Source organism: Dendrosporobacter quercicolus, assembly GCF_900104455.1.
GTDB classification, from domain to species: domain Bacteria; phylum Bacillota; class Negativicutes; order DSM-1736; family Dendrosporobacteraceae; genus Dendrosporobacter; species Dendrosporobacter quercicolus.
Genome location: NZ_FNHB01000001.1, coordinates 286472 through 1107958, shown reverse-complemented (window position 1 = coordinate 1107958; position 821487 = coordinate 286472). Strand labels below are relative to the sequence as shown.

Annotated in this window: 738 protein-coding genes, 10 tRNA genes, 2 other RNA genes, 4 pseudogenes, 8 riboswitches and 3 other annotated features (1 of these 765 running past the window's edge); of the genes and pseudogenes, 484 read left to right on the top strand and 270 right to left on the bottom strand. The window is 48.6% G+C overall.

Going from position 1 to position 821487, the window contains the following annotated elements; all coding sequences use genetic code 11:
- Positions 1 to 218 (bottom strand): annotated as a pseudogene (locus BLR06_RS05060) (AraC family transcriptional regulator); the annotation flags it as partial.
- 535 nt (positions 219 to 753) lie between these two features.
- Between BLR06_RS05060 and BLR06_RS05055 the strand changes: the two are divergent.
- The 19 genes from BLR06_RS05055 to BLR06_RS04965 all read left to right on the top strand — a co-directional run bounded on the left by BLR06_RS05055 (position 754) and on the right by BLR06_RS04965 (position 24309).
- The gene (locus tag BLR06_RS05055; RefSeq protein ID WP_092069127.1) at positions 754 to 1755 is read left to right on the top strand and encodes an ABC transporter substrate-binding protein; all 1002 of its coding nucleotides are present in this window, start codon (positions 754 to 756) and stop codon (positions 1753 to 1755) included.
- 145 nt (positions 1756 to 1900) lie between these two features.
- Positions 1901 to 2953 carry a FecCD family ABC transporter permease gene (locus tag BLR06_RS05050; protein WP_092069124.1) on the top strand — a complete coding sequence of 351 codons (1053 nt, stop codon included), beginning with the start codon at positions 1901 to 1903 and terminating at the stop codon, positions 2951 to 2953.
- Positions 2953 to 3993, top strand: coding sequence for a FecCD family ABC transporter permease (locus tag BLR06_RS05045; protein WP_092069121.1), 1041 nt, complete (start codon positions 2953 to 2955; stop codon positions 3991 to 3993). The genes BLR06_RS05050 and BLR06_RS05045 overlap by 1 nt, the downstream gene beginning before the upstream one ends.
- 19 nt (positions 3994 to 4012) lie before the next feature.
- The gene (locus BLR06_RS05040; RefSeq protein ID WP_092069118.1) at positions 4013 to 4813 is read left to right on the top strand and encodes an ABC transporter ATP-binding protein; all 801 of its coding nucleotides are present in this window, start codon (positions 4013 to 4015) and stop codon (positions 4811 to 4813) included.
- A 14-nt stretch (positions 4814 to 4827) separates the two neighbouring features.
- On the top strand, positions 4828 to 5601 hold the full coding sequence (locus BLR06_RS05035) for a nucleotide-binding protein (protein WP_092069909.1): 774 nt from the start codon (positions 4828 to 4830) through the stop codon (positions 5599 to 5601).
- Positions 5589 to 6884, top strand: coding sequence for a nitrogenase component 1 (locus tag BLR06_RS05030; protein WP_092069115.1), 1296 nt, complete (start codon positions 5589 to 5591; stop codon positions 6882 to 6884). Before BLR06_RS05035 ends, BLR06_RS05030 begins: the two co-directional genes overlap by 13 nt.
- The gene (locus BLR06_RS05025) at positions 6871 to 8100 is read left to right on the top strand and encodes a nitrogenase component 1 (RefSeq protein ID WP_092069112.1); all 1230 of its coding nucleotides are present in this window, start codon (positions 6871 to 6873) and stop codon (positions 8098 to 8100) included. Before BLR06_RS05030 ends, BLR06_RS05025 begins: the two co-directional genes overlap by 14 nt.
- A 60-nt stretch (positions 8101 to 8160) precedes the next feature.
- Positions 8161 to 8895, top strand: a complete 735-nt coding sequence (locus tag BLR06_RS05020) for an alpha/beta hydrolase (protein WP_092069109.1) — start codon at positions 8161 to 8163, stop codon at positions 8893 to 8895.
- Positions 8896 to 9167: 272 nt separating this feature from the next.
- Entirely contained in the window at positions 9168 to 9950 is a 783-nt protein-coding gene (locus BLR06_RS05015; protein WP_245698023.1) for an ABC transporter permease, read from the top strand.
- 24 nt (positions 9951 to 9974) lie between these two features.
- On the top strand, positions 9975 to 10961 hold the full coding sequence (locus BLR06_RS05010) for an ABC transporter substrate-binding protein (protein WP_092069103.1): 987 nt from the start codon (positions 9975 to 9977) through the stop codon (positions 10959 to 10961).
- A gap of 156 nt (positions 10962 to 11117) precedes the next feature.
- Positions 11118 to 12746, top strand: coding sequence for an alkaline phosphatase (locus BLR06_RS05005; protein WP_092069099.1), 1629 nt, complete (start codon positions 11118 to 11120; stop codon positions 12744 to 12746).
- Between the two features lie 386 nt (positions 12747 to 13132).
- A riboswitch (cobalamin riboswitch) is annotated at positions 13133 to 13314 on the top strand.
- A gap of 230 nt (positions 13315 to 13544) precedes the next feature.
- Complete coding sequence (locus tag BLR06_RS05000) at positions 13545 to 14393, top strand: Rossmann-like domain-containing protein (RefSeq protein ID WP_217636835.1); 849 nt, start codon at positions 13545 to 13547, stop codon at positions 14391 to 14393.
- Between the two features lie 44 nt (positions 14394 to 14437).
- Positions 14438 to 15571, top strand: coding sequence for a PLP-dependent cysteine synthase family protein (locus BLR06_RS04995; RefSeq protein ID WP_092069096.1), 1134 nt, complete (start codon positions 14438 to 14440; stop codon positions 15569 to 15571).
- Between the two features lie 186 nt (positions 15572 to 15757).
- The gene (locus BLR06_RS04990; RefSeq protein ID WP_173812607.1) at positions 15758 to 17500 is read left to right on the top strand and encodes an ABC transporter ATP-binding protein; all 1743 of its coding nucleotides are present in this window, start codon (positions 15758 to 15760) and stop codon (positions 17498 to 17500) included.
- 1 nt (position 17501) lies between these two features.
- On the top strand, positions 17502 to 19253 hold the full coding sequence (locus tag BLR06_RS04985; protein WP_173812604.1) for an ABC transporter ATP-binding protein: 1752 nt from the start codon (positions 17502 to 17504) through the stop codon (positions 19251 to 19253).
- Between the two features lie 15 nt (positions 19254 to 19268).
- Positions 19269 to 20798, top strand: coding sequence for an ABC transporter substrate-binding protein (locus BLR06_RS04980; protein ID WP_092069087.1), 1530 nt, complete (start codon positions 19269 to 19271; stop codon positions 20796 to 20798).
- Between the two features lie 101 nt (positions 20799 to 20899).
- Complete coding sequence (locus BLR06_RS04975) at positions 20900 to 21877, top strand: ABC transporter permease (protein WP_092069904.1); 978 nt, start codon at positions 20900 to 20902, stop codon at positions 21875 to 21877.
- A complete protein-coding gene (locus BLR06_RS04970) occupies positions 21858 to 22694 on the top strand; it encodes an ABC transporter permease (RefSeq protein WP_217636834.1) in 837 nt (278 codons plus the stop codon). The genes BLR06_RS04975 and BLR06_RS04970 overlap by 20 nt, the downstream gene beginning before the upstream one ends.
- 7 nt (positions 22695 to 22701) lie before the next feature.
- Positions 22702 to 24309: an ABC transporter ATP-binding protein gene (locus tag BLR06_RS04965; protein WP_092069084.1), complete on the top strand. Its 1608-nt coding sequence runs from the start codon at positions 22702 to 22704 to the stop codon at positions 24307 to 24309.
- A 525-nt stretch (positions 24310 to 24834) separates the two neighbouring features.
- On the opposite strand, the gene BLR06_RS04960 is transcribed toward BLR06_RS04965, so the two are convergent.
- Both BLR06_RS04960 and BLR06_RS04955 read right to left on the bottom strand, forming a co-directional pair.
- The gene (locus BLR06_RS04960; RefSeq protein ID WP_092069081.1) at positions 24835 to 25395 is read right to left on the bottom strand and encodes a nitroreductase family protein; all 561 of its coding nucleotides are present in this window, start codon (positions 25393 to 25395) and stop codon (positions 24835 to 24837) included.
- A 341-nt stretch (positions 25396 to 25736) separates the two neighbouring features.
- Positions 25737 to 25961: a cupin domain-containing protein gene (locus BLR06_RS04955; RefSeq protein ID WP_245698022.1), complete on the bottom strand. Its 225-nt coding sequence runs from the start codon at positions 25959 to 25961 to the stop codon at positions 25737 to 25739.
- A 477-nt stretch (positions 25962 to 26438) separates the two neighbouring features.
- On the opposite strand from BLR06_RS04955, the gene BLR06_RS04950 reads away from it, so the two are divergent.
- From BLR06_RS04950 to BLR06_RS04920, 7 genes are all read left to right on the top strand, one after another.
- A complete protein-coding gene (locus BLR06_RS04950; RefSeq protein WP_217636832.1) occupies positions 26439 to 27017 on the top strand; it encodes a cob(I)yrinic acid a,c-diamide adenosyltransferase in 579 nt (192 codons plus the stop codon).
- 293 nt (positions 27018 to 27310) lie between these two features.
- Positions 27311 to 27499: a twin-arginine translocase TatA/TatE family subunit gene (gene tatA, locus BLR06_RS04945; protein ID WP_092069072.1), complete on the top strand. Its 189-nt coding sequence runs from the start codon at positions 27311 to 27313 to the stop codon at positions 27497 to 27499.
- 41 nt (positions 27500 to 27540) lie between these two features.
- Positions 27541 to 29916: a DMSO/selenate family reductase complex A subunit gene (locus BLR06_RS04940; RefSeq protein WP_092069069.1), complete on the top strand. Its 2376-nt coding sequence runs from the start codon at positions 27541 to 27543 to the stop codon at positions 29914 to 29916.
- A 17-nt stretch (positions 29917 to 29933) separates the two neighbouring features.
- Entirely contained in the window at positions 29934 to 30518 is a 585-nt protein-coding gene (locus BLR06_RS04935) for a DMSO/selenate family reductase complex B subunit (RefSeq protein WP_092069066.1), read from the top strand.
- Between the two features lie 89 nt (positions 30519 to 30607).
- The gene (locus BLR06_RS04930) at positions 30608 to 31057 is read left to right on the top strand and encodes a PepSY-associated TM helix domain-containing protein (protein WP_092069063.1); all 450 of its coding nucleotides are present in this window, start codon (positions 30608 to 30610) and stop codon (positions 31055 to 31057) included.
- Positions 31058 to 31084: 27 nt separating this feature from the next.
- A complete protein-coding gene (locus BLR06_RS04925) occupies positions 31085 to 31735 on the top strand; it encodes a TorD/DmsD family molecular chaperone (RefSeq protein WP_092069060.1) in 651 nt (216 codons plus the stop codon).
- A gap of 184 nt (positions 31736 to 31919) precedes the next feature.
- On the top strand, positions 31920 to 33125 hold the full coding sequence (locus BLR06_RS04920; RefSeq protein WP_092069057.1) for a molybdopterin molybdotransferase MoeA: 1206 nt from the start codon (positions 31920 to 31922) through the stop codon (positions 33123 to 33125).
- Between the two features lie 95 nt (positions 33126 to 33220).
- Here BLR06_RS04920 and BLR06_RS04915 read toward each other — a convergent pair whose 3' ends face one another.
- Positions 33221 to 35143 carry a methyl-accepting chemotaxis protein gene (locus BLR06_RS04915; RefSeq protein WP_173812601.1) on the bottom strand — a complete coding sequence of 641 codons (1923 nt, stop codon included), beginning with the start codon at positions 35141 to 35143 and terminating at the stop codon, positions 33221 to 33223.
- 731 nt (positions 35144 to 35874) lie between these two features.
- Positions 35875 to 38157 carry a cation:proton antiporter gene (locus BLR06_RS04905; RefSeq protein WP_173812599.1) on the bottom strand — a complete coding sequence of 761 codons (2283 nt, stop codon included), beginning with the start codon at positions 38155 to 38157 and terminating at the stop codon, positions 35875 to 35877.
- A gap of 507 nt (positions 38158 to 38664) precedes the next feature.
- On the opposite strand from BLR06_RS04905, the gene BLR06_RS04900 reads away from it, so the two are divergent.
- The 3 genes from BLR06_RS04900 (at position 38665) to BLR06_RS04885 (ending at position 40866) form a co-directional block, all read left to right on the top strand.
- Positions 38665 to 39468 (top strand): penicillin-binding transpeptidase domain-containing protein, encoded by an 804-nt coding sequence (locus BLR06_RS04900; protein WP_245698021.1) that lies wholly within the window; start codon positions 38665 to 38667, stop codon positions 39466 to 39468.
- 93 nt (positions 39469 to 39561) lie between these two features.
- Positions 39562 to 39711 (top strand): hypothetical protein, encoded by a 150-nt coding sequence (locus BLR06_RS19440; RefSeq protein ID WP_173812508.1) that lies wholly within the window; start codon positions 39562 to 39564, stop codon positions 39709 to 39711.
- Between the two features lie 588 nt (positions 39712 to 40299).
- Positions 40300 to 40866, top strand: a complete 567-nt coding sequence (locus BLR06_RS04885; RefSeq protein WP_092069036.1) for a CBO0543 family protein — start codon at positions 40300 to 40302, stop codon at positions 40864 to 40866.
- Between the two features lie 179 nt (positions 40867 to 41045).
- On the opposite strand, the gene BLR06_RS04880 is transcribed toward BLR06_RS04885, so the two are convergent.
- Both BLR06_RS04880 and BLR06_RS04875 read right to left on the bottom strand, forming a co-directional pair.
- Complete coding sequence (locus BLR06_RS04880) at positions 41046 to 42035, bottom strand: siderophore ABC transporter substrate-binding protein (RefSeq protein ID WP_092069033.1); 990 nt, start codon at positions 42033 to 42035, stop codon at positions 41046 to 41048.
- A gap of 297 nt (positions 42036 to 42332) precedes the next feature.
- Positions 42333 to 44429 (bottom strand): TonB-dependent receptor domain-containing protein, encoded by a 2097-nt coding sequence (locus BLR06_RS04875; RefSeq protein ID WP_217636831.1) that lies wholly within the window; start codon positions 44427 to 44429, stop codon positions 42333 to 42335.
- 423 nt (positions 44430 to 44852) lie between these two features.
- Here BLR06_RS04875 and BLR06_RS04870 point away from each other — a divergent pair, with 423 nt between their 5' ends.
- Positions 44853 to 45746 (top strand): LysR family transcriptional regulator, encoded by an 894-nt coding sequence (locus BLR06_RS04870; RefSeq protein ID WP_092069030.1) that lies wholly within the window; start codon positions 44853 to 44855, stop codon positions 45744 to 45746.
- A 128-nt stretch (positions 45747 to 45874) separates the two neighbouring features.
- On the opposite strand, the gene BLR06_RS04865 is transcribed toward BLR06_RS04870, so the two are convergent.
- Positions 45875 to 46699, bottom strand: coding sequence for a MerR family transcriptional regulator (locus BLR06_RS04865; protein ID WP_092069028.1), 825 nt, complete (start codon positions 46697 to 46699; stop codon positions 45875 to 45877).
- Positions 46700 to 46912: 213 nt separating this feature from the next.
- Between BLR06_RS04865 and BLR06_RS04860 the strand changes: the two genes are divergently transcribed.
- From BLR06_RS04860 to BLR06_RS04840, 5 genes are all read left to right on the top strand, one after another.
- Positions 46913 to 48844, top strand: coding sequence for an oxidoreductase (locus BLR06_RS04860; protein WP_217636830.1), 1932 nt, complete (start codon positions 46913 to 46915; stop codon positions 48842 to 48844).
- A gap of 537 nt (positions 48845 to 49381) precedes the next feature.
- Positions 49382 to 50740, top strand: coding sequence for an alpha/beta hydrolase-fold protein (locus tag BLR06_RS04855; protein ID WP_217636829.1), 1359 nt, complete (start codon positions 49382 to 49384; stop codon positions 50738 to 50740).
- Between the two features lie 326 nt (positions 50741 to 51066).
- Positions 51067 to 52023, top strand: a complete 957-nt coding sequence (locus BLR06_RS04850; protein ID WP_092069024.1) for a helix-turn-helix domain-containing protein — start codon at positions 51067 to 51069, stop codon at positions 52021 to 52023.
- A 176-nt stretch (positions 52024 to 52199) separates the two neighbouring features.
- Positions 52200 to 53990, top strand: coding sequence for an ABC transporter ATP-binding protein (locus BLR06_RS04845; RefSeq protein WP_092069020.1), 1791 nt, complete (start codon positions 52200 to 52202; stop codon positions 53988 to 53990).
- Entirely contained in the window at positions 53983 to 55719 is a 1737-nt protein-coding gene (locus BLR06_RS04840) for an ABC transporter ATP-binding protein (RefSeq protein WP_092069017.1), read from the top strand. Before BLR06_RS04845 ends, BLR06_RS04840 begins: the two co-directional genes overlap by 8 nt.
- Before the next feature lie 509 nt (positions 55720 to 56228).
- Here BLR06_RS04840 and BLR06_RS04835 read toward each other — a convergent pair.
- Positions 56229 to 56906, bottom strand: a complete 678-nt coding sequence (locus BLR06_RS04835; protein WP_092069014.1) for an MBL fold metallo-hydrolase — start codon at positions 56904 to 56906, stop codon at positions 56229 to 56231.
- Positions 56907 to 57082: 176 nt separating this feature from the next.
- Here BLR06_RS04835 and BLR06_RS04830 point away from each other — a divergent pair, with 176 nt between their 5' ends.
- From BLR06_RS04830 to BLR06_RS04810, 5 genes are all read left to right on the top strand, one after another.
- Positions 57083 to 58000, top strand: a complete 918-nt coding sequence (locus BLR06_RS04830; RefSeq protein ID WP_255319492.1) for an acyltransferase domain-containing protein — start codon at positions 57083 to 57085, stop codon at positions 57998 to 58000.
- A gap of 60 nt (positions 58001 to 58060) precedes the next feature.
- Positions 58061 to 58930: an ACP S-malonyltransferase gene (gene fabD / locus BLR06_RS04825; RefSeq protein ID WP_092069008.1), complete on the top strand. Its 870-nt coding sequence runs from the start codon at positions 58061 to 58063 to the stop codon at positions 58928 to 58930.
- A 121-nt stretch (positions 58931 to 59051) separates the two neighbouring features.
- Positions 59052 to 60320 (top strand): hydroxymethylglutaryl-CoA synthase family protein, encoded by a 1269-nt coding sequence (locus BLR06_RS04820; RefSeq protein ID WP_281242262.1) that lies wholly within the window; start codon positions 59052 to 59054, stop codon positions 60318 to 60320.
- Complete coding sequence (locus tag BLR06_RS04815; RefSeq protein WP_092069002.1) at positions 60317 to 61081, top strand: enoyl-CoA hydratase/isomerase; 765 nt, start codon at positions 60317 to 60319, stop codon at positions 61079 to 61081. Before BLR06_RS04820 ends, BLR06_RS04815 begins: the two co-directional genes overlap by 4 nt.
- Before the next feature lie 31 nt (positions 61082 to 61112).
- Complete coding sequence (locus tag BLR06_RS04810; protein WP_092068999.1) at positions 61113 to 61862, top strand: polyketide synthase; 750 nt, start codon at positions 61113 to 61115, stop codon at positions 61860 to 61862.
- A gap of 12 nt (positions 61863 to 61874) precedes the next feature.
- Here the strand turns inward: BLR06_RS04810 and BLR06_RS04805 are convergent, their stop codons facing one another.
- Complete coding sequence (locus BLR06_RS04805; RefSeq protein ID WP_092068997.1) at positions 61875 to 62396, bottom strand: transcription termination/antitermination NusG family protein; 522 nt, start codon at positions 62394 to 62396, stop codon at positions 61875 to 61877.
- Between the two features lie 691 nt (positions 62397 to 63087).
- On the opposite strand from BLR06_RS04805, the gene BLR06_RS19740 reads away from it, so the two are divergent.
- From BLR06_RS19740 to crcB, 11 genes are all read left to right on the top strand, one after another.
- Complete coding sequence (locus BLR06_RS19740) at positions 63088 to 76830, top strand: SDR family NAD(P)-dependent oxidoreductase (RefSeq protein ID WP_217636828.1); 13743 nt, start codon at positions 63088 to 63090, stop codon at positions 76828 to 76830.
- 37 nt (positions 76831 to 76867) lie between these two features.
- Positions 76868 to 94987, top strand: a complete 18120-nt coding sequence (locus tag BLR06_RS04795) for an SDR family NAD(P)-dependent oxidoreductase (RefSeq protein ID WP_173812596.1) — start codon at positions 76868 to 76870, stop codon at positions 94985 to 94987.
- 5 nt (positions 94988 to 94992) lie between these two features.
- A complete protein-coding gene (locus tag BLR06_RS04790; RefSeq protein ID WP_092068988.1) occupies positions 94993 to 119250 on the top strand; it encodes a PfaD family polyunsaturated fatty acid/polyketide biosynthesis protein in 24258 nt (8085 codons plus the stop codon).
- A complete protein-coding gene (locus tag BLR06_RS04785; protein ID WP_092068985.1) occupies positions 119243 to 120628 on the top strand; it encodes an aminotransferase class I/II-fold pyridoxal phosphate-dependent enzyme in 1386 nt (461 codons plus the stop codon). Before BLR06_RS04790 ends, BLR06_RS04785 begins: the two co-directional genes overlap by 8 nt.
- A gap of 36 nt (positions 120629 to 120664) precedes the next feature.
- Positions 120665 to 121699, top strand: coding sequence for an NAD-dependent epimerase/dehydratase family protein (locus BLR06_RS04780; RefSeq protein ID WP_092068982.1), 1035 nt, complete (start codon positions 120665 to 120667; stop codon positions 121697 to 121699).
- Positions 121700 to 121726: 27 nt separating this feature from the next.
- Positions 121727 to 123046, top strand: coding sequence for a 4Fe-4S dicluster domain-containing protein (locus BLR06_RS04775; protein ID WP_092068979.1), 1320 nt, complete (start codon positions 121727 to 121729; stop codon positions 123044 to 123046).
- A gap of 198 nt (positions 123047 to 123244) precedes the next feature.
- Positions 123245 to 123493 (top strand): acyl carrier protein, encoded by a 249-nt coding sequence (locus BLR06_RS04770; RefSeq protein WP_092068976.1) that lies wholly within the window; start codon positions 123245 to 123247, stop codon positions 123491 to 123493.
- Complete coding sequence (locus BLR06_RS04765) at positions 123471 to 124697, top strand: beta-ketoacyl synthase N-terminal-like domain-containing protein (protein WP_217636827.1); 1227 nt, start codon at positions 123471 to 123473, stop codon at positions 124695 to 124697. Before BLR06_RS04770 ends, BLR06_RS04765 begins: the two co-directional genes overlap by 23 nt.
- A gap of 249 nt (positions 124698 to 124946) precedes the next feature.
- Positions 124947 to 125729, top strand: a complete 783-nt coding sequence (locus BLR06_RS04760; protein ID WP_173812594.1) for a 4'-phosphopantetheinyl transferase family protein — start codon at positions 124947 to 124949, stop codon at positions 125727 to 125729.
- A gap of 324 nt (positions 125730 to 126053) precedes the next feature.
- A complete protein-coding gene (locus BLR06_RS04755) occupies positions 126054 to 126632 on the top strand; it encodes a nitroreductase family protein (protein WP_092068968.1) in 579 nt (192 codons plus the stop codon).
- Positions 126633 to 126835: 203 nt separating this feature from the next.
- A riboswitch (Fluoride riboswitch) is annotated at positions 126836 to 126898 on the top strand.
- Positions 126899 to 127071: 173 nt separating this feature from the next.
- The gene (gene crcB, locus BLR06_RS04750) at positions 127072 to 127434 is read left to right on the top strand and encodes a fluoride efflux transporter CrcB (protein WP_422699817.1); all 363 of its coding nucleotides are present in this window, start codon (positions 127072 to 127074) and stop codon (positions 127432 to 127434) included.
- A gap of 56 nt (positions 127435 to 127490) precedes the next feature.
- On the opposite strand, the gene BLR06_RS04745 is transcribed toward crcB, so the two are convergent.
- The 3 genes from BLR06_RS04745 to BLR06_RS04735 all read right to left on the bottom strand — a co-directional run bounded on the left by BLR06_RS04745 (position 127491) and on the right by BLR06_RS04735 (position 130118).
- A complete protein-coding gene (locus BLR06_RS04745; RefSeq protein WP_092068965.1) occupies positions 127491 to 128504 on the bottom strand; it encodes a zinc-dependent alcohol dehydrogenase in 1014 nt (337 codons plus the stop codon).
- A gap of 132 nt (positions 128505 to 128636) precedes the next feature.
- Positions 128637 to 129296, bottom strand: coding sequence for a splicing factor U2AF large subunit (locus BLR06_RS04740; protein WP_092068962.1), 660 nt, complete (start codon positions 129294 to 129296; stop codon positions 128637 to 128639).
- A 336-nt stretch (positions 129297 to 129632) separates the two neighbouring features.
- Positions 129633 to 130118 carry an LptA/OstA family protein gene (locus BLR06_RS04735; protein ID WP_092068959.1) on the bottom strand — a complete coding sequence of 162 codons (486 nt, stop codon included), beginning with the start codon at positions 130116 to 130118 and terminating at the stop codon, positions 129633 to 129635.
- Positions 130119 to 130776: 658 nt separating this feature from the next.
- Here BLR06_RS04735 and BLR06_RS04730 point away from each other — a divergent pair.
- A complete protein-coding gene (locus tag BLR06_RS04730) occupies positions 130777 to 131196 on the top strand; it encodes a MarR family winged helix-turn-helix transcriptional regulator (protein WP_092068956.1) in 420 nt (139 codons plus the stop codon).
- Between the two features lie 304 nt (positions 131197 to 131500).
- On the top strand, positions 131501 to 133408 hold the full coding sequence (locus BLR06_RS04725) for a heavy metal translocating P-type ATPase (protein ID WP_092068953.1): 1908 nt from the start codon (positions 131501 to 131503) through the stop codon (positions 133406 to 133408).
- A gap of 115 nt (positions 133409 to 133523) precedes the next feature.
- Here the strand turns inward: BLR06_RS04725 and BLR06_RS04720 are convergent, their stop codons facing one another.
- The 10 genes from BLR06_RS04720 to BLR06_RS04675 form a co-directional block, all read right to left on the bottom strand.
- Positions 133524 to 133784 carry a hypothetical protein gene (locus BLR06_RS04720; RefSeq protein ID WP_092068950.1) on the bottom strand — a complete coding sequence of 87 codons (261 nt, stop codon included), beginning with the start codon at positions 133782 to 133784 and terminating at the stop codon, positions 133524 to 133526.
- Complete coding sequence (locus tag BLR06_RS04715) at positions 133781 to 134659, bottom strand: 4Fe-4S binding protein (RefSeq protein ID WP_092068947.1); 879 nt, start codon at positions 134657 to 134659, stop codon at positions 133781 to 133783. The genes BLR06_RS04720 and BLR06_RS04715 overlap by 4 nt, the downstream gene beginning before the upstream one ends.
- On the bottom strand, positions 134656 to 135222 hold the full coding sequence (locus tag BLR06_RS04710) for a FecR family protein (RefSeq protein WP_092068944.1): 567 nt from the start codon (positions 135220 to 135222) through the stop codon (positions 134656 to 134658). The genes BLR06_RS04715 and BLR06_RS04710 overlap by 4 nt, the downstream gene beginning before the upstream one ends.
- A 244-nt stretch (positions 135223 to 135466) precedes the next feature.
- Positions 135467 to 137059: an oleate hydratase gene (locus BLR06_RS04705; RefSeq protein ID WP_092068941.1), complete on the bottom strand. Its 1593-nt coding sequence runs from the start codon at positions 137057 to 137059 to the stop codon at positions 135467 to 135469.
- 78 nt (positions 137060 to 137137) lie between these two features.
- Positions 137138 to 138487, bottom strand: a complete 1350-nt coding sequence (locus BLR06_RS04700; protein WP_255319490.1) for an MFS transporter — start codon at positions 138485 to 138487, stop codon at positions 137138 to 137140.
- Positions 138480 to 141107: a phosphoenolpyruvate synthase gene (locus BLR06_RS04695; protein WP_218039437.1), complete on the bottom strand. Its 2628-nt coding sequence runs from the start codon at positions 141105 to 141107 to the stop codon at positions 138480 to 138482. The genes BLR06_RS04700 and BLR06_RS04695 overlap by 8 nt, the downstream gene beginning before the upstream one ends.
- Before the next feature lie 362 nt (positions 141108 to 141469).
- The gene (locus BLR06_RS04690; protein WP_217636826.1) at positions 141470 to 142342 is read right to left on the bottom strand and encodes a hypothetical protein; all 873 of its coding nucleotides are present in this window, start codon (positions 142340 to 142342) and stop codon (positions 141470 to 141472) included.
- Between the two features lie 50 nt (positions 142343 to 142392).
- Positions 142393 to 142767, bottom strand: a complete 375-nt coding sequence (locus tag BLR06_RS04685; protein WP_092068933.1) for a hypothetical protein — start codon at positions 142765 to 142767, stop codon at positions 142393 to 142395.
- A gap of 177 nt (positions 142768 to 142944) precedes the next feature.
- Positions 142945 to 143145 (bottom strand): 2-hydroxymuconate tautomerase family protein, encoded by a 201-nt coding sequence (locus BLR06_RS04680; RefSeq protein ID WP_092068930.1) that lies wholly within the window; start codon positions 143143 to 143145, stop codon positions 142945 to 142947.
- Positions 143145 to 144299, bottom strand: coding sequence for a YbfB/YjiJ family MFS transporter (locus tag BLR06_RS04675; RefSeq protein WP_092068927.1), 1155 nt, complete (start codon positions 144297 to 144299; stop codon positions 143145 to 143147). Before BLR06_RS04675 ends, BLR06_RS04680 begins: the two co-directional genes overlap by 1 nt.
- A 108-nt stretch (positions 144300 to 144407) precedes the next feature.
- On the opposite strand from BLR06_RS04675, the gene BLR06_RS04670 reads away from it, so the two are divergent.
- The 4 genes and pseudogenes from BLR06_RS04670 to BLR06_RS04655 form a co-directional block, all read left to right on the top strand.
- Positions 144408 to 145274 carry a LysR family transcriptional regulator gene (locus tag BLR06_RS04670; protein ID WP_092068925.1) on the top strand — a complete coding sequence of 289 codons (867 nt, stop codon included), beginning with the start codon at positions 144408 to 144410 and terminating at the stop codon, positions 145272 to 145274.
- Between the two features lie 166 nt (positions 145275 to 145440).
- Entirely contained in the window at positions 145441 to 147558 is a 2118-nt protein-coding gene (locus tag BLR06_RS04665; protein WP_092068922.1) for a catalase, read from the top strand.
- A 222-nt stretch (positions 147559 to 147780) separates the two neighbouring features.
- Positions 147781 to 148212, top strand: a complete 432-nt coding sequence (locus tag BLR06_RS04660) for an acetyltransferase (protein WP_092068919.1) — start codon at positions 147781 to 147783, stop codon at positions 148210 to 148212.
- Between the two features lie 78 nt (positions 148213 to 148290).
- Positions 148291 to 148563 (top strand): annotated as a pseudogene (locus tag BLR06_RS04655) (acetyltransferase); the annotation flags it as partial.
- 184 nt (positions 148564 to 148747) lie between these two features.
- Here BLR06_RS04655 and BLR06_RS04650 read toward each other — a convergent pair.
- Entirely contained in the window at positions 148748 to 151162 is a 2415-nt protein-coding gene (locus tag BLR06_RS04650) for a glycogen/starch/alpha-glucan phosphorylase (protein ID WP_092068916.1), read from the bottom strand.
- A gap of 386 nt (positions 151163 to 151548) precedes the next feature.
- Here BLR06_RS04650 and BLR06_RS04645 point away from each other — a divergent pair, with 386 nt between their 5' ends.
- Entirely contained in the window at positions 151549 to 152778 is a 1230-nt protein-coding gene (locus tag BLR06_RS04645; protein ID WP_092068913.1) for an FprA family A-type flavoprotein, read from the top strand.
- Between the two features lie 179 nt (positions 152779 to 152957).
- Here BLR06_RS04645 and BLR06_RS04640 read toward each other — a convergent pair whose 3' ends face one another.
- From BLR06_RS04640 to BLR06_RS04630, 3 genes are read right to left on the bottom strand one after another with little or no spacing between them, the layout of a single operon-like run.
- Positions 152958 to 154514, bottom strand: a complete 1557-nt coding sequence (locus BLR06_RS04640; protein ID WP_092068910.1) for a PepSY-associated TM helix domain-containing protein — start codon at positions 154512 to 154514, stop codon at positions 152958 to 152960.
- A gap of 11 nt (positions 154515 to 154525) precedes the next feature.
- On the bottom strand, positions 154526 to 154852 hold the full coding sequence (locus tag BLR06_RS04635) for a hypothetical protein (protein WP_092068908.1): 327 nt from the start codon (positions 154850 to 154852) through the stop codon (positions 154526 to 154528).
- A 15-nt stretch (positions 154853 to 154867) separates the two neighbouring features.
- Positions 154868 to 157108 (bottom strand): TonB-dependent receptor, encoded by a 2241-nt coding sequence (locus BLR06_RS04630; protein WP_092068905.1) that lies wholly within the window; start codon positions 157106 to 157108, stop codon positions 154868 to 154870.
- Between the two features lie 867 nt (positions 157109 to 157975).
- On the opposite strand from BLR06_RS04630, the gene BLR06_RS04625 reads away from it, so the two are divergent.
- The 14 genes from BLR06_RS04625 (at position 157976) to BLR06_RS04560 (ending at position 169637) form a co-directional block, all read left to right on the top strand.
- Positions 157976 to 158803: an AraC family transcriptional regulator gene (locus tag BLR06_RS04625; RefSeq protein WP_092068902.1), complete on the top strand. Its 828-nt coding sequence runs from the start codon at positions 157976 to 157978 to the stop codon at positions 158801 to 158803.
- A 197-nt stretch (positions 158804 to 159000) separates the two neighbouring features.
- Positions 159001 to 159348 (top strand): winged helix-turn-helix transcriptional regulator, encoded by a 348-nt coding sequence (locus BLR06_RS04620; RefSeq protein ID WP_092068898.1) that lies wholly within the window; start codon positions 159001 to 159003, stop codon positions 159346 to 159348.
- A gap of 76 nt (positions 159349 to 159424) precedes the next feature.
- Complete coding sequence (locus BLR06_RS04615; protein ID WP_092068895.1) at positions 159425 to 160594, top strand: sensor domain-containing diguanylate cyclase; 1170 nt, start codon at positions 159425 to 159427, stop codon at positions 160592 to 160594.
- Positions 160595 to 160944: 350 nt separating this feature from the next.
- Positions 160945 to 161901, top strand: a complete 957-nt coding sequence (locus BLR06_RS04610; protein ID WP_245698042.1) for a helical backbone metal receptor — start codon at positions 160945 to 160947, stop codon at positions 161899 to 161901.
- A gap of 320 nt (positions 161902 to 162221) precedes the next feature.
- Positions 162222 to 164189 (top strand): methyl-accepting chemotaxis protein, encoded by a 1968-nt coding sequence (locus BLR06_RS04605; RefSeq protein WP_092068892.1) that lies wholly within the window; start codon positions 162222 to 162224, stop codon positions 164187 to 164189.
- A gap of 95 nt (positions 164190 to 164284) precedes the next feature.
- A tRNA-His gene (locus BLR06_RS04600) sits at positions 164285 to 164360 on the top strand.
- Between the two features lie 8 nt (positions 164361 to 164368).
- Positions 164369 to 164444, top strand: a tRNA-Gln gene (locus tag BLR06_RS04595).
- 9 nt (positions 164445 to 164453) lie between these two features.
- Positions 164454 to 164529 (top strand) — tRNA-Lys (locus tag BLR06_RS04590).
- 359 nt (positions 164530 to 164888) lie between these two features.
- On the top strand, positions 164889 to 166565 hold the full coding sequence (locus BLR06_RS04585) for an ABC1 kinase family protein (protein ID WP_092068889.1): 1677 nt from the start codon (positions 164889 to 164891) through the stop codon (positions 166563 to 166565).
- 179 nt (positions 166566 to 166744) lie between these two features.
- A tRNA-Leu gene (locus tag BLR06_RS04580) sits at positions 166745 to 166829 on the top strand.
- A gap of 243 nt (positions 166830 to 167072) precedes the next feature.
- A complete protein-coding gene (locus BLR06_RS04575; protein WP_092068886.1) occupies positions 167073 to 167348 on the top strand; it encodes a type 2 periplasmic-binding domain-containing protein in 276 nt (91 codons plus the stop codon).
- A 378-nt stretch (positions 167349 to 167726) separates the two neighbouring features.
- Positions 167727 to 167936 carry a hypothetical protein gene (locus BLR06_RS04570; RefSeq protein WP_092068884.1) on the top strand — a complete coding sequence of 70 codons (210 nt, stop codon included), beginning with the start codon at positions 167727 to 167729 and terminating at the stop codon, positions 167934 to 167936.
- A gap of 512 nt (positions 167937 to 168448) precedes the next feature.
- Positions 168449 to 169027 carry a hypothetical protein gene (locus BLR06_RS04565; RefSeq protein ID WP_092068881.1) on the top strand — a complete coding sequence of 193 codons (579 nt, stop codon included), beginning with the start codon at positions 168449 to 168451 and terminating at the stop codon, positions 169025 to 169027.
- 283 nt (positions 169028 to 169310) lie between these two features.
- Positions 169311 to 169637, top strand: coding sequence for a DMT family transporter (locus tag BLR06_RS04560; RefSeq protein ID WP_092068878.1), 327 nt, complete (start codon positions 169311 to 169313; stop codon positions 169635 to 169637).
- Between the two features lie 104 nt (positions 169638 to 169741).
- Here BLR06_RS04560 and BLR06_RS04555 read toward each other — a convergent pair whose 3' ends face one another.
- Complete coding sequence (locus BLR06_RS04555) at positions 169742 to 170263, bottom strand: hypothetical protein (RefSeq protein ID WP_092068875.1); 522 nt, start codon at positions 170261 to 170263, stop codon at positions 169742 to 169744.
- A 211-nt stretch (positions 170264 to 170474) separates the two neighbouring features.
- Here BLR06_RS04555 and BLR06_RS04550 point away from each other — a divergent pair, with 211 nt between their 5' ends.
- Genes BLR06_RS04550 through BLR06_RS04545 form a run of 4 tightly spaced genes read left to right on the top strand, consistent with a single transcriptional unit; the run spans position 170475 to position 171724 of the window.
- The gene (locus BLR06_RS04550; RefSeq protein ID WP_245698018.1) at positions 170475 to 171047 is read left to right on the top strand and encodes a DNA polymerase Y family protein; all 573 of its coding nucleotides are present in this window, start codon (positions 170475 to 170477) and stop codon (positions 171045 to 171047) included.
- Positions 171048 to 171053: 6 nt separating this feature from the next.
- Entirely contained in the window at positions 171054 to 171323 is a 270-nt protein-coding gene (locus BLR06_RS19915) for a DNA polymerase Y subunit UmuC family protein (protein ID WP_245698017.1), read from the top strand.
- Positions 171265 to 171501, top strand: coding sequence for a DinB/UmuC family translesion DNA polymerase (locus BLR06_RS20300; RefSeq protein ID WP_340148013.1), 237 nt, complete (start codon positions 171265 to 171267; stop codon positions 171499 to 171501). Before BLR06_RS19915 ends, BLR06_RS20300 begins: the two co-directional genes overlap by 59 nt.
- Positions 171494 to 171724 carry a hypothetical protein gene (locus BLR06_RS04545; RefSeq protein WP_092068873.1) on the top strand — a complete coding sequence of 77 codons (231 nt, stop codon included), beginning with the start codon at positions 171494 to 171496 and terminating at the stop codon, positions 171722 to 171724. Before BLR06_RS20300 ends, BLR06_RS04545 begins: the two co-directional genes overlap by 8 nt.
- Positions 171725 to 171792: 68 nt before the next feature.
- Here the strand turns inward: BLR06_RS04545 and BLR06_RS04540 are convergent, their stop codons facing one another.
- Entirely contained in the window at positions 171793 to 172668 is an 876-nt protein-coding gene (locus BLR06_RS04540) for a LysR family transcriptional regulator (protein WP_217636825.1), read from the bottom strand.
- A 198-nt stretch (positions 172669 to 172866) separates the two neighbouring features.
- Here BLR06_RS04540 and BLR06_RS04535 point away from each other — a divergent pair, with 198 nt between their 5' ends.
- The 3 genes from BLR06_RS04535 to BLR06_RS04525 all read left to right on the top strand — a co-directional run bounded on the left by BLR06_RS04535 (position 172867) and on the right by BLR06_RS04525 (position 176019).
- Entirely contained in the window at positions 172867 to 173751 is an 885-nt protein-coding gene (locus BLR06_RS04535) for a DMT family transporter (RefSeq protein ID WP_092068870.1), read from the top strand.
- Between the two features lie 166 nt (positions 173752 to 173917).
- Positions 173918 to 174991: a recombinase RecA gene (recA, locus tag BLR06_RS04530; RefSeq protein WP_092068867.1), complete on the top strand. Its 1074-nt coding sequence runs from the start codon at positions 173918 to 173920 to the stop codon at positions 174989 to 174991.
- Positions 174992 to 175194: 203 nt separating this feature from the next.
- Positions 175195 to 176019 carry an alpha/beta hydrolase gene (locus tag BLR06_RS04525; RefSeq protein ID WP_245698041.1) on the top strand — a complete coding sequence of 275 codons (825 nt, stop codon included), beginning with the start codon at positions 175195 to 175197 and terminating at the stop codon, positions 176017 to 176019.
- A 142-nt stretch (positions 176020 to 176161) separates the two neighbouring features.
- On the opposite strand, the gene BLR06_RS04520 is transcribed toward BLR06_RS04525, so the two are convergent.
- On the bottom strand, positions 176162 to 176530 hold the full coding sequence (locus BLR06_RS04520; RefSeq protein ID WP_092068861.1) for an ArsR/SmtB family transcription factor: 369 nt from the start codon (positions 176528 to 176530) through the stop codon (positions 176162 to 176164).
- A gap of 221 nt (positions 176531 to 176751) precedes the next feature.
- Positions 176752 to 178092 carry a hemolysin family protein gene (locus BLR06_RS04515; protein WP_245698016.1) on the bottom strand — a complete coding sequence of 447 codons (1341 nt, stop codon included), beginning with the start codon at positions 178090 to 178092 and terminating at the stop codon, positions 176752 to 176754.
- A 242-nt stretch (positions 178093 to 178334) separates the two neighbouring features.
- Between BLR06_RS04515 and BLR06_RS04510 the strand changes: the two genes are divergently transcribed.
- Entirely contained in the window at positions 178335 to 178757 is a 423-nt protein-coding gene (locus tag BLR06_RS04510; RefSeq protein WP_092068858.1) for a Fur family transcriptional regulator, read from the top strand.
- 30 nt (positions 178758 to 178787) lie between these two features.
- Complete coding sequence (locus BLR06_RS04505; protein WP_245698015.1) at positions 178788 to 179795, top strand: metal ABC transporter solute-binding protein, Zn/Mn family; 1008 nt, start codon at positions 178788 to 178790, stop codon at positions 179793 to 179795.
- Between the two features lie 77 nt (positions 179796 to 179872).
- Here BLR06_RS04505 and BLR06_RS04500 read toward each other — a convergent pair whose 3' ends face one another.
- Positions 179873 to 181714, bottom strand: coding sequence for an APC family permease (locus BLR06_RS04500; RefSeq protein ID WP_092068855.1), 1842 nt, complete (start codon positions 181712 to 181714; stop codon positions 179873 to 179875).
- Positions 181715 to 182146: 432 nt separating this feature from the next.
- Here BLR06_RS04500 and BLR06_RS20190 point away from each other — a divergent pair, with 432 nt between their 5' ends.
- Complete coding sequence (locus tag BLR06_RS20190) at positions 182147 to 182605, top strand: hypothetical protein (RefSeq protein WP_092068852.1); 459 nt, start codon at positions 182147 to 182149, stop codon at positions 182603 to 182605.
- Between the two features lie 5 nt (positions 182606 to 182610).
- Here the strand turns inward: BLR06_RS20190 and BLR06_RS04490 are convergent, their stop codons facing one another.
- The gene (locus BLR06_RS04490; protein ID WP_092068850.1) at positions 182611 to 183891 is read right to left on the bottom strand and encodes a radical SAM/SPASM domain-containing protein; all 1281 of its coding nucleotides are present in this window, start codon (positions 183889 to 183891) and stop codon (positions 182611 to 182613) included.
- A gap of 167 nt (positions 183892 to 184058) precedes the next feature.
- On the opposite strand from BLR06_RS04490, the gene BLR06_RS04485 reads away from it, so the two are divergent.
- From BLR06_RS04485 to lonB, 5 genes are all read left to right on the top strand, one after another.
- Positions 184059 to 184133 (top strand) — tRNA-Gly (locus BLR06_RS04485).
- A 194-nt stretch (positions 184134 to 184327) separates the two neighbouring features.
- Complete coding sequence (tig, locus tag BLR06_RS04480; RefSeq protein ID WP_092068847.1) at positions 184328 to 185617, top strand: trigger factor; 1290 nt, start codon at positions 184328 to 184330, stop codon at positions 185615 to 185617.
- Positions 185618 to 185671: 54 nt separating this feature from the next.
- Positions 185672 to 186277, top strand: coding sequence for an ATP-dependent Clp endopeptidase proteolytic subunit ClpP (gene clpP, locus BLR06_RS04475; protein ID WP_092068844.1), 606 nt, complete (start codon positions 185672 to 185674; stop codon positions 186275 to 186277).
- Between the two features lie 12 nt (positions 186278 to 186289).
- Entirely contained in the window at positions 186290 to 187555 is a 1266-nt protein-coding gene (clpX, locus tag BLR06_RS04470; RefSeq protein WP_092068841.1) for an ATP-dependent Clp protease ATP-binding subunit ClpX, read from the top strand.
- A 141-nt stretch (positions 187556 to 187696) separates the two neighbouring features.
- The gene (lonB, locus tag BLR06_RS04465; RefSeq protein ID WP_092068838.1) at positions 187697 to 189403 is read left to right on the top strand and encodes an ATP-dependent protease LonB; all 1707 of its coding nucleotides are present in this window, start codon (positions 187697 to 187699) and stop codon (positions 189401 to 189403) included.
- A gap of 129 nt (positions 189404 to 189532) precedes the next feature.
- On the opposite strand, the gene BLR06_RS04460 is transcribed toward lonB, so the two are convergent.
- Both BLR06_RS04460 and BLR06_RS04455 read right to left on the bottom strand, forming a co-directional pair.
- Complete coding sequence (locus tag BLR06_RS04460; RefSeq protein WP_092068835.1) at positions 189533 to 191026, bottom strand: AAA family ATPase; 1494 nt, start codon at positions 191024 to 191026, stop codon at positions 189533 to 189535.
- Entirely contained in the window at positions 191027 to 191560 is a 534-nt protein-coding gene (locus BLR06_RS04455) for a hypothetical protein (protein ID WP_092068832.1), read from the bottom strand. It abuts the gene before it with no gap.
- 214 nt (positions 191561 to 191774) lie between these two features.
- Between BLR06_RS04455 and lon the strand changes: the two genes are divergently transcribed.
- The 70 genes from lon to BLR06_RS04110 all read left to right on the top strand — a co-directional run bounded on the left by lon (position 191775) and on the right by BLR06_RS04110 (position 260345).
- Entirely contained in the window at positions 191775 to 194084 is a 2310-nt protein-coding gene (gene lon / locus BLR06_RS04450; RefSeq protein WP_092068829.1) for an endopeptidase La, read from the top strand.
- Position 194085: 1 nt separating this feature from the next.
- Complete coding sequence (yihA, locus tag BLR06_RS04445) at positions 194086 to 194712, top strand: ribosome biogenesis GTP-binding protein YihA/YsxC (RefSeq protein WP_092068826.1); 627 nt, start codon at positions 194086 to 194088, stop codon at positions 194710 to 194712.
- 74 nt (positions 194713 to 194786) lie between these two features.
- Complete coding sequence (gene ahbA, locus BLR06_RS04440; protein ID WP_092068823.1) at positions 194787 to 195239, top strand: siroheme decarboxylase subunit alpha; 453 nt, start codon at positions 194787 to 194789, stop codon at positions 195237 to 195239.
- Between the two features lie 11 nt (positions 195240 to 195250).
- Complete coding sequence (gene ahbB / locus BLR06_RS04435) at positions 195251 to 195724, top strand: siroheme decarboxylase subunit beta (RefSeq protein ID WP_092068820.1); 474 nt, start codon at positions 195251 to 195253, stop codon at positions 195722 to 195724.
- Positions 195725 to 196087: 363 nt separating this feature from the next.
- On the top strand, positions 196088 to 197725 hold the full coding sequence (locus tag BLR06_RS04430) for an L-lactate permease (protein WP_092068817.1): 1638 nt from the start codon (positions 196088 to 196090) through the stop codon (positions 197723 to 197725).
- Positions 197726 to 198076: 351 nt separating this feature from the next.
- Complete coding sequence (locus tag BLR06_RS04425; RefSeq protein ID WP_092068814.1) at positions 198077 to 199708, top strand: L-lactate permease; 1632 nt, start codon at positions 198077 to 198079, stop codon at positions 199706 to 199708.
- A 172-nt stretch (positions 199709 to 199880) separates the two neighbouring features.
- Positions 199881 to 200957 carry a ferredoxin oxidoreductase gene (locus BLR06_RS04420; protein ID WP_092068811.1) on the top strand — a complete coding sequence of 359 codons (1077 nt, stop codon included), beginning with the start codon at positions 199881 to 199883 and terminating at the stop codon, positions 200955 to 200957.
- An 18-nt stretch (positions 200958 to 200975) separates the two neighbouring features.
- Positions 200976 to 201746 (top strand): thiamine pyrophosphate-dependent enzyme, encoded by a 771-nt coding sequence (locus tag BLR06_RS04415; protein WP_092068809.1) that lies wholly within the window; start codon positions 200976 to 200978, stop codon positions 201744 to 201746.
- A 4-nt stretch (positions 201747 to 201750) separates the two neighbouring features.
- The gene (locus BLR06_RS04410) at positions 201751 to 202467 is read left to right on the top strand and encodes a 2-oxoacid:acceptor oxidoreductase family protein (protein ID WP_092068806.1); all 717 of its coding nucleotides are present in this window, start codon (positions 201751 to 201753) and stop codon (positions 202465 to 202467) included.
- Between the two features lie 15 nt (positions 202468 to 202482).
- Positions 202483 to 202731, top strand: coding sequence for a 4Fe-4S binding protein (locus tag BLR06_RS04405; RefSeq protein WP_092068803.1), 249 nt, complete (start codon positions 202483 to 202485; stop codon positions 202729 to 202731).
- A 61-nt stretch (positions 202732 to 202792) separates the two neighbouring features.
- Positions 202793 to 203767: a polyprenyl synthetase family protein gene (locus BLR06_RS04400; protein WP_092068800.1), complete on the top strand. Its 975-nt coding sequence runs from the start codon at positions 202793 to 202795 to the stop codon at positions 203765 to 203767.
- 14 nt (positions 203768 to 203781) lie between these two features.
- Positions 203782 to 204549 carry a FadR/GntR family transcriptional regulator gene (locus BLR06_RS04395; protein WP_092068797.1) on the top strand — a complete coding sequence of 256 codons (768 nt, stop codon included), beginning with the start codon at positions 203782 to 203784 and terminating at the stop codon, positions 204547 to 204549.
- Positions 204550 to 205047: 498 nt separating this feature from the next.
- The gene (locus BLR06_RS04390) at positions 205048 to 206691 is read left to right on the top strand and encodes an L-lactate permease (RefSeq protein WP_092068794.1); all 1644 of its coding nucleotides are present in this window, start codon (positions 205048 to 205050) and stop codon (positions 206689 to 206691) included.
- Positions 206692 to 206829: 138 nt separating this feature from the next.
- Positions 206830 to 207027, top strand: a complete 198-nt coding sequence (tatA, locus tag BLR06_RS04385; RefSeq protein ID WP_422699807.1) for a twin-arginine translocase TatA/TatE family subunit — start codon at positions 206830 to 206832, stop codon at positions 207025 to 207027.
- Between the two features lie 10 nt (positions 207028 to 207037).
- Entirely contained in the window at positions 207038 to 207778 is a 741-nt protein-coding gene (gene tatC / locus BLR06_RS04380; RefSeq protein WP_092068791.1) for a twin-arginine translocase subunit TatC, read from the top strand.
- Positions 207779 to 207796: 18 nt separating this feature from the next.
- Positions 207797 to 209257 (top strand): menaquinone biosynthesis decarboxylase, encoded by a 1461-nt coding sequence (locus BLR06_RS04375; RefSeq protein ID WP_092068788.1) that lies wholly within the window; start codon positions 207797 to 207799, stop codon positions 209255 to 209257.
- Complete coding sequence (locus BLR06_RS04370; RefSeq protein ID WP_092068785.1) at positions 209250 to 210098, top strand: UbiA-like polyprenyltransferase; 849 nt, start codon at positions 209250 to 209252, stop codon at positions 210096 to 210098. Before BLR06_RS04375 ends, BLR06_RS04370 begins: the two co-directional genes overlap by 8 nt.
- A 140-nt stretch (positions 210099 to 210238) precedes the next feature.
- The gene (gene folD, locus BLR06_RS04365) at positions 210239 to 211102 is read left to right on the top strand and encodes a bifunctional methylenetetrahydrofolate dehydrogenase/methenyltetrahydrofolate cyclohydrolase FolD (protein WP_092068782.1); all 864 of its coding nucleotides are present in this window, start codon (positions 210239 to 210241) and stop codon (positions 211100 to 211102) included.
- A gap of 105 nt (positions 211103 to 211207) precedes the next feature.
- Entirely contained in the window at positions 211208 to 212875 is a 1668-nt protein-coding gene (locus BLR06_RS04360) for a formate--tetrahydrofolate ligase (RefSeq protein WP_092068779.1), read from the top strand.
- Positions 212876 to 213067: 192 nt separating this feature from the next.
- Positions 213068 to 213826, top strand: coding sequence for a methylenetetrahydrofolate reductase (locus BLR06_RS04355; protein ID WP_218039435.1), 759 nt, complete (start codon positions 213068 to 213070; stop codon positions 213824 to 213826).
- Between the two features lie 92 nt (positions 213827 to 213918).
- Positions 213919 to 214773, top strand: a complete 855-nt coding sequence (locus tag BLR06_RS04350) for a sulfide/dihydroorotate dehydrogenase-like FAD/NAD-binding protein (protein WP_092068773.1) — start codon at positions 213919 to 213921, stop codon at positions 214771 to 214773.
- Positions 214758 to 216173, top strand: a complete 1416-nt coding sequence (gene gltA, locus BLR06_RS04345) for an NADPH-dependent glutamate synthase (RefSeq protein WP_092068770.1) — start codon at positions 214758 to 214760, stop codon at positions 216171 to 216173. The genes BLR06_RS04350 and gltA overlap by 16 nt, the downstream gene beginning before the upstream one ends.
- 123 nt (positions 216174 to 216296) lie before the next feature.
- Complete coding sequence (gene sdaAB, locus BLR06_RS04340) at positions 216297 to 216959, top strand: L-serine ammonia-lyase, iron-sulfur-dependent subunit beta (protein ID WP_092068767.1); 663 nt, start codon at positions 216297 to 216299, stop codon at positions 216957 to 216959.
- A gap of 61 nt (positions 216960 to 217020) precedes the next feature.
- Positions 217021 to 217902, top strand: coding sequence for an L-serine ammonia-lyase, iron-sulfur-dependent, subunit alpha (sdaAA, locus tag BLR06_RS04335; protein ID WP_092068765.1), 882 nt, complete (start codon positions 217021 to 217023; stop codon positions 217900 to 217902).
- 114 nt (positions 217903 to 218016) lie between these two features.
- Complete coding sequence (locus BLR06_RS04330; RefSeq protein WP_092069873.1) at positions 218017 to 218577, top strand: 3'-5' exonuclease; 561 nt, start codon at positions 218017 to 218019, stop codon at positions 218575 to 218577.
- A gap of 92 nt (positions 218578 to 218669) precedes the next feature.
- Positions 218670 to 218898, top strand: a binding site (T-box leader).
- Positions 218899 to 219100: 202 nt separating this feature from the next.
- Complete coding sequence (locus tag BLR06_RS04325) at positions 219101 to 221749, top strand: valine--tRNA ligase (RefSeq protein ID WP_092068763.1); 2649 nt, start codon at positions 219101 to 219103, stop codon at positions 221747 to 221749.
- Positions 221750 to 221758: 9 nt separating this feature from the next.
- The gene (locus tag BLR06_RS04320; RefSeq protein WP_092068760.1) at positions 221759 to 223066 is read left to right on the top strand and encodes a bifunctional folylpolyglutamate synthase/dihydrofolate synthase; all 1308 of its coding nucleotides are present in this window, start codon (positions 221759 to 221761) and stop codon (positions 223064 to 223066) included.
- Between the two features lie 56 nt (positions 223067 to 223122).
- Entirely contained in the window at positions 223123 to 224379 is a 1257-nt protein-coding gene (locus BLR06_RS04315) for an O-antigen ligase family protein (RefSeq protein ID WP_092068757.1), read from the top strand.
- 208 nt (positions 224380 to 224587) lie between these two features.
- Positions 224588 to 225232, top strand: coding sequence for a redox-sensing transcriptional repressor Rex (locus BLR06_RS04310; protein WP_092068754.1), 645 nt, complete (start codon positions 224588 to 224590; stop codon positions 225230 to 225232).
- Positions 225233 to 225554: 322 nt separating this feature from the next.
- Positions 225555 to 227060 (top strand): acetyl-CoA hydrolase/transferase family protein, encoded by a 1506-nt coding sequence (locus tag BLR06_RS04305; RefSeq protein WP_092068751.1) that lies wholly within the window; start codon positions 225555 to 225557, stop codon positions 227058 to 227060.
- 26 nt (positions 227061 to 227086) lie between these two features.
- Complete coding sequence (locus BLR06_RS04300) at positions 227087 to 228733, top strand: acyl-CoA mutase large subunit family protein (protein ID WP_092068748.1); 1647 nt, start codon at positions 227087 to 227089, stop codon at positions 228731 to 228733.
- A gap of 23 nt (positions 228734 to 228756) precedes the next feature.
- Complete coding sequence (locus tag BLR06_RS04295) at positions 228757 to 229149, top strand: cobalamin B12-binding domain-containing protein (protein WP_092068745.1); 393 nt, start codon at positions 228757 to 228759, stop codon at positions 229147 to 229149.
- A 66-nt stretch (positions 229150 to 229215) separates the two neighbouring features.
- Positions 229216 to 230154 carry a methylmalonyl Co-A mutase-associated GTPase MeaB gene (gene meaB / locus BLR06_RS04290; RefSeq protein WP_092068742.1) on the top strand — a complete coding sequence of 313 codons (939 nt, stop codon included), beginning with the start codon at positions 229216 to 229218 and terminating at the stop codon, positions 230152 to 230154.
- 59 nt (positions 230155 to 230213) lie between these two features.
- On the top strand, positions 230214 to 230621 hold the full coding sequence (gene mce / locus BLR06_RS04285) for a methylmalonyl-CoA epimerase (protein ID WP_092068739.1): 408 nt from the start codon (positions 230214 to 230216) through the stop codon (positions 230619 to 230621).
- A gap of 35 nt (positions 230622 to 230656) precedes the next feature.
- Entirely contained in the window at positions 230657 to 232186 is a 1530-nt protein-coding gene (gene mmdA, locus BLR06_RS04280; protein WP_092068735.1) for a methylmalonyl-CoA decarboxylase subunit alpha, read from the top strand.
- Positions 232187 to 232198: 12 nt separating this feature from the next.
- Entirely contained in the window at positions 232199 to 232357 is a 159-nt protein-coding gene (locus BLR06_RS19155) for a methylmalonyl-CoA carboxyltransferase (RefSeq protein WP_245698014.1), read from the top strand.
- Between the two features lie 125 nt (positions 232358 to 232482).
- Positions 232483 to 232881 carry a biotin/lipoyl-containing protein gene (locus BLR06_RS04275; protein WP_092068732.1) on the top strand — a complete coding sequence of 133 codons (399 nt, stop codon included), beginning with the start codon at positions 232483 to 232485 and terminating at the stop codon, positions 232879 to 232881.
- Between the two features lie 408 nt (positions 232882 to 233289).
- Positions 233290 to 233562: a DUF4321 domain-containing protein gene (locus BLR06_RS04270; protein ID WP_092068729.1), complete on the top strand. Its 273-nt coding sequence runs from the start codon at positions 233290 to 233292 to the stop codon at positions 233560 to 233562.
- 127 nt (positions 233563 to 233689) lie between these two features.
- Positions 233690 to 234259 carry a Maf family protein gene (locus tag BLR06_RS04265; protein WP_092068727.1) on the top strand — a complete coding sequence of 190 codons (570 nt, stop codon included), beginning with the start codon at positions 233690 to 233692 and terminating at the stop codon, positions 234257 to 234259.
- Positions 234256 to 234957 (top strand): RadC family protein, encoded by a 702-nt coding sequence (gene radC, locus BLR06_RS04260; RefSeq protein WP_092068724.1) that lies wholly within the window; start codon positions 234256 to 234258, stop codon positions 234955 to 234957. The genes BLR06_RS04265 and radC (BLR06_RS04260) overlap by 4 nt, the downstream gene beginning before the upstream one ends.
- Positions 234958 to 235088: 131 nt before the next feature.
- Positions 235089 to 236123: a rod shape-determining protein gene (locus BLR06_RS04255; protein ID WP_092068722.1), complete on the top strand. Its 1035-nt coding sequence runs from the start codon at positions 235089 to 235091 to the stop codon at positions 236121 to 236123.
- 15 nt (positions 236124 to 236138) lie between these two features.
- Positions 236139 to 237050, top strand: coding sequence for a rod shape-determining protein MreC (gene mreC / locus BLR06_RS04250; RefSeq protein WP_092068718.1), 912 nt, complete (start codon positions 236139 to 236141; stop codon positions 237048 to 237050).
- On the top strand, positions 237047 to 237526 hold the full coding sequence (gene mreD, locus BLR06_RS04245) for a rod shape-determining protein MreD (protein ID WP_092068715.1): 480 nt from the start codon (positions 237047 to 237049) through the stop codon (positions 237524 to 237526). The genes mreC and mreD overlap by 4 nt, the downstream gene beginning before the upstream one ends.
- A gap of 50 nt (positions 237527 to 237576) precedes the next feature.
- A complete protein-coding gene (gene mrdA / locus BLR06_RS04240) occupies positions 237577 to 239415 on the top strand; it encodes a penicillin-binding protein 2 (RefSeq protein WP_092068712.1) in 1839 nt (612 codons plus the stop codon).
- A 152-nt stretch (positions 239416 to 239567) separates the two neighbouring features.
- Positions 239568 to 240191 carry a septum site-determining protein MinC gene (gene minC, locus BLR06_RS04235; RefSeq protein WP_092068709.1) on the top strand — a complete coding sequence of 208 codons (624 nt, stop codon included), beginning with the start codon at positions 239568 to 239570 and terminating at the stop codon, positions 240189 to 240191.
- A gap of 13 nt (positions 240192 to 240204) precedes the next feature.
- Entirely contained in the window at positions 240205 to 240996 is a 792-nt protein-coding gene (minD, locus tag BLR06_RS04230) for a septum site-determining protein MinD (protein ID WP_092068704.1), read from the top strand.
- A gap of 28 nt (positions 240997 to 241024) precedes the next feature.
- Positions 241025 to 241285, top strand: a complete 261-nt coding sequence (minE, locus tag BLR06_RS04225) for a cell division topological specificity factor MinE (protein WP_422699816.1) — start codon at positions 241025 to 241027, stop codon at positions 241283 to 241285.
- Positions 241286 to 241524: 239 nt separating this feature from the next.
- Complete coding sequence (rodA, locus tag BLR06_RS04220) at positions 241525 to 242631, top strand: rod shape-determining protein RodA (protein ID WP_092069870.1); 1107 nt, start codon at positions 241525 to 241527, stop codon at positions 242629 to 242631.
- A gap of 347 nt (positions 242632 to 242978) precedes the next feature.
- The gene (locus BLR06_RS04215; RefSeq protein WP_092068698.1) at positions 242979 to 243704 is read left to right on the top strand and encodes a M23 family metallopeptidase; all 726 of its coding nucleotides are present in this window, start codon (positions 242979 to 242981) and stop codon (positions 243702 to 243704) included.
- A gap of 3 nt (positions 243705 to 243707) precedes the next feature.
- Entirely contained in the window at positions 243708 to 244577 is an 870-nt protein-coding gene (locus tag BLR06_RS04210) for a M50 family metallopeptidase (protein ID WP_092068696.1), read from the top strand.
- Between the two features lie 218 nt (positions 244578 to 244795).
- On the top strand, positions 244796 to 246649 hold the full coding sequence (locus BLR06_RS04205) for a TIGR03960 family B12-binding radical SAM protein (protein WP_092068693.1): 1854 nt from the start codon (positions 244796 to 244798) through the stop codon (positions 246647 to 246649).
- Positions 246649 to 247347, top strand: a complete 699-nt coding sequence (locus tag BLR06_RS04200) for a TIGR03936 family radical SAM-associated protein (protein ID WP_092068690.1) — start codon at positions 246649 to 246651, stop codon at positions 247345 to 247347. The genes BLR06_RS04205 and BLR06_RS04200 overlap by 1 nt, the downstream gene beginning before the upstream one ends.
- 19 nt (positions 247348 to 247366) lie before the next feature.
- A complete protein-coding gene (locus BLR06_RS04195; protein ID WP_092068687.1) occupies positions 247367 to 248809 on the top strand; it encodes an Rne/Rng family ribonuclease in 1443 nt (480 codons plus the stop codon).
- A gap of 169 nt (positions 248810 to 248978) precedes the next feature.
- The gene (gene rplU, locus BLR06_RS04190; protein WP_092068684.1) at positions 248979 to 249290 is read left to right on the top strand and encodes a 50S ribosomal protein L21; all 312 of its coding nucleotides are present in this window, start codon (positions 248979 to 248981) and stop codon (positions 249288 to 249290) included.
- Positions 249291 to 249292: 2 nt separating this feature from the next.
- Positions 249293 to 249613 (top strand): ribosomal-processing cysteine protease Prp, encoded by a 321-nt coding sequence (locus BLR06_RS04185; RefSeq protein ID WP_092068681.1) that lies wholly within the window; start codon positions 249293 to 249295, stop codon positions 249611 to 249613.
- 7 nt (positions 249614 to 249620) lie between these two features.
- Positions 249621 to 249911: a 50S ribosomal protein L27 gene (gene rpmA / locus BLR06_RS04180; protein ID WP_092069867.1), complete on the top strand. Its 291-nt coding sequence runs from the start codon at positions 249621 to 249623 to the stop codon at positions 249909 to 249911.
- 187 nt (positions 249912 to 250098) lie between these two features.
- Positions 250099 to 250338: a Spo0B domain-containing protein gene (locus tag BLR06_RS04175; protein WP_092068678.1), complete on the top strand. Its 240-nt coding sequence runs from the start codon at positions 250099 to 250101 to the stop codon at positions 250336 to 250338.
- A 68-nt stretch (positions 250339 to 250406) separates the two neighbouring features.
- On the top strand, positions 250407 to 251678 hold the full coding sequence (gene obgE / locus BLR06_RS04170; RefSeq protein ID WP_092068675.1) for a GTPase ObgE: 1272 nt from the start codon (positions 250407 to 250409) through the stop codon (positions 251676 to 251678).
- 9 nt (positions 251679 to 251687) lie between these two features.
- Positions 251688 to 251990, top strand: a complete 303-nt coding sequence (yhbY, locus tag BLR06_RS04165) for a ribosome assembly RNA-binding protein YhbY (protein ID WP_217636824.1) — start codon at positions 251688 to 251690, stop codon at positions 251988 to 251990.
- Between the two features lie 34 nt (positions 251991 to 252024).
- Positions 252025 to 253152 (top strand): glutamate 5-kinase, encoded by a 1128-nt coding sequence (gene proB / locus BLR06_RS04160; RefSeq protein ID WP_092068669.1) that lies wholly within the window; start codon positions 252025 to 252027, stop codon positions 253150 to 253152.
- Positions 253153 to 253173: 21 nt separating this feature from the next.
- On the top strand, positions 253174 to 254427 hold the full coding sequence (locus BLR06_RS04155; RefSeq protein WP_092068666.1) for a glutamate-5-semialdehyde dehydrogenase: 1254 nt from the start codon (positions 253174 to 253176) through the stop codon (positions 254425 to 254427).
- A complete protein-coding gene (locus BLR06_RS04150) occupies positions 254387 to 254626 on the top strand; it encodes a hypothetical protein (protein WP_173812506.1) in 240 nt (79 codons plus the stop codon). Before BLR06_RS04155 ends, BLR06_RS04150 begins: the two co-directional genes overlap by 41 nt.
- A gap of 65 nt (positions 254627 to 254691) precedes the next feature.
- Positions 254692 to 255306 (top strand): nicotinate-nucleotide adenylyltransferase, encoded by a 615-nt coding sequence (gene nadD / locus BLR06_RS04145; RefSeq protein ID WP_092068661.1) that lies wholly within the window; start codon positions 254692 to 254694, stop codon positions 255304 to 255306.
- Between the two features lie 92 nt (positions 255307 to 255398).
- The gene (locus BLR06_RS04140; RefSeq protein WP_092068658.1) at positions 255399 to 255650 is read left to right on the top strand and encodes an RNA recognition motif domain-containing protein; all 252 of its coding nucleotides are present in this window, start codon (positions 255399 to 255401) and stop codon (positions 255648 to 255650) included.
- 148 nt (positions 255651 to 255798) lie between these two features.
- Positions 255799 to 256362 (top strand): bis(5'-nucleosyl)-tetraphosphatase (symmetrical) YqeK, encoded by a 564-nt coding sequence (gene yqeK / locus BLR06_RS04135; protein WP_092068655.1) that lies wholly within the window; start codon positions 255799 to 255801, stop codon positions 256360 to 256362.
- Between the two features lie 35 nt (positions 256363 to 256397).
- A complete protein-coding gene (locus BLR06_RS04130; RefSeq protein WP_092068652.1) occupies positions 256398 to 257375 on the top strand; it encodes an LCP family protein in 978 nt (325 codons plus the stop codon).
- Between the two features lie 468 nt (positions 257376 to 257843).
- Positions 257844 to 258191 carry a ribosome silencing factor gene (gene rsfS / locus BLR06_RS04125; protein ID WP_092068649.1) on the top strand — a complete coding sequence of 116 codons (348 nt, stop codon included), beginning with the start codon at positions 257844 to 257846 and terminating at the stop codon, positions 258189 to 258191.
- A gap of 10 nt (positions 258192 to 258201) precedes the next feature.
- Positions 258202 to 259080 (top strand): CvfB family protein, encoded by an 879-nt coding sequence (locus BLR06_RS04120; RefSeq protein WP_092068646.1) that lies wholly within the window; start codon positions 258202 to 258204, stop codon positions 259078 to 259080.
- 147 nt (positions 259081 to 259227) lie between these two features.
- Complete coding sequence (locus BLR06_RS04115) at positions 259228 to 260145, top strand: chemotaxis protein (protein ID WP_092068643.1); 918 nt, start codon at positions 259228 to 259230, stop codon at positions 260143 to 260145.
- A gap of 124 nt (positions 260146 to 260269) precedes the next feature.
- Positions 260270 to 260345: transfer RNA gene (locus tag BLR06_RS04110), tRNA-Ala, on the top strand.
- A 298-nt stretch (positions 260346 to 260643) separates the two neighbouring features.
- On the opposite strand, the gene BLR06_RS04105 is transcribed toward BLR06_RS04110, so the two are convergent.
- Complete coding sequence (locus BLR06_RS04105; protein ID WP_092068640.1) at positions 260644 to 261003, bottom strand: cupin domain-containing protein; 360 nt, start codon at positions 261001 to 261003, stop codon at positions 260644 to 260646.
- A gap of 405 nt (positions 261004 to 261408) precedes the next feature.
- Here BLR06_RS04105 and BLR06_RS04100 point away from each other — a divergent pair, with 405 nt between their 5' ends.
- The 3 genes from BLR06_RS04100 (at position 261409) to BLR06_RS04090 (ending at position 266885) form a co-directional block, all read left to right on the top strand.
- Complete coding sequence (locus BLR06_RS04100; RefSeq protein ID WP_245698013.1) at positions 261409 to 262425, top strand: Bug family tripartite tricarboxylate transporter substrate binding protein; 1017 nt, start codon at positions 261409 to 261411, stop codon at positions 262423 to 262425.
- Positions 262426 to 262882: 457 nt separating this feature from the next.
- Positions 262883 to 264841, top strand: coding sequence for a sigma-54-dependent Fis family transcriptional regulator (locus BLR06_RS04095; RefSeq protein ID WP_173812587.1), 1959 nt, complete (start codon positions 262883 to 262885; stop codon positions 264839 to 264841).
- Positions 264842 to 265373: 532 nt separating this feature from the next.
- Positions 265374 to 266885 carry a CoA-acylating methylmalonate-semialdehyde dehydrogenase gene (locus BLR06_RS04090; RefSeq protein ID WP_092068634.1) on the top strand — a complete coding sequence of 504 codons (1512 nt, stop codon included), beginning with the start codon at positions 265374 to 265376 and terminating at the stop codon, positions 266883 to 266885.
- A 768-nt stretch (positions 266886 to 267653) separates the two neighbouring features.
- Here the strand turns inward: BLR06_RS04090 and BLR06_RS19400 are convergent.
- Positions 267654 to 267821: a hypothetical protein gene (locus BLR06_RS19400; RefSeq protein WP_173812586.1), complete on the bottom strand. Its 168-nt coding sequence runs from the start codon at positions 267819 to 267821 to the stop codon at positions 267654 to 267656.
- Positions 267822 to 267901: 80 nt separating this feature from the next.
- The gene (locus tag BLR06_RS04080; protein ID WP_092068628.1) at positions 267902 to 268666 is read right to left on the bottom strand and encodes a TSUP family transporter; all 765 of its coding nucleotides are present in this window, start codon (positions 268664 to 268666) and stop codon (positions 267902 to 267904) included.
- 950 nt (positions 268667 to 269616) lie between these two features.
- On the opposite strand from BLR06_RS04080, the gene BLR06_RS04075 reads away from it, so the two are divergent.
- On the top strand, positions 269617 to 270228 hold the full coding sequence (locus tag BLR06_RS04075) for an acetate uptake transporter (RefSeq protein ID WP_092068625.1): 612 nt from the start codon (positions 269617 to 269619) through the stop codon (positions 270226 to 270228).
- A gap of 159 nt (positions 270229 to 270387) precedes the next feature.
- Positions 270388 to 270945 (top strand): peptidoglycan recognition protein family protein, encoded by a 558-nt coding sequence (locus BLR06_RS04070; protein WP_245698012.1) that lies wholly within the window; start codon positions 270388 to 270390, stop codon positions 270943 to 270945.
- Positions 270946 to 271104: 159 nt separating this feature from the next.
- Here BLR06_RS04070 and BLR06_RS19150 read toward each other — a convergent pair whose 3' ends face one another.
- Positions 271105 to 271347, bottom strand: coding sequence for a hypothetical protein (locus BLR06_RS19150; protein WP_139164433.1), 243 nt, complete (start codon positions 271345 to 271347; stop codon positions 271105 to 271107).
- 132 nt (positions 271348 to 271479) lie between these two features.
- Between BLR06_RS19150 and BLR06_RS04065 the strand changes: the two genes are divergently transcribed.
- The 7 genes from BLR06_RS04065 to BLR06_RS04035 all read left to right on the top strand — a co-directional run bounded on the left by BLR06_RS04065 (position 271480) and on the right by BLR06_RS04035 (position 284372).
- Complete coding sequence (locus tag BLR06_RS04065; RefSeq protein ID WP_092068619.1) at positions 271480 to 272052, top strand: glycerol-3-phosphate responsive antiterminator; 573 nt, start codon at positions 271480 to 271482, stop codon at positions 272050 to 272052.
- A gap of 335 nt (positions 272053 to 272387) precedes the next feature.
- Positions 272388 to 273113, top strand: a complete 726-nt coding sequence (locus tag BLR06_RS04060) for an MIP/aquaporin family protein (RefSeq protein WP_092068616.1) — start codon at positions 272388 to 272390, stop codon at positions 273111 to 273113.
- A gap of 45 nt (positions 273114 to 273158) precedes the next feature.
- The gene (glpK, locus tag BLR06_RS04055) at positions 273159 to 274655 is read left to right on the top strand and encodes a glycerol kinase GlpK (protein ID WP_092068613.1); all 1497 of its coding nucleotides are present in this window, start codon (positions 273159 to 273161) and stop codon (positions 274653 to 274655) included.
- 353 nt (positions 274656 to 275008) lie between these two features.
- A complete protein-coding gene (locus tag BLR06_RS04050) occupies positions 275009 to 275665 on the top strand; it encodes a TerC family protein (protein ID WP_245698011.1) in 657 nt (218 codons plus the stop codon).
- Positions 275666 to 275927: 262 nt separating this feature from the next.
- Positions 275928 to 277019, top strand: coding sequence for a sugar diacid recognition domain-containing protein (locus tag BLR06_RS04045; protein WP_173812584.1), 1092 nt, complete (start codon positions 275928 to 275930; stop codon positions 277017 to 277019).
- A gap of 360 nt (positions 277020 to 277379) precedes the next feature.
- Complete coding sequence (locus BLR06_RS04040; RefSeq protein ID WP_092068610.1) at positions 277380 to 279623, top strand: B12-binding domain-containing radical SAM protein; 2244 nt, start codon at positions 277380 to 277382, stop codon at positions 279621 to 279623.
- Positions 279624 to 279647: 24 nt separating this feature from the next.
- Positions 279648 to 284372 (top strand): trifunctional glycoside hydrolase family 18/polysaccharide deacetylase/glycosyltransferase family 2 protein, encoded by a 4725-nt coding sequence (locus BLR06_RS04035; RefSeq protein ID WP_092068607.1) that lies wholly within the window; start codon positions 279648 to 279650, stop codon positions 284370 to 284372.
- Between the two features lie 650 nt (positions 284373 to 285022).
- Here BLR06_RS04035 and BLR06_RS04030 read toward each other — a convergent pair.
- From BLR06_RS04030 to lgt, 4 genes are all read right to left on the bottom strand, one after another.
- Positions 285023 to 286342, bottom strand: coding sequence for a (Fe-S)-binding protein (locus tag BLR06_RS04030; RefSeq protein WP_092068604.1), 1320 nt, complete (start codon positions 286340 to 286342; stop codon positions 285023 to 285025).
- Between the two features lie 2 nt (positions 286343 to 286344).
- Positions 286345 to 287727, bottom strand: coding sequence for an FAD-binding oxidoreductase (locus BLR06_RS04025; protein WP_092068600.1), 1383 nt, complete (start codon positions 287725 to 287727; stop codon positions 286345 to 286347).
- A gap of 194 nt (positions 287728 to 287921) precedes the next feature.
- Positions 287922 to 288578: a response regulator gene (locus tag BLR06_RS04020; RefSeq protein ID WP_092068597.1), complete on the bottom strand. Its 657-nt coding sequence runs from the start codon at positions 288576 to 288578 to the stop codon at positions 287922 to 287924.
- 110 nt (positions 288579 to 288688) lie between these two features.
- A complete protein-coding gene (gene lgt / locus BLR06_RS04015; protein ID WP_092068594.1) occupies positions 288689 to 289474 on the bottom strand; it encodes a prolipoprotein diacylglyceryl transferase in 786 nt (261 codons plus the stop codon).
- Between the two features lie 104 nt (positions 289475 to 289578).
- On the opposite strand from lgt, the gene BLR06_RS04010 reads away from it, so the two are divergent.
- Together BLR06_RS04010 and BLR06_RS04005 are read left to right on the top strand one after the other, a co-directional pair.
- Positions 289579 to 290109 (top strand): TlpA family protein disulfide reductase, encoded by a 531-nt coding sequence (locus BLR06_RS04010; RefSeq protein WP_092068591.1) that lies wholly within the window; start codon positions 289579 to 289581, stop codon positions 290107 to 290109.
- 4 nt (positions 290110 to 290113) lie between these two features.
- Entirely contained in the window at positions 290114 to 290794 is a 681-nt protein-coding gene (locus BLR06_RS04005; protein ID WP_092068589.1) for a cytochrome c biogenesis CcdA family protein, read from the top strand.
- 190 nt (positions 290795 to 290984) lie between these two features.
- Here the strand turns inward: BLR06_RS04005 and BLR06_RS04000 are convergent, their stop codons facing one another.
- Positions 290985 to 291374, bottom strand: a complete 390-nt coding sequence (locus BLR06_RS04000; protein WP_092068586.1) for a hypothetical protein — start codon at positions 291372 to 291374, stop codon at positions 290985 to 290987.
- Positions 291375 to 291524: 150 nt separating this feature from the next.
- Positions 291525 to 291733: a binding site (T-box leader), on the top strand.
- Positions 291734 to 291872: 139 nt separating this feature from the next.
- Here BLR06_RS04000 and leuS point away from each other — a divergent pair.
- The gene (leuS, locus tag BLR06_RS03990; protein ID WP_092068579.1) at positions 291873 to 294356 is read left to right on the top strand and encodes a leucine--tRNA ligase; all 2484 of its coding nucleotides are present in this window, start codon (positions 291873 to 291875) and stop codon (positions 294354 to 294356) included.
- A gap of 210 nt (positions 294357 to 294566) precedes the next feature.
- Positions 294567 to 295142: a ComEA family DNA-binding protein gene (locus BLR06_RS03985; protein WP_092068576.1), complete on the top strand. Its 576-nt coding sequence runs from the start codon at positions 294567 to 294569 to the stop codon at positions 295140 to 295142.
- 13 nt (positions 295143 to 295155) lie between these two features.
- Here the strand turns inward: BLR06_RS03985 and BLR06_RS03980 are convergent, their stop codons facing one another.
- On the bottom strand, positions 295156 to 296382 hold the full coding sequence (locus tag BLR06_RS03980; RefSeq protein ID WP_092068572.1) for an MFS transporter: 1227 nt from the start codon (positions 296380 to 296382) through the stop codon (positions 295156 to 295158).
- 430 nt (positions 296383 to 296812) lie between these two features.
- Here BLR06_RS03980 and BLR06_RS03975 point away from each other — a divergent pair, with 430 nt between their 5' ends.
- The 7 genes from BLR06_RS03975 (at position 296813) to holA (ending at position 306326) form a co-directional block, all read left to right on the top strand.
- A complete protein-coding gene (locus BLR06_RS03975) occupies positions 296813 to 298741 on the top strand; it encodes a TonB-dependent receptor plug domain-containing protein (RefSeq protein WP_245698010.1) in 1929 nt (642 codons plus the stop codon).
- Between the two features lie 196 nt (positions 298742 to 298937).
- Positions 298938 to 300038, top strand: a complete 1101-nt coding sequence (locus BLR06_RS03970) for a FecCD family ABC transporter permease (RefSeq protein WP_092069852.1) — start codon at positions 298938 to 298940, stop codon at positions 300036 to 300038.
- A gap of 15 nt (positions 300039 to 300053) precedes the next feature.
- On the top strand, positions 300054 to 300830 hold the full coding sequence (locus tag BLR06_RS03965) for an ATP-binding cassette domain-containing protein (protein WP_092069849.1): 777 nt from the start codon (positions 300054 to 300056) through the stop codon (positions 300828 to 300830).
- Positions 300831 to 300847: 17 nt separating this feature from the next.
- Positions 300848 to 301870, top strand: coding sequence for an ABC transporter substrate-binding protein (locus tag BLR06_RS03960; protein ID WP_092068569.1), 1023 nt, complete (start codon positions 300848 to 300850; stop codon positions 301868 to 301870).
- 101 nt (positions 301871 to 301971) lie between these two features.
- Entirely contained in the window at positions 301972 to 302667 is a 696-nt protein-coding gene (locus tag BLR06_RS03955; RefSeq protein WP_245698008.1) for a TetR/AcrR family transcriptional regulator, read from the top strand.
- 248 nt (positions 302668 to 302915) lie between these two features.
- Positions 302916 to 305285: a DNA internalization-related competence protein ComEC/Rec2 gene (locus BLR06_RS03950; protein WP_092068566.1), complete on the top strand. Its 2370-nt coding sequence runs from the start codon at positions 302916 to 302918 to the stop codon at positions 305283 to 305285.
- 12 nt (positions 305286 to 305297) lie between these two features.
- The gene (holA, locus tag BLR06_RS03945) at positions 305298 to 306326 is read left to right on the top strand and encodes a DNA polymerase III subunit delta (protein ID WP_092068561.1); all 1029 of its coding nucleotides are present in this window, start codon (positions 305298 to 305300) and stop codon (positions 306324 to 306326) included.
- A gap of 52 nt (positions 306327 to 306378) precedes the next feature.
- On the opposite strand, the gene rpsT is transcribed toward holA, so the two are convergent.
- A complete protein-coding gene (gene rpsT / locus BLR06_RS03940; protein ID WP_092068558.1) occupies positions 306379 to 306642 on the bottom strand; it encodes a 30S ribosomal protein S20 in 264 nt (87 codons plus the stop codon).
- 140 nt (positions 306643 to 306782) lie between these two features.
- On the opposite strand from rpsT, the gene gpr reads away from it, so the two are divergent.
- The 16 genes from gpr (at position 306783) to BLR06_RS03860 (ending at position 323517) form a co-directional block, all read left to right on the top strand.
- A complete protein-coding gene (gene gpr / locus BLR06_RS03935; protein WP_092068555.1) occupies positions 306783 to 307751 on the top strand; it encodes a GPR endopeptidase in 969 nt (322 codons plus the stop codon).
- Positions 307752 to 307874: 123 nt separating this feature from the next.
- Positions 307875 to 308939, top strand: coding sequence for a stage II sporulation protein P (spoIIP, locus tag BLR06_RS03930; protein ID WP_092068552.1), 1065 nt, complete (start codon positions 307875 to 307877; stop codon positions 308937 to 308939).
- A 178-nt stretch (positions 308940 to 309117) separates the two neighbouring features.
- Positions 309118 to 309549, top strand: a complete 432-nt coding sequence (locus tag BLR06_RS03925) for a hypothetical protein (RefSeq protein WP_092068550.1) — start codon at positions 309118 to 309120, stop codon at positions 309547 to 309549.
- 237 nt (positions 309550 to 309786) lie between these two features.
- Positions 309787 to 311583, top strand: coding sequence for a translation elongation factor 4 (gene lepA / locus BLR06_RS03920; protein ID WP_092068547.1), 1797 nt, complete (start codon positions 309787 to 309789; stop codon positions 311581 to 311583).
- A 7-nt stretch (positions 311584 to 311590) separates the two neighbouring features.
- The gene (gene hemW, locus BLR06_RS03915) at positions 311591 to 312724 is read left to right on the top strand and encodes a radical SAM family heme chaperone HemW (RefSeq protein WP_092069842.1); all 1134 of its coding nucleotides are present in this window, start codon (positions 311591 to 311593) and stop codon (positions 312722 to 312724) included.
- 119 nt (positions 312725 to 312843) lie between these two features.
- Positions 312844 to 313878, top strand: coding sequence for a heat-inducible transcriptional repressor HrcA (gene hrcA / locus BLR06_RS03910; protein ID WP_092068544.1), 1035 nt, complete (start codon positions 312844 to 312846; stop codon positions 313876 to 313878).
- Positions 313879 to 313914: 36 nt separating this feature from the next.
- The gene (locus BLR06_RS03905) at positions 313915 to 315501 is read left to right on the top strand and encodes a TCP-1/cpn60 chaperonin family protein (RefSeq protein WP_092068541.1); all 1587 of its coding nucleotides are present in this window, start codon (positions 313915 to 313917) and stop codon (positions 315499 to 315501) included.
- Positions 315502 to 315517: 16 nt separating this feature from the next.
- The gene (gene grpE / locus BLR06_RS03900; RefSeq protein ID WP_092068538.1) at positions 315518 to 316087 is read left to right on the top strand and encodes a nucleotide exchange factor GrpE; all 570 of its coding nucleotides are present in this window, start codon (positions 315518 to 315520) and stop codon (positions 316085 to 316087) included.
- 40 nt (positions 316088 to 316127) lie between these two features.
- On the top strand, positions 316128 to 317960 hold the full coding sequence (gene dnaK / locus BLR06_RS03895) for a molecular chaperone DnaK (RefSeq protein ID WP_092068535.1): 1833 nt from the start codon (positions 316128 to 316130) through the stop codon (positions 317958 to 317960).
- A gap of 107 nt (positions 317961 to 318067) precedes the next feature.
- On the top strand, positions 318068 to 319201 hold the full coding sequence (gene dnaJ, locus BLR06_RS03890; RefSeq protein ID WP_092068532.1) for a molecular chaperone DnaJ: 1134 nt from the start codon (positions 318068 to 318070) through the stop codon (positions 319199 to 319201).
- Positions 319202 to 319277: 76 nt separating this feature from the next.
- On the top strand, positions 319278 to 320216 hold the full coding sequence (gene prmA, locus BLR06_RS03885) for a 50S ribosomal protein L11 methyltransferase (protein WP_092068529.1): 939 nt from the start codon (positions 319278 to 319280) through the stop codon (positions 320214 to 320216).
- Between the two features lies 1 nt (position 320217).
- Positions 320218 to 320973 (top strand): 16S rRNA (uracil(1498)-N(3))-methyltransferase, encoded by a 756-nt coding sequence (locus BLR06_RS03880; protein WP_092068526.1) that lies wholly within the window; start codon positions 320218 to 320220, stop codon positions 320971 to 320973.
- A 36-nt stretch (positions 320974 to 321009) separates the two neighbouring features.
- Positions 321010 to 322308, top strand: a complete 1299-nt coding sequence (gene mtaB / locus BLR06_RS03875) for a tRNA (N(6)-L-threonylcarbamoyladenosine(37)-C(2))-methylthiotransferase MtaB (RefSeq protein WP_092068523.1) — start codon at positions 321010 to 321012, stop codon at positions 322306 to 322308.
- A gap of 112 nt (positions 322309 to 322420) precedes the next feature.
- Entirely contained in the window at positions 322421 to 322768 is a 348-nt protein-coding gene (locus BLR06_RS03870) for a histidine triad nucleotide-binding protein (protein WP_092068519.1), read from the top strand.
- Positions 322769 to 322861: 93 nt separating this feature from the next.
- Positions 322862 to 323041, top strand: a complete 180-nt coding sequence (gene rpsU / locus BLR06_RS03865; protein WP_019553266.1) for a 30S ribosomal protein S21 — start codon at positions 322862 to 322864, stop codon at positions 323039 to 323041.
- A 23-nt stretch (positions 323042 to 323064) separates the two neighbouring features.
- On the top strand, positions 323065 to 323517 hold the full coding sequence (locus BLR06_RS03860; protein ID WP_092068516.1) for a GatB/YqeY domain-containing protein: 453 nt from the start codon (positions 323065 to 323067) through the stop codon (positions 323515 to 323517).
- 91 nt (positions 323518 to 323608) lie between these two features.
- Here BLR06_RS03860 and BLR06_RS03855 read toward each other — a convergent pair whose 3' ends face one another.
- From BLR06_RS03855 to BLR06_RS03830, 6 genes are all read right to left on the bottom strand, one after another.
- The gene (locus tag BLR06_RS03855; protein ID WP_092068513.1) at positions 323609 to 324442 is read right to left on the bottom strand and encodes an ABC transporter ATP-binding protein; all 834 of its coding nucleotides are present in this window, start codon (positions 324440 to 324442) and stop codon (positions 323609 to 323611) included.
- A 16-nt stretch (positions 324443 to 324458) separates the two neighbouring features.
- The gene (locus BLR06_RS03850; protein WP_092068510.1) at positions 324459 to 325496 is read right to left on the bottom strand and encodes a FecCD family ABC transporter permease; all 1038 of its coding nucleotides are present in this window, start codon (positions 325494 to 325496) and stop codon (positions 324459 to 324461) included.
- Positions 325496 to 326557 carry a FecCD family ABC transporter permease gene (locus tag BLR06_RS03845; RefSeq protein WP_092068507.1) on the bottom strand — a complete coding sequence of 354 codons (1062 nt, stop codon included), beginning with the start codon at positions 326555 to 326557 and terminating at the stop codon, positions 325496 to 325498. Before BLR06_RS03845 ends, BLR06_RS03850 begins: the two co-directional genes overlap by 1 nt.
- 23 nt (positions 326558 to 326580) lie before the next feature.
- Positions 326581 to 328305: an ABC transporter ATP-binding protein gene (locus BLR06_RS03840; protein ID WP_092068504.1), complete on the bottom strand. Its 1725-nt coding sequence runs from the start codon at positions 328303 to 328305 to the stop codon at positions 326581 to 326583.
- A 111-nt stretch (positions 328306 to 328416) separates the two neighbouring features.
- On the bottom strand, positions 328417 to 329385 hold the full coding sequence (locus BLR06_RS03835; RefSeq protein WP_092068501.1) for an ABC transporter substrate-binding protein: 969 nt from the start codon (positions 329383 to 329385) through the stop codon (positions 328417 to 328419).
- Positions 329386 to 329488: 103 nt separating this feature from the next.
- Positions 329489 to 330373: an AraC family transcriptional regulator gene (locus BLR06_RS03830; protein ID WP_217636823.1), complete on the bottom strand. Its 885-nt coding sequence runs from the start codon at positions 330371 to 330373 to the stop codon at positions 329489 to 329491.
- Positions 330374 to 330839: 466 nt separating this feature from the next.
- On the opposite strand from BLR06_RS03830, the gene BLR06_RS03820 reads away from it, so the two are divergent.
- From BLR06_RS03820 to glyS, 16 genes are all read left to right on the top strand, one after another.
- Positions 330840 to 333074 carry a TonB-dependent receptor gene (locus tag BLR06_RS03820; RefSeq protein ID WP_092068492.1) on the top strand — a complete coding sequence of 745 codons (2235 nt, stop codon included), beginning with the start codon at positions 330840 to 330842 and terminating at the stop codon, positions 333072 to 333074.
- A gap of 561 nt (positions 333075 to 333635) precedes the next feature.
- Positions 333636 to 335180: an ATP-binding protein gene (locus BLR06_RS03815; RefSeq protein ID WP_218039432.1), complete on the top strand. Its 1545-nt coding sequence runs from the start codon at positions 333636 to 333638 to the stop codon at positions 335178 to 335180.
- Positions 335181 to 335374: 194 nt separating this feature from the next.
- The gene (gene yqfC, locus BLR06_RS03810) at positions 335375 to 335653 is read left to right on the top strand and encodes a sporulation protein YqfC (RefSeq protein ID WP_092068487.1); all 279 of its coding nucleotides are present in this window, start codon (positions 335375 to 335377) and stop codon (positions 335651 to 335653) included.
- Positions 335643 to 336854, top strand: a complete 1212-nt coding sequence (gene yqfD / locus BLR06_RS03805) for a sporulation protein YqfD (RefSeq protein WP_092068485.1) — start codon at positions 335643 to 335645, stop codon at positions 336852 to 336854. Before yqfC ends, yqfD begins: the two co-directional genes overlap by 11 nt.
- 20 nt (positions 336855 to 336874) lie before the next feature.
- On the top strand, positions 336875 to 337843 hold the full coding sequence (locus BLR06_RS03800) for a PhoH family protein (RefSeq protein ID WP_245698007.1): 969 nt from the start codon (positions 336875 to 336877) through the stop codon (positions 337841 to 337843).
- A gap of 76 nt (positions 337844 to 337919) precedes the next feature.
- Positions 337920 to 340076, top strand: coding sequence for an HD family phosphohydrolase (locus tag BLR06_RS03795; protein WP_245698006.1), 2157 nt, complete (start codon positions 337920 to 337922; stop codon positions 340074 to 340076).
- Positions 339985 to 340455, top strand: coding sequence for an rRNA maturation RNase YbeY (gene ybeY, locus BLR06_RS03790; RefSeq protein WP_092068477.1), 471 nt, complete (start codon positions 339985 to 339987; stop codon positions 340453 to 340455). Before BLR06_RS03795 ends, ybeY begins: the two co-directional genes overlap by 92 nt.
- Entirely contained in the window at positions 340455 to 340802 is a 348-nt protein-coding gene (locus BLR06_RS03785) for a diacylglycerol kinase (RefSeq protein WP_092068474.1), read from the top strand. Before ybeY ends, BLR06_RS03785 begins: the two co-directional genes overlap by 1 nt.
- Before the next feature lie 16 nt (positions 340803 to 340818).
- Positions 340819 to 341217 (top strand): cytidine deaminase, encoded by a 399-nt coding sequence (locus BLR06_RS03780; protein ID WP_173812581.1) that lies wholly within the window; start codon positions 340819 to 340821, stop codon positions 341215 to 341217.
- Entirely contained in the window at positions 341211 to 342104 is an 894-nt protein-coding gene (gene era, locus BLR06_RS03775) for a GTPase Era (RefSeq protein ID WP_092068468.1), read from the top strand. Before BLR06_RS03780 ends, era begins: the two co-directional genes overlap by 7 nt.
- 173 nt (positions 342105 to 342277) lie before the next feature.
- Positions 342278 to 342877: a DUF502 domain-containing protein gene (locus tag BLR06_RS03770; protein ID WP_092068465.1), complete on the top strand. Its 600-nt coding sequence runs from the start codon at positions 342278 to 342280 to the stop codon at positions 342875 to 342877.
- 48 nt (positions 342878 to 342925) lie between these two features.
- Positions 342926 to 344239 (top strand): hemolysin family protein, encoded by a 1314-nt coding sequence (locus tag BLR06_RS03765; protein WP_245698005.1) that lies wholly within the window; start codon positions 342926 to 342928, stop codon positions 344237 to 344239.
- 207 nt (positions 344240 to 344446) lie between these two features.
- Positions 344447 to 345196, top strand: a complete 750-nt coding sequence (recO, locus tag BLR06_RS03760; RefSeq protein WP_092068462.1) for a DNA repair protein RecO — start codon at positions 344447 to 344449, stop codon at positions 345194 to 345196.
- A gap of 69 nt (positions 345197 to 345265) precedes the next feature.
- Positions 345266 to 345709, top strand: a complete 444-nt coding sequence (locus BLR06_RS03755) for a DUF4342 domain-containing protein (protein WP_092068459.1) — start codon at positions 345266 to 345268, stop codon at positions 345707 to 345709.
- 379 nt (positions 345710 to 346088) lie between these two features.
- The gene (gene glyQ, locus BLR06_RS03750) at positions 346089 to 346964 is read left to right on the top strand and encodes a glycine--tRNA ligase subunit alpha (protein ID WP_092068456.1); all 876 of its coding nucleotides are present in this window, start codon (positions 346089 to 346091) and stop codon (positions 346962 to 346964) included.
- 1 nt (position 346965) lies between these two features.
- Complete coding sequence (gene glyS, locus BLR06_RS03745) at positions 346966 to 349029, top strand: glycine--tRNA ligase subunit beta (protein ID WP_092068453.1); 2064 nt, start codon at positions 346966 to 346968, stop codon at positions 349027 to 349029.
- 61 nt (positions 349030 to 349090) lie between these two features.
- Here the strand turns inward: glyS and BLR06_RS03740 are convergent, their stop codons facing one another.
- Positions 349091 to 349564, bottom strand: a complete 474-nt coding sequence (locus BLR06_RS03740; RefSeq protein WP_092068450.1) for an LptA/OstA family protein — start codon at positions 349562 to 349564, stop codon at positions 349091 to 349093.
- Between the two features lie 127 nt (positions 349565 to 349691).
- Between BLR06_RS03740 and BLR06_RS03735 the strand changes: the two genes are divergently transcribed.
- The 14 genes from BLR06_RS03735 (at position 349692) to rnpB (ending at position 360319) form a co-directional block, all read left to right on the top strand.
- Positions 349692 to 350690: a deoxyguanosinetriphosphate triphosphohydrolase gene (locus BLR06_RS03735; RefSeq protein ID WP_092068447.1), complete on the top strand. Its 999-nt coding sequence runs from the start codon at positions 349692 to 349694 to the stop codon at positions 350688 to 350690.
- Positions 350691 to 351294: 604 nt separating this feature from the next.
- On the top strand, positions 351295 to 353100 hold the full coding sequence (gene dnaG / locus BLR06_RS03730; protein WP_092068444.1) for a DNA primase: 1806 nt from the start codon (positions 351295 to 351297) through the stop codon (positions 353098 to 353100).
- Positions 353101 to 353154: 54 nt separating this feature from the next.
- Entirely contained in the window at positions 353155 to 354267 is a 1113-nt protein-coding gene (gene rpoD, locus BLR06_RS03725) for an RNA polymerase sigma factor RpoD (RefSeq protein ID WP_092068441.1), read from the top strand.
- A 151-nt stretch (positions 354268 to 354418) separates the two neighbouring features.
- Positions 354419 to 354494, top strand: a tRNA-Asn gene (locus tag BLR06_RS03720).
- A 46-nt stretch (positions 354495 to 354540) separates the two neighbouring features.
- Positions 354541 to 354615: transfer RNA gene (locus BLR06_RS03715), tRNA-Ile, on the top strand.
- A gap of 9 nt (positions 354616 to 354624) precedes the next feature.
- Positions 354625 to 354699: transfer RNA gene (locus tag BLR06_RS03710), tRNA-Glu, on the top strand.
- 121 nt (positions 354700 to 354820) lie between these two features.
- Positions 354821 to 354896, top strand: a tRNA-Val gene (locus BLR06_RS03705).
- A gap of 161 nt (positions 354897 to 355057) precedes the next feature.
- Entirely contained in the window at positions 355058 to 355747 is a 690-nt protein-coding gene (locus tag BLR06_RS03700; protein WP_092068438.1) for a tRNA (adenine(22)-N(1))-methyltransferase, read from the top strand.
- Positions 355738 to 356859 (top strand): Nif3-like dinuclear metal center hexameric protein, encoded by a 1122-nt coding sequence (locus BLR06_RS03695; RefSeq protein ID WP_092068435.1) that lies wholly within the window; start codon positions 355738 to 355740, stop codon positions 356857 to 356859. Before BLR06_RS03700 ends, BLR06_RS03695 begins: the two co-directional genes overlap by 10 nt.
- A gap of 71 nt (positions 356860 to 356930) precedes the next feature.
- Positions 356931 to 357039: riboswitch (TPP riboswitch) on the top strand.
- Between the two features lie 43 nt (positions 357040 to 357082).
- Entirely contained in the window at positions 357083 to 357283 is a 201-nt protein-coding gene (gene thiS, locus BLR06_RS03690; RefSeq protein ID WP_173812579.1) for a sulfur carrier protein ThiS, read from the top strand.
- Between the two features lie 5 nt (positions 357284 to 357288).
- Positions 357289 to 358056, top strand: coding sequence for a thiazole synthase (locus BLR06_RS03685; RefSeq protein WP_092069836.1), 768 nt, complete (start codon positions 357289 to 357291; stop codon positions 358054 to 358056).
- Positions 358057 to 358079: 23 nt separating this feature from the next.
- Positions 358080 to 359186, top strand: a complete 1107-nt coding sequence (gene thiH, locus BLR06_RS03680; protein WP_092068429.1) for a 2-iminoacetate synthase ThiH — start codon at positions 358080 to 358082, stop codon at positions 359184 to 359186.
- Between the two features lie 42 nt (positions 359187 to 359228).
- Positions 359229 to 359906, top strand: coding sequence for a thiamine phosphate synthase (gene thiE / locus BLR06_RS03675; RefSeq protein ID WP_245698004.1), 678 nt, complete (start codon positions 359229 to 359231; stop codon positions 359904 to 359906).
- Positions 359907 to 359964: 58 nt separating this feature from the next.
- Positions 359965 to 360319, top strand: an RNA gene (gene rnpB / locus BLR06_RS03670) — RNase P RNA component class A.
- A 63-nt stretch (positions 360320 to 360382) separates the two neighbouring features.
- Here rnpB and BLR06_RS03665 read toward each other — a convergent pair.
- Complete coding sequence (locus BLR06_RS03665; protein WP_092068426.1) at positions 360383 to 360943, bottom strand: nitroreductase family protein; 561 nt, start codon at positions 360941 to 360943, stop codon at positions 360383 to 360385.
- 210 nt (positions 360944 to 361153) lie between these two features.
- On the opposite strand from BLR06_RS03665, the gene BLR06_RS03660 reads away from it, so the two are divergent.
- From BLR06_RS03660 to BLR06_RS03635, 6 genes are all read left to right on the top strand, one after another.
- Entirely contained in the window at positions 361154 to 361792 is a 639-nt protein-coding gene (locus BLR06_RS03660) for a TMEM165/GDT1 family protein (protein ID WP_092068424.1), read from the top strand.
- A gap of 164 nt (positions 361793 to 361956) precedes the next feature.
- The gene (trxA, locus tag BLR06_RS03655) at positions 361957 to 362280 is read left to right on the top strand and encodes a thioredoxin (RefSeq protein ID WP_092068421.1); all 324 of its coding nucleotides are present in this window, start codon (positions 361957 to 361959) and stop codon (positions 362278 to 362280) included.
- A gap of 241 nt (positions 362281 to 362521) precedes the next feature.
- Positions 362522 to 363046 carry a HyaD/HybD family hydrogenase maturation endopeptidase gene (locus tag BLR06_RS03650; RefSeq protein ID WP_092068418.1) on the top strand — a complete coding sequence of 175 codons (525 nt, stop codon included), beginning with the start codon at positions 362522 to 362524 and terminating at the stop codon, positions 363044 to 363046.
- A 185-nt stretch (positions 363047 to 363231) separates the two neighbouring features.
- A complete protein-coding gene (gene aroH, locus BLR06_RS03645) occupies positions 363232 to 363588 on the top strand; it encodes a chorismate mutase (RefSeq protein WP_217636822.1) in 357 nt (118 codons plus the stop codon).
- Between the two features lie 50 nt (positions 363589 to 363638).
- A complete protein-coding gene (locus BLR06_RS03640; protein WP_092068412.1) occupies positions 363639 to 364637 on the top strand; it encodes a glycosyltransferase family 2 protein in 999 nt (332 codons plus the stop codon).
- 10 nt (positions 364638 to 364647) lie between these two features.
- A riboswitch (cyclic di-AMP (ydaO/yuaA leader) is annotated at positions 364648 to 364792 on the top strand.
- 6 nt (positions 364793 to 364798) lie between these two features.
- Positions 364799 to 365464 carry a C40 family peptidase gene (locus BLR06_RS03635; RefSeq protein WP_092068409.1) on the top strand — a complete coding sequence of 222 codons (666 nt, stop codon included), beginning with the start codon at positions 364799 to 364801 and terminating at the stop codon, positions 365462 to 365464.
- A 77-nt stretch (positions 365465 to 365541) separates the two neighbouring features.
- Here the strand turns inward: BLR06_RS03635 and BLR06_RS03630 are convergent, their stop codons facing one another.
- Positions 365542 to 366477: a Na/Pi cotransporter family protein gene (locus BLR06_RS03630; protein ID WP_092068406.1), complete on the bottom strand. Its 936-nt coding sequence runs from the start codon at positions 366475 to 366477 to the stop codon at positions 365542 to 365544.
- Positions 366478 to 366723: 246 nt separating this feature from the next.
- On the opposite strand from BLR06_RS03630, the gene BLR06_RS03625 reads away from it, so the two are divergent.
- The 66 genes from BLR06_RS03625 to trxA (BLR06_RS03300) all read left to right on the top strand — a co-directional run bounded on the left by BLR06_RS03625 (position 366724) and on the right by trxA (BLR06_RS03300) (position 425522).
- On the top strand, positions 366724 to 367287 hold the full coding sequence (locus tag BLR06_RS03625) for an HD domain-containing protein (protein ID WP_245698003.1): 564 nt from the start codon (positions 366724 to 366726) through the stop codon (positions 367285 to 367287).
- 278 nt (positions 367288 to 367565) lie between these two features.
- Positions 367566 to 367997, top strand: a complete 432-nt coding sequence (locus BLR06_RS03620) for a MarR family winged helix-turn-helix transcriptional regulator (protein WP_092068400.1) — start codon at positions 367566 to 367568, stop codon at positions 367995 to 367997.
- A gap of 64 nt (positions 367998 to 368061) precedes the next feature.
- Positions 368062 to 368643, top strand: coding sequence for an NAD(P)H-dependent oxidoreductase (locus BLR06_RS03615; protein WP_092068397.1), 582 nt, complete (start codon positions 368062 to 368064; stop codon positions 368641 to 368643).
- A 710-nt stretch (positions 368644 to 369353) separates the two neighbouring features.
- The gene (gene yyaC / locus BLR06_RS03610; protein WP_092068394.1) at positions 369354 to 369938 is read left to right on the top strand and encodes a spore protease YyaC; all 585 of its coding nucleotides are present in this window, start codon (positions 369354 to 369356) and stop codon (positions 369936 to 369938) included.
- A gap of 387 nt (positions 369939 to 370325) precedes the next feature.
- The gene (sigK, locus tag BLR06_RS03605) at positions 370326 to 371027 is read left to right on the top strand and encodes an RNA polymerase sporulation sigma factor SigK (RefSeq protein ID WP_245698002.1); all 702 of its coding nucleotides are present in this window, start codon (positions 370326 to 370328) and stop codon (positions 371025 to 371027) included.
- A gap of 566 nt (positions 371028 to 371593) precedes the next feature.
- Entirely contained in the window at positions 371594 to 372802 is a 1209-nt protein-coding gene (folP, locus tag BLR06_RS03600) for a dihydropteroate synthase (RefSeq protein ID WP_092068389.1), read from the top strand.
- Positions 372795 to 373157: a dihydroneopterin aldolase gene (folB, locus tag BLR06_RS03595; RefSeq protein WP_092068386.1), complete on the top strand. Its 363-nt coding sequence runs from the start codon at positions 372795 to 372797 to the stop codon at positions 373155 to 373157. The genes folP and folB overlap by 8 nt, the downstream gene beginning before the upstream one ends.
- Before the next feature lie 4 nt (positions 373158 to 373161).
- Positions 373162 to 373650, top strand: a complete 489-nt coding sequence (folK, locus tag BLR06_RS03590) for a 2-amino-4-hydroxy-6-hydroxymethyldihydropteridine diphosphokinase (RefSeq protein ID WP_092068383.1) — start codon at positions 373162 to 373164, stop codon at positions 373648 to 373650.
- Between the two features lie 16 nt (positions 373651 to 373666).
- A complete protein-coding gene (locus BLR06_RS03585; RefSeq protein ID WP_092068380.1) occupies positions 373667 to 374803 on the top strand; it encodes an MGDG synthase family glycosyltransferase in 1137 nt (378 codons plus the stop codon).
- Between the two features lie 192 nt (positions 374804 to 374995).
- A complete protein-coding gene (dprA, locus tag BLR06_RS03580; protein ID WP_092068378.1) occupies positions 374996 to 376075 on the top strand; it encodes a DNA-processing protein DprA in 1080 nt (359 codons plus the stop codon).
- Positions 376075 to 378243 carry a type I DNA topoisomerase gene (topA, locus tag BLR06_RS03575; RefSeq protein WP_092068375.1) on the top strand — a complete coding sequence of 723 codons (2169 nt, stop codon included), beginning with the start codon at positions 376075 to 376077 and terminating at the stop codon, positions 378241 to 378243. The genes dprA and topA overlap by 1 nt, the downstream gene beginning before the upstream one ends.
- Before the next feature lie 25 nt (positions 378244 to 378268).
- Complete coding sequence (trmFO, locus tag BLR06_RS03570; RefSeq protein WP_092068373.1) at positions 378269 to 379618, top strand: methylenetetrahydrofolate--tRNA-(uracil(54)-C(5))-methyltransferase (FADH(2)-oxidizing) TrmFO; 1350 nt, start codon at positions 378269 to 378271, stop codon at positions 379616 to 379618.
- 320 nt (positions 379619 to 379938) lie between these two features.
- Positions 379939 to 380469, top strand: coding sequence for an ATP-dependent protease subunit HslV (gene hslV / locus BLR06_RS03565; protein ID WP_092068370.1), 531 nt, complete (start codon positions 379939 to 379941; stop codon positions 380467 to 380469).
- A gap of 8 nt (positions 380470 to 380477) precedes the next feature.
- Complete coding sequence (hslU, locus tag BLR06_RS03560) at positions 380478 to 381878, top strand: ATP-dependent protease ATPase subunit HslU (RefSeq protein ID WP_173812577.1); 1401 nt, start codon at positions 380478 to 380480, stop codon at positions 381876 to 381878.
- Positions 381879 to 381986: 108 nt separating this feature from the next.
- Entirely contained in the window at positions 381987 to 382766 is a 780-nt protein-coding gene (gene codY, locus BLR06_RS03555) for a GTP-sensing pleiotropic transcriptional regulator CodY (RefSeq protein ID WP_092068364.1), read from the top strand.
- A gap of 344 nt (positions 382767 to 383110) precedes the next feature.
- Entirely contained in the window at positions 383111 to 383524 is a 414-nt protein-coding gene (flgB, locus tag BLR06_RS03550; RefSeq protein ID WP_092068361.1) for a flagellar basal body rod protein FlgB, read from the top strand.
- Positions 383525 to 383526: 2 nt separating this feature from the next.
- Positions 383527 to 383961, top strand: coding sequence for a flagellar basal body rod protein FlgC (gene flgC / locus BLR06_RS03545; RefSeq protein ID WP_092068358.1), 435 nt, complete (start codon positions 383527 to 383529; stop codon positions 383959 to 383961).
- Positions 383962 to 383975: 14 nt separating this feature from the next.
- On the top strand, positions 383976 to 384269 hold the full coding sequence (gene fliE, locus BLR06_RS03540) for a flagellar hook-basal body complex protein FliE (protein WP_092068355.1): 294 nt from the start codon (positions 383976 to 383978) through the stop codon (positions 384267 to 384269).
- Between the two features lie 35 nt (positions 384270 to 384304).
- The gene (gene fliF / locus BLR06_RS03535) at positions 384305 to 385846 is read left to right on the top strand and encodes a flagellar basal-body MS-ring/collar protein FliF (RefSeq protein ID WP_092068352.1); all 1542 of its coding nucleotides are present in this window, start codon (positions 384305 to 384307) and stop codon (positions 385844 to 385846) included.
- Between the two features lie 17 nt (positions 385847 to 385863).
- Positions 385864 to 386874 carry a flagellar motor switch protein FliG gene (fliG, locus tag BLR06_RS03530; RefSeq protein ID WP_092068349.1) on the top strand — a complete coding sequence of 337 codons (1011 nt, stop codon included), beginning with the start codon at positions 385864 to 385866 and terminating at the stop codon, positions 386872 to 386874.
- Positions 386867 to 387622 carry a FliH/SctL family protein gene (locus BLR06_RS03525; protein ID WP_092068346.1) on the top strand — a complete coding sequence of 252 codons (756 nt, stop codon included), beginning with the start codon at positions 386867 to 386869 and terminating at the stop codon, positions 387620 to 387622. The genes fliG and BLR06_RS03525 overlap by 8 nt, the downstream gene beginning before the upstream one ends.
- Positions 387619 to 388935 (top strand): flagellar protein export ATPase FliI, encoded by a 1317-nt coding sequence (gene fliI, locus BLR06_RS03520; protein WP_092068343.1) that lies wholly within the window; start codon positions 387619 to 387621, stop codon positions 388933 to 388935. The genes BLR06_RS03525 and fliI overlap by 4 nt, the downstream gene beginning before the upstream one ends.
- Positions 388936 to 388959: 24 nt before the next feature.
- Positions 388960 to 389406, top strand: coding sequence for a flagellar export protein FliJ (gene fliJ / locus BLR06_RS03515; RefSeq protein WP_092068341.1), 447 nt, complete (start codon positions 388960 to 388962; stop codon positions 389404 to 389406).
- 4 nt (positions 389407 to 389410) lie between these two features.
- Positions 389411 to 389962: a lytic transglycosylase domain-containing protein gene (locus tag BLR06_RS03510; protein ID WP_092068338.1), complete on the top strand. Its 552-nt coding sequence runs from the start codon at positions 389411 to 389413 to the stop codon at positions 389960 to 389962.
- A 24-nt stretch (positions 389963 to 389986) separates the two neighbouring features.
- A complete protein-coding gene (locus tag BLR06_RS03505; protein ID WP_092068335.1) occupies positions 389987 to 390631 on the top strand; it encodes a MotE family protein in 645 nt (214 codons plus the stop codon).
- Positions 390632 to 390679: 48 nt separating this feature from the next.
- Positions 390680 to 392014, top strand: a complete 1335-nt coding sequence (locus tag BLR06_RS03500) for a flagellar hook-length control protein FliK (protein WP_245698001.1) — start codon at positions 390680 to 390682, stop codon at positions 392012 to 392014.
- 14 nt (positions 392015 to 392028) lie between these two features.
- On the top strand, positions 392029 to 392472 hold the full coding sequence (gene flgD, locus BLR06_RS03495) for a flagellar hook assembly protein FlgD (protein WP_092068329.1): 444 nt from the start codon (positions 392029 to 392031) through the stop codon (positions 392470 to 392472).
- Between the two features lie 17 nt (positions 392473 to 392489).
- Positions 392490 to 392882 (top strand): TIGR02530 family flagellar biosynthesis protein, encoded by a 393-nt coding sequence (locus BLR06_RS03490; protein ID WP_092068326.1) that lies wholly within the window; start codon positions 392490 to 392492, stop codon positions 392880 to 392882.
- 81 nt (positions 392883 to 392963) lie between these two features.
- The gene (locus tag BLR06_RS03485; RefSeq protein ID WP_092068323.1) at positions 392964 to 394535 is read left to right on the top strand and encodes a flagellar hook protein FlgE; all 1572 of its coding nucleotides are present in this window, start codon (positions 392964 to 392966) and stop codon (positions 394533 to 394535) included.
- A 53-nt stretch (positions 394536 to 394588) separates the two neighbouring features.
- A complete protein-coding gene (locus BLR06_RS03480; RefSeq protein ID WP_092068319.1) occupies positions 394589 to 394783 on the top strand; it encodes a flagellar FlbD family protein in 195 nt (64 codons plus the stop codon).
- 80 nt (positions 394784 to 394863) lie between these two features.
- Complete coding sequence (locus BLR06_RS03475; protein WP_092068315.1) at positions 394864 to 395331, top strand: flagellar basal body-associated FliL family protein; 468 nt, start codon at positions 394864 to 394866, stop codon at positions 395329 to 395331.
- 57 nt (positions 395332 to 395388) lie between these two features.
- Positions 395389 to 396393: a flagellar motor switch protein FliM gene (fliM, locus tag BLR06_RS03470; protein ID WP_092068312.1), complete on the top strand. Its 1005-nt coding sequence runs from the start codon at positions 395389 to 395391 to the stop codon at positions 396391 to 396393.
- Positions 396386 to 397489: a flagellar motor switch phosphatase FliY gene (gene fliY, locus BLR06_RS03465; RefSeq protein WP_092068310.1), complete on the top strand. Its 1104-nt coding sequence runs from the start codon at positions 396386 to 396388 to the stop codon at positions 397487 to 397489. Before fliM ends, fliY begins: the two co-directional genes overlap by 8 nt.
- 40 nt (positions 397490 to 397529) lie before the next feature.
- Positions 397530 to 397892, top strand: coding sequence for a response regulator (locus BLR06_RS03460; protein ID WP_092068307.1), 363 nt, complete (start codon positions 397530 to 397532; stop codon positions 397890 to 397892).
- A gap of 4 nt (positions 397893 to 397896) precedes the next feature.
- A complete protein-coding gene (gene fliO, locus BLR06_RS03455; RefSeq protein WP_092068305.1) occupies positions 397897 to 398463 on the top strand; it encodes a flagellar biosynthetic protein FliO in 567 nt (188 codons plus the stop codon).
- A gap of 32 nt (positions 398464 to 398495) precedes the next feature.
- Positions 398496 to 399233: a flagellar type III secretion system pore protein FliP gene (fliP, locus tag BLR06_RS03450; protein WP_092069830.1), complete on the top strand. Its 738-nt coding sequence runs from the start codon at positions 398496 to 398498 to the stop codon at positions 399231 to 399233.
- Positions 399234 to 399244: 11 nt separating this feature from the next.
- The gene (gene fliQ, locus BLR06_RS03445) at positions 399245 to 399514 is read left to right on the top strand and encodes a flagellar biosynthesis protein FliQ (protein ID WP_092068303.1); all 270 of its coding nucleotides are present in this window, start codon (positions 399245 to 399247) and stop codon (positions 399512 to 399514) included.
- Positions 399515 to 399528: 14 nt separating this feature from the next.
- The gene (gene fliR, locus BLR06_RS03440) at positions 399529 to 400308 is read left to right on the top strand and encodes a flagellar biosynthetic protein FliR (protein ID WP_092068301.1); all 780 of its coding nucleotides are present in this window, start codon (positions 399529 to 399531) and stop codon (positions 400306 to 400308) included.
- On the top strand, positions 400262 to 401413 hold the full coding sequence (gene flhB / locus BLR06_RS03435; protein ID WP_092068299.1) for a flagellar biosynthesis protein FlhB: 1152 nt from the start codon (positions 400262 to 400264) through the stop codon (positions 401411 to 401413). Before fliR ends, flhB begins: the two co-directional genes overlap by 47 nt.
- Positions 401414 to 401459: 46 nt before the next feature.
- Positions 401460 to 403526, top strand: a complete 2067-nt coding sequence (flhA, locus tag BLR06_RS03430; protein ID WP_092069827.1) for a flagellar biosynthesis protein FlhA — start codon at positions 401460 to 401462, stop codon at positions 403524 to 403526.
- A complete protein-coding gene (gene flhF, locus BLR06_RS03425; RefSeq protein ID WP_092068297.1) occupies positions 403523 to 404620 on the top strand; it encodes a flagellar biosynthesis GTPase FlhF in 1098 nt (365 codons plus the stop codon). Before flhA ends, flhF begins: the two co-directional genes overlap by 4 nt.
- A 4-nt stretch (positions 404621 to 404624) precedes the next feature.
- A complete protein-coding gene (locus tag BLR06_RS03420; protein WP_092068295.1) occupies positions 404625 to 405512 on the top strand; it encodes a MinD/ParA family protein in 888 nt (295 codons plus the stop codon).
- Between the two features lie 34 nt (positions 405513 to 405546).
- Positions 405547 to 406209, top strand: coding sequence for a flagellar brake protein (locus tag BLR06_RS03415; RefSeq protein WP_092068293.1), 663 nt, complete (start codon positions 405547 to 405549; stop codon positions 406207 to 406209).
- 19 nt (positions 406210 to 406228) lie between these two features.
- Positions 406229 to 407266, top strand: a complete 1038-nt coding sequence (locus BLR06_RS03410) for a protein-glutamate methylesterase/protein-glutamine glutaminase (protein ID WP_092068290.1) — start codon at positions 406229 to 406231, stop codon at positions 407264 to 407266.
- Positions 407267 to 407278: 12 nt separating this feature from the next.
- Positions 407279 to 409312 carry a chemotaxis protein CheW gene (locus BLR06_RS03405; protein WP_092068288.1) on the top strand — a complete coding sequence of 678 codons (2034 nt, stop codon included), beginning with the start codon at positions 407279 to 407281 and terminating at the stop codon, positions 409310 to 409312.
- Between the two features lie 11 nt (positions 409313 to 409323).
- Positions 409324 to 409788, top strand: a complete 465-nt coding sequence (locus BLR06_RS03400) for a chemotaxis protein CheW (RefSeq protein WP_092068286.1) — start codon at positions 409324 to 409326, stop codon at positions 409786 to 409788.
- Between the two features lie 33 nt (positions 409789 to 409821).
- Entirely contained in the window at positions 409822 to 410442 is a 621-nt protein-coding gene (locus BLR06_RS03395) for a chemotaxis protein CheC (protein WP_092068284.1), read from the top strand.
- Complete coding sequence (locus tag BLR06_RS03390; RefSeq protein ID WP_092068282.1) at positions 410442 to 410927, top strand: chemotaxis protein CheD; 486 nt, start codon at positions 410442 to 410444, stop codon at positions 410925 to 410927. The genes BLR06_RS03395 and BLR06_RS03390 overlap by 1 nt, the downstream gene beginning before the upstream one ends.
- A gap of 14 nt (positions 410928 to 410941) precedes the next feature.
- Complete coding sequence (locus BLR06_RS03385; protein WP_092068280.1) at positions 410942 to 411253, top strand: hypothetical protein; 312 nt, start codon at positions 410942 to 410944, stop codon at positions 411251 to 411253.
- Between the two features lie 31 nt (positions 411254 to 411284).
- Positions 411285 to 412043, top strand: a complete 759-nt coding sequence (locus BLR06_RS03380) for a FliA/WhiG family RNA polymerase sigma factor (RefSeq protein WP_173812571.1) — start codon at positions 411285 to 411287, stop codon at positions 412041 to 412043.
- A 27-nt stretch (positions 412044 to 412070) separates the two neighbouring features.
- A complete protein-coding gene (locus BLR06_RS03375; protein WP_245698000.1) occupies positions 412071 to 413690 on the top strand; it encodes a DUF342 domain-containing protein in 1620 nt (539 codons plus the stop codon).
- 38 nt (positions 413691 to 413728) lie between these two features.
- On the top strand, positions 413729 to 414076 hold the full coding sequence (locus BLR06_RS03370; protein WP_139164431.1) for a hypothetical protein: 348 nt from the start codon (positions 413729 to 413731) through the stop codon (positions 414074 to 414076).
- Between the two features lie 57 nt (positions 414077 to 414133).
- On the top strand, positions 414134 to 414667 hold the full coding sequence (locus tag BLR06_RS03365; protein WP_422699815.1) for a DUF6115 domain-containing protein: 534 nt from the start codon (positions 414134 to 414136) through the stop codon (positions 414665 to 414667).
- A gap of 153 nt (positions 414668 to 414820) precedes the next feature.
- Complete coding sequence (gene rpsB, locus BLR06_RS03360; protein WP_092068270.1) at positions 414821 to 415525, top strand: 30S ribosomal protein S2; 705 nt, start codon at positions 414821 to 414823, stop codon at positions 415523 to 415525.
- A gap of 70 nt (positions 415526 to 415595) precedes the next feature.
- Complete coding sequence (gene tsf / locus BLR06_RS03355; RefSeq protein ID WP_173812569.1) at positions 415596 to 416243, top strand: translation elongation factor Ts; 648 nt, start codon at positions 415596 to 415598, stop codon at positions 416241 to 416243.
- Positions 416244 to 416326: 83 nt separating this feature from the next.
- A complete protein-coding gene (pyrH, locus tag BLR06_RS03350) occupies positions 416327 to 417079 on the top strand; it encodes a UMP kinase (protein ID WP_422699802.1) in 753 nt (250 codons plus the stop codon).
- Positions 417069 to 417629 (top strand): ribosome recycling factor, encoded by a 561-nt coding sequence (gene frr / locus BLR06_RS03345; RefSeq protein ID WP_092068265.1) that lies wholly within the window; start codon positions 417069 to 417071, stop codon positions 417627 to 417629. Before pyrH ends, frr begins: the two co-directional genes overlap by 11 nt.
- Before the next feature lie 3 nt (positions 417630 to 417632).
- Positions 417633 to 417836: a hypothetical protein gene (locus tag BLR06_RS03340; protein WP_092068263.1), complete on the top strand. Its 204-nt coding sequence runs from the start codon at positions 417633 to 417635 to the stop codon at positions 417834 to 417836.
- A 3-nt stretch (positions 417837 to 417839) separates the two neighbouring features.
- Positions 417840 to 418007: a DUF362 domain-containing protein gene (locus tag BLR06_RS03335; protein ID WP_092068261.1), complete on the top strand. Its 168-nt coding sequence runs from the start codon at positions 417840 to 417842 to the stop codon at positions 418005 to 418007.
- Between the two features lie 56 nt (positions 418008 to 418063).
- Positions 418064 to 418858, top strand: a complete 795-nt coding sequence (locus BLR06_RS03330) for an isoprenyl transferase (protein WP_092068259.1) — start codon at positions 418064 to 418066, stop codon at positions 418856 to 418858.
- A gap of 9 nt (positions 418859 to 418867) precedes the next feature.
- Positions 418868 to 419689, top strand: a complete 822-nt coding sequence (locus BLR06_RS03325) for a phosphatidate cytidylyltransferase (protein ID WP_092068257.1) — start codon at positions 418868 to 418870, stop codon at positions 419687 to 419689.
- 112 nt (positions 419690 to 419801) lie between these two features.
- A complete protein-coding gene (locus tag BLR06_RS03320) occupies positions 419802 to 420965 on the top strand; it encodes a 1-deoxy-D-xylulose-5-phosphate reductoisomerase (RefSeq protein WP_092068255.1) in 1164 nt (387 codons plus the stop codon).
- Between the two features lie 9 nt (positions 420966 to 420974).
- Entirely contained in the window at positions 420975 to 422009 is a 1035-nt protein-coding gene (rseP, locus tag BLR06_RS03315) for an RIP metalloprotease RseP (protein ID WP_092068253.1), read from the top strand.
- A 132-nt stretch (positions 422010 to 422141) separates the two neighbouring features.
- The gene (gene ispG, locus BLR06_RS03310) at positions 422142 to 423215 is read left to right on the top strand and encodes a flavodoxin-dependent (E)-4-hydroxy-3-methylbut-2-enyl-diphosphate synthase (protein ID WP_092068251.1); all 1074 of its coding nucleotides are present in this window, start codon (positions 422142 to 422144) and stop codon (positions 423213 to 423215) included.
- Positions 423206 to 424915 carry a proline--tRNA ligase gene (locus BLR06_RS03305; protein ID WP_092068249.1) on the top strand — a complete coding sequence of 570 codons (1710 nt, stop codon included), beginning with the start codon at positions 423206 to 423208 and terminating at the stop codon, positions 424913 to 424915. Before ispG ends, BLR06_RS03305 begins: the two co-directional genes overlap by 10 nt.
- A 283-nt stretch (positions 424916 to 425198) precedes the next feature.
- Positions 425199 to 425522, top strand: coding sequence for a thioredoxin (gene trxA, locus BLR06_RS03300; RefSeq protein WP_092068247.1), 324 nt, complete (start codon positions 425199 to 425201; stop codon positions 425520 to 425522).
- 700 nt (positions 425523 to 426222) lie between these two features.
- Here the strand turns inward: trxA (BLR06_RS03300) and BLR06_RS03290 are convergent.
- The gene (locus BLR06_RS03290) at positions 426223 to 426648 is read right to left on the bottom strand and encodes a VOC family protein (RefSeq protein ID WP_092068243.1); all 426 of its coding nucleotides are present in this window, start codon (positions 426646 to 426648) and stop codon (positions 426223 to 426225) included.
- Between the two features lie 308 nt (positions 426649 to 426956).
- On the opposite strand from BLR06_RS03290, the gene feoB reads away from it, so the two are divergent.
- Together feoB and BLR06_RS03280 are read left to right on the top strand one after the other, a co-directional pair.
- Positions 426957 to 428882: a ferrous iron transport protein B gene (feoB, locus tag BLR06_RS03285; RefSeq protein WP_092068241.1), complete on the top strand. Its 1926-nt coding sequence runs from the start codon at positions 426957 to 426959 to the stop codon at positions 428880 to 428882.
- Between the two features lie 17 nt (positions 428883 to 428899).
- Positions 428900 to 429121 (top strand): FeoA family protein, encoded by a 222-nt coding sequence (locus tag BLR06_RS03280; RefSeq protein ID WP_092068239.1) that lies wholly within the window; start codon positions 428900 to 428902, stop codon positions 429119 to 429121.
- 88 nt (positions 429122 to 429209) lie between these two features.
- Here BLR06_RS03280 and BLR06_RS03275 read toward each other — a convergent pair whose 3' ends face one another.
- Positions 429210 to 429416, bottom strand: a complete 207-nt coding sequence (locus BLR06_RS03275) for a DUF1858 domain-containing protein (protein ID WP_092068237.1) — start codon at positions 429414 to 429416, stop codon at positions 429210 to 429212.
- 497 nt (positions 429417 to 429913) lie between these two features.
- Between BLR06_RS03275 and BLR06_RS03270 the strand changes: the two genes are divergently transcribed.
- The 34 genes from BLR06_RS03270 (at position 429914) to BLR06_RS20315 (ending at position 462866) form a co-directional block, all read left to right on the top strand.
- The gene (locus BLR06_RS03270; RefSeq protein ID WP_245697999.1) at positions 429914 to 430726 is read left to right on the top strand and encodes an AraC family transcriptional regulator; all 813 of its coding nucleotides are present in this window, start codon (positions 429914 to 429916) and stop codon (positions 430724 to 430726) included.
- Between the two features lie 73 nt (positions 430727 to 430799).
- On the top strand, positions 430800 to 431711 hold the full coding sequence (locus BLR06_RS03265) for a DMT family transporter (protein WP_092068233.1): 912 nt from the start codon (positions 430800 to 430802) through the stop codon (positions 431709 to 431711).
- A gap of 545 nt (positions 431712 to 432256) precedes the next feature.
- Positions 432257 to 433270 carry an NADPH dehydrogenase NamA gene (gene namA / locus BLR06_RS03260; protein ID WP_092068231.1) on the top strand — a complete coding sequence of 338 codons (1014 nt, stop codon included), beginning with the start codon at positions 432257 to 432259 and terminating at the stop codon, positions 433268 to 433270.
- A gap of 147 nt (positions 433271 to 433417) precedes the next feature.
- Complete coding sequence (mraZ, locus tag BLR06_RS03255) at positions 433418 to 433849, top strand: division/cell wall cluster transcriptional repressor MraZ (protein WP_092068229.1); 432 nt, start codon at positions 433418 to 433420, stop codon at positions 433847 to 433849.
- Positions 433850 to 433880: 31 nt separating this feature from the next.
- The gene (gene rsmH, locus BLR06_RS03250; RefSeq protein WP_092068227.1) at positions 433881 to 434813 is read left to right on the top strand and encodes a 16S rRNA (cytosine(1402)-N(4))-methyltransferase RsmH; all 933 of its coding nucleotides are present in this window, start codon (positions 433881 to 433883) and stop codon (positions 434811 to 434813) included.
- Positions 434814 to 434853: 40 nt separating this feature from the next.
- Positions 434854 to 435309 carry a septum formation initiator family protein gene (locus BLR06_RS03245; protein WP_092068225.1) on the top strand — a complete coding sequence of 152 codons (456 nt, stop codon included), beginning with the start codon at positions 434854 to 434856 and terminating at the stop codon, positions 435307 to 435309.
- Positions 435310 to 435326: 17 nt separating this feature from the next.
- Positions 435327 to 437417, top strand: coding sequence for a stage V sporulation protein D (locus tag BLR06_RS03240; RefSeq protein ID WP_092068223.1), 2091 nt, complete (start codon positions 435327 to 435329; stop codon positions 437415 to 437417).
- An 82-nt stretch (positions 437418 to 437499) separates the two neighbouring features.
- Positions 437500 to 438990, top strand: a complete 1491-nt coding sequence (locus tag BLR06_RS03235) for a UDP-N-acetylmuramoyl-L-alanyl-D-glutamate--2,6-diaminopimelate ligase (protein ID WP_092068221.1) — start codon at positions 437500 to 437502, stop codon at positions 438988 to 438990.
- The gene (locus BLR06_RS03230; RefSeq protein WP_092068219.1) at positions 438990 to 440348 is read left to right on the top strand and encodes a UDP-N-acetylmuramoyl-tripeptide--D-alanyl-D-alanine ligase; all 1359 of its coding nucleotides are present in this window, start codon (positions 438990 to 438992) and stop codon (positions 440346 to 440348) included. The genes BLR06_RS03235 and BLR06_RS03230 overlap by 1 nt, the downstream gene beginning before the upstream one ends.
- Before the next feature lie 19 nt (positions 440349 to 440367).
- Positions 440368 to 441342: a phospho-N-acetylmuramoyl-pentapeptide-transferase gene (mraY, locus tag BLR06_RS03225; protein ID WP_092068217.1), complete on the top strand. Its 975-nt coding sequence runs from the start codon at positions 440368 to 440370 to the stop codon at positions 441340 to 441342.
- 1 nt (position 441343) lies between these two features.
- A complete protein-coding gene (gene murD / locus BLR06_RS03220; protein ID WP_092068215.1) occupies positions 441344 to 442699 on the top strand; it encodes a UDP-N-acetylmuramoyl-L-alanine--D-glutamate ligase in 1356 nt (451 codons plus the stop codon).
- Positions 442700 to 442711: 12 nt separating this feature from the next.
- Positions 442712 to 443815, top strand: coding sequence for a stage V sporulation protein E (gene spoVE, locus BLR06_RS03215; protein WP_092068213.1), 1104 nt, complete (start codon positions 442712 to 442714; stop codon positions 443813 to 443815).
- 64 nt (positions 443816 to 443879) lie between these two features.
- Positions 443880 to 444995 (top strand): undecaprenyldiphospho-muramoylpentapeptide beta-N-acetylglucosaminyltransferase, encoded by a 1116-nt coding sequence (gene murG / locus BLR06_RS03210; protein ID WP_092068211.1) that lies wholly within the window; start codon positions 443880 to 443882, stop codon positions 444993 to 444995.
- 89 nt (positions 444996 to 445084) lie between these two features.
- Positions 445085 to 446479 (top strand): UDP-N-acetylmuramate--L-alanine ligase, encoded by a 1395-nt coding sequence (murC, locus tag BLR06_RS03205; RefSeq protein ID WP_092068209.1) that lies wholly within the window; start codon positions 445085 to 445087, stop codon positions 446477 to 446479.
- A gap of 56 nt (positions 446480 to 446535) precedes the next feature.
- Complete coding sequence (gene murA / locus BLR06_RS03200; RefSeq protein ID WP_092068207.1) at positions 446536 to 447783, top strand: UDP-N-acetylglucosamine 1-carboxyvinyltransferase; 1248 nt, start codon at positions 446536 to 446538, stop codon at positions 447781 to 447783.
- 19 nt (positions 447784 to 447802) lie between these two features.
- Positions 447803 to 448732: a D-alanine--D-alanine ligase family protein gene (locus tag BLR06_RS03195; RefSeq protein ID WP_092068205.1), complete on the top strand. Its 930-nt coding sequence runs from the start codon at positions 447803 to 447805 to the stop codon at positions 448730 to 448732.
- A 321-nt stretch (positions 448733 to 449053) separates the two neighbouring features.
- Positions 449054 to 449824: a cell division protein FtsQ/DivIB gene (locus tag BLR06_RS03185; RefSeq protein ID WP_092068201.1), complete on the top strand. Its 771-nt coding sequence runs from the start codon at positions 449054 to 449056 to the stop codon at positions 449822 to 449824.
- A gap of 1 nt (position 449825) precedes the next feature.
- Complete coding sequence (locus BLR06_RS03180; RefSeq protein WP_092068199.1) at positions 449826 to 450518, top strand: DUF881 domain-containing protein; 693 nt, start codon at positions 449826 to 449828, stop codon at positions 450516 to 450518.
- Positions 450518 to 450847: a small basic family protein gene (locus BLR06_RS03175; protein ID WP_092068197.1), complete on the top strand. Its 330-nt coding sequence runs from the start codon at positions 450518 to 450520 to the stop codon at positions 450845 to 450847. Before BLR06_RS03180 ends, BLR06_RS03175 begins: the two co-directional genes overlap by 1 nt.
- Positions 450848 to 451032: 185 nt before the next feature.
- Positions 451033 to 452235 (top strand): cell division protein FtsA, encoded by a 1203-nt coding sequence (ftsA, locus tag BLR06_RS03170; protein WP_092068195.1) that lies wholly within the window; start codon positions 451033 to 451035, stop codon positions 452233 to 452235.
- Positions 452236 to 452352: 117 nt separating this feature from the next.
- Positions 452353 to 453399: a cell division protein FtsZ gene (gene ftsZ / locus BLR06_RS03165; protein ID WP_092068193.1), complete on the top strand. Its 1047-nt coding sequence runs from the start codon at positions 452353 to 452355 to the stop codon at positions 453397 to 453399.
- Between the two features lie 237 nt (positions 453400 to 453636).
- On the top strand, positions 453637 to 454575 hold the full coding sequence (spoIIGA, locus tag BLR06_RS03160; protein ID WP_092068191.1) for a sigma-E processing peptidase SpoIIGA: 939 nt from the start codon (positions 453637 to 453639) through the stop codon (positions 454573 to 454575).
- Positions 454554 to 455291, top strand: coding sequence for an RNA polymerase sporulation sigma factor SigE (gene sigE, locus BLR06_RS03155; protein ID WP_092068189.1), 738 nt, complete (start codon positions 454554 to 454556; stop codon positions 455289 to 455291). The genes spoIIGA and sigE overlap by 22 nt, the downstream gene beginning before the upstream one ends.
- 206 nt (positions 455292 to 455497) lie before the next feature.
- Positions 455498 to 456271 (top strand): RNA polymerase sporulation sigma factor SigG, encoded by a 774-nt coding sequence (gene sigG / locus BLR06_RS03150; RefSeq protein WP_092068187.1) that lies wholly within the window; start codon positions 455498 to 455500, stop codon positions 456269 to 456271.
- A gap of 15 nt (positions 456272 to 456286) precedes the next feature.
- Positions 456287 to 456919 (top strand): stage II sporulation protein R, encoded by a 633-nt coding sequence (gene spoIIR / locus BLR06_RS03145; protein WP_092068185.1) that lies wholly within the window; start codon positions 456287 to 456289, stop codon positions 456917 to 456919.
- A 59-nt stretch (positions 456920 to 456978) separates the two neighbouring features.
- Positions 456979 to 457236: a YlmC/YmxH family sporulation protein gene (locus BLR06_RS03140; RefSeq protein ID WP_245697998.1), complete on the top strand. Its 258-nt coding sequence runs from the start codon at positions 456979 to 456981 to the stop codon at positions 457234 to 457236.
- A gap of 311 nt (positions 457237 to 457547) precedes the next feature.
- Positions 457548 to 457934, top strand: a complete 387-nt coding sequence (locus BLR06_RS03135) for a carboxymuconolactone decarboxylase family protein (protein ID WP_092068181.1) — start codon at positions 457548 to 457550, stop codon at positions 457932 to 457934.
- 112 nt (positions 457935 to 458046) lie between these two features.
- A complete protein-coding gene (locus BLR06_RS03130) occupies positions 458047 to 459018 on the top strand; it encodes a methionine ABC transporter ATP-binding protein (RefSeq protein WP_092069819.1) in 972 nt (323 codons plus the stop codon).
- Positions 459011 to 459667, top strand: coding sequence for a methionine ABC transporter permease (locus BLR06_RS03125; protein ID WP_092068179.1), 657 nt, complete (start codon positions 459011 to 459013; stop codon positions 459665 to 459667). Before BLR06_RS03130 ends, BLR06_RS03125 begins: the two co-directional genes overlap by 8 nt.
- An 18-nt stretch (positions 459668 to 459685) precedes the next feature.
- Positions 459686 to 460498, top strand: coding sequence for a MetQ/NlpA family ABC transporter substrate-binding protein (locus BLR06_RS03120; RefSeq protein ID WP_092068177.1), 813 nt, complete (start codon positions 459686 to 459688; stop codon positions 460496 to 460498).
- Between the two features lie 74 nt (positions 460499 to 460572).
- Entirely contained in the window at positions 460573 to 461613 is a 1041-nt protein-coding gene (locus BLR06_RS03115) for a zinc-binding dehydrogenase (protein ID WP_092068175.1), read from the top strand.
- A 206-nt stretch (positions 461614 to 461819) separates the two neighbouring features.
- On the top strand, positions 461820 to 462302 hold the full coding sequence (locus tag BLR06_RS03110; RefSeq protein ID WP_092068172.1) for an IS3 family transposase: 483 nt from the start codon (positions 461820 to 461822) through the stop codon (positions 462300 to 462302).
- Positions 462262 to 462609, top strand: a complete 348-nt coding sequence (locus BLR06_RS03105; protein ID WP_092068170.1) for a DDE-type integrase/transposase/recombinase — start codon at positions 462262 to 462264, stop codon at positions 462607 to 462609. The genes BLR06_RS03110 and BLR06_RS03105 overlap by 41 nt, the downstream gene beginning before the upstream one ends.
- A gap of 5 nt (positions 462610 to 462614) precedes the next feature.
- A complete protein-coding gene (locus BLR06_RS20315; RefSeq protein WP_092068168.1) occupies positions 462615 to 462866 on the top strand; it encodes an IS3 family transposase in 252 nt (83 codons plus the stop codon).
- A 490-nt stretch (positions 462867 to 463356) separates the two neighbouring features.
- On the opposite strand, the gene lat is transcribed toward BLR06_RS20315, so the two are convergent.
- The 6 genes from lat to BLR06_RS03075 all read right to left on the bottom strand — a co-directional run bounded on the left by lat (position 463357) and on the right by BLR06_RS03075 (position 468440).
- Complete coding sequence (lat, locus tag BLR06_RS03095; protein ID WP_092068166.1) at positions 463357 to 464706, bottom strand: L-lysine 6-transaminase; 1350 nt, start codon at positions 464704 to 464706, stop codon at positions 463357 to 463359.
- A 50-nt stretch (positions 464707 to 464756) separates the two neighbouring features.
- Positions 464757 to 465620 carry a radical SAM protein gene (locus BLR06_RS03090; RefSeq protein WP_173812566.1) on the bottom strand — a complete coding sequence of 288 codons (864 nt, stop codon included), beginning with the start codon at positions 465618 to 465620 and terminating at the stop codon, positions 464757 to 464759.
- Between the two features lie 8 nt (positions 465621 to 465628).
- A complete protein-coding gene (locus tag BLR06_RS19395) occupies positions 465629 to 465787 on the bottom strand; it encodes a hypothetical protein (protein ID WP_173812564.1) in 159 nt (52 codons plus the stop codon).
- A gap of 100 nt (positions 465788 to 465887) precedes the next feature.
- Positions 465888 to 467081, bottom strand: a complete 1194-nt coding sequence (locus BLR06_RS03085) for an MFS transporter (RefSeq protein ID WP_092068162.1) — start codon at positions 467079 to 467081, stop codon at positions 465888 to 465890.
- Between the two features lie 48 nt (positions 467082 to 467129).
- Positions 467130 to 467900 (bottom strand): helix-turn-helix transcriptional regulator, encoded by a 771-nt coding sequence (locus BLR06_RS03080; protein WP_092068160.1) that lies wholly within the window; start codon positions 467898 to 467900, stop codon positions 467130 to 467132.
- Between the two features lie 339 nt (positions 467901 to 468239).
- Positions 468240 to 468440 carry a DUF378 domain-containing protein gene (locus tag BLR06_RS03075; RefSeq protein ID WP_092068158.1) on the bottom strand — a complete coding sequence of 67 codons (201 nt, stop codon included), beginning with the start codon at positions 468438 to 468440 and terminating at the stop codon, positions 468240 to 468242.
- A gap of 371 nt (positions 468441 to 468811) precedes the next feature.
- Between BLR06_RS03075 and BLR06_RS19145 the strand changes: the two genes are divergently transcribed.
- Together BLR06_RS19145 and BLR06_RS03070 are read left to right on the top strand one after the other, a co-directional pair.
- On the top strand, positions 468812 to 468967 hold the full coding sequence (locus BLR06_RS19145) for an aspartyl-phosphate phosphatase Spo0E family protein (protein WP_173812562.1): 156 nt from the start codon (positions 468812 to 468814) through the stop codon (positions 468965 to 468967).
- 438 nt (positions 468968 to 469405) lie between these two features.
- On the top strand, positions 469406 to 470050 hold the full coding sequence (locus tag BLR06_RS03070; RefSeq protein ID WP_092068156.1) for a hypothetical protein: 645 nt from the start codon (positions 469406 to 469408) through the stop codon (positions 470048 to 470050).
- 480 nt (positions 470051 to 470530) lie between these two features.
- Here the strand turns inward: BLR06_RS03070 and BLR06_RS20185 are convergent, their stop codons facing one another.
- Entirely contained in the window at positions 470531 to 470656 is a 126-nt protein-coding gene (locus BLR06_RS20185; RefSeq protein WP_255319465.1) for a hypothetical protein, read from the bottom strand.
- Positions 470657 to 471505: 849 nt separating this feature from the next.
- Between BLR06_RS20185 and BLR06_RS03065 the strand changes: the two genes are divergently transcribed.
- From BLR06_RS03065 to BLR06_RS03030, 8 genes are all read left to right on the top strand, one after another.
- Complete coding sequence (locus BLR06_RS03065) at positions 471506 to 471820, top strand: hypothetical protein (protein ID WP_092068154.1); 315 nt, start codon at positions 471506 to 471508, stop codon at positions 471818 to 471820.
- A gap of 325 nt (positions 471821 to 472145) precedes the next feature.
- Positions 472146 to 472442, top strand: coding sequence for a YlmC/YmxH family sporulation protein (locus tag BLR06_RS03060; RefSeq protein WP_092068152.1), 297 nt, complete (start codon positions 472146 to 472148; stop codon positions 472440 to 472442).
- Between the two features lie 212 nt (positions 472443 to 472654).
- A complete protein-coding gene (gene nrdR / locus BLR06_RS03055) occupies positions 472655 to 473146 on the top strand; it encodes a transcriptional regulator NrdR (protein ID WP_092068150.1) in 492 nt (163 codons plus the stop codon).
- Complete coding sequence (gene nrdD, locus BLR06_RS03050) at positions 473146 to 475158, top strand: anaerobic ribonucleoside-triphosphate reductase (protein WP_092068148.1); 2013 nt, start codon at positions 473146 to 473148, stop codon at positions 475156 to 475158. The genes nrdR and nrdD overlap by 1 nt, the downstream gene beginning before the upstream one ends.
- Before the next feature lie 25 nt (positions 475159 to 475183).
- A complete protein-coding gene (nrdG, locus tag BLR06_RS03045) occupies positions 475184 to 475711 on the top strand; it encodes an anaerobic ribonucleoside-triphosphate reductase activating protein (protein WP_092068146.1) in 528 nt (175 codons plus the stop codon).
- A 187-nt stretch (positions 475712 to 475898) separates the two neighbouring features.
- Positions 475899 to 477668: a TIGR03960 family B12-binding radical SAM protein gene (locus BLR06_RS03040; RefSeq protein ID WP_092068144.1), complete on the top strand. Its 1770-nt coding sequence runs from the start codon at positions 475899 to 475901 to the stop codon at positions 477666 to 477668.
- On the top strand, positions 477653 to 478468 hold the full coding sequence (gene pgeF, locus BLR06_RS03035; protein ID WP_092068142.1) for a peptidoglycan editing factor PgeF: 816 nt from the start codon (positions 477653 to 477655) through the stop codon (positions 478466 to 478468). The genes BLR06_RS03040 and pgeF overlap by 16 nt, the downstream gene beginning before the upstream one ends.
- 271 nt (positions 478469 to 478739) lie before the next feature.
- Positions 478740 to 479918 (top strand): ABC transporter substrate-binding protein, encoded by a 1179-nt coding sequence (locus BLR06_RS03030; RefSeq protein WP_092068140.1) that lies wholly within the window; start codon positions 478740 to 478742, stop codon positions 479916 to 479918.
- Between the two features lie 261 nt (positions 479919 to 480179).
- Here BLR06_RS03030 and BLR06_RS03025 read toward each other — a convergent pair whose 3' ends face one another.
- From BLR06_RS03025 to BLR06_RS03005, 5 genes are all read right to left on the bottom strand, one after another.
- Positions 480180 to 481421: an EAL domain-containing protein gene (locus BLR06_RS03025; protein ID WP_092068138.1), complete on the bottom strand. Its 1242-nt coding sequence runs from the start codon at positions 481419 to 481421 to the stop codon at positions 480180 to 480182.
- A 104-nt stretch (positions 481422 to 481525) separates the two neighbouring features.
- Positions 481526 to 482902, bottom strand: coding sequence for a hypothetical protein (locus BLR06_RS03020; RefSeq protein WP_173812560.1), 1377 nt, complete (start codon positions 482900 to 482902; stop codon positions 481526 to 481528).
- 6 nt (positions 482903 to 482908) lie between these two features.
- A complete protein-coding gene (locus BLR06_RS03015) occupies positions 482909 to 483406 on the bottom strand; it encodes a PulJ/GspJ family protein (RefSeq protein ID WP_092068134.1) in 498 nt (165 codons plus the stop codon).
- 63 nt (positions 483407 to 483469) lie between these two features.
- Positions 483470 to 483961: a hypothetical protein gene (locus BLR06_RS03010; RefSeq protein WP_092068132.1), complete on the bottom strand. Its 492-nt coding sequence runs from the start codon at positions 483959 to 483961 to the stop codon at positions 483470 to 483472.
- 31 nt (positions 483962 to 483992) lie between these two features.
- Positions 483993 to 484499 (bottom strand): type II secretion system protein, encoded by a 507-nt coding sequence (locus tag BLR06_RS03005; RefSeq protein ID WP_173812558.1) that lies wholly within the window; start codon positions 484497 to 484499, stop codon positions 483993 to 483995.
- A gap of 568 nt (positions 484500 to 485067) precedes the next feature.
- Between BLR06_RS03005 and BLR06_RS03000 the strand changes: the two genes are divergently transcribed.
- The 37 genes from BLR06_RS03000 to pyrR all read left to right on the top strand — a co-directional run bounded on the left by BLR06_RS03000 (position 485068) and on the right by pyrR (position 521821).
- Complete coding sequence (locus BLR06_RS03000; RefSeq protein WP_092068128.1) at positions 485068 to 485688, top strand: hypothetical protein; 621 nt, start codon at positions 485068 to 485070, stop codon at positions 485686 to 485688.
- Entirely contained in the window at positions 485660 to 486937 is a 1278-nt protein-coding gene (locus tag BLR06_RS02995) for a secretin N-terminal domain-containing protein (protein WP_092068126.1), read from the top strand. Before BLR06_RS03000 ends, BLR06_RS02995 begins: the two co-directional genes overlap by 29 nt.
- 32 nt (positions 486938 to 486969) lie before the next feature.
- Entirely contained in the window at positions 486970 to 488646 is a 1677-nt protein-coding gene (locus BLR06_RS02990) for a GspE/PulE family protein (protein ID WP_092068124.1), read from the top strand.
- Between the two features lie 20 nt (positions 488647 to 488666).
- Positions 488667 to 489719, top strand: coding sequence for a type IV pilus twitching motility protein PilT (locus tag BLR06_RS02985; RefSeq protein WP_173812556.1), 1053 nt, complete (start codon positions 488667 to 488669; stop codon positions 489717 to 489719).
- A 16-nt stretch (positions 489720 to 489735) separates the two neighbouring features.
- The gene (locus tag BLR06_RS02980) at positions 489736 to 490956 is read left to right on the top strand and encodes a type II secretion system F family protein (protein ID WP_092068122.1); all 1221 of its coding nucleotides are present in this window, start codon (positions 489736 to 489738) and stop codon (positions 490954 to 490956) included.
- 29 nt (positions 490957 to 490985) lie between these two features.
- A complete protein-coding gene (locus BLR06_RS20180; RefSeq protein WP_281242260.1) occupies positions 490986 to 491408 on the top strand; it encodes a type II secretion system protein in 423 nt (140 codons plus the stop codon).
- Positions 491409 to 491485: 77 nt separating this feature from the next.
- The gene (locus tag BLR06_RS02970; RefSeq protein ID WP_092068120.1) at positions 491486 to 492232 is read left to right on the top strand and encodes a prepilin peptidase; all 747 of its coding nucleotides are present in this window, start codon (positions 491486 to 491488) and stop codon (positions 492230 to 492232) included.
- A 38-nt stretch (positions 492233 to 492270) separates the two neighbouring features.
- Positions 492271 to 493350 carry a type IV pilus assembly protein PilM gene (gene pilM / locus BLR06_RS02965; RefSeq protein WP_092068118.1) on the top strand — a complete coding sequence of 360 codons (1080 nt, stop codon included), beginning with the start codon at positions 492271 to 492273 and terminating at the stop codon, positions 493348 to 493350.
- Positions 493340 to 493900 carry a PilN domain-containing protein gene (locus BLR06_RS02960; protein ID WP_092068116.1) on the top strand — a complete coding sequence of 187 codons (561 nt, stop codon included), beginning with the start codon at positions 493340 to 493342 and terminating at the stop codon, positions 493898 to 493900. The genes pilM (BLR06_RS02965) and BLR06_RS02960 overlap by 11 nt, the downstream gene beginning before the upstream one ends.
- Positions 493897 to 494517 (top strand): type IV pilus inner membrane component PilO, encoded by a 621-nt coding sequence (locus tag BLR06_RS02955; protein WP_092068113.1) that lies wholly within the window; start codon positions 493897 to 493899, stop codon positions 494515 to 494517. Before BLR06_RS02960 ends, BLR06_RS02955 begins: the two co-directional genes overlap by 4 nt.
- A gap of 150 nt (positions 494518 to 494667) precedes the next feature.
- Positions 494668 to 496140, top strand: coding sequence for a sigma-54 interaction domain-containing protein (locus BLR06_RS02950; RefSeq protein WP_245697997.1), 1473 nt, complete (start codon positions 494668 to 494670; stop codon positions 496138 to 496140).
- 232 nt (positions 496141 to 496372) lie between these two features.
- Positions 496373 to 496678, top strand: a complete 306-nt coding sequence (locus BLR06_RS02945; protein ID WP_092068111.1) for a (2Fe-2S)-binding protein — start codon at positions 496373 to 496375, stop codon at positions 496676 to 496678.
- Positions 496678 to 497763 carry an NAD(P)/FAD-dependent oxidoreductase gene (locus tag BLR06_RS02940; protein ID WP_218039430.1) on the top strand — a complete coding sequence of 362 codons (1086 nt, stop codon included), beginning with the start codon at positions 496678 to 496680 and terminating at the stop codon, positions 497761 to 497763. The genes BLR06_RS02945 and BLR06_RS02940 overlap by 1 nt, the downstream gene beginning before the upstream one ends.
- A complete protein-coding gene (locus tag BLR06_RS02935) occupies positions 497763 to 498218 on the top strand; it encodes a 4Fe-4S binding protein (protein WP_092068107.1) in 456 nt (151 codons plus the stop codon). Before BLR06_RS02940 ends, BLR06_RS02935 begins: the two co-directional genes overlap by 1 nt.
- Positions 498208 to 498486 (top strand): (2Fe-2S)-binding protein, encoded by a 279-nt coding sequence (locus tag BLR06_RS02930; protein ID WP_092068105.1) that lies wholly within the window; start codon positions 498208 to 498210, stop codon positions 498484 to 498486. Before BLR06_RS02935 ends, BLR06_RS02930 begins: the two co-directional genes overlap by 11 nt.
- Positions 498479 to 499627 (top strand): NAD(P)/FAD-dependent oxidoreductase, encoded by a 1149-nt coding sequence (locus tag BLR06_RS02925; RefSeq protein ID WP_092068103.1) that lies wholly within the window; start codon positions 498479 to 498481, stop codon positions 499625 to 499627. The genes BLR06_RS02930 and BLR06_RS02925 overlap by 8 nt, the downstream gene beginning before the upstream one ends.
- 41 nt (positions 499628 to 499668) lie before the next feature.
- A complete protein-coding gene (pruA, locus tag BLR06_RS02920; RefSeq protein ID WP_092068101.1) occupies positions 499669 to 501300 on the top strand; it encodes an L-glutamate gamma-semialdehyde dehydrogenase in 1632 nt (543 codons plus the stop codon).
- A 163-nt stretch (positions 501301 to 501463) separates the two neighbouring features.
- Positions 501464 to 502159, top strand: a complete 696-nt coding sequence (locus BLR06_RS02915) for a YggS family pyridoxal phosphate-dependent enzyme (RefSeq protein WP_092068099.1) — start codon at positions 501464 to 501466, stop codon at positions 502157 to 502159.
- A 16-nt stretch (positions 502160 to 502175) separates the two neighbouring features.
- On the top strand, positions 502176 to 502613 hold the full coding sequence (locus BLR06_RS02910) for a cell division protein SepF (RefSeq protein WP_092068097.1): 438 nt from the start codon (positions 502176 to 502178) through the stop codon (positions 502611 to 502613).
- Between the two features lie 15 nt (positions 502614 to 502628).
- Positions 502629 to 503441 (top strand): pyrroline-5-carboxylate reductase, encoded by an 813-nt coding sequence (gene proC, locus BLR06_RS02905; RefSeq protein WP_092068095.1) that lies wholly within the window; start codon positions 502629 to 502631, stop codon positions 503439 to 503441.
- A gap of 1 nt (position 503442) precedes the next feature.
- Entirely contained in the window at positions 503443 to 504228 is a 786-nt protein-coding gene (locus BLR06_RS02900; protein ID WP_092068093.1) for a YlmH family RNA-binding protein, read from the top strand.
- Between the two features lie 18 nt (positions 504229 to 504246).
- Positions 504247 to 504705 (top strand): DivIVA domain-containing protein, encoded by a 459-nt coding sequence (locus BLR06_RS02895; protein WP_092068091.1) that lies wholly within the window; start codon positions 504247 to 504249, stop codon positions 504703 to 504705.
- Entirely contained in the window at positions 504702 to 505016 is a 315-nt protein-coding gene (locus BLR06_RS02890; RefSeq protein ID WP_245697996.1) for a DUF167 domain-containing protein, read from the top strand. The genes BLR06_RS02895 and BLR06_RS02890 overlap by 4 nt, the downstream gene beginning before the upstream one ends.
- Positions 505017 to 505080: 64 nt before the next feature.
- Positions 505081 to 505318, top strand: a binding site (T-box leader).
- 37 nt (positions 505319 to 505355) lie between these two features.
- On the top strand, positions 505356 to 508145 hold the full coding sequence (gene ileS / locus BLR06_RS02885) for an isoleucine--tRNA ligase (protein WP_092068089.1): 2790 nt from the start codon (positions 505356 to 505358) through the stop codon (positions 508143 to 508145).
- 263 nt (positions 508146 to 508408) lie between these two features.
- Positions 508409 to 509002 carry a TetR/AcrR family transcriptional regulator gene (locus BLR06_RS02880; protein ID WP_092068087.1) on the top strand — a complete coding sequence of 198 codons (594 nt, stop codon included), beginning with the start codon at positions 508409 to 508411 and terminating at the stop codon, positions 509000 to 509002.
- A gap of 33 nt (positions 509003 to 509035) precedes the next feature.
- The gene (locus BLR06_RS02875) at positions 509036 to 509797 is read left to right on the top strand and encodes an ABC transporter ATP-binding protein (protein ID WP_092068085.1); all 762 of its coding nucleotides are present in this window, start codon (positions 509036 to 509038) and stop codon (positions 509795 to 509797) included.
- A complete protein-coding gene (locus BLR06_RS02870; protein ID WP_092068083.1) occupies positions 509790 to 512222 on the top strand; it encodes an ABC transporter permease in 2433 nt (810 codons plus the stop codon). The genes BLR06_RS02875 and BLR06_RS02870 overlap by 8 nt, the downstream gene beginning before the upstream one ends.
- Positions 512215 to 513177 (top strand): efflux RND transporter periplasmic adaptor subunit, encoded by a 963-nt coding sequence (locus BLR06_RS02865; RefSeq protein WP_245697995.1) that lies wholly within the window; start codon positions 512215 to 512217, stop codon positions 513175 to 513177. The genes BLR06_RS02870 and BLR06_RS02865 overlap by 8 nt, the downstream gene beginning before the upstream one ends.
- 791 nt (positions 513178 to 513968) lie before the next feature.
- The gene (locus tag BLR06_RS02860) at positions 513969 to 514865 is read left to right on the top strand and encodes a glycyl-radical enzyme activating protein (protein WP_092068081.1); all 897 of its coding nucleotides are present in this window, start codon (positions 513969 to 513971) and stop codon (positions 514863 to 514865) included.
- Positions 514866 to 514891: 26 nt separating this feature from the next.
- The gene (gene hypD, locus BLR06_RS02855) at positions 514892 to 517252 is read left to right on the top strand and encodes a trans-4-hydroxy-L-proline dehydratase (protein ID WP_092068079.1); all 2361 of its coding nucleotides are present in this window, start codon (positions 514892 to 514894) and stop codon (positions 517250 to 517252) included.
- Positions 517253 to 517464: 212 nt separating this feature from the next.
- Positions 517465 to 517761, top strand: coding sequence for a DUF5665 domain-containing protein (locus tag BLR06_RS02850; RefSeq protein WP_092068077.1), 297 nt, complete (start codon positions 517465 to 517467; stop codon positions 517759 to 517761).
- Positions 517762 to 517788: 27 nt separating this feature from the next.
- On the top strand, positions 517789 to 518316 hold the full coding sequence (locus BLR06_RS02845) for a nitroreductase family protein (RefSeq protein ID WP_092068075.1): 528 nt from the start codon (positions 517789 to 517791) through the stop codon (positions 518314 to 518316).
- 11 nt (positions 518317 to 518327) lie between these two features.
- Positions 518328 to 518981: a TraR/DksA C4-type zinc finger protein gene (locus BLR06_RS02840; protein WP_092068073.1), complete on the top strand. Its 654-nt coding sequence runs from the start codon at positions 518328 to 518330 to the stop codon at positions 518979 to 518981.
- 78 nt (positions 518982 to 519059) lie between these two features.
- Positions 519060 to 519764 carry a TVP38/TMEM64 family protein gene (locus BLR06_RS02835; protein WP_092068071.1) on the top strand — a complete coding sequence of 235 codons (705 nt, stop codon included), beginning with the start codon at positions 519060 to 519062 and terminating at the stop codon, positions 519762 to 519764.
- Positions 519765 to 519869: 105 nt separating this feature from the next.
- Complete coding sequence (gene lspA / locus BLR06_RS02830) at positions 519870 to 520325, top strand: signal peptidase II (protein ID WP_092068069.1); 456 nt, start codon at positions 519870 to 519872, stop codon at positions 520323 to 520325.
- Positions 520318 to 521241 carry an RluA family pseudouridine synthase gene (locus BLR06_RS02825; protein WP_422699800.1) on the top strand — a complete coding sequence of 308 codons (924 nt, stop codon included), beginning with the start codon at positions 520318 to 520320 and terminating at the stop codon, positions 521239 to 521241. The genes lspA and BLR06_RS02825 overlap by 8 nt, the downstream gene beginning before the upstream one ends.
- A gap of 16 nt (positions 521242 to 521257) precedes the next feature.
- Positions 521258 to 521821: a bifunctional pyr operon transcriptional regulator/uracil phosphoribosyltransferase PyrR gene (gene pyrR, locus BLR06_RS02820; RefSeq protein WP_092068065.1), complete on the top strand. Its 564-nt coding sequence runs from the start codon at positions 521258 to 521260 to the stop codon at positions 521819 to 521821.
- 165 nt (positions 521822 to 521986) lie between these two features.
- Here the strand turns inward: pyrR and BLR06_RS19390 are convergent, their stop codons facing one another.
- Positions 521987 to 522133 carry a hypothetical protein gene (locus BLR06_RS19390; protein WP_173812554.1) on the bottom strand — a complete coding sequence of 49 codons (147 nt, stop codon included), beginning with the start codon at positions 522131 to 522133 and terminating at the stop codon, positions 521987 to 521989.
- Positions 522096 to 523865 carry an Rqc2 family fibronectin-binding protein gene (locus BLR06_RS02815; RefSeq protein ID WP_092068063.1) on the bottom strand — a complete coding sequence of 590 codons (1770 nt, stop codon included), beginning with the start codon at positions 523863 to 523865 and terminating at the stop codon, positions 522096 to 522098. Before BLR06_RS02815 ends, BLR06_RS19390 begins: the two co-directional genes overlap by 38 nt.
- 129 nt (positions 523866 to 523994) lie before the next feature.
- Here BLR06_RS02815 and BLR06_RS02810 point away from each other — a divergent pair, with 129 nt between their 5' ends.
- The 30 genes from BLR06_RS02810 (at position 523995) to hslO (ending at position 554635) form a co-directional block, all read left to right on the top strand.
- A complete protein-coding gene (locus tag BLR06_RS02810) occupies positions 523995 to 526742 on the top strand; it encodes a calcium-translocating P-type ATPase, SERCA-type (protein ID WP_245697994.1) in 2748 nt (915 codons plus the stop codon).
- A gap of 34 nt (positions 526743 to 526776) precedes the next feature.
- The gene (gene dapF, locus BLR06_RS02805; RefSeq protein WP_092068061.1) at positions 526777 to 527634 is read left to right on the top strand and encodes a diaminopimelate epimerase; all 858 of its coding nucleotides are present in this window, start codon (positions 526777 to 526779) and stop codon (positions 527632 to 527634) included.
- A gap of 78 nt (positions 527635 to 527712) precedes the next feature.
- Positions 527713 to 528309 (top strand): hypothetical protein, encoded by a 597-nt coding sequence (locus BLR06_RS02800; RefSeq protein WP_092068059.1) that lies wholly within the window; start codon positions 527713 to 527715, stop codon positions 528307 to 528309.
- A gap of 204 nt (positions 528310 to 528513) precedes the next feature.
- Positions 528514 to 529398 (top strand): YicC/YloC family endoribonuclease, encoded by an 885-nt coding sequence (locus BLR06_RS02795; RefSeq protein WP_092068057.1) that lies wholly within the window; start codon positions 528514 to 528516, stop codon positions 529396 to 529398.
- A 60-nt stretch (positions 529399 to 529458) separates the two neighbouring features.
- Positions 529459 to 529725: an extracellular matrix/biofilm regulator RemA gene (remA, locus tag BLR06_RS02790; protein WP_092068055.1), complete on the top strand. Its 267-nt coding sequence runs from the start codon at positions 529459 to 529461 to the stop codon at positions 529723 to 529725.
- Positions 529726 to 529756: 31 nt separating this feature from the next.
- The gene (gene gmk / locus BLR06_RS02785) at positions 529757 to 530377 is read left to right on the top strand and encodes a guanylate kinase (protein WP_092068053.1); all 621 of its coding nucleotides are present in this window, start codon (positions 529757 to 529759) and stop codon (positions 530375 to 530377) included.
- An 11-nt stretch (positions 530378 to 530388) separates the two neighbouring features.
- Complete coding sequence (rpoZ, locus tag BLR06_RS02780; protein ID WP_092068051.1) at positions 530389 to 530595, top strand: DNA-directed RNA polymerase subunit omega; 207 nt, start codon at positions 530389 to 530391, stop codon at positions 530593 to 530595.
- Positions 530596 to 530605: 10 nt separating this feature from the next.
- Positions 530606 to 531811 (top strand): bifunctional phosphopantothenoylcysteine decarboxylase/phosphopantothenate--cysteine ligase CoaBC, encoded by a 1206-nt coding sequence (gene coaBC, locus BLR06_RS02775; protein ID WP_092068049.1) that lies wholly within the window; start codon positions 530606 to 530608, stop codon positions 531809 to 531811.
- A gap of 55 nt (positions 531812 to 531866) precedes the next feature.
- Positions 531867 to 531972: riboswitch (SAM riboswitch) on the top strand.
- A gap of 143 nt (positions 531973 to 532115) precedes the next feature.
- Positions 532116 to 533306: a methionine adenosyltransferase gene (metK, locus tag BLR06_RS02770; RefSeq protein WP_092068047.1), complete on the top strand. Its 1191-nt coding sequence runs from the start codon at positions 532116 to 532118 to the stop codon at positions 533304 to 533306.
- Between the two features lie 57 nt (positions 533307 to 533363).
- Positions 533364 to 533579: a heavy-metal-associated domain-containing protein gene (locus tag BLR06_RS02765; protein WP_092068045.1), complete on the top strand. Its 216-nt coding sequence runs from the start codon at positions 533364 to 533366 to the stop codon at positions 533577 to 533579.
- Between the two features lie 274 nt (positions 533580 to 533853).
- Complete coding sequence (priA, locus tag BLR06_RS02760; RefSeq protein WP_092068043.1) at positions 533854 to 536274, top strand: primosomal protein N'; 2421 nt, start codon at positions 533854 to 533856, stop codon at positions 536272 to 536274.
- Between the two features lie 92 nt (positions 536275 to 536366).
- Positions 536367 to 536819 (top strand): peptide deformylase, encoded by a 453-nt coding sequence (gene def, locus BLR06_RS02755; protein WP_092068041.1) that lies wholly within the window; start codon positions 536367 to 536369, stop codon positions 536817 to 536819.
- A gap of 6 nt (positions 536820 to 536825) precedes the next feature.
- Positions 536826 to 537767, top strand: coding sequence for a methionyl-tRNA formyltransferase (fmt, locus tag BLR06_RS02750; RefSeq protein ID WP_092068039.1), 942 nt, complete (start codon positions 536826 to 536828; stop codon positions 537765 to 537767).
- 12 nt (positions 537768 to 537779) lie between these two features.
- Complete coding sequence (locus BLR06_RS02745; RefSeq protein ID WP_092068037.1) at positions 537780 to 538559, top strand: DUF116 domain-containing protein; 780 nt, start codon at positions 537780 to 537782, stop codon at positions 538557 to 538559.
- A complete protein-coding gene (gene rsmB / locus BLR06_RS02740) occupies positions 538560 to 539900 on the top strand; it encodes a 16S rRNA (cytosine(967)-C(5))-methyltransferase RsmB (protein ID WP_092068035.1) in 1341 nt (446 codons plus the stop codon). It abuts the gene before it with no gap.
- A complete protein-coding gene (gene rlmN / locus BLR06_RS02735; RefSeq protein WP_092068033.1) occupies positions 539897 to 540946 on the top strand; it encodes a dual-specificity RNA methyltransferase RlmN in 1050 nt (349 codons plus the stop codon). Before rsmB ends, rlmN begins: the two co-directional genes overlap by 4 nt.
- 128 nt (positions 540947 to 541074) lie before the next feature.
- Positions 541075 to 541839 (top strand): FhaA domain-containing protein, encoded by a 765-nt coding sequence (locus BLR06_RS02730; RefSeq protein ID WP_092068031.1) that lies wholly within the window; start codon positions 541075 to 541077, stop codon positions 541837 to 541839.
- 83 nt (positions 541840 to 541922) lie between these two features.
- Positions 541923 to 542384, top strand: coding sequence for an FHA domain-containing protein (locus tag BLR06_RS02725; protein WP_092068029.1), 462 nt, complete (start codon positions 541923 to 541925; stop codon positions 542382 to 542384).
- Positions 542385 to 542390: 6 nt separating this feature from the next.
- On the top strand, positions 542391 to 543113 hold the full coding sequence (locus BLR06_RS02720) for a Stp1/IreP family PP2C-type Ser/Thr phosphatase (RefSeq protein WP_092068027.1): 723 nt from the start codon (positions 542391 to 542393) through the stop codon (positions 543111 to 543113).
- The gene (locus BLR06_RS02715; RefSeq protein ID WP_092068025.1) at positions 543113 to 544384 is read left to right on the top strand and encodes an FtsW/RodA/SpoVE family cell cycle protein; all 1272 of its coding nucleotides are present in this window, start codon (positions 543113 to 543115) and stop codon (positions 544382 to 544384) included. Before BLR06_RS02720 ends, BLR06_RS02715 begins: the two co-directional genes overlap by 1 nt.
- Positions 544371 to 545780, top strand: a complete 1410-nt coding sequence (locus BLR06_RS02710; protein WP_092068023.1) for a peptidoglycan D,D-transpeptidase FtsI family protein — start codon at positions 544371 to 544373, stop codon at positions 545778 to 545780. The genes BLR06_RS02715 and BLR06_RS02710 overlap by 14 nt, the downstream gene beginning before the upstream one ends.
- A 12-nt stretch (positions 545781 to 545792) precedes the next feature.
- A complete protein-coding gene (pknB, locus tag BLR06_RS02705) occupies positions 545793 to 547652 on the top strand; it encodes a Stk1 family PASTA domain-containing Ser/Thr kinase (RefSeq protein ID WP_092068021.1) in 1860 nt (619 codons plus the stop codon).
- Between the two features lie 17 nt (positions 547653 to 547669).
- Positions 547670 to 548545, top strand: a complete 876-nt coding sequence (rsgA, locus tag BLR06_RS02700; protein WP_092068019.1) for a ribosome small subunit-dependent GTPase A — start codon at positions 547670 to 547672, stop codon at positions 548543 to 548545.
- A 2-nt stretch (positions 548546 to 548547) separates the two neighbouring features.
- Positions 548548 to 549198 carry a ribulose-phosphate 3-epimerase gene (gene rpe, locus BLR06_RS02695; RefSeq protein WP_092068017.1) on the top strand — a complete coding sequence of 217 codons (651 nt, stop codon included), beginning with the start codon at positions 548548 to 548550 and terminating at the stop codon, positions 549196 to 549198.
- 62 nt (positions 549199 to 549260) lie between these two features.
- A riboswitch (FMN riboswitch) is annotated at positions 549261 to 549395 on the top strand.
- 219 nt (positions 549396 to 549614) lie between these two features.
- Positions 549615 to 550814 (top strand): bifunctional diaminohydroxyphosphoribosylaminopyrimidine deaminase/5-amino-6-(5-phosphoribosylamino)uracil reductase RibD, encoded by a 1200-nt coding sequence (gene ribD, locus BLR06_RS02690; RefSeq protein ID WP_092069797.1) that lies wholly within the window; start codon positions 549615 to 549617, stop codon positions 550812 to 550814.
- On the top strand, positions 550714 to 551373 hold the full coding sequence (locus BLR06_RS02685) for a riboflavin synthase (protein ID WP_092068015.1): 660 nt from the start codon (positions 550714 to 550716) through the stop codon (positions 551371 to 551373). Before ribD ends, BLR06_RS02685 begins: the two co-directional genes overlap by 101 nt.
- Before the next feature lie 30 nt (positions 551374 to 551403).
- A complete protein-coding gene (locus tag BLR06_RS02680; protein ID WP_092068013.1) occupies positions 551404 to 552612 on the top strand; it encodes a bifunctional 3,4-dihydroxy-2-butanone-4-phosphate synthase/GTP cyclohydrolase II in 1209 nt (402 codons plus the stop codon).
- Between the two features lie 2 nt (positions 552613 to 552614).
- Positions 552615 to 553079 carry a 6,7-dimethyl-8-ribityllumazine synthase gene (gene ribH / locus BLR06_RS02675; RefSeq protein WP_092068011.1) on the top strand — a complete coding sequence of 155 codons (465 nt, stop codon included), beginning with the start codon at positions 552615 to 552617 and terminating at the stop codon, positions 553077 to 553079.
- 31 nt (positions 553080 to 553110) lie between these two features.
- Entirely contained in the window at positions 553111 to 553671 is a 561-nt protein-coding gene (yfcE, locus tag BLR06_RS02670; RefSeq protein WP_092068009.1) for a phosphodiesterase, read from the top strand.
- Positions 553672 to 553756: 85 nt separating this feature from the next.
- On the top strand, positions 553757 to 554635 hold the full coding sequence (gene hslO, locus BLR06_RS02665) for an Hsp33 family molecular chaperone HslO (RefSeq protein ID WP_092068007.1): 879 nt from the start codon (positions 553757 to 553759) through the stop codon (positions 554633 to 554635).
- 76 nt (positions 554636 to 554711) lie between these two features.
- Here hslO and rpmB read toward each other — a convergent pair whose 3' ends face one another.
- Positions 554712 to 554903: a 50S ribosomal protein L28 gene (rpmB, locus tag BLR06_RS02660; RefSeq protein WP_092068005.1), complete on the bottom strand. Its 192-nt coding sequence runs from the start codon at positions 554901 to 554903 to the stop codon at positions 554712 to 554714.
- A gap of 193 nt (positions 554904 to 555096) precedes the next feature.
- On the opposite strand from rpmB, the gene recG reads away from it, so the two are divergent.
- From recG to BLR06_RS02645, 3 genes are all read left to right on the top strand, one after another.
- On the top strand, positions 555097 to 557142 hold the full coding sequence (recG, locus tag BLR06_RS02655; RefSeq protein WP_092069794.1) for an ATP-dependent DNA helicase RecG: 2046 nt from the start codon (positions 555097 to 555099) through the stop codon (positions 557140 to 557142).
- A 161-nt stretch (positions 557143 to 557303) separates the two neighbouring features.
- Entirely contained in the window at positions 557304 to 557507 is a 204-nt protein-coding gene (locus tag BLR06_RS02650) for a hypothetical protein (RefSeq protein ID WP_092068003.1), read from the top strand.
- Positions 557508 to 557619: 112 nt separating this feature from the next.
- Positions 557620 to 558297, top strand: a complete 678-nt coding sequence (locus tag BLR06_RS02645) for a TVP38/TMEM64 family protein (RefSeq protein ID WP_092068001.1) — start codon at positions 557620 to 557622, stop codon at positions 558295 to 558297.
- A 56-nt stretch (positions 558298 to 558353) separates the two neighbouring features.
- Here BLR06_RS02645 and BLR06_RS02640 read toward each other — a convergent pair whose 3' ends face one another.
- On the bottom strand, positions 558354 to 559004 hold the full coding sequence (locus BLR06_RS02640; RefSeq protein ID WP_092067999.1) for a hypothetical protein: 651 nt from the start codon (positions 559002 to 559004) through the stop codon (positions 558354 to 558356).
- Positions 559005 to 559250: 246 nt separating this feature from the next.
- Here BLR06_RS02640 and BLR06_RS02635 point away from each other — a divergent pair, with 246 nt between their 5' ends.
- The 57 genes and pseudogenes from BLR06_RS02635 (at position 559251) to BLR06_RS02350 (ending at position 618145) form a co-directional block, all read left to right on the top strand.
- Positions 559251 to 559436 (top strand): 2-hydroxymuconate tautomerase, encoded by a 186-nt coding sequence (locus BLR06_RS02635; RefSeq protein ID WP_092067997.1) that lies wholly within the window; start codon positions 559251 to 559253, stop codon positions 559434 to 559436.
- A 189-nt stretch (positions 559437 to 559625) separates the two neighbouring features.
- Positions 559626 to 559758: riboswitch (cyclic di-AMP (ydaO/yuaA leader) on the top strand.
- A gap of 276 nt (positions 559759 to 560034) precedes the next feature.
- Positions 560035 to 561489 (top strand): IMP dehydrogenase, encoded by a 1455-nt coding sequence (guaB, locus tag BLR06_RS02630; protein ID WP_092067995.1) that lies wholly within the window; start codon positions 560035 to 560037, stop codon positions 561487 to 561489.
- A 143-nt stretch (positions 561490 to 561632) separates the two neighbouring features.
- On the top strand, positions 561633 to 563609 hold the full coding sequence (locus BLR06_RS02625) for a transglycosylase domain-containing protein (protein WP_092067993.1): 1977 nt from the start codon (positions 561633 to 561635) through the stop codon (positions 563607 to 563609).
- Between the two features lie 64 nt (positions 563610 to 563673).
- The gene (locus tag BLR06_RS02620; RefSeq protein WP_092069791.1) at positions 563674 to 564402 is read left to right on the top strand and encodes a WecB/TagA/CpsF family glycosyltransferase; all 729 of its coding nucleotides are present in this window, start codon (positions 563674 to 563676) and stop codon (positions 564400 to 564402) included.
- A 108-nt stretch (positions 564403 to 564510) separates the two neighbouring features.
- Complete coding sequence (locus BLR06_RS02615) at positions 564511 to 565149, top strand: phosphatidylserine decarboxylase family protein (RefSeq protein ID WP_092067991.1); 639 nt, start codon at positions 564511 to 564513, stop codon at positions 565147 to 565149.
- Positions 565146 to 565823 (top strand): CDP-diacylglycerol--serine O-phosphatidyltransferase, encoded by a 678-nt coding sequence (gene pssA / locus BLR06_RS02610; protein WP_092067989.1) that lies wholly within the window; start codon positions 565146 to 565148, stop codon positions 565821 to 565823. Before BLR06_RS02615 ends, pssA begins: the two co-directional genes overlap by 4 nt.
- Before the next feature lie 154 nt (positions 565824 to 565977).
- Positions 565978 to 567261 (top strand): glycosyltransferase family 2 protein, encoded by a 1284-nt coding sequence (locus BLR06_RS02605; RefSeq protein WP_092067987.1) that lies wholly within the window; start codon positions 565978 to 565980, stop codon positions 567259 to 567261.
- Positions 567262 to 567401: 140 nt separating this feature from the next.
- A complete protein-coding gene (queD, locus tag BLR06_RS02600) occupies positions 567402 to 567782 on the top strand; it encodes a 6-carboxytetrahydropterin synthase QueD (RefSeq protein WP_092067985.1) in 381 nt (126 codons plus the stop codon).
- On the top strand, positions 567782 to 568516 hold the full coding sequence (locus BLR06_RS02595) for a 7-carboxy-7-deazaguanine synthase QueE (protein ID WP_092067983.1): 735 nt from the start codon (positions 567782 to 567784) through the stop codon (positions 568514 to 568516). The genes queD and BLR06_RS02595 overlap by 1 nt, the downstream gene beginning before the upstream one ends.
- Positions 568517 to 568537: 21 nt before the next feature.
- Positions 568538 to 569296 carry a 5'/3'-nucleotidase SurE gene (gene surE, locus BLR06_RS02590; protein WP_092067981.1) on the top strand — a complete coding sequence of 253 codons (759 nt, stop codon included), beginning with the start codon at positions 568538 to 568540 and terminating at the stop codon, positions 569294 to 569296.
- A 71-nt stretch (positions 569297 to 569367) separates the two neighbouring features.
- The gene (locus tag BLR06_RS02585) at positions 569368 to 569784 is read left to right on the top strand and encodes a TIGR04086 family membrane protein (RefSeq protein WP_092067979.1); all 417 of its coding nucleotides are present in this window, start codon (positions 569368 to 569370) and stop codon (positions 569782 to 569784) included.
- Between the two features lie 115 nt (positions 569785 to 569899).
- Positions 569900 to 570697, top strand: coding sequence for an S-methyl-5'-thioadenosine phosphorylase (gene mtnP, locus BLR06_RS02580; protein ID WP_092067978.1), 798 nt, complete (start codon positions 569900 to 569902; stop codon positions 570695 to 570697).
- A 14-nt stretch (positions 570698 to 570711) separates the two neighbouring features.
- Positions 570712 to 571758 (top strand): S-methyl-5-thioribose-1-phosphate isomerase, encoded by a 1047-nt coding sequence (gene mtnA / locus BLR06_RS02575; protein ID WP_092067976.1) that lies wholly within the window; start codon positions 570712 to 570714, stop codon positions 571756 to 571758.
- Positions 571758 to 572999 carry an adenosylhomocysteinase gene (locus BLR06_RS02570; protein WP_092067974.1) on the top strand — a complete coding sequence of 414 codons (1242 nt, stop codon included), beginning with the start codon at positions 571758 to 571760 and terminating at the stop codon, positions 572997 to 572999. The genes mtnA and BLR06_RS02570 overlap by 1 nt, the downstream gene beginning before the upstream one ends.
- Before the next feature lie 17 nt (positions 573000 to 573016).
- The gene (locus BLR06_RS02565) at positions 573017 to 573688 is read left to right on the top strand and encodes a class II aldolase/adducin family protein (protein ID WP_092067972.1); all 672 of its coding nucleotides are present in this window, start codon (positions 573017 to 573019) and stop codon (positions 573686 to 573688) included.
- The gene (locus BLR06_RS02560) at positions 573681 to 574961 is read left to right on the top strand and encodes an amidohydrolase (protein ID WP_092067970.1); all 1281 of its coding nucleotides are present in this window, start codon (positions 573681 to 573683) and stop codon (positions 574959 to 574961) included. The genes BLR06_RS02565 and BLR06_RS02560 overlap by 8 nt, the downstream gene beginning before the upstream one ends.
- A 131-nt stretch (positions 574962 to 575092) precedes the next feature.
- Positions 575093 to 576256, top strand: a complete 1164-nt coding sequence (locus tag BLR06_RS02555) for an aminotransferase class I/II-fold pyridoxal phosphate-dependent enzyme (RefSeq protein ID WP_092067968.1) — start codon at positions 575093 to 575095, stop codon at positions 576254 to 576256.
- Positions 576257 to 576270: 14 nt separating this feature from the next.
- Positions 576271 to 576627 (top strand): ASCH domain-containing protein, encoded by a 357-nt coding sequence (locus tag BLR06_RS02550; protein WP_422699799.1) that lies wholly within the window; start codon positions 576271 to 576273, stop codon positions 576625 to 576627.
- 377 nt (positions 576628 to 577004) lie between these two features.
- The gene (locus tag BLR06_RS02545; protein ID WP_092067966.1) at positions 577005 to 578111 is read left to right on the top strand and encodes an RtcB family protein; all 1107 of its coding nucleotides are present in this window, start codon (positions 577005 to 577007) and stop codon (positions 578109 to 578111) included.
- A gap of 2 nt (positions 578112 to 578113) precedes the next feature.
- A complete protein-coding gene (gene prfH, locus BLR06_RS02540; RefSeq protein WP_092067964.1) occupies positions 578114 to 578707 on the top strand; it encodes a peptide chain release factor H in 594 nt (197 codons plus the stop codon).
- A gap of 181 nt (positions 578708 to 578888) precedes the next feature.
- Positions 578889 to 579986 (top strand): AAA family ATPase, encoded by a 1098-nt coding sequence (locus BLR06_RS02535; protein WP_217636821.1) that lies wholly within the window; start codon positions 578889 to 578891, stop codon positions 579984 to 579986.
- The gene (locus tag BLR06_RS02530) at positions 579983 to 581761 is read left to right on the top strand and encodes a vWA domain-containing protein (RefSeq protein WP_092067962.1); all 1779 of its coding nucleotides are present in this window, start codon (positions 579983 to 579985) and stop codon (positions 581759 to 581761) included. The genes BLR06_RS02535 and BLR06_RS02530 overlap by 4 nt, the downstream gene beginning before the upstream one ends.
- A 33-nt stretch (positions 581762 to 581794) precedes the next feature.
- Positions 581795 to 583171 carry a 3' terminal RNA ribose 2'-O-methyltransferase Hen1 gene (locus BLR06_RS02525; protein WP_092067960.1) on the top strand — a complete coding sequence of 459 codons (1377 nt, stop codon included), beginning with the start codon at positions 581795 to 581797 and terminating at the stop codon, positions 583169 to 583171.
- Positions 583162 to 585720, top strand: coding sequence for a polynucleotide kinase-phosphatase (locus BLR06_RS02520; protein ID WP_092067958.1), 2559 nt, complete (start codon positions 583162 to 583164; stop codon positions 585718 to 585720). Before BLR06_RS02525 ends, BLR06_RS02520 begins: the two co-directional genes overlap by 10 nt.
- 484 nt (positions 585721 to 586204) lie before the next feature.
- Positions 586205 to 586981, top strand: coding sequence for a DUF932 domain-containing protein (locus BLR06_RS02515; protein ID WP_217636843.1), 777 nt, complete (start codon positions 586205 to 586207; stop codon positions 586979 to 586981).
- Between the two features lie 278 nt (positions 586982 to 587259).
- Positions 587260 to 588201 (top strand): YqaJ viral recombinase family nuclease, encoded by a 942-nt coding sequence (locus BLR06_RS02505; RefSeq protein WP_092067953.1) that lies wholly within the window; start codon positions 587260 to 587262, stop codon positions 588199 to 588201.
- A gap of 13 nt (positions 588202 to 588214) precedes the next feature.
- On the top strand, positions 588215 to 588421 hold the full coding sequence (locus tag BLR06_RS02500) for a hypothetical protein (protein WP_092067951.1): 207 nt from the start codon (positions 588215 to 588217) through the stop codon (positions 588419 to 588421).
- Positions 588393 to 588995, top strand: a complete 603-nt coding sequence (locus tag BLR06_RS02495) for a hypothetical protein (RefSeq protein WP_092067949.1) — start codon at positions 588393 to 588395, stop codon at positions 588993 to 588995. Before BLR06_RS02500 ends, BLR06_RS02495 begins: the two co-directional genes overlap by 29 nt.
- Before the next feature lie 74 nt (positions 588996 to 589069).
- Positions 589070 to 589375: a hypothetical protein gene (locus BLR06_RS02490; RefSeq protein ID WP_092067947.1), complete on the top strand. Its 306-nt coding sequence runs from the start codon at positions 589070 to 589072 to the stop codon at positions 589373 to 589375.
- Positions 589376 to 589440: 65 nt separating this feature from the next.
- Complete coding sequence (locus BLR06_RS02485; protein ID WP_092067945.1) at positions 589441 to 589743, top strand: DUF960 domain-containing protein; 303 nt, start codon at positions 589441 to 589443, stop codon at positions 589741 to 589743.
- A 51-nt stretch (positions 589744 to 589794) separates the two neighbouring features.
- Positions 589795 to 590001, top strand: coding sequence for a hypothetical protein (locus tag BLR06_RS02480; protein ID WP_092067943.1), 207 nt, complete (start codon positions 589795 to 589797; stop codon positions 589999 to 590001).
- Positions 590001 to 590189, top strand: a complete 189-nt coding sequence (locus BLR06_RS19900) for a hypothetical protein (RefSeq protein ID WP_245697993.1) — start codon at positions 590001 to 590003, stop codon at positions 590187 to 590189. Before BLR06_RS02480 ends, BLR06_RS19900 begins: the two co-directional genes overlap by 1 nt.
- Positions 590159 to 590598, top strand: a pseudogene (gene radC / locus BLR06_RS19895) (RadC family protein). Before BLR06_RS19900 ends, radC (BLR06_RS19895) begins: the two are co-directional and overlap by 31 nt.
- Positions 590599 to 590961: 363 nt before the next feature.
- Positions 590962 to 591651, top strand: a complete 690-nt coding sequence (locus tag BLR06_RS02470; RefSeq protein ID WP_092067941.1) for a hypothetical protein — start codon at positions 590962 to 590964, stop codon at positions 591649 to 591651.
- Positions 591618 to 591881 (top strand): hypothetical protein, encoded by a 264-nt coding sequence (locus tag BLR06_RS02465; RefSeq protein WP_092067939.1) that lies wholly within the window; start codon positions 591618 to 591620, stop codon positions 591879 to 591881. The genes BLR06_RS02470 and BLR06_RS02465 overlap by 34 nt, the downstream gene beginning before the upstream one ends.
- A gap of 104 nt (positions 591882 to 591985) precedes the next feature.
- Positions 591986 to 592351 carry a hypothetical protein gene (locus BLR06_RS02460; RefSeq protein WP_092067937.1) on the top strand — a complete coding sequence of 122 codons (366 nt, stop codon included), beginning with the start codon at positions 591986 to 591988 and terminating at the stop codon, positions 592349 to 592351.
- Positions 592352 to 592424: 73 nt separating this feature from the next.
- Entirely contained in the window at positions 592425 to 593096 is a 672-nt protein-coding gene (locus tag BLR06_RS02455; RefSeq protein ID WP_092067935.1) for a hypothetical protein, read from the top strand.
- A gap of 255 nt (positions 593097 to 593351) precedes the next feature.
- On the top strand, positions 593352 to 593573 hold the full coding sequence (locus tag BLR06_RS02450; RefSeq protein WP_092067933.1) for a hypothetical protein: 222 nt from the start codon (positions 593352 to 593354) through the stop codon (positions 593571 to 593573).
- A gap of 239 nt (positions 593574 to 593812) precedes the next feature.
- Positions 593813 to 594298, top strand: a complete 486-nt coding sequence (locus tag BLR06_RS02445) for a hypothetical protein (protein WP_092067931.1) — start codon at positions 593813 to 593815, stop codon at positions 594296 to 594298.
- Positions 594265 to 594792 (top strand): hypothetical protein, encoded by a 528-nt coding sequence (locus BLR06_RS02440; RefSeq protein ID WP_139164427.1) that lies wholly within the window; start codon positions 594265 to 594267, stop codon positions 594790 to 594792. Before BLR06_RS02445 ends, BLR06_RS02440 begins: the two co-directional genes overlap by 34 nt.
- A gap of 171 nt (positions 594793 to 594963) precedes the next feature.
- Positions 594964 to 595323: a hypothetical protein gene (locus BLR06_RS02435; RefSeq protein ID WP_092067927.1), complete on the top strand. Its 360-nt coding sequence runs from the start codon at positions 594964 to 594966 to the stop codon at positions 595321 to 595323.
- A gap of 437 nt (positions 595324 to 595760) precedes the next feature.
- Positions 595761 to 596156, top strand: a complete 396-nt coding sequence (locus tag BLR06_RS02430; RefSeq protein ID WP_092067925.1) for a DEAD/DEAH box helicase family protein — start codon at positions 595761 to 595763, stop codon at positions 596154 to 596156.
- 601 nt (positions 596157 to 596757) lie between these two features.
- A pseudogene (locus BLR06_RS02425) lies at positions 596758 to 597126 on the top strand (hypothetical protein); the annotation flags it as partial.
- Entirely contained in the window at positions 597123 to 597881 is a 759-nt protein-coding gene (locus BLR06_RS02420) for a hypothetical protein (RefSeq protein ID WP_092067921.1), read from the top strand. The pseudogene BLR06_RS02425 and the gene BLR06_RS02420, both read left to right, overlap by 4 nt.
- A 389-nt stretch (positions 597882 to 598270) precedes the next feature.
- On the top strand, positions 598271 to 599335 hold the full coding sequence (locus BLR06_RS02415; RefSeq protein ID WP_092067919.1) for a hypothetical protein: 1065 nt from the start codon (positions 598271 to 598273) through the stop codon (positions 599333 to 599335).
- 141 nt (positions 599336 to 599476) lie between these two features.
- Positions 599477 to 599971 carry a three component ABC system middle component gene (locus BLR06_RS02410; protein ID WP_092067917.1) on the top strand — a complete coding sequence of 165 codons (495 nt, stop codon included), beginning with the start codon at positions 599477 to 599479 and terminating at the stop codon, positions 599969 to 599971.
- 227 nt (positions 599972 to 600198) lie between these two features.
- Complete coding sequence (locus tag BLR06_RS02405; protein WP_173812552.1) at positions 600199 to 601956, top strand: DUF3732 domain-containing protein; 1758 nt, start codon at positions 600199 to 600201, stop codon at positions 601954 to 601956.
- A gap of 437 nt (positions 601957 to 602393) precedes the next feature.
- Positions 602394 to 603188: a phospholipase D-like domain-containing protein gene (locus tag BLR06_RS02395; protein ID WP_139164424.1), complete on the top strand. Its 795-nt coding sequence runs from the start codon at positions 602394 to 602396 to the stop codon at positions 603186 to 603188.
- A 502-nt stretch (positions 603189 to 603690) separates the two neighbouring features.
- Positions 603691 to 608736 carry a sacsin N-terminal ATP-binding-like domain-containing protein gene (locus BLR06_RS02385; RefSeq protein WP_092067907.1) on the top strand — a complete coding sequence of 1682 codons (5046 nt, stop codon included), beginning with the start codon at positions 603691 to 603693 and terminating at the stop codon, positions 608734 to 608736.
- A gap of 725 nt (positions 608737 to 609461) precedes the next feature.
- Entirely contained in the window at positions 609462 to 610589 is a 1128-nt protein-coding gene (istA, locus tag BLR06_RS02380) for an IS21 family transposase (RefSeq protein WP_245697992.1), read from the top strand.
- A 6-nt stretch (positions 610590 to 610595) separates the two neighbouring features.
- Positions 610596 to 611147 carry an ATP-binding protein gene (locus BLR06_RS02375; RefSeq protein WP_245697991.1) on the top strand — a complete coding sequence of 184 codons (552 nt, stop codon included), beginning with the start codon at positions 610596 to 610598 and terminating at the stop codon, positions 611145 to 611147.
- Between the two features lie 253 nt (positions 611148 to 611400).
- The gene (locus BLR06_RS19735) at positions 611401 to 612621 is read left to right on the top strand and encodes a recombinase family protein (protein WP_340148015.1); all 1221 of its coding nucleotides are present in this window, start codon (positions 611401 to 611403) and stop codon (positions 612619 to 612621) included.
- On the top strand, positions 612596 to 613192 hold the full coding sequence (locus tag BLR06_RS19730) for a hypothetical protein (protein WP_217636819.1): 597 nt from the start codon (positions 612596 to 612598) through the stop codon (positions 613190 to 613192). The genes BLR06_RS19735 and BLR06_RS19730 overlap by 26 nt, the downstream gene beginning before the upstream one ends.
- 357 nt (positions 613193 to 613549) lie before the next feature.
- Positions 613550 to 615022 carry a sensor domain-containing diguanylate cyclase gene (locus BLR06_RS02365; protein ID WP_092067905.1) on the top strand — a complete coding sequence of 491 codons (1473 nt, stop codon included), beginning with the start codon at positions 613550 to 613552 and terminating at the stop codon, positions 615020 to 615022.
- Between the two features lie 80 nt (positions 615023 to 615102).
- Positions 615103 to 615816, top strand: a complete 714-nt coding sequence (locus BLR06_RS02360) for a class I SAM-dependent methyltransferase (RefSeq protein ID WP_092067903.1) — start codon at positions 615103 to 615105, stop codon at positions 615814 to 615816.
- 226 nt (positions 615817 to 616042) lie between these two features.
- Positions 616043 to 616972, top strand: a complete 930-nt coding sequence (locus BLR06_RS02355; RefSeq protein WP_092067901.1) for a patatin-like phospholipase family protein — start codon at positions 616043 to 616045, stop codon at positions 616970 to 616972.
- 159 nt (positions 616973 to 617131) lie between these two features.
- Complete coding sequence (locus tag BLR06_RS02350; RefSeq protein ID WP_092067899.1) at positions 617132 to 618145, top strand: chymotrypsin family serine protease; 1014 nt, start codon at positions 617132 to 617134, stop codon at positions 618143 to 618145.
- A gap of 72 nt (positions 618146 to 618217) precedes the next feature.
- On the opposite strand, the gene BLR06_RS02345 is transcribed toward BLR06_RS02350, so the two are convergent.
- On the bottom strand, positions 618218 to 618622 hold the full coding sequence (locus BLR06_RS02345; protein WP_092067897.1) for a spore coat protein: 405 nt from the start codon (positions 618620 to 618622) through the stop codon (positions 618218 to 618220).
- A 14-nt stretch (positions 618623 to 618636) separates the two neighbouring features.
- Positions 618637 to 618849, bottom strand: coding sequence for a ferritin family protein (locus BLR06_RS02340; protein ID WP_092067895.1), 213 nt, complete (start codon positions 618847 to 618849; stop codon positions 618637 to 618639).
- Between the two features lie 167 nt (positions 618850 to 619016).
- Between BLR06_RS02340 and BLR06_RS02335 the strand changes: the two genes are divergently transcribed.
- The 3 genes from BLR06_RS02335 to lexA all read left to right on the top strand — a co-directional run bounded on the left by BLR06_RS02335 (position 619017) and on the right by lexA (position 621440).
- Positions 619017 to 619640, top strand: coding sequence for a ribonuclease H1 domain-containing protein (locus BLR06_RS02335; protein ID WP_092067893.1), 624 nt, complete (start codon positions 619017 to 619019; stop codon positions 619638 to 619640).
- A 93-nt stretch (positions 619641 to 619733) separates the two neighbouring features.
- Positions 619734 to 620708, top strand: coding sequence for a site-specific integrase (locus BLR06_RS02330; RefSeq protein WP_092067891.1), 975 nt, complete (start codon positions 619734 to 619736; stop codon positions 620706 to 620708).
- Between the two features lie 111 nt (positions 620709 to 620819).
- The gene (lexA, locus tag BLR06_RS02325) at positions 620820 to 621440 is read left to right on the top strand and encodes a transcriptional repressor LexA (RefSeq protein ID WP_092067889.1); all 621 of its coding nucleotides are present in this window, start codon (positions 620820 to 620822) and stop codon (positions 621438 to 621440) included.
- Positions 621441 to 621727: 287 nt separating this feature from the next.
- Here lexA and BLR06_RS02320 read toward each other — a convergent pair whose 3' ends face one another.
- The 17 genes from BLR06_RS02320 to BLR06_RS02240 all read right to left on the bottom strand — a co-directional run bounded on the left by BLR06_RS02320 (position 621728) and on the right by BLR06_RS02240 (position 638540).
- A complete protein-coding gene (locus BLR06_RS02320; RefSeq protein ID WP_092067887.1) occupies positions 621728 to 622507 on the bottom strand; it encodes an enoyl-CoA hydratase/isomerase family protein in 780 nt (259 codons plus the stop codon).
- A 58-nt stretch (positions 622508 to 622565) separates the two neighbouring features.
- Positions 622566 to 623042, bottom strand: coding sequence for a 3-hydroxyacyl-ACP dehydratase FabZ family protein (locus BLR06_RS02315; RefSeq protein WP_173812550.1), 477 nt, complete (start codon positions 623040 to 623042; stop codon positions 622566 to 622568).
- 47 nt (positions 623043 to 623089) lie between these two features.
- Positions 623090 to 623794, bottom strand: coding sequence for a nitroreductase (locus BLR06_RS02310; protein ID WP_092067883.1), 705 nt, complete (start codon positions 623792 to 623794; stop codon positions 623090 to 623092).
- The gene (locus tag BLR06_RS02305; protein WP_173812548.1) at positions 623791 to 624717 is read right to left on the bottom strand and encodes an MBL fold metallo-hydrolase; all 927 of its coding nucleotides are present in this window, start codon (positions 624715 to 624717) and stop codon (positions 623791 to 623793) included. The genes BLR06_RS02310 and BLR06_RS02305 overlap by 4 nt, the downstream gene beginning before the upstream one ends.
- Positions 624718 to 624719: 2 nt before the next feature.
- Positions 624720 to 626324, bottom strand: coding sequence for a B12-binding domain-containing radical SAM protein (locus BLR06_RS02300; protein ID WP_092067879.1), 1605 nt, complete (start codon positions 626322 to 626324; stop codon positions 624720 to 624722).
- 123 nt (positions 626325 to 626447) lie between these two features.
- Positions 626448 to 627566, bottom strand: a complete 1119-nt coding sequence (gene had, locus BLR06_RS02295) for a 6-hydroxycyclohex-1-ene-1-carbonyl-CoA dehydrogenase (protein WP_092067878.1) — start codon at positions 627564 to 627566, stop codon at positions 626448 to 626450.
- Positions 627557 to 628300 (bottom strand): enoyl-CoA hydratase/isomerase family protein, encoded by a 744-nt coding sequence (locus tag BLR06_RS02290; RefSeq protein ID WP_173812545.1) that lies wholly within the window; start codon positions 628298 to 628300, stop codon positions 627557 to 627559. Before BLR06_RS02290 ends, had begins: the two co-directional genes overlap by 10 nt.
- Positions 628297 to 629106, bottom strand: a complete 810-nt coding sequence (locus tag BLR06_RS19135; RefSeq protein WP_173812543.1) for a beta-ketoacyl synthase N-terminal-like domain-containing protein — start codon at positions 629104 to 629106, stop codon at positions 628297 to 628299. The genes BLR06_RS02290 and BLR06_RS19135 overlap by 4 nt, the downstream gene beginning before the upstream one ends.
- A 2-nt stretch (positions 629107 to 629108) precedes the next feature.
- Complete coding sequence (locus tag BLR06_RS02285; protein WP_092067873.1) at positions 629109 to 629390, bottom strand: acyl carrier protein; 282 nt, start codon at positions 629388 to 629390, stop codon at positions 629109 to 629111.
- A gap of 94 nt (positions 629391 to 629484) precedes the next feature.
- Positions 629485 to 630696, bottom strand: coding sequence for a beta-ketoacyl-[acyl-carrier-protein] synthase family protein (locus tag BLR06_RS02280; protein WP_092067871.1), 1212 nt, complete (start codon positions 630694 to 630696; stop codon positions 629485 to 629487).
- A gap of 46 nt (positions 630697 to 630742) precedes the next feature.
- Complete coding sequence (locus tag BLR06_RS02275; protein WP_092067869.1) at positions 630743 to 632374, bottom strand: class I adenylate-forming enzyme family protein; 1632 nt, start codon at positions 632372 to 632374, stop codon at positions 630743 to 630745.
- Positions 632375 to 633054: 680 nt separating this feature from the next.
- Positions 633055 to 633795 (bottom strand): AIR synthase related protein, encoded by a 741-nt coding sequence (locus BLR06_RS02265; protein WP_092067865.1) that lies wholly within the window; start codon positions 633793 to 633795, stop codon positions 633055 to 633057.
- Entirely contained in the window at positions 633788 to 634309 is a 522-nt protein-coding gene (locus BLR06_RS02260; RefSeq protein WP_422699798.1) for an ECF transporter S component, read from the bottom strand. Before BLR06_RS02260 ends, BLR06_RS02265 begins: the two co-directional genes overlap by 8 nt.
- A 49-nt stretch (positions 634310 to 634358) precedes the next feature.
- The gene (locus tag BLR06_RS02255; protein ID WP_092067861.1) at positions 634359 to 635609 is read right to left on the bottom strand and encodes a methionine gamma-lyase family protein; all 1251 of its coding nucleotides are present in this window, start codon (positions 635607 to 635609) and stop codon (positions 634359 to 634361) included.
- Positions 635609 to 637405: a GTPase HflX gene (gene hflX / locus BLR06_RS02250; protein ID WP_092067859.1), complete on the bottom strand. Its 1797-nt coding sequence runs from the start codon at positions 637403 to 637405 to the stop codon at positions 635609 to 635611. The genes BLR06_RS02255 and hflX overlap by 1 nt, the downstream gene beginning before the upstream one ends.
- 106 nt (positions 637406 to 637511) lie before the next feature.
- Positions 637512 to 637817 carry a hypothetical protein gene (locus tag BLR06_RS02245; protein WP_092067857.1) on the bottom strand — a complete coding sequence of 102 codons (306 nt, stop codon included), beginning with the start codon at positions 637815 to 637817 and terminating at the stop codon, positions 637512 to 637514.
- Positions 637818 to 637952: 135 nt separating this feature from the next.
- A complete protein-coding gene (locus BLR06_RS02240) occupies positions 637953 to 638540 on the bottom strand; it encodes a tyrosine-type recombinase/integrase (RefSeq protein WP_092067855.1) in 588 nt (195 codons plus the stop codon).
- A 323-nt stretch (positions 638541 to 638863) separates the two neighbouring features.
- Between BLR06_RS02240 and BLR06_RS02235 the strand changes: the two genes are divergently transcribed.
- On the top strand, positions 638864 to 639733 hold the full coding sequence (locus BLR06_RS02235; protein ID WP_092067853.1) for a hypothetical protein: 870 nt from the start codon (positions 638864 to 638866) through the stop codon (positions 639731 to 639733).
- 100 nt (positions 639734 to 639833) lie between these two features.
- Here the strand turns inward: BLR06_RS02235 and pdxR are convergent, their stop codons facing one another.
- Positions 639834 to 641243, bottom strand: a complete 1410-nt coding sequence (pdxR, locus tag BLR06_RS02230; RefSeq protein WP_092067851.1) for a MocR-like pyridoxine biosynthesis transcription factor PdxR — start codon at positions 641241 to 641243, stop codon at positions 639834 to 639836.
- Positions 641244 to 641371: 128 nt separating this feature from the next.
- On the opposite strand from pdxR, the gene BLR06_RS02225 reads away from it, so the two are divergent.
- Positions 641372 to 642337: a DMT family transporter gene (locus BLR06_RS02225; RefSeq protein ID WP_092067849.1), complete on the top strand. Its 966-nt coding sequence runs from the start codon at positions 641372 to 641374 to the stop codon at positions 642335 to 642337.
- A 6-nt stretch (positions 642338 to 642343) separates the two neighbouring features.
- On the opposite strand, the gene BLR06_RS02220 is transcribed toward BLR06_RS02225, so the two are convergent.
- From BLR06_RS02220 to recA (BLR06_RS02075), 30 genes are all read right to left on the bottom strand, one after another.
- Entirely contained in the window at positions 642344 to 642562 is a 219-nt protein-coding gene (locus tag BLR06_RS02220; protein WP_092067847.1) for a hypothetical protein, read from the bottom strand.
- Positions 642556 to 643143, bottom strand: a complete 588-nt coding sequence (locus BLR06_RS02215) for a hypothetical protein (protein ID WP_092067845.1) — start codon at positions 643141 to 643143, stop codon at positions 642556 to 642558. The genes BLR06_RS02220 and BLR06_RS02215 overlap by 7 nt, the downstream gene beginning before the upstream one ends.
- Positions 643124 to 643729, bottom strand: coding sequence for a GTPase domain-containing protein (locus BLR06_RS02210; RefSeq protein ID WP_092067843.1), 606 nt, complete (start codon positions 643727 to 643729; stop codon positions 643124 to 643126). Before BLR06_RS02210 ends, BLR06_RS02215 begins: the two co-directional genes overlap by 20 nt.
- Entirely contained in the window at positions 643726 to 644679 is a 954-nt protein-coding gene (locus tag BLR06_RS02205; RefSeq protein WP_092067841.1) for an AAA family ATPase, read from the bottom strand. Before BLR06_RS02205 ends, BLR06_RS02210 begins: the two co-directional genes overlap by 4 nt.
- A gap of 189 nt (positions 644680 to 644868) precedes the next feature.
- Complete coding sequence (locus tag BLR06_RS02200; RefSeq protein ID WP_092067839.1) at positions 644869 to 645858, bottom strand: ABC transporter substrate-binding protein; 990 nt, start codon at positions 645856 to 645858, stop codon at positions 644869 to 644871.
- A gap of 97 nt (positions 645859 to 645955) precedes the next feature.
- The gene (locus BLR06_RS02195) at positions 645956 to 647209 is read right to left on the bottom strand and encodes a radical SAM protein (protein WP_092067837.1); all 1254 of its coding nucleotides are present in this window, start codon (positions 647207 to 647209) and stop codon (positions 645956 to 645958) included.
- Between the two features lie 20 nt (positions 647210 to 647229).
- Positions 647230 to 647697 carry a pyridoxamine 5'-phosphate oxidase family protein gene (locus tag BLR06_RS02190; RefSeq protein ID WP_092067835.1) on the bottom strand — a complete coding sequence of 156 codons (468 nt, stop codon included), beginning with the start codon at positions 647695 to 647697 and terminating at the stop codon, positions 647230 to 647232.
- Positions 647698 to 647890: 193 nt separating this feature from the next.
- On the bottom strand, positions 647891 to 648973 hold the full coding sequence (gene mutY / locus BLR06_RS02185) for an A/G-specific adenine glycosylase (RefSeq protein ID WP_217636818.1): 1083 nt from the start codon (positions 648971 to 648973) through the stop codon (positions 647891 to 647893).
- The gene (locus BLR06_RS02180; protein ID WP_092067833.1) at positions 648967 to 649530 is read right to left on the bottom strand and encodes an NUDIX hydrolase; all 564 of its coding nucleotides are present in this window, start codon (positions 649528 to 649530) and stop codon (positions 648967 to 648969) included. Before BLR06_RS02180 ends, mutY begins: the two co-directional genes overlap by 7 nt.
- Positions 649531 to 649580: 50 nt before the next feature.
- Positions 649581 to 650351, bottom strand: a complete 771-nt coding sequence (locus BLR06_RS02175; RefSeq protein WP_092069779.1) for a histidinol phosphate phosphatase — start codon at positions 650349 to 650351, stop codon at positions 649581 to 649583.
- A gap of 149 nt (positions 650352 to 650500) precedes the next feature.
- Positions 650501 to 650677, bottom strand: a non-coding RNA gene (gene ssrS, locus BLR06_RS02170) — 6S RNA.
- A 112-nt stretch (positions 650678 to 650789) separates the two neighbouring features.
- The gene (hfq, locus tag BLR06_RS02165; RefSeq protein ID WP_092067831.1) at positions 650790 to 651050 is read right to left on the bottom strand and encodes an RNA chaperone Hfq; all 261 of its coding nucleotides are present in this window, start codon (positions 651048 to 651050) and stop codon (positions 650790 to 650792) included.
- 43 nt (positions 651051 to 651093) lie between these two features.
- Positions 651094 to 652032 carry a tRNA (adenosine(37)-N6)-dimethylallyltransferase MiaA gene (miaA, locus tag BLR06_RS02160; RefSeq protein WP_092067829.1) on the bottom strand — a complete coding sequence of 313 codons (939 nt, stop codon included), beginning with the start codon at positions 652030 to 652032 and terminating at the stop codon, positions 651094 to 651096.
- Positions 652020 to 652814, bottom strand: a complete 795-nt coding sequence (locus BLR06_RS02155) for a class I SAM-dependent methyltransferase (RefSeq protein ID WP_092067827.1) — start codon at positions 652812 to 652814, stop codon at positions 652020 to 652022. The genes miaA and BLR06_RS02155 overlap by 13 nt, the downstream gene beginning before the upstream one ends.
- Before the next feature lie 15 nt (positions 652815 to 652829).
- Entirely contained in the window at positions 652830 to 654641 is a 1812-nt protein-coding gene (mutL, locus tag BLR06_RS02150; RefSeq protein WP_092067825.1) for a DNA mismatch repair endonuclease MutL, read from the bottom strand.
- Positions 654638 to 657232 carry a DNA mismatch repair protein MutS gene (gene mutS, locus BLR06_RS02145; RefSeq protein WP_092067823.1) on the bottom strand — a complete coding sequence of 865 codons (2595 nt, stop codon included), beginning with the start codon at positions 657230 to 657232 and terminating at the stop codon, positions 654638 to 654640. The genes mutL and mutS overlap by 4 nt, the downstream gene beginning before the upstream one ends.
- Positions 657233 to 657262: 30 nt before the next feature.
- Positions 657263 to 658621 (bottom strand): tRNA (N6-isopentenyl adenosine(37)-C2)-methylthiotransferase MiaB, encoded by a 1359-nt coding sequence (gene miaB, locus BLR06_RS02140; protein ID WP_173812655.1) that lies wholly within the window; start codon positions 658619 to 658621, stop codon positions 657263 to 657265.
- A 196-nt stretch (positions 658622 to 658817) separates the two neighbouring features.
- Positions 658818 to 659207 carry a sulfite exporter TauE/SafE family protein gene (locus BLR06_RS02135; RefSeq protein ID WP_092067819.1) on the bottom strand — a complete coding sequence of 130 codons (390 nt, stop codon included), beginning with the start codon at positions 659205 to 659207 and terminating at the stop codon, positions 658818 to 658820.
- Positions 659204 to 659560, bottom strand: a complete 357-nt coding sequence (locus BLR06_RS02130; RefSeq protein WP_245697990.1) for a sulfite exporter TauE/SafE family protein — start codon at positions 659558 to 659560, stop codon at positions 659204 to 659206. The genes BLR06_RS02135 and BLR06_RS02130 overlap by 4 nt, the downstream gene beginning before the upstream one ends.
- The gene (locus BLR06_RS02125) at positions 659544 to 659906 is read right to left on the bottom strand and encodes a DUF3870 domain-containing protein (protein ID WP_092067815.1); all 363 of its coding nucleotides are present in this window, start codon (positions 659904 to 659906) and stop codon (positions 659544 to 659546) included. The genes BLR06_RS02130 and BLR06_RS02125 overlap by 17 nt, the downstream gene beginning before the upstream one ends.
- A gap of 16 nt (positions 659907 to 659922) precedes the next feature.
- Complete coding sequence (locus BLR06_RS02120; RefSeq protein ID WP_092067813.1) at positions 659923 to 660753, bottom strand: Asp23/Gls24 family envelope stress response protein; 831 nt, start codon at positions 660751 to 660753, stop codon at positions 659923 to 659925.
- Positions 660754 to 660891: 138 nt separating this feature from the next.
- Positions 660892 to 661161 carry a translation initiation factor 2 gene (locus BLR06_RS02115; protein WP_092067811.1) on the bottom strand — a complete coding sequence of 90 codons (270 nt, stop codon included), beginning with the start codon at positions 661159 to 661161 and terminating at the stop codon, positions 660892 to 660894.
- Positions 661162 to 661213: 52 nt separating this feature from the next.
- Positions 661214 to 662038, bottom strand: a complete 825-nt coding sequence (locus BLR06_RS02110; protein WP_092067809.1) for a PHP domain-containing protein — start codon at positions 662036 to 662038, stop codon at positions 661214 to 661216.
- Positions 662038 to 663525, bottom strand: a complete 1488-nt coding sequence (locus BLR06_RS02105; protein ID WP_092067807.1) for a leucyl aminopeptidase — start codon at positions 663523 to 663525, stop codon at positions 662038 to 662040. The genes BLR06_RS02110 and BLR06_RS02105 overlap by 1 nt, the downstream gene beginning before the upstream one ends.
- A gap of 95 nt (positions 663526 to 663620) precedes the next feature.
- The gene (locus BLR06_RS02100) at positions 663621 to 663881 is read right to left on the bottom strand and encodes a stage V sporulation protein S (RefSeq protein ID WP_054260323.1); all 261 of its coding nucleotides are present in this window, start codon (positions 663879 to 663881) and stop codon (positions 663621 to 663623) included.
- A 125-nt stretch (positions 663882 to 664006) separates the two neighbouring features.
- A complete protein-coding gene (locus BLR06_RS02095; protein ID WP_092067805.1) occupies positions 664007 to 664786 on the bottom strand; it encodes a TIGR00282 family metallophosphoesterase in 780 nt (259 codons plus the stop codon).
- Positions 664787 to 664945: 159 nt separating this feature from the next.
- On the bottom strand, positions 664946 to 665464 hold the full coding sequence (locus BLR06_RS02090) for a hypothetical protein (protein ID WP_092067803.1): 519 nt from the start codon (positions 665462 to 665464) through the stop codon (positions 664946 to 664948).
- Between the two features lie 209 nt (positions 665465 to 665673).
- Positions 665674 to 667209, bottom strand: a complete 1536-nt coding sequence (gene rny, locus BLR06_RS02085; RefSeq protein ID WP_422699814.1) for a ribonuclease Y — start codon at positions 667207 to 667209, stop codon at positions 665674 to 665676.
- Between the two features lie 223 nt (positions 667210 to 667432).
- On the bottom strand, positions 667433 to 667882 hold the full coding sequence (locus BLR06_RS02080; RefSeq protein ID WP_092067799.1) for a regulatory protein RecX: 450 nt from the start codon (positions 667880 to 667882) through the stop codon (positions 667433 to 667435).
- On the bottom strand, positions 667875 to 668909 hold the full coding sequence (gene recA, locus BLR06_RS02075; protein WP_092067797.1) for a recombinase RecA: 1035 nt from the start codon (positions 668907 to 668909) through the stop codon (positions 667875 to 667877). Before recA (BLR06_RS02075) ends, BLR06_RS02080 begins: the two co-directional genes overlap by 8 nt.
- 136 nt (positions 668910 to 669045) lie before the next feature.
- Between recA (BLR06_RS02075) and rpmE the strand changes: the two genes are divergently transcribed.
- Positions 669046 to 669258: a 50S ribosomal protein L31 gene (rpmE, locus tag BLR06_RS02070; protein ID WP_092067795.1), complete on the top strand. Its 213-nt coding sequence runs from the start codon at positions 669046 to 669048 to the stop codon at positions 669256 to 669258.
- Between the two features lie 89 nt (positions 669259 to 669347).
- Here rpmE and BLR06_RS02065 read toward each other — a convergent pair whose 3' ends face one another.
- From BLR06_RS02065 to BLR06_RS01980, 18 genes are all read right to left on the bottom strand, one after another.
- Entirely contained in the window at positions 669348 to 670877 is a 1530-nt protein-coding gene (locus BLR06_RS02065; RefSeq protein ID WP_092069776.1) for a DEAD/DEAH box helicase, read from the bottom strand.
- Positions 670878 to 670930: 53 nt separating this feature from the next.
- On the bottom strand, positions 670931 to 672187 hold the full coding sequence (locus tag BLR06_RS02060) for a competence/damage-inducible protein A (protein ID WP_092067793.1): 1257 nt from the start codon (positions 672185 to 672187) through the stop codon (positions 670931 to 670933).
- 215 nt (positions 672188 to 672402) lie between these two features.
- A complete protein-coding gene (gene rimO / locus BLR06_RS02055; RefSeq protein WP_092067791.1) occupies positions 672403 to 673737 on the bottom strand; it encodes a 30S ribosomal protein S12 methylthiotransferase RimO in 1335 nt (444 codons plus the stop codon).
- Positions 673738 to 673768: 31 nt separating this feature from the next.
- On the bottom strand, positions 673769 to 674803 hold the full coding sequence (locus BLR06_RS02050; RefSeq protein ID WP_092067789.1) for an extracellular solute-binding protein: 1035 nt from the start codon (positions 674801 to 674803) through the stop codon (positions 673769 to 673771).
- A gap of 88 nt (positions 674804 to 674891) precedes the next feature.
- Complete coding sequence (locus tag BLR06_RS02045; protein WP_092067787.1) at positions 674892 to 676763, bottom strand: YgiQ family radical SAM protein; 1872 nt, start codon at positions 676761 to 676763, stop codon at positions 674892 to 674894.
- A 60-nt stretch (positions 676764 to 676823) separates the two neighbouring features.
- Positions 676824 to 677537, bottom strand: coding sequence for a helix-turn-helix domain-containing protein (locus BLR06_RS02040; protein WP_092067785.1), 714 nt, complete (start codon positions 677535 to 677537; stop codon positions 676824 to 676826).
- 108 nt (positions 677538 to 677645) lie between these two features.
- Positions 677646 to 679829, bottom strand: a complete 2184-nt coding sequence (locus BLR06_RS02035; protein WP_092067783.1) for an FtsK/SpoIIIE family DNA translocase — start codon at positions 679827 to 679829, stop codon at positions 677646 to 677648.
- Positions 679830 to 680003: 174 nt separating this feature from the next.
- Entirely contained in the window at positions 680004 to 680237 is a 234-nt protein-coding gene (locus BLR06_RS02030) for a YlzJ-like family protein (RefSeq protein ID WP_092067781.1), read from the bottom strand.
- Positions 680237 to 681013 carry a ClpP family protease gene (locus BLR06_RS02025; RefSeq protein WP_092067779.1) on the bottom strand — a complete coding sequence of 259 codons (777 nt, stop codon included), beginning with the start codon at positions 681011 to 681013 and terminating at the stop codon, positions 680237 to 680239. Before BLR06_RS02025 ends, BLR06_RS02030 begins: the two co-directional genes overlap by 1 nt.
- 158 nt (positions 681014 to 681171) lie before the next feature.
- On the bottom strand, positions 681172 to 682839 hold the full coding sequence (locus BLR06_RS02020) for a ribonuclease J (RefSeq protein WP_092067777.1): 1668 nt from the start codon (positions 682837 to 682839) through the stop codon (positions 681172 to 681174).
- A gap of 236 nt (positions 682840 to 683075) precedes the next feature.
- Complete coding sequence (gene dapA, locus BLR06_RS02015; RefSeq protein ID WP_092067775.1) at positions 683076 to 683954, bottom strand: 4-hydroxy-tetrahydrodipicolinate synthase; 879 nt, start codon at positions 683952 to 683954, stop codon at positions 683076 to 683078.
- A 166-nt stretch (positions 683955 to 684120) separates the two neighbouring features.
- Positions 684121 to 685335 carry an aspartate kinase gene (gene dapG, locus BLR06_RS02010; protein WP_092067773.1) on the bottom strand — a complete coding sequence of 405 codons (1215 nt, stop codon included), beginning with the start codon at positions 685333 to 685335 and terminating at the stop codon, positions 684121 to 684123.
- 10 nt (positions 685336 to 685345) lie between these two features.
- Positions 685346 to 686377: an aspartate-semialdehyde dehydrogenase gene (locus tag BLR06_RS02005; RefSeq protein ID WP_092067771.1), complete on the bottom strand. Its 1032-nt coding sequence runs from the start codon at positions 686375 to 686377 to the stop codon at positions 685346 to 685348.
- Between the two features lie 24 nt (positions 686378 to 686401).
- Positions 686402 to 687196 carry a 4-hydroxy-tetrahydrodipicolinate reductase gene (dapB, locus tag BLR06_RS02000; RefSeq protein ID WP_092067769.1) on the bottom strand — a complete coding sequence of 265 codons (795 nt, stop codon included), beginning with the start codon at positions 687194 to 687196 and terminating at the stop codon, positions 686402 to 686404.
- A gap of 214 nt (positions 687197 to 687410) precedes the next feature.
- A riboswitch (Lysine riboswitch) is annotated at positions 687411 to 687584 on the bottom strand.
- A 177-nt stretch (positions 687585 to 687761) separates the two neighbouring features.
- Positions 687762 to 688397 carry a general stress protein gene (locus tag BLR06_RS01995; protein WP_245697988.1) on the bottom strand — a complete coding sequence of 212 codons (636 nt, stop codon included), beginning with the start codon at positions 688395 to 688397 and terminating at the stop codon, positions 687762 to 687764.
- A gap of 66 nt (positions 688398 to 688463) precedes the next feature.
- The gene (locus BLR06_RS01990; protein WP_092067767.1) at positions 688464 to 688757 is read right to left on the bottom strand and encodes a YlmC/YmxH family sporulation protein; all 294 of its coding nucleotides are present in this window, start codon (positions 688755 to 688757) and stop codon (positions 688464 to 688466) included.
- Positions 688758 to 688768: 11 nt separating this feature from the next.
- Complete coding sequence (locus tag BLR06_RS01985; RefSeq protein ID WP_092067765.1) at positions 688769 to 689071, bottom strand: hypothetical protein; 303 nt, start codon at positions 689069 to 689071, stop codon at positions 688769 to 688771.
- A 92-nt stretch (positions 689072 to 689163) separates the two neighbouring features.
- Complete coding sequence (locus tag BLR06_RS01980) at positions 689164 to 689967, bottom strand: nitroreductase family protein (RefSeq protein WP_092067763.1); 804 nt, start codon at positions 689965 to 689967, stop codon at positions 689164 to 689166.
- 242 nt (positions 689968 to 690209) lie between these two features.
- Here BLR06_RS01980 and BLR06_RS20175 point away from each other — a divergent pair, with 242 nt between their 5' ends.
- A complete protein-coding gene (locus BLR06_RS20175) occupies positions 690210 to 690335 on the top strand; it encodes a hypothetical protein (protein WP_255319464.1) in 126 nt (41 codons plus the stop codon).
- Positions 690336 to 690625: 290 nt separating this feature from the next.
- Here BLR06_RS20175 and dut read toward each other — a convergent pair whose 3' ends face one another.
- From dut to BLR06_RS01905, 15 genes are all read right to left on the bottom strand, one after another.
- Positions 690626 to 691081: a dUTP diphosphatase gene (gene dut / locus BLR06_RS01975; RefSeq protein ID WP_092067761.1), complete on the bottom strand. Its 456-nt coding sequence runs from the start codon at positions 691079 to 691081 to the stop codon at positions 690626 to 690628.
- Between the two features lie 24 nt (positions 691082 to 691105).
- Positions 691106 to 692350 (bottom strand): M16 family metallopeptidase, encoded by a 1245-nt coding sequence (locus BLR06_RS01970; protein WP_092067759.1) that lies wholly within the window; start codon positions 692348 to 692350, stop codon positions 691106 to 691108.
- A gap of 147 nt (positions 692351 to 692497) precedes the next feature.
- Entirely contained in the window at positions 692498 to 693388 is an 891-nt protein-coding gene (locus BLR06_RS01965; protein ID WP_092067757.1) for an N-acetylmuramoyl-L-alanine amidase family protein, read from the bottom strand.
- Between the two features lie 151 nt (positions 693389 to 693539).
- Complete coding sequence (locus BLR06_RS01960; RefSeq protein ID WP_245698036.1) at positions 693540 to 694250, bottom strand: polysaccharide deacetylase family protein; 711 nt, start codon at positions 694248 to 694250, stop codon at positions 693540 to 693542.
- A gap of 361 nt (positions 694251 to 694611) precedes the next feature.
- Positions 694612 to 695301, bottom strand: coding sequence for a PhzF family phenazine biosynthesis protein (locus BLR06_RS01950; RefSeq protein ID WP_092067754.1), 690 nt, complete (start codon positions 695299 to 695301; stop codon positions 694612 to 694614).
- Positions 695253 to 696437: a DNA glycosylase AlkZ-like family protein gene (locus tag BLR06_RS01945; RefSeq protein ID WP_092067752.1), complete on the bottom strand. Its 1185-nt coding sequence runs from the start codon at positions 696435 to 696437 to the stop codon at positions 695253 to 695255. Before BLR06_RS01945 ends, BLR06_RS01950 begins: the two co-directional genes overlap by 49 nt.
- Positions 696438 to 697195: 758 nt before the next feature.
- Positions 697196 to 699388: a catalase/peroxidase HPI gene (gene katG / locus BLR06_RS01940; RefSeq protein ID WP_092067750.1), complete on the bottom strand. Its 2193-nt coding sequence runs from the start codon at positions 699386 to 699388 to the stop codon at positions 697196 to 697198.
- 230 nt (positions 699389 to 699618) lie between these two features.
- Complete coding sequence (locus BLR06_RS01935) at positions 699619 to 700047, bottom strand: Fur family transcriptional regulator (protein ID WP_092067749.1); 429 nt, start codon at positions 700045 to 700047, stop codon at positions 699619 to 699621.
- 301 nt (positions 700048 to 700348) lie between these two features.
- Positions 700349 to 702043 (bottom strand): circadian clock protein KaiC, encoded by a 1695-nt coding sequence (gene kaiC, locus BLR06_RS01930; protein WP_092067747.1) that lies wholly within the window; start codon positions 702041 to 702043, stop codon positions 700349 to 700351.
- A gap of 92 nt (positions 702044 to 702135) precedes the next feature.
- Positions 702136 to 704133: an EAL domain-containing protein gene (locus BLR06_RS01925; protein ID WP_173812541.1), complete on the bottom strand. Its 1998-nt coding sequence runs from the start codon at positions 704131 to 704133 to the stop codon at positions 702136 to 702138.
- Between the two features lie 659 nt (positions 704134 to 704792).
- Positions 704793 to 704957: a hypothetical protein gene (locus BLR06_RS19385; RefSeq protein WP_173812539.1), complete on the bottom strand. Its 165-nt coding sequence runs from the start codon at positions 704955 to 704957 to the stop codon at positions 704793 to 704795.
- Between the two features lie 531 nt (positions 704958 to 705488).
- Positions 705489 to 706109 (bottom strand): superoxide dismutase, encoded by a 621-nt coding sequence (locus BLR06_RS01920; RefSeq protein ID WP_092067743.1) that lies wholly within the window; start codon positions 706107 to 706109, stop codon positions 705489 to 705491.
- Between the two features lie 331 nt (positions 706110 to 706440).
- A complete protein-coding gene (locus BLR06_RS01915) occupies positions 706441 to 708546 on the bottom strand; it encodes a polyribonucleotide nucleotidyltransferase (protein WP_092067741.1) in 2106 nt (701 codons plus the stop codon).
- 133 nt (positions 708547 to 708679) lie between these two features.
- Positions 708680 to 708946, bottom strand: coding sequence for a 30S ribosomal protein S15 (rpsO, locus tag BLR06_RS01910; RefSeq protein WP_092067739.1), 267 nt, complete (start codon positions 708944 to 708946; stop codon positions 708680 to 708682).
- 191 nt (positions 708947 to 709137) lie between these two features.
- Positions 709138 to 710004, bottom strand: a complete 867-nt coding sequence (locus tag BLR06_RS01905; RefSeq protein ID WP_173812528.1) for an NUDIX hydrolase — start codon at positions 710002 to 710004, stop codon at positions 709138 to 709140.
- 191 nt (positions 710005 to 710195) lie between these two features.
- Here BLR06_RS01905 and nadA point away from each other — a divergent pair, with 191 nt between their 5' ends.
- The 3 genes from nadA to nadC are packed head-to-tail and all read left to right on the top strand — an operon-like array spanning position 710196 to position 713267.
- Entirely contained in the window at positions 710196 to 711104 is a 909-nt protein-coding gene (gene nadA, locus BLR06_RS01900) for a quinolinate synthase NadA (RefSeq protein WP_092067735.1), read from the top strand.
- A 20-nt stretch (positions 711105 to 711124) separates the two neighbouring features.
- On the top strand, positions 711125 to 712447 hold the full coding sequence (locus tag BLR06_RS01895) for an L-aspartate oxidase (protein ID WP_173812526.1): 1323 nt from the start codon (positions 711125 to 711127) through the stop codon (positions 712445 to 712447).
- Positions 712428 to 713267, top strand: coding sequence for a carboxylating nicotinate-nucleotide diphosphorylase (gene nadC, locus BLR06_RS01890; protein WP_092067731.1), 840 nt, complete (start codon positions 712428 to 712430; stop codon positions 713265 to 713267). The genes BLR06_RS01895 and nadC overlap by 20 nt, the downstream gene beginning before the upstream one ends.
- 42 nt (positions 713268 to 713309) lie before the next feature.
- On the opposite strand, the gene BLR06_RS01885 is transcribed toward nadC, so the two are convergent.
- The 11 genes from BLR06_RS01885 to BLR06_RS01835 all read right to left on the bottom strand — a co-directional run bounded on the left by BLR06_RS01885 (position 713310) and on the right by BLR06_RS01835 (position 726015).
- On the bottom strand, positions 713310 to 713828 hold the full coding sequence (locus BLR06_RS01885; RefSeq protein ID WP_092067729.1) for a hypothetical protein: 519 nt from the start codon (positions 713826 to 713828) through the stop codon (positions 713310 to 713312).
- 203 nt (positions 713829 to 714031) lie between these two features.
- Positions 714032 to 714949 carry a bifunctional riboflavin kinase/FAD synthetase gene (locus BLR06_RS01880; protein WP_092067727.1) on the bottom strand — a complete coding sequence of 306 codons (918 nt, stop codon included), beginning with the start codon at positions 714947 to 714949 and terminating at the stop codon, positions 714032 to 714034.
- A gap of 43 nt (positions 714950 to 714992) precedes the next feature.
- Positions 714993 to 715856 carry a tRNA pseudouridine(55) synthase TruB gene (truB, locus tag BLR06_RS01875; RefSeq protein ID WP_092067725.1) on the bottom strand — a complete coding sequence of 288 codons (864 nt, stop codon included), beginning with the start codon at positions 715854 to 715856 and terminating at the stop codon, positions 714993 to 714995.
- A complete protein-coding gene (locus BLR06_RS01870) occupies positions 715849 to 716805 on the bottom strand; it encodes a DHH family phosphoesterase (protein ID WP_092067723.1) in 957 nt (318 codons plus the stop codon). Before BLR06_RS01870 ends, truB begins: the two co-directional genes overlap by 8 nt.
- Before the next feature lies 1 nt (position 716806).
- Positions 716807 to 717163 carry a 30S ribosome-binding factor RbfA gene (gene rbfA, locus BLR06_RS01865; RefSeq protein ID WP_092067721.1) on the bottom strand — a complete coding sequence of 119 codons (357 nt, stop codon included), beginning with the start codon at positions 717161 to 717163 and terminating at the stop codon, positions 716807 to 716809.
- Between the two features lie 29 nt (positions 717164 to 717192).
- Positions 717193 to 719832: a translation initiation factor IF-2 gene (gene infB, locus BLR06_RS01860; protein WP_092067719.1), complete on the bottom strand. Its 2640-nt coding sequence runs from the start codon at positions 719830 to 719832 to the stop codon at positions 717193 to 717195.
- A 37-nt stretch (positions 719833 to 719869) separates the two neighbouring features.
- The gene (locus BLR06_RS01855) at positions 719870 to 720172 is read right to left on the bottom strand and encodes a L7Ae/L30e/S12e/Gadd45 family ribosomal protein (RefSeq protein WP_092067717.1); all 303 of its coding nucleotides are present in this window, start codon (positions 720170 to 720172) and stop codon (positions 719870 to 719872) included.
- Entirely contained in the window at positions 720169 to 720435 is a 267-nt protein-coding gene (gene rnpM / locus BLR06_RS01850) for an RNase P modulator RnpM (RefSeq protein WP_092067715.1), read from the bottom strand. The genes BLR06_RS01855 and rnpM overlap by 4 nt, the downstream gene beginning before the upstream one ends.
- A gap of 11 nt (positions 720436 to 720446) precedes the next feature.
- Positions 720447 to 721490 (bottom strand): transcription termination factor NusA, encoded by a 1044-nt coding sequence (gene nusA, locus BLR06_RS01845; RefSeq protein WP_092067713.1) that lies wholly within the window; start codon positions 721488 to 721490, stop codon positions 720447 to 720449.
- Positions 721491 to 721516: 26 nt separating this feature from the next.
- Positions 721517 to 721975, bottom strand: coding sequence for a ribosome maturation factor RimP (locus BLR06_RS01840; RefSeq protein WP_092067711.1), 459 nt, complete (start codon positions 721973 to 721975; stop codon positions 721517 to 721519).
- A gap of 374 nt (positions 721976 to 722349) precedes the next feature.
- Entirely contained in the window at positions 722350 to 726015 is a 3666-nt protein-coding gene (locus tag BLR06_RS01835; protein ID WP_092069770.1) for a PolC-type DNA polymerase III, read from the bottom strand.
- Between the two features lie 224 nt (positions 726016 to 726239).
- Here BLR06_RS01835 and BLR06_RS01830 point away from each other — a divergent pair, with 224 nt between their 5' ends.
- Positions 726240 to 726578: an arsenate reductase family protein gene (locus tag BLR06_RS01830; protein WP_092067709.1), complete on the top strand. Its 339-nt coding sequence runs from the start codon at positions 726240 to 726242 to the stop codon at positions 726576 to 726578.
- A gap of 81 nt (positions 726579 to 726659) precedes the next feature.
- On the opposite strand, the gene cobC is transcribed toward BLR06_RS01830, so the two are convergent.
- From cobC to cbiD, 17 genes are read right to left on the bottom strand one after another with little or no spacing between them, the layout of a single operon-like run.
- Entirely contained in the window at positions 726660 to 727265 is a 606-nt protein-coding gene (gene cobC / locus BLR06_RS01825; protein ID WP_092067707.1) for an alpha-ribazole phosphatase, read from the bottom strand.
- Complete coding sequence (cobD, locus tag BLR06_RS01820; protein ID WP_092067705.1) at positions 727265 to 728368, bottom strand: threonine-phosphate decarboxylase CobD; 1104 nt, start codon at positions 728366 to 728368, stop codon at positions 727265 to 727267. Before cobD ends, cobC begins: the two co-directional genes overlap by 1 nt.
- Positions 728361 to 729239: a GHMP family kinase ATP-binding protein gene (locus BLR06_RS01815; RefSeq protein ID WP_092067703.1), complete on the bottom strand. Its 879-nt coding sequence runs from the start codon at positions 729237 to 729239 to the stop codon at positions 728361 to 728363. The genes cobD and BLR06_RS01815 overlap by 8 nt, the downstream gene beginning before the upstream one ends.
- A 24-nt stretch (positions 729240 to 729263) precedes the next feature.
- On the bottom strand, positions 729264 to 730010 hold the full coding sequence (gene cobS, locus BLR06_RS01810) for an adenosylcobinamide-GDP ribazoletransferase (RefSeq protein WP_092067701.1): 747 nt from the start codon (positions 730008 to 730010) through the stop codon (positions 729264 to 729266).
- Between the two features lie 30 nt (positions 730011 to 730040).
- On the bottom strand, positions 730041 to 730982 hold the full coding sequence (gene cbiB / locus BLR06_RS01805; protein ID WP_092067699.1) for an adenosylcobinamide-phosphate synthase CbiB: 942 nt from the start codon (positions 730980 to 730982) through the stop codon (positions 730041 to 730043).
- A gap of 1 nt (position 730983) precedes the next feature.
- Positions 730984 to 732504, bottom strand: a complete 1521-nt coding sequence (locus BLR06_RS01800) for a cobyric acid synthase (RefSeq protein WP_092067697.1) — start codon at positions 732502 to 732504, stop codon at positions 730984 to 730986.
- Position 732505: 1 nt separating this feature from the next.
- The gene (gene cobU, locus BLR06_RS01795) at positions 732506 to 733078 is read right to left on the bottom strand and encodes a bifunctional adenosylcobinamide kinase/adenosylcobinamide-phosphate guanylyltransferase (protein WP_092067695.1); all 573 of its coding nucleotides are present in this window, start codon (positions 733076 to 733078) and stop codon (positions 732506 to 732508) included.
- Positions 733079 to 733083: 5 nt separating this feature from the next.
- Positions 733084 to 734481: a cobyrinic acid a,c-diamide synthase CobB gene (locus BLR06_RS01790; RefSeq protein WP_092067693.1), complete on the bottom strand. Its 1398-nt coding sequence runs from the start codon at positions 734479 to 734481 to the stop codon at positions 733084 to 733086.
- A 31-nt stretch (positions 734482 to 734512) separates the two neighbouring features.
- Positions 734513 to 735139 (bottom strand): precorrin-8X methylmutase, encoded by a 627-nt coding sequence (locus BLR06_RS01785; protein ID WP_092067691.1) that lies wholly within the window; start codon positions 735137 to 735139, stop codon positions 734513 to 734515.
- A complete protein-coding gene (cobK, locus tag BLR06_RS01780) occupies positions 735140 to 735901 on the bottom strand; it encodes a precorrin-6A reductase (RefSeq protein WP_092067689.1) in 762 nt (253 codons plus the stop codon). It abuts the gene before it with no gap.
- Complete coding sequence (gene cobJ / locus BLR06_RS01775; protein ID WP_245698035.1) at positions 735898 to 736587, bottom strand: precorrin-3B C(17)-methyltransferase; 690 nt, start codon at positions 736585 to 736587, stop codon at positions 735898 to 735900. The genes cobK and cobJ overlap by 4 nt, the downstream gene beginning before the upstream one ends.
- A gap of 35 nt (positions 736588 to 736622) precedes the next feature.
- Positions 736623 to 737678, bottom strand: coding sequence for a cobalt-precorrin 5A hydrolase (locus tag BLR06_RS01770; RefSeq protein WP_092067686.1), 1056 nt, complete (start codon positions 737676 to 737678; stop codon positions 736623 to 736625).
- Positions 737675 to 738430, bottom strand: coding sequence for a precorrin-4 C(11)-methyltransferase (gene cobM, locus BLR06_RS01765; protein ID WP_092067684.1), 756 nt, complete (start codon positions 738428 to 738430; stop codon positions 737675 to 737677). The genes BLR06_RS01770 and cobM overlap by 4 nt, the downstream gene beginning before the upstream one ends.
- The gene (cobI, locus tag BLR06_RS01760; RefSeq protein ID WP_092067682.1) at positions 738430 to 739146 is read right to left on the bottom strand and encodes a precorrin-2 C(20)-methyltransferase; all 717 of its coding nucleotides are present in this window, start codon (positions 739144 to 739146) and stop codon (positions 738430 to 738432) included. The genes cobM and cobI overlap by 1 nt, the downstream gene beginning before the upstream one ends.
- Entirely contained in the window at positions 739139 to 739729 is a 591-nt protein-coding gene (cbiT, locus tag BLR06_RS01755) for a precorrin-6Y C5,15-methyltransferase (decarboxylating) subunit CbiT (RefSeq protein WP_092067680.1), read from the bottom strand. The genes cobI and cbiT overlap by 8 nt, the downstream gene beginning before the upstream one ends.
- Positions 739726 to 740352, bottom strand: coding sequence for a precorrin-6y C5,15-methyltransferase (decarboxylating) subunit CbiE (cbiE, locus tag BLR06_RS01750; protein WP_092067679.1), 627 nt, complete (start codon positions 740350 to 740352; stop codon positions 739726 to 739728). Before cbiE ends, cbiT begins: the two co-directional genes overlap by 4 nt.
- A complete protein-coding gene (gene cbiD, locus BLR06_RS01745) occupies positions 740337 to 741437 on the bottom strand; it encodes a cobalt-precorrin-5B (C(1))-methyltransferase CbiD (protein ID WP_092067677.1) in 1101 nt (366 codons plus the stop codon). Before cbiD ends, cbiE begins: the two co-directional genes overlap by 16 nt.
- A gap of 468 nt (positions 741438 to 741905) precedes the next feature.
- Between cbiD and BLR06_RS01740 the strand changes: the two genes are divergently transcribed.
- Both BLR06_RS01740 and ldhH read left to right on the top strand, forming a co-directional pair.
- A complete protein-coding gene (locus BLR06_RS01740; protein ID WP_092067675.1) occupies positions 741906 to 742520 on the top strand; it encodes a LutC/YkgG family protein in 615 nt (204 codons plus the stop codon).
- The gene (gene ldhH, locus BLR06_RS01735) at positions 742520 to 744694 is read left to right on the top strand and encodes an L-lactate dehydrogenase (quinone) large subunit LdhH (RefSeq protein WP_092067673.1); all 2175 of its coding nucleotides are present in this window, start codon (positions 742520 to 742522) and stop codon (positions 744692 to 744694) included. Before BLR06_RS01740 ends, ldhH begins: the two co-directional genes overlap by 1 nt.
- A gap of 144 nt (positions 744695 to 744838) precedes the next feature.
- Here the strand turns inward: ldhH and BLR06_RS01730 are convergent, their stop codons facing one another.
- From BLR06_RS01730 to BLR06_RS01300, 86 genes are all read right to left on the bottom strand, one after another.
- Entirely contained in the window at positions 744839 to 745207 is a 369-nt protein-coding gene (locus BLR06_RS01730; protein ID WP_092067671.1) for a VOC family protein, read from the bottom strand.
- An 11-nt stretch (positions 745208 to 745218) separates the two neighbouring features.
- Positions 745219 to 745752 carry a 2-oxoacid:acceptor oxidoreductase family protein gene (locus BLR06_RS01725; RefSeq protein ID WP_092067669.1) on the bottom strand — a complete coding sequence of 178 codons (534 nt, stop codon included), beginning with the start codon at positions 745750 to 745752 and terminating at the stop codon, positions 745219 to 745221.
- The gene (locus BLR06_RS01720) at positions 745752 to 746579 is read right to left on the bottom strand and encodes a thiamine pyrophosphate-dependent enzyme (RefSeq protein WP_092067667.1); all 828 of its coding nucleotides are present in this window, start codon (positions 746577 to 746579) and stop codon (positions 745752 to 745754) included. Before BLR06_RS01720 ends, BLR06_RS01725 begins: the two co-directional genes overlap by 1 nt.
- Positions 746580 to 747719 carry a 2-oxoacid:acceptor oxidoreductase subunit alpha gene (locus tag BLR06_RS01715; RefSeq protein WP_092067665.1) on the bottom strand — a complete coding sequence of 380 codons (1140 nt, stop codon included), beginning with the start codon at positions 747717 to 747719 and terminating at the stop codon, positions 746580 to 746582.
- Positions 747716 to 747919, bottom strand: coding sequence for a 4Fe-4S dicluster domain-containing protein (locus BLR06_RS01710; RefSeq protein ID WP_092067663.1), 204 nt, complete (start codon positions 747917 to 747919; stop codon positions 747716 to 747718). The genes BLR06_RS01715 and BLR06_RS01710 overlap by 4 nt, the downstream gene beginning before the upstream one ends.
- A 174-nt stretch (positions 747920 to 748093) precedes the next feature.
- On the bottom strand, positions 748094 to 749635 hold the full coding sequence (locus tag BLR06_RS01705) for an ArnT family glycosyltransferase (protein WP_092067661.1): 1542 nt from the start codon (positions 749633 to 749635) through the stop codon (positions 748094 to 748096).
- Positions 749629 to 750576, bottom strand: coding sequence for an NAD-dependent epimerase/dehydratase family protein (locus BLR06_RS01700; protein WP_092067659.1), 948 nt, complete (start codon positions 750574 to 750576; stop codon positions 749629 to 749631). Before BLR06_RS01700 ends, BLR06_RS01705 begins: the two co-directional genes overlap by 7 nt.
- Before the next feature lie 10 nt (positions 750577 to 750586).
- Positions 750587 to 751570, bottom strand: a complete 984-nt coding sequence (locus BLR06_RS01695) for a lysylphosphatidylglycerol synthase transmembrane domain-containing protein (RefSeq protein WP_092067657.1) — start codon at positions 751568 to 751570, stop codon at positions 750587 to 750589.
- A complete protein-coding gene (locus BLR06_RS01690; RefSeq protein ID WP_092067655.1) occupies positions 751563 to 752417 on the bottom strand; it encodes a ChbG/HpnK family deacetylase in 855 nt (284 codons plus the stop codon). The genes BLR06_RS01695 and BLR06_RS01690 overlap by 8 nt, the downstream gene beginning before the upstream one ends.
- Entirely contained in the window at positions 752417 to 754390 is a 1974-nt protein-coding gene (locus BLR06_RS01685) for an N-6 DNA methylase family protein (protein ID WP_092067653.1), read from the bottom strand. The genes BLR06_RS01690 and BLR06_RS01685 overlap by 1 nt, the downstream gene beginning before the upstream one ends.
- A 5-nt stretch (positions 754391 to 754395) precedes the next feature.
- On the bottom strand, positions 754396 to 755181 hold the full coding sequence (folE2, locus tag BLR06_RS01680; RefSeq protein ID WP_092067651.1) for a GTP cyclohydrolase FolE2: 786 nt from the start codon (positions 755179 to 755181) through the stop codon (positions 754396 to 754398).
- 23 nt (positions 755182 to 755204) lie between these two features.
- A complete protein-coding gene (queC, locus tag BLR06_RS01675) occupies positions 755205 to 755888 on the bottom strand; it encodes a 7-cyano-7-deazaguanine synthase QueC (RefSeq protein WP_092067649.1) in 684 nt (227 codons plus the stop codon).
- 57 nt (positions 755889 to 755945) lie between these two features.
- The gene (gene larC, locus BLR06_RS01670; protein ID WP_092067647.1) at positions 755946 to 757124 is read right to left on the bottom strand and encodes a nickel pincer cofactor biosynthesis protein LarC; all 1179 of its coding nucleotides are present in this window, start codon (positions 757122 to 757124) and stop codon (positions 755946 to 755948) included.
- Between the two features lie 5 nt (positions 757125 to 757129).
- A complete protein-coding gene (gene larB / locus BLR06_RS01665; protein WP_092067645.1) occupies positions 757130 to 757882 on the bottom strand; it encodes a nickel pincer cofactor biosynthesis protein LarB in 753 nt (250 codons plus the stop codon).
- A 199-nt stretch (positions 757883 to 758081) separates the two neighbouring features.
- Positions 758082 to 758528: a hypothetical protein gene (locus BLR06_RS01660; protein WP_092067643.1), complete on the bottom strand. Its 447-nt coding sequence runs from the start codon at positions 758526 to 758528 to the stop codon at positions 758082 to 758084.
- A 270-nt stretch (positions 758529 to 758798) separates the two neighbouring features.
- Positions 758799 to 759761 carry a 6-phosphofructokinase gene (gene pfkA, locus BLR06_RS01655; protein WP_092067641.1) on the bottom strand — a complete coding sequence of 321 codons (963 nt, stop codon included), beginning with the start codon at positions 759759 to 759761 and terminating at the stop codon, positions 758799 to 758801.
- Positions 759762 to 759775: 14 nt separating this feature from the next.
- Positions 759776 to 760858 (bottom strand): 3-dehydroquinate synthase, encoded by a 1083-nt coding sequence (gene aroB, locus BLR06_RS01650; RefSeq protein ID WP_092067639.1) that lies wholly within the window; start codon positions 760856 to 760858, stop codon positions 759776 to 759778.
- Positions 760845 to 761372 carry a shikimate kinase gene (locus BLR06_RS01645; protein WP_092067637.1) on the bottom strand — a complete coding sequence of 176 codons (528 nt, stop codon included), beginning with the start codon at positions 761370 to 761372 and terminating at the stop codon, positions 760845 to 760847. Before BLR06_RS01645 ends, aroB begins: the two co-directional genes overlap by 14 nt.
- A 6-nt stretch (positions 761373 to 761378) precedes the next feature.
- Complete coding sequence (gene aroC / locus BLR06_RS01640) at positions 761379 to 762530, bottom strand: chorismate synthase (protein WP_092067634.1); 1152 nt, start codon at positions 762528 to 762530, stop codon at positions 761379 to 761381.
- 37 nt (positions 762531 to 762567) lie between these two features.
- The gene (locus tag BLR06_RS01635; RefSeq protein ID WP_173812524.1) at positions 762568 to 763176 is read right to left on the bottom strand and encodes a type IV pilus inner membrane component PilO; all 609 of its coding nucleotides are present in this window, start codon (positions 763174 to 763176) and stop codon (positions 762568 to 762570) included.
- Positions 763173 to 763724, bottom strand: coding sequence for a PilN domain-containing protein (locus BLR06_RS01630; RefSeq protein WP_092067630.1), 552 nt, complete (start codon positions 763722 to 763724; stop codon positions 763173 to 763175). The genes BLR06_RS01635 and BLR06_RS01630 overlap by 4 nt, the downstream gene beginning before the upstream one ends.
- Positions 763721 to 764806, bottom strand: coding sequence for a type IV pilus assembly protein PilM (pilM, locus tag BLR06_RS01625; protein WP_173812522.1), 1086 nt, complete (start codon positions 764804 to 764806; stop codon positions 763721 to 763723). Before pilM (BLR06_RS01625) ends, BLR06_RS01630 begins: the two co-directional genes overlap by 4 nt.
- Complete coding sequence (locus tag BLR06_RS01620; protein WP_092067627.1) at positions 764793 to 765065, bottom strand: late competence development ComFB family protein; 273 nt, start codon at positions 765063 to 765065, stop codon at positions 764793 to 764795. The genes pilM (BLR06_RS01625) and BLR06_RS01620 overlap by 14 nt, the downstream gene beginning before the upstream one ends.
- A gap of 19 nt (positions 765066 to 765084) precedes the next feature.
- Positions 765085 to 765543, bottom strand: coding sequence for a hypothetical protein (locus BLR06_RS01615; protein WP_092067625.1), 459 nt, complete (start codon positions 765541 to 765543; stop codon positions 765085 to 765087).
- Between the two features lie 25 nt (positions 765544 to 765568).
- A complete protein-coding gene (locus BLR06_RS01610) occupies positions 765569 to 766117 on the bottom strand; it encodes a PilW family protein (RefSeq protein WP_092067623.1) in 549 nt (182 codons plus the stop codon).
- A gap of 131 nt (positions 766118 to 766248) precedes the next feature.
- Complete coding sequence (locus tag BLR06_RS01605) at positions 766249 to 766644, bottom strand: type IV pilus modification PilV family protein (RefSeq protein ID WP_139164420.1); 396 nt, start codon at positions 766642 to 766644, stop codon at positions 766249 to 766251.
- A 20-nt stretch (positions 766645 to 766664) separates the two neighbouring features.
- A complete protein-coding gene (locus BLR06_RS01600; RefSeq protein ID WP_092067619.1) occupies positions 766665 to 767129 on the bottom strand; it encodes a hypothetical protein in 465 nt (154 codons plus the stop codon).
- Positions 767117 to 767866, bottom strand: a complete 750-nt coding sequence (locus tag BLR06_RS01595; RefSeq protein WP_245697987.1) for a prepilin peptidase — start codon at positions 767864 to 767866, stop codon at positions 767117 to 767119. The genes BLR06_RS01600 and BLR06_RS01595 overlap by 13 nt, the downstream gene beginning before the upstream one ends.
- A 53-nt stretch (positions 767867 to 767919) precedes the next feature.
- On the bottom strand, positions 767920 to 768336 hold the full coding sequence (locus BLR06_RS20170) for a type II secretion system protein (RefSeq protein ID WP_281242259.1): 417 nt from the start codon (positions 768334 to 768336) through the stop codon (positions 767920 to 767922).
- Between the two features lie 33 nt (positions 768337 to 768369).
- On the bottom strand, positions 768370 to 769590 hold the full coding sequence (locus BLR06_RS01585) for a type II secretion system F family protein (protein ID WP_092067617.1): 1221 nt from the start codon (positions 769588 to 769590) through the stop codon (positions 768370 to 768372).
- A gap of 151 nt (positions 769591 to 769741) precedes the next feature.
- Positions 769742 to 771454, bottom strand: coding sequence for a GspE/PulE family protein (locus tag BLR06_RS01580; RefSeq protein ID WP_092067615.1), 1713 nt, complete (start codon positions 771452 to 771454; stop codon positions 769742 to 769744).
- Between the two features lie 211 nt (positions 771455 to 771665).
- Entirely contained in the window at positions 771666 to 772514 is an 849-nt protein-coding gene (locus BLR06_RS01575) for a shikimate dehydrogenase (RefSeq protein WP_092067613.1), read from the bottom strand.
- Positions 772515 to 772550: 36 nt separating this feature from the next.
- Positions 772551 to 773054, bottom strand: a complete 504-nt coding sequence (locus tag BLR06_RS01570) for a YqeG family HAD IIIA-type phosphatase (protein WP_092067611.1) — start codon at positions 773052 to 773054, stop codon at positions 772551 to 772553.
- A 189-nt stretch (positions 773055 to 773243) separates the two neighbouring features.
- The gene (gene rpoZ / locus BLR06_RS01565; protein ID WP_092067609.1) at positions 773244 to 773450 is read right to left on the bottom strand and encodes a DNA-directed RNA polymerase subunit omega; all 207 of its coding nucleotides are present in this window, start codon (positions 773448 to 773450) and stop codon (positions 773244 to 773246) included.
- Positions 773451 to 774118: 668 nt separating this feature from the next.
- Positions 774119 to 774967, bottom strand: coding sequence for a methyl-accepting chemotaxis protein (locus BLR06_RS20165; RefSeq protein WP_281242258.1), 849 nt, complete (start codon positions 774965 to 774967; stop codon positions 774119 to 774121).
- 149 nt (positions 774968 to 775116) lie between these two features.
- Complete coding sequence (locus tag BLR06_RS01555) at positions 775117 to 775431, bottom strand: hypothetical protein (protein ID WP_092067606.1); 315 nt, start codon at positions 775429 to 775431, stop codon at positions 775117 to 775119.
- Positions 775432 to 775465: 34 nt separating this feature from the next.
- Positions 775466 to 775996 (bottom strand): N-acetylmuramoyl-L-alanine amidase family protein, encoded by a 531-nt coding sequence (locus BLR06_RS01550; RefSeq protein WP_092067604.1) that lies wholly within the window; start codon positions 775994 to 775996, stop codon positions 775466 to 775468.
- Positions 775997 to 776268: 272 nt separating this feature from the next.
- Entirely contained in the window at positions 776269 to 776661 is a 393-nt protein-coding gene (locus BLR06_RS01545) for a hypothetical protein (protein ID WP_092067602.1), read from the bottom strand.
- 167 nt (positions 776662 to 776828) lie between these two features.
- Positions 776829 to 777116 (bottom strand): hypothetical protein, encoded by a 288-nt coding sequence (locus tag BLR06_RS01540; RefSeq protein WP_092067600.1) that lies wholly within the window; start codon positions 777114 to 777116, stop codon positions 776829 to 776831.
- 191 nt (positions 777117 to 777307) lie between these two features.
- Positions 777308 to 778348: an alpha/beta hydrolase gene (locus BLR06_RS01535; protein WP_217636816.1), complete on the bottom strand. Its 1041-nt coding sequence runs from the start codon at positions 778346 to 778348 to the stop codon at positions 777308 to 777310.
- Positions 778349 to 778384: 36 nt separating this feature from the next.
- Positions 778385 to 780427 carry a methyl-accepting chemotaxis protein gene (locus BLR06_RS01530; RefSeq protein WP_092067598.1) on the bottom strand — a complete coding sequence of 681 codons (2043 nt, stop codon included), beginning with the start codon at positions 780425 to 780427 and terminating at the stop codon, positions 778385 to 778387.
- 594 nt (positions 780428 to 781021) lie between these two features.
- Positions 781022 to 782545: a YifB family Mg chelatase-like AAA ATPase gene (locus BLR06_RS01525; RefSeq protein WP_092067596.1), complete on the bottom strand. Its 1524-nt coding sequence runs from the start codon at positions 782543 to 782545 to the stop codon at positions 781022 to 781024.
- Between the two features lie 222 nt (positions 782546 to 782767).
- Positions 782768 to 783193: a MarR family winged helix-turn-helix transcriptional regulator gene (locus BLR06_RS01520; RefSeq protein WP_092067594.1), complete on the bottom strand. Its 426-nt coding sequence runs from the start codon at positions 783191 to 783193 to the stop codon at positions 782768 to 782770.
- A gap of 173 nt (positions 783194 to 783366) precedes the next feature.
- On the bottom strand, positions 783367 to 784392 hold the full coding sequence (locus BLR06_RS01515) for an electron transfer flavoprotein subunit alpha/FixB family protein (protein WP_092067592.1): 1026 nt from the start codon (positions 784390 to 784392) through the stop codon (positions 783367 to 783369).
- Between the two features lie 18 nt (positions 784393 to 784410).
- Positions 784411 to 785196, bottom strand: coding sequence for an electron transfer flavoprotein subunit beta/FixA family protein (locus tag BLR06_RS01510; protein WP_092067590.1), 786 nt, complete (start codon positions 785194 to 785196; stop codon positions 784411 to 784413).
- A 42-nt stretch (positions 785197 to 785238) separates the two neighbouring features.
- Entirely contained in the window at positions 785239 to 786378 is a 1140-nt protein-coding gene (locus tag BLR06_RS01505) for an acyl-CoA dehydrogenase (RefSeq protein WP_092067588.1), read from the bottom strand.
- A 213-nt stretch (positions 786379 to 786591) separates the two neighbouring features.
- Complete coding sequence (locus tag BLR06_RS01500; RefSeq protein WP_092067586.1) at positions 786592 to 788052, bottom strand: CoA-acylating methylmalonate-semialdehyde dehydrogenase; 1461 nt, start codon at positions 788050 to 788052, stop codon at positions 786592 to 786594.
- 24 nt (positions 788053 to 788076) lie between these two features.
- Complete coding sequence (locus tag BLR06_RS01495; protein ID WP_092067584.1) at positions 788077 to 789231, bottom strand: iron-containing alcohol dehydrogenase; 1155 nt, start codon at positions 789229 to 789231, stop codon at positions 788077 to 788079.
- A 183-nt stretch (positions 789232 to 789414) separates the two neighbouring features.
- A complete protein-coding gene (locus tag BLR06_RS01490) occupies positions 789415 to 790008 on the bottom strand; it encodes a TetR/AcrR family transcriptional regulator (RefSeq protein ID WP_092067582.1) in 594 nt (197 codons plus the stop codon).
- 249 nt (positions 790009 to 790257) lie between these two features.
- Positions 790258 to 791043 (bottom strand): short-chain-enoyl-CoA hydratase, encoded by a 786-nt coding sequence (locus BLR06_RS01485; RefSeq protein WP_092067580.1) that lies wholly within the window; start codon positions 791041 to 791043, stop codon positions 790258 to 790260.
- A 122-nt stretch (positions 791044 to 791165) separates the two neighbouring features.
- Positions 791166 to 792728, bottom strand: a complete 1563-nt coding sequence (locus tag BLR06_RS01480; protein ID WP_092067578.1) for an acyl CoA:acetate/3-ketoacid CoA transferase — start codon at positions 792726 to 792728, stop codon at positions 791166 to 791168.
- A 24-nt stretch (positions 792729 to 792752) separates the two neighbouring features.
- On the bottom strand, positions 792753 to 793088 hold the full coding sequence (locus tag BLR06_RS01475; RefSeq protein ID WP_092067576.1) for a hypothetical protein: 336 nt from the start codon (positions 793086 to 793088) through the stop codon (positions 792753 to 792755).
- A 603-nt stretch (positions 793089 to 793691) separates the two neighbouring features.
- Positions 793692 to 794273 carry a UbiX family flavin prenyltransferase gene (locus BLR06_RS01470; protein WP_092067574.1) on the bottom strand — a complete coding sequence of 194 codons (582 nt, stop codon included), beginning with the start codon at positions 794271 to 794273 and terminating at the stop codon, positions 793692 to 793694.
- A 14-nt stretch (positions 794274 to 794287) separates the two neighbouring features.
- Entirely contained in the window at positions 794288 to 794647 is a 360-nt protein-coding gene (locus BLR06_RS01465; protein ID WP_092067572.1) for a YraN family protein, read from the bottom strand.
- A 69-nt stretch (positions 794648 to 794716) separates the two neighbouring features.
- The gene (locus BLR06_RS01460; RefSeq protein ID WP_092067570.1) at positions 794717 to 795781 is read right to left on the bottom strand and encodes an HD-GYP domain-containing protein; all 1065 of its coding nucleotides are present in this window, start codon (positions 795779 to 795781) and stop codon (positions 794717 to 794719) included.
- Positions 795782 to 795790: 9 nt separating this feature from the next.
- On the bottom strand, positions 795791 to 796084 hold the full coding sequence (locus tag BLR06_RS01455; protein ID WP_092067568.1) for an EscU/YscU/HrcU family type III secretion system export apparatus switch protein: 294 nt from the start codon (positions 796082 to 796084) through the stop codon (positions 795791 to 795793).
- On the bottom strand, positions 796084 to 797817 hold the full coding sequence (locus BLR06_RS01450) for a hypothetical protein (protein ID WP_092067566.1): 1734 nt from the start codon (positions 797815 to 797817) through the stop codon (positions 796084 to 796086). The genes BLR06_RS01455 and BLR06_RS01450 overlap by 1 nt, the downstream gene beginning before the upstream one ends.
- Positions 797807 to 798595, bottom strand: coding sequence for a ribonuclease HII (locus BLR06_RS01445; protein WP_092067564.1), 789 nt, complete (start codon positions 798593 to 798595; stop codon positions 797807 to 797809). The genes BLR06_RS01450 and BLR06_RS01445 overlap by 11 nt, the downstream gene beginning before the upstream one ends.
- Positions 798596 to 798782: 187 nt before the next feature.
- Complete coding sequence (gene ylqF / locus BLR06_RS01440; RefSeq protein ID WP_422699797.1) at positions 798783 to 799655, bottom strand: ribosome biogenesis GTPase YlqF; 873 nt, start codon at positions 799653 to 799655, stop codon at positions 798783 to 798785.
- A 71-nt stretch (positions 799656 to 799726) separates the two neighbouring features.
- Entirely contained in the window at positions 799727 to 800254 is a 528-nt protein-coding gene (lepB, locus tag BLR06_RS01435) for a signal peptidase I (RefSeq protein WP_173812519.1), read from the bottom strand.
- Between the two features lie 58 nt (positions 800255 to 800312).
- The gene (rplS, locus tag BLR06_RS01430) at positions 800313 to 800654 is read right to left on the bottom strand and encodes a 50S ribosomal protein L19 (RefSeq protein ID WP_092067558.1); all 342 of its coding nucleotides are present in this window, start codon (positions 800652 to 800654) and stop codon (positions 800313 to 800315) included.
- A gap of 129 nt (positions 800655 to 800783) precedes the next feature.
- Entirely contained in the window at positions 800784 to 801353 is a 570-nt protein-coding gene (locus tag BLR06_RS01425; RefSeq protein ID WP_092067556.1) for an RNA methyltransferase, read from the bottom strand.
- Between the two features lies 1 nt (position 801354).
- On the bottom strand, positions 801355 to 802101 hold the full coding sequence (gene trmD / locus BLR06_RS01420; RefSeq protein WP_092067554.1) for a tRNA (guanosine(37)-N1)-methyltransferase TrmD: 747 nt from the start codon (positions 802099 to 802101) through the stop codon (positions 801355 to 801357).
- Between the two features lie 2 nt (positions 802102 to 802103).
- Positions 802104 to 802598 (bottom strand): ribosome maturation factor RimM, encoded by a 495-nt coding sequence (gene rimM / locus BLR06_RS01415; RefSeq protein ID WP_092067552.1) that lies wholly within the window; start codon positions 802596 to 802598, stop codon positions 802104 to 802106.
- Between the two features lies 1 nt (position 802599).
- Positions 802600 to 803007 carry a YlqD family protein gene (locus BLR06_RS01410; protein WP_092067550.1) on the bottom strand — a complete coding sequence of 136 codons (408 nt, stop codon included), beginning with the start codon at positions 803005 to 803007 and terminating at the stop codon, positions 802600 to 802602.
- A gap of 42 nt (positions 803008 to 803049) precedes the next feature.
- Positions 803050 to 803277 carry a KH domain-containing protein gene (locus tag BLR06_RS01405; RefSeq protein ID WP_092067548.1) on the bottom strand — a complete coding sequence of 76 codons (228 nt, stop codon included), beginning with the start codon at positions 803275 to 803277 and terminating at the stop codon, positions 803050 to 803052.
- A gap of 5 nt (positions 803278 to 803282) precedes the next feature.
- The gene (gene rpsP / locus BLR06_RS01400; RefSeq protein ID WP_092067546.1) at positions 803283 to 803564 is read right to left on the bottom strand and encodes a 30S ribosomal protein S16; all 282 of its coding nucleotides are present in this window, start codon (positions 803562 to 803564) and stop codon (positions 803283 to 803285) included.
- 25 nt (positions 803565 to 803589) lie between these two features.
- Positions 803590 to 804942: a signal recognition particle protein gene (gene ffh / locus BLR06_RS01395; protein WP_092067544.1), complete on the bottom strand. Its 1353-nt coding sequence runs from the start codon at positions 804940 to 804942 to the stop codon at positions 803590 to 803592.
- Position 804943: 1 nt separating this feature from the next.
- Positions 804944 to 805300 carry a YlxM family DNA-binding protein gene (gene ylxM, locus BLR06_RS01390; RefSeq protein ID WP_092067542.1) on the bottom strand — a complete coding sequence of 119 codons (357 nt, stop codon included), beginning with the start codon at positions 805298 to 805300 and terminating at the stop codon, positions 804944 to 804946.
- 89 nt (positions 805301 to 805389) lie between these two features.
- Positions 805390 to 806310: a signal recognition particle-docking protein FtsY gene (gene ftsY / locus BLR06_RS01385; protein ID WP_092067540.1), complete on the bottom strand. Its 921-nt coding sequence runs from the start codon at positions 806308 to 806310 to the stop codon at positions 805390 to 805392.
- A 127-nt stretch (positions 806311 to 806437) separates the two neighbouring features.
- On the bottom strand, positions 806438 to 809986 hold the full coding sequence (smc, locus tag BLR06_RS01380) for a chromosome segregation protein SMC (RefSeq protein WP_092067538.1): 3549 nt from the start codon (positions 809984 to 809986) through the stop codon (positions 806438 to 806440).
- Between the two features lie 443 nt (positions 809987 to 810429).
- Positions 810430 to 810690 (bottom strand): stage V sporulation protein S, encoded by a 261-nt coding sequence (locus tag BLR06_RS01370; protein ID WP_092067534.1) that lies wholly within the window; start codon positions 810688 to 810690, stop codon positions 810430 to 810432.
- Between the two features lie 78 nt (positions 810691 to 810768).
- Positions 810769 to 811824 carry an elongator complex protein 3 gene (locus BLR06_RS01365; RefSeq protein ID WP_245697985.1) on the bottom strand — a complete coding sequence of 352 codons (1056 nt, stop codon included), beginning with the start codon at positions 811822 to 811824 and terminating at the stop codon, positions 810769 to 810771.
- Between the two features lie 46 nt (positions 811825 to 811870).
- A complete protein-coding gene (gene rnc / locus BLR06_RS01360; protein ID WP_092069755.1) occupies positions 811871 to 812590 on the bottom strand; it encodes a ribonuclease III in 720 nt (239 codons plus the stop codon).
- A gap of 8 nt (positions 812591 to 812598) precedes the next feature.
- Positions 812599 to 813840 carry a beta-ketoacyl-ACP synthase II gene (gene fabF, locus BLR06_RS01355; protein WP_092067530.1) on the bottom strand — a complete coding sequence of 414 codons (1242 nt, stop codon included), beginning with the start codon at positions 813838 to 813840 and terminating at the stop codon, positions 812599 to 812601.
- Between the two features lie 13 nt (positions 813841 to 813853).
- Positions 813854 to 814798: an NAD(P)H-dependent flavin oxidoreductase gene (locus BLR06_RS01350; RefSeq protein WP_092067528.1), complete on the bottom strand. Its 945-nt coding sequence runs from the start codon at positions 814796 to 814798 to the stop codon at positions 813854 to 813856.
- 88 nt (positions 814799 to 814886) lie between these two features.
- On the bottom strand, positions 814887 to 815123 hold the full coding sequence (locus BLR06_RS01345; protein WP_092067526.1) for an acyl carrier protein: 237 nt from the start codon (positions 815121 to 815123) through the stop codon (positions 814887 to 814889).
- 29 nt (positions 815124 to 815152) lie between these two features.
- The gene (gene fabG, locus BLR06_RS01340; RefSeq protein WP_092067524.1) at positions 815153 to 815896 is read right to left on the bottom strand and encodes a 3-oxoacyl-[acyl-carrier-protein] reductase; all 744 of its coding nucleotides are present in this window, start codon (positions 815894 to 815896) and stop codon (positions 815153 to 815155) included.
- Position 815897: 1 nt separating this feature from the next.
- The gene (gene fabD, locus BLR06_RS01335) at positions 815898 to 816842 is read right to left on the bottom strand and encodes an ACP S-malonyltransferase (protein WP_092067522.1); all 945 of its coding nucleotides are present in this window, start codon (positions 816840 to 816842) and stop codon (positions 815898 to 815900) included.
- Between the two features lie 15 nt (positions 816843 to 816857).
- The gene (fabK, locus tag BLR06_RS01330; RefSeq protein WP_092067520.1) at positions 816858 to 817802 is read right to left on the bottom strand and encodes an enoyl-[acyl-carrier-protein] reductase FabK; all 945 of its coding nucleotides are present in this window, start codon (positions 817800 to 817802) and stop codon (positions 816858 to 816860) included.
- Positions 817803 to 818807, bottom strand: coding sequence for a beta-ketoacyl-ACP synthase III (locus BLR06_RS01325; protein WP_092067518.1), 1005 nt, complete (start codon positions 818805 to 818807; stop codon positions 817803 to 817805).
- A complete protein-coding gene (gene plsX, locus BLR06_RS01320; RefSeq protein WP_092067516.1) occupies positions 818794 to 819813 on the bottom strand; it encodes a phosphate acyltransferase PlsX in 1020 nt (339 codons plus the stop codon). The genes BLR06_RS01325 and plsX overlap by 14 nt, the downstream gene beginning before the upstream one ends.
- Before the next feature lie 16 nt (positions 819814 to 819829).
- On the bottom strand, positions 819830 to 820384 hold the full coding sequence (gene fapR, locus BLR06_RS01315; protein WP_092067514.1) for a transcription factor FapR: 555 nt from the start codon (positions 820382 to 820384) through the stop codon (positions 819830 to 819832).
- Positions 820385 to 820525: 141 nt separating this feature from the next.
- Entirely contained in the window at positions 820526 to 820702 is a 177-nt protein-coding gene (rpmF, locus tag BLR06_RS01310; RefSeq protein WP_092067512.1) for a 50S ribosomal protein L32, read from the bottom strand.
- Positions 820703 to 820715: 13 nt separating this feature from the next.
- Complete coding sequence (locus tag BLR06_RS01305) at positions 820716 to 821231, bottom strand: YceD family protein (protein WP_092067510.1); 516 nt, start codon at positions 821229 to 821231, stop codon at positions 820716 to 820718.
- A gap of 173 nt (positions 821232 to 821404) precedes the next feature.
- Positions 821405 to 821487 carry the final stretch of an acetate/propionate family kinase gene (locus tag BLR06_RS01300; protein ID WP_092067508.1) on the bottom strand. 1114 nt of this gene lie beyond the right edge of the window, so only the last 83 of its 1197 coding nucleotides appear in the window; its start codon lies off the right edge, out of view; the stop codon is at positions 821405 to 821407.

Below are 821487 nucleotides of genomic sequence, written 5' to 3'. Positions count from 1 at the left end.
GGCCCGCCGTGGAATACTTTGCCAGGCTCCATGTCATAGGGCACGCCGTCAAAAAACATTCTTGACCGGCCGCGCAGCGGAAAAATCATACCTGGAAATGGCGAAGTACTTGTGCCGTAACGTTTTTTTCCAGGTTCGATAACCGCTCGTCTTATATCAACTACGCTAAAGTGTATTTTGGCAAAATAGCCGGATAGATCGTTGATATCCACCTTCATTTTTGTACCCTCCTAGGCGACAACCAGTCTGTAAGACCGCTCTTGTATATTAAAGGCTTCCATGCCAAGGCGTTCTGAAACTTCCTTTTTGAAGCAGCGGGAGATAAGAGCGCTAAATCTCTGGATAAGGCCAACTAACCTTCTGCTGGGGTAAAAACTCCGTTCGAAGGTTAGTTGGTTTATACAAATAAAATAATAATCCTTATCATTATTATTTTATCAATATTTCATTTATTTTCAATTTCATTTACCGCTATATTCGATAAAATTGCAAAAAAATCAAGGATTTGGGAAAATCTCTATTTGCCTGTGCTTGGCAGTTTGTTATACTGATAAAAACAAATTAGTGATAATAATAGTCATTAACTGAAAGGGAAGATCCAAAAACTTCTAGCAACAGCGGCAGTGGCCGCGGTTCACTTCGCGGCGCAGGAGAGTAATCTTCTATGGTTGCGCCATAGATATATTTTTATGCTATAAGCAATCCGGTAATATGTCAAGCCCATAAAAAATAACGGAGGAATTGCAAATTACAATGAAAAAGCTTATAGGGCTGCTTGTCTCTCTTTCTCTCTTGACGGGCGTACTGGCCGGATGCGCGGGGACACCCGCGGGCAGTGGCGCAGCAACCACGACGGAAGCTAACGTTGAAACCGGTGCGGCAGCGGCGCCCTGGCCGCGAACCATTAAAGATGCTTTAGGCCAACAGCTAACCCTGGAGAAAAATCCCGAACGGGTGGCAATTCTTGATTTTGGTTTTATGGAAAGTATGTTGGCCTTGGGCATTCCACCCATTGCGTCTACTTATGCCGAACGGTCGTTAAACGGGTTTGGAACCCTGCAGCCTTACGCTGTCAGTGTTCAAATTGAGGAACTGGGGGAAGTCAAGGCGCTAAATCTGGAAAAACTCGTGGAGTTGAAGCCCGACCTTATCTTATATACCGCCGAGCCGGAGAATCTGGATATGAAGTTATACGAGAGAGCTTCTCAGATCGCCCCGGTGGTGACGTTCAACAGCCCCGATTGGAAGGAACAGTTAAAGGATTTTGCCGAGTGCCTCGGTGAAGAAAAAAAAGCGGCGGCCTACATTGCGGATATTGAAGCGCTGATTGCTGAATCCAGGAGCAAACTTGCCGGGTATAGCGATAAAACTGTGGCGTTGGTATTTGAGAGCAGCGGCAATAAAGGCAGCTTTGTCATAACAGGCTCTGCCGAAAATCCGGTGTGGTTTGACAAAGAAAACGGCCTGGGGCTTAGGCCTCCGGACGGTTATCCCGGGAAAGGGGAAGTGGTTTCTTTGGAAGGTATAGCGGCGATGAACCCGGATTATATCTTCCTGTTCGGCGCATTAGGGTCAGAGGCGGACGGTTACAAGCAACGCTATCTGTCGGGAGAAACGCAGGTTTCCTCCGTATGGCAGTCGTTAACCGCCGTAAAAAACGGGCATGTCTATCAGCTTGACGCGGCGGTGCGGGCAGCCGGCCCCCTAAGTATCAAGCTGGGGATTGAAACCATCGTCAAGAGCATGACCAAGTAAGGTTCTCCCTTATACAAGTAAAATACAACAAAATACAAGCAAAAAGCAGGGCGCATCTTCCAGCAAAAGCCTGCGCCCTGCTTTTTGCTGTCCCGGCAATCATCGGCCAACGGTTCAACGCGTAACATGGAGGAGAACATCATCAATGGATCAATCAAATGCTCCGGCAAAGCCGGTCCAAATTAAGCAAATAAAAAAGCAAAGCCGCCCCTGGGCGGCATGGCTGGTCATCGCCGGCGGCACCGGGCTGCTGACGGTAGTCATGGCCTTTTCCATTACCAGGGGAGCGGCTTCAATCCCGCTGTCCTCGGTATGGAACGCCTTGTTTCACTTTAACGCGGCAGATACGCAGCACCTGATCGTGGTGGATCTGCGCCTGCCCCGGGTGCTGGCCAGCGCCCTGGTGGGCGCGTCCTTGGCAGTGGCCGGAGCCGTTATGCAGGGGGTGACCCGCAATCCTATGGCCGATTCCGGTTTGATGGGCCTAAACGCCGGGGCGGGGTTTGCCCTCGCCCTCTGCTTCGCGTTTTTCCCCGGACTGGCCTACCTGCAGGTCATCCTGTTTTCTTTTATAGGAGCGGCTATTGGCGCGGGGCTTACGTATGGCATCGCGTCCCTGCGGCGCGGCGGGGCGACCCCTATGCGGCTGGTGCTCGCGGGTGCAGCGGTCAGCGCGCTGCTGGCTGCGCTCAGCCAGGGCGTCGCCCTGTACTTCGATGTGGCGCAAAACATCATGTTCTGGACGGCGGGCGGCGTGGCCGGCTCCAACTGGGAGCAAATCAGGATTATGACCCCGCTGATTGCCGGCGCGCTCCTGGGCTCAATCGTCCTTTCCCGTTCTATTTCGATCATGAGCCTGGGCGAAGATGTGGCGACTGGATTGGGACTGAATACGATGCTTGTCAAGCTTCTCTGCGCCGCCGTCGTGCTGATGCTGGCCGGCGTTTCCGTGGCGGTGGTCGGCGCGGTGGGGTTTGTGGGGCTGATCGTACCGCATCTGGCCCGGTTCCTTGTCGGCATGGATTACAGCCTCATTATCCCGTCCTCGGCAGTGACAGGAAGTCTGTTGGTGGTATTGGCCGATTTGGGTGCAAGGACGCTCAACCCGCCCTTTGAAACGCCCATCGGCGCGCTCATCGCCCTGATCGGCGTTCCCTTCTTTCTGTACCTGGCCCGCAAGGAAAGGAGGGCGCTGTAATGAACGCGCAGCAGGAGAAAACCCAAGCTTATAAACGAAAAATTGCCATCAGGCATACCGGTATTGTACTCGCTTTTTCGATATTGCTTATATTGTCGTTCATCGTCAGCATGAACACCGGCCACGCAAAGCTCTCGCCCCTGGATACGCTGCGCACGCTGTTCGGCGGCGGCAGCGACATGGAGAACCTGATCCTGTTCGGCTTCCGGCTGCCCCGCATTGTGATTGCCATTTTAGTGGGCGCGGGGCTTGCGTTGTCCGGCTGCATTATCCAGGGCGTGTCCCGCAACGCTCTGGCGGATCCCGGTCTTTTAGGCATCAATGCCGGCGCGGGGCTGACGGTCATTTTATTCTTGCTGTTTTTCCGTTCCCAGTCCATCCTGTCGGTTTTTACCCTGCCATTCCTGGCACTTATAGGCGCGGGGATTACGGCAATTCTGATTTATACTCTGGCTTACAAGCGGCAGACCGGCATTGCGCCGATTCGCTTAATTTTAACCGGTGTGGCAGTGCAGGCCGGCATTTCCGCCTTGACCACGGTGCTGGTGGTCAAGCTGGACGATACGCAGTTTGATTTTGTGGCAGCCTGGCAGGCAGGCAGCATTTGGGGCTCCAACTGGAAGTTTGTCCTGGCGCTGTTGCCCTGGCTGTTGCTGCTGATTCCCTATGTGCTGTCTAAGGCCCGCGTGCTGGACGTACTGAGTCTGGGGGATGATATCGCCTGCGGCTTAGGTGCTGCGGTGGAACAGGAGCGGCGGCGCCTGCTTGCCGCCGCTGTGGCCCTGGCGGCCTCCTGTGTGGCGGTCAGCGGCAGCATCAGCTTCGTGGGGCTGATTGCGCCCCATCTGGCGCGGCGGCTGGTGGGGCCGGCCCACAGGGTTTTGTTTCCCGCCTGCGCCCTGGCCGGAGCGGTACTGGTGTCGGCTGCGGATACGATTGCGCGGGTGATCGTCCAGCCATTCGAAATTCCCACCGGCATTATGGCTGCGATCGTGGGTGCACCGTACTTTTTGTACCTGCTCACCAGGAGCAAACAGTAAATAAAGGCAGGGGTAGAATATGAACAGCATTGCAACTGAAGATCTGACTGTCGCCTATGATGACAATCTCGTCGTTGATGAGCTGGAGCTCCAGATTCCGCGGGGAAAGATTACCGCCATCATTGGGCCTAACGGCTGCGGGAAATCCACGGTGCTCAAAGCAGTGGGGCGTATTTTGAAACCGAAAAACGGCATGGTGTACTTAAATGGAGCGGATATCCGCAGCCTTTCCACCCGAGAAATAGCGCAGAAGATGGCGATTCTGCCCCAGTCGCCGCAGGCGCCGGCGGGGTTGACCGTGGGCGAGCTGGTGGCCTATGGCCGTTTCCCGCACCAGCGGGGATTCGGCCAGCTCAAACCGGAGGACAGGAAAATCATCGCCTGGGCGCTGGAGGTCACGAAGCTTATAGAACTTGAAACCACGGCGGTGGATAATCTCTCGGGCGGACAAAAACAGCGGGTATGGATTGCCATGGCGCTGGCGCAGCAAACCGATCTCATTCTGTTGGATGAACCGACGACCTATCTGGACCTATCCTATCAACTGGAGGTGCTGGAACTTTTATACCGGCTCAACCGGAAGCAGAACTGCACGATTGTCATGGTGCTGCACGACCTGAACCTGGCGGCGCGTTTCGCGGATTATATGGTTGCCATCCAAAGCGGGAATATCATCCGCCACGGCACGCCGGATGAGGTCGTGACGGCCGAGGTGCTCCGTAAAACTTTTCATATCGACGCTAACGTCGTCGCCGAACCCCGAACCGGACGTCCCGCCTGCATTTCCTACGATCTGATCAAAGGGCAGGAAAACAAATGAAAGCAGGTGCTGGAATGAAAAAAATAGCCATTTACGGCAAGGGCGGTATTGGAAAATCCACCACAGTGTCCAACGTAGCGGCGGCGATCGCCTCTATGGGTCTGACTGTTATGCAAATCGGCTGTGATCCCAAAGCGGATTCCACCCGCAACCTGACGGGGGGCGTACCCATTTCCACGGTGCTTGACACCCTGCGGGAAAAAGGCGACGCAGAGCTTTCCGATCTTGTGGTGAAGGGAGCCTGCGGCGTTTTATGCGTGGAAGCGGGCGGCCCGGTTCCCGGGACGGGCTGTGCGGGGCGGGGCATCATCACTGCCTTCGAAAAGCTGGCGGAACTTAACGCCTATGAAATATTCAAGCCTGATGTGGTGCTTTACGACGTGTTGGGGGACGTGGTCTGTGGCGGCTTTGCCATGCCCATCCGGGGCGGCTATGCGGACGAGGTGTGCATTGTAACCTCCGGCGAAATGATGTCGCTCTATGCCGCCGCCAATATTGCCCAGGCGGTTAAAAGCTTCGGGAAACGCGGCTACGCGACCTTGCGGGGGTTCATCCTCAACGCCAAGAATTTTGCTAACGAGCAGGAATTGGTAGACAAAGCCGCCGGGGAAATGGGTGCGCCTGTGCTTGACCGCCTGCCCCGTGACCCTCTTATCCAGCAGGCCGAGGCATTGGGGAAAACCGTGGTGGAGGCCTTTCCCGACAGTCCAATGGCTGGGCATTACCGGCAATTGGCGCGGCTTTGGACGGAGGACCTGAACGGAGGTGAATATTTATGCCCGATTTAAGCCATTTAAAGCGCCTCTCCGCCGTTAAATCAAATGTGGGGGTAAAATTCCTGACGCCCTCCGCCTTTCCGGGCAGCCATTGCCCCCTGCATCCGGCATTGGCGCTGGCCGGGAATATCAAAGGATTATCGTCGTTGGTGGTCGGAACGCCGGAATGCGCCACTTACAGCCGGATTGTCTTGCGCAATGCTCAGGACAGGCAGGGGGAACAACACTGGACGTATGTGCTTGACGCCAGCGAGGTTGTGTTTGGCTGCCGCAAGGGGCTGATGGACGCGCTGCAAAAGATGGACCGGTCCGGGGCAAAAGCCGTTCTGCTGCTTGCCACCTGTGTGCCTGATCTGATTGGCGAGGATATTGAGGGCCTTGTCCGGGAGGCGCAGCCTAAGCTTTCGATGCGCTTAATCTCAGTAATGATGGGGCATTTCAAGTGCAACAGCTTCCCCTCCGGCTCATGGAAAACGCTGCAGGCAATCGGCGTTCTGATGGAGCCAAGGACGGTGCAGCCGTATGTCATCAATGTGATGGGCCGTTCACCGGATGAAAAACATATCCCCCTGCCGTCTATTCTGCGCGTATTGCAGCAACAGGGCTTTTCCCTGCGCTGCCTTGCGCCGGGGGCTTCGCTGGAGGATTTTTTAGCGGCTCCTGATGCGGCATTGAATTTGGTGCTTACGCCGTTCGCGGACCCATTGGCCACAGCCATGGAGCAGTCCTTCGGCATTCCTGCATTTCGCCTGCACACTGTCTATGATGCGGCAGAGATTGCAGCACTCTATGCGGCGATTGCTAAGAAGCTGGGGCTTCAATGGGGAAATGAATTCAACCGTGAACAGCTGGAAGCCCTGTCCCTGCAGGAACAGGCGAGAAAACGGCTGAATGGCTGCCGTTTTATCTGCACTGATATCGGCCCGGTCAGGACAATGCCGCTGGCCGCCTTTCTGACGGCTATGGGCATGGAGCCGGTGCTGCTGCACCTGGAGGAATTCTGGCCGGACGATAAATATTGGGCCGACGCATTAAATGCGCTGGGGTATGACCCTTTGGTCTGCCATATGGTCAACAGCGATGCGGACGCGCCGCTGTTGGAAAGCCTTGCTCCTGATTTATGCCTGGGGGATTTGAACAGCGTAAAAGGCCGGATTCCCTGCGTGCCATACCTGTCCGACCTATACGGCCTGTCCGGCTATGATAGGACGAACAGCCTGCTCAAGAAGATACTGCACAAGCTGGAGCAGCCTTCCCGGTCCAAGGAAGGAGGTGCGCGGCATGGGATTGCATAAATTCAAGCCGATTCCTTCCGGTCGAATGGGAATGTTGTGGACGCTGGCTTCCATCCGCAATGCCGCTTTATTGGAATTTGGCTGCATGGGACATATGCATTACGGCCGTGTGTTTTTGAACCGGGCAGGCGTTGTGGACGCCTGCAAACTCTATTCCACCCATATTGACGAAACAGATATCGCCCTTGGCGGTACCGAGCGATTGAGCCGCGCTGTTGCGGATATCGCCTGTAGAGACAAACCGCGTGTCCTGTTTCTCCTGCCTTCTGCTGTGCCGGAGATCATTGGCACGGATATTCCCGCCCTTTGCAAGGAGCTGCAGCCGGATTACCCGGATATGCGCCTGCTTCCCTTTCGTAATGTCGGTTTTGATATCAACCAGCACCGCGGGATACAGGAAACGCTGCTGCATCTTGTCAAAACGCTGCCCCAAAATGTTCCCAAGACGCCGTTGCCAACTTTTAATCTGATCGGTTCCTGCGCGGATTTGTTCCGCTTTCAGGCGGATGCAGGCGAGATCGTCCGTATCCTGGAGGGAACCTTCCGGCTAAAGCCGTTGTGCGTCCTGACTTCGGACACGTCAGTAGAGCAAATCGAGCAGCTAGGCGGGGCGCATGTCAACCTGGTGTTCCGGCGGGAGGGAGTGCCGGCCGCGGAGCAACTGCAACAGCGGTTCGGCACGCCGTATTTGTTAGCCCGGCCTTACGGCATACAGGGAACGTGCGAATGGATTGAGCAGCTGGCCCAAATCACTGGTATAATGCCTGACCGCAGCTATGTGAACGGGCAGCGGGACGAGGCCCAGCGGCTGATTTCGCCGGCGCGGCCCTTATTCAGGCCTGGTAGGAATCAATCGGAGAACAGACGCTTATCCGTCGGCGGACATGCCGACGTGGTAAGAGGCATCCTTTCCTTTGCCTGCGGCGAGCTTTCCCTGCCCCAGGGCCGGTGCTGGTGCGACAGCCCCGCTATGGCGGCTGAGGACATCCCTTATTTTACCGAGGAACAGTGGACGCAAGCGGTTCAAGGTCAAGAAAAGGGGCTGCTCATGGCCAGCGGCGAGGTTTTGGCCTGGGCAGGGCGCAACGAGGAGCTGCAAATTGCGAATCCGGATATAAAGTTGCGTTTGAATCCCTATGAACCGCCTTTTGTGGGTTTTCGCGGTGCGATCCATCTGGCATCCCTGTGGGTCAATGAGGCGCTGCGGCAGCAGTAGCAGAGCGCTGTTATCCGAAATCTACGATTAAGTTTATGAAAGAATAGGAGGGCTTTTTGTTTGAATGTTGTAATCCACAAAAACAAATTTAAAGACCGGGATTATTTTGTCTGCCTGCCTGCGTCATACCTCCACGGCGATAAGCGTTACCCTGTCGTCTATGCCCAGGACGGCGACCGGCTTCTCCCGGTGTTGGAAGATATGTTTGACAGTGCGACCGGCACAATAGCGGAAAACGGCCGCGAACATATTATAGTAGGCGTTATTCCCCGGAATCGCCTGAATGAATATACGCCCTGGCCTGCGCCGGCGTTGACGGACGGTGTACCTGCGTTCGGCGGGTGGGGGGAGCAATATCTGGATTTTCTGGCCAATGATCTCAAGCCTTATATCGATAGCGCTTACCGAACCTTGCCCGATCCTGTAAATACCTGTATCCTGGGGGTATCGCTCGGCGGGCTGATCTCATTATATGCGATATACAAACAGGTCTGCTTCGGATGTGCGGTCAGCATATCCGGCTCCCTGTGGTATCCGAGTCTTATTGACTTCATGCAGAACCATGCGCCGTGCAGCACCGTCAGCCGCGTTCTTTTACTTTCCGGACGCCTGGAAGGAGCCTGTGAACCTCCCCCTTTGCGTCATTCCATTCAATGCGTGCAACGGGCCCGGCTTATATTGGAGCAGCAATTCGTTGATCGTGACATACCGCTGATCTGGGACGACGGCGACCACATGGACAACCTCCACTTGCGCTTAAAAAAGGCGCTGCAATGGATCGGCGAAGTTTATTGAAGCCGTTGCCGCTGTTTTCCAAGAGATGAGCCCTATGAAGATGATAAAATGCGCAAATTAAAGAAAAGAATAGATTTGCGGTATTTAATTTATCTAAAAACTGATAAATAGGGAAAAATATTCCTAGACAGGAAAAAATATGCAAAGTATAATTAAGAGATAATAAAATAATTAATATTCTAAGCTGGTTAGAAAAGACTAAAGGCTAAAAGCGGTTAAGCGCTTTTAGCCTTTTTTATGGTATTGCAAGGCAAAGGAGGTGAATATTTATAGTGCTTACTTGGATTAAGTATGTTTTTTGCGCAGTCTATCGGATATTGTCGGTATTGTTATTCCTGTTAATTTGGGAGATTGCTCCTAGAGTAGGGCTGGTTGACACCATATTTCTTCCTCCTTTCTCCAAAGTAGCCGTTGCCTTCTGGGAATTGCTGGTTACCGGTGAAATTTTCACGCATGTGGTCATCAGCATCCGGCGGTCTTTATTGGGATTTGGCCTTGGATTATGCGTGGCAATTCCTCTGGGTTTAATTATCGGCTGGTTTAAAGAATTTGAGCGGTTTATCGATCCTCTCATGCAGACATTCAGACAAACTTCCACACTTGCTTTATTTCCCGTCTTTATGCTGCTTTTTGGCATTGGAGAAGTTTCGAAGGTTGCAATAATTTTTTGGGGAGTTCAGTGGGCAGTGCTGTTAAACACGATTTCCGGCGTCAAAAACGTAGATCCGTTATTGATCAAGGCCGCCAGATCCATGGGGATTTCATCCGCTGCCTTATTTCTAAAGATTATTCTGCCGGCGTCCGTGCCGTCAATTTTAACTGGCGTGCGGTTAAGTGCAACCACTTCCATTCTTATTCTGATTGCGGCAGAGATGCTTGGCGCCAACTCGGGTCTGGGTTATTTGCTGTTTTTTGCGGAAGCGAATTTTCTCATTCCTCAAATGTACGCGGCAATAATTACCATGTCGATATTAGGACTAATTGTCAACTATTCGCTGGTAGCATTTGAAAGAAGACTTACCGGCTGGAAAGAAGAGGTGCCGGCCGGACAATGACAAAAATATGGGAGATGAATGGCAATGAGAAAAAAACTGTTTTTATTTCTGTTCCTGCTGCTGGCACCGTTATTAATCGTCGGTTGCGGCAAAGCGGATGAAAATAAGCAAACATCTGCCGGAGAAAAAAAACTGTTTAAGGTTAGAGTCGCGACACAGAGTATTTTCAATGAAGTCCCCATCGCGGATGATTTGGGCTTTTTCAAAGAGGAAGGCATAGAGATTGAGTATACGGGTATTCTTAAACCGGGGCAATCGGAATTCTTGAGCGTTGCGCAAGGGGTTAACGACGCCTTCGGCAATCATCCTTCCGGTCTGGCGCAGGCCATTTTAGGAGGGGCTAAGCTCAAAGCCATCGCGCCGGGAATGGTGGACCACAAAGATATTCCCCATGTCAATTATCTGGTCAGAGAAGACAGTCCGATTAAGTCGCTGGACGATATTGTCGGCAAGAAGGTCGGCATTACCGGCCCGAATGTCTGCAATGAGGGTTATCTAAAACTTTATTTGAAAAAGCATAATCTGCCGGACAATGTGGAGTGGGTCACTCTGCCTCAGGGAGGGCAGCAGGAACAGGCATTGAAGCAGGGCTTGATTGATGTTGCCACCTCTCACCCTCCTTATATCGGCATCGCACTTAAGCAGGGAGGGGTACGGTCGATTGGCACGAGCTACGATATCCTGCAATCCTCCGCGGCCGGTTTGTCCGTACGCGGCTTCAGTGAAAAATTCATCAAGGACAATCCGGAAGTGGTCAAAGGCTATGCCCGCGCGCTTTACCGGGCCCGGGTATGGATCAATTCTCACCAAAAAGAAGCCAGTGAATTATTTGCAAAGAGGGTAAATTTAAAGCCGGAAGACGTATCCGGACGAATGTATCATCCAGCCCCTGCTATTAATGCGTCGGACATTGAACTTTGGTTTGCCATGTCCGAAGAGCTTGGCCTGTGGAAGAAGGGCGCAATCAAACCTACCGACATTTATACCAACGAATTTGCACCCAAACAATAGTCCGGTTAAGGTCGATGGAAACGCCAACTTCGGCTCACATCACCAATCTAGTCTGGCTGCTTTTTTAACATAAATTTAACCGTAACTTTACCAGCGTGTTAACATTCGCATGCTACAATGTTTATAGAATACATTACATTTGAAAGGGGTCTGAATATGAAAGTCAGACAGTTTTTCTGCGCGCTGGCAGCAGCAGCCATTGTTTCGTCGCCGAGCATTGCATATTTGTCCGGGATTGAGGATGTCGTTGTACATAAACCGGTCAAAAATGTGATTCTCCTAATTCCAGACGGTATGAGTACAGACGGTGTTACGCTGGCCCGATGGTATCGGGGCGGCAAGGCGCTGCATTTGGATGCTATGGCCAGCGGTTTAGTCAGGACGTATTCCGCCGATGCCGCGATCGCCGATTCCGCTCCTGCCGGCACGGCTATGGCAACGGGTCATAAGTCTCACACCGGTTATGTCGGCGTATTGCCTGACGCCAATACGATGCCGGGATTGCCGGCGCTTGCGCCTGAGGATCGGAAACGGCCGGTGGCCTCGATTCTAGAGGCGGCGAAATTGGCCGGTAAGGCTACCGGATTGATTGCCACCAGTGAAATCATGCACGCGACGCCAGCCGATTTTTCGGCTCATGATCCCAGCCGGAAGAATTATGATGCGCTTTCGGAACAGCAAGTATACCAGAATATAGATGTAGTGCTGGGCGCGGGTTCAAAGTTTTTTGAAGCGGCTAACCGCGGTGATCGTGAAGATTTGCTCGCGGTCATTAAAAGCAGGTATCAATACGTTACCCGCCCGGCAGACATGAGACAGGTTTCCAGCGGCAAGCTCTGGGGTATGTTCAGCGAAACCGCGCTGGCCTATGACATGGATCGCGATCCTGCTGCCGAGCCTTCGCTGGCGGAGATGACGCAAAAGGCCATCGACTTGCTGTCGCAGCATCCGGACGGTTTTTTCCTGATGGTTGAAGGAAGTAAAATTGACTGGGCCGCTCATGCCAACGATGCTGTAGGCATTATATCCGACGTCCTGGCGTTTGATGACGCGGTGGGAGCGGCGCTGCGTTTCGCTGCAGCTGACGGCAATACACTGGTTATTGCCGCTACCGACCACGGCAACAGCGGCATTACCATTGGCAACGCCGCTACCACCAACAATTACGATAAGCTGCCGCTGGCCAGTTTTATCGCTCCGCTGCAAAAAGCCAAGCTTACCGGCGAGGGACTCGAAAAAGTTTTAAACGCTGACCGCTCCAACGTGGTTGAGGTAATGGCAGAGTACTTTGGTATTACCGATCTCAGCGCCGCTGAAATTGCGGCGATTAAACAGGCCAAACCCGGTTCGATGAATTATGCCGTCGGTCCGATGATCGGCAAGCGCGCGAATATCGGCTTCACGACCGGCGGGCATACCGGCGGTGATGTGACGCTGTATGTTCATGCTCCCGCCAACCTGACTCAACTTACCGGCACTGTCGAAAACAGCGACATTGCCAAATATATGGCCAAGGCAATACAGGTCAGTCTGGCTGAGACGACCCAAAGGCTGTTTGTCCGGGCGCGGCAAGCATTGGAAGCCAAGGGGGCTAAGGTTGCTTTTGATGCAACCGATGCAAAAAATCCGGTCATTGTCGCCGTTAAAGGCGGCAAAGAAGTCCGCTTGCCGGTCAACAAGAATATCGCCTATGTCAACGGTTCGCCGGTCACGCTTGACGGTGTGACGGTGGTAAGCGGCGGCGTTGCCTATGTGCCGCAAAGCGCAATTGAACTCTTTGACTAACGAGTGGCGTGTAACAAGGGCTAGTGAAGGCTGGCTGATTGTAAAATAATCGAGAAACTGCCAATGGCTGCGTACTGCGCAGCCATTGGCAGTTTTGAAAGGCGTGGGCAAGTATTTTGAAAATCAGCCGGCTTTGGCCTGGTTTTTTGCGCCACTTGCCCATTTTGCATAGCCCGGCGCCGGCTCCTGACTTTTCTGGCTGGCAAAAGCGTTATCCACATAGTGGCCGAAATGTGCAGTATCGGGACACCTGTTGGCGTTATGGTGCTTACACAAAGTCCGGTGTTTCCGGTTTTTTTGACGACAATCCTGCTTTTAAATAAATTCTTGACAGGAATTTTTCATCATGTTACCATTTAAGTAAAAGTTTGTAAGAACAGTGAAAACAAAATATTTTGGAGACAGGTGCCCTTAAGGGCTTAATAGGGAAGACCGGTGCAAAACCGGCGCGGTCCCGCCACTGTAATGGGGAGCAAATCCGAGATAATACCACTGGGCTGAATGCCTGGGAAGGTTCGGATTAGCGAAGATCCGGAGCCAGGAGAACTGCCTGATCTAACAGTCGCCATTTTACCCACGAGCGATGGGGAGGGGATTATATCACATGATCTTTCTGTCCGGCTGCCTGCCGGATTTGTTTATTTAACGAAAGCTTTCATGATAAACAAGCCCTCCTTTATGCTGTCGAAAGGAGGGCTTGTTTTGTAGCATAAGCAATTTCAATGATCAGGCATTTTTGCGGTTTCCTGAAGAAAAATAGACAGGCAAGCTAAGTTTGCCTGCATAGGGGAGTTTATTGTGACACTCATCAATTATAGTGAACCAACACAACCGGATGCAAATAACAATTTACAGGTAACAACACTATACAAGGGGATTCTGGCCGGCAGGTTAGGTGCTCACCCGGACACACTGTGGGCCACGGGAGCATCCTATATTTATCAGACCACACAATTCCCTGCCTCTGAAACCAAATATCACAATTACTATCTCCTGGTCAGGGTGGGCTCCTATTTTGGCGCATGCGCCCATATTCCTCAGCAATTGGACATGCAGGCTGCAGCAGAGCTTTCCGGACTTCCGCTGCATACGGTGCTGAAAGATGAGCGGCTACCTGTGCAAATTGCGGCGATGGATGCGTATCTGGGCGCCATATATCCCCATAAGGATTACTGCACCAGGATGATTGAACTGCCTGCGGGAACGCCGGTTCAAAGGGCTGAAGCGCGGGATGCTCTCATCGCGGAAATGGCCGGCATAAAAGAAAACCAGCAGGTCGCTTTGATTGGAGTGGTCAATCCCCTGGTTCAAGCAATTAAACTCCGCGGCGGGATCTGCCTGCCCTGCGATTTACAGTTAGAGAAAACGCAGTGGGGTGAAGTCGTTGAAAAGGATATGGAGAAAGTTCTCGACCGGGCGGACAGCGTTATTTGTACCGCAATGACGCTGAGCAATGGGACTTTTGACCGAATACTGGCCGTAGTAAGGGCGAGGAAAATCCCCTTGACGGTCTATGCGCAGACAGGCAGCGCCGTGGTAGCCCGGTTTGTAAATCGCGGCGTGACAAATCTGATTGCTGAGCCTTTCCCGTTTACGCAGTTTAACGCGGCCGCATCCCGGGTCTATTGTTACAAAGCGACTGATTAAATATGTTTCAGCAAACACGACTTTGCGAAGAAAGAAGGGGCGAGATGATCAGTAATATATTAGGCGCAATCGGCAATACGCCTATGATTACCATACCGAACAGCAATCAGCCGGATGAAGGGCAGATTTTTTTCAAGTATGAGCGCAACAACCCTGGCGGCAGCATCAAAGACAGACCGGCAATTTATATCATTGAGGAGGCTGAGAAAAGGGGCTTGTTAAAGCCTGGCGGTACGATTATTGAATCGTCAAGCGGCAACTTTGGCATTTCCCTGGCCATGATCGGCGCAGCCAAAGGCTATCATGTGATCATTCTGGTTGATCCCAAAACAACAAGCGCCAATTTGACGCTGTTAAAAAGTTTCGGCGCCGAGGTGATCGTTGTAACCGAACAGGATGATTGCGGGAGTTATCATAAAACCCGCATCTCATTGGCCAACAAAATGGCGGAAGAGATTGATAACGCCTTTCGTCCCGACCAATGCTTTTGTCTGCTGAACGGTGAAGCCCACTATCACAGCACCGCTTGCGAAATTTTGCGGGATTGTTCGGATAAAATTTCGGCGTTTATAGCGCCGGTCAGTACGGGCGGACAATTGGGCGGGATTTCAATGTATTTGAAAGCCCATAAACCTGATGTGCAGGTAATCGGTGTCGATGCCGAGGGCTCGGTGATTTTTGGCGGCGATGCCCATTCCTATCGGATCCCTGGTATCGGACTGGGGTGGACACCGAATAATCTGGTTATGGACTACATTGATTGTGCTTATAAAGTAACAGATGAGCAGGCCTTTCAAACAGCCCGGGCATTTGCCAAAAACGAGGGCATCCTGATGGGGCCGTCAAGCGGCGCTTGCGCATTAGTCGCTCTGAAAGTGGCGCAAACGCTTCCAGCTCAGGACAAAATTGTCTGCATGGTTTCCGATGGCGGCGAGCGGTATATTTCGACCCTGTTCAATGATGAATGGATGATGGAACAAGGCTTTTCCACAGACACGGGCGTAGCGGATATTCGTAAGATCGCCCGGGGCCTGCAGCCGTGGAGTACATGCCCGGCTGACTATTCTAATTACGTCCCGGATTTAAATCAAAGCCTGGCGGTCCCGGAAACAACAAAACGCGTAAACTCTGAAATACTCAGGCAGAGAAAACGTGCGTTGGAGGTTTCCGGCTTATAGAGCTTCACAAGGCTGGAGCGGATTTTACCCATTTCAGTTGAACCAGAATAATATTGCGGAGGTTTTTGGTGAACAAGGTTCTCTCAGTTTTAGCAGCAAAGTGCAAACCGGCGTTCCCGAGCGAGCTGTTTGCTGTAAACGGCTTGGGCAATGGAAATGACCGCTATTGCAGCAAAGGAAGATTTTATGAATAGTCCGTATTTTCGTCTCGCAGGCTTTGCTCTCTCTATTAAAAAGGAGTTGTCCTTAAAAATCCTCCTTCTTCTTATGATTGTTGCCTTCAGTATTTTACAGGCCTTTATGCTGGCCTATGGCACTGCGGGAGTATTCTCCGGCGCGGCCCCAAGCACGATATTTTTTTATTATGCCATAGCGACGGTTTGCATTCTTATCAGGGCAGTTTTAACCGGTAAGCAGGAAGTATACACCAAGAAAATTGCCGGCAGGGCAAAGGCTGTATTGCGCAGTCAACTGGTCAATAAATTGATCGATCTGGGGCCTAAATACCAGTCGCTCAAGCGCTCCGGCCGGCTGCAGTCGCTTGTGACCGACGGGGTAGAGTATGCGGAACCCTATCTGGTCAATTATTTGCCACAGGCGGTTGTGGTCGTGATTTCGTCGTTGTGTATCGGCGGCTATATCTTTTCCTTCGACTGGAAGGTCGGCGTCATTTTGATGATTGCTGTGGTGATCGCGGTCGTCACGCCCCTGCTGCTGATGCCGTTTATAAAAAAAGCGGCCCTGGAATATTGGCAGGGGTATGCCGTACTCAATGCCCAATACATCGATGCCATGCAAGGCATGAATACCTTAAAAGCGCTGAATGCCGTCGACAGGAAAGGCCATGAGTTATACCTGAGCGCCGAATGCTTCCGGAAAAGGCAGCTGCACTGGACCTTTTTTTCGCTGATCTCTTCGGCGACGATTTTTCTGATGCTGGCCGTCGGCAAATATCTGACCGTTGGTGTCGCCACCTTCGATATGGCCGCCGGCATTCTTAACCGGCCGGAGCTTCTGGTTATTTTGTTTTTAGTCATTGAATGCATGCGCCCGATCAGCGATTTGGATCAGGCGTGGCATGCCAGTTATATGGGATTATCCGTAGCGCATGAAATATTTGAGATACTGGATGAACCGGTAACGATTGTCGATGCCCCCCAGGCCCAAACCGGCGGGATGGACGAGGGGTTTCCCCGCATCGCCTTTAAAAATGTTTCATTTCGGTACCCTGCCAGAACGGAATATGCCCTAAAGAACGTATCCTTTACCATTGAGCCGGGGCAATCGGTAGCCATCGTGGGCAAGTCCGGCGGCGGCAAATCCACCATTACCAATCTGCTGCTGCGCTTCTATGATGTGGAGGAAGGCAGCATCACGATCAACGGAACCGATCTGCGTGATTATTCGCTCGAATACCTGCGGAGCAAGATCGCGATTGTCTTTCAGGACACCTATTTGTTTTACGGCACTGTCGCGGAAAATATCGGGATGGCGGCTGAACATGCCCGGGAAGAAGAGATCATAGACGCCGCCAAAATGGCCAATGCCCATCCTTTTATTATCAGGATGAAAAATGGTTATCAGACGCTTGTCGGTGAAAGGGGGGCTACTTTGTCGGGCGGCGAAAAGCAAAGAATCGCCATTGCCAGAGCCATATTGAAAAATGCGCCGGTGTTAATCCTGGACGAGGCAACATCCAGTGTGGATGCCGCCAATGAACACATGATCCAGTCAACAATCGGCAAACTTGCCCAACGGTATACAAGCTTGATCGTGGCCCACCGCTTATCGACAATCCGCAATGTTGAGCGTATTTTTGTCTTCGATCAGGGCGTATTAAAAGAATATGGCTCCCATGACGAGCTGATTGCAAAAAATGGCGCCTATAAGCAATTGCTTGAAGCGCAAGCCATTATGGAGGAAGAATGATATGCCGGCAAAAAAGATGAACCGGATGGAGCTATTGGCCGAATTGGCCGGTACATTAAAAGGCTATCGGCTGAAAACCGCAGGCAATATCGGTTCCGGGATTGCGTCTGAAGCGTTTACGCTGCTCTCTGCCGGAATCAGCGCTTATATGGTGGCGCTGGCGCTGCAGGGAACCTTGGACGAGAGCAGCAACAAGCTATTCATCCTGTTAGCGTTCAGTATTTTGGGTTTTGCCGTATTCCGGTATCTGGAAAGCCTGCTGTCCCATGACGTGGCCTTTCATATCCTTGTTGACTACCGGGTAAAGCTGTATTCGGCATTTGAAAAAATTTGTCCTGACATTTTGTTGAACAGCAAATCGGGACAGCTTTCGGTAACTTTGATGAATGATGTGGAAATACTGGAGTGGTTTTTCGGTCATACCGTCGGCTCGATCGTCGCTACTTTGGCCATTGTTCTGGGCATCCTGGGTTTCCTGGCCTGGCTGCATCCGCTGCTGTCGCTGGTGATGATCATCAGTATGGCCGTGATTTTTACGATCCCCTTTTTATTGAAAGGTACCGCGGATAAGCAAGGACTGCTCAACCGTTATAAACTTGGCGACGCCAATTCCGTGACCCTGGAAGGATTAAACGGGGTTAAGGAAATATTGGCCCTTAACTACAAGGAGCGTTATAAGCAAAAAAACGATGCGTTTATGGAGCAGTTGACCGATTCCCAGGTGGATTACACCAAAAGGCAGGGCAAAGAAGGCGGACTGCTGCTGACTGCGGCCGGAGTTGCAGCGATTGCGATCAATATCACGGCGATCCTGCTGGTGCTCCATGGCAAGCTGTCGCTGGAATGGTTTGCCGTTGTGGGTACGACCATCTGGCTGGCCTTTAATCCGGTGTTGGCCTTGTGTGACAAGGCGCGGTCCTTTGGGATTATTTTTGCGTCGGCGACAAGAGTTTCCGATATTCTACACGCCCAGCCCCTGGTCAAGGATACCGGCCGGGATATCCCTGTGGCGGCGATAAAACCGTATATTGATTTCGATCATGTTTCCTTCCGGTATAAAAATGCCGGCCAAAATGCCGTTTCCGATGTTTCGTTTCAGATCAGGGCAGGAGAACTGATAGCCTTTGTCGGGGAATCCGGCGCCGGCAAAACAACCTGCACCAATCTTTTGATGCGCCTGTGGGATGTGAGTGAGGGCAGCATCCGGATCGGCGGTCATGATCTGCGGGCGCTGTCGCTGCATACAGTCCACTCTGTAATCAGCGCTGTTTTGCAGGACGTTTATATGTTCAATGTTTCAATTATGGAAAACATCAGGCTTGGCAATCCCGCTGCTGCCGACGGCCAGGTCATTGAGGCGGCCAAGCAGGCCCAGGCCCATACTTTTATTTGTGACTTTGAGGATGGCTACAATACGATCGCCGGCGAGCGCGGCGCCCAGCTCTCGGGCGGACAACGCCAGCGAATCGCGATTGCCCGGGCAATATTGACAAACGCCCCTATTTTAATTTTCGATGAAGCCGTATCCAATCTGGATACGAAAAGCGAAATGGAAATTCAGCATACCCTCCGCGCCTTGGCCCAAAAACGGACGATTGTTATGGTGGCGCATCGCTTGTCGACGATCGCGATAGCGGACAAGCTGATTGTTTTTGAAAACGGACAGGTGGTCCAAACAGGCACGCATGAAGAACTGATCAGCAAAGACGGTTGTTATAGAAAGCTCGTAGCTTCGCAACTGCAAAAGAACTGAAAGAGGAGTGTATCCATGCAAAAACTATTCGTACTCATGTCCATTTGGCTGATTGTTCTGATCTCCGGCTGCGGTTCCAATGAGGCCGGCACAGCCGCTAACCCGCAGCAACTGATCGTCGGCGACCGGTCCGTGGCGCTAAGCCTGGATCCCACAGGATCTACGGATTCCAACTATCTGGTCAAAATCGGTGCGGGCGAAATGTTGTTCAAGGTTGATGCAAACGGTGTTGTTCAGCCCTGGCTGGCGACAGGTGTCGAACAGATTGATGCGACCCATTGGAAAATCAAACTGAGGGACGGCGTGAAATTCTGGAGCGGGAAAGATGTGGATGCCGATGCCGTGGTTGCTTCACTGGAGCGTTCAAGAAAGCTGGATACCAAGGCGCAGTCCTATTTAAACGGAATGAATATCAGCAAGGTGGACGCTGATACCGTCGGCATAGCCACCGCTATAGCCAATATGACGGTTCCCCTGAATCTGTCTAATTTTCAGCTGATTATACACAATGCCGAGAAAAGCTATAAATCCGCCGAAGCTACAGACTTTACCGGTATGTATCGCATCCAGGAGTATATTCCCAATCAGAAGATGGTTTTGACAATCAATGAAAACTACTGGGGGACAAAACCGGTCATCCCCCGGGTTGTGTATGAGCAGATCACTGACGACCAGGCGAGAACGTTAGCCGCACTAAGCGGCCGGTATCACATTATGCTGAATATTCCTACGGCCAGTATCAAGCAATTTGAAGATAATAAAACCGTATCGCTTGTTTCTCAGCCGACAGACAGCGCCCAAACCATTTATCTGAATCTCCGGCAGCCTCAACTGCAAGACAGGCGTGTAAGGCAAGCCTTAAGCTGGGGCCTGGACCGCGATAAGCTGATTTTGTTTGGGGCCGAGGGCCACAGTTCCCCCATCACGACCTGGATTGGGGCGAGTCCGCAGTATTCCGACGCCAGGAATTTGTATTACGATAAATACGATTTGGCAAAGGCCGGAGCCTTGCTGGACGAGGCCGGGTGGCTGTCGGCAAGCGACGGTTTCCGTTATAAGGAGGGGCAGCCGTTGACGGTTCGCTTGATGACATGGGGCACGGAAAAGCTCCTGGGAGAGGCGATTCAGGCACAGTGGACAGCGCTTGGGATCAAGGCGGAGGTTGCTCATGGGTCTTATAACCAGATCATGACTGCCCGGGATACCGGAGATTGGGACGCATCGATTGAAGCGTGGTCGACTTTCGGCAACGCTGCAGCCTTGTTAAATGCGCAATACGCTCCGGGCGCCAGCGGGAATTATGGCGGCTTTAACGATGAAAAAACAATTGCTTTGCTGGAGCAACTGAGCAAGACGTCCAACAAGGAAGAGCATCACGCTCTCGTCCTGCAGCTGTCCAAGCATGTGGCCGAGCAATCTCCGGCGATATACCTCTTCCCCCGACCGGGAGTTACTGCGATCAGCCGCTCGCTCCAGGGCTTTGCTCCCCACTTTAGGCAGATCGAAAATGTTGTCACCGCTGACTTGAGAATTACGGAATCATAACAATCAGTGCTGACATCTCCATGTTCGCGTTGTTCCTGTTGTTAGCTGTCTGTAACGCGCAGGCTTGGCAAATGATCCTGCAGCAACAGGGGGGAGGCAATTTGTATAAAAATAAGCTGATCAGCTGGACAGGCTCGGTTTTGATTACGCTGTTTCTGTCTACGATTCTTATCTTTGTTTTAATCCGCCTGGCTCCGGGTGATCCGGTAACGCTGTTTCTGGGACAGCCTAGCGACATGCCCCTGGTAAATACGCCCGCCTATGAAGCCCGCGTAATAGAATTGCGCCAGGAACTGGGGCTGAATCAGAATATTTTTGTTCAATACGTCAATTGGATGAAGCGTTTGCTGCGACTCGACCTGGGGACATCGATCTATACGGGACGGCCCGTCGCGGTGGAAATAGGCGAGCGGCTGCCTGCAACATTGATGCTTTCGGTGACGGCCCTGCTGCTTCAAATTGTTTTGGGCATTGTGTTCGGCATTATTTCGGCAGTTAGGGCCGGCAAGCTTGCAGACAGTGTTATTCGCTTTGTCTGCGTGTTTTTTGCCTCCCTGCCCGGCTTTGTCATCGGTCTGGCCTTGCTTTCGGTTTTTGCCGTAAACTTTCATTTTTATGAAATCAGCAGCAGTTCGGAATTGCACAGGCTGTGGCTGCCTGCCGTCACCTTGGGGCTGATTGGCGCGCCTCAGCTGACCCGCATGGTTCGCGCCAGTATGCTTTCAGAATTTGGTCAAACCTATATCACCGCGACGCTTTCCCGGGGACTTTCGCGGCGGCATGTTGTTTTGTACGCCTTGAGAAATGCGCTGATACCAATTACGACGATGATCTCCCTTACTTTTGCCACCCTAATGGGCGGGTCGGTTGTCATTGAGAGTATTTTTGCCTGGCCCGGAATCGGCGATTATGCGATGACCAGTGTCATGCGTAAGGATTATCCTGTTATTCAGGGCTATGCCGTGATTACGGTTTCGATCGTGGCGGTGATCAATTTAATTGTCGATTTGATTTATACGCTGCTTGATCCTCAAATCGGCAGCAAAGGAGGCGCAGAAATTGGAAAAACACCGGTTTAAGCGGTGGCAGGTTTGTCTTACTCTGGGAATGATTATTCTTTGCGGCATGATCATTTCGATCGCAGGCGCCTCCTTTTTCAGTCTATACAGCCCCGTTGAACAGAATGCCGCCATTCGCCTTGAAGCGCCAAGCTATGAACATCTGTTAGGAACCGATCATTTTGGGCGCGATATGCTGTCGAGAACCCTGCATGGGGGAAAAACGACTTTGGTTTCCACTACCGCGGCCTTGACCGCGGCCTTGACGATCGGCCTGTTTATCGGCCTGTTGACGGGCATGTTTCATGATACACTGATCGATATTGTCTTTATCCGTATCATTGATGTGCTCATGGCCTTCCCGTTTATCGTTCTTGCCATGGTTGTCACCGCGCTATTCGGTATAAGCCTTACCAATCTATTGCTGGTGGTTGTAGCGGTATGGTGGGTTCCCTTTGCGCGGCTGACCAGGAGCATTGTGCTTCAGGCAAAAAATGATACTACCGTTGAAGCCGCCCGGGTTCTTGGCGCAAAAAAACATACCATTGCAGTGCGGGAGTTGCTGCCCAAAGCGATTGCCCCGGTGCTGATTCAAGCCACCTTTGAAATGGGCAACCTGGTTTTGTCAATCTCCGCGCTTTCCTTTTTAGGTTTGGGCGCGCAACCGCCAGCACCCGAATGGGGCAGTATGCTGGCCGATGGACGGGCCCAGTTTCTGGAGGCTCCTCACATCCTGATGGGGCCGGCAATTTTTATCATTTTTACGGTATTGGCATTAAACCTGATTGGGGAAGGCCTCCGGGACTGGCTGGATCCTTTTGAAATTCTCAGGATATAGGTGATTGATGGTGAAAAACAGTGATCATTTGATTTTAGGCATAACTGATTTGCAGGTTTCCTATTGGCAGAACCGCCGGATCAGCAACATTCTCAAGGGAATAACCTTTGATTTAAAGGAAGGCGAGATCCTGTCCATTTTAGGCGAAAGCGGCTCGGGAAAATCAACGGTTGCCAAAGCCATTACCGGTCTTTTACCGCCCTCCGCCACCGTTGACGGAAAAATGAACATTCGCGGTGAAGCGGAAATCATGCTTGCAGATAAAAATTTTAACTGGAAGCCAATACGCGGCAAAAAAGTGGCGACAATTTTTCAGGATGCCAAACAGTCGCTCAATCCGGTCATGAAAATCAAGGATCAGTTCCAGGAAACGCTATGCTACCATCAGATTGCCGCCCGCGAAGAGGCGGCCGTACTCATGGAGCGCACCCTGGAGAGGCTGAATTTTTCCGATAGCGGCCGGGTCTTAAATTCGTACCCATTCCAGCTAAGCGGCGGGATGTGTCAAAGAATCTGCATTGCAATGGCAATATGCCTGAACCCTGCTGTTTTGCTGGCAGATGAACCAACCTCCGCCCTTGACACGGTCAGTCAAAGAGAGGTTCTTGCCCTGCTGAAAAAAATCCAGCATGATTTTAACCAGACCATCCTGTTTATTTCTCATGATATCGCTGTCGTAAATGCAGTCAGCGACCGGATCATTGTCTTGAATGAAGGGAATATTGTGGAACAGAGCACACCGGCAGAACTGTTTTCCAAGCCTCAGGATGAATATACGAAAAAGCTGATCAATGCCCGCAATTTCCCTTTTACCTGTGAAAGAGGACAAGCTGTTTCAAGCCATGAACCAATCCTCAAAATCGTGGAATTGGAAAAAAGCTTCCAGACAAGCAAGCCGGTTTTAAGTCAAGTCAATCTTTCGCTTCACCCGCAAGAAATATTGGGTATTTTAGGACAAAGCGGCTGCGGCAAGACAACCCTTTCCCGCTGTATTGTCGGATTAGAGCGGCTGGAAAAGGGGAAAATACTTTATAAAGACGTAAACATCGGTGCGCTTACAGGGAAAAGAAGACGAGAGATTTGCAGGCATATCCAGTTGATTTTTCAGGATGCCAGAGCCAGCCTGAATCCAAGATACACGGCCGTTCAGCTTGTTTCCGAGCCGCTGCAATATTTGCAAACCGTTCCGCACAGTGAAAGAAACGATTTGGTAAAATACTATTTGAACGCAGTCGGAATCAGTGGCGACATGCAGCACAGACGGCCGCCGCAGTTAAGTACGGGTCAGTGCCAACGGGTTGCAATCGCCCGGGCCCTGATTTTAAAACCGGATGTTTTGATTTGTGATGAAGCCGTCTCGGCGTTGGATATGAGCATTCAGCGCCAAATACTTGAACTGCTGCAGGCGCTTCACGCCCAATTCAAATTCAGCATCCTGATGATTTCCCATGACATCCGGGTGTTGCGTTCTTTCTGCCATCGCATAGCCGTAATGAATAATGGCTGCATTTGTGAAATATGCCAGGGTGGAGAGGCGCTGAATAGCAGCAAGCATCCCTATACACGCTTACTGCTATCCTGTGAAAGTGCTTTGGAGCAGCTTTCTTCGATATAGGGGAAATGTCAGAACCATTTCAAGTAGGTTACGGCCCTCCCTTTTTGTTTCTCTAATCGAAATTTAAGTAATATTTTAATTAAATATTGAAGGATAAAAATAAATAGTTCAATTAAAATAGGAATTATTGGAGATTATAAGGTGCAACGCCTTTCTCACAAAGCGACCAACGAAGCGTTAAATCACTGTGCGGATTACTTAAATAATTAATTTAGAACTACAGTGGTTTCCTGCAAAATCGTTGTGTCTGAACGGATAAGCAAAGTTGCTGGATTATGGTGGGCACCAGGAGTATATGAGAGCATGACGGGTATAGCCACATTGTTTCAACCACAACTAAGCTCCGTGCCTGCCAATCCACATGAACTGATAGTAGCATATTTGGCTTGTTCCAAAGAATTTCATTCATCGAAATAGTATGAAGGTACTCTGGACGCTTCGTTGTCTGGCCGGCTTTCAGAGCAACCGCGCACTAACAACAGAAGCATGGTCGGGTCCCCGGAGGGAACGACCATGCTTCTGTTGTTATTTTATAGTGGTTACCGTGCCTTCCTTGCGCGGCGGGGCGGTCGGTGTAGCACCGGCATTGTAGCCGAGGGCGGCTGAGCCGAAAATGGTATAGCCCTCGGGAATCTTTAGCTCCTGGTTCAAGGCCTGGCCTTCTTCCGAGGTGAACAATTGGCGCAGGGAGTGAACCCAGACCGAACCTACGCCCAAAGCATGGGCAGCCAGTTGAATATTGCCTAAGGCAAGACTGGCATCCGGTTCGGGCGCGATTGATTTTTGATCGCCTGCAACGATAATCAGAGTAGGAGCATGATAAAAGGGGCTGAAGTTTTCCGCTTTGGCTCTTTCCACATAAGCGGGGTTGCCAGATTGCAAAAAAATGTTTCGGATCGCTTTACTAATCCGGGTTAACAGGTCCGAGTTCTGGACTACAGTAAAATGCCAGGACTGCTGGTTAGCGGCACTTGGGGCAAATTGGCCGGCCTTAATGATGGTCTCCAACTCGCTGGCCTTGATTTGGTCCGGTTTAAAATTCCGGATGCTCCTGCGTTCTAACAGGGCGGTTATTACTTCACTCATAATCTGTCCTCCCAGTATATATTTTTGGGGCGACGGCAAATATACCTATCGCTTGTTGCCTGAAAAAACAAAAAACCAATATTTGACGCTATTCCTGGACGGAATAAGGAAAAATATTAGCCTCCATATTGTAATGGTCAACTAAACTGACAATCTCATATTGTATTATTTGAATTATACAGTAATTTCCAAAAGAATGCAAGTGACAATATCAGTGCCTTTTTGGCAGCAGAGTTTGCCATGCTTGGCGTTATGATTATAATAACAAAGAGTTTATTATCGAGGATATAGACGGATGCTGGATTGCTTTTGGAATAAAGCAATCATATTATGGAACATTGCTAGACAGGATAAAAATTTATTATGGCAGCTTTTAAGATGCCTTTGCCACTGTTCAAGTAAACATGTTTGGCGGAAGCAGTAAAAGTAATGGTATCATCTGTATGCAGAATAAAGGTTTCATTGTTAACATCTAGCGTTAATTGACCATCTAAAACCATTAAATATTCCTGAGACTTTTCAGGGTGTCCCACAGAAGTATATCTACATCCTTCATCAAGTTCCATTTGAAAAAGTTCAAAATTACGATGGGGCGGAGGACATAGGGGACGTTCCTTTTTTGTCAACATGTTACAATGTGTCAAAAAAGGAACGTCCCTAATTGTCTAACTAATTGTCTAATTGTCCAAAAAGAATGCTGGCGGCTCTGGAGCTTCCCGGATGATTTGTTTGAAAAGGCGCTGCAAATTCAGACTCGCGATTTATAAGCAAGCCGGAAATGCGCTAACGGTTAATATCCTTTGCCTGGCGAAAATCCTTCCCAAAATGAAGCGTTAACTTGCTTTCCGGCGTGTTCATGGGCGATCTTCTTGGTGAAGGCGGCAAAATTCTGTCGCATCGAATATAAGGAACCGGTGTAGAAGAATTGCAGCGCTTAGCAATAATAAAAAATATTTTTAAAATAGTTTCGAAAAACGGCAGGAATCATAAAATAAAGAGAGAAGTTATTGATAATAGATATTAATTAATGATAAATTTAGATAATGGCTATAGATAATAAGAAAGAGGTGTTTCGTATGATGATCTATACCCGCGGCGGCGACCAAGGCCAGACTAGTTTGCTGGACGGTACCCGCGTTCCCAAGCACAGTGCCCGAGTAGACAGTTACGGCACCATTGACGAACTCAATTCTACTTTGGGTTTTGCCAAAAACTTCGTGGAAGACGCTCAAATCAGAGAGCAGCTTCACATTATCCAGCGAGAATTGTTCGCGGTGGCCGCTGAATTGGCTGATCCATCGGGCCGGGAGTTTTCCTCCAAACTGACGGGAGAACACATTACCCGTTTTGAGAGCTGGATCGACGTCTATGTCGCCCGCCTCAATCCCGCCGCCAAATTTATCGTGCCCGGCAGCAGCAAGGCCTCCGGTGCTTTGCACATGGCCCGGACCGTTTGCCGGCGAGCCGAGCGCCTGATTATTGCACTGGCCGAACAGGAGCCGGTCAATCCGTTGCTGCTCAAATATGTCAACCGCCTTTCGGATGTGCTGTACACTCTGGCGCGAACGGTGGAGGAAGAGCAGGAGCTCATGACCGAATACAGCACCAAGCCGCTGCAGTAAAGCGGTGTTCCTGATACTCTTAGAATCCCGGAAAAGTAGGTGGGCCTAAAGTAATAAATATTTGAGAACGGCTTTCGCTACGCCACTCATTTGTTCACCGAAAGGACAAATTTAATATTGACATTTATTATACATTAATTTATGCTATAAATAATAATATACAATAAACAAGTTGGCCGCAGAAAACCGGAGACTATTTTGGTCTCCGGTTTTCTGCGTTTTTGTTTTGGCGGCAATGCACCGTTGGGGATTGCCGCCGCCGGTGTAAGTAATACCAGGAAAGGAGAAATGCTGTGTTTAACTTTAGTATGCCGGAATTAGGTCTTATTCTGATTATTGCCCTTGTTGTGTTTGGGCCGGGGAAATTACCTGAATTAGGTAAGGCGCTTGGCAGGGGACTACAGGAGTTCCGGCGGGCGACCAGTGGGGCGACGGCAGGGGAAGAAGCCAAACCGCCAGGCCGGGAAGCGGAAAAAAGCTAAAAGGTTTTAAAGTGTATTTTTAAAATACGGGAGGAAGGATTGTGTCAGACCAAAACGTATTATGGAAACGTCCTGTTACCCGGCGGAAATTTCTGACTTTAGGAGTGGCAGCAGCCGGATTGGCAACAGGCAGTTATTTATTTTGGAAAGATGGATTTACTTTAACGTCATTTTCCGGCGAAACAGCGGTAGATGAAAAAATTGTGCGTACTTCCGGTAGTCATAATTGCGGGGGACGGTGCCTGATTCAGGTTCATGTCCGGGATGGCCGGATTGTACGGATTTCCACGGAAGATGATATTCCCGATACACCGCAAAAGCCGCAACTGCGCGGTTGCTTGCGCTGCCGTTCCTACCGGGAGCGGCTGTATCATCCCGATCGTCTTAAATATCCGATGAAGCGGGTTGGAAAACGGGGGGAGGGAAATTTTGAGCGCATTACCTGGGATGAAGCTCTGGATACCATTGCCGGCCATACCCAACGGATTCGGCAGCAATATGGCCCGGACGGCATCTATATACAATACGGGTGGGGGAACTCCGGAAGAGTATCTGAAAGAGTATGGATGGAGCGGCTGCTGGGGCTGCAGGGCGGATATTTGTCCTACTACGGAAATTATAGTACCGCCTGCACACACATGGCTACACCTTACACCTATGGTACGACAAATACGGGAAATAACCGGGAGGATTGGTTAAACTCCAAAGTAATTATTTTATTAGGCTGGAATCCGGCTGAAACTATCCATGGCACAAATACAACCTATTATTTAAAAAGGGCAAAGGCAGCCGGAGCGAAAATCATCACAATTGATCCGATTTATTCCAATACAGCAATCAGCTTAGCCGATCAGTGGATTCCCATCCGGCCGACAACCGACAGTGCTTTGCTTGATGCTATGGCGTATGTCATGATTACCGAGGACCTTCATGACCAGAAATTCTTAGACCAATATTGCCTGGGTTTTGATGAAGACCATATGCCGCCCGGCATTCCGGCCGGAAATTCCTATAGAAGCTATGTGCTAGGTGACAGCGAGGACAATACGCCCAAGACGCCTGCCTGGGCGGAAGCCATCACCGGCATACCGCAGGAGACCATTATCCAGCTGGCGCGTGAATATGCCACCAATCGGCCGGGGGCGTTGATTGAGGGCTATGGTCCACAGCGGCATGCTTATGGTGAACAGGTAGTGCGCAGTGGAATAGCTCTGGCAGCCATGACTGGAAATGTCGGTGTAAAAGGCGGCTGGGCGTCAGGCAGTGGTTATCAGGCCCGGGGAAACTTCGTGGCATCCATTCCGGCGGCCAATCCTCATAAAGCACAAATTTCAGTATTCAGCTGGCCGGATGCAATTGTGCGCGGTAAGGGAATGGGTTCTGAGTTAAGTGTGAAAGGGGCAAGACAATTAAACTCCAATATAAAATTGATATTTAATTTAGGCGGCAATTGTTTGGTAACGCAACATGCTGATAATAACGGCACAGCCAAAATACTGGCGGATGAGAATTTGGTGGAATTTCTGGTTGTAAGTGAACAGTTTCTGACACCCAGCGCTAAGTTTGCCGATATTCTTTTACCGGCGGATAACATGATGGAACGTGATGATATTGTTACACCCTGGGGTTGGGGCGATTACGTTCTATATATGAACAAAGCGGTTGATACTGTGTTTGAATGCCGTAACGGTTATGACTGGATTAGTGATCTTGCCGGCAGACTGGGACTTAAGGAGAAATTTACCGAAGGACGGACTTTAGAGCAGTGGCTGCGTTACCTGGTGGAGGAAACAGCGAAAAAGAATCCCGGCTTTCCCTCTTACGAAGAGTTTACGAGGAACGGGGTTTACCGCTGGGAGCATAAGGAGCCGGCAATTGCCTTCCAAAAACAGATTGAAGATCCGCAAAACAATCCGTTTCCAACACCTTCAGGAAAAATTGAAATTTTTTCGTCCCGCCTGTGGGATATGAAAAACCCCCGCGAAATTCCCGCTGTGCCCAAGTATGTGCCGGCCTGGGAAGGACCGGAAGATCCGCTGCGGGAAACATACCCGCTGCAATGCATCGGTCACCATTATAAACGGCGGGTGCATTCGGTGTTTGATAATGTAGACTGGATGGAGGAGGCCGGCAGGCAGGAAGTATGGGTGAATGCGCTGGACGCAGCGGAGCGTGGGCTGAACGATGGCGAACTGGTAAAAGTGTATAATGACAGAGGCATTATTGTATTGCCGGTTAAGGTCACTTCCCGGATTATGCCAGGTGTGGCATCGGTACCGCAGGGCGCCTGGTGGATGCCGGACGCTGAGGGCGTGGACCGGCGGGGAAGTATTAATACTTTGACAAAATATCACCCGACACCGTTGGCCTTTGGCAATCCGACCCATACCAATTTAGTGCAAATTACAAGGGCTTGAAAGGTTTGTGATGCGATATGGCGAAACAACTGGCTTTTTATTTCGAACAGAAACATTGCGTAGGTTGTAAAACCTGTCAGATTGCCTGCAAAGACAAGAATAATCTGGCGGTGGGTCAATTGTTCCGGCGGGTCAGTGAGCAGGAGGGCGGCACTTACGAAAAGAGGGGCGCTGCAGTTATTCCCAGGAGGGTCTATGCTTTCTGGCTGTCGATTAGCTGCAACCATTGTGTAAACCCGGCATGCGTGGAGCATTGCCCAACTGCGGCATTGCAAAAAAGAGCGGCAGACGGGATTGTTCACATTGATCAGGAGAGATGCATTGGCTGCCAGACCTGTATTAAATATTGTCCTTATGGCGCGCCGCAGTTTAATCCCGACACCAATAAAGTTGGCAAATGCGACTTTTGCCGGGACCTGCTGGCAGAGGGAAAAGAGCCGGTCTGCGTATCTTCTTGCCCAGTGCGGACACTGGGGTACGGTACGCTGGATGAACTAAGGGAAAAATATGGAGCGCTCAATCAGACCAAAGGCCTGCCCAATGCCACGATTACTCAGCCGGCATTGGTGATTACTCCTCACCGGCATGCCATTTCGGGTTAGGGTAATTGGGCGAGAAAGGCACGCGCCTTTGCCGGCGTTGCTGCAGAGCGAAAGTCATATTGAAAAAATAGAGAGAGAGGCGAGGAAACGTGAAATATTTGCAAACAGTGCGCACAGTGCATCTATGGTTAGGTTTAATCATTTCGCTGTTTTTATTGACAGAGGCCTTCACCGGTTTAATTCTTTCCCGGCCGGCACTTATTGGAGCTGGAAAAGCAACTCACTCACAACATTCACAGCTTTTGACCGGAGAAGTCAAAAGTCCTGCCGGCCTGAATCAGAATTTAACTGAAGAAGAGGCGCGAACAGCGGCGGAACAGGCCAAGCTGGTATCCGGCGACGTAAGTTCTCTCGTTTTTCTCAAGCAGTTGCATCAGGGGATCATTTATAACAATACTTTTCGCTGGTTGGTTGAGCTTGTCGCGGTCAGCATCATTATTCTTACCCTGACAGGTATTTATCTTTCTGTTCCTTTTCTCAAAGTTCAATTTACAAAAAACAGTTTGGTAAAGAACGCTGTCGATAAAAGACCATTGTGATACGGTTTTAAATAAGGAGCAGTGCTTATGGACAATGTTAAACAGTGGTTAAGCGCAAGAAGATTCATCTATTCTTGGTTGGCTCTTTGTTACCGGGGCGAGGTGAAAGCGGGGCTGGACATTTTATCGAATACAGCAATTATGCGGGAATTGAGCGGATATCAACGGCAGCCGGCGATTGTGGATGGAGCCCGTAAAATAATGCAAGAAATGAATGAACAAAAAAACAACGATAAGTACACGGAATTATTGGCCTCTGATTGTCAGCGGTTATTTGTCGGCCCCGGCCCTGTATTGGCGCCGCCATGGGAATCGGTGTACCGGACCAGGGACAAGCTGTTGTTTGGCGAGCCTGACGATGCAGTACGGAAAATTTATCTTCGTGAAGGGCTGGTGGTCAACCAGGCGGAACCTGCCGATCATATTGCTCTGGAATTAGCGTTTATGGCGCGGGTGGGTGCAGTGGCTCAGGAAAATAGTGAAAATACGGTGGAAATTATGAATATACAATGTTCCTTTTTAAAGGAACATTTATTGTCATGGGTTCCGGATTGGCAAAAAGATGTGACCTGCAATGCGGAGACCCATTTCTGGTCTGGGTTGGCAATGATAACGAAAGGGTGGATTGTCGATGATTTTGCGGAATCGTGTGAGTATAAGCAATGCATAAGGGTTTGAACAGGAAAATCAGACACAAATTGAAGTGCATCGTGACGGTCGCCGTTAGGTTGGAACCCAATTCGGCAGGTGTGGGCAAGTCTATTGCCGGTATGCGGAAATACGGCATTTTGCGCGGGAAGATATACAGGGAATAGCCGATTTTCTGGTCATTGGTTCAGTAGTCGGGCGGGGAGGTGATGTTATGGCAATCTTATTGGAGCAGGCTTGTAGCCTTTTGCAGGAAAACTCACGTCAAATGCCTGTGGTTGAATTGCCGTTAGCTGCGTGTTACGGACGGATACTGGCGCAGAATACTGCCGCCGATATTGATTTTCCGCCGTTTGCCCGTTCACCGCTGGACGGTTATGCCGTACGGTTTGCCGACGTTAAACACGCAACAGCTGATTGTCCGGTTAGTCTCGAAGTTATAGATGATGTGCCGGCCGGTATGGTGCCCAGGACTGCGGTTAGAGCGGGGACTGCGGTCAGAATTATGACCGGGGCGAAAATTCCCGCCGGCGCTGATGCTGTAATCAGACTGGAGGATACCGTTACGGTGAATGGATTTATTAACATTATCACGGCGGCCGGGGCCGACCGGAATATTTGCCGCCAGGGGGAAGAGTTTAAACAGGGAGCGGTGCTTCTAACGCCAGGCAGTGCTTTGCGGGATGGCGCACTAGGTATCCTGGCCATGTTTGGGCAGGATAAACCCAGAGTGTATGAAAAGCCCAGGGTGGCGATATTAGCAACAGGAACGGAAATAGTTGCCGTCAATCAGTTGGTGGAACCGGGTAAAATCCGCGATTCGAACAGCTACATGCTGGCGGCGAAAGTGCTGGAAGCAGGCGGCGAACCGGTGCTGCTGGGGCAGGTTCGCGATAATATAGATGATATTGAACAACGACTTGAGCAAGCAGCTGATATTGATCTGTATTTAACCACCGGCGGAGCTTCGGTTGGCGATTATGATCTGATGAGGCCATTGTTTGAACGCCTGAGCGTCAGACCACTGTTTAGCCGGGTAGCCATCAAACCGGGCATGCCGGTACTGGCCGGCTGCTGGCGGGACAGGTTGTTGATCGGCCTGTCGGGAAATCCGGCGGCCGCGGGGGTCTCCTTTGAGCTGCTGATCAGACCGCTGGTGCGCCGGATGGCCGGCGTCAGGCAGATTGAGCGGCCCCGGGCAGCGGCTGTATTACAGCAGAAGCTGGTGAAAACGGGGCCGGTGCGCCGGTTTGTCTGGGCGGAGTGTATCTTCGACAATGGCCGGCTGGCAGCCAGACCGTTGTTGCTGCAAAGCAACGGCATGATGGCCGGCCTGTTGGAGGCCAATGCGCTGCTGGATATTCCGGCGTTCAGCCCGCCGCTGGTTGCCGGTGCTACCGTTGCAGCCTTGCTGCTGTAGGTACTGGAGAGTATAAATAAGTGAGTCCGTACCGATTCATACAGTACGGACTCTTTTTCCGGGCATTAGGCGTCCGGCGGCCTGCTGATTGTTAATTACAATCGGAATTTAGCAATTGCGGACTGTAAAGCATCGGCAAGTTCGGCCAGATTTTGGCTCGAAGCGGCAATTTGCTGCATTGAGGCGGATTGCTCTTCCGTTGCTGCTGAAACTGTCTGGGCCTCGGATGAAGCATTTTGGCTGGCCAAGTCAATCTTGTGGATGGATTCAACCAAATCCTGATTGCCGGCGGCCATCTGCTGAACCGATTCTGAGATAGCCTGTATCTGCTTGGATATAGTATGGATTTTTTTCACTATATCTTCAAAAGTTTCTCCGGTAGTATGTACAAGCGAAATTCCCGTCTGAATGCCGGCAGTGCCGTTTTGGGTGATATGGACAACCTCATTGAGATTGGATTCATTTTTGGCGGCCAGTTCATTTATTTTACCGGCGGCGCGGCCGGATTCCTCGGCAAGTTTGCGTACTTCCTCGGCTACTACGGCAAAGCCTCTGCCTTGCTCACCAGCTCTGGCCGCTTCGATGGCGGCATTGAGGGCCAGTAAGTTAGTCTGTCCGGCAATGGAAGAAATAAGGGTGACAATTTCCCTGATTTCCCGGGAGCTTTTGCTTAGCTCCATGATGGTGACCTGAGTTGTATCGGTACTCTTGCCAATGGCACTCATCTGTTCAACCGCCTGATTTAGCGTATTGCGGCCTTGATCCGCCTCCTGGGCAGCGACGGCTGCAATTTGCGACAGTTCTTGTGTTGCCTGGGAAATCTGCTCCATTTTTGTTTTCATCTGCTGCGAACTTATTGTAATCTGATTAACGGCCGTCACCTGATCCTCTGCACCACGGGCAATTTCCGTGATAGATGCCGCCACCTGATTGGCGGCATCTGCCGATTGCTGGGCGCTTGCCGTCAGTTCTTCACTGGAGGCGGCCAGTTGTTTCGACTGAGAGAGAACCTTGGCGACCAGTTCGCGCAAACTGCTCCGCATATCGCGAAACCCCCGGGCCAGCTGACCAATTTCATCATGTGAGTTAACTTTGACTTCCTGGTCGCGCAAATCTCCCTGGGCCAACAGCAGGCATTCATTGCGAATGAAGGTAATTGGCCGGGCAAGCAGGCTGCTGATCCACAGGATGAAGCCGCCTGCCAGGCCGAGACAGACAAGCGTGCCAGCTAACATGGATCGGGTCAGGGCGGTCAGGGCCTGTTCAGCTTCCGCTGCCGGTGCTGTTACAACCATGATCCATTGCCTGTCGCCAGATAGGCGGATGGGGGCAAAAACGCCGATCTTCGTTATACCGTCAACAAATTTATACGTGCCCCGCACTGTTTGATCTGTCTCAACGGCTGTTTTGAACAGGGTGATAAGTCGGTCATCCAGTTCGGATTCTTTCATTTGGAGCGCAGAATCAACCCTTTTTTCGCTAAAACTTATTTTACCAGCCAGTTCCGGCATTGTGGGGTGGATGATCACTTTGCCGCTGCTGTCGGCTATTACTCCATAGCCGCTTGTGAGAAACTGCATATCGGTAATTAATGTTGTCAGTTTTGCCAAAGAGACGGTGCCGGTTAGCACACCGGTCAACTGATTATGAAACATCACCGGTACAGCCACATTTACTGCTACTTTTCCGGTAGTCCTTGAGGTCAGGACATCGGAGACCACCGTTTCTTTGCTGCTCAGCACCTGCTGGAAATATTCGCGTTCCCCAAGATAGACGGTGGTGCCGTTCGGTCTCAGCCCGGTCCCGTCCCGAGAAATGTAGGTTATATTTTCAAGGTGCTCCAGACTTTGGGCGCAATCGTTCAAAGCCGTCAGCAACTGCTCTGTGTCGGTTGGATTATATACGGCTTTTATTGCGGCAAAAGACTTAAGTTGGATTACGGCTCCCTGAACATAGCTTTCAATTCGGTGGGAATAGTCACTGCTGATAGCGATGGCAGATTCATCAACGCTCGACATCAGTGCCTGCTGTGCATTGTAATAATTTATCCCCAGCAGTAGGGCAAAGGATAAAATAAAAAAGGGAAACAGAATAAGTAGCAGTCTCTTTTTCATACTCGTGACTTTCATTAATACCTTAATACCTCCGTTTTAAACCTGAATGCGTATAACGAAACTTTGTACGAATGGAAACAAAAAAGGCCAGAATGCAGTTTGATGCAACCTGGCAGTCTGAGCGGAGACGCTTGTAGACCCATAGCTTTTTCGACAGTTTGCCAAATTGTTTCTTTGAGAATTAATCTTATTCGACATTTATTGATATTATTTGACAATTATTAGCACAATCCTCCTGAGCAGCAAAAAATATGTACCGGTTTAATCGCCTGCGCTTCCTTGGCTGGGCAAATTTTGCATAGGATACAAAGATAATAAAATAAGTTAAAACCGGCCCCCAGACGCTATGCATGACAAACTTCCCATGCTTATCTACCATTCGTATTTCATCTTTTGCCGAAGGCTTCCAGCGGCGTATTGCTCCAGGCCCCTTGCCGAGACATCCCAGCTCCATACGCGTGGAGAACAAGTCCTGCTGAAAGAAAATGCAGCCCTTGAAGGCCAGGCGGGGCCTTCAAGGGCTGTGGGGAAATATGACGTGTGTTTCCGTGGACATGCCTGTATTGGGGAAAACCAACATTAGGATTCCGGCCCGCGGTTTTCCGGCAGATCCTCCTATTTTTTATCGTTTCCTGTTATAGCAGATCGTCTTTAGCCAGTTTCCCGGCCATTGCCTGCGTACCTAAAATCCAGACCAAATCATTTTCTTGAATGTACATATTAATATCCGGAGCCAAAATTGGGTAAAGATCTCTTTCTAAGCCCAGCAAAAATCCGCCCCATTCGCTTTTTATCTTAGAGTCTTTAATCGCCACGCCGGCTAAGTCCGAATCTTTTTCAACGGTTACAGCGTAGCAAAGCAACTGGTCATCTTCTTCAAAGGCTTCCTGGTTTTTGATAAATTCGCGCAAAGTCGCATACCCGCCGTCTTCTTTTTTATCTAAATTGACCTTCGCCAAAATAGCAAAAGAGTCGAGCACCTTGTCGCTGCCGGCAACAAAGACAATATCGTTTGCCCGAATATGTTCCGACCCTTCTGGAATATTAATATGTTTGCCACCCCGAATAATTTTAATGATTTTCAATTTTGAGCGCTCGGTTTCCGGTAAATCGGCCAATGTTTTATCCAAAACAGCGATTTGGTCGCTACAACGGAACTTACTTACATGAATCCGCTCATCCAGCCAGCTATGGCCAATATTCTTTCCTTTTCTTTCCTCTAACTTTCTCTCGTTAAAATTAGCCAGAAAACGCGCTTCAATTTTTAAGTAAGGAGCAATCAGCCAGTCTGAGCGGGCAATAAGTAATACCAGCCCGACCGCCACTACCAAGATATATAACGTAGAAAAGTTAAGCATAATGGTAAAAGGAAGCATAACCAAGAAAACCAATGTTCCCAGCCTCAATAAAATCAGCATGATCAGCGGCAAATGGTTTGTTGCGCTTTTAAACCAAAGCGGAATAAAGTATTCATTCTTTTTAAATAAACACTGCTTAAGAAATGGCGCCATCAATATTAAAGTAACCAGCGTCGCCAGCAATGCCGCAAGATTAGCAGGCATATGCGCGGCTAAAAATGGTTCCAGGAACGATGTCCCCGCCAAAATAATCCCCAGCATAATAACGACATTAAGTATCAAACGGGAAAAATATTTTTTAAAAAAGGCAACCCAATCACTGTCTTGTTCTGTTTCAGACTGGTTTTCCGAAGTATGTCTGTTTAGATATTTGGAAACTTTCTTGGGGAGATATTTATCCAAATAGACGTAGCTTCCCTCAGCCGCCCGGATGACAAACGGCGTGGTAAATGTCGTAATAACCGAAACTGAGACTATAATCGAATAGATATAATCGCTGATTACCCCCAGCGAGATGCCTAAAGCAGCGATTATAAATGAAAACTCTCCAATTTGTGCGAGTGAAAAACCGCAGAGTATCGATGTTTTTAATGATTGCCCTGAAAGCAGCACGCCTAATGTCGACATCATCGCTTTACCAAAAATGGTCGCAATTGTAATAACCACAATCGGCCCTGCGTATTTTACGATGAGCGACGGGTCAACCATCATACCGACCGAAATAAAAAATATGGCGCCAAACAAATCTTTTATCGGTTTATTGATATGTTCGATTTTTTCAGCATGAATCGTGCCTGCTAGCAATGAACCGGCCAAAAAAGACCCCAAAGCCGAAGAAAAACCAAGATAATTGGCTAAAAAAACCATGCCAAAGCAAATGCCTAAAGACACAATTAAAAGTGTCTCGTCATTCATCAGTTTTTGCACATCTTTTAGTATTGTAGGCAAAAGATATATCCCCAGAATAAGCCAGAGAGCTAAATAAAAAATCATTTTTAGCAAGTGCGCAGCCAGCTCGCCGCCTGAAATACCCTGGCTGACTGCAATCGTCGACAGCATGACCATCATAAAAATGCCGGCAATATCTTCAATAATTAATGTGCCAAATACGAGTTCAGTGAACTTTTTCCCTTTTAGGTTTAAATCTTCAAATGCTTTGATAATAATGGTTGTTGAGGACATAGACAGCATTCCGCCAAGAAATACGCTGTTCATAACAGTCCAGCCCATCAACTGGCCGCAGGCAAAACCAATTGCCAGCATTGAAACAACTTCCGTAATGGCTGTAATAATTGCCGTACCGCCAACAGAAGCAAGTTTATGTAAGTTAAACTCCAACCCCAGCGAGAACATCAGAATAATGATACCGATTTCACTCCAGGTACTAATACTTACCACATCGGTAACTGCCGGGACCAGCGTAAAATAAGGGCCTACCATAAAACCGGCAATAATATACCCTAAAACCAAGGGCTGCTGGAATCGCTTAAATATAAGCGTCATAATTCCGGCTACCAGCAGCATGAGAGCCAAATCAGAAATAAGCTCAGGGATGTGCATAGGCAACTTCCTTTCGAAATGTAATATTGGGTAATCCAGCATAATCATCTTCGCAATATTGCCAAGATGATTGTGGGATCGGATAGGGAAGCATCACAGCTATTTTCAACAGATTTATGCCATCCCGGATACAATAAATATATGAAGTGTTCATCTTTACCATTCGCGGCAACCAATTTTTTCTTTAAGAAAATCATTAGGCATCTATAAATATATATTTTACCATAATACCCCTAAAAGTGCAAAAAATACTAGGTTGGCTAATCACACCGGACGCATGAAAATGTTCTACCCGGCGTCTGACTTATCCGGACCTGGGCCGGCTGGTCCGAATACAGCCAAAGCGGTTGCGACGGGGCAAAGCGAGACCAGCCGGTATACAGTGAACGTCCGCCGGCTGCTGCCGCTGAGCGTCGGGCAGGCCCACTGGCGCGCCTATCTTTAGCTGGCAGAACATACCAGGGAGTGCTATACTAAGCTTAATCAATCAATTCGGGAGGCGTTAAAGTGAAAAGATTATTTTTGGTTTTATTGGCCGCGGCGCTTTTTTCTATTGGTGCTGCAGCCAGTGTGAATGCGGCTGATTCCGTGGAGCGCCGCGACTTTGAGAAATATGCATCAGGATTTACCGGTACGTTTATTCTGTATGATGAGGCGCAGGACCAATACACCGTGTTTAACGAACCGCAAAGCACAATCCGCTTATCGCCGTGTTCCACATTTAAAATATACAATTCGTTGATTGGCCTGGAAACGGGTGTTTTAGATATCGAGGACGTGTATACATTGTTTCCATGGGATGGCAAACAGTATTCTTTTCCTGCCTGGAACCGTGACCAAACACTCGCAGCAGCCACTCGGGATTCAGTAGTCTGGTATTTCCAGGAACTCGCCTCACGCATTGGCGAAAAAAGAATGCAGGAATATCTCGATACGATTGAATACGGCAATCGGGATATTTCCGGCGGGCTGACTACCTTCTGGCTGGGTTCCACGCTCCAGATTTCAGCGCGCGAGCAAGTGGACCTTTTGCGCAAATTATATGCCGGTACATTGCCGTTTTCGCCAGACAACATAGAAGTAGTCAAGAGGAATATTACGGTGTCGGAAAATAATGGGATACGCTTGATGGGCAAGACAGGCTCCGGTTTTGTAGATGGAAAATGGACGCTCGGCTGGTTTGTCGGCTGTGCAGAAAAACAGGGAGACCGGTATTTCTTCGCCGTCAATATTCAGGCGCCGGATGGAGCTGCCGGCGGCAAGGCCAGGGAAATATCAAAGGCCATTTTAAAAGACCTTGGGATTTTATAATACCCACATCAGAGTAACCATGATAAAATATTGAAAGGCAATTTTTATATCCCCCGGCGCATTCGCGTGTTGGAAAAGCAAGGCTGGTTATTGATGTCTGACCAGCGCGTGCTCGAATGGAATTGCTTACAGGGCGCTTGGCTGAAGTTTATGCAGACACTCAGCAGCTGGGGGCTGCCCGCAACCGGGAATATTGTGATACAAGCGCTGCCTATTGCGGTGGGAGCGTTTGACGAGGAGTAAAGGATGGCCAGTATGATCGATTTTATTGAATTTAATTTGTTTTTACTTGTCAGAGGCCTAATAAAAAGCGGTTCTTTCACAACTTCGCGCCGGTTATCTCGGCAGCAAGCCTATTGTGGAAAGCGCTTTTTTTTCATTGTTCAGCAGGAAAGAGACTTTTTCAGTATGGCGCGGGAAGGAAGTTTGTAAAACTTAAAACCGGCCATACAGATCGGCTGGCTACATAACGATTAAGTTATATCTGCTAAGATTTTCAATTGCTCTTAAAAAACAAGCAATCCTGATATTTTATTGAAAATAAAAGAGATAACAATGGCTGTCACCTCTTAGTCGCCGCTCCCCATAGCATGAGTTTAATATAATCAAGTAACGGAAGCGGGCTTTACTGTTATATATACTTATAGATATCGCAATATGAAAAAATTAAATTCGACGATTGCAATCATATCCAAGATTTAATCTGAAAATTGGAACGATTGCATAAAACGGATAAGGATACAATGAAAATTTGCAGATAACTTGAAACAACACTGGAAGTTTTTATCTTGCTCAGACTAGTGTTAAAGCAATAACAGGGGAGGACAAGACATGAATTATCCATCTGACGAACAAATTGCAGAAATGATGCGTCAATTAACCCAAGCTCGAATTGAAAATTTCCTGGGCCAGCATATGGGTATCTGGCAATGGTGGGTTCTGGTTATATTACTGATTGCCCCTTGGTTTATCTGGTATAAATTAGTCGATAAAAAGAGGATTCTTGAAGTTACCCTGTTCGGGGTAATCATTATGGTATTTACAATTACATTGGACGAAATTGGTTTCGTGCTTTCCCTGTGGAGTTATCCGGTAGAAGTTATTCCAATACTTCCCCGGCTTACTTCGATTGATTATACGATGCTGCCAATTATCTTTATGCTGGTATACCAATACTTTCCGACCTGGAAGAATTTCTTTGGGGCGTTAGTTGTCCTATCAACGGTATTTTCATTCGTGGCCGAACCTATTGTTGTCCACTTGGGATTTTACGTACTGATTCAATGGTTATACTGGTATTCATTCCCTATTTATATTGTTATGGGTTTATTAGCAAGATGGATAGTTAGAATATTAATTGACATAGAAAGAGCTGTGAAAAAAGACAATGACCTTTGAACGCATTTTCCGGAAAGACGTGAACAACTATATTGTCATCCTCGCAGATAAAATCTATAAATCCAACAGAGCCGTAGCAATTGGCATTGGCCTCCAGGCTTGGTTCCAGCGCTGAAACGCTCGACAGATGAAGAGACGGGAGTGTGACAACATCCCCGTCCCCCTGACACACGGCTTTTCTATATACCCAGCACCGCAGCAATTTCTTCTATCATCATGGAAGAAGATTCCAACCCGTTGCCGGACGAATACCAGGTGCCCGGATCAAGAAAAATAATCTTGCCGTTCTTTGCCGCATTGGTTGCCCGGACCAATGCATTATCCAGTGTGCTGGCGGCCTTTTGCGAGCCGCCGACGACAACGGTTCTGTCTATAACAAAGAGCATGTCCGGATTCTTGGCTTCCAAATACTCGAAGCCGATCTTCATCCCATTCAAACCGGCTTTAGTTATTATGGGATCAACCTCCGCCCCAAGCCTAACGGGTTTAATCATGGGATCAACGGGCTTGATCCCCAGCACGTCATGAATTAAACCAAAGCGGGAACCGGGGCCATAGGCGCTGAGATTGCCGTCGTTGACCATGACAATCAACGCCCTGCTATCGTTCTTTTCGGCTACAGCCCTGAGCTCCTTGACCCTCGCGCTGATTTTATCCAAGGCTGCCTGGGCTTCGGCTTTTTTAGCGAAGATTTCACCCATTATCAGATTGTTGCGGGAGAGCTCCTTCATATAGTTGGTGCTGTCAGCGACTGACATCACAATGGTGGGAGCGATTTTTTGCATTTCTTCATAAGCCTTCGCCTGCCTGCCGCCAAGAATAATCAGGTCAGGCTTGAAATTGTTGATCGTTTCCAGATCCTTGCCGTAGAAATCCCCCACGTCGGCATAGGCATCGCCCTTGTATTTTGCGAGATAAGCCGGCGCATAGTTTTTGGGAAGAGCAAGAATAGGGGCCACGCCTAACGCGTCCATCGTATCAAGCATACTGAAATCGAACACAACGACACGCCGCGGGTTGAGGGGTACTTCTGTTTCACCAAGATTATGCGTAACTTTAATACTAGTCGCAGCCGATGCCTGCCCAGGCGTTGCGCCGGATGTTGCGCAGCCGGTCAGAGTGATTGCCAGCGTAGCGGCAGCCACCCAAGAAGCCAATCGCTTTTTCATAGAAACCTCCTTAAGGTTGTTTATCGTTTTCCCTTTTTACCGGGAAAACGCATTAGCAGGGAACGAGGCGGATTATGACGAACAGCAAAACTAAGAAATGGCCTTTCCATATAAAAATGCTCATTCATAGGGTTCAAATGCCGCAACATCAGGTTGCCTGTATATTTACCTTTGCTTAATTCGTCACCGCCTGCCTGTTGCCGCAATGAGAGACGGGCTGACAACCGGCAGGACCGGTGAACTCAGCAATGCAGATGCGGCGTTCGTATCTGCATTACCAGGGAAGCATTTGTGGCTTTAGAAATTGTAGTTCAGGGATACCCAATAATTCCGCCCCGCCAGGTAGGTGCCGGTCGGGGTTTGTCCGGGGCCGCCGACATATTTATAGTGAGTAGCGCTGCCGATACGGATGGATTCGCCGAAATCCTTATCCAGCAGATTATTAACTGCGAAATTCAAGGTGACATTCTGGTTCAGCTTACGGGATACGCCCAGGTCAAGCACTGTATAGGAGGGAAGATGCTTGCCAAACGCGTCGACCACCGCCTGCTGTGTAGCGTCAAGCGTTTTATTGTTATAACGGATCATCTTGGCGCGGTATTCCGCTCTCAGCCAAGCGGTGGTCTTTTCGTCCGCCTGCCAGTTCAGCCGTGCGTTCACCGCGTGTTTTGGCGTACTGTTGAGCTGAAGCCCGTCATTGGCGCCGCCGATCTGTTCGCTCGTAAGATAGGTGTAGTTCAGGTTTAGCGCCAGGTCTTGCGCCAGCGGTATTTTGGCGCCCAATTCAAGCCCCTCGATCTTGGCTTTGTTTATGTTTTCGTAGCTTTGATACAACTGACCGTTTTCATCCGCCCAAGTATCAGTTGAATTGATTCGATTTTTAAAATCAGTGTGGAACAGGGTGGCATTTGCGCTGAAGCCGGAAGACTCCTGGTAGTAAAAGCCCAGCTCTTTGTTTATGCTTTTCTCTGGCTTAAGGTTGGGATTGCCGAGAACATATACCGGATTTACGGCGTTAGCGCCGGTAAATCCGACATGACCGTCCGTCGCCTGTGACAGGGTGGGAGCTTTGAAGCCAGTGCTGACGCCGCCTTTCAGCGTCCACTTGTTATCGGCCTTCCAGACCAGGTAGCCCCGCGGACTAACCTGTCCGCCGAAAGAACTGTGACGGTCATAACGCGCGCCGTAAGTCAGGGCCAGACCCTCCCGCAGCCGCCATTCGTCTTCCGCAAACAGCGAGGTGGTGTGCGCGGTGAGCTTGCCAAAGCCGGCAGAGGCCACCACACCATCCACCAGTTCTTCATCCCAGTACCGGCCGCCCACGGTCAACGTGTGAGCTTCACCGGCCGGCGCGACCAGCTTGGTCTCAAAGATCAGGTTGTCGTTCTTCAACTCGCGGGGCGGGCCGCCGGTAACTGCGCCATAGCCTTTCAGTTCGGTGGCGTTATAGGTCAGGGTTGTGCTCCAGTCGCCATAGGAAACTTTATTAGCGCTGCCTAACGTCAGCTTGTCGCGGTCAAAACGTAACGGGTTAAAAAATGTAGAAATCTGGTCCGGTGCTTTGGAAAAATCGCTGGTCGCCGTATCCGCGTCCAGCCAGAGGCTGTTGGTGTCATCCAGTTTCCACGTCACTTTGCCGCCCAGACTGTAGTTTCTTAAGGCAATGGGATTGACCGCCCGGGCGGTGACTGTGTTGCCCTGATCATTGGTAACAGCAGAGCCGCCCCGCCGGAGAAAGTTGCCGCGCAAGGCCAGTCCCACTTTATCCTCGGTTAGGGGGCCGCTCGAATACAAAGAGTAACGGGTTACGCTGCCCCATTCCGAATTCTCGTGAATGGTGTGGTCCAGCGTCAGGTTATGGCGCCACTCGTCGGTTATCTTTTTGGTAATGATATTCACCACGCCGCCCATGGCCTCGGTGCCATACAAGGTGGACATCGGTCCCCGGATGACTTCGATGCGTTCAATTGACGCCAGCGGCGGCACAAAAGTACCGAGCCCGACACTATAGCCGCCCGGTCCGACATCCTTTGTCCCATTCTGGGGAATACCGTCCACCAGAACCAGCGTATAATCGCTTGTCATACCGCGAATGCTGACACTGGCCCCGCCCAGTCTGCTGGGGGCGCTGCGCACGTCAACGCCTTCTACATCGGACAGTACCCCCGCAAGGTCAACATAGCCGCGCCGGTTGATTTCCTCCTTGGTAATCACGGTAATACTGGCCGGCGCATCGACAATATCCTGCTCGAAGCCGGAGGCCGTTACCACCACTTCCTCGAACTGGAAAACATAATTATTCTCAGCGGCGTATGCCGGCAAACTCATTGCAACACTTAGACTGATAGCTAAGAGTCCGACCTGGCTTTTATTCTGTTTTTTACCAAACTTCAATGGATCTCCCTCCTACAACAAATTAGTTTTTTGCACTCCCGTCATTCCGGCCGGCTCCCTTCGACTTCTCGCCATATGCCGGCGGTTTCCAGTTTTCCTTCTGGTTTCTGGTTGCATGTCCGGTGTCTCAGGCCATTTGGGAGCCAGCAGAACCGGCTATTTTCATCGTGTTCTTTACTCCCCCCTTTCTTTGAAGAGATAGTATATAAAACCACAAGAAAAACTTATGATTCATAACAAAACGAGAATCTTAAAGAATCTATTCCCAAATGCAGTTGTAATTCATTGAGGCATGGTGATTAACAATAACGATAATTATTTTCATTTACTATTTATGATTATAAATAAAATATTTGATAAATAATAATATATCTTTTATACTTGTACTATGGAAAATGTATATTAATCTAGGAAGGAAGTCATATGGATTTATTGCGGTTGAAATATTTTCAAGTTGTGGCCAAACTTGAACATATGACAAAGGCGGCGCACGCATTGAAAATTGCACAGCCTGCTCTTAGTATGACCATAGCCCGGCTGGAAGCAGATTTAGGCGTTCCTTTGTTTAACCGGGCCGGGCGAAATATTGTGTTGAATGAATACGGAAAAGTGTTTTTAGAAAGAGTAAACCATGCCCTGAATGAACTTGAGGCAGGGCGCCAGGCGATTGCCGATCTGTCGGGAAGCGAACGGGGTTATCTGTATGTCGCGTCCACTTCTATGTGCAATCACTTTTGCGACCTCTTAGGTTCCTTTGCGCGGCTTTATCCAAAAGTGAATTTTCATCTTACGCAGACCACGGATGAGAATACTAAGTTGCGTTTACTGGAAAGCGAGGAGGTCGACTTTACGTTCACTATTAAGACATTTGACCAGTCAGGCATCGTTTCCAATCCTTTAGTGGAGATTGATATGTTGCTGGCTGTGGCCTGTGGTCACGATTTGGCTAATCGTTGTACGGTTTCTCTCCGGGAATTGGCGGGAGAAGGTTTTATTAGCCTAAAAGGGGATCACAGTATCCAGAAATTTTGCCATACCATATGTCAAAAAAGCGGATTTGTACCGCAGGTCATTTATACCTGCGATAGCACTCAGGCCCTTATCAATTTAGTAGCTGCGGGGTTTGGTATAGCTTTTTTCCCGTCACCGAGCAAGCAAAGACCTAATTTGCCGTTTGTTTTAATAAAAGTGGAAGATTTTGATTATAAAAGCTATCTTTATCTGGCCTGGAAGGAGAACCGGTACTTTTCCAAAGCAGCGGTTCAGTTTCGCGAACATGTCATTCAGCGAAGCAGAGCGAAGAATAGATGGTTATGAAAAGATAAGTTTCCCGTTTTTAAGTGTGATCGGTATCCTATGAGAATTTGATCTGCTATAAAAAAAGTGGACTCGCCGTCAGGCGAGTCCACTTTTGTGCTTGGTTCATTGTCGGTAACTCGGTCCTCTTAGTACAAAACCGGAACCCAAATTTCAAAATAACGAGTATATTGATTCTGTTCATGAGCGCGAACAATCAGCCTTCCAATTGGGGTATCACTGATCTCGTGTCCGGCTGCCCAAAGCGGTTGGAAGACCTGCTTGTACAAAGAAGGGACAAAGGTATTTTGGCTGTGTGCCGAAAAAACTGTATAAATGCATTTCTGGGAGGAAATATATTCCGCACCTTGGAGCGGAATGTTTAGTTCCTTGGCCTTTTTGGTTGAAATTGAGAACCCCCACCAATAATCTATTGCTTGCGGCTCCTTCTTGTTGAGGCTTTCCTGGGTTATTTTGAAGGTGGCTGTAACAAAAGGCATATGAGAAAGCCAATTATCGATCTGAGGTATTTCATTCCTATCTTCCGAAATCCGATAACTGTTATTAAGCCGATACCGGTTAAAATAGAGCTGAGGATTGTTCTTTTCCGTAAATTTACCAATTTGCTGGTGAAAAGTAGACAGCCTTTTCTTTTCTGCATTCAATGTATCCAAAACTGCCTGATAGTGGTAAATCAGATCAAGTAGTTTTTTTTCTTGTTTATCGAATTTTCTTTGAATTTCAACAACACAGTCGTTGTTGATTATCTGTTCGATTTCCGCGTTTGAAAAGTCAAAAGAACGCAGCTGTTTGCTATCGAGCAGATAATTGACATCCCATACATCATAATATCGGTAATTGGAGTTTTGATCCTTTAGAGGTGTAACAAAACCACATTTCTCATAATAATGCAATGTTTGGATGGGAATACCAAGAAGCTTAGATATGGTTCCGATTTTGTATTTATCGTTCATACACTTTGGAAAGCCTCCGTAACATTAAACTCTATCATATATGTAGGGTTTAATGTTAATTATTGTTTTCTTTATTGTATTATACAATAAAGAAGGGAGTTTCCCAATAATTCCTGAAGATTATTGTTAAAAAAATAACTTGACCCTCTATGATATAGAGGGTATATGCTTTTATCAATCAATATTTTGCAAATTTGAGAGGAGGAAAACGTAGTGAAAGCAGAAAAGATATTTACGCCGTTCCGTATCGGTGATTGTGAAATTCCTAACAGGCTGGTTGTGCCGGCCATGGTCGCCAACATGTGTCCTGATGGAACCGCAACCGAGCAGTATATCAAGTATCATGAGGAAAAGGCAAAGGGTGGTTGGGGCCTGATTATTACAGAGGACTATCGGATTAATGAACATGCCGCAGGCTATCCGGCGGTAGCCGCACTGTACGATGAATTACAGATTCCCGGCCATAAGAAGTTTACAGATATCATCCATCAGTATGGTACGAAGGTTTTTTGTCAGATATACCATGCCGGACGGCAGGCGAATCACAATGTCAACGGCAATGTGAAGCCTGTGTCCTGTTCTCCTGTCCCCTGCCCCTGGAATAAGGAAATCCCTCATGAACTAACAGTTGATGAAATCAAACAGTTGGTAAACGATTTTGGTATAACCGCCCTGAACGCAAAAAAAGCCGGTTTTGACGGAATTGAAATCCATGCAGCGCATGGGTACCTGGTTCATGAGTTTTTATCGCCCAACTGTAACCACCGGATAGACGAATATGGTGGAACCTATGAGAATAGAATGCGTTTTCTGAAGGAGATCATGGAAGAAGTCCGGCAAAAGGTTGGCGATAATTTCCCGATTTCCGTACGCTTTTCGGCGCAGGAAAACTCCGAAGGCGGACGACGAATGTTTGAGAGCCGCCAGATGCTGATGGATATTGAGGAAATGGGCGCCGATGTAATCCATTTATCCAACGGCATGTATGGTGTCCGCTCCTCAGTGGGAATTGTGGCATCTTTTTTTCAGCAGCACGGCTGGAATATGGATTTTGCAGCAGAAGCGAAAACCTTCTTGAAAATTCCGGTGATTACTGTAGGCCGGGTGGCGGAGCCCGCTATGGCGGAGGATATTATTGTCTCGGGAAAGGCAGATTTTGTTGCTATGGGACGTGCCTCCCTGGCAGACCCCCACTGGCCCAATAAAGCGAAGGCCGGAGCGAATAATGATATCCGCCATTGTATTGGATGTCTGCAAGGTTGTACGGCCTCTACCTATCAAGGGGTACCAGTCTACTGCCTTGTCAATCCCGAATTGGGGCACGAATACGAGTACGATTACAGCAAATCGGAAAAAAGCAAAACGATTTTCGTGGCAGGAGCCGGTATTGGCGGCATGGAAGCCGCGCGGGCCGCGGCGATCAAAGGACACCGCATCGAAATCTTTGAGAAGCAGAACACGGTGGGCGGACAGTTTATTTCTGCGTCGTATCCCCCCTACAAAGGCGAGTTCGCAACCTATACGGCTTGGCTGTACCGTGAAATAAAGAAATATAAGAACATTACCCTTCACCTCAATACGGAATTGACTGCCGAAATGGTAAAAAAAGTTAAACCGGATAAGGTTATCCTCGCCAGCGGTGCGCAACCGGTTATCCCTAATGTTCCAGGTATTCACAATAAAAACGTCGTATTGGCGGAAGATGTTCTGCTTGGAAAGTCGGACACAGGGATGACTGTCCTGGTTGTCGGCGGCGGAATGGTCGGCTCGGAAACTGCAGCGTATCTGGGGATGCAGTGTAAGTCAAAGGTCACTCTCGTGGAAATGCGGGATGCGATTGCCATGGACATGGAAGCGGGCATTCGTGATGATCTGAAGGACTGTCTGCGCCGCTGTTATGTCGAGATCATGACCGGAACCAGCATTGCCGGTGCAACTAATGAAGGCGCTTTGCTTAAACAGGGCGATGATATCACACTATTTCCTTGTGACACCATTGTATTGGCAATCGGTACTAAATCCTATTGTCCGCTGGCGGAAGAACTGAAGGATGTCTGTGTGATTTCCATAGTCGGCGATGCGGTAAAGGCGCGACAGGCGATTCAGGCTTCAAACGAAGGTTTTGCGGCTGGTTTAACCAGCTGATCAGATGACTACTCTGCTGAAAAGAGAACACAGCCCTTGAAGCCAGGCGGGGCCGGATTTGAGGGCTGTGGGAAAATATGGTACAGTCTTGACTAATGCACAACCGTATCCTGATGCTATACTGCAGCGACAAAAGAACAATTCCGTTAAAGAAAGCTTGTTATTTTGTTTTTACAGGCTTTCTTTGGTTTTTTATCTAGGTATTTATGTTATACGGAGTTGAATTTACAACAGCTACATCAACTGGGATCATTACAAGCACTGTTCTCTGTTGCCCTTTATCCTTCAGAAAAAGGCTGTCTATCCGACAAATTATTTCCAAATATTAGCCCGGTAATTGGTTTTAATTGCCTGTTATGCTATAATAACCAGTGTACTTTCATTTATTTTATGGTATCGTGCTATAAAAATATGTCGATGCGGTATTGCGATATATCTGCTTATGGCTGCCCCATCTGTACATATTTATAAAAACCAGTGTTAAAATAAGTCCGAACGGATGTAAAGCACGTTGTGAAAAATAAAGGAGAAAACGACATGAAAAAAATATTAGCAGGATTAGCGCTTTTATTAATGCTTGGCATGGTGATCAATGGATGTACATCTGCAGCTAAGGAACAAACGGTGGATAGTCAACCTATAAAAAGCGTCACAGCAATTACTGAGGTGTTTGGGGATGGGCAAAAAGTAAGTGCTGTAGTGCTGGAATACGACAAAGCGGTCGATACATCCAAGCTGAAAACCGCGGACTTCGCGGTCGAAGGCAAGAATGTCACGAAGGTGTACGCCAATACCGCGGCGGCAAAGGCCTCGCAGGGCGTAAATGGCCAGTATGTCATTGTAGAACTCTCAACGGCCATTACGCCCGATACAATGACGAATGGCAACGGTGCCGGGCGAGGGAACAGTACCGGCAATGAACCAAGAAATGCTGCGCAGGAGTCTTCACATAATGCCAATCGGCCCCAGGGCGGCGGTGGTCCCCAATTGGGTTCCGCAGCAACCGATTCAGCCGAAAGCACACCCTTGACCGTCAATGTAACGCAGAGCGGCGACATCGCGACAGAAGACGGACAAACCTACAAGGCGGACCCCCGCGTAATGACGAACAGCAAGAATATCAATCTGGTGGTAGAGGATTTCAAGCAGCTTGTTTATACCGACCCGAACTACAATAATGAAAAACTGATGTACAACCTGTATGTGCCGAAAAATTATGATCCGTCCAAGAAGTATCCGCTGGTGCTGTTTATGCATGACGCCGGCGTTGTCAGCAATAACCCCGTGAAGACGCTGACGCAGGGCTTGGGTGCTGTCATCTGGGCCTTCCCCTCAGAGCAGGCAAAGAATGAGTGCTTTGTGGTTGCACCTCAATACACCTCTGTGATCGCCGATGACAATTCCGAGACAACCGAACAAATGGACATCACGGTGAATCTCATCAAGGAACTGACCAAACAATACAGTATCGATACCAACCGCATCTACAACACCGGCCAGTCGATGGGCGGAATGACCTCCATCGCGATGGACATCAAGTATCCGGACATGTTTGCGGCCTCGCTGCTGGTCGCCTGCCAATGGGATGCGGGTAAAGTAGCGCCGATGGCGAAGGACAACCTGTGGATTATCGTTTCCGAGGGTGACAACAAGGCTAAGCCGGGAATGGACGCCATAACCGAAGCTTTGAAGGCCCGGGGAGCTGTGGTCAGCAAGGCAACCTGGTCCGCCGAAGCCGACGCGTCGGAATTGACGAGCAATGTGAACGCCATGCTTGCTGAGGGCGGCAACATCAATTATACGGTTTTCAGGAACGGAAGCCATAGGTATACCTGGCAGTATGCCTATACGATTGCAGGTGTGAGGGAGTGGCTGTTCAAACAAGTGAAGCAGTGAGGCTTGTTCCGGGCATGCGGCAATTTTTCAGGCAAATCGCCCTTAATTAACCAGCGCGTATAGCATTTCTTATTTTAAAATAGATATAAGCCTAAACTTGTTTCACAGCGGGAGGCAAGTTTAGGCTTTTCTTGTCTAAGAAAACCTCACTGGTAATTCATCTATCCGTCCAAGTGGTATCTTAATAAAATATATTAACAGCAATGCTGTGAAATTTAAAACTGCAGGCACGATACTAAAATAGGTCTAATCGGGTTTAACTTTACAAAATCAATTTCATTGCTTATGATATAATTGATTACCATTATCAATAAGCGGGTGATGGCATGAAGCAGAAGCAGGACAAAGCTATAGATTATACGGATGTGAAAATCAGCGGGGCGTCGGAAGGCTGTACCGTTTATGAACTGAAAAACGCCGACGGCACCGGGCGTATTACCAGCTATCAGGTTTTCCCCGGAATTCGTCTGGCCTATAATGATTTTTACATGAGCACATGCCCGGAGAACCTGATCTGGGATCAGAATATCCTGGAAATCAACCACTGCCGTGAAGGCCGGTTCGAATGCGAGTTTCTTAGCGGTATGTACACCTATCTGCAGCAAGGCGATCTGGCAGTCAATATGGCGGCAAATAATCGGGTTGTTTACGCCTCTTTTCCGTTGGAACACTATCACGGCGTCTCCATTTTAATCGAACTGGAGGAGGCGGACGGCATGATTTCCAGCCTGTTGCAGGATATTTCGATTGATCTGTACGCACTGCGTGAGAAACTATGCGGCGGCGGCAGCTGCTTCATTATCCGGGCGAAGGACTCGATTGAACATATTTTTTCAGAGCTTTATACCATTCCTGATACGGTAAAGTTGGGCTATTTTAAACTCAAGGTGCTGGAATTGCTGCTTTTTCTCAGCGTCATAGACGCTTCGTTCCAGGCGGAGGAGCGGCCGTATTTTCCCAAAAGCCAGGTCAATAAGATTAAGTCGATCCAGCAATTGGTTACGCAGCATATGGAGCAGCATTTCACTCTGGGGGAATTGTCACAGCGGTTCGATATATCACTTACCGCAATGAATGCCTGCTTCAAGGCAGTTTACGGTGTGTCTATCTATGCCTACGTCCGGATATATCGAATGCAGGCGGCAGCCGCCATGCTGCTGCAGTCGCAGGATAGCATCACCGCGATCGCCGGACAGGTCGGTTATGCGAATTCCAGCAAATTTGCCAGCGCCTTTAAGTCGGTCATGCAGGTTGCTCCTTCGGTTTACCGGAAATCGCACTGATCAAATGGAGCCAAATCTGTGGGGACGGAGTGTCGGTTTTGCGGTATATTCTGTACAATAGAAGTCAGTTGCAGTTTTGCGGCGGACTTCTGTTTTTTTACCGAAAGATAGGAAACAGTCGCGCTTTTTGACGCTCGCCCCGCTGCAGGTCTGCCGCTCTTTAGGAGGGATAACCTGTGGATGTTCAAAAAAAATCCTTGTTTGCCGCTTTGCTTCTCTTTGCAGGGAGTTACCGGACACTGCTCATATGGTCCTGGATTTTAGCCGGTCTTAGCTCCGTATTGTCAATTGGTCCCTTTCTCTGCATATGGCTGGTAATCCGGGAACTCTTTGGTGTTCTGCCTGATTTTTCCCGGGCAGCGGGGATTGTCCGGTTCGGCTGGATGGCCGTGGGCTTTGCCCTTGCCAGTATTGCCTGCTATTTTGCTTCACTGTTGTGCTCACATTTCGCCGCCTTCCGGGTGGAGAAAAACATGCGTAAAGCTGCTATACGGGCTATTATGGATGCGCCGCTGGGCTATTTTAACGCCAATGCCAGCGGCAAGCTGCGGAAGATTATTGATGATAATGTCGGGCTGACGCATGCCTTCTTAGCCCATCAACTGCCGGACCTGGCCGGCGCTGCAGTTATGCCGCTGGCGATTCTGGCAGTTTTTTTCACCTTCGACTGGCGGCTGGGACTGGTTTGTCTGGCGCCCCTGCTGCTCAGTCTGGTTTTCCTGCAGCGGATGATGGGCGGCGAACAGAGTCATGCCATGCATCAATATCTGAATGCTCTGGAAACGATGAACACGGCTGCTGTGGAATATGTCAGAAGCATTCCGGTGGTCAAGGTGTTTCAGCAAACGGTGCATTCTTTCAAAGATTTTCGTGAGTCGATCAATCATTACTGGCAGTTTGCCTCGGAATTTGCCCTGACCTGCCGAGTGCCGCTTATCGGGTTTATGATCACCATACACGCGCCTTCCCTGTTGTTGCTGCCTGTGGGACTGTTATTGATCGCAACGGCGCCCGACTACAAACGCTTCCTGTTGGATCTTATTTTTTACATGCTGTTTATTCCGGTGGGTACGACCATGATGAGCAAAATCATGTATGTTGGGGAAAGCGTTATGGCCGCGCAGGAGGCGGTCGACCGGATGGACGCTGTCCTGCGGACACAGCCGTTGGCGGCGGGGCGCCGGTCCGGGGCTTTGCGGCATACCGGCATTTGTTTTGATCAGGTCACCTTTGCCTATCCGGGAAAATCCGAGCCGGCCCTTCGAAAGGTTAGTCTTACTGTGCCGCCGGGGAAGACCTACGCGCTGGTCGGCCCTTCAGGCGGAGGGAAAACAACTCTGGCCAGCCTGGTACCGCGTTTTTGGGACGTGCAGGCGGGCAGTGTGAAGCTCGGCGGCGTGGATGTCCGGGACTTTCCAGAAGCAGAGCTGCTGCGGCAAATTGCCTTTGTTTTTCAAAATACCAGGTTGTTCAAGGCCAGCCTGCTGGACAATATCCGGGCCGCCAAACCGGAGGCCAGCCGGGACGAAGTGCTTCGCGCGGCGCATTTGGCCCAGTGCGACGATATTCTGGCAAAGCTGCCCCAGGGTCTGGATACGGTGGTGGGGCGCGGCGGCGTGTATCTTTCCGGCGGGGAACAGCAGCGGATTGCCCTGGCGCGGGCTATCGTAAAGGACGCGCCTGTCATTGTGCTTGATGAAGCCACTGCTTTTGCCGATCCGGAAAACGAACACCAGATACAGCGGGCCTTAACCCACCTGACCCAAGGAAAAACGGTACTGGTGATTGCTCACCGGCTTTCTTCCGTCAGGCAGGTTGACTGCATCGCCGTCCTGCAGCAGGGCGGGATTGTGGAGTCGGGTACGCACGAGCAGCTTCTCAGCCGGCAAGGGGTGTATGCCGGTATGTGGCAGGAATATCAAACAGCCACTTCATGGAAGGTCGGGAGGCGGGAAAATCATGCTTAAGTTTTTTCAGCGACAATTTGCCCTTACTGAAACAGGCGCGAGGGATCTAGGCAAAGGAAGTTTGTATAGTGCTCTGGTTAATTTCAGTCTGATGCTGCCGGTAGGATTGTTTATCCTGCTGCTGAATGAATTATTAAAGCCGTTAATGGGGGAAGGACTACCGGAACACGGTCCGCTGACCTATGCTTTCTTAGCGGCCGTTATAGGGATTGTACTGTTTTTCTGCCATTATTTACAATACTCCAGCATCTTTCTCGCCACCTACGCCGAAAGCGCTGTCAGACGAATTTCTCTGGCGGAAACGTTGCGCCGGCTGCCCTTGGCTTTTTTCGGAAAAAGGGACCTGGCCGATGTAACCAATACCATCATGGGGGACTGCACCGCGCTGGAGCATGCTTTTTCCCATGCCGTGCCCCAGTTATTTGGGGCTATTCTGTCCACGCTGGTTATCGCCGCCGGTCTCTTATATGCCGATTGGCGTATGGGCCTTGCCGTGTTATGGGTTGTTCCGGTCGCCTTTCTGCTTATTATCGGTTCGAAATATTGGCAAAACAAGGTGGAACGCCGTCATTATCAGGCCAAGAGACTTTGCGCTGACGGGATTCAAGAGTGCCTGGAAACCATCCGGGATATCAAGGCTTGCGTAATGAAGGAGCGCTATCTGGCGGACTTGGACGAAAAGTTTGACCAGGCGGAGCAGGCCCAGATTCACTCCGAGCTGATCACTGCGACGCTGGTCACCGGCGCACAGGCGGTGCTGCGGCTGGGCCTGGCATCGGTTGTACTGGTAGGCGGCCAGTTGCTGCTGGAGGGAAAGACCGATCTGTTGACCTACCTGGTCTTCTTGGTGGCGGCGTCCAGATTGTACGAGCCGCTGTCGCAAACTTTATCTCAGATAGCTGAGATCTTTATGGTTGAAATTCCGCTTAAGCGGATGCAGGAGCTGGCGGCGCAGCCTGTCCAGGCGGGGGAAACCGGACATACGCTGCAAGGCTACGATATCGTGTTTGACCGTGTTGCTTTTGCCTATCACGAAAATGAACCGGTTTTGCAAGAGGTTTCTTTTGTGGCGAGACAGGGCGAAGTGACCGCACTGGTGGGTCCTTCCGGTGGCGGCAAGAGCACGGCGGCCAAACTGGCGGCGCGTTTTTGGGATGCTACCTCCGGTCGGATTACGCTGGGCGGACACGATGTAACGGCAATCGATCCGGAAGCCCTGCTGCGGCATTATGCCATTGTTTTTCAGGATGTTCTCCTATTTAACGACACCGTTCTGGAAAACATTCGTCTGGGGAAACGAAGCGCTACTGACGAAGAAGTCAGGGAAGCCGCCAGAATGTCCCTGTGTGACGAGTTTGTTGAGCGGCTGCCCCAGGGTTACCATACTGTTATTGGTGAAAACGGTTCGCTGCTGTCCGGCGGTGAGCGGCAGCGTATTTCCATTGCCAGAGCCATATTAAAAAATGCGCCGGTTATTTTACTGGATGAAGCGACCGCTTCCCTGGACGTGGAAAATGAGACAAAGCTGCAAATGGCGTTAACCGCGCTGATTAAAGATAAAACAGTGCTGATGATTGCCCACCGAATGCGAACAGTGGCCACTGCCGATCAGATCATCGTCCTGGATGGCGGTTATGTGGTTCAGGCGGGACCGCCTGACAAACTGTTGCAACAGGATGGGCCATACCGCCGGATGGTCGCCCTGCAATCAGAGCACATGTCCGGATAACATCCTGTATCCTGCAAATTTTTGTTTGATATCACATGTGCGTCAAAAGGAGGCGCCGAGCGTTCTTTTTTGACACTATTGAAGAGGTTGCCAAAAAAGGAACGTCCCCAAGTGTCCAAGCGAAAAAGGAACGTCCCCAAGTGTCCAAGCGGGCGATTTGCCAAAGAATATTTTTAGATTTTCGGGTTGCTTTTGATATTTCAACCCGGAAAATCATATATTTTACATTACAGGTATTGCAAAATATATACATTATATGTATAATATGTATAAAACTGGATTGTAGCAAACGAAAAATTTCTTTAGGTTAATTTTGCGGAGGCGCGAAACGAAACTTGGGAAAGTCATAGTTTTGTATTAACTGGGGGTGTTTACGCCCCAATGGTTCTTTATGCTTTTTTATCGTTTTTCCGGCTTTTCCTAAGGAACCTCTTGTTTAAGATGAATCTTAAGCGAGAGGTTCCTTAGTTTGCTCAGTCTATGTTTACCGATTGCTAAATCACAGGCCATTAATAAAATTGTAATGGGTTGGGTTGGTTTTTCCGCATCCGGAATGCTATAAAATGCTCCAGTTTATTAATTTGGAAATAAATATTTTCCTTAAAAAGGTAGCTTAAAGGATAGCCTGGTTTTTTTCCGTAAGAATGAGCGGGGTAAACAAGTATATCCGGCGGGACAGTCTTTTTAATCATCTGGATGCTATGATACATTTCCTCAGCATTTCCACCGTCTGTGTTACAGATGCCGCACCCCTCAATGAATATTGTATCCCCGGTAAACAAATAGCTGTCTGAGACAAGAAAACACACACTGCCGGCCGTATGGCCGGGCGTTAAAAGGCACTTTATCATAGTATTGCCGAGTTTAAGAAAATCATTGTTTTCTATTGGCGTTAAGTTTTTGCAGGAAAAGCCATAGAAATTAATTTCTTTGGCTGACATTACAACCTGCGTCTGATATTTTTCTAACAGTGGATGAACAAGGTCGACATGGTCGGGATGGGAATGAGTTAACAAAATCATAACTAACTTTGCATTCAGTTTATTCAGAGCCAATTCGATAGTATCTAATTCCCAGGCCGGATCAATGATGGCTGTTAGATTTGTTGCTGTATCAACAATGATATAGCAATAGTTTTTAAAGGATAAGGATTGAAGATACAACTGGTATACTTGAACGCTAGTCATCAGCTTCACCTTTTTTTAACAGTTTCGCAAATAAGAACACAATTTAATGTGAAAATTGTAGCAATAATTACATCAAATGTCAAATAATTCCAAAGTTGATTAGGTCCATGCATCCCGGTTGGTTTAGCTTTATCAATGAGAAAGGGTGATGCTTATTGAACAAACCCATTGTTTTTATGTTCTCAGGTCAAGGGTCGCAGTATTATCACATGGGTAAAGAGTTGTATCGGCAAAATGCCGTATTTAGACACTGGCTAACCAAATTAAATGACATCGCGTACCAATACTCCGGCCTTTCAATGATTGACGAAATTTACAATCAGACCAAAAGCAAGGCGGATAGCTTTAAACCCCTGTTATACACCCATCCGGGGATTTTTATGGTGGAATACTCTTTAGCCCGCGTATTGATTGAACGCGGAATTGAGCCTGATTATGTATTGGGCGCAAGTTTAGGCGAGTTTGCCGCGGCGGCAGTCGCCGGGGTTGTTGCACCGGAAGACGCTTTAATTTGTATTCTAGAGCAAGCGGCGGTAATTGAAAGGCATTGTCAAACCGGAAGCATGATCGCAATCCTTCACAATCTGAAGCTGTTGCATCAAGCCGCTGACAATTTTTGCGGCCTGGAACTGGCTGCTGTGAATTATTCCTCTCATTTTGTCATTGCCGGCGATCATCGACATCAATTAAATATTGAAAAATATTTACAGCTGCAAAGAATACCCCATTTTGTACTTCCTGTTGGTTATGGATTTCATTCCCAAAACATTCAGCCGGCAGGAGGTGAATACAAAAAATTCCTATATAAAAAGTCCTTTGGAAAACCTAAAATACCAATGATTTCATGCTTGTTGAGTGACCGTATTACGGATATCCGCCCAGAGTTTTTTTGGGATATTGTCAGACAACCGGTCCTGTTTCAAAGAACCATACTGAAACTTGAAGAACACATGCATTTTCGCTATATTGATTTGGGACCTTCCGGCACATTGGCCAACTTTGTGAAATATAGCTTGGCGAAAGGGTCTGCATCACAATTTTATGACATCTTGACTCCGTTCGACCAGGAGATGGCAAAGTTGAAAAAATTTTAAGAAATGACAATAAATCGTAAGCGTGGTGTTTATCATTAAAATAGGAAAGGGGATAAAAAAATGCTTACTTATATTTTTCCCGGTCAGGGTTCTCAGGCTAAAGGAATGGGTGGGGGGTTATTTGACGAATTTAAGGAATTAACAGCGCAAGCCGATGAGATTCTGGGATATTCTATTAAAGAACTTTGTCTGGAAGACCCAAACGGCAATTTAAGTCAGACGCAATATACGCAGCCGGCGCTATATGTTGTGAATGCGCTTAGTTACTTGAAAAGAATCAAAGAAACCGGGAGAAAACCGGATTTTGTCGCCGGTCACAGCCTGGGAGAATATAATGCGATCCTTGCGGCGGGTGGATTTGATTTTGCAAGAGGCCTGATCCTTGTCAAAAAGAGAGGAGAACTGATGAGTCTGGCTACCGGCGGAGGGATGGCCGCTGTGATTGGGTTAAATGAACAGCAAATTGCCGCTGCTTTACAGCGGTACAATTTAGAGAGTATCGATCTTGCGAATTATAACAGTCCTGCGCAAATTGTCATTTCCGGTTTGAAAACCGATATAGATGCTGCAAAACCTATTTTTGAGGGGATGAAAGAGGTCCAGCTGTTTGTCCCGTTAAAAACCAGCGGCGCTTTTCATTCCCGCTATATGGAAAGCTCTAAACAGGAATTTGCAGCTTTCTTACAGGCAATTACTTTCTCTGAATTAAACATTCCCGTAATTTCCAATGTTCATGCCAGGCCCTATCGACAAACTGAGATTAAACAGAACCTAGTTGACCAGATTACACATCCGGTTAACTGGACGGAGAGTATACGCTATTTGCTGAGTCTTGGGGAGATGGAATTTGAAGAGCTTGGAACAGGCAGAGTGTTAACCGGTTTGGTTCAGCGGATTAAAAGAGAAGCGGGACCTTTAGCTGTAAGATGAGGAGCTGCAGCAGGAGTTTCGGCCTAACAGAGCCTGATAACGGCCTTACTAAGCCGGAGTTGGCGGGAGCGATAGGTCTATAGGTGTGTAAAAATAGGACAATCATTTTACCGGGGGAGGAATGATGATGATTCCAGTAGGAATTGAAGCGATGAATGTTTTTGGCGGTACAGCCTATTTAGATGTAATGAGGCTCGCTCAACATCGCCAATTGGATACGACCAGATTTGAGAATCTGTTAATGAAAGAAAAGGCTGTTGCCCTGCCCTATGAAGATCCGGTCACCTATGGGGTCAATGCGGCCAAGCCATTAATCGACTCGCTTTCGGAAGCAGAGAAAGACCGGATTGAGCTATTAATTACCTGCACCGAATCGGGCATTGATTTTGGAAAATCACTGAGTACGTATATTCATCAATACTTGGGTCTCAACCGGAACTGCCGTCTATTTGAAATCAAGCAAGCCTGCTATTCAGGCACTGCCGGATTTCAGATGGCGGTTAATTTTATTTTGTCGCAGGTTTCACCAGGCGCCAAAGCCCTGGTGATAACCACGGATATTTCAAGGTTTATGGTCGTTGACGGGGGAGAGGCGTTGACCGCCGACTGGTCCTTCGCAGAGCCAAGCGGCGGCGCAGGCGCAGTAGCCATTCTGGTCAGTGAAGCTCCCTATGTGTTTCAGGTGGATGTAGGAGCCAACGGTTATTATGGCTATGAAGTGATGGATACGTGCCGGCCGGTCCCGGACAGCGAGGCCGGCGATGCGGATTTATCCCTATTGTCATACCTGGATTGCTGCGAGCAGGCCTTTGAGGAATACCAAAAACGGGTAACCGGCGTAGACTACCGGGAGACCTTTCATTACCTTGGCTTTCACACGCCTTTTGGCGGCATGGTAAAAGGCGCGCATCGTACGATGATGCGCAAGATGAGCCAGGCTAAGCCTGCAGAGATTGATGAGGATTTCCAGCAGCGGGTAGTACCGGGATTGCTCTACTGCCAGCGGGTGGGAAACATCATGGGCGGCACCGTATTCCTGTCTTTGGCGAGCACGATCGATAACGGTCGGTTTGATACGCTCAAGCGTATCGGTTGTTTTTCCTACGGATCGGGTTGTTGTTCCGAGTTTTATAGCGGCGTCGCCACGGCGCAAGGTCAGGAGCGCCAGCGCCGCTTTGGGATCGAGAAGCAATTAAACGAACGCTATCAATTGTCCATGCAGGAGTACGAGGACTTACTGCGCGGCAGCGGCGTAGTCAAATTCGGCACTCGCAATGCCAAGCTGGATTTTGAGCTGGTTCCCGGTGTTTTGGCTTCAGGCAAAGGAAAGGAGCGGTTATATCTGGACGAAATTCGTGAGTTTCACCGGCAATACAGGTGGCTGTCATGAGTTATCAGACCATTCGGGTTCGTTGGCAGGAACCGGTGTGTTTTTTGCAGCTTTATCGTCCTGAGAGCAATAATACCATCAATAGCCGCCTGATTGAGGAATGCCGTCAGGCGCTGGAATTATGTGAAGAATCGATTACTGTCGTCGTGTTAGAGGGTTTGCCTGAGGTTTTTTGCTTTGGGGCTGATTTTCAGGAGATGCACCGGCAAATGGCCAGCGGACTACAAAATGAGCAGAGGCCGGAGCCTTTATATGAGCTTTGGCTGAAATTAGCGACCGGACCGTACATTACCATATCCCATGTCCGGGGCAAGGCCAATGCCGGCGGGGTCGGCTTTGCCGCCGCCAGTGATATGGTGCTGGCTGATGAGACCGCACAATTTAGTTTGTCGGAACTGCTGTTCGGGCTTTTGCCGGCTTGCGTTTTGCCGTTTCTCATTCGGCGGATTGGCTACCAGAAAGCCAATTATTTGACGCTGATGACCCAGCCGGTTTCGGTTCAGCAGGCACATCACTGGGGCTTGGTGGATGCCTGTGAGGTTCAGAGTGAAGCTTTGCTGCGCAAGCATTTGCTGCGGCTTAGACGTTTGCCCAAAGCAGGTATTTCGCGCTATAAACGGTACGTGAACCAACTGGATGCTTCGCTCCAGCAGTCAAAGTCATTCGCTTTGGCCGCCAATCTGGAGGTTTTTTCCGACTCTCGCAACCGTGAGCGGATTTATCGGTATGTGGAAACAGGACACTTTCCCTGGGAGGATTGATCAATCTCATTTTCAGTTAGGAGAGAAAACGATGACACAATCTGTGGTGAATGTACAGCAAATCGAACCGGGCATCGTCAAAGTAACCATGCAGGAGCGGGTACATAAAAACACATTCTCCGATGAATTAACCATTGGCCTTATCGAAGCGTTTGCGGCAATCCAGGCCAATGCAAGCTATAAAGTAGTGATTCTGACCGGATATGACAGCTATTTTGCATCAGGTGGAACCCAGGAGGGATTATTGGCTATTCATAAAGGCAAGGTCAATTTTACTGAGACCAACCTCTACAGTCTGGCTTTAGAGTGTAAGATCCCGGTCATTTCCGCCATGCAGGGCCATGGGATCGGTGGAGGTTTGGCTTTAGGTTTGTTTGCCGATTTTGTTATATTGAGCCGGGAAAGTGTTTATACGACCAATTTCATGAAATACGGGTTTACGCCGGGAATGGGCGCCACCTATATTTTACCTAAGAAATTGGGGTTTAGCCTGGCGGAAGAAATGTTGCTGAACGCTGGTAATTACCGCGGCGCTGAACTTGAAAAACGTGGAATTCCCTTTCCGGTTCTGCCCAGGGGGGAAGTATTGAATTATGCTCTTGAACTGGCCCGGCAAATCGCTGAAAAACCACGACTTTCATTGATCACGCTGAAAGATCATTTGGTTTCGTCCATCCGGGCGGAGCTTTCCAAGGTGATTGAACAAGAACTGGTCATGCATGATCATACGTTTCACCAGCCGGAGGTTAAAGAACGGATTATCGCCTTATTTGGCAAGTAAGCGGATCAACTTTCAACCCGGCCTATTAGGGTTTACTAAGATACCGCCCAGTTCAATCTGTTTTTTCTCTTGCAATATGGGAACTTCTACCGTAACGCGCCGGTTTCGGCGAGAATAGTTTGTTACGATTCCCTCCAAGCCTAACAACGGCCCATTGACAATTTGAATTTGATTTTGAACCTTTTTTACTTCGCTGATCTCAACAATTCCTTCATTGCCTATCAGTTTTTGAATTAACTGCTTTTCTTCAGGGAATATGGGCAGCAGAGAGCCTGCACTGTAAACCAGCCAACCAATACCCATTCTGTGCTTACGTAACAGATAATCAAACTCTTCAATGTTTTTTCTGTCTGTTGCTGCGAATAAGTATCCTTCAAACAAGGGCCTGATGGTGGTTATCGTATTGCCGCTTTTTCGCCAATAGACTTTTCTTTTGGGATTAATAATTTTACATTGTGAAAACATTTTTTTGCATATCAATGAGGTTGTTTCTTCTTTTCCACTTATGGTGCGAAAAACATACCACTCGTCCAAATTTATTCCCTCCTTACAAAGAATGCAATCCCTATCGCATGTTTTTTTATGCTTTATTGAAATAATTACCTGAAAGATCGTATTGTTGCTGTCACTTGTTACGTCATAGCGCGTGGTTATTTTTGCACAAACTTTTCGATACAGGTTTATGTCACGCCATTCATCCTCGGTGTACATGACTCGGCTCAGATAGTCAATGATAGCCTGTAAAAACAGCAAGCGACTGAACAAGTTATAACGGATATAACCGGCTGTCAACCAAAAGATTGGTGCAGTACTAGGGATGTAAGCCTTATTTTATCAACTAAATTTTGTATAATTTGTCATTTTATGACATGAAGGAGGTAAATAATTTGTTAACACTAATTATAGATAGATAATGAGAAATTGGTCTAAAAAAAGATCCATTTTACACAACATTAACCAATAATAAATGGTATAATAAAACAAAAATGGTATAATAAAGCACAAGAGGAAATGCTTTTGAAATTTTAGCTGTGGAGGCGCGTTAAAATTTCTAAGTTGTTATAAGCAAAGCTATTTGAAATACAAAAAGTATTTCAAATAGCTTTGTATTGTTTTTCAGCTGGTGACATCAACAATGCATACATTCTTGCAATGGCAATGCTTAATATTTAAAGGTAACTTTGACTGAACATCCTTCAATTCGACATGAAGAAAGGAGATGGCTATGAATAAACAACCTGTTATGGAAAAAGATCAGGAGCCCCAAAGCAAGCTCTTGCCGGAAAAGCAAACAGATATAGCCGTTATCGGTATGGCAGGCCGATTCCCCGGAGCGCAAAATTATGAACAGTTTTGGCAAAATCTCAGAGAGGGACGATCCGTTATTCAGGAAATTCCCCGGGAGCGCTGGGACTGGACAGCCTTTTGGGGAGAGCCGAAAACCGAAATCAATAAAAGCAATAGCAAGTGGGGCGGATTCATTGAAGCAGTGGGCGATTTTGACGCCGGTTTTTTCAGCATTTCGCCCCGGGAAGCCGAAGCCATGGACCCACAGCAAAGGATTATGCTGGAACTCACCTGGTCTTGCCTGGAGGATGCGGCGGTTTGCCCGGCGCAGTTAGCGGGAAAAAATGTCGGCGTTTATATTGGGGTCTTTAATTTCGACTATAAAGAATTGCAGGAAAAAAATTTTCGTACGATTGAAACCTACCATTCTACCGGAACAGCTTCGGCGGTAATTGCAAATCGTGTTTCCAATTACTTCGATTTTAAAGGACCCAGTTTTCCGATTGATGCCGCCTGCGCCAGTTCGCTGTTCGCCATTCATTCCGCCCTCCAGGCTTTAAAGCTAGGAGAGTGCGGCTTGGCCATCGCGGGGGGGATTAATCTCCTATTAACACCTACCCGCCATATCTCTTTTTCCAAAACCGGCATGTTGTCGCCAACCGGTTCTTGTAAAACTTTTGATGAAAGCGCCGACGGCTATGTGCGAAGTGAAGGCGCCGGCGTAATTTTGCTTAAGCCGCTGGCGCAAGCGATTGCCGACGGTAATTGCATTCATGGTATTCTCAAGGGAAGCGCCGTCAACCATAACGGCAAAACCCATACGTTAACCTATCCCAACCCTGACGCTCAGGCAGCGGTTATTGCCGAGGCCTGCAGGAATGCAAAGGTTGAACCTGAAAGCATCAGCTATGTCGAAACCCACGGAACCGGAACTCCCAAGGGAGACCCAATGGAGTTTCAGGGACTGGTAAAGGCATTTTCAACCCTTTCCTCAGAAGCGGGGACAGCTTTAGACAGCGGCTACTGCGGCTTGGGGTCGGCCAAAACGAACATCGGCCATCTGGAAGCCGCAGCCGGCATTGCCGGGGTAATGAAAGTACTGTTGGCGATGAAATACAGACAATTGCCCGGACTCCAGCATTTCAAACAGTTAAATCATCGTATTGCCAGCGAAAACAGCCCGTTTTACTTTGTACAGCAATTACAAGACTGGAACCGGCCGGAAGCAGAAAACAAGCCGGCTTTTCCCCGGCGCGCCGGCGTCAGCTCCTTTGGCTTTGGCGGCGCCAACGCCCATATAATTCTGGAAGAAGCCCCGGACATCTCCAGGCCGGCCGACAGAATGCTGCCCTATTATTTAATTTGCTTAACCGCTAAAACTGAACAAGCTTTGCGACGGAAGGAACAAGATTTACTGCATTGGCTGGAAGGGAATGGGCGCGAACATAAACTGGGGGATATTAGTATGACCTTGCTGTTCGGCAGGGAGCATTTTGAGCTAAGGTCGGCTTTTTTAGTCGGAAATGGGCAGGAATTACGGGAAAAATTACAGCAAGTTCTGGAAAAAGGAGCAGCAGAAGGCTATTTTAAAGCAAGTCATACCGTCAAAGGGAAGGAAATACGTCCTTACTTTGCCGAGCTGGAAAAGGTGATCACCAAAAAGCTGCGGACAAATAAAGCAAAGAATGAGAAGGAATATGGCGATCATCTTATGGCGCTGGCCGAAATGTACGTAGCCGGCTATAATCCTGAATGGCAGATGATTTTTTCGGAAAACAAAACGCAGCGGATTAACCTGCCAACCTATCCTTTTGCCAGGGAGCGCCACTGGATCGCCGACAGCGATGCAGTGGCCTGCAACCCAATCATCAGCAGCCTGCCGGCCTCAACACATCCTTTACTGCAGCGCAATACCTCTGATTTAGCTGAACAACGCTATAGTTCGATTTTTAACGGCCGGGAGTTTTTTCTGGCGCATCACCTGGTAAAAGGGGAAAAGCTGCTGCCGGGCGCCGCCTGCCTGGAAATGGCGCGGGCGGCAGTTGCCCAGGCAGTCGGAGACCTGGCGCAAAAACAGACGCGGCTAAGGCTCAAAGACGTAATTTGGGCCAGGCCCGTGGTCGTTGGCGAACAACCGCTTGAGATCCACATCGGCCTTTATCCGGAAGACAATGGAGACATTGCCTTTGAAATTTACGGCAAGGGCGAAAAAAATGATGATGAACCGGTCATTTACAGTCACGGCAAGGCGGAACTGGGAGCGATGACTGAAATGCCGGTCCTGGAGCTTAAGGACCTGCAGGCCCGGTGCAGTCAAAATTGTCTGAGTTCCGATCAATGCTATACAGCCTTTACAGCGATAGGGCTTGACTATGGGCCGGGACATCGGGGAATCGAGCAGGCAGCGGCCGGCCAGGAGCAATTGCTGGCCAAGCTAGCCCTGCCTGCCGCGGTCTTTGATACGAAAGACCTGTTTTTGCTTCATCCCAGCCTGCTGGATGCGGCTTTTCAGGCAATTTTACTGCTCAATTCCGGCGATTTCAAGCTAGCCCTGCCCTTTGCGCTGCAGGAACTTGAAATGTTTCGTCCCTGCCCGTCCGCTATGTGGGCGTTCGTCCGTCGCAGCGCCGGCGATAAAGCCGGAACCAGGCTGCGGAAAGCGGATGTTGATCTGTGCGACGAGCAGGGGAATGTCTGCGTGCGAATCACAGGATTTTCAACAAGGGTTCCGGACAGAGAGACCGGCCCGGCATTTCCGGCCGAGGCCGGGACTCTGCTGCTGAAGCCTTGCTGGCAGGAGCAGGCCGTTGCCGAAACAGCGGCAGTTCCTGGCTATACGCAGCATGTGGTCATGCTTTGTGAAGTGGCGGGCATAAATTCGGACAGCGTGGAAAGAGAAATGGACGGGGTACGCTGCATAACGCTGCAGGCGGAGCGGGAAAGCATCGCGGAACGGTTCCAAAGCTACGCGCTTCAGCTGTTGGAGGAAGTTCACCGCATTCTGAAAACACAAGCAAACGGACAGGCGCTGGTTCAGCTTGCGGTTCCCGGCCAAGGGGAGCAGCGCCTCTTCGCCGGCCTGGCCGGCCTGTTAAAAACGGCGCAATTAGAAAACCCGAAGTTTACCGGTCAGTTGATCGAAGCAGAATTACAGGATGATGCGGCAAGCATAATCAATAAACTACAGGAAAACAGCCTGAGCCCCGGGGATAATCATGTCCGCTATCAGGAGGGCAGGCGTTCTGTTGCTGTCTGGAGCGAAATAGAAGCTTTGGCGGAAACGATCCCCTGGAAAGATCAGGGGGTCTATTTAATTACCGGCGGCGCCGGCGGACTGGGGGTTCTGTTTGCCCGGGAAATTGCGCGGAAAGTCAAGGCCGCGACCCTGATTCTTGCCGGCCGGTCGCCGCTTCCTGCAGTGAAAGAAGCGCAGTTGAAAGAACTGGAGGCTTTAGGCGTGCGGGCTGTCTATCAACAGGTTGATGTGACCCAACCGCAAGCGGTTGTCGGCTTGATCCAAACCATCCGGGAGAATTTCGGCGGCCTCCATGGCATCATCCACAGTGCCGGCGTGATTAAAGACAATTTCCTCATCAAGAAAAGCGGGGAAGAACTGCAAGCAGTACTGGCGCCGAAAGTCACCGGTCTGGTCAATCTGGATCAGGCGAGCAAGACTGAAAGTCTGGACTTCTTTGCCCTCTTTTCATCGGTAGCAGGAGCCTTTGGCAATGCCGGGCAAGCGGATTACGCGTGCGCCAATGCTTTTATGGATGCTTATGCCGAATATCGCAATACTTTGGTGACATTAAAAGAGCGAGGGGGCCAAACCCTGTCTATCAATTGGCCGCTGTGGCAGGAAGGCGGCATGCGTATCGACGCGGCGACAGAGCAGCGGCTGACGCAGCAAACCGGGCTGGTCGCCATGCAGACGGCCACCGGCATTCAGGCCTTGTATCAGGGATTGGGGTGCGGTGAAAGTCAGGTCATGGTGCTGGAAGGAAATCGCGAACAAATCCGGACGACATTTTTGGGGCAGCCATCCACAGCGAACGTCCGGGCGGAAGCCCCGGCAAGGCAGGAAGCGCAAGCGGGGCAATCCGTTGAACCGGACTTACTCCGGGAAAGAGCTGTAAACTATTTCCAAAAATTGCTTTCCGCAGCCACTAAGCTGCCGGTACAGCGGATCGAAGCCGATGCGCCATTGGACAAATTTGGCATTAATTCGATCATGATTTTGCAATTGACGGATCAATTAGAGAAGGTATTTGGACCGTTGTCGAAAACACTATTTTTTGAATACCAGAATATTGGCGAATTAACCGGATATTTTCTTGCGGCTTATCCGGGTAAGCTGCTGGAACTACTGGGGCTTGAAGAAAAAGCGCAGCCGGACGCCGTCCCTGTCGTTATGGACGAGTCCGGGGAGCCAGACCTTCGCAGCCGCAGGCGGTCTCGCTTTACGTCCTGGCGCAGCGAAGCACCGCAAGCAAAATCCGGGGCTTTGGATATTGCCGTTATTGGCGTTTCCGGTCGCTATCCCCAGGCGAAAAATCTCCGCGAGTTCTGGAAAAATCTGCGGGACGGCAAGGATTGTATTACGGAAATTCCCCCAAGCCGCTGGGATCACAGCCTGTATTTTGATGAAGATAAAAGCAGGCCGGGGAAAAGCTACAGCAAATGGGGCGGCTTTCTCAGCGGCGTGGACCAGTTTGATCCGCTGTTCTTTAACATTTCACCGCGGGAAGCGGAACTGATGGACCCGCAGGAACGCCTGTTTTTAGAGTGCGTTTATGAAACCCTGGAGGATGCCGGCTATACCCGGGAAACGCTCAGCGGCTATCAAAGCTCCGGTATGCAGGGCAATGTCGGTGTTTTTGCAGGAGTGATGTATGAAGAATACCAGCTTTACGCAGCCCAGGAGCAAATTCAGGGCCGGCCGCTGGCGCTTTGGGGAAATCCGTCGTCAATCGCCAACCGGGTGTCCCATTTTTGTAATTTTCATGGACCAAGTATGGCTGTGGATACGATGTGCTCTTCCTCGCTGACGGCAATTCACCTGGCCTGCCAGAGTTTGCAGCGGGGCGACTGCGAGCTGGCAATTGCCGGTGGCGTAAATGTTTCCATCCATCCCAACAAATATCTGTTTCTCGCCCAGGGCAAGTTTGTGTCGAGTAAAGGCCGGTGCGAAAGCTTCGGCGAAGGGGGCGACGGTTATGTGCCGGGAGAAGGGGTAGGGGCGGTACTGTTAAAGCCGCTGGTCCAGGCGGTTGCCGACAGGGATCACATCTACGGCGTTCTTAAAGCAACGGCTGTCAATCATGGGGGGAAAACCAACGGCTACACTGTCCCCAATCCCAATGCCCAGGCTAGCGTCATCCGGCGGGCAATCAAGGAAGCCGGGATCGATCCCCGCGTAATCAGCTATATCGAGGCCCACGGCACCGGCACCTCTTTGGGGGATCCTATTGAAATTGCCGGTTTGACGAAGACCTTTGAAGAATACACGAAAGATAAACAGTTCTGCGCCCTCGGCTCGGCCAAATCCAATATTGGGCACTGCGAGAGCGCGGCGGGAATTGCCGGGGTGACGAAAGTGCTGCTGCAGCTCCAGCATGGTCAACTGGCGCCTTCGCTGCACGCTAAGGTACTGAACCCCAACATTGATTTCAGCAATACGCCCTTTGTTGTTCAGCAGGAACTTGCCCAGTGGAGCCGGCCGGTGGTTAAGCGCAACGGAGACGCCAAAGAGTATCCGCGGATTGCGGGCATTTCGTCTTTTGGAGCCGGAGGATCCAATGCCCATATCATCATCGCCGAGTATATCCCCAAGGAGCAGCCACGCACCGTCACCAGGCAAAACCCCGCCATCATTGTGCTGTCGGCCAGGCAGGAAGACCAGCTCCAGGCCAAGGCCCGGCAATTGCTGGCTGCGATACAGGAAGGACAGTTTTCCGACAGCAGCCTGGCCGATATCGCTTATACGCTCCAGGTCGGGCGCGAAGCCATGGAGGAGCGTTTGGGCTTAATCGCGGGCTCCGTGGAAGAACTGAAACAAAAACTGGCGGCGTTTGCCGATGGTCTGGAAATAATTGAAAATTTGTACCGGGGTCAGGTCAAACGCAATAAAGAGGCCCTGGCTGTTTTTGTCGCGGATGAAGAATTACGGGAGGCTGTTGAAAAATGGATTCAACGCGGCAAATACGCCAAACTGCTGGAGCTTTGGGTCAAGGGACTGGCGGTTGACTGGAACAAGCTTTACCGTGACGCCAAACCCCGGCGGCTGAGCCTGCCGGCCTATCCTTTTGCCCGGAAACGCTATTGGGCGCCTCAAGGCGCAGCACAATGCGGTAAAGGGAGAGCCGCGGCCGCAACGCATTCTTTTGATTGTCAGAGCATTGCCCCCTCCGGGCGGCAGTTCAGCCCGCCCTTATCCGCCGGCGGCAAACCGAACGGGATTGTATTACGGTCTTTACCGGATGATGCCCAACCGCCGGTCAGGCCGGACCCAGCCGCCAGTTCCTACAATTTTGCCGTGCCCCTTGCTGGCGGGGCCGCCTTGGCCATTGCGGCGGGGGAGGCTCAATCCGCCGCCGGGGACGTGCCGGCGGCGGCGCAGGTTCGAACGGCGGTTGCCGCCATCCCGCTGCAAGCATTGCAGGCGGAGCTGCAGGAAAGCCTGGCTCAGTCCCTGTATATGCCGCGGGAAGAGGTTGATGTGGATGCCAAATTTATTGATTTGGGACTGGATTCGATTATTGGGGTTGAATGGATCAGGGCGGTCAATAAACGGTATCAAATTTCCATTCCGGCAACCAAAGTTTACGACTATCCCACAATTTGCGAGTTTTCCAGCTACCTGGCCAAAGAACTGGAGAAGCAAAATCTGCCGCTCCCGGGCAGCCCGGCGCCGAGGCCCGTAGAAGCCGCAGTGCGGCTTGATCTACAGGAAATAACCCGCGTGCCAATCGGTGACGGACAAACTGCCGCCGGTGGCGGGACAAAGCCTCGGCAGGCGGCTGTTGCCAGGCCGGGTGAGCCTTATGGTCTGGTGCTTTCAACCGTACATTCCCTAAATGAATTAGCTCTCCGGCAATGGCGGCCGCCGGCAGCGGCCGGGACCGAAGTTACGATCCAGGTGAAAGCATCCGCAATCAACTTTCCGGACATCATGTGCGTACAAGGCCTGTATCCCACTATGCCGGAGTATCCCTTCGTCCCCGGCTTTGAAGTTGCGGGAGTTATCACCGGACGGGGCAGTCAGGTGACGGAATTTGAGGTCGGCGATGAAGTGCTGGCTCTTACCGGCGGACAAATGGGCGGGCACGCCGGCTATGTGAATGTTCCCGCAGCCAATACCGTGCATAAACCGAAAAATAGTTCTTTTGCAGAAGCCTGCAGTATGCCGGTGGCATTCCTGACGGCCTACTACGCTTTTACCATCGGAAAACTTGCGCCTAAAGAACACGTCGTCATTCAAACCGCAACCGGCGGCTGCGGCCTGATGGCCCTGCAACTGGCGCGCTTAAAAGGCTGCGTTTGCTACGGTACATCAAGCAAGCCGGAAAAACTGGCTATCCTTAGAAAACTGGAAGTTCCCTACACAATCAATTATCAGACCACGGAATTCGATCAGGAAATCAAAAAAATAACCAATAACCGCGGGGTGGACGTTGTATTAAACACATTGTCCGGTGAGCTAATCCAAAAGGGCTTAAATTGTCTGGCTTCTTCCGGACGTTATTTGGAAATTGCCGTCCATGCCCTGAAAACCAGTCCCAGACTAGATCTTTCCAAACTGGTCCGGAACCAGTCCATTCACAGCATTGATTTACGCCGGTTAATTTTACAGGAGGATTTAGCTGTAAAGGAACTGCTTAAGATAATGACAACCATGCTGCAAACGGGGGAAATAGTGCCGGCAGTTTCCCGGATTTACCCGGTTCATCAGATGAAAGAAGCCTTTGAATACGTAGGGCAGGGGCGGCATATCGGTAAAGTTGTCATCAGTCACGAGCAGTCAGGCATGATTGATTTAACCGAGGATTGCATCCGGCGGTTGTTAGACCAAAAACAAAATTGTGAACGGCGTACCCCCGCGGTAACGGCAACATTGCCGGTGTCGCCGGCAAAACGCCCGGCGCAAAGCCGGGAAGGAATTGCCGTTATCGGCATGGCGGGACAATTTCCCCAGGCCGGAACGCTGAACGAATTTTGGCAAAACCTGGCCGATGGCCGCGATTGCATTTCGGAAGTACCGGCCACACGCTGGTCTCTGGACGATTATTACCACCCCGATGTGGAAGCTCCCGGCAAAACCAATTGCAAATGGATGGGCGTGCTGGAAGGCGCAGACAGGTTTGAGCCGTTATTCTTTAATATTACGCCGGCGGAAGCGGAACTGATGGACCCGCAGCAACGGTTGTTTTTGCAGAGCTGCTGGCACTGCATTGAGGACGCCGGTTTGAGCCCCGCGGCGTTATCCGGCAGCCGCTGCGGCGTGTTTGCCGGCTGCGCAACAAATGATTACGGGCAGGCCGGCCCGGGCCGGGGGTTAAACGCCCACGGACTGATGGGGCGTTCGGCTTCCATATTAAGCGCCCGCATCTCGTACTTATTAAACTTAAAAGGTCCTTGTTTAGCCATAGATACCGCTTGCTCCTCCTCGCTGGTGGCGATCGCGGAAGCTTGCAACAGCCTGATCCTTGGAACAAGCGATCTGGCCCTGGCGGGTGGCGTATGCGTTATCGTTGGACCCCGGATGCACATTATGACCGGCAAAGCCGGCATGTTGTCGCCGGATGGACGCTGCTTTACCTTTGATGCCCGCGCGAACGGGTTTGTTCCCGGTGAAGGGGTGGGCGTGCTGCTATTGAAGCGGCTCGGCGACGCCATACGGGATCAGGACCCGATTTACGGCGTCATCCGCGGCTGGGGAATGAATCAGGATGGTAAAACAAATGGCATTACCGCGCCCAGTGCGAACGCCCAAACTGCGTTGGAAAAAGAAATCTATGAACGCTTTCATATCAATCCGGCGACCATTTCCCTGGCGGAAGCCCACGGAACGGGGACGAAACTCGGCGATCCCATTGAAGTGGAAGCGCTGACTTCAGCCTTCCGGGCGTTTACCACTGAGAAAAACTATTGCGCCTTAGGGTCAGTGAAAAGCAATATCGGACATTTACTGACAGCGGCGGGGGTGTCCGGGGCCATCAAAGTATTACTGGCGTTAAAACACCGCCTGCTGCCGCCTACCATTCATTATCAAGCCCTTAATGAGCATATTTCCCTGGACGGCAGTCCGTTTTACATCAACAGCAAACTTAAGCCCTGGCAAGCCCCCAGCGGTACTGGGAGACGGGCTTGCGTCAGCTCCTTCGGGTTTAGCGGCACCAATGCCCATTTGGTCATCGAAGAATATCCTTCGCGGGTCCTGGAACGGCCTTTGGCTGAGGGTAACTCCCGCCAGCCGGCCATCATTGTGCTGTCGGCCAGGAATGAGGAGCGGCTCCAGGCGCAAGCCCGGCAATTGCTGGCCGCAATACAAGACGGACAATTGGCCGACCAAAGCCTGGCGGATATTGCCTACACGCTACAGATAGGCCGGGAAGCCATGGAAGAGCGCTTAGGCTTCATCGTGAACTCCAGTGAAGAACTAACAAAAAAACTAACAGGGTTCATCGCCGGCCAGCCGGGCATAGAGGGACTGTACCGGGGGCAGCTCAAACGCAACAAAGAAACCCTGGCTGTTTTTGCCGCAGATGAAGAATTGCAGGAAGCCGTTGTAAAATGGATCCAACGCGGAAAATATGATAAATTGCTGGACCTTTGGGTCAAAGGCCTGGTTGTTGACTGGAACAGGATCTACGCTGACGCCAGACCCCGCCGCATTCGTCTGCCGGGCTATCCTTTTGGCGGGGAACGTTATTGGATTGCGGATCAGCAGGAAAATATTAGTGCGGGGCAGAAGGAAGCCGCGGCGTGCGGGCCGGAAGGCGAGGGCGGCTTGACGGGAGTTTTAGGAACGCTGCTGCTTCAGCCTGTCTGGCAGGAAGCGGCTATTGCCCGGGAAATCACAGCCCCCACTTATCATCAGCAGCAACTGGCCATATTTTGTGAGCCGGGTGAAGCCGCCGGCCAAAGCCTTGCCGCCGGCCGGCACGGGATACGCTGCCTGATCTTAAAGTCTGACCAAAAAGACATAGCGGAACGGTTTCAGACCTATGCCGTGCGGGTCCTTGAGGAACTGCAGCGGCTGCTTAAAGAGGGGCGGGTGCTGGTCCAGCTTGTCGTTTCCGGCCAAGGAGAACGACAGCTCTTTGCCGGATTAGCCGGCTTATTGAAAACAGCCAGGATCGAAAATCCAAAACTCAGCGGCCAGCTGATTGAAGTGGAGCCGGAGGCAACTGCGGAAAAAATGATTGGGCTCCTGCAGGAAAGCAGCCAAATTCCGCAGGAGGAATATATCCGCTATAAAGACGGCAAACGGCTGCTCGCCAGGTGGCGTGCGCTTGAACCACCCGCGGAAGCAGATCCCTGGCGGAACGGGGGCATCTATTTAATTACCGGCGGAACCGGCGGTTTGGGACTGATTTTTGCCAAAGAAATTGCCCGGCAGGTCAACGGCGCAACATTAATTCTTACGGGACGGTCCCCGCTGGGGGCGGACAAGCAAGCCCGGCTGAATGAATTGACGGCCTTGGGCGCCCGGGCCGAATACCAAGCGGTCGATGTTACGCACAGGGCAGCGGTCGGCGGTTTAATTGAAAGTATTCAAGCGAGGTTTGGCGGGCTTCATGGCATTATCCATTGTGCGGGCGTGATTAAGGACAGCTTTATTCTCAAGAAAACCAGGGATGAACTTGAGGCCGTGCTGGCCCCCAAGGTTACCGGCCTGGTGAACCTGGATCTGGCAAGCAAGGAACTGCCGCTGGACTTTATCGTGTTCTTTTCCTCAATAGCCGGCGTGCTGGGCAATACCGGTCAGGCCGACTATGCCGCCGCCAACGCTTTTATGGACGCTTACGCCAGGTATCGCAATGCTTTGGCAGCCGCCGGACAACGTAAGGGTCCGACCCTCTCAATCAACTGGCCGTTATGGCAGGAGGGTGGGATGCGTATTGACAGGGAAACCGAACAGCTGCTGCGGCAAAGCACCGGGCTGGCCGCTATGGAGACGCCGGCCGGCATCCGGGCCTTTTATCAGGGCTTAGCCGCCGGACGGGATCAGGTGATGGTGGCGGCAGGGGAACGGTCCAGGCTGCAAGCGTTCCTGACAGACGCGCTTCTGCAGGCGCCTGCTCCGCCGGCGCAAACCGTCTTTATTCCGCTGGAGGCGGGACTGTTGCGGGAGAAAACGCTCTATCAGCTGAAAGTCCTATTTGGTGAAATTACCAAGCTGAGTGTGGGTGGGATAGATGAGAACGAACCGCTGGAAGCCTATGGGATTGATTCAATGATGATTACCAGGATCAACCGAAAACTTGGCGGTGTTTTTGGCGAATTGTCCAAAACCTTGTTTTATGAATACCAAACCCTGGCCGCTTTAGCCGAATACCTTATTGCCGACCACCGTACAGCTTGCGCGCGGTGGACCGGCCTTGGCGAGCAAGCGCCGCGCCTGACTGACCAGCTTGCCGCGCCGTCCGGGGTAAACGCAGGCCGGCTGCCGGTCCGGGAGGCTGCCGTTGCAGCACCGGAAAAGGGAACACGGGAACCCATCGCCATCATTGGCCTGAGCGGGCGTTATCCGCAGGCAAAAAACCCTGGTGAATATTGGGAGAACTTAAAAAACGGCAAGAATTGCATCACCGAAATTCCCGCAGAGCGTTGGTCTCTGGACGGCTTTTTTCATCCTGACCCTCATAAAGCCGTGACGCAGGGAAAAAGCTATTGCAAATGGGGCGGCTTTATTGACGGGTTTGCGGATTTTGATCCGCTCTTTTTCAATATGTCGCCGCGGGAAACGATGAGTATGGACCCGCAGGAACGGCTGTTTATTGAAGCTTGCTGGGAAGTGCTGGAGGACGCCGGCTACACCAGGGAGCAGCTGGCCGCCCGCTATCACCGCCGGATCGGTGTTTTTGCGGGAATTACCAAGACCGGCTTTGATTTATACGGACCTGATTTATGGAAACATGACGAAAAAGTATTTCCGCAAACTTCATTTGGCTCGGTAGCCAACCGGATTTCCTATCTCTTAAATTTACAGGGGCCCAGCATGCCGGTCGATACTATGTGCTCCTCCTCCTTGACGGCCATCCATGAAGCGTGTGAACATCTTCAGCATCAAGAGTGTGAAATGGCCATTGCCGGCGGAGTGAATTTGTATCTTCATCCTGCCAGCTATCGCCGTCTCTGTGCAGTGCAAATGCTTTCGACGGACGGACAATGCAAAAGCTTCGGCGAGGGCGGAAACGGCTTCGTACCCGGTGAAGGGGTCGGCTGCGTTTTGCTTAAACGCCTGTCCGGGGCGGTTGCCGATGGGGATCATATTTATGCTGTCATTCGGGGAACCAGTGTCAATCATGGCGGTAAAACCAACGGCTATATGGTGCCAAATCCCACCGCCCAGGGAGACGTCATCCGGGCGGCTCTGGATAAAGCCGGAATTGATGCCCGGACAATCAGCTGCATTGAAGCCCACGGGACAGGGACGACGCTGGGCGATCCAATTGAAATCACCGGACTTACCCAGGCCTTCCGCAAAAATACGCCGGATAACGGATTTTGCGCTCTGGGGTCTGTAAAATCGAATATTGGGCATCTGGAGGCTGCGGCGGGGATTGCGGGACTGACTAAAATTGTCCTGCAAATGAAACACCAAAAAATTGCCCCAAGCCTGCACGCCCGGAGTTTGAATGCCAACATTCAGTTTGAACAAACGCCATTTGCCGTTCAGCAAGAACTTGCGGACTGGCAACGGCCGGTAGTTGAAATTGATGGACAAGCCCGTGAGTATCCGCGGCGGGCCGGCATTTCCTCCTTTGGGGCGGGGGGCGTTAACGCGCATGTCGTGCTGGAAGAATACATTTCACCGGAACCGGAAACAGAGTCTGTCAGGATTACCGCGCAAAGCCCCGCTCTGGTTGTGCTGTCGGCCAGGAATGAAGAACAGCTTAAGGAACAGGCACGGCGGCTGTTGTCTGCGATTCAGGTGCAATCCGGGGTAAATCTGGCGAATTTGGCCTATACGCTCCAGGTAGGTCGCGAAAGCATGGAAGAACGCCTGGGTTTTCTGGCGGGGTCTGTCAATGAACTGGAAGAAAAGCTACAGCAGTTCGTGGCTGGCGAGGAGAGCATTGAGGCTCTGTACCGGGGGCAGGTCAAAAGCAATAAAGCTGCCTTGCGTGTGCTTGCGGACGATGAAGATATGGCGAAAATCATGGATGCCTGGATCAGTAAAGGAAAATATAGAAAATTGCTGGAGCTTTGGGTCAAGGGCCTAAACCTGGACTGGAACAAGCTGTATAGCGATGCCAAACCTCAACGGATGAGCTTACCGACCTATCCTTTTGCCAGGGAGCATTATTGGCTGAAGAAAACCAGTCAAACCAGCGCCGGTTCCTCACCGCAGCCCAATGCCCTGCAGGAGAATGACGCGTTATATGAACAGCTCATTGATGAAGTGATCAATGATACATTAAGTGTGGATGACGCCATTGGAAAAATCATGAATTAGACGGATGTCACTGGAGGCGAAATTTGGGAGGGATACAATGAAGGCCATTCTGGAATATATTATTGGCGAAGCAAAAAATAAGCGCCTGTCAAAAAGCGAGGCAGTGGCCTTAATCCGCCAGCTGCAAACGCAAAATGATCCGGCCGCCGTGACGGTCCCGGCGGTTGAACGTTCAGACTGCAATGAAGTACGGAAGATTGAGGTTGAAAACTTCCGGTCAGGCAAACCGAGCGGCATTTCATTGCGGTATTGTCAGGATGGCCAAGCTCCGTCAAGTCAGCAGGCAAGAGGGGCCCGTCAATCCATCACGTTAGCTTCGACCGCCGTTCTGCTTCCCCCAACCGGAAATAGCAGCGGCTCTGAACAGGCGGCCGGCAGAAAAAACCTGGCGGAAACCCTGCAGGAAGAACTGGCGGCAAGCGTAGCAGAAATTTTGTACATGAAGCGGAGCGATGTCGAAGCGGATAAAAATTTTACGGATATGGGGCTGGATTCCGTCATCGGCGTGGAATGGATTAAGGTCATCAACGACCGGTACGGAACCTCAATTACGGCGGCAAAACTCTATGATTATCCAAGCCTTAGCGAGTTCGCCGGCTTCCTAGCCGGCCAATTGCCCGACCAGGGAGCAGCCCCTGCCGCCGCCGGAACATTGGCCGCGCTTCCTTCCGCCGGAAAGCAAAAGCCTCTTCCGTTGCCTTTGGCCACAGGGCAGGCCCAGCGCCCGGGCGAGCCGCAGCCGGTCAATGCAGTCCTGCATCCGGCGCATTTTATATCAGGCAAGGAAGCTATCGCTATTGTCGGTATGTCGGGCCGGTATCCCGGGGCGGCTAATCTGGAACAATATTGGGCCAATCTGGTCCGGGCGAAAAACTCGGTGCGGGAAATTCCTGACGATCGCTGGGCTGTGGACCAATACTATGAGCCAAGCCCGGCCGGTACGGGAAAAATGGTTTGCAAATGGATGGGCATGCTGGAGGATATCGAATGCTTTGATCCATTGTTTTTTCATATTTCCCCAGCGGAAGCCGCAGCGATCGACCCGCAGCACCGCATTTTCCTGCAGGAAGGCTATAAAGCCTTTGAGGACGCAGGTCTGACCCGCCCGGCGCTGAGCAACAAAAAATGCGGTGTCTATCTTGGGATTATGAGCAATGAGTATGGCCTGCTGCTCTATAATCACCCGCTGGCCCGGCTGAATACAACCGGCAACAGTTTTGCGATTGCGGCGGCCCGCATTCCGTATTTTCTGAATCTGAAGGGATCGGCAATTCCCATCGATACAGCCTGCTCTTCCTCTTTGGTGGCCACCCATTTCGCCTGCCAGGCCTTATTGAACAGAGAGCTTGATCTGGCGCTGGTTGGCGGTGTCAGTCTATACCTGCTGCCGGAGTCTTATCTCGCGATGTGCGCGGCCGGGATGCTGTCGCCGGACGGCCGGTGCAAAGCCTTTGACAATAGCGCCAATGGCTTTGTGCCCGGAGAAGGTGTGGGAGCGCTGGTATTAAAGCGATTGCAGGACGCCGAGGACGACCGGGATGTAATTCATGGCCTGATCATTGGCTCAGGAATCAATCAGAACGGTAAAACAAACGGGATTACTGCTCCCAGCAGGAACAGCCAGATTGAATTGGCGCGGGAAATATATAATAAATATCAAATAGATCCGGCCGGCATTAGTTATATTGAAATGCATGGAACAGGGACGAAGCTGGGGGATCTCATCGAATTAGAGGCTTTATCCACGGTGTTTAAAGAGAAGACGGCGCAACAGAATTTTTGCGCCATAGGTTCGGTCAAAACCAATATCGGCCATACCGCAGCAGCTTCCGGTATCGCCGGCATTCAAAAAATATTGTTGTCCATGCGGTATAAAAAACTGGCGCCGACATTGCATTTTACAAACCCTAATGAGCATTTTAATTTTGCTGATTCTCCATTTTTCGTCAATACCGCTTTGCTGCCCTGGGATACTGCCCCGAATGCGCCCCGGCGCGCCGGGGTCAGTTCCTTTGGCTTTAGCGGAACAAATGCCCATATTGTCCTGGAAGAATATATTCCAAAAGCCGCCGTCAGAGCACCGGCGGCAGTCAATGCCGGTGATCCGGCCGTATTTGTATTGTCGGCCAAAAGCCAGGAGCAATTGAAAGTTTATGCACAAAGCATGAAGGATTGCCTGGAAGCCAATCCGGATCTTGCACTGGCGGATGTTGCCTATACTTTACAGGTAAGCCGCGAAGCAATGGACTACCGGCTCGCTGTTTTGGCGGCGGGCAGAGAGAGCTTGCTCCAGGCGATCGCCGGGTTTGTTGAGCAAAATTCGCCGGCGGAGGTTCTGACGGCTCATGGAAGCAGCAGGGAGGTCAGTGCAGCGGAGGAAGCCACCGTAGCCGCCTTGCTGCGAAAAAAGGAGCTTAAAAAAGCCGCGGAATTATGGGTGAAAGGGCTGAACGTAGACTGGAGCCTGCTGTATGGCGATGACAAACCCCGGCGCTGCAGCCTGCCGACCTATCCCTTTGCCAAGGAACGCTACTGGCTGAACGGCAGCAGCAGTGCCTTTTCAAGCCGGGAAGGACTCCCGCCGCCAACCCTGGAGGAGCAGGGGCAAATTGAACCTGAGCGATACGCCTATGATGAGCCATATCTCAAAGACCATACCGTCTTTGGCGAGCAGGTGCTGATCGGCGTGACTCACGGCAGTCTGGCAATCAACGCCTTTTTTAAGCTCTTTCCATGGGAAAACAGCGTCCGACTGCACCGGCTGAGCTTTGTAAAAGCCATTGAACTGAAACCGGGCCGGCAGATTGAGGTTCTGGTTGAGCCGGTACAAACCGGAAGTACGATTGATTTCGAGGTCAGGTATCGTGAGACGGCGGCAACAGCCTGGGAGCTTACCGCTACCGGGCAATTGCAAAAAGCCGCTTGCGAAAGCCAATCCATCGATATAGAAACGGTGAAAGCCGCTTTAGAAGAATTTCAGCACCCGGAGCAGATTTATTCGGCCAATCCCGCCGTTGCCCTGGGCGACAGCTTCAAGACAATCACCCGGCTTTATACAGGAAAGGAGCAGGTGCTGGCAAGGATTGCTTTGCAGGAAGCCTCTCTGCAGGAAATTCATGATTATGCTTTGCATCCGCTAATTACTAACAGTGCCTTTCAGGCCGTGGTCCCCTTAATCGGAGCTATTGGCGGCGGTTTTCTGCCTTTTGGCGTGAAGGATATTTATTTTCGGAAAAGCGGCCGCCTGGAACAATGCTGGCTGTTGGTGAAGCTGGTAAAAAACTCAGGGGAAATGATCGTGTTTGATGCGGATGTGGTGAATGATCAGTCCCAGGTTGTGGCTCAATTTTCAGGGTGCTCGCTGAAACGGCTTCGCTCCGGCGATGAAATTCCGGCCGCAGAGCCCCTGTCTGAGTTTGCCGGGTTCCATCAACCCGCGCCCAATACAGCCGGGCTGTCCTTTAAAATTCAAAAATACCTGACGAAGAAGTTAAGTAAGGTTGTACCTGATCCGGCAAAACTTGTAAACCTAGAGGTTAACCTGATGGACCTGGGCCTGGAATCCTATCAGTTGGTGGCGGTGGCCGGCGAAATCGAACAAGACTTAAACATTGAATTATATCCCACCCTGTTTTTCGAATACCCCAGCCTGAAAGACCTTACCGCTTTTTTTTCCCGGGAGCATCAGCATTCATTCGCTCAACTCAGCGGGAGCGAGGCAAAACAACCCCTGGTTTCCACTCCCGCCGAAATATTCCCGACCCAAACTGCGCCGGAACCCTTACCGCCCGGCCGGGTCCGGCCGCCGGCATTATCGGCCGCCACTGCATCCGCCGGGTTGATAAGAGATGATATCGCGGTGATCGGGATGAACGGTTTGTTCCCGGGCGCATCAAACCTGGGACAATTCTGGCAAAATTTGCGTGACAAGAAAGACGTGATAAGGGAAATTCCTCCGGATCATTGGGATTACCGTCCCTGGTATGACCGCAGCCCGGAGGCTAAAGATAAAACCTATTGCAAATGGGGCGGTTTTATTAATGATGTGGCTAAATTTGACGCCGGATTTTTTAATATTTCGCCCCGGGAAGCGGAATGGATGGACCCGCAGCTGCGGCTGCTGCTGCAAATCATTTACGCCACTGCGGAGGACGCAGGCCGCATCAATCAGTTACGGGGCACCGATACCGGCGTATTTGTCGGCGTTTGCTCGCATGATTACGCGGATAAGATGGCCGAGCTGAACCTTCCTGTGGACCCCTATATGGGTACCGGCAACGCCCAAACGGTCATTGCCAACCGTATTTCCTTCTTATTTGACTTAACAGGTCCCAGCATAGCGGTGGATACCGCCTGCTCCTCCTCCTTGTTCGCCCTGCATTATGCCTGCCATGCTTTGCGCAATAGAGAATGCGGCATGGCTTTTGTCGCAGGAGCCAATTTGCTTCTGTCATCCTGGCATTATCGCTATTTTGCCAGTCTTGGCGCTTTATCGCCCACCGGACGCTGCCATACCTTTGACGCCGCCGCGGACGGCTATGTACCGGGAGAATGCATTGCCGGCATCCTGTTGAAGCCCTTGCGGCAGGCGCAAACAGACGGAGATCATATTTATGCGGTGGTAAAAGGCTCGGCAGCACTGCATGGCGGTTATACCCCTTCTTTCACCGCCCCGAGCGTTGACGGTGAGGAAAATGTCATTGTGAAAGCCTGGCAGGATGCCGGTATCAACCCGGAAACCATCAGTTATATCGAAGCCCACGGCACAGGAACCAAGCTGGGCGACCCTATTGAAATCAACAGTATGAAAAAAGCCTTTCAACGGTTTACGCAAAGGCAGCAGTTTTGCGCGATCGGCTCAGTTAAAGCCAATATTGGCCATACGGAAGGAGCGGCGGGAATTGCCGGCATTTTGAAAGTCATTCTGCAGATGAAGCACCGTCAAATTCCAACTTTGCCGCGGTTTCATACGCTTAATTCCTATATTCAGCTGGATCAGTCGGCGCTCTATCTGAACCGGGAAACCGAGGAATGGAAAAAACCGGCGGACGGGCCAAGGCGGGCGGGGATCAGCTCTTTTGGGATGGCCGGTACGTATGCCCATATTGTGCTCGAAGAATACGCCGATCCGCAGCCGCCGCCCATTGCGATAACTCCGCAAAACCCGGCAATCATCGTACTGTCGGCCAGGAGCAGAGACCGGCTTAAAGCGCAGGCGCGGCAATTGCTGTCCGCACTTCAAGCACAGCAATACAGCGATAGAGATTTGGCCGATATGGCCTACACCCTCCAGCTGGGCCGGGAAGCGATGGAAGAACGCCTGGGCCTGCTGGCCGGTTCTAGCGCGGAGCTTTCCGAAAAGCTGAACCGTTATCTGGAAGATCAGGAGGATATGGAAGACGTCTATCAAGGGCAGGTAAAAAACCACCATGAGACATTGGCCGTGTTTGCCGCGGATGAAGATATGCCGAAACTCATTGATACCTGGCTTAGCAAAGGGAAGTATGCGAAGCTGTTGGCGCTTTGGGTCAAGGGCCTCAGTTTTGACTGGAGCAAGCTGTACGGCGAGCCGAAACCGCGCCGCATCAGCCTGCCAACCTATCCTTTTGGCGGGGAACGGTACTGGCTGGACGAAACAGGCGGCCAAGCCGCCGGCGGGCCAGCGGCAACGCCGGCAGCTTACCTCCATCCTTTATTGCACCAAAACACCTCCGACCTTACCGCGCAGCGGTTCAGTTCCACCTTTACCGGCAATGAGTTTTTCCTGACCGATCATGTCGTAAAAGGCCGGCGGGTTCTGCCCGGGGTGGCCTATCTGGAAATGGCCCGGGCGGCAGTGGAACAGGCCGCCGGCGTCCGGGCGGCAAGCGGCGCCGGGATCCGGCTCAAAAACGTGGTCTGGACCCGGCCCGTTGTTGTGGATGAACAGCCTGTGCCGGTGGAGATCCGGCTTTATCCGGAAGACAGCGGGGAAATTTCCTACGAAATATATAGTGACTGCGCAGCGGCCGGGCCCGTCGTGCACAGTCAGGGCATGGCGGCGCTGGACGCATCCGCCGCAGCGCAAACATTAGATCTGCCCGCCCTGCGGGCCGAGTGCAGCCTCGCTTCGTTTTCCCCGGCCCGGTGCTATGAGGCTTTTCAGGCGATGGCGATCGACTATGGCCCGTCGCACCAGGGACTTGCCGCGGTGTGGGTGGGGCAGGGGCAGGTATTGGCGAAACTCTCCCTGCCGTCCGTCAGTTTCCGGCCGCAGGAAGCGTTCGTTTTGCATCCCGGCATGCTGGATTCCGCCCTGCAGGCGGCCATCGGCCTGCTTCTGGTTTCCGGGAACAGACCGGACTCGCCGCTCCTGCCCTTTGCACTGGAGGAACTGGAACTGTCTGGCCCCTGCCAGCCGGTCATGTGGGCTTTGCTCCGTTTCAATGACGGCAGAGGAGAGCAGGTACGCAAATTCGATATTGACCTGGGCGATGAGCAAGGCCGGATTCTGGTCAGGCTGAGAGGACTTTCCTCCAGAGTGCTGGAAGGCGATATCCCCGCCGGCAAGGCGCCGCAGGCAGTTCCGTTCCAAACTTCCCCGGGAGAAATTACGGACGGAAACGTGCTGCTGACTCCCGTGTGGAATCCGGTTCCTCTGGAGAAAGGTCAGGTCTTGCCGGCGCCTGCCGACAAGCTGGTCATTGCCGGAGGAACGAAAGACCTGAACGAGCTCCTTCGGCAATGCTATCCGCAAGCGCACCTCCTTGAGCTCCGACCCGGGGACAGCAGCGCAGAAATAGCCCAAAAACTGGCGGCGCATGGTTTCGTCGATCACCTGATGTGGATTGCTCCCGGGAATCCTTTGGGGTCTTTAGCGGATGACGCAGTAATTGAAGAACAGGAGCAAGGCGTGCTCCGGATTTTCAGAACGATGAAAGCCCTGCTTAGTTTAGGCTATAGCGGCAGGGATTTAGCCTGGACATTGGTCACCATCCAGGCGCAGCCTGTGTATCCGGGCGAACCCGTCAACCCAACCCATGCCGGCCTGCACGGGTTCATCGGTTCGGTGGCCAAGGAGTATCCCAACTGGAAGATCCGGCTCATCGACCTGGAAGCCGGGGGCGACTGGCCGCTTGAGGATATTTTCACTTTACCGGCCGATCCGCAGGGAAACGCCTGGCTCTACCGGAGCCGCGAGTGGCATCGGCAGCAGCTGATCCCGCTCAGCCGTCCCGCAATCGACCGGACCCTTTACCAGACGGGCGGCGTGTATGTGGTGATCGGCGGAGCCGGCGGCATTGGCGAAGCCTGGAGCGAATATATGATCCGGGCTTATCAGGCCCAAATCATTTGGATCGGCCGGCGGGGCAAGGACCAAACCATTCAGGCCAAGCTGGACAGGCTGTCCGGTCTGGGCCCGGCGCCGCACTACATCGCCGCGGACGCCAGCGACCGTCAGGCCCTGGAGCAAGCCGTCGAAGCAATCAAAGAGCGCTATGCAAAGATCAACGGAGTCGTTCATGCCGCCATCGTACTGGCGGATAAAAGCCTGGCGAAGATGGAAGAGGAAAACTTCAGAGCCGCTCTTGCAGCCAAGGTGGCTGTGAGCGTGCGTATCGCTCAAGCCTGCAAAGCTGAACCCCTGGACTTTGTCCTGTTTTTCAGCTCAATCGCCGTGTTTGCCAAATCCGCCGGACAGAGCAACTATGCCGCCGGCTGCACGTTCAAGGATGCTTTTGCCAGCCAGCTTTCCCGGGAATGGCCTTGCGCCGTAAAAGTAATGAACTGGGGGTATTGGGGCAGCACCGGCATTGTCGCCGCCCAGCCTTATCAGGAAAGGATGGAGCAGCTGGGCTTAGGTTCCATTGAACCCGCGGAAGCGATGGCGGCTCTGGAGGCGCTGCTGGCCGGGCCGCTGAATCAAATGGCGCTGCTCAAGGCAATCAAACCGGTGACCGTACTGGAAGGAATCAATGCCCGGGAACGGATCATCGTCTATCCGGACACTGCCGCCCCGCCCGTTTCCGGCATCAAGAGCCGGATTCCGGGGACGGGGACGGAGGTCCGGCGGATTCAGTCCCGGGTAGATTCTGAGAGCAAGGAGTTTGACCGCTTTCTCTGCCGGCTGTTATGGGGTCAATTGCAGTCTATGGGATTATTTACCGAACCGAATACGGCGCCGGACGACCTGAAAGCCCGGGCCGGGCTGCGCAGCTTATATCACCGGTGGCTGGATGAAAGCATAGCGGTGTTGAGCCGGAACGGTTACCTGAGCCGGGACGGTGAGCGGTGCTCCGTAATGGATACCGCACCGGTCGATATGGATGCGGTTTGGCAAGAGTGGGAACTGAAAAAAGACGCCTGGCTGGAAAACCCCGGCACGAAAGCCCGGGTGATTTTGGCGGAGGCAGCGCTGCGGGCCTTGCCGGAAATTCTTACAGGCAGAGTGCCTGCCACGGAGATCCTGTTTCCGGCCTCCTCCCTGCAATTGGTCGAGGGGATCTACAAAGGCAACCTGGTGGCGGACTATTTTAACGAAGTACTGGCCGATACCCTGACGGCCTATCTGCAAGAACGGCTGGAACAGGATTCAGCCGCTCAAATCAAAATTTTAGAAATCGGAGCAGGCACAGGGGGAACCAGCGCCATGGTTTTCCAAAAACTACAGCCTTACCGGGAGCATATCCGGGAATATTGCTATACGGATATTTCCCAGGCTTTTTTATTGCATGCCCAACAGGAATATGGTCCGGAAAACCCCTATCTGACTTATCGGATTTTTAACGTGGCAGCGCCCTTTAACGGGCAAAACATCAGCCCGGGCGGGTACGATGTTGTCATTGCAGCCAATGTGCTGCACGCCACCCGCAATATCCGGCAAACCTTGCGCAATGCCAAGACGGCCTTAAAGAAAAACGGGCTGCTGCTGTTAAATGAAATCAGCGGCAAGGCTTTGTTTGCCCACCTGACCTTCGGTTTGCTGGAAGGCTGGTGGTTATACGAGGACACGGCTCTGCGCCTGCCCGGCTGCCCCGGCCTGGCTGCCGAAACCTGGCGGACGGTGCTGGGAAGCGAAGGTTTCGGAACGCTCTTATTTCCGGCGTCCGGGGCGCATGAACTGGGTCAGCAGATCATCGCCGCCGTCAGTGACGGCGTTGTCCGGCAGCAACGGCAGCCGGCGGATAAAGTGTCGGTGCGGCCGGCTGCCAAGACGCCGGCGGCGGAGCAAACTTCAAAAACCGGACTTCCATTGGCGGCAAAAGGCGTAACACAGGAATGGCTGCGGGCTGAAAGCACAGCCTATATTCAAAAGCTGGCGGCCGAAACGCTAAAAATTCCGGTTGATAAAATTGATTCCGCCGAGCCCCTGGAAAAATACGGTATTGATTCAATTTTGGTTGTTCAATTAACCAATCAGCTAAGCAAGGTAATGGCTGATATTCACAGTACCCTGTTTTTTGAATATCAGACCATTGACGCCCTGGTGGAACATTTCCTAAAAACCAGGCCGGATTCCTTGCTGGCGCTGACCGGGTTAAACGAATTAAAAGGCCAATCCCTTGCTGAGCGGGAATTTGCCGGCGATCATGAAGCTGTTGCTCAGCCGCTGCCGGCGCGCAGCAGACGGCCGCCGGGAAAACCGGGACGGTTTCTCCGGCCTGAACGGCCGGAAAGCGATGCGTCCGCACTGCGGCCTGACAGGGATCAGGACATTGCGGTCATCGGCCTTGCCGGACGTTATCCCGGGGCCGGAACCATTCCGGAATTCTGGCGTAATCTCAGGGCCGGCAAAGATTGTATCGTTGAAATTCCCCGGGATCGCTGGGACCATCGGTTATACTTTGATCAGGATAAGGGTAAGCCGGGAAAAACTTACTGCCGCTGGGGCGGCTTCATCGAAGGCATGGATCAGTTTGATCCCCTGTTTTTCAATATCTCGCCGCGGGAAGCGGAACTGATGGATCCCATGGATCGCCTTTTCCTGGAAACTGTCTGGCAGCTGCTGGAAAATGCGGGCTATACGCGGGACACCTTGGCCCGCCAATATCAATCCAGGGTCGGGGTTTATGCCGGTGCGATGTTCCAGCAGTATCACGCGTTTGCCGCCGATGCGGCTCACGAGGCGGCAATCGCCGTGTCCTCCTACAGTTCCATTGTCAACCGGGTTTCCCATTATTTTAATTTCCAGGGTCCCAGCGTGGCTGTGGACACTATGTGCTCTTCTTCCGGGCAGGCCGTCCATATGGCCTGCCAAAGCTTGCTGCGGGGTGATTGTCGGCTGGCAATCGCCGGCGGCGTCAATCTGTCGATCCATCCCAGGAAATACCTGGGGCTGAGTCAGGCACAATTGCTTGGCAGTCATGAGGGCAGCAGAAGCTTTGGGGCTGGAGACGGTTATCTTCCGGCGGAAAGTGTAGGCGCCGTATTATTAAAGCCGCTGGACAAGGCCATCGAGGACCGGGATTCCATCCTGGCGGTAATCAAATCGACTGCGGCCAATCACGGGGGCCATACGAGCGGATTCGCCGTTCCCAGCCTGCATGGACAGGCGCAATTAATTGCCGAGCATTTTAAACATGCCGGGGTCCATCCCCGGAGCATCAGCTATGTGGAAGCAGCCGCCAACGGATCCGCTCTCGGCGACGCCATTGAGGTGGCCGGCCTGAACAAAGCCTTTCGGCAATTTACCGCCGATCAGCAGTTTTGCGCCATCGGTTCGGTGAAATCAAACATCGGCCACCCGGAAGCCGCCTCGGGCATTGCCCAGTTGACGAAGGTGATTTTACAGCTGCAGCATCAACAGCTGGTTCCGTCCATTAAAACCGAGCCGCAAAACCCCGATATCCAGTTTGCCGGCACCCCGTTTTACCTGCAGCGGGAACTGCAGGAGTGGAAGCGGCCGGTGGCAAGGATTGAGGGCCGGGAACATGAGTTCCCGAGGCGGGCGACTGTCAGTTCGTACGGGGCGGGAGGCTCGAATGCCCATTTGATTGTGGAAGAATATATCCCTTTGCGGCAGGAGCCTGCTCCTGCCGCCCATTCGCCGCAAATTGTCATTTTTTCGGCTAAGAACAGCGGGCGTTTGCAGGCCATGATTGAGCAAATGCTGGCATTTGTTGAGCAGCAAAACGCGTTTTCCCTGCCCGACCTGGCCTATACGCTCCAGATCGGACGGGAAGAAATGAACGCCCGGGCGGCCATGGTGGTAAAAACCCGGGCCGAACTGCTCCAAGGCCTGCGGGAATGCCAAACCTTGATGAAAGACGGAAGCCAGGCGGCAACAGCCATCCCCGTATTTACCGGACAGGCGGCAGACGACGCGGATGTTAACAAGCTTCTGTCCGGGCAAGCGGGGGAAACGGTCATACAAACGCTGCTGGCGGAAAACAAGCTGGAAAAAATTGCGCTCTATTGGGCGCAAGGCTGCAAAATCCCCTGGGAGTCGCTGCATGCCGGGACGGCCGTGCGCCGGATTGCTCTGCCCGCTTATCCCTTTGCCAGGAACCGCTACTGGGTGCCTGCACCGGCGCATGAGGCGACCGCAGCCGGCGCCATTCAGCCTCTGTTGCACCAAAACACCTCCGACCTCTTCGAGCAGCGTTTCAGTTCGACCTTTACGGGCCGGGAGTTTTTCTTGCGCGATCACCGCGTTCAGGGACGGCTGGTGCTGCCGGGCGTGGCTTGCCTGGAGATGGCCCGGGCGGCAGTGGCGCAGGCCGCGGGAGTCTTGCAAACAAGCCCGCCCCGGCTGCGGCTTAAACATATCGTTTGGGTCCATCCCCTGGTGGTAGACCAGCAGGCAGCGCAGGTACACATCGGACTTTTTCCCGAAGAAACCGGTGAAATTGCCTTTGAAATTTATAGTCAAACCGATGCGGGCGAAGCGGGGCGGATGGTTCATTGCCAGGGTACGGCGGCGCTCGGCGGTGTGGAAGAAGCGCCGGCTGTAAACCTGAAAGCTTTACAGGCTGAATGCAGTCAGACCGGTTTGAATTCCGGCCAATGCTATCAGGCTTATCGGGCGGTAGGGCTGGATCTTGGTCCAGGCTTTCAAGGCGTGGAAGCGATCTATGCCGGCGCGGGTCAGGCGCTGGGCAAATTGTCTTTGCCGGCCGCTGTCGCCGATACCCTGGAGCAGTTTGTCCTTCATCCCAGCATGCTGGATTCATCCCTGCATGTCAGCCTCGGTCTGATGGCAGGCGCTGTTCAGGCGCTGGAGACGGGCGGCGTCGCTCTTGCCCAATTATCTATCCCGTTTACGCTGCAGGAGCTGGAAGTGCTTGGCAAGTGCACGGCGGCCATGTGGTCCCTGGTCCGCTACAGTGCAGGCGGCAAGGCCGGAGACAGTGTACTGAAACTGGATGTTGACCTGTGCGACGAGCAGGGCCGGGTTTGCGTGCGGATGAAGGGATTTTCGCCGCGGGTTCTGGAGGGTTCGGCAGGTTCCGGGGCAGCTTTGTCCCGGAACCCGGATGCCGGAGAAGCCCGGGTCATAGTGGGCGCAGGCGGAGATTCCGCTGCTTTGCCGCCCAAGGAGGCTCCGGTATGGACTTCAACGAGAACGGTTGCCGGCGGTTTAGCCGATCAGGTAGAGGCCGCTTTGGTGCAAACGGTAGCGGCGTTACTTAAGATCAGGCTTGAGGATCTGAATACCGCGACAAAACTGAATGAATACGGCTTTAACTCAATTGCCTTTATCGAGTTAGCCAAACAGCTTAACCGGCAATATCAGCTGTCACTGATGCCTACCATATTTTTCGAACATCCAACCATTGCCGGTCTGGCAAAACATCTGGCGGCGGAGCACCAGGCCGCCCTTGCGGCCCGGTTTGCGGCGCCAGCCGGGGCAGTCGGGCAGGCTGCGGCGGAAGAAGCGGCCAACAGCCCGCCCGGTACAGGGCGGCGCTCCCGGTTTGCGAAAGCCGCGGCCCCGGCCGGACCGGAACCGGTCCGCCCCGAACCTGTCGCCATTGTGGGCATTAGCGGTAAATTCCCGCTGGCCGGGGATTTGGATCAGTTTTGGGAAAACCTGGTATCAGGCAAACATTGTATCAGCGAAATTCCCCGGGAGCGCTGGGACTGGCGGGAATATTACGGCGATCCTGCAACAGAAGCAAATAAAACCAATAGCAAATGGGGCGGTTTTATTGACGGAATCGACGAGTTTGACCCTTTGTTTTTCGGAATTTCACCCCGGGAAGCCGAGTTCATGGACCCCCAGCAGCGTCTGATGATGACCTATATCTGGAAAGCCATCGAAGATGCCGGCTATTCGGCGCAAAGTCTTTCGGGCACCAAAACGGCAATCTTTGCCGGTACCGCCGCTAGCGGCTACGGCGGATTGCTGGCCAAAGCAAATGCAGCGATTGAAGGCTATACTGCCACCGGCGCGGTGCCTTCGGTCGGGCCGAACCGGATGAGCTATTTTCTCAATATCCACGGCCCCAGCGAACCGATTGAAACCGCCTGCTCCAGTTCACTGGTCGCGCTCCACCGGGCGGTGAGCGCCATCGCCGGCGGGAGCTGCGAGATGGCCATAGCCGGTGGCGTCAACACCATCGTTACACCGGAGTATTACATCAGTTTCAGCAAAGCCGGCATGCTTTCGCCGGACGGCAAGTGCAGACCCTTTTCGGACCAAGCCAATGGGTATGTGCGGGGCGAAGGCGTTGGCATGCTGTTCCTAAAGAAGCTGGCCACCGCCCAGCGGGACGGGGACCATATTTACGCTGTCATCCGGGGGAGCGCCGAGAACCATGGCGGCCGCGCCAATTCTCTGACGGCGCCCAATCCCAAGGCCCAGGCGGAACTGCTGTGCGAAGCCTATCAAAAAGCCGGCATTGATCCGCGGTCCGTCGGTTATATCGAAGCCCACGGAACAGGCACCGAGCTTGGCGATCCCATTGAGGTCAACGGTTTAAAGTCCGCTTTCCGGGAACTGTACCGGGCCGCGGGCGACCCGCAGGTTGCGGACGGCCAGTGCGGCCTGGGTTCGGTAAAGGGCAATATCGGCCATCTGGAACTGGCCGCAGGGGTTGCGGGCGTATTGAAAGTATTATTGCAGCTCAAACACAAAACCCTGGTCAAAAGCCTGCACGCGGATACGGTCAATCCCTACATTCGACTCCAGGACAGTCCCTTTTACATCGTTCAGGAAACCAAGGAATGGGAAGCGCTGCAGGATGCGCAGGGCAACGATCTGCCCCGCCGGGCAGGGGTAAGCTCGTTTGGCTTTGGCGGCGTCAACGCGCATGTCGTCATCGAAGAATATATTGCCCCGCAGCAGGAGCCGGCAATGATGGCCGGCGCTCCTCAGCAGCCGGCGATGATTGTGCTGTCAGCCAAGACCAAAGAACGGCTGCAGGAGCAGGCGCGGCAACTGCTGACCGCAATCCAGGCGCGGCAATACGCTGGTATTAACCTGGCCGATATGGCTTACACGCTGCAAGTAGGGCGCGAGGCCATGGAAGAACGCCTGGGCTTTCTTGTTGACTCGGTTCAAGAGCTGGCCGAAAAGCTAGACAGCTTTGCCACAGGGCCGGCGGGCGGCGGCAGCCGGTACAGCGGCCAGGTCAAGCGCAATCAGGACACCTTAAATGTTTTGGCCGCCGATGAGGATATGGCCGCGATCATTGATATTTGGATCAGCAAAGGAAAATATGCAAAATTACTGGACCTTTGGGTTAAAGGTTTAAATTTTGACTGGAACAAGCTATATGGCGGCAACAAGCCTCGCCGCATTAGTTTGCCTACCTATCCTTTTGCCAGGGAGCGCTATTGGGTTCCTGCGGCCGGCAGCCAGTCCGGCAGCAGCGCCGCGGCAGACCCGGCAGGCTCTCTTCAGTTTTTGCCGCCGGAGCAGGCCGGCGAGGTCCAGGCTGTAGAATGGGCGGCGCAACAGGCTGTCGGTCCGGTGCAGCGGGCAGAGAGCTTCCTCCGGAAACACTGGGAAATCTGCTCAGCCGTTCCAACCAGACAATTGCAGCGGACAATTGCCATATTCACCACACCGGAAACAAAAGAACTGGCGGACCGGCTTGCTCAGTACCTGCCGCAGAGCCGGCTCTGCGCTATTGATGATCCGGCATTCCTGTTCCGGCAGTCGGAACAGGAATGGCTAAGCTATGACGGTTGTATCGACTTGACCGGCTGCGGCCAGGAACAACATGCCGCCCTTGACTGGCTGGCGTGGCTGCAGCAATTGATTGAACACGGACATAAGGACGGCTTGGTGCTGCTCGGCGTAACCAAAGGTCTGGAGACGTACCGGAATACGGCGGTCAACCTGTCCGGAGCTACCCGCGCCGGGTTGTACCGGATGCTGCAAAGCGAGTATCGCCACCTGCGGTCAAGACATATGGATGTGGAACGGGCAATGGATGATGACACCCTGGCGCGGCAGATTGCCGCCGAGTTTCACCTGGACAGCAGGGACGCTGAGGTTTGCTACCGGGAGGGACGGCGTTACCGGGCTGTTCTGGCCCCAGTGCAAGTGTTTGACGGCGGCCGGGAGGTTTTGGATTTTCCGGAAGGCCATGTGCTGTGGATTACAGGCGGGACGCGCGGCCTGGGGTACTTATGCGCCGAGCATTTTGTAAGGCGGCATGGCGTTAAGCGCTTAGTCCTTACCGGGCGGGAGCGTATGCCGCCGCGGGAACAATGGGCCTCTTACCGGGAGAACACCCCGCTGGCCCGCAAAATCAAAGCCGTTCAGGCTTTGGAAGCGCACGGCGCACAAGTTGAGGTGCTGTCCGTCCCATTGACAGACCCTGCCGCCGTCCGGCTGAGTCTGCAGGAAATAAAGGCCCGTTGGGGACCCATTGGCGGCCTCCTGCACTGCGCGGGCCTGAGCGACCGGGAAAATCCCGCCTTTATCCGCAAATCCGCCGCCGGGATCGAGCAGGTATTAGCGCCGAAAACAGCGGGACTGGCCAGCCTGTATCAAACCTTTCTAGAGGAGCCTTTGCAGTTTTTTGTGTTGTTTTCCTCGGTATCCGCAATCATTCCCGCTTTAGCCGCCGGGCAAAGCGATTATGCCATGGCCAACGCCTATATGGATTATTTTGCCGAAGCCAACAGTCATTCCAGTCCGATCGTCAGTATCGAGTGGCCCAATTGGCAGGAAACCGGGATGGGCGAAGTAAAAAGCAAAGCCTACCGGCAAACAGGGCTGCTTAGCCATACAAATGCCGAAGGGCTGCAGTTCCTGGACCGGATTTTATCCGGGCAGGCGGGCCCTGTTATTCTGCCGGCGGTGGTTGATCCGGCTTTATGGCGGCCTGCCGGGCTTATGCAAAGCACAATCAGTAAGGACGCAGCGGCTCCTAGGCCAATGGAGCGGCCTGACGCCCGGCCGCCGCAGAATGCAGACGACCTGCTACAGGCAGTGCAAGCCTGGCTGGTTTCCCTGTTTTCCCGGGAATTGAAGCTGGAGCGGGGGAAATGGGAGGCGGACGTACCGTTTCAAGAATATGGCATGGATTCGATTTTACTGGCCCAGGTCATTACCAGGATGGACCGGGAGTTAAGAACCATCTCGCTGGAACCGTCGGTTCTTCTCGAATATCCGACCCTGGGGAGCCTGGCCGCTTATTTGACGCAAACCTATCCTGAAGCAATGGCGGCCTTATTTGCCATTGAGGAAGTTACGGAAAAGGGCGCGGAGCCGTCCACAGGCGGCCAGCCGGCCAGCCCCGCCAACCACAGCAGTCCCGACGGACATAAAGACCGGATTGCCGTGGTTGGTATAGCCTGCCATTTTCCTGACGCGGGGAATATCCAGGAATATTGGGATAACCTGCGGTCAGGGAAAGACAGTATGCGCGAAGTGCCCACATCGCGGTGGGATTGGGAGAAATATTACGACGCCCGTCCCTTTGAGGCCGGAAAGAGTATCAGTAAATGGGGGGCTTTTATTGACGGCATAGAAAACTTTGATCCCGACTATTTTAAGATACCGGCGTCGCTGGCGCCGCAGATCGATCCCTTGCAGCGGCAATGGCTGGAGGTAAGTGCGGAAGCCCTGGCCGATGCCGGTTACGGCAAAAAAGATTTATGGGGAAAGCGGGTCGGCGTCTTTGCCGGTGCAAGGTCAGCCAACTTTATCGCTAAACTCAAGAAAAAGGACAAAGGCTGGGTTACCGGCGTAGGACAAAATTTCATTGCCGTTCATTTAGCGCATGTGTATAACTTCACAGGCCCCAATATGGTCGTAGACGCAGCCTGCGCCAGTGCGTTAACCGCCATTCATTTAGCCGTTAAAAGCCTTCAGAACGGCGAAGCGGAAATTGCCTTAGCCGGAGGGGTTGATATTTTATTGGACGAGCAGGTCTTTGTCGGCTTGAGCGCCGCGGGAATTTTATCCCCCGACGGGCGCTGCAAGACCTTTGACGCCGGGGCTGACGGAATTGGCTTAGGGGAAGGCTGCGGGGTACTGGTGTTAAAACCCCTGCACAAAGCCATTCAAGACGATAATAAAATTTACGGCGTGATCGACGGGTCGGCCTTAAACAGCGACGGGAATACGATGGGGGTCACGACGCCTAATCCGGAGGCGCAGCAGGCGCTTATTAAAACCGTTGTAACGGCTGCCGGCGTCAGTCCGGAAACGATCAGCTATGTGGAAACCCACGGCACCGGCACCTTGATTGGCGATCCCATCGAATTAAGAGCACTGACCCGGGTTTTTGCGGAACACACCGCCAAAAAACAATTTTGCGGGGTGGGCAGCGTAAAAAGCAACATCGGGCATTTGCTCAGCGCGGCCGGGGCGGCCGGCATGATCAAAGTCCTGCTGGCCATAACCCGGCAGGAACTGCCGCCGACCTTGCACTGCGCCACGCCCAACCCGCGCTTCAATTTTGCGGAATCACCCTTTTACCCCGTGCAAAACGCAAAGAAATGGACCAGTGAAAATGGTATTCTGCGCGCCGGCGTCAGCGCCTTTGGACTGGGCGGAAATAATGCCCATTTGATTGTCAGCAATGAGGGGATACCGGCTACCCATAAGGCCACACTGAAATCAAGGGGCAACAAGATCAGCTTTCAGCGTCAGCGCTGCTGGCCTGAGGAAGCAGCAGCCTTCAACAATGATCCGGCCCAGGAAACGTTTATTCTTCCGGAGCAGGACGAAGTCCATGAATTCAACGAATTTTTTAACATAGAGGAGGTATAACAGGCATGAGCAGTAAGAAAACACAGCAGAAGACATTTGTACAAAGCATTAAGCATTCGAACTACATTGTCCGTGACCATCGCGTTCATGGCGTCCGCACTCTTCCCGGAGTGACATTCCTGGATATGATCTACCGGCTGGCGTTGGAATATCTGGGCACACAGACAATCGAGCTGCGCAACATTTTGTTTAAACAACCGCTGGTTACCGCGGAAACTTTTGATCAAAGAGTTTCGGTGACATTTTCGCCGGAGAAATCCAACTGGAAAGTAACCATAGCCAGTCAAAAGGTCAAAAATAATCAGCTTGTCGATGGCCAGGCGGCTGACAATATGGAGTGCCTGCTGTTCTTAAAGGAGCGGACGGAACCCGGCCGGCAGATGGATGTCCGGGCCTTTATCAACGGTGCTTTGGTACGGCGGGATATGAATGAGGTTTACGGCCTGATCCGGCAGGTTGGTATTACGCATGATTCATTTATGAAAACAGCAGGGACCATCTATCAAGCCAACCATGAAGAAGTCATGGCACTTCATTTGAGTGAGCTGGCGGAAAAATTCCGACCCCGGTTTTATGCTCATCCGGCTTTTTTGGATGGCGCAACTTTATCCGGCGTAGCTTTTCGCTTGAATGAACCTCCGGGCCAGGGGCCTCAGCCGGGGGCAACGTATCTTCCTTTTGCAATTGAACGCTTCTGCATTCATCAGCCTCTTCCCTCAACCATCTATACTTATACCAAACAAACGGCCCGGCCGGAGGAAAAAGTAAGTATGCCGCCCGACATCGCTTCAACTGATCTATTGGTTTTTGATGAGCAAGGCCGGCTGTTGCTGGAATTTGATAAATTGACAATTAAACGAATCCGGGAACCGGAATTGCTTAAAAAGTTCATTGAGCAAAACGACAGTACGCCAAGCCGGTTGGCGGCAGAGCCGCCAGCCCGGCAAACAGCAACCGGGCGGCAAAGTGAAAATGCGGGTCAGGCGGCAGCGCAAGCGCAGCCTGACAGCGACGCCGGCTCGATGATTTCCTATTTGCAGACAGAAATCGGCCAAGCCTTAAACAAGGAGGCTGCTGATGTTGACATAAATGCCGGGTTTTATGACTTAGGCCTGGATTCGACCAATTTGTTGCACCTTGTGAAAGAGCTGGAACAAAAATTAGCTGTACAGCTGTATCCCACACTGTTGTTTGAATACCCCAGCGTTCAGCGTTTGTCAGACTATTTGCTGGAAAACCATAGAACTGCATTCTTATGCGCCCGGAGTCGTGAAGCTGAACGGGACGAAGCGCCGCTTCCGGCTCGCGGGCAATCCCGCTTATTGTTTTTTGAACCTGTCTGGCAGCGACAGAAAATTGCCAAACCTTCAGTTGCCGCTGCGCAAGAAAGTCAGCGTCTGGTTATTTTGTTTGATGGATCAGCGCCACTGCAAGCAGCGCTGCAAAATCAACTCCCTGCCGCCCGGGTGATTGAACTGAACGCGGCGGCGGAGCAGATCCCCGGCCAGGTTGAAGATAAAGCCAGACAATTATTGGCCCTGTTACAACAACAATTCCGGCAAAAAACACCCGGGGAAATGCTGCTGCAAGTGCTGGCCACTGACGAGAGCCCCTATGTCCACGCCTTAAGCGGCGTCCTGAAAACCGCTTGCCTGGAAAATCCGCAGCTTCACAGCCAAGTGATCACAATTGAGCATTTGGCCTTGCAGTCCCTGCCCACCGTCCTGCAGCATCTCCAGGCGGAAGCGCTGCAGCCTGCGCCAGGGACAATTGAAATTGGTTACCGGGGCAACCCGCTTCAGCGCTGCATCAAACAGCTGCGGGAAACGGATTTGGCGTCAGATACCGCTGCGGCTTATTATAAAGACCAGGGTGTATATGTGATTACCGGCGGCCTGGGCGGGCTAGGCTTGCTGCTGGCCAGTCATATTGCCGGTCAGGCCAGAATCAAACTGGCGTTGATCGGCCGGTCGGAGCTGAAAGCCGGGCAGGAAGAAAGCATTGACCGGCTCCGGCAACAAGGGGCGGAGGTCTTATATCTGCGGGCGGATATTGGGCAAAGAAGTGATACAGTTCAGGCCTTTGCAGCAATTAAAGAGAAATTGGGGCCGGTCACCGGCATTTTTCATAGTGCAGGCGTGATTAGAGATCAATTCATTATCAACAAGGATCTGGCGGAATTACCGGAAGTATTTCGGCCAAAGGTGCAGGGGGCTTGGCATTTGGATGAGGTTACCAAGGAAGAAAACCTTGATTTCTTTGTTCTGTTTTCCTCTTTTTCCGCCCTTAGCGGCAATATCGGGCAGGCGGATTACGCCAGCGCCAACGCCTTTATGGACACCTTTGCGCGCTTGCGGCAGGAACAAGTACAGCGGGGCCGGCGTCGCGGGAAAACGATTGCGATTAATTGGCCGTTATGGGCTGAGGGCGGTATGCGGATTGATGACGGACTGGAACAAATGCTGTACAGGTCCTCCGGCTTGAGAAAACTGCCGACAGCAGCCGGTTTGGGGGCGCTGGATGTAATTCTGCAGGCCGGCAAAACCCAAATTGCGGTTTTGTATGGTGAAGAACAGGCCGTACGGGCGTATCTGGAGCCGTATATCGCTTCTCAGAAGGAAGGCGCAGCCGTCGGGGAAGGCCCTGAATTCCGGCCGGGCAATCCGGCAAGGCCGGCCGGCGCTCAAGTGCGCAGGATCGGCCATAACGCCGGCCAGCGGGTCGGCCGGCCGGAGGATATTGCCATTATCGGTTTAGCGGGCCGCTATCCGCGGGCCGGCACGCTCGATCAATTTTACCGCAACTTAAGAACCGGGAAAGATTGCATTTCCGCTTTGCCCAAGGACCGCTGGAAGGGTACTCCCCTTGCGTTTGATGTGGAACAGTTCTATCAGTACGGTGGATTTCTTGAGCATATTGACCGGTTTGATCCCCTCTTTTTTCATATTGTTCCGCGGCAGGCCGAAATCATGGATCCTCAGGCCAGGCTGTTTCTGGAAACGGCCTGGGAAGCTTGTGAAGATGCGGGATTTTATCAAAACAGAACCGAACATTACTTTCCGTCCTCCGGCGAAAAAAGCGTCGGTGTGTTTGTCGGAGTATTTTGGAGCCATTATGAACTTTTTGCCGCAGACATGACTCACCGCGGGACGCCGACGGCGTTTGGTACAAGTCCCGCCTCAATCCCCAATATGGTATCCTACTGCCTGAATTTTCATGGTCCTTCGCTGGCCGTCGACAGCATGTGCTCCTCTGCCTTGACCGCCATCCACCTGGCTTGTGAAAGCCTCCGGCGGCGGGACTGCCATTATGCGGTTGCCGGCGGCGTCAACCTGGTTACGCATCCCCATAAGTATATGTTTTTGGCGCAAGCCAGGCTGCTGGCCTCGCAGGGAAGATGCCGGAGCTTTGGGGCCGGCGGCGATGGGTATGTACCGGGCGAAGGGGTGGGGGCCGTATTATTGACAACGCTGGCACAGGCGGAACGGGAAGGCTACCCGATCTATGGCGTAATCAAGGGATCGGCGCTGAACCATGTGGGCAAAACCTCGGGAGCCATGGTCCCTGATCCTGTCGCCCAGTCTGAAGTGATCACCGCTGCCCTGAAAAAAGCCGGCATTGATCCGCGCACAATCAGTTATGTGGAAGCGCATGGAACCGGTACGGCTTTGGGAGACCCGATTGAAATCCAAGGACTGAAGCGGTCGTTTCAGCAATGGACCCAGGAACAGCAATACTGCGCGATCGGGTCGGCCAAATCAAATATCGGTCATTTGGAAGCCGCGGCCGGAATTGCCGGGCTTACCAAGCTGTTGCTGCAATTGAAGCACCGGGAAATATTTCCTTCGCTGCATTCGGAAACTTTGAACCCGTATATCCCTTTTCAGGATACACCGTTTTATGTTGCGGATCAGCTTAGGAAATGGACCCGCCCGGAAATAGAGACAGACGGTAAGAAAACCGTTTACCCCAGACGCGCCGGTTTAAGCTCTTTTGGCGCCAACGGCAGCAATGCTCACCTTATTATCGAAGAATATGTTTCCCCTAAACAGGAGGTCATCACTGTCCGTCCGCCCAGTCCGGTGATTGTGCCTCTGTCGGCGAAGAACGAAGCCGGCCTCAAAGCCTATGCGCAAAAGCTGCTGGATTTTCTGCGCAAGGAAAAAGAACCTTTACCGGAAAATCAAGGCCTGGCCCCCGAAGCTTCAGCTCCTGAACTTACCGGTGCAGCGGCGATCGACATCACGGCTCTGGCCTACACCCTGCAAACCGGACGGGAAGCCATGGCCTGCCGGGTTGCCTTCATCGTCAGCACGATACCTGAACTGCTGCAAAAGTTAGCATTATTCCTCAATGGCCGGGAGGATGCCGAAAGCTGCTTTTTCGGGCAGGTGAAAAAAGGCCGGGCTGCGACGGCTCCGCTGGCGGTCGAAGAGGATATAGAACAAGCGATTGCCCGCTGGCTCCGGGAAAAAACCGGCAATTTGGCCCAACTGTGGGTACAAGGCTTGCCGCTGGACTGGCAGAAGCTTTATGACGGCGAAAGACCCCGCCGCATCAGTTTGCCGACCTATCCGTTTGCCCGGGAACGGTATTGGCTGCCGGCGGTGGATGGGCCGGCCCCGGTAAGTACCGAAATCCTGCTGGCCTACCCGTGCTGGCAGGAACAAGCCACTCATAACGGGGAACTGCCTGTTCCCGGCTATGAGCAGCATGTGGTGCTGCTTTGCGAGCCGGCCGGAGTTTCGCCGGAAAGCATCGAAGCCCGGTTAAGCGGGGTGCGCTGCCTCATTCTGCAGGCGCAGGAGAGCAACATAGCGGAACGGTTTCAGACCTATGCCGCCCAGGTGTTTGCCCAAATCCAGGGCATCCTAAAGAATCAACCTAAGGGAAGGGCCTTGATCCAACTGGTCATTTCGCCGCAAAATGACCAGTTGCTGTTCCGTGGGCTCTCCGGTTTATTGAAAACGGCGCAATTGGAGAACCCCAAACTTATCGGCCAGCTCATTGAGGTCGAAGCAGGTGCAGGCAGCGAAGAAATCGCGGCTAAACTGACGGAAAACAGCCGGAGGCCCCATGACCGGCAGATTCGTTACCAGGACGGCGGCAGAACTGTTGCCATCCTGCGGGAAGTGGAAGCCGACCGGGAGGAAGTTCCCTGGAAAGACGGGGGGGTTTATTTGATTACCGGAGGCGCCAGTGGACTGGGGGCGATCTTTGCCGGGGAAATTGCCGGCAAAGTCAAGGATGCCACCCTGATCCTCACAGGCCGGTCGCAGCTGAACGCGGCCAAACAGGCCAAACTGCAGGAAATCCGAAATCTGGGCGCCAGGCTTGCATACAGGCAGGTTGATGTCACCCAGGCGCAGGCTGTTACGGACTTGATCCAAAGCATCCAACAGGAATTTGGCCGGCTAAATGGCATCATCCATGCGGCAGGCGTGCTGCGGGACAATTTCATCCTCAAAAAGACCCCGGCGGAGTTTGCCGAAGTGCTGGCTCCCAAGGTCAGCGGCCTGGTAAGCCTGGACGAAGCAAGCAAGGACCTGCCGCTGGACTTCTTTATTTTCTTTTCCTCCGGGACGGGCATCAGGGGCAATATCGGGCAGTCCGACTACGCAACCGCCAACGCCTTTATGGACGCCTATGCAGAGTACCGGAGCGGGCTGGCGGCCGCAAATCAGCGTTACGGCAGAACCTTATCCATCAACTGGCCGCTGTGGAAAGAGGGGGGAATGCAGATCGATGAAGCCCTGGCAAGGACGCTCCGGCAAACCCTGGGTATTGTCGCCTTAGAGACCCGGACCGGCCTGCGGGCATTCTATCAGGTCTTTGCACTAAGCCGGAGCCAGGTGCTGGTAATGGAAGGCGATTTGGCCAAAATGCGGGAATACCTGCTGACCGCCCCGCTGCAAGTACGCGGGCCTTCCGCCGCCGCCCTGCCCTTCGATCCGGTCATACTGAAAGAAAAAACCCTGCATCAGCTTAAAGTCCTGTTGGGGGAAATTGCTAAGCTGAACGCCGACAGGATTGAGGCTGACGAGCCGTTGGAGAACTATGGCATTGATTCTATTATGATAACCGGGTTTAATGAAAAACTGGCGGCTGCCTTTGAAGAATTGTCCAAAACAATATTTTTTGAATACCAGACCCTGGGCGAGGTAGCGGAATATCTGGCTGCAGAATACCCGCAAGAGTGCAGGCGGTGGACCGGAACCGAAGCGCCGGTAGCGGGTAAAGAAGCGGCAGCCGCGTTGCCGCGCGAGGGAGAATATCCTGCGCCAACCCAGCCGGCCGGCGCGGCTGGAAGTTTTGCGGCTATGGCCGCGCCGGACGCCAAGCCCCGGGAACCTATCGCTGTCGTTGGGCTGAGCGGCCGTTACCCGCAGGCGAAAAATATGGCCGAATTCTGGCGCAATTTAGCGGCAGGCAAAGACTGCATCAGTGAAATTCCCCCAGACCGCTGGGGTCTGGCGGAGTTCTTTGCGCCGGATAAAACAACGGCTGCCGTCCAAGGGAAAAGCTACAGCAAATGGGGGGGCTTTGTCGAGGGTTTTGCGGATTTTGATCCTTTGTTTTTTGCAATTTCCCCGGCGGAAGCGCTCAATATGGACCCGCAGGAACGGTTGTTTCTTGAGTCCTGCTGGGAAGTGCTGGAGGATGCGGGCTATACCAGGGAACAGCTTGCCAAGCAGCACCGGCAGCGCATCGGTGTGTTTGCCGGAATTACCAAAACAGGCTTTGCTTTATATGGTCCGGATTTAAGGAAACAGGATAAGGACGCTTTTCCGCAAACTTCCTTTGGTTCGGTGGCGAACCGGGTTTCTTATCTCTTAAATCTGCAAGGCCCCAGCATGCCGGTTGATACCATGTGCTCCTCCGCATTGACGGCCATACATGAGGCTTGCGAACATCTTTACCGCGGCGAATGCGAAGCGGCGATTGCAGGGGGCGTGAATTTATATCTGCATCCGGCAAGCTATATCCAGCTATGCAACTTTCAAATGCTGGCCACTGACGGGCAATGCAAAAGCTTTGGCCAGGGGGCCGACGGATTCGTGCCTGGCGAAGGGGTGGGGTGCGTATTGCTAAAGCCCCTGTCGCGGGCGCTGGCCGATCATGATCATATTTACGCCGTCATCCGGGGGACCAGCATTAATCATGGCGGAAAAACCAACGGATATACGGTACCCAATCCCAGGGCCCAGGGGGCCGTCATCCGGGAAGCCCTGGAGAAAGCCGGCGTTCATGCCCGGGCCATCAGTTATATCGAAGCGCACGGAACCGGGACCGAGCTTGGCGATCCAATTGAAATCGCCGGACTGCTGCAAGCCTTTGCCAGGGATACGCAGGATACAGGGTTTTGCGCCATTGGCTCGGTAAAATCAAATATCGGCCATCTGGAAGCGGCAGCCGGGATTGCCGGCATAGCCAAGGTGATCCTGCAAATGAAGCACCGGAAAATCGCACCAAGCCTGCATGCCAAGACGCTGAATCCCAATATTCAGTTTGCCAAAACACCGTTTGTCGTGCAGCAGGAGCTGGCGGAATGGAAACGGCCGGTGATCGACGTTAACGGAGAAAGCAGGGAATACCCCAGGATCGCGGGGATATCGTCCTTCGGGGCGGGGGGCGCCAATGCGCATGTCGTGCTGGAAGAATATGTTCCGGCCCGGTCGGAAGCGGCGCTCAGCACAGCCGGCCGGCCCAAGCCGGCAATCATTGTATTATCGGCCAGGAACGGCAAGCAGCTTACAGCGCAGGCGGAGAGATTGCTGACGGCAATTGGCGACCGGCAGTTCGCCGAGGGAGATTTAGCGAATATCGCCTATACACTCCAGGTTGGCCGGGATGCGATGGAAGAACGCCTGGGCCTGCTGGCAGGCTCGATGCAAGAGCTGGCAGAAAAGCTGAGCGGTTTTTTAGCGGGTCAAACCAGCGGCTTATATCAAGGCCGGGTGAAGCGCGATAAAGAGACTCTGAGCATTTTTACGGCGGATGAAGAATGGCAGGAAGCCCTGGATAAGTGGCTTAAACGGGGAAAATACGGCAAGCTGCTGGCTTTATGGGTAAAGGGTCTGAGCTTCGACTGGAACAGGCTGTATGATGACCGCAAGCCTTACCGGATCAGTCTGCCGGCCTATCCCTTTGCCAGGGAGCGGTATTGGCTGCCCGAAAGGGCTGCGCCTAAAAACGCCTGCGGCCTGCCGCCGGCTGGCGCTGATTGCCTGCATCCGTTGCTGCAGCAAAATACTTCGGACTTAGCGGAACAACGGTACAGTTCGACCTTCACCGGTGAGGCGTTTTTCCTGACCGATCAGATCCTGGCAGGGCAGCGGGTCTTGTCGGGGGCGGCCGGTCTTGAAATGGCCCGGGCGGCAGTGGCGCTGGGGACAGGAAAGCAGGAAGAAAAAAACGGCATCCGTCTGACCGATGTAATTTGGGATCAGCCAATTGTTGTGGGCGAGCAACCGGTTCGGGTGCACATTGCGCTGTTCCCCGGCGATAACGGGACGATCGGCTATGAAATATACAGCGAGGGCACAGGAGCCGACGGGGAAGTCACCGTATATGGACAGGGCAGCGCAGCGCCCGGTGCGGCTGGCGAACATCCGGCCCTGGATCTCGGGGCCATCCAGGCGGAATGCACCCGTCAGGGGTTAAGTCCCGCTCAATGCGGGACAGCCTTTACGGCGGCAGGAAATGACTCTGGTCCCGGATACCCGGGAATTGAGGCTGTATATGCGGGGCAGAGCCTGGTGCTGGCCAAGCTGGGTCTGACTGGCCTTGCTCCCGGCGGGCAGGAGCAATTCGTACTGCCCGCCGCTTTGCTGGAGGCTGCCTGGCAGGTGGCGGCCGGTTTTACGACCGGCGGCCAGACGGTGCTGTCTTTTGCCCTGCAGGAAATGGGAATTTTCAGCCGCTGCCCGGCGGTTCTGTGGGCTGTCCTCCGTCACAGCGACGGCAGTCCGGTAGACAGCGGAGCCCGAAAGTGGGATATTGATTTGTGCGACGAGCAGGGAAATGTTTGCGTGCGCCTGCAGGGACTGGAGATCCAGGCGCTGGAAAGTGCGCCGGCGTCCGCCCGGCAAGAGCCCTTTCCACTGCTGACCTTTGCCGAGGAATGGCAGGAGCAGGCCCTGACGGACGTTTCTCCCGTGCCGGTGAAAACAATGATTTGTGTGGCTGCGGCTGCTGAAAACCGGCAACGAATTCGGGAAATCATGCCAAGTCTTGACCGGCAAACAAAGCTCATTTTCATCAGTCCAGGCGCTGGTTGCCGGGAGCAGGCTGCGCAGCAGTACTTCATCCCGGGTGACGAGCGCGCCGCGTATGAGCAGGTTTTCCGGAGCATCAGGGAGGAGCAGGGGGATGTTGACGCAATCATGTACCTGCGGACTCTGGAGCAGCCGGACTGGTCCCGGGATAATGCCGCCATTGTTTATATTTTGCAGGCGCTGGCTGCAACCCAGTTCAACATCAAGCGTTTCCTGCTGGCCGCTCCATTTGCCGATGGGCTGGAACGCTGCTATCTGGAAGCCTGGATCGGCTTTGAGCGCTCCCTGAAATTTGCGCTGCCGTCCACCCAACTGGCAGTCGTTTATCAAGCCGCTTGCGGCCTGGAGCCGGACGAAAAAGTTGAAGCCTGGCTGCGTACAGGCTGGGCGGAGCTGCAAGCCGGAAAAATACAGAGTGCGTTGTATCAAGAAGGGAAACGGTATGTATACAAGGTCCGGCCGGCCAGACTGCAGGCCGGCGGCAGTCCGTTCAGGCCGGAAGGGACCTATCTCATTACCGGCGGGTGCGGCGGACTTGGGCTGCTGGTTGCCGCCTATCTGGCCCGAAAACATCCGGTAAAGCTGTTGTTAGCCGGCCGTTCTCCCGGTAGTGAAGAACAACAAAGAAAGATCAAAGCGTTGGAGGCTATGGGCAGTCAGGTCATGTATCTGCGAGCCGATGTCTGCGATCCGATTGCCATGCACGAGGGGCTGAAGCAGGCCAAAGCGCGGTGGGGAGACATTCACGGCGTCATTCATGCGGCGGGAATTCAGGAACGTCAAAGTATTCTCGACAAAGAGATCACCAGCTTTCAGCGGGTATTAGACCCCAAAATCAAAGGAACCCTGGTGCTTGATGAATTGCTGCAGGCGGAACCGCTGGATTTTGTTTGTTATTTCTCATCTTCGGCCGCTGTTTTGGGCGATTTCGGTTCTTGCGATTATGCGATTGGCAACCGTTTTCTAATGGCTTATGCCCGGTATCGCAATGACCGGCAGCGCCAGGGACAGAAGCGGGGCAAGGCCATTGTCATCAACTGGCCGCTCTGGAAAGACGGCGGTATGCGGTTCAGTGGCGAGGAAGCGGCCCTGTACCTGAAGTCCAGCGGGCAGCGCTTGCTGGAAACGGAAGAAGGCCTGCGTCTGTTTGAACAGCTATTGGCCCAGGATCAGGCGCAGCATTTGGTATTGGCGGGACAACCCGGCCGGCTGGAAGGCTTTTTCGGTATTGCCCCGGACAAGGTTCCGGCGGCTTCGACGGGCGCAGGCGCGGCCGGCAGGGGAAGACGACCGGAAATGAAAGGGTTAAGCCTGGTCCAGTGCATCGGCTGGGATTTGAGGGAATATGCCGGCCAGGTGCTGCAAATTTCCCGCGATCAGCTGGACATGGAGACCAATTTTGCCGATTTTGGTTTTGATTCCATCAGTTTAGCTCGATATGCCGCTGTATTAAGCAGCCATTACGGCAGTGAAATCACACCGGCGTTGTTTTTCGGACATTCGACCCTGGAAAAGTTAACGCAGTATTTTTTATCGGCGCATTACGAAAAAATGCAAGAGTTTTATCGAGAAAACAGCAAAGCCCCGGTCAATACAGTTCCCGTCCGGCCCCCCGCAGCATTACTGCGTCCGGCGGCAAAACCGGCCCGGTATTCGCGGAAAAACGCCGCTGCAAGCCTGGCTGAACCGATTGCGGTGATTGGCATGAGCGGCCGGTTTCCCCAAGCCTGGAATGTCGATGAAATGTGGAATATCCTGGCGCAAGGGAAAGATGCCGTTGAGGAATTTATCGATGACCGGTATTCCGGCAAGCGTCTGGGAAAAAACAACTTTCAATGCGGCTATATCCCCGGAGTGAGTGAGTTTGATCCTTTGTTTTTTGAAATTTCGCCGCGGGAAGCAATGAGTATGGACCCGCGGCAAAGACTTTTGCTGCAGGAAGCTTGGCGGGCCTTGGAAGATGCCGGTTATGGAGCCCGTCAGACCGCAGCCGGAAAAATTGGAATGTTTGTTGGCGCTGAAGAAGGGGATTACGGCAGGTTAGTCCGGGAAAAAGGCAGCATAACAGCGAACAACACGGCCATGCTGGCAGCCCGTCTGGCCTACTTTCTCAACCTTAACGGCCCGGTGATGACCATCAATACGGCCTGCTCCTCCGGGCTGGCGGCAGCGCATCAGGCTTGCCTGAGTTTGCGCAGCCGCGAATGCGACGCCGCCATTGCGGCTGGCGTCAGTTTGCTGCTGACGTCCGAAATCTTTGCCGGGATGAGCCAAGCCGGCATGCTGTCGGAAGACGGCCGCTGCTTTACTTTTGATATGCGGGCCAATGGGATGGCGCCGGGAGAAGCGGTTGTCGCCGTAGTGCTGAAGCGATTGGCGCAGGCCGAGACGGACGGCGATCCGATTTATGCCGTCATCCGGGGCAGCGGCATCAATTATGACGGCAAGACCAATGGCATAACAGCTCCCAGCGCGGTTGCGCAAACCAGGCTGCTGCGATCCGTTTATGACCAGTACCAAATCAAGCCGGAGGAAATTGAATATATCGTGACCCATGGAACCGGCACAAAACTGGGCGATTCTGTCGAAATCAACGCGTTATATGACGCCTTTAAGGGCCACAGCCGCAAGCGGGGCTATTGCGCCCTGACTTCGACCAAAACCAATTTCGGGCATACCCTGGCGGCATCCGGCTTAGTCAGCTTGGTCAGCCTGATTCAGGCGTTTCGGCACGAAACAATTCCGGCCAGTCTCCATTGTGAGCAGGAGAATGAAACGATTCCTTGGCGGGAAAGCCCCTTTTATGTAAATAAAAAAGCCCGTCCCTGGCTGCGGCAAGCGGAAAAAGGCCGGCTTGGGGCGGTCAGCGCCTTTGGGATGAGCGGGACCAATGTGCATATGGTCCTGCAGGACTATCTTCCCGGAACAGGTGTTGTCGTTCAAGAGAGCGCTCCCTACTGCCTGCTGGTGTTTTCCGCCAAGAGCGGGGAGGCCTTGCAGGCGAAAATGGGCGAGATGCTGACTTCGCTGGCGGGCGGGCAGTGGCAAGAGCAGGATTTGCCCCGGATCAGCTATACCCTGTTGGCGGGCCGGCAGCATTTTCCGCAGCGCTGCGCCATGGTCATCCAGGACCTGGAGGATGCCGTGTATGTGCTAAAGCAAGCGGGGAGCGGGGCAAGCAGTCCCAAGCTGTTCCAGGGACAGATTCCCCGGAATTTTACGGGACAGAAAGCCCTTGAACAGTATGGCCGGGAGCTGCTGGCAAAAAGCCGGACGATGAAAACAGACAAAAACCGCTGGCAAGAAACTCTCCTGGCATTGGCCGACCTTTATTGCCAGGGGTATGAGTTTTCCTGGGAACTGCTGTTTGCGGACAATATCCCCCGGCGGATCCATTTGCCGGCGTATCCATTTGCCAGAGGCCGGTATTGGGGGGCTGATTCGCCGTATACGGCGGCTGACAATACAACGACAGCGGCGGCAACGGTGCTTTCCGATCAGCCTCCGCTGCAGGCAGACGCCGGACAGCGGTTACGGCCGGCTGTTTCAGCTCATAAACCAAGCGGGCTCCTATTGCCGGCTTTGCCGGCGGCGTTTGCAACCGGCGGCCAGTCCGGACCTGCGCTCCAAGCGCGGGAACCCGTCCCGCCGGAAGCGCTGCAGGAACAACTGACGGCAAGTTTGGCGGCAGTTTTGTATACCAAACCAAGCGAAGTGAATGTCGACGACAAATTTATTGACCTGGGGCTGGATTCCATTCTGGGCGTGGAATGGATGAAGGCGGTAAACAAACAATACGGAACTTCAATTCCGGCCACCAAAATTTATGATTATCCAACCATTCGCGAATTTGCCGGATTTTTGGGCAAAGAATTAAAAGGGGATGCCTTGCCGCACTCCGTCCCGGCTGTTCCGCCGGAAAAACCCGGCAGGATTTTGCTTAAGCCTTTAGCGGATGATCCGCTGTTTTCCAATCACCCGGCGTTGCAAAATCAAAAGACAAGCATTGCCGCGGCACAGCCTGTAAGCGCCGGCGAGCTTGCGCCGGAGGAGCCGTTACAGGAAGCGCTGGCGGCAAGCCTGGCCCAAATCCTGTATCTGCAGCCAGGCGATATGGAGGTGGATAAGAAATTTATCGATATGGGACTGGATTCCATTCTGGGCGTGGAATGGATGAAGGCGGTGAACAAACAATACGGAACTTCAATTCCGGCCACCAAAATATATGATTATCCAACCATTCGCGAATTCGCCGGCTTCATGGCCAAAGAGCAGAATCAACCCGGCGGGTATTCCCGGCCGCAGACTGCAGCGCCGCCGGGCAGGCCGGCGCAAACCAGGCGGGCCATACCGGCCGCAAAGCATGAGGACGCGATTTACCAGGCGGTCGGCGCCTTTGTCCGGGAAACAAGCACGGTTCTGGATACGAACGGATCGGTACAACCGGAAAATCTGGGCAATCCCATTTTTCAGCAGCGATATCGCTGCAAATGGAATTATTTTGCCGGTTCCATGTATCGTGGTATTTCATCCGAAGCGTTCGTCATTGCCATGGGCAATTCCGGCCTGCTGAGCTTTTTCGGCAGCGCCGGTTTCCGCAGGGAGGAATTGGAATACCGCATTCAGAACATCCAAGTCCGGCTCGGTACAAAACAACCTTACGGCATGTGCCTGATGGCCAACTTGAATGATCCGGAAGAAGAATGGCGGCAGGCCGAATTGTTTCTGAAGTATCAGATTCCGGTGATTGAAGCGGCGGCCTATTCCGACTTAACTCTCCCGTTGGTCTATTTTCGGCTGAAGGGCCTTGTCAAGAGGGCGGATCAGATTATTCGGCCGCGCCGCATCATTGCCAAATGCTCCCGGTTAGAGGTAGCCCGTTTGTTTTTATCGCCGCCGCCAAGTGACATGGTGAATGATTTATTGCAATCCGGTGTGATTAATGAGGAAGAAGCGGAATTGTCCCGGTATATTCCGATGGCCGATGATCTGGCCGTGGAAGCGGATTCGGGCGGGCATACCGATCAGGGCGTTGCCTTTTCGCTCATTCCGGCGGTCATTTCTTTAAAAGAAGAAATAAAGCGGCAGCATCATTACCAGGAAGACATCTTAATCGGCTGCGGCGGCGGCATCGGAACGCCGGAAGCTGTGGTTTCAGCATTCATGTTAGGCGCGGATTTCATTTTTACAGGGTCAATCAATCAATGCACTGTCGAAAGCGGCGCACCGGATATGGTAAAAGAAATATTACATAGCCTTACTATCCATGACACCGCCATGACCATTGCCGGGGATATGTTTGAAATTGGCGCCAAAGTGCAGGTTGTGAAGAAACATAGCCAGTTTTATCTGCGGGCCAACCGGTTATATCAGCTGTTTACGCAGTACAATTCCCTTGAAGAGATCCCGCCGGCGGTCAGGCGGGAAATTGAAACAAAATATTTTAAAAAGACCTTTGCCGAAGTATGGGATCTGGTTTGTGAATATAAAAATAAACAGAAAGCGGCCCAAATCAAAGAAGCCCAAGACAATCCGCGGCTAAAAATGACGTTAATCTTTAAATGGTATTTTGCGCATTGCACCCAGGCTACCTTACAGGGGGATGAAACTGAACAAGATAATTTTCAAATATTCTGCGGCCCGGCGTTAGGCTCGTTTAATCAATGGGTGCGGGGGACTCCGTACGAGGATTGGAAAAACCGTCATGTGGCTGAAATTGCTGAATTATTGATGCTGAAAGCCTGCGAGGCTATTCAGGCCAAGCCATTTTTTACCCGTGTGGTTTCTCCGGACCATACTGTTAGGGACGTCAGTCCGGCTAAAGCTGGCGCCGCAGCCCTCAACATAAACAGCGCCTTAGCGGAGGACCCGGCCATTGCCGTTATCGGTATGGCGGGGCAGTTTCCCCAGGCCAATACATTAGCCGAATTTTGGGATAATCTGAGCAAAGGCAAGGACTGCATTTCAGAAATTCCCGCGTCCCGCTGGCCGCTGGAGGCTTATTACGATCCGGACCCGCAGGCTGCCGGCAAGACTTACTGCAAGTGGATGGGGGTTTTGGAGGAGGCCGACAAATTTGATCCGCTGTTCTTCAATATTTCCCCGGCCGAGGCGGAATTGATGGACCCGCAGCAACGGCTGTTTTTGGAAAACTGCTGGAGTTGTATGGAAGATGCCGGTTTAAGCCCGGCGTTCTTGTCCGGCAGCCGCTGCGGCGTTTTTGTAGGCTGCGGCACGAACTCGTACGGGCAGTCCACGAGCGGCCAGGGCTTGAATGCCCAAGTCCTTATGGGCGCGGCGACTTCGATTTTGAGCGCCCGGATTTCCTACCTGCTCAACCTGAAAGGACCCTGCCTGGCCATTGAGACGGCTTGCTCATCTTCCCTGGTGGCCATTGCGGAAGCTTGCAACAGTCTGCTATTAGGCACCTGCGATCTGGCGCTGGCGGGAGGCGTAAATGTACAGCCGGGGCCGTCCATGCATATTATGACCAGCAGCGCGGGCATGTTGTCCAAGGATGGCCGCTGCTTTGCCTTCGATACCCGGGCGAACGGCTTTGTTCCCGGGGAAGGGGCGGGAGTTATTTTATTAAAGCGTCTGGCCGACGCCGTTCGTGATCAGGATCCGGTTTATGGGGTCATCCGGGGCTGGGGGATTAATCAGGACGGAAAAACAAACGGCATTACCGCTCCCAGTGTGAACTCGCAAATTAATCTGGAAAAAGAGATATATGAACGGTTTCAGATTGATCCGGCCACCATCTCGCTGGTAGAAGCGCACGGGACCGGGACAAAGCTGGGCGATCCCATTGAAGTGGAAGCTCTGACGGCGGCTTTCCGGGCGTTTACCGGCAAGGAAAACTATTGTGCTTTAGGCTCGGTGAAAAGCAATATTGGACATTTATTGACGGCAGCGGGCGCCGCCGGCGTAATCAAGGTATTGTTAGCCTTACAGCACAAGCTGCTGCCGCCGACCATTCATTTTGAAACACTCAATGAGCATATTTCCATAGACGGCAGTCCGTTTTATATCAATACCAAGCTGCAGCCCTGGGAGACTGCCGCCGGCGTTCCGCGGCGGGCTGGCGTGAGCTCCTTCGGCTTTAGCGGGACCAATGCCCACCTGGTTATTGAGGAATATCTTCCCCCAGCCGCCGCTGAAACTCCCGCAGGGCTGGCTGCTGAGGAGCCGGTGCTCCTTGTATTGTCCGCTAAAAGTGAGGAGCAGTTAACCCGCTATGCGGCCAAAATGAAGAACTGGCTGGAAGCCCGGCAGGACTTGAATCTGGCGGATATGGCCTATACCCTGCAGACCGGCCGTGAAGCCATGGCGTACCGGCTGGCGCTTGTCGTCCATTCTCGCGAAGCCCTGCAGGCGGCGCTGGCGGCGGTTGCCGCTGGCCGGACGCCGCCGGGGCTGCTGACGGCCCAGGCCCAAAAGAGCCGGGAGGACGTGGCTGTTTTTGAAGCCGATGAAGACGCCAAAGCGTTGCTGCAAACCTGGATTCAAAAAAGAAAATGGCATGAAATCGCGGCCGTATGGGTCAAAGGACTGGATATAGACTGGGAGGGGCTTTACGGGAAGAGCAAACCCCGGCGTATCCATCTGCCCGCCTATCCTTTTGCCAGGGAAAGCTATTGGGTGCCTGCGGCTGACGGTAAATCCGCCGGTCCGGCGGTGCCGCACTTGTCCGGCGGCCTTCAGCCGCTGTTGCAGCAAAATCTGTCAAGCTTCGCCGAACAGCGCTTTCGTTCGGTCTTTACCGGGCGGGAGTTCTTTCTGGCAGATCACGTCATAAAGGGTCAGCGGGTGTTACCCGGAGCGGCTTATCTGGAAATGGCCCGGGCGGCTGTAGAACAGGCGGCCGGAATACCGGCGGAAAGAGCAACGGCAATCCGGCTGACCAATATCGTTTGGCTTCGTCCCGTGGTCGTAGGAGAGCAGCCGGTATGCCTGGACATCACCCTCTACCCCGGGGCGGATGGCGGAATCGGCTTCGAAATAGCCGGCCATATAGAAGGCCGTCAGGCGGAGTCCGTAGTGCACAGCCAGGGCCAGGCCGTTCTGTACGCGCCGGCGGAGCCTCCGGTTGTGGACCTTGCCTCTTTACAGGCTGCAGCCGGTCAAAGGAGCTGGACCGCTGCGCAATGCTATGAAGCCTTTCAGATTATGGGGATTGACTATGGCCCGGGACACCGGGGGCTTGAGGCGGTATACGCCGGGGCGGGCCAGGTTTTGGCAAAGCTGCGCTTGCCCGCCGCCGTCGCCGGAAATCAATTTTTCCTGCATCCCAGTTTACTGGACGCAGCGCTGCAGGCGTCCATCGGGTTCATGATGCTGTCCGGCGGAGAGTTAAGCAGGGACGCCGCATTAAAACCGCTGTTGCCCTTTATGCTGCAGCAGGTTGAAATTTTCGCCCCCTGCGCGCCCGCCATGTGGGCTGCCATCCGCCGCAGCGACGACAGCGCGGCCGGGCCTAAGATCCAAACCTTCGATATAGATTTGTGCGACGAGCAGGGAACTGTGTGTGTACGGTTGCAGGGATTGTCATCCCGGGCGCTGGAGGGCGAAATCGCCCAAACCGCAAGTCCGGCGATGACCGAGGCGCTGCTGCTTGCGCCTTACTGGCGGGAACAGGCGGTTGTTCCGGAAGACAGGCCGCTTGTTTTTGATCAGCATTTGGTGCTGTTGTGCGAGCCGGGGGAAGTTTCGCCGGAACGGCTTGAAGCCAGCCTGGACGGGGTGCGGTGCCTGACCCTGACAGCCAGGCCAGCCAGCATCGAGGAGCGGTTCCGGGCCTATGCCGGAGAGGTCATGCAGGAAATTCAAACCATTCTTAAGGCGAAACCGACAGGGGCGGTGCTGGTCCAGTTGGTCATTGCCGGTCAAAAAGAACTACAGCTGCTTTCCGGGCTGGCCGGTCTGTTAAAAGCGGCTCAACTGGAGAATCCGAAACTTGTCGGACAATTGATCGATTTAGGCGAACCTTCCCGGGAAATCACAGCAATCCTGCAAGAGAACAGCCGGCGTCCCGGGGATAAGCAGATTCGCTATCAGAACGGCAAACGCCTGGTCGCCGGCTGGCGGGAGCTGGCGTTTGCCCAGCAAGAAGGCGGCTCTCCCTGGAAGGAAGGCGGCGTCTATTTAATCACCGGCGGAGCCGGCGGCCTGGGACTTATTTTTGCCCGGGAAATTGCGGGGAAAGCAAAGGCTGCAACCATAATTCTGGCGGGACGGTCGCCGCTGCGGGCGGATCAGCAGGCTAAGTTCAGGGAACTGTCCGCCCTGGGCGTACGGATTGAATATCAACGGCTGGATGTGACCCGAAAACAGGATGTTATGGAATTCATCCGGCGCATTTGCGAAAACTTTGGCGGCCTTCATGGCATTATCCATAGTGCGGGCGTCATCCGGGATAACTTTATCATTAAGAAAACCGGGGAAGAGCTGCAGGCGGTGCTGGCGCCAAAAGTGACCGGACTGGTCAATCTGGATGAGGCCAGCAAGGAACTGCCGCTGGACTTTTTTGTTTTGTTTTCTTCAATGACCGGGGTTTTGGGAAATATCGGCCAGAGCGACTATGCCGCCGCCAACGCCTTTATGGACGCCTACGCCGGGTACCGCAACGATTTGGTGGCCGCCAAACAGCGAAAAGGGCAAACGCTGTCGATCAACTGGCCGCTGTGGCAGGAGGGCGGAATGCAGGTTGACGCCGAAACAGCGGCGCTGATATGGCGAGACGCAGGCATGACGCCCATGAGGACCGCAACCGGAATCCGCGCTTTGTATCACGGTCTGGCTTCCGGCAATCACCAAATCATGACGGCGGAAGGAGCTATTAAGCGTTTGCGGGCGGTGCTTTTGGGGCGGACGGACGGTACTGCGGAGGGTAAAACGGTGTCCGGGGGCGGCGAAAACACAGCAGTACCGGCCAGTGGACAGGATGGGCTCCGGGAAAAAACCGAAAATTACTTCAAACGGGTGCTGTCTGCCGTGATCAAGCTGCCGGCGCAGCGGATCGAAGCCGATCTGCCATTGGAGAAATACGGGATTGATTCGGTCATGGTCCTCCAATTAACCAATCAATTGGAGAAAACCTTTGGCCCGTTGTCCAAAACGTTGTTTTTTGAATACCAGAACATCCGGGAATTGACCGGCTATTTCCTTGAAGCCTACCGGGAGCAGCTGCCGCAATTACTGGGGCTGGAAGAGAAAGCGGCGGAAACGGTCCGTAAAACCGGAGAAGCCGTACCTGTGCCCAAACCGGTCCAACCGGGCGTCAGTACCCGGCGGCGTCTATGGTCCCCTGTTTTGAACGGCCCCCAACGCCCCAATCAGCAAGCTGTCCTGGAGATTGCCGTCATTGGCGTGGCCGGACGGTATCCACAAGCGGCCAATATTGCCGAATTCTGGAAAAACCTGCGGGACGGCCGGGATTCGATTACGGAAATACCCCCAGACCGTTGGGATCATAGCCGCTACTTTGACCCGGACCGGAATCAACCCGGTAAAACCTACAGCAAATGGGGCGGCTTTCTCGACGGTGTGGATCGGTTTGATCCCTTGTTTTTCAATATTTCGCCGCGGGAAGCGGAATTTATGGATCCGCAGGAACGGCTGTTTTTAGAGTGCGTCTATGAGACCCTGGAGGATGCGGGCTATACCCGGGAAGCGCTCGGTTCCTATCAGGGTCTGGATCTGGAAGGCAATGTAGGGGTTTTTGTGGGCGTGATGTACCAGGAGTATCAGCTTTACGGAGCGCAGGAACAAGCTCTGGGCCGGCCGGTTGCTCTTGCCGGCAATCCATCGTCCATTGCGAACCGGGTGTCTTATTTCTGCAATTTCCATGGACCAAGCATGGCGGTCGATACGATGTGCTCTTCTTCTCTTACCGCCATTCACCTGGCTTGCCAAAGCCTGCAGCGGGGCGGTTGCGAAGCGGCCATCGCCGGCGGCGTCAATGTTTCGGTCCATCCCAATAAATATCTGTTATTGGGCCAAGGCAGCTTTGCTTCCAGCAAGGGACGGTGCGAAAGCTTCGGTGAAGGCGGCGACGGCTATGTGCCGGGAGAGGGTGTAGGAGCCGTACTGTTGAAGCCGCTGGCCAAAGCCATCGCCGACGGCGACCATATTTACGGCATCATCAAAGGGACGGCCGTCAATCATGGCGGGAAAACCAACGGGTATACCGTTCCCAACCCCAACGCCCAGGCCGGTGTCATTGAGCAGGCCTTGAAGGAGGGCGGAATTGATCCTCGGACGGTCAGCTATATCGAAGCGCACGGTACCGGAACCTCTTTGGGAGATCCGATTGAAATTGCGGGTTTGACCAAAACCTTTGCGCGCTATACCCAGGCTAAGCAATTTTGCGCCATCGGCTCGGCCAAGTCCAACATCGGGCATTGTGAAAGCGCCGCCGGCATTGCCGGCGTGACGAAAGTGCTGCTGCAGCTCAAGTACCGGCAGTTAGCGCCGTCGCTCCACGCTGAGGTCTTAAACCCCCATATTCAGTTCAGCGATACTCCTTTTGTCGTCCAGCAGGAGCTGGCGGAATGGAAACGGCCGCTCCTTGAAGTAAATGGCGGGACCAAAGAATATCCCCGGATTGCCGGTGTTTCGTCTTTTGGCGCGGGCGGGTCGAATGCCCATGTTGTCATCGAGGAATATATTGCCCCGGGGCCAGAGCGGCTGGCGGAAGCTGACCGGCAAAGCCCGGCGATCATTGTATTGTCGGCCAAGGATGAAGCGCGGCTGGACGAGCAGGTTGAGCGCCTGCTGGCCGCGCTTGCCGGCCGGCAGTCCGCCGAGGCCGGCCTGGCCGATATCGCCTACACCCTTCAAGTCGGGCGGGAAGCGATGGAAGTTCGCCTGGCCCTGCTGGTGGAGTCCAGCCAGGAACTTGAAGATAAACTGCGGGGCTTGGCGGCAGGCCGGCAGGATATTGAAAACCTGTACCGCGGGCAGGTGAAACGCGACAAAGAGACCCTGGCTGTTTTTGCCGCCGATGAAGATTTACAACTGGCAATCCGGGCCTGGATTACGAAACGCAAATACGCCAGACTGCTCGATTTATGGGTCAGGGGTTTGCAGTTCGACTGGAATACGCTGTATGACAATGCCAGGCCCCGGCGCATCAGCCTGCCTACGTATCCTTTTGCCAGGGAACGGTACTGGGTGCCGAAATTAGAAATAAAAGCGGCCGGCGAACCGGCCGGCGGTTTGGCGGCGAGGCTCGTTCCCCTTCATCCGCTGGTACAGCAAAATACCTCGCATTTTTCTCAGCAGCGGTATAGCTCCAGCTTTACAGGCCGGGAGTTTTTCCTCCAGGATCATGTGGTGAAAGGGCAGCGGGTGTTTCCCGGGGTGGCATATTTGGAAATGGCGCGGGCCGGAGCGGAGCTGGCGGCCGGAGCTAAAAGCAGCCGCCCGGGCATACGGCTTGCGAACGTCGTATGGGCTCAGCCGCTGATCGCAGGGGAGCAGCCCGTTCGCGTGCATCTCGGCCTTTCCCAGGCAGACAATGGCGAGATCGGCTATAAAATTTATAGTGAAGCCGGCCAAGGCGGTGCAAATTTGATCATACACAGCCAGGGTACGGTGATGCCGGGGGCGGTTGGCAAAGCTCCGGCCCTGGACCTTAAGGCTTTACAGGCGCAGTGCAGTCAAAGCGCTTTGACCTCCGGCCAGTGCTATGAGGCCTTTCAGTCGATCGGCATTGCGTATGGGCCGGGACACCGGGGCATAGCGCAGCTGTATGCGGGAGAGCAGCAGGTGCTGGCAAAGTTATCCCTGCCTGAGGCTGTCGGCGCGACCGGGAACCAGTTTATTCTCCACCCCAGTTTAATGGATGCCGCGCTGCAGGCCTCCATCGGCCTGTTCATGAACAGCAATGCTTTACCGCCTGCAAAACTCATGCTGCCTTTTGCGCTTAAGGAACTGGAGGTTTTTAGCGGCTGCACCGCCGAAATGTGGGCGCTGGTCCGCTATAGCGCTGACGGTCAGGCCGGGAATAAAGCGCCGCGGCTGGATGTCAGTCTGTGCGATCGGCACGGGAATGTCTGCGTAAGAATAAAGGAACTTGCCTTGCGGGAAGCGGCGGACGCAGCCGGTCTGCCGGAAGCCGGGGCGCTCCCGGGAACCTTGCTGCTTGAACCTTATTGGCGGCAACAGGCGATTATGGCCCGGAAGACTGCGTATATCCGGCATTTGGTTTTGCTTTGCGAAGTGGGTGAAGTATCTGAGGAAAGCATCGAAAGCGGCCTGAACGGGGTGCGCTGCCTGAGACTGGAAGCTGCCGGGCAAGGCCTGGCGGAGCGGTACCAAAATTATGCCGCCCGGCTTTTGGCGGAAATCCAGGGTCTTCTTGCCGACAAACCCGGCGGCAATATTCTGGTTCAGCTGGTCGTCCCCAGTCAGGGTGAACGGCGGCTGTTCGCCGGCCTGGCGGGACTTCTCAAAACTGTCCGGCTGGAAAATCCCCAAATCATCGGGCAACTGCTGGAAGTGGGAGCTGGAGAAGCAGGGAGTATGATAGAAGAATTAAAGGCCAATCGCCAGGCGCCCGGTGATGCCTGGATTCGCTGCCAGGACGGCAAACGGTATATTGCCGGCTGGCGGGAAGCGGAAGCCTTGCCACCGGCTAAGCTCCCCTGGAAGGACCGGGGCGTCTATGTCATTACCGGCGGCGCCGGCGGGCTGGGACTTGTATTTGCTAAAGAAATTGCACGTAAGGCCAGAGCCGTCACCCTGGTCCTCACCGGCCGGTCCGCCCTTCGTAAAGACCGGCAGGCTCAAGTTGAGGAACTGGCGGCTTTGGGGGCCCGGGTTTTATACCGGCAGGTCGACGTTACCCGGGAACAGGCGGTTGCCGGCCTGTTTCAGGGCCTCCGGGAGGAATTCGGCGATATCAACGGCATCATTCATAGCGCCGGTATCGTTCGCGATCACTTCCTGCGCACCAAGACCAGGGAGGATTTGCTGGCGGTTATGGCCCCAAAGGTGACCGGGCTGGTGAACCTGGACCAGGCCAGCAAGGATGTCAGGCTTGACTTTTTCATTTTCTTTTCTTCCGTCGCGGCAGTTCTGGGCAATATTGGCCAGGCTGACTATTCCGCCGCCAATGCCTTCATGGACGCCTATGCCGGGTATCGCAACACTTTGGCGGCCGCCGGCCGGCGTTATGGCCGGACTCTGTCGATCAATTGGCCGTTGTGGCAGGAGGGCGGAATGCAGGTCGATGCGGCAACGGAAAAACTGCTAAGGCAAAACACCGGCCTGACAGCCCTGCCGACAACGGCGGGCATTGACGCTTTTTATCAAAGTCTGGCTTTGGGCAAGGAGCAGGTGATGGTACTGGCGGGAGAAGTTGAGCGGTTCAGGACGCAGCTTTTGCGTCAGCCGGTTGCGCCGGAACCAACAGGAACTAAGGCAGTGCTGGCGCCGGGGCAGGATTTGCTGCGGGAACTGACGATCCATTATTTCAAAGAGCTGATTTCCTCCGTCACAAAAATACCGGTGCACCGGATCAAAGCAGATGACCTGCTGGTGGATTTCGGCGTTGATTCGATCATGATCCGCCAGATAACCGATCAATTGGAAAAGACCTTCGGTTCCCTGTCCAAAACAATACTGCTGGAGTACCAGAGTATCGATGCTTTAACCGGCTATTTTCTTGCAGCCTATCCCCAGCAACTGGCCGAACTGCTGGCAGGCAGGGAAGACGCCGCGGTCAGCGCTGCTGCAGAGAGGGTACCGCCAATACAATCAGAAGTTCCAGCCGGCAAACCGTCATCCTACGGGGAACGAACGGGACAAGTGGATGAATGGTCGGATGAAGAGGTGGAAAAGAAACTTGCCCGGCTCATGGAAGATGAAGCTGTAACAGCGTTATCATACGAGGAATTATTAGCAAAAGCAGATGCTTTGTCAAACGGGGAAGTAGAGGAAACTCTGATCAAACTGATGGAGGTTAAGAATAATGGTTGATCGCAACAGTCAAGTGGCCCAGCTTTCACCGGAACAGAAAAGAACGCTGTTAAAGCAGCTGCTGGAAGAAAAAGCGGCCGGCGGCAAGGCCGGCCTGCAAATGGCAAAAGCGGCGGGCGGCAATGAACAGGGACAGCAGGATTGCGGGGAACTCCCCGCAAACATACCGGAAGAATACTACCGGATTGCCGGTTTCCCCGATTACCTGGAACTTAGTAAACAAGCGGAGCTGTTTGCCCAGCTGCAAATAGCCAATCCTTACTTTCGGGTTAATGAGGCCATTATCAATAATAAGACCAGCATTGACGGACGGGAATATATTAGCTATTCCAGTTATAATTATTTGGGTTTTTCAGGAGATGAGCGGGTTACCCAGGCGGCAAATGAGGCTGCAAAGCGGTATGGTACATCGGTTTCGGCCAGCAGAGGCGCAACCGGCGAAAAACCGATCCACGGCGAACTGGAGGCGGAACTGGCAAGTCTGATCGGCGTCGAAGACTGCGTCGTATACGTCGGAGGGCATTCGGCGAACGTTTCGACCCTTGGCTGCCTGCTGCGCCCCCGGGATTTGGTGGTCTGCGATGCCCTAAGCCATAACAGCATCATCCAGGGCTGCATTTTGTCAGGCGCCAGGAGGATCCTATTTCCGCATAATAACTGGGAAGCCCTTGAGGCTATTTTAAAACAAAATCGCCGGAACTATGAGCGCACCTTGATTGTGGTGGAAGGCGTTTACAGTATGGATGGCGATATTGCCCGCCTGCCCCAATTTGTTGACTTAAAGAAGCGCTACAAGGCGCTGCTGATGGTGGATGAGGCCCATTCAATGGGAATATTGGGCCGGAGCGGACGGGGGATTGGCGAATACTTTGGCCTTGATCCGCGGGATGTGGATGTGTGGATGGGAACCCTGAGTAAAACCTTTGCCAGTTGCGGGGGCTATATTGCGGGTTCTAAAGAATTGGTTCAGCTGTTAAAGTATTCTGCCGGCGGTTTCGTATACAGTGTTGGGATAACGCCTGCGAATGCGGGAGCAGCCTTAGCGGTTGCCAGGCTGTTAAGAAGCGAAACCGGCCGGGTGGCCCGCCTGCAAAATAATGCCCGGTTTTTCCTGGAATTTGCTCAGGCCAACGGCCTGGATACCGGTTTAAGTAAAGATTCAGCTGTCGTGCCGGTCATTATCAGGGATTCCCTAAAATCGATCAAGCTTGCCAATGCCTTGTTCCAACATGGCATCAACGTCCATCCCATTTTCTATCCCGTCGTCGCCGATGGTGAAGCCAGACTAAGGTTTTTCATTACCAGTGACCATACGGAAGACCAAATACGCTTTACCATTGAAACCATGAAGGAATTGCGCAACAAGTTAGTGCCTTGACAAAGGATAAGACGAATTGGCCGGAGGCGAATTTTCATGAGTAATCATAAGGTATTCATAACCGGCGCCACAGGGTTTATCGGCAGCAGCGTTGCGGAGGCGTTTTGTCAAGCCGGTTTACAGGTTGGCTGCTTAGTCCGGAAAGACAGCAATCTGCGCAATATTGCCGGTTTGCCGGCAGAACTTAAATATGGCGACCTTACGCGCCAGGAAACGCTTGCCGCCGCTTTGGAGGGCTTTGACAGCGTGGTTCATGTCGCGGCCTTTGCCAATAACTGGGGCGATTATAGCAAGTTTATGGAGAGCAACGTAGGAGGGACGCTCAATCTTCTTGGCGCTTGCCTGGAAAAAGGGATCAAAGATATTATTATTACCTCTTCCACGTCGGTTTACGGCGAAGAAGACAGCAAAACTGTCAAGAACGAGCAATCACCCCTGAACTCACACTATCCCTATTTTGCCGACCGGTTTTTTCCCGCAAGAATCAATTTTTACCGTGATACAAAGGCGCTCGAAAAACAAAAGGCCATCGAATTCGCCGAAATTCATGGACTGAATTTAACCGTGATTGAACCTGTATGGGTTTATGGAGAAAGGGGCGGAGTTCCCTTTTATATGTACTTACAGGCGGTAAAAGCGGGAGCCGCCTTTTTTCCGGGATCCAAACGCAATAAGTTTCACGTAGTTTACAGCCGGGACCTGGCCAGGGCTTATTTACTTGCGCATTACAAAAAACTGCCGGGGGTGAATTGTTTCATCATCGGCAACAGTCAAACTGAGTATATGGACCGGGTCTTTGGCCTGTTTTGTCAGGAAGCGGGCTTTAAAAAACCCAAAAACATTCCTAAATATATGGTCTACCCGCTAGCCTTGTTGCTGGAAATGCCTGCTCTCCTTTTTAACAGCAAAAAGCCGCCTTTATTAACCAGGGATGCGGTGAACATGCTATATGATAATAATGAGTATTCGGTTGCCAAGGCGGAAACAGTACTGGGCTTCAAAAATGAATATAGTTTGGAAGAAGGCATTAAACGGACGGTTCAGTGGTATAAAGAACATCATTTTATCTGATGGTGGAGAGAGAAGGGAGTACGCATCATGGGACATATAGCGGTGAAAGATGTCTACCGTCACCTGGGAGATAAAATCGACAAACTAAACGTTAGAGCGCCATGGAATGAGGCGTTGTACAAGGTTTTGACGGAGCTGTACACCGCGACGGAAGCCGATGTGGTGGTCAAAATGCCGTACGGCGTCGCCGATCTGGCAAGAATTGCCGCCGTAACAGGCTATCCGAAGGAGCAACTGGCGGATATACTGGCAGGTCTGGCCGAAAAGGGGCTGGTCGTGGATCTGTACCACGCCGGTGAATATCACTACTTTCCTTCTCCCTTACTGGAGGGATTTTTTGAGTACACCATGATGAGGACGAGGGGGAGTCTGGACAGCAGGCATTGGGCCGAGTTGTTCCATGCCTATTGGATCGGAAGCGATGTTTTTTATAAGGCCAACTTAAACGACGGTCAGAAAATGGTCAGTTTCAGAGTGGTGCCCCACACCGGAACGGTGGCGACCGAGGATGTGGTGGAAATTCTGCCTTATGAGAAGGCCGAGGCGATCGTGGACAGCCATAAAAAATTTGCCATTGGCATATGCGCCTGCCGTCATGAAGCCCATCACGCCAATTTCAAATCCTGCGATCTTCCGTTAGAAACCTGCGTCAGCTTTGATTTCATGGCGGAATGGTTAATCAGCCATGGCATGGCTAAGGAAGTGAAGCGGGAGGAAATACTGGACAATCTGGAGCGTTGCAAAGACTTAGGCGCGTTTTTTTCAGCGGAAAACAGCCATAATGCTAAGGTTTTATGTTGCTGCTGTTCGTGTTGCTGCGGCATCGTCCGGGCGATTAACCAGTTTGGTTATACCAATGCTTTAATGACTTCAAATTTTATCGCCGAGGTCAATGCCCAAACCTGCATTGGCTGCGGGAAATGTGCCCAGGCCTGCCCGATCCAGGCCATTGTTTTGGAACCGGCCGGCCCAGCCGCCGGAGATAGGGCCGCGAAGCGCCTGCTGGCCAAGGTTGACCGCTCTATCTGCCTGGGCTGCGGGCTCTGCTCGCTGAAATGCCATTGCCAAGCCTTATACCTGAAGAAGAGAAAGCAGCAAGTCATTTACCCGGCAACCACCTTTGAACGGAATATCCTGGCCTGTCTGGAAAAGGGGACGCTCCAGTATCAGCTTTTTGACAACCCGCAATCGCTTAGCCATACCGTCATGAGGGGGCTGGTGGGCGGTTTTTTGCAGCTGCCTGTGGTCAAAAAGGCGCTCATGAGTGATACGCTGCGCTCGCGGTTTTTAGGCGTTCTCACCGACTTGGTGAAGAAACAAGGTCTCGAGTGGGTGTTAAAGCTGTAAATGGTTCAGCCGTGATGAACTGGATGCCGCCGCTAATGACAGCAGACGACTGCTGTCTGTATTTTTACAAAATAAAACAAAATTGTAAAATTGAGGTTGACTGAGCTAGAGCATTAAGTTAAGATAAGAGCATAAAAATCCTGGAAATGTAAAGAGTCAAGGAAAAATTTGAAACTAATGGCAGAGGAGCGATTTGCTGTGACAAAAGAAAATATTTTTGACTTAGTTGTACGCCATACCCGGGAAGTGATTCCTGAATTGGAAGAACATCGATTCTCTTTAACTGACCGATTAATGGAGCTTGGCGCCAATTCTGTTGACCGGGCTGAAATTATTGGCATGACAATGGAAGCATTATCACTGTCTATTCCACGTGTCGCGTTGTTTGGCGCAAATAATATCGGTGAATTGGTTGATGTGTTCTATGAAAAAGTACAAACCGTCTGATTTGGTGATTACGGGCTTAGGAATTACCACGGCTGTTGGACAAGGCAAAACCGACTTTACTGCCGCGCTCATGGAGGGTGAGCACGCTTTCGGCTTTCTGCAGCGACCTGGCCGGCAAAGCAGTCCGGCTTTCCTGGGCGCTGAGATTTCGTCGCTGACTTACCCGGAGCGGTTTTCTCAACGACTTTTAAGAAAAGCCTCTTTTGGGAGCCAGGTAGCTTTGGTTACTCTGAATGAAGCCTGGGAGGAAGCCAATCTGGCTGCTGTAGATTCTGAACGAATAGGCTTAGTGATTGGCGGATCCAACATTCAACAAAGAGAAATGAATCAAATTCATGAGTCTTACAAAGACCGTGTCAGCTTTATTCCGCCAACCTATGGAATGTCTTTTATGGATAGTGATTTATGTGGAATTTGCACCGAGCAATTTAGAATTCAGGGCATGGCGTATACCGTAGGCGGAGCATCGGCCAGCGGGCAAGTGGCGGTTATTCAGGCAATTCAAGCCGTTCTAAGCGGTCAGGTTGATGTTTGTATTGCCTTAGGTGCGGTTATGGATATTTCCTACTGGGAATGTCAGGCGTTAAGATCTTTAGGCGCTATGGGGAGCGACAGATACGCCGCTGAACCTGAACAAGCGTGCCGCCCTTTTGATCAAAACCGGGATGGCTTTATTTACGGTGAGTGTTGTGGTGCAGTTGTAATTGAACGGGAAAGTTTTGCTGTTGAGCGAAACGTTAAGCCTTACTCTGCTGTTTTAGGCTGGGCCATGGTCATGGATGGAAATAGAAATCCCAACTCATCATATGACGGGGAGGTCAAAGTCATCAATAGAGCATTAAGTCAGGCGCATTTATCACCACAGGAAATCGACTATATCAATCCTCACGGGTCAGGCTCGAACATTGGCGATGAGATTGAACTTTCAGCAATTATTGATTGCAAGCTTGACCATGCATTCATTAATGCAACAAAATCGATTGTCGGTCATGGCTTAAGCTCTGCCGGCATTGTAGAAGTCGTTGCGACTTTGCTGCAAATGAAGGGGGCCAGACTTCATCCAACGCGAAATTTAGACAAGCCTATCAATTCTTCATTAAACTGGGTGCGTAATCAAGCTGTTTTTTGTGATTTTAAAAATGCCCTAACCCTAAGTTTTGGCTTTGGCGGGATGAATACGGCGTTGTGTTTGACGAAGTATTAGCTGGTAATCCTTCCTTTTTTGCGGAGGGATTATTTCGTTCAGGGATGCTAGAGTACTGCACCAACCCTGAACTCTGCAGCTACTGACGGACGATTTTCCGTAATACTGCAATACTGCGTTGTCGTCAATCGGCATACGTCCGGTAGGCCTCAGTCCTCCGCCTTGTCTTACAAAAAATTGCTTCGCCATTATCTTGCAGTTTCAGATTGGCGCAGTATTAGTACAAAATTTGTTATGCCGGGGTTGGTTATGAATACAAAATGGATTGGAAAAGCTGACATTTCAGATGGATGCAATACCTATACAGAATGGTTTTCAGTAAAATTTGCGCAGAGGGAGTATAAAGTCTGCCTGAACTTTTTAAAAATTATTGATTTTGATCAAATGACAAGCGTTAGACAGTTTCTTCATGAAGAGGAAAACCGGTATTTTGAAACTCTTCAGTATAAACTGAGGATCAAAAGTTTTCTTTTAGGAAGATACTCTGCTAAAAAAGCTGTTTCTGCATTGACTGGTCAAACCAATTTTAAAAAAATTCAGATTAAAAACGGCGTTTTTAATCAACCGCTGGTAGTTTGTGAGACCGGCGGCAACACCCAGGTAAGCTTGTCTCACTGTGAAGACAGTGCAGTAGCGGCCGCTTTTCATGAGATGCTTATTCTTGGCGTTGATATTGAAAAGATTAGCCGTAATACATTTTCAGGCGTTGAAGCAGAGCTGACACAACATGAAAAGGAGCTTGCCGATAGCGTCAATTGTTCTTATGAAAGCTTTCTGCTGATGATTTGGACAATCAAGGAATCTCTTTCCAAGGTGCTTAGAACCGGGCTAACCATTCCTTTAAGCATTTTAGAAATAAAAAATATTGAAGTACATAACGGCTATTTTGTTAGCGATTTTACAAATTTTTTTCAATATTATTCGATTACCTTTATGGCAGGAGAGTATATTTACTCAATGACCTACCCGAAAAAAGCTGAAATAAATTTAGATATGAACCGACTGAAGAGCGGTTTATATAAAATGTTCTAAAATGACGCCCCCGCGGACAATTGGGGGACGTTCCTTTTCGGACAATTGGGGACGTTCCTTTTCTGTCAACATCTTAGCGGACCGTTCGCATCAGCCGAAGCGGGACTGCGGCCGAGTTGCACAATATTTAAAAGCGTGGACAGTATTCACAAAGGTGACAAAAAAGGAACGTCCCCCCCTGTCCCTTCCTTTTGTCCCCTTTGTTCCGGGGGAAATCGAACTGATGAAACTTCGTAAAGAGTCTGAAGCTGGAAACTGGTTGACATGTTATAATAAATGTAGTTCACTCTCTGAAACAAAATTTTGCGAAGAAAGGGGATTGTTATGGGTGCAGTGCTTGACGGAATTAAAAACAGACGCAGCATAAGAAAGTACAAAGCGGACGAGGTACCGAAGGATAAGCTTCTCAAGGTATTGGAAGCTGCCAATTGGGCGCCGTCCAACGGGAATGAGCAGGCCTGGAATTTCTTTGTTGCCAGGGGAGAAGCAGTTGTCAAAGTATGCAAGGTGTTTTCCGATTTTGCCCGGGACTACATACCAAAGGCTGCCTATATTCCTGACGATCAGAAGGCGGCAATGCTGAAATATGCCGAGAACTTTGGCGGCGCGCCAATACACATCATCATAACCTATGAATTGTTCGAAGGGAATGCCGAGAAGACCGAAAAATCTTTGATGGCGGCTTGCGCTGCTGTACAGAATCTTCTTCTGGCAGCCTGGGAGGAAGGACTTGGGACAGTGTGGATCGGCGGGGAAACATGCCATTCTTCAATAACCAGAGAAGTTCTAGGTCTTAGGAATACCCAAAAAATTGCCGCAATTATTCCGATTGGCTATCCGGCTGAAGCTCCCCTTGTCACAAGAGAAGATGTACAAAGCAAGATTACGTGGATTGGCTTCTAATAGCGATTTGCGGTAAAAAAGCTGAAATTTTAAATTCGGAAGCTTCTTAAAAGAAGTCTTCCAGTTTTTTTGTCCCTGCGCTAAGTCTCTGCTGCCCCATAGAGCCTTCCGGTAGCCTTGGTGTCAATTCCGGCGGAAGAAATTTCTGTACAGCAGGTTTTTATTGACGTTGAATTGAGGGGACTGGTATAATAAAGCCATAGATAAATAGCGGCGATGGAGTTCGCCTTAAACCCCGTGCAAACGGTAATGACTCCTACCACTTAGCGTGGTAGGAGTCTGTTTTGTTTTAGCAGGCGCTTCCGGCGTAGCAGTGTTTAATTCGCAGGTTATGCCTACGATTACGGATTTCTGGAGGGAAAGCGATCTGTTTCGAAGCAAGTTCCGAAACAATGTAAAGCAATGGCTGGAAGGTGAGGTGGAAAAGTTGTTGGAAATCATGTTGGTAGCAATTGGGGGAGCCATTGGTTCAGTGGCCCGGTACCTGGTGTCTGCCTGGGCTGCAGCGCGGTTTGGCGCAGAATTTCCTTATGGTACGCTGATTGTCAATATTGCTGGTTGTTTTATTATTGGCGCCTTTATGGCGTTTGCTGCGGAGCGGTTAAATATCAGCCCCTGCTGGCGGCTGGGTTTTATCGTGGGCTTTGTAGGCGGGATGACCACCTTCTCATCATTTAGCTATGAAACAATCCATTTGCTGCAGGAAGCAAATATGCTGCGTGCTGTTTATAATGTCGGGCTTAATGTTCTGGTTGGCTTTTCGGCTACATGGCTGGGCAGCGGGTTCGCCAGATTATTTTAACAGCCAGCAAGCAGCGAAAGTATTTTTTTACTAAACTATCACAATTTCAGAGGTGTTTATTCCAAATCCAAAACGACTTTAATTGCAAGACTTTGGTTGGAGGCGATTTCAAAGGCTTTGGCGGCGTCAGTGAGTTTAAACCTGTGGGTAATGATTTTGGTGATATTTACTTTTTTGCTGGTCAAATTGTTGATGACTTCCAAAATGTCCTCGGAGGTATAGCCCCGTGACCCCATGATGACAGCTTCACTACTCATAATTTGCATGAAATTGATTAAAAGACTCTTTTTATGCAAAGCTACACAAGATAATTTGGCCCCTAGTTTGGCGTAATTCAGGAAATCCTCCGGAATATTCGGCGCGCCGGCGCAGTCAATCGCCACATCAATGTTAATCGCCGAAGACCCATGCGATTTTGTTATTTCCCCGAATTGTCCAATTAAAAAATTGCGCACATCTCCTGACTTCGGATTAAACCCTATTCCGCCTAGTTCCCTTACAGTTTGCAAACGCCTATCATCCATATCCAAAACGGCTACTTTTTTATTTCCCTGGGCAATCAAGCCACTTAGCGCACAGAGGCCGATGGTACCGGCGCCATAAATCACCACATGATTTTCCGGTTTCGTCTGAGGGATATTTTTGCCGTGGGTTCCTACTGAAAAAGGCTCAATTAGAACCGCATCATCAAAAGACAGTGCATCAGGCAAAGGATAAATATTATCGTTAAGCCTGGCATACTGAACCAACACAAATTGCGAAAAGGCCCCGGCCCGGTCAGAAGCACTTGGATCGGGAGTACAAGTCATCGGATTAACAAATACCCTGGTTCCTTTTTCCACACAAGTTACGTTTTTACCAACTTCATAGACATAGCCAACCATTTCGTGCCCAAATTCCAAATCCGGTAAAATCCCCACATATTTTCCGTCATACAGATAGGCAGTAACATCTGACCCGCAAATTCCAGCCCGGACATTGCGCACCAATACATCATCAGGACCGCAAACCGGCGTCGGCCTTTCCTGTAATTCCACCTTTTTTGGACCTTTGTAAATTAAAGCTTTCATTTACTCAACTCCATTTCGCTATAGACTGGTAAGAGTATTTTGGCCTGTTTACGGTAGTTCTAACCAGTAGGTCTAGTAACCGGCCCCGGCGTCGAACTGTTAAATCTCCTCATTAGCCGGCTATTCATTTAATTACCTGGAGCCAATTGCAGTTCCAATCAGGAACGCTGCAATCTCACGTACTTCACGGCCATGCCGCGCCTGTTCGCGTTCTTGCCGCTCCCGCCATTCTCTTTCACTTTCATGCTGACGCCGCTGCATTTCCCGTTTGTGGCGTTCATTCTCTTTACGCAGCCGCGCATCATGCTCCCGCTCCCGCTGTTTTTCCCGTTGACGCTGTTCCTGAATCTCACGAACTTCCCGCTCATGACGATTCCGCTCCCATCTTTGCCGCTCCTGCCATTCTCTTCTGCTTTCATGCTGACGCTGCCGCATTTCCCGTTCGTGGAGCTCATTTTCTTTACGCAGCCGCTCATTATGCGCGCGCTGATGCTCCCGTTGACGCCATTCCCAAATATCACGCAGTTTTTGGTAATGGCGTTCTCTTTCGCGCTCTTGCCATTTGCTTTCGTTATGCCGCCGCATTTCCTGTTGGTAGCGTTCAATTTCTTTACGTACCTGCTCATCGTACTTCCGCTCCCGTTCCCGCCAGGCCCGCTCAAAGTCGCGGCCATGCTCCCGCTCCTGATAACGTTGATCCCTTGGCGATGCTTCGATTACGGCTGCTCCAAACCCTATTTGCAGGATACCGATCATGGAATAAATAATAAATTTTTTTGTTAAGTGATTCATCGTTTTGCCTCCCTATAATCTAACAAAATTCTAAATGCCGGGAATTACCGCTGTTACAATCAAACTTTGCCGTTTGGTAAAAGCAAACCCATTCGTCAGCCAGGCGGCTTTTTTATTGACTTATGAAGATATCTTATTATCAATTAAGATGCAATAAGCTGAAATGAAATTTGGGAAAAACAAATTGCGGTTGCTGTAGATGATAAATACTGCGCCTGCGAACCACAACGGGGTTAGCCCGTCAAGCCATGGCATATTACGACAGCTCCTTTGTGTTGTTAGGATCCGGACTGTTACGCCTCTTAGCGAAATTATTGTCAGCAGAGGTGGACAGGGCTATTGCAGCGTACCGGTTTTAATATTGTAGGTTACAGAAGGCGCCGGCCATGTGTTACTGCCTTGAGTGACCTGCACATTGCCGGTAAATGTTCCAATTTTGGTGCGCCAGTTGAAGTCCGCCGTATCGGCGGTAATGGTGATGTGGGGCTGCGATAATGTCACGCCGCCGCCAAGCGCCGCTTGCTTCCGGGCGCCGTAGACGTAAACGCTGCCGGCGGTTAGCTGAATGTTATCCTGGGTAAGGGTGATGCCGCCGGTAGCCCAGACCTCCAGCGAACTGAGGCTGACTTTGGCCTGGCCGGCCGTTATCACGCGGTTGCCGACTTCAATACGTACATTGCCTTTTAGCAGATAGAGTCCGCTCGCTGTATCATAATGGGTGGTGTCGGCGGTGATGACCGGCTTGGCAGCAGCGGCTGGAGCTGCTGAGCAGGTTAGAAGATAGAAAAATACAATAAAGAGTAATAACACGTTACGGTACATATTGTTTGACCTCCAGATGGATAGGGTGGTATAGCCCGGCGAGTCTTAGGGATTGTTCAATTGTTGCCATTATGATTTCGATTACACAAAAATCACCGCTTTATTCATACTTATAGTACTGTTTAAGTTCTGACAGTACTAATAATACTTGCATTTTCTTACCATGTCAATATTTTGTAATTTATTTCAAGCCGGCTTTTGCGAAAAAAATTTCCGTAACCTGGAGTTTTTGGACGCCAGGTTCGGGGTTTTTATCAGCAGAAGTGGCAGAGATATCGACTGTTTATCAGAGGCACAGGGAAAGCGTGAGGGAATAGTGCCTTCTGGTCAACATTTGCTATCTCCCTAAATGTATTCGTAAAGCTCGCCATTACTGAATTTTGCAGTAATGGCGAGCTTTTTGATCTGCCGCTAACCGGGGCAGGCCTATGATGATAGGCTGGCGGCTCTTGCCGCCTTTCTTTTAACATCCGGGAATGGCATCGTATTTGTCCAGAGCGCCGCCTGAGTATTGCGGCAGGGCAGTAATACTCAGGCAAACAAGCTGCAGCAATGGCTTGACAAGAGGAGCGGGATCATTTACAATTAGTTTGACATTCAAACAATTAGTTAGTATAACTATTTGAATATAATACTAATAAGCAAAGGAGAAACATTGATGGAGACGCTAGATGAGTTGACACATGAATTGTTCAGTTTTTTTAATGGTTTCTCGTCTTGGGAGAGTTCGGTAATCCGTTCGAGTGATTTAACGGTGGCCGAAGCGCACGCAATTGAAATTCTCGGCACATATGGGCAGATGAATATGCGAAGCCTGGCGCAGAAGTCAGGGGTGACGACAGGTACGACTACCGTTACGGTTGACCGGTTAGAGAAAAAGGCGTACGCCACCAGAGAGCCTGTCAAAGAAGACCGGCGGGTTTTTCTTATTACCCTGACCGAGAAAGGCCGTCAGGCTTTCGAGGAGCATCACCAGTATCATACCAAATTAACGGAACAGGTAATGACGGCGCTGAGCGAGGAAGAAAGCGAGCAGCTGGTAAAGCTGCTAAAAAAAATCAATGCTGAAGCATTCTAGTGTGGCAAAGTTGTGAATTAGGATTAGACAGTGTAGATTTTTTTGCAATGCAAGGCGGAGGAAGTAGGCATACCGGGCGTATGCCTACTGACGATAAAGAAAACACGGTTTATACCGAGCGCAGCGAAGGCAAAAACCGATGTTGCCCTTATGCCGTTACGGCCAACGCAGCAGTGCGCAAAAAGATACGCTGGCTAAGCTAAGATTTAACTTGGTCAAGACACTAGTACCTTGACTGGATTGGATTTGAGATAGTAAGTGACCTACGGTACAAGTTTGAATGAGAAGAAAGGAGCGTGGCGGAATGAACGGGGAAGCTGTGGCTGCCATACAGCGTGAGCGAGCGGTGCAGGGGGTTTGGGAACGGCACGGGGCAGCCCTGACAACGGCGGTAAGCGCCGTATTGGTTTTACTGGCATGGTACGCAGGTACGAAAGGCTGGGAGCCGCTGGAGATTTGTCTGTATATTGCCGCCTATGTGATCGGCGGTTACCGTAAAGCGTGGGAAGGGCTGCAAACGCTCATCCAGGAGCGCGACCTGGATGTTGATTTGCTGATGATTGTTGCCGCTGTTGGGGCGGCCAGTATTGGTTATTGGCAGGATGGAGCAATTTTAATTTTAATTTTCGCGTTAAGTGGCGCACTGGAAGGCTATACCATGGAGAAAACCAACCAGGATATTCGTTCTATTATGAAATTGCGTCCTGAAACGGCGCTGATTTTACGTGACAATAACGAGTCGCGTATCAGGGTGGAGGAATTGCAGCCCGGGGATCTGGTGCTGGTTAAACCGGGAGAACGCATTCCGGCGGACGGGGTGATTCAGCAAGGCTATTCCGCCGTCGATCAAGCTTCTATTACCGGTGAATCCATTCCGGTGGATAAAGCCTGTGGCGATGAAGTTTTTGCCGGGACGATCAATGGGCAGGGGGCTTTAACCATTGCAGTAACTAAGCCGGCGGAAGCAACACTGCTGGCCAGAATTATCCGCTTGGTCCAGGAAGCGCAGAGTGAAATGCCGCCCAGTCAGTTGTTTGTGGAAAGATTTGAACGTGTTTACGCCAGGGTTGTTATTGTTGCTGCGCTGCTGTTGCTGGTCATACCGCCTTACGCATTTGGCTGGACCTGGGATAAGACCGTGTACCGGGCAATGATTTTTCTGGTGGTCGCATCGCCGTGCGCCTTGGTTTCGTCGATTATGCCGGCCATATTATCCGGGATTTCCAATGGCGCCCGCAAAGGGATTTTATTTAAAGGCGGCGTTCATCTCGAAAATATCGGGGATATTAAGGTTGTTGCTTTTGATAAAACCGGTACACTGACAGAAGGAAAACCGAAGGTCACGGATATCATCCCGCTGCTGTCGCAAAGTGAGGCGGAATTGTTACGGCTTACGGCGGCGCTGGAAACGTTATCGGAGCATCCGATTGCCAGAGCTATTGTGCAGGCTGCCAAGGATAAGCGGTTAGAACTGCCTAAAGCGGCCGAACTGCAGGCCATACCGGGCGTGGGAGTTCACGGTCTGGTTAATGAAGAAGAGTTTCGTATTGGCAGTCTGGATTGTCTGGAGGACAATGTCTTGTCGGCTGGGCACCGGCAGATGGCCCGGCAGCTTGAAGAGCAAGGAAAAACAGTGATATATGTTCAGTCTCAAAACCAGCTGCTGGGGCTGCTGGCCATTCAGGACACGCTGCGGCCGCAAGCGCGCAATGCTGTCCGGGCGTTGCGCCGTATGGGGATTGAGGTGGCTATGCTGACCGGTGATAATTCCGCCACGGCGCAGGCCATCGGCAAGCAAGCCGACGTCGACTGGGTATATGCCGGATTGTTTCCTGAGCAGAAGGTGGAGATTGTTAAAAAGCTTACCGCCAGCTATGGCAAGGTTGCGATGGTGGGCGACGGAGTTAATGATGCCCCGGCTTTAGCCACCGCAGCGGTAGGGATTGCTATGGGGGCCGCCGGAACGGATGTGGCGCTGGAAACAGCCAATGTTGTACTCATGGCCGATGATATTGAAAAGGTTGCTGATGCGATTGCACTGGGCCGCCGCACGAAACAGGTTGTCAAGCAAAATATTGTTTTTGCGATGAGTGTTGTTGTCCTGCTGGTAGCCGGTACCTTCCTGGAACATGTCAACCTGCCGGTTGGCGTGATCGGGCATGAAGGAAGTACCTTGCTGGTGATTGCCAGCGGGCTGCGTTTATTACGGTAAAGCTGGTTTGGCCGCAGTTAGGCCAAGAGATATTGAAAAGCCTGTCCATAAAGAGACAGGCTTTTTTGGCGTGCCGAGCGGCAGGATGACTTTTGTACTAAGTTTTAATTTGGGTTCAGGCTCTTGGCGAAATAGCAGACGGGGGCGGGGCTGCCGCCCCTGGTTTACCGGCAATGGGTACTCTGGCCCGCAAGCTTTTGTAAAAGCGGGTTAGCGTGAGGAAGCCGCCGGCCGTCAGGCCGGCGATTGCGCAGCCTGCACCGCAGGAGCCGCACAGGCCGCTGCAGCCGCTGGACGAAAGCTGTAAAAGGCCCGGCAGATTGACTAAAACTGCTGAACTAAGGCCCCAGCGCAAAGCAGAAATTTTTGCAATCATTTTGCGTCCTCCAAGGGAACCTGATTTGGCAGGTGATGTGTCAGCGGTTTGTCCAGCCAGCCTCGTTCTCCCCTTCCATAAGTAATTGCCTGGCGGGGGCATGCTGCTTCACACTGCCGGCAGGTAAGGCAGTTGTGAATCGTATATATTAGCCCGGTCGAGTCATCCTGGGTTAAAGCGCCCATTGGGCAGATCCGTACGCAGTGGCCGCAATGGCTGCAGGAAGCCTGCCGATAACGCAGCTTGTAAGTGAAGCCCAGCCGTGCTCCCAAGCCGTGTACCGCACTTTGTACCGCTCCGACCGGGCACAGGTAACTGCAAAAACCCCGGCCGCCTTTGGCAAAAGCGCCAAAAAGCACCAGCCATAAAAAGCCGGTAATGATGGCGGTGGAGGAAAGAACGCCCGGACTCTGCTGTACCCCGGCAATGATCAGCCACTGCAGGAATGCGTAATTACAAAGGGAGCAGGCAATGGTTCCGGCCAGAAGCGGCGACAGCAGATAACCGATTAGAAATCCATAGCGGATTGGTACCGGAGGTACCGTAGTTTGCCAGTTTATTTTAACGCGGTTTGGCACCAGTTTGCTAAGATACTCCGGCAAAGCTCCGCTTGCGCACAGGCGGCTGCAGAAAAAGGGACCGATCCAAAAAGCGCTTGCCAGTAATAATAAGAGGGAAATGCCTGCCACCGACAGCAGTTTTGGCGCGGTTCCCGTCAGAAGATCCAAAAGGGGGATACGCAGGCAGAAAGTATGAATTTCAGCGGCCACATTGCTGTTGAGCAAGAAATTAAGCCCTTTTTGATAATAGGCAAACGGGGCGAAAAATAACAGGATGCCCAAGAGGTAGCCGGCAGGACGGTTCAGCTTGTTCATTTGCCGCCTCCGTGGTGCTGCTCATGCGAAGTGTCCTGCGCAGCAGGCTGCTCTGGCTGCGCAGTCGCCAGATGAACAGGCGTTATACCCAGGATGGATCCGCTGGGGGTATCAATTGCCTGTAATTGCCCCAGCGGCTGTTGGCGGGCCGTTACGTTGCTCAGATCAAGGCTTACATTCACGCGCAGCGCCTGACCGGGAGGAATCAGGCGGCTTATTTGACCGGTGGGCTTTTCGAAAGTAGCCGCACCGGACTGGAGCGTTACCGGAACGGTAAACCGGCTGGCAAGCACTGTTACCGGGAGCGGTTGCCGGCTTTGGTTTTTGATGGTATACCGGGCCAGAATTTTGTCGGGCTGAGCCCATTGCTTGGGTTGACCCTGCTTGGCGCGGTCAAGGAGCAGGGGCGCGGACTGGTTCAGTTTCCCTGGTGAAACTGCAACTGATATATTCCCTCTTTCATCGGCGGAAGCTTTTGTGTAATAGCCGTAGTTCACGGCAAAAGCAAAACCCAGGAGCAACAAAAGGCTTGTCAGCCAGAAGGAAGACTTTTGGTGATTCATTTTTATACCTCCCTGTAAGTTGAGCTGTTATGGAAGACTCCCACTGAATGCCTGGCGGGAATGACTGAATTAAGCATATAAAAAGGCCCGGTGATGCCATTAGGCAAAACAGGCCTTTGGTTTATTCCAATCAGCTTATATAAATAATAGAAACATTTTGGCAGATAATCAATAGTACTTTTGCGCTATTTTTGCAGTTCTCAGTCTGCAGAAGACGGTATTTTGCTATCCGTCGCCGGCGCTTTTAACGGTATGAGGCATTTAAGGCTTTTAACAGAACCCGGACATCATAGCCGTAAGGGCTGACGGGCAGAATCTTTTTATCCAGGCCAAGCAGGGAATAAACAGCGAGCCTGGCCGAGCGGACTGAATACTCCTCCGTAAAGACCATATCCTCCGGAATTTCCGCAAACTGGCCGATGAAAGCGAGGTTTGTTGACCCTTTGGGTACAATTTCCGGCCGGTCCCCTCTGGCGCGGGGTTGGAACATAGAAATAATGTAAGGGAGATAGCAGGGAATTACGTTAACTACGGTTTCCATAATTCCATTTATTTCTTCGCTAAAATCCAAATGGTGCAGCAGTTCCAGCAAAATTTCCCTGCCGGTGCAGTCCTGCATGGCTTTTTCGATATAATTGCCTTTCTCACTGGTATATAAGCCATAGCCCCAGAGAATGGTGATATCCTCCGGCTGATTTTTAAAGTGGGGCTGGGCGGCCACTACAATCGACATCAGCCAGTTGGAATCCCGGAAGGTCATCAAAGCGCCGCTGCCCGGTTTGTTGCGGGAAAACTTTTCAATCAGCTTGAGAAGCCGGTTGCCTTTCAGGGTAACCGTAAAGGATTCCCAGTTGGTTTCTGCGGGGCTGCCGAAGAATTTCCGGGGATTGCCCAAACCATCCTTTTTGGCGGCGATTTTCTCCCAGAGCGTAGCTGAAATGGGACTGTCCAAGGCCACTGCAGCAGGGCTATCCAGGCTGCCCAAACGGGAATTATCCGTCATACAGCCGTTGGTCACAATGCATAAATCAGCTTTGTTTAAGTGAAGTATGCCCGGCTTTCCTTCAGTTTCATAGCGTATGGCCGCGACGGTGATGCTTTCACCCTTTTCAAAATCCAAATCTGTCACAGTGCATTTTAAGCTGAAATCAACATCAAACCGCTCCAGATATGCCTTTAGAGGCAGTATAATGGATTCATACTGGTTGTAGCGCGTTCTTGTTACTCCTTCGAGTGTGTGTATCCGGGAGTATTCGAAAATCATCCGGTGCATATAACGTTTAAACTCAATTAAACTGGACCATTTTTGGAAAGCAAAGGTTGTCTGCCACATGTACCAAAAGTTTGTTTCAAAAAAGTGGGGCGTGTTGATAAACCAGTCGGAAATCCGGAGATTGTCCAGCTTTTCTTCCGCAATAACCATTAGTTTGAAAAGCGCAATACGGTCGGCATCGCTAAAACCCATAGATAAAACATCGATTACTTCATGGTCTTTGTTAATCAGTCTGGCATTGGCATGGGTGGGATGGGCGTGGTCAAAGGCCAGAATTTCATCTGTCACACTCATGTGTTCAAATTCCAGAGAAGGGATGGAGGAAAGCAGTTCCCATAAGTTTTCGTAAGTTTCCTCATTGAGCATTCTGCCGCCCCGGGCAATAAAGCCGGTTGTCGCATTTCCCGCGCCATCGTTGCTGCCTCCTAAGACCGGCATTCCTTCTAAAATATGAATGTTTTTACCGGGAAAGGCACAGTCCCTGAGCAGGTAAACCGCACCTGCAAGGGAGCCTAAGCCGCCTCCGACAAAATAGATTTGCCTGTTTATTTCTGTATCGCTCACCGCCGGATACCTCCATGATGTACTTAATACCTATAGATTTACCCGGAAAGGGCTTGCTTATGAATATAAACGCCTGTATTATACTTTTAGTTTGCTGCCTACCCCAAACCCTGCGGCGCTTAACAGCGACAACGTGAAAAAAACAATGCCGTAACGAAACAATTCATCCTGCGATCCCCCGACGGTTGCGAGCATGCTTGTCAGTAAGGGAATGCCGATTGCGCCGCCGAGATTGCGGCTGAGCTGAATAAGACCGCTGACAGTGGCCTGTTGGTTTTCACCTGCGGCATTTTGCGCGGGCAAAACAAATGTAGGCATTAGGCTGCCAATGCCAAAGCCGATGCTGATCGCAAAAAGATAAGCGAAAGAAACAGGCAAAGCAAAAAGACAGACTACGCCCAGTCCGCTAAACCCTGCCGCCGCAAGGCACCAACTCATTTGAGACAGGGATTTGCAGGAGAGTTTTTGCAGCATGAAGCCTGATGTCATTGCGCCTATGCTCAATCCCAGCGTACAAGGCAGCAAAAAGTAAGATCCTTTGGTGTGGTTATTGCCAAACACGGCAACCGAAAACAGCGGTAAAATAAAAATGGCTCCATAACTTAACGTTCCTGACAGCAGGGCGCTCAGACTGGATAAAGAGATGGCCGGCAGCCGGAGCATGTCCTGCGGCAGGATGGGATCAGGATGCCGTTTGCCCTGCCTGTGAAAAACAAGGCCCATGGCAATACTGATGACCAACAGCAGGGTTGTCGTCATGGTCCAGCCGGATTGCTCAAAGATAGTCCAGGTTTGAATGAAAATTGCGATGGCTCCGCCCAGCAGGAAAGCGCCGAGGTAATCTATCTGCTGAATCGTGTGTCCCGGTTTAACTGTAGCGCCAAACCGGCTAAAGCCGATAATCGTGAAAGACAGCAGACAGAACGGGATGACGATCAAAAAGGCGGCCGACCAGCCTAAGGCTGCCGCAACTAGGCTGCCGATGATTGGACCCAGCACATTGGACAGCATTTGAACAGCGGCGAAAATACTCATGGCTTTGGCCCGTTCTTTCATAAGGGGAAACAATATGCTGATTAAGGCCATTGTCACAGGCGCCAGCATACCCGCGCCAATGCCCTGCACCAGACGGGCGGCGACCAGAAAGGCCAGAGAAGTTGCAAAACCGCACAGGAGTGAAGCGACCAGGAATAAGGACATGCCGATTAAAAAAAATGATTTGTAGCCATAGAGATCAGCCAGCTTGGAAAACAAGGGAATGGTTATTGTGGACATCAGCAAGTAGCCGCTAAACACCCAGCTGTACAGATGAGAGTCGCCTAATTCGGCCGAAATAGCAGGCAGAATAGTTGCAACAAGGGTCTGCATGATCATATAAGCAGTTACGCCCAGGAGAACCCCTGTGAAAACAAACCAGCGCCTATTCATTTTCATTGCCTATCAATTCGATAAAGCCCTGATTTCCGTCGAGCCGGATCGTCTGGCCGTTTTTGATTAATTCGGTAGCCCTGTCCACGCCTACCACAGCAGGAATGCCATATTCACGCGCTACCACGGCCCCATGGGTCATCAGGCCGCCAACTTCAGTGACAAGCCCCCGAGCGGAGTGGAACAATGGCGTCCAGCCGGGGTCGGTGTGCGGTGCGATCAGAATTTCTCCCGGCTGTAAAAATGCCTGTTCAGGGTGTAGAATAATTCGCGCCCTGCCCTGGACAACCCCGGCCGAAACCGGGCTGCCGGCAAGTGCACCGGCCGGAATGCCGCTGCGTTCCAGCGGAACGATAACAATCTCTCCTTCACTTGTCATTACGCCTGGAGCGCGCAGCGTTTTATGCCAGGCAAAAAGCTCTTTTCTGGCCGCAAGCGTTTGGTTTACTGCTGGCATCGCTGCTCCTTGTACCAGTTGCCGGAATTCATCAAACGTAAAATAGAATACATCTTTTTTGCAGGTCAGCAGGCCTTTGGTGACCAGTACTTCCGCTTCGGCTTCAATTGCTTTTTTGCATTCGTCCATAATGTTGACCAGCAAGTATTTATGATGTTCGCGCAATGCGCCGGACGAGCGGAATACGTCAATGATCCGTTTGGCAAATTTGCTGCGGAAATAATTGCCCTGAACTTTAGCTACAATCTGCTGTCTGGCCGCGTTTGCCTCTAACGCTCCCCGGACGAATTTCCGGCGATGCTCCTGAGGCTGTACGTTGCGCATATGGTTTAAAATTGCCGGCGCAAGTTGTGCGGGCGCTTCCCTCCAGCGTGGCCGCGTCAAGTCGATTTCACCCGGACAGCGCATGCCGAATTTTTCAATGAAAGCGGTAAAGGCTTCGGCAAACGTTGCACCGCCTGATACCTGATCAAGTCCCGCGTAAAAGGTTGCATTCTCTGCTGTCTCCAGGTAGGCCGCCACTTCCGGCAACTGCCGCAATAAGTCTGCCAAGTCGCCGATCTGCAGACCCATCTCGCTGGTTATATTGCCGGGCAGGGATTTATTCAGCTTTGCCAATAATTCGTCCGACTCACTGCCTGTCCAGTGTACCAGCCTGTTTTTGAGTATGACCAGGGCCAGAAGACCGGGCAACACATAAGGCACGATGGTAAAAACGTGCTGGAGAATATAATCCAATTGATGTTTTACTTCCAGTAAACGCGCGGGGCCTTCAAGTCCGGCCAGGTCCTGGCGCACTTTCCGCAATACGGTGTCCATATATTCCTCCACCTGTTCTTTAAACAAATGCGGGTCATTGCGATAGAGATTTTTCCATGCTTTGCCGACCAGGGGCTTTAATACCGCCAGCGCTTTATTGCTTAACGACGAATTGGCCGCGCCTTGGATAAATTCCGGCCGTTGAATTACCTGGGCAACAGCTCTGCCGATACTCTCATTGGCAAATACGATAGATTTAGAAAGAACTTTCCGAATCAGTTTGTTTTGCAACAGGTCGGATAAATCGCCATATATTCTTCCCCCGACAACCCGGCACAGTTCTTTGGAAAAAATATTTTGCAGAATCGAAGTGCCCAAAGGCGGCATGGCGTCTGTCATCATTTGCACATGGCCGAAAGAGGTCAGAACGCGCAGCGGCTGCAGCGGTAGATCGGCCAGCGGATATAAAGAGGTAATCGGGCGGCTCTGCACAATAAATATCCCGCCCTTTTCCACGCAAAATTCAATATCCTGAGGAGAAGCGAAATGCGCTTGAATGTTTTGGCCCAGTTCAGCCAGGGCCAGCAGCTGTTGATCGCTCAGCGCTTGCCGCCGCTGCTGCGCTGTTGGCAGTTTCTGCGTCACGGTGCCGCCGTCAGCCAGGCTGTAAATCGCAATTTTTTTTTCGGCAATTTGTTTATGGATAATTTTTTGGGCTTTGATTTTATATAAATCAGCCGACACTATGCCGGAAACAATTGCTTCTCCCAACCCGAAACTGGCGTTGATGGAAATGACCGTGCGGTTGCCGTTCACCGGGTCGGCGGTAAACATAATGCCGGATACCTCCGGCTGTACCATCCGCTGGACGACAACAGCCAGCAATACATCACGGTGATTGAAATGGTTTTTGGCCCGATAGGCAATTGCCCTGTCGGTAAACAAGGAGGCCCAGCACCTGCGCACATGCAGCAGCAGCTCGCTGCGGCCTTTGATATTGAGATAGGTATCTTGCTGGCCGGCAAAGGAAGCTGTAGGCAAATCTTCAGCAGTGGCGCTGGAACGGACCGCATAAGCATAATTCGGGCCTGTATTTATCCAGGCCTGAACAATGGCTGCCTGCAATCGTTCAGGCATTGGCAATTGCGTTAACTGCGCCCGGATCATTTCGCCGGCTTGGCGCAACTGTGTCAAGTTATTTGTGTCGATGGTTTCAAGCGAATGAATGAGCTGCCCTATGGCTGGGCTTGTCAGGATAAAGTCCCGGTAGGCGGCAGTGGTTATGCAGAAGCCTCCAGGCACAGGAAAACTTGCTCTGCTGAGCTCAGCTAAATTGGCGCCTTTGCCGCCGACCAAAGGCAAACTTGATTTATCCAGTTCATCAAATGGGAGAACATAATTCATTATGTGGATTGCCTCACTTCTTGTTGTATTTCCGGCGTGTGATTTTCACCTTGTCTCTTCGCTGTGGCCGGTGTAAATGATAGTATGCACCAACTCTACAATAATATTTTTCTTGCAGCGGGTTAGCCAATCACCGGCCTTATTCCGGCAAGCATAGGCAAAACCGATGTCCTGCAGGACCCAGCAGCGCGGGGGTTAGTATAGTCCAGGCAAAGCAAATGAACAATGCGCTTAATCATCGTGTGATTGAATTATTTTACGCGCTAAAGGGCTGTGTGCAGGCACAGCCCTTTAGCGCGTTTAGCAACCGCTTTTCAGCCAACAGAATGCGTTCCGCCGGCAGACTGAGATATTGTGTTCAATTACGTTTCAAAACCAAAGAGGGTGATCTCATTGATTGCAGTGGCGCAAATTTCAACCTCCACAGCATCTAATTGGATGCTGTTGCCGATTCCCAGCCCGGTGTGAGCGCCGGAAAAAGAGGTCTGCAGGCTGCCAATGACTTCCCAGGGATTGGCGGCTGCCAGTACTTCCTGGGTGATATCCCGCTCCAGAGGGGTGGTCAAATAATTCAGTGTTCCTATCAGGGAAAGGCTTGCCTGCTGCAATTCGATCCAGTCGGCGGCAGTATCCGGCCGCCAGTAAAGGGTCATTGCGCTGGTGCCGACAGCAAGTGTTAGCGCAAGGCGGCAGTAAAACTTAAGTCTAACGCTTTCAATCTGCAGCCGGTCAAGCGCCGCCGGAGCCATGTGATATGTCAGCACGATTCTGCCCCTGGTTGCAATCAGCAGTCCCGAGCTGAGGGCGGCCAACTGTCTGTCAGGTAAACCTGCGGCATTGGCTGCATTCGTAAAATCGCTTCGGCTGTTAAAGGCGACCTGCTCAGCAGTTACCGCGCCAAAAGTCTCACATGCTCTTTCTTCATCGGCAGTGCGGATAAAGACCGCATCGCCGCGGTTAAGTCTGCAGGCGGAGGGGAAGGCGTGACTGATTGCTGCGGCTGGTTCCGATATTCTTAACGCTAAGAAGCTTTTGCCGCTGCTGCTTAATGTTATTGTTACTCCCAAAGGAGCTGATGCCTGTATTGCGGTAAGATGAATACATTTTTGCGCTGAAGGCGTCCAGACCGGTATTGCATCTGTCAAAACGCTGAAGGAATACTGTCTGCTTATCCCGGCTGGATTTCTTCCGCAAAATAAGGGCTGCTGCCCGGCGGTAGATATATTCTGATTCATTCTTGTATTATCCGTCGCAAACCACTCCTTCCCGGCGCTTTGCCGTCAGGTCAGACTTCATAGCCTATCAGGGTAATATTCACCGTTCCCTCCGCAGTGGTTGTAAGTGAGATGATTTCGTCCGCTGTGAATCTAACCGGGGAAGGAAAGCTTTCGCTATAAGTGGCGAGAGCAGTTGTCAAAACAATTGACAGGAAGGACGCATTGCCGGCTCTGCTTAAGATAACGGTTATGGCAGCAGGGGCAGACGTTTGCACTGCTGTCAGGCAGATCCTTTTACCGGCGGCCGGCAGCCAAATCGGCGTATTTGTTTGCATTGTGGAAAAGGCATTAAATATAATGGTATCTGATGCCTGTTCCCGGGTAAACAAGGGGCTTGCTTCGTCATTAAAAACACTGTGATTTATTCTGGCCGTTTTGTCCATTGCCGAAAAACTCCTAACGTATGGTTATTTTAGTATATGAATCCGTTCTTGTTAAGGTGCGGATTAGCTTGAAGGTCTTCCCAAACTGATTTGGGCAAAAAGAAAAAGGACAGATCAAATCCGCACCGTGTTCGGTGAGAATTTGATCTGTCCGGGCGTTAGCTGTGTCCGGTTCTCTTATCTTTTTCGCCGCAATGAGGTTACGGTCTCTCCGCCAATCCCCCAATGATCGGTGTCCACTTCGTCAATCACGACGATGGTTGTCTTGGGGTTTTTTCCCAGAATATCCACCAGGAGTTGCGTCACACCTTGGATTAATCGGGCTTTTTGTTCGGCAGTAGCGCCTTCTTTCGTTATTTTGATATTTACATACGGCATTATTCATCACTCACTTTCTTGTTTATGGTTGCCAGCGCCAGCAAGGCAAATAGTAAAACCACAACGGCAAAAATGCTGGGGGCTAACAGGTCAAAGTTTTTTTGCAGATAGGCTGCCGCAATAGGACCAATAATCTGTCCTAACGCAAAGGCGGTCGTCAATTCTGCGATGGCTTTCATTTTGGCCTCCGCTTTCATGCGGCAGGCCAACGCGATAGCAAGACTGGTTATTCCCATGAAAGTCCCGCCAAATAAAACGCCGCCGGCCAGGGTGCTAACCTGATTGGGAAGAACAACCGGCATAAGAATTCCCAGGGCTTGCAGGCTGTAGGCCAGCATCAGAGCGATTCGTATATTCGTTTTCTGGGCGAACCGCGCCCACAGATAGGTGGAGGGAATGGCTGCCAGGCCTATGAATACCCAGCTTTGGTTGGCAATTTGCCGCAATTCGGGAATGGCTCCCAGCATTTGAACAATATAAGTGGCTGTAATGATATAGCCAATGCCTTCAAGCCCGTAAGCAACGAGAAGCGCATACCAGGCATAATCTCTCGTAAATCGGCTTTCCGGCCGCGGCAGTTCGGAATGGACCGGTTCGGGCCCCGCTTCTTTTGCCAGCATGCGCCAGGCAATAGCGCCGAATATACTGCCGCCCAAGGCCAGGCCCAGCCATGTGCCTTTCCAGCCGCCAATGGCATCAAATACTGGCACACAGATCCCGGTAAACGCCAGGCCAATGCCCACGCCGCTATAAAGATAACCCGCCCGGTTGCTTCGTCCTTGACCCAGGGTAATGCTGGAGGCGATGACGAATAAAATTGCGCTTAGAAATCCGGCGGATAGCCGCAGCAAGGTCCACAGGGCGGGAAGCTGCGTGGCCGGCATGGCGGCCAGCAAAAGGATACTGCCCGCTAATCCCCCGCCCAGCCAGCCGCGGACATGCCCTGTGACGTATTGCCGGCGGGAAGCCCATGCTCCCGCCAGATAGCCCAGATAATTGGCGGAAGCCAAAACGGCAATATCCCATTCTGCAAGGCCAATATCTCTTTGCATGATTGGAATAATCGGGGTAAAACCAAACCGTGAAACTCCCATTGCTAGACTCAGAGCGCAAATACCGCCCGCCAGAATGGAAATAGTCCGTCTGTTTTGCAATTGTTCACCTCCTGGTACAAGGGCTGCTTTCATGTTACAATAAAGGAGCTGCTAATAGAAGCGATTTATCTCTATGACATAAATCGTTTTTTTCTATGGGAGGGTTAAATGAATTTAAATGATATAAAAATTTTTCAGGAAGTGGTTTACCAGGGATCGATGACACAAGCCGCGGAAAAGCTGGGCTACGCCCAGTCCAGTGTTACCGCCCGGATGAGAAAACTGGAGGAGAAGCTGAAGGTAAAGTTGTTTTATCGTAGCGCCAGGGGCGTTCATCCCACTCCGGCGGGAAAACTTCTGTTGGAATACGGCTTAAGAATTGCCCGTACGATGGACGAGCTGCAGTTTCTTTTACACTCCAATGGCGTTCCCGGCGGATTACTGCGAATCGGCTCAATGGAAACGACCGCAGCCATTCGCCTGCCATCATTGCTCAAAGAATATCATTCTTTATATGATCGTGTGGAGTTATCGCTTCAAACCGGAACAACCGGACATTTAATCAGTCAAATCCTCAACTATGAACTTGACCTGGCTTTTGTCGCGGCACCGGTCAATCACGCTGACATTGTGGAAATGGCGGCATTTGAAGAAGCTATGGTACTGGTTGCGGCGGGAGGCCAAAACGCCGCCGGCGGTTTAGATATTTTGCAAAACAGAACGATTTTAGTTTTTCGCAGTGGCTGCTCATATCGGTCATTGCTGGAACAATACCTGGCGGAAACCAAATCGATACCGTTAAAACGCTTTGAATTTGGTTCTCTGGAGGCTATTATCGGCTCAGTGGCTGCTGGTATTGGGATTTCCCTGCTGCCTGAATCGGTAATAGAAGAAAAATTGCAGTCCGGCATTTTGTCTTCCTATGCACTGCCGTCACACCTCGGGAAGTGTACAACAATGCTGATTTGGCGAAAAGATGCCGTCCCAACCCTGGCCATGACCAAGTTTATTGACTTGATTCACAGTAAGCCGTAGCAGGGAAAAGGTCTGTGGCCTGAAAATAGCCCGGCGCACCGCCGAAAAAACAAGAATTTTATTGGAAAGCTGCTATTGGCCGTATAGATGTCATTCCTGTCTGGTATACTAATGGAACCATTTAACAATTCATTATAGCTTTACTGCTATGGAAAAGGAGGCATTTATGCAACAAGGTCAAGGCGGCTCAGGCCCTGCGGGCAATGACAAAAAAATACAGCAGTTGGAAAACTTTAGAACGGCGCACAACAACCAGACGCTGACCACCAATATGGGACTAAAGCTTTCTCATACAGATGATTCACTTAAGGCGGGAGAGCGGGGTCCCACTTTAATGGAGGATTTTCATTTTCGGGAAAAGATTACCCATTTTGACCATGAGCGTATTCCTGAACGGGTTGTGCATGCCCGCGGTTTTGGCGCATATGGCTATTTTCAGGTTTACCAACCCATGACTGAATATACCAAAGCTAAGTTTTTACAGGACCCGTCGCTTAAAACACCGGTTTTTGTCCGGTTTTCCACCGTTGTGGGCTCGCGCGGTTCGGCGGATACAGCCCGGGACGTGCGGGGCTTTGCGACAAAATTTTATACGGAAGAAGGCAATTATGATATTGTCGGCAACAATATTCCGGTTTTTTTTATTCAGGATGCAATCAAATTTCCTGATTTGATTCATGCGGTTAAACCTGAACCGCATAATGAAGTTCCGCAGGCCACATCGGCCCATGATACTTTTTGGGATTTTGTTGTGAACACGCCGGAAACCGCGCATATGATCATGTGGCTGATGTCTGACCGGGCTATTCCCCGCAGTTTCCGCATGATGGAGGGTTTTGGCGTCAATACGTTTCGTTTTGTCAATGCCAAGGGCAAGGCGCGGTTTGTAAAATTCCACTGGAAGCCGGTATTGGGCGTCCATTCACTGGTTCGCGACGAAGCGCAGAAGTTGTCGGGCAAGGACCCTGACTTCCACCGGCGGGATTTGTGGGATGCGATTGATCAGGGCAATTATCCCGAATTTGAATTTGGTGTGCAAATGCTGGAAGAGGAACAGGAATTTAAATTCGATTTTGATATTCTTGATCCCACCAAATTCTGGCCGGAAGAGTTGGTGCCGGTAAAAATCATTGGCAAAATGACCTTGAACCGCAATGTGGACAATTTCTTCGCGGAAACTGAGCAGGTGGCTTTTTGTCCGGGGAATGTCGTTCCAGGCATTGATTTCAGCAACGATCCTTTACTGCAAGGCCGGCTATTTTCTTATCAGGATACCCAGCTGATTAGGCTGGGCGGGCCGAATTTTCATCAAATTCCCGTCAACCGTCCTGTTGCGCCTATCCATAACAACCAACGCGACGGGTATCACCGCATGTCTGTGGACCAAGGGGTTGTCAGTTATTTCCCGAACATGCTCCAGCAAAATACGCCGACGCCTGTAGCTGAAGGCGCCGGGGGCTATGTACATTATGCTGAGAAGGTGGAGGGCCGCAAAATTCGTGAACGCAGTAAAAGCTTTCAGGATTTTTTCAGCCAGGCGACGCTTTTCTGGAACAGCATGTCTGTGGTGGAAAAAGCGCATATTATTGATGCCTTTCATTTTGAGGCGGGCAGTGTGCAGGATAAACAAATTAAACAGCGTGTTGTGGACATGTTCAACTATGTCGCGCCTGAACTTGCCCGGCAAATTGCTCTCGGCATCGGCGCAAATCCTCCGTCGGAGCAGGGCGGAACAGGCGTGACTGCAGCATCGCCGGCGGTGAGTCAGCAAAACACCATACAATCGCCCAAAACAAGAAAGGTTGCCGTTCTGGCGGCAAATGGATTTTGTTATACCGGACTTACGCAGGTTGTAACCGCACTGACAAATGCCGGCGTTAGCGCGGATATTGTCAGCAGTCGGATGGGGATGATTACAAGCAGTGACGGTAAGCAAACGGAAGCTGCCAAAGATTTTACCACAGCGGATGCGCTGTTGTATGATGCCGTCTATGTGCCCGGAGGAATAGAAAGCATTCAGGAATTAGCAAAAACATTGGACGCCCGTAATTTTGTCAACGAGGCCTTCAAACATGATAAAACCATCGCGGCGGCGGATGATGGCGTGGATTTTCTGAAGACCTCCGATGCCGGAAAAGTCCAGCTCGCTCAGCCGGACAGCGGCGGGAAGCTGAGTAGCGGACTGGGGGTGGCAACTGTGCGCGGCGCGGCCGACTGGGCCGCGTTTGGCGAAGAATTCCTTAAGTTAATTGCCATTGACCGCCACTGGGCGCGGCATTTATAAGCAGAAAAATGGCGGAACGGACATTGGAGGCTCCAATGTCCGTTCTGCTTACATATCAGCGCTTTAGCCAGCCGGCGCAGTGCGTTAGCGTCCGCTATAAGCAAGCGGGGGATAATGCTGTATTTGGCCATATTTACAGCTTATTGTAATGATGATAACATGATACTGACGTAATGCGGCGGGCCATTTTCCCGTTCGTTGTAATTGGGGGGGAGATTGATAATGATTGCACAGGCATCTGTGGCTGACTACGAGGTATTGATTAAAATTTGGGAGGATTCGGTTCGGGCAACACATCACTTTATTACGGAACAGGATATTCAATTTTACCGGCAGTTGATCTTGGATGAGGGCTTTCGGAGTGTCGCATTATTTTGTGATCAGGATGAAAAACACAAAATTACCGGATTTATGGGTATTTGCGGCAATAAGCTGGAAATGCTGTTTGTTGCGCCTGCCGAACGGGGCAAAGGCATTGGCAAACAGCTGGTTACCTATGCTATCGCCCGGGAAAAAGTGATGAAAGTGGATGTGAATGAACAAAACGAACAGGCGGTTGGCTTTTATCGGCATATGGGCTTTGCTGTAATCAATCGTTCCGATGTTGACGGAATGGGCAAGCCATATCCTATTTTATCTATGCAGCTGAGCTAATGTCTGCTGTTCTGTTATTACGTATTTGCCCAAAGGCTTAAAGACAACGAAAAGTGCAGTCTCAAAGGAGGGGGGAGTATGGCCGGTCCGGATCACGGCAATTTATATCCGAATGAGAAGCTAAAGTCCGTATGCTATATCGGCAATCTGCCGAAAAGGCCAAATGTCGATATCGGCCGTTATACCTATTACAGTGACAGTAAAAAATCACCGGAGAAGTTTTATGATAACATTGAGCACCATTATGAAATTTTGGGTGATCAATTGATTATCGGCAAGTTTTGCGCAATTGCCGAGGGCGTCCGGTTTATCATGAATGGCGCCAATCACCGCATGGCGGGAATTACCACTTCAAAAAATATTTGATCATCTTGAGGCGCTTGTAGCGGCCAATGATATTGCGACAGTGAAAAGACTGTTGTTAAAGGCCATGCCGGTTAAAAAGCGACTGATGGCAGACTGCAATAAAAAGCCGCCACAGCAAGGCGGCGGCGCATAACAGACCGGATGGGGCGTTCTCAGGAGATTTCACGGGTTAGGCCCGTGTTTTTTTCTTGGAGCGGGCGGCAGGCCCTGTGGACGGGCGGATATGCCAAATATCCGCGGCATACTGACTGATCGTACGGTCGCTGGAGAAGCAGCCGGAGCGGGCAATATTGACAGCGGCCACCTGCCAGCGGCCCGCGTCATCCCGAAACAGGCGGTCAATTTTTTCCTGGGCGTCAAGATAAGCGGCAAAGTCCTGCAATTCCAAAAATGCACCGTTTGTGTGCATAAGGTAGTCATAAAGCGGTTTAAATTCATCTCCTAGAACCGGCAGACTGCCGTCAATCAATTGATTGACGCATCGCCGGATCCGCTCATCCTGATTATAGGCAGTCAGAGGATTGCATTGTCCGGTTTGATAGCAGACCGTCACTTGCTCGGCATTGAGGCCAAAGATGGCAATGTTGTCGTCGCCCACGGCGTCGCGGATTTCGACATTGGCCCCGTCTAGGGTACCGACGGTGATGGCGCCGTTCATCATGAACTTCATGTTGCCGGTGCCGGAGGCTTCTTTACCGGCAGTTGAAATCTGCTCGCTGATGTCGGTGGCGGGAATGATTTGCTCGGCCAGTGTGACGCCGTAGTTTTCGATAAATACAACCTTGAGTTTATTTTGAATTGACTGATCGTGATTGATCACTTTGGCCAGGGTTGTAATCAGTTGAATTATTTTCTTCGCCAGAAAATAGCCAGGGGCTGCCTTCCCGGCAAAGATGAAGGTGCGCGGCAGGATAGCGAGCTGAGGATTGTCTTTCAGCCGGTTGTACAGTTCCATAATGCGCAGGGCGTTCAACAGTTGACGCTTGTAGGCGTGGATACGTTTGACATGGACGTCAAAGATCGACTGAGGATCCAGGGAGATTTGATCTTTGTGTAGAATGAATTTGGCGAGAGCCTGTTTGCGGTACTGCCGGACTGCCGCTAATTTTTGCTGAAACCCGGCATCGCCGGCATAAGGCAGCAGCTTTTCAAGCGATGCCGGACGATGCAGCCAATCGGGGCCGATGGTGTCGGTAATCAGGCCGGCCAGGCCGGGGTTGGCGGCGAGAAGCCAGCGGCGGTGCGTGACGCCGTTGGTTTTATTGTTGAACTTATACGGTGTATGCTGGTAAAACAGCTTCAGCAGGTCAGTTTGCAATATGGTGCTGTGCAGTTGTGCTACGCCATTGACACTGTGGCTGCCAGCTACAGCCAGGTGCGCCATTTTGACATAGCCGTCGGCGATGACGGCCATCGCGGCAATGCGGTCCCAGTCGCCGGGATAACGCTGCCACAGTTCGGCGCAGAAGCGTTCGTTAATCTCGTTCACAATTTCGTATATGCGCGGCAATAGACTTTGAAATTGGCTGATGGGCCATTTTTCAAGAGCCTCGGGTAAAACGGTATGATTGGTATAGGAAACGGTATTGGTCGTGATTTCCCAGGCCTGCTCCCAGCCCATGCCTTCCTCGTCCATCAGGATGCGCATGAGTTCAGGAATGACTAAGGACGGGTGGGTGTCATTGATATGAAGGGCCACCTGGTCGGACAGTGAAGATAAATCATCGCCCTGCTTGCTTTTGATATGACGGATAATGCTTTGCACACCGGCCGAAACCAAAAAATATTCCTGTACCAGCCTGAGATGGCGGCCTTCTTCGTAGCGGTCGTCAGGATAGAGAATTTGGGAGATGGCTTCTACCCAGCTTTTATATTCCAGCAGTTTGCGGAAGTCGTCGGGCGTCATGCTGGAATAGTTTGCAATCAGTTCGTCCCGCACTTCGGCGCTCCATAAACGCAAGGTATTCACCGTATTGTTGTCATAGCCAATGACGGGAATGTCATAAGGAACGGCCTTTACAGCGCCCAGCGGCGAACCGAATTGCACGAAAACGGCTTTGTTGGTTTTGCGGTACTCCCAGATGTTAAGATCCTTTAGCCAGGTATCCGGTTTTTCCATTTGGATGCCGTCTACAATGGCCTGCTTAAACAGGCCGTAAGTATAGCGGATGCCGCAGCCGTGACCGGGAAGGCCCAATGAGGCCAGGGAATCCAAAAAGCAGGCCGCCAACCGTCCTAAGCCGCCATTGCCGAGGCCGGCGTCATGTTCGGCGTCCGCCAGTTCGGTATAGTCAATGCCCAGTTCGGCAAGTGCTTCAACCCAGACATCCCGGAGACCGAGATTGCGCAAATTGTTGTCCAGTAAACGGCCCAACAAAAATTCAACAGAAAAGTAGTAGACCTGTTTTTGTTTTTGGGTACTGTAGCGGCAGCTGGTATCCACCCAGCGCTGTCCGATTTGGTCGCGGACCAGGCTGGCTAGCGCGGTATATTTGTTGTAGAGGGTTGCTTCATCGAGACTGACTCCAGCCAGCGCTAATAACCGTTTCTGAAAAGCTTCCTTGCATTGCTGCTTTGTTAACAAGGGTTATCTCCTCCTTTTGTTGGCAAGCAACGGTAAACGCAGCCGGCTGTCCTTCTGAGTATGCTGCCGGTTGTGAGCCGGTTTGCTCCGCAGCGCGGGCCAGTTTAGTTCACGCAGGCATGATTTTCCTTTGTTGGAAAGTTTAAGCAATATTAATTTGAATTAATTCAAATTATAAACTTTGTCAAAAGATGCTGTCAAGGACTAATTGTCCGGTTTCTTTGGCTGTTACGGGGTTTATTACGGCAGCTGTTTTCCTGCCGCCCCGCACCGAATAAGCGGATTGGATAAACACTCTTTAAAAAAACAGGTCCTTATGCTACAATAAGAAAAATGTTGAGACACTTTTTCAGTTTTGCCAGGGGTGGCAGAAGGAGAGGAATTTTATGTATTATGTGCAAGAGATTACTGAAAAAATTTTCTGGGTAGGCGGCAATGACCGGAGACTGGAGCGATTTGAAAATATGTTTCCCATTCCTCAGGGGGTGGCCTATAATTCCTACCTGATTATGGATGAGAAAACGGCGCTTATTGATACTGTCGATGCGGCCATCAGCGCGCTGTACCTGGAAAATGTAACCCATGTGCTTGATGGACGCCCGCTGGATTATCTGATCGTCAATCATATGGAACCGGATCATTGCGCTAATATTGAAGAATTGGTGCGGCGTTATCCCGGTGTAAAAATTGTAGGAAATAAAAAAACCTTTCAGTTCATTGAACAATTCTATTCATTTAATTGCCAAGAAAACTATCATGAGGTGAGAGAAGGCGAAGAGCTTGCTCTGGGGGAGCGCACTCTTCAGTTCTTTTTTGCGCCGATGGTCCATTGGCCGGAGGTTATGGTTACTTATGAGCAGAAAGAAAAAATCCTTTTTTCGGCTGACGCCTTTGGTTCCTTTGGCGCTCATCCCGGTACCCTGTTCAGTGATCAGGTGGATTTTGAGCACTTCTATTTAGATGAAGCCAGGCGCTATTATACGAATATTGTCGGCAAATACGGCCTGCAGGTACAGGCGGCGCTGAAAAAGCTTTCGTCGCTGGATATCCGGATGATTTGTTCGGTGCATGGCCCTGTCTGGCGCCGGAACCTTTCTTATATTCTCGACAAATATGACCGCTGGAGCCGGTATGAACCGGAGCAAAGAGGCGTGGTGCTGTTTTATGCCTCAATGTATGGCAACACCGAAAATGTCATGAACCGGATTGCCGGTAAGCTGGCGGAAAAAGGCGTTCGTGATATGCGGATGTATGATGTGTCTAAAACGCATGCCTCTTATATTATTGCCGATGCGTGGAAATATAGTCATCTGGTCATCGGTTCGCCGACCTATAACATGGGCTTGTATTTTGTCATGGAAGCTTTGCTGCACGAAATGGCCGGTTTAAATTTTCAGAACCGCAAGGTGGCGCTGGTCGGCAATTATACCTGGGCCTGCAAATCAGTTCCGGCGATGCGCAATTTAGTGGAAAATATGAAAAAGATGGAGATTATTGGCAGCCCGTTTGAGGTCAACTCTTCGATGAAAGCAGCGCAAGAGCCGGAATTGGACAAACTGGTCGACGATATTTATGCGTCACTGCTTGCCGAAGGATATCGTAATGAAGCGGACTAACCAGCCGCTTTACGCGCACTGTACCGGACGGCTGGTTCGGGTGCAGACTCCGTTGCCCGCAGAGACTGCGGCCAGCCGAAATTAGAAAAGACATGACAGGCCTATGGCCTGTCATGTCTTTTCTTTCTATATAGATATGCTTGTACCTGGCAGGCTGCCTGCACAGGGCAGAACGGCAGTCAGCTGTTGGCGGTGTTGGAATCAAGCCCGCATTGGGCTGGCCGTTCCTGACGGTGTTTTTGTTTTAAGGCAACGCGCCAGGCGGCAATTGCCAGTAATGTGCCCAGCAGGGCGGCTGTCAAATCAACGCCGGCGGTCATCCAGTCGCTGCGGGCAATGGCCGGCAATAATCCGACATTGGTGGTAAGGGCGTTAAGGACCGGCAAGCCAATGCAAAGCCCGGCGGCAATGCCCAATTGCTCGGCCCAGGCCCGCAGCGGCGGGCGCAGAAAGGCATGGATCAGCATAAGCAGCCATAGGCCGAAAAATACCGTGATTTCGGCGTCAGCCCGGTCTTTAAGCGCCGGCGGCAGCAGGCGGTTGGCCCAGAGATAAGCGGCGCAGGCAATGATGACGCCGGCCACAGCCGTAGTGTTCAGCGCTTCAATGGCGCGATACATCAATTGCGCCGCCTCGCTGCTCCGGGCATAGCGGCTGCGGCGCTTGACAGTGAAAAATATCAGTCCGGCGGCAATCATCACGCAACTGACCAGGCCGGCGGTAAAATAAAGCCAGGATACGGGATACCCGCCAAACCTGGCGATGTGCAGGCCGACCAGTGAACGGACGGTCTGCACATATTTATTCCAGGTGGTCTGACTGCCAAGCAATTCGCCGGTAATTCCATCAAAAGCAGCCCGGTTGCTAATGGCGACAATGGTGTCGTCAACCGTGCGGAAAAAGGTAACAACCGCTTGACGGTCACCGGGATGAGTGATCCGGATGAAGGAAATTTTACCTTCCCCCAGTTCGGCCTCAGCCAGTGGCAGGAGCTGGGAAAGCGGCATTAATTCTCCCGGTAGATTGGCGCGGGGGCGTTCAAAGTTTTGGCCCGCCACTGCTGCCGGGCCGTTCCAGGAACTGCCGTACAGCACCCGGGGAATGGTCGGCAGCACCATGAAAAAAGTAACGGTCAGGCCGGTGTAGGTAATCAAAAGGACAAAAGGCAGGGTGAACACACCGGTCAGTGTATGGGCGCTCAGCCAGTTTTTTCGCCAGCGCAGCAGGAAAAAATCCTTAAAGACCTGCGTACGGATGGCAATACCGGATACCAGTGCGGCCAGCATGACGACCGAAGCTAAGCTGACCAGCCATAAACCGGTTTTGCCGCTGTGCAGCTGAAAATGAAAATGGGCCAGAAAGTGACCGCCTTCGGTCTCGCGAGACTTAATGATGGTTCCTGTTTGCGGGTCAAGCTGTCTTTCTAATGTCGCTTTGCCTTTTTTCCAGATAATCTCCATGCCTGGCGAGCGTTCCTGAGGCATGGAAATCATCCAGGTATCGGCATTGGGGGCAATCTGACGAAGTTTTTGATCGGCTGAGACCACCGCCTGTACCGGTTCGGTTTGCGCAGGCCTGACCGCGGGCTGCATCCAGTGGGTGATTTCCTGTTCGAATACCGACAGGGTGCCGGTAAAAAAAATAACGAAGAGCAGCCAGCCGAACACTAATCCGCCCCAGGTATGCAGTTCGCTCATTGCCCGGGTAAAGGTTCTGTTTAATTTAGAATGATTCATGAAGTTCTCCTCTAGTTTGTCCAGGCGGCAATCAGCGCCAGCAGGCCGCTCAGCAGGATCACGTTCCACAAATCCCGCCAGGCGCGCTGGGCGGTGGGGGCGGCAAAAACCCACAGCAGCGTTGCCGGATAAATAAGGGCCGGCAACAATGCTGTAAAAAACAGCACGTCGACTTTGGGCCAGGGCAGCAGCAGCGCCAGGGCGGTGAGGACGCTGGCATTCAGCGCATAGCCGCCGAAAATGGCGGCCAGAATGCGCAGGATGGTTTGGGTTGTTGGATCGGCGCCGGCTAAAAGCTGTTTCAGTTGGTTAAACGCATCAAGTATGGTGGTATTCACTACTGATTCCCTCGTTTATAACTGCATTGTGGCCGATAGTTTAAAGGTGCGGGAGTTGGCTAACGTGACATATCCGTCGGCAAAGGAACCGCTCCAGTAATTCCTGTCAAACACATTTTCGACACTAAGCCGGTAGGTGACCGGTACCTTATTAATTTCAGTTTTGTAGCGTGCGCCGATATCATAACGTATCCAGCTTGGGATTTCCACCGTGTTTTGGGAATTGGCATATTGTGAACTGCTGAAAATTGCCCGGACGCTCAAGGTTAAATCAGGGTTCCAGGGAGTATCCCATTCTACGCCCAGATTGGCCTGATATTTAGGGACGCCGTACGGCGTATGGCCTTGTTTCGCGCTTGCTTCGCGGGTATATTCGGCGCGGGTATAAGCGATGCCGCCCAGCAGCCGTGTGTTGTCGTTTATTGTGCCAAAAGTGCTCCATTCGATCCCTCGGCTGCGCTGTTCCGCATCATCACTGACGATGATGGTGCCGTCGCTTTGGGTCTGTGTAAGTAAACTTGGTTTTTCAATCTGATAAAAGCTCAGCGTATTGGCGAAGGTACCACGATCCCATTTTGCGCCGAATTCATATTGCTTGCTTTTGTACGGCGCAAATACTTCTCCATAGTTTACTGCAGCTGTATTGGTTACTTCCGCACCTGGAGTTAGTCCTTCGATAAAATTGGCATACAGTGATACGGGGGCATCCCACGGTTTGACGACCAGCCCGATTGCCGGAGTGGTAGCGTCTTTATCATACTTGCTGGTCAGGGCGCCGGTTGTCAGGTTGAAGTTTTTTGTTTTCACATTTTGCCGTCGTACGCCCAGCGTTAACTGAACTTTTTCCTCATTAAAGGAAAGCGTATCGGCGATAAACAAGCCGGAAAGATTTGTTTCGCTGGTTTTGTTTGGTCTCGACGACGATCCCATTTCTTCCAGAATAGAAGTCAGCGATGTCGGATTGTAGATGTTTGTCGGAACAGCTTGATTCCCTGTCCTAGAAGGACTATTGGTTCTGCCATAGTCCTGGTGCATGGAATTGTAACCGACAACAAGCTCATGGTTGACCAAGCCCGTCTGGTATTTTCCGCGCACGCCCAAGTCTGTTGTAATGATGTCAGACCACATATTCTGATTATAGAGCCAGAGCATGCCGTCTCCGTTAGACTGGAAGTTCCGGACGTGATTGCCGGTGATAAAGCCGGCTGCCCTGTGGGCTTTCTTCCCAATACCGGCATAGGCAGTTACATTGTCCTGCAGATCATATTCGCTTTTAAACAGAATACCATTATTCCGGGATACGCCCCACGTTCCTTTATGCACATTGGTCGAGCCGTCCGGCGCTTTGACGTAGCCGTTTGATAATTGATAGCTGACGGCCGAGCCGTTATCATATTTTTCCTCCGAGCCGAAGGCATCCAGTGACAGGCGCCATTTGTCGCTGCGATAATCCAGGCCCAGCGCACCTAGCAGCCGTTCCTTGGACTGACCGTCGGTCTCAGTATTGCCGTCGCCATACACGCCGTTGAAGCGAATGCCCCATTCCTTGTTTTCGCCAAAGCGTCGTCCGATATCAATATGGCCGCCCAATTGGGACGAGGAGGTATAGTCGGCGGTAAAGGCGGTGACATCCTCATCACCGGCGCGCTTGGGCACCAGGTTGATGGCGCCCCCCACTGAGGTGCTGACGCCGCCGTAAAGAAAAGAACTGGGTCCTTTGAGCACTTCCACCCGTTCCAGAAATTCAACGGGGGCATGATTGTCCGGGGCCAAACCCTGCAGACCGTTAAAATACAGATGGTCGTTAGAGACGCCGAAGCCGCGGATAGTATAGTTTTCCATGATATGTCCGTTAGGCGTGGTGAATCGGATGGTCGGATCATTGATGAGCACGTCGTATAGGGTAGCGGCCTGCTGGTCTTCCATGGTCTGGGCGGTATAACTGGTGACGCTGAAAGGCGTATCCATAAAATCCTTGTTGCCCAATACGCCGACATTGCCGCCGCGGGCGACCTGGCCGCCGGCGTAGGCGGGCGGGCGCGTTTCACGGCTGGCGGTAATTTCAACACCTTCCAGGGTAAAGACACGCTGTCCCGCGGTTTGGCCGGAGGAGGCCTGCCCTTGCGTGGTTTGTTCAGCCGCTGGGACGGGTTCCGGCGTTTCTTCGGCATAAGTTACCGGGGCATGCCAAAAGAGGCTGCTGCCGATCAGGGCGTAGAGCAGGCTCTTTCTGGTGCGGGATGTTGTTTTCTGCATACTGCTTCGACTCCTTCGCATAGATGGTGTGACTTTTTTGGGTATGTAATTATAATTTCAAGCACTAAATGAGGATTAATCTCAGTACTTATCCAATAGAGTAGCAAGAGCAAGCGCCGGAGTAAATGGATATATTTCTAAACAGACCTGGACTATTTCCCAAATACAGAAATATAAGGTTTTGGAGAAAAGGCTTTTTTCAAGGCTCAACGGGGGGAAGTCTTTATTGACAAGGCTTCGCTCAAATTTGATAAACTTAGTGATTACTTATATCATGCTGATGATGGCAGTAATTTGGTAAAGTAAAAAAGCCCCTTTAGGGGGGCTTGAGTGTAAGGTTTTAATTGTTTGACCGGCGCTGGCTAGAAGCGTTTTAGCGAGCTGTACAGGCATTACGTCGGCTAGAAGAAAGCTGGACAGCTCAGTGTCAGACATCTTCTTGCCTTGGTCCGCCAAGCCACGTTATGAAACTGGTCGGCCAGTGAGGGCGGGTTGTAAATGTTGGTTGGATAGTTACCGGTGCCTTGATTAAAAGTAGTGGAATAGTCCTCAGCCAAAAAGCTTGAACTTAAAACAAGCTGATGCTTTACTGAACCGGTTTGGTAAGTGCCGCGCAGTCCCAGTTCGGAGGAAGTGGTGTCGGTCCTGGATATATTTTCAAATTAGCCTGGACTATTTCCCAAATATAAGGAATAATCTGGAATTATGTTAATTAGGCTGTTATAAAGCTTACTAAGCAGAGAATTTATTGACAAGGGTTGGCTAAAAAAATTATAATAATTAATGATAATTAATATCATGTTGATAGCGAGGCAGACAAAATGCCACAGTGATATTGCTTAATTAACCTAAGGAGGCAGCCTCAGAATGAATGTGGATATCAATGAACTGGCGCATTATTATGCTAAAATAAATATTAGCATTATTGATGTCGGCCGAGTTGTTGTGCCTTCTGGAAAACGATGCTTTGGCGGATATACCCCTCCCTTTTCAGGGGTGGTCTTTCCATTGCGGGGCCGGGCGCGGATGTTTTTTAACGGTGTGCCTTATGAAATGGAATATGGAAAGGTTTTCCATGCCGGCCCGAATATGTCTCTGGATAAAGAAGTGTTGAGCCGGTCAGTATGGGATTTTATGGTTGTCCACTATCAGGCGGATAATAATGAAAAAGATTCCTTTCCTTACGCTTTGGCTCACTTTCAACTGGAGCCTGGCTATAATACCCGCATCAATGACCTGCTGCACCGGCTGCACAGTAGTTGTACAACACCGGGCCGCCTGCCGGAGCTGCGGGCTAAATCGCTGTTTTTCAGTATTCTGGATGAGCTTGTGACCAGTGCCAGCCAGCGGCGCAATCAGAGCGGACGGGATATTGTGGAGCAGGCGATTGAGTACATTAAGAGCCATTATATGGAACCGCTCACTGTACCAGGGCTGGCGGGGCAATATAGCCTGAACAGCAAGCAGTTTGCTTATTTGTTTCAAAAGCATACCGGCATGGGGCCGAACGAATATCTGATCGAGCAACGGGTTCGCCGCGCCAAGGAGCTGCTATGCACCACAGCTTGCTCGGTAGCGGAAATTTCAGCTTGCGTCGGTTATTCCGATCCTTACTATTTCAGTAAGCTATTCAAAAAGCGCACCGGTTTTTGTCCAAGTACACTGCAAAGCTACCTGGGAAAAAATACAGGCTGAATTTAAGCGCGAATTTGACTCTATAATATTTATATACCGCCGGTACAAATCATCCTGCCCGACAAAAACTCACGAACCAATCAGGGTTCGTGAGTTTTTGTCGTCACTGACGCTTGCATAATGTTCTTTTATTTTATATGATATCATAAAAGAACATAGCGCTATAAAGATTTATACTATCCAAAAGGAGAGAAAGAATGGCAAAATGGTCAAAAGAAGAATGCAATTGCGCAATTATCTATACATTATCGGTGGTTGGCGGTAAATGGAAGTGGCTGATTATGTATAAGCTGTCGGAGAACGGTGTGTTGCGATATGGTGAACTGAAGCGGGTGCTGCCGTTAATTACACACAAAATGCTGAGTCAGCAGCTAAAGGAACTTGAAGTGGAACAGCTGGTTTATCGCAAGGAATATCAGCAAATTCCGCCCAAGGTAGAATATTCACTAACAGACAAAGGCAGAACACTGTTGCCTATCATGGATCTCATGTCTCAATGGGGCAGCGAAAACAGGCCGCCGGGGATATCACCCGGGGATAATTGAAATTTAGTTTTTCTTAATATAAAATAAAACAGTATACTTGTCAAAAGCAATCAAGGGAAAGGAAGCTATTTCAACTGTGAGAAAAGTGAGGTTTCAACTCGGCATTCAGGCCAAAGTGGCGATTATTATATTTTTCACCACAGTTGCTACCGGAGTGGCTGTTTTCGCCACCGTTTATTTATCCGCTTATCAGGATATGATTAATAATTTTATTGTTCGCAGCAACAGGGTGTATGGTTACGCCAGTAAGGCTGTTCCTGTTGAAAGCTTTAGCCTGCTGAACAACCGAGAGGACCAGGCTACTGACATTTATCGCAAGGCCCAGGCTGAACTTAATGTTTTTCGGTTTCTCGCCAATCTCCGTTATTTGTATACTGCCAAACGCGATGCTGACGGTCAGTTGATTTATTTGATCGACGGTCTGAACAACAATGCTGCTGACATCCGGCAGGTTGGCGATCCGGTTGAGCCGCAAATTCAGGAATACCTGGCGCGTTGTCTGGCCTATGGAGAGCCGCAGTATTCCGATGATATTCTGGTGACCGATTGGGGAGAGATCTTTGTTTCTATCTGGCCTGTCAGGGACGCTGACAATAGGGTGGTTGGTGCAATCTGCATGGAATTTGACGCCGAACGATGGTATGATGCATTTCAGAATATCCGCAATCGCAGTCTTCTGATTTCCACGCTTATTTTTCTGTTTTTTGCCCTCAGCGGCTGTATTTTGTTTAGACGGGTTTCTGATTCCTATTTTAAAAAACTAGCGTATACCGACGCTCTGACCGGGGTCGGCAACCGGATGGCGTTCGAACTGGATATTGCCCGCCTGCAGCCGGCTCTGCCTGAGTCAAGCGTTTGCCTGGTGGTTTTTGACCTTAATTGTTTAAAGCAGGTGAATGATGTATATGGGCATGCGGTAGGTGACCAGTATATAAAAAAAGTGGCGGAATTAATTTCAATGTATTTTGACGGGCTGGGTGCTTGTTACCGGATCGGCGGGGATGAGTTCGCGGCAGTGTTGATCAATCAAAGCGAGCAAGAGATTAACGCCGGCCTGGCGCAATTAGAAATTGGTCTGCACAATGCCAGCGCTGAAGGGATACCATTGTCTGTCGCTTACGGCCAGGCCTGGTTTACTATGGGGGAGGATGATGATCTGCATTCGGTTTTTGTTCGAGCTGACAGCGCCATGTATAGTAATAAGCGCCAAGGCAAAATTCAGGATAAAACGAAATCCTGCCAATAAGCCTAAGATCATCACAGCATAGGATGTTCTGCTGTGATGATCTTAGGCTTTTATTTATTCTTTAGCTGGCAAAATCACTGGCTGAATCCGGATTTGGACGGCTTTTTCCGTCTAAAATGGCGGCATTAAAATTCAATTGACAATGATTATCATTAGGGATATACTTGGTAATGAATAAAGCCTGGAACTTACAATAATATAGAGCACTACATGAACCGGATAAGGTAAGTTTTAGGTTGTTGGTGGCAACTGCTTGCTTGGCATTTTGCGGAGTTGTTACTATAAACTCGGAGTACTATCGGATTTAAGGAGTGATTTTTGCAGTGGAAATGGGTGGTAACGGGTTGTTAGTGAAGAAACTGTGGCAGGAACAGCGTTGTTCTTTTTGTAACAGGCTATTGTTTAAAGGCCGTTATGAATTGCTTGAAATAAAATGCCCCAAGTGCGGTGCTGTTCAAATTTTCAGTTCGGAAGGTCTGCCACAGCGACCCAAGCGAGTTATTGCTTTAAATGCTTCGAATGTCGATCTTTATTATGCCGCCGGCGGACGGTTAGTTGGCCGGCCCAATACGAACGCGCTTGCCCCGGAGATACTGCAGAAGATCAAGGATGTTCCCGCGGTAGGCAATACTGCTAACCCTGATATTAAACAAATCTTAGCTTTAAGGCCTGATTTGGTACTGGCGCCAAGCCTGCCTTTTCATCAAAGGATTATTCCGGCACTGGAACAGGCCGGTATTCCAGTATATGTACAGTCGTTAAACTCCTACCCGCAAATTATCGATGTTTTGCATTTTTATGGTTATCTTACCGGTCAGGAACAGCAGGCGCATACTGTGGTGAAAAATCTGGAGCGGCGGGTCAGGCTGCTGGAGGGAAAAGCCGGCGGCAAAAGTAAACCGCGTGTATTGATTATCTGGGGGTCGGGCGATCATTTCAATATGGCGTTGTCCGGCAGTTTCACCGGTCAATTGGCCTGCCGGTTGCAGGCGGTTAATATTGCCGATGAATTAACTGAAAGTGTCCAGCCGGAAATGCCGTTTGCGCATTTGCGACTGGATGCTGTCGCCGCTGCCAACCCGGATATCATTCTATTGATTACTCATAATATTGAAGCTGAAGTGATTGACAAATTTAACCAGGAGCTTGTCCGGCATCCTGTCTGGAAAGGCATAAAAGCCGTAAAGGACAACCGGGTGTATAAATTGCCTTATTCTTTATTTGCTGTTAACCCCGGCACGAGGATAGTGGAGGCTTTGGAATATTTGTCAGGCTTGCTGTATCCTGAGATGGGCCGGAGCGGTTAACTGGCAAAGTAAAAACAAGGGGGGCGGCGGAGGAATGCCGTACCCCCTGTTTTTAGGCTTAAAGCCGTTCACCTATGGCTGCTAGCGGGGAAAACGAAGAGAACAGGTTTGATTTATACATCCTGATATTGACATAATTTATTATCTGTTATAATATTATGAAAAAAGAATATTTTACCAGGGGAGCGAAGAGTAACAACTAACACAGCAATGCCGCTGTATGTTTAGTTGGCTTTTTTATGTAAGTTACTTTCGCAGTTAGCCGTAGGGGACGGTCGGAAGCTGTAGTTGACGCAGAATAATTGAATGAGGTGAGGAGTATGTTTGCCAGAAAGAGCCTAAAGTACAAACTGGTTGTTTTATTTATGATATTTACATTACTGCCTGCGATTCTCGGTACATTAGTTAATGCCGGCCTTAATATCATTGGAATGCGGGATGCGGCCATACAGGCCAATTTAAATGTGACAAAGCAAATTTCAAGTGAAGTTAAGCGTCATATGGATAATGCGCAGGGGCTGATTGAAGCCTTAGCCGCTTCACCGCCGGCAACTCAGTTCAATGCAGAATCGTTGCGGGAGCTGGTGCTTGCAGCCCAGCAAAAAAATCCTCAATTTGAACTTATTTTTGTAATGGATAACACCGGCATGCAGGTTGCCCGCACTACCGGCAATCTGGCAAATCGTTCCGACCGGGCTTATTTTAAAGAAGCAATGACGGGCGTTACCTATTTTACCGATGTCTATATGTCTTCTTTTACCAATGCACCTTGTGTTACCGTTTCTGCGCCAATTAAAAATAAGGATGGGGCAATCATCGGTGTAATGGCCGCCGATGTCAGCATCAAGGCCTTATGGGATATTGTTGAGCAGTGTACGATTGGCAAAACAGGGTATGTTGATGTTGTGGACCAAAAAGGGACGATCATTGCCCATCCTGACAGGGAGCGTATTTTTGCGAAGGATGATTTTTCGCGGTTTGATTATGTGAAAAATGTAATTGCAGGTCAAACTGGCTCCGCGGAAACAATTTCAACGCGAGGAGATACAACGTTAACCGTCTATGCGCCGGTCGAAAAATATGGCTGGGGCGTTATCATTCATGAACCGATACTGGAGGTTTTTTCTTCCTTAATATATTCAAGCATAATTGCGGGGGCGATTTTACTGCTGGCAATTGTTGCCGCCGTCTACGCGGCCTTTAAGGTTGCCGGCGGTATTGTAAATCCCCTGAAAGAATTAATTGCAGCGGCTGATAAAGTGGCCAATGGCGATCTTACCAGTAATATTGAAATCAAAGGAGCGGCTGAGGTTACTCAGCTTGCTGATGAATTTAACATAATGACCAGGCAATTACGGGAGCTGATTGTCCAAACAGCTGCAACCGCCCAAACAGTAACAACAGCATCAGAGCAATTAGCGGCGGCAATTTCTGAAGTGGGCAAAGCTTCGGAAGAAGTTGCGACAACAGTGCAGCATGTTGCTGCAGGTACGGGCGAACAAGTTGAATTAGCCAAAAAGTCGACGCAGGTAATCGGCAGTATGGTTGCGTTCGGCGCAGAGTCCACTAAGGCCGCCGATACTGCCGCCAATGCGGCTGAAAGCAGTGAATATCTGGCCGATCAGGGAGCCGGCCAGTCCCAAAGCGCTGTGACGGCAATGGGCCAGATTCAGGCCGATGTTAATCATACCGCTAAAATGATTCATCTGTTAGGCGATAAATCACGCCAAATTGGCAATATTGTTGATACAATTACCGGGTTGGCCGGTCAAACCAATCTCCTGGCGCTTAATGCCGCCATTGAGGCCGCCCGGGCGGGTGAGCAAGGACGGGGCTTTGCCGTAGTTGCCGATGAGGTGCGGCAACTGGCGGAGCAATCTGAAACTGCGGCCAAGGAAATCGCCGGCATTGTTGGCTCTATCCAGAAGGAAACTCTTGAAGCCGTTAAGGCCATGGACCGCGGCAGCAAGGAAGTGGCTGACGGAGTGGCGGTGGTAGCGGCTTCAGGAACCGCCTTTCGGGATATACATCAGTCAGTTAAGGATATTAACCGGCAAATCAAAAATATTGTGGAACTTGCCAAGCAGCAAAATGCAGGCAGTGTTCAAGTCGAGCAAGCGGTACGTCATATTTCGGATGTGGCGCAGGCGAATGCAGCCAGTGCCGAGCAGGTTGCAGCCGCCAGCCAGCAGCAAAATGCCGCCGTACAGGAGATTGCCGCATCGGCCGCGAGTTTAGCGCAAATGGCGAATGAACTGCGTACTGCGGTCAGTAAGTTTTCCGTTTAACGGCAAGCCTGTATAAGGCAAATAAACTATTTCTTGACATAATTCCAAGAATTCGTTATAATATACTTTGTCGTCACGTTAGTGATGATAGCGTGGTGGCTGTGGTGAAGTGGTTAACACGGCGGATTGTGGCTCCGTTATCCGAGGGTTCGAGTCCCTTCAGTCACCCCAAATTTATTTGGGGCGTAGCCAAGCTGGTAAGGCACGGGACTTTGACTCCCGCAGGCGTTGGTTCGAGTCCAGCCGCCCCAGCCATAGATATATGATCCACTAGCTCAGTCGGTAGAGCACCTGACTTTTAATCAGGGTGTCCCGCGTTCGAGTCGCGGGTGGATCACCATTGTAATTCAAGTCTTCCGGACGCAGGTCCGGGGGCTTTTTTTGTTTTGGAAACGATTCCGGTTAGGTGATTCGGCTCTTAGTCAATCATTTCCGGCGTTTTTCAGGCCAAACTGCGGAAAAACAAAGGCTTTCCGCTATTAAAAATATTAAACAGTGCGCCGGGTTGCTCTGCTGGTCCAATTATTTGCGCTTGCGCAGTATGTACAGCTTGCTAAAAGGAGATATTTCTAATAGGATTTAATTAAACGGTAATAGTGCAATTAAGCTGTGGCTTTTTAGTTGATATTATTAGACCGGCCTCTGCAGGCTGAGCAGAGGGAAAGTGTAAGTTTGGTCAATCATAGGGAGGGAGCTAATATGTTCGGCAAACGAATGCGTCATATCAACCGATACCGGGAAGTGGCGACAGCTTTAATTAGTCAGGGGTTTGGGTATATTGTCGAAGAGATGGGGCTCATTGAAAAGGTGCCCTATTATCAGCGGATACGTTCAAGGGACGCAAATAAAAACACAGGAGGAATCGGAGAACGTATTAGGCTGGTGCTGCAGCAATTAGGGCCGACCTATATAAAACTGGGTCAGATTGCAAGTACCAGACCAGATCTCCTGCCTCCGGCAATTATTGAGCAATTGGAAAAGCTGCAGGATGAGGTTCCGGGGTTTTCTTTCGATCAAGTTCAGGCCTTGATTCAGCAGGAACTGGGAGCTGACCTGGAAGATATATTCCAGCAATTTGATCAGCAGCCGCTAGCCGCCGCTTCAATTGGACAAGTTCACCTGGCTGTTTTGCAAACCGGTGAAAAAGTAGCGGTGAAAATCCAACGACCAGGTATTGCAACTGATATTGCAACGGATTTGGAAATTCTTTATGAGCTGGCCAGCCTGGCCCAGCGGCGTTTTCAGTGGGCGGAACGATATCAAATCGTGGACATGGTTGATGAATTTGCCAAATCGCTTAGTAAAGAGCTTGATTATACTGTTGAAGCCCGCAATGCCGAGAAGATTGCCAAGCAATTTGAGAATCATCCGGAAATTTATATCCCCCGTATTTATTGGGATTATTCAACCAAAAAAATCTTAGCTTCAGAATTTATTGAAGGTATGAAGATTAGTGAAGTGGAAAAGCTGACATGTCAGGGTTACAATCTTTCGCTGATTGCCGAACGCTTTGCGAATGGGATTTTCCACCAGATTTTTATTGAAGGTTTCTTTCATGGTGATCCCCACCCAGGCAATGTAGTGGTACTGCCGGGAGAGGTTATTGCTTTCCTGGATTTCGGGATGGTGGGCCGGCTTAGTCAGGAAATGAAATATAATTTATCTTCGTTGGTGATTGGCTTAATGCGCCACAACTCGGATGATTTAATTAAAACAGTACTGCGCATGGGCATTATTGGCGATCAGGTGAATATGTTGAAGCTGAGAGATGATGTTGAGCTTTTAAAGGAACAATATTATGGAGTTCCGTTAAGCAAAATCAGCCTGGGAGACGCCGTCAACAATTTTTTTGCCGTTGCCCAGGAGCATAAAATAAGAATTCCAGCAGATATGGTTTTAATTGGCAAGTCGCTGCTTACAGTGGAAGGCATTGTCGAAAAACTCGATCCAGGATTGAGCATTCTTGATGTTGCTGAGCCTTTCGGAAAAAAATTACTGATGGAGCGGCTAAACCCAATAGGAATTGCAGAATCATTATGGCGAAACGCCGCCGATTTTGCTGAGCTTTTCGGTGGTATTCCCGGGAGCTTTAAAGAGTTGGGTACTGTGGTAAACAAGGGCCGTCTACGGTTGGATGTTTCTATCCCGGAAATGGAGTTTTTTTTGCGAAACCAGGACCGGATGAGCAACCGATTGTCCTTTAGTATTATTCTCCTGGCGTTTAGTATTATTATGGGAAGTGTTATTGTCAGTCTGTCCCTGGTTGGTCAAGCCTGGTTAATAGGAAAAATTCCTATTGTTGAAATCGCGTTTGGCATTGCCGTGATGATGTTTGCCTGGCTGTTGTTTGCAATTGTACGCTCGGGAAAACTCTAGCCAGGCGGCCTTTAGAAGGGCAACAAGGGTTTCTGTCTTCACCTCGCAGGTCGAAAAAATCTACGTTGTCTAAAACTAACATCTAACCTTGCCAAGGCACTAGAGAAAATACTAGACAAAGACTATGTATTATGTTATCATAATACAGGTCGGGCGGCGGATAGCCTGGACGACGAAATGCGGGAGTGGCGGAATTGGCAGACGCACCAGACTTAGGATCTGGCGGGGCAACTCGTGGGGGTTCAAGTCCCTTCTCCCGCACCAACCATATCGCAAAAGTTTATTTTGAACTGAATTACTACTTCGGTGGGATAAACAGTGACTTTATTTACAAAATTGTCAATTACAGCACAGAGATCTTCCGTGCTGTTTTTATTTTTCAGCGCGTTATGATTTCATAAATCCGGTTAGCGATGTACGCTGGCCGGTTTAATTTTTTTCTCTGACAAAATATGACAATGGTTTTTATATAATCAGGTATAAAAACGAATTAAGGGGAGATTTGCTGTGAAAATGAGAAAATCAATTGTGCTATCCAGTTTCTTTTATGGCATTGCCGCTTACAAAGGAATGCCGCCGGAAATAAAAGCTAAATTACTAGACGGCCTGGAAAAAACAGTAAACGATTCTGCGTACATAAAGACTATGCACAAGTCCGGCATGGAAGTCAACTATTTAGGGCATGAAGAATTTTTTGAAAATTGGCTTGTTGATACTAGAATGCTTACGAAAGTAGTCAAAGAATCCGGCATTGCTGAAAAAATAGCGGAGCAGAAAAAATAAGACACATACAGAGGATCAGATGGCGGATAAAATAATGACGAAAGAATTACCGAATCCCTTTAGGGATTCGGTAAAGTAATCAGTGCCGGATGGCTTAAAGAAAAAACCGGCGTCCTTTAGGCGCCGGAACTGCGGGAAGCTGTCACTGCGGGAAATGGCGGGCAAGTTTTGTTAAAGGCGTTTGCTTTGAGGAGGAACAGGAATCTCGAAAAAATGAGGAAAAGCCGGATCATGGCGCACCGCTCTTTGTGAGCGGTTTTTTATGACAAGAAAGCTTCCTGATTATATAAGATGATTTTTTTAAAAATATGAAGGAATTTGGTATAATTTGTAGAAAATAATACTTTTTAGAAGGGGGATAGAAGAGGAGGGCGAATATTGAAAAAATGGCATATCTATTTAGGAGCTTTATTTTTTTTAGCATTCGTTATTATATCAGACTACATTACTGCAAAAAACAGCTTGATCTTTGTATTGCAGGATGATTTTTGGCGAATAGTTAAAGCTATGTCATTGTTTAACTTAGGACTTAAAATAATAGCAATCATATTGGCGGCAAAACTACTATTACATTTTATACCGCACTAAAAGTATTATACAAATAAATGAATCTCGCCAGACGGCGCTCCTTGAATTAATAGGATACAGTAACATCAAAGGGCAAAGTCTGGCGATGGATTTTTGAGCGATTCTTCCGAACCAACTCGGTAAATATGAGGCTCTGCGTTATGCAGAGTCTTTTTGCTGCTCAAATATGGCAGGTATTTTATCTGGGCTGATGCAGTCGCTTATAACTGTAACAGCTACGGGGATATATTGCAGAGGCTGCGGCATAGAGCCGAAAAACGCTGGCGAATTAAAGATATTTGGCTGGCGCGTATCCTGATACTTTGAGCGATCATAAAATGGAGTATAGAGGGAAAGTGAATGAAGGGTAATCGGGGTGGATCCGTTTTGTCGCCGAAACGGGCATTACCCAGGCTGAAGTACAGACTTATTTCTGCTGGTGAGCAGGCGCGGATTATAGAATTACCGGCTTCTCAGCGAGCAGGCTAATTTCAATGACGCCAAGCAGGCTGAATTAAAGGAGCGTGTTACACATGGAGGCAGGCAATCTTAAACAAGATGTGCTGACCTTTGTCAAAACCAATTGGAAATACATTTTGGGGCTGGTCTTAGTACTAGTTCTATTGTTTTGGGGCAAGCAAGAATACCAGCAGTGGAAGCAGCACATTATTGAGCAGGCCAATCAGGCGTCAGCTTCACAAGTGCAGACTGTCACCCTGCCGCCGCAGGTCATTTACACCAATACCGAAACAATCCGGGAGGTTGCCGTCCAGGCTCCTTCACAACCGGGAGCGGTGCTGTCATTTGTGGAGCGGGAGGGTAAGGTGATTGCTGTTGTGAATGGACAGGAGGTCGAAGTGCCAAATGTGACCGGCCAGCCAGCGTTAAAATTAGGCGAGAATGGTGAACTGCGTCTAACCTCGACCACTACGGCCCGGATTGATGTTACCGAGCTGGCCAATGCGCAGGCGCAGCTCATTGCGAATCAGGAACTGGAAAAGCAGGCTGTAGTGTATAAGAAGGAGCTGGATAAAGAAAAATCCGCTCGAAAGAAAGAGCGGGTGATATGGATCGTTGGTACTGCCGTTGGCGGATATTTATTGACAAGGTAGAATGTATTTGCGGCTTTGCGTCTATCCCCTGAGGGTGTCTGCGGGGCGCCCCGCTCGCTATAAATAATTGTTTGCATTGATGATGTCATATGTTATTATCAAAACATATGACAGGCAACTGCGATGAAACCCTGTTTGCCGGGGACAATCCAATGTTTTGATGGCCGTCTAACCAGCGCCGTTCAAATTATTATGAAGATGGGCAGGCTGTTGACATTAGAGGCAAGGCCAACCTGCAATTGGCGTTGGCTTTCTATTTCCTTAACATTTGGAGGAAGCAAAAATGAATGGATATGCGTTATTAGCGATAGCTATTGTTTGTGAAATCTTTGCAACATCAATGTTGAAAGCTTCTGCGGGCTTTACAAAGCTTGTCCCCGCGACTCTATTCGTTATGGTCATGAGTACTTCGTTCTATATGCTTTCAAGGGCCTTGACCCAAATACCCTTGAGCATAGCCTACGCTATTTGGTCAGGCGTAGGCACGGCATTGACTGCAGCGGTAGCCATATTCCTTTGGAAGGAGCCTATTAATATTTATACTTTTGCTGGCATAGTATTGATTATAATTGGCGTAATACTGCTTAATTTAAAAGGTGCTGCACATTAAAACGGCCGGATGTTCTGTTCGTTTCCAATTTCAGCAATTCCGGCATAAGCCCGTACCACCGCGAGAGGACATGCTACAGGAAGCGACTGGGCGAAATCCCTGTTTCAGGAGGGGTTGCCTGTTTTATCTTTTTCGTCCAAGTGCTTACTGGCCGCAGGCTGTAAATCAGGTGCGCATTTTATTGCCATATCGCTTTCCTGCCACAGTTGATAAGCATACAGGAAAAAAGCAATTATGGTAGATAAAAGCAGAATTTGCAGGTCGGATATATGAATATCGAGAATACCACGCCGAGAGAACCACCTTAGTATAAAAACAGACAATACTGAATCTATGATTAGATTAGTAGCGAGGTATTTTAGAAAGTTTCTGTAAGTGAACTTGAAAATCCAGATAATACCTACTAAATAGCCACTATATGAGATAACTGGGATATTGATTAACGGAAATATATTTTCATAAACTACCCACCAGCCCAAAGATATGCCGACTTCCGTGAGAAATGTAGTAATAAGGCTTCCTAATAATGCAACCGGCATGTAGCGTTTAAGATCCTCTTTTTTTAGAAAAAAGACAGATACCCAAGGTAGTATAACACTTGCCCACAATATTGTTTGATTGCTCAATGTATATCATCTCCCGCTAAGTTCTACTATAAGTATTGCTTTTTTTCTGGTAATTATGTGAAATACGGCAATGGCGGTAGAACTTCAATAAAGAACAGCAAAAAATCAGTCTGTCAATCTGGCAGACTGATTTCCTTTTATTACCGCTTTACATTTTAGAACAAATGTTCTAAAATCGCAATTACAAACATATGTTCTAATGGTGGTAAATATGAAACGCACAATCCTGCATGTAGACCTTAACAATTTCTATGCCAGTGTCGAGTGCCTCTATCGGCCGGAACTGCGCGATAAGCCGGTCATTGTCTGCGGCGATGCCGAGGCGCGGCATGGTATTGTACTCGCCAAGAACTATCCGGCCAAAGCCTATGGCATTAAAACCGGGGATGTTATCTGGCAGGCGAAACAAAAATGTCCCGGTTTAATAACGGTGCCGGCAAACTTCCGGCAATATCTTCGCTTTTCCAGGCTGGCCCGTGAAATATTTGCCGACTACACCGATTTGATAGAGGAGTTCGGTGTGGATGAGGCCTGGCTGGATGTTAGTGGCTCTGTGTGGCGGTACGGAAGCGGCCGGTCAATTGCCGGTGAAATACGCCGGCGCTTTAAAACAGAGCTTGGGTTAACCGGCTCTGTCGGAGTTTCGTTCAATAAAATATTCGCCAAACTGGGCAGCGATATGAGAAAGCCGGATGCAACAACCGTGATTGCCGAAGATAATTTCCGGGAAGTCGTTTGGCCGCTGCCTGTTGGCCAATTGCTCTATGTTGGCCGGTCAACATAGAGCAAATTGCAGAACCGGGCTATATTTACCATTGGCGATCTGGCGAAGCGTGAGCCGGACTGCCTGCAACTGCTGCTGGGGGCCTGGGGAGAAACACTGTGGCATTTCGCCAATGGCTCGGATATTACGGCCGTTAAGCGATTGGGAGAAGAAAGCATCGCTCAATCCATTGGCAATAGCACTACTACACCAAGGGATTTGCAGAACCTAGAGGAAGTTGATCATCTATGTACTGGCCGAGAGTGTTGCGGCCCGGCTTCGCTCTCACGGGCTTAAATGTACGACTGTCGCAATCAGCGTGAAAAGTATCGATGATATTCGCAGCCGTTTTGGGCATTATTGTGTGCAAAGGTGTTCAATGCTTACCGATAGAAAACTGACGGGCCTCAATCGAAAGAGGATCATGCCATTCATCCGGTTTCCTATTTTAAATAGCGAGGTGTCTTATGGCTAAACAATATATCGCAGTAACCGCGCAACATAATCCGGACGGCACAACAAAGCCGCTCAGTATCCGCTGGAGGGACGGGCGCGTATATTATTCGGTAGACCGTGTTATGGATGTGCGCCAGGCCGCAGCATTAAAAGCAGGCGGGTGCGGGATAAGGAATACTTGCCGGATTCATGGCAGACAGGTGTATTTATTTGAGGAAGAGGGCAAGTGGTTTATAGAATGAACCAAAATGCTAAAAAAACGGTAGAGATTTTGCGTTCTCTGCCCGTTTTACTTTAAAGTAATGTCTTTCTATGAAAGTAAGGTCTTTCTATGATGCAGATAATCTAAAAACCGTTTGACGGCAGGAGATGCCTGGCGGGTATTTTTCAATACGATTCCCAGCTTACGGTAAGCAGGGGCGTCTAATTCTTTCTGGACAATTTTATAAGGTGTGCGGTGAAGTACTAGCTCAGGCAATATGCTGATACCTAATCCGCTCTCGACCATTGAAATAATAGCGTAGTCGTCTCTTGCCGTAAAGCGTACATTAGGGCGTATGCCATTCGCCTCGAAAATCCCCGTTATTTCGTTTTCCGAACCTACTTCTAACAGAATAAACGGCTCGTCCGATAGCTTGCTGACCGGGAAGCGCGCGCAGGTGACAAGCGGGTGCTGCTCCGGCAATATCACCATGAGGCGGTCCTGTTCCAAAAAAATGCTCTCCAATTTCGCTTTCGCGGGCAGGCGAAGAAAGCCGCAGTCTGTCCGGCCTTCCATAATCCAGTTTTCAATTTCGGTGTAATCACCGTGCAGGAGCTCAAAATCAATTTTGGGGTATTCGTTCTGGAAGGTTTTTATCATATTGGGAAGCCAATGCACAGATACGCTGGTAAATGTGCCGATTCTAATGATACCGGATTCCAGGCCGTGTAGTTCGCCGATTTTGGTGATAAGCTCCCGGTTTGCATTGCAAATGTTTCGCACCAGCGGTAAAAGCTGTAAACCATCGGATGTAATACTTACGCCGGAGCGGTCACGGGTAAGCAAAGTAACGCCCCACTCGTTTTCCAGAGCATTGAGCATATGGCTGACGGCGGATTGCGTATAGCCAAGCTCCTGCGCCGCTTTCGTAAGGCTCCCATATTCCACTGTTTTTAGAAAGGCTTGATATTTTTGAATAGCCACCCGGATCAGTCCTATATTAAGAAATTTCATGTAAACAATGAAAAAGCTGAGTTTTTATAATTATTGTCCTCATAGTATACTAATTTCAGGCAAAATGCAAGAGTCGCCGTTTATATAGATAAGCCTGATAAGGGCGGGAGGAAAAAGGTCATTGAAGATAAAAGAATGCAGCTTTGGTCTGCAAAATGGAGAAACGGCATGACGCAAAGAAAAGCTGATTTACTCATTGCCACTGTTTCTATCGCCTGGGGGACTTCCTATTTGCTGATGAAACTTGGACTCAATGGAATTGGGCCTTTTTCTTTAATCGCGTTGCGATTCGGCATTGCGTTTCTTGTAACCTTTAGCATCTTTTTCCGGCGGGTAATCAAAGCCGACGTAAAGATCATTGGTTATAGCGCAGTGCTGGGGCTGATTTTATTTGGCATTTTCACTGTGCTTATGTATGGGCTGAAAACAACAACAGTTTCATCTGCCGGCTTTCTAACAAGTGTAACTGTTATTTTTGTACCGATTTTGCAATCCCTAATTACCCGGAAAAGACCTACACTGCCGATTGCCGGAAGCGTTTTAATCATCCTTATAGGAATAGGGCTTTTAACAATCAAAGCTTCGTTTGTAATGGAAAACGGTTCAATTTTATGCGTTCTCGGCGCGTTTTTATATGCAGTCCATATTATCCTTACAAGTTCCCTGGTTCAAGAAATCAGTGGATTGCAGCTGGGAATTTTTCAGCTGGGATTTGCCGCCCTATATGGAGTGATTTTTTCATGTATTTTTGAAATACCGGCGTTGCCATCTAATACAACAGAGTGGATTGCCGTATTGGGGCTGGCCCTTGTGTGCAGTGCGTATGGCTTTGTTGTGCAGCCTATTGCCCAGAAATTCACGACGCCGGAAAGGGCCGGCATACTGTTTGCTTTAGAACCGGTTTGTTCGGCTTTGTTCGGCTTTGTTTTTTTGCAGGAAATGCTGCAATTGCAAGGTTATGTTGGGGCTATGCTTGTTTTGTGCGGTGTATTGATCTCCGGCATTAAGGAAAAAGATAACAAAGATGTTTTGAAGACCGGGGCGGCTGACTAGCTTCCATGACACAGTACAACCGCACCGGCCTGTCCGGCGGTGCTTTATTTTATGGCGCTAATTCAAATAGTTTTGGCCGGTTTTTATTTTTTTCTTTACACAAACAAATGTTCGTGATACGATAGGAATAAATAATCGAATAAATGTTCGTTGGAGGGATTGCGTAATGGCATCAGATAAAGGCGTTATCGCTGCGGAGAAACAGGGAAAAGAGACTGCGTTAGAGAACGCGATCAGGCAAATCGAGAAGGATCATGGCAAAGGCTCAATTATGAAACTAGGTGAAGCGGCCGCAAAAATGAATGTCGAGGTTATTCCAACTGGCGTATTATCGCTTGATGTGGCATTAGGCGTCGGCGGCATTCCCCGCGGCAGGGTCATTGAAATTTATGGCCCGGAATCTTCCGGGAAAACCACGGTTGCCCTGCACATGATCGCTCAGGCGCAGAAAGCCGGCGGTCTTGCTGCCTTCATTGATGCTGAGCATGCCCTTGATCCGGTCTACGCGAAAGCGCTGGGCGTTGATATTGACAACCTCTTGATTTCTCAGCCTGACAATGGGGAGCAGGCTTTGGAAATAGCGGATGCTTTGGTGCGCAGCGGCGCTATAGATATTATTGTTGTGGATTCGGTTGCCGCTCTGGTGCCAAAAGCAGAGATTGAGGGCGAAATGGGGGATTCTCATGTTGGCCTGCAGGCAAGGTTAATGTCTCAGGCAATGAGAAAACTTGCCGGCATTATCAGCAAATCACGGGCAACGGCTGTATTTATTAATCAGCTTAGGGAAAAAGTTGGTGTTATGTTTGGCAGCCCGGAGACGACTACCGGCGGACGGGCTTTGAAGTTCTATGCATCGGTGCGGCTGGACGTACGGAAAATTGATACTATTAAACAGGGCAATGAAATTGTTGGCAACCGGACCAGGATTAAAGTTGTGAAGAATAAGGTGGCGCCGCCTTTTCGGCAAGTTGAATTTGATATTATGTACGGCCAGGGAGCATCCCATGAAGGGATCCTGGTTGATACCGGCACTGAGCTTGATATTATTGATAAGAGCGGCGCCTGGTATTCATACGGCGCAGACCGATTGGGGCAGGGCCGGGAAAATGCAAAAGAGACGCTAAGAAATAATCCTGATATTGCCGGGAAGGTAGAAGCTGAGATTAGGGCGAAGCTGATGAGCGGCAAGGCTGCTCTGCCAATCGCGCCGGAAGCCGCGGCGGCTGAAGCGGCAGAATAAAAAATACTATATCCAATAGCTTGCAATTACTCCGGAGGGGTTTGCAGGCTATTTTACTTGTATACTAACTTTTTATGTTGTTTAAAAAGTGACGATAAATTTCCAAATTATTATATTCTTAGTCCAAAATATGATATGATTTTTTATATTATCAAGATAAAATTAAATAAAAGTAAGTTGAAGGGGGAAATATTGTGGGACGGATGAAGATAGAACAAATAAACATCTTTCCGGACAGGCCGGGCGTTACGCTGACAGCCTATATTCCTCAGGGCGCGGCGGATCTTCCGGCAATGATTGTGCTCCCCGGCGGGGCGTATATTGCATGCGCACCCGGTGAGGGCGAGCCGGTAGCCCGGTTTTTTGCGGAACGGGGCTTTGCAGCCTTTGTATTGAAATACTCCACTATGTATGAAGGCTTTGCGCCGGCCCGAGGGGAGCCGGTGAATAAAAACGTCCATTTTCCCGGACCGTTGCTAGATTTAGGCCGCGCTGTGCTGGCCATCAGGGAGCGGGCGGAGGGCTGGGGCGTAGATGGGGGAAAAGTAGCCCTCTGCGGTTTTTCCGCCGGCGGGCATCTGGCGGCCAGCTATATAACCGGCTGGAATGGACCGGAACTGGCGGTTTTGGGCGTTCCGCCGGAACAGCTGCGACCTTCGGCAGCGGTTCTTTGCTATCCGGTGACGGACTTTGGTATTTTGCGCAGCCAGCAGGCGGGAGAGGCAATTCTGATGGTTTATCAGGCCATATTCGGGACAAGTGAGCCTTCCCCTGAGCAGCTGGCTTTACGCAGTCCTGCCCGGCACGTGACGGACAGTGCGCCGCCTACCTTCATCTGGCATACGGCCGACGACGACAGGGTGCCTGTTCAAAATTCGGTGGTGATGGCTGACGCATTGGAAAGAGCCGGCGTACCCTTTGAACTGCATATCTTCGACCACGGCCCCCACGCCGCTGCCTTGTCCCGCGGTTTGCCGGCAGAGGTCTGGCCCGACTTGGCGGAGCGGTTTTTGAAAAGAACCCTCTGAACTGCCGTGCACCGGTTGTACTTTCTTATTTCGCGAATAAGCAAAAAGCTTTCAGGAAAAATACTGAAAGCTTTTTGCTTATTCGCGGCTATTCAGCTCATTCATCCTGCTGAGGCCTAAGGATGGCCTGTGAACGTCAATACTAGTCGTGCTTAATATGTTCAATGCTTTGAGCAAGCAGTGAACCGACATGTTCGTCGTCTAAAGAATACCAGGCCAGTTTTCCTTCGCGGCGATATTTGACCAGGCGCGCACTGCGCAGCAAGCGGAGCTGATGCGATACCGCCGATTGTCCCATATCGACAACCGCGGCAATATCGCAGACGCATAACTCCCGTTTTGATAGGATTTGTAAAATTTTTACTCTGGTTGTATCCCCAAGCAGCTTGAAAATTTCAGCAATTTGCTGGGCCTCACTGTCAGGAATCGCTTCGTTTCTGGCGATACAGATGATGTTCGGATGCTCACAAAACTGTTCGCAAAGATCCTCCAGGCATTCAGGACCGCGCATAATGATCACCTCTAATAAGATACATAATATATAATTTATCTCAAAAGTCAAGGTGTTTTTCGCTCATAACAATTTACGGCAGTTTAGCGGCAATTACTGTTGCTGCCAGTCTGGCCAAGATGAAAGAACGGAAAGGGGAACTGTCGCCCGGGGCCGGTCTGTTATCAGCCGGCAGTCCGTTAGGGAATAGCCGGAGTTTTACCGGACGTCTGCAGAGGATTTTAAATTCTGGTTTCCGTTTCAGCTTCTGCAGCAAGCCTGGTAACCAGAATTTTATCTACCCGCACCCGGTCCATGTCCATTATTTCAAAGCGCAGATCATTCCACTCAAAGCTTTCGGACGCTGCGGGAATATAACCAAGATATGAAGTGACAAAGCCCCCGACTGTCTGATAATGATCGCGGGCTTCATCCGGCAGCTCATCAATGTCGAAAACTTCCTTAAAGTCCTCAACTGGCAATAAGCCGTCAACAAGCCAGGACCCGTCATCGCGCTGAATGATTTGAACATCCTCTAATTCAGTATCAGGGGAGATGTCGCCTACGATTTCCGACAGAATATCATGGAGGGTGATAAAACCGATTACTCCGCCGAACTCGTCGAGTACCACGGCTTCGTGCGTACCGGTTTGCTTAAAGGTCTCAAGAATTTTGAATGCTTTCATCGATTTCGGGATAAACATGGGAGTACGAACCAGGGATTCAATATCAAGGCTGGCATTGAGGTTTGCAGATAAGAGATCCTTGATATAGATTATGCCTGAAAAATCATCGAGATTACCTTTGGCTGCAGGAAAGCGGGTGTGGGAGCTGTCCTTAATGATCTGTAAATTAAGCTCAAAGGGTTCTTCCAAGTCCAGCCAGACCATTTGCGTACGGGGTGTCATAATAGAATAGGCACGCTGATCGCCTAAGCGAAAGATTTTTTCTACCATGTCCTGCTCGGTTTTCTCGAAGGTTCCGGCTTCAGTACCCTGTTCAATCAGAATTCTGATTTCGTCTTCAGTTACCGGCGGTTCCTGCGAAGGTTTGACCCCGAGAGTCCTAAGGGTAAACTTGGTGGAAGAACTTAAGAATTTGACGAGCGGTGAGGCCAATCTGGCAAAGGTACGCATGGGGCGGGCCAGTAATGCCGCAATTGGCTCGGGGTTATTCAGCGCCAGTCTCTTCGGCACCAATTCACCCAGAATAAGGGAAAGATAGGTAATGCTAGAGATAACAATAAATAAGGCAACAGCCTCACTGTAACTGCCGATAACCGGAATTGACTGCAGCTGTGGAGCCAGGCTTTTGGACAAAGTAGCTCCGCCAAAGGCGCCGGTAAGAATACCGATCAAGGTAATTCCAATCTGAATAGTCGATAAAAGAGGCGTTGGCTCCGCCGCTAACTCTAAAGCAATCCTGGCGCCGGTATCGCCGGAATCAGCCTGTTTTTCCAATCGTGCTTTACGTGAAGATACTATGGCCATTTCAGTCATGGCGAAAACTCCATTCGCCAAGATCAACATTAGTATTATGGTAATTTCCAGACCTACCGAAGGTGTGTCCAAATACGTGTTCACTCTCCTTGCTTTTGCAAACTGCACAGGCAGAAGTTTAATTATTTAAAATAATTATATCATATGAAATAAGTTCACCAAAGTTTTTGGTCTGGCATTTTAGCTAATTAAGCATAAAATGAAGATATTCAGCTTTATTATCATGTTTTTTTACAATAAATAGCGAACTGCTATTGCAAATGAGGATTCATATAAGTTAAAATTTAAATGGGAATATTACTAAATAAGAAAGGTGTTATCTGGCTATGGAGCAGCTGATTAGGGTTTTGCGTGATAAAGGATTTAAGATTACGCCGCAGCGCCGGGCGGTTATTACCGCGTTAGCTAAGTGCGGCAAGTTTCCCACAGCTCAACGGATTTGGGATTATGTGCGTACAATTACCCCTGATGTTAGTTTTGATACAATTTATCGCAATTTAAGCTTATTAGTTGAGTTAGGAATCGTCAGCGAGATTCATACCAAGGGCAGAGAAGGCAATGTTTTTGAAATTGTGGAAACAGATCATCATCATCACTTGATTTGCGTAAGCTGCGGGACGACGCAGTGTCTGGATTTTTGTCCGGTCAGCCATGGGGATTTGGCTAAAGCTGAAGCCGGTGGTTTTAAAATAACTTCGCATTCTCTGGAGTTTTACGGCTATTGCCGGGAGTGCGCCAGTGCCGGTTAGAAACATTAAGAAGGTTAAGGAGGCGCCAACGTGCGATTAGGAAAAAGAGTGTCTGTTTATCTGCTGGTGCTGAGTTTGGTTGTGTTTGTCGCCGGGTGCGGCAAAGTCAACGAAACCAGCGCAGTTAGTGAAAAAATGAAGGTTGTAGCTACCGTTTATCCGGTTTATGATTTTGTGCGTCAGGTTGGCGGTGACAAAGTCGAGGCGGTCATGCTGGTAAATCCAGGGACGGAACCTCATGACTGGGAGCCGACAGCGAAGGAAATTGCTCAGATTAAAACCGCAAAGGTGTTTTTTTATCATGGCGCCGGGCTGGAACCGATTGATAAGCTGTTAGCGCCGGAAGTGCTGGGATCCGCCAAAGCGGTGGAGGTGAGCAAGGGCATTGCATTATTAGCCGACAGGGAAGGGGAGCATGAGCACGAGGAGCATGAGCACGAGGAGCATGAGCACGAGCATGAAGGCAAAGAAAATGAACATGGTCATGAACATGGTCATGAACATGGCCATGTTCATGTTGATATGCATACCTGGCTTGATCCGGTCAGCGCACAGCAGGAGGTAAAAACGATTGCTGCAGCTTTAGCAGCTGCAGATCCGTCCAACAGCGATTATTATCTGGCAAATGCCGAGCGGTTTAACAGCGAACTGGCCCAGCTGGATCAGGATTATAAGTCGGCGCTAAGTACCGTTGCCCGCAGGGATATCATAACAAGCCATGCCGCATTTGGTTATCTGGCTGAGCGTTATGACTTGCATCAGTTAGCCGTCATGGGCTTATCGCCTGACAGTGAGCCAACGCCTGATAAAATGGCTGAAATTATTAAGTTTTGCCGTGAACATAATGTCAAATACATATTTTTCGAAACTCTGGTTAGTCCCAGAGTATCAGAAACGATTGCCAAAGAAACCGGAGCCGGGTTACTGGTTTTAAATCCAATCGAGAGTTTGACTGCCGAAGAGGTAAAGCAAGGGAAAAATTATTTAAGTATAATGAAAGAAAACCTTGAGAATTTAAAGAAAGCATTAAATGATTAGGGTAGTATGAAATAATAGGTCTGTGAATAACTTAGAAATACGTTATTCACAGACCTATTATCTTATCAGCCATTATCCTACCGTTTCAGGTGAAACGGAATTGTTGTTACAATGACGTTTTTTCTTAAGATCAGCAAAGTACGTAAAATCCAGCCTGTCTGGTTATGCAGCAGGCGATGCCACCATTGTTTGGTTTCAAACTCAGGAATGAGTACAGTGATAAAGTCTTCCGGATCTTTTTTTGCGGCAATTTCATCAATATAGTCAATGAGCGGCTGAATGACCAGGCGATAGGGCGAGTAGACGGTAACAAGCTCAATCCCCGGGTTCCAGCGCAGCCACTTTGTCCGTACTTTTTGACCTGCTTCTTCATCTGTGGCGATATGCAGGGCCACAACAGTATTGCCGATGGATTTGGCATATTTTAAAGTTTGAGCGACAACTGCGGTTGGTGTGGAGATTGGAATGATAACAATATTCTTGCCTGCTACATTCGCTGAATTTGCCGGAGGCAGTTCTTCCAGCGGTAAATGAAGCTGTTCGGCCATATCATTATAATGGCTGCGGATTTTTTTAAACGCCATGATCATTACAGGGATAAAGATCAAAATCATCCAGGCTCCGTAAGCAAATTTGGTGACGGCGATCATGAGTACCACGATGCCGGTAACCGTTGCGCCAATGGTATTTAATATTGCCCGGGGCAGCCAGCCCGGAGTTTTCTCCCTGCGCCAGTGTACAACCATCCCGGACTGCGCAATGGTAAAAGAAATGAAAACGCCTACAGCATACAGCGAAATGAGATGTTCAGTATCGCCCTGATACAGGATGATTAGCAAGCCGGCGATCATACTCAGCAAAATGATGCCATTGGAAAAATTAAGGCGCTCGCCTCTAAAGCCTAAATAACGCGGCATATAACCATCTCTTGCCAAGATTGACAGTAGCGGCGGCAAGCCGTTAAAAGCCGTATTGGCCGCCAGATATAGGATCAGCATGGTCGTAACCTGAATATAATAGTAAGCCCAGTTTCGGCCAAAGATGAGTTCGGCAATTTGCGATAAGGCGGTAACTTCTCCCAACGGTAATATATGAAAATGCAGAATAAAAAAAGAAATGCTGATGAACATCAATCCTAAAATTGCAGACATCCAGTAGGTTGTGACTACGGCATTCTGGATTGACGGTTTCTTAAACATCGATACTCCGTTGGATATTGCCTCCAGTCCGGTCATGGAACTGCAGCCACTGGCAAAAGCCCGCAAGACCAAAAGGGTTATTGCCCAATCCCAGTGCGGTGAAAGCGATTCCTGCGGGATTGCCGGCAGCGGTGTGGTTAACGCTTGATAAAAGCCTGTCAGAATTAACAGGGCAATGCCAATAATAAAGGCGTAGGTCGGATACACAAATGCAGTCGCCGATTCGCGCATTCCCCGCAAGTTAAGGAGCATCAATATGGCAAATAAAACGATTAAATCTATGGTAACCTCGTAACCGGCGAGGTCGGGAAATGCCGAAACAATTGCGGCAGTGCCTGCACAGACGCTGACTGCCACAGTCAGCGTGTAGTCGGCAAACAAAGCCGCCGCCGCTGTAAGCGCCGGCAGCTCACCCAAATTTGCCCTGGCTACCGCGTACGATCCGCCGCCGCCGGGCGTAACTCGGGTCACCTGCACATAGGAAAAAGTGACAATCGCCAGCAGCAGCAATATGGCTATTGCTACCGGACCAAGAAAACCATAGGCCATTAGGCCGGGAACCGCCAGAATCAGCATGATTTGCTCAGGACCGTAAGCGACTGAAGAAAGTGCATCTGATGAAAAAATGGACAGAGCTTTCCATTTTGGCATTTTTTCGTGAGCAATTTCCTGATTGTGCAACGGCCGGCCAATTAGCAACCGCCTTAACAATCGCATCATAAAATTTAGACCTCCTAACAATGTAGTCAATATCCAAAACGATGCCGTCAATGAAAAACAAAAAAGACCTAAGAATGGTCTTTAAGCTTTTTGGATTTGCGGACAAAGGGCGGCAGACGGGGGCGACGACGGCTGCATGATCAATTTGTATGACTCTGTAGCCCAATTATACACTAACGGCAGGAGAAGGAAAGCGTCGTTTGCGGTCATGCCGCAGTCTGGCTATGTATAGACGTTTGTTAAGACGGCCTAAAGGCTTGGCTCGTTGTTTTTTTAGAGCTTTAGCCTATTTTTCTCGATTTTTCAGCGTTTATTCCAGCCGGTTGTTTTGTATCTGAACCAGAGCTTCAACCTTACAACTATCCGTCTGGATAGAAAAAAGCGCCAGTTAGCTGGCGCCTGGGGAAAGTAATGCTACCGGGGAGCAGCGCATTGCGGATTGCAGCCGGGTTTTGGAAAACAATAGCCGGGATTACAGGCTGGCCGGCAAGCGGGGTAACAATAACGCGGCTGGCAAAAACGCGGCCGGCATACCGGGAAGCAATTTACTGGCTGACAGGTAGGCTGGCAGGCAGGTTTGCAAGTTGGATTGCAGTTTGGGCGGCAGGCGGGGTTGCAGTTTGGACGACAGGACGGATTGCAATTTGGGCGGCAGGCGGGATTACAGTTTGGACGACAGGATGGATTGCAGGGGGCTGCGGTTGGATAACAGCCGATATTTCCCTGAAGGCGGTCGTCAGCCTCGACATCGTCTTCAATGTAATCATTAGAATAATCATCATATGTGCCGTCATCCTCAGCTGTATCCTCATCCTCAGCTTTTACCAGCTCGGAATTTTCATCTTCAAACTCCAGGAGTTCAGGTCTTTCCCATTTGGGTGGCTTGGGTGAGAAGGTCATTGGGTTTCGCCTCCTATTTGTTTTGTGGTTTTTTCATTGCAGTTCCATTGGCCGGTGTAAGGATCATAAGAGCAGCCTACGGAACAGGCAAGCCAGCGGTTCTGCCTATCACTGCTTTGCGCCAGCGGCCGGCAGTCATTGCAGGCATAGCGATATTCGCAATCCTGGCATTTTTCCACCTGATCTTTGGTTGTCCGCCAGATGGCTTTCAGGGGTTCGCCGTTCAGCACCTCATGCAGTGTAGCTGTTAATATGTTGCCGCAGGTCTGACTGCGGGCAAAAATACAAGGGATAACATCACCGCTTGCCGTTATCGCAATTTTTCCGGTGAGGCAGGAATGATATTTCTGGGCTTGAGTAAAAGAGTATTCATCAGTGTAAAAAGGCGGTTGAATGGGTTGCTTGGTGTAAAGGGTTGGCGTTAGCGCTGCATCATTGCCGCGCCCGGTTGGCCGGACGATATCCGGCGGAGTTGGTTCAACGCCCAGCCGGGTGCAAAGTTTCATAATGTTGTCCGCCTGCGTTTCATTGGCTTTCATAATAATTGAGGCAATTCTCAACGGAATGCCGGCGGCCAGCAGCTTGTTAATCGCGGTCATGGTTTTGTCAAAGCTGCCTGGGTGCAGGGTAACCCGGTCATGTACTTTGGCATTGTCGGCATAAATCGTTGTCGCAATACTAACATTGTATCTTTTAAAGAAGTCAATATCAGTATCCTGGATCAAAGTGGCGTTGGTGAAAATTTCGATAAACTCAAATCCTGCATCACCAGCTTTTATGACCAGTTCCTGCCAGTTCTTATATAGCAGGGGTTCGCCGCCAATCAATTGAATAGCTGTAGCTCCGGCTTGCCGGGCCTCAGCAATGATGTCGAGCCAGCGATCGTGAGATACCTTGTCTGTCTCTTGGACAGCCGGACCGCTGGCGGTATAACAATGCAAACATTTATTATTGCAGGCTGAAGTCAGCTCAAGCCAGAGAAAATCGATTTTTGCCGTTTGATCGGCCAACTCAGGCTCCATTGGCTGATGCTGCGGCGGGGTCAAATAAAGAGAACCCAGCCCTTTGGCGGTCAAACTATCCAGGAATTGCAGGTAAACTTGATTATCCGGGCAGTTAACATCAAATAGTTCGGTGGCTGCTGCAGCCTGGCAAGCTTGCAGCAGCTCCAGCGCACCACGGTTGATGGAATAAACCTTGGCGCTGGCAAAGTCATAGATGGCTCCCCGGCTTGCCCCTTCTACCAGCTTGCAGTGGTTGTGCAGACGGTAATACAAGCTTTGCTCCCTCCTCTATCCGGTAGTCTTATACATGATATGCAGTAATGCTGTTTTAGTGTGCTACTGTTAGGGACGAATTGTCATGAGAAGGGTACAAATACCTGGATTTTAGTTGACAGAAGTAGTAATAATGGTTATAATAAATACTGTCTTAAACACGAAATGCGGAAATAGCTCAGCGGTAGAGCATCGCCTTGCCAAGGCGAGGGTCGCGAGTTCGAATCTCGTTTTCCGCTCCATATGACTTGTTACCCGGCAGGCATAACTGCTGGGCTTTTTTGCATATACTTGTATTTACTAGATAATTATGGTATGATACTAGGTATGGCAATTAAGGTTTTTGGCACTTGATTTTTGGAAGAAGTTAACTGGCTCGCCAGGGAAAACCGGAAAAATTGGTAATAATAATATAAAATGGGAGGACACAGTATAAATGAAGTTAACAGCGGAAAGAATAGACAATCATAAAGTTGTTTTAGAGATGGAAGTCCCACAGGTTGAAGTGGCTAAGGCTCTGGAAAAAGCTTATACCAGGCTGGCAAATAAAGTTAATATTCCTGGGTTTCGCAAAGGAAAAGCGCCGCGCAATATTTTGGAAATGCGTCTTGGCAAGCAGGCGCTGCTGGATGAAGCCTTCGACATTCTTGCACCGACGGCTTACAATAAGGCTTTGGCTGACGAGAATATTGAGCCTGTGGGTCGTCCTGAAATTGAAGTCATCAAATTAGAGGAAAATCATCCTCTGGTGTTTAAAGCTACCGTTGTTGCCAAGCCTGAGATTGAGCTTGGCCAGTATAAAGGGCTGAAAGTTGAGAAAGCCGCAGTTGAAGTTACTGAGGACCAAATTAAAGCCCAGCTTGACGGATTACTGGATCATAATGCCAAAATGGTAGTTGTCGAGGATGCGGTGCTTGCTAACGGTGATTTTGCGGTAATTGATTTTGAAGGCTTTATTGACGGCGTGCCATTCAGCGGCGGTGAAGGCAAAGGATATCCTTTGCAATTAGGGTCAGCCAGCTTTATTCCGGGATTTGAAGAACAGCTTTTAGGGGCTAAAGCCGGTGAAGAACGTGAAGTCAGTGTAAGCTTTCCGGAAGATTATCATGTCAAGGAACTGGCCGGCAAAGCGGCGGTATTTAAAGTTAAAATTCATGACGTTAAACGGAAAGAGCTGCCCGAGCTTGATGATGATTTTGCAAAAGACGTCAGTGAGTTTGATACGGTAGAGGAATTAAAGGCCGACATCAAGAATAAGTTAGAACAGACTGCACAAGAAAAAACAGAGCGCGATTTTAGAGCGGCTGTAGTTAAACAGGCTGTTGAAAACTCAACGGTTGATATTCCTGAGATAATGATCGAGCAACGGATTGATCATATGCTCAATGAGCTTGACATCAGTTTGCAAAATCGCGGCATGAACCTTGAAAACTACATGCAATATGCTAAAATGGATATAAGCGCTTTACGTCAGAGTTACCGTGATGCAGCCTTATTGAATGTAAAAACCGATTTAATGCTGGAGGCTGTGGGCAAGACTGAAGCTGTTGAAGTAAAACCGGAAGACATGGAAGCGGAAGTCGTCGCTATGGCTCAGACCTATGGCGCTTCACCAGAGCAGGTAAGCAAAATTATTCGTGAACAAGGACGTATCGGTGATTTAGCTGCATCAATTATCCGTAAGAAGGCCGCCCAACTCATTATTGACAGTGTGGCTGCAGAATAATCGGCAACAAATGGACTGGTACCGAGTACTATAAATTAAACTGAGGTGGTTCCTATGAATTACGTGCCAATGGTAGTGGAGCAGTCTAATCGCGGCGAGCGGGCATATGATATTTACTCGCGTTTGTTGAAAGACAGGATTGTTTTTATCGGCGGTCCAATTAACGATACGGTAGCGAATCTGGTCATCGCTCAATTGTTATTCTTGGAATCAGAAGATCCTGACAAAGACATTCATTTGTATATTAACAGTCCAGGCGGTGTTGTCACTGCCGGTTTGGCAATTTATGACACCATGCAGTACATCAAACCGGATGTTTCCACCATTTGTCTGGGGCTGGCCGCCAGTATGGGCGCCTTGCTGCTAACCGCAGGCGCCGCCGGCAAGCGATATGCCTTGCCTTATGCCCGGATTATGATTCACCAGCCTCTGGGCGGCGCTCAGGGGCAGGCATCAGATATCGAAATTCAGGCCCGGGAGATTTTGCGCTTGCGGGAAGTCACGAACGAGATTCTTGTCCGGCATACTGCTCAACCGCTGGATAGAATTCAAACCGATACGGAAAGAGACTTTTTTATGTCAAGCGAACAGGCAAAAGAATATGGTATTATTGACTCTGTTATTATCCGTGGGGAAAAAGGTACCGAAAGCTCTAAATAGAGAGGTGATAGCATGTTAAAGTTTGGGGATGACAAAGGTCAGCTAAAATGTTCCTTTTGCGGTAAGTTACAGGAGCAAGTGAAGAAATTGGTTGCCGGCCCGGGGGTATATATTTGTGATGAATGTATCGAACTATGCAATGAGATCATTGAAGAAGAACTCAGTGAAGATATCGATATGGAACTCAAAGAAATTCCCAAACCAAAGGAAATAAAAGACATATTGGATCAATATGTAATTGGTCAGGATCAAGCCAAAAAAACATTATCAGTAGCTGTCTATAATCATTACAAACGCATTAATCTTGGCACCAAGCTGGATGATGTTGAATTGCAGAAATCAAATATTGTCATGTTGGGGCCAACAGGCAGCGGAAAAACTTTACTTGCGCAAACACTGGCTAAAATACTCAATGTTCCCTTTGCTATTGCTGATGCCACATCGCTGACGGAAGCCGGTTATGTTGGCGAAGATGTCGAGAATATTCTTCTAAAGCTTATTCAATCGGCCGATTATGACGTTGAAAAAGCAGAAAAGGGCATTGTTTATATCGATGAAATTGATAAAATTGCCCGTAAGTCTGAGAACCCTTCTATTACCAGGGATGTTTCCGGTGAGGGCGTTCAGCAGGCGCTGCTGAAAATTCTGGAAGGAACGGTTGCCAGTGTGCCGCCTCAGGGCGGACGCAAGCACCCGCATCAGGAATTTATTCAGATTGACACCACGAATATTTTATTTATCTGCGGCGGTGCTTTTGACGGGATTGAAAAAATTATTGGTTCCCGTACAGGCAAAAAAACCATGGGATTTGGCGCTGAAGTTACCAGCAAGGAAAAGAAAAATCTCGGCGAAGTACTTAAGCATATTTTGCCGGAAGACTTGCTGAAATTTGGGCTTATTCCGGAGTTTGTAGGCCGCCTTCCGGTCATTGTAACGCTGGATGCCCTGGATGAGGCTGCGCTGGTGCGGATATTGCTTGAACCTAAGAATGCGCTGATTAAGCAGTATCAAAAATTCCTGGATATGGATAATGTTCAATTGGAGTTTAAGGATGAGGCTTTGCGGGCTATTGCTCACGAAGCTCTTAAAAGAAATACCGGGGCCCGGGGGCTGCGGGCCATCATTGAAGGCATTATGTGCAATGTAATGTATGAGGTGCCGTCAAGAACTGATGTTACAAAATGTACAGTCACTAAAGAGGTTGTTTTGCATAAAGAGGAACCAATGCTTTGTACGATTGACCGGAGCAAAACAAAGAAAAAAGAAGAGTCGGCCTAAAGCAAGGGAGTTTAACTCCTTTGCTTTTTTTGTTTACAATAATTCGCTGACCAGCAGCTTTTTTCCAGGATAAAAAACCTTTGGCTGTTCATACTAAAAAAAGCAATCAAAGGTTTTTGCAGGAAGGAGGCTTTGGGCAAAGTGGATTATGCTGTAAACATTATTACTTTTATTCAGTTTTTTTTCGCGATCGTCATCGGTTTATATTTTTTAAACCTGTTGAAATCACAGCAGGGCAACAAGGTCGCCATAGACCGGGAATCGCGAAAGGAAATGGATAAGCTGCAACGTCTGCGTGAGATATCCCTGACCGAGCCGTTGGCGGAAAAAACACGTCCGTCAACATTTGCGGAAATTATTGGACAGGAAGAAGGGCTGAAAGCATTGCGGGCCGCTTTATGCGGTACGAATCCGCAGCATGTCCTGATTTACGGACCGCCCGGCGTAGGCAAGACTGCGGCGGCAAGACTAGTGCTTGAAGAGGCCAAGCGCCATCCATTATCACCATTTGCCGCGTCAGCCAAGTTTATTGAGATGGATGCGACTACAGCCCGGTTTGATGAACGGGGAATTGCCGATCCCCTGATTGGCACGGTGCATGATCCTATTTATCAGGGGGCCGGCCCTTTGGGCGTAGCCGGTATACCTCAGCCCAAACCGGGTGCAGTGACCAAGGCGCATGGCGGGATTTTATTTATTGATGAAATTGGTGAGTTGCATAATATTCAAATGAATAAGCTATTGAAAGTACTTGAGGACCGGAAAGTATTTTTGGAAAGCTCCTATTACAGCAGTGAAGACACCAATATTCCGAATCATATTCATGATATTTTTCAAAATGGCCTGCCGGCGGATTTCCGGCTGGTGGGTGCTACTACCCGCACCGCTCAGGAAATACCGCCAGCCATCAGATCGCGGTGTGTGGAGATTTTTTTTAGACAGCTGTTGCCCGATGAAATCAGCATTATTGCGCGCAATGCAGCGAAAAAAATTGATTTTGTCATTGACGACAAGGCGGTCGAGGTTGTAAAAGGCTACGCCACCAATGGACGGGATGCGGTAAATATCATTCAGATCGCGGCAGGCATTGCGGTCAATGAACGAGGTAAGTCCGTCATTGCCGATGATGTTGAATGGGTGGTCAATTTTAGTCAATATAGCCCCAGGCCAGATAAGAAGATACCTGCCAATCCGCAAATTGGCTTTGTCAATGGCCTGGCGGTGTATGGAGCCAATATTGGGACGATGATGGAAATTGAGGTCTCGGCAGTGCCAAATCCCTTTAAGAATGGCAAACTAAAGGTTACCGGGGTTGTCGATGAAGAAGAAATTGGTTCGCCAGGCCGCCTTATCCGGCGTAAAAGCATGGCCAAAGGATCGGTAGAGAATGTGCTGACCGTATTGGCAAATCGCTTTGCCATTGATTTTGATCAATATGATGTTCATGTTAACTTTCCTGGCGGCGGCCCGATTGATGGGCCATCAGCCGGCATCACCATGGCAGTGGCAATATTTTCAGCCATTAAAAATATTGCCGTTGACAATAAAATTGCTATGACTGGTGAGATTTCGATTCGTGGTCTAATCAAACCCGTTGGCGGGGTAAGTGCGAAGGTAACTGCCGCTAAGCAGGCAGGAGTAAAAAAAGTATTGATTCCGAAGGAAAACTGGCAACAGATTTATCAGAATTGCGGTATTGAGGTGATTGCCATTGAAACGATTGATGAAGCCATTGCCCATGCGTTAATTGAGGATGTGAAATTTAAATCGCTGGAAAGTGTTGTTACTCAGCCCGATTTGCTGACGGCAACCGGTGTCGGTATACATATGGCCGGAGGTCGGCAATGATACAGGCCCGGACTAAGCTGCCCGGCGGTTAAATACAGAAAATCGACATTCGTCTTCACGAAATGTCGATTTTCATTTACACAGATGAAAAACACAGCTTGCGCGGCGCAGTCCGGGGCCGAAGGGTTCTTACGGCAGTGGAGCTGATGCTTGCGCTAAAAGGCGGCGGAATTCACTGCCGCTGACACATTCTTTTTCCAATAAAAGCCGGCTGAAAGCTGCCAGGAGATTTTTACGCCGGTTTAACGTCTGGCCTACGGTTAGTTCAATTTCCCGTAAGATTGCGGTGATCGTCTGATGCAGCAATTCTTGCGGCAGGTCATCGGGGGATACGATCCCAAGTTTTGACATGCCGCCATAAATCATTTGCTTGGTATAACCTACCGCAGCTTTAAAATCACTGGCTGCGCCGGTACTGCGGTTGCCGAAGGTGATTTCTTCCGCTACTGCTCCAGCTAAGGCTACCGCAATTTTTTCCTTCAGATAGTCTGACGGATATAAATAAATATCCTCCGCTTGTGTTTGCCGGACATATCCTAAAGCATTGCTGCGCGAAGCAATATTAACTGAAGCAACTGAGCCAGGCTGGCTTAGCTCACTCAGTATGGCATGACCGGCTTCATGTACGGCAATGCGCTTTTTTTCGCTGTTATTGGGCAGCCGGTCAAGCTTCTCGCCCATGATGACTTTTTCAATGGCGTTTCTAAAATGAATATCAGATAGTTCCGTCCTGTTTTCCCGCAAAGCCATAATTGCTGCCTCATTTGCCACACTTTCCAGATGAGCGCCGGAAAAGCCGAAAGTATCGGCGGCGATCGTTTCCAGGTCTACCTCGCCGGCAAGTGGCTTATTGCGGGTGTGCAGCTTAAGGATATGCAGCCGGCCATTTTTATCCGGCAGGTCTACGCGAACCTGCCGGTCAAAGCGGCCAGGCCGCAGCAGCGCCGGATCAAGAATGTCAATACGGTTGGTGGCGGCGACTACCAGGATGCGGATATCATCGCTGTTGGTCAGGCCGTCAAGCTGGACCAGCAGCTCATTGAGGGTTTGGTCGTACTCCAGATTACTGTTGGCTTGACCGCGTTTTCCGCCAAGCACCTCTATTTCGTCAATAAAGATTACCGCGCTTTCTTTTTTTGCCGCCCTGGCTTGTTGGCGGGCTTGCTGAAATAACTGCCGTATCCGCTGGGCGCCGACGCCTACATACATTTCGACAAACTCAGAACCGCCGGCGGAGAGAAATGCTGAGTCGGTAAATTGCGCCGCTGCTTTGGCCAAAAGAGTTTTCCCTGTTCCGGGCGGCCCGCTCAGCAATATGCCTTTTAATGGACGAATCCCAAGCTGATTTAAGCGCTTGATATCTTTGATAAATTCTAGCGCTTCCCGCAATTCATTTTTGGCAATTTCCTGCCCGCCGATGTCGTCGAAATTAATCAGGACGCCGGATTGGGTGTTATTGACAGGCGCAGCAAACGATTTATGGCCCGGGCGTGCTTTAGCAAGCAGGATAAATCCGCCAATCAAGGCTATGAAAAATATGACAGGCATGATATCATAACCCTGTACGGTAAAAAATAACAGTATTCCCCCAGCCATACCTAAGGCAATTTCCGTACGATGCATTCATCTCACCTCCACTGTCTGCCTGGGCACGACGATGTACAAATTACCGGCAGGGTTGGCTAACTGCAGGTACACGTATTTGGCGTCGACATATGTCTGGGCAGTTACATTGCCGGCCGCTGCCCTGGTTTGGATGCGCTCAGCCATTAAACCAAAATTACCGGTAAAGATGGCCTCTTGGATATAGTAGTGAATAGAATAGTATAGCTGTTCTAGTTCCGGAGTAGGTGAACTGTGCAGAATAATTTCATACTTGTTATGCCCCAGCACGTTTAGGATCCGTTCGTTTAAAGCCTGATAAGTTGTTTGCAAATTAGCGACATTTTGCAATTTCACATTGATTCGGGTAATCGGTGTATTTTTACCGGCTTTGTCCAGGGAAGCTGACTCAACGCCGTCAATTCCCTGGGCTATTTGTGACATTGGTTGAGCTATGGCGTATTGCTGCCATAGAAATTGGCCGCCAAACAGTAAAGCTAGGGTTATCAATATGGTAAGCCCCATAATTGACCAATGATAATTCTGCCAATTCATGTGGTTTCCTCCTTCTAATTGGCAACAAAACACCGTTTTAGTTAACATAAAAATTATAGCATTACTAAATAGAATACGCAAAGGCAATTTCTTGATGTAATTTTTGGCGAATCATCCCAATGTTAAAGGATTTCGGGTTTGTCATAAGAATATTTATAATTACAGGCGTTGAAACTAACAATGAATTTTAGGAACTCAAAAGGAGGCTATACACATGGCAAAAAAACGTACAATTCCACTACTGCCGCTCAGAGGCATTTTGGTTTTTCCATATATGATCATTCATCTTGATGTGGGACGGGAAAAATCAATCAGCGCTTTAGAAGAAGCAATGGTGCATGATCGCCTGATCATGCTGGCTACCCAGGTTGATGCCCAAAATGATCAACCTGAGCCGGAAGATATCTTTCATATTGGAACAGTTGCGGAAATAAAACAACTGCTTAAGCTGCCGGGCGGTACAATCAGAGTATTGGTTGAGGGCCTGTATCGGGCTGAAATTACGAAATATAAAGAGCTTGCCCCCTTTTATCAAGTGGAAATTTCCGAGTTTGATGATAACGGCGTTAAAACACCGGAGATTGAAGCGCTTACCCGCACCGCTGTCCATCAATTTGAGCAGTGGGTAAAGCTGAGCAAGAAGATTCCGCCGGAAACTTTGGTTTCGGTGGTGGTGGTGGAAGAACCAGGCCGGCTGAGTGACTTGATTGCCAGTCATTTGTCTTTGAAAATTGAAGATAAGCAGGCTTTGCTTGATGCCATTGAGATCAAAGACCGGCTGGAAAAGCTTTGCGAAATTCTCGGCCGGGAGATGGAAATTCTTGAACTGGAGAAAAAAATCAACGTCAGAGTCCGTAAGCAGATGGAAAAGACGCAAAAAGAATATTACCTGCGGGAGCAGCTAAAGGCAATTCAAAAGGAACTGGGAGAAAAAGACGACCGTATATCGGAAGTTGCCGAATATCGCGAAAGACTGAAAGAACAGGCGTTTCCAACGGAAGTGGCCGAAAAAATCAACAAAGAAATTGAGCGCCTGGAAAAAATGCCGCCAATGGTTGCCGAAAGCGGTGTTATCCGGACTTATTTGGACTGGCTGTTCGCTCTGCCCTGGGCAAAACAGACCGAAGACAGTTTGGATATTGCCAATGCCCAAGCAATTCTGGATGAAGATCACTATGGGCTGGGTAAAGTAAAAGAACGTATTCTGGAATATTTGTCCATCCGGAAACTGACTGAGAGCATGAAGGGGCCAATCCTTTGTCTGGTGGGGCCGCCGGGAGTCGGTAAAACTTCATTGGCGCGGTCCATTGCCCGCTCAATGGATCGCAAGTTTGTCCGGGTGTCGCTGGGCGGAGTTCGTGATGAAGCTGAGATTCGCGGCCATCGCCGTACTTACGTCGGCGCCTTGCCAGGGAGAATTATTCAGGGCATGCGTACCGCAACTTCGAAAAATCCGGTGTTTCTGCTTGACGAGATTGACAAGATGAGCGCTGATTTTCGCGGCGACCCGTCGGCAGCCTTGCTGGAAGTTCTTGATCCTGAACAAAATAATACCTTCAGCGATCATTATGTAGAGATTCCTTTTGATTTGTCGCGGGTATTATGGGTGGTAACGGCAAATGTCATGCATAATATTCCCCGCCCGTTATTAGACCGGATGGAAGTCATTAATATTGCCGGCTACACTGATGACGAGAAGGCGCAGATTGCCAAACGGTATTTGATTGGCAAACAGATGAGAGATCATGGGCTGAAAGAAAAGCAAGTTGTTTTTTCGGAAGGGACGATTCAAAAAGTAATTAATGACTACACTCGTGAAGCCGGGGTTCGTAACCTCGAACGAAATATTGCCGGGTTATGCCGTAAAGCGGCCAGACAAATTGTTCAGGACAAGCGCACCAGCATAAAATTTACAGCCCAGAACCTGCACACTTTTCTGGGGGCGCCAAAGTACCGTCAGCGCCAGGCGGAAGCCATTGATCAGGTAGGGGTCAGCACCGGGCTGGCCTGGACTGAAGTTGGCGGCGATGTGTTGCCGACGGAGGTGTCTGTTCTAAAAGGCAAGGGGAAGTTAATTTTAACCGGTCAATTGGGCGAAGTGATGCGTGAATCGGCGCAGGCCGGCTTAAGTTATATCCGTGGGCGGGCCAGTCAATTGGGTATTGATTTGGAATTTTATGAGAATAACGATATTCATATCCATTTGCCGGAAGGCGCCATTCCCAAGGATGGTCCGTCTGCCGGGATAACAATGGCTACAGCTGTTGTCTCCGCTTTGACCAGCAAACCGGTAAAAAACGATCTGGCAATGACCGGTGAAATAACTTTGCGGGGCCGGGTGCTGCCGGTTGGCGGTATTAAAGAAAAAGTGCTCGCTGCTCATCGGTTAGGCATGAAAAAAATTATTATGCCAAAAGAAAACAAACGCGATATGGACGAAATCCCGAATAATGTTAAGCGGAATCTGGAATTTATTCTTGTTGAGCATATGGATGAAGTTCTGCAACACGCTTTGGTGAATTAAGATGACTGTGGCTGGTTTGGACATCATTAGGGCGCAGTACATTGCATCGGCGGTGAGAATGGATCAGTATCCGGCAGGCGATTTTGGGGAAATTGTGTTTATCGGCCGTTCCAATGTCGGCAAATCTTCGTTAATCAACTCGCTCAGCCGGCATCGGGGCCTGGCCCGGATTAGCGGAACGCCGGGAAAAACGCAGACCATCAATTTTTATCAGCTAACGGCCAGGGGGACTGCTGAAGAGCGGACAGAATTTTTTCTGGTCGACCTTCCAGGCTATGGGTATGCCAAAACCGGTCAGGCCAACCGGCGGCAATGGTCGCGCTTTATTGAGGAATATTTGCTTAAATCGCCCCGGTTAAAGCTGGTCTGCCAATTAATTGACATCAGGCATCCGCCGATGGCTAGTGATGTCGATATGCATAAGTGGCTTGTGGCCAATCAACTGCCGGTGCAGGTCATTACGACTAAAGCAGATAAAATCAGTAAAATGGCAGTTCAAAAGCAGGCTGGCATAATCAAAAAAGCCTTGGGCATGACCGGCCAGCCGTCAATGATTGTGTATTCCTCGCTGAAAGGGACTGGGCGCCAGGAGTTGCTTGACGTAATTGGCCAAACTTTGCTAAAATAAAACAAGCCGAAGAAGAGACAGCTGGGCTGTCTCTTCTTTTTAAATGTGCAAATTTATATCATTAGGAGAACGTCATGCTTACTGTTTTTGATAAGTCCTTGTTAAATATCATTCAGACCAATCTGCCTATAGACAGCAGACCGTTTAAAATTTTGGCCGAGCGTTTGGGGACGGATGAGTCCACCGTCATTGAACGATTGCGGGCTTTAACCGCGGACGGTTATATCAGGCGGATTGGCCCGTTTTTTGATTCAGTAAAACTTGGCTATGCCGGTACTTTGATTGCAGTGCAGGTTGAGCCGGACCGGATTGCGGCGATTGCTGAGGTCATTAATGCTTATCCGGGCGTAACGCATAACTATGAACGTGAGGGACGCTTTAATCTGTGGTTTACGTTATTAAGTCCTGATTTGGCGGTGCAGAATAAAATCCTTGCACATATCAGCAGCCTGCCGGGGGTGGTTGAATTGATAAACTTGCCGGCAACTAAGAAATATAAAGTCAGCGTTCAATTTACATTAGAATAGCAGGTGAAAATATGTTGGATGAATTGGATAAAAAAATTATTGGGGCAATGCAGGATGAATTTCCGCTGGTTGCCGAGCCTTACCGGGAAATTGCCCAGAGAGTTGGCATTAGCGAAGCGGAATTATTAGACCGGCTAAAAAATTACCTGCAAAGTGGTAAAATTCGAAAAATGGGGGCTGTGCTGCGTCATCGTCAAGTGGGATATTCCGCCAATGCCTTGTGCGCCTGGCTGGTTCCGGAAGACCGTTTGGAGGAGACCGGCAAAATGATGGCAAGCAAGGCGGTAATCACACATTGCTACATCCGGGCTGAGCAGCCGGGCTGGCGGTATAATTTTTATACCATGCTGCACGCTCATACCCGGCGGGAATGTCAGGCGATTGCGGATAAGCTGGCCCGGGAAGCCGGATTAAGTGAATATATTATGTTATTTAGCACTAAGGAGTGGAAAAAGACAAGCATGAAGTATTTTCGCGAAATTTAGCGAAAAATTGCGAAAATTTAGTCTATTTTTGTCGATGTGAAAAAAAGAACTTTTTAAACAGATGATGCTCACAAGGAATTCGAATTTTTATGTAGAATTAGTTGTTACATAGCGAAAAAGAATAATGATAATAGGTAGAATGAATGTTACGGTAATTACTGGTCTGGTTACCTGGCCGTAATAAGGCCTAAAGATATGAACGCAGGTCGGGGATGGCTGGACGGGGTTTTATCGTTGGGGGAGGTGATGCGGGATACTCGTGTACTATTGAATTAGTACGAATGATCGATTGGTCCACAATTTTCAGAATTACACAAAAAAACTAAAAAATGCTTAAGCATTAATGAAAGGGTGTTACTACTAATGACATGGACTCAAATCTATGATCCAATGGGTAGTCTGGCGTTGTCGGCTTTAATGGCTGCGATTCCAGTATTTGTTATTTTCTATCTCTTGGCTGTTCGCCGCGCTCCTGGTCAAATTGCGGGCTCGGCGGCAATGATCTCGGCCGTACTTGTCGCAATTTTTGTTTATAAAATGCCTGCGGCTACAGCTCTTACCGCAACTGCCATGGGAGCGCTGTACGGTGTATTCCCGATTTTCTGGATTGTTCTTACTGCCATTTTCATCTATAATATGACTGTTGAAACAGGACAGTTTGAAATAGTTAAAAATTCTATTGCTTCCATTACGGATGACCGCCGTCTCCAGGCGCTGCTGGTTGCATTTGCCTTCGGTGCTTTTCTGGAAGGCGCCGCGGGTTTTGGCACGCCGGTAGCCATTTCAGCCGGCATGCTGGTCGGCCTTGGCTTTAATCCGCTGTATGCGGCGGGATTGTGTCTAATTGCCAATACTGCGCCGGTAGCATTCGGCGGTATTGGTATCCCAATCATTGTTGCCGGGCAGGTAACCGGTATTGATGTAATGAAGATCAGTAGTATGGTTGGACGTCAATTGCCGTTCTTGTCAGTTATTATTCCTATCTGGCTGGTTGTTCTGATGTCCGGCTGGAAATCGGCAATGGAGGTGCTGCCTGCCTGTTTGGTGGCCGGTGTGTCCTTTGCCGGGCTGCAGTGGTTTTCGTCCAATTACCTTGGACCGGAGCTCCCCGACATTCTATCTTCGCTGGCCGCTATTATTGGACTGGCGTTATTCCTGAAAATCTGGAAGCCGGCAAAAATTTGGCGTTTCCCTGGCGAGCCGGTTGTTTCCGCTGCCGTTGCTGCGAAACAGGCTGCCGATTTAACCTTCGGGAAAATTTTCAAAGCCTGGTCTCCCTTTATTGTATTGACCGTTATGGTTATCCTGTGGGGTATCAAACCAATCGCGCTGGCCCTTGATGCGGCAACGATTAAGTGGTTTGTCCCTGGTCTGGACAAGGTTGTTATGCAGGTTGCTCCTATCGCCAAGCAGCCAACCGCGATGGCTGCGCTGTATAAAATTAACTGGCTGAGCGCCGCAGGTACCGCCTTGTTCATTGCCAGCGTTATTTCCGCCGCCATCCTGGGCGTAGGTCCCGGCCGGTTTGTCGCAATTTTTGCCAAAACATTTACCCAGTTGAAAAAACCATTGATTACAATTCCCTGCGTACTTGGTTTGGCTTATATCATGAACTATTCCGGAATGACTGCCAGCATGGGATTGTTCCTTGCCGGCACCGGTAAATTCTTCCCGTTTTTCTCTCCTCTGCTTGGCTGGTTAGGCGTATTCCTGACTGGTTCCGATACCTCAGCCAATGCTTTGTTCGGCAATCTTCAGGCGGTTACCGCCCAACAGGTTGGTGTTAGCGATGTGTTGACGGTTGCCGCGAACTCGTCAGGCGGCGTTACCGGAAAAATGATTTCGCCGCAAAGTATCGCAGTTGCTACTGCAGCGACCGGTCTTGTAGGCAAAGAAGGCGATCTGTTCAATTTTACGGTTATGCATTCGTTTATCCTGTGCGTTGCCGTTATGATCATGACTTATGCCCAGGCCTACTGGTTGTCCTGGATGATTCCTTAAAATTGCAATTTGTTTAAAAGGTTGAGACTCCGGTCTCAACCTTTTTTATATACATCAGAATGGATATACTCCGGTCGCTTCCTCCGGTTCTGTTGCGTCCCCTTTGCCTGCTTCGAGTACTTTGCGGTTGCATTTTCTTTTTGGCTTTTTATGTTTATTTTAGGGCGGCTTTGTGAATAATAGCTGCATAAACCCTTTATTTAGGGGGGGACGATATAGTTGCCAACAGCGGTTAAGATAAGAAAAGCGCTTAACGGTGTCTAACGATACTAGTACCTTGTCAGCCTTAAAACGGTAGAATAATGGCAGGTACTAGGGGCAACAGCTGAAAAAGGAAGGTGTTATTCATCAATGACATGGACGCAAAACTATGACCCGATGGGAAGCATCGCAGTATCCGCTTTGATTGCGGCGCTTCCGATCATAGTCATATTCTACCTGCTGGCAGTCCGTCGGGTGCCGGGACAAGTTGCTGGTGCAATCGCCTTGGCAGTGGCGGTACTTGTAGCAATTATCGGCTTTAAAATGCCGGTAGGATTAGCCCTGATAACCACCGGTATGGGAGCCTTATACGGGATATTTCCGATATTCTGGATTATTATCACGGCAATATTTATTTATAATATGACGGTAGAAACAGGCGACTTTGAGGTGATTAAGGATTCAATCGCAACGATTACCGATGACCGGCGACTTCAGGCGTTGTTGGTTGCTTTTGCCTTTGGCGCATTTTTGGAAGGCGCCGCCGGATTTGGCGCACCTGTCGCCATTTCAGCCGGTATGCTGGTAGGCCTTGGTTTCAACCCGCTTTACGCTGCTGGCTTATGTCTCATTGCCAATACCGCACCGGTTGCGTTTGGGGCGATTGGCATACCGGTAATTACCGGGGCGGCAGTAGCCAACCTTGATGTGATGAAGGTTAGCGCGATGGTAGGCCGGCAATTGCCGTTTTTGTCGGTAATCATCCCCATTTGGCTGGTTGTATTGATGGCCGGCTGGAAATCGGCGATGGAAGTCCTGCCCGCCTGCTTAGTTGCGGGTATTGCTTTTGCCGGTCTGCAATGGTTTTCTTCAAACTATATTGGGCCGGAATTGCCGGATATTTTATCTTCATTGGCGGCAATTGTTGGTCTGACAATATTACTAAAGGTCTGGAAGCCGGTTTCGATCTGGCGTTTTCCTGATGAGCGGGCTCCGGCGGCTACAGCCGGCAGCTTGCAAGATATTTCCGCCGGCAAAGTGATGAAAGCCTGGTCGCCGTTCATTTTGCTGACGGTGATGGTGGTTCTCTGGGGTCTCAAGCCGGTTGCGGCAGTGCTGGATACATTCACATATAAATGGCATGTTCCCGGTTTAGATATGGCAATTACTCAGATCGCCCCGCTTGTGCCTACACCTACGCCTATGGCGGCCATTTTTAAAGTGAACTGGCTGAGCGCCGCCGGTACCGCCTTATTTATTGCCAGTATTATTTCAGCGGCGATATTGGGAGTGGGAGCGGGTAAATATTTCAGTATTTTAGGCAAGACCTTTAGTCAGCTTACCAAGCCTTTAATCAATATTCCTTGTGTGCTTGGCCTGGCTTATATCATGAACTATTCCGGCATGAGCGCATCTTTGGGAATATTTTTGGCGGGCAGCGGTCACTTTTTCCCGCTTTTTTCCCCGCTGCTCGGCTGGTTGGGCGTATTCCTGACAGGCTCGGACACTTCGGCCAATGCGCTGTTTTGCAACCTGCAGGCAGTCACTGCCCAACAGGTTGGCATCGATCCGGTGCTTACGGTTGCCGCCAACTCTTCCGGCGGTGTAACCGGAAAAATGATTTCACCGCAGAGTATCGCGGTCGCAACTGCAGCGACCGGCCTGGTCGGTAAGGAAGGCGATTTGTTCAATTTTACGGTAATCCATTCCATCATTCTGGCAATAGCCGTTATGCTGATGACCTACGCACAGGCATATTGGCTGTCCTGGATGATTCCATAAGCTATAATAAAATGTACAGGGATGGGCGATATCGCCCATCCCTGTACATTTTATTATAGCATCCGAAGCGGTTTTACGGTTTCTTGTGAATGACAGTTGTATTTTTGGAAATAGTAAACGGTGATAACGAATTGTGGATGTAAGACCGGAAGATGAACAGGAGGTGCCGGCAATGGCTGAAGTTTCACTACAAGGTGAACGAAGAGTGTTTATGACAGGCAATGAAGTGATTGCCTGGGCTGCAGTGGCCGCTAAAGCCGAAATTATGTATGGATATCCAATAACGCCGCAGAACGAAATCATGCATTATTGGACAAGACTGGCTCCAAAATATGAGAAAAAATTTCTGCAGACCGAAGATGAAATATCGGCCGGTTTTACCACTTTAGGCGGTGTCTTTACCGGGACCAAAGCCTTTACCGCCACGTCCGGGCCCGGCAATGTATTAATGCAGGAATCGGCGGGCATGGCTGAGATGATGCGCCTGCCGGTGGTCTATATTATTCAGCAGCGGGGCGGCCCTTCTACCGCTACCGTCATTTACGGGCAACAGGAGACAACGCTTACCTGTTTTGGCGGCAATGGCGAAGGGTACCGGATTGTCTACTCGCCGGCGACTCATCAAGATTTATTTGATTATACAATTAAAGCTTTTGATGTAGCCTGGACTTACCGGTTCCCAACGTTTGTGCTTGGCGACGGCTATCAGGCCAAAATGCGCGAACCGCTAACCATTTATGATCCGGAGTCCAGAGGTCTTAAACTGGTTAACCCCGAACCCATTGTGGCCGACCTTGGTAATCCCGGCCGAAAAGCAAAGCATCTGCGCAATTGTTTAAATACCGAGGATGAATTGTATGAAATTTTGCAAGGGCATCAGGCCGATTTCGATGCTTTGGCGGATAAACTGCCTGAATGGGATGAACAAGGCTGTGGCGATGCCGAGATCATTATAATCAGCCATGGCGTGGTATCGCGAGCCGCGTTGGGCGCTTACCAAAAATTACGGGAAGAAGGGCGCAGGGTTGGTTATTTCCGGCCGATAACCCTGCGTCCGTTTCCTGAAAAGCAGCTGAAGCAAGCGATCCAAGGCGCTGGAAAGTTATTCCTGGCTGAGTCGGCCTATGGTCAGCTTTTAAAGATTGTCCAGAACAATATTTATGGCAGTACGCTTGAAATTACACCGATGCTCAGACCGGGCGTAGGGATAACCAGTGAAGAAATATACGCGGAAGTCAGCAAATTGTAAACCGGAGGGATCACTAAGATGCAGGAATTGATCGAAAATAATATTCTGCAGCCGGCAATGCCAACCTGTTGGAACGAAGCCAGCAAACCGCATAAATTTTGTCCTGGCTGTGGTCATGGCGTTATTTTAAAAGCTTTGGGCGAAGCGGTTGATGAGCTGGGGCTTCGCGATAGAATTGTATTTGGCTGTGATATCGGCTGTTCATTGCTGGCCTGGGATTTTTTTGACTTTGACACCGTTCAAACGCATCATGGCCGCACCACTCCGGTGATCACCGGGATGAAGCGCGCCAAACCCGAGATTGCCGGTATTGCTTATATGGGGGACGGAGGCGGCTATGCCATTGGTTCGCAGCATTTATTCAATGCCGCTGTCCGGAATGAAAAAATTACAGTCATTGTCTGCAATAACTCTAATTACGGTATGACCGGCGGCCAAATGTCGCCAACTTCGCTGCCGGGAATGAAGACGGAGACCAGCCCGTATGGGCGTGATATTCTACAAACCGGAGCTCCGACGAAAGGGCCGGAAATGGTGGCGGCTGTGGCCCCGGAAGGGGCTTATGTGGCTCGCGGCACGGTTGCCAATGTCCGTCAGCTTAAGGGTTTTATTAAAAAAGCTTTGGAAAACCAACTTGCCGGCAATGGTTTTTCGTTTGTTGAAGCGTTATCGGGCTGTCCGACCAACTGGCGGACCAATGCGAAACAAACCTGGGAATTTATTGAAAAAGATATGACCCAGTATTTTAAGGTAGGCGAATTGCGCCCGCTGCAAGCGAAGGAGGGCTAAGGCGATGTCTAAAGTAATCAAAATTGCGCTGGCAGGTGAAGGCGGCCAGGGCGTGCAGTCAATTGCTGAAATACTGGCCGAAGCTGCAAATGAAGAAGGGAAAAATGCCTTGTATATCCCAAATTTCGGCGTTGAACAGCGTGGCGGCGTTTCGATCGCTTATGTGCAAATCAGTGAAGGGGCTATTGGCGCGCCTAAATTTATTAAGGCCGATATCCTAATACCGCTGAGTCCGCGGGCGGTAAAAAGAACGACTGACCATGCCGGGCCGGATACCATCTATATCTACGATAATTCGCTGATTCAGGAAGGGGAAGTGCATGACAATATTGTGGGAATGCAGTATTTTGATGTTACTCCGCCCTGTCCTACAGCCGAGCATCCGAACGAGGATCTGGCGCAGGATTTAATTGCCGGCGAGCCGAAGACCTGCTCTTTTACCACCGAAAGCGCCGGCGTGGATCCGGCTGATATTCCGGAAGTTAAACGGGTGATTGCCATTCCGGCCAATGACATCGCCAAAAATGAACTGCATCCGCGGGTGTTTAATGTAATCATTCTCGGTGCGATTATTGCCGCAACCAATGTATTGCCGCTGGACAGCATCAAAAACGCACTGGAAGTAAGGCTGGGCGCAAAATTTACCGCAAACCCTAAATTACGGGAAATGAATTTCAAAGCACTTGAACGCGGCTACGAATTGATCATGAATGCGGTATGAGGAGGGGATTGAAACATGGAAAAGGTCAAATGGAAGTCTTCTCAATATGGCAGTGAAAAAGGGCTGTGGGCTAATTTTTCAGGACTTTGCAAAGGCTGTGGCTTATGTATTGAAAAGTGTCCGGTTAAATGCATCAGCTGGTCCGAGGAACTGGGCGTATATGGTACTCCCAGGGTAGAAGCGGACATGGGGAAATGCATCGCGTGCGGGATCTGCCAACTGGTTTGTCCGGATACGGCTATTCGGGTGGAAAAAAAGAAATAACTGGACTTTAAAATATTAAATAGTGTATTATAGTAACAGACTTAGCTTGTAGGTGATAAGATTGATAAAAAATTCTATATTTTTCGGAATAGTTCAAAATGATTTAACTGCATTGGAAGCTGAGCTGCTTTCGATAATACACTCTCCAGTCCACCTGATCACCGAGATTAGTGAACATTTGGTACAGGCAGGCGGCAAACGTTTGCGGCCTGCCCTTTATTTTTTGAGCGCCCGCTGCGGCTGTGACGATCAGGCAAAGCTCCAGCCCCTGGCAACGGCAATTGAACTTATTCATATGGCCACACTGGTGCATGACGATGTGATTGACAATGCGGCGACCAGGCGCGGGATACCCACAGCCAACAATAAGTGGGGGAATCAAATGTCGGTGCTGATTGGCGATTATCTATTTGCGAAAGCTTTCTCGATTGTGGCTTCCTCGCAGGTATCGGGAAGGGTCATGCAGGTGCTGACGGAAGTTATCTGCTCGATGAGCGAGGGGGAAATTATTCAAAACCAGGATATATTTAACCCCGAGCAGCATGAAATGGAATATTTGAGCCGCATAGCGAAAAAAACGGCGGATTTTATTGCCGCCAGCTGTGAGTTGGGGGCTTTGACCGCCGGGTTGCCTGAGGCCTATGTCCAGGCCTTGCGCGATTACGGCTATTCGATCGGCATGGCGTTCCAGATTACTGATGATATCTTAGACATAACAGCTTCTTCGGAACAATTGGGCAAACCAGCCGGCAATGATTTGCGGCAGGGCATCGTTACCCTGCCGGTGCTGTACGCCCTTAAGCATAGCCCGGCGGCGGCGGAGCTTAGAACGATTGTTGCAACCTGTAATATGACTGAGGCGGAACTGGCCCGTGGCTTACAAATTATTCATGAGACCGACGCTGTTGAATACTCGTACAAATTGGTGGGAGAATATCTTAACCGGGCCAGAATTTTACTGCCGGCAGCAGTTCCGCCAGATATCAGGGAAGCTTTTTTGGCGGTTGCTGAATTTATTGAGATGCGAAATTTTTAAATCTGGGGGCGCGTATGTTCCGGCCGGTAAGAACGAAAAAGGTTTATGAGGAAATTGTTCATCAGATAAAACTGGCAATTGAAGAAGGCCGTCTAAAATCCGGCGACAAGCTGTTGTCTGAGCGGGATTTGGCTGGTCAATTCAAGGTCAGCCGGGCATCCGTACGTGAGGCGCTCAGCGCTTTGGAAATGATGGGGATTATCGCGATTCAGCCTGGCGAAGGCAGTTATGTGCGGCACCTGCCTTCCGAGAGCATGCTGGAGATATTGGCGACATCCGTCCGCACTGAAGCTGTTGATATTCTTCATTTGCTGGAGATGCGAAAAATCATTGAAGTGGAAACGGCGGCGCTGGCTGCCATGAGGGCGACGCCTGGCGAGCTTGAAGAACTGCGGCAGTCATTGCAGCAAATGCAGGCGGAAGTTGCCGGCGGCGGTCATGCCGAGGACATTGATGCGAAATTTCACTATATTTTGGTCAGGGCAGCGCATAATCCGGTTTTACTGAAAGTGGCCCAGACCATTTCGCAATTGCTGACCAGCAATTACCGTTCTTTACGGCTAACCCTATTTTTAATTCCCAGGATGAGTGAGCTTTTTTATCAGGCTCATTGTGAAATCTTTGAGGCGGTTGCTGCAAAAGATCCCCGTCTGGCCCGGGATAAAATGCGTGAACATCTTGACACGATTCAAGAGGCGATGCGCTGGTACAAGCACGGCGGCGCAGAAGTGTTGAGGATTTTTCCAAGCATTTATCATTCCCGTTACAATACATCCATTTAGTCGATAGTTCTTGCAGGCTGCAAGAACTATTTTTTATGACCGGCAGGCAAAGTGCAACCGGTACTCTCGTTTGGGTTGTACTAGACAGATGAATTAATGAGGCGGTAGGTGTAATAAAGTAATTTAAAAAACATATAAGATAGTAAGTAAAACAAAAAAGGGGTTGAAAATTTTCCATTAAAGTTTTATTATAGAAAATTTTGCAGGAAATTATTCAAATACCTAGAATAATCTAAATATAAAAAAAATACAGTTAATTCCGGCTGCGTTCATCCGCCTGTTTCCATCCGGAACGGCTATGCTGTTACCGGACTTTAAATCATTAATCAAATGCAGAAATATTGAATAAGGAGGTGTTTTAAGCAATAGGATAATAGTAAAACCGCATAAGTTTTACCTGGCATTCATACCAGGAAAGGGGGGAGTATCAGCCTGTTGCGTTAGCGGAGAACTTTATCGTTGATACTTGAAAAATCACTTTTAAAAGGAGTGTATGTAATGACTTGGGTTCAAAACTATAACCCCTTAGGCAGTATGGTAACTTCAGGCTTGGTTGCAGCAATTCCGCTATTTATCATTTTATATATGCTGGGTATTAAGCGTGCTAAGGGGCATGTGGCCGCTGCGTTCGGTCTGCTTTCGGCCCTTCTGGTTTCCGTTTTTGTTTACGGTATGCCCGCCGGTTTAGCGGTTGGATCAATTTTAAACGGCGCTGCCTATGGCATATTCCCCATTATTTGGATTGTTGTAACCGCAATCTGGGTGTACAACATGACTGTTGAATCAGGGGAATTTGAAATTATTAAAAGTTCGCTTGCGGCCATTACCGATGACCGTCGGTTGCAGGCGCTGTTTATTGCCTTTGCGTTTGGTTCGTTTATCGAAGGCACGGCAGGTTTTGGCACTCCGGTGGCAATCACTGCCGCCATGCTGGTGGGACTTGGCTTTAACCCCGTCTATGCAGCCGGTATCTGCCTGATTGCCAACACTGCGCCGGTGGCTTTTGGCGCTATTGGTATTCCGGTGGTTGTGGCCGCACAGGTTACCAATCTTGATCTCATGCATGTCAGTCAGGTTGTCGGGCGTCAATTGCCGTTTCTCTCGGTCTTTGTACCGTTATGGCTGGTGGTGACCATGTCCGGCTGGAAAGGGGCCATGGAAGTTCTGCCGGCAGTGATTGTAGCCGGTGTCTGCTTTGCGGGAACACAATTTTACACGGCAAACTATGTCAATGCCTATCTTCCGGATATTACCTCCGCTATTGTGACTATTGTTGGCTTATTGCTCTTTTTAAAAGTATGGAAACCTGCCAAAGCCTGGCACTTCCCTGATGAAGAGCCTTCCCAAGGCGTTGTCAAATGCCCTTATTCCACCGGCCAGATCCTGCGGGCCTGGGCGCCGTATTTGATTTTGGCGGCGCTGGTATTCCTCTGGGCGGACGATAAATTCGTCGGCCTGAAGAATATACTGGTTAATATTGACAAAGATTTGTTTATTTTATGGCCTGGATTGCACAATCTGGTGATAAAAACCACACCGGTTGTTCCCCAGGATGCCGCATATGCAGCAAAATACTCCTTCAATTTGCTGTCGGCTGCCGGTACTGCAATCCTGTTTTCCGGCCTGATTTCTCTGGCGGTTATTCCTAACTACGGTCTGAGTAAAGCCATTTCCTGCTTCTTCAAGACGGTTAAACAGCTTAAATGGCCGATTTTGACGATTGCAATGATTTTGGGCTTGGCCTATATTATGAATTATTCCGGTATGAGTTCAACGATGGGGCTGGCATTTACGGCCACCGGTTCGCTCTTTCCTTTCTTTTCACCAATTTTGGGCTGGCTGGGCGTTTTTCTGACCGGTTCTGATACTTCGGCAAACGCTCTGTTCTGCGGGATGCAAAAGACTGCGGCCGAGCAAGTGGGCGTAGATCCTTACCTGACAGTGGCCGCTAACTCGTCCGGTGGTGTTTGCGGCAAAATGATTTCGCCGCAGAGTATCTCCGTCGCTACGGCTGCCACCGGTTTGGTTGGGGAAGAAGGCACCATCTTCCGGTTTACGCTCGGACACAGTATCGCTATGGTCTTACTTATGGCCTGCCTTACTTACGCGCAGGCATACTGGCTGTCGTGGATGCTGCCATAAGAGTCGAAAGCGGCTTGCGTCAACTATTGCCCGTGTCAATTTCTGCTGGTAAAACAAGGACGGCAGGTTTTCCTGCGTCCTTGTTTTTTTTTAGGGTCAATTGTATAATATATTAAGAAAGAAATCAAAAAGGGGGCGATGATGCTGTTTAACATAGGAATGCCTGAATTAATTTTAATACTAATTATTGCTTTAGTTGTTTTTGGCCCCGCTAAGCTGCCGGAAATAGGTAAAGCGCTGGGCCGGAGTTTACAGGAATTTAAACGGGCCACAAGCGAAGTAACGAAAGAAGACGCAAATCAGAGTGAATTGAAAAAGCCTGACGAAACAAAGTGAGGAACTGGTAATGCCTGATAAAACAGCCCATCATCATATCCAGGCCGAACAGTCTGATACAGGTGAAATGTCTTTCATTGGTCATTTGGAAGAATTGCGGCGGCGACTGATTATTTGCCTGATTGCAGTGGGGATAAGCAGTGCTGTCAGCTACTTCTATGCTCAGGAACTTGTACATTTTATCACTGCTCCTGCTGGAAAATTGTATTATATGAATCCGGCGGAAGCTTTTTTTACATATTTAAAGGTATCTTTTTTTGCCGGATTTTTAGTCAGCCTGCCGGTAATTTTATATCAGATATGGTCGTTTATCGTACCGGCGTTAACGGCTAATGAGCGTACCGTTGTAAATTTGCTGGTGCCGGTATCGGTAGTGTTATTTTTTATTGGTTTGGCTTTTTCTTATTATTTGGTGCTGCCGGCCGGAATCAAATTTTTTATGGGCTTTGCCACCGAGGATTTACAGCCGATGTTTTCGCTGGGGCAATATTTATCGTTTGTCATATCCTTTCTTGCGCCGTTTGGGTTTATTTTTGAATTGCCGCTATTTATCCTGGTTTTGGCTAAATTTGGCTTTGTCAGTTCGGGCTTTTTAATCCTAAAGCGAAAAATTGTATTAGTTTTGGCTTTCGTGATCGGAGCAGTTATCTCACCGACACCTGATGTGTTTTCTCAGACTATGGTTGCTGTTCCAGTTATATTGCTATATGAGTTGAGTGTTTTTATCGTAAAATATATCTTGCGGAAGTAGTTGAAAGGAGCATTCATTTTGGCTTTTACTGATTTAAGGGAGTTTATTGCGGCGCTGGAAGCCCGCGGCTGGCTGAAGCGAATAAAACAAAGCGTGGACAGTGACCTGGAGATTACCGAAATAACCGATCGTGTATCCAAAATGACCGGGGATAAAAATGTCGCCTTGCTGTTTGAGAATGTTAAAGGCTATGATGTACCGGTGCTGATGAATGCTTTTGGCAGCATGGAACGAATGGCTTTCGCTTTAGGCGTAGAGAAAATTGACGATATTGCCCAGGAAATACGTGAAATACTGAAACTGCCTTATATATCGCTGCAAAACAAGCTTGATTTAATTAAAATTGTGCCGCAAGCGAAGCGGGCGATTAATTTTCCGAAATACGTAAAAAAAGGCCCGTGTAAAGAAGTCATTATTAAAGATCAGCCTTCGCTTGAAAAATTTCCTGTCTTAAAATGCTGGCCGGGAGATGCAGGGAAATTTATCACACTGCCGCTGATATTTACGAAGAATCCAGTGACCGGCAAACGCAATGTCGGCATGTACCGGCTGCAGATCTATGACGGGCAGACAACCGGGATGCATTGGCATATTCATAAAAATGGCGCCGAAAATTTCCGGGCCCACCGCGAAATGGGCAAAGACAGAATCGAGGTTGCGGTAGCCATCGGCGGCGATCCCGCCCTGACTTACGCTGCTACGGCGCCATTGCCGCGCGATATTGATGAAATGGTATTTGCCGGTTTTTTACGTAAGAAGCCGGTAGAAATGATTCAATGCGAAACCGTTGATGTAGAGGTTCCGGCCCATTCCGAAATTGTTCTTGAAGGGTATGTATTATTGGATGAATTAAGAACTGAAGGGCCGTTTGGCGATCATACCGGCTATTACTCGCTGGCCGATCAGTACCCGGTATTTCACATTACCTGTATTACTCACCGTAAAGATCCGATTTATCCGGCTACCATTGTCGGCAAACCGCCAATGGAGGATTGTTATTTGGCCAAAGCCACTGAACGGATCTTTTTACCTTTCCTCCAGCAGCAACTGCCGGAAATTCTTGATATTAACCTGCCGCTGGAAGGTGTTTTTCATAATTGCGCAATGATCTCAATAAAAAAAAGCTATCCGCAGCATGCCAAAAAAGTAATGCATGCAATTTGGGGTATGGGACAAATGATGTTTACTAAAATGGTCATTGTTGTTGACGCGCATGTCAATGTTCAGGACACGAAAGAAGTTTGGTGGCGGGTTTTTAACAATATTGATGCCAGACGGGATATTGTGCTGGTCGATGGACCGCTGGACGTGCTTGACCATTCGTCGCCCATGCCAAATTGGGGAACAAAAGTCGGTATTGATGCTACGAAAACCTGGCCCGAAGAAGGCAATCAGCGGGAATGGCCGGACGAAATTGTCATGTCCGATGAGGTTAAACAAATGGTGGATGCCAAGTGGAAGGAACTCGGCCTTGGATAAGATAAAAGCTCATTTAGAAAACATCGCTTTTTCCCACTCCGTTTTTGCGCTGCCTTTTGCTTATATGGGAGCCTCATTGGCGGCGGAGGGCCTGCCCGGCGGCCGCGATTTGCTCTGGATTACGCTGGCAATGATTGGCGCGCGCAGTGCGGCGCTGGCCCTGAATAATTTTATCGATTTAAAATATGATAGAATTCATCCCCGGTTTCAACAACGGCCAATGGTAACCGGTGCGGTGAAAGTGTGGGAAGCCATTGTCTTGATCGCTGTAAGCCTGGCTGTATTTATTGTCGCCGCCGCCAATTTGCATCCGGTCTGCCTGAAACTGACGCCGGTGGCGATTATTCCCCTGGCTGTCTATCCCTATATGAAGCGATTTTCCTGGACCTGTCACCTGATTTTAGGCTTGGCGCTCTCTATTGCGCCAATCGGCGCCTGGATGGCAATCAGAGGCGAACTGACTTTGCCAATCGTTTTTTTAGGACTGGCGGTTGGCATCTGGATTGCCGCTTTTGACGTTATTTATGGCTGCCAGGATATTGCGTTCGATCAGCAGCATGGTCTTAACTCAATGCCGGTGCGATTTGGCGTTGCCGGTGCATTGAAACTGGCTAAGCTGATGCATGGGGTAAGCATTGCTTCTTTTGTTCTGGTTGGCCTGCTGTTTCAACTTAACCTATTTTATTATACCGGGGTGCTGCTGGCGGGGGTAGTCTTGATTTATCAGCATTTGATCATTAGCCCGCAGGATTTGACCAGGGTGACGCAGGGCTATTTTATGCGTAATGGCTTGGTCGGCATTTTAGTGTGTTTATTTACTTTGGTTAGCCTGCTGTTTTAGTTAACTAGAGGTTTATTGTCATTGCGGATTTTCGCAATGACACTTTTTTAGCGCAGGAAAGAGCAGCGCAGGCTTACGGAAATTCGTCTCGCCATTATCTTGCTGTTTCAAGATTGGCGCAGTACTAGGAGGTCGTTAGAGTGTCAGCCCAAATTTTAGCAGGTAAGAATTTTGCAGCGCAGATTAAGGAAAACACCAAACGGGATATTGACGTGCTGAAACGTGATTATGATATTATACCCGGTTTGGCGGTAATCATTGTCGGCGAAAACCCGGCTTCGCAGGTTTATGTGGCCAACAAGCACCGGGCTTGCGCTGAAATCGGCATTTATTCTGAAGTGATTCATATGCCGGCAAGCATCGGCAAGGATGCTCTGCTGGACAAGATTGCCAGCTTGAATGAAAATGACAAAATTCATGGCATATTGGTGCAACTGCCCCTGCCGGATGCTATGAAGGCAGATGAGGCCGAAATTTTAAATGCGATTGACCCGGCTAAAGATGTTGATGGTTTTCATCCGGTCAATGTCGGCAAGCTGACGATTGGCGACGAGCATTTAGTACCGTGTACGCCGGCTGGCTGTATGAAGATGCTTGAAATGGCGGGCATTGGCATTGCAGGGAAACAGGCGGTTGTCATTGGGCGCAGCAATATCGTCGGTAAACCAATGTTTCATCTGCTGCTGGCCCGTAATGCAACGGTTACCGTCTGTCATTCCAGAACCGGCAATTTGGCCGCTATTGCCAGGCAGGCCGATATCCTGGTTGCTGCTGTCGGCAAGCCCAATTTTGTCACGAAAGATATGGTTAAGCCTGGCGCCGTTGTTATTGATGTCGGCATCAACCGGCTTGACGGAAAACTGGTGGGTGATGTCGATTTTGAGCAAGTAAAGTCAGTAGCTGGCGCAATTACGCCGGTTCCCGGCGGTGTGGGCTTGCTGACAATTGCCATGCTGCTGAGTAATACGGTAAAGGCTGCCTGCCTGATTCATCAGGTTAACTGAGCTGCAGTGCAGTGAGATGGTTTGCGGATGCTCTTGCAATCAGAAAGTTTTGCTAAAAAACTGGATATTTTTACCGATTATGTTATGATGTTAAGGAGGTAAGCTATGAAATCGGATGTTGAAATTGCTCAAGATGCGGTAATGCGCCCGGTTGCCGATGTGGCCCGGGAATTGCAAATAACGGATGATGAGCTGGAGCTGTATGGTAAGTACAAAGCTAAGGTTTCCTTGAATCTCTGGGACAGGGTTAAATCCCGGCCTAACGGAAAGCTGATTCTGGTGAGCGCAATTAATCCAACGCCGGCGGGAGAGGGGAAAACTACCACTACTGTGGGCTTAGGCGATGCTTTGCGGCGCCTTGACAAAAAAGCTGCCATTGCTTTACGCGAACCTTCGCTGGGCCCCTGTTTCGGCATTAAGGGCGGGGCTGCCGGCGGCGGATATGCGCAGGTTGTGCCAATGGAAGATATCAATCTGCATTTTACCGGTGATTTCCATGCCATTACTTCAGCCCATAATTTGCTGGCCGCAGTGATTGACAATCATATTCAACAGGGCAATGAACTGGGAATTGATCCGCGGCGGGTTACCTGGCGGCGGGTTGTTGATTTAAATGACCGGGCCCTGCGGTCGGTGATTTGCGGTCTGGGGGGCAAAGCAAACGGAACGCCCCGGGAAACAGGCTTTGATATCACGGTTGCCTCAGAAATGATGGCAATCTTATGTCTGGCCAATGATCTGGACGATATGAAACACCGTATTGGGCGGATTATCATCGGGCACACCTATGACAACCGCCCGGTTACTGTGCGGGAGCTTAATGTTACGGGTGCTTTAACCCTCTTATTTAAAGATGCAATTAAACCAAATTTAGTACAGACTTTGGAGAATACACCGGCTTTTGTTCATGGCGGGCCGTTTGCCAATATCGCCCATGGCTGTAATAGTGTAATGGCTACCAAATTTGCGCTGAAGCTGGCTGATTATGTGGTGACGGAAGCCGGTTTTGGCGCTGATCTGGGAGCCGAAAAGTTTCTTAATATCAAGTGCAGGTTCGCTGGGATCAAGCCTGACGCCGTAGTCATTGTCGCAACCGTCAGGGCTTTGAAAATGCATGGCGGCGTGGCAAAAGCAGAGTTGTCCGAGGAAAACAGCGCCGCCCTGGAGCGGGGCTTGGCAAATCTGGCTAAACATATTGAAAACATGCATAAGTTCGGGCTGCCGACGGTGGTGGCAATCAATGCTTTTCCTACGGATACTGAACAGGAACTGGCTTTTGTTGTCAAGGCCTGCCAGGCGTTAGGGGCAGAGGTTGCCTTATCTGAAGTTTGGGCTAAAGGCGGCGAGGGCGGTATCGCTTTGGCGCAGAAAGTGCTGCAGGCTGCCGGCAAACCCGGCCAATTTCGGTTTCTTTACCCTGAGACAGCGCCAATCAAGGCTAAGATTGAATCAATTGCCAGGGATATCTATGGTGCTGCGGCTGTGAATTATACGCCTGCCGCGGAAAAAATCATTGCTGAACTGTCCGGCGGACAGCTTGCCCAAACACCGGTTTGTATGGCTAAGACCCAGTATTCTTTAAGTGACGATGCCGCCAAGCTTGGCCGCCCGGCGGATTTTACCATTACCGTGCGGGAAATACGGGTTGCTGCCGGGGCAGGTTTTCTGGTTGCTATTACGGGCGATGTTATGACAATGCCGGGCTTGCCTAAACGGCCGGCTGCCGAGCGGATGGATATTGATAACCGCGGAAAAATCAGCGGACTATTTTAGGAAAATATTAGGGCGTGTCTTTAAACAGGGAAAGGTTCAATGGCGAGTGATTTTTGAGCCAGACGAGGCAAAATTTTGCAGGAATAACGGTTGATTTCAAAAAATTTTAACGAAGTATGGTGCAAAAAGCGCCGCCAGTGAGCGTTTTAATCGTTTGAAGACACGTCTTAGACAGAGTGGAGGCCGGGGATATTGAAAATAGCGATTGAGCTGGTGCCCAGGGATGAAGCTTCGCTGTTGGCTGAACTGGAGGTTGTCAAAAGCGATTTCCCGGATATCGATACAATCAATATTCCGGATCTTTTGCGGTACGATCTGCGAAGCTGGGAGGGCTGCGTGTATGCGCAGGACCGCTACAAATCCGCCATACCGCATATCCGGGCGATTGATATTGATTTAGACAAACCGTTGCCGATGGGTGATTTTTTGCAAAAACATCATATCCGGGAAGTGCTGGTAATTACGGGTGATTTACCGCAGGATATGAAATGGAAAATTTATCCTTCGACCAGTATTGAGGTCATTCGAAAATTTAAGGAAGAGCTGCCCGGGATTAAGGTCTATGCCGGCATTGATCAATACCGGGATAGTATGCGTAAAGAGACGGACTATATCCGGCGTAAAATTCAGGCCGGCGCTGACGGTTTTTTTACCCAGCCTTTTTTTGATTTGCGCCTGATGGAAATTTACGCCGAGATTTTAGCCGGACAAGAGGTCTATTGGGGAATATCCCCGGTTACTTCTGAAAAATCCTTAAGTTATTGGGAAACAAAAAACAATGTGGTTTTTCCGGCTTGCTTTAAACCCAACTTGTCCTGGAATATTATGTTTGCCCGGCAGGCGCTGCAATTTACCCGTCAAAGCGATACGAATATCTATTTTATGCCGATCAGAACCGATGTGAAAAGTTATCTGCAAGGCATCTTCGGCGGAGCGCAGGCAGGAAGTTAGCCGGTAAATGCCCTTGCCGCTTTGCAAGCTTAGGCTGACCTGTATCAGACGGCGCAAACGGCTGTATAATAGACTCAACAGGAGTGATCAAGATGTATAAAATTCTAGTTAAAAAGGAGCTGGCGCCCAGTGTGCAATTGTTTGAACTATCCGCGCCGCGGATTGCCCGGAAGGCCCAGCCCGGACAGTTTGTCATTGTGCGGCTGAATGAAGAGGGAGAAAGAGTTCCGTTAACCATTGCCGATTTTGACCGGGCAAAAGGTACGGTAACCATCATATTTCAGGAAGTGGGAGCATCGACCAAAGCGATGGGACTGCTGAATGAAGGTGATGCCCTGCTGGATGTGGTAGGCCCGCTTGGCAAACCAACCCATATTGAGAATTTTGGCACAGTGGTGTGTATCGGCGGGGGAATTGGAATAGCGCCGGTTTATCCGATCGCCAGAGGACTGAAACAGGCGGGCAATAAAGTGATTTCTATTATCGGAGCCCGCAGTAAAGATATTCTGATTCTTGAAGACGAAATGAAAGCAGTAAGCGATCAATTGCTGGTTACAACGGATGACGGTTCAAAAGGGCAGCAGGGATTTGTTACCGATCAGTTAAAACAGCTCATTGACGCAGGTGTGAATATCGCCCTGGTAGTGGCTATCGGCCCGGTTATCATGATGCGCAGTGTAGCTGAAGTGACGCGTCCCTATGCCATCGAAACAGTGGTCAGCCTGAATCCGATCATGGTGGACGGGACAGGGATGTGTGGCGGCTGTAGAGTGCAGGTGGGCGCAGAGAGCAAATTCGCTTGTGTGGATGGTCCGGAATTTGACGCGCATCAAGTGGATTTTGCCGGCCTGATGGCCCGCCAAAAAATGTATCTGCCGCAGGAAAAGCACCACCAACAGCATTGTTCAGATCAGCAGGGAGGTAGCTGCAAATGTCATTCTCATTAACCAAGCACAAGATGCCTGAGCAAGATCCCCAAGTAAGGGCGAAAAACTTTAATGAAGTAACGCTGGGCTATAGTGCTGAAGATGCGCTGAATGAAGCCAAACGCTGTCTAAACTGTAAGCATGCTCCTTGCCGCCAGGGCTGCCCGGTGCAGGTAAACATCCCGGCCTTTATCAAGCAGATCAAAGAAGGCGATGCCGGTGCAGCCATTGCGACGATCAAGGAGGTCAACAGCCTGCCGGCGGTATGCGGCCGGGTATGTCCGCAGGAAGAACAATGTGAAAAATACTGTGTGCTGGCTAAAAAAGGCGAAGCGGTGGGTATCGGGAGGCTGGAGCGCTATGCGGCCGACAGGGCTGGAAACAACGTTCAGGCGATAAGACCGGTTGCATACCCGGACAAAGGTCAAAAGGTGGCAGTTATCGGCTCAGGGCCTGCCGGACTGACGGCAGCGGGCGATCTGGCCAAACTGGGATATAAAGTGACGGTCTTTGAAGCGCTGCATGCGCCAGGCGGAGTATTGGTTTATGGGATACCCGAATTTCGTTTGCCTAAAGATGCGGTAGTTAAAGCAGAAATAGACAATTTAAGAAAGATCGGGGTAGAAATCATTGTCAATGCGGTAGCCGGCAAAACGTTTACTATTGATGAACTGATGGAGGAAGAAGGCTATCAGGCGGTGTTCATTGCTACCGGGGCAGGGCTGCCGTACTTTATGGGAATACCGGGAGAAAATCTCAACGGCGTATACGCGGCCAATGAGTTTCTCACCCGCTGCAACCTGATGAAAGCTTATAAATTTCCCGCCTGTGGAACGCCTATCCATGTGGGAAAAAGAGTGGCGGTAGTCGGCGGGGGAAATGTAGCGATGGATGCGGCGCGGACAGCCTTAAGGCTGGGGGCCGATCATGCTTATATCGTATACCGGCGGTCGGAAGCCGAATTGCCCGCCAGGCAGGAAGAAGTGCATCATGCCAAAGAAGAAGGAATTGAATTTCAGTTGCTGACCAATCCGGTGGCAATATTAGGCAATGAGCAAGGCTGGGTCAGAGCGCTGCAGTGTGTAAGAATGGAACTGGGCGAGCCGGATGCGTCAGGTCGGAGACGTCCGGTGGAGGTAAAAGGCTCTGAATTCGAACTGGAGGTCGACACGGCGGTAATCGCTATCGGGCAGGGCCCAAATCCTTTGGTACAATCGACAACCAAAGGGCTAGAAACCAATAAAAAAGGGAATATTATAGCCGATCCGGAAACGGGAGCGACCAGTAAGGCTGGCGTATTTGCCGGCGGGGATATCGTAACCGGCGCAGCAACTGTCATTTTGGCAATGGGCGCAGGCAAAAAGGCGGCGGCGGCTATTGATCAGTATCTGACTGCCAAACGAACAGGCCAAACTGAATAGTTTTATTAACCCCTGGCTACATATAGTTTTGCTGTATGTAGCCAGGGGTACCTTATCAGCCATTATTCTACTGTTTTTAAGGCTGACAAGGTACTAGATTAATGCCGTAAGGAGCTGACCGCTATGAATTTGTTTGATGTTATCGGACCGGTAATGGTTGGGCCATCAAGTTCACATACAGCCGGAGCTGTCCGGCTGGGAAATTTGGCGTTGGCTATTTTAGGTGAAGACGTAAAAAATGCCGTTATCGAATTACACGGATCTTTCGCCCAGACGTATCGCGGACATGGAACGGACTTAGCCTTAGTGGCCGGATTGCTGGGCTGGGCGCCTGATGACTTAAGGATTCCCCAATCCTTTGCCTGCGCCGCAGAAGCCGGACTGGAGTATCGTTTTGTTAAAGCTGATTTAGGAGATTTGGCTCATCCGAATACGGTGCGATTCCGGTTGACCGGTCAAAAGGGCCGGCAATCGGAAATTACCGGCTCATCGGTTGGCGGCGGCAGTGTCATCATTACCAATGTTGATGGGTTTTTACTGGAATTTACCGGTGAACTGACTGTTTTACTGACCACCCATCAGGACAAACCGGGCGTTGTTGCGCTGGTAACCAGCCTCTTAGCCAATCAGGGCGTAAATGTGGCTGCTATGCGTCTGTCGCGTCAGGCGAAAGGCGGTTTGGCTGTGATGGTAATGGAGACGGACCAGATTGTCAGCGATGAGATAGTGACGGCAATTACGGCCATGCCGCAAATTACGGCAGTACGCAGAATTTCACGAGCCTGAGTGTCTTGTCAAAGCTTTAACTTAGTCAAGACACTGAGTACAGGTTGCAGGAGGATACCAGATGAATAACAAGTTGTCACTCCAGGAATGGATTGATCAGGCCGAGCGGGAAGGGGTGAGTTTTACCGATTTCTGTCTGCGGCATCAGAGCGGCTGTCTGGAAAAAAAGCCGGCTGAATTAGTGGACTATATGCTGTCCGTACTGGACGTTATGGATCAGTCCATCGCTACCGGACTCAGCGGCGTAAAGTCCAGAGGCGGTCTGGTTGGCGGCGATGCCAGGCGGTTGGCCGACTATAGCGATCGCCAGGCCGACAAAAGCATTGTTGGTCCTACCGTTGGCCGGGCGGTTGCCATGGCGCTGGCTGTTGGCGAAGCCAATGCCGCCATGGGCAAAATTGTGGCCGCTCCGACTGCCGGGTCAAGCGGGGTTCTGCCGGCGGTATTATTTGCTTTGGGGGAATCCCGGGGCAGTGCGCGGACTGAACTGGCTAAAGCCTTAGTGGTGGCGGGCGCTATTGGTATGGTGATCGCATCAAGGGCTTCACTGGCCGGGGCGGCGGGCGGCTGTCAGGCCGAATGCGGTTCGGCCGGGGCGATGGCCGCCGGGGCAGCGGTTGCAATGAGCGGCGGCAGCCCCCGGCAGGTTGGTCACGCAGTCGCCATTACGCTGAAAAATATGCTTGGTCTGGTGTGCGATCCGGTAGCCGGCCTGGTGGAAGTGCCCTGCGTCAAGCGCAATGCCGGAGCTGCCGCTCAGGCGATGATTGCCGCCGACATGGCTTTGGCGGATATCCAAAGTGTCATTCCGGTTGATGAGGTAATTGATGCCATGGCTGCCGTCGGGGCCAGTATGAGCTGCTCTCTCAAAGAAACCTCGCAGGGCGGACTGGCAGTTACGCCAACCGCCCTGATTCTGGCTGATAAGCTGTTACAGGGGTAAAGACAGTACGCTTGTGTGGTTTAAGCATTGCCAGGGCACTACTAATGCGATAGAATGTGGATGGGGAATTGTACATAGAGAGGGGATAGACCAGCTTTGGGCTGGCCTGGTGGTATGAATTTTGTTGCAATAGATTTTGAAACAGCAAACAGCAGTCGTTCCAGTGCCTGCAGTGTCGCGGTAGTCACTGTACAAAACAGTCAGGTTACCGGCTCTTTTTATTCATTGGTTCGCCCGGCGGATTTAAAATTCGATTATTGGAATACGAAGATTCACGGAATAACCGCCGATGATGTCAGGCATCAGCCGGACTTTGCCCAGCTATGGCCGAGATTGAAGCCCTATTTACAGCAGCAAACGGTCATTGCCCATAATGCCGCGTTTGATTTTAGCGTGTTGCGCAGTGTCTTAAACGTATACGGGCTGGAGACTCCTTCGTTTAAGCACTTCTGTACAGTCAGCATGGCTAAGCGGGTTTGGCCAAATTGTGAGAATTATAGGCTGTCTACTCTGGCCAGAGCGTTTGCAATTGATTTTGAGCATCATCATGCCTTGCATGATGCCCGTGTTTGCGCAATGCTGGCGTTATTGGCCAAGGATGAAGTCCGGGTCGATAATCTCGAGCAGTTGATTGCCAAGCTTAAGATGAGGGTTCAGACCTTCAGGGCCTGCTGATGTACCTGCAGCGATGTAACGGAGTCAGGAGCCGGTGTTTTTGGTCAAAACTTGACAAAGACCGGCGCAACGCAGTATATTGTAATAAATAATATAAGGCGATGACAGGAAGAGTACGTCAATCAGGCTGCACAGAGAAGAGATCCCTAGGCTGGAAGGTCTCGCGGCGCTGGCTGGAGGAAAGTCATCCTGGAGCTGTTGCGCTGAAGCATGCAGTAAGCGCAACCGGCAGGCCCCGTTACGGCTGTAAAGTCCGGTATATTGGCATTTGGGCCGGAAAAGCAAGGTGGTACCGCGAAAGCAAGCTCTTTCGTCCTGCGGGATGAGAGGGCTTTTTGTATGTAGCCGGGGAAAGATTGAACCACAGAGTACACCGAGTACACAGAGGGTTACAAAGGATATAGCGCGAATTATCGCGCTGGAATTTTTAATATAATTTTATCCTGCATTTTCGGTTTCCTCTGTGACCTCTGTGTACTCTGTGGTTAACACCGTACGATTGTTCATTTAGGAGGCTGTGACAATGGCAGAAAATAATATACCGACCGTGTATGATCCGCAGTCGGTGGAAAAAAAGTGGTATGATTTCTGGGAAGAGCAGGGTTTATTTCATGCTGAGGTGGATGTTGAAAAAGAACCGTTCAGCATTGTTATTCCGCCGCCCAATGTAACCGGGCAGCTACATATGGGACATGCCTTGGATAACACCTTGCAGGATATTGAGATTCGCTGGCGGCGGATGCAAGGCTATAATACGCTCTGGATGCCGGGGACGGATCACGCCGGAATAGCTACCCAGATTAAAGTTGAGGAGATGCTGGCGCAAAATGGCCTGTCGCGTTATGACCTGGGGCGGGATGCGTTTATCCAAAAGGTGTGGGAATGGAAGCAGCAGTATGGCGGCCGGATCATCACCCAGCTGAAACGGCTGGGGGCATCGTGTGACTGGCAGCGCGAGCGGTTTACGATGGATGAGGGCTGCTCGCAGGCCGTGCGGGAGGTATTTGTCAGCTTATATGAAAAGGGGCTGATTTATCAGGGCAACAGGATGACCAACTGGTGCCCGCGCTGCCATACGGCGCTGAGTGATATTGAAGTTGAGCATGAAGAACAGCCGGGCAGCTTATTTCATGTCCGCTATCAGCTGGAAGGCAGTGATGCGTACGTAACTGTCGCTACTACCCGCCCGGAAACCATTCTTGGCGATACCGGCGTGGCTGTTCATCCGGAGGATGTCCGCTACCAGCGCTTAATCGGCCAATTTTTAATTCTGCCGGTGATTGGGCGGCGGTTGCCGATTGTCGGTGATGCGTATGTTGATCCGTCTTTTGGGACAGGAGCGGTAAAAATTACACCGGCGCATGATCCGAATGACTTTGAATTGGGCCGGCGGCACCAACTGCCGGAAATTGTTGTAATCAATCCTGATGGAACAATGGCTGATACTGCCGGCAAATATGCCGGTATGGATCGTTATGAGTGTCGCAAGGCGCTGGTGGATGACCTGAAGGAGCAAGGCTATTTGGTTAAAATTGATGAGCATTTGCATGCGGTGGGACATTGTCAGCGCTGCACTACTGTTGTTGAGCCGCTGGTTTCCAAGCAATGGTTTGTCCGCATGGAGCCGCTGGCCAAGCCGGCAATCGCCGCTGTGGATTCCGGCGCAATCCAGTTTGTACCTGAGCGTTTCACCAAAATTTACAGCAATTGGCTGGAAAATATTCGCGACTGGTGCATTTCCCGGCAGATCTGGTGGGGGCACCGCATCCCGGCCTGGTATTGCAGCTGCGGCCAGACCATTGTTTCCCGTGAGGCTGTGACTGCCTGCCCGCACTGCGGCGGTACTGTCGAGCAGGACCCTGATGTTCTGGATACCTGGTTTAGTTCAGCGTTATGGCCGTTTTCAACCATGGGATGGCCCGCAGATACCCCGGAAGTCAAGCATTTTTACCCAACCAGCGTATTGGTGACCGGTTATGATATTATTTTCTTCTGGGTTGCCAGGATGATTATGATGGGACTGGAGTTTAAGCAGGATATTCCCTTTAAGCATGTATTTATTCATGGTTTAGTCCGCGATTCGCAAGGCCGGAAAATGAGTAAATCGCTGGGCAACGGCATTGATCCGCTGGAGGTGATTGACCAATACGGCGCCGATAACTTACGGTTTATGCTGATTACCGGCAATACTCCGGGCAATGATATGCGCTTTTACTGGGAACGGGTTGAGGCCAGCCGCAATTTTGCCAATAAGCTATGGAATGCCTCCCGGTTTGCGCTGATGAATTTGGCCGGCTTTGATGAAAATCATCAACCGGCGGCGGCCCAATATACGCTGGCTGACCGCTGGATTCTCAGCCGCTACACGAAAACTGTCACCGAGGTCACCCGTAATCTGGAGCGTTTTGAGCTGGGTGAAGCCGGCCGGGCTCTGTATGAATTTATCTGGAATGAGTTATGCGACTGGTATATCGAAATGGCGAAGCCGCGCCTGTATAACAAAGAGGAATTTGACCAGCGGGCCACTGCCCAGTATGTCTTATGGCATGTGCTGCAAAATACGTTAAAGCTGCTGCATCCGTTTATGCCTTATATTACGGAGGAGATCTGGCAGCATTTGCCGCACCGCGGTGTGAGTATTATGGTTTCCGCCTGGCCGGAGCCTCAGGTCGACATGATTGATGCCCAGACGGAAGAAAACATGACTGTGATCATGGACACGATAAAAGCTGTCCGTAATCTGCGGGCCGAAGTGAATGTCCCGCCAGGCAGGAGAAGCGAGGTTGTTTTGCAGATTGCGGACCCGGCAATGCAGGCGTTGTTTGCCGCCAACGACCAATATCTCCGGACCTTGGCCGCCGCGGAGCCGGTAGTTTTATTGTCGCCGGCTGAGCCAAAACCGGAAAATGCCATGACTGCGGTAGTCAGCGGCGTGGAGGTTTATTTGCCGCTTAAAGGGCTCATTGATGTCGACAAAGAAACGGCCCGGCTGAATAAGGAGCTGGAAACATTAACGAAAGAGCTGGCCCGAATAAGCGGCAAGCTGTCCAATCCCGGTTTTGCAGCCAAGGCGCCGGCCCAGGTTATTGCGAAAGAGCAGGCGAAAGCGCGTGAGTATGAGGATAAACGGCTGGCAATTCATGAACGTCTGGCTTATTTAGCCAGTTTATAGGGGGATCGTATGACTTATGATGAGGCTTTGACGTATCTTGACAGTTTAAATACCTTCGGCATCAGACTGGGATTGGATCGGATTACCAGGCTGCTGGCCTTGATGGGAAACCCTGAAGGCAGTTATAAGACAGTCCATGTAACAGGCACTAACGGTAAAGGGTCGACAACGGCAACGCTGGCGGCAATTTTACATTCGGCGGGAGTGCGGGCGGGGATGTATACATCCCCGCATCTTCTTGATTATACGGAGCGGATAAAAATTGACCAGACCGAAGTTACCAGGGCTGATTTTGCGGCAGCAATAAGTTTTACGAAACAATGCGCAACTGAGCTGGTAAGTGAAGGCGGTGAAAGCCCCACCCAGTTTGAAGTGCTGACAGCGGCGGCTTTTTACCACTTTGCCCTGCGCAAAGTGGAATATGCCGTTATCGAAGTGGGATTGGGAGGGCTGCTGGATTCGACCAATGTCATTGTGCCTGAGATTTCCATTATTACGAATGTGGCGCTGGATCATGCCGATCGCTGCGGCGGCACTTTGCAGGCAATTGCTGAACAGAAAGCGGGAATTATAAAACCTGGGATTCCGGTCATTACGGCGGCGGATGAGGCGGTCCTGCCGGTTATCCGAACCAAAGCGGCTTCAGCCCGGGCTTCCCTGGCTGTGCTGGGACAACAATTCAGCGCCTGCCTGGAGTCGCTAAATGCCGGGGGGCAGGTCATCTCGATTAAGACGCAGCTTTATGGCCAGGTTGGCCCCGCCAGGCTTAAGCTGCTGGGGCGGCACCAGATAGCGAACGGCGCGCTGGCGGTAATGGCGGCTTTGCATCTGGGGCAAAGGGATGAGCGGATCACTGCTGCCGCGATCGAACAAGGCTTGGCCGGGGTAGTTTGGCCAGGGCGGTTTGAAGTAATACCCGGGCAGCCGCCTATTGTTCTGGACGGCGCTCATAATCCCGCCGGCGCACGGGTTTTACGGGCTGCTTTGGATGAAATCTTTCCCGGCAGATCGATGGTATTTTTACTGGGAATTTTGCAGGATAAGGATATTGGCGGAATCGTAAGCAGCCTGATCAGGCCTGCCGACGCCGTTGTGGTGGCCGCGCCGGAATCAGAGCGGGCGGCGGAGCCGCAACTAGTGGCAAAGCTGATTAAGGCGCGCCGGACTGAAATGGCTGCGTCAATTGAAGAAGGCATCCATAAAGCCCGGCGCCTGGCGGAGCAGGACGGTGTTATCTGCATTGCCGGCTCGCTGTATTTAATTGGCTATGCCCGGGCGATAATAAATAATAGACAAACAAATTACGGACAGGTATAATGAATTGGTGCTGCTTGAACATTTAAGCGGCAATATCATGTAAATAGGGTGAAAGTGTGCATAGAGCTTATGATAAGACAGAGCGCCATCTTGACTGCATAATCGAACACTGCATCGTAGCGGTGGCCTTTTTTTTACCGTTATCAGTGAATTTTTCAACCGGGTTTTTAATTGCCGGTGTTGCCTTCTGGCTGCTCAAAATGCTGCTCAGCCGTAATTTTATGCTAAAGCGCGGTCCTTTTGACGGCCTTATTGCGCTGTTTATTGCCATATCGGCTGCGTCAATTTTGGTTTCACCTGACATGAATTATAGTTTTTATAATTACTATCATTTAATGGGGCGATACATATTTCTTTATTATCTGGTAATTCATAACATACAGACGCCGGAGCAATTAAAGCGGTTGGTTTGGAGCGTGCTGGGGTCGGCTGTGCCGGTAATGCTTTACGGCTTTTATCAGTATTTGTTTGGCGTGGATATCGCTGTTCTGGAATGGGTGGATGGCGAGCAATTTCCGGATTTAAAAGTCAGAGTATTCTCAACTCTGCAAAACCCCAATTTACTGGCCGGATTTTTAGTCATGATGATGGCGCTGGCCTGCGGCCTGGGGTGCAAAGTCCGTCAAGCGTCTCGCCGGCTGCTGTTTTTGCTGCTGTTCGTATTGCTGGGCATCTGCCTGGGGCTGACTTATTCCCGGGGAGCCTGGGTGAGTGTGGCTTTTGTTGTTGGGTTATATGGGGTATTATATAACAAAAAAGCATTGTGGCTGTTAATTTTAATACCCATTGGCCTGTTCCTGGCCCAGGATGCTTTCACTGAACGGTTAATGTCAATTTTTAATCCTACGGATACTTCATCAACACTTAGAATTGCTTTATGGGAGAGCACACTGGCGATGATTGCCGACAATCCGGTACTGGGAATTGGCTGGGGCGCGTATTGGCTGGTTTATCCGCAATATGATTTTTTTATTCAGGATGCGGCAACGACGATTTTTCATGCGCACAATATGTATTTAAATATTGCCGCTGAAATCGGTATTCCCGGATTGATTGTGTTTCTGCTCATTTTGTGCGGGCATATCCGTACAGCCTGGTTGCTGATTAACACTGTGAATGAAGGGTGGCCGGCCGGCTTGCTGCTGGGGTTGATTTCCGCGTTGGCCGGACTTGCAGTGAGCGGCTTTACTGATTTTATTATGTTCAATGTTCAGATGTCGATGTTGTTTTGGTTGTTTAATGCCTTAATTGTTGTGGTATGGCGGCAGGGGTATCAGATGAAGACGGAACGCTGCCTGACCAAAAAGATGTAGCGCGGCGGAGCAGTTGTTCATATTGCTTAAGGCGCTGCGTCTCAAAAAAATCCGCCTGGATTTGATTTATTTACATAAATATATTAAATATCGGGGCAATCTAGGATTACGCAGCAGGATTTTAATTTCTTTACTGCGAATAATATTTAAGATCTACTATTGATATAGTATAAATATACTTGCCATTTTCTTGAGGAGGCTCGGCAGTTTGAAAGATCATATTGTCATTTCCAAGGCTACGATTGACCGTTTACCGTTATATTTTCGTACTTTACGCCTAAGCCAGGAAGAGGGAATTGATATTATATCGTCCGAAGAGCTAGGTCAGCGGTTAGGCGTTACGCCTGAGCAAATCCGTAAAGATTTAGCATCTTTTGGTCAGTTCGGCAAAAAGGGTGTCGGTTATTATGTACGTGAATTAATTGGGAATATCGGTGAGATATTAGGTTTACACTATCATTGGAATATTGCTGTGGTTGGTATTGGGCATTTAGGCTCAGCGTTGTCCAATTATCAAAATTTCACTTCACTGGGATTTAATTTGGTGGCCCTGTTTGATGCCAGCCCGGAAGTTATCGGGAAAACGGTCAACGGCGTTGTTGTTGAGAGCATTGACCGAATGACAGAAATTGTCCGGGACCGCAATATCCATATTGGGATTATCGCCGTTCCTGCCGTGTATGCGCAGGGCGTTGCAGATAAATTAGTCAGTGCCGGCGTTGCCGGAATATGGAACTTTGCGCCCATTAAAATTACTGTCCCGGATAAGATCCGGATTGTTAACGAGGATTTGAGTGTAGGGTTAAGCAGCCTGTCGTACCACCTTTCGCGCAGCTTGCATGAAAACGATTAGTAGCTTAATAAAAGATTTTAGTAACTTAATAAAAACATTTTTATAGCAGGATTTTGCCGGTTCTTCGAGAAAGTTAAATAATGAACTTTACTTTTGTTAAAAAATAAAGTTAAAAAACAGTGCCGTCAATTGGTGGATTGGCCATTGACGGTACTGCTATGCAGTAATTTCCTGTTGGTGCTGAGGCATAGCAAGACAGGCTTTAAGGCACTGACTGACTTGGGACGAGGTGAGGTTTATCGAGTGATCGTCAGGTGCTACACTGATTTTATTTAGCGAATGGCCAACTGATTTGTTGACCTAGCAAGGAGGAAAAGTTCTAATGATTGACATTCGTGACCGAGTGCGTTGTAAAGCGCTTCATGACAAAATTGTTAGTGCTGAGGAAGCAGCTGCTTTTATTAAACCTGGTATGAACATAGGCGCCAGCGGATTTACGCCTGCTGGATATCCCAAAGCAGTTCCATTGGCTTTGGCAAAAAGAATGGCTCAAGACCCTTTTAAAATTAACTTGTGGACAGGCGCTTCGGTTGGCAAGGAACTGGATGGCGCTTTAGCCGCGGTCGGCGGTATTCACAAACGGATGCCGTATCAGACCAATACTGATCTGCGCAATGCGTTAAACAGCGGCGAGGTGGAATATTATGACCTGCATCTCAGTGAGTCCGCCCAGTTAACCCGATACGGATTTTTAGGCGGTAAAGTTGACGTGGCGATTGTTGAAGCCTGCGCCATCACTGAAGAGGGACATATTGTTCCAACTACATCGCTGGGCAATACGGCATCGTACGTGCAGAGCGCAGACATTGTAATTGTCGAGGTTAATACAACCCAGCCGCTGGAATTGGAAGGCATGCATGATGTATATGTTCCACTTGATCCGCCGCACCGTCAGCCGGTGCCGATTGTTAAGGTTGACGATCGGATTGGAACGACTTATATTCCCTGCGGTCCTGACAAAATCAAATATATCGTTCCCTGCGATATTACTGACGACGTTCGTCCCTTCGGACCGATTGACGAGTGTTCGCAAAAAATGTCCGAACTGATTATAGATTTTTTCAAACACGAAATTAAAGTAGGCCGTATGCCGAAAAATATGCTGCCGCTGCAATCAGGCGTAGGTTCGGTTGCGAATGCTGTAATTAGCGGGTTTGTTGATTCCGATTTTACTGATCTTGAAGTTTACACCGAAGTCATTCAGGATGGTATGCTGGATTTGACTGACGCCGGCAAATTGAAATTTGCCTCGGGAACTTCTTTTTCACCCTCGCCGGACGGACTGAAAAGATTATACAGCAATATCGGCGTATACCGTCAGAAGATGATGCTTCGTCCGCAAGAGATCGCCAATAGTCCTGAGATTGCCCGGCGTATTGGCATCATTGCCATGAACACGGCAATTGAGTTTGATATTTTCGGACATGTGAATTCTACCCATATTATGGGCAGTAAAATGATGAATGGTATCGGCGGGTCAGGCGATTTTGCCCGTAATGCGTATTTGACCTGCTTCTTTAGTACGTCAACCGCGAAAAACGGGGCGATTTCCTCCATCGTGCCAATGTGCTCGCACATTGACCATACCGAACATGATACCGACATCTTTGTCACGGAAATGGGGCTGGCTGATGTTCGTGGATTAAGTCCAAGAGAGCGGGCCCGTGTAATTATCAACAATTGTGCACATCCTGATTATAAACCGATGCTGCTTGACTATCTGAAAAAAGGAGAAAAAGCGACGAAAAAGGCGCATACGCCCCATGTAATTAAAGATGCTCTCTCCTGGCACGCCCGGTTTATAAAGACAGGCACAATGAAGAAATAAGCAAAGCAAAGGAGGACTATACTTAAATGAGCAATGAAAACTTAAAAATCAAATTGGCAGAGTATAATGCGAAAGTAGAGAAAGCATCCGCTAAATTCCCAGAGCGGAAAAACCTGCCCGAACAAAGACTGTATACTCCAGCGGATGTTGAAGGTCTGGATTATGAACGTGATCTGGGGTTCCCTGGCTCCTATCCGTTCACCCGCGGGGTGCAGCCAACCATGTACCGCGGCCGCTTCTGGACCATGCGGATGTATGCCGGTTTCTCCACCGCCGAGGAATCCAACAAACGATATCGTTATCTGATTGAGTCAGGCGCCACAGGTTTATCCTGCGCATTTGACCTGCCAACGCAAATCGGCTATGATTCAGATGATGAAATTTCCACGGGAGAAGTTGGCAAGGTCGGCGTTGCAATTGATTCTTTAGCCGATATGGAGATTTTGTTTGATCAAATCGACCTTGGAAAAGTCTCAACATCAATGACCATCAATGCCCCGGCTTCGGTCCTGTTGGCAATGTATATCGCTGTCGCCGAGAAGCAGGGGGTTTCTGCCGATAAGTTAAACGGCACCATCCAAAATGATATTTTAAAGGAATATGCTGCGCGCGGTACATACATTTTTCCGCCGAAGCCTTCCATGCGTTTGATTACCAATATATTTGAATACTGCTCAAAAGAAGTGCCGAACTGGAATACCATATCCATTTCCGGTTACCATATTCGTGAAGCCGGTTCGACGGCATCACAGGAAATTGCCTTTACGATTGCCGACGGTATCGCTTATTGCGAAGCCGCAATCAAAGCCGGATTGAATGTTGACGCGTTTGCCGGACGGTTGTCGTTCTTCTGGAATGCCCATAATAATGTGCTGGAAGAAGTTGCAAAATTCCGGGCGTCCCGTCGCGTTTGGGCGAAAGTGATGAAGGAGCGTTTTGGCGCTACCAATCCTAAGTCCTGGATGCTGCGTGTTCACACCCAAACCGCCGGTTCAATGCTGACTGCCCAGCAGCCTGACAACAACATCATTCGTGTTGCCCTGCAAACTGCGGCTGCCGTTATGGGGGGAACCCAGTCCCTGCACACCAATTCCAAGGATGAAGCTTTGGCTCTGCCAACTGAAAATTCTGTACGTATTGCCCTTCGTACCCAACAGGTCGTTGCTTATGAAAGCGGTTTAGCTGATGTCGTCGATCCGCTCGGCGGTTCCTATTATGTGGAAGCCCTGACAGATCAAATTGAAAAAGAAGCCTGGGAATATATCAAGAAAATTGATGAAATCGGCGGCGCTGTAACTGCAATTGAAAAAGGTTACATTCAAAAGGAAATCCAGGATAGTGCCTATAAATGGCAAATGGAAGTGGAAAAAGGCGACCGTGTCATTGTTGGCGTTAACAAATTCCAAGTTGAGGAAAAACCGGTGGAAGGACTTTTGCGGGTTGATTCATCAGTGGGTGAACTCCAAAAGAAAAAACTGGCTGACCTCAGGGCGAAGCGCGATAATGCCGCGGTTAGCGATAAACTGACTGCTTTGGAAGCTGCATGCAAAGATGATCAGGTCAACCTGATGCCATTCATTCTGGATGCCGTTAAAGCCTATGCAACACTTGGAGAAATTTGCGGCGTAATGCGTAGAGTATTCGGTGAATACGAAGCGCATGTAAACCTATAAGAGCGAGTTGGAGGGACAACACGATGGAAAAACGTATTAGAGTATTAGTAGCAAAACCCGGTCTGGACGGACATGACCGCGGCGCCAAAGTCGTAGCCCGCGCTCTCCGTGACGCCGGCTTTGAAGTAATCTATACCGGTCTGCGCCAGACGCCTGAGCAAATTGCCGAGGCTGCTCTGCAGGAGGATGTTAATGTTGTGGCGCTAAGCCTGTTATCCGGTGCTCATCCGCATCTTTTCCCGCGGGTGGTTGAACTTGTGAGGGGTAAAGGCATGGATGACGTACTGATTGTTGGTGGTGGAGTTATTCCTGACGCTGATATTCCAGCGCTTAAAGCCGCCGGTGTAGCCGGGGTGTTTACTCCAGGCACACCTACCACCGCTATTGTTGACTTTATCAAAGAAAACGTAAAATAATTAGTGGAGTTGTGGCATATGTTGTCTTTAAAACAGGACAACATATGCCATAAGGTGGTGTTAAGCATGGATATAGCGAAAGAATTACTGGCTGGTTCCAGACTGGCTTTGTCGCGGGCGATAACCGCAGTTGAGAACGAATATGAAACAGCAGTGGAAATTATGCAAAAACTTTATCCTCATACCGGACGGGCTCAGGTCATTGGGGTTACAGGCCCGCCCGGGGCAGGGAAAAGTACGCTGACTGACAAGCTGGCTAAGGAATACCGGCGTCAGGGGAAGACTGTAGGGATCATCGCAGTTGACCCGACCAGCCCTTTTTCCGGCGGGGCCATTCTTGGCGACCGTATACGGATGAACGAACTTACTTTAGATGAGGGCGTTTTTATTAGAAGTATGGGAACTAGGGGCAGTTTAGGAGGATTATCGCATAAGACTGCCGAAGTAGTAAAAATCATGGATGCATCTGGTAAAGATGTCGTTTTTGTGGAAACTGTGGGTGTGGGTCAGTCAGAGGTAGATATTGTCAAGGCTGCCGATACTACCTTGGTCGTATTAGTGCCGGGACTGGGCGATGATATTCAGGCAATCAAGGCGGGAATTTTGGAAATTGGCGATATTTTTGCAATTAACAAAGCCGATCGGGATGGCGTAGAAAAGTTGAATATTGAACTGGAAATGATGCTGGATTTAAATCAGGATAAACTTGACTGGCGTCCGCCGATCAAACGAACAGTTGCCAGCCAGAATCAAGGCATTGAGGAACTTGTGGCCACAGTGGCTGAGCATTTAGCGCACCTTAATCAAACCGGAGCGCTGGCATTGCGCCGCACAGAGCGGACAAAAAATGAGCTTTTATCAATGATTGAAGATCAGCTTGGCCGGTATGTGCTACGCCATATTAGCGGGTCAGGCCAGTTTGAGCAATTGGTAACGCAGGTTCAGCAACGGCAAAAAGACCCTTACAGTGTTGTAAATGAGTTATTAGGGGTTATTCTCAAGTAATCAAATGAGATATTACTGTTTAAACACATAAATAGCTTGCGAAAAAGGAGGTAGAGTAAATGTTTAAAGTCACTAAGGTTGATCACATTGGCATTGCGGTAAAAGATTTGGAACAGGCTAAGAAATTCTACACAGAAGTTTTGGGTATGACCGCTCTTGGGGAAGAAGTTGTTGAACAGCAAAAGGTAAAAGTCTGCTTCATCCCATGTGGTGACAGCGAGGTTGAACTCCTGGAATCCACTTCACCGGATGGCCCTATCGCCAAATATATTGATAAGAATGGCGAAGGTATCCAGCATGTTGCTTTGCGGGTCGACAATCTTGAAAACGCTTTGGCTGACTTGAAGGAAAAAGGAGTTCGTCTGATCGACGAAAAGCCTCGCTATGGTGCAGGCGGCGCCAGCATTGCTTTTGTTCATCCCAAGGCAACCGGCGGTATTTTGCTTGAATTGTCAGAACGCAAGTAATTCGGTATAATCAGTGATCTTGTAGGAGGTATAAGATGGCTACTGTCCAGGAAAAAATTCAGGACCTTAAATCCAGGCAGGAGAAAATCCTGCTTGGCGGTGGTGTGAAGCGTATTGAAAAGCAACATGCTTCAGGTAAACATACTGCCCGTGAGCGTATCGATTTGTTCTTTGATGCAGGAACTTTTGTGGAGCTGGATCAATTTGTTGCGCATCGTTGTGTTAATTTTGGCATGAATGAAAAAGTACTGCCCGGCGAAGGCGTTGTGACAGGTTATGGTACTGTTAACGGACGCCTCGTTTATGCATTTGCCCAGGATTTTACCGTTGAAGGCGGTTCACTTGGCGAAATGCATGCAGCAAAGATTTGTAAAGTGTTGGATCTGGCAATGAAAATGGGTGCGCCTGTGATTGGTATTAACGATTCCGGCGGTGCTCGTATTCAGGAAGCTGTCGATGCGTTATCCGGCTATGGTGGAATATTCTATAAAAATACGCTGGCTTCAGGTGTAATTCCGCAGATCTCCGTTATTATGGGGCCTTGCGCCGGCGGAGCGGTTTACTCACCTGCCTTAACCGACTTTATTTATATGGTTAAGAATACCAGCCAAATGTTTATTACCGGTCCGGCTGTAATTAAATCGGTTACTGCTGAAGAAGTAACTGCCGAACAACTTGGCGGCGCTATGACTCATAACAGTACTTCCGGAGTGGCCCATTTTGCAGCCGAAAATGAAACCGATTGTATTGAGCAAATCCGTTATCTACTCAGCTTCCTGCCTAGCAACAACCTGGAAGATGCCCCGGTTGTCGAAACGGGAGATTCACCCGACCGTACGGAAGAAGGCTTGAATACTCTGTTGCCTGACAATCCCAACATGCCTTATGACATGAAGGAAGTAATCAAGCTAATTGTTGACAATGGCGAATTCTATGAAGTTCATGAGCACTATGCCCGCAACATTATTACCTGCTTTGCCCGTTTTGACGGTCAGTCTGTTGGTATTATTGCCAGTCAGCCATCGGTAATGGCTGGTTGCCTTGACATCAATGCATCTACTAAGTCATCACGCTTCATCCGTTTTTGTGATGCGTTTAATATTCCGCTTGTCAATCTTGTGGATGTACCTGGCTTTCTGCCCGGCACCGACCAGGAATACGGCGGTATTATTCGCCATGGCGCTAAGATGTTGTATGCTTATTCGGAAGCTACCGTGCCTAAGGTTACCGTTATTACCCGTAAAGCTTACGGCGGTTCGTACCTGGCCATGTGCGCCCAGGATTTGGGAGCTGATCAGGTATTGGCCTGGCCGACAGCGGAAATTGCCGTTATGGGTCCATCCGGTGCTGCCAATATCATCTTTAGAAAAGATCCTGATGTCGAAGCCAAAACGGCAAAATATATTGAAGAATTTGCCACTCCGTATAAAGCTGCCGAGCGCGGCTTTGTCGATATCGTAATTGAGCCAAAAGAAACCAGACCTCGTATTATCACCGCCTTGAACATGCTGGCCAGCAAGCGAGAAGCTCGTCCGGCAAAGAAACATGGCAATATTCCGTTATAAGGAAAGGTGAAAATGATGAAAATAGATGCTAAAGGCGTTAGCCCGGACGTAGTGGCGGCAGTCGCTGCTGCAGTGACTGCCGTAATGGGTACAGGTGCTCTGGCGCTTCGGATCAAGCCGAGCACAATATGGTCGCTCACCGGTCGCCAGAAATTAATGAATGCTCATTAATCAAGCATGCTTTCAGAACAATTCGTGGCTGGTTTATAAGCCAGGTAGACGCTGGTTACTTAGCGTAGGTAGCTTTACTTGGCAATGGCCACAACATATTTATTAAAATTTTGGAGGAATAAAGGATGAAAAAGTTTAACATTAAAGTTAATGGTACTGCTTTTGAGGTAGAAGTTGAAGAAGTAAAAGCGGCTGCTCAAGCTCCTGCAGCTGCCAAACCTGCAGCTGCCGCCGCTGCTGCTCCTGCCGCTCCTGCTAAACCGGCAGCCGCTCCTGCTGCACCAGCCGCTGCTGCTGTGGTTGGCGCCGGTGATACTCCTGTAAATGCTCCAATGCCTGGAAAAATTGTTAAAGTTGTTGCCGCAGCCGGGCAAAAAGTGAAAAAAGGCGATATCGTTTTGATTCTTGAAGCGATGAAAATGCAAAATGAAATCGGCGCTCCTGTTGATGGTACGGTGAAATCCGTCAATGTAGCTGCTGGCCAAAATGTTAAACCCGGCGAGGTTATGGCCGTTATTGGTTAATATTTTACTCCTTTTGAAAACCGCACGGTAAATTCCGTGCGGTTTTTTTATGGTGCATGAGACCAGACCAAGCGCTATTGCATTATTATCCAAAGCTGTCTTTGTCATAAAGCCTGGGCCCTCTCAGTGTACGGCATCGCTTTACCTTGTTCTTTAACTGTGCTGCTTATGGCTTTATTCAACTAAATCGTTTTTACCTTGGGGAGGAGCCTGCGGTTCCTTTTTTGCATTTAGGCAAGAATAAGAAAAAGCTCATTGGTTTCTTGAGAATTTGGTAGAATTTTCATTTTGTTTATGGCAAGTTTCCCTAAAAATCATTGCTGTTCGGCAAGGATTTCTTTCATTTAAGTAGAAGATAGTATAGTTGTATATAATAAGGTGTTAATATCAGATACTGGAGGTATAAGTTTGCGGAGCGGAAAAAGCAAGGGTTATGGTTTATTGGCTTTGTTTCTTATTACCGGCGCAGTGATAGGCGGGATTTTAGGTGAGTTTGTTGCCGGCTCTGCTGCTTTAACCGGCATGGCGCCTTATTTGGTGAAAAATTATCAGATTATTGATGTGCCGCCGGTGGCAATAAACTTGTATGTGGTTAAGTTTATTGCAGGTTTTTCCCTGCAGCCCAATATAATGAGTATCATCGGTGTGATTGCGGCAATTTTTTTATTTCAACGCATTTGATGACTCAGTTTTAGCCTACGGCCATTCAAAGATCTTTTTGACCTGCTTAAGAGCAGCCTGAGCTGTATTGCCGGCCGAAAGCTTAATGTAAGCCAGGGGTTGTGACTTTGTTTTATGGGGGTAAGTCATGTCTATCATTTTAGCTTCGGCATCGCCGCGCAGGAAACAGCTGCTTGAACAGGTGGGCTGCAAGTTTTCAGTAATAACAAGTGATGTTAATGAAGATAATCAGCTGTCTATGCCGCCGCACCAGCTGGCAGTATACCATGCCAGGGCCAAGGCAAGCGCTGTGGCGGGCTTGGCGGGCCGCAATGATGTGGTGATTGGGGCTGATACGATTGTCGTAGTTGACGGTCAGGTTTTTGGCAAGCCCAATGATGACTTTACCGCCAGGCAAATGCTGACGAAGTTGGCAGGGCGCAGCCACTTCGTTATTACTGGTTTGGCTGTGGTTGGCAATGGACGGGTGTGGACTGACTTCGCGCGGACCGAAGTTACTATTCAGGAACTTACCGCCGCTCAAATAGATCGATACATTGCTACCGGCGAGCCTTTGGATAAGGCTGGAGCATATGCAATTCAAGGACTTGGCGCATTGTTGGTTGAGCGTATAGAAGGTTGCTATACCAATGTTGTGGGACTGCCGTTAAGTAACTTAGCTAGACTTTTAACAAAGGCTGGTATTGAATTATTATGATTGCTGACAAGCCCCTGATGCTGAAAGAATTGCCCAAAGAAGAACGCCCCCGCGAAAAGATGCTGACAAAAGGCGCCGCTGCTTTAAGTAACGCCGAACTATTGGCCATTTTACTGCGCACCGGCGGCAAAGCTGATTCGGTTTTGCGACTGGCCGAACGTTTGTTAAAAAAATATGAAGACCTGGGACTGGCCGGGTTGGCAGTGCTGACGCCACAGGAGATGCGGAAAATTAAAGGAATTGGTTTGGCTAAAGCGGTGACAGTGGCCGCTGCCGTTGAAATCGGTAAACGTCTGGCGTCTTTAGTGCCTGGTGCGCGGCCGGCAATTCTGTCTCCTGGCGATGCCGCCAATTATATGATGGCTAAATTGCGTTATGAGACAAAAGAACATTTTATTGGTATCCTTCTGTCCACAAAAAATCATATTTTAGCAGCCCCCACTATTTCGGTGGGTACGCTTAACGCTTCGTTAGTGCATCCGCGGGAGTTGTTTAAAGAAGCAATTAACTACTCGGCTGCCTCGGTAATCCTGGTACATAATCATCCCAGCGGTGATCCGACACCTAGTACAGAAGATATTGAGCTTACCCGAAAATTAGTTAAAGCAGGGAAGATTTTGGATATTTCGGTGCTTGACCATGTAATTATCGGGGATAACAAGTATGTAAGCCTTAAAGAAAAGGGAATAATAGCATAGGATTGGCTGATAAAAGCTGCGGTGGCATCCGCTTTTACAGGGTGAGCGCTTCACTCATTGATCAGTTCAATCAGTCATTTTATTTTATATTTTGAAGCAAGGGTTTGGTTTTGATGAAAGGGGTTGTAGGTATGTGGAAGCTATTTGGATCATTATCACGTGATATGGGGATAGACCTTGGCACTGCCAATACGCTGGTACATGTAAAAGGGCGGGGAATTGTACTGCGCGAACCGTCAGTTGTAGCTATCCAGCGGGACACGGGTGAAATTTTGGCTGTGGGGGAAGAAGCAAAACAAATGATTGGCCGGACCCCTGGTAATATAGTTGCTGTGAGACCGTTAAAAGACGGGGTAATTGCTGATTTTGACGTTACTCAGGCGATGCTTAAGTATTTCATCAGAAAAGCAATGGATACAAAATCCTTTATCCGGCCCCGGGTAGTGGTTGGCGTTCCTTCAGGTGTAACTGAAGTGGAAAAAAGGGCGGTCATTGATGCCACGATTCAGGCGGGAGCGAGAGAGGCCTATCTGATTGAGGAGCCAATGGCAGCCGCGATTGGAGCCGGCTTGCCGGTTCATGAGCCAACTGGAAATATGGTTGTTGATATTGGCGGCGGAACGACAGAAGTAGCCGTTATCTCCCTGGGCGGCATTGTTACCAGCCGTTCCATTCGCATTGGCGGTGATGAGATGGACGAGGCCATTGTGCAATATATTAAGCGGACTTATAACCTGATGATTGGTGAACGCACGGCTGAAGAGGTCAAAATTACGGTGGGTGCGGCAATAGCGCCGGAAATTGATGAGTCTATGGACATCCGCGGCCGGGATTTAGTCAGCGGTCTGCCTAAGACCTTGACGATCAAGGCCCGCGAGGTTCAGCAGGCGTTGAGTGAGCCTGTTTCAGGCATTGTTGAGGCAGTCAAGGTTACTTTGGAGAAAACTCCGCCTGAGCTGGCATCGGATATCATGGATCGTGGCATTGTCATGACCGGTGGAGGTTCTTTGCTTAGGGGCCTTGATATGTTGTTGAGCAGGGAGACCGGAATGCCGGTTCATATTGCCGACGAAGCTTTGTCCTGTGTTGGCGAAGGAACAGGACGGGCGCTGGAGAGCATCGATTTACTCAAGCGAGTCTTAATGACACCGAAAAAATTTGGATAGAAGGGAGCCAAAAAGGTGCGTTTGCTAAACAAAAAGGCGGTCATTCTGGCGGTGGCTGTAATTACCGTCTTTTTGCTGGCCATTTCCGCGGCACAGGGTAAATATAAGGCTGCCTTTAGTGAAAGACTGATTACCACAATTTTGGCTCCGGTTGAGTATGCTGCTTCGAAGGTGGGGTATAGTTTTCGTAACGCCGGTTCAGTTGTAGGGCAGGTGATAACCGTATATGGCGAAAACCAATCATTGAAGTTGGAGAATGAACAGCTTAAGCAAACCAGTCTTAATACAACCGAAATTATGGCAGAAAATGAACGGTTGCGGGCGATGTTAAATTATCAACAGGGAGCGCCGCAGTTTGATTTTGTTACTGCCGCCGTGGTAGCGCGTGATCCGGGGACTTGGACCAGCACTATAGTAATAAACCGGGGTACAGCAGATGGCATTGCGAAAGACATGCCGGTAGTTACGCCACAGGGACTTGTGGGGAATGTTGTCAGCGTTTACAGTAATTCCGCCAAAGTTCAATTAATCCTTGATCCGCGCAGCGCGGTAGGTTCGTTGGTTCAACGGGCGGAATCAAGAGTTGCCGCCATTGTTGAAGGCAACAGCGGCAACAAGCTTGCCCCGCGCATGGTGAATATCGCCAGGGACGCTGATATCATCGCAGGCGATAAAATTATTACATCGGGTTTTGGCGGTATTTATCCCAAAGGATTGCTGGTGGGTGAAGTCACTGATGTAATCAATGAAGAAGGCGGATTACTGAAATATGCTGTCTTGAAGACAGCGGTGGATTTTGATAGACTGGAAGAGGTATTGGTTATCGTACGTTCGCGTCAGTCCGCACCGGCATTGCCGGCGCTTCCGCCAGGCCAGCCTGCAGGGCCGGCGGGCCAGACCGGCAGGCTGCCGGGAGGTCTGCAATGAAGGTCATATTGTGGATGGTTATTGTGGTCGCTTCACTGATCCTTCAGGCTACAATACTGCCGCTGGCGTCATTTAACGGGGTGTGGCCGGATTTATTGCTTATTGTTGTAGTTTCTTCAAGCTTGCTGTTAGGAAAAGAGCAGGGCGTTAGCCTTGGTTTTCTCGCCGGTTTGCTGCAGGATCTGGCGGGCGGGAATATTTTTGGGGTCAATACCTTATCGAAACTGATCATCGGGTATCTGTTTGGCATGGCGGAACGCCAGGTATTTAAGGAACATCTTTTATTGCCGGTGCTAGCTATGAGTATAGCCACTGTCTTCAACAGTGCCATTACTTTTGTCATCCTTTTGTTGCTTGGGTATAAGATAGAACTGGCGCCGGCGCTGGTGAACAACGTACTGCCGCTGGTTATTTATAACGTGATAGTTGCTATTCCTGTACATCAAGTAATCTATCGGGTGAGTAAAATCAAGTAGGGGCACCCCTGGGGGGTGCCCTAATTACGCTCATAAAAGGGGGGCTGGCATTGCTGGTCAAACGCTCCAACAACCGTCTGGAGATGCTTTCGCTGATTGTTTTGCTGGTTATGGTTTCACTGTTGACCAGAATAGGCTATTTACAGGTTTTACAGGGCCAGTATTACGGGAATTTAGCCGACGGCAACCGGATCAGACTCATACCAGTGATGGCTCCCCGGGGATTGTTTTATGACCGTAATGGCATCTTAATGGTATCTAACCGACCGGGTTTTACGGTATCCTTGCTGCCTCTTACCGGTCCTGTTCCAGATGAGGTAATTCAAAAACTTGCCGGAATATTGAACGTTGCACCGGATGGAATATACGCTAAGCTCAGTCAGCAGAATGGCAGTTTTGAGCCGATTAGAATAAAAAGCGATCTTGGGCCTGATATTGTAACGAAAATTGAAGAACGCAAAAGTGAGCTGCCAGGCGTTGTTATTGAAATTCAGCCTATTCGGAATTATGTCAATAATGAACTGGCTGCCCATGTCTTTGGTTATGTCAGTGAAATCAATGATATTGAACTGGAAAACCGGAAGGCGGAAGGTTATAAACTCGGGGATATCATCGGTAAATTCGGGTTGGAAAAGGTATATGATAAAGAACTGCGGGGGACTGACGGCGGCGGCCAGGTCGAGGTTGACGTTACAGGACGGCCGGTGCAGATACTTGGCAATAAAGATCCCGTCCCGGGCAACAATTTGGTACTGACGATCGACCACCGTATCCAGAAGGCTGCTGAAGCTGCTGTTGATGAACAGTTGAAGTATTTACAGACAAAGACTCACCATATAAATGCGAAAGCTGCCGCCGTTGTCGTCATGAATCCTAAATCGGGGGAAATTTTGGCAATGGTCAGCCGGCCGGCGTTTAACCCTAATTTATTTGCCGGCGGTATTTCATTTAAAAACTGGAAAGAGTTAAGTGAGAACCCGAATCATCCAATGGATAATAAGGTTATTTCCGGCGAATATCCTCCCGGTTCAACCTTTAAAATAGTCACCGGAGCGGCGGCGCTGGAGCTGGGTAAGGTAACTCCGGAAGAAAAGATTTTAGATACAGGCCGTCACTGGATTATTCCCAAAGGAAATGCCGAGGGGGAAGCGCTTGGCTGGATTAATTTTAGAGAAGCAATGTCTAAGTCTGATAATGTTTACTTTTATGAAATGGGCAACCGGCTGGGGATTGACAGCTTGGAGAAGTATGCCCGCATGTTTGGTTTAGGCGTAGCTACCGGAATTGAACTGCCAAATGAAGCAGAGGGGTTAGTGGCCAATCGCAAATATAAGGAAAGAGTTTATAAGGAGGACTGGTATTTGTCGGAAACCTTTGATGCCGCTATCGGTCAGGGGTTTCAACTGGCTACGCCGCTGCAAATGGCGGTAGTCATGAGTGAGATAGCCAATGGCGGCTATCGCTACCGGCCTTATCTTGTAAGTAAAATTACTTCACCCAGCGGCGCCGTGCTGCAAACATTTAGTCCGGAAGAGGTTGGGCGGCTCAAACTTTCCGGGCCGACCTTAGCTCTCATTCGCGAATCACTGAGAGCCGCTGCGGCGGAAGGGGGTACGGCGGCTGGTGGTTTTGCCAATTTTCCGATTGCGATAGCCGGTAAAACCGGTACATCAGAAAATTCTCATGGCCGGGATCACGGCTGGTTTATCTGTTATGGACCTTATGAAGATCCCAGTATTGTCATTGCCGTAGTTGTTGAGCAAGGCGGATTTGGCACAGCCTCAGCGGTTCCCATCGCCAAAAAAATTATGGAAGCGGCTTTTAATATCAATCAGGCGCCGTCTGCCGGTATTGAGGCTAAAGTTTATCAACCCCAAACAGCATTATAACAGGTTGAATGGAGACTGAAAACGGGCTGTTTAGCCGGGTTTTTGCCGCTGATACCATAATATTAATATAAACAACAGCAGGATTATTGGTAAAAAAAGCGAAATGGTAGTAGAAATGCAGACTAATACATGGTAAAATTTGGGAGTAAAGCATGCGTGAGGATGTTGTTATTAAAGGCAGCCGGGATGGTTTGTTATTGGTAGTTAATGAGGCTGTTGAATTTGAACATATGGTTGAACAGTTAAAAGCGAAATTAGGGTCAGCGGTTAATTTTTTTACGCCAGGGACTGTTGTGCAGATGTCTCCGCTGGAGTTAAGGTTGCTAACAGCTGCGCAGCAGGAAGAACTTATCGGATTATTTGCCGAGTATGGAATCACTTTACAGGAAGCGCTTGAACGCCGGGCGGAAAACGGGAAGGCCGAATTGGAGGCGCTAACTGTTGAATCGGCTCAGACTTTAGTTGTTACCAGAACTTTGCGCGGCGGACAGGAAATTTTCCATAACGGCTCGGTTATCCTGATGGGGGATGTCAATCCCGGGGCAAAGGTTATCGCAGGCGGTAATATTGTCATTCATGGGACATGCCGCGGCATTGTTCATGCCGGATTTTTTGGGGACGATACCGCTTCAATTACGGCTGACCGGTTATTGGCGGCGCAAATTAGAATAGCGAATGTCATTGCAAGAGCACCCGACGAACTTGATAAGTCCGAACGGGTTGAAACGGCAAGAATACAGGACAGTGTCATTGTGATTGGTCCAGCGAATAAATAGGAGGTTACGCTGAATGGGTGAAGTAATTGTCGTAACGTCTGGTAAGGGTGGCGTTGGAAAAACAACAACAACCGCCAATCTGGGAACAGGCTTTGCATTAATGGGGAAAAAAGTGGTTTTAGTGGATGCTGATATTGGTTTACGCAATTTGGATGTGGTCATGGGGCTGGAGAACCGCATTGTTTATGACTTGGTAGACGTCACTGAGGGGAACTGCCGTTTAAAGCAGGCGCTTATTCGTGATAAACGTTATGAAACCTTGTATTTATTGCCGGCCGCTCAGACCCGCGATAAAACGGCTGTCAACCCGGATCAAATGAAACAGTTATGTCAGGAGTTAGCGCAGGAGTTTGATTATGTTGTTATTGACTGTCCGGCCGGTATCGAACAGGGCTTTAAGAATGCCATCGCCGGGGCTGAACGCGCTATTATTGTTACAACGCCTGAGGTTTCAGCAGTACGTGACGCCGACCGGATTATCGGACTGCTGGAATCTGAGGGAAAAAGCAATCCAAAACTTATTGTGAACCGCATCCGGCCCAAGATGGTCAAAAAGGGCGATATGATGGATATTGATGATATTATTGAAATCCTGGCGGTTGATTTACTGGGAATTATTCCTGAGGATGAATACATCGTTATTTCCACAAATCGGGGAGAACCAGCGATTACCAATCCGGTATCCCTGGCCAGTACAGCTTATAAAAATATTGTCAGAAGGTTAATAGGGGAGAATGTTCCGCTGATGACCTTTGAGACGAATGAGGGCTTTTTTAGCAAAATTAAAAAAATGTTAGGTATTTAAGGAGGGGAGACTTTTGTTTGACCTACTAATGAAAATGTTTGGCAAGGAATCCGCCGGTTCAAAAAATATAGCTAAGGAGCGTTTGCGGTTGGTATTGGTTCATGACCGGGTCAATGTTTCGCCCCAGTTCATGGAAGTGCTTAAAGATGATATGATTAAAGTGATATCAAATTATATGGAGATCAATGAAAAGGAAATGGAAGTGAGCCTTACCAATACCAATTCCTCTGTGGCGCTGGTGGCAAATATTCCTGTGCACCGGATGAAACGCGGCGGACAGAAAGATTAGTACCGTGCGTCGGTACTAGTTTTGATTTTGAATTTAGGTCAATTTGCAGTTTCAAGCACAGAAGGTATTCTTCTGTGCTTATTACTTATGTGCCAATGATGTACAGAGTGTTGCAGATACAGGCTTACGCTAAAAGCAAAGCCCGGGATGGGGCTATCTCATATAGACGTAGTAAGCAAATACGATTATAATAATATAGATGGCTTACAGAGTTTATATAGGGAAGGTAAGTGCAAATCATGCTGAACCGGCGTTTATTGAAGAACCTTGATTTGACCTTAATTGTTGCCGTTTTGGCAATTGTTGGGATAAGCTTGGTTATTATTGGCAGCGCTACTCATATCAATACACCGAGTGAAGACAGGTACTGGTATGTACAGCGTCAAGGAACTTTTGCCCTGATTAATTGTGCTGTTATTTTTTTGATGTTGAATTTTGATTACCGATCATTATCAAGGTATGCCAATTTACTATACTGTATTAACCTGGTAATGCTGCTTGCAGTGATGTTTGTCGGTCAATCTGCGTTAGGGGCGCAGCGCTGGATTCAAATAGGCCCGATCAGCCTGCAGCCTTCAGAGTTTTCGAAACTCATTATGATTATTGCTCTGGCCAGCTTACTCGATAAACGGTCAGGAAAGCTAAATACCCTGCGCGATATTGCGCCAATATTTCTGTTTGTGGGCATCCCTTTTTTATTAGTGATGAAGCAGCCTGATTTGGGGACTGCCTTGGTGTTTATGGCAATCTTATTTGGCATGATTTATATTGCCGGCATCAACACACGGCTGTTGATGATGATTTTTGGCGCCGGTTTAGCCTTTATGCCGGTATTTTGGCATTTCTTAAAGGATTACCAAAAGATGAGGCTGACGGTATTTATTGATCCTAATGTTGATCCATTGGGGTCTGGATATCACATTATCCAGTCGAAAATTGCAATTGGCTCAGGCATGTTATTTGGCAAAGGCTTGTTTGGCGGCACGCAGAGCCAACTGAATTTTCTGCCCGAGAATCATACTGATTTTATCTTTGCCGTTATCGGGGAGGAACTTGGCTTTATTGGTGCAGCTTTTGTTCTTGTATTGTACTTTATCCTGTTGTACCGCGGCATCAAAATCGCCGGTATGGCCAGAGACAATTTCGGTACGTTGCTGGCTACAGGAATTACCTCAATGTTTACTTTTCATCTGTTGGTCAACGTTGGTATGACCGCCGGAATTATGCCTGTAACCGGTATCCCGCTGCCTTTGATGAGTTATGGGGTTAGTGCGCTGACAACAAATTTGTTAAGTGTGGGTATTTTGTTAAATATCTATATGCGCAGGCAAAAAATCCTGTTTTAACGAAAATGGCGTTCGGAATTGTTTTGATTGTAAAGAATAATTCCGAATGCTACGACGAATTAGAATATTTAAGCGCCCATAATAAAAAAGCTGCTTGCGCCAAACGGCGCAAGCAGCTTTTTTATTATGGGCTTAATTGTCTCTCAACGCTCCTGTTTGGGTTTGTACCCAACCTGTGCGGTGCGTCTTTCCAATCATCGCCCAGCGGAAGAAGTTGGCTTTGCGGCCGATCTAATGAAAACGGTTCCCGTAGCCGGCCTATTGCGCTTTTATCCTGGGACAGAGCATATTCAGGCCTTTTTTTCATATACATAGCTATAGAGGATGCACGGTGTGGAGGTGTTGGTATGGCAAAACAGTGGAATAACTGGAAAAGCCAGTGGGATACAAGGGACAACTGGCAATATCGCGATGAAGAGCCGGATTATGGCTGGCTTAAGCGGACAATTGCAGCAGCTGTTATTTTTGCAATGGTTTATAGCGCCCATCTTTCCGATACATCCATCGGGCGGATGGTCGGCTCAGGGGTTACGCATTTCCTGAATGTCCACACTGATTTTAATTATATGATTGATCAGGCTGTAGCCTATGCGCCGGCGAATGTTGATACTTCGCTGTTGCAGCGGGCCAAAGCGGTAATGTCAAAACCAGCCGACCCTTTAATGTATATGACCAAGCCGGTACCAGGACAAATTATGGCCGGTTATGGGTGGCGAACCCATCCGGTATTAAAAAAGGAAATGATGCAGGAGGGGCTTGAATTTGAAGCTCCGCTGGGAACCGGAGTCCGGGCTGCTGCAGCCGGAACCGTAAAAGCTGTTGAGGATAGCGCACAGCGCGGAAAAACGATAACGATTGACCATGGTAAAGAACTGGAAACTATTTATGGGCATTTAAGTGAAGTTCTGGTACAGCCGGGTGATGCGATTAGTCAGGGGCAGATTGTTGCTAAATCGGGTAAGAGTGGAATAGCAAGCGGCCCGGTATTGTATTTTGAACTGCGGGAAAAAGGGCTGGCAATAGACCCGGCGACGCGGTTAAAAGGCGAGTTTCCGCCTGAAGGAGGTAAATAAGTTTTGCGGGTAGGCAAAGTGCGAAATACACAGTTTATTCTCAATAACTGGTTTTTGGTGCTGATTGCAATATTTGCTGTTGCCGGAATGGCTCAAAAGGTACTGCTCGTCTTTGGTTCTGTACTATGGCATGAATTTGCTCATGCCGTTGCGGCCCTGGCCTTAGGTTACAAAGTCCGGGAAATAGAACTTCTGCCGTTTGGCGGTGTGGCGCGTATTGACCGGCTGGGAGAGGCTTCGGCTAAAAGCGAAATCTTAATGGCAGCCGCCGGACCGGCAGCAAGTATGGTTCTGGCGGCTGCCATTTATCTGACGATTGATTTAACCCCCGCCAATGAATATTGGCAGTTTTTTTATGAGATTAACTTGATGCTGGCCTTGTTTAACCTGATTCCGGCGCTGCCCCTGGATGGAGGACGCATTTTACGTGCGGTGCTGGCGTTGCAGTGCGGCTATGGAAAGGCCACGCTGGTCGTAGCCAACATGAGCAGGGCAGTCAGTGGCGGTCTGATGGTAAAGGTATTGTATGATTATTGGTTTTTTCAGCTGCTTAACTTATCCTTGATCATTGCGGCATTCTTTTTGTATGTTGCCGCCAAAGCCGAATTAAAGGTGGCGGGATACCGGACGATGCGGATTCTGGCCAATAAAAAGGCTGACTTATGTTCGCGCGGTTATATGCCGACCACCCATTACACAGCGATGGCCAATGCGTCGGTCCGGGATGTGGTAAAGTTATTTGAACCGGAGCGGTACCATATCATTCTGATTGTTGATGAATCCTACCGGATTCGCGGTTCTCTTACTGAAACAGAGGTATGGGAAGCGCTGCCCGTACGCGGCTTGTATGCTAAAATGGGAGACTTTCTTTAACTGTTGCAGGACTTTCCGGTAAAGGAAGAGAAAATAAAAAGGTTAGTTAGAGCCGTGCGTATATGGCATAGATGTAAGGTGACGACCCGCCATTGAAGGGAAAGGATCGTGCCGGAATAGGAAGTTTAGGGGTTACAGAGCACTGATTGGGGCAACCTATAGTAGAAATCAGTACGCCGAATTGTGGATAAACGCCTTAGTACTAAATGGAGGTTTCAATGATCAAACTAGATCCTGCAGTAATCAACCGGGTAATCAAACCGGCCCGGTATACCGGCAATGAAGTAAACAGCGTCAAAAAAAATCATGCCGGCGTCAAAGCAACAATAGCGTTAGCCCTGCCCGATGTTTATGAAGTGGGCATGTCAAATCTGGGGTTAAAGATTCTTTATCAAATTTTAAATGACCGGCCTGATACGGCTGCCGAGCGGGTTTATGCCCCGTGGGTTGACATGGAGGCTGAAATGCGGGCCAATGATATTCCGCTGTATACATTAGAGAGCTTTACCCCGGTTAAGGAGTTTGATATGATCGGCTTTTCCCTGCAATATGAGCTTATTTATTCTAATGTGCTCAATATGCTGGATTTAGCGGGTGTTCCGCTATTGTCGACAGACCGTACCGACGGCCATCCGTTCGTGATTGGCGGCGGGCCCTGCGCTTACAATGCGGAACCGGTCGCGGATTTCTTTGATCTGCTCGTAATTGGTGAAGGCGAGGAGGTTATTGAGGAGCTTGTTACAGCGTTAATTGCCTGGAAGGAAAACGGCTGTTCCGGCGGCCGGATTGCTTTTCTAAAACAAGCGGCCGGTATTGCGGGGATCTATGTACCTGCTTTTTACCAGGTAGCCTATCGGGAGGACGGCACAATTGCCGCAATCGTACCTAACTGCAGTGCGGCCAAACCCACGGTAAGCAAACGGGTAGTTAAGGATCTGAATAAAGTTAAATTTGCAACCAAGCCGGTAGTGCCTTATTTGGATATTGTGCATGACCGGATTATGCTTGAATTATTCCGCGGCTGTACCCGGGGCTGTAGATTTTGCCAGGCGGGTGTATTATACCGCCCGGTGAGGGAAAGAACGCCGGAAACGTTAATGGAAATTGCCCGACAGCTCGTTGAAAATACCGGTTACAATGAAATTTCCCTGACTTCGCTGAGTTCGGCCGACTATTCCTGTCTGCATGAGATCGTGCGTGAATTGATTACCCGCTTCAGTGAGAAGGGTGTAAGCGTATCGCTGCCGTCGCTGAGGATCGACAGCTTTTCAGTTGAATTGGCGCAGGAAGTGCAGCAGGTTCGTAAAAGCGGTCTCACTTTCGCCCCTGAGGCCGGAACGCAGCGGCTGCGTGACGTAATTAATAAAGGGGTAACCGAACAAAATCTGGAAGCGGCGGTTGGCGCGGCTTTTCGCCAGGGCTGGTCAACAGTGAAGCTGTATTTTATGATTGGCCTGCCTACCGAGACTGATGAGGACGTATTGGGCATAGCTGACCTGGCTTACAAAGTACTTGATTTGTATAAGCAAATCAAAGGACGGCGCGGGGCTAAAGTAACAGTCAGTGTATCTTCTTTTGTCCCCAAGCCGCATACCGCCTTTCAGTGGTTTGGCCAAACGACAATGCAGGAATTGGCGCGCAAGCAGCAACTGCTGAAGAACAGGTTAAGAGATCGCAGTATTTCGTTTAGCTATCATGATGTTGCTACCAGCTTTCTCGAAGGGGTCTTTTCCCGTGGAGACAGGCGCCTGTCTCAGGTGCTGCTGACGGCATGGCGCAACGGGGTTAAATTTGACGGCTGGTCCGAGCATTTTAAATATGATGTGTGGATGGCTGCTTTTGAGCAATGCGGAATTGATCCGCATTTTTACGCCAACAGGAACCGTACACAAGATGAAATTTTGCCCTGGCGGCATCTTTCCAGCGGAGTCAAGCCGGAGTTTCTGGCTAGAGAATACCGCAATGCAGTCCAAGCCGGGTTTACGCCTGATTGTCGCCGGGCTAGCTGCAGCGCCTGCGGTGTATGTCAGGGACTTGGGGTGGAAGTGCTGGATTGGGGGAAAGAGGCATAATGGGAAAACTGCGGGCTGAAATAACGAAGGGCGAAGAAATTCGATATATTTCGCATTTGGATTATGCCAGGGCAATCGAACGGGCCATCAGGCGGGCGCATTTGCCGGTTGCTTATTCCGAAGGGTTTAACCCCCATATGAAGATCGCTTTTGCCTCGGCTTTGGCTGTGGGGGTGACCAGTGAGGCGGAATATCTGGATATTGAAATGAAAGAAGCTGTTGAACCTGATTTGCTGCGTCAACGGTTGCTGACGCACCTGCCCCCCGGTATAGAATTAAAACAGGTCAAATACTTACAGCAGCAAAAGCAGCGGGCATTGATGGCTTTGGCGGATCTGGCCCGATACACGATTGCCGTACCGCTTTGCGGCAGCAGTTTCGCTGCTGCCCAAAGCGCGATTGCCTCGTTTAATCAGGCGGTTGAGGTTCGGTATATCCGGGAATCGCCTAAAGGGAAAAAAGAGGTTGATGTCAAAGATTACCTAAAACAGGATATTATTGCAATGCCCGATAAAGATTTGCTCATTTTACATATGGCAATTGAAATTACACCGTCCGGCAGTATTAAACCCGGGGAAGTGCTGCGGGCGCTGGTAGACCAATTTGATTTAGCGGTAAAAGAAGCAGGGGCGCTGATTCATCGGACCGGGCTGTTTACCACTGCTTTGACGGCAAGGATTTCGCTGTTTGATGCATAGTAACTGAAGGAGAAGAATGATGGCTAAAACCATTGTGGTTAATGTTATGCCTGAGGAAACCAGGATGGCGCTGCTTGAAGATGACGAACTGCTGGAAGTATCGGTGGAACGGACCGAGAGCGGCAATATTGTGGGGAACATTTATAAAGGTAAAATAAAAAATGTACTGCCGGGGATGCAGGCCGCGTTTATTGACATTGGACGTGATAAAAATGCCTTTTTATATGTGGGAGATATCCTGCCGCCTGACGTGGCTCAGCCCTCCGAGCAGATGTTAACCGCCGGCCAGGATATTTTGATCCAAATTGTCAAAGATGCCATTGGCACCAAGGGGCCACGGGCGACTACGCATTTAACGCTGCCGGGCCGTTATGTGGTGCTGATGCCAACCGTTGATTATATCGGCATATCCCGGCGGATTGTCAGCAACGGAGAACGCGACCGGTTAAAACAGCTGGCCGATAAAGTGCGCCCGCCGGGCATGGGCCTGATTGTCAGGACGGTAGCTGAAGGAAAATCCGAGGAGGATCTCGGCAAAGACATTGCTTATTTAGTAAACTTATGGAACGCTTTGGCGGCCAGGGCTAAGCGCAGTAATGCGCCGGCGCTGTTATACCGTGATGTGGATTTGGTCATCCGGATTGTGCGGGATTACCTTGCGGCTGATATTGATGAATTTATTGTTGATCACCGGGAGGCATATGGGCGGGTTTGCGATTTATTGAAATTTATATCGCCGGAAATGCTGGATAAAATCCGTCTGTATCAGGGAGCTGAGGACATCTTTAGCCATGTCGGCCTGACTTCGGAGATGACCCGGCTGGGGCAGCGGCAGGTTTGGCTGAAATCGGGCGGTTATATTGTAATTGACCGGACCGAAGCGCTGACGGTAATTGACGTCAACACTGGCAAATATGTCGGTCATACCAATCTGGCGGAGACTGTTTTTGAAACCAACCGGGAAGCAGCCGGCGAAATTGCCAGACAGCTGCGCTTGCGGGACATTGGCGGCATCATTGTTATTGATTTTATTGATATGGATTCAGAGGAACACAAGCAGGCCGTACTGGGGACGCTGGAGGAAAAACTCAAGCGCGATAAAACCAAGACCAATCTTTTGGGACTGACCAGTCTGGGGCTGGTAGAAATGACGCGTAAAAAAGCCCGCCAGAATTTTGAAGGCGTACTGTACAGTGAATGTCCCTGCTGTGAAGGGCGGGGGCGGGTACAATCACCGGAAACTGTCTGGATCAACGTGTGCCGGGATTTACGGAAAATTGCCAGGCAAAAGCAGGTGCAGGGAATTCTGGTAGTGCAAATGCACCCAAGAGTGGCTGCGGCTTTTGACAAGGATCGTGAAATTACCCGGATGGAAAGGGAAATTGGCCGGCGGTTGACCATTGAGGCGGTGCCGACAATGCATCCTGAAGTATATTCTATTTTACAGGTCAGCGATCAATAGGCAGTCATTGACAAACAGTAAGCCAATATGGTAAAATTTTATTCTGTAGGCTCTAGTACTTGGTGGTTTAAAGGCTAGCTTACTTTCCCAAACCGCACGAAGAGGTTGGTTGAAAACAGTTAAGCGCTGTACCGTATTCGGCGAGTCTAGTTGATAGGGAGGTGTAATAATGTACGCAATTATTGAAACTGGCGGTAAGCAATACCGTGTAACTGAAGGCGATGTTGTAACTGTTGAAAAAATTGAAGCCGGCGAAGGTGAAACTGTTGAGTTTGACCGTGTTCTGACAGTAGTCAAGGACGGCTCGGTAGTGCTTGGCAAACCTGTGGTTACAGGAGCTAAAGTAACTGCAAAGGTTGTAGCTCAGGGAAAAGCGAAAAAGATTTTGGTTTTCAAATATAAAGCAAAATCGAACTATCGCCGACGTCAGGGCCATCGTCAACCGTTTACTAAATTGGTTATCGAAAAAATTGAAGCTTAATAATGATTAAGATAAAAATTTTTCGCACCCCCGATCATTTGATCGAAGGATTTGATGTCAGCGGCCATGCCAATACGGCTCCGCATGGGCGGGATATTGTCTGTGCGGCGGTATCGGCATTAACCCAGACGGCGGTGTTAGGGCTGGAAGGTTACTTACAGCGTTCTTTTCAACTGGATATGGCCAATGGCAGGCTGAAGGTTATGCTTGAAGCAGAGCCGGATCAATTGACGGGCGCTATTTTAGAAACTATGGTGCTGGGCTTATTGGAGATCGAAAAAATAAATCCGCAGGTTATTCGCATTTCAGAGTACAGGAGGTGAGATGAGTATGTTCAAGTTTGATTTACAGTTGTTTGCTACCAAAAAAGGTGTAGGCAGCTCTAAGAATGGTCGTGACAGTGAGGCGAAACGCCTTGGCGTGAAGCGCCATGCCGGTGAAGTAGTCACCGCTGGCAGCATTTTGGTTCGCCAAAGAGGTACTCACTTCCATCCGGGGAAAAACGTTGGTATTGGCAAAGACGATACCTTGTTTGCCAAAGTAGCCGGCCGGGTGGCTTTTGAACGTAAAGGCCGTCAAGACAGGCAGGTTAGTGTATATCCGCTGGAAGAAGCTATTTAACAAACAATACCTGCGGCCAGTAGCCGCAGGTATTGTTTTGCAATACAGGTACGCGTCCACAAACCGAGCTGGTGCTAGATTGGGTTATTTTACAAATCTAGCGCCGGCTTTTCCTGCAAAAACAGGAATTTTGACTAAGCAGGGCGAAAGATTATTTATTGCGCCAAAATAAGGAGTGAGCTAAAGAATGACTACTGAAACGGCCAATAAAGAGATCTGTGAGGTTCTGCTCAAAGGACTGAAAATTCAGCGACACGATTTTATCAACCATATTCAAGTGATTCATGCATTATTGCAATTGGGACGGGTAGAAAAGGCTTTGAAATATATTGAAGATTTGGCAAAAGACCCTGAACTGATGTCAACTCCGCTTAGAATGCACCATTGCCCGGATGAATGCCGGCGCAAAGCGGCTATAAGTGACTAATTTATCGCCCAATGGTACATATTACAGAATAAATAATGATAGATTTCCGGATAGTAAAGGGGATAAATATGTTTATTGACAGAGCCAAAATACAAATCCGAGCAGGTGACGGCGGTCACGGAATGTCCAGTTTCCGCCGGGAAAAATTTGTGCCGAAAGGCGGGCCGAGCGGCGGTGATGGCGGGCGGGGTGGAGACGTGATCTTAGTTGTCGATGAAAACCTCAATACCTTGATCGATTTTCGTTATAAGCGTAAATATACTGCTCCAAATGGCGTGAACGGACAAACGAAGAATATGCACGGTGCTGCTGCGCCGCCGTTATATATAAAAGTTCCACCCGGAACATTGGTAAAAGATGAAGAAACCGGGGAAATTATTGCTGATTTAACAACAGCCGGTCAACAGGCCGTTGTGGGCAAGGGCGGCCGGGGCGGCCGGGGCAATGCCCGTTTTGTCAATAGCGTGCACCGCGCGCCCACCTTTGCTGAACAAGGCGAACCCGGAGATTCGCGCACCTTGCAGCTTGAGCTTAAACTATTGGCTGATGTGGGACTGGTCGGGTATCCCAGTGTGGGCAAATCCAGCATTATTTCCATGGTTTCAGCGGCTAAGCCCGAAATTGCCGCTTATCATTTTACCACTTTGACGCCGGTGCTGGGGGTCGTGAGTATTGCTGAAGGGCGCAGTTTTGTGCTTGCCGATATCCCGGGGCTGATTGAGGGCGCACATGAGGGCGTTGGACTGGGGCATGACTTTCTCCGGCATGTGGAGCGGACAAAAGTGATCATTCATGTTTTGGATGTCGCCGGTCTGGAAGGCCGTGATCCAATTGAAGATTATCAGAAGATTAATAATGAGTTAAAATTATATAATGAGCGCCTGGCCAAACGACCGCAAATCGTTGCCGCCAATAAAATGGATTTGCCCGATTTTGCGGCAAACTATGCCAGAATTGCCGAATATATGGACAAAGAAGGCCGGGAGATCTATCCTGTCTCAGCGGCTACCGGTGATGGCCTGACTCAGCTAATGCAGCGGGTATCGCAAGTACTGAGCGAGTATGTTGAAGAACCGGAGAGTGAAGCAAGCACGAAAGTTTATGTAGCCCGGCAAGAAGAGGACTTTACAATTGGCCGCGATGATGACGGCGCGTTTGTGGTCAAAGGCAAAGGAATTGAAAAGCTGGTAGCCATGACCAATTTTGCTAACGATGAAGCTGTCCAGCGCTTTCAGGCCATTTGGCGGCGTCTGGAGATTGAAGCTGCCTTAAAAGAGCGTGGCGTACAGCCTGGCGATACTGTCCGGATCAGGGATATGACCTTTGAATTTAAGGAATGAGGGGATTTATTGGTGGAAAGTGTTTTAACAGGAAAGCAAAAACGATTTTTACGGTCACTGGGCAGTACCATGGACCCGGTCGTGCAAATCGGGAAGGCCGGTGTGGTGGAAACAGTCGTTGACAGCGCGCGCGATGTCTTGGCGGCTCGCGAGCTCATTAAAGTCAGGGTATTGCAAAATAGTCCGGCTGAGCCGGGGACGGCGATTGCCGAATTAGCCGAAGCCGTACAGGCCGAACTGGTGCAGGTGATTGGCCGTAACGGTTTGCTGTTTAAGCCGAATCCTGAGAAAAGTAAAATCGAATTACCTTAACCATAGAGTATAGGCCTGCAATGGGGGAGAAATCATGGTTACCAGAGCAACGATTGCCAGTGCCAAACGGTTGGTGGTTAAAGTGGGTACCAGCACATTAACGCATCATACTGGCAAGCTTAATTTTTTTCGTATTGAAAAACTGGTACGTGAATTGTCTGATTTGGCAAATCAGGGCAAGCAAATTATCCTGGTAAGTTCGGGGGCGGTTGGCGCAGGCCTTGACCGGCTGGGGTTAAAGGAACGGCCGAAAACCATTCCTGAAAAACAGGCGGCGGCAGCCGTGGGCCAGGGCATTCTGATGCATACTTACGAAAAATTATTCCGGGAGTATGGTCAGACGGTTGCCCAGGTTCTGCTGACCAGGGAAGATTCCGTCAAACACAAGCGTTATATCAACTCGCGCAATACCCTGCTGACGCTGTTGTCGATGGGAGTTATACCGGTAATTAATGAGAACGACGCGGTGGCGGTAGATGAGTTGAAAATTGGCGACAACGATACTCTTTCCGCAACAGTTGCAACCATTGTCGATGCAGATGTATTAATCATTTTATCTGACGTGGAAGGCGTATTTGATGATAATCCCCAATTAAATCCTGCCGCTAAACGAATTTCCGAAATTGCCGACATCACAACCGAGATTGAAGCTCTGGCAGGCGGACCGGGCTCCAGCCTGGGGACCGGCGGTATGCATACAAAGATGCAGGCCGCCAAAATTGCGGTGAACTCCGGGGTTACCATGCTGATTGCTTCAGGTCTGAGGGACGGTGTGGTAAGGGATATATTAAGCGGGGCTGATGTCGGAACAATCTTTTTGTCCAAAGAGACCCATCTGCAGGCCCGTAAAAGCTGGCTGGCGTTTGGCGCGCGGATTTCGGGCGCGGTAACGGTTGATCCGGGGTGCGAGCAGGCTATTTTAGAAGGCGGTTCCAGCTTGCTTGCAGCCGGCATTACCGGCGTCCAGGGCCGGTTTGAGCAGGGCAATACCATCCGGGTATTAAATGCTGCGGGCCGGGAATTTGCCAGGGGCCTGGCGAATTATAACGCTGAGGAAATTATGCGGATTATGGGGCATCATACCAACGAAATAGTGCAAATTCTGGGCTCTAAATCGTACGATGAGGTCATTCACCGGGATAACCTGGTGTTAATGGCGTAGCATACCTGGGAGGGAAAGGCAATGGATTATTGTACCGAGCTGGCGAAGAGAGGCTGTGCAGCGAAAACCGCAGCCCGCAGTCTGGCGACTTTATCAACTGCAGTTAAGAATAATGCATTAATGAATATGGCTGCCGCTTTGGAAGCAGGCTCTGCAAGCATCTTAAAGGCCAACGGCGATGATATTGCCGTTGGGCGTCAAAGGGGGCTTTCTCCGGCGTTGTTAGACCGGCTCATGCTGAATGAGGCAAGAATTGCCGCGATGGCTGAAGGTTTGCGGCAGATCGCTGCATTGCCTGACCCGATTGGGGAGGGGCTTGGCTTGCAGCGTCGTCCCAATGGGCTGGAAATAGCTAAAGTGCGGGTTCCTCTTGGCGTTATCGGCATCATTTATGAAGCCAGGCCAAATGTGACTGTTGATGCCGCCGGCTTGTGTTTAAAAGCCGGTAACGCCGTAATTTTACGGGGCGGTTCGGAGGCCATTAACTCTAATCGTGAAATTATTCATCATATCGCCCAGGCTGCTTATTCGGCAGGTATTCCGGAAGGCGCCTTCCAATTTATTGAAACAACTGACCGCCAGGCGGTAAACGCTTTGCTGAAGCTAAATCAATATCTCGATGTCATTATTCCCCGGGGGGGAGCCGGCTTAATCAAAACGGTAGTTGAAAACAGTAGCGTACCGGTAATTGAAACCGGGACAGGGGTATGCCACACGTTTATCGATGAAAGCGCCGATATTGACCTGGCTCAGGCCATTGCTTTTAATGCCAAGGTTTCCCGGCCGGCGGTTTGCAATTCTATGGAGACTTTACTGGTACATCAGGCCATCGCTGACAAGTTTCTGCCCGGTATGCTGGAGCAGTACAGCAAAGCCGGAGTGGAGCTGAGAGGCTGCCCGGCAGTGATGAAATACAATCCGGCTGTTAAAGCCGCTGCCGACCAGGATTGGGCAACCGAATACAGCGATTTGATATTGTCGGTCAAGGTAGTGGGTGATTTGCAAGCTGCAATTGATCATATTGATCAATATAGCACCCGTCATTCTGAAGCAATTATTACCAGAGATTACGATAATGCCCGCCGCTTTCAACAGGCGGTTGACGCCGCAGCGGTCTATGTAAATGCATCAACCCGCTTTACTGATGGCTTTGAGTTCGGGTTTGGCGCTGAAATAGGAATCAGTACCCAAAAAATTCATGCGCGCGGTCCAATGGGTTTGCCGGAGCTTACCAGTGTCAAGTATATTGTCAATGGCAGTGGGCAAATACGTTGATAATGACTACCGGTTTGAACAGGCACGATTATTTCCTTGTTTCAATATTATGAATGAGTTTTGGCGCTATCTCGAAGCTTTGCACGCCTACTGCAAAACTGCCAAAGCCCGTCACGACTTGTTTGATTATCTGCGCGCGGTATTGGTGATGCTTGTGGTCATGGCATTGATAAGAGCTGCCGCTGAATTCCTGAAATAAACGCCGGCTGTATTTTGACAGTTTACATTGGTATGCGATAAGAACCTTTGACAGGAGATTCATTTATGTCAGTAGTTAAATCTAAAATTGGCATTATGGGTGGAACTTTTGATCCCATACATATCGGGCATTTGGTAACGGCGGAAGCTGTACGAATCGAATACTTGCTGGATAAAGTGATCTTTATTCCGGCTGCCAATCCACCGCATAAACAGGACCAGCAAGTTACGCCCGCGATGCACCGCTATATTATGACCGTAATGGCGACCAATTCAAATCCTTACTTTTTTGTATCCGATATTGAACTGGAGCGGCCCGGCTTATCTTATACGGTTGATACGGTAACGAGACTGATCGGAAGATTTGGCGCACAGACTGATTTTTATTGTATCACCGGTGCTGATGCTATTCAGGAACTGCCAACCTGGGAGAAAGTCCATGAATTATTAGAGCTATGTCATTTTATTGCAGCTACCAGACCTGGCTGCAATAGTACCCTGGATGATGTAATTACGCATTTTGGATTGCAAGGACGCAAGCGGATTCACCGTTTGGCAACGCCCGAGCTCGAGATATCCTCTACCGATATCCGGGACAGAGTAAAAAATGGCTTGTCAATCAAATATATTGTGCCGGAGAGCGTGGAAACCTATATCTTAAAAGAAGGCTTATATCGCTAAATAGGCGGTGCCAAATAAAGGCAGGCATAAAATAACCGGATTCGCAGATAATGTTAATGCAAGTAGAATCCATGGAAAGAGAGGTGATCTCAATGGCAAAAACTCTCTATGTCGGCAATTTGCCGTGGTCGACAACTGATACTGCACTGACTGAAGTATTTAGTTCCCACGGTGCTGTAATATCAAGCAGAATTATCACCGATAAAGAAACTGGTCGTTCAAGAGGTTTTGGCTTTGTTGAAGTTGAAGATGAAGACGCAGACAAAATGGTTGAAGCTTTGCATGGCTCTGAGTTTGGCGGGCGACAGATTGTTGTTAATGAAGCGAAACCAAGACAAAGCTAAGCTAAATAAATTCTGATAAACTGCCTCTCGGCTGCGGGAGGCTTTTATTTTTGTGCTTTGACAGTTTTATTGCCAAATGACTTTTAAGTAAGGCCTGGCAGGAATTTATCAAGATTTGCTGAATTTTAGCTGATGGGTGATGGAAAAGATGCGAATAGAGCAAATTTCGGAGAAATTAGCGCAAAGATTATCTAATAAACGTTTTCAGCATTCGGTTGGCGTGAGCAATACGGCCCAAGCGCTGGCCAGGCGTTATCAGTGCAGTCCGGAAAAGGCAAAACTGGCCGGTTTATTGCATGATTGCGCCCGTGAGTTAACCAGTAATCGCCTATTGTCAATGGCTGAAGCCTTTGGTATAGTGGTGGGAGACATTGAGCGTCACCATACAGTTCTGCTGCACGCATTGGTTGGCGCAAGAATGGCGGAGGCTGAGTATGGCGTGTCGGACGATGAAATCAGACAGGCTATCGCTCTTCACACAACTGGCGGACCGAATATGACAACTTTGGATAAGATTGTCTTTTTGGCGGATGTCATTGAACCTGGACGCTCGTTTTCCGGGGTTGAGGCGATCCGGTTGTTGGCAGCGGAAAATCTGGATAAGGCTGTATTGGCAGCCTTCAACCAATCAATTATATTTCTTGCCGGCAAAAACAGCATAATTCACCCTGATACGATCATTGCGCGCAATGCATTACTGTTTACTGATTAAACTAATTTTGTTTTGCGGGAAAGGAGGAGGCTGTGATGAGTAACGGACGGCGCAAAATTCGCTGGACAAGAGTATTGGTATTATTCATTATTGTTATGGCTGTGGTCATGGCGGCAACTGGCGCTGCTCATTATGTTTATACTGTCTTCCGCCCTCCGGCTGCAGTTGTTGCTCCGGCCATGACTGAGCAGCCCGCCGAAAAATTTAATAAAAATACGAATATATTACTGATGGGCGTGGATGATGGGGAACCCCAAATTAAGGCGGCTGTCAAGCCAAAGCGCTCAGATACGATGATTGTGGCAAGTATCAATCCTGAAACGGGTGCGATAAACTTGTTGTCAATTCCCCGCGATACCCAGGTGGTCATCCCGGGACGGGCAGGCTATGACAAAATAACGCATGCTTATTTTTATGGAGGTCCTCAATTGGCGGCCCGTACTGTCGAAAACTTTTTACAATTGCCGGTGAATTACTATGTCACAATTGACTGGCAGGCTTTTATTAAAGTAATCGATATTTTAGGCGGAGTGAACTTGTATGTAGAAAATAATATGGATTATGAGGATCCGTATGCTGATTTGCAAATTCATCTTACCAAAGGCTATCAGCACTTGAATGGAGACAAAGCCGGGCAATATGTGCGTTTTCGCCATGATGAGCTGGGCGATATCGGGCGGGTGCAGCGCCAGCAACGTTTTTTAAAAGCACTAAGTGATGAATATATGCAGGTAGGGACAATTGTAAAACTCCCCGCTTTAGCTACGACAATGAATCAATATGTTTCCACCGACATGTCGATGATGGATGTGCTTAAACTGGTCAATAGCCTTAAAGGCTTTAAACATGGAATGATGCAGGCCGAAATGCTGCCAGGCCAGTTTGCAACTATTGATGGTCTGAGTTACTGGATTCCTGATAAAGAACAGACCAGGCAGCTGGTGGAACGGATGTTTACCGATAATGTTTTCACGAAAGATATTTATTCGAATAGCAGCGCGAATATTAACTAATACCTATCGTTTATCAGCCAGGCTGTTTTTGCAATCGAAGCGCAGAAGCCGTTCCTATTGGATAGGTTAAAGGACAACGAAACTTTACGGCAATAATCCGCAAGTATCCACAGGAATTAGAGTTACCGCACGATTGAAAGGGGATGGTTTTACTGCAAAAAAGCAGTTAAGCCATCCCCTTTGCGTGACAAGCAGTTTTACGGAAGCTTTCTGCCAGTCCCTCTCAGGTACTATGCTCCGCAGTGCCTGCCGCCAGCAACTCTGAGCTGACTAGCCGGGTATAAAAAAACAGTTTCAAGCCTGAGGTTTATTGAAGGTGTTGCTCTATGCTATAGCTTCAAAACTATAGAGAAGGGCCTTTTTAAGTTTTTAGTCGTATTTTGCAGGAAACTTGACAAATAAGAAGAATAAAATAATGCTGGAATGAAATAATGAACAATAGCAATGCTTAATTTACAGGAGGCAATAATGACTCAATTGAATCAATTGGCGGACCTCATCGCTGCCGCTGCCAGTGCCAAGAAAGCCCAGGATATTGTGATTCTTGATATGGATGGCGTAACATTGATAACAGACTATTTTATCATTGGCAGCGCCAATTCAACTACACAGGTTAAAGCAATCGCAGACAATATAGAAGAAAAATTAGCCGAACAGGGATTTAAATTGCTGCATAAAGAAGGTTACCGCGAAGGGCGTTGGATATTGCTGGATTATGGCAGTTGCATTGCTCATATATTTGTGGAAGAGGACCGGCGTTTTTATCATCTGGAGCGGTTGTGGGGAGATGCAAAATCCTATACATATGATAAATAGAGGTAATATGATGAGCAATAATGACAAATTAAAGCCGAATAACGTTGCTACGCTGAAAGTGGTGCGCGTTAGCGAATTGGGCGCATTTTTGGATGCCGGAACAGGAAATACAAATGATGATATCTTGCTGCATAAAGTCCAACAGGCCCATCCTGTTGCTGTTGGCGATGAAGTTAATGTTTTTTTATATCTTGATCCAAAGGGCCGCTTAACAGCCAGCATGCGGGTACCGCAAATGCGCGAGGGGCAAGTGGCTAGAGTTAAAATTATCAACACCACGAAAGATGGTGCGTTTGCTGACGTAGGAGCCGAGCGGGGGATTTTCATGCCTTATGCCGGGATGCGAGGCAATGTTAAGACCGGTGAAACTGTCTGGGCCAAGCTTTATACCGACAAGTCGGGGCGAATGGCAGTTACCATGGAAGTTGAGGACGAACTGAGGCGTGCGGCAAAACCGGCGACAGATGTTAAGGTTGGCGATTTTGTAAGCGGCGCAATTTATAACTTTACCGATCAAGGGGCATTTTTATTTACCAAGGAACGCTATATTGCCTTTTTGCACAATCAGGAAATGCAGCAGCGTCCTAAAGTCGGTGAAGAGATAAATGCCAGGATTACCTATATTCGCGATGACGGCCGAATTAATGTGTCAATGCGGCCGGCGAAAGAGGATGCAATTACCGTTGATGCGGCTAAAATTTTGGAATTAATGAATGGTCGCGGCGGTAAAATGCCTTATAGCGACGAGACATCACCGGAAGTAATCAAGGCCAAACTTAATATGAGCAAGGCAGCTTTTAAGCGAGCTATCGGGCGACTGATCAAAGAAGGGATTGTTGAACAGAAAGAAGGCTGGACTTATCTCAAACAAGAACTCACTGAAACCTGACAGTGAGTTTTTTTGTATAATGGCAATTCAGTATAAAGCCTGCGGCTTTTACTAATTTTGCAGTCAGCGCAGGATTTTGGCATATTTTGGCGAAAGTGATAATTAAATAATGAAAAAGCCAATAAAATGGTATCCGGGGGAGTATATATGAGTGAGAAGGTTCTGGACAAAAAGGGTATTTTGCTGGAAACTGGTACAAATGAATTTGAAATCGTAGAATTTCATGTCGGGGCAGTAACTTATGGCATAAATGTAGCAAAGGTCAGAGAAGTGATCAATGTTGTAGAGGTTACCAAAATGCCGCAGTCGCACCTTTATGTTGACGGAATGTTTACCTTGCGCGGGCGGGTAATGCCACTTGTAAACTTAGCCCGTTGTTTGGGAGAGAGAGAAGATACAACAGCCAAAAATATCATTGTCAGCGAGCTGAATAATTATTTTGTCGGTTTTTTGGTTGACGGCGTTTCCCGTATCCACAGAGTTTCGTGGACTGCAATGGAACCACCGCCGGTGATTGGCGAATCCTCAATGGTTGTTGGCATTATCAAGATGGATGCCAAAATGGTTCTGCTGCTGGATTTTGAAAAAATTATTGCTGATATTAACCCGGACATGAATTTAAAATTGACCACTGTTCCGCAAAAGTCGGAAGATATCAAGGCGGAACGAGGCCGGAAAACTATTTTGCTGGCTGAGGACTCGCCAATGCTGCGTGAATTGCTGGTAGATACACTGCATTCGGCCGGCTATAGTAAGATTTATCCGTATCACAACGGCAAAGAAGCCTGGGATGCCCTTGAGGCGATTGCTCGTGGAGATAAACCGGTGGAAGACAGTATTTCAATTATTATTACTGATATAGAAATGCCGCAGATGGACGGACATCATTTGCTTAAACGAATTCGCGATGACCAAAAATTAACGCAACTCCCGGTAGTCATTTTCTCTTCGCTCATCAACGAGGAAATGCGTCGTAAGGGTGAAACAATCGGCGCTGATGGTCAAATTTCCAAGCCAGAAATTGGGCAGCTAATTGACCTTCTGGATAAACTGGTTTTGCAATAAACGATCATAAATTTTATGGTTTTTTTTCATAAATACGCTTGCAAAGTTACTATGTAATGTGTATAATAAGAAGGTAGCTTAACGACACATGATCGTAAGAATGCGATAATGTGCCAGTATATCTGGGGGTATAGCTCAGCTGGGAGAGCGCTTGAATGGCATTCAAGAGGTCAGCGGTTCGATCCCGCTTATCTCCACCAGAGAAATCAAGGGTTTGCAGAGATGCAAACCTTTTTATTATGTTAACATGCGCCTATGTCTGTACCTACAGGCTGAAATTATGGACAAAAATTAATAAAGTACAATGTAAAAGGACAGTATTTCAAGCCTGTTTTGTTTATTTTAGGCTATCTCAAATATTCTGCGTAACATCTGCTGACTGATTTTCGGTTGACTCCAAGGCATGTATATAAGTATTGCAGGTTGCCTTGCTAGCTTTTTCCGCGGCCTTCCTGCGTCCCCAACGGCGCGCATTATGGGCGTCCATAACCCCAATTTTCATATCGTTTCTAATGTTTGCTTCGTCTTTTCTGTTATCACATTGCCTGTATTCAGGGTTCCTTTCGGTTCAATTAAAACAACCTGAACTTCCTCTTGTGCTACTGGAAGATGATCGACTCCTTTAGGAATAACAATAAATTCACCTTCATTCAGCGAAATCTCATTATCTATAAATTTGATTAGCAGTTGCCCTTTTACTACAAGGAATAATTCATCTTCATTATCATGATGGTGCCAATCAAACTCTCCTTTTAATTTTACCAACTTGATATGAGAATCGTTTAACTCTCCAACTATTTTGGGACTCCAGAAATCATTGAATGAGCTGAATTTCTGCGATAGACTAACCTTATTCAAGGTACCATCTCCTTCGTTATTGTTATCTCTTAATTCAATAGAATAATAATATCTCCCTTCATCTCTTATCGGGATAAAATAGACCTTATGGCGGCACCCAACAAAACCTGACGGAACAATAGGCCGCTCAGTATCTGTTGGACTGGCGGCGGGTATATTCGGTAGACCGTATTTTTAGACGTGCGCCAGGCTGCATCACAAAGTCGGCGGCTGCGGCATGAGATATACTTGTCGGATACATGACAAGCAGGTGTTCTTATTTGATGAAGATGGGAAATGGAGTGAATTGTTCCGGTTGGCAGCCTTGCTGATCGGTTTTATTTTTTCTCCCTTACAAAATATGACATTGTTCGTTATGTAATCGGGTATAAAATCGAATTAAAACGAATTAAGGGAGGAACTGCTATGAAACTGAGAAAATCAATTGTGCTATCCTTAATGTTATTATGCTCGGTGGGTCTGATTGGCGGCTGCGGAACGAAAGAAACGCTGGCGACTGCTGCCGAGAAGTATCCGGAGAAAGCAATTACGCTGATTGTGCCTTATGCCCCAGGAGGTACTTCCGATATGATGGCTAGAGCGATAGGGAAAGTAGCTTATAAACATCTGGGACAGAATATCATCATAAAAAATGTACCAGGCGCCGGCGGGATTTTGGGCTGGAATGAGTTGGTGGAATCGGGGGATGACGGCTATACCTTAGGGACAGTGGATGCAAGCACATTATTACAGTCGCTTTATGGGACAACCCCGTATCACTATCCTTCGGCCATTGATCCACTAGTGCAAATTATGGAGCTGCCGGTTATTGCGGCTGTTCGTTCCGATTGTCCGTGGAACAGTCTAACCGAGTTAGTGGATTACGCTAAACAGCATCCCCACGCTATTAAATTTGGACATAGCGGGTTAGGGAGCGCAAATCATCTTGTCGGCGAAATGATTGCGCAAAATACCGGAATTGTCTTGGATCAAGTACCTTTTAAAGGCGCCTCGGAATCATTGGCTGCTCTATTGGGCGGACATGTTCAGTTAATGTTTGCTGCTCCGCCTGCTATACAAGAACATGTAAAAAGCGGTGCAGTGAAAGTCATTGGTGTTGGAGCCGCAAAGCGAATGAACGATTATCTTTTCAGCAGTGCGCCCACCTTTCAGGAACAGGGAGTAGATGTGGTATTCAGCTTCTTTGTGGGCATTGCGGCTCATAAAGGTATGCCGCCGGAAATAAAAGCTAAGCTGTTAGCTGGGCTTGAAAAAACAGTGAATGATCCTGAGTACATAGAAAATATGAAAAAGCTAGGCATGGAAGTCAACTATGTAGAACATCGAGAATTTTTAAAAAATTGGCTTGTTGATACTAAAAAAATCACGAAGGTAGTTAAAGAATCCGGAATTGCAGAAAAAATAGCAGCGCAGAAAAAGTGAGGCAGATCCAAGGGCAAAAAACAATTAAAAACGGCTAGAGGATAAGGCCTTAAAATAACAGAACCTGCGAGGTTTCGCAGGCTTCTTTTTATCTTGTTTTGAACTATGCGGCACACATTACCCATTTTGATTTGTGGAATATTTTATCGATAACATTTGCAGTTGAGGCTTGGGTGTGCCTGGTGAGGTAGCGGAGGTTTATTTGGTTGTGGACAATTTAGTAGGAAATATCTAATAAGGATTGATTCTTTATGCGAGTCTGGCAGTTAATTTCAACTATCTATCCCGCAATTTGTGTAAACCCTTTAATTGATGTAAAATATAAGCACAATCTTTGGCGCAAATCTATGATAATAGTTATTAAATCTTAGTTTTTTGATAACTTTGCATCAGCAATGGTGATACTATGCTGATGCCTTTGAAGGTTCCGGGCGGCATGCAGATAGTAGGGGGTTATATGGACAATTACGATAGAATGAAAAATTCTTATTATAAAGAATGGGAAAAATTTACGCAAACGGGTGATTGCGCTCCGGACATTATTCGACCGATGATACTTGCGTCCTGGAAACGATGCCGGGCACAGGGGCTTGATCCTTATGACAGTAAAAACTATTACGTTGAAGCTTCTCAAAAGTTTGATAAAGTGTTGAGCCGGAACCAGTTCCTGATTACAGTGGCCAAGCCTCATCTGGACATTTTGGCTCAAATTCTTGAAGGGACCGGGTTCATCGGATTGCTTGCCAGCAAAGAAGGGTATGTGCTGGATGCTGTAGGAAATCCGGAGCTGGTGAGGGAGGCCGCAAAGGAGTTTATCAGGCCGGGAGCAAAACGGATGGAGTCTGTGGCCGGTACTACGGCCATTGCCCTCTGTATTAGGCATAAGGAAGCTGTGCAGGTATTGGGTGCTGAACACTACTCAAGCAATTATCACGATTGGACTTGTTATGCGGCCCCAATATTCGGCGAACTTGGCGAATTGGCAGGTGTTTTGAATTTAAGCGGTGATGATCGCTTTATTCAAAAACATACCTTTGGAATTGTCATTGCCCTGGCAAAGGCGATAGAAGATGCTATTCAACTTCGTTCAATCAACAATTATCTCTATACTTGTATTGAAAGCTCTGAATACGGCATGGCAATTCTGGATAACAACTACAATGTCAAGCATTTAAATAAAAATCTGCAAAAATATAGCCTGCATACCATTCAAGAATTATTGGATCAACCGGTTAATCGTGTTTTGCTTTCCGACCCGCCGTTAGAAAAGCTATTGGAATCGGATAACAAGTTTTTTGAGAAAAGCGTTCTCGCAAAAAATAGAGACAATAAATATATCAGCCTTTTGATTAATATCCAGTCGGTATTTAATGAAGAAGGCGAATTGATTGGCAAGCTGATTATTACCAAAGAAAAAAAAGAACTGCATCGCCTGGTTCATCGCATGGTAGGCGCCTACGCCACATTTACGTTTGGCAATATTCTGGGGAAAAGCGAAAAAATTCTTCGCTCCATTGACTTGGCCAAAAGAGTTGCTCAAACTAGTGCCAGAGTACTCATTCAAGGCGAAAGCGGCACCGGAAAGGAATTGTTTGCGCAGGCGATCCATAACGCCAGCCCTTTGCGCGGCGGGCCTTTTATCGGTATTAATTGCAGCGCCATCCCCTCAGAACTTATGGAGAGCGAACTGTTTGGCTATAATGAAGGCGCCTTTTCCGGGGCAAGAAAAGGCGGGATGCCTGGAAAGTTTGAGCTTGCCGATGGCGGAACAATATTTCTTGATGAAATCGACAGCATCCCTCATGAGATGCAAATAAAATTATTGAGAGTACTGGAAGAAAACAAAATCACCAGAGTCGGCGGAAATGTTGTTTTACCTGTCAATGTACGAATTATCGCAGCAAGCGGCAAAAATTTGGGGGACTTAGTCAGGCAAGGGCATATACGGCTTGATTTATATTATCGAATTAACACCATTATCATAGAGATTCCTCCGCTCAGGAACCGCAAGGAGGATATTCCTCTGTTGGCGGAACATATTATTGTACTTAACTGTGAAAAGCTGGGGTTGAAGAAAAAGGTAATGTCGGCGGGTTTTTTAGCGGCGTTAATGCATTATGACTGGCCGGGAAATATTCGCGAACTTGGCAATACGATTGAGCGGGCGATTATCATTTCCGGTGAATCGGGTATGTTGGACGTACATTGTTTAGAAATCGGCTTTTCCAAAAATCAGCTATTTAGAAACACCGGATTGGAAAAAGGAAAAGTTTCTGAAGTAAAAACATTATGGCAAATTGAACGGGAGGCTATTGAGGAGGTTCTCAAACTAACCGGCAATAATTATGTCATGGCTGCTCAATTGTTGGGTATACACCGCAATACACTGCGCAATAAGTTGAAGGAATACAAATAAATAATTGACTGGGAATGAGGATCCTTTTTATTCGAACAAATTATTGCTGAATGGACTGTGGTTTAAAGCAAATGAGGCTTAACATTATACACCAGGCTGACCTTTCGGCGGAAAGGGTTTAGCCTGTTTTATTGTTTATTGCACAATTTTTGTGGACAAAAATTGTGCAATAAACTTAAATAATGCACAATTTTTGTCGTTAAAAAATTAATTCAAATAAGATAAGCAGGGAGAAAGGCAGAATAATCAACAGCAGAAGGGCATTTTCATGACAGACGGCAATATTGGCATGGTTTTTGCAGCTATACCTTAAAGGACAGGTTTATGCTCTGAGGAATGGAAGGACTGTCTGGAACCTGAAATTGGAGGTGAGGCGTGGGGCTGGTTAGGAAACAGGCAACATTTCATCCAATCTCTTGGACCTAAACATGCAGGTTGTCGACAGTACTTGCGGCAGCCATAAAGGATGCGGGAGTAGAGCAGTTATAACTGTTTGGAATATTTAGCAAATAATACTTTTGGAGGTATGACAATGAGCGAAATCATTAAGCTCAAATATTTTTGCAATGGACAATTTGTTGAGTCAAAGACGGAGCATTACGATAAAATCTATGATCCTAGTACAGGTGCGGTCATCGCTCATTCACCGCGTTGTACCAAAGCCGAGGTTCTAGCGGCGATTGAGGCGGCGAAAACGGCCTATCCTGCCTGGTCAAATACACCCCCTATGAAAAGAGCGCAAATCCTTTACCGGATTCGTGAGCTTATTATGCAAAATTTGGATGAACTTACCTTAAGTGTTGCTACTGAAAATGGGAAAGCATGGCTGGAAGCCCAGGGCGATGTGTTAAAAGCAAAAGAGGGTACAGAACTTGCTTGCGGAATTCCGTCGCTATTGATGGGAGAATCGCTGATGGATACGGCCAACGGTGTGGATACCACCTTATATCGGGAATCGGTTGGGGTTTTTGCGGGCTTGGTTCCTTTCAATTTTCCGGCGATGATTCCCTTCGGCTGGATGGCCCCTCTTTGCATTGCTGCGGGCAATACCATTGTTTTGAAAGCTTCAAGCATGACTCCGATGACAGCATACAAAATGGCTCAAATTTACAAAGAAGCCGGCGTTCCTGACGGGGTGGTGAATGTTGTAACCTGCAGCAGAGTGGAAGCCGAACTGTTTCTTACGCATGAGGATGTACGGGGCATTACCTTTGTTGGCTCAACCAGTGTTGGTAAGCACATTTATTCTGTGGCGGCTGCTCACGGTAAACGGGTGCAGGCTCTGTGCGAAGCCAAAAACCACGCACTGGTGCTGGAAGATGCCCCGCTTGAGAGAACGGCAGCGGGTATCATTAACGCGGCGTTCGGTTGTGCGGGAGAACGTTGTATGGCGCTTCCGGTTGTTGTGGTGCAGGAAAGCATCGCGGATAAACTCGTTGAACTGCTGGTTCAATTTTGCAAGGAAGCAAAAGTTGGCCCCGCCTATGATAAAGCGACTAATCTGGGCCCTGTTGTTACAGAAGACCACAAGAAATCGATTGTCAATTGGATAGAAACGGGTATCAAGGAAGGCGCCAAGCTTGTATTGGATGGCCGGGATATTAAAGTGTCCGGCTATGAAAAAGGGGCTTATATCGGCCATACGATTTTTGACCATGTTACCTCTGAAATGACGGTCGGACAGAAAGAAATATTCGGACCGGTCTTATGTATTAAACGGGTTAAGAATTTTGAAGAAGGCATTACGGCGATGAACGCTAATCCTTATGCCAACGGGTCGGTCATCTTTACCCAAAACGGCTATTACGCAAGAGAATTTACCAAACGAACTCATGGCGGCATGGTTGGGGTGAATGTCGGTATTCCTGTACCTGTAGGTGTTTTTCCTTTTAGCGGTCATAAAAACTCATTTTTCGGCGATTTGCATTGCTTAGGCAAAGACGGCGTTAGATTCTATACGCAAACTAAAAATGTAACAACAAAGTGGTTTAATGAGGAAGAAAGAAAACAAAAAACCGTTTCTACCTGGGATGGAACAATTTAGATATTCTATCCGCCAGGTGTCGTTTGTCAAACAGCCCCAGTTGCTTCCCAAGGGGCTTGCACTGCTCGACAGTAGCGGGACATACAAGGATAAAGGGATATTTCAGCGGGGTTTGCTGAAATATCCCTTTTTTTTCCGCGAAAAATGTTCCAGGGTATAAAATAGCCGGTAAGCCGGAGCTTTATAGCGGCCAGCCTTCTTCGGAAAAGCCGCCCCGCTTGATACCGTTCTTTGCTGCTGCTGCCAGGTCTGAATATTTTTTACTCATTCGAACACCATCTCTTGGTCCGGTTAGCCGGAACGTACTTCGAAACGCAGCCGAGGAGGAACATAGCGGATTTAGGAATTACAGCATATCAGGGGAGCCGCCGTTATTCCAGACGCTTTTGTTAAAAATGTAGTTAAGGCCAACATAGCTAGGTATGGAAGTTAACTATTTAAGCCACGAGGACTTTTTTCAAAAATGGCTTAAAGAAACGAAAAAACTTATAAAAGTAGTAAAAGAATCCGGTATTGCTGAAAAAATAGCAGAACAGAAAAAGTAAGGATAGTAACACAAATTGCGAAGTCCTTGAAAATTAAAGGTAAATCTTAATCAAAAGTTCATATTGATTTAACAAGTACCAAGAATTTATCCAGTATACTTAAATTAAACAAATTGCCTTGCTGATTTGACCATACCCTCTCCCTCAGGCAAATACAGCATGGCAATTTTTAAATAGTCGTGACCAAGTCGTTTCTGTTGGCAGGCGGCTTTTTTATTTATCGCTAATGCTCAGAGGTTCTTATACTGTCTCTTAAAAATTTAAGTAGTTTTTGCCCGTCTTCAGTCAGGCTAGTTCCGGTGCCATTACAGGCAGGGCATTTCTTTTGGTTGATTTTTCCGGTTCCATGACAGCTTAAACATTCTTCTTCGATGCTGGACGTGCTTTTCATTACCCGCCTCCTAAATATAGATTGTTTTGGTGCTGGCAAGGGCAGCAGCCGCCGGACAGATATATCGTCCAAACGAACATTTATTGTAAGAAATCCCATAATTGTTTTCCGATTAACAAGGTTGTTACTGAAACAAATAGTGGTTTAACATAAGCGCTGCCTTTGGCGATAGCAAATCTTGATCCTGCGATGGCGCCGACGATCATTGCCAGGCCCATAGTGAGGCCATAGATATAATTGACGGAACCGGCCAGCATAAACGTCGCGGCAGCCCCCAGGTTGCTTGCCAAATTGAGTGCTTTGGCGTTTCCGGCGGCTACCACAAAATCAAAACCAAGCATTAAAAAGGCAAAAATCAAGAACGAGCCTGTTCCTGGGCCGAAAAAGCCGTCATAGAAGCCTAATGCAAAAGCTGCGCAACCTCCTAATATGCCGGCTTTTTTGTTAATTCCGGTATAGGTGGATTTATCGCCCCAATCTTTTTTTAAAACCGTATAAACCGCCACTAAAATCAGCATGGTCAGAACAAGCGGCTTTAAAATTTCCGGTGGAATAAGCCTCACTGTATATGCTCCCAGAATCGAACCGAGCAGTGATACCGGAAAAAGGTATTTAACTAATCCGATATTCATTTTTCCTGAACGAAAAAAGGACATGCTGCTGGTCAAAGAGCAGCATATTGAGGCAAGTTTGTTGGTGCCCAATACAACGCCGGGCGGCAGCCCTGTCATTAACAGCGCCGGCACGGAAATTAAGCCGCCGCCGCCGACAACAGAGTCGATGAATGCAGCAATAAAGCCTGCCGACAATAAAAAAATCAGAATTTCCATACTTATGTGTTCCATAGGATACCCCCCGATTTTACAAACAAGGATCATTAAGTGAAAGTTAACTGCGGCAACTTTTGCAGCTCTTTTCCCGTCTTCTTCGTTGCTTTACAGATTCCTGAGCTGCGCAAATCTTCGCCTTGCAGGCCGGAAAAATTCTTGCAGCGATCCTGTTTTAAATGACATAAGCTAGTACCTTATCAGCCCTAATCCAGTGAATATTGATTGTCTGGTTTTTGCATTCCTTTTAGTCCTGCTTATTATAGGCAGCACTGAAAAGGCACATCATTGAGGGAAAGAGCAAGCAACATGAATCGGCCTGATTAAATTCAGCATATAATGCTATTATATAAAAAAATACTTCAGTTGTCTAAAGATAGACTAAGGATTGGACGCTGTTGCTGAAATAAATGCTAAATTTATTGTAAGCGGCTTTACTAAGTTAATTCAATAATATATAATTGATATAAATAAATATTTTATATTTATAAATAATAAATATTGATAATGAGGTTTGTAAGATTATGATTTAAGCTTGCTTGAGCACTATTAATTCAATGGGGTGTAAAAAATTTACATAAATTAAAGGAAATGGAATAATTTGGAAGAATATTAACTTCAGTTAAAGATTTTATTTTAAATGGTTTTAAATGGTTTTAAATGGGCAAAATAAGACATATTGAGTTATACAGTGAGGTGAGTGCAGTGAATTCAAATTTATTCGAGAATCCGATTATTATTGTAACAGGGTTAATTAGTGTGTATAGTATTTGCTTATCAGTCTATGCAATTTTAAGCTAATTCAGTTTTAATTAAAAAAGCGCCTTTGAGGCGTTTTTTTAATTAAAAGTTTATCAGATAATTTATAAATAATAAAATGATTTTTATTATTATTTTAAGCAGATGAATTGACATATAATGAACTTTTATGATATTTTTAAAATACTTTTGAAATAGGAGGTTTTTGATTGAGTACCAGTGATGTACAAAAAGTAAAAATTACGGTCGCCGACCCTTCGGCTCTGGGGTTATTCGGACTTGCCATGGTCACCTTTGTAGCGTCATCGCAAAAATTGGGAATTACAACAGGCGTGGCGTTCATCATCCCCTGGGCTATTTTTTTGGGGGCAATTCTTCAGTTAATTGCCAGTTTGTATGATTTTAAGCATAACAATATTTTCGGCGCTACTGCGTTTGGCGGATATGCCTTTTTCTGGTTCGGCGTAGCTGCCAGCTGGCTGATCAAACTGGGCGCTTTCGGACCCGCTTTAGCGGCAAACGCTGATCCTAAGCAACTGGCTTTTGCCTTTTGCGGTTACTTAATCTTTTCGTTATTTATGACGATTGGTTCAATGGAAACAAATAAAGTGCTTTTTTCGATTTTTTTGTTTATTGATGTCTTATTACTCACTCTGGCAATAGATACTTTTAGTCCCAATCATACTGCGCACACAATTGCCGCATGGTCGGAATTGCTTATCTCGCTATTATCCTTTTACGGTTCGGCCGCAGTGGTTTTGAACCAGCACTTCGGGAGAATTTTCTTGCCTGTCGGCAAGCCTTTCGGTATTTTTAAATAAAAACGGTTATGGCCGCTCCTCCTTTGCGGGTAAAGGAGGAGCGGTTTTTCTATGCGGCAAATAAGGCAGTGGAATTTTTTAGGTCAACAAGGAACGGAGCTGCATACTATATTATAATCAGGCGAGGCGGTGAAAAGGAGTGATGTTATGAGGCAGATCATGCTGGAGGAATTGGAAGCGCTGGCAGAACAGGCCAGGCCAGGACTACAGAAGGTCGCCGAAAATATAGGGCGTACGGTTAAGCTATATCTTCACTGGTCAGCAGGGCATTATGAGCAGTATTTTGACGATTATCATATAAATGTTGGTCAAAATGGCGAGCTTTTTGTAAGTACTGATGATTTTAATGAATATAAACTTCACACTTATCACCGTAATAGCGGTGCAGTTTCCATTGTCGCAGCTTGTGCATACAATGCCTGTTCTGTTGATGATCTTGGACCGGAACCTCCAACTGATCAGCAAATAGAAGCGCTTGCGCAGGTGATTGCAGTTCTGGCAAAAACGCTGGATATTCCTATTGACGGCAAATCTGTGATGACCCATGCGGAAGCTGCTGATAATTTAGATGGAGATACCCGCTGGCATGAACCTTATGGACCGAATACAACGACTGAGCGATGGGATTTCTGGGTGGTAAAAGCCGGCGATGAACCCGGTTCCGGAGGAAATATATTAAGAGGCAAGGGACTATGGTATTACTATAATGGCCTTTAGTGCCCATGATGAAACGGGGGGGATCAACCGCCCCGGTTTCATCGTGCCAGTACTGCGCCAATCTTGAAACTGCAAGTGAATGGCTATGCCGATTGACGACAACGCAGTATTGCAGTATTACGGAAAACCGTCCGTCAGTAACAATTCAGGGGTCTAGCTTTATGCAGGCATTTCGGAGGTTCCTGAGGTATATAGAGAGTTATCTTCAGCAACGGAAGCCGGGTCTGCGCCGTTATCAACAGGTTGGTTTTTTGCCGTATCAGGCCGGTCAGTATTGGCTTGTGCGTCATCGCTTGATATTATTTGATCAGGGCGATTATCCATAAAGATCACCTCTTTATCATAAAATTTAGGAAATGATTTTGCAGCCTGTCTATCACCTCTTGCACTTAGTTTTCCCAAAAATGATTTTCCAAGGCAATTTTTCAGGGATTTTGCTATGGTATTTATTGAAAGATTTAAAGGAATATTTTGAATTTAGCCGAATAAATACTAGATAGAACATAGAAATTCTTGATAAGTGAGATTAAAAACATGGGACAAGGGTCGATTTTTGAACGATTGTTTACTGCCGGATCAGTTGTGCCCGGAGTACGGACGTATAGCGATTTTAAGTGGGCTCTGGCCCAAACTGAGGTACCCGGCATTATATTGCTGTTTGGCGATATTATCGTATTGCCTGAATTGCTGGCTGAGGCAAAAAAATTTAATAAGCGAATACTGATCCATCTTGATTTGTTAGGGGGAATAGGCAAAGATAAAGCCGGGATTAAATTTTTGGCGCGCATGGGCGTTACTGGTGCGCTTACAACCAAACCCCAATTGGTTAAGCATGCCAGAGAAGAAGGTATGGTTGTCATTCAACGCTTGTTTCTCATGGATTCTGAGGCTTTGAAATCAGGTATCAACCTGTTGCAGGGCTGTAAACCTGATGCAGTGGAAATCCTGCCGGCATCGGTACCGATTCAGGCTGTTCAAGAGCTTTCTCAAAGAACCGGAGTGCCAATATTGGCCGGCGGCTTGCTCTATACCGCCGAAGATGTTCAAAATGCATTGCAAAAGGGTGTGTACGCAGTTAGTACAAGCCGGCGTGAATTATGGAAATAAAAAAATATAATTTGCAGGAATATTGCGACAAATGTATAATATGCTATAATAAGTAAATATATTGGACGAGAGATATAAGAGAAGTTCATTGTGGATTTAGCTGAAGGCTAGATTTGTTTTGGGCTTCTTTTCTATGTCCAGCCCAACTTTGTTATTTAGTTAATGACTAAATTGACTTTCCGCTGGCGAGAAACAGGATCTGACAACGGCTAAGTCCCTGGAGACGTTCGAACTAAGTCTCATTGTCTAGTAAAGGGGCTGATGATTAAGCTGTACTTGGAGAATAATGAAAGGAAAGCATTTAAGGCTAAATATGAAAAGGGGGAAGCAGATTTATGACAAACTTATTCGGTGAATTTTTGGGAACGATGGTTTTAATGATTTTTGGTTGTGGCGTTGTGGCAAACTGCGTATTGTCAAAGTCCAAAGCTGAAGGCTCCGGCTGGATAGTGATTACTGCAGGCTGGGGGTTTGCTGTTATGCTGGGTGTATTTACCGCCAATGCGGCCGGAGCGCCGCAGGCTGATTTAAATCCGGCAGTGACCCTGGCCAAGACCTTTGTTGGGGTTTATACCGTTTCCGAGGCAATTGCCACCATGGGAGCTGAATTGCTGGGTGGTATTGCCGGCGCTGCCATTACCTGGCTGGCCTTTCTGCCGCACTGGGAGGTCACTGAGGATAAGGGGACTAAGCTGGCCGTTTTCTGCACAGCGCCGGCTATCCGCAATACCGGTGCAAATCTGTTATGTGAAATTATTGCTACATCAATGCTGGTACTCATGATTTTTGCTATCTTTTCCAAGCCTACCGGCGCTATTCCTCCGGGAGTCGGACCATATCTTGTCGGTATACTGGTTTGGGGGCTGGGATTATCGCTGGGCGGTCCTACCGGCTACGCTTTAAACCCAGCTCGCGACCTTGGACCGCGTATTGCTCATGCTATTTTGCCGATTGCCGGAAAAGGACGCTCAGACTGGGGATATGCCTGGATTCCTGTTGCAGGACCTATGGCTGGGGCAATTGTTGCCTACTTCATTGCCAGAGCAGGCGGTTTTTTATAAGCGTAACTTGCTGACCAACCAAAATACAATAAGGGAGTGGCGGATATGAGTGAAAAGTATGTATTGGCTTTAGACCAGGGTACTACAAGTTCAAGAGCTATTCTGTTTGATCAAACCTCTAACATTATTGCAGTGGCCCAGAAGGAATTTACGCAAATATTTCCTAAACCTGGCTGGGTGGAGCATAACGCGGATGAAATCTGGAGCACTCAAATCGGAGTGGTGGCCGAGGTGGTGGCTAAAGCCGACATTGCGCTAACGGATATTGCTGCCATTGGTATCACAAACCAGCGTGAAACTACAGTAGTTTGGGATAAAAATACCGGTAAACCTGTTTATCATGCGATTGTGTGGCAATCCCGTCAGACCATGGATATCTGCAACGAGCTAAAAGCAAAAGGCCTGGAGCCGATGATCAGGCAAAAAACCGGTCTGGTGGTGGATGCTTATTTCTCAGGCACTAAAGTCAAATGGATTTTGGATAATGTGGCTGGAGCACGGACTAAAGCGGATGCCGGTGAATTATTATTTGGCACAATGGATACCTGGCTGATCTGGAAATTGACCGGCGGCAGAGTTCATGTAACAGATTATTCCAATGCATCACGTACGCTCATGTATAATATCCGGGAATTAAAATGGGATGAGGAAATTCTTTCAGCGCTTACTGTTCCGGCTTCCATGCTGCCGCAGGTTCGCCCATCCAGTGAAGTATACGGGCATACCGACCCGGCTGTGTTCATGGGTGCATCTGTACCAATTGCCGGAGCGGCGGGGGACCAGCAGGCAGCATTGTTTGGTCAGACCTGCTTTAAGCCGGGCATGGCGAAAAATACCTATGGCACCGGCTGCTTTATGCTGATGAATACCGGAAGTGAGCTGTACAGTTCTAAGAACGGGCTGCTTACCACCATTGCCTGGGGCATTGAAGGCAAGGTCGAATATGCGCTGGAAGGAAGTATCTTTGTGGCGGGATCGGCCATCCAATGGTTGCGCGATGGTTTGAAAATTATTGAAGCAGCTCCTGATTCAGAGTATTATGCGCAAAAGGTTGACAATGCTGAAGGTGTATATGTCGTTCCAGCCTTTGTCGGTCTGGGAGCACCCTATTGGGACATGAAAGCCCGCGGCGCCATTTTTGGCTTAACGCGTGGCACCAGCAAAGCTCATCTCATTCGGGCGACACTGGATTCGATGGCATATCAGACCAAAGATGTTCTGGGAGCCATGGAAGCAGATTCGGGCATTAAGCTGCAAGCGTTGAAGGTAGATGGCGGCGCTGTTGCCAATAATCTGCTTATGCAGTTCCAGAGCGATCTTTTACATGTACCGGTAGACCGTCCGCAGGTTATTGAAACCACGGCCCTGGGCGCGGCGTATCTGGCCGGTCTGGCTGTCGGCGTCTGGAGCAGTAAGGAAGAGTTGATTAAAAACTGGCAGCTTAACCGCCGGTTTGAACCGCAAATGGCTCCGGAAGAACGCGATAAGCTTTATGCCGGTTGGCAGAAAGCCGTCAAGCGGGCGATGGATTGGGATGAATAATTTCTTGAATATGGCTGGAGGGGATTAAGGAGACAGTCCAAGTTGAGCGTCTGCCGGCAGGCGGACGCTTTTGGACTGTTTTTTATTACCGTCAAGTTGGCCGGCTCAGGGACAATCGTTGCAGTAAGGACCGGACCGTGGTGAAGGGATGATCAAGCAGTGCGGTAGGACGCACGGATATTGAACGGCTAATGGCAGGCGTCGCCGCTAGCCAATAGAGAGAATACTTGTGTTACTGCCGGAATAGTATCAAAGTATATCTAGTAAAATAATTACCTGGCTATTAATACCAACATCGTTGTAGCATATTGCGGCAATAATAATAATCCGAATTTATATAGATGGTGATCATTATGGATTTTATTGTTGGATTAATCAGCATAGTGACAATTAATTTGGTGTTAAGTGGCGACAATGCGCTGGTCATTGCCCTGGCAAGCCGGAATTTATCGCCGCGTCGGCAAAAGTATGCGATCATTTTAGGTGGGGCAGGGGCAGTCGTGCTGCGCATTGTATTAACTTTTCTGGCGGTTTATTTATTGCAGATTCCGTACCTGCAAATGCTTGGCGGCGTTTTGTTATTATGGATTGCCGTAAAACTGGCTAAACAGGACAGCGGGCAGGCGTGTATTTCAGTTGCCAGCAGCTTAGGTGAGGCTGTCCGGACAATTATCATTGCCGACGTCGTAATGAGCCTGGACAACGTAATCGCTATTACCGGGGTAGCCAAGGGCAATATATCGCTATTGGTGATTGGCCTGGGAATCAGTATTCCTATCATTCTCTGGGGCAGCCGCCTGATTCACCGTTTGATTGAGAAATGGCCGGTTATCATTATGGTTGGTGCAGCATTTTTAGGCTGGACAGCCGGCGGGATGATTGTTGAAGATCAAAAACTTGCACCATTCCTGGCCGGTTATCCCTGGATGACAGAAGCTGTTTCAGTAGCTTTTGCCGCGCTGGTATTTATATTGAGCAGTTTTTCAGCGAAGCAGCGGCGAATATCATAATAAAGCCAGCCTTCATTGGCCGGCATTATTATGATATTTTCATTTTAGGAGAAGGCAACGACAGGAACATATTTAATTGTTGGCTGTGTGGAACTGGCAATTCATGACAATAATTTTTACATAAAGTTTTTATTACAGGGCAGGGAACGGTGGCCTACGGTAAGGTTAGGCTGTAGCCGAATGCAGGAGCTAATTGACGGAATAAAGCAAAAAAGCTAATATTAAAGATGAAGTTTAATATATCCACAAGGGCGGTGGTGTCGTGCATAGAGAAGACTTTCAAAGCCTGGATCCTAAGTTCGCGCAGTCACTGGTGGATATCGTGGCCAGTGAACTTAAGAAAAATGTCAACATTACGGATGATCGTGGTGTTATTTTGGCGTCTTTTAGCAAGGAAAGAGTCGGGCAGGTCCATGAAGCCGCCGCACAGCGCCTGACTTCAGGCAATATTCAGGAGTTTTCCGTAAGTGCTGAGGATGAGATCAGAATGCGCGGTGTACGGCGGGGGGTTAATGTTCCGATCATTTTTGCCGACCGCTGTGTAGGCGTAATCGGTGTAACCGGTGATCCTGAAACGGCAGCGCCTTATGCCCGGCTGGCGGCCCGGTTTGTTGAGGCTGCTCTGGAATCAAATGCCAATCGCGAAAAGCTGATGATCGCGTTAAAGGAAAAGCGGGAGCTGCAGACCATCTTTGTCAATAAGATTATCAGTATTCAGGAGGAAGAACGTAAAAAGATTTCCCGTGAGCTGCATGATGAGACAAGTCAGTCGTTAACATCCATTATTGTCGGCCTGCGCGTGCTGGCTGAAGTGGTGACCAGCAAGGCTGAACGGGAGCAAATTATGCAAATGCGTGATTTGGTGGCCCGCACGCTGGATGCTGTTCATCATCTTGCCGTTGAACTGCGTCCCTTGTTGCTGGATGATTTAGGCTTAATCGTGGCAGCTCAGAAATATGTTGATCACTATTGCCAGCAATATCCGATTGCCGTCGATATTGATTTTGTCAATTTGAGCCGTGAACAGCGCTTTCTGCCGGAGATTGAAATTACGATGTACCGGATTTTGCAGGAAGCTCTGACGAATATTGCCAAGCATGCCCAAGCCAGCCACGTACAGGTTAAATTACGCCGGCAGCGTCAAAGACTGTGTCTGACAGTCAGTGATAACGGTATTGGGTTTAATCCCGACTTTACGTCAAAGAGTGGTACCCGGCTGGGGATATTTGGCATGAAAGAGCGGGTGGAGTTGTTTGACGGCATCTTTGCGATTAAGTCGCTGCCGGGAGCCGGAACGGAAGTAGCGGCTGAAATTCCACTGGCGAACAAAAAAAATAAAAAACGTATCTGGTAAACTAACTGATCCCTTAGAGAGTAGGGCACTAAAGAAAAAAGGCGCCTCTTATGCCGTATGAGAAAAACCATACAACATGAGAGGTGTATTTTTATGGGAAAAAGGGTGCATTACCCGGTTGAGGTAAAATGGAAAGCAGTCAAATGAAAAAAATGTAATTATTTTCAATTTTTTAAAGGGATTTCCATATAGATGCAGTACTTTAACTAGTAAATAAAATAATCCAAGCACTGCAGACCATAGTCAATGGGGGTGGACAGGAAAAGGTGAGAATCCGTTTAAAAAACTCTGGAAGGTTTAAAGTCCTTTGTACCATGCAACCTTCTAAAACCAAAGTTTATATCAAGGAGGAAAGTCCTGGTGAAAACTTTTCTTTTGATTAAAAATCCAGACCAGCTACATAGCCTTTTTCCTATGGAATATCAATTGCAGTCTCTGGATGAAAAATACCTTGAAACCCCATACAAGGTAGGGCCAGTTAATACCTACGCATTGCGGGTCTATGAAACTGACCAATCCTATTTCTCAGTGGGAAACAAGAAATGGTTTGTTTTTTTCGATGATAACAGCGAGATCAGGATGACACAGTGGTATTACGAGACCATTTTCTCACAAGATTGCTGGACCTTGCTGGATCAGTTGCTGACATTATTAAGCGATGCCATCAGAACTGGGACATGCCGTCTTAGTCTGGCAGAGTACAACAGCGTGTTGGCTCATTTGGCTGCAATAAACGAGCAAGTACCGGGGAGCGGTCTTACATTACAACAGGTTCATTATATCCGGAAACAATCCTTTGGGGGATACCTAAATCAAACATTTTTGGACTTATTGGATGCCCATGTTCACGATAAACGAATTTATAAACATGCCATTGAGCAGTTGGCACTGCTGCGTGTAGGAGGAAATGTAAAAGCAATGCTGGCGGTTCCGGAAGTAAAAACCGTTTTGCCGCTTCGCTTTTTGTTTATTTCCTACGCTTCTTTGTGGCATCAGGATGTATGGAATAATTTGTCGGTTGAAACCTTGATAGGCGATCTCCTTGGAGAATACGGCAATGAAGTGGAGTGCAGTCATATCCGGATTTTCGACGTTTCCGAAATTCCGGACGCACTGGTGTTGGTTGAGCAAATCAAGCCGGATGTAATCGGCTTTAGTCTTGAAATCAGAACGCTAAAAATCCATGAGATCTTTGAAAGTGCCTACCGGAAAAAAGCAGGTACAAGCAAGGCCCCTCTTATCCTTTACGGCAATACGGTGCCCACTTATGCCAGTTCATATTTTGTTGAAAAATTTTTGCGAGAACCGAAACAGTCCATGGTTATATTGGGATATGGCGAAGAAAGCATGAGACAGGTGGTTCTATATCAAAGAAACCAATGCGACATTACCGCCATCCCCAATGCCGTATGGCGGGATGAAGCGGGCTGCATTCGGCATAATCCCCGCAGATACGATGCAAGCCTTGTCATTTACCCGCCGGTTCAATTTGAAGTCAATCCGGGGTCTTCACACATGCTGGAAGCTTCCCGTGGTTGCCGGTTCAATTGTACCTTTTGCGCGCAGGGACCTCACAGCAAATGGGATCCGGTGCCAGTTGACCGTGTCATAACCAATATTGAATTTCTTCTTAGTCGCGGCGTCCATGAACTGGAATTTGTAGATAATGAATTTTTCGGCGGGAGAAATGATGCCTTAATTGCCCGAGCCAGCCAAATTACGAACGCAATCCGGAAGCTTTCGGAAAAATATGGAGTCAAGGCAGCCTTCCGGATATTTACCAATCCGCTTATTATTGCGAAGGCGGATGAACAGCAAGCCGGGACAAATCAAAAGATGAAAGAGTTACTCCACTACATGAAGAACTGTGGGCTGAAGAGGCTTTATATTGGGATTGAAGCGGCGTCTGAAGAGCAAAGAAAACGATTTAACCGCAAAGACACTATACAGGATGTTATACTGGCTATTCAGGTGGTAAGGGAACTGGAAATTGCCCTGGATGCCGGGTTTATAATGTTTGATCCGTTAATGAATTTGCAGGATATTAAGGAAAATGTGAACTTTTATAAAACATACAACCTGTTAGAGGCCAATACCTGGCCTCACCGGGATCTGTGCGTCCTATTCGATACGCCTATGTTGCATTTGTTGAAAAAGAAGGGGCTGATCACAGGCGTGGATTATTATGAATTGGTTTACACCTATCAATACGCTTCTCAGGATATGGCCTATTTCGCGAATACCGTTCTGGAATTTGGGGCGAAAACAGGTAAACTTTTTCAAGTACTGAAATATTCCACCAAAGAATTGTTCAACGAGCAATTGAAGCACCAAGCACTATTGTTTTCGCGAAAAATGGTAGATGAAAACGCAAAAATATTCCTGGAATTAATGGATAATATGGTTCAATGCCTGGAACAAGGTTCGCGCGATTATGGAAAATGCCTGGAAAGTGCTTGGCGAGCCATGGTTAATCTAATTAAGGAGATCGAAAAAAGCCTGGTAATTTACGATACAAATAGCGCTCATTATCCCAAGCTGGTAAAGAATCTGGATGAGGCTAAAAAACAATTGGGCATGTCCAATTTGGAGCAGATATCATAATTTTACAAACGCAAAGGAGGATATATGAAGCAGCTTTGGGAACGCTTGCCGCAGGCGGTCCATTGGCAAAATCATTACGTTATGGCGTTTTTTGCTGTCCTGGGAAGCGTTCTAGGGGTAATCGCTTATGATATAAATCCCTGGATTCTTGGCGTTTTAATATTCTTCCCCCTGGGCGTAATCCCCTTACTGCTGGGGATGTTTACTTCATTTACCTTTTCTGCTTTAGTGTACCTTGTGGTGGAACAGCATCAGACATGGGGTGATCCGGCATTCGCGCTATGGGGTGGTATGCCAGTGAGAATGGCAGTTAGCTTGGCGGTTATTCTCTTGTTTTGGCAATATTACCGTCATTTTTTGCAAAACAATTTAATGGAAAAACAAAGAGATTTTATATTTTTTGATCATACAAATGTTCGGATAACCTTGTTCCAGTTGTGCAAGTGGGTTGTTACCCCTTTGTTTTTGCTGTCCGGCCTGTTGTTAGGTATGAGTCTGTTGGCCGGAGGCAGTCATTTATCCCCTTTTCACTTGCCTTTTTCACAACTTGATGAAAGCAGGATAAGACCTTTGACTGTGACCAAAACTGCGTTTGACCCGGCAGCGGTGGAAACGGGAAAGAGTCAAAATTGGCGAGGCTGGGAAACTCCGTTTCAGTATGGCTCAGCCAAACAGTTTTTTACTTTTTATCAGCAGCATTCAGGTTTGAGTCGGTCGCATTTGGTAGAAAACATCTCTAATATGCACGTTGTTGTTCCCGACTGGTATTCTCTGGCATCAAACGGCAGAGTGGTAACAAGCGTCCAGGCCGAAATTGATGAAATGCTAAAAAGCAACAGGATCAAAATTATGCCTACCATCCATAACATTCGCAATGGTAAGTGGGACCCGGACGCCGTTCATCAACTCCTCATTTCAGATGCTGCCAGGGAAGACCTGATTCGGCAACTGCGCGTTGACGCAAAGAACAATGGTTATTGGGGAATTAATGTTAATTTTATTGACTTGTATCCAACAGACCGGGAGGCTTTAACCGGATTTATTCAAGAGCTGGCTGCCGCATTTCACCACGAAGGCTTATATGTAACTCAAAATGTGCCTGTATTGCCGGGTGAAGATACTGCCTACGATCATGCCATTTTGGCTGAGTGGCTGGATTATATCGTATTGGTTATTCCGGAGGAACACAGTAGTCTTACGGAAGCTGGGCCCGTCGCTTCCTTTGCATGGACGAAATCGTGGATTGAAACAATTGCAACACCTTTAGAAAAAACTATAATCGGTTTGAACGCATGTGGATATGATTGGAACATAACCCGAAAGGGAGAAGCCATTCAGCTTGCTTTTTCCCAGGTAATTGACTTTGCCGAGCGCCATGGCTTACAGGTGCAGTGGGATCCCGTTTCCCGCAATCCTTATGTAGCTTACAAAGAAAATCAAAAGGAACGCGTGATTTGGTTTGCAGATAGCGCTGTTTTTTTTAATGAAATAAAAATGGCCTGGGATAGAGGGATGGCTGGTGCAGCCCTTTTGCAGATGGGATTGGAGGACCCGAATATCTGGAAGTTCACAAAAGATATCGTCCAGATTGCGGATCATGCTCCTTTATTGAATACGGACCAAAAAAATATTTCATATATCAGAAAAAACGTATGGCTTGACGAGCAGGGATTTGTTCGACATATCAACACCAATTTTACATCGAGGCAGTACAAATGGGATGAAATGCTAAAAACTTTAGAAAATAATTCAGCGGAAAATACAATGCTTTTTTTTGCCTTCTATGCGCCGGGCAGGGAAAACGACAAGCGGTCACTGAAACAGAATATTAATCATATTGATGTTTTGATTCCTGGCTGGTACAGTCTGGATGCAAGCGGGAATTTAGTTATTGGAAAAGAAGAAGCAACCGATGCGTGGGTGAAGAGCAACGGCAAAGGTATTATGCCGCTAATTCATAACTATGTGAATGGAGAATGGAGTAGCGATGCGGTTCATCGCTTGATTTCCAACACCAGGCAAAGAACCAGATTGATCGAGCAATTGTATCAGGATATTATAGCCAATGGCTATATCGGCATCAATTTCGACTTTGAAAACGTAAAAGAAGACGACAAGGAACACTGGTCTGCTTTTATCAAGGAAGTAAGCGCAAAATTCCATAAAAGCGGTCTTCTGGTAACCCAGGATGTAGCTGTTTTTGACAAGGCTTTCGATTACCCGGTACTGGCGGAATATGAAGATTACTTTTTCTATATGCTCTATGACGAGCATAATCTTGCCACTATGTCGTCGGCTGTAGCATCTTCCGAATGGATATACAGAATGCTGGCCACAATGGATTTGCCGCCGGAACAAACCATTGTCTGCATTGGCAATTACGGTTACGATTGGAGCCGTTCATCTGATCAGGCCGGCCAGGTATTGAGCTACGATGAAGCGATGAGTTTGGCAGCTTCTCATGGAATCCCAATAAAATGGGATGTGGTGTCGTGTAATCCTTTTTTTCAGTATGAAAAGGATGGGATCGGGCATGAGGTATGGTTTCTCGACAGCGCTACCTTTCATAATACAGCCCGGATGGCAGCGGCCAAAGGGACGGCCGGAGTCGCTTTATGGCGTGTTGGGTCGGAGGATCCGGCTGTATGGCAGGTTATTAGAGACCTGAAACAAGGAACACCGGGGCAAGGGGTGGAGACCATTCCGATACCAGAGCAACCTGTTATCGAACCGGGCAATATTGTAAAAGAAGCGATTGCCGGCAAATCTGGAAAAAGGGTGCTTAAAACAACGGGACTGGAATTTATTTATGATGTGGAGTATTTGCCGCCCGTACCTTTTCAATTGAAAATGATTCAAAAACAGGATAAAAAAATAGTATTGGCCTTTGAAGGCGGCCCTGATCCCAAAATGACTTCGGCCATTTTGGATATGCTGAAGGTCTATAAAATCAGGGCGGCGTTTTTCCTCACTGGAAAAAATACGCTGCAATACCCGGGTTTGGTTAAACGGATATATAAAGAAGGGCACGAGTTGGGCATTCTTTCTTCTGCCAATAGAAAATTCACTGATGGTCCGGATAAGTGGAAACTGGAAAGGGTGTTGACCCAATATTTAATCGAAACCATTACAGGGCGCAGGACTCATTTTTATCAACTGCCGGATACTGTAGGGGATCATATTAACAATGAGGCTGTATGGACTTCGCTGCAGGCGCTGCAGGCTGAAGGATATATAATGGTTGACAATACTTTCAAGCTTGCTCATGTTATGGATGAAATGAATAAAGCCATCGTCCTGCCTGCAGAGGAAGATCTTAGATACAGGAAGGTGCTGACTTTGCCGGGCGTTTATAAAGAGCACCACGACAATATCAGATCGTTTGCCGGTATCATAAATGAACTGCAGCGGCTGAATTATCAGTGTGTTAGCTTATCCAATATGCTCCAAGTCTCTCGCGGGGAAGTGATGCCTCCCCAAATAGCTCATATGCGATTAATTCAGACTTTCGGCGGCAGTCTGGTTTCTTTGTACGCTTTTGCCAGCAGTATTTTTCAAATAGTGGGACCGGTTGCCATCTTGCTAGGCATATTGCGCCTGTTTATCTTCCTGTTATTGGCTCTAAAACACAAAAAAAGTCAGAAACAACTGACGTTTGATGATGCATACCGTCCGAGAGTAAGCGTCCTGATAGCCGCCTATAATGAAGACGTGGTCATTGGCAATACGCTTGTCCATTTGCTGAATAGCAGCTATACTGATTTTGAAATCCTGGTTATAGATGACGGTTCAACTGATGACACTTACGAGTTCATCCGGAATACCTTTGGGGACGAGCCGCGAATAAAACTTTTCCAGCAGACTAACCAAGGAAAGATTGCAGCCCTTAATTATGCGCTGGAAAAGGCAAGTGGTGAGATTGTTATTACGGTTGACGCTGATACCCTGGTGACCAAAGATTCCATGAAATATTTAGTCCGTCATTTTCAGGATATCAAGGTGGCTGCAGTGGCCGGCAATATTAAAGTAACCAACCGTAATAGAATTGTGGCTCTTTTTCAACATATAGAATTCGTTTATTCCTTTAATCTGGAGCGGAGGGCTTATTCGGCAATTCACGCCAATATTGTCGTACCAGGATGCAATGGCGCCTGGCGGAAATCCTATCTCATGGAAGCCGGAAAATTCAGCACGGATACCATTGCCGAAGATACTGATGTGCCGATTGCTTTCTTGGAAAATGGGTACAAGGTGATCTATGAAGAAAAGGCACTGGCGTTTACCGAAGCCCCTGATACCGTCAAGGATTTGTATCGGCAAAGGGTGAGATGGTATTTTGGCATTTTACAGGTGTTGTGGAAAAATAAAAAATTGTTGGTCAAGGCCAGGAATAAATGGGTGCAATTCGTAACCCTCACCAATTCGTGGCTGTATGGCGTGCTATACCAGCTCATCGTTCCGGCGATTGATATCATGATTCTGTGGCAGTTACTCAGCGGAACCAGCTACCGTATCGTTTTTCTGTATTGTTTGCTCATACTTCTGGACTTAGGGACTACGGTTTTTGCTTTCCGTTTAGAGCGAGAAAGTTTGAAGCCTTTGATGTGGGTTATTCCTATGAAGATTTTTTACCGATACTTTATGTTTTTAATGATTGTTTTGTCGCTGATTAATGCCTTTAAGGGAAAGCCCTTGAATTGGAACAAATTAAAAAGACTGGGAGCGATCAATGTCCAAACCTCAATTTAAAAGGGTAGAAGACGTTTACAGGGTAGCAAGAGCCCTAGCGAATGTGACGCCCGTAAAACGCTATTTAGGCGGACAAGATTGCAGGGCTACGCCCGCTTAAGAAAAAAACCGGCATAGCCGCAATGTCATTAAGTTAAGTTAAATCGGCTTAAAAGGTTATTCAAATCCGTCAAACTATGCTACCCTATAAATGAAGCTGACAGCGTTTTGCAGCGTATGTTGCACTCGTCCGTCCGATCTGGACGAAGTAATGGCGGTGTTAGAGCCGGAGATTCTGACATTTCGTTTATGAGCGAAGTCAGGCGTTGTTTTACGGTATTGGGATATTCGTTCACTTGGTAAAGCCTCTTAAAATCTGGTCATCCAAGGGGTTTGATAACATGTTTCTCGCTATTTGTCAAGTGTTTTTCTTCAAAAAAAGAGCAGGGTATCTTTTGGGATACTCTACTCTTTTGGATAATATTGTATTTTTTTAACTTAATGACATTGGGCATAACCGGGGTTTTTCTTGAAGTAGAGAGGTTGAAAACTGATTTTAGCAATCGAACATGCTTTGCGTTATTGCCTAATAGAAAAAATAACAAGCAAGTTCACAGGCACAGGTAGAAGCATAACATAACAAAATTTGGCGTCTCATTATTCCGTATAGTTTAAGTGCGTTTACCGGCCCGGTAAGCTTTGTCTAAAAGCTGTACAGTATGAACAACATCCTGATTCATATGATTTTGCAGAATGCCATCCTGGAGATGCATCCGGCAGGTGCCGCAACTGGTTGCAACAATATCAGCCTTGGTACCGGCGATATTGGCGACTTTTTTATCATTGATCTTACGGGACAGCTCATAATTAGCCAGACTGAATGAACCGCCTGATCCGCAGCAACGGTCGCAATCTTTCATTTCAACGAACTTCAGACCGGGGATTGCTTTTAATACTGCCCGCGGTTGTTTGGTTACTTTTAAGCCGCGAACCATATGGCAGGGGTCATGCATGGTTACTGTAGCGTTTACAGGGCCAAGTGTGTCTTTGCGGAAATCAAGCACGTCTACCAGGAACTCACTGATTTCAAAAGTCTTTTTCGCAATTTTTTCGGCTCTGGCCTGCCATTCCTTATCATCCTGGAGCCAGTGGGGATACTCTTTCAGTGCTTCCGTACAAGAGCCACAGGCGCCGATGATATAATCAACCTGGTAGTTTTCAAATGTTTCAATGGTTTTTTTCGCCATCTCTTTCGCTAAATCAATATCCCCTGATACATAAACCGGAGTGCCGCAGCAATGCTGAGTTTTCGGAATGACTATTTCCACATTGTTTTCTTTCAGAACATTGATCACAGCTTCGCCGACATCGGTATACATATAGTTGATGGTACAACCGGTGAAGAAGCCAACTTTCATTTTTGGGTTAGCGACTGGAATAACTTCAGGGTATTGACTGCGCAGAGGCGAAGGCGATATGGGCGCAGTGGCCCGGCTGGCATCCATTCCCGGCATTGGGAAACGGGATACGGCGGCCATTTTACCGGGGATTTTTTTGAAGGTAAGAGGACCGAAGGTGCCGCCCATTTTAAGGGCAAAGTCAAACAACTGTCGGTTGCGCAGTAAGCGAAAAACATTTTTCTTAATGGGATGCAGGCCGCGGGATTTAACGGCAGCCTGGCGACCGCGTAAAATGAGCTCGTCAGCTTTTACGCCGCAAGGACACTTAGACGTACAGGACTTGCAATTCAGACACTTGGCCATGACCGTGTCGAAGGCCGAGCTAATCGGCAGCGCTCCTTTAAGCACCGCTTCCATTAACGCAAGCTTGCCCCGGGCCACCGAAGATTCACGGCCGGTTTCCTTGTAGATCGGGCAGACTGCCATACAGTTGCCGCACTTCATACAGTTGGCTAAAGCATCCTGCAAATCGTTTAACAGCTCTTTGTCATGAGCGTTGATATCGCTTGCTGAAATTTTTTCTTTAGTCATAGTTAACACTCTCCCACTAATTTACCAGGATTTAAAATAAGATTGGGGTCAAGTGCGCGTTTAATGGCTCTCATGGCATTCATGCCCTGGGGACCATGCTGATATTCCATCCAAGGCAGTTTGCCTAACCCGATGCCATGCTCACCGCTCAAGGTGCCGTCAAGTTCAACTGCGGCTTTAAACATTTCGTCCATTGCTTTGTGAACGCGTTCCATCTCTTCTTTGTCGCGCAGGTCACATACGATTGTCGGATGCATGTTGCCATCACCGGCATGGCCGAAAGTACCGATTGTGACATTATTTCTGGCCGCAATATCTTTTACTGCTTTAAGGAAAGCGGGAACTTTGCTCCGCGGAACGGTTGCATCCTCAACATACGTGGTCGGGCGAAGTTTGGCTAAAGCCGGCAATGCAGCCCGGCGGGCAGCCCATAAGTTATCGCGGTCGGCATCAGTTTTGGCAATTTGCACATCAGCGGCATTGTTGTTTTTCAGCACTTCCATGACTTTTGCAGCTTCTTTTTCAACTACTTCGGGTATGCCGTCAACCTCAATGAGCAGTACGGCCTCAGCATCAAGCGGCAAGCCGACTTTGGCATAATCTTCAACGGTGCGGATGGTTGCATTATCCAGAATTTCCAGGGTGGCCGGGATAATTTTAGCCGCAATGATCCCCGAAACGGCTTTACCGGCGTCATCAAGATCTCTGAAAATAGCCATCATGCTTTTTTTGGCTTCAGGAGCCGGAACCAGTTTTACGATGGCTCTGGTAAGAATACCAAGCGTGCCTTCAGCTCCTGTAAACAATTTTGTCATGTCGTAACCGGAAACGTCTTTGACATTTTTACCGCCGGTCTTAATAATATCGCCGTTGGCCAGAACTACTTCCAGCCCCATAACATAATGTTTGGAAACACCGTACTTCAGGCCGCGCAAGCCGCCGGCATTCTCCGAAATCGTACCGCCAAGGGTTGCAGTGGCCACTGTACCAGGATCCGGCGGATAAATCAGACCATGTTTGGCAACTTCATCATTCAGATCGGCGACAACTACGCCAACCTCAACACTGGCTACCAGGTTTTCCAAATCAATTTCCGATATTTTATTAAAGCGGGTCATTAAAAGGACAATTCCGCCTTTAGTTGGAACAGTTCCGGCACTTAAGTTGGTACCGGAACCACGGGTATAAACAGGTATTTTGTTGGTATTGGCTAATTTCATAATTTCTGAAACTTCCTGGGTTGTGGCGGGAATGACAACAGCATCCGGCATGTGAGCATGGCCTGGTGTAGCGTCATAAGAATAAGTGTAAAGATCCTCCGGGCTTGTCAATACATTGGCCTGGCCCACAATTTTCTTTAAAGCCTCAATATGGGTGTTTTGCATTCTTTTCATACCCCTCTGCTTAAAATTAATAATATTGAAAAAATTATTATTTGTCTTAAATTCTATCCTTTTTGCACACATAAGTAAAGTTGGGCATTCAATGTAAAATACCGTAAGAAATACACCTACATTACAAGGTGAAATTTCTTACGGCAGTATTTTAACCTGAGCAATTGGCTGATGCAGCGGAAGTTTCAGGTATGAATAAGCTTGTGCTGCATTGCGTAGTTTACTAATTCTGATTTCTTGCGGACATTTAATTTGCTCATAATCCGTGAGCGATAGGTATCGATTGTTTTGGGGCTGAGTGAAAGCATTTCAGCAATTTCACTATTGGTGTATCCTTTCGCCAGAAAACGTAGAACTTCCCGTTCCCTGATACTAAGCAATTTGTAAGGATTTGCCCCTTCCGGCTCATTGGTGGAAGTTTTCAGCAGACTGTTGATCAGGGTTTGTGAAATGGTTTCATTAAGATATTTCTTGCCGGAATAAATTTTAATAATTCCTTCAATCAGCTCAGTATCAGCCGATTTTTTTAAAACATAGCCATCTGCTCCGGCGCGCATGACTTCCTTAATATATTCTTCGTCATCATACATTGTCAGTACCAGAATACGACAGGACAGGCCACGAGACCGCAATTCCTTGATACATTCAACACCATTCATGCCGGGCATGGAAAGATCCAGGATTAAGACATCAGGATGAACCTCTTCAACCATTTTAATCGCAGTCATACCGTCGCCAGCTTCACCGATAACGTCGAACTGCGGCGTATAACTGAGAAGCGCTTTAAGTCCTGATCTTAAGACGGCGTGATCGTCAGCTATGATAATCCGGATTTTGTTCATAAAAAAACGCCTCCAAATATACTAAAACTGTATCATAGATTTCCTTTTAATGTAAGCTTAATGTAAATAAAATAATTATTTTGTTGCTTAAAATAATGATAAAAAGGCAGTCAGGGCAGTTTTGGGCCGGCCTGCTTTTTGTTGAACCCGCACCAGATAAACAGCAGGATGCCGATGACGACGACAACCAAGCTGGTCAGCTGCGCCGATTTTAAACCGAACATAAGCGTACCGTAATCACCGCGGATAAATTCTAAAAAGAAGCGGGCCAGTGAATAGAGGACGGCGTACAGAATAAATACCTGGCCTTTGGCATGAGCGGTTGTACGAAACATCAGCAGTATGGCAAAAATAATGATATCCAGCTGACCTTCAAATACTTCAGCCGGCCAAAGCGGCTGGTTGCCATAGACCTGGTAAGCCAGTGTTGTAGCCGGATAAATAATCCCAAAGCCGCCGCCGGTAGGCTGGCCAAAGGCATCCCCATTGAGCAAATTGGCCGTCCTGCCAATCGCCTGCCCCAGGATAATCGCCGGTGCAACGATGTCGGCAAAGGCCCAGGTATCAATTTTATGACGTTTGGTATAAATATAGCCGGCCAGTACGCCTAAGACTACGCCGCCCTGGATGGCCATGCCGCCCTGCCAGACAAACGGAATTTCCAGCAGATGCTGGCTGTAATAGTCCCAGTCGAAAAAAAATACATCCCACAGCCGCGCGCCGACAATACCGGCCAGGCCGCAGTAAATGCCCATGTCAGGTACGTGGCTATGCCAGCGGCCGTCCTGCTTAGCTAAAAAATAGGCAGTACCGGTTGCTAAAATAATGCTTAGGCTTAGTATAAGACCGTAAGCTCTGATTGGAAAATCACCAATAAAGAAAAGATACTGATGCATATAGCCTCCCAAACAATAATTTGATAGAATATAGTATAGTTTTTGCTGTCAGTTTATCATGGCAGCAGCTTGTCCGGCAAAATAACAAAAAAGAGGGGACAGCCATGGATAAACGCAGATGGGGCAGCCTCATCGGGCTGCTGGTTATTGCAGGTTTCATAGGTTATACATTAATTGATTTTTTTAAACCGGCGCAGATGCAGATGCAGGCTGATACAGGAGTTACAGTGGACAGCCGGCTGCCGGTTTTTACTTTAACCGGCCTTGACGGGCAGCAAGTGACGGTAGGCCAGCCGGGAAGCATTACTGTCATTAATTTCTGGGCGACCTGGTGTCCGCCATGCCGCGAGGAAATGCCGGGCTTAAATGCATTCTTTCTGAAGCATCGGCAGGAGATCCGGTTTTATGCGGTAAATATTCAGGAGCCGGCGGCTAAAGTGTACGAATTTATTCAACAGCATCACTATGAGTTCCCCGTATTGCTTGATCAGGAAGCTGTTGTTGCCAAAATTTTTCGAATAAATGCAATACCAACCACGTTAGTTGCGGACCAGCACGGCATCGTCCGATACCGGAAGGCCGGCAGTATAACCCGGCAGGAGCTGGAAGCGGTAATCGGAAAACTGCAGGGGTGATGAAATGACGGAAAATGTTTCCCTGGCCGCAGCCTTTGCGGCTGGTATTGTCTCAGTACTGTCGCCCTGTGTCATTCCTGTGCTGCCAAGCTATGCCGCCTGTTTAACCGGCACTGCAACCGGGCGCGGCAAGGTCGTCATGAATGCCGTTTGTTTTTTGGGAGGTTTTACGGCGGTCTTTATTGTAATGGGCGCCACTGCATCGCTGTTAGGGCAGTTGTTTAGCCAATACCAGGAATTCATTCGGAAATTCGCCGCTATTTTTATGATGATGATGGGCGGACAGCTGGCTGGACTTTTTTCGTTTTCCGGGCTTAACCGTGATTACCGTCCACTTTTGCCTAGCAGCGGGCAGCTGGCTGGTTGTTTTCGCGCGTTTGTGTTGGGCGCCGCGATAACCACCGGCTGGACGCCTTGCATTGGGCCTGTTTTGGCAACCGTTTTGCTGTATGCAGGTTCAACCGCATCATTAAAAATCAGCATTGGTTTATTGCTGGCCTACGCCGCCGGTTTTGCCATTCCGTTTTTAGCGCTGACTGTACTGCTCAATCAAATTCGTGACAGATTAAAAAAGGCTGCGCATTTACTGCCGTACATTCAAAAGGCCGCCGGCGTGGTTATCCTAATCACCGGTATTTTATTGTATTTTAATGTATGGATTAAGCTGATTGGAGTTGTGGCCTGATTCTGTTTAATATTATATATTATAGGAGAAATAAGCAAAATCTGCAAATTAGTTTTAGCTGACGGTACCTGGTAGTCCACCTTCCCCAAATCTACAGTGTTCTTGGCGCAATTCATCCTATAGCTTTAGACTTGGTGGACTATGGCATAAAAAAGGCCGGCGCAAAAATAACAACCAGCCTTACCTTACATCAACTTTTCAGCCAATCTTCAAATTTTGCCAGTAGATCACTGCGGGCGGCCTCGACTTCAACCCCGCGCCATTCCTGGCCGGTATCACTGTCATACCAGCTGTCCCTGTTGCTGAAGGTACCGGATGGATACAATTTTTCTTTAATTGCCAAATGCATGCCATCCAGCATGCTTTGTTTAATGGTTTTTCTGGTGACGGCGCTGCCTGTTTTTTCGGTTGTTTTTACATCCAATCCGGAGTCAGTTAAATATACCTCGACAAGGCTTAGCAGTTTGCCTTGCTGCCCGGCAGCGACGATTGCCTGCCGGGCAGCTGTGGTAGCCTGGATTCGCTCGATGCTATCTTCTGATACAGTAACTCTTACATTGCCGATAATCAGTTTATACATAATACACCTCCTCAATAGTTTAATTTATGCTGGCGCTTTCGATATAGAACAGCATATTTTCGTTAAGTTGACTTTTAAACGGCACCTGCGATATAATTAAATAAGCGGCATTCTGACTGGGTTTTGCATAGAAGATCAGGTAATGCCTTTATTAATCCGGTGATGCAGATCAGTAGGCTTTAATGGTGGCTGTCAGAAAATTGGCGGTTGATGCGAGCCAATACAACATAAAGCTGAACTCGCTGCGGAGGAGCAGTTGCTTAAACAACTGACGCTGATTGGCGTTATCGATCAAGAGAGGGTTGACAAGTGTATTTGTCATCAAACAGGGTGGTACCGCGAGAAATCTCGTCCCTGGCATCGGCCATGGGGCTTTTTTGCTTATATGGTCGGAACGGCTTGCTTCTGACTTGCTGAAGGCAATCCTGAGCTTGGTACAATCCTGGGCCCAAAAGGGCAAGAAAAGTGCTGGATTACAACAGGGAGGTTACCTAATCAATGAATGAGAGATATGCTCCGCAAGAGATTGAGGCGAAATGGCAAAAGTATTGGCTGGAACAACACACGTTTACGACCGAGCTTAATCGTCAGCGTCCGGAATACTATGTGCTGGAGATGTTTCCTTATCCTTCAGGAAATTTACATATGGGACATGTTCGCAATTATTCAATTGGCGATGTCGTTGCCCGGTTTAAAGCGATGCAGGGCTATAATGTGCTGCATCCGATGGGCTGGGATGCCTTCGGTATGCCGGCTGAAAACGCAGCCATAAAAAATAGCGTCCAGCCGGCGGAATGGACTTGGAAAAATATTGAGAATATGCGGCGCCAGCAGCAGGAAATCGGTTTATCGTATGATTGGAGCCGCGAAGTCGCCACCTGTCATCCGGACTATTACCGCTGGACGCAGTGGCTGTTTTTACTGTTCTACGAACGGGGTCTGGCTTATAAGAAAAAGGCGGCTGTAAACTGGTGTGACAAATGCAATACCGTTCTGGCGAACGAGCAGGTACTTGAGGGTAACTGCTGGCGCTGTGATTCTGTGGTAATCAAAAAAGAACTGGAGCAATGGTTCTTTAAAATTACTGACTATGCCGACCGGCTGCTTAAGGATCTGGATGAGCTGAAGGGCTGGCCGGAGCGGGTTAAAACGATGCAGGAAAACTGGATTGGCCGCAGTGAAGGTGCTGAATTCAGCTTTACAGTACCGGAATTTGACGAAACAATCCCGGTTTACACTACCCGCCAGGACACGGTGTTTGGCGTAACCTATGTTGTTTTGGCGCCTGAACATCCTTTGCTTGAGAAACTGATCGCCGGCAAACCGAATGCGGGAGCGGTTCGCGATTTTGTCGAAAGTGTCCGCAATCAGAGCGAAATTGCCCGTACTTCAAGCGAATTTGAAAAAGCCGGCATGTTTACCGGTTCGTATGCAGTTCATCCTTTTACCGGGGAACAAGTGCCGATCTGGGTGGCAAATTACGTGCTGATTGAGTATGGCACCGGCGCTGTCATGGGTGTTCCGGCGCATGATGAACGCGACTGGCAGTTTGCCTCAAAGTATAACCTGCCCAAACGATTGGTGATCGACTGGCAGCAGGGCCAGGCCAGTCTGGAAAATATGACCGGGGCGTATGACGGTCCGGGCGTTTTAGTAAATTCAGGCCAGTTTTCAGGACTGGATAATGAAACGGCCAAATCAGCGATTGCCGGCTGGCTGGAAGAGCGGTCTCTGGGCAAACGCCGGGTGAATTACCGGCTGCGCGACTGGCTGGTATCACGTCAGCGCTATTGGGGCGCGCCAATACCGGTTATTTATTGTGACCATTGCGGTGTAGTAGCGGTGCCTCAGTCCGAGCTGCCGGTAATGCTGCCGGACAATGTCCGGTTTGATACCGGTTCGGTTTCTCCTTTGGCCCAGGTGGAAGCTTTTGTTCGTTGTACCTGCCCGTCATGCGGCGGAGCCGCCCGGCGGGAAACCGATACAATGGACACGTTTATTTGTTCTTCCTGGTATTATTTGCGCTATACCGATCCCCGTAATACCAATGCGCCGTTTGATTCCTCCAAGGCCAATTATTGGATGCCGGTTGATCAGTATATTGGCGGTATTGAACATGCCATACTGCATTTGCTGTATTCGCGGTTTTTTACGAAAGTGCTGAAGGACGCCGGCCTGGTAAACTTTAATGAGCCGTTTAAAAATCTGTTAACCCAGGGCATGGTTATTAAAGACGGTTCCAAGATGTCCAAATCCAAAGGCAATGTAGTTTCGCCGGAAGAAATCATTGCCAAATACGGCGCGGACACCGCCAGACTGTTTATTTTATTCGCCGCTCCGCCGGAGCGCGATCTGGAGTGGAGTGAGCAAGGGGTCGAAGGGGCTTACCGCTTTTTGGGACGGGTTTGGCGGATTGTTGATTATTATGAAAAAACGGTGGTTGGCGCAGACGATGATTATGACCACAGTTTGCTGAGCAAAGAAGAAAAAGATTTGCGCAGAGTTTTGCACATTACGATTAAAAGGGTTACTGAGGACGTCGGCGCCAGATTTAACTTCAATACGGCAATCAGTGCGATTATGGAACTGGTCAATGCCATGTATGCGGCTAAAGAACAGTCTGTTGTGGCGAATGCGGGATTGCTGCGGGAAGTCACCGCCACCTTATTAAAACTGCTGGCGCCGTTTGCGCCGCATATTGCCGAAGAGCTATGGCATCAGGTGGTCAGCGCGGACAGCAGTGTTCATAAGCAGGTCTGGCCGGCCTTTGACGCTGAAGCCGTTATTTTGGCGGAAGTAGAAATTGTTCTGCAGATCAATGGCCGGGTTCGTGATAAAATTGTCGTACCTGCAGGCTTGACGCCAAGCGAATTGGAGAAAAAAGCGCTGGAGCAGGAAAAAGTTACGGAATTCACTGCCGGCAAGCAGATTATTAAAGTCATTTGTGTACCGCAAAAGCTTGTGAATATTGTGGTCAAGTAAGCAATGCTGTGAAAACAGGAAAGCCGCCGAACCTCTTGTCGGCGGCTTACAACGGGGAAAAAACTGCTGATGCAACCTGCGGCGTTCTGCCGCTAAGGCGCGGAATGCGGTTTTTTTTATTGATGTGTTCAATATCATAGGATTTTACAACATTGAAGGAGAAAATACCATTATTTACTAGTACTGGTGCAGCACTGAGGGGGTAAATATATGGTGGAAGATAAAGGGAGATTTTGGCTGATCATCGGGCTGTCAGCCCTGGTTGTGGCCGTGAGTGCCTATCATTACTGGCAAAAAACAGCTGTTCGCGAGTTTGAACATTCTTCTAATGAAGCTGTATTAACTGAAGCAGGGCCGGAACTGATCGTTTATGTAAGCGGTGCGGTTAATCACCCGGGGGTAATCAGACTTGCGTCCGGAGCAAGAGTTTTGGACGCAATTGACGGAGCCGGCGGCCTGCTGCCAACTGGCGATGCCGCAAAGATAAATATGGCGCAGCCGCTCAGGGACGGCATGCAAATTCATGTACCGGCCCGGGATACCAAAAGTAATACTGCCGGCGCTGAGCAAAGCCAAACCGCCGGGCCGGCAGCAGAGCGAATAAACATCAATACTGCCGGGGCACAGGAATTGGACAGACTTCCGGGTATAGGTCCGTCGATCGCTGAGAAAATCATTCAATACCGGGAGTCTAACGGTAATTTCAGTGCAATTGAAGACCTGAAAAAAGTACCGGGCATTGGCGAAAGCAAATATAACAAAATGAAGGACCGGATCGGGATTTAAGCTCTGCTTCATTTTAAATCGTATCCGTCCGCTCAGTTTGAACGGCGGACAGCGCTGTTTCCGGCTGTCGTTCTTTCAGTGGAACAGCCAGGCTGGCCAGCATAAGGACAGCGCCAAAGAGATAAGGCAAATCTGTATGAAGGTCAAACAGCAGTCCGGCAGCGGCCGGTCCGGCAATAATGGCCAGACTGGTATAAGCGTTGCTTAAGCCGGCGGCAAAACCCTGCTCCGCCCCGGCGAGTTTGGACAACAGCGTGGTCAGGGCGGGGCGCAGGGCAGCGGTAAATGAGAAAAAGAAAACGGTGACGGAAAGCAGCATAAAATAGGTCTTGGGAACCAACAGTAAGAGCAGCGCTATTGCCGCCAAACTCAGCGACAAGCGGATTACTTGCTGTTCGCCGAAACGGCGCAGCAGCCAATCCATGAATAACGCCTGGATTATTACACCGGCTGCTGCCCCAACGGTGAATAAAATGGCGATATCCTGCGGCGTATAGCCGTATTTCACAGCGAGGTACAAGCCGAAAACTACTTCAACATTGACTAAGGCAAAAGTGAGGATAAAGAACAGCACCAGCAGGGATAAATAGGGCGTTTGGAAGGAGGCTGCAAAATGACGGAGGACATTTCGCGGCTGTTTTTTTTCCGCCTTGCCGGCGGCTGTCTTTATTTTTGGTGATAATGTTTCCGGTAAAACCAGTATGGAAGCCAGCATAGACAGGGCAGAGGCGACGGCGGCGAAATAAAAGGGAAGGCGTAAGTCATATTCGGCCAGCACCCCGCCAACGCCGGGTCCAATCACAATGCCTAAGGCCATGGCTGCGCTTAGCCAGCTCATGCCTTTTCCGCGTTCGTCTTCGGTGGTAATGTCGGCGATGTAGGCGGTAATGGCCGGTGAGGTGAAAGCGATACCGATCCCCCCAATCAGCCGGGATACATAAAGCAGCCATAGTTCACTGGCTGCACCGAAGAGATACTGCGATAAACAGAACATGCTTAGTCCAAATACAATCGCTCTTTTGCGGCCGTAACGGTCCGATAATTCTCCGGCCAGCGGTGAAAACAAAAACAATGTTAACCCCATTGCCGATACCAGATAGCCAAGAACGGCCCCGCTGGCGGCAAATAGCTGCATGTATTTCGGCAATACCGGAATAATCAGACCGACGCCAAGCTGGGCGATAAACATATTGATAATGAGAATGACCAGTGGTGCATTGTGGCAATTGACGGTAATCATGATAGTGACAGCCTTTCTGTTGTAATTTTAAATACTGACTACTTAATTTTATAATTTTAATTAACGTATTGACTTGCTTAAGTGCAGGGATTATAATCTTATTGATTGTGATTATCATGATCAATAAGATTGAACTTTCTAATTGACTGACAACAGTCAATTAGAAAGGCCATGAGAAGTGGCAAAAAGTATCTGGGACTATTATATGTTGATTTCTGGTTAAACGTCAAATGACATTTTGCTCATGTAAAATGTATGAGCGGAAACGGACAGGGGCGATGGTATGACATAGATTGGTAATGACTCACCAACTGACTGAAATCAGTCGGTGATGGGATATTTGTTACATAACACGAGGTAAAGTGTTGCTAAAGGGTAAAAAGCTGCTGCCTCCATGACGGCAGTGAGCAGGCCTGGTTGAAAGGGGAAGATGATCATTAACCATAAGCGGAAGAAAATGTTGTGCGCACTGATGAGCAGTGCCCTGTTATTCGGAATGACCGGACTGGGGTCAGCCGAAGAGACTGAACAGGAGTATACGTTTGATGAGTATGTTGTTACAGCTAACCGTATTCCGGTAAAATTAACGGAAGTGGCGGCTCATGTAACTGTTATTACCGGCGAGGAAATTGAAAAGGGTGGTTTTACCCGGATATCGGATGTGCTGCGAAGCAAAAATGTCAATACCGGATCAACCAGCTTTGGCTCATTTCCGGTACTCAATGGCGATGATCGTGTGCTGATTCTGGTTGACGGCCGCAAAATGAACTGGCCCCATTTGATGTTCAGCGGCAATGACCATGTAATCAATATTGATGGCTTATCAGTGGAAAATATCGAACGCATTGAAGTTTTGCGGGGGCCCGGCTCGTCTCTTTACGGGAGTGATGCGGTCGGCGGGGTAATCAATATTATTACCCGGAGAGGAGACGAGAGCCGTACGGCGGCAGCCGCGGAGTTTGGCAACTGGGGCTTTAAGCGCTATAGCCTGACGACGGAGGGAACGGCCGGCGATATCCGTTATCTACTTACCGCCGAGCAAAAGAAACGCGATGATTTTGAATATAAAGATGCTGTAACCGGAAAGACCAGAACCCATGCCGCCAGCGACATCGACCAGGATTTAGTCACACTGCGTCTGGATAAGGAACTGGGCAATGGCCGCGATCTTTCCTTTCAGTGGGAACATACCAATGATCAGAGCGCTTTCGGTGCAGCCTTAATCGCTGACGGCAGCGCCGCAAATCCTGCCGGCAGGCAGGATCTTACCAGCAATAATGTTGCTTTAACATATCGCTGGAATCAAGACAGCGGTGCAGCCAACTTTTTTCGGGTATATCGCAATACCTCAGACGGAACGCTTTATCAATCCTTAGTAAAATCGGACGGGGTTAGTCCCTATACGTATGATCTCTATGCCAATGGAGCGGAATGGCAGCAAAACTGGAAGTTAAGTGAAAACCACACTTTGGTAGGCGGCGCCAATTGGCTCAAAGAGCATTTGGACGATAAAGACACCATCAACCGCGGCGTTACGACTAAATCTGTATTTTTAGAAAATCAATGGAAGCTGCCCGACAATTGGACACTCAGCGTCGGCACCCGTTATGATGATCAAAGCATTGTTGGCGATAATACGACCTCCCGCTTGTCGATCAACCGGGAAATTGACGCCACTACCAATATCTATGCATCCTGGGGGCAATTTGTCAGGAACCCCACCGTGGCGCAGCTATTCAGCAATACAATTTACTGGGTTGGCAATCCAAGCCTAAAACCCGAGGAAGGCAATACCATAACCGTTGGGATGAACACGGAGCTGGGGGATGGCACCAAATTGCAGGCCAGTGTATATAGCAGCCGCCTGAAAAATGCGATCCAGTGGAAATCTTTCTGGCCGGCTGAAGATCCCGGCTATTATGAAAATGTAGACCGGGAAAAACGAAAAGGTTTGGACATTAGCTTAACGAAAACATTATCGCCGCAATGGGATGTGACGGCAGGTTATTCCTATGCGCAAATTAAGACCACAGCCAATAGCACCGGCTATTATGACGACCCTAAAAACAGCCAGCCCAACGGTTATCATTTAGGCTTTGATTATCATCAGGATAAATGGAAGGCCGGACTTACTTTACGGGCTGCAACGAATCGCAGTTTAGAGAAGTTTACTTCCGAATCTTATCTGACCATGGATTTGGCTGTTCATTATCAGATCAATCCAACAACCCGTATTTATGCGAATGCGTATAACTTAACGGATGAGGCTTATGAACTGATTGGCAATGTCTGGTACGAGCCCGGCTCTTATCCAATGGCAGGGCGCAGCTTTTTTGTCGGTATAGAACACCGGATGTAACCAAAGCCGGGCAATCTGTTTGAAGGCAGGACAGGCACTGCTCAGTGGCATTTGGGCGGTGCAGGTCCTGTTCTATTATATGGAAGGGAAATTAGTCCTTGCTAAATTGCAGTTAGCAGGTAAAATAATACTGATAATCTTTTTCAACTATCTAAAGTATTTGTTTGCAAATAAAGATACCAGGGAGATAAACTACATGGCGCAATTCAATCCGCAATTTTTAGTTCAGCCGGAAGGTATGATTCAAAAACAACGAATGTTTACTTTCTTTCTGGCTTGTTTGGGCATCGCTGTCCTGGTTTCCATGTTGCTGGCGGTATGCCTGGGATCGGCAAAAATTGCTCCCGGCGATGCTTACCGCATTATTTTAGCGAAAGTATTCAATTTGCCTCTCAATGATATTGCCGGGCCGGTATCTCAGGCTCATCTGGATATTATCTGGCAAATCCGTCTGCCGCGGGTGCTGATGTCGGCTGTTGTCGGCGCAGGTTTGGCAGTATGCGGTGCAGTAATGCAGGCGGCGGTGCAAAATCCTCTGGCTGAACCTTATTTGCTGGGTATATCCGCCGGGGCATCACTTGGCGCGACTTTTTCCATCCTGATCGGCGGTTTAGCCGGAGTGCTGTTTGGTTTAGGAACAGCCGTCTGGGCGTTTATCGGCGCGCTTGCCGCTTCGTTGTTTGTCATGACGCTGTCGGGTATTGGGGGACGGGCTTCCCCGGTCAAAATGATTCTGGCCGGTTCGATCGCCAGCGCTTTATTCATTGCTTTAGCCAACTTTATTGTTTATCTCTCCAGCAATGCCGAAGGCGTGCGCAGCGTTGCCTTCTGGACAATGGGTTCGCTGGCTGCCGCCAAATGGGACAATCTGGCCTTGCCGGCAGCCGGCATTGCCGCCAGCTGTATCTTTTTCCTTACGCAGTTCCGTATTTTAAATACCCTGTTGTTGGGGGAGGAAACGGCAATTACCTTAGGCATTGATTTAGCAAGGGTCCGCCAGTTGTATTTAGTCATTACAGCGCTGATTACCGGCTTAATTGTTGCCGTATGCGGTATTTTCGGCTTTGTCGGTTTGGTTGTTCCCCACGTAGCGCGCGGTGTGGTTGGCGCCGATCACCGGCGTTTGCTGCCGGCAGCCATTCTGACCGGCGCAATTTTTCTGATCTGGGCGGATGTCCTGGCCCGTATTGTTTTAACAAGCGGTGAATTGCCGATCGGCATCCTTACCGCATTGGTCGGCGCTCCTTTCTTTATGTACATTCTGGTTAAGCATTCTGTTCATTTCGGCGGTCAATAAGGAGGCCTTGGCGTGGTGAATTTAGCTTTGAAAAACATTAGCGTAGAGCTTGGCAGGCAACAGGTTGTTAAGGATGTTTCACTGGAGGTGAAGCAGGGCAATTTTGTTGGGCTGATCGGTCCAAACGGCAGCGGAAAATCAACTTTGCTTCGTACCATTTACCGGGTGATCAAACCCGGCAGCGGAGCCATTCTGCTTGACGGGCGGAGTCTGCAAAGTTTCAGCCTGACGGAATCGGCGAAGAAACTGGGAGTTGTAGGCCAGTTTAATCAGGTTAATTTTGATTTTAGTGTTTTTGAGATGGTCATGATGGGACGGACGCCGCATAAGGGGATGCTGGAGGCTGATCGTCAGGAAGACTATGCGATTGCGCTGGCGGCTATAAAAACAGTGGGGATGGAAAGCTATGCCCACCGCAGCTTTTCGACTCTGTCCGGCGGCGAAAAGCAGCGGATTATTCTGGCCAGGGCTTTAGCTCAGCAGCCCCAGGTGCTGCTCCTGGATGAACCGACCAATCATCTCGATATTAAGTATCAGCTTGAATTGCTGGCGATTGTCAAAGCGCTCGGCATTGGCGTTCTGGCGGCGCTGCATGACCTCAGCCTGGCTGCCATGTATTGTGATCAGTTATATGTTCTTAAAGGCGGTGCGGTAATGACCAGCGGCAAGCCCAGGCAAATTCTGACGCCCGGGTTGGTTAGGGAAGTGTATGAAATTGATTGCGATATTAAGGAAAACCCTGCTACCGGCTGCCTGGCAATTACTTATTATCCTGTCTGCGGGCAGGTGTGAGGAAGGAGGGCGGGCGTATGAACAAATGTAAACAGTTGATCGCCGCCGGTATGCTGGGGGCTGCTTTGTTGATCACAGCCTGCGGATCAAAGCAGGCCGGAGTCGAATCCGGAGCCGGGGCGGTTCAGCCGGACTCCAAAGCGGTCACAATTGCCAATTATGATTATGCGGAAAACACCGTTGAATATACTTACCGTAAAGTTCCGCAAAGAGTGGTGCTCACTCATCCGGGCGCAACAGAGCTGTTATTGGAGCTTGGTCTGGAGAACCATATTTTAGCGACAATTGCCCCCTATGGCAGCCCGGTGGAGCGGGTGGCTGAAAAATATGCCGGATTGAATATAACCAAGGCGCAGTATATGCCGTCAGCAGAGGAACTGCTGGAAATGCAGCCTGACATGATCATCGGCTGGGTTCAGCAGTTTTCCCCCAATGGTATGGGGGAGGTGCAGGCCTGGCAGGAGCGCGGTGTAGGAACCTATATACTGCCAAGCACATTACTAAAGACCAGGCCTACGCTGGAGGATACAGTTTATCGCAGTATTGCGGATATGGGCAGGATTTTTGACATTCGGCAGGTTACCGGCCCTTATGTCCAGAATCTGAAAAACCGTGTGGATAAAGTGCAGCAGGCAGTCAAGGATTTGCCGCAAAAAAAGACGGTCATCGTTTTGCAGGATCATTTCAACGGAACTTTTTCTCTTTACGACAGCCAGTACCTGATCAGCCACATCGTTGAACTCGCCGGCGGCCGGAATCTGTGCGAAGAACGAACTTCCTTTGTCAGTGCGGAGAAAGTTTTGTCTTTTGACCCGGATGTGATTATTTTTGTATCTTTCAATCAGCAAAGGCCAACGGAAGATCTTGGCGATAAAGAGGCAGTCCAAAGCTTGCAGGCAATAGCCGAGCTGCGCAGCATGCGGGCTATTCAACAAGGAAATATCATTAATCTGCCCTTTTTTACGGTAAATAACGGCGGTATCCGTACGATCGATGCAATTGAGAAAATTGCCGCCGGTTTGTATCCGGATACGTTTTAAGTGAGCTGGCGGACAGGGCAATAATGCCAAAAATTTCTTGACACTGAGCAAAATATTATTTAAAATGTTAACTGACTTTAGTCAGTAGCGAAAAAGAGGTGTTGATTATCTCTAGAGTCAGCAAAGAACCTGAAGTGCGTCAGGCTGAACTTATGGATGCAGCCGAGGAATTATTTATCTCAGCAGGCTATCAACAAACTACCGTAAGTATGATTGTCAAAAAAGTCGGCGTTGCGCAGGGGACGTTTTATTATCATTTTGCTTCCAAGGAAGTCATTCTGGAGGCCATCTTTGACCGTTATATCCGAAAGATGATTTTGGAAGTGCACTCAGCCTATGCTCGGCAGAATACCGCCCTGGAAAAGCTGCAGTTGTTCTTTAAGCTGTTTTATAAGCTGTGCTATTATGATGAATCCGGTTTAATTGCCAAGATTTTGTATAAAGAAAAGCAAGGTCAATTAATTAATAAACTGTGGCGGCAGACTTTAATCGCAACCACGCCCATTTTACGGTGTATTTTAGAACAGGGCAACCGGGAGGGCGTCACCAGGGTTATTCATATGGATGAAACCCTGTCCTTTTTTGCCGGGATTATGGCTTCTTTGCTGGAGGCCAGCTCTCCCTCCGAGTTTGGTCATGAGGCTGATCCGGCCGTCATGAATAACAAGCTGAAAATCGCCGGCAATTTAATTGAGGCTTTGCTGGGCTTACAGGCCGCCAGCATTCAGTTTGACCTGCCGGAGAAAGAACAGGCTCAATATGCGGCAGATGCTTTGGCCCCCAAGGCTGTCCGATGACAACATTAAGGCAGCTTTCTAAGCTTTAAACAGGTGTTTATTACAGGAACGGCTTCCGCTTGCCGGTTTTTTTACCGGCAAGCGGGAGCCGTTCCTGATTTTCGGCAATTTTGTAAGATTGTAAATATTTAGCAGGATTTGATGGGTTAAAACAGAAATGACCCTAGTAGAGCATCAACCCCGTTTTAGAACTGACATGAACGTTATTGTATAATGGAGGTTGCGATATCATTCGTACTTAAACAGTTATGAAATACAGCTTAGGCTTGATTAATTGTTTGGCGGCGGCTGTTCTTACCGGTATATGGCTGGCAAGCCGGTTTGACCTACCGGCCCTTGCGCTGATTTTTCCGGCCTTGCTGATTGCCGTCCTGGCCGTGCGGGCGGTTTACCGGCGGCATTTCTCCGCCGGCATCCTGCTGGTACTGCTGTTTTTATGCTTAGGTGCAATCCGTTTTACTCATGAAAACACTTTGCCGGCTTATGCCGTAAGCCATTATGCGGGCCAGACAGTTACCGTGTATGGAACAATTTGTGAGACGCCCCGGACTTATGTCCTCAATGAAAAGCAGATGGGCGTGCGCTATGTAGTAGATGTGAATGGTATTGCATTGGCGGGAGGGCGGAAACTGCCCGGAGCGGGAAAGATCATGGTTAGCTCCCGGCAGGACAGGCATAGCAAGACCGGCTGGCCTGGCGGCGAATGTATTGTCAAAGGCCGGGTGGAAAATTTGCACGGCTTTCATAATCCGGGCCTGATTGATACGGTGGCTGCTTTAAGGCGAGCGGGTGTAATTGCCAGGATGAATGCCGGGTTTGACGGTGTCAAGCTGACTGGCGAGGGTGCTTATCGCTGGCAGGGAGCCTTGCATTTGATGCGGGAAAAGGCTTTGCTGACACTGCAAAAAGTGATGCCGGAGTCCGAGGCGGCCATGCTGTTCGGCATATTATTTGGCGGTTATGCGGGAATTGAGCCGGAGGTTGTTGAGGCATTTTCAGCTACCGGGATTGTGCACATTTTGTCGGTGTCGGGCACGCATATCGCATTAGTGGCCGGCGCCGTGTACTGGCTGTGCACTTTATTTAACGTTGGCGGAAAGCGGGCGGCTTTGCTGGTGACGGCAGTAATTGCGGCATATGGTGCGTTTGCCGGGTTAACTCCGCCGGTGGTACGGTCGGCGGTTATGGGCATAACGGCTGTCGGGGCAATTGCGCTGGGACGGGAAAGAGACGCCGGTCATGCCTTGGCCATAACCGCCCTGGCTATGGTGATTATTCAGCCGTCGCTGATCTTTGATATCAGCTTTCAATTATCCTTTGGTTCTACCGCCGGACTGATTTATTTATATCCCAAATTAAAGACGCGGCTGAATTTTCTGCCCGCTCTGCCGGCAGCGGCGGTGTCCTTGACCCTGGCGGCCCAGCTGGGTGTTCTGCCGTTTGTCGCCTGGTATTTTAACGCTTTTTCGCTGAGCGCCTTCGTCGCTAATTTCATTGTCGTTCCACTGGTGGAAGTTGTCGTTGTGCTCGGCCTGGCCGGGCTTGCGGTAAATGCTGTTTTACCGGTGGCGGGTGACCTGGCGTTGCTTATCTGCAGTTTTTTAATCGGGATTGTCATTACTTTGACCAAAGGGCTGGCAGCCATTCCGGGCGGGACCGTTTATTTGCCGCCATTTGATATTTTTGCCGGTTTGGTTTATTATATTTTTCTAGGCTGGCTGTTCGGTTATACCCCGCTGCGCATTCCGAGCCTGTTGCAGGCGGCCCAATGCTGGCCGCGGCAAAGTCTGGCTATTGTCCTTGTTCTGGGGCTGAGCTTTATGGTTTATCAGAGCAGGCCGCAGCCCCTGAACGTTCATTTTATTGATGTGGCGCAGGGGGATGCAACCCTGGTCGTTACACCACAGGGCCGGGCGGTGCTGATTGATACAGGCGGAGCCAGCAGTCAATCGGCGCTTGATATTGGCAAAAGGGTGGTTGTCCCCTATCTCAGGCATTATGGAATTGAGCGGCTGGACTATCTCATCTTGACCCATGGACATCAGGATCATGCCGGCGGCGCAGCGGCTGTCGCCGGAAAAATTCCCATCAGCCATATCCTGGTGGCGCGGGAGAGATATTCACCGGCAGTGGATCAATTGGCCTTGGCATTGAAGGGACAGAGGTTCATTCCCGCTTATACCGGTCAAAAAATATGGCTGGATTCAGTCCTGCTGGAAGTGGTTCATGCGGTGGACAGCAAAGCTGCCCGGTTTGACAATGAGGCTTCCAATGTAATTAGAATCAGTTATGGAAAGCACAGCTTCCTGATTACCGGCGATCTGGAAAGACCGGGCGAGGAAGCTGTACTGGCAGCCGGGACGCCGATTGCCAGCACGGTTCTTAAAGTTGGTCATCACGGGGCCAAAACTTCAACAAGTCCGGCGTTTTTGCAGCTGGTTGCACCGGAATATGCGGTCATTTCGGCCGGCGCCGGAAACCGGTTTGGTCATCCGCATCCGGAAATTTTACAACGGTTGTCAGCCCGGCGGATTAAAACCTACCGTACCGATCAACAGGGCGCGGTGGTATTCCAAACAGATGGCAAGAAGCTGTCTGTCAGTAGTTTCCTGCCTTGAAAGGAGGGTGTGATGAGTAGTTATATCAATGTGCTGGCCCAGGTTAGGCAAGGCCTGCTCAAGCCGGTGTACCTCATTCATGGCGAAGAGGTTTATTTAGCCCGTCAGTTGGAGCAGGCGATTGTCAATGCAATATTGGCGCCGGCTGACAGGGATATGAATTTGAATATCGTCAATGGCGATCCTGTGTTACAGGAACTGGCCGGTCTTATTGAAACAGTACCGTTTTGCGGCGAAAAAAACGTCATTGTAGTCCGTAATTCAGGATTGTTTCGCGGCCGCAAAGGCTCCGTCGAGTCCGAAAACGATCATACCGACGAACGGCTGTTAAAGGTGCTGGCCAATATACCTGGATATAGCCACGTGTTATTTATTACCGCAGATAAGGCGGATAAGCGGCGCAAACTATACAAGAATATTGAAAAACTGGGTGCTGTCGTAGAAGTAGCCCCGTTAAAACCCAGGGATATTAGGCTGTGGCTGCCCAATAAACTGAATGAGCTTGGCAAACGAATGGCGCCTGAGGCCATAGAGTATTTCTTGTCAATTGTCAGTGTCATGTCCCCGACCGCCTTAGGTTTCCTTGACCATGAACTGGAGAAAGCGGCATTATATGCCGATGGCAAGGTCATTACTAAAGCTGATTTAAACGAAACTTTGGCGGCCATACCGGAAATATCGGTGTTTTCCATGATTGACGCCATTAGTGTTAAGGATACGCCCAAGGCGCTGCTGCTGTTTGGCGAGCAGCTGGCGACCGGGGAGCACCCAATAAAAATATTGTCGCTATTGGGCCGGCAGGTGAGATTGTTATGGCAGGCCCGGAATTTGGCGGCCGGCGGTTGCAGCGCCAGTCAAATTGCCGGTGAACTGGGGGTAATGCCGTTTATTGCGGAGAAGCTTGTCAAGCAGTGCCGGGGCTTTTCCGAACCGGTATTAAAAGCCGCCCTTCTCGGTCTGGCCGAGGCTGACCGAAACCTGAAGTCCGGCCGGACAACAAGCGTGGCTTTGGAACAAATCATCATTGAAATGTGCCGGTAAAAATAAAAAACCTGTCCGTTGGCGGACAGGTTTTCATTTTGCGATATTCGCCTTAGCCTAACGCATTAATTTTGCGGGCTAAGCGGGATTTTTTACGGGCTGCTGCATTTTTATGAAGAACGCCTTTTCCGGCTGCTTTATCAATCGTGCTGCTGGCTTTGGTCAGGAGGGCTTTAGCATCAGCGTTATTGCCAGCACCTACAGCTTCAGTTACTTTGCGGGTAGCCGTTCTGATCGATGACCTTACAGCAAAGTTTTTAGCGCGCCGTTCAGCGTCAGTTTTTATGCTGCGTTCGGATGATTTTATATTTGGCAAATCTTTCACCTCCTTATGACCATATTACCTAAAATATTCTAGCACGTGTCCATAGAAAATGCAAGTATCTTGTGTTGAATAGTTGTCAGGCATCCCGGTTAACATAGGGTTAATATTCTATTGGTTGGAGGAGCTATAAGATGCAGGCAGCAAATACGCCGCGTACTGATTTAGCGTTAGAGGCGCGGGAAATGATTACAAAACAGGTCAGCCAGGAGGTACCCGGCGTACTGGTAGAAACCAGCGAAGACGATGAAATTCTCATTACCCGCGTAAATATTACCACACCGGAAGCAGAACGGCTGATGGGAAAGACACAGGGGCGGTATGTAACAATTGAAGCCCAGGGTTTGCGGTATAAAAATACGCCCCTGCAGGAAAAAATCATGAACTATCTGGCGCAGGAACTGGCCGGACTGGCCCAATTACCGCGCGACGCCACCATTCTGGTGGTAGGCCTGGGCAACTGGAATGTTACACCTGATGCTCTGGGGCCGCGGGCAGTGGATAAGATTGTGGTAACCAGACACTTGCAGGATATGCTTTCACCGGAACTGAAAGGCGGCGTACGGTCAATCTGTGCGATTGCACCGGGCGTTTTGGGAATTACCGGCATGGAAACCGCTGAAATTGTTCACGGTATTGCCAGTAAAATAAAGCCGGATTTGGTCATTGCCATTGATGCTCTGGCTGCAGCTTCAAGCCACAGAGTGATTACAACGGTGCAATTGGCCGATACCGGCATCCATCCCGGCTCAGGCGTGGGCAATAAACGATTCGGGTTAACTCAGGAATCGCTTGGCGTGCCGGTGATTGCCATTGGCGTGCCCACGGTTGTTCATGCTTCTACAATTGCCATGGATACCATCCATACTTTACAAGAACATTCTTCGTTCGCCCGCTATTTTAAAAGCATGGAAAACCTGACCGAACAGGACCGGCAGGTTATTGTGCGTCAGGTCTTGCCGGATACACTGGGCGATTTAATGGTCACGCCGAAGGAGGTCGACCGGCTGATTGCCGATATTGCCGATGTAGTCGCCGGAGGAATTAATCAGGCAATGCATCCCGGCATTGATTACGAGAATATCCATATTTATTTGCACTGACGCCGCCGCCGGCCGTCGTGTTCAGCGGCAGCACTGTGTAATATCATAAAGTTGCCAAGCATATACATTGTATGTAAACGAAAATCGGTAGCAATTATGGTTGCTGGCCTACGGGAGGATACAATGTTGACAAGACGGCAACGGCATCGGCGAAAGTTTGCTTATCAAAAAGTGGTGTTATTCAGCCTTATTGTCGGGCTGAGCGGCTGCCTGGCGGTCTGGGCCTGTTCAGACTGGTCCGAATCTGCCGTTACGGTAAGCTCGTCAGGGTCAGGGCAGGAGAACCCCCAAGCGGCTTCCTGGCTGCCTGAATGGCGGGATATCTTGTTCTCCGGTATTCCTGGACTAGCCAATACAGTAAAGAAGCCGCCGGTGGTCAAAGTTAAGCCGGAAGTTACCGTCCGGAGCGTGATGCATGGGCTGGTGTTGTTTTTTACTGAAATTGATGTTAACGATATGCGTTCGGTGTTAAAGGCTGAAATACCGGTGTTGGCGGTTATACCGGCCGGACAGCCAACGGTTAGCGCCATGACAGTGCCGAATTTTCCTAAATTTGATCCGGCGAGCATGTTGCCCAAAGGCAAACCTTTGGTGGGAATATACCATACGCATACGGCGGAATCTTTCATTCCCAGTTCCGGTGCGGCTCATAAACCGGGCGGACAAATCGGCGATATTGTTGACGTTGGCGGCGCACTGGCAAGAAAGCTGGAAAGCTTGGGCATTCCGGCCATCCAAAGTAAAAATATTCATGATTACCCCAGTTTTATGAAAGCCTATGGTGTGTCTGAAGCGACAGTTCAGCAAATGCTGGCTGAAAACCCTTCTATTCAGATAATTTTTGATATTCACCGGGATGCCGGTAAACGGGAAGATCATACAGTGACCGTCAACGGGGTTCCAGCGGCAAAACTGACGATTGTTGTAGCCACAGGGCAACCTGATTTGCCGCAGCCCACCTGGCAGCAGAATCACGCTTTTGCCAAACTGATTGAAGCTAAGCTGACGCAGTATTATCCCGGATTATCTAAAGGAATTTTACTGGTAGAATGGCGCTATAACCAGCATCTTCATCCCCGGTCCCTGCTGCTGGAGGTTGGCTGTCAGGAAAATAGCATGGAGGAAGTGGAGCGAAGTATGGAGTTTTTTGGCGAGATACTTGCTCAAATCATTGCCGAAAGCAACTGATCCGGCGCAGGCCGCTGAAAATTCGCGCCGTTGCCGGTCAGGACGCCGGTACGTCTGTTTGGCAACCCTTGTTTGGTTGATAATCTGATTCATACATAAAAACAGTCAGTTCAAGTGACTGTTTTTATGTATGAATATTTCTTTTTTTGGTAAGTTAAGGTTGAGGTGAGCGTTTACGATGAGCGATACTGATATAACCAAACTAAGTCGGGGCGTTTTCCTATTGGTGCTGTTGATTATGATTGGGGTTACGGTTGCTGAAACCCAGCTTAACCGTTTGACCCACCGGCAGGAGTTTGCCCAGGCGTTTGCCGTCAAACGTGATAACAATGGTCAATATGCGGCCTATTTATTTGGCAACAGCGTTAAGGCCAGAGCCGTATATCCGGTTGCGCAAGTTACGGGTGACCAGCAAATTATTGTCAATGTTGCCGGTGGCAAGTTGGTAATGCCGACCCGTGTCCGTATCGATACGCAGGCAATCCTTGCCAAACTGGCCGCCTGGTATCAACGGATGATTCAGCAAGCGGCTGAAGGCAAGCGCCTGCTTCAGCAGTATATGGCGGCTTTTTGCGGCGACCTGGTCCAATATCTCAATCAATACAGGTAATGCTTGCAGGTTACTGCTTCAGGATGCTATAATCTATAGCAGTATTTGGCGATTGCAACCAGTACTTTCGTCATTTTAAACAACGAATAAGTTTGCCCGGATTTTTTCGCACTGCGAGGTGAAGGAGCCGTGCAGATCGGCGGATCTGTAAGGCTGCTACAACAAAGCAGGAGGGAAAAGACGGCTAAAGTATTCTTGTTTTTAGGTGACGCAAGGTACCAGAGCGGGGAGGATGCTATGACAACGAAAAATATCCGTAATTTTTCCATTATTGCCCACATAGATCACGGGAAATCCACCCTTGCCGACCGGCTGATTGAATATACGGGCACCTTGTCTTCACGGGAGATGGAAGCTCAGGTGCTGGATCAGATGGATCTGGAACGTGAACGCGGCATTACTATTAAGGCGCAGGCCGTCCGGCTGGACTATATTGCACAAGACGGCGAGACCTATATGCTTAATCTGATCGATACGCCTGGTCATGTTGATTTTACTTATGAAGTGTCCCGCAGCCTGGCTGCCTGCGAAGGTGCATTGCTGGTGGTGGATGCGGCCCAGGGAATTGAAGCGCAAACACTGGCCAATGTTTACCTGGCTTTGGAAAATAATCTTGAAATTATTCCGGTAATTAATAAGATTGATTTGCCGAGCGCTGATCCGGAAAAAGTTAAACAGGAAATTGAAGAGGTGATCGGGCTGGACACCTCAGATGCCGTGCTGGCCAGCGCCAAAACCGGCATTGGCATTGCCGGGATTCTGGAAGCCATTGTGAAGAAGGTTCCGCCGCCGAAGGGAGCGATTGACGAGCCGCTGAGCGCGCTTATTTTTGATTCTCATTTTGACGCCTATAAAGGGGTCATTGCTTATGTCCGGGTGATGAACGGCAGAATCAAGCCGGGCATGAAATTAAAAATGATGGCCACCGACAAAAAATTTGAAGTGACCGAGGTGGGAATTTTTAAGCCGTCTTTAGCGACCATTGCTGAGCTGGGAACCGGTCAAGTCGGATTTGTGGCCGGCAGCATTAAGAATGTAAAGGATGTCCGGGTTGGCGATACCATTACTGATGCCGAACATCCGGCGGCGGCAGCCCTGCCCGGTTACCGAAAAATAAACCCAATGGTCTATTGCGGTTTATACCCGGTAGACAGCGCGGATTATGATAATCTCAAAGATGCTTTGGAGAAATTGCAGTTAAATGATGCTGCGCTGTTATTTGAGCCGGAGACCTCCATTGCCCTCGGGTTTGGTTTCAGGTGCGGCTTCCTCGGGTTATTGCACATGGATGTCATCCAGGAACGCCTTGAGCGGGAATACAACTTAAGTCTGATTACTACGGCGCCAAGCGTAATTTACCGGGTGTACAGGACTGATGGCCATATGCTGGAAATAGACAATCCGTCCAAGCTGCCGCCGCCGACCGAAATCGATCATATTGATGAGCCTTACGTCAAGGCCACGGTGATTGTGCCAAATGAATTTGTCGGCGCTGTCATGGAACTCTCCCAGGAAAAGCGCGGTGAGTTTAAAGATATGAAGTATCTTGATACAACCAGAGTGATGATCACTTATCATTTACCGTTAAGCGAGATTATTTATGATTATTTTGATCGCTTGAAGTCATCAACCCGCGGCTATGCTTCACTGGATTACGAATTAACCGGCTACCATACGTCCAGTCTGGTTAAGCTGGATATTTTGTTAAACGGCGATCCGGTTGACGCCTTGTCGGTGATTGTCCACCGGGATAAAGCCGCCTACCGGGGCCGGCAGCTGGCTGAGAAACTCAAAAGCATTATCCCGAAGCAAATGTTTGAAATACCCATTCAGGCGGCAGTCGGCAATAAAGTAATTGCCCGCGAGACAGTCAGGGCAATGCGCAAAGATGTTCTGGCCAAATGCTATGGCGGTGATATCAGCCGTAAGCGGAAACTGCTGGAAAAACAAAAAGAGGGCAAAAAAAGGATGAAACAGGTTGGCAGCGTCGAGATACCGCAGGAAGCCTTTATGGCAATCTTAAAGATTGATTAGCGGTATGATGAGCTTAGGTTTATATATCCATATTCCTTTTTGCCGGCGCAAGTGTTTTTATTGTGATTTCCCGTCATATACGGGCCTGGAACACCTATACAGCGCTTATGTCGCCGCCTTGTGTCGGGAAATTGCCGATCAGGGCGGCATTCTGTCTGGCGCTGTGGTTGACACGGTCTTTATCGGCGGCGGAACGCCAACCGTTCTGTCCGGCAAGCTGCTTGCCGCTGTAATGGACAGCATCAGGCAGGCCTTTAAGCTGGCCGACAATACGGAAATAAGCATTGAAGCCAATCCGGGAACGGCAGACAGGAGCATGCTGGACCAATTACGGCAATGCGGCGTCAACCGGATGAGTTTCGGCGTTCAGTCGTTTTCCGATCCGGTGCTGGCTGCTTTAGGCCGTATTCATACGGCCGGGGAGGCGGTACAGGCGGTTGAACTGGCCCAAAAAGCGGGTTTCGAAAACCTGAATCTGGATCTGATGTACGGATTGCCGGACCAGTCGCTTCACGATTTGCATGACAGCCTGGCAATGGCGTACCGGTTAAATGTCCGGCATTTATCGGTATATGGCTTAAAGGTGGAGGAGGGCACCGGCTTTGCCTATCTGGCAAACCAGGGCCGTCTGAATCTGCCTGATGATGAGCTTGATGACGCTATGTATGAGGCTGTTATGGACAGCATGCCCAAGCTGGGATTTGCGCGGTATGAAATTTCAAATTTTGCCCGGCCCGGTTATCAATGCCGCCATAACCTAAAATACTGGCAGTATCAACCCTATCTCGGCCTGGGCGCCGCCGCTCATTCTTTTATTGACGGTCAGCGGCGGGCGAATGTGAGCGATGTGCAAACATATATTGACAGCGTAAGCTCAGGACAGCCGCCTGTAGTATTGATCGAACAGCCTGACCGGCAAACGGCGATGGCTGAGTTTTGCTTTTTGGCCCTGAGAACCGTGCAAGGCTTGTCGGTTAGCCAGTTTCAACATTGTTTCAGCTGTGATTTTTTTTCCGTCTATCAATTTGCCGTTGACCGGCTGGTACGGAAAGGGGCAGTCATTGTGGCCGGCGATAATGTCAGGCTTACGGCCCTGGGAATGAAATTTGGCAATCAGGTATTTAGTGAGTTTTTACTTTAATGATAACGAATTTTTAAGCTGAGTTACGGAGTATCTTGACATTCAGCCAAATGAGTGGTATTTTTTTAGTAGATATTAGCACTCTATCGACTTGAGTGCTAACAATAGGAGGTGGGAAAATGCTTGATGAGCGCAAGCGAAAAATTCTTCAGGCCATTATTAATGATTACGTTTCCACCGCAGAACCTATTGGCTCACGGACGATTGCCCGTAAATACGATCTAGGAGTCAGTCCGGCGACAATCCGCAACGAAATGGCTGATTTAGAGCTATTAGGCTATCTGGAGCAGCTTCACACATCTTCCGGCCGTATCCCTTCGGCCAAAGGTTACCGGTTTTATGTAGACACATTACTGGCAAGGCCGGCAATTTCAGACAATGAGATTAGTCTGATTTCGGGCTGGTATAACGCCAAAGTACGGCGAATTGAAGAAGTGTTTCAGGAAACCGCCAGAATTATTTCCAGGATGACGCATAATATCTCTTTAGTGCTGGCGCCGCAAATTTCACAAAGTTCCTTTAAATATTTACAATTTCTCCCCATGGACGAACGCCGGGTCATTGTGGTAATTGTGACAGACGGCGGATTTGTTGAAAACAAGATGATTGACATACCGGAAGATACCACCCTAGAAGAGCTGCAACGGGTTGCCGAGGCAATCAACAGGCGCCTGTCAGGCGTATCACTGGATTCAATTAAATCATCGGTTTTAAAAGAAATCCGCAAAGCTGTTGTACCTGATTCCAACCTGTTTGATGCGGCTCTGGCCGTACTGAACAATGTTCTTACCATTGATAAAAAGGAACGCCTCTATCTGGGCGGAACAACGCAGCTGCTAAGCCAGCCGGAGTTCAGGGATGTTGAGAAAATGAAAAATATCCTGCTGATGCTGGAAGAGGAGCAGCTGTTATGTGATCTTTTGCATACGCAGGAGGAAGATGAGGACGGCATCGTGGTCAGAATTGGCCATGAAAACACGTACAGCGGCATTAAGGATTGCAGTATGGTTCAGGCTGCTTACCGGATGGACGGTAAGATTGTGGGTACGATTGCCGTGCTGGGACCAACCCGGATGGAATACGGCAAAGTGATGGCCTTGCTGGAGTTTATGCACAGTCATCTGGGGGAGATACTGAAAAAGTACAAAGTGTAGGGGATTATCCCCTGCTTACATATAGGAGGAACCGGAATGAATCTAAAACAGGCCGGCAGCGGGGCGGAAGTGGATGAAAGCCTGGCGGCGTTAATGACCAACGCCAATGCCGTAAGGGCGATTACCGCAGCCGTGGAAGGGACGATTGGTCCCAAAGGACTGGATACTATGCTGGTGGACCGGTTTGGCGAAGTAATCATTACCAATGACGGCGTAACGATTCTAGATAAAATGGAAGTCAATCATCCGGCCGCCAGAATGTTAATCAATATAGCTAAAGCGCAACAGGCCGAAGTTGGCGACGGTACCACCACCGCCACCCTTATGGCCGGCGCTCTGGTGGCTGAGGGAGTCAATCAGGTGCTGCGCGGGGTGCCGGTAGCCAGGGTGATTGAAGGGCTGAAATATGGTATTGACCAGGCGTTAATTCACTTAAAACAGCAGGCGCGGGTTCTGCAGGATATCCATGACCCGGTTTTACCCAATGTGGCCCGAATTGCCGGACGCGAGCACGAAGATATTGCCCAGTTAGTGGTAGAGGCAGCGAAACTGATCGGCATGGAGAAGCTGGCGGATAAAAAATTCAAGCTGTCTGACATCATTACTGCTCAGGAAGGGGCGGACAATGAGGTATTCATGGGTGTCATTATCGACAAGGAACGCATGAGCGAGGAAATGCCGCAGGCATTATCCGGCGTAAAGGCGCTGATCCTTGACGACGCGCTGGAGCCGGAAGAAATTGGCGATGAGGCGCTGGGCACTGAGGCTGGGTTCAAACGTTATATAGAGTTGCAGGAAGAGTTTAAAGCAAATGTTCATAAAATTGTTCAACTGGGGGTTAATGTTGTCTTAGCAGACCGCGGCGTGCATGAAATTGCCGAGGAAATACTGATTGACGGCAACGTTTTGGTTATTCAAAGAATGAATGCCAAAGATTTACGCCGGGTGGCCGAGCATGTGGGAGCCAGAATGATTAAGCGCACCGGCCTGAAGAAAAGCGCCGAGGATCTGTTAAAATACATTGGCCGGGCTGATACGGTTTATCAGGATGAGAAGCTGGAGCAAGTAAGAATTTTAGGCGGTAAAGGCAAACCAATGGCTACAATTCTGGTGGGTGCGGCGACTGCAGAGGTTGTGGGCGAACGCGAGCGGATTGCCAAGGATGCGGCGTCCAGCGTTCAGGCAACCGCCAGGGGAGGTTATGTTCCGGGCGGCGGTTCAACGGAAATTGCGCTGGCTCGACAGGTGGAAAAAGACCGGGAAAATATTAAGGGGATGGCCGCTTACGGGGTGGACTGTGTGGTGAATGCCCTGAAACGGCCGCTGGCCCAAATTGTCCAGAATGCCGGCTATAATCCCCTGGAGAAGGTGGAAGAGGTAATTGCCGCCCAAACCGGACAGAGGCTGGATTTCCTCGGTATTGACTGTGATACCGGCGATATTGCCGACATGGCGGCGCTTGGCGTGCTTGATCCCGCCCCGGTAAAGCTTAATGCAATTAAAGCCGCCGGCGAAGTAGCTGTGGCCATATTGAGGATAGATACTATTATCAAAAAAAAGGAAGAACCCGATAAGGCGGCAAAAGCCGCTGTTGCCAGTGAGCCGGGTCTGCCTGATTTTTAAAGTTGAGGTGAATTAAATGACAGAAGATAAGAATACGCAGGATCACGCAGCTGACTCTGCTGAAGCGGACACTGCCACTGCTGAACAAGCTGAGCAGGCGGAAGTTTGCTTTGACTACAGGGAAATTGAGGAGATGATGGCGGTAATCGAAGAGAAAAACAGGCTGCTGCAGGAGCATACTGACCGCATTAAACGCCTGCAGGCTGATTTTGATAATTATCGCCGGCGTACCAGGCAGGAAAAGGAAGAATTATCCGCCCTGGTGGTTCAGAATATGATCAAGGATTTGCTGCCGCTCCTGGATAATTTCGAGCGCGCAATGAGCGCTGATGCCGGGCAGGATGCCGAAGCCTTTAAGTCAGGCCTTGAGATGGTTTACCGTCAGTTTACCGGCATTTTGGAAAAAAACGGTCTTGAACCGCTTGCAGCGCAGGGGGCAACCTTTGATCCGCAATTTCATGAGGCTGTCATGCGGGTGGAAGACGATAGTCAGCCTGAAGGAACAATTGTCGAGGAATTGCAGAAGGGCTATCGCGTTCGGGGCAAAATTATTCGTCCCAGTATGGTAAAGGTAGTCGGCTGTTAACAAGGAGTAAAATTCATATAATTTTAAGGAGGCTAACATTATGTCAAAAGTAATAGGAATAGATTTAGGTACTACAAACTCGGTAGTAGCGGTAATGGAGGGTGGCGAGCCGACGGTTATCGCCAATGCCGAAGGCGCGCGGATAACTCCGTCGGTCGTAGGCTTTTCTAAAACCGGGGAAAGACTGGTAGGGCAGCTGGCCAAACGGCAGGCGGTTTCCAATCCCGACCGTACGGTAATTTCGATTAAACGCCATATGGGCACCGACTATAAAGTGGCGATTGATGATAAGAAATATTCGCCTCAGGAAATTTCAGCAATGATTTTACAGAAATTAAAGGCTGATGCCGAGGCCTATCTGGGGGAAAGTGTCAGCAAGGCTGTCATTACAGTACCGGCTTACTTCAGCGACAGCCAGCGTCAGGCCACCAAGGATGCCGGCACGGTAGCCGGTCTGGAAGTTCTGCGGATCATCAATGAACCAACCGCGGCAGCTCTGGCTTATGGCATGGATAAAGGAAACGATCATACCATTCTGGTCTTTGACTTAGGCGGCGGGACTTTTGACGTTTCTATCCTGGAACTGGGTGACGGCGTATTTGAAGTGAAAGCAACCCACGGTAATAATAAGCTGGGCGGCGATGATTTTGACGACAGGATCATGAGCTGGATGATTGCTGAATTCAAAAAAGAGCATGGCATTGATTTATCAGCCGACCGGATGGCCGTACAGCGGTTGAAAGAAGCGGCGGAAAAAGCGAAGATTGAGCTTTCCGGCGTATTGACCACAAATATTAACCTGCCGTTTATTACTGCTGATCAAACCGGGCCGAAGCATTTGGATTTGAATTTAACCAGAGCAAAATTTGAAGAACTGACTGCCGATCTGGTGGAGGCCACCATGGCGCCTACCCGCCAGGCGCTGAGCGATTCAGGATTGTCAGCAAATGAGATTGATAAAGTTATTCTGGTTGGCGGTTCAAGCCGTATTCCCGCCGTTCAGGAAGCCATTAAGAAATTTTTGGGTAAAGAGCCGCACCGCGGCGTAAACCCGGACGAATGCGTTGCGTTGGGCGCAGCCATTCAAGCCGGTGTATTGGTCGGTGAAGTGAAGGATGTATTGCTGCTGGATGTAACGCCCTTATCGCTGGGTATTGAAACTATGGGCGGCGTATGCACCAAAATTATTGAGCGAAACACTACGATTCCTACTTCCAAGAGTCAGATTTTTTCCACTGCCGCTGATAATCAGCCATCGGTTGATATTCATGTATTGCAGGGAGAACGGGAAATGGCTTCCGGCAACAAGACGCTTGGCCGGTTTGAGTTATCCGGAATTCCTCCGGCTCCGCGCGGGGTTCCACGCATTGAGGTTACTTTTGATATTGATGCCAACGGCATTGTTCATGTTTCAGCCAAAGATCTGGGTACCGGCAAAGAACAGAAAATTACCATTACTTCTTCCGGCGGTATGAGCAAAGACGATATTGAACGGATGGTTAAGGAAGCAGAGGTACACGCGGCTGAGGACAAACAACGCAAAGAAGAAGTTGAAGTGCGCAACAATGCCGATTCGCTGGTCTATCAAGCGGAGAAAACAATTAAGGAAATCGGCGATAAAGCAGATCAAGCTTTAATCGGCAAGGTTCAGGCGGCTGCCGACAAGCTTAAGGAAACACTTAAGGGTACTGATCTGGAAAAAATCAAAGCCGATACGGAAGAGCTTACTAAGCCGCTGTATGAATTGTCGGCGGCGGTTTATCAGGCGACTGAAGCCCAGGGTGCTGCCGATGCCGGCGAGCAGGCGGACGCTCAGACGGGTGAAAAAGTTGTGGATGCCGAATATAAAGTTGTCGATGACGAAAAGAAGTAAGCAAAAATAACCAGCTGATTTTTTTAGGTTAGGCGCCGCCGGCTCCGGTCTTTTAGGCCGGAGTCTTGCGGTGAATATGCCTGAATAATAGTTTAGGATGGTGTAATGTGAGTAAACGCGATTATTATGAGGTGCTGGGTGTTGCGCGTACCGCGTCGGATGATGAAATAAAAAAGGCGTTTCGTAAATTAGCCCGCAAGTACCATCCTGACGTCAACCGTGACAAGCCTGACGCCGAAGAAAAATTTAAAGAAATAAATGAAGCCTATGAAGTACTGTCCAGCGCGGAGCGGCGGGCCCAATACGATCAATTTGGTCATGCCGCCTTTGATGGATCACAGGGCGGTGGTGGCGCCGGGGGCTTTGGTTTTGGCAACGCCGGCGGTGGTTTTAGTGATATTTTTGATATGTTTTTTGGTCAGTCCGGCTTTGGCGGCCGCCAGTCCGGGCCGGAAAAAGGCTCCGACCTGCGCTATGATATGGAGATTGCTTTCGAACAAGCGGCTTTTGGACTGGAAACCGAGGTTCACATTCCACGTACGGAAAACTGCACCACCTGCCACGGTTCGGGCGCTGCTCCCGGCACCCATCCGGAAACCTGCCCGCAATGTAAGGGAACGGGTCAGGTACAGTATGCGCAAAACACGCCATTTGGCCGGATGGTTAATGTAAAAGCCTGCGACCGTTGTCATGGCGAAGGAAAAATTGTTCATACCCCTTGTAAAGAGTGTGGCGGGCATGGGAAAATCAGAGCGAAACGCAAGATTAAAATTAAGATTCCGGCCGGAGTTGATCATGGTTCACGACTGAGGGTTGCTCATGAAGGCGAAGCCGGCCTTCGCGGGGGTCCGCCGGGCGATTTATATGTATATATCTTTGTAAAGCCGCATAAATTGTTTACCCGTGAGGGTACCGAAGTTATTTGTGAGGTGCCGATCAGCTTTGTGCAGGCGGCGCTGGGCGATGAAATTGAAGTACCCACGCTGGATGGCAAAGTGAAGATGAAAATTCCGGAAGGAATTCAGTCAGGCACGATTCTGCGCCTGAAGGATAAAGGCATTCCTTATCTGAGAGGACAGGGGCGCGGCGATCAGCATGTGAAAATCAAGGTGCTGACACCACAAAAATTAACAGAGCGTCAGCGGGCGATTTTGAACGAATTTGCCAGTATTTCGGGCGAGAATGTCAATCCGGAGCAAAAAACCTTTTTTAAGAAAGTAAAAGACGCTTTTGGGGTATAATGGAACTATGCCGGGAGTTAAACTCTCGGCATAGTTCATCTGGCAGCTTAGAAAATGTTAAGGGGGCGACCATACCATGAAGTGGGCCGAAATCAGTATTCAAACTACTCATGAAGCCACCGAAGCGATTGCCGATATATTTCATGAGCTGGGGTCAAGCGGTGTAGTCATTGAAGATCCGGAACTGGTAAACGCTTATCGCCGGTCAGGCGCCTGGGACTACTGCGATATTCCGGAACAAACCAATCTGGAAGTGGTTACGGTCAAGGCCTACCTGCCTGTTGACGAACAGCTCGACGATAAGCTGAAGGTTTTCGAAGAACAGGTAAATGAACTGGCCAATCATCATTTGGATAAAGGCCAGGGCAGTATTCAATGTCAGGAAATCAATGAGGAAGACTGGGCATCTTCGTGGAAAGACTATTTTCATACGGTGAAAATCGGTGAGAGAATTGTCATTAAACCATCCTGGGAGAAATATGAACAGACGGAAAACGATCTGGTTATTGAACTCGATCCCGGCATGGCTTTTGGCACCGGGACCCACCATACAACAGCAATGTGCATCAGATATTTGGAAGAAGTAGTTGAACCAGGCAGCACAATTTTCGACATTGGCACCGGCTCGGGCATTTTAGCTGTGGCGGCGGCCAAGCTGGGAGCAGCCAGTGTTCAGGCTGTTGACCTGGATGGCGTTGCGGTGCGGGTAGCAACTGAAAATGCGGCAATTAACCAGGTGAACGAAATTGTCGACATTCATACCGGCAATTTATTGACCGGACTCTTCGGTCAGGCTGATGTGATTATTGCCAATATCATTGCCGATGTGATTATTCAACTGGTGGAGGATATTCCCGGCCGTTTAACTGACAATGGCGTGCTGATTGCCAGCGGCATTATTGCTGAACGGTTAAGCGATGTCACCGCAGCCGTCATCGCCAATCATTTAACGGTGGACAAGGTCATGGAAGAAGGCGGCTGGGTGGCGATGCTGGTTCGCAAAGGAGGCGGATGATGTGCGCCGCTTTTTTCTCCCGGGACCGCTAACCCCGGAGGTCGTCATCAAAGGGGCGGACGCCCGTCATATCAGCCGGGTTCTCAGAATGAAACCGGCTGATGAAATTGTTGTGGTGTCGGCCGATGGTCAGGCCGGTATTGCTGAAATTACCCGGTTTAACGAACATGAAGTAACCGCCTTGCTGCAACGGACAATCGCTATTGAGAACGAGCCGCCAGTGCAGGTGCTTTTAGCCCAGTGTTTGCCTAAAGGCGATAAAATGGACTATATTGTGCAAAAAGCGGTTGAGCTTGGCGTGGAGGCAATTTATCCTGTTGCCGCCGAACATAGTGTGGTTAAATACGATCAAGCCAAACGGCAGGCCCGGCGGCAGCGCTGGCAAAAGATTGCCGGTGAGGCCGCCAAGCAATGTCAAAGGTCAACTGTGCCCGAAGTCAAGCCCATTCAGGGACTTGCTGAACTGTTCAACAGCCTGGACGACGATGTTACGGTACTCATGCTGTATGAAGGCCTTGCACCAATGGGAATAAAAGAATTTCTGACAAAGCATGAGTCCGCCGGCAGCTACCTGCTGCTCATCGGTCCGGAAGGCGGCTTTAGTACTGCGGAAACTGATTTTTGCCGCCGGAATGATGTTCGGTTTTTGACCATGGGGCCACGGATATTGCGAACTGAGACAGCTGCGCTTACAGCGCTTGGTATAGTTCTTTATGAAAAAGGCGATTTGGGCGGTTACCGGGAGTCGAAGAACTGACGCGGTATTGCCGGCGCCGGTTTGGGAGGCGATTTTGTGCCGCGGGTGGCGTTTACGACTTTAGGCTGTAAAGTAAATCAATTTGAAACAGAGATTATGGAAGGGCTGTTTAAACAGCGCCATTATGAGGTAGGCCCGTTTGATCAGCCGGCCGATGTATATGTGATCAACACGTGCTCCGTAACCCATCTGGGCGAGCGGAAGTCCCGCCAGTTAATCCGCCGGGCCGCCCGGCTGAATGCTGACGCCGTTATCGCCGTCACCGGCTGCTATGCCCAGGTCTCACCTGAACAGGTGGAAAACATACCCGGAGTAAATGTCATTGTTGGTACAAAAGACCGCGATAAAATTGTCGATTTGGTTGAGCAGGCAGCCTTTTCCCATAAGAAAGTCAATGCAGTTACCGATATTATGAAAATGCAGGAATTTGAGGATATTCCCTTGTTTGCCGCTCCCGGCAGGACCAGAGCCTTTCTGAAAATCCAGGAGGGCTGTACCAACTACTGCACTTATTGTATCATCCCTTACGCCAGGGGGCCGCTAAGGTCCAGACCATTGGGCAGTATTGCCGGCGAGGCCCGCAAGCTGGTTAAAGCCGGATTTAAAGAGATTGTGCTTACCGGTATCCATTTGGGGGCCTATGGCCGGGATTTTTCCGGCTCCGTCAATCTGGTCGATGCCGTGAAAACTGTTTTAGCTGTTAAAGAATTGCAGCGACTGCGTTTAGGATCTTTAGAGTCGGTGGAAGTGGCGGATGAGCTGATCGATTTAATGCAGCAGGACGGACGTTTATGCCGTCATCTCCACCTGCCTCTGCAGGCGGGCGACAATCAGGTGCTGGCTGCAATGAACAGGCATTATACGGTAGCCGAATTTGAGGCGCTGATGGAAGCCATTATGAACAGAATTCCGGATATTGCAATTTCGACGGATATCATTGTTGGTTTTCCCGGTGAGACCGAAAAAATGTTTGCCAATGGCCTGCAGGTGATTGATCGCCTGCCCTTCAGCCGGATTCATGTATTTCCTTATTCCCGCCGAAGCGGTACGCCGGCCGCGGCATTTGCCGGTCAGGTTTCTGAGGAGCAGAAGAAGCAGCGGGCGGCTGCAATGAGCAAGCTGGCCGAAAAAAAGAGCTTACAATACAAACAAGCTTATCTTGGCCGTACGATGGAGGTTTTGTTTGAGTCGGCCGACGGCGCTGCCATTGATGGTTTAACCGTCAATTATTTAAGAGTTTATACCAGTGCCGCTGCGGTTGGCGAGGGCAAGCTGCAGCCAATGAGACTGGACAGGTTATATCTGGATGGTATCTGGGGCACGGTTGCCGATTAAAATTTTAATAAAGCAATAATTACAGCAGGATATTGCCGGTATAGGCCGAATATTTTCTTTATACATTGTATATAACTACCAAGTGGAGAAGGTTTGGTATAAGGAGGCCTGTATGCAAACGGAGTGTATTTTTTGCAATATTGTTCAGCGGACGATTCCGGCTCAGCCAGTTTATGAAGACGATAAGCTGCTGGCCTTTAACGATATCAGCCCGGCTGCTCCGGTACATGTGCTGGTAATCCCCAAAAAGCATATCGCCAATCTGCTGGAGATTACCCCTGAGGACAATGGACTGATTGACCATCTAATGCTGACAATTCCCAAAATTGCCAGGCAGCTGGGGTTAGACGAGGCTGGTTTCCGGCTTGTGGTCAATACCAAGGATAATGGCGGGCAAACAGTGAATCATTTGCATATTCATATTCTGGGCGGTCGGTTTATGACCTGGCCCCCAGGCTAATATTGACAATTATTCATTGTTTCCTGTATAATATTTAGGTGTATGTTAACAATACACTTCCCGTAACGGTCTGAGTGGAGGGAGGGAAATTAGATGTCAGAAGTTAAGGTAGGAAAAAACGAAACAATCGATAGCGCACTCCGCAGATTTAAACGTACATGTCAGAAAGCCGGCACCCTTGCTGAGGTAAGAAAGCGCGAACATTATGAAAAACCCAGCGTTAAACGCAAGAAAAAATCCGAAGCAGCACGTAAACGTAAGTTCAAGGCTTAATATCGTTTCGGAGGTATCTTGACATGTCGCTTAAAGACAAATTGAATGAAGACATGAAGCAGGCCATGAAAGATAAAGAGGCGGGGAAACTGCGCCTGTCGGTTATTCGCATGGTTCGTGCCACAATAAAGAATGTTGAGATTGACCGCAAAAAAGAACTATCTGAAGAAGAAGTTCTTGATGTTTTGGCAAAAGAAGTAAAAATGCGCCGGGATGCAATGGAGGAATTTACCAAAGGCAACCGTTTGGATCTGGCACAACAACTTGAACAGGAAATTGCCATTCTGCTGCTGTATCTTCCTCAACAACTTAGTGAAGCTGAAGTACGGGTTCTGGTAACTGATGCTGTGGCCGAGACTCAGGCAACGACTCCCAAAGATATGGGAAAAGTAATGGCAGCGCTGATGCCTAAAGTGAAAGGCCGCGCTGATGGCAAACTGGTAAATTCCATAGTACGCGAACTGTTAAGTCAATAAGATTAATCCGGTACCCTAATCCAGGGTACCGGATTTTTTGCTGTGCGCCCGGCCTGGGCGCAGTCTAACGGGTGCAAGTTCCGAGCGCGGGTTAATAGCTCGTACACACTTTCTTGCATATATCACAGCTATCCTCGACCGGCCGGATCAGGTCGTAGGAAACACAGGTGGGGCGACCCGTGCGCGGGTCCTTCACAATTTCCGCGTCGATGTGGAAGGTTTCGCGGAGAACCTCTGTAGTCATGACTTCCTCCGGCGTACCGTGCTTGATAATGTCACCGCAGCGTAGGGCGATCATGTAATCCGCAAAACGGGCGGCCAAATTAAGGTCATGCAGTACCATCACAATCGTGCAGCTTTGCTCCCGGTTCAGGCGGTAGAGCAATTCCAGAACCTCTAATTGATAAGCCAGATCAAGATAGGTCGTCGGCTCGTCCAGCAGGATCAGGTCGGTCTGCTGGGCAAGGGCCATTGCAATCCACACCCGCTGCCGCTGGCCGCCGGAGAGATTGTCCACCGCCGTGGTTTCAAACTCGACGAGGCGCGTTACCGCCAGCGCCCACAGGATAATTTTCTTGTCCTCGGGTTTCAGATTCCCAAAGCCCTGCTGATGGGGGAAACGCCCGTAAGCCACAAGCTCGCCCACGGTCAGCCCTGCCGGGGCCTGCGGGGATTGAGGAAGGATGGCCATCTTCTGCGCCACCTCTTTCGTTGTCAGGCGGCGGATATCATCTCCATTCAGGTACACCATGCCGCCCTTGGGTTTTAAGATTCGGCCCGCAGCCTTTAATACGGTGGATTTCCCGCAGCCATTCGGCCCGATGATGGCCGTAATTTGCCCCTGTGGGATTTGCATATCCAGATCGTCCACCACAAGGTTTTCATCGTAGGCGACGGCTAAGTTTTCTGTTGCAATACTGTGCATGTTCATCATCCTTTCGTTACTGCCTGCTCTTTGCCAGCAGGTAGAGGAAATACGGTGCGCCGATGATGGCTACCATGATGCCGGTGGGTATCTCTGAGGGCTGCACGATTACCCGCGCGATGGTGTCTGCTACCGATACCAGCACCGCGCCCGTTAGAGCGCAGGCGGGCAGCAAAATGGCGTGCTGCGGCCCTACCAGCCGCCGCGCCAGATGGGGTGCGATCAGCCCCACAAAGCTGATGCTGCCGCTCACCGCCACGCAGGAGGCGGCAAGGGCAACAGACGCCGCCAGCAGCCCGCGCCGTTCACGTTCCACCGACGCACCTAAGCTGTACGCCACGTCATCGCCCATGTTCAGCACGTCCAAAACACGGGCCTTGTACATCACATAGGGAATCAGGAGCAGCAGCCACGGAAGTAACGCCAACACGAATTTCCAGTTTGAGCCCCAAATGCTGCCTGCCTGCCATGTCGCCACGAAGGTAAATTGCGTTTCGTCCAGCTTCACGACCAGCAAGGTAGTCAGGGCAGAAATACCGGCCTGTAGCGCCACGCCTGTCAATATCAGGCGCAGGGGAACGATGCCCTCACCCTTCTTGAAAGTCAGCGCATAAATCAAAATGGCCGTCACGCCCGCACCTGCCAATGCCAGAAAAGGTAAGGTAAAGACCGAGAGAAAGGACTGAGCGCCGAAAAACATCACATACAGGATGACCGTAAGCCCAGCGCCCGCGTTGATACCGAGCAAGCCGGGGTCGGCCAGCGCATTCTTGGCAACACCCTGGATGATACAGCCGGAGAGCGCCAACCCTGCGCCAACGAGGATGGAAACAACAATGCGGGGCAGCCGGAAATCGAACAAAATCAGGTTTTCTTTAGCCGTGCCGCCACCGAACAGGGTGCGCAGGGTATCCAGCGGAGTGAGCTTCGTATATCCCGTATTCATGCTGATAATAAGGGAAATCACAAGCAAAGCCGCACAGCCGACGACGATGGCCGTATTTCGGATGGCAATTTTTCTTTTATACGCTTCGTTTTTCTGCCGTATATCCATTACAACGCCCTCTTTTGCTTGCGGGATAGATATAAAAAGAAGGGCACGCCAACCAGCGCAGTCAATACACCGATGGGCGTTTCAAAGGGCGGGTTGAGCATTCTCGCACCCAAATCCGCCGCAACCATCAAAAGTGCCCCCAGTACCGCCGAGGATGGTATGATCCAGCGGTAATCCACTCCCACAAGGTATCTTGCCAGATGGGGAATAATCAGGCCTACAAAGCCCACCGCGCCCACCACGGATACCGAAGCCCCCGCCAGTATCAGAACAATGAGGGAGCAAAGGGCGTTGACTATGGCCGTATTGAGTCCCAAGCCTTTGGCCACGTCCTCGCCCAGACTTAACAGAGAAATGGAACGAGAGAGAGCAATCGCCCCCAGCAAAGCGGCGAGTATCCACGGCGTCATGATTTTGATTTGCTCCCAATTGGAACCGGCCACGCCGCCTGCGGTCCAAAACATGAGGTCCTGAGCTACAGCGAAATACAGTGCGATGCCCTGACTGAGCGCCGCCAGCAGCGCGCTGACCGCAGCGCCCGCCAGAACCAGGCGCATCGGTGTTGCGCCGCCGCGCCGCAGGGATGCGATGCCATTGACCAGCCCCGCCCCCAATGCAGCCCCTAAAAAGGAGAATAGGATGATCTGCATATACCCCATGCCGGGAAAAAACGCAAAGCAGATGGACAGGGCGAAGCCCGCCCCGGCATTTAGCCCTAACAGCCCGGAATCGGCCAGAGGATTTCGGGTCGTTCCCTGCAAAATGGCCCCGGCCACGGCAAAGGCTGCGCCCACAAGGGCACTGGCAATGACCCGGGGCAGGCGCAGGTCAACCACGATCAGCTGCTGGGTGTTCGCCGCATCAAAGCGGAAAAGGGCGTCCCACACTGAGGAAAGCGGAATTCCCGCCGCGCCCTTGGCAATCGAAAAGGCCAAGAGCAGGATCAACAGTCCGCCGCCGCATATGATAATAAGCCCCGCCGCCCATGCGCGGCCTTTTTTCTTTTGTGTTATATGTTTTATATCTTGAACCGCCTGTACCGTTTCTTTTGGTTGATTCATGTTTTTTGTTTGCCTCCTTGCTGCTACGCTCCGGCCTGCGCCCGATGCAGGCGGCTGTATATCCCGCCTTGTTGCAATAGTTGTTCGTGACTGCCTTGTTCCATGATGCCGCTTTCCGCCAATACTACGATGCGGTCGGCGTTGCGCACCGTCGCCAGCCGGTGGGCGATAACCAGTGTTGTACGTCCCTTGGACAGCTCAGCCAGAGATTGCTGGACTGCCGCCTCGGTCTGGGTATCCAGCGAGGAAGTTGCCTCGTCCAAAATGAGAATGGGCGGGTTCTTCAAGAACATCCGGGCAATGGAAAGCCGTTGCTTCTGCCCGCCGGAGAGCTTCACTCCACGCTCCCCGATGATGGTGTCAAGCCCGTCCGGTTGCTCCCGGATGAACGCGTCAAGCTGGGCTCGCCGGGCTGCCTCCCATATCTCCTGCTCCGTGGCGTCCAGCTTGCCGAACTGGATGTTTTCCCGGATCGTACCGACAAACAGGAAAACGTCCTGCTGCACCACACCGATCTGCCGTCGCAGGGAATACAGCGTCATATCCCGGATATCCAGGCCGTCGATGGTAATGTACCCGGCCTCCGGTTCGTAGAAGCGGGGCAGCAGGCTGCATAGCGTGGTTTTACCCGAACCGGAGGTTCCCACAAAGGCAACCGTTTCACCGGTGCAGATGGACAAATTAATATTCTTCAGCACGGCCTGTCCCTGGTTATAGCCGAAGGTAATGTTTTCATATCTGATATCGCCCCCCAGAGAGGTCGCCTCTACAGCATTGGCCGCATCCTTGATTTCCGGCTCGGTGTCCATGATTTCAAGGAAATTCTTAAAACCCGCCATGCCGTTGGGAAAGTGTACGGAAAAGGCGGTCAGCATCTGAACGGGCGTCACCATCACAGTTGCCAGCAGGATAAAGCTGAACAGCTCGCCGCTGCTCATGCCTCCGTTTAAGGTAAACCAGCTTGCTCCCAGCAGGGCCAGAAGCGGCAGCAGGTTGATGAAAATATAGGTAACGGCCTCATTTTTGGCAGTATTCTTGAAACCCTCGATTTTCGCCTCACAGAATTTTTGGTTGTCCTTCATGAACAGCTTCTTCTGATAATTTTCGTTGGCAAACGCCTGCACCACCCTGATACCGCCGATGCCGTCCTCCAGCCGGGATATAAATCCCCCAATGGCTCCGAACATACGCCCTCTGGCGGCCACCAGCCTTTGCATAAAGTAGATGTTAATGGCCAGCAGTATCAGGACAAAAACACCCAGTAAAAGCGCAAGCTGCCAATTGGCGCAAAACATCAGGAACAGGGCGCCGATCAGGGTAAATACCGCAATCAGGAAATGCTCCGGCCCGTAGTGGGCCATGTTTCCCACATCCAGCAAATCATTGGAAATTCGGGAGGCAAGCTGGCCTGTCTTATGGTTATCAAAAAAACGAAAGGAAAGCTTTTGCATGTGGGTGTAAAGCTCCGTGCGCAGGTCAGTTTCAATATACAGGCCCAGCCGCTCCCCCCAATAACCCACCACATATTTGAGGGCGGTATTGACCAGGTAGACACCCACAAGCGCGGCGCAGGAAGATAAAATTAAGTCCCAGTTCCCGGTAGGCAGCAGGGTGTCCACGATGTGACTCACTGTCAAGGGGAAAAGCAGCTCCAGCAGAGCCGCCGCCACCGCACAGAACAAATCCAGAAAAAACAACCTTTTGTAGGGGCGGTAGTATTTTAAAAAGCGTTTCAAGTTTTTAACCATTTTGCCTCCCTTTCATCGGTGATAGAGTAATTGGGGCAATAAGAAACCAGGCGCAGACCGCGCCCGGCTTAAGGGCAGAGATACATACAGTGTTCTTTTGCTCAATTCTGCCTATCTATGTAACACTTTGTCCGCAATTGTTTCAATCGCCAGTTTTATACCCAGCGGCGAGCCCGTTAGGCAAGCGGGGTCAAGGAAATATATCTTTCCTGCTTGCACGGCTTTTAACGATTTCCAGATATTCGAATCTTCGGTGCCCGCTTCCAAAAAAGTTGCTTTATAGCCTGTTTGCTCCGAACCAAGCTTGCCAATAATAAATATGTAATCAGGGTTGAACTCCGCTAATGACTCCAGAGATATCAGCCCGAATTCCTCCGGGCTTCCAGCCGGCGCCGTCAGACCAAGTCCGGTTTCATTGTCAAAGAAAACCTGCTGCCTGGTGACATTTGTGCCAATAGCGCCAAATGTGTTTTTGCCAAGGTCAAAAGCAATAAAGAAGGTTTTGTCTTTATATTCGGACAGTTTTTGTCTGGCATCAGCCATTAAGGCATCCACGTCGGCGATATATTGCTCTGCCTCTTTCTCAGCACCCAGGCATTCTGCATAATCGTACAGATTGGCTTCCCAGTCTTCGCTGTTAAACAAAACGGTAGGCGCTATTTTACTAAGATCATCATAAACCTCGGTATGTGTCGCCGTACCAATAATCAAATCGGGAGCAACTTCCAGTATTTGCTCCAAATTAGGTTTTGACGGATCGCCTACGTCAATGATTTCAATTTTATCTGCATACTGTTCGAGTGTTTCAAATCCGTGCATTGCCGTGTGGGCCAGCGCCGCCCCAACCGGAGGGTGACCGAGAACAATAAGTGTTTCAATGTGGCCGTAATACAGCACCACTACTCGTTCCGGCTTTTCTGCAAGCGTAATATTATGCCCGTAATCATCCTCCACTGTTCTGGGCCACGCCGTTTCCCCAGCACCGCCGTTTGTGCTATCCTTCGCAGGTGCCCCGGCACAGCCCGTCAGAAGACCTGTCAATAATGCGATTGAGACTAAAAGTGCCAGCAGTTTTTTCATTTTTCATTCCTCTTATATAGATATTAGTTAGTCTTATCTAACTCAACATCGGTAAGTATAACAAAACATGCTGGGCAAGTAAATGGACTTTTTTCGGTTGGAGCTATACTTTTCCCGCTTGCGCTTCTACCCGAAAATCCGTAGGTGAAATTCCTGTGACTTTCTTGAATATTCGGCTGAAATAATAGGAATCTATATAGCCTACACACTCCGCCACCTGCATAACAGGGCAGTTGGATATTCTTAGAAGCTCCTTGGAACGCTCGATACGAAGATCGGTCAAATAACGGACAGGTGTCATACCGATATGTCTTTGGAACAGCTCTGCAAACCGTTTTCCATCCATGCCATATTGCGCGGCAAGCTGGGCAATAGTAAACTGCCGTGAATAATTCTCATGAATAAAAGCAGTGGCGTCATCAATTAGTTCGCCGACATTGTCCCGTTGCTGCCTTTTTGCCGACACAACGATTTCTTCAATCAGGTGATAAAACAGGGAACGGCACCGCAGAACCGCCTGCCCGCCCTGTGTGGTATCGCTCACCAGCAACTTCAGCAGCATGTCCATCAAGCGGGGATTCGTCCCCACAGGAATATTGAAATGCCTGTGATAATATGGAAAGGAAGCGTATTCATGCTCCGGGATCTTATAGTGAACCAATGCGTAACGCCAAGTTTTGTTTCCAATCACCTCTTTGTCCAAGCGCATATCCGGCCCGGCATGAATTACCATGCCGGGCGTCATCACATAAGGCGTACGGTTGAACGTAAAGCAGGCGCTTCCCTCAATAGGAATGATAATGCCACCTGCCCTAGGGTATGTACTCCACCCTTCGCCCTTAAGCCCACTCGGAACGGCTTCAGAAACTGTATCAAAAAATGATATTGTTGCTTTAGAATAATAGTCCATGAGTTCATTTGCGTTAATTTTCATAGTTTCCCCCTGCGAACAGATTACGCCACGCTTCAGGTGATCCCGAAATTCCAACGGGGAAACGCCCGTCTATCCGCGAGCGCATGGGACGGCGCATTTCCGCTTGCGTATTGATAAAAAATGATTTAGCGGAATATAGGCTCCTCATAATTCCCGATAATCTTGGCAAGCAGGGTACGGTGGTACACGCGCCGTGCGTTTGCGAAAAAATCCCTGCCGTAATTTTTTGCAAACTGTTTGTTGGGGAAGTCTCCCCAATTCCCATTGAACTGTCAAAAACCCGGGAAAAATCCAGGTGTTTCAGACAGATATCCATTTACTTAATTTTTATTGCTTGCTATGCTGTAACCATTAGTTTTCTGATATTGATAATCATTATTATATCAGAAAAAAGCCATTATTTAAAAGTATTGCCATTTTTTTTTGCGGAGGGGGTTATAGCTCAATGACCTAACGGTCCTGTGGCTGGAAGCAGCTAGGTAGACAATGTATTTCCACCAGTAGAAGGAGTTGACACAGCATGAAGAAAAAATTGTCCCCTGCCAGAAAGCGTCTGCTTTACGTCCTGATCGGCAGCAGCCTGTTCTGGCACACGCCGGTAATAACCTATGCCGAGGATACGGCGGTAACGGCCGCAGCTGCCGGTGAGACTGATAGCCCAGCGGGTTCTGCCGCTCAAACAACTGCCGGTCAGCGTGAATTCAGCCTGGAAGGGATTGAAGTGACCGCCGGCAGGGATACTCTGCCCCCGGTCTACGCCGGCGGCCAGGTGGCCCGGGGCGGCAACGTTGGCATTCTGGGCAACAAGGATTTCATGGACACGCCCTTCAGCATCACCAGTTATACCGCCCAGACTATGGAAGATCAGCAGGCCAGTACCTTGTACGACGTGCTCAGCAACGATTCCTCCATCAGGTTCACCACCTCCAACGGACATTTTGTCGAAATGTATAAGATCCGCGGATTAGATGTAAGTTATCAGCATCTTTATTTTAACGGCATGCAGGGTTTGGCACACTTCGATCATATTCCGGTTGAATTTTTAGAACGGGTGGAAGTGCTCAAAGGACCCAGTTCTTTTCTCTACGGCGGCGTGAACACCTCGGTGGGCGGCGCTATCAACCTAGTGCCCAAACGCGCTAAGGAGGAAGACAGTAATTCTTTTACTGCCGATTATACCTCCTCATCCCAGTTAGGCGGGCATATTGACATAGGACGCCGCTTCGGCAAAAATAAAGAATTCGGTGTCCGCTTCAACGGGGTATATGCGGACGGCGACACCGAAACCGACGGACAGTCCAAGAAACGTCAGTTGGGCGCACTGGGGCTGGATTACCGTCACGACAGATGGCGTTTATCCCTGGATGCCTTCAGTTCTGAGGAATCGTTTGACAACGGCTCCGTTGCCATGTATGGTCTAGCCGGCGGCTACGTGAAGGCGCCGGACGGTTCCACCAACGTCTTTCCAGGCATCTATGGCAAAGGCCGGAATAATGGTTTTCTTTTTAAAAGCGAATACGATGTTAGCGGCAATGTAACCGCCTATGCCAGTATGGGCAAACTGGCAAACAGGGGAACCGGTTTTCTCTCCGGCACTAACGTCGTCGGTTTCAAGTCAAATGGAGACGGCACGATCAGTATGCTTAAGCAAAACTGGTGGCAAGACAGCGTTGCGGCCGAACTGGGCTTGCGCGGCAACTATCGGACCGGCGCGGTTAACCATCAACTGGCCGTAGGTTACAATGCTATGGATACGGAATCCGCCTTTGCCTGGAACCGGATAACCGGCATTGCGACAAATATTTATAACCCCACATCTCTCGCGTCCTATCTAGCCGCACTGCCGACCCCGTCCAAGTCGGCGAAAACCAGTGAAACCAATCTCTCCAGCCTGTTTATCGCCGACACGCTTTCTTTTAACGAGGAAAAAGTTCAGCTGACCCTGGGGGTACGGCAGCAAAATGTGCAAACCAAAAGCTTCAACGCCACAACCGGCGCCGTGACTGCCAAGTATGATGAAGACGCTACCACGCCGGCAATCGGGCTGGTAGTCAAGCCATGGGACGCTCCTGTATCGTTTTATGCCAACTATATCGAAGGTCTGAGTCCGGGATCGGAAGTAACCAATGTGGATGCAGTAAACTACAGGGAAGTATTTGCGCCGTACAAGAGCAAACAATACGAAGTCGGCGCAAAATGGGACCATGGTACCTTCGCCAATACGCTGAGCTTTTATCAGATCGAAAAACCCAGTGTGATTACGCTTACCCAAAGTGATGGCACGATCAAAGTCAGTGACGACGCGGAGCAGCGCAACCGCGGCATTGAATGGAACGCTTTTGGCGCAATCAATGACAAAGTGCGGCTGCTGGGCGGCATCGCCTATACGCGCGCCGAATATACCCGCGATGTAAGCACTAAGCAAGGCAATACTCCGTACGGCGTCCCCAAATATCAGGCTAATCTGGGCGTGGAATGGGATACTCCCTGGAATCCTGATTTAACCTTGAGTGTCCGGGCAATTTTCAGCAGTTCCCAATATGTCGATTCCACCAATACGGTAAAAATACCGAGCTGGGTGCGCTATGACATCGGCGCGAAGTACAAAACCGTCGTTAATAAAGTCCCGGTCACCTTCCGGGCCAGCGTGGAAAATGTATTTGACAGGAATTATTGGAGCGGCTTATTTGCCGACGGGTATGCCACGGTAGGCGGGCCCCGCACATTTAAATTGTCAGCGTCCATGCAGTTGTAAACAGGGGAGGCTCGCCATAAATACTGCAATACTGAATTCTATCTGCCGGCGGAGAACTTTTATCCAGCACGGATAAAACAACCCAGACCAATCCGGATATCTTCATTTATTTTGGTGTTGGGGTGACAGTTGATTACGTTGAAACCGTTCTAAAGGAGAACTCATATGGTTTGCGGCATAAGCTATATTGGTAGTTTGACAGTGTTATAACGACAAGAAAAACCATGTAATGCTGATGTTTCAGGCATTACATGGTTTTTCTTGTTGTTATAACGGTCCCAATCAAAACCGGACACTTGGCTTTTCCTGTGGCGATGGTTGCGAATGTTGGAATTTTAGTGGTTTCAGCCCTTGAGTAAAGAAGCATATTATATTAGCAATGAGAGGACAATTGTAGGGGCTGATGAAGGTAGGAATACTTGGTTAATCGCTAATGAGTTTGGCTTTTGCACCTAAAAAATACCATGTCACTTTTTACAAAGAGTTTCTTGGCATTATTTTTACGATTAGTGAGAAAATAAAGCTTATCATGTTGCAATTGCCGAAAGGGAGGCATAAATAATGTCACAATATAAAGGACGACTGACCTATGCTAAGGGGACTTATGTTGAGTTTGTTGTGGCTCCTAACCAGGATGTGGATTTTGGCGATATTTTAGCCGTAGAAGGTAATGATGGAGGGCGATTTTATGTCAGGGCTTATGATTTTAAAGTTAAATCGCGCTGGTCAGGCCTGAATGGCGTTGGGTATTTAATGAGTAAGCTTGATGAAAATGGGCAAGTTCAGGATCAGGAAGAACTAGAGTTTTATCTGGGAGGCAATCATACGGTTAAATTGGCGATGGCTGAGCAGTTATGCTATTCCGATGCCGCCGGAAACTTATTTAACCCTAAGACCTGTCCCGATTTTTTTTGTCAGGTCCGTTCCTTAAATGATGACGATACGGCTTTATTGTCCGAAATGAAAGGCGATTTGGAAATTGGCTTTTTAAAAAGCGGCCGCGGTATAATGGAATTGCCTGTTGGCATTTATGGTTCAAAGGCAATTACCGAACATATCGGTGTTTTTGGCACGACAGGCTCGGGCAAAAGCAATCTTGTCAAAGTTCTGGCAGGCTCAATTATTGATAATGGCAATTACGGTTTACTGGTGTTCGATGTTCATAATGAATATTTTAAGGATCTGTCCGCTCATCCACAGGCTAAGAAACGGCTTAGCGTGTACAACACCAATCCCCAGTCGGATCATTGTCAAAAGCTGCTGGTCAATTTTGACGAAATTGATCCTGAAGATATTACTGCCTGTGCGACCTTTACCGAACCGCAATTGGACGCTATCTATAAATTGTCATCGGTCTGGCAGGAAAACTGGATGAATTATGTGTTAAAGTATGATACCGCCGATATTATTGATGAACTGGCCGGTTGTACCGGTCAGAAGTTCCATTCCCGTACAATCAGCAAGATTAAAAGTATTTGCTGGAATCTGGAGCAGGAATTAAATGTTGGCGATCAGCAGCAAACGGTGATTGGTCATATGATGCAGGACTTAGAACAGGGTAAAGTGGTTTTGGTTGAATTGAAAAATATTTCTCCGGTTGGCGAGCAGGCGTTATCGACGCTTTTATCCAAAAAGCTGTTGCAAAATTATGCGGCAAAATCGGATGTTGACCGCAGTAAAGTAAAACCGGTGATGATTGTTTTAGAAGAGGCCCACCGCTTTCTGGGGAAAAAAGAACAAAGCAGCAATAATGTCTTTGCCCGGCTGGTCAGTGAAGCCCGTAAGTTTAATTTGGGTATGTGCGTGGTGGATCAGCAGCCCCGTTTATTGGCCGACAAGGTGTTATCCCAGCTCAATACACTGTTTATTTTAGGGCTGGCTTCCAAGGCTGACCGGACTAAGCTGGAAGCTATGTGCCGCAAAGATATTTTACAGCAGCGCAATGAGATTAAGAATCTGGAGTGCGGGGAAATGATTGTTGCGACGAACTACATGCGTTTCGCAGCACCGGTAAAAGTGCACAAATATGAGGATTTTTTGGTTAACCGGTACGGCGGTGCGGCTTTAACGCCTGCAGCTGTCCCGGTGCCGGGAGTTGGTTTTTAGCGAAAGGCTACAGTGTCCGCCGCTGCGATTTTTAAAATCGCGCGGCGTTTTTTTTACCAAAACCGCCGCCGGATGTTAACCGGCGGGGATCATACTGCAACCGCGGATGCAGCTTCCCGGCGCGGTCACCGGTTGTTTTCTGGTACTAATCTTTTATGATCGGCATACACTTCTATATGAAGGGAGGGAGTGGCATGCAATCGCGAAAACGCGGAAGATTACAGAGGCTGGCCGGTTTATTGGAAATTCCGCAGGATATTGTCATGGATTTGCCGAGAATTACTATGTTAGGCAATAAACAATTATTAATCGAAAACCATAAAGGCATAATCGAATACACCCCCTCAATGATCAGAATCAAGCTAAACCAGGGTGAATTAGTGATTGGCGGAACCGATCTGACCTTGGGCAATTTGCAGATAGAGCAAATCCTGGTTGAAGGTACGGTGGGGGAATTAAAGTATGATGTCTAAGCTGGCAAATTATCTGCAGGGGGCTGTACGGATAAGGGTAAGCGGCATGATGCCGGAAAAGTTGATTAATTTGTGTGTCACTCAGCATATTTCCTTATGGGGAATAACGAAACATAATGACGATCTGTTGGTATGGATGAAGCTGGGCGACTTTTTTACTATCCGGGAAATGGTCCGTAAAAGCCGCACCAGAATTACCATTGTACGACGGTATGGTTTTCCTTTTACGGCCAAGCGTCTTAAGCGGCGCAAAGTTCTATTGATCGGCCCGCTGGTTTTTTTTCTGGCCTTAAATATTTTGTCTTCATACGTATGGTTTGTTGATGTCATGGGTTTGAAAAATTTGCCTGACAGCAGGATAAAAGAAATTGCCTTCCAGCAAGGCTTAAAACCGGGGGCTTTAAAAAACGATATTAACACCAAACAGATTGAAAATGAAATTTTAATCACTCTGCCTGAAGTGGCGTGGATTGGCGTCAATTTTGTCGGTACCAGGGCGGTGATTGAAATTGTTGAAAAGACGGTTCCTAAACAGGAGGACAAATCACCGGCCAATCTTATTGCCGCTAAGGATGGGGTAATTACCGAAATTATTGTTTTGGCCGGGCAGACAATGCTGAAAAAGGGGGATACCGTCAAGAAAGGAGATTTGCTGATTCAAGGTATTGCCCCGGAAGCGCCGGAAGCAACTGTCAAACCGCCGGAGGCGCCCGTTCCGGAGCAGCCAATCAGGGCCAAGGGAATTGTTAAAGCCAGAGTGTGGTATGAAAGCTATGGCGAAACTGAGTTGGCGACGGCGGTTCATGAGCCTACCGGACGCCAGCAGCTGGGCGTTGTATTGAAAATCGGCTCGAATGAATTTGTCGTTAAAAAGCCTGACTTAACGCAGTTTGCGTTGTATGAGCAGGAAGCCATTCATAAAAAGCTGCCGTTGTGGAGGAATAGCGGCCTGATTGTCGAATCAAGTATAGATGTTTACCATGAGCTTGATACCAGTTGGCTGGAAATTACTTTGGAGCAAGCCCGCGACGCCGCTAGAACTAAGGCCTTGGATCAGCTTCAGCGGCTGATTCCCCAAACAGCTCATATTTTATCGCGAAATGTTGAAGTGATCAAAACCACCGAGCCTAATTTGGTGCGGGTAAAGGTTACCATTGAAGCAGAGGAAGATATTGTTCAAAGTGTCATGATTTCGCAATGATTAAAGGAGGAATATCATTTTTGCGGCAAAATTCGGAGAAACGGTTTCTGTTTGCAAGCGCTCAGGAGGCTTTGGGAATTTTAGGCCATAATGATGCGCATTTGAATATGATTTGCACTGCATTTTCCGCCCAGGTCGTCAGCCGGGGGGAGGAACTCATCCTTTCCGGTGCAGAGGACGAGGTTGATCAGCTGGCTAATTTGTTTGCGGAACTGCGCTATTTATATCGCCAGGGCCATCCGGTAACCGCTCATGATATTAAATACAGTATCCGTTTGCTGAAGGAAGGCCGGGACAGCAAGCTTCATGAAATGTTTGGCGATACGGTGCTTGTTACTGCCTACGGGCGGCACATCAGGCCCAAAACCTTGGGCCAGCTCGTCTATTTGCAGGCAATCCGCCATAATTATATTACGCTGGGAATAGGCCCGGCCGGAACTGGGAAAACTTATCTTGCAGTAGCAATGGCAGTTTTTTCCTTAAAAAACAAGTCCGTTAAGCGGATCGTCCTTACCCGGCCTGCTGTCGAAGCCGGTGAAAAACTGGGTTTTTTGCCAGGCGATTTGCAGGAAAAGGTAGATCCTTATTTGCGGCCGCTGTATGATGCGCTGGAGGATATTCTGGGTACGGACACCTTTCAGAAATATATGAGCAAAAACATCATTGAGGTTGCGCCGCTTGCTTATATGAGGGGGCGGACGCTTGACGATGCTTTTATTATTCTTGATGAGGCGCAGAATACAACGCCGCCCCAGATGAAAATGTTTTTAACCCGGCTGGGATTTGGTTCGAAAATGGTGGTTACCGGGGATTTAAGTCAGACCGATTTGCCTTACGGAACTATATCCGGTCTGAGACAAGCCCAGCAGATTCTTAACGGTATTACCGGCATTGAGTGTATAACCTTGAATGAAAGCGATGTTATCAGACATGAAATTGTAGGCCGGATCATTAAGGCCTATGACCGATACGAGCAGGAACAACATTAAATTTATACCATTAGGTATAGTGTGAAAGGGTTGAATAGATTTGATATCGCTCAACAATAGGCTGCGGGATCTGTTTATGCAACCCAACAGCATTTTTGCTAAGCCGGTTGCGCGGCGAATACTACTGGGATCGGCTTTTTTCGTTTTGTTTATGATTGTTTTGTCGGCTGATATTATTCCGGACAAGGTTTCGTTTCAGGTGGGGCAGGTAAGTGACCGCGATGTTGTTGCCCCGCGAACAATCTCTTATGTGGATAGTATCAAGACCAAAAAACTTGAGGCCGAGGTTTTGGCCAGTGTGGCCAATGTCTATGATCTTGATGTGGCGGTATTGACGAAAGCTGAAGAAAACGTCGGTGCGGTTTTTCAATCCGCCCGGTCTGTTTTAGCTGATAAAAGCTTAGCTGCCGGCGATAAACGGCTGGAGAGGCTTCAGCAGGTTTTGCCTGTTTCTTTGCCCAGTCTGAGCCTGAATGGCCTGGTAAGCCTGGATGAAGCCGGCCTGGCTAAAGCGCAGGAGCATACCGTTACTTTGTTAAGGAAATATTTTCAGCGGGGTATCCGCGACGACGAGCTTAATGTAACCAGAAAGCATATTGTCATCGAAACGGAAGAGCTGGGGCTTGATCAGAATGTTGAGGCCGTAGTGGCTGGGCTGACCCAGCAATTGCTTAAGCCTAATTATATTCTTAATGTACGCGAAACGGACAAACGCAAGAAGTCAGCGCTGGACAGCATTGAGCCTGTCCGTGAAACAATTAAAAAGGGTCAGGTTGTTGTCCGGCGCGGCGATGTGGTAACTGTTGAGCAAATTCACGCAATGGAGGAGCTTGGCTTATATAAAGGACAGCTAAGTGAATTGCGGATTTTTGGTTTGTCAATTTTTGTACTGACTGTCATTGGAATGTTGCTGGGCTATTTATATAAGTTTGCCTATCCGGTTTATGCCAATGACCTGCATTTGGTATTGCTGGGGTTAATTTTACTGGTGGCTCTTCTTTTAGGAAAGGGCGCCCATTACTACTCTGATTTTGCCGCTCCCATTGCGACCGGCGCCCTGTTGGCGGCAATTCTGATTGACGCCCGCGTTGGCCTGGTGGTCAGCCTGGCCCTGTCGATGTTGTTCGGGGTTATTGTGGACCATGATTTGCGGGCTGTTGCCGCTGCTTTGATTGGCAGTGTGGTGGGGGTATTCAGCGTATCAAAAATGACGCATGGCTATAGCTTAATTAAAACCGGCCTGTGGATTGCCGCGGCTAATTTCCTGGTGATTGGAGCAACCGGCCTGATGCAGCAGATGGACGCTTATCCGGTTCTGATGCAGGGCTTGCTGGGAATTTTCAGCGGTATCGGCGCCGCCGTAATCACCACCGGCTTACTGCCATATCTTGAGCATACCTTTAATATAACCACACCGTTAAAATTACTGGATTTAGCCCAGTCCAATCATCCTTTGATGCAGCGATTGCTGCTGGAAGCGCCCGGCACCTATCATCACAGTGTTTTGCTCGGTAATCTTGCTGAGGCTGCGGCGGATCTAGTCGGCGCCGATCCTGTCACGGTAAGAGTTGGTGCCTGCTATCACGATATCGGCAAAATTAAGCGGCCCTACTTTTTCGTTGAAAATCAATTTGGCGCCGAAAACCCTCATGATAAGATCGCTCCGTCATTAAGTACGCTGATTGTCACCGCTCATATTAAGGACGGCGTGGATTTGTGCCGCGAGTATCGTTTGCCGCCGGTGATTATTGATATTGTTCAACAACATCACGGAACTATGCTGGTGTCTTATTTCTATAAAAGGGCAACGGAAAACGAGCATGGCGACTGCGTTATCGAAGCTGACTTCCGTTATGAGGGCCCCCGCCCGCAAAGCAAGGAGGCAGCGCTCATTATGCTGGCAGATGCCTGTGAAGCTGCAGTAAGATCATTGGCCAAGCCCAATGTTAACCGCATTGAGGCAATGGTGCGCAAAATTATTCGCGAGCGTTTGCATGACGGCCAGCTGGATGAATGCAATCTAACGCTAAGAGATTTAAATACGATTGGCGATGCCTATATTAGGATTTTATCCAGCATGTTCCATACGCGGATTGAGTATCCTGACGCCATCAAGGAACTCGAGAGGAGAAAAAGCAAGAATGGAAATTGTATTAAGCAACTTGCAGGAAAAGATGATGGTAACGCCGCAGCTGGAGGAAATTCTGACGGCGGTATTAAAAAAGACGGCTGAGCTGTATGATGTAGATGCCCGGACCGAGGTGAGCGTAGTGTTGGTTGATGATCGCTATATCAAGGCATTGAACCGCGATTATCGCGGCAGGGATTATGCTACTGATGTGCTGTCTTTTGCTTTGAATGAAGGCGATGAGCCGGAAATCATTGACGGTTCGCCGGAAAACCTGCTTGGTGATATTATTATTTCACTGGAAACGGCGGCAAGGCAAGCCCATGATTATGGACATAGCCTGGAGCGGGAAATTGCCTTTTTAACCGTTCACGGCATGCTGCATTTATTGGGTTATGATCATGAAGTGGAAGAGGAGCGGCGGGAAATGCGGCAGGAAGAAGAATTTGTTTTGGGCAAGCTGGGCATTACCCGGGACCCTTGATGGCGCGCTGGATCAAAGCCTTTAAGAATGCCGGCCGGGGCTTTAGCTACTGCCTCGGTTCGGAACGGAACTTTAGGATTCATTGCCTTGCCGCCGGCGCTATGCTGATTGTGGCCTGGCGCCTGAATTTCGACCGCATGGAAATGATGGTGCTGGCTATCGTAATTGCCGGTGTTTTTATTGCTGAAATGTTTAATACTGCGCTGGAGAAGACGGCGGATATGATTAAGCCCGAATTTCATCCCCTGGCCAAAATTGTTAAGGACGTTGCCGCCGGAGCGGTGCTGGTTGCCGCCGTGGCGGCGGCGTTCATTGGCTGTATTTTGATTTATGGCAAGTTGTTTTAATCAGGGAGGTTAAATTTTGGAGGAGTTAGTTAAAGCCGCCCGGGCGGTCAGAGATAAAGCTTATGCGCCTTATTCGGGGTTTAAGGTTGGTGCGGCCGTGTTAAGCGGCAGCGGTAAAATCTATTCCGGCTGCAATGTTGAAAATGCATCCTATGGGTTGACCATTTGCGCCGAACGTACCGCTGTATTTAAGGCGGTAGCGGAAGGTGAGACCGAGTTTTCGGCTCTGGCCGTTGTTGCGGATACGTTAAGGCCAACTGCGCCCTGCGGCGCGTGCCGTCAAGTAATGGCGGAGTTTGGTATCAGCAAAATTATTATGTGCAATACTAAGGGCGAGCAGCGTGTTGCCACGCTGGATCAACTGCTGCCGGCTGTTTTTGATAAGCATGATTTGACTGGAGATGGTAAATGTTGAAGGCAGAACACAAATCGGGTTTTGTTTCAGTGATTGGCCGGCCGAATGTAGGCAAGTCAACGCTGATTAATAGTTTAATTGGTCAAAAAGTAGTGATTATGTCGGACAAGCCGCAAACCACCCGGAATAAAATTTTATGTGTGCTGACTTTGGAGGATGCCCAGATTGTATTTATTGATACTCCTGGTATCCATAAACCAAAGCACAAGCTTGGCGAGTATATGGTACATACAGCGGAAAACACGTTGCGCGAGGTAGAAGTAATTTTGTTTGTGGTGGACGCGACGGAAGAATTAGGCGCGGGCGAGCGGTATATTCTGGAACGGCTGGCTGGTATTAAAACTCCGGTGGTACTGGTGGTCAATAAAATCGATCTGATTGATAAGAAGCGGGTATTGCCGATTATTGACGGCTATGTCAAGTGCCGTGAGTTTGCCGGAGTTGTGCCGATTTCGGCCAAGGAACATACCAATTTAGCTGGCCTGGTGTCTGAGCTTAAACAATATTTACTGCCTGGTCCGCAATATTACCCCAGCGATATGGTTACCGACCAACCTGAACGCCTAATCATTGCCGAGCTGATCCGGGAGAAAGTGCTGCAGGTCACTCGTGAAGAAATACCCCATGCCATTGCTGTTGATATCGAGGAGATTACTACCCGCAGCAATGAAACATTGTATATCCGGGCGGTTGTGTATGTGGAAAGGGAATCGCAAAAAGGCATTGTCATTGGCGCAGGCGGAAAACTGTTAAAGGACATTGGCGCAATGGCCAGAAGTGATATTGAAAATTTGCTGGGCTCTAAAGTGTTTTTGGATTTGTGGGTTAAAGTGAAAAAGGACTGGCGGAACCGTGAAGGCATACTCCGCAATTTCGGTTATGATTGAGCAAAAGTCTGGCAAAAGCTGCCAGGCTTTTTTACATGTTTTGCGTACCCACTTTATGTCCTTCGGGTACTTTGCGGTTTAATCTCGTTTTCTCTGTCTGCCCGTACAGCGATTGTTACAATTGATTGACCGATATTGGTTTGAATGGTATCATTTGTTAAGAGGGGTGGAATATGAAGTTTATATCCAAGTATTTTATCAACGGGTTAATTGTTATTGTTCCGATCGCAATTACCGTCTATGTCATTGTCAATATTTTTTCCCTGGCCGAAACTCTGTTAGGCCGCCACTTACCGGTACAATTTCCGGGGCTGGGCCTTATTGCTGTCATAGTATTGATTTTGCTGGTGGGCTGGCTGTCTTCACACTGGATGTTAATACGCCTGTTAGGTTTGGGCGAACAGATGCTGTGTTCAATCCCCGTTGTTAAAGTGATCTATAAAAGTGTTAAGCAAGTATCCACTGCCGTGTTGGAATCTCCTAATTTATTTAAGCAGGCAGTTTTAGTGCCTTATCCGCACGCCGGCGTAAAAGCCTTGGGTTTTGTTATGGCTGAGCTATCGCCGCCGTTAGCAGAAAATTTTACGGAGGAAAATATCTGTGTTTTTATCCCCTGGAGTTTGAATATGACTTCCGGCATCAATATCTTTGTTCCTAAGCGGGATATTATCTATTTGCAGGTGACCAGCGAAACAGCCCTGCAATATGTGATTACCGCCGGAGCAATTATGCCCGGCAATGAAAACAGCGGGGATACGGTAAAAACGATTTAAAACATATCGCGGTCAGGTGTATCTGGCCAGCGAGGGAGAGATGCGAGTTTGGATTGGTATGACTTGGTTAAGTTTTTGGCCGCCCTGATGTTGGTGGGCTTCAATGGTTTTTTTGTCGTTGCCGAATTTTCTCTGGTCAAGGTGCGGAAAACGCGATTGGAAGAACTGGTACAACAAGGAAACCGGCGGGCCGAGCTGGCGCTAAAGGTTGTCTCTTCATCCGATACCTATGTCGGGGCAACACAACTGGGGATAACTTTGTCATCACTAGCGCTGGGCTGGTTAGGAGAACCGGCAGTAGCGGCGCTGATTACGCCGGTTCTGGCGGCGTATCTGCCCGGCCTGGCTGGGCTGCATACGGTAATCAGCATTGCCATAGGATTTATCATTATTACCTTTTTACATATTGTGCTTGGTGAAATTGTACCAAAATCGCTGGCGATTCAGCGAGCCGAGAATATGGCTTTATTTGCCGTTGGACCGCTTTATATCTTTCACAAAATTGGCTATCCTATGATTATACTGTTCAATCAGGCCGCCAGGGCAATCTTAAATCTGCTGGGCGTTAAAGCCGCTTCGGAAGCTGATCTGGCTCATTCCGAGGAGGAACTCAGGATGCTGGTCAGCGCCAGTCACCGTGGCGGCGTTCTAAACCAGATGGAAAGCGAACTGATTGATAATGTATTTGATTTTGCCGACCGTTTAGCCCGCGAAATCATGGTACCGCGTCAGGACATGATCTGCCTGTTTGCCGAAGACTCCTATGAGGAGAATATTGAGGTAGTCAGGAACACCAATCACACCAGGTACCCACTTTGTCTGGAGGATAAGGACCATGTGATCGGGATGATCCATTTGCGTGATTTTATGGACTTTGAATCCTGCAACATGGCGGCCAAGGATTTAGGGACAATTATGCGGGAAATATTGGTTGTTCCTGAAGGAATGTCGGTAGCCAAGTTGCTGCAGCTGATGCGCCGCAAGCGTATTCACTTGGCTGTGGTAGCTGATGAATACGGTGGGACTGCCGGACTGGTGGCTCTTGAGGACATTATCGAGGAAATTGTCGGTGACATTCAGGATGAGCACGACGAAGTTCAGGAAATTGATATTCAGCGCCTTAGTGACGGATCGTATGAATTTGATGGCCGGGTATTGCTTGATGATGTTGCCGAGCTTCTGAATATCCGGCTGGAAGAACATGATGCGGATACGATTGGCGGTTATATCTTCGGCATTTTAGGCCGGCGTCCGGAGATCGGCGATGCCGTTCCCATTGGCGACTACAGCTTTACAGTTCTTAAAGTTAACGGTTTTCGCATTGTTCGGGTAAAAGCTGCATCTCTACCTGATTTTAGTTAGAGCGGTTGATTGAAAAACTAACAGTTGCGAAAGGATGATGTCAATGTTGTTGGGAAATGTTATGTGGGAAATTTTCCAGAATACGGGACATATTGAAGCATACCTGATTTATCGTTCGTGCAATGATGGCCATACTCGGCAATTTCCGACACCGTCTCAGATCCGGGCGCAACGGCCGGTGGTTAATCAAAATTAATAGAGGTTATTATGTCACAGTATTTAACTGAAGCCATTCTATTGTCGGTTCGTAACTGGGGAGAGGCTGACAAGATGGTTACGGTGTTTTCGCGTAATTACGGCAAAATCACGGCTATTGCTTATGGCTGCCGCCGTCCCCAAAACAGGCTGGCCGGCGTTATGCAGGTTTTCAGTCAGGCTGAGCTGTCAATCATGCCAGGCAAAGGCCTGGATACCATTAAACAGGGAGAGCTGAAGCAGTCGTTCAGGAAAATTAAGGAAAATCTGGATTGTATGGCTTATGCTGCATTTATTAATGAATTGGTAGTCGAATTTTGTCCTGACCGGCAACCGGAACCGCTGATATATGATTTATTAATCCATACCTTCTCTACGATAACCAACCGTAATCCGCGGCTGGTTGCCCTGGCTTCGGCCTGGCAGCTTCTGGCGCTGGCCGGTTATCGGCCGCAGGTCGATTGTTGCGTTCATTGCGGGCAAACGATAGGTCCTGATGAGGCTTATTTTAGTGCCGAAAAGGGCGGCAGTGTCTGTTTACACTGCGAGCATCAGGGGTTGTTGGCTTTTAGCCCTCATTCCCAAGCTTTTACTGCTAATTTACTGGGGCTGGACTGGGAAAACCTGCAGGGCTTTTCAGTAAATGGCGCTACTTTGCGGCAGACCGAACAAATTTTAACAAGTTATGTGGTTTATTTACTGGGTAAGCCGCTAAAATCACTGAATTTTATTCAGCAGGTTGCAGGGGCGCCCGGTGAATAAGGGGCAGTTGGCGGATATTAGGGCTGTATTTGGTTAAACTAACTAAAATTTTGCTGGGGGTATTTTGACATGGAAGAAATTACATTGGAAAAAATTGATATTATCCGGGAACGTATCGGCGTATCCTACAAGGAAGCCAAAGAAATACTGGAACGCAACAACGGCAACGTGATTGAGGCTTTGGTGGATGCAGAAAATACTACGCAAAGCAATAGCTGGACCGAGGAGTTTTCCGTCCGGTCAAATGAAGTCATGGACCGGGTGAAGGAACTCATTCGTGAGGGCAATGTCAATCGAATTAGAATCAAGCATGATGGCCGGACCCTGGTGGAAATTCCGGTGGCCTTGGGAGCAATCGGCGCAGTTGTTCTGCCCCAGCTGGCGGCGCTTGGCGTGCTGGTGGCTGTTTTTAAGCGTTGTACCATTGAGGTTGTCCGTACCGGCGAGGAGAACGAAACGCCTGATGACAACCGGGAAAACGACGCCAGGGATGAGCATAATAACCCATTATAGCCGTTGACAAGACGGCGGGTTTTTGCTATATTTTAAGTAAATTAAGGCAATGCGGGAAAAAGTAGCCTGGAAAAACCAGCGAATCAGGGGAAGTGTGAGCCTGATCCATTCAGGCGAAAGGCCTTCCCAAGCTGCAAGAGGAAAGCAACGATGATCAGTCGCTGCCGTAAAACTTGCAATATCCTCAAGGTGGGCCAGGCAGGCCAATCAGGGTGGAACCGCGGGATGAACATTCCGTCCCTGTAACTTTTTTGTTACTGGGCGGGATGTTTTTGTTATACGGTCAGAAAACTGCCGCGGAAGATTTCCGTTTTTGCCAAGTCCCGGCGTAAGCCGGGTTTTCCCATGCATTTGTCGTTATCAAGGAGGTAGTGTATTCATGAATTTTCAGGATATTATCCTGACTCTGCAAAATTTTTGGGCGGGTCAAAAATGCATTCTGGCTCAGCCTTATGACGTAGAAAAAGGGGCCGGCACGATGAATCCGTCAACTTTTCTCCGGGCTCTTGGTCCGGAACCCTGGAATATTGCCTATGTTGAACCTTCACGCCGCCCAACCGACGGGCGTTATGGCGAAAATCCCAACCGCCTGTTTCAGCATCATCAATATCAAGTCATTATGAAGCCGTCACCGGCTAATATTCAGGAACTGTACTTAGCCAGCCTGGCCAAATTGGGGATTGATCCTGATAAGCATGACATCCGGTTTGTTGAAGATAACTGGGAATCGCCGACGTTAGGCGCCTGGGGACTGGGCTGGGAAGTCTGGCTTGATGGCATGGAAATTACCCAGTTTACTTATTTTCAGCAAGTCGGCAGTATCGATGTCAAGCCGGTTTCCGTTGAAATAACCTACGGTTTGGAACGTCTGGCCATGTACATTCAGGGCAAAGAAAATGTTTATGATTTAACGTGGGTGGAAGGCGTTACTTATGGTGACGTATTCCATCGCAATGAAGTGGAGCAATCACATTATAATTTTGAACTTGCCGATACCGCACTATTGTTTCAGTTATTTGATCTGTACGAAAAAGAGGCGGTAAGAATTGTTGAGCTGGGTTTTGTCCTGCCTGCTTACGACTATGTTCTTAAATGCTCCCACTCCTTTAATTTACTTGATGCTCGGGGGGCAATCAGTGTAAGCGAGCGGACCGGCTTCATCGGCAGGGTCCGCAATATGGCCAGGTTATGTGCGCAGGCTTATTTGGAACAAAGAGAAAAGCTGGGCTATCCGCTGCTCAAGGGGGGGATTTGATATGACAAAAGATTTACTGCTGGAAATTGGCACGGAAGAAATTCCGGCCCGCTTTATGCCTGATATTTTAACTCAGTTTAAAACCATAGCTGCAGCAAAACTGGCTGAACTGAGAATTGCGCATGGCGAAGTCCAGGTTGTTGGAACCCCGCGGCGGTTAGCGCTGGTGGTAAGAGAAGTCGTGGAAAAACAGGCCGATCATGAAAGTATCAATAAAGGTCCGTCGGTAAAAATAGCATTTGATGAGCATGGACAGGCCACAAAAGCCGCTCAGGGCTTCGCCCGAGGGCAGGGCGTTGATGTGTCGGAACTGCTGGTGAAAGAAGGCTATGCTTATGCCGTAGTTCATGAGGCCGGCCAGTCTGTCAGCCAGCTCTTGCCAACCCTGCTGCCTGAAATGATTCATGCGCTTAGCTTTCCGAAAAATATGCGCTGGGCTGATCTTGACCTGCGCTTTGTCCGGCCGATCAGGTGGCTGCTGGCCTTATTCGGGCAGGAGGTAATTCCCTTCACCATTGCGGATGTAGCTGCCGGGAATACTACATTCGGCCATCGTTTTTTAAGCAAAGGTCCAATTCGCATTGATTCGGTAAATGACTATTTTGCCAGACTGGCCCAAAACCATGTGATGGTGGATCAGAACGTCCGGCGTCAGGTTATCCGGGAACAAATCGAGAAGCTTGCCCAGGGTCAGGGCGGTGTTGCGGCAATTGATGAAGCTTTGCTGGAAGAGGTAACATACCTGGTGGAGTATCCGACCGCACTATGCGGCAGCATTGAGGAAAAATATCTTGCATTGCCGCCTGAGGCTGTAATTACGCCGATGCGGGAACATCAGCGCTACTTTCCGGTGGTAACCGCGGCCGGCAATTTGCTGCCGGTGTTTATTACTGTGCGCAATGGCGGATCTGATTATATCGATATCGTCCGGCACGGCAATGAGCGGGTGTTGAGAGCCAGACTGGCTGACGCCCAGTTTTTCTTTGAGGAAGACAAAAAAATACCGCTGGGCGAGCGGTTGGAAAAGTTGAAAACGATTGTTTTTCAGGAGGGACTTGGCAGTTTGTATGATAAAACTGTCCGGCTGGAGGCTTTGTCCAGACTCATTGCAGTTGAAGCCGGAATGGCGGAAAGCCTGCTGCCTGATTTGATTCGCGGGGCGCAACTGGCCAAGGCTGATTTAGTGACCGGTATGGTTTATGAATTTACTGAGCTTCAAGGCATTATGGGCCGGGAATATGCTTTGCTCAGCGGTGAAACCCGCGTAGCGGCCGATGCTATTTTCGAGCATTATCTGCCGCGCTTTGCCGGAGACCAGCTGCCGGTGTCGGCGGCCGGGCGGGCGATCAGTATCGCCGACAAAATAGACAATATTGTCGCAACCTTTAGCCGGGGATTAATTCCGACCGGCTCTCAGGACCCTTACGCCTTACGCCGTCAGGCTTTGGGAATTGTTCATATTTTGGTTGACGCCAGGGTTCATCTGTCACTGGGGCGGATAATCGCTCAAGCGATGGACTTATTGGCAATCAAGGAAACCGGACGCCGGGAAAAGCTGGCCAACGAAATCCAGGATTTCTTCCGGCTGAGAATAAAAAATGTGCTGGCAGATGATAAGCTGAGTTATGATGTCATTGATGCTGTCGTTGCCATCGGACATGATGATATTTATGATACCTGGCTGAGGGCCAAGGCGCTTGGCGCTAACGCTCAAACGGAAGCGATGCAGAAAACCATTCAGGCCTTTACCCGGGTTGGCAACCTGGCTAAGCATGCTGCCGGCGATCAAGTGGATCGCACTCTTTTTTCAACAGAGGCGGAAGCCGGTCTATATGAGGCCTACCTTACTGCAAATGCCAGGATTACCCAGTCTGCTGCCAAACACGATTATTGTGCGGTTTTGGCCAGCATGGCTGCGCTGGCGGCCCCGATTGACGCATTTTTTGATGCGGTAATGGTAATGGCTGAGGATAGCTCAGTCAGAAATAACCGGTTGGCCTTGTTGAACTCAATTGCCGGGCTGACAACCAACATGGCTGATTTCAGCAAAATTGTAACCGGATAGTTCGAAAAATGCACCCCGGAGGAACACAACTGCTGTGTGTTCGACTCCACGGGTGCATTTTTTATAAAATAGTATTGGTTTTAATATTGTACTCTACACTGTCGGCAGTCCAAGTATTGCCGTTCTGAGTAACCCGGACATTTCCCCTGAAGATTGCCCGTTTGGTTTTCCAGTTATAATCGGCCTGACTGGCCGTAATTTGCAAGCCGGCGCGGGAAAAATTAACCGAACCGTCAATGCGGGCTGTTCTCAGACTGCCCTGAACATAAACCGAATTTCCGGTAAAATAAATATTATCCTGCGTAACGGTAATTCCGTCATAACCCCACACTTCGCGGGAGGTCATACTAACCCGGGCCTTACCGGCTGTAATGATGCGATTGCCGGTTTCGACGCGGACATTGCCGTTTAACACATAATGACCGCTGTTGATATCAAAATATGTATGATCAGCAGTGATTACCGGTTTAGCGGCAACAGCGGTTGTCAATAGTAATAAAAGCAGCGCTGTGACGAGTAGTATTTTAGTTTTCATTAAGAAAACACCAGCCTTTCTGCTTTTATTATAGCAAACAATGCTGGTTAAAGGGTATGTAAATATTGTTAAAAATACTATGCCTTAACAAAATCCGGCGGTATAATGTTAGAAAGGAGGGCTGATAATGACTGTACGGGAGCGGATAGAAGCGCAGGAATACAAAAATTTATCTCCGTTTGCCAGTAAAAGCAGGGATGCCGTGCGCGCCAAACAAGAAGAGGTTTGTAATTTCAGGACAGCTTTTCAACGGGATCGTGACCGCATTATCCACTCTAAAGCCTTTCGGCGACTTAAGCATAAAACGCAGGTCTATATATCACCTGGCGACCATTACCGTATGCGGATGACGCATAGCTTGGAAGTGGCTCAGATCTCCCGGACAATTGCAAGGGGATTGATGCTGAATGAAGACTTAACGGAAGCCATTGCCCTGGGGCATGATGTTGGCCATACGCCTTTTGGACATTCCGGTGAATATGCGTTAAGAGAAATTATTGGCCATTATCATCATAATGAACAAAGTTTGCGGATTGTGGAGCATTTGGAACGGAACGGCGCAGGGCTGAATCTGACACTGGAAGTTAAGGATGGAATTGTCAATCATACCGGGGATAATCAGCCGTTTACCCTGGAAGGCAATATTGTGCGAATTGGTGACAGAATTGCCTATCTATGCCATGATTATGATGATGGGATCAGAGCAGGCATGATCAAACCTGACGATCTGCCGCCGATTGTGGCGGCGGTATTGGGGGTTAAGCCCTCTGACATGATTACCGCAATGGTGTCTGATATGATTACCGCTTCTGAAGGCAAAACGCAAATCACGATGTCAGAGGAAATAAGAGCCGCAATGAACGAATTGCGTAAATTCATGTTTTCTGCTATTTATCATTCGGCTGACCTGGAGCCTGACCGCAAAAAGGCAGCCTATGTCATTCATAAGCTCTATGAGTATTATATGTCTAATCCCGGCGCATTGCCGCAGGAATTTTTGGATCGGGAGGAACGCTGGGGTCTGCAGACTACGGTAGTTGATTATATCGCCGGCCTAACCGATTTATTTGCCGTCAATTTATTTGAAAAATTATTTATACCCTCCAAATGGGTGATTCCGAAATAAGAAGCAAAGGGGAAAAAGCCTGGCAATGTTGTCAGGCTTTTTATTATCAAATTTATTCTTTTTTGTCAAGAGGTAAAAAAGGATATTTATTGTTTCTATTGAATATAAATGTAAATAAGATTGCCGTCTCTGTAATTTCTAAAATTGCAGGATGAATGCCGCCGGTTTTTTGTTCAGCCAGGCAAAGGAGCCTCGCGGGTCAAAAAATTTGCTGCAATTACCCATGCATAAAAGGGTACATGAAAAACGCTGCATTTTAGCGGTCTTTTTCCGCATTGCTTCGTGTCGCCGCCTTACCCAGGTCCGATCACTGCGGTTCCTGGGCCTTGCATTGCGCGCATGAATCCTCGGGAAGTAACCATCGTTTTTAACGCAGACCAGTACCGGCAATTATTGGGCAGGAGTAATGGAGGAATATGTAGAATAAAGTCAAACCGTTGATAATTAAATCGGGTATTCGCTGGTTGCGAGCTTGCATGAAGCAGGAAATTTAAAAAAAACAGCGAAATCATGAAATGTAGTGTAGTAATGTATATATCATTTAATTTTGTACTATAATGTAATGAAAATCATTGGTATACAGGGCGCTATAAAGGGTGAACTTATGAAAGATACAGCTTACGATGAGTTTATTGAAAGGTTGCGCTCGCAAAGTGATATTGTCAGCATTATATCGGACTATGTTCCTTTGAAAAAGAAGGGGAAAAATTATTGGGGCTGTTGTCCGTTCCATCAGGAAAAATCCCCGTCGTTTTCAGTTACTCCAGATAAGGGCTTTTTTTATTGCTTTGGTTGTCATACCGGAGGAAACGTTTTTAATTTTTTAATGAAAATTGAAAACGTTGTATTTATGGATGCGGCAAAAATTCTGGCCCGGCGGCTGAATATTCCCTTACCGCAAAAGGAAAAGTCAGCAGAGGAAATTGCCAGGGAAAAAGAACTGGCTAAACTGTGGCAGGCAAATGTACTGGCCAGAGATTTTTTTCATGCCTGTCTGACAAAAACAAGTTATGGCAAGCCTGCGCGGGAGTACTTAGCCCGCAGAGGCATTTCCGATGAAATGATTACTGCTTTTAAGCTGGGTTTTGCACCTCAAGCCTGGGATAAATTGTCCACAGCATTTACTGAGCGTGGTATTGAAGCGAAAGTTATGCTTAAAGCAGGCCTGGCAGTTGAGCGTACGTCCGGTTCGGGGGTATTTGACCGATTTAGGAATAGAATCATTTTTCCCATCTGTGATTTGCGGGGCAGAGTCGCCGGTTTTGGCGGCAGGGTAATGGATGATAGTCAGCCTAAATACTTAAACACGCCTGAAACGCCGATTTTTAATAAGCGAAATATGCTCTTCGGCTTTGACAGTGCTCATAAAGTTATTCGTCAAACAGGTAAGGCGGTTGTTGTCGAAGGGTATATGGATGTAATTACAGCCCGCATTTTCGGCATAAATAATACTGTTGCGTCCTTGGGTACTGCGTTTACTGTCGAGCAGGCTAAACAACTGATGCGATACACAGACGAATTTATTTTTGCTTACGACAGTGATGCAGCCGGACAAATGGCGACAATGCGGGCATTGGCGATTGTGCGCAATCTTGGCGCCGCAGTAAAGGTGATTTCCATTCCGGATGGCAAGGACCCTGATGAGTTTATCGCCAAACATGGCGCCGCCGCTTTTCAGACTTTAATTGATGAGGCTGCCCCATTATTGGATTACCAGGTCAGACAGGCTTTGCAGGAAATTGATTATTCCAATCTGGAAGGTAAGGTAGCAGTGGTAGCCAGGGTAGTTCCAGCTTTGGCGGAGGCCGATAATGCAGTTGAAGTAAACGCCTATATTGCCCGGATATCACAAAGCTTAGGCATTGATGAAAGTGCGATAAGAAGTGAAGTCGGCAAGTTTTTAGCCCAATCCCAAAAGGATAAAAATGTAAAAATGGGGAAAACTATAAAAGTGGTATCACTATCTAAAACGATTGATAGTGCGCTAATACAAGCTCAAAGACATATTATCCGGTTGATTTGGGAAGATGATACTATTATACCATATATTCAAGCGCAATTGAGTGTTGAAGAATTTCAAGGCGAACAACATCGCGAAATAATAAAACTATTCTTTGATGCGCATCATCTGGGGAAAAATTTGCAGGACTATACGCTGTCGATGACGTTGAATGAGGCGGCAAATACCGAATTATCGCATATTTTATTGATAGATATACAAAATACCGATGTTTCCAGGGAGATTGATGATTGCATCAAAACCATCAGACTTGCCGGCCTGAAGCATCTGTATGAGCAACATCGGCTGAAGGCTGATGAATTAGAACGCATGGGGGATAGTCGCTTTCTGCAGGAATTAGCAGAAAGTCAGCGAATAAAACATGAAATTAGCAAATTACATTATTCATAAGCTAACTGGAGCAAATCCTTTAGTCGCGGCAGCCACGGGGAGGAGGGGAGCAAAATGACTGAGAAAAAAAATATATCAAATGATAATGTAGATAAATTATTAAATAAAGGTAAAAAGCGTGGTGGCGTAATTACCTACGGCGAAATCATGGACACTCTCCAAAGCGAAGACTTATCTCCTGATGAGATTGACGACATGTATGAAGTGTTTTCAAGCAAGGGAATTGAAATCGTTGATGAGATTCCCGATGTTGAAACGCTGGATGATCCGGATATTTCCGATATGGAAGAGGTTACTCCTGAAGAAGTTGATATTGACTTATCTATTCCTGAAGGAATTAGTATTGATGATCCGGTTAGAATGTATCTTAAGGAAATTGGACGGGTGCCATTACTGACTGCTGATGAAGAGATTCAGCTGGCTAAGCGGATGGAAAACGGCGATGAGGAAGCTAAGCGGCGGCTGGCTGAAGCTAACCTGCGTTTAGTGGTCAGTATTGCCAAAAGATATGTCGGCAGGGGAATGCTGTTTTTAGATTTAATCCAGGAAGGCAATTTGGGTTTGATTAAGGCTGTCGAAAAGTTCGATTACAATAAGGGTTACAAGTTTAGTACTTATGCCACCTGGTGGATTCGCCAGGCGATCACGAGAGCGATTGCCGACCAGGCCAGAACGATTCGGATTCCCGTGCATATGGTGGAAACGATTAATAAACTTATCCGGGTGTCCCGGCAATTGCTGCAGGAACTGGGGCGTGAGCCTGTACCGGAAGAAATTGCCCGTGAAATGGATATCAGTGTGGACCGGGTGCGCGAAATTATGAAGATTGCCCAGGAACCGGTGTCGTTAGAGACGCCAATTGGCGAAGAAGAAGATTCCCATCTGGGTGATTTCATTGAAGACCAGGATGCCCCGGCGCCGGCGGAAGCCGCCTCATTTATGCTGTTAAAAGAGCAACTGGAGGAAGTTCTGGAAACTCTTACCCCGCGGGAAGAAAAAGTATTGCGGCTGAGATTCGGCCTGGATGACGGGCGGGCCAGAACATTGGAAGAAGTAGGCCAGCATTTTGGTGTTACCAGAGAGCGTATCAGGCAGATTGAAGCAAAAGCATTACGTAAGCTCCGGCATCCTAGCAGGAGCAAAAAGCTTAAAGATTTCTTAGAATAATGAACAGTGTAGGCTTCTTGAATTAAGCGATTTATACAGATAGGACGCCAGTGGTTGCCCGATCGGCGGGCAGGAAGTTATTTTTCAAATCATTGAAAAAGTTCTTGACATAACATTTTGATTGTCCTATAATAGTATTCGTTGACGATATTCCTCGATAGCTCAGTTGGTAGAGCAATCGGCTGTTAACCGATCGGTCGTAGGTTCGAGTCCTACTCGAGGAGCCAATACAAAATACCGGCAGCTCTAAGTTTGCTGCCTTCACTATTTTTTGGGCCTATAGCTCAGTGGTAGAGCAGCCGGCTCATAACCGGCTGGTCCCTGGTTCGAACCCAGGTGGGCCCACCAATTTTATACGGCCCGTTGGTCAAGCGGTCAAGACACCGCCCTTTCACGGCGGTATCGGGGGTTCGATTCCCCCACGGGTCACCAAATCAGCTATTAGATGTTGGGCCTTGGCTATTGGATAAATTCATTAGACAGGTCTGACGATAAATAAGGAAGATGTTAGGTGGAGGTCCAAAATCCAAAGTCTAATATCCAAAATCCAAACGGGCGATTAGCTCAGCCGGGAGAGCGCCTGCCTTACAAGCAGGATGTCGGCAGTTCGATCCTGTCATCGCCCACCATTGATAAAATGAATGCAAAGCATATGCTTTGCATTTTTTGTACGGATAGAAAGATCAACTGGCGGCGACGCGCCGCTGAAAGCTTTGCTTAAGCCGTCGTTTTTTCCATACCAATATGGGAGAAGATAATAAGAAAACGATTTGGTTATGGGGTGGTACTTTTGAAGCTGGGTGAGCGGCTTGCGGCAATTGCCGCAATGGTGCCGGATAATTCCAGGTTAGCCGATATCGGCACCGACCATGCGTATTTGCCAATGTTTTTACTGAACCGGAAAACAATTACAGCTGCAGTTGCCGGAGAACTAAACCGCGGTCCTTACCGGATGGCGCAGGAGACGATTAAGCAGGCCGGGCTTGAAGGTCAAATAACATTACGTCTGGGCAACGGTCTGTCCGTCATTGCGCCTTTGGAGGTTGATGTCGCAGTCATTGCCGGCATGGGGGGCGGCACAATTGCCGATATCCTGACGGAAGCGCCGGCAGTTGTCGATGCGCTGTCGCAAATCATAGTTCAGCCAATGAACGCTGCCGCCGTTGTCCGTCACTGGTTTGTTGAGCATGATTGGACGATTTATGATGAAGCGTTGGTCAAAGACGACGGCCGGTTATATGAGATTATCGCTGCCAGGCCGGGTATTAGTGATAGTTTCGCGCCAATATTATATGAGATCGGTCCGGTTTTGTGGTGTAAGCGCCCGCCATTATTGCGGGAGCATATTGGAAATTTGATTGCCCAGTCGAAACGGGTTTTGCTGGCAATGGGAATTAGCGATCAAGCCAGGGGTACGGAAAAGTACGGCCGGTACAATTTAAAAATCAAAGAATTGGAGTTGAGGTTAGCATGTCTGTAAAATGCCAGGTAATTATTGAAGCCATGGATAAACTGGCGCCGCGTTATTTGGCGGAAGACTGGGATAATGTGGGACTGCTGGCCGGCAGTCCGGCTCAGGAGATCAATGGGATAATGGTATGCCTTGATGTCACCGAGCAGGTTGTTGATACGGCCATAGCCAATGGCGTCAATATGATTATTGCTCATCATCCACTGATTTTCAAGCCTTTAACGCATTTACGCACCGATTCTGCACCGGGAAAGCTGCTGACAAAAGTGATCAAAGCTGATCTGGCCGTCCTGTGCGCCCACACGAATCTGGACATTGCCAATGGCGGTGTAAATGATGTTCTGGCCCGGAAATTGCAACTTGAAAACATTGGGCCATTAACCAATAGCTATCGTGAGCAACTGGTCAAACTGGTTGTTTTTGTGCCAACAGAGCAGGTGGGACAGGTTCAGGCCGCAATTACGCAGGCGGGCGCCGGCCATATCGGCAATTACAGTCACTCTACTTTCCGGACTGAAGGTGTCGGTACTTTTTTACCGGCATCCGGGACAAACCCTTTTATTGGCGAAACAGGCAAACTGGCCCAGGTGCCGGAATTCAGGCTGGAAACGATCCTGCCGGCGAAAATCAGCAATAGAGTAATTAAAGCCATGCTGAAAAGTCATCCTTATGAAGAAGTGGCTTACGATCTTTATCCCTTGAACAATTCAGGTCGGGAATTAGGTTTGGGGCGAATCGGCCATTTGGCGGAGAAAGTCTGCCTGGCGGATTTTGCGAGAGCGGTTAAGCAGTCGCTGGGGCTTAGTCAGATTCGTTTGTCGGGGGATTTGAAGCAACTAATCCATAAGGTTGCCGTCTGCGGCGGCAGCGGGGCAGGCTTAATCAAAAGAGCGGCTTTTATGGGTGCAGACGCCTTAATTACCGGCGATCTTAAGTACCACGAAGCGCAGGATGCACTAGCACTGGGCATTGCCGTAATCGACGCCGGCCATTATGCAACCGAGGCGCCGGTGGTAGAGGCTGTTATCGAATATCTGCGGGAATGCTCTGCAGCAGGCAGATGGTCAGTGGATTTTTACGCAGATCAATTTGGCCGGGATGTTTTTCAGGTGGTTTTGTGAGTAAACTTTATTGACTGTACCAATCATTCGTTATACAATAAATGTAATCCATATGGATTTATAAAATTACATAAGTTTGCCGGGGGAGCTCATGTTATGGGCTGAGAGTGGGCTTTAAGCACCAGACCTCTTAACCTGATCGGGATAATGCCCGCGTAGGAAAGGTAAATAAGCGCGCCTGAACCTATTCGGGAGCGCTTTAATTTTTTAGGAGCTGATGAGGATGCGGTTGCTGGTAAACGGCCGTGAAGTGGAGATCGCCGATGGTCTGTCGATTGCAGGATATGTTGCAGAACGGAGTCTGATTCCGGAGCGGATTATTGTTGAACATAATGCTGAAATTATTAACAGAGACCAATGGGAAACCGTTGTTTTAAACGAGGCCGATCAATTGGAAATATTAACTTTTGTAGGTGGAGGCTGAGGATGATGCAGGATGTGTTGAGACTTGGCGGGCGTGAATTAAAAAGCCGGTTGTTTTTGGGTACAGGTAAATTTGCAAATAAAATGATTCCGCAAGTGATTGCGGCTTCAGGAGCGGAGGTTGTCACTGTAGCTCTGCGGCGGGTTGATCTGGAACAGGGTGAAGAAAATATTACTGCCTGTATTCCTAAGGAATGTGTTTTACTACCCAACACCTCAGGGGCCCGTAATGCGCAGGAGGCAGTCCGGATTGCCCGTTTAGCCCAAGCGATGGGGTGCGGCAACTGGATTAAAATTGAAGTGATTTCCGATCATCGCTATCTCTTGCCTGACAACTTCGAAACCATTAAGGCGACGGAAGTTTTGGCAGCCGAAGGCTTTGTCGTTCTGCCTTATATGAGTCCTGACTTGATGGCAGCAAAAAAAATGGTCGAAGCGGGAGCGGCGGCTGTTATGCCGTTGGGCGCTCCGATTGGCAGCAATCGTGGCTTGAAAACCAAAGAACTGGTCAAAATTTTAATTGAGGAGCTTTCCGTGCCGGTGATTGTTGACGCCGGCATCGGCCGGCCTTCACACGCCGCTGAAGCGATGGAGCTGGGGGCTGCGGCAGTATTGGTAAACACTGCCGTGGCAACCGCTAACGATCCGGTGGCAATGGGGCGGGCTTTTGGCCTGGCCGCCGAAGCCGGGCGCACAGCCTTTCGCGCCGGGCCCGGGGCTGTCAGCGATTATGCCAGCGCATCATCGCCCTTAACCGGGTTTTTACACGATTAATCAAGGATAATGGAGGGGCGCGTATGTCTTTTTTGGCTGAAGTGGATAAGTTTCGTCAATTTGACTATGACGGTTTTTTTGCCAGGCTGACTGACCACGATATTCAAAGAATTATCGGCAAGAACCGGTTAGCGGTTCTGGATTATCTGGCGCTGCTGTCGCCGCGCGCCGAACGGCACCTGGAAGCTATGGCCCGCAGGGCCAATCATTTAACACAGCAGCATTTCGGAAAAACGATGCTGCTGTTTACCCCGCTGTATTTGGCAAACTATTGTGTAAATCAGTGTTTATACTGTGGCTTCAATATTAAAAACAAACTTGAACGAAAGAAGCTTACCCCGGCTGAGGTGGAGGCGGAAGCGAAGATCATTGCGGCGACCGGCTTAAAGCATTTGCTGATTCTTACAGGAGAATCCCAGTCGCAATCGCCGGTCTCCTACATTATTGATTGTGTAGATATATTGAAGAAATATTTTACCTGCATTGGAATTGAAGTGTATCCGCTTACTGAGCAGGAATATGCGCAGACCGTTGCCGCAGGCGTGGACGGATTGACGATTTATCAGGAAGTCTATGATGCCGCTATCTATTCCGAGCTTCACCCGGCGGGTCCCAAGCGCAACTATCAATACCGTCTTGATGCCCCGGAACGGGCTTGCCAAGCAGGAATGAGAACAGTAAATATCGGGGCTTTAATTGGTCTCAATGACTGGCGGTCTGAAGCGTTCTTGACCGGTTTGCATGCTGAGTACCTGCAAAGCAGGTATCCTGAGGTTGAAGTAAGCATATCGCCGCCCAGGATGCGTCCGCATCTGGGCGGTTATCCGCCCAAAGTGGTGGTGAGTGACCGCAATTTAGTGCAATATATCACCGCCTTCAGGCTGTTTATGCCCCGCGGGGGTATCACCGTATCAACCCGGGAAAGCGCTGAATTGCGCAATAATTTATTAAAGCTTGGCGTAACCAAAATGTCCGCCGGCGTATGTACGGCAGTTGGCGGCAGGGTGGATACCGAGAATGTCGGACAATTTGAAATATCGGACGGACGCAGTGTGGTTGAAATGGCCGAAATGCTGTATGCGAATGACTATCAGCCCCTCTACAAGGACTGGCAGGCGCTGGAAGCGTAAAAGATGATAAGTTTAAGGATAATGGTGAATGGGGTGATGTAAGTGCAGCCACGCAGTGGATTAAAAAACTTTATGGAAAGCGATATTTACGGGCTGACTGCTGAGGAGTACTCTTTGGGCCGCAGCAATATAGAGGTTGTAAACCAAATGATTGCCGCGGGGATCAAAGTCATTCAATACCGGGAGAAGAATAAGAAAGCATTTTATATGTATCAGGAGTGTCTGAAAATACGCGAGCAAACCAGGCAGGCCGGAGTAACGTTTATTGTCAATGATCATATTGATTTGGCCATTGCCGTAGGCGCTGATGGCGTGCATATCGGTCAGGAAGACTTGCCGCCCAAGGAAGTCAGGCGGCTGGTAGGCAATTCAATGCTCATTGGTTTATCCACCCATCTGCCGGTTCAGGCTGAAACCGCCGTTAGGAGCGGCGTTGTGGACTACATCGGCGTTGGTCCGATTTTTGCCACGCAAACAAAAAAGGATGTTGGTCAGCCGGTTGGCTGGCCGTATTTGGAATTTGTAGCGAAAAACATAAATTTGCCGTTTGTCGCCATTGGCGGAATAAAAGAACATAATGTCGCCGAAGTGTGCAGGCATGGCGCCAGGATTTGCGCCATTGTTACCGATATTGTCGGCGCTGCCGATATTCCGGCCAAAGTTAAAGCAATCCGGCGGGCGATGGCAGGCAAGGATGAAGTGGGCTTTTCCAGTATATAGCTATTGACTTTAGCCCATGGTAATGGTATTATAATAGTCCAGCTAACAAATAATGTTGTGAGTAGGAAAGATGATCGCGAGTGCTTAGTCATTCGAGGAAAGTCCGGGCTCCACAGGGCAGAGTGCTGGATAACGTCCAGCGAGGGTGACCTCAGGGAAAGTGCCACAGAAATGCAGACCGCCTGATGAATATCAGGTAAGGATGGAACGGTGCGGTAAGAGCGCACCAGCAGTCAGGTGACTGACTGGCTAGGTAAACCCCACTTGGAGCAAGACCAAATAGGGAAGGGATGAAGCGGCCCGCTGAGCCTTCCGGGTTGTGTCGCTGGAGCTGTCAGGCAACTGGCAGCCTAGATAGATGATCGTCACCGCAGCTTTGCGGTACAGAACTCGGCTTATTGAATACTCATAACATAGGAAAAAACCAGGAGATTTTTATCTGCTGGTTTTTTTGTGCGCTTAAAAGAGCGTGCGAATTAGTGCCAAACGATGATTTCAGGCGGTTGTTTTTCTTTGGCTGCAGGCACTGTTTGGGGATAACCGGTGATCATTGGCGCTATCGCAGTATAGGCAGCGGGAATTTCCAGCTGCTGTTTGGCCTCAGGCTGATTCAAATAGGGAGTGGCAAAGCCGATCCAGCAAGTGCCAAGACCCAGGCCATGAGCTGCCAGCATCAGGTTTTGCGCTGCTAAACTGCAGTTTTCGACAGCGTTAAGCCGTATTTGCCTGGCGTAAATAATAATGAGGGTACCGGCATTATAAAAAATGTTGAACTGGGGATTGGTTAACAGGGAACGGTAGTTGTCCAACGCCGGGTCTTGTCTTGGCTGCTTTAATAAAAAGGCTTTGGCCTGACCGGAGAGTTGCTGCAAGAGGTTTGTATCCTGAATAACGGCAAAAGCCCAGGGTTGGGAATTGGTAGCGCTTGGCGCCTGTACGGCGGCTTTCAGCAATTGTTCAATTACCGGCTTTTCCACAGCTGCTGCTGTATAGGTTCTAATTGATCGTCTGTCGCTGATGGCATCAAAAAGTTTCATTGCGGGCAGTCCTCCTTCTGATTATATTGATTATTATGGCAGATCTATTGATTATTATGGCAAAGTTTTCGCAGTATGTAAATAAAAAAGCGCACCGGCATCAAGCCGAAAGTTTTGTATGGCTGTATTTAAATTCATGTAATATTCAGCAGGTATTAAGGCAAACTAACAACATGCTTTTACAGCTAATCTGTCTTAGCGGAGGAATCTATGTTGGCCTTTATCACATCTTTGCTGGCGGTCGTTTTAGCTGAAATGGGAGATAAGACCCAATTGCTGGCGATGGCGTTTGCTACCCGTTATCGCTGGCAAACGGTCATGTGGGGCGTGCTGGCGGCAACCATTTTCAATCATTTGCTGGCCGTGGTACTTGGTGTGTATTTAACTAAATTTGTGCCAATGAACGTTGTCCAAATCGCCGCCGCCGCCGCCTTTATCTTATTCGGCCTTTGGACCATCCGGGGTGATAAGCTGGACAATACGACCGAGAAAACGTCCTATAGTCCGTTCTGGACAGTAGCGATTGCGTTTTTTATTGCCGAGATGGGTGATAAGACACAGCTGGCAACTGTTGCTCTGGCAGCCAGATTCAATACAATACTGCCGGTATGGCTGGGGACTACGGCCGGTATGATGGTTGCCGACGGCATCGGCATCCTGATCGGTATTGTCTTAGGCAAAAAAATTCCCGACAGACTGGTCAAATGGTTTGCCGCGCTGATTTTCATTTTGTTTGGCTTATACGGCTTGTATCAAAATGTTCCGGCCTATTTGCTGACACTGCCGGTCATAATAGGGGTATGCGCTGTTATTATTCTGCTTATTTACCTGGTTCAACGAAATCCTTGATATATCATGTAATAAATAATAATTATCCGAAGATAATTATAGCTAATTTATAAAAAATATTGACTTTCTTTGCAATATTTTCTAAAATAGAATTAGAGAATTGCCAAGAGTTAATTTGAAGGTTTTGATTCATACTAACGAAAATAGATTGGAGGCTGGATGATATGGCTGTAATTAATATTAATGGTGAAAACGATTTCAATGAGAAGGTCTTACAAGCAGATAAACCCACTCTGGTTGATTTTTGGGCTCCGTGGTGCGGGCCTTGCAAATTGGTTGGGCCGGAAGTCGAGGCAGTGGCTGATCAGCATGCCGGAACAGCCGTTGTGGCTAAGGTCAATGTTGATGAGAATCAAACCCTGGCTAGCCGGTACAATGTGATGGGTGTTCCGACCCTTCTGGTAATCAAGAATGGCCAGGAAGTCAACCGGATTGTCGGTTACCGGCCCCGCGCAGAGATAAGTGCCGCCTTGAATGGCGCGAAATAACAAACAACACAGGGGTGCTGCCTGTACATGCCAACCGCATGATAGGGCGCTCCTGCGCGTTTTATATCGCCTGCGGGCCAATATCTAGTGTTTAGCTTTTAGGCAATCGAAAGGTGTCCCTGCGTAAGGCGGGCGGGACGCCTTTTTTGCATTGTGCCGGCGCTGCTAATGAAAATTGCGGGGTTGAGTATACTAGGATTATGATATGTGTTCCTGAACAGGCGGGCAAGGAGGATGGACAATGCCGGAAATCACAGTACTCGGGGTAGGGAATATCTTGCTGCAGGATGAAGGCTTTGGGGTCAGGGTTATTGAGGAGCTTGGCAAAACCTACAATTTTGCTCAAAATGTCGAGGTTCTGGATGGCGGTACACTCGGCTTAGGCCTATTACCCTATTTAAAGGGTACCGATAAGCTGATCATTGTAGACGCAGTAGCCGGAACGCTGGCGCCGGGAGAATTTTATCAGTTTACAGCAAACGAGATAGCGGCTTATTTCGGATCGAGCCTTTCCTTGCATGAACTGGGGCTGCAGGAAGTGCTGGCGGCGTTGGAAATGCTGGAAAAGCCGGTTAAGGATATGGTGATTTTCGGTATTCAGCCGGCCTGCGTAGCTCCTGGCCTGGAGCTGTCGCCGCTGATCAGCGGCAAGGTTGGGCCGGCCATGGAAAAGGTGCTGGAACAATTACGGGTGTGGCAGGTTGAAATAGCGCTGGCTGAAAGCATATCCTTTGCTGGCGGCTGTTGGAAAGGCCGCCGCAGTTAAGTCCGGCAGTTCTCCATCGGCCAATCTTTGCTGTAGTGTATCAGGCATATATTAGAAGAATTAATCTCATTTGACGCCTAATCTGTTTAGGCTATTAAAGCTGAAAAAACTTAGGGTAAATAAAGGAATAAGACCGCCCGGCACCGAATAAAAGCAAAAAGTCTATAAAGGAATGGTGAGAATTGTTGCGTGGCGTCAGGGGAGCAATAACAGTCGAAGCAAATGATCATACTATAGTATGTGAACGGGTAATTGAATTATTAACGGCAATTGTGGCGGAAAATAATATTGCTACCGAGGATATTGGCGCAGTTATTTTCAGCTCCACATCCGATCTGGATGCTGCTTTTCCCGCTGAAGGAGCCCGTAAAATGGGGTGGCAGGAAGTTCCGTTGTTTGGCACGCAGGAGATTGACCGCGCCAACGGCCTGGCAGGGTGTATACGGGTCTTGGTTCTGTGGAATACAGATCTGCCACAGGCCAGGATAAAACATATCTATTTAAGGGATGCGGCCCAATTGCGGCAGGATATAAAGAAGTAAACGGTCTATGCTGCAGCATAGGCTGTTTATTTTGGAGCGGAGAGACAGCTATGAAATCGATTTCAATTGTTGTGCCGGTTTATAATGAGCAGGAAAACATTGAAAACTTTTATGAAGAAGTAGTAAAGTGTATGCAGCCGCTGAATTACGGTTTTGAGCTGATTTTTGTAGATGATGGCTCAAAGGATGCCAGCGCAATGCTATTAGACAGACTGGCGCAAAAGGATGAACGGGTTAGGGCCTTGCTGCTGGCCCGTAATTTTGGTCACCAGATTGCCTTGACCTGCGGATTGGACTATGCTGACGGGGACGCCGTAATAACAATGGATGGCGATATGCAGCATCCCCCGGAAATGCTGCCAATGCTCATCGGAAAATGGGAAGAGGGCTACGAAGTGGTTCAAACTGTCAGGCTTACGACAGAAGGCGTATCGTGGACGAAAACGGCTGCTTCCAATATGTATTATAAAATAATTAACTGGCTGTCTACAGTGCATATTCAGGAGGGCGGTTCTGATTTTCGCCTGATGGATAAGAAGGTTGTCAGCAGCTTTCGCCGGTTCAGGGAACGGGCCAGGTTTATCAGAGGAATGATCGGTGAAATTGGCTACAAGCAGATCAATGTGGAGTTTGTCGCGCCGAAACGCTTTGCCGGGCGCTCAAAGTTTTCACTGAATAAAATGCTGCATTTTGCACTTGACGGTATAACCGCTTATTCTAAACTACCGTTAAGATTTGCCTTTTACATCGGTCTGATCTGTGGTTTGCTCAGTTTGCTTGTTACACTTCATGTTGTATATATCCGGCTTTTTACCGGCGAAGCCGTACCGGGCTGGGCTACCATTTCCGCCAGTATTTTATTGCTGGGCGGATTACAGCTGGCCGGGCTAGGTATTATCGGCGAGTATGTGGGACGAATTTTTGAAGAAGTTAAACAGCGCCCGTTGTATTTGGTCAGCACAGAACTGAAAAAACAGCGTATTTTTGACAATAAAGCATATGAAAAAAATCCGATTGAAGGAAGGATTTTGCATAAAAAGGAAGAATAATATAATTTGAGTATTATAAAAGCCGAATCTACCTCAGGACCGGGGGAACCATCATTAGGGGTGAAATTGTTTTAACAAACTTAAGTGTTAAACACAGTAGGGGGAACCTCAACCCTAACCCGTCAGCTAACCTCGGAGGCTTTGAGAGGGGCAGCCGCCAGTTGAGTAAACTTATGCGTATTGTAGTAATTGTTTTAATGCTGGTCTGTACAGTTTCGATTACCTATGCATCCGGTACTTTTGAGCAAGGCGATCAAGGACAGGATGTAACAGCAATTCAAGAGCGGTTGATTGCTTTGGGGTATGATATCGTCGCCGACGGTGATTTCGGTTCTGCAACGGCAAATGCGGTAAAAGCATTCCAGAGAGATCATGGCCTTGAATCTGATGGCGTTGTTGGCGCTCAAACTTATCTGTCTCTTATGGGGCGGGATATCCCTGTAAGCCGGGATGGCTCCAGTGTAGCGGTAAGACGGATAACGCAAACTTCTTTTCGCTATGTTGGCGTGCCGTACCGGTTTGGCGGTACTAGCCCCAATGGGTTTGACTGTTCCGGCTTCGTGCAATTTGTTTATGGCAATAATGGCGTTAATCTGCCAAGAACGGCGGATCAGCAGTTTGAAATGGGACAGCCGGTATCTTATCAGCGGTTGCAGCCAGGAGATCTTGTGTTTTTCTCCACCTATGCTCCCGGGCCGTCGCATAGCGGCATTTATTTGGGAAATGGCAAGTTTATCAGCTCAACTTCGAGCCGCGGAGTTGTTGTTGACGCATTGGGAAGCGGTTATTGGGGAGCGCGTTATATTGGCGCTCGCAGAGTTTTATAAGATTGTTTTACCCGGGGAGGCGGCAGGCCTCCTTTTTGTTTTTATAAAGGTCATGCCGGAAAAAATTGGAGTGTCGTTTACCAATCCCGGTTTCTGCCGGGAATAAGAAAGATAATTAATTTGGCATATTGTCTGACAAACGGCATTACGACGATTGATGACAATAGGTTAAACAGGGTATGTACGAATGCTATTTGTCCGGCAAAATCGGAACTCAGCATAGCAACAAGCGCTGTAAGCAAGTTAGTGAACGGCAGAAAAATCATAGCGCCTGCAATATTTAATATAATATGGGCGGCAGCTACTCTTTTGGCGGCTAGTGGCGCGGCGGCACCGATGATTAGAGAGGAAATGCATGAACCAATGTTGTTCCCGTATACAACATAGCAGGCTGTGAGCAAATCGACTTTTCCGTCGGCGGCAAAAGCCATCAGCACGGCAGTTGCCGCACTGCTGGATTGAAGCAGGAGGGTGATCAGTATGCCTCCGGCGATGCCGTACAGGGGATTGGTGTTACCGGCGACGATATATTGGATTGCAGTGTTGAGTTCGGAAATATTGCTTAGCGTAGCTGACAGCAATTCTATACCGGCAAAAATACTTAACAGGCCGCTGACAGCCATTGCGGGGTAACGAACTTTTTTTATCAAAATCATAATGATGATAAATAATAGCAATAGGGGGTAGATATAGTGATTTGGCAATGATACCGTCATTAACTGCACAGTGGTGCAGGTGCCGATATTAGCGCCGAGGATAATGCCAAGGCTTTGGTAAAAACTAAGGTAATTGGCGCTGACCAAACCGATGGTGATCAAAGATACGGCTGTGCTGCTCTGCATTAAAGCGGATGTAAAAATCCCCACCAACAGGCCGCGCCAGGGATTGACTGTTATTGTGGTGAGCATTTTACGGAGTTTGCTGCCCAGCAGGTTTTGCAGTCCATGGCGCATGCCGAAAATTCCGCAAAGCAACAAAAATATGCCTAAAGCAGCTGATAATAAAAAATACATTATTAAACCTCCAGTCTATGCTAAATTTATGCAAGAGCATAGCGCAATAGAATTTTGTAATTCCAGGAGGTTTTTGGTACAATTTTAGTATTGCTGCAGCTCGTCAAATCCGGATGAATAGTGCGGGTATTCCGCTCAGCAAGGCGGGGAGCAGGCGTGGATATAGGTAAAGTGACAAAGCAGTAAGTAAAAAAAGAACGCTTAAGAAGCTAGACGGTTCGGTCTTGTATCAGTAAGGAGGAATTGATGATGAACGCCACAAGGGAAGAAGCCTGGAAACTGCTTCAGCAGCATGTTGGTAATGAGTCTTTGCTAAAACACTGTCTGGCGGTTGAGATTGCAATGCGCGCCTATGCTGAAATGTTTTCCGAGGATCAGGAATACTGGGGCGCTGTCGGGCTTTTACATGACATTGACTTTGAGAAATATCCTGATCAGCATCCGTACCAGGCCGGAAGTTTATTGGCGCCGCATGGATTTGACGTCGAATTTATTGCCAACGTAGAATCTCACGATAGAAACTGGCCGGGTGAGCGGACTTTATTGCAAAAAACTCTGCTGGCGGTTGATGAATTAACCGGATTTATTATCGCCTGTGCGCTGGTAAGACCGGATAAAAGCCTTGAGAAGCTTGAAGTCAAGTCGGTAATGAAAAAAATGAAAGACAAAGCTTTTGCCAGGGCGGTAAATAGAGAGACGATTATTACCAGTGCCGACGCATTGGGGGTGGAATTAAAAGAGCACATAGCATATGTGGCCAAAGCTCTGGCGGCAGCCGTCCAAAAGCCGAAATATCAAAAGCTGGCCTAGTGTCTTGACAAAGTTAAATCTTAGCTTAGCCAGCGTATCTTTTTTCGCACTGCTGCGTTGGCCGAAACGGCATAAGGGCAACAAGGGTTTCTGCCTTCGCTGTGCTCGGTACAAACCGTGTTTTCTTTATCGTCGCCTTGCAGATTTTCGATTTGCGCGGCTCCTTCGCCTCGCAGGTCGAAAAAATCTGCGTCCGGTATATTTCCGTGGTGCCAGGTTTTTTGAAGTAATAGAATTCAATACTTGACAATTGTTAGATATCTAAGTATAATAAAAACATGAAGAAAAAAAATGTTGTCGCGCTTACGAGCAGAATAGCGGACAAAGCTCATAAGCTCATTATCCGGGAACTTCAAATCCAGGGGATTAATGGTATCGTTCCCTCCCATGGAGGCATCCTCCTTCTTCTGTTCAGCGGGGAGAAGTATACGATGAAAGTCTTAGCTGAAAGAATTCACAGAACAAAACCAACAGTTACAGTTTTGGTGGATAAGCTCGTGGATCTTGGCTATGTTACTAAGGAAAAGAGCTACGAGGATAATCGAGTGACTTTTATTGCATTAACGGAGAAAGGAGTTGCATTAAAGCCAGTATTTACGATGATTTCAGATAAGCTAAATACAATTGTGTATAATGGTATTTCAGACACAGAGGCAGAAAATTTAGAGAGGATACTGGAAAAAATAAACCACAATTTAGAAGAGTCATAGCTGCGGGTTTAATTAATTTTTTAAGAAAAAAGTTAGATATCGAATAAAAAAGAGGAGTGTAATCATGAAGCATTTAATTCTGTATGCCCATCCAAATCCGAGGAGTTTCAATGCCGCTATCCTGGACAAAACCGTAAAATCGTTGGAAAGTAAAGGTCATCAGGTTATCGTTCGGGATCTCTACCAAATAAATTTTGATCCAGTGCTGAAGGGGTCTGATTTTGAGGCCTTCCAATCCGGGAAGAATCCGGCTGACATTGACAAGGAGCACGGATACATTGCTGAAGCCGATGTAATTATGTTGATTTATCCAATCTGGTGGACTGGAATCCCCGCCATATTGAAAGGGTATATTGACCGAGTCTTTTCTTATGGCTTTGCTTACAAACATGAACAGGGTGTTCCGGTCGGGCTTCTCACAGGTAAAAAAGGATTTATCATTAATACCCAAGGTACTCCAGCTGAGTATTATGACTCAAACGGAATGACAGATTCCATGAAGGAAACATCTGATATTGGTATATTCGATTTTTGTGGAATTGAGTCGGTGGGACATATCTTTTTTGGTGCAGTGCCGTCAGTTGATGATGCGACCCGTAAAGTTATGTTGGAGACATTAAAGGGCAAGCTGGACAGTCTTTTTTAATTTTACTACCTGGGTCTACTGCGATTTTATGAACGGGCATCATGCGAAAAATAAAATCATCGGGTTTCGGGAATTAAAATTAGAATGCCTGGTTTACGATCTAAGTATTGTGAGCAAATAAAAGGGACTTCTGTCATAAATTTGGCAGAAGTCCCTTTCATTTGTAGAATTAAAGATATGTTCTTGGATACTTCCCGCCCAGCTTCATTGGCCGTAACGGCATAAGGGCAACAACGGTTTCTGCTTCGCTGCGCTCGGTACAAACCGGTTTCTTTATTGTGCTTAATTCCGATTCGTGAGTAAGCTTTATATTTCACGCTGCGAATTTATATGGTTGTTTGACTTGTAACAGTTTTTTTGATTGATGCGTAATGATGGCTGTCAGTCATTTTAATTTTAGGCTATTCTATAGGCGGTGCTTATCCTGTTGCCGGTTACAAAAGAGAAATGCACGGGGCTGTTTATTTATGGCTGTAAGACTGGTTTCTATTGTAATAATTAAACTGTTAAGACATATATAAATAATAGCTTAAAACAATCAGCCCTAATATAGGCTGAGGATCATATTGCCAGCATAAGACAACTTCCGGCAATACAGCGCAGCCTGCAAAATCTTGGGCCAACAGAGCTGTGAGGGGTATCGTCTTTACAAATTTCTGCTGAGGAATTACTCATATTGTTTGGGAGCTTATCTGAAGGGGAGCGGGATAATGGGGAAAAAAATCGCTGATAAACTTATTGTTCATCTATCGGATGGCAATGCTGGCATACATTTATATGAGCATTTTCTCAAGCTGCTGGTAAAACAGGAAAACTATGCAGTACGGCCCTGGATTTTTCTTTGTATTGGCTCAGACCGCTATACGGGAGATGCTCTGGGCCCTTTGGTTGGTACGTATTTAGAAGAACATAGCGATGCCATCATTTATGGCAGCCTGGAGTATCCCGTACATGCCGGCAACCTTGAGGAAGTGATTCATAATATTAATCAACAGTATTATTATCCGGTGGTCATTGCCATTGATGCCTGTCTTGGAAAAAGCAATGAAATTGGCAATATCGAGATATGGGAAGGCGGCTTGCATGCCGGCATTGCTGTAGGCAACAGGCTGCCTTACGTCGGACATATATCAATCGTGGGCGTGGTTAACTCCGGAAGTCAGGTTGGCTATCTGGATTTGCAGAATACACCACTTTCTATTGTTGTTAAACTTAGTAAAGCGATCGGCAGAGCGCTGACTGAAGCAATTGCTGCTGTCAGCCCGGCAATTGCAGACAGCGTCGTATCGGGTTAGTACTGTGGTCGCTTAAATATGAGATTAGAATGCAGAGATTTGCGAGGCGGAGAAGCCCGTGCATAGCGGACATAAAATCAATCTTTTCGCGCAACCGCATTCCTGCAGGTGCGGTCTTTTCCGCCTGGCTGAGCAAAAAAATTGGCCGCAATTCTATCTGGAATTTTAAGAGGTACTGATAGATTAAAAAATATTATCCCATAATGCATAGATAGCGACAAGCAGTATAGAGATGAACAGTCCGATATCTGCCAGATAGTTTTCCATAAAGCACACTCCTCAATAGGCCTAACTTAGTATCGGCGATAATTTAAAATTGGTTGACATGCACAATATGACACATTCCGCCATAGAATGAATCACATACTTGGCGGGGGTGGTGGTTCAGTGTCATTTTTAGTGGCTTTAGCGACAACTGTAATAAAAAGTATTTCGTTGCTTGTTGCCTATGTAACAAACAACACCTTTCCTTTACCATTATCCGAAAAGGAAGAGAAGATATACCTGGGGAGATTAAAAAATGGTGATGAAGAAGCGAAAAATATCTTAATTGAGCGGAATCTTCGATTAGTAGCTCACATTGTTAAAAAATTCGATAATACCGGTGAGGATGTTGATGATTTAATTTCTATTGGTACGATTGGCTTAATTAAGGCAATTAATACTTTTGATTTAGCAAAAAAAATCCGGTTAGCCACTTATGCGGCACGTTGCATCGAAAATGAGATTTTAATGCATCTTCGTAGTACGAGACGAATTAGATCTGAAGTCAGTTTGTATGATCCTATTGGAGTAGATAAGGAGGGCAATGAAATTACGCTGATTGATGTTTTGGGAACAGCCCCCGATGTTGTTGCCGAAGCGGTAGAAAACCAATGTGAGCATGAACGGTTAAACAAACAAATCAGCCGGTTGAGCAGCCGGGAGAAATGGGTATTGGAAATGCGGTTTGGCATGCCGGATGGAAGCCGGAAAACCCAGCGTGATATCGCCAAGATGCTAGGGATTTCACGTTCTTATGTGTCAAGAATTGAAAAACGGGCCATTGTAAAGCTGGGTAAAAATTTAGCGGCTGAAGATAATAATTAGTAATCAAATGATTGTTTATTTATTATAACATAGGTTAAGGCAAATGCCTGATTTATACCCAGTATGGAATAAATAATTACGAACATAAAAAACGAAAGTGGGATATCGGTTATTGCTGCACCGCCAGTAAGGCAAACAGCGGCCGGTCATACACATCAAACCTCCCCGGAATGATTTCTACTCATATTTTATGTATAGTTAGTGTGATTTGTTCTACTTTGGCAGATTGTAACGCGGTTGAGACCGGCTGTTGGAAGCCGTACAGACGTGCTTAGTCATGATGGTAGATGGGCTTTCGGGCAAGCAAGAATTTTTGCGGAATGGCTTGTAGAAACAAGGAGACGTTCATAAGCAGTCAAAGAAAGCGGCATTGCTGAAATAATGCAGCACAGAAAAAGTGAGACTGATTTGGCAGCTGCCTCAATGAGGCAGCTGCTTTTGGCTTTAAGCGATACCAAGGATATACACATGTTCGGTTAAATTTCCTTATTTTTGCAGATAAATTTCCAATATGCATATCATTTATGATACAATAAAAACACATTCGTCACAGTAGGAGGCTATAAATGAATTTTAATCCCCGTGTTGTTGAAATAACCACAGCCAGGCAAGCCTGTCTGGAATTAAAAAAAGTAGATTGTCACGCCAGTGGCATCAATATAATGGCTGATAAAGCAGTGTTCCGGACAATCAAATTAGAACAAGTACCGGCTAAAGCTGCAAGCTTGCTGAAGCAAACCTTTTTGGCTAAAGGCGGTGAGGTCGCTGTAGCCCGGGGTACAGCTGATTTGAGCGTTGAATATACCGATGTATTAATTTGCGCTACCTTAAAACAGTATAAACTTGCGGTAAGTCAATTGAAGCTTCAGCCGTGGGGATTGCCGCGGCTGGCTTGTTGTATTGAAGAATTGCTGGCTTTTGCCGAAACGTTTCCGGCAAGGCATTATCAATGGTCTAATCAGCAGTTAACAATAAAACCCGGCCGTACCCTGATTATGGGAATTTTGAATATAACGCCGGATTCATTTTCCGATGGCGGCAAATATAACCGTGTTGAGCTGGCGATGAAACGGACTGAGGAACTGATTGCGGCTGGTGCTGATATCATTGATATCGGCGCTGAATCGACCAGACCGTATGCCGGAGCAGAAGTAATATCAGCGCGAGAAGAACTTGACCGCCTGCTGCCAGTGGTGGAGCAGGTGATTGCCTGCTCCAGCGTGCCAATCTCAATAGATACTTATAAATCGAGTGTGGCCTATGAGGCTTTGAAGCTGGGCGCTCATATGATCAATGACGTTTGGGGTCTGCAGAAGGACCCGGCGATGGCTGAAGTGATTGCCAAATTCGATGTTCCGGCAATTGTCATGCACAATCAGCAGGGAACCCATTACGCGCGCGATATTATGGCGCATATCTGTGAATATTTACAGCGCAGTGTTGCGCTTGGCGTAGCTGCCGGAATTGACCGGAGTAAAATGATCATTGATCCCGGAATCGGGTTCGGCAAGACACCAGCCCAGAATTTAGATGTAATGTCTCGCCTGGAGCAGCTAGCAGCCGTAGGCTGCCCGGTCTTGCTGGGCACATCACGCAAAAGATTTATTGGCGAAGTGCTGGGGGCCGAAGTGGACGACCGGGTCGAAGGGACAGGCGCAACAGTGGCTTTGGGGATCGTCAAAGGCGTCAATATTGTACGGGTGCATGATGTCAGAGCAATGACCAGAGTCGCCAGGATGATGGATGCAATGTTAGGGAGTGGAGAAAATGGCTGATAAAATTTTACTTAAGAATATGATGTTCTATGGATTTCATGGTGTATTTGAATATGAACGCGAGCAAGGGCAGCGTTTTTATATTGATGTAGAGCTAACGGCTGATTTTGATCAGGCCGGGAAAACCGACAACCTGGAAGACACCATTGACTATACGGCAATCTACAGTCATATTAAAGAAATTGCCGAGACGCAGCGATTTCAATTGTTGGAGGCTTTGGCCAGCCAGCTTTGCGACAGTATACTGGCCGCTTATGACAGGTTGCAGGCTATCACGGTAAGAATTCGCAAGCCGGCAGTTCCAATACCCGGACAGATCGATTTTGTTCAGGTAGAAATTGCCCGGAGCAGATGAAGCGATGGTTTTTTTAGGACTAGGATCCAATATAGGCAACCGGGAGGGCAATATTTTAGCGGCTGTGCAGGCGTTAAGCAGCCACCCGGCAATCGCGGTAAAAGCAATTTCCTCATTATATGAGACAGAACCTTTCGGCGTCGAAGATCAGGCCGACTTTTTAAATGCCGTCGCCGGTATTATTACCAGTCTTTCGCCGTATTCTCTGCTGGCCGAATGCCTGCGAATTGAACATAGGCTAGGAAGAGTACGCAGCAAAAAATGGGCGCCGCGAGTAATTGATATTGATTTGCTGGTCTATGATGATGTGATGATCCAATCTGAACAATTAACGATACCGCATAAATTGCTGGCCGAACGAAAATTTGTCCTTGTACCGCTGGCCGAGATTGCCGGTGAGCAGATCATCGCCGGTGGAAAAACGGCGACTCAGCTGCTGGAGCAAGTAAGTGATCGTTTAAATGTCAGATTTTATAAAGAGCTGGTGATCTAAAATGGGGGCAAATTCTATGGCAAAGCCGGCGAAAGTATTGTTTATCAGTGCGCCGGTTGGGGCCGGCCATGTCCGTGCGGCTGCTGCGATTAACCAGGCGCTGAACAAGTTAAGGCCGGATACGGCAACCTCTATTGTAAATGTCTTTGACTTTTTTAGTCAATTCTGGGGACAGGCATTGCTAAAGGCTTATTTACAATGTTTGCGGTTTTTTCCCGGCTCGTACGGAAAAATGTACGGCTGGGGCAATACCAGCAGGCTGGCGTTATGGGGCCGTGAGGCGGTCAGTGCTTTTTTTGCCGGCCGGATGCTGCACTATATTGAGCTGACTTCACCTGCTTTGATTGTTTGTACTCATGCCACACCAGCCGGCTTGGTGGCTTATTTAAAAAAACACCATAAAATCAATATTCCGGCTATCGCGGTTGTAACCGATTTTGTGGTACATCGCTTGTGGATTTATCCGGAAATTGATTGTTATTTTGTGGCGAATGAAGAATTGCTGGCAGAGTTGGAACGTTTTCACATTACACCGGCGCAGAGCCATGTTGCCGGGATACCCATCGACAGCGCATTTAGCCAGCCTCCGGCCAGAGATCAGTTAATGGGCAGACTAGGGCTGTGCGCCGCTAAAAAAACAATTTTAATGATGGGCGGCGGCGCCGGAATTCTGCCAATGCAGGAGATCGCACTTGCCTTAAACCGTCTAGCTGCGGCTATTCAGGTGATTGTGGTGACCGGGCAGAACGATAAACTTCATAAGGACCTGGAAAACATCAAACCTAAGCTTACGTTTGATTTAAAGATAACCGGCTTTGTGGACAATGTCGCCGAGCTCATGGCCGTTGCCGATGTGCTGATTTCCAAGCCGGGTGGAATGACTGCCGCCGAAGCTCTGAGCAGCCGCCTGCCGTTAATTATTTACCGGCCAATACCCGGTCAGGAGGAAGGCAACAGCAAATTTTTGCTCGCCCGGAGAGTGGCAATGCGGGCTGAATCGGTCGAAGACTTACTGGCGTTATTACATGAGCTGTTTACCGACGGCAATGACACGCTGGCGGTAATGCGGAAAAACACCGTCAGAATAGCCCGGCCCGAAGCTGCTCGGGAGATTGCAGCCACTATTACTGCAAGATATTTATCCGGTGACTAAATCCCCTTTATGCAAGCGGGATTTAGGAACATTCTGAGGCGGCTGAATTTAGATTGAGTTAAACTCCGCCTGAAATATAAGTCTGTTTTCTGATAAACAGTGAGGGGAAATTTGTTGCGCTTATATTTTTATGCTATAATTACCATTAAATTTGCAGTCATAATTGATTTGGATAGATATGGCGGTGGATAAATGGATAAAATATATGTAGCGGCCTTACAAATGGTGCCTGGTATTGGCAACCGGCGATTAATGAAGCTTATCGCTTTTTTTGGCGATGCCCGGCAAGCATGGCAAGCCGGCAGGAGTGATTTGGTTGCCTGTTTAGATGAAGCAACTTGCCATAACCTGATTGGGATTAGGCAAAAGCTGGATATATTGGCTCTGGCTGAAAAATGGCAGGAGCAGGGAATTCGTCTAAGCCTGTTGACTGATCCGGATTATCCGGCGTTACTAAAGCCTACGTTTAATCCCCCGCTGCTTTTATACTACCGGGGCGAGCTGCCGGCCGACAATAATTCAATGGCGATTGTCGGGGGGCGGCGAGCCTCCGCTTATGGCCTGAATGCGGCGCAAATGCTGGGCAGTGAGCTTGCAGCCGCCGGAGTCTGTGTTGTGAGCGGCGCCGCCCGCGGCGTTGATACAGCCGCTCACAGAGGGGCGCTGACTAAGGGCAGAACCATTGCCGTATTAGGATGTGGCGTGGATGTAAGCTATCCGCCGGAAAACCGCGATTTGCTGGACCGGATTGCCGGACAGGGCGCGGTGATTTCGGAATATCCGCCGGGCACCAGTCCGCATCCCTCTTTCTTTCCGGCCCGCAATAGGATCATCAGCGGGCTGTCCAGAGGAATTGTTGTTATTGAAGCGGCTGAACGCAGCGGCGCATTAATTACGGTTGAGCATGCCCTGGATGAAGGGCGCGATGTATTTGCCGTGCCTGGCAGCATTTTTTCCGCGATAAGCAAAGGCTGCCATAATCTGATCAAGCAAGGCGCGAAATTGATTGACTGCACCGGCGATATATTTGAAGAGTACCAATGGTCAAATAGCGGGACCGGGGCCAAGGCTGGAGAGCTTGATTTACAGCCGGATGAATTTGCCGTATATGAACAGTTGAGTTTTGATAAGCCAATATCACTGGATGAAATAGTTGCTGCAACGGATTTAACTGTTTCAGCCATTGCCTATATAGTATTACAATTGGAATTACGCGGGCTGGTTGCAGAGCATGGTTCTCAGTATTACGTTCGTACTAAGGGGGGAATTTAGTGGCTAAAACTCTAGTTGTAGTTGAATCGCCAGCTAAAGCGAAAACGATCGAAAAGTTTTTGGGTAAAAATTATACTGTCAGGGCCTCGATGGGCCATCTGAGAGATTTGCCCAAAAGCCAGTTTGGCATAGACATTGAAAACAACTTTTTGCCTAAATATATCAATATCCGGGGCAAAGGCGACATCATCAAAAGTCTGAAAACGGCCGCCAAGGCTGTTGATAAAGTTTATCTGGCTTCTGACCCGGATCGTGAAGGTGAAGCCATTGCCTGGCATTTGGCTCATTTGTTAAATATTGCTCCGGAAAAGCCTTGCCGGATCGTATTTAATGAAATTACAAAGCCGGCTATTCAAAATGCCGTTAAGCATCCGCAGCCGATCAATTTCGACCGGGTTGACGCCCAGCAGGCCAGGCGTTTGCTGGACCGGATTGTGGGTTACCAGCTTAGTCCGTTATTATGGCGAAAAGTGCGTAAAGGGCTTAGCGCCGGCCGGGTACAGTCGGTTACGGTGAAAATGATCTGCGATCGTGAAAAAGAAATTCAGGCATTTGTTCCGGAAGAATACTGGACGATTCTGGCCAAGCTCAGGGCCAAGCCCAAAACAGCTTTGTTCGATGCAAATCTAATCAGCATTGACGGTAAAAAAGCGGTAATATCAGATGAAGCCCAGTCCAATCTTTCCAAGTCTGAACTGGAGCAGGCCGAATATAAGGTAACCGAGGTCAAGCAGCGGGAACGCCGCCGCAATCCGTCGCCGCCATTTATCACCAGCAGTTTGCAGCAGGATGCATCACGTAAATTAGGCTTCACCTCCCGTAAAACAATGATGGTGGCGCAGCAGCTGTATGAAGGTCTGGAGATCGGCAAGTCCGGTCCGGTCGGCTTAATTACATATATGCGTACCGATTCCACCCGGATTGCCGAATCGGCGCAGGCGGAAGCGCGTGAGTACATCTTGCAAAAGTTTGGTGCGGAGTATCGGCCTGATAAGCCGCCGGTCTATTCAACCAAAAAGTCACAGGATGCGCATGAGGCCATCAGACCGACCAGTGTGGAATTTACGCCGGACAGCTTGGGCAATAGCTTGTCCAAGGACCAGCTTAGGCTGTATACGCTCATTTGGGAACGCTTTATTGCCAGTCAGATGACGCCGGCAGTTTATGATACAATCACCGTTGACATTTCCGCCGGCCGCTATGGGTTAAGGGCAACCGGCTCAAAGCTCAAGTTTAAAGGCTTCATGGCTGTATATATAGAAGGAAAAGATGAAACTGAGAATGACAAAGATATAAATCTGCCTGAATTGCAGGCCGGCCAACTGCTAAAATTACATAAAATACTACCGTCGCAGCATTTTACTGAACCACCGCCGCGCTATACGGAAGCTTCGCTGGTGAAAACCCTTGAAGAAAAAGGCATTGGCCGGCCAAGCACCTATGCGCCAATTGTTGAGACTATTTTAGGCCGCGGCTATGTTGTACGCATTGATAAAAAATTTCAGCCTACCGAGCTGGGCTTTGTGGTAGTAGACCTACTGCAGGAATATTTCCAGGCAATTGTCGATGTTGAGTTTACGGCAGCGATGGAGGATCGGCTGGATGAAATCGCCGAAGGAAAAACTTCGCGGCTGGAGCTTTTAGCTAATTTTTATCCGTCGTTTGCCGAGACCCTAGCTCAGGCCGATGAGCAAATCGGCCAGGTGGAACTTCCGGTTGAGGTCTCTGAGGTGCAATGTGAAAATTGCGGCCGTTTCATGGTGGTAAAACAGGGACGCTACGGCAAGTTTCTAGCCTGCCCTGGTTTTCCGGAATGCCGCAATACTAAGCCCCTGCTTAAAGATACCGGGATAAAATGCCCTAAATGCGACGGTAACATTGTTGAGCGCCGTACCAAACGGGGAAAAATCTTTCATGGCTGCCAGAACTATCCGGAATGCGATTTCGTTACTTGGGACATTCCGCTGAGTGATGCCTGCCAAACCTGTGGAGCATTAATGCTGCGTCATAATTATAAAAATGGCCGGTTTATTACTTACTGCAATAATGAAGGGTGTCCGACCCGGGAGAATAGTCCGATCAATAAGGAATTAATTAAGAAAGAAAAAAAAGTTGAAAACAATACGGATGAAACGAATAATAAAAGTAAAAAAAGCAAAAGGAAATAATACTGTATTACATCGGAGGAATTTTGTGTCTAAAGTGATTGTTATTGGGGCTGGTTTAGCAGGCAGCGAAGCTGCCTGGCAAATTGCCCGGTCAGGCATTTCGGTTGATTTATATGAAATGCGTCCGCAGGTTATGACACCGGCGCATCATACCGGAAACTTCGGGGAGTTGGTGTGCAGCAATTCGCTGCGCGCCGCAGCTGTTGAAAATGCCGTAGGCTTGCTTAAGGAAGAAATGCGGCGTTTGGATTCTTTAATTATGAAAGCCGCAGATGCAACCCGGATCCCGGCCGGCGGGGCCTTGGCCGTGGATCGTTCGGCTTTTAGCGAGTATATTACAACCACGCTTAAGCGGCAGTCCAACATAACCGTCATTCATGAGGAACTAACCGCTATACCGGAAGAAGGCGTTGTCATTATTGCCAGCGGTCCGCTGACTTCCCTGCGGTTAGCACAGTCGGTAGCGGCTTTGACCGGACAGGATTATATGTATTTTTACGATGCCGCTGCGCCGATCGTTACCGGTGAATCCCTGGATATGAAGAAAATATTCCGGGCGTCACGATATGACAAGGGGGATGCCGACTATCTCAATTGCCCAATGAGCAAAGAAGAGTATGAACTGTTCTGGCACGAATTGATTGCGGCGGAAAAGACGGCGGTAAAACAATTTGAACAGGCGATCTTTTTTGAAGGCTGCATGCCGGTTGAGGAGATGGCGGCCCGGGGCATCGACACTTTACGGTTTGGTCCGTTAAAGCCGGTTGGGCTGAAGCATCCTGTCACCGGAGAACTTCCTCATGCCGTGGTTCAATTGAGACAGGATAATTTTGCGGCTACTTTGTACAATATTGTCGGGTTTCAGACCCATTTAAAGTGGCCGGAGCAAAAGCGAGTTTTTCAACTCATTCCGGGCTTAGAGAAGGCTGAGTTTGTCCGTTACGGCGTTATGCACCGCAATACGTTTATTCATTCACCAAGAATACTGCAGCCGACCCTGCAGATGAGGAAGTGGCCGCAGGTTTTTTTTGCCGGACAAATTACCGGTGTGGAAGGGTATGTTGAATCGGCGGCCAGCGGTTTGGTCGCCGGGCTAAATGCCAGCATGCTGCTGGAAGGGCATGGGCCCGAGCGCTTTCCCGGCGATACGGCGCATGGGGCATTATGTCAATATATCGCCAGTGCCGACGCAACCAATTTCCAGCCGATGAATATCAATTTTGGCATATTGCCGCCACTGGGACAAAAGGTCAGAGATAAAAAATTAAAAAATAAAATGATCGCGGAACGAGCTCTAGAAAGTTTAGAAAATTTCAAAAGTGGTCTCAGTCGAATATTGCATAAATCAAAGTGCTGTGGTAATATAGATAAATAAATTGATCCTTGCTTCATTTAGTGAAAATGCTTCACTGCACACGGGTGTGCATTATCGAGTGGATATTGCGCGTATTGTCGAAGTCCATGGCATAGTGTGAGTGAAGTCTTTTTGTGCATTTTGTGAAAGCCTGACCAAGGTGTAAGCATTTGCCCTCGGGAACGTAGCAAAGGCGGTTTCATGATGGCGGAGGTGTTGGCAGTTGTAGCTGAAAACCAACTGTCGATTTTTTTTACGGCAGCAGGCAGCTGCTCAAAAAAACAGTGTGTTTTTCAAAAAGCATGGCTTTTTGCGTATGGATGTTCAAAGGGGGTGGTTGAATGTTTCATGCTACCACTATTGTAGCTGTAAAACATAATGGTCAGACTGCGATTGCCGGGGATGGTCAGGTAACCTTCGGCGGCAATACGGTAATGAAGCATAATGCCAAGAAGGTCCGGCGCTTGTATCACGGTAAAGTACTGGCCGGTTTTGCCGGGTCAGTCGCCGATGCGTTTACTTTGTTTGGTAAGTTTGAATCAAAACTGGAGGAATTTAACGGTAATTTAATGCGCGCTGCTGTTGAATTAGCCAAAGAATGGCGAACCGACAGGGTGCTGCGCCGTTTAGAGGCTTTACTGATTGTTACCGATGCCGAAAAAATGCTGATTATTTCGGGCAATGGTGAGGTTATTGAACCCGACGACGGAGTTACTGCAATTGGTTCAGGCGGATCATACGCCCTGGCTGCGGCCAGAGGGTTAATTAAATATTCGTCCTTAACAGCTGCGGGTATCGCCCGCGAATCGTTAGAGATAGCGGCAGATATCTGTGTTTATACGAATCACCATATTACGGTGGAAGAACTTTAACAGGGGGGATGACGTTGAATGAACTGACGCCAAAGCAAATTGTCAATGAACTGGATAAATATATTGTCGGCCAGAGTCAGGCGAAGAAATCGGTGGCCGTGGCATTAAGAAACCGTTGGCGGAGCAAGCAACTCTCATCTGAACTGAAAGAAGAGATAATCCCTAAAAATATTCTGATGATTGGCCCGACCGGGGTTGGCAAGACTGAAATTGCCCGCCGTCTGGCAAAGCTGGTTAACGCACCCTTTGTCAAGGTTGAGGCGACAAAATTTACCGAGGTTGGCTATGTGGGCCGTGATGTCGAATCAATGGTTCGCGATCTGGTGGAAACCGCTATTCGGATGGTTAAACAGGAAAAAATGCTGGTGGTAACCGATAAAGCCGGTAAACTGGCCAATGAACGGATTATTGAACACTTTATTCCATCCGCCAAACGGGAAACATCTAAAAATCCGTTTGAAATTCTATTTTCCGGAAATAACAATACGTCGCCGGCGCCGGATGAAAATCAGTCTAAAGAACAGGAATTTACCGCCGGCCGCGCCTGGTGGCAGAAAAGACTGGACAGCGGGGAGTTGGAAGAAGAGCTGATTGAGATAACCGTGGAGGACAACTCCAATCCAATGCTGGGGATGCTGGCCGGAGCCGGAGCCGATGAAATGGGCATGAATCTTCAGGATATGCTGGGCAGTTTTTTACCGAAAAAACAAAAGAAACGGAAAGTTACCGTTGCCAATGCCAGAAAAATTTTTACTCAGGAAGAAGCGCAAAAACTGATTGATATGGATGAGGTTGTAACAAGCGCAATCAGCTTAGCCGAGAATTACGGGATTATTTTCCTCGATGAAATAGATAAAGTGGCCGGGCGCGGCGGTTCGTCAGGTCCCGATGTATCGCGGGAAGGAGTACAACGCGATATTTTGCCGATTGTTGAGGGGTCTACGGTTGTTACCAAGCATGGTTCGATCAAAACCGATCATATTTTATTTATTGCCGCCGGTGCGTTTCATATTTCCAAGCCGTCGGATTTAATCCCCGAACTGCAGGGGCGGTTTCCGATCAGAGTGGAATTAACCAATCTTTCGAAAGCAGACTTCCGGCAGATCCTTACCGAACCGGCCAACGCCTTGCTGAAGCAATATATCTGCCTGCTGGAAACAGAAGGTATAAAAATTGAATTTACCGAGGATGCTATTGATGAATTAGCAGAGATTGCCTGTCAGGTGAATAATCAAACCGAAAACATCGGGGCCAGACGGCTGCATACAATTCTGGAAAAGGTGCTTGAGGATTTGGCGTTTGAAGCCCCTGACATTCAGGAAAAAAATATCGTCATTAATCAGGACTATGTTAAGGCAAAATTAACGCATATTGTTGTAAATCAGGACTTGAGTCATTTCATTCTTTAGTTTAAAATAGTGTACAATTACTTTAAATTGTAAAGAAAGGTCTGATTGCTCAGGGCAGGAAGCTGTCGCTGCGCGATTAATATATTCAGTCTAGTGAAGGGCAGGTAGATGGTTTTGTCAATGTTGGAACGTACTCGTAAAATAAATAAGCTGTTGCAAAAATCAGAAAATGTGGAGTATGATGAGATATCAAGGGTTCTAGGCACAGTAATTAATGCCAATGTCTACATTGTAAGTAAGACCGGGGTTGTATTTGGTTATGCCTTAATGAACGATTTTGAATGTGATCTAATGCGGGATCGGGTATTAAGTCAGGGGATTTTTCCTGAACGCTATGTGGAGTGGCTGCTGAAAATCACCGATACCTCGCCCAATCTCCGGCTAGAGAGCGGTCTATGTACATTTAGCGAAGGGGTTGACTGCCTGTTTCATGACAAGTTTACCACCATTGTTCCCATTCATGGCGTGGGTGAGCGTATTGGGACTCTGATTGTCGCCAAATTCCACGAGGAATTTACCGATGATGATTTAATTCTGGCAGAGTATGGCGCAACTGTTGTCGGTATGGAAATGCTCAGGGACCGGAGTGAAAAAATTGAGGAAGAAGCCCGTAAAAAAGCTACTGTCCAAGTGGCTTTGGGTACGTTGTCCTATTCCGAACTTGAGGCGGTAATGCATATTTTGAGCGAGCTGGAAGGCAACGAAGGCTTATTGGTTGCCAGTAAAATTGCCGACCGGGTTGGCATCACCAGATCGGTGATCGTGAATGCGTTGCGCAAATTTGAAAGCGCCGGCGTAATTGAGTCTAAATCGCTGGGGATGAAGGGCACCTATATCAAAGTATTGAATGAGCGACTGCTGGAAGAATTAAAGAAACTAAAAAAATAAGTTGATGGATAGGTCAGCATGCAGGGAATTGAGTAAAGGGCTTTTTATGGTACTTTTAACAAAAACCATAAAAAGCCCTTTTGTTTTTGTCGAAATTTGGAGCAAATAGCGACTGGGATTTAATTCCATAAGCGCGGTTTGCGGCTTGGTCAAAGTCCGGCGTCGGAGGCCTAGAAGGTAAGTAGTGCTTAGGTCCTGCATTACTAGTATAGGGGTCTCGATTCTTGTTATCTCTGTGTTAAATCGTGAAATTTAAAAGGATTTTGATGTGTTATGTAGAACTATGTTGAATGAACTCAGCATATGACACTGGCGTTTTAGATTGATTTTCGGGAGGGGATACAGTGCTACAATCGTTATTATCATCACCGAAGGCCAACATTTTGGAACAGTCGCTTACGGCAGCCTCACTCCGCCATAAAGTGGTAAGCAACAACATTGCCAATGTGAATACACCGGGCTTTAAGAAAAGTGAAGTTGCTTTTGAGCATCTGCTGAAAGATGCACTCGGCTCAAGCAAGCTGGCTATGGCGAATACCAATGAGAAGCATATTTCAAACTCGTCGTCACCGGTTAACATTACCCCGGCAATAAACACCATCGGCGATACCTCAATGCGGACTGACGGCAACAATGTGGATATTGATATTGAAATGGCGGAGCTTGCCAAAAACAATATTTATTATAATTCAGTTGCCCAAATGCTCAGCCGTCATTTTTCCGGGTTGAAATCTGTGATTAAGGAAGGGAATGGTTAGAAATGGGAATGTTTGATGCCATTAATTCGGCTGCGTCCGGCTTATCGGCGGAACGGCTGCGAATGGATGTGATTTCCAATAATATTGCCAATGTAAATACTACCCGCACAGCTGCCGGGGGAGCGTATCGCCGCCAGGTAGTGCAGTTTGAGCCGCGGGCCGGCCAGGCTTCATTTGCGCAAATTCTCTCGGAGCAGCTGGAGTCAGGACAAGGTGTCAGGGCGGTCGGCATCACTGCGGATCAATCGCCGCTGCGCAATGTTTACGACCCTGGTCACCCGGACGCAAATGCCGAGGGATATGTCCAAATGCCCAATGTAAATGTTGTTGCGGAGATGGTGGATATGATTACCGCGACGCGGGCGTATGAAGCCAATGTTACATCGGTAAATGCAGCGAAAAACATGGCGATGCAAGCCTTGGAAATTGGAAAATAGTGAGGAGTATATAAATGCGTATAGAACCTCTTAGTTTAACGCCGGTAAATGGCGGAAAGACTGCTGATTCGAGTCGGAAAACGGAAAGTCAGGGTTTTGCCCAGCTTTTGAGCGAAGCGTTGGGGACTGTTAATCATCTGCAGCTTCAGTCTGAGAAAGCCTCGATTGACTTGGCGGCAGGAAAAGTCGAAGATGTTTCGCAGGTGATCGTCGCCGCTGAGAAAGCTAGTGTTGCTTTACAGTTAACGATGCAAGTGCGTAACAAAGTTGTTGACGCATACCAGGAAATTATGCGTATGCAAATGTAAAGTGATTCTTGTGATAAATTGAAAGGGTGGAGACGATGGCCGACTGGAAAGAGCAGTCTCTGCGCTTTTGGCAAAAGCTGGGTGTGAGGGAACGTTATATCATGATTGGATCTGCGGCTCTGGTTTTTCTGGCTGTTTTGGCTTGGAGTTACTGGTGGGGCAGCCGGCCTGATCTTGTTCCTTTGTTTACCGGGATGGAAGCTAGAGACGCAGGTGAAGTAGCGGCAAAACTTAACGAAATGAAAATTACTCATGAACCTCAGGAAACTGCTAATGGTACGGCGATTCTGGTTTCAGCCAAGGATGTGCATAAGGTGCGGCTGGAATTGGCAAGCTTAGGTTTGCCGCGCGGTCATAAAGGATTCGAGATTTTTGATCAAAATAAGTTCGGTGTTACCGAGTTCCAAAACAAGGTATATTTCTTACAGGCATTGCAAGGGGAATTGACCAGGACAATCGAACAAATGACTGAAGTTGAAAAAGCCAGGGTACATATCGTTTTGCCGGAAGACAGTTTATACAAAAAGAATGAAAAACCGGCCACCGCATCCATTATGCTTAAACTTCGGCCTTCAGCGCAGCTGAGCAAGCAGCACATTAAGGGAATCGTCAATCTTGCCGCCCATAGCGTACAAGGGTTAAAACCGGAAAATATAACAATTGTGGACAGTTTGGGTCAGATCCTGAATGAATCCAATGAAAATGAACTGTCAGGCGCTGTCACTCTGACCCAGTTGGAAATGACCCGGAAAGTTAAGGATGATCTGCAAAAAAATGTACAGACCCTGCTGGATCAGGTGCTTGGCGCCGGGAGAGCTGCGGCGCGAGTGAGCGTTGAGTTGAACTTTGATCAGCGGACCCTGGATCGTCAGGTATTCGAACCGGTAGTTGATGATAAAGGCATTATCAGAAGTTCGCAGGAATCCAGCGAAAATTACAGCGGCAACTCACTCAATCCGGGCGGGCCGGCCGGAACGGCATCCAATATACCTGGCTATGTCGCCGACAATAACACGCAGTCCAATTACGAGAAGAAAGAAGCCACCAGGAATTATGAAATAAATGAAACCAAGGAAAAAGTAGTTTCGGCGCCGGGATCAATCAGAAGGTTAACGGTTGCGGTGCTTGTTGATGAAACCATTACCGGAGCGCAGCGTGACAGCCTGGCTAATGCGGTTTCGTCCGCTGTCGGCCTGAATATTGCCCGGGGCGATGTCGTGTCGGTGGAACCTATTGCCTTTAATACGGCCTCGCTGGACAGACAGTTGCAAGAAGAACAGGAATTGGCCAGACAACAGAGCATCGCTTTTTGGACCAAGGTTGCGCTGGCGGTTATCGCTTTAGCGGGGGTATTGTATTTTGTCCGCCGGCGGTATGTCAAACGCAAAGAAGCCGAAGCAGAACGGGAATATATTGCTGCAGATATCATGCAGGCTGAGCTTGCAGAGGCCAGTGCCGAAGAACTGTCGCCGGAAGAACAGGAACGGGTCAGTGAACGCGGCGATATTGAAAAAATGGCCAAATCCAATCCCGAAGCTGTTGCACAATTGGTTAAAGTGTGGTTGGAAGATGAATAAGAGTTGTAGGTGGCGTAATGTATCAGTCGAATGAAATATCGAATAAACAGAAGGCGGCAATATTACTGATTGCTTTGGGACCGGAAATTTCTGCGCAGGTGTTTAAGCATTTGCGTGAAGATGAGATGGAAAAGCTTACATTGGAAATTGCCAATCAACGTAAAGTGTCCCAGGAAATGAAAGATAAGGTAATCAGCGAGTTTCATCAGATGGCAATGGCCAAGGAATATTTGTCTTCAGGCGGTCTGGACTATGCCAGAGAGGTGCTGGAGAAAGCGTTGGGTTCGGAAAAGGCGATATCGATTATCAACCGGCTGACTTCCAGCCTGCAGATCAGACCGTTTGATTTTGCCCGTAAAACCGATCCGGCACAATTGCTTAACTTTATTCAGAATGAGCATCCTCAAACCATTGCTTTGATTATGGCCTATCTGCTGCCTGATCAATCGGCCGCTATACTTTCGGCGTTGTCGCCGGACCGGCAGGTGGAAGTTGCCAAACGCATCGCTACCATGGACCGGACATCACCGGATATTCTTAAGGATGTCGAGCGTATACTGGAACGTAAATTATCTTCACTGGTTACGCAGGACTTTACCACTGCAGGCGGCGTAGAGTCTATTGTGGAAGTGCTTAACCGGGTTGACCGGACCACTGAACGAACCATTATTGAGAACTTAGAAGTTCAAAATCCTGAGCTTGCGGAGGAAATCAAGCGCCGGATGTTCGTATTTGAAGATATTGTCATGCTTGACGACCGCTCGTTGCAGCTTGTGCTGCGCGAAATTGAATCTAAGGATTTGGCTTTGGCGCTTAAAGCCTCATCAGCCGATGTGGCCGGCAAGGTTTATAAAAACATGTCCAAGCGGGCCTCGGAAATGCTGCGGGAGGAAATTGAGTATATGGGGCCGGTGCGGATCCGCGATGTTGAAGAAGCACAGCAAAAAATTGTTAATGTGATAAGACGCCTTGAAGAATCAGGTGAAATTGTTGTTTCACGTGGTAAAGGGGACGAGATCATTGCCTAAAATTCTCAAGAGTGTGGCCATGCGCGACCTGCCAAGGGTGATCCAGCATAGTCCGGTGTGCGCGCCAAGCGAACCTGTTGACGACACTGGGCCTTCGCCAGCCCAGTTGCGGTTGGAAGCGGAAGAATTTCTGCAAACTGCCCGGGAACAAGCAGCGGCAGTGATTGCCCAGGCTGAGGCCAAAGCAGATCACCTTACTGCCGAAGCGGGAGAAAAAGGCGCAGGTCTGGCCGAACAGGCCCAAGAGCGTGGCTTTCAGGAAGGCTATGACAACGGGTATGCCGAAGGCCGGCAAGCTGCTCAAGCCGAAATGCACCAGGCCTTGCTTGACGCAGTCAAAAAAAGCCAGGATATCATTGCATTGGCCGAACGGGAAGCTAAGGATTGTATTATCGCGGCAGAAGGAAAAATTGTGGAACTGGCTGTGGCGGTAGCACGGAAAATTTTAGCCCGGGAACTGGAAAACACGGCTGAAGTAGTCCTGTCTATCGCGAAAAAGGCCTTGGAGAAGGTGCGCGATCAGGAGCAGATTGTCCTTCGGGTGAACTCTGCCGATTACGAGCCGGTATTGCAAAATCGCCGGGACCTGCAATTGATTCTGGGGCAGGAGCAGGCTTTAACGATTACTCCTGACCAGACAATTGAGCCGGGCAGCTGCATGATTGAAAGCTCCAATGGGACGGTTGACGCCAGAGTGAGCACCCAGTTTGAAGTGCTGGAAAAAACCTTGCAGGATATTGCTCCATGATAGATTTTGATAAATACCTGCAGGCAATCAATCAGGCGGAATCAATCAAAATGAATGGTAAGATAACGCAGATTATCGGGCTGGTTATTGAAGCGCAGGGACCAAATGTAAATCTCGGCGAACTCTGTTATGTCTGTCCGCGCGTTGCGAACAGCCAGCCGGTACCGGCAGAAGTTGTGGGGTTCAGGCAGAACCGGGTGTTGCTGATGCCGATTGGTGAAATGCATGGAATTGGTCCTGGCTGTGAAGTGATCGCGGCTCAGCGGACGCTGAAGGTCACTGTGGGGCGGCAGTTATTGGGGCGGATTTTGGATGGCTTGGGCAATCCCATTGACGGCAAAGGCCCGCTTACCTCAAATATTGAATATTCTTTGCAGGCTGCCCCGCCGCATCCTTTATCCCGCCGCAGAATAACCGAAAAGCTATCGGTGGGGGTGCGGGCGATTGACGGCCTGCTGACGCTGGGGCGCGGACAGAGAATCGGCATCATGGCCGGCAGCGGCGTAGGGAAAAGCACCTTGCTGGGTATGATTGCCCGGAATACGGAAGCCGATATTAGTGTAATCGCACTGGTAGGGGAGCGGGGCCGGGAGGTACGGGAATTTATCGAACGCGATTTGGGTGAAGACGGGCTCCGGCGTTCAGTAGTCGTTGTTGCAACCTCTGATCAGCCGGCGCTGGTCCGGATCAAAGGCGCGATGACGGCGACCGCCATTGCGGAATTTTTCCGTGACCAGGGATTAAATGTTATTTTGATGATGGATTCTGTCACCAGATTTGCGATGGCCCAGCGTGAGGTTGGCCTTACGGTGGGTGAACCGCCGGCAACCCGCGGCTATACGCCGTCGGTATTTGCAATGCTGCCTAAGCTGCTGGAACGGGCGGGAACCGGTGAAAGAGGCTCGATTACCGGAATTTATACTGTGCTGGTTGACGGCGATGATATGAATGAACCAATTGCTGATGCGGTTCGCAGTATTCTTGACGGGCATATTGTACTGTCACGTGATATTGCGGCGCAAAATCACTATCCGGCAATTGATGTTTTGAACAGTGTCAGCAGGGTTATGCTGGAAATTGTTGAAGCCCGGCATTATCAGGCCGGCCAGCGGCTGCGCTGCGCTCTGGCGGCCTATCGTGAGGCGGAAGACCTAATTAATATCGGCGCCTATGTTTCCGGCAGCAATCCGGAAATCGACCGGGCGATCGGTGTGATTAGTGAAATTAAGCGTTTTTTGCAGCAGGATGTTTATGAAATCAGTACATTGGCTGAGACTGTGCAGCGGTTGGTCGAATTAGTGGCCGAAGGCTAGGTTGAAGGAGTCGGGGAGGCGCTTATGAAAAAGTTCAGGTTCCGTTTGGATACCTTGTTAAAAGTCCGGCAAATGCAAAAAGAACAGGCTCAGCTTGCCTATGCGGCTGAAACTAACCGGTTAGTTTCAGCGAAGTCTTTGCTGGAACAGACTGAACGACAGCTGCTTAGCAGTATGGCTTCCTTTCAGATATCCAAGGATAAGCTGATATCCATTGAGGTTCTTAAAACCTATCACAGTTACTTTGCTAAGCTTCGGGAAAATATTTCGGATCAAAAAGAACAGGTTGTTCAAGTGGAGTTAGCGCAACAAAAATGCTTAATGATATTGAATGGTGCGATCAACAAGCTGAAAGTCATTGAAAACTTACGGGGAAAAAGATTTGCCGAGTTTAAAGCGGCCGTGCTGCATGAGGAACAGCAGCAGCTTGATGAACTTGGAATGCAACTATATGGGCGACAGGTAAGGTGATTTGATGAGCGGCATTGACCGGGTTTTACAACGAATCAACAGTATTGAACAACGGTTCCATCTACAACAAGCCGGAAGAGCGGCGGATTTTCAGCAGATGTTAACCGTCGAGCTGCGCAGCGGCTTGGTAAATGGCACAAAAGGCGCAGCGGCCCAAGAAGCGGCAGCCGGTGCTAAGGATATTCAGAGTATGATCGATATTTCTTCCCGCAAATACGGTGTTGATGCCAGGCTGATTACGGCAGTAGCCCGCAATGAGTCTAATTTTAATCCTGGCGCCGTCTCGCCGGCAGGGGCGGCGGGGATAATGCAGCTGATGCCGGAAACAGCGCAGGCTTTAGGGGTTCAAAACGTTTATGATGCCCAAGAAAACATTGACGGCGGCGTTAAATATCTGAAAGAGCTTTTAACTAAGTTCAATGGCGATGTGACAAAAGCGGTAGCAGCTTATAACGCCGGTCCGCAAGCGGTTGTGCGTTACCAGGGCGTGCCCCCTTACCGTGAAACGCAGGATTATGTCGGCAAAGTGTTGCAGCAATACCGCGACTCACAGTAGCGTTGGAGAAGGCAGGTAATAGGAATGGCTCCAAAAACAAAAAAAGAGGACTTTGATGGTGTTGATGTAGAAAAAACTTCTTCAGGCCGGAAGTTGAAAATCCTGGCAGTACTTTTGGTATTGGTAATGATTACAGGCGCTGGTTTTGCTCTGGGCATTTATTTAAAGCTGATTGACCTTCCGGGTCTGGCCGACAAATGGAAGCTTTATGATTATCCGGTTGTTGGCCGGTATTTTACCAACCCGCAAACGAATTTCGAAGCAGTGCCGGCTGATGAACAGCAAGCACCTGCGCAGGCCTCCGACAATGCTTCCGATCCGGCGGTTCCGCCGCCTCAGGCTGTGCAGACAGCGCCGCCGGCAACCAGCCCGGCCGCAGAACTGAATCAGCTGGAACTGGATAAGCTGGCTAAGGCCAGGCAGCAGGAGGAGAATAAAAGAGTAGCCAAGCTGGCCAGATTATATGGCGGGATGAAAGCGGAAGACGCGGTAAATGTTCTTAATGAGCTTAACGATGCCGATGTATTGGCTATTTTAAATAAAATGGAAGAAGATCAGGCGGCGAAAATTTTAGCTTTAATGGATGCCAGCCGGTCGGCCAGGCTGACTGAAATTATGCTGCGCGGTTTTGCGGGCAGCGCTCCGGCGCGTTCAATTGTGACCAATTAAATTTGGCTGCAATGAATGATAGAACAAAACCTGAAAGGAGGTGAACATATGAATGCAATCATGTCTGACGTCATTATGAACTCTGCGGCAGCCGGCGGCCGAGGCCAGGAAAGCGCCAAGACGGCGGCGGGATGTCAAAAGGGACAGACGTTCAGCGATGCCATGGCAGCTGCAACAACAGATGACGAGCAAGATATACCTGACGGCAAGGGCCAGAAGGATATTATGCTGCCTTTTACGATGCCGGCAATGGTAACCATTGAGCCTGCCGTAATTCCGGCTGATCCCGGGGCTGCCGCTGAGGCAGGTGCGGAAACTGAATTTCCAAACGTTGTGGCGGCGTTGCCTGCCCAGCCGGAGGACATGCCGGCGAGTCAGCAGACGGGCCTGAAGAACCAAGCTCCAATACCGCTGACCCAAGCTGAAGCAGCAGTGCCTGAATTACAGGCTGATTCCGGCATGACAAAGTCAACAGGATCTGCTGTTATCGTAACGAATGCCGGCAGACAGGGAACAGCTAAGGCTGAGGCGGCTCCGGTGAATCCTTTGCAGGAGATGCTGAGCGCTGACGGCAATGAAGATCCGGTAACGTCAGTTAACACTGCCGGGCAAATGCTGCGCAAAGACCAGAAAGATCAGAATACGGCGCCTGTTCAGGTTAAATCCGCCGCAAGTCTGCCTGGCAATGTCAATACGCAGCCGACCGCAGCGGTCGAGGCTGATGCTGAGCAGCCTGAACTGACTGCCGTTCCGGGTGCGGTCAATAAGGCTGCGGCAACTACAACCGGGAAGTCAACAGAACCGGTTAACGTTAAGCCGGAGAACAAAGCCAATTTGACAAGTACCGACGGAGAAACTGGAGAAGCTGAACCGGTAAAAAATGTGTTTGCGGAACTATTGCAGCAGCGTACTACGCAGACCCATCCCACTGAAGCCAAGGGTGCGGCCACGCAATTTGTCAAGGATACCCACAATATCACCACCCAAATTGTGGAACAGGCCCAACTGTTGAAAAACAATCAGGAAACGCAAATGATCATTAAGCTGAAGCCTGAGCATTTGGGAGAGTTAACGTTAAAAGTTACGGTGGACAAGGGCATCGTCAATGCCAGCTTCCACTCTGACCATGCTGAAGTGCGAACGGTGCTGGAAGCTTCTTTGCAGCAATTGAAACAGGAGTTGTCAAATCAAGGTTTAAAGGTTGATACTGTCGGCGTATATGCCGGGTTAGGCCAGTTTTTATCTAATGGACAGCGGGAAGCCCCGCAGCAGCCGATAATGAAGTTTAAGAATAAGCTGGCAGGCGAAGATGCTTTTGAAGAAGCGGAGGCAGTGCTCAGCAATCAGGCGGTATCGGACGACGGTGTCGATTACCGGGTATAAGGGAGGTAAAGAAAATGGCGACAATCAGCAATAATGCAGCTGTAGATACTACAGCGACCACCAATACGGGAACAGCAGCCAAAAATTCTAATGACGAATTAGGCAAGGATGCGTTTTTAAACCTGCTGGTTACGCAGCTGCGTTATCAAAATCCAATGGAACCAATGGAAGACAAGGAATTCATCGCCCAAATGGCGCAGTTTTCCAGTCTGGAGCAAATGCAGGAAATGAATGCGTCAATGACCTCTACATTGCAACAAATGCAGTATATGAACGGCACTTTGCTTACCACGCAGGCCAGCTCCATGATTGGCAAGCAAGTAACCTGGACTGACGCCGACAAGCAGGAGCACACAGGCGTCGTTAAGGCCATTCAGTTTACCGATGGCGTGCTCGAATTGAAGATTGGCGATAAAATCGCTTATCTGCCCCAAATTACGAAAGTCGAGGAGGTCTGAAAGGAGGCTTAGCCGTTATGTCTGACAACCGGCTATATTTATCGCAGCAGCCATTCATTCCCGCCCAGCGGACAGCAGCCGGTCAATCGTCCGGCGCAGGGAAAAAACCGGTGAATGCCGGCGTACCATTTGATCAATTACTACAGCAGGAATTAAATCAGGTAAAGTTTTCCCAGCATGCCTTACAACGGATGAACAGCCGGAATATCAATTTGAGTGAGGCCGATTTAAGTAAATTAAACAACGCTGTGGAAAAGGCCGGGCAAAAAGGCGCCAGAGAATCGCTTATTCTGATGAATGATCTGGCTCTGGTCGTCAGTGTAAAAAATAAAACGGTCATTACCGCAATGGATGGCGCCAGCATGAAGGATAATGTATTTACCAATATTGACAGTGCGGTAATCATCTAGGGCTGGACCTCAACAGGAAGCCCTAAAGGCTGCCGATTGATCGACGCAGTCAGCAAATTAATTATGGGAGGTCGTTTTAATATGATGCGTTCGCTATTTGCCGGCATCTCCGGTTTGCGCAATCACCAAACCAAAATGGATGTCATCGGCAATAATATTGCCAATGTGAACACTGTCGGCTTTAAAGCCAGTACCGTTAATTTTCAGGATATGTTAAGCCAAACCTTACAAGGTGCTTCAAGTCCCCAGGGAAATCTTGGCGGTACCAACCCGATGCAGATCGGGCTGGGCATGCAGCTGTCCAGTATTCAGACCCTTTTTACCGATGGCAGTCCGCAGACGACCGGTCAGCCGACCGATATGGCCATCAGCGGCTCCGGCTTTTTCGTTTTGTCCGACGGTTTAAACAAGCTATATACCAGAGCCGGCAATTTTGATTTTGACACGGAAGGAAACTTTGTGTCATTGTCGGGCGGTTATAAAGTAATGGGCTATATGGCTGACGCCAGTGGCAATATCGACACCAACCAGGATCCAACCGCAATTACGATTCCCAAGGGAATTACAACGCCGGCGAAAGCAACCTCGGTGATTGAGTTTGCGAAAAATCTGTCGGCCGATGCGGAAGTAGGCACATCCATACCGGTTACTATACCGGTCTTCGACTCATTGGGCAATGCTCATAACGTCAAACAGGTGTTTTATAAGACCGGCACCAATACCTGGCTGACCGGCACCTCGCTTGTCGACGGTTCGGCGGTTCCGACCAATAACCTGAAGGAAATCGCCTTCACCACTGCCGGTGAAATTGACACCATTAGGGATGTTACTCTAGATACAGCAAGTGTTTTTGATATTTCAGTAACCGGCTTAGGTCTGGCTGATGCCGGTGGCAATTTTAGCACTACAGTTACTGATCGCGGTCTGGTGAGTCACGATCTTGTGTTTGAATTTACCGGCACTGGCGATCCTGTAGGATCGCCCTGGAATCTTACTGTTAAGGAAAATGGGAATACACTGCATACTGAAAGTAATTTCACCGGCGGAGATGTGACCTTTTCTCTTAACGGCACTGATTTCACTTTTGATATAGCGGCAATTACTACTCCAGCGGCAACACCAACTGTTACTGTGCCTTCAATATTAACAGGAGCAACTTATGGCACTGCTTCCAGCCCGCTGTCCTTTACGCCGGTCGGCGCCGATACGGTGAATTTTACGCTGGATTTCGACGGGTTAAAGCAATATGGGGGTGAAACCACAGCGAAATATCAATCGCAGGACGGTTATGCCGCCGGCGTACTGGAAAGTGTGTATGCCGATGCTTCAGGCACAATTTCCGGCAAGTTTTCGAATGGTGTAATCAAAAGTCTGGCGCAGGTAAGCATGGCGGCCTTTAATAATCCGGCTGGTTTGACGAAAGCCGGCAATAGTATGTATACCGAGTCCAATAATTCAGGGGTGGCGCAGATTGGCGCAGCCAATAGCGGCGGCAGGGGAAAACTAACGCCCGGGGCGCTGGAAATGTCCAATGTCGATTTGGCGCAGGAATTCAGTAATATGATTATTACCCAAAGAGGGTTCCAGGCCAATTCGAAGATTATTACGACAACCGACGAAATGCTGCAGGATTTGGCAAATTTAAAGCGCTAAAGTAAAATAGGGGGTTAATCCCCCCTATTCCTTAGCTCAAGGGGGGGATAGGCATGATAAAGGTTTCCAGACTGAAAGGTGAGGACGATATTGTCGTGAATGCCGAATTGATTGAAACCATTGAGGAGACGCCGGATACTGTAATTACGCTGACCAGCGGCAAAAAGTTGATTGTCGAGGAATCGATGGACGAAATCGTACGCAGGGTGATGGATTACCGCCGGGCAATCTATCGTAATCTTCGCTGAGCAACCGGGCGTTGGCGCGAAGGCAATGAAGTTGAATGAACAACTGAACTGTGGTTTTTATAATGTGGAGGTGTTGGTCGTTGGCTGACAGCGGGAAAAAATTCCCTATGGGGCTGATTGTGGGAATGATAGTTTTCGGTCTCTTGCTGGCCGGAGGTGTATCTTATTTTATTGCGACTAAAATAGTGGCGGAAAAATCAACCGGGGCGGCGGCTTCCGGACCTGGCGTGCTTGTTAAACTGGGTGATGCCAAGGACGGGCTGCTTGTTAATATTGGCGGAGTAAACAGCGGACGCTATCTGAAAATCGGCATTATTCTCGAAATGCAGGCCGCCGGGGCTGAACAGGCAACTGACGGCAAATCGCCATCAGCAACCGAGGTCAAGGTGCTGGATACGGTTGTACAATTGCTGCGCTCGCAAAAGATTGAAGATTTTGATCCGGGCAAGCAAGACCAGCTAAAAGAAATTATTAAGAACGAGCTGAATAAAACGCTGGGAGCGGAACGAGTATACCAGGTTTACATTACTCATTTTATCTTGCAGTAAAGGAAATTTGGCTGTTTAAACCGAAATATATTCAATGGTGTGAAAGGAGGGGGAATTTTGTCAGGGTCTGATGTAATGTCGCAAAACGAGATCGATGATTTATTGTCAGCGTTGTCGACGGGTGTTGTTTCGGCCGAAGAAATGCGGGTAGAGCAAAAACAACGCAAAATAAAAGTATATGATTTTAAACGCCCTGATAAGTTTTCTAAAGACCAAATTCGCACCCTCTATATGCTGCATGAGAATTTTGCTCGCCTGTTGAACACTTACCTCTCAGCACATTTAAGGGCGCTGGTTCATATCAATGTCGCCTCGGTTGATCAGTTGACGTACGAGGAATTTATCCGCTCGTTGCCTAATCCCAGCGTTATCGGTATATTTAATATGCGGCCGCTGAAAGGAAATGTAATATTAGAGTTAAACCCCAATATTATATTTTCCGTCATTGACCGTCTGTTTGGCGGGCCTGGTTTGCCGCCGGCCAAGCCAAGATCGCTCACCGATATTGAAGAGGCAATCGTAAGGCGGGTAATGAACAAGGCTTTGGAGGCTTTTCAGGAAGCGTGGAAGCAGGTAGTAACGATAGAGCCGCGCCTGGAGGCGATTGAAACCAATCCGCAGTTTACGCAGATTGTTCCACCGAACGATATGGTGGTCATTGTTACTTTGCAAACCAAAATTGGTCAGGTAGAAGGCTTAATCAATATTTGCATCCCTTACCTGGTCTTAGAACCAATCATGTCAAAGCTAACCACAACTTTTTGGGTGGCTTCATCAGTGTCTAAACAAGAGCACCCGGAGCATATGCAGGCTTTGCAGCGCAAATTGTCAAGAACACTCATTCCGATGACGGTAGAGCTTGGCCAAATTACGGTCATGGTACAGGAGTTGCTGGAATTGGCGGTTGGTGATGTTTTGCAGCTGGAAACAAAGGTAGAAGATGATCTCAGTGTAATCATCGGTCATAAAGAAAAATTTCGTTGCAAGCCCGGTATTTCCGGCAAAAAAGTGGCAGTGCAAATATCACAGGTAGTGATGGAGGGAGATGACAGTGATGAGTGACGGGTTTCTGTCTCAGGATGAAATAGATGCTTTGCTGCGTGGTGAGCCTGACGCCAGTTCTCCGGCTGCGCAGGATATTTCGGATTTGGAAAAGGATACGCTGGGCGAAATCGGCAATATTTCAATGGGCAGTGCGGCTACTACCCTTTCCGTGTTGTTGGGCCGCAGAGTATCGATTACCACGCCGCGGGTATCGGTTGACACCTTAAAAGAAATTCAAAACAAATACCCTTTACCGTATTTGGTCATAGAAGTGGGCTATACCCATGGGATTTTGGGTACCAATCTGCTGGCGATGAGAGAGCAGGACGCCTTGATTATTGCTGATTTGATGATGGGCGGCGATGGGTCAAATCCGCCAACCCAGCTGAATGAAATGTATATGAGCGCCGTTGGGGAAGCCATGAATCAGATGATGGGATCTGTGGCCACATCAATGTCCACGGTATTTAAGAAAAAGGTTGATATTTCGCCGCCGAACGTCAGTTTAGTGGATTTTGCCACCGACAGTTCGATCACCAATGCCGTTCCGCCTGAGGAGGCTATCGTCAAAGTGGCCTTCAGAATGGAGGTTGAAGAATTAATTGACAGCGAAATTATGCAGATTCTGCCCATCCATGTGTCCAAAGATATGGTCGATAGCCTAATGACGGCGGTACAGGAACCGGCGGCCGCTCCGGCAGCGCCCAAAGCGCCGGCCAGTGCAGGGCCTCAGTCCAATACCGCCCATGCTCAACAGGCCGCCGCCGTACCTGCAGCCAAGAAGGTTGCCCCTGATGTTGCCGTACAGCCGGTGCAATTTGCGCCATTGTCACCAGCCGCAATTCCGGTTGCCGATACCAATATTAATCTGATTATGGATGTGCCGCTGCAGGTTACGGTGGAGCTTGGCCGGACCAGGAAACTCATCCGTGAAATTCTGGAACTTGCCCCGGGGTCGGTCGTTGAGCTGGATAAGCTTGCCGGTGAGGCGGTCGATATTTTGGTCAATGGCAAGCTGATTGCAAAAGGCGAAGTGGTGGTCATTGATGAAAACTTTGGGGTGAGAATTACAGACATTGTCAGCCCATTGGAACGGGCTGGTACTCTACAGTAAACCGAATGTAATTTAGGCGATAAAGGAGAGACGAAAGCACATGGGTATTAAAGTAATGGTTGTTGATGATGCGGCATTTATGAGGATGATGATTAAGGATATTTTAACCAAAAATGGTTATGAGGTTGTGGGGGAAGCGGAAAATGGTCTGAAGGCTTTGGAAAAATACCAGGAGCTAAAGCCGGACCTGACCACAATGGATATTACGATGCCGGAGATGGATGGGATCAGCGCAGTTAAGGAAATTAAGAAGATTGATCCCGGCGCCACAATCATTATGTGCAGCGCGATGGGCCAGCAGGCGATGGTAATTGAAGCAATTCAGTCCGGCGCCCGGGACTTTATTGTCAAGCCGTTTCAGCCGGACAGGGTGTTAGAAGCCGTACGCAAAGCAGTCGGATAATCAAATGGTGAGTAACAGCCTTAGGATATTTTGCACTTTTTTACTGTTGACATTCGTGCTGACTTTTCCCCTTAGCGGAGTGGCGCAGCAGGCTGAGGGCGGTTATTTAAATTATCAGGAACCGCCGGCGCCATCCGAGACCTCGTCCTGGGTGTCAACTCTGGCTTATGTTTTATCGCTTATCGCGACATTTGCCGCTGTGTTGGGCTTTGCTTATTTTACTTCACGGTTGCTAGGCCAAAAGCTGGGCAATTTATCGACTGGCCCGTCAAGCAAAATTCTAACAACCTTGCCGCTGGGCAATAACCGCGGCGTATATGTAGTTGAAGTTGCCGGTAAGTTTTTAGTGCTTGGCGTAACCGACCATGGGATCACTTTATTGCAGGAAATCGTGGATGAGGCTGAAATTGAAAGAATCCGGCGGCAGAAAACCGACAATCCGCAGCAGGAAGAGTTTCAGCATATTTTTCAGAAACAACTCGCTTCACTGCAGCAGCTATCGCAAAAAATCCCGGCCGTATTTGAGCAAAAAGGTCGCAATAAGCAAGATGATGGTCAGGAGAAGGGGTAAAAAGAGTGGTTAGACAACAATATGTTGTTTCAATGCTGATCGCATTGATCAGCGTACTATTGGATCCAGCGACAATATTGGCTGCTCCGCTGGTTCCCGTACCCAATATTAATATTGGCGTGGAAGCCGCTAATAATCCGCAGGATGTCGCGTTAAGCCTGCAAATTTTACTGACTTTGACCATACTTACCCTGGCTCCGTCAATTATTATCATGATGACTTCGTTTATCCGGATTGTGGTTGTATTGTCTTTTTTGCGCGGTGCCCTGGCTACCCAGCAAATGCCGCCCAATCAGGTGCTTATCGGGTTATCTTTATTTTTAACCTTTTTTGTGATGTCTCCTTATCTGGAACAGGTCAATGCGCAGGGCCTGCAGCCGTACTTTAACGGCGCCATCAGCCAGGAAACTGCAATAACGGAGAGTTTGAAGCCTATTCGCGAGTTTATGTTTAAACAGACCAGGGAAAATGATCTGGCTTTGTTTGTCAATCTGTCGGACGGGCAACGGCCGAATTCTCCTGAAGATGTGCCGACAACTACGTTGATTCCGGCTTTTATTATTAGCGAATTAAAAACTGCATTTCAAATTGGATTTATGATTTATATACCGTTTATTATTATTGATATGGTTGTCGCAAGTACACTGATGTCAATGGGGATGATGATGGTCCCGCCGGTGATGATCTCTTTGCCGTTTAAATTGCTGTTATTTATCCTGGTTGACGGCTGGCATCTGATTATCAAAGCATTGATCGACAGTTTTAGGTAAGGAGGATAGCCATGTCTGGTGATTTTGCAATTCAGATGGGGCGGGAGGCATTACTGATGGTAATGATTGTGGCCGCACCGATGCTGGGGCTGGGTTTGCTGGTTGGGCTGCTGGTGAGTATTTTTCAGGCTACCACGCAAATTCAGGAGCAAACGCTGGCCTTTATCCCGAAAATCATTGCCGTATTTGTTGCTATCTTGGTTTTTGGTCCGTGGATACTTAGCTTGCTGGTTGACTATACCCGGGCGATTTTTCTTAGTCTGCCTCAAATGGTTAGATAGCAAGGTGGTGCAGCTTGGATTTATTTACAGCCATACAAACTTCATTTGGCTTTTTTTTACTGGTTTTGGTTAGAGTAAGCGGCATTTTCATTATGGCGCCAATTTTCGGCAGCCGTAATATTCCTGCACAGGTTAAGGCCGGTGTGGCTTTGACGTTTACCGTGGTGTTATTTCCTTTAATTTTTCAGTCCGGTATTCAGTTGCCGGAGCAGCTTTTTCCTTATGTTTCGCTGTTAATCAGTGAATTATTTGTAGGCTGGGTGATTGGTTTTGTTTGTTCACTGCTGTTTTCGGCCGTACAAATGGCCGGTCAGGTAGTCGATACGCAGATTGGATTTGGGATGGTTAATATCATGGACCCCCAGTCGGGACAACAAGTTCCCCTGATCGGGAATTTTAAATACATACTGGCTCTGCTTGTTTTTCTTATTACCAACAGCCATCATTTGCTATTGGCGGCGTTGTTCAATAGTTTTCAGATGATTCCTGTTACCGGAGTTGTGTTTCATGGCGTACTAACCGAACTCATTGTAGATATGGTGTGGGGAATTTTCGCCATTGCGCTCAAAATTAGTTTTCCTGTTTCAATTTCATTATTGCTTACCGACATTGCGCTGGGTATTTTGGCCCGCACCATGCCGCAAATGAATATTTTTGTTGTCGGCATGCCGCTTAAAATCATTGTCGGCATTTTTATTCTATCCCTGGTAATGCCGTTTTATATTTTATTTTTGGAAGTGGCGTTTAATGGCATGTTCAATGACATCTACCGGATTCTGGAAAATCTTAAGTAACAGAAAGCGACTGCAAAGCAGCCGTAAATTGCCAGTGCTTGACTTACAATTATTTAATGGCGAAAAAACCGAAGACGCCACACCGAAGAAAAAAGCGGATGCCCGCAAAAAGGGGCAGGTAGCCAAAAGTACGGAAATTAACTCGGCGTTTGTGATATTGGTGGCATTTTTCGCGCTTAAGCTGCTTGGCGGGCACATGTATCAGGAACTGGCGGACTATATGCGCTATGCCTATCTTAGTTTTGCGGTGACTGATTTTAACATTAACCTGGTCCGGGAGATTTTTTTGCATTTCGGGATTGTCTTTTTCAAAATTACGTTGCCGTTGATGCTGGCTATTTTAATCACTTCCCTGGCAATCAATTTTTTTCAGGTTGGCTTTAACGTATCGTTTGAGCCGATCATGCCCAAACTGGACAAGCTAAATCCGCTATCGGGCTTTAAACGGATCTTTTCGAAAAGAGCATTGGTGGAGCTGTTCAAATCGTTGTTTAAGGTAGGGCTTATCGGCTATTTTATTTATCGGTTTTTAGCCGCCGAGACCGGACGGATACCGGAGCTGCTCGGCGCTGAGTTGTCTTATTCGATTACTGTGGCAGTTTCCATGATCCTGGATCTGGTTTTTCAGATTAGCGCGGTAATGCTCATTTTGGCTGTGCTGGATTTTTGCTATCAGCGCTGGGAGCATAGTCAAAGTCTGAAAATGAGTAAACAGGAAGTAAAAGATGAGTATAAACAAACCGAAGGCAATCCGCAGATTAAAGGGAAAATTAAAGAACGGCAGCGGGCGATGGCGATGCGGCGAATGATGCAGGAGGTTCCCCAAGCCGATGTTGTTGTGACAAATCCCACCCACTTTGCCGTCGCCCTGAAATACGACCAGACGATGACCGCGCCAACCATTATTGCCAAAGGTCAGGACCTGATCGCTAAACGGATTAAGGATATTGCCAAGGAGCACCGGGTGACGATTGTCGAAAATAAACCGCTGGCCAGAGCTTTATACTGGGGTGCTGAAGTTGGCGATATCGTGCCGCCGGAGCTTTATAAATCGGTTGCTGAAGTATTGGCTTATGTATACCGTCTGAAAAAGAAACTTTCGTAATGCTTCAGGACTGTTATTTTTTACTACACACAAGGAGCGAATGAATTTGGCTGCACAAACAACGCCTTTTGGAGCCCTCAAAAAATATAGCGACATTCTTGTGGCTCTGGCAATTATCACCATTGTGGTGATGATGATTATCCCGCTTCCGCCATTTTTGCTGGATTTACTGCTGTCGCTGAATATCACATTTGCTTTGATTATTGTCATGGTAGCCATTTATAATGTCGAACCGCTGCAATTCTCCATCTTTCCCTCGCTGTTGCTGATCACGACTTTGTTCCGGTTAGCGCTTAACGTTTCATCGACCAGGCTGATTTTGCTGGATGGCTATGCCGGAGAGGTAATCATGGCGTTTGGCAACTTTGTTGTTGGCGGCAATGCCGTTGTCGGGTTTATTGTATTTGTTATCTTGATTATCATTCAGTTTATTGTGATCACCAAAGGGGCTGAACGGGTCGCTGAGGTTGCCGCCCGGTTTACGCTGGATGCCATGCCTGGCAAACAAATGAGCATTGACGCCGATTTAAATTCCGGGGCAATTACCGATAACGAAGCCAGAGAGCGCCGCAAGAAAATTCAGCGGGAAGCCGATTTTTACGGAGCGATGGATGGCGCCAGCAAGTTTGTTAAAGGGGACGCCATTGCCGCTATCATTATTATTATTATCAATATTGTCGGCGGTTTCTTTATCGGTATGGTGCAACGCAATATGGATGTTCTGCATGCCCTGCAAAGCTATACTCTGCTTACTGTCGGTGAGGGGCTGGTAAATCAGATTCCGGCGCTCTTGATTTCAACGGCGACCGGTATTGTTGTTACCAGGGCGGCATCTGATTCCAATCTGGGCCAGGATATTATCGGCCAGATTTTTACAAATCCGCGGGTATTCTTTATCGCCGGAGGCGTACTGGTCCTGCTTGGTCTGGTTCCCGGCCTGCCCGGCGTCCCGTTTTTTACGCTGGGGGCAATCTCGGCGGCGGTGGGTTATCAGCTGTATCAATCGGCCCGCGATGCTGTTCAGTCCGAAATATCCCAAATAGAAGCGCAGGAAAAGGAAGAGGTCAGAAAGCCTGAGAATATTGTGGCCTTGCTGCAAATTGATCCAATGGAGCTGGAAATCGGTTATAGTTTAATTCCACTGGTCGATTTAGGGCAGGGCGGCGATTTGCTGGACCGTATTGTTATGATTCGCCGTCAATGTGCCCTGGAAATGGGTCTGGTTGTGCCAACCATCCGTATTCGCGATAATATTCAGCTGAAACCGAATTCTTATATGATAAAATTAAAAGGAATAGAAATAGCCAAAGGCGAATTACTACTTGATCATTATTTAGCAATGAATTCAGGCACAACCCTGGAGGAAATCAATGGCATTGAGACCGTTGAGCCGGCATTTGGCTTACCGGCCTTATGGGTGCAGGATGCGGCGCGTGAGCAGGCCGAGCTGGCCGGCTATACCGTTGTTGATCCTGTTTCTGTTCTGGCTACTCATCTTACCGAAGTCATCAAGGCCCATGCCGCTGAGATTCTAGGCCGGCAGGAAACGCAGAACCTGATTGACAGTGTTAAGCAAAATAATCCCACCGTTGTGGAAGAATTAACGCCTAACCTGCTGTCGGTCGGTGAGATTCAAAAAGTGCTGGCCGGGCTGCTCCGGGAGCGCATTTCCATCAGGGATATGGTCACAATTATGGAAACGCTGGCTGATTTCGCCCACCTGACTAAAGATACTGAAATTTTGGGTGAATATGTTCGTCACGCGCTGGCCCGTCAAATATCACGGCAGTATGTTCAGAATAACATCCTGACTTGCATTACGGTTGATCCGCAGCTGGAAAATACCATATCGTCGTCGGTTCAGCGGTCGGAAAGCGGTTCCTATGTCGTTCTGGAACCTAATCTCATGCAAGCTATGGTTGGCAGTTTAAATAGCGAATTGCCTAAATTAACGAATTTAGGCTATCAGCCCATTGTGCTTACCAGTCCTGCAGTGAGGCTTTATTTCCGTAAGCTGACTGAACGGGTTGCCCCTGGTTTGGTTGTGCTTTCGTATGCTGAGCTGGAAGCTAAAGTTGAGGTACAGGCGTTAGGAATGGTGAAAACATCATGAAGGTTAAAGTATTTACATCAGCAACGATGCAGGATGCAATGAATCAGGTGAAACAGGAGCTGGGCCGGGATGCTGTTATCTTACAGACCCGCCGTTTTAAAAAAGGCGGCTTTTTGGGCTGGTGGGGCAAGGAGATGGTTGAGGTAATGGCGGCGACAGATTCTGCTCCGGCTGCCACCGGCAGGAAACCGGCGCCGCCGGTTGACTATGTTCAACCCCCGCCGCCGGTTGAGAATAGTCCGAAGCCTTCAGCCCTGCAATTTGAATTGGCCGGTATGCGTAAAATGCTGGAGCAGGTCTTGCATAAAATGCCCCAGACCGGCAGCAGGAATGGACCGCTCCTTGATTTACTGATGAAAAATGATGTGGAATTGGCTGTTGCTGAGAGTTTGCTTAGCGATATTGGCGATTCCGTTGATTTGACCGATCCTTTGACTGCCCAAGGCGTATTGAGGGAACGTATTGTTGAGTTTTTTAAGCGGGTTGAAGGCATCAATGTTCCGGCAGCCGGCAGCAAAGCCGTAGCTTTTATTGGTCCCACCGGAGTGGGCAAGACAACGACCATTGCCAAGCTGGCGGCGCATTTTTCGATTATCAAGGGGTATAAGGTGGCAATGGTGGCTGCCGACACTTATCGTATTTCGGCGGTTGAGCAATTAAAAACCTACTCCGACATCATCGGTGTCCCCATTGATATTGTCTATAGTCCGGCTGAATTAAAAGCCGTTTTAGCGAAAAACCAGGATAAGCAGTTGATTTTAATTGATACAACGGGGCGCAGCCCGCGTAACCATTACCAGATTGCCGAACTCAAAGCGTTTTTGGAAGTTGCCCCGGATATAGAAACCCATTTGGTTTTAAGCACAACAACAAAATATAAAGATGCTTTGGATATTGCAACCAAGTTTTCCGTTTGTTCGCCGCAAAAGTTTTTATTTACCAAGGTAGATGAAGCCAGCAATGTCGGAACCATGATTAACCTGCTGCATCAGTTTCCGGCGACCCTTTCTTATATTACCAATGGTCAGGCCGTACCGGATGATATTGAACTGGCCGACCCGCGAAAACTGGCCGAGCTGATTTTGAGGGATTGAATGTATGCATGATCAAGCCGAGAAATTACGACAGTTAGTGCAAACTTCCCAGGGCGCAGTTGGGAAGTCATCAGACAACGGAAAAAACAATACGCGGGTCATTACCATCACCAGTGGTAAAGGCGGAGTCGGCAAGACCAATTTCACGGTCAATCTTGCGGTTGCCCTGGCCAGGCTGGGACAAAAGATTTTAGTTATCGACGCCGATTTAGGCGCGGCAAATGTCGATGTGGTTTTAGGCTGCACTTCCTCTTATAGTTTATTACATATTATAGACGATCAACTGCCCATTGCCGACGTTATTGCTGATGGTCCTGAAGGCATCAGGTACCTGTCCGGCGGGTCGGGCATTCAGCGTTTGGCCAATCTGGATGAGATACAGCTTGCCAGGCTGATCAATAAAATAGCGCTGTTTGACAGTTGGGCGGATATTATTTTAATCGATACCGGCGCCGGCGTCAGCCGTAATGTCATCAATTTTGTGCTGGCCGCCGATGAAGTAATACTGATTACAACACCTGAGCCTACTGCCTTGACAGATGCCTATGCCATGCTCAAAACTTACAGCTCCTATCAGGGGACTGCCTCACTAAAATTAGTGGTGAACAGAGTTACTGAGATTGCGGAGGGTGAAATGGTCAAGGCCAGGCTAATGAATGCGGCAGCCCGTTTTTTGGCGTTGTCGGTCGACAGCCTGGGTGTTATCTATGAAGACAGCAATCTGGTCAGGGCGGTCAAAAAACAACAGCCGGTGCTGCTGGCTTATCCCGGCACAATCGCCTCGCGTTGTATTAAAACGATTGCCGGCCAGCTTATAAATCATCGTACGCCGGCAGCGCCACAAGGAATAAAAGGCTTTTTTCATAAAGTGCTGGGGTTTTGGAACCGGTAAGCAGCGCAAGCAGTTTTACGATAGGGGGTCCGCAGTGAATAAATTTGAGCAAACAAATTTTGAAAATGTGCTTCAAGTAAATCAACGGTTAGAAATCATGCTGGCGGCTGTTCCCGGCAAGAAGTTTGCCAGCCGGATCGAAGAGGTCCATGACGATCATCTGGTCATTGCCATGCCGATGACCAAGGGACAGCCAATTATACTCAATCATGGCAGTAAGTTTTTTGCCAGATTGGTTGTACATCAGAGTGCTTATCAACTTACCTGCACCTTTATTGATAAACGTCTGAATCCTATTCCGGTCTGGCTGGTATCGAGGCCGGCGGACATTAAGAAGATTCAACAGCGGGCGTTCGTCAGGCTGGATTCTTCAATGCCTGTCCGGTGGCAGTTTCTTACTGAAACAGAGGATGATCCCCTGATCAGTTCAACGATCAGGGACATCAGCGGCGGCGGAGTAAGAATTATTACCAAAAATCCCGTTCCGTTAGGTTCCAAATTAAAGGTGATGATTGATTTGCCCGGCATTGGTCCGCTGGAATTGTCGAGCGAAGTTGTACGAATTGATCAGCCGCAGGCTGATTTGCCGATCTTCTGGGTGGGAACCAAGTTTCTGGATATTCCTGAAAATATCCGCAGCAAAATCATTAAGTATATTTTTAAAAAACAGGTGGAAGAACGCCAGAAAGGTCTTTAGGGGGAAGAGAGGTGGCACTGTGATCAGAGTACTTATTGTTGATGATTCAGCATTTATGCGGAAAATGTTATCTGATTTATTTGCAGGCGAGAACGATTTTACCGTTGTCGATACGGCCCGTAACGGGAAAGATGCGGTTGATAAGGTAAAGCGGCTCAAACCTGATCTGGTAACCATGGATGTTGAGATGCCGGTCATGGATGGAATACAAGCGTTAGAAACCATCATGCGGGAAACTCCGACTCCGGTGGTCATGGTCAGCAGCCTGACCCAAGCCGGCGCTGAGGCCACGATCCGGGCATTGGCGCTGGGCGCAGTCGATTTTGTCGCAAAAGTATCCGGGCCGATTTCTAATATTTCCGGCATAAGTGCTGAATTACTTACCAAATGCCGTTTGGCGGTTCGCGTAAATGTTGCACGCTTGGCTGTACCTGTACTGAAAAGTCCAGCGGCCGGTACGCTTGTTTCATTCAAACAATTTCCTAATGATAAGCTTATCGCCATCGGAACGTCAACCGGCGGCCCCAGAGCATTACAGGAAATCATTACGAAATTGCCGGCAAATCTGCCTTGCGGCGTTGTCATTGTTCAGCATATGCCGCCCGGGTTTACCAAATCGCTGGCGGAAAGATTAAATTCCATATCCTCGCTGACCGTCAAAGAAGCGGAACAAAATGACCATATTCAGGCAGGCATGGTGTATATTGCTCCCGGCGACTATCACCTGACAATTGAAAACAGTGGCGGTAAAAGATGTCTGAAGCTAAATCAAAGCCCGCCGGTCGGCGGTCACCGTCCGGCTGTCGATCCGATGTTTGATTCGGCAGCCAGGGTGTATGGCGACAAAGTAGTTGGCGTAATTCTTACGGGGATGGGGCACGATGGCGCTAAAGGAATGCAAGCCATAAAAAATCAACGCGGGTATACGATTGCTGAGGATCAGTCAACTGCAGTTGTTTTTGGAATGCCAAAGTCTGCTATTGAATTGGGTGTAATTGATAAAGTTGCGCCAATTCATACAATTGCAGCTGAAATAATTAAAGCTGTTACCAAATAATATGGGGGAATTATGATGGACACGAACCAGTATATGGGGATGTTTTTGGAAGAATCCCGCGAACATTTACAAACGCTGAACAGTTGTCTGCTGGAGCTGGAAAACGATCCGGAAAATTTATCGGTATTGGATGAGATTTTCCGCAGCGCTCACACCATAAAGGGGATGTCCGCGACGATGGGTTTTACGGCGATAGCCGAACTGACGCATGAAATGGAGAACATCCTGGACTTGCTGCGCAAGGGCCAGCTCAAGGCTACGCATGAAATTATTGATACTGTTTTTAAATGCGTTGATACTTTGGAACAACTGGTAGAAAACGTAGCCAGCGGAAACGACGCAGGGCTGGATATTAAGTCATTATTAGACCGTTTGACCAAGCTGGCGAAAGGTGAGCCGCTGCCTTCGGAAGATGAGGTTCAGGCTTGCGATAATTTACAACTGCCATTGAATGAAACCGAGACACTGATTGTTAAAACGGCGAAAGCGACCGGCTTGCAGGCCTTGGAAATTCATGTCGGCTTGCGTGAAGGCTGCCTGCTTAAATCGGCTCGGGCCTATATGGTGGTTAACGCTTTAGAAGAACTGGGCGAAATTATCAAATCCGAACCAAGTACGGAAGATTTGGAAAAGGAAAATTTTGATCATCATTTTCAGGTATTGCTGTTAACCGGCGCTGAACTGGAGAAAGTCCAGCAAACGGTATTGGGGATATCTGAAGTGGAAACTGCTGATATTCGCGTATGCGAAGGTGCTGACGCCGTCGCGGATCAGACGGTTCCCGCGCCTGCGGCAAAACAGGAAATCGCCGCCGCTCTTGCGCCGTCCATCAAGGCTGAAAAATCCCAGCCGCCGAATCCGGCCAATAATGGCGACAAGAAAATGAAAAGCGGTCAATCGGTGCGGGTTGATATTGATAAATTGGATTCGCTGCTGAATCTTGTCGGCGAACTGGTTATTAATAAAACCAGGCTGGAACAAATTGGCATCACACATCGCTTAACCGATTTGGTTGAGACAATCGAGCAGATGGACCGGGTTACCACTGATTTGCAGACTGTGGTGATGAAGGTGCGCATGGTGCCTGTTGGTCAGGTATTCAACCGGTTTCCCCGGATGGTGCGTGATTTGTCACGGGATTTAAATAAAGAAGTAAACCTGCTGATTCAAGGTGAGGAAACTGAACTGGACCGGACTGTGATTGATGAAATCGGCGACCCGCTGGTCCATCTGCTGCGCAATGCGATTGATCATGGCATTGAGCACCCCAATGAGCGTCAGGCCAACGGCAAGAGCCCGATTGGCGAAATTCGTCTGATTGCCCGGCATGAAGGCAACAATGTCATCATTATTGTTGAAGATGACGGAAAAGGAATTAATCCGGACATTGTCAAAAGGAAAGCCTTGGATAAAGGTCTGATTACTCAGGCGGAAGCGGATAAAATGGAGCCGTCTGATGCGGTAAGACTGGTGTTTTTGCCTGGGTTTTCGACGGCTGATGTATTAACTGACGTTTCCGGCCGCGGGGTTGGCATGGATGTGGTGAAAAATAAAATTGAATCTCTCGGCGGGATGGTTGACGTTGAAACCAAACTGAATGAGGGCAGCAAATTTAAGATTAGACTGCCGCTGACACTGGCGATTATCCAGGCCTTGCTGGTCAAGGTCAGTGAAGAGATTTACGCCATACCGCTGGGGTCCATTGACAGTACCATTAATGTTGTTCCGGAAGATATAAAAACAATTCAAAGCCAGGAAGTAATTTTATTACGGGGACAAATTATACCGATCATCCGACTGGCTAAGCTGCTTGGCGCACCCGAAGCCGCCGAAAGTGCGCAAGAGGAGCTGTTTGTCGTTATTGTCCATATGGGTGAGCATAAGGCGGGGGTCATTGTCGACAATTTGATTGGGCAGCAGGAGATTGTCATTAAATCATTAGGTAAACTGCTTGCCGGTATTAAAGTAATGGCCGGGGCCACCATTCTGGGCAACGGGCAAGTGGCGCTAATTTTGGATATCGGGGCGTTAATGCAAAATAATTAGGGGTGATGAGCATGGCGGAAAAGACCTATTCAAATGATGAAGTGCAACTGGTTGTGTTTAAACTGGGACGGGAAGAGTATGGCGTAAGCATTCTGCAGGTGCAGGAAATCAAGCGGCTGACAGAGATTACCAGGGTGCCGCACACGCCAGATTATATTACCGGGGTAATCAATCTGCGCGGCAGTGTTTTACCGGTCGTTGATTTAAAAAAACGATTGAATTTGCCGGGGCAAACCCATACCGACAACACCAGGATTATTATTGTTAAAGTTGATGAAATTGTCGTCGGCATGCTGGTTGATGCCGTTTCCGAAGTTCTGGCAATCAATCAGGCGAACATTGAAGATCCCGATGCTGTTGTCGGTGGCGTTGCCGCCCATTTTATCAGCGGCGTTGGCAAGCTTGACAACCGGTTGTTGATTTTATTAAACCTGGAAGCGATTATTGGCAATGGCCAAGAGGCGAAAGTGAGCTAATATTGAAAAACTCCAGTGAATGAGGTGGACTAGTTGTCCGAAGATATATTAAATTTATCAGCCCTGCAGTTGGATGCTTTACGGGAAATCGGCAACGTTGGAGCGGGCAATTCAGCGACTGCTTTATCGCAGATTATTGACCGAAAAATAGATATGGCCGTTCCCCGGGTGTCCATCATGCCACTGGGCGATGTGCCTGACGTCGTTGGTGGTCCTGATGTCATGGTGGTGGGCGTTTTTCTCAGGGTTTACGGTTTGGCGCCAGGCAGTATTCTGTTTCTACTGCCGCGGAAAAGCGCGTTTTATTTGGCTGATATGCTGATGGGGCGAAAGCATGGCTTTACGGAGTCCCTGAGTTCGATGGATGAATCGGCGCTGATGGAAATTGGCAATATTTTGGCGGGAGCTTATTTAAATGCCTTGTCGCATTTTACTAAGTTAACGCTGCTTCCGTCTATTCCTGCTTTGGCGATGGATATGGCAGGAGCTATTTTAAGCGTGGTATTGATTCAATTAGGCCAGATGGGTGATCATGCCCTGGTCATTGAAACTGAATTTACCACCGATGCTGATGGCGTAAAAGGACATTTTTTCCTCATTCCCGATCCCGGCTCACTGAATACCATTTTGACCGCAATAGGGGTGAAGGAATAATGTCGGAGCTGATCAAAGTGGGAATGGCTGACTATAAGGTTGGCCGTAATCCGGCCAGCTTAATTAGTTATGGGCTGGGCTCTTGCGTTGGCATTGCTTTATATGATCCTGTCACCAAAATTGGCGGTTTAGCTCATATTATGCTGCCGGACAGTACGCAGGCCCGCTCAACTGACAATCCGGCCAAATTTGCTGACACGGCCTTGCCTTTAATGCTAAGCGATATGCTCAAGCTGGGCGCCATGAAATTTCGTATTGCCGCTAAAATTGCCGGCGGCGCTCAGATGTTTACTTTTGCCAATGCGACTGATATTATGCGGGTTGGTGAACGCAATACCGAGGCGGTAAAAGCGGTATTGAAAAAAATTGATGTAAAAATTATCGCTGACGATACCGGCGGCAACTATGGACGGACGGTTGAACTGAAACTGGATGCGGGCATTTATCGCATAAAAACGATTGATAAAGGCGAAAAAGAACTTTAAGTAGGAGGTCCAGCGTGTTTAGATTACGATTTGCAGGTTGCCTGGCTTTGTTTGTCGGCATTGCTACTTTTGTTATCAGCGTTATGAATGAGGCCAGACCTACAACAATACTTTATCGCAGTGTGATATCAGTAAGCATCTTTGGCTTATTGGGTTATTTATTAGCGGGATTGACGGGAAACTGGCTGGCGGCAAAGTCAAGTAACCTTAAGTCTTCGGCAGAACCGGCCACTCATGAGCAGGACGATGGCGAGCCGTCTGGGGATCCTGCGTTTGATCCGTTTACCCCTGATAAATTCGAGCATATTTCTTCATCTAAAGATTGACTGCGTTTAGTTCAGTTGGGGGTATTTTATAATGAATGTAAAAATTAGCCGCCCGTTGGTGGAATGTGATCATTTATGGATTGCTTACCAGCAGAGTAAAAGCATTGAGATTCGTGAACAGCTTGTGCAGCACTATTTAGGGTTGGTAAGACTGGTTGCCGGACGTTTGGCGATTGGCCTGCCGCAGCATGTGGACAAGGATGATTTAATCAGCAATGGTTTTTTTGGCTTGCTGGAGGCGATTGAGCGTTTTGATCCTGCCCGCGGCATTAAATTTGAAACCTATGCTGTCGCCAGAATTCGCGGCTCAATCCTTGACGCGATCAGAGCTCAGGACTGGGTACCGGTAACCTTGCGTCAGAAGGCCAAGCAATATGAACAAGCGGTGGCCAGGCTCGAACATAAGCTGGGGCGGTCAGCCAGCGACCCGGAAATAGCCTCTGCCCTTAATATCACGCTAAGCGAACTAAATGGATTACTGCATCAGCTAAACGCAGCTACAGTCATACCTTTGGAAGAATTTGCGAAATCCGAGCCGGTTTCCAATCAACAGCTAAATCCATCGCATAATGTTGAAACTGAGGAAGTAAAACACACGCTGACCAAGGCAATTGAAAAATTGTCGGAGAAGGAAAGACTGGTCATTACCCTGTATTACTATGAAGGGTTGACGCTGAAGGAAATCAGTTTAATTTTAAAGTTATCCGAAGCTAGAATTTCCCAATTACATACCAAGGCTGTTTTTCGATTAAGAGGATCATTGTCCCGCATTAAATCAAGTTTGATTTAATGGTACATAGGTGGGAGGTGAATGCGTATGCAAGATCAAGTTTTAACACAGGCCCAAGACGGTGGAGAGGAGCAGGTCGACGGGTACTATTCCCTGGCAATTGAAGAGCGGGGCGTACAGCTGGCAGTATACTCTCCTAAGACCGAGCAGGGCAATCCGGTAAATGAGGCGGTCATCATTCAGGAATTAAAAAAGCAGTGTATTACCGAATATAATTATGCATTGTTAATTAAGACTGTTAGAGAGGCTGCCGGCGAGCCGGTGAAAATAGCTGAAGCGCCGGAGTATGAGGGTGAGCCTGATATCCAGGTGCTCATCAGCCGTGACCGCATGGAAGCAACTGTGAAAATTGTAAGACCTGAGAAAAGCAAACCACCCTGTCTGGAAGCAATTGTCGAAAAAATTCAAAGCAAGGGTATTGTTTTCGGCGTAGATTATGAGGCGTTGCAGCGGTTAGTGGGCGCTGCCGCTGAAATGACCGTGGCTAAAGGCAAGCCTCCGCAGAATGGGAACAATGCCTATATTCAATATTATGTTGATTTGGAAACCAATGCCAAGCCGGCCGAGCTTGAAAACGGCAAAGTGGATTTTCGTAATTTAAATTTATTCACCACCGTACAACAAGGAGATGTGCTGGCCGAGAAAATACCGGCCACCCCCGGGTCGCCCGGAACCGATGTTCTGGGCAATTCCGTTAAACCTAAACCAGGCAAGGATATACCGTTTCCTGTCGGCAAGAATACACAGGTGCTTGATCAAACAAAGGTTGTTGCCGCCATTGCCGGGCAATTGCAAATGATCAATCATAAAATCAATGTACTGCCGGTAATTGAGATTAAAGGTGATGTGGACTTATCGACCGGCAACATTGATTTTATTGGCAATGTTACGGTCAGAGGATCGGTCCAGTCCGGTTTTACCATTAAAGCCGGCGGAAATGTTGAAATATTTGGAACCGTGAGCGGCGGGATTGTTGAAGGCAAGAGTATTGTAATTAAAATGGGCATTCAGGGAATGGGCCGTGGCTATGTCAAAGCCAGTGGCGATGTTGTAGCGAAATTTATTGAGAATGGCACGGTATATGCCGGCAATGATGTCATTGTCAGCGAAGTGGTTTTTCACTCCAAAATAAATGCCGGCAAGCGGGTCATTGTCCAGGGCCGGCGCGGTCTGATTTCCGGCGGACGGATTGTTGCCGGGGAAGAAATTGTGGCAAAAACAGCTGGCACGCAAATGGCAACCAATACCGAGCTGGAGGTTGGCGTAAACCCGGTAATGCGCGAGGAATATAAGCTGATCCGTAAAGAAATTAAGCAATTGGAGCTTTCTTTGGATCAAACCCAAAAAGCGTTAACCATACTAAAATCAATGAATCAAAACGCCATGCCGTCTGAAAAGCGGGAAATGTTGTTGAAACTGACTAAATCACAGTTTCATCTGGTTGGACAGGTTACGGCCAGACGCAACCGGGTTGCTGAAATTGAGCTGGCATTGGAAGAACTGAAGCATGGCCGGATCCGGGTGTCCGATGTCGTTTATCCCGGGGTTAAAATTGTTGTCGGCGCTCTGATTAAGCCTGTTCGCGAGCAATTGAGCCATAGCTCTTTTTATGCTGAAGACGGCGATATAAAAATTGGCCCGTTCTAATCTGGTACGCCGGTAAATCAAACTTATTTGGTGGTGCAATGATGAATATTCGGTCTGTTGATTTGCAAGTGCTTATCCCTAAAACTACCGAAGTCGGTAAAAGCCAGGCTTCATTGAATCAACAATCTGTAGTTCAGCAGCAATATGGAGCGGAAAAAATTCAAAAAATGTCTGAACAACAACTCAATCAAGTGCAGAATACCAAAAAGAATGAAGGCGGGAAGGTTCAAAGAGAAGAAGATGCCCGGGAAAAACGCCAGGGTTCACGCCGGAACCGGCAGCCGCGTAAACAGGCCGGTATTGATCTGCGTTCGGAAAGTGCCGAAGAGAATCAAAATGCCGCTAAAGGACAGCTGTGCGGACGGTTTATTGATATTAAAACATAACGATGTAATTTCAATCTGTTGAGGTGCTGTATGATTGCGGGAATAAGTTTGCTAGTAGTGATAATTGCCCTTAGCCTGGTTTTTATTTACAAACGGGAAATGCTTTATCGCGTAAGGTTGAAAAATCTTTCAGGATCTACCAAGGAATTGCAGGATGAGCTTGAACATACGGCTGATCAGGTTGTTAAACGGATGGAGCTGCATATTAGCCAGCTCGAATACTTAATTTCTGAAGCTGATGACAAAATAGCCCTGTTAGATAAGAAGCTGGCGGAAGTTGACCGGCGCGCTGCCAGGAAGCAGACGACCCTGGATTTATCTGAAAATAATGAAAAATACTCCTATTACCAGTCTGAAGACAGCTTGTTGAGTGACAGCGGTGAAGCGAAGCAAAAAGCCTGTGCCCCTATTGTTGATGCCCCGCGCTCGGCAGGAAAGGCGCAGGCTGACGGCAATCATAAGCATGTAATTCTGACAATGGCTGAACAAGGGTACGATGTTACGGAAATAGCCAGGGCGACCGGGATGGGTCGGGGCGCCATTATGCTGCTGATCCAATTGCATAAAAAACAAGAAAAAAATTCAAACTAGCAATGAAATTGTAGGCAAAGAAGCTTGTTATCTAAATAAAGTTATGTTATACTAATTCCTGGTGTAAAAAACACACGCATTTCAATTTTGTACTGTGCCAATTGGTGAAAACAAAAAATGCGAAATGCGGCGGTAATTAACAGGAGGTGCACGATGTCAGTTATTTCAATGAAACAGCTTTTAGAAGCCGGTGTCCATTTTGGACATCAAACCAGAAGATGGAATCCTAAAATGGCTACCTACATTTTTACTGAGCGTAATGGTATTTACATTATTGACTTGCAAAAGACAGTAAAAAAGGTTGAAGACGCCTATAATTTCGTTCGCGAAATCGCGGCTCAGGGTCAAAGCATTTTATTTGTAGGCACAAAAAAGCAGGCCCAGGACGCCGTAAAGGAAGAAGCCGTCAGATCAGATATGTATTTTGTTAATGAAAGATGGCTGGGCGGTATGCTGACCAATTTTCAAACCATTCAAAAACGGATCAACCGGTTGCGCGAATTGGAAAAAATGGAAGAAAACGGTCTGTTTGATGTATTACCCAAAAAGGAAGTTCTTGCATTACGTCATGAAATGGACAGATTGCAAAAGTTTCTTGGCGGTATCAAAAACATGAACAAGCTTCCCGGGGCCTTGTTTATTATTGACCCCCGTAAAGAACGGATTGCTGTTGCCGAAGCCCGGAAGCTTGGTATTCCTATCGTTGCGATTGTGGATACTAACTGTGATCCTGATGAAGTGGATTATATTATTCCCGGCAATGATGACGCCATTCGTGCGGTCAAACTGCTTACGGCAAAAATGGCTGATGCTGTGATGGAAGGCCGTCAAGGCGAACAGCTAGCCGCAGCTGAGTAATTTTGATAAGTAAAGGTAAGGGAATAGCATAGCTGCTTCCTTACCTTTAATAATAGACAGGAGGATACAAATGGTAACTGCTCAAATGGTTAAAGAGTTACGTGAACGCACCGGTGCAGGTATGATGGATTGCAAAAAGGCTTTGACTGAGACCAAGGGCGATTTGGAAAAAGCGGTGGATTTCCTGCGGGAAAAGGGTCTGGCGGCAGCGGCGAAAAAAGCCGGACGGGTAGCGGCCGAGGGTGTTGTTGAAGCTTACATACATGGCGGCGGACGCATTGGCGTATTGGTGGAGATCAACTGTGAGACCGATTTTGTCGCTAAAACCGATAATTTTAAAGCGCTGGCCCGCGATATTGCAATGCAAATAGCTGCGGCTAATCCCAGCTTTGTCCGCCGTGAAGAAGTACCGGCCGAAATTGTCGAACATGAGCGTGAAGTATTAAGGGCACAAGCCCTCAATGAAGGGAAACCGGCCAATATCGTTGAAAAAATGATTACCGGTCGGGTCGAAAAATATTATAAAGAAGTTTGTTTGTTAGAACAGGCCTTTATAAAAGATCCTGATAGAACGGTTACGCAATTAATTAACGAAAGCATTTCCAAAATTGGCGAAAACATATCGGTGAGACGATTTACCAGATATCAGCTTGGCGAGGGACTTGAGAAAAAATCAAATGATTTTGCTGCTGAAGTAATGGCTGCTGTAAAAAGCTAAGAGAACACCTGCAAGTGTTCTCTTATTTTTAAAAGTAATTCCAAAAAGAGGATTATTAACAAATTTGTAGAATTTCACCGAGGATGGGGGTTTTATTTTTGGCCGCTGCACAATATAAACGCATCATTTTGAAATTAAGTGGCGAGGCGTTGGCTGGAGGAAAGGGTTACGGTATTGACCCAATGGTAGTTGATTCTATTGCCCGTGAAATAAAAGAAGTGCGGGCAACCAGACTGGAAGTCGCTATTGTTGTAGGCGGCGGCAACATTTGGCGCGGCTTGGCGGGCAGCGCTAAGGGAATGGACCGGGCAACCGCCGACTATATGGGAATGCTGGCAACAGTGATGAATTCGCTGGCCTTGCAGGATGCACTTGAAAATTGCGATGTGGATACCAGGGTTCAGACGGCGATTGAGATGCGGCAGGTTGCCGAGCCTTATATTCGCCGTAAAGCGATCCGTCATTTAGAAAAAGGCCGAGTGGTGATTTTTGCTGCAGGAACCGGCAACCCCTACTTTTCAACAGATACGACAGCTGCGCTCCGGGCAGCTGAAATTGAGGCCGATGTTATTCTAATGGCCAAGAAAAACGCCGATGGCGTTTATGATGCCGATCCCCGTTATCATCCGGAAGCCAAGAAGTTTAAAGAGCTGGAATACATTGAGGTATTGCAGCGCGGGCTGGGGGTTATGGATTCAACGGCGACAAGCTTGTGTATGGACAATAAAATACCAATTATTGTTTTTAGTATTGATGAGCCCGGAAATATTTTAAAAGCCGCACTTGGTCATGACATTGGCACGCTGGTTGGAGGGAATAATAAGAATGACTGTTAAAGAAATTTTTAGTGCGCAAGAAGAAAAAATGAAAAAGGCAATTGACGCTTTACGCAGGGAATTGGCATCCTTGCGGGCTGGCCGGGCCACACCGGCTTTGCTGGACAAAATTTCGGTGGATTATTATGGCTCGCCTACGCCAGTCAATCAAGTTGCCAATATTTCAGTGCCTGAGCCCCGGATGATTACGATTCAACCCTGGGAAAAAACAATGCTGGCGGCAATTGAGAAAGCAATTTTAAAATCGGATTTGGGGCTTACGCCCAGCAGTGACGGCGTAATTATCAGATTATCCATTCCGCAGCTTACGCAGCAGCGCCGGACTGAGCTGGCTAAGGTTATTCATAAAAAGGCCGAGGAAGCCAGAGTGGCTGTCCGCAATATTAGGCGGGACGCCAATGATTCTGTAAAAAAACTGGAAAAAGACAAAATGATTTCGGAAGACGAAACAAAAAAAGCGCAAGAGGATATGCAGAAGCTTACCGACAGGTATATTAAAGAAATTGATATGGTGATGACTACTAAAGAAAAAGAAATCATGGAAGTATAAACAGTGGATGTATTGGCGCAGCCACTGCTTACGGCGAAGCATAAACTCAGCGAGCTTAATTGTCAATATACCATTAAGATCACTCGTCCTACCCGCAGTTTTTTTACTGTGGCAGACGATTCTCTTTATGTGATCCGGCAGCGGATAGATCCGGAGGGTGTTTATCATCTGGTTGCCGCTGCCAAGATGGGAAAGGAGGTGTTGTAGGTCATGGCTTATACAATTAATGATGAATGTATTTCCTGTGGTTCCTGTGCTGGTACATGCCCCGTAGGCGCTATTGCGGAAGGAGATTCCAAATATGTGATTTCCGACGAATGTGTTGAGTGCGGTGCCTGTGCGGCGGTTTGCCCAGTTGGTGCTATTTTGGCCCCATGATTGGAAACCCCCTCGTTAGAGGGGGTTTAGTTTCTTAAAGGTAGATGGAGGTCAATATGTGGAAAAAATGGTTTGGTAAATCCAGTGATGTTTTTCATACGCCTGGCTTAAATCTGATTAAACGGGAGAGCGTTCCCCGGCATATTGCCATTATTATGGACGGCAATGGACGCTGGGCCCAGCGTAAAGGTTTGCTGCGCACTTTTGGCCACCGGGCCGGCGTGGAGAGCTTGCGCGATATCGTGAAAGCGGCGTCAGAGCTAGGGGTCAAAGTACTAACTGCGTATGCTTTTTCTACTGAGAACTGGAAACGGCCGGATGAAGAAGTGAATTTCCTGATGAGTTTGTTTTCGGAGTATCTTGATAGCGAAATTGATGAGTTGCATCAAAATGACGTGCAAATAAAATTTATTGGTAAGATTGATGAATTGGCTGTGACTTTACAGCATAAAATTGAAAATGCTCAGGCGCGGACTTTACATAATGGTGGTTTGATTTTGAACTTGGCTGTCAATTACGGCGGCCGGGCCGAAATTACGCGCGCTGTTCAGATAATTACCGAAAAAGTAGCAACCGGCGCATTAAAACCGGAAGAAATAACAGATAATACTATTCAGGACCATTTGTATACCGCCGCACTGCCTGACCCGGATCTGCTGATCAGACCAAGCGGCGATCTCAGAATCAGCAATTTTTTATTGTGGCAGTCAGCCTATGCCGAGTTTTGGTTTACCGACATCAACTGGCCGGATTTTAAGCCAAAACATTTGATCCAGGCAATTATCGATTACCAGAAACGGGACAGACGTTTTGGAGGGGTAAACAAAGATGGTGCGCACAGGTTTAAGTAGGTGTTTAACATGTTAATCAAGCGGATCGTAACAGCGATCATCGGCGTTATCGCCGCAACCTATATCATCAATTACGGACAGTGGCTGTTTGCGTTGGCCGCCGGAGTAATTGCCCTGCTGGCCTGGCGTGAATTTTGTAAAATGTTTGCCGCCAAATCGCTGATTTTATGGGATAAGCTGGGTGTAATCGGGATTATCCTGCTGCTAGGCTGTTCCTGGGCCGGAAATTCCCAGGAAATCAATATGGTGGTATTGCTGTTGACGTTATTAACTATAGGCAAGACTGTGTTTGACTCGCATTACAACATTGTGCATGCTGCAATTACGTTGTTAGGTATCGTGTATATCGGATTAGCATTTTCCCATTTGATTTTATTACGGTTTACTGATCATATTGTTATTGCAAGTTCAATGCTGGGCAGTTTATCGGCCGGGACGGTCTTTATCTGGATTGCTTTTATCGGCACCTGGGCGAATGATACGGTTGCTTTCTTTGTGGGTTCAAATTTGGGCAAACATAAATTATGTCCTGCAATCAGTCCTGGTAAAACCATTGAGGGCGCAGTCGGCGGTGCGGCCGGCGGTATCATTGTTATAGCTCTGTTAGGAATTTTATTGAAATTTTCCCTGCTGCATAGTGTGATGATCGGTCTGTTGATCGGCCTGGCAGCTCCGCTGGGCGATCTGGCGGAATCCGCCATCAAGCGGTTTGCCGGAGTTAAGGATTCGGGCAATATACTGCCGGGGCATGGCGGCATACTGGACCGGTTTGACAGCATCATGTTTGTCGTTCCTGTTGTATATTACTATATGCAATTCTTCATCGTATAGCCTTGGGCGAAATTTCCGCCACGAGAGCAAATAGTTGTTAATTATACAAGTACTGTGGCAGTTCGGGTGGTTTGGATTGGACTGAGCGGTACTGGATAGCTGAGGAGTAATCATGCAGAATATAGCGATTTTAGGTAGTACAGGATCTGTCGGGACACAGACACTGGAGGTAATAGCCGCTAACCGTGACCGGTTTTCGGTTAGTGCATTGGCTGCCTATCATAATGACCGGCTGTTGGAGGAACAAATCAATCGATTTCAGCCCGACTTAGCCGTTCTGGTGGATAAAGCCGCGGCAACACGGCTAATCCGCCGTTACCGGGGGGCAACAAACATTTTAACCGGTGAAGAGGGCTTAATGGAAGCCGCAATTGTTCCCAAAGTGCAGACTGTTGTTACCTCGCTGGTGGGATTTGCCGGTTTGGCGCCAACGCTGGGCGCCATTCAGGCCGGTAAAAATATTGCGTTAGCCAATAAAGAAACCTTGGTGGCGGCCGGTGAGCTGGTAACTGCGGCAGCAAAGGCCCGGGGGGTTAAAATTCTGCCTGTGGACAGTGAGCATAGCGCCTTGTTTCAGTGCCTGCAGGGTGAACGCAGTGAAAGCGTTGAGCGTCTGATTTTGACAGCTTCGGGCGGCCCCTTCCGGGGGATGGGGCGGGAACAGTTAAAAGCGGTAACGGTGGCTGAATGTTTACGTCATCCCAATTGGTCAATGGGACAAAAAATAACGATTGATTCGGCTACGTTAGCGAATAAAGGACTGGAAGTAATTGAGGCCCGTTGGCTGTATAATATTGATTATGAGCATATTGATGTAGTCGTTCATCCCCAAAGCATCATCCATTCCATGGTGGAATTTCATGATGGGGCAGTAATGGCCCAGCTTGGCCTGCCGGATATGCGATTACCCATTCAATATGCGCTTACTTATCCGGAGCGGGTAAAGGCCGCCTTTCCTAAACTGAATTTTGCCCAACTGGCCGCCTTAAGCTTTGAAAACCCCGACATGATGACGTTTCCCGCGCTGAAATATGCTTATCAGGCGGGGAAAAACGGGGGGACGCTGCCCTGCGTTTTCAATGCCGCCAATGAGGTAGCCGTCCATGCTTTCTTAAAGGGCAATCTGCCGTTTTTAGCAATCAGTGAATTGGTCTATGAAGCAATCACAAAGCATAAGGTCATCGCCAGCCCAACGTTGACTGATTTAAATCACGCAGATGCCTGGGCCCGTCAATACATCGGCGAGATATTAAAAAGCGAAAAAATATTTAAATAGTCGGGAGGAATGTTATTGTCTACGTTGGTTGCAACCATTTTTGTTTTTGGCTTGTTGATATTTTTTCATGAGCTCGGTCATTTCGTAACCGCCAAGCTTGTCGGAATGAGGGTTGACGAATTTGCCATTGGCTTTGGGCCAAAATTGTTCAGCCGTAAGTATGGGGAGACGGTATATTCGTTAAGAATTATTCCTTTAGGCGGTTTTAATAGAATTGCGGGTATGGATCCTGATGAAGAACAGGATGAACGCTCTTTCAATGCTAAGCCAATTTGGGCGAGAATGCTGGTTATTGTCGCCGGATCGTCGATGAATCTGTTGCTGCCCATTATCCTGTTTTTTGGTGTGTTTGTCGGGGCAGGCATTGATACGCCGTCCAGCGCTCCGGTTATCGGCAGTATTTTTCCTGATAAACCGGCGGCTCAGTCGGGACTGCTGCCCGGCGACCGGATCATTTCCGTGAACCAAACCCCGATTGCATCCTGGCGGGATTTTGTTGAAGTCGTGCAAACGAGTGCCGGAAAAGAGCTTAGCATTCGTTATGAAACGCAGGGTACGACCAAAGTTGCCGCCATTACGCCGGAGTATGACGCCAAAGCCGATCGGGGGATCATTGGCGTTATGCCGCAAATACAGCATTATCAGCCCGGTATCCTCGAAGGACTGGGTCTGGCTGTCAAGCAAACCTATACGGTAACGGTCAGCATGATTACCGGTATCGTGCAGATGATCACCGGCAGAGTTGACGCGGAACTGGCAGGTCCAATCGGGGTGGCGCAGATGGCCGGCGAGGTAGCCCAGATGGGCATCGTTCCGCTATTGCAATTTGCGGCTTTTTTAAGCATTAATCTGGGGCTGATTAATTTACTGCCGGTACCGGTTCTGGATGGAGGTCATTTGGTTACCCTGGCGGTGGAGGGAATTCGCGGCAGATCGCTCAGCCGGAACAAAATGCAGTTTATCCAGATGGTGGGTTTTGCCCTGTTAATGCTGCTGCTTATCTTTACTACCTTTAAGGACATAACCAGGCTGAAGTTTTTCTAGTAAGTTCGTCGAAGCAACGAGTAATGAAGCCGCTGTGCAGTTAACGAATTTTATAGCGTGCTGCAGGCATAAAAATACAATGGCAGACCTGAAGTTTATCAAATCAGGTGGTTTGAATGCGGGGAATCAGTAATGAAGCGTAAAAAGACATGCCCAGTTTATATCGGGAAGGTAGAGATTGGCGGTAATGCCCCTGTTTCGGTGCAATCGATGACAAATACCAAAACCGATAATGTCCAGGCAACCGTTTCGCAAATCAGCCGTCTGGAAGCAGCCGGCTGTGATATTGTAAGACTGGCTGTGCCGGATATGGCGGCAGCCAGAGCCTTTGGTCAGATCAAAGCGCAGGTGAAACTACCGCTTGTCGCCGATATTCATTTTGATTACCGCCTGGCAATTGCCGCTATGGAAAGCGGCGCGGATGCCCTGCGGATCAATCCGGGCAATATTCCGCATCAGGAACATGTTGAAATTATGGTAAAAGCGGCCAAAAAGCTCCGGATTCCGATTAGAATCGGAGTCAATGCCGGGTCGCTGGATAAAGCTTTGCTGGCCCAATATGGCCATCCTACGCCTGAAGCGATGGTGCAAAGTGCTTTGCAGCATATTGCCATTTTGGAAAAGCTGGGATTTTATGATATTAAAATATCGCTTAAGGCCCACGATGTGCCACTGACGATACGCGCTTATCAATTGATGGCGGAGACAGTAGATTATCCTTTGCATTTAGGAATCACTGAAGCGGGGACAATTAAGTCGGGGGTTATCAAGTCGGCGGTCGGCATCGGCTCCCTGCTGGCCCAGGGAATCGGCGATACCATCAGGGTATCGCTTACCGGTGATCCGGTGGAGGAAGTTCGGGTAGCCAATGAAATACTCAAATCGCTGGGACTGCGGGAATATGGCCCCACGCTGGTATCGTGTCCAACCTGCGGCCGCTGCAGCATTGATTTGGCGGCCATTGCCCACCAGGTCGAAGAACGTCTGGCAACTGTCAAAAAACCTATTACCGTGGCGGTTATGGGCTGTGTGGTCAATGGTCCGGGCGAAGCCCGTGAGGCGGATATCGGCATTGCCGGGGGCAAACAGGAAGGCTTGGTATTCCGGCGAGGCGAAATTATCCGCAAGATACCGGAAGATCAACTGGTCCAAGCTTTATTTGCAGAAATTGATAAGCTTATTGAGGAGGAAAACAGATGCGGTTGACACAATTGTATGCACCTACATTAAGAGAAACGCCGGCTGAAGCTGAGATTATCAGCCACCAGCTGATGCTGCGGGCCGGGCTGATCAGAAAAGCAGCCGGCGGAATATATTCGTACTTGCCGCTTGCCTGGCGGGTGCTGAGGAAAATCGAGGCCATTATCCGGGAGGAGATGGATAAAAAAGGCGGGCAAGAGCTGCTGATGCCGATTATGCAGCCGGCCGAATTGTGGCTGGAAACCGGCCGCTGGAGTGTTTATGGCGACGAAATGTTCCGGTTAAAGGACAGGCATAACCGCGATTTCTGCCTGGGACCCACCCATGAGGAAATGATTACCACTTTAGTTAAAGCCGATGTTCGTTCTTATCGTCAGCTGCCCCTGCGGCTGTATCAAATACAAAACAAGTACCGGGATGAAATCAGGCCGCGGTTTGGCCTGATGCGCGGCCGGGAGTTTATCATGAAGGATTTGTACTCGTTTGACCGGGATGAAGACGGCCTGGAAATAAGCTATCAGCAGATGTACGATGCTTATACAAAAATTTTCACCCGTTGCGGACTTAAGTTCCGGGCGGTGGAGGCGGATGCCGGAGCCATTGGCGGCAGTGGGACGCATGAATTTATGGTTGTGGCCGAATCGGGCGAAGCAGCAATTGTTTATTGTCATTCCTGCGAGTATGCCGCGAATGTGGAAAAAGCCGAATTAAACGCCATTACAGCCCAAGAAGAACAATTATTGCCATTAACGATCGAGGATACCCCGGCAGTCAAGAGAATTCGTGCTGTGGCTGAGTTTTTAGGCGTTTCCCCAGATAGGACAATCAAGGCTTTGGCTTATCAGACCGATAAGGGGCCGGTATTGGCTTTAGTACGGGGCGACCATGAGGTAAATGAAATTAAACTGCAGAATCAAGCAGGCTGCCTCACCTTGGCGCTGGCGGATGAAAAAGCGATTGGGGAAGCTTTTGCCAGCTTACCGGGTTTTATCGGCCCTATTGGTTTGGCAGAAGATATTACCGTCATTGCAGACCTGACGGTCATGCAGATGGTTAATGCTGTCTGTGGAGCCAATCAGCCCGACCGGCACTGGGTGAATGTTAATCCCGGCCGTGATTTTGGCGCCGCCGTTACTGCCGCCGATATCAGGCTGATTCAGGAAGACGATCCCTGCCCCCGTTGTGGTGCTGCATTGCGCGTGACCAGAGGCATTGAGGTTGGCCAGGTATTTAAGCTGTATAACAAATACAGTACCGTCCTGAAAGCGACCTATCTTGATGAGAATGGCAAGGATAAGCCAATGCAAATGGGATGCTACGGTATTGGGGTAAGCCGTACGATGGCTGCGGCGATTGAGCAGAATCATGATGAGCAGGGCATTATCTGGCCTGTGGCAATTGCGCCCTATGCAGCCGTAGTTGTTCCAATTAGCAGTAAGGATCAGGAGCAGATGGCCTTGGCGGAAAAAATCTATACAGAGCTTAATCTGCAGAACATCGAAACTGTTTTAGATGACCGGAATGAACGGCCCGGAGTTAAATTTAAGGATGCCGACCTGATCGGCTATCCATTGAAAATTACGGTTGGACCTAAAACCATTGCCGACCGGTTAGTTGAAGTCAAAGTCAGACGAACCGGACAAGTGCATCACTATCCGCTTGACGGCTATTTAAACAATATTGCTGCACTCCTTTCAAACCTTTAATCTGGCGGATTTAACCTGCCGGGTAGCCGCAGGATCAGTGGGATAGCGCCCGGTGCTGCGGTTAAACCGGGTCAGCAGGGATAAATTTTGCAAGAGGCGAATATACTGTATTATGGCCAAGTAAATGAAAGCACTAAGAAATGGTTGACTGTGGAAGTTATTGACAATATAATAAAATTAGTACTAGTACTGCGCCAATCTTGAAACCGCAAGATAATGGCGAGACGAATTCAACAGTGCCGATACTTGTATTATGCAAGCTCAAAAAAAGGGGGAGTATTAGATGGCAAGTGTGCTTAATATTACCGAAGATACTTTTAAGGAAGAGGTTGTTGATATCAAGACGCCGGTATTGGTGGATTTCTGGGCTCCATGGTGTGGCTATTGCACCAAATTGTCGCCGGTTTTCGATGAATTGGCAACTGAGTTAGCGGATAAGGTAAAGTTGGTAAAAGTCAATGTCGATGAAAATCGTAAACTGACTGAGCAGCAGGGCGTCATGAGCTTACCAACAGTAATACTGTACATTGATGGAGAGCCAGCCGAAAAAGTTGTTGGGTTTTTACCAAAGGCGGCTTTATTGGCAAAAATTACACCACATCTATAATAAAGAGGCTGTCTCATTTTAGCTGACCCCCAATAAAGAAATATCGAGGAACATTCAGCTTGGGCAGTCGGCAAGCGGAATGCGACAACAAAAGACGGACTATCGGCGTAAGCTGATAGTCCGCTTTTGCGTTGAGCGGGGGGAGGGCGAAGCTGTGACATGCTCAACGGGGGTTTCCAAAGGGGCACCCGTTGGCACACGACTTTGCGAAGCAAAGTGCGCCGTGTGGCAGAGGTTCCCATGCAAAAACAGGGGAACCTTGCGGTTCAGTGGGGTTTTGGCTTTTGTCAAGGGGCTTTCGCGGCATATGCTCCGTTCCGGTCGCTATTCCACGTTCCCATTAACAACGCCTACCGCCCGTGGAGCCTGTTTTTCTTTTTGTTCCCCATTTTCCATTTTCGGCAAGACCATAATACGGCCAAAATCCAGTCAGTCAAGGGTTTAAGAGTGGAGCTTTTGCGTCTGCAAAATACTACTCGGCCTTTGACTAACCGGATAGGCGTAGCGGCCTGATTTTTGAGCGATCTATTAAACAAATTGGCATTTGTTAAGCTTCACATAATGCTTATACTATTCGCTTATAATGAAAATTGGCGAGGGGTTTAATCGTATTGATTATGTTGTAGTAACAATATAGGTAAGACATCCATCAAACCCGTATTACAGAATATCGTAAATTTTCTCTCAATTTCGTAATTTTCTATAACAACGCAAAATGGGTACTCTCGATAATTGATTTCATTTGACATAAGCAAAAAGGGTGTCCGGCGGGGTCAAGCATAACTCTCCAATTATTAGAAAATTGCTCATCTGCGATTGTTGCTCCACAATGGGTTGCATATTGCACTGCTTTTTCTAAATCATTAACGGCGAAGTCTATATGTGCCATTTGCTGTTGAGCTTCAGGCTCTTCCGGCCACACAGGCGGTTTATACTCAGGATTCCGTTGAAACAATATACAAGGATATGTTCCCTGATTGGTTCCTGGAGCGTATACACATGCCCATTCTTCATCGATAAACATTATTTCCCATTTGAGCAACGCCGCATAAAATTTTGCTAATTCATGCGGGTTTTTGCAATCTACCGTAAATGAGTACATTTTGATTTTCAATTCATCATCCATAACGTTAATACCTCCTAATATAAATAATCTACACTACAACTTCCAATTTGCCAAGCTTGTTATCAAATTTATGTTACTCGTGATTTTCGTTTCTTGCAAAAACGGCCTAGCCCAAAATTGACTTGCCGTGTGCTGTACAAATACTTCTTTATTGGGGGCGTACCTTAGAGGCAGCTTTTTTTCTAAATAGACAAGGAGACAAGGCGTGGCTGTAAGCCGCTTTTTTCTGTTTGCCAATACATATTATCAACCTGGCGTGAATAGAAAGTAAAATATGATATTCTTTACTAAGCGCGGGGGGATTAGCGATGGCGGCTGTCGTTCTTGTCGGCAATCCCAATGTGGGGAAAAGCGTAATTTTTAACTATTTAACAGGAACATATGCGACAGTATCCAATTATCCGGGGACTACCGTCGACATTTTGCGGGGACGGGCCAGAATTTATGGCAAGACCTATGAAGTTATCGACACACCAGGCATGTACTCCCTTATCCCGATTACGGAAGAGGAAACAGTAACCCGCTCTGTGCTGACGTCAATCAAAGCGGGGGTAGTTGTTCATGTTATTGATGCGAAAAACATCCGCCGGATGCTGCCCGTGACATTGCAACTCTTAGAAGCCGGTTTGCCGGTAATACTGGATTTAAATATCATTGATGAAGCCAAACGCGCCGGAGTTACGATCAACAGCCGGCTGTTGGCCGAAATACTTGGCATACCGGTTGTCGCAACAGCGGCGGTCAGAAAGCAGGGGCTGGAGAATCTCAAAATGAGCATCAGCGGCTACCGCGATGAAAAACCGCCAGTGATGAATTACTCTGATTGTATCGAAGAAAGTATCGAATACATTGGCGGTAAACTGACGTTAACTTATGGTCTGGCAGTAAGAGCCGTCGCATTATTGCTGTTGTCCGGTGATAAAATCGTACATAAACAAGCGGTTAACGAACCCGCTTACCCTGCTATTGCCAAAAAGATTGCCTGGCTGCAGCAGCACCATCAGGTGGCACTGAATTACATAATCACCAGCCAACGGCAGGCAATGGCTGATCGCATTCTGCAATGCGTTATGGGGTCAGGTAAAGCCAAAGGGCCAAGCCTGGCCCGGTTGGAGCGTTATGCCCGCGAACCGCTGACCGGCATTCCGATCTTGTGCCTAGTATTGTATTTTGGTTTATATCAAATGGTCGGCAAGTTTGGCGCCGGATTTCTTGTTGATTTTATTGACAAAGAGATTTTCACAGCGTTTGTTACGCCGGTTGTTGAGTCCTACAGCGCGCAATATCTTGCCTGGGACTGGCTGCAGTCGCTGATTGTCGGCGAATACGGCGTTTTTACTCTGGGCCTTCGCTATGCAATTGTCATTATTCTGCCGATTGTGGGAACGTTTTTTCTGGTGTTTGCCTTGTTGGAGGACAGTGGTTATCTGCCCCGCCTGGCGATGCTGGTTGACGGCCTGTTCAAACTATTCGGCTTAAACGGCCGGGCCGTTATACCGCTGACACTGGGCACTGGCTGCGGGACAATGGCAATTATGGTTACCAGAACCCTCGAGACCAGGCGAGAACGGCTTCTGGCCACTTTTTTACTGGCGTTAACCATTCCCTGCTCCGCTCAGCTAGGCGTAATTTTGTCGCTGCTGGCGCATAACAGCCGGGCGCTAATGATCTGGGCCGGTTATATTGGTCTGATGTTTATTGTGGTTGGCTGGCTGAGCGCCAGGCTGCTGCCTGGTGAGCGCAGCAGTTTCTATATGGAATTGCCGCCGCTGAGAATGCCGGTTATGACGAATATTGTAAAAAAGGCCGGGAATCGAATATTTTGGTATTTTATTGAGATTCTGCCGGTATTTATCATCACCAGCCTTGTTATGTGGCTGCTGGCGTATTGCGGAGCGCTGCGGCTGATCATTGCGGTGATGGAGCCGCTCATGGTGGATTTAGGGCTTCCCTGGCAGGTTGCCCCGGCTTTTATTCAAGGGTTTTTCCGCCGGGATTACGGCGCCGCCGGCTTGTATGATTTAGTCAAGCAGGGGCTTTTATCAGACGGCCAGCTGTTGGTGGCAGCCATTACACTTACCCTGTTTGTACCCTGTGTAGCGCAATTGTCGGTAATGATCAAGGAAAGAGGTCTGCAGGCAACCTTATGGATGGTGGCATTGATTGTTGCTGCAGCTTTGGGTTCAGGGTGGCTGGTCAATTTTGTTTTGCTTAATTACGCTATTCCTATATAGCAAAGAGGTGGCCTGAAATGTTAATATCGGTAGCCGCATGTAAGCAGGGAGAAAAGCTCATAATAGCAACAGTGAAAACCTCTAATGATACGATTTTGCACAAAATGGCAGTGTTTGGCATTCTGCCGGGTGCGGAATGCCGGATATTGCAGACCAGGCCGGCCTTTGTGCTTCAGGTCGGGCATACGCTGCTGGCTGTTGACCGTATAATCGCCGGTACAATCTATGGGTATAAATGAAAAGTAATAAAAACCAAGGCTGCGCTGGAGCGATTTTGTTGCAATCGCTTCAGCGCAGCCTTGGTTTTTTACGGTAATTGCTGCAATTTTAGTGGCTTTCACTACTGACGGCTTTGTTTAAATCGGCAACAATGGCATGAATATCTATCCCATGGGCCGAAGCGCCTTGTTCCAGATTTTCAAACCGGGCGGCTGAGCAGCCCAAGCAGCCCATGCCGAATTTACGAAAAACCTCAATTGTCTGAGGATATTTTTCGACAATCTGAATAATGCTCATATCCTTCGTTATTGTCATTTGCGCTATCCCTCCTGATTATAATAATACTTAAAAATATTATAGCATAGTAATCATAATTTTATAAATAAAATCTAAGAGGATATTTTTCCTGCAATGTAGAACAAACGCTGGTTATGTAGGCAGGTAAAATATGGTATAATGATCTCGGTATCACTGAGAAGCCAGTTAAGCAGGCTGATTGGCACTGTAAAGATGAAAAATGTCGTCCGAAAATCATACAAATAGTTCGACAAACCAGAGGTGATATTGACACCACCGATTTTAACCACTGTTTCGTCGGCATGCCACTCATCGGAGCGGTCCAGCAAGGGCAAAAGCTGAAGCTGTAATCGTCGAAAAGCGGCGCGAGCTGGTGCACAAGTTGCTGACCGTGTGTGAGTAAACTTGATATTGAAGGCGGTGAAGTTGTGCTTGCCCAAAAAGGGCTTTGGCAATATTGTGGCAGAAGCAACTTTTAAAATGGCATTTGCGTATGGAAGGAATGTGTTTGGATTTTGAATACATCAGATAAGGATTATAGGAGTAGTAGTGAACAAAACAGATATATGGAATTTGGCAGAAGCATTATTGAAGGCGTGGAGATCAAGCGATGTAGAAACAACCCCCATGCATATAAGTCTCATGTTCATAATGAACTTTCTATAGGGTATATTGTGGAAGGATCTACTAATTTAACCTTGCATGACAGGATTATCTTTTATGGATCAGGTGATGGTGTCATTATACCACCGCTGCTGACTCACAGATGTGTACCGAACGATATCAACCACTGGGCATATGTTATGTTATTTGTTGATCCCGGTTACTATGGCGATTTAGTAAGTTTTAATCAAGCAAAAAAATTAACAGGTAATCAAGTCCGGAAATTAATTGGCTTTATTGAACAACTAGTAACAGAAAAGACTCCAGACACAGTGGAAAATATAGTTATTGAATTATTGTTAGAGTTTGGAGAAAAAGATATTTCGGAAACTACTGTTACAAATACAAGAGATATCGCCAAAACAATTCATGAATATATATTAAATCACGCGAATGAAGTAATAACATTGAATAAACTCCAGCAGATAACCGGATTAAACAAATTCTCTATAATAAGGAATTTCAAAAAATTATATGTAACAACACCTGCTGCATACCATTTACAATATCGAGTAGCTGAAGCAAAAAGGTTATTAAGTAAAGGCGTAGACGTATTTGACATTTGTGAGGAATTAAGATTTTATGACCAAGCCCATTTGATTCGGGAATTTAAAAAAATGTATGGTATTACGCCAGTAACATATATAAAGCAAGTAAAAGAATAGTGTCAATTCTATACAATACAGCTCCTTATTCTATTGCTAAGCTTGACTTAGCAATAGAATAAGGAGTTTGTATATGAATAGAATTAAATTAGTGCTTGTTATGATTATTTGGGGTAGTTTGGGTGTATTTACAAGATCCATTCCGTTGTCCGCTTTAAGCTTAGCTTTTCTGAGGGCATTAATTGCATTGCCGGTTCTTTTTGTTGTAATGAAAATGAAAAAAGCAGATAAGGTGAATTTGTCGCTTTTAAAGCCCTATCTTATTTCAGGTGTATTGCTTGGTTTTGGCTGGTTAACCTTATTCTATGGATTTAAGCATACCAGTATTTCATCTGCTGTTATGATCTACAACATGTGCCCGGTTTATGTAATGATATTTGCGCCTCTGGTATTGAAAGAGACTATCTCAAAGATTCAAATTTCAGTAATTATCGTTTCAATTCTGGGTCTATTTTTGATTGTAGGCCATAACTTACTTGAAGGTTACGGGTACAGGGGACTGGCACTCAGTGCTGTTTCAGGGATGCTTTATGCAACCATTATTCTTATTAACCGCAGCATTACAGTCAGGGTGGATAATCAAACTGCTACATTTGTGCAAATATTTACAGCGATGATAGTTTTACTGCCATTTGTATTAATTGATGGAAATATTTTAAAGGTTGCAGACTTGGATGCTATGGCAGTTATTTATACCATTCTATTGGGTATATTACATACAAGTGTGGCCTATACCATGTTTTTTTCCCTCTATGCACATATGAAATCTGTTGAAATCGTGTCCTACAGTTACTTAGAACCGTTATTTGGCATTTTATTTAGTGTGATCTTTGTCGGAGAGACGTTAACAATCCTGCAAATTATTGGCGGGCTTTTTATATTGGGTTCAACATACATTGGAGAAATGCTTAAGGATAAAATATCTAAAGAAAAAGATCCTACTCAAATGGTAAGAACTGTTGTTTACAGAAGCAGTGAAAAGTAACATAAGCACAAAAGGACACAGACTGTGCGAAAAATCTCTTCATACCTGTGCAAGCAACTCGTTTAATCGTAAGCGTCCAATAAGTGAGTGGCTAGCTCTAAATTGAGATTGGGAGTTTTTAGAGTAAGGCGAACTCCGATGGAGGTTTAGCGTTGGATGCCTGAACCTTTTAAGGTATGAGATGTGATAATAACTCCATCCCTTATGGCAATCAGTAATCATAGTTTTATAAACAAATTTAAAAGATAAGCTTTTCTTTCGTGTGGAACAGGCCTGCGGTATCCTGTCACTTTAACCGGCATTCGTATGAACAGTTACTGAGTCTGCTAAAATATGGTATAATAAAAGTATTATCAATAGGCAAGTGCAGTATTATCCTTAACCCTGCGTATGCCGGGGCGGGGCAGTTTCCGTAAAGCTTTGCTGTTGCGGCATATGCCCGGCAGGTTTTATCCTCCGCCACGTTTTATGGAAAATGCTTTCGCCACTATACGTACGGTTTTAAGGTGACGCTGTATTGGTTAAACAGTAAAGGGGGAACAGAGATGCTTTTTGATTCTTTTTCTATTGATCATTTGACCTTGCGCAACCGGGTTGTTATGTCGCCGATGTGCATGTACTCAGCAGAACAGGATGGCCTGGCAACAGACTGGCATTTGGTTCATTATGCGACGCGGGCAACCGGGCAGGTGGGGCTGATTATTATTGAAGCCACCGGGATTGAGGACCGGGGAAGAATTACGGCCAACGATCTGGGTTTATGGAATGATGTGCAGGGCGAGAGCCTGAAAAAACTGGTTAATGCTATCCACAGCCAGGGAGCGGCGGCGGCCATTCAGTTAAATCATGCCGGGCGGAAAAGCGAGGTTCCCTATTTAGAACCTGTTGCTCCTTCAGCCGTACCGTTTAGTGACCAGCACCGCAGGCCGCAGAGCTTAACGAAGGACGGCATTAGCCAAGTAATTGAAAATTTTGCCGCCGCCGCCCGCAGGGCCGTGGCAGCCGGGTTTGACGCGATTGAAATTCATGCTGCCCACGGCTATTTATTAAATCAGTTTATGTCGCCGTTGGTCAATCGGCGTGAGGATGAATATGGCGGTAAGCCGGCAAACCGTGTGCGGTTGTTAGGAGAGGTGCTGACTGCCGTAAAAGCAGTGGTTCCGTCTGAACTGCCGGTGTGGGTACGGGTGTCGGCGGAAGAATACGAACCAGGGGGGAATGATGCGGAGGCTGTCGCTGCAATGCTCAATGAAATCAAAGGCAAAGGGCTGGCTGCGGTGCATGTCAGTTCCGGCGGCGTCACTCCTATTCCGGTAAGGGCTTACCCCGGCTATCAGATTGGCTTTGCGCAAACGATTAAAGACAGGACCGGCTTACCGGTCATTGGCGGGGGTGTGATTACGGAACCGCAGCAGGCCGAGCAGGTGCTAAAAGCCGGCATTGATCTTGTGTTTCTCGGCCGGGAGCTATTGCGTAATCCCTATTGGCCGCTGCAGGCCGCCAGTGTCTTAAAGGAGACAATAGAGTGGCCGGTTCCTTATGAACGGGCCAGAGTTTAATTTGGCCACTGAACTGCTAATTGTCAAAATCTAAAACAAAAAATCCTTCACATTGAAGGATTTTTTTGTTTTGTCCAGAAGATACTATTAAAGTGGTGTAAAGTGGTGTAAAGTGGTAAATGAAATGAACTTGGTGGTGCAATGGTCATGTTGATGGGAGAATATCTGCATACTATTGATAATAAAGGCCGGATCATATTGCCTGCCAAGTTGCGTGAGGAGCTTGGCGAGCAGTTTATTTTGACCAAAGGCTTGGATAACTGCCTGTTTGTATACAGTAAAGCAGAATGGGCAATTCTAGAGAATAAACTAAAGCAGCTGCCGTTGGGCAAGCCGGAAGCCCGGGCTTTTGTACGGTTCTTCTTTGCCGGAGCGGCGGAATTGGACTGTGATAAACAAGGGCGGGTTCTGCTGCCGGTGAACTTAAGGGAATATGCCAAATTGGATAAAGAGGTTGCGGTGATTGGTGTTTCCAACCGGGTGGAAATCTGGAGCAGGGAATGCTGGGATAAATATAATGAAGAAATCAGCCCGACGGTGGCGCAGATGGCTGAAGATCTCGCTTGTTTAGGAATATAACGGCCAATGAGGCTGTAGAGGTGAACGATAGATGGAATTTCATCACATCAGTGTACTATGGGAAGAAACCTTGGCCGCATTGGTTAAAAATCCCGAGGGAACATATGTTGATTGTACGCTCGGCGGGGGCGGACATGCCGGAGGAATTGTAGAAAGACTTACCCTAAACGGCCATTTTATCGGTATTGATCAGGATCCTGCCGCAATAAACGCCGGGAAAGCAAGGCTGGCAAAGGCTGAATGCCAGGTTGATATCGTCAATAGTAATTTTAGCAATATTAGGCAGGTTCTGGCCGATTTACAGGTTGAAGCTGTGGACGGCATACTCTTCGACCTGGGGGTATCGTCCCATCAGCTGGATGCCGCAGAACGGGGTTTTTCTTATATGCAGGATGCGCCTTTGGATATGCGGATGAATCCTGAGCATGGTTTTTCGGCTTTTCATGTGGTAAATCAGTATAGTGAAGCTGAGCTGACCAAAATTCTGTATACCTATGGTGAAGAGCGCTGGGCGAAAAGAATTGCGCGGTTCATCGTCGAGGCCCGCAAAAACAGCGCAATCGGCACAACCGGACAACTGGTGGATATCATAAAAAAGGCAATCCCTGCAGCAGCCAGGCGGGAAGGCCCCCATCCGGCCAAACGTACTTTTCAGGCCATACGGATTGAGGTTAATCAAGAATTAGGCGTGCTGAAAGACGCATTTACGGCTGCCTGCAGTCTGTTGAAACCAGGCGGGCGCTTATGTATCATTACTTTTCACTCCCTGGAGGATCGGATTGCCAAACAAACGCTGCAAGGTCTGGCTAAAGCCTGTATTTGTCCGCCGCAATTGCCGGTATGCAGGTGTGAGAATAAGGCTCAGCTAAAAATTCTGGGCAAACCGGTTGCCGCGTCAATGGATGAAGTTGCGCAAAATCCCCGGGCCCGCAGCGCGAAATTACGGGTTGCCGAAAAGTTGTAATTGGGTGGACTGTTCTAATTTTTGAGAGGGGGAAATACACATGTTAGTAAGCAAAAAACAAGAATGGGAGTTATACCAAGAAGAACCGGCCCCTGTCATTACCACGAGCAAACCAAGTCTGAATACCGGCTTGAGGGCAAAATGCCTGATTGTCGTTGTTTTGCTGGCGCTGATTGCAATGTTTGTCACAGTGAGAAGTGAGGCGATCATCAGAGCTGGTTACGATTTAGTTCAGCTAAAAGCCCAATTAATTAAGGCTGAAAAAGAAAATGAACTGCTGCGATTGGAGATTGCAAAATTAAAATCGCCGCAGCGTATTCAGGCAATTGCAGCGAATGAGCTTGGCATGGTCGTTCCTCCTGATGTTTATGTCATAAATAGTGAGCACCAGGTCCGGGGTGAGATGGCGGCAGGTGAAAAGCAGAACTTATGGAGCAGCATAACCAGTGCATTAAAGAACGGAAAAACGGAGGCCGACAGGGACATTAAAAATTGAATTGGGAGGAGATGCGGTTGGCGTCAGCAACACATGTTACCATAAGAAAAAGAGTGGCCTGGTTTTTCCTTTTTGTTTCGGTAATCATGATTGGACTAGGTTGTAGACTAATGTATCTCCAGTTTTATCGCAGTGGCTGGTTAACTGAAAATGCGATTGACCAACGGATTCGTGATATCCCGGTTGAAGCTAAACGCGGTATTATTTATGATCGCAAAGGAAGAGAATTAGCTGTTAGCATGAGCACTGATTCAGTTTACGCAATACCTGCAGAAATAAGCAACGCCGAGGAGACAGCAGCCAAATTGGCTGCTATTTTAGCGTTGGACCAAGATAAGCTTGCCGCCAAACTAAAAAAACGCCAGGCTTTTACCTGGATAAAACGCAAGATTGAGGATGAAACGGCGAGAGAAGTAAAGAAGCTCAATCTTCCGGGCATTGGCCTGACACAGGAAGGACGCCGTTATTATCCGCACGATCAGCTGGCGGCTCATATTCTTGGGTTTACGGGCATTGACAGCCAGGGCCTGGATGGTGTTGAAATGACCTTCGACAATTATCTGCGTGGGCGGCCGGGCAGTATTATTGTTGAATACGATGCCAGAGGGCGGGAGATACCTTACGCCAGACATCGATTTTCAGCGCCCACCGACGGCAATAATATTTATCTGACAATTGATTTGGTCATTCAACAAATTATCGAACGTGAACTGGAAAAAGTGATGAAAGATACCCAGGCCAAGGCCGCAACTATTATTGTAATGCAACCTAAAACCGGGGAAATTCTGGCACTGGCCAACCGCCCTGATTATAATCCCAATCAGTTTGCCGACTATCCGTCCAAATTATGGCGCAATGTTGCCGTGTCCAATGCGTACGAGCCGGGTTCCACTTTTAAAATTTTAACTACATCGGCCGTTTTGGGCGATAAGGTGGTAACGCCGGAAGAACGGTTTTTCGATCCCGGCGGAATAGAAGTGCAGGGCCGAACCATTCACTGCTGGAAGCATGGCGGGCATGGCAGCCAGACTTTTCGCGAAGTTGTCGAGAACTCCTGTAATGTGGGCTTTGTTACTGCCGGTCTCAGACTGGGTAAAGATCCGTTCTATAAATACTTAAATCAATTCGGGTTAGGTAAATCTACCGGAATTGATTTGCCTGGCGAAGCCAAAGGGATAATGATTGATCAAAATAAAGCTACACCGATTAATATTGCTACGATGTCAATGGGGCAAAGCATTGCGGTTACGCCTATTCAGCTGTTAAGCGCAGTTTCAGCGGTGGCGAATGACGGCTTGCGGACAAGGCCGCAAATTGTCCGGGAAATTCGCAGCAAAAATGATGAGATGATTCGCGGGTTTCAGCCGGATATCTTAAATCAGGTAATTGATCCGGATACTGCCCGCCTGGTGAAAAGTATTCTGGAAGGCGTTGTCACCAACGGTTCGGGCAAGAATGCCTTTATTGAAGGATACCGTATTGCCGGCAAAACCGGGACTGCGCAAAAAGTAGGCGCAGGAGGCTATATGGCCGGTAAATATGTTGCGTCCTTTGCCGGTTTTGCGCCGGCTGACAACCCGGAGCTCGCTATGCTGGTGGTCATAGATGAGCCGGTCGGGATGTATTATGGTGGGCAGATTGCGGCGCCGGTATTTGGAGCTGTCATGAAAGACCTTCTTCAGTATTTAAAGGTTACGCCCAGCGTTACCGGAAACGAAAAAGTCAGCACGCAGGCTGAACATGTAATAGTGCCTGATCTGATCAATTTACTGGTGGATGACGCGGTAAAAGAATTGAAAAAAAATAATCTTGAAGCCCGGACTGAGGAGACTGGCGACCGGGTGGCGGATCAAATCCCCAAACCCGGCAGCCGGATGCCGCAGGGGTCGAGCGTATTGTTGTATACGCTTACGCCCCGCTACAATTCCGGTGATATTACTATACCGGACTGCCAGGGGCTCACCCTGACCCAATCGGCCGAAATATTATCTGCTGTGGGTCTGGCGATCAGGCCGGTCGGTTCGGGTTCCGTTGCGGTGAAACAAGACCCGCTTGCGGGCAGTAAAGCGCCTCCGGGAACCAGTGTAACCATTTTCTTTGATGAATAGGATGAATTGGACTTTTTCAGCCAGTTAAGATAAAATTGGTAATATTGGCAATAATAGTGTTAGCGTTGCAGGAGGGATAGATATGGAAAAGAATTTAACGGAATTGTTAGCATTGCTTTCAACTGCCGAAGTGGAAGGCGATAAAAATAAAACCATCAAGGTTGTGGCCTATGATTCCCGTGAGGTCGTTGAGGGGACATTGTTTATCTGTCTGAGCGGAAGTAAAGTTGACGGTCATAGCTATATTAACCAGGCTTATGCCGCGGGAGCCGTTGCGGTGCTGGTGGAAAAGCCGGTAAAAGCCCCGGCGGGCTTAACGGTTATTCAGGTTCCCAGCACCAGGCAGGCGATGCAGGCGGTTGTTCCGTATTTTTTTGATTATCCGGCCCGTAAACTGCGGATGATTGGCGTTACCGGAACCAACGGCAAAACTACGACAACTTATCTCATCAGAAGCATCCTGAAGCAGGCCGGGTTCAGGGTAGGAATCAGCGGAACCATTCAGACCTTAATTGAAGACCGGATATTACCGGTTAAAAATACCACGCCGGATGTTGTCGAATTGCAAACCGTGCTGGCTGAAATGGTTAACGCCGGCATTGATTATGTAATTATGGAGGTATCCTCACATGCTCTGGCCTTGAACAGGGTTGCCGGCTGTGAATTTGATGTCGGCGTATTTACCAATGTTACCCGCGATCATCTGGATTTTCATCTTACTTTTGAAAACTATATTGATGCCAAGGCCGAACTGTTCCGGCTGCTTGGCCGGCAGGACGGCCATAAGGGCAATAAAGCCGCCGTCATCAATATCGATGATGACGCAGGTTCAGCTATGCTGGCCAATACGAACTGCCGGGCAATCACTTACGCAATTAACCAGGCCGCCGATATCCAGGCGCAGTCAATTGATGTTCAAGCCGCCGGAGCCAGGTTTCATGTTGCCAGCTGGCTGGGGGATTTTGCTTTGGCCTTAAAAATAACCGGTATATTTAACGTATATAATGTTCTGGGGGCCATTGGCGCAGCCTTGGCTGAGGGTGTGGATATTAAGCTGATCAGGCAGTCGCTGGAAAGCTTTAGCAGCGTGCCGGGCCGGTTTGAACTGGTGGATGAAGGCCAGGACTTTGCGGTGATTGTTGACTACGCCCATACGCCTGACGGTCTGGAAAATATTTTGCGGACAGCCAGGCAGTTTGCCAAACGGCGGATTATCGCAGTCTTTGGCTGCGGCGGGGACAGAGACCGGACCAAGCGGCCGGTGATGGGTAAAATAGCTGCGCAAATGGCGGATGTCATCATTGCCACCTCTGATAACCCGCGCAGTGAAGATCCGGATTTTATTTTAACTGAAATTGAAGCAGGCATTAAGCCGGAACTGGCGGCCGACAAAAAGTATGAGAAGATTGTCGACCGCCGCCAGGCAATTACCAGGGCCTTAACGCTAGCCGGCCGTGATGATATTGTCATTATTGCCGGAAAAGGCCATGAGACTTATCAAATATTAAAAGATCAGACCATCTCTTTTGATGACCGTCAAATAGCCCGGCAAATTCTCAGGGGGCTACGCTGATGGCTGCATTTAATGTTGACGAAATAGGCCGGGTTACCGGCGGCAGCATCGCCAATCGGGCGGGGTCAGATTTCACCGGTGTTGCGACTGATTCGCGAACCATCCGGGCCGGTAATTTATTTGTGGCGATAGCAGGGGAGCGCTTTGACGGGCATAACTTTATTGAGCAGGCCGTATTAAACGGTGCAGCCGGGGTGCTAATCAGCAGGACCGGCCTGAACATCCCCGCCAATGTCTCCGTAATTGCGGTACCGGACACCTTAAAGGCTTATCAGGCCATTGCCGCCTGGCACCGGGCTAAATTTACCATTCCATTGGTGGCTGTCACCGGTTCCAATGGCAAGACAACAACCAAGGATTTTACTGCCGCCGTATTAGCCAGCCGGTTTTCCGTATTGAAAACCCAGGCCAATTATAATAACGAAATTGGGTTGCCGTTTACGCTGCTTCAATTAGCCAGCGGGCATCAGGCGGCGGTGGTGGAAATGGGAATGCGCGGCTTGGGTGAGATCCGTGAGCTGGCTTTTCTTGCCAGGCCAACCATTGGCATTGTGACCAATGTCGGCGAAACTCACCTGGAGCTGCTCGGTTCGCTTGATAATATTGCCGCAGCGAAAGCTGAACTGGTTGAGGCAATACCTGCCGACGGAGTAGTTATTCTTAATGCCGACAATGATTATGTACGGGCAATGCAGAGCAAAAGCTCCGCCCGGGTTGTCTTTTACGGCATTCAGCACCCCTGTCAGGTAAGGGCGGCCAATATCATCAGCAAGGGCGGCGGGACGGTATTTGACTGTGTGTGGGAGCAGACGGGTTTTACAGTTGAAATTCCGGCTGTCGGCCGGCACAATGTTTATAATGCGCTGGCCGCCATTGCCGCAGGGCTGGAGCTAGGGCTGAGCACTGCTGAAATAAAAGCCGGGTTAACCCTGTTTACGCCAGGCGCTATGCGGTTGTCAATGGAGAAGCTTGGCAAGTACCATATCATTAATGATGCTTATAATGCCAGCCCGATGTCCATGGCGGCGGCAATTGATACGTTAAAAGAAGTTGCGCCCGGCAGACGCATCGCTGTATTGGGGGATATGCTGGAGCTTGGAGCGATAGCTGTTGACGCGCATTGCGAGGCCGGACGGAAACTGGCGGAAAGCGGCGTGGATATTGTTGTGACCATCGGACCGCTGGCTGCTCATATTGCCCAGACCGCCCGGCTGCACGGAGTAGCCGCAGCCAGAGTCTGCGACAGCCATCAACAGGCGGCTGAGTATCTGCGGGCAATACTAAAGCCTGAGGACACTATTTTACTCAAAGGGTCACGCGGCATGAAGATGGAGAAAATATTGGAGAAGTTGTCGTAAACGTCCGGGGAGGCTTATCATGCATGAATTGTTTTATGCCGCAGTAATGGCTTTTATCATCGCAATTATCGGCGGACCAGTCATTATTCCATTACTCCGGCAATTGAAATTTGGTCAAAGTATTCGCCAGGAAGGGCCCGAACGGCATTATGCTAAAGCAGGAACCCCGACCATGGGGGGGATCATTATTTTAGCGGCCTTAATTGTTCCGGCAGTGTATTTTGCCGGTTCCAGCCTGGAAGTATGGCTGGCGCTCTTCGTTACGCTGGGGCATGGGTTGCTGGGCTTTGTCGACGATTTTATCAAAGTGGTGCTCAAGCGTTCGCTCGGCCTTAAAGCCAGACAGAAATTATTGGGCCAGATCATCATGGCGATTGCCTTATGTTATATTGCCATCAATTATATGGGACGCCAGACAGATTTATGGATTCCTTTGCTGGGCATTCATGTGGATTTGGGGGCGCTGTATTACATTTTGATCTTTCTGGTGCTTGTAGGAACAACCAACGCCGTCAACCTTACCGATGGCCTTGACGGCCTGGCAGCCGGCACTACTACGGTTGCAGCACTGGCTTATGCCATTATCTGTATGCATTTTGCCAAGCCCGAGCTGGCCATATTCTGCGTCGCACTCGCGGGAGCTACTTTGGGTTTCCTGCGCTATAACGCCCATCCGGCCAAGGTTTTTATGGGCGACACTGGCTCATTGGCTTTAGGCGGGGCGCTGGCCGCTGTTTCGGTCATGACCAAGACGGAATTGCTCCTGGTCATCGTGGGCGGTGTTTTTGTCATTGAAGCTCTGTCGGTCATTATTCAGGTGATTTCATTTAAATCAACCGGACGGCGGGTATTCTTAATGAGTCCAATTCATCACCATTTTGAATTGGCCGGCTGGTCGGAAAATAAAGTTGTTACTGTTTTTTGGCTGGTCGGAGCGGTATTCAGCGCAATCGCATTGGTTATATTGGCAGTTACCCAGTCAGGAGGTATATAGGGTGGAATTTAAACATAAAACGATTCTGGTGCTTGGCGCGGGGGTCAGCGGTATCGCGGTAGCCGGTATTTTACAAAAGCATGGCGGCCGGGTAATTCTCAATGACGCCAAATCAGCCTCCAAAATCCAGCAGGATTTTACCTTTTTAGAACGGTGCGGCATTCAACTGATATTCGGCCGGCAGGATGAAAGTCTGCTGGCAGATATTGATTATTTGATTGTATCGCCGGGTATATCGATTCATTTACCGCTTGTTCAAACGGCTAAGGCGCTGGGGATTACAGTGATGAGCGAAATTGAAGTTGCTTACCGCTTATGCCGCGCACCGATTGTTGCGATTACCGGCACAAACGGCAAAACGACGACGACTACGCTGATTGGCGATATGCTTAGAACTACCGGCCGGGATATCGTGGTTGGCGGAAATATCGGCGCGGCGTTAAGTAAAGAAGTGGAAACCATCGGCGCAAACGGGTTGGTGGTTGCGGAAATATCCAGTTTCCAGTTAGAAGGGATTATCAATTTCCGCCCGCAGATCGCTGCGGTGCTGAATATAACGCCCGATCATCTTGACCGCCACCATTCCATTGACTTATACCAACAAACCAAAGAACACATTTTTAAGAATCAGACTCCGGCGGATTATTTGGTATTGAATTATGATGATGAGAAAATCCGGCCGATGGCTGAGCGGGCTGCGGCTAAGGTAATGTATTTCAGCCGAAAGGAACAGCTGCCGCAGGGCGTATTTGTCCAACAGGGAAGCTTCACGATTGCCTGGGATGACCAAACCTATGTAATCTGTCCGGTGGCAGATCTCAAAATTAAAGGCGCTCATAATGTTGAGAATGTTTTGGCCGCCTGCGGCGTGGCCTTTCTGGCCGGGGTAGAACCCGCGCGCTTGGCTGCGGTGATTAAAACCTTTCAGGGAGTGGAGCACCGGATTGAATTTGTCGCCGGAATCAATGGCGCCGAGTATTACAATGACTCTAAGGCGACGAATCCGGAGTCGTCCATTAAGGCGCTTGAGGCTTTCGCGGGCAATGTTATTCTGATTGCCGGCGGCCGTGATAAAATGACTGATCTAGCGGAATTTACCGGCTTAATCAAGGAAAAGGTTGATCAGCTGATCTTGCTTGGCGAGGCCAAAGACCGGTTTCGGGCAGCGGCTATTAAGGCTGGAGTCGTCAATATCCATACTGCGCCATCCTTGGATGAAGCGGTGATTCTGGCTCATCATCTGGCAAAGCCGGGGCAAATCGTCCTGCTGTCACCGGCTTGTTCCAGCTATGATATGTTTGCGAATTATGAGGAGCGGGGTAAAACATTCAAAAATCTGGTCCGTAAATTGGGGTAGGAGGGAAATCCTTTGGCCGCTAGACCTAAGTCGCCTGATTTTATCATCTTTTTTGCGGTGATAGCACTGCTGGGAATTGGCGTAATTATGGTGTATAGTTCAAGTGCGGTTTCAGCCTATGTTAATTTTAATGACAGCTATTATTTTCTCAAACGGCAAATGATTTGGGCTTCTTTAGGCTTATTGTGCATGATTTTCACCATGAATCTTGACTACCATGTCTGGCGCAAGCTGGCCAAGCCAATGATGCTTGTAACTTTGGTGCTATTGGTGCTGGTGCTGGTGCCGGGACTGGGCAAGGTCGTCAATGGCGCCAGGCGCTGGCTGGGATTTGGTTCGCTTTATCTGCAGCCTTCGGAAATTGCCAAGTTAAGTATGGTGCTGTTTACGGCAGGCAGTTTGGCAAAACATCAGGAAAAAATCGGCAGCTTTATCAAAGGGGTCGTACCACAGCTCTTAATGCTGCTGGTGGTCTTTGGGTTGATTTTGAAAGAACCTGATCTAGGTACCGCCTTATCAATTGGCGGCACGGTATTTGTACTATTGTTTGTTGCCGGAGCCAAATTGAAGCATTTGGGGTCACTGGGGGCGGCTGGGGTAGCCGGGATCATTGCGGCGGTGCTGTTCGAGCCTTACCGGATGAAGCGCCTGCTGGCTTTTAGTGACCCGTGGGCTGATCCGCTGGATACGGGATATCACATTATTCAGTCGCTGTATGCCATTGGTTCAGGCGGACTGTTTGGGGTAGGCCTGGGCCGGAGCAGAGAGAAATTTTTGTATTTACCCGAGCCGCATACCGATTTCATTTTTGCCATTTTGGGTGAAGAACTGGGATTGATTGGTACGCTTACCGTCATCGTACTTTTTTTCCTGTTTGCCTGGCGGGGGCTGAAGGTTGCCATTTCAGCTCCGGATATTTATGGCAGTATTCTGGCCACAGGACTGACTACTATGATTATGGTGCAGGCCTTGATGAATATTGCGGTGGTAACTGCTTCCATGCCGGTTACCGGAATACCGCTGCCCTTTTTAAGCTTTGGCGGTTCTTCACTGATTTTTACCTTGGCCGGTGTCGGCATATTGCTGAATATATCCCGGTATGTCAGCCTGAAGTAACGGCGCATTAGCGGCCGGGATAAAGCCGTAAGGGCAATTAGCTCAATACAGGAGGCGTCTTGCGATGCGGATAATTGTTTCGGGCGGGGGAACAGGTGGCCATATCTACCCCGCCATTACTTTGATTAAAACGGTGCAAAGCCTGGTTAAACCCTGCGAAATACTTTATGTTGGCACCCGGGAGGGTCTGGAGGCCGATATTATCCCGCAGGAAGGGCTGCCATTCAGAACAATAAATATTCGCGGTTTTGCCCGTAAATTGTCGGTCAGTAATTTCGTAACCTTAATGAAGGCTGTCGGCAGTCTCTGGGAGTCCCGGAAAATCATCCGTGATTTTAAACCGGATCTTGTTATTGGGACAGGCGGTTATGTCTGCGGACCGGTTTTGCTGACCGCCAGTCTTATGGGGATTCCGACAATGGTTCAGGAACAAAATGTTATTCCGGGAATTACCAATCGTATTTTAGCCCGGTTTGTTGCCAAAATTGCCGTTGGTTATGCCGATACCTGCCAATATTTTTATGACCGGGAAAAGATTGTTTTTACCGGTAATCCAATCAGGCCGGAAGTTTTGAGCGCCACCAGGGCTGAGGGGTTTGCCGAACTGGGACTGGATCCGGCAAAAAGGACCATACTCATATCAGGAGGCAGCCGCGGTGCAAGAAGTATCAATCAGGCCATGCTGGAGGTTCACCGGTATTATGTACAAAATAAATCTGTGCAGCTATTGCATGTTACCGGAAAAAATGAGTATAATGGCATCGTTGGAAATTTAATGCAAATGGGTATAGATATTACCAGCACTGGCAATATTAGCATTAAGCCGTATCTTCATAATATGCCCAAAGCTTTGGCGATTGCCGATTTGGCCGTCTTTAGAGCCGGGGCTGTCGGGTTGGCTGAGCTTACTGCGCTTGGGATTCCGGCTGTTCTTATTCCATACCCTTATGCGGCGGAAAATCATCAGGAGCTTAATGCCCGGGTTATGGAGCAGCGTGGGGCTGCAGTGGTTATCAGGGATTGCGACTTAACGGGCAAACGCCTGCTAAAAACAGTTCGTGAACTGATCGGCGATTCAGCCAGACTTGCCGGCATGGCTCAGGCCAGTAAAGCGTTAGGCCGGCCTGAGGCTGCTGCGGATATAGCCCGGCTGGCGATTGAGCTTAGTCAACCGCGCTAAGGAATTGTAACAATCGATATATGATATGCATACAATAACATACACCAAAGAGTAGTTATTGCAGCGGGCCAGAAAGGGGAGAATTTTTTTTGCTAAATAACCTAAAACAGATTCACTTTGTCGGCATTGGTGGCGCGGGCATGAGTGCAATTGCGAAAGTATTGTTAGAAAAAGGGTATGATATTTCTGGTTCTGATTTGAATAAATCTGAGACTACGGATAAGCTTGAAACAATGGGGGCCAGGATTTTTATCGGTCATAGCAGCAAAAACCTTAAAGATAGCGATGCTGTTGTCGTTTCAACCGCTATCCGGCAAGACAATCCGGAAATAATCGCGGCTAAAGACCGGGGCTTGCCGGTTTTCCACCGCTCGGACATTTTGGCGGAATTGATGAACGCCTCGGCCGGTATCGCCGTGGCGGGAGCGCACGGCAAAACGACCACAACGTCGATGGTGGCGATCATGCTGGAAAAGGCCGGTGTTGATCCTACCATCTTGATTGGCGGTGAACTGGATTATCTGGGCGGCAATGCCAAGCTGGGAAGAGGGAAGTTTCTGGTAGCTGAGGCTGATGAGAGCGACGGTTCTTTCCTCAAATTTGCACCAAAGATAGCAATTGTCACAAATATTGAGAATGATCATATGGATTTTTATGGCACAATGGATAATATATTACATACGTTCAATCAATTTTTGCTGAAATTATCATCAACTGATGGATTAGCTGTACTGTGTTTCGACAATGAATATATTCGTGAGATTGCTTCAGGTCTGGAGCGACCATATATTTCTTACGGTATAGATTATCCGGCCGAATATACGGCAAGAAATATCAGCACCCAGGGAGCATTAACGGTTTTTGAAGTATATCGCCGGGAGAATTATCTGGGAACGATTCGATTAAATATTCCGGGACGGCATAATATTGCCAATGCCCTTGCCGCCATTGTTGTGGGTGAAAACATCGGGCTGGATTTTGCCCAGATTGCTGAAGGTTTGTCATTGTTTAATGGGGCCAAGCGGCGATTTCAGACCAAAGGCAGAATAAACGGGGTTTGGGTGGTGGATGATTATGCGCATCATCCTACGGAAATAGCAACAACTCTCCAGGCTGCCCGGCAGACTCAGCCTAAGCGTTTAATTTGTGTCTTTCAGCCCCATCGTTATTCCCGAACAAAATTTTTACGCCGGGAGTTTGGCGGGGCCTTTACTTCAGCCGACCTGCTGGTATTGACCGATGTCTATTCGGCGGGAGAAACGCAGATACCGGGGATTAACGGTGAAACGATCAAAGAGGAGGTAGAGTGCCAAACCGGCAATAAAGTGGTCTATATTCAAGACCGAAACAAAATAGCCTGCTACCTGAGTGAAATCGTAGAGCCGGGAGATTTGGTCATGACGATGGGCGCCGGAAATATTTATCTTGTCGGTGAAGAATTGGTAGAAACCCTAAATAAATCCTATAGGCATCAAATCGTTTAATTTATGTACGTTTTGTTGATTGAGGGGTGATTGTGCTTTTCTTAGGAGGGGAGACGATGGAAAAGTTTGTCGTCACGGGAGAAGTACAACTTGCTGGTAAGATTCGGGTTGGCGGAGCCAAAAACGCCACGCTGCCAATTATGGCTGCCACGCTCCTATGTTCAGGAGTGAGCATCCTGCATGATGTACCACACTTGAGTGATATACGGGCAATGCAAGAAATTCTGGAATTGTTAGGGGCTAAAATTAAGCAGGATGGATATTCCCTGATCATTGATACAAGCACAGTAAGTAAGCAGGAAATACCGGAACATCTCATGCGGGAAATGCGAGCTTCGGTTTTTTTGATGGGACCGTTGCTGGGAAAATTCCGTAAGGTGCGGGTATCCTATCCCGGCGGCTGTGCAATTGGTCCGCGTCCGATTGATTTACATATTAAAGCGCTGGAAAAATTGGGGGCAAAGGTGAAAGAAAGCTATGGTTATATCGAGGCTGAGGCCGGTGTTTTGACCGGGGCGGAGATTCAGTTTGATTTTCCCAGTGTCGGTGCTACCGAGAATGCAATGATGGCTGCTGTCATGGCCAAAGGAACAAGCATTATCAGAAATGCGGCCCGGGAACCGGAAATTGTTGATTTACAGGATTTTTTAAACAAAATGGGCGCCAAAGTGGCAGGTGCAGGCACTGATACCATCAAAATAGAAGGGGTAACCAAACTTTTTCCGGCAGAGCATATCATTATGCCTGACCGGATCCAGGCGGGAACTTTTCTGATTGCCGGAGCAATCACCCAAGGAGATATAACGGTTGATAATATTTCACCGGAACATTTGTTCTCGGTTACAGACAAACTGGAAGAAATTGGAGCTCAAATAACTGCGCGCAATGATAATATCCGGATCAGGGCGGGCGATTTACGGGGTGTTGATATCAAAACACTGCCTTTTCCCGGTTTTCCGACCGATTTGCAGGCGCCAATGCTTTCCTTGCTGGCTGTGGCTAAAGGAACCAGTATTATCACGGAAACAATCTTTGAAAACAGATTTAAGCATGTGGATGAGCTTACCCGGATGGGGGCTAAAATTAAGGTGGAAGGGCGAACGGCCATTATCCGTGGCGTATCAAAGATGACGGGCGCTGTTGTTGCCGCGCCTGATCTCAGAGCAGGCGGGGCTTTGGTTTTAGCGGCCCTGGCAGCGCAGGGCGTTTCAGAAATAGAACAGGTTTATCATATTGACAGAGGTTATGAGCATTTAGAACTTAAGTTACAAAGTCTGGGAGCGTGTATCATCCGCTCTGACTGACCCGGGAGGATAGAATTTCATGAAGAGTAAAAAGATAGCCGTATTAATGGGCGGACCTTCAGACGAGCGGGAAGTTTCTTTAAATACCGGCAACGCTATTTTACAGGCATTACGCGAGAAGGGGTATCAGGCGATTGGTTTGGATTTGATCCCGCAGCAGCTGTTTGAACAACTGAAAGAACATCAAATCGAAGTGGTGTTTAATGCGATTCATGGCAAATACGGCGAGGATGGAGCTGTACAGGGAGCTCTTGAACTTATTGGTATTCCCTATACCGGCTCCGGTTTGATGGCAAGTGCTGTCGCCATGGATAAGGCGGTATCCAAACGCCTGTTTCTGGCGGCAGGCATACCAACGCCTCGGTCCAGATTATACCGTAAAACTGTTGATAAACAAAAGATTTTCGGTGAAATCTTAGCGGAATTCAGCATCCCGGTTGTCGTGAAATCCAGCGCTCAGGGCTCCAGTATCGGAGTTACGATTGTCGAAGAGGAAAACCAGTTGCTGCCGGCAATTGATCAGGCTTTTGACTATAGCAATGACTTGCTGGTTGAGCAATTTATTGACGGCAGGGAAGTGACTGTTGCTGTTTGGGGCGACAGCCAGCCGCAGGCTCTGCCGATGATTGAAATCGTACCTCACTCCGGCAGATACGACTACCGTTCCAAGTACACAAAAGGAGCTACTGACTATATAATTCCGGCCCGGCTGGATGAACGGACCGCAAGCCAGGTGCAGCAGGCGGCGGTAAGCGCGTTTACCGTTTTGGGCTGTAGGGGCATTGCCAGGGTGGACATCATGATTGACCGCAGCAACAATCCCTATGTACTGGAAGTTAATACCATACCGGGGATGACGGCAACCAGCCTGGTGCCAAAGTCGGCTGCCGCCGCAGGGATAAGTTTTGCCGACTTATGTGAGCGGCTGCTATTATCAGCGACAATTTAATCATTCCGAGGGTGTCTGATAAAGGCACCCTTTATGTATAAGCTTGCTGACGGAGCGCGTGCGCTCCGGATCAGCGGCGTCGTGGCGTCCACCGGCTGGCTGTGTGTTGAGTCCCGCTGTGGTGGACATGCCTGTTGCGGGCCAGCCAAATACAGGCGATAAATATGCATTTTTACGCTGCTGCCAAAAGCCTCCGGCATCAAGCCGGATTTTCTTATTTTGCCCCATAAGTTTGTTAAGTTTCCCTTTATCTTATGGTTCATGCTGGTGTATAATTACTTCTGTGGTATTGGGCTGATGTCATATCAATGGAGGGATTAAATGCGGGAACCGGAACGATTGGAGTATAAACCACGGGAACGGCAGGAAGTTCCCAGGCGGCTGTTTTCCTGGTTGCTGTTTGTGTTGATTGTTTTGATTGCCGGTTTTTTGTTTCTTAACTCTTCAGTTTTTACTGTTGGGCCGATTGTGACGCAGGGGAATAAATACATGTCTGATGAAGAGATTCTGCGCGTGGCCGCCTTACCGGAGCGGGTAAATATCTTCCGGTTAAATATCAGGGAAATAGAGCAACGGCTGTCACGAGACCTTCGGGTTGCAGAGGTGCATGTTTCGCGTGAATTTCCCGGCACTATTGTTATTAGCATCGTCGAACGAAAGCCATTGGCCTATATCGCCAACAGTTACGGGTTTGTGGAAGTCGACAAACAGGGGGTTGTGCTGGCAGTTTATAAAAATTTAAAAAAAATACGGGTGCCGATGATTACCGGTGTACGGCTGGAATCGGGTTATGTGGGGGATCAGGTTCAGGATCGTGAGGTAACTACTATCCTAAGCTATTTAGCCAATATTGACGAGGCGACTTTAGACCAGCTTTCCGAAGTTAATATTAGCGGTGGACACATTTTTGCCTATACCAACAATTCCATTCAAATTCGCGTGGGCAGCGCTGAGCGATTAGTGGAGAAAGCCGAGCTTACCCAGGCTATGCTAAAGGAAATTCTGGAAAAAAATTTGATTGTCGAATATATTGATCTAAACTTTTCTTCACCGGTAATCAAATTCCAGACAACAAAGGAAGGAGTTAGTTAAAATGCTAGCTGTAAGGCAGGGACAAGCCGCAATTGCGTTTGTATGCGTAGTGCTTGGTGTCATGCTTGCTGTTCAATTCAGAACAACTCAGGATATTCATTCTACCGTTCCCTTTCAGCGGATCGAAGATTTATCGCAGCGCCTGAGCCAAACTGAGAAAGATCGTGATGCTTTATTAAACGAGGTGCACACGCTCCGTCAGGCCTCAGTAAACGCAAGCGGTTCACGTGAATCCGAGCTTACCAAGATGGGGGCGGGAGTGGTTGCCCTGCAGGGGCCGGGAATCATCGTTACAATAGATGACAGTAAACGTCCTTCAAAACCCGGTGAAAACCCTAACCTGTACTTAATTCATGACGATGATATATTAAAAGTAATCAATGAGCTATGGGCAGCCGGCGCTGAGGCTATTTCGATTAATGAACAGCGGCTGATTGCCAGTTCGGAGATTCGCTGTGCGGGTCCTACTTTATCGGTAAATAACACCCGTTATTCTCCCCCGTATGACATCAGAGCCATTGGCGATCCGGCAACTCTGGAAAATGCGCTTAAGATGCGCGGCGGTGTCGTGGAAACCCTGCAGTTTTGGGGCATACAGGTGACAATTAAGACGTTAGAGGATGTATTGGTGCCTGCTTACAAAGGAACATTCCGTTTTGAGTTTGCCAAGCCTGTCAAGGAGGCTGGTAAATAGTGGCTTTACCGATTGCCGGTCTTATGATTGGTCTTATCATTGGTACTTTATTTCCTGTCAGTATACCGGTAGAGTACGCAAAATTTATGTCTGTGGCCTTGCTGGCTTCACTCGACTCAGTTTTCGGCGGGCTGCGGGCAGCTGCTGAGGAGCGTTTTGACAATACGGTATTTATAACCGGTTTCTTTACAAACGCCTTATTGGCGGCTGGACTGGTTTATCTTGGTGAAAGATTGGGTATTGATTTATATTATGTCGCGCTATTGGCCTTTGGCTTGCGCATTTTTCAAAATTTAGCAATTATTCGTCGATATTTTTTAAAAAAATAATAACACTCAGACAACCGCCCTATTTGGCGGTTGTTGTTTGTTTTTGTCGGTAGCGCTCCTGCTCGCCAGGGCTTGGCGGAGAATTTATGAAATCGAATATTTTCTTTGTAACAAAAAAAGGGAAAATGCTACTTCTGTTGAAACAAACATATGGAAAGAAACATAATATTTGTGAGGATTAGGTTATGGGTAAGCAGGATATTTTAGCAATTGACTTGGGCTGCAGCCTGATTAAGGCGTTTTCCGGGTCGGTTGATAGTAATGGTAAGGTAGTGCCAACAGGGATCGGCGTTGTCCCAACCGATGGCTTTACAAAAGGCGTGATAACCAATCAGGATTCGGTGATAAAGTCCCTTAAGCAAGCAGTCGATTGTGTGGCTTCTGATACGGACAGTATAAATAGCGAGATTTATCTGGGCATTAGCGGTATGGGGCTGGAAGCCTATAAGGCTGTTGGCAGCATAGCGCTTACCGCCGGTAAAGTGGTTTCCGATCGTGATGTTGATCGCGTATGCCGGGCGGCTGTGCTGGCATCGGTAACGGAAGAGCTGGAAGTACTGCACGTTTTGCCGGAGTGTTTCAGGGTTGATGATGAGGTATTTTCTGCAGCACCGCTAGGCAAATCAGGCCAGCGTTTATTGGCTGAAGTTCAGATTGTGACTGTTCCCAAAACAATGCTCAACAGTTTTGTACAGGCGGTAGAAGCTTCCGGCATTCATATCGCGCGTATTGTCGCCAATGCTGTTGTTGCCGGGGCGGCGCTGACAGCGGGTTTGCCGGTTAAGCCTTGTATTGTATTAGATATTGGCGCAGGCAATACGGATATTATCATGTATAATGAATATGGGAAAATTCATAAGATGGGATCATTGCCGCTTGGCGGGGATTATATTACATCTGACATTATGCAGGGAGTCGGTATAAACTATGATCATGCCGAGGCAATTAAGCGCTATTTTTCTAAATTAGATAAAAAGCTGCACGGCAGCGGCGTGATTTTGGATTGTAATGACCAGGGGACTACGGATAAAAATATAGCCTATGATTTTCTGTATAACATCATTGAGAGCCGGGTCGAAGAAATCGTAGGAATTATCCATGCATACCTAAAACCGGCGCTGACTGAAGTGGCGGCCGAAAATACATATATCACCGGCGGCAGCTCACTTCTCAGCAGTTTTAGCGAATGTGTGGAACGAATCTTTGAAATGCCGGCCGGGCAAGCCGCAGCACCGCAAGGTTTATCCCCGGAATACTTCAGTCCGATCAATACGGCCTGCTACGGGGTTTTGGATTATGCCGCAGCCAGTCAGGCTCCGGCTGAAGGGACGGGTAATTCTATATCGTTATGGACGAAAGTAAGGCGATTTTTTAGACCGGCCCGCTGACAGCCAGTTTGCTCTTTCGTGCGGTTAAGGCTGTAAGAGGTTCATGGATGATTCGAACGAAGATTCAGGATAAATAGTGACTGGATCAAGTTTTTATTTTAGAAGGAGGATTTAGCGATGCTTGAATTTGATATGGATTTTAATCAGTTTGCTAATATTAAAGTTATTGGTGTAGGCGGCGGCGGAAATAATGCTGTGAATAGAATGATTACAGCCGGCTTGCAGGGGGTCGAGTTTGTATCGGTGAATACCGATGCCCAGGCCTTAATTCATGCGTTAGCGCCATACCGGATACAAATTGGCGAAAAGCTGACCAAAGGTTTGGGGGCCGGTGCAAATCCCGAAGTAGGTGAGAAAGCGGCGCAAGAGAGTAAAGAAGAAATCATCAAAGCGTTAAAAGGTGCGGACATGGTTTTTGTCACCGCCGGTATGGGCGGCGGAACCGGAACCGGCGCGGCTCCGATTGTGGCCGAATGTGCAAAAGAGGTAGGGGCGCTGACCGTAGGTGTTGTCACCAAACCATTTTCGTTTGAAGGGCGCCGGCGCCAAAGCCAAGCTGAACGGGGCACGGCAAAGTTAAAAGAGAAAGTGGATACGTTGATCACGATACCGAATGACCGTTTAATGCAGGTTGTCGACAAGCGTACTTCAATTATGGATGCCTTTAGAATTGCCGACGATGTTTTGCGGCAAGGCGTTCAGGGGATTTCCGATCTCATTGCCGTCCCCGGCCTGATTAACTTAGACTTTGCCGATGTTAAGACAATCATGACCGAGACCGGTTCGGCATTAATGGGAATCGGCATAGGTACCGGAGATAACCGGGCCGTGGTTGCCGCGGAAGCGGCAATTAAAAGCCCTCTGCTGGAAACTTCAATTGAAGGAGCCCGCGGGGTATTGCTCAATATTACCGGAGGCACCAGTCTGGGCTTATTTGAGGTTAATGAGGCTGCCGAAATTATTGCCAATGCCGCCGACCCCGAAGCAAATATTATTTTTGGGGCGGTTATTGACGAAAAATTTCAGGATGAGATTCGGGTAACCGTTATTGCTACCGGTTTTGATCCCAAACCTGCCAAAATATCCACCGGTAAAGTTGAAACAGCAAATATTGAAACCTTTAAGATGAAGGATTTAGATATCCCTGCCTGGATGCGCCGTTAGACCAAGCTGAGGATATAACATAGGGAGCGTCTTTAAATGCTTTTGCATTTTGAGACACTCCCTTTTTTATTGTGGAAAGCTGCTGTACAAATGATCTGTAATATAGTCATAAAATATTTAAGTTATTTACCATAAATTTACAAAGTTTGAAAGATTCAATTGTTATAATTGGAATGAATTCAACAGTATGGCCATATATTGTTATGAATAGCATATTGAAAATAGGCAGGTCTTGTAATGAGCGTTTATATTGATGTCCTGTTTGGACTTAACATAATGATGAACAGTATCATTCTCATACTCACTGCCTTGGCAGCGGGGATTGCCTATAAAAAATGGCGGATTCTAGCTGCGGCCTGTTTAGGAGGTGGATTTGTCGTAAGCGGCGTATGGCCTGAGTTCGTTTTTTTGCATAGTGCTCCAGCTAAATTAATGGTTTCAGTTGTTTTGATCATGGTTGCTTTTGGCGCCAGGTCTATGCGCATCAATGTGCTGCTGCTGGGAATCTTTTATGTGGTATCGTTTATTTTAGGAGGAGCGGTGGTGGGCTGGAGTTATTTTTGGCAAAATAGCAGTTATTTGCAGTTTGAGCATGCCCGGTTAAATCAGATTGACGCCGAAAGCTTAATTGCGGGAACGGCGGCAGGCGTGCTGCTTGTCGGCCTGGTTATGCGGCGAATGCTGTCCAGGATGTTCAGAAGGGGAAATTTTTATCCGGTAATGATTGAGTACAGGGGGCGCAGGGCTGAAGTAACTTCGCTGCTTGATACCGGAAACTGTTTATACACGCCGGTAGGCCGGAAGCCGGTAGTAGTTGTAGAGTACTCGAAGCTTAAGGGAATTTTAGGTGCTGCCGTTAGCGGTCATCTCAGCCTTACTGCACCGGAGTTGTGGCTGACAAATCTTGATGCCTGCCCTGACAATGACTGGTTGTCCAGAGTCCAAATCATCCCCTATCAGGGTGTTGGAACCCATAGTATGCTTTTGGGTTTTCGTCCTGACCAGGTGAGTATCGTGACAAAAAGTGGTTTACAGTCTGCCAAGGATGTAGTCTTAGCTATTTATACCGGGCATTTATCCAATGATGGTACCTATGCCGCACTATTGCATCCAGCAGTTATCAGCTCTATAGCTAATCAGGAGGAGGTCGGTGTATGCGCATCAGTTGGCCGATAATTAAGCTGCTTTTCAGAATCAAATTCATTGCATTATTGCAATTTTTGAGACTGCTTAAGCCTGACGAGGTATTTTATGTTGGCAGTACGGAAATATTACCGCCTCCTTTAAGTAATGATGAAGAAGTTTTTTTATTAAATCGTCTTCAGAAAGGCGATCATGCGGTTAAGAGTGTGTTTATTGAACGCAATCTACGATTAGTCGTATACATTGCCCGAAAATTTGAGAATACCGGCGTGGGAATTGAAGATTTAGTAAGTATTGGGACAATTGGTTTAATTAAAGCAGTAAATACCTTTGACCCGGTAAAGAAAATAAAGCTGGCGACCTATGCTTCACGGTGTATTGAAAACGAGATTCTGATGTATTTGCGCCGTAACAGCAAGACCCGGGCCGAGGTATCTTTTGACGAACCATTGAATATTGACTGGGACGGCAATGAGTTATTATTGTCGGATGTACTTGGTACTGAGAACGATATCATCTATAAATCAGTGGAAGAGGAAGTAGATAAAACCTTGTTATATGCAGCGATGAGTAAATTATCAGGGCGGGAAAGGCGGATCATGGAATTACGCTTTGGCTTAAATGAGGATGGGATTGAAAAAACGCAGAAGGATGTTGCCGATATGCTGGGAATATCCCAGTCGTACATATCCAGGCTGGAGAAAAGAATCATTAAGCGCTTGAGAAAAGAGATCAGCCGAATGGAATAGCTGTAAAAGCACCCTTAACGGGTGTTTTTTTATTTGCGGTTTTTAGCTTTGTGCTTTTAGTACAGTCAGCTTACCCTGGAGGACCAGGTAAGCTGTTTTTTTTATGCCAATATATATTATCGGATCGGGTGAATAAAAGCCGTCAGGCATGGCAATAATTCTCTTGTAACATAAAATCATGGAAACCAATTGGGAGGGTACTATTAATGATTGTAAATAAAGTAGAAATTTGTGGTGTAAATACGGCAAAACTCCCGGTGCTTTCCGCCAGTAAAATGCGTGAGTTGTTTGAAGTGTTACAGGGGGGAGAGTTGTCCGCCCGCGAACAGCTGATCTATGGAAATCTACGTTTAGTACTCAGTGTTATTCAACGTTTCAATAATCGCGGTGAATATGTTGACGACTTATTCCAGGTAGGCTGCATTGGTTTAATGAAAGCGATCGACAACTTTGACCTTTCGCAGAATGTAAAGTTTTCCACTTACGCTGTACCCATGATTATTGGAGAAATTCGACGGTATTTACGCGATAATAACCCGATCAGGGTCAGCAGGTCCATGCGGGATATCGCCTATAAAGCATTGCAGGTACGGGATTCCCTTGTCAGCAAATATTCCCGTGAACCTTCCATCAATGAGATTGCCGATGAGCTGAAAATACAACGTGAGGAAATTATTTTTGCTCTTGATGCAATTCAAGAGCCAATATCATTGTTTGAGCCAATTTATCACGATGGCGGCGATCCCATCTTCGTGATGGATCAAATAAGCGATGACCGGAATTTGGATATGAACTGGCTGGAAGGTGTGGCAATAAAAGAAGCTCTGCGGCGGCTAAGTGACCGCGAAAAGCATATTTTAACCTTACGCTTTTTTGAAGGCAAAACCCAAATGGAGGTTGCCGATGAAATTGGTATATCGCAGGCGCAAGTGTCACGACTGGAAAAAGCGGCACTAAGTCATATGCGAAAACATATTTGACTGGAGGCTTATATTTTGAGGAGAAATTTACAGAAAATAATTTTAATAGTAAGTATTTTACTATTTGTGTCCATGGGCTGGATTTTCCTAATTGAGGAAGTGAAGGACAATGCCCCGGCCACTTTTGGGCAGTCGGAATTAATCAGACTGCATGTGTTGGCAAACAGTGACAATCCGGAAGATCAACAATTAAAGCTTAAAGTACGGGATGCCATCATTGCCGATTTGGCGCCGCAGTTAGAGCATCTTACCGAACCCGAAGCAGCCCGCAGAGTGGTTCAAGATAATCAGAATAGAATTGTGGATATTGCTAAACAAGTGTTAAGTGAAAATGGCTGCAATTATCCCGTTGACATACAGTTTGGCCTATTTGATTTTCCGGTAAAATCATACGGTAATTTCGTTCTTCCGGCCGGTAAATATGAAGCTGTCCGTATTCTGATCGGTAGTGCCGAAGGTAAAAACTGGTGGTGTGTTTTGTTCCCGCCGTTGTGCTTTATTGATGTTACGAATGCAACGGCAGTACCGGCGGTGCAAGGGAAGGCCGCCGTAATAACGGAGAAAAGCCCAACAGAAATTGAAGTAAAATGGAAAATAGCAGAATTATGGCAGGCCCTCAAAGCAAGTAATATTGAATCATCAAACTGAGCACGTTCAGCCCTTGCCGGCATATAATGAATGTAGGAAACAACGGGAGGGGGCTGAATGTGGTGAAGACGTCTGATTTTAAAATGAAAGAAGTAGTGAATGTTAATGATGGTAAAAGGCTGGGAACTATTACCGATATCGAAATTGATATAGAAACCGGCAGGCTTACAGCGATCGTAGTGCCGGGGACGGGAAAATTTCTGGGCTTATTTGGGCGAGATGATGATATTGTGATTTCCTGGGAAAAAATAAATAAAATAGGCGCTGATGTTATTCTGGTAGAATCCTCGTTATGCAGCAATGGAAGTACGCAATAGGTATGCGAGTAATTGATCAGCAAGACTGTTCCCGGATTTTGGGGAACCCTTTAAGTTGGTGTAACGGCAGCACCGACTTGAAGGGTTTCTTTTTTATGTTTACAAAATTTCAACCATGCAGTATTGACAGTGCTATCCGGTATGTGTATAATCAATTTAAATTTAGCTTGATTTGTCATAAATGTGCATATGATGGTTGATCAGAAAACTGAAGGCCAAAGAAGTAGGACTAAACACCTGCATCTTTGGTTTTTTGTTGTTTTTGCTAAATAAGACTGCACAACGAAATGAATATTTGGGGGAATTCTTTTATGTCGGAACGTTATGAAAAAGGCCAGAAAAAAATGCAAGAAGTTATTGGAACATCAGGAAAGGCGGTAGTATCTTCATTTGAGAAAATTGCGCCGGATCTTAGCCGTTATATTGCCGAATTTCCCTTTGGCGATATTTACTCCCGTCCGGGACTGGATTTGCAAAAAAAACAATTGGTAACAGTCTCGTCGCTGGTTACACAGGGCGATACGGCGCAAGCTTTGGAAGTCCATTTAAATGCCGCTTTGAATGTGGGCTTGACGCCCAATGAAATAATCGAAGCGCTTTTGCAGCTGTTGCCCTATGCCGGTTGGCCCAAGGTACAGAATGGGGTCAATGTCGCGGTGAAAGTATTTAAAGAACGCGGGGTAGCGCCTGTTTGGTAAAAAAGTAAGGATAGGCCTTGAAATCATGGATTTTGGGTGAGTCCAACCTGACCGCACTTTGTTTAAAAATCTTGAATTTCCGATTTACCTGTATCTGAAGGAGGAGGCCAGTTTGATAGAGATACGTAATTTACAAAAGTCATATAACAATACTGCGATATTAAAAAATATTAGTTTAGTCATTCAAGACAGCGAAATTTATGGCCTTGTAGGCCGGAGCGGCGCCGGTAAATCCACGCTTCTGCGGTGCATTAACGGGTTGGAAAAGTACGACTCGGGGAGTCTGAAAATTGATGGATTTGATATCAAACAACATAGTGAAAAAAAAATAAGGCATTTCCGGAAAAATATCGGGATGATTTTTCAACATTTTTCATTGATGGAACGTAAGACCGTGTATCAGAATGTTGCATTGCCAATGCAGTGCTGGGGGTATGACCAGGATAGTATTGATAAACGGGTCAGAGAGCTGCTGAAAGTTGTCGAGCTTGAGGAAAAAATCAATGATAAACCCAGGATGCTGAGCGGTGGACAGAAGCAAAGAGTGGCAATCGCCAGAGCTTTGTCTCTCAATCCGAAAATCTTATTATGCGATGAAGCAACGTCAGCGCTTGATCCGAAAACCACCCAGTCTATTCTTGCACTGTTAAAGATGATTAACGAAACCTTCAATATTGCCATAGTTATCGTTACCCATCAAATGTCGGTAGTAAGAAAAATCTGTCATAAAGTATCTATTCTGGAAGGTGGAGCGATTTCTGCAAGCGGAACGGCCAGCAGCGTATTTTTGGAGCAACCGCAGTCACTCAAAAATCTTCTGGGTGAAGAAGACGATGAACTTATTGCCGGCGGAGGCAAAATGATCAAAATTATCTATGCGGAGAGCAGCGACAATAACAGACTGCTTTCTGACATGGCGCGGCAACTCAATGTTGGATTTTCTTTGTCAGGGGCGAAACTGGAAAGATACCGCGATGCAGTCCTTGGTTCTTTAGTAATTACTGTTGATGACGAACGAGTGCAGGATATTGGACAATACCTGACAGAACGGGGCGTTTCCTGGGAGGAGTTAAGCAATGGATGATATTTCTAATCTTATTTATAAAATTGTCGTGCCTGAGTTTTCGAAAACGCTGTTTATGGTCTTTTCGGCTACCGTGCTTTCGGCAGCAATCGGGTTTATGCTGGCAATCCTGCTAACTGTGAGCCATAAAGACGGACTCAAGCCTAACCGATATTTATATCAAGTGCTGGATACAACAATTAATATCGTCAGGTCTTTTCCGTTTATTATACTTATTGTTGCCATTATTCCGCTGACCCGGGCAATTGTGGGGACTTCCATTGGGGAGAAGGCGGCTATTGTCCCGTTGACTATTGCTGGCGCGCCATTTATTGCCCGGCTTGTAGAAGGAAGCCTGAGAGAAGTGGACAAAGAGCTTGTTCAGGCGGCAAAATCTTTTGGCGCAAGCAATTTTCAAATTGTTTTCCGCATCATGATTCCGGAAGCGGTGCCGTCCATAATTTCCGGAATTACGCTGGCAATCGTTGCGATTCTTGGCTGCACTGCAATGGCTGGAGCAGTGGGCGCCGGGGGATTGGGCGCTGTGGCGATAACCTATGGCTACGCTAATTTTGACAATACCATTATGTATGGAACTGTTTTTTTTCTTATTATTTTGGTACAAGTCATTCAGTCTGCGGGTAATTATCTATATAAAATATTGAAGTAAAAAAGAGGAGTGGAAACTATGAACAGAGTTGCAGCAATTGTATTAACATTGATCCTTGCCATTGTATTTGCCGGCTGCGGCAATAACCCGACCAACACGAACACGCCGGAAAAGAGAACTGTGGTTGTGGGTGCATCCCCTATTCTTAAGGATATACTAACTGTCGCCAAAGAAGAGTTCGATCAAGACGGCTATACCATGGACTTGAAAATATTCGATGATCTTGTCACGCCGAATATAGCCCTGCAGGAAGGTAGTGTCGATGTTAACTTTTTTCAGCATGAACCTTATCTGCTGCAGTTTAACCAGAATAAAGGAACGACTCTGGTTAAATATCATGAGGGAATAATCAAGTATTACATGGGGTTGTTCTCAAGAAAAATTACAAATCTTAACGATCTGACGGATGGAGCCAGCGTTTCTATTCCTAATGATCCCAGCAACAGGACGAGAGCTTTAAAACTTTTGCAAAGTGCTGGCTTAATAAAATTGAAAGAGGGCGTTGCCCTGCCGACGAAACTCGATATAGTTGAAAACAGCAAGAGCCTGAATATTATTGAAACTGATGTGATGAAACTTGTCAGTTCTCTGGATGATGTGGATTTATCGGCCATCAATTCTTTTGTCGCGGCACAAGGCAATGTAGATCCCAAAACGGCCATTGCAGTAGAGGATAAGAGTGAAAGTGATAAATTTGCCCTTGTTATAGCTGTGAAGAAGGATCAGAATAACGAAAAGTATGCGGAACGGCTTGAAACAGCATTGAAATCGGAGCGGGTAAGACAGTTCTTGGAAACTAAGTACAAAGGTGCTGTTCTTCCATTATTCTAGGTAAGCAGAGGAGGCTGGCAGATACCAGACTCTTTCTTCTTCTTGTTTAGCCTAAGGAAAAGGGGTCTTTAACTATGAATGCTCTGATGCAGGCGTTAACTAAAATATCACCGGACATTACAGAACTAACCAATATACCAGTACCTCAATACGGCTTACGGGAAGTGCTGGTGCGGGTACGGTCGGCTGCGTTGTGCGGCACCGACCTGCATATACTTAACTGGAATCAGTGGGCGCAAGGGGCCGGCATCAAATTGCCGGTTATTATGGGACACGAGTGTTGCGGTGATGTTGTTGCTGTCGGCAGCGAAGTAAAGAATATTGAGGTCGGCGACAAGGTGGTGGCTGAGACCCATATCCCATGTGGTGCGTGCTACCAATGCCAAAACGGTGAACAGCATATTTGCAATAACTTAAAGATGTTCAGTATCCATATGGACGGGTGTTTTGCCGAATATACCGTAATTCCAGCAGCCTGCATCCGCAAAATTCCCCGGGAGATTTCTTATGATGTAGGTGCGGTGATGGAACCGCTGGGAACTGCTTTGCGCGGTGTTAATGCTACTCAGGTTGGCGGGAGTCGTGTAGTAATTATCGGCTGCGGACCTATTGGCCTGTTTGCCGTTGCTGCGGCTGCCGCACTTGGAGCGGCTCAGATAGTTGCTCTGGACATTAGCGATCTCCGGTTAGCTGCAGCGATAAAAATGGGTGCCGACATTACACTCAATGCTGTGGATAAAAATACCGATCAAATCGTGCTGAAAGCTACAGGCGGTTATGGTGCGGACGTGATTATCGAAGCTTCCGGAAGTCCGGAAGGACTTAAGCAATCCTTCCGGCTGCTGCGCAAAGGCGGGAGAGTTGCTTTGATCGGTTTGCCGGATAAACCGGTAGAGTTGGATTTAGTTAAAGATGTAGTGTTTAAAGAGGCTAAAATCATCGGCATTCATGGTCGTGAAATGTTCAAAACCTGGACGCAAATGGAAAGTTTACTGGTTAGCGGCAAGCTTGTTGTCGATCCGGTGATTACGCATATTTTACCGCTCACGCAATGGCGGGAAGGAATTGAACTGGCCAAGAGCGGACAGGCATGTAAAGTGATCTACCATCCATAAAGTGAACTTCACTTCTGCATCTCCATAATTTTTCTGACAAAGCAAAAGCACCCTCGCCATCCGTCCGTGGAGCTAAAATTAGAAGTTCTTCATCGTTGCTTTGAACTCGGAGAAGATGTAAAACTGTATCAGACGAAATTGGATACAGCCGTGCCAGTATTTATGCATGGCGTCGCAAATACATCTAAAGAGGAACAATCGCACTGATGAATCCGACTGATGCTCCCCGTGGTGAACTTACAGAAGGGATTGCCTCTTCCTCAGAAGAGATCGACGCAATCAGAGCCGAAATGCAGGATATGCAAATGCAGATTGACATCTTGAAGGAAACCATCAATGTATTAAAAAAAGACCCAGGCGTCGATCAGGAGGCTCTCAGGAATCGAGAGAAGGCAGTGATTATCGACGCCTTGAAAAGTAAGTATTCACTGCCGCAACTGTTGGGTGCGCTCAATTGTTCCCGGAGCAGCTACTATTATCAGCGGCAAGTCCTATGTAGCGAGGACAAATATCGGTCTGTCCGCGAACACATAAAAAAAGTATTTGCGGATAACCATGGTCGATACGGATACCGAAGGATCCACGCTTTTCTTACAAAAGAGGGTACGCGTCTGTCTGAAAAAGTAGTCCGCAGGCTGATGAAACAGGATGGGCTGGCTGTTTCCGGTCGGGAAGAAGAGAAAATATAGTCCGTATAAAGGCGAAATCACACCGGCAGTTCCCAATGTTCTGGAGCGGAATTTTCAGGCGGATAAACCGAATCAGAAATGGCTTACCGACATAACCGAGTTTGCGCTTCCCACTGGCAAGGTGTATCTTTCACCAATCATTGATTGCTTTGACGGCATGCCAGTCTGCTGGAAGATAGGCACTTCGCCGGATGCGAACTTGGTAAACACCATGTTAGACGATGCGGTATCCGGCTTACAGGACGGAGAGCACATCCGATTATTCATTCGGATCGAGGGTGCCATTACCGCTGGGCTGGCTGGATAAGCCGTATGGAGCAGGCACATTTGATACGATCCATGTCAAAGAAAGGTTGCTCCCCAGATAATTCTGCTTGCGAGAGCTTCTTTGGCAGGCTGAAAAACGAAATGTTTTACGGAATATCATGGGCAGGCGTTACGGTCGAAACCTTCAGGCAGAGGATAAACGCTTACATGGAGTGGTATCGAAAAGAGCGGATAAAAATGTCATTGGGCGCTATGAGCCCAATAGAATACAGACAAAGTCTAGGGCTCGTAGCTTGAGTCTAAGATTTTGTCCGCACCCCCCCCTTGTCGTACGCTGCCTGTGTTTGTAATAAGCCACTTGTTCTGATATTGACTGACAATAACCGCATAGGTTAATAAGAAATCATCGATTTGGTTTAACTATGAAAATCTACGATTGACATTTGGCGCAGCCTCCTTAAATTTATATTTTTTAGTAAATGAGCCTAATCAGGGGGTGAGTTAGCATTCTTTCATTATTGTAACTAATGTTGGCGGTATCGGCAATGTCCGATACAAACGAATGTTCGAAATAGATACCGGCAGCTTGATTTTTGTACACCCTCCATGTTTTGCTAAAAAAACAAACTGACATATGAATAGCGATGCCAGTTTGTATGATTTATTGGATATTCAACCTTTGGCTTTCTTGTTTCTGTACGTTTGTTCTGGAGCTGTTCATTCAGGGGCTCTGAGATTACTTGAAATCTAGATGGATTCTTCCGTTTTACATTAAAGGAGAAGGAGATTATTTGCTATATACTTTTTTGGGCAACGTGATGCTCTTATTACTAAATTCCAGTAGGACTTCATGCCATTTATGCGTTACTATGTCAATTTGCTCTCTTGTTACATCAAGTATTGGCCGAAAACGAATAGAATTTTGTCCACATCCAATAAAAATTACTTTTTTATTAAAAAGCATTTTTAAAATGGTATCTCTAATTATTTGATTTGGCAAATCTAAAGCTACAAATAATCCTAAGCCGCGAACATTCGATATGAGCGATGGAAATAATTTTTGTAAATAATATAATTTTTCTAGTAGATAGTTCCCTTGTATTTTGGCATTTAGTAATAAATTTTCTTCCTTGATGATTTTAATATATTGTTTTAATCTAATAAAATCGACAATATTTCCACCCCAAGTTGAATTAATCCGGCTTGATAATTTGAAAACATGATTTTCTACTTCATCTAGTCGTTTACCAGCTAAAATGCCGCAAACTTGTGTCTTCTTACCAAAACATACAATGTCTGGAGTTAAGTTAAAATGTTGATGCGCCCATATTTCTCCAGTCATACACATCCCGGTTTGAACTTCATCAATAATGAACAACACATCATTTCTAAATGCAAGTTCCTGTAAATTTTGTAAAAATTCTTTTCTAAAATGATTGTCTCCCCCCTCGCCTTGTATTGGCTCAATAATTATAGCTGCAATTTCTTTAGCGTTTGTCTCTAAAATCATTTTAATTTTCTGTAGTGCTTTATCTTCTTCTAACTTTATAGAAAGAATATTTTCCTCAATCGGAAACTTAACTTTTGGATTATTTATTCGCGGCCAATTAAATTTCGGAAATCCAGCAACTTTAATTGGGGTAGTATTTGTCAATGATAATGTATATCCTGAGCGGCCATGAAAAGCTTCTTTGAAGTGGATAATTTTTAATTTATCGGGCTTAATACAATGCTTTCCAATATTTTTCTTTAATTTCCAATCGAAAGCGGCTTTTAACGCATTCTCAACTGCTAAAGCTCCCCCATCAATAAAAAATATATATTTTAAATATGCTGGTACAGCAAATTCTTTAAACGCTAAAACGGTCTCAATGAATTGCTTTGTATAAATATCAGAGTTAGTAACTTTCACTAATGCATATTTCCCTATTTCTTGTATAAAGTTTTGATTATTCATCTTAGGATGATTGTATGAAATGGGGATAGAAGCAAAACCTGTGAAGAAATCAATGTATTCTGTATGAGAAACAGTATCGTAAATAATATTTCCTCTGCTTTTATCTAAATCCATAAGTAACGGAAAGCCATCAGTTAGCATATATTTATTTAAATTTTTCAATAAGTTTGTAACAGCCATGTCATCGATCCTTTCATACAAAGGACTTGAGAACTGCATAAAAATGTTATTTAGCTAACATTTTTATGCCAGCAAAGAGGGTCAAAAGCAACTAAATCTCCTGTTTGTGCATAAGTTACTCCTCTGCAACCGTAGCATTTTTCATGATAGGTACATTCTTTACATTCACCTTGAATATTTTTATCTATATTACGCATCAGACTTATAAGAGGGGATTCCTGAATTATAGTTGACAGGCTTTTTTGTCGAATATTACCACAGTGTATATTTACGCCTGAACAGAGTTGTACATATCCTTGTGTATCAATATGACAACTGAAAAAGTGTTTTACACATCCTTCTTCACTCATTGATGGCAAACATATAGCTAAATCATGATTTTTCAGCTTTACAATTTTTCCCGCCAATTGCTCAATTTCTTCCTTTGAAACATACAATTCATCATGTTCTCTACTTCTTCCAGATGAAATTAATCTTAAAAAGAAAGGGTCTATATTCCTGCTCTTAACATAATCCCACAATTCAGGTAAATATGCATAATTTTTACTGGTTATTACGGAGTTAGTTGTAAGCGGAATTTTATCAGTATAACCCACTGTAATTAAATTATCTATACCGCCGATTGTCTTTTCAAAGGCTCCAATACAGCCAACCATTTCATCATGCACACAAGCATTTGCAGATTCAAGACTAACACAAGGATGTACATTTAATTCAAACATTTTTTTTGCGATTTCTGGAGTAATGCAAGTTCCATTAGTAAAACATAATGTTTTCATACCTAGTTGATTAATATATTCTGATAATTCAAAAAAATACGGATAAATAGTTGGTTCGCCACCAGTTAAGGTAATTGTTCTTCCTCCAAGATTGGCAACATCTTGAACAACTCTTTTGATTTCATGAAAACTCATTTCATCTTTTAATTGATTTCCTGATTCAGAGTAACAAAAATACATCTCAAATTACATTTACGCGATACTTCAATATCGCAATTTAATAATTTACCGTTTTTTCTAGCTTCTTCGATTTCTTGCTTGTTATATACCCATGCGGAACCAGGAAAATGCTTATGAGCCATTGTAAATCCTCCTTTAAATTTTAATTATACTAAATATAACAAACTTTCAGGGAGCAGATTTATCATAAAATAATATTTTTTTATCCACTTTATCCTTAAATTAAGTATGAAAGCTATTGTTAATTGGGTTGTTATTTTTGTAATACAGTTTAGAAATAATGAGTAAAACGGCTTGCAGCAATAGTATTTGAGAGAATAGAGAAAACCCTAATAAATAGTTAGTATTTTGGATATAATTGGTTAATAGTAACGGGCCCCAAAACATGCCTAATCCCCAAAGCAAATAGAAGATTGCACTAATTGTTCCTTTGTGGTTTTCTGTAACCTTCTCATTAAGAAACGCCATAGATGATAAATAGTAAGTCCCTAAGCCGAAACTGGAAAAGCATAAAACTAAAATAAGTGTGAAATATTCATAATTTAAAAATAGCAATAAACCAAATGACGCAATTAACATGCCGGTAACCATAAAAATTTCTCTTCCTAATCGATCAGATAACCAACCAATGATGATTTGTGCTGTACTGATCGCAATATAAAACAATGAGAAGAAAGCGTTTATATAGGATTGATCATATTTTTGTTCAGTTAGTAAAAACGCTGGAATGATTGTCATGAATATCCCAAATCCAGCCCCATATAATGTGATGCCAAGGCATACGACTAAAATCTGTGGGCTTTTCATTAAAACGAAAAAATTCTTAAGAGCTACTGTTTGTGATCGTGTATTTTGTTTATGTGGTTTACGGATATTTTCCATGAAACAAGAAATTAGTATAACGCCAAGTGCGCATAAGACAGCATACAGCAAGAATATTTGTTTATCTGACCATTTTTGAAACAATGTCATCCGTAAAAGAGGACCAGTAGTCATACCCAAATAAATCGAGGCATTATATACTCCAATTGCTTTTCCTTTATGACCGGCGTACCGTATAGATAATGCGGCAGGCGCCAAACCTAGAATTGGTGCTTCACCTATTCCTTGAAGTATTCTTCCTAAAAATATTAAATTTACATTGGTGGTGAAGAAGAACAATAACCCCGCAACAACGCTGAGGACGTATCCCATAAATAAAAAAGGCTTATTCCCGTGACGATCAGCAAGTAATCCTATGGGAAGTTGTGCAACCACTTGAGCAAAAGCATAAGTTGCCGCTAAATACCAAACGAAAGAAACCGTATTCGATAAGGATATGACTGTTTGTGGTAATAAAGCAAGAACCATACCATCACCGAGCATAAGTACAAAAGCCGAAAAACTTAAAACGATTAACTGACGATGTGTAGACATATTTACTCCTCCTAAATTAACAAATAAAAAAGTAAGGCATAGTTAGCCTTACTCAATTATAAACACGATCAAAGAACTAATTCTTAGCGATATAAAAGTTTTTTTTCCTTGTTCTTTGAATTTTTTTCGATATTTTTGCGGTGTTGTTCCTTCGTATTGCTTAAATAATCTTGTTAAGGATGCTTGATACTCATAGCCAACTTGTTGAGCAATATCCAGAATGGAAAAATTTGTTTCTGTTAGCAGGCGTTTGGCTTCTGCTAATCTCAAGTTATGAAGAAATGTTTGCACATTGATTCCCATCTTTTTTTCAAACCACTGACTATAATAGTTGGCCTCATAATGTTCTAACTGAGCTAATATTTTGAGCGATATGCGCGAATGATAGTTTTCGCGGAGATAACGAAGGGATGCAAATTCGTGACCCCGCTGTATTAAGTGAAACGAATAGTAGAGTAACTGCTTGATCGCTGTAGTATTTGTTGTTGGATTTTGATATTCATTGAGCATTAAGAACCGTAACGCCTGCCATTGTGCATCAAAATCCAGAAATTTTACTTCATTTGAGCAACTTTCAGCAATAAATGCTGGAATAAAAAATACTAAAAATTTGTTTCTATCCTGGGAAAAGTAACTATGTTCATATTTAGGAGGCAAAAACAGAATATGCTTTAAATCCACAATCATAGATTGGCGGTCGGTTTGTAAATTTAAAGTACCTTGCAGTGGCAAAATTAGATGACCGAAATTATGCACATGCTTATGGATAGTGTTTTCAAAGCAAATGTTCTCTAAATAGGGAATGTTCGGCTGTTTCATTTCTGCTCCTTTCAATAAAGTAACTGCAAGATTGGTATCTCATATTAAGTACTTTGAATTGTAATGGCGGCAGGACTGGCAATATAAAATTACCCCAATATATAATGTCATAATTATATATTGGGGTAATTGGTAAGTCAATAATTACCATATTTTTATCATTTATAAAATATAAAAAACGAACTGGCCATAAGCCTTTAGTAAAAAAACAGTAATCTTGGCGATAAGTGCATAATTGAAGAGACAATGTCTCTTGCTATATTGCAGATTGGACTAAAAAGGAGTGTCTTTAAATGCTTTTGCACTCTGAGACACTCCTTTTGTTCGTTGCGTTTTCTGTTAAGAATTTGCTCTAGCAGGATTACTGGTCAGTAGCTTAAGGCACCAGATACCGGACAGGCCCACTAAAATATAGACAGCACGGCTAAGTATTGATTGTTGTCCACCAAAAATGCTTGCTACCAAGTCGAATTGAAATAATCCTACCAATAGCCAGTTAAGTGCGCCTACAATTACTAAAACCAAGGCAAATTTATCCATAATGAAGCTCCTTTCCAATTGATACGATTAATATTGGTTAATTTTACTGTTTTTATTCATAAATAAAGGAAGGTTTTGCTAAAAAGGAGAGAGGGAGTCAGGACTTTTTTGCTTTTTAGACTATCTGTACTCGAAAAAGACAGGTTTCTGACAGTAACTGAGAGACTGTTTGGAAAAATTAGCGAAAAGATTTGTTTGCAGGCTTTTCTTATTAGCTGTACGGATAAAAGAATAGAGGCCAGCGGAAACTGCTGATTATTGAAACAATTTGTCGATAAATAATTACGGGCCGATGCTAGGAAATGTGCTGGTTTTACAAAAGCATTGTGCTATAATTTCTCATAAATATGAGATTGTTAAGGAGGATGAATATGTGTACAGATATATGGAAGGAAGTTGAAAAACTGCAGCTGGAACTGCATGATGTTGTGAGTAAAAAGGGAATCGGCTCTCCTGAAGCAATCCGGGTCAGCCAGGATTTCCGGGAAAAGATGGATGAGTATAGAAGATGCAGTACGCAGCGTTAGTAGATTGATAGTCAAACATTCCGGCCGCTTTCCAGGCCGCAGCCTTGGCAATAATTCAATATTGTTTTATCAATTTAGTTCGGGCTGGCGGCAAACGCGGGTTCGAATTTTTTGTTGCTTCGGCTCCAACTTAAATCTAAGGTTTAACCGGTAATATAGTAAATGATTTTCATTGGCTGGAGCGACCTTTAGCGCGTGCTGCTTGGAATTGATTTTTATGCTGTACACAGTAAGTTCAAGAAATAGAATATTACGATAGTTTTCAATGAAAGGTGAAAGGGGTTAGGACAGAAATGGTGAATAATAAAAGATATATAAATATAAAGTAGTGGTTTTTATTAAACGGCGTGATAGTGCTGTTGTATTTGGCCGGCAAAAGGATTTTTTAATTATTTTCCTTGAACCGGCGTTTATATTGATGTTGAGGGCAGTGATTTAATGTTAAAGCAAAGTAATCGTTTTTTCGTCTTTGATCTTTTTCCTTCAACCTGGTTCACCATAGTATTGGCGGCATGCAGCTTACCCCTGGGTTTGTTTCTTCCGTCAAGATGGGGCTGGGAAAATGGTCCAATAGAAAATATACAAGTCCTTATTCTCGCTTTTGGTCTGGCATGTTCTCTGCTTGCAGCCTATTTAAGTCGTGATGATAAGAAAATTCGTAATCTGTGGGGTTACTCCGTCCTTATCTGGCTACTGATGATTGGGCGTGAATTGAGCTGGGGGAGGGTGTTTTTCGAACCGGTTATCATTGGTCCAAATGGCCCCGGATTTCCGTCAATTCACCAGATCTGGTACGGAAATTTTGTTTATCCGCTCAATACCCTTGCCATTATTGTGCTATTGGCCGGGGTGTGGCGCAATTTCGAACCGGGCAACCTTAAACGGTCAATCAGCATATCGGCGATCGATGGATTGGTATTGATTATCGCCGCAACGGTTTCACAGCTTGTTTTTGAAAAAGAGTTGATTCCGGAGCTGGCCTTTTGTTCACAAATACTGGAAGAAATCTCTGAATTGCTTGTTTACTGGTCCTTGGTCAGCATAGTGCTTGTGGCTGGTTGCAAAAACAGACGAAGCGCTTAAGCTATGGGATAACCATAACTTGTCTTATTTTTTCGCAGGAGGTAGCAGGAGCGTACTAATGATAAGATACAACAATCCGGCTGGTATTTTTATGCCGGCCGTTTTTTTATTTGAGACGCAGGCAACAAATAAATTGAGAAATAGGAACAAAAAGCAACTATGGAACAGGCCGGCCGGGACTGTAAATTAAAACTGGCTGATCATTAAGACCAGCCAGGTAAAAGAGGGAGGTTAATTAAATGGGTGGTAATTAAAAAGTGGTTATTAGTATCTATATTACATAATATGAACTTTACCGGAATTCGTGACACAATTAACGAAAGTAGTGCTGCTGCCACCTAGTACCTGCAAGATGATGGCGAGCTGATTTTTCGTAAGATAAGGCGGAGGAATGAGGCATACCGGGACGTATGCCGATTAACGACAACGCAGCAGTGTTGAAAAATCGTTGGAAATAAAACAGAGCAGCTTGTGCTGCTCTCAGGTTGACGGATGATTTGGTCCGTCCATATGCCGATTACCAAATTTCGTTTGATTTTTATTTTCCTCGTTTTGTTTTTTTGCTTTTTGTTGCGCCATTGAATCATTTGATGGCTTTTTGCCCATAAAATTACCTCCCTTCCTGAAAGTAGTGTTTACCTGATCCATTCATTCAATACGGCAATTAACAAGAAAGCTTTCAGCCCGGCTGACGCATTTACCGCAAGCTTAACTGCATGGATTTTGCCTTCTAATAAAAAACAAAATATTCATGATTATAATAAATCCAAGATATTACCTGAATGCCATAAGGGGGAATATTAAGGTGTACAGCTTTTTTGGCGGAATTGTGTTAGGTGTGCTGACAGCGTTGGTGTTTTTTGGCTACGCTTTTTTATACTATTGTAAAAAGAATCACATGTATTAAATGTAAACATTATCTTAATTCCTTTGCAAAAATTTCCGGCAGAAAACTGACGCAAAATATGATAAAATATAAAACGTTAGGTCTCCGTATCGCCCGCAAGATCATTCTTTGCGCAGTTTAGAAAGGTTGTGAATGGTGTGAGGACGCGGTTGCGCGATATATTCAGCATGAATGTTGTAGATTTGTTTAATCGTAAAAGAAAGCAAACATTACGGAAAAGTGAGCGTTCACGTTGCCAGTATCAAGAAGTATTTAATGATAGCCAGGAAGTAAGTCAAATTATTTATAATCGTTCTTAGCTGGCGATTATGGCAGAACAATACTTATTTGCTTTTCGTTGATTTCATATCATGGCATAGCCGTCTCGACGGCTTTTTTTTTGTTATCCAGGTTTTTCTATATATATTCTAAAAGATACCAGATATACTAAGCATAACCTCAGAGCAACCGGGCAACTGGTGTAGCTAGTATGCTCTTTGGTATTCCTGAAACACCAATTGAGAGCTAACGATATTGGCGATAAAGTCTAATAGGAAGGCGAGGATATTATGAACAGTGCAGGTAAAAAAATAGCGGCTTTTTCATTGGCAGTTCTTTTGCAGCTAGGGCTGGGAGCGGCGGTAACTGAGGCGGCGCCTGGCCATGATTCTCCCCCCTGGATTGCACAGCATTCTGAACGGGACAAAGGACGGCATGGCCAAGACCGAATGCAACAAGAACGCCGCGAAAATGAACGTCATGAAAAAGAAATGAAACGCCGCCCCAATGAAAGCAGAAAGCAATGGAAAGAGCGCCAAAAGCAGGAAAAAGAGCGCCATGAAAGAGCATTGCGGGCCATTAGAGTTGAGCACCAGCGTCACTAATGCAACGGGTGTTAAATCCATAGGATGCAAAAAGTATTGCTTTGCTGACAAGCAGACAGTTTAGCGGGCAAGAGGGTGTCTTAAATGCTTTGGCATTTTAAGACACCCTCTTGTCTAACACTCAGCAATTCTAAGTGCCGATCTTTTCTGCTCAGCCGCCCTGCCTGCCAGTACCTTGCGTCCAAGCCCTGAATGCTGCAGCTACTGACGGATGAATTACCGTAATACGGCGTCGTCTAAAACTAACATCTAACTGTGCCAAGGCACTGGGAAAAAACTGTACTATAAACTGAATGCTTGTCATAGCCTTTTAATGAGGTGATGGATGGTGAAGCTAAGAAATAGCAACAGTGAATATTCCAGTTGTATTTCTGACCTGAAAATGAAGGAAGTGATCAATATTATCGATGGCAAACGCCTGGGTGCTATCACTGATATCGAAATAGATGTTGATTCCGGTAAACTTACGGCGATTGTAGTTCCGGGGTCAGGAAAAATCCTGGGATTATTCGGCCGCAATACCGATATTGTCATTCCCTGGGAGAAAATTGTTAAGATTGGCATTGATGTAATACTGGTGGAATCAGTGACTTTTGCGGATATAAAACCCTTGGAGAAATAAAAAAACGCGAACCGTCAGGATCGCGTTTTTTATTTTTAGTTTGATTTTTGTTGCAGGAATTATACAATATATGGCGTAATTTTATAGATATGAATACAATATATAGATAACTCAGCGTGATTTAAGCCCTGCAGCAATGATTGAGGTGGAGTTCCTGCTCCGCCTCAATTAAATCTCATTTTGTGTTGGATATGGGCTAAAGGGGTGGATGTATGCGTTGTCCATTTTGTGGATGGGCCGAAAGTAAGGTAATTGATTCACGTTCAGCTGAAGAGGGCGTTTCCATACGGCGCAGGCGGGAATGTTTAACCTGTGGCAAGCGATTTACTACTTATGAGGTTGTTGAGCAAATTCCTTTAATGGTGATAAAAAAAGATGGCCGCCGGGTAATGTTTGAACGAAACAAGCTGTTGACCGGATTGATCAGGGCCTGTGAAAAACGTCCGATTTCAATTGATACGATTGAGTCTGTTGCTGACCGGATTGAAAAGGAAATTAGAAATTCCCTGGAACGGGAAATACCTACCCAAACGATCGGTGAATTGGTCATGCGGCATTTGCGGGAGGTTGATCAGGTAGCCTATGTGCGATTTGCATCAGTTTACCGTCAATTTGCCGATATCAATAATTTTATGCAGGAACTGGAAAACTTGATGAAAGTGCAAAAGCCGGAAGGCGATATTGCGAAAAGTGAGGAATCATAATGTTTACAAAGATTAGGAAACGGGACGGGCGGGAAGTTGAATTTGATGAGGGGAATATTACCGATGCCATTTTTAAAGCTGCCAAAGCTGTCGGCGGGGCGGACAAGCAGCTTGCAATAGAGTTAACGCTGGATGTGTTAAAGCATCTCAAACAACGGCACAGCGGCAGAGTATTCAGCGTAGAGGATGTCCAGGATACGGTAGAGAAGGTGCTGATTGAACGGGGCCATGCCAAAACAGCCAAAGCCTACATTCTTTACCGGGATAAGCGCACCAGAATGCGGGACGCAAAGTCGGACTTAATGGATGCGGTGGCCGACATTTTAATTGAAACCAATCGTGAAAACGCAAATGTGTCCAATTCCCCGTCAGCAAAAATGCTGCAAATTGCCAGCGCAGCAAGTAAAGCTTACTATCTTAACCGGCTGATACCGGAGAATATCTCATCCGCGCATATTCGCGGCGATATCCATATTCATGATCTTGATTTTTACGGCAAGACACTCACATGCGTCCATATTCCGCTGGGCAAGCTTTTACAGTCCGGCTTTAATAACGGACATGGTTTTATCCGTCCGCCGAAACGGCCGGCTTCGGCAACGGCCTTGGCGGCCATTATTTTACAAAGCTCGCAGAACGATATGCATGGCGGTCAGTCGTTTGCGTTTTTTGATCGTGATATGGCTCCCTTTATGGCTAAAGCCGGCGAGGCGGAAGTCTATCAGGCAATGGAAGCGCTGATTTATAATTTAAACAGCATGCATAGCCGGGCCGGAGCGCAAGTGCCATTTTCCAGCCTTAACATTGGCACAGACATAACGCCGCCCGGCCGGATGGTGATAAAAAATATCCTGCTGGCTTATGAAAAAGGCCTGGGAAGAGGGGAGAACCCGATCTTCCCGAATATTATTTTCCGGATCAAGGAGGGGATTAATTTAAATGCCGGTGATCCCAATTATGATTTATTTAAACTGGCCATCCGGGTTGCCTCCCAGCGTTTAAATCCAACCTTTAGTTTTATGGATTCGTCCTTTAACCGCCCCTATGGCGATCAGGTCGGCTATATGGGCTGCCGCACCCGCGTAATGTCAAATGTATGCGGTCCCGAGGTTACCGACGGACGGGGGAATTTAAGCTTTACAACAATTAATCTGCCCCGTTTGGCCATTAAGGCGGAAAGAAATATAATGAAATTTTACCAAAGCTTGTCTGACCTGATTGATCTGACGTGTGACCAGCTTTTGCACCGCTATCAGATTCAAGCCGGCCTTAAGGTCAAGGACATGCCGTTTTTAATGGGTCAGGGGTTATACCTTGATTCCGATCAATTGTCATTCAGCGATTCGATTGCCAGTGTGATTCAGCACGGCTCATTATCGGTCGGCTTCATTGGCTTGGCGGAAACCCTGCTGGCTTTAACCGGGTCGCATCATGGCGAGAACCAAGAAGCTCAGGCCTTAGGCGAAGAGATTGTTGCCTTTATGCGCAATAAACTGGATAAAGCCGCCGGCAGGCATCAGCTTAACTTTACACTGCTGGCTACGCCGGCGGAAGGATTGTCCGGGCGGTTTGTCAAAATGGACCGCCGTGAATACGGTTTGATTCCCGGTGTGACCGATAAAGATTATTATACAAATTCTTTTCACATACCGGTAAATTATCCTATTAGCGCTTATGATAAAATCAGGCTGGAGGGAGTTTATCATAAATATACCAATGCCGGCCATATCAGCTATGTGGAATTCGACGCGCCGCCCGTGAACAATTTAACTGCGGTGGAAGATATTTTACGCTATATGAAAGAATGCGATATTGGCTATGCCGGAGTGAATTTTCCGGTTGATTTTTGTGAGGGCTGCGGGTATTTAGGCGTTATTGATACCGATTACTGTCCTTCCTGCCATACCGAGAGCATCAGGCGGGTTAGGCGCATTACCGGCTATTTGAGTACTGTGGATAGATTTAATGATGCAAAAGGCGTTGAATTAAAAGAGCGGGTAGCTCATTCTTAATTATTTAACATTCAGGTGATTAAAAATGGATTTACGAATTGCCGGCATATTAAAAGACAGTGTGGTGGACGGACCGGGGCTAAGGCTGGTGATCTTTACGCAAGGGTGTTTTCACAATTGCGCCGGGTGCCACAATGTAGAGACGCATGACCCAATGGCCGGAAAAACGATGGCGATTGATGAGCTGATGAAGATCATCAATAAAACCAAATTAATCCGCGGGGTAACATTTTCCGGGGGTGAACCCTTTTTGCAGGCCGCTCCGCTGGCTTATCTGGCGAAAAAAATCACAGCCAGAGGATTAAATCTTGTTACCTATAGCGGTTATGCTTTTGAGCAGCTGCTGGCAATGTCTGTGGCTAACCCTGCAATCAGGGAATTGCTTTATGCCACCGATATTTTAGTTGATGGACCTTTTATGCTGGATAAACGTGACTTGAGACTGGCTTTTCGCGGTTCCAGCAATCAACGGTTAGTTGATGTCGGACAGTCCTTGCATACCGGCCGCGTTGTGTTGTGGAGCGACAGTCGGGAGCTTTGCAGTAATGGATGATTTCTTGGATCAGACGTTCTAAGCACCGGTAAAGCAAAGAACGAAAACCGGCTTTGTTCAGGGGTGACTCAAATGCCAAGCATTTGGAGCACCCTTTTATAGCGCAAGATACTAAGATTTTTTTTAAAGGAAAAGCTATAATGAGCATTTATTGAATTTGTCGATCGTATAAATGGAGTGGGTTTTATTGTCGTGGTATTTAAAGGAGCAATTGCAAACAGTGCTGGCCCGGGAACAGGGAGCAACGGTATTCGCGCCTGGGGCGCGCAATGGTTTTGCGCTCATTTATCCCAATACTTATCATGTGGGAATGTCCAATTTAGGCTTGCAAATTATCTATCAAGCTATAAATAGTCGTACCGATACCGCTTGCGAAAGGCTGTTTATGCCGGATCGAAAAGCAGAACAGGAATATATCCGCACCAATACACCGCTGATGACAATTGAAACACAGCGGCCACTATACGAATTTCCTTTAATCGGGTTTGCGATTACTTTTGAAATGGATTATTTTAATATCCTGAAAATACTGTCACTGGGCAAAGTTCCATTATTGGCGGACGAAAGAGTTGACGGTGATCCGGTCATTATTGCCGGCGGCCCCTGCGCAACATTTAATCCTGAACCGTTAACCGATTTTATTGATGTTTTTATTATCGGTGAAGGTGAGGAGGTCATTCATGAGCTATTGGACCAGTATTATGAAGGCTGCGGCGAACATTTGTCCAGAGAGGCCTTGCTGTTGAAACTAGCCCGGCTTGAAGGCGTCTATGTGCCAAGGTTTTATCGTCACGCTTATCATGACGATGGCACGGTCAGCAAAATTACAACTGTCGGTGAAGTACCTGAGACGATCAATAAGCGCTGGATAAAAGAATTGGATCGGCATTCGGCGCAGACTGTTATTGTTACGGCCGACACGGAGTTTAAAGACCTGTATCTTATTGAAGTGGCGCGCGGCTGTGGACGGCATTGCCGGTTTTGCATGGCGGGTTATTGCTACCGGCGGCCAAGAGTCAGGTCGCTGGATAACATAATGAATGCAGTTATGCAGGCCCGGCTGCTGCATAAAAAAGTCGGTTTAATGGGAGCGGCAATATCGGACTATCCTCAGATTGATCAACTTTGCACCAATATTACTGCGTTAGGCATGGGTCTTTCGGTTGCTTCGCTGCGGGCCGATTCATTAACCGAAAGCCTGGTAGCCGCTTTGGCTTCAAGCGGGCAGCGAACCATCACCTTAGCGCCGGAAGCCGCCAGCGCCAGACTGCGTAACGTTATCAATAAAGGGATTACCGATGAGCATTTGGCTAAATCAATTTCTATGGCCAGTCAGGCTGGCATACCAAATGTAAGACTTTATATCATGATTGGCCTGCCATATGAGGATAACAGCGATATTGAAGCCATTGCGGCAATGGCCGTAAGAATCAAGGCTTATATGGGCAGCAACGGCAGCAAAGGCCTGCTGACACTGAGTATCAATCCCTTTATTCCCAAACCGTTTACGCCTTTTCAGTGGCTGCCTATGGCCGGGGTCAGGGAAGTGGAACAGAAGCTGAAATTTCTGCAGTCCGCTCTGCGTAACCAAAAAGGAATTGAACTACTGATTGAATCACCCAAAGAAGCCTATGTCCAGGGAATTCTGGCCCGCGGCGACCGCAGGCTGGGCGCTGTTTTGCTGACCGCCTGCAGACTCGGGGGCAGCAAATATTTTAAGAAAGCCTTGAAAGAACATCAATTACAAGAAGCGTTTTATTTGTACAGAAAACGCCCGTTACAGGAAACTTTGCCCTGGCAGAAACTCAACATGGGCTTTGACGCCGCATACCTTAAGCACGAGCTCGAAAAGGCCCAAACCGGGCAATTTACTGTTCCCTGCACCGAAGGCTGTACACGGTGCGGTATCTGTGCCGCTAAAGCAAAGGAGGAATCGTCAGCGTGGGATTTTCTTTAAGCAATGCGCCCAATGGCGTTTGGTACGGCTGGTTTTCTCATTTTGACAGTGCGACTGTGGCGCATGCTGTTTCAACACGATTAGGGGGGAGAAGTCAGGCGCCTTTTGCAACTTTAAATCTCGGTTTGCATACCGGCGATGCTGGGGATGCCGTCAGGTTAAACCGGAAAATGTTTTGTCAGGCCACCGGCATTGAATTGAGCAAAGTGGTTACGGCCGAGCAAGTGCACGGCTCCAAGGTGATGCTGGTTGAGGCGGCAGACGCCGGCAAAGGGGCATACGAGTTTGGCGATGCCCTGGCGGCGACCGATGCTTTGATCACCAATACACCGGATTTGCCGCTGCTGCTATTGTTTGCTGATTGTGTTCCGGTACTGATTGTCGATCCTGTCAATAAAGCAATTGGCGTCAGCCACGCAGGCTGGAAGGGCACTGTTGCCAAAATTGCGCAAAAGACAGTTCTGGCCATGCGCGATCATTTTGGCACGAGGCCTCAGGAGTGCCTGGTCGGCATAGCCCCTTCCATCGGTCCTTGCTGTTACGAGGTGGATGATGTTGTGGCCAGTCAATGCAAAGCGCAGTTTGAGCACTGGCAGGCTATGCTGAAACCGGAGGGTGAAAAATGGCGGCTCAACTTATGGCTGGCCAATCAAATTCAATTGGCTGAAATCGGTGTTTTAACCCGTAACATTGAAATAAGCGGCGTTTGTACCGCCTGCAATACCAGTTTGTTTTTTTCGTACCGGGCGGAGCGAGGCCTGACAGGCCGTATTGGCGCGGTCATTAGCCTGAAGGGCTAGTTTTAAAACATATCCTAGTACCTGTTGGGCTCGTCGAAAACTGTCACGATACTCAAAAAAAATACTTGTATTTTTCAGGAACACAAATTATAATGATTTATAAGTTCATATTTAATTGCGATGAAGCTTTTGGAAAAGTATTTGACGATACTTTTCCGAAAGCTTTTTTTTGCTTAAAAAGCTTTACATTGTTTACAGGGAGGTGGATAACAGAGCATAGGCATAATTGAGATAAAGCGGTGAAGAGAGAATTACTGAGGGGGAGAAATTGATGAAACAAAAGCGTATCAAATTATTCAGCCTATTGGCCGGCTTCAGCCTGATTGCCGGCTTGGTGGCCGGTTGCGGCAGCAGCAGCAGCAGTTCCAGTTCCGATGCGATAAAAATCGGCGTGGTTTACGAATTAACCGGAAATACTGCTTCTTTTGGAACGGCGGCCGCTAATGGCACAAAACTGGCATTAAAAGAAATCAATGCCAAGGGCGGAGTGCTTGGCAAGCAGATTCAGCCAGTTGTTGTTGACAATAAAGGTGAACCGTCCGAATCAACCAATGCTGTAACCAAAGTGATCACCCAGGATAAAGTATCGGCAATTGTCGGGTTTACCGTCAGTTCCTGCGGCATTGCCGGTTCGACTGTGGCTGATGTAAACAAGATTCCTTTAGTCGCAGCAGCCACTACCAATCCGAAAGTCACCCTTGACGAAGCATCAGGCAAAGCAAAAGAATATGTGTTCCGCGCTTGCTTCATCGATCCGTTTCAGGGTACTGTAGCATCGAACTTTGCGATGAATAGTCTGAAATTAACCAAAGCGGTTGTTTTAATTGATAACTCCAGCGATTACAGCAAAGGCTTGGCTCAGTTCTTCAAAGATGGTTATACGAAACAAGGCGGGCAAATTTTAGCCGAAGAGGCCTATCTGCAAAAAGACCAGGACTTTAAGGCGATTTTGACCAAAATTAAAGCCTTGAATCCGGAACTTATTTATCTTCCCGGCTATTATGAAGAGGTCGGAAAAATTATTAAACAGGCGCGTGAGATGGGCATTACTGCTGCGTTTTTAGGCGGTGACGGCTGGGATTCTCCGAAGCTGGTCGAGATCGGCGGCGCTCAGGCGCTAAATAACGCTTATCATGTAAATTTTTATTCAATAGAAGATGCTAACCCGACTTCCAAGGCATTTGTTGAAGCCTACCAGAAAGAATATGGCCAGGCGCCGGATGCTATGGCCGCTATGGGCTATGATGCAGCTTATTTGCTGGTCGATGCCATCCAGCGGGCCAATAGCCTTGAAGCGGCTAAAATACAGGCGGCATTGGCATCAACCCAAACTTTTAAAAGCTTAAGCGGTGATATGAGTTTAAACGCTTCTCATGATGCCATCAGAAGCGCGGTTATCATGGAATTAAAGGACGGCAAACAAATCTACCGGGAGACGGTCAAGCCGTAAGGGACGTGTGATCCCAAAAAACTGCGAATATAAACGGTGCAGAATGTCCTCAAGCTCTGTGTTTACAGGGCTTGAGGACTTCTTTTTTGTGTGACTTTCAAGCAAAGCCTGTTCGTCCTGCTAATTGAAGAGACTTGACTGGTTGAGCCTGTTGTGTTCTGTTAGGCTGCCCTCATTGCCCTCATTGCCCTCATTGCCCTCAAGATAGATCCTCTATTTGCATCAGCTCAATGGAACGACTTTGCCGCTATAATAGGTACTTTATACCAACATACTTAATACCAGATCGACAATTGATACAACACCAATATAATTTTCATTTTCAGTTACAATGATGAGATCATAAATACTGCCTTCTTCACGGGCCATTGCACACGAAGCCGCAGTTTCTACGGAAGTATCGGAGCTTAAAATCAGCGCTGTGGCATCCATCATTTCCTTTACCTGACGCTTTCTGTATAAGGATACCCCAAACGTAGTTCCCAGCCTGACGTACAATTTTTCCTTCATAATAAGTCCGCTGGGGATATTGTCCTGCACGACAACAATCCCCCGTAAAGAAGGGTCGGCTTCAAATATTGCTTCCGCTTCACTTACCGAGAGTGCCGGCGGAACTTGTGGCGCGGTTTTAACCAATGGTTTTAAGGTATTATTGCGATTGCAGGCTTTTGTACCTGCTTCACGTGCGCAAGCAAACGAGGCGGTAGTACGTTCGATTGTCAACAGCCTGTCTACTTTGCTCAGGAAATCTTCCGATACCGGCAGAGGAGGATTGCCGGGAGCAGCCAAAAAATCCCCCTGAGCGGCGCAGATGTTATTGGCAATGATTACCGATAAATCCTCTTCGGAGCTTATGCCATCCGCAATGATTGCGGCCGAATCGCCGGCAATATTGACCAGCGTGTCGAGAATATTCCGCTTTTTGGTATCGTCATATATGCCGTTGATAATTTTACGGTCGATTTTCACATAATCATACGGCAGGAAGCAAAGAGAATACAAATCAGCATAACCACGGCCGATACAATCAAGGGCGATGCCGAAATTCATCTGCTTATATTCTGCCAGAACAGAAGCGAATTGCGACCAGGACTGGATAAAATTACGATAGGTAATTTTAAAAACAAGCTGGGACGGGTGTAAGGAAGTTTTCCCCAGGATCATTTTAAGGCGCAGTTTTTTAAATACATCATAGACCAGCGTTTGGGGCTGTATCTCAATAAACAGTTTTTGTCCGCCGGTCAAGGCCGGGCAGGAGATCAGCGCCGCATCAAAGCAGCATTGGTCCAGATCAAGCAGTTTCTCTTCTTTAACCGCCCGGTCGAAAAGGGCGGCTGAGGACTGTAGTTCGCCGGCCTCCGGCCCTTTGATGATGGTATCATACCCGATGATATTCTGGGTGGCTAGTTCAACAATTGGTTGGTATAAGATGGTCAATGATTTATTTTTAAGAATGTTTTGCAGTTCAGAGAGCATGCCGTTTTCTACCTGGGGCATAACCATAGCCAATACCTCCCATTGTAATAATCTATAGTATAATGCAGTTGTTTCGCCGCGAAACTGCGTTCCCCATAGTGCGACAAAACAGTTGACCGTATTTCAATGTATTACGGCTTTTGTATGTCCCAGCTATGGATAATAATGGGCGCTCTCGTACCGGACGACGGCATGTTTTGAAAGGTTGTAGTGGCATTCCATACGCGCAGGCCGGTATAGCCTTCGTTTAAATTGGCGTAATTATTTGTGGGGGACCGGTCGACAAACCGCAGGATTTCCAATCCGTCCATATAAATCCGGTGAACCATGCGTTTCGTTCCATTTGGCAATGGTTCAGGCCGCAAATCAATTGTCATGATGTGATCCTGCTCAAGCATTTTGTTATTGCTGGTGCCGTTGGCCTTTAACTGGTTTAACGTCTTTAAAACCATATCAATTGGAACGGTCATGATATCCTGGTCATAAGAGGAGTCGGCATTTTTCTCCTCTATTTCCAATTTCCAGGATGCTTTCGTCACGTCCTTGGGAATGTTCCAACTGGCGGCCGCTGTGGTGGCCTGCCAGGATTGGTTCCCTGTACCCCTGCTGTAATTGTAGCCGACGCTGTTATAGACGCTTACCGGAGTGCTTGACTTGATTTCATTGCTGGAAGGAACCGTGGTTCCCGGTTTTTGCACCACTTTCTTCACTACAATCTGGTCCGGCTCCAGGCCGGGGTCGTACTGCAGCACATAGGCGGATATGTTATTGGCATTATCCTTATCGGTGGCCATATAGTAGATGCCGTAACCAGTCGCCCCGGGGTTCCGTTGATCGATCGCATTTAAATTGACTTTGAAATTCAACGTAAAGCCTTCCTTCGGATACACTTTTTGATTAAACAGCGCCTGGTAATAGTCGGAAATACCGGGCGCCGTCGCCGTATCGTCACTGTAATCGTTGGGGGTGTTATTTCTGTCGATGATCCATTTTCTATTGTCAGAATAGGTTGCGTTATCAATCATATCGATCAAGGTCGGATCTGCCGGGTTGATCGGGATTTCCAGATAGGCGTTCAGCACCGCGCTGCTGGCGCCGGAGCGGCCGGTGGAGGTGACCCGGTAGTAGTAATATCGGTCTGCGGGAAGACCAGCTGGCAGATTTGTCTTCATCAGGGTGACCGCCAGTGTAAAGGCGGGGGAATTTGAATTGGCGCTGTCCAGAACTACCTCTTTCGGCAACTTACTGGCATCCCAGCTTTGTACCTCGGTGCCGCGTTCATTTCTTGTCGTTTTCGCATTTTCCAGCGCATGCATCCAGGCATAGCGTATTCCGGCTTCGGCGGCGGCTTTGGCCTGGAGGTTTTCTCCGTAACTGAAGCCCATCAACCGGCTTAGTCCGCCGGAGGCGGCAATAAGGTATACGGCGCCGAGAGAAGCAAGAATCACCATAGTCATCAATGCTATGGCCGTCGCGGAGCCGTTCTGTCGTTTCCAACTGAAGCGCAAAGCAATCTACTTCCCTTCATTCAACAAATTCACAGTTTGCTGCATTTTTTTTCCATTCGCCAGAGTAATGGCAATGGTAACATTTTTTCCGTCCACACTTTTCCGGAAAGTTACGTTTTTGATGGGAGCGCGCCCGCCGTCTGTCAGGGGGCGTCTGGCTCCCGAGCCGGCCTGACGGCAAAGTTCATTTTTGACAAGCGAATAGGTGACGCTGGTACTCGCGGAATCCGGGAAGTTCCAGCGACTAAACGTGAAGGTGGCCGAACCGGTGTTGGCGGTAGCCGGCGTAGCAATGACATGGCCGGCCCGGATATCATTGGTCATCAGCTGGAGCGCCCAGCGGACCTCCTGCAGGCCGTTGTTTTCCTGCTGTCCCCGGGCTGTGATGATTGCCATATTGGAAAGCAGCGGCAGGGCGACACTCAGCATGATCGTCATTACCGCCAGGCCTGCCAGCAGTTCTATGATGGTAAAGCCGTTCTGATTATTGCATTTACGGTTCATGAAGACGCTCCTTTTTTGGGCAGGGGAGCCGGCGGTATTTGCAAGCCAGCCGGGCCGGCATGATTATTGCAAGGATATCGGCTCATTGGTATCACGGACATAGTATTTGATTAGCTCGACATACTTTTGGTCCTTGTCCCAGGCGACGATGATTGATACCTGCGCAAGGCGATTGCCGATACCGGGGGCAGCGCTGATCCGGCCGCCGACCAAAACACTGGCGTCAGCGGTGTTGGCAAAAGCGGCCTTAAAAGCATCGCGATTCGCACGGGCATCCGCAAGGGATGTGGAAAAGCCGGCGTTATTTTCCACATCAATCTCCTTGTAAACGAAGGTCGTGACTGTATTCTGCCAGTCGGATATCGTAACCTCCTGCAGGCCGTCGCCGTAGCTGGCGGCGACCTGATAGGCCCTGCTTTGCTCCGTATTGAGCAGATAGGCTCTTGTCCCCATGGTGATCAGGCCGATGATGGAGAAAAGTGCCACAGTGGTTACCGTGACCGCAAATAAAGAGTCAATTAAGACAAAGCCGGTTTCATTTTTTTTCAGGCGCATATTGCTAAAATCTCCTTATTTCGCAATTTTCTTAATTGCTGCTTTCTTCCGTCAAGTAGGAGGGCCTGGCCGAGGAGTCGACGCGAATCCGGCCGGTTTCCCTGGCAATGACCAGCGTTCTCGTCTTGTTTGCCGGTAAAGAGGCGCTGGTCAGGGTAATCATGGCATTGGTATTTTTAGCAAGATCAACGGCATCGAAAGACAGGGTATTTCCGCCGGAAAAACTGACCGTGATGCCGGGGGGAAGTGTCCGGGCGGGAAACGCCGTTCTTGCTGTTTTATTGGTGATAATTTGATAGGAGTTTCCGGAAAAGGTGATATTTACTTTATCCGCATCATCCTCGCGGCGTTTTTCCATTGACAGTTGCTGCATTGTCCGGACATCGGCCAGCAGCCGGACGGTGGCGGTTTGCAAATCGTTCCGGGCGACAACATGGCTTACATTTATTATGGCAATGGCGGCAATAATGGTCAAAAGAGCGATGACGACCAACAGTTCAATCAGAGTAAAGCCTTTTTGTGAACGAATTTGTAGCATATAGATCCTCCTTGACAGGCTGCACAGGCATGAAAAACTGGATGCTTTCCAAGAGGATTGGACGGATGTATTGCCGGAAAGCCGATCTTTATCGTGAAGATGAATATTACGTATCATTCTTTATAATTTACTGTACTATTTTTCCAGGTGACTTTACAATCATCTAACTGTTAAATAAATGTAAAGAAAAGTTGTTTTTGTGTTAACCTGTTTTCTGCCGATCATTGTTATGAGCCTCTTACGGATGCAGGAGTTGTTTTCCCTATGCGTTCCGGAGCATGATCAAGCAGTCACAGATCCCTGTTATGAGGAGCTGTGACTGCTTCTTTTGCTTCTCAACCATCCAAAGCCGGAGCGTGATTTCAATGATCTAAATGCTAAACAATTGTAAAGGAAAGTAAATTTTTGGTAAAAACTTGTGGTTTTGTATGGATTTTTTGTAGATTTATGGTAATGTAATGATTGCAGAAAAAGCCTTTTGCCGGTTTAGGCAAGTGATGACGGTACATACAGCAAGAGTGCGGCAGTTTTTGCTTGCACATGCAATCAAAAGGGTGGTGCGAAACGTATGAACAGACAGGTCATCATGTCCCTGTCTCCCAAAGTGGCAGTCGTAGTGGCGGCCGGAGTTCTATATTTACTGATCTATTTTTGGGCTTCTCCCAGTGAGCCTGTTGTAGCCCCGCCGGCGCCGGCAGTCAGCAAACTGTCGGGGCCTGCAGCCCCACCGCCGGCGGCGCTGCAGGCGTCCGGTGAGGACTGGGGACGGCTGAATCCTTTTGATGTGCCGGCAGTATTTTTGGCCGGCCGGCAGGCGGCAGCAGAGGAGCCGGCGGCGCTGCAGCAGGAACGAAATTCCGCTTCCGGGCCGGGAACTTATGGCGGGGGACGGATGTTGGAACGGCCGGCACGCTTAACCGGTATAATAGTCAACGGTGTGGCTCTCGGCGACGACGGGGTGAGCCTGGCGGTGTTAAGCAGCGGCGGCAAACAGGCCAGAGCCTACCGGCCCGGGGAAGCGGTCAATGGCTACCGGATTGTGGCAATTACCGGCAATGCGGTAGTTTTTAACGGACCTGCCGGCAGGGAGACTCTGCCGGTTGCCACCCAGGTGAGCAAAGCTGCCAAAAGCAATGCAGAAGAAAGGACAGGTATGAACAATGATCCGATACAAACCGTTGTGCGCTAAGTTGGTCCTGGCATTTGCCGTCAGTGTAATGAGCTGGTTTATCGTTATGCCGGCCTGTCTGGCAAAGCCTGTTTCCGTCAGCCTGAATTTTGTGCAGGAGGACATCCGGGTATTATTGCATACTTTGTCGATGCTAAGCGGTACGAACATGATTATCGACGAATCGGTTGCCAAGGAGTCGCCGACCATTACGATCAGGCTCGACAATGTCCCCTTTGACGAGGCGGTTGACCTGATTGCCCAGGCCAAGGGGCTGACGTATCATAAAACGGAAAATGCCATTATTTTTGAACGTTCAGATATTGGGGACTCCGCTATTGTCAGGCTGCAATACGTCAATGCGCTGGATGTGAAAAATTCGCTGGCCGGCGCGACCGAAGGGCTGAAGTTAAAAGTAGATACCGATATTCCTTCCAATGCGCTGGTGCTGACCGGTTCTTCGCTGGGCATTTCCCGGGTGAAGGGGATGGTTGGCGAGCTGGATAAAAAACCCCGGCAGGTGCTGATGGAAGCCAAAGTGGTGGCCATCAGCAAGTCGGCCACAAAGGATTTGGGGATTCAGTGGTCGTGGGACGAAACGCCCAAGACTTACGATTATGAGCCGGCGACCTTTAGCTATGACGCGTCAACCAAGACCTATATTCAGCAGTCTCCGGAAAAGATTACCCGCCATACCTCGGTAGGAAACGGGTACTCGGGGATTATTTCATTCGGCAGGTCGCCGGACGGTCTTCCCTACGAGTTTTATTACTCCGCCAAAATCAACGCCCTTGTCAGTAATGGCAATGCCAAGATTTTGTCACAACCCAAGGTTGTGACGGTAAACGGCAAGGAAGCGCGTATTCTGGTCGGCGACCGCATTCCGGTGCAGACCTCCACCGTGGCGAATGGTACGACCTCCACCTCTACCACTTATGTTGAAACAGGCATTAAGCTGGCCTATACGCCGGTGGTAGGGGCGGACGGGCAGATTACGGCCAAGGTGCATACGGAAGTCAGCACCCCGCAGCTGGTTTCCGATATCAAGCAGTATCAGATTACCACCAGGGAAGCGGAAACCAATGTGCGCATGAAGGACGGCGAAACCCTGGTGATCGGAGGCCTGATCGGCAGCCAGCAGTCGAAAACCGTCAGCAAAATTCCGCTTTTAGGAGATTTGCCCATTTTGGGCAGCCTGTTTAAAAACGTCAGCAATTCCGGCAGTGAAGCGGAAATTGTCATCTTTCTTACCGCCCGTGTTGTGGAGTAAATGATTCTATATTCTTGCTGGGTGGTGATGTAATGGAAAACGGGCGCAAGCGGCTGGGGGATTTGCTGCTGGAAGTGGGTCTCATTACGGAAGAGCAGCTGGAAAATGCCCTGCAGGTGCAGAAGCAAAGCAAGGAACGGCTGGGCGAAATCATCTTGAGCCTCGGCTATGTTTCGGAAGAAAATATGATTGAAGTACTGGAATTTCAGCTGGGTGTGCCGCGCATTGAACTGAAAGAGGAGAGCATCAACAAGGCGGCGGCCCTGACCATTCCGGTACAGATGGCGGAAAAATACAAGGTCATCCCGGTCAGCAAGGAAGGGCGCAAGCTGACTTTGGCGATGGTTGATCCGACCAATTTTTATGCCATTGATGATGTGCGTCTGCTGGCCGGTTGTGAAGTAGTGCCCATGATCGCCCGGGAAAAGGATGTTCTGCGGGCCATCAGCAAGGTGTACGGTGTGACCGACCTTGTGGAAAAAGCCGTAACCCGGCTGCAGCCGGAAGAAACGCTGGCAGTTGAGCAAATGCAGGCGACCGAGGACGCGCCCATGATCGGCATTGTCAATAGTCTGTTCAGTCAGGCGGTGCGCGAGCGGGCCAGCGATATTCATATTGAGCCGCAGGAAACGACTTTACGGGTGCGGTTTCGTATTGACGGCTTGCTGCGCGAATTTTCCTCCTTTCCCATCAATATCCATGCCGCGCTGGTTTCCCGCGTCAAAATTATGGGCCATATGGATATTTCGGAACGGCGGGTGCCGCAGGACGGACGCATTCAGATTCAGGAGGCCGGACGGGCGATTGATATCCGGGTATCTACGCTGCCGACAATTTACGGCGAGAAGATTGTCATGCGGATACTGGACAAACAGGCGGTTATGCTGGATATCGGCCGTTTGGGCTTTTCCGCCGGTAATCTGGACAAATACCGCCGCCTGTTTACCCAGTCCTATGGCATGATTTTAATCACCGGGCCGACCGGCTCGGGGAAAACGACCACGCTTTATTCCACACTGGGAGAACTGAGCACACCGGCCAAAAACGTCATTACGATTGAGGATCCGGTCGAGTACCGGCTGGAGGGCATCAATCAGGTGCAGGTCAACCCCAAAACGGGGATGACCTTTGCCGGCGGACTGCGGGCGGTTTTGCGGCAGGACCCTAATATTGTGATGGTAGGCGAGATCCGGGACGGCGAAACGGCCGATATTGCCATTCGCGCCGCCCTGACCGGCCATTTGGTGCTGAGCACGCTGCATACCAATGACGCGCCCGGCGCTGTCAGCCGTCTGCTAGACATGGACGTGGAACCCTTTTTGGTGGCCTCCTCGGTACTGGGCGTCATAGCCCAGCGGCTGGTGCGGGTGATTTGCCCTAAATGCAAGCAGTCGTATGCGCCGGCGCCGGACTCACCTGAGCGCTCTTTTCTGGGACTTGCCGAAACACAGGAAGTCGCCCTGTATCGTGGCGCCGGCTGTCCGGAATGCGGCAGCAGCGGCTACAAGGGCCGCATGTCCGTCCATGAAGTCATGCCGGTATCGTCGGCCGTTCGCGAACTGATTACGCAACGCCGGTCTGCCGACGAAATTCGCGAGGCCGCTGTGCGGGAGGGCATGCTATGCATGCGGGAGGACGGAATCGCCAAGGCGCTGGCCGGCCGGACTACGGTGGCGGAAGTCATGCGGGTAGCCTATGTGACTCTATAAATAAAAGGGGGAGCCCTGGGATGATCAAGGACTTGCTCGTGGAAGCGGTGGGACGCAAGGCGTCCGATATTCATATTACCGCCGGTGTTCCGCCGGTATATCGTATTAACGGCCAGCTTGTCAGAACAAACCGTCCGGTGCTTTCCCAGTATGATACGGCGGCCATGATGGAGGAAATCGTCAGCGCCGATCAGCGTGAACGGTTTCTGGCCAACGGCGAGCTGGATTTCTCCTTCGCCATTCCGGGCGTCAGCCGTTTCCGGGCCAATGTGTTCCGGCAGCGGGGGGCGATGGGGCTGGCTTTGCGGGTGATTAACGAGCATATTGCGACCCTGGATGAGCTGGGCCATCCCGAGATCTTAAAGACGCTGGCGCGGCTGTCCAAGGGACTGGTGCTGGTGACAGGACCTACCGGCAGCGGCAAGTCCACGACGCTGGCCGCGATGCTTGATCTGATCAACAGCGAACGGGCCTGTCACATTCTGACCCTGGAGGATCCGATTGAATATTTACACAAGCATAAAAACAGCATTGTCAATCAGCGGGAAATTCATTCCGACACCCGTTCCTTTGCCGCTGCGCTGCGGGCTGCGCTGCGGGAGGACCCGGACGTCATCCTGGTGGGAGAAATGCGGGACGCCGAAACGATCGGCATTGCCGTAACCGCCGCCGAGACCGGTCATCTGGTATTTGCCACCCTGCATACCGGCGATGCTTCCCAGACCGTTGACCGGATCATTGATGTATTTCCGACCCATCAGCAGCAGCAAATACGGGTTCAGCTGTCGCTGACGCTGCAGGGCATTATTTCCCAGCAGCTCATTTTGCGCCTTGACGGCGCCGGGCGGGCCGCGGCCCTGGAAATACTGACGGCGACCCAGGCGCTGCGCAATCTCATTCGCGAGGGCAAAAGCCATCAGATCCTGTCGGTGATTCAGACCGGCGCGCGCAATGGCATGCAGTCAATGGATATCGCCCTGAAAAATTTATACAATACCGGAAAAATCAGTTATGACGAGGCCTTAGTACGGGCCAGCAATCCGGATGCATTTGCCAAGCTGGTACAGCATTGAAGAAAGAGGGACAGGTATGGCCAAAAATTTTATCTATACGGCCCGGAACCGGGCGGGACAGCTGTTAACCGGCACGGTGCTGGCCGAGGACCAGACCGCCGCCGCCTCCTATGTTCGGCAACAGGACTGCTTTATTACCTTGATCGCCGAAGATAAGCCCAAGTCCTCGACCGGCCAGTTTTTAAAAAGACTGCGACGGGTCGGGACGAAAGATCTGGCGGTATTTTGCCGTCAGTTCAGCACGATGATTAACGCCGGTATTCCCATCCTTTCCTGTCTCGGCATTCTCATGGAGCAATGCGAGAGTTCATTGTTGAAGGAAACACTGCAGGATGTTTATAAGCGGGTGCGGGAAGGCGAGGCGCTGTCCCGGACGCTGGCAAGCTATCCCCATGTATTTCCCCGGCTGATGATCAGCCTGGTGGAGGCCGGCGAGCTGGGCGGCGTAATGGAGGAAGTGTTTGAGCGTCTGGCGGCCCAGTTTGAAAAAGAGCATAAGCTGAACGAAAAGGTCAAGTCCGCGACGGTATATCCGCTGGTTGTCATGGGAATTGCCTGTCTGATCGTCATCTTTATTTTGGTGTTTGTCCTGCCGACCTTTGTCGGAATGTTTGAAGGCATGCGGGTAGAGCTGCCGCTGCCCACCCGGATGCTGCTGCTGCTCAGCAGTATCCTGCAGAACCAGTTTCTGCTGCTGGCGGCGCTGGCGGCTGCGGCCGTCTATGGCATTCGGCTGGCTTTGCGGCAGCCGGAGATCAGGGAACGGTTTGACGCCGGCATTTTGCGGCTGCCGGTGGTCGGCGTGCTGACCCGCAAAATTGAAATTGCCCGGTTTAGCCGCACCTTAAGCACGCTTTTGCGCGGCGGCGTCGATATTATCGTGGCCCTGGAGGTTGTGGAAAAAATCCTGTCCAACAGCAGCATGGCCCGGGCGCTGGTCCAGGCCAAATCCGGCATCCGGGAGGGCAAGGGGCTGGCGCCGGCGCTCAACAGCAGCAAGGTATTCACGCCGATGACCGTACAGATGATTGCCATCGGCGAGGAAAGCGGCAGCCTGGATCAGATGCTGGAACGGGTCGCCGATTTCTACGATAACGAGGTTGACGATATGGTGGCCCGGCTGAACAGCCTGCTGGAACCGTTTATCATTCTCTTTTTGGGTATCACGATTGGCAGCATTGTTGTGGCAATTTTACTGCCGATGTTTGATGTCATGTCCGGGATGGGGACAGTGTAAAGCAGTTACCATTGAAAGGAGGTGAAAATATGAAAATGTTGCAAAACGTTAGAAAAACAATGAAAAAACAGCAGGGCTTCACCTTGATTGAACTGCTGGTTGTCGTAGCTATTATCGGTATTTTGGCCGCTATTGCCATTCCCCGTTTTGTCGATACCACAGCAACCGCCAATGGGGCCAAGGTACTGGCCGATCTGCAGTCTATTGACAGCGCGATTCAGCAGCACGCCGCCGGCCAGGGAATAAATCCCAGCACGGTCACGGCTGCAATGCTCGCAGCCTATTTTAGCAATGGCTTTCCTACGCCGCCAACTGGGGCTATTAGGATTAGAGGTACGGAGAGAACTGGCACCGCGTATGTAATTGATGGAAATGGGAGAGCTACATTTGCAAACATGACGGCTGAGGAGCTTGCCAATCCTGCTGCTAGCGGCGGCGGAACCACCCCTTAAAGTTAACCAACCGCAGCATCAATTCAAGGCGGCAGGGAGCTGCCGCCTTGAAAAATTTTTGGTGAAAGAAGAGTGACATGGAATATCAGGCGCTTGTTTTTATCTTTGGTCTGATGATCGGCAGTTTTTTTAATGTCTGCATCTACCGTCTGCCGCTGGGCCAGTCTGTTGTGCAGCCCCCGTCGCATTGCCGGCAGTGCGGGCAGCGGCTGGGTGTAATCGATTTGCTTCCGGTGGTCAGTTATCTGGCGCTGCGGGGACGGTGCCGTCATTGCGGTCAGGCCTATTCCGTCCGGTATCTGCTGGTCGAGGTGCTGACAGGTTGTTTATTTGTCTGGTGTTACGCCCTGCTGGGCTGGAGTTTTTTATTGATTAAGGCGCTTTTATTTACTGCTTTTATGATTTGCATTACTTATATTGATTATGACCACCGGCTGATTCTGGACAAAGTGCTGGTTTGTCTGGCGGGGGCGGGTGTAATCATAGAGGCGCTTCTGCCGTCGCTGGGGATTGGCTCTATTGCGGCCGGCATCCTGGCCGGCGGCGGGATATTGCTCCTCATTGCCGCTGTCAGCGGCGGCGGCATGGGCATGGGCGATGTCAAATTCGGGCTGGCCCTGGGGGTATGGCTGGGATTTCCGCAAATATTGCTGCTGCTGTTTTTAGCCTTCCTGCTGGGCGGATCCGCCGGTATTGTTGTGCTGGCCTGCGGTCTGAAGACCCGCAAGGATGTTATCCCGTTCGGGCCGTTCCTGGCGGCCGCCGCTTTTTTCAGTTTGCTGTTCGGGCAGGAAATCATCGCCTGGTATCTGGGCCTGTATTGAAGTGACAGATTCATAGGGAAGAGAGTGAGTGAAACCATATGTGGAATGTGCTTGCCAAGATGTTGTACCGCCGGCCTTCGACTCATGTGGGGCTGGATATTAGCTCCTGTTCGGTAAAAATAGCCGAAGTCGCCAATCGCAAGGGGGTTTTCGTGTTAAATCAGATTGGGGTGGCCGATATTCCGGAGAGCATTGTCCAGGAAAATGGCTTTGCCGATAAGGTCGAACTGGGAGCGCTGATTCGGAATCTGATGGGAGCCTCCGGGATAACCTGCCGGGAAGTGACGGCGGGTCTGGGGGGGCGCAATGTATTTTCACGCGAACTCAGTATGCCGAAAATGGAAGAACAGGAAATGAAGGAAGCCCTGAAATGGGATATTGGCCAATACGTGCCCTTTCCGCCGGATACGTATTATTATGATTTTGCTGTCCTCGGGCCGAACGACGGCGGGACTGAAGTAAAAGTACTGGTAGTGGCCGCGCCGCGGGAGAATGTCGATTATCTGCGGGAGGTTTGCCGTATTGCCGAATTGAATCTGCAGGCGGTGGACTTTGAAGCGCTGGCCTTAAAACGGACCTTGGCGGCGCAGGAGAATATCATGATTGTGGATATCGGGACGGAGGTCTGCCAGGTGGTCGTTTACCGGGATTCGTGCCCGGCGCTTGTCCGGACTATTCCCATTGGCGGCCGGCAGTTTACCGGGATTGTTATGGATGTGCTTAACTTAACGTTTGGTGAAGCCGAGGCGTTTAAAGTAAAGGAGCGAAATCTTTTGCCCCAGCTTAAGGAAAGTGAGGAGGAAATCCCGGAGCTTCAGCAGCAGATCAAAATACTGGCCGATGAGCTGGGACGGGAAATCCGCCGTACGCTGGAGTATTATCAAATGCAGAATTCGCAAGGCAAGATTACGCCCATTTATCTGACCGGCGGCGGCGCTCTGATTGACCGTCTGACCATCGCAGTTAATACGCATATTCATATCCCGGTGGTCAAGCATGATCCGTTTACCCATTTTAGAACAGCGGTCTATTATGATCAGCAATATATTGACGATGTGGATTCCCGGCTCGCCATTGCGGTCGGGTTAGGCATGCGGGGGGTGCGAAATGGCAATTAGAATTAACTTACTGCCGCAAGCGGACCGTCCTTCCACTTTGCCTGTGGCGAAAATGATCGCCGGCGTTGTGATATCCGGAATTTTTCTTTGTGCGGTTGCCTTTGGTTATCATGCCTATGTCATTTGGAATCTTACGAATGAATTGACTGTGGCGCGCAATCAGCACCAGTCATTGCGTCCGGTAGAGCTGAATATGAATGCCGCCGCAGAAAAGCGGCAGTATATCAGTCAGCGTGAGGCGGCTTTATCAAACATCGCCCAGGAACGCCGGCCCTGGGAAATGGTATTTTCCCATCTGGCGGCGATTGCGCCGCCGCGGCTTTGGTTTACCTATGCCGGTGTTGATTACCAGGAAAAAGCCCGGCCGATGGGCATTAAAATCAGCGGCATTGCCGAAAAATACAGGGATGTGGCCGCCTTTCTCAATACGCTTGAAGAGAACAGTATTTTTGGCGACCCTGTATTGACCGCTGCTGAAGTAAATAGCGGCGGAAAAGTTCCTGCGGCTAAATTTGAAATTACTGTGAATCTCAAGGGGTTGAGAAAATGAAGCTGAAAACGGATGGTCTCAAAACACAGCTGGCCGGTTTGCCGGCAAAAAAGAAAATTGCCGGATCAGTGCTTATCATGACTGGTTTTGCTGTATTGTTTTGGTTTGCGGTCATTGCTTCGCAGCAAGATCAGATTTCGGCCTTAAAGGCGGATTTGCAAAGGGAGCAGCAAGCGGTAAAGCGGCTGGAAGAGTATGCTAAACAGCATCCGCAGGGGGATGTATACCTTGCCGAGCTGGAGCAAAAGATCAGCGAGGTCAATAGTCTTCTGCCGGACGGCGGCTGGATGGGCAGACTGCTGATCCAAGTGGATGAGGCGGCCACAGGTTCCGGTGTTGAGCTTGTGTCGATGAAACCGCAGCAGGTGATTAACGGGAAAGGGGTCCGGGCGTATCCGTTTGAGCTGGTATTGCGTGGTTCGAAGCAGCAGTTTTCCGGCGTGCTTGAGTTTGTGGTTAAGCTGCACAGCTTAACCCGGTATGCCAATATTGTAAGTATATCTACCGAATTGCAGCAGAATATGCTGGAGACGAAAATCCTGCTGCTTGCTTATTCCTTCGGCCAGGTTCCCAACCCCACAAAACCGGAACAGGCTGCACAGGCCAGTCCCCCATAGGATTTTGTTAAATTTCATTGTATATTCCCCGCGTTTCCTTTATAATAAAAATAATCAAGTGTCAAAAATCTGACATAAGCAAAGATGCTTAACTTCAGGAGACTTCTTCTGTTGCGGCATCTTTTTTTCATCAGCCGGGGAGGGGTACTTTTGGATAAGCTTTTTTCGATGGACACAGCGCCGGTCCGTAACTATCTCAGCAGTCAGCAGCCCGAAAAAGTGGTTGCGCTTTTTGAACAGCTGTTAATGCAATACCAGGTTCAGCAGGCGCGTTTTGATGCTTTGCTCAACACCGTTGATGAGGCTGTTTGCATGATTGATGAATCAGACCGGGTCGTGGTTTGGAATAATTTGGCCGAACATTTATATGGAATTACCGCCAGGGAAATTATCAATAAGCCAATAGACCAGTTTTTTTCTAATTTGCTGTTGACTAAGGTAATGAAAGAACGACGAACGGTACACGAGCAGCAGCATACGCCCTGCCCGGATAAACACGTGCTGATCAATGCCCGGCCGGTCAAGCTGGCCGGCCGGGTGATCGGCGGGGTTAGTGCGGAAAAAGATATTACTGAAGTGGTGCAGTTGAATGAACAATTATCGCAGACGCACGAACAAGTTGCCTCTTTACAGCTGGAATTGGACAGGGTAAGTACGCAGTCCGACAGTTTTTCCGCTATTTACGGACACAGCACGGCTATTTGCGAAGCAATCAGTATCGCCCGGCGGGTGGCTGCCACCAGTGCACCGGTACTGCTGCGCGGTGAAAGCGGCACCGGCAAGGAGCTGTTTGCCAAAGCGATTCATCAGGCCAGCGGGTTACAGGGGCCGTTTATTGCCATTAACTGCGGGGCGATTTCTCCTAATTTATTTGAAAGTGAACTGTTTGGCTATCAGCCGGGGGCCTTTACCGGTGCGGACCGCAATGGCAAAGTCGGCCTGCTGGAACAGGCGAACGGCGGGACGGTCTTATTGGATGAGCTGGGCGATATGCCCAGGGAAATGCAGGTTAAGCTGTTGAGAACCTTGCAGGATAAGTGTTTTTACCGGGTAGGCGGGGGAAAGCCGGTTGCGATTGATGTCCGGTTTATTGCGGCGACGCACCGCAATTTGGAAGCCATGATTGCGCAAGGCGATTTCCGCGAAGATCTCTACTACCGTTTAAATGTCGTTTCCATCGTTTTACCGTCGCTGCGGGAGCGGCTTGATGATATCCCGGAACTCGTCCACCGGGGAATTAAATATTATGATACGTTTTACCACAAGAAGATTACCAAGGTTGACCCGGAGTTGATGGCTGCATTGCTGCAGTATTCATGGCCCGGCAATATCCGTGAGTTATTTAACGTGTTAGAACGACTGGTCATTTTGGCCGACAGCAGTCTGTTGACGCTGGATAATCTGCCCAGTACGTTCAGGCAGGCCGCTTTGGCTGGCGGTGAGCCGGAGCGCCGGCCGCAAGAGATTAATCTTGTCCAAACCACGGGCAATATCGAAAAAGAGATGATTACTGTGGCGCTGGCCGAAGCGCAGTTTAATAAAGCGGTTGCGGCAAAAAAACTGGGCATTCCCCGCAGTACCCTGTACTATAAGATGCATAAGCTTGGCATAGAATGTCAGTAAACCGACAGCAGTGTCGGTTTACTGACGAAATGTCCGGCGCCGGAGGAGCAATGTCATCGTTGTTTGGGCATTGATTTTTTTGTCCGGCATTGAACCGCCTGCCATAGGTACTGACGAGCCGCGGCTTTTTGTGTGGTTTTGGGCAGTTAAAAAAAAAATTAAAGATGTACCAATTTATTTTTTCTGTTGGCACGATTATTGCAACTATATAAATTGCAGGAGGTGACTAGCGATGAGAATTACTGATCATCCAATCTTGCAATTTACAAACAAAGAGATGGTAGGCTTTACGTTTAACGGCCAACCGTTAACAGGCGTGGCCGGAGAACCCATTGCTGCGGCTTTGCATGCTGCCGAAATAAAAGTATTGCGTCATAGCCAGCACCATCATCGCCCGCGCGGCCTGTTTTGCGCTATCGGCAATTGTTCGTCCTGTTTGATGACTGTCGATGGGGTGCCTAATGTCCGGGTTTGCGTTGAACCTCTGCGCGCCAATATGGCGGTGCAAACCCAGGCCGGAAAGGGGCGAATTGTATAATGGAGATACAGATTCTGGTGATTGGCGCCGGCCCGGCCGGATTAATGGCCGCCAAATATGCCGCTGAAGCCGGAGCAAATGTACTGCTGGCGGAAAGAGCCGATCGTCTGGGCGGACAGCTGATTAAGCAAACGCACAAGTTTTTTGGCTCTAAAGAGGAATATGCCGGAGAACGCGGCATTGATATCGCCGCTAAGCTAATTGACGAATGTGAAAAAAACAGTAAGATCAGTATCTGGAAAAATGCCCAGGTTCTGGGGATTTATCCGGACGGAGTGGTGACGGTTTCCTATCAGGGCAATTTTTGTACGGTCAAACCGGAAAAAATAATTATCGCCACCGGGGCCGCTGAAAAAACAATGGCTTTCGCCAATAATGACCTGCCCGGCATTTATGGCGCCGGGGCAGTTCAAACGCTGATGAATGTGCATGGCGTGCTGCCGGCCAAACGTATTTTAATGGTAGGGGCCGGCAATATTGGCGTTATTGTGGCCTATCAGTTATTACAGGCCGGCGTGGATGTAGCGGGGGTGGTGGAAGCCGGCCCGGCCGTAGGCGGATATCAGGTCCATGCAGCCAAACTGCAGCGGCATGGTGTGCCTATTTATACTTCACATTCGGTAAAAGCCGCGCACGGGAGCTGCTGCCTGGAAGGGGTAACGATTTGCAGACTGGATAAAAACTGGCAGACTGTGGCCGGCAGCGAACAATATATTGAAGCGGACGGCCTGTGTCTGGCTGTGGGCCTGAGCCCGCTGACCGAGCTGTTGTGGCAGTCCGGCTGTGAAATGAAATATGTCCCTGAACTGGGCGGCTACGTTCCTTTGCGTGACGGTAATTTAAGAACAACGCGGAACGACATCTATGTCGCCGGCGATGTTTCCGGGGTGGAAGAAGCCTCGGCCGCAATGGTTGAAGGCAAAATTGCCGGTTTAGAGGTTGCGGCATTGCTCGGCTGCCGCAAACCGGATGTTTATCAGGCTTTGCAACAGGCGCGCGGCCAATTAAGGGCTTTGCGTTCAGGCCCGGCCGGCGTTAAAATTTGCAACGGCTTGCGCAAAGTTGTGCTTGAGGAGGTGGGCTGATGAATCAGCCGGTTAAGCCAGGTGCGGTTCCGGGACCTACCGCCGTATTCGAATGTTTGCAGCCGATTCCTTGCAATCCGTGCGCCGATGCCTGCCCGCGGGGGGCAATTGCCGTTAAGGATATTAATGACTGCCCGGTTCTGAATGAGGAAAAATGCAACGGCTGCGGTATCTGTATGACCCATTGCCCGGGCTTATCTATTTTTGTTGTCGATGTTCATTATGCTGCAGCCGAGGCGCTGGTGAAAATTCCTTATGAGTTTACGCCTTTGCCGCAGCAGGCTGAGCTGGTGGAAGCTTTAAACCGGCAGGGCGAGTGCATTGGCCTGGCCCGCGTGATCCGGGTTCAAACCTCGCCCAATAAAACCAATATTATTTGGCTGGCGGTGCCAAAAGAGCTGGCAATGGAAGTTCGCAACCTGCGGTTGAGAAAGGAGTCGGACGATGCGTGCTGATGATACAATTATTTGCAGGTGTGAGGACATTACTTTAGGGGAAATACGGGCGCAAATTGCCCAGGGCAAGCATACTCTGGAGGAAATAAAGCGGGCCTGCCGGGCCGGTATGGGGCCTTGCCAGGGGCGAACCTGCTCACTGCTGATTGCCAGTGAAATTGCCAGGGCTACCGGTAAATCGATCGCCGATATTCCATTTTCCAAGGTTCGCCCGCCAACAGCGCCAATTAAGATGGCTTCTTTGCTCGGAGGGGATAAACATGATTAATTCAGCAGATGTCGTTGTGATCGGCGGCGGGGTTATAGGCTGTTCCACCGCCTATAACCTGGCAAAACTGGGCGCCGGTAAGGTGGCGGTCATCGAAAAGGGGTATCTGGCCAGCGGGGCCACCGGACGCTGCGGCGCGGGAATGAGGATGCAATGGGGTACCGAAACCAACTGCCTGCTGTCGCGGGAGAGTGTGAAGATGCTGGCCAACCTGCCGGAACGCCTGGAGGTCGATGTGGATATTGAGTTCACCCAAAACGGTTATTTATTGCTGGCCTATGGCGATAAAATGGAGACGCAGTTTAAGAAAAATCTTGAACTCCAGCACTCTCTGGACATACCCTCCCGCTGGGTAACTCCCCGGGAAGCGCTGGAAATTGTTCCGTTCCTCAATATTGATGAACTGCGCGGCGCCGCCTATTGCGCAGAAGACGGCCATTGTAATCCGTTTATGGTAACTGAAGCCTATGCCCGGGCGGCCCGCAATCTCCAGGTTGAAATTTATACGGAAACTGAAGTGCAGGGAATTGAGACAAAGAACGGGCGTATTTTAGCGGTACGAACGAATCAAGGTGAAATTAAGACCAATACCGTGGTGAATGCCGCCGGCGGCTATGCCAAAACCATTGGCCGGATGGCAGGCATCGAACTGCCGATTTTTCCTGAACGCCATGAGATCCTTGTTACCGAACCTGTCGAACCGACCATGGGACCGATGGTGATGAGTTTTTATCACAACTTATATTGCCAGCAAAGTCCGCATGGCAGTTTCATCATGGGCATTGGGCATCCCGATGAGCCGGAAAGCTTTGACATCCGCTCAAGCTGGCAGTTCCTGCGTGATATGGCCAGCCGGGTTATAGGCATATTGCCGCCTTTGGCTAAATTAAATATAATCAGGCAATGGGCCGGCTTGTACGACATGTGCCCTGACCGTACGCCAATTCTGGGCAGCAGCCCGCAATTAAAGCGTTTCTATACAGCTGCCGGGTTCAGCGGCCACGGCTTTATGATCTCGCCGATTACCGGGCAATTGATGGCGGAAATGATCTTGAACCAGCCGACCACTTTCCCGGTGCAAATGTTCGACGCCGGCCGGTTTGAACGGGGCGAACTGTTTGTTGAACCATCTGTAGTGTAGTCTGTAAATTCATTTAGATATAAACAAGGAGGAATTAAAACATGAATAATGGATATTTTCAAATTTCGCTGCCGGAAAACGAACCGGTCAAAGGCTATCTCCCGGGATCACCCGAAAAGGCCGCCTTAAAGGCGGAGCTAAAGAGGCAGCTGGCGGAACCGGTTGAAGTGCCGGTGATTATCGGCGGAAAAGAAATCCGCACAGCCAGCAAGGCGCCGATTATCTGCCCTCATGATCACCAGAAACTACTTGGTCAATATTATATAGCCGGTGAACAGGAATTGCTTGAGGCGATTGAAGCGGCTGAGGCCGCCAAAGCAGAATGGGAAAACATGCCCTGGGAGCATCGCGCAACCATCTTCCTGAAAGCCGCGGATTTACTGACCAAAAAATACCGGGCGAAGTTAGCGGCCTCGTGCATGCTGGGCCAAAGCAAGAATGCCTATCAGGCGGAAATTGACGTTATTTGTGAACTGGCCGATTTTCTCCGCTTCAATGCGTATTATGTACAAGAGATATACAAGCAGCAGCCCAACAACTCCGATGGTGTCTGGAACCGTATAGAATACCGGGCGCTGGACGGTTTCGTTGCGGCAATCACGCCATTTAACTTTACGGCAATCGGCGGCAACCTTTCTACAGCTCCGGCAATGGCCGGCAATACTGTGTTATGGAAGCCGTCATCAACCGCGGTGCTGTCCAACTACTATTTTATGCAAATTCTTATTGAAGCCGGTTTGCCGGCGGGCGTCATCAATTTTCTGCCTTGCCGGGGCGTTGATTTCGGTAAAACCGTCATCAGCCATCCGCAAATGGCAGGCTTCCACTTTACCGGCTCGACCGGCGTATTTAATGGAATCTGGAATCAAGTCGGCCAAAACATTGATCAATATGTTACTTATCCCCGGCTTGTGGGCGAGACTGGCGGAAAAGATTTTATCTTTGCCCATGCATCGGCGGATATTGAAGCCCTGACCTGCGCAATGGTGCTTGGCGCTTTTGAATATCAGGGGCAGAAATGCTCTGCGGCATCCCGCGCCTATATCCCGGAAAGCTTGTGGGGCAAAGTTAAAGCGCGCCTTGAAGCGGAAACCGGTAAGATCAAAATGGGCGATGTATGTGATTTTACCAATCTGGTGAATGCCGTTATTGACCGGAATTCCTTCAACAAAATTCAAAGCTATATTGAATTTGCCAGGGAATCCAAAGATGCTGAAATCATCATTGGCGGCAAATGCGACGACAGTAAAGGCTTCTTTGTGGAACCTACGGTAATTTTAGCAAAGACGCCTGACTTTAAGACAATGGTAGAAGAAATATTTGGACCGGTGCTCACCGTTTATGTCTATCCGGATGATGCGCTTGAAGCAACATTAACAGCGTGTGATACGGCGACAATCTATGGCTTGACCGGTTCCGTATTTGCCCAGGACAGGGCGGCGGTCATCAAAATAGCAAAAGCATTGGAGCATGCGGCCGGTAATTTTTATATCAATGACAAACCTACCGGAGCGGTGGTCGGACAGCAGCCGTTTGGCGGAAGCCGGGCTTCGGGCACAAACGATAAAGCCGGCAGCGCCATCAACTTAACCCGCTGGATGAGCCAGCGGGCAATCAAAGAGACCTTGCTGCCCCGTACCGGGGTCAGCTATCCGTATATGACAGAAGAATAATCTGAGGTACTAAGTTGCATCTCCGGACTGTTTTTTGCCCGGAGATGCAACTTTTTATTGAAGCAGGGAATACAAGGCCAATATTTTTTTATGTTAAGGATAAGCTATTAGAGGAAAATTATGTTTATTCGCGAATATTATCCATATCATGGAGGGTTTTACTATGGGTATCGCACAAAATTTAACCGAAGTCAGGCGAAATATTGATTTGGCAATGAACCGCGCTGCTGTCCGGCCTGCCGGTGATGAATTCAAGCTGATCGCGGTAACGAAAAACCAGGGAATTGATGAAATGCGCCAGGCGATTGATCATGGAATAACCGCTGTGGGGGAAAACCGGGTGCAGGAGGTTTTGGGCAAGCTGCCGGAATTGAAGCGTACTGTTGAATGGCACCTTATTGGTCACCTTCAGACCAATAAGGTGCGGCAAATCGTGCCGTTTGCCGACCTGATCCATTCTGTTGACAGCCGGCGGGTGGCTTTGGAGATCAGCCGGGTCGCCGGCAAGCTGGGTAAATGCCAGGATATTCTTATTCAGGTTAATGCCGCCGGTGAACCCGGCAAATTTGGGATCGCACCGGAGGATACCCTGGCATTGGCTCAGGATATCAGTTCACTAGAGCATGTTCGGCTTTGCGGGTTGATGACCATAGCGCCGCAGGTTGCAGACCCTGAACTGGTTAGGCCGGTTTTTCGTAATTTATACCGTTTGTTTATGGAACTGGCGGCAATCAGGCTTGATCATACCGATATGAAATGGTTGTCCATGGGGATGACCGGCGATTATATAACAGCAGTGGAAGAAGGCGCCAATATGGTGCGGGTTGGTACTGGCATATTTGGGGCGCGTCAATATTAACAGGGAGGAAACAGCAATGAAATTCATGGAAAAAGTATGGGGCAGTTTAGGTCTGTTCGAGCAGGTTGAACCCGAAGCGGGACAACAGGTTAAGCCTGATGAAGCGCCTGAGCCCAAAAGCCGCAAAGCAAATAATCTGGTCAATCTGCCGACAGCGGTTGCCTCAAAACAAATTAAGGTAATGGTGGTTGAGCCGTTTTCGTTCGATGACGCCCAGCATGTGGCTGATCATTTGAAAAACCGTAAGCCTGTTGTTGTTAACTTTGAAAACACCGACAAAGAAGTTGCCAAACGGATGATTGATTTCATTAGCGGCACGGCTTATGCTCTGAGCGGTTCAATTCAGAAGGTCGGCAATCATATTTTTCTGTGTGCGCCGACCAATGTTGACGTTTCTTATAGTTCACAGGAGGAAGGCATGGATAAAGCTTTTATGCCCTGGGCGCAAAAGTAGACAGCAGGAGGAATCATGTTGCAAGAAAAGAAAATTGGCTTTATTGGCGGCGGGGCCATGGCTGAGGCCCTGCTTCGCGGAATGATCAATACGGGGCTGATTCAGCCTCAGCAAATTATAGTAAGTGATATTATTGCCGAAAGACGCGATTATTTAGCGCAGGCTTATGCAGTTTCAACCACCGGGGAGATTCATGCGGCGGCAAAGAATACGGATATTCTTTTTCTTGCGGTAAAACCGCAGGTGGTTAAAGCGGTAATGGAGCAATTGAGTGGGCAGGTAGCCACAACAACCATTGTTGTTTCTATTGTGGCGGGGCTGACCTTAGCCGCATTGCAGGCCAAATTTCCCGGGTGCGCCGTTATCCGGGTTATGCCGAACACCCCGATTGCCGTTGGCGCCGGCATGTCGGCTTTGGCTTTGGGCAAGCTGGCCACAAAACAGGACAGTGATTTGATTTCCCGGATTTTCTCCTCGGCCGGTACCGCAGTAACTGTGGGAGAAGAACTAATGGATGCCGTGACCGGTCTGTCGGGCAGCGGTCCTGCTTATGGCTTCGTTATGATTGACGCTTTAGCCGACGCCGGGGTAAGTGTCGGTTTGTCGCGCCAAACCGCACTGGTACTGGCGGCTCAGACACTGCTGGGAGCCGCGAAAATGGTGCTGGAAACCGGAGAACATCCTGCAAAATTGCGGGATATGGTAACCTCGCCCGGCGGTACGGCGATTACCGGAATTCACGTTTTAGAGCAGAACGGGCTGCGGGCCGCGTTAATTGATGCGGTAAAGGCAGCGACGAAACGGTCGCAGGAGATGGGGAAAAAATAAGATGAGTGACCGGGACAAAATACTGCGTTATTACCGGTCCAGCGGCGATGAGCATACTGCAGCCAGGCTGCTGGATGCGGCTGACGGGGTAATGCGCAGTCGTAAAAATAAGGTTGTGGAGTTTGTTGATCCCTATGGCTATACCATTGCCGAGACTGTAGCCGCTCACTATGACCAGATAGAACTGCAGGCCAGCGGCGGCTATGCCGGCGCTGAGCGGCAAAGGATCGCTTTTGTCCACCGTGACTTCCGGGGAACAACGGATTTTATGTTGGCCGCGCTTTCGCTTGCCTGGGACGCGCGCTATTATCATCTGTCTCACCGGGACGTGCTGGGGGCGGCGCTGGGCTTAGGGCTCAAGCGGGAGCTGCTTGGCGATATCATAATGCTTGGTGATCGTGCGCAGCTTGTAGCGGATGCCGCCATCGTTGAATATATGGCAAAAAATATGACGCAAATTGGAGCAGCGGCTGTTACGGCGGTTCCAATACCCCTAACGGAAATTGCGCCGCGGGAAGAGAAGCTGAAAGAACTGAAAACGACAGTGGCTTCACTGCGTCTGGATGTCATTGCCGCCGCCGGCTTTGGCGTGTCCCGCAGCAGAATGGCTGACGAAATTGCCGCAGAAAAGGTTAAAGTCAACTGGCAGCAGGCCAGGAGCAGCTCGCAAGCGGTTAAGCAGGGCGATGTTATTTCCATGCGCGGCCGGGGCCGGGTTGAACTATGCGAGATCTTCGGCCAGACGAAAAAAGGCCGGACGAGTATTTTATTAAAGCGGTTTATTTAACCGAGAAAGGGTGCCGGTATGCTTACGCCTTTAGATATTCATAATAAAGAATTCAAACGAGGTTTTCGCGGGTATAACGAGGATGATGTCGACGAATTTTTAGATCTGGTGGTAAAAGATTATGAGCAATTATACCGGGAAAATGGGGATTTAAAAGAAACCATTGACCGGCTCAACAGCAAACTTGAGCATTTCCAGCATATCGAAAATACCTTGCACAATACGCTGGTGATCGCTCAGGAAACCGCTGAGGATGTAAAATTTAACGCCAAAAAAGAAACTGAACTCATGATTAAAGAAGCTGAGGTCAATGCCCAAAGACTGGTCGATGAAGCGGCGGGCAAAGTTCGCCGCATGACTGCCGAGTATGAAGAACTGCAAAAGCAGGTGCAGATCTACCGGACCAGGATGAGGACGCTGGTGCAAGCCCAGCTGGAGATGTTGAAATCGTCGGAAGAAGATGATGAGCACGAATGATGGTTACGACCGGACTGGCGATTCAACAGCTCCCGGACGGCGTATCAATGAAAGTCCGGGTGCAGCCGCGGGCCAGCCGTAATAAAATTGCCGGAATGTATGCCGACCGGCTTAAGGTGGTACTGACGTCGCCGCCTGTTGACGGCGAGGCCAACCAGGCCTGTATTGACTTTTTCGCCAAGCTGTTTGCCATGCCCAAAAACGGCGTCAGTATACTTGCCGGACATAAAAGCCGTAATAAGACGATTAAACTCTGCGGACTTGATCAAGCTGCCGTACTGGCAAAGCTGCAAGCCATAGCTGACGGTTAAGATTAGTTGCAATTTGACTAAGCAGGGCTAATTTTGTATAATACGTTTAAGTAATGATTATAGGTGATTGGTAATGATGAAGAAAGTAGTCATAGCAATTTTGTCAGCGAGCTAGGGGGCGGTGTGAGCCTAGTCAAATAACTTGACGAAAATCACTTCTGAACTGCTGGCCGAACTGGTACCGTGTCAGGACAGACGCAGTGTCTGGTGTAGATCCAGCCGTTTGACAAGCGTTAATTGTCAATGAAGTGACCTGATGGTCATTAGGGTGGTACCACGGGAAATAACCTCTCGTCCCTTTGGGATAGGATGGTTATTTTTATTTTTGGAGGTGTTATTTTGGATTATAGTAAGACGCTGAATCTGCCAAATACTGATTTTCCAATGCGCGGAAATCTACCGGAGCGGGAGCCGCAAATACTTGAATTTTGGCGGAATAACCAAATTTATGCGCAGAGAGCGGCTCGTAACAAGGGCCGGAAAAAATTTATTTTACATGATGGTCCTCCCTATGCCAATGGCAATATTCATTTAGGGACAGCTTTAAATAAAATTCTGAAAGATATTATTGTAAAATATAAATCGTTGACAGGCTATGATGCTCCCTATGTTCCGGGGTGGGATACCCACGGCTTGCCGATCGAGCATGCCGCAATAAAAATTCTGGGACTTAACCGGCATGAGCTGGATCCGCTGGACTTGCGGCGCGAGTGCAAGCAATACGCCTTAAAATGCCTGGATATGCAGCGTGAGGATTTTAAGCGGCTGGGTGTTAACGGCGATTGGGAACATCCCTACATTACTTTAACTCCGGACTATGAAGCCCAGCAAATCGGCGTATTTGGTGAAATGGCCAAAAAAGGCTATATTTATAAAGGGTTAAAGACCGTTTATTGGTGCACCTCCTGTGAAACAGCGCTGGCTGAGGCCGAAATTGAATACGCCGAAAAGAAGTCTCATACCATTTTTGTTAAATTTCCTTTGATTGATGATAAAGGCTGTTTACCGGAGGGAATCAGTCCGGACAATGTTTTTGCCGTTATCTGGACAACCACTCCCTGGACGTTGCCGGCCAATGTTGCCATTGCCATCCATCCGGACCTGAACTATGCCTGGGTGGAGGCCAATGGTGAGGTCTATCTCCTGGCCGAGGGCCTGATTGCAGCGGTTGTCAAGGAAAATGGCCTGGAAAACGTAAATGTGCTGGCAACTGCCAAAGGAACTGAACTGGCGGGAATGGTTTTTGCACATCCGTTTATCGAACGCGAGTCGGTGCTTGTTTTAGCCGATTATGTCACTTTGGAACAAGGTACCGGCTGCGTACACACTGCACCGGGACACGGGGAGGAAGACTTTGAAACCGGGATGAGGAATGGGCTGCCCATCATCAGTCCGGTAGACGGCGCCGGTAAATTTACCAAGGAAGGCGGGAAGTTTGCCGGACTAACTGTTCACGACGCCAATGTGCCGATCATTAAGGAATTAGCTGAGCGGTCCATGCTGTTAGGCAAAAGTTCAATCAGGCATCAGTATGCGCACTGCTGGCGCTGCAAAAGTCCGGTTATTTACCGGGCGACCGAGCAGTGGTTTGCATCCATCGACGGATTCAGGCAGGAGGCTTTGCGGGCAATCGCCGATACCCGCTGGATTCCGGGCTGGGGTGAAGACCGTATCCGCAATATGGTTGCCGATCGTCATGACTGGTGCATTTCCCGTCAACGGGTATGGGGAGTGCCTATTCCGATTTTTTACTGCACAAGCTGCAACGAGCATATCATTAATGACACTACCATCGGTATTGTCCAGGAGTTATTTAAACAATACGGTTCAGATATCTGGTGGGCGAAAAGCGCAGCCGAAATTCTGCCGCCTGACTTTACTTGTCCGCATTGCGGGCAAAAAGAATTCCGCAAAGAAAGCGACATTATGGATGTATGGTTTGACAGCGGCTCCAGCCATGCTTCAGTCCTTGAGCAGCGCGAGGAGCTTAACTGGCCGGCTGACCTATACCTGGAAGGCAGTGATCAGCACCGCGGCTGGTTCCAGTCGTCGCTGTTAACTTCAGTTGCAACGAAAGGCAGAGCGCCGTACGAGGCAGTTTTAACCCACGGTTTCGTTGTGGATGGCGACGGCCGGAAGATGTCAAAATCAATTGGCAATGTGATCTTACCGCCGGATGTCATCAAAAAATATGGCGCGGATATCCTGCGCTTGTGGGTGGCCTCCGCCGATTATCAGGCTGATATCCGTATTTCCAATGATATTCTCAAACAAATGTCTGAGGTCTACCGGAAAATCCGCAATACCTTTCGCTATATTTTAGGCAACATCCATGATTTTCAGCCGCAAAAGGACAAGGTCGCTTACGCGGATCTGCCGGAAATTGACCGTTGGGCCCTGTTGCGGCTGGAACAAGTACGGGAACGGGTGAGTAAAGCCTATGAAAGTTATGAGTTTCATTTGCTGTACCATACCATTCACAATTTCTGCGCAATTGATCTAAGCGCAATTTATCTTGATATTTTGAAAGACAGGGTCTATACCTCCTTGCCGGATTCAGTCGAACGCCGGGCTGCTCAAACGGTCATGTATGAAATTCTGAAAACCTTGGTAACACTGGTTGCTCCGGTATTGACCTTTTCGGCTGAAGAGGTCTGGCAGTACATGCCAAAAGAAGCAGGCATGCCGGAAAGCGTACAATTAGCCGAGTGGCCGGCTGCTCATACCGAGTATCTGGATACCGGCCTTGAGGCCAAGTGGAATAAAATCCTGGCAATGCGCGGCGAAATTACCAAAGCGCTGGAAGCGGCCAGACGGAATAAGGTCATCGGCCATTCGCTGGATGCGACAATTGATATCTATGCCGGTGAATCGGAATACGCTTTGCTGGATTTGATCCGGCAAGAATTATCTACCATCTTAATCGTTTCCCAGGCCAATATCATTAAAGGTGTTGCCGCAGCTCCCGGTAAAGCCTATCAAGCCGAAGAACTGGAACTGGCGGTAACCGTTGCTCCGGCCACAGGCGGAAAATGCGAGCGTTGCTGGACTTTCAGCAATACGGTTGGCGTGCAACGTGAACATGATACCTTATGTGAACGCTGCGCGGCGGTAGTTGCAAAGCTTTAGAAACATATATGGCCGCCAATAAGGCGTGATTGGACTTCGTCTAAGACTTTCTGAGAATATCTGTCAACCGCATAGCTTTTACCAGTCAGGGGCTGCCTCAATTTTCGAGACAGCCCCCATTTGTTTGCGTCAAAACAAAAGACAGTCCCCGGTAACAGATCATCATTCAAATATTTGTTGACGTTATACCTGGTATATTTTATAATAAAATACCGACGGTAGGAATCTATTGATTCTGACAGGTAAGAAACGGAGTGTAATAATTGACTAAAAAACTTCCCAAGACACAACGGATGGCAGAGATTCTAGAAGCGGCGGTTACCGAATTTTTGGTAAAAGGGTACGAGGGAGCTTCCATGCAGGCAATTGCCGACCGCGCGGGCCTGACAAAAGGCGGACTATATTATCACTACAAAAGCAAGGATGAAATTTTACTGGCCGCCAACGGCAAATACTTTGAGCCGATACTGGGCTTTATCCATAAAGCCGAAACCATGTCGTGTCCAGTGGAAGGCTTACGCTATTTTATCGCTGTTTATCTGCAATACTGGGCAAGTCATCCCCGGGAAATGACGTATATTTTATTGTCCTTGTCCAAGATTCTGACTTGTGCCGATATGTGGCCGCTCATCAATACATACAGCAGCGATATGATTTCCTTTTATGAACGGCTATTCGCCAGGGGGATAAGCCAAGGCCAGTTCCGGGAGCACCGGCCGCGCAGTCAGGCCACAGCCCTCTTTGCAGCTTTGGATGGAGCCGCGCCCTATCTGTTGATCAGCCGGCAACTGACTGCTGAAGGTGTGGCAAAAGACCTGGAGGATACCTTTATTACTGCACTGCTTAGTCACGCCTGAAAAGTTCCAGGCGAAATGAAAACGGAGGATATTATGCTTGCAAAATGGCTGTCAGGGTTAATGGATGCTAATTTGCCGCAGCCCCGGGCCGGAGCTGCGGCGGTTGAAATGACAGAGGTACGTAAGACCTATCTTACCGGCGCCGGTGAATTTGAGGCATTAAAAGGCGTCAATATGTCGGTGGTTGCGGGCGAGTTTGTCGCCGTTGTGGGCAAATCCGGCAGCGGCAAGTCGACGTTAATCAATATGATCACCGGTATTGACCGGCCTACCGGCGGTGAGGTCTGGGTGGCAGGCATGCCGGTACATACCCTGACGGAAAACCAAATTGCCGTCTGGCGGGGACGAACGGTAGGGGTGGTATTTCAATTTTTCCAACTACTGCCTACGCTGACTGTACTGGAAAATGTTATGCTGCCCATGGATTTTTGCAGCATGTACGCCCAGACCGAAAGGCCGGCAAGAGCACTGAAACTGCTGGACCTGGTGGGCGTGCGGGAACAGGCGCACAAGTTGCCGGCCAATTTGTCCGGGGGTCAGCAGCAGCGGGTGGCTATTGCAAGGTCCTTGGCGAATGACCCGCCGCTTTTGGTAGCCGATGAGCCGACAGGCAATCTGGATAGTCGCACAGCCACCGCCGTTATTGATTTTTTTAAACAATTGGCCGCCGACGGCAAAACTATCCTCATGGTGACTCATGATAATGATTTGGCCCGCCGCAGCGGCCGAATTGTTACCGTTTACGACGGTCAGATATTATCGGCCGGGAATACGGAGCGTGACGGCAGTGTTTAGTTATACGCTTATTAGGCCGCGGTGGCGCAAAGTGCTGGCCGACTTGTGGGGCAATAAGCTACGGACCCTGCTGGTGGTGTTGTCAATCACGGTGGGCGTGTTTGCGGTCGGCATGGTTTACAGCGCTTATCTGATGTTTGAACGGGATCTGGATGCAAGCTGGCGTTCGGCGGCTCCGGCCAGCGCCAGTCTGTATGCGGATCCCTTTGACGAGGAGCTGGTTGAAAGTGTTCGCAGCCTGCGCGGCGTGAAAGAGGCTGAAGGCCGCCGCAATGTCGACCTGCGGGTGCAAACTGCCGCCGGGGAATGGGGGCAGATGTTTCTGACCGCCATTCCTGATTATGCCAAACAAAAGGTCAATATCGTTAAAAGTCAGACGGGGGCCTGGCCGCCGGGGGATGGTGATGTTTTGCTGGAACGTTCTTCGCTGGCCGAACTTGGCGCAGCTACAGGCGGCAGCATTCAGGTGGAAACCTCAACCGGCCGCAAGCGTACGCTGAAAGTTACCGGCACGGTGTATGATCCCAGTCAGATCCCCAGTATGTTCAGCGGCCGCTCTTACGGTTATATCAATATGGACACCCTGGAAAAGCTGGACGAAGAACGCCGGCTGGACCAGGTGAACTTTGTTGTTGCGTCCTGGGTGCTTAAGGGCAAGGAAACGGCGCCGATTGAGGCCGTTGGCCGGCGGGCCTGGAGCAAGCTGGAACAAGGCGACACCACGGTGTTCTGGCTGCAGGTCAACAAACCGGGCGAGCATCAGATGCAGAGCATCATTAATGCCTTGGTTATGCTGCTGACCGTGCTGGGAGTATTGTCGCTATTATTAGGCACCTTTTTGCTGGTGAATACGGTATCGGCTATTTTGACGCAGCAGGTCCGGCAGGTCGGAATCATGAAGGCCATCGGTGCCAGGCGGGACCAAATTCTAAGAATGTATCTGACTTTGGTTGGCGCTTACGGCATACTGGCGCTGCTGGTTGCCGCTCCGCTGGGAGCGCTGGCGGCCAGTGCGGTAACCGGTTTTATGGCCCAGGTTTTTAACTTTGATTCCGGCGGGTTGGAACTGCCGTCCAAAGTGCTTATGCTGGAAGCCGCCGCCGCAGTGGCAGTACCGGTTTTGGCCGCCATTTGGCCGGTGTGGCGGGGGACCGGCATTACGGTCCGGGAGGCAATCAGCGATTACGGTATTGGCAGTACGGACAGCAAAGGCCGCCTGGACCGCTGGGTCGACCGACTGCTGGAAAAGGCAGAGTGCCTGTCCCGGCCTATTTTGCTTTCCTTAAGGAATACCTTTCGCCGAAAATGGCGACTGGCTCTTACCTTGCTAACAATGACTGTGGCCGGGACCGTATTCATGGCGGTATTCAGCGTTCGCGCGTCCCTCTACTCTACTCTGGATGACGCTCTTGATTATTTTCAATACGACATTTCGGTGGGATTTACCGAAAACTACCGGGCGGCCCGGATCGAGCATGAGGTTCTTCGTGTTCCCGGTGTTAAAGCAGCTGAATCCTGGGGCTTCACTTCCGGCCGGATACTACAGAGCGAACGCAAAGAAGCGGAGGATGACGCCAGTAAAAACGTGTTTATTCTGGCGCCGCCGGTCGGAACAAAGATGATTCAGCCCAAAATGATTGCGGGACGCTGGCTGGTGCCGGAGGATGAAAGCGCTCTTGTCGTTAATACGGAGGTTTTAAAGGACAGTCCCCAGCTTACGGTCGGCAGTCCTGCAGTCATCAAGATAGGCACCCGCAAACTGAAGTTTACTGTGGTTGGCATTGCCAAAAGCACACTGACCGGACCGCTGGTATTTGCGCCATATCCCTGGTTTACCGGCGCCATCCAGGAGGCCGGCGGGGCCAGATCCGTCCAGATTGCAGCCCGGTCGGACAATCCCCGGGAACAAACCGAGTTGGGCAGAAAGCTGGAAGAGCACCTGAAAAAGAACAATTTGCGGGTGCAAAATGTTGATGTTACCTGGGAACAGAAGCAGCGTATCCGTTCCCAGTTTGATATACTGACGGTATTTTTGCTGATTATGGCCATCCTGTTGGCAATCGTGGGCGCTTTAGGACTGATGGGCACCATGGGCATTAATGTACTGGAGCGGACCAGGGAAATTGGCATTATGCGGGCCATTGGCGCATCCAGCAGCGCGATTGGCAGAATTATTGTTGTGGAAGCAATATGCATCGGTGTCTTAAGCTGGCTGTTAGGTGTACTGCTAGCCTTGCCGGCAGCTGCTTTGCTCAGTTATCAGGTCGGCGTCATGTTTCTGCAAAATCCGCTGACATTTTCGTTCAGCTTTTTGGGAGTTGGAATCTGGCTGCTGCTTTCGGCCTTGCTTTCGGTAGCGGCCAGCCTGATTCCGGCCCGCAATGCGGCCAAACTTAGTGTGCGGGAGGTATTAGGCTATGAATAAAGGGAACGGAGTAGATAGAATGGAGACAGAACGGTTGAGAACAGGCCTGCTCTGGCTTAAGCGACATTGGTTATTGACCTTGAGTATTCTGATCATCCTATGCACTGGCGGTTGGTGGCTCGCGTCCGGGGGGCAGGGAGATAAGGCGGAGATCCCTCCGGTAAAAGCCGATACCCGGGTGCTGGCTGAGGGAATTGTTTTTCCTGTCCGCTATGCGCAAATGGTTATGCCTGTCGAAGGCACGATCGGTGAGGTATTGGTAGAGGAAGGAGATCTGGTGGAAGCCGGCCAGCCAATCATCCGGCTGATCCGGCAGGATTATCAGGCGCGGGTTGGCAGTACCCGCGCCGATATCAGCCGCGCTGCCGCCGCAGTAGAGCAAGCCAGGGTCAACCTGGCCGATACCGAACGGGAACTTAGGCGGCAGCAACGCCTGGAAACTGCCGGGGCTACCTCCCGGCAGCAGGTTGATCAAGCTAACACTGCAGTGGACAGAAACCGGGCGGTTCTGACCCAGTCCCAGGCCGAGTTGCAAACACAGGAAGCCCGGCTTGCCGAGGCTGAGGGGCTGCTTGATAAAACGGAAATAAAAGCAGCCATAAGCGGCAAAATAGCTTTTCTTGATATCAAAGTCGGGGAGCATTCCTCTGCCGGTACCGTATTGGTACGCATCGCCGACGAAAGCGCCTGGGAAATCCGCAGTGATGACCTGACTGAGCTAACTGTCGCCAGAGTAAAAACAGGCGATCCGGTTGCGTTGACATTTGACGGCATTCCCGACCTGGAAATTTCGGGCAAGGTAAAAAGCATCAGACCATACGGTGAAAAAAAACGCGGCGATATCACTTATACCGTTACCGTTGCGCCTGAACATTGGGACGAGCGAATACGCTGGAATATGACGGCGCAGCTTGCCATTGCGCCCTTCGGTGTAGCCGACACTAAACCGCGCTAATCCCCCAGCTTGCACAGCAAGGCGTGTCAAGGGGACGGGGTTATTGACACACTGCACCCTGTCAAAGGGGATGTAGTGTGTCGACAACCCCGTCCCCTTGACATGCGTCCCCTTGACATGCCCTTGACATGTTTTCTGCGAAAGCGGGTAGAAGGGAAAACTGCTGATGTCGGGGAATATAGAGCGATCATAACAAAAAAAATCCCCATAGAAATATGAAAAGCAGGATTATTGATCCGTCAAATTGAAAGAGTAATCAGAAGGTCGTAAGGTTCTTGATAAAAAGTTGACCAAATGAGAACTTCCGTGTCCAAGTCATGGGCCATTCGCTGGACACGACCGGCGACATCGTTGCCGATAAAGCGCGGTATACGAGCGTTACTGGGATTTCAGCGATACGGCTGAAACATCGTGTACATGACACCTTAAGTAAACGTTGCGCCGCAGTTGGTTGTTAAGCGTAAAAAATATGTCCGCCATTTAGGCGTGACAACTTCTCCTTCAGCGTCGAATGGAGAAGTTGTCTCCCCAGTTTGACGTTTGTCTGTACAAAGGGACTGTGTGAAAACATGGTCCCTTTGCGTATAACCAAGCCAGCTGTCGGCTCCAGAGCAGGGTGGTTTCACCAAAGGTACGGGCTGGGGGGAGACCAAGGCCAGCTCAGAAGGACTGCGTTTAGGTTTTGTGGTATGATATTAGCAAAACAATAACAACAATAAGGCTACAAGCATCGCCGCTGCCGGCCGGCTGCTGCCAGACTTTTTTACCTGCAAGTTAAGGAGGGGAAGCTGATGAGCGCAGCAATGGCGCATATTTTTCATCTACAAAAATTTTCCGTTCACGACGGGCCCGGCATCCGTACAACTGTTTTTTTTAAAGGCTGTCCGTTGCGGTGCCTGTGGTGTCATAATCCGGAAAGCCAGAAGTTTGACCGCCAATTGCTGTATGACAGCGCCGCCTGTACCGGCTGCAGGCATTGTGTCCAGGTTTGCCCGACGCAGGCGATAACCGGCAGTTCAGGAACCACCGATCTGTCGCAATGCAGCGCCTGCGGTGCGTGCATTGATGCGTGCTTTACCGGTGCGCGGAATATTGCCGGGCGGTTTGCCGACGTTGCCGGGCTGTTGGCGGAGATTGAGAAAGATACTGTTTTTTATGAGCAGTCCGGCGGCGGCGTAACTTTTTCCGGCGGTGAGCCGTGCTGTCAGATTGAAGTACTGGAAGAACTGGCCCGGGCTTGCCATTTTCGGGACATTCATGTAACCATTGACACTTGCGGGCATGTTCCCTTTAGCTCTTTCGAACGTCTGCTGGGCATTACCGACTTGTTTTTGTATGATCTTAAGCACCTTGATCCGGCTGTTCATCAGCAGTATACCGGTCAGGACAATGCGCTCATTCTTGCTAATCTGCGCCGTCTGTCGGCGGCAGGCGCTAAGATTCATTTGCGGCTACCGCTCGTTGCCGGGGTGAATGACGATGATCCACATATTCAGGCGGTTATTGCCTTTGCCCGGACTTTACATATTACTCAGGTAAGCCTGTTGCCGTATCACCGTACCGGGAATGACAAATATCAGCGGCTGGGCTGGTCCTGTCCGGCTTTGTCGGCACCGGACCCGGAACGTCTCAATGAAATCAAGCGGTGCTTTTCGTCAGCCGCTTTTGACGTTGGCATCGGCGGCTAAAGAGGAGAAAAAAGGAGTGGTGATAAATGAATGAACGGATTGAAAAACTGAGAAACGAAAGCTTACAGGCAACACCGCATTTGTCCATTGAACGGGCTGCGTTGCTGACCGAGGCATATCGTCAATATGCGGGAACTGTTGAGACTCCAATTTTACGGGCTCTGGTTTTCAAGCATATCCTGGAAAACAAACATCTCTGGCTGGGAGAGGGCGAACTTATCGTCGGTGAAAAAGGGGAACAACCGCAATGGGCCCCCTCGTTTCCCGAGCTATGCTGCCATACCATGACGGACCTGACTGTCATGGATCAACGGGAGAAAATTTTCTTCCGGGTTCCCGAAGCCGCCCGTCAGATTCAGGCAGAGCAGATCATTCCTTATTGGCAGGAGCGCTCAATGCGCAAAAAGATTTTTGATCAGATGACTGATGAATGGAAAGCTTGTTACGAAAGCGGGATATTCACTGAGTTTATGGAGCAGCGGGGACCGGGCCATACGGTAGGCGGCGGTAAAATGTATCAAAAAGGATTTTTGGAAATCAAGACCGAGATTCAAGCGGCCATTGACGGTCTGGATTTTTTTAGTGATGCCCAGGCTTATGAGAAAAAGGTCGAATTGGAGGCCATGAGCATTTGTTGTGATGCGGTGATTGCTTACGGCAAGCGGTATGCCCGGTATGCCCGCAGTCTGGCCGCTGAACAAAAGGATGCGGGACGCCGGGCCGAACTGCTGCTGATTGCGGACAATTGCGATGTAGTGCCGGGCCACGCTCCGCAAACCTTTCACCAGGCATTGCAGATGTATTGGTTTGTCCATATTGGTGTAACCACCGAGATCAACCCCTGGGATGCCTTCAGCCCCGGCCGTCTGGATCAGCATATCTACCCATTTTACCGACAGGATATTGAGCGCGGAGTTCTTAGCCGTGATCAGGCGAAAGAATTATTGCAATGCTTCTGGATTAAGTTTAATAATCAGCCGGCTCCGCCGAAAGTCGGCATTACGTTAAAGGAAAGCGGCACTTACACCGACTTTGTCAATATTAATACCGGCGGCATTCATCCGGAAGGGATGAACGGCGTAAATGAGGTATCGTACTTAATTCTGGAAACGATGGATGAGTTGAAATTATTGCAGCCCAGCTCCAATGTCCAAATCAGCAAAAAGACCCCGCAGGCGTTTATTAAAAAAGCCTGCGAGATTTCCCGCAAAGGCTGGGGACAGCCGGCTTTTTACAATACCGAATCCATTATTCAGGAACTGCTGAATGCCGGCAAAAGCCTGGCTGACGCCCGGCAGGGCGGAGCCAGCGGTTGTGTGGAAACCGGAGCGTTTGGTCATGAAGCCTATATTTTGACAGGGTATCTTAACCTGCCGAAAATTCTGGCCTTGACTTTAGCGAATGGCTATGATAAAGTCAGCGGGCGGCAGCTGGGGCCACAGACCGGGGAGGCAGCTGCATTTGAGACTTTTCAGGATTTTTTTACTGCTTACCGACAGCAGCTTGATTATTTTGTCAATGTCAAAATTAAAGGCAATCATGTCATTGAACGCCTGTACGCCACCCATATGCCGGTGCCGTTCCTGTCGCTGGTCATTGATGATTGTATCGCGAACGGCCGTGATTACAATGCCGGCGGTGCCCGCTACAACACCAGTTATATTCAGGGTGTGGGTATTGGTACTTTAACCGACAGTCTGGCGGCCATCAAATATCATATTTACGGAAAAAAGAGTTTTACGATGACTGAGCTTCTCGCGGCGCTGGATGCAAACTTTACCGGGTATGACAGGCTCCACCATTTGGTTCGGGAAAATTCACCTAGATACGGCAATGACGACGATTATGCCGATGGAACAATGAAGATCGCTTTTCAGGCCTTTTACGATGCCGTCACCGGCCGGCCTAATGCCAGAGGCGGACAATACCGCATTGATATGCTGCCTACGACCTGCCATGTATATTTTGGCTCGGTGCTCGGCGCCACTCCTAACGGGCGTTTAGCCCAAAAGCCTGTATCGGAGGGGATTTCACCGGATAAAGGAGCCGATCGCCTCGGACCGACTGCCGTAATTAAATCAGCTGCTAAAATGGATCATTTGCAAACCGGCGGTACGCTGCTGAATCAGAAATTTACGCCTGCGGTGGTAGCCGGTGACCGCGGCCTGGAAAACATGGTTTCGTTGATTCGTTCCTATTTTAGCCTTGACGGGCACCACATTCAATTTAACGTCATTGACCGCCAGACTTTGCTGGCGGCGCAGCAGTATCCCGCAGAGTATAAAGACCTGATTGTCCGGGTTGCCGGCTACAGCGATCATTTTCACAATCTCAGCAAAGAACTCCAGGATGAAATCATTGAACGTACGGAACAATCATTTAGCTAAACCCAATCAGGCGTGCCGCAAAGTGTTTTGGTTAAAATGCACCAGGCGACACGCCTTTTTGCGCGTCTCTGCCAGAGCTAAGATCCCTGCTCTTTTGATTTGCAGGCCAGTTTGAAGCGCCAGTTTTCAGCTTATGAAAGGCTGCATCATAATTTGTCCACAGCCGGTTTATTTTTGGTATAGTGGAGATAATAGCAAATGGAGGAATGGCAATGGAAAAACCGACAAAAGATGATTTTATTGCAAGTCAGGCCCAGCGGCTGGCCAATCATCTGGAAGCAATGCGGATTGCCGAGTATGTTGATTTACTGCAGCGGCCGGCGCGGTTGATTTTCATCAATTTTGTAGCCGGCCTGGCCCGCGGCCTGGGAATAGCGATTGGAGCCACGTTAATCTTCGCTGTACTCGTTGATCTTTTGCGCCGTATGATTGTATTAAACATTCCGGGCATTGGCAATTTTATTGCTGATATTGTGCAAATTGTCGAAATGAAAAATGGTAAGTTTTAGCTTGAAAATGTAAAGGAGTGATCTGGAGTGACTAAGGATATCTTTGCGTGTATGCGGGAAAGTCAGGCGGTACGTACGTTTAAGCAAGACGACATACCAGAAGCTGATTTGACCAGAATTATCGAAGCCGCCTGCTGGGCGCCCAGCGCTGGAAATTTGCAGCCCTGGTATTTCTATGTAGTTAAAAATGAGCGGGTTAAAGCGGCAATTGCCGAGGTTTGTTTTGAACAGGAGCAGATTGAAGCAGCGCCGGTTTGTGTGGTCATTATGGCCGACCCGGCCAAATCCAATGATCAGTATGGCGAGCGGGGCGCCCAGTTATATTGTCTGCAGGATACGGCCGCCGCCGCCGAAAATATGATATTGGCGGCCGATGCCCTGGAAATTGGCAGCTGCTGGGTGGGAGCGTTTGATGAACGAAAGGTTCAGCAGGCGGTTGAAGCCCCGCCGCGCTTAAGAGCGGTGGCAATTATTTGTTTAGGTTACAGCAATGAGCAGGGGCGGGATGGCAAAGAACGTTACCGGGTGGCGGAAGTAACTAAAATTATTCACTAGGAGGATTATTTTTGAATAGTGAAACTCTGCATAAATTTCAATATAGGCTTGCACAGGAACAAGAAAGGCTGTCAGCGCAAATAGTCCGGCTGGAGGAGGGCGGACTGGGCGAGTCCCTGCCTGACTCCCTAAGTGAATTGTCGGTTTATGATAATCATCCCGCCGACATCGGCGATGAGTTATTTGAACGCAGCAAGGATATTGCCCTGCGGGACAATGAACGTATTTTACTGGCCGATGTGAAAGCGGCGCTAGCTAAAATTGACGATAAGAGTTATGGCTGTTGTGAGAACTGCGGCAAAAGCATTTCCTTGGAGCGGCTGGAGGCCATCCCCTGGGCCAGACAGTGCCTGCGCTGTCAGCAAGCGCTGGAAAGCAATGAGGTCTCATTGGAACGCCTCCTGGAAGAAGAAAATCTGGAACCGCCGTTTAAACGTACTTTTCTGGATGAGAGCGATAGCGCCGGGTTTGACGGGGAAGATTCGCTGCAGGCCGTTTTACGTTATGGCAGCTCCGATTCACCGCAGGATATCCCCGGCGCTCGCGATTACAAAGAACTGTTTCCCAATCATCATGAACACCAGGGAATTGTTGAAACAACAGACGCCATACCGGCCTCTGCGCATTCTTTCAGTTCGCGTAAAGCAAAAAAAGCCGAGCGGTAATGGCTCGGCTTTTTCTTGCCAATGACAGTTTACTTAAATATAATTTGGTAATAAAAAACAATGTTGGGAGGTGCGCCGATGTCCCAACCAGCAAGCAGGATTGGCATTATAATGAAAATAGGGGCGATGCTTGTCCTGGCCGCCGCTTTTTTTTTCCTGCCGGGGGCGAGAAAATTTATGCTTACCGGAATAAGTTTTCTTCAACAGTGTAATTTTCATGAACTAAGAGGTTTTATCCTTGATTATGGGGCCTGGGCTCCACTCACCAGCATTGCATTAATGTCCCTGCAGTCCCTGGTGCCGTTTGTTCCCGGTCTGGTGATCACTGTCGCCAACGCCTGGATATTTGGCTGGCACTATGGCGCTGTTTATTCCTGGATTGGCGCTCTTATCGGCGCTTTGCTGGATTTTTGCATCGCCAGATGGTATGGCCGGCCATTGGTGGAGCGTATAATAAAAAAGACTTATCTCCGGCTGGTTGACAGTTATTTGCAAAAACATGGCGTAGTAGCTATTCTCATTAGCCGGATCATTCCGGTAATCCCTTTTAAGATGATCAGTTTTGGCGCAGGGCTAACGGTTATCCCGGTGCGTCAGTTTGTTATAGCTACAGCAACAGGACAGATTCCAGGGATTGTTTTATATTCTATTTTGGGACAAAATCTGCTGAATAATGCCTATGCAATGCTGGTCGCCACCGGGTTATTGCTTGGCGTTGCCGCTTTGGTTTATTATTACCGGGTCCGGCTGGAAAACTATTTTATGCATGGCGGGCAGTCCTGAGAGAAGGCGGGAAGCGGGCAATTTTTGCTGCGCTTCTTTACGTTTCGGTCAATTTTAGGTATGATAGATAGTATGATTATGGTAAAAGAATAGGAGCGAGCAGGATTGCCGATATTAATACTGGTTTTGGCTGTAGTTGCGGTAGATCAGTTGTCCAAGTTTTATGTTCAGTCCAAAATGACTCTGGGCCTCTCTTTGCCGGTTGTTGATAATATATTCCATATTACCTATATTTTGAATCCGGGCGCCGCTTTTGGCATTCTGGAACACCAAACAGTCTTTTTTATTGCCATTGCTGTCTTGATGCTGGCGGCGGTGCTCTACGTTTATCCCCGTCTTCCCCAAGGCAGCCCTGTGCTGCGTTTAGGCATTGGCCTGATGGCGGGCGGGGCGGCCGGCAATGTTATTGACCGGATCAGAACCGGCTATGTTGTTGATTTTCTTGATTTCAGGGTTTGGCCGGTCTTTAATATTGCCGATATGGCTATCGTTGGCGGTGTTGGTTTAATTATTTTTGCCTTATACTATTTACCAGAGAAAAAGGATGGCTGTAATGACTGAAAAGAATGATTATGTTTTTCTGGCTGAAGACTGTCCGGGAGAACGGGTTGATGCATTTCTAGCGCGGCAGCTGGCAGGATTGTCCCGTTCTCACATTCAAAAACTGATTGCTGATGCTTGCGTCAGTGTTAACGGCCGTTTCATCAAGGCCAATTATAAATTGCAGCAGGCGGATCGTGTTGCGATTGCTATTCCGGCGGCCAGGCCTGTGGAAATTGCCGCCGAGCCAATTCCGTTAGCTGTTTTATATGAGGATGCGGCGGTCATTGTTGTCAATAAACCGCGGGGAATGGTTGTACATCCGGCTGCCGGCAATTACAACGGCACCCTGGTGAATGCCCTGCTGGGGCATTGCGGGGACTTGTCGGGGATTAACGGCGAATTGCGGCCGGGAATTGTGCACCGTTTAGATAAAGACACATCAGGCGTAATGGTGGCTGCGAAAAATGATGCGGCGCATGTCAGTCTTGCCAGGCAAATTAAAGACCGGTCGGCAAGCCGCAAATATATAGCTATTGTCCATGGCAATGTGAAAGCAGAACAGGGTGTCATTGATGCGCCAATCGGCCGCCGTCCAACTGACCGGAAAAGGATGGCCGTCGTTTTTACGAACAGCAAAAACGCCGTAACCCGATTCAAGGTTCTGGAACGGTTCGGCCAATATACCGTCATTGCCTGCAGGCTGCAAACCGGCCGTACTCACCAAATCCGGGTGCATATGCAGTATATCGGCCATCCGGTGGTCGGCGATCCTAAGTACGGACCGGACAAACCGCATTTTTCAATGAAAGGACAGGCCTTGCATTCGGAAGAGTTAAAGTTTATTCATCCGGTGACCAAAGAGGAAATGGTGTTCACAGCGCCGCTGCCTGCGGATATGCAGGCCGTGATTGAGCGGCTCAGAGCAGATAAATAAATAGGGGTGAGGAATAATGCCGGTTTTAGTGGAAAAGACAACGATTATGGATGCGCAGGCCATCAAGCGGGCTTTTACCAGGATTGCCCATGAAATCATTGAGAAGAACAAAGGGGTAAAGGATATTATTCTGGTGGGAATCAGAACGCGGGGCGTGCCTTTAGCCGAAAATCTGGCCCGGGAAATCGAACAAATTGAAGGGATAAGCCTGCCGGTGGGGATTCTTGATATCACCCTGTACCGGGATGATTTATCGACTTTAAGCTATCAGCCAATTGTTCATCAGACTGAAATCCCGGTAGACGTAAACGGAAAAAAAGTCGTATTGGTGGATGATGTCCTGTATACCGGCCGGACCGTCCGGGCCGCGCTGGATGCGCTCATGGATATCGGCCGCCCCAAGGCTATCCAGCTGGCGGTGTTGGTGGACCGGGGCCATCGGGAACTGCCCGTTCGCGCCGATTATGTCGGTAAAAATGTGCCGACTTCCAGCAAGGAAGTCGTAAGTGTACAGCTGCTCGCTGTGGATAAAATAGAAAAAGTTGTAATAAAAGAAATGAAAGACCAGGCTGAGAACTAAAGCTCAGCCTGGTTTCTAACTGTTGACAAAAGGGCTCTTTTGGGGAAGAATATGCTATAATTAACGTAACAGCCTGTCGGGCTGGCGTGCTACCAACACGTCAGTCCTTTTCTTATAGTATACCCATGATTGTAAATATGCAACCGGTCAAGAAATTCCCGGCCGTTACGCCAGCCTGCGCCGGACGCCGGACGGCAGACCGCCCGCTCCGGTCCCCGGCGATTCAAGCAATGCAGGCGTGATCGTCACCGCTTCTGTTTTCAGCTCTTTGCGGCTAATTGCCGCTTTTTTCCTGCTGCAATAACTGTTCAATATATGCCTCATCCGGCGTTACATACAATGTTTTCTGAGCGGAGTAAATAACAAAGCCCGGTTTTGCGCCGGACGGCTTCTTGACATTGCGCCGTTTGGTATAATCCACAGGCGCGTTGGCGGAAGTGCGGGCTTTGCTGAAATAGGCGGCAAGCTGAGCGCCGAGGGCTAACGTGTCAGCAGACGGATGCTGGCGTCCTGTCCGCAGTATGACATGAGAGCCGGGGAAATCCTTGGTATGCAGCCAGATGTCGTCAAGCTGCGCCTGTTTAAAGGTTATTTCATCATTTTGATAATTGTTCTTGCCGATGAGTATTTCCGTGCCGTCAGGAGCGGTTAGTTTCAGCGGTCGCGAAGGCCGGATAGCTGAACGGCGTTTGGGGGATTTACTGATATAGCCGGCGGCAGTCAGTTCACTGCGAATATCCGCCACCTCAGCCGAGCGGTCAGCGTTTTCCAGCGCAATTTCAACACTGGCCAAATACTGCAGTTCCTGTCTGGTTCGGCTGATTTGTTCTTCCAGGGAAGTCTGCGCCCGTTTTAACTTATGATATTTTGTATAGTAGCGCCTGGCGTTTTCGAGTAAGGAAATCGAAGGATCGAGAACGATTGTGACCGTGGTTTGATCCGGCTGGGAGCTGTATAAGTCGTTCAGGGTGATTTCGTCTAAAGTATCGCCAGGACGGGAATACAAATTCGCCATCAAAATGTCGCCTAATTTACGGTATTTATCCGCTTTGGCGGCTTCGGCCAATTCCTCGCTGATCGCTGTCAGCTTTTTCTCCAGTTTGGTCAGTTCGGTTGCCACCAGTTTGGTGAGGGCATCTTTTTCCGGCGGCGTGTACTTTAGCGCCAGTTTGCCGGCAAATTCAAGCGCGGCGCTCATGGTGGCAAACTCCGTACTGCTGTATTGGGCTAAGTGCTCCAGCCGGAAGGCGGCAATAGCAAGCAGGCGGTTGTCGGGCCCGGTTACAACCGTAGGAAGTATCAGCCCTTGCTGTAAGGGCGTGACGATACTGTCAACCGCCTCGGCCAGGGATAATACATCTGCCGGGGTCAAGGTTTCAACAGCGATACCGGCCGGAAGTCCGGCCCGCCAGGCCAGCTCCCTGGCAGTCAGCGGGCCAATGCCCTGGCCGGTATTGACAATCGCTTTAGCCAGCTGGCCGGTTTGCGAGGCCTTGACTTTTTCGGCGAAAGCGCCTGACGAAAGCTGCATGATATTTACTTTATTCTGACCGGGCGGCAAACAAAACCGCCGGCCTGGGGAAACTTGCCGGACACGGCTGGTTTCCTGGCCAATTCGACGGATGGCGTCAATAATGGTATCGTTTTGCACCAGGATGACATTGCTATGCTTGCCCATAAGCTCAACGACCAGGGTTTTGCTGATGATTGCTCCCTGAGGACCCCGGGTATCAACGGTGATAAATATGATGCGGTCAAGTGTATGCTGCGCAATACCGGCAATGCGCCCATCTTCCAGGTGCTTGCGCAGTACCATGCAAAAAACCGGCGGTGCGGCCGGATTTTCCATCGACTGGCTGCTTAGATTAAGGTAAGGCTGGGCAGCGTTTATCGTGATATTCAACCGGAAGGTTTCGCCAGGCTGTCTAATCCAAATCATGATCGTGTTTTTGTTGGGCTGAAATATTTTATCAATTCTTCCCCCGGCCAGCTGCCGGTTTAATTCCAGCGCCAGGGGAGACATTGAAAAACCGTCAAGGCTCATGGTATCCTCCAGTGGTTGCGATTTTTTATCAGTATATCATTATGCCTGGGAACGGTCAAACGAGGTCTAATTAACCTTGGACCAGAATAAAGTTGATAAGGAGAAACACAGTTAGCGAGGTGGCATAACTTGGATAATGATAAGTGGTATATGCGTACGGCGGAGGACACCCTGCGTTTTTGGGATACCAGTCAGGATGAGGGACTTTCAACAAACGAAGTGAAAACCAGGTTAAATAAATTCGGCTTTAATGAAATGACCGAAAAAGCGAAAACACCATGGTGGAAACAATTATTTGCGCAATTTCAGGATTTTATGGTGCTGATTTTATTAGGGGCAACGCTGATTTCAGCCTTTTTGGGTGAATATGTTGATGCCATAACCATATTGGCCATTGTCATCATCAATGCAATTTTAGGCTTTGTTCAGGAATTCCGGGCCGAAAAATCGATGCAGGCGCTAAAGAAATTAGCAGCTCCTACCGTGCGGGTGATCCGCAACGGCATGTTGCAGCAAATCGCGGCGAAAGAGCTGGTGCCGGGCGACATTATGGTTTTGGAAGCCGGCGATAAGCTGTCGGCGGACGGACGGCTGGTGGCGGCTCAGGGCATCGAAGTTGAAGAAGCGGCGTTAACCGGCGAGTCCTTGCCGGTCCGTAAAACACCGGATAAAATCTATCTTGAAAATAGTCCGCTGGGCGACAGGAAGAATATGGTTTACGCCGGCACCGTCGTTACCAGGGGACGGGGACGGGCAGTAGCCTGTGCCACCGGCATGGCGACAGAAGTCGGCTTTATCGCCGGTATGATCCAGGAGTCGGCGGACGAAGCAACTCCGTTGGAAAAAAGGCTGGAGCATCTGGGGCGCTGGCTGGTGTGGGGCTGTCTGGCTATATGCCTGGTTGTCGTTATAACCGGTGTGGTCAGAGGCGAACCGCTGTTTTTAATGTGTATGGCCGGAATTAGTCTGGCTGTGGCGGCAATTCCTGAAGGGCTGCCGGCGATTGTTACGGTTGCGCTGGCTTTGGGCGTTCAGCGGATGATTAAGCGCAATGCCATTGTGCGAAAACTGCCGGCAGTGGAAACACTGGGCTGCACCACTGTAATATGTTCGGATAAGACCGGTACTTTGACGCAAAATGCAATGACGGTAAAATGTATATTTACCGGGATGAATACTTACGAACTAACCGGCAGCGGTTATGATATCAAAGGAGAATTCAGGTTAAACCAGCAGGTTGTAGCGCCTGCCGCCGATAAACAGCTGGTCAATTGTCTGGAAATAGCCGCACTTTGCAATAATAGTGTGCTAAAACGAAATTCGGTTAGCATTTCCGGGCTATGGCGCAAGAGTAATGACAGCGCCTGGAGCATTGAAGGCGATCCCACGGAAGGAGCCTTAATTGTGGCGGCGGCCAAAGCCGATGTCTGGAGAGAAAACCTGGAAAAAAACAAATTAAGAATTGGCGAAATACCGTTTGAATCGGACCGTCGCCGGATGTCGGTCATTTACCGGCAGGGCAGCGAATATTGGCTATATACCAAAGGCGCTCCTGATACGATTGCCGGATTGTGCAAATATTATCATAATGGCCGGACGGAAACGCCAATCAGTCGCGAAATATTGGCAAAACTGGCGCAGGCCAATGATGAGATGACGTCCCGGTCCTTGCGGGTGCTGGCCGTGGCCGGCCGGCGAATTTCCAAAGCCGAAGCTGACCATCCCAGCGAGAACAGCGAAGCCAACCTGGCGTTCCTGGGACTGATCGGGATGATGGACCCGCCGCGGGCAGAGGCAAAGCAAGCAATTGCCGTATGTAAACAGGCTGGTATAAAAACCGTGATGATCACCGGTGACCACCGGAATACCGCAACTGCCATCGCCCGGGAACTCAAGCTGTACGATGAGAATAAAAACAAGGCCCTGACCGGGCAGGAACTGGATAATCTTAGCGATGAAGAACTGGCCAAAGTGGTCGATCAGGTAACCGTTTATGCCAGGGTTTCGCCTGCCCACAAGCTTAGAATAGTGAAAGCGCTGAAAAAGCAGGGGCATATTGTCGCAATGACCGGCGATGGCGTAAATGACGCACCGGCGGTCAAAGAAGCGGATATCGGCATTGCCATGGGCTGCGCCGGAACAGATGTGACCAAAGAGGCTTCGGCGATGATTCTGGCCGACGATAATTTTGCCACCATTGTGGCGGCTGTTGAAGAAGGCCGGGGCATTTACGATAATATTCGCAAATTTATCAGGTATCTGCTGGCCTGCAACACCGGGGAAGTTTTAACCATGTTTGTTGCAGCGCTGGCCGGCTTGCCCATGCCGCTGCTGCCGGTCCAGATACTTTGGGTAAATCTGGTGACGGACGGGTTGCCGGCGATGGCCCTGGGCGTTGACAACAATGATCCCCATATTATGTACCGGCCGCCGCGCCATCCCGGTGAAAGCGTTTTTTCGCGCGGCCTTAGCCGGAAAATTATCGGCAGAGGCCTGCAAATTGGTTTTAGTACGATTTTCGTATTTTCCCTGGTGTATTACTTGAAAGAAGATTTGGCTCTGGCGCGGACAATGGCTTTTTCAACATTGGTTTTTTCACAGATGTTTCATGTGTTTGACTGCCGGTCTGAGCTTTACAGCGTATTTGAGGCCGGCCTGTTTAAAAATAAATTTTTGGTTTTCGCGGTGCTTTGTTCAAGCCTGATGCATATTGCGGTTATTTATAACCCGTTTTTAAGCAATGTGTTTGCAACCGTTCCCTTAAGCTTAACTGATTGGCTGCTGGTGCTGGGCGTTTCGGGCTGGACATTTATTGTCAATGGGTTTAAGTATGTTTTTTTACGGCGATACGTTGCGCGAGCCCTGCTAAACAGGTAATATAGAGGTAAGATGATTTCTTGGAGGAATAGTGATGCAGTTTAAATTTACTAAATGGCACGGCTTGGGGAATGATTTTGTCATTGTCAACGGGTTCTCGGAAACAATTGACGATTTTCAGGCTGCGGCGATTGAAGTGTGTGACCGTCACCTGGGGATTGGCGCGGATGGGCTGGTGCTGGTACTGCCGTCAGCAACGGCTGATTTTAAAATGCGTATTTTTAACTCGGACGGCAGTGAAGCGGAAATGTGCGGCAATGTTACCCGCTGTGTGGCCAGATATGTATACGAAACCGGTTTGACGGCCAATACCAGAATAACGATTGAAACGGAAGCAGGCCTCATCATTCCGGAACTGGTCCTTGAGCAGGGGGAACTTAAGACCGTCAAAGTCGACATGGGTGAGCCGCGGCTCCAGCGAAAAGACATCCCTTTGCTTGGGGCTGCGGAGGATCAAGCCGTTAATATTCCTTTGACGGTTGAGAATGAACGCTTTCTTGTTACTTGTGTTTCCATGGGCAATCCGCATTGCGTCATCTTTGTTGATGATGTTGATCTGGTGGACCTGGCCGCTATTGGACCTAAAATAGAGACGCATGAGCTGTTTCCCCGTAAAACAAATGTTGAGTTTGTCCAGATCAGAGATCAAGCCAGGCTGCGGATGCGGGTATGGGAGCGCGGCGCGGGAATTACTCTGGCCTGTGGCACCGGCGCCTGCGCAACCCTGGCTGCCGCGGTGTTAAACAGCAAAGCGGGGCGTCAGGCGGTGATAGAACTGGATGGCGGTGAGCTGTTCGTTGAATGGAGCAGCAAGGATAATCACATTTATATGTCAGGTCCGGCGACAGAAGTATTCCGCGGGGAGTTTCTAAAAAAACCGGCTCGTTGTTGAGCCGGTTTTTTGATTAAAGGAATTTTTATAATTTTTGTGTAATAATAGTTCTGTAGGAATTTTTAGGGGGTGCCTTTAGTGCGAATTCTGTGCTGGACGTTAAGTCTACTCCTGCTGTGCAGTGGCCCGGTTTATGCCATTGCGCCAATCAGCAGTGAAATCATCAAACAAGCTCAGGATTATGGCGTTGGTCATGCTACGGACTCGTTAGCAGAGTTCCTTCAGCCGTGGATTTCTTATGAAGAAAAAGCGGACAGATTAGATGAAACAACCGAGCGGGCGTATCTTTATACTACTTTTTTGCTGCTGGCGACAGATGCCCGGGAAAAGAAAGCCGGCGGCAAACCGGTTTTGCATTCAGACAGTGAGAGGATCATCACCGATTACAGCGGGACACTAAGCTTTAGCGTGACACTGTTTGGTAAAAACCCTGCGTTCATTAAGGGCGCTACGGCAGTGCTTAAACAGAATAAAAAAACAATTAAGGCCTATCAGGTTACCGCTCCGCAGGAAGCCGAAAAATGCACCTGGCTGGCGAGTAAGCTGTATATGGCCCAGAGCTATTTTTACTTTTCGGAAGAGGATATTGATTTAACAAAGCCGGTCATTCTTTCAGTCACCGCCAATGATAAACAGGAACGTAAGTTTTATTTTGACCTGGCTAAAGTAAAATAACCGGTAATATTTTGCCGCATGAAGGCGGACAGACGGCGTGCAAGGCGCGGAGCAGGTTACACCGGGACAAAGCCCTATTATTATTTTATTTGATCCTTTTTCGCACAACAGGATTTTATTGATAAAAGGAGAAGTATTAAAAAATATGATTAATTACAAAATTAACCGTTAATAATAACATACGCAAGGAAGGGGCTTTTCCTGGTGCTAAAAAGCATGACCGGCTTTGGCCGTGGTGAATTTTTAGATAGTGATCACCGGATCATTGTCGAAATTAAAGCTGTAAATCACCGCTATAACGATATCGTTATTCGCATGCCTAAGAATATGGGCTCACTGGAAGATAAAATCAGGCGCCGGGTGGCGAATACATTGTTGCGTGGCCGTATTGATATTTTCATAACTATGGAGGAATACAGCCAAAAGAAACGAATGGTAAGGGTTGACAAAGAATTGGCAATAGCGTACCATAATGCTCTGAGAGATTTGGCCGCATTGTTTTCCGTTCCGCTAAGTGATAATATTCATCAGTTGGCCAAGTATCCTGATGTGGTCAGAGTCGAAGATGCCGCTGAGGATACCGCGCAATTGTGGCCCAAACTGGAGGCCGCGATTGAAATTGCCGTTGACCATTTAATGACCATGCGCTTGGCTGAAGGGGCCAGCATCTTTCAGGATTTGAGCGCCCGGCTGGATAAGCTGACCGGTTGTATTCAGCAGATTGAAGAGCGGGCGCCTCAGGTTTTAGTTGAATACCGCGAAAAACTGCTGGCCCGGCTGCAGGACTTACTGGCGGCGGTCAACGCTGAACCGGATGAGAGCAGACTGTTTCAAGAGGCTGCTTTGTTTGCCGACCGGAGCAATTTTACGGAAGAACTGGTGCGGTTAAGCAGCCATTTAGATCAGTTTCGTTCGGCTTTAGCCGCTGATGAAGCCGTTGGGCGCAAACTGGATTTTATCATCCAGGAAATTAACCGGGAGACGAATACCATTGCCTCTAAAGCCAATGATTTTACTGTAGCCAATATTGTAGTGGAAATTAAAAGTGAAATTGAGAAGGTCAGAGAGCAAATCCAAAACATAGAGTAATATAGAGAATTTTATTAAACTCAGGAATCGCCGGCTACACAAAAAATAGGAGTGATTTTTATGGATATTAAGCTTATTAATATTGGTTTTGGCAATATCGTTTCCGCTAACCGTATTATTTCCATTGTCAGCCCTGAATCGGCGCCAATTAAACGGATTATTCAGGAGGCGCGCGACCGGGGAATGCTGATTGACGCGACTTATGGGCGGCGGACCAGAGCCGTGATCATTGCCGACAGCGATCATGTGATATTATCGGCCGTACAGCCGGAAACTGTCGCTCACCGCCTGGCAAGCAAAGAAAACAATGATGAGGCCGCCGAATGATGAATTTAGCGAAGTGAAAGGAGTAGTGATGATGGCGCAGCAAGGAATACTTATTGTTCTGTCCGGACCGTCCGGTACCGGGAAGGGAACAATCTGCCAGGAGCTGCTGCGTAGCTATCCCAACTTGCATTATTCCATATCAGCAACCACCCGTTCACCGCGCTTTGGTGAGGCCAATGGCGTTAACTATTGGTTTACATCTAAAGAAGAGTTTCGAACCATGATAAGTGAAGATCAGTTATTGGAGTGGGCCGAGGTTTATGGCAACTATTATGGAACACCACGCCGTTATGTCGACCAGATTTTGGCAGACGGCGAAGATGTAGTTTTGGAGATTGATACGCAAGGAGCTATAAAAATTAAAGAAAAGTTTCCGCAGGGCGTTTTTATTTATATCGTGCCGCCATCCCTGGGGGAATTGGCTAAACGGATCTATAAGCGGGCTACCGATACACCCGAAAACATTGAACGGCGTTTAGGCTGCGCTACAGCCGAAATGAATCAGGTCTATAGCTATAACTATGTGGTAGTCAATGATGAAGTGCCTGCGGCGGTAGCGAAAATAAAAGCGATTATTGAAGCCGAAAAGTGTAGTGTGGCGCGGAGCAGCGAGTTGATCAGTAAAATTTGCAATTCAGTCTGTAACGGTTAAGGGGGACAGCTATGATACATCCATCATTGGACGTACTTGTAGATAAAGTTGACAGTAAATATACTTTAGTGGTTTTGGCCGCCAAGCGGGCCCGTGAACTAATGAATGGTGAAGCGGCGACGGTGGACAGCCGTTCCAACAAACGGGTTACGGTTGCCCTGGAAGAAGTTGCCCAGGGAAAAATTGCTTATGAAAGAACGAAGGCCGGAATTAAATAGGAGGCTTGGCATGTTAAAGGGTAAGACGATTGTCATCGGCGTTTCCGGCGGTATTGCTGTTTACAAAGCGGTGGAAGTAGTAAGCCGCCTGAGAAAGCTTGGCGCGTCCCTGTATGTAGTGATGACCAGGGCGGCGACCAATTTCGTAACGCCGGTTACTTTTCGTGAAATGAGTGGAAATCCGGTGATCGTTGACATGTGGGCCGAACCGAAAAAATGGAATGTTGAGCATATTGCGTTAGCCGCCAAAGCCGATCTGTTTTTAGTGGCCCCGGCTACGGCCAATATGATCGGAAAAGTAGCCAATGGCATTGCCGATGATATGCTGACAACAACGTTAATGGCGACGAAAGCACCGGTTGTGTTTGCCCCGGCAATGAACAGCAATATGTATCTGAATCCCATTGTCCAGAAAAATATCGGTGAACTGACGGCGCTGGGATATCAGTTTATTGCTCCGGCCACCGGTATGCTGGCCTGTGGGGTGGAAGGACCGGGCAGATTGCCGGAACCGGGCGTTATTGCCGAAAAAGCGATTGCCGTGTTGACTGCATCGCCGGAGTTTGCCGGCAAAAAAATACTGGTTACTGCCGGCGGAACAATCGAACCAATCGATCCGGTTCGATACATCGGTAACCGTTCCAGCGGCAAAATGGGTTATGCTTTGGCCAGAAATGCGGCTAAACGCGGTGGGGCGGTAACACTGATTTCAGGCCCAACCGGGCTGGCAGCGCCAGAGGCGGTTGAAGTGATCAGAGTGGAAACCGCCGCACAAATGCGGACAGCTGTACTAACCCGGTTCGCGGATGCCGACATCATCATTAAAGCTGCGGCTGTGGCTGATTACCGTCCGCGGGAAGTGGCGCCCCAGAAAATAAAAAAAGCCGGGGAAGTACTTAGCATTACATTAGAAAAAAATCCTGATATTCTTACTGAACTTGGACAAATAAAACGGCAGCGGCAGATACTGGTTGGCTTTGCGGCTGAAACGCAAAATTTAATTGATAATGCCCGTGAAAAAATTGTCAGAAAAAATTTGGATATGATTGTCGCGAATAATGTAACACTGCCTGGCGCCGGATTTAATACTGATACGAATATTGTCAAACTGTTATACAAAGATGGCAATATTGAGGATCTGCCCAAAATGTCCAAGGATGAGGTTGCGCGGATCATTCTTGATAAAATTCATCAATATTGCCAAACAGCGTATTGATTTTTAGGATTTTTTCAATTACAATTATATCTAGTGATAAAATTACATAGTAGAATACTCATCAAGAGTTGGTGGAGGGAATGGCCCGATGAAACCGCGGCAACCATTTGACGATGTCAAAAACGGTGCCAAATCCTGCAGCAGTAGCTGCAAGATGGGAGTACAGATCACTCTCCCTGGCGGGAGTTTTTTTCTTGTTATCAGAAGGAGCAATTCTGATATTCACCCGATGATGACTTAAGCTGCCGGAAACCGTTGATGCAAGCCGGCGGATTTAATGTAAAAGTGTATTGGAGGCAGAGCTGTGGAGAAAAAACGTGTATTGTTTACTTCAGAATCGGTAACGGAAGGTCATCCTGATAAAATTGCCGACCAGATTTCCGATAGTGTTCTTGATGCCATACTGGCCCAGGATCCGATGGGCCGGGTAGCTTGCGAGACTTTGGTTACAACCGGTCTGGTGCATGTAGTGGGTGAAATTACCACCAACTGCTATGTGGATATTCCCAAGATTGTCCGGGCAACCATCCGGGAAATCGGCTATACCAGAGCAAAATTTGGTTTCGATGCCGATACCTGCGGTGTAATGACGTCCATTGGCGAACAGTCGGCCGATATCGCCATGGGTGTGGATAAAGCGCTTGAGGCCAAACAAGGCGCAATGGATGAAATCGAAGCCATTGGCGCCGGTGACCAGGGAATGATGTTTGGTTATGCAACAAATGAAACTGCTGAATATATGCCGCTTACCATTGCCTTAGCCCATCGTTTGGCGCGGCGGTTAGCCGAGGTCCGCCGGAATGGCGACTTGCCGTATTTGCGTCCTGACGGCAAAACCCAGGTGACCGTGGAATATGAAGATGGAAAACCGGTACGGGTGGATACTGTTGTCATATCGACGCAGCATAGTCCGGAGGTCGCCTTGGCAACCATTCAAAAAGACTTGACCGAAAAAGTAATTAAAGCAATTGTGCCGACGGATTTTCTTGATGAAAACACCAAGTATTTTATTAATCCGACCGGACGGTTTGTTGTCGGCGGGCCGCAAGGCGACGCCGGTTTAACCGGCCGGAAAATTATTGTCGATACCTATGGCGGTATGGCCCGCCATGGCGGCGGGGCATTCTCCGGCAAGGATCCAACGAAAGTTGACCGTTCGGCTGCCTATGCCGCGCGTTATGTGGCTAAAAATGTGGTAGCTGCAGGTCTGGCCGACAAATGCGAAATTCAACTGGCTTATGCCATCGGCGTAGCCCGGCCGGTGTCTATTATGGTGGAAACCTTCGGCACCGCTAAAGTAGATGAAAAGTTTATCGGTAAACTGATTGAAGAGCATTTTGACCTGCGGCCTGCCGGTATTATCAAAGCTCTTGATTTGCGTAAGCCTATTTATCGTCAAATAGCGGCTTATGGTCATTTTGGCCGTACCGATTTGGATCTGCCTTGGGAACGTACCGATAAAGCAGCCGTTTTACGCCAGGCTGCAAATCTTTAAATTATTTTAATTGACTGTTTTGGCCATACTAACCTTAACAGAGGAGGTTGGCTGCTTATGGCTAAAGTGAGAACAGTGTACAGAGTCGGCGGTTTAAAGGGTGAACATTGCCGGGGCCGTATCGAACATACGTTAAGTGATCTTCCCGGCGTGACCGGGGTTGATGTAAATCTGGAAGCCAAACAGGTGGGAATTTCTTATCAGCCAGCGGTAATTTCCGCCGGCCTGATTGAGGAAACACTGCAATCCCTGGGTTACTCCATACAAGGCTAGCGTTTATAGGGGAAGGGCTGATGAATTTAACAGCTCCGTTGGCAGGTACTTAATTAAAATGAGCGAATATACCAGGAAGGGACTCGTTAAGAGCCCCTTCCTTTACTGCATATGTTTTTAACGCCGCAGGACTTGGCGCAAGCTAAGTCTTTTCTTATCCGGCAGGGAGTTCCCGCTCAGCTTAAACGCGGCTTTTACGGTTGCATAACAATCCGGCGTAAGCCGGGTTTGCTCATTTAGCGGGCGTCGATTTTGGTCATTGGCGGTGATTAAAGTGCAAAAAATTATTCTGGTAATGATTAATCTACCGGTAAAAACCATCAATAAAGCGTTTTCTTATCTACTGCCGCCTGAGTTGCAATTTATCCGGGCAGGCTGGCGGGTGCTTGTACCCTTTGGCAGTCGTAAAGTCGAAGGCTTTGTCGTCAGTACGGACTCAGGCAATGGCGATGGTCTGAAATATATTATTGAAGCTCTGGATGATTTGCCCTGGTTTGATGAAAACATGCTGCAAACGGCAAAGTGGATCAGCGACTACTACTTATGCAGCCTGGCCGAGGCAATGCGTTTGTTTATTCCTGGAAAAACAGGGCTGAAAACTTCTTTGGCCTATCAGCTTTGCCCTGATTTAAGCTGTAACGAAATTGAAGCGGCTCTGGCCGGCAAGTCTGATCAGTATTTGGCGGCCTGTGAGTATCTGGCCGGGCATGGTTCGGCCAGTTTACCGCAAATCTATAAACAGCTGACCGGCGACTGCCTGAAAACCTTAAATTATCTGGTTAATAAAAAAATTGTGGTGAAAAAATATAGTACGGTAAAGCAGGATAAACCCAAGTATGAGACCTTTTTAAAACTGGCCATAACGCCGGCTGAGGCTGAACAGCTACTGCGGGTCAGCGGCCACAGGCCGGCCCGGCGACGGTTGCTGACAGCCTTGCTGTCAAAGGGAGTTTTGGCCAAAGCCGATTTGAAGCTGCTGAATATCAGTCAGGATACGGTAAAAAGATCACTGGCCGGGGGCTTAATCGTTGCTGAACAAAAGAGGCTGCTGCGCAACAGCTATGCGGGATTGGCGCACGAAGCCGGCGCGATTCGATTAAATCAGCAGCAGCAGCAGGTTTTGCAGCAGATCATGCCGGCTGTTGTCAACAGGCAATATCGTTCTTTTTTGCTTCACGGCATTACCGGCAGCGGAAAGACCCAGGTTTATCTGGAAGTGGTGGCGGCAGTGCGGAAAAAGCGCCGCCAGGCGATCGTTCTGGTGCCGGAAATTGCTTTAACCAGTCAAATCGTTGCCCGTTTTCAGACCAGGTTTAACGATGATGTTGTTGTTTTGCACAGCAAGTTGTCAATTGATGAGCGCAATGATGCTATCTGGCGCTTGCGGACCGGGCAGGCCGGCATTGTGATTGGTGCGCGTTCCGCTGTTTTTGCGCCGCTGGATGATCTGGGCGCAGTCATTATTGACGAAGAACACGAATTTACCTATAAACAAGAAGAAGCGCCCCGCTATCATGCCCGTGAGGTTGCCCTGAAAAGGGCCGAACTGGCTGAAGGCGTAGTGCTTATGGGCAGCGCCACGCCTTCAGTAGAGAGCTATTACCAGGCGGTCCGGCATACGCATACTCTGCTGGAACTGCCGGACAGGGCCGACGGGGCCAGCCTGCCTGAGGTTGAACTGGTAGATATGCGCGAAGAGCTTAGGTGCGGCCGGCGCAGCGTAATCTCTTTGGCTTTGCGGAATTTGATCAATGCCGCCATTGCGCGGGGCGAGCAGGTAATTATATTATTAAACCGCCGCGGGTACTCTACTTTTGTCATGTGCCGGGAGTGCGGCCATGTTATGAGCTGCAGCAATTGCGCCGTTTCCCTGGTGTACCATAAGTCCGGCCGGCTGCGTTGCCATTATTGTCAAACAAGTGTAACCCCGCCGGATGTTTGTCCGGTTTGCTCCAGCCGCTATATCCGTTATTTCGGCACTGGCACGCAGCGGCTGGAGGATGAACTGGCCAAAACCTTTCCCACAGCCAGAATGATTAGAATGGATCAGGATACTACCGGCGGCAAGCTGGGGCATGACCGCATTTTGCAGGCCTTTGCCCAGGGCAACTATGATATTTTACTTGGTACGCAAATGGTGGCCAAAGGGCATGATATAAAAAATGTCACCGCTGTGGGCATCATTACGGCCGATTCGATTTTAAACCTGCCTGACTTTAGAGCGGCGGAGAGGACCTTCGCTTTAATTACCCAGGCGGCAGGGCGGGCCGGACGCGGCGCTGTGAGCGGCAAGGTTGTGATTCAAACCTATAATCCCGAGCATTATGCCATCGAAACAGGCAGTAGGCATGCGTACGCCGACTTTTATGAGCAGGAGCTTAGCCTGCGTCAGTCGTTATTCTATCCGCCCTTCAGTAAAATAACCAAATTGACCGTTACCGCGCCGGAGGAAGGTGAAGTTCACCGCAGCGCAGCCGATATTGCCGCTGCGTTGACGTCTGCTTTGGCGAGCAGCGACAGTACGAAAATACTTGGACCGTTTGTAGCGCCGATTGCCAGGATTTCTAATTCTTTCCGGATGCATATTTTGATTAAGTCGGTGGAAAATGCGCCGGTGCGCTTGCAACTAAGCCTGCTGAAGCTGCATTTGCGGGCCGATGTCAGCATTGATGTCGATCCGGTAAATGTGATGTAGGCGAAGCTTACACAGCCGGGGAATAGATTTTTCTGTGGTTATATGATAGAATTTTTGCAGGATTGTTATATGAGTTAGAGGGAGGTTTTATCATGGCAATCTTAGATATAAAAAAAGCGGGCGATAAAGTATTAAAAGAAGCTTGCGTTCCTGTTGGCAAAATTGACCGCAGGATCAGGCAACTGCTTGATGATATGGCGCAAACAATGTATGATGCCGACGGCGTAGGCCTGGCGGCGCCGCAGGTTGGAATATCTTTACGGGTAATTATCATTGATGCCGGCGATGGACTGATTGAATTGATTAATCCGGTGCTGATAGAATCTGAAGGCGAGGAAAAAGGTACGGAAGGCTGCCTGAGCGTTCCGGGGATTTACGGTGAAGTCCAGCGGTTCAGTAAAGTTGTTGTTGAAGGCCTCAACCGTAATGGCAAACGCGTGCGAATTGCCGGTACAGGATTATTGGCAAGAGCGCTGCAGCATGAAATGGATCATCTGGATGGTGTATTGTTTATTGAAAAAGCTCAAACTATAAGCACGAGGTAATTGACGATGACAAAAATGCGGGTTGTGTTTATGGGAACTCCTGACTTTGCAGTTCCTTGTCTGGAGATGCTCATCCAGGAACAATACGAGGTTGCCGCAGTAGTAACGCAGCCGGACAGGCCTAAAGGCCGCGGACAGAAATTGGCGGCTACGCCGGTAAAACAGTTTGCCCTGCAGCATGAGCTGCCGGTGCTGCAACCGGCAAAAATCAAGACGGCCGAGTTTGCCGCCGAACTGGCGGCATTGCGGCCTGAGGTAATTGTTGTGGTGGCTTTTGGCCAGATTTTATCCAAACAGATTCTGGACATCCCCGCCCGGGGCTGCATTAATGTTCATGCTTCGTTATTGCCGCGGTATCGCGGGGCGGCGCCAATTCACTGGGCGGTGATTAACGGCGAAAGAGTCACCGGCGTAACAACAATGTTTATGGATACCGGTCTGGATACCGGCGACATGTTGTTAAAAGCCGAGGTGCTGATCGGTGATGAAACTGTCACCGGTGAACTTTATGATCAATTGAAACTAACCGGGGCGGCCGTTTTGAAAGATACGCTTGAACGAATTGTCAAACAAGAAATTGTCCGTACGCCGCAAAATAACGCGGAGGCAACCTATGCGCCATTGCTGGACAAGACAATCGAGCAGATTGACTGGACCAGGCCGGCGGTTGAAATTCACAATTTAATCCGTGGGCTTAATCCCCGGCCCGGCGCTTATTGCTGCTATCAGAACAAGGTGCTGAAATTATGGCGTTCCCGGGTTTATGACGCCGATCTGGCCACCAGCCGGCCCGGCCGCGTCGTAAAAGCCACCCCGGCAGGATTGCTGATTGAAACCGGCCGGGGCGTCATCGAAATACTCGAAGTCCAGCCGGCCGGTAAGCGGTGCATGCCGGCCCGTGACTGCGCCTGTGGTTATTGTATTGGCACCGGAGAAATTTTTGGGTAAGAAGGTGAATTTATGATCGATGTGGTGCCTCGCCCCAAAAAACGCTTGTTTTTGGCGCTGATTATGATCAGCCTGCTGGTAACCTGTGTGTCAGTCTATGGCATCTGGATGGTGAGTTTTGACGGACTAGCCAATATCAGCGGGCATTTGCCTGTTATCTTCGGCTGCCTGCTGCTACTAACCGGCATTGCTATCGCCAGTGGTATTGCCGGGATTGTTCTCGCTATTCTGGGCTTGCCGACACTTGGTGTTTTTCAAGGACTGGCCTGGTCGGCGATTAATCTGTTGTTTCCACTGGCGATCAGAATCGGCAAATTGCTGGATTTGGATAAAGAGCGTATTGAACGTTCCTTTATTGAAGTGAGCAATCATCTTATCTGGCGCAAGCGGATTAAAGTCCGGCCGGAAAAACTTCTGGTGCTGACACCGCATTGTATCCAACAAGAAAGCTGCCCCCATAAAATTACCCGCACTGCCGACAATTGCCGGCAGTGCGGCGGTTGTCAGGTTGGCGACCTGCTGGCGCTGTCGCGCCGGCTTGGCTTCCATTTTGCCGTGGTGACCGGGGGAACGCTGGCGCGCCGGGTGGTCAAAACAATCCGGCCTCAGGCCGTCCTGGCCATTGCCTGTGAACGTGACCTGACCAGTGGAATCCAGGATATCTATCCGCTGCCGGTCATTGGCGTATTAAATGAGCGGCCATTTGGACCCTGCTGCAGTACCAGGGTCGATATGAGCAAGGTTGAAACAGCAATTAAACAGTTTTTAGACGAGGAAAATGTAGGTGAGTAAATGGATGCCAGGCAAATTGCCTTAACGATAATTAACGATGTAAATGCCAATGGGGCTTACGCTAATATTGCGCTGGCCCGTGAAATTAACCGGCACAGATTGTCCGATCAGGACCGCCGGTTTATTACTGAGCTGGTATATGGAACGGTTAAAGCCGGAGCTACTTTAGACTGGATCATCAGCCACTACAGCACCAGGCCGCTGGACAAAATGGCGCCGATTATCCGGGATATTCTGCGGCTGGGTATCTATCAGCTGTTCTTCTTAACAAAAGTGCCTGCTTCGGCGGCCTGTAATCAAGCGGTGGAACTGACCAAAAAATATGGACATGCCGGAACGGTTAAATTTGTTAATGCCGTACTGCGCAATGCGGCCCGGTCGCCGGAAAAAGCCGTCTATCCCGATCGGCGGCAAGACCCGGTTTCGTACTTGGCCTTAACCTATTTCCATCCCCGCTGGCTGATCGCCAGGTGGGCCGGACGCCTAGGGCTTGAGGCCGCTGAAGCCTTATGCGCAGTCAATAATACAACACCATTGTTATCCATAAGAACCAATACCATAAAAAACAGCCGTACCGAGCTTGCCGCCACTCTGACCAAAGAAGGCGTTGTTTTTGAATGTTCGGCAATCGCACCGGAAGGAATTCTTTGCAGTGAGTATCCGGCCCTGGGCAGTCTGCAGTCACTGCAAACCGGTTTGTTCCAGGTACAGGACGAAAGTTCAATGCTGGTGGCGCATGTGCTTGCGCCGCAGCCAGGCGAGTTTGTCATTGACGCTTGCGGCGCTCCCGGCGGCAAAGCCACACATATTGCTGCTCTAATGGAAAATCAGGGACAGGTGCTGGTCATTGATATTCATGAACATAAACTGGCGATTACCCGTGAGAACGCAGCGCGTTTAGGGCTTGATATTGTCAAAACCCAGGCTATGGATGCCGTACAGCTTAGCGATTTATATCCGTTGCAGGCCGACAGGGTGCTTGTTGACGCCCCCTGTTCAGGTTTGGGCGTATTACGGCGCAAGCCGGACTCGCGCTGGCGCAAAAGCGAGCTTAATCTACAGCAATTGCCGGCGCTGCAGCGGGCAATTCTGGGCAGCGCGGCCGATTGCGTGAAGCCCGGCGGAGTTTTGGTCTATAGCACCTGTACTACCGAGCCGGAGGAAAACCAGGAAATTATTACGGCCTTTTTAGCGCAAAGACCGGAATTTAAGCTGCAAACCACCGGGGCGTACCTGCCGGTTCAGCAACAGCAGGAACTGGTTCAGTTATGGCCGCACATTGACGGCACTGACGGTTTTTTTATTGCCCGGCTTAAACGCAGTGAGTCGGTGCAAGCATGAAAAAAATAAACTTATTCGGACTGTTTGCTGAAGATATTGCTGAATTGCTAGCGCCGCTGGAGCTGCCTAAGTATCGTTCAAAGCAGGTTGTCGAATGGCTTTATCAGCGGGACGCCGCCTCTTTTGCGGAAATGACCAACCTGCCGGTTACCGTACGGGCCTTGCTTGAACAAACCTTTAGCATCCATCAGCCGGTCTTGAAAGCACAGCAAAATTCTCAGGATGGCAAAACCAGCAAATATTTGCTGGAATTTGCTGACGGGGAAGCAGTGGAAACCGTGTTGATGCGGCAGCCGTACGGCAACAGTGTATGCGTATCCAGTCAGGTGGGCTGTGGTATGGGCTGTGTTTTTTGCGCCTCAACCCTGCAGGGGGTTATTCGCAATTTAAACGCCGGCGAAATGCTGGCGCAGGTACTCTATATTCGGAAAATTCTTGGTTTCAGTCACCAGACGGTGAACAATATTGTCATCATGGGATCAGGAGAACCCTTGGCCAATTATGACCAGGTATTGCAATTCATCCGGTTATGTCACCAAGAATACTGTTTGCATCTCAGCTATCGCAGTATAACCCTGTCAACTTCCGGCATTGTTCCGGCAATGGACCGGCTGGGTGCCGAAGGGCTGCCGCTGACGTTAGCCATTTCGCTTCATGCGCCGGAGGATACGCTGAGATCAAAGCTTATGCCGGTCAATCAGCGTTATTCCGTCCGGGAGGTTGTGGCCGCCGGAGACCGGTATGCGCAAAATACCGGTAGGCGGGTTACTTATGAATACGCGCTCATTGACGGCTGGAATGATCAGCCGGTGCAGGCCCGGCAATTGGCTTCATTGCTCAGCGGCCGGTTGTGCAATGTTAATTTAATCCCGGTGAATGCCGTGCCCGAGCGTGGTCTCGCTCGTCCGGCCCCGGCTAGAATAGAGAGTTTTGCCCGGATTTTGACAGACCGGCATATTGCCGTTACCGTCAGGCGGGAAATGGGGGCGGACATTCAGGCGGCTTGCGGCCAGTTAAGAAATAAAGCAGGAAAAACCATACACTAACGGAAAATCCGTTCATGTATGGTTTTATTATTCGCTGGCAATAATGGGGATAGATCTAACTGGCTGTTTTTGACTATATTGGCAATATCGCTTATAATATTCTATATGATTCCAGCGGGGTGCATAAAATGACATTTGTCCGTAATTTGGAAAATATATTTGAAAAGTACATTGAGGGATTTTTTAATAAAAAATTCTCCAGCGGTTTACAACCTGTTGAAATTGCCAAACAAATCGTCAAAGAAATGAGCAACCAGCGGTCGGTTGGCGTTTCTCAGGTTTATGTTCCCAATGCTTATTCAGTTTTTCTTAAAAAAGAAGATTTTGAGAGAATTGCGCCTTATGGCAGTGCAATTCGCGAAGAACTGTCCCAACATATAAGGGAAGAGGCCAAACGTATGAATTATACCATCATCGGGCAGCCGGTTGTTGATCTTTTTCTGGATGAAACCACAACCGGCGGTTTGCTGCGAATTGCAAGCCAGTTTACAGAACCGCTGCCGGCGGAAATAGAAGATACTTCCGCTGAAGCTTCTCTGGGGGATACCAGAGTTTTTGATAAGCTGACGGTTGATCCCGTCGCTTGTCCCGTGCAGAAAATTTTGGCCCAAGCCGTTATTATCGCCGGCTTTGATCAAGGACTTAAAACAACCGTTGGCGCCAGACGGATCAATATTGGCCGGCGGGAAAGCAATGAACTGCCGCTTACCGATATGAATACCTCACGGCTGCATGCTTATATCACCCTTGAGGATGGCCGGCATGTCCTGCATGATGCCAGGAGCCTCAACGGCACTTATGTGAACGGGCAGCGCATTACCCGCCGGCAGCTCTGCGCCGGCGATAAAATAAAGATAGGCAACACTATCATTTTGTACAATCAGGAAGGCTGAAATTCCGGCTTGCATAAATGCAGCCAGCGGCTTGCGCGTTTGCCGGAGTCAAGCTGGTTTCAACGATGTGAGGTGAACTGAAATTGCCGATAAAAGTGCTGATTCCTGCGCTGCTGAGCATTATCCTGCAATATTGTTTAGTTGTACTTATTTATTACTTTTTATTCCGCATCATAAAAATGCTGTATTTAGAGTTAAAGGCTGATCCAAGTCCGGCGCTGTCTTTCCAGCCGGCCGGTTTACCGCCGCAGCGCGCCAGCTTACTGGTACTGGACAGCGGGAGCAGCAATCTGCAAGCTTTCCGGTACTATATCGGCGAAACAATGACCGTTGGCCGGAACAGCTCCAATGACCTGATTATTGATGATGGTTTTGTATCCTATGATCATGCCTGCATCTCACAGTACAAGGCTGGTTACTGGCTGACCGATTTAAACAGCACCAACCGGACTTATCTCAATGGACAGCTGGTTGCCGATGAAGTTGCCTTACATCATGGAGATATTATAAAAATTGGTACGGTTACTTTTAAATTTGAGAGGTGACGGGTATTGCTGGTATTCGCTAAATCTGACATTGGTCTAATCCGGCAAACCAACGAGGATAGTTATGCTTGTATTCATCCAGTTTTGTTTTTAGTCGCTGACGGCATGGGCGGGCATGTGGCCGGGGAAGTCGCCAGTAAACTGGCAGCCCAGGCTGTCAGTGATTACTGGCAGCAAAATTCACCAGTTCGTTCAGCGCCGGAGCTCTTGCTGGAGCAAGCGATCACAAAAGCAAATGAATTGATTTTTCAACTGTCTAAATCAAGAGACGACTATGCCGGAATGGGTACTACAGTCAGCGTCGTTTATCTTGAAGATACAAACGTATTTTGGGGTCATGTTGGCGACAGCAGAATATATTTATTGAGAGATCATCAATTATGCCAGCTTACGAATGATCATTCTCTGGTTTGGGAACTGGTTCAGAGCGGCAATATCACCAAAGCACAAGCCCATACGCATCCCCAGCGCAATATGCTGACGCGCGCTGTCGGCGCCAGTAAAACCATCCAGGTGGATATTGGAACAACCATCTGGCGAAAGGGCGATTGCCTGTTGCTATGCACCGACGGCTTAACCAATATGCTTGATGAGCAGGAAATATGCCGGATCATTACAGCAGAATACCAGGATGGACAAAAAGCGGTCAATGCCTTAATCACTGCAGCCAATCAAGCAGGCGGCCTGGATAATGTGACCGCTATCCTGCTGAAAAATGAGGAAGTGTGATGATGGCTGCTGACTACCATGAGGAACGGTTCCTGATCGGCATTGCCAGCCTGGTTGCTGTTGGCGGTCTGCTGACCGTAGAGCTGGCCAGCGGGTTTATTGATTATTTGGCGCTGGCTGTAATTTTAGGGTTAATTTTAGTGTGGTTTGCCGTTCCTTGGCTGATCAGAGCCAACGGACATCAGGGAGATCCGCTGTTCTTACCGCTGGCCGTTTTACTGGTCAGCATTGGCCTGACGCTGATTTTCCGGCTCAAACCGCGCCTCTTTATCTATCAGGCGGTATGGGTTGCAGTCGGGCTGGGTGCATTCTTTTTTTCCGCCTTTTTTTTTCGGCAATTGGAAAAGCTGGCTGATTATAAATATATCTGCGGGCTGTTTGGCGTGCTGCTTTTATTGACGGCAATACTTTTCGGAGCAGATATTGGCGGGAATAAGAACTGGGTAATTCTTGGCCCGGTCAGCTTTCAGCCTTCAGAATTCGCCAAATTATTTATTGTAGTTTTTTTGGCGGCTTACTTAAATGACCGCCGGGAAATTCTGGCCCTGGTCAATCAGAAATACGGGCCGTTAACCTTGCCGCCGCTGCGGTTTATCGCCCCGCTCCTGGCGGTATGGGGCCTGACCATGCTGATATTTGTCCTGCAGCGCGATTTAGGCTCGGCCCTGCTGTTTTTCGGCATCGCCCTGATCATGACTTATATGGCCAGCGGCCAGCTAAACTATCTTTTGTTTGGCGGCTGCCTGTTTCTGGCAGGTGCTCTGGTCTGTTACAGTTTATATTCCCATGTCCAGGTCAGAGTGGATATCTGGCTGAACCCCTGGGCTGATCCCAGCGGCAAAGCCTTTCAAATTGTTCAATCCCTGTTTGCACTGGGATCAGGCGGTATTTTAGGCAGCGGCCTGATGGCGGGATTTCCTGACCTGATTCCTGAAGTCCATACCGATTTTATCTTTGCGGCAGTTGGCGAGGAATTAGGTCTGACCGGCACAGCCGCAATTATGCTGATTTATATGATTGTCGTTGGCCGCGCTTTTCAAGCGGCAATCACGGCCGAAAAAACCTTTGCCTCACTGGTCGCCGCCGGCCTGGCGGCGGCGACGGCGCTGCAGGTTTTTATCATTGTCGGCGGAGTAACCAAATTTTTGCCGCTAACCGGCATTACACTGCCTTTTATCAGCTATGGCGGAAGCTCAATGGTAGCCAACTTTATTGTTTTAGGTGTATTATTTGCGATATCAGAAAAGAGGCCGCAGCATGCAAAACGGTGATTTGGCAAAAAATATCCGCCGGGTTGCCTATGGTTTGATTTTTTTGCTTGTCCTATTGTTTGTTCATATCTCTTATCTTCAGATCATTCAAGGCAGCTTTTATGCCTCGCATCCGCTTAATCGCCGCAGCATCGAATACAGCAAAACAGTGGCGCGGGGAACTGTGTTTGACCGTAATGGCCAAAAGCTGGCGGTCAGTGAAAAAACTGACCACAATGGTTTTAAAAGATTCTATCCTTATGGGGCATTAACGGCGCATTTGGTTGGCTATGACAGCGCCAGGCTGGGCAAAGCCGGACTGGAAAGCTCCCATAACGGTTATTTGTCCGGCATTGACAGCCCGCTCCGGGGCTTAGGGCCGGTAAGCAGGCTCTTTACCCGCAGCCAGGTGCATCATATCGCGCTGACCATTGATATTGATTTGCAAAAAGCCGCCGATCAGGCGCTGGGTGACAAACGGGGCGCAATCGTGGTGCTGGAGCCGCATACCGGGGCAATACTGGCAATGGTCAGTAAGCCCGGTTTTGATCCTAATGACATCGACAGCCGCTGGGACCAGCTGTCCGGTTCGGCGGCAAGCCCATTGCTTAACCGGGCTACCGGCGGTTTATACCCGCCGGGGTCAATCATTAAACCACTGATTGCCGAGGCTGGCTTAACCGAGCATATTGTTGATTTACAGCAAAAGTTCAATTGTACAGGAGCGCTTGTCAGCGGCCCGGACTACCGTTTACCGGAAACCAATGCTAAGGCGCATGGTGAAATTAATTTAGCCCAGGCTTTGGCAGTTTCCTGTAATGTAACTTTTGGTAAAATCGCGATCGATTTAGGCAATACTAAAATTGCAAATGCTTTTGCCCGCTTTGGCTTCAATCAAAGCACCGGCCCGGATTTGCAGGAAACAGCCAGCCGGTTGCCGGAGTTTGGCCGGCTGGCCGACGGCGATTTAGCCCAAACCGGTATCGGGCAGGGCAGTCTACTGGTTACGCCGCTCAGGATGGCGCTTCTGGCCGCTACTTTTGCCAATCATGGTCTGACCATGCGACCTTATTTGATTGATAAAATTATGACAAGTGACGGTACTGTGATCAAGCATTATCCGCCTGAGGAATGGCTTAGACCAACTAATGCTCAAATCGCCCAGTCCGTTACCGCGATGATGGTCGGCGTTGTCGAGAACGGCACCGGCGCTGCGGCCCGGATCGCCGGTACGGCGGTAGCCGGTAAGACCGGAACGGCCGAAAACCCGCATGGCCGGGATCATGCCTGGTTCATCGGTTTTGCGCCTGCCGACAACCCCAGAGCCGCTATCGCGGTTATTGTGGAAAATGGCGGAGCAGGCGGCGCTGTCGCAGCACCGATAGCCCGTAAGGTGTTAATACAAGCATTACGCTGAGGAGGTGACTGAATGTTAAATCGTACATTAGCAAATCGCTATACCATCTTAGAACATATCGGCGGCGGCGGCATGGCGGATGTTTACCGCGCCCATGATAAATTACTGGACCGCTCGGTGGCGGTAAAGGTTCTGCGTCCCCAATTCACCAATGACGATGAATTTGTAACCAGATTCCGCCGTGAAGCTCAGGCTGCGGCAAGGCTTTCTCATCCCAACATTGTCAATATGTATGATGTTGGCCGCGATGAAGATACGGATTATATTGTAATGGAATACATTTCAGGCGAAACCCTCAAGGAAAAAATTCAGCGCGAGGGTCCTCTGCCTGTTGAACAGGCAATTCGAATTGCAATAGAGATAGCGGAAGCCCTGGAGCATGCGCATCAGAATAATTTAATTCACTGTGATATAAAACCGCACAATATCCTGGTAACGCGTTCAGGCCGGATAAAAGTGACTGATTTTGGCATTGCCAGAGCGGTTACTTCGGCAACCATGACCCATACAGGCACAATTATCGGGTCAGTGCACTATTTTTCGCCTGAACAGGCCAAAGGCAGCGCGATTGGCGCAAAGTCGGATATTTATTCACTGGGTGTCGTGCTGTATGAAATGCTGACCGGCGAGGTCCCGTTTTCCGGTGAAACCTCGGTCGGCATAGCGCTGAAACATTTACAGGAAGACCCGAAGCCTTTGCAGGAAATTAACGCTGCTATTCCGCCGCTGGCCGAAGCTGTTGTGCTTAAGGCCATGGCCAAAGAGCCGGAGGCCCGGTTTGAAAGCAGTACGGAAATGATTGCAGATTTAAAAATGGCCCGGAATTATTTGCGGGATGATCAGACCAGGCGTCTGGCGCGGGAGGATTTCCCCACCCAGGTATTGCCGAGGATTACCGCAGATGGCGATGACGGTTCTGTGTCCGCAAGCAACGGCAAGCAAAAGGGCAACCGGAAGAAATTGATCGGCGGCCTGCTGGCTTTGCTCCTGCTGGGTTTTGCGATCGGAGCTTTTTTGGCTTATGGTAAATTCTGGAGTACAAGTGAAGTGAATGTTCCCAATGTCGTCGGCAAGCAGGTGGAAGTTGCCAAAACCATGATCACCGGACAAAATTTAAGGGTCAGCGTTACCGAAACCTATAATGAAACTGTACCGGCCGGCCAGGTTGCATCACAGTACCCGGAAGCCGGCGCTACGGTTAAAGAGCAGCGCACCATTACGCTGTTTGTCAGCAAGGGCGCTGAAATTACCGTTGTTCCTGATGTCAGAGGCCTTAACCGGCGGGATGCCGAATTGCAAATTAAAAATGCCGGCCTGAGGCTGGGGCTGGTCGATGAACAATATAATGACCTGCCGGCCGATACTGTGGTTAGTCAAAATCCCCGCCCGCCGGCCCAGGTAAATAAAAATACCGTGATCGATCTGGTCATCAGCAAAGGCAGCGGCCCGCGCAAGCTGGTCATGCCTGATTTCAGGGGCAGTCCGGTCAATACAGTCGATACCCAGCTAGACAGCTTAAAGCTTAAACTGGGTACAATTACCGAAGTTGCTGATGACAAGTATCCGGCCGGGACCATTACCGGGCAAACGCCGCCTCCCGAAGCTGAAGTAACTGAAGGGTCAACCGTAGACTTTACGGTTGCCAAAAGTACGGCCGGATCGGCCAAGCGGGCAATCGTTCAGATTGCGGTTCCTGACGGGGCCGCCAAGCAGGCGGTTCAGATTGTTGTCACAGATTCCAATGGACGGCGGGTGGTTTATGAAAACGTTCATAAGCCGGGCGACAAGATAGAGAAAACAATTGAAGGCGCCGGTCAGGTTCGAGTACAGGTGTATATTAACGGCATGCTGTTACAGGAACAAACCATTTAGCGGAGAAGGGGTGTTATATGCTGCGGGGCGTTATTGTCAGGGCATTCAATAGTTACTATTTTGTTCAGACAGCCAATAAAGTCGCGATGTGTACTTTACGGGGACGGTTCAAAAAGGAACGCTTCTCCCTGCTGGTCGGCGATGAGGTGGAATATACCGCCACCGGGGAGGAAAAAGGCGTGATTGAGCAGATACTGCCTCGCCGGAGTATGCTGAGGCGTCCAATGGTTGCCAATGTGGATCAGGTCATTCTTACCTTTGCGGCGGTTAATCCGGATATTAACACTGCTTTGGTCGACCGGTTTCTCATTTTGGCTGAACTTTCCGGATTAGAGATCGTCATTTGCATTAACAAGGTGGATTTGGCGGATACCAATCAATTACAGGCTTTGGCCGGATTATACCAGCGTATCGGCTATCCGGTTCTGCTGCTGTCAGCCAAACAAAATACGGGCCTTGAACCCCTCAAGCAACGCTTGTTTGGCCGGATATCGGTGTTTGCCGGTCCGTCGGGCGCGGGTAAATCTACTATTTTAAACGCGCTTGAGCCAGGCCTGGCGCTCACCACCGGCGAGGTCAGCGCCAAGATTGGCCGGGGCAAGCATACAACGCGCTTTGCCGAGCTGCTGCCATTATCCGGCGGTGGTTTTGTCGTGGATACCCCGGGCTTTAGCTTCACCGAATTTACGGATGTTGCAGCCCCGGAATTGATGCACTGTTTTCCGGAGTTTGCGAAATTTGCCGGTAATTGTAAGTTTACGACCTGTCTGCATCACAAAGAACCGCAGTGCGCCGTTAAACAGGCGGTGCAGGAAGGACAAATAGCGCCTAAGCGTTATGATTCGTATCTCGAAGTATTAACAGAAATCAGGGAAGCCAGGAAAGGGTTTTGAAAATGATAAGAATAGCGCCATCAATACTGTCAGCCGATTTTGCCCAGCTGGGGACTGAAATAAAAAAACTTGAGGCTGCCGGAGCCGATATGATTCATATTGATGTCATGGACGGACATTTCGTCCCTAATTTGACCTTTGGCCCGCCGGTTGTCGCTGCTTTGCGGCAGTTTACCGCACTGACTTTCGATGTTCATCTCATGGTAAATAATCCCCAGGATTTGATTGCCCCATTTGCCCGGGCGGGTGCCGATCTCATTACTGTGCACGCGGAAACCGCTCCCCACCTAAACCGCCTGCTGCAAAATATTAAAGAAACCGGCAGCAAAGCGGCAGTGGCTTTGAATCCGGCAACACCGCTGAGTATGGTGGAGGAAGTGCTGACCGAAGTGGATATGATTTTAGTCATGAGCGTAAATCCTGGCTTTGGCGGTCAGAAATTTATTCCTTCAGTCCTTGATAAGCTGGCAAGATTGCGCCATGAACTGGATAAGCGTAAGTTAACTGTTGATCTTCAGGTGGACGGAGGCATAAATGCAGCGACGGCCCCTCAGGTTATCGCCGCCGGCGCTAATATCCTGGTGGCCGGTTCGGCGGTCTTTGGTGCGCCGGATATGAAGGCGGCAATAGCAATGCTTCGCAATGCGGAGTAATCATGGGACTTGATTATTTTGGCATTCAGTGGTAAGATTAATTTCATCAACAATTCAATATTGGCAGCCTTTGGGGCGAGGTGAAAAAGAGGGACGCTCTCTTTTAATTCCTGACCGGCGGTATAACCCGCGAGCCGTATGGCAGATCCGGCGTAATTCCGGAGTCGACAGTAAAGTCTGGATGGAAAAAGGCAGTATTAGGCAATCATTTTGCGTAATATCTTTTTCATATGTAAATTTTCCGCTCTTTAGGCTGTTAAAAAGTAAAACTTTTTAACAGCTATTGTTTTTGCAGGCGAACAACAGCAACATAGATAAGTGATTTTGCGGCTATGCTGCGCCGGACGCGGTGCAAGCCGCGGCTTTTCACCGGTGCAGCGCCAGGCTGCACGCATTGGCGGAGGTTGATGGATAAAATGGATGAACAATATATGCGGCAGGCTTTACATATTGCTCAGTATGCGGCAGGACGGACCAGCCCTAATCCGGTAGTGGGGGCGGTGCTGGTCCGCAATGGCCGAGTTGTCGGGCAAGGCTGGCATTGCCAGGCCGGTGCGCCGCATGCCGAAATTAATGCGCTTAAACAGGCCGGCGAACTGGCTCGCGGCGCGACAATCTATGTAACACTGGAGCCCTGCTCGCATCACGGCAAAACCGGACCCTGCACGGAGGCCCTGATACGGGCCGGCGTCAGCAAGGCTGTTGTAGCCATGACTGACCCTAATCCGGTGGTAGCCGGACAGGGACTGGACAAACTTCGCGCCGCCGGCATCGAAGTTGTCGAGGGCGTTTTAGCTGCTGAGGCTGCCAAAATCAATGAAGTTTTTATTAAATGGATTACCTGCAGGTTTCCTTTTGTTGCGCTAAAAACGGCCATGACTTTAGATGGGAAGATTGCCACCTGTCAGGGGAATTCACAATGGATTACCAATGCGGCTTCCCGGCGGAGAGTACACGAATACCGCAATATCTATGATGCCATCATGGTGGGAATCGGCACGGTATTGGCCGATAACCCGGCGCTGACCACCCGGCTGCCGGAAGACAGCCGCAATCCGCTGAGAGTGATTGTTGACAGTCAGGCGCGCACGCCGCTGTCGGCGCAGGTTGTCCGTGATCAACTGGCGCCGACCATCATTGCGGTTACGGCGCAGGCTCCGGCGGAAAAAGTTGAAGCCTTGCGGGCGGCAGGCGTTGAAGTGCTGACCGTAGCTGCCAAAGACGGCAGGGTTAATCTGCGGGAATTGCTGAAAATCCTTGGCGCAAGATGCATTACCAGCGTTCTGGCGGAGGGCGGGGCAACATTAAATGCGGCAATGATCAACAGCAATTTGGTGGATAAGGTTTACTGGTTTATTGCCCCCAAATTTGTTGGCGGCTGCTTGGCGCCAGGGCCAATCGGCGGAGCGGGGGTGAATTTGATTGATGAGGGGTATTCCGTTGAAGATATCAGCAGTGAAATCTTGGCCGGGGATATTTTAATCAGCGGCTATTTGCGTAATCGGGAGGGACGAGATGTTTACCGGACTTGTGGAAGAACTGGGGAAAGTGAAATCAATTGTACGCGGCGCGAAATCGGTCCGCCTGACCATTGCGGCCCGCGAAATCATGTCTGATGTTAAACTTGGCGACAGCATTGCAGTAAACGGCACTTGCTTGACCGTAGTTGATTACAGTCATTCCTGGTTTACCGCCGATGTCATGCCGGAAACCGTTGACCGTACTGTCCTGGCCAGGCTTAAAGCAGGCGATGCCGTCAATCTGGAACGAACGCTGCGGCTGGGTGACCGGTTTGGCGGGCATATGGTCAGTGGACATATCGATGGACTGGGCACAATAAGCTTGCTGCAAAAAGACGATAATGCCATCCTTGTCAGTATTACGGCGCAGGCCGATATTTTGAAGTTTGTCATTAAAAAAGGCTCAATAGCGATCGATGGCATCAGTCTGACGGTGGTGGACTGCGGCGCCGACTGGTTTACCGTTTCACTGATTCCGCATACTGCGGCGCAAACTACACTAAGCTTCAAACAGGTTGGCGATCCGGTAAATCTGGAAACCGATATCATTGGCAAGTATGTGGAAAAACTGCTTGGCTGCCATTTGCCGGAAACGCGGACGAAAGATTCGGCCATCACGTTGGAATTTCTCAGTAAGCATGGCTTTTCCAGTTAATGCAGCACACTTCATTTAGGGGGTTGGGTTATGAATTTTCATACCATTGAAGAAGCGATTGAAGACATTAGAAACGGTAAGATGATTGTGGTAGTCGATGACGAGGATCGTGAAAACGAGGGCGATCTATTGATGGCCGCTGATAAAGCGACGCCTGAAGCCATTAACTTTATGGCCGCTTTTGGTCGGGGACTGATCTGCATGCCCGTGGCTGGCGCGCGGCTGGATGAATTGGGAATCGGGGCAATGGTCGCCCAAAATACGGACACCCAATGCACCGCGTTTACCGTTTCGGTCGATGCGCATAATGTGACCACCGGCATTTCGGCCCACGAGCGGGCTCTGACCGTAAAAACCATTTTAAATGAGCAGTCTACACCGGATAGTTTAAGGCGTCCGGGTCATATCTTTCCCTTACGGTACACCGAAGGCGGCGTATTGCGCCGGGCCGGACATACCGAGGCGGCTGTTGATTTTGCCAAACTGGCCGGGTTGTCTCCGGCCGGGGTTATTTGCGAGATTATGAATGATGACGGTTCAATGGCCCGGGTGCCGCAGTTGATGGATTTTGTCGCCAGGCATAGTCTCAAAATAGTTACGATTGCCGATCTGATTAAGTACCGGAAGCTGCATGAAACCTTCGTCGTGCGGTCAGCCGAAACCAAGCTGCCGACTAAATATGGCGAATTTAAGCTGATCGCTTACGAGAGCGATTTGGACAGGCAATGCCATTTAGCCTTAATCAAGGGTGACATCAGTGACCGGCAAAACGTACTGGTAAGGGTCCACTCCGAATGCCTGACCGGCGATGTGCTGGGCTCATTGCGCTGCGATTGCGGCGATCAGCTGGCGACTGCATTAAGACGGATTGAAAGCGAAGGCCGGGGCGTGCTTTTATACATGCGCCAGGAAGGCCGGGGTATCGGCCTGGCCAATAAAATCAGGGCTTATGCCCTGCAGGACAAAGGCAAGGATACCGTGGAAGCCAACGAACTTCTCGGTTTTGCGCCTGACTTGCGCGATTATGGCATTGGCGCTCAAATATTGGCTGATTTGGGGCTGACAAGCATCAGATTGTTGACGAACAATCCCAAAAAGCGGGCTGGCCTGGAAGGTTATGGTTTGATGATCACGGAAAGAGTTCCACTGGAGATCCAGGCCAACCGTTTTAACAAGAAATATTTATCGGCCAAAAAGACAAAATTAGGGCATATGCTCAAACAATATGAGGAGGCTTAATCATGGCAAAAGTTTTTGAAGGACAGCTAGTGGCGGAAGGATTGAAAATCGGGATTGTGGTAGCCCGATTTAATGAGTTTATTACCAACAAACTGCTGGGCGGAGCAATTGACGGTCTTAAGCGGCATGGCGTTCTCGAGGACGATATTGCAGTCGCTTGGGTGCCGGGCGCCTTTGAGATCCCGCTGGTTGCCAAGAAAATGGCGGAAAGCAAAAAGTATCAGGCTGTGATTTGCCTGGGAACTGTTATCCGGGGCAGTACACCTCATTTTGATTATGTTTGCGCCGAAGTGAGCAAGGGCGTGGCGCAAGTGGGCCTGTCTTCAGGAATTCCCGTCATATTCGGCGTCCTTACCACCGAATCTATTGAGCAGGCAATCGAACGTTCCGGTACGAAAGCGGGCAATAAAGGGTTTGATGCCGCATTATCGGCGATTGAGATGGCTAATTTATTGAATCATCTGTAATTTATTTCCAGGAAATATAGTAGGTGATAGAATGAAAATTGGCGTTATAAGTGATACCCATGGTTGCGCTGAAACCTGGGTTAAGGTAAATGAAAAATTTTTCAGGGATGTTGACTTTATCATCCATGCCGGCGACGTTTTGTATCATGGACCGCGCAACAGCATTCCCGGTGAGTATAACCCGGGGCGGCTGGCCGAGCTTATCAACAGCAGCCCGGTGCCGGTGATTATTGCCTGCGGCAATTGCGACGCCGAAGTTGACGGCATGGTATTAAATGTGCCTGTCCAATCGCCTTACTGCTATATTGTGCCCGGCAGGCAGCGAATCATCGTAAGTCATGGCCATCAATTCACCGGTGACGGGCAATACGGCCTGGCCGAGCGCTATAAAGCTACTCTTTTTATTACTGGCCATACCCATATAGCAAAGCTGGAAAATAAAAACGGGACGGTGTTTCTTAATCCTGGCTCCCCCGGAATGACCAAGCGCGAAGACGGCAAGGGAACAATCGCCATCATCACCGATACCGCAGTCGAAGTATTGGATGCTGCAACCGGGGAAGTCTTGCTTGCTGAAAAACTTGAGGGTTAAGTAATCAGATTTCCCGATCAATTGACGGTTTGCTTCTGATCAACATACTGTCTCTACAGAATAGAAGATGATTAACGGAGGATCTATGGACGATCATATTATAACAGCAACCGCTCCAGGCTTTAGGGCATTTGCCGCGGTAACGACAAAGCTGGCTGAGGAAGCCCGCCGGCGGCATCAGTGCTACCCGGTGGCCGCCGCTGCTTTGGGGAGAACAATGACGGCGGCGCTGTTAATGGCGGCAACATTCAAAACAGCGGAGACAATTACAATCAAAATTGCCGGCCAAGGACCATTGGGTGAAATTGTGGCTGATGCCACTGCTGACGGTACAGTCAGGGGCTATGTACACCAGCCCCTGATTGATCTGCCGCTCAAGGACGGCAAGCTGGATGTTGGCGGCGCAGTGGGTGAGGGAGCTATTTATGTTACGCGCTTTACCGGCTTAAAACAGCCGTTTACCGGCAGTGCGCCCCTGGTTAGCGGGGAAATAGCGGAAGATGTAACCAACTATCTGCTGGTTTCCGAGCAAACGCCCTCCAGTGTCGGCTTGGGGGTTTTAGTAAGCCCTGAGCTTCATGTGCTGGCGGCAGGCGGTTTTCTTATTCAGGCTTTGCCTGATGCCGCTGATGATGCCATTGGCCTGCTGGAGAAGAATTTGGCGGTTTTGGCTCCTGTTTCACAAATGGCGGCGGACGGGGCAGCCGAAATGATCACACAGGTTTTCCGGGGCATGCCGGTTACTTTTTATGAAAAAAAGCCACTGGCTTTTCAATGCCAGTGTTCTGTAGAAAAAATAACCAAAGTGCTGATTAGTTTAGGCGCAGCGGAATTAACGGAAATGATTGAGGAAGGTCAGGCTGAAGTTGTCTGCCATTTTTGCAATGAAAAGTATCAGTTCAGCCGCCCGAAGCTGCAAGAAATACTGCAGGATATTCAATCAAAAAAGCCGCAGGGCACTTGAATGCGTTGCAGCGGCTGAAACAGAAAATAAAGGACTTGGCGCCGGCCAGTCCTTTTATTTTATCTGCAGTATTTACTTAAATTGCGCGTTGAACTTTACCGGAACGCAGGCAACGGGTACAAACATTAATTCTTTTGATTTCGCCGTTCACGAGTGCTCGAACACGTTGTATATTTGGTTTCCAAGTGCGCTTGGTTTTTAAATGGGAGTGGCTGACATTGAAGCCGCTAACTTCACCTTTAGCGCAGATTTCACAAACATTTGCCATCTATTCCACCTCCTTTTAACGAAGGACAAGACATCCTTATACATAACATGAATATTTTAGCACAATTCACCTGTGGTTGCAATCTTTTTATCAGGAGATTTAAAGATTTTTATCCGGGGCAGGATTTTGATTTTGCCATAAAGAATAAATCGATAGTGTCCGGGGGCGTTAAGAGGTGACAGCGTTGAAAAAAATGCCATACAAAGGGCTTCAATATTTAAAAGGAGTGGGACCGGCCAAAACGGCCCAGCTGGCCAGGCTCGGTATTTGTACCGAGCAGGATTTGTTGGAGTATTATCCCCGCCGTTATGAAGACCGCAGCCGTCTGCAGCCAATCAGCGGGCTTGTTGACGGAACTGTCGGAACGGTATGCGGCATGATTGCCGATGTGCAAGAACGAAAGCCCCGCCGGGGATTGTCCATCACCAAGGCTGTCGTGCGGGATGTCTCCGGCGATGCGAAAATTGTCTGGTTTAATCAGCCGTTTATCAAAACCAAAATAAGCAGTGGAATACAAGTCATAGTTACTGGAAAGATAAAACGTCAGTTTGGACAAATCGAATTTACGAATCCGGAATATGAAATTTTTGATGGCAATGATCTGATCAATACCGGCCGGATTGTACCTGTCTATACCGCCAACGATTTCATCAGTCAAAAATTACTGCGCAATTTAATCAGTCAGGTGCTTACCGCCGGCGTTGACAGTGAATTGGAAACCTTACCGCCAAGCATTATCCAAGAGTATCAATTGCTGTCCAGAGGAGAGGCCCTGGCTAATATCCATTTTCCTATGGATCACGAACTGCTGCGCAAGGCCAGGCGCCGGCTGGTGTTTGAGGAATTATACACCATTCAGTGCGGTTTGGCTTTTCTAAAAAAGCGCAATAAGCAAGCCGGGCAGGGCATAAAATATGCGCCTGACGGCGAGCTGGTTCAAGCTGTTGAAGCAAGTCTGCCTTTTGCGTTGACTGACGATCAGACCCGGGCGGTGGCGGAAATTAAGGCGGATATGGAAGATTTAACGGCGATGCAGCGGCTTTTGCAAGGTGATGTTGGTTCCGGAAAAACTGTGGTAGCCGCAATTGTCATGGTGAAAGCCGTGGAAAACGGTTATCAGTGTGCAATGATGGTCCCCACCGAAATACTGGCGGAGCAGCATTATCATACCCTGGGTAACCTGCTGGCCCCGCACGGGATTAAAATCTGCCTGCTGAGCGGCCGCTTGTCCCGGGCGGGCAGGGATATATTATTACCGCAAATCAATACCGGTAACATCGACATTGTGATTGGCACCCATGCGCTCATTCAGGATGAGGTGAACTTTAAGCGGCTGGGGCTGGTGGTCACTGACGAACAACACCGGTTTGGGGTCAAACAGCGTTCCAAACTGCAGGAGAAGGGGTGTTCGCCCGATGTACTGGTGATGACGGCGACGCCAATTCCCCGCACGATGGCGCTCACCGTATATGGAGATTTGGATGTTTCTACGATCCGGCAGCTGCCGCCGGGCCGCAAGCCAATCAGGACCTTTTTGCGCGGAGCTCAGCAACGGTCTAAAATTTTTGCTTTTATTGTCAGTGAAGTGGCCAAAGGGCGTCAGGCCTATATTGTCTGCCCATTGATTGAGGATTCGGATAAAGTTGAATCGCAATCAGCGACTGAACTTTATGAAACGCTTACCGCCACTGTATTTAAAAATATTTCCTGTGGTTTGGTGCATGGAAGACTGAAAGCCGCGGATAAAGACGAAGTAATGACTGCTTTTTACCGTGGTGAAATAAAAGTGCTGGTTGCAACAACGGTGATTGAAGTAGGGGTTAATGTTCCCAACGCGACAATTATGGTTATTGAAGGCGCGGACCGGTTTGGACTGGCGCAATTGCATCAGCTCAGAGGCCGCATTGGCCGGGGCGGTCATCAGGCCTACTGCATTTTAATTTCGGAAAGTAAAAATAATGAAACAAAACAGCGGCTGAAAATTATGGAAAAGACCACCGACGGCTTTATTCTGGCGGAAGAAGATTTAAAACTGCGCGGACCGGGTCATTTTTTTGGCACGAAACAGCATGGTCTGCCGGATTTGAAAATTGCCGATATTGTCCGGGATGTCGATATTCTGCTGGAGGCCCGCAAAGCCGCCCTGCAAACGGTGGCAGCGCCGGAGTATTCCGGTTATCTGCAAACCTTATTTAAGCTCCGCTTTGGTGCGGATTTTATGGAAGTGTTAAAAAGCTAAAAAAAAGAGGGCGGCTAATGCCGCCAATTATGGGAGAGGAGAAAATTTACACTCCTATTTTGCACGTTATTGCAAAATAATATACAGGAATAAGGAAAATTTTAAATTATTATTTTTTTATTGTTACGCACACACTAGTAAAAAATAGTGGGGGCGGCGACATGAAAAATCGATATTGTGACAGACAACTGCGGGGTATTGCCGATGAATGTCAGGAGTTTGAGCATGTCATAGCAGCAATGGGTTATGGTTATTCATTGCTGAATGTTGCACCGGGAGAATTGGTGCGGCGCTGCAGTGACTGTGTTCACTGGTTTGACGGAGATTGTAAAATCTTCCAGCAGGAAATCAGGCAATGGCATTAACGTTAAGAGTACTGGGCAGTAAACGTTTGCTCCAGTGCTCTTGTTATTGTTTTACCGTGTCGAAATTAGGATGATTAGAAGTGTTGTAATCATTACCAGGGGAGAAAATAACATGCACAAGATTTGGGGCTGGGGAGTAATCGCAGCAGTTGCCGGCTTGCTATATTTATGGCATCCGGAGTTTTTCCGGCAATCCTATGCCATTCTCCGGCATGGCGATATTATTGCCTTGGCGGACTATTTACGCGCTTTTGGCATTTGGGGGATTGCCGTTGCGATTGGCCTGTTTATCGTGATGACCTTTACGATCGTTTTTCCCTTTATGATTTTGTCCGGGGCGGCGGGAATTGTTTACGGTTTATTCTGGGGTACTGTCCTTTCTTGGTTAGGCGAAGTGATTGGCGCAGTAGTCATGTTTGTTTTTGCCCGTTATTTTTTTCGCAGTTCAGTAGAGGGCTGGCTGGAAAAAAGCAGGTATCTCAAGCAGGCTAACGATTACAGCGCCGCCAACGGCTTCAAGGCTTTACTGATCGCCCGGCTGCTGCCGCTGGCGCCGTCCGGAATCATCACAGCGGTTGCCGCAATCAGTAAAATCTCCTGGCGCGATTTTCTGCTGGCCACAGTGGCCGGCAAACTGCCGCCGGTGGTAATTAAAGTGCTGGTGGGACATGATATTGTATTTGCCGGTCAAAATATGCTGCGCTTAATTGTTGTACTGGTTTTTATCGTCCTTGTCTATACGGCTTTGTGGTGGTATAAACGACGGTCCGGTAAAATCAGCGGAGTCTGAGAACCGGCTGCAGCAAAAAGCAGGCTGCCTACGCGGCAGCCTGCTTTTTGCATATGTTAAGGTAAAATGACCTGGGTCAATGTCCTCAGATTGCTCCAGACGCGGAAGCTGCCCAGCAATGTAAACAAAGTTGCGCTTGGAAAAGCGGGTCCGACAATAGTAATACTGCTTAACGTTAATACCGGCGGATTGGTTGTGGTGGCGGCGCTGATTACCGAAACGCAGTCGTCAACCCAGCCTAGGATACCAAAAATCGACCAGCCTCCCAAGGTAGTAATGCCTATATTTTGGCTTTGCAGGTCACAGAGCTCATCGAGCAGTTCCCGTTGCGGGCGAGTGGCTATCGGTTGACTGGCGATCTGGGTCGTCCGCTGGAGGTTTACAGCGGCAAGCGTGCTGATGGGAGCTAAGGGCGAGGTTTGGAAAGGACCTTCTACGACATGCGCGATGTTGCAAACGTCAATCAGGATTTGGCTTACGCCAATCGCGGTGGTTAAATTGGAGTTAGGCGGCCGGAACTGTACAAGCGTGACGCCGGTTATTCCTATGGGCGGGCTCACGCAGATGACGCAATCGTCGATTCGCCCGCTTCGGCCAAATACGGCTGAACCATCAACCAGTAAGAATAAAGCATTGCGATCACAGAGTGATTCGATTTCGCAAACGAACTTTTTATTGCACAAATGAGGTAACGGTGTATTACTCATAACAATAATTAACCTCCTTAAAGCTAATTAAAATGTCTATATCTACTATAGGTTATGAGCCAACGAAGAAATGTGTTCCTTATCGGTGGGAATATTTCAGCGGTAAAAAGGTGAATGATGCCCCGGTTTGCGCCAACAGCCGGGAACGGACGGATGGTGAAAATTCGTTGTTCATTAGAGGAAAACCGGCAGGGTTAGTCGAAGTTAACACCGAAAGATAAAGATGAAACGAGAGGGGATAGTTAGGTGCCAATTGTACAAATTGATATGCTTGAAGGCCGGACTGTTGATCAGCGCCGCGAACTGGTAAAAAAGGTGACTGAAGCAATTACCGAATCAGTAAGCTGCCCGGCCAGTGCGGTTACGATTATCATCCGGGAAATGACCAAGGAACATTTAGGGCAGGCCGGTAAATTACGCGCCGACAGCTGAAATCTGGATTTCTGATCAACCCATTCCAAGGTGAGGAGTGGGTTGGTTTCGTTTATTGCCGGGGTTGCCAAAGAGCGGCGCTATCCTCAGGATAATGCAGTTAAGGCTGGTCTGCTTTACATAATGATATTTAATCACTGCTGACACCACTATAGCGATCTTGACGATGCTTGTCTTTTCCGTTAACATATATAAAATACGCCGAGTTTCAGGAAAGAAAGCGGGGAAACCAGTATCTGGGGTGAAATCATGGCAACATGGCGGGGATTATCCTTTGTCCCTAACCCGTCAGCTAACCTCGCAGGCACAAAGCGGTATATATCGAGTTTCCTGACGGGCACGGAACGCAGGCGGTAGCTGAGGATACGGATTAAATAAATGAAGGAAACAGCTTAAGGAAACTTAAGCTGTTTCGTTGTATTAACTCCGGTGAAATAATCCTGGTACCGTGTCAGCAGGTGAATGAGACGGAACGCTACCGGGCAGCGGCGAATCACTGCAAATGATAAAAAAAACAAAAACGCTGGATTCGGTCACTTTATTTGTGGTATTATAGTTGAAATACCTGTTTGCACTCTTAACGAAAGGGGTAAGTTGAATGTTTGAAGCCAAGTTTGAAAAAGAAGGGTTGACTTTTGACGATGTATTGCTGGTTCCGGCAAAGTCTGAAGTACTGCCAAGAGAAGTTGAGGTTAGCAGCAATCTTACGAAAAACATTAAGTTGAATATTCCAATCATCAGTTCCGGCATGGACACGGTGACAGAAGCTCGTATGGCAATTGCCATGGCCAGGGAGGGCGGACTTGGTGTTATACATAAGAATATGTCGATTGAGCGTCAGGCCAATGAAATTGATAAAGTAAAGCGGTCTGAGAACGGAATTATTGTAGATCCGATCTACTTATCACCTGAGAATTTATTGCAGGATGCTTATGATCTCATGGAAAAATATCATATTTCCGGCGTTCCAGTTACTGACAATCAAAAGTTGGTGGGTATCATCACCAATCGCGATCTGCGCTTTGAAACCGATTTATCCCGAAAAATTAAGGAATGCATGACCCGGGAGCGGCTGATTACGGCGCCGGTGGGAACCTCAGTCGAAGCTGCCAAGGAGTTATTGCGCCAGCACCGGATTGAAAAGCTGCCCTTGCTGGATGAACAAGGCCGGCTTAAAGGGCTTATTACCATAAAGGATATTGAGAAAGCGCAAAAATATCCCCATTCAGCCAAAGACTCACGGGGACGGCTGCTGGTCGCTGCAGCCATTGGCATTGGCGCTGACATGGCTGACCGGATTGATGCCACTGTTGCCGCTAAGGTCGACGTTATTGTGGTAGACACCGCGCACGGACATTCCCGGGGCGTAATTGAGGCGGTAAAACATATTAAGAAGAAATATCCCCAGGTAGATTTGATTGCCGGTAATGTTGCAACCGCCGATGCTACCCGCGATCTTATTGAAGCCGGCGCCGACGCGGTAAAAGTGGGAATAGGACCGGGCTCTATCTGTACAACAAGGGTAATTGCCGGCATTGGCGTTCCTCAGATTACCGCAGTATATGACTGCGCCGCCGCTGCCCGGCGCTATCAGGTCCCGGTAATTGCCGACGGCGGCATTAAATATTCCGGTGACGTTGTTAAGGCTATTGCGGCCGGCGCTGGCATCGTTATGATTGGCAACCTGTTTGCCGGTACCGAAGAGAGTCCCGGTGAGACGATTATCTATCAGGGCCGCAGTTATAAAGCCTACCGGGGGATGGGATCCCTTGCCGCCATGGCTGAAGGCAGCAAAGACCGCTATTTCCAGGAAAATATGGACAAGCTGGTTCCGGAGGGAATTGAAGGGCGGGTGCCTTATAAAGGCACGCTGGCGGATACTGTTTTCCAGCTCATCGGCGGCTTAAGATCGGGTATGGGTTACTGCGGCGTCCGCAACATTGATGAGTTGATTAATAATACCCGCTTCATCAGAATTACCAGCGCCAGTTTAAAGGAAAGCCATCCCCACGATATCAGCATTACCAAAGAATCACCTAATTACAGTCTATAAAAGTAACGGAACACCGCCGCTGTTGACCAAGCCGGCGGTGTTTAGTGCTTTGCACTTGTTTGACCTGGGTATAACTTGAGCTAACTGTGCGTAAAGTATGTCCTGTTTTGCAATACTAACTAACAGAGGGAGTGTGGAATAAAATGCGCCGATTGTTGTGGATCATTCTTATTGTCATTTTTTTTATTTCTTCTTTTCCAAAGGTTAGTTATGCGTTTCTGGGATTACCGCAAACCAGCAATTTGGACAGCCTGCAATTAGTAGCTGCAACCCAGGTGTTTGATAGCAATGGTCAGCTGCTGTCTAAATTATTTGAACAAAACCGTATTGTCGTATCGATTAACCGTATGTCGCCGTATATAGCGCAAGCTGTTGTAGCCAATGAGGATACCAGATTCTACAGTCATATCGGCATTGACCCTATTGGCATCATCAGGGCGTTATGGGTGAATATCCGGACCGGAGGAATCACTGAGGGCGGCAGCACAATTACCCAGCAATTAGCCCGGGAAATGTTTCTGACCCAGGAGCGGACCTTAACCCGTAAAATCAAAGAGGCGTTGTTAGCCATCATTATTGAACGGAAATTCTCTAAGCAGGAAATTCTTCAGGCCTATTTGAACCAGGTTTATTTCGGCGAAGGCGCTTATGGCGTGGAAGCGGCGGCCCAGGTTTATTTCGGCAAGCATGCCAGTGAGCTTACCCTGGCTCAAAGCGCAATGATTGCCGGGCTGGCGAGGGGGCCTAATATTTATTCGCCGTATGCTGATATGAAAGCTGCGCTTAACCGGCGGAGTGTGGTTCTGGCCGGTATGGTAAAGGAAGGTTACGTTACGCAGGCTTCGGCTGAGTCCGCCGGGGCGGAGCCGCTGGTTCTAGCAGGCAAAAAAACACGGGTTGTACAGGCCTCCTACTTTATTGATTACATCGCCAATGAACTGGTTGGACGTTATGGTGCAAACCGGGTGTATAAAGGCGGATTAAAGGTATATACAACCATTGACGTGAACATTCAACAGGCGGCTGAGGCTGCTTTAGGCGAGTATCAGGGCGCCGTACTGGTGCTTGATCCGCGCAATGGGCATATCAAAGCAATGGTCGGCGGGCGCAATTATCAGGAAAGTCAGGTTAACCGGGTCATTGCCGACATTCGTCAGCCAGGCTCGGCTTTTAAGCCCTTTGTCTATGCAACCGCATTAAATCAGGGGTTAACGTCCAATTTCATCATTGTCGATGAGGCAATTAATATTGCCGGCTATGCACCGCAAAACTATGATAAACAGTACCGTGGTCCGATTACCATGAAAAAAGCCTTGCGCTGGTCGGTAAACACGGCTTCGGTCAAGCTGGGACAACAGGTTGATATGGGCGAAGTGCTTAACCTGGCCAGATCGATGGGGCTAAGCACAATAACGCCGGAGGATGACAACCTGGCTGCGGCCTTGGGCGGATTAACCCAGGGCGTGAGCCTGCTTGAACTGACCACCGCCTATACTGCCTTTGCCAATCAGGGGGTTTTGTCCAAACCCGTTGCCATTCTGAGAGTGCTGGATGAAAACAATCAGGTGCTGGAAGAAGCCCGGATGAACCAACAATCGGTTCTGCAGCCGGAAATTGCTTATATCATGACCGATATGCTGACCGGAGTGCTTGATAACGGAACCGGTACTGCAGCCAATATCGGCCGGCCGGCCGCCGGCAAGACCGGAACCACCGATAATTATGAAACCGCCTGGTTTATCGGCTATACACCGGAATTAGTGGCCGGAATTTATGTCGGTAACGATGACCGTACGCCTGTCAATATTTCCGGCAGTCAGGTCGCGGCCTTCTGGGGAAAAATGATGAGCAAGGCTCTGGCTGACAGTACACCGCAGTCTTTTGCCGTGCCGCCCAATGTAATCACCGGTGTGCCTATTTGTACCGATTCAGGCAAGCTGGCCGGCTCAAACTGCCCTGAGACGGAATACAGCGCTTTTGTCAGGGGGACGGAACCTACAGATACCGACCGGCGGAGAAGATCCGAATCGCAACGGGAGCAGTCCACGGAAAACCAACAACAGCAACAGCAAAGACGCCCGTGGTGGAAACTCAAATTACCGCGATTGCCCAGCTTTTGAGAATATGATACAATATCCTTATCTCATATTGTTATAATTTGGCTGTCAAGGAGTATTAAGATTGGTGAAAAGACGAATACCTGTATTAGATATTATGATAGATGCGGTGACTATGGCGGAAGCTGTCAAAATTGTTGAAAATTTTATTGCTGAACAAAGAACCCGCTTTGTCGCAACTGCCAATGCGGAAATGGTGATGATGGCGCAGACTGACCCCGTACTGGCCGGTATTCTGAATCGCGCCGATTTGGTAATACCCGATGGCGCCGGTGTTGTCTGGGCCGCCCGTTATCATCAATATGCCATGCCGGAGCGTGTTGCCGGTTATGATCTGGTCCAGCAGCTGCTGGCTAAATCAGCGCGCAGCGGATACCGGGTTTATTTTTTTGGCGGAGCGCCCGGCGTGGCCGAGCAAGCCAGGACCTGGGCTGAAGCGCGTTATCCCGGAGTAAACGTTGTTGGGGTAAGAGACGGGTATTTCACTGCTCAAGATGAGCCTGAAATTATCAATACTATAAAATTATGTAAACCTGATATTTTACTTGCCGGACTGGGAGTTCCCAAGCAGGAAAAGTGGCTGACCAAGCATCTCAATGAGCTGAACGTTCCTGTTGCAATTGGCGTTGGGGGGACTTTTGACGTGATGGCGGGCGTGGTGATCAGAGCTCCGCTATGGATGCAGAAAGCCAATTTAGAGTGGCTGTACCGGCTGCTGTCGCAGCCGCAGCGGGCATTGCGGATGCTGGCTTTACCGCGCTTTATGTTAAAAGTAGCAGTCGCCAAAAAAGATTAGACAAAGGAAACTAGGTATATTATAATAATTTGGGAAAAATATAGCTGGAGTTGTATTTTATTGATACTAGCGGTTGTAGCAGTCATTGTGCTCATAGGAGGTGGATAAATGGTTAAAACGCCTATTGTCAAAGAAGGTTATTTATATATTGCCCTGCTTGCTGTTATAACTGTCGTAGTCGGTTTGGCCTTTCATCCGTACTGGAGTATAATTCCGGGTGTTCTCATGGGTTTTGTCAGTTTCTTTTTTCGCAATCCGAACAGAGCAATACCTTTTGATGACGTTTTAGTGGTCTCGCCTGCCGATGGCAAGGTAATGGGTGTAACCGAGGTTGATGATGAGGAGTTTGTGAATGAACCTTGCAATAAAGTCACTATTTTTTTGTCGGTGTTCGATGTTCATGTAAACCGCAGCCCGATCGCCGGCGAAATTAAATTCCAACAATACACCTGCGGACGTTTTAAGCCGGCTTATAAAGAGTCGGCAGGCTGTGAAAACGAACGCCATTCCATTGGTATTGAAAACGACAATATGCGTATTTTGGTTACGCAAATCGCCGGTCTGATCGCCCGGCGCATTGTATCCTGGGTCACACTGGGCAGTGTGCTGAAACAAGGTGAACGTTACGGATTGATCAAATTCGGTTCCTGCACCGAACTTGTCATGCCCCGGAACATTGAAGTTCTTGTGAAAAAAGGGGATAAAGTGAAAGGCGGCGAAACAATCATCGGGAGGCTAATTAAGTGAGAAATTTTATTCCAAATTCATTGACAGCCCTGAATCTTGTTTTAGGTATGTTTTCAATTATCTGTACGTTTAACGGCGAGTTTTACTATGCCTCGTTGTTTGTTGTTGCGGCCATGGTGGCCGATGGCCTGGATGGCCGGGTCGCCCGCTATTTCAAGGTTAGCAGTGATTTTGGCCGGGAACTGGATTCACTGTGTGATTTGGTATCTTTTGGGGTTGCGCCGGCAATACTGGCCTACTCATTTTTATTAAAAGATTTCGGCAAGACCGGTTACATTATTGCTGCGATTTTCGCAACCTGCGGGGCATTGCGCCTGGCCCGCTTCAATGTCAACACCAGTGTGGTCAAAGGCTACTTCATGGGGCTTCCCATACCGGCGGCCGGGTGTGTTTTAGCTACTTTTATTATGCTTGGCATCAAACCGGCCGGGTGGATTTTTCCGGTGATGGTTGTGATATTCGCCTACTTAATGGTTAGTACGGTCAAGTACCCTGATTTTAAGGGCAAGGGCGAAAAAATCCGCTTGATTCCCGCAGTGATCGCGCTGATCACCGGCGGTTATATATTGTTCAACAGTTATGAGGCAATCTTATTTGCACCATTTTTTATGTATGCGATTTTTGGCATACTAAATACGGTTTTTGGTTTGTTTGATTCAGGTTCCACCGCCTGAAGGTGATGGCCTCGTCTAGAATATATTTCTGGGAATTATAATATATTATAATTGTTGGATATCACTATAACTATAACAATGTCGAAGTTTAAATCACAACAGTTCTTGTTTTAGGTTGTGGGTACCAAAACAGGATTTTAAAGGAGCAAAATCCATGAACTATGTTTTTGACTACATAATGATTCCGATGCAGCTGATTATTATATTCTTTACGCTGTACTACTTCATTATCGCTTTTTTCGGAATCTGGCGTAGAAAAGAAACGAAAATCCTTACGCCAAAGAATAATTTTGCGGTAATTGTGGCTGCTCATAATGAAGAGCAAGTCATTGGGCAGTTGGTTGAAAACTTGCAGGTTTTACGCTATCCCAGAGAAATGTATGATATTTTTGTCATTGCGGATAACTGTAAGGATCGCACGGCGGAAGTCGCCAAAAATGCCGGTGCTACAGTATTTGAACGGTTTAATCTGGAAAAACGCGGCAAAGGTTATGCCATGGAATGGATGTTCGCCAAACTATTTAAGCTAAAACGTAAATATGATGCAGTGGTTATTTTTGATGCCGATAACCTTGTTCATCCTGATTTTCTGTTGGAAATGAATAATAAGCTGTGCAAGGGCGAAAAAGTAATTCAGGGTTATCTTGATGCCAAAAATCCGCACGATACCTGGATCGCCGGAACTTTTGCAATTTCCTTCTGGATGACCAATCATATTTGGCATTTGGCTAAATCCAATATTGGCCTGTCCAGTGTTCTGGGTGGTACCGGCATGTGTATTTCCACTGGCGTTCTGGAGAAATTCGGCTGGGGAGCCACCTGCCTGACCGAGGATATGGAATTTACCATGAAAGTCCTGTTAAAAGGAATTAGAACGACCTGGGCCCATGACGCCATTGTGTTTGATGAAAAGCCGCTGACTTTCATGCAGTCCTGGAAACAGCGTAAGCGCTGGGCGCAAGGGCATTTTGACATTGCTGCCCGTTATATCCCCCGCATGCTGTATGAGGGAGTAAGGCAGCGTAATATCCGAATTCTGGACGGGGTTCTGCATTTATTGCAGCCGCATTTTCTGATTATGTCCACTACCTTTATTTTGGCCAGTTACATCTATCATATCGTACCGTTTTACACCAACATATTATATGAAGTACTGCCTATTGAAGTATGGCGGATCATCATCGTCGGCCAGTATGTTCTGCCGGTTATCGTATTACTGCTGATCCGGGCAAACTGGCGCTCATGGATCTATTTAATTTTGTATCCGCTGTTTGTATACAGCTGGATTCCTATCACCTTCCTGGGCTTTTTGCACCGGAATGAGCGGGAGTGGAGCCATACCCAGCATACCCGCAGCATGAGCTATGAGGAGATTATTATTCATCATTCCGGTGATTTTGCTAAAAACAGTTTGTTGGGCAAACAGGCGATAAAGTGAGCTGATCGGGGCGGCTCATTTCGGTCGTCCCGGTGCGCGTTATGAACGCGTCTTAGCTGCCGAACATAAACAAATGAGTGGTTTTAAGGTGAGTGCTATACTCATCTTTTTTTACACTTCAAGCGATGAGGTGAATTTCTATGTATGAACTAACGGTCAGCGTCGATTTTGAGGCCGCTCACCGGATTGTCGATTATCCGGGCAAATGCGACCGCCTGCACGGTCATAACTGGCTTGTTGAGGTTACGGTAGCCGGGCAGAAACTCAATGAACTTGGCATGCTGATTGATTTTAAGGAGCTTAAAGCCGAGGTTAATCAGGTAATCAACCAGCTTGATCATATTTATCTTAATGAACTTGAAGCGTTTCAAGTTGAAAATCCGACGGCTGAAAACATTGCCCGGTATATTTATACCGCATTAAGGAAACGGCCGGTATTGGCGCAAAGGGTTAGTGTCCGGAAGGTTAAGGTGTGGGAGTCGCCCAAATCGGCGGTTACTTACCATGAGGACGACCGGTAATGAAAGACGTTGTTGATTTGGTTGAAGTATTCTCTTCCATTCAGGGGGAAGGAAAATATGTCGGCTGCCGGCAATTGTTTGTCCGGCTGGCCGGTTGTAACCTGCAGTGTGATTATTGTGATACACCCCATTCTTATGTAGCGGCGGAGCATTGCCGGATTGAGCAAACAGCCGGCAAACGAGATTTTAGCAATAGCGCCAATCCAGTGAAAGTCACGGCGCTGGCGCTTGCTGTCAACCAGATGCTGCGCCAGCCGCATCATTCCGTCAGCTTGACCGGCGGCGAGCCGTTATGCCAGGCTGAGGCTTTACAGCAGCTGGCCGCGCAAATTAACGGGCGGGTATATCTGGAGACAAACGGCACCTTGCCGCAGGCCTTAAAGCAGGTTTTGCCGTACATTGATATCATCAGTATGGATATAAAATTGCCAAAAACGACAGGCCGGGTCTTATGGCGGGAACACAGCGAGTTTTTGTCGCTGGCCCGCGCCAAAGACGTATTTGTCAAGCTGGTCATTGAAGAAGGCATGGATATCAGGCATTTTGATCAGGCGGTAAAATTAATTGCTGATATCGGCCGGGACATTCTATTGGTTTTGCAGCCGGTATCGCCGTTGAATGGCTGTAAGGCAATTGTCCCGGAGAAGATCATTGAAGTTCATAACAGAGCGCTGCTACGGCTGGAAAATGTTCGTGTAATACCCCAGACCCATAAATTTATTGGGCAACTATAAACAATTTGCGGAGTGATGAATTTGCGTATTTTATTAACAAATGATGACGGTATTGGCGCCCCGGGGATTCAGGCGCTATGGCGAGCTTTGAGCAACATCGGCCAGGTAACCGTGGTGGCGCCGGATGCCGAACGCAGTGCAACCAGCCAGGCCATTACGGTGCATCAGCCGATCAGGGTGGACGAATACTGCATTACCGAACCAAAGCTTTGCGCCTGGCGTGTTGGCGGAACTCCCACCGATTGTGTTAAAATTGCGGTAGAGGAATTGCTGCCGGCAAAACCGGATATCGTGGTATCAGGCATAAATCTTGGTCCCAATCTGGGCACTGATGTGTTATATTCAGGTACAGTAAGCGCCGCTATTGAAGGAGCCTTATATGGAATTCCGGCAATTGCCGTTTCACTGGATACCTGGCAGAACGGCGATTTCAGCATAGCTGCGGGTTTTGCAGCCAAGCTGGCTCAGACGGTAGTGCAAAAAAAGCTGCCGCCAAACACACTGCTGAATGTTAATGTTCCGGCCGTAGCCGCTGATCAGATTAGTGGCGTGGCGGTTACCAAACTGGGGGTGCGTCAGTATGCAAATACTTTTGAACGCCGCCAGGATCCGCGCGGTCGTCAATATTACTGGATGGGCGGACAGATTGTGGAAAATGACAATGACGCCGATACCGATATTGTCGCCATCAAAAACAAGCAGATTTCTGTTACTCCCATCCATTTTGACCTGACCAATTACGGTTTGATGAATATGCTAAGTGACTGGCAGCTAAATTAAATTTGTCATATTGGGTATATTTGGCTGAATTTCGCATAAATTTTCAGTAAAACTCCGGGGAGGGAATTTATGTGGCCAAAGTGACCGGACGAAAACGCTATGGCACACAGCCCCAAAGGGCAGCAGGCATTGCTGTACCTGTTTTTCAGGGACTGGTCGTGAGTTTAGTGGTTTCTGTAATTAGTGTGGTTTTCTTGTCGTTTATCACATTAACTTCTGACAGCACCTTTGTTGAGGCTTATCTAAAATATATTATGGTTGCTGTAACCATGGTCAGTATATTTATCGGCAGCGCTTTTGCAACAAGTAAGGTTGAATCGCGGGCATTGCTGGTCGGGATGGCGGTAGGCTGCATATATGTACTGATTTCAGTGGGGATAGGCCTGGAGATTACCAACGATTCTATCACCTGGCCGGTGTTAGCCAACAAGTTCTTAGCCGGTTTGGCGGCCGGGGCGCTTGGCGGTGTGATTGGCGTTAATTTGTGAGAGAAGCTTTGGCGGCAAAGCTTCTTTTTTTACGTTTTTAAAAAGATGAAATATGTAGTATAATAAAATTGGGTTTTTTTTACTGGATTGTAATTATTGGATAAGGGTGATAAATATGATTAAAATTGCAATTATCGGCGGAACCGGCGTCTATGACCCGAATATTTTAAAAAATATCAGAACTGAAGAGCTTGCTACGCCTTACGGTTCTGTCCGGTTTAACGCCGGGGTGTACGCCGGCAAGGAAGTTGCCTTTTTGCCGCGGCACGGCAGCAAGCATTCCATTCCGCCGCATTTAATTAATTACCGGGCAAATATATGGGCGTTAAAAAAACTGGGGGTCGAGCATATCATTGCCACTACTGCGGTAGGTTCATTGAACATTGCCATGAAGCCCGGCGATTTTGTCCTTGTTGATCAATTCTTGGATTTTACCAAAGGCCGGGTGAGCACCTTTTATGAAGGGGGCGAACGGGGCGTGGTGCATGTAGACCTTACTGCGCCTTATTGTCCGGTTTTGCGCAATACGGTTAGTAAAGCCGCCGGCATTCTTGATCTTTCCATCCATGAACACGGCGTATATGTCTGCACGGAAGGGCCGCGCTTTGAGACTCCGGCTGAAATAAAGATGTTTGCCCGCCTGGGCGGTGATCTGGTCGGGATGACAAATGTACCTGAAGCTGTTCTGGCCAGGGAGGCGGAAATTTGTTATTCCACAGTGTCGATGGTCACGAACTATGCGGCCGGCATTTCCGAGCAGGCCCTGACCCACGGTGAGGTGCTCGAAACAATGGCTGCGAATGCCGAGCATATCAAAAAGCTGATCATGAAGTCCATCGAGCTTATTGACCTTAGCCCCGCAGACTGCGGCTGCGCCAAGGCACTGGCCGAGTATGGCGGGTTTAAACTTTAAGAAGAGGTGAACTTATGCATTCAATGACCTGGGATAAAAATTGCCTGACCTTGTTAAATCAAACAAAACTGCCGGGCCGGGTTGAATATATCAGGTGCAGTGATTATCAGACTGTGGCTGAAGCAATTAGACGCCTGGAGGTAAGGGGCGCTCCGGCTATCGGCGCTGCGGCCGCCTATGGCCTGGTAATCGGCGCCCGTCAGCTGGCCGAGGGATCAGGCGATTTTTGGTCTGGCCTTATGAAGATTGTCCAGGAACTTAAAGCGACAAGGCCGACGGCGGTAAACCTGTTCTGGGCTTTGGACCGGATGGCGGGGGTAGCCGGTCGCTATCGGCAGTCTGATGTTCAGACGCTGCTGGCAGCGCTTGAGCAGGAAGCCATTGCGATTGCCCAGGAGGACCGGACGGTAAACAGCCGGATAGCAGCCAACGGCGCAGCATTGTTTGATCAGCCGCTGGCCGTATTAACGCACTGCAATGCCGGCGCTCTGGCTACCGTAGGCTTTGGCACTGCGCTGGGCGTTATCCGTCAAGCCTGGGCGGATGGAAATATCACCCGGGTTTTTGCCGATGAAACCAGGCCGCTACTACAGGGAGCTCGCTTAACGGCCTGGGAACTGATGCAGGAACAAATTCCGGTAACTTTAATTACCGACAGTATGGCCGGCTGGGTAATGAAACAGCGTAAAATCCAGGCGGTCATTGTGGGGGCCGACCGGGTTACCCTAAACGGTGATGTCGCCAATAAGATTGGTACCTACAGTGTGGCCGTACTGGCGAAAGAACATGGCATTCCTTTCTACGTGGCGGCTCCGGCATCCACTTTTGATTTTACGATGCACAGCGGTGACGCTATACCGATAGAGGAGCGCCAGGCCGATGAAATCACAACCATCGGCGGCGTCCGAATTGCCCCGGCTGAAGTCGAGGTTTTTAACCCGGCCTTTGACGTTACCCCCCACGCGCTGGTATCGGCGCTGATTACAGAGTATGGCGTGCTAAGAGCGCCTTATGCGCCAGCGATAACAAAAATACAGCAACAACTGAGAGGAGAGCAGTGATGAAATCCATGATAAGGGATATTGGTCTGGCCGGGCAGGGTCACACCAAAATCAACTGGGTGAAAGAATTTATGCCTGTGCTCAATACTTTAAACGCTGAAGTAAGCGCGGCAAAGCCTCTGGCTGGCAAAAACATTGTTATTACCATGCATTTGGAAGCGAAAACTGCTTATTTGGGCATTGTGCTGAAAAATGCCGGCGCTAATGTAGTGGTTACCGGCAGCAACCCGCTGTCGACGCAGGATGACGTAGCCGCAGCCTTAGCGGACCAGGGTGTGACTGTATATGCCTGGTATAATTGTACAGCCGGCGAATATGATAACTTCCTTCATCAGGCCCTGGATTCACAGCCTGATATTATCATTGACGACGGCGGTGATCTGGTTTCCCTGCTGCATGGCGAACGTAGTGAGCTAGCCGGAAAAATTCTCGGTGGCTCGGAGGAAACGACCACCGGTGTGATCAGGCTGAGAGCTTTAGCCGCCGAGCAGAGGCTGAAATTTCCGATGATTGCGGTGAATGACGCCTATTGCAAATATTTGTTTGACAACCGCTATGGAACCGGCCAGTCGACCTGGGACGGTATTATGCGCACAACCAATCTGACGATTGCCGGCAAGACGGTAGTTATTGCCGGTTACGGCTGGTGCGGCAAAGGGGTTGCCCTGCGGGCCAAAGGTTTGGGTGCTAACGTAATTGTAACCGAGATTGATCCTATTAAGGCCATTGAGGCTGTATTTGACGGCTTCAGGGTGATGCCAATGGCCGAAGCCGCTGCTTATGGCGATATTTTTGTTACCCTGACCGGTTGCAAAGATGTCATCCGCGGCGAACATATCAAGCGTATGAAATCCGGCGCGGTTATGGCCAATGCCGGCCATTTTGACGTGGAAATAAATAAGGCGGATCTGGCCGGGCTGGCGGTATCCACCAGAGTGGCCCGCAAGAATATCGAAGAATTTGTCCTCGAAAATGGCAATAAGGTTTATTTACTGGCTGAAGGACGGCTGGTCAATCTGGCGGCCGGCGATGGCCATCCAACGGAGATTATGGATTTATCTTTCGCCCTGCAGGCGCTTTCAGCCATCCATATTGCGCAGCATCATCATCAGCTTGACAATAAGGTTTATACCGTTACCCCCGAGATTAACGCCCGGGTGGCCGAGCTTAAGCTAAAAGCTTTGGACGTAAGGCTTGATGCGCTGACTGCCGAGCAGCAGCACTATTTGAATCAGGCCTGACCGAGGGAGTGAATGACTTGGATTGGGAGAAACAAATAAAAACCCAACTCATCAATTATGGTTGCGCTTTGCTGGATTGCGGTCTAATTGCGGGAACCTGGGGGAACCTGAGCGCCCGTGTTCCAGGCGGCAATTGTATTGCCGTTACCCCCTCCGGCCGGAATTACCGGTCACTGACCTGTGAAGATATTGTGCTTGTGAATATGGAGGCTGCTGTTGTCAGAGGTCGGCTAAAGCCGACCTCTGAGCTTGCTTTGCATTTGGCAATCTATCGTCAGCGGCAGGAGGTCAAGGCCATCATTCATACGCATAGCGTGTTTGCCAGTGCGTTTGCCGTGGCTAGGCGGCCGATTGAGCCAATTGTTGAGGACATTGCCCAGTTGGTTGGCGGCAGCATTGAGGTCGCCGCCTATGCCTTAAACGGTACGGACGAATTAGCGGAAAATGCAGTAAAGGCATTAGGGGGCAAGAATGCCGTGCTGCTGGCTAATCATGGCCTGGTTTGCTGCGGTCGTACGCTCAGTGAAGCCATGCTGACTTGCCAGTTGGTTGAAAAGACAGCCCAGATATTCATTTACGCCAACCAAATTGGAACCGCAGAAGTGTTAAGTGACGGGGATATCGGTGCTATGCACAGGGGTTATGTCGAAGATTATTCTAAACGTCAAGGAGGACAGGCTGATGACTAAGCTTTTAGTAAGAAACATCGAGTATTTGGCTGATCAGGGCGGAGTGCGCCAGGGGGATATTGCGATTGACGGCGCGACTATCGCGCAAATTGGCGCGGTCGGAGCAGACTGGCGGCCGGATCAAACCATTGACGGAACCGGCAAGCTGGCAATACCCGGCTTAATCAATACGCATACCCATGCCGCGATGTCGCTGTTTCGCAGTTATGCCGATGATATGCTGCTGATGGACTGGCTGAAAACCAGGATCTGGCCGGCGGAAGCCAAGCTGACGGCCGGCGATGTGTATTGGGGTTCGCAACTGGCAATTGCTGAAATGATTAAATCAGGCACCACTACGTTTGCCGACATGTATTTCTTTATGTCGGAAGTTGCCAAAGCAGTAACTGAAACGGGGATTAGGGCTGTTTTAGCCAGGGGGATGGCCGGTGTTGCGCCCACCGCTCAGCAGGCATTGGCGGAAAGCGAAGCGCTGTTTGAGGAATTTCATGGCTCGGCGGATGGACGAATTACCGTAATGCTGGGCCCGCATGCGCCTTATACCTGCCCTCCCGATTTTTTGACCAAGGTTGTGGCTCTGGCCCGGAAGCTGGGTGCTGAAATTCATATTCATCTAGCCGAAACCGCCGGTGAAGTCGCCGAATGCCAGACTGCATACGGCAAGTCGCCTATTGCCTTAATGGATGAAGTCGGCTTACTTGACTGCGGCGTGCTGGCAGCTCATTGCGTTCATGTATCGCCGGAAGATATCAGGATAATGAAAAATAAACAGGTCCGGATTGCGCATAATCCGGGCAGTAATATGAAATTGGCCAGCGGCATTGCGCCGGTGCCTCAAATGCTGGAGGCCGGTTTGACGGTGGGACTGGGAACAGACAGCGCCGCCAGCAACAACAATCTGGACATGCTGGAAGAAATCCGACTGACGGCATTGCTGCATAAAATGCACAGCAATGACCCGCTGGCAATTCCGGCCGGGACGGCGGTCGAACTGGCCACAACCGGCGGAGCCGAGGCCATAGGCCTGGGCAAGATAACCGGCAAGCTGGCGCCGGGCTATAAAGCAGATATTGTCTTGCTGGATATGAGCGGCCTGCATTGGTATCCGCGTCATGACCGTTTATCTTTACTGGCTTATTCAGCGGCTGGCAGTGATGTCCATACAGTCATTGTGAATGGCCGGATTGTTTTAGAAAATAAACAGTTAAAGACCATTGATGAAGAACGGCTAATTTACGAAGCAAATACCCGCGGGTTGAGACTTGTCCGCTGATTTTTCCGGAAAAAATCGCAGACAGCAAGGAAACGGCCACCGACATCTAGAATATCAAATGATATTTGATTAAAGTGGCTGTTTTTGTTGTAATTTAGTTAAAACTACCTAGATAAGCAGGAGGGGATCTTATGGTTGAACAGTCCTTGCGGTTACAGGGCTTAAGTTCGGCGGTTTTTTCGCAGGTTGATGAAATGCGCAGAGTCGAACTGTCCAGAGGAAAGGATGTAATAACGCTCAGTATCGGTAGTCCGGATATGGCGCCGGCTCCTCATATTATCCAGGCGCTAACCACTGCCGCCGCAGATGCAGGCAATTATGGCTACACCTTATCCAAAGGCCTGCCGGAGTTTTCGCAGGCCGTTGCCGATTGGTACCGCCAAAAATTTGGCGTATGCCTGGATGCCGCCAGCGAAATTCACTCTCTTATCGGCTCGCAGGAAGGCTTGGCTCACATCAGTCTGTGCCTGACGAATCCGGGCGATATTATTTTGATCCCTGATCCCGGTTATCCAATTTACAGCGCCGGGCCGTTAATGGCTGATGCAAAGCTTTATTCTATGCCCCTGACGGGCGATCATGATTTTCTGCCGGATTTGGCCGCTATTCCTGAGTCTGTACTGGAACAGGCCAAAATAATGATTCTCAATTATCCCAACAATCCGCTGGCAGCCGTGGCAACCAGGGAATTTTTCCGGGAAGTGGTTGATTATGCCAAACGGTACCGGTTTATCGTGTGTCATGATTTTGCTTACAGTGATCTGGTGTTTGACGGTTATAAGCCTGACAGCTTTTTATCCGTGCCTGGCGCTAAAGAGGTCGGCGTAGAATTTAATTCTCTGTCTAAGACCTATAATATGGCTGGCTGCCGAGTTGGCTATATTGTTGGCAACGCTGCGGTAATTGAGCTGCTGGGACGGCTGAAATCAAATTTTGATTATGGCATATTTGCCCCGTTGCAGCAAGCGGCAATTGCCGCCCTTACCGGCCCGCAGCAGTGTGTGGCTGATACCGCCGCCACTTATCAGCGGCGGCGGGATATTATCATTGAAGGGTTAAAGGATATCGGCTGGCGCATTGATAAACCCAAGGCCAGCATGTACATATGGGCGCCGGTGCCCACCCGGCAGTCTTCTATAGAATTTGCCGCCGATTTATTACGGCAGGCCGGTATTGCTGCCATACCGGGCGTGGCATTTGGCCGGTTTGGTGAAGGCTTTATCAGATTTGCGCTGGTGCAGCCGGAACCTCGCTTAATAGAGGCTGTCAACCGGATAAAACACTGGTTAGGGTAATTGGAGGAGAAGCAATGGAATCCATGAAGGCCATTAATTTTTATTCAGCCAACCACTACAGTCAGCTGGTTGAACGCCGCAAGACCTGTACCATCAGGCGCGGTGATAAAAGAGATAAATATCAGGCAGGCGATATCGTTTGGGTGACTGCCGGCAAGCGGTTTGCACCCAAGCAAAGAGTATATGCTGCGATCATTGACAGAGTGCTGGTTAAACAAATTTCTCATTTAACCAAGCATGATTTACAAGGAGAAAACCCCGATATTAGCGGCGTCGATGAACTCTTGGAATTTTTAGAATCCATTTACAATAAAACGGTATCACTGAGCGATATTGTAACTGTAGTGTACTTTACCGAGATCATCGAATAGCTAATGCTATGCTAACACAGTGACTAAAAGTGATATAAATAATGCTAAGCGGATTCTTTTTCATGATAAATGGTACCCGTTTATACGCCTTGGTAACCATACGTATATAATGACCTGCCATTGGCTCGGAGGCATTAAGTATGCGCCATTAATATTCACAGCTTCAATTACTCATTCACGCAGATTGCTTGAAGCAGAAGGTTCAATATTAAATATACCGGCCGGTCTGAAATTGCCGCAGTAGCGGACAAGCTGCGCTATTACCGACATAAAAAAGCGCTGCGGCGAAAGATGTGGCTGAACAATCACGATGGGGCAGCTTTGCAGATTAGTAATTTACACTACCATGATATACGCAATTTATTGGAGGACTAAACATGATTGAGCTTCAAGGCAAGTACAACACCGCCAAGGTGTTCACCGATATCGCCGAACAGAACGCTATCATGCAAATTGAGCATCTCTTAAATCAGGAATTCATGGCAGGCAGAAAAATCCGCATCATGCCGGATGTCCACGCCGGCATGGGCTGCACCATTGGTACGACCATGACTATTACCGATAAAATTGTTCCGAACCTTGTCGGCGTGGACATCGGCTGCGGCATGGAAACTGTCCTCTTGAAGGACAAGCGCGTGGAGCTTGCACAACTGGATAAGGCGGTTCATCAATATGTCCCATCCGGCTTCGGTATTCGGCAAACGCCGCATCATTTTAACGAAAAAATCAATCTGACCGAGCTGCGCTGCGCCAAGCATGTTGACCTTGATCGCGCCGCTTGCTCCATCGGTACGCTGGGCGGCGGCAACCATTTCATAGAACTGGGTAAAGATGATGAGGGACGGCTTTATCTCGTCATACATTCCGGCAGCCGGAATCTCGGCAAGCAGGTCTGTGATTATTACCAGAATGCCGCCGCCAACAGTTTAGGCCGCACGGGTAAGGGCGATGATCGGGTGCTGGCGTATGTTGAGGGGGAACTTTTGAATGATTATCTGCACGACATGGCCATTGTCCAGCAGTATGCGGACTTAAACCGCAAAGCTATCGTGAGGGAAATAGAAAAGAGAATGAAGCTCAAAATCGCGGAGCAGTTTACCACCATCCACAACTATATCGACATGGAGAACCGGATTCTGCGCAAAGGCGCCATCTCCGCACAAAAGGGCGAGCGGGTACTTATTCCTATGAATATGAGGGACGGCAGCCTTATCTGTATCGGTAAGGGAAACGCCGATTGGAACTATTCGGCTCCGCATGGTGCGGGGCGTATCATGAGCCGCATGACTGCGAAAGCGCGCATCACCCTCACCCAATACGAAAAGGCGATGAAGGGCATTTACACCACTACTATGAACAAAAGCACCATCGACGAATCGCCGTTTGCATACAAGCCGATGGAGGAAATTGTTGCTCAGCTCGGCGACACAGCGGACATCGTTTCAGTTATCAGGCCGTTGTATAATTTCAAGGCGGGGGAATAGGCATGGAATGGCAAATCAGTTCCGGGCGTGGTCCGGCGGAATGTGAGTTGGCTGTCGGCAAATATGCTAGTGTGATAGTGAAAGAGAATGCCGATATTACTATCAGGCAGAGGACACCCGGCTCACAGTATGGCTGCTATAAAAGTATTATCATAGAGAGTGAACGTGATTTGCGTTACTTAGAAGGGACTGTGAAATGGATTTGCCAAAGTCCGTTCCGAACCAAGCATAAACGTAAAAACTGGTTCATTGATGTAAGCCCCGTTGAAAAAATTGATTGTACGGACATTGACAGCACGCTAATACGCTTTGAAATATTCCGAAGCAGTGGCAAAGGCGGTCAAAATGTCAACAAAGTTGAGACAGGCGTTCGTGCAACCTATGTGCCGCTTGGTATAAGTGCAATTTCCACAGACGAGCGCAGCCAGCATATGAATCGGAAGCTGGCGCAGGAGCGTCTCCTCAAGCTGATTGCCGAGCAGGATGCGGATGACAAATGTGCGACAGACCGCCATAACTGGATAGAGCGTAACTCGTTAATACGCGGCAATGCCGTACGGGTATACGAGGGCTTGGATTTTAAACGGGTTCTGTGAACAAATATTGGAAATAAGAAGCTGGTATATTCATTTTAAAGAAACCCACTGCAGCGATAGAACATTGAAAATTCTGTTCATAGTGAAATTCACAAAAAAAGTGTAATATCCTTGCAATAGAAATTGTTTTATAAGGAGCAACATAAGTTGATACCAAGCAAGGACACGGCAGAACGTGTCCTTGTTGTTTAAAGCTAGCCAACAAGGGAGGCGTATTTCTATAAATCTACCAATATCCGTCACACAAAAGCAGCTCTTTGACGTACTTTTAAATATTGCGCTTGTCCGTCCCTTATTCATCTGGGGAGCACCCGGTATCGGTAAATCATCCATTGTGGAGCACTTTGCGGCTGCGCTGGGGCTGCCTTGCGTATCGCTTTTAGGTAGTCAGCTTGCCCCGGAGGACATTATCGGCGTACCGCAAATCGTTGACGGTAAGAGTATCTTCTGCCCGCCGAAGAGTATTGCACAGGACGAGCCGTACTGTTTATTTTTGGACGAGCTTAATGCCTGTTCACAGGAGGTGCAGAAGGCTTTTTACAGCTTGATTCATGACCGAAGAATTGGTGAATATACTCTGCCTGAAGGCTCAATCGTTATCGGAGCGGGAAACCGCGCCCAGGATAACGCCATCGTAAAACCCATGTCCAGTGCATTAGTTAACCGGATGTTTCATGTAGAACTGACGGCAAATCATCGGGACTGGCTTACCTGGGCAGGCAATCATAACATTCATCCGCATATTATCGAATATATCGGCTTACGCCCTGACCACCTGTGGACGCAGCCGCCCAAAACAGAGGAACCGTTTTCCACGCCGCGTTCGTGGCATATGTTGTCCGATGTACTTCATGCACATAATGAAATAGACGATAAACAGCTTAAAGTTCTGACCAGTGGGTGCCTATCATTGCACCATGCCATGCAATTCTGCGCCTTTGTGAAAAATATCAATAATCGCTATGCATTAGCTGCCATTATTAACGGTGATCAAAAGTTTCCTGCCGCGCCCGAGGATCGGGATTCGTTGTACTTTTTGGCGCAAAGTTTCCGCGCCCAGCTTGTGAAAGAGCTTCCGCCGGAAAAGGACAAAATGTCGGCAAGTGCTAAACAGCTTGCTCTGCGGGCCAAGACGCTACTAAAGGATTTGGCCGCCATAAGCCTGGAGATCGCCCAAATGGCAGTTGCGCCCGATGACAACGATAAGGCTCTGCCTGACTGGTTTTTGATCGAAGTCGTGCGGGATTTGCCCCGCCTGGCAGTGAGGGATAAAGCGTGAAAAAGGCACATAAGAAGTCCGACAAGCAAGCGGCTGAATTTTTTCAAGAAGGCCTGGAGGTCGTTTACAGACACCCTATATTTGGCAAACTTGCCAGAGCGGCGCATATCTGCCGTGATGAGGGGCGAGCCTATCCGAAAGACGGCTTGTGCATCGTTGCTTCTGCCGGTTATGTCTATTGCAATCCGCATAGCAAAGCCGCAGCGGAAAAATGGGCGCGGGCAATCGCCCACGCTTTGCTGCATTTGGGTCTGGCGCATTTTAAGGAAAAAGCGCGTCAACAGGATTGGAATGTCGTCTGCGACTGTGCGGTGGAGAATTTTTTATCAGACTTAAAATTTGGCAGGCCGCTTGATGAATTTCGCGTTGCGCCTCCTATAAAAGACGAAGACGTATTGTATGAACGCCTGGAGTTTATGTCGCCGGATGAAAAATGGGAATACAGCCATTTTGGTACAGCGGGCAGCGAGGAGGATATGATGTTTTCCTCCAAACAGGAATTTCGTTGGTATCATAAAAAAAACGATTGGCCGGCACTGTTTGCCGAGGGCTTGCAGGAAGCTGTTTGGAACGCAGTGTCAGCAGCCTCGGATGCAGTGCATCCCCGGCGGCTTAATTCCAAATATGAACGGGCTGCCGAATGGTTTATTAACAGCTATCCGCTGCTTGGTGCTATCGCGGCGCAATTTCACATTATAGCCGACCCGCAGATTTGTATACGGGAGCAGATTTCGATTGCGGCGGTCATGCCAGCTATGTTGGAGATTTACATTAATCCTGCCGCCAAACTGGATGATGGGGAAGTAAAATTTGTTATGGCACACGAATTTTTGCATGCCGCCTTGCGGCACGGTGAGCGGCGTGCATGGCGTGACCCGTATTTGTGGAATGTGGCCTGCGATTTTGTCATTAACCGTTGGCTAACGGAAATGGGCGTGGGCGAACGTCCGGAGGGACTGTTATACGACGAACAGTTTAATGGTCTGAATGTCGAAGCTGTGTATGACATCATTGTGACTGACCTGCGAACCTATCGCAAGCTGGCGACCTTGCGAGGGGTGGGACTTGGCGACATTCTCGGCGCGCCGAATGACCGGAAAGCCGATACCGACTTGGACGAATTTTATCGCCGATCCTTGTCGCAAGGCCTTTACTATCACCGCGAGCAAGGACGGGGTTATCTGCCAAGCGGTTTGGTTGAGGAAATACGGGCATTGTCTGCTCCCCCCATTCTGTGGGATGTAGAGCTTGCCCGCTGGTTCGACAGCTACTTTGCGCCGCTAACGAAAAAACGAACCTATGCCAGGCTCAGCCGCCGTCAGTCCACAACCCCGGATATTCCCCGGCCGAATTGGAGTAGCAGGGAGGAAGCCTTAGACGGCAGGACGTTTGGTGTGCTTTTGGATACCTCTGGCTCTATGGAGCGTCCCTTGCTGGCAGCAGCATTAGGAGCAATTGCTTCATACGCCGCCTCCCGGGATGTCCCGGCAGCTAGGGTGGTGTTTTGCGATGCAGCGGCGTATGACATGGGCTATATGCGTCCGGAAGATATTGCCGGAACCGTCAAAGTAAGGGGGCGCGGCGGCACAGTATTGCAGCCGGGGATTCATTTACTGGATGAAGCCGATGATTTTCCGAAAGAGGCGCCGCTGCTCATCATAACCGATGGACAGTGTGACAAGATTGTGCTTCATGGCCGGGAACACGCCTATTTGATGCCAATAGGCGCAAATCTGCCGTTTGCTCCGAAAGGAAAGGTTTTTCGGTTGAAGTAGGAAGGAATAATAGGAAAGAAGCGAGGTCATGCTATGCTGTTAACGATAAATTACCAGGGGAAAAACACACAGGATTTGGGTTACCTCCTGCATAAGAACCCCTCCCGCCCACAGGAGTTTACGCTGAATTACGGCAAGGCGTATGTTTTTTATCCCGAGGTGTCAAATGAGAGTACCACCGCCGCCCTGCTCTTAGATATCGACCCCATTGAGCTGGCGCGGGGCAAGGTGGGTTCAAGCGAGGGCGGATTGTTTGATTATGTCAATGACCGTCCGTATGTCTGCTCATCCTTTATGAGTACGGCTCTGTCCAGAGTGTTCGGAACTGCTATGTCCGGGCGCTCGAAAGAAAAACAGGCGCTTGCCGATACACCCATTAATTTGAAAGCGAAGATTCATATGCTTGCCGCTTCCAACAAAAATATGCTGCCCGCTGTTTTTGAGCCGCTTGGCTACACCATCGCAGTTGAGACCTTTCCCAATGATGATCAATTCCCGCGCTGGGGACAGAGCAATTACGTGAATTTGACGCTATCAGGAACACTGCGGCTCTGTGAGCTGTTACATCATCTGTATGTGCTGATTCCGGTATTTGATACCCAAAAGCATTATTACATAGCTGACGCAGAAATCGAAAAGCTGCTCTCTCATGGCGAAGGCTGGTTGAAAGAGCACCCGCTGTGCGAATACATCACCAGCCGCTATTTACACCGCCGGCGCAGTTTAATCAATAAGGCTCTGGCCCGGCTGACAGATAACCCGGAGGAGGATGCCCCCGGACAGGCTGAGCCAGAAGCAAAGAGGCCTAAGCTTAATCAAACCCGGCTGCGTGCGGTGGTTGACGAGGTATTGGCCAGCGGTGCTAAAAGTGTGATTGATATGGGTTGCGGTGAGGGAAATCTAACCCGTCTGTTGCTCCGGGAACAGCAGCTTAGCAAGGTTGCCGCCTTTGATGTCGCTTTTACCGCGCTAGAGCGGGCGAAAGACAAGCTAAAAGTTGACCGGCTCCATGAAACCCTGCAAAACAAGCTGGGATTATTTCAAGGCTCGCTTGTCTATAGGGATAAACGGTGCGAAGGCTTTGACTGCGCTTGTGTGGTCGAGGTGATTGAGCATCTGGATGAATCGAGATTGACGGCATTTACACGCGTGCTGTTTGAGTTTGCCAATCCCCGAACCGTTATCATCACCACGCCTAATGCGGAATATAACATCCATTATGCAGGCATGAAGGAAAATGCCCTCCGCCATGCAGATCATCGCTTTGAATGGAACCGGGCGCAGTTTGCTGCCTGGGTCAATGCTATTTGCGAAAATTATCGCTACAAAGTCGCAATTAAGGAAATCGGCGATAATGACGATGATACCGGCACGCCGACTCAGATGGGAGTGTTTACGCGATGCGAATAGAAATTCCAAAACTGTGTGTGGTGGCGATGATCGGCGCTTCCGGCAGCGGCAAATCCAGCTTTGCCAAGCAGCACTTTAAACCCACGGAAGTATTGTCTTCCGATTATTTCCGGGGGCTGGTAGCTGATGACGAAAACAATCAGAGTGTAAGCAAGGCTGCTTTTGACGCACTCTACTATATTGCCGAAAAACGGTTGGCGGCGAATAAACTGGTGGTCATTGATGCTACTAATGTTCAGCAAAGCGCCCGCAGCGCTGGGGTGGCACTGGCCAAAAAATTTGATGTACTGCCTGTCGCCATTGTGATGAATACACCGGAAGCTGTTTGCATCCAGCGCAATAAAGCCCGTCCCGATAGGCAGTTCGGCGAGCATGTAGTCAAACGGCATTGCCTGGAACTGAAAAAATCGCTGCGGCATTTAAAAAAAGAGGGCTTTCGCTATATTTATGTCATTGATGATCCTGAGGAAGATGTGGTGATCAGCCGCATTCCGGCCTGGACGGATAAAAGCGAGGAGCATGGCCCCTTTGATATCATTGGCGATGTACATGGCTGTTTTGATGAACTATGTGCTTTGCTGGCAAAAATGGGATACACGGTTGACCAAGACCAGTTTACTGCTTTCCATGCCGCTGGCAGAAAAGCAGTCTTTTTGGGCGACTTGTGTGACAGAGGACCTAAAATTGCCGAAACCCTGAAGCTTGCCATGAACATGGGGAAAGCCGGCAACGCCCTTTGCGTTCCCGGCAATCATGATATAAAATTACTTAGATTTTTAAAGGGCGCTAAGGTGCAGCAGACGCATGGCTTGGAAGATTCCGTCAACCAGCTTGCAGGGCAGCCTGCTGCATGGATTGCCGAATTAAAAGCATTTCTCGACAGTCTCATCGGGCATTATGTGCTGGATGACGGCAGGCTGGTCGTCGCCCATGCCGGGATGAAGGAAGCATATCAGGGCAAAAGTTCAGGTAGAGTGCGGGATTTTGCCTTATTTGGCGATACCACCGGCGAAAGCGACGAATATGGTTTGCCGGTACGCCTTGATTGGGCGAGCGAATATCGCGGCAAGGCCAAGGTTGTTTATGGGCACACACCTACGGCAGAAGTGTACCAGGTTAACAATACCTTGAATATTGACACCGGCTGTGTTTTTGGCGGCAAGCTCACCGCCTACCGCTACCCCGAGGCTGAGCTTGTCAGCGTTCCGGCATTAGAGACCTATTATGAGCCAATCAAGCCGCTCTGTGTACAAGAGGAATATAGCGATGTACTGAACATCGCGGATGTGCTGGAAAAACGGTATATCGAAACTGGGCTGCATAGAGGCGTGACCATCCGCGAGGAAAACGCGGCTGCCGCCATCGAAATCATGAGCCGCTATGCTGCTGATCCTCATTGGCTGATTTACCTGCCGCCTACCATGTCACCCTGCGAAACATCTGGAATTGATGATATACTGGAGCGTCCGCTGGAAGCCTTTGCTTATTATCAAAAGCGCGGCGTAAGCTCGGTTGTCTGCGAGCAAAAGCACATGGGGTCCCGCGCGGTGATCGTTGTCTGCAAAGATGCGTCAGCAGCTAAGCAAAGATTTATGATTCAAGATGGCAGCGCCGGGATTATCTATACACGTACAGGACGGCATTTCTTCCATGATGCCAGTGTGCAAAGCGCTTTGCTCGCGAGAGTGCGCCAAGCGCTCAGCGAATCTGGCTTTTGGGCTGAGTTTAACACTGATTGGGTGTGCCTGGACACAGAGCTTATGCCCTGGTCAGCCAAAGCGCAGTTGTTATTGGAGCAGCAATATGCCCCTACCGGCTGTGCCGGGGTAAACGGCCTTGCCGCAGCAGTAGCTGCTTTGCAAAAAGCGGCTGTATCCAGTAATAAAGCCAGGGTTGTTGGCAGCACAGCTTCTGGCCAAAATGTTGATATTCAGGTAATAGGCGAGCGATATACCGAACGCGCCGACTTGATGGCAAAATACACATCAGCCTATCGCCAATATTGCTGGGATGTTGAAAGCACTCTGGACTACCGGATTGCGCCGTTTCACATATTGGCTACAGAGGGTATGGTTCACTCAGATAAAAACCATATCTGGCATATGGAAACAATTAAAAAATATCTTGCCCACACCGATCCGGTACTGGTCGCTACCAATCACATTTTGGTGGATTTGACAAATCAAGCAAGCATCCAAAACGGCATTGACTGGTGGAATGACCTGACCGCTTCCGGCGGCGAGGGTATGGTGGTGAAGCCGCTTAATTTCGTGGCGAAATATAAGGGCGAGCTTTTGCAGCCAGCCGTGAAATGCCGCGGGCGCGAGTATCTGCGCATTATTTACGGGCCGGAATATACATTGCCGGATAAGCTCACCCGCCTGAAAAAACGTTCGCTTGGCAAAAAGCGTAGTTTGGCGCTGCGAGAATTCGCGCTGGGGATGGAAGCACTGGGCCGGTTCGTGAAGAATGAGCCGCTTTACCGGGTGCATGAATGCGTCTTCGGTGTGCTGGCGCTGGAAAGTGAGCCGGTTGATCCAAGACTGTAAAATAGAGAATATGGCAGAGCCGCCAATTCTATTTTTAATAATCGAATAACCTGATACCTCATCTATATATTATTAATTTAGTGATATATGGAAGGAGGAGCAGGTTATTGTCGAGGAAGATAATGGATATTATGCTGTTAGCGGCTTCCGCGCTACTTGCTGTAGTAAAATTTATCAGCGAAACAGAGAAATCACAAAAAGATGATGATGAAACTTCATAATCACCTAGACATAGGACTTCCTGCATGGAAGTCCTATCTTTATCTTCGCGAGGTTCTTTCCATTAATCCAACTATAAAAAACGAGATAGGGAGATGTTATCAATGTCAGCAAACGTAGAAAGTATGTTTTACACAAGGGTAACTCCTTGGCACGGCCTTGGTGTCCGGGTCGAATCCGCTTTAAACTCCATCGAAGCCATTGAAAAGTCGGGCCTCAACTGGAATGTTATCCAACGCCCGATCATGACTAGTACTACGCTGCCATCCCCGGCTACAAAGCCAATATCCGGGATAGTGATGAAAGAGTTCTCGGCGTAGTCACCGACCGGTATAAGGTTGTCCAGAATTCCGAAGCCTTCGCCTTTACGGATTCTTTGTTAGGCGAGGGCGTCCGTTATGAAACGGCGGGGGCTTTGCAAGACGGCCGTAAAATCTGGCTGCTTGCCAAACTTCCTGACAAGTACATCATTGAGGGGGAACAAATTGAGCCTTACCTTGTATTCAGTAGCTCCCATGACGGCAACGGTGCGATCAAAGTAGCCATGACCCCGGTGCGTGTAGTATGCCAGAACACGCTTAATATTGCCCTGTCCACGGCCAAGCGCATTTGGTCAACCGTCCATGTCGGCGATCTGGCTCACAAGATGGACGAAGCTCACAATACCCTGTTGTTAGCGGAAAAATACATGGGCAAATTGGGCGCGGAGTTCTCCCGGTTAGCCAAAATTAAACTGACGGATGCTAAGGTGATGGAGTACATTGACATGCTGCTGCCGATGAATGACAACCCGACAGATATTCATAAAAAGAATATCATCCGTATCCGGGAGGATTTAAAGCTTCGCTATTTCGACGCTCCCGACCTCAAGGGCCATGTAGGTAAGAACGCCTATCGCTTTATTTGTGCGGTCTCAGACTTTGCTACGCATGCCAAGCCTCTTCGAGAGACTACCAGTTACCGGGAAAATGTGTTCAGTAAAACGGTTGAGGGCAATCCTTTGATCGACAAAGCCTATGAACTCATACAAGCAGCGGCCTAATACTGCGATCAGGAAGATTACACCTGAACAGGCCGACACGCTGATCGACAACCGGCAGCCTTTGGGGCTTTTCTATGTTTCGGAAGCCGGGATTTATATTGGCATCGACAATTCTACCGGTCAGGCATGGACGGAGGAATTTCCAAACTTAAGGAAATGCAAGCGGTGGCTGAACCATCCGAATGCGCTGGTTCCGTCTATGAAAAAAGAGTAAGTACAGGGTATGTGGTGAATTTGCCGCATACCTTTATTTTATTGTGTAAAGCGAGGTGCAATCTATGGTAGTTGTGTTAGCGTCAACGGAAAATATGCCCTATGACGAGTGGCTTGACTGGCGCAAAAAGGGTATCGGCGGTTCGGATGCTTCTGTAGTCTGCGGCATCAACCGTTACAAATCGCCGGTGGAACTCTGGCTGGAAAAAATGAATCAGCTGCCTTATCAGGAGGCCGGAGAAGCCGCCTACTGGGGAACGCAGCTGGAAGCCTTAGTCAGGACCGAATTTACCAAAAGAACAGGCATTGCGGTCCATCCGGCCAATCAACTCTTGCAAAGCGAAGCCCATCCGTTTATGCTGGCTAACCTTGATGGAACTTGCCAGCATCCAAACTACGGTACGTGTGTCTTTGAAGCCAAAACAGCTTCGGCCTACAAAGCCGGTGAGTGGGATGATGCCATACCTGATGAGTACATTTTACAGGTGCAACATTATCTGGCCGTTACCGGATACAAGGGAGCCTATATTGCTGTCCTGATCGGCGGCAACACCTTTCGCTGGAAGTTCATTGAGCGGGACGAGGAACTGATTTCCCTGCTGCTGCAACTGGAAGGAGACTTTTGGGAGCATGTTCAAGCCATGGTTCCCCCGCCGTTGGACGGTTCGGATGCATCGGCCAAGTTTCTCAGCGAACGGTTCCCGAACAGCGTACCTAAGTCGAAGATTGCATTACCGGACACCGCTGTTGAACTCATTCGGCAATACGAAGCCGCCTGTGAAAATGTCAATCAGTATACCGAACAGAAGCAGGCAGCGGAGAATTTGTTAAAGCAAATGTTAGGCGATAGCGAAATCGGTATTGCCGAGGATCGGGTGATCACGTGGAAAAGCGTTTCACAGGAACGGTTGGACGGCAAGACGTTGAAAGCCGAACACCCGGTTCTCTATAAGAAGTATGCAAATCAAACATCCTACCGTCACTTCTCCATAAAAGCGGCGGTGTGAACAGGAGGGCTATATGAATACAGCAAAACTTAAAAACCGACTAGGCGGTAAAGTACAGGCTTTGCAAGAGCCTGCGGCAGAAAGACAGGTTGTGACGATGCCAGCAACCACGTTAGCCCCGGTCAATTCTAACTATATCGCGCTGACCAAACGCACTGGATATTATCCGGGAGAATTTGAAGAATCAACCGTTGTCATTTCAACTCTTCGATATTGTTAAATCCCCGTCTGGCGGAGCCACAGCGTTCACTGTTCCCGGCCTGGCGGGAGATGAAATTTATAAAGAATTGACCGGGATCGTGCTTGACTATACCACGCCTCGCGCTTACTGGGATACTCCCGACCCGGTGGAAGGTACGCCGCCCGTGTGTTACAGTCCGGACAGTTTGGTTTCCCATGACGGGAAACCTTGCAGTCGTTGCCAGTTCAATGATTTCGGTTCCAAGGACGGAGACTCCAACGCCAAGGCTTGCAAGGAATCCGTGACGATTTTCCTTCTCCGGCCGGACAACATCATGCCGATCATTATCCGGGTCCCGGTATCCAGTAAGCTGATCTTCCAGCGGTACATGACAAGGCTGATCGGAAAAATGATGCCGCTTTGCGGGGTAGTTACCAAGATAACTTTGGAGAAAACAACCAACAAAACGGGGCAGCCTTATTCGCTGTATAACTTTGAGGCCGTCAGCACCCTCAGCCCGGAAGAAACTGCCAACGCCAGAGCGTTCGGACAGCAGTTCATGGAAATACTCAATGCTGCCGCCCTTGAACCTGATGTTCAGGAAGCCGGTTAAATTGCTGCAGCAGCCTGGTAGCTTTGCCTTATGGCAGGGATACCAGGCTGTTTGGTCTATGGAGGGTTACTTAAATGAACACAATCACGCAAAGGATGGATGCAATTGCCGGCCACGAAAACAAATACGGCTCGGTCTTATTTCGGATGGGGCTTACTCAGCTAGTCGATGTGGGGGTTCGGCAGCTGACGGATGCTAATGTCGAGGCAAGTATCCGGCAGATCATAGCCGAAGGGGAAATAAACAAAACTAACGGCGTTGTTACGATAATGACCCCGGAGTTTCAATGTGAAATCGTTCGCTGTGCCGCTGAACTTGCCAGGTTTAACACTTGGGATTTGTTTACCTATATTAAAAAATATGTTCCCATTTCAAATTAAAAAGTAAAATCCTGCGGCCGGGAGTGATAACTTCCGGCTGCATACTATTAGATGGGAGAAATATCATGTTTACCAACAAAAGGTACATTACCTGCGGAATTGCAAATGAAATTCCGGACGAAATCCAAGTCATGCTGTGGATCATGATTGATAATCTCAGAAGAAGCACCCCTATCGGACTGGACTATCTGCAAGTTTTTTGGCTATTCAGTCAGGACGGTAAACAAAAAATCGTTCACAGCCAAGAGCAGCCGGAGTATCGTAACGAAATCCTGGTAGCGTTGCTTTGCCAGCCGGTGGAGAAGGCAAAAATCTTTGTCATTGATGATGGCGGACATTCGACCATGATGCTGGCCGAGGAATATTGAGACTGTTGGTGATAACGGTGAAATTCAATCAGAGGGAAGGGAGTTCATGCTATGCGAGTAATGGCATACATACATAGTTTAAAAGATAAAGAACAGGACCGCCATGTATTAGGTGAGGCTACTATTATCAAACGTATCGGAGACAATCTTTATCTTGCTGATTATAATGGTGTAAAATGCACGGCAATTTTTAATCCGTTTACAGGACGGTATTATGTTGATGATATCTATGGTTTGCGCATGGATGGTGAAGTCTGATGCTAAATCAAACCAATCTTTCCGGCATGGCTGATGAAGAACTGCTCGCTGCCATCCTGGAGGCCTGTGGTACAAGAGCTGATGGCGCAATACGGCAGTGTTCAGAATATACTGCTAATCCTCAGAACAGGAACTGGAAACAATCAAAGGAATTGGAATGGCTAGAGCCAGAAAAATTCAATGTATAGCAGAAATAGCTAAGCGGGTTTATCGGGTTAATAATGAGTTACCGCCAGTGATCAAGACTCCCGGCGATGCTTTTAAGCGTATGGAGGATATGCAGTTTCTTGCAGTCGAACAGTTTCGGGTAATTTACCTGAATACGAAAAATGATATTATAGCTGAAGAAATAGTTGCCCAAGGAACTCTACCATCGTAGGAGGTCGAGAACTCTTTCGCAGAGCAGTACGATTATTGGCAGCTTCCATCATTCTCATTCACAACCATCCCAGCGGTGATACCCGGCCAAGCCAGGAAGATATTGATATTACTAAAAAACTAGTCGAAGCAGGTAAGTTACTGGATATTAACATTTTGGACCATATTATTATCGGTAAGGGGAAATTTGAGAGTTTAAAAGAAAGAGGAATGTTGTAATATGGAGCAACCTTCTAAAGTTACTGGATTGCCTAATTAAAAAACAATGTATTACAGTAGCTATTTTATTATGATGGCTGCTGTATTTTTTTCATGAGTATTCGTAACTCAAAATCAATACAATACCACTTGTACTGTACCATTTATACCACCATTTTATTGGTAATAAACTTTAGATATTATTTTATTTTACAGAGAAAATTTGAAATTTCTCAGTGGTAGCATAGCGGGAAAACATGTTACTCAAATAAGCATAGGATCATCCAGGAAACAAACGCGCAAAATGAAGGACGACTTAAAACCGTCCTTTATTTTTTACAATATTTTTTCGTAATTAGCTCCTACATTAAAATAAAAAAATGCATGAATGAAATAAAAATCAGCTTAGACAGCGAGAGTTACACTTCAAAACCTATAGGCAGTGAAGCTGCTCAAATAAGCAATCGAATTGCGAAAAATATCGAAGTTTTGAATTGCCCTGCCAGCATCTATTCATTTGTTTTGGATGTAGGTCATCGTGGACATGCGTTTTCTCCGGCAACATTCTTAAATGGTTCAAGGAAGATAGATAACTTTGATCAGATGCAACTCTTAGTTCTTGACTTTGACGGAGGGATTTCCCATAAGGATGTTTTTGACAGGGCGAGACGCTATGATATACCGATCCTCTTCTCCTATGAGACATTTTCTTCAACAGAAGAAGATGAACGGTTTAGGGTTTGCTTTCTTAATGATATCCCTATTTCAGACCCCAAGGCGGCTAAAATCACGAAAAATCTCCTGAGAACTATTTTTTCTGAATCAGATAAGCATGACAGCGACATATCAAGGATGTATTATGGCGGAGATCAATTACTCTATTTTGATCAATCTATTCCTACAGCAAACATTGAATCTCTAAATAGAAATATGACAGTTTTCCTGAGAGATAAATATACAGGTAACTACAAGAGAGAAATAAAGAAGTTCTCTATGGATAATAAAGTTGCTTTGAATAAAACAATCTGCTGGATATTTCTATGCAAGAAATCAACACCGAAGATTCTGGTGTAAATCCAATTGATGAAAACTCGCCAAATGCTATTATGTTAAGTAACTCTACTGGCGAGATTTCATCAGATATATTTTATCGTATTAATTTGAATGATGATGGCACTAGGCATTCGGCCGTTATCGAAAAGAAAACCAAAAAGAATCATGAAGAGTACCGCTCGTCTGATTTGAGCACATTGGAAAAAACTGTGAACTTTACAGAGAATTTAAATCTGGAAGCAGAAGATTAAATCATGAGGAATTATTCGGTCTTGCAACAAATATTATTTGTATTGAAACAGGTATAAAAAAATTTCACGAGACCATAAGAAAATATTCTTATTATGAGGACGAATTGTGGAAATATAATAAATGGGAAAAAGATATCACTCATGTCAAGAAGTCTGATTACAAACCTAAAAGTTGTAAGCTTTTCTGCCCTTATGCAAGCTCATGCAGTCATGGGAAAAATATGCTGGTAACCTGCAAGCCGAAGTCACATATTAAATTGGATGGCTATTGTGAGGAATTCGTATTTATAGAAGAAGCAGTTCAAGACTTGAGACAGTATTTGAGGACAGCAATAGAAGCTGATGATACTAGTATCCATGTTATCAAAGCGCAGACATCAATTGGTAAAACTTATTCTTATATTAAAGAAATGACAAACTTCACAGCAGCGCTTTCTAGTTGCTGCCTCAACAAATATCCTGAAAAATGAAATATCAATCAGGGTAAAGAAAGAAGGAATAGATACTATTAAAACGCCTTCACTGCATGAGATCAAAGACGAAATGCCAGATGATGTTTGGAATCATATAGAAAAATTATACCAAGCAGGCCAATACCGCAAGGTGCATCCATACATAAAGAAAGTAATTGAGAAAAACGAGATCGCTTGCCTAAAGGAGTATATGGAGAAGCGGCAAATCTCCCGAGAATCAAAGAAGCATATGATAACGACCCATAAAAAGCTACTATATCTTGATGAAGAATTCCTTAGTAATTTTGGTATTGTGCTTGTCGATGAAGATATTATCTTAAAGAGTTTTCTCCCAAGTCATATTTCCGTTCCTTTATCAAAACTTGAAAAACTGGCGAAAGTCAGTACCAATGTTTCACTTATCAAAAAAATAGAGACATTGGTGAAACGCACTAGATCTAAAACAATGTTTACCCTGAATGGCTTTGATTTGGACGAAGAAGAAGGTGCCGGTACGTCAATGTCAGTTGACGTACCGGCTTTTTGTTTGGCTGAACATTTTTATTACCGAGATAAATCCAAGGAAGAGAACTTGAAAGAAGATCAGGTTGCGTTTATAAACCCAGTCTCACTAAAGAAAAATACTAAATATATTATCGTTTCTGCTACTGCTGATGAAGAGATATATCAATATGTTTTTGGGGATAGGGTAAAGTTTTATGAATGCAGAAAGGCCAAATACAAGGGTGTGCTTAATCAATAGGTTGGAAAATCATTCAGTAGATATTCAATCAATAGCAAACCTGGTATTCTGGATCGCATCATTAAAAAGACTGGTATCAAAAACCTTATTACCTTTAGGAAGTATGGCAGGGGAGCGTTATATTTCGGTAACTTAGAGGGTAGCAATATTTATGAGGGGGAGAACCTCAATGTAGTAGCTACACCCTATGACGCTGAATTCCTATACAAGTTGTTCCCTTATGCTCTGGGCCTTGATTTCGATCAGGATGCAAAAATGGAGATTCAAACGGTTGCCCGTAACGGTTATTTGTTTAAAATGAAGACCTATAAAGACGAAATATTGAGGAGCTTTCAATTGTGGATGATTGAGAGCCAGTTAGAACAAGCTGTTGGGCGATCTCGTCTATTACGGCATGACTGCATTGTTAATTTGTTTTCCAATTACCCTCTTAGACAAGCTAAAATAATGGATAACTTTAATTACGATGATGATTAAAGTTGAAGTCTATTTTAACGACTCAGCCATTTAATGGCACTGCTTTTTCTCATTTAACTATATTCTTCAATTAAAAAGATGTTGGACTGAAATCATGTTTTTACGTAAGCATCACGAATAAACCGACCATTAAAAATCACTGGAAACGCCAGCCGATGGCTTCATCACAGATCGTTTCATTAAAAAGTAAACCCTTCCTAACAATAGTGTAAAAAATAATTGCAATCGGGGGGATTACTGTGTATATAAATTACGTTTTTGAGCTTTCTATGGTGTTGGATAATGAGAAATTCCAAAAATTATTAACTCGATCCTATAACCAAACAGAATATTTGGATGACAATAAATATGTTGACCAGACGTTGGCATCCAAGGGAATAGTTGTGACTTATCACGACAAGCAATATAAAAAGAAAGTTCAACTTACTATAAACCCAAGTGTTATGCTAGCTGGCGGAGATCTTGATTCAGATAAGTTAATCCATAAGCTGGAGCGATGTGTTCATGATTATTTCGGTTTAAAGTACAATCTTAACGATTTTAATTTGAAAAGAATGATTGTTATGGCAGATATTAATATCGGCAACCGGGAGAAAGTGTCCGCATATATAAAAGTTTTGCAGAGAATCGGCAAGATAAAGGGATTCGCCCATCAAATGATGAGTGCCTTAATGAAAGTGCCAGCTTCTGTTTGGATGGAAATAGCAACGGCATTAATTTTCTAATTTATGATTTAAAAGAAGTACTCGCGAATCGAATTAAAGAAGTTGAAGCCAATCGTAAGAGACTGAAGTCTATAATGGAAAGTTCCGAAGGTATTTTAAGGGCTGAAGTTCGGTTGACAGAACCTAAATCAATTCGGGCATACACAGATAAAACTGATACGTCCAAGCAAATAGCGGTGTTAGCAAAAAATAGTCGAGATATATTTTTAGCTACTTTTGTGCGTGTAGTCCCTTTTGGTGATTTTTATAAAAAAGATACGGCTACAAAAATTATTCAAAAGGAAGTACAAGACATGACACTTAGACGGCGAATGCTACGACTGATGGCACTAATACCAAAGAAAAAATCTCTGTATCTCGCCCAAAAAGAAATGAATGACAGAAATATCGAAAAAATAATAGCAATGTTTACCAAAATTAACGTATCGCCCGTGACGATCAGTAAACGGCATGAAGCGAAATATCTAAAAAATTTATATAGCTTTTTATTGTAATAAATTATAAAAATATAGAAGGGAATGGTTGTAAATGGTAATGAAAAATGGAAAGTTGGTTAATACATATATTAGAACTTTATATTCAGTGGGTTTTGATCATTCGATACTAAAAAAGATTTAAGGACTTCAGTTAATTATGAAATGGCTACATTCTTATATCTGGTAGCTATGGCAGTTATAGATGGCAAATATGCTGAGCAACAAATATTGGCGGTCCTTCAGTGCAATAATAATACTACGCTTATCTTTGAATACAAGCCTGATCAATATAATCAAATGGATAGCTACTTGACAATTAACAAAAACAATGAAACGATCTCATTTAAATTCAAAACTCACATATATAGGGTAAAAGAGAAGGGTCAAATGGTTACGAAGATTATTCAGTCAGGATTAGGTGCATTTGCCAGGATGCTTGATGGATATTTGCCAGGGATTAACGCAGATGGGCATTTGAATAAAATAGCTGATGATTTGGAAAATCTTCAAAATGAGAATCAACAAGTATCACTAACGCCATTGGGATAAGTAATGACAAGAGTACAAATTCTTGATTTATCAGTAATCGTCAGCTATAGACACAAACAGGTGACCGCTTCAGTGCGGTTCATACTTGCCAGTGAACGATCAGAACAAACTAAAATGCCTTGGCCGTTACTCTGGTAACGGCCAAAGGCATTTACACTTATATCCCTCAAATAGGCACAATTAAATTCTGGCTGTCAAACGCCGACAGCCTATCAATCGTACAAAGCACAGCCTCTGTTCCGTGCTCCAAGGTAACTTTCTCAATCACACAAAAAACACGGGTGAGCTGGCTTTGCGGCGTGCGGTTTTCTGCGATTTAAAATATACAAAATTTGCAGGAATATTCAAGTCTATGGGAGAAAATTGTATATATCTGAATATTCATGCTGAAAAAGATAAGTACATTGATATATAGGAAAACATTAGGGGGGGCATAGATGAGAGAAGTAAAGATGACTGTCGGCAATAACCGTATTTTTCAGATACATGCTGAAGCCACTACAGAACTTCTTCCAGTGGAGCAAATAGTTGACTCTTGGCGAAATGTATTTTCATTTAATGCTCAAGGAGATAACTCTCCAGGTCTTCGTTCTGCACAGTTAGGGGCAATATTTTCAATAAAATCCCACTGGATTGTATCAAATGAACCTGCCACTATTGTTATGCCTACAGGAACAGGTAAAACAGAGACAATGATTGCTACGGTCGTATCGGAAATGATACACCGCACACTAATTATTGTACCAAGCAATTTATTAAGGAAGCAAACAGCAGAAAAGTTTTTGACGTTTGGTATTGACGTTTGGTATCCTACAAGATATTGGTACAATTAATCCTAGTGCACTGAAGCCAACAGTAACCACTCTACTCAAAACACCAAAGGAACTTTCTGATTTGGAAGCTATCCTTGTTAAATCTAATGTCATTGTAACAACCATGTCATTGTTGCAAAGGGTTTTCTAACAATTACTTAGCAGTAATTAACGAAAGTTGCGACACATTAATTGTGGATGAGCTCATCATATCGCTGCTAACACATAGGCAACAGTGAAATACAAATTAAAAAAACTAAGATGTTTACAATTTACAGCAACGCCTTTTCGAAATGATGGAAAAAAAGTTGATGGAAAAATAATATATAATTTTCCTCTATCTATGGCTCAAGAGCTATTTTCAACAAATTAATTTTCTTCCGATTTTTGAATTTGATGAAGACAAAGGAGATATTCCCATCGCTAGAGCTGCCGTTGCCCAATTAGAAAGTGATTTAAAAGCCGGATACAATCACATTATTCTTGTGCGCGCAAAAGATAAGTGCTCTGCGAATCGTTTGTATAACTCCATCTACCATCCACACTTTGTAGGATATAATCCTGTATTGATACACAGCGATATTTCTGTGGCAGATAGAAATATCGCACTAATGCATTACGGGAAGGAACATCAAGAATTGTTGTCTGCGTGGATATGTTCGGAGAGGGGATTGATATTCCAAGTCTCAAAATTGCTGCCGTGCATGACAAGTATAAATCACTTCCTATTACGTTACAATTCATAGGGCGCTTTGCAAGATCAAGTGAAGGTCTTGGTGCAGCAACAGTTATTACCAACATAGCTAATGACGAGTTAAATGAATCGTTGCAAGAACTTTATGCTCAAGATTCCAATTGGAACATATTGCTTCATGTGCTGGCGAATCGAGAAATTAACAAAGAATTGTCTCTCCAAGAACTTGCCCAAGGATTTGATACTGCCTCATTGCATGGCATGACCATACAGCAATTGCAACCTAAATCAGCATGATAGCTTATAGTACTGCAGAAAAGAAATGGAATCCTGATGCGATATATAATGTTTTTGATCCAGATAACTGCTTTTTTACCATAAATGATGATAATGGTATTATTGTAATCGTAGAAAAATTAGACTCCAATATTGATTGGACTTCTTTCAAGGGGATCAATGATACTAATTGGCATCTGCATTTGATTTATTGGAATCCTAAAATAAAAACATTTTTTATCAATAGCACGAATAAAAACATTTCTGATACGATAGCTAATGCACTCTTTGCCCAATCTGAAAAAATAAGTGGTGAAAAAGTATTTCGCTGTCTGTATGGAATTAAACGTTTGATGCTGGGGACTATTGGCCTGAAATCTGCAATTGATGGACCTATTCGTTTTCGAATGTTTGCGGGTATCGATATTGGCAATGGCATTGCAGAATCGCAAAAAGAAACATCGTTCAAATCGAACTTGTTTGGTGCAGGGTATAGTGGAGAAGGGAAAGTAAGCATTGGATGTTCGTATAAAGGACGCATCTGGTCCAAATGGGTAGAAAGTATTGATTATTGGATCAATTGGTGTAATGAAATTGCTTCTCGTCTACAAAATGAAGAAATCAATACCTCACAAATATTTGAGGGTGCATTGGTTCCAGAGATTATTGATGAACGTCCTTTATCGGTTCCTTATGGCATAGAATGGCCTATAGACTTGGATCTAATAAATGACAACGGCATCTTTATTTCTCACGGCTCATTGAAGTCATCCTAACAAGAAGATTCCCTTCTAACATTGATTGGTCAACAAATTTAATGCGGGGTGGAAATGTATCAAAAAACTCTGCAAGTTTGTATTCATGCTTGCGATATTTAATTATTAGACCGCTTGTCTTTATGATTCTAAACTCGTATTTCCTGTTTGATATATGAAGCTCATATTCTTCAGATACCACACTGTTACCGGCAGAAAACCCTAGCTCCTCATCTTGGCTGGGGAGAATAGAATAAGCACTGTTTCTTCTGCAAGAAGAAGCATACGCGATAACTACCTTTCAAACTGGAAGACGCCTATATTCTCAATAGTGTTCGCATCAGGTCTTGCAGGGAATTTGCTCTAGTGGGTAGATAACTATACGGAATTTGATCTAAGGGGGAAAATCGATGAGTAACAAGACGCACGCTGTAGGACAACTGCAAGGTTATATGCTTCAAGTAAGACATATGCTCTTTGAGCTCATCTCCCTTGAGGATATAGTTGTCAGTGTTGAAAAAATTGACGATGTTGCCATCGAGTCACCTGATGAATCTGTCATTGCGGAACAACTCAAAAGTGTAACGTCGGATGGCAACCCAGCCACTGACCGTTCCGTTGTGTTCTGGAAAACGTTGTATAATTGGTTTGAATATGTCCGTAATGGTAGCCTCGTATTAGATAAAACTATATTTCGTATGGTTGTTGTATCAAATCACGAACTTGAAGTCGGTGATATTGCAGGCCAATTTCATAGTGCTTCGACCAAAGAAGAAGCACAAAAAGCATTAAGTGCCGCAAGACTAAATATATGGGGCAAAGATGATGTTTTAAGGAATTCGATTCCTGCTTCTTACGGGCAATACCTTGAGGTGTTATTTTCACCTAACAACGAGGAGTTAGTTTCTCAAATAGTCTCAAAGATTATTCTTGATATCCACGAAAATGATTATGATGAAAAGCTGATGAAAAAGTTTAATAGACAATCCATACCAACTGAATTTGCGGATAGTTTATTTGAATATATGCTCGGTTGGGTAACAAACAAGGTAAATGACTATAGTAAGCAAGGATTGCCAGCTGTTATCACAAGTATGGACTTTCGTAACGCCTTAGTTGCACAAAATCGTATGTATGATCAACGGAACTCTATTCCTGCGCTTTCGCGAGAAATCACTTCTGATGAAGCTCGCATAGAAGTCGAGAATCAGGACGTTTATATACAGCAGCTTGATTTGATTCAAATGGACTTCGATGACAAGTTGGCAGCCGCAAGTGATTATTTGCGGACAAAAGCAGAAACCACAATTAGAGCTGAAAAAGGGTTATTTATTCCTCAAAGTTCGCAGGAGCAGGACTATAACGACAGAATATGCCGGCTTTGGAATAACAAACGCAAGCAAGTCTTACTTTTACCCTTCTATTCAGACGTTATGAAAGGAAAACACTTTACGCGCAGATGGGCGAAGCTGTAACTCTTTCTGCTGTCTCAGACAATACACTTCCTTCTTTCTTCGGGAGCGGAACCTTGCAAACGTTGGCGAACAAACCATGCGAAGAGCCTAAGATAGGTTGGCATCCAAGCTATAAAGAGCTTCTTAAAGGCGGTGTGTAGAGTGGATGAATTAAACAGAGAAATATATCTTGTCCAGAACCCTGCTATTGGAGCGGCTATACTTTGGCGTTTTGTTTGCGGTTATTACGACAGTGATAGTGAAAGCCGACAAGTTCCCTTTCCGTTGTTATTTATCGTTTTGCCCATCATCTTTAGAGCAGATTTGCGAGATGTAATTAGCTCGACATATAAATCATCGGGCTTGCAAAAAGTGTCTGAAAAACTCTTTGCAAATAAACAGGCAGATTTGTTTTGCAGTCTCCAAAATTCTGCTGAACAGTATAAAGAAATAACCTTGTCTGCTATAAATATTGCTGTTGATGCAAAACTAATCGGCCTCTCTTGCAAGACAGCATTAGTAATGCCTATTCAAGCAAAGACAAGTAAAATGCCTAAGTCGTCTGAAAACTTGCTAAAACAAGCAGAAAAGTTAGGATCGTGGTGTTCAACTCTTAGTCTGCATGAAATCAGTACATTACTGAAAGTGAGGTTTTGATTATGAAGTTCGCTATTAACTCTTTAATACTATGGCCGCGAAATAAAGAGTTTAGATATAGGCAGGTTAAGTTTGCCTCAAATGGAGTGAATATCATAACAGGCGCTTCACGAACAGGTAAATCAGCAATAATACCTATCATTGATTATTGTCTCGGGTCAGGTGAGTGTACTATACCCGTTGGTATAATTAGGGATACTTGCTCGTGGTTCGGAGTTCTCTTTGATTTGAAAGACGAGCAAATGCTAATATGTCGCAAAGAGCCGGGGCAGCAAAAAAGTACGGGAAAAATGTATTTATCAAGAGGTGATTTCTTAGAAATACCAAGTGAAATAGATGAAGAAAATATTACAGTGGATCAAGTTAAAAATATCTTGAATGAGCTATTCTCCCTATCATTTATTGATGCAGACCCTACTTCGTCAAACAACTTTTCTGCACGGCCATCCTACCGGGATTTGATGGCTTTTATTTTTCAGCCACAAAACGTGATTGCAAATAATAGAGTTTTGTTCTACAACATTGAAAAAATGGAGCATAAGAGTAAACTCATTAATATCTTTCCGTACGTTTTAGGTGCAGTCAACGCAGAAACATTGGCTGCTATGCAAGAGCGTGACAGATTGACCAAGGAGCGCGATAAACTCGCTCGTGACATAAATAATATTAAGAACGTTTCAGAAAGTTGGCGTCAAGAAGTTCTCACGTGGCTCTCTGTTTCAAGGGAATTGGGGTTGACTACTTTTAATCCGGATAGCACTACCAATTTTGGACTACAGGTTGATGAGCTAAAAAAAATAATTAGTAAAAATGAAAATGATTCATCTCTTATCGCAAGCAACGTGACAGATACTTCCGATGAACTTCTGAAACTTCGAGCCGAGGAGCGGGAGTTGTCAATAGAATTGTCTGCGGCACGGAAGCGGCATGAGGCAATGAAAGAACTTGATGATTCCAAAAAGCGTTATGACGAATCTCTTCAAATTCAGCGGAACAGATTGGATATTTCGTCTTGGTTGCGTTCGTTATCAGGCGATATGATTTGCCCGATTTGTGGCAAAACCCATGATGAACCTAACCAAGCGTTAGACGAGCTTTGCGATGCCGTAGCGGAAATTGAAAAGCAAGCCGGAATAGTTCAGGGGATGTCTATTTCCTTTGATCGTGAATTCAATATCGTTAAAGCCGAAATATATAAGCTGACAGAAAAGTTAACGGGTGTTCGTAGGCGCATAAATGAAGAAAGTGCTAAATCTCAGCAGAACGCAAATACAAAGTACACATTAGCAAGTGTTTCGCGTTTTCTTGGAAGAATGGAGTTTGCTATTCAGACGTATGAGCGCATCGGAACAGATGGCGACTTGGAAGAGAGGCTATCTAAACTGAATGATAGGATTAGTGAGTTGAACAAGTCAATGAGTGATAATGTGCGTGTCGCAAAAGAAAAAGCTGCCTTATCGTTCATTCAACAAGAAGCAAGTACGATAATCAAACAACTGGACGTTGAGAACCCTGATGACCCGATTGAATTTGATAAAACCAATTTAACTATTAAAGTTAGAACCGCAGATGGTCGTGATAACTATCTTTGGGAAATAGGCAGTGCTTCTAACTGGCTGTCTTATCATATTTCAATTAGTTTAGCGTTCCAAAAGTTTTTTCAAGAAAGAAAAGGGGTTTCGGTTCCTAACATTCTTGTGTTCGACCAACCCAGTCAAGTGTACTTCCCACAAAAGGGCATTCAAGAGGGTAGCACAGCGGAAGAAGATTCTGGATTGATACAGGATGAAGATAAAGCTGCAGTTAAGAAAATATTTGCAACTTTATCTACGTATATAGAGAAAGCAAAATCTGAACTTCAAATTATTGTAATGGAGCATGCTGATGAAGATATTTGGGGAGAGTTTGATAACATTACGCTCGTTGAGAGATGGAGAGGTAGTAATAAGTTAATTCCTGTTGAGTGGATATCCAAAATAGACTGACACTGATTTCATGAATTATATATATACAGAGCAATGGAGAATACGTTTCTCAATTGCAGAGAAATAAGCGGCGAGATGAAGAAAATATTGCAACTGACGAAAGAATGGAATGTAATTGTTGTATGAGAATGCGAATTTTAAAAAAAGATGTGCAAGGTGAGCGATTGAGCTTATATATCAGAAGATAACCGAAAAACGCTGAATTATGTGAGGTGATATAATGTATTAATGGAAACATAAAACTGAAGCAGGAACAACATTGGAAAGCGAGCTGCTGTCGTGTAAATCAGTGTCAAATGTGATAATCGCTTCGGCATTTATATCTGCTGACGGTGTCAGGATACTCCGGCAGATCAAGGATACATACTCGTTGAAAAAGGAAAACATCACCTTATATCTTTCGGCACAGTTCTCATCAGATAAGCCCCACAAAATTCTTGAACAATTATCTGAACTGTGCAATACGGAAAATTATCTTTGACCATAACTTCCATGCCAAGGTTTATCATTTTCGCGGGAAACCCGACAAATTGATATATGGCTCATCTAATTTTACAGAGGGAGGAATAGCCGGTAACATAGAGTTTGATTTTATCGGCACTCCGTCGTCCGATGATTTTAAATCAATCACTTCCTTTTTCGGTGCTTGCGAGCGTATTGCCCAAGGAGTGAATGCTGAAATTATTCAGTATTATAAAGACATTCAAAGCGACATCGAGGATCTTCATAAGATCCAGCGCAAGCTGTCGGCAAAGCTGACGGGTTTTACTCATAAGGATGATTCATTTTCGCCGGATGATTATGATATTGGTAATTACTATTTTAATTACGAGGATTATGAAACGTTTTTTCCGAGAAACCAAAAAGAAGGAGGTGCTGCTATTGCAGATAAACGTAAAAGAGTAAAAACAAAAATGCTCAGTATACATCAGCAGATATATCCGAGCATTAAGCAATTAGGAATCGCTCATCACAAAAGAAAAGAGAACATAACCTCTCTGATAGTGCCACACCCGATAAACCAGTACTCTGTCGGCTGGCTTGGTGTACGCTATGGTAAGACGCCGCCCAAAGTAGATATCCTAAATATGGAAAAAAAAGACGACGACATTTACGGATTTCAAAAGCACGGATGTTTGCAGTATAGCATCGGGTCCGACGGCTTCGATATTAACCTCTTTTTAGCGGTAAGACATGATGCCATCGACCGGGCTATCTTCATCAGCATTTGACAGAACTAAAACCCAAAATAGAGTCTAGGCTGCGGAAGCTTCAAGGTCAGGGAATGGAATGGGTTATCTGGGACAGCGCACAGGACGGCTGGTTCACTTTTGATATAGATAACGAAGATCCTAAGATATTCTGTGATTATTTTAAAGAAAATGACCAGGATGGCCGGGAATCGTTTTTAAGGAAATTTTATGAGCCTGATGACGAAATCCTTAAGAAGAAGGATACTATCTGCGCGGAGATACTGAGGGTAATGAAAACCCTTCTGCCCTTATATAACACAATGGTGTGGAGACCGCCCATTTAACGTTAGCCACCTAAATATAAGACATCGTTATCAAGAAAAAACCTGATGAAAGTACATGTGTAATCAATAATAGCGATTTTGTGAATTGGGTCCTTAATGACACTTTTCTTTATGATAGCAGAGGCAGATATAGATTTAATTCAACACGTGAGCAGAACTCACCAGATGGCGAGCAAAGAGGCGGACGGGAGATCGAAATGAGTTTAAAAGCAGATATTGAAAAAATTTTTATGGATAACACCAACTATGCAAATCCTAGTCAAGCAGTAAATCAAGCAAGTTCACTTAACGCATTATCAGCTGATTTATATACAGATTCAAAGCGATTTATTTATGAACTTCTACAAAATGCAGATGATTCTTCTCAAAATAATGATACTGTGAAAGTATGGATAAAAATTTTTGATGATAACCTAGTCATTGCTCATTCAGGGAGCCCGTTCACCGCTCGTGATCTTCAAGGAATTTGTAATGTAAATAATGGCACCAAAAAGTCAGATTTGACAAAAACAGGTTATAAAGGCATTGGCTTTAAATCTGTTTTTGGACAATCTGATAAAGTAACGATATATACAAAAGATGAATATTTTAGATTTGATGCTTCATATTCATTTGAATGGAAATGGGAAGAATCAAAGACAGCATGGGAAACTAATAACGACCGAAAATTCCAATTTCCTTGGCAGATAATCCCCATATATATATATACAAAAGAAGTTTTAGACCCAATTAATCAGTTTCTTAGAGAAAATAATGCAAATGTTGCGACAATAATTCGAATGAAGAATGTGAATGAGACGAGTCAGGCTGTTCAAAATCTATCGCAGAACTTAAATATGTTTTTATTTCTTAAAAATATATGTGAGATCAATTTTGATATAACAGAGTCAGTCACTGTTAAAATTGATCGAACAAGCCGCAAGGATAGAATTACTTTACAGAAAGGTAGCAATCCAAAAGTAGACTGGTTAATAAATACCATTAATCTCATAGTCCCTAAGGACATAAAAGCTGTCCTACAAGATGAACGAAATATTCCTGAGAAATTACTCAATACTGATTCTATTGAGTTGTCTTTAGCTGCAAAAGTTGAGAGCGATGGTATTACTAAGCTTTCTAATCATGAAAAACTTCTATATTCATATTTACCAACCGATGAAATAAAGTATTCTTTGCCAGTACTTGTTAATACTAGTTTTCTAACCGCTGCTAATCGTGAATCACTTCATGCTGATTCAAAATGGAATCAATGGATTTTTAAAACGATTGCCATTGAAATATTTAAATGGATATCAAAATTAGTGAATACTGAATTTCATTTTCAAGCATACCAATTAATACCTAAGGAAACCATCACTGACGAGTTGGGAAAAAAATTTAATGAAGGAATTAAGGATGCTCTTAAAAATATTCCGTTTGTTATTTCTAGAGAAGGGCAGTTAATTAAAATTGAAGATATCATAGTTGATTTTACATATTTATCTGAGAAAAATTTTATAGGTGAAGAGCCTATTAAGAAATATATTGATAAGGATAATGAAAAAGAGACCGGTTGCTCTAAACACTTTGCCCAAAGTTCTAATTTTTTCTATGAATTTAAGAAGTTAGGTGCTTCATGCTTTGAGTGGAACCACCTTCAATCTTTCCTTTCTTCAATATATTTTACTAATGCACATACAATAGCTTATAATATTGAACTTATAAAACACTTTAAAAAATTGTGTGAATCAGATAAGGTTAAAGATATTTCAAAAGAAGTACTCATGAGACTTCCGTTTATTTGGGATCATAAGAATCGTATTAATTACCCATATCAAGTATGCTTTCCTACAGCAGACGATCAGAACTGGGATAATCCTAATAGTGAATTATCTTTTCTGCATCGAGAACTGCAGACTTGGCTGCTAAAAGATTCAGAAAGTAGATATTGGTTAGAGAGTTTGGGAGTAATAGAAAAGACAGATATCACCTACATTACTCAAACTATAATACCAAAAATCGATAGTTACGTAACACCCCAGAATGCCTTAAAAACAATTAGGGACTTATTTAATTTATACAAAAAAGGAAATCTTAAGGAAGATTTGATAAGACAATTATCGGGAATAAAACTTCTTACCCAAATAGGTTCTTTGTGTCCAGCCAAAGATTGTTTTCTTTCGGATTATTATAAACCTAGGCTTGAAATTGAAAAAATAACTGAAAAAGATATTTTTGTCTGTGAATCTTACTGTGAAAATGTTCTTGAAAAGGATGAATGGAAACGCTTTTTTAAGCTTCTTGGTGTTCAAGAAGGAATTACAACATTGCAATTCACAAATAGACTTTATCGTTCTGCATTAAGTAATGCTGATTTTAATGCTGAGTATTTCGAAACTAAGGATAAAAGATTTACCCCTTTTCAATCTACTTTTATAGCGAATTGTTTCAGCGATTTAGCAACTATGAACTATATTCAACTTACAGAAAATAACCCTAAGTTTGCTTTCAGATTCTGGTCTGATTATATTGAAAATTATCCACCAAGCATTATCAAGTCTCCAGCAATCGCATATTGGGGGTATGAGGGCAGGCCTGGACGGATAAGTGGTGATCAAGTAGAAAACTTTGTTCCATGGTTTATCAAGAATATACAATGTATTCCTACTGCATCAGAAAAATGCGAAATTGCTTCTTCTGTACTTCTTAATTCAGGAGAGATAAAAGCTATTGCCGGAAAATATTTGCCTGTATTCGATGGACCCGAATTATCGCCAGATTGGAAAGCCTTCTTTAATTTTAGAACAAGCTTCGAATTGTCGGATTACTTAGAATTGCTTAGTAAAATTTCGTTAGATATAGATGATACGGGAAGTATAAAGAATGATAACTATAAAAAAATTCAATCTGTTTACTCCGCATTATTATCTCAATGTGTTAATTGGAGTACTGACGATATTGAAAAAATTGAAGCATGGGCTACTACAGGATTTTTGCTAAATACAAAAAATCAATTCAAAGAATGCAGTACTCTCAAATTTTTCTTAGATGGTAACGAGGCTATTTTTCAAGAACAGTACAGCTTTATACTGCTTAGTGCTGAAAATAGAAAAAATCCAAATCTTGAAAAATTCTTAATGCACTTTAAAGTAAAGTTTTTGAGACAAAGTGAATTTGAGCTAATTCACACTCAAGAAGAAGTATGTTTGAGTCTGAAAAATCAATTGAAGCGTATTATTCCATATCTTAAAATGTGGATTGAAAATGAAGATAGTGATGCTAATACAAGAAACTTTTTAGAAAGCTTAGAAGATAAAATTGCAGCTTTAGAAATTTTTCAGACTGAAGAGCTTATAATTACATATAAAGAAATTAATTTTACTAAGAACGTGAATATTCATTTTAATGAAACCAGTCTTTATGTAACGAATCCTTGGAATGCAAATAGTGTATTATTAAAATTATCTGATATTTTATGCCGTTATTTTCATTTAGTCGGACACGATAAAAAATTAGATTTTTTACTAAGATCTACTGATGATGAGATTCAGCAGTACTTTATTCAAGAAGAACTTGAAATACCAGAAGAAGTTCTTGAAATAAAACGTAATTTTGAGGCTGAAGTAGGAAACAAAAAAATTGTTTCTTTTGCAGATATTGAGACAGCGATAAATGAAAAACATATCTCTCCAGAGTTTTTTCATTTATCACAGCATGATTATAGTCGATTGAAATATATAGAGCAACTTATAACAAGAGCAGTAACAAATGTAATGGAGCATCTCATGACACTCCCAGAGTACGATTGTTCTCATTGTTATAAGATTACGGATAGTATTATTGGTGGTATTACAAAAAACGGGAATGAAATAACTGTTGTAGCCAGACCATCAGATAATGATCAAATACTAATCTATTACACCTCTGAATTTGATGTTCTTGAATATGTAGACGCTGAATTATGGTGTGAAGACGGCGTCAATATGCCTAAACAAATAACAATGGGGCAACTTCTGAAAAAAACAGGCATAAATAGAATTCCTATAAAAAATATAGATTTTACAGACTCTGAACTTGAAACATTACTAAATGATCCTAAATCTAATATGCTAGATTTTAATGCTGTACCATTTATCCCACAAAAAATAGCAAAAATTATATCGTCCTATGCAAATACGAATGGAGGAACATTGATTTTTGGACTTAAAGAAATTTCACTAACTTCAAACGAAACTGTTGGACTGAGTACTGATTTCCCGGTTGTTGAAATGACAAAAAAAGCAATTTCCCTACTGTCACCAATACCAACAGTAACTTATGACTGGATAAAAAGTGGGGGAAAAACCGTTTTTGTAATCAAAACAGAAAAAGCTGTCAATGATATATTGTTAGAGAATCAAAAGTATATAAGAGAAGGATCTAATAGTGTCTTAGACGTTAAGCCATTAGAGGATAAAACTGTATTAAGTGTTTCTAGCTATAAAAAAACTATAGCTATTATAATTGCAATAGAAAACTATGCTCCAAGAGAAGAGAATCAAGTGCCAAAAGTAAAATATGCTACTAATGATGCACTTAAATTCAAAGAAGTGTTGATAAAATCAATGGGTGTAGATGAAAATGATATATACCTGTTTATAGATGAAAAAGCATTGAAAAGTAGTTTGGAGTATGATTTTAAAAGTTTATTTTATTCTTTAGCTGAAGAAGATCGCCTGGTTTTTTATTATGTTGGTCATGGGTTCCATAATGGTATCACGAATTATTTATCAACTTACGATATGCATCGATACCATATAACTGAAACTGCGGTTTCATTACGCAAAATTTTACTTGATCCTTTGCTAAAATCTAAATGTAAGAATGCACTTATTTTTATTGATGCTTGTGCCCAAAGTTTCCAGGATGAAAATGAGCGAAGTAATATTACGGATATTAGTGATGAGGAAATAGCAATGCTTACTAGTGAGTTTCCATACTATGCAACATTTCTATCCTGTCAGCCAGGACAAAGTTCTTATTCAAGTGATATCTTGAAAAATGGAATATGGACTCATCATTTAGTAAACGCAATAAGTGGTAATGTATCAGAGGTCATTCAAGGTAATAAATATATTACAGACAGATTATTGCAGGATTATCTTTCTAATAGGGTATATAAATATACTAAAAAAGAACTTGGATATGATCAAAATCCCAAAGCGATTTTAGATTCAAGTCATGAAAATGTTATTGCAGAAATTAAAAAAGAAAATGGTCAGTAATTATAGTTTTAAAATACTTCTTGAATAGCTGGTAAAGATAAGCCGCCAAGCCTAGATTTAGGATTGGCGAATTGTCTTTTTCTGTTTATAATGTAGACGCTGTGTTATAATAAATGACAATATAGAACATGAGGGCTGGTGCGATAAGGTGAAGCAGATGAGTATTCCGGATCAAAATACACCGTCAGTCCGGTCGTAGGAAACCGCGATTCCGGCTAAATGGAAACCGTGATACCGGAGGCGGAAACCGCCTGGCAGGTCCTCCTATATAATGTATCCATACACCTACTGGTGTAAATACATTGAAGGAGGTCAGCAAATGACCAAGTACCGCGAAATCCTTAGACTACAAAGTCTGGGATTTAGCCAGCAGAACATTGCCTACAGCAGCAATGTCTCTAAGAAGACAGTCAACCGAGTCATCAACAGAGCCAGGGAGCTAAACATCTCATGGCCGTTGGCTGACAGACTGACGCTGTACTGGAGCAAATACTGTTCCCCAACCATCCGTCGAGTAAAGTCAAGAGAATGCCAGACTTTGCCTACATCCGCAAGGAATTGCTGAAAAACGGCGTCAGCAAGAAGCTCCTTTGGACCGAATACATGGAGGAATGCCGTCTTAACGGCGAGCAGCCGCTTATGTATTCCCAATTCTGCCATTACATTCAGCTCGATGAGCAGAAGCGCCGTGCCACCATGCACATATCCCGCAAACCGGCGAGCAGGTGGAAGTCGATTGGGCAGGAGATCCTGCTCAAATCGTTGATCCGGATACCGGCGAAATCATCGACGCAAGCCTCTTTGTCGGCGTCATGACCTATAGCCAGTATGCTTACGTTGAAGCATTCATTAACGAGAAACAGCAGGCATGGATAACAGCTCATGTCCACATGTATGAATACTTCGGCGGGGTAGCCAGGATCCTGGTTTCAGATAACTGCAAAACAGCTGTACTCCACAACGGCGGCTGGTATAACCAGCAGGTCAACACCACCTACTACGAAATGGCTGAGCATTACGGGACAGCCATCATTCCGGCCAGAGTCAGGAAACCCAAGGACAAACCTACTGTAGAGGGATCTGTTGGTAACATCTCTACTTGGATTACGGCAGCGCTCCGAAACGAGCAATTCTTTTCCCTGTATGAATTAAACAAGGCAATCAGAAAAAAGCTTACGGAATTCAATGCCAAACTGTTTCAAAAGAAAGAGGGCAGCCGGATAAGTTTGTTTCTTGAGGAAGAAAAGCCACTACTGGCGCCTTTACCTGCTGCCCCTTTTGAACTGGCGGATTGGAAACAAGCCACCGTTCAGTTCAATTATCACATCTCGGTTGACAGGATGCTATATTCCGTGCCAAATGAATACATCAAACGCAAAGTAGACGTAAAGGCCACCGAAAAAACCATTGAGGTATTCTTTAATCACAACCGCATATGCTCTCATGTCCGACTTTACGGAAGACCTGGGCAGTACAGTACCATCATAGAGCACATGCCGGAAAATCACCAGCAGTACCTAGAATGGAACGGCGATCGGTTCCGAAAGTGGGCTGAGCGTATCGGAGTCAATACCTATCAGGCAGTCAATGCAATCCTTACCTCCAAGCGAGTGGAACAGCAAACGTACAGCAGTTGTATGGGACTTGTGAAGCTGGCCGAAAAATATTCTGCACAGCGTCTGGAGTCAGCCTGTGAAAAGGCACTCATCTATACAGCATTCCCCAGCTACAAGAGTATCAAAAATATTCTTACCGCGGGGAAGGCGGATCCCTCTATGGATCATTGTACAGCAGATGCATCCACCGCTAAGAAATACGGCATCACCAGAGGTGCCAGTTACTACAGGAGGTAATCTGGCATGATGAATCAAAGTACACTCAATAAACTGATTGAAATGCGCCTGACAGCTCTTGCGGACGCCTTCCGCAACCAAATGAATGATCCCAAGATGAAGGACATGCCCTTTGATGACCGTCTCGGAATGCTGGTGGATATCGAGTACACCAGTCGTAAGAACAACCGCCTTCGAAGGCTGATCCGAAAGGCTGAATTTGAACAGCCTGACGCTAGTATCATGGACATCAACTACTGCTCGGGCAGGAAACTGAACAAGTCGTTGATACAACAGCTTGCAACCTGCGAATACATTACAGAGCACCGGAACATTTTTATCACTGGTGCAACTGGCGGTGGAAAGAGCTACTTGGCCTGCGCTTTTGGGATGGAGGCTTGCAAGCAGTATTATTCCGTCAAGTATGTCAGGCTTCCGGATCTGCTTCTTGATCTTGAAATTGCAAGATCAGAAGGATGCTACAAAAAAACGATGGAAAAGTATACTAAGCCAATGTTGCTCATCCTGGATGAATGGCTGCTCCTAAAACTCCCAGAAGCTGAAAGCAAGGATATTTGAACTCCTTCACAAACGCCGTAAAAAATCCTCTACGGTCTTTTGCTCTCAGTTCCGCCAGGGGAAGGCTGGTATGAGCAACTGGGCGGCGATAACAGCACAATCGCCGATGCCATTCTTGACCGCATCGTCCATGATGCGTACAAGATCATATTGAAAGCATTGATCCATCGAAAGATATTTCAATGCGTGAAGTATATGGGTTAGATAAAAGTCTCAGTGAGTAAGATTATTCAAGGGCGGTTTCTAGTTCCGGATAGGCGGTTTCCAATTCTCCGGAACTGCGGCTCCGCCGCACCGGAATATTCAGCAGACGAAAGAAAATGCAGGGGAACAGATTGCCGTTTATTCCCGTAAATCTAAATTTACGGGTAAGGGTGAGAGTATAGAAAATCAAATCGAGCTTTGCAAACAGTATATCCGTGCCCATTATCCCAACTGCAAAGACGATGGTATCTTTATATATGAAGATGAAGGTTTTTCGGGAGGCAATACAGAGCGTCCTGAATTTAAGAGGATGATGGCTGAGGCACGGGCAAAGAAGTTTTCAGCGATTGTCTGCTATCGCCTTGACCGCATAAGCCGTAACATAGGTGACTTTGCCAAGCTGATTGAGGAATTAGACGGCTTGAAAGTTTCCTTTATTTCTATTAAGGAACAATTTGATACTTCCTCTCCTATGGGTAGAGCTATGATTTATATTTCATCTGTATTTTCCCAACTGGAACGTGAAACGATAGCCGAGCGTATACGTGATAATATGCATGAGTTATCCAAAACCGGTCGTTGTCTTGGCGGTACATCGCCCCCAGGGTATGTTTCTGAACAGGTGGAAAATGTTACAATAGACGGAAAAACGAAAAAAGCTTGCAAGTTAAAAATCATTCCTGAAGAAGCAGAAATCATTAAACAGATTTATAAAGTGTTTTTGGAAACAAATTCATTGACCAAAACAGAGACTTATTTTATTCAAAATGGTTACAAAACAAAAAACAAGAAATTGTTTACCCGCTTTGCTCTCCGTAATATTCTTACCAATCCTGTATATATGATTGCTGACGAGGACGCCTATCGTTACTTGATCGAAAACGAAGTAGATTTGTTTGCCGAGAAAAAAGATTTTGACGGCAAGCATGGCATTATGACCTATAACCGTACCATTCAAAAATCCGGTAAGGCGAACCAAATACGCCCAATGGAGGAATGGATTGTGGCTGTGGGGAAGCACATCGGTCTGATTAAAGGCTCGGAATGGATACAGGTACAGGAATATTTAGAACAGAATCGGTCTAAGTCCTTCCGTAAACCCAGAAGCAATGTCGCGCTGCTTTCCGGTCTTTTATTTTGCACCTGTGGTGACTATATGCGTCCTAAACTAAGTAAACGCCTAGATGCACAAGGAGAGTTTATTTATTCTTATCTTTGTGCTATGAAAGAAAAGAGCCGCTCTCATGTCTGCAAGATGGAAGAACGCTAACGGAAATATGCTTGATCGAGTTGTGTGTGAAGAAATAAAAAGACTTGGCGCAGACAGTTCAGAATTTATACGCCAGCTTGAGTTTGGAAAAAAACAACTGGAAGGCAATAGTGAAGAATATGACGATAAATTAGATCAGCTCAGAGGTGCGTTTAAAAAGAATGAAAAAGAGATTGCCGAGCAGGTAGCGTCACTATCTCTATCGGAGGGTACAGTAGCAAAGGGCTATGTCATTGAAAAAATTGAAGAGCTGCACGGCGAGGGTGAAAAAATCAAAAATCATATTGCTGAAATAGAGAGTCTTACCACCAGTCATGTTCTTTCTAATATTGAGTTTGATATTATCCGTCAGATGCTCACAACCTTTAGGGATACGATAGACGATATGCGCGTTAAAAGCGCGCCGCCTTACGCACCTTTGTTAAAAAGGTCGTTTGGGACGGCGAGAATGTTCATGTGTATCTATTTGGCTCTGATGACAGCGGCGGTATTGAATTGCCTCCGGATGATTTCCTTTCGGAGAGCAGCGGTGGACTTGCTAAAAATGAGGAGGATACTGTTGAGCCGTTAGGTGAGAATAGCAAATGCTATATATATTACCCGGTCAATACGCCAGGGTAAATCATTCTATTTTGAGGAAGCCACTGCTGCGCAGTGTAGAACCGGTGAAGCCATCGAATTAATCAAAAAAAAGTTTTAACCTGGCGATCTCATAATTTTCCGTTTATGGGATCGTTCTATTTTGCGAAAAATGATTATTGGGGGCAGACATTTCAGGCGGCGATTTTTGTTTCATTGAAAGTGGGCGTAAACAGGCAATTTAAACAGCCCGAAGGCGCATAATCAGACATATTTAGGCAGGTTGCAGGATTATTTTGGATAATAGCGAATAATACAAGGTATTGCAACTTGAGGTGGTTGATTTCAAGTGACCGATAATTTGATTTATAAGTCCATGTTAAACTTAGTAACAGCGGCAATTCCGTCCGCAGTTCTGGCAATAGATACTTCAGGCATTGTCCTACAGGCCCATATGTCCAGACACTCCCCGCAAAAACTCCGGTATCTGCTTGGCAAGAACTTTTTCAAAATATTAAGCATCGTATTAGGCGAAGCTATTGCCAATACGATGCTTGCAGCTTACTTACAAACGCTTAATACCGGTAAACCGGCAGAGCTGCTTAAACTAAAACATACCAATATCAGAGGTCTGTGCGAGTATTTTAACATTCATTTTTCTTATGATCACAGCTCAAATTGCATTATTGTTCTTATCCATAATGTGACGGAAACGGCACTCATCGAAGAAGAGTTTACCTGCATGGCCGAACAATACGAGACCGTTAACCGGGAACTCTGTGTATCAATGTCGAAGTTGGATTTTCACCTCATGGATATCGATCAGGCGCATAAAAAGATTGCCGCATTATTCAGAATAACTTCAATTGTCCAGAAAACGGTAAATGAACAGGAAGTATTAGAAGAAGTATTGGATGGGATTACCCGTGAATTCGGGTATCATGACGTGGCTATCTTATTGCTGGACGGCTCGACCAACGAGCTTAAGCTCAGAGCGTCTCGCGGCAATGCCAACAGTACGCTGCGTATTCCGATGGGGCAGGGGATTACCGGCTATGCGGCGCTGCATCGCGAATTGGTGCATGTTGATGATGTGGGTGTGGACTCCAGATATATTGGCGTCAACAGCAATGCCTCGCAGGAAGTGGCTGTGCCGTTAATTGTGAATGAGCAGGTGCTGGGAGTATTGAATATCGAAGTCAGCAGGGAACGGATGATCCAACCTTATGATCTGGATCTGCTGCGGTCAATTTCCAGTCAAATTGCCATAACAATAGCTCATGCCAAACATGTTGCCAATGTAGAACAGCAGGCAATTACAGATGCGATGACCGGCTTATATAATTACCGTTATTTTCGTACACTATTACGGCAGGAAATGAAAAGGGCGGCCAGGTATATCCGTCCGCTGGCCCTGTTTATGATTGATATTGATTTTTTTAAGCATTATAATGATCATAACGGCCATGTCATGGGGGATAAGGTCTTGTCGATGGTGGCCGCTCTTATCAAACGCGTTTGCCGTGATACTGATCATGTATTTCGTTATGGCGGCGAGGAATTTGTTGTGCTGCTGCCTGAAACTACAGTAAATGAGGCGCATGCCATTGCTGAGCGGGTACGTGAAAATATTTATGCCGCCAGCTTTCCAAATTCCCAGAGCCAGCCTCAGGGCCTTTTGACGGTAAGTATTGGGATTGCCGGTTTTCCTGCCAGTGCAAAAGCTGATCTTGAGCTTGTCGATTGCGCGGATAATGCTTTATATATGGCCAAGAAAACCAGAAACGCAACCTGTATTTATCCCGGGACTAAGGCTCTATAATGTTTCGACTGAAAAAATCAACCCCCCGGTGCCAAAATTTAACGAGTAACCATGGATGTTATTCAATCGAGGTGTCATCAATGACCCAGGAATTATTTGGTGATTTAAAAAGTTATTCCCTGGCTGGAACGGAGCAGGAAGTGCGTTTTATTGCCAATGTACTCAATCTGCCGTTAGCGTCCGATATGATGGATTTATACTGCGGCTATGGCCGGCATGCAATTGAATTGGCCAAAATGGGGTATCAGGTTGTGGGGGTGGACGCTACTCCGGCGTTTTTAGAGATAGCCCGCCAAAAGGCTGCTGAAGAAAATGTAAACATAGCGTTTCAGTCCAGTGATATGCGTAAATTAGACTATATCGAGCAATTTGACGCGGTAATTAATATGTTTGCCGCTTATGGCTATTTCACAGATGAAGAAAACTTACAGGTATTGGAATTAATCAACAAATCCCTGCGGCCTGGCGGATTATTTTTGATTGATTTGCTTAACCGGGACTGGATGGCTCATAATAATATCAACCGCTACTGGCGTCATCCCAGCGGGGAATATGTATTGTCCTATAAGGTGGAATTGCAGCAGGGGCTGGCAACCTTAAAACGTCAGTTGATGAACCAGGTTACCGGTGAAAAGAAGCAGTATGAATTTGCCCTGCGGGCCTATTCCCTGGCCGAAATGACTGCCAACCTGGAGCATTGCGGGCTGAAGGTGATAAAAACCTATGGCGGATTTGACGAACGGCCGTATGGAATGGAAACGCCGCGCATGATTATTTTGGCAAAAAAACAGTAAACAGGGCTGTTGGAACAACCGCAAGGTTGTTTCGGCAGCTATTTTTTTATGTAAATATATATAAAATCAAATTTTCTGCCAGTCGTCTTCCGGCTCAAGTTTTTCATAAGCTTAAGCCGGTTTTTTATGTCCGGCGACAATTTAATGCAAATTAGCAAGCGGCTTTATGCACACCGCAGGTTTGTCAGCTCATAATCTATGATAGAGGCATTGTGGGGGTGATGACATGTTGACCAAAATAAACAATAAGCCCTGGGGAATGAAAAGGCCAACCGTGGGCGTAGCGCTTAGCGGCGGCGGAATTAGAGGCTTAACCCATATCGGGGTCCTAAAATCCCTGCTGGCCAACGGCGTACCAATAGATTTGATATCAGGTACAAGCGCCGGCGCAATTGTCGCGTCCTTATATGCCTGTGGATATACACCGCAGCAAATGGAGCAGCTGGCCAAAAATATGAAAACCTCCCAATTAATTGATCTAAAAATGACAGTATCGGATTTGTTTAAGCATGGCATGAAATGGCTGATGAGTGGAATGTCGCGCTTTTGGTCGGTTTTACCAAACGGCCTGGTCAAGGGCGATAAAATTGAACGGTATTTTAGCAGTTTGTGGCAGGAGCGCACACTTAGGGATACCTTTATTCCTGTGGCCATTACTGCAGTTGACCTAAATTCCGCTGATACTGTTTTTTTTACGACGCCGTTGCCGGGAAACCGGGCCATTTTAAATGCCAGATACTACCACAACGCATTGCTTACCGATGCGGTGAGGGCGAGCATATCAATACCAGGCGTTTTTTTTCCCAAGAAGTTTCGTGGCATGACGCTGGTGGACGGAGCCGTTAAAAATAATTTGCCGACCGATATTCTCAAACATATGGGGGCTGATGTAATCATCGCCGTAGACCTGGGGTATTCAGGAGAGCCCAATCCTGATGTCCACTCGGTGGGGGAAATTCTTATCCAGTGTATCGATATCATGAACCGGGAGGTTACGTTATTAAAATCTGAAAAATATGCCGATGTAATCATCCGTCCATCCGTGTTTGATATTAATTTTAAAGAGCTAAAAAACACCGCTTTGGCAATTAGCCGCGGCGAACAGGCGGCCAAAGCGCAAATGAGCGAAATAAAAAGATTAACCGGCGAAAGGTAGTTACCATTATATCCTGCCCCTCATATCATAAAGTGAGACTTAAGCTTCAGGTGGAATTCAAATTCCACCTGAATACCTTTGGGGGACTGTAACTGTTTGTTTGGCGCTTCGGTTGAGCTGCAACAGACTGTCTAACTTTAAGGTCAGGGGGAGGTATATATGAAAAAAGGCAATGTTCATCCGCTATATAATGATGTGTGCCAATTTGATAATGTAATTGGCTTAGGCCATGGCCATAAATGGATTAGGGGAATAAATACCAGACAGGAGGCTGTCGTTATTCTGGTCAGAAAAAAAATGAACAGGCACAGCCTCAGCCGCAGTGCGTTGGTACCGGGCAAGCTGGACGGTATGGTTACCGATATCATTGAGGTCGGAGACATTTGCCTGCATACTGAACGCAAAAAGCTGCTGAGACCGGCTCCGCCGGGCGTTAGCATCGGTCATTATAAAGTGTCGGCCGGAACCTTTGGCGCAGTGGTTCGCGATCGCAACAGTAACGAGCTGTTCATTTTATCGAATAATCATGTGCTGGCAAACCTGACTGACGGTAAAGACGAGCGCTCCCGCCCCGGCGATCTGGTACTGCAGCCAGGGAGCTTTGATAATATGGCCGGCGCTAATAACAGCATTGCCACGTTAAAAAAATTCATCCCGGTTTATCGTGAATTAAACCGGTCGGAATGCAATATTGCCCATATTTTTGAAAAGCTGATCAATAAAATGATTAATACCTTTAAGCCGCAGTACCGGATTCAGGTACTAAGGAATAATGAGCAGGTCAATTTGGTGGACTGCGCTATTGCGGCGCCGGTTCATTCCGAAGATATCAGTCCGGAGATTTTAGAAATAGGCGCTATTGCCGGAATTAAGGAAGCGAGCTTAGGCCTGCAGGTAAAAAAAAGCGGCCGGAGCTCGGGCGTTACCCATAGTATTGTGCTGGCAACCGATGTGTCAATGAAGGTAAATATCAGCAGACAGGAGTCAGCCGTTTTTGCCGATCAGATTTTGGCCGGGCCGATGAGCATGCCTGGGGACAGCGGCTCAGTTATTTTAACCGAGGATAATTATGCAGTGGGCTTATTGTTTGCCGGTTCGGAGCAGGCGACAATGTTCAACCGGATAACCAATGTTCTGGATGCCTTAAATGTAGATTTAATTCTGGATAAATAACTTATACACCGAAAGGACTCAGCCGTTGCTTACTGCGGCTGAGTCCTTTGCTATATCCAGTATTTGTCCGGTTTAGGCAAGAGAGTTGCTGGTTGACCGGCGGCCGCTCCGCGCAAATTTGCTGCCGAATCGCTGTGATCCGCCGCTGGTTACTGCATACTCACTGCTGGCTTTGCTGCGGCCATAACGGCCGGCATGCAAGTAGTTGCTGTCTGCTCTGGAGTAGCTTCTGTCAGCGCCGGCATCGGTATTATACCAGCCGCGCTGCTGCATAGCCTTGAACAGAACATGCGCATTTTCATGTTCATCATGCTGTAACTCTTCAAAGGTATAGCGAACTTCATCATTTGATGACTCCATAATGCCATGATCGTACAGATGGGACAGGCTTTTCTCGGTACAAAGCAAATCCATGAGCATATCACGGCTGGAAAGGCTGGTTGGGGTTGAACGTGAATAGCGGTTTCCCTGACGCATTTTATCACCTCATTTTAATTATAAGTAAAACTGTTTTTGTCGAGCAAATGGTTGATTCTGTTTACATGCTGCCGTTTATTCTTGGAGATGTTAAACAAGAGATCTTTCAAATCGTCATCCTGGCATTGTTCTGCATAGACGCTGTATTTTGTAATGCAGAGATTTTCCATTTCCAAGGCATCTTCTAAAAACGACTGTTCTTTTTGTGTTAAACGATCATTGGCCATACCATCATCACCTCCGTTGTTAACCTTAATTTGTGTTTTTTGGTAAGATTTTATACAATCAAATCGTAAGGTTAAAGGGAAAATGCCTACAGGCCGTCGAAGATAAAACAGGATATAACAGAGAAGCGATGAGCACACGGTTACACCTGATTGGAGGAACTATTTTTATGGCAGCAATGAAGAAGTTTTATGGGGTTAAAGTTGGCAGGGCTAAAGGAATCTATCAGACCTGGGCCGAATGCCGCGCGCAGGTGCACGGTTATCCGGGAGCGTTGTATAAAGGCTTCGCCACTGAGCGGGAAGCCCTCAGTTATATCGATGATGATCATCAGGCTGCAACAGTTCAAAAACCGGCGGCTGCAGGTATGCCGCCAGGCGTGGGCAAATATTATGATATTTATGTGGACGGAAGTTATGCCAATCAGCGCTACAGCTGGGCGTTTGCCGTTTATGACGGCGCCCGGCTTATTCATACGGCCAGCGGCCTGGGCCAGGACGTCGCTGCTGCGGCAATTCATAACGTCGCCGGCGAGCTGGAGGCAGCGATGCAGGCGATGAAATGGTCAGAGGGCCAGGCGGTGGATTTTGTGATCCTGCATCATGATTATATTGGAATTTCCGAATGGGCTACCGGGCGCTGGAAAACCAATAATCAATTTACCAAGGCTTATGCCGATTTTGCCGCCAATTATCTGAGCAGGGTAAAATTCAATAAAGTAGCCGGGCATTCCGGCGTTGAAGGCAATGAGCTGGCCGACAAGCTGGCCGGGCAGGTGCTGAAAGACAGTTGATTAACCGTACCTGGGGTTGGTTGCTGAATATTATAACTTCCGATAATTTATAGTTATCGGAAGTTAAGCGAAAAATTAAGGTGGGGTTAGCGAATGGCAAATCATGATTTTGTACTGCGCAACAGCGGTTTGATTGAGCATAATGACAAACTGTCCGAAAAAAGCAAAAAACGCCTGCGCAAATCCAAAGCCGAAAACACCCTGCGGGCTTATGAAGCCGACTGGCTGGATTTTTATGACTGGTGCACGCATCTGGGGTTTCAGGCGCTGCCGGCCGAGCCTGAAACCATTGTCAATTATATGAATGACTTGGCCGACAATGCTAAAGCCAATACGGTATCGCGCCGTCTCAGCGCCATTTCGGAAAACCATAAAGCCGGCGGCTATCAGGATGATAATCCGTGCCGCAGCGGTTTGGTCAGAAATGCACTGGATGCCATTAAGCGGGAAAAAGGCACCATTCAGCGCGGGAAGGCCCCTCTCCTGTTTGAAGATTTACGGGATATCGCCTCCTGCTTCGATACAGCCGATATTGCCGGGATTCGTGATAAGGCAATTATACTGACCGGTTTTATGGGCGCGTTCCGCCGTTCGGAGCTGGTCAAAATCAATGTTGAGGACCTTGCCTTTACCCGCGAGGGCGTCATTGTTCTGGTTCACCAGTCCAAAGGCGACCAGGAAGGTCAGGGAGAATATGTGGCCATTCCCTATAATACCGATCCGGGCGTCTGCGCCGTAACCGCCCTGAAGCACTGGCTGGAGCAGGCCCGGCTGAACAGCGGTCCCCTCTTCCGTCCGTTAAACAAGTATAAAAAAGTGCGCGACCGGCGTCTCAGTGACAAGTCGGTGGCGCTTATCGTAAAAAAATACGCCGGGCTGGCGGGATTAAACGCCGAGGATTTTGCCGGGCACAGCCTGCGGCGGGGCTTTGCGACAAGCGCTGCACAGCATGATGTTGATGAACGGGCCATTATGCAGCAGACCCGCCATAAATCGGAAAAAATGGTCCGGCGCTACATTGAGCAGGGTAATTTATTTAAAAATAATGCCCTCAATAAAATGTTTTAGAGACGCTGCCGGTGTTTTTGGCGGCCGGCCTACGAACGAATGTTTGCAATGCCTGGAGATCATTGTTATAATAGAGCTAGGATGGAAATTTTAGCCGGGAGTTGATGATGTGTGAATAAAGACTATTTGTTGAATCATAGACAAAAACAAATTTTAGCTTATATTAAAGATACTTTGAGAATCAAGGGTTACCCCCCTTCTGTCCGCGAAATCGGCGAGGCGGTCGGATTAAGCTCCAGTTCTACCGTGCACGGACATCTGGCTAAGCTCGAAACGCTGGGCTTTATCAGACGTGATCAGGATAAACCCCGGGCAATTGAAATTTTGGATGAAGCGCCCTGGCGGCAGAAGAAAATAACGCCCGTTCCCCTGGTTGGGCGGGTTACTGCGGGACAGCCGATCTTAGCGGTAGAAAATGTTGAGGAGGTTTTTCCTTTTCCCCTGGAGCTGGTGGGCAATAATGAAAACGTGTTTATGCTGTCCGTGCAGGGGGAAAGCATGATTAACGCCGGCATCTTTGATGGCGATTATGTTTTGGTCCGGGAGCAAAACAGCGCCTACAACAACGATATCGTTGTCGCTCTGGTCAATGATGAGGAAGCCACAGTCAAACGTTTTTTTAAAGAGAAGGATTATGTCCGGCTGCAGCCGGAAAATGACCATATGGAGCCTATTTTGGTGACCAATGTAGCCATACTGGGTAAAGTCATCGGCGTATTCCGGCGGCTGTAAAAATGCATATACCAGATAAACAAGCAGCCCTTCAATCGTTGAAGGAGCTGCTTGTTTATTCCGGTGTGGTTTCCTTATTTATTCTATGGCAAAAATAATTCCCGGCTTCACCAACGTCGTTATCGGCGTCCGAAAAGATATTCCCACTGCATTCCACCCATAAGGAGCTTGCGGATAGATGCCAAAAGTTTTACGTACGGAACTGCTCCGGCAATTGTTGCAAAGTGGAAACTATCATGTTTCTCTTATTCATGTCGGTATCGGTCCAGCTGAAGGAGCGGAGCCATCTATTTCTTTACAAACTGGGCGAGCCTTGCACGAGCATCGGCGAAGTCTCCTAGACTCGAGTAGCCGTATAGCGTCTCCAGTCTCAGCGCGTCATCCAGTGGGCGTCCGATCAGTTCAAGGATGGTCTCCTTGGCGGACCGAACAGCATTGCGGCTGTTGCCTCGTATCATGCGCGCCGTATTTTCGGCTGCCTGCATCAAATCTTCCGGCGGCACGATGCGGGTAACCAGCCTTAGCCTAAGCGCTTCCTCGGCCGTGACCTCCCGCCCTGTCAGTGTGAGATCAAGGGCTACGCCGATCCCGGCTACTGCCACCAGGCGGACCAAACCTCCATCGCCTTGGTGCAGGCCACAGCGCACCTCAAAAATACCGAATTTGGCCTTTTCGGAAGCGATGCGGATATCGCAGGCCAGGGCAATTTCCAGGCCGGCACCGATGGCATAGCCGTTGATCGCGGCAATGATGGGCTTGTAGAGACGGTGCTGCCCGCGAGTCAACCCGCCTCCGAGGCCATGGGGGATATTCTTGCGCACATCCAGCATGTTGGCCCCCTCCCACTTGGGGATGAAGGTCTTCAGATCGGCGCCGGCACAAAAAGCCCGCCCGCTACCGGTGAAGATGGCCACATCCACGGCATCATCGGCGGCAAAATCCCGCCACACTTCCTCCAGTTCCGCGTTGGTGGCCTCGTCGATGGCATTCATCGCCTCAGGGCGATTGAGGGTGACATAGGCCACGCCATCGCGTTTTTCATAGAGAATATTGTGTGGTATAGACATAGCTAAATCTCATCCTTTCGCTTGGCGCACTCATGAGGATGTACCTTCTGGCGCCCCCCTACCAGGGGATGCCAACGAAGCTATCCAGCTTGGCCTTGGCAATAGTCAGGCTAGCATGAGCGACGATCTTGCCGTTCATGCCGCAATGTCCACGAAAGACTCCGACACCGCGGGAGAAGCGCCGCGCCTCCAACCGTAGGGTGAGGATCTCCCCTGGCGGGATCGGTGTGGTCAGACGGATCTTGAAAGAAGAGACGACAGTGATTTCGTCCTCCGCTAGAGCGCCATTGGTGATCTTGAAGAACACGATGCCCAGTTGCGAAAAGGATTGCATCAGAGCAGATCCGGGCAGGATCGCGCGTTCGGGAAAGTGTCCAACTAGTTCCGGCGAATTACCGGTAACAGCCTTGGTGGCCTCGATCCATTCGTTGGGCACAAAGCCGGTGACCCGATCCAGCAGCAGCAGCGGGTAGCGCTGGGGCAGGTATTTTTCCTTCAATTCGGTGAAGCCAATCACGCGACCGGTTTCTGTCATATGAAATTCCTCCTTGAGATGTAATTTTAACTGATCGCAACCCGGCATCAATCGTGAAAAACCGTAAATCCAGCGACCGGCGCACGGGCGCGGGCGAAACCGTTGACAGGTGCCGACCAATCCGGATAGCCCAGGTTCACCGCGCAGGCCAGTAGCCGCTCGGGACCAATGCCCAAAATTTCCCGTATCTGGTCCGGGTAGTCGCAGATGGATGCCTGGCAACAGGTTTCCAATCCCAACGCCCGTGCCGCCAGCATCACGTTCTGTATAAACATGCCATAGTCCATCCAGGAACCCGTGGCAAGATCTTTGTGGATGAAGAACAGCAGTCCTACCGGTGCCCCAAAGAAACGATAGTTGTTGTTCCAGCTTTCAGCGCGGTTACGCCTCGCACCCTGGGTGCTGTACATTGCCACCCCGAGCCCCATCCGCCGGGACTTGTAAGGTTCGAACCATTCGACGGGGTAGTACTGGTAGTCTGGGTGTTCCCGGATACTCTTCTCCCGGGCTTCCAGCAGTGCCCTGGTGATACGGGCTTTGGTGACGCCAGTCACCACCCTTACGTACCAAGGCTGCATATTGGCACCAGAAGGTGCCCAGCGCGCCGCATCGAGCACGGTCTCGATCAGTTCTCGCGCCACAGGCCGATCCAAAAAGGCGCGCACGGAGCGCCGCTCCCGTATGGTGCACAAGATAATGTCACGGCCGGCCTCCGCCGGCGTTTCCTGCCTTATCCGCTCCCCTGTGCTCATATTTTACCGGCTCCGTAAAGGTATCCGTTGTCCCGAACGATCATCTTGCTGCGCAGGCTGCCGTCGATGACCGCCTGATATGTGGACTCGTAGCGCCCGTCAAAATAGCGGTCCACCATCCGTGGGAACCACACTGAGCGCAACAGGTAGTCGTAGTAACCGTCTTCTTTCACACGTCCCTGAGTCAGGACGTAATAGGCGATCATCTTTTTCATGTGGTCCATGTGCATCATCGACTCGTCTTGATAATAACGCTCCAGTTTGCGTAAGAGCCGGTCGATTACAGGTTTAGGCTTATGAATGATTGGACCGTGCCCCGGATAGATCACCTCAAGGTTCAGCTTCTCGATGCGCTCCACCGTCTCGACCGCCCGGTCGAGGGCATCCTCACCTTCAACGATAGGATTGATGACCCCCATATCCCCCTGCCATATCGCATCCGAGCTGAAGAGCGCCTTTAGATCCTTGGCATATAAAATCATCAGGCCGCGGGAATGCCCGGGGGCATAGATCACCTGCAGGACGAGGGAACCGAAGCGAATTTCGTCGTTCTCGCGCAGCCCCTTATCGACCTTAAAGAAATCTGCCCAGGTGTCGTGAAAGCGCCACCATGTAGCGATGTCATCCCGCGTATCGATGCGGCGCTTTTCTTCCTCGTGCATCCAGACGTCGCAACCGGACTGCTCAATAAAGTAACGGTTGCTGCCGGCATGATCGCAGTGGCAATGGGTGTTCACGATCAAATCCACGTCCGCCGGCTCGACGTCAAAGGATCGGAGCACTGCAATGGTTTCCTGTAAATCGTCTTTGTAGCCGGTATCGATCAAGGTCAGCTGCGGCAACTTAGCAATGAAATGATTACAGCTTAGCCAATCCCGCTGGACGAACCAAGCGCCCGGCGCTATCTCAACGACTGGCCGCATAATCATAACCTCCTCGAATCCTTTGATGCCATCGGGGTCGGTGGCGTCTCTCGCGAAGCGTCACACGACGGGAGCGTTGCTCCCGGCTTGACCCCAAATCTGTCAGTTAGCAGCTTTGCGTAACTGTCCGGGTGATAATACACCCGAGCGCGAGCGCGCATGTCGGCGGATTCTCCCTGCCGTTCCCGCTGTAGAAGCCTTTCCCGCATGCGATTGATGCGCGTCCATTCCCGCTGCAAGCGCTTATTGTACTGGGGGGTGTTGATGGCCAGGTCCATTTCCCGAAGCAGAGCCCGGGCCTCGTCCGGCTGGATCACCGGATGCCGCCAGACCAGATAGCCACCAGTCCATTTGCGGAAATCCCAGTCTTTAATAAGATTTCTTTTCAACATGTCGTAGTACTGAGGAGTGCCGGGCATGGGCAGAAGGATCATGAAATAAGTGTAGATTGGTCCCAAATCCCCTAAACGCTGCTTCGCCCGCCGGATGCTCTCCGGCGTGTCGTTCTCGAAACCGATAATATAGGTGGCAGACAGCCGGATGCGCAGGTCATCCATCTGACGCACCGTATCCCGGATGTGGGTGCAGTTGGTCGTTTTGTGGGCCCAAGTAAGGTTGGCGTCATCTAGAGATTCCACGCCCAGCTGCGCCATGGTCAACCCTCGGTCGGCTAGCCATTTTATGCCGTCCAGTCCTTTGGCCGTCAGCGCCTGAAAACTGGTCATCATGGTGAAAGGCAGGCCGAATTCGTGCAACAGTTCGATGATCTGCTTCCCCACCACCGTGAATGGCCGAACGTCTTGGTTGACCAGGTGCACCGACATCACGCCCTCCGCTTTATAGCGTTCAAGCACCTTGCGAACATTGGCCACGGAGAAGGTTGGCTCGCCTCCCGGCTGAAAAACCGGATCGGCACAGAAGGTACATCTCTGTGTGCAGCCCCGTTCCCAGAAAAGATGACCGATTTTAATTTTGTGAGCAAGATATGTGGACTCGTTGATCAACATGGGGTGTTCGATTTCTGCCGGTTTAATGGGGGACATACCCAAGGCTTCTCGGAAGGTCGTCTCCCCATAGCCCCAGTAGAGGCGGTCAAAAACTTCGCGGATGCGCGGCTCGGGTGTCATGACGCCGTAGCCGCCTAACCATACCTCTTGTATGCCATACTCCTGGCGTGCACTCTCTGCCAGTTTCAACGCCCAGGGGATCATCCAAGTGTAGGCGCTGATCGCCAACACCTTGAACTGGCGGCTTGCGAGGGCCGCCTCAATTTCCGCCTGCATCGGCAATTCCAGATAAGTTGGCCCCGGAACGTTCGCCGACAGGAAGGACACATCGTAGGAACGGGATTTTATCGAAGGCTGGTATTCCTCTGGATAGGCGAGCGGATGGCTAGCAAACCAATCCAGCCGGCCGTCCTCGGTGACGCAGGGGATGTCACCATCATAGCCCTCGGCCGCGTAGATGTTGCGCGGCAAGGTGGTGAAAAGCACTTCTTCCGGCCGCGGGACAAATCCGGTTTTGTTGATATACTCTACCCATCCCGAACGCCGGGGTCGGTCGGCAAGATGTAAACTGATGGGTTGCATGTTTTCCATGTTTTCCATGATTTCTCCCTTCGCACTAGTATTTTCATCTCAGACAATAGGCGGACAACCGCCACCGCATTCGTACCGTGCCCAATTGCACTGCGTCACAAACCGAACCGCTGCTTCCCTTTCATGCTCCGTTTAATTCCCGCAGACCGCCGCCGCGCCGCTCTGCCAATCCGCCGTCAGCACAATGCGCTTTAAACCGGTTCGCCGCTGCCGCACATCGTCGAAACTGGCGGCAATGGTTTGCATGGATCGCGTTTCGATAAAGGGCAGAATTTGTATGTCTCCCTTCATCACATGCTCGACCACGCGCGGATATAGCGCCGGATCACAGCCCCAACTGCCGACGATCTCGGCGTCATAGGCCATGACCTTGGACAGAGCGAATCGCAACTCGCCAGGAGCGAAGCCGACTAGGACCAGCTTGCAGGCGAAAGTGAGCAGGCCCAGCCCCAGTTCCTGGCCGGCCAGGGTTCCACTGACCTCGAAAATTTTCCAGGAATAGCGGGGATTGACACCACGGCTCCTGCAGGCGCGCCAGATGTCGTGCCGGATGTCGTCGACGCCCCGGTCGCCAGTGGCGATGGGCACATCCACGCCGTGGGGGACAAGGGCTTGCAACTTGGCCTGGTCGCGGGCTATGCCGACCACTATATCGGCCCCCATGTATTTCGCCCATTGGGAGAGGTAAACCCCCAGGCCACCGGTGGCACCGATGACGATGACTTTATCGCCTGGTGCGATGCTGGCCCGCAGTGCCGCCTGATAGGGCGTCGACACAGCGTCCGCCACCACGGCGAGATGCTCCAGGGGAATGGGGCTGTCCTCCGGTACCAACGCAAGTTCATGGGCAGGGACGACGACATGGCTCGCAAAACCGCCTTGAATGGCGTAATTCCCCCCCAGCATGCGCTGTCGCACACAACGGTTTGCCCGGCTGGAGCGACAGAGTTCGCAGCTGCGGCAGGGGATGATGGTCGGCACGATCACCTGCCGGCCTTCCAGGCCGCCGCCGCGCACCACGCGGCCGCTGATTTCGTGGCCTAATGTCAACGGGGGCGCAGCTACCGGCGCCACGTCGCCAAAGAAATAACCTATATCGGTCCCGCAAATCCCACAGGCGGCAACCTCGACCAGGGCTTCGTTAGCCCGGATTTCCGGAATCGGTTCGTTTACCCTTTCAAAACGGAAGGGCCGGGCTGGCTGCTGTTGCTGAACAATGCGCCAAGCATGTAAGTTTTCATTCACGGGCATGATTCGTTCTCCTTCAGCAGGGCCATAAATGCGGTCCGCTCCCGGTCGCGCGCCGCCTCCTTGTGGGCGCAACGCCAAATGGATTTGAGGGCTCGCGTGACCTCACCTCCCAATAGGGCAAGCTCCTGAGCCGCCGCCCATGCTTGCTCGGAGAAGTTCGGACCGCTGAAAATACGGCCAACCAAGCCCCTCTGCTGAGCCGCCAGCGCCCCTATCCTTGACCCGAGCAACAGTTCCCAAGCGCAGGCGCCCGGCAATTCCCGGGTGAGCGCAAAAGTAGCCCCCCAGGCAGGAATGAGTTTATCCCGGGTTTCCGGCAGGGCAAAAACCGCACGCCGGTGGGCCCAGCGCAAGTCACAAGCTAGAGCCACTTCGAAGCCCCCTCCCAAAGCCAGGCCGCCCACGGCGGCGACAGTTGGGACCGGCAACATGGATAGATAATCAATCAGCGCCTGTCCGGCGTGCAAATAGCGTTCCGTATCCGCCAGTGTACCGGTGCGCAATGCGGACAGATCCGCCCCCAGGCAAAAAGTCTTGGCGCCGCCGGTCACCAGAACCAGTGCCAGCGATTCGTTGCGCGCCAGCGCCTCCACTTCGTTTAACAGCCGCTTTATCCGGGCTTCGGTCAAAACCACCCGGCCTTCCTCCCCCTCCGCGAGGTGAAGCAGTCCTACGGTGCCCCCCGCTGTAGCGGAAACCTGGGCCTCCCATAGCATAGTGTTAGAGTATGTCATGGCCACTTGCACCTGACAGGTTGAGTGGGAAAATAAGACGCCGCCTGCAAGGCGACCTGAACCCAAAACCCAATGCAATCGTCGCCGGAAAGACAAGATTGCAAAGACTGGCATTGCTCCGGCGCCGCCTTCAGCACCACTCCTCTGGATAGGTCGTCTAGACGCGCGGGAGTCAGCCCAAACCGCAATGGCGCCTGACGGTCTAGGCAAATCACGACGGCCCCCTCCGGTTCCGCCCGGGCGACGAACAGCAGGTCCACTCGTCTTGCCGCGAAAAGACGCAAAGCTGTGCAGAAAAGCACTAACGGCCAGTCCGCTGCCGCGCTCAAGGTCAGAACCGGTCCACGGATATTGTAGCTGCGGGCCAGGTTGGAGCCCACGATGTTGTAGCCGCAATTCGAAAACAGGGTCGCCGAGACGGACTTGCCGCCCCTTCTGGCATAGGTATTCAGGAACCGCTCCCGGGTGTCCTCCGGTCCCCGATCCGTGGCGATGAGCAGTCCGACCTTTCCAGGTTCGTGGTCGATGCGTTCCTGGTCGACCCCGGCGGCGACGCAGGTCCGGTGCAGGGCCAGGATGCCCTGCTCGGCGGCCTTGTCAATGTAGCGTTGCTGGGTGCGCTGTTTGAAAGCCGCCACCAAGCCTTCCTCGTCATCGGCGACGTTACCTGGCTGCTCCGGAAGCCAAAGTGGTGGAAGTGTCTGGCCTGGGGCAACAACCCAGCCGGCGACGGACACTGGCACCGTTGCGGCCGCTGCGCTCATGGATGGCTCCTGGCTTTCCCGAAAAGCCTGCACGTTCTCCACTCTTATCCCTCCTCGCCGCTTTTTCCTTGCCATTTAGCTTTTAAAACGACGAATTCCGTCACCTTGTCCACACTGGTGAAATGGCCATCGCCGATGTCGGTATCGGCCACCTCAATTCCAAAGACCTCGCCTACCAGCGTGGCCAATTCCACGAAGCCAACGGAATCCATGCCCAGATCTGTGCCTAATTCTGCGCTGCCTGCAATCTCGTCCACCGAATCCGCAAGGAAAAGATCCTCAACTAGCAGACTTTTGATACGATCACTGATTTCCTTCTTTTCCATAATACCCCTACTTTCCCAGCCTGGCTCACCGATCTCGCAATCAAGCTTCCCGGCCGAATATATTCACTTCGTACACACTTATATGGCAAGACGCTTATCGTCCCATTACTAACACCCCGTTGGTACCGCCGAAGCCGAACGAATTGCTGATCGCATAATTCACGCCATCTAAGGGTCGCGGCTTGTCCACCACCAGGTCCATTTCGAACGCCACCTCGCTCCGCGAAACATTAAGGGTGGGAGGCACAATCTGCTCCCGCAACGTCATGATGGTGGCTATGGCTTCCAGCGCTCCGGACGCGCCCATGGCATGGCCCACTGCTGCCTTGATGGAGGTGCAGGGCAGCGTAGCTACAACGTCGCCGAATACATCGCGGAGGGCCAAATATTCCGCCTTGTCGTTGAGCACCGTTCCAGATCCATGCAGATTGACGTGGCCGATATCCTCCGGCCTCAGGTTGGCATCGGCCATAGCTGCCGACATCGCCATACTGGCTCCCGTCCCTTCGGGGTCTGGCGCCGTAACGTGGTAATTGTCGTTGCTGTACCCCGCCCCCAGGCAGATCGCGTGGGGCTTGGGCGCTCCGGCCCGGCCCGGCCGTTCAAGGACTAGGAATCCCGCCCCTTCCCCAAACAAGGTACCGTCCCGGGTACGGGAGAAGGGTTTGGAGAGTCGGGTAGTTAGTGTCGATAACGCTGAGTGGCCGAGATATTTCATCCGGTCCAGACTATCGGCGCCGCCGGCGATTACAGTGTCATAGCCGTCATGGCGGATCATGTCGCAGGCCAGGGCGATAGCGTGGGTGGCCGAAGCACATGCTGTGGACACCATCGAAACCGCCCCTGGCATGCTATAGTGATCCTCAAAAAAGCGCGTCAAATAGGCCAAGCTTGAGTTGGTCTCGTTCGCCCCGTCAAATGCCGCCAAGGTTTCGTCAGGAACCAGCGATGGCAACACCAGGGACATACCGAGCGAAGTGCCAATCACGAGTGCTACTTTTCCCTGACGCGACCTCATGGCCCGGAGATCGAGCCGTGCATCCTCCAATGCCTCGTTCAGAGCGGCCACGGCGAAGAGCTGTATCCTCGCCTTGATTCTGTCCCGGTCCGCCTGCAGCCGCAAGTCTGGGGAGACGCGGACCACTCCGGCGAGGGAATTGCGCAAGGCCTCCCGGGGAAATTCCTCGATTTCCTTGATCCCACTCTCGCCTCGCAGCAAAGCTCGCCAGAAGTCGGAGACGTTCTCTCCCACGGAAGAGACGCATCCCATACCGGTCACGACAGGTATTTCCGCACGTGTACCCATTATTTAGATCTCTCCTCTCCGCTGATTCCTTTTTTCCGTGATACCACTACTTTTCACCGAATGCCCTTTGACTGCCGCTCAGAGAAAGCGGGCGTCCCTTGAAAAAATACATTCCATCCGCCGACCTCAGCGTGATTTCCTCTGGCACCAGGCGGGGCGGTAAATTGCGACGGCAATGAACAACCAACTGACGCTCGAAATCGGAGGATTCGCCGGCACGATGAAATACTACTGCCCGCAGACGGTCCATGCCATTGTCTACCTCCACCTTTGCCAAGACAACGCCGGCCAGGGATTCAAGAACCTTCTCGATCTGTGCCAGGTTAATACGCCGGCCCCTATGTTTGATCTGCCGGTCCCGTCGCCCATGTATGGTTAAGTAGCCGGCCTCGTCCAAGCTGGCCAGATCCCCCAAGGTGATCCATCCGTCCGGCTCCAACGGAGTGTCATCGAAAAGATAGCCGTTCATGCGCGAGGGCGTACGCACACGCAGAACGCCTTCCTTTCCGGGAGGGCAGGGCTTGCCCTCAGTATCCACTACTTCGACAGCTATCCCTTCCAAGGGCAAGCCCACCGAGTCGGGACGTAACAGCAATTGCCCGGCCGGCAGGGTAGACACCCTCGGTCCGGCCTCAGTGACACCGTAAGTTACGAATACCTCCGCCTCGGGGAATGCGGCACTGATTTTTTCCCGCAGGGGAGCGCGGCAACGGTCACCGCCGATTCCAATTTTGCGTAAGTGGCGAAACACAACCCGTTCCTTCTCCGAACAATTGTCGATGAGGTAGTCGAACAATGCTGGACTGCCCAGGCAAATCTCCGGCCTGGCAGTCTCGATGGCTTCCCGGACACTGCGGGCAGTATTGTGGGCTGGAATCACCAAACTGCCTCCGGCCACTAGCACTCCCAGCACCGAGGCGATCAGCCCATAGCTGTAGCTGACCTCGAGGATCTGCAACGCCTTGAACGGTCCGACAATGCCGAAACTGGCGACATGAGCACGGGTATTAAAAAGGAGCGCACGATGGCTGAGACGGACGAATTTTTGCTCTCCGGTGCTGCCGGAGGTGGGCATCAGTAGCAAGTCGTCGTCCGGCATACTTTCTGGCGGCAAGGGCGATGCGAACGCCCGATCAGGCAGGGTGAACGGCAACCTCCATTGCCTGCATTCCGCTCCTTGCCGCCAATCTCCCCACAGCCCCGCTTCCTGGGCGCAGAAACGCCGACCTGAAAACACGAATACCGAAAAACCTTCGCCCAAGACATCGAAGACGCGCTGGACATATGCTTTAGTGGTAATCACTGCGTCAGGCCGCAGGCGTTCCATCAGCGAAGAAAGGGAAATGCCTCGCAAGCTGGTATCGACCGGAGAAAAAGCCGCACCGCAGCGGGAAACGGCAAGCAGTGCCACAACGAACTCTGCGGAGACGCCGGCAAGTACTGCGATACGGGTCCCCTTACCTATCCCTGCCGCCTGCAGATGCAGAGCAAAAGTCAGGCTGGCGGCATCCAATGCTCCGTAACTCAGAGCCGTGGACTCGCCGAGCAGGTGCAATGCGAGGTTCTCGCTTCGGTCGCACTGCAGGCAGGTCTGATGAAGAAATGTCCCCCCACTATCTTCCTCTTGTTTCAGAATATACTCACGCTGCTGAACTATGCTGATAAGAATTCCCCCCATCTTAGCCAAATTTGTAAGCCCAGAAACTGCATTGAGAAAAGTTTCTTGCCATTAGAAATATCAACCAGAGCTTCTTTCTCATTGAAAAGGTTCCCACTGACATTCTGAGCAACACCATTATTCTACGCCTTTTTAATTTAGCAAAATTATTTTGAAAAATTTGTCAAAATAGGCTAATTATTGAAATAATTATAAAAAAAAGTTAAAATTTAGTATGATTACAAAATTGTTTAAGGTCCATTGGAAGTATGCTACATTCCAATGGACCCCCAACCATATTTTTGTTAAAGTTGGCGCAACCCCTTATTGCACTTTTCTATTGCTACACAGACCCTTAAATGAGCAAATCAGATTTTTAAGCTTGGCCGTCAGGCAGGCTAGCAGCACTCTTTGCTTAAGACTGCTGCCCTGGGCGACGATGATCAGAGCTGCTTTATTAATGTTTTTGATTGTATTTTTTCTATGTTTTATTTTACCGTTCAAAAGAAGATCACTCTCAATCAGACTCGCGCAGTGGGGCTAAGAAGTCGCCTCAAAAAGCAAAAAACACGCACTGTCCGTCATAAAGGCAGACAATTCGTGCTTCTCATCCTTGTATCTTGCTATATTGAAAAAAAGCGGGTTTTTGAGTGGTAGAGGCGATCCGGGATAAAGCAAATCCCAACCACATTGTGAATTTATTACATCAGCCGGCCGATAACCTCGGTCCGGCCCAGCTGAGGCAGTTGCTCCATAGTGCTTTCGCCGGCGGCGACGAGAATTGCCGTACAGGGGCCGGCTGATTTTGCTGTATTCACCTTCACATGATCGTTGAGAACCAAGTTCAGCCGGTTGTTTTTCGCCAGCTCCCGCGCTTCATGCAGAATGCCTTTTGAACCGACCGGCACAATTTCGGCTGCTGCCTCCAGCGCCAGCAATTCTTTGATGACTTCATAGCCGGGAATCTCGCCAGGCCGGCTGGCCAGCACTTCCGCCCCCACCTTCGGCTCGCCGACGGCAACCAGCCAGGCCCCTGTTTTGCAGGTGTTTACTCTCAGGTTTCTGCGGCTGACCAGACCCAGCGCCGTCATGCCGACAGCGGTGGAAACCGTGGGAAAGTTTTCTTCCGTGCTGCCGGTCAGTACTGCGCCGTCAATCTTTGCGGCTGCCAGTTCGGCCTGAATCCCCTTAAGGATTTGGCGCCCGGTCGGCTCCATTTCATTGCAAACCGCATTGGTCAGGCCGATCACCTCGGCGCCGGCGCACATGACCTCGAAGATGACAACACGGGCTGTAAATCTGCCGGTCAGGAACGGGTCAACTGCGAATGCGTCGCCCGGTTTCAGGCCAATGCCGCCGCAGCTGTCGCAGGCGATGACCAGTTCGCGTTCCTGATCAAGAGCAACAAGGGTCAGATCTCTTACTTTTCTAATTTTATTCATGGTCAATACCCGCTATATCCAGTTTGCCAAGCAGCAGATGGTACAGCAGCAAGGCGGCGGCAATATTCAGTGCGGCGGCGGCGGACAGCACCCCGGTCAGAGTGAGCAGCCCTGCTTTCCCCAGCACCGGCAAGAGCTGAACCGACAAAACCGCTATTCCGGCCGGGCCGTTAATCAGTACGGCGGCAAAAGCGGCCGTCAGGGCCGCGCCGCCTGACAAGCCTTTGCGTTTTCCTGCCAGCCTGCGGTAGATTGCTCCGAAAGCTGCCGTCGCACCGGCCATAATCCCCATGATTTCCAGATGGACCGGCAGCGTCAGGACAAACCCGGCAAACAGCGCCGTTAAGAAGTGACCGGCTGCGCCGATCAGAGCTCCCCAGACCGGGCCAAGCAGCAGCGCGCCTAAAAAACCGGGCATCGAATCGAAGGCGATGGTGCCCATGATTTTCAGATTTGCGCCGATAAAGGACAAAGCGATCAACAGCGCTGCTGCAATCATTTTTTTTATGTTCAAGGTTTTCATCTCCCTGATTCCAAGATTATTCTATTATTGCATTCTATTCCTATTTTGTCCCGAGCTTTTCCATTTCCTCGGCAGCGCCCATAATACCAACCACAGCGTGCTCAAAACTCAATGCGCCCTGCAAATAAACGGCAAATGGCGGCCGCAGCGGACCGTCGGCGCTCAGTTCAATTGACGCGCCCTGGATAAAGGTTCCGGCGGCCATGATGACCGGATCGGCATAGCCCGGCATTGTGCTCGGCTCAGGCCGTACATGGGCGTCAACCGGCGAATATTTTTGCAGCCCCCGGCAGAAGGCAACCATTTTTTCGGCGGAACCCAATTCAATTGCCTGAATAATATCCCCCCTCCGCTCAGCTGGCGCAGGCAGGGTATGGTAGCCCAGCAGGGAAAAGAAAGCGGCGGCGAATACAGCTCCCTTTAAGGCTTGCGCAGTGATGTGGGGCGCCATAAACAGGCCCTGGAAGAGCAGCCGGTTATCAATCAGCGAGGCGCCGACTTCACTGCCGATGCCCGGCGCGGTTAAGCGGAAAGCGGCCAGCTCCACCAATTCCTCCCTGCCGGCAATGTAGCCGCCGGTGGGCGCAATGCCACCGCCGGCATTTTTGATTAAAGAGCCTGCCGTTATATCCGCTCCGGCTGCTGTTGGTTCCAGTGTGTCGACAAATTCGCCGTAGCAATTGTCAACAAAACATACACAGTCGGGGTTAACGGCTTTGATTGCCGCACAGGCTTTTTCGATATCGGCGATGCTTAACGGTTGTCTCATACTGTAGCCGCGGGAACGCTGGATAAGCGCCATTTTCGTATTTGGGCTGACGGCGGCTTTCAGCTTGTCCCAGTCAATCGTCTGATTGACCATTGGCAGCTCTTTGTAGGCGACGCCGAATTCCTTCAGCGATCCCCGGCCCGGATTGGCATAGCCGATGACAGACCGCATGGTATCATACGGCGCTCCCGTTACTGCCAGCAGCTCATCTCCAGGCCGGAGAATACCGAATAATACCGTCGACAAGGCATGCGTGCCCGAGACAAACTGGGTGCGTACCAGCGCTTTTTCCGCACCGAAAACATCGGCCCATACCGCCTCTAATTTTTCACGCCCGGCATCGTTATAGGCATAGCCGGACGTTGTACGGAAATGATGGTCTCCCACCTTGTGTTTACGAAAACATTCCAATAGCTTAAAAGTGTTTTTTTGGGATATTTCCTCAATAGCAAAAAATAATTGACGGGCTTTTTGCAAGGCCTGATCGCGGGTTTCGAGGATTCTCCGGGAAAACGGATACATCATGCTTCAGCTCCTATGGCATAAGTGAGATAATCTTTTTGACGTTCAACAGGCAGTTCTATTTTTACGTAAGTGCCGTCATCCCGGTACTCAGTGCATTTTATCACAGCCGTTTCGTGCAGTTTGGCTAAAATGCCGCTGTCGCTATAGGGAATGAGAAGCTCCATCGCAGCGGTTTGCTTAGCCAAAAAAGCATCAATTAATTGCAGCAGTCCGTCAAGACCGGCGCCGCCGGCGGCCGAGACGGCAATGCTGTGCTGTTCCCGCAGCAAGCCGGGCAACTCTGCGGCGGTCAGCTTGTCGCTCTTATTAAAGACCAGAATGGCCGGTTTTTGATCGGCCTGTAATTCTCCGAGCACCTGGCAAACGGCCTCCATTTGCCGCCGGTGATTGGGATGGCTGGCATCAATGACATGCAGCAGAAGATCAGCGTGCACCACTTCCTCCAGCGTGGCCCGAAAGGCGGAGATTAACTGGTGCGGCAATTTTTGAATAAAGCCGACGGTGTCGGTCAGCAAAACGTCGAGTCCGCTGGGCAGTGTGGTTCGTCTGGTGGTTGGGTCAAGTGTCGCGAATAATTTATCTTCCGCCAGGACGCCGGCTGAGGTAAGCTGATTTAACAGGGTCGATTTACCCGCATTGGTATAGCCAACCAGGGCAATTGCCGGCAAATTTGCGGCAATGCGGTTTTTGCGATGGATCTCACGATGTTTTTTGATCTGCTCAATTTGTTGTTCGATATCACTGATCCTGGAACGGATACGGCGCTTGTCAACCTCCAGTTTGGTTTCACCAGGCCCGCGGGTGCCGATTCCCCCGCCCAGGCGCGACAGCACCAGCCCCTGCCCGCCAAGCCGCGGCAGATGATAGCGCAGCTGGGCCAGCTCGACCTGCAACTTACCTTCATGTGATTTGGCCCGCTGGGCAAAAATATCCAGAATCAGCGCCGTGCGGTCGATAATCTTAACACCCAAGGCCTGTTCGAGGTTGCGTTGCTGAGATGGCGTAAGTTCATCATCAAAAACAATCATATTGGCATTGTGTTCCTGTCTGGCGACCGCTATTTCCTGAACCTTGCCTTTGCCGATAAATAAGGCTGCATCAGGGCGGTCCTTTTTCTGCCGGATTACCGCCGCAACCTCGGCTCCGGCGGTTTCAGCCAGCTGGCCCAGTTCGCTTAGCGAATCGTCAATCGCCCATTTGCCGGTTTGGTCCAGGCCGACCAGAATGACCCGCTCAGTCTGCAGTAAAGGTTCAGCCAGTTCGTTTTTACTGAATAAGCGGTCGGTTTGCAGCAATAATTCAGTAAACGCCAAGCGGGTGAACTCGGACAGGGAGAGCGGTCCGGCGGTCCGGACGTGCATTTGACCGTCGTCAATATCACTGATAAACCCGAAGCTTACCTCCGGCTCATCGCCGGCCGGCAGCGCGCTGATTGCCGCCATAAGATCAAACCGCATATTCTTCAGGGCTGAGATATCAATACCGCTTAAGCGGCTGTCTCCGCCGGGATGGGTATGAATACAGCGGATACCGCTCAGGCGCTTTTCTGAACGGCGGCTGTCGGTGGAAGGCAAGTCAACCGTTCGCAGGTCGCCTACCGCCACCTGCGTTACTTTACCGCGGCGATTTAAGTAAATGGCAACTTCCCGTTCGATCAGCATGCTCAGGGAAAGCATTGCCTGGGCCAGTTCGGCCGTTATCGCCTGGCCTGTTGGAACATTAAATTGATAGAGCTGTTCAAGCTGGGCCAGCAGGCCTTTTTTTATGCCGCCGGTATCTCCATGAATATTCATTTATAAAAAATTCTCTCCTTTAGTAATCTTAAATTAACAGCCGTGTTTTTCCCGGTTATGTAAAATAGCGGCCCGGCGCAGCCGCGGCTGAATGGCGTAACCCTAGCTAGTACATCGTCCGTTTTACCTTGCTGATTAAAGCAAATACGATAATTAGGTATAAAAAAACAGCCAGTAAGCGGACGGCCGCGTTGGAAGAAGTCAGGCCGGGCAGATACTGTCTGCAGGCCGGCCGCAGGCCAAGTATGCCGAAAAAAATAATTACGGCCGCCAGCGTAACGGTTAATTTGTAATTAAAATACCAAATCAAACCTAAACCGGCGCAGGTTAAAACCGCCGCCGCCGCCCCAAAGGTTTTCCTGTACAGGCTGTAATGCTGTTTTTGCCTGCGGGCTGTTCTGGACTGATCCATTGCCATCGCCTCCCCTGTATAATACTAATATGACTGGAGGTTTGGCTGATTATGCACCGGCGCACCGGGGGCTCGGCATTCCAGCCTCTTTATTATAACAAATTTACGGCGGCAGGGACATCCCAGGGTGGGTCATCAACCTAAATCGACAGCCAGATAGACCTTGTTCAACTGCTCCTGGGTAATGCCGATATACCGGCGGAGGTCTTTGGGAGATGAGTGATTCAGCAGATCCATCAACAGCAGGACGTCTGTACCCTGCTGCCAGGCAAAATAAGCAAAGCTCTTTCTCATGGAATGGCTGCCGTAATTTCCTGTAATATTGCACATTTGCGCTGCTTCGGTGATCAGCTGATTGGCATAGGAGCGCCCAATCGGTTTTAATTGTCCCTTCTCCCCTGTCTTATGACTGGGAAATAGGGGCTGCCCGGCCTCGGTTAATGTGTAATGCTGAAGCACGGTCCGGATTTCCGTCCGGATTTTATCGGAGATAGGAAATTCTTTTGTTTTGCCGGTTTTTTGTTCTTTTACTAGAATTTTATCGACAATAGCGCCGTTGCTCTTTTGAACATTGCCAACGGTGAGCGACAATAAATCGGAAATACGCAAAGCTGAATTGACGCCAATCCAAAACCATAATCCGTGCTTTAGGGCTTTGCCTCGCAAATATAGCCGCACCGTTTCCACATCTTTTTTACTGCGAAATGGCTCAACAAACTTCATGTTAAATTCTCCCTGTTTTTAACTGTTATGTGAGATTGTAAGCTTGTTAGGCTTTTTTGTCAAGTTTTAAAAAACTGAGAAACAGCCGTCAAGCCTTGTCTATACTGGCTTTATACCCATAAAACAAATCTCACATAATAGCATTATGTGAGATTTGTTTTATGAATGGTTTTCTTTAATGATAACATATGTTAATTTAAATTAAAACGTTCTGTTAACATATATAAATCGTTATAAATATATGTTAACATATATTAAAAGATATCTAACCTTATTGTAGCGCAGGATTTTTGCTGAAAATGAACACTGGGGAGCGTGCCGTAATGAGCGATCAGGAACACTTAGCCGGAAATAGTAGTCGGGAAAAAAACAAATGGTTAACTTATGGCGGCAGAGTTGATGAGAATTTAATGAATCTGTTGAAAGAAGCCCAAAAAACAGCTGGAATAAAAAAGTTTTCCGATTTTATGAATGATATGCTGAATATCTACCGGGCCAATAAACAGGAGACCGAGCCGCCGCAAATGCAGGTGATAAAAAAAGCGGTTGCCGATATCATCACAACAACCGAAAGCCTGTTGGGCGCAATGCAAATCGTTGAAGACGATAAATTCAGGTCAATTGAGGCGTACCGGCAAAGGTTGCTGGAAACAGAAGAAGATTTGGCGAAAGAATCCCAACAGATCGAGGAACTGGAGGGAAAACTGGCCGGTTTGGAAAAAGAACTTAGCGCCGCCAGACTGAAAACGCAGTCTGCCCACACCGAACTGGCGACTGAAATAGAAAAGCGAAAAAACATCGAAGGAATGATTCGACGGATTCAACAATTTGCTGATGATGCCGTCAGCAAAAGGGAAAAAGCCGAAGCTGAATGCAAGGCAACTGCTGACTGTAGCGCCGGGCTAAAAAATGAAATCATCACGCTCCGGACGGTCAATCAGGATTTGCAGACCAAGCTGGATACGGCTTTAGAGGCCGTAGAACAAGGCCGGCAGGAATTTGACCAGATGAGGGACAGCCAGCGGAAATTAAGCGAAGCATTGCGTTATGAAACCATTCTCCGGAATCGTTTGGAAGAGCGTCTGCAAATTATCGGGCCGCAGCATCAGGCGGCCTTAACCAGACTGGAAACTCTGCAGTCCGAAATAAACAGCCTGCAGGTCAACGGGCAAAAGCCGCTTCAGCAGACTTAACCGCGGCTTGCAAAGAAAAAATCTGTTGTTCAAAATGCCGGCAAGCCGCTGTTGGGCCGTTATACTTTCTTAACCAACTTTATGTATATCGTCGAGATTCTTAAGCGGGACTAAATAGACCTGTTTTTTCGAGCAATTGCCGCAATGCCTTTATTCCCTCCAGAATCTGCCCGGGGCTTAAATGTCCATAACCCAGAAGCAGTTTATCTTTGTGGTTAGTTTGCGAGGGGCAATACCGCGCCAGCGGGACTGCTTTTATGCCAGCTTGCCGGCTGTCTCGCACAAATTGTTCCCCAAACTCCCTGCCGGGAAATTGAAGCGCCAGATGCAGTCCGGACACATCCCCCCAAGGATGTACAGAACTGCCAAAAGCGCCTTTAACAGAACGCAGGAGAAGCTTTCTTTTTTCGCCATATAGCTGCCGCATGCGCCGAACATGCTTATCTAACTTTCTTTTATGCAAAAACTCAGCCAATGCCGCTTGTTCCAGAATAGGATTCTGAACATCGGTAAAGGTTCGAGCGTGTTTCCATTTTGCCTGTAACGCTTTAGGCAACACGGCAAAGCCCAGCCGGAGGGCGGGAAACAATGTTTTGCTAAAAGTGCCAACATAGACCACCTGCGAACAATCCATGGAATAAATTGGACTGACCGGCGAACCCGAATAGCGGAATTCGCTGTCATAATCGTCCTCAATGATATAAAAGTTGTTTTTTACAGCAAGGCGTATAAGCGCAGCACGGCGGTCAGCCGGAAGAATGCCTCCTAAGGGGAACTGATGAGAGGGTGTCACATAGACGGCTGAAATCGCTTTCCCTGTAAGAGCGCCTATATCCGCACCCTGTTGGTCCACCGGCATCCAATGAAGGGGATACCCTTTACTTGCGGCCATGGTATGAATTGCCGGATGAGAAGGACTTTCCAAAGCAAAGGCCTGCCCTTCTTGATACAGCAAGCCTGTAAGCAAGTGAAGCGCCTGCGTTGCCCCCGCCGTGATAAATACATCTTCCGCCTTGACCTCCATGCTTCTGCTTCGCAGCAGCCAGCGGGCAATTTCCTGGCAGAGCGGTTCGTATCCTTTCGGGCCGCTGTAGCCCAATTGATCGGCAGGTAGATTTTCGGCTGCTTGCCGCAGCATCTGTCGCCAAAGCTGCCAGGGGAAATGAGATAAATCGGGCTGGCCGGTTTTAAAGTCCCACCAAACAAGCGGTTTTTTTCTTTGCGTCGGCAGGCTTTCCGTTCTGAAAGCTTGCCGATGCTCAATATGCAGCCCCTGTGCAACACGGGTCGGTGCACCCTGGCGGCTGACAAGAAAGCCTTCCGTCAGGAGAGTGTCATAGGCCGCACAAACCGTATTGCGGGAGACGCCCAATGATTTTGCAAGTTCCCGGGTAGACGGCAACGCCTCTCCCTGGGACATTTGGCCCGTCAATATGCGCTCTTTGAGCGATAGAAAGATTTGACGAGACAAGCTGATTTCAGCTCTATGATGCAATTTGATTCCCCACATAAATCCTCCCTCAAACTGGCTCTATAAAAATATGGTTATACTGGCGCTTAAAGCATACCAGTTATTACGCTATAATTATAGCAAAGATTGGTTTAAATATAAATTGTCGCTAGACTACAGAATTGAGGATGAGCGAAATTAAGGGGAAATTTTTTTTACTGCTTGCCTTTTCACTGGCTGGAACCTCGGTAGTGACGGCGCGCATGCTTGCCGAAAAATTAAACAGCTTTACGATAACCGCTGTTAGTTTAGGCTTGCTGCTCCTATGCTTATTGCCTGTTTATGCCAACAAAACAGCAAAAACCATCCGGCTGCTCAAAATAACTGACTGGAGAATGCTCCTGTTGCAAGCGCTGTTCGGTATTTTTCTGTTCCGTATTTTTCTGCTGTTTGGCGTACATTTAACAAGTACCGTGGAAGCGGGAATACTGACCGGGGCTGCACCGGCAATTACCGCCCTGCTGGCCTGGACTTTTCTGAAAGAGCCCCTTTCCGGAAAAACTATTTTGGGTATTGCTTGTACCATTGCCGGCATTGCTTTGCTGCAGGGGCTGAATTTGCAAGGCGTCGGATTTAGCCGTGATCACTTTTGGGGAAATGCATTAATCCTTTGCGCTGCGGCCAGCGAATCTACGTTTAATGTAATAGCGAGAAAACAGGGAGCAAAAGGATGCTCTACCCGGCTGCCAATGCAGCCGATGGTGCAAATGCTGCTGGTATCGGCGATCGCCTTTGTTTTTTGCCTGTTTCCGGCATTGTTTGAACAGCCCCTGCCTTCAATCCAGGCAATCGGCCGGGAAGAATGGGCGGCATTGGTTTGGTATGGGCTTGTTGTAACCGCTCTGGCTTTCATTTTTTACTATGCGGGGGTACAACGCTGCGACGCTTATACAATCGCCGCGTTTTCCGGAATGATGCCCCTGACTTCAATGCTGCTTTCCGTGTCTCTTTTCAGTGAAAGAATCGGGTATGTCCAGTGGGCGGGAGGCATTCTGATTATATCCAGTATGCTGCTGATCGGTGAAAGCCAAAAACCGCAAGAAGCTAAGAAATGTTCTTTGGGTTTATCACGGAAAAACAACAAAATTTTTTAACTCATTCTATTCTTCTTGCTGAATCGGTTTGCCTTTCCCGGCAGCAGGCGTATCACGCACCGGCTCGGTGCAGATCGTGCAGTACCCCTGCTCAAGCGATTGCTGCCGCAGCAGTAAAGTCATTTCAGCTTTTCCTTCAGCATAGCCCAGGCTAAAGCCGCGCTGCTTGCCCCAGACATAGCCCAGCAGCAGGCCAACCAAGAACAACAGACAGTAAATTACCATTTTAAAGCCTCCTTGTAAAACAGGCTGAGATAAAACAGGCCGGCGCCGCATAATACAGGCCCAAACAGGGCTGGATTCAGCCAGCAGGATAATAGCAGGGCAATGATGGCCAGAAGCAGGCTTTCCACGATTCCGAACCGGTGGGCAAAATTTCTTTGTCCGCTCAGCAGGTCGGCGGAATAATCAAGACAGTCATCAGCCAGTTGTACGGCAATAATAAACAACAGGGAAAACAGCATGATGTTCCAGGAAAACAATATTGCACCCGCGGCCAGAACCAGCAGACACTCCTGCCAGCCGGTCAGCCTGCTGGGGAAAGGCTGCCGCAAATCATTAAACATCCCGGTGATATAGCTGCTGAGGAACAAAGGCAGGCAGATGTCTGCACGGAGACCGGCGCTGACTGCAAGCAGCAGCATTGCATAGACCGGAGTCCCGCTGCCCAAATGCTGCGTCCAGTTATTCTGGCCGGCTGCCGCGTCCAAGTCGCGGTCAAGAAAATCGTCCGTCAGTTTTACGGCAAGCGCACATAACAAGACAGCCAGAGCGATACAAGCAAATTCAAATATTGCGGGAGACATAAGCCTTCACCTCTTTAAAACCATGGCTGTGCAGCGCGGAAACCGGAATGATGCAGGCTTGCACAAAGGCAGCCGTCAACCGGGAAAGATTGTCGCGTGCGCCCGGCAGATCAATTTTATTGGCCAGCAGCAGATAATTGTGGCGCGAGACGCCATAATCGTATAGATGGTGGTCAATGCTGCCGGTGTTATTCAGGTAATCCTTGGTGAGTAGCGATAAGTCGACAATATGTAAGATAAAGTCAGCACTGCGCATAAACCCGATGGTTTGCGCCATGCCCTTCCGGATTGCTTCCTCATGGTTGATTTGCGGCGTCAGGCCGCAGGTATCGGTTAATTTAAAATTAATCGCCGTTTTGCCGATTGCCAGCTTTAAAACAACGGACTGCAGAGATCTGGTTTTGTGGAGACTTGAGCTGCACAGTTCGCGCTTCGCTTCATCGATGGAAAAATGGCGGCAGGTAATCAGACCGTCATAAGTACGAAAGGTTACTTCCACCTGCTTGCTGCCCAGATATGCGGCAAAGTTTAAGGTAAACAAAGTTTTCCCGGAATTAGGCAGCCCGACAATGATAAATTCTCTCATACTGTCCCCTCCGTTATATCTGCCGGTTCAATGCTGATTAAGTCCTGCCGGGTGGTAGTGGATTTGGCGATCAGCCGCACGGCCTGACGCCGGATAGCTTTTTCAATAATATTGCGAATGGTTCGGGCGTTGCCAAAATTTTCGCTGCCGCTCTCCTGATATTTTCCAATCAGCCTTAATAAAGCATTACGGGCTTCTTCCGATAAGGTATATTGACGCAGCGCGCACATCTGTTCGGCAATTTGCAGCAATTGGCGTTGATTATAATCGGGAAAATCAATGTGGATGGGAAAGCGCGATCTCAGCCCGGGATTGGTTTGCAGGAAGGTTTCCATTTCCTGCTGGTAGCCGGCGAGGATCAGCACCAGTTCATTTTTATGGTCTTCCATTGCTTTCACCAAAACATCAATGGATTCTTTGCCGAAATCTTTTTCACCGCCCCGGGCCAGCGAGTAGGCTTCGTCAATAAACAATATGCCGCCGTAAGCTTTTTTTAGCTGGTCGCGGGTTTTCTGGGCGGTATGACCGATATACTCCCCCACCAGGTCCGCCCGTTCAACTTCAATAATATTGCCGTGGGACAAAGCGCCGATTTCACGGAATACTTTGCCCAGAATACGGGCGACAGTGGTTTTGCCGGTACCGGGATTGCCTTTGAAAATCATGTGCAAAACCAGCGGTTCTGTCGATAAATGTTCCTTTTCGCGGCGTTTTTGAATTTCAATAAAGGCATAAATTTCCCTAACCAGTTTTTTGACCTCATTCAGGCCGATCAGGCTGTTTAATTCGTGTAAAATTTCCTCGACCCGCAGATGGCGGTTCGTCGTGTCCGGTTTGGTCTGGGGCATGGCCAGACTGTCCATTTCTCTCAGCAGCTTAAAGGCTTCGGTTGTGGCTATTTCTCCTGTCTTCAATGCTGACAAAACGTCCTGAGGGCAAAGATAAGCCATGTAGATCACCTCATATCCGGCTATGGTGATATATTATACTCAGGATGGGCTAAATGGTGATAAATTAAGCTGAAATATCATATAACCCCCGCTGACGGTGATCGCCGGCGAGGGTTATGTGATATCTGACACGGGTGTTGTATATTCCATTTCCTGCAGGAAGTTTTTTCAGCCTTTGGCTCCGGAGTATTACTTAACCCCGATATTGTTGAGATAGTTCCTGTCGATAAGTTCGCTGATGTCAAAATCTTTTTTAAGAACATTGGTAGCTTTAAGATAGGCCTTGGCCTCCGCCAGAGTTTTAATATCCTCATCCGTAAGCTGCAAACCCCAGTCGATACTTTTAACTGATTTTGCCACCGCGTCGACCGGCACTTTACTCTCCTGAGAAATGACCGCAAACGATTCCTCAGGATGATTTTGCAGATATTCGGCAGTCTTTTGATGGACTTTCAAAAACCGCTCAATTAACTCGGGATTTATTTGGCCAAACTCATTTCTTGCCAAATAAACTCCAACTGTCTGGATAACATGTTTAGAGTCGGCCAATACCTTTCCGGCCTGGGACAGTTCAATCATTGCCACGAATGGCTGCCAGGTGGCAACAGCATCGACATTTCCGGTCGCAAGTGCGTTCTGATGGTCGGAGGTGGGCAGATTGACGATATTAACGTCACTATGGTTAAGACCGTTTTGCTGTAACAGCAACAGGAAAAATAAATGTGCGCCCGATCCTACCTGAACAGCAACTTTTTTGCCTGCCAGATCTTTCACCGAGCTGAAAGCGGAATCGGGACGTACAAGCAAGCCGTAATAGAGCTGATCAGAGTACGCGCGGCCGACAGCCTTTAAATCAATACCGCTGGCCCGGGCGGAAATCGCAGGCAACGGACCTAAATTGGCAATATCAAGTCGGCCTCCGGACAACGCCTCAACCATAGGCGGTCCTGCCACAAACAAAAAATACTTGACCTCTGTCCCGTCCTGATCAAATTCAGCTTCAAAAAAGCCTTTTGCTTTAGCTAAAATAGTAAGTGAACTACTGGCTTGATAGCCGATATGGATTGTTTTCTTTACGGTTGAGCTACTCTTCTCGGCCGTATTCTGTCTGCAGCCAGCCGCAAAGCCAAGCAGCAAAATGACGGTTAAAATCAAGGCAACAATCTTTTTGGACATCATGATTCCCCCCGATCATCCGGTTTAATACATCTGAAATTTAATAAGACCTCCTCCCTCCTCCGACTATCTAAAATGCAGTCTAAACAATTCCACCGGCTTATAACAGCCTGGCCAGATCAGAATCAGGGTGATTGCCGCAACGGCGATAATCATCGTGGTCAATCGGCAGGTTATACTTTTTCCGCAGTTCATGCAATCCGGCCGCTAAACGGATGTAATACTCCAGCGAGGCATTTTTCTGTCCCCGCAGATACGAGCCGGGACGGGGCACCCAGACGGTGAAAACAGTGCTTACGCCCTGGCTCGCCAAATCTTCGGCCTCTTCCAAAATAACCTTCAGCGCCTCATCTTCATCGATATACCCATGTGGCTGGGCAAGTTCGACACCGGCCACAATACATGTATTAACATAACCTCTGCCGAAGATACCAACAGCCCGAATCATCCGCCGTTTCCATTCCTGATAGCCGACCCAGCGGGCCTTACCCGGGCAGAGCCATTCAAATAAGCGTTCCTGCAATACTTCAATATCCGGGGTATAACTCAAAATCCCGGTTTCCTGATAAATCCGTTCCAGCTGATTTTCAGTAAACGCAGTGGCAATCAATTGACTGGGAAACTTAGGTGTAGCAAAGTTATCCCCCACTGCCTTGAGAATTTCAATATAATAATCAACTTCGCTATCAAATGGCGCGGCGCCATGAAAGTCCGAACCTGAAGTCAGACAGACCGCGGTAAACCGGCCCGGCTCTTTTAAAGCTGCCCGCACAGTTTCAGCCACATCACTCGGTTTCAATCTAGGTGGAAGATTGAGTTCCGCCTTTTGTTGCTTTAAGTTATTTACAATATCACAGAACAGGCATTCCTGCTGACTGCTCCAGAAGTGGCAGTACCGGCTGGGCATAAGATAAAGCCGCTGCGGCCGCGCGCTGGCCACAAGGCTCATTGGAATTCCGCTGCTGGTCGTCAAATTGTAGTAATCAGGTTTTGTCCAGTATTCAATCTCTTCAAGTTCGACGCCGGCATCCAGCAATACCAGTCGCCCATCGCACAGATCCACAAGGTAAGGATTTTGTTCCAGCGGCGTCGGACTGGTGAGGACTGAGGTTCCGTCACGTAAAATAAAGGCTTCGGGCCGGTGGGCCAGGATGCCGTCGCGGGTGCCAAAGATATGGGTCCCAGCCAATTGATGGATAGCCGGGTCTGCCACGCGCAAAGCACGGTTCGTATAATGAACGCCCCGACGCTGAATATCGGTTTTTAACATGACCAAACGGGGAAAGTGTGGATATTTTTCCCCCACTTCACTCAGGCTTAATTCCTGAGGTTGTTGTTTCAATGCAACTGACATCGGTATCTCCATCCTTTGCTTTAGTATTTGGCCAAACGATCCAGGTGCTTAAAATACGGTCGCTTCGCTTCTTCCTGCTGACGCCGGACCGAAAAGCCCTGATCGACAATCTCCTGCGGCTCAATCACCCAAACTGCCGCTAAATCGGCCTCGCTATTTTCCCTCCGGACCTGTTCGTAATACTTTCGGAATGCGGGACCGCTGACGATGGTTTTCAAAGGACGCCCTTTGATCTGGTAACTTCCGCCATTGGCCCCCGCCACCGCCACTGTGACCGGACGGTTAAACCAGATGCTGCGCACCATGTTTTTATTGGTATGGGACGATTCCAGCAATTCAAAATAGATGAAATGATTCTGTTCATCCAACTGCAAAGATTTTTTCACCACGGCGTGGGGCGCTCCTTGCTCATCTGTAGTTACCAGCAGCTTAACCGTATCTTCTTTAGACAACAGTGCGGCAAGTTCTTCATTGATTAAAACAGCCATTTCTTTCTCTCCTTTTGTTGCTTTTGCGGCAATAAAAAAGGCAAACCTACCTTAACGGATCGGTTTGCCTCTGGTTATTTGCCAGTTAGCCTGTAAATTGACTATTTTTAAGTATCGTATCATACTAATTAATTCATGTCAATAATTACCAGGAAATCGTCTTGTTATGCTATTAAACACTGCTCAATCACAGCTAATGTTGGGTAGCCAGCAGAACCCCGATTTGTTCGGTGTAAGGCTTAAAAGCAGTCGGTAAAGCCAAATTCTCCGTCAACTGCTCCGGTTTCAGCCAGATCAGGCCGGCGGTGCAATTTGCGGCATAAACCGCATAACCTGTCATTTGCCATTCGAGATGGGTGAAAACATGTTTGGCGGCCGGCAGCTTATGAATGGCGTCTACACGGACACCCCAGAGGGCCAGTAGTTCTTGGGCCTTTGCTGTTGTAAGACAGCTGTTTTCATTCGGCAATTCCCACAACCCGGCCAGCAGGCCTTTCGCCGGACGCTGTTTTAATGCAACCCGGCCCTGCGCCAGAATGACGAAGACGGTTTTCTGTTCCTGACGCCTCGCTTTTTGGGCCGCCTTTACCGGCAGGGTCGTGACAATATCGAGTTCCCGGGCCCGGCACAGTCCCGCAACAGGACAAGAGGCGCATTTAGCAACGCCTCTTGGCAGACAGATCATCGCCCCCAGTTCCATCAAGGCCTGATTAAAATCACCGGTGCGGTCGTCCGGCAGAATTTGTTTTAACATACCGGCCATCTGCTTTTTTACGCTTTCTTTGCCAATGTCCTCAGAACAGGCCGTTAGGCGGGCAACTACCCGCAGGACATTACCGTCTACCGCCGGCACGGGAATGCCATAGGCAATAGAGGCAATTGCCCCGGCCGTATACGGCCCGATTCCGGGCAGCGTCCTCAATTCTTCATAAGAACGGGGAAGTTCGCCGCCGTACTTGTCCAGCATGAGGCCTGCGGCTTTTTGCAAATTTCGCGCCCGGCTGTAATACCCCAGGCCTTCCCAGAGTTTTAGCAGCTGCTCGACCGGCGCATGCGCCAGGGCGGCAATATCCGGCAGCGTCCTGATAAAACGGTCGAAATACGGCTTAACGGCTTCCACCCGGGTTTGCTGCAGCATGATTTCCGATATCCAGACATGATAAGGCGTCGGCTGTTCGCGCCACGGCAGGATACGGGCGTTGGCGTCATACCACGCCAGCAGCGGCTGTACAATCAATGCCAAATGTTGCTCGGTCTTATTTATTTCGTTTAACAATATCTTTTCGCCTTTTCTATTAGTTTTGCATAAATACGGAGCAAATGCGGTTCAACCGAATAGGCGGAAAGCCTGTCGGCCTCACACCAGCGGACCGCGCTGTTTTCCGCCTTGTTTGCCGTTACCGGCTGGGTTTCATCGGCAACAAGCAGGTACGCCGCCGACAAATGGAGATGAGCGCTGATGTATTGTCCTTTTTTGAAATGCCCGTATACCGGGAGAATATCCAGTGAATCCAGTTGGCCGGTCAGCGGTTTGGCCTGTTTGATTCCGGTTTCTTCGGCAGCTTCCTTGCAGGCAACTTCCAGCAGGTCGGCGTTGCCGTCCGCATGACCGCCTGTCCAGGACCAGGTCTGATAAATGTGATGATGTACGAATAATACCTTGTTTAACGCCGGATTGAGGATGAGTCCCGAACCGGTCATATGGGCAAAGGCATTGTCCCGGAAAAGCAGCTTTTCCGAAAATCGCGCAATCATATCCAGTATTACTTTTTGATCGTTTTCTTCCTGAACGCAGCGCGGCGTATAGCTTTGCACCGCTGCAATAAAATGCATAGGACTCCCCTCTTTCAGCTTAAGCCGCGCTGTTCTGCGCCCGGCTGCGCTTACTTGATGTAATGCGGCCGGCGCTGGCTAAAATAGACGGGTTTTAAGTTGCTGAGCTCCGCAAGCTGCATTGCCAGCCTGAAATCCCGGCCGATATCGTCGGCATTATGGGCGTCGGAACCGATGGTGGCCAGCCGCCCGCCTAACTGATAAAAACGCTGGTAAATGGGCAGCAGAGCCTGGACGGCAGCCGGACTGGACAGGCGGCGGGTATTGATTTCAATTGCCTTTTCGTGTTGGGCCGTCAGTGTCAGCACCTTGTCAATCGCCGCGGCAAATTCGCTGTAGTACAGCTCAGGATCGGAATACCGGGCATAGCGGGCAATATAGTCAATATGGCCCAGTGTGTCTATGCACTCATATACGCTCAGACATTCGGCCATTGCGGCAAAGTATTGCTGGTAGACCTCCTGTTTGGAGCGCTCCCGGTAAAAAACTTCCTGATATATATCGATATTTTCAATTACATGAATCGATCCAATGACATAGTCAAACGGATTGGCGGCAATCAGCCGGCGGTTTTCCGTCAGGCAATCCAGTCGCATGCCGATTTCCACGCCCAGCATCACTTTATGGCTGCGATAAGGCCCATACTCGGTCAGATATTGATGAATATCAAAGGTAAAAGCGTCAGGCTCCGGATAAGCCAGATCCATATGTTCGGTTAAGGTAATCCCGATTCCAAGCTCCTCAGAGCGCTGCAGCGCCTGGTTAATATGCATTTTGGAGTCAGAGGAAAAACGGGTATGAATATGCGTGTCAACAATCAATTTTTTAACCTCCGCTGTTGTATTATACCGGCAGGCACACCGCCTGGTTAACATAGTAATAAAGCACTCATGATAAATGAGTGCTGTCAGCCTGCAGACCATGTTTTTTCGAATAATGCCGGGAAAACACCGGTTAGATTCAAGGCTACGTGAAACCCGAGACGCCGTTTCTTCGAATGTTCAAGACCCGCTTCTCTTAGCAGGTGGGCATTCTAGTTAAGTTTTTGCCGTCCGCTCAAGGCGGCTTGGCAGCTGCTGTAACATCGAATTCCCTATGTCAATGCGTAGGTTGAACATTGTGAAGATGACGTACCCCTCAGGTTGTCCATGTAGTGTTTTTATCATAGCACATCTTGTAAAGCGCCACAAGTGGGATTATTGCCGTTCATACTGCCGGAAACAAAAAAACGGTCCCAGGTTTGGCCCTGGGACAATTTTTTACTGTTTTTCTGTTGTTTTGGCCTCTTCTCTTTTTTCATAATGGCTGGTTAAGGGACGGAAGGGTGTAATTGTTGATATCGCATGCTTATATACTAATTGTTGTTTGCTGTCATTTTCAATAATTACGGTGAAATTGTCAAAGCCTTTCACTGCCCCCCGCAGTTGGAAGCCGTTGACTAGGTAAATAATTACCGGCACGTTTTCTTTGCGAATTTGATTTAAAAAACTATCTTGCAGATTGATCACTTTAGTTGTCATGATTAAACCCCTCCGGTTATATTTTCTCTATATATTTGTAATTCTACCCAAGACAAAACTTTCCTGCAATATGCTTGTAAATAATTGGCAATAGGATTTTGGCATCTTCGCAATCATCAACATTTACCCAGTGAATATACGGCATTTTATTATACCAGGTCAATTGACGCTTGGCGAAATGGCGGGTGGCTTGTTTGATGGCGTCTATGGCCGCGTTTAAGCTTACCTGGCCGCTCAGATAAGCAATGATTTCCTTATACCCTATGCCCTTCATTGACTGGCAGGCTGGCGACAGTCCAGCGGCCAGCAGTGAGGAGACTTCCTCTACCAGCCCTTGTGCTATCATATTGTCCACTCTGCGGTTGATCCGGTCATATAAATGCTGTCTGTTCATCGTAAGCCCAATGACTGTAGCGTCATAAACGGGCTGATGGCAACCGGCAAGTTTACGCTGCGAAATGTTTTCACCGCCCAGAGAATGAACTTCCAAAGCCCGGATAATCCGCCGGAGGTCGTTGGGATGCAGCCTGGCTGCAGCTGCGGGATCAGCCTCAAGCAGCAGCTGATGAACATATTCGTTCCCCCTGGTTTGAGCCAGCTGCGTTAGTTTATCACGATACCCGGCATCACCCGGCGTTATGTTGAATTGGTAGCCTTCCAATAATGCTTTGACATAAAGCCCGGTACCCCCGGCAAGAATCGGAATTTTGCCAGCAGCATTGAGCTGGCTGATGTGGCGGTCCGCCAGTGAAATAAATTTGGTTACGCTAAACTCTTCCTCCGGCTCCAAAATGTCAATGAGATGGTGGACAATTCCATTTCGCTCAGCAAGACCGGGTTTGGCGGTACCAATGTCCAGGCCGCGATAGACCAGCATGGAGTCACCGGAAATAATCTCGGTATTAAGTAGTCCGGCCAGTTCAATGCCAAGTCTGGTTTTACCAACAGCAGTTGGTCCGATGACTGCAATTAATCGCTGCATTTTGTTCTCCCTGTTTCAATGATGCCATAACAGATACTGCTGTATTTGCCTCCAACGATGGTTTGTATGCCCAGTCCGGCGAATATACTGCTGTGGCGGGTTTCTTTGATTACAACCCTCTTTCCGGCTACTCTGACGGCCTGCTGAAGAGCGGCGGTCGTCAGTTCGCGGTTGTCGGCCAGCAGCCGCAAGGGCTTAATATTGGAACTGCTGGCAATGGGACGGCGGAACATCGGATCAAAATAGACAACGTCAAAGCTTCCGGCCGGCAGTCCGGCAAGATAATGCTGATAATCGGCATTCACTACAGAAATTCGCCGCAAAGCGGCGTCAATGCTGTTCGTTTGGTAATTCCTTAAGCCGTTGCCGGTAATTAATGCAACAATTTTCGCTGCTTCCAGGCCGGTAACCTGCCCCGGCACTCCCGTAACATAGCTTGCCACAATGGCATCGGTTCCCAGTCCCAGCGTGCAATCAAGCACTGACATTCCTTCCTGCAGGCCCATTGCATTTACCATATGGTCATCTTTGCCATTTATGAGATTTTTTATACGTAATTCCGCCATGCTCGGATGGAAGAAAAAGTCGCCGCCGGGAGTATGGGCCACCAATCCTTTTCTGGTAACGGCGATAATCACCTCAGCCTGATATTTGACTTTTATCTGTTCCAGCGATTGGCTGCCGCGAGCCACAAACGGAGCGGGCAATTGTCCGGCGATAGTATTGGCGGCCTCTTCCAGAGCGCTGCCTGGTTTAACGGCGGTGGTAATGATGCAGTTCATTGTTAATCACCTGTATTATGTACGTTTAAACATTTTAGCAAGATCCTGCGGGGTAAACCTGATGATTGCGGGTCTGCCATGCGGGCAGGTATAGGGCAGTGTGGTTTGGCACAGCTCATTGAGCAAGGCCTGGATTTGCCGCATGTTCAAGGAATCGCCGGCTTTTATGGCTGCGCGGCAGGCGGTTATCTGCAGACAGGCATGGCGCAGTTCCTGCGCGGATGGCTGATGCAGCTCCTGGACGGCCTGCAGTATTTGACGGACAATCTGTTCCGCCTCGGACAGCGGAATATCGGCCGGTATCTCCAGTAGCCGCATGGTATTTGGACCAATAAGCTCCAGACTGAAGCCCAGCTCAAAAAACAACTGCCTGTTTTCGGCAATTAAATTGCAGTCGGCTTCATCAAATTCAATAAACGGCGGGACCAGCAATTGCTGCGCCGGAATGCGCTCAGTGGATTTGCCCAGCTTGTCATACAGGATACGTTCATGAGCGGCATGCTGGTCAACAATAAACATGCCGTCCTGATTATAAGCAATAATATAGCAGTCGGCAATCTGGCCCAGCGGGTATAAATCAAAATCAGTCTGACCGGACGGCTGGCTGTTTCCGGCGGAAGGAGCAATATGGTCAAAAACAGCCAGCGGTGATTCCCGGGCAATCAGCGCCTGCGCAGCACCCAGGGATACCGGCTGCCGGGCAGTATCCAAAAGCTCCAGCTGACGAACGGCGGCATACTCGGGGCGTCCGGCCGGAACCGCAGCTGCCGGCTGCGGATAGGCGCGGTAGGCCGGGCCGCCGGGAAGGCTTACCGAAGCGGCGATCTGGCTGGGCGCCTGCTGGGCGCGAAGTGTTTCGGCGACAGCATGATAAACCGCCCTGAACATTTTATTGTCATCGGCGAACTTGACCTCGCTTTTTTGCGGATGGACATTCACATCAAGGCTGTCAACCGGAACCGTTATACCGAGCACGGCCAATGGATAACCACTCTTCGGCAACAGCGAATGGTACGCATTGTCCAGCGCTTTGGCAATCACCCGGCTGTTCACCACCCGCGAATTTATAAAAAAAGTCTGCCATTGCCGGCTGCTTTTTAACAGCGTCGGTTTTGATAAATAACCGGATATGACCATATCGTCTTCAGTAAAATAAACCGGCAGCAATTCCGCACTAAGGGTATTGCCGTAGAGGCTGGTTAGCGTGTCGCTTAAGTTATCATTGCCGGGCGTTGCCAAAACCAGCCGGGTATTGTTAATGAGTTTAAAGGCAATATGGGGGTGAGATAAGGCCAGCTTGACGACAATCTGATGAATATGCGAACTTTCCGCCGCCGGTTTTTTCAGAAATTTTTGCCGGGCCGGCGTGTTATAGAACAGATCTTCAACAACAACCGTTGTCCCGATACTGCCGCCCGCCTCCCGTACATCGGTAAGCACGCCGCCCGCCACTTCAACCAGAGTGGCCAAATGCTGATCCTGCAGCCTGGTCGTCAGGGAAAACTTAGCTACTGCCGCAATGGTCGGCAGCGCCTCGCCCCGAAAGCCCAGCGTACTGATCTTGTTCAAATCGCCGGCGTCGCTGATTTTACTGGTGGCATGCCGTAAAATAGCCAGTTGTGCGTCAGCGTGGCTCATACCGGTACCATTGTCGGTTACCCGGATAAACCGGATACCGCCTTCGCTGATTTCAATTTCAATTTTACTGCTGTGCGCATCAATGGCATTTTCCACTAATTCCTTGATAATCGATGCGGGACGGTCTACCACCTCGCCGGCGGCAATTTTATTGGCTGTATTCTCATCAAGCACACGAATGGTTGTCATAGTTGTCCAGACTCCTTTCTGGCTTCGGTCTGCAGGCGGTATAAAATATTCAGTGCTTCAAGGGGGGTGATGGACAATACGTCGATGGCCAGCAAATCAGCAGCCAGGGCTGACTCGAAGAGGGAAGATGACAGCGTGGCGGCAGTCTGCTCTACCTGGGGCTGGCGTACGGCCGGCGGGTGATTTTGCTCCAATTCGGCGAGAATCCGGCTGGCCCGGTCAATCAGCTTTTTGGGCAGGCCGGCGAGCTGAGCCACGTGGATACCATAGCTTTTGTCGGCGCCGCCCGGCACAATCCGGCGCAGGAATACCACATCCCGGCCCCGTTCCTTGACTGCAACGGAATAGTTTTTAATATTGCGGCCATAATCAGCCAGTTCGGTTAATTCGTGATAATGGGTGGCAAACAGGGTTTTGGCCTTAATCCGTTCATTGATGTATTCAATTACCGCCCGGGCAATGCTCATGCCGTCAAAGGTGCTGGTGCCGCGGCCGATCTCGTCCAACACAATCAGGCTTTTGGCGGTGGCGTATTTTAAAATCTGGGCAACCTCATTCATTTCGACCATGAACGTACTTTGACCTGTTGACAAGTCATCGCTGGCGCCTACTCGGGTAAAAATCCGGTCCACCGGGCTGATTACCGCTTCACGGGCCGGGATAAAGCTGCCGGTCTGCGCCATGAGCACCAACAAGGCAACCTGGCGCATGTAAGTGGATTTACCCGCCATATTTGGTCCGGTAATGACCATAACTTCATTCTCATGATGGTCCAGCAGAGTATCATTCGGCACAAATAATTCACGCTGCAACAGCCGTTCAACCACTGGATGCCGGCCGTCTTTAATTAAAATAGCGCCATTGGTCCTGATCTGCGGTCTGGCATAATTATAACGCTCGGCCGCTTCGCTGAGACTGACCAGGGTATCCAGCAGGGCGATCTGGCGGGCTGTCTGCTGAATTTGCCTGATGTCGCTTTTAATGCTGTCCCGGATTTCGCTAAACAATACATATTCAAGCGACACGATTTTTTCCTGAGCGCCCAGCACTTTGGTTTCAAAATCTTTTAATTCCGGCGTAATATAGCGTTCGGCATTGGCCAGCGTTTGCTTACGGACATAATTGACCGGTACGGCTGAGCTGTTGGAGTGAGTTACCTCCAGGTAGTAACCGAACACCTTGTTATAGCCGATTTTCAGTGATTTTATACCGGTTCGTTCCCGTTCCCGGGCTTCCAGGCTTTGAATCCATTCCCTGCTGTCCCGGGCAATGCTGCGCAATTCGTCCAGTTCAGCATGATAGTTTTCTTTGATTAAGCCGCCGTCCCGGAGCGATATTGGCGGCGTTTCGGTTATTGCCGCGTCGATCAGCCGGACGATGCTGCTATGGTCGGTCAGAGCAGTACCTAACTGAGTAAGCAGGGCCGTCCGGAAATTTGCCAGGGAGTTTTGCAGGGCCGGAATTACGGCCAGGGAATCCTTCAGGGCAATTAAATCACGGGCGTTGGCTGTTCCTACCTCCACCCTGGTTAAAATGCGTTCAAAGTCATAGACTGCACTTAAAGCGGTTTTGACCAGCTGGCGCTCAGCCGGCTGGTCCAGCAGCTCGGCGATGGCGTCCTGGCGTTCCATAATCCGGCCTGCGTGCATCAGCGGATATTCCAGCCAGTTTTTTAACAGCCTGCCGCCCATCGCCGTACTGGTATAATCAAGTACGCCGAGCAGGGTTTCCTTTTTGCCGCCGTCCCGCATATTGCGGGTAACTTCCAGGTTGCGCAGGGTCGAGGTGTCCAAAACCAGACTATCGGCGAAATTGAGATGAGTAAGACGGTTAAGATGCGATAAATCATTTTTTAACGTCTGATGCAAATAAAACAATAGGATGCCCAGACTCAATTGTGCGCACTGACAATCAGGCAATTCTTCCGCTGCAAAGTGCCGGCCTGGCAGGCCGGTAATGGCTTCTGCGTCAAATTCCTTAAAATTACTGACGGCGCAATTGGCTAGACGGCTGTTGATAAAAGCCTTGAGCTCCCCGTCATTGGCAATTTCACCGGCAATAACCAATTCCGCCGGCATTAAACGGTAGAGCTGATCACAAAGCGCCGGCAGGCGGTTGATGCCCTCATAGCCAACCCACAGGCATTCACCGGTGCTGATATCGGCGGCGGCCAGGCAGAGGGTTGTTCCCCTTTCGGCAATAACGGTCAGATAATTATTGCTTTGATCCGGCAGCAGCGTTTCCGATAAAACCGTGCCCGGAGTAATTACCTTAATCACTTCGCGTCTGACTATACCCTTGGTTTGCTTGGGATCTTCAACCTGTTCACAGATTGCTACTTTAAAGCCTTTGTTAATTAAGCGGGCAATATAGTTTTCAGCAGCATGATAAGGTACGCCGCACATCGGAATGCGCATATTTTGTCCGCCTTCACGGGAGGTTAGGGTGATTTCAAGTTCCCGTGAGGCAATTTCAGCATCAGTGAAAAACATTTCATAAAAATCACCAAGCCGAAAAAAGAGTATTTCATCCTGATGCTGGCTTTTTATGTTTTTATACTGTGCCATCATTGGCGTATCATTGGCAGACATTGTCTGTTCTCCTCTTCGGTAAAATACGTATTACAATAATACCAGCCGGCCTTTGAGCAGCCAGGTTTGAGCGGTCTCAACCTTTACCCGGGCAAGTTGTCCAACCTGTTCAGGGCCCTGCTTTTCCCACAGCACAATTTTATTGGCGCCGGTGCGGCCCATGAGCTTATGGTCATCGGTTTTACTGGGCCCTTCAACCAGTACTTCGACAACAGTCTGCTCCAGGCGTTTATTGATTTTGAGGCTGATCTCGTTTTGCGCCTGCATTAACTGTTGGAGCCGGGCCTTTTTGACGGCCAGCGGCAGCTGATCCGGCATGGTGGCGGCCGGTGTGCCGGAGCGCTGCGAATATAAGAAGGTGTAGGCGGCGTCATACTCAATTTCTTTCATAAAATTCAGCGTTTCGGCAAACAGTTCGTCTGTTTCGCCGGGAAAGCCGACAATTAAATCGGTGGTAAGAGAAGCCCCGGGAATGGCCTGACGAATTTTATCAACCAGTTCCCGATAGTAGCCTGTGGTATAACCGCGGTTCATCCGGCGCAAAATTTCGTCGCTGCCGGACTGAATCGGCAAGTGAAAATGCCGGCAAATTTTTCTGCTGTCCTTTACCGCGGCAATGACTTTATCATTCATATCGCGGGGATGGGAGGTCATATAGCGAATCCGTTCAATGCTGTCAATGGCATCCACAGCGCTGAGCAAATCGGCGAAATCACTGCCGTCATGATCTTTTCCGTAAGAATTTACGTTTTGTCCCAGCAGGGTTATTTCTTTAAAGCCCTCCTTGCCCAATTGCCGGATTTCATCCACAATATCTTCTACCGGCCGGCTGCGTTCCCGGCCGCGGACATAGGGCACAATGCAATAAGTGCAAAAATTATTGCAGCCGTACATAATCGGTACCCAGGCCGATATCCGTCCCCGCCGTACTGTCGGCACATTGGGCGCCATTCGTTCGGCCTGATCCCATACCGCCAGCACCTTGCCCTTAGACGCTTCTACTTCCCTGACCAGTTTGACCAGCTCATGAATATTATGTGTCCCCATTACCAGATCAATATGAGAGGCTTTTTTAAAGAGTTTTTCGCGGTCTTTTTGGGCCATGCAGCCGGTAATACCGATAATAAGGTTGGGATTAACCGCTTTCAGCCGTTTTAGTTCGCCAATCTTGCCGTATATTTTCTTTTCAGCGCTTTCTCTTACGCAACAGGTATTAATTAATATTATATCAGCTTTTTCCAGATTATCCGAGTGTTCATAGCCAATGCTTTTTAACTGCCCTGCCAGCCTTTCGGAATCATTTTCATTCATTTGACAGCCATAGGTTATGGTCGTAAAGAATTTCGCCTGAGGTTGCTGAATCTGACTGCTGTATTTATCTTCTGTCATCATGATCATCGCTCCTAATTATTTCTCTTGGTTATTATATCCTAATAATGACTTTGAAACAAATGAACGATCGTCTCAATCGCTATTTCAGCCCGTTTTTTTTACTATTGCTGATTGGGCGCAGGAGAAGCTTAAAAGGGATGTCTATCATGCTTTCGCATCTAGACATCCCCTGCATTTTTAGCGCTGCATGATTTCATTCATCACTTTCGGCCACTCTTTGCTTTTTTCGGGCGTTCACCAGTGTTTTTATACCGGTTGCAACAACAAAAACGCCAAAAATAATTCGTAATTGACTTGAGGGAAGGCTCTGAATAAAGTTTGCACTGACCAGGGTTCCAATTACCGAGCCTGCCGCTAAAGGCAATGCCAGTCTTAAATCAATTAAATGATCTTTATTCAGCCGCCACACGCCCGCCAGGGCAGTGGGAATAATGACCAATAAGGATATTCCCTGGGCCATATGCTGGCTGAAGCCTGCCAGCAACACCATTGACGGGATGAGAATCAGACCGCCGCCCACGCCAAGCATACCGCTCAGCACACCTGAGATAAGTCCGATAAGTAAAAATATCAGGATCATCATGGCCATATCATCCTTAGTCCGATGACAATAAGCAAACAGCCAAAACTATACTGAAGCTGAATTGCCGACAGTTTTTGCATCAGCATGGCTCCGGCTAATGCCCCGATTGAACTTCCCGCAGCCAGACAAAGCGCCAGGCTGATGTCTAAATTACCATACCTGCTGTAGACCAGGCTGCCGGTAAGCGCAGTTGGAATAATCACCGCCAGTGAAGTGGCATGGGCAATATGCTGAGATGCAGCCAGATAAGAGGTCATTGCAGGTACCAAAACGATACCGCCGCCGACGCCAAACAATCCGCTGAGCAAACCGGCAATGACGCCAATGAGCATACATCTAGCTTGTTTGTTCACACTGATTACTCCCCACAGAATCCGGCTGATTCTCAAGATGACAGTTACGGTATTTGTCATAAATGATTCTCAAAGCGGTGATAATTGCTTTTTTAGCATTGCCCTGGTAGATTTTATCAATGAGCTGAGCCAGCTGGTCGGGGCCGTCGGTTAGCATATGACCAACCAATGCCGCCGACACATGCCTGCGGGCCAGCTGAGTAGCCAACGTGCAATCCGCCTCAATGATTTCCCCTGTATCCATGTTGACCAGGACAATTACTCCGATAATCTTATACAGTTCGCTTGCCGTTATTCCTGTTGGTAATTTGGCATACCCGGAAAATAATACGAAGTTGGGATTCAACTTATTATGCCTCCCGTTAATCAATACTTAGACTTTTTACTGCAATATTAACCTCTCTTACGACCAGGCCGGTCATTTGCTCGACTACCGACTTGACTTTGTTTTGCGTATGGCGGACATTTTGCCAGATTGAACTGCCATATTTAATAGTTACATCTAAAGTAATCGAAATTCCTTTTTCTTTTTCCTGTTCCTGAAAATTTTTAATTTTTATTTGAGAAGTCCGGGTGATATCAGGCTGACTGGTGGCAACATGATCAACAATTGCCGCAATGGCTGCATCCGAAATGAGCAGCTTGCCATAATAACTAAAGGTCGGCCGCACAATGGACTTTTCGCCTATTCGGCGCCGCTTGGTCTGCGGCTTCTTGAAAAATATCTCCAGCGGATCAATGAGATAACCGGAAAAATGCGGTTTTAACTCAATTGTCGGTACCGGAATGATATGCTTGCCTTCTTTGAGCCTGCTTTCCCGGGCTTTGGCAATTTCAGACCTGGTGGCAATTTCCTCGATACGAACAATCTTTGCTATGGGAGGAAGTTTGAGCGCGGTTACAATTTTATTTACCATATTGTCGGAAGTACCCAAAATAAGGATCTTATTCGGCTTGACGGCGGCTATGGCCTGACGCACTTCCGCCGCGTGCTCCGGCTGCATAAAAATTGCCCGGCGTACAGCCTGGATTTTGCTTGGTTCTTTTTTGGCGGACTGGCCGGCGATAATCTTGCTGTCTTTAATGAGAATTCCATCGTCAATAATGCTGTCAATATTATATTCATGGGCCACAATCAGGGCCCGATGGCTTTTGCCTGTGCCGCTTGCTCCAACTAATGCGATGACCTCCATCCCTGGCCCCTCCCTACCATCATCGGTTGTATGTACTGTGCGTCATTTGAAACTTGGGATAAATTGCAAGGGGTTTTTCGACCTGCGCTATAAACAATATATCCAATATTATAAAAATAAACACCTTTACAGGTGTTGTCAAGTAGAGGCGGAAAAATTTTTGAGTTCTTGCTCAAGTTTTGTAATTTTTAAATTTTGGCACATGAGTGCCTTGGCGTAACGGCAGTTGTTCTTTTGCAGCTTTTCATTTTTATTTACCAGTTGGGTCAGAGTCTCGCGTTTTTCATTTTCCAGACTGTCAATCAGGTTCATTAACACCCGGCGGCTAATTCTCAGCGCTTCAACTTTGTCTTCCAATTCACGAATACGCTCGCGCAGCCCGTCAATCAGGTTGATGTCTTCGGTCATAACCATCCTCCTGAAAAAGTTCTGTATCATATTATATTCTTAAGCGGTTGATTCATGACAAACCGGCAGTTAAATGCAAGGCCAATTCGGCGGGAACAGTGAAAATGCCAAGTTTGCCGGGAAATCGGCTGGGAATGGCGTGATAATCAGAGCCGCCGGTGACGAGCAAATGGTGTTTTGCGGCCAGGTCCAAATATTTCCGGGTTTGTCTGGAATCATGGCGGGGATGGTAGGCTTCAATCCCCCTGATGCCGGCGGCAATAATATCATCGACAATGCGGTCATCGCCGACCAGGCCCGGATGAGCCAGAACCGGTATTCCCCCTGCTGCTGTGATCAGCTTCAGCACCGAACGATATTCCAATTTATAATGCGGTACATAAGCCGGACCATTTTTATGGAGCAGCGCATGAAAAACATCGGTAACATTGGTAAAATAGCCTTTTTCAACCACAGCCCGGGCAATATGCGGCCGGCCGATGGCTGTAGTTGAGCCTGCCAGTTCGACTACGCGGTTATATTCTATAGGATAGCCTAATTGGGTCAGTTTAGCCAGGGTACGCTCAACCCGCTTCCAGCGGTCGTCGACAATGATTGCCAACTGCTCCTCTAGGGCGGGATGGAAAATATCGATATGATAGCCGAGGATATGCACTTCATTCTGCGGTAAATCAGTGCTGAATTCAATGCCGGGAATGACGGTAAGCGGTTTGCCGCTTAGATCAATGGACCGGTAGAGTTCGACCAGTCCATTGACTGTGTCATGATCGGTAATTGCGATATGAGTTAGGCCGGCGGCAATGGCCTGATCGACAATATCCCGCGGTGATGACCGGCCGTCAGAGGCGGTGGTATGAATGTGCAAATCAGCGCCCATCAGTTCTCCAGCGCCAATTGAATGAGTGTTCTGACGGAAACCCCGGTCGCGCCTTTCGGGTTATAACCTTTTATGGCTGTGATATCGGAAGTTCCGGCAATATCAATATGCGCCCAGGGCGTACCGGCGGCAAATTTCTCAATAAATAATCCGGCGGTAACCATCCCCGCCTTCCGGCCGCCTGAATTCTTTATATCGGCGATATCACTTTTTATTTGCTCTTTATATTCCTCGTATGCCGGCAGCTGCCATAGCTTTTCGCCGCAGTGTTCTGCGGCGGTGAAAAGCCGCCGGCACCAGTCCTGGTCATTCGTAATTACACCGGAAGCAACATCGCCCAATGCTACCACACAGGCTCCGGTCAGGGTCGCAATATCGATCAGCCTGGTTGCTCCCAGTTTTCGGGCATAAGTGACCGCATCAGCTAACAGCAGACGCCCCTCGGCATCGGTGGTAATGATTTCAATGGTATAACCGCCCATAGAATTGATGACGTCGCCTGGCTTGAGGGCGCAGCCGGAGGGCATATTTTCAGCGCAGGGGATCACTGCCAGAATATTGGCTTTGGGTTTCAGCCTGGCAATGCCCTGCATGGCCGCAAGCACTGCCGCTCCACCGGCCATGTCTCCTTTCATGTCGCCCATATCGGCGCTTGGTTTTAGGGAGATACCGCCGCTGTCAAAGGTAATTCCCTTGCCAATATAGGCGAATAATTCAGCATTGTCCTTATCGCCAATATACTTCAGCGTGATGAGCTTTGGCGGCTGTGCGCTGCCGCGGGCTACGGCCAGTAATGCGCTCATTTTTAAATCCGTCATTTCCGGAATATCGAGAATTTCAACCTCCAGCCCTTCGGTTTTGGCTATTTCCTCTGCATAATGCGCCAGACGGGCTGGTGTGATATAGCAAGATGGATGATTGACCAGGTCTCTGGCGAAATTTACGCTTTCCGCAATGATTGTGGCTGTAGTCAGCGCTTTTTTCAAAGCCGCGTTATCCTGACCGGCATCGTTTACAAGGAGGAATTTTTCTATTTGACTGGCAGGCTTCTGTTCGGTTTTATAATAAAGAAACTGGTAATTGCCTAACTTTGTTCCTTCGACGATGCTTTGTACAATACGTTTGCCGGAAAACTGTTCAAGCTTGGGGATAACCGCAGCGACCGAATTAGGGTTGAACTTGCGGGCTGCCCGGATGGCAATCGCCGCCGCCGCCCGAAGTTTATCCAGGGTTAGGCTGTCTTTGCCGCCCAAACCAAGGATCAGTATCTGTTTGGCCTGGCCGGCAGGTACAATGCTGACTGCATTGACCTCGCCATACTTGGCGCAGTCGGGATTAGCCCGGGCAAATTCATGGATTAGCCGGTGAACGCCAGCGGCGTCCTCCGCTTGGAGCGGCGTATTTACTTTTTGTTGCTGGAACAGACTTACAATCAGCACATCGCATCGTACGGCAGTAGCCTGGCCGGCAGATAGTTCAAATTTCATAACTTCACCCCTAAACGATTAGTTATTTCTATATTATGCGATATTTGCCCAAATAAAACAAGTAAACCTGTTCTATGAACAGGTTTTAGATGTTTTTAGCGGGGTTCGACGATCAATTTCATGGCGGTTCGTTCTTCACCATCAATCAAAATATCAGTAAAGGCAGGGATGCAGATTAAATCGACACCGTGTGGGGCTACAAATCCTCTTGCAATCGCTACTGCTTTTACCGCCTGGTTGAGTGCTCCTGCCCCGATGGCCTGAATTTCAGCACCGCCGCGTTCTCTAAGGACTCCCGCCAAAGCGCCTGCTACGGAATTAGGATTGGATTTTGCTGATACTTTTAAGACTTCCATATTGTTTTGTACCCTCCTTTAATTAAGAAAAGCAATCATTTAAAGTCCTATTATCTTATATAGTATCACCTATTCTGTATTTACCTGGAAATTCCTTTTTTTGAGCAGGAAAAAATTTTGAAAATTTAGTTTAAATATCGCTTAATTCGTGTAATTGCCGTTGCTTTCCCGGTTGCCTCATCAATTTTAACGATAACAGCGCAAAAAACATTCCTGCCGTCAGCCAGGTGGAACTTTGCCGGCAGGCCTGTTAAAAATTTATTGATTACCAAATCTTTGTCAACGCCCAATACCGAGTCCCAGGGGCCAACCATCCCCAAATCGGTAATGTAGGCCGTTCCGTTTGGCAGAATTCGTTCATCGGCAGTTTGAATATGGGTGTGGGTACCGACCAAACAGGATACACGTCCGTCAAGATACCAGGCCAAAGCCATTTTTTCCGAAGTTGTTTCTGCATGGAAATCGACAATAATGATGTCAGCCTGTGCGGCAATAGCGGTTAAAATTTTGTCGGCTTCCCTGAAGGGGCAGTCAATTGGCGGCATGAAAGCTCGTCCCGCCAAATTAACGACGGCAATTTTGACCTGTTGTTTAGTCAGTACGGTGTAGCCAAAGCCCGGGGTGCCCGGAGGATAATTGGCCGGGCGGACAAGCCGGGGCGCTTTATCAATAAAGTCCAGTATCTCTTTTTTATCCCAGATATGATTGCCTGAGGTTATCACATCCACTCCCGCATTGAGTAACTCATCCATTACCGGTGCGGTTATGCCGACGCCGCCGGCCGAGTTTTCACCGTTGGCAATAATTAAATCAGTCTGATATTCCTGCCGCAGCAGAGGAATGTAATGGGCTGCCGCCTGCCGGCCCGGTCTGCCGCAAATGTCGCCGATGATCAGTATGTTCATGGTATTCCTCCATTAAATAAGAATTGATTCCGCCTTAGTATGTTTCCTTTCTCCGCCCAGGGTCGGTGCAGCACTAGCCACCGGATAAAAAAAGCCAGCGTAATTATTGTTTAAATTACCCTGGTTATCAATGTTTATGCGTTTTGCAGGCTGGCGGCCTCATTTATTAAAAACCAAAACCCGGCCATCTTCTCTGATACCGATCAGACCATGAGCAGCATGATGTTTCTTTATATTTTCCAACATGTTATCAATCAGTTCTTCCTGCACCAGCAAATCTTCCTCCAGCATCGAATCATTGTAATCGGTAACCAGGCGCTCTTTAAATTTATCCCGCAATAAAGCAATCATAATGGCAATTTCGCTTTTGGACAGGGTTGCAACATCACGAATGACATTAAGCATAGCTACCTGTTCATAAGTAGTCATTTGAAGATCCGTGCTGCGAATCTTTAGACCTTCCAGCTCATGATAGGCTGCCGTACTATCTGATATCAGGCGTTTAATCGCAGCAAATTCAGTTGGTGAAGGAATACCGGATAGCATAAAAGTCAATTTCAAGGACTCATGATTAGGATCAAAACTGATGGTGCCTATTTCAGGATAGCGCACTAAGATTGAAATCAGCAGGTTTACACCATCAGAAACTTGTTCATCGTCTTGTCGGTATTTAAGCATAAGGTTCACCATCCGTCATTTAATAATCGCTAATCGCAAAAGAATTTAATATCAATTCTAATTACTCTAATTCTCTAGAGATGAGCTAAATCCTCTTTTAAATTACTGGAAGATATTTTGTCCGGGCCGGCCAGTAAGATCGGGAATGAATGAGTATGATATGAAAAAACGACCCCGTATGAATACAAGGTCGTTTGGGTTTCTGTTTGTTATTTGGCGTAATCAACCGCCCGTGTTTCCCGGATAACCGTAACTCTGATCTGTCCCGGGTATTCAAGTTCACTTTCGATTTTTTTGACAATATCACGGGCCAAACGCACCGAGGTCAAATCGTCAATCTTATCCGGTTTAACCATAATCCGTATTTCCCGGCCGGCCTGAATGGCAAATGATTTGTCAACACCGTCAAATGATTCAGCAATTTCTTCCAATCGTGTCAGACGTTTCAGATAGCTTTCCAGGCTTTCACGGCGAGCGCCCGGACGGGCGGCTGAAACGGCATCGGCTGCTGCTACCAGCACTGCCTGCACCGTTTTTGGTTCTTCATCGCCATGATGGGCCCCGATCGCATTAATTACTTCGGCGCTTTCCCGGTATTTTTTAGCCAGATCAGCGCCGATCGTAACATGCGGACCCTCTACTTCATGATCAACGGCTTTGCCGATATCATGCAAAAGTCCGGCCCGTTTGGCCAGCATTATATCAACACCCAGCTCAGCCGCCATTACACCGGCTAAATGCGCTACTTCTATTGAATGCTTGAGTACGTTTTGCCCATAACTGGTCCGGTACTTCAAGCGTCCTAACAGTTTAATTATTTCCGGATGCAACCCATGGACTCCGGTCTCGAACGTCGCCTGTTCACCAGCTTCTTTTATTCTTTGCTCAACTTCTTTTTGGGCTTTTTCTACCATTTCCTCAATCCGGGCAGGATGAATGCGCCCATCAGTAATAAGTTTTTCCAGAGCAATTCTGGCGACTTCACGACGAACAGGATCAAATCCTGATAGAATAACAGCCTCTGGAGTATCATCAATAATTAAATCAATACCGGTAAGCGTTTCCAGGGTTCTGATATTACGACCCTCACGGCCGATAATACGCCCTTTCATCTCGTCATTGGGCAAGGCAACCACCGAGACAGTGGTTTCAGCAACATGGTCTGCTGCGCAGCGTTGAATTGCCAAAGAGATAATTTCGCGTGCCTTTTTATCAGCCTCTTCCTTTGCTTGTTGCTCCAGCTCTTTAATCATCATCGCAGTCTCATGCTTAATTTCTTCCTGAGCGCTTGCCAGCAGCATAGTTCTGGCCTCTTCTGATGTTAAACCGGAGATTCTTTCCAATTCGGCTGATTGTCTGGCATGCAATTCTGTTATTTTCTCATGGCTTTTATCTAACTCAGCTTCTTTGCGGCTAAGAATTTCTTCCTTTTTTTCGAGAGAGTCAATTTTCCGGTCAAGATTTTCTTCCTTTTGCAGCAAACGGCGCTCTAAGCGTTGCAGCTCGGAACGGCGCTCCTTGGTATCACGATCCAGCTCAACCCGCAGTTTATGAATATCTTCCTTAGCTTCAACCAAAGCTTCTTTCTTTTTGGCTTGCGCGGAACGTTCTGCTTCTTCCACAATCTTTTTTGCGGCTTCTTCAGCTGAATTAATTTGTGTTTCAGCAGTCTTCTTTCGCGCCCAATACCCTGCTGTGACTCCCACAATTCCTACAATTAAAGCGGCAATAATAATTTCAAAGATAACCTTACACCTCCTTTATATTTAAATTATCATAAGGGTAAAGCCGAGTGCTTTAACTCGGCTTTTAAAAGTCTCTCACCAATTGATCCCCTATAGCAATTGGTTCTACTCTTCTAAAAGTAAATACAAACAAACACTATCTTTTTAACACGATTGGATAAATTAATTGTAAATGTTTTTGAAAGTAGTGTCAAGTTAACCGGAATCTAATAAACATAAATATTTACATAATAGGATCATTCAGCAGCTTGGCCGCCTGTCTGATGATTTCATAAGAAAATCCTTTCCCCGCCAGATACCTCATCCATTTGGCCGGATCAACCTCTTCGGGGTTACGATAGCGTTTGTACAGCAAATTGAGCGCAGCCCTGCTTTCGTCTAAATCGGCGTATTCCTGCATAGTGGCTCTGATGAGCGCATCATCAAGGCCACGGGCTTTGAGCCTGGCTATGATAGCCCTGCCGCTATGCATGCAGGCCGCATGGTATTTCCGGTAGATCATATCGCAAAGCGCGGCGTCATTAAGATATCCGCGCCGCTGCAACTCGCCCAGCGTTCGTTCTATCTCTGCCGGATCATAGCCTTTGGCCAGTAATTTACAGTGGAGCTCAGCCGTGCTGTGCAGGCGCAGCGACAGCATTTTAACAGCCGCAGCCAGCGGCTTTTCACTCAACTTTCGTAGCCTCAGCCGTCACCGCCGGTTTGGCGGTATTGGCGTTTAACATCAGCTTTTCCCGTATTTTCACTTCAATTTCACCGGCAAGAGCAGCGTTTTCCCGCAGGAAATCCTTAACATTCTCCCGCCCCTGGCCTAAACGGGTACCGGCAAAAGAATACCATGCGCCGCTTTTCTCGATAATTTCCAGCTCTGTTCCAATATCGACCAGACAGCCTTCATGAGATACACCCTGGCCATACATGATATCAAACTCAGCCTGCTTGAAGGGCGGCGCAATTTTATTTTTAACCACTTTTACCCTGGTACGGTTGCCGACCATTTCATTGCCCAGCTTTAATGTATCAATTTTCCGGACATCCAGGCGTACGGACGCATAAAACTTCAGCGCCCGGCCGCCGGTCGTCGTTTCGGGGCTGCCAAACATGACACCCACTTTTTCTCTGATCTGGTTGATAAAGATTGCTGTCGTGCGGGACTTACTGATAATTCCGGTCAGCTTGCGCATTGCCTGCGACATCAGGCGGGCTTGCAGGCCGACATGGGAATCGCCCATTTCGCCTTCAATTTCGGCTTTTGGAACCAAGGCGGCGACTGAATCGATGACTACAACATCGATCGCTCCGCTGCGGACCAGCGCATCTGCTATTTCCAAAGCCTGTTCACCGTGGTCAGGCTGGGAAATCAGTAAATTATCGATATCAACGCCCAGTTTTTTCGCATAGACGGGATCCAACGCATGCTCAGCGTCAATAAAAGCGGCAATGCCGCCCGCTTTCTGCGCCTGGGCAATGATGTGCAGGGCCACCGTAGTTTTGCCTGAAGATTCCGGTCCGTATATCTCAACAACTCTGCCGCGGGGAACGCCGCCAACGCCGAGGGCCACATCTAACGATAAAGTTCCGGTTGGTATAACTTCAATATTCATTTTAGCGGCAGCTTCACCTAATTTCATAATGGAACCCTTGCCAAAGTCTTTTTCAATCTGACGCATCGCATTTTCTAATGCTTTTAGCTTGTCCATGATCATCCTCCCTCTACTTCCAACTACATTTTACAAATGCTTATTCCGTAAAGTCAATCAATAAATTTGCGGATGCGAATACATCTACTGCCCCCGGCATAATTTATTTTAACTGATATTTCCAGGAGGGGAACGTATGAAAACCGGCATCCATCCAGACTATTACCAAACAGTAGTAAGCTGTGCCTGCGGCAACAGCTTTATTACCGGTTCAACCAAAAAGACGCTGAAAGTTGACGTTTGTTCAAAATGCCATCCCTTTTTTACCGGCGTACGGAAAGTGGTCGACACTACCGGGCGGCTGGAACGGTTTACCAAAAAGTACGGTTTGGATAAAAAAAAGGGCTGATGCCCTTTTTTTATCCAGCCGGAAATCATAAATTCCGGTCATGGCGTCCTTACCCGGCCTGCTTAAAGTGTGTGTATTGTGTCGTCGAATTATCGGCTTTTTGCCGGTTCTACATTAATTTTATAGCCTTTAATGGTATTCCGGTGCATAACTGACATTACTCTTTCCGCAACATCTTCCGGAATTTCGACAAACGTAAATTTATCGTAAATATTAATTACACCAATCATACTTCCCGGTATATCGGCCTCATTGGCAATTGTGCGGACAATATCTTCAGGCCGGATTTTTTGGGATCGTCCAATATTGATAAATAAGCGGACCATACCGGGCTCGGCGCCGGTATGGGCTAAAGGCGCAGCCGTTTCCTCCGGTTTTTCCTTATATCCTTCCTGATACAGCTTTACCGCCGCGGCAGCAATGTCAACCGGGTCATAGTCTGACGATAAATCAACAATAATGGAGTGATAATCGGTAAAACCCCGGCGGTCCAGTGTTTGAGCCAGACGGGTTTTGATAACTTCCCGCTGGCGTTCTAAAATATCGGCTGAAGATGGCAGCTGTTTACGAATAATCCGGGTTTTCGCCAGTTTTTCAATGATTTTAAGCTGGCGGTATTCACGGGGTTCAATAAAGGTAATTGCCGATCCCTTTTTACCCGCGCGGCCGGTACGGCCGATTCTATGGACATAAGATTCGTGATCCTGAGGAATATCATAATTGATGACGTGTGTGATATCCTCAATATCCAGACCTCTGGCGGCAACATCGGTGGCAACCAGAATTTCGAGTTTGCCGTCACGAAACTTTTTCATGACCCGGTCGCGCTGAGACTGGCTCAAATCGCCATGCAGGCCATCTGACATATAGCCCCTGGCCTGAAGTGAGGCGACAAGATCATCGACGCCTTTTTTGGTTCGGCAAAAGATAATTAAGCGGCCAATTTCCTCGACATCCAATACCCGGCAGAGACCTTCCAGTTTTTCTCTGGTTTCATAATACCACTGATCAATCAGGGGGACGGTAAGCTGCTCTTTGCTTATGGTTACTTTGTGGGGCTGCTTCATGTATCTCCCGGCCAGCTTGGCAATCGGAGCCGGCATCGTCGCCGAGAATAGCAATGTCTGGCGGTCTTCGGCAGGGATATTCTGGATGATTGTTTCGATATCGTCAATAAAGCCCATATCCAGCATTTCATCGGCTTCGTCCAGAATCAATGTTTTCACCGAGTCCAGTTTGATGGTATTGCGTCTGATATGGTCAAGTAAGCGCCCCGGTGTGCCAATGACCACCTGGACACCAAATTTCAAGGCCCGGATTTGCCGGTCGATGGACTGCCCGCCATAAATCGGCAGAGCTTTAATACGCTTAAATTTGCCGATTTTTGTTAATTCCTCCGATATTTGAATGGCCAGTTCGCGGGTTGGTGTAAGCACCAGCGCTTGAATTTGCCGGTTATCAACAATTCTTTCCAGGGTCGGTATGCCAAAGGCGGCGGTTTTGCCGGTACCTGTCTGAGCCTGGCCAATCACATCATTTCCTGCCAGTACTAACGGAATGGTCTGGCTTTGGATGGGTGATGGCTCTTCAAACCCCATTTCAGTAATTGCAGCCAGCATTTTTTTACTTAATTGAATATCGCCAAAAAACTCTGTGTCTTTTTTCAAATTAACTATCCTCCTAATAAAGTTAGGTCACGTACATAGCGTCTTATCGTATCAAGCGCTTCTTGGGAAGAACGGAACTTGATCTCAGTACGTTGTCCTTCAAAATGATTCTTATAGCATTTAGGACCTGCCGGGCCATCAATTGCTATATACACCAGACCAACAGGTTTATCCGCTGTAGCGCCGCCCGGGCCGGCAATTCCTGTCACGCCAACGCCGATATCGGTTGAAAACTTACGCCGGATACCAGCAGCCATTGCAATCGCAGTTTGCTCGCTGACAGCGCCATGCTGTAACAGGATTTCGTTTGCCACACCGATGTCCTGTACTTTAACATCATTGCTATAGCAAACAACCGACCCTTGCAGGTAGCTCGAACTGCCGGGAATATCGGTTAAACGGCTGGAGACCAGCCCGCCGGTGCAGGATTCGGCCAGCGCAAGGGACAGCTTGTTACTCAGCAGGTTTTGGCCGACAACAAATTCCATATTGTCATCATCTATACCAAACAGGTATTCACTTATACGCGGTGTTATTGTTTCTGCCAATTCAGCGATAAGTTGGTTGGCCTCTAATTCAGTCTCGCCCCTGGCCGTAAGCCGGATGACCACTTCCCCCTTCCGGGCAAGCAGAGCGATGGTCGGATTTTTCTGGGCGAGAATTAAATCTTTTATTTTTTCCTCAAGCATGGATTCTCCCAGGCCATAGGTTCTGAGCACCCTGGAAACAATTGCGCCTTGTACACCATATTTACCTTTTAGGTAAGGCGCAACATACTGTTCAAACATAAACTCCAGCTCATGCGGCGGTCCCGGTAAATTGATCAGTGTTTTCCCGTTGTTTTCAATAATAACCCCAGGGGCGGTGCCTCTTTCATTATTGAGGATGACGGCGCCTTCCGGGATCATGGCCTGCCGCAAATTACTTTCCGGCATTGCGGCATGACGCTCGGCAAAAAAGCACTTAATTTTAGCTTTACTGGGTTCATGCAGAACCAGTTTACGGTTAAAAACCTGTGCGGAGACTTCTTTTGTGATATCACCCTGAGTGGGTCCAAGGCCGCCGGAAGTAATGACCAGGTCAGCCCGTGATAAAGCCTGGATGAGCACGCTGGACATTCGTTCCCGGTTATCCCCGATGGTTGTCTGGTACAATACATCAAAGCCCAGCTTGTTTAATTGCTGCGCCAGATAGGGGGCGTTGGTATTGACAATTTGCCCGAGCAATAATTCCGTTCCGGTTGTTAAGATTTCTACAATCATCAGTAAACCTCCCGCTATGTATTCGCATCCTATTGCCTGGTGCTCTGTAACTCCTTTTATGTATTCCGGCTGCGCCGGCCAGAAGCTTTAGCCTCTTAAGGCCCGGACAAATAAAAAATAGCAGGACAACTCCTGTCACTACTATTTTCATAAACTACTGTCCGTAATATACTCGAATAAATACTTTAGTGAGACCTTGTTGTCAAAAGTAATATTTAACTGGTTGCCTTTTCAGCCAATAAATCATACGTAAAGCCTTGGATGATTTTGGCCCGGATTATTTCGCCCGGTTTGCTGTCGGCGTCATTTTCAATAAAAATCTGACCGTCAATATCCAGTGCTTCCCGGTAAGACCGGCCAAAGGCAAGATTTGGTTGCTCAGGATCGCGTCCTTCAACTAATATCTCAAACGTCCGGCCCTCCAGAGACTGATTTAACTCTTCTGATATCTGGCACTGCAGCGCCATCAAATCATGATAACGCTGCTGCTTAACATCATCATCAACCTGATTGGCCAGGGCAAAAGCAGGCGTATCTTCTTCACGGGAATAAGTAAAAACTCCAACCTTATCAAAGCGCTGCTCCCTGACAAATTCTTTCAGCGCCTGATAATGTTCCTCGGTTTCACCGGGAAAACCGACGATGAAGGAAGTGCGAATGGCAACCCCGGGAATTGACGACCGCAGTTTATTGAGCAGTTCTTCTATTGTCCGGCGGCTGTCGCGGCGGTACATGGCCTTGAGGATATCATCATGGGCATGTTGCAGCGGCATATCTATATATTTACATATTTTAGGTTGATTTGCAATTAGTTCGATCAACTCATCACTAAAATATTTTGGGTAACAATACAATAAGCGAATCCACTCGACTCCGTCAATGGTCACTAATTCTTTCAACAACTCAGTCAAGCGTGGCGTTCCATACAAATCGGAACCGTAACTGGTGGTATCCTGGGCGATAAGATTGATTTCCTTAATACCCTGTACTGCGAGATTTTTCACCTCGGCGACAATTGACTGAACCGGGCGGCTGCGGTAATTGCCGCGCACCATGGGGATAACGCAGTAAGAACAGCGGTTGTTACAGCCCTCGGCAACTTTAATATAAGACGTATAGGTTGGCGTGGTAGCAATCCGGGGCATCGTTTCATCATAAATGGTTTCCGTGTCGCCGACAATTAATACCCGCTCTCCGGCTAAAGCGGCGTTTACCGCTTCCATAATACGATGCCAGGCATTTGTACCAATAATAGCGTCAACCTCAGGCAGTTCCTCCAGTAAATCCTGCCGGTAACGCTGTCCCAGGCAGCCCGCCACGATAAGCGCCCGGCAATTGTGCTGTTTTTTGTACTCAGCCATCTGCAGGATGGCGTTGATGGATTCTTCTTTGGCCGAATCAATAAAGCTGCAGGTATTGACAATGATTACGTCGGCCTGATCAGGATTGGCGGTTATCTCAATAGCATTGGCGGCCAGGGTCCCCAGCATTACTTCGGTATCTACAAGATTTTTAGCACAGCCAAGGCTGATAAATCCGGCTTTGAGCATTCAGTTTCCTCCTAGGGTGTGTTTGCTGTTTCTACCTGGAATTCAGGCGTACGTATTGCACCCATTTATCCAGGATCAGCCGTTTCTCCTCGCCAGTAAGAACGGGTTTATGGTCTAATAACTTAATGTTTTTATTGGTAAAGGCTTTGTAAGCAGTCGTTGACTGATTGGCGGGAACGAAGAAAAATTTGTTTTGCTGCAGAACCGCCTGGGCGGTATCCTGCAGCAGCCAGTCGATAAATTGCTTTGCTTCGGCCGTATGGTTTGTCCCGGTGACAATTGCCGCACCGGTTAAAAAATAGGCGGTGCCGTCTTCCGGGTAGATGATATTAATCGGGAAACCGTCTTTAACATATCTGATGGTTTCACTTTGGACGGCAACGGCAATATCGACTTCACCCATTCCGGCCATGCGTACCGGAGTGGATAAAAATTTGGCATATTGAACAACTTTAGGATGAAGCTGACGTAACAGATCAAGCGTTTTTGTTTCGCCATTGGCCGAAACAAAGGTATACAATAAGTTGGCGGCAGCATCGGCAGCCAGAAAATCAGTAATGCCAATACGCAGCTGCTCTTCCTTCGCCAAATCCGCCCAGGTTGTGGGAAGGTGGGACAGTCCCTTAATATAATCCGTGTTGGCGGCGAAAATCATCGGATCATACCATACGCCGGTCCAAAGGCCATGTTCTTCTTTGAACCGTTCAGGAACAATATCGGTTTGTTCAGAGGTATGAGCGACCAGTGCATTCTCTTGTTTGATGATTTCCAGGAGATCCCGTGAGGCCAGAATGACATCGGCGCGCGGGCTGTTCTGCTCTAAACGGATACGGGTGCGCAAATCATTCTCAGCAAGCGGAACCACACTGATTCGGATTTTGGCGGCCTTTTCATATTCCTGGGCTAAAACAGCGGCCTGCTCAACCGGCAGCGTTGTATATACGGTAATATTCTTGATACTCTCAGGATGCTGCTTATCCGCATAACCGGACAGAAAAGTGCTGCCTGCGGTAACAAAGAACAGGACAATAAAAGCAACCCAAAATAATGGCTGATAACGACGCATCGTGGTTACCTCCGCTAAAAAAATAAGCACATACTACTATACAATTTATTTTTTTGTTATGCAAGTACAAGTTCTGCCAATACGTCAATCAGCCTGTTTTGCGGGGACGCTTGCGCCGCGGAGCAGAATTGGTATGAACCTTGGGTTTTGTCCGGATACCGGGCGTTTGCCTGGGGGGACGAATCAGACATTTTGCCTCATAGCCGATTAAATCCTGACGATTGGCCTTAACTAAGGCTTCATACACCAGATGATAGTTCTTGGGGTTGCGGTATTGGAGCAGGGCGCGCTGCATTTTCTTTTCAAGCGGGTCTTTCGCAACATAGACTTTCTCGTTGGTCAAAGGGTTGATTCCGGTAAAATACATGCAGGTGGACAAACTGCCGGGCGTAGGAATAAAATCCTGAACCTGTTCAGGACGGTAATCAAGGTCCCGGATAAACTCGGCCAGCTCAATTGCTTCTTTTAGTCCGGCGCCGGGATGACTGGACATAAAATAAGGAACCAGATATTGTTCTTTACCGATTGCCTTATTCATTTGCTGATAGGCTTTGACAAATTTCAGATACACGTCTTTACCTGACTTGCCCATTAAGCGGAGCACTTTGGCCGAAATATGCTCAGGGGCGATTTTTAGCTGGCCGCTGATATGGTGCTCACATAGTTCCTGTAAAAACGCTTCGTCTTTGGCTGCCACCAGATAATCGTAACGCAGTCCTGAACGAATGAATACTTTTTTCACCCCGGGTAAGGCCCGCAGTGCTCTAAGCAGGGAAAGATAATCGGTATGGTCGGTCTCAAGGTTTTTACAGGGCGACGGAGCCAGACAATGTTTGCCTTTGCAGGCGCCCCGCTCGGCTTGATATTTACAGGCCGGCAGCCGGAAATTGGCGGTCGGGCCGCCGACATCGTGAATATACCCTTTAAAATCCGGCTGTTTGATCAGCACCTTCGCTTCATTAATAATCGATTCCTGACTGCGGCTTTGAATGATCCGCCCCTGATGGGAAACAATGGCGCAAAACGAGCAGCCGCCGAAGCAGCCTCGATGACTTACCAAACTGAATTTAACCTCTTGAATTGCCGGGACTCCGCCGGCCTGCGCATAAGCAGGATGAAAAGTACGCTGATAAGGCAAATCATAAACCTCATCCATTTCCACGCTTGACAGCGGCAAGGCGGGCGGGTTTTGCACAATATAAACATCGCCATGGGGTTGGACCAGCGTTTTGCCGCGAATTGGATCCTGTTCCTGGTATTGTATTTTGAAAGCTTCCGCAAATTTGGTCTTGTTGTTATGGATGCTTTCATAATCAGGCAGCTCAATATAATCCCACAGACCGTCCAGGGAAGTCGTTCGGTAACAGGTCCCCTGCACATTGCAAATATCAGCCACCGCTATTGACTGAGCCAGTTGGGCGGCGATTTCGGTAATTTGCTTTTCACCCATGCCATAGACCAGCAGATCGGCTTTGCTGTCAGCCAGAATTGAACGCCGCACACTGTCTGACCAATAATCATAATGAGCGAAACGCCTAAGGCTGGCTTCAATACCGCCAATAATTAACGGAATCTTTTTCCATAATTCGCGGATGCGATTGCAATACACAATGGTTGCCCGGTCCGGCCGGCAGCCCGCCTGTCCGCCGGGAGAGTAATCATCATTGCTGCGGAATTTTTTAGCTGCCGTAAATTTATTCAACATTGAGTCTAAATTACCGGCGGACACCAGCACACCCAGCCGTGGCTTACCCAATTTTTTAAAATCAATCGTCGAGCGCCAGTCAGGCTGGGCAATAATGCCAACCTTAAAGCCCTGTTTTTCCAGAAGGCGGCTGATAATGGCCGGTCCGAAACTTGGATGGTCAACATAAGCATCGCCGCTGATCAGTAAAAAATCAAGCTGCTGCCAGCCACGCTCCTGCATATCTGCTTTCGTGATAGGTAAGAATTTCTTCATGGTTGTCTCCTGCCTGCTTGTAACAGTAAAATCCAAATCTATGATTTAATTGTAAAGAATCTATGGTTTAGCGGTAAAGGTTTTAACAATGACTTCTCCTCTATCGCCAAGCTTGCCTATCGGCTGGCCATTATAAGTAGCTTCAACGCTGCCGGCGTTGCCAAGCTTAATGGTCAGGCTTTGGGTTGCAGCCCAGGAAAGGCTGTCCCCGTTACGGGCAATGCCTTGATAAATTTCTTTTCCGTCGGCGATCACCTGCGTCCAGCAGTCACCGGAGTACTTTATGGTTAATTCAACCGGCTTGGACTGCGGTGTAACCGCCGGCAGCGGCGACTGATTCGGGGCTGCCGGCTCTTTTTGCTCCGAATGCGGTGGAACAGGCAGCGGCGCTGCGGATTGGGAGCTAACCCACCAGGCGGCTCCGGCAATCACTGCAGCAACAGCTCCGGCTAACAGCCATTTGGCGGGGTTGCCTGCGGCAGCGGGGGCATGAGCGGCAGTGGTCGCGCTTGCTGCTGCGTCACCCGCGCCGGCAACCGGCGGTATTTGTTGCCGCCGGTATAAGTCTACCATCTCCGGGCCGTTCAGGCCCAGATAATTCGCGTAATTTCGGATAAATCCTTTCAAATACACTTCACCGGGAACGATTTTGTAATTGCCTTCTTCAATCGCCGTTATATATAAAGCCCGGATACTGGTGGCAGTTTCAACATCTTTAACCGACAATTCGCGCTTTTCCCGTTCGTTCCGTAGAACTTCCCCCACTGTCTGCATAAATCTACCTCCCTTATCATCATCAATCGTCGCTGCCATGACTTTTTAAATATGTCAAAGATTTGCTATTTTCCCTTATTGTACCCAGGAAGCCTTTCCTGTTATAAGCTATTTTTTAAAATAAAGATGATTGACCTGTTCCGAGTTCATCAAAATTTCCCTGGCTTTGCTGCCAATATTCGGACCGACAATTCTCATTTCTTCCATTGTGTCAATTAACCGGGCGGCCCTGGTATACCCGATGCGAAACTTGCGCTGCAGCATTGAGACCGAAGCCTGCCCCGTTTCCAGAACCATGTTGACAGCCGTTTCCAGCAATTCATCCTCATATTTCAACTGATCCTGGGAATTTCCGGAATCTTCCTCAGGATTGGCTAACGTCACCTCTTCGTTATATTCCGGCTGGGCCTGATTCTTAATAAATTCAAGCAGTTGCTCAACCTCCTGGTCAGAGACAAATGCACCCTGTACCCGCAGCGGTTTAGGAGCGCCGACCGGGTAATATAACATATCACCCTTGCCCAGCAGCTTTTCCGCCCCGGCCATGTCCAGAATCGTTCTTGAATCAATTTGCGAAGATACGGCGAAGGAAATGCGGGACGGGACGTTGGCTTTAATGGTACCGGTAATGACGTCAACGGAAGGACGCTGCGTGGCCAGCACCAGATGAATTCCGGCGGCCCGGGCCTTCTGCGCCAGGCGGCAAATCGCGTCCTCGACATCAACCGGAGCAACCATCATCAGATCTGCCAGCTCGTCAATGATAACAACAACCGCCGGCAGCTTATGTTCCTCGATGGTTTGATTATAGCGGGCCATATCGCGTACTCCGGCGGTGGCAAAAACGGTATAACGGCGTTCCATCTCCTGGACGGCCCAATTGAGCGCCGCCGCCGCTTTTTTGGCGTCGGTGACCACAGGGGCCATCAAATGGGGAATGCCGTTATAATTTGACAGCTCCACCATCTTGGGATCAATCAGAACAAATTTTACTTCTTCCGGAGTTGCTTTAAACAGGATGCTGGTAATTAACGTATTAATGCAAACGCTTTTTCCTGACCCTGTCGCACCTGCTACCAGCAAGTGAGGCATTTTAGCCAGATCGGCGGTGATTGCCTTGCCGGCGATATCTTTGCCCAAAGCCACGGTAAGCTTGGAGGAAGCCTCCTGGAAAGCTTCGCTTTCCAGAACCTCCCTAAGCTGTACACCGGAGACTTCCTTATTGGGAACCTCAATGCCAATGGCCGCTTTGCCGGGAATGGGCGCTTCGATTCTAACGCCGGTCGACGCAAGTTTAAGCGCAATGTCATCAGCTAAATTGACAATTTTGCTGACTTTAACTCCGGGCGCCGGTTCCAGTTCATAACGGGTAACCGAAGGACCATTGCAGGTATTAATAATTTTGGCGCGAACATGAAAGTTTTCCAGCGTTTCTTCCAATAACCGCGCATTTTCGGAAATTTCTTTGGAAATTTTGGCGTGCTTGATTTTTACGGCCTTGCCTAACAACGCGAGCGACGGAAGCCGGTAATTCTGCGGCAACGTACTATTATGGTTAGCCGGTACCTCTGTATCATTGCCTGGAGAGGCGGCCGGCGGTTCCGGCGGTTCGCCGGCATTGCCGTATTCCACGGCCGGCAATACCGCTTCGCCGTCACTTTCCTGGTTATAAAAACGGGCGCGCTGTTTCTGTTGTCTTACGGCAAGCTCTTCATCTTCCTCTGCTTCCTCAAACATGCTTTCGCAGGTAGCAGCTATGGATTCCCGGGCATTCTGCAAGCTCTCCACCGCCCGGTGTTTGGCTTTTAACATACCAACCGCCAGTGACCAGGTAGTTGTCATGATCAATGCACAAATGGACAGGGCCAGCAGGATAATAATCGAACCATCCATACCAAATAGTTTTCTCAGGGCAAAAAGAATAAACCCGCCGGTAAAGCCACCGCCAGCGGTTAAGCTTCCAGGAAGGATCTCACTGCCCTGAGCAATGGTAAAGTGATGATAAACGGCCAAAAGCAAGCTGTAAAGCATTGCTATTCCCCAGAATTTTAGCGAATAAACAATGGCAGCCCTGGTGCCAATATAACGCAAGCCAATTGCAATCACGATACAAGGCACGACTGGAGCGCCAATGCCAAACAAATATTTTTGCAATTTAGCGATAAATAATCCTACCGGGCCGGCGTTAAAGCCCCATAAACTGACTAAGCCAATGATGCCGGCAGTTGTTAAAATGATACCCAGCAATTCATACTTTACTTCGGGGGACAGCTCTGATAGAAATTTAGGCAAATCATACCACCTCTAGAATTCACTTCTACATACCACTACAAAATCCTTTTTTATGGCGGCACTAAGCTCTTTCAGTGCGTTTTATCGCTAAAAAACGACAAAAAGGGATGTCTTGAATGCAAACGCATTCAAGACATCCCTTAGGCGATAAGCCTGTTGCCGCCGGCCGCAGCGTTAAACTGCCGCAAAACCAGGTTTTGCTTTATAGTAAAGAATACTGCCTGGCTGCAGTTCGCGGCGCAAATAATCCTGAGGGTTTGTCGAAATCAGCCGAACAATCTGACATTGCTCCGGCGAAATTTTCTCAACCACCATCTTTACCCCGGAATACTCGGTTTCTTCGTAAGCCGGCGCAAAATCTTCGTCTGGAAAAACAGCTTCAAACGGCATAATTGTCCACAGTATCATTACTGTTTCAGCCCTTTCGTTTCTTTCTGGGCGGCAATTAACTGCTGTAGTTTATTCATCGCTTGCGAGACTCCGCCGATTTCATTAATCAACCCGTAATTTACGGCATCCTTGCCGCCGACGGAAGTACCGATATCCCTTGATAATTCGCCGGTTTTATACAGCAGTTCCTTCCATTTTTTTTCGCTGATTCGCGAATGGGAAACGACAAACTTATTGACTCTGTCTTGCATTTTTTCTAAATAATCAAATGAACTTTGCGCGCCGATAACCAGTCCGGTCAATCTGATAGGATGAATAGTCATGGTGGCGCTTTCCACAATAAAGGATGAAGTTGCTGAAACGGCAATCGGCGCGCCAATGCTGTGACCGCCGCCTAGAACAATAGAAACCGATGGTTTAGACATGCTGGCAACCATTTCGGCAATGGCCAAACCGGCCTCGACATCGCCGCCCACGGTATTTAACAGCAGCATTACCCCTTCAATTTCAGGATTTTGCTCAATCGCCACCAGCTGCGGCATAATGTGCTCGTATTTTGTTGTTTTATTTTGCGGCGGCAATACCATATGACCTTCAATTTGACCAATGATTGTCATTACATGGACATTGCTTTTTGCTGTCGGCACATCTGTTGTTCCCAGCTCCTGAATATTCTCAACAGTACTGGCTTTTTTCGCCTGACGGGATTTTTTCGGCGTATCGGCAGGACGTTCGGCCGGAATTTGCGGATTTACTCCCGGCGGGGCAACAACCGGATTGTCGTTATCTAACATTTAGGGTCCCTCCAACAGTATAGGTATATACTGTTAGTATTGACGATGCGGTAAGTTTCATACGGTGAAACGCAAATAATACAAAGGGACGGATCTGCGTATACTTCTTGGAAAGAATACCACCGATCCGCCTCTTGAGAAAAACGTCTGACGCTGGTTCAAACCTCCATAATAATTGGCAGAATCATCGGACGGCGGCGAGTGCGTTCATACAGGTATTTGCTCAGCATATCGCGTATATTCGACTTGATTGCCGCCCATTCGGTAATATGGTTTAATTCACATTTTTCCAAAGCCTGACTGATTTTGTCCCGGGCGTCTTCAATAAGCTGCTCGGATTCCCGTACATAAACAAAACCACGGGACACAATATCCGGTCCGGCAATCACGCCGCCATTTGCCTTGTCCATAGTAACCACCACAATTAATATGCCATCCTTGGATAATTGCCGGCGATCCCTGAGAACAATATTGCCGACGTCTCCTACCCCCAAACCATCCACCAGTACGTTGCCGGCGGTTGTCTTACCCGCAAAACAGCCTTTCTCCTGGGAAAACTCAAGAATGGAGCCATTTTCAGCGATAAATATATTCTCTTTCGGCAGTCCCAGATCCAGAGCCAGCCTGGCGTGTTTTTTCAAGTGACGGTATTCGCCATGTACCGGTATAAAGAATTTGGGCCGGATCAGATTATGCATCAGCTTAAGCTCTTCCTGGCTGGCGTGACCGGATACATGTACGCCGGACGCTTTTTCATAGACTACTTCGGCGCCCTGTCTGAGCAAAAAGTCAACCGTCCGGGATACCAGCTTTTCATTGCCGGGAATGGGTGTGGCCGAAATAATCACAGTATCGCCCGGAGTAATATCAACCTTACGGTGATCAGACATTGCCATCCGGGTCAAAGCCGACATCGGTTCGCCCTGGCTGCCGGTGGTAACAATGACGATACTGGCCGCAGGGTAGTTGTTGATTTCATCAATATCGATTAAGACCCCTTCCGGAACAGTCAAATAACCAAGCTCTATTGCGATGTTGACAACATTGACCATGCTGCGGCCCAGAACAGCGACTTTGCGTTTATAGCGGCAGGCGGTGTCTACGGCCTGCTGAATCCGGTGAATATTGGAAGAAAAAGTTGCAATGATGATTCGTTCGCGGGCATTGCGGAACGTTTCATCAAATGTCAGGCCAACCGACCGTTCACTCAGAGTGTAGCCGGGCCGTTCCGAATTGGTGCTGTCTGCCAGCATGACCAAAACACCTTGGTCGCCCAGTTCAGCCAGTTTATAAAAATCAGTGACTTTATGATCTACCGGCGTATGATCTAATTTAAAATCCCCGGTATGTACAATAGTTCCGGCAGGGGTTGTCAGGTAAAGCCCCACCGCATCCGCGATACTGTGGCTGACATGAATAAAGCCCAGCTGAAAGAAGCCTGTTTTTATGCTGTCGCCAGGCTTTACCGGTTTTAAATTCGTTGTCGGTACATTCGCTTCCTTTAACCGGCTCTCCAGGATACCCAACGTCAATCTGGTGCCGTAGACGACCGGTACATTGATTTGCCGCAATACAAAAGGCAACGCCCCGATATGATCTTCATGCCCGTGGGTAAGGACAATTGCTTTAATTAAGTCCTGGTTTTCTACCAGATAGGTAATATCAGGAATGACCAGATCAATACCCAGCATATCATCTTCAGGAAACATTAAACCACAATCAATGACAATTATTTCATCGCCATAGCGGACCACTGTCATGTTTTTGCCGATTTCGCCCAGTCCGCCCAAAGGGATAATTTGAATTTTCTGTGGTATTTTTGCCAAAAAAAATTACACCTCCGCTTGCTATGAATATTCAGTTCGAATAACGACATATAGTTTTGCAAAGCACTCATCCGGCCATTCTGCCACTTGTAATTATTATAGCCTATTAAGCATATTCCAACAAGTAGCAGCGCTAGACTATTATATACAAAAATTGGCTAATCAATACAGCCCATCCTAGTGGACGGGCTGTATGCACGAAGCTGAATACCAATATAAGCCGGGAATTGATCTTTCTAATGGCCAAAATCCGCCAAAGCCTGACGAATGACGGCCAGTTCCCCTTCCGTGGCCGGTATCAGGGGCAGCCGCAACGGGCCGGCATTTTGCCCGATGAGGTTTACTGCGGTCTTAACCGGAATGGGGTTTGTGGCAACAAACATGGCTTTAATAAACGGCAGCAGCTTAAGGTGACAGTCCTGAGCCTTTTTCAGGTCGCCGTCAAAAAAAGCGGCAATCATGTCCTGCATCCGATCACCGATGATATGAGCCGCCACGCTGATCACGCCTGCTCCTCCCACCGTTAATATCGGCAGGGTCAAGCTGTCGTCACCACTATAGACCAGAAAATCCTGATCGGTGTTTCTAACGATTTCCGATACCTGATCTAAATTTCCGCTGGCTTCTTTAACTGCCGCAATATTGGCAATTTTAGATAAACGAATAATGGTTTCAGGCTGAATATTGGCTGCAGTGCGGCCTGGAACGTTATATAAGACCAGCGGCAAATTGGTGGAATCGGCAATTGCCTTAAAGTGCTGATAATAGCCTTCCTGCGGAGGTTTATTATAATAAGGCCCAACCAGCATAGCGCCATGCACGCCGAGTTTTTCGGCTTCAACCGTTAAGGCGATTGAAGCGCGTGTGTCATTGGAGCCGGTGCCGGCGATAATACAGGCCTTATCGCCTACTGCGTCCAGCACGGCGGCGAATAGTTTGAGTTTTTCCTCCTTGCTGAGTGTGGCCGATTCTCCGGTACTGCCGGCGATAACCAATCCATCGGAACCATTGGCAATCAAATATCGGGCCAACTCGGCGGCAGCTTGATAGTTAACGCTATAGTCACTGTTGAACGGGGTTACCATTGCTGTTAAAACACGCCCAAAGCTTTTCATATACGTCCCTCTCTCCCTCCATGTCTAGTACCGTGCATCACCCTAACCAATTTGGTTTATCATGCGGTCTTTTGCCTTGCATATGTAGGTACGGTAGCAAGGCTTCTGGCCTCGCAGGGCGGAAACTCCTTGCAAACTTATCCCCTGTTTTAAAGGAGATACAGCCTTATATAGCCGCCAGACTGAATTTTTCATGTAAAGCGGTAACCGATTTTTGCATCTCGGATTTTTTTACTAAAACGGAAATTGAGGTATGGGAGTCCACTGTTTGCAAAATCTGAATGTCATTCAGTGAAAGAGCCTCAACAAAACTTGCCATCACCCCGGGTACTTCCCGCATGCCGCCGCCAACAACCGAAACCTTAGCGCAATCATACAGGGTTTCAACCTCATAGCCCAGCGCCCGCAGGGTTTCCGCCGCTTTGTCGGCGAGTTCCTCAGCAACGGTGAACATGATTTGGCCGGGATGAACGTTGATTAAATCAACACTGATGTTTGATGCAGCCATTGTTTTAAAAACTTTATAGCTGGCGTCGGTATGATGAGTGCTAACCTTGATTTGGGCAATATTCGCCAGATAAGTTACGCCGGTCGCAATCCGGTCTGTTACGGACGTGCCGCCGGAATCGCCTTTGCTGACATTGGTAATTAAAGTCCCCGGCTCATCACAAAAAGTTGACTTGACCACTAATGGTATATTCTTTTGCATTGCAATCTCCACCGCCCGCGGATGAATTACTTTTGCGCCTTGATGTGCCAACTGACAAACTTCGCCATAACTGATACAATCCAGTATTTTGGCATTGCTTACCAAACGGGGATCTGCTGTCATTATGCCGGCGACATCGGTATAGATTTCAATCATTTCGGCATTCAGCGCTCCGCCGAGGGCCGAGGCTGTTGTGTCGCTGCCGCCGCGGCCCAGGGTAGTGAGTTCCCCGTCGGCAGTTACTCCCTGGAAACCGCAGACAACAGGTGTTTTGCCGTTTTTTAATAACCTGAGGATTGGCGCCGAATCAATTTTTAAAATACGGGCATGATTAAAATTGGCGTCAGTAATAATACCGGCCTGACCACCGGTTAGCATAACGGCCTCAATACCGCGCTCTTGCAGCGTAGCGGTCATTACTGCCGCCGATATCATTTCCCCGCAGCACATCACCTGGTCAAGCTCGCGGGCGGCGGTATGTTTATTAGCGCTGCGAACCAGTCCTATCAGGGTATCCGTAGCATAACTATCGCCTTTACGGCCCATTGCCGATACCACTACCACCGGCTGAAGATCCTGTTCTTTGGCCTTTTGGATTTTTTTAACAACCAGTTGTCTGACTTCGGGTGAAGCCACCGAAGTTCCGCCGAATTTCTGTACAATTATCCGCATGATTCACACCTCAAAGCAATTTGTGGTTGATCATATATTCTGCAATCTGGAGTGCATTTAGCGCCGCTCCTTTTCTGATTTGATCGCCGACCACCCAAAGATTGATTCCATTCGCGACCGTATGATCAGGTCTTATCCTGCCGACAAACACTTCATCTTTGCTGGAAGTAAACAGCGGCATGGGATACAGCATGTTTTCCGGATCATCCTGAACAATAACGCCGGGAAATGCAGCCAAAGCCCGGCGGGCCTCTTCCACTGACACACTGTTCTCCAGCTCAATATTGATTGATTCGGCGTGACTGCGGTATACCGGAACCCTGATCGTAGTTGCAGTGATTCCAATGTTATCGTCATTGAGTATTTTGTGCGTTTCGTGAACCATTTTCATTTCTTCTTTAGTATATCCATCCTCAACGAATACATCGATTTGCGGAAGTAGATTAAAAGCGATTTGATAGTGTTTTGGCAGGCTGGCTCCGGGCAATATCTTGGCTTCAACCGGACGGTGGTCTACAAGGGCTTTTACCTGGTCGTCCAGTTCGTCAATCGCTTCCTTGCCGGCGCCGGAAACAGCCTGGTAAGTCGAGACGACAACTCTCTTAATCCGCGCCAGATCATAAAGCGGTTTTAACGCCATCGTCATAATGATGGTAGAGCAGTTCGGATTGGCAATGATGCCGTTGTGTTCTTTAATTGCTTCTGGGTTAACTTCCGGTACGACCAGCGGTACCCGGGGATCCATTCTGAAGGCGCTGGAATTATCTATTACCACAGCACCGTGCTTTACTGCAGCCGGCGCAAAAGTCTTACTGGCGGCTCCGCCGGCGAACAAAGCAATTTGTACGTTTTTAAAAGAATCATCCGTTGCTTCCTCTACAGTATACTGTTTGCCCATAAACTCAATTACTTTACCGGCCGAACGTTTCGAGGCCAGCAGTTTTAACTCGTTAAAAGGAAATTGGCGTTCAGCGATCAAGGCTAAGAACTCCTGACCAACCGCACCGGTAGCACCTAAAATAGCAACATTGTATTTTCTCATCATTTTCGCTCCTTCAATTAACAATTAATCTAATATATGTTCCAAACCAAAAACCAGTCCTTCTAAAGTTAAAACTTTTTTACAGGCCAATACCACGCCCGGCATAAATGATTCCCGCGATATCGAATCATGCCTGATGGTCAGAGTCTGGCCCAGGCCGCCAAAAATAACCTCCTGATGGGCAACATAGCCCGGTAATCTTACACTATGCAGGCGAATGCCGGATAGTTCCCCGCCGCGCGCTCCCTCGTATTTTTCAAATTCAGCCGGATGCCCCTGCTTTAGATAACCACGGGACTGGGCAATGAGTTTCGCGGTCCGTATTGCTGTTCCCGAAGGTGCGTCCAGCTTTTGATCATGATGCAGTTCAATAATTTCAACATGCGGTAAATATTTGGCCGCCTCCTGCGATAAACGCATCATTAAAATTGCACCGATGGAGAAATTAGGAGAAATTAAAGCGCTAACTTTATGTTGTTCACACAGCTCGCGAATTTCATTCATGTTTTCCTCTGATAATCCGGTGGTTCCCACCACCGGGCAGACGCCGTTTTTTATCGCAATACGGATATTGCTCATTACTGCCTCAGGTATAGTAAAGTCGACAATTACCTGCGGTTTTGCTTCCTTAATCACCGTTTCCAGATCATTGCCCACAGTCACGCCTAATTTTTCAACGCCGATCAATTGACCAATATCAGCGAAATCAGACTTAATATCAACTGCGCCAACAATGCTGAGCTGTGGATCATTATATACCGCCTTTAATACCTCAAGCCCCATCTTGCCATAAGCTCCGCATACCATAACTCTTATCATTGATACTCACCCCCATGAATTGTAACCATTACCGCGTCAACCTTAAGAACTGTGCGTAAAGCGCTATAAAGTAAGCTTGAATTCAGCTGCAGCCGCCTTACCAGCAGACTGCTAGTGCTTTCTGGCCGTATAAAAGCAGCCGGCAAGACTCATCTCACCGGCTGCCGGATACAGGCAGCAAAAGGACCAGAAAACCAACAACCGTCTTCTATCCAAATGAGATAGCACTCCACCAAGCTAGCTTGGTGACAGTCTGACACCTGTTAAATGCCAGACCAGTATCAAAAATACGGTATTATTGATACTTCGGCGGTCAACCCTTTTCTTTCAGATCATTGGTACCACGCTCCCTGAAAGTACTATTGTTGCCCGCACCTCTACTCTACTGTGCAGGATCTATTTAGTTTATGTACATTTTATAACATAGGTTCCGTCAGTGTCAACGGTTTTTCCCGAATACGCCGAACTTTATTCAGGAGCAGTTACAGCGCAGTTTGAGGGTTAAAGCAAGGGACTGTCTTTCCATGCTTTTGCATTTGAGACACTCCCTTACCCTGTTTGCTATTTACTTGCTTGTGGCATGACTTTCCACGTCCTGAGCGCCATATTGCCGTAATATTTGGGCCGCTTCATTCACTTTGCTTTCGCTGGTACGGACAATTGCCAGTATTTTGTCCTGTTCTACCTGCTTGGCATAGTGTTCGCTTGCTTCCGAGGGGATGCCCCAGTCAATCAGACCACCGGCCAGACCACCGGCCAACGCACCGCCAATCGCTGCACTAATTGGACCGGCGGCAAGCAGGGGACCTATTCCCGGTACAACCATCGCCCCCGCTCCAATCAACAAACCGCCAATACCGCCAAGGGCGCCGCCGGTCAGGGCTCCATCGGTAATATCATCATTGTAGGTTTGCGAACCGGAAGACTGTTGTTTACCCTGGGCTTTGGATACGATACTGATTTCTTCTTTGGTAAAACCCTGGGAGCGCAGTGTCGTGATGGCTGTTTCAGCATCGGGTCTGGCGGCAAATACGCCAATTACCGTTTTTTGCTGATTGCCGCCGGCTTGGATATTGTTTTGCGTACCGCCTGACTGAGTACCGGCCTGCACTTGCTGATTTGACAGCTGGGAATTGACATAGCTGCCGGCAACGTTGTTGTTTGCATTGGATTGTGTTTGATCATTCATCTGATTGTTCATTACGGATAAGCCTCCTAACATTAAATGCTGTATTTGCAATTAGTGTTAGTTTATCCGCAAATTCAGCTAATATGTACTTCCCTGCCTTTCCCGGCGCGAATTGGCATACATTCTGTCAAAAGCATTGTTTAAATCAACAATGATTACTTCATCGCCAATTCTTTTAATCGCCGGCCAGGGGATGGCCGATGTTTTATGATCACTAAAAAGATTAAAGAAACCACTGCGATTTGGCAGCATCAAAGAGTTAATCCGGCCTGATTTGGCATCAAATGACAAATCACAATCGTCAATAATACCCAGACGGCCGCCGTCGCCAATATTGATTACTTCTTTTCCCGTCAACTCACTTAAACGCATGATCTCATCACCTACTTTATAAATTTGAAAAATAATGGCTGGATCATAGCCAGGCAGATGGCAGTCAGGGCCAACGGGTCAATGGCGATGCTGCTCAGTGTTATCCGGGCGGGGATATCAAGCTTCAGAAATGAAGTTAACATGACCAGTGATAAATAGACGCCCCCGGAGACAGCAACGATTTCCTGAATGGCCAGAGACAATGGCGATGCTTTGCTTTCATGGCCGCTTATTTCACGATAGCGGTAAATCCTGAATCCAATTGAGCAGGCAATGCCTATACACAGCAATAGCAAGGTTGCCAAACTGTCCATAACATCTCCCCCACACTAGCTTTTATAAATGTTATGAGCACAAAAAACAAATTATGTCCAAATTTAAGCAGGGTTGCCTCGCTCCTGCCTGTTTAAGGCAGCCAGCTTATTTCTAAGGGGTTTCGGTCAACAAGCCGTTGATAATGATACTCCGGATATCCGGCCATCAGCGCTCCGGTTATAGCCTTTCCCGCCGGTATTTTAAACAATTCCATCAACGGGGCATAGTTGGCTTCCAGCCCCATTTCCAGCAGCCCGGCCCAACAAGTGCCAAGACCTAGAACGGTTGCATATAATTCAATATAAGCCAGTGCAAAAGCAGTGTTTTCCCGTCCTCGGGCCTGGTTCCGGGCGGTTGTCGCTAAAATAAGGTGCGGCGCATCGCGAAGTATGGGATCAAGTCCCTGGCGATATGCCCGGATGTGATGGCTAAAGCTCCAATGGGCTGTTGTCTGGTCCTGGGCTTCCATCCATTCCATCATCAGCTCAGTTGCCTTTCGCAGGATAGCTTGGTCTTCAACAACGATATAGGAGACGCCCTGGCTGTTGCTCGCAGTAGCGGCGAAACGGCCGATATCAATTAACTGCACCAGCTTTTCCCTTGGTACGGCCGTCTGTTTATAGCTGCGTATTGAGCGGCGGGAGCGCAAAAATTGCCGGGCAGCCGCTGCTGCAATTACCGGAAAGCCGGTTAATGCAACCTGCCGGGCAAGCGGGCTTTTCCGGTGATCAAGCGCCGACTGCGGACATACAGCCACACAATGGCCGCAGGAAATACAAGCCTCCGGAGCAACCGCCTCTACTGCCCCTTTAAGTTCCAGCGCCCTTACCGGGCAAATCTTTACGCAGATACCGCACCGAATACAGCGCTCTTTATTTACCTCAATTAAATTCAATCTGACCACCTCTTTCATAACTTCCCTACAATGTGTCTATATATAATAGTAAATGCGTACCTTCTCTCCGACAAGTACGCACTAATTTGTATAATAGTATCTTTTTGTATACTGTAGAAAATTAGGCATCCCAATCCACTTGCCGCCCTGGACGATTTAGCTAATTTTTTTTAACAAAACGGCCAGTTGTTGAATAGACTATACAGTGTAATTAATGATTTGAGATTAAGGAGGCGTTTTTTATGGATGATCATTCCTTTTACCTGGCTCTTTTTGCAACAGCCGCGACAGCATTTTGTGGTATAGTTTCCTATTTTAGAAGCAAGCAGGCATTGGCCCACCTTGATAAGTCTGAAAAGATGAGCTGAATCCATGAGACTGCCTCCTTTCCGGGAGTAGTGCAAAAAACAAGCTCGCATTGCTTAGCTTGACAATTTAGACTTACCGGCGCAAGGGATGTCCGCGGCGGACCTCAAACCTCGTCCGGCGGCAATTGGCCGCACCAAGGGGTGTATTGCAATGCGTCAGCATTGCAATACACCCCTTGGTGGAGTCTAAGTAACAGGCTATAATAACCAGCTATAATCCCGGCAGCGTCTGCCGCCAGTCTACAATCCGGCAGTCCGCTTAATTAACAAATTTTAAGTATGGGCGCTTCCTAATTCTCTCCGGTACTGCCAAAACCACCGGAGCGGACTGCGGCAGTGCTCAGATGATCATGATCGGCTATAAGATACCGGTAAAATATCCCCTGGGCAATGCGGGTGTTCCGGGTGAGATGAACAGGCTCCTGAGCATGATTGAATACTGCAATCATGATATGGCCTTCATTGTCGGGATTATTGTAATAATCGGCGTCGATGATTCCCTGACTGTTAATTAAAGTGATACGGTTTTTCATGGCAAAGCTGGAACGGATATGAATACCAAGGTATTCATCAGCCTGCATATAGGCTTTAAGGCCGGTGGCAATCAGCGTAACCTGCTGAGGCAGAAGCGTTTTGTCTTCCGCTGCCGCCAGGTCATAACCGGCGCTTAACCGGGTTTTACGGGCCGGTAAAATGATATCTTTATCTTGATAGTGGGAAACAATTTCGAAACCTCTTGTTTTCATGATAAGCTCCTTCGCTGGTTTTGATCAAAAATTTAAGGTTGCGCCGACTTTCTTTAGCGGTCCCAGAGTAGTCAGGCAGTATCCTGTACGAAAAGCACCATTCATTACTCGATTGATGTCGGCGACGGTAGTTTGGTCAATTTTAGCGATAATTTCTTCTAAGGAAACGTATTTGCCTAAGCTGATCTCCAGTTTGCCTAATCGTGACATCCGGCTGCTTGAACTTTCCAGCCCCAGCAAAAGATTGCCTTTCAGCTGTTCTTTTACCCGTTGCAGTTCCTGCTCGCCGACCCCCTGTCTGTTCAGTTCGCTGATATTATTTACAATCAGTTCCAGAACTTGCTCAACATTGGCCGGACGTGTGCCGGCATACACGGTTAATAAGCCGCCATCGCTATAATTTGTCTGGTAAGAATATACCGAATAGGCCAGGCCGCGTTCTTCCCTGATGGATTGAAACAAACGGGAACTAACACTGCCGCCCAACAGATTATTATAGATATGATAAGCATATATTTCCGGAGTATCCTGGGCAACGCCAGCCGTACTAAGGCAAAAATGCACTTGTTCAGTTGATTTGCCGTACACTGTCTGTGCGCAAGTAAACTGTGGAAGCGGGCTGACCTGCTGAACTTTGGCTCCTGCCATTTGAGCAAAATATTTTTCGGCCAATTCCCGCAATTGACAGTGCGTAATATTGCCGGCGGCGGCGATAACCAGATTGTCAGGCGTATAGAATTGACGATAATAATCTAAAATTGCTGTTTTGTCTATTTGTTTGATGGATTGGGCTGTACCGATGATGTTATGTCCTAATTGATGGTCAGACCAGATATTGCCGACATGAAGATCATGTACAAGCTCATCCGGCGTATCTTCATACATCGATAATTCTTCCAGGATTACTTCACGTTCCCGCTCGATATCATTCACTGCAAACCGGGATTTAAGCAGCATGTCGCTCAGAATGTCCATCGCCAGCTCTACCTGGGAATCGATCACTTTAATGTAATAGCAGGTATACTCTTTTGCGGTAAAGGCATTAAGCTGGCCGCCAACAGCATCAATGCTTTCGGCAATCTCTTTGGCCGAACGCCGTTCTGTTCCTTTAAATAATAAATGTTCAATAAAATGTGATATACCGTGATTATCAGCCGTTTCAGCCCGGGATCCACTGCCCAGCCATAGGCCAAATGTCGCAGACTTTACATAAGGAATGGTTTCGGATACTATCCTGATTCCATTCGGCAATACGGATTTTTGATACATAATTTACTCCTTAGCTTTTGTATTTAGTTATTCTGGTTCATGAGGTGAAATACCTTCCCGCTTATTTATATTTACCGGATAAGGTGAGCATGCACAAAAAAAGGGTGCCTCCCAATGCCTTTGGCATTAGGAGGCACCCTTTGGGGATTAACGGCTGTTCAAGCTCTTGGCAATGCCGTTAAAAATACCGGTGGCCAGGCGATTGCGATAAGCATCGCTGTTTAAGCGGGCCGCTTCCTGGGCATTGCTTATAAAACCCATTTCAACCAGGATACTTGGCATCGAGGTATTTCGGATAACGTAAAAAGTTGCAGTTGAAGTGCCTTTATTTACGGCTCCGGTTTCTTCGATTATCGCAGTTTGCACATTCGACGCCAGGTTCGATGAATTGTTGCTATGATAAAAAGTCATAGCGCCGGTGATTTTAGAATCAGGATTGGAATTGGAGTGAATGCTGACAAAGATATCGGCATTGTTGGCCTCAGCCAAATTTACCCTGGCTTGCAGTTCTTGTCCCAGACTGCTGCCTGCCGCCGCAACCGTACGGTCCGTTTCCCGGGTCATGATTACCTTAGCCCCTGCTTGTACCAATTGATCGCGCAATTTTAAGCCAACTGCAAGGTTGTTGTCGGATTCTCTGGTATTATTGGCTACGGCGCCGGGATTGCTGCCGCCGTGGCCAGGGTCAACAACAATCACTTTACCGCGCAGACTGCCGCTGGTTTGCCCTGTACCTGTACTTGGCGCAGCAGGCAGGGGCGTAACTTTCACCGGCGTATCGGCAGTAACGCCAGGCGTTGATTTTGAGTCAAATATATTTAGGATAGGTCCTAGTATTTTATCAAATAGAAAGCCGAATAATTTTTCGAAAATATTACTGCCGCTGCTTCCCCCGTCATCCGTAGAGGACATGGTACTGGCTGTTAAGGCATTCAGCACACTATTGGCCGGGGCAGCGTGAGATACTTGAACCGGAATCACTATAGCAAACACCATTAAACTCAACATAATAAAAGTTATAAACTTTATTTTAGTCATCAAATCCCCCCCTAGTAAGCATTATCCAAACAGCCATTTCAGCAGTCAGTGTATAATTTTGACCACTGGGTAAAACATAGCATGTTGACATAATAACACAAGGTTGGGTTTTTGGCAATGAAAAAAACAGGCAATTTTCTGCCTGTTTTTCCTATTTTAGTATATCAGATACCGTGGTTATGGTATAGCCTGATTGATTGATTTCTTTAATGAGATCTGGCAAAGCTTTGGCGGTCGGCGCAGTGGGATGCATCAAAATAATGGCTCCGTTGTGTATTTTTTTGGTTACCCGCTGTTTAAGAACATCCGGCGGCGGCCGTTTCCAGTCAATGGTGTCAATGCTCCACATGATGGTTGTATAGCCAAGCTCATTGGCTGCATTAAGCACCATATCATTGTATTCACCATAGGGAGGGGCATAGAGCTTGGTTGTTAACCCTGTTATTTCTTTAACCAGTGTTTCCGTTTTTTGAATTTGTTCTTTATTCTGCTCCTTGCTTATGGCGTTGGGATGGGGATGACTGTAAGTATGATTGCCCAGCTCGTGTCCTTTATTGGCAATGTCCGCTAATAATTCAGGATACTTTTTCGCCCAGCTGCCGCCGATAAAAAAAGTAATGTGGATATTGTTGGCGGCTAAAGTCTGCAGCATATCAGGCAAAAATTCCTCACCCCAGAACACATTGCAGGCAAAGGCAACTTTCGGTTCGGCAATGCTGCCGTGAAAAATTGGCTGAATTTTATTTTGACTGCTCGTTGTCGTACTGAGCAACGGCTGAAGCAGGCCGGCCAGCATCGCTATGGTTAAAAACACACCGGCGGCAAAGATTACATACCACTGTCTTACCCGGGTAACAATCATCCATCTCAATGGCAATCACTCCTGACTGCAATGATTTATTGCTTTTTACCAGTGTATTAAAGAGATGGGAATTTCATGAAACATATTTAGCAAATGCAAGTTTGCGGCCCCGGCCTTCGAGTGGCCTAAATGGCCTGATGATTGCCGAAGGCTTACTGAAAGACCTTTTTCACCGCCTCATAAGGGGCAGCTTTTTCTTTATTTACAATTTGACAGGTGAGGTAAATAACATTCACCTTCCTCTTTTGACAGGGGGACGTCAGGCTAATATTATGGATAAAATGCCGGGTTATCGCATTAATGTCTTGCTATAGCCCAATTATGTAGTGTATATGTGTACTTTAGCCGGAGTAATTCTGATTTATATTGTCAATACTCCTTGCGCTACAAGTACGCTATAACCCCCTACGCGAATTTTACTAACTACACCATGTTTTTTTTCCGCCCGGCCAAACAGCTTACTTGGACGCCCCATTTCCATTCCTTGCTCAATTGCCAGACAAATAGGCCCATCGGTAAAGGTAGAGAATTGGCCAAGATAACCGGCAAAAGAGGCCGCGGCAGAACCAGTGGCAGGATCTTCACCAAAACCTATGTCAGCTGCAAACATACGGGCATGGAACTGACAATCTACATTGATCGCCTCATCGGTAAACAGATAAATTTGTTGTTCCCACTGATTCTTCAAACACTCTTTCCATTTTAACGGGTTTACTTTTATTCGCTGCATTTCTTGTACGGACTTAACCGGAACAAAGAGAAACGGCAGTCCGCAACTCACCGCTTTAATAGCATAATCCTTGACAACAACAGCTGTTTCAGACAGCGAAAAAATTGCAGCAAGATCGCTCAAGCTGGCTGTACATGATTTGAACTCCGGCTCTTGAGCAGTTGTAAGTTCAGCATACAGCTGCTCCCCTTCTCTTTTCACCCTAACAGGTACAGCGCCAACTTCTTCTTCAAAAACAATCTGAGGTCCTTGTCCTTTTTTAACCACCGTAACTAAAGCATGGCTGAAACGCCGCTTGGTTTTATTTTGAATTCTGTACAACCATTAAAGGCGGCGAATTGTTTAAAGCGCTTAATAAATTGACTTGAATCCAGTATAGATTTATACTTTTCTTTTTCCGGCCAGAAATGATCCAGTATCAAAACAGCTTTATCCTTGCTTTTCATTACACCCATCCTGCCTGCAAAACAATCATTGTATATGATTGGAATCGTATACGGAGAATATATTCGTTTGTCTTTAGGTATATAGATTTCCCATTTGTAATCAAAATCGAATATCATTTTAATTAATTTTCTGTCCCATAATAAGTTATCTAAGGGTCCTAAAAATTCGATTCTGGGTTCGTAATATTCATTTGAAATAGCTTTTTGCAGAATTTCTTCATCGGTTATTGAAATGTACAGATATTCGGAAGAATTACTTATATTGCATTCAACAAGTTTGTTTTCAGAAAAGAGCGTTTTAATTGCCGTGTTTCTTATCGATGCTGAAAAATTAGAAATTCCCAAAAAGGCATCTGAATTTCTATTCCGCAACATTCCAACTGATTTAATACGTCTTAGTAATTGCCACTTATAATACTCGCGAAAATCTCTGAACGGATCTGGCAAATTAATAATATTTTCCGGAACAGTATTCCTAGTTAGAGAGTAATACTTTGCTTCATTCTTTCTTGCAACAATGCTTATTTTGCCACTCACCCATAGATAATGTAAATATAATCTCGCATTTTTTAAAGATCCAAGTTTTTGTAATATATACGCTATAATAATTGAAGTTTTTATAGCTTGTTTTTCTTCAAACATTGCGAGAACATCTGATATGTCATGCATAGATTGACATATTTCTTCAGCTCTATACTGAATTTTTTTAAAATAAGGCCAGTCATCTGTTAAGATTATAGACATATTTTTATCCCAATAATCCATAAGAACATGTTGCTTGTATAGTAAAGAGGCCAGGCGGTCTGTGGAATAATTAGCGCATCGCGCATTTAAGACTAAGTTGGCATTTTTTCCACAAATATCAATGGGATCATATTGGATGCAGTGCAAATTTCTAATACATTTAATTATACTTTCTTCGTCCTCATTAAAAACATAATCACTCAATAAATTATGCTTTAAAAGCAGATATTTTCTTGCAGTTTGAATATTTATATAATAATTTTTCATGATTAAAAATCGATCCTTTGGCTGATCATTTTTTTGTATCTTATGGATAATGGTTTTGTCATTAGATCCAATAAAATTTCTTTAGCTTCATGTTTTCTTTTTAAATAGAGCTTATTTTGTGCATAACAATATCGGTAAATATAATTACTTTGATGCTGATTACATGCAATTTTATATTCTATATTTGCATGTGAAAAGCTTTTCAATTTGAAAAATGTTTGTGCTAAACTATAATGAAAACTGGGTAACTGTAAACTATTTTCTATATTTTTTTTAGTCTGCGTGAATAAATAGTCTATATCAAAGTCGATATAGAATTCATAAAAAATACTGAAGGCAATGCTATAAAAGCAAAGCCTTCAGTATTTTTACTAATCAGCTAACATTTTAAAAAACTACCATATATGTAATTTATTACAATGTGTAATATATACTATTTTACAATAAATTACAAGCAATTTTACAAATTATTAAAAAAATTTAGAAACCTAAACTTAATAATAAAAATTGAAGATAAAAATGATATTTTAAGCAAACTGTGCTGCTATTAGCACAAGAATAACTGTCATCCGGTAGAATAATCATCGTATCATTCAGACCGGGCGTCAATTCAAAAATATCCTGATTGACGAGGGAATTACAACTTTCAAATCCTATTCAAAAATATCAGGATACCTTGAATGCTTCGGGGTATAGTATTCCCTTACGCAAAAAGGCGGCGTTTCAGATTGCACTGAAACGCCGCGCTCAGATGTTGCTTATAGCTCGAAGCGGTCAAGATTCATAACCTTGTTCCACGCCGCTACAAAGTCATACAGGAACTTCTCCTGGGAATCCTGACAACCATAGACTTCCGCAAAGGCCCGGAGCTGGGAATTCGAGCCGAAGATGAGATCGACACGGGTGCCGGTCCACTTAAGTTCACCTGTGGCGCGATCACGACCTTCAAAAATATCGGCGTCTTCCGAGGCCGCCTTCCAGGTCGTGCTCATATCGAGCAGGTTAACGAAGAAGTCATTGGTAAGGGCCTCTGGACGCTTGGTAAAGACGCCGTGTCGGGACTGTCCGAAGTTGGCATTCAGGGCGCGCATGCCGCCAACGAGAACCGTCATCTCAGGCCCGGTCAGTGTCAGCAATTGCGCCCGATCAACCAGCAATTCCTCGGCCGGTACAGCATACTTCGTTTTGAGGTAGTTGCGAAATCCGTCCGCAACCGGCTCAAGCACGGTAAATGTCCCTGCATCGGTTTGCTCCTGGGTCGCATCGGTGCGTCCGGGCGTAAAGGGAACGGTCACTTCGTAGCCGGCATTCTTCGCGGCTTGCTCCACACCCGCGCAGCCGCCCAAAACAATCAGGTCAGCGAGCGAAACCAGTTTCCCTTCAGACTGAGCGTTATTGAACTGCTTTTGAATCCCCTCAAAAATTTGTAATACAGCCTTTAATTGAGCTGGCTGGTTAACTTCCCAATCCTTCTGCGGAGCGAGACGAATGCGGGCCCCGTTCGCGCCGCCGCGTTTGTCGGAACCGCGGAACGTGGCCGCTGATGCCCAAGCCGTCGAAACCAGTTGAGCAACAGATAGGCCTGAAGCGAGGATCTTGCCTTTGAGGTCGGCGATGTCCTGCTCGTCAATTAATATATGAGTAACCGCGGGAACGGGATCCTGCCAAATAAGTTCTTCCGCAGGAACCTCCGGACCAAGATAGCGTGAACGTGGACCCATATCGCGGTGGGTTAGCTTGAACCATGCACGGGCAAAGGCATCCGCAAATTTTTCGGGGTTTTGCTGGTAGTAACGGGCGATCGGTTCGTAGATCGGATCGTAGCGAAGGGAAAGATCGGCTGTGGTCATCATCGGCCGGTGCTTCTTCGACGGATTGTGCGCGTCAACCACCAGGTCCTCTTCCGCCACGTCCTTTGCCAGCCACTGGTGAGCACCGGCCGGGCTCTTGACCAGCTCATACTCGTATTTTAGTAATACCTTCAGATAGCCCATGTCCCATTTGGTCGGATTCGGCTTCCAGGCGCCCTCAATGCCGCCGCCAATCGTATCGCCGCCTTTGCCGCTGCCAAAACTGCTCTTCCAGCCAAGACCCTGTTCTTCAATGCCTGCGGCCTCAGGTTCAGGACCGACATGGGACGCACTGCCGGCGCCGTGACATTTTCCGAAGGTGTGACCGCCTGCGATGAGTGCAACAGTTTCTTCGTCGTTCATGGCCATCCGGGCGAAAGTCTCCCGGACATCGCGGCCGGAGGCGACTGGATCCGGGTTGCCGTTCGGCCCTTCCGGATTCACATAGATCAGCCCCATCTGCACGGCGGCCAGCGGATTCTCAAGTTCACGGTCGCCGGAATAGCGTTTATCGCCCAGCCACTCGGTCTCAGAACCCCAATAAATGTCCTCTTCCGGTTCCCAGACGTCCTCGCGTCCTCCAGCAAAGCCAAATGTCTTGACTCCCATCGACTCCAGAGCGCAATTTCCGGCGAGAATCATCAGATCGGCCCAGGAGATCTTCCGGCCGTATTTCTGCTTGATTGGCCAGAGTAAACGGCGGGCCTTGTCAAGGTTCACATTGTCCGGCCAGCTGTTAAGCGGCGCAAAGCGTTGGGTCCCGTTTCCTGCACCGCCGCGGCCATCCCCCGTGCGGTATGTACCTGCACTGTGCCACGCCATCCGGATAAAGAGCGGTCCATAGTGACCGTAATCGGCAGGCCACCAATCCTGCGAGTCAGTCATCAGCGCATATAGATCCTTTTTCAGGGCAGCAAGGTCAAGCTTCTTGAACTCTTCTGCGTAGTTGAAGGTCTCGCCCATCGGATTCGACAGGGAGGAATGCTGATGCAGTATTTTAAGGTTCAGCTGGTTCGGCCACCAATCTCGGTTTGATGTTCCCCCGCCAATTACCTGTTTGCTGGTTCTGCCCGTTACCGGACACTTGTTGTCAGTCCCCATGAAAATCGCTCCTCTCGCCAATGAATTTATTTACTGTGATATTGAAAGTATAGCCATATCCACTACCTTATCCCATATACTATAAGGTGGTCACTTCGGCCTGTTCCTTTTTTGCTACCCTCCTTTTTAATCATTTGGCATATCATTACCTGGGCATGACTACCGGGTTATCGGTAAAACATTGTTTCTGCCGGTAACACTGCAATAGATACCTGCACCAGTATGCTGCATCAGTCTTCTTCCTGCTCTTTATTGCATTGCGGACAAATACCGTAAAAAAGGACGTTTTTTTCCTTTATCTTAAAATGGGTCAATTCTTCGGCTTGTAAGGCCTCAATATCTAAGGCAAAATCGTATATTTTCGCACAAGACTCACATTTGAAGTGTCCATGCTTGTGCATAATCACATCGTATCGCAGCTCATTTTCCTCGATAGCAACAATTTTAGCCAAGCCGGCATCCACGAAAATTTTTAAAGTGTTGTACACCGTAGTCCTAGACAAGGTCGGTATTTCTTTTACCAGATAACTATATATCTCATCAACGGTGGGATGGGACATTTTAGCTGCAAGGTATTCCAACACCTTTATCCTGGGATAAGTTGGCCGGATATTTTTGCGTTGCAGGCGCTTTGCGAACTCGGGCGATGAATTGCGCATATTCTCACCTCATCCAGGTTATCAATAGAAACATTCTGAAATTATAATTATTATAAATTTATTATAATTTCATTTTTTTCAACTGTCAATAAGCCTCTTCATCGTTTATGCTTTAATATTCTTTATTCCCAAAATAATAACAAACCCCTGCCAAATTAGTACAAAAATCGGCAGAGATTTGACAATATTTTTCTATTAAGTATGCCGTCATGTATCAGTCGCTGTTTCTTTGTCCCACGGCCTGCAAACGTGCTAACCGTTTGCGGAGTGTGAAATGCGAAATAGACCGTTTTGCAAGACACTAGTCAGCTTTACGCATTAGGGCAATTTGTTCGTTCCCCCTGGCAAGCATTTCTAATTCCTCTTCTCCTTGCATTATCAAACTTTCCAGCTCGGCTTTTTCAGCCTCAAAAGAAGTTTGTATTTCTGATATTGTCGCTTCCGCCTTCTTACGTTTCCGCTCAATGTCCTGACGCCTGCGTTCAATATCATGTTGACGCTGCAACCGCGCAGCCTTCTCTTTAGCCTCTTGTGTAAGGCGAGCGGAGCCGGTTAATACCCCATCCGGGCCGGTGTATACATCCAATAAATTGATTCCTCGCTCAGTAAGAACAAACTCTCTGATCTGATTAGAGTGAGCCATGCCGCGCGATTTTAAAATATAAAGGCCGCGATTGCGCTCGCCGCCAAACTCAATATCGCGCAGCGCAATCCATGTATCAGCCAGCGAGGACATGCCCACCTTAGTTTGCTCCATACTGTTTTCTGTTGATAATTCCAGTAAGATGAGAGTAATTTGCTTGTGCTTAAGAAAATCAAGCAACCGGGTAAGCATACTTTTGACATCCTTTGCACTCCCCATCGCGACCAGGTCTGACATGGAATCAACGATGACCAGACGCGGGTTAATTTCAATAATCTTTTTATACATTGTTACTAGGTGCATTTCTAAGCCAAAGCAGGTGGGCCTGGCTGCCAAAAAATACAGCAAATCCTGATCCACCCATTGCTGCAAATCAATCCCCACCGATCTGATATTGCGAATAATTTGATTGGGTGATTCTTCAAGGGCAAAATATAAGCTCTTCTCCCCCCGGCAACAAGCTGCATTCACCATGTGAGCAGCCAATGTCGTCTTCCCCGTCCCTGCGGTTCCGGAAATCAGAACACTGCTGCCAACATAAAAGCCATCGGCGCCAAGCATGGTGTCTAACCGCGGAACTCCGGTGGAAATCCGGTCCGTGGAAGCAACCGCATCAAGTTCTACCGAAGTTATCGGCATAATACAAATGCCATATTCATCAATGAGGAAAGGGTATTCATTGGTTCCATGGGCAGAACCACGATATTTTACAATACTTACATGCCGGGTTGAGATGTTGTCGACAACCGTATGATCCAGCACGATTACACAGTCGGAAACATATTCCTCGATTCCATGACGGGTCAGAGCATCAGGTCCCCGCTCACCGGTTATTATCGTCGTAACGCCTTTTTCCTTCAACCAACGAAACAGCCGGCGAAGTTCGGCCCGTAATATTTTCGTATCATTCAAACAAGAAAACAGTGCTTCAATGGTGTCCAGAACTACCCGCTTGGCGCCAATAGAATTTATGGCGGCATCAAGACGTACGAAAAGTCCTTCCAAATCATATTCACCGTTTTCGACAATTTTACTTCTGTCAATAAATACATGATCCATGAGGATTTTGTTTTGTTCGGAAAGCTCATTCAAATCCAAGCCGAGAGAGGCGAAATTCTCGGCAAGTTCGGTCTCATTTTCTTCAAACGACATAAAGACGCCTGGCTCGTTATACACAACTGCGCCGTTTACGAGAAACTGCATAGCAAACAGCGTCTTGCCACATCCAGCCGCACCGCAAACCAGCGCCGCCCGTCCCCGCGGCAAGCCGCCATATGTAATTTCGTCGAAGCCCTGAATTCCAGTTGGTGTTTTTTGTAAACAATGATTCCGTTGGATAACAGTTGGTTCCATATACTACTACTCCTTATTTTCTTAAAAATATCTTTTTTCCAATGACCGTTACGCAATTCGTAGCCATGAATCAGAAAGATGACAGGCTTCCTTTATTGATTTTTTAAAATTTCTTCCGCCATCTTTTCATCTACCGGCGGGGAATAAAGAAAGCCCTGGGTGAAGTCGCACCGGCACTCTTTAAGGATATTAACCTGTCCGGTGTTTTCCACCCCTTCAGCCACAACCCTCAATCCAAGATTGTGAGCCAGGGAAATGATTGCCTTAACCAGACTGATATCACTTTCTTTACGTTGCAGATTAGTAATAAAACTTTTGTCAATTTTTAATATTTGGATCGGCAAACTGTTGAGATAGCTTAAGGATGAATAGCCAGTGCCAAAGTCATCCAGCACAATACCCACCCCTGCTTTTTTCAATTCTTCCAGTTTATCGATAGCTTTTACATCACCATTGATCATTAGGCTTTCCGTAATCTCAAGTTCCAGGTAGCGGGCCTCCAACCCGGTTTCCCGCAAAATGGCAATTACCTGCTCCACAAAGCAATCCTGTTCCAGCTCTCTGGGCGATATGTTCACCGCAATCTTAATTTGAGGCAACCCTTTATTCTGCCATTCCCTGTTTTTCCGGCAGGCATGTCTGAGCATCCATTTGCCGTACTGATGAATTAAACGGTTTTCCTCGGCAATGGGAATAAACTGACTTGGCGGAACATTTCCTAATTGCTTGCTATTCCAGCGCAGCAAAGCCTCCATTCCCCGTAGAACCCCTGTTTCAATTTCAAACTGGGGTTGAAAAAAAACCGTCAGCTCATTTTGATTTAAAGCGTCCCGCAAGTATCCTTCCATGCAGGCTCTTTTCATCACTTCCTCTCTCATGGAATCGTCGAACAGGCAACATTTGTTTTTTCCCTGGGCTTTTGCTTTATACATCGCCGTATCGGCATTATTCAGCAGTTCCTCTTCTGTATAGCCATTATCAGGATAGATTGCGATCCCGATGCTGGCGCTTAACACATGGGTTGTATTGTTTATGGTACAGGGCTGACTGGCGACTTTAATTAACCTGCGCCCTAGCTCATCCGCTTCCTTAATCCCCGACTTTGTATGCGTAAGAATTGCAAATTCATCGCCTCCCATGCGGGATAAGATATCCGCTTTCCGGATATTCCTCCGGAAGCGGATACCAATCTCTTTGAGTAACAAATCCCCTGCTTCATGGCCCATTGTATCATTAACTCTTTTAAAATTGTCCAGATCAATAAAGATGACCGCTAACTTATCACCCGATCTTTCGGCCTCTCTTATAGCAGTTCCTAGCTTGTCCATAAATAAGATCCGGTTGGGAAGATCGGTCAAGCTGTCGAAATAGGCCATTCGAGTAATGATTTCCTCTTTTCTCTTGACAGTGATCTCGGCATCTTTTTGCGCAGTGAGATCAGTAAACAGCATACAGACAATTTTATTGCCATTCCAATCCAGTCGGCTGGCCGACACCAGCACCGGTATGTTATTCTTTGAATCCGTAAATAGATTTATTTCCTGCCGCAAATTCCGTTGTTTATTTTTTAGAAAACTTTCCACTTCGGCTCTGTCAGGAATCGTAATCATATTGGTAATGGAGGTTCCGACCACCGCTTGCGGCTTGTTCCCCATCATATTGGAAAAAGCTTTGTTACAGAAAAGAATAAAACCGTCTTCATCAAGCGTCACAAAGCCTTCCAGCATTTCTTCGACAATAATGCGGTATGTATGATCAGCCTCGACATTGTGATGGGTATGATCAGCCTCATTCAGTATGCACAGGACCTTTTCCGTATCCGACAGATCTCCGATTATTTTCGTAACAGGGGGTGGATAACGCTTGACTAAAGTAGGTATTGCCAAAATTTTATCCTGCTTTGCTTTTTCAGGATGGATTGCTAAATCACAAATTTCTATAAAATATTTTTCTCTTAGGTTGTTCTCGCTAATTTTCTGGAGATTAGCCAACGCCTTTACGGATTTCTGGGACTGACCCAAAATATATAATTTTAAGACTCCGATTTCTTCCACGGATTGATCACCATGCATATCTTTTTTCGCCTTCATTCCTAGATTAATCATCCTTTCGACAGACCGTTCAGTCCGCATACACACCTATATCCATATATCAAATTCGGCGACAGGCAAGGAAAGCAACCGCCTTAGGAGTCCAAAAGCAACTACCCAAAAGATCACCAGTGCCAAGTGATTCTCATTCAAATGAATTTTGTACTAATCTTTATGGCTACCCGTGATGGGGTTCGTTTATGTACTTGACTTTTGGTCAAATGCTGGCCTGCTGAAGCAATTGGCAGCCATTGGGCTTCCGCTGTTGCTGCAGCAACTTTATGAATGAGTTCGTCAAAATACGACAAAAAACCTTTTTTATTTCAACCTTGGCAAGAGTATTTAATCCGCCTGATGATGGTTAGCGCAAAGCAGCATGTGAATGAATTAAACAGAACAGTTCGAGACGGACTGTTCTGTTTAATGGTTTAGATGTTATGTTTTTTCTCCTCTAAATTCAAGAATTTGAAAATCCGCCCTAAGTTCACCTGCTTACCAACGCTTGCTTTGTTATCCCGAGAGAATTTCTGAGTTCTGGACCATCAGCACGTCTCGGCTGGTTTTTGTCTTGAGTCAACAATTGCAATTGGCTTTTTGCTAAATTCCAGTCAGAATAGAAACGGCCGGCTTTTTCTAAAATGCAATCGTCCGATTCAAACTTACTGAATGCTAGCAACAACAGTAATAGTCAACAAAACAACAGATATGCCGATATGTAAAAGAGATTTTTTCCAGTTCCCTTTTTTGAAAATAATATAGGCAAAAAGAGACAGCATAGCAATTAAAAAGTAAACGCCAATCATTCCTCCAATAATGTCAAGCATCGATTTGTTCTCCTCCTCTCCTCCATTCGTCATAAAACTGTTGATGCAAAGTATCATATTAAGCTCCAGGCTGCGGGAAAATAGCAGTCGGGTACCTACCCAAAAATAATATATAAGTTAGTTATTTCTATAAAAACCCGGTAAAATCCTTGAGTCTTTTTACCTATTATTTAGGACAAATTGTCTTGTTCGGCAACATAGACTCACATAAATCTATTCAGCAGCAAATTCCTGTTATGAGCCAGGTTCATATATAAATCAATGCCTTAATTCTAAAACCTTTCCGGTCGTTCTTCGCTTGTACTTGCTTGAGCAGGAACAAAATCAGCGGTACACATGAAGGAGATTTCTTCATCAGTTTTCCCTACAAAGCAAAACTCAACTATACAGTTGACCTGCCTGATCTTTTATTTTTCATTGCCGTGACGCGGCAGTAGTGATAAAAAAACATCGTCAAACAGCTCCCTGACCTAAGCCAATTGGGAATAACTGTTTGACGATGTTTGCGGTTAATATATTACATCACCATCTTTAACGAACGGACAATTCATAACGTTTGGCAACTTCCCGCCAGTCGATGACTTCAAAAAAGGCTTTGACATAATCGGCCCGCAAGTTCTTATATTTCAGGTAATACGCGTGCTCCCACACATCAATTCCCAGAATAGGCGTCAACTTGCCGGACGATTCCATCAGCGGGTTATCCTGATTGGGGGTTGAAGTAATTATCAGTTTGCCGGCTGCATCGCTGGAAAGCCAGGCCCAGCCGGAGCCGAACCGTCCGATGGCGGCAGACGATATTTTTTCCCTGAATTCAGTAAAACTGCCAAACTCGCGCTGTATCTGTCCGGCCAGCGTCCCGGCCGGTTCCTTGCCGCCGTCAGGGGAAATCGTCGAGAAGTACAAGTTATGATTGTAAAAACCGCCCCCGTTGTTTTGGATGGCCGTTCGCAGTCCTGCATCGGCAATCGCGTTCAAGTCCGCCAGAATTTGAGCATCTGTTTTACCGGACAACTCCGGCAGCTTTGCCAGCGTTGCATTAAAGTTATTGGTATAGGTCGCATGATGCTTCTCATAATGAGTCCGCATCGTTACTTCGTCAATAAAAGGCTCCAAAGCCTCAAAAGTATAGTTTAATTCCACCTGTTTCATATCACAAACCTCCTTCAGTTCTGAACACTGATTCTTGATTTGTTTATATCATACTATTTCGCTCGGAAATAATCAAGTAGTTTTTATTAAAAAAATAATTTTTGTTAATAATAATTATTTTTACAATGAAACCGCACTTCCCCGGCCTGCGGTTCCGGACTTGGGGCATTCTTATACCAAGCTCAGATCTTCAACACAGCTGCTGCAATTGTCTGGGTAAAATGCCGGATTTGGGCGACGCCGGCCATATGGAAGGGAGATTTATGAAGTGTAGAATTCCCCTGCTTTCACTGGCTTAAGTAAAAAAAAACATAAACCGTGAGGTTTATGTTCAGGTTGTTTTGGGAGATTCATTGTTGGCTTCAGCTTTTAGCAATTCCTTGCGGGACAAATTGATCCGGCCCTGACGATCAATTTCAGTTACCTTGACTGTAATTTCATCTCCTGTTTTTACGACATCTTCAACTTTGGCAACCCGTTCCAGCGCCAGCTGCGATATGTGAACAAGGCCTTCCTTGCCGGGCAGTATTTCCACAAACGCCCCGAAGTTCATAAGGCGGGTAACTTTGCCCGTATAGGTAGTGCCCACTTCGACCTCGCGAACCAGACTTTCAATAATCCGGATTGCTTTTTGGCCGGCTTCGACATCAACTGCGGCGATAAATACTTTGCCATCATCTTCAATATCTATGGTAACACCGGTTTCGTCAATAATTTTCTTAATGGTTTTGCCGCCTGGCCCAATGACATCCCGGATTTTATCAGGATGAATTTCCATTGTAATGATCCGGGGAGCATATGGCGACAACTCCGGTCGAGGCGTACTGATGGTTTCCAGCATGATATTCAAAATGTGGCTGCGACCGCGTTTGGCCTGCTCCAGGGCTGCCGTCAGAATTTCCTTGGTAATGCCGGCAATTTTGATATCCATCTGAATGGCGGTTACCCCTTTGGTTGTACCGGCGACTTTAAAGTCCATATCGCCCAGGGCGTCTTCCATCCCCTGGATATCGGTCAGAATGGAATAATCCCCGCCATCTTTAACCAGCCCCATGGCAACTCCGGAAACCGGCCGTTTAATCGGTACGCCGGCGTCCATTAGGGATAGTGTGCTGCCGCAGACGCTGCCCATGGAAGAAGATCCGTTTGATTCAAGGACTTCAGATACCAGCCGGATCGTATAAGGGAAATCGCTTTCATTCGGAATCACCGGCACCAATGCCCGTTCAGCCAGAGCGCCATGGCCAATTTCCCGGCGGCCCGGACCACGGGACGGTCTGGTTTCACCAACACTGTAGGAGGGGAAATTGTAATGATGCATATAGCGTTTGGAGTCTTCCACACCAAGTCCGTCCAATATTTGCTCATCGCCAATTGCGCCCAGCGTGGTTACGGTAAGCACCTGGGTTTGCCCGCGGGTGAATAAGCCGGAACCATGCGTACGGGCCAGCAGATTGACCGCGCAGGTGATTGGACGCACTTCTTCCAGCGCACGCCCGTCCGGACGGATTTTTTCTACGGTAATCATTTTACGAACAATTTTTTTAAGTACTTTTTGAAGAACATATTGAATCTGCTTGCCCTGGTCGGGAAAAATATCGGTAAAATATTCGGCTGCCGCTTTTTTTACAGTGCTGATTTGCGCTTCCCGTTCCAGCTTATCCGGATTGCGAACGGCGGCATTCAGTTTTTCGGTAGCATATTCCCGGACGGCAGTATCGATATCTGCTGTTACTTCGAACAATTTAATATCCCGTTTGGGCTTGCCGATCGCCGCAATAATATTCAGTTGAAAATCAATAATGGTGCGAATAACCTCATGCCCAAAGGATATTGCCGCTAAAATAATCTCCTCCGGCAATTCGTCAGCCCCGGCCTCAACCATGATGACTGCATCTTTGGTGCCCGCAACGACAAGATTTAATTCGCTTTTCTCCTGCTCGGCAACGGTAGGATTAATGATAAATTTACCGTCGATTCTACCAATTCGGACACCGCCAATCGGGCCGTCAAAAGGTATATCTGAAATGCACAGTGCGCAAGAAGCGCCAATCATCGCCGGTATATCAGGAGGGTTATTCTGATCTACTGATAATACTGTTGCCACCACTTGAACATCGTTGCGAAATCCATCGGCAAACAGCGGACGAATTGGACGGTCAATCAGGCGGCCGGATAAAATTGCCGATTCACTGGGACGTCCTTCACGCTTAATAAAACCACCGGGAATTTTACCAACAGAATATAATTTTTCCTCATAATCCACAGTTAAGGGAAAAAAGTCTATTCCTTCCCGTGGTTCAGCTGAAGCAGTGGCAGTAACGAGTACCGCTGTGTCGCCGTAACGGACCAGCACCGCGCCGCCAGCCTGTTTTGCCAGCTTGCCGGACTCAATACTCAGTGGCCTGCCGCCTAGCTCCATTTCAAAACTATGCATATTTTGTTTTCCTCCTCGTTTCGATCCCCTATTCTTTTCCAAGAATATCACTTCGACATTTTTTTTATTATTTCCTTTTTTATCAGGCATTAACCTTGAAAAATAAAAAAAGCGGGGGGTAAGCCCGCTTTCATTATTTCCGCAGATTGAGTTTGCCAATGATTGTACGATACCGTTCAATATCATTATTCCGCAGATAATTTAATAAACCTCTGCGCTGACCAACCATTTTTAAAAGGCCGCGACGCGAATGATGATCCTTTTTATGTTCTTTCAAATGATTTGTCAGATAGTTAATACGCTCAGTCAAAATAGCAATCTGTACTTCAGGAGAACCGGTATCGGACTCATGAACACGATATTTTTCAATAAGCTGCTGCTTTTGATCAACTGTCAGCACACTGGGCACCTCCTTTATTCTAAAGTATCCCCGCTGGCCAAGACAACGTCGGAGTATCGATCCCCTAGCCACGGTTGATGATGTGGATTTCCACATCTATACTATTTTAACATAAGCAAACCGTCCTGTAAAGGCGTAGAGGCGCCGCATTTTCCGCTGCCAGCCGCATACCTCGTCAGAGCCAAAGCTGATTAAAACAGCTCCTGGTCTTCGATGATCGAGGATTTCTTTAGGCGGTAAAGCTTAGGCGGACGATGGGCGCCGGCTTTTTTGGTTTCTTGCGTTTCTTCTACTTTTTTACTGATCCAGCGGCGAAAATTAGGCTTGGTGAGTTCTTTACCCAGCATGATCTCATAAACCTGCTGCAGTTCTGTCAAGGTAAAATACTCCGGGATTAAGCCAAAAGCAATATTCGTGTACATTACTTTGTTTTTAATTCTGTCCAATGCATAATCCAGGATTTTTATATGATCGTAAGCCATCAGTTCCCGGCTGTCGCTGCAGGGCTCGTACGTGTATTTGGACCTTTTTTCAAATCCATCTGCCGTAATATCTTCAATCACCTGATAAGAAATCGTAATGTCATCCTCCCGGTTATACAAAGAAACAATATAGCGAGAGACCATCTGCATGTCGGAAGGCTTATTCACGGCTACCAGGCGCTTGTTGACGCTGAACCATTTCAAATCGTCGCGTTCATCAATGGCCTGGTTTTTAATATAATCTTTCTGGGCGATAGCCATATAAGAGGTGGCAATCACTCTGGCTGTGGGGTCCCGCTCCACTGCCCCCCAGGTATATAATTGCTCAAAGTAGATATTTTCCAGACTTGTTTTTTCCTTTAACTCCCGGTACACAGCCTGATCCAGGCTTTCGTCAATATGCACAAACCCGTAAGGAAATAACCAGCAATCTTCATACGGCGCCCGCTTTCGTTTTTCCAAGAGCACCATCAGTTCTTTTTGCGGCAGCTTTTTTACACTGGCGCTTTTTACTTCATCCACCTTGAACAGGGCTAAATTGACAGTAATCAAAAAATCCTTGGTATTTAAATTCATGGGTTGACCTCTTTTGTATTTCATACGAATATATTAACTGATTTCGAGCGTTTATGCAATGAAATTAGGCTAATGAGGCTCGCCGATAAAAAGGATTGACAAATGGCTTATCCTCCATATAAGATATTATTAAGTTGATATTATCTAATTGATAATATCAACTTAATAATATCTTTGAAGGGACTGATTGAATGACGATTGAAGCTAAAATAACAGCGCTAAAGCAAACGAAAAATGCCGTTATTCTGGCCCATTTTTATCAACGCCCGGAAATACAGCAAATAGCCGACTACGTTGGCGATTCGTATTATTTAAGTAAAATAGCCAGACAAGTTGATCAGGAACTCATTGTCTTTTGCGGCGTGCATTTTATGGCCGAATCGGCGAAGATATTATCGCCTCATAAAAAAATACTGTTGTCCGCCGCCCAGGCCGGCTGTCCAATGGCCAATATGGCCCGTGTTGAAAAGATTCTGCGGCTCAGGGAAAAGCATCCTGATGCTGCTGTCGTCTGCTATATTAACTCAACAGCCGAAGTCAAGGCTCTGTGCGATGTATGCGTTACCTCAGCCAACGCCCTAAGCATTATCCGCAGGCTGCCTCAGCGTAAAATTATCTTTTTGCCTGACCAGAATTTATCTTCCTACCTAGCAGGTCAGTGTCCTGATAAAGAGTTCATTAGCTACCCCGGTTATTGCATCGTTCATCACCGGGTTATGCCTGAATTTGTGCTGAGTCTTAAACAAAAACACCCTCACGCACCTGTGGCTGCCCATCCGGAGTGCCGTAAGGAAGTTCTGGCCCTGGCCGATTTCATTGGCAGTACCGGAGCTATTCTAAGCTATGCCGGAAGCTCGCCGGCCACGGAGGTCATTATTATTACCGAAGAGGGCATCCGCTATGAGCTGGAAAAACAAAATCCCCGGAAAAATTTCTATTTTCCTGATCAGCTGCCAATGATTTGTGTAAATATGAAAAAAACAAATCTTGAAAATGTGCTGTGGGTATTGGAGGATGAGGCCAATGCAATTGAAATTGACGGGGCGATCAGGCGGCAGGCGGCAGGCTGTCTGGAAAAGATGCATCTGCTGGCAAACTAGCCTCGAAGGGAGAAATCTTTGTGAATCAACCGCATGAATTCGATGTCATTATTGTCGGCTCCGGTGCGGCCGGTTTGTACTGTGCACTACAGCTCAATCCGCTGCTGCGGGTCCTGCTGATCAGCAGGACGGAGCTAAGGGAATGCAACTCTTATCTGGCGCAAGGCGGCATCAGCACGATTGTGGATCAGGCTGATAAGGCGGCTTTTATCGCCGATACTTTACAGGCAGGGCAAAAGAAAAATAATCTCAGCGCGATAACTCTGCTGGCCAATCGCGCTGAAGGCGTGATTGCGGACTTATTGGCCTTGCAAATGCCCTTTACCAGGCAAAACCAGCAATTGCGTTATACCAGGGAAGGCGGACACAGCATTCGCCGCATTGCTTACGCCGATGATAAAACCGGTGAGCATCTGGTTGAAACGCTGATTGCGGGCGTCCAGAAACGCGCCAATATTACCCTGTGGGAACATACCGCCATGATTGATATCCTCGAATCTTCGGGAACTCGGGGCCGGAGCTGCACCGGCGTACTAGTGAATAAAAATGGTCAAACATTTACCGTGCTCAGCCATACAACGGTGTTGGCCTGCGGCGGAATCGGCGGACTCTTTAAACATTCCACCAACCAGCCTACGGCAACCGGCGATGCCCTCGCGATCGCCGGTAAGCATGATATTGCCTGCAAGGATCTGGGGTATATTCAATTCCACCCTACCGCTTTATACGAAGCTTCTTCTGATTCCGGGCGGCGCTTTCTTATCTCCGAGTCAGTCCGGGGTGAAGGAGCCTATTTATTCAATCTTGACAAGCAGCGGTTTGTCAACGAATTGCTGCCGCGTGATACGGTAGCAGCCGCAATTTGGGCTGAGCAGCGAAAACACCCGGACACGCCGCATGTTTATCTGGACATTTCCCACAAAGAAGCCGCTTATGTTAAAGAACGCTTCCCCCATATTTTTCATACCTGCCTCCTGGCGGGTTATGATTTAACGCAGCAGCCGGTGCCGGTAACTCCGGCTCAGCATTATCATATGGGCGGCATACGGATTGACTTACAGGGCAGAACAGCTCTGCCTGCCCTGTATGCCATCGGCGAAGTCGCCTGCAGCGGCGTCCATGGGGCAAATCGCCTGGCCAGCAATTCCCTGCTGGAAGCTCTGGTGTACGGGGCAGAGGCTGCCCGGGATATTAACCGCTCTATTCCCGCCGGCCGTCCGGATCAGCCATTGCAGCCGGTGGTTTACGCTGAACTGGCGGATGACCGGTATCGGGCAAGGCTGGTTCAGGCATTATTGCTCAGTAAAAATGGAGGTATACAGCATGAATTACGCGATTATTGATGAATTAATCACCAAGGCCTTTGCCGAGGATTTCCCCTACGGCGATATTACATCTGAGTCGCTGCTGGCTGCTGATGCGGTACTGGAAGCGGTGCTTATTGCGAAAGAAAGCGGCATTATCGCCGGGCTTGAAGTGTTTAACCGGGTTTATACCCTGCTGGGCCAAGTTAACTGCCGCTTCTTCTGCCAGGACGGAACGGAGGTTCAGCAAGGCCAGGAGCTGGGCGTCATAACCGGAAATGCGGTCAACCTGTTGAAGGGAGAACGCACGGCGTTGAACTTTATTCAGCGGCTTAGCGGCATTGCGACCTTAACCAGACAATATGTAAATGCCCTCGCCGGCAGTCGCACCAAATTGCTGGATACAAGAAAGACAACCCCGGGACTTCGTTATCTGGAGAAATATGCCGTAGCCGTAGGCGGCGGCCATAATCACCGTTTTAGCCTTTCAGACGGGATTTTGATTAAAGATAATCATATCGCCGCGGTTGGCAGTATCCGCGAAGCTGTGGCGCGGGTCCGGGGCCGCTATGGCGCTATGCGCAAAATTGAAGTTGAGGTTGAAACCCTGGCGATGGTAGATGAAGCGCTGGCGGCAGGTGCGGATATCATTATGCTGGATAATATGGAGATCGAGACGATGAAAAAAGCCGTCCTGGCCATTGGCGGCAAGGCCGTTACCGAATGCTCCGGCGGCATTGGCCTGCAGCAGCTGGGCCAGCTTGGCAATATTGGGGTTGATTACATATCCAGCGGCGCACTTACACACTCTTATTCATCACTGGATCTCAGCCTGCGGAAAAAGCAGAGCGTCATTTAAGGGTTGCCAAAAATCGGCTCCGACCGTCTCTCTATCATTCCTTTAGCTGAAGATTGCTGAAAGAACCACTGTTGCAATAAGACTGGATATTGAGCCGAACATACCAAGGCTAAACCCGGTATAACACCAAATTGACGCTTTCTTTCTAATAAAATAATACACGCCCCCAACTGTGTCTGGATGAGGTATGGGAAGTTTTAGGTAAGGTTTGTCTTCTATATCGAAGGTAAATTCACCTGATGAAACTGAAAACGTATACAATAACCTGCGTCCAACACTGCTCCAAGATACAGAAGTTGTACCACTTAGACTATAGCGCATAGGGATTTTTTCAGACCTTGCATTTAGAAGTATTGGATTTTCAAGCAATAAGCGATTTAGTTTATAAGCCTTTGTTTCACCCCAAAGACCGTACTTTCCTGCTTCAAGCTTTATGGTTTGACCTTTTTGCATATTCGCTGCAATGATTGGCGCTGCAAAAATCAATTTTCCCATCTTAATAGTAAATACAACCAAACCTAACGTTAAAGCCAGACCAATCATTAATATAATAGCAGTCATATCGCACCGCCTACATCCAATCTAACTGAAATTATCCCAATAAACAAACACTCAGACTGCCTAAAGTCATAACAACAGTGTCTACGCAAAATGCGCAAGCACTGTTGTTCTTGTATCACAGACTTCGGAAATTACAGGCCCAGCCATTTTCCTCTTGCTCCAAAAGAAAAAGTAATCCATGCCGCCGGCTGTGGGCTGATTAGTTACTCATACTGCCGGGCGGCTTCAATATCCAGTTTAATTTGTTCCACCAGCTGCTCCACACTGCTGAAAGACTGTTCGGATCTTATCTTGTGTAAAAATTCCACCTCGATCATCTGGCCATACAAGTCGCCGTTAAAATCCAGCAAGTGTACTTCAATATGGCGTTCTACGCCTTGAAACGTCGGATTTATCCCGATATTGGCAACGGAATGATAAATGGAGGAGCAATAATGTGTGCGTACTGCGTATACGCCATTATCGGGGATGGCATATTTTTCAGGCAGATTTAAATTGGCCGTCGGGAAGCCCAGCAGCCGGCCCCGCTGGTTGCCGTTAATGACCTCGCCTCTCAATTTAAAAGGCCGGCCTAACAGGCGGGCGCTTTCCTCAACCTTGCCTCCGGCAATGAGCTGCCGGATTAATGTACTGCTGACCAGCAGGCCATCCAGGTATATTGCCGGCTGCACTTCAACCGTAAAGTTCTTTTCCCGGCCGGCTCTGGTCAAAAGATCCGGATTACCCAGACTTTTATAGCCAAACGAATAATTCGGACCAACAACGATATGTTTAGGCTGCAGGTTGGTCTGCAATAAATCAATAAATTGCTCAGGTGAGTATTTTAATAACTCCGGCGTAAAGGGAATATTTAATAAAATATCGACACCCAATCGTTTCAGCAGCTCGGCTTTATCGCCATTGCCAATGATCCGGTCGGGACAACGTTCGGGAGCGATGATGGACAGAGGATGATTGCTGAAGGTAAAAACAACGCTGGTACCGCCGCTCTGGCCGGCTAAAGCGACCGCTTTACCGATAACCGCTTGATGTCCGATATGAATACCGTCGAAAGTACCCAAAGCTACTGCAATATTGGAATATTTATCGCACAATTTTGTGACAGTGGTAAATATCTGCATATAAAATTCTCCTCTTAGACATAAGGTACCGCAGCAACAGACACTACAACAACGACATAACTTTCACAGGCGCCAGTAAATTGGCTGATCGTTTCCCCAAGCCAAGGAAGCCGTCATTGTGGTCATAGACTCTTACTAACTCCTGATCGCTGCCCGGACAGGAAAAAGTTTGGCCGTAGAGGAACTTCTGGGACTGGCTGTCCGACAGCTTGAGCACTGCAATATGCCCCAGGGCTGCATCGGCGGGTAACAGGGCTGCTGCCGGTTGTTCGGCAATTTCTTCCACTGTAAAGGAATCAGCCAGCAAAAACGGGCCAACCTTGGTCCGGATTAACAACGACATGACTGCAGGGGCTGCCAGTCTGGCCCCGATGTCACTGCACAGCGTTCTGATATAAGTTCCCTTGGAACAGGTAACGTCAAACAAAATGGTATGCTTGGCAGCGCTAAGCAAAGACAGTTTGACAATATCAACAATGCGCGGCTGCCGGTCAACTGTAACTCCGGCGCGCGCCAATTCATATAATTTTTTGCCGCCAATTTTGATGGCCGAATGCATTGGCGGAATTTGTTCAATCCTGCCGGTAAGAGCTGCAAAAGCATTAAGAATCTGCGACTCAGCCGGCATGTCGACGGCTTTCCGGCTGATGATCCGGCCGGTCGTATCCCCGGTGTCGGTAGCATAGCCCAGCGTCAGTTCGGCCCGGTAAGCTTTATCTGCGGCAGTGGTATATTCGATTAGTCTGGTGGCTTGTCCCAGGGCCACCGGGAGTACTCCGGCCGCTGCCGGATCAAGTGTTCCGGCATGACCAACCCGCTTTAGACCATACGTTCTCCGAATAAAGGAAACAGCATCATGTGAAGTCATGCCGGGAGGTTTTAATACGTTAATAAAGCCGCTAACCATGCTTCATTCCCTGCAGCTCTTTTATTGCCGCTGCAACTACTTTTGCCTTAACTTCAGCTAAACTGCCGTTCAGCGTACAGCCTGCAGCCTTGGCATGACCGCCGCCGCCGAAGGATAAAGCCAGTTTGCTGACATCAAGGCGTTTAGAGCGCATGCTTACCCGGCAAGTTGCGTTATCAGCCGCTTTAAACATAATAGCAACCTCGACTCCCTCGATAATACGGGGGTAGTTGATGAACCCTTCGGTACTTTCATTATCCGCCATGGTCTCTGCCGTAACGGTGATTGTGGCAATTTTTCCATCATAAAACAAATCAAGCGTTTCCAGGATTTTGGATAGATTGACGATGCTGGACAACGGTTTGGATTCAAGCTCTTCCGATATCAAATGAGGCTTTACGCCACAGTCAATCAGCTCGGCGCAATATCGCATCGTGTCGGCCGAAGTGTTGGCATACCGGAAAAAACCGCAATCAGTGGCAATCGCCGTATATAAGCTGGTTGCAATTGCCGCGGTAATGTCGGCCTTCAAGAATTTGAGCAAACGTAAAATGATCTCCCCGGTTGCTGCCGATCTACTGTCTAAAAATAAATAGTCGGCAAACTTTGTATTGGAAACATGGTGATCAATATTTAAAATCGGCGCATCAACCGCATCTTTCACCCGCCCGATTCTTTCGAGATCACTGGCATCAAGAATGACTAAGAGATCAGCTTTTATTTTGCGTGAATCAGGCTGTTCAATAGCATTGATACCAGGCAGAAAGCCGTATAACTTCGGAATTTCATCATCCAGCAGCAGCCGTACGTTTTTGCCGGCCGCAGTCAGGTAGGCGGACAATGCCAGCATTGAGCCCAGACTGTCCCCATCCGGATGAATATGAGCGGTAACCACGATATTGGCATGCTGAAGCAGCAGCTCAGCAGTACTTTCAAGCGTAATTTCCATATTACTGATTGGCCTCTTCCTCTTTTATTTTAATCAGCAGTTCCTGGATTTTGACGCTGTAATCCAGCGATTCATCAAGCTCAAAAGAAAGCTCGGGCGTAAATCTCAGCCGGATTCTTTTGCCTATTTCGCTGCGGATATAGCCCTGAGCTTTTTGCAGTCCGGCCCAAGTGGACGCTTTCTGCTCATCACTGCCCATCAGGCTGACGTAGATTTTGGCGCTGTGCAGATCGCCGGTCGCTTCAACCTGCGTTACGGTAACAAAGCCGATCCGGGGATCTTTTAGCTCATTTAAAATAATTTTGCTTGCTTCCTGTTTAATAAACTCCTGAACTTTTTCAACTCGGAGTTGTCCCATTCTAACCCCTCCGTTCAATATTACCTGTATTAACTATGGGTCCGTTTAACTTCTTCCATTGTATAGGCTTCGATAATGTCGCCCTCTTTAATGTCTCGGAATTTGTCAATGGTGATACCGCATTCATACCCGGCGGCGACTTCTTTTACATCATCCTTAAACCGGCGCAGAGATTCCAGTTCACCTTCATGAACGACAATACCGCCGCGAATAATTCTAATCTTGGAAGAGTTTGTTATTTTACCTTCCAAAACATAGGACCCGGCCACAATCCCTTTGGAGAAGCTGAATACCTGCCTGATTTCCACCCGGCCTTGCGCTGCTTCCTTGAATTCCGGCGCCAGCATACCGGTCATTGCAGCCTCCACATCGTTGATGGCCTCATAAATAACCCGGTAAGTTCGAATATCTATTTTTTCGGTTTCAGCCAATTTCCGGGCATTGGCGTCAGGCCGTACGTTAAAGCCGATAATCAGGGCATTGGCCGCTGACGACAGCATGACATCGGATTCATTGATTGCGCCTACGCCGGCATGAACGATGTTGACCCGGACTTCTTTGTTATTGTTCAGATTGAGCAAGGCTTGACGCAGAGCTTCAATGGAACCCTGAACATCAGCTTTGACAACAATGTTGAGATCTTTGATGTTGCCTTCCTGAATTTGTTTAAACAAATCGTCAAGGGAAACTTTTTGGGAATGGGCCATTTCCTCCGTCCGTTTTTTGGCAATCCGTTTTTCGGCCACAGCCCGGGCCGTTTTTTCATCAACAGCCAGTAAAACATCGCCGGCCGCCGGAACGTCAGCCAGCCCCAATACCTCAACCGGGGTGGAAGGACCGGCTTTCTTGACTTTTTCACCGCGGTCATTTACCATTGCCCGGACTTTTCCATATGCCGTTCCGGCAATGATTGAATCACCGATTTGCAGCGTACCATTTTGAATTAAAACAGTAGCCACCGGTCCGCGGCCTTTATCTAACTGAGCTTCAACGATCGTACCCTGCGCCGACCGGTTCGGATTTGCCTTTAGCTCCTGCATTTCAGCGATCAGGCCAATCATTTCCAATAGTTCAGTAATCCCGGTTTTCTTATGCGCCGATACAGGTACCATAATGGTATCGCCGCCCCAGTCTTCGGGGACTAAACCATGGTCGGAAAGCTGTTGTTTTACCCGGTCGGGGTTGGCTCCTTCACGGTCCATTTTATTCACCGCAACAATAATTGGAACTTTGGCCGATTTGGCGTGATTAATGGCTTCAATTGTTTGCGGCATAACACCATCGTCGGCAGCCACTACCAAAATGGCAATGTCGGTTACCTGAGCGCCGCGCGCCCGCATTGCAGTAAAGGCTTCATGGCCGGGGGTATCTAAAAATACGATTTTACGTCCTTGGTTTACCACCTGGTAAGCGCCGATATGCTGGGTGATCCCGCCTGCTTCCTGGGTAGTAACATGGGTCTTGCGAATTGCATCAAGCAGTGAGGTTTTCCCATGGTCGACATGGCCCATGACGGTAACTACCGGTGATCTTGGCACTAAATCAGCCGGATCGTCAATAATTTCGGCAATTTCCGTCGGATCTTCCTCCGGCGGCAATTCCTGAACCGTAACGCCAAATTCACCGGCTAAAATGACTGCGGTATCCATATCAACTTCCTGATTGATGGTAGCCATAACGCCCAGCATCATTAGCTTTTTAATGACTTCACTTACTTCACGGCCCATTTTAGAGGCAAATTCTTTTACCGTTACCGGGCCGCCCAATTTGATCACTTTCGGCTTCGGCGGCTCCATTTTGGGCGGCGCCTGCCGGTGCTGATTTGGGCCGGCCTGCGAACGGTTTTGCTGATTGGAACGGTGATTGCGGTTGGAACCATACTGTGGTTTTTTAGCAAAATTACTGTTAGGTTTAGCCTGGCCGGCATTCTGCGGACCTCTGAACTGGGAATTTCCACCGGTGTTTGCCGGTCTTTGCTGGTCATTTCTCTGAAACGGCGGACGGGTATTGTTCGGTCTTGCCTGCTGGGTATTGGGTGCGGCATTTGCCGGCCGGTTATGGGAAAAGTTGGCCGGATTGTTTTGGCCGGCTTGCTGATTCCGGTTATTGAAGCCCGGACGCTGCTGTTGCAGCTGATTGGGACGGCCCTGTTGGGTTGGCCTGTTTTGCTGCTGATTCGGCCTATTTTGTTGCCCAGCTCCCTGGTTGGGCCTGTTTTGCGGATTAGCTCCCTGCTGCGGCTGATTAAGCCTGTTTTGCTGATTAGGCCTGTTTTGTTGATTGGGCCTGTTTTGCTGGTTAAAGCCCTGCTGCTGATTGGGACGATGCTGGTAATTTGAACCTTGCTGCTGGTTCGGACGGTTTTGATAACTTCCGCCGGAATGCTGCGGTCTGTTATCCCCCTGCGGCTTGGGGCGTATATCCCTGGGCGCGGTGCGCTCCTCATTTCCCTGGCCTTTGGCCTGATCGGCCGGACCGACTTTGGGCGCTATAGGTTCAGAGGCTTCAATTTTATGGGCGAATGTTCTGTTGATCACAGACTTAGCCTCCTCTCCTACATTACTCATATGATTTTTAGCCGTTACATTGTTACGGGCTAAAATATCAAGAATTACTTTGCTGCTGGTATTAAATTCTTTAGCTAACTCATAGACTCTATATTTGGACATTGATCCACCCCCACTTTTCTTCTCTCCCGTAACATTATCATTGCAAAGCCTTTAAAACAGCCTGGCTTAAACCTGCGTCAACAATGGCAAGCGCTGCCCGGTACTCCTTGCCAATACAGCCGCCCAGCTGCTGTTTGGTGAAAACTTCATACAGCGGCACTTGATAATATTGGGACATGTCATGATATCTTTTTTTGGTGCCGTCGGAAGAATCTGCGGCAATGACAATCAGCTTGGCTTTGCCGGACTTAACGGCTTTTTCCACCGCTAACTCACCTGAGGCAATTTTGCCGGCCTTCTGGGCCAGGCCGAGCAGCGACGAGACGTTTTGTATATTCATTCTTTCATAATTCCTGCTTTGAGTTGGTCGTAGACGTCCGGATCGACGGCATGCTTGAACGCCTTTTCCAGCCGTTTTTCCTTAAAGGCTTTGGCAAAGCATTGTTCGTTGCGGCAGACATAAGCGCCCCGGCCGGCTTTTTTGCCGGTATTGTCCAGCACAATCGCCTCTTCGGGCGTACGTACAATCCGCAGCAGTTCCTTCTTATTTTTCATTTGCTGACACCCAACGCACATTCGCTGAGGAATTTTCTTTTGCGCCATGACCCTTCCTCCTAAGACGCCGATTGAGCCTGTGATTCGCTCTTGATATCAATCTTCCAGCCGGTTAACTTGGCGGCCAGGCGGGCATTTTGCCCTTCCTTGCCAATCGCCAGCGACAATTGATAGTCAGGCACTACCACTTTGGATAGCTTTTCCGCTTCATTGACCTCAACCGAAATGACTTTGGCCGGACTGAGGGCATTGGCAATGTATTTGGTCGGATCGGCATTCCACTTTACAATATCTATTTTTTCACCGCGCAATTCATCAACAATGGTTTGCACCCGCATGCCTTTGTGACCGACACAGGAGCCGACCGGATCAACATTTTCATCACGGGAGTAAACGGCAATTTTAGAACGTAAGCCTGGCTCGCGGGCCACAGACTTAATTTCAACAATACCATCATGAATTTCCGGCACCTCCAGCTCAAACAGCCGCTTGAGCAGGCCGGGATGCGTGCGGGATACCAGAATCTGCGGTCCCTTGGTCGTCTTTTTTACTTCAATAATATAAGTTTTCACTCTGTCGCCATGACGGTACTGTTCGCCGGCTATTTGCTCGGAGGGCGCTAAAATGGCTTCAGCCTTTCCTAAATCAATAAACACATTTTTTTGTTCAATCCGCTGGACTATGCCGGTTAAAATGTCACTTTCCCGATTGGAAAACTCTTCATAAATAATACCGCGCTCGGCTTCGCGAATCCGCTGAACTACGACCTGCTTGGCCGTTTGGGCGGCAATTCGTCCGAAATCCTTTGGCGTTACTTCTATTTCGATAACGTCACCCAATTCATAACGGCGGTCAATCGCCTGGGCTTCCGGCAAATCCATTTCCAGCCGGGAATCGGTAACTTCCTCCACAATGTTTTTGCGGGCAAAAACATGAATTTCGCCAGTGGTTCGTTCTAATGAAACCCGCACATTTTGCGCTGAGCCAAAATTGCGCTTGTAAGCCGAAATTAACGCGGCCTCAATCGCATCAAATAAAATCTCCGGTGCAATACCCTTTTCCCTGCCAAGTTGTTCAAATGCCTGCATGAACTCTGCGTTCACCCATAATTCCCCCTATTTAATTGTTTTTATTTAAAATCTAAATGCAATCTGACTTGAGCGGCCTTATCGCGTGGTATGGCCAACGCCAGCCCGTCAACCTCAAGCTGGATACTATTTTCAACCAGCCCGGTTAATTTACCGACAATCACCCTTTTTCCGTCAATGGGCGCATAGGTATTAATCTCAACCATGTCGCCAACGTGACGGAGGAAATCCTTCTCTTTTTTTAACGCCCGGTCAAGCCCGGGCGAGGAGACCTCAAGATAGTAGCTGTCCTTAATTGGATCCAGTTGATCCAGCTTTTCCTCCAGCTGCTCACTAAGCCATTGGCAATCTTCTATTTCAATACCGCCTGCTTTATCCAGAAATACCCGTAAGTACCAGTCACGCTCTTTTACATATTCAACATCAACCAGTTCAATTCCGGTGTCAGCCAGCAGTTCCAGCGTCAGTTTTTCGACCAGATCTTCAACTCGGTTAGACATATTAGCACCTCCTGCCCAATCGTAACAGTTCTTTCTTTTATTTTTACCTCATAAGGCATCCGCTTATACCCTATATTTGGCAGGATAAAGCAAGACTTGCTTCAGTTGAAGTTCTCACCTCCTCTGAAGCTGTTCCGGACTGAGCCAGACTCTCAAGTACTTGTTCAACGCCCGCAAACATTCCCGGGGATACCGGCGTGTCTTAAGGCTGGATAAACTTTGGTGGGATCCTTTCCGGCGCGGCGCTTTATACGCCGTCAAAACGCAGACATAAGATGAAAGAGTGGGTTTTTTACCCACTCTTTAGCGCAAGCCAATTATTACCGAATTTATTATACCATTCCGGCGGAGTTTTTACAACCTCAAAAAACGGTCTAGGCAAACAACATCATCTGGTCGGTCTCCGGTAAATCATCCAGGCAGCCATGGCCCCGCAAAATATCAATGACTGTTTTGGACGCCCGTCCTCTGATTCTGATATCCTCAATTGAGGAAAAAGGCCGTTCCTGCCGGGCGGCGACAATGTTCTGAGCGGCTGAGTCGCCTAATCCCTGCAGCGCCGCCAGCGGCGGCAGTAATCCATTGTCAATAATCAGGAACTTGGCGGCGTCAGACTTGTTCAGATCAACACGGGCAAAGGTAAATTGGCGCAAATACATTTCCAGCGCCATCTCCACAATGGTCTGCATGCTCTTTTCTTTCGCCGACATTGTGTTGCCCTTCTGCTCGAATTCATTCAATTGATTGCGCAGCGCCTGTTCCCCCTGGACCACGAGGTCGGCGTCAAACTCCGTTGCTCTTACACTGAAATAGGACGCATAGAAGGGCAGCGGATAGTGGATCTTGCAATAAGCAATACGGAACGCCATCATCACATAGGCCACCGCATGCGCTTTCGGAAACATATATTTTATTTTCTGGCAGGACTCAATATACCATTCCGGTACATTTTTCGCCCGCATTTTGGCAACTTCATCAGGCTTTACCCCTTTTCCTTTGCGCACGCCCTCCATGATTTTAAAGGCATCCTGCGGATCGAGACCACGCTGCATTAAATAGACCATAATATCATCACGGGCCGAGATGGCTTCCGACAACTTGGCCGTACCGGCCTTGATGAGGTCCTGGGCGTTGTTCAGCCAGACATCGGTGCCATGGGAGAATCCGCTGATCCTGACCAGTTCGCTGAACGTTTTGGGCTTGGTATCCTCCAGCATTTGCCGGACAAATTTTGTGCCGAACTCCGGAATGCCGAAAGTTCCCACCGTACTGCCCAGTTGTTCGGGGGTTAGCTTGAGGGCCTGCGTAGAATAAAACAGGCTCAGGGTTTGCTGGTCGTCAAAGGGAATGGTTTTGGGGTCCCGGCCGGTTAAATCCTGCAGCATTTTAATCACCGTCGGATCGTCGTGACCCAGAATGTCCAGCTTGACCAGCCGGCTGCTGATGGAGTGATAGTCAAAATGGGTCGTGACGGTGGTCGAGTTTTTGTCATCCGCCGGGCGCTGAATCGGAGTGAAATGATGTACATCCATGTCCCTGGGCACAACCATAATTCCGCCGGGATGCTGTCCGGTGGTACGTTTGACGCCGGTACAACCGTCAACCAGACTGTTGATATAAGCATTGCGCACGGTAAGTCCTTTATCGGCATGATAATTCTTTACATAGCCAAAGGCGGTTTTGTCGGCAATGGTAGCAATCGTGCCGGCCCGGAATACATTGTCTTTGCCAAAAAGCTCCTCGGTGTACTTATGGGCAACAGGCTGGTAATAACCGGAAAAATTCAAATCAATATCAGGCACTTTATCGCCATGAAAGCCCATAAATACGGCAAACGGTATATCATGCCCTTCCTTTTTCAACAATGTGGCGCACTGCGGACAATGTTTGTCCGGTAAATCGAAACCACCGCCGTAACTGCCGTCAGTAATAAATTCACTATATTTGCAGGCCGGGCACAGCCAATGCGGCGGCAGGGGATTTACCTCGGTGATATTGGTCATTGTCGCAACAAAGGAAGAGCCGACCGAGCCCCTCGAGCCGACCAGATAACCATCATCCAGCGACTTCTTTACCAACTTATGGGCAATGAGATAAAGCACGGCAAAACCATTATTGATAATTGAATTCAACTCATACTTCAGCCGGTCGGCGACAAGCTGCGGTAAAGGCGTACCATATAACTGCTCGGCCTGCCGGTAAGACATTGAGCGGATTTGTTCCTCAGCGCCCGGTATTTGCGGTGAATATAATTCGTCAGGAATAGGTTTGAATTTTTCAATTAGTCCGGCAATCCGCTGCGGATTTTCAACCACAGCCTCATAGGCCTTTGTTTTCCCCAGATAACTGAATTCCTCCAGCATTTCCTCTGTGGTCCGAAAGAACAGCGGCGGCTGATTGTCGGCATCGGAAAAGCCTTTGCCGGCCATCAGAATACGGCGGTAAACCTCATCTTCCGGATTTAAGAAATGGACATCGCAGGTTGCCACCAGCGGTTTATTCAGCTTGGCGGCAATTTCAGCCACCGTTAAGTTAATTTGCCGCAGCCCTTCGTCGTTTTTTACCAGGCCCTCGCGAACCAAAAAAGCATTGTTGGCAATTGGCTGAATTTCCAGGTAGTCGTAAAAAGCGCCTATTTCCAGCAGTTCAGCCTCACAAGCGCCGCGTACAATGGCCTGGATAAGCTCACCGGCCTCGCAGGCCGAGCCGAACAACAGGCCTTCGCGGTGCTCCGCCAACACGGCTTTGGGGATACGGGGCGTACGGTGCAAAAATTTCAGATGCGACAAGGATACCAGCCGGTACAAATTGCGCAACCCAATGGTATTTTGAGCCAAAATTACAATATGGTTCGCCTGGTTGATATCGGTTTTAAACAAATAGCCTTCCATGCCGTAGATGACCTTGATGTTGGCTTTGGCAGCCACCTCGCAGGCCTCCGGGAAAGCCTGCACCACGCCATGATCGGTTATGGCAATCGCGGAATGCCCCCATTTAGCAGCGGTGTTGATCAGCCGTTTTACCGAGACAACCGCATCCATATTGCTCATTTGAGTATGGGCATGCAGCTCTACCCGTTTGACTGCCGCATGATCCTGACGCTCGGCAACGTCAATGCGGCACAGGCTGTCGGCAAACATCACCAGCTCATTGGCGTACTTATCGAACTGAACGGTTCCCTTGACTTTGGCCTGAAGGCCTTTCACCACGCCTGCCGCCGCTTTATCAAATTTGTCTTTATCGTCAAAAAACACTTTGGCGCTTAATCCGTCGGTTGCATCCGACAGGTCAAAGGTCAGCAAAAAACGCCCTGAGCGCAATTCACGGGCTTCAACATTGATAATTTTGCCGGTGACCACAACATTACGGGCCTCATCCTGGATGGTATTGATGAGCAGCGGCGCATCTTTGATATTACGGCCAAAGATCACGGGATTGTTCGATGCTTTGGCCGGCGTTGTTTTCGTGCTTTCGTTCAAGGCGTCCAGGTATTCCCGGGTGTAAATATCCTCATCCGGCGGTACTGCCGTGTAATCGGCTACAGCGAGGCACTCTACCTCGCAAAGCTGATTAAATTCCTTTAAAATCAAAGCCTTGATGGCACGGTGGATTCCGTGGGACTCAAACATTTCGGCCGACAAATCGCCGCTGGTTTCAATGGTCAGTTTTTGTCCGTCAAAACAGCGTTTGGCATTCATCAGCAAATATTTCACTGTCGGCTGATCCCTGGCAATTTTTTGGACAAATTCAGGCCATTGGGTATCAAGATAGTCTTTGAGTACGGTGATCTTTTGCCTAAACCGTACTTCCTTGATGCCGCAATTACTGCAAAGCTGCCGGGCAGCCAACGCCAGCAGCTTGTCCGGCAAGGGCGTTTGGGTAGTTAAAAACACTTCCCAGCAGTTGCGTTTGGTATCCACCTGGACCTTGGCAATTCCACATTGCTTTAACAGAGCTTTTTCAGCGTCGCTGATCGGCAGGCTGGATACAAACAGCCAGAAATTCTCGCAATTATTTGGTATAATACAATAACTATGCATATCCAGGGCCTCGCTTTTTTCAACATTACAATGTTTTAATTTTATCATAGAACAAATCCAGCCGTCACTGGAATAAAACCAGCCGGTTTGACCGGAATCCGCAATAAACATTTGCTTTAAGCGGCAAAATAAGGTATTTTTAACCATACCGGCATTTTTTGCCCGGCAAAGCGGACGGATTTACCGCAACTGGCGGCCTGCGCAGCTAAGGAGGAAAAAAGCAATTGAACATCCAGATTATTGGTACAAAAAAATGCCAGACAACCAGAAAGGCGGAAAGATATTTTAAAGAACGACGGATAAACTACCAGTTTGTCGATCTAACGGCAAGGGGGTTGAGCAAGGGCGAGTTAAGCAGTATTAAAGCCGCAATCGGCCTCAGCGAGCTTATTGATACAGCCGGCAAACTTTACCAGCAGAAAAATCTTCGATATATCATTCATGACATTGAAGAAGTATTACTGTCGTATCCCCTGCTGTTAAAAACACCGGTCGTCCGCAACGGCCGGCTGGCAACGCTGGGTTATCAGCCCGAGGTCTGGCTCAAATGGCAAAATACCTGAAGCACGGGCAGCTTCAGGGGGCCGCCTTTCTATGCCTTTGACATAGGAAGCAGCCCCCTTTAATGAAACCCGGCAAGCCGTTTAGTTAAGATGGTGTGTATCATTCACCAGCGAAACAATCGTACGGTTGTCATGATATTCAATGATATTAACGGCAGTGTTGTCCTGCTGGATATTCCAGACCTTGTTTAAATGGATATCAAGAGCGGCGCAAAGTATTGTCCGGATCGTTCCGCCATGGGAAACAACAACAATCGTTTCCTGGTCATGGCTGGCGATTAAACGCGCCAGGCCGGTTTGCGCCCGTTCCTTTAACTCACGGAAAGTTTCACCGCCCGGAATTTTTATTTCATCCGGCTTAGTGAACATCAGGCCCATGATCTCCGGCCATTTGTCGTGAATTTTGGTGTAATTCAGGCCCTCCCACTCGCCAAAGTTAATCTCGCGGAATTCAGGAACGGCAACAACGTTCAGCTGATGATGCTCGGCAATACGTTCCGCTGTTTGATAAGCGCGGCTTAAATCACTGGCATAGACAGCCGCGATTTTTTCCCCGGCCAAACGGGCGGCGACTTTTTGGGCCTGGCTAATACCTAAATCTGTCAGGGCAATATCGGCATGCCCCTGATATTTTAATTCTACATTCCACACGGTCTGGCCATGTCGGACAAAAATCACTCTGGTCATTATCGGTCACCACCTGTTAAGAATTCTTGTAAAGCGTTGAGCAATCGTAAATTTTGTTCCGGCAGTTTAACTGCCAGCCGCAGATAAACCGGCGACAAGCCGGGATAATTGCTGCAATCTCTTACCAGAATCCTGCGGACGAACAAACGCCGCTGCAATTCGCCGGCCGTAATTCGGGCGGCGGTAAGCTTGATTAGAACAAAATTGACTGTCGGCTGATAAGGCTTAATTTTATCGATCCCGGCAAGGCTGCTGAATAATTCCTGCCTGGCCTGTTGAACGACAGCTTTGGTTTTTGACCGGTATTCGGCATTTTGAAATGCAGCTACTCCGGCGGCCTGGGCCAGAGTATTCACATTCCAGGGATCTTTGCCTGCATTCAGCCTGTTCGCCAGCTCCGGCGGAGTCAAAGCAAAGCCTAACCGCAGGCCGGGAATGGCGTAAAACTTAGTAAGCGAGTGAATAATCACCAGATTGGCATAATGTTTAATCAATGGCCGGCAGGTATATTCGCCGTCATCGGGCAGAAATTCAATAAACGACTCATCAATAACCACCAGGCAGCCCACCCGGTTCGCCGCCTCAATGAGCTCTTCTAACTCCTGTCTGGTCAACAAGGTGCCTGTCGGATTGTTAGGATTGCCGATAAAGACAATATCAATGCCTTTCAGCATAGGAATGATTCCGTCCGGCCGCAGTTCAAACCCATTGGCTTCCGCCAAAAAGTAATAATCCACTTTTGCTCCCGCCGCCGCCGCAGCCCGTTCATACTCACTGAAAGCCGGAACAGGAATAAGCACACGCTCAGGCTTTAGCATATGACAAAGAACATAGATTAGTTCTACCGCTCCGTTGCCAACAGTGATCGCATCGTAATTCAGCCGGTAAAAATCAGCAATCGCCAATTTTAAATCATGCGCTTCGGCATCGGGGTAATGAATGACATCCTCCAGGGAACGGATTACAGCCTCGCGCACGTTGCCGGCCAGTCCCAGCGGATTGATATTGGCGCTGAAATCCAAAAAATCATCCTGCCCTGCACCGCTTTGGCGCAGGGCTTTATATATATTTCCGCCATGTTCGAAATTGACGGTATTATTCATCGTTAACACCTGCTATTTGCAGTCCGCCTGAAATCAGACGGACAGTTTTGATAAAACGTATCTCCGGACAAGCCTGCCGCACTGCCGCAATACAATGTTCATAGCAGTCCAGCCGGTTTGATTTAAACATAATGCCCAGCACGGTTCCGCTGTGGGCTGCGCTTACGCCGACCGCAGCATAGTCTTCGGCAAGACGAATGACTGTTTCTAAACAGGGTTTATACAAGATCGACTGATTGGCCACAGCGCTTAGTGTTGCCCCGCGGCCAATCAGCTCAGCCGCGCCTGTCCGCAGGCCTTCGCTGACCAAGTCCAGGGCTTGCCGCACCTGCTTCTCCTTCGCGGCATTCAGGCCCATTAAATCCCTTCGCCGGTTAAAATACAGCGTATCAATTTCGCCGCCGGTATCAAACACAGCAATCGTTATCGGCGGAGGCTCTCCCAGATAGCGGCTGGCCGTTGCTTTTAAATGGTCAAACCGGACAATCCCCGGGAAAAAAATCCCATCCGTCGGTTCAATCGCTGTCGCAATTGCGGCAATTTCCGCAGGCGTCAGACGCTTGCCCGCACGCAGGGCAACGGCCTGACAGGCAGCGCTGATATCGGCGCTGCTTGAAGCCATCCCTTTGCCCTGTGGCAGAACGGATTGGACAGTAAGCTGAAAAGCCGGGTCAGCAATCGCCAAGTAGGTCAAGGTTCTGGCTACGGCCGCTTGTACTTTGGGCCCGGCTTTTACAAGCAGTGAGGAATGTGCAGTTAAAGTTGCGGTAGAATAGACATCAATGGGACAGGTGACCAGAAAACTCCGGCCATCAATGGCGCCCTGAACCAATTCGCCGCACGAACCGGGTGCTTTAACACATGCAAACATAAATATCTCCAGTTAAGCTTCTTTTTATAGGACAAATACCAACAAAACCAGAATTTCCGTAATTTCCGTCAGCGCGCCGTAAATATCACCGGTCAGGCCGTCCAGCAGTTTGGTAATATAACTGCTGAAGGCGTAAGCGGCAAGGATTGTTACCGCAAGGGCAGCCAGGCCCTTGGCCGCAGCTGGCGCTGTCAGCAAAGCGGCCAGCAAGAGTGCGAGCAGCAAGGACTTTTTCGTGGCATGATTGGCAAAGGCCTTGCCAATGCCGTCCGGCCTGGCGTAAGGAAATAGCGTAATGCCTACCACCATGGCAAACCGGCCTAAAACCGGCATGATGAACAGAGCAATTGGCAAATCAGCCGGCGGCAGATCCAAAAGCAGCGACCATTTGATCAGCATAAGCGAGCAAAAAGCCGTCACCCCGTTCGCTCCGACCCGGCTGTCTTTCATAATTTCGAGCATGCGCTCTTTGGAGCGCCCGGAAAATATCCCGTCCATCGTGTCCATGAAGCCATCGCACTGTATCCCGCCCGACAAGGCAATGGTGAAAGCCAGAAGAACAGCGGCAACAATATGGGGCGGCAAATAAATCCCGATGAGCGGCAGTAAGCTGATTAAAGCGTAGGCGGCAAAGGCCAGAACCATCCCTAACACAGCCCCGACCAAAGGGAAGTACTTTACACTGCGGCCGAATTTTTCCGGTGACCAGTCGGTTTGATTGACAAGCTTAATTCGGGTTAAAAATTGTAATCCGGTAATAAAATCCTGCATTATATTGATGTGTCATCCTCCCCGGGTTCATTAGCGGTGCAACAAGACCACGCCGGTCATAAATAAGCCGGTTGCCACGAACATGATCCCTATGGTTTGTTTGATGTGAACAGGCTGTAACGGGTGAAGCTCTTGTCCCATATAGGCCCGGAATGATTGCACGCCGCCATAATAGTTCATACCGCCAAGCCTTATTCCTAAAGCGCCGGCTACGCCTGCTTCCGAATAGCCGCTGTTGGGACTGGGATGCTTGCGGGCGTCCCGCCGGACCGCCCGGTAAGCGCCTCCTGCATCGTACCGCAGAATAAAGGCGGCCAGAATGATCAGCACAGCGGTTATTCTGGCGGGAATATAATTAAACACATCGTCAGTCCTGGCGGCAACCCGCCCAAAATCAAGGTACTTGGTATTTTTATACCCGACCATGGAATCCAGCGTATTCACCGCGCGGTATAAAAAGGCCAGGGGAACGCCGCCAATTGCAAAATAAAATAAGGGTGAAATTATGCCGTCAACAATGTTTTCAGCGATTGTTTCGACTGTAGCTCTGGTGATTTCCCGGACATCAAGCTGTTTCGTATCCCGTCCCACAATCCAGCCGACTTTGTATCTGGCCTGATCCAAATCTTGCTTAAGTAGATACTGCTTGATTTCCCGGCCGGCTTCCGCCAGACTGTGGGGTGAAATAGAAAAGCTTAGGAGCAGCGCCCCGCCGGCCAGCGCCGCCATCGGATGAAGCGCCGCCAATACCGCCAGCAGTCCCCAGACCGCCGTATACGAAATACCCAGCACTGCCAGAACCAGGACTAACCCTGACCACTGCTTATGCTTGGCTGACGCGGCCGGCCGCAATAATTTCGCTTCCAGCCAGGCAATTAACCGGCCAATTAGAACAACCGGGTGCCATGAAATGCGCGGGTCGCCAATCAGGCCGTCGATCACAACGGCGAATACCGGCAAATATTTCTCCATATTAATTCCCCATCACCCGATAAATTAACTTCATATCCAGATTGCCCCTGACAACCTCAGCCAGCCGGTCATAGCTTGCCTGTTTGCGCTTATTGCTATTTAATACTGCGCCAACCGGACGTAGTCCTTTTTTTCTTCTGATCGCATCCAAAATAGCCCGGCGATAGGCATCATTATCAAAAATGCCATGAACGTAAGTGCCCATGATCAACCCGTCCTCGCTAATGACGCCATCCTGATGGTTTACCCCCTGGCCCGAACGGCTGGTTATCGTAAACGCATGCCGTACCGGCGTTAAAAAGTCGGTCAGCCCCATATGTATTTCGTAACCTTGCATATTTTCCCCGGTAAATGAAATGCCCAAGAATCCGCTACCCTGGCAGCCTAAAGTTACCTGATGCGTGACTTTATCGGCGGCGAAAGTGGTTCTGGTATTCAGCAAGCCCAGCCCTTCAATGCTCTCCAGCTCCGATTCCGTATGCTCCGGGTCAAAAATAGTCTGTCCCAGCATCTGATAACCGCCGCAAATGCCAACAACGGGCGTACCGGCGGCGGCCAGCGCTTTGATTTCAGTTTCATAGCCGGCTTTACGCAAATACAGTAAATCCTCCGTCGTATTCTTACTGCCTGGCAGGATCAACAAATCCGGCCTGCCGATCGGTTCGCCTTTTTGCACATAACGTACGGCAACATCCGGTTCACTGTCCAGCGGATCAAAATCGGTAAAGTTGGATATTTTCGGCGTACGCAGTACGGCAATCTCGATTTCAGCCGTTTTACCGGACAGCGCCTTGTCGTCAAGCGATACCGAATCCTCATCGTCAATGCCCAAATCATCCAAATGCGGAATAACGCCCGCCACCGGTTTGCCGGTTTTCGTTTCCAGAAACTCCAGCGCCGGTTTCAGTAAATTAATATCACCGCGGAATTTGTTGATAATGATGCCTTTGACCAGATCCCGTTCATCAGGCTCCAGCAATTCCAGTGTGCCGACGACTGCGGCCAAAGCGCCGCCGCGGTCAATATCGGCAATCAAAAGTACCGGCGCCTGCAATAGCTTGGCAATGCGCATATTGACAATATCGTTGGCTTTTAAATTGACTTCAGCCGGACTGCCGGCTCCTTCAATGACAATGGTGTCAAACTCGTCGGCCAGTTTTTGCAAACTCTGCTTTACCACGTCCAGCGCCTTTAAACTATAACCGGTATGATACTCTTTTGCCGACATGTTGCCAATGGGTTTACCCAGCAGAATGACCTGCGAACAGGAATTTCCGGTGGGTTTTAGCAGGACCGGATTCATTTCCACCCTTGGGTCAAGCCCGGCGGCTTCAGCCTGGGCGACCTGAGCGCGGCCAATTTCCCCGCCGGTTTTGGTTACATAAGAATTTAATGCCATATTCTGAGCTTTAAACGGAACAACTTTTTGACCGTCCTGTAAAAAAATCCGGCATAATGCTGTTGTCAGAATACTTTTGCCAACATGGGAGCTTGTCCCCTGCAGCATAATTGTTCTAGCCATTCTAATCCCCCCCGGGCAACTCAGCCGCAATTTTTTTTAGTTCCACTGCAATGCCGCTAACCACTAAATACACTTCATCCGCGGCGGCCGCCACCCGCTGATTGACCAGACCGGCCAAATCACGGTATTCACGGGCCAGAGCATTCTCAGGAACAATGCCCATGCCGACCTCATTGGTGACAAAAATAACGGTAGCGTTACAGGCGTGAATGCCGGCCAGCAGTTGATCAACTGCGCCGGTAATGTACGCATAACGGTCCGTCTTGTCCGCTGGCGCGGCGTCCGCCAGCAATAAATTGCTGGTATAAATGGTTAAACAGTCAAACAGGATGGTATCACAGCTTTGCGCTGCGACGGTAATCGCTTGCCCTGCATCGTACGGCGCTTCAAAGGTTTTCCAGTCTTTCGGGCGGCGCCGGCGGTGCAGTTCAATCCTGGCTTGCATTTCGTTGTCATAAATTTGCGCCGTTGCAATATAAGCGATCTTCCGGCCTGCGGCTTGCGCGTACTGTTCGGCAAACAGGCTTTTACCGCTTCTGGTTCCGCCGGTAACTAAAATTATTTTTTTCGTCATTCTCATCACTCCCCGCGCCCGGAGCGGCTGTGTTTAAAAATCCGGCATTGCTGCACGAATTTTTCGGCTGCTCTCAAATTACCGGCAAAATGGATATGCAGATAGGATGCCAATATATTGTTGCTGGCGTAGCCGCCCGGATAAGTCTTCCCTGTCCGCATTTTGGTGAAATCAAACGCCCAGGGAAACGCTTCGCCGGATGCTGCGGGGATGGTTTGCGAAAAATGGAATTCATGTCCTTGCAATACGTCGCCGGCGCTGCACAATAAGTTATCCCCACGCGCCGCGGCCTTGATATAACCGACGGTTTGCAGTTTAGCGCCCATCCTCGACGTTGCCGGCACCAAGCCGACCATGGGAAAAATCCGGCCGTCGAAACCGGCGATGCTTTCCGTTAAATACATTAACCCGCCGCATTCAGCGTAGATTGGCATACCCGTCCGGCCGGCCGTCAGAATGGCGGTTCGCAGGCCGGCGTTTGCAGCCAGCCGTTCAACAAACATTTCGGGAAAGCCGCCACCAAAAATCAGACCGTCGACCACCGGCAGATCCCGGTCGTTCAGAGGACTGAAGGAGATCAACTCAGCGCCATAGGCAGCCAGTACCGCCAAACTTTCCTTGTAATAAAAGGAAAATGCCTCATCCTCGGCCACGCCGATGCGAACCTTAGCCGCCCGTACAGCCGGCTGAACCGGTGCGGGAAGCGGCAGGGCCGGAGCGGTTTCGGCCAGGCGGATCAAACGCTCCAGATCAACCTCCCGGCCGATCTGACCGGAAATGACGGCCAGTGTATCGGCGGCGCAATGTTCGGTCACCGGAGTCAGGCCCAGATGCCTTTCCGGTAATGCCAGCTCTTCATTGCGGTAAATGCAGCCTAAAACCGGAATACCAAGCTTTTCGATGGCCTGGCAAACCATCAGGCGGTGCGTGTCGGAGCCTACCCGGTTAACAATTACGCCGGCCAGATTAACTCCGGGATCATAAGTCTTAAATCCAAGGGCGATCGCAGCAGCGCTCTCGCCCATGGATTTTACGTCAATGACCAAAACAACCGGAGCTTTAAGCAGCTTGGCAATCGCGGCCGTACTGCTTACCCCTTCCCGCCCGCCGTCATACAGTCCCATCACGCCTTCGATGATGACAAGATCATTGCCGCCGGCCGTTGCCGTAAAGAGTTCCGTTAGTTTTTCAGGCGGCACCAGCCAGGTATCAAGATTGTGCCCAGGCTTGCCGCTGGCCAGCCGGTGATACCCGGGATCAATATAATCCGGCCCGACTTTATAGGCCTGGACAGTCCGCCCGGCCTGCTTAAGACTGGCTAAAACTCCGCTGACTATGGTGGTTTTACCTGCTCCGCTGCTGGTGGCGGCGATCACCAGCCGCGGTATATTCTGCTTGTGCACCGGATCTCACCCCGCTTGTTTGTAAAGTAAACTATTTTTCCAGCATATAGACCAGAGCGTTGGTGGTCGCCGCGGCAATCGGACTGCCGCCTTTATTGCCCAATACCGTAATATAAGGAACAGGGGCTGTCTCGTGCAGCAAAGCTTTCGATTCGGCCGCACCCACAAAACCGACCGGAACGCCGATAATTAGCGCCGGGCGAATATTGGTCCGGTTGATGATATCCAGAACTTCAAACAGCGCAGTCGGCGCATTGCCAATGGCAACAATTGCCCCGTCCAGCTGACCGGCAAATTGGCGCATTGCCGCCATGGAACGGGTAATGCCGTTGTTTTGGGCAATCGCCGCAATCTCAGGATCAGCGATCAGGCACTGAACCGTTCCGCCATATTCGGCCAGGCGGTTCTTATTGATACCGGTACGGACCATTTCAACGTCGCAGTAAATATTGCAGCCGGCGCTTAACGCCTGGCAGCCGGCCTTGATGGCCTCAGGATGGATGCGGATGATCGGGGCATATTCGGGATCCCCGGAGGCATGGATCATCCGCGAATATACTTTAACTTCGGCGGGACTAAGTTGCAGGCCGGTCAAATGCGGTGCAATAATTTCCATACTGCGGGCTTCAATCCCGGCCGGATCTGTCATGAATTCCATTTATAAACCCTCCCTTAAAAATTCCATTACCGCCGAGGCGGTGTGAACGACTGCCGGATAATGAAGAACAGGACGTTCGATGACCACTACCGGCAAATCCAGCTCGATGGCAGCTGTCAGTTTGGTATCGCTGCCGCCGAGATTGCCGCTGTTTTTGGTAATCATTACCTCTGCCTGATACTTCCTGAACAGAGCGACATTCAGCTCATGCGAAAATGGTCCCTGCATGGCGATAATATCACCGGGTTTAAAGCCTAAGGCAATGCACTCTGCAACGACGGCGGGATCAGGCAGGACCCTGGCAATCAAGCGGTGTCCGGCCAGTTCCGGCGCCGATTTAAACAAGGACAGCCGGCGGCTGCCGGTGGTTAAAAATATGATTTTCCCCAGGCTGGCGGCAAGTTGGGCGGCTACTTTATAATCATTGGCCAAATACAGCTTGGGATAGTCCGGCAGTTCGGTCGCCGGACGTTCATAACGCAAATAAGGAATTCCCGCCGCAGCGCAGGCAGCCATGGCATTGCCGGACACATTGCGGGCGTAGGGATGACTGGCGTCCACAATTACGGCAATATCGCGCCGGGCAACGAGGGCGGTCAATTGCGCCTGATCCAGGGGACCGGCATGAACAGCAATCTGACGGTTATTGATCAGCTCCCGCCCATAGTCGCTGACGACCGACGCCATCACGCGGTAGCCGGCCTGAGCCAGCCGGTCGGCCAGCTCCCGGCCATCCTGCGTGCCGGCTAAAACCAGAATCATACCCGGTAGCCCCGCGGCGTAATCATCCGTCCGCCGGCGACATACGTCTGGCTGTTGCCAATAATCACCAGAGAAAACATATCAATCGGCAGTGCGGTAAACTCAGCCAGACTGGAAAGTTCCATCTCTTCTCCTGTCCGGCTGGCCTGGTGAACAATGCCGACCGGGGTGGAAGACGGACGGTGAGCTAAGACGATTTGACGAATTTCCTCGATTTGCGTTACCCGCTTTTTACTTTTCGGATTATAAATGGCGATAACAAAATCGCCCGCAGCCGCCATCTCGGCCCGTTTTTTAATCAGTTCCCAGGGAGTAAGCAAATCACTGAGACTGATTACCGCAAAATCGTGCATCAGCGGCGCGCCCAAAATGGCCGCAGCCGCACCTACCGCACTGATGCCCGGAATGACGGTTACTTTTGGTCTGACGGCTTCCGGCTGCTTCATAACCAATTCTAAAATTAAGCCGGCCATGCCGTAGATTCCCGGATCGCCGCTTGACACTACGGCTATTTTCTTGCCGGTCAGAGCCTCGTCCACCGCCATTTGGCAACGTTCGATTTCCTGCATCATCGCAGTGCCAATCAGCTGTTTGTTTTCCACCAAGGCTCTGATCAGGGCAATGTAGGTATTGTACCCAACGACAATATCCGCGTTTACAATTGCCTGACGGGCCCGGGGCGTCATGTCGTCCAGACTGCCCGGGCCGATGCCCACAACGGCTATTTCACCCGACTGACGGCTACCGTTACCCGGCTGAATCTGGTTTTGGGCAGTAGTAATTGGCTGGTTTGGCCGGCTAATATTGCTGCTGCTTCGCATACATTTCCAACTCCAATCTTATCATTCACAAAACTTGAAACCTGCAGTTGATATTTTTCAATTGTGGCAGCCAGCTGACTGTTATCGTAGAATTGAATGGGTACCCCCAGCGTCCTGGCCGTATTCAGCAGGCCTGTTTCGTCCTGCTTCAACTTAGTGCTGCCAATAACGGCAATGCTGCCGGTGCTCCGGCCGGCCTTACTGCAGGCGGCGGCGACGGCAGCGGTAATTTCAGCTTCGCTGACGCCGCGCCGGCAGCCAATTCCCACAGCCAGCGTCGGCGGGCGCAGCATTACATGCGGTTTGGCGATGGTCAGGCATTGATCGGTAACGACCACTGCAGCGTCATAGCAGCAGTCGCGGGCGATGTCGTCCATATCTGCCAGTTCAATATCCAGCCTGCCGGCCTGTTCAAGATAGAATGCCCGCCGAGGCAGCGCCTGATCAAGAAAATAGCGGACTTTTTCGCCATTGGCGGCGGCGGCATTGATCTGTTTCAAGCAGGCAAATGGTTCGATTTTCAGGCCTGCTTTTACGGCCAGCACATCAGCCGCCGGCTGACCGCCAACATCAGTCGCTGTGGTAATAACGGCGGTTGCGCCGATATTGGCGGCAATTGTTCTGGCCAGTTCATTGGCGCCGCCGATATGACCGGACAGCAGGCTGATGACATGGCGGCCGCTTTCATCGGCAACCACGATTGCCGGATCGACCCGCTTGTCCCGGATAAAAGGCGCAATTACCCTGACCACAATTCCGGTAGCCATAATAAATACCAGAGCGTCATAGGCTGAAAAAATCTTCGTTATCAGCGCGCCCAGAGAATCGTATTCCTGCGCATAGCCTAACGGATTGCGGCCGCTTTTGACGAAAATGTCATAATGGGTAAAACATTGGGCAATTTTTTCCGCTAACCTTGCGCCATTGTTCGTCACAGCGATTACTGCCAGTTTCATGTCGCATCCCGGTACATATGGCCAAATTCCGGGGCATATAACCGTGATAAGGCATAATCGCCCTCCAGGCAGCGACCGACAACAATCATCGCCGTACGGTCGATTCCCTGAGCCTTGATTTGGCCGCTGATTGTGCTTAACGTTCCCCTGATGATCTTTTGTTCAGGCCAGGAAGCCTTTTGGACAACAGCAATCGGCGTATCTGACGGATAGCCGCCGTCCATCAGCTCCCTGACAACATTGTCCAGCATATGAACGCTTAAAAAAATGCACATCGTTGCAGTATGACTGGCCAAACTGGCCAGGTTTTCTTTGGGCGGGACAGGCGTTCTTCCTTCCAGTCTGGTGATAATAACGGTTTGGGAAACATCCGGTAAAGTATACTCGCACTGTAAGGCTGCAGCTGTCGCGAGGAAAGAACTGACGCCAGGAATAATTTCATAGGAAATGCCTAATTTATCCAGCTCATCCATTTGCTCTTTGATTGCGCCATAAATACTGGGATCGCCGGTATGCACCCGCGCGACCCTCTTATTTTCAGCGACGGCCTTTGCTATGACGTCAATGACTTGGGGCAGCGTCATTGATGCGCTGTTGTAGACCGCAGCGCCCTGTTTGGCTTTGCCCAGCAAGGCCGGGTTGACCAGCGACCCGGCATAAATTACGACATCCGCCTCACTCAGCCGTTTTTGCCCTTTTACGGTAATTAAATCAGGGTCGCCAGGCCCTGCGCCAATAAAATATACCTGCATCAAAATCCCTCCCGCTTTACTAAGATTAAGGATAAGTAATCCAGCTTTGCACCGCGCAGACTATCCAAGTCCCGGGTGAAAAACTGATCGGGATAGCCTAACCTGCTCATCAGTACCGCTTTGTTCTTTAAGTCCAGTTCTTCCAGAATATCGACAATCTGCGTGTACTTTCCTGCGACCTTCATCAGAACGGCATTGGGGAATTTGGTCAAAATGCAGCGTAATTCAGCCGGATCATCAATGGCCGGAATAATAGCCAGCTTTTCGTTGCCCTCCGCCAAAGCCACGTTCAACAGCGCCGCAGTGGCGGAAAAAGAAGTAACGCCCGGAATACTCTCGGCAATGACATCAGGCAGCAAGGCCTGCACCTTGTCTAATAAATACGTATAAGTACTAAACAGCATGGCATCGCCAATCGTGATGAAAGCCACCGTTTTACCGGCGGTAAGGCGGGCGGCGATTTTTTCCGCACCGGCTTGCCATTCTGTATTTAACACCGCTTGATCGCGAACCATCGGAGTCGAAATTTCCAGCAGCTCGGCCTGCGGGGAAATGTATCCGCCGGCGACTTTTAAGGCGATCGGGTCTTTAGCCGCGCTGGAACGCGGCACACAAACCACATCGGCAATCTTGAGTATTGCAACGGCGCGCAGGGTGAGTAAATCGGGCGCTCCCGGTCCCACCCCAATACCGTAAAATTTACCTTGCTTAGACATCGTGTCCTCCTTTGTTGCAGGAAATAATATGGATAGGATTAAGCGCTTGCAGCATGTTATAGGAAGCCAGCTGATTAATCCTTGATATTTGAGCGCAAAATGCCTCAACACTGTAACTGGCCTTATTTTGCATGATGTTAAGGCCCAAATACAGCGTTTCCACTGTAACCGCAGTGATAATCAGTCGGCCGCCCGGCTTTAGCAGGCCATCGCTGACCTTAATAATTTTTTCCAGCTGTCCCCCGCTGCCGCCGATAAATACAACATCGACAGGCGGTAAGCCGGCTAGGGCAGCCGGGGCCGCACCTGGAATCACTTCAATATTTTTCGCCTGAAACTTGGCCGCATTGGCCTTGATCAGCGCACTTCCTTCCGGATGGCGCTCAATTGCAAACACCTTGCCGGAGCAAGCCAGCAAGGCCGCTTCCACCGCAAGCGAACCGGTGCCCGCGCCAATATCGACAATAACGTCCTGCGGCGAAATCCGTGCCTTGGCCAATGCCAGTATGCGCACTTCGCTTTTGGTCATGGGAATGTTGCCCCGGATAAATTCCTGATCAGGAATCCCCATAAAATGACTCATGCCGTCACCACCATAACACAATGTGAGAAACCCTCCGTATCGCGCAGTCGGGCAAGGTCGGAGCGGATAATTTCCTCCCCGTCATAGGACAGACCGGCGCAAATCCACGCCGGCGTACTGGCAGGCCAGCCCAGCTCAAGCAGCAATCCGGCGATCCTGGCGGGCTGATAACAAGGATCGGTTAACATGCCCAGCTTTTTGCCGGGCCGGTACGTCAGGCGATCCGTCTGCGGCTGGCGGCCGTGCATACTGATGAGTTCCGCATCCTGCCAGGGCAGGGCCAGGCGGGCAAAAGCCGTCTGAAATGAACTAACGCCCGGAATAACGGTCAGCTGCTCCGGGGGGAAAAGCGTTCGTAAAGCCGCCAGCAGGCTGAAATAGCCAGGATCGCCCGATACCATGACAACCACATCGCCTCGCTTGCGGTACGCTTCGATAAATTGCAAAACTTCGTCAATATCACCGCCAATTGTCTTTTGGACCGCGGACTCCGGCGCAAATGCGGCCAAAGCCCGCTTGCTGCCCACAATGACTTTAGCGGCATCTATGGCCTGCTTGGCAACAGGCAGAAGATAGTCCGGCGACCCCGGCCCAATGCCGGCCACAATTATTTTATAGTCCATCCCAACGCTCCTCCTATTTCGCACGCTGCGTCATCATAACCCAGAATTTCGCCTTTGAGGGTTACAATTGCCGTACCTACGGTCAAGTCCTCAAATACATAACGCGCAGCCCTTATGCTGGCCCGCCGGGCCAGCGTATGATACACGCCGGTCAGACCGTAACGTTCGATGAGCGGCATTGCCGCTTCGGTCGTGGTACAGGCCAGAATTTCACGTAAAACTGCAGCCGGAGCGCCTGCAGCCCCCAGATAAGCGGCAAGTGTTTCCATCCGGGCATCAGCCATCCGGTTATGGGTATGAAAAATACCGGCTGCAACTTTGACCAGTTTCCCCAGATGACCGAACAGCAGCACTTTCTTTATGTCCTGCTCTACTGCGCTTTCCAGCATATGGCCAATAAAATTACTGGTTTGAACGACTGCCTCCGCCGGCAGTGAAAAGTTGTTGACAGCAATGTCCTGACCGATTTTCCCCGGAGCCAGCACCAGTTCCTGATAGCCCAGAGCCCGGGCGATGCTGATTTGCGGCGTCAGAGAATTTTTAAATGCTTCCTCCGACATGGGATGTACTACGCCGGTAGTGCCAATAATGGACAACCCGCCAACAATACCCAATGTCGAATTTAAGGTTCGCTTTGCCAGTTTTTGTCCGTCAGGCACGGAAATGGTCACAACTGCCCCCGTATTTTCCGGAATGTTTTCCCTTACCGCCTGCAGTATCATTTTACGCGGCCCCGGGTTGATCGCCGGCTCACCAACCGGGATGGCCAGGCCAGGTTTGGTCACGCGCCCCACCCCGCTGCCGGCCTTTAGCAAAATAGCCGGGCTGTCGGTAAATTCCACCTCGGCGACAATCGCCGCTCCGTGGGTTATATCAGGATCATCGCCGGCATCTTTAATGATTGTGGCAATGCCGCCGGTTTCCGTAGCCTCGCTGAACGCTACCGGTACCAATAACGACTGGCCCTGCGGTGAAAAAACCTCAACAATTGCCGGCTTTTGCTGATAATAGGCCATTATAGCCGCTTTAGCGGCCGCTGCAGCGCAAGTGCCGGTAGTAAATCCCGAACGTAAATTTTTTGACAAACGAACCCCCCCTATGGTCAGGGGGGTAGTAAAAGTAAACAGTTGTTTTTGTGCACTGCTTAATTTATCCCCCGCCTGCCGATATCCGCAGGTCAGCTCCTTGAGAGCATACGGTGTATGTTAAACAGGCCAATATTTCGCCATGAGCCGCCAAACAGTCATGATAAATATTTTGTATATATTCCATAAAACGCAGCATTTTCCTGCCAGACTGCTGGCTGCCCGGTATTATTTTACCCTTAAAGGACATAAAATTACCTAAAAGGACATAAAATTACCTATTTTCAGTTATTATGTTAAATGTTTGCAAGATATAATTACTTTAATCGACAAGATGTAGGGTTTTTCCGTAAAAAATGTAGGATTTTTTATCGACTGACGAGAGGATTTTTATCTTTCATTCAGAATAGTATGAAATAAAGATTGGTCGCAATTGTTGGGCCAATACGCGAACAAGGGAGTGACAAAATGAAAAAAGTGAGTGACAACTGGCAAAACGCATTTCCTGCCGGCAAAGTAGGTCCTGAATTTTGGCCTGATTTTGAAGAAAACGCCAAAAATGCGGGCGCCGAAATCTTCAAAGTAAAAACAGCGGCGGAAGCGAAAGAAATTGTAGCTAACCTTGCCAAATTTACCAATGCTAAAAAAGTTGTGGCCGTAGACAGTCCTCTGCAAACAGCCGCAAATATTAACGTCGAACTGCAAGCCCTTGATGTTGCAGTCTACACCGAACCAACCGATATCGCTGAACACGCAGAATCAGCTGATATCGGTATTTCTACGGTCGAATTCGCCATTGGAGAATCCGGCAGTCTCTGTATGGACGGTTATTCCTTCGAATCACGCTTAGTAACAATGCTGCCGCCCATTCATATTGCTTTTCTCAACAGCAATCTGGTGGTTCCGGGTATTACGGAAGCTTTCGAAACAATCGCCAAGGTTTATGAGAATGGCTATATCAGTTTTATTACCGGTCCCAGCCGCACCGCCGATATTGAACGCGTTCTGACCATCGGCGTACATGGACCCAGCCGCTTAGTCATTATTGCCGTGGATGAAGCCGGCAATGGAGGTGTAAATTAATGGAGTCCAGCAACCGCAATCTAAAAAATGAAATCAATGAAAAATTAAATGACCAGGTATTGCGCGGCGCATTAGGGCGGTTTGCCGAAGCTTATCCGATCGCCCGGGCCAAAGCGTACGAAAATGTTGACGATGTTGAAGCCCTGCGTGAGCAGTTTCGTCAGCTGAAAATTCAAACCGTAAACAATATTGAAGCTGTCGCCGACCAGTTCGAGACTGCGGTGACCAAGCGCGGCGGCAAGGTATTCCGGGCCAAGGACGGCGACGCCCTTAAACAATACTTGCTCGATTTGTGCAAAAAAGCCAATGTCAAACGAATTGTCAAGTCAAAATCAATGGCGTCGGAAGAAATTCATTTAAACCATGCTTTGGAAGAGGCTGGCCTGCATGTGAAGGAAACCGACCTTGGCGAGTGGATTATTTCGCTGGCCGGCCATAAACCGTCTCACATGGTTATGCCTGCCATTCATTTAAATAAAGAGCAGATTGCCGAATATTTTTCCAAAGAACTGCAGCAGGAAATTCCTACCGATATCCCCTTCATGGTTCAGGCCGCCCGTAAGGCGCTGCGCACCGAGTTTTTGCAGGCCGATATGGGCATTTCCGGAGCGAACTTCGGTATTGCTGAAAACGGCGCTATCGGTTTAGTCACCAACGAAGGCAACGCCCGTCTGGTTACCACTCTGCCCCGGGTGCATGTGGTCATTATCGGTTATGAAAAACTGATTCCCACCATCCAGGACGCCGCTCCGATTTTGCGGATGCTGCCGCGCAATGCCACCGGCCAGCGTATGACCAGCTATATGACAATGACTACCGGCCAGGTTCCGGTTATGATCAAGCAAGACGGCAAATGGGTTGAACAACCGAAGGAACTGCATGTTATTTTGCTTGATAACGGACGGCTTAAAGCGGCCAAAGACCCTAAATTTAAAGAGATCTATAACTGTGTCCGCTGTGCCTCCTGTCTCAATGTATGCCCGGTTTATACCATTGTCGGCGGGCATGTTTACGGACATATCTATGCCGGCGGCATCGGCGCAATTCTTACGGCTTTCCTCCACAGTATGGGCGATTTTGACAAGATTAACGAACTGTGCATTGGCTGCCGGAAGTGTGTTACCATCTGTCCCGGTAAAATGAATATCCCCGGGCTGATTGAAGAACTGCGCGCCCAGAATGTCAGGGAAAACGGCTTGCCGTTCGGCGTTAAGGCTGTCGTGGAAAACGTTCTGGCCAACCGCAAAGTATTCCATACGCTGCTGCGTTTAGCCTCTATCGGTCAGAAGCCTTTTCAGTCCGGCAAATTGATCCGCCATTTACCTTTATTTCTGGCGGGAATGGCCAAAGACCGCAGCCTGCCGGCAGTAGCGGATGTACCTTTCCGGGATCGCGTCCATAAGGTAACCAGGCAAATTGCCAGCCCCAAAAAGCGGGTTGCCTTTTTCAGCGGCTGTAATATTGATTTTATCTTCCCGGAAACCGGAGAATCGGTTTACAAAGTATTGCAGGACTTGGATATGGAAGTTGTCTTCCCCGAAGACCAGAGCTGCTGCGGCAAGCCGGTTCTGGGCATGGGCGACCGCGAAACCGCCAAACGGATTGCCCGGAAAAATATTGAGGCCTTTGAGCAAACCAATGCGGATGTCTATTTGGCCGCCTGCCCGACCTGCACCGAAACCTGGCATGAAACTTATCTGGAACTGTTTGAAGATGACGCCGAATGGAAACCGAGGGTTGAAAAACTGGCCCATAAATTCCGCGAATTCAGTCAGTTCATTGCCGAGGAATATCAAAAATCCGGACGGTTGAATAAGGGCGCCGGCGGCGTCAAAGTAACGTATCATGATTCCTGCCATATGAAGCGTGGTCTCAATATATATGAAGAACCGCGCCAGTTGCTGGATGCGGCCCAGGGCTATGATTTTGTGGAAATGAAAGACTGCGACAAATGCTGCGGCATGGCAGGGGCGTTCGGCGTCAAATACACAGAACTGTCTATGCCGATTTTAAAACAAAAAGTCCAAAACATCAAAGACAGCGGCGCTGAAGTTATTGCGGTCGGCTGCCCGGCCTGCATGATGCAAATTCAGGGCGGTCTGGACAAGCAGCTGCCCAATGTTAAAATTAAGCATGTTGCCGATATTTTGGCCGAAAATATTAAAAACAAATAAAGGTACTAGCTTGCGGGCGGGGCGGATCCCCGCCCTTCTCTTGTCATTGGGGTCTTAGGCGTTCTTACTTAACCCCTGGAAGTGGGTGTCTGCTAAATAAAAACAGGCTGTGCGTTCAGCACAGCCTGTTTTATTTGGCAAAAACTATTTTATTGACTGAATTAACTCCAGCCGCTCACCGTCAGGACCGGTAAAAAAGATGATCTTTTGCTGATTGACCAGCCTGGGAGACGGAAAGGAGAGAACGACACCGGCCGCTTTCAGCCTGGCGACAGCAGCATCGATGTCCTGAACCGCAAAGGCCAGATGATCAACCGGGCCGGGCAGCGTCCTGGCAGCAGGCGGCAAATGCTCGATCAATTCGATCCTTAGCGCCCCGGCTCTAAGATAAGTCAAGCGCAGGTGAGCCTCTGTATAGCAGTCCTCTACGGTACAACCTAAAACATCACGATAAAATTGTACGGAAACATCGGTATTGCTGACAACAATACCGATGTGCGTAAATACAAACATTGTCGCTCTTCCTAGCACTGCCCTGCGCCCAGACCAAAGCCAAGTTCCAGTGCCCTGGTATTTACCTCCTCAGTGCCTTTTGGCACGCGGTGCAGAACCGCCTTAAGCAAAGATTCCCTGGTAACAATACCGGTAGCGCCAACAATCGCGCCTAACGCAATGATGTTGGCAAACATGGCGTTGCCTAGCTCCTCGCGGGCTGACTTGGTAATCGGCAATTGGATAAGGTCGCCGCTGAACTCAGGAAATTCCTTGACAAACGTAGTGTCCACCAATAGCTTGCCGCCGTTTTTCAGCCGTTTAACATATTTGACGCAGGCTTCCTGGCTCATTGCCAGCAGAATGTCGGCAGCCAGCACTTTGGGGTAATCAATTTCATTTTCACTGATAATGACGTCCGACTTACTGGCGCCGCCCCGGGCTTCCGGTCCGTAAGACTGGGTTTGAATCGCTTGCTTGCCATCCAAAATAGCAGCCTCAGCCAGAATAATTCCGGCCAGAATAAGCCCCTGGCCGCCAGTGCCGCTTAAACTAATTTCCCACATTAGGCCTGGCCTCCTTTTTGCTGTTGCAGCCGCGCGATTAATTTGGCGTACTCAGCCGTATATTCAGGTGCTGCCGAATGATGGAGTTCGCCAATAATGAATTTCCCCTGCTTTTCTTCGGGGCTTAGTTTGGCTGCCGCCTGAGCAACAATGGCGTTATCCTTTTGCCATTGCAGCATTTTTTCAGCAGCTCCCATTTTATTCTTGCGGCCAAAACCAATGGGACATTGGGCAATAGCGTCAACTACTGAAAATCCTTTATTTTGAATAGCCTTAACTACCAGGTCGGTAAGCATGGCCGCATGATACGCACTGGCCCGGGCGACATAAGTCGCACCAGCCGCTATAGCCAGGGCGGCAATATCAAACGGGCGTTCAATCTGACCGTAAGGCGCGGTTGTTGATTTCGAGGTCTGGGGAGTCAGCGGAGAAGATTGCCCGCCGGTCATGCCATAGATATTATTATTGAACACAATTGTCGTGATATCAATATTACGGCGCGCGGCATGGATGAAATGATTCCCGCCAATTGCCGTGCTGTCGCCGTCACCGGTAATTACGATAACGTTCAGTTCGGGGTTGGCAAATTTGATCCCTGTGGCAAACGTCAAAGCCCGGCCGTGGGCGGTATGGATAGTATTGAAATTCATATAGCCCGAGGCCCGCGATGAACAGCCAATACCCGAAACAATGACGGTCTTTTTCTGATCTAAATCCAGCTTTTCCACAGCCCGCAGCATAGCGGCAAGCACAATGCCGTTGCCGCAGCCCGGGCACCAGATATGAGGCAATGCTGTTTTTCGTAAATATTTCTCAATGTTGGCCATTTATTTGCCACCTCCCTGGGCCGCAACGATTGGCGCCAAAATTTCGTCCGGATCAAAGAAGGCTCCGTCCACCCGGTTAACCGGAACAACCTTATCCAAACCGGCGTAACGCTGAACTTCGCCGACCAGCTGTCCGTAGTTCATTTCCGGTACAATAATGGTATGGGCTTGCTTGGCTATGGCTTGCATCAGCTGGCCAGGAAACGGCCAGAGGGTAATTAATTTCAGCAATCCAACCTTGATTCCCTGTTCACGGGCTTTTTTCACTGCGCTAATGGCTGCGCGGGCCGTTCCGCCATAAGCGACAACAACGATTTCGGCGCCTTCAACAAAATGCTCGGTGTACAGCGTAATTTCCGCCGCCGCATCATCAATTTTCGTATTTAAACGCCGGACAAGTTCATCCGCTACTTTGGCATCCTGGGTAGGCAGTCCTTGATAGGTATGCGTAAGGCCGGTAACATGGTGAAAATAACCTTCACCAAACGCCGCCATCGGCGGAATTTGGTCACTGTCAGGCTTGTACGCCTGATAATCCTCCGGGGGAACAACAGGCTTTTTGCGGTCAATGAGGGTAAGCTCACCGGCCTCTGGCAGCTCCACTCTTTCCCGCATATGCCCGATTACCTCATCCAGCAGTAAAATGACCGGCGTGCGGTATTTCTCGGCAAAATTGAACGCTTGTACAGTTACATGAAATGATTCCAGCACTGAACCGGGCGATAATACAATAACCGCCCGGTCGCCATGCGTACCCCAGCGGGCCTGCATGACATCCCCCTGGGCCGGTGAGGTTGGCAAGCCTGTGCTGGGGCCTGCCCGCTGCACATTAACCACCACAACGGGAATTTCAGCCATTGAGGCATAGCCAATCAGCTCCTGCTTTAAAGAAAAGCCAGGTCCGCTGGTTGCGGTAATGGCTTTCACTCCAGTCATAGCTGCGCCGCAAACTGCGCCCATACTGGCAATCTCATCTTCCATTTGAATAAACTTGCCGCCGCGTAACGGCAGCTCTTTAGCAAGTATTTCAGCGATTTCCGTACTGGGGGTAATCGGATAGCCGGCGAAAAAACTTACCCCGGCTGCTATTGCTCCTTCTGCACAGGCCTGATTGCCTTGTAACAAACGGGCTTTTGTCATTTTCTCCCACCTCCGCTTTCTTTCGTTACCTTAATTACATAGTCCGGGCAGCGTAGCTCACATTGCCCACAGCTAATACACTTTTCCGGCTCTTTAACATAGACCTTACCCAATTCGTCAAGCTCCAGAACCTTTTTCGGGCAAAACGCCACGCAAATATTACAGCCTTTGCAATATTGATGAGTAATGATCAGCGCCATATACCTTCGCCTCCTTATGTACGCCATATGTTCCTTGATCGCCAAACGTTAAAAAAACAATACTTATTATATCACTAAAAAAGGGTGTTGGGATATGTTTTTTTATGTAACTTCTTGTATAATGCAACGTTCAGTTACAGAGCACCAATAGCGGCTTAATTTCATGCTTTTTGCTTATTGCCGCAATAATAATAATTTATTGGCCGAAACTGCCAGGGTGGCAAGCTTTTGCCGCTCGCCGGCTGATAACAGCTTGTACTCAGCCCGGCTCAGAACAAAATAGGCCCGTCCGGTTTGATTGACTGTTGCTGTGATATTCCCGGCCGTAATTGCGGCGCCGTAAGTATCGGTATAGAAGCTAAAGCCGGGGCGCAAAAATTTTGCGATATAAACCGGTGATGTACCGTCATAATGGGCTTTAAAGTCCCGGGCAATATGAATGGAGGTAAATCCAGGCGCCGCCGCCGGCAGGATCATATTCAGCAAAATGATGGTAAACACAACCATTGCGCCGGTTTTAATGCCGACAGCCAGACCGGGCTGCCGCTTGTATAAGCAATAAATTACACTAACCAGCATTAACCCAAATAATACCGCCACAGCCAGAAGCCCGGCGGTAAGTTCAGGCATCGCCCGGATGCCGAAAACCGTTCCGGCGAGCAGTACGCCGGTGACTGCCGCCGTCAGCGCAGCCCAGCTGTAATAACGACGCCGGTTACGGTAATTATCCCATAACTGATCAATATACCACCCGGTAATCAGGGCTAACGGCGGATATAGCGGCAAAATATAAGATACCAGTTTCGTGCTTGAAACGCTGAAAAACAGGAAGATAAAGCTGACCCAGACAGTTAGGAATAATAATGTTTTGTGTTTTTCCCGCCCTTTGCGCAAGGCGCTCCACACTGCCTGGATCATTAACGGCGTCCAGGGGAAAAATCCGATGACGAGCACCGGCAGGAAATAGTACCATACCGCCAGTTGCGGATGCTCGGGTGAAGTAAAACGCGTGAGATTGTGAAATCCAAAAAAAGTATCAACAAACGCCTGGCCGTGCCAGGCAATCATAATGACATACCAGGGCAGGCCAAATATGGCGAACAAAATGATGCCCCGCGGTAAATTCATCTGCCTGAGCAGCGAGAAATTTCGCGTCAGCAGCAGATAAAAGAATACGATTCCTCCGGGAAATAATAAGCCGATTGGTCCTTTGGTTACTGTTGCCAAACCGGCGCAAATATAGAACAAAGTATAGTTGCGTCTGATAAAGGACAGCAAACTGACCGTTAAAAACAAAGTCAACGTGATATCGGTTACGGCAGCCTTGCTTAAGTAGATATATTCAATACTGGTAGCCAGCACCAGCGCGCCCAGAATGCCGGCCCGCTCATTAAACAAGCGCCGGCCCGCCTGGTATACCGCCAATACACAAACCACCGACAACAGCGCGGTAGGAAATCTGGCCGCAAACTCATTAATGCCAAAGGCCTGAAACGCCAAGGCCACCAGCCAATAATACATCGGCGGCTTATCATACCAGTATTCTCCGTAAATGCGCGGTGAAATAAAATCATTGAACTGCAGCATTTCTTTTGGAGTTTCAGCATAAACAGGTTCGTCCGGATCAAGCAAAGGCACTGAACCCAAATTACAGAATACAATAATGATCGCGATAACGGCTGCCAGCCAGAAACCGCTTCCCGCTTTGTTCACCATTCACGACCCTCCCTTTGATTCAGGCCAGGCTGCTTTAACGCCTGATAAGTTCTGCCTAACCCCTGGCTTAACGGCATTTGAGGCTGCCAGGACAAATACTTCCCGGCAGCGGTATTATCCAACGATGAACGGTAGATATCGCCCTCGCGGGGCTGAGCAAAGTATTTTTTCAGCTTAATGCCGGCAGCCTGCTCCAGCAGTTTGACCAGAGTATTCAGGCTGGTCTCCGTCCCAGTGCTGATATTGAAGGCAGCATTGCAGGTTTTGGCAGTTAACGCCAGACAATTGGCGGCGGCAACATCGCCCACATAAATAAAATCGCGGCTTTGACCGCCATCGCCGAAAATGGTTACCGGCCGCCGTTCGTGCAGCTTTTTGCTGAAAATACTGATCACTCCGCCTTCGCCCGAATTCCCCTGTCGCTCACCATAAACGTTGGCGCACCTTAAAACAATGTACTCCAAACCAAAAATTTGACGATAAAGCGCCAAATATTGCTCGACTGTCCATTTGCTTAACCCGTAAAATGAGGTCGGCTGCTTTGGGGCCGATTCCGGAATGGGAATGTCCGCCGCATTGCCATAGGCCGCCGCGGTTGAGGCAAACACAATCCGCCGGACCGCCGTTTTCCGGCAGGCCTCAAGCAAATTAACGCTGCCGGCAATATTAACCTGACAATCACGGTCGGGTCTGTCAATCGATTGGGCGACTGTGGTTTGGGCGGCCTGATGAATAACGTAATCAAACTTTTCCTGCTCAAATAATGCCAATAACTCCGGACTGCCAATATCCATTTCGATCAATTTTGCAGCGGTATTTACATGCTCCCGCAAGCCGCTGCTCAAATTATCGACAACAACCACCCGGCATTGCTGCTGGATTAGTTTATCGACAACATGCGAGCCGATAAAGCCTGCTCCGCCGGTTACTAATATCTTCACCTTAGTCCTCCTAGTCGATCTGCTTGGTGATAAAATTACGGCCAAACACTTTAATTGTATAATATAACCCAATAACAAACGGTAAATATTCGGCAATGATCCGCCAGGCTACTGCGGCGATGCCGACAATGCCGGATGGCACAAAATCATTGAACAACAGCACAAACCCGCCTTCGGCAATGCCTGATCCGCCTGGCGTTGGCGCAAAATACAACAGAATGTTAAGAAATATCATCCGTCCCATAACATGCTGCCAGTCAATATCAATTCCCATACCGATAAACAGTACCGGCACCACACTGTATAAAGCCAGCAGGCTTAACGCCGACTCTGCAAAGACCCTTAGCATGCCGGCCGGTGCTGTGGATAATAAAAATACCGCTCCCCGGATATCGCGATAAATGGCAAACGTATGTCTGCGCCGGCGAAAGCTTAACCTTTTTGTCAGTTTAACCAGCAAATAATTCGGCAGGCTGGTTCTAAACAGCCAGATGGTAATGACAATTGCGGTCACCATCATACCCGAAGCAATGACCAGCGTACGCTCAGATATCCACGGCAGCAGGCCGGGATCATAGTAAAAAACAACCGGCATGCAGCCTAGCAGAAACAAAATGGATAGCAGCGTTCTTACCACAACAAAAACTGTCGCTTTGCCGGTCGGCACTCCGGCCCGCCGGAGAAACATTACTTGCGCTACCGCGCCGCCGGCCGCTCCGGGTGTCAGCATTGCCAGAAAATAATTGCCGAAAACAACCTGAACGGCTTGTCCCAAGTCTATTTTTTCCCCGGAAATCCGTACCAGGTGCATGAGTCTGGTGCCGTCTAAAATCAGACCGATAGACAACATCAGTACGGCGGCGACAATTGACCAGGGTTGAAATGCGTCCAGTTGTTCCAGTGTAGTAATATCGACAGTAAAATAAATTACGGCGCCGGAGATACTGAGAACCAGTAGCATCAACATGATTAAGCGTTGATAAATTTTAGGCATTACGCAACTCTCCAAACGAAATTAGACGTACTTTATTTTCAGTCAGCCGCTGAATAATCTTCTTGCCGGTTACTGCTCGGAGTTCAGCTTCCCAGTGATAATTCCAGTCAAATTGCTGTTTTAGCATATCGTCATCACTGCCGGGATGAATCATGATTTCCGAACTGCCGTCCGGTAAATGCTCAACAATATTGCATAGTTGTTGTTCCGACATATGGCCGCCGGCCAGCATGCCAAAAAAATGGTCAGGCGTCAAAACACCCTTTTGTCCGGCTTTGCATCTGGCCCTTCGGGCCAGTATGGTCAGGCCATTTCGGGCCAGCATTCTACCAGGCTTTAAAGGAAGTCCGCCCTGGAAAAAATACGCCTCATCAGGAATACGAACCGCCTTAATCTTATACCTGGCCGCCAGCGCCAGAACGATATCAATAATCCCTGGCATAATATGCAAATGCTGATGACTGTCCAGATGCGTAATCCGGATGCCGGTGTTCATGACCTTGGCGATTTGAGCCGAAAATTCGGTTTCAATTTGCGCCAGACAAATTTTCCCGCTAAGGAAACGCAACAGGAATTGTGGGTATTTAACGGCAAAATTGCCTTGCCGGTCAATTAAAGAACTAACTTTATCGCTGGGGCATACCGGCTTTTCGCCCACCAGTGTCAGATGAACGCCAATACCCAGGCCGGGAACGGCAAGAGCCCGGCTGACCGCATCCTCAAAATAACCGGCGGCGGACATAATGGTCGTACTTGTAATACCGCCTTGTTGAAAGCCTTTCATAATACCGGAATTAATTGACGGATGCAAACCGAAATCATCAGCATTGATGATGAGTCGTTTCATTAGGTGCTCCTTGCATAGCGGCCTTTACGATGCGAACGTTTGACCAGCCCGGCCTCATACCGCTCAATCGTTTCAATCTCGGCGTCAGACAGCCGGTAAATACGGTAAACCAACTGGTTGAGATACTCGTCAAACGATCTCATACCGGCTGCGTTAACTGCTGCTTTTTTTACACATTCAGTCATTGTGGCCACTAATTCGGGAGCCTGACTGTCAATCTCACTGTTAAACGCAATCGGCAGCAGTTCCAAGGTTTCGATATCGGTCTGGGCCATTGGACGTCCATACTCCATACTTGTGACATGGTAGTAAAACGCCATCAACCGTGAGTTTAAAATAAGCAGCAGATAATCAAGCGTAACCACGGATGCCGTTAAAACAAAACTGTGAATATTATTCAAATGATAAAAGCCGTTGTCGTCAATACCCGCAATAATAGTATCGCCAGTCTGACGAATCAATATTTTGCGCTGCTCGACGATATTTTGCCGCCAGCCGCCGGTATAGAGCAGCCCGGGGTTTATATTCAGCCAGTGGCCGTTATAGTCCAGCCGGTACCGGTGAACCTGGCTGCCCGACACCAAGCCCTGCCGCCAGTCGTCGCCGCCTGATGCCAGTGCAACAATATCGCACTGTCTCGTCAAGGATCTGATTCCGGTATGCCCTGACGCATAAGTTTTTAAAGCAGCGCTGCCAGCATCAATTTTCTCCACAATTGCTCTGATGTTTAGGTCAAAATAAATTCTAAACCGCAAGAATGGCTGCGTATGAAAATAGCTTTGCTCATACTGGCAAACCGGACGGGCGGCGGGAAGCTGTTCAATGGCTTCAACCTGATAGATTTTCATCATATTGGCCGGAGTCTCAGTAGCTTTATTATTTTTTTGTAAAACGCAAATTACCGAATAGCCGGTAGAGGCATTGCTAAACACATTGCAATTCAGGTGGGCAACCAGCTTTATGGCTGTATTATCCATGATGTAGCGCCTGATTTTAGAGTAATAGCGTCCCAGTAAAAAGCTGTCGGGAATAATATAGCCCAGCTGTCCATTGGCTTTGAGCAGCTCAATGCCCCGCTGAATAAATAACACATAATAGCTCAGTTTGTATTCGGCGGAATCGGCATAGGCCTGACGCAAATATTCACGGTACTGCGGCTCCAGCTTGCCTGTGCCCCGCAATCCAAACGACAGATAGGGAGGATTGCCAATAACATAGTCATATTGATTTGACCATAACTGCCTGTTTTTGGCGGTAAGACCGCTGCCGCCCGGCCGCATTAAACTGTCATAAACGACAATATTGCCGCTCCGCCGGCTGGCGGGGTGTTTTAAACTCAGCGCTATTGCAGTAATGGCGGCGGCAGTTTGATCAATATCAGCGCCCCATAAATTGTGCGTCATGATATGGGCATGAATCCCGGACTCCGACAAATCAAGCTGCGGATACATTTTGGCCAGGCTGTCCCGGCATTGCATGAATTTTTGATAAAGTATATCATAAGCCTGCAATAAGAAGTAGCCGCAGCCGCAGGCCGGATCGAGCACCTTTACCGCCGGATCGGCTACAATATCGCACTGGGCCACAGTGTTGGCTACAATAAAAGTGATTGCCGCGTCCGGTGTATAATAATTTCCCTGAAGACGCCGGCTGAGCACCATTTTTTCGTATATCCGGCCAAGGAGAACCGCATCCCGGGGCAGGCTGTGCACCCAATACCCCAGAAGCTTTTCAATATTGCCGGCAACTGCTACCGGCTCCAACGCCTGGGGATCAACAGTAAGAATAGTTTCCAGCGGTTCACTGCTGCAGGCTGCTGTTAAAATTGGTACAGCCTTGGTTTCCCCGCGCAGTATCAGGGCAACTGCTTTAAGAATAACCTGCGCCGGCTCGGCCTGCCCCTGTTCCTCCAGCCAGGCGGTAATTGTTTTGCAATCCTTGGTGATAAACTTCTTCCAGTTGAAGTAAGTCAATATTTTCACCTTTCCACAAATTCTGTATGACTGGCATAGGCGCTGTGATTATGGATGGATTCGTAATTTTCACATTCAATTTCAAACCAGGTGATATGTTCTAATTTACGCAGCGCCAATACCAGGTCCCGTAAAATATCCTCGACGAACTTGGGGTTTTCATAGGCCAGCTCGGTAACATATTTTTCGTCCTCGCGTTTTAACAGGGGGAATACCGGACAACTGCCCTGAGCCTCCATCAGCGCCGCCAGATCCTCAATCCAAATGAAGCCGGCGGCCTGCTTCAGCCTGACCCGCATCAGACCGCGCTGATTATGTGCCCCATACTGCGCGATTTCTTTACTGCACGGGCATAAGGAAGTGAATGGCACATTGACGCCCATCACAAAATCCAACGGCTGCCCCTGCAGTAATTTGGCTGAAAAGGAACAATCCAAATCCAGCATGCTTTTTAAACCGCTAACCGGAGCGATTTTTTCAATAAAGTATTTAAAGTCGATCTTAAGATAAGCCGACCGCGCTGACAGGCGGGTCAGGGTATCGCTCAGTATTTGCTCCATTTCCCGGAAAGATACCGGTTTTTGGCTCCACTCACTTAGTATCTCAATAAATCTACTCATGTGGGTGCCTTTATATTCTTTGGGCAAGTCCACAGTAAGTTTAATTCTAGCAAGCACTGATTGCAGGGAACCGTTTTTTGTTTTGATAAAAAACGGCAAATGAACATCGCTAACCCCGACTTTCTGTATTTCTATACCCCGTTCATCAGCTAAATTTTGTACATCCTTCAAATTGGTCCACTCCTGCCTACAGTCTAAAGATCATTGCTTGCTTCATATGGAACAGGATCAGCGAACCCGGCTTCAGCAAAACCTTTTAATCTCAACAGGCAGCTGTCGCAAGTTCCGCAGGCCTTAACTCCGCCCCGGTAGCAGCTATGCGTTAGTTCAAACGGCGCCTTTAATTCGGCGCCTAATAATATAATGTCTTTTTTAGATAATTGAATGAGCGGCGTTTCAATGCTGATCCGCTGCTTATCCTGTACCGCGGCTTTGGTGGAGTAATCAGCCAGCTGCTGAAACAGGCTGATAAATTCGGGCCGGCAATCCGGGTAGCCCGAATAGTCCAAGGCATTAACCCCGATAAAGATTTTTTCAGCCTGCAACGCTTCGGCATAGCCAAGCGCATAACTGAGAAAGATTAAGTTGCGGGCCGGAACATAGGTTGACGGAATATCCCGCCGTGTGATATCACCAAGGGGAACGGCAATATCAGGATCAGTCAATGCACTGCCGCCAAATTCACCCATATTGGTCTCAATTACCAGGTGGCGGCTTACCCCAAAAAAGTTTGCCACTTTACGAGCGTTCTCCAGCTCAATGCAATGGCGTTGCTGATAATGAAAACTTAACGGAAAAACCTCATAACCCCGATGTTTTGCTACAGCCATACATACTGTTGAATCAAGGCCGCCGGAAAGTAATACTACTGCTCTCATATTTATGCTCCTTAACATTTTTCAGACTCTCTGGTTTGAGCCTGTACGGCCGGAATGCTAAACCAGCTGCCAGGCCTGAGCGATGACTTGCTGTTGAAGGCGCTTAAGCGGAATATCATTAGCATGCGCCAAATTCCGGCAGATATCATATTCCGGCGAAATATTGATGACCGTTCCCGCCTGGAAACTGACTTTGACCGGAACCCGGCCCCATTCCGTTTCAATCTCTATGGTTTTACGGTCGGCCACGGTTCGTTCAACATCATAAAACCGCAGCCCGATGGTTGAGGTTTCCGTAAAAATAATATTTGTTATTTCTCCTAATTTCTGTTTGTCGGCCAACACCGACAACTGCGTCGCGGGACGGCTTTTTTTCATGATTACCGGTGTAAGCCAGACATCTGCAGCGCCTGCCAGTAAAAGCTTGTCCATCACATAGTCGTACACCTGGGGATTTAAATCATCGATATTCGCCTCAATTACGGTTTTGCCGCTGCCGGCCTGCTTTTCGGCAGCAATTTCGCCAACCTGAAGGCGCAATACATTGGGAATATCCAGTTCCCAGGCGCCGGCGCCGTAAGCGGTACGCTGATGAATAAAATGCTCAGGCCGGCGGCCGTACCCGCTGCCTAATGCCGCGATAATAGCCGCACCAGTCGGAGTCACCAATTCTTTGGCAATATCGCCGCTGACATAAGGAATGTCCTTCAACAACTCGGCTGTAGCAGGCCCAGGTACGGGCATCAGTCCGTGGTCGCATTGGACAAAGCCGCTGCCAACCTGAAGTTTGGAAGTATAGATTGCTTCAATGCCAAACCAGTTCAGCCCAATCGCCGCTCCTACTATATCGATAATCGCATCGACAGCCCCAACTTCATGAAAATGAATTTGATCGATGCTTATGCCGTGGACCTTGGCTTCGGCTTCAGCCAGTGTAATAAATATTTTTTTACTGTCATCCTTTACCTTGCCGGCCAAGGCCGACTGGTCAATAATTGCGAGTATATCCGGAAGATGGCGGTGATGATGATGATCATGCTTGTGCAGCATTACATCGGCATAAATCGCGCTGATCCCGCGTTTTTGGGTCCGCTCCACCAGCAAATCATAGCCTGTTACCGGCAGTTTATTCAATTCTTCCCGCAGGTACTGTTCAGGCAATCCGGCGTCAAGTAATGCCCCAAGAAACATATTGCCGCTGATGCCGGCGAAACAGTCTAAATATATTGCTTTCATTCATTTCACCTCATGTGATTAATTATACTGGCCAGCCGGCCTGCGCCAAAACCGTTGTCAATATTGACAACCGAAATTCCGGCCGCACAACTGTTCAGCATGCAAAGAAGCGCCGACAGGCCCTGAAAATTGGCGCCATAACCGACACTGGTCGGTACTGCAATAATCGGCTTGGCTACTAACCCGCCAATTACGCTGGCCAAAGCGCCCTCCATGCCGGCGACCACCACCAGCACATTGGCCTGCTCGATGATCTGCTGCTGGGCAAACAGCCGGTGAATGCCGGCAACGCCAACGTCAAACACCCGCTCCACCTTATTGCCCATAAGCTCGGCCGTTAAAGCCGCCTCCTCCGCTACCGGAATATCACTGGTTCCGGCAGTAATCACCAAAATAAAACGTTCTTCATCCACCGGCAGCGTCTCCTGCTGTACATAAATAATCCTGGCCAGTTCGCTGTAACAGGCATTGGGAAGAACTGCCGCTACAGCTTCATACATCTCAGCTGTAGCCCGTGTTGTCAGAACGTTTCCATTACCGCTGACCAGGTGTTCCATAAGGTGGGCTACCTGCCCCGCCGTTTTGCCCTGACCAAAAATCACTTCAGGGAACCCCTGGCGCATAGCGCGATGATGATCTATTTTAGCAAAGCCGATATCTTCATAAGGCAGGAGCTTAAGCTTGTCCAATGCTGTTTCCAGTGATAAATCACCGGCGCGGAACGATTCCAGTACTTGTGATAACATAGCCTTATTCATCATTACACTCCCTGATTGAACTGAGTTATATCATAGAAAATCCTGCCTGGGGCAAACCGCCCGCACAAGCAGGACTGCCGGCAAATAAGCTTTCTAATCGTACAAAAAGACATAAAATCCGGCGGGAAATTATGCCTTTTGGCAGTAGCTGCGGGCTTTTCCATACTATTAATATTGTACGCAAACAGGAAAAATCCTGTTAATTTTGCAACTGTGTTTTCCGGAATTTTTCAAGCAGGTTTTCTACTGTTTCAATAATTTTTAATTGCGTCTCTTCCAGCATCATAATTCCCTGATTTAGCAGCAATATTTGCAGATTGGTCCGGATAGAGGGATCCTTTATCGCTGTCTCCAGATGAACAACGGCAATTTCCAATTGCTCAGCAGTTGCCAGTATTTCATGGTCAACCAATTTTTCCAGCATCACATAATGATGCTGGCTGATTTCGATCGCTTTGCTGAACCCCTCACTTTTGGCATGGCTAAGCATAAATTCATTAAAGTGAATGGTAAATTTTTGAAACTCAGAATTGTTTGCGACATTTAAATCAGTGTACAAAACATAAATAATTTTATAGACCTGATTTATATAGTCATTTTGCGTTTGCATCAGACTGATTACACCGCTCAAGTCAACATCTTTCATCAATCCACCTCCACGCTGTGTCACTATATCTTATTCAGTTTCTTTTCGTTATGTTTACATTAAAAAAAATATTACCTAAAGCCACGTAATGACCACTCCATAAAAAATGGGGCTCAGCACTAGGCCCTTTTCCGGGCCGTCGTTATGCATAACGATCTCCCGCCCCTCGGGATGCTGAAGACTTAATAAAAACAGGGGACAGGTTCCTTGTTTGCTTTTGCAAACGAGGAACCTGTCCCCCTGTTTGAATACGGCTTGAGGTTAGTCCGGTTAGCGGGCCAAAATACCGGCCAGCTCATAGATGGAAAGATCAATGCCATGTTTGGTTTTCACCGCAGCGTCATAAGGCAAAGCAACGATTTGTCCCTGCTGCCAGGCGATCAACTGGTTGACATTGTCCTGAAGAATGTTATCAACCGCCGCAGCTCCCATCCGGCTGGCTATGATGTTATCGGTTGCAGTGGGGTTGCCGCCCCGCTGGATATAGCCCAAAACAGTGACATGCGTCTCAAATTTCGTTTTGGCGCTAATCTCACCGGCAATATCAAAGCCTTTGGCCACACCTTCAGCTACCAGAATAATACTGTAAAGCTTGCCGCGGCTATGACTTTTGATCAGACGCTCACAAACGGTGCCAATATCCAGAGGCTCTTCCGGCAGCAAGATGGCTTCAGCGCCGCAGGCCAGTCCGGCCATCAGGGCAATATGACCCGCGCTGCGTCCCATTACTTCGACTATAGCGACCCGTTCATGCGAAGCCGCCGTATCACGGATTTTATTGACAGCCTCCAGTACGGTATTGAGCGCCGTATCAAAACCGATGGTATACTCCGTACCTGCCATATCATTATCAATTGTTCCCGGAACGACAATGGTGGCAATTCCGGCTTCGGTCAGTTTAGCCGCCCCGGCCATTGAGCCGTCGCCGCCAATAACAACCAAATAATCGATATAGTGCGCTTTAAGCTGCTGCAAGGCGGCGGCGAAACCCTCTTCGGTTTTAAAAGCCTCGCTGCGGGCCGTTTTAAGCACTGTGCCGCCATGCTGAATGATACCGCCGACCGAATGATCTGTCATCAAATGGAAATCGCCCTGAATAACGCCTTCGTAGCCGCGTTGTACGCCAAACACTTCAAATCCATGGTGGATTCCTTTTCTGACAACTGCCCTGATCACAGCGTTCATACCAGGTGCGTCGCCGCCACTTGTCAATACGGCAATGCGTTTTACCATCTAGTCGCCCCCCATTAAGTTAATTCAGTTAATGCCCGGCTGACAACTTCGTCCGGCACATTATTGCGGATAACCACTTTGCCAATGTCGGTCAGGAGAACCCAGTGCACTTTCCCGCCAACCGTCTTTTTGTCCCTGGTCAGCAAGCTTAGGATATCGGCTGGGGCACAGTCGTCCGCCGTCAATGGCAATCGGTATTTGCTGATGGCGCTTTTGACCACCGCCACCAAAGCCGGTGTACACAAGCCTAAATAACAACTAATCAAGGCTGCCCCGTGCATGCCAATGGCTACGGCTTCGCCATGGTTGTAGCGGCCATAGCCGGCAGTGGCCTCAATGGCATGAGCAATGGTATGACCAAAATTTAAAATCATTCGCAAGCCGGCTTCGCGCTCGTCCTGTTCCACCACCCCGGCTTTAATTTCACAGGAACGTTTAATGATATGGGTAAGCGCCCCTGCATCCCGGCCGGTAATTTGACGATGATTGATTTGTAAATATGTAAACAAAGCGGCATCGGCAATCAGTCCGTGCTTGATTACTTCAGCCAGGCCGGTGGCCAGTTCGCGCTCCGGCAGGGTGCTGACCGTTTGAATATCAATAATGACGGCCCGGGGCTGGTAAAATGCGCCAATCAGATTTTTACCCAATGGATGGTTAACCGCCACTTTGCCGCCCACACTGGAGTCCACCTGAGCAAGCAGGCTGGTCGGAAGTTGAATCAAGGGTATGCCCCGCAGATAAGTGGCGGCAATAAAGCCGGTTAAATCACCAACAACGCCGCCGCCCAACGCCGCAATGGGCGACCTGCGGTCAAGCCCCATGGTAATTGCCCTGGTAAAAACCAATTGGGCAATCTCCAGTGATTTTGTTCCTTCTCCCGGCGGCACCAGCAAAAGTTCAGCAGTAAATCCGGCTGCTGACAATTGCTCAAGCACTGGGTCACCGTAAATTTTACCAACCTGCTCGTCACTGACCACCAGAATTTTTCCGGCCAGGTTCAGCTCCTTTAGTACCGGCCCAATTTGCGACAGGCTGTTGGGGCCAATCATGATAGGGTAGCTTTTTTGCCCCAGCTCAACGTTAACAACGTCCACGCAAATATCCTCCTTGCCGTAAAAAAGCAATAATATGGTCACAGACCTGCTGCGGCGTGCTGTCACTGGTATCAATGGATAAATCAGCCTTATTGTAAAGGTCAGCCCGTTCCTTTAACAGTTTGCTGACAACCGCTTCCTTGTCCGGCCGGTTCAACAGCGGACGGCAATTGCGTCTGGAGGTGCGTTCCAGAATGACCTCCAGCGACGCGGTCAACGCAATGATCACACCATTGGTCTTTAAGCGGATCAGGTTTTCCGGCCGCAGCACAACACCCCCGCCGGTTGCTATTACCACATCGGTATAACGGGATATCCTGGCGATTGTCTCTGATTCCTTTTGGCGAAAATGCTGTTCCCCATGGATGCTGAACATTTCGGCAACTGTAATATTATTATCAAATTCAATTTTTTGATCGGTATCAATAAACGTCCGGCCGAGTCGGTGGGCAAGCAGGCGTCCTGTGCTTGTTTTCCCAGTACCCATAAAGCCGATTAGTACGATGTTTTTCATTTTCGTTCACCTGCTGATTCTTTTCCGGTAATGATCAATCGCAGCCAGAACGTCGCCAAAACTATCGCCGCCAAATTTTTCGAGTACCGCTTCGGCCACAACAATCGCTGTCATGGCTTCCCCCACAACGGCAGCCGCCGATACGGCGCATACGTCGCTGCGTTCGGTGTTGGCCACAACCTGCTCGCGGCTTGAAATATCAACCGAGGCCAGCGGAGTCATTAGTGTGGGTATCGGTTTCATCACCGCCCGCGCCACAATGGTTTCCCCATTGCTCATTCCGCCTTCAATTCCACCGGCATGATTGGTCTTCCGGTAATAACCGGCTGACTGGTCGTAAAAAATCTCATCATGCGCCTGAGCGCCGGGCAACCCGGCAAAAGTAAAGCCCGCGCCTATTTCGATCCCTTTAATGGCTTGAATTGACATCAGGGCGGCAGCCAGACGCGTATCAAGCCGCCGGTCCCACTGCACATGACTGCCCAGACCAGGCATGACATTCAATACCGCCACTTCAAATATACCGCCCAAGGTATCGCCGCGCTGCTTTGCGGCGTCAATGGCCCGCTTCATTTTCTCTTCAACTGCAGGCTCAACACAGTTCAAGTCAGATCCGGTCCATTCATTGGCGATAAAGCGATAATCAATATCCTGGCGGTCGACTGCTGCTCCCCCGATATTGGTGACATGAGACACGATGTTCATGCCTAAACCGTGCAGAAATTGTTTGGCGACACCGCCAACAGCAACCCTGGCCGCAGTCTCCCGGGCGCTGGCCCGCTCCAGAATATCCCGGATATCTTGCCGGTCATATTTTTGCACGCCGGTCAAATCGGCATGTCCCGGCCGGGCGGCAGTAACCGGGCTTCCCTGGGGCTGGCCGCTGACCGCCATACGCTCCTGCCAATTGGCCCAGTCTTTGTTATGAATCGTTAGGGTAATTGGACTGCCCAGGGTTTGGCCAAACCTGACACCAGCGGTAATTTCAACTTTATCCTGTTCAATTTTCATACGGCCGCCTCGGCCATAGCCTTGCTGACGACGGGCCAATTCTCGGTTGATTGCGTCGATATCTAGCTGCAGCCCGGCCGGAAATCCTTCAAGAATTGCCGTAAGACACGGTCCGTGAGACTCACCGGCAGTTATAAATCTTATCACATCATCACCTCATACGTATTGCCAAAACTGCCGATAATTACCTAACCCTCTCTGGAGTAGTCGCGGTATTAACTTTAGCCTGTTCGGCAATTTCCGGCGGCTGTGGTTCGTCATAATAATATATATTGATTCGAAGATCGCTGGTTAATTGATCTGTTTGCGCCTGCACCGTCATGTTAACAACGGAATTAAACCGTTCTAATCCTTCCAGCTTCTTCAAAAAATCCAAAGTTGGGAAATAGGTTCCCTGTACAGTTAATTCCAGCGGTATTTCCCGGTAGCCGGTCTTTTTTACAGGCTGCAGCGGCTTAATCTGCTGCAATTCCAGGCCACTGGCCCTGGCGGCCTGTTCAACCGTTACAATAAATTCGCTGATCTTCGGCTGATCGGGCAGCAACAGATTGACAGTCGCCAGTTTGGCGTTTAATTCTTGTTCATATTGACTAATGTCCGGATGGGCTCCGGCAAAAGCCTCAATTACCCCGACCCGCCGTTGTTCCGACTGCAGTACAGCCGTTAATTGACTGATCTTCGTCTGCTGGGGGATAAGTATAGAATAATAAAATACTACAAAAAGGGCTAAAATCCCTGCAATCCCCAGTAATATTTTATGGTGGACGAATAGTTTTTTCAGGCGAAAAATCACAATTCCATCCCCTTAATGCCGACCAGTACCTCAAATCTGGCAGCAGCGGTTGTTTGCGCTGCCGTTTCCTTTACCTTTTCGATGCTAAGCAAGGTGGCATTTGTCAACAGCTCATCCTGCTCCAGCCTGGCGATGAAAGCGGCCAAAGCAGGATAACCGCCAGCCATTCCCTTGAGCTTGAGCGCATTGTTTTGCACCAGACTAACTTCAGTCAGCCAAACGTCAGCGGTAGTCAAAAGGCCAATATGGGTCATGATGGTTTGCCATGAATTGCGTTCTGTCGTGAGTTTGAGCAGTACATGATTTTTCTCGGTAATTTGCTGCTGCTTGACACCGGCGGCCGCCATTCGCTCCTGCGCCGGCCTGAGTAATTCATACTGAATATCCACAGTATGCAGTTCATTTTCTAACTGATGGATGGTAAAAATACCGTACCCCCAAATACTCAATGCAATACCGGCGCAGACTGGAGCGATGATGAAAAGAATTCGGCTGAGCGGCGCGCCAGGCGGCCGTTCAGCCGGTGGCAGCAGGTTGATTCTGATCATCCGGCTCCTCCGCGTAAAGCCAGCCCGACAGCAACCCCCAGGCGTGGGGCGATAGCCTGAAGATACCCGGCATCGACAGCAGGACTATGCTCTATTGCGGCTGCGGCATTGTGTAAAATAACCGGAATGTCAAAAAACAGCTTAAGCCGGTCAACCAAATGAGTCAGACTGGCGCCGCCACCGCTAACAATGATTTTTTCTATCGCTGCTTCTTTATGCTGACTTTGGTATACTTCAATCGTACGCCGAATTTCGCGGGCCAGTTCAGCTACCAGCAGCAGCATTTGTTCCTGCGCTTGCGAATAATTTCCGGCTTGACTGACCGGCGGCAGCAAGTCCTGCCGAGCTTGCTTCAGCTGTTCGGCTTTTTCAGCATCAAGCCCCAGCTCCTTCATTAACAGCTCGGTAAACTGCCGCCCGGCTAGCGGGATGTTCCTGGTTATCTGCGGGATGCCTTGTTGATACATAATCAGTTGCGTTAAATACTGGCCGATATCAAGCAACAGGGAATTTTCGGCGTTACTCAATGAACGGTATAATGCAAAAGCCTCACCGTCTATTGCGATTGGCTGCAAGCCACAGTCCTTCAGTACGGTTACAAGTGTATCGATAGAATCCTTAATCGCTGCTGCCAGCAGCACCCTCAGCCCAATCCCGCTCCCGGCGGCGCCCAGTACGGCAAAATCATAGTAGCAATTGACCGGCGCATAAGGAATGTACTTTTCCAGTTCCCACTTAATGGCTTCTCTAAGCTCGCCTGCCGTCATCGGGGGTACAGTAATTTGACGGATAAAAATTGACCGGCCGCCAATCGCAGCGACCACCCGGCAACTGTTGAAACCGTTTATTGCAATTTGCCGCCGCAGTATTGCCGCCAGCTCCGGCTTAAGCAGGCGGCTGTCATCAAAAATGACTGCATCAAAATCAGCAATAGCAATTTTGGTTACAACCGCGCGTTCGTCTTTCTGCTTAATTTCAACAATTTTTATTGATCCTGTCCCAATATCAATTCCCAGCACACTGTCCGCTTTAGCCAGAATTTTATTTTTTATTGTCTGCCAGTGAATTTTATTCAGCGCCATGTCTAGGCCGGGCTTGAACGATTGTAATGGCTTTGACCAAAGCTGAAATGACATCGACGGCAAACTGCTGCTCTAAAGCCTGAATCCGGGTGTAGGTCTCACCCTCCGCGGTTACAATGTAGCGCGGCGACAGATAATTAAGCGCCAAGGCCGCAATATCAAGCCGGCAGCGGCTGCAACCGCAAACGCTTTCCTGCTTGGCAATCATCCCATCCAACTGCTGCAAAACCAGTTCTTCCATAAAATTCTTTAATTGCATATCATGATAACCTCCTGCATTAATTGTGATTCTTCCAGGTATTTACCACTATTTCCGTGCGACTGCCGCCGTTTGCCGGCGCAACAACAGCAACGGTAACCACCAGCTGCCGTTTGGCGGTAGCTACCCTGCCAACGGCGATAATGGTCCTGTGGTTGGCCGTACCGGTAACAGCCACTTGATAATCACCGGCAGTACTGGTGCTCCGGCCCGATTTGAACGTATTGGCCGGCGTAACTTTGGCAGTGCCGGTAGCAGCCAAGAACAAGGGATCGGTTCTCAGCCTGGCAATGGCATGCTGCACTCCCGCTTCAGCCAGATACTGAGCGGCTATACCATTTTGGTGACTTGCTGCAATATCATATTCAGCCAGACTCAGCCTAAAGCAGGCGATACCGATCACGCCAAGCAAGGCCAAAACAATGAGGGTGAGCAGGGCGGCTGAACCGCTTTGCGCTCTCCTGCTGCCAGTAGTCATCACATACTCCTTTTTCCGAAAGCCGTTACGGCGGCACCAACCGTCCGGTTACTGCTGTTTGCAGCGTAAACTGCCGGCCTGTATCGCTGTCACGGGCAGTCACCACGATTTCCACCGTACGGGGCTGGCCGTTCCTGCCGGCCGCCAGAACGGTAAAACGGCAGTCGCTGATCGTCAGACTGGCGTTTGAATTGCCGCCCGTCATCGGCTGCGCCCCGCTGCCGTCATTTTTGTTCCGGCGCAATACGTGCGGCCTGGCCCCGGTATCATAAGTATACGTTATCCGCTGATCCTTCTTGCCATATTTATTTGTGATAACGGTCAGCCGGTTGTGATCAAGAATAATCCCCCGGGCAAACTGGGTATCACGGACAATGCTGTCAACACTGAACCGTACGGTTTGCTGCAGCGTGGTCTGGCTGTTGATCATGCGCCAGCCCGTCAACGATGTTGCCAGTAACTGGGCCACGCCAGTCATGAGCAACACTGTCAAAACCAGCCAGATCATCAGCTCAGCTAATGTGGCGCCCTGCTGATTGCCTGACCGCCGTTTGATCACCGACCAAAAACCCATACCGATCCTCCTAGTACCTTATCCGCCATGCTGACGGTCTATTTTCCGCAAGCCTTCGTTGTCGTCAGTCAGCATACTCCGATACGCCTCCAGCCTCCGCCTTGTCTTGCGAAAATAGCCTCGCCCTGAATCTACCGTTGTAAGGCTGACAAGGTACTAGGATGAAAGTCATACAGCATGATTAGCTCCAGAGAACGGCCGGCCTGACGGTGCCAGCTTACCGTTACGGTCACTTTGGTCAGCTGACTGTGCTCAGCCGAATCCTCAGCCACAGTTTCAATTAAAAATTGGCGGTTGTTTATAATAACCGGGCGGGCGGCGCTGACAAGCCGGCAATCGCCCTCTGCGCTTTTTAACTCTTCCAACTGCTGCTGCGCCAGATTGACTGCCGTCGTATGGTCGGCCGCCGCCGCCGTAAGCCTGACCGACTGCAGAATGAGACCGGCGATTGCCGCTAAAGCCATCATCATAACGACGGCTGTTAAAACTTCCAGCATTAAGAACCCCTGTTGGCAGCGTACTGACATATCGACGCTCCTTTACACATTCAGTCGATACGAATTCGGCCGGCCGCATCGACAATGACCTTTTTTATCTGCTTGTGATGCAAGAGTGAAATTTCCAGCCCGTACAAACTGTTGAGATAACCGTTGATGCCAAAGGAAATGATCGGATGGGAACCATAAACCTGCACGGTAGCCGGGAATAAGTGTTTTTTTACGGTAACGCCTCCGACCGTAATAAAATAACCGTAAGGCGCAGTTGGATAAAATTTAAGTGACGGATGAGGGTCAACAGGCAAACCTAGTTCGGCAGAACCGGCAATTGAATTGATGGAGGTTTGTTGCATCCACCGCATATCCGCCGCCAGCTGCCGTGCTGCCGCATCAAGGTCGCGCTGCCCGGCAGTGCTATAGTACCAAGGCAACGCCGCTGAAGCCAGCAAGACTAAAACTGCAATTACCAGCAACAGTTCAAGCAGCATGCCGCCTGTTTGTTTCACATCATCCATTTTAAATAACCTTCGATCAGCTCAGCGCCATAAAGAAAACTCAACCAAGCCCCGGCGGCAATAAACGGGCCAAACGGAATATAATCCCGCCGTTTTTTGATTTTAAAGGCCAGCAGTAAGCCGCCTCCCAGACCGCCAATGATAAAAGCGATCAACAAAGCCACCAGAGTATATTGCCAGCCCAGCCACAATCCCAACGTCGCCGCAAACTTGATATCGCCGCCTCCTATGCCGCCCCGGCTGGCAATTGCAATAAGCAGCAGCAGCCCGCCGCCGGCCAGCCCTCCCAGCAGCATGTCCACGCTACTGCCGGGCAGGTGACTGGCGGGCAGGCTAATCAAGATACCCGCTCCAGCCAGGCACACCAGTACTTTGTCCAAAATGAGCCGATGATCATAGTCAATCAGTGTGATTACAATAAAAAACGAAGTAAGAATAAGTGCTTTTACTAATTCGCAGCCTACGCCCAATTCGCGAAAACATAGGCTAAACAAGCATGCTGTCACCAGCTCCACTGCCGGGTAACGGACGGAAACTGCAGTTTTACAATACCGGCAGCGGCCGCGCAGCATCAGCCAGCTGACGACAGGGACTAATTCATAAAACTTTAACCGCCGGTTGCAATGGAGACAGTGCGATGGCGGCTGAACAAGGGAAATATTTTGCGGCAGACGGTAGCTGCAGACATTAAGGAAACTGCCGGTCAGCAGACCGAAAGCAAACATCAACCAGGACAATACTGAACACCTCACAAATACGCCTCAGCTTATCCGGCGGTTTCACCGGCAAGCTAAATATCTTCGGCGGTCATTGTACCGCACACTGCCCTGCCGGCTGCGTTGACGCCATAGGTTGCCGGAATTTCCGTAGAGACAGTATGATTTCTGCCGCGAAACCGGCCGGACGGCGGTGCTGGAACTGTTTGCAAATGTTCTCTTACTGCGCCGGCAAACGTACCGCCAGCCTCCGGAGCAACAGCCAGATTCTCTACCTCTCCCGCCGTATAACCACTGGCGGCAGCAACAGCGATTGCCGTATCAATTGCTCTTAAATCAGCGGCAATTTTAGCGCCGTTGGCGGCTTCGGCACTGCTTGAAAACCGGGGTATCGCAATGGCGGCCAGAATACCCAGAAGCGCAATAACAACCATTAATTCAATTAAGGTAAAGCCCTGCTGCTGACTTATTTGACGCTTGAATCTGAACACATGATTCCCTCCCTGCAATGGTTTCAGCCTAAGCTATATCCGGTCAACACCGGCAACGATATCAAACAGCGGCAATGCCACCGCCAATACAATGGCTCCAATAATAACACCCAGTACGCCAATCATGGCTGGTTCCAGCAAACTATTTAAGCGGCTAACCATATGATCGACTTCACTTTCGTAAAAGTCGGCAATTTTATCCAGCATATTGTCCAGTTCGCCCGTTTCCTCGCCCACAGCCACCATCTGAACGACCAACGGGGTAAAGATATTGTCTTCTCCCAGCGACGTTGCCAGGCCCCGCCCCTGGCGGAGGCTGATCTGAGCATGGTGCAGCAAATCCCTGACGACCATATTGCCGGTTGTTTTCTTAACCGCTTCCAGGGCATTGATGATTGGTACCCCGCCGCGCAGCAGTGTCCCGAAAGTCCGGCTGAATCGGGCAATAGCGACTTTTTTCGTCAAAAGTCCGAATACCGGCAGTTGCAGCAACAGCGCGTCCAACAGCCGCCGGTAACGCGGCTGCTGATATGCATAGACCAGCCCTAATGCCGCTAAAGCCGGCAGCGTCAGCAGAATAGGCCAATGATCCAGCACGAACCCGCCGGCTGCCAGCAGCATTCTGGTCGGCATTGGCAGTTCGACCTTCATTTGATGAAACAGCTGGCTAAAGACAGGCAATACAAAAGACAGAATAAAAGCAACGGCCATTGCGGCCATCCCCAGCACAATATAGGGATAGGTCAAGGCTGACTTTACCTTTTCATTCATTTTATGTTCTTTTTCATAGTGACCGGCCAGACGCCTGAGCACTTCGCCCAATACTCCGCCGGTCTCGCCGGCTTCCACCATATTGACCATTAATGGAGGAAAAACACTGGGATGACCGGCCAGCGCCGAAGACAAAGCCGAGCCTTCCTGAACTTTTTGCCGGCTGTTATGCAGAGCGGCTTTGAGTCTGGGATGACCTGCCTGCACAATCAGCGTATTCAGTGTGGGAATTAAAGATATTCCGGCATTCAGCAGGGCTGAAAGCTGCCAGCACAATGCCGCCAGGTCTTTGCCGGCCACCGGTCGCAGGCTGTTTAAAAAGACGGATAGGAAATTTACTTGCCGCCGCTCTTTAATCTCAGTAATAAAAAAGCCCTTGTCCCTGATAAAAGCCGCCACTGCGGTTTCATTGTCAGCTGCAATGGTTCCGGAAAAAGGCTGCCCGGTCCGGTCTTTGGCTTTATAGGTAAATGTTCTGGACATCTCCCACCCCCTGCTTTCTGTCCGGCCGCGATATATTGCTGTCCAGCCGGGAAAGCCTATTTTAATCTAGTGCCGTGCGTATCGGCGGGCGCACATTATAACTGTCCGGTAAAGCTATATCGAAGGCAACCAAGCCGGAGCCGGGGAAAAGTTACCGGAGCGGCTGGTCAACATTAAAAGGCCTTTGCCAAATCGTAGAGTAAGCCACGCGCATTACCTCTTCAAGCGTGGTCAGACCGGCCGAAACCTTGCTGATTGCGTCCTGCTTAATTGACGCCATGCCGCCGGCGCAGGCCGCTGCGGCCAGTTCATCACCGGAAGCATGTTGATTGATTAAGCTGCGGACAGCCGGTGTCACCGGCATCACTTCGTGTATTGCCATACGGCCCCGGTAACCGCTGCCGCCGCAAGCGGCGCAGCCGGCCCCTCTGAACAGGGCCGCCGGACCGGGGGACGCTTCGGCCATAAACAGCTGTTCCGGCGAACCGGGCAGCGGCGTATAACGCTGTTTGCAGTCGGGGCAAATAACCCGGACCAGGCGCTGCGCCACAACGCCCAGCACTGATGAAGCTGCCAGATAAGGTTCTATCCCCATATCCACTAAACGGGAGATGGCCCCGGCGGCATCATTGGTATGCAGGGTGCTTAAAACCAAATGGCCGGTTAAAGCCGCTCTGACGGCAATAGCGGCGGTTTGATTATCCCTGATTTCCCCGACCATGATAATATCGGGATCCTGCCGTAAAATGGAGCGCAGACCGCTGGCGAAAGTCAGCCCGGCTTTGGCATTTACCTGGACCTGATTAATCCCGGCCAGCCGGTATTCCACCGGATCTTCTACGGTAATAATATTTTTGTCGGTTGTGTTCAGAACGGTCAGCGTTGAATAAAGGGTGGTTGTTTTTCCCGAACCGGTCGGCCCGGTAATTAGAATTAGACCGTGGGATTGGCTGAATAAATTGCTGAAAGCGTCAATATTCGCTGCACTAAACCCAAGTTTGTCAATATCCAGAATAACTGCTGTTTTATCTAATATCCGCAGGACAACCTTTTCACCAAATATTGTCGGCAGGGTGGAAACCCGTAAATCAATTTCCCGGCCGGCTTCCTGGAATTTAATGCGACCGTCCTGCGGCAGCCGTTTTTCAGCAATATCCATGTCACTGATCAGTTTGAGCCGGGATACAATCGGCGGCTGGGTATGGGCCGGTAAAAGCGCCGTTTCGCGCAATACCCCGTCAATCCGGTAGCGAATGCGCAAAACCTGGTATTGCGGCTCAATATGAATATCACTGGCCCGTTCCTTGACGGCCTGACTGATTAAAGCGTTGATCACATGAACTACCGGGGCATCGCTGACTGCTTCAAGTTCAGTCATATCGGAACCACCCCGGCCATTGATTTTACCGGCAGCCTTTTCCACCGGTTCCTGTACACCGTAAATTTCATTAACAGCGGCAACGATTTCGCGTTCCAAAGCAATCACCGGCTCAATATCACAACCGGAAATCATCCGGACATCGTCAAGCGCATAAAAATTCGTCGGGTCAGTCATGGCCAATATCAGCTTTTTACCGGTCTTTCCAACCGCAATTACCTGATAACGTTCCGCCAGCGCCTGAGGAATAATGGCCGCGATCTCGCGACAGACGGCTAAGTCAGCCAGACGGACATGAGACACGCCCAATTGAAACGCCAAAGCTTCGACAATATCCTGTTCGGTAGCATAGTCTAATTTGATTAACACTTTACCCAGCGGTTCATTCAGTTTTCTCTGCACGGCCAGCGCTGTTTCCAACTGCTTCGCCGTCAACAAGCCGCCTTCGACCAGCAAGTCCCCTAACCGTTTCCTGGTTTTCAGCAAAAATTCACCACCCCGAAAAAACAAAAAAGCAACCGTCGCTAAACACGCTAGATGTCTATTGGCCGGTTGCACTACTTGCTCAGATCAGGCATAAAGTGCCCATTTTATCCTGAAAATCATCGCTTCCAGATATAATTTTATTATAGCATTCGCGCTTAATCAAAAACTTCCTGCTAAATTTAACCAGTTAATTGTTAAAAATTACAAAGTTTTACATTTCGTTCAAGCCGAGAGCGGCGTACATCGTTGCTGTCGGCGCCGGAATCCCGGACCAGAGAGTAAACGCCGCCGCGCCTTGTTCGACCAGCATTCCGGCGCCATTAAGCGTCATATGGCCCAGCCGCCCGGCTTGCTGTAAAAAACTGGTTTCAAGCGGTGTGTAGATCAAATCGTAGACCACAATATTGGCGGGTAAAATTGCCCAGTTCAACGGCGGTTCTTGCTCAATGTTCGGCGACATGCCCAGCGGCGTTGAGTTAATCAACACATCACAGGTGCTAAGTTTTGCATTGAATTCAGTTGAAGGCCATTGGTGGACGGCAATTTTGCTGTTGTCTGAAAACGCTTCAACAATGGCCTGGGCTTTGCTTATATTGCGAACACCAATGCTGATTTCACCAATTCCCTGTTGCATCAAGCCCCAAATGACGGCCCTGGCAGCTCCGCCTGCGCCTAAAATCACTGCTTTTTTACTGTGTAGAGCAACGCCTTTTTTCAACAGCGGCTGCACGAAACCGGCGGCATCGGTATTATAACCACGGCTTTTATTGTCCTGTATGACAATGGTATTAACAGCTCCGACCATTTTAGCGCTGGTATCAAGTTCGTCCAATAATGGCATAATGCTGATTTTATGAGGAATAGTGACATTTGCGCCGCGGTAGCCTAAAGCTTTAAGCCCTGCCACGGCTTGGGGCAGCGCAGCCGGCCTCACCGGCAGTGGAACATAAACACAATCCAGGCCGGCAGCCGCAAAAGCACTGTTTTGCATCACTGGTGACAGCGAGTGTCCTACCGGCCATCCCAGGATCCCAATACAAGTAGTTTTTCCGGTGATCATTTCATCATCAATCCTTTCGAGTGCAGCAGTCAGCCATCATTTTAATAATCCACGGGCTTTCAGCAGCCGTATCGTTAATTTTTCAATCTTCCGGGTAATTTTAGTGCCGATAAACTCATTGGCGCTCAGCGGAGCCACCCATACCGTAAATAAATCCAGGCGGTTGCCGCCAAGCACATCGGTAAATAACTGGTCGCCCACCACTGCAATTTCGGACGGCTTTAACTGCAAAACCGCAATTGCCTGACGAAAACCGGCTTTGGATGGTTTACAGGCGCGCGGCACGTATGGAACCCCCAGCATATCGGCAATATGTTTAACCCTCTGGGTCATATTATTAGACAACAGACAAATCCGATAGCGCTGCTGCAGCAGCTCCTTTATCCAATCAACGATTTCCGGCTGCATCCTGGGACTGTCCCAGGCAATGATCGTATTATCCAGGTCCAGAATAATGCCCTGAATCCCATTTTGCCGCAAAATGTTTAAATTAATTTCCTGCAGCGATTGAGCAATATAATCAGGCCGTAGTAAATTCATGAAGCAGTTCCTCCAATCTGTCCGCAGCCCGCAGTTAACAGCAAAATAATATATAGATTTAATTATCCCATTTTTGCCTGTTTTAAGCAAGGCGTCGACTGATTGAGCGCCAACCGTTTAAGCTAAAAGTTATTTTAACTGAGAAAATAAAAAGCCCTCGATTTCATCGAGAGCAAGGAGTTGTTCAGCTTATTTAATTCCTGTTTTATTTCGTTTAAACGTTATTTTCCTCTTAGCAATCTCCTCTAACGCAATGCTAACTGGCTTCGACGACTTACGGTCCACCAGCATTTCACTACCCTGAATGATTTCTCTGGCTCGTTTAGCTGCTAAAACAGCAAGGGTATATTTGCTATCAGCCTTATCTAACAAGTCCTCTAATGCCGGATAATTCATTGCCACTACCTCTTTTCAATTCCCTCTGTGTTAACAATTGCCTTCTGGATAATCCGATGCTTTATGTTAACAACTACTATTATACCATACTTTTCGCTTAATAGCTTGCTTTGCTGGAAATTATTTACTCATAATGGGCGAAAACTACTGCTGATAGTCCGCCAAGTCTAAAGCTATAGGCTGAATTGCGCGAGATTTTTCGTCCTGCAAGACGAAGGAGGCGCGTATATCGGACATATGTAAGGCGACGATAAAGAAAACACGGTTTGTACCGAGCGCAGCGAAGGCCGAAACCGTTGTTGCTACGGCCAACGAAGCTGGACGGGAAACATCGCGTCATAACACTGTCGATGGGGGCTGATAAGGCTATGGTTGCCGCATGATCTTTTTTGTACCCTTATTATACCCAAAATCGTTCTTAAATCTGCAACACAAAAAACCGTCCTCATTAGACGGTTAAGTCGGATTGTTTTTAGCGCCAAAATTACCGGCCTTTAAAGATGATTTGCAATTTAGCATGTATAACATAAACTCCAAAAGGGAAAACTATCCATGTGTACACTAAGTCATAAGCCAGAGTGACCGCAGGCAGCGGAGCTCTGGCTTTTCTTTTACCGGTCAGCGACAAAGCGTCCCGGTGGAGATGAACCTTTGGATTTGCATCATATTTATTTATAACGTGCTACATAGTCCTGCAGTATCTGGGCATTCCGCTGAAGGCCTTCTAATACTGAAGATATTTCTTCTGTAGTTGCCGCCTGCTCTTGCGCAATCGCTCCGGTTGCTTCAACAGCTTGATTAAGCTCGGTGGCAGCCTGACTGGTTTCTTTTAACGTGGTCTGAATTCTTTTTGTTGCATCCTGAGATTGATCCGCCAGTTTTCTAACTTCTTCCGCTACAACCGCGAATCCGCGCCCCTGCACTCCGGCCCTTGCCGCTTCAATGGCGGCATTCAAACCCAATAAATTGGTTTGTGATGCTATATTTTTGATAAAATCAATAATTTCGGCGGACTGCTTATTCTTCTGCGCTAATTCTTCCGCCAGACGAATCAGCCGTTGACCCGACTCAGCAAGCTCAGTGGCACTTTGGGCAATCTGATGCACATTTTCAGCCGCCTGATTTGTCGCTATAGCCAATTCTTCGACACTCTTTACTAACGCAAGGCTATGGTTTAAATCAATGCCGGAACTTAAGGTGCCAATGATTTCCCTGTTTACTCCGTAAATCGGCGTAAAAATCGTTTTTATCGTCCGTCCATAAACCTCTGGCGGGATATCGGCAAAAGTAGTCTTGCCGATGCGAAGACATTCTTCAATGGTGTCAATACCCTTGATTGGCTTGCCTTCGCCAAGATCCAGCTCAAATTCTTTCGCCCGATGGTAACCCCGGTATTCTTTTAAATCGGTAAGCCCAACGACCATATCTTCCCGGACAATCTGGTTCATATACGGAAGAACCAGCTTAAAGGCCTCTAAAATAGCCTCATTTGTTAAAGGTTTTTCTTTCGTTTGCACTATGTCCCCCCCTTTTTATTTAAATTCTATAGGTATATTTCGATGGACTTCAACAAATTCCTGTAGTTAAATCGATCTGAGCGAAAAATACGCCCCCGGCACAGCGGCTGTAATTTATGTACAGGCGGCATTCTACAGCCGCCTTAAATTTAGAAGATAAGACTGATAGCCGCTCCGGCCGCTGCAAGCCCGGACAGCCAGACTACCCATTTGGGCACTTGGTATTTATCCGCCGTCTTCTCAACCTTATCGTCTATTTTAGATCCTAAATCTGCAATCGTTTCTTTCACCAGTTCCCTGATTTCCTTCTTTAAGGTTTCGTCTATTCTGGCTTCCAGATCTGCAATGGTTTCTTTGATTAGCTCTTTGATCTCCTCTTTTAGCTTATCGTCTACTTTGAGCCCCAGCCCTGCAACTTCCTCTTTGACCAGTTCCTTAATTTCTTTTTTTAAATTTTCGTCCATATGATCCACCTCCTGGTCTATTCTATTCTGGTGATTAGCTCTGCGCTACATAATCAGTTACCCCCCTGGCGATAGCCCTGGCAAATTCGTCGCGCTTCGCAGTCTCGGCCAACAGCTGTTCATCCTCAGGATTTGATAGAAAAGCCGTTTCCACCAGCACCGCCGGACACTCTGTTTCCCGCAATACATGGAAATTGGCCGTTTTGATCCCCCGGTCAACCGTACCAAGATTATCAATGATTTGCTTTTGAATGCACCGGGCCAGTCTGGCCCCGCTGCTTCCCCATTGATAGCAATAAGTTTCCGTACCTTTGGCTTCGGTGCTGGCGGCTGCATTACAGTGAATTGATACAAAAAGTTCAGCGCCAAAAGCGTTAGAAGCGCTGGTAATTTGCGACAGATTATTTTCCTGCACTTCCAATACGGTATAGCCCACAGCCCTTAGATACCCGGCGACCGATTGCATTAACTCACGCGTAACAACAGCTTCCTGCAGTCCCGTCGTTATTCCAACTGCTCCTGAATCCAGCCCGGGATAGTGGCCTCCGTTGATTGTAACCTTCATCTAATATACCTCCTAATTTTGTCCCGCTTCTATAAGAGCGGCTAAGCCTGATAAGTAGACTAAATTAGTGAAACCCCCAGTTAAACATTACGTCTACTTTATGTTATGTTCCAGTAGTTGATTTTGTTTTAGCAGTTAAATAATACCGGTACTGCACTTGCGTTTTAACAAAATAAACCCTGGAGCCATACCCCTATCGGGATAGCTCCAGGGTTGCCTCAAACGAAGGCTTGTCCATATAGTATCAGCACAACAGTATGCTAAATACTATATTACCGCTCTTGTTTGATTTGTTCCAGATTCTGTTCACGGCGCTCATTTTCTTTTTGCAGGCGCTTTTGCCATTCAGCGTCCGATTCATTCGGTTTCCGCTGGATTGCTTTTTTGTACCGTTCATTTTCTAAATGTTCACGTTCTTTTTGGGCCTGTGTTTTATCTGAATCAGCCTGATTCTCCAGGTTGGACTGATCCTCCTCGTGATTTACTTGGTCACTTTGAAAGTTGACTTGACCGTTTTCCGCCTCCGGCCGACTATCTTCAATATATTGCTGCTGGGTTGCAGGACTGTCTTCTGCCGGCGAAGCTGCTAATGCTGTTCCCCCCAATCCAAACTGCATAATGCCTGCCATTGAGTAAATCGCTACTTTCTTTACTACACTTTTCACAGGAGCACTTCCTTTCGATTAATGTAATAAACTCATGTTGTTATCGTACATGGTAAGTTTTAGAATTTTTTTAGAAATTATTGGATATTTAGACAATTCATTTTTGCCGTTGGGATTATCCAAGGCGCAAAAAAATCCGGCAGCCAAAGCTGCCGGATAAATTCTGATTAGCGATTATATTGGGGTTCGGGCAATCGAACGTTTTTATCATGGTTTGCGGATTGCTGCTTTTTAGGCGGCAGTTTTTTCTGATCCTCTTTTTTGGGAACAGGCTTTTTACTTTTTTCGCCTTGAGGCGGAACTTTTTTATACTCTTTCCGAGGCTTATCATTGCGTTGCTCAATGCGCGGCGGTTCATCTACTTTCGGCGATGCTGCCGCAACGGTTGCTATTAAGCCAACTTGCATTAATCCCAATAGGGAACAGATCATTATTTTTTTCGCTATGCTTCTCATTAGTAAATACTCCTTTATATTTTGTAATAGGAACATATTCATATCATAAGACGATTATTTTAGAATTAGTTTAGATTTAATCTGTCCGAAAGACAGTCCCGGCGTAATGATACCTTCATCCATATTGTCCCCGGAATGCACAAAAACCCGCTTCCTAATAAAACGGGTTTTTGTGCATTTTGAGCTAAGTGCTATTTCATTAAATTTTGACTCTCCAGCCACTTCTGGATAATTTCTGCAATCTGGTCAGAATTCTTATCCATCATAAGCATATGAGAATTTCCTTTAATCCCTATTTTAGGCAGATCAATCCAAGTAACAGGCACTCCGTTTTCTATCAGGGCATCCCGATACCGGGCTACATTGGCGTAATACTTAGGCCAAGTAGGATATTTATCAACATTATCCCCCCATATATAAAGATGAGGTATGTTCTTTAGCAGCGCCAGATTTTCTTTGGCTGGATCAGGCGCGCCGGAAGGTTCAATCAATACCACTGCCTTGACCTTGTCCGGCGCGTTCAATGCGGCTCTTGCGCCAAAAGCACCGCTCTGACTGTGGACAACAATTACGGCAGGTCCGACTTTTTGTACCAGCTGGTCATAAGCCTCTTGTGTGGCCTGGTTGTTTGTAATCCATCTCGGAACTGCCGATTTCATAAACTGGTCAAATGACTCGGCCGGGAAAAGTACGCCAGGATGGGAAATCCGTTTGGACGGATCATCGTCATAGGTCGGCCCGATACGGAAAGACTCCCACGATTCTTTTTTGGTCCTAAAAATAGGTTCTGATTTATATATTTCCGGATATCGCGACCACGAGGAGCGGCCTCGTTCAACTGCATCGGACACATAGACATTGTGGCCGGCCTTTAAAAAGAACATTTGCCAGCCTGGATTACCGTCCGCCTTGGTTTCCCAGGTATTTCCCGTCAGCCCGCCGCCGTGCCAGAGTAAAACCGGATACTTTGCTTTGGCATTTTTCAATTGGACATACTGTACATACATCTGACCTGTTTCAAAACTGCCATTCGGATCTACTTTTCTGACCGGCCCCCCCTCAGTGAATACTGCATCATAAGCAGGCAATCCTTCTAAAACAATCTCATGCCCCCCCACATAAAAACTTCCGATATCTTTAATTTTTAAAGAATCGTCCGCTCCATAAGCAACAACTGAAAACATCATAACTGAAACGGCAACAAAAAACGTAACTAATTTTCTTAATTTCATAATATCCTCCCGGCATGTTATTTTCTCGTGGTACTACTATACTTTAAATTTGTCTACTGCCGACTGTAAGTCACTGGCCAAGTCAGCCAGGCTCTGACTGGAAGAAGCGATTTCTTCAAGCGCAGCCGATTGCTCTTCGGTAGCTGCCGATACTGTTTGCGATTCGGCTGCGGTTTTTTTGGTCACTTCGTCGATTTTTCTTACTGCCTCGACGATCTGGCGGCTTCCTTTGGCCATTTCTTCAATATCTGTCGATATTTCCTTAATTTGTTCGGAAACGTTTGTCACCAGAGCGGTAATTTCACGGAATGCCTGTCCGGAAGCATTCACCACTTCGGCTCCCAGCTTAACTTCTTTCGTCCCATTCCCCATAGACTCAACAGCGGTATCGGTTTCAATCTGAATTTCACTAATCAATGATGCAATCTGCTTTGCAGCTTCCTCGGACTGCTCAGCCAGCTTTCTCACTTCCTCTGCGACTACGGCAAAGCCCCTTCCCTGTTCTCCCGCACGGGCAGCCTCAATCGCCGCATTAAGAGCCAAAAGATTAGTCTGACTGGCAATTCCGGCAATCGTATCCACAATTTGGCCAATTTCCTTTGAACGTTCTCCCAGCTTTGCTACCACACCGGCAGAGGTAACCACCGTTTGCTCAATGCTGGTCATTTGGCAAACCGCTTGCTCAATGGATTGATTTCCCGCAGCGGCCTTGTCAGCAACCTGAACCGATTTACCCGCAACTTCATGAGCGTTAACCGCAACCTGCTGAATGCTTGAGGAAAGATGCCCAACCACCGTTGAAGTATCATTAACCGCCGCAAGCTGTTCATCCGCGCCTCTTGCCACGTCGGTAATCGATGCCGCAACTTGATTCGAAGCCTGTGCCGACTGTTGAGCGCTGGCAGTCAGTTCCTCACTTGAAGCCGCCACTTGTTCAGATTGCACTTTCACTTGCTGCACCAGTTGGCGAAGATTTTCATTCATGCTAAATATACTGTCATACAGCTGACCGAGCTCACTCTTGTCGGACACCTTTTTCTCCAGCCGGTTCAGTGTGCCTGCCGCTATATTCTTGGCAATCTGGTTAATATCCATAATCGGCCGGGCAAAGGTTCCGCTGATCCAAAAAGTAATCGCCAGGGCGCAAAGCAGTGAAATCACCGACAAGGTCAAACTAATCCTGAATAAATTATTCACTTCCCTTGCTGCTTCCTCTTTGCTTGTAGTTAACATCAGTATCCATTGCTGACCACCGGCAAGAGGAACAGTATATAGGGAGGTGACACTATCAATGCCGGCAGTTGATTTAAACTCGGCATATTGCTGAACGCCGCTTGCGATAATATCTTGTACCGCTTTCGTTAAAACCGGGCTCAGCGTACCTTTATCCCCTAGTTTTTCCTGCAGCTCCGGCGCAAGTACGCCGGTGCTCAAATTCATATTCCCGACAACCTCCGGATGGTTGGGATTGGCTATATACATTCCCTGTCCATCCAGTAAAGCGCCAAATCCGGTATTTTTATACTTGATGTTTTGGATGATTTCCGACACTTTATCCAAAGTTAAGCCACCCATCATAAATCCGGCGATTTGCCCATTGCGCATGATAGGTACAATTAAGGCAACAGACTGCTTCTTTCCTGTTTTGGACACGTAAACTTCGGAAACATAGGGTTTTTGCGTTTGCATTACTTTTTTAAAATATTCCCGCTCGCTGACATTGGCAACTCCGCCTTGGTGGTTGACGGCGCTGCCGTCACTTTCAACATAAGCAATGTTATCAAATATGCCTGTACGGCTCTGTTCATCCCGCAGGTAAGGGACAATTTGCTTAATATCTCCCCCCTGTACCTGAGGACTGACAGCTATATTTTCAACGTGAACAAAAGCAATGTCGATAATATTATTCAGCTCGTTGACCGCGCCATCCGCCACGGCCTGTTCGGTTTCAGCAAGACTGGCGCGAAGATACTTATCGGCAAAATAATAACTGTTGCCGGCAACAAGCAGCAGCGTGACAATCATCAATAGGCCGATTGTTCCCATAAAACGAAAACGAATACTATGAAAATTAATCATTTAAGTCCTCCCATGCCCCAACATGTTTTTAATTATAAACCGTCTTATCCTCCTCTCGTACGACGACATGTTTATAATAAAAAGAAACAGACTTTGGGCATAGCCAGCAAAATCCGTTGCTCATAACAGTTTGCACCCCTGCAATTACAGATATACAGGCCTTTAAATCCATAATTTTGCGTCCCAGCCTCAATAGATTTGTCAACATAAATTGGATCCATTACCCAGGTCATGATAACATTCGTTATCGTTACGGTATCCGGCCATGGTTCCGCTCAAGCCAAACTGGCTATACGATGCAGCATGAAAGCAGCAATGAAATCGCTGCCATCCCCCAACAGCAAAATTCGTCATATTATGGCATCTTTTTACATAATCAACTTAATTCCATAATACTTGATCAATTCCCTTGCGCCTTTTTTCCCGGTTATTTGGGACCATTGTCCTATCGGAAAAATCGCTAGTGAATACTCCGTCGTAACAACGGCAAAACATTTCCACGGCTTTAGGCGCGCAAAAATCCCGGCTGCAAACTTGCAGCCGGGATTCTATCTGCGTTTTTACCGGACTTTGCTGCGGCGAACAGACGCTGCTTCACCGCCCCGGTCTGGCATTGCTGCGCAGCTGAATGGCTTCAGCTATATGCATTTCTGCAATCTCCCCGGACTGATCCAAATCGGCGATCGTACGTCCTACTTTTACAATCCGGTCATAACTCCGGGCGCTGAGACTCATTTTGGCAAATGCTTGCTTTAATAATGTTTGTGCGCCGGACGTTAGCCTGCAGGTTGCTTTTACCTGTTTATGACCCATCCGGGCATTGCAGAAAATGCCATAGGGTAACAGCCGGGTGCGCTGCAGCCGGCGGGCGGTCTCAACCCGCCGGCGGATTGCCGCAGAGCTTTCGGCCGGCTTATTCCCGGTTAAGTCGCTGTATTCCAGACGCGGTACCTGGATGTGAATATCAATGCGGTCCAACAGCGGGCCTGATATTCTTTTCAGGTACCGCCTGACCTCATTCTCGCTGCACACACACTTGGTGGCGTTGTCATTAAAAAATCCGCACGGACACGGATTCATCGCCGTGAGCAACATCATCTTAGCAGGATAGGACAGAGAAGCATTGGCGCGCGATATTGTGACTTGTCCGTCCTCCAGCGGCTGTCGCAGCACTTCCAGTGTGGCCTTGGAAAACTCCGGCAGTTCATCCAGAAACAATACGCCGTTATGAGCTAACGTAATCTCTCCCGGCCTGGGAATCCGTCCGCCGCCGACCATACCGGCGTCTGAAATGGTATGATGCGGGCTGCGAAATGGCCTGGTGGTTACCAGCCCGTTACTCTCAGTCAGCAGGCCGGCGACGCTATAGATCTTGGTAGTTTCCAGCGCCTCCTGATTTGACATTGTGGGCAAAATGGAATTGACTCTTCTGGCCAGCATTGTTTTTCCCGATCCGGGCGGGCCGATCATCAGCACATTATGTCCGCCTGCAGCCGCAATCTCCAAAGCCCGTTTAGCCCACAACTGACCCTGAACATCAGAAAAATCTTCGCCGGCAGTTGCCGGAGGCTGGCTTGGAGCAGCTTTCTCCATCGGTTGCAGGCTATGGTCTCCCCTGAGAAACCGTACTACCTCAGCCAGGGTCGCCGGCGCATACACAATTGTGCCGTCAACCAATAGCGCCTCATTGCTGTTGTCAGGCGCTACAATAATCGCCCTGACTCCCTGACGCAAAGCATTGATCGCCATAGGCAGCAGGCCGGTGATGCCGCGCAGCCTGCCTTCCAGCGACAGTTCGCTGACCAGCAGATAGTTTTGGGCAATCTCCGGCCGGATCTGGCCGCCGGCGGTCAATATGCCAATGGCGATCGGCAGGTCAAGTCCGGAACCGTCCTTTTTAATATCCGCAGGGGCAAGATTTATTGTAATCCGCCGCCCCGGAAACTCGAAGCCGGCATTCTTGATTGCCGCCCGTACCCGCTCTCTTGATTCACGAACGGCAGTATCAGGCAGTCCGACGATATCAAAGGCCGGTATTCCATTGGTAATATCGACCTCGACATTGATAAGCACTCCATTCAGACCGGCTGTTGTTGAGCCATAGGTTTGCGCAAACACATTTAACCTCCCAGTAAGCAAGTCGCTTTGCCAAGTCAGGTATTTCTATTGTACACGTTTCGCCGGGAGGAAAAATATTCCTCTAACCAAAACCGAATAATATTCAGCTCCACCAAAATATTCCGAAATAAACAAACTCCTTTTAACCAGGGCAGTATGTTATACTGCCCTGGTTAAAAGGAGTGATGAATGAAACCAGCTGATTTCCGGAGCTTACGTCAACTAAAAATTGGTGAAAATACGGCCCAGAATACTGCGCAGTGCTGTAATTTCACTTTCACTGCAATTTTCGAGCATCTTATTTTCAATTTGCTGCATTACCTGTTTGGTCCGTTGCTCGATCCGTCTGGCTTTATCCGTCAGACAAATTTGATACGAGCGGCGGTCATGGGGCACATCCACCCGTTTTACCAGTTCCAACCGCTCCAAACGGTCAATCAATCCGGTAAGCGTTGAATTATCCAGAAAAACCTTTTTACTCAGCTCCGATATTGAGATATTATCTTTTTTATAGAGTGCATACAATACCACTAACTGTCCCGGCGATATTTCCAGTTTTGCCTCATCCAGAGCCTTTTTGGTATATAAAAAATGCTTTTGCTCTGCTTTTGCCAACAAAATACACAGACTATCAAAAATTTCCAGCAATGTTGTTTCACCTCAAAATATATTGTTTCCTTGCCAATAATATTTATACAAATGTAATTTTACACTATTATGCCTTATTGTCAATGAATTTGCTAAAATAAGAAATATAAACGCCGCTTGGGCTAAGCATATCACTTAGCCCAAGCAGCGTTTGCGTTTAAATTACCGATCCGCTAACAAGCTTTTGGTTTAATTTTCCTGAATTCCTCGCTCAACAAAGGCAGTACCTCTAAAACATCGCCGACAATTCCATAATCAGCTCTTTTAAAAATTGGCGCATCGGCGTCTTTATTAATTGCAATGATGACATCTGATGATGACATTCCGGCCAGGTGCTGGATTGCGCCGGAAATACCGCAGGCAAAATATATCTTGGGACCTACTGTTTTTCCGGTCTGCCCGACCTGGTGCATCGGCGGTTTCCAGCCGGCGTCCACTGCAGCCCGTGAAGCGCCTACCGCTCCGCCCAGAACATTAGCCAACTCCTCGATAAGTACAAAATTCTCCGGCTTGCACATACCCCGGCCGCCTGACACAATGATCTCGGCTTCTTCCAGGTTGCAGGAAGCGGTGCAGACTTTTACTATATTAATAAGTTTTGTGCGGATATCTTCCGCTTGAACCGTACTGGGCACATGAATAATTTCCCCTGTCCGGGAATAATCCGGAACAGGCCGTTTAAACACCGATGGCCGTACAGTACCCATTTGCGGCCTGTGCTCACGGCATAAAATGGTTGCCATCAGATTACCGCCAAAGGCTGGCCGGGTCCAGGCCACCAGTCCGGTCGGTTCATCGATGCCCAGCCCGGTGCAGTCGGCAGTCAGTCCCGTTCCAATGCGGCAGGCGATTCGGGGACCGAGATCCCGCCCGTCATTCGTGGCGCCGATTAATATAACCGATGGTTGATATTGCTTGATTAAGTCCGTAAAAACCGCAGTATAGCCGTCGGTGCTATAGTGTGCCAGTTCCGGTGCTTCAACAAGGTAGACCTGATCCGCTCCGGCGGCAAAAACTTCTTTGGCCAGACCGGCAACTTTTTCGCCAATGATCACTCCCGCCAGCTTCTGCCCCATGGCATCGGCCAGTTTGCGGCCTTCGCCCAAAAGTTCAAGACCAACATTTCGCGGTCCTTCTTCGCCCACCTCAATATATACCCAGACATTCCGGTATTGACTTTGATCTATCGCCGCTGCCATAAGTTTAGTCCTCCTTTATCATACAATTTTCGCCTCAGACAATTTTTGTATTAGTTCAGCGACAGCTTCGCGCGCCGTATCTTTCTGAATAACGACACCGTTCTGGCGTAGCGGCGGAGTAAAGGTCTTACGAACCTGGGTTGGCGAGCCCTTAAAGCCAAGCTTATTGCTATCCACTTCCAAATCAGCAGCCGTCCATACGGGGATTTCCGCCCGGTTAGCCTTCATCGTACCTCTGACGGTTGGAAACCTCGGTTCATTAATTGATTTTACTACCGATAACAAAACAGGCAATTCAGCCTCAATGATATCGTAACCGTCTTCATGCTCGCGCTCAACCCGGACAGTGGTTCCTTCAACTTCAACTTTGGACACATAGGTTAGCTGGGCAATGCCTAAATGTTCGGCCATCTCCGGGCCGACCTGGGCAGTATCACCGTCAATTGCCTGCTTGCCGCAAATGATCATATCGTAATTGCCCAGCTTACGCATAACTGCAGCCAAGGCATAGCTGGTCGCCAGGGTATCTGATCCGCCAAACGCGCGGTCACTAATGAGAATGGCCGTATCGGCGCCCAGGGCCAGGCACTCCTTCAAGGCCTCTTTGGCCTGCGGCGGCCCCATTGAGACAACAGTAACTTTGCCGCCATGTTTTTCCCGGAGCTGCAAAGCAGCCTCAAGCGCATTTTTATCAAATGGATTGACAATGCTTGGCACCCCCTGACGGATCAGGGCATTCGTAACAGGATCAATTTTTATTTCAGTAGTATCAGGCACTTGTTTGACACAAACAACAATTTCCATTCCGCATCCTCCTTGTGTAGCTGTGCTGTCAACCACAGAGTATTACCGCAGCACCGCGCCGGAAATAACCATTTGCTGCACTTGGTTGGTACCTTCATAAATCTGGGTAATTTTAGCGTCGCGCATCAGGCGTTCTACCGGATACTCCCGGCTGAAGCCGTAGCCGCCGAAAATCTGGACGGCATTGGTAGTGACCTCCATTGCCGCATCGGAGGCAAATTTTTTGGCCATGGCCGCTTCTTTGGAATACGGAAGGTCGTGAGATTTATGATAAGCTGCCCGATAAACCAGGAAACGCGCTGCTTCCACTTTGGTGGCCATGTCGGCGATCATAAACGCGATAGCCTGATTATTGGCGATTGGCTTGCCGAATTGCACCCGCTCTTTGGCATATTTAATGGCATTCTCCAGCGCACTCTGCGCAATTCCCAGCGCCTGGGCGGCAACACCGATACGGCCGCCATCCAGACTGGACATGGCAATTTTGAAACCGGCGCCCTCTTTACCAAGTAAATTGGCAGCGGGAACTCGGCAGTTTTCAAAAATCAGTTCGCGCTGTACCGAAGCTCTGATACCCATTTTTACTTCTTTTTTACCAAAGCTAAAGCCTGGCGTTCCCTTTTCCACAATAAATGCGCTAAGCCCTTTCAGACCTGCTGCTTTATCGGTAGCGGCAAATACTACTTCAATTTCAGCTTCACCGCCATTGGTGTTGAACACCTTGGTTCCATTAATTATATAACTATCGCCGTCCTTAACAGCCACAGTTGAACCGGCGGACGCATCGGTGCCGGCATTTGGTTCAGTTAAGCCAAAACCGCCCAGCTTGGTACCTTCGGCCAGCGGACGCAGGTATTTTTGTTTCTGTTCTTCATTGCCATACTTAAAAATAGGCCAGGCGCAAAGCGATACATGCACCGACAAACCAATACCGGTAGACGCGCAGGCGCGGGAAATTTCTTCCACCGCAATTGCATAGCTAAGAAAATCGCTGCCTGCACCGCCGTATTGTTCAGGATAAGGTAAGCCGACAATTCCCAGCTGACCCATTTCGTCAAAAATCTCTCTAACAAATAACTCTTTCTCATCACGTTCGGCGGCAGTGGGAGCCAATGCTTTTTCGGCATATTCCCGTACCATTTTCCGGATATCTTCCTGTTCAGGCGTCAATACAAAATTCATGCTTATACCCCCTAAATTTTATTAAATACATACGGCGGTTGCATATACCACCGCAGCACACCATATAATCCAGCAGTTTTGCGGTCATATATTTTGAATGTTGAAATATTGCATGCAAAATATATGGCTGCAATTAAACTGCAATCAAACCTTTTACTGCCCTAAGCAGCAGCCGGCGAGCCGCTGCCCGCAAGCTGCCGTCACTGGCCGCATTTATTTATATAAAGCGGTCACCATTTTTTTACGGGTATAGAATTCAACGCCGTCACGCCCATTGCAATGCAGATCGCCATAAAAGGACTTTTTATAGCCGGAAAACGGAAAGAATGCCATCGGGGCAGGAACTGCCAGATTAACACCTAACATTCCGGCGTCGATTTCCTCCCGGAACCTGCGTACCGCTGTGGTGTTGCTGGTGAACAGGCAGGCGCCGTTAGCGAAATCGGATTGATTGGCGAAAGCAATGGCTTCGTCCAAATCTTTCACCCGCACCACTGATAACACCGGGGCAAAGATTTCTTCCTTCCAGATCCGCATACCGGTGGTGACATTGTCAAAAATAGTTGGTCCCAGGAAATAACCTTCCTGATTGGCGCAGGAATCGCAACGGCCATCCCGGACAAGCGCTGCGCCCTCTTGTACACCGCTTTCGATGTATTCCAGAGTGCGGTCTTTATGAGACTGCCGGATGACCGGTCCCAGAAAAACACCCTTTTCCAGGCCGTCGCCAATTTTCAAATTACCGGCTGCAGCATTAAGCTTGTTCACCAGTTCATCGGCAATATCGCCCACGGCGACAACCACGGAGCAGGCCATGCAGCGTTCACCGGCTGAGCCGAAGGCTGCATTCATAATATTGTTTACCGTAAAATTAAGATCGGCGTCAGGCATAACGATCGTATGGTTTTTTGCGCCGGCCAAAGCCTGTACCCTCTTACCGTTAGCGGCTGCAGTTTTATAGATATATTCAGCCACAGGCTGTGAGCCAACAAAAGATATGGCCTTAACATCAGGATTCTCCAGCAAGCCATTGACCACATCATGCGCGCCATGAACCACATTAAACACACCATCCGGCAGACCGGCTTCTTTCGCCAGTTCAGCCAGCCTGTTTGCCAGCGAAGGCGTTCTTTCCGACGGTTTTAAAATAAAGGTATTGCCGCAGGCGATCGCAAGCGGGAACATCCAGCAAGGGCACATCATTGGGAAATTAAAGGGTGTTATCCCGCCGACAACGCCAATCGGATACCGGTACATGCCTGATTCAACGTTCGTAGCGATATCCGGCAGCTGCATTCCGGCCATTAATGTTGGAACACCGCAGGCAAATTCCACGCATTCAATACCCCGCAGCACCTCCCCGTAGGCTTCATCATAATTCTTACCGTTTTCCTGGGTGATCAGGCGCGCCAGTTCATCCCAATGTTCGATCAAAAGCTGCTGGTAACGGAATAAAATCCGGGCGCGGCGCGGTACAGCAACCTTTTTCCATGCTTGAAAAGCTTTGTGGGCAATCGTCACCGCATTATCCAAATCTTGGCGGTTGGATATAGGAACGTTTGCCAAAGGCTTGCCTGTAGCCGGATTGGGAACCACTTCAGTTTTGCCGGAAGTGGCTGCCAGCCACTGGCCGCCTACAAAATTCTTAATTGTTTTTACCGTTTTCTCGCTCATAAACATTCCTCCGTAGATTAGCTGTTATTGCCAAAGTTTTTGATAAATGTTGATTATATCTTCTTTGCTGGGTTGTCTGATCGTATTGTTTGGACTGCCGCTAATTAAGGCATCACTGGCCATTTTGTCAAGATTGGCCGCAAAAGCGGCGCGGTCTACGCCATAGGCTTCTAAAGAAGGAACATCCAAATCCCGGCACAATGCGCCAATCTCAGCAATTAATTTTTCGGCGGCGGCTTCATGCGCCAGACTGGCATCGGCAATACCCACTGCCCGGGCCAGTTCAGCAAACCGTGCCGGTGCTCCGGCCGCCGCAAAGCGCAGACACTCTACCAGCAGCATTGCATTGGACAAGCCATGCGGCACATGAAATAAAGCGCCAATCGGCCTGCTCATACCGTGAACGATGGTAACCGATGCGTTGTTAAAGGCAATCCCGGCCTCCAGAGCTGCCAGCACCATTTCGTTTCTGGCCGTTAAATCCTGCCCGTTTTTATAGGCCGGCCTTAAATTGGCAAAAATGCGCTTGCAGGCTGAAACAGCAAAAATATCTGATAACGGCTGCGCTTTTCTGGAAGTATAGGCCTCAACCGCATGAGTTAAAGCGTCAATCCCGGTAGCAGACGTAACTTTTGCCGGGGAGGTCACAGTCAGAATCGGATCGACAATGGACAGTGAAGGCAGCAGGACTGCCCCTTTCAATAGCATCTTTACGTTATTTTTGGTATCAGAGATAATGGTAAACTGCGTTGCTTCAGAGCCCGTTCCGGCCGTTGTCGGGATTGCCACCAGCGGCGGCGGTGGATTTTTTAATTCTTTGCCCATATAATCAGCCAGCTGCCCGGTATTTACGATCATGGCGCCAATTGCCTTCATTGCATCAATCGGGCTGCCACCGCCAATAGCGATTAAAAAGTTGCAGTTTGCTTTTCCGTAGAGTTCAATCCCCTGAGCGACCATTTCCGTCGTCGGTTCACTGTTGATACCGTCAAATACTTCATAGCCAATATTGTTGCCGGTTAATATTGCCGTCAACTTCTGCACATTACCGGTGCTGACCATGACTTTGTCGGTAACAATCAAAGCTTTGCCGCCCAGTTCCTGCAGATAAGGCCCTGCGTTTTCCAGGGCATCTTGTCCGGATAATATTTTTTTTGGTACTAAGAAAAGATTAGCCACAGCATTTACCGCCTTTCTCTAAATTTACTGTCATTTATATCAATAATTTGGCAATCACCCCTTTCACGGCAACTGAATTCCGGGGGCATCAAAGTACAAAATAGACCAGTCGTATACTGGCTGCAAACAAAAAGCAAAGCAGGGCAGACATAGCTTTTCGTCACTGACAAAGCGGCAATGGCATTATTGGTTTTGGTTCAATGGTATGACGCAATTAAACACATAATTAATGAAATTGTCGATAGAACCAAGATCATGATTGACCTGCATACGGATCAAAGCGCCTTCCCAGGAGGTATAAATAAATTCAGCCAGTTCATCCGGCTGATGCCCCGCAACGATTTCACCATTTTGCTGGGCTTCCCGGATACAGTCGGCAAACAGCCCCACCCAGCGGTCAAATTCAGATTTTAAGGCCATTCGGATATCGGGACTGGAATGCGCAACTTCAACTGCCAGCTTAGCCACCAAACACCCCTGATGATAACCGGTTTTTTGATAATAATCTTTGATTGCCAGAAAGTACTCCTTTAACCGGTTACGCGGGGAATACTTCCGGGAAGACAATTTCTCGGTGATCGACTTGGCTAATTGCTCGCCGTAGTACTTGATGATGGCTACGCAAAAATCCTCCTTTGAGTGAAAGTAATGATAAAAGGAGCCTTTGGGCACATCGATCTTTACTAATACTTCCTGAATGCCAACCGCATGATAGCTTTTGGCCAACATGGCTCTTGCCCCTGTTTGAATGAGTTTTTCACGTGTTAATTTTTTCATACGCTTATAATAGACCAGTCGTCTCCAAAAGTCAAGTTAAGGATTGTAAAAATTTAAATGAAGGAACCAACGATAAATCAGCAGGGTAACCCGGCCGGATTTTCAAACATCACTTAGGCGGCAAACGGCGAAAAACTTGCTTTTAGCAGTATTTCTCCGTATTAATGATATTATGCAAGAAAGGTGACGAAGTTGAACAACCAACGAGCACCTTTCTTGTTACTGCTCTTACCGCCAAACTGCCGCCATTTATTTGCCGGTAAAATTCGGCGGCCGTTTTTCAACAAAAGCGGTCATACCTTCTTTCTGATCGTCGGTGGCGAAGCACAGGCCAAACACCTCGGCCTCATAGGCAATGCCTGTTTTAAGATCTACATCCAGCCCTTCATTTACGGCTGCTTTGCACACCTGGACTGCAACCGGGGCTCTGGACATAATTTTTTGCGCCATCGCTTTGGCTGTATTTAAGAGCTCAGCCGGAACGGTCACTTTATTGACCAAACCAATGCGATAGGCTTCTGCGGCGTCAATCATATCACCCGTAAATAAAAGCTCTTTTGCCCGGCCTTTGCCAACCAGACGGGCTAAACGCTGTGTTCCGCCAAATCCCGGCGGGATACCGAGCGATACTTCCGGCTGGCCGAATTTAGCCTTTTCCGATGCAATTCTAATATCGCAGGCCATGGAGATTTCGCATCCGCCGCCTAAAGCATAGCCATTCACAGCGGCAATGACCGGTTTGGGAAGATTTTCAATTTTACTGAACACCGCTTGCGCCAGTTTAGCCCAGTTGCGGCCCTCGACCGCCGACATCTTCTGCATTTCCGTAATATCAGCGCCGGCCACAAAAGATTTTTCACCGCCTCCGGTAATAATGACAGTCTTTACCGCATCATTTTGAGCCAATTCGTCAAACATCCTGTCCAGTTCGTGAATTGTGGCCGCATTTAACGCATTCAATGCTTTGGGCCGGTTAATAGTAACAATCCCAATGCCATCCTCAGATTCAAACAGTAAATTTTCATATGTACTCATGCTAAACCTTCTCCCTTGTATTTTATCTAAATAATAATTACTTTCTACGCCGCCCTCATTTTTCCTCTTTTGTTACGAATTTCCAGAGTAGCGGCATAGCAGCAAAACACGCTGCGGCAAAATCATTTTACCCCAATCAATTCCGCTAAACAGATCTTTTCTTCCCGGAAAATCCGGTCGTCCATCACTTTAATATCTTCAGCGATCAGCGGTTTAAAATCCATCAATTGCAAAATATCGTGCTGTAAATCAATTCCCGGAGCAATTTCGGTCAAAACCATGCCCTCCTCGGTTAAGCGAAATACGGCGCGTTCAGTAACATATACAACCGCCTGCCCGGTTTCTTGTGCATAGCGTCCGCTGAAGGTGATTTGTTCCACCTCTTTGAGGAATTTTTTATTGGCGCCTTCCTTGTTAATCTTTAATTGGCCGTTGCCAACCTCTACTTCCAGCCCCCGGGCGGTAAATGTGCCGCAAAAAACTACCTTTTTGGCATTCTGGGAAATATTAATAAAACCGCCGCATCCGGCAACCCGGCCTTTAAATTTGCTGACATTGATATTGCCCTGCTGGTCGGTCTCGGCCAGCCCAAGATACGCCAGATCCAAGGCCCCGCCATCATAGAAATCAAACTGATAAGGCTGATCGATAATTGCCTCGGGATTGCACGAAGCGCCAAAACTCAGTCCGCCGGATGGAATACCGCCAATCGGCCCGGCTTCCACAGTAAGCGTCATAGAGTCTCCGACGCCCTCCTCGCAGGCAACCATAGCCACTCCTTCCGGTATACCGATGCCAAGATTCACTTTGGCCTTAGGGATAAGCTCCATCGCCGCCCGGCGGGCAATTACCTTGCGGGCATCCAGCGGCATTGCTTTTCGCGTATTTAAAGACAAATTTACTTCACCTGAGTAAGACGGATTATACTGTTCCGCAAATGTCTGCATGTGCTTATTCTGTTCCGTAATGACAACATAATCCACGCTGATCCCCGGCACCTTGACATTTTTGGGGTTAATGCTGCCGAATTTGACCATGCTTTCGACCTGGGCAATCACAATGCCGCCTGAGCTTTTGGCCGCCTGGGCCATTGATAATATTTCCAGTGAAACCGCTTCGCGGTCAATGGATATATTGCCCCTTTCATCGGCAAAGGTACCCCGAATCAGCGCCACATCAACCGCAAACGGCTTATACCAGAGCCATTCCTCACCGCCTAATTGAATTACCTCCACTACATCTTCAGCGGTTTTTTTGTTGAGTTTACCCCCTTCAACCCTGGGATCGACAAACGTATGAAGACCAACCTTTGTAATAACCCCGGGCTTTTTGCCTGCAATATTGCGAAACAGGTGAGTAAGCGTTCCCTGGGGCAGATTATAAGCCTCGATCTTTTCTTCCATCGCCAGCTTGCTGAGTCTGGGAGCCATATTCCAATGTCCGCCGATAACCCGCTTTACCATATTCTCATGAGCGAAATGATTGGTTCCGCAATCCTTGCCGTCACCCTGACCGGCGCAAAATACCAGTGTTAAATCACGCGGCAGCCCTTCGTTGACAAACCGTTCTTCCATCGCTGTACTTAATGCTTCAGGATTGGCGCACCCTACAAAGCCGCTCATGGCAATTGTCGCATTACTGCGGATCAGCGCAGCTGCTTCGGCAGCAGTAATCACTTGAACCATACGAACTCCCCCAAATTATTTTTTTCACTTACTAATGTATAAATCACTATGAAATTGAAAAGCCAGCCCTTTAGTTAATGCCACTGACTGATGAATGGCTATAGCCACAACCAGCATGCTTAACAACGGAATATTGATATTTCCAGGAAGGACAGCTGGCAGCATCCAGTTCCTGCGGCTCGTCCAATATATAATTGCCATAGCCTTTTTGAGCCAACGATTCAGCACCGCATTCCGCTGATAAAAATCATTGCACCGCTGATCGACGAGTACCGGTGCTGCATGCAGCTGGTACCGAGAAAGTTGGGTTAGAATAATATTCTGTATCTCAATAACGACATGTGCAATGGACTTTGCCATACCGGTATCTTCCATTAAAAATTCAATACGGGCCTAGCATGAACGCGGGGAAAAAAGATTTATATAGGTGACCGCTTTCACCATAAAACAACTCGGTATAGGTCGGCCTAACAGGCAGGATCCGGGTAGCGGCAGCCATGAACACCCAGAGGGAGCGAACAAAATAACTGCGTATCTCTGTAAACGAAGAATATTAACAGGAACAGACTAAGGCAATGCTAAAGATCGGCATTCAAACTACCCCCTGTTGGCAATTATCCGCAGCTTACAAATATCACCCCCCTTCATTTTGGGTTGAGTCCTTCTGCGTAAAACAGTTAAATCTCCACCTCCGCTCATTTGAAAGAATGAAAAGTAAGTCGTCAGCGGAAATAAAAATATAGTTTGTATGCAAAATACATAATGACAACAAACTGGCCTGTCACTTAATCATCATGCCATGGAGACAATCCTAATTTTATTTTGCATGCAATAAATTTGCGTGCAAAATAAAATGCAATGAAATTTCTGAAATATCATCTTATTTAGATAATACTACTCTTTATATAAAATTGCAATACTTTTATCACAGCACTCGGACTGCAGTTCATGTGGAAAAACGGCTTATGACCGGCCTGCCGAAAATCCGCCCAGCCCCTGCCAGCGCTCAAATAAGTCATGCTCGAGTTTGATTTGGTCGCAAATTTTTCCTACCAGCATATCGACCAATTCCGGTATAGTTTGCGGACGGTGATAAAAACCGGGACTGGCTGGAACAATTTTCACACCAAGACGGGCCAGCTTCAGCATATTTTCCAAGTGAATTGCATTCAGCGGGGTTTCCCGCGGCACCAACAACAGCGGCCGTCCCTCTTTAAGAATAACATCCGCCGCCCTGAGCAGCAGGCTGTCGGCAATTCCATTGGCAATACCGCCTAAAGTCCGCATAGAACAGGGCGCAATGATCATTGCATCGGTTTTAAATGAACCACTGGCAATGGCAGCGGCGATGTTATGGACATCATACAGGCAGCCTACCCTGCCTGCAAGCTCAGCTTTTGTCAGACCGCATTCATATTCGAGCACCTGCCAGCCGCTTTCTGATACGACGACATGAGTTTCACACCCGGCGGCTTGCAAAACCTCGATCAATCTAACCCCGTATATCGAGCCGCTGGCTCCGGTTATTCCGATGACAATCCGCATGGTATTGACTCCTTCTATTCGCCAAATGCGTTAATGATGTGATTGAAACTTAGCTTTCCCGAACTGGTAATCAAAATTTCCATGATATCAAACCGGCATTGACAGTCGGAGCGCCCCGACTGTTGAAGATAACAGCGGGCAGTTAAGATTAACTTACGCTGTTTACGATAATTTACCGCTTCAGCCGGATAACCATAAGCGATACTGCGGCGGGTCTTGACTTCGACAAAGACCAGCAGTTTATTTTTCTCGGCAATAATATCAATCTCGCCGGTTTTCGTACGGTATTTTGTGACAATAATCGAATAGCCGTTAGCGCTCAAATAGTGGACAGCCGCCTTCTCGCCCCGTTCACCCAGCTGAATATGGTTCATAGCGCACACCTCAATTGATTACTGCTTTTATCCGCTGCCGCTCCGACAAATTTCTGATGCGCGGGAGCCTTATCTTTCGACCACGTCGGCAATATATAAACGCTGGTTTTTCGATAAATCCAGTTCAGTTAGTTCGGTTATGTGCCGTTTATTCTCATCAAACAGTATTCTCACCACTGGTTTTGCTTTGGATTCCCGTGAGATATCTACCACTACGCCAATCTGATTGTTGCTTAGTCGAACAATCGAGCCAATCGGATAGGTGGCAATATTATCGGTAAAAATGGCTACCAGTTCCCGGTCAAAGCAGGAAGCGCCGGCCTTGGCGATAATGGCGAGAGCCTCATATACCGGGATTGCCCGCCGGTAAGCAGCATCAGAGATCAGCGCATCATACATATCGGCAATGGCTACAATCTGAGCAAATGGATGAATCTCCGCCGCTTTTAAACCTTGCGGATAACCCGAACCGTCAAAACACTCGTGGTGCTCAAGAGCGCAGTGAGCCGAACCCAGGCTGATATCGGGATTCTTTCTGAGTATTTCAAACCCCAGGGCGGGATGCTTTTTAACTTCTTCTTTTTCCTGCGGCGTTAACCGGTCCTGTTTATTCAGCACCTCAGGGCTAATCAATACTTTTCCGACATCATGCAGCAAAGCGCCAACGCCTAAGTCCTGCAACTGCAGTTCGTCATAATCAAGACAAATTCCGGTCATTACCGCCAGCACACAGACATTGACCGCATGACTAAACAAATAGTCGCTGCGGGTGCGCATATCCAGAAAATTCACCATAACTCCTTTATTTTTGCACAATTCGTCAATAATACCGCCGGCTATCTGCTTGGCTTGAGCGGCATCAATTCCCCGGCCCAGCTTAATCTGCTCCATTATTTTTTTGGCATTGGCCACAGCCTCTATGCGGGTTTTTTCGCTAATCACATCAGGCACATCGACATCCCGGGTCAGATCATCTTCAATATAAACATAAGTTACGTCCAACTCCTCGAGCCGGTCAGTCAATTGCTCCTTGAGTTCAATTCCCGCATTAAGCAGCACCATGCCCTCAGCATTATAAAGCGGTTTCGCCAGTTTCATTCCTGAAGAAATATTATCTACTAGAATTCGACGCATGCTAGCCTCCTATTTCAGACGGTTTCCCAGTCTTTGGTCAATCCGGTATACATAAGCTAAAACCTCGGCTACGGCCCGATACAAGTCAGGAGGAATTTCACGGTCTAATTCAATAGCCATGAGCATTCCGGTTAAAGTTTTATTTTGGTAGACCGGAACTGCATTTTGCTTGGCCAGATGTAATATTTGTTCTGCGACATAGCCAGCTCCTTTGGCCACAATCTTAGGCGCTGAACTTTTTTCATGATCATAGCTTAACGCGACGGCCTGCTGTGGTTGTTGACATTCATTTTTTTCGTCCATTATTCACCTATCGCGCCTACACTGATTTCCGATACAATTAAGGGCGTCGTCTCAATTGCTGTTTTTATTTCCGGGATAAAACCAGAAAACAGTTGGGCGGCATTATGATCGCCCATGCCAACTCGAAGATTAAGCTGATGATCTTTGTACAACCGGAAAACAAGATCAACAACGCCGGCATTTTCCGTATTCAGGCAAATGCGCAGCCAAGTCTCGCGCTCCTGGCCGGAAGCTGCGCCGCTCTCCTCAGATTGATGATACATGTGAATATAAGCCGGATAACTGTGTTGTTGATTTTCACCAAAATAGATTGGTATGGTAAAGGCCGCTGACCGGTGGTTTTCAATACTTTCACTGCCAGGCGCAAACGAACTCTTTAAGGTCTGGACCAGTTGCTCTAAAAGCTTGCCGGCGCTATCCGTTGTTTTGCGCGGCAGGCCGGTAAGTTCGGCTAAATTGCTCAACTGCTGCATAACCCAGAGCTGCTGCAACTCGGATACCTTTTCGCCGGCTTGCCGGATAGTCACCGGCATGGCTTGCACGCTGGCCTTTAAAAACCGGGTAAGATTGGCCCAATCCTTAGCTGTAATGTGTCCGTCACTGAGCAGCTGCTTTAATGCCGCAGCATCATTCCCGGACAACTGGGTCTGCCTGGTCATTATGGTGTTTTGCGCCAGTTCTTTCATAAATTGCCTTAACACCGCTTCCTCCGCCGGGCTGCCGGCCGACGGCTGACGGTAGCCCGGCGCTTGCTGGCCGGCAGCGGCTGACGCCGGCTTGCCTGGCGATACATTTGCTTCAAACTCCCGCTGCGCAATTTCCGTAGACTGAACGACTGAAGATCCTGCCGCAGTTTTCGCTGCAGACGGCTGAATCGCCGAAAGCTGCTGTTTAACGCCTGCCGGAGGTTGTTCTGCTGCATTGGGCGCCGCCTGTTTGACTGCCGCAGACTCAGCCTTAGGCCCAGCGCTGCCCGAAGCAGCAGGCAAATCGGCAAATGCTTTACCTGCGCCTTCTTCGTTGTTCCCGGCTGTTGGCAGTGTACCCAGAAAACTTTTAATTAACTGTTGAAGTCCTTGACCAATGTTCTCATTATTTGCCAGTAACGAGTGATTCCAAAATTGCTGAATCGTTGCGGCCGCCTGGCTTTTACTTCCATCATCGGCCAATTGGCCGGCTAATTTCAACAGTGCCGGACCATCAATCCGGACCGTTCCGCCATCGACAGCTTTCAGCTGCAGGGCCTGCTTAAACAGGCGGATGACGGAATCAGGCAATTTATTCACGGCGTCAGCGGACCCTGCATGATAGTTATTGAGCGTACCGGCCAGTGCTTTGAGCTGCTCGGCCGTACTGGCCTGTGCTTTTAACAGACTGAACAAACCGCCGGCCAGTGCCTGCCCTTTCGGCATTGTTTGCTGTAATATGTGTTCGGCCTGACTTCTGACTTCCGGCGGCAGTGACTCCAGCAGCTGATTGCGGCCACTAAGTGATTTTGCTAATTGCGCTAACAACGCTTTAATCGAATTTTCAATAAGCAGCTGCGACCGGCTGGCCGGCTCGGCTGCTGCATTGCCCTGGCTGCGGTTTTCCTCACCGCCGGCCGGCGACGGCTGCTCAGCAGCTTCGGCGGTAAACGCCGGACTGCCCGCAACCGGCGTCTTACTGTCTGAACCGCCGGTTCCCGGCATTGGCGCGGCGGCAGTCCCGGAGCTGCTTATTTCAACTTTCACAATAATCCCCCCACGATTTTATGGGTTCAAAACTGCGCCGGTGAATCGGACATGGACCATGCTGCCGAATGGCCTTAAGATGCTCGGCAGTGCCGTAGCCTTTATGTCTGGCAAAACCATAACCGGGGAATCGGTAATCAAATTCCTCCATTATCCGGTCCCGTTCCACCTTGGCAATGATAGAGGCGGCGGCAATTGATGCTGAAATTGCATCACCGCCGATCAAAGACTGTGAATGAAACGGCAAGCCCGGTAAAGGCACAGCATCAATCAGAACGGCCTCCGGAGCCGGATTTAAAGCGGCAATTGCCGCATACATCCCCTTTACGGTGGCCTGATAAATATTCAACTTATCGATTTCAGCTACATCCATCACCATACAGGCGGCGGCGACAGCCACACGTTTTATTTCCGTATATAATTCGAATCTTTGTTTTGCCGACAGTTTCTTCGAGTCATTCAGATTTGTTAAATGACAGCCGGCGGGCAAAATTGCCGCGCCGATGACTACAGGACCGGCCAGCGGGCCGCGCCCCGCTTCGTCCACCCCCGCAATCAATTGAAAGCCTTTGGCGTTGAGCAGGCGCTCATACCGGTATAACTGCTGCACCCGCTCTCTTTCCTGACGGATTGCCGTCTGGCGCTGCTGCCATTTCTGCAGCAGCCGCACAACGGAAATCCGGGAGTCATCGTGCAGCGCCGCCAAAACACTGTCCTGGACAGCGTCCCGGTTAAGTAAATCAGCCACCTGGGCTACGGTTAAACGGTTGGAACTCACCCTCATCACTCCGCAATATGTACATAAAAATAGGATATTATGTTATATATTCTTGCTAAGTTGCTAAATCCCTGTCAGATGGTTTGAGAAAAAAGAAACGGGAAAAACTGCAAAGGACGCAAAGGGTATACGAAAGAACCGGCGTATCAAAAAACAGGGCCGGCAAATCATTTGCCGGTCCTGCCTGTTATTGAATGTCATCCAGTGTAAATTGCCCTAATTTGCCGGAGCGGAATTCATTTAAAATGATCCGTCTGGCTTTTTCGTCGTCGATCAGGCCGCCGCTGCGCAGGCAACCGCGCTTAGCGCCAATCAATGCCAGTAAAGCCGAACTATCTTCAGGCAATGGCGGAGTTAATTTGTACCGTACCGTCAGCCGTTCACTATAGTTCTCCCTCAGCACCGCAAGCAGTTTAGCCATTACTTTTTCCCGGTCATAGACTTCATCATTAATCGCGCCGGTTACCGCCAGCTTAAAGCCAACCTCCGGATCTTCAAACTTCGGCCACAATACGCCCGGCGTATCCAGCAGTTCCAGATTTTTACCGATCTTAATCCACTGTTTTCCTCTGGTAACGCCAGGTTTGTCCGCCGTACGGACGGTAGCCGTACCAAGCAGCCGGTTGATCAGTGAAGATTTGCCGACATTTGGTATTCCTAAAATCATGGCCCGTACGGCCCGCGGATTGATGCCCTTGGCGACAAGAGCTGCTATTTTATCCCCGGCCAGCTGCTCTACCCTGCTTACCAACGCTTTACTGCCTTTGCCGGTCATCGAATCCAAAGCCACCACCGGCAAACCCTGCTCACGAAAATGGGCCAGCCAGCGTGTCGTCCGGTCCGGTTCAGCCAGGTCGGCTTTGTTAAGAGCGACAAGGCGCGGTTTATTGTCAATAATCTCATGAATGACCGGATTGGCGCTGCTCAGCGGAATTCTGGCGTCAAGCAGTTCAATGACAACATCCACTAACTTTAAATGCTCGCGAATCATCCGCTGGGCTTTTGCCATATGGCCCGGGAACCAATTAATATTGACCTCTGGTTTATCGTGCATCTGCATCCCCCTGACCCCAGGTGCGGTACAGAGCTAAATTCAAATCTGTACCGGCATATTGTCTGTATAGTATGTTGTTAGGGAAGTGCTTTTATGTGGTCAACCGGCCAAAATACCATGACTGCCTTGCCTTTGACCAGTTCCAGCGGTACAAAGCCTACATCCTTAAACCGGCTGTCTTCCGAATTGTTACGGTTGTCGCCCATAACGAAAATATGCCCTTCCGGTACTGTGGATAAAGGATAGGAACCGCGCGTTTTCTCTAAAATATACGTCTCATTCTGCAGCTGATCGTTGACAAAGACCCGCCCGTCTTTTAATTCGATCGTGTCACCGGCTACGGCTATCACCCGCTTAATAAAGTCCCGGCTGGTATCACTGGGATAACGGAACACCAGGATATCGCCTTTTTCAGGATCCTTAAAACGATAGATGAATTTATTGACAACCAGCCGTTCGCTATTTACTAATGTCGGGCGCATCGAAGGGCCTTCCACCATGTATAACTCTACAATAAAATACCTGATGAAAAAAGCTAATACCACGGCAATAAGTATCGATACAACCCAATCTTTGATCTCTTCTCCGAGACTAGTATTGCTCACTTTGTTTTCCCCCTGATTGAAATGAATAATAGGGACTGGAGAACAGTCCCTATCCATACTAGCGTCTTTCCTTAATACGAGCCGCTTTACCAGTGAGGTTGCGTAGATAATACAATTTAGCGCGGCGGACAATGCCCCGGCGCATCACTTCGATTTTTTCCACGCGTGGAGAATGAACCGGAAAAGTACGTTCCACGCCTACCCCGTAAGAAACCCGTCTTACCGTGAAAGTCTCCCGCACACCACCGCTTTTGCGGTTAATAACAACGCCTTCGAAAACCTGGACACGTTCGCGGTTGCCCTCGACAACCTTTACATGTACACGTACTGTGTCGCCTGGTTTAAAAGCAGGGATATCCTTACGAAGTTGTTCTTGTTCCAATGCTTGAATGATGTTCATTATTTTGTTTTCCTCCTTATTCGAGACGTTCATGCCACTATGCAGAGGACCGCCCACATTACACGAAAAATATTATACCATATGCTTACCCGAAACTCAAGAAATATATGGATAAATGGAGTCTTAGGCCTAACCCCACCATTTTTCTCCAAGCAGTCTATCTAAAATAACAGCTACAGCGGCCCGGACAGGCAGATGATTATAATCGCCCGGTCCGTAAATAGGTTCCAGGATATAATCAAATTTTTGCATAACCTCTTTTTGAATCCCCCAGCCGGTGCCGAACAGCAGCAAACAAGGTTTGGGGTCAAGAGCAAGAAACTGACGCAGCTGCTGATAGGAAACGGTATTCGGATAGCGTCTGGCGTCAGTTGTTACAATGACCGGTTCCAGGCCTTCACGCTCTTTGATTAAGCTGACGGCGGCCTCAATATCCAGCGCCAGCTCAATAATACTAAACGCCTCGCGCCGGTCAGGATTATAGCTGGCGCCATAGCCTTCCCGCCAATAATCAAGTACATCCCTGGCCAGCGCAGCCTGTGTTTGCAGCGGGTGAATCAAAAAATAGCGGTGAATGTCATAGGTACGGGCAGTACGCGCGATATCATGAATATCGAAATTTGTGATTGCCGTTGTAATTACTTCATTATTTTTATTATAAATCGGATGGTGAACCAGACCGATATATACAGACGCCATACTATCCTCCAGACTGCTCGGCCAGAATTTCGTCAATCAGTTTTCTGTCATCAGCGCTTAATTGTGCTTTGGCCATGAGATCGGGACGACGTTCCAGCGTGGTTTTCAGCGATTGTTTACGACGCCAGCGGTCAATTTTGGCATGATCTCCGGACAACAGAATCTCCGGCACCTCATAACCGTCAAATTCGCGTGGTCTGGTATATTGGGGATACTCCAGCAGGCCATTGTAGAAAGAATCCTGCTGGGCCGAATCGGTCGAGCCGAGTACGCCGGGCAGCATTCGCGCCACAGCATCAACAATAACCATTGCCGGCAACTCTCCACCGGTCAAAACATAATCACCGATTGAGATTGCTTCGTCCACCAAAAAATCGCCTACCCGGGCGTCAATACCTTCATAATGTCCGCAGATGAAAATTAATTGATCATAAGCGGCAAGCTCTTTGCATTTTTCCTGGTCAAAACGGTTGCCGCCAGGGCTCGTTAAAATCACCCGCCGGTTTACGCAATTCGCCCCGGCGGTAATACTTTCGACGGCCCGGAACAAGGGCTCAGGCTTCATTACCATGCCGGCGCCGCCGCCAAAGGCATAGTCATCCACAATCCGGTGCTTGTCAAAGGTAAAATCCCGCGGATTGACCATGGCAATTTGCAGTAAGTGATTGTCGCAGGCCCGCTTGATTATACTGTGCCCAAAAGGTCCCGCAAACATTTCAGGAAATAATGTCACAATATCAATTCTCATCGCTATTCCCATTCTTCCTGGAGTTTTACCGTCATCTGTCCGGCGGTGATATCAATCTTTGTTACCACCTTTTTCAATGCGGGAATTAATACCTGGCGTTTATCGTCCCGGATCGCCACATAAACATCATTGCTGCCTGTTTTGAGCACTTCCGTTATTTTACCGATATGCCGGCCGCTGTCATCATAAACCTCAAGCCCAATAATATCAAAGGTGTAATACTCTCCTTCAGGCAGCGCTACAGCATCTTTACGCGCTATTTTAAGCAGCTTGCCCCGCAGTGGCTCAATCGCGTCCCTGTCATTCAGTCCGGCAAATTTAATAATAAGCAGCTGATTATGCTGTTTGACGCTTTCCAGGGTTAAACTCCGGTTGTCTAAGAATACGCTCTTCAACTCGTTAAAACGCTCAGGAAAATCAGTCAACGGAATAACACGAACATCACCCCGCACACCGTGCGGGGCAACAATTTTTCCAACAACAACCATTTGTTCCATGTCAATTTCGAAAAGCCAGTACTTTGCCGTCTTCCAGAAGAATTTCGGCGTTCATCAACTTAGGCAGATCGTCGCCGACTTTTAGCTCGACAATTCTGTCTAAAGTGCCCTGAACAATTTCCGAACCTAATTCCAGCTGAGCGGTTTCCTTGAGCTTATCCAGTAGGTGGTTTTTAAAGTCGATGCGTTTTTGCTTTTCTCCGTCGATTTGCTGACGAACGGCAATGAGTCCCTGTGCGTCCTGCCTGGCTTGTTCAGCCATCAGCCGTTTGGCGTGAAATTCGATCTGTTGCAGTTCCAGATCAGCCTTCTTGATATTTTCCTGTATTTCGGCAGCCAAATGTTTTTTTAAATCGTCCGTGACCTTTGCTTTAATGGTCACCGGACATTTCAAAGTAATGGTTTCCATGGCAAGCCCACCTTTTTGTTGGTATGCAATTGCAATCCTTACTTAGATAATTTCAACAGTTACTTTTTTGTTTTCACGGGTAGCTGCTGCTTTTACAACAGTCCGTAAGGCTTTGGCAATACGCCCGTGTTTACCAATAATTTTACCCATATCATCCGGAGCTACACGCAATTCATAAACAGTTGCCATAGTTTCTACTGTTTCTGTTACATTGACTTGTGCAGGATCTTGTACTAATGACTTGGCGATAACTTCCACTAATTGTTTCATCGTTATTACGCCTCTTTCTTAGTGCGTTTCATCTCATCCCATTTTTTCAGGATGCCTGCTTTGCTGAACAAAGCTTTCACCGTATCCGTGGGTTGAGCGCCTTTTTTCAGCCATTCGATTGCTTTTTCTTCATCAATTTTTACAACAGCCGGTTCGGTTGTTGAATCATAATGTCCCAAAGCTTCGATAAAACGGCCATCGCGCGGGGAACGTGAATCAGCCACAACCACGCGATAGAACGGGTTCTTTTTGGCGCCCATGCGTTTTAAACGAATTTTAACTGCCACAACAAATCACCTCCTTCACCAAATATTATTTCATAAACGGCAACTTAAAACCGCCAAAGTTCTTTTTACCGCTCTTTTGCATCCCTTGGAATTTTTTCATCATTTTTTTGGCTTCAGCAAATTGTTTGAGCAGTTTATTGACATCCTGCACCCGTGTACCGCTGCCTAAAGCAATCCGCTTACGCCTGCTGCCGTTAATGATCTGAATATCACGCCGTTCCTGCTTGGTCATCGAACGGATGATTGCTTCAATATGGGCCAGCTCTTTTTCATCAAAATCCACGCCGCTCAGTTGTTTTTTGAGATTGCCCATCCCTGGCAGCATTCCCAAAATCTGATCCAGCGACCCGAGCTTGCGTACTTGTTGCATTTGCGTCAGAAAGTCGTCCAAAGTAAAATCTTCCTTACGCAGTTTTTTTTCTAATTCCTTGGCTTGTTCCAGGTCAATGCTTGACTGAGCTTTCTCAATCAGGCTTAAAACATCGCCCATGCCCAAAATGCGCGATGCCATCCTGTCAGGATGAAATGATTCCAGAGCCTCAAGCTTTTCACCCATACCGGCAAATTTAATTGGACAGCCGGTAACGGCCTTTACCGACAAAGCCGCGCCGCCACGCGCATCACCGTCCAGCTTGGTTAGAATTACGCCATCCACGCCCAGCTCGTTATTGAACGTTTCAGCGACATTGACGGCGTCCTGACCGGTCATAGCGTCAACCACCAGCAGAATTTCATGCGGCTTTACCGTATTCTTAATTGACTTTAATTCCTGCATCAGCTCTTCGTTGATATGCAGTCGCCCGGCGGTATCAATGATCACCATATCCCGGGCATGAGAGTGAGCATATTCAATCGCCCGCTCGGCAATGGTCACCGGATTTGCGCCGGACTCTATCGCGAAAACCGGCAAATCAAGCTGCTCGCCCAGTACCTGCAGTTGTTTTATGGCGGCCGGGCGGTAAATATCCCCGGCAACCAGCAAAGGACGCTTGTTTTGCTTTTTTAAGCTAAGGGCCAGCTTGCCGGCGGTAGTTGTTTTGCCGGCGCCCTGCAGGCCGACCAGCATGACAACTGTCGGCGGCCGGGATGATATGGTAATCCGGCTTTGCGTTCCGCCCATCAGCTCTGTCAATTCATCATTAACAATCTTAATAACCTGCTGAGCGGGCGTCAGACTTTGCATTACTTCCTGGCCCACCGCCCGCTCTTTTATTTTGCCGATAAAATCTTTTACAACCTTAAAATTAACATCAGCTTCCAGCAACGCCATTCTCACTTCCCGCATTGCTTCACTGACATCCGCCTCTGATAATTTGCCGCGGCCGCGCAGCTTTTTGAACGTCTGCTGCAATCTGTCCGCTAATCCTTCAAAAACCATGCTACACCTCCCTGGCTTTCATAATACTGGCCAGCTGTTTCATCACTGATTGAAGCTCCGGCATAGTTTTCAGGCTGGCCGGCAAAGCGTCAACCGAATCATAAACTTGTTTTATTGTGTGCTGCTCACGCTGGTGGCGTTCAACGAGCTTCAATTTAGCTTCATATTCACTAAGCGTTTGCTCTGCCCGCTTAAGGATATCGTACACCGCTTGCCGGGAAACGCCGAACTCATCGGCAATCTCCGACAGCGATAAATCATGCGAATAGTGCATTTCCATACACTGCTGCTGTTTTTCGGTAAGTAAAGCGCCATAAAAATCAAACAAAAGTCCTGCTTTTAAGACCTTGTCCAACATGTTTTCACCTACTTAATCGTCAAGCGAACTGCCTTTACAGGCCTATAGACTGTATTATACAAAAGGTCGGCAGCTTTTGTCAAGTCTTTTTACTTGTCAGCAAATAAAGCCCGGGAAAACTCTTCCGGCACAAAGGGCCGGAGATCATTAATTCCTTCACCGACGCCAATCCATTTTACCGGAACATGAAGTTCGGCCTTAAGTCCGACAATAACACCGCCTTTGGCCGTACCGTCAAGTTTGGTTAAAACGATCCCCGATACCGGTGCGGCCTCGCCAAACAGCCTGGCCTGATTGATGGCATTCTGGCCGGTGGTGGCGTCCAGCACCAGCAGGGTTTCATGCGGTGCATCCGGGATTTCCCTGCTGATTACCCGTTTAATTTTTTTCAGTTCTTCCATTAGGTTGGCTTTGGTATGCAGCCGTCCGGCCGTATCAATGATGAGGATATCGGCTTTTTGCGCTTTTGCCGACTGTACGGCGTCAAAAGCCACGGCCGCCGGATCGGACCCTTCAAATTGGCTGATTACCTCCGCTCCCGTTCGCTGCCCCCATATTTCCAGCTGGTCAATTGCCGCTGCTCTGAACGTATCGCCGGCAGCCAGCATTACTTTTAACCCCTGCTCACGGTAATAATTGCCCAGCTTGCCAATGGTGGTCGTTTTACCCACCCCGTTTATGCCAACCACCATGATGACGGTTGGCGGCTGCGCCGCAAATAAACGGTCTGGCGTTGCTCCCTCCGCCAAAATAGCACTGATTTTGGTTTGTAAAAATGGTTTTAATTGCTCAGGCGCCTGAATCTCTTTGCTCTTAATGCCGCTTTTAATTTCCGCCATTAATTTAGCTGTCGTATGTACTCCGACATCAGCCGATAACAGCACTGCCTCAACATCATCTAAAAATTCATCATCAATTGTGGCATAGCCGACAACCAACTGTTCAATTTTTTCGGTAAAACTTTTCCTGGTCTTGTCCAGACCGGCTTTCAGTTTATCAAAAAATCCCATTGAAAAACCTCCGTCTAATGAACTTCCTTATTTAATATGCGCTAAAGCTTACCTCTGCAGGGCTCCGAATCAGCCCACAGGATTAGGTTTGATGGCCGGCTAGTACCGGCTCTAAAAACGCCAGGTACTAATCCTCCAGCTTAACCGATATTATCCGCGATACCCCGGCTTCTTCAATCGTTACGCCATGCAGGACATCGGCAGCTTCCATGGTTCCTTTCCGGTGCGTAACGACAATAAACTGGGTTTTGCGGGAGTAATCCCGCAGAAAGCTGCTAAATCTCGCTAAATTTGCCTCATCCAGCGGCGCGTCAATTTCATCAACTACGCTAAACGGCGCCGGACGGTAAGTCAAAAAGGCAAACAACAGGGCAATCACCGTTAACGCCCGCTCACCGCCTGACAGCAGAATGAGATTTTGCAGTTTTTTGCCAGGCGGCTGAACAATGATTTCTACACCTGATTCCAGTAAATGCTCGGGGTCGCCTAACTGCAGCCGGGCTTGTCCCCCGCCGAATAAACGGGTAAAAATGTCGCCAAAATACGTATTTATTTGCCGGAATGCCGCACCGAATTGCCTGGACATGCTTTGATCAATATCGCTGATAATGGTTGTTAAAGATTCTTTGGCTGAAACCAGGTCGTCATATTGCCGCTGGAGAAACTGCTGACGTTCGCGTAAGCGGTCATATTCCTCAACGGCGTTGGGGTTGACCGGCCCGAGTTGGGCAATTTCCGCTTCCAGCACAGCAATTTTTTTTGTCAGCTCCTGTTCAGCTTCAACGCGCTTTAACGCCAGAGCCTGTTCAACCGTCAGGGAATAATGCTGCTCCAGTATTTCACGGCAAGTCGTAACTTCATAGCTGTACTTGGTCTGCAAAAGTTCGGCTTCATGCAGACGGGCCTGCACCTCATTATGCTTACGGCGCAACTCTTTGATGGCCTTATCACTGCTTTGCAGTTCCGCCAGCTTGGTCAATTTATCCGTATAATGCCGGTCGCGCCGCGCTTCAAGTTCCAGTTTAGCGGCGCTCACGCCGGCTTTCTCTTGCCTTAAGCACTCCAACTCACCGGCGGCTGTCGCAATTTGCGCCGCAACGGCCTCTTTCTCTGCGGCCAATTGGGCCAGCTGCGCGGCTAGTCCGGCTAAAAGCTGATCCTGCTCCTGGCGGGATTGCTCAAGCAGAAGAATATTCCGGCGTAAGGTTTCCGTCTCGATCCTGGCATCGGTTAAGGCATTGCTTTTAACCGTACGGTCGGCGGTCAACTCCAGCAACCGCTGCTGCAGATTGACGCCGGCTTCTTTTTGGCTGGTGTCGCGGATCTCCAACGCGGCAACCAGGCTTTTTACCTGCTCAAGCTTAGCCGTCAGTTGTACCAGCTCGCGCTTGCAGTCGCAGGACTGGGCACTGACTTCGCCCAGCGTTTGCTGCAGCCGGCTGAGTTCCTGGCTGAATTTATCACGGTGCGCGGTAAGTTCGGCCCGGCGAATTTCCACTTGCTGCCTGGTCTCATTATTCGCCAGCAGCTGACGGTCAAGCTGGCAGGCGGCCTGGTCAAGCTTCTCAATGTTTTCTTTACAGGTTGTTAATTCAGCGTTTATCGCGTTAAGCTGCCCGCGCAACGCTTCAAGCTCACCGGTCCGGCTTAAAAAGCTGGCCTCGCGCCGGCTATTGCTGCCGCCGCTCAGCGAACCGCCAATGTTCAGCAATTCACCCTCCAGTGTTACAATTCTGACGGCAAAAGAATACTTCCGGGCAATGCGCTGCGCCGCATCGACATCAACAGCCACAACGGTACGGCCCAGTAAAAAATCGACAACCTTTTGATACTTGACATCAACGGAAACCAATTGGGCGGCAAGCCCCAGCGCGCCTTCAGCCCGGGCGGCGGACAGCTCCGCCTCCCGCGGCCGGAACGGCATGATATTGCCCAAAGGCAGAAAGGTCGCCCTTCCCAGATTATTCTGCTTGAGAAACCTGATCGCCTGTTTGGCAGTGTCGGCTTCTTCCGTAATGATATGCTGCACTGCCCCGCCCAAAGCTGTTTCAATGGCGATTACATGAGGATCGGCTACCTGAAGGATTTCAGCCACCGCTCCGCAAATGCCGTGACTCCAGCGATGCGTTGTTTTCAGCACACTTTTGATCGCCCGGCCAAACCCTTCATACTCCAGCTGCATTCCGGCCAACACCTTAAGCCGTGACTGCCACTCGCTTTGCTGCTGTAATAAGCTGGTATATTTGGCCCTAAGCTGGCCTGATTCCTGTTCCAGCTGCTGTTTGCCGGCCGCCAGGATCAGCTTATCCTGTTGCAGACGGTCAAATTCCAGCTGCCGGGCGGCAAGCTCAGCTACTACGGCATCGTATCCGGACTGCGCCTGCTCTTGAAGGTTATGGAGTTTGCTCTGTTCTTGTTCTAAAACAGTCTGCCGCTGTTTGCCCAGTTCAATATCACGCGCAATTGCCTGCTGCTGATTTTGCTGGCCGGCAAGCGCCTGGACATCATCGGCAAAAACAGTTCGCAGTTGTTCCAGCTTTTGTTGCACAACAGTAATTTCAGCGGCTAACCGGCCGTCCGCTTTGGTCAACGCCGACAGTTTTCGCTGTAAGATTTGAGCCTGCTCCTGTTTTTCAGCCAGTTGCTGCTGCAGCTGGCCAAATTTCAGCCGTTGCTCGCCGAGATGCCGGTCAAGCCGTGAAATATCCGTATCAATACGCAGCCCGGCCTGATTGCCCTGATTGATCCGTTCCTCTAATACACAGCACTGTCCATGATTTTTTTCCAATGCCATGACCAACTCGTTGATTTTGGCGCCACTGCCCTGCAAATGCTCCTCAATCACGGATAGTTCGGCGGCCTGGCGTTCTTTTGCCGCTTCCTGCAGGCTTAAACTGCCGCCAACCTCAAGCTGAGCCGACGACAGTGTCTCCCTTTGCCGGGTTGCACTGTTGACGAATTGCTGGTACTTGTCCAGCTTTTGCAACAGGACGGTAACCTGACAGGCGGTCAGTTCAGCCGCTATTTGGTTATAGCGTCTGGTCTTTTCAGCGCTTTGGGCCAGCGGCAGCAGCTGGGCGTCAATTTCCGCCGTTATATCGGCAACCCTCAGCAGGTTCTGTTCTGTATCCTCTAATTTGCGCAGGGCATCCTTTTTCCGGTTTTTATAACGGGTAATACCGGCGGCTTCTTCAAAAATAAGCCTGCGCTCATCCGGTTTGCTGTTTAGGACTTCATCAATTTTATTCTGACTGATTACCGTCATGGAATCACGACCCAAACCGGTATCGGCCAGCAACTGATGAATATCCTTTAACCGGCACTGGGTTTTGTTAATATAATACTCGCTGTCCCCTGACCGGAAAATCCGCCGGGTAATGATCACTTCACGGAAATCAAGCGGCAGCAAGCCCTCAGCATTATCAAGCGTCAGCGATACTTCGGCAACGCCTAACGCTCTGCGGCTGGTGCTGCCGGAAAAAATAATATCCTCAGATTTGGCGCCGCGTAAATTTCTTATATTCTGTTCTCCGAGCACCCAGCGGATTGCATCGGTAATATTACTTTTGCCGCTTCCGTTTGGTCCGACAATCGCCGTAATGCCCTGACCAAATTCGATATTCAGTTTATCGGCAAAGGATTTAAATCCATAGGTCTCCAGTTTGCGCAACAGCAAAGCAATCACCAATCCAATACTTAGATTCTGCGGAGGCTAGTAGTGTGCGGCTCCTTCGCCTTGCCGGGCGAAAAATCCCGCGCAATGCATCCTATCGCTATAGACTTGGCGGACTACTAGAAATATATTCATGCCTATTATACAATAAACCGGCAAAATCGAGTAGCAAAAAACCTGTTTGTCTGCCAAACAGGTTTTCAACGGGGCATGCGCAGTACTCTCTACTAGTATCTCGGCCAGGTTAAATCTTAGCTTAGCCAGCGTATCTTTTTTCGCACTGCTGCGTTGGCCGTAACGGCATCGGTTTTTGCCTTCGCTACGCTCGGTATAAACCGTGTTTTCTTTATCGTCAGTCGTCATACTCCCGGTATGCCGCCCTTCTCCGCCTTGCATTGCAAAAAAATCTACACTGCCTAATCCTAATTCACAACTTTGCCAAGACACTAGCGTGGTTCAACAATAAACCGAATAGCCGTTCTTTCTTCCCCTTCTATGGTAATCTCAGCAAAAGCAGGAATACTAATAAGATCAATACCGTTCGGAGCGACAAAACCCCGCGCAATTGCAATTGCTTTAATCGCCTGATTGACTGCCCCTGCGCCCACTGCCTGGACTTCCGCTGAACCTCTTTCTCTCAATACGGCAGCTAAAGCGCCTGCTACAGATTTGGGATTCGATTGTGCAGATACTTTAAGAACCTCCATTAGTCTAACCTCCTTTAGTGTAAGGGCTCATAGTTAAAAGTATTCTGCGTATTTCCTAAAAATTCCTTCTTTGTAAAATTAAAGAGAAGTGAGCATGCTTTTATTGATGAAATAACGGTTGGTCTGATGAATCATTGCTATTGCATTCAAAGGCAATTCATCATCAACGGCCAAGGTTATTGCCCGCAAGGAGTATTCCTGCCGCCACCGGTTGAGATTGGCGTTTTTCAGACCGCGAATTTTCGAAGTATCACGGGAATGATGGCAGATGAAAATTTCACTGTCGGTACAGTCAAGCTGCTCCAAACAGCGGCTTACCATCAAATGAAAAATAAAACTGTCCGCCATTTCACCAAAAGACGGATGATACGGCCCGGCTAAAACCACCTGCTGGTCTGCTAATTCCGCTGTAGCCTGCAGGCCTGTCCGGATCACTTTAATACCGTTGCGTTCAAATAACAGCTTTAAATAACCCGCCTGCCTTACGGCCTGCGGCAAGGTCAGCGGACGGTACAAGCCCCGGCTGTACAATACGGCCAGCTGGGTTCCGGCAATGACAACCGCCGGATAAATACGAACAAAATCCGGCTTAAGCTTTACCGTCCGGCAGGCAGTGGCAATTAGACTGAGCATAGTTTCGCCCGGTAAGCCCGGCATCAGCTGGATGCCGCACTTAACCCCCATCCCCCGGATAACAGCCACCGCAGCGGCAACCTGCCTGGCGGTATGCCCCCGGCCGGCGGTCCGCAAAACATCATCATCCAAGGACTGTACGCCAAGCTCAATGGTGGTTACGCCATAACGGCATACAGCAGTTACGATTTCAGCATTAATACAGTCCGGACGGGTCGACACCCGGATCGCCTGAATTTTCCCCTGCTGCAAGGCCGCGTAAGCCGGGGCAAGCAACGCCTGCTGAATATCGGCCGGTAAAGCGGTAAAGCTGCCGCCGTAAAAAGCCACTTCAATTAGCCTCGGCGCAGTAATCATCGCCAGATGCTCGGCGATTGCCGCACTGACTTGTTCCGGCGAAACCGGCCTGTCCAGACCGGTAATCTTGCGCTGATTACAGAAAATGCATTGATGCGTACAGCCGTAATGCGGGATAAACACCGGAATGATATAGCGCTTCATACTTGCCTCCATAGTAAAGATGGGCGACCTCACGGTCACCCATACGTTAATTGCCGGCCGGATTTAATTTTGCCAAGGCCTGCCTGGCAGCTTGCTGTTCAGCCTCTTTTTTACTTTTGCCGTGACCGGTTCCCAACCGTCTGGCATTGATCAGAACAGCAATCTCAAAGATTTTATCATGATCAGGGCCGCGCTCAGCGATAATTTCATAGCTGATGCGGCTGTCATTATTGCGCTGCACCACTTCCTGCAGCAACGTTTTATAATCTTTTACATAATCGCCGCTTTCTACCAAAGCCAGATGTTCTTTTAGCTGCGTCAGCACAAAGGACGCTGCTGCTGCAAAACCGCCGTCCAAATAAATTGCACCAATAATTGCTTCAAATGAGTCCGCTAAAATGGAAATTCGCTCCCGGCCGCCCGACACCAGCTCACCCTTGCCTAACAGCAGGTATTGTCCAATCCCCAAAGCCGCCGCCCGGCTGGCAATGGTAGCTTCACACACAATTGCCGCCCTGGCTTTCGTCAGTTCGCCTTCCGGCAAATGGGGAAACTGCCGGAACAAATGCTCACTGATAATCAAATCCAGCACCGCATCCCCCAGAAACTCCAGCCGCTCATTATGGCCGGATGCTTTCGTCTCATTGGCAAAAGAGGTGTGAATCAAAGCCTGGTGCAATAAATGCAAATCGGCAATTTCGACCCCTAAATGTTCACAGAGCGCAGTAAGCGCCAGTACCCGTTGATGATCTAATTGATTATGCATCATTTTGGTTATGGGCGATATTTTTTAACCAGAATTGTGGCATTATGCCCGCCAAAGCCAAAGGAATTGGATATCGCAACCTCAACCACTTGCTGACGGGCTTCATTCGGCACATAATCCAAATCCAGTTCATCATCGGGATTTTCATAATTAATGGTTGGCGGAACCATATCGTTCGCCACGCTCAATACGGAAGCAATTGCCTCTATACCGCCGGCTGCCCCCAGCAAATGGCCTGTCATTGATTTAATCGAACTAACCGTCAGCTTGTAGGCATGTTCACCAAACAGGGATTTTATTGCCAGCGTCTCATTCTTGTCATTGGGCGGGGTCGATGTGCCGTGAGCATTGATATAGCTAACATCGTTCGGAACAAGTCCGGCATCCTTAATTGCCATTTGCATACATTTGGCCGCCTGAACGCCTTCGGGCGCCGGTGCGGTAATGTGATAGGCATCGGCATTAAAGCCATAACCGGCGATTTCGGCATAAATATGAGCTCCTCTGGCTAGCGCATGCTCCAGGCTTTCCAGAATAACAACTCCGGCGCCTTCCCCCATTACGAACCCATCGCGCTCTTTTTCAAACGGTCGTGAAGCTTTGGCCGGTTCATCATTACGGGTAGACATGGCCTTCATCGCGCAAAAACCGGCTACTGCCGCCGGAGAAATGCAGGCTTCCGTGCCGCCTGCCACCATGGCGTCAGCATCGCCGCGCTGAATAATCTTAAAGGCATCGCCAATCGCATTTGTGCCGGTGGCGCAGGCGGTAACCACGCAAGTGCTTGGACCCTGCAGTCCGAAAGCAATGGAAGTCTGGCCTGCGGCCATATTGGCAATCATCATCGGCACAAAAAACGGACTGATCCGGCCCGGGCCTTTGTCAAACAACGTCTTATACTGATCATGCAGGGTATCAATGCCGCCAATGCCGGTACCGATAACAAGGCCAATCCGGCTGCGGTCCACCTGTTCCAAATCCATACCGGAATCTTCAAACGCCATTCTGGTGGCGGCTACTGCAAACTGAGTGCAGCGATCCATCCGTTTGGCTTCCTTTTTATCAATATACTTTTCCGGTTCAAAATCTTTTACTTCTCCTGCAACCCGGGTTCTATACTCGCTTGCGTCAAACCGGGTGATTGAACCAATCCCCGATTTTCCGGCCAACAGAGCCTGCCAAAATTCATCTTTACCTGTGCCAATTGGGGTAATAGCGCCCAATCCGGTAACTACAACGCGCTTTTTCAAACAAATCACCTCGCTAATTTATAGCTTCAACTTCATTGAGAAGCCGTGCAAATATTTCTTTTACCGAAAGTATTTCCTCTATTTTATGAATGTACTCTCCCGTAAACACCAGCCCGGTTTCAACATCGCCCTGCTGCGCACGAATCAGCGCTTTGATAATGCAAAAATTCTTTGCGCAATGTTTTAAGCAGGCATCACAGGCATCTATCGGGGTAGCACCTCCCATTATTTTCTCAGCAAATGGATTTCTCACAGCACGGCCTGGCAGCCCAACCGGACTTTTAATTAAAACAACATCCTCCGACTTGGCCTTAAGATAGAATTCCTTTAACGCCGGTGCTGCATTCGATTCCTCACTGGCTGCAAATCTGGTCCCCATTTGAACGCCATCGGCTCCCAGTTTGAGCACATCCACAATGTCTTGACCTGACATGACGCCGCCGGCGCCGATGACAGGAATTTTCACAGCCTTCTTAATATCAGGGATCAGTGTTTTCATCGGCTGATCTGTTCCTAAATGTCCGCCTGCTTCTTTGCCTTCCACAATGATTGCTGAAGCGCCTAACGCCTGAGAGATTTTAGCCAGTTTCACTGAGGAGACAATCGGCACAATCGGCGTACCGGATTCTTTGCCTATACCAAACATATCCCGGGAAAACCCGGCTCCAGCCACTACCAGATCAATGCCCTCTTCAATTGCAGTTTTAACAATACCGGCAAACTGTCTGGCTGCGACCATTATATTAATGCCAACAATTCCCTTAGTCAAAGAACGGGCTAAGCGAATTTCATAGCGTAATTCATCAAAAGTCATACCTGATGCGGCAATCAGCCCTATACCGCCTTGTTCGGCTACAGCCGCCGCCAGTCGTGCAGTAGAGATGCGTATTGCCATTCCACCTTGAATAATCGGTATTTTAGCCACATGAGGGCCAATTTTAAGCTCTGGAAGTTTCAAGAAATAACTCCTCCATTCAAGTAACGCATTACCTTTAAGAAAGTCCCGTAAAAGTACTTTCACGGGACTCTCCATTACGGTAATATCTTTAGCCTTGCTTTTCCTGGTCTATGTAGGTCACAGCGTCTTTTACTGTTTTAATCTTTTCTGCCACTTCATCAGGAATCTCAATATTAAATTCCTCTTCAAACGCCATAATCAACTCAACAATATCCAGAGAATCTGCACCCAGATCATCGATAAAAGTGGAATCCACAGCAACATCAGCTTCATCTACGCCAAGTTGTTCAACTACGATTTCTTTTACTTTGTCAAAAGTTGTCATGATATTCACCTCCTTCCAAGGGTTATTTTTCACATTGCCATACCGCCATTTACATTCAGGGTCTGACCGGTAATATAGCTTGCTGCCTCTGAAGCCAAAAACAACACGGCAGCGGAAATATCCTCTGGTGAACCTAATTTACCTAACGGAATTCTGGAAATCAGCTCAGTTTTTATCTGTTCCGGCAGCACGGCTGTCATGTCGGTGGCGATAAAACCGGGCGCCACTGCATTTACCGTAATGCCCCGGGACGCCAGTTCTTTAGCCATCGCTTTCGTAAAGCCGATCACGCCGGCTTTAGCAGCCGCATAATTTGCCTGCCCGATATTTCCGGTCACGCCGACCACGGAAGAAATATTAATAATCTTGCCGCTTCTTTGTTTCGTCATCAGACGTGCAACCGCTTTGGTGCAATGAAAAACACCTGTTAAGTTGGTATTGAGCACAGCATCCCAGTCTTCCTCTTTCATGCGGATTAATAGACCATCCCTGGTAATTCCGGCATTATTCACAAGTATGTCAATCCGGCCGTAAGTATCGATCATTTGGTTGATCATCCGCTCAACGCTTCCGGCATCGGCCACATCGCCCTGGATAATGACCGCCTCGCCGCCGGCGGCCTTGATCGTCTGCTCAACTTCCTGCGCGGCCGCCAGATTGCCGGCGTAATTAATGACTACTTTGGCCCCCGCGCCGGCCAGCTTAATTGCCACAGCCCGGCCAATCCCTCTGGAACCTCCGGTAATCAATGCCACTTTGCCATCTACATGCATTTTAGCGAACCTCCCTAAAATAATCAAGGGTTTTTTCTAACGAAGCATCGTCTTCCACGTTAAGATTCTGGATATCCTTCGCTATTTTTCTGGTAAAGCCGGTAAGCACTTTCCCGGGACCAACCTCAATAAACAGATCAGCTCCGTAAGCAGCCATTTGAACAACGCAATCTTCCCATTTTACCGGGCTTGCCGCCTGTTCGACCAGCAAGCGCTTAATCGTATCCCCGGCTGTCACTGTTTTCCCATGGACATTGGCCACAACCGGCACAGCAGCATCCCTGACCGTAATCCGGGCCAGTTCGCCTGCCAATTGTTCAGCAGCCGGCTGCATCAGCGTACTATGAAAAGGAGCGCTGACCGGCAGCATTACCGCCCGTTTGGCGCCCGCCGCCTTTAACCGTTCTGCGGCCTTTTCCACTGCTGCAACCGTGCCGGCAATCACCACCTGGCCGGGGCAGTTAAAGTTGACGGCCTGAACAGCGCCAAACTCCGCCTGGGTTTTTTCGCAAATATCAATAATAATAGCTCTGTCCAGCCCCAAAATAGCGGCCATACTGCCTTCACCCAGAGGGACAGCCTGCTGCATGAACTGGCCCCGTTTGTTAACCAACGCCACAGCATCGCTAAATTCCAGGGAGCCTGCCGCCACCAAAGCCGAATATTCCCCTAAGCTGTGACCGGCCACGATATCCGGAGTAATGCCCTGCTGTTTTAATAGTTCATAGCAGATGACACTAACTGTCAGGATTGCCGGCTGGGTATTGGAAGTCTTGCGTAATTCATCTTCCGGCCCGTTGAAACACAACTCCATGATGGAATAGCCTAAAGCCTGATCAGCCTGTTTAAACAAGGCTCTGGCAATATCGTACTTTTCATAAAGGTCTCTTCCCATGCCGACCACTTGTGAGCCCTGGCCCGGGAATACAAAGGCAATTTTTCCCATACCGCACCTCCTTTATTATTCCACAATATCTTTAATATCAGTCATTACTGCCGGTATTCCCTGCACTAAATCCTGAATAATACTCTCTACAGGTTTGACGCAGTCAATCATTCCCGAAATTTGACCAATCATTACCGAGCCATGATCAATCTCACCCTCATATGCGGCAATGCGCAGTTTGCCGGCGCCAAGGTTTTCGAGTTCCTCCTGGCTGGCGCCCCGTTTTTCCATTTCCGCATATTCCCTGGTCAGTTTATTGGCAATAACTCTGACCGGATGACCGGTGGAAATTCCAGTGACAATCGTCGAACGGTCTTTGGCTTTCAGAATGGCCTGCTTATATTTTTCGTGGGCAATACATTCCTGGGACGCAACAAAGCGCGAACCAATCTGCACGCCCTGCGCGCCCAGGGCAAAAGCGGCTATTACCCCGCGGGCATCAGCAATCCCGCCTGCTGCAATTACCGGAATGCTGACAGCATCTGCAATTTGCGGCACCAGCGCCATGGTGGTAATTTCACCGACATGCCCGCCGCTCTCCATACCCTCGGCGATTAGTGCATCTACCCCGGTCCGGGCCAGCCGTTTGGCTAAGGCCACCGAAGCCACCACCGGAATAACTTTGCTGCCAATTTCCTTTAATGCCGGAATATATTCGCCGGGATTTCCAGCACCGGTGGTAACTACCGGCACCTGTTCGTCAATCACCACCTGCATAACTTCTTTTACGTATGGCGACATCAGCATGATATTAACACCAAAAGGCTTACTGGTCAGAGCCTTGGTCTTTTTAATTTCGTTGCGAAGAGCGTCCGGCGGCATATGCCCGGCGCCAATTACACCTAATCCTCCGGCATTGGAAACGGCGGCGACCAGCTCACTGGTTGCAACCCAGGCCATTCCGCCTTGTAATATCGGATACTTGATCTTCAACAATCGGCAAATATTACTATTCAACATTTAGTCCTCCTTGCACCATTTTAATACGCACGCCGCCCAGGTAAGCCCTGCCCCAAACCCAACCAGGACTATTTTGTCGTCTTTTTTTACCCGGCCGCTTCTGACGGCTTCATCTAAAGCAATCGGAATGGATGCGGCTGAAGTATTCCCATACCGATCAACATTTACCATCACCTTGTCCATTGGTACTTTAAGGCGTTTGGCCGCCGACTGTATAATGCGAATATTTGCCTGATGAGGAATCAGACAGTCAATGTCCTCTGTGCTTAACCCGGCAGCGGCTAATGCTTTTGCCGCCGCCTCACCCATAATTTTAATTGCAAACTTGAACACTTCATTACCATTCATATGAATAAAGTGCAACCGATTTTTGCAGATTTCAGACGTAAACGGTTGCCGGGAACCGCCTGCCGGAACTTTTAACAAATCCCCGCCGGCGCCATCCGCCCCCAGCTCCACGCCCAAAATTCCACACCCGTCGCCAACCGGACCTAAAACCGCAGCGCCGGCTCCATCCCCAAATAAAATACAGGTATTGCGGTCATTCCAGTCCAGAATTTTCGATAAAGTTTCTGCTCCTATGACCAATACTTTGCGATAAACGCCGGTTTTGATAAACTGGCTGCCGATGGCCAGGCCGTAGACAAAACCGGCGCAAGCAGCCGATAAATCAAAAGCTGCCGCATTTTTGGCTTTAATGTTCTCCTGAACGATACAGGCAACAGATGGAAAGTTCATGTCAGGCGTGACGGTCGCGACAATAATCAGGTCAAGGTCCCCGGCGCTGACGCCGGCATCGGCCAGCGCAATCAGTGCGGCGCCGGTCGCCAGATCCGAGGTGGCCGTTGCCGAATCAGCCACCCGGCGTTCTTTAATGCCAGTTCGGCCCACAATCCATTCATCAGAAGTATCCACTGTTTTTTCCAGTTCGGTATTGGTGACAATCCGTTCCGGCAAATAAGAACCTATACCGATGATTCCTACTGCTTGATTATTCACTGTCATTGGTTAGCAATCCCTCCTTTGCGATATTTTCACGAATATGTTCCACTACTTTGTTATCAGTAAACTCGATTGCCACTCTGATGGCATTTTTAATGGCTTTTGCTTTGGAACTGCCGTGGCAGATGATAAAACAACCGTCAACGCCCAGTAAAGGTGCGCCGCCATATTCGGCATAGTCAATCTTTTTCTTTAGTGTTTTTAGCGCCGGCAGTACCATAAGTGAAGCCAATTTTGTCAGCAGGCCGCTGGACTTTATCGTATCCTTAAGCAATTGCAGCATAGCACCGGCCAGACCTTCGCTGAATTTCAGCACAACATTGCCGACAAAACCATCACACACTACGACATCCACTGTGCCCCGGGGAATGTCGCGCCCCTCCGCATTGCCAATGAAATGAATGGTCTTCAGCTGCTTGAGCAAAGGATAAGTTGCTAAAGCCTGTTCATTGCCTTTAGTTTCTTCCTCTCCGATATTTAATAAACCTACCCGGGGATTTTTAATGCCTAAAACATATTCGGCGTACAGCGACCCCATGATGGCGCTTTGCACTAAATGGCGGGGCTTGCTGTCAACATTGGCGCCTGAATCCAGCAATACCGTCGCGCCGTTAATATTGGGAATCGGAGTGGCAATCGTCGGCCGGTCAATGCCTTTAATTCTTCCCAGGCCAAACAAGGCCGCGGCGACGCCTGCTCCGGTGCTGCCGGCGGAAATAACGGCGGCGCACTCCCGGTCTTTCACTAATTTCGTCGCAACCACCACCGAGGCGTCCTTTTTCTTGCGGACTGCGGCCCCCGGATGCTCATGCATTTCAATGACTTCGCTGGCATGCTGGACACGAATATTCAAACCACGAATATCGTTTTTATGTAAAATTTTTTCAATTTCTTCCTGATCGCCCACAAGTAGTATTTCACAGCAATACTCCCTGGCAGCCTCAATTGCCCCTAATACGATCTGCTCGGGGGCATAATCGCTACCCATGGCGTCAACTGCAATCCTCATTGAGTATCTCCCTTCGTTAATCCAGCGAAACCATAATAAACTTTGCGCGGAAAACTTCCTGTTTTTCATTTCTGGTTTTCACCCAAATGAAATATTTATTGCCCCGCTGCTTAACTACTTCCGCTTTAGCCACTAATTTTTCGCCGACGCGGATTGGCGTTTTATATTTGATATTAGCAACCCCGGTTACAGCGGCAGGCGCATCTATAATCGCGAGAGCTAACGAATTGGCCTGAGAAAAAACATAATAGGCCCGGGCTACCCGGGTTCGTTCAAATACCATATCCGGCGTTACCGTCATCATGGAAATGCCTGATTTGCCCAAATCCAAATCAATTAACTCGCCAACAATTTCAGCTTTATCAATGGCTTTGATTTTGGTTTGAGCCTCTTCAGCCATCTGCTTAGTACGTTCCCTAAGCTCCGGGATTCCTAACTCCAACCTGTCCAATCTAATGGTCTGAATGCTAACGTCCAATAATCTAGCCAATTCCTCGTCAGTAAGAAACGGGCTAGATTGAATTTTTTCGATTAAGTGCTGTTGTCGTTGCTTCTTTTGCATTCTCGCCATTCTATCACCTAGTTTTATCAGTAGATACTAGAACCAGTTGTTAGTATCCATTATAAACGATGAAACAACCGGAATGCAAGCAAAAAAACAGTGAGCAAGACAGCGTCATCGTAACCCTTATCTTGCTCACCCCTGCAAATATTATTCGGCTTTAACTACTTGTTTCCCATTGTAATGGCCGCAATCAGGACATACGCGATGCGGCATTTTAGGTTCGTGGCATTGCGGACATGCAATAAGACCAGGAACAGTTAACTTCCAGTTGGCGCGACGTTTATCACGGCGGGCCTTGGATGTTTTACGCTTTGGAACAGCCATTTATTACACCTCCTTAACAGCCTTTATGAAAAAACTTTTGCAATTCTGCTAGCCTGGGATCAATGATATGACGGTCACAGGAACAGTCCGACCGGTTTAAATTCGTACCGCATTTCATACATAACCCGCGGCAAGTTTCACTGCAGACAGTGCTAAGCGGCCGAGCCAGCAATATACTGTCACGCACTAACTCAGATAGGTCAATTTCGTCTCCATGAAAATAGACGATCTCGTCTTCTTTATCCGCATCCGATTTTTCATATTCCTTAAACTGCTCAAAAAACGGAAGTTCAAGCTCAGTATGAAACTCATCCAGACAGCGATCACACTGGTCGTATACCGTAGCGCGAATAGTGCCTGCAACTTCCAGCAAGCTGCCAGTGTTGATGACCTCACCCTCAACAGCGATATCATGATTCGCCCATCGGTGCTCATCGCCAATACCAATATGTTCAGGAGAAGTGACGAATTTAAAGCAGGTATGGCTACCTATTTCTTGTTTCGCCTGTGCGATATTAATTTTCATCATTTTCCACCTCAACCCTCATCTATTATAGCGACCGCAATAATGTTTGTCAAGAATTCAAAAAGCAGGGGCGACACTGTCAGCGCCCTGCTTTAGGTCTGCAGCTTATGCACGAAGCGCTCGAATCCCGGTGACTTAAGCACAGCGCGGGCACTGCCCAGAAAATTCACAGCAGCTTACTTGCCGCAAATCAGTTTGGTATCGCGCGCGATCATTAACTCCTCGTTGGTGGGAACGATAAACACTTTGACCTTACTGC

Excerpts from the sequence above, each read along its gene's own strand:
- BLR06_RS05055 (WP_092069127.1), top strand. The coding sequence starts at position 754 with ATGAAAAAGCTTATAGGGCTGCTTGTCTCTCTTTCTCTCTTGACGGGC.
- BLR06_RS05050 (WP_092069124.1), top strand. The coding sequence starts at position 1,901 with ATGGATCAATCAAATGCTCCGGCAAAGCCGGTCCAAATTAAGCAAATA.
- BLR06_RS05045 (WP_092069121.1), top strand. The coding sequence starts at position 2,953 with ATGAACGCGCAGCAGGAGAAAACCCAAGCTTATAAACGAAAAATTGCC.
- BLR06_RS05040 (WP_092069118.1), top strand. The coding sequence starts at position 4,013 with ATGAACAGCATTGCAACTGAAGATCTGACTGTCGCCTATGATGACAAT.
- BLR06_RS05035 (WP_092069909.1), top strand. The coding sequence starts at position 4,828 with ATGAAAAAAATAGCCATTTACGGCAAGGGCGGTATTGGAAAATCCACC.
- BLR06_RS05030 (WP_092069115.1), top strand. The coding sequence starts at position 5,589 with ATGCCCGATTTAAGCCATTTAAAGCGCCTCTCCGCCGTTAAATCAAAT.
- BLR06_RS05025 (WP_092069112.1), top strand. The coding sequence starts at position 6,871 with ATGGGATTGCATAAATTCAAGCCGATTCCTTCCGGTCGAATGGGAATG.
- BLR06_RS05010 (WP_092069103.1), top strand. The coding sequence starts at position 9,975 with ATGAGAAAAAAACTGTTTTTATTTCTGTTCCTGCTGCTGGCACCGTTA.
- BLR06_RS05005 (WP_092069099.1), top strand. The coding sequence starts at position 11,118 with ATGAAAGTCAGACAGTTTTTCTGCGCGCTGGCAGCAGCAGCCATTGTT.
- BLR06_RS04995 (WP_092069096.1), top strand. The coding sequence starts at position 14,438 with ATGATCAGTAATATATTAGGCGCAATCGGCAATACGCCTATGATTACC.
- BLR06_RS04990 (WP_173812607.1), top strand. The coding sequence starts at position 15,758 with ATGAATAGTCCGTATTTTCGTCTCGCAGGCTTTGCTCTCTCTATTAAA.
- BLR06_RS04985 (WP_173812604.1), top strand. The coding sequence starts at position 17,502 with ATGCCGGCAAAAAAGATGAACCGGATGGAGCTATTGGCCGAATTGGCC.
- BLR06_RS04980 (WP_092069087.1), top strand. The coding sequence starts at position 19,269 with ATGCAAAAACTATTCGTACTCATGTCCATTTGGCTGATTGTTCTGATC.
- BLR06_RS04965 (WP_092069084.1), top strand. The coding sequence starts at position 22,702 with ATGGTGAAAAACAGTGATCATTTGATTTTAGGCATAACTGATTTGCAG.
- BLR06_RS04960 (WP_092069081.1), bottom strand. The coding sequence starts at position 25,395 with ATGAGTGAAGTAATAACCGCCCTGTTAGAACGCAGGAGCATCCGGAAT.
- BLR06_RS04955 (WP_245698022.1), bottom strand. The coding sequence starts at position 25,961 with ATGGAACTTGATGAAGGATGTAGATATACTTCTGTGGGACACCCTGAA.
- BLR06_RS04950 (WP_217636832.1), top strand. The coding sequence starts at position 26,439 with ATGGCTATAGATAATAAGAAAGAGGTGTTTCGTATGATGATCTATACC.
- BLR06_RS04935 (WP_092069066.1), top strand. The coding sequence starts at position 29,934 with ATGGCGAAACAACTGGCTTTTTATTTCGAACAGAAACATTGCGTAGGT.
- BLR06_RS04925 (WP_092069060.1), top strand. The coding sequence starts at position 31,085 with ATGGACAATGTTAAACAGTGGTTAAGCGCAAGAAGATTCATCTATTCT.
- BLR06_RS04920 (WP_092069057.1), top strand. The coding sequence starts at position 31,920 with ATGGCAATCTTATTGGAGCAGGCTTGTAGCCTTTTGCAGGAAAACTCA.
- BLR06_RS04915 (WP_173812601.1), bottom strand. The coding sequence starts at position 35,143 with ATGTCGAGCGTTGATGAATCTGCCATCGCTATCAGCAGTGACTATTCC.
- BLR06_RS04905 (WP_173812599.1), bottom strand. The coding sequence starts at position 38,157 with ATGCACATCCCTGAGCTTATTTCTGATTTGGCTCTCATGCTGCTGGTA.
- BLR06_RS19440 (WP_173812508.1), top strand. The coding sequence starts at position 39,562 with ATGTCTGACCAGCGCGTGCTCGAATGGAATTGCTTACAGGGCGCTTGG.
- BLR06_RS04885 (WP_092069036.1), top strand. The coding sequence starts at position 40,300 with ATGAATTATCCATCTGACGAACAAATTGCAGAAATGATGCGTCAATTA.
- BLR06_RS04880 (WP_092069033.1), bottom strand. The coding sequence starts at position 42,035 with ATGAAAAAGCGATTGGCTTCTTGGGTGGCTGCCGCTACGCTGGCAATC.
- BLR06_RS04870 (WP_092069030.1), top strand. The coding sequence starts at position 44,853 with ATGGATTTATTGCGGTTGAAATATTTTCAAGTTGTGGCCAAACTTGAA.
- BLR06_RS04865 (WP_092069028.1), bottom strand. The coding sequence starts at position 46,699 with ATGAACGATAAATACAAAATCGGAACCATATCTAAGCTTCTTGGTATT.
- BLR06_RS04855 (WP_217636829.1), top strand. The coding sequence starts at position 49,382 with ATGAAAAAAATATTAGCAGGATTAGCGCTTTTATTAATGCTTGGCATG.
- BLR06_RS04850 (WP_092069024.1), top strand. The coding sequence starts at position 51,067 with ATGAAGCAGAAGCAGGACAAAGCTATAGATTATACGGATGTGAAAATC.
- BLR06_RS04840 (WP_092069017.1), top strand. The coding sequence starts at position 53,983 with ATGCTTAAGTTTTTTCAGCGACAATTTGCCCTTACTGAAACAGGCGCG.
- BLR06_RS04835 (WP_092069014.1), bottom strand. The coding sequence starts at position 56,906 with ATGACTAGCGTTCAAGTATACCAGTTGTATCTTCAATCCTTATCCTTT.
- BLR06_RS04830 (WP_255319492.1), top strand. The coding sequence starts at position 57,083 with ATGTTCTCAGGTCAAGGGTCGCAGTATTATCACATGGGTAAAGAGTTG.
- fabD (WP_092069008.1), top strand. The coding sequence starts at position 58,061 with ATGCTTACTTATATTTTTCCCGGTCAGGGTTCTCAGGCTAAAGGAATG.
- BLR06_RS04820 (WP_281242262.1), top strand. The coding sequence starts at position 59,052 with ATGATGATGATTCCAGTAGGAATTGAAGCGATGAATGTTTTTGGCGGT.
- BLR06_RS04815 (WP_092069002.1), top strand. The coding sequence starts at position 60,317 with ATGAGTTATCAGACCATTCGGGTTCGTTGGCAGGAACCGGTGTGTTTT.
- BLR06_RS04810 (WP_092068999.1), top strand. The coding sequence starts at position 61,113 with ATGACACAATCTGTGGTGAATGTACAGCAAATCGAACCGGGCATCGTC.
- BLR06_RS19740 (WP_217636828.1), top strand. The coding sequence starts at position 63,088 with ATGAATAAACAACCTGTTATGGAAAAAGATCAGGAGCCCCAAAGCAAG.
- BLR06_RS04795 (WP_173812596.1), top strand. The coding sequence starts at position 76,868 with ATGAAGGCCATTCTGGAATATATTATTGGCGAAGCAAAAAATAAGCGC.
- BLR06_RS04790 (WP_092068988.1), top strand. The coding sequence starts at position 94,993 with ATGAGCAGTAAGAAAACACAGCAGAAGACATTTGTACAAAGCATTAAG.
- BLR06_RS04785 (WP_092068985.1), top strand. The coding sequence starts at position 119,243 with ATGGTTGATCGCAACAGTCAAGTGGCCCAGCTTTCACCGGAACAGAAA.
- BLR06_RS04780 (WP_092068982.1), top strand. The coding sequence starts at position 120,665 with ATGAGTAATCATAAGGTATTCATAACCGGCGCCACAGGGTTTATCGGC.
- BLR06_RS04775 (WP_092068979.1), top strand. The coding sequence starts at position 121,727 with ATGGGACATATAGCGGTGAAAGATGTCTACCGTCACCTGGGAGATAAA.
- BLR06_RS04765 (WP_217636827.1), top strand. The coding sequence starts at position 123,471 with ATGAAAAAGTACAAACCGTCTGATTTGGTGATTACGGGCTTAGGAATT.
- BLR06_RS04760 (WP_173812594.1), top strand. The coding sequence starts at position 124,947 with ATGAATACAAAATGGATTGGAAAAGCTGACATTTCAGATGGATGCAAT.
- BLR06_RS04755 (WP_092068968.1), top strand. The coding sequence starts at position 126,054 with ATGGGTGCAGTGCTTGACGGAATTAAAAACAGACGCAGCATAAGAAAG.
- crcB (WP_422699817.1), top strand. The coding sequence starts at position 127,072 with ATGTTGGTAGCAATTGGGGGAGCCATTGGTTCAGTGGCCCGGTACCTG.
- BLR06_RS04745 (WP_092068965.1), bottom strand. The coding sequence starts at position 128,504 with ATGAAAGCTTTAATTTACAAAGGTCCAAAAAAGGTGGAATTACAGGAA.
- BLR06_RS04740 (WP_092068962.1), bottom strand. The coding sequence starts at position 129,296 with ATGAATCACTTAACAAAAAAATTTATTATTTATTCCATGATCGGTATC.
- BLR06_RS04735 (WP_092068959.1), bottom strand. The coding sequence starts at position 130,118 with ATGTACCGTAACGTGTTATTACTCTTTATTGTATTTTTCTATCTTCTA.
- BLR06_RS04730 (WP_092068956.1), top strand. The coding sequence starts at position 130,777 with ATGGAGACGCTAGATGAGTTGACACATGAATTGTTCAGTTTTTTTAAT.
- BLR06_RS04725 (WP_092068953.1), top strand. The coding sequence starts at position 131,501 with ATGAACGGGGAAGCTGTGGCTGCCATACAGCGTGAGCGAGCGGTGCAG.
- BLR06_RS04720 (WP_092068950.1), bottom strand. The coding sequence starts at position 133,784 with ATGATTGCAAAAATTTCTGCTTTGCGCTGGGGCCTTAGTTCAGCAGTT.
- BLR06_RS04715 (WP_092068947.1), bottom strand. The coding sequence starts at position 134,659 with ATGAACAAGCTGAACCGTCCTGCCGGCTACCTCTTGGGCATCCTGTTA.
- BLR06_RS04710 (WP_092068944.1), bottom strand. The coding sequence starts at position 135,222 with ATGAATCACCAAAAGTCTTCCTTCTGGCTGACAAGCCTTTTGTTGCTC.
- BLR06_RS04700 (WP_255319490.1), bottom strand. The coding sequence starts at position 138,487 with ATGAATAGGCGCTGGTTTGTTTTCACAGGGGTTCTCCTGGGCGTAACT.
- BLR06_RS04695 (WP_218039437.1), bottom strand. The coding sequence starts at position 141,107 with ATGAATTATGTTCTCCCATTTGATGAACTGGATAAATCAAGTTTGCCT.
- BLR06_RS04690 (WP_217636826.1), bottom strand. The coding sequence starts at position 142,342 with ATGAATCAGAATATATCTACCGCCGGGCAGCAGCCCTTATTTTGCGGA.
- BLR06_RS04685 (WP_092068933.1), bottom strand. The coding sequence starts at position 142,767 with ATGGACAAAACGGCCAGAATAAATCACAGTGTTTTTAATGACGAAGCA.
- BLR06_RS04680 (WP_092068930.1), bottom strand. The coding sequence starts at position 143,145 with ATGCCGTATGTAAATATCAAAATAACGAAAGAAGGCGCTACTGCCGAA.
- BLR06_RS04670 (WP_092068925.1), top strand. The coding sequence starts at position 144,408 with ATGAATTTAAATGATATAAAAATTTTTCAGGAAGTGGTTTACCAGGGA.
- BLR06_RS04665 (WP_092068922.1), top strand. The coding sequence starts at position 145,441 with ATGCAACAAGGTCAAGGCGGCTCAGGCCCTGCGGGCAATGACAAAAAA.
- BLR06_RS04660 (WP_092068919.1), top strand. The coding sequence starts at position 147,781 with ATGATTGCACAGGCATCTGTGGCTGACTACGAGGTATTGATTAAAATT.
- BLR06_RS04645 (WP_092068913.1), top strand. The coding sequence starts at position 151,549 with ATGTATTATGTGCAAGAGATTACTGAAAAAATTTTCTGGGTAGGCGGC.
- BLR06_RS04640 (WP_092068910.1), bottom strand. The coding sequence starts at position 154,514 with ATGAATCATTCTAAATTAAACAGAACCTTTACCCGGGCAATGAGCGAA.
- BLR06_RS04630 (WP_092068905.1), bottom strand. The coding sequence starts at position 157,108 with ATGCAGAAAACAACATCCCGCACCAGAAAGAGCCTGCTCTACGCCCTG.
- BLR06_RS04625 (WP_092068902.1), top strand. The coding sequence starts at position 157,976 with ATGAATGTGGATATCAATGAACTGGCGCATTATTATGCTAAAATAAAT.
- BLR06_RS04620 (WP_092068898.1), top strand. The coding sequence starts at position 159,001 with ATGGCAAAATGGTCAAAAGAAGAATGCAATTGCGCAATTATCTATACA.
- BLR06_RS04605 (WP_092068892.1), top strand. The coding sequence starts at position 162,222 with ATGTTTGCCAGAAAGAGCCTAAAGTACAAACTGGTTGTTTTATTTATG.
- BLR06_RS04585 (WP_092068889.1), top strand. The coding sequence starts at position 164,889 with ATGTTCGGCAAACGAATGCGTCATATCAACCGATACCGGGAAGTGGCG.
- BLR06_RS04565 (WP_092068881.1), top strand. The coding sequence starts at position 168,449 with ATGGAGGCAGGCAATCTTAAACAAGATGTGCTGACCTTTGTCAAAACC.
- BLR06_RS04560 (WP_092068878.1), top strand. The coding sequence starts at position 169,311 with ATGAATGGATATGCGTTATTAGCGATAGCTATTGTTTGTGAAATCTTT.
- BLR06_RS04550 (WP_245698018.1), top strand. The coding sequence starts at position 170,475 with ATGAAACGCACAATCCTGCATGTAGACCTTAACAATTTCTATGCCAGT.
- BLR06_RS04545 (WP_092068873.1), top strand. The coding sequence starts at position 171,494 with ATGGCTAAACAATATATCGCAGTAACCGCGCAACATAATCCGGACGGC.
- BLR06_RS04535 (WP_092068870.1), top strand. The coding sequence starts at position 172,867 with ATGACGCAAAGAAAAGCTGATTTACTCATTGCCACTGTTTCTATCGCC.
- recA (WP_092068867.1), top strand. The coding sequence starts at position 173,918 with ATGGCATCAGATAAAGGCGTTATCGCTGCGGAGAAACAGGGAAAAGAG.
- BLR06_RS04525 (WP_245698041.1), top strand. The coding sequence starts at position 175,195 with ATGAAGATAGAACAAATAAACATCTTTCCGGACAGGCCGGGCGTTACG.
- BLR06_RS04520 (WP_092068861.1), bottom strand. The coding sequence starts at position 176,530 with ATGCGCGGTCCTGAATGCCTGGAGGATCTTTGCGAACAGTTTTGTGAG.
- BLR06_RS04510 (WP_092068858.1), top strand. The coding sequence starts at position 178,335 with ATGGAGCAGCTGATTAGGGTTTTGCGTGATAAAGGATTTAAGATTACG.
- BLR06_RS04500 (WP_092068855.1), bottom strand. The coding sequence starts at position 181,714 with ATGATGCGATTGTTAAGGCGGTTGCTAATTGGCCGGCCGTTGCACAAT.
- tig (WP_092068847.1), top strand. The coding sequence starts at position 184,328 with ATGAAGTTAACAGCGGAAAGAATAGACAATCATAAAGTTGTTTTAGAG.
- clpP (WP_092068844.1), top strand. The coding sequence starts at position 185,672 with ATGAATTACGTGCCAATGGTAGTGGAGCAGTCTAATCGCGGCGAGCGG.
- clpX (WP_092068841.1), top strand. The coding sequence starts at position 186,290 with ATGTTAAAGTTTGGGGATGACAAAGGTCAGCTAAAATGTTCCTTTTGC.
- BLR06_RS04460 (WP_092068835.1), bottom strand. The coding sequence starts at position 191,026 with ATGCATCGTACGGAAATTGCCTTAGGTATGGCTGGGGGAATACTGTTA.
- BLR06_RS04455 (WP_092068832.1), bottom strand. The coding sequence starts at position 191,560 with ATGAATTGGCAGAATTATCATTGGTCAATTATGGGGCTTACCATATTG.
- lon (WP_092068829.1), top strand. The coding sequence starts at position 191,775 with ATGGCAAAAAAACGTACAATTCCACTACTGCCGCTCAGAGGCATTTTG.
- yihA (WP_092068826.1), top strand. The coding sequence starts at position 194,086 with ATGACTGTGGCTGGTTTGGACATCATTAGGGCGCAGTACATTGCATCG.
- ahbA (WP_092068823.1), top strand. The coding sequence starts at position 194,787 with ATGCTTACTGTTTTTGATAAGTCCTTGTTAAATATCATTCAGACCAAT.
- ahbB (WP_092068820.1), top strand. The coding sequence starts at position 195,251 with ATGTTGGATGAATTGGATAAAAAAATTATTGGGGCAATGCAGGATGAA.
- BLR06_RS04430 (WP_092068817.1), top strand. The coding sequence starts at position 196,088 with ATGACATGGACTCAAATCTATGATCCAATGGGTAGTCTGGCGTTGTCG.
- BLR06_RS04425 (WP_092068814.1), top strand. The coding sequence starts at position 198,077 with ATGACATGGACGCAAAACTATGACCCGATGGGAAGCATCGCAGTATCC.
- BLR06_RS04420 (WP_092068811.1), top strand. The coding sequence starts at position 199,881 with ATGGCTGAAGTTTCACTACAAGGTGAACGAAGAGTGTTTATGACAGGC.
- BLR06_RS04415 (WP_092068809.1), top strand. The coding sequence starts at position 200,976 with ATGCAGGAATTGATCGAAAATAATATTCTGCAGCCGGCAATGCCAACC.
- BLR06_RS04410 (WP_092068806.1), top strand. The coding sequence starts at position 201,751 with ATGTCTAAAGTAATCAAAATTGCGCTGGCAGGTGAAGGCGGCCAGGGC.
- BLR06_RS04405 (WP_092068803.1), top strand. The coding sequence starts at position 202,483 with ATGGAAAAGGTCAAATGGAAGTCTTCTCAATATGGCAGTGAAAAAGGG.
- BLR06_RS04395 (WP_092068797.1), top strand. The coding sequence starts at position 203,782 with ATGTTCCGGCCGGTAAGAACGAAAAAGGTTTATGAGGAAATTGTTCAT.
- BLR06_RS04390 (WP_092068794.1), top strand. The coding sequence starts at position 205,048 with ATGACTTGGGTTCAAAACTATAACCCCTTAGGCAGTATGGTAACTTCA.
- tatA (WP_422699807.1), top strand. The coding sequence starts at position 206,830 with ATGATGCTGTTTAACATAGGAATGCCTGAATTAATTTTAATACTAATT.
- tatC (WP_092068791.1), top strand. The coding sequence starts at position 207,038 with ATGCCTGATAAAACAGCCCATCATCATATCCAGGCCGAACAGTCTGAT.
- BLR06_RS04360 (WP_092068779.1), top strand. The coding sequence starts at position 211,208 with ATGAAATCGGATGTTGAAATTGCTCAAGATGCGGTAATGCGCCCGGTT.
- BLR06_RS04350 (WP_092068773.1), top strand. The coding sequence starts at position 213,919 with ATGTATAAAATTCTAGTTAAAAAGGAGCTGGCGCCCAGTGTGCAATTG.
- gltA (WP_092068770.1), top strand. The coding sequence starts at position 214,758 with ATGTCATTCTCATTAACCAAGCACAAGATGCCTGAGCAAGATCCCCAA.
- sdaAB (WP_092068767.1), top strand. The coding sequence starts at position 216,297 with ATGAATTTGTTTGATGTTATCGGACCGGTAATGGTTGGGCCATCAAGT.
- sdaAA (WP_092068765.1), top strand. The coding sequence starts at position 217,021 with ATGAATAACAAGTTGTCACTCCAGGAATGGATTGATCAGGCCGAGCGG.
- BLR06_RS04330 (WP_092069873.1), top strand. The coding sequence starts at position 218,017 with ATGAATTTTGTTGCAATAGATTTTGAAACAGCAAACAGCAGTCGTTCC.
- BLR06_RS04325 (WP_092068763.1), top strand. The coding sequence starts at position 219,101 with ATGGCAGAAAATAATATACCGACCGTGTATGATCCGCAGTCGGTGGAA.
- BLR06_RS04320 (WP_092068760.1), top strand. The coding sequence starts at position 221,759 with ATGACTTATGATGAGGCTTTGACGTATCTTGACAGTTTAAATACCTTC.
- BLR06_RS04305 (WP_092068751.1), top strand. The coding sequence starts at position 225,555 with ATGATTGACATTCGTGACCGAGTGCGTTGTAAAGCGCTTCATGACAAA.
- BLR06_RS04300 (WP_092068748.1), top strand. The coding sequence starts at position 227,087 with ATGAGCAATGAAAACTTAAAAATCAAATTGGCAGAGTATAATGCGAAA.
- BLR06_RS04295 (WP_092068745.1), top strand. The coding sequence starts at position 228,757 with ATGGAAAAACGTATTAGAGTATTAGTAGCAAAACCCGGTCTGGACGGA.
- meaB (WP_092068742.1), top strand. The coding sequence starts at position 229,216 with ATGGATATAGCGAAAGAATTACTGGCTGGTTCCAGACTGGCTTTGTCG.
- mce (WP_092068739.1), top strand. The coding sequence starts at position 230,214 with ATGTTTAAAGTCACTAAGGTTGATCACATTGGCATTGCGGTAAAAGAT.
- mmdA (WP_092068735.1), top strand. The coding sequence starts at position 230,657 with ATGGCTACTGTCCAGGAAAAAATTCAGGACCTTAAATCCAGGCAGGAG.
- BLR06_RS19155 (WP_245698014.1), top strand. The coding sequence starts at position 232,199 with ATGATGAAAATAGATGCTAAAGGCGTTAGCCCGGACGTAGTGGCGGCA.
- BLR06_RS04275 (WP_092068732.1), top strand. The coding sequence starts at position 232,483 with ATGAAAAAGTTTAACATTAAAGTTAATGGTACTGCTTTTGAGGTAGAA.
- BLR06_RS04265 (WP_092068727.1), top strand. The coding sequence starts at position 233,690 with ATGTCTATCATTTTAGCTTCGGCATCGCCGCGCAGGAAACAGCTGCTT.
- radC (WP_092068724.1), top strand. The coding sequence starts at position 234,256 with ATGATTGCTGACAAGCCCCTGATGCTGAAAGAATTGCCCAAAGAAGAA.
- BLR06_RS04255 (WP_092068722.1), top strand. The coding sequence starts at position 235,089 with ATGTGGAAGCTATTTGGATCATTATCACGTGATATGGGGATAGACCTT.
- mreD (WP_092068715.1), top strand. The coding sequence starts at position 237,047 with ATGAAGGTCATATTGTGGATGGTTATTGTGGTCGCTTCACTGATCCTT.
- minC (WP_092068709.1), top strand. The coding sequence starts at position 239,568 with ATGCGTGAGGATGTTGTTATTAAAGGCAGCCGGGATGGTTTGTTATTG.
- minD (WP_092068704.1), top strand. The coding sequence starts at position 240,205 with ATGGGTGAAGTAATTGTCGTAACGTCTGGTAAGGGTGGCGTTGGAAAA.
- minE (WP_422699816.1), top strand. The coding sequence starts at position 241,025 with ATGAAAATGTTTGGCAAGGAATCCGCCGGTTCAAAAAATATAGCTAAG.
- rodA (WP_092069870.1), top strand. The coding sequence starts at position 241,525 with ATGCTGAACCGGCGTTTATTGAAGAACCTTGATTTGACCTTAATTGTT.
- BLR06_RS04215 (WP_092068698.1), top strand. The coding sequence starts at position 242,979 with ATGGCAAAACAGTGGAATAACTGGAAAAGCCAGTGGGATACAAGGGAC.
- BLR06_RS04205 (WP_092068693.1), top strand. The coding sequence starts at position 244,796 with ATGATCAAACTAGATCCTGCAGTAATCAACCGGGTAATCAAACCGGCC.
- BLR06_RS04200 (WP_092068690.1), top strand. The coding sequence starts at position 246,649 with ATGGGAAAACTGCGGGCTGAAATAACGAAGGGCGAAGAAATTCGATAT.
- BLR06_RS04195 (WP_092068687.1), top strand. The coding sequence starts at position 247,367 with ATGGCTAAAACCATTGTGGTTAATGTTATGCCTGAGGAAACCAGGATG.
- rplU (WP_092068684.1), top strand. The coding sequence starts at position 248,979 with ATGTACGCAATTATTGAAACTGGCGGTAAGCAATACCGTGTAACTGAA.
- BLR06_RS04185 (WP_092068681.1), top strand. The coding sequence starts at position 249,293 with ATGATTAAGATAAAAATTTTTCGCACCCCCGATCATTTGATCGAAGGA.
- rpmA (WP_092069867.1), top strand. The coding sequence starts at position 249,621 with ATGTTCAAGTTTGATTTACAGTTGTTTGCTACCAAAAAAGGTGTAGGC.
- BLR06_RS04175 (WP_092068678.1), top strand. The coding sequence starts at position 250,099 with ATGACTACTGAAACGGCCAATAAAGAGATCTGTGAGGTTCTGCTCAAA.
- obgE (WP_092068675.1), top strand. The coding sequence starts at position 250,407 with ATGTTTATTGACAGAGCCAAAATACAAATCCGAGCAGGTGACGGCGGT.
- proB (WP_092068669.1), top strand. The coding sequence starts at position 252,025 with ATGGTTACCAGAGCAACGATTGCCAGTGCCAAACGGTTGGTGGTTAAA.
- BLR06_RS04155 (WP_092068666.1), top strand. The coding sequence starts at position 253,174 with ATGGATTATTGTACCGAGCTGGCGAAGAGAGGCTGTGCAGCGAAAACC.
- nadD (WP_092068661.1), top strand. The coding sequence starts at position 254,692 with ATGTCAGTAGTTAAATCTAAAATTGGCATTATGGGTGGAACTTTTGAT.
- BLR06_RS04140 (WP_092068658.1), top strand. The coding sequence starts at position 255,399 with ATGGCAAAAACTCTCTATGTCGGCAATTTGCCGTGGTCGACAACTGAT.
- yqeK (WP_092068655.1), top strand. The coding sequence starts at position 255,799 with ATGCGAATAGAGCAAATTTCGGAGAAATTAGCGCAAAGATTATCTAAT.
- BLR06_RS04130 (WP_092068652.1), top strand. The coding sequence starts at position 256,398 with ATGAGTAACGGACGGCGCAAAATTCGCTGGACAAGAGTATTGGTATTA.
- rsfS (WP_092068649.1), top strand. The coding sequence starts at position 257,844 with ATGACTCAATTGAATCAATTGGCGGACCTCATCGCTGCCGCTGCCAGT.
- BLR06_RS04120 (WP_092068646.1), top strand. The coding sequence starts at position 258,202 with ATGAGCAATAATGACAAATTAAAGCCGAATAACGTTGCTACGCTGAAA.
- BLR06_RS04115 (WP_092068643.1), top strand. The coding sequence starts at position 259,228 with ATGAGTGAGAAGGTTCTGGACAAAAAGGGTATTTTGCTGGAAACTGGT.
- BLR06_RS04100 (WP_245698013.1), top strand. The coding sequence starts at position 261,409 with ATGAAACTGAGAAAATCAATTGTGCTATCCTTAATGTTATTATGCTCG.
- BLR06_RS04095 (WP_173812587.1), top strand. The coding sequence starts at position 262,883 with ATGGACAATTACGATAGAATGAAAAATTCTTATTATAAAGAATGGGAA.
- BLR06_RS04090 (WP_092068634.1), top strand. The coding sequence starts at position 265,374 with ATGAGCGAAATCATTAAGCTCAAATATTTTTGCAATGGACAATTTGTT.
- BLR06_RS19400 (WP_173812586.1), bottom strand. The coding sequence starts at position 267,821 with ATGAAAAGCACGTCCAGCATCGAAGAAGAATGTTTAAGCTGTCATGGA.
- BLR06_RS04080 (WP_092068628.1), bottom strand. The coding sequence starts at position 268,666 with ATGGAACACATAAGTATGGAAATTCTGATTTTTTTATTGTCGGCAGGC.
- BLR06_RS04070 (WP_245698012.1), top strand. The coding sequence starts at position 270,388 with ATGCTGGAGGAATTGGAAGCGCTGGCAGAACAGGCCAGGCCAGGACTA.
- BLR06_RS04065 (WP_092068619.1), top strand. The coding sequence starts at position 271,480 with ATGGGACAAGGGTCGATTTTTGAACGATTGTTTACTGCCGGATCAGTT.
- BLR06_RS04060 (WP_092068616.1), top strand. The coding sequence starts at position 272,388 with ATGACAAACTTATTCGGTGAATTTTTGGGAACGATGGTTTTAATGATT.
- glpK (WP_092068613.1), top strand. The coding sequence starts at position 273,159 with ATGAGTGAAAAGTATGTATTGGCTTTAGACCAGGGTACTACAAGTTCA.
- BLR06_RS04050 (WP_245698011.1), top strand. The coding sequence starts at position 275,009 with ATGGATTTTATTGTTGGATTAATCAGCATAGTGACAATTAATTTGGTG.
- BLR06_RS04035 (WP_092068607.1), top strand. The coding sequence starts at position 279,648 with ATGAAGCAGCTTTGGGAACGCTTGCCGCAGGCGGTCCATTGGCAAAAT.
- BLR06_RS04030 (WP_092068604.1), bottom strand. The coding sequence starts at position 286,342 with ATGACTAAAGAAAAAATTTCAGCAAGCGATATCAACGCTCATGACAAA.
- BLR06_RS04025 (WP_092068600.1), bottom strand. The coding sequence starts at position 287,727 with ATGCAAAACACCCATATTGAGGCTTTAAAGAAAATTGTGGGCCAGGCC.
- BLR06_RS04020 (WP_092068597.1), bottom strand. The coding sequence starts at position 288,578 with ATGAACAAAATCCGGATTATCATAGCTGACGATCACGCCGTCTTAAGA.
- lgt (WP_092068594.1), bottom strand. The coding sequence starts at position 289,474 with ATGCATCAGTATCTTTTCTTTATTGGTGATTTTCCAATCAGAGCTTAC.
- BLR06_RS04010 (WP_092068591.1), top strand. The coding sequence starts at position 289,579 with ATGGATAAACGCAGATGGGGCAGCCTCATCGGGCTGCTGGTTATTGCA.
- BLR06_RS04005 (WP_092068589.1), top strand. The coding sequence starts at position 290,114 with ATGACGGAAAATGTTTCCCTGGCCGCAGCCTTTGCGGCTGGTATTGTC.
- BLR06_RS04000 (WP_092068586.1), bottom strand. The coding sequence starts at position 291,374 with ATGTATAAACTGATTATCGGCAATGTAAGAGTTACTGTATCAGAAGAT.
- leuS (WP_092068579.1), top strand. The coding sequence starts at position 291,873 with ATGAATGAGAGATATGCTCCGCAAGAGATTGAGGCGAAATGGCAAAAG.
- BLR06_RS03985 (WP_092068576.1), top strand. The coding sequence starts at position 294,567 with ATGGTGGAAGATAAAGGGAGATTTTGGCTGATCATCGGGCTGTCAGCC.
- BLR06_RS03980 (WP_092068572.1), bottom strand. The coding sequence starts at position 296,382 with ATGATTACCGTCAATTGCCACAATGCACCACTGGTCATTCTCATTATC.
- BLR06_RS03975 (WP_245698010.1), top strand. The coding sequence starts at position 296,813 with ATGATCATTAACCATAAGCGGAAGAAAATGTTGTGCGCACTGATGAGC.
- BLR06_RS03970 (WP_092069852.1), top strand. The coding sequence starts at position 298,938 with ATGGCGCAATTCAATCCGCAATTTTTAGTTCAGCCGGAAGGTATGATT.
- BLR06_RS03960 (WP_092068569.1), top strand. The coding sequence starts at position 300,848 with ATGAACAAATGTAAACAGTTGATCGCCGCCGGTATGCTGGGGGCTGCT.
- BLR06_RS03950 (WP_092068566.1), top strand. The coding sequence starts at position 302,916 with ATGAAATACAGCTTAGGCTTGATTAATTGTTTGGCGGCGGCTGTTCTT.
- holA (WP_092068561.1), top strand. The coding sequence starts at position 305,298 with ATGAGTAGTTATATCAATGTGCTGGCCCAGGTTAGGCAAGGCCTGCTC.
- gpr (WP_092068555.1), top strand. The coding sequence starts at position 306,783 with ATGCAGGCAGCAAATACGCCGCGTACTGATTTAGCGTTAGAGGCGCGG.
- spoIIP (WP_092068552.1), top strand. The coding sequence starts at position 307,875 with ATGTTGACAAGACGGCAACGGCATCGGCGAAAGTTTGCTTATCAAAAA.
- BLR06_RS03925 (WP_092068550.1), top strand. The coding sequence starts at position 309,118 with ATGAGCGATACTGATATAACCAAACTAAGTCGGGGCGTTTTCCTATTG.
- lepA (WP_092068547.1), top strand. The coding sequence starts at position 309,787 with ATGACAACGAAAAATATCCGTAATTTTTCCATTATTGCCCACATAGAT.
- hemW (WP_092069842.1), top strand. The coding sequence starts at position 311,591 with ATGAGCTTAGGTTTATATATCCATATTCCTTTTTGCCGGCGCAAGTGT.
- hrcA (WP_092068544.1), top strand. The coding sequence starts at position 312,844 with ATGCTTGATGAGCGCAAGCGAAAAATTCTTCAGGCCATTATTAATGAT.
- BLR06_RS03905 (WP_092068541.1), top strand. The coding sequence starts at position 313,915 with ATGAATCTAAAACAGGCCGGCAGCGGGGCGGAAGTGGATGAAAGCCTG.
- grpE (WP_092068538.1), top strand. The coding sequence starts at position 315,518 with ATGACAGAAGATAAGAATACGCAGGATCACGCAGCTGACTCTGCTGAA.
- dnaK (WP_092068535.1), top strand. The coding sequence starts at position 316,128 with ATGTCAAAAGTAATAGGAATAGATTTAGGTACTACAAACTCGGTAGTA.
- prmA (WP_092068529.1), top strand. The coding sequence starts at position 319,278 with ATGAAGTGGGCCGAAATCAGTATTCAAACTACTCATGAAGCCACCGAA.
- BLR06_RS03870 (WP_092068519.1), top strand. The coding sequence starts at position 322,421 with ATGCAAACGGAGTGTATTTTTTGCAATATTGTTCAGCGGACGATTCCG.
- rpsU (WP_019553266.1), top strand. The coding sequence starts at position 322,862 with ATGTCAGAAGTTAAGGTAGGAAAAAACGAAACAATCGATAGCGCACTC.
- BLR06_RS03860 (WP_092068516.1), top strand. The coding sequence starts at position 323,065 with ATGTCGCTTAAAGACAAATTGAATGAAGACATGAAGCAGGCCATGAAA.
- BLR06_RS03855 (WP_092068513.1), bottom strand. The coding sequence starts at position 324,442 with ATGCACAGTATTGCAACAGAAAACTTAGCCGTCGCCTACGATGAAAAC.
- BLR06_RS03850 (WP_092068510.1), bottom strand. The coding sequence starts at position 325,496 with ATGGATATACGGCAGAAAAACGAAGCGTATAAAAGAAAAATTGCCATC.
- BLR06_RS03845 (WP_092068507.1), bottom strand. The coding sequence starts at position 326,557 with ATGAATCAACCAAAAGAAACGGTACAGGCGGTTCAAGATATAAAACAT.
- BLR06_RS03840 (WP_092068504.1), bottom strand. The coding sequence starts at position 328,305 with ATGGTTAAAAACTTGAAACGCTTTTTAAAATACTACCGCCCCTACAAA.
- BLR06_RS03835 (WP_092068501.1), bottom strand. The coding sequence starts at position 329,385 with ATGAAAAAACTGCTGGCACTTTTAGTCTCAATCGCATTATTGACAGGT.
- BLR06_RS03820 (WP_092068492.1), top strand. The coding sequence starts at position 330,840 with ATGAAGAAAAAATTGTCCCCTGCCAGAAAGCGTCTGCTTTACGTCCTG.
- BLR06_RS03815 (WP_218039432.1), top strand. The coding sequence starts at position 333,636 with ATGTCACAATATAAAGGACGACTGACCTATGCTAAGGGGACTTATGTT.
- yqfC (WP_092068487.1), top strand. The coding sequence starts at position 335,375 with ATGCAATCGCGAAAACGCGGAAGATTACAGAGGCTGGCCGGTTTATTG.
- yqfD (WP_092068485.1), top strand. The coding sequence starts at position 335,643 with ATGATGTCTAAGCTGGCAAATTATCTGCAGGGGGCTGTACGGATAAGG.
- BLR06_RS03795 (WP_245698006.1), top strand. The coding sequence starts at position 337,920 with ATGCAACCCAACAGCATTTTTGCTAAGCCGGTTGCGCGGCGAATACTA.
- ybeY (WP_092068477.1), top strand. The coding sequence starts at position 339,985 with ATGGAAATTGTATTAAGCAACTTGCAGGAAAAGATGATGGTAACGCCG.
- BLR06_RS03785 (WP_092068474.1), top strand. The coding sequence starts at position 340,455 with ATGGCGCGCTGGATCAAAGCCTTTAAGAATGCCGGCCGGGGCTTTAGC.
- era (WP_092068468.1), top strand. The coding sequence starts at position 341,211 with ATGTTGAAGGCAGAACACAAATCGGGTTTTGTTTCAGTGATTGGCCGG.
- BLR06_RS03770 (WP_092068465.1), top strand. The coding sequence starts at position 342,278 with ATGAAGTTTATATCCAAGTATTTTATCAACGGGTTAATTGTTATTGTT.
- recO (WP_092068462.1), top strand. The coding sequence starts at position 344,447 with ATGTCACAGTATTTAACTGAAGCCATTCTATTGTCGGTTCGTAACTGG.
- BLR06_RS03755 (WP_092068459.1), top strand. The coding sequence starts at position 345,266 with ATGGAAGAAATTACATTGGAAAAAATTGATATTATCCGGGAACGTATC.
- glyQ (WP_092068456.1), top strand. The coding sequence starts at position 346,089 with ATGAATTTTCAGGATATTATCCTGACTCTGCAAAATTTTTGGGCGGGT.
- glyS (WP_092068453.1), top strand. The coding sequence starts at position 346,966 with ATGACAAAAGATTTACTGCTGGAAATTGGCACGGAAGAAATTCCGGCC.
- BLR06_RS03740 (WP_092068450.1), bottom strand. The coding sequence starts at position 349,564 with ATGAAAACTAAAATACTACTCGTCACAGCGCTGCTTTTATTACTATTG.
- BLR06_RS03735 (WP_092068447.1), top strand. The coding sequence starts at position 349,692 with ATGACTGTACGGGAGCGGATAGAAGCGCAGGAATACAAAAATTTATCT.
- dnaG (WP_092068444.1), top strand. The coding sequence starts at position 351,295 with ATGAAAGATACAGCTTACGATGAGTTTATTGAAAGGTTGCGCTCGCAA.
- rpoD (WP_092068441.1), top strand. The coding sequence starts at position 353,155 with ATGACTGAGAAAAAAAATATATCAAATGATAATGTAGATAAATTATTA.
- BLR06_RS03695 (WP_092068435.1), top strand. The coding sequence starts at position 355,738 with ATGTCTGTAAAATGCCAGGTAATTATTGAAGCCATGGATAAACTGGCG.
- thiS (WP_173812579.1), top strand. The coding sequence starts at position 357,083 with ATGCGGTTGCTGGTAAACGGCCGTGAAGTGGAGATCGCCGATGGTCTG.
- BLR06_RS03685 (WP_092069836.1), top strand. The coding sequence starts at position 357,289 with ATGCAGGATGTGTTGAGACTTGGCGGGCGTGAATTAAAAAGCCGGTTG.
- thiH (WP_092068429.1), top strand. The coding sequence starts at position 358,080 with ATGTCTTTTTTGGCTGAAGTGGATAAGTTTCGTCAATTTGACTATGAC.
- BLR06_RS03665 (WP_092068426.1), bottom strand. The coding sequence starts at position 360,943 with ATGAAACTTTTTGATGCCATCAGCGACAGACGATCAATTAGAACCTAT.
- BLR06_RS03660 (WP_092068424.1), top strand. The coding sequence starts at position 361,154 with ATGTTGGCCTTTATCACATCTTTGCTGGCGGTCGTTTTAGCTGAAATG.
- trxA (WP_092068421.1), top strand. The coding sequence starts at position 361,957 with ATGGCTGTAATTAATATTAATGGTGAAAACGATTTCAATGAGAAGGTC.
- BLR06_RS03650 (WP_092068418.1), top strand. The coding sequence starts at position 362,522 with ATGCCGGAAATCACAGTACTCGGGGTAGGGAATATCTTGCTGCAGGAT.
- BLR06_RS03640 (WP_092068412.1), top strand. The coding sequence starts at position 363,639 with ATGAAATCGATTTCAATTGTTGTGCCGGTTTATAATGAGCAGGAAAAC.
- BLR06_RS03630 (WP_092068406.1), bottom strand. The coding sequence starts at position 366,477 with ATGTATTTTTTATTATCAGCTGCTTTAGGCATATTTTTGTTGCTTTGC.
- BLR06_RS03625 (WP_245698003.1), top strand. The coding sequence starts at position 366,724 with ATGATGAACGCCACAAGGGAAGAAGCCTGGAAACTGCTTCAGCAGCAT.
- BLR06_RS03620 (WP_092068400.1), top strand. The coding sequence starts at position 367,566 with ATGAAGAAAAAAAATGTTGTCGCGCTTACGAGCAGAATAGCGGACAAA.
- BLR06_RS03615 (WP_092068397.1), top strand. The coding sequence starts at position 368,062 with ATGAAGCATTTAATTCTGTATGCCCATCCAAATCCGAGGAGTTTCAAT.
- yyaC (WP_092068394.1), top strand. The coding sequence starts at position 369,354 with ATGGGGAAAAAAATCGCTGATAAACTTATTGTTCATCTATCGGATGGC.
- folP (WP_092068389.1), top strand. The coding sequence starts at position 371,594 with ATGAATTTTAATCCCCGTGTTGTTGAAATAACCACAGCCAGGCAAGCC.
- folB (WP_092068386.1), top strand. The coding sequence starts at position 372,795 with ATGGCTGATAAAATTTTACTTAAGAATATGATGTTCTATGGATTTCAT.
- folK (WP_092068383.1), top strand. The coding sequence starts at position 373,162 with ATGGTTTTTTTAGGACTAGGATCCAATATAGGCAACCGGGAGGGCAAT.
- BLR06_RS03585 (WP_092068380.1), top strand. The coding sequence starts at position 373,667 with ATGGCAAAGCCGGCGAAAGTATTGTTTATCAGTGCGCCGGTTGGGGCC.
- dprA (WP_092068378.1), top strand. The coding sequence starts at position 374,996 with ATGGATAAAATATATGTAGCGGCCTTACAAATGGTGCCTGGTATTGGC.
- hslV (WP_092068370.1), top strand. The coding sequence starts at position 379,939 with ATGTTTCATGCTACCACTATTGTAGCTGTAAAACATAATGGTCAGACT.
- hslU (WP_173812577.1), top strand. The coding sequence starts at position 380,478 with ATGACGTTGAATGAACTGACGCCAAAGCAAATTGTCAATGAACTGGAT.
- codY (WP_092068364.1), top strand. The coding sequence starts at position 381,987 with ATGGTTTTGTCAATGTTGGAACGTACTCGTAAAATAAATAAGCTGTTG.
- flgC (WP_092068358.1), top strand. The coding sequence starts at position 383,527 with ATGGGAATGTTTGATGCCATTAATTCGGCTGCGTCCGGCTTATCGGCG.
- fliE (WP_092068355.1), top strand. The coding sequence starts at position 383,976 with ATGCGTATAGAACCTCTTAGTTTAACGCCGGTAAATGGCGGAAAGACT.
- fliF (WP_092068352.1), top strand. The coding sequence starts at position 384,305 with ATGGCCGACTGGAAAGAGCAGTCTCTGCGCTTTTGGCAAAAGCTGGGT.
- fliG (WP_092068349.1), top strand. The coding sequence starts at position 385,864 with ATGTATCAGTCGAATGAAATATCGAATAAACAGAAGGCGGCAATATTA.
- fliI (WP_092068343.1), top strand. The coding sequence starts at position 387,619 with ATGATAGATTTTGATAAATACCTGCAGGCAATCAATCAGGCGGAATCA.
- fliJ (WP_092068341.1), top strand. The coding sequence starts at position 388,960 with ATGAAAAAGTTCAGGTTCCGTTTGGATACCTTGTTAAAAGTCCGGCAA.
- BLR06_RS03510 (WP_092068338.1), top strand. The coding sequence starts at position 389,411 with ATGAGCGGCATTGACCGGGTTTTACAACGAATCAACAGTATTGAACAA.
- BLR06_RS03505 (WP_092068335.1), top strand. The coding sequence starts at position 389,987 with ATGGCTCCAAAAACAAAAAAAGAGGACTTTGATGGTGTTGATGTAGAA.
- BLR06_RS03500 (WP_245698001.1), top strand. The coding sequence starts at position 390,680 with ATGAATGCAATCATGTCTGACGTCATTATGAACTCTGCGGCAGCCGGC.
- flgD (WP_092068329.1), top strand. The coding sequence starts at position 392,029 with ATGGCGACAATCAGCAATAATGCAGCTGTAGATACTACAGCGACCACC.
- BLR06_RS03490 (WP_092068326.1), top strand. The coding sequence starts at position 392,490 with ATGTCTGACAACCGGCTATATTTATCGCAGCAGCCATTCATTCCCGCC.
- BLR06_RS03485 (WP_092068323.1), top strand. The coding sequence starts at position 392,964 with ATGATGCGTTCGCTATTTGCCGGCATCTCCGGTTTGCGCAATCACCAA.
- BLR06_RS03480 (WP_092068319.1), top strand. The coding sequence starts at position 394,589 with ATGATAAAGGTTTCCAGACTGAAAGGTGAGGACGATATTGTCGTGAAT.
- fliY (WP_092068310.1), top strand. The coding sequence starts at position 396,386 with ATGAGTGACGGGTTTCTGTCTCAGGATGAAATAGATGCTTTGCTGCGT.
- BLR06_RS03460 (WP_092068307.1), top strand. The coding sequence starts at position 397,530 with ATGGGTATTAAAGTAATGGTTGTTGATGATGCGGCATTTATGAGGATG.
- fliO (WP_092068305.1), top strand. The coding sequence starts at position 397,897 with ATGGTGAGTAACAGCCTTAGGATATTTTGCACTTTTTTACTGTTGACA.
- fliP (WP_092069830.1), top strand. The coding sequence starts at position 398,496 with ATGCTGATCGCATTGATCAGCGTACTATTGGATCCAGCGACAATATTG.
- fliQ (WP_092068303.1), top strand. The coding sequence starts at position 399,245 with ATGTCTGGTGATTTTGCAATTCAGATGGGGCGGGAGGCATTACTGATG.
- flhB (WP_092068299.1), top strand. The coding sequence starts at position 400,262 with ATGGCATGTTCAATGACATCTACCGGATTCTGGAAAATCTTAAGTAAC.
- flhF (WP_092068297.1), top strand. The coding sequence starts at position 403,523 with ATGAAGGTTAAAGTATTTACATCAGCAACGATGCAGGATGCAATGAAT.
- BLR06_RS03420 (WP_092068295.1), top strand. The coding sequence starts at position 404,625 with ATGCATGATCAAGCCGAGAAATTACGACAGTTAGTGCAAACTTCCCAG.
- BLR06_RS03405 (WP_092068288.1), top strand. The coding sequence starts at position 407,279 with ATGATGGACACGAACCAGTATATGGGGATGTTTTTGGAAGAATCCCGC.
- BLR06_RS03400 (WP_092068286.1), top strand. The coding sequence starts at position 409,324 with ATGGCGGAAAAGACCTATTCAAATGATGAAGTGCAACTGGTTGTGTTT.
- BLR06_RS03390 (WP_092068282.1), top strand. The coding sequence starts at position 410,442 with ATGTCGGAGCTGATCAAAGTGGGAATGGCTGACTATAAGGTTGGCCGT.
- BLR06_RS03380 (WP_173812571.1), top strand. The coding sequence starts at position 411,285 with ATGAATGTAAAAATTAGCCGCCCGTTGGTGGAATGTGATCATTTATGG.
- BLR06_RS03375 (WP_245698000.1), top strand. The coding sequence starts at position 412,071 with ATGCAAGATCAAGTTTTAACACAGGCCCAAGACGGTGGAGAGGAGCAG.
- BLR06_RS03370 (WP_139164431.1), top strand. The coding sequence starts at position 413,729 with ATGATGAATATTCGGTCTGTTGATTTGCAAGTGCTTATCCCTAAAACT.
- rpsB (WP_092068270.1), top strand. The coding sequence starts at position 414,821 with ATGTCAGTTATTTCAATGAAACAGCTTTTAGAAGCCGGTGTCCATTTT.
- tsf (WP_173812569.1), top strand. The coding sequence starts at position 415,596 with ATGGTAACTGCTCAAATGGTTAAAGAGTTACGTGAACGCACCGGTGCA.
- pyrH (WP_422699802.1), top strand. The coding sequence starts at position 416,327 with ATGGGGGTTTTATTTTTGGCCGCTGCACAATATAAACGCATCATTTTG.
- frr (WP_092068265.1), top strand. The coding sequence starts at position 417,069 with ATGACTGTTAAAGAAATTTTTAGTGCGCAAGAAGAAAAAATGAAAAAG.
- BLR06_RS03335 (WP_092068261.1), top strand. The coding sequence starts at position 417,840 with ATGGCTTATACAATTAATGATGAATGTATTTCCTGTGGTTCCTGTGCT.
- BLR06_RS03330 (WP_092068259.1), top strand. The coding sequence starts at position 418,064 with ATGTGGAAAAAATGGTTTGGTAAATCCAGTGATGTTTTTCATACGCCT.
- BLR06_RS03325 (WP_092068257.1), top strand. The coding sequence starts at position 418,868 with ATGTTAATCAAGCGGATCGTAACAGCGATCATCGGCGTTATCGCCGCA.
- BLR06_RS03320 (WP_092068255.1), top strand. The coding sequence starts at position 419,802 with ATGCAGAATATAGCGATTTTAGGTAGTACAGGATCTGTCGGGACACAG.
- rseP (WP_092068253.1), top strand. The coding sequence starts at position 420,975 with ATGTTATTGTCTACGTTGGTTGCAACCATTTTTGTTTTTGGCTTGTTG.
- ispG (WP_092068251.1), top strand. The coding sequence starts at position 422,142 with ATGAAGCGTAAAAAGACATGCCCAGTTTATATCGGGAAGGTAGAGATT.
- BLR06_RS03305 (WP_092068249.1), top strand. The coding sequence starts at position 423,206 with ATGCGGTTGACACAATTGTATGCACCTACATTAAGAGAAACGCCGGCT.
- trxA (WP_092068247.1), top strand. The coding sequence starts at position 425,199 with ATGGCAAGTGTGCTTAATATTACCGAAGATACTTTTAAGGAAGAGGTT.
- BLR06_RS03290 (WP_092068243.1), bottom strand. The coding sequence starts at position 426,648 with ATGGATGATGAATTGAAAATCAAAATGTACTCATTTACGGTAGATTGC.
- feoB (WP_092068241.1), top strand. The coding sequence starts at position 426,957 with ATGGCGGCTGTCGTTCTTGTCGGCAATCCCAATGTGGGGAAAAGCGTA.
- BLR06_RS03280 (WP_092068239.1), top strand. The coding sequence starts at position 428,900 with ATGTTAATATCGGTAGCCGCATGTAAGCAGGGAGAAAAGCTCATAATA.
- BLR06_RS03275 (WP_092068237.1), bottom strand. The coding sequence starts at position 429,416 with ATGACAATAACGAAGGATATGAGCATTATTCAGATTGTCGAAAAATAT.
- BLR06_RS03265 (WP_092068233.1), top strand. The coding sequence starts at position 430,800 with ATGAATAGAATTAAATTAGTGCTTGTTATGATTATTTGGGGTAGTTTG.
- namA (WP_092068231.1), top strand. The coding sequence starts at position 432,257 with ATGCTTTTTGATTCTTTTTCTATTGATCATTTGACCTTGCGCAACCGG.
- mraZ (WP_092068229.1), top strand. The coding sequence starts at position 433,418 with ATGTTGATGGGAGAATATCTGCATACTATTGATAATAAAGGCCGGATC.
- rsmH (WP_092068227.1), top strand. The coding sequence starts at position 433,881 with ATGGAATTTCATCACATCAGTGTACTATGGGAAGAAACCTTGGCCGCA.
- BLR06_RS03245 (WP_092068225.1), top strand. The coding sequence starts at position 434,854 with ATGTTAGTAAGCAAAAAACAAGAATGGGAGTTATACCAAGAAGAACCG.
- BLR06_RS03235 (WP_092068221.1), top strand. The coding sequence starts at position 437,500 with ATGGAAAAGAATTTAACGGAATTGTTAGCATTGCTTTCAACTGCCGAA.
- BLR06_RS03230 (WP_092068219.1), top strand. The coding sequence starts at position 438,990 with ATGGCTGCATTTAATGTTGACGAAATAGGCCGGGTTACCGGCGGCAGC.
- mraY (WP_092068217.1), top strand. The coding sequence starts at position 440,368 with ATGCATGAATTGTTTTATGCCGCAGTAATGGCTTTTATCATCGCAATT.
- murG (WP_092068211.1), top strand. The coding sequence starts at position 443,880 with ATGCGGATAATTGTTTCGGGCGGGGGAACAGGTGGCCATATCTACCCC.
- murA (WP_092068207.1), top strand. The coding sequence starts at position 446,536 with ATGGAAAAGTTTGTCGTCACGGGAGAAGTACAACTTGCTGGTAAGATT.
- BLR06_RS03195 (WP_092068205.1), top strand. The coding sequence starts at position 447,803 with ATGAAGAGTAAAAAGATAGCCGTATTAATGGGCGGACCTTCAGACGAG.
- BLR06_RS03185 (WP_092068201.1), top strand. The coding sequence starts at position 449,054 with ATGCGGGAACCGGAACGATTGGAGTATAAACCACGGGAACGGCAGGAA.
- BLR06_RS03180 (WP_092068199.1), top strand. The coding sequence starts at position 449,826 with ATGCTAGCTGTAAGGCAGGGACAAGCCGCAATTGCGTTTGTATGCGTA.
- ftsA (WP_092068195.1), top strand. The coding sequence starts at position 451,033 with ATGGGTAAGCAGGATATTTTAGCAATTGACTTGGGCTGCAGCCTGATT.
- ftsZ (WP_092068193.1), top strand. The coding sequence starts at position 452,353 with ATGCTTGAATTTGATATGGATTTTAATCAGTTTGCTAATATTAAAGTT.
- spoIIGA (WP_092068191.1), top strand. The coding sequence starts at position 453,637 with ATGAGCGTTTATATTGATGTCCTGTTTGGACTTAACATAATGATGAAC.
- sigE (WP_092068189.1), top strand. The coding sequence starts at position 454,554 with ATGCGCATCAGTTGGCCGATAATTAAGCTGCTTTTCAGAATCAAATTC.
- sigG (WP_092068187.1), top strand. The coding sequence starts at position 455,498 with ATGATTGTAAATAAAGTAGAAATTTGTGGTGTAAATACGGCAAAACTC.
- BLR06_RS03135 (WP_092068181.1), top strand. The coding sequence starts at position 457,548 with ATGTCGGAACGTTATGAAAAAGGCCAGAAAAAAATGCAAGAAGTTATT.
- BLR06_RS03125 (WP_092068179.1), top strand. The coding sequence starts at position 459,011 with ATGGATGATATTTCTAATCTTATTTATAAAATTGTCGTGCCTGAGTTT.
- BLR06_RS03120 (WP_092068177.1), top strand. The coding sequence starts at position 459,686 with ATGAACAGAGTTGCAGCAATTGTATTAACATTGATCCTTGCCATTGTA.
- BLR06_RS03115 (WP_092068175.1), top strand. The coding sequence starts at position 460,573 with ATGAATGCTCTGATGCAGGCGTTAACTAAAATATCACCGGACATTACA.
- BLR06_RS03110 (WP_092068172.1), top strand. The coding sequence starts at position 461,820 with ATGAATCCGACTGATGCTCCCCGTGGTGAACTTACAGAAGGGATTGCC.
- BLR06_RS03105 (WP_092068170.1), top strand. The coding sequence starts at position 462,262 with ATGGGCTGGCTGTTTCCGGTCGGGAAGAAGAGAAAATATAGTCCGTAT.
- BLR06_RS20315 (WP_092068168.1), top strand. The coding sequence starts at position 462,615 with ATGGAGCAGGCACATTTGATACGATCCATGTCAAAGAAAGGTTGCTCC.
- lat (WP_092068166.1), bottom strand. The coding sequence starts at position 464,706 with ATGGCTGTTACAAACTTATTGAAAAATTTAAATAAATATATGCTAACT.
- BLR06_RS03090 (WP_173812566.1), bottom strand. The coding sequence starts at position 465,620 with ATGAGTTTTCATGAAATCAAAAGAGTTGTTCAAGATGTTGCCAATCTT.
- BLR06_RS19395 (WP_173812564.1), bottom strand. The coding sequence starts at position 465,787 with ATGGCTCATAAGCATTTTCCTGGTTCCGCATGGGTATATAACAAGCAA.
- BLR06_RS03085 (WP_092068162.1), bottom strand. The coding sequence starts at position 467,081 with ATGTCTACACATCGTCAGTTAATCGTTTTAAGTTTTTCGGCTTTTGTA.
- BLR06_RS03080 (WP_092068160.1), bottom strand. The coding sequence starts at position 467,900 with ATGAAACAGCCGAACATTCCCTATTTAGAGAACATTTGCTTTGAAAAC.
- BLR06_RS03075 (WP_092068158.1), bottom strand. The coding sequence starts at position 468,440 with ATGGATAAATTTGCCTTGGTTTTAGTAATTGTAGGCGCACTTAACTGG.
- BLR06_RS19145 (WP_173812562.1), top strand. The coding sequence starts at position 468,812 with ATGTGTACAGATATATGGAAGGAAGTTGAAAAACTGCAGCTGGAACTG.
- BLR06_RS03070 (WP_092068156.1), top strand. The coding sequence starts at position 469,406 with ATGTTAAAGCAAAGTAATCGTTTTTTCGTCTTTGATCTTTTTCCTTCA.
- BLR06_RS20185 (WP_255319465.1), bottom strand. The coding sequence starts at position 470,656 with ATGGGCAAAAAGCCATCAAATGATTCAATGGCGCAACAAAAAGCAAAA.
- BLR06_RS03065 (WP_092068154.1), top strand. The coding sequence starts at position 471,506 with ATGAACAGTGCAGGTAAAAAAATAGCGGCTTTTTCATTGGCAGTTCTT.
- BLR06_RS03060 (WP_092068152.1), top strand. The coding sequence starts at position 472,146 with ATGGTGAAGCTAAGAAATAGCAACAGTGAATATTCCAGTTGTATTTCT.
- nrdR (WP_092068150.1), top strand. The coding sequence starts at position 472,655 with ATGCGTTGTCCATTTTGTGGATGGGCCGAAAGTAAGGTAATTGATTCA.
- nrdD (WP_092068148.1), top strand. The coding sequence starts at position 473,146 with ATGTTTACAAAGATTAGGAAACGGGACGGGCGGGAAGTTGAATTTGAT.
- nrdG (WP_092068146.1), top strand. The coding sequence starts at position 475,184 with ATGGATTTACGAATTGCCGGCATATTAAAAGACAGTGTGGTGGACGGA.
- BLR06_RS03030 (WP_092068140.1), top strand. The coding sequence starts at position 478,740 with ATGAAACAAAAGCGTATCAAATTATTCAGCCTATTGGCCGGCTTCAGC.
- BLR06_RS03025 (WP_092068138.1), bottom strand. The coding sequence starts at position 481,421 with ATGGTTATGCCCCAGGTAGAAAACGGCATGCTCTCTGAACTGCAAAAC.
- BLR06_RS03015 (WP_092068134.1), bottom strand. The coding sequence starts at position 483,406 with ATGAACCGTAAATGCAATAATCAGAACGGCTTTACCATCATAGAACTG.
- BLR06_RS03010 (WP_092068132.1), bottom strand. The coding sequence starts at position 483,961 with ATGCGCCTGAAAAAAAATGAAACCGGCTTTGTCTTAATTGACTCTTTA.
- BLR06_RS03005 (WP_173812558.1), bottom strand. The coding sequence starts at position 484,499 with ATGCTACAAATTCGTTCACAAAAAGGCTTTACTCTGATTGAACTGTTG.
- BLR06_RS03000 (WP_092068128.1), top strand. The coding sequence starts at position 485,068 with ATGAACAGACAGGTCATCATGTCCCTGTCTCCCAAAGTGGCAGTCGTA.
- BLR06_RS02995 (WP_092068126.1), top strand. The coding sequence starts at position 485,660 with ATGATCCGATACAAACCGTTGTGCGCTAAGTTGGTCCTGGCATTTGCC.
- BLR06_RS02990 (WP_092068124.1), top strand. The coding sequence starts at position 486,970 with ATGGAAAACGGGCGCAAGCGGCTGGGGGATTTGCTGCTGGAAGTGGGT.
- BLR06_RS02985 (WP_173812556.1), top strand. The coding sequence starts at position 488,667 with ATGATCAAGGACTTGCTCGTGGAAGCGGTGGGACGCAAGGCGTCCGAT.
- BLR06_RS02980 (WP_092068122.1), top strand. The coding sequence starts at position 489,736 with ATGGCCAAAAATTTTATCTATACGGCCCGGAACCGGGCGGGACAGCTG.
- BLR06_RS20180 (WP_281242260.1), top strand. The coding sequence starts at position 490,986 with ATGAAAATGTTGCAAAACGTTAGAAAAACAATGAAAAAACAGCAGGGC.
- BLR06_RS02970 (WP_092068120.1), top strand. The coding sequence starts at position 491,486 with ATGGAATATCAGGCGCTTGTTTTTATCTTTGGTCTGATGATCGGCAGT.
- pilM (WP_092068118.1), top strand. The coding sequence starts at position 492,271 with ATGTGGAATGTGCTTGCCAAGATGTTGTACCGCCGGCCTTCGACTCAT.
- BLR06_RS02960 (WP_092068116.1), top strand. The coding sequence starts at position 493,340 with ATGGCAATTAGAATTAACTTACTGCCGCAAGCGGACCGTCCTTCCACT.
- BLR06_RS02955 (WP_092068113.1), top strand. The coding sequence starts at position 493,897 with ATGAAGCTGAAAACGGATGGTCTCAAAACACAGCTGGCCGGTTTGCCG.
- BLR06_RS02945 (WP_092068111.1), top strand. The coding sequence starts at position 496,373 with ATGAGAATTACTGATCATCCAATCTTGCAATTTACAAACAAAGAGATG.
- BLR06_RS02940 (WP_218039430.1), top strand. The coding sequence starts at position 496,678 with ATGGAGATACAGATTCTGGTGATTGGCGCCGGCCCGGCCGGATTAATG.
- BLR06_RS02935 (WP_092068107.1), top strand. The coding sequence starts at position 497,763 with ATGAATCAGCCGGTTAAGCCAGGTGCGGTTCCGGGACCTACCGCCGTA.
- BLR06_RS02930 (WP_092068105.1), top strand. The coding sequence starts at position 498,208 with ATGCGTGCTGATGATACAATTATTTGCAGGTGTGAGGACATTACTTTA.
- BLR06_RS02925 (WP_092068103.1), top strand. The coding sequence starts at position 498,479 with ATGATTAATTCAGCAGATGTCGTTGTGATCGGCGGCGGGGTTATAGGC.
- pruA (WP_092068101.1), top strand. The coding sequence starts at position 499,669 with ATGAATAATGGATATTTTCAAATTTCGCTGCCGGAAAACGAACCGGTC.
- BLR06_RS02915 (WP_092068099.1), top strand. The coding sequence starts at position 501,464 with ATGGGTATCGCACAAAATTTAACCGAAGTCAGGCGAAATATTGATTTG.
- BLR06_RS02910 (WP_092068097.1), top strand. The coding sequence starts at position 502,176 with ATGAAATTCATGGAAAAAGTATGGGGCAGTTTAGGTCTGTTCGAGCAG.
- proC (WP_092068095.1), top strand. The coding sequence starts at position 502,629 with ATGTTGCAAGAAAAGAAAATTGGCTTTATTGGCGGCGGGGCCATGGCT.
- BLR06_RS02900 (WP_092068093.1), top strand. The coding sequence starts at position 503,443 with ATGAGTGACCGGGACAAAATACTGCGTTATTACCGGTCCAGCGGCGAT.
- BLR06_RS02895 (WP_092068091.1), top strand. The coding sequence starts at position 504,247 with ATGCTTACGCCTTTAGATATTCATAATAAAGAATTCAAACGAGGTTTT.
- BLR06_RS02890 (WP_245697996.1), top strand. The coding sequence starts at position 504,702 with ATGATGGTTACGACCGGACTGGCGATTCAACAGCTCCCGGACGGCGTA.
- BLR06_RS02875 (WP_092068085.1), top strand. The coding sequence starts at position 509,036 with ATGCTTGCAAAATGGCTGTCAGGGTTAATGGATGCTAATTTGCCGCAG.
- BLR06_RS02865 (WP_245697995.1), top strand. The coding sequence starts at position 512,215 with ATGAATAAAGGGAACGGAGTAGATAGAATGGAGACAGAACGGTTGAGA.
- BLR06_RS02860 (WP_092068081.1), top strand. The coding sequence starts at position 513,969 with ATGAGCGCAGCAATGGCGCATATTTTTCATCTACAAAAATTTTCCGTT.
- hypD (WP_092068079.1), top strand. The coding sequence starts at position 514,892 with ATGAATGAACGGATTGAAAAACTGAGAAACGAAAGCTTACAGGCAACA.
- BLR06_RS02850 (WP_092068077.1), top strand. The coding sequence starts at position 517,465 with ATGGAAAAACCGACAAAAGATGATTTTATTGCAAGTCAGGCCCAGCGG.
- BLR06_RS02835 (WP_092068071.1), top strand. The coding sequence starts at position 519,060 with ATGTCCCAACCAGCAAGCAGGATTGGCATTATAATGAAAATAGGGGCG.
- BLR06_RS02825 (WP_422699800.1), top strand. The coding sequence starts at position 520,318 with ATGACTGAAAAGAATGATTATGTTTTTCTGGCTGAAGACTGTCCGGGA.
- pyrR (WP_092068065.1), top strand. The coding sequence starts at position 521,258 with ATGCCGGTTTTAGTGGAAAAGACAACGATTATGGATGCGCAGGCCATC.
- BLR06_RS02815 (WP_092068063.1), bottom strand. The coding sequence starts at position 523,865 with ATGAGCCTTGACGGTTTTTCAATGTCTCCCCTGGCGCTGGAATTAAAC.
- dapF (WP_092068061.1), top strand. The coding sequence starts at position 526,777 with ATGCAGTTTAAATTTACTAAATGGCACGGCTTGGGGAATGATTTTGTC.
- remA (WP_092068055.1), top strand. The coding sequence starts at position 529,459 with ATGGATATTAAGCTTATTAATATTGGTTTTGGCAATATCGTTTCCGCT.
- gmk (WP_092068053.1), top strand. The coding sequence starts at position 529,757 with ATGGCGCAGCAAGGAATACTTATTGTTCTGTCCGGACCGTCCGGTACC.
- rpoZ (WP_092068051.1), top strand. The coding sequence starts at position 530,389 with ATGATACATCCATCATTGGACGTACTTGTAGATAAAGTTGACAGTAAA.
- coaBC (WP_092068049.1), top strand. The coding sequence starts at position 530,606 with ATGTTAAAGGGTAAGACGATTGTCATCGGCGTTTCCGGCGGTATTGCT.
- BLR06_RS02765 (WP_092068045.1), top strand. The coding sequence starts at position 533,364 with ATGGCTAAAGTGAGAACAGTGTACAGAGTCGGCGGTTTAAAGGGTGAA.
- def (WP_092068041.1), top strand. The coding sequence starts at position 536,367 with ATGGCAATCTTAGATATAAAAAAAGCGGGCGATAAAGTATTAAAAGAA.
- fmt (WP_092068039.1), top strand. The coding sequence starts at position 536,826 with ATGACAAAAATGCGGGTTGTGTTTATGGGAACTCCTGACTTTGCAGTT.
- BLR06_RS02745 (WP_092068037.1), top strand. The coding sequence starts at position 537,780 with ATGATCGATGTGGTGCCTCGCCCCAAAAAACGCTTGTTTTTGGCGCTG.
- rsmB (WP_092068035.1), top strand. The coding sequence starts at position 538,560 with ATGGATGCCAGGCAAATTGCCTTAACGATAATTAACGATGTAAATGCC.
- rlmN (WP_092068033.1), top strand. The coding sequence starts at position 539,897 with ATGAAAAAAATAAACTTATTCGGACTGTTTGCTGAAGATATTGCTGAA.
- BLR06_RS02730 (WP_092068031.1), top strand. The coding sequence starts at position 541,075 with ATGACATTTGTCCGTAATTTGGAAAATATATTTGAAAAGTACATTGAG.
- BLR06_RS02715 (WP_092068025.1), top strand. The coding sequence starts at position 543,113 with ATGATGGCTGCTGACTACCATGAGGAACGGTTCCTGATCGGCATTGCC.
- BLR06_RS02710 (WP_092068023.1), top strand. The coding sequence starts at position 544,371 with ATGCAAAACGGTGATTTGGCAAAAAATATCCGCCGGGTTGCCTATGGT.
- pknB (WP_092068021.1), top strand. The coding sequence starts at position 545,793 with ATGTTAAATCGTACATTAGCAAATCGCTATACCATCTTAGAACATATC.
- rsgA (WP_092068019.1), top strand. The coding sequence starts at position 547,670 with ATGCTGCGGGGCGTTATTGTCAGGGCATTCAATAGTTACTATTTTGTT.
- rpe (WP_092068017.1), top strand. The coding sequence starts at position 548,548 with ATGATAAGAATAGCGCCATCAATACTGTCAGCCGATTTTGCCCAGCTG.
- ribD (WP_092069797.1), top strand. The coding sequence starts at position 549,615 with ATGGATGAACAATATATGCGGCAGGCTTTACATATTGCTCAGTATGCG.
- BLR06_RS02685 (WP_092068015.1), top strand. The coding sequence starts at position 550,714 with ATGTTTACCGGACTTGTGGAAGAACTGGGGAAAGTGAAATCAATTGTA.
- BLR06_RS02680 (WP_092068013.1), top strand. The coding sequence starts at position 551,404 with ATGAATTTTCATACCATTGAAGAAGCGATTGAAGACATTAGAAACGGT.
- ribH (WP_092068011.1), top strand. The coding sequence starts at position 552,615 with ATGGCAAAAGTTTTTGAAGGACAGCTAGTGGCGGAAGGATTGAAAATC.
- yfcE (WP_092068009.1), top strand. The coding sequence starts at position 553,111 with ATGAAAATTGGCGTTATAAGTGATACCCATGGTTGCGCTGAAACCTGG.
- hslO (WP_092068007.1), top strand. The coding sequence starts at position 553,757 with ATGGACGATCATATTATAACAGCAACCGCTCCAGGCTTTAGGGCATTT.
- rpmB (WP_092068005.1), bottom strand. The coding sequence starts at position 554,903 with ATGGCAAATGTTTGTGAAATCTGCGCTAAAGGTGAAGTTAGCGGCTTC.
- recG (WP_092069794.1), top strand. The coding sequence starts at position 555,097 with ATGCCATACAAAGGGCTTCAATATTTAAAAGGAGTGGGACCGGCCAAA.
- BLR06_RS02650 (WP_092068003.1), top strand. The coding sequence starts at position 557,304 with ATGAAAAATCGATATTGTGACAGACAACTGCGGGGTATTGCCGATGAA.
- BLR06_RS02645 (WP_092068001.1), top strand. The coding sequence starts at position 557,620 with ATGCACAAGATTTGGGGCTGGGGAGTAATCGCAGCAGTTGCCGGCTTG.
- BLR06_RS02640 (WP_092067999.1), bottom strand. The coding sequence starts at position 559,004 with ATGAGTAATACACCGTTACCTCATTTGTGCAATAAAAAGTTCGTTTGC.
- guaB (WP_092067995.1), top strand. The coding sequence starts at position 560,035 with ATGTTTGAAGCCAAGTTTGAAAAAGAAGGGTTGACTTTTGACGATGTA.
- BLR06_RS02625 (WP_092067993.1), top strand. The coding sequence starts at position 561,633 with ATGCGCCGATTGTTGTGGATCATTCTTATTGTCATTTTTTTTATTTCT.
- BLR06_RS02615 (WP_092067991.1), top strand. The coding sequence starts at position 564,511 with ATGGTTAAAACGCCTATTGTCAAAGAAGGTTATTTATATATTGCCCTG.
- BLR06_RS02605 (WP_092067987.1), top strand. The coding sequence starts at position 565,978 with ATGAACTATGTTTTTGACTACATAATGATTCCGATGCAGCTGATTATT.
- queD (WP_092067985.1), top strand. The coding sequence starts at position 567,402 with ATGTATGAACTAACGGTCAGCGTCGATTTTGAGGCCGCTCACCGGATT.
- BLR06_RS02595 (WP_092067983.1), top strand. The coding sequence starts at position 567,782 with ATGAAAGACGTTGTTGATTTGGTTGAAGTATTCTCTTCCATTCAGGGG.
- mtnP (WP_092067978.1), top strand. The coding sequence starts at position 569,900 with ATGATTAAAATTGCAATTATCGGCGGAACCGGCGTCTATGACCCGAAT.
- mtnA (WP_092067976.1), top strand. The coding sequence starts at position 570,712 with ATGCATTCAATGACCTGGGATAAAAATTGCCTGACCTTGTTAAATCAA.
- BLR06_RS02570 (WP_092067974.1), top strand. The coding sequence starts at position 571,758 with ATGAAATCCATGATAAGGGATATTGGTCTGGCCGGGCAGGGTCACACC.
- BLR06_RS02560 (WP_092067970.1), top strand. The coding sequence starts at position 573,681 with ATGACTAAGCTTTTAGTAAGAAACATCGAGTATTTGGCTGATCAGGGC.
- BLR06_RS02555 (WP_092067968.1), top strand. The coding sequence starts at position 575,093 with ATGGTTGAACAGTCCTTGCGGTTACAGGGCTTAAGTTCGGCGGTTTTT.
- BLR06_RS02550 (WP_422699799.1), top strand. The coding sequence starts at position 576,271 with ATGGAATCCATGAAGGCCATTAATTTTTATTCAGCCAACCACTACAGT.
- BLR06_RS02545 (WP_092067966.1), top strand. The coding sequence starts at position 577,005 with ATGATTGAGCTTCAAGGCAAGTACAACACCGCCAAGGTGTTCACCGAT.
- prfH (WP_092067964.1), top strand. The coding sequence starts at position 578,114 with ATGGAATGGCAAATCAGTTCCGGGCGTGGTCCGGCGGAATGTGAGTTG.
- BLR06_RS02525 (WP_092067960.1), top strand. The coding sequence starts at position 581,795 with ATGCTGTTAACGATAAATTACCAGGGGAAAAACACACAGGATTTGGGT.
- BLR06_RS02520 (WP_092067958.1), top strand. The coding sequence starts at position 583,162 with ATGCGAATAGAAATTCCAAAACTGTGTGTGGTGGCGATGATCGGCGCT.
- BLR06_RS02505 (WP_092067953.1), top strand. The coding sequence starts at position 587,260 with ATGGTAGTTGTGTTAGCGTCAACGGAAAATATGCCCTATGACGAGTGG.
- BLR06_RS02500 (WP_092067951.1), top strand. The coding sequence starts at position 588,215 with ATGAATACAGCAAAACTTAAAAACCGACTAGGCGGTAAAGTACAGGCT.
- BLR06_RS02490 (WP_092067947.1), top strand. The coding sequence starts at position 589,070 with ATGAACACAATCACGCAAAGGATGGATGCAATTGCCGGCCACGAAAAC.
- BLR06_RS02485 (WP_092067945.1), top strand. The coding sequence starts at position 589,441 with ATGTTTACCAACAAAAGGTACATTACCTGCGGAATTGCAAATGAAATT.
- BLR06_RS02480 (WP_092067943.1), top strand. The coding sequence starts at position 589,795 with ATGCGAGTAATGGCATACATACATAGTTTAAAAGATAAAGAACAGGAC.
- BLR06_RS19900 (WP_245697993.1), top strand. The coding sequence starts at position 590,001 with ATGCTAAATCAAACCAATCTTTCCGGCATGGCTGATGAAGAACTGCTC.
- BLR06_RS02470 (WP_092067941.1), top strand. The coding sequence starts at position 590,962 with ATGAATGAAATAAAAATCAGCTTAGACAGCGAGAGTTACACTTCAAAA.
- BLR06_RS02465 (WP_092067939.1), top strand. The coding sequence starts at position 591,618 with ATGCAAGAAATCAACACCGAAGATTCTGGTGTAAATCCAATTGATGAA.
- BLR06_RS02455 (WP_092067935.1), top strand. The coding sequence starts at position 592,425 with ATGCCAGATGATGTTTGGAATCATATAGAAAAATTATACCAAGCAGGC.
- BLR06_RS02450 (WP_092067933.1), top strand. The coding sequence starts at position 593,352 with ATGGAGATTCAAACGGTTGCCCGTAACGGTTATTTGTTTAAAATGAAG.
- BLR06_RS02435 (WP_092067927.1), top strand. The coding sequence starts at position 594,964 with ATGGCAGTTATAGATGGCAAATATGCTGAGCAACAAATATTGGCGGTC.
- BLR06_RS02430 (WP_092067925.1), top strand. The coding sequence starts at position 595,761 with ATGAGAGAAGTAAAGATGACTGTCGGCAATAACCGTATTTTTCAGATA.
- BLR06_RS02420 (WP_092067921.1), top strand. The coding sequence starts at position 597,123 with ATGATAGCTTATAGTACTGCAGAAAAGAAATGGAATCCTGATGCGATA.
- BLR06_RS02415 (WP_092067919.1), top strand. The coding sequence starts at position 598,271 with ATGAGTAACAAGACGCACGCTGTAGGACAACTGCAAGGTTATATGCTT.
- BLR06_RS02385 (WP_092067907.1), top strand. The coding sequence starts at position 603,691 with ATGAGTTTAAAAGCAGATATTGAAAAAATTTTTATGGATAACACCAAC.
- BLR06_RS02375 (WP_245697991.1), top strand. The coding sequence starts at position 610,596 with ATGATGAATCAAAGTACACTCAATAAACTGATTGAAATGCGCCTGACA.
- BLR06_RS19730 (WP_217636819.1), top strand. The coding sequence starts at position 612,596 with ATGTCTGCAAGATGGAAGAACGCTAACGGAAATATGCTTGATCGAGTT.
- BLR06_RS02360 (WP_092067903.1), top strand. The coding sequence starts at position 615,103 with ATGACCCAGGAATTATTTGGTGATTTAAAAAGTTATTCCCTGGCTGGA.
- BLR06_RS02355 (WP_092067901.1), top strand. The coding sequence starts at position 616,043 with ATGTTGACCAAAATAAACAATAAGCCCTGGGGAATGAAAAGGCCAACC.
- BLR06_RS02350 (WP_092067899.1), top strand. The coding sequence starts at position 617,132 with ATGAAAAAAGGCAATGTTCATCCGCTATATAATGATGTGTGCCAATTT.
- BLR06_RS02345 (WP_092067897.1), bottom strand. The coding sequence starts at position 618,622 with ATGCGTCAGGGAAACCGCTATTCACGTTCAACCCCAACCAGCCTTTCC.
- BLR06_RS02340 (WP_092067895.1), bottom strand. The coding sequence starts at position 618,849 with ATGGCCAATGATCGTTTAACACAAAAAGAACAGTCGTTTTTAGAAGAT.
- BLR06_RS02335 (WP_092067893.1), top strand. The coding sequence starts at position 619,017 with ATGGCAGCAATGAAGAAGTTTTATGGGGTTAAAGTTGGCAGGGCTAAA.
- BLR06_RS02330 (WP_092067891.1), top strand. The coding sequence starts at position 619,734 with ATGGCAAATCATGATTTTGTACTGCGCAACAGCGGTTTGATTGAGCAT.
- BLR06_RS02320 (WP_092067887.1), bottom strand. The coding sequence starts at position 622,507 with ATGTCTATACCACACAATATTCTCTATGAAAAACGCGATGGCGTGGCC.
- BLR06_RS02315 (WP_173812550.1), bottom strand. The coding sequence starts at position 623,042 with ATGACAGAAACCGGTCGCGTGATTGGCTTCACCGAATTGAAGGAAAAA.
- BLR06_RS02310 (WP_092067883.1), bottom strand. The coding sequence starts at position 623,794 with ATGAGCACAGGGGAGCGGATAAGGCAGGAAACGCCGGCGGAGGCCGGC.
- BLR06_RS02305 (WP_173812548.1), bottom strand. The coding sequence starts at position 624,717 with ATGCGGCCAGTCGTTGAGATAGCGCCGGGCGCTTGGTTCGTCCAGCGG.
- BLR06_RS02300 (WP_092067879.1), bottom strand. The coding sequence starts at position 626,324 with ATGGAAAACATGGAAAACATGCAACCCATCAGTTTACATCTTGCCGAC.
- had (WP_092067878.1), bottom strand. The coding sequence starts at position 627,566 with ATGCCCGTGAATGAAAACTTACATGCTTGGCGCATTGTTCAGCAACAG.
- BLR06_RS02290 (WP_173812545.1), bottom strand. The coding sequence starts at position 628,300 with ATGACATACTCTAACACTATGCTATGGGAGGCCCAGGTTTCCGCTACA.
- BLR06_RS02285 (WP_092067873.1), bottom strand. The coding sequence starts at position 629,390 with ATGGAAAAGAAGGAAATCAGTGATCGTATCAAAAGTCTGCTAGTTGAG.
- BLR06_RS02280 (WP_092067871.1), bottom strand. The coding sequence starts at position 630,696 with ATGGGTACACGTGCGGAAATACCTGTCGTGACCGGTATGGGATGCGTC.
- BLR06_RS02275 (WP_092067869.1), bottom strand. The coding sequence starts at position 632,374 with ATGGGGGGAATTCTTATCAGCATAGTTCAGCAGCGTGAGTATATTCTG.
- BLR06_RS02265 (WP_092067865.1), bottom strand. The coding sequence starts at position 633,795 with ATGAATAAAATTAGAAAAGTAAGAGATCTGACCCTTGTTGCTCTTGAT.
- BLR06_RS02255 (WP_092067861.1), bottom strand. The coding sequence starts at position 635,609 with ATGTATCCGTTTTCCCGGAGAATCCTCGAAACCCGCGATCAGGCCTTG.
- hflX (WP_092067859.1), bottom strand. The coding sequence starts at position 637,405 with ATGAATATTCATGGAGATACCGGCGGCATAAAAAAAGGCCTGCTGGCC.
- BLR06_RS02245 (WP_092067857.1), bottom strand. The coding sequence starts at position 637,817 with ATGGATCAGTCCAGAACAGCCCGCAGGCAAAAACAGCATTACAGCCTG.
- BLR06_RS02240 (WP_092067855.1), bottom strand. The coding sequence starts at position 638,540 with ATGAAGTTTGTTGAGCCATTTCGCAGTAAAAAAGATGTGGAAACGGTG.
- BLR06_RS02235 (WP_092067853.1), top strand. The coding sequence starts at position 638,864 with ATGAGCGATCAGGAACACTTAGCCGGAAATAGTAGTCGGGAAAAAAAC.
- pdxR (WP_092067851.1), bottom strand. The coding sequence starts at position 641,243 with ATGTGGGGAATCAAATTGCATCATAGAGCTGAAATCAGCTTGTCTCGT.
- BLR06_RS02225 (WP_092067849.1), top strand. The coding sequence starts at position 641,372 with ATGAGCGAAATTAAGGGGAAATTTTTTTTACTGCTTGCCTTTTCACTG.
- BLR06_RS02220 (WP_092067847.1), bottom strand. The coding sequence starts at position 642,562 with ATGGTAATTTACTGTCTGTTGTTCTTGGTTGGCCTGCTGCTGGGCTAT.
- BLR06_RS02215 (WP_092067845.1), bottom strand. The coding sequence starts at position 643,143 with ATGTCTCCCGCAATATTTGAATTTGCTTGTATCGCTCTGGCTGTCTTG.
- BLR06_RS02210 (WP_092067843.1), bottom strand. The coding sequence starts at position 643,729 with ATGAGAGAATTTATCATTGTCGGGCTGCCTAATTCCGGGAAAACTTTG.
- BLR06_RS02205 (WP_092067841.1), bottom strand. The coding sequence starts at position 644,679 with ATGGCTTATCTTTGCCCTCAGGACGTTTTGTCAGCATTGAAGACAGGA.
- BLR06_RS02200 (WP_092067839.1), bottom strand. The coding sequence starts at position 645,858 with ATGATGTCCAAAAAGATTGTTGCCTTGATTTTAACCGTCATTTTGCTG.
- BLR06_RS02195 (WP_092067837.1), bottom strand. The coding sequence starts at position 647,209 with ATGTCAGTTGCATTGAAACAACAACCTCAGGAATTAAGCCTGAGTGAA.
- BLR06_RS02190 (WP_092067835.1), bottom strand. The coding sequence starts at position 647,697 with ATGGCTGTTTTAATCAATGAAGAACTTGCCGCACTGTTGTCTAAAGAA.
- BLR06_RS02180 (WP_092067833.1), bottom strand. The coding sequence starts at position 649,530 with ATGCATTTTATTGCAGCGGTGCAAAGCTATACGCCGCGCTGCGTTCAG.
- hfq (WP_092067831.1), bottom strand. The coding sequence starts at position 651,050 with ATGACAACTAAAGTGATCAATCTGCAAGATAGTTTTTTAAATCAAATT.
- miaA (WP_092067829.1), bottom strand. The coding sequence starts at position 652,032 with ATGCAGCGATTAATTGCAGTCATCGGACCAACTGCTGTTGGTAAAACC.
- BLR06_RS02155 (WP_092067827.1), bottom strand. The coding sequence starts at position 652,814 with ATGAACTGCATCATTACCACCGCCGTTAAACCAGGCAGCGCTCTGGAA.
- mutL (WP_092067825.1), bottom strand. The coding sequence starts at position 654,641 with ATGACAACCATTCGTGTGCTTGATGAGAATACAGCCAATAAAATTGCC.
- mutS (WP_092067823.1), bottom strand. The coding sequence starts at position 657,232 with ATGTCTGCCAATGATACGCCAATGATGGCACAGTATAAAAACATAAAA.
- miaB (WP_173812655.1), bottom strand. The coding sequence starts at position 658,621 with ATGACAGAAGATAAATACAGCAGTCAGATTCAGCAACCTCAGGCGAAA.
- BLR06_RS02135 (WP_092067819.1), bottom strand. The coding sequence starts at position 659,207 with ATGATGATCCTGATATTTTTACTTATCGGACTTATCTCAGGTGTGCTG.
- BLR06_RS02120 (WP_092067813.1), bottom strand. The coding sequence starts at position 660,753 with ATGGAGGTCATCGCATTAGTTGGAGCAAGCGGCACAGGCAAAAGCCAT.
- BLR06_RS02115 (WP_092067811.1), bottom strand. The coding sequence starts at position 661,161 with ATGACCGAAGACATCAACCTGATTGACGGGCTGCGCGAGCGTATTCGT.
- BLR06_RS02110 (WP_092067809.1), bottom strand. The coding sequence starts at position 662,038 with ATGGGCGCTGATTTGCACATTCATACCACCGCCTCTGACGGCCGGTCA.
- BLR06_RS02105 (WP_092067807.1), bottom strand. The coding sequence starts at position 663,525 with ATGAAATTTGAACTATCTGCCGGCCAGGCTACTGCCGTACGATGCGAT.
- BLR06_RS02100 (WP_054260323.1), bottom strand. The coding sequence starts at position 663,881 with ATGGAAGTCTTAAAAGTATCAGCAAAATCCAATCCTAATTCCGTAGCA.
- BLR06_RS02095 (WP_092067805.1), bottom strand. The coding sequence starts at position 664,786 with ATGAACATACTGATCATCGGCGACATTTGCGGCAGACCGGGCCGGCAG.
- BLR06_RS02090 (WP_092067803.1), bottom strand. The coding sequence starts at position 665,464 with ATGCTTAAATACCGACAAGACGATGAACAAGTTTCTGATGGTGTAAAC.
- recA (WP_092067797.1), bottom strand. The coding sequence starts at position 668,909 with ATGGACAAGCTAAAAGCATTAGAAAATGCGATGCGTCAGATTGAAAAA.
- rpmE (WP_092067795.1), top strand. The coding sequence starts at position 669,046 with ATGAAAACCGGCATCCATCCAGACTATTACCAAACAGTAGTAAGCTGT.
- BLR06_RS02065 (WP_092069776.1), bottom strand. The coding sequence starts at position 670,877 with ATGCTGGCTGCAATTACTGAAATGGGGTTTGAAGAGCCATCACCCATC.
- BLR06_RS02060 (WP_092067793.1), bottom strand. The coding sequence starts at position 672,187 with ATGATTGTAGAAATCTTAACAACCGGAACGGAATTATTGCTCGGGCAA.
- rimO (WP_092067791.1), bottom strand. The coding sequence starts at position 673,737 with ATGCTCAAAGCCGGATTTATCAGCCTTGGCTGTGCTAAAAATCTTGTA.
- BLR06_RS02050 (WP_092067789.1), bottom strand. The coding sequence starts at position 674,803 with ATGCGTCGTTATCAGCCATTATTTTGGGTTGCTTTTATTGTCCTGTTC.
- BLR06_RS02045 (WP_092067787.1), bottom strand. The coding sequence starts at position 676,763 with ATGAAGAAATTCTTACCTATCACGAAAGCAGATATGCAGGAGCGTGGC.
- BLR06_RS02040 (WP_092067785.1), bottom strand. The coding sequence starts at position 677,537 with ATGCAGACAGTGGGGGAAGTTCTACGGAACGAACGGGAAAAGCGCGAA.
- BLR06_RS02030 (WP_092067781.1), bottom strand. The coding sequence starts at position 680,237 with ATGATACTGTGGACAATTATGCCGTTTGAAGCTGTTTTTCCAGACGAA.
- BLR06_RS02025 (WP_092067779.1), bottom strand. The coding sequence starts at position 681,013 with ATGTTAGATAACGACAATCCGGTTGTTGCCCCGCCGGGAGTAAATCCG.
- dapA (WP_092067775.1), bottom strand. The coding sequence starts at position 683,954 with ATGAAAAGCTTTGGGCGTGTTTTAACAGCAATGGTAACCCCGTTCAAC.
- dapG (WP_092067773.1), bottom strand. The coding sequence starts at position 685,335 with ATGCGGATAATTGTACAGAAATTCGGCGGAACTTCGGTGGCTTCACCC.
- BLR06_RS02005 (WP_092067771.1), bottom strand. The coding sequence starts at position 686,377 with ATGAGAAAATACAATGTTGCTATTTTAGGTGCTACCGGTGCGGTTGGT.
- dapB (WP_092067769.1), bottom strand. The coding sequence starts at position 687,196 with ATGATAAGAGTTATGGTATGCGGAGCTTATGGCAAGATGGGGCTTGAG.
- BLR06_RS01995 (WP_245697988.1), bottom strand. The coding sequence starts at position 688,397 with ATGAACAATCAGATGAATGATCAAACACAATCCAATGCAAACAACAAC.
- BLR06_RS01990 (WP_092067767.1), bottom strand. The coding sequence starts at position 688,757 with ATGCGTTTAAGTGAGTTGACGGGAAAAGAAGTAATCAATATTGGCGAC.
- BLR06_RS01985 (WP_092067765.1), bottom strand. The coding sequence starts at position 689,071 with ATGGACAGTTTGGCAACCTTGCTATTGCTGTGTATAGGCATTGCCTGC.
- BLR06_RS20175 (WP_255319464.1), top strand. The coding sequence starts at position 690,210 with ATGGATGATCATTCCTTTTACCTGGCTCTTTTTGCAACAGCCGCGACA.
- dut (WP_092067761.1), bottom strand. The coding sequence starts at position 691,081 with ATGAAAACAAGAGGTTTCGAAATTGTTTCCCACTATCAAGATAAAGAT.
- BLR06_RS01970 (WP_092067759.1), bottom strand. The coding sequence starts at position 692,350 with ATGTATCAAAAATCCGTATTGCCGAATGGAATCAGGATAGTATCCGAA.
- BLR06_RS01965 (WP_092067757.1), bottom strand. The coding sequence starts at position 693,388 with ATGACTAAAATAAAGTTTATAACTTTTATTATGTTGAGTTTAATGGTG.
- BLR06_RS01960 (WP_245698036.1), bottom strand. The coding sequence starts at position 694,250 with ATGATTGTTACCCGGGTAAGACAGTGGTATGTAATCTTTGCCGCCGGT.
- BLR06_RS01945 (WP_092067752.1), bottom strand. The coding sequence starts at position 696,437 with ATGAAAAATTATTATATAAATATTCAAACTGCAAGAAAATATCTGCTT.
- katG (WP_092067750.1), bottom strand. The coding sequence starts at position 699,388 with ATGGGGACTGACAACAAGTGTCCGGTAACGGGCAGAACCAGCAAACAG.
- BLR06_RS01935 (WP_092067749.1), bottom strand. The coding sequence starts at position 700,047 with ATGCGCAATTCATCGCCCGAGTTCGCAAAGCGCCTGCAACGCAAAAAT.
- kaiC (WP_092067747.1), bottom strand. The coding sequence starts at position 702,043 with ATGGAACCAACTGTTATCCAACGGAATCATTGTTTACAAAAAACACCA.
- BLR06_RS01925 (WP_173812541.1), bottom strand. The coding sequence starts at position 704,133 with ATGAAGGCGAAAAAAGATATGCATGGTGATCAATCCGTGGAAGAAATC.
- BLR06_RS19385 (WP_173812539.1), bottom strand. The coding sequence starts at position 704,957 with ATGCTTGACATTATTGGAGGAATGATTGGCGTTTACTTTTTAATTGCT.
- BLR06_RS01920 (WP_092067743.1), bottom strand. The coding sequence starts at position 706,109 with ATGAAACAGGTGGAATTAAACTATACTTTTGAGGCTTTGGAGCCTTTT.
- BLR06_RS01915 (WP_092067741.1), bottom strand. The coding sequence starts at position 708,546 with ATGCATAGTTTTGAAATGGAGCTAGGCGGCAGGCCACTGAGTATTGAG.
- BLR06_RS01905 (WP_173812528.1), bottom strand. The coding sequence starts at position 710,004 with ATGAATTTAAATACCAAGGATTTTTTGATTACTGTCAATTTAGCCCTG.
- nadA (WP_092067735.1), top strand. The coding sequence starts at position 710,196 with ATGACGATTGAAGCTAAAATAACAGCGCTAAAGCAAACGAAAAATGCC.
- nadC (WP_092067731.1), top strand. The coding sequence starts at position 712,428 with ATGAATTACGCGATTATTGATGAATTAATCACCAAGGCCTTTGCCGAG.
- BLR06_RS01885 (WP_092067729.1), bottom strand. The coding sequence starts at position 713,828 with ATGACTGCTATTATATTAATGATTGGTCTGGCTTTAACGTTAGGTTTG.
- BLR06_RS01880 (WP_092067727.1), bottom strand. The coding sequence starts at position 714,949 with ATGCAGATATTTACCACTGTCACAAAATTGTGCGATAAATATTCCAAT.
- truB (WP_092067725.1), bottom strand. The coding sequence starts at position 715,856 with ATGGTTAGCGGCTTTATTAACGTATTAAAACCTCCCGGCATGACTTCA.
- BLR06_RS01870 (WP_092067723.1), bottom strand. The coding sequence starts at position 716,805 with ATGGAAATTACGCTTGAAAGTACTGCTGAGCTGCTGCTTCAGCATGCC.
- rbfA (WP_092067721.1), bottom strand. The coding sequence starts at position 717,163 with ATGGGACAACTCCGAGTTGAAAAAGTTCAGGAGTTTATTAAACAGGAA.
- infB (WP_092067719.1), bottom strand. The coding sequence starts at position 719,832 with ATGTCCAAATATAGAGTCTATGAGTTAGCTAAAGAATTTAATACCAGC.
- BLR06_RS01855 (WP_092067717.1), bottom strand. The coding sequence starts at position 720,172 with ATGAATATACAAAACGTCTCGTCGCTGCTCGGCCTGGCCCAGAAGGCC.
- rnpM (WP_092067715.1), bottom strand. The coding sequence starts at position 720,435 with ATGGCGCAAAAGAAAATTCCTCAGCGAATGTGCGTTGGGTGTCAGCAA.
- BLR06_RS01840 (WP_092067711.1), bottom strand. The coding sequence starts at position 721,975 with ATGTCTAACCGAGTTGAAGATCTGGTCGAAAAACTGACGCTGGAACTG.
- BLR06_RS01835 (WP_092069770.1), bottom strand. The coding sequence starts at position 726,015 with ATGCATAGTTATTGTATTATACCAAATAATTGCGAGAATTTCTGGCTG.
- cobC (WP_092067707.1), bottom strand. The coding sequence starts at position 727,265 with ATGACCAGAGTGATTTTTGTCCGACATGGCCAGACCGTGTGGAATGTA.
- cobD (WP_092067705.1), bottom strand. The coding sequence starts at position 728,368 with ATGAATAATACCGTCAATTTCGAACATGGCGGAAATATATATAAAGCC.
- BLR06_RS01815 (WP_092067703.1), bottom strand. The coding sequence starts at position 729,239 with ATGTTTGCATGTGTTAAAGCACCCGGTTCGTGCGGCGAATTGGTTCAG.
- cobS (WP_092067701.1), bottom strand. The coding sequence starts at position 730,010 with ATGCAGGATTTTATTACCGGATTACAATTTTTAACCCGAATTAAGCTT.
- cbiB (WP_092067699.1), bottom strand. The coding sequence starts at position 730,982 with ATGGAGAAATATTTGCCGGTATTCGCCGTTGTGATCGACGGCCTGATT.
- BLR06_RS01800 (WP_092067697.1), bottom strand. The coding sequence starts at position 732,504 with ATGGCTAGAACAATTATGCTGCAGGGGACAAGCTCCCATGTTGGCAAA.
- cobU (WP_092067695.1), bottom strand. The coding sequence starts at position 733,078 with ATGACGAAAAAAATAATTTTAGTTACCGGCGGAACCAGAAGCGGTAAA.
- BLR06_RS01785 (WP_092067691.1), bottom strand. The coding sequence starts at position 735,139 with ATGGAATTCATGACAGATCCGGCCGGGATTGAAGCCCGCAGTATGGAA.
- cobK (WP_092067689.1), bottom strand. The coding sequence starts at position 735,901 with ATGATTCTGGTTTTAGCCGGCACGCAGGATGGCCGGGAGCTGGCCGAC.
- cobJ (WP_245698035.1), bottom strand. The coding sequence starts at position 736,587 with ATGACGCCCCGGGCCCGTCAGGCAATTGTAAACGCGGATATTGTCGTT.
- BLR06_RS01770 (WP_092067686.1), bottom strand. The coding sequence starts at position 737,678 with ATGAAACTGGCAGTAATCGCTGTGACGAACAATGGCGCAAGGTTAGCG.
- cobM (WP_092067684.1), bottom strand. The coding sequence starts at position 738,430 with ATGCAGGTATATTTTATTGGCGCAGGGCCTGGCGACCCTGATTTAATT.
- cobI (WP_092067682.1), bottom strand. The coding sequence starts at position 739,146 with ATGTCTAAGCAAGGTAAATTTTACGGTATTGGGGTGGGACCGGGAGCG.
- cbiT (WP_092067680.1), bottom strand. The coding sequence starts at position 739,729 with ATGAGTCATTTTATGGGGATTCCTGATCAGGAATTTATCCGGGGCAAC.
- cbiE (WP_092067679.1), bottom strand. The coding sequence starts at position 740,352 with ATGGACTATAAAATAATTGTGGCCGGCATTGGGCCGGGGTCGCCGGAC.
- BLR06_RS01740 (WP_092067675.1), top strand. The coding sequence starts at position 741,906 with ATGAAAAAAGTGAGTGACAACTGGCAAAACGCATTTCCTGCCGGCAAA.
- ldhH (WP_092067673.1), top strand. The coding sequence starts at position 742,520 with ATGGAGTCCAGCAACCGCAATCTAAAAAATGAAATCAATGAAAAATTA.
- BLR06_RS01730 (WP_092067671.1), bottom strand. The coding sequence starts at position 745,207 with ATGTTTGTATTTACGCACATCGGTATTGTTGTCAGCAATACCGATGTT.
- BLR06_RS01725 (WP_092067669.1), bottom strand. The coding sequence starts at position 745,752 with ATGTGGGAAATTAGTTTAAGCGGCACTGGCGGCCAGGGGCTTATTCTG.
- BLR06_RS01720 (WP_092067667.1), bottom strand. The coding sequence starts at position 746,579 with ATGGCCAACATTGAGAAATATTTACGAAAAACAGCATTGCCTCATATC.
- BLR06_RS01715 (WP_092067665.1), bottom strand. The coding sequence starts at position 747,719 with ATGACAAAAGCCCGTTTGTTACAAGGCAATCAGGCCTGTGCAGAAGGA.
- BLR06_RS01710 (WP_092067663.1), bottom strand. The coding sequence starts at position 747,919 with ATGGCGCTGATCATTACTCATCAATATTGCAAAGGCTGTAATATTTGC.
- BLR06_RS01705 (WP_092067661.1), bottom strand. The coding sequence starts at position 749,635 with ATGGTGAACAAAGCGGGAAGCGGTTTCTGGCTGGCAGCCGTTATCGCG.
- BLR06_RS01695 (WP_092067657.1), bottom strand. The coding sequence starts at position 751,570 with ATGCCTAAAATTTATCAACGCTTAATCATGTTGATGCTACTGGTTCTC.
- BLR06_RS01690 (WP_092067655.1), bottom strand. The coding sequence starts at position 752,417 with ATGAAACGACTCATCATCAATGCTGATGATTTCGGTTTGCATCCGTCA.
- queC (WP_092067649.1), bottom strand. The coding sequence starts at position 755,888 with ATGAGAGCAGTAGTATTACTTTCCGGCGGCCTTGATTCAACAGTATGT.
- larC (WP_092067647.1), bottom strand. The coding sequence starts at position 757,124 with ATGAAAGCAATATATTTAGACTGTTTCGCCGGCATCAGCGGCAATATG.
- larB (WP_092067645.1), bottom strand. The coding sequence starts at position 757,882 with ATGAATAAGGCTATGTTATCACAAGTACTGGAATCGTTCCGCGCCGGT.
- BLR06_RS01660 (WP_092067643.1), bottom strand. The coding sequence starts at position 758,528 with ATGAAAGATGTTGACTTGAGCGGTGTAATCAGTCTGATGCAAACGCAA.
- pfkA (WP_092067641.1), bottom strand. The coding sequence starts at position 759,761 with ATGGTAAAACGCATTGCCGTATTGACAAGTGGCGGCGACGCACCTGGT.
- BLR06_RS01645 (WP_092067637.1), bottom strand. The coding sequence starts at position 761,372 with ATGAAAAACATCGTACTAATCGGCTTTATGGGTACTGGGAAAACAAGC.
- BLR06_RS01630 (WP_092067630.1), bottom strand. The coding sequence starts at position 763,724 with ATGATCAGAATCAACCTGCTGCCACCGGCTGAACGGCCGCCTGGCGCG.
- pilM (WP_173812522.1), bottom strand. The coding sequence starts at position 764,806 with ATGGCGCTGAATAAAATTCACTGGCAGACAATAAAAAATAAAATTCTG.
- BLR06_RS01620 (WP_092067627.1), bottom strand. The coding sequence starts at position 765,065 with ATGCAATTAAAGAATTTTATGGAAGAACTGGTTTTGCAGCAGTTGGAT.
- BLR06_RS01615 (WP_092067625.1), bottom strand. The coding sequence starts at position 765,543 with ATGACTACTGGCAGCAGGAGAGCGCAAAGCGGTTCAGCCGCCCTGCTC.
- BLR06_RS01610 (WP_092067623.1), bottom strand. The coding sequence starts at position 766,117 with ATGGGTTTTTGGTCGGTGATCAAACGGCGGTCAGGCAATCAGCAGGGC.
- BLR06_RS01605 (WP_139164420.1), bottom strand. The coding sequence starts at position 766,644 with ATGTCAGTACGCTGCCAACAGGGGTTCTTAATGCTGGAAGTTTTAACA.
- BLR06_RS01600 (WP_092067619.1), bottom strand. The coding sequence starts at position 767,129 with ATGGATGATGTGAAACAAACAGGCGGCATGCTGCTTGAACTGTTGCTG.
- BLR06_RS01585 (WP_092067617.1), bottom strand. The coding sequence starts at position 769,590 with ATGTCCAGAACATTTACCTATAAAGCCAAAGACCGGACCGGGCAGCCT.
- BLR06_RS01575 (WP_092067613.1), bottom strand. The coding sequence starts at position 772,514 with ATGATCACCGGAAAAACTACTTGTATTGGGATCCTGGGATGGCCGGTA.
- BLR06_RS01570 (WP_092067611.1), bottom strand. The coding sequence starts at position 773,054 with ATGAATTTACTACGGCCTGATTATATTGCTCAATCGCTGCAGGAAATT.
- rpoZ (WP_092067609.1), bottom strand. The coding sequence starts at position 773,450 with ATGAATTATCCGGCATTAGAGGACTTGTTAGATAAGGCTGATAGCAAA.
- BLR06_RS01555 (WP_092067606.1), bottom strand. The coding sequence starts at position 775,431 with ATGGACGAAAATTTAAAAAAAGAAATTAAGGAACTGGTCAAAGAGGAA.
- BLR06_RS01550 (WP_092067604.1), bottom strand. The coding sequence starts at position 775,996 with ATGAAGGTTACAATCAACGGAGGCCACTATCCCGGGCTGGATTCAGGA.
- BLR06_RS01540 (WP_092067600.1), bottom strand. The coding sequence starts at position 777,116 with ATGAGAAGCATAGCGAAAAAAATAATGATCTGTTCCCTATTGGGATTA.
- BLR06_RS01535 (WP_217636816.1), bottom strand. The coding sequence starts at position 778,348 with ATGAAATTAAGAAAATTAGTTACGTTTTTTGTTGCCGTTTCAGTTATG.
- BLR06_RS01530 (WP_092067598.1), bottom strand. The coding sequence starts at position 780,427 with ATGATTAATTTTCATAGTATTCGTTTTCGTTTTATGGGAACAATCGGC.
- BLR06_RS01515 (WP_092067592.1), bottom strand. The coding sequence starts at position 784,392 with ATGGCAGCGGCGATAGATCAAAGTCAATACCGGAATGTCTGGGTATAT.
- BLR06_RS01510 (WP_092067590.1), bottom strand. The coding sequence starts at position 785,196 with ATGGAAATTGTTGTTTGTGTCAAACAAGTGCCTGATACTACTGAAATA.
- BLR06_RS01505 (WP_092067588.1), bottom strand. The coding sequence starts at position 786,378 with ATGAATTTTGTATTGACGCCTGAACAGGAAGATATCCGGAAAATGGTA.
- BLR06_RS01500 (WP_092067586.1), bottom strand. The coding sequence starts at position 788,052 with ATGAGCGAGAAAACGGTAAAAACAATTAAGAATTTTGTAGGCGGCCAG.
- BLR06_RS01490 (WP_092067582.1), bottom strand. The coding sequence starts at position 790,008 with ATGAAAAAATTAACACGTGAAAAACTCATTCAAACAGGGGCAAGAGCC.
- BLR06_RS01485 (WP_092067580.1), bottom strand. The coding sequence starts at position 791,043 with ATGAGTACATATGAAAATTTACTGTTTGAATCTGAGGATGGCATTGGG.
- BLR06_RS01480 (WP_092067578.1), bottom strand. The coding sequence starts at position 792,728 with ATGGTTCAAGTGATTACTGCTGCCGAAGCAGCTGCGCTGATCCGCAGT.
- BLR06_RS01475 (WP_092067576.1), bottom strand. The coding sequence starts at position 793,088 with ATGGCAAAGTCCATTGCACATGTCGTTATTGAGATACAGAATATTATT.
- BLR06_RS01470 (WP_092067574.1), bottom strand. The coding sequence starts at position 794,273 with ATGCGGATTGTCATCGGAATAACCGGAGCCAGCGGCTCGATATACGGG.
- BLR06_RS01465 (WP_092067572.1), bottom strand. The coding sequence starts at position 794,647 with ATGAACCATATTCAGCTGGGTGAACGGGGCGAGAAGGCGGCTGTCCAC.
- BLR06_RS01460 (WP_092067570.1), bottom strand. The coding sequence starts at position 795,781 with ATGCGTCGAATTCTAGTAGATAATATTTCTTCAGGAATGAAACTGGCG.
- BLR06_RS01455 (WP_092067568.1), bottom strand. The coding sequence starts at position 796,084 with ATGGACGAAAAAAATGAATGTCAACAACCACAGCAGGCCGTCGCGTTA.
- ylqF (WP_422699797.1), bottom strand. The coding sequence starts at position 799,655 with ATGCAGATGCACGATAAACCAGAGGTCAATATTAATTGGTTCCCGGGC.
- rplS (WP_092067558.1), bottom strand. The coding sequence starts at position 800,654 with ATGAACATCATTCAAGCATTGGAACAAGAACAACTTCGTAAGGATATC.
- BLR06_RS01425 (WP_092067556.1), bottom strand. The coding sequence starts at position 801,353 with ATGGCGTCTGTATATATCGGTCTGGTTCACCATCCGATTTATAATAAA.
- trmD (WP_092067554.1), bottom strand. The coding sequence starts at position 802,101 with ATGAGAATTGATATTGTGACATTATTTCCTGAAATGTTTGCGGGACCT.
- rimM (WP_092067552.1), bottom strand. The coding sequence starts at position 802,598 with ATGGAACAAATGGTTGTTGTTGGAAAAATTGTTGCCCCGCACGGTGTG.
- BLR06_RS01410 (WP_092067550.1), bottom strand. The coding sequence starts at position 803,007 with ATGGAAACCATTACTTTGAAATGTCCGGTGACCATTAAAGCAAAGGTC.
- BLR06_RS01405 (WP_092067548.1), bottom strand. The coding sequence starts at position 803,277 with ATGAAACAATTAGTGGAAGTTATCGCCAAGTCATTAGTACAAGATCCT.
- ffh (WP_092067544.1), bottom strand. The coding sequence starts at position 804,942 with ATGGTTTTTGAAGGATTAGCGGACAGATTGCAGCAGACGTTCAAAAAG.
- ylxM (WP_092067542.1), bottom strand. The coding sequence starts at position 805,300 with ATGTTGGACAAGGTCTTAAAAGCAGGACTTTTGTTTGATTTTTATGGC.
- ftsY (WP_092067540.1), bottom strand. The coding sequence starts at position 806,310 with ATGGGATTTTTTGATAAACTGAAAGCCGGTCTGGACAAGACCAGGAAA.
- BLR06_RS01370 (WP_092067534.1), bottom strand. The coding sequence starts at position 810,690 with ATGGAGGTTCTTAAAGTATCTGCACAATCGAATCCCAAATCTGTAGCA.
- BLR06_RS01365 (WP_245697985.1), bottom strand. The coding sequence starts at position 811,824 with ATGAAGCGCTATATCATTCCGGTGTTTATCCCGCATTACGGCTGTACG.
- rnc (WP_092069755.1), bottom strand. The coding sequence starts at position 812,590 with ATGCATAATCAATTAGATCATCAACGGGTACTGGCGCTTACTGCGCTC.
- BLR06_RS01345 (WP_092067526.1), bottom strand. The coding sequence starts at position 815,123 with ATGACAACTTTTGACAAAGTAAAAGAAATCGTAGTTGAACAACTTGGC.
- fabG (WP_092067524.1), bottom strand. The coding sequence starts at position 815,896 with ATGCATGTAGATGGCAAAGTGGCATTGATTACCGGAGGTTCCAGAGGG.
- fabD (WP_092067522.1), bottom strand. The coding sequence starts at position 816,842 with ATGGGAAAAATTGCCTTTGTATTCCCGGGCCAGGGCTCACAAGTGGTC.
- fabK (WP_092067520.1), bottom strand. The coding sequence starts at position 817,802 with ATGTTGAATAGTAATATTTGCCGATTGTTGAAGATCAAGTATCCGATA.
- BLR06_RS01325 (WP_092067518.1), bottom strand. The coding sequence starts at position 818,807 with ATGACAGTGAATAATCAAGCAGTAGGAATCATCGGTATAGGTTCTTAT.
- plsX (WP_092067516.1), bottom strand. The coding sequence starts at position 819,813 with ATGAGGATTGCAGTTGACGCCATGGGTAGCGATTATGCCCCCGAGCAG.
- fapR (WP_092067514.1), bottom strand. The coding sequence starts at position 820,384 with ATGGCGAGAATGCAAAAGAAGCAACGACAACAGCACTTAATCGAAAAA.
- rpmF (WP_092067512.1), bottom strand. The coding sequence starts at position 820,702 with ATGGCTGTTCCAAAGCGTAAAACATCCAAGGCCCGCCGTGATAAACGT.
- BLR06_RS01305 (WP_092067510.1), bottom strand. The coding sequence starts at position 821,231 with ATGATGAAAATTAATATCGCACAGGCGAAACAAGAAATAGGTAGCCAT.